The organism is Streptomyces sp. NPDC023157 (assembly GCF_055560575.1).
Window position 1 is genome coordinate 277,778 of record NZ_JBVHIL010000001.1, and the last position, 909,014, is coordinate 1,186,791.

General features: G+C 72.5%; 800 protein-coding genes, 14 tRNA genes, 1 other RNA gene, 5 pseudogenes and 4 riboswitches (1 of these 824 cut by a window edge). Of the genes and pseudogenes, 365 read left to right on the forward strand and 455 right to left on the reverse strand.

What is annotated here, in order from left to right:
* The 3 genes in view from hisB to hisD are tightly spaced (each overlapping or abutting the next) and all read right to left on the reverse strand, a layout consistent with a single transcriptional unit that may run on beyond the window.
* Positions 1-95, reverse strand: partial view of an imidazoleglycerol-phosphate dehydratase HisB gene (gene hisB, locus ACZ3ZE_RS01320; protein WP_030211590.1) — the beginning only. 499 nt of this gene lie to the left of the window's left edge; only the first 95 of its 594 coding nucleotides appear in the window; its start codon is at positions 93-95; its stop codon lies beyond the left edge, outside the window.
* A complete protein-coding gene (locus tag ACZ3ZE_RS01325; RefSeq protein WP_361164136.1) occupies positions 92-1,222 on the reverse strand; it encodes a histidinol-phosphate transaminase in 1,131 nt (376 codons plus the stop codon). The genes hisB and ACZ3ZE_RS01325 overlap by 4 nt, the downstream gene beginning before the upstream one ends.
* Positions 1,219-2,571, reverse strand: coding sequence for a histidinol dehydrogenase (gene hisD, locus ACZ3ZE_RS01330; protein WP_361623656.1), 1,353 nt, complete (start codon positions 2,569-2,571; stop codon positions 1,219-1,221). Before hisD ends, ACZ3ZE_RS01325 begins: the two co-directional genes overlap by 4 nt.
* Positions 2,572-2,749: 178 nt before the next feature.
* Here hisD and ACZ3ZE_RS01335 point away from each other — a divergent pair, with 178 nt between their 5' ends.
* The 4 genes from ACZ3ZE_RS01335 to ybaK all read left to right on the forward strand — a co-directional run bounded on the left by ACZ3ZE_RS01335 (position 2,750) and on the right by ybaK (position 6,825).
* Positions 2,750-4,351: an oxidoreductase gene (locus tag ACZ3ZE_RS01335; protein WP_361164132.1), complete on the forward strand. Its 1,602-nt coding sequence runs from the start codon at positions 2,750-2,752 to the stop codon at positions 4,349-4,351.
* Between the two features lie 148 nt (positions 4,352-4,499).
* On the forward strand, positions 4,500-5,567 hold the full coding sequence (locus ACZ3ZE_RS01340) for a hypothetical protein (protein ID WP_467256967.1): 1,068 nt from the start codon (positions 4,500-4,502) through the stop codon (positions 5,565-5,567).
* A 5-nt stretch (positions 5,568-5,572) separates the two neighbouring features.
* Positions 5,573-6,310, forward strand: a complete 738-nt coding sequence (locus ACZ3ZE_RS01345; RefSeq protein WP_361164128.1) for an LON peptidase substrate-binding domain-containing protein — start codon at positions 5,573-5,575, stop codon at positions 6,308-6,310.
* A 17-nt stretch (positions 6,311-6,327) separates the two neighbouring features.
* Positions 6,328-6,825: a Cys-tRNA(Pro) deacylase gene (ybaK, locus tag ACZ3ZE_RS01350; protein ID WP_329419820.1), complete on the forward strand. Its 498-nt coding sequence runs from the start codon at positions 6,328-6,330 to the stop codon at positions 6,823-6,825.
* A gap of 128 nt (positions 6,826-6,953) precedes the next feature.
* Here the strand turns inward: ybaK and ACZ3ZE_RS01355 are convergent, their stop codons facing one another.
* From ACZ3ZE_RS01355 to ACZ3ZE_RS01370, 4 genes are all read right to left on the reverse strand, one after another.
* The gene (locus ACZ3ZE_RS01355) at positions 6,954-7,577 is read right to left on the reverse strand and encodes a DUF2567 domain-containing protein (protein WP_361164126.1); all 624 of its coding nucleotides are present in this window, start codon (positions 7,575-7,577) and stop codon (positions 6,954-6,956) included.
* Positions 7,578-7,611: 34 nt separating this feature from the next.
* Positions 7,612-8,442 carry an ABC transporter permease gene (locus tag ACZ3ZE_RS01360; RefSeq protein WP_442304624.1) on the reverse strand — a complete coding sequence of 277 codons (831 nt, stop codon included), beginning with the start codon at positions 8,440-8,442 and terminating at the stop codon, positions 7,612-7,614.
* 70 nt (positions 8,443-8,512) lie between these two features.
* Complete coding sequence (locus ACZ3ZE_RS01365) at positions 8,513-9,484, reverse strand: ABC transporter ATP-binding protein (protein ID WP_361164740.1); 972 nt, start codon at positions 9,482-9,484, stop codon at positions 8,513-8,515.
* 20 nt (positions 9,485-9,504) lie between these two features.
* Complete coding sequence (locus tag ACZ3ZE_RS01370) at positions 9,505-10,800, reverse strand: NYN domain-containing protein (RefSeq protein WP_467256969.1); 1,296 nt, start codon at positions 10,798-10,800, stop codon at positions 9,505-9,507.
* A gap of 217 nt (positions 10,801-11,017) precedes the next feature.
* Between ACZ3ZE_RS01370 and ACZ3ZE_RS01375 the strand changes: the two genes are divergently transcribed.
* Positions 11,018-11,191: a hypothetical protein gene (locus ACZ3ZE_RS01375; protein ID WP_361164122.1), complete on the forward strand. Its 174-nt coding sequence runs from the start codon at positions 11,018-11,020 to the stop codon at positions 11,189-11,191.
* A gap of 66 nt (positions 11,192-11,257) precedes the next feature.
* Here the strand turns inward: ACZ3ZE_RS01375 and dnaE are convergent, their stop codons facing one another.
* On the reverse strand, positions 11,258-14,797 hold the full coding sequence (gene dnaE / locus ACZ3ZE_RS01380; protein ID WP_361164120.1) for a DNA polymerase III subunit alpha: 3,540 nt from the start codon (positions 14,795-14,797) through the stop codon (positions 11,258-11,260).
* A 190-nt stretch (positions 14,798-14,987) separates the two neighbouring features.
* Here dnaE and ACZ3ZE_RS01385 point away from each other — a divergent pair, with 190 nt between their 5' ends.
* From ACZ3ZE_RS01385 to ACZ3ZE_RS01405, 5 genes are all read left to right on the forward strand, one after another.
* Entirely contained in the window at positions 14,988-16,313 is a 1,326-nt protein-coding gene (locus ACZ3ZE_RS01385) for a DUF2252 domain-containing protein (RefSeq protein WP_361164118.1), read from the forward strand.
* Positions 16,314-16,404: 91 nt separating this feature from the next.
* Entirely contained in the window at positions 16,405-17,124 is a 720-nt protein-coding gene (locus tag ACZ3ZE_RS01390) for a hypothetical protein (RefSeq protein WP_361164116.1), read from the forward strand.
* Positions 17,125-17,183: 59 nt separating this feature from the next.
* Positions 17,184-17,999: a thioredoxin domain-containing protein gene (locus tag ACZ3ZE_RS01395; protein ID WP_361164114.1), complete on the forward strand. Its 816-nt coding sequence runs from the start codon at positions 17,184-17,186 to the stop codon at positions 17,997-17,999.
* A 273-nt stretch (positions 18,000-18,272) separates the two neighbouring features.
* The gene (locus tag ACZ3ZE_RS01400) at positions 18,273-19,922 is read left to right on the forward strand and encodes an alkaline phosphatase D family protein (RefSeq protein WP_361623642.1); all 1,650 of its coding nucleotides are present in this window, start codon (positions 18,273-18,275) and stop codon (positions 19,920-19,922) included.
* Between the two features lie 347 nt (positions 19,923-20,269).
* Entirely contained in the window at positions 20,270-21,238 is a 969-nt protein-coding gene (locus ACZ3ZE_RS01405; protein ID WP_361164110.1) for a zinc metalloprotease, read from the forward strand.
* A 134-nt stretch (positions 21,239-21,372) separates the two neighbouring features.
* On the opposite strand, the gene ACZ3ZE_RS01410 is transcribed toward ACZ3ZE_RS01405, so the two are convergent.
* From ACZ3ZE_RS01410 to ACZ3ZE_RS01435, 6 genes are all read right to left on the reverse strand, one after another.
* Complete coding sequence (locus ACZ3ZE_RS01410; RefSeq protein ID WP_329419834.1) at positions 21,373-21,942, reverse strand: dienelactone hydrolase family protein; 570 nt, start codon at positions 21,940-21,942, stop codon at positions 21,373-21,375.
* Between the two features lie 30 nt (positions 21,943-21,972).
* On the reverse strand, positions 21,973-23,559 hold the full coding sequence (locus tag ACZ3ZE_RS01415; RefSeq protein WP_361164108.1) for a Na+/H+ antiporter: 1,587 nt from the start codon (positions 23,557-23,559) through the stop codon (positions 21,973-21,975).
* A gap of 124 nt (positions 23,560-23,683) precedes the next feature.
* Positions 23,684-24,154, reverse strand: coding sequence for a GNAT family N-acetyltransferase (locus ACZ3ZE_RS01420; protein ID WP_467256970.1), 471 nt, complete (start codon positions 24,152-24,154; stop codon positions 23,684-23,686).
* The gene (locus ACZ3ZE_RS01425; RefSeq protein WP_361164104.1) at positions 24,151-25,092 is read right to left on the reverse strand and encodes an RluA family pseudouridine synthase; all 942 of its coding nucleotides are present in this window, start codon (positions 25,090-25,092) and stop codon (positions 24,151-24,153) included. The genes ACZ3ZE_RS01420 and ACZ3ZE_RS01425 overlap by 4 nt, the downstream gene beginning before the upstream one ends.
* Positions 25,093-25,144: 52 nt before the next feature.
* Positions 25,145-25,723, reverse strand: coding sequence for a signal peptidase II (gene lspA, locus ACZ3ZE_RS01430; protein ID WP_361164102.1), 579 nt, complete (start codon positions 25,721-25,723; stop codon positions 25,145-25,147).
* A gap of 34 nt (positions 25,724-25,757) precedes the next feature.
* Entirely contained in the window at positions 25,758-26,585 is an 828-nt protein-coding gene (locus tag ACZ3ZE_RS01435; RefSeq protein WP_361164100.1) for a TraR/DksA family transcriptional regulator, read from the reverse strand.
* 561 nt (positions 26,586-27,146) lie between these two features.
* Between ACZ3ZE_RS01435 and ileS the strand changes: the two genes are divergently transcribed.
* The gene (ileS, locus tag ACZ3ZE_RS01440) at positions 27,147-30,290 is read left to right on the forward strand and encodes an isoleucine--tRNA ligase (RefSeq protein ID WP_361164098.1); all 3,144 of its coding nucleotides are present in this window, start codon (positions 27,147-27,149) and stop codon (positions 30,288-30,290) included.
* Positions 30,291-30,496: 206 nt separating this feature from the next.
* Here ileS and ACZ3ZE_RS01445 read toward each other — a convergent pair whose 3' ends face one another.
* The 16 genes from ACZ3ZE_RS01445 to rsmH form a co-directional block, all read right to left on the reverse strand.
* Complete coding sequence (locus ACZ3ZE_RS01445; RefSeq protein ID WP_361164096.1) at positions 30,497-31,603, reverse strand: DivIVA domain-containing protein; 1,107 nt, start codon at positions 31,601-31,603, stop codon at positions 30,497-30,499.
* A gap of 67 nt (positions 31,604-31,670) precedes the next feature.
* On the reverse strand, positions 31,671-31,961 hold the full coding sequence (locus ACZ3ZE_RS01450; protein WP_361164094.1) for a YggT family protein: 291 nt from the start codon (positions 31,959-31,961) through the stop codon (positions 31,671-31,673).
* A gap of 70 nt (positions 31,962-32,031) precedes the next feature.
* The gene (locus ACZ3ZE_RS01455) at positions 32,032-32,655 is read right to left on the reverse strand and encodes a cell division protein SepF (protein ID WP_132915585.1); all 624 of its coding nucleotides are present in this window, start codon (positions 32,653-32,655) and stop codon (positions 32,032-32,034) included.
* Between the two features lie 139 nt (positions 32,656-32,794).
* A complete protein-coding gene (locus ACZ3ZE_RS01460; protein WP_361164092.1) occupies positions 32,795-33,514 on the reverse strand; it encodes a YggS family pyridoxal phosphate-dependent enzyme in 720 nt (239 codons plus the stop codon).
* Positions 33,511-34,251: a peptidoglycan editing factor PgeF gene (pgeF, locus tag ACZ3ZE_RS01465; RefSeq protein ID WP_442304620.1), complete on the reverse strand. Its 741-nt coding sequence runs from the start codon at positions 34,249-34,251 to the stop codon at positions 33,511-33,513. The genes ACZ3ZE_RS01460 and pgeF overlap by 4 nt, the downstream gene beginning before the upstream one ends.
* The gene (gene ftsZ, locus ACZ3ZE_RS01470) at positions 34,248-35,462 is read right to left on the reverse strand and encodes a cell division protein FtsZ (protein WP_361164088.1); all 1,215 of its coding nucleotides are present in this window, start codon (positions 35,460-35,462) and stop codon (positions 34,248-34,250) included. Before ftsZ ends, pgeF begins: the two co-directional genes overlap by 4 nt.
* Before the next feature lie 280 nt (positions 35,463-35,742).
* A complete protein-coding gene (locus tag ACZ3ZE_RS01475) occupies positions 35,743-36,540 on the reverse strand; it encodes a cell division protein FtsQ/DivIB (protein ID WP_467256972.1) in 798 nt (265 codons plus the stop codon).
* A gap of 23 nt (positions 36,541-36,563) precedes the next feature.
* Positions 36,564-37,658, reverse strand: a complete 1,095-nt coding sequence (murG, locus tag ACZ3ZE_RS01480; protein WP_361164084.1) for an undecaprenyldiphospho-muramoylpentapeptide beta-N-acetylglucosaminyltransferase — start codon at positions 37,656-37,658, stop codon at positions 36,564-36,566.
* Positions 37,659-37,664: 6 nt separating this feature from the next.
* Positions 37,665-39,005 (reverse strand): putative lipid II flippase FtsW, encoded by a 1,341-nt coding sequence (gene ftsW, locus ACZ3ZE_RS01485; RefSeq protein WP_361623635.1) that lies wholly within the window; start codon positions 39,003-39,005, stop codon positions 37,665-37,667.
* Positions 39,006-39,060: 55 nt separating this feature from the next.
* Positions 39,061-40,494 (reverse strand): UDP-N-acetylmuramoyl-L-alanine--D-glutamate ligase, encoded by a 1,434-nt coding sequence (murD, locus tag ACZ3ZE_RS01490; protein ID WP_361164737.1) that lies wholly within the window; start codon positions 40,492-40,494, stop codon positions 39,061-39,063.
* Positions 40,491-41,561: a phospho-N-acetylmuramoyl-pentapeptide-transferase gene (gene mraY, locus ACZ3ZE_RS01495; RefSeq protein ID WP_361164080.1), complete on the reverse strand. Its 1,071-nt coding sequence runs from the start codon at positions 41,559-41,561 to the stop codon at positions 40,491-40,493. The genes murD and mraY overlap by 4 nt, the downstream gene beginning before the upstream one ends.
* Positions 41,558-42,985, reverse strand: coding sequence for a UDP-N-acetylmuramoyl-tripeptide--D-alanyl-D-alanine ligase (locus ACZ3ZE_RS01500; protein WP_363293257.1), 1,428 nt, complete (start codon positions 42,983-42,985; stop codon positions 41,558-41,560). Before ACZ3ZE_RS01500 ends, mraY begins: the two co-directional genes overlap by 4 nt.
* 4 nt (positions 42,986-42,989) lie before the next feature.
* A complete protein-coding gene (locus tag ACZ3ZE_RS01505) occupies positions 42,990-44,735 on the reverse strand; it encodes a UDP-N-acetylmuramoyl-L-alanyl-D-glutamate--2,6-diaminopimelate ligase (protein ID WP_467256974.1) in 1,746 nt (581 codons plus the stop codon).
* 16 nt (positions 44,736-44,751) lie between these two features.
* The gene (locus ACZ3ZE_RS01510; RefSeq protein ID WP_467256976.1) at positions 44,752-46,722 is read right to left on the reverse strand and encodes a peptidoglycan D,D-transpeptidase FtsI family protein; all 1,971 of its coding nucleotides are present in this window, start codon (positions 46,720-46,722) and stop codon (positions 44,752-44,754) included.
* A 4-nt stretch (positions 46,723-46,726) separates the two neighbouring features.
* On the reverse strand, positions 46,727-47,290 hold the full coding sequence (gene ftsL / locus ACZ3ZE_RS01515) for a cell division protein FtsL (protein WP_467256978.1): 564 nt from the start codon (positions 47,288-47,290) through the stop codon (positions 46,727-46,729).
* 190 nt (positions 47,291-47,480) lie between these two features.
* On the reverse strand, positions 47,481-48,440 hold the full coding sequence (gene rsmH / locus ACZ3ZE_RS01520) for a 16S rRNA (cytosine(1402)-N(4))-methyltransferase RsmH (RefSeq protein ID WP_361164070.1): 960 nt from the start codon (positions 48,438-48,440) through the stop codon (positions 47,481-47,483).
* Positions 48,441-48,781: 341 nt separating this feature from the next.
* On the opposite strand from rsmH, the gene ACZ3ZE_RS01525 reads away from it, so the two are divergent.
* The 4 genes from ACZ3ZE_RS01525 (at position 48,782) to ACZ3ZE_RS01540 (ending at position 54,248) form a co-directional block, all read left to right on the forward strand.
* Positions 48,782-49,321 carry a beta-class carbonic anhydrase gene (locus ACZ3ZE_RS01525; RefSeq protein WP_361164068.1) on the forward strand — a complete coding sequence of 180 codons (540 nt, stop codon included), beginning with the start codon at positions 48,782-48,784 and terminating at the stop codon, positions 49,319-49,321.
* Positions 49,322-49,492: 171 nt separating this feature from the next.
* The gene (locus tag ACZ3ZE_RS01530) at positions 49,493-50,521 is read left to right on the forward strand and encodes an AAA family ATPase (RefSeq protein ID WP_361164066.1); all 1,029 of its coding nucleotides are present in this window, start codon (positions 49,493-49,495) and stop codon (positions 50,519-50,521) included.
* A complete protein-coding gene (locus ACZ3ZE_RS01535; protein WP_361164064.1) occupies positions 50,521-51,879 on the forward strand; it encodes a DUF58 domain-containing protein in 1,359 nt (452 codons plus the stop codon). Before ACZ3ZE_RS01530 ends, ACZ3ZE_RS01535 begins: the two co-directional genes overlap by 1 nt.
* Positions 51,876-54,248, forward strand: coding sequence for a transglutaminase TgpA family protein (locus ACZ3ZE_RS01540; protein WP_467256979.1), 2,373 nt, complete (start codon positions 51,876-51,878; stop codon positions 54,246-54,248). The genes ACZ3ZE_RS01535 and ACZ3ZE_RS01540 overlap by 4 nt, the downstream gene beginning before the upstream one ends.
* A 138-nt stretch (positions 54,249-54,386) precedes the next feature.
* Here ACZ3ZE_RS01540 and ACZ3ZE_RS01545 read toward each other — a convergent pair whose 3' ends face one another.
* From ACZ3ZE_RS01545 to ACZ3ZE_RS01555, 3 genes are all read right to left on the reverse strand, one after another.
* Entirely contained in the window at positions 54,387-54,785 is a 399-nt protein-coding gene (locus ACZ3ZE_RS01545) for a DUF3040 domain-containing protein (protein WP_361164060.1), read from the reverse strand.
* Between the two features lie 304 nt (positions 54,786-55,089).
* Complete coding sequence (locus ACZ3ZE_RS01550; RefSeq protein WP_361164058.1) at positions 55,090-55,878, reverse strand: methyltransferase; 789 nt, start codon at positions 55,876-55,878, stop codon at positions 55,090-55,092.
* 67 nt (positions 55,879-55,945) lie between these two features.
* On the reverse strand, positions 55,946-56,476 hold the full coding sequence (locus ACZ3ZE_RS01555; RefSeq protein WP_361164056.1) for an SAV_6107 family HEPN domain-containing protein: 531 nt from the start codon (positions 56,474-56,476) through the stop codon (positions 55,946-55,948).
* A gap of 160 nt (positions 56,477-56,636) precedes the next feature.
* Between ACZ3ZE_RS01555 and ACZ3ZE_RS01560 the strand changes: the two genes are divergently transcribed.
* The 5 genes from ACZ3ZE_RS01560 (at position 56,637) to ACZ3ZE_RS01580 (ending at position 62,718) form a co-directional block, all read left to right on the forward strand.
* Positions 56,637-57,602: an ATP-binding cassette domain-containing protein gene (locus tag ACZ3ZE_RS01560; RefSeq protein WP_467256981.1), complete on the forward strand. Its 966-nt coding sequence runs from the start codon at positions 56,637-56,639 to the stop codon at positions 57,600-57,602.
* Positions 57,574-59,661: a YhgE/Pip family protein gene (locus tag ACZ3ZE_RS01565; protein ID WP_442305194.1), complete on the forward strand. Its 2,088-nt coding sequence runs from the start codon at positions 57,574-57,576 to the stop codon at positions 59,659-59,661. Before ACZ3ZE_RS01560 ends, ACZ3ZE_RS01565 begins: the two co-directional genes overlap by 29 nt.
* A gap of 19 nt (positions 59,662-59,680) precedes the next feature.
* Positions 59,681-60,289: a TetR/AcrR family transcriptional regulator gene (locus tag ACZ3ZE_RS01570; protein ID WP_467256982.1), complete on the forward strand. Its 609-nt coding sequence runs from the start codon at positions 59,681-59,683 to the stop codon at positions 60,287-60,289.
* A gap of 341 nt (positions 60,290-60,630) precedes the next feature.
* The gene (locus ACZ3ZE_RS01575; RefSeq protein ID WP_361164048.1) at positions 60,631-61,269 is read left to right on the forward strand and encodes a DUF4126 domain-containing protein; all 639 of its coding nucleotides are present in this window, start codon (positions 60,631-60,633) and stop codon (positions 61,267-61,269) included.
* Between the two features lie 21 nt (positions 61,270-61,290).
* The gene (locus ACZ3ZE_RS01580) at positions 61,291-62,718 is read left to right on the forward strand and encodes a phytoene desaturase family protein (protein ID WP_467256984.1); all 1,428 of its coding nucleotides are present in this window, start codon (positions 61,291-61,293) and stop codon (positions 62,716-62,718) included.
* A gap of 19 nt (positions 62,719-62,737) precedes the next feature.
* On the opposite strand, the gene ACZ3ZE_RS01585 is transcribed toward ACZ3ZE_RS01580, so the two are convergent.
* From ACZ3ZE_RS01585 to ACZ3ZE_RS01605, 5 genes are all read right to left on the reverse strand, one after another.
* Positions 62,738-63,544, reverse strand: a complete 807-nt coding sequence (locus ACZ3ZE_RS01585) for a hypothetical protein (protein WP_361623617.1) — start codon at positions 63,542-63,544, stop codon at positions 62,738-62,740.
* A gap of 51 nt (positions 63,545-63,595) precedes the next feature.
* A complete protein-coding gene (metF, locus tag ACZ3ZE_RS01590; RefSeq protein WP_361164042.1) occupies positions 63,596-64,513 on the reverse strand; it encodes a methylenetetrahydrofolate reductase [NAD(P)H] in 918 nt (305 codons plus the stop codon).
* Between the two features lie 119 nt (positions 64,514-64,632).
* A complete protein-coding gene (thiE, locus tag ACZ3ZE_RS01595) occupies positions 64,633-65,283 on the reverse strand; it encodes a thiamine phosphate synthase (protein WP_361164040.1) in 651 nt (216 codons plus the stop codon).
* Between the two features lie 98 nt (positions 65,284-65,381).
* The gene (locus tag ACZ3ZE_RS01600) at positions 65,382-65,747 is read right to left on the reverse strand and encodes an Rv2175c family DNA-binding protein (RefSeq protein WP_361164038.1); all 366 of its coding nucleotides are present in this window, start codon (positions 65,745-65,747) and stop codon (positions 65,382-65,384) included.
* A 43-nt stretch (positions 65,748-65,790) separates the two neighbouring features.
* Positions 65,791-67,047: an NAD(P)/FAD-dependent oxidoreductase gene (locus tag ACZ3ZE_RS01605; protein ID WP_363292985.1), complete on the reverse strand. Its 1,257-nt coding sequence runs from the start codon at positions 67,045-67,047 to the stop codon at positions 65,791-65,793.
* A gap of 82 nt (positions 67,048-67,129) precedes the next feature.
* Positions 67,130-67,242, forward strand: a riboswitch (TPP riboswitch).
* On the opposite strand from ACZ3ZE_RS01605, the gene thiO reads away from it, so the two are divergent.
* The 6 genes from thiO (at position 67,240) to ACZ3ZE_RS01635 (ending at position 72,896) form a co-directional block, all read left to right on the forward strand.
* Positions 67,240-68,403, forward strand: coding sequence for a glycine oxidase ThiO (gene thiO, locus ACZ3ZE_RS01610; RefSeq protein WP_361164034.1), 1,164 nt, complete (start codon positions 67,240-67,242; stop codon positions 68,401-68,403). It overlaps the preceding riboswitch by 3 nt.
* Positions 68,400-68,600: a sulfur carrier protein ThiS gene (gene thiS / locus ACZ3ZE_RS01615; RefSeq protein ID WP_361164032.1), complete on the forward strand. Its 201-nt coding sequence runs from the start codon at positions 68,400-68,402 to the stop codon at positions 68,598-68,600. The genes thiO and thiS overlap by 4 nt, the downstream gene beginning before the upstream one ends.
* Before the next feature lie 3 nt (positions 68,601-68,603).
* Positions 68,604-69,398 carry a thiazole synthase gene (locus tag ACZ3ZE_RS01620; protein ID WP_361164030.1) on the forward strand — a complete coding sequence of 265 codons (795 nt, stop codon included), beginning with the start codon at positions 68,604-68,606 and terminating at the stop codon, positions 69,396-69,398.
* A 125-nt stretch (positions 69,399-69,523) separates the two neighbouring features.
* A complete protein-coding gene (gene pknB, locus ACZ3ZE_RS01625) occupies positions 69,524-71,416 on the forward strand; it encodes a Stk1 family PASTA domain-containing Ser/Thr kinase (RefSeq protein ID WP_361164028.1) in 1,893 nt (630 codons plus the stop codon).
* Positions 71,417-71,422: 6 nt separating this feature from the next.
* On the forward strand, positions 71,423-72,271 hold the full coding sequence (locus ACZ3ZE_RS01630) for a deoxyribonuclease IV (protein WP_361164026.1): 849 nt from the start codon (positions 71,423-71,425) through the stop codon (positions 72,269-72,271).
* 67 nt (positions 72,272-72,338) lie between these two features.
* Positions 72,339-72,896, forward strand: a complete 558-nt coding sequence (locus ACZ3ZE_RS01635) for a DUF4396 domain-containing protein (RefSeq protein WP_467256986.1) — start codon at positions 72,339-72,341, stop codon at positions 72,894-72,896.
* Here ACZ3ZE_RS01635 and ACZ3ZE_RS01640 read toward each other — a convergent pair.
* On the reverse strand, positions 72,893-73,525 hold the full coding sequence (locus tag ACZ3ZE_RS01640; RefSeq protein WP_361164022.1) for a sulfite oxidase-like oxidoreductase: 633 nt from the start codon (positions 73,523-73,525) through the stop codon (positions 72,893-72,895). The two genes, ACZ3ZE_RS01635 and ACZ3ZE_RS01640, sit on opposite strands and share 4 nt — an antisense overlap.
* A 186-nt stretch (positions 73,526-73,711) precedes the next feature.
* Between ACZ3ZE_RS01640 and bfr the strand changes: the two genes are divergently transcribed.
* Positions 73,712-74,188 carry a bacterioferritin gene (gene bfr / locus ACZ3ZE_RS01645; RefSeq protein WP_132915621.1) on the forward strand — a complete coding sequence of 159 codons (477 nt, stop codon included), beginning with the start codon at positions 73,712-73,714 and terminating at the stop codon, positions 74,186-74,188.
* A gap of 5 nt (positions 74,189-74,193) precedes the next feature.
* On the opposite strand, the gene ACZ3ZE_RS01650 is transcribed toward bfr, so the two are convergent.
* Both ACZ3ZE_RS01650 and ACZ3ZE_RS01655 read right to left on the reverse strand, forming a co-directional pair.
* Complete coding sequence (locus ACZ3ZE_RS01650) at positions 74,194-74,430, reverse strand: (2Fe-2S)-binding protein (protein ID WP_363292987.1); 237 nt, start codon at positions 74,428-74,430, stop codon at positions 74,194-74,196.
* A 150-nt stretch (positions 74,431-74,580) separates the two neighbouring features.
* Positions 74,581-75,933, reverse strand: a complete 1,353-nt coding sequence (locus tag ACZ3ZE_RS01655; protein WP_361164018.1) for a class II 3-deoxy-7-phosphoheptulonate synthase — start codon at positions 75,931-75,933, stop codon at positions 74,581-74,583.
* A gap of 91 nt (positions 75,934-76,024) precedes the next feature.
* On the opposite strand from ACZ3ZE_RS01655, the gene ACZ3ZE_RS01660 reads away from it, so the two are divergent.
* Together ACZ3ZE_RS01660 and ACZ3ZE_RS01665 are read left to right on the forward strand one after the other, a co-directional pair.
* On the forward strand, positions 76,025-76,081 hold the full coding sequence (locus tag ACZ3ZE_RS01660; protein ID WP_361164734.1) for a trp operon leader peptide: 57 nt from the start codon (positions 76,025-76,027) through the stop codon (positions 76,079-76,081).
* A gap of 107 nt (positions 76,082-76,188) precedes the next feature.
* On the forward strand, positions 76,189-78,069 hold the full coding sequence (locus tag ACZ3ZE_RS01665) for an anthranilate synthase family protein (protein ID WP_363292989.1): 1,881 nt from the start codon (positions 76,189-76,191) through the stop codon (positions 78,067-78,069).
* 12 nt (positions 78,070-78,081) lie between these two features.
* On the opposite strand, the gene ACZ3ZE_RS01670 is transcribed toward ACZ3ZE_RS01665, so the two are convergent.
* From ACZ3ZE_RS01670 to ACZ3ZE_RS01690, 5 genes are all read right to left on the reverse strand, one after another.
* Positions 78,082-79,089 (reverse strand): 2-hydroxyacid dehydrogenase, encoded by a 1,008-nt coding sequence (locus tag ACZ3ZE_RS01670; RefSeq protein WP_361623599.1) that lies wholly within the window; start codon positions 79,087-79,089, stop codon positions 78,082-78,084.
* Between the two features lie 75 nt (positions 79,090-79,164).
* Complete coding sequence (locus ACZ3ZE_RS01675) at positions 79,165-80,154, reverse strand: ATP-dependent 6-phosphofructokinase (RefSeq protein WP_361164012.1); 990 nt, start codon at positions 80,152-80,154, stop codon at positions 79,165-79,167.
* An 82-nt stretch (positions 80,155-80,236) separates the two neighbouring features.
* Positions 80,237-80,884 (reverse strand): response regulator transcription factor, encoded by a 648-nt coding sequence (locus ACZ3ZE_RS01680; protein WP_361164731.1) that lies wholly within the window; start codon positions 80,882-80,884, stop codon positions 80,237-80,239.
* Between the two features lie 23 nt (positions 80,885-80,907).
* Positions 80,908-82,140, reverse strand: a complete 1,233-nt coding sequence (gene macS, locus ACZ3ZE_RS01685; RefSeq protein ID WP_363292990.1) for a MacS family sensor histidine kinase — start codon at positions 82,138-82,140, stop codon at positions 80,908-80,910.
* A 34-nt stretch (positions 82,141-82,174) separates the two neighbouring features.
* Positions 82,175-82,921 carry a lysophospholipid acyltransferase family protein gene (locus tag ACZ3ZE_RS01690; protein ID WP_467256987.1) on the reverse strand — a complete coding sequence of 249 codons (747 nt, stop codon included), beginning with the start codon at positions 82,919-82,921 and terminating at the stop codon, positions 82,175-82,177.
* 221 nt (positions 82,922-83,142) lie between these two features.
* Between ACZ3ZE_RS01690 and ACZ3ZE_RS01695 the strand changes: the two genes are divergently transcribed.
* Together ACZ3ZE_RS01695 and ACZ3ZE_RS01700 are read left to right on the forward strand one after the other, a co-directional pair.
* The gene (locus tag ACZ3ZE_RS01695) at positions 83,143-83,925 is read left to right on the forward strand and encodes an alpha/beta hydrolase (protein ID WP_361164006.1); all 783 of its coding nucleotides are present in this window, start codon (positions 83,143-83,145) and stop codon (positions 83,923-83,925) included.
* Positions 83,918-84,598, forward strand: coding sequence for a hypothetical protein (locus tag ACZ3ZE_RS01700; RefSeq protein WP_467256988.1), 681 nt, complete (start codon positions 83,918-83,920; stop codon positions 84,596-84,598). Before ACZ3ZE_RS01695 ends, ACZ3ZE_RS01700 begins: the two co-directional genes overlap by 8 nt.
* A gap of 4 nt (positions 84,599-84,602) precedes the next feature.
* Here ACZ3ZE_RS01700 and ACZ3ZE_RS01705 read toward each other — a convergent pair whose 3' ends face one another.
* The 6 genes from ACZ3ZE_RS01705 to ACZ3ZE_RS01730 all read right to left on the reverse strand — a co-directional run bounded on the left by ACZ3ZE_RS01705 (position 84,603) and on the right by ACZ3ZE_RS01730 (position 89,578).
* Positions 84,603-85,400, reverse strand: coding sequence for an endonuclease/exonuclease/phosphatase family protein (locus ACZ3ZE_RS01705; protein WP_467256989.1), 798 nt, complete (start codon positions 85,398-85,400; stop codon positions 84,603-84,605).
* Positions 85,401-85,478: 78 nt separating this feature from the next.
* A complete protein-coding gene (locus ACZ3ZE_RS01710; protein WP_361164000.1) occupies positions 85,479-86,420 on the reverse strand; it encodes an ROK family glucokinase in 942 nt (313 codons plus the stop codon).
* Between the two features lie 66 nt (positions 86,421-86,486).
* Positions 86,487-86,921, reverse strand: a complete 435-nt coding sequence (locus ACZ3ZE_RS01715) for a DUF5304 domain-containing protein (protein ID WP_467256990.1) — start codon at positions 86,919-86,921, stop codon at positions 86,487-86,489.
* A gap of 51 nt (positions 86,922-86,972) precedes the next feature.
* The gene (locus ACZ3ZE_RS01720) at positions 86,973-88,127 is read right to left on the reverse strand and encodes an ArsA family ATPase (RefSeq protein ID WP_361163996.1); all 1,155 of its coding nucleotides are present in this window, start codon (positions 88,125-88,127) and stop codon (positions 86,973-86,975) included.
* A 182-nt stretch (positions 88,128-88,309) separates the two neighbouring features.
* Positions 88,310-88,753, reverse strand: a complete 444-nt coding sequence (locus ACZ3ZE_RS01725; protein WP_361163994.1) for an SRPBCC family protein — start codon at positions 88,751-88,753, stop codon at positions 88,310-88,312.
* A gap of 69 nt (positions 88,754-88,822) precedes the next feature.
* Positions 88,823-89,578 (reverse strand): metallophosphoesterase family protein, encoded by a 756-nt coding sequence (locus ACZ3ZE_RS01730; protein ID WP_361164728.1) that lies wholly within the window; start codon positions 89,576-89,578, stop codon positions 88,823-88,825.
* A gap of 295 nt (positions 89,579-89,873) precedes the next feature.
* Here ACZ3ZE_RS01730 and ACZ3ZE_RS01735 point away from each other — a divergent pair, with 295 nt between their 5' ends.
* The gene (locus ACZ3ZE_RS01735; protein ID WP_467256991.1) at positions 89,874-91,670 is read left to right on the forward strand and encodes an AMP-dependent synthetase/ligase; all 1,797 of its coding nucleotides are present in this window, start codon (positions 89,874-89,876) and stop codon (positions 91,668-91,670) included.
* A 145-nt stretch (positions 91,671-91,815) separates the two neighbouring features.
* A complete protein-coding gene (locus tag ACZ3ZE_RS01740) occupies positions 91,816-92,334 on the forward strand; it encodes a hypothetical protein (protein ID WP_361163990.1) in 519 nt (172 codons plus the stop codon).
* A 49-nt stretch (positions 92,335-92,383) separates the two neighbouring features.
* Here ACZ3ZE_RS01740 and ACZ3ZE_RS01745 read toward each other — a convergent pair whose 3' ends face one another.
* Positions 92,384-93,526, reverse strand: coding sequence for a glycosyltransferase family 4 protein (locus ACZ3ZE_RS01745; RefSeq protein WP_361163988.1), 1,143 nt, complete (start codon positions 93,524-93,526; stop codon positions 92,384-92,386).
* Between the two features lie 87 nt (positions 93,527-93,613).
* On the opposite strand from ACZ3ZE_RS01745, the gene ACZ3ZE_RS01750 reads away from it, so the two are divergent.
* On the forward strand, positions 93,614-94,906 hold the full coding sequence (locus ACZ3ZE_RS01750; protein ID WP_467256993.1) for a glycosyltransferase 87 family protein: 1,293 nt from the start codon (positions 93,614-93,616) through the stop codon (positions 94,904-94,906).
* Between the two features lie 55 nt (positions 94,907-94,961).
* Here the strand turns inward: ACZ3ZE_RS01750 and ACZ3ZE_RS01755 are convergent, their stop codons facing one another.
* The 5 genes from ACZ3ZE_RS01755 to ACZ3ZE_RS01775 all read right to left on the reverse strand — a co-directional run bounded on the left by ACZ3ZE_RS01755 (position 94,962) and on the right by ACZ3ZE_RS01775 (position 100,365).
* Positions 94,962-96,176: a hypothetical protein gene (locus ACZ3ZE_RS01755; protein ID WP_361163986.1), complete on the reverse strand. Its 1,215-nt coding sequence runs from the start codon at positions 96,174-96,176 to the stop codon at positions 94,962-94,964.
* A 48-nt stretch (positions 96,177-96,224) separates the two neighbouring features.
* On the reverse strand, positions 96,225-97,238 hold the full coding sequence (locus ACZ3ZE_RS01760; protein WP_361163984.1) for a C40 family peptidase: 1,014 nt from the start codon (positions 97,236-97,238) through the stop codon (positions 96,225-96,227).
* 183 nt (positions 97,239-97,421) lie between these two features.
* A complete protein-coding gene (locus ACZ3ZE_RS01765) occupies positions 97,422-98,453 on the reverse strand; it encodes a C40 family peptidase (protein WP_361163982.1) in 1,032 nt (343 codons plus the stop codon).
* 256 nt (positions 98,454-98,709) lie between these two features.
* Positions 98,710-100,074, reverse strand: a complete 1,365-nt coding sequence (locus ACZ3ZE_RS01770) for an NYN domain-containing protein (RefSeq protein WP_467256994.1) — start codon at positions 100,072-100,074, stop codon at positions 98,710-98,712.
* Between the two features lie 48 nt (positions 100,075-100,122).
* Complete coding sequence (locus ACZ3ZE_RS01775) at positions 100,123-100,365, reverse strand: hypothetical protein (protein ID WP_046908952.1); 243 nt, start codon at positions 100,363-100,365, stop codon at positions 100,123-100,125.
* A 164-nt stretch (positions 100,366-100,529) separates the two neighbouring features.
* Between ACZ3ZE_RS01775 and ACZ3ZE_RS01780 the strand changes: the two genes are divergently transcribed.
* Positions 100,530-101,264, forward strand: coding sequence for a rhomboid family intramembrane serine protease (locus tag ACZ3ZE_RS01780; protein ID WP_361163977.1), 735 nt, complete (start codon positions 100,530-100,532; stop codon positions 101,262-101,264).
* Positions 101,261-101,542 (forward strand): Lrp/AsnC family transcriptional regulator, encoded by a 282-nt coding sequence (locus tag ACZ3ZE_RS01785; RefSeq protein WP_361163975.1) that lies wholly within the window; start codon positions 101,261-101,263, stop codon positions 101,540-101,542. The genes ACZ3ZE_RS01780 and ACZ3ZE_RS01785 overlap by 4 nt, the downstream gene beginning before the upstream one ends.
* Positions 101,543-101,635: 93 nt before the next feature.
* Here ACZ3ZE_RS01785 and ACZ3ZE_RS01790 read toward each other — a convergent pair whose 3' ends face one another.
* From ACZ3ZE_RS01790 to ctaE, 6 genes are all read right to left on the reverse strand, one after another.
* A complete protein-coding gene (locus ACZ3ZE_RS01790; RefSeq protein ID WP_363292998.1) occupies positions 101,636-103,060 on the reverse strand; it encodes an aminotransferase class V-fold PLP-dependent enzyme in 1,425 nt (474 codons plus the stop codon).
* Positions 103,061-103,241: 181 nt separating this feature from the next.
* Positions 103,242-103,358: riboswitch (SAM riboswitch) on the reverse strand.
* A gap of 134 nt (positions 103,359-103,492) precedes the next feature.
* Positions 103,493-104,557, reverse strand: coding sequence for an anthranilate phosphoribosyltransferase (trpD, locus tag ACZ3ZE_RS01795; RefSeq protein WP_361163971.1), 1,065 nt, complete (start codon positions 104,555-104,557; stop codon positions 103,493-103,495).
* A gap of 142 nt (positions 104,558-104,699) precedes the next feature.
* Positions 104,700-106,325, reverse strand: a complete 1,626-nt coding sequence (gene qcrB, locus ACZ3ZE_RS01800) for a cytochrome bc1 complex cytochrome b subunit (RefSeq protein ID WP_361163969.1) — start codon at positions 106,323-106,325, stop codon at positions 104,700-104,702.
* Positions 106,322-107,374 carry a cytochrome bc1 complex Rieske iron-sulfur subunit gene (gene qcrA / locus ACZ3ZE_RS01805; RefSeq protein WP_361163967.1) on the reverse strand — a complete coding sequence of 351 codons (1,053 nt, stop codon included), beginning with the start codon at positions 107,372-107,374 and terminating at the stop codon, positions 106,322-106,324. The genes qcrB and qcrA overlap by 4 nt, the downstream gene beginning before the upstream one ends.
* Entirely contained in the window at positions 107,371-108,180 is an 810-nt protein-coding gene (gene qcrC / locus ACZ3ZE_RS01810; protein WP_361163965.1) for a cytochrome bc1 complex diheme cytochrome c subunit, read from the reverse strand. The genes qcrA and qcrC overlap by 4 nt, the downstream gene beginning before the upstream one ends.
* A gap of 75 nt (positions 108,181-108,255) precedes the next feature.
* Positions 108,256-108,876, reverse strand: a complete 621-nt coding sequence (gene ctaE, locus ACZ3ZE_RS01815; RefSeq protein ID WP_046908945.1) for an aa3-type cytochrome oxidase subunit III — start codon at positions 108,874-108,876, stop codon at positions 108,256-108,258.
* 187 nt (positions 108,877-109,063) lie between these two features.
* Between ctaE and ACZ3ZE_RS01820 the strand changes: the two genes are divergently transcribed.
* Positions 109,064-109,465 carry a response regulator transcription factor gene (locus ACZ3ZE_RS01820; protein WP_361163962.1) on the forward strand — a complete coding sequence of 134 codons (402 nt, stop codon included), beginning with the start codon at positions 109,064-109,066 and terminating at the stop codon, positions 109,463-109,465.
* Positions 109,466-109,539: 74 nt separating this feature from the next.
* Here the strand turns inward: ACZ3ZE_RS01820 and ACZ3ZE_RS01825 are convergent, their stop codons facing one another.
* The 4 genes from ACZ3ZE_RS01825 to ctaC all read right to left on the reverse strand — a co-directional run bounded on the left by ACZ3ZE_RS01825 (position 109,540) and on the right by ctaC (position 114,007).
* On the reverse strand, positions 109,540-110,793 hold the full coding sequence (locus tag ACZ3ZE_RS01825; protein WP_361163960.1) for a L,D-transpeptidase: 1,254 nt from the start codon (positions 110,791-110,793) through the stop codon (positions 109,540-109,542).
* 120 nt (positions 110,794-110,913) lie between these two features.
* A complete protein-coding gene (locus ACZ3ZE_RS01830) occupies positions 110,914-111,312 on the reverse strand; it encodes a cytochrome c oxidase subunit 4 (RefSeq protein ID WP_361163958.1) in 399 nt (132 codons plus the stop codon).
* The gene (gene ctaD / locus ACZ3ZE_RS01835; protein ID WP_361163956.1) at positions 111,309-113,045 is read right to left on the reverse strand and encodes an aa3-type cytochrome oxidase subunit I; all 1,737 of its coding nucleotides are present in this window, start codon (positions 113,043-113,045) and stop codon (positions 111,309-111,311) included. The genes ACZ3ZE_RS01830 and ctaD overlap by 4 nt, the downstream gene beginning before the upstream one ends.
* A complete protein-coding gene (gene ctaC / locus ACZ3ZE_RS01840) occupies positions 113,042-114,007 on the reverse strand; it encodes an aa3-type cytochrome oxidase subunit II (protein ID WP_361163954.1) in 966 nt (321 codons plus the stop codon). The genes ctaD and ctaC overlap by 4 nt, the downstream gene beginning before the upstream one ends.
* 278 nt (positions 114,008-114,285) lie before the next feature.
* Between ctaC and ACZ3ZE_RS01845 the strand changes: the two genes are divergently transcribed.
* Positions 114,286-115,671 (forward strand): aminotransferase class V-fold PLP-dependent enzyme, encoded by a 1,386-nt coding sequence (locus ACZ3ZE_RS01845; protein WP_467256995.1) that lies wholly within the window; start codon positions 114,286-114,288, stop codon positions 115,669-115,671.
* A 96-nt stretch (positions 115,672-115,767) separates the two neighbouring features.
* On the opposite strand, the gene ACZ3ZE_RS01850 is transcribed toward ACZ3ZE_RS01845, so the two are convergent.
* Positions 115,768-116,742 (reverse strand): carbohydrate kinase family protein, encoded by a 975-nt coding sequence (locus tag ACZ3ZE_RS01850; protein WP_361163950.1) that lies wholly within the window; start codon positions 116,740-116,742, stop codon positions 115,768-115,770.
* A 131-nt stretch (positions 116,743-116,873) separates the two neighbouring features.
* On the opposite strand from ACZ3ZE_RS01850, the gene ACZ3ZE_RS01855 reads away from it, so the two are divergent.
* Together ACZ3ZE_RS01855 and ACZ3ZE_RS01860 are read left to right on the forward strand one after the other, a co-directional pair.
* Entirely contained in the window at positions 116,874-117,080 is a 207-nt protein-coding gene (locus ACZ3ZE_RS01855; protein WP_361163948.1) for a hypothetical protein, read from the forward strand.
* Positions 117,081-117,184: 104 nt separating this feature from the next.
* A complete protein-coding gene (locus tag ACZ3ZE_RS01860) occupies positions 117,185-118,615 on the forward strand; it encodes a hypothetical protein (protein ID WP_467256997.1) in 1,431 nt (476 codons plus the stop codon).
* A 75-nt stretch (positions 118,616-118,690) separates the two neighbouring features.
* Here the strand turns inward: ACZ3ZE_RS01860 and ACZ3ZE_RS01865 are convergent, their stop codons facing one another.
* Positions 118,691-119,047: a HesB/IscA family protein gene (locus ACZ3ZE_RS01865; protein ID WP_205375817.1), complete on the reverse strand. Its 357-nt coding sequence runs from the start codon at positions 119,045-119,047 to the stop codon at positions 118,691-118,693.
* A 255-nt stretch (positions 119,048-119,302) separates the two neighbouring features.
* On the opposite strand from ACZ3ZE_RS01865, the gene nadA reads away from it, so the two are divergent.
* On the forward strand, positions 119,303-120,490 hold the full coding sequence (gene nadA / locus ACZ3ZE_RS01870) for a quinolinate synthase NadA (RefSeq protein ID WP_361163944.1): 1,188 nt from the start codon (positions 119,303-119,305) through the stop codon (positions 120,488-120,490).
* Between the two features lie 72 nt (positions 120,491-120,562).
* Here nadA and ACZ3ZE_RS01875 read toward each other — a convergent pair whose 3' ends face one another.
* The 5 genes from ACZ3ZE_RS01875 to ACZ3ZE_RS01895 form a co-directional block, all read right to left on the reverse strand.
* A complete protein-coding gene (locus tag ACZ3ZE_RS01875; RefSeq protein WP_361163942.1) occupies positions 120,563-123,682 on the reverse strand; it encodes an efflux RND transporter permease subunit in 3,120 nt (1,039 codons plus the stop codon).
* A gap of 179 nt (positions 123,683-123,861) precedes the next feature.
* Complete coding sequence (locus ACZ3ZE_RS01880) at positions 123,862-124,560, reverse strand: response regulator transcription factor (RefSeq protein ID WP_361163940.1); 699 nt, start codon at positions 124,558-124,560, stop codon at positions 123,862-123,864.
* Entirely contained in the window at positions 124,557-125,882 is a 1,326-nt protein-coding gene (locus ACZ3ZE_RS01885; RefSeq protein ID WP_467256999.1) for a histidine kinase, read from the reverse strand. Before ACZ3ZE_RS01885 ends, ACZ3ZE_RS01880 begins: the two co-directional genes overlap by 4 nt.
* A gap of 3 nt (positions 125,883-125,885) precedes the next feature.
* On the reverse strand, positions 125,886-126,164 hold the full coding sequence (gene pspAA / locus ACZ3ZE_RS01890) for a PspA-associated protein PspAA (RefSeq protein WP_361163936.1): 279 nt from the start codon (positions 126,162-126,164) through the stop codon (positions 125,886-125,888).
* A 66-nt stretch (positions 126,165-126,230) separates the two neighbouring features.
* On the reverse strand, positions 126,231-127,025 hold the full coding sequence (locus tag ACZ3ZE_RS01895; protein WP_361163934.1) for a PspA/IM30 family protein: 795 nt from the start codon (positions 127,023-127,025) through the stop codon (positions 126,231-126,233).
* A 249-nt stretch (positions 127,026-127,274) separates the two neighbouring features.
* Here ACZ3ZE_RS01895 and ACZ3ZE_RS01900 point away from each other — a divergent pair, with 249 nt between their 5' ends.
* Both ACZ3ZE_RS01900 and ACZ3ZE_RS01905 read left to right on the forward strand, forming a co-directional pair.
* A complete protein-coding gene (locus ACZ3ZE_RS01900) occupies positions 127,275-127,877 on the forward strand; it encodes a DUF3043 domain-containing protein (protein WP_361163932.1) in 603 nt (200 codons plus the stop codon).
* Between the two features lie 50 nt (positions 127,878-127,927).
* Complete coding sequence (locus ACZ3ZE_RS01905; RefSeq protein WP_361163930.1) at positions 127,928-128,674, forward strand: class I SAM-dependent methyltransferase; 747 nt, start codon at positions 127,928-127,930, stop codon at positions 128,672-128,674.
* A 72-nt stretch (positions 128,675-128,746) separates the two neighbouring features.
* Here the strand turns inward: ACZ3ZE_RS01905 and ACZ3ZE_RS01910 are convergent, their stop codons facing one another.
* Entirely contained in the window at positions 128,747-128,953 is a 207-nt protein-coding gene (locus ACZ3ZE_RS01910; RefSeq protein WP_361163928.1) for a hypothetical protein, read from the reverse strand.
* An 80-nt stretch (positions 128,954-129,033) separates the two neighbouring features.
* Here ACZ3ZE_RS01910 and ACZ3ZE_RS01915 point away from each other — a divergent pair, with 80 nt between their 5' ends.
* From ACZ3ZE_RS01915 to ACZ3ZE_RS01930, 4 genes are all read left to right on the forward strand, one after another.
* Complete coding sequence (locus ACZ3ZE_RS01915) at positions 129,034-130,236, forward strand: bifunctional adenosylcobinamide kinase/adenosylcobinamide-phosphate guanylyltransferase (protein WP_363293304.1); 1,203 nt, start codon at positions 129,034-129,036, stop codon at positions 130,234-130,236.
* A 98-nt stretch (positions 130,237-130,334) separates the two neighbouring features.
* A complete protein-coding gene (gene cobT / locus ACZ3ZE_RS01920) occupies positions 130,335-131,432 on the forward strand; it encodes a nicotinate-nucleotide--dimethylbenzimidazole phosphoribosyltransferase (protein ID WP_361623569.1) in 1,098 nt (365 codons plus the stop codon).
* A 97-nt stretch (positions 131,433-131,529) separates the two neighbouring features.
* Positions 131,530-133,290, forward strand: a complete 1,761-nt coding sequence (locus ACZ3ZE_RS01925) for a phosphatidylglycerol lysyltransferase domain-containing protein (RefSeq protein ID WP_361163922.1) — start codon at positions 131,530-131,532, stop codon at positions 133,288-133,290.
* Positions 133,291-133,340: 50 nt separating this feature from the next.
* Positions 133,341-134,054: a hypothetical protein gene (locus ACZ3ZE_RS01930; RefSeq protein WP_361163920.1), complete on the forward strand. Its 714-nt coding sequence runs from the start codon at positions 133,341-133,343 to the stop codon at positions 134,052-134,054.
* Here the strand turns inward: ACZ3ZE_RS01930 and ACZ3ZE_RS01935 are convergent.
* The gene (locus tag ACZ3ZE_RS01935) at positions 133,991-134,758 is read right to left on the reverse strand and encodes a hypothetical protein (protein ID WP_361163918.1); all 768 of its coding nucleotides are present in this window, start codon (positions 134,756-134,758) and stop codon (positions 133,991-133,993) included. The two genes, ACZ3ZE_RS01930 and ACZ3ZE_RS01935, sit on opposite strands and share 64 nt — an antisense overlap.
* 79 nt (positions 134,759-134,837) lie before the next feature.
* Between ACZ3ZE_RS01935 and ACZ3ZE_RS01940 the strand changes: the two genes are divergently transcribed.
* A complete protein-coding gene (locus ACZ3ZE_RS01940) occupies positions 134,838-135,602 on the forward strand; it encodes an adenosylcobinamide-GDP ribazoletransferase (protein ID WP_467257001.1) in 765 nt (254 codons plus the stop codon).
* Between the two features lie 98 nt (positions 135,603-135,700).
* Here ACZ3ZE_RS01940 and ACZ3ZE_RS01945 read toward each other — a convergent pair whose 3' ends face one another.
* The 5 genes from ACZ3ZE_RS01945 to ACZ3ZE_RS01965 all read right to left on the reverse strand — a co-directional run bounded on the left by ACZ3ZE_RS01945 (position 135,701) and on the right by ACZ3ZE_RS01965 (position 142,376).
* Positions 135,701-136,516, reverse strand: a complete 816-nt coding sequence (locus tag ACZ3ZE_RS01945; RefSeq protein WP_467257003.1) for an endo alpha-1,4 polygalactosaminidase — start codon at positions 136,514-136,516, stop codon at positions 135,701-135,703.
* Positions 136,513-137,133 (reverse strand): spherulation-specific family 4 protein, encoded by a 621-nt coding sequence (locus ACZ3ZE_RS01950; protein WP_361163912.1) that lies wholly within the window; start codon positions 137,131-137,133, stop codon positions 136,513-136,515. Before ACZ3ZE_RS01950 ends, ACZ3ZE_RS01945 begins: the two co-directional genes overlap by 4 nt.
* Before the next feature lie 10 nt (positions 137,134-137,143).
* Complete coding sequence (locus tag ACZ3ZE_RS01955; protein ID WP_467257004.1) at positions 137,144-138,553, reverse strand: hypothetical protein; 1,410 nt, start codon at positions 138,551-138,553, stop codon at positions 137,144-137,146.
* Positions 138,550-140,064, reverse strand: a complete 1,515-nt coding sequence (pelF, locus tag ACZ3ZE_RS01960; protein WP_363293307.1) for a GT4 family glycosyltransferase PelF — start codon at positions 140,062-140,064, stop codon at positions 138,550-138,552. The genes ACZ3ZE_RS01955 and pelF overlap by 4 nt, the downstream gene beginning before the upstream one ends.
* 215 nt (positions 140,065-140,279) lie before the next feature.
* Complete coding sequence (locus ACZ3ZE_RS01965; RefSeq protein ID WP_467257006.1) at positions 140,280-142,376, reverse strand: hypothetical protein; 2,097 nt, start codon at positions 142,374-142,376, stop codon at positions 140,280-140,282.
* Positions 142,377-142,676: 300 nt separating this feature from the next.
* On the opposite strand from ACZ3ZE_RS01965, the gene ACZ3ZE_RS01970 reads away from it, so the two are divergent.
* The 6 genes from ACZ3ZE_RS01970 (at position 142,677) to ACZ3ZE_RS01995 (ending at position 152,544) form a co-directional block, all read left to right on the forward strand.
* Entirely contained in the window at positions 142,677-144,185 is a 1,509-nt protein-coding gene (locus ACZ3ZE_RS01970) for a leucyl aminopeptidase (RefSeq protein ID WP_361163904.1), read from the forward strand.
* A 343-nt stretch (positions 144,186-144,528) separates the two neighbouring features.
* Entirely contained in the window at positions 144,529-145,917 is a 1,389-nt protein-coding gene (lpdA, locus tag ACZ3ZE_RS01975) for a dihydrolipoyl dehydrogenase (RefSeq protein ID WP_132915677.1), read from the forward strand.
* Between the two features lie 61 nt (positions 145,918-145,978).
* A complete protein-coding gene (sucB, locus tag ACZ3ZE_RS01980; protein WP_467257008.1) occupies positions 145,979-147,766 on the forward strand; it encodes a 2-oxoglutarate dehydrogenase, E2 component, dihydrolipoamide succinyltransferase in 1,788 nt (595 codons plus the stop codon).
* A gap of 117 nt (positions 147,767-147,883) precedes the next feature.
* Positions 147,884-148,507 (forward strand): GntR family transcriptional regulator, encoded by a 624-nt coding sequence (locus ACZ3ZE_RS01985; RefSeq protein ID WP_361163900.1) that lies wholly within the window; start codon positions 147,884-147,886, stop codon positions 148,505-148,507.
* 308 nt (positions 148,508-148,815) lie between these two features.
* Positions 148,816-151,530, forward strand: coding sequence for a pyruvate dehydrogenase (acetyl-transferring), homodimeric type (gene aceE / locus ACZ3ZE_RS01990; RefSeq protein WP_361163898.1), 2,715 nt, complete (start codon positions 148,816-148,818; stop codon positions 151,528-151,530).
* Between the two features lie 45 nt (positions 151,531-151,575).
* Positions 151,576-152,544: a helix-turn-helix transcriptional regulator gene (locus tag ACZ3ZE_RS01995; protein ID WP_361163896.1), complete on the forward strand. Its 969-nt coding sequence runs from the start codon at positions 151,576-151,578 to the stop codon at positions 152,542-152,544.
* On the opposite strand, the gene ACZ3ZE_RS02000 is transcribed toward ACZ3ZE_RS01995, so the two are convergent.
* On the reverse strand, positions 152,535-153,458 hold the full coding sequence (locus ACZ3ZE_RS02000; protein WP_363292653.1) for an SDR family oxidoreductase: 924 nt from the start codon (positions 153,456-153,458) through the stop codon (positions 152,535-152,537). The genes ACZ3ZE_RS01995 and ACZ3ZE_RS02000 overlap by 10 nt on opposite strands.
* Before the next feature lie 99 nt (positions 153,459-153,557).
* Between ACZ3ZE_RS02000 and ACZ3ZE_RS02005 the strand changes: the two genes are divergently transcribed.
* Positions 153,558-154,079 carry a DUF4240 domain-containing protein gene (locus ACZ3ZE_RS02005; protein ID WP_361164726.1) on the forward strand — a complete coding sequence of 174 codons (522 nt, stop codon included), beginning with the start codon at positions 153,558-153,560 and terminating at the stop codon, positions 154,077-154,079.
* 347 nt (positions 154,080-154,426) lie between these two features.
* On the opposite strand, the gene ACZ3ZE_RS02010 is transcribed toward ACZ3ZE_RS02005, so the two are convergent.
* Positions 154,427-155,221: an SDR family NAD(P)-dependent oxidoreductase gene (locus ACZ3ZE_RS02010; protein WP_467257010.1), complete on the reverse strand. Its 795-nt coding sequence runs from the start codon at positions 155,219-155,221 to the stop codon at positions 154,427-154,429.
* A 121-nt stretch (positions 155,222-155,342) separates the two neighbouring features.
* Between ACZ3ZE_RS02010 and ACZ3ZE_RS02015 the strand changes: the two genes are divergently transcribed.
* Entirely contained in the window at positions 155,343-156,011 is a 669-nt protein-coding gene (locus tag ACZ3ZE_RS02015; protein WP_361163890.1) for a TetR/AcrR family transcriptional regulator, read from the forward strand.
* A 216-nt stretch (positions 156,012-156,227) separates the two neighbouring features.
* On the opposite strand, the gene ACZ3ZE_RS02020 is transcribed toward ACZ3ZE_RS02015, so the two are convergent.
* Entirely contained in the window at positions 156,228-156,725 is a 498-nt protein-coding gene (locus tag ACZ3ZE_RS02020; protein WP_361163888.1) for a GNAT family N-acetyltransferase, read from the reverse strand.
* Between the two features lie 46 nt (positions 156,726-156,771).
* Here ACZ3ZE_RS02020 and ACZ3ZE_RS02025 point away from each other — a divergent pair, with 46 nt between their 5' ends.
* Together ACZ3ZE_RS02025 and ACZ3ZE_RS02030 are read left to right on the forward strand one after the other, a co-directional pair.
* A complete protein-coding gene (locus ACZ3ZE_RS02025) occupies positions 156,772-157,695 on the forward strand; it encodes a TIGR01777 family oxidoreductase (protein WP_361623554.1) in 924 nt (307 codons plus the stop codon).
* A gap of 223 nt (positions 157,696-157,918) precedes the next feature.
* On the forward strand, positions 157,919-159,214 hold the full coding sequence (locus ACZ3ZE_RS02030; RefSeq protein ID WP_467257012.1) for an NAD(P)/FAD-dependent oxidoreductase: 1,296 nt from the start codon (positions 157,919-157,921) through the stop codon (positions 159,212-159,214).
* Between the two features lie 17 nt (positions 159,215-159,231).
* On the opposite strand, the gene ACZ3ZE_RS02035 is transcribed toward ACZ3ZE_RS02030, so the two are convergent.
* The gene (locus ACZ3ZE_RS02035) at positions 159,232-160,689 is read right to left on the reverse strand and encodes a regulator (RefSeq protein ID WP_361163882.1); all 1,458 of its coding nucleotides are present in this window, start codon (positions 160,687-160,689) and stop codon (positions 159,232-159,234) included.
* 344 nt (positions 160,690-161,033) lie between these two features.
* Between ACZ3ZE_RS02035 and lipB the strand changes: the two genes are divergently transcribed.
* The 4 genes from lipB to ACZ3ZE_RS02055 all read left to right on the forward strand — a co-directional run bounded on the left by lipB (position 161,034) and on the right by ACZ3ZE_RS02055 (position 164,108).
* A complete protein-coding gene (gene lipB / locus ACZ3ZE_RS02040) occupies positions 161,034-161,867 on the forward strand; it encodes a lipoyl(octanoyl) transferase LipB (RefSeq protein ID WP_363292657.1) in 834 nt (277 codons plus the stop codon).
* A 145-nt stretch (positions 161,868-162,012) separates the two neighbouring features.
* Positions 162,013-162,981, forward strand: a complete 969-nt coding sequence (lipA, locus tag ACZ3ZE_RS02045; RefSeq protein ID WP_361163878.1) for a lipoyl synthase — start codon at positions 162,013-162,015, stop codon at positions 162,979-162,981.
* A gap of 196 nt (positions 162,982-163,177) precedes the next feature.
* On the forward strand, positions 163,178-163,387 hold the full coding sequence (locus ACZ3ZE_RS02050; protein ID WP_361163876.1) for an SCO2195 family GlnR-regulated protein: 210 nt from the start codon (positions 163,178-163,180) through the stop codon (positions 163,385-163,387).
* Between the two features lie 10 nt (positions 163,388-163,397).
* Entirely contained in the window at positions 163,398-164,108 is a 711-nt protein-coding gene (locus tag ACZ3ZE_RS02055) for a DUF4191 domain-containing protein (protein WP_361163874.1), read from the forward strand.
* Between the two features lie 139 nt (positions 164,109-164,247).
* Here the strand turns inward: ACZ3ZE_RS02055 and ACZ3ZE_RS02060 are convergent, their stop codons facing one another.
* On the reverse strand, positions 164,248-164,715 hold the full coding sequence (locus ACZ3ZE_RS02060) for an RDD family protein (RefSeq protein ID WP_361163872.1): 468 nt from the start codon (positions 164,713-164,715) through the stop codon (positions 164,248-164,250).
* Between the two features lie 222 nt (positions 164,716-164,937).
* Between ACZ3ZE_RS02060 and glnA the strand changes: the two genes are divergently transcribed.
* Positions 164,938-166,362: a type I glutamate--ammonia ligase gene (gene glnA, locus ACZ3ZE_RS02065; RefSeq protein ID WP_361163870.1), complete on the forward strand. Its 1,425-nt coding sequence runs from the start codon at positions 164,938-164,940 to the stop codon at positions 166,360-166,362.
* Positions 166,363-166,457: 95 nt separating this feature from the next.
* On the opposite strand, the gene ACZ3ZE_RS02070 is transcribed toward glnA, so the two are convergent.
* Complete coding sequence (locus tag ACZ3ZE_RS02070) at positions 166,458-167,741, reverse strand: thioester domain-containing protein (protein ID WP_467257014.1); 1,284 nt, start codon at positions 167,739-167,741, stop codon at positions 166,458-166,460.
* A gap of 436 nt (positions 167,742-168,177) precedes the next feature.
* Here ACZ3ZE_RS02070 and ACZ3ZE_RS02075 point away from each other — a divergent pair, with 436 nt between their 5' ends.
* Complete coding sequence (locus tag ACZ3ZE_RS02075; protein ID WP_467257016.1) at positions 168,178-169,143, forward strand: TrmB family transcriptional regulator; 966 nt, start codon at positions 168,178-168,180, stop codon at positions 169,141-169,143.
* Positions 169,144-169,232: 89 nt separating this feature from the next.
* Complete coding sequence (locus ACZ3ZE_RS02080; protein ID WP_467257018.1) at positions 169,233-173,297, forward strand: wHTH domain-containing protein; 4,065 nt, start codon at positions 169,233-169,235, stop codon at positions 173,295-173,297.
* Here ACZ3ZE_RS02080 and ACZ3ZE_RS02085 read toward each other — a convergent pair.
* Positions 173,285-173,560 carry a hypothetical protein gene (locus ACZ3ZE_RS02085; protein WP_361163862.1) on the reverse strand — a complete coding sequence of 92 codons (276 nt, stop codon included), beginning with the start codon at positions 173,558-173,560 and terminating at the stop codon, positions 173,285-173,287. The genes ACZ3ZE_RS02080 and ACZ3ZE_RS02085 overlap by 13 nt on opposite strands.
* A gap of 172 nt (positions 173,561-173,732) precedes the next feature.
* Here ACZ3ZE_RS02085 and ACZ3ZE_RS02090 point away from each other — a divergent pair, with 172 nt between their 5' ends.
* The gene (locus ACZ3ZE_RS02090) at positions 173,733-174,092 is read left to right on the forward strand and encodes an arsenate reductase family protein (protein ID WP_361163860.1); all 360 of its coding nucleotides are present in this window, start codon (positions 173,733-173,735) and stop codon (positions 174,090-174,092) included.
* Between the two features lie 31 nt (positions 174,093-174,123).
* Here the strand turns inward: ACZ3ZE_RS02090 and ACZ3ZE_RS02095 are convergent, their stop codons facing one another.
* Entirely contained in the window at positions 174,124-175,026 is a 903-nt protein-coding gene (locus ACZ3ZE_RS02095) for a Gfo/Idh/MocA family protein (protein WP_361623539.1), read from the reverse strand.
* A 232-nt stretch (positions 175,027-175,258) separates the two neighbouring features.
* Here ACZ3ZE_RS02095 and glnII point away from each other — a divergent pair, with 232 nt between their 5' ends.
* Both glnII and ACZ3ZE_RS02105 read left to right on the forward strand, forming a co-directional pair.
* Complete coding sequence (gene glnII / locus ACZ3ZE_RS02100; protein WP_361163856.1) at positions 175,259-176,290, forward strand: glutamine synthetase; 1,032 nt, start codon at positions 175,259-175,261, stop codon at positions 176,288-176,290.
* 365 nt (positions 176,291-176,655) lie between these two features.
* Entirely contained in the window at positions 176,656-177,207 is a 552-nt protein-coding gene (locus ACZ3ZE_RS02105; protein ID WP_361163854.1) for a winged helix-turn-helix domain-containing protein, read from the forward strand.
* Here ACZ3ZE_RS02105 and ACZ3ZE_RS02110 read toward each other — a convergent pair whose 3' ends face one another.
* Both ACZ3ZE_RS02110 and ACZ3ZE_RS02115 read right to left on the reverse strand, forming a co-directional pair.
* Entirely contained in the window at positions 177,208-178,758 is a 1,551-nt protein-coding gene (locus ACZ3ZE_RS02110) for a PepSY-associated TM helix domain-containing protein (protein ID WP_467257020.1), read from the reverse strand. It abuts the gene before it with no gap.
* A 54-nt stretch (positions 178,759-178,812) separates the two neighbouring features.
* Positions 178,813-179,472 (reverse strand): hypothetical protein, encoded by a 660-nt coding sequence (locus tag ACZ3ZE_RS02115; RefSeq protein ID WP_467257022.1) that lies wholly within the window; start codon positions 179,470-179,472, stop codon positions 178,813-178,815.
* A 200-nt stretch (positions 179,473-179,672) separates the two neighbouring features.
* Here ACZ3ZE_RS02115 and ACZ3ZE_RS02120 point away from each other — a divergent pair, with 200 nt between their 5' ends.
* The 4 genes from ACZ3ZE_RS02120 to ACZ3ZE_RS02135 all read left to right on the forward strand — a co-directional run bounded on the left by ACZ3ZE_RS02120 (position 179,673) and on the right by ACZ3ZE_RS02135 (position 184,535).
* Complete coding sequence (locus ACZ3ZE_RS02120) at positions 179,673-180,473, forward strand: tyrosine-protein phosphatase (protein WP_467257023.1); 801 nt, start codon at positions 179,673-179,675, stop codon at positions 180,471-180,473.
* Between the two features lie 110 nt (positions 180,474-180,583).
* A complete protein-coding gene (locus ACZ3ZE_RS02125) occupies positions 180,584-182,512 on the forward strand; it encodes a hypothetical protein (protein WP_467257025.1) in 1,929 nt (642 codons plus the stop codon).
* Positions 182,513-182,586: 74 nt separating this feature from the next.
* Positions 182,587-183,474 (forward strand): metal-dependent hydrolase, encoded by an 888-nt coding sequence (locus ACZ3ZE_RS02130; protein WP_361163844.1) that lies wholly within the window; start codon positions 182,587-182,589, stop codon positions 183,472-183,474.
* Positions 183,474-184,535: a PDR/VanB family oxidoreductase gene (locus tag ACZ3ZE_RS02135; RefSeq protein ID WP_467257026.1), complete on the forward strand. Its 1,062-nt coding sequence runs from the start codon at positions 183,474-183,476 to the stop codon at positions 184,533-184,535. Before ACZ3ZE_RS02130 ends, ACZ3ZE_RS02135 begins: the two co-directional genes overlap by 1 nt.
* A 27-nt stretch (positions 184,536-184,562) precedes the next feature.
* Here ACZ3ZE_RS02135 and ACZ3ZE_RS02140 read toward each other — a convergent pair whose 3' ends face one another.
* Complete coding sequence (locus ACZ3ZE_RS02140) at positions 184,563-184,901, reverse strand: hypothetical protein (protein ID WP_361163840.1); 339 nt, start codon at positions 184,899-184,901, stop codon at positions 184,563-184,565.
* A gap of 38 nt (positions 184,902-184,939) precedes the next feature.
* On the opposite strand from ACZ3ZE_RS02140, the gene ACZ3ZE_RS02145 reads away from it, so the two are divergent.
* Positions 184,940-185,656, forward strand: a complete 717-nt coding sequence (locus ACZ3ZE_RS02145) for a TetR/AcrR family transcriptional regulator (protein ID WP_361163838.1) — start codon at positions 184,940-184,942, stop codon at positions 185,654-185,656.
* A 48-nt stretch (positions 185,657-185,704) separates the two neighbouring features.
* On the opposite strand, the gene pulA is transcribed toward ACZ3ZE_RS02145, so the two are convergent.
* The 7 genes from pulA to ACZ3ZE_RS02180 all read right to left on the reverse strand — a co-directional run bounded on the left by pulA (position 185,705) and on the right by ACZ3ZE_RS02180 (position 198,971).
* On the reverse strand, positions 185,705-191,005 hold the full coding sequence (gene pulA / locus ACZ3ZE_RS02150) for a pullulanase-type alpha-1,6-glucosidase (RefSeq protein ID WP_467257028.1): 5,301 nt from the start codon (positions 191,003-191,005) through the stop codon (positions 185,705-185,707).
* Between the two features lie 67 nt (positions 191,006-191,072).
* Positions 191,073-192,758 (reverse strand): carbohydrate-binding module family 20 domain-containing protein, encoded by a 1,686-nt coding sequence (locus ACZ3ZE_RS02155; RefSeq protein ID WP_467257030.1) that lies wholly within the window; start codon positions 192,756-192,758, stop codon positions 191,073-191,075.
* Between the two features lie 149 nt (positions 192,759-192,907).
* Positions 192,908-194,002, reverse strand: coding sequence for a LacI family DNA-binding transcriptional regulator (locus ACZ3ZE_RS02160; RefSeq protein ID WP_361163832.1), 1,095 nt, complete (start codon positions 194,000-194,002; stop codon positions 192,908-192,910).
* Positions 193,990-195,669 (reverse strand): glycoside hydrolase family 13 protein, encoded by a 1,680-nt coding sequence (locus ACZ3ZE_RS02165; protein WP_361163830.1) that lies wholly within the window; start codon positions 195,667-195,669, stop codon positions 193,990-193,992. Before ACZ3ZE_RS02165 ends, ACZ3ZE_RS02160 begins: the two co-directional genes overlap by 13 nt.
* Positions 195,670-195,755: 86 nt before the next feature.
* Positions 195,756-196,652 carry a sugar ABC transporter permease gene (locus tag ACZ3ZE_RS02170; RefSeq protein WP_442305429.1) on the reverse strand — a complete coding sequence of 299 codons (897 nt, stop codon included), beginning with the start codon at positions 196,650-196,652 and terminating at the stop codon, positions 195,756-195,758.
* A complete protein-coding gene (locus ACZ3ZE_RS02175) occupies positions 196,649-197,662 on the reverse strand; it encodes a carbohydrate ABC transporter permease (RefSeq protein WP_361163828.1) in 1,014 nt (337 codons plus the stop codon). Before ACZ3ZE_RS02175 ends, ACZ3ZE_RS02170 begins: the two co-directional genes overlap by 4 nt.
* A gap of 31 nt (positions 197,663-197,693) precedes the next feature.
* Positions 197,694-198,971 carry an extracellular solute-binding protein gene (locus ACZ3ZE_RS02180; protein WP_361163826.1) on the reverse strand — a complete coding sequence of 426 codons (1,278 nt, stop codon included), beginning with the start codon at positions 198,969-198,971 and terminating at the stop codon, positions 197,694-197,696.
* Between the two features lie 328 nt (positions 198,972-199,299).
* On the opposite strand from ACZ3ZE_RS02180, the gene ACZ3ZE_RS02185 reads away from it, so the two are divergent.
* The gene (locus ACZ3ZE_RS02185; RefSeq protein ID WP_361163824.1) at positions 199,300-200,322 is read left to right on the forward strand and encodes a LacI family DNA-binding transcriptional regulator; all 1,023 of its coding nucleotides are present in this window, start codon (positions 199,300-199,302) and stop codon (positions 200,320-200,322) included.
* 87 nt (positions 200,323-200,409) lie between these two features.
* Complete coding sequence (locus tag ACZ3ZE_RS02190; RefSeq protein WP_467257031.1) at positions 200,410-201,327, forward strand: phosphatase PAP2 family protein; 918 nt, start codon at positions 200,410-200,412, stop codon at positions 201,325-201,327.
* A gap of 38 nt (positions 201,328-201,365) precedes the next feature.
* Here the strand turns inward: ACZ3ZE_RS02190 and ACZ3ZE_RS02195 are convergent, their stop codons facing one another.
* Both ACZ3ZE_RS02195 and ACZ3ZE_RS02200 read right to left on the reverse strand, forming a co-directional pair.
* A complete protein-coding gene (locus ACZ3ZE_RS02195; RefSeq protein ID WP_467257033.1) occupies positions 201,366-202,586 on the reverse strand; it encodes an RNA-guided endonuclease InsQ/TnpB family protein in 1,221 nt (406 codons plus the stop codon).
* A 612-nt stretch (positions 202,587-203,198) separates the two neighbouring features.
* Entirely contained in the window at positions 203,199-203,978 is a 780-nt protein-coding gene (locus ACZ3ZE_RS02200) for a GntR family transcriptional regulator (protein ID WP_467257497.1), read from the reverse strand.
* Positions 203,979-204,008: 30 nt separating this feature from the next.
* Here ACZ3ZE_RS02200 and ACZ3ZE_RS02205 point away from each other — a divergent pair, with 30 nt between their 5' ends.
* On the forward strand, positions 204,009-204,464 hold the full coding sequence (locus ACZ3ZE_RS02205; protein WP_467257035.1) for an NUDIX hydrolase: 456 nt from the start codon (positions 204,009-204,011) through the stop codon (positions 204,462-204,464).
* An 18-nt stretch (positions 204,465-204,482) separates the two neighbouring features.
* On the opposite strand, the gene ACZ3ZE_RS02210 is transcribed toward ACZ3ZE_RS02205, so the two are convergent.
* The 3 genes from ACZ3ZE_RS02210 to ACZ3ZE_RS02220 form a co-directional block, all read right to left on the reverse strand.
* Complete coding sequence (locus ACZ3ZE_RS02210) at positions 204,483-205,397, reverse strand: hypothetical protein (RefSeq protein WP_467257037.1); 915 nt, start codon at positions 205,395-205,397, stop codon at positions 204,483-204,485.
* 164 nt (positions 205,398-205,561) lie between these two features.
* A complete protein-coding gene (locus ACZ3ZE_RS02215) occupies positions 205,562-207,157 on the reverse strand; it encodes an amidohydrolase (RefSeq protein WP_467257038.1) in 1,596 nt (531 codons plus the stop codon).
* Entirely contained in the window at positions 207,055-208,623 is a 1,569-nt protein-coding gene (locus ACZ3ZE_RS02220; RefSeq protein ID WP_467257040.1) for an APC family permease, read from the reverse strand. The genes ACZ3ZE_RS02215 and ACZ3ZE_RS02220 overlap by 103 nt, the downstream gene beginning before the upstream one ends.
* Before the next feature lie 111 nt (positions 208,624-208,734).
* On the opposite strand from ACZ3ZE_RS02220, the gene ACZ3ZE_RS02225 reads away from it, so the two are divergent.
* The 3 genes from ACZ3ZE_RS02225 to ACZ3ZE_RS02235 all read left to right on the forward strand — a co-directional run bounded on the left by ACZ3ZE_RS02225 (position 208,735) and on the right by ACZ3ZE_RS02235 (position 210,125).
* Positions 208,735-209,349, forward strand: a complete 615-nt coding sequence (locus tag ACZ3ZE_RS02225) for a TetR/AcrR family transcriptional regulator (RefSeq protein WP_361163816.1) — start codon at positions 208,735-208,737, stop codon at positions 209,347-209,349.
* A gap of 17 nt (positions 209,350-209,366) precedes the next feature.
* Complete coding sequence (locus ACZ3ZE_RS02230; protein ID WP_363292676.1) at positions 209,367-209,567, forward strand: hypothetical protein; 201 nt, start codon at positions 209,367-209,369, stop codon at positions 209,565-209,567.
* 99 nt (positions 209,568-209,666) lie between these two features.
* The gene (locus ACZ3ZE_RS02235; RefSeq protein ID WP_467257042.1) at positions 209,667-210,125 is read left to right on the forward strand and encodes a hypothetical protein; all 459 of its coding nucleotides are present in this window, start codon (positions 209,667-209,669) and stop codon (positions 210,123-210,125) included.
* Here ACZ3ZE_RS02235 and ACZ3ZE_RS02240 read toward each other — a convergent pair.
* Positions 210,076-213,063, reverse strand: coding sequence for a bifunctional [glutamine synthetase] adenylyltransferase/[glutamine synthetase]-adenylyl-L-tyrosine phosphorylase (locus ACZ3ZE_RS02240; RefSeq protein WP_361163810.1), 2,988 nt, complete (start codon positions 213,061-213,063; stop codon positions 210,076-210,078). The genes ACZ3ZE_RS02235 and ACZ3ZE_RS02240 overlap by 50 nt on opposite strands.
* Positions 213,064-213,216: 153 nt before the next feature.
* Here ACZ3ZE_RS02240 and ACZ3ZE_RS02245 point away from each other — a divergent pair, with 153 nt between their 5' ends.
* Complete coding sequence (locus ACZ3ZE_RS02245; protein ID WP_361163808.1) at positions 213,217-213,648, forward strand: VOC family protein; 432 nt, start codon at positions 213,217-213,219, stop codon at positions 213,646-213,648.
* A gap of 12 nt (positions 213,649-213,660) precedes the next feature.
* Here ACZ3ZE_RS02245 and ACZ3ZE_RS02250 read toward each other — a convergent pair whose 3' ends face one another.
* On the reverse strand, positions 213,661-214,161 hold the full coding sequence (locus tag ACZ3ZE_RS02250) for a GNAT family N-acetyltransferase (protein ID WP_363292679.1): 501 nt from the start codon (positions 214,159-214,161) through the stop codon (positions 213,661-213,663).
* A 75-nt stretch (positions 214,162-214,236) separates the two neighbouring features.
* Positions 214,237-215,598, reverse strand: coding sequence for a glutamine synthetase family protein (locus ACZ3ZE_RS02255; RefSeq protein ID WP_132915727.1), 1,362 nt, complete (start codon positions 215,596-215,598; stop codon positions 214,237-214,239).
* A 237-nt stretch (positions 215,599-215,835) separates the two neighbouring features.
* On the opposite strand from ACZ3ZE_RS02255, the gene ACZ3ZE_RS02260 reads away from it, so the two are divergent.
* The 4 genes from ACZ3ZE_RS02260 to ACZ3ZE_RS02275 all read left to right on the forward strand — a co-directional run bounded on the left by ACZ3ZE_RS02260 (position 215,836) and on the right by ACZ3ZE_RS02275 (position 218,195).
* Positions 215,836-216,225 (forward strand): hypothetical protein, encoded by a 390-nt coding sequence (locus ACZ3ZE_RS02260; RefSeq protein WP_361163803.1) that lies wholly within the window; start codon positions 215,836-215,838, stop codon positions 216,223-216,225.
* Between the two features lie 81 nt (positions 216,226-216,306).
* Positions 216,307-216,984 (forward strand): DUF3105 domain-containing protein, encoded by a 678-nt coding sequence (locus ACZ3ZE_RS02265; RefSeq protein ID WP_361163801.1) that lies wholly within the window; start codon positions 216,307-216,309, stop codon positions 216,982-216,984.
* 2 nt (positions 216,985-216,986) lie between these two features.
* A complete protein-coding gene (locus ACZ3ZE_RS02270) occupies positions 216,987-217,616 on the forward strand; it encodes a DUF305 domain-containing protein (protein ID WP_361164720.1) in 630 nt (209 codons plus the stop codon).
* A 159-nt stretch (positions 217,617-217,775) separates the two neighbouring features.
* On the forward strand, positions 217,776-218,195 hold the full coding sequence (locus ACZ3ZE_RS02275) for a CBS domain-containing protein (protein WP_361163799.1): 420 nt from the start codon (positions 217,776-217,778) through the stop codon (positions 218,193-218,195).
* A 7-nt stretch (positions 218,196-218,202) separates the two neighbouring features.
* Here the strand turns inward: ACZ3ZE_RS02275 and ACZ3ZE_RS02280 are convergent, their stop codons facing one another.
* Genes ACZ3ZE_RS02280 through ACZ3ZE_RS02290 form a run of 3 tightly spaced genes read right to left on the reverse strand, consistent with a single transcriptional unit; the run spans position 218,203 to position 221,312 of the window.
* Entirely contained in the window at positions 218,203-219,063 is an 861-nt protein-coding gene (locus ACZ3ZE_RS02280) for an alpha/beta fold hydrolase (protein ID WP_467257044.1), read from the reverse strand.
* Positions 219,060-219,809: a DUF998 domain-containing protein gene (locus ACZ3ZE_RS02285; RefSeq protein ID WP_361623491.1), complete on the reverse strand. Its 750-nt coding sequence runs from the start codon at positions 219,807-219,809 to the stop codon at positions 219,060-219,062. Before ACZ3ZE_RS02285 ends, ACZ3ZE_RS02280 begins: the two co-directional genes overlap by 4 nt.
* Before the next feature lie 12 nt (positions 219,810-219,821).
* Positions 219,822-221,312: a glutamate/gamma-aminobutyrate antiporter GadC gene (locus tag ACZ3ZE_RS02290; protein ID WP_361163794.1), complete on the reverse strand. Its 1,491-nt coding sequence runs from the start codon at positions 221,310-221,312 to the stop codon at positions 219,822-219,824.
* A gap of 201 nt (positions 221,313-221,513) precedes the next feature.
* Here ACZ3ZE_RS02290 and ACZ3ZE_RS02295 point away from each other — a divergent pair, with 201 nt between their 5' ends.
* Together ACZ3ZE_RS02295 and ACZ3ZE_RS02300 are read left to right on the forward strand one after the other, a co-directional pair.
* Entirely contained in the window at positions 221,514-222,347 is an 834-nt protein-coding gene (locus ACZ3ZE_RS02295) for a DUF4190 domain-containing protein (RefSeq protein ID WP_361163792.1), read from the forward strand.
* A gap of 65 nt (positions 222,348-222,412) precedes the next feature.
* Positions 222,413-224,170: an NAD+ synthase gene (locus tag ACZ3ZE_RS02300; RefSeq protein WP_361623488.1), complete on the forward strand. Its 1,758-nt coding sequence runs from the start codon at positions 222,413-222,415 to the stop codon at positions 224,168-224,170.
* 42 nt (positions 224,171-224,212) lie between these two features.
* Here the strand turns inward: ACZ3ZE_RS02300 and ACZ3ZE_RS02305 are convergent, their stop codons facing one another.
* The 3 genes from ACZ3ZE_RS02305 to ACZ3ZE_RS02315 all read right to left on the reverse strand — a co-directional run bounded on the left by ACZ3ZE_RS02305 (position 224,213) and on the right by ACZ3ZE_RS02315 (position 227,862).
* Positions 224,213-225,238 (reverse strand): endonuclease/exonuclease/phosphatase family protein, encoded by a 1,026-nt coding sequence (locus tag ACZ3ZE_RS02305; RefSeq protein ID WP_361163788.1) that lies wholly within the window; start codon positions 225,236-225,238, stop codon positions 224,213-224,215.
* Positions 225,239-225,418: 180 nt separating this feature from the next.
* A complete protein-coding gene (locus ACZ3ZE_RS02310) occupies positions 225,419-226,192 on the reverse strand; it encodes a TetR/AcrR family transcriptional regulator (protein ID WP_467257046.1) in 774 nt (257 codons plus the stop codon).
* Positions 226,193-226,248: 56 nt separating this feature from the next.
* Positions 226,249-227,862 (reverse strand): MFS transporter, encoded by a 1,614-nt coding sequence (locus tag ACZ3ZE_RS02315; protein WP_361163784.1) that lies wholly within the window; start codon positions 227,860-227,862, stop codon positions 226,249-226,251.
* A 190-nt stretch (positions 227,863-228,052) separates the two neighbouring features.
* On the opposite strand from ACZ3ZE_RS02315, the gene panB reads away from it, so the two are divergent.
* From panB to ACZ3ZE_RS02330, 3 genes are all read left to right on the forward strand, one after another.
* Positions 228,053-228,916, forward strand: coding sequence for a 3-methyl-2-oxobutanoate hydroxymethyltransferase (panB, locus tag ACZ3ZE_RS02320; RefSeq protein WP_361163782.1), 864 nt, complete (start codon positions 228,053-228,055; stop codon positions 228,914-228,916).
* Between the two features lie 218 nt (positions 228,917-229,134).
* Positions 229,135-230,148, forward strand: coding sequence for an ATP-binding cassette domain-containing protein (locus ACZ3ZE_RS02325; protein WP_361623485.1), 1,014 nt, complete (start codon positions 229,135-229,137; stop codon positions 230,146-230,148).
* Positions 230,145-231,002, forward strand: coding sequence for an ABC transporter permease (locus ACZ3ZE_RS02330; protein WP_467257048.1), 858 nt, complete (start codon positions 230,145-230,147; stop codon positions 231,000-231,002). The genes ACZ3ZE_RS02325 and ACZ3ZE_RS02330 overlap by 4 nt, the downstream gene beginning before the upstream one ends.
* A gap of 13 nt (positions 231,003-231,015) precedes the next feature.
* On the opposite strand, the gene ACZ3ZE_RS02335 is transcribed toward ACZ3ZE_RS02330, so the two are convergent.
* Positions 231,016-234,402, reverse strand: a complete 3,387-nt coding sequence (locus ACZ3ZE_RS02335) for an AfsR/SARP family transcriptional regulator (RefSeq protein WP_467257050.1) — start codon at positions 234,400-234,402, stop codon at positions 231,016-231,018.
* A 97-nt stretch (positions 234,403-234,499) separates the two neighbouring features.
* Between ACZ3ZE_RS02335 and ACZ3ZE_RS02340 the strand changes: the two genes are divergently transcribed.
* Positions 234,500-235,294 carry a site-2 protease family protein gene (locus ACZ3ZE_RS02340; RefSeq protein ID WP_361163775.1) on the forward strand — a complete coding sequence of 265 codons (795 nt, stop codon included), beginning with the start codon at positions 234,500-234,502 and terminating at the stop codon, positions 235,292-235,294.
* Here ACZ3ZE_RS02340 and ACZ3ZE_RS02345 read toward each other — a convergent pair.
* Together ACZ3ZE_RS02345 and npdG are read right to left on the reverse strand one after the other, a co-directional pair.
* Positions 235,291-235,476 carry a hypothetical protein gene (locus ACZ3ZE_RS02345; RefSeq protein ID WP_361628360.1) on the reverse strand — a complete coding sequence of 62 codons (186 nt, stop codon included), beginning with the start codon at positions 235,474-235,476 and terminating at the stop codon, positions 235,291-235,293. The two genes, ACZ3ZE_RS02340 and ACZ3ZE_RS02345, sit on opposite strands and share 4 nt — an antisense overlap.
* A 110-nt stretch (positions 235,477-235,586) precedes the next feature.
* Positions 235,587-236,312 (reverse strand): NADPH-dependent F420 reductase, encoded by a 726-nt coding sequence (gene npdG, locus ACZ3ZE_RS02350; RefSeq protein WP_361163771.1) that lies wholly within the window; start codon positions 236,310-236,312, stop codon positions 235,587-235,589.
* 101 nt (positions 236,313-236,413) lie between these two features.
* Between npdG and ACZ3ZE_RS02355 the strand changes: the two genes are divergently transcribed.
* Complete coding sequence (locus ACZ3ZE_RS02355) at positions 236,414-237,019, forward strand: hypothetical protein (RefSeq protein WP_442306218.1); 606 nt, start codon at positions 236,414-236,416, stop codon at positions 237,017-237,019.
* Between the two features lie 70 nt (positions 237,020-237,089).
* On the forward strand, positions 237,090-238,355 hold the full coding sequence (locus ACZ3ZE_RS02360; RefSeq protein WP_467257052.1) for an MFS transporter: 1,266 nt from the start codon (positions 237,090-237,092) through the stop codon (positions 238,353-238,355).
* An 87-nt stretch (positions 238,356-238,442) separates the two neighbouring features.
* On the opposite strand, the gene ACZ3ZE_RS02365 is transcribed toward ACZ3ZE_RS02360, so the two are convergent.
* The gene (locus ACZ3ZE_RS02365; RefSeq protein ID WP_361163765.1) at positions 238,443-238,826 is read right to left on the reverse strand and encodes a hypothetical protein; all 384 of its coding nucleotides are present in this window, start codon (positions 238,824-238,826) and stop codon (positions 238,443-238,445) included.
* Between the two features lie 10 nt (positions 238,827-238,836).
* On the reverse strand, positions 238,837-239,352 hold the full coding sequence (locus tag ACZ3ZE_RS02370) for a plastocyanin/azurin family copper-binding protein (RefSeq protein WP_467257054.1): 516 nt from the start codon (positions 239,350-239,352) through the stop codon (positions 238,837-238,839).
* 108 nt (positions 239,353-239,460) lie between these two features.
* Here ACZ3ZE_RS02370 and ACZ3ZE_RS02375 point away from each other — a divergent pair, with 108 nt between their 5' ends.
* Both ACZ3ZE_RS02375 and ACZ3ZE_RS02380 read left to right on the forward strand, forming a co-directional pair.
* Complete coding sequence (locus ACZ3ZE_RS02375) at positions 239,461-240,036, forward strand: RNA polymerase sigma factor (protein WP_361628363.1); 576 nt, start codon at positions 239,461-239,463, stop codon at positions 240,034-240,036.
* The gene (locus tag ACZ3ZE_RS02380) at positions 240,033-240,728 is read left to right on the forward strand and encodes a hypothetical protein (RefSeq protein WP_363292139.1); all 696 of its coding nucleotides are present in this window, start codon (positions 240,033-240,035) and stop codon (positions 240,726-240,728) included. The genes ACZ3ZE_RS02375 and ACZ3ZE_RS02380 overlap by 4 nt, the downstream gene beginning before the upstream one ends.
* Before the next feature lie 25 nt (positions 240,729-240,753).
* Here the strand turns inward: ACZ3ZE_RS02380 and ACZ3ZE_RS02385 are convergent, their stop codons facing one another.
* A complete protein-coding gene (locus ACZ3ZE_RS02385) occupies positions 240,754-241,005 on the reverse strand; it encodes a hypothetical protein (RefSeq protein WP_361163757.1) in 252 nt (83 codons plus the stop codon).
* Positions 241,006-241,063: 58 nt separating this feature from the next.
* Here ACZ3ZE_RS02385 and map point away from each other — a divergent pair, with 58 nt between their 5' ends.
* Positions 241,064-241,921, forward strand: a complete 858-nt coding sequence (gene map / locus ACZ3ZE_RS02390) for a type I methionyl aminopeptidase (protein WP_361163755.1) — start codon at positions 241,064-241,066, stop codon at positions 241,919-241,921.
* An 85-nt stretch (positions 241,922-242,006) separates the two neighbouring features.
* Positions 242,007-242,699, forward strand: coding sequence for a biliverdin-producing heme oxygenase (locus ACZ3ZE_RS02395; RefSeq protein WP_467257056.1), 693 nt, complete (start codon positions 242,007-242,009; stop codon positions 242,697-242,699).
* Positions 242,700-242,835: 136 nt separating this feature from the next.
* Here the strand turns inward: ACZ3ZE_RS02395 and ACZ3ZE_RS02400 are convergent, their stop codons facing one another.
* Positions 242,836-243,504, reverse strand: coding sequence for a PhzF family phenazine biosynthesis protein (locus ACZ3ZE_RS02400; protein ID WP_467257057.1), 669 nt, complete (start codon positions 243,502-243,504; stop codon positions 242,836-242,838).
* Between the two features lie 292 nt (positions 243,505-243,796).
* Between ACZ3ZE_RS02400 and efeO the strand changes: the two genes are divergently transcribed.
* From efeO to ACZ3ZE_RS02420, 4 genes are read left to right on the forward strand one after another with little or no spacing between them, the layout of a single operon-like run.
* Complete coding sequence (gene efeO, locus ACZ3ZE_RS02405) at positions 243,797-244,954, forward strand: iron uptake system protein EfeO (protein ID WP_361163749.1); 1,158 nt, start codon at positions 243,797-243,799, stop codon at positions 244,952-244,954.
* Between the two features lie 15 nt (positions 244,955-244,969).
* Positions 244,970-246,298 (forward strand): iron uptake transporter deferrochelatase/peroxidase subunit, encoded by a 1,329-nt coding sequence (gene efeB / locus ACZ3ZE_RS02410; protein ID WP_361163747.1) that lies wholly within the window; start codon positions 244,970-244,972, stop codon positions 246,296-246,298.
* Positions 246,299-246,334: 36 nt separating this feature from the next.
* Positions 246,335-247,219, forward strand: coding sequence for an iron uptake transporter permease EfeU (gene efeU, locus ACZ3ZE_RS02415; RefSeq protein WP_361628372.1), 885 nt, complete (start codon positions 246,335-246,337; stop codon positions 247,217-247,219).
* Positions 247,179-248,198 carry an SCO2278 family lipoprotein gene (locus ACZ3ZE_RS02420; protein WP_361628375.1) on the forward strand — a complete coding sequence of 340 codons (1,020 nt, stop codon included), beginning with the start codon at positions 247,179-247,181 and terminating at the stop codon, positions 248,196-248,198. Before efeU ends, ACZ3ZE_RS02420 begins: the two co-directional genes overlap by 41 nt.
* A 90-nt stretch (positions 248,199-248,288) precedes the next feature.
* Here the strand turns inward: ACZ3ZE_RS02420 and ACZ3ZE_RS02425 are convergent, their stop codons facing one another.
* Both ACZ3ZE_RS02425 and ACZ3ZE_RS02430 read right to left on the reverse strand, forming a co-directional pair.
* Positions 248,289-249,065 (reverse strand): bifunctional DNA primase/polymerase, encoded by a 777-nt coding sequence (locus tag ACZ3ZE_RS02425; RefSeq protein ID WP_361163741.1) that lies wholly within the window; start codon positions 249,063-249,065, stop codon positions 248,289-248,291.
* A 109-nt stretch (positions 249,066-249,174) separates the two neighbouring features.
* On the reverse strand, positions 249,175-249,840 hold the full coding sequence (locus tag ACZ3ZE_RS02430; protein ID WP_467257500.1) for a TetR/AcrR family transcriptional regulator: 666 nt from the start codon (positions 249,838-249,840) through the stop codon (positions 249,175-249,177).
* Positions 249,841-250,050: 210 nt separating this feature from the next.
* Between ACZ3ZE_RS02430 and ddaH the strand changes: the two genes are divergently transcribed.
* A complete protein-coding gene (gene ddaH, locus ACZ3ZE_RS02435; protein ID WP_361163740.1) occupies positions 250,051-250,881 on the forward strand; it encodes a dimethylargininase in 831 nt (276 codons plus the stop codon).
* A gap of 9 nt (positions 250,882-250,890) precedes the next feature.
* Here the strand turns inward: ddaH and ACZ3ZE_RS02440 are convergent, their stop codons facing one another.
* The 6 genes from ACZ3ZE_RS02440 to ACZ3ZE_RS02465 form a co-directional block, all read right to left on the reverse strand.
* Positions 250,891-251,874: a small ribosomal subunit Rsm22 family protein gene (locus ACZ3ZE_RS02440; RefSeq protein WP_361628381.1), complete on the reverse strand. Its 984-nt coding sequence runs from the start codon at positions 251,872-251,874 to the stop codon at positions 250,891-250,893.
* Between the two features lie 85 nt (positions 251,875-251,959).
* Entirely contained in the window at positions 251,960-252,325 is a 366-nt protein-coding gene (locus ACZ3ZE_RS02445) for a hypothetical protein (RefSeq protein ID WP_467257059.1), read from the reverse strand.
* A complete protein-coding gene (locus ACZ3ZE_RS02450; protein ID WP_442303903.1) occupies positions 252,322-253,017 on the reverse strand; it encodes an RNA polymerase sigma factor in 696 nt (231 codons plus the stop codon). The genes ACZ3ZE_RS02445 and ACZ3ZE_RS02450 overlap by 4 nt, the downstream gene beginning before the upstream one ends.
* A gap of 85 nt (positions 253,018-253,102) precedes the next feature.
* Positions 253,103-253,435 carry a hypothetical protein gene (locus ACZ3ZE_RS02455; protein WP_361628387.1) on the reverse strand — a complete coding sequence of 111 codons (333 nt, stop codon included), beginning with the start codon at positions 253,433-253,435 and terminating at the stop codon, positions 253,103-253,105.
* Between the two features lie 188 nt (positions 253,436-253,623).
* Positions 253,624-254,898, reverse strand: a complete 1,275-nt coding sequence (locus tag ACZ3ZE_RS02460; RefSeq protein WP_361628390.1) for a Bcr/CflA family multidrug efflux MFS transporter — start codon at positions 254,896-254,898, stop codon at positions 253,624-253,626.
* Between the two features lie 32 nt (positions 254,899-254,930).
* On the reverse strand, positions 254,931-256,565 hold the full coding sequence (locus tag ACZ3ZE_RS02465; RefSeq protein WP_361628393.1) for an alkaline phosphatase D family protein: 1,635 nt from the start codon (positions 256,563-256,565) through the stop codon (positions 254,931-254,933).
* Positions 256,566-256,667: 102 nt separating this feature from the next.
* Here ACZ3ZE_RS02465 and ACZ3ZE_RS02470 point away from each other — a divergent pair, with 102 nt between their 5' ends.
* The gene (locus ACZ3ZE_RS02470; protein WP_361163725.1) at positions 256,668-257,444 is read left to right on the forward strand and encodes an SDR family oxidoreductase; all 777 of its coding nucleotides are present in this window, start codon (positions 256,668-256,670) and stop codon (positions 257,442-257,444) included.
* 127 nt (positions 257,445-257,571) lie between these two features.
* On the opposite strand, the gene ACZ3ZE_RS02475 is transcribed toward ACZ3ZE_RS02470, so the two are convergent.
* The 3 genes from ACZ3ZE_RS02475 to ACZ3ZE_RS02485 form a co-directional block, all read right to left on the reverse strand.
* Positions 257,572-257,895, reverse strand: coding sequence for a nuclear transport factor 2 family protein (locus tag ACZ3ZE_RS02475; RefSeq protein ID WP_361163723.1), 324 nt, complete (start codon positions 257,893-257,895; stop codon positions 257,572-257,574).
* Between the two features lie 639 nt (positions 257,896-258,534).
* A complete protein-coding gene (locus ACZ3ZE_RS02480; RefSeq protein ID WP_361164714.1) occupies positions 258,535-258,888 on the reverse strand; it encodes a hypothetical protein in 354 nt (117 codons plus the stop codon).
* A 16-nt stretch (positions 258,889-258,904) separates the two neighbouring features.
* Positions 258,905-260,161, reverse strand: a complete 1,257-nt coding sequence (locus ACZ3ZE_RS02485; RefSeq protein WP_467257061.1) for a helix-turn-helix domain-containing protein — start codon at positions 260,159-260,161, stop codon at positions 258,905-258,907.
* Between the two features lie 182 nt (positions 260,162-260,343).
* Between ACZ3ZE_RS02485 and ACZ3ZE_RS02490 the strand changes: the two genes are divergently transcribed.
* From ACZ3ZE_RS02490 to ACZ3ZE_RS02515, 6 genes are all read left to right on the forward strand, one after another.
* On the forward strand, positions 260,344-260,511 hold the full coding sequence (locus ACZ3ZE_RS02490; protein ID WP_467257063.1) for a hypothetical protein: 168 nt from the start codon (positions 260,344-260,346) through the stop codon (positions 260,509-260,511).
* Positions 260,508-260,714: a hypothetical protein gene (locus ACZ3ZE_RS02495; protein ID WP_361163719.1), complete on the forward strand. Its 207-nt coding sequence runs from the start codon at positions 260,508-260,510 to the stop codon at positions 260,712-260,714. Before ACZ3ZE_RS02490 ends, ACZ3ZE_RS02495 begins: the two co-directional genes overlap by 4 nt.
* A gap of 78 nt (positions 260,715-260,792) precedes the next feature.
* Positions 260,793-261,053, forward strand: coding sequence for a putative ATP-grasp-modified RiPP (gene tgmA, locus ACZ3ZE_RS02500; protein WP_311119326.1), 261 nt, complete (start codon positions 260,793-260,795; stop codon positions 261,051-261,053).
* Between the two features lie 5 nt (positions 261,054-261,058).
* Complete coding sequence (gene tgmB, locus ACZ3ZE_RS02505; protein WP_442303914.1) at positions 261,059-262,018, forward strand: ATP-grasp ribosomal peptide maturase; 960 nt, start codon at positions 261,059-261,061, stop codon at positions 262,016-262,018.
* Complete coding sequence (gene tgmC, locus ACZ3ZE_RS02510) at positions 262,015-263,178, forward strand: ATP-grasp peptide maturase system methyltransferase (RefSeq protein ID WP_467257065.1); 1,164 nt, start codon at positions 262,015-262,017, stop codon at positions 263,176-263,178. Before tgmB ends, tgmC begins: the two co-directional genes overlap by 4 nt.
* 17 nt (positions 263,179-263,195) lie before the next feature.
* Positions 263,196-263,276: a DUF6087 family protein gene (locus tag ACZ3ZE_RS02515; protein WP_442303913.1), complete on the forward strand. Its 81-nt coding sequence runs from the start codon at positions 263,196-263,198 to the stop codon at positions 263,274-263,276.
* Between the two features lie 69 nt (positions 263,277-263,345).
* Here the strand turns inward: ACZ3ZE_RS02515 and rnpB are convergent.
* Together rnpB and ACZ3ZE_RS02525 are read right to left on the reverse strand one after the other, a co-directional pair.
* Positions 263,346-263,744: RNase P RNA component class A (gene rnpB / locus ACZ3ZE_RS02520), an RNA gene on the reverse strand.
* Positions 263,745-263,774: 30 nt separating this feature from the next.
* Positions 263,775-264,353 carry a Uma2 family endonuclease gene (locus ACZ3ZE_RS02525; protein WP_361163713.1) on the reverse strand — a complete coding sequence of 193 codons (579 nt, stop codon included), beginning with the start codon at positions 264,351-264,353 and terminating at the stop codon, positions 263,775-263,777.
* 145 nt (positions 264,354-264,498) lie between these two features.
* Here ACZ3ZE_RS02525 and ACZ3ZE_RS02530 point away from each other — a divergent pair, with 145 nt between their 5' ends.
* Together ACZ3ZE_RS02530 and ACZ3ZE_RS02535 are read left to right on the forward strand one after the other, a co-directional pair.
* On the forward strand, positions 264,499-265,242 hold the full coding sequence (locus tag ACZ3ZE_RS02530; protein WP_467257503.1) for a MerR family transcriptional regulator: 744 nt from the start codon (positions 264,499-264,501) through the stop codon (positions 265,240-265,242).
* Positions 265,239-266,126 (forward strand): hypothetical protein, encoded by an 888-nt coding sequence (locus ACZ3ZE_RS02535; protein ID WP_467257067.1) that lies wholly within the window; start codon positions 265,239-265,241, stop codon positions 266,124-266,126. Before ACZ3ZE_RS02530 ends, ACZ3ZE_RS02535 begins: the two co-directional genes overlap by 4 nt.
* 28 nt (positions 266,127-266,154) lie before the next feature.
* On the opposite strand, the gene ACZ3ZE_RS02540 is transcribed toward ACZ3ZE_RS02535, so the two are convergent.
* Positions 266,155-267,597 carry an RNB domain-containing ribonuclease gene (locus tag ACZ3ZE_RS02540; protein ID WP_361163708.1) on the reverse strand — a complete coding sequence of 481 codons (1,443 nt, stop codon included), beginning with the start codon at positions 267,595-267,597 and terminating at the stop codon, positions 266,155-266,157.
* A 228-nt stretch (positions 267,598-267,825) separates the two neighbouring features.
* On the opposite strand from ACZ3ZE_RS02540, the gene yaaA reads away from it, so the two are divergent.
* Positions 267,826-268,593 (forward strand): peroxide stress protein YaaA, encoded by a 768-nt coding sequence (gene yaaA, locus ACZ3ZE_RS02545; protein ID WP_467257069.1) that lies wholly within the window; start codon positions 267,826-267,828, stop codon positions 268,591-268,593.
* An 83-nt stretch (positions 268,594-268,676) separates the two neighbouring features.
* Positions 268,677-269,306, forward strand: a complete 630-nt coding sequence (eda, locus tag ACZ3ZE_RS02550; RefSeq protein ID WP_467257071.1) for a bifunctional 4-hydroxy-2-oxoglutarate aldolase/2-dehydro-3-deoxy-phosphogluconate aldolase — start codon at positions 268,677-268,679, stop codon at positions 269,304-269,306.
* Between the two features lie 4 nt (positions 269,307-269,310).
* Here eda and ACZ3ZE_RS02555 read toward each other — a convergent pair whose 3' ends face one another.
* From ACZ3ZE_RS02555 to ACZ3ZE_RS02575, 5 genes are all read right to left on the reverse strand, one after another.
* A complete protein-coding gene (locus ACZ3ZE_RS02555; RefSeq protein ID WP_467257073.1) occupies positions 269,311-270,165 on the reverse strand; it encodes a GNAT family N-acetyltransferase in 855 nt (284 codons plus the stop codon).
* Positions 270,166-270,250: 85 nt separating this feature from the next.
* The gene (locus tag ACZ3ZE_RS02560) at positions 270,251-271,837 is read right to left on the reverse strand and encodes a bifunctional RNase H/acid phosphatase (RefSeq protein ID WP_467257075.1); all 1,587 of its coding nucleotides are present in this window, start codon (positions 271,835-271,837) and stop codon (positions 270,251-270,253) included.
* The gene (locus tag ACZ3ZE_RS02565; RefSeq protein WP_361164706.1) at positions 271,837-272,580 is read right to left on the reverse strand and encodes a zinc ribbon domain-containing protein; all 744 of its coding nucleotides are present in this window, start codon (positions 272,578-272,580) and stop codon (positions 271,837-271,839) included. The genes ACZ3ZE_RS02560 and ACZ3ZE_RS02565 overlap by 1 nt, the downstream gene beginning before the upstream one ends.
* Positions 272,577-273,461, reverse strand: coding sequence for a Nif3-like dinuclear metal center hexameric protein (locus ACZ3ZE_RS02570; RefSeq protein WP_361163698.1), 885 nt, complete (start codon positions 273,459-273,461; stop codon positions 272,577-272,579). The genes ACZ3ZE_RS02565 and ACZ3ZE_RS02570 overlap by 4 nt, the downstream gene beginning before the upstream one ends.
* Positions 273,462-273,688: 227 nt before the next feature.
* Entirely contained in the window at positions 273,689-274,726 is a 1,038-nt protein-coding gene (locus ACZ3ZE_RS02575; RefSeq protein WP_361163696.1) for an ABC transporter substrate-binding protein, read from the reverse strand.
* A 253-nt stretch (positions 274,727-274,979) separates the two neighbouring features.
* Between ACZ3ZE_RS02575 and ACZ3ZE_RS02580 the strand changes: the two genes are divergently transcribed.
* Complete coding sequence (locus ACZ3ZE_RS02580; RefSeq protein WP_467257077.1) at positions 274,980-276,149, forward strand: hypothetical protein; 1,170 nt, start codon at positions 274,980-274,982, stop codon at positions 276,147-276,149.
* Positions 276,150-276,506: 357 nt separating this feature from the next.
* On the opposite strand, the gene ACZ3ZE_RS02585 is transcribed toward ACZ3ZE_RS02580, so the two are convergent.
* The 3 genes from ACZ3ZE_RS02585 to ACZ3ZE_RS02595 form a co-directional block, all read right to left on the reverse strand.
* Positions 276,507-277,451: a 3-oxoacyl-ACP reductase gene (locus tag ACZ3ZE_RS02585; protein WP_361163692.1), complete on the reverse strand. Its 945-nt coding sequence runs from the start codon at positions 277,449-277,451 to the stop codon at positions 276,507-276,509.
* Between the two features lie 58 nt (positions 277,452-277,509).
* Positions 277,510-278,586, reverse strand: coding sequence for a Zn-dependent alcohol dehydrogenase (locus ACZ3ZE_RS02590; protein ID WP_361163690.1), 1,077 nt, complete (start codon positions 278,584-278,586; stop codon positions 277,510-277,512).
* Between the two features lie 80 nt (positions 278,587-278,666).
* Positions 278,667-279,524, reverse strand: a complete 858-nt coding sequence (locus tag ACZ3ZE_RS02595) for a MaoC/PaaZ C-terminal domain-containing protein (RefSeq protein ID WP_361163688.1) — start codon at positions 279,522-279,524, stop codon at positions 278,667-278,669.
* 315 nt (positions 279,525-279,839) lie between these two features.
* Between ACZ3ZE_RS02595 and ACZ3ZE_RS02600 the strand changes: the two genes are divergently transcribed.
* Genes ACZ3ZE_RS02600 through ACZ3ZE_RS02610 form a run of 3 tightly spaced genes read left to right on the forward strand, consistent with a single transcriptional unit; the run spans position 279,840 to position 282,699 of the window.
* Positions 279,840-280,775: an ABC transporter ATP-binding protein gene (locus ACZ3ZE_RS02600; RefSeq protein WP_361163686.1), complete on the forward strand. Its 936-nt coding sequence runs from the start codon at positions 279,840-279,842 to the stop codon at positions 280,773-280,775.
* Positions 280,772-281,494 (forward strand): ABC transporter permease, encoded by a 723-nt coding sequence (locus ACZ3ZE_RS02605; protein ID WP_442303884.1) that lies wholly within the window; start codon positions 280,772-280,774, stop codon positions 281,492-281,494. The genes ACZ3ZE_RS02600 and ACZ3ZE_RS02605 overlap by 4 nt, the downstream gene beginning before the upstream one ends.
* A gap of 26 nt (positions 281,495-281,520) precedes the next feature.
* Positions 281,521-282,699, forward strand: coding sequence for a sensor histidine kinase (locus ACZ3ZE_RS02610; RefSeq protein WP_361163684.1), 1,179 nt, complete (start codon positions 281,521-281,523; stop codon positions 282,697-282,699).
* Here ACZ3ZE_RS02610 and ACZ3ZE_RS02615 read toward each other — a convergent pair.
* The 4 genes from ACZ3ZE_RS02615 to ACZ3ZE_RS02630 form a co-directional block, all read right to left on the reverse strand.
* Positions 282,696-283,994, reverse strand: coding sequence for a hypothetical protein (locus tag ACZ3ZE_RS02615; protein WP_442303883.1), 1,299 nt, complete (start codon positions 283,992-283,994; stop codon positions 282,696-282,698). The two genes, ACZ3ZE_RS02610 and ACZ3ZE_RS02615, sit on opposite strands and share 4 nt — an antisense overlap.
* Positions 283,995-284,090: 96 nt before the next feature.
* Complete coding sequence (locus ACZ3ZE_RS02620; RefSeq protein ID WP_363292155.1) at positions 284,091-284,330, reverse strand: hypothetical protein; 240 nt, start codon at positions 284,328-284,330, stop codon at positions 284,091-284,093.
* Positions 284,331-284,535: 205 nt separating this feature from the next.
* On the reverse strand, positions 284,536-284,736 hold the full coding sequence (locus tag ACZ3ZE_RS02625; protein WP_467257505.1) for a superinfection immunity protein: 201 nt from the start codon (positions 284,734-284,736) through the stop codon (positions 284,536-284,538).
* A 115-nt stretch (positions 284,737-284,851) separates the two neighbouring features.
* Positions 284,852-284,995 (reverse strand): hypothetical protein, encoded by a 144-nt coding sequence (locus tag ACZ3ZE_RS02630; RefSeq protein ID WP_361628436.1) that lies wholly within the window; start codon positions 284,993-284,995, stop codon positions 284,852-284,854.
* Between the two features lie 452 nt (positions 284,996-285,447).
* On the opposite strand from ACZ3ZE_RS02630, the gene ACZ3ZE_RS02635 reads away from it, so the two are divergent.
* On the forward strand, positions 285,448-286,080 hold the full coding sequence (locus ACZ3ZE_RS02635) for a response regulator (RefSeq protein WP_467257507.1): 633 nt from the start codon (positions 285,448-285,450) through the stop codon (positions 286,078-286,080).
* Position 286,081: 1 nt separating this feature from the next.
* Here ACZ3ZE_RS02635 and ACZ3ZE_RS02640 read toward each other — a convergent pair whose 3' ends face one another.
* The 3 genes from ACZ3ZE_RS02640 to ACZ3ZE_RS02650 all read right to left on the reverse strand — a co-directional run bounded on the left by ACZ3ZE_RS02640 (position 286,082) and on the right by ACZ3ZE_RS02650 (position 290,998).
* Positions 286,082-287,527, reverse strand: coding sequence for an MFS transporter (locus ACZ3ZE_RS02640; RefSeq protein ID WP_467257079.1), 1,446 nt, complete (start codon positions 287,525-287,527; stop codon positions 286,082-286,084).
* Between the two features lie 75 nt (positions 287,528-287,602).
* On the reverse strand, positions 287,603-288,793 hold the full coding sequence (locus ACZ3ZE_RS02645; protein ID WP_467257081.1) for a lipid-transfer protein: 1,191 nt from the start codon (positions 288,791-288,793) through the stop codon (positions 287,603-287,605).
* Positions 288,794-288,814: 21 nt separating this feature from the next.
* Entirely contained in the window at positions 288,815-290,998 is a 2,184-nt protein-coding gene (locus tag ACZ3ZE_RS02650; RefSeq protein WP_467257083.1) for an acyl-CoA dehydrogenase, read from the reverse strand.
* A 157-nt stretch (positions 290,999-291,155) separates the two neighbouring features.
* Here ACZ3ZE_RS02650 and ACZ3ZE_RS02655 point away from each other — a divergent pair, with 157 nt between their 5' ends.
* Positions 291,156-291,563, forward strand: coding sequence for a DUF4259 domain-containing protein (locus ACZ3ZE_RS02655; RefSeq protein WP_361164697.1), 408 nt, complete (start codon positions 291,156-291,158; stop codon positions 291,561-291,563).
* On the opposite strand, the gene ACZ3ZE_RS02660 is transcribed toward ACZ3ZE_RS02655, so the two are convergent.
* Positions 291,557-291,838: a DUF397 domain-containing protein gene (locus ACZ3ZE_RS02660; protein ID WP_467257085.1), complete on the reverse strand. Its 282-nt coding sequence runs from the start codon at positions 291,836-291,838 to the stop codon at positions 291,557-291,559. The genes ACZ3ZE_RS02655 and ACZ3ZE_RS02660 overlap by 7 nt on opposite strands.
* On the reverse strand, positions 291,807-292,646 hold the full coding sequence (locus ACZ3ZE_RS02665; protein WP_361163652.1) for a helix-turn-helix domain-containing protein: 840 nt from the start codon (positions 292,644-292,646) through the stop codon (positions 291,807-291,809). Before ACZ3ZE_RS02665 ends, ACZ3ZE_RS02660 begins: the two co-directional genes overlap by 32 nt.
* A gap of 84 nt (positions 292,647-292,730) precedes the next feature.
* Between ACZ3ZE_RS02665 and ACZ3ZE_RS02670 the strand changes: the two genes are divergently transcribed.
* The 3 genes from ACZ3ZE_RS02670 (at position 292,731) to ACZ3ZE_RS02680 (ending at position 294,878) form a co-directional block, all read left to right on the forward strand.
* A complete protein-coding gene (locus ACZ3ZE_RS02670; protein WP_467257087.1) occupies positions 292,731-293,138 on the forward strand; it encodes an ATP-binding protein in 408 nt (135 codons plus the stop codon).
* Between the two features lie 50 nt (positions 293,139-293,188).
* On the forward strand, positions 293,189-293,827 hold the full coding sequence (locus ACZ3ZE_RS02675) for a class I SAM-dependent methyltransferase (protein WP_361163648.1): 639 nt from the start codon (positions 293,189-293,191) through the stop codon (positions 293,825-293,827).
* Between the two features lie 142 nt (positions 293,828-293,969).
* Positions 293,970-294,878: a hypothetical protein gene (locus ACZ3ZE_RS02680; protein ID WP_467257089.1), complete on the forward strand. Its 909-nt coding sequence runs from the start codon at positions 293,970-293,972 to the stop codon at positions 294,876-294,878.
* 9 nt (positions 294,879-294,887) lie between these two features.
* Here ACZ3ZE_RS02680 and ACZ3ZE_RS02685 read toward each other — a convergent pair whose 3' ends face one another.
* Both ACZ3ZE_RS02685 and ACZ3ZE_RS02690 read right to left on the reverse strand, forming a co-directional pair.
* Positions 294,888-295,415: an RICIN domain-containing protein gene (locus ACZ3ZE_RS02685; protein ID WP_361163644.1), complete on the reverse strand. Its 528-nt coding sequence runs from the start codon at positions 295,413-295,415 to the stop codon at positions 294,888-294,890.
* 202 nt (positions 295,416-295,617) lie between these two features.
* The gene (locus ACZ3ZE_RS02690) at positions 295,618-297,153 is read right to left on the reverse strand and encodes a hypothetical protein (RefSeq protein ID WP_467257091.1); all 1,536 of its coding nucleotides are present in this window, start codon (positions 297,151-297,153) and stop codon (positions 295,618-295,620) included.
* A 328-nt stretch (positions 297,154-297,481) separates the two neighbouring features.
* On the opposite strand from ACZ3ZE_RS02690, the gene ACZ3ZE_RS02695 reads away from it, so the two are divergent.
* The 3 genes from ACZ3ZE_RS02695 to ACZ3ZE_RS02705 all read left to right on the forward strand — a co-directional run bounded on the left by ACZ3ZE_RS02695 (position 297,482) and on the right by ACZ3ZE_RS02705 (position 300,449).
* On the forward strand, positions 297,482-298,354 hold the full coding sequence (locus tag ACZ3ZE_RS02695) for an N-acetylmuramoyl-L-alanine amidase (protein WP_467257093.1): 873 nt from the start codon (positions 297,482-297,484) through the stop codon (positions 298,352-298,354).
* A gap of 114 nt (positions 298,355-298,468) precedes the next feature.
* Positions 298,469-299,326, forward strand: a complete 858-nt coding sequence (locus ACZ3ZE_RS02700) for a DUF5336 domain-containing protein (protein WP_361163638.1) — start codon at positions 298,469-298,471, stop codon at positions 299,324-299,326.
* A gap of 112 nt (positions 299,327-299,438) precedes the next feature.
* Positions 299,439-300,449, forward strand: a complete 1,011-nt coding sequence (locus tag ACZ3ZE_RS02705; protein WP_361163636.1) for an LLM class F420-dependent oxidoreductase — start codon at positions 299,439-299,441, stop codon at positions 300,447-300,449.
* Between the two features lie 9 nt (positions 300,450-300,458).
* Here the strand turns inward: ACZ3ZE_RS02705 and ACZ3ZE_RS02710 are convergent, their stop codons facing one another.
* Complete coding sequence (locus ACZ3ZE_RS02710; RefSeq protein WP_361163634.1) at positions 300,459-301,019, reverse strand: hypothetical protein; 561 nt, start codon at positions 301,017-301,019, stop codon at positions 300,459-300,461.
* Positions 301,020-301,419: 400 nt separating this feature from the next.
* Between ACZ3ZE_RS02710 and ACZ3ZE_RS02715 the strand changes: the two genes are divergently transcribed.
* The 3 genes from ACZ3ZE_RS02715 to ACZ3ZE_RS02725 all read left to right on the forward strand — a co-directional run bounded on the left by ACZ3ZE_RS02715 (position 301,420) and on the right by ACZ3ZE_RS02725 (position 303,745).
* Positions 301,420-302,142, forward strand: coding sequence for a helix-turn-helix domain-containing protein (locus ACZ3ZE_RS02715; RefSeq protein ID WP_442303877.1), 723 nt, complete (start codon positions 301,420-301,422; stop codon positions 302,140-302,142).
* Positions 302,143-302,255: 113 nt separating this feature from the next.
* The gene (locus ACZ3ZE_RS02720) at positions 302,256-302,705 is read left to right on the forward strand and encodes a hypothetical protein (protein ID WP_361163630.1); all 450 of its coding nucleotides are present in this window, start codon (positions 302,256-302,258) and stop codon (positions 302,703-302,705) included.
* Positions 302,706-302,815: 110 nt separating this feature from the next.
* Positions 302,816-303,745 carry a hypothetical protein gene (locus tag ACZ3ZE_RS02725; RefSeq protein WP_467257095.1) on the forward strand — a complete coding sequence of 310 codons (930 nt, stop codon included), beginning with the start codon at positions 302,816-302,818 and terminating at the stop codon, positions 303,743-303,745.
* A gap of 202 nt (positions 303,746-303,947) precedes the next feature.
* Here ACZ3ZE_RS02725 and ACZ3ZE_RS02730 read toward each other — a convergent pair whose 3' ends face one another.
* The 4 genes from ACZ3ZE_RS02730 to ACZ3ZE_RS02745 all read right to left on the reverse strand — a co-directional run bounded on the left by ACZ3ZE_RS02730 (position 303,948) and on the right by ACZ3ZE_RS02745 (position 308,018).
* Positions 303,948-304,763 carry a DUF2690 domain-containing protein gene (locus tag ACZ3ZE_RS02730; protein ID WP_467257097.1) on the reverse strand — a complete coding sequence of 272 codons (816 nt, stop codon included), beginning with the start codon at positions 304,761-304,763 and terminating at the stop codon, positions 303,948-303,950.
* Positions 304,764-304,873: 110 nt separating this feature from the next.
* Complete coding sequence (locus tag ACZ3ZE_RS02735) at positions 304,874-305,932, reverse strand: prenyltransferase (RefSeq protein ID WP_442303910.1); 1,059 nt, start codon at positions 305,930-305,932, stop codon at positions 304,874-304,876.
* A gap of 14 nt (positions 305,933-305,946) precedes the next feature.
* The gene (locus ACZ3ZE_RS02740) at positions 305,947-306,681 is read right to left on the reverse strand and encodes a class I SAM-dependent methyltransferase (protein WP_361163622.1); all 735 of its coding nucleotides are present in this window, start codon (positions 306,679-306,681) and stop codon (positions 305,947-305,949) included.
* Entirely contained in the window at positions 306,675-308,018 is a 1,344-nt protein-coding gene (locus tag ACZ3ZE_RS02745; RefSeq protein ID WP_361163620.1) for a glycosyltransferase family 4 protein, read from the reverse strand. Before ACZ3ZE_RS02745 ends, ACZ3ZE_RS02740 begins: the two co-directional genes overlap by 7 nt.
* A gap of 230 nt (positions 308,019-308,248) precedes the next feature.
* Here ACZ3ZE_RS02745 and ACZ3ZE_RS02750 point away from each other — a divergent pair, with 230 nt between their 5' ends.
* A complete protein-coding gene (locus ACZ3ZE_RS02750) occupies positions 308,249-308,875 on the forward strand; it encodes a TetR family transcriptional regulator (RefSeq protein ID WP_361163618.1) in 627 nt (208 codons plus the stop codon).
* Between the two features lie 11 nt (positions 308,876-308,886).
* On the opposite strand, the gene ACZ3ZE_RS02755 is transcribed toward ACZ3ZE_RS02750, so the two are convergent.
* The 3 genes from ACZ3ZE_RS02755 to ACZ3ZE_RS02765 all read right to left on the reverse strand — a co-directional run bounded on the left by ACZ3ZE_RS02755 (position 308,887) and on the right by ACZ3ZE_RS02765 (position 311,227).
* Positions 308,887-309,402 (reverse strand): hypothetical protein, encoded by a 516-nt coding sequence (locus ACZ3ZE_RS02755; protein WP_361163616.1) that lies wholly within the window; start codon positions 309,400-309,402, stop codon positions 308,887-308,889.
* A gap of 122 nt (positions 309,403-309,524) precedes the next feature.
* A complete protein-coding gene (locus tag ACZ3ZE_RS02760) occupies positions 309,525-309,758 on the reverse strand; it encodes a ferredoxin (protein WP_361163614.1) in 234 nt (77 codons plus the stop codon).
* Positions 309,758-311,227 (reverse strand): aldehyde dehydrogenase, encoded by a 1,470-nt coding sequence (locus ACZ3ZE_RS02765; protein ID WP_361163612.1) that lies wholly within the window; start codon positions 311,225-311,227, stop codon positions 309,758-309,760. Before ACZ3ZE_RS02765 ends, ACZ3ZE_RS02760 begins: the two co-directional genes overlap by 1 nt.
* A gap of 237 nt (positions 311,228-311,464) precedes the next feature.
* On the opposite strand from ACZ3ZE_RS02765, the gene ACZ3ZE_RS02770 reads away from it, so the two are divergent.
* The 8 genes from ACZ3ZE_RS02770 to ACZ3ZE_RS02805 all read left to right on the forward strand — a co-directional run bounded on the left by ACZ3ZE_RS02770 (position 311,465) and on the right by ACZ3ZE_RS02805 (position 319,928).
* A complete protein-coding gene (locus tag ACZ3ZE_RS02770) occupies positions 311,465-311,926 on the forward strand; it encodes a hypothetical protein (protein WP_361163610.1) in 462 nt (153 codons plus the stop codon).
* Positions 311,927-312,027: 101 nt separating this feature from the next.
* On the forward strand, positions 312,028-313,077 hold the full coding sequence (locus ACZ3ZE_RS02775) for an MBL fold metallo-hydrolase (RefSeq protein WP_361163608.1): 1,050 nt from the start codon (positions 312,028-312,030) through the stop codon (positions 313,075-313,077).
* A 259-nt stretch (positions 313,078-313,336) separates the two neighbouring features.
* Positions 313,337-314,587, forward strand: coding sequence for a prenyltransferase/squalene oxidase repeat-containing protein (locus ACZ3ZE_RS02780; RefSeq protein ID WP_467257099.1), 1,251 nt, complete (start codon positions 313,337-313,339; stop codon positions 314,585-314,587).
* A 41-nt stretch (positions 314,588-314,628) separates the two neighbouring features.
* On the forward strand, positions 314,629-315,276 hold the full coding sequence (locus ACZ3ZE_RS02785) for an SCO2322 family protein (protein ID WP_467257510.1): 648 nt from the start codon (positions 314,629-314,631) through the stop codon (positions 315,274-315,276).
* Entirely contained in the window at positions 315,273-316,382 is a 1,110-nt protein-coding gene (locus ACZ3ZE_RS02790; protein ID WP_361163604.1) for an energy-coupling factor transporter transmembrane component T, read from the forward strand. The genes ACZ3ZE_RS02785 and ACZ3ZE_RS02790 overlap by 4 nt, the downstream gene beginning before the upstream one ends.
* Positions 316,379-318,388, forward strand: a complete 2,010-nt coding sequence (locus ACZ3ZE_RS02795) for an ABC transporter ATP-binding protein (RefSeq protein ID WP_467257101.1) — start codon at positions 316,379-316,381, stop codon at positions 318,386-318,388. The genes ACZ3ZE_RS02790 and ACZ3ZE_RS02795 overlap by 4 nt, the downstream gene beginning before the upstream one ends.
* On the forward strand, positions 318,385-319,242 hold the full coding sequence (locus tag ACZ3ZE_RS02800) for an ECF transporter S component (protein ID WP_361163600.1): 858 nt from the start codon (positions 318,385-318,387) through the stop codon (positions 319,240-319,242). The genes ACZ3ZE_RS02795 and ACZ3ZE_RS02800 overlap by 4 nt, the downstream gene beginning before the upstream one ends.
* 284 nt (positions 319,243-319,526) lie before the next feature.
* Positions 319,527-319,928 (forward strand): aggregation-promoting factor C-terminal-like domain-containing protein, encoded by a 402-nt coding sequence (locus ACZ3ZE_RS02805; RefSeq protein ID WP_361624210.1) that lies wholly within the window; start codon positions 319,527-319,529, stop codon positions 319,926-319,928.
* Positions 319,929-320,021: 93 nt separating this feature from the next.
* On the opposite strand, the gene ACZ3ZE_RS02810 is transcribed toward ACZ3ZE_RS02805, so the two are convergent.
* Genes ACZ3ZE_RS02810 through ACZ3ZE_RS02825 form a run of 4 tightly spaced genes read right to left on the reverse strand, consistent with a single transcriptional unit; the run spans position 320,022 to position 323,803 of the window.
* Positions 320,022-321,227: an ABC transporter permease gene (locus ACZ3ZE_RS02810; protein ID WP_361163598.1), complete on the reverse strand. Its 1,206-nt coding sequence runs from the start codon at positions 321,225-321,227 to the stop codon at positions 320,022-320,024.
* Entirely contained in the window at positions 321,224-322,021 is a 798-nt protein-coding gene (locus ACZ3ZE_RS02815; protein ID WP_467257103.1) for an ABC transporter ATP-binding protein, read from the reverse strand. The genes ACZ3ZE_RS02810 and ACZ3ZE_RS02815 overlap by 4 nt, the downstream gene beginning before the upstream one ends.
* Positions 322,018-323,166, reverse strand: a complete 1,149-nt coding sequence (locus ACZ3ZE_RS02820; RefSeq protein WP_361624201.1) for a peptidoglycan-binding protein — start codon at positions 323,164-323,166, stop codon at positions 322,018-322,020. The genes ACZ3ZE_RS02815 and ACZ3ZE_RS02820 overlap by 4 nt, the downstream gene beginning before the upstream one ends.
* Positions 323,153-323,803 carry a hypothetical protein gene (locus ACZ3ZE_RS02825; RefSeq protein WP_361163592.1) on the reverse strand — a complete coding sequence of 217 codons (651 nt, stop codon included), beginning with the start codon at positions 323,801-323,803 and terminating at the stop codon, positions 323,153-323,155. The genes ACZ3ZE_RS02820 and ACZ3ZE_RS02825 overlap by 14 nt, the downstream gene beginning before the upstream one ends.
* Positions 323,804-323,906: 103 nt before the next feature.
* On the opposite strand from ACZ3ZE_RS02825, the gene ACZ3ZE_RS02830 reads away from it, so the two are divergent.
* Positions 323,907-324,605, forward strand: coding sequence for a response regulator transcription factor (locus ACZ3ZE_RS02830; RefSeq protein WP_361163590.1), 699 nt, complete (start codon positions 323,907-323,909; stop codon positions 324,603-324,605).
* Positions 324,598-326,523 (forward strand): sensor histidine kinase, encoded by a 1,926-nt coding sequence (locus ACZ3ZE_RS02835; RefSeq protein ID WP_467257105.1) that lies wholly within the window; start codon positions 324,598-324,600, stop codon positions 326,521-326,523. Before ACZ3ZE_RS02830 ends, ACZ3ZE_RS02835 begins: the two co-directional genes overlap by 8 nt.
* Here ACZ3ZE_RS02835 and ACZ3ZE_RS02840 read toward each other — a convergent pair.
* Positions 326,507-327,676, reverse strand: coding sequence for a steroid 3-ketoacyl-CoA thiolase (locus ACZ3ZE_RS02840; RefSeq protein WP_442303868.1), 1,170 nt, complete (start codon positions 327,674-327,676; stop codon positions 326,507-326,509). The genes ACZ3ZE_RS02835 and ACZ3ZE_RS02840 overlap by 17 nt on opposite strands.
* A gap of 226 nt (positions 327,677-327,902) precedes the next feature.
* Between ACZ3ZE_RS02840 and ACZ3ZE_RS02845 the strand changes: the two genes are divergently transcribed.
* The 5 genes from ACZ3ZE_RS02845 to ACZ3ZE_RS02865 all read left to right on the forward strand — a co-directional run bounded on the left by ACZ3ZE_RS02845 (position 327,903) and on the right by ACZ3ZE_RS02865 (position 331,971).
* On the forward strand, positions 327,903-329,147 hold the full coding sequence (locus ACZ3ZE_RS02845) for a cytochrome P450 (RefSeq protein ID WP_361163586.1): 1,245 nt from the start codon (positions 327,903-327,905) through the stop codon (positions 329,145-329,147).
* Between the two features lie 163 nt (positions 329,148-329,310).
* Positions 329,311-330,381, forward strand: a complete 1,071-nt coding sequence (locus tag ACZ3ZE_RS02850; RefSeq protein WP_467257107.1) for a DUF2330 domain-containing protein — start codon at positions 329,311-329,313, stop codon at positions 330,379-330,381.
* Positions 330,378-331,052, forward strand: coding sequence for an O-methyltransferase (locus tag ACZ3ZE_RS02855; RefSeq protein WP_442303866.1), 675 nt, complete (start codon positions 330,378-330,380; stop codon positions 331,050-331,052). Before ACZ3ZE_RS02850 ends, ACZ3ZE_RS02855 begins: the two co-directional genes overlap by 4 nt.
* 26 nt (positions 331,053-331,078) lie before the next feature.
* On the forward strand, positions 331,079-331,411 hold the full coding sequence (locus tag ACZ3ZE_RS02860) for an antibiotic biosynthesis monooxygenase family protein (RefSeq protein ID WP_361163580.1): 333 nt from the start codon (positions 331,079-331,081) through the stop codon (positions 331,409-331,411).
* A gap of 83 nt (positions 331,412-331,494) precedes the next feature.
* Positions 331,495-331,971 (forward strand): GNAT family N-acetyltransferase, encoded by a 477-nt coding sequence (locus ACZ3ZE_RS02865; RefSeq protein WP_442303865.1) that lies wholly within the window; start codon positions 331,495-331,497, stop codon positions 331,969-331,971.
* A 70-nt stretch (positions 331,972-332,041) separates the two neighbouring features.
* Here ACZ3ZE_RS02865 and ACZ3ZE_RS02870 read toward each other — a convergent pair whose 3' ends face one another.
* Positions 332,042-334,099, reverse strand: a complete 2,058-nt coding sequence (locus tag ACZ3ZE_RS02870) for an MDR family MFS transporter (RefSeq protein ID WP_361163576.1) — start codon at positions 334,097-334,099, stop codon at positions 332,042-332,044.
* A 174-nt stretch (positions 334,100-334,273) separates the two neighbouring features.
* On the opposite strand from ACZ3ZE_RS02870, the gene ACZ3ZE_RS02875 reads away from it, so the two are divergent.
* The gene (locus ACZ3ZE_RS02875) at positions 334,274-335,341 is read left to right on the forward strand and encodes a peptidoglycan-binding domain-containing protein (RefSeq protein WP_467257109.1); all 1,068 of its coding nucleotides are present in this window, start codon (positions 334,274-334,276) and stop codon (positions 335,339-335,341) included.
* A 235-nt stretch (positions 335,342-335,576) separates the two neighbouring features.
* Positions 335,577-336,242, forward strand: a complete 666-nt coding sequence (locus ACZ3ZE_RS02880) for an HAD-IA family hydrolase (protein WP_361163572.1) — start codon at positions 335,577-335,579, stop codon at positions 336,240-336,242.
* 28 nt (positions 336,243-336,270) lie between these two features.
* On the opposite strand, the gene ACZ3ZE_RS02885 is transcribed toward ACZ3ZE_RS02880, so the two are convergent.
* Positions 336,271-337,011, reverse strand: coding sequence for an ABC transporter permease (locus tag ACZ3ZE_RS02885; RefSeq protein ID WP_361163570.1), 741 nt, complete (start codon positions 337,009-337,011; stop codon positions 336,271-336,273).
* A gap of 199 nt (positions 337,012-337,210) precedes the next feature.
* On the opposite strand from ACZ3ZE_RS02885, the gene ACZ3ZE_RS02890 reads away from it, so the two are divergent.
* The 3 genes from ACZ3ZE_RS02890 (at position 337,211) to ACZ3ZE_RS02900 (ending at position 339,154) form a co-directional block, all read left to right on the forward strand.
* Positions 337,211-337,861 carry an HNH endonuclease family protein gene (locus ACZ3ZE_RS02890; RefSeq protein WP_361163568.1) on the forward strand — a complete coding sequence of 217 codons (651 nt, stop codon included), beginning with the start codon at positions 337,211-337,213 and terminating at the stop codon, positions 337,859-337,861.
* Positions 337,862-337,972: 111 nt separating this feature from the next.
* Entirely contained in the window at positions 337,973-338,437 is a 465-nt protein-coding gene (locus ACZ3ZE_RS02895; RefSeq protein ID WP_361163566.1) for a DoxX family protein, read from the forward strand.
* A 60-nt stretch (positions 338,438-338,497) separates the two neighbouring features.
* Positions 338,498-339,154 (forward strand): DedA family protein, encoded by a 657-nt coding sequence (locus ACZ3ZE_RS02900; RefSeq protein ID WP_467257111.1) that lies wholly within the window; start codon positions 338,498-338,500, stop codon positions 339,152-339,154.
* Here the strand turns inward: ACZ3ZE_RS02900 and ACZ3ZE_RS02905 are convergent.
* Positions 339,114-339,431: a DUF2277 domain-containing protein gene (locus ACZ3ZE_RS02905; protein WP_467257113.1), complete on the reverse strand. Its 318-nt coding sequence runs from the start codon at positions 339,429-339,431 to the stop codon at positions 339,114-339,116. The two genes, ACZ3ZE_RS02900 and ACZ3ZE_RS02905, sit on opposite strands and share 41 nt — an antisense overlap.
* Positions 339,432-339,526: 95 nt before the next feature.
* Positions 339,527-339,751 (reverse strand): hypothetical protein, encoded by a 225-nt coding sequence (locus ACZ3ZE_RS02910; RefSeq protein WP_361163560.1) that lies wholly within the window; start codon positions 339,749-339,751, stop codon positions 339,527-339,529.
* 226 nt (positions 339,752-339,977) lie between these two features.
* Here ACZ3ZE_RS02910 and ACZ3ZE_RS02915 point away from each other — a divergent pair, with 226 nt between their 5' ends.
* Positions 339,978-340,742: a GntR family transcriptional regulator gene (locus ACZ3ZE_RS02915; RefSeq protein ID WP_467257115.1), complete on the forward strand. Its 765-nt coding sequence runs from the start codon at positions 339,978-339,980 to the stop codon at positions 340,740-340,742.
* A gap of 169 nt (positions 340,743-340,911) precedes the next feature.
* Positions 340,912-341,361 (forward strand): lamin tail domain-containing protein, encoded by a 450-nt coding sequence (locus ACZ3ZE_RS02920; protein WP_361163556.1) that lies wholly within the window; start codon positions 340,912-340,914, stop codon positions 341,359-341,361.
* Here ACZ3ZE_RS02920 and ACZ3ZE_RS02925 read toward each other — a convergent pair.
* Both ACZ3ZE_RS02925 and sigJ read right to left on the reverse strand, forming a co-directional pair.
* Entirely contained in the window at positions 341,351-341,980 is a 630-nt protein-coding gene (locus ACZ3ZE_RS02925; protein ID WP_361163554.1) for a DUF4231 domain-containing protein, read from the reverse strand. The two genes, ACZ3ZE_RS02920 and ACZ3ZE_RS02925, sit on opposite strands and share 11 nt — an antisense overlap.
* Positions 341,981-342,012: 32 nt before the next feature.
* A complete protein-coding gene (gene sigJ / locus ACZ3ZE_RS02930; RefSeq protein ID WP_363292179.1) occupies positions 342,013-342,963 on the reverse strand; it encodes an RNA polymerase sigma factor SigJ in 951 nt (316 codons plus the stop codon).
* 73 nt (positions 342,964-343,036) lie between these two features.
* Between sigJ and ACZ3ZE_RS02935 the strand changes: the two genes are divergently transcribed.
* A complete protein-coding gene (locus tag ACZ3ZE_RS02935; RefSeq protein WP_467257117.1) occupies positions 343,037-343,447 on the forward strand; it encodes a hypothetical protein in 411 nt (136 codons plus the stop codon).
* Between the two features lie 139 nt (positions 343,448-343,586).
* Here ACZ3ZE_RS02935 and ACZ3ZE_RS02940 read toward each other — a convergent pair.
* Positions 343,587-343,661, reverse strand: a tRNA-Val gene (locus tag ACZ3ZE_RS02940).
* 168 nt (positions 343,662-343,829) lie between these two features.
* Between ACZ3ZE_RS02940 and ACZ3ZE_RS02945 the strand changes: the two genes are divergently transcribed.
* The gene (locus ACZ3ZE_RS02945; protein WP_467257119.1) at positions 343,830-345,185 is read left to right on the forward strand and encodes a hypothetical protein; all 1,356 of its coding nucleotides are present in this window, start codon (positions 343,830-343,832) and stop codon (positions 345,183-345,185) included.
* Positions 345,186-345,207: 22 nt separating this feature from the next.
* Positions 345,208-345,420 (forward strand): FmdB family zinc ribbon protein, encoded by a 213-nt coding sequence (locus tag ACZ3ZE_RS02950; protein ID WP_467257121.1) that lies wholly within the window; start codon positions 345,208-345,210, stop codon positions 345,418-345,420.
* Positions 345,421-345,438: 18 nt separating this feature from the next.
* Here the strand turns inward: ACZ3ZE_RS02950 and ACZ3ZE_RS02955 are convergent.
* The 4 genes and pseudogenes from ACZ3ZE_RS02955 to ACZ3ZE_RS02970 all read right to left on the reverse strand — a co-directional run.
* Positions 345,439-345,798 (reverse strand): annotated as a pseudogene (locus ACZ3ZE_RS02955) (response regulator transcription factor); the annotation flags it as partial.
* 67 nt (positions 345,799-345,865) lie between these two features.
* Positions 345,866-346,774, reverse strand: coding sequence for an HAD family hydrolase (locus tag ACZ3ZE_RS02960; protein WP_467257123.1), 909 nt, complete (start codon positions 346,772-346,774; stop codon positions 345,866-345,868).
* Positions 346,771-349,254: a phosphoribosyltransferase gene (locus ACZ3ZE_RS02965; RefSeq protein WP_442303857.1), complete on the reverse strand. Its 2,484-nt coding sequence runs from the start codon at positions 349,252-349,254 to the stop codon at positions 346,771-346,773. The genes ACZ3ZE_RS02960 and ACZ3ZE_RS02965 overlap by 4 nt, the downstream gene beginning before the upstream one ends.
* A gap of 20 nt (positions 349,255-349,274) precedes the next feature.
* Positions 349,275-350,450, reverse strand: a complete 1,176-nt coding sequence (locus ACZ3ZE_RS02970) for an HpcH/HpaI aldolase/citrate lyase family protein (protein WP_361163544.1) — start codon at positions 350,448-350,450, stop codon at positions 349,275-349,277.
* A gap of 154 nt (positions 350,451-350,604) precedes the next feature.
* Here ACZ3ZE_RS02970 and ACZ3ZE_RS02975 point away from each other — a divergent pair, with 154 nt between their 5' ends.
* Positions 350,605-351,480, forward strand: a complete 876-nt coding sequence (locus ACZ3ZE_RS02975; protein ID WP_467257125.1) for a TerD family protein — start codon at positions 350,605-350,607, stop codon at positions 351,478-351,480.
* 21 nt (positions 351,481-351,501) lie between these two features.
* Here ACZ3ZE_RS02975 and ACZ3ZE_RS02980 read toward each other — a convergent pair whose 3' ends face one another.
* From ACZ3ZE_RS02980 to ACZ3ZE_RS03005, 6 genes are all read right to left on the reverse strand, one after another.
* Positions 351,502-352,236, reverse strand: coding sequence for a TerD family protein (locus ACZ3ZE_RS02980; RefSeq protein ID WP_361163540.1), 735 nt, complete (start codon positions 352,234-352,236; stop codon positions 351,502-351,504).
* 101 nt (positions 352,237-352,337) lie between these two features.
* Entirely contained in the window at positions 352,338-353,486 is a 1,149-nt protein-coding gene (locus ACZ3ZE_RS02985) for a DUF475 domain-containing protein (RefSeq protein WP_361163538.1), read from the reverse strand.
* Positions 353,487-353,514: 28 nt separating this feature from the next.
* Positions 353,515-354,090: a TerD family protein gene (locus ACZ3ZE_RS02990; protein WP_361163536.1), complete on the reverse strand. Its 576-nt coding sequence runs from the start codon at positions 354,088-354,090 to the stop codon at positions 353,515-353,517.
* 91 nt (positions 354,091-354,181) lie between these two features.
* On the reverse strand, positions 354,182-354,757 hold the full coding sequence (locus ACZ3ZE_RS02995) for a TerD family protein (RefSeq protein ID WP_361163534.1): 576 nt from the start codon (positions 354,755-354,757) through the stop codon (positions 354,182-354,184).
* A gap of 139 nt (positions 354,758-354,896) precedes the next feature.
* Positions 354,897-355,367 carry a peroxiredoxin gene (locus tag ACZ3ZE_RS03000; protein WP_361163532.1) on the reverse strand — a complete coding sequence of 157 codons (471 nt, stop codon included), beginning with the start codon at positions 355,365-355,367 and terminating at the stop codon, positions 354,897-354,899.
* A 153-nt stretch (positions 355,368-355,520) separates the two neighbouring features.
* Positions 355,521-355,943, reverse strand: a complete 423-nt coding sequence (locus ACZ3ZE_RS03005) for a DUF3052 domain-containing protein (RefSeq protein ID WP_361163530.1) — start codon at positions 355,941-355,943, stop codon at positions 355,521-355,523.
* 413 nt (positions 355,944-356,356) lie between these two features.
* On the opposite strand from ACZ3ZE_RS03005, the gene aceE (ACZ3ZE_RS03010) reads away from it, so the two are divergent.
* Both aceE (ACZ3ZE_RS03010) and ACZ3ZE_RS03015 read left to right on the forward strand, forming a co-directional pair.
* Positions 356,357-359,089 (forward strand): pyruvate dehydrogenase (acetyl-transferring), homodimeric type, encoded by a 2,733-nt coding sequence (aceE, locus tag ACZ3ZE_RS03010; RefSeq protein ID WP_363291238.1) that lies wholly within the window; start codon positions 356,357-356,359, stop codon positions 359,087-359,089.
* A gap of 89 nt (positions 359,090-359,178) precedes the next feature.
* On the forward strand, positions 359,179-359,940 hold the full coding sequence (locus tag ACZ3ZE_RS03015; protein WP_361163526.1) for a potassium channel family protein: 762 nt from the start codon (positions 359,179-359,181) through the stop codon (positions 359,938-359,940).
* Here the strand turns inward: ACZ3ZE_RS03015 and ACZ3ZE_RS03020 are convergent.
* Positions 359,921-360,289, reverse strand: coding sequence for a peptidase inhibitor family I36 protein (locus tag ACZ3ZE_RS03020; protein ID WP_361164683.1), 369 nt, complete (start codon positions 360,287-360,289; stop codon positions 359,921-359,923). The two genes, ACZ3ZE_RS03015 and ACZ3ZE_RS03020, sit on opposite strands and share 20 nt — an antisense overlap.
* 142 nt (positions 360,290-360,431) lie before the next feature.
* Positions 360,432-362,066 (reverse strand): MFS transporter, encoded by a 1,635-nt coding sequence (locus ACZ3ZE_RS03025; RefSeq protein ID WP_361163524.1) that lies wholly within the window; start codon positions 362,064-362,066, stop codon positions 360,432-360,434.
* A gap of 128 nt (positions 362,067-362,194) precedes the next feature.
* Here ACZ3ZE_RS03025 and ACZ3ZE_RS03030 point away from each other — a divergent pair, with 128 nt between their 5' ends.
* The 7 genes from ACZ3ZE_RS03030 (at position 362,195) to ACZ3ZE_RS03060 (ending at position 369,837) form a co-directional block, all read left to right on the forward strand.
* Positions 362,195-362,824, forward strand: a complete 630-nt coding sequence (locus ACZ3ZE_RS03030; protein WP_363291237.1) for a TetR/AcrR family transcriptional regulator — start codon at positions 362,195-362,197, stop codon at positions 362,822-362,824.
* A gap of 115 nt (positions 362,825-362,939) precedes the next feature.
* Positions 362,940-364,151: an alpha/beta hydrolase gene (locus ACZ3ZE_RS03035; protein WP_361163520.1), complete on the forward strand. Its 1,212-nt coding sequence runs from the start codon at positions 362,940-362,942 to the stop codon at positions 364,149-364,151.
* A gap of 76 nt (positions 364,152-364,227) precedes the next feature.
* The gene (locus ACZ3ZE_RS03040; protein ID WP_467257127.1) at positions 364,228-365,094 is read left to right on the forward strand and encodes a DUF4429 domain-containing protein; all 867 of its coding nucleotides are present in this window, start codon (positions 364,228-364,230) and stop codon (positions 365,092-365,094) included.
* 143 nt (positions 365,095-365,237) lie between these two features.
* Positions 365,238-366,644, forward strand: coding sequence for a sensor histidine kinase (locus ACZ3ZE_RS03045; protein ID WP_467257129.1), 1,407 nt, complete (start codon positions 365,238-365,240; stop codon positions 366,642-366,644).
* 8 nt (positions 366,645-366,652) lie between these two features.
* The gene (locus tag ACZ3ZE_RS03050) at positions 366,653-367,336 is read left to right on the forward strand and encodes a response regulator transcription factor (protein ID WP_361163514.1); all 684 of its coding nucleotides are present in this window, start codon (positions 366,653-366,655) and stop codon (positions 367,334-367,336) included.
* Positions 367,337-367,654: 318 nt separating this feature from the next.
* Positions 367,655-368,635, forward strand: a complete 981-nt coding sequence (locus ACZ3ZE_RS03055) for an alpha/beta hydrolase (protein WP_467257131.1) — start codon at positions 367,655-367,657, stop codon at positions 368,633-368,635.
* Positions 368,632-369,837: an acyltransferase family protein gene (locus tag ACZ3ZE_RS03060; RefSeq protein ID WP_467257133.1), complete on the forward strand. Its 1,206-nt coding sequence runs from the start codon at positions 368,632-368,634 to the stop codon at positions 369,835-369,837. Before ACZ3ZE_RS03055 ends, ACZ3ZE_RS03060 begins: the two co-directional genes overlap by 4 nt.
* Positions 369,838-370,068: 231 nt before the next feature.
* Here the strand turns inward: ACZ3ZE_RS03060 and ACZ3ZE_RS03065 are convergent, their stop codons facing one another.
* Positions 370,069-371,100, reverse strand: a complete 1,032-nt coding sequence (locus tag ACZ3ZE_RS03065; protein ID WP_363291232.1) for an aldo/keto reductase — start codon at positions 371,098-371,100, stop codon at positions 370,069-370,071.
* Positions 371,097-371,507, reverse strand: coding sequence for a MerR family transcriptional regulator (locus ACZ3ZE_RS03070; RefSeq protein ID WP_361163506.1), 411 nt, complete (start codon positions 371,505-371,507; stop codon positions 371,097-371,099). The genes ACZ3ZE_RS03065 and ACZ3ZE_RS03070 overlap by 4 nt, the downstream gene beginning before the upstream one ends.
* Positions 371,508-371,579: 72 nt before the next feature.
* Here ACZ3ZE_RS03070 and ACZ3ZE_RS03075 point away from each other — a divergent pair, with 72 nt between their 5' ends.
* Positions 371,580-372,398: a serine hydrolase domain-containing protein gene (locus ACZ3ZE_RS03075; protein WP_442303907.1), complete on the forward strand. Its 819-nt coding sequence runs from the start codon at positions 371,580-371,582 to the stop codon at positions 372,396-372,398.
* Between the two features lie 79 nt (positions 372,399-372,477).
* Here ACZ3ZE_RS03075 and ACZ3ZE_RS03080 read toward each other — a convergent pair whose 3' ends face one another.
* From ACZ3ZE_RS03080 to ACZ3ZE_RS03100, 5 genes are all read right to left on the reverse strand, one after another.
* Entirely contained in the window at positions 372,478-373,089 is a 612-nt protein-coding gene (locus tag ACZ3ZE_RS03080; protein WP_361163502.1) for a hypothetical protein, read from the reverse strand.
* Positions 373,086-374,576, reverse strand: a complete 1,491-nt coding sequence (locus tag ACZ3ZE_RS03085) for a sensor histidine kinase (RefSeq protein WP_363291230.1) — start codon at positions 374,574-374,576, stop codon at positions 373,086-373,088. The genes ACZ3ZE_RS03080 and ACZ3ZE_RS03085 overlap by 4 nt, the downstream gene beginning before the upstream one ends.
* Entirely contained in the window at positions 374,573-375,256 is a 684-nt protein-coding gene (locus tag ACZ3ZE_RS03090) for a response regulator transcription factor (RefSeq protein WP_361163498.1), read from the reverse strand. Before ACZ3ZE_RS03090 ends, ACZ3ZE_RS03085 begins: the two co-directional genes overlap by 4 nt.
* Before the next feature lie 93 nt (positions 375,257-375,349).
* Complete coding sequence (gene murJ / locus ACZ3ZE_RS03095; RefSeq protein WP_467257135.1) at positions 375,350-377,023, reverse strand: murein biosynthesis integral membrane protein MurJ; 1,674 nt, start codon at positions 377,021-377,023, stop codon at positions 375,350-375,352.
* Positions 377,020-378,195 (reverse strand): lipid II:glycine glycyltransferase FemX, encoded by a 1,176-nt coding sequence (locus tag ACZ3ZE_RS03100; RefSeq protein ID WP_361163494.1) that lies wholly within the window; start codon positions 378,193-378,195, stop codon positions 377,020-377,022. The genes murJ and ACZ3ZE_RS03100 overlap by 4 nt, the downstream gene beginning before the upstream one ends.
* 209 nt (positions 378,196-378,404) lie before the next feature.
* Here ACZ3ZE_RS03100 and ACZ3ZE_RS03105 point away from each other — a divergent pair, with 209 nt between their 5' ends.
* Positions 378,405-379,571, forward strand: coding sequence for a L,D-transpeptidase (locus tag ACZ3ZE_RS03105; RefSeq protein WP_467257137.1), 1,167 nt, complete (start codon positions 378,405-378,407; stop codon positions 379,569-379,571).
* A gap of 85 nt (positions 379,572-379,656) precedes the next feature.
* Here ACZ3ZE_RS03105 and ACZ3ZE_RS03110 read toward each other — a convergent pair whose 3' ends face one another.
* Positions 379,657-381,168: a trypsin-like serine protease gene (locus tag ACZ3ZE_RS03110; RefSeq protein ID WP_361163490.1), complete on the reverse strand. Its 1,512-nt coding sequence runs from the start codon at positions 381,166-381,168 to the stop codon at positions 379,657-379,659.
* 347 nt (positions 381,169-381,515) lie between these two features.
* Between ACZ3ZE_RS03110 and ACZ3ZE_RS03115 the strand changes: the two genes are divergently transcribed.
* Complete coding sequence (locus ACZ3ZE_RS03115) at positions 381,516-382,340, forward strand: helix-turn-helix domain-containing protein (protein ID WP_361163488.1); 825 nt, start codon at positions 381,516-381,518, stop codon at positions 382,338-382,340.
* Entirely contained in the window at positions 382,324-382,518 is a 195-nt protein-coding gene (locus ACZ3ZE_RS03120; RefSeq protein ID WP_361163486.1) for a DUF397 domain-containing protein, read from the forward strand. Before ACZ3ZE_RS03115 ends, ACZ3ZE_RS03120 begins: the two co-directional genes overlap by 17 nt.
* On the opposite strand, the gene ACZ3ZE_RS03125 is transcribed toward ACZ3ZE_RS03120, so the two are convergent.
* Positions 382,515-383,168: a pirin family protein gene (locus ACZ3ZE_RS03125; protein ID WP_361164680.1), complete on the reverse strand. Its 654-nt coding sequence runs from the start codon at positions 383,166-383,168 to the stop codon at positions 382,515-382,517. The two genes, ACZ3ZE_RS03120 and ACZ3ZE_RS03125, sit on opposite strands and share 4 nt — an antisense overlap.
* Before the next feature lie 246 nt (positions 383,169-383,414).
* Here ACZ3ZE_RS03125 and ACZ3ZE_RS03130 point away from each other — a divergent pair, with 246 nt between their 5' ends.
* The 5 genes from ACZ3ZE_RS03130 to fabF all read left to right on the forward strand — a co-directional run bounded on the left by ACZ3ZE_RS03130 (position 383,415) and on the right by fabF (position 388,304).
* Entirely contained in the window at positions 383,415-384,596 is a 1,182-nt protein-coding gene (locus ACZ3ZE_RS03130; RefSeq protein ID WP_329420319.1) for a PucR family transcriptional regulator, read from the forward strand.
* Positions 384,597-384,685: 89 nt separating this feature from the next.
* Positions 384,686-385,603 carry an ACP S-malonyltransferase gene (locus ACZ3ZE_RS03135; protein ID WP_467257139.1) on the forward strand — a complete coding sequence of 306 codons (918 nt, stop codon included), beginning with the start codon at positions 384,686-384,688 and terminating at the stop codon, positions 385,601-385,603.
* Between the two features lie 18 nt (positions 385,604-385,621).
* The gene (locus tag ACZ3ZE_RS03140; protein WP_361163482.1) at positions 385,622-386,653 is read left to right on the forward strand and encodes a ketoacyl-ACP synthase III; all 1,032 of its coding nucleotides are present in this window, start codon (positions 385,622-385,624) and stop codon (positions 386,651-386,653) included.
* Between the two features lie 60 nt (positions 386,654-386,713).
* Positions 386,714-386,962 carry an acyl carrier protein gene (locus tag ACZ3ZE_RS03145; protein WP_361163480.1) on the forward strand — a complete coding sequence of 83 codons (249 nt, stop codon included), beginning with the start codon at positions 386,714-386,716 and terminating at the stop codon, positions 386,960-386,962.
* A 79-nt stretch (positions 386,963-387,041) separates the two neighbouring features.
* Positions 387,042-388,304, forward strand: a complete 1,263-nt coding sequence (gene fabF, locus ACZ3ZE_RS03150) for a beta-ketoacyl-ACP synthase II (protein ID WP_361163478.1) — start codon at positions 387,042-387,044, stop codon at positions 388,302-388,304.
* A 180-nt stretch (positions 388,305-388,484) separates the two neighbouring features.
* Here the strand turns inward: fabF and ACZ3ZE_RS03155 are convergent, their stop codons facing one another.
* Positions 388,485-388,979, reverse strand: coding sequence for a DUF3145 domain-containing protein (locus tag ACZ3ZE_RS03155; RefSeq protein ID WP_361163476.1), 495 nt, complete (start codon positions 388,977-388,979; stop codon positions 388,485-388,487).
* A gap of 257 nt (positions 388,980-389,236) precedes the next feature.
* Between ACZ3ZE_RS03155 and ACZ3ZE_RS03160 the strand changes: the two genes are divergently transcribed.
* A complete protein-coding gene (locus ACZ3ZE_RS03160; RefSeq protein WP_361624138.1) occupies positions 389,237-390,130 on the forward strand; it encodes an SGNH/GDSL hydrolase family protein in 894 nt (297 codons plus the stop codon).
* 157 nt (positions 390,131-390,287) lie between these two features.
* Here the strand turns inward: ACZ3ZE_RS03160 and ACZ3ZE_RS03165 are convergent, their stop codons facing one another.
* Positions 390,288-392,723: a beta-glucosidase gene (locus tag ACZ3ZE_RS03165; protein ID WP_467257141.1), complete on the reverse strand. Its 2,436-nt coding sequence runs from the start codon at positions 392,721-392,723 to the stop codon at positions 390,288-390,290.
* A 151-nt stretch (positions 392,724-392,874) separates the two neighbouring features.
* On the opposite strand from ACZ3ZE_RS03165, the gene ACZ3ZE_RS03170 reads away from it, so the two are divergent.
* Together ACZ3ZE_RS03170 and ACZ3ZE_RS03175 are read left to right on the forward strand one after the other, a co-directional pair.
* Positions 392,875-393,453: a TetR/AcrR family transcriptional regulator gene (locus tag ACZ3ZE_RS03170; RefSeq protein WP_361163470.1), complete on the forward strand. Its 579-nt coding sequence runs from the start codon at positions 392,875-392,877 to the stop codon at positions 393,451-393,453.
* A gap of 78 nt (positions 393,454-393,531) precedes the next feature.
* A pseudogene (locus tag ACZ3ZE_RS03175) lies at positions 393,532-394,512 on the forward strand (pyroglutamyl-peptidase I); the annotation flags it as partial.
* Here the strand turns inward: ACZ3ZE_RS03175 and ACZ3ZE_RS03180 are convergent.
* Positions 394,513-395,358: an NAD(P)-dependent oxidoreductase gene (locus ACZ3ZE_RS03180; RefSeq protein WP_467257142.1), complete on the reverse strand. Its 846-nt coding sequence runs from the start codon at positions 395,356-395,358 to the stop codon at positions 394,513-394,515.
* A gap of 49 nt (positions 395,359-395,407) precedes the next feature.
* Between ACZ3ZE_RS03180 and ACZ3ZE_RS03185 the strand changes: the two genes are divergently transcribed.
* The gene (locus ACZ3ZE_RS03185) at positions 395,408-396,376 is read left to right on the forward strand and encodes a LysR family transcriptional regulator (RefSeq protein ID WP_442303843.1); all 969 of its coding nucleotides are present in this window, start codon (positions 395,408-395,410) and stop codon (positions 396,374-396,376) included.
* A 52-nt stretch (positions 396,377-396,428) separates the two neighbouring features.
* On the forward strand, positions 396,429-397,151 hold the full coding sequence (locus tag ACZ3ZE_RS03190) for a carbon-nitrogen hydrolase family protein (RefSeq protein WP_361163466.1): 723 nt from the start codon (positions 396,429-396,431) through the stop codon (positions 397,149-397,151).
* Between the two features lie 194 nt (positions 397,152-397,345).
* Here ACZ3ZE_RS03190 and ACZ3ZE_RS03195 read toward each other — a convergent pair whose 3' ends face one another.
* On the reverse strand, positions 397,346-398,800 hold the full coding sequence (locus tag ACZ3ZE_RS03195; protein ID WP_467257144.1) for a M4 family metallopeptidase: 1,455 nt from the start codon (positions 398,798-398,800) through the stop codon (positions 397,346-397,348).
* A gap of 158 nt (positions 398,801-398,958) precedes the next feature.
* Between ACZ3ZE_RS03195 and ACZ3ZE_RS03200 the strand changes: the two genes are divergently transcribed.
* On the forward strand, positions 398,959-399,933 hold the full coding sequence (locus tag ACZ3ZE_RS03200; RefSeq protein WP_361163462.1) for a LysR family transcriptional regulator: 975 nt from the start codon (positions 398,959-398,961) through the stop codon (positions 399,931-399,933).
* Between the two features lie 102 nt (positions 399,934-400,035).
* Here ACZ3ZE_RS03200 and ACZ3ZE_RS03205 read toward each other — a convergent pair whose 3' ends face one another.
* Positions 400,036-400,839, reverse strand: a complete 804-nt coding sequence (locus tag ACZ3ZE_RS03205) for an EI24 domain-containing protein (RefSeq protein WP_361163460.1) — start codon at positions 400,837-400,839, stop codon at positions 400,036-400,038.
* 108 nt (positions 400,840-400,947) lie between these two features.
* Here ACZ3ZE_RS03205 and ACZ3ZE_RS03210 point away from each other — a divergent pair, with 108 nt between their 5' ends.
* The gene (locus tag ACZ3ZE_RS03210; protein WP_467257145.1) at positions 400,948-403,458 is read left to right on the forward strand and encodes a M14 family zinc carboxypeptidase; all 2,511 of its coding nucleotides are present in this window, start codon (positions 400,948-400,950) and stop codon (positions 403,456-403,458) included.
* A 79-nt stretch (positions 403,459-403,537) separates the two neighbouring features.
* Here ACZ3ZE_RS03210 and ACZ3ZE_RS03215 read toward each other — a convergent pair whose 3' ends face one another.
* Together ACZ3ZE_RS03215 and ACZ3ZE_RS03220 are read right to left on the reverse strand one after the other, a co-directional pair.
* The gene (locus ACZ3ZE_RS03215) at positions 403,538-403,960 is read right to left on the reverse strand and encodes an organic hydroperoxide resistance protein (RefSeq protein WP_329420347.1); all 423 of its coding nucleotides are present in this window, start codon (positions 403,958-403,960) and stop codon (positions 403,538-403,540) included.
* A 63-nt stretch (positions 403,961-404,023) separates the two neighbouring features.
* Positions 404,024-405,043: an NADP-dependent oxidoreductase gene (locus tag ACZ3ZE_RS03220; RefSeq protein ID WP_361163455.1), complete on the reverse strand. Its 1,020-nt coding sequence runs from the start codon at positions 405,041-405,043 to the stop codon at positions 404,024-404,026.
* An 89-nt stretch (positions 405,044-405,132) separates the two neighbouring features.
* Between ACZ3ZE_RS03220 and ACZ3ZE_RS03225 the strand changes: the two genes are divergently transcribed.
* Positions 405,133-405,561 carry a MarR family winged helix-turn-helix transcriptional regulator gene (locus tag ACZ3ZE_RS03225; RefSeq protein ID WP_361163453.1) on the forward strand — a complete coding sequence of 143 codons (429 nt, stop codon included), beginning with the start codon at positions 405,133-405,135 and terminating at the stop codon, positions 405,559-405,561.
* Between the two features lie 32 nt (positions 405,562-405,593).
* Here ACZ3ZE_RS03225 and ACZ3ZE_RS03230 read toward each other — a convergent pair whose 3' ends face one another.
* Positions 405,594-406,466 carry an SCO2400 family protein gene (locus tag ACZ3ZE_RS03230; RefSeq protein ID WP_467257147.1) on the reverse strand — a complete coding sequence of 291 codons (873 nt, stop codon included), beginning with the start codon at positions 406,464-406,466 and terminating at the stop codon, positions 405,594-405,596.
* Between the two features lie 122 nt (positions 406,467-406,588).
* Here ACZ3ZE_RS03230 and ACZ3ZE_RS03235 point away from each other — a divergent pair, with 122 nt between their 5' ends.
* The 6 genes from ACZ3ZE_RS03235 (at position 406,589) to ACZ3ZE_RS03260 (ending at position 414,009) form a co-directional block, all read left to right on the forward strand.
* Positions 406,589-407,161 carry a hypothetical protein gene (locus tag ACZ3ZE_RS03235; protein WP_467257149.1) on the forward strand — a complete coding sequence of 191 codons (573 nt, stop codon included), beginning with the start codon at positions 406,589-406,591 and terminating at the stop codon, positions 407,159-407,161.
* A gap of 147 nt (positions 407,162-407,308) precedes the next feature.
* Positions 407,309-408,352, forward strand: a complete 1,044-nt coding sequence (gene mreB, locus ACZ3ZE_RS03240) for a rod shape-determining protein (protein WP_361163447.1) — start codon at positions 407,309-407,311, stop codon at positions 408,350-408,352.
* Between the two features lie 34 nt (positions 408,353-408,386).
* Positions 408,387-409,841, forward strand: a complete 1,455-nt coding sequence (locus ACZ3ZE_RS03245; protein ID WP_363291220.1) for a sensor histidine kinase — start codon at positions 408,387-408,389, stop codon at positions 409,839-409,841.
* A 103-nt stretch (positions 409,842-409,944) separates the two neighbouring features.
* Positions 409,945-411,129 (forward strand): MFS transporter, encoded by a 1,185-nt coding sequence (locus ACZ3ZE_RS03250; RefSeq protein ID WP_361164674.1) that lies wholly within the window; start codon positions 409,945-409,947, stop codon positions 411,127-411,129.
* A gap of 20 nt (positions 411,130-411,149) precedes the next feature.
* Complete coding sequence (locus ACZ3ZE_RS03255) at positions 411,150-412,649, forward strand: acyl-CoA synthetase (RefSeq protein ID WP_363291219.1); 1,500 nt, start codon at positions 411,150-411,152, stop codon at positions 412,647-412,649.
* Entirely contained in the window at positions 412,642-414,009 is a 1,368-nt protein-coding gene (locus ACZ3ZE_RS03260; RefSeq protein ID WP_361163442.1) for a carboxyl transferase domain-containing protein, read from the forward strand. The genes ACZ3ZE_RS03255 and ACZ3ZE_RS03260 overlap by 8 nt, the downstream gene beginning before the upstream one ends.
* A 123-nt stretch (positions 414,010-414,132) precedes the next feature.
* Here ACZ3ZE_RS03260 and ACZ3ZE_RS03265 read toward each other — a convergent pair whose 3' ends face one another.
* The 5 genes from ACZ3ZE_RS03265 to ACZ3ZE_RS03285 form a co-directional block, all read right to left on the reverse strand.
* Entirely contained in the window at positions 414,133-414,315 is a 183-nt protein-coding gene (locus ACZ3ZE_RS03265; RefSeq protein ID WP_361163440.1) for a hypothetical protein, read from the reverse strand.
* A 116-nt stretch (positions 414,316-414,431) separates the two neighbouring features.
* Positions 414,432-418,073 carry a S8 family serine peptidase gene (locus tag ACZ3ZE_RS03270; RefSeq protein WP_467257512.1) on the reverse strand — a complete coding sequence of 1,214 codons (3,642 nt, stop codon included), beginning with the start codon at positions 418,071-418,073 and terminating at the stop codon, positions 414,432-414,434.
* 302 nt (positions 418,074-418,375) lie between these two features.
* A complete protein-coding gene (locus ACZ3ZE_RS03275) occupies positions 418,376-419,632 on the reverse strand; it encodes an MFS transporter (RefSeq protein ID WP_361163438.1) in 1,257 nt (418 codons plus the stop codon).
* Positions 419,629-420,150: a GNAT family N-acetyltransferase gene (locus ACZ3ZE_RS03280; protein ID WP_467257151.1), complete on the reverse strand. Its 522-nt coding sequence runs from the start codon at positions 420,148-420,150 to the stop codon at positions 419,629-419,631. The genes ACZ3ZE_RS03275 and ACZ3ZE_RS03280 overlap by 4 nt, the downstream gene beginning before the upstream one ends.
* A 49-nt stretch (positions 420,151-420,199) precedes the next feature.
* On the reverse strand, positions 420,200-420,691 hold the full coding sequence (locus ACZ3ZE_RS03285; RefSeq protein ID WP_361163434.1) for a MarR family winged helix-turn-helix transcriptional regulator: 492 nt from the start codon (positions 420,689-420,691) through the stop codon (positions 420,200-420,202).
* A 164-nt stretch (positions 420,692-420,855) separates the two neighbouring features.
* On the opposite strand from ACZ3ZE_RS03285, the gene ACZ3ZE_RS03290 reads away from it, so the two are divergent.
* The 3 genes from ACZ3ZE_RS03290 (at position 420,856) to ACZ3ZE_RS03300 (ending at position 424,600) form a co-directional block, all read left to right on the forward strand.
* Positions 420,856-421,272 carry an organic hydroperoxide resistance protein gene (locus tag ACZ3ZE_RS03290; protein WP_046905721.1) on the forward strand — a complete coding sequence of 139 codons (417 nt, stop codon included), beginning with the start codon at positions 420,856-420,858 and terminating at the stop codon, positions 421,270-421,272.
* A 251-nt stretch (positions 421,273-421,523) separates the two neighbouring features.
* Positions 421,524-423,581 (forward strand): phosphocholine-specific phospholipase C, encoded by a 2,058-nt coding sequence (locus ACZ3ZE_RS03295; RefSeq protein ID WP_467257153.1) that lies wholly within the window; start codon positions 421,524-421,526, stop codon positions 423,579-423,581.
* A gap of 198 nt (positions 423,582-423,779) precedes the next feature.
* A protein-coding gene (locus tag ACZ3ZE_RS03300; RefSeq protein ID WP_467257155.1) for an IS5 family transposase occupies positions 423,780-424,600 on the forward strand; the annotation gives its coding sequence in 2 pieces (ribosomal slippage) (positions 423,780-424,119 and positions 424,119-424,600; 822 coding nt in all).
* Here ACZ3ZE_RS03300 and ACZ3ZE_RS03305 read toward each other — a convergent pair.
* Positions 424,597-425,010, reverse strand: a complete 414-nt coding sequence (locus ACZ3ZE_RS03305) for a hypothetical protein (protein ID WP_442303898.1) — start codon at positions 425,008-425,010, stop codon at positions 424,597-424,599. The two genes, ACZ3ZE_RS03300 and ACZ3ZE_RS03305, sit on opposite strands and share 4 nt — an antisense overlap.
* A gap of 144 nt (positions 425,011-425,154) precedes the next feature.
* Here ACZ3ZE_RS03305 and ACZ3ZE_RS03310 point away from each other — a divergent pair.
* A pseudogene (locus ACZ3ZE_RS03310) lies at positions 425,155-425,648 on the forward strand (site-specific integrase); the annotation flags it as partial.
* A 146-nt stretch (positions 425,649-425,794) separates the two neighbouring features.
* Here ACZ3ZE_RS03310 and ACZ3ZE_RS03315 read toward each other — a convergent pair.
* Together ACZ3ZE_RS03315 and ACZ3ZE_RS03320 are read right to left on the reverse strand one after the other, a co-directional pair.
* Positions 425,795-426,199, reverse strand: coding sequence for a hypothetical protein (locus ACZ3ZE_RS03315; RefSeq protein WP_467257157.1), 405 nt, complete (start codon positions 426,197-426,199; stop codon positions 425,795-425,797).
* Entirely contained in the window at positions 426,162-432,206 is a 6,045-nt protein-coding gene (locus ACZ3ZE_RS03320; RefSeq protein WP_467257159.1) for a polymorphic toxin-type HINT domain-containing protein, read from the reverse strand. The genes ACZ3ZE_RS03315 and ACZ3ZE_RS03320 overlap by 38 nt, the downstream gene beginning before the upstream one ends.
* Before the next feature lie 7 nt (positions 432,207-432,213).
* Between ACZ3ZE_RS03320 and ACZ3ZE_RS03325 the strand changes: the two genes are divergently transcribed.
* From ACZ3ZE_RS03325 to ACZ3ZE_RS03335, 3 genes are all read left to right on the forward strand, one after another.
* The gene (locus ACZ3ZE_RS03325; protein ID WP_467257161.1) at positions 432,214-432,405 is read left to right on the forward strand and encodes a hypothetical protein; all 192 of its coding nucleotides are present in this window, start codon (positions 432,214-432,216) and stop codon (positions 432,403-432,405) included.
* 843 nt (positions 432,406-433,248) lie between these two features.
* Positions 433,249-433,668, forward strand: a complete 420-nt coding sequence (locus ACZ3ZE_RS03330) for a hypothetical protein (RefSeq protein WP_467257163.1) — start codon at positions 433,249-433,251, stop codon at positions 433,666-433,668.
* 63 nt (positions 433,669-433,731) lie between these two features.
* A complete protein-coding gene (locus ACZ3ZE_RS03335) occupies positions 433,732-437,124 on the forward strand; it encodes an FG-GAP-like repeat-containing protein (RefSeq protein ID WP_467257165.1) in 3,393 nt (1,130 codons plus the stop codon).
* Positions 437,125-437,210: 86 nt separating this feature from the next.
* Here ACZ3ZE_RS03335 and ACZ3ZE_RS03340 read toward each other — a convergent pair whose 3' ends face one another.
* Positions 437,211-437,939 (reverse strand): hypothetical protein, encoded by a 729-nt coding sequence (locus ACZ3ZE_RS03340; protein ID WP_467257167.1) that lies wholly within the window; start codon positions 437,937-437,939, stop codon positions 437,211-437,213.
* Between the two features lie 171 nt (positions 437,940-438,110).
* Between ACZ3ZE_RS03340 and ACZ3ZE_RS03345 the strand changes: the two genes are divergently transcribed.
* The 3 genes from ACZ3ZE_RS03345 (at position 438,111) to ACZ3ZE_RS03355 (ending at position 439,972) form a co-directional block, all read left to right on the forward strand.
* Complete coding sequence (locus tag ACZ3ZE_RS03345; protein ID WP_467257169.1) at positions 438,111-438,464, forward strand: hypothetical protein; 354 nt, start codon at positions 438,111-438,113, stop codon at positions 438,462-438,464.
* Positions 438,465-438,483: 19 nt separating this feature from the next.
* Complete coding sequence (locus ACZ3ZE_RS03350; protein ID WP_361624081.1) at positions 438,484-438,978, forward strand: hypothetical protein; 495 nt, start codon at positions 438,484-438,486, stop codon at positions 438,976-438,978.
* Between the two features lie 232 nt (positions 438,979-439,210).
* On the forward strand, positions 439,211-439,972 hold the full coding sequence (locus ACZ3ZE_RS03355; protein ID WP_467257170.1) for a hypothetical protein: 762 nt from the start codon (positions 439,211-439,213) through the stop codon (positions 439,970-439,972).
* 131 nt (positions 439,973-440,103) lie between these two features.
* Here ACZ3ZE_RS03355 and ACZ3ZE_RS03360 read toward each other — a convergent pair.
* The 3 genes from ACZ3ZE_RS03360 to ACZ3ZE_RS03370 all read right to left on the reverse strand — a co-directional run bounded on the left by ACZ3ZE_RS03360 (position 440,104) and on the right by ACZ3ZE_RS03370 (position 440,497).
* Positions 440,104-440,180: transfer RNA gene (locus ACZ3ZE_RS03360), tRNA-Ile, on the reverse strand.
* Between the two features lie 166 nt (positions 440,181-440,346).
* Positions 440,347-440,419, reverse strand: a tRNA-Asn gene (locus tag ACZ3ZE_RS03365).
* A 5-nt stretch (positions 440,420-440,424) separates the two neighbouring features.
* Positions 440,425-440,497 (reverse strand) — tRNA-Asn (locus tag ACZ3ZE_RS03370).
* A 137-nt stretch (positions 440,498-440,634) separates the two neighbouring features.
* Between ACZ3ZE_RS03370 and ACZ3ZE_RS03375 the strand changes: the two genes are divergently transcribed.
* The 4 genes from ACZ3ZE_RS03375 to ACZ3ZE_RS03390 all read left to right on the forward strand — a co-directional run bounded on the left by ACZ3ZE_RS03375 (position 440,635) and on the right by ACZ3ZE_RS03390 (position 446,181).
* Positions 440,635-440,919, forward strand: a complete 285-nt coding sequence (locus ACZ3ZE_RS03375; RefSeq protein ID WP_361163401.1) for a YtxH domain-containing protein — start codon at positions 440,635-440,637, stop codon at positions 440,917-440,919.
* Positions 440,920-440,956: 37 nt separating this feature from the next.
* Positions 440,957-442,396 (forward strand): FGGY family carbohydrate kinase, encoded by a 1,440-nt coding sequence (locus tag ACZ3ZE_RS03380; RefSeq protein WP_467257172.1) that lies wholly within the window; start codon positions 440,957-440,959, stop codon positions 442,394-442,396.
* Between the two features lie 126 nt (positions 442,397-442,522).
* Positions 442,523-444,256, forward strand: a complete 1,734-nt coding sequence (locus ACZ3ZE_RS03385) for an ABC transporter ATP-binding protein (RefSeq protein ID WP_442303831.1) — start codon at positions 442,523-442,525, stop codon at positions 444,254-444,256.
* Entirely contained in the window at positions 444,256-446,181 is a 1,926-nt protein-coding gene (locus ACZ3ZE_RS03390) for an ABC transporter ATP-binding protein (protein WP_467257174.1), read from the forward strand. The genes ACZ3ZE_RS03385 and ACZ3ZE_RS03390 overlap by 1 nt, the downstream gene beginning before the upstream one ends.
* A gap of 88 nt (positions 446,182-446,269) precedes the next feature.
* Here ACZ3ZE_RS03390 and ACZ3ZE_RS03395 read toward each other — a convergent pair whose 3' ends face one another.
* The 7 genes from ACZ3ZE_RS03395 to ACZ3ZE_RS03425 all read right to left on the reverse strand — a co-directional run bounded on the left by ACZ3ZE_RS03395 (position 446,270) and on the right by ACZ3ZE_RS03425 (position 457,495).
* Positions 446,270-447,388 (reverse strand): RNA polymerase sigma factor, encoded by a 1,119-nt coding sequence (locus ACZ3ZE_RS03395; RefSeq protein WP_467257176.1) that lies wholly within the window; start codon positions 447,386-447,388, stop codon positions 446,270-446,272.
* Between the two features lie 69 nt (positions 447,389-447,457).
* Entirely contained in the window at positions 447,458-449,356 is a 1,899-nt protein-coding gene (gene dnaG, locus ACZ3ZE_RS03400; RefSeq protein ID WP_467257177.1) for a DNA primase, read from the reverse strand.
* A 22-nt stretch (positions 449,357-449,378) separates the two neighbouring features.
* The gene (locus ACZ3ZE_RS03405; protein WP_361624054.1) at positions 449,379-450,641 is read right to left on the reverse strand and encodes an NAD(P)/FAD-dependent oxidoreductase; all 1,263 of its coding nucleotides are present in this window, start codon (positions 450,639-450,641) and stop codon (positions 449,379-449,381) included.
* Positions 450,642-450,770: 129 nt separating this feature from the next.
* Positions 450,771-452,096, reverse strand: coding sequence for a deoxyguanosinetriphosphate triphosphohydrolase (locus ACZ3ZE_RS03410; RefSeq protein WP_361163386.1), 1,326 nt, complete (start codon positions 452,094-452,096; stop codon positions 450,771-450,773).
* A gap of 58 nt (positions 452,097-452,154) precedes the next feature.
* A complete protein-coding gene (locus ACZ3ZE_RS03415) occupies positions 452,155-455,673 on the reverse strand; it encodes an NB-ARC domain-containing protein (protein ID WP_467257179.1) in 3,519 nt (1,172 codons plus the stop codon).
* Between the two features lie 85 nt (positions 455,674-455,758).
* A complete protein-coding gene (locus ACZ3ZE_RS03420; protein WP_467257181.1) occupies positions 455,759-456,502 on the reverse strand; it encodes a sirohydrochlorin chelatase in 744 nt (247 codons plus the stop codon).
* A gap of 291 nt (positions 456,503-456,793) precedes the next feature.
* Positions 456,794-457,495: a hypothetical protein gene (locus tag ACZ3ZE_RS03425; RefSeq protein WP_467257182.1), complete on the reverse strand. Its 702-nt coding sequence runs from the start codon at positions 457,493-457,495 to the stop codon at positions 456,794-456,796.
* A 78-nt stretch (positions 457,496-457,573) separates the two neighbouring features.
* Here ACZ3ZE_RS03425 and ACZ3ZE_RS03430 point away from each other — a divergent pair, with 78 nt between their 5' ends.
* From ACZ3ZE_RS03430 to ACZ3ZE_RS03440, 3 genes are all read left to right on the forward strand, one after another.
* Entirely contained in the window at positions 457,574-458,299 is a 726-nt protein-coding gene (locus ACZ3ZE_RS03430) for an aquaporin (RefSeq protein WP_361163378.1), read from the forward strand.
* A gap of 31 nt (positions 458,300-458,330) precedes the next feature.
* The gene (locus ACZ3ZE_RS03435; RefSeq protein ID WP_467257184.1) at positions 458,331-459,020 is read left to right on the forward strand and encodes a SanA/YdcF family protein; all 690 of its coding nucleotides are present in this window, start codon (positions 458,331-458,333) and stop codon (positions 459,018-459,020) included.
* Positions 459,021-459,092: 72 nt separating this feature from the next.
* Positions 459,093-461,228: a molybdopterin oxidoreductase family protein gene (locus ACZ3ZE_RS03440; RefSeq protein WP_467257186.1), complete on the forward strand. Its 2,136-nt coding sequence runs from the start codon at positions 459,093-459,095 to the stop codon at positions 461,226-461,228.
* Here ACZ3ZE_RS03440 and ACZ3ZE_RS03445 read toward each other — a convergent pair.
* From ACZ3ZE_RS03445 to ACZ3ZE_RS03455, 3 genes are all read right to left on the reverse strand, one after another.
* On the reverse strand, positions 461,215-461,601 hold the full coding sequence (locus ACZ3ZE_RS03445; protein ID WP_361163372.1) for a gamma-glutamylcyclotransferase family protein: 387 nt from the start codon (positions 461,599-461,601) through the stop codon (positions 461,215-461,217). The two genes, ACZ3ZE_RS03440 and ACZ3ZE_RS03445, sit on opposite strands and share 14 nt — an antisense overlap.
* Positions 461,598-465,947, reverse strand: a complete 4,350-nt coding sequence (locus tag ACZ3ZE_RS03450; protein ID WP_467257188.1) for an nSTAND1 domain-containing NTPase — start codon at positions 465,945-465,947, stop codon at positions 461,598-461,600. Before ACZ3ZE_RS03450 ends, ACZ3ZE_RS03445 begins: the two co-directional genes overlap by 4 nt.
* Before the next feature lie 113 nt (positions 465,948-466,060).
* Complete coding sequence (locus ACZ3ZE_RS03455; protein ID WP_363291204.1) at positions 466,061-466,654, reverse strand: NADPH-dependent FMN reductase; 594 nt, start codon at positions 466,652-466,654, stop codon at positions 466,061-466,063.
* 68 nt (positions 466,655-466,722) lie between these two features.
* Here ACZ3ZE_RS03455 and ACZ3ZE_RS03460 point away from each other — a divergent pair, with 68 nt between their 5' ends.
* The 3 genes from ACZ3ZE_RS03460 to ACZ3ZE_RS03470 all read left to right on the forward strand — a co-directional run bounded on the left by ACZ3ZE_RS03460 (position 466,723) and on the right by ACZ3ZE_RS03470 (position 469,094).
* A complete protein-coding gene (locus ACZ3ZE_RS03460) occupies positions 466,723-467,517 on the forward strand; it encodes an aminotransferase class IV (RefSeq protein WP_467257190.1) in 795 nt (264 codons plus the stop codon).
* Between the two features lie 328 nt (positions 467,518-467,845).
* A complete protein-coding gene (locus ACZ3ZE_RS03465) occupies positions 467,846-468,382 on the forward strand; it encodes a hypothetical protein (RefSeq protein WP_361163364.1) in 537 nt (178 codons plus the stop codon).
* 91 nt (positions 468,383-468,473) lie between these two features.
* Entirely contained in the window at positions 468,474-469,094 is a 621-nt protein-coding gene (locus ACZ3ZE_RS03470; protein ID WP_361163362.1) for a class F sortase, read from the forward strand.
* 181 nt (positions 469,095-469,275) lie between these two features.
* On the opposite strand, the gene ACZ3ZE_RS03475 is transcribed toward ACZ3ZE_RS03470, so the two are convergent.
* A complete protein-coding gene (locus ACZ3ZE_RS03475; RefSeq protein WP_361624030.1) occupies positions 469,276-470,061 on the reverse strand; it encodes a TSUP family transporter in 786 nt (261 codons plus the stop codon).
* A gap of 320 nt (positions 470,062-470,381) precedes the next feature.
* Positions 470,382-471,791 (reverse strand): ferredoxin reductase family protein, encoded by a 1,410-nt coding sequence (locus tag ACZ3ZE_RS03480; RefSeq protein WP_467257192.1) that lies wholly within the window; start codon positions 471,789-471,791, stop codon positions 470,382-470,384.
* 193 nt (positions 471,792-471,984) lie between these two features.
* Here ACZ3ZE_RS03480 and ACZ3ZE_RS03485 point away from each other — a divergent pair, with 193 nt between their 5' ends.
* The 6 genes from ACZ3ZE_RS03485 to ACZ3ZE_RS03510 all read left to right on the forward strand — a co-directional run bounded on the left by ACZ3ZE_RS03485 (position 471,985) and on the right by ACZ3ZE_RS03510 (position 479,164).
* Entirely contained in the window at positions 471,985-473,220 is a 1,236-nt protein-coding gene (locus ACZ3ZE_RS03485; RefSeq protein ID WP_467257194.1) for an NAD(P)/FAD-dependent oxidoreductase, read from the forward strand.
* A 1-nt stretch (position 473,221) separates the two neighbouring features.
* The gene (gene nirB, locus ACZ3ZE_RS03490; protein WP_467257196.1) at positions 473,222-475,765 is read left to right on the forward strand and encodes a nitrite reductase large subunit NirB; all 2,544 of its coding nucleotides are present in this window, start codon (positions 473,222-473,224) and stop codon (positions 475,763-475,765) included.
* The gene (gene nirD / locus ACZ3ZE_RS03495; protein WP_361163351.1) at positions 475,762-476,124 is read left to right on the forward strand and encodes a nitrite reductase small subunit NirD; all 363 of its coding nucleotides are present in this window, start codon (positions 475,762-475,764) and stop codon (positions 476,122-476,124) included. Before nirB ends, nirD begins: the two co-directional genes overlap by 4 nt.
* A gap of 28 nt (positions 476,125-476,152) precedes the next feature.
* A complete protein-coding gene (locus ACZ3ZE_RS03500; RefSeq protein WP_361624018.1) occupies positions 476,153-476,737 on the forward strand; it encodes a TetR/AcrR family transcriptional regulator in 585 nt (194 codons plus the stop codon).
* Positions 476,738-476,832: 95 nt separating this feature from the next.
* Positions 476,833-478,284, forward strand: coding sequence for an MFS transporter (locus tag ACZ3ZE_RS03505; RefSeq protein WP_467257198.1), 1,452 nt, complete (start codon positions 476,833-476,835; stop codon positions 478,282-478,284).
* A gap of 115 nt (positions 478,285-478,399) precedes the next feature.
* The gene (locus ACZ3ZE_RS03510; protein WP_467257200.1) at positions 478,400-479,164 is read left to right on the forward strand and encodes an SDR family NAD(P)-dependent oxidoreductase; all 765 of its coding nucleotides are present in this window, start codon (positions 478,400-478,402) and stop codon (positions 479,162-479,164) included.
* Between the two features lie 21 nt (positions 479,165-479,185).
* Here ACZ3ZE_RS03510 and ACZ3ZE_RS03515 read toward each other — a convergent pair whose 3' ends face one another.
* Both ACZ3ZE_RS03515 and ACZ3ZE_RS03520 read right to left on the reverse strand, forming a co-directional pair.
* Positions 479,186-479,596 carry a VOC family protein gene (locus ACZ3ZE_RS03515; protein ID WP_361163343.1) on the reverse strand — a complete coding sequence of 137 codons (411 nt, stop codon included), beginning with the start codon at positions 479,594-479,596 and terminating at the stop codon, positions 479,186-479,188.
* A gap of 153 nt (positions 479,597-479,749) precedes the next feature.
* Entirely contained in the window at positions 479,750-481,330 is a 1,581-nt protein-coding gene (locus ACZ3ZE_RS03520) for a right-handed parallel beta-helix repeat-containing protein (RefSeq protein ID WP_467257202.1), read from the reverse strand.
* A gap of 146 nt (positions 481,331-481,476) precedes the next feature.
* On the opposite strand from ACZ3ZE_RS03520, the pseudogene ACZ3ZE_RS03525 reads away from it, so the two are divergent.
* Positions 481,477-481,767 (forward strand): annotated as a pseudogene (locus tag ACZ3ZE_RS03525) (translocation protein TolB); the annotation flags it as partial.
* Here ACZ3ZE_RS03525 and ACZ3ZE_RS03530 read toward each other — a convergent pair.
* From ACZ3ZE_RS03530 to dusB, 3 genes are all read right to left on the reverse strand, one after another.
* Positions 481,737-482,759, reverse strand: a complete 1,023-nt coding sequence (locus tag ACZ3ZE_RS03530) for an ArsR/SmtB family transcription factor (protein ID WP_361163338.1) — start codon at positions 482,757-482,759, stop codon at positions 481,737-481,739. The pseudogene ACZ3ZE_RS03525 and the gene ACZ3ZE_RS03530 overlap by 31 nt on opposite strands.
* A gap of 553 nt (positions 482,760-483,312) precedes the next feature.
* Complete coding sequence (ppdK, locus tag ACZ3ZE_RS03535; protein WP_361164664.1) at positions 483,313-486,024, reverse strand: pyruvate, phosphate dikinase; 2,712 nt, start codon at positions 486,022-486,024, stop codon at positions 483,313-483,315.
* A gap of 367 nt (positions 486,025-486,391) precedes the next feature.
* A complete protein-coding gene (gene dusB / locus ACZ3ZE_RS03540; protein WP_361163336.1) occupies positions 486,392-487,528 on the reverse strand; it encodes a tRNA dihydrouridine synthase DusB in 1,137 nt (378 codons plus the stop codon).
* Between the two features lie 52 nt (positions 487,529-487,580).
* On the opposite strand from dusB, the gene ACZ3ZE_RS03545 reads away from it, so the two are divergent.
* On the forward strand, positions 487,581-489,062 hold the full coding sequence (locus ACZ3ZE_RS03545) for an MFS transporter (RefSeq protein WP_467257204.1): 1,482 nt from the start codon (positions 487,581-487,583) through the stop codon (positions 489,060-489,062).
* On the opposite strand, the gene ACZ3ZE_RS03550 is transcribed toward ACZ3ZE_RS03545, so the two are convergent.
* On the reverse strand, positions 489,032-490,000 hold the full coding sequence (locus tag ACZ3ZE_RS03550) for an MmyB family transcriptional regulator (protein WP_363291197.1): 969 nt from the start codon (positions 489,998-490,000) through the stop codon (positions 489,032-489,034). The genes ACZ3ZE_RS03545 and ACZ3ZE_RS03550 overlap by 31 nt on opposite strands.
* Before the next feature lie 101 nt (positions 490,001-490,101).
* On the opposite strand from ACZ3ZE_RS03550, the gene ACZ3ZE_RS03555 reads away from it, so the two are divergent.
* The 3 genes from ACZ3ZE_RS03555 (at position 490,102) to ACZ3ZE_RS03565 (ending at position 493,285) form a co-directional block, all read left to right on the forward strand.
* Positions 490,102-491,538, forward strand: coding sequence for an MFS transporter (locus ACZ3ZE_RS03555; protein WP_467257206.1), 1,437 nt, complete (start codon positions 490,102-490,104; stop codon positions 491,536-491,538).
* A 104-nt stretch (positions 491,539-491,642) separates the two neighbouring features.
* On the forward strand, positions 491,643-492,680 hold the full coding sequence (locus ACZ3ZE_RS03560; protein WP_363291195.1) for an aldo/keto reductase: 1,038 nt from the start codon (positions 491,643-491,645) through the stop codon (positions 492,678-492,680).
* A gap of 17 nt (positions 492,681-492,697) precedes the next feature.
* Entirely contained in the window at positions 492,698-493,285 is a 588-nt protein-coding gene (locus ACZ3ZE_RS03565; RefSeq protein WP_361163328.1) for a TetR/AcrR family transcriptional regulator, read from the forward strand.
* Between the two features lie 79 nt (positions 493,286-493,364).
* Here ACZ3ZE_RS03565 and ACZ3ZE_RS03570 read toward each other — a convergent pair whose 3' ends face one another.
* Positions 493,365-494,747 carry a glycine--tRNA ligase gene (locus ACZ3ZE_RS03570; RefSeq protein WP_361163326.1) on the reverse strand — a complete coding sequence of 461 codons (1,383 nt, stop codon included), beginning with the start codon at positions 494,745-494,747 and terminating at the stop codon, positions 493,365-493,367.
* Between the two features lie 165 nt (positions 494,748-494,912).
* On the opposite strand from ACZ3ZE_RS03570, the gene ACZ3ZE_RS03575 reads away from it, so the two are divergent.
* From ACZ3ZE_RS03575 to ACZ3ZE_RS03590, 4 genes are all read left to right on the forward strand, one after another.
* Entirely contained in the window at positions 494,913-495,890 is a 978-nt protein-coding gene (locus ACZ3ZE_RS03575; protein ID WP_467257208.1) for a metal ABC transporter substrate-binding protein, read from the forward strand.
* A gap of 32 nt (positions 495,891-495,922) precedes the next feature.
* Positions 495,923-496,699, forward strand: a complete 777-nt coding sequence (locus ACZ3ZE_RS03580) for a metal ABC transporter ATP-binding protein (RefSeq protein ID WP_361163322.1) — start codon at positions 495,923-495,925, stop codon at positions 496,697-496,699.
* A 28-nt stretch (positions 496,700-496,727) separates the two neighbouring features.
* A complete protein-coding gene (locus ACZ3ZE_RS03585; RefSeq protein ID WP_467257210.1) occupies positions 496,728-497,621 on the forward strand; it encodes a metal ABC transporter permease in 894 nt (297 codons plus the stop codon).
* Between the two features lie 71 nt (positions 497,622-497,692).
* Positions 497,693-498,103, forward strand: a complete 411-nt coding sequence (locus tag ACZ3ZE_RS03590; RefSeq protein WP_329420434.1) for a Fur family transcriptional regulator — start codon at positions 497,693-497,695, stop codon at positions 498,101-498,103.
* 103 nt (positions 498,104-498,206) lie between these two features.
* Here the strand turns inward: ACZ3ZE_RS03590 and ACZ3ZE_RS03595 are convergent, their stop codons facing one another.
* From ACZ3ZE_RS03595 to ACZ3ZE_RS03605, 3 genes are all read right to left on the reverse strand, one after another.
* Positions 498,207-499,031 (reverse strand): isoprenyl transferase, encoded by an 825-nt coding sequence (locus ACZ3ZE_RS03595; protein WP_361163318.1) that lies wholly within the window; start codon positions 499,029-499,031, stop codon positions 498,207-498,209.
* Between the two features lie 13 nt (positions 499,032-499,044).
* Entirely contained in the window at positions 499,045-499,794 is a 750-nt protein-coding gene (recO, locus tag ACZ3ZE_RS03600; RefSeq protein WP_361163316.1) for a DNA repair protein RecO, read from the reverse strand.
* A 100-nt stretch (positions 499,795-499,894) separates the two neighbouring features.
* On the reverse strand, positions 499,895-500,170 hold the full coding sequence (locus ACZ3ZE_RS03605; RefSeq protein ID WP_467257212.1) for a hypothetical protein: 276 nt from the start codon (positions 500,168-500,170) through the stop codon (positions 499,895-499,897).
* Between the two features lie 165 nt (positions 500,171-500,335).
* Between ACZ3ZE_RS03605 and ACZ3ZE_RS03610 the strand changes: the two are divergent.
* Both ACZ3ZE_RS03610 and ACZ3ZE_RS03615 read left to right on the forward strand, forming a co-directional pair.
* A pseudogene (locus tag ACZ3ZE_RS03610) lies at positions 500,336-500,532 on the forward strand (helix-turn-helix domain-containing protein); the annotation flags it as partial.
* Positions 500,522-500,833 carry a hypothetical protein gene (locus ACZ3ZE_RS03615; protein ID WP_467257214.1) on the forward strand — a complete coding sequence of 104 codons (312 nt, stop codon included), beginning with the start codon at positions 500,522-500,524 and terminating at the stop codon, positions 500,831-500,833. The pseudogene ACZ3ZE_RS03610 and the gene ACZ3ZE_RS03615, both read left to right, overlap by 11 nt.
* Before the next feature lie 8 nt (positions 500,834-500,841).
* Here the strand turns inward: ACZ3ZE_RS03615 and ACZ3ZE_RS03620 are convergent, their stop codons facing one another.
* The 3 genes from ACZ3ZE_RS03620 to ACZ3ZE_RS03630 form a co-directional block, all read right to left on the reverse strand.
* On the reverse strand, positions 500,842-501,411 hold the full coding sequence (locus tag ACZ3ZE_RS03620; protein WP_361163312.1) for a DUF1707 SHOCT-like domain-containing protein: 570 nt from the start codon (positions 501,409-501,411) through the stop codon (positions 500,842-500,844).
* Positions 501,408-502,037, reverse strand: coding sequence for a TetR/AcrR family transcriptional regulator (locus ACZ3ZE_RS03625; protein WP_361163310.1), 630 nt, complete (start codon positions 502,035-502,037; stop codon positions 501,408-501,410). The genes ACZ3ZE_RS03620 and ACZ3ZE_RS03625 overlap by 4 nt, the downstream gene beginning before the upstream one ends.
* 113 nt (positions 502,038-502,150) lie before the next feature.
* Positions 502,151-502,822: a hypothetical protein gene (locus tag ACZ3ZE_RS03630; protein ID WP_467257215.1), complete on the reverse strand. Its 672-nt coding sequence runs from the start codon at positions 502,820-502,822 to the stop codon at positions 502,151-502,153.
* A gap of 214 nt (positions 502,823-503,036) precedes the next feature.
* Between ACZ3ZE_RS03630 and ACZ3ZE_RS03635 the strand changes: the two genes are divergently transcribed.
* From ACZ3ZE_RS03635 to ACZ3ZE_RS03660, 6 genes are all read left to right on the forward strand, one after another.
* Positions 503,037-503,189 (forward strand): hypothetical protein, encoded by a 153-nt coding sequence (locus ACZ3ZE_RS03635; protein ID WP_467257217.1) that lies wholly within the window; start codon positions 503,037-503,039, stop codon positions 503,187-503,189.
* Positions 503,190-503,279: 90 nt separating this feature from the next.
* Positions 503,280-503,594 carry a hypothetical protein gene (locus ACZ3ZE_RS03640; RefSeq protein ID WP_467257218.1) on the forward strand — a complete coding sequence of 105 codons (315 nt, stop codon included), beginning with the start codon at positions 503,280-503,282 and terminating at the stop codon, positions 503,592-503,594.
* A gap of 104 nt (positions 503,595-503,698) precedes the next feature.
* A complete protein-coding gene (locus ACZ3ZE_RS03645; RefSeq protein WP_361623988.1) occupies positions 503,699-504,028 on the forward strand; it encodes a tail fiber domain-containing protein in 330 nt (109 codons plus the stop codon).
* Positions 504,029-504,211: 183 nt separating this feature from the next.
* The gene (locus ACZ3ZE_RS03650; protein ID WP_361163302.1) at positions 504,212-504,970 is read left to right on the forward strand and encodes a MerR family transcriptional regulator; all 759 of its coding nucleotides are present in this window, start codon (positions 504,212-504,214) and stop codon (positions 504,968-504,970) included.
* Positions 504,971-505,446: 476 nt separating this feature from the next.
* A complete protein-coding gene (locus ACZ3ZE_RS03655; protein ID WP_361163300.1) occupies positions 505,447-506,820 on the forward strand; it encodes an FAD-dependent oxidoreductase in 1,374 nt (457 codons plus the stop codon).
* 76 nt (positions 506,821-506,896) lie between these two features.
* Positions 506,897-508,402, forward strand: coding sequence for a LuxR family transcriptional regulator (locus tag ACZ3ZE_RS03660; RefSeq protein ID WP_467257219.1), 1,506 nt, complete (start codon positions 506,897-506,899; stop codon positions 508,400-508,402).
* Here the strand turns inward: ACZ3ZE_RS03660 and ACZ3ZE_RS03665 are convergent.
* From ACZ3ZE_RS03665 to leuA, 3 genes are all read right to left on the reverse strand, one after another.
* A complete protein-coding gene (locus ACZ3ZE_RS03665; protein WP_361163296.1) occupies positions 508,389-509,084 on the reverse strand; it encodes a tellurite resistance TerB family protein in 696 nt (231 codons plus the stop codon). The two genes, ACZ3ZE_RS03660 and ACZ3ZE_RS03665, sit on opposite strands and share 14 nt — an antisense overlap.
* Before the next feature lie 154 nt (positions 509,085-509,238).
* The gene (locus ACZ3ZE_RS03670; protein WP_467257221.1) at positions 509,239-510,555 is read right to left on the reverse strand and encodes a choice-of-anchor A family protein; all 1,317 of its coding nucleotides are present in this window, start codon (positions 510,553-510,555) and stop codon (positions 509,239-509,241) included.
* 279 nt (positions 510,556-510,834) lie between these two features.
* Complete coding sequence (gene leuA, locus ACZ3ZE_RS03675; protein WP_361623982.1) at positions 510,835-512,598, reverse strand: 2-isopropylmalate synthase; 1,764 nt, start codon at positions 512,596-512,598, stop codon at positions 510,835-510,837.
* Positions 512,599-512,893: 295 nt separating this feature from the next.
* On the opposite strand from leuA, the gene ACZ3ZE_RS03680 reads away from it, so the two are divergent.
* Positions 512,894-513,928: a M4 family metallopeptidase gene (locus tag ACZ3ZE_RS03680; protein WP_361163290.1), complete on the forward strand. Its 1,035-nt coding sequence runs from the start codon at positions 512,894-512,896 to the stop codon at positions 513,926-513,928.
* A gap of 20 nt (positions 513,929-513,948) precedes the next feature.
* Positions 513,949-514,215 carry a protealysin inhibitor emfourin gene (locus tag ACZ3ZE_RS03685; RefSeq protein ID WP_361163288.1) on the forward strand — a complete coding sequence of 89 codons (267 nt, stop codon included), beginning with the start codon at positions 513,949-513,951 and terminating at the stop codon, positions 514,213-514,215.
* Positions 514,216-514,260: 45 nt separating this feature from the next.
* On the opposite strand, the gene era is transcribed toward ACZ3ZE_RS03685, so the two are convergent.
* The 6 genes from era to ACZ3ZE_RS03715 form a co-directional block, all read right to left on the reverse strand.
* Positions 514,261-515,211, reverse strand: coding sequence for a GTPase Era (era, locus tag ACZ3ZE_RS03690; RefSeq protein ID WP_382748331.1), 951 nt, complete (start codon positions 515,209-515,211; stop codon positions 514,261-514,263).
* Between the two features lie 21 nt (positions 515,212-515,232).
* Positions 515,233-516,216, reverse strand: coding sequence for a DUF916 domain-containing protein (locus ACZ3ZE_RS03695; protein ID WP_467257223.1), 984 nt, complete (start codon positions 516,214-516,216; stop codon positions 515,233-515,235).
* A 62-nt stretch (positions 516,217-516,278) separates the two neighbouring features.
* Positions 516,279-517,622: a beta-xylosidase gene (locus ACZ3ZE_RS03700; protein WP_361163285.1), complete on the reverse strand. Its 1,344-nt coding sequence runs from the start codon at positions 517,620-517,622 to the stop codon at positions 516,279-516,281.
* A 203-nt stretch (positions 517,623-517,825) separates the two neighbouring features.
* Positions 517,826-518,305: a hypothetical protein gene (locus tag ACZ3ZE_RS03705; RefSeq protein WP_361163283.1), complete on the reverse strand. Its 480-nt coding sequence runs from the start codon at positions 518,303-518,305 to the stop codon at positions 517,826-517,828.
* Positions 518,306-518,507: 202 nt separating this feature from the next.
* A complete protein-coding gene (locus ACZ3ZE_RS03710) occupies positions 518,508-518,870 on the reverse strand; it encodes a cytidine deaminase (protein WP_361163281.1) in 363 nt (120 codons plus the stop codon).
* A 114-nt stretch (positions 518,871-518,984) separates the two neighbouring features.
* Positions 518,985-519,872, reverse strand: coding sequence for a helix-turn-helix transcriptional regulator (locus ACZ3ZE_RS03715; RefSeq protein WP_361163279.1), 888 nt, complete (start codon positions 519,870-519,872; stop codon positions 518,985-518,987).
* A 92-nt stretch (positions 519,873-519,964) separates the two neighbouring features.
* Here ACZ3ZE_RS03715 and ACZ3ZE_RS03720 point away from each other — a divergent pair, with 92 nt between their 5' ends.
* Positions 519,965-521,389, forward strand: a complete 1,425-nt coding sequence (locus ACZ3ZE_RS03720; protein ID WP_361623976.1) for an MFS transporter — start codon at positions 519,965-519,967, stop codon at positions 521,387-521,389.
* A gap of 1 nt (position 521,390) precedes the next feature.
* Here the strand turns inward: ACZ3ZE_RS03720 and ACZ3ZE_RS03725 are convergent, their stop codons facing one another.
* The 5 genes from ACZ3ZE_RS03725 to ACZ3ZE_RS03745 all read right to left on the reverse strand — a co-directional run bounded on the left by ACZ3ZE_RS03725 (position 521,391) and on the right by ACZ3ZE_RS03745 (position 526,019).
* Positions 521,391-521,744, reverse strand: a complete 354-nt coding sequence (locus ACZ3ZE_RS03725) for an MmcQ/YjbR family DNA-binding protein (protein ID WP_361163275.1) — start codon at positions 521,742-521,744, stop codon at positions 521,391-521,393.
* Positions 521,741-523,048, reverse strand: coding sequence for a hemolysin family protein (locus tag ACZ3ZE_RS03730; RefSeq protein ID WP_361163273.1), 1,308 nt, complete (start codon positions 523,046-523,048; stop codon positions 521,741-521,743). Before ACZ3ZE_RS03730 ends, ACZ3ZE_RS03725 begins: the two co-directional genes overlap by 4 nt.
* A gap of 10 nt (positions 523,049-523,058) precedes the next feature.
* On the reverse strand, positions 523,059-523,556 hold the full coding sequence (ybeY, locus tag ACZ3ZE_RS03735) for an rRNA maturation RNase YbeY (protein WP_361163271.1): 498 nt from the start codon (positions 523,554-523,556) through the stop codon (positions 523,059-523,061).
* 12 nt (positions 523,557-523,568) lie between these two features.
* Positions 523,569-524,654, reverse strand: coding sequence for a PhoH family protein (locus tag ACZ3ZE_RS03740; RefSeq protein WP_361163269.1), 1,086 nt, complete (start codon positions 524,652-524,654; stop codon positions 523,569-523,571).
* Between the two features lie 249 nt (positions 524,655-524,903).
* Positions 524,904-526,019 carry a carbohydrate kinase family protein gene (locus ACZ3ZE_RS03745; RefSeq protein ID WP_361163267.1) on the reverse strand — a complete coding sequence of 372 codons (1,116 nt, stop codon included), beginning with the start codon at positions 526,017-526,019 and terminating at the stop codon, positions 524,904-524,906.
* 270 nt (positions 526,020-526,289) lie between these two features.
* On the opposite strand from ACZ3ZE_RS03745, the gene ACZ3ZE_RS03750 reads away from it, so the two are divergent.
* A complete protein-coding gene (locus tag ACZ3ZE_RS03750; RefSeq protein WP_442303813.1) occupies positions 526,290-527,570 on the forward strand; it encodes an MFS transporter in 1,281 nt (426 codons plus the stop codon).
* 143 nt (positions 527,571-527,713) lie between these two features.
* Here ACZ3ZE_RS03750 and ACZ3ZE_RS03755 read toward each other — a convergent pair whose 3' ends face one another.
* The 7 genes from ACZ3ZE_RS03755 to hrcA form a co-directional block, all read right to left on the reverse strand.
* Positions 527,714-528,718: an adenosine deaminase gene (locus ACZ3ZE_RS03755; RefSeq protein WP_361163263.1), complete on the reverse strand. Its 1,005-nt coding sequence runs from the start codon at positions 528,716-528,718 to the stop codon at positions 527,714-527,716.
* Between the two features lie 76 nt (positions 528,719-528,794).
* Entirely contained in the window at positions 528,795-529,697 is a 903-nt protein-coding gene (locus ACZ3ZE_RS03760; RefSeq protein WP_361623970.1) for a ribonuclease Z, read from the reverse strand.
* A gap of 14 nt (positions 529,698-529,711) precedes the next feature.
* Entirely contained in the window at positions 529,712-530,071 is a 360-nt protein-coding gene (locus tag ACZ3ZE_RS03765) for a histidine triad nucleotide-binding protein (RefSeq protein ID WP_361163259.1), read from the reverse strand.
* Positions 530,072-530,264: 193 nt separating this feature from the next.
* Positions 530,265-531,008 (reverse strand): 16S rRNA (uracil(1498)-N(3))-methyltransferase, encoded by a 744-nt coding sequence (locus tag ACZ3ZE_RS03770; protein WP_361163257.1) that lies wholly within the window; start codon positions 531,006-531,008, stop codon positions 530,265-530,267.
* Positions 531,005-532,084 (reverse strand): nitronate monooxygenase, encoded by a 1,080-nt coding sequence (locus ACZ3ZE_RS03775; RefSeq protein WP_361163255.1) that lies wholly within the window; start codon positions 532,082-532,084, stop codon positions 531,005-531,007. The genes ACZ3ZE_RS03770 and ACZ3ZE_RS03775 overlap by 4 nt, the downstream gene beginning before the upstream one ends.
* Before the next feature lie 249 nt (positions 532,085-532,333).
* Entirely contained in the window at positions 532,334-533,470 is a 1,137-nt protein-coding gene (gene dnaJ, locus ACZ3ZE_RS03780; RefSeq protein WP_361163253.1) for a molecular chaperone DnaJ, read from the reverse strand.
* Positions 533,471-534,490: a heat-inducible transcriptional repressor HrcA gene (gene hrcA, locus ACZ3ZE_RS03785; RefSeq protein WP_361163251.1), complete on the reverse strand. Its 1,020-nt coding sequence runs from the start codon at positions 534,488-534,490 to the stop codon at positions 533,471-533,473.
* 156 nt (positions 534,491-534,646) lie between these two features.
* Between hrcA and ACZ3ZE_RS03790 the strand changes: the two genes are divergently transcribed.
* Together ACZ3ZE_RS03790 and ACZ3ZE_RS03795 are read left to right on the forward strand one after the other, a co-directional pair.
* Positions 534,647-535,369, forward strand: coding sequence for an MBL fold metallo-hydrolase (locus ACZ3ZE_RS03790; RefSeq protein ID WP_363291186.1), 723 nt, complete (start codon positions 534,647-534,649; stop codon positions 535,367-535,369).
* 89 nt (positions 535,370-535,458) lie between these two features.
* A complete protein-coding gene (locus tag ACZ3ZE_RS03795; protein ID WP_363291185.1) occupies positions 535,459-536,271 on the forward strand; it encodes a DUF3097 domain-containing protein in 813 nt (270 codons plus the stop codon).
* 50 nt (positions 536,272-536,321) lie between these two features.
* Here the strand turns inward: ACZ3ZE_RS03795 and hemW are convergent, their stop codons facing one another.
* The 3 genes from hemW to lepA all read right to left on the reverse strand — a co-directional run bounded on the left by hemW (position 536,322) and on the right by lepA (position 541,623).
* Complete coding sequence (hemW, locus tag ACZ3ZE_RS03800) at positions 536,322-537,554, reverse strand: radical SAM family heme chaperone HemW (RefSeq protein ID WP_361163245.1); 1,233 nt, start codon at positions 537,552-537,554, stop codon at positions 536,322-536,324.
* A gap of 128 nt (positions 537,555-537,682) precedes the next feature.
* Positions 537,683-539,560, reverse strand: coding sequence for an AMP-dependent synthetase/ligase (locus ACZ3ZE_RS03805; protein WP_467257225.1), 1,878 nt, complete (start codon positions 539,558-539,560; stop codon positions 537,683-537,685).
* 191 nt (positions 539,561-539,751) lie between these two features.
* A complete protein-coding gene (lepA, locus tag ACZ3ZE_RS03810) occupies positions 539,752-541,623 on the reverse strand; it encodes a translation elongation factor 4 (RefSeq protein WP_361163240.1) in 1,872 nt (623 codons plus the stop codon).
* 186 nt (positions 541,624-541,809) lie between these two features.
* Between lepA and rpsT the strand changes: the two genes are divergently transcribed.
* Positions 541,810-542,076: a 30S ribosomal protein S20 gene (gene rpsT / locus ACZ3ZE_RS03815; protein ID WP_329420503.1), complete on the forward strand. Its 267-nt coding sequence runs from the start codon at positions 541,810-541,812 to the stop codon at positions 542,074-542,076.
* A 286-nt stretch (positions 542,077-542,362) separates the two neighbouring features.
* Here the strand turns inward: rpsT and holA are convergent, their stop codons facing one another.
* Positions 542,363-543,352, reverse strand: coding sequence for a DNA polymerase III subunit delta (gene holA, locus ACZ3ZE_RS03820; RefSeq protein WP_361163238.1), 990 nt, complete (start codon positions 543,350-543,352; stop codon positions 542,363-542,365).
* A 56-nt stretch (positions 543,353-543,408) separates the two neighbouring features.
* On the opposite strand from holA, the gene ACZ3ZE_RS03825 reads away from it, so the two are divergent.
* Positions 543,409-543,654, forward strand: coding sequence for a hypothetical protein (locus ACZ3ZE_RS03825; protein WP_361623958.1), 246 nt, complete (start codon positions 543,409-543,411; stop codon positions 543,652-543,654).
* Positions 543,655-543,683: 29 nt separating this feature from the next.
* Here ACZ3ZE_RS03825 and ACZ3ZE_RS03830 read toward each other — a convergent pair whose 3' ends face one another.
* From ACZ3ZE_RS03830 to ACZ3ZE_RS03870, 9 genes are all read right to left on the reverse strand, one after another.
* Entirely contained in the window at positions 543,684-544,568 is an 885-nt protein-coding gene (locus tag ACZ3ZE_RS03830) for a YceI family protein (RefSeq protein ID WP_361163234.1), read from the reverse strand.
* 127 nt (positions 544,569-544,695) lie between these two features.
* Positions 544,696-545,964: an MFS transporter gene (locus ACZ3ZE_RS03835; RefSeq protein ID WP_361163232.1), complete on the reverse strand. Its 1,269-nt coding sequence runs from the start codon at positions 545,962-545,964 to the stop codon at positions 544,696-544,698.
* Positions 545,961-546,635, reverse strand: a complete 675-nt coding sequence (locus ACZ3ZE_RS03840; protein ID WP_467257226.1) for a winged helix-turn-helix domain-containing protein — start codon at positions 546,633-546,635, stop codon at positions 545,961-545,963. The genes ACZ3ZE_RS03835 and ACZ3ZE_RS03840 overlap by 4 nt, the downstream gene beginning before the upstream one ends.
* A 29-nt stretch (positions 546,636-546,664) precedes the next feature.
* Entirely contained in the window at positions 546,665-549,151 is a 2,487-nt protein-coding gene (locus tag ACZ3ZE_RS03845) for a ComEC/Rec2 family competence protein (protein ID WP_467257228.1), read from the reverse strand.
* Positions 549,148-549,897: a ComEA family DNA-binding protein gene (locus ACZ3ZE_RS03850; RefSeq protein WP_467257230.1), complete on the reverse strand. Its 750-nt coding sequence runs from the start codon at positions 549,895-549,897 to the stop codon at positions 549,148-549,150. The genes ACZ3ZE_RS03845 and ACZ3ZE_RS03850 overlap by 4 nt, the downstream gene beginning before the upstream one ends.
* Before the next feature lie 380 nt (positions 549,898-550,277).
* Entirely contained in the window at positions 550,278-551,123 is an 846-nt protein-coding gene (locus tag ACZ3ZE_RS03855) for a DegV family protein (protein WP_467257231.1), read from the reverse strand.
* A 54-nt stretch (positions 551,124-551,177) separates the two neighbouring features.
* Positions 551,178-551,918: a hypothetical protein gene (locus tag ACZ3ZE_RS03860; RefSeq protein WP_467257233.1), complete on the reverse strand. Its 741-nt coding sequence runs from the start codon at positions 551,916-551,918 to the stop codon at positions 551,178-551,180.
* Positions 551,919-552,035: 117 nt separating this feature from the next.
* A complete protein-coding gene (gene leuS / locus ACZ3ZE_RS03865; protein WP_363291178.1) occupies positions 552,036-554,906 on the reverse strand; it encodes a leucine--tRNA ligase in 2,871 nt (956 codons plus the stop codon).
* Between the two features lie 308 nt (positions 554,907-555,214).
* A tRNA-Ala gene (locus tag ACZ3ZE_RS03870) sits at positions 555,215-555,287 on the reverse strand.
* A 132-nt stretch (positions 555,288-555,419) separates the two neighbouring features.
* Here ACZ3ZE_RS03870 and ACZ3ZE_RS03875 point away from each other — a divergent pair.
* Positions 555,420-556,745 (forward strand): glycosyltransferase 87 family protein, encoded by a 1,326-nt coding sequence (locus ACZ3ZE_RS03875; protein ID WP_361163218.1) that lies wholly within the window; start codon positions 555,420-555,422, stop codon positions 556,743-556,745.
* Here the strand turns inward: ACZ3ZE_RS03875 and ACZ3ZE_RS03880 are convergent.
* A complete protein-coding gene (locus tag ACZ3ZE_RS03880) occupies positions 556,724-556,957 on the reverse strand; it encodes a hypothetical protein (protein ID WP_361163216.1) in 234 nt (77 codons plus the stop codon). The genes ACZ3ZE_RS03875 and ACZ3ZE_RS03880 overlap by 22 nt on opposite strands.
* A gap of 169 nt (positions 556,958-557,126) precedes the next feature.
* Positions 557,127-558,560: an MFS transporter gene (locus ACZ3ZE_RS03885; protein ID WP_361163214.1), complete on the reverse strand. Its 1,434-nt coding sequence runs from the start codon at positions 558,558-558,560 to the stop codon at positions 557,127-557,129.
* Between the two features lie 101 nt (positions 558,561-558,661).
* On the opposite strand from ACZ3ZE_RS03885, the gene ACZ3ZE_RS03890 reads away from it, so the two are divergent.
* Entirely contained in the window at positions 558,662-559,522 is an 861-nt protein-coding gene (locus ACZ3ZE_RS03890; protein WP_467257235.1) for a helix-turn-helix transcriptional regulator, read from the forward strand.
* 86 nt (positions 559,523-559,608) lie between these two features.
* Here ACZ3ZE_RS03890 and ACZ3ZE_RS03895 read toward each other — a convergent pair.
* The 7 genes from ACZ3ZE_RS03895 to ACZ3ZE_RS03925 form a co-directional block, all read right to left on the reverse strand.
* A tRNA-Ala gene (locus ACZ3ZE_RS03895) sits at positions 559,609-559,681 on the reverse strand.
* Between the two features lie 94 nt (positions 559,682-559,775).
* A complete protein-coding gene (locus ACZ3ZE_RS03900) occupies positions 559,776-560,429 on the reverse strand; it encodes a histidine phosphatase family protein (protein WP_361164655.1) in 654 nt (217 codons plus the stop codon).
* The gene (gene rsfS, locus ACZ3ZE_RS03905; protein WP_361163210.1) at positions 560,426-560,863 is read right to left on the reverse strand and encodes a ribosome silencing factor; all 438 of its coding nucleotides are present in this window, start codon (positions 560,861-560,863) and stop codon (positions 560,426-560,428) included. The genes ACZ3ZE_RS03900 and rsfS overlap by 4 nt, the downstream gene beginning before the upstream one ends.
* An 80-nt stretch (positions 560,864-560,943) precedes the next feature.
* A complete protein-coding gene (locus ACZ3ZE_RS03910) occupies positions 560,944-562,722 on the reverse strand; it encodes an LCP family protein (RefSeq protein ID WP_467257237.1) in 1,779 nt (592 codons plus the stop codon).
* A gap of 19 nt (positions 562,723-562,741) precedes the next feature.
* On the reverse strand, positions 562,742-563,362 hold the full coding sequence (gene nadD, locus ACZ3ZE_RS03915; RefSeq protein WP_329420533.1) for a nicotinate-nucleotide adenylyltransferase: 621 nt from the start codon (positions 563,360-563,362) through the stop codon (positions 562,742-562,744).
* A 53-nt stretch (positions 563,363-563,415) separates the two neighbouring features.
* Positions 563,416-563,577 carry a hypothetical protein gene (locus ACZ3ZE_RS03920; RefSeq protein ID WP_165961838.1) on the reverse strand — a complete coding sequence of 54 codons (162 nt, stop codon included), beginning with the start codon at positions 563,575-563,577 and terminating at the stop codon, positions 563,416-563,418.
* An 83-nt stretch (positions 563,578-563,660) separates the two neighbouring features.
* Positions 563,661-563,939, reverse strand: a complete 279-nt coding sequence (locus ACZ3ZE_RS03925; RefSeq protein ID WP_361164770.1) for a hypothetical protein — start codon at positions 563,937-563,939, stop codon at positions 563,661-563,663.
* A gap of 128 nt (positions 563,940-564,067) precedes the next feature.
* Here ACZ3ZE_RS03925 and ACZ3ZE_RS03930 point away from each other — a divergent pair, with 128 nt between their 5' ends.
* On the forward strand, positions 564,068-565,258 hold the full coding sequence (locus ACZ3ZE_RS03930) for a M48 family metallopeptidase (RefSeq protein WP_467257239.1): 1,191 nt from the start codon (positions 564,068-564,070) through the stop codon (positions 565,256-565,258).
* On the opposite strand, the gene ACZ3ZE_RS03935 is transcribed toward ACZ3ZE_RS03930, so the two are convergent.
* The 8 genes from ACZ3ZE_RS03935 to rfbA all read right to left on the reverse strand — a co-directional run bounded on the left by ACZ3ZE_RS03935 (position 565,243) and on the right by rfbA (position 572,996).
* A complete protein-coding gene (locus ACZ3ZE_RS03935; RefSeq protein WP_467257241.1) occupies positions 565,243-566,319 on the reverse strand; it encodes an SCO2583 family membrane protein in 1,077 nt (358 codons plus the stop codon). The two genes, ACZ3ZE_RS03930 and ACZ3ZE_RS03935, sit on opposite strands and share 16 nt — an antisense overlap.
* A gap of 79 nt (positions 566,320-566,398) precedes the next feature.
* Positions 566,399-566,974, reverse strand: coding sequence for an SCO2584 family spore wall biosynthesis protein (locus tag ACZ3ZE_RS03940; RefSeq protein WP_361163202.1), 576 nt, complete (start codon positions 566,972-566,974; stop codon positions 566,399-566,401).
* A gap of 77 nt (positions 566,975-567,051) precedes the next feature.
* Positions 567,052-568,335 (reverse strand): glutamate-5-semialdehyde dehydrogenase, encoded by a 1,284-nt coding sequence (locus ACZ3ZE_RS03945; protein WP_467257242.1) that lies wholly within the window; start codon positions 568,333-568,335, stop codon positions 567,052-567,054.
* Between the two features lie 88 nt (positions 568,336-568,423).
* Positions 568,424-568,927: a hypothetical protein gene (locus ACZ3ZE_RS03950; RefSeq protein ID WP_361163199.1), complete on the reverse strand. Its 504-nt coding sequence runs from the start codon at positions 568,925-568,927 to the stop codon at positions 568,424-568,426.
* 273 nt (positions 568,928-569,200) lie between these two features.
* Positions 569,201-570,301, reverse strand: a complete 1,101-nt coding sequence (gene proB, locus ACZ3ZE_RS03955; protein WP_361163197.1) for a glutamate 5-kinase — start codon at positions 570,299-570,301, stop codon at positions 569,201-569,203.
* A 96-nt stretch (positions 570,302-570,397) separates the two neighbouring features.
* Complete coding sequence (galE, locus tag ACZ3ZE_RS03960) at positions 570,398-571,387, reverse strand: UDP-glucose 4-epimerase GalE (RefSeq protein ID WP_361163195.1); 990 nt, start codon at positions 571,385-571,387, stop codon at positions 570,398-570,400.
* Positions 571,388-571,493: 106 nt separating this feature from the next.
* A complete protein-coding gene (gene rfbC / locus ACZ3ZE_RS03965) occupies positions 571,494-572,099 on the reverse strand; it encodes a dTDP-4-dehydrorhamnose 3,5-epimerase (RefSeq protein WP_361163193.1) in 606 nt (201 codons plus the stop codon).
* 18 nt (positions 572,100-572,117) lie between these two features.
* Positions 572,118-572,996 (reverse strand): glucose-1-phosphate thymidylyltransferase RfbA, encoded by an 879-nt coding sequence (gene rfbA / locus ACZ3ZE_RS03970; RefSeq protein WP_361163191.1) that lies wholly within the window; start codon positions 572,994-572,996, stop codon positions 572,118-572,120.
* Between the two features lie 103 nt (positions 572,997-573,099).
* On the opposite strand from rfbA, the gene rfbB reads away from it, so the two are divergent.
* From rfbB to ACZ3ZE_RS04015, 9 genes are all read left to right on the forward strand, one after another.
* Entirely contained in the window at positions 573,100-574,089 is a 990-nt protein-coding gene (gene rfbB / locus ACZ3ZE_RS03975; protein ID WP_361163189.1) for a dTDP-glucose 4,6-dehydratase, read from the forward strand.
* Positions 574,086-574,964 carry a dTDP-4-dehydrorhamnose reductase gene (rfbD, locus tag ACZ3ZE_RS03980; RefSeq protein ID WP_361622558.1) on the forward strand — a complete coding sequence of 293 codons (879 nt, stop codon included), beginning with the start codon at positions 574,086-574,088 and terminating at the stop codon, positions 574,962-574,964. The genes rfbB and rfbD overlap by 4 nt, the downstream gene beginning before the upstream one ends.
* Positions 574,961-576,229 carry a lipopolysaccharide biosynthesis protein gene (locus ACZ3ZE_RS03985; RefSeq protein ID WP_361163185.1) on the forward strand — a complete coding sequence of 423 codons (1,269 nt, stop codon included), beginning with the start codon at positions 574,961-574,963 and terminating at the stop codon, positions 576,227-576,229. Before rfbD ends, ACZ3ZE_RS03985 begins: the two co-directional genes overlap by 4 nt.
* Positions 576,230-576,382: 153 nt before the next feature.
* Entirely contained in the window at positions 576,383-576,757 is a 375-nt protein-coding gene (locus tag ACZ3ZE_RS03990; protein ID WP_329420553.1) for a DUF2304 domain-containing protein, read from the forward strand.
* Positions 576,754-577,488 carry a glycosyltransferase family 2 protein gene (locus ACZ3ZE_RS03995; RefSeq protein ID WP_361163183.1) on the forward strand — a complete coding sequence of 245 codons (735 nt, stop codon included), beginning with the start codon at positions 576,754-576,756 and terminating at the stop codon, positions 577,486-577,488. The genes ACZ3ZE_RS03990 and ACZ3ZE_RS03995 overlap by 4 nt, the downstream gene beginning before the upstream one ends.
* Positions 577,485-578,390: a glycosyltransferase family 2 protein gene (locus ACZ3ZE_RS04000; RefSeq protein ID WP_361163181.1), complete on the forward strand. Its 906-nt coding sequence runs from the start codon at positions 577,485-577,487 to the stop codon at positions 578,388-578,390. Before ACZ3ZE_RS03995 ends, ACZ3ZE_RS04000 begins: the two co-directional genes overlap by 4 nt.
* 103 nt (positions 578,391-578,493) lie before the next feature.
* Entirely contained in the window at positions 578,494-580,731 is a 2,238-nt protein-coding gene (locus tag ACZ3ZE_RS04005) for a bifunctional glycosyltransferase/CDP-glycerol:glycerophosphate glycerophosphotransferase (RefSeq protein ID WP_361163179.1), read from the forward strand.
* 70 nt (positions 580,732-580,801) lie between these two features.
* Positions 580,802-584,368 (forward strand): bifunctional glycosyltransferase/CDP-glycerol:glycerophosphate glycerophosphotransferase, encoded by a 3,567-nt coding sequence (locus ACZ3ZE_RS04010; RefSeq protein ID WP_467257243.1) that lies wholly within the window; start codon positions 580,802-580,804, stop codon positions 584,366-584,368.
* A 20-nt stretch (positions 584,369-584,388) separates the two neighbouring features.
* Positions 584,389-585,906, forward strand: coding sequence for a DUF6020 family protein (locus ACZ3ZE_RS04015; RefSeq protein ID WP_467257245.1), 1,518 nt, complete (start codon positions 584,389-584,391; stop codon positions 585,904-585,906).
* A 72-nt stretch (positions 585,907-585,978) separates the two neighbouring features.
* On the opposite strand, the gene obgE is transcribed toward ACZ3ZE_RS04015, so the two are convergent.
* From obgE to folC, 17 genes are all read right to left on the reverse strand, one after another.
* Positions 585,979-587,418, reverse strand: coding sequence for a GTPase ObgE (gene obgE / locus ACZ3ZE_RS04020; RefSeq protein WP_361163173.1), 1,440 nt, complete (start codon positions 587,416-587,418; stop codon positions 585,979-585,981).
* 111 nt (positions 587,419-587,529) lie between these two features.
* The gene (gene rpmA, locus ACZ3ZE_RS04025) at positions 587,530-587,784 is read right to left on the reverse strand and encodes a 50S ribosomal protein L27 (protein WP_030494090.1); all 255 of its coding nucleotides are present in this window, start codon (positions 587,782-587,784) and stop codon (positions 587,530-587,532) included.
* A gap of 14 nt (positions 587,785-587,798) precedes the next feature.
* Positions 587,799-588,119: a 50S ribosomal protein L21 gene (gene rplU / locus ACZ3ZE_RS04030; protein WP_329420562.1), complete on the reverse strand. Its 321-nt coding sequence runs from the start codon at positions 588,117-588,119 to the stop codon at positions 587,799-587,801.
* A 184-nt stretch (positions 588,120-588,303) separates the two neighbouring features.
* Positions 588,304-589,242 carry a UTP--glucose-1-phosphate uridylyltransferase GalU gene (gene galU / locus ACZ3ZE_RS04035; RefSeq protein WP_361163170.1) on the reverse strand — a complete coding sequence of 313 codons (939 nt, stop codon included), beginning with the start codon at positions 589,240-589,242 and terminating at the stop codon, positions 588,304-588,306.
* 91 nt (positions 589,243-589,333) lie between these two features.
* Positions 589,334-593,113 carry an Rne/Rng family ribonuclease gene (locus ACZ3ZE_RS04040; RefSeq protein ID WP_467257246.1) on the reverse strand — a complete coding sequence of 1,260 codons (3,780 nt, stop codon included), beginning with the start codon at positions 593,111-593,113 and terminating at the stop codon, positions 589,334-589,336.
* A gap of 235 nt (positions 593,114-593,348) precedes the next feature.
* Positions 593,349-594,140, reverse strand: coding sequence for a TIGR03936 family radical SAM-associated protein (locus ACZ3ZE_RS04045; protein ID WP_361622543.1), 792 nt, complete (start codon positions 594,138-594,140; stop codon positions 593,349-593,351).
* A gap of 229 nt (positions 594,141-594,369) precedes the next feature.
* Positions 594,370-594,993, reverse strand: a complete 624-nt coding sequence (locus tag ACZ3ZE_RS04050; RefSeq protein WP_361163164.1) for a hypothetical protein — start codon at positions 594,991-594,993, stop codon at positions 594,370-594,372.
* Between the two features lie 117 nt (positions 594,994-595,110).
* Positions 595,111-597,042, reverse strand: a complete 1,932-nt coding sequence (locus ACZ3ZE_RS04055; protein WP_361163162.1) for a TIGR03960 family B12-binding radical SAM protein — start codon at positions 597,040-597,042, stop codon at positions 595,111-595,113.
* A gap of 52 nt (positions 597,043-597,094) precedes the next feature.
* Positions 597,095-598,639, reverse strand: coding sequence for a CYTH and CHAD domain-containing protein (locus tag ACZ3ZE_RS04060; RefSeq protein ID WP_467257247.1), 1,545 nt, complete (start codon positions 598,637-598,639; stop codon positions 597,095-597,097).
* Positions 598,640-598,690: 51 nt separating this feature from the next.
* Complete coding sequence (gene rodA / locus ACZ3ZE_RS04065; protein ID WP_361163158.1) at positions 598,691-599,890, reverse strand: rod shape-determining protein RodA; 1,200 nt, start codon at positions 599,888-599,890, stop codon at positions 598,691-598,693.
* A gap of 4 nt (positions 599,891-599,894) precedes the next feature.
* The gene (mrdA, locus tag ACZ3ZE_RS04070; RefSeq protein WP_467257249.1) at positions 599,895-602,159 is read right to left on the reverse strand and encodes a penicillin-binding protein 2; all 2,265 of its coding nucleotides are present in this window, start codon (positions 602,157-602,159) and stop codon (positions 599,895-599,897) included.
* A gap of 19 nt (positions 602,160-602,178) precedes the next feature.
* Positions 602,179-602,847: a rod shape-determining protein MreD gene (gene mreD, locus ACZ3ZE_RS04075; protein WP_361163154.1), complete on the reverse strand. Its 669-nt coding sequence runs from the start codon at positions 602,845-602,847 to the stop codon at positions 602,179-602,181.
* Positions 602,844-603,878 carry a rod shape-determining protein MreC gene (gene mreC, locus ACZ3ZE_RS04080; RefSeq protein ID WP_467257251.1) on the reverse strand — a complete coding sequence of 345 codons (1,035 nt, stop codon included), beginning with the start codon at positions 603,876-603,878 and terminating at the stop codon, positions 602,844-602,846. Before mreC ends, mreD begins: the two co-directional genes overlap by 4 nt.
* 119 nt (positions 603,879-603,997) lie before the next feature.
* Positions 603,998-605,017 (reverse strand): rod shape-determining protein, encoded by a 1,020-nt coding sequence (locus ACZ3ZE_RS04085; RefSeq protein WP_329420584.1) that lies wholly within the window; start codon positions 605,015-605,017, stop codon positions 603,998-604,000.
* A 291-nt stretch (positions 605,018-605,308) separates the two neighbouring features.
* On the reverse strand, positions 605,309-605,722 hold the full coding sequence (gene ndk, locus ACZ3ZE_RS04090; protein ID WP_361622537.1) for a nucleoside-diphosphate kinase: 414 nt from the start codon (positions 605,720-605,722) through the stop codon (positions 605,309-605,311).
* A gap of 63 nt (positions 605,723-605,785) precedes the next feature.
* Entirely contained in the window at positions 605,786-606,142 is a 357-nt protein-coding gene (locus tag ACZ3ZE_RS04095; protein ID WP_467257253.1) for a DUF4233 domain-containing protein, read from the reverse strand.
* A 3-nt stretch (positions 606,143-606,145) separates the two neighbouring features.
* A complete protein-coding gene (gene folC / locus ACZ3ZE_RS04100; RefSeq protein ID WP_361163147.1) occupies positions 606,146-607,645 on the reverse strand; it encodes a bifunctional tetrahydrofolate synthase/dihydrofolate synthase in 1,500 nt (499 codons plus the stop codon).
* Between the two features lie 101 nt (positions 607,646-607,746).
* Here folC and ACZ3ZE_RS04105 point away from each other — a divergent pair, with 101 nt between their 5' ends.
* Positions 607,747-608,769, forward strand: coding sequence for a rod shape-determining protein (locus tag ACZ3ZE_RS04105; protein ID WP_442304134.1), 1,023 nt, complete (start codon positions 607,747-607,749; stop codon positions 608,767-608,769).
* A 52-nt stretch (positions 608,770-608,821) separates the two neighbouring features.
* On the opposite strand, the gene ACZ3ZE_RS04110 is transcribed toward ACZ3ZE_RS04105, so the two are convergent.
* Together ACZ3ZE_RS04110 and ACZ3ZE_RS04115 are read right to left on the reverse strand one after the other, a co-directional pair.
* Entirely contained in the window at positions 608,822-609,979 is a 1,158-nt protein-coding gene (locus ACZ3ZE_RS04110) for a sensor histidine kinase (RefSeq protein WP_467257254.1), read from the reverse strand.
* A gap of 524 nt (positions 609,980-610,503) precedes the next feature.
* On the reverse strand, positions 610,504-613,125 hold the full coding sequence (locus ACZ3ZE_RS04115; protein ID WP_361622534.1) for a valine--tRNA ligase: 2,622 nt from the start codon (positions 613,123-613,125) through the stop codon (positions 610,504-610,506).
* 138 nt (positions 613,126-613,263) lie between these two features.
* On the opposite strand from ACZ3ZE_RS04115, the gene ACZ3ZE_RS04120 reads away from it, so the two are divergent.
* On the forward strand, positions 613,264-614,238 hold the full coding sequence (locus tag ACZ3ZE_RS04120) for a hypothetical protein (RefSeq protein ID WP_361622531.1): 975 nt from the start codon (positions 613,264-613,266) through the stop codon (positions 614,236-614,238).
* Between the two features lie 64 nt (positions 614,239-614,302).
* Here ACZ3ZE_RS04120 and clpX read toward each other — a convergent pair whose 3' ends face one another.
* The 5 genes from clpX to ACZ3ZE_RS04145 all read right to left on the reverse strand — a co-directional run bounded on the left by clpX (position 614,303) and on the right by ACZ3ZE_RS04145 (position 618,955).
* On the reverse strand, positions 614,303-615,586 hold the full coding sequence (clpX, locus tag ACZ3ZE_RS04125) for an ATP-dependent Clp protease ATP-binding subunit ClpX (RefSeq protein ID WP_015033605.1): 1,284 nt from the start codon (positions 615,584-615,586) through the stop codon (positions 614,303-614,305).
* A gap of 156 nt (positions 615,587-615,742) precedes the next feature.
* Positions 615,743-616,405, reverse strand: a complete 663-nt coding sequence (locus ACZ3ZE_RS04130) for an ATP-dependent Clp protease proteolytic subunit (RefSeq protein WP_361163137.1) — start codon at positions 616,403-616,405, stop codon at positions 615,743-615,745.
* A 69-nt stretch (positions 616,406-616,474) separates the two neighbouring features.
* Positions 616,475-617,092, reverse strand: a complete 618-nt coding sequence (locus ACZ3ZE_RS04135) for an ATP-dependent Clp protease proteolytic subunit (RefSeq protein ID WP_361163135.1) — start codon at positions 617,090-617,092, stop codon at positions 616,475-616,477.
* 260 nt (positions 617,093-617,352) lie between these two features.
* Positions 617,353-618,732, reverse strand: a complete 1,380-nt coding sequence (tig, locus tag ACZ3ZE_RS04140; protein ID WP_361163133.1) for a trigger factor — start codon at positions 618,730-618,732, stop codon at positions 617,353-617,355.
* Between the two features lie 146 nt (positions 618,733-618,878).
* Positions 618,879-618,955, reverse strand: a tRNA-Pro gene (locus ACZ3ZE_RS04145).
* A gap of 133 nt (positions 618,956-619,088) precedes the next feature.
* Between ACZ3ZE_RS04145 and ACZ3ZE_RS04150 the strand changes: the two genes are divergently transcribed.
* Together ACZ3ZE_RS04150 and ACZ3ZE_RS04155 are read left to right on the forward strand one after the other, a co-directional pair.
* Positions 619,089-619,162, forward strand: a tRNA-Gly gene (locus tag ACZ3ZE_RS04150).
* Positions 619,163-619,297: 135 nt separating this feature from the next.
* Positions 619,298-619,930 carry an amphi-Trp domain-containing protein gene (locus tag ACZ3ZE_RS04155; protein ID WP_467257256.1) on the forward strand — a complete coding sequence of 211 codons (633 nt, stop codon included), beginning with the start codon at positions 619,298-619,300 and terminating at the stop codon, positions 619,928-619,930.
* 12 nt (positions 619,931-619,942) lie between these two features.
* On the opposite strand, the gene ACZ3ZE_RS04160 is transcribed toward ACZ3ZE_RS04155, so the two are convergent.
* The 5 genes from ACZ3ZE_RS04160 to ACZ3ZE_RS04180 form a co-directional block, all read right to left on the reverse strand.
* Positions 619,943-620,137 (reverse strand): hypothetical protein, encoded by a 195-nt coding sequence (locus tag ACZ3ZE_RS04160; RefSeq protein WP_046905580.1) that lies wholly within the window; start codon positions 620,135-620,137, stop codon positions 619,943-619,945.
* 160 nt (positions 620,138-620,297) lie between these two features.
* Complete coding sequence (locus tag ACZ3ZE_RS04165; protein WP_442304131.1) at positions 620,298-620,759, reverse strand: HD domain-containing protein; 462 nt, start codon at positions 620,757-620,759, stop codon at positions 620,298-620,300.
* A 5-nt stretch (positions 620,760-620,764) separates the two neighbouring features.
* Positions 620,765-623,254: an ABC transporter permease gene (locus tag ACZ3ZE_RS04170; protein WP_467257258.1), complete on the reverse strand. Its 2,490-nt coding sequence runs from the start codon at positions 623,252-623,254 to the stop codon at positions 620,765-620,767.
* Positions 623,254-624,030: an ABC transporter ATP-binding protein gene (locus ACZ3ZE_RS04175; RefSeq protein WP_467257260.1), complete on the reverse strand. Its 777-nt coding sequence runs from the start codon at positions 624,028-624,030 to the stop codon at positions 623,254-623,256. Before ACZ3ZE_RS04175 ends, ACZ3ZE_RS04170 begins: the two co-directional genes overlap by 1 nt.
* 153 nt (positions 624,031-624,183) lie before the next feature.
* Positions 624,184-625,329 carry a PP2C family protein-serine/threonine phosphatase gene (locus ACZ3ZE_RS04180; protein ID WP_361163123.1) on the reverse strand — a complete coding sequence of 382 codons (1,146 nt, stop codon included), beginning with the start codon at positions 625,327-625,329 and terminating at the stop codon, positions 624,184-624,186.
* Positions 625,330-625,436: 107 nt separating this feature from the next.
* Here ACZ3ZE_RS04180 and ACZ3ZE_RS04185 point away from each other — a divergent pair, with 107 nt between their 5' ends.
* Positions 625,437-626,666 carry a GNAT family N-acetyltransferase gene (locus ACZ3ZE_RS04185; RefSeq protein ID WP_467257262.1) on the forward strand — a complete coding sequence of 410 codons (1,230 nt, stop codon included), beginning with the start codon at positions 625,437-625,439 and terminating at the stop codon, positions 626,664-626,666.
* A gap of 37 nt (positions 626,667-626,703) precedes the next feature.
* On the opposite strand, the gene ACZ3ZE_RS04190 is transcribed toward ACZ3ZE_RS04185, so the two are convergent.
* Both ACZ3ZE_RS04190 and ACZ3ZE_RS04195 read right to left on the reverse strand, forming a co-directional pair.
* Positions 626,704-627,525 carry an Fpg/Nei family DNA glycosylase gene (locus tag ACZ3ZE_RS04190; protein WP_361163119.1) on the reverse strand — a complete coding sequence of 274 codons (822 nt, stop codon included), beginning with the start codon at positions 627,523-627,525 and terminating at the stop codon, positions 626,704-626,706.
* 9 nt (positions 627,526-627,534) lie between these two features.
* On the reverse strand, positions 627,535-628,026 hold the full coding sequence (locus ACZ3ZE_RS04195; RefSeq protein WP_361163117.1) for a ribose-5-phosphate isomerase: 492 nt from the start codon (positions 628,024-628,026) through the stop codon (positions 627,535-627,537).
* Positions 628,027-628,210: 184 nt separating this feature from the next.
* Here ACZ3ZE_RS04195 and ACZ3ZE_RS04200 point away from each other — a divergent pair, with 184 nt between their 5' ends.
* Complete coding sequence (locus tag ACZ3ZE_RS04200) at positions 628,211-629,668, forward strand: amino acid permease (protein ID WP_361163115.1); 1,458 nt, start codon at positions 628,211-628,213, stop codon at positions 629,666-629,668.
* A gap of 192 nt (positions 629,669-629,860) precedes the next feature.
* Here ACZ3ZE_RS04200 and ACZ3ZE_RS04205 read toward each other — a convergent pair whose 3' ends face one another.
* Positions 629,861-630,454 carry a biotin transporter BioY gene (locus tag ACZ3ZE_RS04205; protein ID WP_361163113.1) on the reverse strand — a complete coding sequence of 198 codons (594 nt, stop codon included), beginning with the start codon at positions 630,452-630,454 and terminating at the stop codon, positions 629,861-629,863.
* 265 nt (positions 630,455-630,719) lie between these two features.
* Here ACZ3ZE_RS04205 and ACZ3ZE_RS04210 point away from each other — a divergent pair, with 265 nt between their 5' ends.
* Positions 630,720-632,135, forward strand: coding sequence for an amino acid permease (locus ACZ3ZE_RS04210; RefSeq protein WP_361622519.1), 1,416 nt, complete (start codon positions 630,720-630,722; stop codon positions 632,133-632,135).
* Between the two features lie 117 nt (positions 632,136-632,252).
* Positions 632,253-633,689, forward strand: a complete 1,437-nt coding sequence (locus ACZ3ZE_RS04215; protein WP_361163109.1) for an amino acid permease — start codon at positions 632,253-632,255, stop codon at positions 633,687-633,689.
* Positions 633,690-633,759: 70 nt separating this feature from the next.
* On the opposite strand, the gene ACZ3ZE_RS04220 is transcribed toward ACZ3ZE_RS04215, so the two are convergent.
* A complete protein-coding gene (locus tag ACZ3ZE_RS04220) occupies positions 633,760-634,656 on the reverse strand; it encodes a hypothetical protein (protein ID WP_467257264.1) in 897 nt (298 codons plus the stop codon).
* Positions 634,657-634,809: 153 nt separating this feature from the next.
* Here ACZ3ZE_RS04220 and ACZ3ZE_RS04225 point away from each other — a divergent pair, with 153 nt between their 5' ends.
* Positions 634,810-635,457, forward strand: coding sequence for a superoxide dismutase (locus ACZ3ZE_RS04225; protein WP_361622513.1), 648 nt, complete (start codon positions 634,810-634,812; stop codon positions 635,455-635,457).
* Between the two features lie 120 nt (positions 635,458-635,577).
* Here ACZ3ZE_RS04225 and ACZ3ZE_RS04230 read toward each other — a convergent pair whose 3' ends face one another.
* On the reverse strand, positions 635,578-636,213 hold the full coding sequence (locus ACZ3ZE_RS04230) for a mycothiol-dependent nitroreductase Rv2466c family protein (RefSeq protein ID WP_329420629.1): 636 nt from the start codon (positions 636,211-636,213) through the stop codon (positions 635,578-635,580).
* Positions 636,214-636,369: 156 nt separating this feature from the next.
* Here ACZ3ZE_RS04230 and pepN (ACZ3ZE_RS04235) point away from each other — a divergent pair, with 156 nt between their 5' ends.
* A complete protein-coding gene (pepN, locus tag ACZ3ZE_RS04235) occupies positions 636,370-638,931 on the forward strand; it encodes an aminopeptidase N (protein ID WP_467257266.1) in 2,562 nt (853 codons plus the stop codon).
* 154 nt (positions 638,932-639,085) lie between these two features.
* Positions 639,086-639,916, forward strand: a complete 831-nt coding sequence (locus ACZ3ZE_RS04240) for a hypothetical protein (RefSeq protein WP_361163101.1) — start codon at positions 639,086-639,088, stop codon at positions 639,914-639,916.
* A gap of 46 nt (positions 639,917-639,962) precedes the next feature.
* Here ACZ3ZE_RS04240 and ACZ3ZE_RS04245 read toward each other — a convergent pair whose 3' ends face one another.
* The 4 genes from ACZ3ZE_RS04245 to ACZ3ZE_RS04260 form a co-directional block, all read right to left on the reverse strand.
* Complete coding sequence (locus ACZ3ZE_RS04245) at positions 639,963-641,096, reverse strand: serine hydrolase domain-containing protein (protein WP_361163099.1); 1,134 nt, start codon at positions 641,094-641,096, stop codon at positions 639,963-639,965.
* A 109-nt stretch (positions 641,097-641,205) separates the two neighbouring features.
* Positions 641,206-641,673 (reverse strand): NUDIX hydrolase, encoded by a 468-nt coding sequence (locus ACZ3ZE_RS04250; protein ID WP_361163097.1) that lies wholly within the window; start codon positions 641,671-641,673, stop codon positions 641,206-641,208.
* 19 nt (positions 641,674-641,692) lie between these two features.
* Positions 641,693-642,214: an HPP family protein gene (locus ACZ3ZE_RS04255; RefSeq protein WP_442304125.1), complete on the reverse strand. Its 522-nt coding sequence runs from the start codon at positions 642,212-642,214 to the stop codon at positions 641,693-641,695.
* Positions 642,211-643,101 carry a pyridoxamine 5'-phosphate oxidase family protein gene (locus ACZ3ZE_RS04260; RefSeq protein ID WP_467257267.1) on the reverse strand — a complete coding sequence of 297 codons (891 nt, stop codon included), beginning with the start codon at positions 643,099-643,101 and terminating at the stop codon, positions 642,211-642,213. The genes ACZ3ZE_RS04255 and ACZ3ZE_RS04260 overlap by 4 nt, the downstream gene beginning before the upstream one ends.
* Positions 643,102-643,255: 154 nt before the next feature.
* Between ACZ3ZE_RS04260 and ACZ3ZE_RS04265 the strand changes: the two genes are divergently transcribed.
* The 4 genes from ACZ3ZE_RS04265 (at position 643,256) to pepN (ACZ3ZE_RS04280) (ending at position 651,237) form a co-directional block, all read left to right on the forward strand.
* On the forward strand, positions 643,256-643,798 hold the full coding sequence (locus ACZ3ZE_RS04265) for a CGNR zinc finger domain-containing protein (protein ID WP_467257269.1): 543 nt from the start codon (positions 643,256-643,258) through the stop codon (positions 643,796-643,798).
* Between the two features lie 199 nt (positions 643,799-643,997).
* On the forward strand, positions 643,998-647,318 hold the full coding sequence (locus ACZ3ZE_RS04270) for a S8 family serine peptidase (RefSeq protein WP_467257270.1): 3,321 nt from the start codon (positions 643,998-644,000) through the stop codon (positions 647,316-647,318).
* 162 nt (positions 647,319-647,480) lie between these two features.
* The gene (locus tag ACZ3ZE_RS04275; RefSeq protein WP_361622495.1) at positions 647,481-648,497 is read left to right on the forward strand and encodes an aspartate-semialdehyde dehydrogenase; all 1,017 of its coding nucleotides are present in this window, start codon (positions 647,481-647,483) and stop codon (positions 648,495-648,497) included.
* Between the two features lie 163 nt (positions 648,498-648,660).
* Entirely contained in the window at positions 648,661-651,237 is a 2,577-nt protein-coding gene (gene pepN / locus ACZ3ZE_RS04280; protein ID WP_442304122.1) for an aminopeptidase N, read from the forward strand.
* Between the two features lie 107 nt (positions 651,238-651,344).
* Here the strand turns inward: pepN (ACZ3ZE_RS04280) and ACZ3ZE_RS04285 are convergent, their stop codons facing one another.
* The 5 genes from ACZ3ZE_RS04285 to ACZ3ZE_RS04305 all read right to left on the reverse strand — a co-directional run bounded on the left by ACZ3ZE_RS04285 (position 651,345) and on the right by ACZ3ZE_RS04305 (position 657,238).
* On the reverse strand, positions 651,345-653,054 hold the full coding sequence (locus ACZ3ZE_RS04285) for an FG-GAP-like repeat-containing protein (protein ID WP_361622491.1): 1,710 nt from the start codon (positions 653,052-653,054) through the stop codon (positions 651,345-651,347).
* An 83-nt stretch (positions 653,055-653,137) separates the two neighbouring features.
* Complete coding sequence (alc, locus tag ACZ3ZE_RS04290) at positions 653,138-654,274, reverse strand: allantoicase (RefSeq protein WP_361163081.1); 1,137 nt, start codon at positions 654,272-654,274, stop codon at positions 653,138-653,140.
* Between the two features lie 60 nt (positions 654,275-654,334).
* Complete coding sequence (locus ACZ3ZE_RS04295) at positions 654,335-655,333, reverse strand: LysR family transcriptional regulator (RefSeq protein WP_467257271.1); 999 nt, start codon at positions 655,331-655,333, stop codon at positions 654,335-654,337.
* Positions 655,334-655,343: 10 nt separating this feature from the next.
* Positions 655,344-656,267, reverse strand: a complete 924-nt coding sequence (locus tag ACZ3ZE_RS04300; protein ID WP_467257273.1) for a DMT family transporter — start codon at positions 656,265-656,267, stop codon at positions 655,344-655,346.
* Positions 656,268-656,272: 5 nt separating this feature from the next.
* Positions 656,273-657,238 carry an EamA family transporter gene (locus ACZ3ZE_RS04305; RefSeq protein WP_363292907.1) on the reverse strand — a complete coding sequence of 322 codons (966 nt, stop codon included), beginning with the start codon at positions 657,236-657,238 and terminating at the stop codon, positions 656,273-656,275.
* Between the two features lie 127 nt (positions 657,239-657,365).
* Here ACZ3ZE_RS04305 and ACZ3ZE_RS04310 point away from each other — a divergent pair, with 127 nt between their 5' ends.
* A complete protein-coding gene (locus ACZ3ZE_RS04310; RefSeq protein WP_361163073.1) occupies positions 657,366-657,887 on the forward strand; it encodes a MarR family winged helix-turn-helix transcriptional regulator in 522 nt (173 codons plus the stop codon).
* Between the two features lie 77 nt (positions 657,888-657,964).
* Here the strand turns inward: ACZ3ZE_RS04310 and ACZ3ZE_RS04315 are convergent, their stop codons facing one another.
* Genes ACZ3ZE_RS04315 through ACZ3ZE_RS04325 form a run of 3 tightly spaced genes read right to left on the reverse strand, consistent with a single transcriptional unit; the run spans position 657,965 to position 660,505 of the window.
* Positions 657,965-658,195 carry a hypothetical protein gene (locus tag ACZ3ZE_RS04315; RefSeq protein WP_361163071.1) on the reverse strand — a complete coding sequence of 77 codons (231 nt, stop codon included), beginning with the start codon at positions 658,193-658,195 and terminating at the stop codon, positions 657,965-657,967.
* Positions 658,196-658,215: 20 nt separating this feature from the next.
* On the reverse strand, positions 658,216-660,324 hold the full coding sequence (gene malQ / locus ACZ3ZE_RS04320) for a 4-alpha-glucanotransferase (protein WP_467257275.1): 2,109 nt from the start codon (positions 660,322-660,324) through the stop codon (positions 658,216-658,218).
* A gap of 1 nt (position 660,325) precedes the next feature.
* Entirely contained in the window at positions 660,326-660,505 is a 180-nt protein-coding gene (locus ACZ3ZE_RS04325) for a hypothetical protein (RefSeq protein ID WP_361164652.1), read from the reverse strand.
* 259 nt (positions 660,506-660,764) lie between these two features.
* Between ACZ3ZE_RS04325 and ACZ3ZE_RS04330 the strand changes: the two genes are divergently transcribed.
* Complete coding sequence (locus ACZ3ZE_RS04330; RefSeq protein ID WP_467257277.1) at positions 660,765-663,851, forward strand: beta-N-acetylglucosaminidase domain-containing protein; 3,087 nt, start codon at positions 660,765-660,767, stop codon at positions 663,849-663,851.
* A gap of 89 nt (positions 663,852-663,940) precedes the next feature.
* Here ACZ3ZE_RS04330 and ACZ3ZE_RS04335 read toward each other — a convergent pair whose 3' ends face one another.
* Positions 663,941-664,504, reverse strand: coding sequence for an HNH endonuclease (locus ACZ3ZE_RS04335; RefSeq protein ID WP_361163065.1), 564 nt, complete (start codon positions 664,502-664,504; stop codon positions 663,941-663,943).
* Between the two features lie 258 nt (positions 664,505-664,762).
* Here ACZ3ZE_RS04335 and ACZ3ZE_RS04340 point away from each other — a divergent pair, with 258 nt between their 5' ends.
* From ACZ3ZE_RS04340 to ACZ3ZE_RS04405, 14 genes are all read left to right on the forward strand, one after another.
* Positions 664,763-665,827, forward strand: coding sequence for a mechanosensitive ion channel family protein (locus ACZ3ZE_RS04340; protein ID WP_361164649.1), 1,065 nt, complete (start codon positions 664,763-664,765; stop codon positions 665,825-665,827).
* 166 nt (positions 665,828-665,993) lie between these two features.
* A complete protein-coding gene (locus ACZ3ZE_RS04345; protein WP_361163063.1) occupies positions 665,994-667,214 on the forward strand; it encodes an ROK family protein in 1,221 nt (406 codons plus the stop codon).
* A 52-nt stretch (positions 667,215-667,266) separates the two neighbouring features.
* Positions 667,267-668,610, forward strand: coding sequence for an ABC transporter substrate-binding protein (locus ACZ3ZE_RS04350; RefSeq protein ID WP_361163061.1), 1,344 nt, complete (start codon positions 667,267-667,269; stop codon positions 668,608-668,610).
* Positions 668,611-668,616: 6 nt separating this feature from the next.
* A complete protein-coding gene (locus ACZ3ZE_RS04355) occupies positions 668,617-669,558 on the forward strand; it encodes a carbohydrate ABC transporter permease (protein ID WP_361163059.1) in 942 nt (313 codons plus the stop codon).
* A gap of 3 nt (positions 669,559-669,561) precedes the next feature.
* On the forward strand, positions 669,562-670,467 hold the full coding sequence (locus tag ACZ3ZE_RS04360; RefSeq protein WP_361163057.1) for a carbohydrate ABC transporter permease: 906 nt from the start codon (positions 669,562-669,564) through the stop codon (positions 670,465-670,467).
* A gap of 9 nt (positions 670,468-670,476) precedes the next feature.
* On the forward strand, positions 670,477-671,742 hold the full coding sequence (locus ACZ3ZE_RS04365) for a 6-phospho-beta-glucosidase (RefSeq protein WP_361163055.1): 1,266 nt from the start codon (positions 670,477-670,479) through the stop codon (positions 671,740-671,742).
* A complete protein-coding gene (locus ACZ3ZE_RS04370; protein ID WP_361622471.1) occupies positions 671,733-672,707 on the forward strand; it encodes an N-acetylglucosamine kinase in 975 nt (324 codons plus the stop codon). The genes ACZ3ZE_RS04365 and ACZ3ZE_RS04370 overlap by 10 nt, the downstream gene beginning before the upstream one ends.
* Before the next feature lie 297 nt (positions 672,708-673,004).
* On the forward strand, positions 673,005-674,441 hold the full coding sequence (locus ACZ3ZE_RS04375) for a hypothetical protein (RefSeq protein WP_442304113.1): 1,437 nt from the start codon (positions 673,005-673,007) through the stop codon (positions 674,439-674,441).
* Positions 674,442-674,452: 11 nt separating this feature from the next.
* Entirely contained in the window at positions 674,453-675,580 is a 1,128-nt protein-coding gene (locus ACZ3ZE_RS04380; RefSeq protein ID WP_467257279.1) for a glutamate ABC transporter substrate-binding protein, read from the forward strand.
* Between the two features lie 15 nt (positions 675,581-675,595).
* Positions 675,596-676,873, forward strand: coding sequence for a coiled-coil domain-containing protein (locus ACZ3ZE_RS04385; RefSeq protein ID WP_361163053.1), 1,278 nt, complete (start codon positions 675,596-675,598; stop codon positions 676,871-676,873).
* A gap of 59 nt (positions 676,874-676,932) precedes the next feature.
* Positions 676,933-679,353: a tetratricopeptide repeat protein gene (locus tag ACZ3ZE_RS04390; RefSeq protein ID WP_361164637.1), complete on the forward strand. Its 2,421-nt coding sequence runs from the start codon at positions 676,933-676,935 to the stop codon at positions 679,351-679,353.
* Between the two features lie 2 nt (positions 679,354-679,355).
* Positions 679,356-680,798: a PP2C family serine/threonine-protein phosphatase gene (locus tag ACZ3ZE_RS04395; RefSeq protein WP_467257514.1), complete on the forward strand. Its 1,443-nt coding sequence runs from the start codon at positions 679,356-679,358 to the stop codon at positions 680,796-680,798.
* Between the two features lie 90 nt (positions 680,799-680,888).
* Positions 680,889-682,214 (forward strand): vWA domain-containing protein, encoded by a 1,326-nt coding sequence (locus ACZ3ZE_RS04400; protein WP_361163051.1) that lies wholly within the window; start codon positions 680,889-680,891, stop codon positions 682,212-682,214.
* A 34-nt stretch (positions 682,215-682,248) separates the two neighbouring features.
* Positions 682,249-683,550: an FHA domain-containing protein gene (locus ACZ3ZE_RS04405; protein ID WP_467257281.1), complete on the forward strand. Its 1,302-nt coding sequence runs from the start codon at positions 682,249-682,251 to the stop codon at positions 683,548-683,550.
* 7 nt (positions 683,551-683,557) lie between these two features.
* Here ACZ3ZE_RS04405 and ACZ3ZE_RS04410 read toward each other — a convergent pair whose 3' ends face one another.
* Positions 683,558-684,523, reverse strand: coding sequence for a methyltransferase domain-containing protein (locus ACZ3ZE_RS04410; protein ID WP_363292900.1), 966 nt, complete (start codon positions 684,521-684,523; stop codon positions 683,558-683,560).
* A 270-nt stretch (positions 684,524-684,793) separates the two neighbouring features.
* On the opposite strand from ACZ3ZE_RS04410, the gene ACZ3ZE_RS04415 reads away from it, so the two are divergent.
* The 5 genes from ACZ3ZE_RS04415 (at position 684,794) to ACZ3ZE_RS04435 (ending at position 693,197) form a co-directional block, all read left to right on the forward strand.
* A complete protein-coding gene (locus tag ACZ3ZE_RS04415) occupies positions 684,794-685,198 on the forward strand; it encodes a globin (RefSeq protein ID WP_363292899.1) in 405 nt (134 codons plus the stop codon).
* A 174-nt stretch (positions 685,199-685,372) separates the two neighbouring features.
* Entirely contained in the window at positions 685,373-688,693 is a 3,321-nt protein-coding gene (locus ACZ3ZE_RS04420) for an ABC transporter permease (RefSeq protein WP_363292898.1), read from the forward strand.
* Positions 688,693-691,548, forward strand: coding sequence for an FtsX-like permease family protein (locus tag ACZ3ZE_RS04425; RefSeq protein WP_467257283.1), 2,856 nt, complete (start codon positions 688,693-688,695; stop codon positions 691,546-691,548). Before ACZ3ZE_RS04420 ends, ACZ3ZE_RS04425 begins: the two co-directional genes overlap by 1 nt.
* Positions 691,545-692,501, forward strand: coding sequence for an ABC transporter ATP-binding protein (locus ACZ3ZE_RS04430; protein ID WP_361163039.1), 957 nt, complete (start codon positions 691,545-691,547; stop codon positions 692,499-692,501). The genes ACZ3ZE_RS04425 and ACZ3ZE_RS04430 overlap by 4 nt, the downstream gene beginning before the upstream one ends.
* A gap of 90 nt (positions 692,502-692,591) precedes the next feature.
* Positions 692,592-693,197, forward strand: coding sequence for a hypothetical protein (locus ACZ3ZE_RS04435; protein WP_467257284.1), 606 nt, complete (start codon positions 692,592-692,594; stop codon positions 693,195-693,197).
* Here the strand turns inward: ACZ3ZE_RS04435 and ACZ3ZE_RS04440 are convergent.
* The 4 genes from ACZ3ZE_RS04440 to ettA are packed head-to-tail and all read right to left on the reverse strand — an operon-like array spanning position 693,181 to position 696,429.
* Positions 693,181-693,651 (reverse strand): GNAT family N-acetyltransferase, encoded by a 471-nt coding sequence (locus tag ACZ3ZE_RS04440; RefSeq protein ID WP_361163035.1) that lies wholly within the window; start codon positions 693,649-693,651, stop codon positions 693,181-693,183. The two genes, ACZ3ZE_RS04435 and ACZ3ZE_RS04440, sit on opposite strands and share 17 nt — an antisense overlap.
* The gene (locus ACZ3ZE_RS04445) at positions 693,648-694,334 is read right to left on the reverse strand and encodes a DUF8010 domain-containing protein (RefSeq protein WP_361163033.1); all 687 of its coding nucleotides are present in this window, start codon (positions 694,332-694,334) and stop codon (positions 693,648-693,650) included. Before ACZ3ZE_RS04445 ends, ACZ3ZE_RS04440 begins: the two co-directional genes overlap by 4 nt.
* Positions 694,331-694,756, reverse strand: a complete 426-nt coding sequence (locus ACZ3ZE_RS04450) for an acyl-CoA thioesterase (RefSeq protein ID WP_361163031.1) — start codon at positions 694,754-694,756, stop codon at positions 694,331-694,333. The genes ACZ3ZE_RS04445 and ACZ3ZE_RS04450 overlap by 4 nt, the downstream gene beginning before the upstream one ends.
* 8 nt (positions 694,757-694,764) lie before the next feature.
* Entirely contained in the window at positions 694,765-696,429 is a 1,665-nt protein-coding gene (gene ettA / locus ACZ3ZE_RS04455) for an energy-dependent translational throttle protein EttA (protein WP_361622453.1), read from the reverse strand.
* Between the two features lie 509 nt (positions 696,430-696,938).
* Here ettA and ACZ3ZE_RS04460 point away from each other — a divergent pair.
* Together ACZ3ZE_RS04460 and ACZ3ZE_RS04465 are read left to right on the forward strand one after the other, a co-directional pair.
* The gene (locus ACZ3ZE_RS04460; RefSeq protein WP_467257286.1) at positions 696,939-697,874 is read left to right on the forward strand and encodes a restriction endonuclease; all 936 of its coding nucleotides are present in this window, start codon (positions 696,939-696,941) and stop codon (positions 697,872-697,874) included.
* 249 nt (positions 697,875-698,123) lie between these two features.
* Entirely contained in the window at positions 698,124-698,699 is a 576-nt protein-coding gene (locus ACZ3ZE_RS04465; protein ID WP_361163025.1) for a hypothetical protein, read from the forward strand.
* An 88-nt stretch (positions 698,700-698,787) separates the two neighbouring features.
* On the opposite strand, the gene ACZ3ZE_RS04470 is transcribed toward ACZ3ZE_RS04465, so the two are convergent.
* The 4 genes from ACZ3ZE_RS04470 to ACZ3ZE_RS04485 form a co-directional block, all read right to left on the reverse strand.
* Positions 698,788-700,194 carry a Cys-Gln thioester bond-forming surface protein gene (locus ACZ3ZE_RS04470; protein ID WP_361163023.1) on the reverse strand — a complete coding sequence of 469 codons (1,407 nt, stop codon included), beginning with the start codon at positions 700,192-700,194 and terminating at the stop codon, positions 698,788-698,790.
* Positions 700,195-700,442: 248 nt separating this feature from the next.
* Complete coding sequence (locus tag ACZ3ZE_RS04475; protein WP_361163021.1) at positions 700,443-700,967, reverse strand: single-stranded DNA-binding protein; 525 nt, start codon at positions 700,965-700,967, stop codon at positions 700,443-700,445.
* 188 nt (positions 700,968-701,155) lie between these two features.
* The gene (locus ACZ3ZE_RS04480) at positions 701,156-703,054 is read right to left on the reverse strand and encodes a GTPase (protein WP_467257288.1); all 1,899 of its coding nucleotides are present in this window, start codon (positions 703,052-703,054) and stop codon (positions 701,156-701,158) included.
* A gap of 106 nt (positions 703,055-703,160) precedes the next feature.
* Positions 703,161-704,855 (reverse strand): dynamin family protein, encoded by a 1,695-nt coding sequence (locus tag ACZ3ZE_RS04485; RefSeq protein WP_361163017.1) that lies wholly within the window; start codon positions 704,853-704,855, stop codon positions 703,161-703,163.
* A gap of 306 nt (positions 704,856-705,161) precedes the next feature.
* Here ACZ3ZE_RS04485 and ACZ3ZE_RS04490 point away from each other — a divergent pair.
* Positions 705,162-705,234: transfer RNA gene (locus ACZ3ZE_RS04490), tRNA-Arg, on the forward strand.
* Between the two features lie 271 nt (positions 705,235-705,505).
* On the opposite strand, the gene ACZ3ZE_RS04495 is transcribed toward ACZ3ZE_RS04490, so the two are convergent.
* Positions 705,506-705,964 (reverse strand): hypothetical protein, encoded by a 459-nt coding sequence (locus ACZ3ZE_RS04495; protein WP_467257290.1) that lies wholly within the window; start codon positions 705,962-705,964, stop codon positions 705,506-705,508.
* A gap of 415 nt (positions 705,965-706,379) precedes the next feature.
* On the opposite strand from ACZ3ZE_RS04495, the gene ACZ3ZE_RS04500 reads away from it, so the two are divergent.
* The 3 genes from ACZ3ZE_RS04500 to ACZ3ZE_RS04510 all read left to right on the forward strand — a co-directional run bounded on the left by ACZ3ZE_RS04500 (position 706,380) and on the right by ACZ3ZE_RS04510 (position 709,316).
* On the forward strand, positions 706,380-707,180 hold the full coding sequence (locus tag ACZ3ZE_RS04500; protein ID WP_361163013.1) for a bestrophin-like domain: 801 nt from the start codon (positions 706,380-706,382) through the stop codon (positions 707,178-707,180).
* Between the two features lie 112 nt (positions 707,181-707,292).
* Positions 707,293-708,339: a serine hydrolase domain-containing protein gene (locus tag ACZ3ZE_RS04505; protein WP_467257516.1), complete on the forward strand. Its 1,047-nt coding sequence runs from the start codon at positions 707,293-707,295 to the stop codon at positions 708,337-708,339.
* Between the two features lie 86 nt (positions 708,340-708,425).
* Complete coding sequence (locus ACZ3ZE_RS04510; RefSeq protein ID WP_467257292.1) at positions 708,426-709,316, forward strand: hypothetical protein; 891 nt, start codon at positions 708,426-708,428, stop codon at positions 709,314-709,316.
* On the opposite strand, the gene ACZ3ZE_RS04515 is transcribed toward ACZ3ZE_RS04510, so the two are convergent.
* Positions 709,304-709,987, reverse strand: coding sequence for a TetR/AcrR family transcriptional regulator (locus tag ACZ3ZE_RS04515; protein ID WP_467257294.1), 684 nt, complete (start codon positions 709,985-709,987; stop codon positions 709,304-709,306). The genes ACZ3ZE_RS04510 and ACZ3ZE_RS04515 overlap by 13 nt on opposite strands.
* Before the next feature lie 141 nt (positions 709,988-710,128).
* Between ACZ3ZE_RS04515 and ACZ3ZE_RS04520 the strand changes: the two genes are divergently transcribed.
* From ACZ3ZE_RS04520 to ACZ3ZE_RS04530, 3 genes are all read left to right on the forward strand, one after another.
* The gene (locus tag ACZ3ZE_RS04520) at positions 710,129-710,815 is read left to right on the forward strand and encodes an NADPH-dependent FMN reductase (RefSeq protein WP_467257296.1); all 687 of its coding nucleotides are present in this window, start codon (positions 710,129-710,131) and stop codon (positions 710,813-710,815) included.
* Positions 710,816-710,829: 14 nt separating this feature from the next.
* The gene (locus ACZ3ZE_RS04525; RefSeq protein WP_467257298.1) at positions 710,830-712,260 is read left to right on the forward strand and encodes a DHA2 family efflux MFS transporter permease subunit; all 1,431 of its coding nucleotides are present in this window, start codon (positions 710,830-710,832) and stop codon (positions 712,258-712,260) included.
* A 165-nt stretch (positions 712,261-712,425) separates the two neighbouring features.
* Complete coding sequence (locus tag ACZ3ZE_RS04530; RefSeq protein ID WP_467257299.1) at positions 712,426-713,490, forward strand: 4Fe-4S binding protein; 1,065 nt, start codon at positions 712,426-712,428, stop codon at positions 713,488-713,490.
* 83 nt (positions 713,491-713,573) lie between these two features.
* On the opposite strand, the gene ACZ3ZE_RS04535 is transcribed toward ACZ3ZE_RS04530, so the two are convergent.
* From ACZ3ZE_RS04535 to crcB (ACZ3ZE_RS04570), 8 genes are all read right to left on the reverse strand, one after another.
* A complete protein-coding gene (locus tag ACZ3ZE_RS04535) occupies positions 713,574-714,245 on the reverse strand; it encodes a potassium-transporting ATPase subunit C (RefSeq protein ID WP_363292555.1) in 672 nt (223 codons plus the stop codon).
* 5 nt (positions 714,246-714,250) lie between these two features.
* Complete coding sequence (kdpB, locus tag ACZ3ZE_RS04540; protein ID WP_442304102.1) at positions 714,251-716,398, reverse strand: potassium-transporting ATPase subunit KdpB; 2,148 nt, start codon at positions 716,396-716,398, stop codon at positions 714,251-714,253.
* A complete protein-coding gene (kdpA, locus tag ACZ3ZE_RS04545) occupies positions 716,395-718,059 on the reverse strand; it encodes a potassium-transporting ATPase subunit KdpA (RefSeq protein ID WP_467257300.1) in 1,665 nt (554 codons plus the stop codon). The genes kdpB and kdpA overlap by 4 nt, the downstream gene beginning before the upstream one ends.
* 7 nt (positions 718,060-718,066) lie before the next feature.
* Positions 718,067-718,156, reverse strand: coding sequence for a K(+)-transporting ATPase subunit F (gene kdpF / locus ACZ3ZE_RS04550; protein WP_361162995.1), 90 nt, complete (start codon positions 718,154-718,156; stop codon positions 718,067-718,069).
* 265 nt (positions 718,157-718,421) lie between these two features.
* Positions 718,422-720,251, reverse strand: a complete 1,830-nt coding sequence (locus tag ACZ3ZE_RS04555; RefSeq protein WP_467257519.1) for an APC family permease — start codon at positions 720,249-720,251, stop codon at positions 718,422-718,424.
* A 150-nt stretch (positions 720,252-720,401) separates the two neighbouring features.
* Positions 720,402-720,752, reverse strand: a complete 351-nt coding sequence (gene crcB, locus ACZ3ZE_RS04560) for a fluoride efflux transporter CrcB (protein WP_361162991.1) — start codon at positions 720,750-720,752, stop codon at positions 720,402-720,404.
* A complete protein-coding gene (locus tag ACZ3ZE_RS04565; RefSeq protein ID WP_363292552.1) occupies positions 720,749-721,153 on the reverse strand; it encodes a DUF190 domain-containing protein in 405 nt (134 codons plus the stop codon). Before ACZ3ZE_RS04565 ends, crcB (ACZ3ZE_RS04560) begins: the two co-directional genes overlap by 4 nt.
* Complete coding sequence (crcB, locus tag ACZ3ZE_RS04570) at positions 721,150-721,572, reverse strand: fluoride efflux transporter CrcB (RefSeq protein ID WP_467257302.1); 423 nt, start codon at positions 721,570-721,572, stop codon at positions 721,150-721,152. The genes ACZ3ZE_RS04565 and crcB (ACZ3ZE_RS04570) overlap by 4 nt, the downstream gene beginning before the upstream one ends.
* A gap of 353 nt (positions 721,573-721,925) precedes the next feature.
* Here crcB (ACZ3ZE_RS04570) and ACZ3ZE_RS04575 point away from each other — a divergent pair, with 353 nt between their 5' ends.
* Positions 721,926-723,152, forward strand: coding sequence for an IS701 family transposase (locus ACZ3ZE_RS04575; protein WP_361162985.1), 1,227 nt, complete (start codon positions 721,926-721,928; stop codon positions 723,150-723,152).
* Positions 723,153-723,344: 192 nt separating this feature from the next.
* Here the strand turns inward: ACZ3ZE_RS04575 and ACZ3ZE_RS04580 are convergent, their stop codons facing one another.
* The 4 genes from ACZ3ZE_RS04580 to ACZ3ZE_RS04595 form a co-directional block, all read right to left on the reverse strand.
* Complete coding sequence (locus tag ACZ3ZE_RS04580; protein WP_361162983.1) at positions 723,345-725,381, reverse strand: helix-turn-helix domain-containing protein; 2,037 nt, start codon at positions 725,379-725,381, stop codon at positions 723,345-723,347.
* Positions 725,382-725,544: 163 nt separating this feature from the next.
* Entirely contained in the window at positions 725,545-726,432 is an 888-nt protein-coding gene (locus tag ACZ3ZE_RS04585) for an AfsR/SARP family transcriptional regulator (protein ID WP_361162981.1), read from the reverse strand.
* Between the two features lie 305 nt (positions 726,433-726,737).
* A complete protein-coding gene (locus ACZ3ZE_RS04590; protein ID WP_467257304.1) occupies positions 726,738-727,385 on the reverse strand; it encodes a ScbR family autoregulator-binding transcription factor in 648 nt (215 codons plus the stop codon).
* A 408-nt stretch (positions 727,386-727,793) separates the two neighbouring features.
* Positions 727,794-729,296 (reverse strand): vWA domain-containing protein, encoded by a 1,503-nt coding sequence (locus ACZ3ZE_RS04595; RefSeq protein ID WP_467257305.1) that lies wholly within the window; start codon positions 729,294-729,296, stop codon positions 727,794-727,796.
* A 217-nt stretch (positions 729,297-729,513) separates the two neighbouring features.
* Here ACZ3ZE_RS04595 and ACZ3ZE_RS04600 point away from each other — a divergent pair, with 217 nt between their 5' ends.
* A complete protein-coding gene (locus ACZ3ZE_RS04600; protein ID WP_467257306.1) occupies positions 729,514-730,224 on the forward strand; it encodes a helix-turn-helix transcriptional regulator in 711 nt (236 codons plus the stop codon).
* 18 nt (positions 730,225-730,242) lie between these two features.
* Here the strand turns inward: ACZ3ZE_RS04600 and ACZ3ZE_RS04605 are convergent, their stop codons facing one another.
* From ACZ3ZE_RS04605 to iolC, 7 genes are all read right to left on the reverse strand, one after another.
* Positions 730,243-731,091 (reverse strand): ABC transporter permease, encoded by an 849-nt coding sequence (locus ACZ3ZE_RS04605; RefSeq protein ID WP_361622404.1) that lies wholly within the window; start codon positions 731,089-731,091, stop codon positions 730,243-730,245.
* Positions 731,088-733,805, reverse strand: coding sequence for an alpha/beta fold hydrolase (locus ACZ3ZE_RS04610; protein ID WP_467257308.1), 2,718 nt, complete (start codon positions 733,803-733,805; stop codon positions 731,088-731,090). Before ACZ3ZE_RS04610 ends, ACZ3ZE_RS04605 begins: the two co-directional genes overlap by 4 nt.
* A gap of 149 nt (positions 733,806-733,954) precedes the next feature.
* Complete coding sequence (locus tag ACZ3ZE_RS04615) at positions 733,955-734,563, reverse strand: DUF4291 domain-containing protein (protein ID WP_363292548.1); 609 nt, start codon at positions 734,561-734,563, stop codon at positions 733,955-733,957.
* 96 nt (positions 734,564-734,659) lie between these two features.
* On the reverse strand, positions 734,660-736,162 hold the full coding sequence (gene mmsA, locus ACZ3ZE_RS04620) for a CoA-acylating methylmalonate-semialdehyde dehydrogenase (protein WP_361162968.1): 1,503 nt from the start codon (positions 736,160-736,162) through the stop codon (positions 734,660-734,662).
* Positions 736,163-736,184: 22 nt separating this feature from the next.
* Positions 736,185-738,059, reverse strand: a complete 1,875-nt coding sequence (iolD, locus tag ACZ3ZE_RS04625; RefSeq protein WP_361162966.1) for a 3D-(3,5/4)-trihydroxycyclohexane-1,2-dione acylhydrolase (decyclizing) — start codon at positions 738,057-738,059, stop codon at positions 736,185-736,187.
* Positions 738,056-739,024 carry a 5-deoxy-glucuronate isomerase gene (locus ACZ3ZE_RS04630; RefSeq protein ID WP_467257310.1) on the reverse strand — a complete coding sequence of 323 codons (969 nt, stop codon included), beginning with the start codon at positions 739,022-739,024 and terminating at the stop codon, positions 738,056-738,058. Before ACZ3ZE_RS04630 ends, iolD begins: the two co-directional genes overlap by 4 nt.
* Before the next feature lie 163 nt (positions 739,025-739,187).
* On the reverse strand, positions 739,188-740,180 hold the full coding sequence (iolC, locus tag ACZ3ZE_RS04635) for a 5-dehydro-2-deoxygluconokinase (RefSeq protein ID WP_361162962.1): 993 nt from the start codon (positions 740,178-740,180) through the stop codon (positions 739,188-739,190).
* Between the two features lie 111 nt (positions 740,181-740,291).
* On the opposite strand from iolC, the gene ACZ3ZE_RS04640 reads away from it, so the two are divergent.
* Both ACZ3ZE_RS04640 and ACZ3ZE_RS04645 read left to right on the forward strand, forming a co-directional pair.
* Positions 740,292-741,254: a sugar phosphate isomerase/epimerase family protein gene (locus ACZ3ZE_RS04640; RefSeq protein WP_467257312.1), complete on the forward strand. Its 963-nt coding sequence runs from the start codon at positions 740,292-740,294 to the stop codon at positions 741,252-741,254.
* A gap of 214 nt (positions 741,255-741,468) precedes the next feature.
* Positions 741,469-741,666, forward strand: a complete 198-nt coding sequence (locus tag ACZ3ZE_RS04645) for a helix-turn-helix transcriptional regulator (RefSeq protein ID WP_361162958.1) — start codon at positions 741,469-741,471, stop codon at positions 741,664-741,666.
* A gap of 96 nt (positions 741,667-741,762) precedes the next feature.
* Here ACZ3ZE_RS04645 and ACZ3ZE_RS04650 read toward each other — a convergent pair whose 3' ends face one another.
* Complete coding sequence (locus ACZ3ZE_RS04650) at positions 741,763-744,027, reverse strand: MMPL family transporter (protein WP_467257314.1); 2,265 nt, start codon at positions 744,025-744,027, stop codon at positions 741,763-741,765.
* Positions 744,028-744,190: 163 nt separating this feature from the next.
* Between ACZ3ZE_RS04650 and ACZ3ZE_RS04655 the strand changes: the two genes are divergently transcribed.
* Complete coding sequence (locus tag ACZ3ZE_RS04655) at positions 744,191-744,841, forward strand: TetR/AcrR family transcriptional regulator (RefSeq protein ID WP_361162954.1); 651 nt, start codon at positions 744,191-744,193, stop codon at positions 744,839-744,841.
* Here the strand turns inward: ACZ3ZE_RS04655 and ACZ3ZE_RS04660 are convergent.
* Entirely contained in the window at positions 744,819-746,033 is a 1,215-nt protein-coding gene (locus ACZ3ZE_RS04660; protein ID WP_467257315.1) for a cation:proton antiporter, read from the reverse strand. The genes ACZ3ZE_RS04655 and ACZ3ZE_RS04660 overlap by 23 nt on opposite strands.
* 64 nt (positions 746,034-746,097) lie before the next feature.
* Here ACZ3ZE_RS04660 and ACZ3ZE_RS04665 point away from each other — a divergent pair, with 64 nt between their 5' ends.
* The 3 genes from ACZ3ZE_RS04665 to ACZ3ZE_RS04675 all read left to right on the forward strand — a co-directional run bounded on the left by ACZ3ZE_RS04665 (position 746,098) and on the right by ACZ3ZE_RS04675 (position 749,617).
* Entirely contained in the window at positions 746,098-747,039 is a 942-nt protein-coding gene (locus ACZ3ZE_RS04665; protein WP_467257317.1) for a PrsW family intramembrane metalloprotease, read from the forward strand.
* A 68-nt stretch (positions 747,040-747,107) separates the two neighbouring features.
* Positions 747,108-747,329, forward strand: coding sequence for a heavy-metal-associated domain-containing protein (locus ACZ3ZE_RS04670; protein ID WP_361162950.1), 222 nt, complete (start codon positions 747,108-747,110; stop codon positions 747,327-747,329).
* A gap of 74 nt (positions 747,330-747,403) precedes the next feature.
* Positions 747,404-749,617 carry a heavy metal translocating P-type ATPase gene (locus tag ACZ3ZE_RS04675; protein ID WP_361622386.1) on the forward strand — a complete coding sequence of 738 codons (2,214 nt, stop codon included), beginning with the start codon at positions 747,404-747,406 and terminating at the stop codon, positions 749,615-749,617.
* Between the two features lie 380 nt (positions 749,618-749,997).
* On the opposite strand, the gene ACZ3ZE_RS04680 is transcribed toward ACZ3ZE_RS04675, so the two are convergent.
* Complete coding sequence (locus tag ACZ3ZE_RS04680) at positions 749,998-751,287, reverse strand: citrate synthase (RefSeq protein ID WP_361162946.1); 1,290 nt, start codon at positions 751,285-751,287, stop codon at positions 749,998-750,000.
* 179 nt (positions 751,288-751,466) lie between these two features.
* Positions 751,467-753,680 carry an SF1B family DNA helicase RecD2 gene (recD2, locus tag ACZ3ZE_RS04685; RefSeq protein WP_467257319.1) on the reverse strand — a complete coding sequence of 738 codons (2,214 nt, stop codon included), beginning with the start codon at positions 753,678-753,680 and terminating at the stop codon, positions 751,467-751,469.
* Positions 753,681-753,814: 134 nt separating this feature from the next.
* Here recD2 and ACZ3ZE_RS04690 point away from each other — a divergent pair, with 134 nt between their 5' ends.
* Positions 753,815-754,276: a DUF937 domain-containing protein gene (locus tag ACZ3ZE_RS04690; protein WP_361162942.1), complete on the forward strand. Its 462-nt coding sequence runs from the start codon at positions 753,815-753,817 to the stop codon at positions 754,274-754,276.
* Positions 754,277-754,400: 124 nt separating this feature from the next.
* Here ACZ3ZE_RS04690 and ACZ3ZE_RS04695 read toward each other — a convergent pair whose 3' ends face one another.
* From ACZ3ZE_RS04695 to ACZ3ZE_RS04705, 3 genes are read right to left on the reverse strand one after another with little or no spacing between them, the layout of a single operon-like run.
* A complete protein-coding gene (locus ACZ3ZE_RS04695) occupies positions 754,401-755,204 on the reverse strand; it encodes a sugar phosphate isomerase/epimerase family protein (protein ID WP_467257321.1) in 804 nt (267 codons plus the stop codon).
* Positions 755,201-756,367 carry a dihydrodipicolinate synthase family protein gene (locus ACZ3ZE_RS04700; RefSeq protein ID WP_361162938.1) on the reverse strand — a complete coding sequence of 389 codons (1,167 nt, stop codon included), beginning with the start codon at positions 756,365-756,367 and terminating at the stop codon, positions 755,201-755,203. Before ACZ3ZE_RS04700 ends, ACZ3ZE_RS04695 begins: the two co-directional genes overlap by 4 nt.
* Positions 756,364-757,521, reverse strand: coding sequence for a Gfo/Idh/MocA family protein (locus ACZ3ZE_RS04705; RefSeq protein ID WP_361162936.1), 1,158 nt, complete (start codon positions 757,519-757,521; stop codon positions 756,364-756,366). Before ACZ3ZE_RS04705 ends, ACZ3ZE_RS04700 begins: the two co-directional genes overlap by 4 nt.
* Before the next feature lie 152 nt (positions 757,522-757,673).
* Here ACZ3ZE_RS04705 and ACZ3ZE_RS04710 point away from each other — a divergent pair, with 152 nt between their 5' ends.
* Together ACZ3ZE_RS04710 and ACZ3ZE_RS04715 are read left to right on the forward strand one after the other, a co-directional pair.
* A complete protein-coding gene (locus ACZ3ZE_RS04710) occupies positions 757,674-758,759 on the forward strand; it encodes a LacI family DNA-binding transcriptional regulator (protein WP_467257323.1) in 1,086 nt (361 codons plus the stop codon).
* Between the two features lie 41 nt (positions 758,760-758,800).
* Positions 758,801-759,367 carry a Uma2 family endonuclease gene (locus ACZ3ZE_RS04715; RefSeq protein WP_467257325.1) on the forward strand — a complete coding sequence of 189 codons (567 nt, stop codon included), beginning with the start codon at positions 758,801-758,803 and terminating at the stop codon, positions 759,365-759,367.
* A gap of 1 nt (position 759,368) precedes the next feature.
* Here the strand turns inward: ACZ3ZE_RS04715 and ACZ3ZE_RS04720 are convergent, their stop codons facing one another.
* Together ACZ3ZE_RS04720 and ACZ3ZE_RS04725 are read right to left on the reverse strand one after the other, a co-directional pair.
* A complete protein-coding gene (locus ACZ3ZE_RS04720; RefSeq protein ID WP_361162930.1) occupies positions 759,369-759,932 on the reverse strand; it encodes a zeta toxin family protein in 564 nt (187 codons plus the stop codon).
* Positions 759,929-760,891: an EamA family transporter gene (locus ACZ3ZE_RS04725; RefSeq protein WP_467257327.1), complete on the reverse strand. Its 963-nt coding sequence runs from the start codon at positions 760,889-760,891 to the stop codon at positions 759,929-759,931. The genes ACZ3ZE_RS04720 and ACZ3ZE_RS04725 overlap by 4 nt, the downstream gene beginning before the upstream one ends.
* A gap of 106 nt (positions 760,892-760,997) precedes the next feature.
* Here ACZ3ZE_RS04725 and ACZ3ZE_RS04730 point away from each other — a divergent pair, with 106 nt between their 5' ends.
* Complete coding sequence (locus ACZ3ZE_RS04730) at positions 760,998-761,909, forward strand: LysR family transcriptional regulator (protein WP_467257329.1); 912 nt, start codon at positions 760,998-761,000, stop codon at positions 761,907-761,909.
* A 251-nt stretch (positions 761,910-762,160) separates the two neighbouring features.
* A complete protein-coding gene (locus ACZ3ZE_RS04735) occupies positions 762,161-764,017 on the forward strand; it encodes a glycoside hydrolase family 3 protein (RefSeq protein ID WP_361622367.1) in 1,857 nt (618 codons plus the stop codon).
* An 82-nt stretch (positions 764,018-764,099) separates the two neighbouring features.
* Here the strand turns inward: ACZ3ZE_RS04735 and ACZ3ZE_RS04740 are convergent, their stop codons facing one another.
* From ACZ3ZE_RS04740 to ACZ3ZE_RS04770, 7 genes are all read right to left on the reverse strand, one after another.
* A complete protein-coding gene (locus ACZ3ZE_RS04740) occupies positions 764,100-765,545 on the reverse strand; it encodes an aminopeptidase (RefSeq protein WP_361162922.1) in 1,446 nt (481 codons plus the stop codon).
* An 87-nt stretch (positions 765,546-765,632) separates the two neighbouring features.
* Positions 765,633-766,037 carry a hypothetical protein gene (locus ACZ3ZE_RS04745; RefSeq protein ID WP_361162920.1) on the reverse strand — a complete coding sequence of 135 codons (405 nt, stop codon included), beginning with the start codon at positions 766,035-766,037 and terminating at the stop codon, positions 765,633-765,635.
* Between the two features lie 62 nt (positions 766,038-766,099).
* On the reverse strand, positions 766,100-766,429 hold the full coding sequence (locus ACZ3ZE_RS04750; protein WP_361162918.1) for a hypothetical protein: 330 nt from the start codon (positions 766,427-766,429) through the stop codon (positions 766,100-766,102).
* A 122-nt stretch (positions 766,430-766,551) separates the two neighbouring features.
* Entirely contained in the window at positions 766,552-770,313 is a 3,762-nt protein-coding gene (locus ACZ3ZE_RS04755) for an ABC transporter ATP-binding protein (protein WP_467257331.1), read from the reverse strand.
* Between the two features lie 113 nt (positions 770,314-770,426).
* Complete coding sequence (locus tag ACZ3ZE_RS04760) at positions 770,427-772,109, reverse strand: thiamine pyrophosphate-binding protein (RefSeq protein ID WP_361162914.1); 1,683 nt, start codon at positions 772,107-772,109, stop codon at positions 770,427-770,429.
* Between the two features lie 127 nt (positions 772,110-772,236).
* A complete protein-coding gene (gene speB, locus ACZ3ZE_RS04765) occupies positions 772,237-773,214 on the reverse strand; it encodes an agmatinase (RefSeq protein WP_361622364.1) in 978 nt (325 codons plus the stop codon).
* Positions 773,215-773,296: 82 nt separating this feature from the next.
* Entirely contained in the window at positions 773,297-774,778 is a 1,482-nt protein-coding gene (locus tag ACZ3ZE_RS04770; protein WP_361162910.1) for a sodium:solute symporter family protein, read from the reverse strand.
* 181 nt (positions 774,779-774,959) lie between these two features.
* Between ACZ3ZE_RS04770 and ACZ3ZE_RS04775 the strand changes: the two genes are divergently transcribed.
* From ACZ3ZE_RS04775 to ACZ3ZE_RS04790, 4 genes are all read left to right on the forward strand, one after another.
* Entirely contained in the window at positions 774,960-776,408 is a 1,449-nt protein-coding gene (locus ACZ3ZE_RS04775; protein ID WP_361162908.1) for a PucR family transcriptional regulator ligand-binding domain-containing protein, read from the forward strand.
* Between the two features lie 91 nt (positions 776,409-776,499).
* Complete coding sequence (locus tag ACZ3ZE_RS04780) at positions 776,500-777,657, forward strand: acyl-CoA dehydrogenase family protein (RefSeq protein ID WP_361622361.1); 1,158 nt, start codon at positions 776,500-776,502, stop codon at positions 777,655-777,657.
* Complete coding sequence (locus ACZ3ZE_RS04785) at positions 777,658-778,530, forward strand: acyl-CoA thioesterase (RefSeq protein WP_361162904.1); 873 nt, start codon at positions 777,658-777,660, stop codon at positions 778,528-778,530.
* A gap of 19 nt (positions 778,531-778,549) precedes the next feature.
* Complete coding sequence (locus ACZ3ZE_RS04790; protein ID WP_361162902.1) at positions 778,550-779,470, forward strand: cation diffusion facilitator family transporter; 921 nt, start codon at positions 778,550-778,552, stop codon at positions 779,468-779,470.
* Between the two features lie 163 nt (positions 779,471-779,633).
* On the opposite strand, the gene ACZ3ZE_RS04795 is transcribed toward ACZ3ZE_RS04790, so the two are convergent.
* On the reverse strand, positions 779,634-780,416 hold the full coding sequence (locus ACZ3ZE_RS04795) for a phosphatase (protein WP_467257333.1): 783 nt from the start codon (positions 780,414-780,416) through the stop codon (positions 779,634-779,636).
* Positions 780,417-780,453: 37 nt separating this feature from the next.
* On the reverse strand, positions 780,454-781,062 hold the full coding sequence (locus tag ACZ3ZE_RS04800; RefSeq protein ID WP_361162898.1) for an SACE_7040 family transcriptional regulator: 609 nt from the start codon (positions 781,060-781,062) through the stop codon (positions 780,454-780,456).
* Between the two features lie 96 nt (positions 781,063-781,158).
* Between ACZ3ZE_RS04800 and ACZ3ZE_RS04805 the strand changes: the two genes are divergently transcribed.
* From ACZ3ZE_RS04805 to ACZ3ZE_RS04850, 10 genes are all read left to right on the forward strand, one after another.
* Entirely contained in the window at positions 781,159-782,766 is a 1,608-nt protein-coding gene (locus ACZ3ZE_RS04805; RefSeq protein ID WP_363292920.1) for a carboxyl transferase domain-containing protein, read from the forward strand.
* Positions 782,767-782,801: 35 nt separating this feature from the next.
* A complete protein-coding gene (locus ACZ3ZE_RS04810) occupies positions 782,802-784,796 on the forward strand; it encodes an acetyl/propionyl/methylcrotonyl-CoA carboxylase subunit alpha (RefSeq protein WP_363292933.1) in 1,995 nt (664 codons plus the stop codon).
* Positions 784,793-785,728 (forward strand): hydroxymethylglutaryl-CoA lyase, encoded by a 936-nt coding sequence (locus ACZ3ZE_RS04815; RefSeq protein WP_467257335.1) that lies wholly within the window; start codon positions 784,793-784,795, stop codon positions 785,726-785,728. The genes ACZ3ZE_RS04810 and ACZ3ZE_RS04815 overlap by 4 nt, the downstream gene beginning before the upstream one ends.
* A gap of 2 nt (positions 785,729-785,730) precedes the next feature.
* Positions 785,731-786,891, forward strand: coding sequence for an acyl-CoA dehydrogenase family protein (locus ACZ3ZE_RS04820; RefSeq protein ID WP_361162892.1), 1,161 nt, complete (start codon positions 785,731-785,733; stop codon positions 786,889-786,891).
* Positions 786,892-787,097: 206 nt separating this feature from the next.
* Positions 787,098-788,147: an ABC transporter substrate-binding protein gene (locus tag ACZ3ZE_RS04825; RefSeq protein ID WP_363292921.1), complete on the forward strand. Its 1,050-nt coding sequence runs from the start codon at positions 787,098-787,100 to the stop codon at positions 788,145-788,147.
* A 3-nt stretch (positions 788,148-788,150) separates the two neighbouring features.
* Positions 788,151-789,062: a siderophore-interacting protein gene (locus ACZ3ZE_RS04830; RefSeq protein WP_467257337.1), complete on the forward strand. Its 912-nt coding sequence runs from the start codon at positions 788,151-788,153 to the stop codon at positions 789,060-789,062.
* Positions 789,063-789,204: 142 nt separating this feature from the next.
* Positions 789,205-790,704 carry a pyridoxal phosphate-dependent decarboxylase family protein gene (locus ACZ3ZE_RS04835; protein WP_467257339.1) on the forward strand — a complete coding sequence of 500 codons (1,500 nt, stop codon included), beginning with the start codon at positions 789,205-789,207 and terminating at the stop codon, positions 790,702-790,704.
* Positions 790,691-791,974: a lysine N(6)-hydroxylase/L-ornithine N(5)-oxygenase family protein gene (locus ACZ3ZE_RS04840; protein WP_442304084.1), complete on the forward strand. Its 1,284-nt coding sequence runs from the start codon at positions 790,691-790,693 to the stop codon at positions 791,972-791,974. Before ACZ3ZE_RS04835 ends, ACZ3ZE_RS04840 begins: the two co-directional genes overlap by 14 nt.
* Entirely contained in the window at positions 791,971-792,501 is a 531-nt protein-coding gene (locus ACZ3ZE_RS04845) for a GNAT family N-acetyltransferase (protein WP_361622346.1), read from the forward strand. Before ACZ3ZE_RS04840 ends, ACZ3ZE_RS04845 begins: the two co-directional genes overlap by 4 nt.
* Positions 792,498-794,279, forward strand: a complete 1,782-nt coding sequence (locus tag ACZ3ZE_RS04850; protein WP_442304083.1) for an IucA/IucC family protein — start codon at positions 792,498-792,500, stop codon at positions 794,277-794,279. The genes ACZ3ZE_RS04845 and ACZ3ZE_RS04850 overlap by 4 nt, the downstream gene beginning before the upstream one ends.
* Before the next feature lie 77 nt (positions 794,280-794,356).
* On the opposite strand, the gene ACZ3ZE_RS04855 is transcribed toward ACZ3ZE_RS04850, so the two are convergent.
* A complete protein-coding gene (locus tag ACZ3ZE_RS04855; protein ID WP_467257341.1) occupies positions 794,357-795,958 on the reverse strand; it encodes a beta-N-acetylhexosaminidase in 1,602 nt (533 codons plus the stop codon).
* A 192-nt stretch (positions 795,959-796,150) separates the two neighbouring features.
* On the opposite strand from ACZ3ZE_RS04855, the gene ACZ3ZE_RS04860 reads away from it, so the two are divergent.
* Both ACZ3ZE_RS04860 and glmS read left to right on the forward strand, forming a co-directional pair.
* Entirely contained in the window at positions 796,151-796,426 is a 276-nt protein-coding gene (locus ACZ3ZE_RS04860; RefSeq protein ID WP_351662955.1) for a hypothetical protein, read from the forward strand.
* Positions 796,427-796,467: 41 nt separating this feature from the next.
* Positions 796,468-798,285: a glutamine--fructose-6-phosphate transaminase (isomerizing) gene (gene glmS / locus ACZ3ZE_RS04865; protein ID WP_361162875.1), complete on the forward strand. Its 1,818-nt coding sequence runs from the start codon at positions 796,468-796,470 to the stop codon at positions 798,283-798,285.
* Between the two features lie 135 nt (positions 798,286-798,420).
* On the opposite strand, the gene ACZ3ZE_RS04870 is transcribed toward glmS, so the two are convergent.
* Together ACZ3ZE_RS04870 and ACZ3ZE_RS04875 are read right to left on the reverse strand one after the other, a co-directional pair.
* Entirely contained in the window at positions 798,421-798,984 is a 564-nt protein-coding gene (locus ACZ3ZE_RS04870) for a GPR1/FUN34/YaaH family transporter (RefSeq protein WP_361162873.1), read from the reverse strand.
* A 153-nt stretch (positions 798,985-799,137) separates the two neighbouring features.
* Positions 799,138-799,659: a universal stress protein gene (locus ACZ3ZE_RS04875; protein ID WP_329420805.1), complete on the reverse strand. Its 522-nt coding sequence runs from the start codon at positions 799,657-799,659 to the stop codon at positions 799,138-799,140.
* Between the two features lie 329 nt (positions 799,660-799,988).
* Between ACZ3ZE_RS04875 and ACZ3ZE_RS04880 the strand changes: the two genes are divergently transcribed.
* The 8 genes from ACZ3ZE_RS04880 to ACZ3ZE_RS04915 all read left to right on the forward strand — a co-directional run bounded on the left by ACZ3ZE_RS04880 (position 799,989) and on the right by ACZ3ZE_RS04915 (position 809,051).
* Positions 799,989-800,330 (forward strand): hypothetical protein, encoded by a 342-nt coding sequence (locus ACZ3ZE_RS04880; protein ID WP_467257343.1) that lies wholly within the window; start codon positions 799,989-799,991, stop codon positions 800,328-800,330.
* Between the two features lie 307 nt (positions 800,331-800,637).
* A complete protein-coding gene (locus tag ACZ3ZE_RS04885) occupies positions 800,638-801,810 on the forward strand; it encodes a helix-turn-helix domain-containing protein (protein ID WP_361162871.1) in 1,173 nt (390 codons plus the stop codon).
* 144 nt (positions 801,811-801,954) lie between these two features.
* On the forward strand, positions 801,955-802,557 hold the full coding sequence (orn, locus tag ACZ3ZE_RS04890; RefSeq protein WP_361162869.1) for an oligoribonuclease: 603 nt from the start codon (positions 801,955-801,957) through the stop codon (positions 802,555-802,557).
* 105 nt (positions 802,558-802,662) lie between these two features.
* Positions 802,663-802,735, forward strand: a tRNA-His gene (locus ACZ3ZE_RS04895).
* 215 nt (positions 802,736-802,950) lie between these two features.
* On the forward strand, positions 802,951-804,633 hold the full coding sequence (gene aspT / locus ACZ3ZE_RS04900; RefSeq protein WP_361162867.1) for an aspartate-alanine antiporter: 1,683 nt from the start codon (positions 802,951-802,953) through the stop codon (positions 804,631-804,633).
* Between the two features lie 42 nt (positions 804,634-804,675).
* Entirely contained in the window at positions 804,676-806,379 is a 1,704-nt protein-coding gene (gene aspT, locus ACZ3ZE_RS04905) for an aspartate-alanine antiporter (RefSeq protein WP_361162865.1), read from the forward strand.
* 21 nt (positions 806,380-806,400) lie between these two features.
* Entirely contained in the window at positions 806,401-808,053 is a 1,653-nt protein-coding gene (locus tag ACZ3ZE_RS04910; protein ID WP_363292925.1) for a bifunctional aspartate transaminase/aspartate 4-decarboxylase, read from the forward strand.
* A gap of 212 nt (positions 808,054-808,265) precedes the next feature.
* The gene (locus ACZ3ZE_RS04915; RefSeq protein ID WP_467257345.1) at positions 808,266-809,051 is read left to right on the forward strand and encodes an alpha/beta fold hydrolase; all 786 of its coding nucleotides are present in this window, start codon (positions 808,266-808,268) and stop codon (positions 809,049-809,051) included.
* A 124-nt stretch (positions 809,052-809,175) separates the two neighbouring features.
* On the opposite strand, the gene ACZ3ZE_RS04920 is transcribed toward ACZ3ZE_RS04915, so the two are convergent.
* From ACZ3ZE_RS04920 to ACZ3ZE_RS04930, 3 genes are all read right to left on the reverse strand, one after another.
* Positions 809,176-810,678, reverse strand: coding sequence for a glycoside hydrolase family 18 protein (locus tag ACZ3ZE_RS04920; protein ID WP_467257347.1), 1,503 nt, complete (start codon positions 810,676-810,678; stop codon positions 809,176-809,178).
* Positions 810,679-810,849: 171 nt separating this feature from the next.
* Positions 810,850-812,253 carry a HAMP domain-containing sensor histidine kinase gene (locus ACZ3ZE_RS04925; RefSeq protein ID WP_361162857.1) on the reverse strand — a complete coding sequence of 468 codons (1,404 nt, stop codon included), beginning with the start codon at positions 812,251-812,253 and terminating at the stop codon, positions 810,850-810,852.
* The gene (locus tag ACZ3ZE_RS04930) at positions 812,250-812,951 is read right to left on the reverse strand and encodes a response regulator transcription factor (protein WP_132914248.1); all 702 of its coding nucleotides are present in this window, start codon (positions 812,949-812,951) and stop codon (positions 812,250-812,252) included. The genes ACZ3ZE_RS04925 and ACZ3ZE_RS04930 overlap by 4 nt, the downstream gene beginning before the upstream one ends.
* A gap of 34 nt (positions 812,952-812,985) precedes the next feature.
* Between ACZ3ZE_RS04930 and ACZ3ZE_RS04935 the strand changes: the two genes are divergently transcribed.
* The gene (locus ACZ3ZE_RS04935; RefSeq protein ID WP_467257349.1) at positions 812,986-813,582 is read left to right on the forward strand and encodes a hypothetical protein; all 597 of its coding nucleotides are present in this window, start codon (positions 812,986-812,988) and stop codon (positions 813,580-813,582) included.
* A 33-nt stretch (positions 813,583-813,615) separates the two neighbouring features.
* Here the strand turns inward: ACZ3ZE_RS04935 and ACZ3ZE_RS04940 are convergent, their stop codons facing one another.
* Together ACZ3ZE_RS04940 and ACZ3ZE_RS04945 are read right to left on the reverse strand one after the other, a co-directional pair.
* On the reverse strand, positions 813,616-814,491 hold the full coding sequence (locus ACZ3ZE_RS04940) for a spermidine synthase (protein ID WP_361162853.1): 876 nt from the start codon (positions 814,489-814,491) through the stop codon (positions 813,616-813,618).
* A 65-nt stretch (positions 814,492-814,556) separates the two neighbouring features.
* Positions 814,557-814,994, reverse strand: a complete 438-nt coding sequence (locus ACZ3ZE_RS04945; RefSeq protein ID WP_361162851.1) for a hypothetical protein — start codon at positions 814,992-814,994, stop codon at positions 814,557-814,559.
* Positions 814,995-815,218: 224 nt separating this feature from the next.
* Here ACZ3ZE_RS04945 and ACZ3ZE_RS04950 point away from each other — a divergent pair, with 224 nt between their 5' ends.
* Positions 815,219-816,505: a tetratricopeptide repeat protein gene (locus tag ACZ3ZE_RS04950; protein WP_361162849.1), complete on the forward strand. Its 1,287-nt coding sequence runs from the start codon at positions 815,219-815,221 to the stop codon at positions 816,503-816,505.
* Between the two features lie 29 nt (positions 816,506-816,534).
* On the opposite strand, the gene ACZ3ZE_RS04955 is transcribed toward ACZ3ZE_RS04950, so the two are convergent.
* Positions 816,535-817,128, reverse strand: coding sequence for a histidine phosphatase family protein (locus ACZ3ZE_RS04955; protein WP_361162847.1), 594 nt, complete (start codon positions 817,126-817,128; stop codon positions 816,535-816,537).
* Between the two features lie 138 nt (positions 817,129-817,266).
* Here ACZ3ZE_RS04955 and ACZ3ZE_RS04960 point away from each other — a divergent pair, with 138 nt between their 5' ends.
* The 7 genes from ACZ3ZE_RS04960 (at position 817,267) to ACZ3ZE_RS04990 (ending at position 823,600) form a co-directional block, all read left to right on the forward strand.
* Positions 817,267-818,148, forward strand: coding sequence for a phosphatase PAP2 family protein (locus ACZ3ZE_RS04960; RefSeq protein WP_361622327.1), 882 nt, complete (start codon positions 817,267-817,269; stop codon positions 818,146-818,148).
* Positions 818,081-819,232 carry a hypothetical protein gene (locus tag ACZ3ZE_RS04965; RefSeq protein ID WP_361162843.1) on the forward strand — a complete coding sequence of 384 codons (1,152 nt, stop codon included), beginning with the start codon at positions 818,081-818,083 and terminating at the stop codon, positions 819,230-819,232. Before ACZ3ZE_RS04960 ends, ACZ3ZE_RS04965 begins: the two co-directional genes overlap by 68 nt.
* Positions 819,223-820,806 (forward strand): hypothetical protein, encoded by a 1,584-nt coding sequence (locus ACZ3ZE_RS04970; protein ID WP_467257352.1) that lies wholly within the window; start codon positions 819,223-819,225, stop codon positions 820,804-820,806. The genes ACZ3ZE_RS04965 and ACZ3ZE_RS04970 overlap by 10 nt, the downstream gene beginning before the upstream one ends.
* The gene (locus ACZ3ZE_RS04975; protein WP_361622322.1) at positions 820,803-822,146 is read left to right on the forward strand and encodes an AAA domain-containing protein; all 1,344 of its coding nucleotides are present in this window, start codon (positions 820,803-820,805) and stop codon (positions 822,144-822,146) included. Before ACZ3ZE_RS04970 ends, ACZ3ZE_RS04975 begins: the two co-directional genes overlap by 4 nt.
* Before the next feature lie 248 nt (positions 822,147-822,394).
* Positions 822,395-822,751 carry a hypothetical protein gene (locus tag ACZ3ZE_RS04980; protein ID WP_361162837.1) on the forward strand — a complete coding sequence of 119 codons (357 nt, stop codon included), beginning with the start codon at positions 822,395-822,397 and terminating at the stop codon, positions 822,749-822,751.
* A gap of 155 nt (positions 822,752-822,906) precedes the next feature.
* Entirely contained in the window at positions 822,907-823,536 is a 630-nt protein-coding gene (locus tag ACZ3ZE_RS04985) for a bifunctional DNA primase/polymerase (RefSeq protein WP_361162835.1), read from the forward strand.
* Positions 823,527-823,600: transfer RNA gene (locus ACZ3ZE_RS04990), tRNA-Lys, on the forward strand. Before ACZ3ZE_RS04985 ends, ACZ3ZE_RS04990 begins: the two co-directional genes overlap by 10 nt.
* 56 nt (positions 823,601-823,656) lie before the next feature.
* Here ACZ3ZE_RS04990 and ACZ3ZE_RS04995 read toward each other — a convergent pair.
* The gene (locus tag ACZ3ZE_RS04995) at positions 823,657-824,934 is read right to left on the reverse strand and encodes a M6 family metalloprotease domain-containing protein (protein ID WP_467257522.1); all 1,278 of its coding nucleotides are present in this window, start codon (positions 824,932-824,934) and stop codon (positions 823,657-823,659) included.
* 355 nt (positions 824,935-825,289) lie between these two features.
* On the opposite strand from ACZ3ZE_RS04995, the gene ACZ3ZE_RS05000 reads away from it, so the two are divergent.
* Positions 825,290-827,143: a putative bifunctional diguanylate cyclase/phosphodiesterase gene (locus tag ACZ3ZE_RS05000; RefSeq protein ID WP_442304076.1), complete on the forward strand. Its 1,854-nt coding sequence runs from the start codon at positions 825,290-825,292 to the stop codon at positions 827,141-827,143.
* A gap of 150 nt (positions 827,144-827,293) precedes the next feature.
* On the opposite strand, the gene ACZ3ZE_RS05005 is transcribed toward ACZ3ZE_RS05000, so the two are convergent.
* Together ACZ3ZE_RS05005 and ACZ3ZE_RS05010 are read right to left on the reverse strand one after the other, a co-directional pair.
* Positions 827,294-829,003, reverse strand: coding sequence for a glycosyl hydrolase family 18 protein (locus tag ACZ3ZE_RS05005; protein ID WP_361162833.1), 1,710 nt, complete (start codon positions 829,001-829,003; stop codon positions 827,294-827,296).
* 256 nt (positions 829,004-829,259) lie between these two features.
* On the reverse strand, positions 829,260-830,381 hold the full coding sequence (locus tag ACZ3ZE_RS05010; RefSeq protein ID WP_361162831.1) for an LLM class flavin-dependent oxidoreductase: 1,122 nt from the start codon (positions 830,379-830,381) through the stop codon (positions 829,260-829,262).
* A 376-nt stretch (positions 830,382-830,757) separates the two neighbouring features.
* Between ACZ3ZE_RS05010 and ACZ3ZE_RS05015 the strand changes: the two genes are divergently transcribed.
* Together ACZ3ZE_RS05015 and ACZ3ZE_RS05020 are read left to right on the forward strand one after the other, a co-directional pair.
* Complete coding sequence (locus ACZ3ZE_RS05015) at positions 830,758-831,516, forward strand: IclR family transcriptional regulator (RefSeq protein WP_132914267.1); 759 nt, start codon at positions 830,758-830,760, stop codon at positions 831,514-831,516.
* An 87-nt stretch (positions 831,517-831,603) separates the two neighbouring features.
* A tRNA-Lys gene (locus ACZ3ZE_RS05020) sits at positions 831,604-831,677 on the forward strand.
* Positions 831,678-831,766: 89 nt separating this feature from the next.
* On the opposite strand, the gene ACZ3ZE_RS05025 is transcribed toward ACZ3ZE_RS05020, so the two are convergent.
* The 6 genes from ACZ3ZE_RS05025 to ACZ3ZE_RS05050 all read right to left on the reverse strand — a co-directional run bounded on the left by ACZ3ZE_RS05025 (position 831,767) and on the right by ACZ3ZE_RS05050 (position 841,082).
* Positions 831,767-832,420: a response regulator gene (locus ACZ3ZE_RS05025; protein ID WP_467257355.1), complete on the reverse strand. Its 654-nt coding sequence runs from the start codon at positions 832,418-832,420 to the stop codon at positions 831,767-831,769.
* A complete protein-coding gene (locus tag ACZ3ZE_RS05030) occupies positions 832,360-833,682 on the reverse strand; it encodes a sensor histidine kinase (RefSeq protein WP_467257357.1) in 1,323 nt (440 codons plus the stop codon). Before ACZ3ZE_RS05030 ends, ACZ3ZE_RS05025 begins: the two co-directional genes overlap by 61 nt.
* A gap of 169 nt (positions 833,683-833,851) precedes the next feature.
* Positions 833,852-835,510 (reverse strand): AMP-binding protein, encoded by a 1,659-nt coding sequence (locus ACZ3ZE_RS05035; protein WP_467257360.1) that lies wholly within the window; start codon positions 835,508-835,510, stop codon positions 833,852-833,854.
* 26 nt (positions 835,511-835,536) lie between these two features.
* Positions 835,537-836,127 carry a lytic polysaccharide monooxygenase auxiliary activity family 9 protein gene (locus ACZ3ZE_RS05040; protein WP_361162824.1) on the reverse strand — a complete coding sequence of 197 codons (591 nt, stop codon included), beginning with the start codon at positions 836,125-836,127 and terminating at the stop codon, positions 835,537-835,539.
* A 131-nt stretch (positions 836,128-836,258) separates the two neighbouring features.
* Complete coding sequence (locus tag ACZ3ZE_RS05045; protein WP_467257363.1) at positions 836,259-837,803, reverse strand: SPFH domain-containing protein; 1,545 nt, start codon at positions 837,801-837,803, stop codon at positions 836,259-836,261.
* A 1,896-nt stretch (positions 837,804-839,699) separates the two neighbouring features.
* Positions 839,700-841,082 carry a peptidoglycan-binding protein gene (locus ACZ3ZE_RS05050; RefSeq protein WP_467257366.1) on the reverse strand — a complete coding sequence of 461 codons (1,383 nt, stop codon included), beginning with the start codon at positions 841,080-841,082 and terminating at the stop codon, positions 839,700-839,702.
* A gap of 183 nt (positions 841,083-841,265) precedes the next feature.
* Here ACZ3ZE_RS05050 and ACZ3ZE_RS05055 point away from each other — a divergent pair.
* A tRNA-Lys gene (locus ACZ3ZE_RS05055) sits at positions 841,266-841,339 on the forward strand.
* 313 nt (positions 841,340-841,652) lie between these two features.
* On the opposite strand, the gene ACZ3ZE_RS05060 is transcribed toward ACZ3ZE_RS05055, so the two are convergent.
* From ACZ3ZE_RS05060 to ACZ3ZE_RS05120, 13 genes are all read right to left on the reverse strand, one after another.
* Positions 841,653-842,303 carry a class F sortase gene (locus ACZ3ZE_RS05060; protein WP_467257369.1) on the reverse strand — a complete coding sequence of 217 codons (651 nt, stop codon included), beginning with the start codon at positions 842,301-842,303 and terminating at the stop codon, positions 841,653-841,655.
* Positions 842,304-842,307: 4 nt separating this feature from the next.
* Positions 842,308-842,907, reverse strand: a complete 600-nt coding sequence (locus ACZ3ZE_RS05065; protein WP_361162816.1) for a hypothetical protein — start codon at positions 842,905-842,907, stop codon at positions 842,308-842,310.
* Positions 842,908-842,993: 86 nt separating this feature from the next.
* Positions 842,994-843,773: an HAD-IIA family hydrolase gene (locus tag ACZ3ZE_RS05070; RefSeq protein WP_361162814.1), complete on the reverse strand. Its 780-nt coding sequence runs from the start codon at positions 843,771-843,773 to the stop codon at positions 842,994-842,996.
* Positions 843,774-843,855: 82 nt separating this feature from the next.
* Complete coding sequence (locus ACZ3ZE_RS05075; RefSeq protein ID WP_467257372.1) at positions 843,856-845,499, reverse strand: alkaline phosphatase family protein; 1,644 nt, start codon at positions 845,497-845,499, stop codon at positions 843,856-843,858.
* A 144-nt stretch (positions 845,500-845,643) separates the two neighbouring features.
* Entirely contained in the window at positions 845,644-846,711 is a 1,068-nt protein-coding gene (locus tag ACZ3ZE_RS05080; RefSeq protein WP_467257375.1) for a 2-aminoethylphosphonate ABC transporter substrate-binding protein, read from the reverse strand.
* A 14-nt stretch (positions 846,712-846,725) separates the two neighbouring features.
* On the reverse strand, positions 846,726-847,523 hold the full coding sequence (locus ACZ3ZE_RS05085; protein WP_361162808.1) for an ABC transporter permease: 798 nt from the start codon (positions 847,521-847,523) through the stop codon (positions 846,726-846,728).
* Positions 847,510-848,460 (reverse strand): 2-aminoethylphosphonate ABC transporter permease subunit, encoded by a 951-nt coding sequence (locus tag ACZ3ZE_RS05090; protein WP_442304361.1) that lies wholly within the window; start codon positions 848,458-848,460, stop codon positions 847,510-847,512. Before ACZ3ZE_RS05090 ends, ACZ3ZE_RS05085 begins: the two co-directional genes overlap by 14 nt.
* Positions 848,453-849,511: an ABC transporter ATP-binding protein gene (locus tag ACZ3ZE_RS05095; protein WP_467257378.1), complete on the reverse strand. Its 1,059-nt coding sequence runs from the start codon at positions 849,509-849,511 to the stop codon at positions 848,453-848,455. Before ACZ3ZE_RS05095 ends, ACZ3ZE_RS05090 begins: the two co-directional genes overlap by 8 nt.
* On the reverse strand, positions 849,508-850,200 hold the full coding sequence (locus tag ACZ3ZE_RS05100; RefSeq protein WP_467257381.1) for a phosphonatase-like hydrolase: 693 nt from the start codon (positions 850,198-850,200) through the stop codon (positions 849,508-849,510). The genes ACZ3ZE_RS05095 and ACZ3ZE_RS05100 overlap by 4 nt, the downstream gene beginning before the upstream one ends.
* Before the next feature lie 5 nt (positions 850,201-850,205).
* Positions 850,206-851,342, reverse strand: coding sequence for a TIGR03364 family FAD-dependent oxidoreductase (locus tag ACZ3ZE_RS05105; protein WP_361162801.1), 1,137 nt, complete (start codon positions 851,340-851,342; stop codon positions 850,206-850,208).
* 207 nt (positions 851,343-851,549) lie between these two features.
* Positions 851,550-852,317 (reverse strand): GntR family transcriptional regulator, encoded by a 768-nt coding sequence (locus ACZ3ZE_RS05110; protein WP_467257384.1) that lies wholly within the window; start codon positions 852,315-852,317, stop codon positions 851,550-851,552.
* A gap of 50 nt (positions 852,318-852,367) precedes the next feature.
* Positions 852,368-853,309, reverse strand: coding sequence for a hypothetical protein (locus ACZ3ZE_RS05115; RefSeq protein WP_467257387.1), 942 nt, complete (start codon positions 853,307-853,309; stop codon positions 852,368-852,370).
* 122 nt (positions 853,310-853,431) lie between these two features.
* On the reverse strand, positions 853,432-854,811 hold the full coding sequence (locus ACZ3ZE_RS05120) for an ROK family transcriptional regulator (RefSeq protein ID WP_467257390.1): 1,380 nt from the start codon (positions 854,809-854,811) through the stop codon (positions 853,432-853,434).
* Positions 854,812-854,894: 83 nt separating this feature from the next.
* Here ACZ3ZE_RS05120 and ACZ3ZE_RS05125 point away from each other — a divergent pair, with 83 nt between their 5' ends.
* Together ACZ3ZE_RS05125 and ACZ3ZE_RS05130 are read left to right on the forward strand one after the other, a co-directional pair.
* A complete protein-coding gene (locus tag ACZ3ZE_RS05125; protein WP_467257393.1) occupies positions 854,895-855,977 on the forward strand; it encodes a Gfo/Idh/MocA family protein in 1,083 nt (360 codons plus the stop codon).
* Positions 855,974-856,459 carry a heme-degrading domain-containing protein gene (locus tag ACZ3ZE_RS05130; protein WP_361162793.1) on the forward strand — a complete coding sequence of 162 codons (486 nt, stop codon included), beginning with the start codon at positions 855,974-855,976 and terminating at the stop codon, positions 856,457-856,459. The genes ACZ3ZE_RS05125 and ACZ3ZE_RS05130 overlap by 4 nt, the downstream gene beginning before the upstream one ends.
* Here ACZ3ZE_RS05130 and ACZ3ZE_RS05135 read toward each other — a convergent pair.
* The 5 genes from ACZ3ZE_RS05135 to ACZ3ZE_RS05155 all read right to left on the reverse strand — a co-directional run bounded on the left by ACZ3ZE_RS05135 (position 856,422) and on the right by ACZ3ZE_RS05155 (position 860,928).
* Entirely contained in the window at positions 856,422-857,909 is a 1,488-nt protein-coding gene (locus ACZ3ZE_RS05135) for a choice-of-anchor A family protein (protein WP_467257396.1), read from the reverse strand. The two genes, ACZ3ZE_RS05130 and ACZ3ZE_RS05135, sit on opposite strands and share 38 nt — an antisense overlap.
* Before the next feature lie 192 nt (positions 857,910-858,101).
* Complete coding sequence (locus tag ACZ3ZE_RS05140; RefSeq protein ID WP_361622277.1) at positions 858,102-858,959, reverse strand: fumarylacetoacetate hydrolase family protein; 858 nt, start codon at positions 858,957-858,959, stop codon at positions 858,102-858,104.
* A 139-nt stretch (positions 858,960-859,098) separates the two neighbouring features.
* Entirely contained in the window at positions 859,099-859,821 is a 723-nt protein-coding gene (locus ACZ3ZE_RS05145; RefSeq protein WP_361162787.1) for a YidC/Oxa1 family membrane protein insertase, read from the reverse strand.
* A 189-nt stretch (positions 859,822-860,010) separates the two neighbouring features.
* Positions 860,011-860,313: a DUF6412 domain-containing protein gene (locus tag ACZ3ZE_RS05150; protein WP_363292592.1), complete on the reverse strand. Its 303-nt coding sequence runs from the start codon at positions 860,311-860,313 to the stop codon at positions 860,011-860,013.
* Positions 860,314-860,397: 84 nt separating this feature from the next.
* A complete protein-coding gene (locus ACZ3ZE_RS05155; RefSeq protein ID WP_361162783.1) occupies positions 860,398-860,928 on the reverse strand; it encodes a winged helix-turn-helix transcriptional regulator in 531 nt (176 codons plus the stop codon).
* 104 nt (positions 860,929-861,032) lie between these two features.
* On the opposite strand from ACZ3ZE_RS05155, the gene ACZ3ZE_RS05160 reads away from it, so the two are divergent.
* The gene (locus tag ACZ3ZE_RS05160) at positions 861,033-862,448 is read left to right on the forward strand and encodes an MFS transporter (RefSeq protein WP_467257399.1); all 1,416 of its coding nucleotides are present in this window, start codon (positions 861,033-861,035) and stop codon (positions 862,446-862,448) included.
* A gap of 14 nt (positions 862,449-862,462) precedes the next feature.
* Here ACZ3ZE_RS05160 and ACZ3ZE_RS05165 read toward each other — a convergent pair whose 3' ends face one another.
* The 3 genes from ACZ3ZE_RS05165 to ACZ3ZE_RS05175 are packed head-to-tail and all read right to left on the reverse strand — an operon-like array spanning position 862,463 to position 865,083.
* Positions 862,463-864,037, reverse strand: a complete 1,575-nt coding sequence (locus tag ACZ3ZE_RS05165) for a sodium:solute symporter family protein (protein ID WP_361162779.1) — start codon at positions 864,035-864,037, stop codon at positions 862,463-862,465.
* Complete coding sequence (locus tag ACZ3ZE_RS05170; protein ID WP_361162777.1) at positions 864,034-864,216, reverse strand: hypothetical protein; 183 nt, start codon at positions 864,214-864,216, stop codon at positions 864,034-864,036. Before ACZ3ZE_RS05170 ends, ACZ3ZE_RS05165 begins: the two co-directional genes overlap by 4 nt.
* A gap of 33 nt (positions 864,217-864,249) precedes the next feature.
* Positions 864,250-865,083 carry a class E sortase gene (locus tag ACZ3ZE_RS05175; RefSeq protein ID WP_467257402.1) on the reverse strand — a complete coding sequence of 278 codons (834 nt, stop codon included), beginning with the start codon at positions 865,081-865,083 and terminating at the stop codon, positions 864,250-864,252.
* A gap of 63 nt (positions 865,084-865,146) precedes the next feature.
* On the opposite strand from ACZ3ZE_RS05175, the gene ACZ3ZE_RS05180 reads away from it, so the two are divergent.
* The gene (locus tag ACZ3ZE_RS05180) at positions 865,147-866,169 is read left to right on the forward strand and encodes an SEC-C metal-binding domain-containing protein (RefSeq protein WP_467257404.1); all 1,023 of its coding nucleotides are present in this window, start codon (positions 865,147-865,149) and stop codon (positions 866,167-866,169) included.
* 24 nt (positions 866,170-866,193) lie between these two features.
* Here the strand turns inward: ACZ3ZE_RS05180 and ACZ3ZE_RS05185 are convergent, their stop codons facing one another.
* Positions 866,194-867,363 carry an MrcB family domain-containing protein gene (locus ACZ3ZE_RS05185; RefSeq protein WP_467257407.1) on the reverse strand — a complete coding sequence of 390 codons (1,170 nt, stop codon included), beginning with the start codon at positions 867,361-867,363 and terminating at the stop codon, positions 866,194-866,196.
* Between the two features lie 136 nt (positions 867,364-867,499).
* On the opposite strand from ACZ3ZE_RS05185, the gene ACZ3ZE_RS05190 reads away from it, so the two are divergent.
* Positions 867,500-867,802: a hypothetical protein gene (locus tag ACZ3ZE_RS05190; protein ID WP_361162771.1), complete on the forward strand. Its 303-nt coding sequence runs from the start codon at positions 867,500-867,502 to the stop codon at positions 867,800-867,802.
* A gap of 3 nt (positions 867,803-867,805) precedes the next feature.
* Here ACZ3ZE_RS05190 and ACZ3ZE_RS05195 read toward each other — a convergent pair whose 3' ends face one another.
* From ACZ3ZE_RS05195 to ACZ3ZE_RS05210, 4 genes are all read right to left on the reverse strand, one after another.
* Positions 867,806-869,074 carry a DUF445 domain-containing protein gene (locus tag ACZ3ZE_RS05195; RefSeq protein WP_361162769.1) on the reverse strand — a complete coding sequence of 423 codons (1,269 nt, stop codon included), beginning with the start codon at positions 869,072-869,074 and terminating at the stop codon, positions 867,806-867,808.
* 12 nt (positions 869,075-869,086) lie between these two features.
* Complete coding sequence (locus tag ACZ3ZE_RS05200; RefSeq protein WP_467257410.1) at positions 869,087-870,202, reverse strand: ABC transporter ATP-binding protein; 1,116 nt, start codon at positions 870,200-870,202, stop codon at positions 869,087-869,089.
* 21 nt (positions 870,203-870,223) lie between these two features.
* Positions 870,224-871,003 carry an ABC transporter permease gene (locus ACZ3ZE_RS05205; protein ID WP_361164605.1) on the reverse strand — a complete coding sequence of 260 codons (780 nt, stop codon included), beginning with the start codon at positions 871,001-871,003 and terminating at the stop codon, positions 870,224-870,226.
* Positions 871,004-871,205: 202 nt separating this feature from the next.
* Positions 871,206-872,006 carry an ABC transporter permease gene (locus ACZ3ZE_RS05210; protein ID WP_361164603.1) on the reverse strand — a complete coding sequence of 267 codons (801 nt, stop codon included), beginning with the start codon at positions 872,004-872,006 and terminating at the stop codon, positions 871,206-871,208.
* A gap of 112 nt (positions 872,007-872,118) precedes the next feature.
* Between ACZ3ZE_RS05210 and ACZ3ZE_RS05215 the strand changes: the two genes are divergently transcribed.
* Positions 872,119-874,575, forward strand: coding sequence for a transglycosylase domain-containing protein (locus ACZ3ZE_RS05215; protein ID WP_442304368.1), 2,457 nt, complete (start codon positions 872,119-872,121; stop codon positions 874,573-874,575).
* Here the strand turns inward: ACZ3ZE_RS05215 and ACZ3ZE_RS05220 are convergent.
* The 3 genes from ACZ3ZE_RS05220 to ACZ3ZE_RS05230 form a co-directional block, all read right to left on the reverse strand.
* Positions 874,553-874,873: a DMT family transporter gene (locus ACZ3ZE_RS05220; protein ID WP_043228159.1), complete on the reverse strand. Its 321-nt coding sequence runs from the start codon at positions 874,871-874,873 to the stop codon at positions 874,553-874,555. The genes ACZ3ZE_RS05215 and ACZ3ZE_RS05220 overlap by 23 nt on opposite strands.
* Positions 874,874-874,906: 33 nt before the next feature.
* A riboswitch (guanidine-III (ykkC-III) riboswitch) is annotated at positions 874,907-874,979 on the reverse strand.
* A gap of 66 nt (positions 874,980-875,045) precedes the next feature.
* Entirely contained in the window at positions 875,046-875,384 is a 339-nt protein-coding gene (locus ACZ3ZE_RS05225) for a GroES family chaperonin (protein WP_351662752.1), read from the reverse strand.
* A gap of 67 nt (positions 875,385-875,451) precedes the next feature.
* A complete protein-coding gene (locus ACZ3ZE_RS05230; protein WP_361164600.1) occupies positions 875,452-875,772 on the reverse strand; it encodes a DUF3618 domain-containing protein in 321 nt (106 codons plus the stop codon).
* A 142-nt stretch (positions 875,773-875,914) separates the two neighbouring features.
* Between ACZ3ZE_RS05230 and bcp the strand changes: the two genes are divergently transcribed.
* Positions 875,915-876,382: a thioredoxin-dependent thiol peroxidase gene (bcp, locus tag ACZ3ZE_RS05235; protein WP_329420895.1), complete on the forward strand. Its 468-nt coding sequence runs from the start codon at positions 875,915-875,917 to the stop codon at positions 876,380-876,382.
* 51 nt (positions 876,383-876,433) lie between these two features.
* Positions 876,434-876,517, forward strand: a tRNA-Leu gene (locus ACZ3ZE_RS05240).
* Positions 876,518-876,537: 20 nt separating this feature from the next.
* Here the strand turns inward: ACZ3ZE_RS05240 and rdgB are convergent.
* The 4 genes from rdgB to ACZ3ZE_RS05260 all read right to left on the reverse strand — a co-directional run bounded on the left by rdgB (position 876,538) and on the right by ACZ3ZE_RS05260 (position 878,714).
* A complete protein-coding gene (rdgB, locus tag ACZ3ZE_RS05245) occupies positions 876,538-877,140 on the reverse strand; it encodes an RdgB/HAM1 family non-canonical purine NTP pyrophosphatase (protein ID WP_361162764.1) in 603 nt (200 codons plus the stop codon).
* 50 nt (positions 877,141-877,190) lie between these two features.
* Positions 877,191-877,574 carry a hypothetical protein gene (locus ACZ3ZE_RS05250; protein ID WP_361162762.1) on the reverse strand — a complete coding sequence of 128 codons (384 nt, stop codon included), beginning with the start codon at positions 877,572-877,574 and terminating at the stop codon, positions 877,191-877,193.
* An 88-nt stretch (positions 877,575-877,662) separates the two neighbouring features.
* Positions 877,663-878,394 (reverse strand): ribonuclease PH, encoded by a 732-nt coding sequence (gene rph, locus ACZ3ZE_RS05255; RefSeq protein WP_361162760.1) that lies wholly within the window; start codon positions 878,392-878,394, stop codon positions 877,663-877,665.
* Positions 878,395-878,480: 86 nt separating this feature from the next.
* Complete coding sequence (locus ACZ3ZE_RS05260; protein ID WP_018517946.1) at positions 878,481-878,714, reverse strand: PTS sugar transporter subunit IIB; 234 nt, start codon at positions 878,712-878,714, stop codon at positions 878,481-878,483.
* 246 nt (positions 878,715-878,960) lie between these two features.
* Between ACZ3ZE_RS05260 and ACZ3ZE_RS05265 the strand changes: the two genes are divergently transcribed.
* Both ACZ3ZE_RS05265 and ACZ3ZE_RS05270 read left to right on the forward strand, forming a co-directional pair.
* A complete protein-coding gene (locus tag ACZ3ZE_RS05265) occupies positions 878,961-880,262 on the forward strand; it encodes a PTS transporter subunit EIIC (protein WP_361162758.1) in 1,302 nt (433 codons plus the stop codon).
* Positions 880,263-880,527: 265 nt separating this feature from the next.
* A complete protein-coding gene (locus tag ACZ3ZE_RS05270) occupies positions 880,528-881,793 on the forward strand; it encodes a PTS transporter subunit EIIC (protein ID WP_361622256.1) in 1,266 nt (421 codons plus the stop codon).
* A gap of 81 nt (positions 881,794-881,874) precedes the next feature.
* On the opposite strand, the gene ACZ3ZE_RS05275 is transcribed toward ACZ3ZE_RS05270, so the two are convergent.
* A complete protein-coding gene (locus ACZ3ZE_RS05275; protein ID WP_361622253.1) occupies positions 881,875-882,627 on the reverse strand; it encodes an MBL fold metallo-hydrolase in 753 nt (250 codons plus the stop codon).
* Positions 882,628-882,828: 201 nt separating this feature from the next.
* Between ACZ3ZE_RS05275 and ACZ3ZE_RS05280 the strand changes: the two genes are divergently transcribed.
* Positions 882,829-883,362 (forward strand): type II toxin-antitoxin system PemK/MazF family toxin, encoded by a 534-nt coding sequence (locus ACZ3ZE_RS05280; RefSeq protein ID WP_467257413.1) that lies wholly within the window; start codon positions 882,829-882,831, stop codon positions 883,360-883,362.
* Between the two features lie 104 nt (positions 883,363-883,466).
* Here the strand turns inward: ACZ3ZE_RS05280 and ACZ3ZE_RS05285 are convergent, their stop codons facing one another.
* The 7 genes from ACZ3ZE_RS05285 to ACZ3ZE_RS05315 form a co-directional block, all read right to left on the reverse strand.
* On the reverse strand, positions 883,467-884,417 hold the full coding sequence (locus tag ACZ3ZE_RS05285; protein ID WP_329420912.1) for a PLP-dependent cysteine synthase family protein: 951 nt from the start codon (positions 884,415-884,417) through the stop codon (positions 883,467-883,469).
* A 5-nt stretch (positions 884,418-884,422) separates the two neighbouring features.
* Positions 884,423-884,701, reverse strand: coding sequence for a MoaD/ThiS family protein (locus ACZ3ZE_RS05290; RefSeq protein ID WP_361162750.1), 279 nt, complete (start codon positions 884,699-884,701; stop codon positions 884,423-884,425).
* Between the two features lie 111 nt (positions 884,702-884,812).
* Entirely contained in the window at positions 884,813-884,929 is a 117-nt protein-coding gene (locus ACZ3ZE_RS05295; protein ID WP_338058663.1) for a putative leader peptide, read from the reverse strand.
* A 44-nt stretch (positions 884,930-884,973) separates the two neighbouring features.
* Positions 884,974-885,795, reverse strand: coding sequence for an ABC transporter ATP-binding protein (locus tag ACZ3ZE_RS05300; protein WP_467257416.1), 822 nt, complete (start codon positions 885,793-885,795; stop codon positions 884,974-884,976).
* A complete protein-coding gene (locus tag ACZ3ZE_RS05305) occupies positions 885,792-886,820 on the reverse strand; it encodes a FecCD family ABC transporter permease (protein ID WP_361162746.1) in 1,029 nt (342 codons plus the stop codon). The genes ACZ3ZE_RS05300 and ACZ3ZE_RS05305 overlap by 4 nt, the downstream gene beginning before the upstream one ends.
* A complete protein-coding gene (locus tag ACZ3ZE_RS05310) occupies positions 886,817-887,794 on the reverse strand; it encodes an ABC transporter substrate-binding protein (protein ID WP_361622244.1) in 978 nt (325 codons plus the stop codon). Before ACZ3ZE_RS05310 ends, ACZ3ZE_RS05305 begins: the two co-directional genes overlap by 4 nt.
* 38 nt (positions 887,795-887,832) lie before the next feature.
* Positions 887,833-887,981, reverse strand: a riboswitch (cobalamin riboswitch).
* Complete coding sequence (locus ACZ3ZE_RS05315) at positions 887,969-888,607, reverse strand: HD domain-containing protein (RefSeq protein WP_361162742.1); 639 nt, start codon at positions 888,605-888,607, stop codon at positions 887,969-887,971. It overlaps the preceding riboswitch by 13 nt.
* Positions 888,608-888,679: 72 nt before the next feature.
* Between ACZ3ZE_RS05315 and ACZ3ZE_RS05320 the strand changes: the two genes are divergently transcribed.
* On the forward strand, positions 888,680-889,669 hold the full coding sequence (locus ACZ3ZE_RS05320) for a GlxA family transcriptional regulator (RefSeq protein WP_467257419.1): 990 nt from the start codon (positions 888,680-888,682) through the stop codon (positions 889,667-889,669).
* A 19-nt stretch (positions 889,670-889,688) separates the two neighbouring features.
* Here ACZ3ZE_RS05320 and ACZ3ZE_RS05325 read toward each other — a convergent pair whose 3' ends face one another.
* From ACZ3ZE_RS05325 to clpS, 4 genes are all read right to left on the reverse strand, one after another.
* Positions 889,689-890,114, reverse strand: coding sequence for a M67 family metallopeptidase (locus ACZ3ZE_RS05325; RefSeq protein WP_132914319.1), 426 nt, complete (start codon positions 890,112-890,114; stop codon positions 889,689-889,691).
* Positions 890,115-890,190: 76 nt separating this feature from the next.
* Positions 890,191-891,648 (reverse strand): amino acid permease, encoded by a 1,458-nt coding sequence (locus tag ACZ3ZE_RS05330; protein ID WP_361162738.1) that lies wholly within the window; start codon positions 891,646-891,648, stop codon positions 890,191-890,193.
* Between the two features lie 321 nt (positions 891,649-891,969).
* A complete protein-coding gene (locus ACZ3ZE_RS05335; protein ID WP_361622235.1) occupies positions 891,970-892,554 on the reverse strand; it encodes a DUF2017 domain-containing protein in 585 nt (194 codons plus the stop codon).
* A complete protein-coding gene (gene clpS / locus ACZ3ZE_RS05340) occupies positions 892,554-892,859 on the reverse strand; it encodes an ATP-dependent Clp protease adapter ClpS (protein ID WP_329420925.1) in 306 nt (101 codons plus the stop codon). Before clpS ends, ACZ3ZE_RS05335 begins: the two co-directional genes overlap by 1 nt.
* 99 nt (positions 892,860-892,958) lie before the next feature.
* On the opposite strand from clpS, the gene ACZ3ZE_RS05345 reads away from it, so the two are divergent.
* Both ACZ3ZE_RS05345 and ACZ3ZE_RS05350 read left to right on the forward strand, forming a co-directional pair.
* On the forward strand, positions 892,959-894,287 hold the full coding sequence (locus tag ACZ3ZE_RS05345; RefSeq protein ID WP_363292610.1) for a nicotinate phosphoribosyltransferase: 1,329 nt from the start codon (positions 892,959-892,961) through the stop codon (positions 894,285-894,287).
* Positions 894,288-894,412: 125 nt separating this feature from the next.
* The gene (locus ACZ3ZE_RS05350) at positions 894,413-895,003 is read left to right on the forward strand and encodes an isochorismatase family protein (protein ID WP_361162732.1); all 591 of its coding nucleotides are present in this window, start codon (positions 894,413-894,415) and stop codon (positions 895,001-895,003) included.
* A 105-nt stretch (positions 895,004-895,108) separates the two neighbouring features.
* On the opposite strand, the gene ACZ3ZE_RS05355 is transcribed toward ACZ3ZE_RS05350, so the two are convergent.
* Both ACZ3ZE_RS05355 and ACZ3ZE_RS05360 read right to left on the reverse strand, forming a co-directional pair.
* The gene (locus ACZ3ZE_RS05355) at positions 895,109-895,405 is read right to left on the reverse strand and encodes a hypothetical protein (protein ID WP_361162730.1); all 297 of its coding nucleotides are present in this window, start codon (positions 895,403-895,405) and stop codon (positions 895,109-895,111) included.
* Between the two features lie 144 nt (positions 895,406-895,549).
* Entirely contained in the window at positions 895,550-897,967 is a 2,418-nt protein-coding gene (locus ACZ3ZE_RS05360; protein ID WP_361162728.1) for an immune inhibitor A domain-containing protein, read from the reverse strand.
* Positions 897,968-898,305: 338 nt separating this feature from the next.
* Here ACZ3ZE_RS05360 and ACZ3ZE_RS05365 point away from each other — a divergent pair, with 338 nt between their 5' ends.
* Positions 898,306-898,584: a hypothetical protein gene (locus ACZ3ZE_RS05365; protein ID WP_361162726.1), complete on the forward strand. Its 279-nt coding sequence runs from the start codon at positions 898,306-898,308 to the stop codon at positions 898,582-898,584.
* Between the two features lie 31 nt (positions 898,585-898,615).
* Here ACZ3ZE_RS05365 and ACZ3ZE_RS05370 read toward each other — a convergent pair whose 3' ends face one another.
* Positions 898,616-899,335 (reverse strand): RDD family protein, encoded by a 720-nt coding sequence (locus tag ACZ3ZE_RS05370; RefSeq protein WP_467257422.1) that lies wholly within the window; start codon positions 899,333-899,335, stop codon positions 898,616-898,618.
* Between the two features lie 181 nt (positions 899,336-899,516).
* Between ACZ3ZE_RS05370 and ACZ3ZE_RS05375 the strand changes: the two genes are divergently transcribed.
* Complete coding sequence (locus ACZ3ZE_RS05375; protein WP_361162722.1) at positions 899,517-900,611, forward strand: S1C family serine protease; 1,095 nt, start codon at positions 899,517-899,519, stop codon at positions 900,609-900,611.
* A gap of 66 nt (positions 900,612-900,677) precedes the next feature.
* Here the strand turns inward: ACZ3ZE_RS05375 and ACZ3ZE_RS05380 are convergent, their stop codons facing one another.
* Complete coding sequence (locus ACZ3ZE_RS05380) at positions 900,678-902,345, reverse strand: RDD family protein (protein WP_467257425.1); 1,668 nt, start codon at positions 902,343-902,345, stop codon at positions 900,678-900,680.
* A gap of 333 nt (positions 902,346-902,678) precedes the next feature.
* On the opposite strand from ACZ3ZE_RS05380, the gene ACZ3ZE_RS05385 reads away from it, so the two are divergent.
* A complete protein-coding gene (locus ACZ3ZE_RS05385) occupies positions 902,679-903,173 on the forward strand; it encodes an SsgA family sporulation/cell division regulator (RefSeq protein WP_361162718.1) in 495 nt (164 codons plus the stop codon).
* 32 nt (positions 903,174-903,205) lie between these two features.
* On the opposite strand, the gene ACZ3ZE_RS05390 is transcribed toward ACZ3ZE_RS05385, so the two are convergent.
* Positions 903,206-904,600 carry an FAD-binding oxidoreductase gene (locus ACZ3ZE_RS05390; RefSeq protein WP_467257428.1) on the reverse strand — a complete coding sequence of 465 codons (1,395 nt, stop codon included), beginning with the start codon at positions 904,598-904,600 and terminating at the stop codon, positions 903,206-903,208.
* 97 nt (positions 904,601-904,697) lie between these two features.
* Between ACZ3ZE_RS05390 and ACZ3ZE_RS05395 the strand changes: the two genes are divergently transcribed.
* Complete coding sequence (locus tag ACZ3ZE_RS05395) at positions 904,698-906,098, forward strand: tetratricopeptide repeat protein (RefSeq protein WP_467257431.1); 1,401 nt, start codon at positions 904,698-904,700, stop codon at positions 906,096-906,098.
* Positions 906,099-906,271: 173 nt separating this feature from the next.
* On the opposite strand, the gene hppD is transcribed toward ACZ3ZE_RS05395, so the two are convergent.
* Positions 906,272-907,417 carry a 4-hydroxyphenylpyruvate dioxygenase gene (hppD, locus tag ACZ3ZE_RS05400; protein ID WP_361162713.1) on the reverse strand — a complete coding sequence of 382 codons (1,146 nt, stop codon included), beginning with the start codon at positions 907,415-907,417 and terminating at the stop codon, positions 906,272-906,274.
* Between the two features lie 121 nt (positions 907,418-907,538).
* Here hppD and ACZ3ZE_RS05405 point away from each other — a divergent pair, with 121 nt between their 5' ends.
* From ACZ3ZE_RS05405 to ACZ3ZE_RS05415, 3 genes are all read left to right on the forward strand, one after another.
* Complete coding sequence (locus ACZ3ZE_RS05405) at positions 907,539-908,018, forward strand: Lrp/AsnC family transcriptional regulator (protein WP_467257433.1); 480 nt, start codon at positions 907,539-907,541, stop codon at positions 908,016-908,018.
* Between the two features lie 82 nt (positions 908,019-908,100).
* Positions 908,101-908,724 (forward strand): ArsR/SmtB family transcription factor, encoded by a 624-nt coding sequence (locus ACZ3ZE_RS05410; RefSeq protein ID WP_361622217.1) that lies wholly within the window; start codon positions 908,101-908,103, stop codon positions 908,722-908,724.
* Positions 908,725-908,764: 40 nt separating this feature from the next.
* A complete protein-coding gene (locus ACZ3ZE_RS05415) occupies positions 908,765-908,956 on the forward strand; it encodes a hypothetical protein (protein ID WP_467257436.1) in 192 nt (63 codons plus the stop codon).
* Positions 908,957-909,014 lie beyond the last annotated feature (58 nt).

Below are 909,014 nucleotides of genomic sequence, written 5' to 3' on the forward strand. Positions count from 1 at the left end.
GTCGACACGTCGACCTTTCCGGTGCCGTCGAGGTCGATCTCGACGACGACGGACGTCTCCTTGGTGGTGCGCTCCACGCGGCCTACGCGGCTCATGCGTCCTGCTCCTTCTTCAACTCACGAACCGCGTCGAGGAACGCGCCGTTCTCTTCGGGGGTGCCCGCGGTGACCCGCAGCCAGCCCGGTACACCGTTGTCCCGGACCAGGACGCCCCGGTCGAGGATCTTCTGCCAGGCCGCGTGGGAGCCCTCCGCTCCGTCGAAGCGGCCGAACTGGACGAAGTTGGCGTCGGACTCGGTGACCTCGTAGCCCAGGGCCCGCAGCTCGGTGACGAGGCGGTCGCGCTCGGCCTTGAGCTGCTCGACGTACCCGAGGAGGGTGTCGGTGTGCTCCAGGGCGGCCAGCGCGGTGGCCTGGGTGACGGCCGACAGGTGGTACGGCAGGCGCACCAGCTGGACGGCGTCGACCACGGCGGGGTGGGCGGCGAGATAGCCCAGGCGCAGCCCGGCGGCGCCGAAGGCCTTGGACATGGTCCGGGAGACCACCAGGTTCGGCCGGCCCTCGATCAGGGGCAGCAGCGAGTCGCCGTGGCTGAACTCCACGTACGCCTCGTCGACGACGACCAGCGAGGGCTTGGCGGCCTGGGCGGCCTCGTACAGCGCGAGGACGGTCCCGGCGCCGACGGCCGTCCCCGTGGGGTTGTTGGGCGAGGTGACGAAGACGACGTCCGGCGCGTTCTCCGCGATGGCCCGCTCGGCCGCCGCGAGGTCGATGGTGAAGTCCTCGTTGCGCGGGCCGGAGATCCAGTGGGTGCCGGTGCCGCGGGCGATCAGGGCGTGCATCGAGTACGAGGGCTCGAAGCCGATCGCGGTGCGGCCGGGCCCGCCGAAGGTCTGCAGCAGCTGCTGGAGCACTTCGTTGGAGCCGTTGGCGGCCCACACGTTGGCCAGGTCGACCGGGTGCTTGGCGGTACGGGTGAGATAGCGGGCGAGCTCGGTGCGCAGCTCGACCGCGTCCCGGTCGGGGTAGCGGTTGAGGCCGCGGGCGGCCTCGGCGACCCGCTCCGCGATCCGGGCCACCAGGGGCTCGGGCAGCGGGTACGGGTTCTCGTTGGTGTTCAGCTGGACGGGAACGTCGAGCTGGGGCGCGCCGTAGGGCGACTTGCCCTTCAGCTCGTCGCGGATGGGGAGGTCGTCGATGCCGACCTTGTCGTACGAGGTCACTTGCTCTGGGGCACCTTCCATCCGAACCGCGCCTTGATCGCCGCGCCGTGCGCGGGCAGGTCCTCCGCCTCGGCGAGGGTCACCACGTGGTGGGCGACCTCGGCGAGCGCGTCGCGCGTGTAGTCCACGATGTGCACGCCCCGCAGGAAGGACTGCACGGACAGGCCCGAGGAGTGGCAGGCGCAGCCGCCGGTGGGCAGGACGTGGTTGGAGCCGGCGCAGTAGTCGCCGAGGGAGACCGGGGCCCACGGGCCGACGAAGATCGCGCCCGCGTTGCGGACCCGGTCGGCGACGGCGGCGGCGTCGGCGGTCTGGATCTCCAGGTGCTCCGCGCCGTAGGCGTCGACGACCCGCAGGCCCTCGGCCAGGCCGTCGACCAGGACGATCGCGGACTGGCGGCCGGCGAGCGCCGGGACGATCCGGTCGTCGACGTGCTTGGAGGCGGCGACCTGGGTCTTGAGCTCGGCCTCGACGGCCTCGGCGAGCTCCTCGGAGGCGGTGACGAGGACCGAGGCGGCCATCGGGTCGTGCTCGGCCTGGCTGATCAGGTCGGCGGCGACGTGCACCGGGTCGGCGGTCGCGTCCGCGAGGACCGCGATCTCGGTGGGGCCGGCCTCGGCGTCGATGCCGATACGGCCCTTGAGGAGGCGCTTGGCGGCGGCGACGTAGATGTTGCCGGGGCCGGTGACCAGGTTGACGGGGGCGCAGCCGGGCGTGCCCTCCGCACCTTCGGTGCCCTCGGTGCCGTACGCGAACATGGCGACGGCCTGGGCGCCGCCGGCGGCGTAGACCTCGTCGACGCCGAGCAGGGCGCAGGCGGCGAGGATGGTCGGGTGCGGCAGGCCGCCGAACTCCTTCTGCGGCGGCGAGGACACGGCGATGCCCTCGACACCGGCCTCCTGGGCCGGGACGACGTTCATCACGACGGACGAGGGGTAGACCGACCGTCCGCCCGGCACGTACAGACCGACGCGCTCGACGGGGATCCACTTCTCGGTGACCGTGCCGCCGGGCACGACCTGGGTGGTGTGGGTGGTGCGGCGCTGCTCGCGGTGGACCAGGCGGGCGCGGCGGATGGACTCTTCCAGGGCGGCGCGGACGGCCGGGTCGAGCTCGTCGAGGGCGCGGGTGAGCTCCTCGGCGGGCACGCGCAGGCTCTCGACGCGGACGCCGTCGAACTTCTCCCCGTAGTCGATCACCGCTGCGGCGCCATGATGCCGGACGTCCTCGCAGATCGGCCGCACCTTCTCCAGGGCGGCTTCCACGTCGAACTCGGCACGGGGCAGCAGGTCACGCAGGGCGGCACCCTCGGGGAGGGACGCGCCGCGCAGATCGATTCGAGAGATCACGGGTCAATTCTCGCAGACGCCCCAGAGCCCCGGACGCCCGTATCACTGGCTGATACGGGCCACTCTGGCGTCTTGTCGCCACTCCTGACCGTTAGCGTTCAGTCCGTCACTCAGCGGGAAGAACGGCTGTACGAATCCGGGGAAGCGAAGCGGAGTCGTGGAAAGCGAGGGGGCGGCAGTGACCGAGCCGCGCGTGGACGACGGAGTGCCGGAGGGCCTGACCGGCCCGGAGCGGTTCATGTGGAGGGCGTTCCGGATCGGCAAGGCGTGTGATCTCAGGGAGGGGGTCGCGGAGCGCGACGACCCGTTCGACCGGCAGGTGGTGTGGGGCGAGGAGCGCAGCGTGCGGGCCGAGGTGGTGGCGCTGCTGCTGCTCGACGGGCCGCCGGCCCGGTCCGGGCGCGTCGCGGCGCTCAAGCTGCGCGGGGCGCGGATCACGGGGGTGCTCAATCTGGCGGGCGGCACGATAGGGCCGTACGTGGAGATGAACGGCTGCCGTTTCGACGGCGAGGTGGTGCTGCCCGAGGCCCACTTCGGGACGCTGCGGTTGGTCGAGTGCGCGATACCCCGCCTGGAGGCGGCGCGGCTGCACACGGCGGGCGACCTGCACCTGCCGCGCTGCCGGGTCGAGCGGGGCATCCGCCTGACGGACGCCCAGATCGGCACGGACCTGCTGATCAACCAGATCCGGGTGTGGCCGGACCGGCGCGGCCGGGCGATCACCGCGGACGGCCTGGTGGTCGCGCAGGACCTCCAGGCCGAGCTGATCGAGACGTACGGGGAGCTGAGCCTGCGCGGGGCGAAGGTCGGCGTGTCGCTGAGCCTGCGGGGCAGCGTGCTGCGCGGCGCCCAGCAGCGCCGCGCGCTGAACGCGCCGCAGCTGACCGTCGAGCGCACGCTCTATCTGAACGCGGCCTGGGTGTACGACTCCTCGGGCAACGCGACGGCCACCCCGCCGTACGGGGTGACCCCGTCGCAGGGCGCCCGGCGCAAGCCCGTCGAGTGCCACGGCGGGGTCCGGCTGGACGACGGGCGCTTCGGCGACTCGGTGGACCTGCACTACGCCCGCTTCCTGCTGGACGGCTCGCGACGGGAGGAGCTGTCGCTGCGCCGGATCGTCACGCCCGAGCTGCGCTTCAACGGCGAGCGCCCCGAGGAGGGCCGGGTGGTGCTCAACGGGGCGAAGGTGGTGACGCTCATCGACCTGTCCACCAGCTGGCCGGGCCCGGGCGGCCTCGCGCTGAGCGGCTTCGTCTACGAGACCCTCGTGCCGTACGGGCACTTCCCGCTGAGCCGGCGCCTGGAGTGGGTCGCGGCGGCCACCCCGGAGTACGCGCCGGAGCCGTACGAGCGCCTGGCCACGGTGCTGCGCAACAGCGGGGAGGACGCCGACGCCCGCGTGGTGCTGCTCGCCAAGCAGCGGCGCCGCCGGGAGACGCTGCCGGTCGCCGGGAAGCTGTGGGGGTACGTGCAGGACCTGGCGGTGGCCTACGGCTACCGTCCGGGGCGGGCCCTGCTGTGGATGGCGGTGCTGTGGGCGGCGGGGGCCTACGCCTTCGCGCACTACGACCCGGTGGCGCTGAAACCGGGCGAGGCGCCGAAGTGGAGCGCCACCCTCTACTCCCTCGACGTGCTGCTCCCGGTGATCGACCTGGGCCAGGCCGGCTACTGGCGCATGGAGGGCTTCTGGCAGTGGGCGTCGACGGTGCTGATCCTGCTCGGCTGGGTGCTGGCGACGACGGTGGCGGCGGGGGCCTCGCGGCTGCTGAGACGGGGGTAGTCGCGAGGGAACGGTGAGGATCAGGGGGCCGGACGAGCACCATCCCACCCCTTTCTTTACGCTGTCTTGACCCTCGCCAGAACAACCTTCCGGCCGCCACCAAGTCTTCACAGTCCCCCACTGGCGCGGCCCTCACCTGCGGTTTTCAATGTTTCGCACCATGTCACTGCTCCGCGCCCTGATCGGCACCGCCCGCATGGTCCGGCACACCCCGCGCCTCGCCGCCGGGCTCCCGCCGGACGACGACGTGCTGCTCGACGTGCCGGACGCGAGACTGGCGCCGGCCCTGGTCGCCGCCGCCCAGGCCGACCCGGAACCGGCCGCCAAGCTGCTCGCCACCACCCGGGACGCCGCCGACTGGGAGGACCGCGACCGCTATGTCACCCGGCTGAGCACCTTCGCGTACCACCGGGACGAGTGGCTCGGGCACTGGCTCTCGGCCGCCCCGCGCGACCCGGACGCCCTGCTCGTCAAGGCGCAGCTCGCCGTGCGCAGGGCCTGGGAGTCGCCGGCCAGGGCCGAGCGGCTGCGCGAGCTCGGGCCGCTGATCGACGCGGCGACCGAGGCCGCGCCCCGCGACCCGGTGCCGTGGCGGCTCGCCCTGGACCACGCGCGCGGCACCCACGCCCGGCACACCGACTTCGAGGCGCTGTGGGAGCAGGCCGTGCGCCGCGCCCCGCACCACTACGGCTGCCATGTGGCCGCCCTCAAGTACCTGTCGGCGCAGTGGTACGGCTCGCACCGCGAGTGCTTCGACTTCGCCGAGCAGGCCGCGGAGGACGCGCTGCCCGGCTCGCTGGTCCAGGCCCTGCCGGTGCGGGCGGCCTTCGCGCAGCTGCTCGCGGGTCCCGGTCACGGGGTGGCGGACGACCGGGTCGACGCGGCGGCCGACCGGGCGCTGGCCCTGTCGGCGGAGTACCCGGCGGGCGACCTGTGGCCGGCCGAGGTGCGCAATCTGCTGGTGCACGTCCTGGTGGGACGGGCCCGTTGGCACGACGCCCTGACGGAGTTCGGGCGGATCGGGGCCCGGGCGACCTCCTTCCCGTGGACGCTGCTCGCCGACGACCCGCTGCGGGGCTTCCTGGAGGCCCGGACGACGGCCGTCCGCGAGGTGGCCCGCCGTACGCGGCTGCGCGCGGGGCACCCCGATCAGGTGCCCGGGCGGGACCAGGACGACCGGGCCGGTGGTGACGGCCCGGACGGCCATTACGCTTGACCGCTGTGACCACCGCTCGCCTGCCCCTCTTCCCGCTCAACGCGGTGCTGTTCCCCGGCCTCGTGTTGCCGCTGAACGTCTTCGAGCAGCGTTATCGCGCCATGATGCGCGAACTGCTCAAGACCGACGAGTCCGAGCCGCGGCGCTTCGCGGTCGTGGCGATCCGGGACGGCCGGGAGGTCGCGCCGACGGCGCCCGGCCTGCCGGACCAGACGGCGCTGCCCGAGAAGGGCCCCACGGCCGGCTTCGGCCCGGACCCCATCCAGGCCTTCCACCGGGTCGGCTGCATCGCCGACGCGGCCCAGATCCGGGAGCGCCCGGACGGCGGCTTCGAGGTGATGGCCACCGGCACGACCCGGGTGAAGCTGCTCTCGGTCGACGCCAGTGGCCCGTTCCTGACGGCCGAACTGGAGGAGATCCCCGAGGAGCAGGGCGACGAGGCGGGCACCCTGGCCGAGGGCGTACTGCGCGCCTTCCGGAACTACCAGAAGCGGCTGGCCGGGGCGCGCGAGCGGTCCCTGACGACGAGTGAGCTGCCGGACGACCCCTCGGTGGTGTCGTACCTGGTGGCGGCGGCCGCGGTCCTGGACACCCCCTCCAAGCAGCGGCTGCTGCAGGCGCCGGACACGGCGACGCGGCTGCGCGAGGAGCTGTCGCTGCTGCGTGCGGAGACGGCGGTCCTGCGCCATCTGCCGTCGCTGCCGGCGGTGGACCTGACCCGCGCGCCGACCAGCCAGAACTGACCTCTGGAGAGGACTCCGTGGCGAAGAAGCAGAAGAAGAACACCGGCGGCACCCCGGCGACGGTGGCGCTGACGGCGGCGGGCACCGCGTACACCCTGCACTCCTACGACCACGACCCGGCGACCCCGTCGTACGGCGAGGAGGCGGCGGAGGCCATGGGCGTCTCCCCCACCCGGGTCTTCAAGACCCTGGTCGCGGACGTGGACGGCGAGCTGACGGTCGCGGTGGTCCCGGTGGCGGGCCAGCTCGACCTGAAGGCACTCGCCTCGGCGGTGGGCGGCAAGCGGGCGGCGATGGCGGACCCGGCGGCGGCCGAGCGCACCACCGGCTACGTCCGCGGCGGCATCTCGCCGCTGGGCCAGCGCAAGCGGCTGCGCACCGTCCTGGACAGCTCGGCCGAGGAGCACCCCACGATCTGCATCTCGGCGGGCCGCAGAGGCCTGGAGGTGGAGCTCGCCCCGCAGGACCTGGCGGCCCTCACGCAGGCGGTGCTGGCCCCGATCGGCCGCGGCTGAGCCGAAGGCCGCCGGGCGCGGGGGCCGTCGCGTCTCAGGCTGGGCGTCTCAGGCACTGGGCGTCTCAGGCACTGGGCCCCTCAGGCGCCGGGCGGCTCAGGCCTTGGGCGTCTCAGGCGCCGGGCCTCTCAGGCGCTCGGCAGCGGGGGCCAGGCCTCGTCCTCGGGCTCCGGGTCGCGGGGGCCGAAGAGCGCGGTCAGCGCGAGGTGCACGATCATCGCGGCGATGGGCCAGGCCAGCATCGCCGCGGCCGCCATGTTGAGCTCCAGCGGCGCCTGGAAGTCGACGTTGGGTCCGACCGCCTTGGCGTGCGCGACGACATCCCGGTCGGGGCCGAGCCAGACCCCGGTGCCCCAGGCGACGAGCGAGCCGAGGACACCGCCGAGGGCGAGGCCCAGGACGAGGGCGATGCCGCCGTGCCGGTGGACGAGGAAGACGAGGGCCGCGGCGACCGCGCCGAAGCCGAGGGCGAGCAGGACGAACGTGCCGTCCATGCCGATCGCCGCCTCCCCCTCGCTGTTGCGCAGGAAGACCGCCTTGCCGTCGGAGATCAGGGTGACCCGCGGCGCTAGCCACAGCCACAGCAGCCCGAGCAGGGTCCCCGCCACGCCGGAGACGGCGGCCACCACGGCGGCCTGCCGCAGCTCGGTGCCGGTGCTCGGGGCGCCGTCCGGTTCGCCCTGCGCGGGGTAGGGCGCGGGCCACTGGGAGTCGTGCGGCGGCTGGTGCGGCGGAGTCAGAGGTGCGGTCACCACGCCATCGTGCCAGGTGTGCCTGTGCGCCGCCTCAGCGGACCGCCGCCCGACGGTACGCCCAGGTCGCGACGGCCAGCGAGAGGACGCCCACCGCCCCGCACACGGCGAGGTCCCGGCAGACGGCCGTCCAGTCCGGGTGCGCGTCGAAGGTACGGGCCAGGGCCTCCACCCCGTACGTGGAGGGCAGCAGGTCCCGCGCCCAGCCGATCGGGCCGGGCAGCCGGTCGGGCGGCAGGACGCCGAGCAGCAGCGCCGCCGACATGCCGAGCTGCCCGAGCAGGGTGGCCAGCTCCTGGCGCGGCGCGAGCAGTCCGAGGGCGGCTCCGAGCCCGGCGAGGGCGGCGCCGGACAGCGGTACGACCGCGGCCAGGATCCACAGGTGCCCGAGCGGCAGCCCGAACAGGACGGAGCCGGCGACGGCGGTCACCACGGTGCCGGGGACGGTGAAGGAGGCGTACGCCCCGGCCGCGCCGAGCACGACGGCGGCGGGCGGCACGGGCAGCGTGGCGTAGTGGTCGAGCCCGCCGCCGGCCCGCAGCTGCCCGAAGTACTGGGCGAGCAGGTTGAGCGCGACGAAGGCCACGACGAGGACGGCGGAGCCGGCCACCACGGCCCGCGCCTCCGCACCGCCGTCCACGACCCCCCGCATCAGGACCATGATCCCGATCGACTGGAAGGTCGCGACGAAGAGCAGCGGGATCCGGGAGACCCGGGCGCGCGACAGCTGCGCCCGGTACACGGCGGCGAGCGCGGGCAGCAGCCGGGCGCGCGGGGCGAGGGGCGCGGCGGCGTGGTCCTCCGCGTCCCCGGTCGGGTCGCCGAGGGCGGTGGCGGGCAGCGCCTCCACGGGCAGGGTGCTCAACTCGTACAGCTCCTGGGATCCGACAGGTGCGACAGATGCGACGGGTGCGACAGCTGGGCCGGCGGGTGGGTCACGCCTTCACCAGCCCCCGGTTCTCGCCGCCGAGCGCGAGGTAGACGTCCTCCAGGCTCGGCGTCGCCAGCGTGAAGTCGTCGAGGGCCGCGAAGGCCGCCCCGCCGGTCACCGCGGCGACAGCGGCGCGCGCCTCGTCGGGGGCGAGCCGGAGCGTCCAGCGGCGGCCCGACTCCTGGGCGGAGAGGCGCAGCGCGGAGACCTCGGGGACCTCCAGGGGCGCCCGCTCGCGCCAGACGAGCTCGACCCGCACCTCCCCCGCGACCCGCTCCTTGAGTCCGGCGGGGGTGTCGCAGGCGATGACCCGGCCGCGGTCGATGACGGCGACGCGGTCGAGGACGGTCTCGGCCTCGATGACGTTGTGGGTGACGAGGAGCACGGTGGCCCCGCGTTCGGCGCGCCGCCGGTCGACGGCGGCCCACACGGCCCGGCGGGCGACGGGGTCCATGCCGGTGGTGGGCTCGTCGAGGACGAGAACCGGCCGCTCGCCGACGAGGGCGGCGGCGACGCAGGCGAGCCGGCGCTGTCCGCCGGAGAGCTTCTTCAGGGGCCGCCCGGCGATCTCCGCGAGGCCGAGCTCGTCGAGGACGGCGTCGCGCTCGGCGCGGGCCTCGCGGGCGCCGAGCCCGCGCAGCCGGCCGGTGGTCTCGGCGGCGAGGGCCACGGTGAGCTCGTCGAGCGCGGTGGACTCCTGCCCGAGGTGGGCGAGGAGCCGGGAGGCGCGTTCGGGGTGGCGGACCAGGTCGTGGCCGAGCATCCGGACGCTGCCGGAGTCGGGGCGCATGAGTCCGGTCAGCTGGCGCACGAGGGTGGACTTGCCGGCGCCGTTGGGGCCGAGCAGGCCGAAGATCTCGCCGCCGCGCACATCGAGGCTGATCCCGTCGGTGGCCCGCACCTCGGGGGTCGCGGGCGTCCCGCGTCTGCCGCGCGTGGCGGGGTACGTCTTGACCAGATCCCGCACCACGCACACCGTACTCACGAGGGATGAGCCTACGGGGTCCCCCGGCTCTCCTCGGGCGCGGGGGCGTGTTGCCCGGCGGCGTGGACGTCGATCTCGCGCCAGAATCCGGCCCGGATCGCGTACCGGTCGTGCTCGTCGATCTGGTCGTCCTTGTGGGCGAGGAGGCCGAAGCGGGCGGCGTAGCGGAGGAGTTCGCCGTCGATGCGGTGCGGGATGCGCGGGTACATGACGGCCAGCTTCTGGACGTGTCCCGGCTCGGGGAGCCGGTCGAGCCAGCGGCGGGCGAACACCTGGCCGACCTCGTAGGGGTCGCCGCCGACGGTGGTGATGTCCTCCTCGCGGTCGGCCCAGCGCTGCTCGGCGCTGGTGAGGTGGGCGAGGGTGGGCAGGAAGGCGGTCTCGGCGGGCTCTCCGAGGGAGGCGGCGGGCCGGTCGATCCACCCCTTGTCGGAGGACCAGCGCAGGGTGGCGGCGGCCGGCTGCGGGGCGGTGGGGGCGGCGGGCCCGCGCAGGGCGGCGAGGTCCTTGGGGGTGGGGACGGTCTTGGCGGAGGAGGGCGCCGGGATGACGGAGCCGTTCACGGCCTCGGCGTCGCCTTGCTCCGGGTCCGGGGGGCCGCCCCCGTCGGTACGGAGCGCCTCGTGGGTGGCACCGGCCGCGGCGGCCCGTTCGGCGGAGGCGGCGAGCGCGGACTCGGGCAGCGGGGCGGAGAGGATGGCGGCGATCTCGGGCCGGGGCACGGGGGGCGTGGCGCACAGTCCGCTGAGGTCCTTGGCGCGGACGGCCCGGGTGATCCAGGCCCGGTCGAGGACCCGGCGCTCGTCGGCCTCGGCGACGAGGTCCTCCGACTGGTTGTAGTCGCCGTCGGCGGCCTGGACGGCCCACAGGTGGACGGCGACCCCGTGTTCCTTGGCGGACATGAGGCCGGGCAGCAGGTCGCCGTCGCCGGTGACGAGGACGATGTCGGAGCAGGCCCGGTTCCTGGCGAGCTCGGTGAGCTCGGTGTGCATGGCCGCGTCGACGCCCTTCTGCGCCCAGCGCCCGTCGGTACGGGTGAGGGCGCCGAGCCGGACGGTGACCCGGGGCATCACGCGCAGCCTGCGGTGCTCGGGCTGGGGCACCCGGTCGGGCGCGCCGTCGAACCAGTAGATCCGCAGCAGGGGCAGCTCCGTGTCGGCCTCGGCGCGTTCCCGCAGCTGCTGGATGAGCGCGGCGTGGTCGACGGTGATCCGTGAGCGGGCCGGCTCCCCGGCGAGGAGGCTGGCGGCGGCGCCCAGCAGATAGCCGGCGTCCACCAGGACGACGCAGCGGTCCACGTGTTCCACCCTCTTTCGGGAACCTCGGGATCGGAAGTGCTCCAGGTTGCTCCGAGTCTGCCCGACCGCGCGCGCGTAGAGGTCCGGAACTGGATCATCGGCGTGGCGGATCTCACGCGGAGACCTCGATTACCGTCCGTAATGATCCAAAATGCGGCGCTTTCCGCCGTGTGTGAGTCTGACAGCGGCCCTGGCCCCCATACCCCTTTGAGGAGGCATCATCCCCATGGCCAAGAACCGAAAGCAGGACCGCAGTCAGCAGCGTGGCTCGCAGGCCGAGCGCGGCCAGCAGCAGGCACAGGCGTCCGCGATGGAAGCCCAGTCCCAGCAGCAGGCCAGTCAGGTCACGCCCGGCGACATGGCACGCAAGAGCCGCCAGAAGCGCTTCGGGCACAACTGACGGATCCACGGCTAAGGGGCGCGCCCGTGACGACGGGCGCGCCCCTTGCGCGTGTGCGGCGGACGCCTAGCCGGCCAGGCAGGACGGCCCGAGCAGCACCTTCAGGTCGCCGAAGAGCGCCGGGTCGGGCTGGACCCGGTGCCGGTCGAGCCGGAGCACGGTGGTGGAGCGCGGCCCCTGGAGCTTGATGCGGACCTCGGTGTTGCCCCGGTGGTGCTTGAGGATCTCGCCGAGCCGGCTGACCATCGGCGGGGTCACCTTGACCGTGGGGATGGTGAGGATCACCGGCGCGTTGGTCCCGGCGTTGGAGAGGTCGGGGACCATCAGCTCCATGGCGACCAGACGGGGGATGTCCTCGCGCTTGTCGAGCCGGCCCTTGACGAAGACGACCGTGTCCTCGACGAGCTGGGTGGAGACCAGCTGGTAGGTGGCCGGGAAGAACATGCACTCGATGGAGCCGGCCAGGTCCTCGACGGTGGCGATGGCCCAGGCGTTGCCCTGCTTGGTCATCTTCCGCTGGAGGCCGGAGATGATGCCGCCGATGGTGACGACCGCGCCGTCGGCGTGCTCGCCGCCGGTGAGCTGGGAGATGCCGGCGTCGGTCTTGTCGGACAGGACGTGTTCGAGGCCGAAGAGCGGGTGGTCGGAGACGTACAGGCCGAGCATCTCGCGCTCCTGGGCGAGCAGGTAGGCCTTCTCCCACTCGACGTCGGAGAACTCGACGTCGAGGCCGAAGCCGGGCTCGTCGCTGTCCTCCTCGCCCATGCCGCCGAAGAGGTCGAACTGGCCCTCGGCCTCCTTGCGCTTGACCGCGACCACGGTGTCGATCATGGGCTCGTGCTGGGCGACCAGGCCCTTGCGGGTGTGGCCCATGGTGTCGAAGGCGCCGGCCTTGATCAGCGACTCGATGGTCCGCTTGTTGCAGACCACGGCCTCGACCTTGTCGAGGAAGTCGGGGAAGGAGGAGTACTTCCCCTTGGACTTGCGCGTCTTGATGACCGACTCGACGACGTTGGAGCCGACGTTGCGGACGGCGGTGAGGCCGAAGAGGATCACGTCGTCGCCCTGGGCGGCGAAGTTCGACTCGGACTCGTTGACGTTCGGCGGGAGCACCTTGATGCCCATGCGGCGGCACTCGTTCAGGTAGACGGCGGACTTGTCCTTGTCGTCCTTGACCGAGGTGAGCAGGCCCGCCATGTACTCGGCGGGATAGTTCGCCTTGAGGTAGGCGGTCCAGTAGGAGACCAGTCCGTACGCGGCGGAGTGCGCCTTGTTGAAGGCGTAGCCGGCGAAGGGGACCAGCACGTCCCAGAGGGCCTGGATGGCCGCGTCGCTGTAGCCGTTCTTCTGGGCGCCGGCCTGGAAGATGGTGAAGTTCTTCGCCAGCTCGTCGGGCTTCTTCTTGCCCATGACGCGGCGGAGGATGTCGGCCTCGCCGAGCGAGTAGCCGGCGATGATCTGGGCGGCCTTCTGCACCTGCTCCTGGTAGACGATCAGGCCGTAGGTGACCGCGAGCACCTCTTCGAGCGGCTTCTCCAGCTCGGGGTGGATCGGGGTGATGTCCTGCTGCTTGTTCTTGCGCAGGGCGTAGTTCGTGTGCGAGTTCATGCCCATCGGGCCCGGGCGGTAGAGCGCGGACACGGCGGAGATGTCTTCGAAGTTGTCGGGCTTCATCAGGCGCAGCAGGGAGCGCATGGGCCCGCCGTCGAACTGGAAGACGCCGAGGGTGTCGCCGCGCTGGAGCAGTTCGAAGGTCTTCGGGTCGTCGAGCGGCAGGGCGAGCAGGTCGAGGTCGATGCCCTTGTTCGCCTTCACCATCTTGACGGCGTCGTCCATGATGGTGAGGTTGCGCAGCCCCAGGAAGTCCATCTTGAGCAGGCCGAGCGACTCGCACTGCGGGTAGTCCCACTGCGTGATGGTGACGCCGTCGGTGTGCCGCACCCAGATCGGCGCGTGGTCGACGATCGGCTCGCTGGACATGATCACGCCGGCCGCGTGCACGCCCATCTGGCGGACCAGGCCCTCGACGCCCCGGGCGGTGTCGATGACCTTCTTGACGTCCGGCTCGTTCTCGTACATCGCGCGGATCTCGCCGGCCTCGCTGTAACGCGGGTGCGAGGGGTCGGTGATGCCGTTGAGGTCGATGCCCTTGCCGAGGACGTCGGCGGGCATGGCCTTGGTGAGCCGGTCGCCCATGGCGTACGGGTAGCCGAGGACGCGGGCGGAGTCCTTGATGGCGTTCTTCGCCTTGATCTTGCCGTACGTGCCGATCATGGCGACCTTGTCGGAGCCGTACTTCTCCGTCACGTACCGGATCACCTCGACGCGCCGGCGCTCGTCGAAGTCGATGTCGACATCGGGCATCGAGATGCGCTCGGGGTTGAGGAAGCGCTCGAAGATCAGGCCGTGCGGGATCGGGTCGAGGTCGGTGATGCCCATGGCGTACGCGACGATCGAGCCGGCCGCGGAGCCTCGGCCGGGGCCCACGGCGATGCCCTGCTTCTTCGCCCACATGATGAAGTCGGCGACGACGAGGAAGTAGCCGGGGAAGCCCATCGAGATGATCGTGTCCATCTCGTACTCGACCTGCTTCATGCGGTCGTCGGGAATGCCCCCGGGGAAGCGGCGGTGCATGCCCCGCATGGTCTCCTCGCGGAACCAGGTGACCTCGGTGAACCCCTCCGGGATGTCGAACTTCGGCATGAGGTTCTTCTCGACGAACATGCCCTCGGTGGTGACCTGCTCGGCGACCAGGAGGGTGTTGCGGCAGCCCTCCTGCCAGGCGTCCGAGGAGTCGACGGCGTACATCTCGTCGGTCGACTTCAGGTAGTAGCCGGTGCCGTCGAAGCGGAAGCGGTCCGGGTCCGAGAGGTTCTTGCCGGTCTGGATGCACAGCAGGGCGTCGTGGGCGGTGGCCTCGTGCGCGTAGGTGTAGTGCGAGTCGTTGGTGACCAGCGGCGGGATGCCGAGCTTCTTGCCGATCTCCAGGAGCCCGTCGCGGACCCGGCGCTCGATCTCGATGCCGTGGTCCATCAGCTCCAGGAAGTACCGGTCCTTGCCGAAGATGTCCTGGTACTCGGAGGCGGACTTCAGGGCCTCGTCGAACTGGCCGAGACGCAGCCTGGTCTGCAGCTCGCCGGAGGGGCAGCCGGTGGAGGCGATCAGGCCCTCCGACCACTGGGAGATGGTCTCCTTGTCCATCCGGGGCCACTTCTGCAGCCAGCCCTCGGCGTACGCGTCGGAGGAGAGCCGGAACAGGTTGTGCAGTCCGGTGGCGTTCGCCGCCCAGATGGTCTTGTGGGTGTAACCGCCGGAACCGGAGACGTCGTCCCGCTTCTGGTGCGGCTGGCCCCACTGGATCTTCCGCTTGTTGCGCCGGGACTCCGGGGCGACATAGGCCTCGATGCCGATGATCGGCGTCACACCGGCCTTCTTGGCCGTGTGGAAGAAGTCGTAGGCCCCGTGCAGGTTGCCGTGGTCGGACATCGCGATATGGGTCATGCCCATCTCGTTGCACGCGTTGAACATGTCCTTCAGCCGCGCGGCACCGTCCAGCAGGGAGTACTGGGTGTGGACGTGGAGGTGCGTGAAGGGCGGCTTGGTCACGGGGGATGCCTCCGATGAAATTCCTGGGGGGACAGCGTCGAAGTCTACGTCGCCCGACTGACAACGGGCGGGCACTCGGGACCGGCGTCGAGCGTTGGGACAGAGAACACCCGCCCCATTTGTCATGCACAATTTTGAGTCACATCGCGGCGCCCGCGCGCCGCGTCCCCGTACCCAGGAGGCACCCTCGATGTCGGTCCCCCAGCCCACCGCTGCCGAGCGCGGTGAGCAGATCCTCGCCGTCTTCGACACCGCCTTCGGCGAGCTGCTCGCCGCCGACCCCGCCGCCTTCAAGGTCAAGTTCCGCAAGATGGCCGGCTCCGCCTTCGCCTTCTACCGGGGCACCGCCTGCCTCTTCTACAAGGACCTGGAGCGGGAGGCGCACGGCGGCCCCTACCTGGACGAGCGGACCGGCCGGGTGTGGATCCACGGCGACCTGCACGCCGAGAACTTCGGCACCTACATGGACGCCAACGGACGCCTGATCTTCAACGTCAACGACTTCGACGAGGCCTACGTCGGCCCCTTCACCTGGGACCTCAAGCGGCTCGCCGCCTCCCTGGCGCTGCTGGGCTACACCAAGGCGCTCAGCGACGAGCAGATCACCGAGCTGGTGCGGATCTGCGCCACCGCCTACCGGGAGCGCGTCCACGCGCTCGCGACCGGCGCCAAGCACGACGAGATCCCGCCCTTCACGCTGGACACCGCGGGCGGCGCCCTGCTCGACGCCCTGCGCGACGCGCGCGGCATGACGCGTTTCGGCCTGCTGGACTCGATGACGGAGATCCGCGAGTCCGAGCGCCGCTTCGCCTCCGGCGGCGGTGCGATCGAGCTGGACGCGGCCACCCGCTACAAGGTCCTCGCCGCCTTCGACGGCTACCTGGAGACCCTCCCGGAGTCGAGCCTGGCCCGCCCGGACTCGTACCGGGTGAAGGACGTCGTCGGGCGCCGCGGCATCGGCATCGGCTCGGCCGGCCTCCCCTCGTACAACATCCTCCTGGAGGGCAACAGCGACGCCTTGGAGAACGACGTCGTCATCTACATGAAGCAGGCACAGACGCCGGCGGTGTCGCGCCATGTGACGGACGCGGCGGTACGGGGGTACTTCCGGCACGAGGGCCACCGCACCGTGATCTCGCAGCGGGCGCTCCAGGCGCACGCCGACCCGTGGCTGGGCTGGACGGAGCTGGACGGGGCCGGGCAGCTGGTCGCCGAGGTGTCGCCGTACGCGGTGGACCTGGACTGGTCGGACATCGACGACCCGGAGGAGATCGCGGCGACCGTGGCCGACCTCGGGCGGGCCACGGCGGCCATGCACGCGGCGGCGGACGACTCCAGCGGCCACTCGCTGGTGCCGTTCTCCACGGAGCGGGCCATCGACGCGGCCATCGCGGCCGACGAGGAGGGCTTCGCCGAGCTCCTGGTGGACTTCGCGCACTCCTACGGGGCGCGGGCGCGGGCCGACCACCAGATCTTCGTGGACCTCTTCCGCAACGGGCGCATCCCGGGGCTGTAGGGGCGGGTGGGGCGGCCGGGTCCGCCCGGCGCGGTCTCACAGCTGGGCCTTAGGGACGCCTTACGGCCCGGCATGACAGACTTCCACGGCGATGGACATGGCAAGCACTCGACTGAGAGCCCTCCGGGCGGCGCTCTTCACGACCCTGGTCGTGGCGCTGTCCGTGGCCTCGCATGTGCTGCTGTCCGGGGTGCCGCTGCCCCTGGCGACGGTCGTCCCGGTCGCCGCCGGTGTCTTCGCCGTGGCCTACGCCCTGGCCGGGCGGGAGCGCGGCTTCGGCCCGATCGCCGGGCTGCTCGTCCCGCTGGAACTGGCCGCCGACACGCTGTTCACCAGCGGGCAGGTCGCCTGTTACGGCCCCGCCGGCGGCCCGGTCGCCGGCTCGCTGCGCGCGGTGGGCTTCGACGTGGACGCGCTGTGCGGCGGCGCCCTCGGCTCCCCGCTGCCGGGTGTGGCGGTCCCGGGGAGCGGGACCGCGGCGGCGCTGCTGAGCTCGCCCGGTCCGGCGGTGCCCTGGCTGCTGCTCGCCGCCCATGTGGTGGTCGGGCTCACGGCGGCCGCCTGGCTGCGCGGCGGGGAGCGGGCGCTCGCCCGGCTGCTCGCGGCGGCCGTGGCCCTCGCCTTCCGGCCGCTGCTCCTGGTGGCGGCCTTCTTCCGCGGCGTGGGGACGGCCCCGCGGCGCGCCGGGCGTCCCGTGGACCGGCCCCGCCGGTCGCGGGCCCGGCTGCTCGTGCACTCCGTGGGACGGCGTGGACCGCCGTGCTCCGCGGGCTTCCGGCGCGCCTGTGCGCCGGCGCTCGCCCTCGTCTGAGCAAGCACGCGGTCCGTTCGCCCTTTCCCTTCCTGCTTCACGTCACGGAGATCACGATCATGAGCAAGCGCAACACCCAGGCCAACAAGGCAGCCGCCCGCGAGCGGCTGCGCGAGGAGCGCGAGCGCCAGGCCAAGAAGGACAAGGCACGCCGCCAGGTGGTCGTCGCGGTGTCGGCGGTCGCCGCGCTCGCGGTGGCCGGCGGCATCGGCTTCGCCGTCGTCCAGGCCAACAAGCCGTCCGCGTGGGAGGCGGCCTCGGACGCGAAGAGCGTCACGGCCCCGAAGAACACCGAGGGCACCGACGGCACGACGGTCGTCGTCGGCAAGCCGGAGGCCAAGAAGACGCTGGAGCTCTACGAGGACTCCCGCTGCCCGGTCTGCGCGACCTTCGAGCAGGGCGTGGGCGCGACCGTGGCGAAGGACGTCGCCGACGGCAAGTACAAGATCAAGTACGTGGGCGCCACCTTCATCGACAACTCCGACCAGGGCGAGGGCTCGAAGAACGCCCTGTCGGCGCTGGGCGCGGCCCTGAACGTGAGCCCCGACGCCTTCCTGAAGTACAAGGAGGCGCTGTACTCGACCAAGTTCCACCCGGAGGAGACCCAGGACAAGTTCGCCAAGGACTCCTACCTCCTGGAGGTCGCGGACTCGGTGCCGGCGCTCAAGGGCAACGCCGAGTTCAAGAAGAACGTCGAGGACGGCACCTTCGACGCCTGGGCGATGAAGATGTCGAAGGCCTTCGACAAGAGCGGGGTCACCGGGACGCCGACGCTGAAGATGGACGGCAAGACCCTGACCGCCGAGGGCAGCGACAACCCGCCGCTGACGGTGGACCAGTTCAACACGGCGCTCGCCAAGGTGATGAAGGGCTGACCCCTCGCCCCCCCGGGCCCCCAGGGCCCCGGGACCGCTTCTTCGGCCCCCGGCCCGCCGCACTCCCGCGGCGGACCGGGGGCCGCGGCGCGTCCGGCGGGGGCCGCGGCCGTGTCCGGCGGGAGCCGCGGCCGGGTCCGGCGGGGGTCCCGGGGAGGGCGGCGGGGCCCGAGGGGGCGGCTGCGGCCTCTTCGGCGACGTCCCGCCGAAGAGTCGGCGAACTTTGCGCACAGCTCTGCCGATCCGCTCTACCGGCCGGTAATCTGACGGCCCGTGACCAGTCGTAACCTCATATCCGCCCCCACTCGCCGCACCGTCGTGAAGGCCGCCGCCGTGACGGCCGTCGTGACCCCGGCACTGGTGGCCGCCGCCTCGCCCGCGCTCGCCGACCCGACGGCGCCGGCGTTCCTGCACGGTGTCGCCTCGGGCGACCCGCTGCCCGACGGCGTCCTGCTCTGGACGCGCGTCACCCCCACCCCCGATGCCGTACCCGGCTCCGGCACGGGCCCCGACGTCACCGTCGCCTGGGAGCTCGCCGAGGACCGCGCCTTCGCCCGGACCGTCGCCAACGGCACGGCCCTGGCCACCGCGGCCTCCGACCACACCGTGAAGGCGGACGTCCGCGGCCTGCGCCCGGCCACCGCCTACTGGTTCCGCTTCACCGCCGGCGGGGTCGTCTCCCCGGCCGGCCGCACCCGCACCGCCCCCGCCGCCGACTCGGCCGGACCCGGCGTCCGCTTCGGCGTGGTCTCCTGCGCCAACTGGGAGGCCGGCTACTTCTCCCCGTACCGCCACCTCGCGGCCCGCACCGACCTGGACGCGATCCTCCACCTCGGCGACTACATCTACGAGTACGCCACCGGCGCCTACCCGGCGGCCGAGTACGTCGTCCGGCAGCACGAGCCGGCCCACGAGATCGTCTCGCTCGCCGACTACCGCACCCGGCACGGGAAGTACAAGACGGACGCCGACCTCCAGGCGCTGCACGCGGCGCACCCGGTCGTCGCGATCTGGGACGACCACGAGTTCGCCAACGACGCCTGGTCGGGCGGGGCCGAGAACCACACGCCGGGCACCGAGGGCGCCTGGGCGGACCGGGTCGCGGCGGCCAAGCGGGCCTACTTCGAGTGGATGCCGGTACGCACCTCGACCGAGGGCACGGTCTTCCGGCGGCTGCGCTTCGGCAAGCTGGCCGATCTGCACCTGCTCGACCTGCGTTCCTTCCGCTCCCAGCAGGCGGGCGTGGGCAGCGGCAAGGTGGACGACCCGGAGCGGTCCATCACCGGCCGGGCGCAGCTGGACTGGCTGAAGTCCGGCCTGTCCGCCTCGGACGCGGCCTGGCAGCTGGTCGGCACCTCGGTGATGATCTCGCCGGTGGCCTTCGGTTCGCTGCCGGCCCATCTGCTCGAACCGCTGGCCGGGCTGCTCGGGCTGCCCAAGGAGGGCCTGGCCGTCAACGTCGACCAGTGGGACGGCTACACGGACGACCGCAAGGAGCTGCTGCGGCACCTGACGGACCGGGGCATCCGGAACACGGTCTTCCTCACTGGTGACATCCACATGGCGTGGGCCAACGACGTGCCGGTGACGGCGGCGACGTACCCGCTGTCGGCCTCGGCCGCGACGGAGTTCGTGGTGACCTCGGTGACCTCGGACAACCTGGACGACCTGCTGCACGTGGCGCCGGGCACGCTCTCGCTGGTGGCGGCGGGCGCGGTCAAGGCGGCCAACCGGCATGTGAAGTGGGTGGACATGGACCACCACGGCTACGGCGTGCTCGACGTGACGGCCGAGCGCTCGCAGATGGACTACTACACGGTCTCCGACCGGGCGGACGTCCACGCGACGGCGTCCTGGGCCCGTTCGTACCGCACGCTCAGCGGAACGCAGCGCGTCGAGCGCGTGTACCAGCCGGTGCGCTGACACGTACGTACGGGCGCCCCGGGGCGCTGTAGCGATGCTTTTCAGCCATGATCCGCTCTGTTAACGGAAGATCACATGGCTACGGCGGGTGGCGAGTTCGGGAGATCGAATCCGGACACACCACCCGCCTTCGTCATCCCTTCTGTTACGTCCACGTCTCAAACTCCGGAAGCGGCAGAAGATTTTCTTCCCGATGCCCCTGTTTGCCCCACGAATGATTGGGCTGGATCAATCCTCAACGACGTCTGACATGGACGCGTAATCTCCCGGCCAGTGGCGAGGAACTGCCTCCCCATCACCCCCCACAAGGAGTCAGCGTGCGCGCTCTCGTCCGTATATCGCCGCGTATGTCACGTCGTATGCTCGGCACGGCCGTGATGGCCGGAACTCTGGCTCTCGCGCCTCTCTCCGCCCCCGCCGCGTCCCCGGCCACCTCCACGCTGGCCTCCGCCGAGAAGTGCGCGGACGGCTCCGCCACCCTGTCCGGCGCCCGCAAGGCCAAGGGCCACGCCGCCGAGGCCGAGCCCAACGAGATCACCGCCGCCCAGGCCAAGGCCATGGACGCGGACCTGCGGAAGAAGGTCAGCGAGGCCCGCGTCTCCGGCCGCGCCTCCCTGGCCGCCGGCGCGAACGCGGCCACCGCGACGACGATCCCGGTCTACTTCCACGTCATCCACAGCGGTACGACGGGCAAGCTCAGCGCCACCGCCATCAACAACCAGATGGCCGTCCTCAACGCCGCCTACGCCGGCCAGGGCACCGGCAACGTGAACTCCAACTTCCAGTTCAGCCTGGCCGGCACGGACTACACGGACAACGCCACCTGGTACAACGTCTCCGACGGCACCCAGGCCGAGAAGGACATGAAGAACGCCCTGCGCAAGGGCGGCGCCAACGCGCTGAACGTCTACACCGCCAACCTCGGCGGCGGCCTGCTCGGCTGGGCGACCTTCCCGTCCTCGTACCAGTCCAGCCCGAAGATGGACGGCGTCGTCATCCTCGACGCCTCGCTGCCGGGCGGCTCCGCGGCCAACTACAACGAGGGCGACACCGCCACCCACGAGGTCGGCCACTGGATGGGGCTCTACCACACCTTCCAGGGCGGCTGCACGGGCAACGGCGACTACGTCAGCGACACCCCGGCCGAGAAGAGCGCCGCCTTCGAGTGCCCGACCGGCCGTGACACCTGCACCTCCAAGCCCGGCGTGGACCCGATCCACAACTTCATGGACTACACGTACGACTCCTGCATGTACCAGTTCACCTCGGGCCAGGTGACCCGGATGAACGACTCCTGGACCGCGTACCGCGCCTGACACACCGTCCGCGCACACGGGTGTGGCCCCCGGGGAACCCTCCCCGGGGGCCACACCCCGTCGGTCGCGCGGATCCACAGACGGATCCACAGACGGATCCATAGACGGATCTATAGACGGATCTATAGACGGATCTACAGGCTGTCCAGGAACGACAGCGCGACCGACCAGGTCCGCTCCGCCGCCTCCTCGTCCCAGTCCGGCAGCTCCGGGTCGGTGTACAGGTGCCCGGCGCCCCGGTAGCGGTAGACCTCCACGTCCGCCCCCGCCTTGCGCATCTGCAGGTACCAGGACGACAGCCAGTCGTCCGTCTCGAACGGGTCGGGCTCGGCCACGTGCAGCTGCACGGGCAGGTCGTCCACCGAGGCCGACTCGGCGATGTCCGAGGTGCCGTGGAACAGCAGCAGCCCGCGCGCCTTCTCGTCACCGAGGGCCAGCGTCTGCGCCACCGAGGCCCCGAAGGACAGGCCCATGTAGACGAGCCCGCGCTCCGAGTACGGCGCCGCCGCCAGGACCGCCCGCCGCAGCAGCTCGTCCTTCCCGATCCCGTCCCTGAGCTCCATGCCCTCCTCGACCGTGCCGACGGTGCGGCCCTCGAAGAGGTCCGGCGTCCAGACCTGGTGCCCGGCGGCCCGCAGCCGCTCGGCCGCGGCCTCCACCGCGGGGCGCATCCCGTAGACCGAGTGGAAAAGCATGATGTCCATGCGGCCATCCTCCCATCCGCGCGACCCGCCCTAGCGCATGCTGCGCACGTCCAGCTGGCGCAGCACCCGGTCCACCACCTCCGGGTCGGCGCCGGGCTCGCTGCGCGCCGCGAGGACCTCGTGGCGGGCCGCCGACATCAGCTCCTTGTGGATCCGCTGGACCTTCTTCACCCGGTCCACCCGCTCGGTGAACGCGGCCCGCCGCTCGTCGTCGACCATGTCCGGGCTGATCCGGGCCCCGATGTCGAAGGCCCCGCGCTGCAGCCGCTCGGCGACCTCCTCGGGCAGCTCCTCGACCTCCTCGATCTCCTTCAGGCGGCGCTTGGCGGCCTTCGCGGCGCGGAGGGCCAGCTCCCGCTCGAAGGCCCGCTCCGCGTCCGCGTCGGCCTGCACGCCGAGCCGCCTGACCAGCCAGGGCAGGGTGAGCCCCTGGACGACGAGGGTGGCGATGATCACGCAGAAGGCGATGAAGACGATCTCGTCCCGGCCGGGGAAGGGCGAACCGTCGTCGGTGCGCAGCGGGATGGCGAGCGCCAGCGCCACCGAGGCCACCCCGCGCATCCCGGACCACCACATGACGACGGTCTCCCGCCAGCTCATCGGGATCTCCTCGGCGTAGTCCCCGCCGGTGTGCAGCCGTTTGGCCAGCCAGGTCGCCGGCAGCAGCCACAGCAGCCGGACCACGACGACCACGCCCACGACGGCCGCGCCCCAGCGGAGCACCCGCCCGCCGTGGTCGTCCACCACCCCGAAGACGTTCACCAGCTCCAGGCCGATGAGCCCGAAGGCGATCCCGGTGACCAGGGTGTCGATGACCTCCCAGAAGGTCTGCCCGGCGAGCCGGCCCATCACGTCGTCGGCGTCGATCGCGTACTCGGCCAGGAAGAGCGCGGTGACCAGCACGGCCAGGACGCCGGAGCCGTGCAGCTCCTCGGCGAGCACGTACGAGACGAAGGGCACCAGGAGGGTGAGCCCGATCTGGAGCGTGGGGTCGCCGAGCAGGCCCATCAGCTTGTTGGCGGTCCAGCCCAGCGCGAGCCCGACGGCGACCGCGACGACGGCCGACAGGACGAGCTCGCCGAGCGCCCGGGGCCACGAGAAGGAGCCGCTCACCACGGCGGTGATCGCCACGTTGTAGAGCACGATCGCGGTGACGTCGTTGAAGAGCCCCTCGCCCTCCAGGATCGACACCAGCCGCCGGGGCAGCCCCAGCGACCCGGCGACGGCGGTCGCGGCGACCGGGTCGGGCGGGGCCACCAGCGCGCCGAGCGCCAGCGCCGCGGCCAGCGGGATCCCGGGCACCAGCGCGTCCGCGACCGCGCCGACGGCGGCCGTGGTGACGAAGACCAGGGCCACCGCGAGCAGGAAGATCGGGCGCCGGTTGGCCGCGAACTGGCGCCAGGAGGTGCGCTGCACGGAGGCGTACAGCAGCGGCGGCAGCACCAGCGGAAGGATGTACTCGGGCGGGATGTCGACATCGGGCACGAAGGGCGCGAAGGCCAGCGCGATCCCGACGAGGGTCATCAGGACGGGCGCGGGCAGCCCGAGCCGTTCCCCGAGGGGCACGGTCAGTACGGCGCCGAGCAGCAGCAGGAACAGCAGGGCCAATTGATCCACGGCCCCACCCTGTCACGTACGCCCGGTTTGACCGCGATTGCCCCCACCCAAGGGGGTCGGAGCGCTTCGGGAACCCGGGCCGGCCGACCGGGCGGCCGGCCTCACCCGCCGCGACGGAGCCCGGTTACAGGGGCCTTCGCATCGCCCGGTGCGGCATCCCCGCGTCGGGGAACTCCGGGCCGTAGGCCTCGTAGCCCAGCCGCTCGTAGAAGCCGAGCGCCTGCGTCTGGGCGTGCAGGTCGACGGCGGCGAGCCCGCGCCCGCGGGCCGCGTCCTCGATGGCCCGCACCAGCGCCGCGCCCACCCCGAGACCGCGGGCGGCCTTGCTGACCGCGAGCCGCCCGAGGGAGCCCACCGACGCGTCGGCGCCGGTCTTGCCGGTCGCGTCCGCCCCGAGGAGCAGCCGCCCGGTGCCCAGCGGCACCCCGTCCGCGCCGACGGCGAGCACATGCACGGCGGTCTCGTCGTACGTGTCGTACTCGAGCTCCTGCGGAACGCCCTGCTCGTCGACGAAGACCTCGCGGCGCACCGCGAAGCACGCGTCGCGGTCGGCGCCGTCCACGGCCTCGCGGACGGCGTACGCGGGGGTGGTCACCGGCTCTCCGAGGCGATCCGGTCGAGCGCGGTCTGCAGGTCCGCCGGGTAGGTGCTGGCGAACTCGACCCACTGCCCGTCGCCGGGGTGCTCGAAGCCGAGGCGCACCGCGTGCAGCCACTGGCGGGTCAGGCCGAGGCGCTTGGCCAGCGTGGGGTCGGCGCCGTAGGTGAGGTCGCCGACGCAGGGGTGGCGGAGCGTGGACATGTGCACCCGGATCTGGTGGGTGCGGCCCGTCTCCAGCTTGATGTCGAGCAGCGAGGCCGCGCGGTAGGCCTCGATCAGGTCGTAGTGGGTCACGGAGGCCTTGCCGTCGGCGGTCACGGCCCACTTGTAGTCGTGGTTCGGGTGCCGGCCGATGGGCGCGTCGACGGTGCCGCTCAGCGGGTCCGGGTGCCCCTGGACGAGGGCGTGGTAGCGCTTGTCGACCACGCGCTCCTTGAACTGGCGCTTCAGCGAGGTGTACGCGTACTCCGACTTCGCCACCACCATCAGACCGGAGGTGCCGACGTCGAGGCGGTGCACGATGCCCTGGCGCTCGGCGGCGCCGGAGGTGGAGATGCGGTAGCCGGCGGCGGCGAGGCCGCCGATCACGGTGGTGCCGGTCCAGCCGGGGCTGGGGTGGGCGGCGACACCGACCGGCTTCATGATCACGACGATGTCGTCGTCGTCGTGGACGATCTCCATGCCCTCGACGGGCTCGGCGACGATCTGCACCGGGGCGGCCGCGCCCGGCATCTCGACCTCGAGCCACGCGCCGCCGCTGACCCGCTCGGACTTGCCGACGACGGCGCCGTCGACCTGGACCTTGCCTGCGGCGGCCAGCTCGGCCGCCTTCGTACGGGAGAACCCGAACATACGGGCGATGGCGGCGTCGACGCGCTCGCCCTCCAGGCCATCGGGAACGGGCAGCGTGCGGATCTCGGGACTCGTACTCACTCGTCGAGTATGCCTTGTGCGGACGACACCCTGTCGTCCGCAGGGGGCGGGCTCAGTCCTTGTGGACGGTTCCGTCCGGGTCCAGGCCCCGGAAGGACAGGATCACGATCAGGATGCCGCCGCACACGATCGCCGAGTCGGCGAGGTTGAAGACGGCGAAGTGGGCGGGCGCGATGAAGTCGACGACCGCGCCCTCGAAAACGCCCGGCGAGCGGAAGATCCGGTCCGTGAGGTTGCCCAGCGCGCCGCCCAGCAGCAGGCCCAGCGCGATCGCCCAGGGCAGGCTGTAGAGCTTGCGCGAGAGCCGGATGATCACGACGATGACGACCGTCGCGATCCCGGTGAAGATGATCGTGAACGCCTCGCCCATGCCGAAGGCGGCCCCCGGGTTGCGGATGGCCTCGAAGCGCAGCAGATCACCGATGACCTTGATCGGCGCGTGCCCCTCCAGCTTCTCGACCACCAGCATCTTGCTGCCGAGGTCGACGAGGTAGGCCAGGACGGCCACCACGAGGAGGGCGACGATCCGTCGCCTCCCCTTGGGCCGCTCCTCGGGGACGGCCGTCTCGTCGGCCCCTGCTGAATCCGTACCTGAATCCGGCGTACCGATGACGCTCTCCGCCTCTGCCATGTGCACGAGGGTACGGCACACCCCTCGGGCCGCGTCAGCCGCGGCGCTCCTGCTTCTGCTTGTCCTCCACGCACAGCGTGGCCCGGGGGAAGGCCTGCATCCTGGCCTTGCCGATGGGCTTGCCGCAGACCTCGCACAGACCGTACGTGCCGGCGTCGAGCCGCTCCAGGGCGTGTTCGCTCTGCTCCAGCATCTCGCGCGCGTTGGCCGCCAGGGCGAGCTCGTGCTCGCGCGTGATGTTCTTGGTCCCGGTGTCGGCCTGGTCGTCGCCCGCCCCGTCGCCGGAGTCGCGCATCAGCCCGGTCAGCTCCTCCTGGGAGTGCACCAGCTCGCTCCGCAGCCGCAGCACCTCCGCCTGGAGGCCGCTGCGGGCCTCGGCGACCTCCTCGGGGGTCCAGGGCTCCTCCCCCGGGCGTACGGCGAGCTCACCCGGCCGGGAGTGAGGCAGCGCGGCCTCGCTCGTGGCCGTCCTGACGCCCCCCGCGGTCTTCTTCGCTGCCACCGTCCTGGCTCCTGTCTTCTCGGTCGCGGCCTTCGCCGTCTTCACGGTCTTCACGGTCTTCGCGGTCGCGGTCTTCGCGGTCTTCTTCGCGGTCCTCGGCGATGCGGCGGCCTTCCCGGCCGTGGCCGCCTTCTTCGCCGCGGGGGTCTTCTTCGCGGGTGCCGCCTTCTTCGCGGGGGCCGCGGGGTCCGCGGCCGCCTTCGCGGCCGCCGCCCTGGTGGCTGTCGCCTTCTTCGCGGCGGCCTTCCCGGCGGGCGCCCCGCTCGCGGGCGCGGACTTCTTCGCGGGCGCGGACTTCTTGACGGCCGGCGTCTTCTTCGCTGCCGTCGTCTTCTTCGCGGCGGTCTTCTTCGCCACCATGTCGCGGCCCCTTCACACTTAGTGATCTTGCTCGCGAATCGTGCTGGGACGATAAATCGGCCCAGAGCCCGCGGCAACGGGGCACGCCGCCCTGCACGCCCGCCCCGGCGCCCTCCGGGACGAGCCTGCCTCCGTTGTGCCCAGCTCCCCGGCGGGTTATCCGTCCCGGCCGTCCCCCACTTGGCCGAAGTCCGACTCCGCACGGGCCGGTGTGCCCATTCGGGTCACCGGGAAACACCGGAAATCCGGTCGGCCGCCCCCGCCCCGGCCCCGTACACTGGGCTGAGCGAAAGGCTTGGATGGGGACGAGTAGCGTCGCACGCAGCCATGAGCGACCCGGGGACGGTGAGAGCCCGGGGGCGAGCCCGATGTGAAGCATCACCCCGGAGCTGCCGGAAGAAAGCCGCGGGCGACCGCGGCGAGTAGACCCGGTGTCGCGACCCCAATGAGGGGGCTCAGGACGGCTGCGGCCGCCCGGGGCCAAGGAGGGTGGTACCGCGGGAGCAGTGCTCTCGTCCCTCCGGACGGAAGCGAAACAGTCCGCCGGAGGAGCTCGCAAGCATGACGCCGCCGCAATACCGCCAGGTGCCCGCCCAGGTCGACCTGCCCGCGCTCGAGCACGCGGTGCTCGACTTCTGGCAGGACAACAAGGTCTTCGCCAAGACCCTGGAGCAGTCCGAGGGACGCCCCGAGTGGGTTTTCTACGAGGGTCCGCCCACCGCCAACGGCATGCCCGGCGCCCACCACATCGAGGCCCGCGTCTTCAAGGACGTCTTCCCCCGCTTCCGCACCATGCGCGGCTACCACGTGGCCCGCAAGGCCGGCTGGGACTGCCACGGCCTGCCGGTCGAGCTCGCCGTCGAGAAGGAACTCGGCTTCGCCGGCAAGAAGGACATCGAGGCGTACGGCATCGCCGAGTTCAACGCCAAGTGCCGCGAGTCCGTGACCCGGCACACCGACGCCTTCGCCGAGCTCACCACCCGGATGGGCTACTGGGTCGACCTCGACGACGCGTACCGCACCATGGACCCCGCGTACATCGAGTCGGTCTGGTGGTCGCTGAAGCAGATCTTCGACAAGGACCTGCTCGTCCAGGACCACCGCGTCGCCCCCTGGTGCCCCCGCTGCGGCACCGGCCTCTCCGACCACGAGCTGGCCCAGGGCTACGAGACGGTCGTCGACCCCTCGGTCTACGTGCGCTTCCCGCTGACCTCCGGCCCGCTGGCCGGCAAGGCGGCCCTGGTGGTCTGGACGACGACCCCGTGGACCCTGGTGTCCAACACGGCCGTCGCCGCCCACCCCGAGGTGACCTACGTGGTCGCCACCGACGGCGACGAGCGCCTGGTCGTCGCCGAGCCGCTCCTGGAGAAGGCCCTCGGCGACGGCTGGGTGACCACCGGCGAGTCCTTCACCGGCGCCGAGATGGAGCGCTGGACCTACCAGCGCCCCTTCGAGCTCGTCGAGTTCCCGGCCGAGGCCCACTACGTCGTCAACGCCGAGTACGTGACGACCGAGGACGGCACGGGTCTGGTCCACCAGTCCCCCGCCTTCGGTGAGGACGACCTCAAGGTCTGCCGCGCCTACGGCCTGCCGGTCGTGAACCCGGTCCGCCCCGACGGCACCTTCGAGGAGGACGTGCCGCTGGTCGGCGGCGTCTTCTTCAAGAAGGCCGACGAGCAGCTGACCGCCGACCTGGACGCGCGCGGCCTGCTCTACCGGCACACCCCGTACGAGCACAGCTACCCGCACTGCTGGCGCTGCCACACGGCGCTGCTCTACTACGCGCAGCCGTCCTGGTACATCCGTACGACCGCCGTGAAGGACCGTCTTCTCGAGGAGAACGAGAAGACGAACTGGTTCCCGGACTCGGTGAAGCACGGGCGCTTCGGCGACTGGCTGAACAACAACATCGACTGGGCGCTCTCCCGCAACCGCTACTGGGGCACCCCGCTGCCGATCTGGCGCTGCGAGGACTCCCACCTGACCTGCGTGGGCTCGCGCGCGGAGCTGTCCGAGCTGACCGGCACCGACCAGTCGGAGCTCGACCCGCACCGCCCGTACATCGACGCGGTCACCTTCACCTGCCCCGCCGAGGGCTGTTCCCACGAGGCCGTCCGCGTGCCGGAGGTCATCGACGCCTGGTACGACTCGGGTTCGATGCCGTTCGCGCAGTACGGCTACCCGTACCAGAACAAGGAGCTGTTCGAGAGCCGCTACCCGGCGCAGTTCATCTCCGAGGCGATCGACCAGACCCGCGGCTGGTTCTACACGCTGATGGCGGTCGGCACGCTGGTCTTCGACAAGTCCTCGTACGAGAACGTGGTCTGCCTGGGCCACATCCTCGCCGAGGACGGCCGCAAGATGTCCAAGCACCTCGGCAACATCCTGCAGCCCATCCCGCTGATGGACCAGCACGGCGCCGACGCGGTCCGCTGGTTCATGGCGGCCGGCGGCTCGCCCTGGGCGGCCCGCCGGGTCGGCCACGGCACGATCCAGGAGGTCGTCCGCAAGACCCTCCTGACGTACTGGAACACGGTCGCCTTCCAGGCCCTGTACGCCCGCACCTCGGGCTGGGCCCCGTCGGCCGCCGACCCGGCGCCGGCCGACCGCACGGTCCTCGACAAGTGGCTCCTCTCCGAGCTGAACACGCTGGTCGCCTCGGTCACCGAGGCGATGGAGGCGTACGACACCCAGCGGGCCGGCAAGCTGCTCTCGGCCTTCGTCGACGACCTGTCCAACTGGTACGTGCGCCGCTCCCGCCGCCGCTTCTGGCAGGGCGACAAGGCGGCCCTGCGCACCCTGCACGAGGTGGTCGAGACGGTCACCCGTCTGATGGCCCCGCTGACCCCCTTCATCACGGAGCGGGTCTGGCAGGACCTGGTCGTCCCGGTCTCCCCCGACGCCCCGGAATCCGTCCACCTGGCCACCTGGCCGGAGGCGGACGCCACGCTCGTCGACGAGGTGCTGTCCGAGCAGATGCTGCTGGTCCGCCGCCTGGTCGAGCTGGGCCGCGCGACGCGCGCCGAGTCGGGCGTGAAGACCCGTCAGCCGCTCTCGCGCGCGCTGGTGGCGGCGAACGGCTTCGCGGCCCTCTCGCCGGAGCTCCAGGCCCAGATCACGGAGGAGCTGAACGTCTCCTCGCTCGCCTCCCTCTCCGAGGTCGGCGGCAGCCTGGTCGACACCACCGCCAAGGCGAACTTCCGGGCGCTCGGCAAGCGCTTCGGCAAGGGCGTCCAGGACGTGGCGAAGGCCGTGGCCGCGGCCGACGCGGCGGCCCTGTCGCTGGCGCTGCGCGGCGGCGAGGCGGTCGTCACGGTCAACGGCGAGGAGGTGACCCTCACTCCGGAGGAGGTCATCATCACGGAGACCCCGCGCGAGGGCTGGTCGGTGGCCTCCGACTCCGGTGCGACGGTCGCCCTCGACCTGGAGATCACCCCGGAGCTGCGCAAGGCCGGCCTGGCCCGTGACGCGATCCGCCTGATCCAGGAGGCCCGCAAGAACAGCGGCCTGGACGTGGCGGACCGGATCGCGCTGCGCTGGACCTCCACCTCCCCGGAGACGGCGGAGGCGCTCGCGGCGCACGCCGGCCTGATCGCGGACGAGGTCCTGGCCACGGACCACGCGGAGGGCGCTGCCGACGACTCGTACGGCACCCCGTTCGAGGACGAGGGCCTGGCCCTCACCTTCCGCCTCCGCAAGGCGTAACCCGCACGGCGAAGGGCCCGGCACCGACCCCGGTGCCGGGCCCTTCCGCGTACCGCACCCCCTTCCGCGCACCCCGGGACCGGCCCGGGGATGCCCGCCGGGCGAAGCACACGGCAAAAGGGCCGGGCCCTGGGTGGATACCCAGGGCCCGGCCCTTACGACTGCCGCCGACGGCTACGCGCTCAGCGCGTGGACGTGCGGCGCCGTCAGTTGTCGTCCTCGTCGATCAGGAAACCGCGCATCGGCGCCGGCGCCTGCTGCATCGGCTGCGGAGCCTGCGGACGGACCGGAGCCATCGGCTGGGTCATCGCCGGGGACATCTGCTGCTGACCGCCGTACGACGGGGCGCCGCCCATCGAGCCGTTGCCGCCGAAGGACGGGGCGGGGGCACCCGCCGAGGCCATCGAGGGGGACGGCGGCAGGGACGCGGTCGCGGGAGTGCGCGCCGGGGCCAGCGAGTCGTCGGCCTGGGTCTCCAGCTGACGCAGCTGCGACTCCAGGTACGACTTCAGGCGGGTCCGGTACTCACGCTCGAAGCCCCGCAGGTCCTCGACCTTGCGCTCGAGGGTCGCACGGGCGGACTCCAGGGAGCCCATCGCGACGCGGTGCTTCTCCTGCGCGTCCCGCTCCAGGGCGTCGGCCTTGGCGCGGGCGTCCCGCTCCAGGCCCTCGGCGCGCGAACGCGCCTCGCCGACGATCTTGTTGGCCTCGGAACGGGCCTCCGCGATCGCCTGGTCGGCGGTCTGCTGGGCCAGCGAGAGGACACGCGCGGCGCTGTCGCCACCCGGGCCCTGAGCCGGCTGCATGGGCTGCATCTGCTGCTGCTGCGGGTGACCCATGGGGCCGCCCTGCATGGGGCCACCCTGCATCGGGCCGGGACCCATGGGGCCGCCCTGCATCGAGCCGGGACCCATCGGGCCGCCCTGCATGGGGCCACCCTGCATCGGACCACCCTGCATCGGGCCGGCGGGAAGCGCGGGGGCTCCCGACGGCAGCTGCGGCGGGCCCATCTGCGGAGGCTGCTGCTGGGCGGGCGGTCCGGATATGGCGGCGGGCACCGGGGCCCCGGGACCGACGGGACGGTCCTGCTGCTCCGGGGGCTTGCGCATGTTCTGCTGCTGCTGCTGGTTCTGCGCGGCGGCACGGGTCGCGGCGGCCAGCTTGGCGCGCAGGTCCTCGTTCTCGCGGAGCAGACGCGTCAGTTCGCCTTCGACCTCGTCGAGGAAGGCATCGACCTCGTCCTCGTCATAGCCTTCTCGAAGGCGGACGGTCGTGAACTGCTTGTTCCGCACGTCCTCGGGGGTCAACGGCATCTCTTCTTCACCTCTACGTAGTCGTCGGCAGTCGGCAAGACCGTATCGTCCACATTTCCCTCCACCATCACCTCGCGAAGCTGCTCACGACGGAGATCAGGATGTAGACGATGATCATCAGAACGAAGAAGGACAGGTCGAGTGCCACGCCCCCGAGACGCAGCGGCGGGATGAGCCGCCGCAGGAGCTTGAGCGGTGGATCGGTGACAGTGTAGGTGGCCTCCAGAACGACCACCATCGCCTTACCGGGTTGCCATGAACGGGCGAACTGGAAGACGTAGTCCATGACCAGCCGGAAGATCAGGAGGACAAGGAAGCACATCAGCGCGATGTAGACCACCTGTAGTGCGACGCCCATCCCGCGCTTCCCTCTCCCCTGGCTCTCGCCTGTCCGGCCTCAGGGCCGGGTCGTTCTCGGTCTCGTGTTCTCAGCTCTGGTTGAAGAACCCGCCCTCTGCGATACGGGCCTTGTCCTCCGCCGTGACATCGACGTTAGCAGGCGACAACAGGAACACCTTCTGCGTCACGCGCTCAATGCTGCCATGGAGCCCGAAGACGAGTCCGGCGGCAAAGTCGACAAGTCGCTTCGCGTCGGTGTCGTCCATCTCCGTGAGATTCATGATCACCGGGGTGCCCTCGCGGAAGTGTTCCCCGATGGTACGGGCCTCGTTGTAGGTCCGCGGGTGGAGCGTGGTGATGCGGTAGGGCTCCCGCTCGGACACGACCTTGGGCATGATCACCGGTGCGTTCTTCTCCAGGCTCGGGCGTTCGGGTGTGATGGATGCCACGGGGGCAATTCGGGCCGGACGCCCGCTCTCGGCGGGTACCGGGACAGAATGGGACACCGGCTCGCGGGGTGCGGGCGGGGAGACCACTCGTACCGGTTCCTCCCGTTCCACCTGGCGCGGGGGCTGGTGATGGCGCCGGTCACGCTCGGGCTCCGGCTCCAGCTCGGGTTCGAAGTCGTCGTCGGGGTCGAAGCCCCGGCCGTCGTAACCATCGTCCTCCACGAGGCCGAGGTAGACCGCCATCTTGCGCATCGCGCCGGCCATGCTCTGAGTCCTCCGCTCTGTGGTGGATCGCCCTTACCGAATGTCGCAGTGTCACCAAGTGCCCGCGATCCACGTGGCCTCCCCGCCTCCCTGGCGGAATGACCATATTTTCTGCTGTGGTCCGACTTGCTTCGCGACGTTACCCGAGCTTCGGGCGGACACCGAGTACCGCCGTACCGATGCGCACGTGTGTCGCCCCGGCCGCCACGGCCTCCTCGAGGTCCGCACTCATCCCTGCTGACACCATGTTCGCAGCCGGACGGGTCGCGCGCAGGACAGTCGACAAATCCATCAGCCGGTCGAAGGCGGCCCGTTGCCGTCCCGCGAACGGACCGGAGAGCGGGGCGACGGTCATCAGTCCGTCGAGCCGCAGTCCGGGGGCCGCGTCCACCGCGGCCGCCAACTCCTCTATCCCGTCGGGGGCCACCCCGCCCCGGTCGCCCCGCGCGCCGGACTCGGCGTCGAGCGCGACCTGGAGCAGACAGCCGAGCTCGCGCTCCGCCTTCTCCGCGGCCGCGGAGAGGGAGGAGACCAGCTTCAAACGGTCGACGGACTGCACCACATCGGCATAACCCACCACGGAACGGACTTTGTTGGTCTGCAGCTGGCCCACGAAGTGCCAGTTCAGGTCGAGGTCCGCACAGGCCGCGGCCTTGGGGGCGGCGTCCTGGTCGCGGTTCTCGGCGACATGGCGCACCCCGAGTCCGTGCAGGATTCTCACGTCGCTCGCGGGGTAGGTCTTGGTGACCACGATGAGGGTCACCTCCTCCCGCGCCCGACCGGCGGCGGCGCAGGCGGCGGCGATGCGCTCCTCCACCCGGGCCAGGTTCGCGGCGAGTTCGGCCGTGCGGTCCGTCATGTCTCTTCCCGGTTCAGCCAGACATATCCCGCGAGTCGCCCGGTGGTGCGGTCGCGGCGGTACGAGTAGTGGTCCCGGGACTCCAGGGTGCAGACCCCGCTCGCCACCACGTCGGTGACGCCCAGTCGGGCGAGCTGGTCCAGGACTCCCGCGGTGACGTCGACGGCGGGGGTTCCCCAGGAGGTCTCGGCGTGGGCGGCCGGTTCGACGGCGGCGACCTCGGCGCGCATCGCCTCGGGCACCTCGTAGCAGCGCCCGCAGACGGCGGGGCCGGTGCGGGCGACGATCCGCTCGGGGCGGGCGCCGAGTTCGGTCATCCGGGCCACCGTGGCCGGGACGACTCCGGCGACCATCCCGGGCCGCCCGGCGTGGGCGGCGGCGGCGACCCCGGCGACGGGGTCGGCGAGGAGGACCGGCACGCAGTCCGCGGTGAGCACCGCGAGGGCGAGTCCGGGCCGGTCGGTGACGAGCGCGTCCACCGAGGGGACGGGGTCCGTCCCCCAGGGGCCGTCCACCACGGCGACGCCGGCGCCGTGGACCTGGTTCATCCAGACCACCCGGGCCGGGTCGAGGCCCAGCCCGGTCGCGGCCCGTTCGCGGTTGGCGAGGACGGCCGCGGGGTCGTCGCCGACGGCTCCGCCGAGGTTGAGCTCCTCGTACGGAACGGCGCTCACCCCGCCCCACCGGTCGGTGAAGGCGAAGTGGGCGCCGCTCGTGTCGTGTCGCTGCCCTATCACTTCAAGAAGTCCGGGACATCCAGCTCTTCGGCCTGGGTGTCCGCGTACGGGCGGGCCGGCGGGACCACCGGCGAGGAGACGGGCGGCAGCGGGGTCTCGCTGACCGCCGGCATCGGCTCCATGGGGGCCACCGGCTCCTCGCGCGGGGCCACCGTGCCCAGACCGCCCAGCGGGCGGGAGGTCTCGGCGATGCGGGGGGCCGGGGCCGGCTCCTCGCGCTTGGCGGAGGCCGAGCCGATGATGTTGTCGCGACGGGCCGGCGGCTGGCCGCCGTCGAAGCCCGCGGCGATGACGGTGACCCGCACCTCGTCGCCGAGGGCGTCGTCGATGACGGCGCCGAAGATGATGTTCGCCTCGGGGTGGGCGGCCTCGCTCACCAGCTGGGCGGCCTCGTTGATCTCGAAGAGACCGAGGTCGCTGCCGCCGGAGATGGAGAGCAGCACACCACGGGCCCCGTCGATGGAGGCCTCCAGGAGCGGCGAGGAGATCGCCATCTCGGCGGCGGCCACGGCGCGGTCGTCGCCGCGGGCGGAGCCGATGCCCATGAGGGCGGAACCCGCCTCGGACATGACCGACTTGACGTCGGCGAAGTCGAGGTTGATCAGACCCGGGGTGGTGATGAGGTCGGTGATGCCCTGGACGCCGCTCAGCAGCACCTGGTCGGCCGACTTGAACGCGTCGAGCACGGAGACCTGACGGTCCGAGATCGACAGCAGTCGGTCGTTCGGGATGACGATGAGGGTGTCGACCTCTTCGCGGAGCTCGGCGATGCCGTCCTCCGCCTGGTTGGCGCGCCGGCGGCCCTCGAACGTGAACGGGCGGGTGACCACACCGATCGTCAGGGCGCCGAGCGAGCGTGCGATGTTGGCGACGACGGGTGCGCCGCCGGTGCCGGTGCCGCCGCCTTCTCCGGCGGTCACGAAGACCATGTCGGCCCCCTTGAGGACCTCCTCGATCTCCTCACGGTGGTCCTCTGCCGCCTTGCGGCCGACGGCCGGGTTGGCCCCGGCCCCCAGGCCGCGGGTCAGTTCACGGCCGACGTCCAGCTTGACGTCGGCGTCGCTCATCAACAGCGCCTGTGCATCGGTGTTGATGGCGATGAACTCGACGCCTTTGAGACCGACCTCGATCATTCGGTTGATGGCATTGACACCACCGCCGCCGACACCGATGACCTTGATGACTGCGAGGTAGTTCTGCGGTGCTGCCACGTCGAAGGCCTCTCGCCTCGAGTTACGTGTCGCCGCTTCGCGGTGGTTAGCGCGCCGCGACGACGGATGCCGATTGGGACGGTCCGAAACGCCGACCCAAACCCTAACGTTGAAGTTTAGGGTTACCAGTGTCTCTGTTCGCTGGACTCTTCCGAACAGGACACTAAGTCGACAAGTGGCGCACGTTCAACGAACACGCCGAACCTCCCGTTTTTCTTTTCACCCTATGTGATCACCCGTAGCGCTGGCCAACCAGGGTGCTGGCCAGGGCTGATGAGCGTCAACTTCCCGACGAAGCGGGCGCCGTGGGGGCACTTACATCGAAGTGCCCCGCTTTGGGAGTGGCCTTCATCAGCGCGGTGAGGACGCGGGCCTTGACGGCCCCGTCCTCACCACTGCCCCAGAAGACCGTGCGTCCCCTGCCGAGCTCCAGGGTGATGGAGTCGTACGACGTGATCCGGACGACACGGGCGTCCCGGGCGATTTTCTCCGGGAGTTCGCCCGTCACGCCTACCGCCTCGCCGAGGAGCCGGTCCTCGTCGAAGCGGCGCAGGCTCGGCGAGGCGGTCCCGTCGAGGACCAGCCGGGGGACGCCGGGGGGCGCCTTGGCCACGGTGGCGAACCGCACACCGCCTGCGTCCACTTCGGTGAACTTTCCGCCCTTTTCCATCAGGAGGACGGGCTTCCGTTCCGTCACTTTCAGACCGATTCCGTGCGGCCAGGACCGCACGACGTCCACGGTGTCGATCCGGGGCAGCCGCTCGCGCAGCCGCGCCTCGATCGAGTCGGTGTCCACGGAGGCCATCGGCGCGCCGACGGGAACGGCCGCGACGCGCTCCACCTCGTCCGGGGTGAGCACCTGCGTGCCGGAGACGCTCACCCGCTCCACGCGGAGCCAGGCCGAGCCGTAGAGCACCCAGACGCCGCCGGCCACGAGGGCGAGGGCGCCGAAGGAGACCAGGAGCGCCCGCGGGCCGGGCACCCGGAACCTCCGGGCGCCCGGTGGGGACGACGGCCCCGGCGAGCCCTTGGACCTGCCGCTCGGGCTCTTCCGCTCGGTCGCGGGTCCGGCTGCCACAGGGCGCTCCCTTTCCGCCGCCGCTACGCCTGACGGCGGGCGGCGATCGCCTCGTACACCATGCCGACGAGGAGGTCGTCGGCGTCCCGGCGGCCGAACTCGGAGGCGGCGCGGGACATCTCGTACAGCCGGTGCGGATCGGCCAGTACGGGCAGGACGTTGCCCTGCACCCACTGCGGCGACAGGTCCGCGTCGTCGACGAGGAGGCCACCGCCGGCCTTGACCACCGGCTGGGCGTTCAGCCGCTGTTCGCCGTTGCCGATGGGCAGCGGGACGTAGGCGGCCGGCAGTCCGACGGCGGAGAGCTCGGCGACGGTCATCGCGCCCGCGCGGCAGAGCATCATGTCGGCGGCGGCGTACGCGAGGTCCATCCGGTCCACGTACGGTACCGGCACGTACGGCGGCATTCCGGGCATGTTGTCGACACGCGGCAGCTCGTTCTTCGGGCCGACCGCGTGCAGGATCTGGATGCCCGAGCGCTGGAGCACCGGCGCGATCTGCTGGACGACCTCGTTGAGCCGCCGGGCGCCCTGGGAGCCGCCGGAGACCAGCAGGGTCGGCAGGTTCGGGTCGAGACCGAAGGCGGCGCGCGCCTCGGGGCGGACCCGGGCCCGGTCGAGGGTCGCGATGGTGTGCCGCAGCGGGATGCCGATGTAACGGGCGTTGCGCAGCTTGGAGTCCGGGGTGGCCACGCCGACCCCGGCCGCGTACCGCGAGCCGATCTTGTTGGCCAGGCCGGGCCGGGCGTTGGCCTCGTGGACCACGATCGGCACGCCGAGCCGCTTGGCGGCCAGATAGCCGGGCAGCGCCACGTAGCCGCCGAAGCCGACCACGCAGTCCGCCTGGGTGCGCTCCAGGACCTGCTCGGCGGCCTTGATGGTGCCGCGCAGCCGTCCGGGGACGGTGATGAGCTCAGGGGTGGGCTTGCGGGGCAGCGGCACGGCGGGGATGAGCGCCAGCTCGTAGCCCCGCTCGGGAACGAGCCGGGTCTCCAGGCCCTTCTCCGTGCCCAGCGCCGTGATCCCCACGGAGGGGTCCTGCCTGCGCAGGGCGTCCGCGAGTGCGAGCGCGGGCTCGATGTGGCCGGCTGTACCTCCGCCGGCGAGGACGACATGCACCGAAATTCACCGCTCTCCGGACGGACGCTTCTTGACGCGCCGTCGCATCGACTTCCATCTCCCCCCGGCCCGCTTGCCCCACCCGGGGCGGCGCATGGCCAGGGCCGCTTTCGCGGCGGGTTCCTGTCGCGCGAAGGCGATCAGGAGCCCGACGGCGAACATGGTCGGCAGCAGGGCCGATCCTCCGTAGGAGAACAGCGGGAGCGGGACTCCGGCGATCGGCAGCAGACCGAGCACCGCACCGATGTTGACCACGGCCTGCGCCGTGATCCAGGTGGTCACGCCTCCCGCGGCAAACCTGACGAAGGGGTCCTCCGTACGTCCGGCCACGCGGATACCCGCATAGCCTAGAGCCGCGAACAGGGCCAGCACCGACAGCGTCCCCGCCAGACCCAGTTCCTCACCGGTGACGGCGAAGATGAAGTCCGTGTGCGCTTCGGGGAGTTGGCCCCATTTTTCCACACTTGCCCCGAGCCCGGAACCGAACCATCCGCCCGAGGCCAGCGCGTAGATCCCGTGCGCCGCCTGGAGGCACGGGGCGCCCTCTCCGCCCGGATCGGTGGCACCGATGCAGGCGAAGCGCTTCAGCCGGTTGTCGCTGGTCTTGATCAGCAGGAACCCGAGGGCCCCGGCCACCGAGAGCACGCCGACGAAGAGCCGGGTGGGGGCGCCGGCGGTCCACAGCAGTCCGAAGAGGATCGCCGAGAGAATGATCGCCGTGCCCATGTCACCACCCAGCATGATGAGCCCGAGCAGCAGCAGGGTTCCGGGAACCAGCGGGACCAGCATGTGCTTCCACTGCGTGAGCAACTTCATGTCCTGCTTGCGGGCGAGCAGGTCGGCCCCCCACAGGATCAGCGCCAGCTTGCCGAACTCGCTGGGCTGCAGCATGAACGGTCCGCCCAGTGAGATCCAGTTCTGGTTGCCGCCGACCGCCACCCCTATCCCGGGCACCTGGACGAGCACCATCAGGAAGATCGCCCCGACCAGGATCGGGTAGGCCAGCGCCCGGTGCAGCTTCACCGGCATCCGGGAGGCCACGAGCAGCAGCCCGGCCCCGAGCAGCGCCGCGAAGAACTGCTTGCGGAAGAAGTACGAGGGCACCAGGTCGTAGCGCAGCGCCGTGATCATCGAGGCCGAGTAGACCATCACCAGGCCCAGGGCGGTGATGAGCAGCCCGGCGCCGACGATGACGTAGTACGCGGTGAGCGGCCGGTCCCAGGTCCTGCGGGCCCGCTCGTGGATCCCGCGAAGACCGCCCCGGCGCGGCTTCCTCGGCGCCGCCGGGGCGCGCCCTCCGCCGCGTACGGCGGACGGGTCACGCGTCCCTGCGGTTCGGCTCGGCATGATCGCCGTCCCCTCCAGTCGTGCCCGGCTCGGCCGGACCTCCTTGCTGGTCAGGTCAGGCGCGTCCGGTCGCGGCCAGGCGGCGGACGGCGTCCGCGAAGGCCTCGCCGCGCTTGTTGTAGTTGGTGAACATGTCCATCGAGGCACAGGCCGGGGCCAGCAGGACCGTGTCCCCCGGCCGGGCGAGCGAGGCCGCCTCCTGGACCGCCGCGGACATCGCCCCAGTGTCGGTCCGGTCGAGGTCCACCACCGGGACCTCCGGGGCGTGTCGGGCCAGCGCTTCGCGGATCAGCGCACGGTCCCGGCCGATCAGGACGACCCCGCGCAGCCGCTGTGCGGCGTTGCGGACCAGCTCGTCGAACTCGGCACCCTTGGCCAGGCCGCCGGCGATCCAGACGATCGGGTCGTAGGACGCCAACGAGGCTTCGGCGGCGTGGGTGTTGGTCGCCTTGGAGTCGTCGACGTAGACCACGCCCTCGATGTCCTCGACCAGTTCGATGCGGTGCGGGTCGGGCCGGAAGGCCCGCAGCCCGTCCCGTACGGCCTTCGGCTCCACGCCGAAGGCGCGGGCGAGGGCGGCCGCGGCGAGGGCGTTGGCGATGTTGTGCGGGGCCGGCGGCCGGATGTCCGCGACCTCCGCGAGTTCCTGGGCGTTCTTCTGCCGGTTCTCGACGAAGGCCCGGTCGACCAGGATGTCCTCGACGATGCCGAGCTGCGAGGGGCCGGGGGTGCCGAGGGTGAAGCCGATGGCACGGCAGCCCTCCTCGACGTCGGCCTCGCGGACCAGGTCCTCGGTCGCCTTGTCGGCCACGTTGTAGACGCAGGCGACCTGGTTGCCCTCGTAGATCCGGCCCTTGTCGGCGGCGTACGCCTCCATGGAGCCGTGCCAGTCGAGGTGGTCGGGCGCCAGGTTGAGCACGGCGCCGGAGTGGGCGCGCAGCGAGGGCGCCCAGTGCAGCTGGTAGCTGGAGAGCTCGACGGCGAGCACGTCGTACTCCTCGTCGCCGAGGACGGCGTCGAGGAGCGAGACGCCGATGTTGCCGACGGCCGCGGTCCGCAGGCCTGCCGCCTCCAGGATGGAGGCGAGCATCCGCACGGTCGTGGTCTTGCCGTTGGTGCCGGTGACCGCGAGCCAAGGCGCGGGAGCCCTTCCCTGCCGGGACTCACGCAAGCGCCAGGCCAGCTCGACGTCGCCCCAGATCTCCACGCCCGCCTCGGCGGCGGCCAGGAACAGGGGCTTGTCGGGCTGCCAGCCCGGGGCGGTGACGATCAGTTCGGTGCCGGGCGGCAGGGTCGCCCCGTCGCCGAGGCGGACGGTGATGCCCTCCGCCTCCAGCTCCGCGGCCTGCGCCCGGGAGCGCTCGTCGTCGCCGTCGTTGACGACCGTGACGACCGCGCCCAGGCCGTGCAGGGCGCGGGCGGCGGGGATGCCGCTCACGCCGAGCCCGGCGACGGTGACGTTCTTGCCCTGCCAGTCCAGCTCGGTCACTTCTCTGCTGCCCATCCCGCGTAGAAGAGGCCCAGGCCCACGATCACGCACATGCCCTGGATGATCCAGAAGCGGACGACGACCAGGACTTCCGACCACCCCTTGAGTTCGAAGTGGTGCTGGAGCGGTGCCATCCGGAAGACGCGCTTGCCGGTCATCTTGAACGAGCCGACCTGGATGACCACGGACATCGTGATCATCACGAAGAGGCCGCCGAGGAGGGCCAGCAGCAGCTCCGTACGGGAGCAGATGGCGAGACCGGCCAGCGCGCCGCCGAGGGCCAGCGAGCCGGTGTCGCCCATGAAGATCTTGGCGGGCGAGGTGTTCCACCACAGGAAGCCGAAGCAGGCGCCCATCAGTGCCGCGGCGACGACCGCGAGGTCGAGCGGATCGCGGACCTCGAAGCAGGCGTTCGGGTTGGTCAGCGTCATGGCGTTGGCGCAGGACTCCTGGAACTGCCAGAGCCCGATGAAGGTGTACGCGCCGAAGACCATCACCGACGCGCCGGTGGCCAGGCCGTCCAGACCGTCCGTCAGGTTCACGCCGTTGGACATGGCCAGGATCATGAAGAGCGCCCAGACCACGAACAGCACCGGGCCGATGGACCAGCCGAAGTCGGTGATGAAGGAGAGCTTCTCGGAGGCCGGGGTGTTGCCGCGCAGGTCCGCGAACTGCAGCGAGAGCACGGCGAAGGCGATGCCCACGATGAGCTGGCCGGCCATCTTCGCCTTGGCCCGCAGGCCCAGCGAACGCTGCTTGACGATCTTGATGTAGTCGTCGAGGAAGCCGACCAGGCCCATTCCGGCCATCAGGAACAGCACCAGGACGCCCGAGTACGTCGGGTCCTCGCCGGTGATGACCTTGGTCAGGGCGTACGCGATGAGCGTGGCCAGGATGAAGGAGATGCCGCCCATGGTGGGCGTGCCCTTCTTCCCGGCGTGGCCGCGCGGGCCGTCGTCGCGGATGAACTGCCCGTATCCCTTGCGGGCGAGCAGCTTGATGAGCAGCGGGGTGCCGATCAGGGTCAGGAAGAGGCCGATGGCCCCCGCGAAGAGGATCTGCCTCATCGGCCGGCGACCTCGCCCTCGGCCGTGTCGAGCAGTGCCAGGGCGACCCGCTCCAGACCCACCGACCTGGACGCCTTCACCAGGACGATGTCCCCCGGTCGCAGCTCACTGCGCAACAGGTCGACCGCCGCCTGCGCGTCGGACACGTGCACCGACTCCTCACCCCACGAACCCTCGTTATAGGCGCCCAGTTGCAGCCAGGACGCTTCCCTGTCCCCGACCGCCACGAGCTTGCTGACGTTGAGCCGGACGGCGAGCCGTCCGACCGCGTCGTGCTCGGCGAGCGCCTCGTCCCCGAGCTCGGCCATCTTGCCGAGCACCGCCCACGTACGGGAGCCCCTGGCCTGTCCGGGCCTGCCCATGGCCGCGAGCGCGCGCAGGGCGGCTCGCATGGACTCGGGGTTCGCGTTGTAGGCGTCGTTGACGATCGTCACGCCGTCCGGACGCTCGGTGACCTCCATGCGCCAGCGGGACAGGTTGCCTGCCTCGGAGAGCGCGGTGGCGATCTCCTCGACGGGCATGCCGACCTCATGGGCGACGGCGGCCGCGGCGAGCGCGTTCGACACGTGGTGCTCACCGTACAGGCGCAAGGTCACGTCGCTGCACCCGGTGGGTGTGTGAAGCCTGAAAGAGGGCTGTCCGTTCTCTGTGAGCCGGACATTCTCGGCACGTACGGCCGCGTCCTCGGCCTCGCCGAAGAGGACGACCCGCGCCGTGGTGCGGCTCGCCATGGCCCGTACGAGGGGGTCGTCAGCGTTGAGGACGGCGACGCCGCCGTCGGCCGCGGCCGGCAGCGACTCGACCAGCTCGCCCTTGGCCTGGGCGATCTGCTCGCGGCCGCCGAACTCGCCGATGTGCGCCGTGCCCACGTTGAGGACCAGGCCGATCCGCGGCGGGGTGAGGCCGGTGAGGTAGCGGATGTGGCCGATTCCGCGCGCCCCCATCTCCAGGACGAGGTGCCGGGTCCCGGCGTCGGCCTTCAGCGCGGTCAGCGGCAGGCCGATCTCGTTGTTGAGGGAGCCGGGCGTCCACACGGTCGGCGCGTGACGCTCCAGGACCTGGGCGATCAGGTCCTTGGTGGAGGTCTTGCCGGCCGAGCCGGTGAGCGCGACGACATCGGTGCCGAGGCGTTCGACGACCGTGCGGGCCAGCGCCCCGAGCGCGGCCTGCACGTCGGCCACGACGATCGAGGGCACGCCGACGGGGCGGGCGGCGAGCACAGCCGCCGCACCCGCCTGGACGGCGCGCTCCGCGTAGGCGTGGCCGTCGACGTGCTCACCGGCGAAGGCGGCGAAGAGGCTGCCGGGCTTCACCTCGCGGGAGTCGATGACGACGGAACCGGTGACCTGGACGGTCTCATCCGGTATGTCGTGCGGCTGCCCGCCGACGATTTCGGCGATCTCGGCGAGGGAGAGGGCGATCACTGCTTCATCCCTGACTGTTCTCGTGACGGTGTGCGTCCTGCGGGTCCTGCGCGTCCTGCGTCTGCTGTGCGGTCTGCTCGTTCGGCGCGTCCGGGCGGGCGGCGCGGGCCAGGACGGCCTCGCGCAGCACCTGGCGGTCGTCGAAGGGGCGGACCGTTCCGGCGGCCTCCTGGCCCTGCTCGTGGCCCTTGCCCGCGACCAGGACGGTGTCGCCGGGCCGGGCCCGGGCCACGGCCGCCGCGATGGCGGCCGCCCGGTCGGCGTCCACGAGGACCTCGCCGCGCTCGGCGGCGGGCACCCCGGCGGCACCCGCGAGCATCGCGGTGAGGATCGCGAGCGGGTCCTCGGAGCGCGGGTTGTCGGAGGTGAGCACGGCGGTGTCGGCGAGCCGGGCCGCCGCGGCGCCCATCGGGCCGCGCTTGGTGGTGTCGCGGTCGCCGCCGCAGCCGATGACGACGTGCAGCTTGCCGCGGGTCACCTCGCGCAGCGAGCGCAGCACCGATTCGACGGCGTCCGTCTTGTGCGCGTAGTCGACGACCGCGAGGTACGGCTGGCCGGCGTCGACGCGCTCCAGGCGGCCCGGGACGCCGGGGACGGCGGCGACGCCGTCGGCGGCGGTCTGCGGGTCGAGCCCGGCGGCGGCGAGGGTGACGATCGCGGCGAGGGTGTTCGCGACGTTGAACGGGCCGGGCAGCGGCGCGGTGGCCGAGATCCGCTGTCCGTCCGGGCCGACGACGGTGAAGGAGGAGTCGGCGGGGCCGGTGACGACGTCCACGGCGCGCCAGTCGGCGTCCGGGTCGCCGGCGGCGGAGAAGGAGACGACCGGGACGCCCGACTCCTTGACGAGCCGGCGGCCGTAGGCGTCGTCCAGGTTCACCACGCCGCGTTTGCTGCGCTCGGGGGTGAACAGGCGCGCCTTGGCCTGGAAGTAGTCCTCCATGTCGGAGTGGAACTCCATGTGCTCCGGGCTCAGGTTGTTGAAGACGGCGACGTCGAAGACGCAGCCGTCGACCCGGCCGAGCACGAGGGCGTGGCTGGAGACCTCCATGGCGACCGCCTCGACGCCGCGCTCGCGCATGACCGCGAAGAGGGCCTGGAGGTCGGTGGCCTCGGGGGTGGTCCGCTCGGACTTGATGCGCTCGTCGCCGATGCGCATCTCGACGGTGCCGACCAGGCCCGTCGCGCGGCCCGCGCCGCGCAGTCCGCCCTCGACGAGGTAGGCGGTGGTGGTCTTGCCGGAGGTGCCGGTGATGCCGATCTGCAGCAGGTCCGCGCCGGGCCGCCCGTAGATCTCGGCGGCGAGCTCGCCCATGCGTCCGCGCGGGTCCTCGGCGACCAGGACCGGCAGGCCGGTCGCGGCGGCGCGTTCGGCGCCGGCCGGGTCGGTGAGGATCGCGGCGGCGCCGAGTCCGGCGGCCTGGGCGACGAAGTCGGCGCCGTGCATCCGGGCGCCGGGCAGCGCCGCGTACACGTCGCCCGGGCGCACCGCCCGGGAGTCGTGCGTGATGCCCGTGACCTCCGTGGAGCCGGTGGTGGTTCCGGCGTCGGTGGGCTCGGTGCCCAGCCGTGCGGCGAGCTCGCCCAGGGGTGTCGGGCGGAGCCGCTCCGGGCGGGGCGGGGTGGTTCGGTACTGATCAGCGTGTGGCACGGCGGTGAGCGTACCGGGCGCACCGGCCGAGGGGCTAAATGAGGCCGCGGCCTCGCCGGAGTTCGATTTCCGGTTCCCGGAACGGGGGGTGATGGTGGTCACTGGTGCTCCCGGCGTGTCACGGGGTCGGTTTGAACGTGGTGGGCAGGCGGGCGGGCTCGCTGCCGGTGGGGGCGACATGGAGGGTCTTGAGGGCGAACTCCATGACCTTCTTGTAGATCGGTCCGCAGATCTGGCCGCCGAAGTAGCTGCCCTTGGTGGGGTTCTGGATGGCGCAGTAGACGGCGATCCGGGGCTCGTCGGCGGGGGCGAAACCGGCGAAGGAGGCGGTGTAGCCCTTGTAGACGCCGAGTTCGGGGTCGACCCGGTTGGCGGTGCCGGTCTTGCCGGCGACCCGGTAGCCGGGGATGGCCGCCTTGCTGCCGGTGCCCTCCTCGTCGTCGACGACGGACTCCAGCATCTGCCCGAGGGTCTTGGCGGTCTTCTCGCTGACCACCCGGCTCTCCTTGGGCGCCGGCGCGGGGGTGAAGCGCCCGTCGGGTCCCTTGGTGCCGCGTACCAGGGTCGGCTCGATCCGTACGCCTCCGTTGGCGATGGCCTGGTAGACGGAGGTGGCCTGCATGGCGCTGAGCGAGAGGCCCTGGCCGAAGGGGATCGTGTACTGCTGCGAGGTCGACCAGTCCTGCGGCTTGGCGAGGATGCCGGGGGTCTCGCCGGGGAAGTCGAGACCGGTCGGGCTGCCGACGCCGAACTTGCGCAGATAGCTGTAGAGCACCCGGTTGGACTCGGCCTGGTTCTCGCCGAGCTGCCCGGTGGCGAGGATGGTGCCGATGTTGCTGGAGCGGGCCAGGACGCCGTTGAGGGTCAGGTACCAGGTGATGTGGTCGACGTCGTCGCTGAAGAGGCGGTCGCCGCGGTGCAGCCGGTTGGGGACGGTGACCCGGGTCCCGGCGGTGGCGGCGCCCTCCTCCAGGACGGCGGCCATGGACATCACCTTGCTGGTGGAGCCGGGCTCGTAGGCGTCCTGGAGGGCCGCGTTGCCCATGGCGGTGGCGTTGGCCTGGGAGAGGTCGTTGGGGTCGAAGCCGGGGGCGTTGGCCATGGCGAGGACCTCGCCGGTCCTGGTGTCCTGCACGACGACGTAGCCGCGGTCGGCCTTGGACTTCCTGACCTGGTCGGTGATGGCCTGCTGGGCGGCCCACTGGATGTCCCGGTCGATGGTCAGCTCGATGTCGGAGCCGGGGACCGCCGGGGTGCCCTGGGAGCCCGCGGTGGGCACCCGGCGCCCGCCGGACTGGGCGAACCTGATCTTGCCGTCCTTGCCGGCCAGGTCCTTGTCCAGCATGGACTCCACGCCGCCGGCGCCTCGGCCCTCGGCGTTGACGTAGCCCAGTATCCCGGCGGCCAGTTCGCCGTTCGGGTACACGCGCTTGGTGACCGGCTCGCTCAGGATGCCGCCGAGCAGGCCGACCCCGTTGCCGCCGTTGGCGGGCTTCGCCTTCTGCTCGTAGACCTTCTTCAGGTCCTTGATCTGGTTCCAGACCTGCGGGGTCTGCTTGCGGGCGAGCAGGGTGTAGCGGGACTTGGGGGTGCGCAGCTTCTTCGCGAGGTCGGCGGGCTCCTTGCCGAGGATCGGGGCGAGGAGCCCGGCGGCCTGCTCGGGGGCGTCCCTGACCTTGGACTCCTCGGGCGTGAAGAGCTTGGGGTCGGCCGTGATGTCGTACGCGTCGACGCTCGCGGCCAGGGCGACGCCGGACCGGTCGGTGATCTCGCCCCGGTCGGCGGAGAGCGTGTACTCCTGGTAGCGGTGCTTCTCCGCCTTGGCCGCGTAGGCGCTGGCGTCCACGGCCTGCACCTGGAGCAGCCGCACCACGAACACCAGCATGACCAGGGTCAGCCCGAGGGAGACCAGGCGCAGCCGGGGCTTGGGGCTGCCGAGCCGGATGGTGCGCGCCCTGGCCGGCGGCCGGGGCGCGGGGCGCCGTGCCTGCGCGGGCCTCGGCGCGGGGCGGCCGGGGGCCGCGGGGCGGGGGCGAGCGGGCCGGGCGGGGCCGGGGACGCGGCGGCGCGGGGGCTCCTTGGAGGGCACGGGGTCACCTGCCGGAGGTCGTGGGGGCGGTCGCGGTCGTGTGCGGCGTGCCGGGGTTCTTCGAGGCGGGCGGCTTCGGTGTCCCGGACGCGGGCGGCTTCGGCGTGTCGCCGGATCTCGCGGGCCCGCCGGTGGCCGGGGTCCGGCCGGCCGGCGGGGTCGTGCTCGCGGTGTTCGGGGTGTTCGGGTTCGGGGTGTTCGTGCCGCCGGCCGGGTCGGCCGCGGGCGGGGCGGGCGTCGGCGTGGGCTTCGGCGCGGCGGCCTTCGAGGGCACGCCGCGCACCTTGCCGTCGGGGTCCAGGAAGACGGGGCTGCCCCCCGGCACCATGCCGAGCTCCCGGGCGCGCCGCTCCAGGGCGTCGGGCGCGGAGCTGTCGTCCACGTCCCGCTGGAGGGCCTGCTCCTCGTCGGTGAGCTCGGTGGTCTTCTTCTTCAGCTCGCTGAGCTCGAAGGAGCCCTGGTTGAGGGCGGAGTTGAGCAGCAGCAGGCTGATCAGGCCGCCGCCGAGCAGCACCACGACGAGCAGGACGAAGGGGGTGCGGGCCGCGCTGCTCGGCCCGGACGGCATCAGCCTCCCGAGCCGCGCGGCCCGCCCTTTGAGAGGCCCCTGTCGCGTCATCGTGTTCCCTCGTCCGCTGCTCCGCCCGCGGCGCGCGTCGCTGCTCCGCCCGCGAGGCGCGCCCCTGCGGGCATCGTCGCCGTCAGCGGCCCGGTGGCCTCGCGTGCTCCCCCGGACACCGCCGGGAGGTGCTCCCGGCTCACGAGGCTTCGTCCTCCCGGATCCGCTGAGCCCCCCGGAGCCGGGCCGGGGCCGCGCGGCGGTTCTCGGCGACCTCTTCCTCGGTGGGGAGCTCGGCGCCGCGGGTGAGCAGCTTGAGGCGGGGCTGGTAGCGCTCGGGGACGACCGGGAGGCCGGGCGGCGCGGTGTTCGCGGCGCCCGCCGCGAACACCTGCTTGACCAGCCGGTCCTCCAGGGAGTGGTACGAGAGGACGGCGATCCGGCCGCCGACGGCGAGGGCCTTGACGGCCGCCGGGATCGCCTCCTCCAGGACCGAGAGCTCCCCGTTGACCTCGATGCGCAGGGCCTGGAAGGTCCGCTTGGCGGGGTTGCCGCCGGTGCGCTTGGCCGCCTGGGGCAGCGAGTCGCGGATCAGCTCGACCAGCCGCGCGCTGTTGCTGAACGGCTCCTTCTCGCGCTCGCGCACGATCGCGGAGACGATCCGCTTGGCCTGCTTCTCCTCGCCGTACGCGCGCAGGATGCGGACCAGCTCGCCGGCCGGGTAGGTGTTGAGGACCTCGGCCGCGCTGATGCCCGTCGTCTGGTCCATGCGCATGTCGAGCGGGGCGTCCTGCGCGTAGGCGAAGCCGCGGTCGGCCTCGTCCAGCTGCATCGAGGAGACGCCCAGGTCGAACAGGACGCCGTCGACGCGCGGGATGCCGAGCCGGTCCAGGACCTCGGGCAGCTCGTCGTAGACGGCGTGGACCAGCGTGGCGCGCTCCCCGTACGGGGCGAGCCGCTCGCCGGAGAGGCGCAGCGCCTCCTTGTCCCGGTCGAGGGCGACGAGCCGTGCTTCGGGGAAGGTCCGCAGCAACGCCTCGCTGTGGCCGCCGAGGCCGAGGGTGCAGTCGACGACGACCGCGCCGGGGCGCTCCAGTGCGGGGGCCAACATGTCCAGGCACCGCTGGAGCATCACCGGGACGTGTCGGTCGTTGCTCAATGCGCCCTCTCAGGTCCGGCGGAAACAGGTACCACCGGCGAGCGGAAGGAGGCCGAGCCGCAGGTACCGCCGCGCATACGGGGAGAAACGGCGGAAATCGCTCGATGTCTCCGTGAACTCCGCGTCACTTTAGTCCACCGGCCGGGCCGGTCAACCAACCGGCTGGCGCGTCGCGCGCCCCGGTCCGCCCGCCCGGAAGGCTCCCGGAACCCTCCCGGCGGCTCACCCGGACGGCCCCGCCCCCGTACGGCCTGTGGGTTGCCTCACAACAAGGTTCATTGGCGCTCTTTGTCCACTCTCACAGCAGGCCCGGACCGTCCGTGACCGTTAACGTCGGAGACATGTCGACCTCTGCGCACCCCTCTGCCGACGCCATACGCAACGCGAGCGCCGTCACCGACCGCCTCGTCACGGCGAACGAGCGTTACGCCGCCGACTTCACCGACCCCGGGATGGACGCGCGCCCCGTGCTGCACGTCGCCGTGGTCGCCTGTATGGACGCCCGTCTCGACCTGCACGCCGCGCTCGGCCTGGAGCTCGGCGACTGCCACACCATCCGCAACGCCGGCGGCGTGGTCACCGACGACGTCATCCGCTCGCTCACCATCAGCCAGCGGGCGCTCGGCACCCGCAGCGTGATGCTGGTCCACCACACCAACTGCGGCCTGGAGTCGCTGACCGAGGACTTCCGGCACGAGCTGGAGGACGAGGTCGGCCAGCGTCCGGCCTGGGCCGTGGAGGCCTTCCGCGACGTCGACCAGGACGTGCGCCAGTCGATGCAGCGGGTGCGCACCTCCCCGTTCCTGCTGCACACCGACGACGTCCGCGGCTTCGTCTTCGATGTGACGACGGGTCTGCTGCGGGAGATCAGCCCGGCCTGATCAGCCCGGCACAAGGCAGCAAACCCCGGCAATTCGCCCCCAGTTATCCACAGGGCGGCGGCAGGCAAGTGACACAACCCGGCCACGGCAACAACAATGCACGGGTGACACCCCCCGGACCTGGTTCCGGGGGCAGGTGTCGGTGCTGCCGGAAGGGCCGAGGAGGGCCGGGTGACGACCTATGACGATCGAGCGAGCCTCACAGATCTGACCACCACAGCGGAGCGGGTGCGCCGGTCGGTGGAAGGTGTGATCGAGGGCAAGCCCGAGGTCGTACGGCTTGCGCTGACCGTGCTGCTCGCCGAGGGACATCTCCTGATCGAGGACGTCCCCGGCGTGGGCAAGACGATGCTCGCCAAGACACTGGCGCGGTCCATCGACTGCTCGGTCCGCCGCATCCAGTTCACGCCCGACCTGCTGCCGTCGGACATCACCGGCGTGTCGATCTTCGACCAGCAGCGGCGCGAGTTCGAGTTCAAGCCCGGAGCGATCTTCGCCCAGATCGTGATCGGCGACGAGATCAACCGGGCCTCCCCCAAGACCCAGTCCGCACTCCTGGAGTCCATGGAGGAGCGCCAGGTCACGGTCGACGGCCAGACCTACGAGCTGCCCAGCCCGTTCATGGTCGTCGCCACCCAGAACCCGGTCGAGATGGAGGGCACCTACCCGCTGCCCGAGGCCCAGCGCGACCGCTTCATGGCCCGGGTCTCCATCGGCTACCCGAGCGCCGAGGCCGAGCTCCAGATGCTCGACGTGCACGGCTCGGCCTCCCCGCTGGACGACCTCCAGCCGGTCGCCCACGCCCACGACGTGGTCAAGCTGATCGACGCCGTGCGCGGAGTGCACGTGGCCGAGGCCGTCCGCAGGTACGCGGTGGACATCGTGTCCGCCACCCGGTCGCACCCGGACCTCAGACTCGGCGCGTCCCCGCGCGCCACGCTGCACCTGCTGCGGGCCGCGAAGGCCTCCGCCGCGCTCAGCGGCCGGGAGTTCGTGCTGCCCGACGACCTCCAGGCACTCGCCGCGCCCGTCCTCGCCCACCGCCTGCTGCCCACCGCGCAGGCCCAGCTCAACCGGCGCACGGCCGAGCAGGTCGTCCAGGACATCCTCCAGCGCACGCCCGTACCGGCCGCCGCGTCCCCTGCGCCGCCCGCCGGACCGCTCTACGGCCAGCAGCAGCCCGGCGCCCGGCGGCTGTGATGAGCACCGCCGACGCCCCGCGGGGACAGCGGGAGGACGGCGACGACGACCGGGGCGGCCTGCGGGCCGCCCTCGGCGGACTCACCACCCGCGGCAGGTCCTTCCTCGCCGCCGGGATCGCCGCCGGTGTCTGCGCCTACGTGCTCGGCCAGGCCGACCTGCTGCGCGTCGGCCTGCTGCTCGCCGTGCTGCCCCTGGTCTGCGTCGTCGTGCTGCACCGCACCCGCTACCGGGTCGCGGGCAGCCGCCGGCTCGCCCCACAGCGCGTCGAGACCGGCACGGAGGCCCGGGTCCACCTGCGCATGGACAACGTCTCCCGGCTGCCCACCGGACTGCTGATGCTCCAGGACCACGTGCCGTACATGCTGGGGCCCCGCCCCCGCTTCGTGCTCGACCGCGTGGAGGCCGGCGGCCGGCGCGAGGTGTCCTACCGGGTCCGCTCCGACCTGCGCGGACGCTTCGCCCTCGGCCCGCTCCAGCTGCGGCTCAACGACCCCTTCGGCATGTGCGAGCTGACCCGCTCCTTCAGCGCGTACGACACCCTGACCGTCATCCCCCGCACCGAACCGCTGCCGCCGGTGAAGCTGGCCGGCGAGTCCACGGGGTACGGGGAGGGCCACCAGCGGGCGCTCGCCCTCGCCGGGGACGACGACATCATCCCGCGCGCCTACCGGCACGGCGACGACCTGCGCCGCGTCCACTGGCGCTCCACGGCCCGCTACGGCGAGCTGATGGTGCGCCGCGAGGAACAGCCGCAGCGGGCCCGCTGCACCGTGCTGCTCGACACCCGCCGGATCGCCTACGAGGGCGGCGGGCCCGACTCGGCCTTCGAATGGGCCGTCTCCGGCGCCGCCTCCGTCCTCGTGCACATGCTGGAGCGCGGCTACGCGGTGCGGCTGCTCACCGACACCGGCAGCAGCCTCCCCGGCGACGGCGCCGAGGGCTTCTCCGGCTCCGGACAGAACACGGCCGAGGCCGCCGGACTGATGATGGACACCCTCGCGGTCGTCGACCACTCCGACGGGGCCGGACTCTCCCGCGCGTACGACGTGCTGCGCGGCGGACACGAAGGCCTCCTGGTCGCCTTCGTCGGCGACCTCGACGAGGAGCAGGCTGCCCTGGCCGCACGGATGCGGCAGCGCGGCGGCGGCGCCGTGGCCTTCCTGCTGGACTCCGGTACCTGGCTGACCGGCGGCGCCGTCACCGGCGCGGTCGAGGACCGGCTGCGGCGGCTGCGGGAAGCCGGCTGGACGGCCGTCGCCGTACCCCCGGGCACCCGCCTCGCCCCGCTCTGGCAGCAGGCCGGCGGCGCACAGAACCAGGCCCCCGCGGCCGACACGTACGGAGGTTGGTCATGAGCGGGCGCGGGCGGCTGACGCTTGCGGCCTTCGGCGCGACGCTCCTCGCGTCGGCCGCGCTGCTGCCGCTGGTGAAGCCGGCGACCTGGATCTTCACCGCGGCGCTCGTGCTGGGCCTGCAGAGCGCGATCGGCACGATCACCCGGCGGGTGCCGCTGGCCCGGCCGCTCACCATCGGCGCCCAGGCGGTCGTCACGCTGCTCGTGCTGACGGTGTTCTTCGCCCGCGAGCAGGCCGTCATCGGCCTGCTGCCCGGGCCCGAGGTCTTCACCACCTTCGGCACGCTCTTCCAGGCCGGCGTGGACGACGTCGGGACCTACGCGATCCCCGCCCCGGACACGGCCGGCATCCGCCTGCTGCTCGTCGTCGGCGTGGCCGCCGTCGGGCTCCTCGTGGACGCCCTCGCGGTGACCTTCCGCAGCTCGGCCCCGGCGGGGCTCCCGCTGCTCGCCCTGTACTCGGTGGCCGCCGGGCTCTCCGGCGGCGGTGCGGGCTGGCTGTACTTCCTGCTGGCCGCCGCCGGCTATCTGCTGCTGCTCCTGGCCGAGGGCCGGGACCGGCTCTCCCAGTGGGGGCGGGTCTTCGGTGGCGCCCACCGCTCGGGCCGGCCCGGCTCGGCCGTCGGTGACGGCGGCTCCGCGTTCGCCCCGGTCCGCTCCGGGCGGCGGATCGGCGCGGTCGCCCTGGGCATCGCGCTGGTGGTGCCGTTCGCCCTGCCCGGGCTGAGCGGCGGGATCTTCGGCGGCGCCGGAAAGGGCGAGGGCGCCGGCGGCAAGGGCGGCACGATCTCGGCGGTGAACCCGCTGGTCTCCCTCCAGAACGACCTGCGCCAGCCGGACGACCGCGAGGTGCTGCGCTACCGGACCAACGCCCGGGACACGTCCGGGATGTATCTGCGGCTCGTCGCGCTCGACCAGTTCGACGGCACGGCGTGGAAGTCCTCGGTCCGCCCCATCCAGGACGTGCCCGAACAGCTGCCCTGGCCGGACGGCCTCGCCCAGGACGTCACCACCACCGAGGTCACCAGCAACTTCGTCGCCTCCACGGCGTACGAGCAGAAGTGGCTGCCGATGCCGTACCCGGCCTCGAAGGTCTCCATCGGCGGCAGCTGGCGGTACGAGCCGGCCGGGCGGATGCTCGTCGGCGACAACGGGCAGAACACCAAGGGCGCGCGGTACTCGGTGACCAGCCTCGACATCCGGCCCACCGCCGAGCAGCTGGCCACGGCGCCGCCCGTGCCGGAGAAGCTGCTCAGCGAGTACACCAAGGTCCCGGCCTCGCTCCCCGCCGACGTGCGGGCGACGGCCGTCGAGGTCACCCGCGGGGCGCGCAACGGGTACGAGCGGGCGGTGAAGCTCCAGGACTGGTTCGCCCGGGACGGCGGCTTCCGCTACGACGTCGAGGTCGACTCCGGCACCGGGGTCCAGGCGATCTCCCGCTTCCTGAAGGACAAGGAGGGCTTCTGCGTCCACTTCTCCTTCTCGATGGCCGCCATGGCCCGCTCCCTGGGCATCCCCGCCCGGGTGGCGGTCGGCTTCATGCCGGGCACCCCGCAGCCGGACGGCTCCCTGTCCGTCGGCATACGGGACGCGCACGCGTGGCCCGAGCTGTACTTCGAAGGGGCGGGCTGGACCCGCTTCGAGCCGACGCCGTCGCGCGGCACGGTGCCGGAGTACACCCGTCAGCAGTCCGCCGGCGGGGCGGCGACGCCGACGGCGCAGCCCTCCACCGGCGTGTCGGCCCAGCCCTCGGCGGCGCCGAGCGCCTCGGAGAGCTGCCCGCCGCAGTTGCGGCGGCTCGGTGAGTGCGGGCCGGACAAGGCGGCGGGGGGTGCGGAGTCCTCGGACACGGGCCTGCCGCCCCTGCAACTGGCCCTCCTGTGCCTGGGCATCCTGCTCCTCCTCGCCCTCCCCCTCCTCCCCTGGCTCTGGCGCACCCGGCTGCGGGCGCGGCGGCTGGGGACGGGAGAGGTCCTCGCGGTCTGGTCGGAGATCAAGGACACCGCCTGGGACCACGGGGTGGCCCCGGACGACTCGCTGACGCCGCGCGGGACGGCGGCGCGGCTGATCCGACTGGGTGAGCTGGGGCCGGACGCGGCGGACGCCGTGCGGCGGGTGGCGCGGGCGGTGGAGCAGGCGCTGTACGCGCCGCGGCCCCAGCCGGCCCCGAGCCTCTCCGAGGACGCCGCTCTGATCCGCCGGGGCTTCCACACCGCGGCCTCCCGCTCGAACCGCCTGCGGTCGATCCTGGCCCCGCGCTCGGCAGCCCGGGTCGCCTGGGCGACCCACACCCACTGGCACACCTTCCGCACCACCACCTCGACCCGCGCCCGAACCATCCTCCGCCGCACGACGAGCGAGACGCCCTGACAGTGGGCCGCGCCCCCCCATGGGCGGGGCGCGGCCCGCAACGGGGGCGGGGCCCCGGGCTCCGGTGGGGGACATGGCTGAGCCCCGGTTGGCCGGGAGGGCCGCGCGGGGCTCAGGGGAGTGTGGGGGTGGGGCGGGTCAGTGGTGGCCGCCGCCCTGTTCGTCGCGGCGGCGCTGCCACCGCTCTTCGATCCGGTTCATCATCGAGCGGCGCTGCCGGGCCTGCTGCCCGCTGCCGACCGTCCGGGCCTGCTCGCCCGGCTTGGGCGCCTTGCGCCATCCGGTGACCGCGAGGACCGCGCAGCCCAGCATGATGAGGAACCCCACCACACTGAGCGGCCAGATCTGCGGAGCGATCATTCCGGCCATGAGGAGCGCGATACCCACCAGGAAGCCGGCGACTGCCTGGTAGACCCGTCGCCGGGTGTACGTACGCAGCCCGCTTCCCTCGAGCGCTGTCGCGAACTTGGGATCTTCGGCGTACAGCGCTCGCTCCATCTGCTCGAGCATTCGCTGCTCGTGCTCCGAGAGCGGCACGGAGTCCTCCTAGTCGTCGGTCGCGGGGGCGACCGGTTTGCGGCCCTTTCAGGATAGGCAGGGAATCGCCCCCGTGAAACCCGCCCTCAATGCCAAATCGCCAATCCGGGCCGCCATGCGGTTCGGATGCTGAGGCGTTGATTCCCCAGCCCCCTGCCCGTCATGCCGGATCGTGTCTCCCGATCATACGGGGACAAGTCCCCGAACGGGCGGCCTGTGGCGTACTCCATCTGCGGTTGCGCCGCTGCTCAGCAGGTGCGGCGGTGTCCCGGGGCCCGAGCCCGGGGGCACCGCCGGGCGGGTGTCAGGCGCGCTTCTCGCCCAGGACGTGCAGTTGGGTGGCGATCGCGTGGAAGGACGGCAGCTCGGCCGCCGCCGCCTCCAGCTTGAGGAGGGCCTCGGCGGCGCCGGGCTCGGTGTCGACGAGGGCGCCGGGCACGAGGTCGGCGAAGACCCGGACGCCGTGCACCGCGCCGACCTCCAGACCCGCGTCCTCGGCGAGCCCGGTGAGCTGGTCGGCGGTGAAGCGCCGGGGCACGGGGTCGCCGTCGCCCCAGCGTCCCGCGGGGTCGGTCAGCGCGTGCCGGGCCTCGGTGAAGTGGCCGGCCAGCGCGCGGGCGAGCACGGCGCCGCCGAGTCCGGCGGCGAGCAGGCTGAGGCCGCCGCCGGGACGCAGCGCGGCCACCGCGTTGCGCACGCCTTCGGCCGGGTCGTCCACGTACTCCAGGACGCCGTGGCAGAGGACGACGTCGAAGCCCTCGCGGTCGACGACGTCGAAGAGGCCGCGGATGTCGCCCTGGACCCCGCGCACCCGGTCGGCGACGCCCGCCTCGGCGGCGCGCCGCTCCAGGGCGAAGAGCGCGTTGGGGCTGGGGTCGACGACGGTGACGCGGTGTCCGAGGCAGGCCGCCGGCACCGCGAAGTTACCGGAGCCGCCGCCCGTGTCGAGGACATCGAGGCAGTCGTTCCCGGTGGCCTTGACCCGGCGGTCGAGGGCGTCCTTGAGGACGTCCCAGACGACGGCGGTGCGCAGGGAGGCGCGCGACGGGCGCGAGGTCGCCTCTCTGCCGAAGACAGGGGAAGGGTCCGACACGGTTGCTGCACTCCTCGGTGACGGGGACGAACGGCTCCACCCTATGGCCTCGGGCCTCCGGCCCCGGTCATCCCGTGGTCTCCTCGGCGCCCGGCTGCCGGGGCAGCACCGGCTGGAGCACCAGGAGGCGCTCGACCAGCCGCAGGAACATCGCCGCGTCCCTGAGCAGGTCGTCGGCGTCCCGACGGCTCGCGGCGCCGGTGATCCCGGCCTCGGCCCTGGCCCGGCGGGCGGCGCCGGAGGCGAACAGGGCGCTCCATTCGGTGAGCTCGGGCGCTATCTCCGGGAGCACCTCCCAGGCGCTGCGGATGCGGGCCCGCTTGCGGGGGTCGCGCTCGGGCCGGCCGCGGGCGGCGAGCACGGCGGCGGCGGTGCGCAGGGCGGCGAGGTGGGCGGTGGCGTACCGCTCGTTGGGCACGTCGAGCGCGGTGGCCTCGTCGAGTCCCGCCCGGGCCTTGGCGAGCAGGTCGAGGGCGGCGGGCGGGGCCGAGGCGCGGCGCGCGACGGGGTGGATGTCGGACGCGGGTCCGAGCTGGGCGGGGGCAGGGCGCGGCGCGGTGTGGCGCCGGGGTTCGGCTGCGGCGGAGTGGCCGGCCATGACGAGCCTCCTGTCGTCGGGTGACGGCGCTGTGGCCGTATGTGTTCATCGTGCCCGCCCCCACTGACAATCGCGCTGACCTGGGGTTTTGCCAGTTCGGCGACTCAGCGGTAACTTTTTGCACTGACTGGTCAGTTCAAAAGAGTTCCTAGGGGGGATCGTGGACGCGCACCCGGACGAGCCGCACGGCGCCGCCGTCGTCGCGGACGGCTACGGGCTGAAGGGCCCGCGCGGCTGGGCCTTCCGCGGCATCGGCTTCGAGGCCGCACCCGGATCACTGGTCGCCATCGAGGGGCCCTCGGGCTCCGGCCGCACCTGTCTGCTGCTCGCACTCACCGGCCGCATGAAGGCCCAGGAGGGCCACGCCCAGGTGGCGAGGCTGCGGCTGCCCAAGAAGATGGCGGCCGTACGGCGGATCAGCGCGCTCGGCCCGGTGCCGGGCGTCAGTGACCTCGACCCGGCCCTCACCGTCGCCGAGCACCTGCGTGAGCGGGCCCTGCTCCAGCGCCGTTTCGACGGTTCGCTCAAGGCGCTGCTCCGGCCGCCCGCCGAGCGCGCCGCCGCCGCACGGGCCCGGATCGACGAGGCCCTGAAGGCCGCCGGTCTCGACCTGGAGACCCTGCCGAAGGGCGACCGGACCTCCGTACGGGACCTGGAGCGGCTGGAGGCGCTGCGCCTGTCGCTGGCCCTCGCCCTCCTCGGGCGCCCCCGGCTGGTGGCCCTGGACGACACCGACCTGAAGCTGTCGGACGCCGACCGCGCCGAGGCCTGGGCCCTGCTCCGGTCCGTCGCCGACTCCGGCATCACCGTGCTCGCCGTGTGCAGCGAGGCCCCCGAGGGCGCCCTGCGCGTCTCCACGGCATCCGCCACCACCCGGACCGCGCCGAAGACGTCCAAGGCCGAGCCCGGGACCGCCGACGCCGAGCCCGAGACCGGAACCGCAGACGCCAAGCCCAAGCCGGAGACCGAGCCCGAGCCCGACGCCGAGCCCACCGCGACCGGGCCCGACACCGACGCCGAGCCCACCGCGACCGGGCCCGGCACCGACGCCGAGCCCACCACGCACACCATCCAGAAGGCCCAGAAGGGGGAGGCCGATGCGTTCGCCGCGACTCGCCGCGCTTGAGCTCAAGCGGTTCGGCAGGGGGAAGCTGCCGCGGGCCGCGCTCGTCGCGATCCTGCTGCTGCCGCTGCTGTACGGCGCGCTGTACCTGTGGTCGTTCTGGGACCCGTACAGCAGGCTCGACAAGATCCCCGTCGCCCTCGTCAACGAGGACCGCGGCGCCACCGCCGGCGGCAAGAAGATCACCGTGGGCTCGGACATCACCGAGAACCTGCGCGAGAGCGCCGTCTTCGAGTGGCACGAGGTGAGCGACGACGAGGCCCGTGAGGGCGTCGAGGACGGGAAGTACTACCTGTCCCTGACCATGCCGTCGGACTTCAGCGAGCGGATCGCCTCCAGCTCCGGGGACTCCCCCGAGGCCGGCGCGCTCAAGGTGCGGACGAACGACGCCAACAACTACATCGTCGGGCAGATCTCCCGCACGGTCTTCTCCGAGGTGCGCACCGCCGCCTCGACGAAGTCCTCGCGCACCTTCCTGGACAAGATCTTCATCTCCTTCTCCGACATCCACGAGGCGACCGCCAAGGCCGCCAAGGGGGCCGGCGACCTGAAGGACGGTGTCGACAAGGCGAAGGCGGGCTCCAAGAGCCTCGCCGACGGCCTCAAGGACGCCAAGAAGGGCAGCGGTGACCTGGCCACCGGCATCAAGAAGTTGAACAAGGGTGCCAAGGACCTGGAGAGCGGCTCCCGGAAGGTCGCCGACGGCACCCAGGCGCTCGCCGACAAGGTGAACGGCACGGCCGACAAGGTCCGCCCGTACCTGGCGAACAACGGCAAGTCGATCCGGGACACCGCCCGGCTGGTCTCCGACTCCGCGACCGCCGTCCGGCACAACCTGGACGACCTGGTGCGCCGCGCCCCGATCGCCCGCGACGCCGCCCACGTGGCCGACGACAAGCTGGCCGCGCTCTACAAGAAGCGGTGCGTGACCAACCCGCTGCCGGACGCCCAGGAGTGCGAGGTCCTCAAGGAGGCCTCGGTCTCCGCCGACGACGTCGCCAAGATCGCCGACGACCTGCACGAGCTGACCAAGGACCAGAAGGGCGACCTGAAGACCCTGGACACCCGGCTCGCCAAGCTGAAGAAGGACGCCGACGAGCTGGCCCGCCGCGCCCCGCACCTGGACCAGGACGTCGAGGGCGCCATCAAGAAGATCAACGAGCTCAACACGGGCGCCAGGAAGGTCGCCGACGGCGCGGACCGGCTGCACACCGGCCTGACCGACGCGCGCACCGGTTCCAGCAGCCTCGACACGGGTGTCGGCAAGCTCAAGAAGGGTGCCGGCGAGCTCGACGGCGGCCTGTTCAAGCTGGCGGACGGCTCGGGCGAGCTGGCCACCGGCCTGAACGACGGGGTGAAGCAGATCCCCGACTACGACAAGCAGGACCGCGACAAGCGCACCGAGGTGATGGCCGACCCGGTCAAGCTGGCCGCCCAGTCGATGCACAAGGCGCCCAACTACGGCACCGGTTTCGCCCCGTACTTCATCCCGCTCTCCCTCTGGGTCGGCGCGATGGTCGCGTACATGATCATCCAGCCGCTCAACCGGCGCGCCCTGGCCGCCGGCGCCTCCGCCTGGCGGATCGCGCTCGCGGGCTGGCTGCCGGTCGCCGCGATCGGCGTCCTCCAGGTGGGCGCGCTGATGTCGGTGCTCCACTGGGGCCTGGGGCTCCAGATGGCGCGGGCCGCCGGGACCGTCGGCTTCCTCGCCCTGGTGACCTGCTGCTTCGCCGCCATCATCCAGTGGCTGAACGCCAAGTTCGGCGCGGCGGGACGCATCCTGGTGCTCGCGGTGCTGATGCTCCAGCTGACCTCGGCGGGCGGCACGTACCCCGTGCAGACCAGCCCGGGCTTCTTCAACGCCATCCACCCGTTCCTGCCGATGACGTACGTGGTCGAGGCGCTGCGCCGGCTCATCACGGGCGGCGGCATCGGACCGGTCTGGCAGGCCTGCGCCGTCCTCACCGCCTTCACGGTGGGCGCGCTGGCCCTGACCGCCCTGACCGCCCGGCAGAAGCAGGTGTGGTCGCTCGACCGGCTCCACCCCGAACTGTCGCTCTGAACCTGTGAGAATCGAGCCCATGGACAGCAGCAGCACCAGACGCCAGGCCACGCGCACCAAGCTCTACGAGGCGGCCGTCACGCTCATCGCGGAGCAGGGCTTCTCGGCGACGACCGTCGACGAGATCGCCGAGCGGGCGGGCGTGGCCAAGGGCACGGTCTACTACAACTTCAAGAGCAAGACCGAGCTCTTCGAGGAGCTGCTGCGGCACGGCGTCTCCCTCCTCGCCGCCTCCCTGCAGGCGGCGGCCGAGGAGACCGCCGGGCGGGGCGGCAGCCGGGTCGACGCGCTGGACGCGATGATCCGGGCGGGCCTGGTCTTCATCGACCGCTACCCGGCCTTCACCCAGCTGTACGTGGCCGAGCTCTGGCGCACCAACCGGGCGTGGAACTCGACGCTCCTGGTGGTCCGTCAGGAAGCCGTCGCGGTCGTCGAGGGCGTGCTGCGCGAGGGCGTCGAGGCCGGCGAGCTGAGCGAGGAGATCGACGTGAAGCTGACGGCGGCGGCGCTGGTCGGCATGGTCCTGGTGGCCGCGCTCGACTGGCAGGCGTTCCAGAGCGAGCGCTCCCTGGACGACGTCCACGCCGCGCTCTCGCGCCTGCTCCACGGGCGCGTGGGCGGCCGCTGACACCGGTCGCCCTGGCCCTCGGACGGCTGAGCGGACGAAAGAAGCGCCGGTCCCGCGCGAGGCTCGATCCCCCCGAGCCACGCCGGACCGGCGCTTCCTCCGTACTCCCCCGTGAGTCCCCGTGTCCCCCGTGGACCCGCGTTCCCCCGTGGTCCCGTATCCCCCGTGGACCCCGTACCGGCAGGTGCGCGACCCCGTTCCGCAGCCCCGTGCCGGCGGTGCCGGAGCCGCGCCCCTTCCGTGCGGTCCACTCTCCCTTCCCCGCAGGTCACGGCCTATCCGCGTACCTACTCATCTCGCGCTCTAGGTACGGATACTCAGACCTGGCTACGATCGCGGACGTGTCCGTACTCCCCCTGGTGTTCACGAGCGGCTGGGCGAGCGGGATCAACGCCTACGCGGTGGTCCTGCTGCTCGGTCTGTTCGGCGCGACCGGGCTCTCCGACGAGGTGCCCGAGGCGCTGCAGCGGCCCGATGTCCTGATCGCCGCCGGCGTGCTGTTCCTGTGCGAGGCGGTCGCGGACAAGATCCCGTACGTCGACTCCGTCTGGGACTCGGTGCACACGGTGATCCGGCCCCTCGCCGGTGCCGTGGTCGCCGCCCTGCTCGCCGGGCAGTCCGGTTCGCTGCCGGAGCTGGCGGCGGGCGCGGTGGGCGGTACGACGGCCCTGCTGAGCCACTTCGTGAAGGCCGGCACGCGGATGGCGGTGAACACCTCGCCGGAGCCCTTCTCCAACATCGCCGTGTCCACGGCGGAGGACCTCGGGGTCGCCGCGGTCATCACCTTCGCCATATTCCATCCGGTCGCCGCCGCCGTGATCGCGGCGGTGCTGCTCGTGCTCGGCCTGGTGATAGTGGCCTTCCTGGCCCACAGCATCCGGCGGTTCTGGCGGCGCCGGGCGCAGCGCCGCGAGGAGCGGAGGCTGGCCGGCGTCCGGGAGCGGCCCCCCGCTCCGACGGACGGTTCGGAGCATTTCTGAGCGCCGGATAGGGTCGCCCCCATGGCACGGATTGTGGTGATCGGGGCGGGACTCGGCTCGATGGCGGCGGCCGCCCGACTGGCGGTGGCGGGCCACCGGGTGACGGTCTACGAGAGCGGCGCGACGTACGGGGGCGGGGTCCGCCGCTTCGAGCGGGACGGCTTCGGCTTCGACACCGGACCCGGGCTTCTGCACGTCCCGGCGGTCTACCGCGATCTCTTCGTCAAGACCGGCAAGCAGCCGCTGGAGGAGTGCGTCACGCTGACGCAGGTCGATCCGGCGAGCCGTCATGTCTTCGCCGACGGCACCCGCGTCGACCTGCCGAACGCCTCTCGGGCCGGCACGATCGCCGCCCTGGAGGCGGCGCTCGGCGGGGGCGCGGGCGAACGCTGGGGTGACTTCATGGGGCGGGCCCGGGAGGCCTGGGACCGCACCCGGCGCCCCCTCCTGGAGGAGCCGCAGCCCGAGGACGTCTCCGCGCTGGGCCGCGAGCCCTATCCGGCCCCCAAGGCGGGCCTGCTGCGCCGCCCGACGACGACGCTGGCGCGGATCGGCGAGCGCGAGCTGCGCGACCCCCGGCTGGCCGCGCTCCTCGGCTCGTACGCCTGGAGCTACGGCTTCGACCCGGCCACCGCCCCCGCCGCGGCGGCCGTGCTCCCGTACATGGAGCAGACCTTCGGCAGCTGGTACGTGGCCGGCGGCATCCGGGCGCTCGCCGACGCGGTGTACGAGCGGTGCCTCCAGCGGCGGGTCGAGTTCGTCTTCGACACCGAGGTGACCGACGTCCTTCAGGAGCGGGGCCGGGCGACCGGCCTCGCGCTGGCGGGCGACGAGACGGTGGCGGCCGACCACGTGGTCGCGGGCGCGCCCGTGCCGATGCTGTACACCGAGCAGATCGTCGGCTGGGAGTCCGGCGACGAATGGCCGCACTACCAGCCGATGCCCACGGGCCGGGTGACGCTCTGTCTGGCCCTGCGCGGGGCCCGGGAGTCCGGCGCCACGCACCGGACGGTCGTGCACGGCTCCGGGGCGCTGCCGACGGTGACCGTGCTCCGGCCCGACGACCCGGCGCTGCGGCCGGACGCGGCGCACGAGTCGGTGACGGTCACGGCGACGGTCGGGATCACGGCGTCCTGGGCGGAGTTCGCCGAGCGGATGCTGGTCCAGGCCGCGACGGCCGTGCCGGAGCTGCGCGAGCGGCTGCTCTGGCAGGAGGTCCGCACCCCGGACGACACCCTCCTGGAGACGGGCGCCGCCGAGGTCCCGGGACCGGCGCTGGCCGGGGCGGGCGGGCGGTGGCTGCCCGCGGCCAACCGGTCCCCGCTCCCCGGCCTCCACTTCGTCGGCGGCTGGTCGCACCCGGGCGGCGGGCTCGCGCACGCGGGCATGTCCGGGGCGCTGGTCGCCGGACTGATCGTGGAGGGCGCGGACTTCCGCGGCTCGCGGTGACCGGTCCGGCGCGCGGCGCCTAGTACCGGTACTGCTGGTCCTCGCCGTAGCCGTACTGCTGCTCCGGCGGGTGCTGCTGTGCGTCGTCCTGGCCGGTGCGGCCCTGCTGCTGGGGCACCCAGACGCCGCCGGGAGGGGTGTCGTACGTGTAGGAGGGCGCGTACGGGTCGGCGTACGGCTGCTGGTACGTGCCGTACTGCTGGCCGGCGTCGGTGTACGCCTGCTGGCCGATGTACGGGTCGGAGTAGGCCGCGTACTGCTGCCCGCCGTCGGTGCCGTAGTCGTAGCCGGGCTGCTGCTCGTAGCCGCCCGCGTAGGCGTCGGCGTACGGCTGCTGCTGGTCGTAGGAGGTGCCGTAGACGGCGTACTGCCCGGTGTCCTCGGGCAGCGGCTGGGGCTCGTACACGTCCGAGGCGGCGGCGTGGACCTCCTGCGGCTCCGGGAAGGCGTCCTCGGCGGCGGCGTTCCCCGCGTGGGGCTCCGCCGGCTCGTAGGAGAGGTCGCTGACCTCCAGCGTCGGGCCCTCCTTCGCGGCCCGCCCGCCGGCCCGGCGGCGGCGGCTCGCGCCCGGGTTGCCGCCGATCGCCCAGCCGGTGGAGAAGCCGCGCCGGAAGGAGAGCGTCACATAGGTCTGGCCGACGGCGAAGGCGACGGCGCCCACGACGATCACCAGCACCGAGGGCAGCAGCACGCCGACGACGACGCCGAGGAAGCCGCCGAAGGCGAGCAGCCGCCAGCGCAGCCGCGCCTTGTACTGGAGGAGCACCTCACCCAGCAGCCACAGCGCCACGACACCGAACGCGATGTAGAGGACCGTCCACCCCATGCCCGCCCCTCTCCTACGGCCACCGCCGCGGGAAGGGGCGGGTACGGCCGGTCACGACTGCTGGTGCAGTCCGAGATTCTCGTAGATCTCGAGCGTCGCCTTGGAGTTGTTCAGCGTGATGAAGTGCAGTCCGGGGACACCCTCGGAGAGCAGCCGCGCGCAGAACTCCGTCGCGAACTCGATGCCAATGGAGCGTACAGCGGCCGGATCGTCCTTGACCGCGAGGATGCGGTCTTTCACATCCTCGGGGAAGGCGGCGTTGCTCAGCTGGGGCAGTCGCTCCAGGCTCCGGACGCTCACCACGGGCATGACCTCGGGGATGATCGGGGTGTCGCAGCCCGCCTTCTCGGCGCTGTCGCGCAGCCGCAGGTAGTTCTCCGGGTCGAAGAACATCTGGGTGATGGCGTAGTCCGCCCCGGCGCGGCACTTGTCCACGAAGTGCCGGATGTCCGTGTCCCAGTCGGAGGAGCGCGGGTGCATCTCGGGGAAGGCCGCGACGCCGACGCAGAAGTCGCCGGACTCCTTGATCAGCCGGACCAGGTCGGCCGCGTAGTGGACGCCCTCGGGGTGGGCGATCCACTCCCCGAGCGGGTCGCCCGGCGGGTCGCCGCGGACGGCGAGCATGTTCCTGATGCCGGCGTCGGCGTACTGGCCGAGGACGTTGCGGAGCTCGGCGATGGAGTGGTCGACGGCCGTGAGGTGGGCGACCGGGGTGAGGGTGGTGTCGGAGGCGATCTTCTGGGTGGCCTTGACGGTGCCGCCGCGCGTGGTGCCGCCGGCCCCGTAGGTCACCGAGACGAAGCTGGGCGCGACCGCCTCGATCCGCCGCATGGCGTTCCAGAGGCTCTGCTCGCTCTTCTCGGTCCGGGGCGCGAAGAACTCGAACGAGTACGAGGTGCCACCCTCGGCGAGGATGTCCCGCACCGTGCGGGCGCGGTCCGTGCGGGTGGAAGCGGTACCAAGGGCCATACGGGCAGGTTAGACGGGGTCCAGGGGCAGACAGAAGGCGCGTCCGCGTTATGGACAGGTTCTGGACACGTTTCCGGACAGCCCGGCGTGTCCGGTGGGGGCCGGGGGTCCTACCGGGCTTACGCGAGGCGGTCGCGGATCCGCTTGGCCAGGGAGGCCGCCGCGGCGGCCGGGTCGTCGGCCTCGGTGAGGGCGCGGACCACGACGATCCGGCGGGCGCCCGCGTCCAGCACCTCGTCGAGGTTGCCCTCGTCGATGCCGCCGATGGCGAACCAGGGCCGGTCCTGCTCCAGGGCCGCCGCGTAGCGCACGAGGTCCAGCCCCGGCGCGTACCGCCCCGGCTTGGTGGGGGTGGGCCAGCAGGGGCCGGTGCAGAAGTAGTCCACGCCCGGCTCCGCCGCGGCCGCGGCGGCCTCGGACTCGGCGTGGCAGGAGCGCCCGATCAGCACCTCGTCGCCGAGGATCGCGCGGGCGGCGGGCACGGGGAGGTCGCCCTGCCCGAGGTGGAGGACGTCGGCGCCGATGGCGTGGGCGACGTCGGCCCGGTCGTTGACGGCGAGCAGCTTGCCGTGGCGGCGGCAGGCCTCGGCGAGGACGGCCAGGTGCTCCAGCTCCTCGCCGGCCTCCATGCCCTTGTCACGGAGCTGCACGATGTCCACGCCGGAGGAGAGCACAGCGTCGAGGAAGGCGGGCAGGTCGCCCTGGCGCTTCCGGGCGTCGGTGCACAGGTAGAGCCGGGCGTCGGCGAGCTGCTCGCGAGGCGTGGACATGCAGGTTCCCCCGTCGGGTGGCGCGGGTGCCGGGCCGGCCCGGTGTGGCCGGTCCGGCAGCCGCGGTGGTGTCTTCGGTGGTGCTCGGTGGTACTGGGTCAGACGGCGAGCGCCTGGGCGCGGCGCTTCACCTCCGTGCCGCGATTCTCACTCAGGGCCTGCGCGGGGGTGCCGGGCAGGCTCGGGTCCGGAGTGAAGAGCCACTCCAGCATCTCTTCGTCGCTGAAGCCGTCGTCCCGCAGGAGCGTCAGGGTGCCGACGAGGCCCTTGACGACCTTGTCGCCGTCGATGAAGGCGGCGGGCACCTGGAGCACCTTGCGCTCGCCGCGGCGGACGGCGATCAGCTGGCCCTCGTTGACCAGCTGGCGCACACGCGTCACCTCGACATCGAGCATTTCCGCGATGTCGGGGAGGAAGAGCCAGGCGGGGACGAGAGCATCGGTCTTTGCGTCAATCTCGGTCACGGGACAAGCGTGCCATCCCGGACTGACAGCCGGTAGTCGGGCCCTACCTGACTGCCGCCTTCAGGGGGACGGAGGGGTCGGCCGCCCTCGCCGGGTCGACGGGTGTGCGGCGCTCGATCAGCCTGCGCCCCTGGGCGAGGTCGCGGGGGCGGCTGACGGTCAGCAGGGCGACGGGCACCTCGTCCTGGAGCCACAGCACGGTCCAGGACTCGTCGGACGGGTCGCCGCGCCACAGGAGGGTGTCGGCGGCTCCGTGGTGGCCGGCGTACTGGACGAAGCGGCCGAACTGCTCGGACCAGAAGTACGGCACCGGGTCGTACGGCGCGGGCTCCCCCGCGGCCGGGCCGAGGATGTCGGCGGCGACCGTGCGCGGCCCCTGGAGGGCGTTGTCCCAGTGGTGGACGAGCAGCCGCTCGCCGTAGCGGGCCGAGGGGAACGAGGCGCAGTCGCCGACCGCGTACACGTCGGGCAGGGAGCTGCGCAGCCGGTCGTCGGCGGTGACGGCGCCGCTCGGGTCCAGGGCGATGCCGGAGCCGTCGAGCCAGCCGGTGGCGGGGCGGGCGCCGATGCCGACGACCACGGCGTCGGCGGGCAGCTCGGCCCGCTCGCCGGAGCGGTCGGCGCCCTCGGCGAGGACCACGCGGCCCTCCTCGACGCCCGCCACGCGCGCGTTGAGCCGCAGTGCGGCGCCGCTCTCGGCGTACCAGGCGGTCATGGGGGCGGTGACCTCGGCGGGCAGGGCGCCGGCGAGGGGGCGGTCGGCGGCCTCGACGACGGTGACGGCGCAGCCGGCCGCGCGGGCGGCGGTGGCGAACTCGGCGCCGATCCAGCCGGCGCCGACGACCACGATGTCGTGGCGGCGCTCCAGGACGCCGCCCAGCCGGACGGCGTCGTCGAGGGTGCGCAGCAGGTGGACGCCGGGCACCCCCTCGGTGCCGGGCAGGGTGAGCGGGTGGGCGCCGGTGGCGAGGACCAGCGTGTCGTACGGGACGGGGCCGGCCTCGGTGTCGATCTCGCGGTCGGCGGGGCGCAGCCCGGTCACCTCGACGCCGAGGCGCAGGGTGATGGCGAGGGACTCGAAGTCGATGTCGAAGGCGGAGCCCTCGGCCGTGCCGAGGAGGACCGCCTTGGAGAGCGGGGGCCGGTCGTAGGGCTGGTGGGGTTCGGCGCCGATGAGGGTCACGGGTCCGGTGAAGCCCTGTTCGCGCAGGGCGACGGCGGTCTGGACGCCCGCCATTCCGGCGCCGACGATCACGATGTTCCGCTCGGTGGGCCGTGGGGTCTGCTTCTGCTCGCTCACCCGCCCACCTTACGCATCTGACGGATCGTCAGGAAGGGAGGGGCCTGCGACGGGCCACGCGCTGCGGCTAGGGTGGCGGGCGCAAAGCACTCGCGGGAGCCCGGACGCACCGGGCTGAGAGGGAGGCTGTCCGGCCTCCGACCGTACGAACCTGATCCGGGTCATGCCGGCGAAGGGAGGGGCTGGACGCCCATGTCGCGTACACGCGGTACCTCTGACGTCCTCGTCATCGGGGGCGGCATCATCGGCCTGGTCACGGCCTGGCGGGCGGCGCAGCGCGGCCTGCGCACCGCCGTGGCCGACCCCGAACCGGGCGGCGGTGCGGCCCGGGTGGCGGCGGGCATGCTCGCCGCCGTCACCGAACTCCACTTCGGCGAGGAGACCCTGCTCGGGCTCAACCTCGACTCCGCCCGCCGCTACCCCGCGTTCGTCGCCGAACTCGCCGAGGCCACCGGCCACGACGTCGGCTACCGCGCCTGCGGCACCCTCGCCGTCGCCCTCGACGCCGACGACCGGGCCCATCTGCGCGAGCTGCACGCCCTGCAGACCCGCTGCGGGCTCGCCTCGGAGTGGCTGAACGGGCGCGAGTGCCGCCGCTTGGAGCCCATGCTGGCCCCGGGCGTCCGGGGCGGGCTGCGGGTGGACGGCGACCACCAGGTCGACCCGCGCCGGCTCGCCGACGCGCTGCTCGTCGCCTGCGAGCGGGCCGGGGTGGTGTTCCACCGGGCGCTCGTCGAGCGGCTCACGGTCACCGGGGACCGGGCCCGCGGCGCCGTCCTCGCCGGCGGCGACGAGCTGGCGGCGGACCAGGTGGTGCTGGCCGCCGGCAGCCTGAGCGGCCGGCTGGCCGGCGTACCGGAACGGGTGCTGCCGCCCGTCCGGCCCGTGAAGGGGCAGGTGCTGCGGCTGCGGGTGCCGCCCGCGTACGCGCCGTTCCTCTCCCGCACCGTCCGCGCGGTCGTCCGCGGCAGCCACGTCTACCTGGTGCCGCGCGAGAACGGCGAGCTGGTCGTCGGCGCGACCAGCGAGGAGCTCGGCTGGGACACCACCGTCACGGCGGGCGGCGTGTACGAGCTGCTGCGCGACGCGCACGAGCTGGTGCCCGGCATCACCGAGCTGCCGCTCACCGAGACCATCGCCGGGCTGCGGCCCGCCTCCCCCGACAACGCGCCGCTGCTCGGCCCGAGCGCGCTGCCCGGTCTGCACCTGGCCACCGGCCACTACCGCAACGGGGTGCTGCTGACCCCCGTCACCGGCGACGTCCTGGCCGAGGCCCTGACCACCGGGGCGCTGCCCGACGAGGCCCGCCCCTTCACCGCCCGCCGCTTCTCCCCCGTCCACCTGGAGCACGCATGAACGTGTCCGTGAACGGAGAGCCCCGCGAGCTCGCGGACCCGCTCTCCCTCGACGCCCTCGTCGCCACCCTCACCGTCGCCCCCGCCGGGGTGGCCGCCGCCGTCAACGAGACGGTCGTCCCGCGCGGCCAGTGGGCCGCGACCCTGCTCGGCGAGGGCGACCGGGTCGAGGTCCTCACCGCGGTCCAGGGAGGCTGAGCCATGTCCGACGACGTGTTCCTGCTCGGCGGCACCGAGTTCTCCTCCCGCCTGATCATGGGCACCGGCGGGGCGCCCAGCCTCGACGTGCTCGACCGCGCCCTCGTCGCCAGCGGTACGGAGCTGACCACGGTCGCCATGCGCCGCCTGGACCCGACCGTGCGCGGCTCGGTGCTGTCCGTCCTGGACCGGCTCGGCATCCGCGTGCTGCCGAACACCGCGGGCTGCTACACCGCCGGCGAGGCCGTGCTCACCGCCCGGCTGGCCCGCGAGGCGCTCGGCACCGACTGGATCAAGGTGGAGGTCATCGCCGACGAGCGGACCCTGCTGCCCGACCCGGTGGAGCTGCTGGACGCGGCCGAGACGCTGGTCGACGACGGCTTCGTGGTCCTGCCGTACACCAACGACGACCCGGTCCTCGCGCAGAAGCTGGAGGACGTGGGCTGCGCGGCGATCATGCCGCTGGGCTCGCCGATCGGCTCCGGCCTCGGCATCCGCAACCCGCACAACTTCGAACTGATCGTCGAGCGGGCCGGGGTGCCGGTGATCCTGGACGCGGGCGCCGGGACGGCCTCCGACGCGGCCCTCGCGATGGAGCTGGGCTGCTCGGCGGTGATGCTGGCCTCCGCGGTGACCCGGGCCCAGGAGCCCGCCCTGATGGCCGAGGCGATGCGCCACGCGGTGGAGGCGGGCCGCCTCGCCCACCGCGCGGGCCGCATCCCCCGCCGCCGCTTCGCCGAGGCCTCCACCCCGCACGAGGGCCGCGCCCGGCTGGACCCGGAACGGCCGGCGTTCTAGGGCGGGGCGCCACGGCCCGGGCGGGGCGCCGCCCGGGCCCCCGCCGGGGTCGCGCGCGTCACAACCGCGCTGCAGAGCGCCCGACGCGGGCGGGTGGCCGGTACGCGGCTCGTAGACTCGACGCCGTGGACACGACCCTTCAGGACCCCCTCGTCGGGCGGCTGCTCGACGGCCGCTACCGCGTCGACGCGCGCATCGCCGTCGGCGGGATGGCCACGGTCTACCGGGCCGTCGACACCCGGCTCGACCGGGTGCTCGCCCTCAAGGTGATGCACCCGGACCTCGCCACGGACGCCGCGTTCGTGGAGCGGTTCATGCGCGAGGCCAAGTCCGTCGCGCGCCTGGCGCACCCCAATGTCGTCGGGGTCTTCGACCAGGGCGCGGACGGCGCGTACGTCTATCTGGCGATGGAGTACGTCGCCGGGTGCACCCTCCGTGACGTGCTGCGCGAGCGGGGCGCGCTCGCGCCCCGGGCCGCCCTCGACATCCTGGAGCCGGTGCTGGCCGCGCTCGGCGCCGCGCACCGGGCCGGGTTCGTGCACCGGGACATGAAGCCGGAGAACGTCCTCATCGGGGACGACGGCCGGGTGAAGGTCGCCGACTTCGGTCTCGTACGGGCCGTGGGCTCGGCCACCGACACCACCGGCGCGGTCCTCGGCACCGTCTCCTACCTGGCCCCGGAGCAGATCGAGCACGGCACCGCGGACACCCGTGCCGACGTGTACGCGTGCGGGGTCGTCCTGTACGAGATGCTGACGGGCGCCAAACCGCACTCCGGGGACACCCCCGCCCAGGTGCTCTACCAGCACCTGAACACCGACGTACCGGCGCCGTCCGCCGCCTTCCCGGGGCTCGCGCCGGAGCTGGACGACCTGGTGGCGGGCGCCACGGCGCGCGACCCGGAGCTGCGGCCGTACGACGCGGTCGCGCTGCTCGCCCGGCTCCGCGAGGCCCGCGCCGGGCTCGACGACGGGCAGCTGGACGCCGTACCGCCGCGGGCGCACGCGCCGGAGCGCTCCGGCGCAGAGGACCGCACCAGCGTCATCCCGCGCCTGCTCCCCCAGCCGGTGGAGCACACCAGCCTGCTGCCGGCCCCGCCGCCCGCGCCCCCGGCGTCCCGGCGCCGGACCGCACCCCGAGGGCCGTTCCTGATCGTCGCCGCCGTCCTGCTCGCCCTCGGCATCGGGGCCGGTGTCTGGTACATCAACTCGGGCCAGTTCACCCGGGTCCCCGCCGTCCTCGGCCAGAGCGAGGCACAGGCCACCCGGCGCCTCACGGACGCCGGGCTCGACGTGGGCGCGACCAGGCGCGCGTTCAGCGACGTGTACGAGCGGGGCACGGTCATGGCCACCGACCCCGGTTCCGGCGAGCGCATCCGCGGCAACGGCACGGTGACGCTGACCGTCTCCCGCGGCCCCGAGATCGTGAAGGTCCCGAACCTGAAGGGCGTCCCGCTCGCCGACGCCAGGAAGCGCCTCACCGACGAGGGGCTCGCGCCCGGGGTGGTCACGTACGCCTTCAGCCGGGCCGTCGCGCAGGGCGCCGTCATCAGCTCGGACCCGGAGCCCGGCACCGAGCGCGCCCCCGACTCGGCCATCGCCCTGGTGGTCAGCAAGGGCGCGCCGATCGACGTCCCGGACGTCACGGGCGAGTCGGTGGCCGACGCCACCGCCACGCTCCAGGACGCCGGCCTCAAGGTGACGGTGGCCCCGGAGCGGATCAACTCGCCCGAGGACGCCGGCACCGTCGCCGCGCAGTCCCTCGCCGAGAGCAGCCGGGCCGCCAAGGGCGACACGATCACCCTGACCGTCTCCAAGGGCCCGCGGATGGTCGAGGTGCCGGACGTCGTCGACATGAAGACCGACGAGGCCCGCGCCGAGCTGGAGTCGGCCGGCTTCGAGGTGAAGATCGAGAAGACCTTCCCCTTCCTCGGCGACACGGTCACCGGCCAGTCCGCGGAGGGCGGCTCCACCGCCGCCGAGGGCTCCACCATCACGCTCACGATCAAGGGACTGTAGAGACTCATGCGCAACCCCGTCGGCGGACATGTCCCCGTGGCCGGCGGCCTCGCCACGACCGGTCTCGGCTACGCGCGCGAGCTCGGCGCCGAGACCGTGCAGGTCTTCGTCGCCAACCCGCGCGGCTGGGCCACCCCGGTCGGCAACCCGGCCCAGGACGAGCTGTTCCGGGCCGGCTGCGAGACCGAGGGCCTGTCGGCCTGGGTGCACGCCCCGTACCTGATCAACTTCGGCTCGCACACCGAGGCCACGGTGGACAGGTCGGTGGAGTCGATGCGCCACTCGCTGCGCCGCGGCCGGGAGATCGGTGCCAAGGGCGTGGTGGTGCACACCGGCTCGGCGACCGGCGGGCGGCCGCGCGCGGAGGCGCTCGCGCAGGTGCGGGAGCGGATGCTGCCGCTGCTCGACGAGCTGACCCACGAGGACGACCCGTTCCTGCTCCTGGAGTCGACCGCCGGGCAGGGCTTCTCGCTCTGCTCGCGGGCGGAGGACTTCGGGCCGTACTTCGACGCGCTCGACCACCACCCGAAGCTGGGCATCTGCCTCGACACCTGTCACATCTTCGCCGCCGGGCACGACCTGACCGGCCCGGACGGCGCCGCCCGCACCCTGGACGAGCTGGTCGCGGTGGTCGGCGAGGGGCGGCTGAAACTGATCCACGCCAACGACTCCAAGGACGTCGTCGGCGCCCACAAGGACCGGCACGCGAACATCGGCGCGGGGCACATCGGCCAGGAGGCCTTCGGGCATCTCCTGAGCCACCCCGCCACCGACGGCGTGCCGTTGGTCATCGAGACGCCGGGCGGTCCGGAGGGGCATCGGGCGGACGTGGAGCTGCTGAAGAAACTGCGTTGAGGAATACCCTAGGGGGGTATACGGTTCTTATAGGAAGAGGAACCGCTACCCGGCTTTGGGGGCACCCATGCAGCACGACGCGCACACCGGTCACGAGCACACCGCCACCCACGAGGGTCACCACCAGCAGCACGAGAACCACCAGAACCACGCGGGTCACGCCGACCACCAGAACCACGCGGGCCCGGGCAAGGCCTCCTGGTCCATGGCGGCCAAGGCGACGCTGCACTGCCTCACGGGCTGCGCCATCGGTGAGGTCCTGGGCATGATCATCGGCACCGCGCTCGGCTGGGGCAACATGCCGACGATGATCCTGGCGATCATCCTGGCCTTCTTCTTCGGCTACGCGCTCACCCTGCGCGGCATCCTCGCGGCCGGCGTCGACTTCAAGACCGCCTTCAAGGTCGCGCTCGCCGCCGACACCCTGTCCATCGCCGTCATGGAGCTCATCGACAACGGCGTCATCGCGCTGTGGCCGGGCGCCATGGACGCGCACCTGTCCGAGGCGCTGTTCTGGATCGTCCTGGCGATCTCACTGGCGGTCGCCTTCGTCGTGACCACGCCCGTCAACAAGTGGATGATCGGCCGCGGCAAGGGCCACGCCGTCGTCCACCAGTACCACTAGAGCTCGGGGCCGTCGCCCGGCTCCTCCTGGTACGAGTAGCGCTGCTCCGTCCACGGGTCACCGATGTTGTGGTAGCCGCGCTCCTCCCAGAAGCCACGCCGGTCGGCGGCCATGTACTCCACGCCCCGGACCCACTTCGGACCCTTCCAGGCGTACAGGTGGGGCACCACGAGGCGCAGCGGGAAGCCGTGCTCCGCGGTGAGCAGGTCGCCGTCCTTGTGGGTGGCGAAGATCGTGCTCTCCGCCGCGAAGTCGGCCAACCGCATGTTGGCGCTGTAGCCGTACTCCGCCCAGACCATCACGTGCGTGACGCCCGGCGCGGGCGGGGCGAGCTCCAGGATCGTGCGGGCGGGGACCCCGCCCCACTCGGATCCGAGCATGCTGAACTTCGTCACACAGTGCAGATCGGCCACGACGGAGCCGAACGGCAGCGCCGAGAACTCCTCGTGGTTCCAGCAGTGCTTGTCGCCGTCGGCGGTCGCCCCGAAGACCCGGAACTCCCAGCGCTCCGGCTTGAAGCGCGGCACGGGGCCGTAGTGGGTGACCGGCCAGCCGCGCTGAAGGCGCTGCCCCGGCGGAAGTTCCGTCGCTCCTGCTTCCCGGCGTACTCCGCCCTCCGGCTGACCCATGTCATCCATGGTGACAGACGGCGAGGGGTGGTCATGACCAGTCAACGCCCGACATCCCGGGACATCCCGGCGTTCGGGACAACTCACAGTAAGCCTGCACTTACTGGACGCCACCCGGGTGCGCTGCGAGGATGCGGCCATCCTGCCCAGTGGCGGCGGTTACATACGTGGAAGGATCCTGAAGCGATGCAGGGCGACCCCGAGGTCCTCGAGTTCCTCAACGAGCAGCTGACCGGCGAACTCACCGCGATCAACCAGTACTGGCTGCACTACCGCATCCAGGACAACAAGGGCTGGACCAAGCTGGCCAAGTACACCCGCGAAGAGTCCATCGACGAGATGAAGCACGCGGACAAGCTGACCGAGCGCATCCTCATGCTCGACGGCCTGCCCAACTACCAGCGCCTCTTCCACGTCCGGGTGGGCCAGACGGTCAAGGAGATGTTCGAGGCCGACCGTCAGGTCGAGGTCGAGGCGATCGACCGGCTGCGGCGCGGGATCGAGGTCATGCGGGCCAAGGGCGACGTCACCTCGGCCAACCTCTTCGAGGAGATCCTGGCCGACGAGGAGCACCACATCGACTACCTGGACACCCAGCTGGAGCTGATCGAGCAGCTCGGCGAGGCGCTCTACTGCTCGACGCTCATCGAGCAGCCCAGCTGAGCGGACTAGGCGGCCTCGGACAGGTCGGCCGCGAGGGCCGGCATGCCCTGGTCCAGCAGTTCGCGCCGCGGGCAGTTGCCGCGCCCGAGGAGGGCCTGGATGCGCTTCACGCACGAACCGCAGTCCGTGCCGGCCTTGCAGGCGGAGGCGATCTGGCGGGGCGTGCAGGCGCCGGCCTCGGCGTGGTCCTTGACCTGCTTCTCCGTGACACCGAAGCATGAGCAGACGTACACGCGGTTCACCTCCCGCCGAGATCGATAAGGCTAACCTAACCTTACCCGGCGGTCCTGGGCCGTGAAAGACCCGGACACGAGGATGGGGCGCGGATCACATGGATCCGCGCCCCATCGGAGTCGGGGGCCCCTCCCAGCGGCAGCCGGGGGAGGAGCTCCTTACTGATCGCGGTACATCTCCGCGACCAGGAAGGCGAGGTCGAGCGACTGGCTGCGGTTGAGGCGCGGGTCGCAGGCCGTCTCGTAACGCTGGTGCAGGTCGTCGACGAAGATCTCGTCGCCCCCGCCCACGCACTCGGTGACGTCGTCGCCGGTCAGCTCCACGTGGATGCCGCCCGGGTGGGTACCGAGCTCCTTGTGGACCTCGAAGAAGCCCTTGACCTCGTCGAGCACGTCGTCGAAGCGACGGGTCTTGTGACCCGAGGCCGCCTCGAAGGTGTTGCCGTGCATCGGGTCGGTCACCCAGGCCACGGTCGCGCCCGAGGCGGTGACCTTCTCGACCAGCTCGGGCAGCTTGTCGCGGACCTTGTCGGCGCCCATGCGGACGATGAAGGTCAGCCGGCCCGGCTCGCGGTCGGGGTCGAGGCGGTCGATGTAGGTGAGCGCCTCCTCCGCGGTCGTCGTCGGACCCAGCTTGATGCCGATCGGGTTGGCGATCCGCGCGGCGAACTCGACGTGCGCGTGGTCCAGCTGACGGGTGCGCTCGCCGATCCAGACCATGTGGCCGGAGGTGTCGTACAGCTTGCCGGTCCGCGAGTCCGTACGGGTCAGCGCGCCCTCGTAGTCGAGCAGCAGCGCCTCGTGCGAGGAGTAGAACTCCACGGCCTTGAACTCGGCCGGGTCGGTGCCGCAGGCCTTCATGAAGTTCAGCGCGTTGTCGATCTCGCGGGCGAGCGCCTCGTAGCGCTGGCCCGACGGGGACGACTTCACGAAGTCCTGGTTCCAGGCGTGCACCTGGCGCAGGTCGGCGTAGCCACCGGTGGTGAAGGCGCGGACCAGGTTCAGCGTCGACGAAGAGGCGTGGTACATCCGCTTCAGGCGCTCGGGGTCCGGGATGCGGGCGGCCTCGGTGAAGTCGAAGCCGTTGACGGAGTCGCCGCGGTAGGTCGGCAGGGTCACGCCGTCGCGGGTCTCGGTGCCCTTGGAGCGCGGCTTGGAGTACTGCCCGGCGATGCGGCCGACCTTGACCACGGGCACGGAGGCCGCGTAGGTCAGGACGGCGCTCATCTGGAGCAGCGTCTTCAGCTTGGCGCGGATGTGGTCGGCGGAGACGGCGTCGAAGGCCTCGGCGCAGTCACCGCCCTGGAGCAGGAACGCCTCGCCACGGGCGACGGCTCCCATCCGGGCGCGCAGCTGGTCGCACTCGCCCGCGAAGACGAGCGGGGGATAGCTCTGGAGCTCCGCGACGACGTCGCGCAGAGCCTCGGCATCGGGGTACTCGGGCTGCTGCGCCGCGGGCAGGTCTCGCCAGGTCGCCTTGGCGACGGCGTGGGTATCAGCGTTCACGGTCACGCCACCACAGTACGGTGCCGGAGCCCGCGTCCACGCCAGTGACCGATGGATGAGACGGGTGTGATCCGGCTCATGCGCTACGATCGGCGCCATGTTCACGCAGACGATCCAGAACTGGTGGTGGACCGCTCATCCGGCGGCCCACTGACTGCGCGTACACCGACAGCACGCGAAGGCCGCCCGAGGGCGGCCTTTCTCGTACCCGGGGCCGTTCCTCTCCGCATCCGAACCCCATCGGAAGGAACGACTCCCGCCATGGACCTCCCCCGCCTCCTCTCCCGTCTCCTCGACGACTCCTGCCCGCCCTTCGCCCTGCTGCGCCGGCGCACACCGGGCCGGGACCACGACACCGTCGAGGTGCTGATCGGTCCGGTGCACGAGGCCGGGCGGCTCGCCGAGCTGCCGGTGGGCGCCCGGCCGACGCTGGCGCTCGTGCCGTTCCGGCAGATCCGCGAACGCGGCTTCGAGGTCCGCGACGACGGCACCCCGCTGGTCGTCCTGGTCGCCGACGAGGCGTACGAGCTGCCGCTCGCCGAGGTCCTGGACGGGCTCCCGGCCCATGACGTGCGGGTCGAGGGCGGCGGGTTCGACGTCGGCGACGAGGAGTACGGGCGGATCGTGCGGCGGGTGATCGACGAGGAGATCGGCGCCGGCGAGGGCGCGAACTTCGTCATCCGGCGCACCTACACCGGCGGGATCCCGGGCTTCGGGCGGGCCGACGCGCTGGCCCTGTTCCGGCGGCTGCTCGCGGGCGAGCGGGGCGCGTACTGGACCTTCGTGGTGCACACCGGGGACCGGACGCTGGTCGGGGCGAGCCCCGAGGTGCATGTGCGGATGTCCGGCGGGACGGTCGTGATGAACCCGATCAGCGGCACCTTCCGCTACCCGTCGGGGGCCGCGCCGACCGCCGAGCAGCTCCTGTCGTTCCTCTCCGACCGGAAGGAGACCGAGGAGCTGTCCATGGTGGTCGACGAGGAGCTGAAGATGATGTGCACCGTCGGCGACCGGGGCGGGGTGGTGATCGGACCCCGCCTGAAGGAGATGGCACATCTCGCCCATACGGAGTACGAGCTGCGCGGCCGGTCCTCGCTGGACGTGCGCGAGGTGCTGCGCGAGACGATGTTCGCGGCGACCGTCACCGGCTCTCCGGTGCAGAACGCCTGCCGGGTGATCGAGCGGCACGAACTCGGGGGCCGCGGCTACTACGCGGGGGCGCTCGCCCTGCTCGGCACCGACGAGAACGGGGCGCAGACCCTCGACTCCCCCATCCTGATCCGGACCGCCGACATCTCGCCCGAGGGGCGGCTGCGGGTCCCGGTCGGCGCCACGCTGGTGCGGCACTCCGACCCGGCGGGCGAGGTCGCCGAGACCCACGCGAAGGCGGCGGGCGTGCTGACCGCGCTCGGGGTGCGGGAGGGGCGCCCCGCCGACGCGGGCGCGGTGGCGCCGCGGCTGGCCGACGACCCCCGGGTCCGGGCGGCGCTCGACGCGCGCCGGGCCGACCTGGCGCCGTTCTGGCTGAAGATGCAGGACCGGTCCGCCGAGCTGTCCGGGCACGCGCTGGTCGTGGACGCCGAGGACACCTTCACCGCGATGCTGGCGCACCTGCTGCGCTCCTCGGGCCTTGAGGTGTCCGTACTGCGCTACGACGAGCCGGGGCTGCGGGAGCTGGCGCTCGCCCACGAGGGGCCGGTCGTGCTCGGGCCCGGTCCCGGGGACCCGTCGGACGCCGCCGACCCGAAGATGCGTTTCCTGCGCGGGCTCACCGCGGAGCTGCTGCGCGGGCACCGGCACGGTCTCCTCGGGGTCTGCCTGGGCCATGAGCTGATCGCGGCCGAGCTGGGCCTGGAGATCGTCCGCAAGCGGGTCCCGTTCCAGGGCGCGCAGGTGCGGATCGACCTGTTCGGGCAGGAGCGGACGGTCGGCTTCTACAACAGCTTCACGGCGCGGTGCGACGAGCGGACGGCGACCGAGCTGGCGTTGCACCGGATCGAGGTGAGCCGGGACGCGGGCACCGGCGAGGTGCACGCGCTGCGCGGGCCGGGGTTCGCGGGCGTGCAGTTCCACCCGGAGTCGGTCCTGACGAAGGAGGGCGCCGCCGTGACCGCCTCGCTCCTCGCGGGCGTGCTCGTCTAGCGTCGTCGGCGTTCAGGCCGTCTTCGGCATCTTCGGCACCAGGACGTTCTCGTCGCGCCGGCGCGCGAGGTAGTTGAGGACGTTCTGGACCGTGGTGTCGATGATCTGTCCGACCGCGTCGACCGTGTAGTAGGCCTGGTGGGAGGTGACCAGCACGTTGGGGAAGGTCACCAGGCGGGCCAGGGTGTCGTCCTCGACGACCTCCAGGGACTTGTCGAGGAAGAAGAGCCCGGCCTCCGCCTCGTACACGTCGAGTCCGACGCCCGTGAAGCGCCCGGCGCGCAGTTCGCGGACGAGGGCCTCGGTGTCGATGAGGCCGCCGCGGCTGGAGTTCACCAGGATGGCGTCGTCCTTCATCCTGCCGAGCGCGGCGGCGTCGATGAGGTGGTGGGTGGCCGGGAGCAGCGGCACGTGCAGGCTGATGAGGTCGGACTCGGCGAGGAGGCGTTCCTTCTCCACGTACTTCATGCCGAGTTCGAGGCAGGCGGGGTTCTCGGCGACGTCCCAGCCGAGCAGGTTCATGCCGAAGCCGTGGGCGATCCGGGTGAACGACTCGCCGATCTTGCCGGTGCCGAGGACGCCGACGGTGCGGCCGCGCATGTCGCGGCCCATGAGCCCGTCGAGCCGGAAGTCGAAGTCGCGGGTGCGGATGGAGGCGCGGACGATCCGCCGGTTGACGCCCATCGCGAGGGTCCAGGCGAACTCGGCGACGGAGTAGGGCGAGTAGTACGAGACGCGGGCGACCGTGAGGCCCAGCCGCTCGGCCACGTCGAGGTCGATGTTGTTGAAGCCCGTGGAGCGCTGGGCGATCATCTGGGTCCCGCCGGCCGCGAGGGTCTGCAGCACCCGGTGGTCGAGGCTGGCGTTGACGCTGGTCGAGACGATCTCGTAGCCGGCGGCGATGGGGGCGGTGTCCTCGGTGAGGAAGACGTCCAGGCAGCGCACCTCGTGGTGCCCCGCGAAGGCCTTCTCGATCAGCGGTTTCTCGTCCGCCTGTACACCGAATGCCAGGATCTCCATGGGGCCCCTCCGGGGATTGCGCCGTATATGTCTGGGTACGGGAGCGAATATACGGGCTCCCCCGACCGCCCGCCCTCAGCCGAAGAACACGCCCGCCTCGGCGTACAGCGCCGGGTCGACCGTCTTGAGCCGGGCGGTGGCGGCGGCCAGCGGGACCCGGACCACCTCCGTGCCGCGCAGCGCCACCATCGTGCCGTGCGCCCCGTCCCGTACGGCGTCCACGGCGTGCAGTCCGAACCGGGTGGCCAGCCAGCGGTCGAAGGCGCTCGGGCTGCCGCCGCGCTGGACGTGCCCGAGGACGGTGGTGCGGGCCTCCTTGCCGGTGCGCCGCTCGATGGCGGCGGCCAGCCACACCCCCACCGAGCCCTCCACCACGGCGCCGTCCCGCGGCCGTGCCCCCTCGGCGACGACGAGGATCGGGGCGTAGGTGGCCTCGAAGCGGGAGGCGACCCAGGCGCAGACCTGGTCGAGGTCGAAGCGCTGCTCGGGGACGAGGATGACGTTGGCCCCGCCGGCCAGCCCGGCGTGCAGGGCGATCCAGCCGGTGTGCCGGCCCATCACCTCCACGACGAGGACCCGCCGGTGGGAGTCGGCGGTGGTGTGCAGCCGGTCGATGGCCTGGGTGGCGATGCCGACGGCGGTGTCGAAGCCGAAGGTCCAGTCGGTGGCCGACAGGTCGTTGTCGATGGTCTTCGGCACGCCCACGCACGGCACCCCGTGCTCGGCGTGCAGCCGGGCGGCGATGGCCAGGGTGCCGCGCCCGCCGATGGCGATCAGCGCGTCGGTCCGGCGCTCGGCCAGCCGCTCCCCGATCCGCCGCGCCCCGTCCGGGACGCCGAAGGGGTCGGTCCGGGAGGAGCCGAGCACGGTGCCGCCGCGCGGCAGGATGCCGCGGACGGCCCGCACGTCCAGCGGGACCGTGTCGCCCTCGACGGCCCCGCGCCAGCCGTCACGGAAGCCGGTGAAGCTCCAGCCGTACTCCTGGACGCCCTTGCGGACGACCGCTCGGATCACCGCGTTGAGCCCGGGGCAGTCGCCGCCGCCGGTCAGCACACCGACGTGCATGGGCACTCCTTCGCCGTACGTGGGGGGATGCGGCCCACGCTAGTGGGGGGCCGGGTCGCCCCGACACGGCGAACCGAGTGAATCAGGCGTCGTCGAGGCCGCGCTCGATGGCGTACCGGACGAGTTCGACCCGGTTGTGCAGCTGGAGCTTGCCGAGGGTGTTCTGGACGTGGTTCTGCACCGTGCGGTGCGAGATGACCAGCCGCTCGGCGATCTGCTTGTAGCTCAGCCCCTTGGCGACCAGGCGCAGCACCTCGGTCTCCCGCTCGGTCAGCTGCGGCGCCTTCGGCTCGTCGCCGCCGGCCGCCTGGAGCGGCTCGGAGGCGAGCCGCCGGTACTCGCCGAGGACCAGGCCCGCGAGGCCCGGTGTGAAGACGGGGTCGCCGACGGAGGTGCGGCGGACCGCGTCGATCAGCTCCTCGGTGGAGGCCGACTTCAGCAGGTAGCCGGTGGCGCCGGACTTCACCGCCTCCAGGACGTCGGCGTGCTCGCCGCTCGCGGAGAGCACCAGGACCCGCAGCCGGGGGTTGGCGCCGACGAGTTCCTTGCAGACCTGGACGCCCGGCTTGAGCGGCAGGTTCAGGTCGAGGACCAGGACGTCCGGGCCGGCCGCCGCGGCGCGCCGCACCGCCTGCTCGCCGTCGCCGGCGGTGGCCACCACGTCGAGGCCCGCCTCGGCGAGGTCGCGGGCCACCGCGTCCCGCCACATCGGGTGGTCGTCGACGACCATCACCTTGATCTGCTGCTGCTCGTTCACTTCGTTCCCGCCTTCCCCCGCCGCTCCCGCGGTGCCCGCGGGACTTTCAGTTCCACTTCGGTGCCCTGGCCGGGGACCGAGATCAGTTCGGCGCTGCCGCCGAGGTCCCGCAGTCTGCCCCGGATGGACAGGGCGACGCCCATCCGGCCCTCGCCCTCGGCCTGGTCGAGCCGGCCCTCGGGGATGCCGGGGCCGTCGTCCCGGACCGTCACGATCACCTCGTCGCCCCAGTCCTCGACCAGGATCCAGGCCCGCGCGCCGTCGCCCGCGTGCACCCGCACATTGTCCAGGGCGGCGCCGACGGCGGCGGCCAGTTCGCGGGCGGCGGGGGGCGGCAGGAGGACCGGGGTGCCCGGGTCGGAGAGGGTCACGCGGGAGCCGGCGCGGGGCGCGAGCAGGGTGCGCAGGTCGAGTTCGGCGCCGGAGCGGGCCTCGTCGTCGGGCTCCTCCACGATCCGGACGACCGCGCCCTCGGACTCGTCCTCGGAGACGTACGAGGTACGGGTGAGCCCGCCGGCGACCAGGGTGCGCAGGGCGACCTCCTGCTCGCCGGCCATCCGGCCCAGCTCGGCCGCCTCGCCGCCGAGCGCGGTGCCGCGCCGCTGCACCATGGCGAGGACCTGGAGCACGCTGTCGTGGATGTCGCGGGCGAGCCGCTCCCGCTCGCGGGTCGCGGCCTCGATCTCCAGGGCACGGGCGAGGGTGCGCTCGGAGGCGCGGGCGACCTCGACCACGTAACCGATGGCGATGGAGGCGACCCAGACGAGCAGCACGTTGTGCAGGGTGTCGCGGCTGGGGTGGCCGCGCTCGATGATGTTGGCGACGGCGACGAAGGAGGAGGCGAAGCCCGCCCAGCGCCAGCCGCCCTTGATCGCGTACGCGAGGACGGCGCCCGCCGTCCATATGGAGGGGAGGGTGGTGCTGTCCATCGACCGGGCCTGCTCGTCGGCGAGCGGGGTGAGCAGGATGCCGGTGAGGGCGAGGGCGAGGTCGGCGACGAGGAAGCGCCGGGTGCAGTTGACCGCGCTCGCCACCTTGGGGAGGGTGGCGAGGGTCCAGACGCACATGACGGCGAGGAAGCCGGCCGCCACCCAGGGGCGTTCGTAGCGGCTGTGCCCGAAACCGAAGAGCAGAACCGCGTAGATCATCGTCAGGACGCGGTACGCGGTGAGCGCGCGCCACAGCGGCTGCTCGACCGACATGCGCACGACCCGTTCGCGCCTGGCCATCTTCCCCACCCCTGGGCACTCCCCTCGCAGAGGGTCAGGCGCCGGACTCTTCCCGTGCCGCGATCTCGGCCTTGACGGCCTCCTTGGCGGCCTTCTCGGCATCGGCGATCTGCCGCTTGGCGGCGGTCGCGTAGATGTCCACGTACTCCTGGCCGGACAGCTTCATGATCTCGTACATGACCTCGTCCGTGACCGAGCGGAGGATGAAGCGGTCGCCCTCCATGCCCTGGTAGCGGGTGAAGTCGAGCGGCTTGCCGATCCGGATGCCCGGGCGCATCAGCTTGGGGACCAGCTTGCCGGGCGGCTGGATCTTCTCGGTGTCGATCATGGCGACCGGGATCACGGGGGCGCCGGTGGCGAGCGCCACGCGGGCGAGGCCGCCGGGCTTGCCGCGGTACAGGCGCCCGTCGGGCGAGCGGGTGCCCTCGGGGTAGATGCCGAAGAGGCCGCCGGCCTCGATGACCTCGATGCCGGCCTTGATCGCCGCCTCGCCCGCGCCGCGGGCGCCGGAGCGGTCCACCGGGAGCTGGCCGACGCCCTTGAAGAAGGCGGCCGTCAGCTTGCCCTTGACGCCGGGGGTGGTGAAGTACTCGGCCTTCGCGATGAAGGTCACCTTGCGGTCGAGGACCGCGGGCAGGAAGAAGGAGTCCGAGAAGGAGAGGTGGTTGCTCGCGAGGATCGCCGGATCTTCGGCGGGGATGTTCTCCAGGCCCTCCACCCAGGGCCTGAAGGCGAGCTTCAGGGACCCGCCGAGGGAGAACTTCATTGCGCCGTAGATCAACTCGCCATGCCTTCCGTGTGCCGTCACGACGACTTTATCCCGTGCGGGCCCGGCCGGACCGCCGTGGGCGGCGCGGCAGCGCCGGGCCGCCGTGCTCCTTCGTGCGAACGGCCCTGGTCGGTGTCGGTCCGGTCGCGTACGGTGAAAGCCTTCCCCTTTCCGTCGCCGCTTCGGGTGTCCGCGAGAGCCAGGCCCGAAGTCGAACCCGAACAGGAGACCCCGTGCCGGTCCTTCCTGGAGCCGAGCCGTACCGCCACGAGGGCGGAAAGGTCGGCGTACTCCTCTGTCACGGATTCACCGGCTCCCCGCAGTCGCTGCGCCCCTGGGCCGAGTATCTGGCCGAGCGCGGCCTCACGGTGTCGCTGCCGCTGCTGCCGGGGCACGGCACGCGCTGGCAGGACATGCAGCTCACCACCTGGGAGGACTGGTACGCGGAGGTCGACCAGGCCCTGCGCGAGCTGTCCGCCCGCTGCGAGCGGGTCTTCGTCATGGGCCTGTCGATGGGCGGGGCGCTGACCCTGCGGCTCGCGGCGCGGCACGGCGAGGCGGTCAGCGGCATCGTCCTGGTCAACCCGGGCAACAAGGTGCACGGCCTGGCCGCGAAGGCGCTGCCGGTGGTCCGGCACCTGGTGCCGTCGACCAAGGGCATCGCCAGCGACATCGCGAAGCCGGGCGCGGCCGAGGTCGGCTACGACCGGGTGCCGCTGCACGCGGCGCACTCGCTGCGGCGCTTCTTCCAGCTCGTGGACGCGGAGCTGCCGCAGGTGACGCAGCCGATGGTGCTGCTGCACAGCCCGCTGGACCATGTGGTGCCGCCGGCTGACTCGGCGCGGGTGCTGAGCCGGGTCTCGTCGACGGACGTGAAGGAGGTCCTGCTGGAACAGAGCTACCACGTGGCGACGTTGGACCACGACGCGGAGCGGATCTTCGATGAGAGCTGGGCGTTCGTGTCCCGGCTCGCTCCGGAACTCGTCGGCGAGAAGAGGAGCGCGAGCGGTGGCTGAGCAGCAGGACGGGGAGCGCGAGCCGCAGCCCATCGACGAGGAGGCGGCCTGGGCCGCGATCGTCGCGGGGTACGGCGAGGAGCCGGTGGACCCGCCGGGCACCAGGCCGTTCCGGCCGGTGGAGGACCTGGCGCTGCCGCCGATGCCCGAGGACGGCGGGGCGGCGGCGAAGCCGGACAAGTTCCGGAAGCCGGCGTCCGAGGAGGACGGGGCCGAGGGCGCCGGGAGCGGCGGGAAGGCCGGGGACTCCGAGGACTCCGGGGACGGCGAGGGGGCCGGGCGGCCCGCGCTCGGCTCGTCGATCGTCTTCGCGCCGGGCGTGGGCCTCGGCCCGCGCGACTACTCGGTGGCGGAGCCGGACGAGGCGCCGGAAGGCACGAAGGGCAAGGGCCGCAAGGGTGCCGAGGACTCCGACGAGGGCCATTTCGTCCCGCCGGAGCCGCCGCCGCTGCCGGAGGCCGACACGACGACCAAGTTCGCCTGGCTCGCGGTGGTCGGCGGCCCGGTGCTGCTGCTGCTCGCGGTGCTGCTCCAGTGGGACATGACCTGGTGGCTGACCACCCTGTGCGTGGGCGGCTTCCTGGGCGGCTTCGTGACGCTGGTGGCCCGGATGAAGCACGACGACGAGGACGAGGACGGCTTCGACGACCCGGGGCGCGGGGCGGTCGTGTAGCTCCTCAGGAGTCCGACGAGGCAGGGATCGCCGGGGCCGAGCGCTCGGCGGGGATACGGACCACCGCCAGTACGGGCAGGTGGTCCGTCGCCGTTCTCAGGTCGTGCGGGTCGAGGTCCGTGGGGACGCCGCAGCTGAGGATGTCGACGCCCGGTGTCGTGAGGACGGCGTCGATGCGCTGGTGCGGGGCGGTCGGGCTGAAGGTGTGTTCGGTGCCCCAGGGGCTGGTCGCCCAGCCGTCCTGGAGCTCCTTGGCCAGGCGGCCGAAGGCGCGTCCGCCGGGACCCTCGTTGAGGTCGCCGGCGACGATCGCGTGCGGGGTGCCGAGGGCGGCGACCCGGTCGAGGACGAGGCCGGCCTGGGCGTAGCGCTCGTCGGCGCGCAGGCTGAGGTGGCAGCTGACGAGGCCGACGCGGGCGCCGCCGAGGCGGACCACGGCGGTGGCGAGGCCGCGCCGGTGGAGGCCCGGGGTGAGCGGGAGGAGGACGTCCTCGGTGCGTTCGACGGTGGCCCGCAGGGAGCACAGCAGCATCGGTCCGGCGGCGGTGGCGCCGCCGGAGAGGACCACGAGTTCGCTCTTGGCGGCGAGCCGGGCCGCGTGCTTGCGCCAGCGGAAGAAGCGCGGGGCCTCCTGGACGAAGACCAGGTCGGGGGCGCAGGCCCGGATCACCCGGGCGAGGGCGTCCTCGTCGTCGCGCATCGAGCGGATGTTGTAGGACAGCACCCGGACGACGGCCGAACCGTCGGGTTCCGTACGGGACTTGGGCAGCTCGCTGATCGAGGTGTTCGCACCGGTCGGCATGGGCCCACGATAGGCGTCGTGCCCGCCGCGCCCCAGAGGGCACGACGGGCACGGGCGTGAAGGCGTGGCTGCCGGGGCTCAGCCCTGGCGGGCCAGGTCGGCCGCGCCGACGAGTCCGGCCTTGTTGCCGAGCTGCGCGGCGAGCACCTGGGCGTGCGGACGCCACTGGCCGCCGATCAGCCAGCGCCGGAAGGACTTGCGGATCGGGTCCAGGACCAGCTCGCCCTCGTCGGAGACGCCGCCGCCGACGATGAACGCCGACGGGTCGAAGAGCGAGGCCAGGTCGGCGAGACCGGCACCGGCCCAACGGGCCAGCTCGCGGAAGGAGTCGACGGCGACCGGGTCGCCCGCGCGGGCGGCCTGGCTGACGTGCTTGCCCTGGATGCCCTCGGGGGTGCCGTCGCCGAGCCCGAGCAGGACCTCGGCGTTCTCGGGGGTGGCGGCGGCGCGCTGCTTCGCGTACCGGACGAGGGCGCGGCCGGAGGCGTACTGCTCCCAGCAGCCCTGGCTGCCGCAGCCGCACAGCAGGCCGTCGGGGACGACCCGGATGTGGCCGAACTCGGCGGCGACGCCGAAGCGGCCCCGGCGCAGCTTGTTGCCGATGATGATGCCGCCACCGAGGCCGGTGCCGAGGGTGATGCAGATGACGTCCTCGTGGCCCTGGCCGGCGCCGAAGCGGTACTCGCCCCAGGCGGCGGCGTTGGCGTCGTTCTCCACGACCACGGGGAGGCCGACCCGCTGCTCGACCTTGTCCTTCAGCGGCTCGTGCCGCCAGTCGATGTTCGGCGCGAAGAGGACGGTGGCGCGCTTGTCGTCGACGTAGCCCGCGGCTCCGATGCCGACGGCCTCGATCTGGTGCCCCTTGCCGGCCTCGGAGACCGCGGCGCAGATGGCGTCGACGATGCCCTCGGGGGTCGGCGGGGTGGGCACGGTGTGGGTGTCGAGGATCTTGCCGTCCTCGTCGACCACGCCGGCCGCGATCTTCGTGCCGCCGATGTCGACGCCGATGGTGAGTCCCATGTGTCCCTCAGTTTTCGGTCGAGCCCCGCTAGGGCCAACCGTACCCGAGGGGGAGGGCGCTCCCGATCAGTCCAGATCGATGTGCTGCCCGGTGCCCGGGCCTTCGTCGCGGCCCTCGTCGCGCGGATCGCCCGGTTCCGTGCCGCTGGTGTCGCCGCGGGTCCAGCGGGTCTCGTGGCCCTGGACGGCCGAACGGTAGGCGGCGAGGAGTTCGTTGCCGGCGGCCGCGAGGTGGTCGAAGACCTGCGGGTTGCCCTCGATCACGGGCTCGACGAGGGCCTTCGCCTGGTGGACGACCTGCTGGACGGTCTCGGCTGCCTGGCCGCCGAGGAGGTGGCCGCCGAGGGTGCCGGAGAACTTCTCCGCGACGGCCTCGAACAGCTTGCGGAACTCCTCGGCCGGGGTGCCGGGCTCCTCCCCGCGCTCGGCGCGGCGGCGGGCCTTCTCGGCCTCCAGGTCCTCGGCGCAGGCCTTCGCCCAGGCGTCGTCCGCATCGCTCATGGCGTACTCCTCAGGTTCTCCTGCTATCGACGGTACACGCCTCGCGACGGCTCAGGGAGCGGCCTTCGGCCACAGCCCGGGGTCGGGCGTGAAGCGGATCCGGAGGTCGCCCTCGACGAGTCCGGCGCCGGTGACGGTGCAGCGGCGCAGTACGGCCGGGAGCGGGACGTTGCGGCGGAACGGTCCGGCGGCGAGGAGCAGTTCGTCGCCGCGGCGGACCAGCGAGAGGCCGTCCTTGACGGCGCCGGGCAGCGGGACGTGCCAGACCAGGATGCCGTCCGCCTCGCGCCGGTCCTCGACCCGCCAGCTGGGCACGGGGGCGGCGGGCGTGTCCTCCACGGCCAGCAGGAGCAGATCCTCGGGGCCGCGGGGCGCGCGGCCCAGGTGCGGCAGCTCGCGCACGGCCGGGTGCTCCTCGCGCAGGGCGGCGAGGTGCCGGTGCTGCTCGGCGGCGAGCGCCGCGAACCAGGGGTCCGCGGAGTCGGCGGGCAGCACCCGGTTGGCGACGACGGCGTCCAGGGCGAGGCCCTGGATGGCCAGGCCGAGGCGGGCGGTGCGCAGGGCGTCGGACGCGGCGGGGCCGGGTTCCACGACGAGCCGGACGCCGGTGTCCGGGGAGTCGACGACCTCCTGGACGGCGGCGAGCTCCGCCTCCCAGCGGGCGGTGGTCTCGTACAGCCACTGCGCGGGCAGGGGTACGCCGGCGAGCTGGGCGAGCATGGGGCGCAGCGCGCGGGCGGCCTGCCGCTCGGGCGGCAGCAGGCGGCGCAGATAGCGGCGCAGCTGTTCCGGCAGGGCGAGCAGGGCCAGGGCCTCGCGCAGCGGGGGCAGGTCGACGACGACCAGGTCGGCGTCGGTGACCGCCGCGTCCCGTACGGCCCTGAGCAGGGCGAACTGGGAGCTGCCGGGGAGCTCGGTGAGCTCGGCGTCCTCGAAGGGGGTGGTGCCGAGGAGGTCCAGGGCGGTGGTGGAGCGGGCCTGGAGGGCGAGGAATTCTCGGCGGAAGTCGGCGGCGGGGGTGGGGGTGAGGAGGCGGAGGGTGCCGGGGCCGGTGTCGGCTACGTCGACGCTGGTGTCGCCGGTGTCGCCGGTGTCGCCGGACACCAGAACGACACGGCGGCCCGCCCTGGCCTCGGCCAGGGCCGTGGCCGTCGCTACGGCGGTGCGTCCGGCTCCGCCTGTGCCGGTGACGAGAATGATCCGCATGGGGCGACCGTACCGGGCGCCGTTCGTCGTGGGCGGGGTAGGTCCGGGGAGCGGAGGCGCCGCTCTGCGCGCCATCCCGTGTGCCCACCCTCCCCCGGACTTCGTCCGGGGGGACCCCCGGCCCCAGCGGGACGATTGCCCACACAAGCGGGGGCGAGGGTGGCGGGAGGAAGGCTCCCGGCTTACTTCGTCGACTCGACGCGCTGCTTCAGGCCCTGGAGGGCTCGGTCGATGATGACCTTCTCGGCCTTGCGCTTGATCATGCCGAGCATGGGGATCTTGACGTCGACGGTCAGCTGGTAGGTGACCTCGGTGTGGGCGCCGCCGGCGGCCGGGGCGAGGCGGTAGGAGCCGTCGAGGGAGCGGAGCATCTGGGACTTGACGAGGGTCCAGCTGACCTCGTCGTCGCCGGTCCAGGTGTACGCGAGGGTGTGGTCGTCCTTGATCGCGCCCGCGTCGAGGAGGAGGCGGACCTTCTCCGCGCGGCCGGCCTGGTCGGTCTCCAGGACCTCGGCCTCCTTCACCTCGCCCGTCCACTCGGGGTAGCGCGCGAAGTCGGCGATCACGCTCATGACCTCGGCCGGGGCCGCCTCGATGGTGACGCTCGAGCTGGTGTGTTCCGCCATCGCGGTGGCTCCTCGTATGGACGCGACTCGTATCTGTGTGAAGGCTATCGCGCCGTCATCGGGCCTCCGTCACCACTCCAGCGTCCACGGCCGGCCGGTCGCCGCGAAGTGGCCGACGTTCACGCACTCGGTCGCGCCGATCCGCATCCGGCGGGCGAGCGGCTGGTGGACGTGACCGAAGAGGGCGTAGCGGGGGCGGACCCGGTGGATGGCGTCGAGGAGGGCGCGGCTGCCGCGTTCGAAGCGGCGGGCGACGGTGTCGTAGGTGAGCTCGGGGACGTCCGGCGGGATGTGGGAGCAGAGCACGTCGACGTCGCCGAGGGCCTCGACCTTGGCCGCGTACTCCTCCTCGGAGATCTCGTACGGGGTGCGCATGGGGCTGTGCAGGCCGCCGCCGACGAAGCCGAAGACGAGGCCGCCCAGCTCGATCCGGTCGCCGTCGAGGACGGTGGTGCCGGGGCGGGCGTACTCGGGCCAGAGGCCGGGGATGTCGACGTTGCCGTAGGTGGCGTACGTGGGGGTGGGGAAGGCGGCGAACATCTCGGCGTACTGGCGGCGGACGGCGGACTCGATGGCGGTGGCGCGGTCGATGCCGAGCTCGCTCCAGAGCCTGCGGCCCAGGTCGCGGGCCTCGTCGAAGCGGCGGGCGGTGCGCAGGGCGACGATGAGGTCGGCGTTCTCGACGCCGAAGAGGTCGGGGAAGATGCCGCGCGCGTGGTCGGCGTAGTCGAGGAAGAGCACGAGGTCCCCGAGGCATATGAGGGCGTCGGCGCCCTCTCCCGCCGTGGCGAGGGCCCCGGTGTTGCCGTGTACGTCGCTCACCACGTTGATCCTCATGGCGTCAGCGTAGGGGGCTGGGCCCGCCGTGTGCGGCCCGCCCGGTCGGACCTGCGGTTACTTCCGAGTCGGGAAAGCGGTGGATTACTGTGCGCGGAGGAACGCCATACACGTGTGACGCATGGAACATCTGGCCAGGACCCCCTATCCGGAACCGCGTACTGATGGGTAACGTCCGGGCAGTCCGGTCGTGCTCACCCCCACTGAGCACCTGCCCGATCTTGGACCGCACCGACGCATCACACAGAGCCGTGGCGCCGGCGCCCGATGAGGAGCAGCAGTCTTGCGCGAGTTCAGCCTTCCGGCCCTGTACGAGGTCCCCACGGACGGCAACCTGACGGATCTCATCCGCCGCAACGCCGCACAGCACCCAGACGTCGCCGTGATGGGACGCAAGGTGCCCGGCGGCTGGGTCGACGTCAACGCCAAGCAGTTCCTCGCCGAGGTCCGCGGGGCCGCCAAGGGCCTCATCGCCGCCGGTGTCGAGCCCGGCGACCGGGTCGCGCTGCTCTCCCGCACCCGCTACGAGTGGGTACTCCTCGACTTCGCGATCTGGAGCGCGGGCGCCGTGACGGTGCCGGTGTACGAGACCAGCTCGCCGGAGCAGATCCAGTGGATCCTCGGCGACTCGGGCGCCTCGCTCGCCCTCGTCGAGTCCGCCGCGCACGAGGCCTCGGTGGCCTCGGTCCGGGCCGGTCTGCCGGACCTCAAGGGCATCTGGCAGATCGACGCGGACGCCGTCGCGCGGCTGACGGAGAGCGGTGCGGAGGTCTCCGACGAGGAGCTCGACCGCCGGATGTCCTCCGCGCACGCGGACGACCCGGCCACGATCGTCTACACCTCGGGCACCACGGGCCGCCCCAAGGGCTGTGTGCTGACGCACCGCGCCTTCTTCGCCGAGTGCGGCAACATCGTCGAGCGGCTGAAGCCGCTGTTCCGTACGGGCGAGTGCTCGGTCCTGCTGTTCCTGCCTGCCGCGCACGTCTTCGGCCGGCTGGTCGAGATCGCCTCCGTGATGGCGCCGATCAAGCTGGGCTGCCTGCCCGACATCAAGAACCTCACCGACGAGCTGGCCTCCTTCCGGCCGACGCTGATCCTCGGTGTGCCGCGGGTCTTCGAGAAGGTCTACAACTCGGCGCGGGCCAAGGCGCAGGCGGACGGCAAGGGCAAGATCTTCGACAAGGCCGCGCACACGGCCATCGCGTACAGCCGGGCGCTGAGCACCCCGCAGGGTCCGTCCTTCGGTCTGAAGCTGAAGCACAAGGTCTTCGACAAGCTGGTCTTCTCGAAGCTGCGCGCGGTCCTCGGCGGCCGGGGCGAGTACGCGATCTCGGGCGGCGCGCCGCTGGGCGAGCGGCTCGGGCACTTCTTCCGCGGCATCGGCTTCACGGTCCTGGAGGGCTACGGCCTGACGGAGTCCTGCGCGGCGACCACGTTCAACCCGTGGGACCGGCAGAAGATCGGCACGGTCGGGCAGCCGCTGCCGGGTTCGGTGGTGCGGATCGCCGACGACGGCGAGGTGCTGCTGCACGGCGAGCACATCTTCTCCGGCTACTGGAACAACGAGGCCGCGACGGCCGAGGCGCTGGCGGACGGCTGGTTCCACACCGGCGACATCGGCACCCTCGACGAGGACGGCTACCTCTCGATCACCGGCCGCAAGAAGGAGATCCTGGTGACGGCGGGCGGCAAGAACGTCGCCCCGGCGGTCATCGAGGACCGGATCCGGGCGCACGCCCTGGTCGCCGAGTGCATGGTGGTCGGCGACGGACGCCCGTTCGTGGGCGCGCTCGTCACCATCGACGAGGAGTTCCTGGGCCGTTGGGCGGCCGAGCACGGCAAGCCGGCCGGCGCGACGGCGGCGACGCTGCGCGACGACCCGGAGCTGCTCGCCGAGGTGCAGCGCGCGGTCGACGACGGCAACGCGGCGGTCTCGAAGGCGGAGTCGGTGCGGAAGTTCCGTATCCTGTCCGCGCAGTTCACCGAGGAGGCGGGGCACATCACCCCGTCGCTGAAGCTGAAGCGGAACGTGGTGGCGAAGGACTTCGCCGACGAGATCGAGGCGATCTACCAGGGCTGACAAGCCCTCAGAGCGCCCCTGGCGGGCCCGCGACGCGGGCCGGCCGGGGGCGTTCGCGCGCGCCGGGATCGGAACGGACGATTCCGTCATGTGGCCCATGGAGGTCACGTGCCGCCACACCGATACGAAACGGAAGCAGGAAGTCATGCGGCTCAAGCGCACCGCCGCCGTCCTGGGCACGGCTCTCACCGCCCTCGTCACGCTCACCGGGTGCAGCAGCGCCTGGGGCGAGGACGCGGGGCTGCCCGCGGCCGGCGACATGGCGGCGATGGAGAAACTGGTCGGCGCCCACACCATGTGCAGCGACCTGCGCACCAACGGCGGCGGCGCCCTGCGCGAGCAGGCCGCGGACCCGGCCTGGGCGATATCCGAGCGCGGGGTGTGCGGCGACGACGACAAGGACACCGTCACGCTGGCGTCCGTCTCCGACATGGAGAAGTTCCAGCAGGCGAACAAGGCCGCCGCCGCCAAGGGCAAGGGCGTGCGGGTGCTGGTCGGGCAGGACTTCGCGCTGTTCCCCGGCGACGAGAAGACCGCCAAGGCGCTGCTCGACTCCGGCGTCCTCCTCTTCACCTGCGAGAAGGGCTTCAAGGTCCCCGACGGCTACCGCAACGAGAAGCTGCTCGTCGACGGCTGCGCCCTGACCGACTACCTGCCCGGCTAGCCGGGCGGGCGGGGGAGGCCGGACCGGCCGCCCCCGCCCGAGGCACCCGCTAGAGCAGTTCCCTCAGCCGTTCGGCCAGCAGGTCCCAGCGCCAGCGCTCCTCGACCCAGCGGCGGCCGCGCTCGCCCATGCGGGCGCGCAACTCGGGGTCGAGGAGGAGGGTGGCGATGCGGTCGGCGGACTCCTCGGGGACGCCGCCGCGGACGACCCAGCCGGTCTCGCCGTCGAGGACGGCGTCCGGGGCGCCGCCGGAGTCGCCCGCGACCACCGGCAGGCCGGTGGCCGAGGCCTCCAGGTAGACGATGCCGAGGCCCTCGACGTCGAGGCCGCCGCGGCGGGTGCGGCAGGGCATCGCGAAGACGTCGCCCGCCCCGTAGTGCGCGGGCAGCTCCGCCCACGGCACGGCGCCGGTGAACCGCACGGAGGCGGCCACGCCGGTGCGGGCCGCCAGCTTGCGCAGCTCCGGCTCGTACGGGCCGCCGCCGACGATCAGCAGGACCGCGTCCGGCACCCGGCGCAGGATCTCGGGCATGGCCTGGATCAGCGTGTCCTGGCCCTTGCGCGGGACCAGCCGGGAGACGCACACGACCACCGGGCGGTCGCTGAGCCCGAGCCGCTCGCGCACCTCGGCGCCGCCCGAGTCGGGGTGGAAGGTCTTCTCGTCGACGCCCGGCGGGAGCTGCACCATGCGCCCGGCGGCGGCCGGGGTGAGCGCGGCGGCGATCCGGGAGCGGGTGTACTCGCCGAGGTAGGTGATCGTGTCGGTGCCCTCGCCGATCCTCCGCAGCAGCTGCCGGGAGGCCGGCAGCTGGGCCCAGCCCGCCTCGTGGCCGTGGGTGGTGGCGACCAGACGCCGGGCGCCCGCGCGGCGCAGGGCGGGGGCCATCAGGCCGAGCGGGGCGGCCGCGCCGAACCAGACGGACTCGCAGCCGTGCTCGCGCAGCAGCGCGGTGGCCCGGGCGGTGACCCGAGGTGTCGGGAGCAGCATGGTGGTGCGGTCGCGGACGACCGTGAAAGGCTGTTCCGCGTCGAACGCGGCGGTCGCCTCGATGCCCTCACGGCTGCGCTTCCACGTGGACGCGTAGACGACGATCCGCTCGGGATCCAGGCGCAGCGCCATGTTGTGCAGGAAGGCCTGGATTCCACCGGGGCGCGGCGGGAAGTCGTTGGTTACGATCAGGGTCTTGTGCATCGTGGCCGACAGTACCGTGGCCCCGGCCCCAGCCCGGCACCACCACCCTCCGCCCCGGCGGACCGACAGGACAGGAACAGGACAGGTATGACGGGCGCAGTGGGCACGACGGCACCGGACCGCCCGGCACGCGAACGGCTGCGGCTGCCCGTCGGCATCTGGGCCGTCACCCGGGTCCTGTTGCTGCTCTGCGTCTTCAAGGTCGTGGTGATCCCGGGCCCGGACGTGACGAGCGACGTCGAGCAGATCTACCAGGGCTGGTACGAGGTCCTGCGGACCGGCACGTTCCCGCTGGACGACGTCACCTGGCAGTACCCGCCGGCCGCCGCGCTGGCGATCCTCTCCCCCGCCCTGCTGCCCTTCCTCGGCTACTCGGCCGCCTTCTTCGTGCTCAGCCTGGCGTGCGACGCCGTCGTCTTCGGGCTGCTCGTGTACGCGGGGCGGCGGCCGGGCCGCTCGATGCGCGGGGCGTGGCTGTGGATCGCCGGTGTCGCGCTGCTCGGGCCGACCGCGTACGCGCGCTACGACCTGATGGTGACGGCGGTGGCGGTGGCGGGCCTCCTGGCGGCGGTGCGCAGGCCTGCGGTGCTCGGCGCGCTGGCCGGGTTCGGGGCGATGCTGAAGGTCTGGCCGGTGCTGCTGCTCGCGGGCACCGCGCGCGGCCGGGCCACCCTGCGCTCCTGGCCGACGGCGGTCGGCACGGCGGCCGGGGTGCTGCTGCTGTGCGTGCTCGCGGCGCCCGGGGCGCTCGCCTTCCTCGGCTTCCAGCGGGACCGGGGCACCGAGGTCGAGTCGCTGGGCGCGCTCGTCTTCCATGTGGCGAAGAACTTCGGCTGGGAGGGCGAGGCGCGGATGAACTACGGCTCGATCGAGTTCCTGGGCCCGGGGGTCTCCGCGGTGTCCACGGCGGCGATGGTGCTGACGTTCGCCGCCTTCGGCTGGCTCCTGGTGTGGCGGCTGCGGACCCGCCGCTTCGCCACGACCACGACGGCGGACGCGGCCTTCGTCGCGGTGCTGCTGTTCGTGACGACGAGCCGGGTGATCAGCCCCCAGTACATGATCTGGCTGGTGGGCCTGGCGGCGGTGTGCCTGGTCTACCGGGCCAGCCGGATGCGGCGGCCCGCGCATCTGGTGCTGTGGGCGACGGCGGTGACGCAGTTCGAGTTCCCGGTGTGGTTCTCGCACGTCTCGCACAGCGACCCGCTGGGCATCGCGCTGCTCCTGGTCCGCAACGGCCTGCTCGTCGCGGCCTGTCTGTCGGCCTGCAGGATCCTGTGGCGCCAGACGGTGACGGAGCCGCGCCTGACGCCGGTGGCGGTGCCGGCCCCGGCCCCGGCCCCCGCGGAGCGGGAGAAGACCCCGGTCCCGGCCTCCTCCTGACGCCCTCGGCGACGGTGCGCAGTGACCGGCCCTCCCGGACACCGGAGCGGAGCTCCTAGGCGAGCCGCTCCCCCACATACGTGCGCCAGCTCGCCGTGAACTCCTCCGGGGTGGTGCCCAGGACGTCCTTCAGCGCCTTCTCCAGGGCGCCCTCGCGCTGCGGGTGGGCGCCGACCGCCCGGTAGAACGCGGTCAGCTTCGCCTCGCCCCAGTGCGCGGCGATCAGCTCGCAGGCCAGCCAGCCGCCCTCGTAGGCGCGGGCCATCGCTTCCTGGTCGCCGCCGAAGGTGAAGTCCTTGTCGTCGGGCAGGGCGGCGGGCGCGTCGCCCGCCTGGACCGCGCGGCGCAGTTCGGGGGCGGCCTGGGCGGCGGTGCGGCCGGTGCCCCGGTAGGCGATCCAGTCGGCGAAGCCCTCGGAGAGCCAGACCGGGGTGGCCTTCGTGGTCTGGACGCGGGTCGCGACATGGGTGGTCTCATGGGTGAGGACCAGCTGCCGGCCGAAGGAGCCGAGCGTCGCGTACGCGTCGGGGTTGACGATGACCCGGTCGGCGGGGGCCGACGGGCCGCCGCCGCTCTCGCCGGTCGTGACGGCCGCGATGCCCCGGTAGGAGGCGGCCGGCGCGCCGAGCAGCCCGCCCATCGCCTCGACGGAGGCGGGCACCAGGACCACGATCCGGCCGGCCCACTTCCCGTGCCAGGCGTCCCCGACGGCGGGCACCGCCCGGTCCGCCTCGGCCGCGATCTCGCGCAGCCGCTCGGGGCTCTGGCCCACGCCGAGGACGAGGCTGCGCCGGCCGGTCACGGTCCGCACCTCGCCCTGCTGCCACAGCTGCTGCGGGGCGCCCTCGGCGGGGCGGTCGCCGGTGACGTACCAGCGCCCGTCGCGTTCGGCGAGCTCCAGGACCCGCTCGGCGGTGACCGGCCCGGAGTCGTAGCCCTTGATCCGGTAGCCGAGCTCGGCCCTGGCGGTGGCCCGGCCGCCGCCGGTCCGGTCGACGTCGGTGACCCGGTACCGCCAGCCGTCCAGCGGGAGCGTCGCGAGCCGGTCGAACTCGGTGCGGGCGGCGGGTGCGAGCGCGGGGTCGAGGGCCGCGAGATAGGCGGCCGCGTCCCGGTCGCGCAGCGCCCGCGCGTGCCGGTCGAGCAGGTGCTGGATCTGCCCGGGCGCGGGGTCCGCGGGGGCGGGAGCCGTGCAGCCGGTCAGCACCAGCAGGGCCGCCGCCAGGCACACGGCCGCGCCGCGCGCCCTTCCGCTCCCCTGACCTGCCACGCCCCCGATCGTACGGGGCGGGGGCGGCGGCGGGCCCCGGCCGGCCGCTCAGACCCGGGTCACGGTGACGTGGGACATCATGTTCACCGGGTCGTAGCGGACCCGGGCGCCCGGGTAGGGCGCGTGGATGACCTGCCCGTTGCCGGCGTAGATGGCCACATGGCTGGCGTCGCTGCGGTACGTGACGAGGTCGCCGGGCTGCGCCTGGGAGAGCGGCACCCGGCGGCCGGCGGACCGCTGCGCGGAGGAGGTGCGGGGCAGGGCGATCCCGGCCTGCCGGTACGACCAGACCATCAGGCCCGAGCAGTCGAAGGCGGAGGGGCCGGTGGCGCCCCACACGTACGGCTTGCCGATGGCGCTGCGGGCGGCGATCACCGCGGCGGCGGCCCGGGAGGGGCCGAGGTCGGCGAGCGGCGGGAGCGCGTCGTCGAGGGAGTCGCGGCCGGAGCGGGAGGCCCGCTCGTAGCCGGCCCGCTCGTCGGCGGAGAGCGAGGCGAGCACCCGGCGGGCCTCGGTCAGCTTCCGCTCGACGGTGCGCTTGTGCCGGGCCACCTCGGTTCTGCTGCGCTCCAGTTCGGCGAGGGCGCGGCCCGCTTCCGTGCGCTCCTGGGCCAGCTTGCGCAGCTCGCGGCGGAGTTCGGCGAGGGCGGCGCCCTGGCGGGCGGTGGCCCGGTCGAGCACCGAGGCCCGGTCGAGGTAGGTCTCCGGGTCGGAGGAGAGCAGCAGGGCGAGGGCCGGGTCGATGCCGCCGGAGCGGTACTGGGCGCCGGCCACCGAACCGAGCGCGCCGCGCATGCGGTTGACGCGCTCCTGGCCGCGGGCGAGGCCGTCCTGCGCGAGCGAGACGGTCCTGCGCAGCCGGTCGGCCTTCTCGTCGGCCTGGTTGTAGCCCTCGGTGGCCTTCTCGGCCTCCTCGAAGAGGCGGTCGACGGTGGCGCGGGTGGCCTCGGGGCCGGCGGCGCCCGGGTCGGCGTGCGCGGGGACGGCACCGAGGGCCGTGGCCGCGGTGGCCGCGGCTGCGGTGAGGACGGTGACCCTGGCGGGTCGTCGGTGGGACGCCACGGAACGCGCTCCGTTCGGTTCGACGGACTGGCGCGGCAGACAGTAGCCGGTGATCACCCCAGGTCCAACGAAGCCGCCGGACACGCAAAGTGACGCCCCGCCCGTGACCACAGGTCACCGGCGGGGCGTCACGTCAGTCCAGGATCCGGCGAACCACCCGTTCGGAGGGCAGCCGCCGTCGCGTCAGATACGGACGCCGAACTGGAAGGTGCCCATGTAGTCCATCGACTCGTAGCGGACGTAGGCGCCCGGCTTCGGGGCGTGCAGGATGGTGTTGTTGCCCGCGTACAGGCCCACGTGCGACAGGTTGTTGAAGAAGACCAGGTCGCCCGGCTTGAGCTGGCTGCGGCCGATCTTCACGCCGTCGTTCTGCTGCGTGTAGGTGGTGCGGGTGAGCGAGACGTTGGCCTGGCGGTAGGCCCACTGCGTCAGACCCGAGCAGTCGAAGGAGTTCGGGCCCGTGGCGCCGCGGAAGTACGGCTTGCCGATGCGGGTGGCGGCGGCGTTGAGGGCGGCGGCGCCGCGCTCGGAGGCGGGCACCTCGTTGCCGAGCTCGACGCGGTCGCCGGCGTCGCGGCTGGCGCGCTGCTCGTCCTGCTGCATCTTGGCGCGCTCGGCGGTCGTCAGCGTGTTGAGCAGCTTGCGGGCCTCGGCCAGCTTGGCGGTGGCCTTGTTCTTCTTCTCGTTGAGCGTCTTGCGGACGTCCTCGAGGTCGGCCAGCTTGGTCGCGGCCTCGGTGCGCTCCTGGGCGAGGGTGCGCTGCTTGGCCTGGATCGACTGGAGCACGTCGGCCTGCTTGGCGCCGAGCTGGTCGATCGCGGACGCCTTGTCGAGATAGGTGTCCGGGTCGGCGGAGAGGAAGAGCTGGAGCGCCGGGTCGATGCCGCCGGAGCGGTACTGGGCGCTGGCGACCGAACCGATCTGCCCACGCAGGGTGTTGAGGTCCTGCTGGCCGCGGGCGACCTTGTCCTGGAGGGCGTCGATCTCCTTGTGGAGCTTGCCGCGGCGCTCCTCGGCGAGGTTGGCCTGCTCCGTGGCCTCTTCGGCCTCGTGGTAGAGCTTGTCGACCTTGGACTTGACCTCGTCGATCTTCGGCTTGGCGGGGGCCGCGGAGGCGCCGCTCTGGGCGGAGATCGCGACGGCGAGGCCGGCGGTGGCGGTGAGCACGGTCACACGGGTGCGGCTCGGCTGCTTGGGTCGACGGTGGGACGCCACGAAGGCGAGCTCCTTCTTCCTTCAGCCGCCGACCGGGTAAGCGGCAGGCGGGCCCCTCGCCGCCATCCCGGATGGATGATCAACCGCGCGAAGGTTCGAACCCCGACCCTAGTGACCATCTTGTGATCAGTTCAAATCCCGATAGGCAAAATCTCGCTCGGGCAACAAAGTATTCGCACACATCACACAGGCAGTAATGGTCACTTGACCCTGCGCGGACCAGAAAAAGGACATCAGGCGCAGACGTTACGATCCTTCACGTGAGACGCGAAAGCCGCTTCAGCAACAAGGCGGACGCGACCGGGCGCGCACCGGACTTGGCGACCCCGTCGGCCACTTCGCGGTCGGTGGAGACCACCACCACGGGACGGCCCGGCGGCTCGGCCCGGACCAGCTGACGGATCAACTCGTCGGCCGTGACACCGGGCTTGGAGAACAGCACCCGCACCCCGCGCGGCGGCGCGAGCAGCACCGGGGCGGCGAGCTCGGCCCCGTCGAAGACACAGGTGATCTCGGCGCCCGAGCGGGCCGCGAGGGCGGACAGACCGCCGAGCAGCCGCAGCCGCTGCTTCTCCAGCGGCATCGTCGGGTAGCCGGTCTTGGTGACGTTGTAGCCGTCCACCACCAGGTGCGCCTGGGGCAGTTCGAGGAGCTGGTCCAGGAGCGCCGGGTCGGTCTCGGACAGCGCGCGGGCCGCGATGTCCTTCGGCGACATGCGGCCCGGCTCCACCGCGTCCACGGTGTCCGCGGGATGCATCGAGACCGGCGGCAGGGCCAGTTCGCGGCGCAGCCCCTGGGCGGCGTCGAGCACGGTGTCCAGGAGCAGCCGCAGCCGCATGTCCTCCACCGAGCGGCCCTCGCGGGCGGCGCGGCGGCTGGTCTCCAGGGCCGCCTCCACCTCGCCGAGCCGGGCCTTGAGCCGCCGGCTCTCGCTCTCGGCGGCGGAGACCTGGGCGGCGGACTCGGTCCTGGCCGAGTCGATCTCGGCCTGGACGCGCCGCAGCGCCGCCTCGCCGCGCTTCACGTCGCTCTGGGCGCTGCGCAGCTTGCGGTGAAGCGATTCCGCTTCCTTGCGGGCCGCCTCCAGGTCGTGGCGCAGCTGCTCGGTCTCGGACCGGGCGCGCTCCCGGGCGTGCGCGACCTCCTCGCGCAGCCGCTCCAGTTCGCGCCGGCCGGCCTCGTCGGCGCGCTCGGCGTCGGCGCGCTCGGCCTCCTCGCCGGCGGCGGCGACCAGCTTGCCCCAGCCGGCCGGGCGCAGCACGTAGGCGGCCGCGGCCACGTCGACGGGGTCGGCGGCGGCGGGCGGGGAGCCGGACTCGACGGCGCCGGCCAGTTCGGGCTCGGCCTCCTTGAAGCGCTCGCCGATCCGCTGCCGGAACAGGGGGTCGCTCTCCAGGGCGGCCGCCATCGCGTTCCCGGCGAACTTGGCCCGCCGGGAGGCGGTGAAGCGGGCGTACTGACGCAGCGGTCCGGGGAGCTCGGCGACGGTCAGGCCGCCGAAGGCGTCCGCGACCAGCGCGACCACCTTGCGCCGTACGGGCTCGGGCAGCGGCCGGTCGAGCGCCTCGGCGGCGTCGTCCGCCGAGCCCGTCGGTTCTTCACCGTGCGCGGGCTGCGCCACGATCCGTCACCCCACTTCCCTGTCGTCGTCGCCCTCGCGGGCCGCTTCTCAGGAAGCGGAACCCGGCCTGTCCACCAGTTCGATCTGGTCCACCGCGTTGCACCAGCGGCAGCGGACCGACTCGATGGTCTCACTGACCACCTCGCGTTCCTCGACCTTGGGCTCACCGGCGAGGTCCAGATGGACGTACTCGACGACCTTGGAGGACCGCGTGACGTCGAAACGGGTCAGGTTGCCGCAGAGCGTGCAACGCCAGCGGGTCTCCGGGGTCGGCAGGGGAACCGTCGTCATCGTGCCGCCTCTTTCTGGGCTTTCCCTGGAATTCCGGGGTTGTACGGGACCGCGGTGCGCCGTCGGACTGCGGAAGTCTGCCCGTAACCCTACGGCCTCGCGGGTACCCCGTGTCACGGCGAGGCACTCTGTCCAGGTGGACCCCGGTACGCCATGATCTGTCCATGATCGACTGGCGGCGCACGGCCCTCGGCGCGTGGCACGGGACCCGGAACGGGCCCACCGTGACGTACGGCCTCATCGCGCTGTGCGTCCTGCTCTTCGCCATGAGCCCGGTGTCGGGGCTCAACCCGGGGTACGGCACCGGCGACCGGCTGCTGGCGGCGCAGGGCGCGTACTTCGAACGCTGGGGCGTGATCCCGGCCGAGCTGGTGAACGGACGGCCGCGCGCCCTGCTCACCCCGCTGACCGCGCTCTTCGTGCACGGCAGCTGGCTGCACCTGCTCGGGAACATGCTGTTCCTGTACGTCTTCGGCGCGATGGCCGAGGAGCGGATGGGGCCGGCCGAGTTCGCCCTGTTCTATCTGGGGTGCGGCGGTCTGGCGCTGCTCGGCTACGCGGCGGCGCACGCGGACAGCACACAGACACTGGTGGGGGCGTCGGGGGCGATCTCGGGGGTGCTCGGGGCCTTCCTCTATCTCTTCCCGCGCTCCCGGGTGACCAGCCTCTTCCCCTTCCTCTTCTTCCTGCCGCTGAGATTCCCGGCCTGGATCGTGCTGATCTTCTGGTTCGTGCTCCAGTGGCTGGCGGCCCGCTCGGCCGGGGCGGGGCCGGGGGTGGCGTACCTGGCGCACGTGGTGGGGTTCGCGATCGGCTTCCTCTACGCGTGGGGCCGGTACAGAGGTGGCGTTAAGGTGAAGCCACCAGCCGCGGCCACCGAGGGAGAAAGCCAGCCGTGATCACCGCGATCGTGCTCATCAAGACCAGCGTGGACCGCATTCCCGAGATCGCGGAGTCCATCGCCTCGATCGACTGCGTCAGCGAGGTCTTCTCGGTGACCGGGACGTACGACCTGATCGCCATGGTCCGGGTGCCGCGCCACGACGACCTCGCCGACGTCATCCCCGGGAAGATCAGCAAGATCCCCGGCGTCGAGGGCACCGACACCCATGTCGCCTTCCGCGCCTACTCCCAGAACGACCTGGACGCGGCCTTCGCCATCGGCCTGGAGTCCTGAGCCCGCGGGCTCCGGCCCGCGGCACCCCGCACACACGGTGAAGCCGGCCTCTCCCGCACGGGAGGCCGGCTTCACTCGTACGGGGGAAGGAGCTCAGCCGCGGTCGGGCACGCAGCGGCCGTCCTCGGTGCGGTACTTCCACTGGGCGCCCTCGCGCACCAGCTGCCTCACCGCGCCGACGAACCGATCCACGTGCTCGTCGGGCGTCCCCGCGCCGAAGCTGACGCGGATGGCGTTGAGGGAGCGCTCGCCGGGGGCCGCCTCCGGGGCGCCGCACTCGCCCGGGTCCTGCGGGTCGCTGCCGAGCAGGGTGCGCACCAGCGGGTGGGCGCAGAACAGGCCGTCGCGGACGCCGATGCCGTACTCGGCGGAGAGCGCGGCGGCGAAGTGGGAGCTGTTCCAGCCGTCCACGACGAAGGAGATGACGCCGACCCGGGGGGCGTCGTCCCCGAAGAGCGAGAGCACCCGCACCTCGGGCACCTCGGCCAGGCCCTCGCGAACCTTCGCGATCAGGTGCCGCTCACGGGCGACGAGCTGGTCGAAGCCGGCCTCGGTGAGCGCCTTGCAGGCGGAGGCGATGGAGTAGACGCCGATGACGTTGGGCGAGCCGGCCTCGTGCCGGGCCGCGGTGGTGTGCCACTCCACGTCGACCCCGCCGTCGGCCCGGCGGGCCACCGTGCGGGAGGCGCCGCCGCCGGCGAGGTAGGGCTCGGAGTCCTGGAGCCAGTCGGCGCGTCCGGCGAGGACGCCGGAGCCGAACGGGGCGTACAGCTTGTGCCCGGAGAAGGCGATCCAGTCGACGTCCAACTCCTGTACGGAGACAGGGTGGTGGGGCGCGAGCTGGGCGGCGTCGAGGACGATCCGGGCGCCGTGGGCGTGCGCGGCGGCGGCGAGTTCCCGCACCGGCCACAGCTCGCCGGTGACGTTGGAGGCGCCGGTCACGCAGACCAGGGCGGGGCCGTAGGGGTCGCGGTCGGCGAGCGCCCGCTCCAGCGTCTCGACGGCCTGGCGCGGGGTGCGCGGGGCGTTGAGGTAGGTGACCCGGGCGTCGCGCCAGGGCAGCAGGGAGGCGTGGTGCTCGGTCTCGAAGACGAAGACCTGGCAGTCGGCGGGGATCACCTGGGCGAGCAGGTTGAGCGAGTCGGTGGTGGAGCGGGTGAAGACCACCTGGTCGTCGGGGCGGCAGTCGAGGAACTCGGCGACGGTGGCGCGGCTGTTCTCGAAGAGGTCCGTGGAGAGCTGGGAGAGGTAGCCGGCACCGCGGTGGACGCTGCCGTAGTACGGGGCGTACGCGGCGACGTCGTCCCACACACGCTGCAGGGCCGGGGCGCTGGCCGCGTAGTCGAGCGCCGCGTAGCTGACCTCGCCGCCGGTGACGAGCGGGACGGTGACGTCCCGGCCGAGGACCGGCAGCGGGGCGGCGCAGCAGGGGTCCGCCGACGCGGCGGACTCGGCGGACTCACCGGAGGCGGCGGAGACGGTGGCGGTGGCGGCGGCGGCGTTCGGGCATGCGGACATGACGGTATCTCCCGGCGGAAAAGGGGCGCGAAAAGGCGTGAAAGAGCCCGCGGGGCAGCGCGAGGAAAGGGGTGCCCCGTACGGGTGTTCGGTGAAGAAGTGGGCCGACGGCCCTAACGCATTCGCTTGCTCACGAGACACTGCTCCCTAGAGGACCAAGGACCCCAGGGTTGTGCGCAGGGGTCCGCGCTTGCCGCAGGCTTCTGCTCGTACGGCCTGGTCTTCACCCGGGGCACCCCGCCACGGACGGAGGGTTGCCGGACAGCCAGCCGGGGCTTTGTCGCTGTCACTCATGACCTGCCACAGAACCTATGCCAGTCGATCACGACGACGCAACCCCGTCCCGGCATTCGGAACGGGGCTGCGTGCGGGCCGCGTACGGGCCTTGTGCGGGACCGAGTAACAGACCGCGTACGGGGGCGGTGGCGCTTGCTAGGCGTTGCTGGCGGCGATCCAGCGCTCCAGGGCCCGGCGGGCGGCGCCGGAGTCGATGGACTCGGCCGCCTTGGCCATGCCCACGCGCAGTTGCTCCGTCAGGGTGCCCTCCCCCGGTTCCAGCGCGATGAGCGCCGCCGCCGAGTTGAGCAGCACCGCGTCCCGTACCGGGCCGGTCTCGCCGGCCAGCAGACGGCGCGCCACATCGGCGTTGTACGAGGCGTCGGCGCCGCGCAGGGCCTCCACCGGGACGATGTCGATGCCGACGTCGCGCGGGTCGAAGGACTCCTCGCGGACGGTGCCGTCCCGGACGATCCACACCCGGGAGGTCGCCGTCGTGGTCAGCTCGTCCAGACCGTCGTCGCCGCGGAAGACCAGCGCCGAGGAGCCGCGCTCGGCGAGGACGCCGGCGACGATCGGGGCCATCCGCGGGTCGGCCACGCCGGTCGCCTGGGCCCGCACCCGGGCCGGGTTGGTGAGCGGTCCGAGGAAGTTGAAGACCGTGCGGATGCCCAGCTCCTTGCGGGCCATCGCCACATGGCGCAGCGCCGGGTGGAACTTCACCGCGAAGCAGAAGGTGATGCCGGCCTCGCCGGCGACCTCGGCCACCCGCGCCGGGGTCAGTTCCAGGTTGACGCCGAGCTTCTCCAGGACGTCGGAGGCGCCGCTGGCGCTGGACGCGGCCCGGTTGCCGTGCTTGACGACCTTGGCGCCGGTGCCGGCCACCACGATCGCCGACATGGTGGAGATGTTGACGGTCTTGGCGCCGTCGCCACCGGTGCCGACGATGTCCACGGACGGGCCGGGCACCTCGATCGTTCTGGCGTGCTCGTACATGGTCCGGACGAGGCCGGTGATCTCCTCGACGGTCTCGCCCTTGGCCCGCAGGGCGACGACGAAGCCGGCGATCTGCGCGGCGGTGGCCTCGCCGCGCAGGATGCGGTCCATCGCCCAGGCGGTGTCCTCCGCGCTCTGGTCGCGGCCGCTCAGCAGGCCGTCCAGGACGGCGGGCCAGGAGCGGCCCGCCGAGTCGAGTCCTCCAGCGGGGGTCGCAGCGCTCATGGCAGCTCCTGGCGATCGGTGATCGGTGATCTTCGGGGATGGATACCTTCCCACCCTATCGATCCGCGGGAACGGCAAAGAGCCCCGTCCATCGAATGGACGGGGCTCTCGCCGTGGCGACCTGCTTCAGGAGGTCAGATGATCAGTGGTGGCCGTGGCCGCTCGTGATCTCCTTGTACTCCTCGGCGGTGGGCTTGACGATCTGGTTGTCCGCGCCGTAGTAGCCCTTGTTGAGCTTGACCCGGAGCTTCTCCATACGCCCGATCTTGCGCTCCACGCCGTTCTCGTCGACGGCCGGCGGCAGGGCCGCGGCGTCGTACTGCTCGTGCGCCGTGAGGCGGTGCAGCTCACCCTGGCTGAGCGGCTGGTGGACCTCGACGAACTCACCGTGCGGCAGGCGCTTGATGATGCCGGACTCGCGTCCGTGCAGCACCTTGTCCTTGTCCCGGCGCTGGAGGCCGAGGCAGATGCGCTTGGTGACGACGAAGGCGATGACCGGTCCGGCGAAGAAGAAGATCCGGACGAACCAGGTGATCGAGTTGATCGACAGGTGGAAGTGCGTGGCCCAGAGGTCGTTGCCGCCACCGACGAGCATGATCATGTACGCGGTGATCCAGGCGACACCGAAGGCGGTGCGCGTCGGAGCGTTGCGCGGGCGCTGCGCGATGTGGTGCTCACGCTTGTCGCCCGTGATCCAGGACTCGATGAACGGGTAGACCGCGATCGCGCCGAGCACCGCCGGGAAGATCGCCAGCGGGATCATCACGCCGAGGACCAGCGTGTGGCCCCACAGGTTGATCTCCCAGCCCGGCATGACACGGATCAGACCCTCGGCGAAGCCCATGTACCAGTCGGGCTGGGCGCCGGTGGACACCTGGTCCGGGCGGTACGGGCCGATGGCCCAGATCGGGTTGATCGAGGCGATCGCCGCGATGACCGCGATGACACCGAAGACCAGGAAGAAGAAGCCTCCGGCCTTCGCCATGTACACCGGCAGCAGCGGCATGCCGACGACGTTCTTGTTCGTACGGCCGGGGCCCTCGAAGTGCGTGTGCTTGTGGACGAACACCAGGATGAGGTGCGCGACCACGAGACCCAGCATGATGCCCGGCAGCAGCAGCACGTGCGCCGAGTAGAACCGGGCGACGAAGTCGCCGCCGGGGAACTCCCCGCCGAACAGGAACATCGACAGGTACGTGCCGACGATCGGCACGGACAGGATCGCGCCCTGCATGAAGCGCACACCGGTGCCGGAGAGCAGGTCGTCCGGGAGCGAGTAACCGGTGAAGCCGGTGAACATGCCCAGGAAGAACAGCAGGAAGCCGAACAGCCAGTTGATCTCACGCGGCTTGCGGAACGCGCCGGTGAAGAACACGCGCATCATGTGCACGAACATGCCGGCGAGGAAGATCAGCGCCGCCCAGTGGTGGATCTGCCGGATGAGCAGACCACCACGCACCTCGAACGAGATGTGCATGGTCGAGTTGAACGCCTCGGACATCAGCTGTCCCTGGAGCGGGACGTACGGTCCGACGTACTCCACCTCGTTCATCGACGGGTGGAAGAACATCGTCAGATAGACGCCCGTCAGGATGATGATGAGGAAGCTGTAGAGGCAGACCTCGCCCAGCATGAACGACCAGTGGTCCGGGAAGATCTTCCGCATGTTGGCCTTGGCCAGCGTGTAGATCCCCAGGCGGCCGTCGGCCCAGTCGGCGATGCGCTCGCCGGCGGGTGCCTTCTTCTGCGTATTGGTCACAGTGCTCATCCGCGCTCCCAGAAGGCGGGACCGACGGGCTCTTCGAAGTCGCCGTGCGCCTCGAGGAAGCCCTTGTCGTTCACGCCGATCCGCAGCTGCGGGAGGGCGTGACCGGCCGGGCCGAAGATGACTCGGGCGCCGTCGGACAGGTCGAAGGTGGACTGGTGGCACGGGCAGAGCACGTGGTGCGTCTGCTGCTCGTACAGAGAGATCGGGCAGCCGACGTGGGTGCAGATCTTCGAGAAGGCGACGATGCCCTCGTGCGACCACTCGAGCTCGCGCTTGTCCTTGATGTCGTCCGGCTGGATACGGACGATCATCAGGGCGGCCTTGGCGATCTCGGTCTGGAAGTGCTCGTCGTGCTCCGAGAGGCCCTCGGGCATCGCGAAGGTCAGCGAACCGACCGCGACGTCCTCGGGACGCAGCGGCTCGTGCGTGTTCATGTTGACGAGCAGCTTGCCCTTGGCCCACAGGGTGGAGCGGAGCTTCTTCTCGGGCAGCGGGCCCATGTCACGCAGCAGCACGATGCCGGAGAGCGGCACCATGGCCAGCGCGCCGAACAGCGTGTTGCGGATCAGCTTGCGCCGGCCGAAGCCGGACTCGGCGGCACCGGCCGCGAAGTCCGCCATGACCTTGGCCTTGACCTCGGGCGTGGCCGCCATCGGGTGACGGTCGTCGGCGACCTCGACGTCGGACATCAGGGTGCGGGCCCAGTGGACCGCGCCCGCGCCGATGAAGAACAGGGCCGCACCCAGGGTCAGACCCAGGGAGAAGTTGAGCGCGGACACCCGGCCGAAGGGCCAGATGTACACGATCTTGTCCACCGGGAAGATCACGTACGAGGCGATGAAGCCGATCGTGGCCAGCATCGACAGCGTGAACATGAAGGCGACCGCACGCTCGGACCGCCGGGCGGCCCGCTCGTCGATGTCCTGGATGCGCGGCTTGTGGGGCGGGAGGCCCGGGTCGGCGAACGGGTCGTCGGCGACCTTCACCGCGCCGTGCGCGGTGTCCTGCTCGGACGGCAGGTTCTCTTCTGGATTCTCTTGGGTACTCATGACTTCTTGGCCTTAGCGGTGTGGGCCGCGACCCAGATGGCAACTGCGATCAGCGCGCCCAGGCCGAAGACCCACGCGAACAGACCCTCGCTGACGGGGCCGAGGCCACCCAGCTTGAGACCACCCGGGTTGTCGGCCTTGTCGCTGTTGACGGCCTGGACGTAGGCGATGATGTCCTTCTTCTGCTTCTCCGGCATGGTCGTGTCGGGGAAGGAGGGCATGTTCTGCGGGCCGGTCTGCATGGCCTCGTAGAGGTGCTTCGGGCTGACGCCTTCGAGGTTCGGGGCGTACTTGCCGTAGGTCAGCGCGCCACCCTCACCGGTGAAGTTGTGGCACTGGGCGCAGTTGGAGCGGAAGAGCTCGCCGCCCTTGGCGATGTCGGCGCCGTCAGGGCTGTACTGGCCTTCGGTCGGCACGATCGGGCCGGCACCGAGGGACGCCACGTACGCCGCGAGCTGATCGATCTCAGCCTGCGTGTAGATGACCTTCTTCTTCGGGACCTGGGCACCCGGCTGCTGAGCCGGCATACGGCCCGTGCCGACCTGGAAGTCCACGGCCGCCGAGCCCACGCCGACCAGGGACGGGCCGTCAGAGGTGCCCTGACCGCCGGTCCCGTGGCAGCTGGCGCAGCCTACGGAGTAGAGCTTCTTGCCCTCCTCGATGGCGAGGGACTGGGCGGTTTCGTCGGCCTTCGCCGTGCCCGCGGGCGCGAACGCGGCGTACAGCCCCCCGGTTGCCGCCAGCGCGAGGAGTAGGACGACGACCGCCGCCAGCGGATGGCGTCGTCGTGCGGAGAGCTTTTTCACGGATTACCCCGGTGTCAGGATCTTCTGCGTCGATGCTTGCTGGATGAGTGGCCCGCCGCGAGCGGCGGAGCACGATTACTTGATCAAGTAGATCGTGGCGAAGAGGCCGATCCAGACGACATCGACGAAGTGCCAGTAGTAGGACACGACGATGGCGGCGGTTGCCTGCTCGTGAGTGAACCTCTTGGCGGCGTACGTCCGGCCCAGGACCAGCAGGAAGGCGATGAGACCGCCCGTCACGTGCAGGCCGTGGAAGCCGGTGGTCAGGTAGAACACCGTGCCGTACGGGTCCGAGGACAGCGAGAGGCCGTCCTCCTTGACCAGCTCGGTGTACTCGAAGACCTGGCCGCCGATGAAGATCGCGCCCATCACGAACGTGATGATGAACCACGACCTGAGCTTCTTCACGTCGCCCCGCTCCGCGGCGAAGACGCCGAGCTGGCAGGTGAGTGAGGAGAGCACCAGGATCGTGGTGTTCGTCGCGGAGAACGGGAGGTTCAAGGCCGAGGCCTTTTCCGTCCAGAACTCGGCGCCCATCACGGATCGCAGGGTGAAGTACATCGCGAAGAGGGCCGCGAAGAACATCAGCTCGGAGCTCAACCAGATGATGGTTCCGACGCTGGTGAGGTTCGGTCGATTGACCGACGGGTGCGCGTGCCCTGTTTCTACTGTCGTTACTGTCGCCACGACCGACATTATGTCGGTCGCTTATCCCGCCCTCACTCCGGGGGGTGCCGTTCGGAGTGTCCGAGGGGCGTGTCCTGCCCGAACGGCCCATCGGAAGCGCCTTCCGGCACCCTTCGAACAGGTGTTGAACGGGTGTTGACGGGGTGTGGACCGGAGTAGCATCCGCGCAACGACCGACCACCTTCACGGAGGAACGATGCAGTCGAGCGCCACGGTCCTGGTCTACAGCGACGACGCGAACACCCGCGCGCAGGTCCGCCTGGCGGCGGGTCGCAGGCCCGCGGCCGATGTTCCCCCGGTCGAGTTCGTCGAGTGCGCGACGCTGCCCGCCGTGTTGACGGCCCTGGACGAGGGCGGCATCGACGTGTGCGTGCTGGACGGCGAGGCGGTGCCGGCGGGCGGCATGGGCGTGTGCCGTCAGATCAAGGACGAGGTGTTCCACTGCCCTCCGGTCCTGCTGCTGATCGGCCGCCCGCAGGACGCCTGGCTGGCCACCTGGAGTCGCGCGGACGCCGCGGTCACTCTTCCGGTGGAACCGGTGGAGTTCGCGGCGTCCCTGGCGTCCCTGCTGCGTTCGCGGCTCTCCCTCGACGCCTGAGGGTCCTGCGGGGCCTGAGAGGCCTGTGCGATGCCCGGCGGGGGGCCTGAGGCGCCCCCGGGGGCCCGTGGGGCCTACAGGGAGGGCCTGAGCCGGGCCTTGGCGTCCATGGTGGCGGTCGGATCCGAGGTGTCCGCCACCAGGGCGCTGCCCTTGCGCCACTTGTCCCAGTCCAGGTTCCAGTCGCCGAAGCCGTTGCCGAAGGTGTCCATCATCTCGCCCTCGCTGTTGACGACGCGGACGATGTCCCCCGGGCGCACGTTCTCGTAGAACCAGGCGGCGTTCCCGGTCGACATGCCGACACAGCCGTGGCTGACGTTCTCGACGCCCTGGGAGCCGACGGACCACGGCGCGGCGTGCACGTACTCGCCGCTCCAGGTCACCCGGGTCGCGTAGTAGACGGGCAGGTCGTACGAGTCGGAGCTGCCCTCCGAGATGCCGATGCTGGTGCCCCGCATCCGGACGTAGTACTCCTTGCCGAGCACCACTTTGATCCCGTTACGGGTGGAGAAGCCCGGTTTCCCGGTGGTCACCGGAATGGTGTTGATCACTTCTCCGTTGCGCCGCACCGTCATGTAGTGCGAGCCGGCGTCGGTGACGGCCTCGATCCGGTCGCCGATGGTGAGCTTGAGCGGCTTGGAGTCGCCGCCGTAGAGCTTGTCGCCCACCTTGAGGCCGGCCAGGTTGCCGGTGGCGGTGACGACGGCGCCCGTGGGCCAGTACTCCTTCGGGCGGAAGTGCAGCTTCTTGTCGTCCACCCAGTACCAGGAGCCCTCCACGGAGGGCGTCGAGCGGACCTTGAGGGCCCGTTCCACGATCGTGCGGGCCGCCCTGTCCTTGACCGGGAGGCTGAGGTCGGCGGTGATCGGCTGACCGACGCCGTACGTGCCCGCCTGCGGCCCGAAAGTGACGGTGAGGGCCCGTTTGGCCGGGGCCGTCTCAAAAGTGAACGTACGGGCCCCAGGAGCGCCGTCCGCGTCCTCCGTGGCCACCTGGACGGTGTACCGGGCGCCGGCCGCCAGCGCGGCCGTGGAGCGCCACTTGCGCCCGTCCGCGGTGAGCTCGCCGGCCAGGTGGTGGCCCGACTCGTCCAGGGCGGTGACGTCGGTGATCCGCCCGTCGTCGCCCTTGGCCGTGATCTCCAGCGGCTTCTCGGGGTCGGCCTTCTTCCCCTCCGGGGCGTTGAAGGCGATCTCGTCCGCCGCGTCGTAGGGCTTCGCCGACAGCGGATGGTTTCCGGAGCCCGCGCACGCGGTGGCGCCCGCGGTGACGGTGAGGGCCAGAAGAGTGCAGCTCAGAACAGTCCGAATGCGCGGCGTGTCGTTCATGACCTCACGTTAAGAACAATCCTCCGTCCCAGCGCGCCGGGCATGGCAAACGAGGGGCCCGGCCGCTTCGTTCGCACGAAGTGACCGGGCCCCTCGGGGTGTTACGGGGTACTGCGGGTGCTACTGGTTCTGGTTCTCACCGCGGTAGAACTCGAAGACCCAGCCGAAGAGGCCGACCAGGATCAGCGGAGCGGAGAAGTACAGCAGCCACCAGCCCATCGCGATGGCGAGGAAGGCGAGCGCGCCGCCGATGGCCAGCGAGAGCGGCTGCCAGCTGTGGGGGGCGAAGAAGCCCACCTCGCCGGCCTCGTCCGCGACGTCGGCCTCCTTCTCGTCCTGCGCCATGGCGTCGACCCGCCGGGCCGTGAAGGCCAGGTAGTAGCCGATCATGATGCAGAGACCGAACGCCAGGAACAGCGCCGTCGTACCGACCGGCTCCTTCGACCACACGCCATAGAGGATCGCCATGGCGAGGACGAAGACGCTCAGCCAGATGAACATCTTGCCCTGGATCTTCACTTGCCGGTCTCCTTGCCGCCGGTGAGCGCCGCCACCTCGTGACCCTTGTTCTCGAGCTGGTCGAGAGCAGAGATCTCAGGGTGGTGCAGGTCGAACGCCGGGGATTCCGAACGGATCCGCGGCAGGGTGAGGAAGTTGTGCCGCGGCGGCGGGCAGGACGTCGCCCACTCGAGCGAACGGCCGTAGCCCCACGGGTCGTCGACCTCGACCTTCTTGCCGTACTTGGCGGTCTTCCACACGTTGTAGAAGAACGGCAGCATCGACAGGCCGAGCAGGAACGACGAGATCGTCGAGATCGTGTTCAGCGCCGTGAAGCCGTCGGCGTCGAGGTAGTCCGCGTAACGACGCGGCATGCCCTCGGCGCCCAGCCAGTGCTGGACCAGGAACGTGCCGTGGAAGCCCACGAACAGCGTCCAGAAGGTCATCTTGCCGAGCCGCTCGTCCAGCATCTTGCCGGTGAACTTCGGCCACCAGAAGTGGAAGCCGGAGAACATCGCGAAGACCACGGTGCCGAAGATGACGTAGTGGAAGTGCGCGACGACGAAGTACGAGTCGGAGACGTGGAAGTCCATCGGCGGCGAGGCCAGGATGACGCCGGTCAGACCACCGAAGGTGAAGGTGATCAGGAAGCCGACGGCCCAGAGCATCGGGGTCTCGAAGGACAGGGACCCCTTCCACATCGTGCCGATCCAGTTGAAGAACTTCACGCCGGTCGGTACGGCGATGAGGAACGTCATGAAGGAGAAGAACGGCAGGAGCACGCCACCGGTGACGTACATGTGGTGCGCCCACACGGTCACGGACAGACCGGCGATCGCGATGGTCGCGGCCACCAGACCGATGTAGCCGAACATCGGCTTGCGGCTGAAGACCGGGATGACCTCGGAGATGATGCCGAAGAAGGGCAAGGCGATGATGTACACCTCTGGGTGTCCGAAGAACCAGAAGAGGTGTTGCCAGAGCAATGCTCCGCCGTTGGCCGCGTCGAAGACGTGGGCACCGAACTTGCGGTCCGCCTCCAGGGCGAACAGCGCGGCCGCCAGGACCGGGAAGGCGAGCAGGACCAGGACACCGGTCAGCAGGACGTTCCAGGTGAAGATCGGCATGCGGAACATCGTCATGCCCGGAGCGCGCATGCAGATGATCGTGGTGATGAAGTTGACCGAGCCGAGGATCGTGCCGAAGCCGGAGAAGGCCAGACCCATGATCCACATGTCGGCGCCGACACCCGGCGAGCGGACGGCGTCCGACAGCGGGGAGTAGGCGAACCAGCCGAAGTCCGCCGCACCCTGCGGGGTGAGGAAGCCGGCGACGGCGATGATCGAGCCGAAGAGGTACAGCCAGTAGGCGAACATGTTCAGCCGCGGGAACGCCACGTCGGGCGCGCCGATCTGCAGCGGCATGATCCAGTTCGCGAAGCCCGCGAAGAGCGGGGTGGCGAACATCAGCAGCATGATCGTGCCATGCATGGTGAACGCCTGGTTGAACTGCTCGTTCGACATGATCTGCGTGCCCGGACGGGCAAGCTCGGCGCGCATGAAGAGCGCCATCAGACCGCCGATGATGAAGAACACGAACGACGTCACCAGGTACATGGTGCCGATCGTCTTGTGGTCGGTGGTGGTAAGCCACTTCACCACGATGTTGCCGGGCTGCTTGCGGCGGACCGGGAGCTCGTTCTCGTACGAGTCCTCAGCCGCGGCCGCACCGTGGGGTTCGTTGAGGATGCTCACAGCTTGTTCGTCTCCGCATTCCTGGCCGGGTCCGTCTGCTCAATGCCAGACGGGATGTAGCCGGTCTGCCCCTTCTCCGCCAGCTCCTTCAGGTGCTGCTGGTAGCGCTCCGGAGAGACCACCTTGACGTTGAAGAGCATCCGGGAGTGGTCGACACCGCACAGCTCGGCACACTTGCCGAGGAACGTGCCCTCCTGGGTCGGGGTGACCTCGAAGGCGTTGGTGTGACCGGGGATGACGTCCTGCTTCATGAGGAAGGGGACCACCCAGAAGGAGTGGATGACGTCACGGGAGGTCAGGACGAACCGGACCTTCTCGCCCTTGGGCAGCCACAGGGTCGGGCCCGGGTTGCCGGTCTGCGGGTTCCGGTCACCGGGGATGCCGGCGTCGTAGACGCCGCCCGCGTTCGCGGGGAACGCGTCCTTGTACTTGTCCGGAATGGCCGCGAGGTTGATGTCCGTCTTCGCGTCGCCCTTCACACCGGGCACGTCCTCGACGTAGTTGAAGCCCCAGCTCCACTGGTAGCCGACCACGTTCACGGTGTGGGCCGGCTTCGGGGAGAGCTCGAGGAGCTTCGACTCGTCGCGCGCGGTGAAGTAGAAGAGCACGGAGACGATGATGAGCGGGGTGACCGTGTACAGCGCCTCGATCGGCATGTTGTACCGGGTCTGCGGAGGTACCTCCACCTTGGTGCGGCTGCGCCGGTGGAAGATGGTCGCCCACAGGATCAGACCCCACACCAGCACGCCCGTGATGAGCGCTGCCGCCCACGAGCCCTGCCAGAGGGAGAGGATCCGAGGCGCCTCTTCCGTCACCGGGGTGGGCATGCCAAGGCGGGGGAAGTCTTCCCAGTTGTACGAGCAGCCGGTGGCTGTCGCCAGGATCAGGCCCGCAGTCAGCACCTGCGGCAGCTTCCGCCGCATCGGGCGCCGCGACGAGCGGTCGGAGCCGTTGGGACTCACGTAGCGCCTTCCCGAGAGTCTCGGCCCGCGTTTGGTCGGACACGGCCGTCCGTCTCGCTGGTCGGTCGCCGCCCCGGCCGCGGGCAGGGGTTTGGATGTTTATGCGGACCAAACCCTACTGGACGCTATTTGGGGTCGCGCGGGGAGGGTGCCCAACGCGCCGTCGGAGTCCCCGAAGGGGTGGACTCCTTCGTTCCGGGGGTGGGTTCCGCAGGGCCGATCGGCGGTGTGGGCGGGCCATCTGACGGGGCCTTACGCGTCGGGGTTAGCGTGGGCGGATGCCCTACTTCGACGCCGCTTCCGCCGCCCCGCTGCACCCCGTCGCCCGCCAGGCGCTGCTTGCCTCCCTGGACGAGGGGTGGGCCGATCCGGCCCGGCTCCACCGGGAGGGGCGGCGGGCCCGGATGCTGCTGGACGCGGCGCGGGAGGCCGCGGCGGAGGCGGTGGGCTGCCGTCCGGACGAGCTCGTCTTCACTCCTTCGGGGACGCGCGCGGTTCACGCCGGAATCTCCGGGGCGCTCGCCGGGCGTCGGCGTGTCGGGGACCGTCTGGTGGTCTCGGCGGTCGAGCACTCCTGTGTGCTGCACGCGGGCGAGGCCCACACGGCGGCGGGCGGCTCGGTGACCGAGGTGCCGGTGGAGCGGTCGGGCGCGGTGGACCCGGGGGTCTTCGCGGCGGCGCTGGACGCCCGTACGGCCCTGGCCTGCCTGCAGTCCGCCAACCACGAGGTGGGCACCGAGCAGCCGGTGGCCGAGGTGGCGGCGGCCTGCCGGGCGGCCGGGGTACCGCTGCTCGTGGACGCGGCGCAGTCGCTCGGCTGGGGGCCGGTGCCGGAGGGCTGGTCGCTGCTGGCGGCGAGCGCGCACAAGTGGGGCGGCCCGGCGGGGGTCGGGCTGCTCGCGGTGCGCAAGGGGGTGCGGTTCGCCCCGCAGGGCCCGGCGGACGAGCGGGAGTCGGGGCGGGCGCCCGGCTTCGAGAACCTGCCGGCGATCGTGGCGGCGGCGGCCTCGCTGCGGGCGGTGCAGGCGGAGGCGGCGGCCGAGGCGGCGCGGCTGCGGGCCCTGGTGGACCGGATCCGGGCGCGGGTGCCGGAGCTGGTGCCGGACGTGGAGGTGGTGGGCGATCCGGTGCGGCGGCTGCCGCATCTGGTGACCTTCTCCTGTCTCTATGTCGACGGGGAGGCGCTGCTGCACGAGCTGGACCGGGAGGGTTTCTCCGTTTCGTCCGGTTCGTCGTGTACGAGTTCGACGCTGACGCCCAGCCATGTGCTGCGGGCGATGGGGGTGCTGAGCGAGGGCAACGTCCGGGTGTCGCTGCCGACGGGCACCTCCGAGGAGGACGTGGACCGCTTCCTCGCGGTGCTGCCGGGCGCGGTCGCCTCGGTACGGGACCGGCTCGGGGCCCCGGAGAGCGTGGTGGCGCCCGTCGGCGTGGCCGGCACGCTGGTGGTGGACGCCCTCGGCAAGCGGTGCCCGATCCCGGTGATCGAACTCGCGAAGGTGTTCGGGTCGGTACCGGTGGGCGGCACGGTGACGGTCCTGTCGGACGACGAGGCGGCCCGGCTCGACATCCCGGCCTGGTGCGAGATGCGCGGGCAGGAGTACGTGGGCGAGCAGCCCTCGCCGAAGGGCGGCACGGCGTACGTGGTGCGGCGGGTTTCCTGACGTACCGGGGCGGACGCACCGGAGCCCCGGTCCGCGCCGTACGGGCGGCGGGCCGGGGCTCCGGGGGGCTTTTTCAGGACAACCTCGGGAACAACCTCAGGAGAGGTGCGCCTGGACCTCGGCGGCGGCCTCGTCGCCGTAGGCCTTGGTGAAGCGGTCCATGAAGTTGGCGCGGCGCAGGGTGTACTCCTGGGTGCCCAGGGTCTCGATCACCAGGGTGGCCAGCATGCAGCCGACCTGGGCGGCGCGCTCCAGGCCGACACCCCAGGACAGGCCGGTCAGGAAGCCGGCCCGGAAGGCGTCGCCGACGCCGGTCGGGTCGACCTTGGCGTCCTCCTCCGGGCAGCCGACCTCGATGGCCGGCTCGCCGACGCGCTCGATGCGGACGCCGCGGGAGCCGAGGGTGGTGACCCGGTGGCCGACGCGCTCCAGGATCTCCTGCTCGGTCCAGCCCGTCTTGGACTCGATGAGGCCCTTCTCGTACTCGTTGGAGAAGAGGTAGGTCGCCCCGTCGAGGAGGGTGCGGATCTCCTCGCCGTCCATGCGCGCGATCTGCTGCGAGAAGTCGGCCGCGAAGGGGATCTCGCGGGTGCGGCACTCCTCCGTGTGGCGCAGCATCGCCTCAGGGTCGTCGGCGCCGATCAGCACCAGGTCGAGGCCGCCCACGCGGTCGGCGACGGCCTTCAGCTCAATCAGCCGGGCCTCGCTCATGGCGCCGGTGTAGAAGGAGCCGATCTGGTTGTGGTCGCTGTCCGTGGTGCACACGAAGCGGGCGGTGTGCAGGACCTCGGAGATGCGCACGGAGGCGGTGTCGACGCCGTGGCGGTCGAGCCAGCCCCGGTACTCGTCGAAGTCGTACCCCGCGGCGCCGACCAGGATCGGGCTGCCGCCGAGCTGGCCCATGCCGAAGCAGATGTTGGGGCCGACGCCGCCGCGGCGGATGTCGAGGTTGTCGACCAGGAAGGAGAGGGAGACCGTGTGGAGCTGGTCCGCCACGAGCTGGTCGGCGAACCGGCCCGGGAAGGTCATGAGGTGGTCGGTGGCGATGGAGCCGGTGACTGCGATACGCACGGCTGGACGCTCCTGCGGTAAGGACGGTGATGACAGTTCACGCTACCGGGTGCGGACCCGCATGCCGAACAGTGGAAACTACCCCAGAGTAGGGCTTTTCCCCGAAGCGATGGCGTGCGTACGGTGCGGCCATGACCCAGTACCCCGCTCCTCGTGAGCCTCAGGAGTCCGAGTTCAGTCTTGCGCAGCTGTGCGGTGACAGTGCACGGATGGCGCCGCACTGGGTGACTCCGGCCGCCCCCAGGACCGCTCCCGTCTCCCCCGCGCTCATCCACGGCGTCGAGGTGCCGGCCGCCTCGGCCCGGCTGATCGCCGCCACCTCCGAGTACGGAGCCTGACGGCCGGACCGGACGGGACCGACGGCACCGACGGAACCGGCTGAGCGCTTCTCCCGTCCCATGGGTGTCTTCCAGTGGGATGCCATGGTCAGGAGGAGCCTGCGGTGAGCAGTACGGAGAACCGGTCCGGGAAGCGCGGCCCGCTCCTCGTCGCCTCGGTGGCGGCGGGGGTGCTGCTGGCCGGCGGCGGTGGCGTGTACTACGCCGCGACGGCCGCCGGCGGGGGCGAAGGCGCGAGGACGGCGCCCGCCGCCCCGCCGGCGCTGAACCTGGATGAGAAGGGCGACGGCGGCCCCGGGATCGCGCCCGGCGAGCCCGACCCCGGCGGCGGTCCGGGCGGGACCGTCTACCGGGCCGGGGTCCCGCTCCCCCAGGGGCCGCCCGAGGCGGCGGTGCACCGGCCCGAGGGGCGGATCGGCGCGGCCGACGTGACCCGGCTGGCGAAGGCGCTCGGCCTGTCCGGCACCCCGCAGCTGGTGGGCGACGTGTGGCGGCTGGGCCCGGACAGGGACGAGTCCGGGCCGCGCCTGGACGTCTCGGCGAAGGCGCCGGGCAACTGGACGTACAGCCAGTACCGGGGCGGCCCGGTGGGTGACACCTGCCTGAAGGGCAAGGCCTGCCCGCCGCCCGGGGAGGCCGAGGCCCCGCGCGGTGGCAGCCCGGTGAGCGAGGCGGCGGCGAAGGCGGCGGTGGCGCCGGTGCTCAAGGCGACCGGCCAGGACGACGCCAAGCTGGACGCGCGGCAGCTGATGAACGGCTCGGTGCGGGTGGTCAACGCCGACCCGGTGGTGGGCGGCCTGCCCACGTACGGCTGGTCGACGGGCATCCACGTGGGCCCGGACGGCTCGCTGGTCGCCGGGAGCGGACGCCTGGTGGAGCCGCCGGCGGGCGACACGTATCCGGTGGTCGGCGCGCGGAAGGCGCTGGACGAGCTGAACAAGGCCTCGAAGGGCACCGGTCCGATCGGGATCGGCGGCTGCGCCACCGACCCGCCGGCGGGTACGGACGGCACCGCGGGCGAGCGGCCCGGCCTGCCGTGCCGGACGGGCGACGCGGCGCCGCCGCACGTGGTGGCGGTGACCGGCGCCCGGTTCGGGCTGGCCGCGCAGTACGTGGACGGCGAGCAGGTGCTCGTGCCCGCATGGCTGTTCGAGGCGCGGGAGAAGCCCGGCACGGCCCCGTACACGGTGGTGCGGACGGCGGTGGACGCGCGGTATCTGACGCCGCCGGCCACGTCCTCCCCCGCGCCGGACCCGGGGACGGCGCCGGAGCGGCAGATCTCCTCGTTCACGACGGACCCGGCGGGCCGGAAGCTGTCGGTGAGCTTCTGGGGCGGGGTGTGCGGCACGTACACGGTGTCGGCCGTGGAGACCCCGGCGAAGGTCACGGTGCGGATCGCGGAGAAGCCGGCCGACCCGGACAAGGTCTGCATCGCGATCGCCGTGGACGTCACGAAGACGGTGACCCTGGAGCAGCCGCTGGGCGGCCGGCCGGTGGTGGACGGGGCGAGCGGGCAGGCCGTGCCCCGGAAGTGAGCGGGGGCGGGGCCATACGGACGCGCGAGAGGGCGGCATCCGCGGTGCGGATGCCGCCCTCTCGGGTGCTACGGCTTAGCTGAAGCTGTCGCCGCAGGCGCAGGAGCCCGTGGCGTTGGGGTTGTCGATCGTGAAGCCCTGCTTCTCGATGGTGTCGACGAAGTCGATGGAGGCACCGCCGAGGTAGGGGGCGCTCATGCGGTCGGTGACGACCTTGACGCCGTCGAAGTCCTTGACGACGTCACCGTCGAGCGAGCGCTCGTCGAAGAACAGCTGGTAACGCAGGCCGGAGCAGCCGCCGGGCTGAACGGCGACGCGCAGCGCGAGGTCGTCGCGGCCTTCCTGGTCGAGGAGGGCCTTGACCTTTCCCGCGGCGGCGTCGGACAGGAGGATGCCGTCGCTGACAGTGGTCTTCTCGTCCGATACGGACATCTGCTTCTCTCCCGGGTGGGTACGGAGACTGCTTGCCGACGGTTGCAACCGTCGGGGCCGCGGATTCATTCCGGGCCGAGGCGCGTCTTTCCCTTTCATGCTCGCACACCCGGCGCGGAAGGCGGGAGCGGCGACGGCGAGGCGAATTCGTCACATCGACACTATGGCCATCGTCAAAGTGACGTGAAGCGGTTATGATAGATAGCGTCATTTAGACGAAAAGGCTTTTCGAGGCTCACCGCAGAAGTAGAAAGGGTGCGTGACGTGACCACCGCCCAGCCCCTGGACGTCCAGCCGACGCCGCTCGCCCTGCTGCTCCTCGGCCGCGAGGCCGACCCCAAGAGCGAGCGCGGCGTCGAGTGCCCCGGCGACCTGCCGTCGCCGTCCGACCCCGACCTGGTGGAGCGTGCCCGCGCCGCCAAGGAGAAGCTGGGGGACAAGGTCTTCGTCCTCGGGCACCACTACCAGCGGGACGAGGTCATCCAGTTCGCCGACGTCACCGGGGACTCCTTCAAGCTGGCCCGTGACGCCGCCGCCAAGCCGGAGGCCGAGTACATCGTCTTCTGCGGTGTGCACTTCATGGCCGAGTCGGCCGACATCCTGACGACGGACGACCAGAAGGTCGTGCTGCCCGACCTGGCCGCCGGCTGCTCGATGGCCGACATGGCCACCGCCGAGCAGGTCGCGGAGTGCTGGGACGTGCTGACCGAGGCCGGCGTCGCCGAGCAGGTCGTGCCCGTCTCGTACATGAACTCCTCCGCCGACATCAAGGCCTTCACCGGCAAGCACGGCGGCACCATCTGCACCTCCTCCAACGCGAAGAAGGCCCTGGACTGGGCCTTCGAGCAGGGCGAGAAGGTGCTGTTCCTGCCGGACCAGCACCTGGGCCGCAACACCGCCGTGCGCGACATGGGCATGTCCCTGGACGACTGCGTGCTCTACAACCCGCACAAGCCGAACGGCGGCCTCACCGTCGAGGAGCTGCGGAACGCGAAGATGATCCTGTGGCGCGGGCACTGCTCGGTGCACGGGCGCTTCTCGCTGGACTCGGTCAACGACGTCCGCGAGCGCATCCCGGGCGTCAACGTGCTGGTCCACCCCGAGTGCCGGCACGAGGTCGTCGCCGCCGCGGACTACGTGGGCTCGACCGAGTACATCATCAAGGCCCTGGAGGCCGCCCCGGCGGGCTCCAAGTGGGCGATCGGCACCGAGCTGAACCTGGTGCGCCGCCTGGCGAACCGGTTCGCCGCCGAGGACAAGGAGATCGTCTTCCTCGACAAGACGGTCTGCTTCTGCTCGACCATGAACCGGATCGACCTGCCGCACCTCGTGTGGACCCTGGAGTCGCTGGCCGAGGGCAACCTGGTCAACCAGATCCAGGTCGACCAGGAGACCGAGTCCTTCGCCAAGCTGGCGCTGGAGCGGATGCTGGCGCTGCCGTAACGATTCGCCGTACGGAACGGGAAGGGGCGCCCCGCGTGATCGCGGGGCGCCCCTTCCGTCGTGTGTCCGGCCTCAGACGCCCGCCGGCTCCTTCGCCTGCGGCGGGATCTCCGCGGCGCCGGGCGCCGCCTCCCGCTTCGCCGCCTTCTTCTTCGCGCGGCGCTCCTTGCGGAGTTCCACCATCGCGTAGAGGGTCGGGACGAGCAGCAGGGTGAGCAGCGTCGAGCTGATCAGACCGCCGATGACGACCACGGCCAGCGGCTGGGCGATGAAGCCGCCCTGACCGGTGATGCCGAGCGCCATCGGGAGCAGGGCGAAGATCGTCGCCAGGGCGGTCATCAGGATCGGGCGCAGCCGGTGCCGGCCGCCCTCGACTACCGCCTCGACGACGCCCAGGCCCTGTGCCCGGTACTGGTTGATCAGGTCGATCAGGACGATCGCGTTGGTGACCACGATGCCGATCAGCATCAGCATGCCGATGAGCGCGGGCACGCCCATCGCGGTCCCGGTGGCCACCAGCAGGCCGAGCGCGCCGGTCGCCGCGAACGGGATGGAGACCAGCAGGATCAGCGGCTGGATCAGCGAGCGGAAGGTCGCGACCAGCAGCATGAAGACGATCGCGATGGCGGCGAGCATCGCCAGGAACAGGTTGACGAAGGCGTCGGACTGGTCCTCGGAGACGCCGCCGATGGTCGCGGTCGCGCCGGCCGGCAGCTTCAGCTCCTTGAGCTTGGTCTGCAGCGCGGCGCTGACCGCTCCGGTGTTGTCGCCGACCGGGGTGGCGGTGACCGTCGCCGCGCGGGCGCCGTCGATCCGGGTCTTGGAGACCGGGCCCGCGACCAGTTCGACGCTCGCGATGTCGCCCAGCTTCACCGGGCCCAGCGGCAGCGCCTTCAGCTCGGCGAGCGTGGTGGCCGGCTTCGCCGAGGTGATGAGGACGTCCCGCTCGGTGTCGTCGAGGATCGCCTTGCCGGAGGGGGCGCCGTGCACGGCCTGGCCGACGATCATGCCGAGGGTGGTGGCGTCGAAGCCGGCGTCGGCGGCCTTGGCGTTCGGCCGGACCGAGATCCGCGGGACCGACTGCGACAGGTCGCTCTGCACGTCGGTGACGTCCTTGAGCTGCCCGACCGCGGTCTTCACCTGGTCGGCGGCGGCCTTGAGGACCTTCGGGTCGGTGGCCTTGACGACGACGCTCAGGTCCTGGCTGCCGAAGGCGGCGCCGGCGGAGACCGTCGTGTCACCGATGCCGTCCAGCTTGGCGAGCTCGGCCTCGACGCTGTCGTGGATCCTCTCGTACGAGGCGGAGTCCTCCAGGGCGACCTGATAGGTGGCCTGGTTGGCGCCGGTGCCGCCGCCGAAGGCCGCCATGAAGCCGGAGGAGCCGACGGTGACCTGGTAGTCCTTGACGCCCTCCGTGCCGGCGAGGACCTTCTCGACCTTCTTCGCGGCCTCGTCGGCGGCCGTCAGGCTGGTGCCGGGCGCCAGCTCCTGGCGGACCGTCATGACCTCCTGCTCGCCCTGGTCGAAGAAGTTGGTCTTCAGGAGCGGGGTCATGCCGAAGGTGACCACGAGCACCACGAGGGCGATGGCCACGCTGGTGAGGCGGCGCCGGGTGGCGAACCGCAGCACCGGCACGTACAGGCGCTGGAGCCTGCTCTTGTTCTCCTTCTCCTCGGCGAGGCGCCGCGCCTCCTCCTGGTCCTCCGAGGTGCCCTTGGGGGCGCGCAGGAACCAGTACGAGAGGACCGGGACGACGGTCAGGGAGACGAGCAGCGAGGCGAGCAGGGCCGCCGTGACGGTCAGCGAGAAGGAGCCGAAGAGCTGCCCGATCATGCCGCCGGTCAGGCCGATCGGCAGGAAGACGGCGACCGTGGTGAGGGTCGAGGAGGTGACCGCGCCGGCCACCTCGCGGACCGCGGTGAGAATCGCGCTCTCGCGCTCCTCGCCGTACGCGAGGTGCCGCTTGATGTTCTCCAGGACCACGATCGAGTCGTCGACGACCCGGCCGATGGCGATGGTGAGCGCGCCGAGCGTGAGCATGTTCAGGGAGAGGTCACGGGTCCACAGCACGATCAGGGCGAGGACGACCGAGAGCGGGATGGAGACCGCGGTGACCAGGGTGGAGCGGATCGAGGCAAGGAAGACCAGGATCACCAGGACGGCCATGACCAGGCCGAGCATGCCCTCCGTGGTGAGGCCGGAGATCGACTTGGCGACGGCCGGGCCCTGGTCGGAGACGACGGTCAGTTCGGCGCCGGAGCCGAGGTCCTGACGCAGCTTCGGCAGCTTGTCCTTGACGGCGTCGGAGATGCCGACGGCGCTGCCGTCCTTGTCCATGGTGGCGTACACGGCGAGGCTGGGCTTGCCGTTGGTACGGGTGAGGGAGACCCGCGGGGACTCCTCCTGCTTCACGGTGGCCACGTCACCGAGACGGACCGCCTTGCCCTGCTCGGGCTTGATCCGCAGGTCCTGGATCTGCTCCAGGGAGGTGTAGCCGCCGCCGACCTGGACGGTGCGGCTCTTGCCGTCCTCGGAGAAGGCGCCGGCCGGAAGGGTGGCGCCGCCGGAGCGGACGGCCTCGGCCAGCTTCATGGTGTTCAGGCCGGCCGCGGCCAGCTTGCGCGGGTCGGGGGTGACGGAGACCTGGAGGTCCTGGACGCCCGAGACGGAGACCTGGCCGACGCCGTCGATGCCTTCGAGGGCGGGGACGACGGTGCGCTCCAGCTGGTCGGCGAGCGCCTGCGGGTCCTTGTCCGAGGAGACGGCGAGGACCACGGTCGGCATGTCGTCCGTGGAGCCGGCGATGACCTGCGGGTCGACCGAGTCGGGGAGCTGGGCGCGGGCCCGGTTCACGGCCTGCTGGACGTCGGCGACCAGCTGCTTGGTCGACTCGTCGCCGTAGTCGAAGCTCGCCATGATGACGGCGCTGCCCTCGGAGGCGGTCGAGGTGACGCCCTTGATGCCGTCGACGCCCTTGAGGGCGTTCTCGATCGGCTCGACGACCTGCTTCTCGACCACGTCGGGAGAGGCGCCCTGGTAGGGGGCGAGGACCGAGACCATCGGGAACTCGATCGACGGGAACAGCTGCTGCTTCAGCTGCGGGATCGCTATCGCTCCGAAGACGATGGCGACGATGGACATCAGCCCGATCAGGGCCCGTTGCGCGAGGCTGAATCTGGACAGCCAGGACATGCGGTCTCTCTTCCGTGGCGTGCTCGGCAGGCGTCCGGTCACCCCCGAGGAGTGCCGTCCGGGCACCGACAGGGGTGCCCGGTCACCACGATCAGCCATGGGGAGGGGCAGATCCTCGCCCCCCGGGCCCAATTCCTTATGCCGCGCATACCGCGTCTGGAGTACGCCGGACCCCGGGCTCACTCCACCCTTGGACGTACGAGCCCCGACTCGTAGGCGGTGACCACCAGCTGGGCGCGGTCGCGGGCGCCCAGTTTGGCCATGGTCCGGTTCACATGGGTCTTGACGGTGAGCGGGCTGACGTCGAGCCGTTCGGCGATCTCGTCGTTCGAGTGTCCGCCGGCGACGAGCACCAGGACCTCGCGCTCGCGGGCGGTCAGTGCCGTGAGCCGTTCGGAGTACGCGGGGCCCGAGCCGTCCTCCGGGTCCGCACCGCCGCCCTGCGCGAGGAACTTGGCGATCAGGCCCTTGGTCGCCACCGGGGACAGCAGGGCCTCGCCGGCCGCCGCGATCCGGATGGCGCCCAGCAGCTCCTCCGGTTCGGCGCCCTTGCCGAGGAAGCCGGACGCCCCCGCGCGCAGCGACTGCACCACGTACTCGTCGACCTCGAAGGTGGTCAGCATGACGATCCGTACGGCGGACAGCTCCGGGTCCGCGGTGATCATGCGGGTGGCGGCGAGGCCGTCCGTGCCCGGCATGCGGATGTCCATGAGCACCACGTCGGCCCGCGCCGAGCGGGCCAGGGCCACCGCCTCGGCCCCGTCGGCGGCCTCGGCGACCACCTCCATGTCCGGCTCGGAGTTCACCAGGACCTTGAAGGCGCTGCGCAGCAGCGCCTGGTCGTCGGCGAGCAGGACCCGAATGGTCTCGCTGGTCACGCTTCCCCCCCGTTGTCGGCGTTCACCGGCAGTATCGCCTGCACCCGGAAGCCGCCCCCGTACCGGGGCGCGGCGGTGAGCGAGCCGCCGAGCGCGGTGACCCGCTCCCGCATGCCGAGCAGGCCGTGGCCTCCCCGGTCGGCCCCGTCGGCCCCGTCGGCCCCGTCGCCCCCGTCGCCCCGGTCGGCGGGTGGCGGCAGCGGCGGGCCGTCGTCCAGGACGGTGATCTCCACGGTGCGGCCGACCCGGACGACGCTGACCTCGGCCCGGGCGTCGGCGCCGGCGTGCTTGCGCACGTTGGTCAGCGCCTCCTGGATGATCCGGTACGCGGCGAGGTCGACGGCGGCCGGCAGGGCGGTGCCGGCGTCGGTGCGGGCCAGCTCCACGGGCAGCCCCGCGTTGCGGAAGGTCGCCAGCAGGTCGTCGAGGACGGCGAGGCCGGCCACCGGCTCGGTGGGGGCCTCCGGGTCGCCCGACTGGCGCAGCAGCCCGACCGTGGCGCGCAGCTCGTCGAGGGCGGAGCGGCTGGCCGCGCGGACGTGCCCGAGGGCCTCCTTGGCCTGGTCGGGGCGCTTGTCCATGACGTGCGCGGCGACCCCGGCCTGCACGTTGACCAGGGCGATGTGGTGGGCGACGACGTCGTGCAGGTCGCGGGCGATCCGCAGCCGCTCCTCGGCGACCCGGCGGCGGGCCTCCTCCTCGCGGGTGCGTTCGGCCCGTTCGGCCCGCTCGCGGATGGCGTCCACGAAGGCGCGGCGGCTGCGCACCGCGTCCCCGGCGGCCGCGGCCATCCCGGTCCAGGCGAAGACGCCCAGGTTCTCCTGCGCGTACCAGGGGGTGGGGCCGAAGAACATCGCGGCGGCGGTCAGCAGGGCCATGGTGACGAGCCCGAGCCGCCAGGTGGTGGGCCGGTCGGTGTGCGAGGCGACGGTGTACAGGGCGACGACGACGCTCATGGCGACCGGCGCGGGCCGCTCGTCGCCCACCAGCTCGACGAACGCGAAGCCGGCGGTGACCACCAGCACCGGGATGGGCCGGCGGCGGCGGAAGACCAGGGCGGTGGCGCCGAGCAGCATCAGCACGACGCCCTCGGTGGTGGGCGCGCGGGTGCCGAAGGTGGGCCCGTCGGGGCCGTGCGGGTCGGTGAAGGAGCTGATGACCATCGCCACGAGGACCAGCAGGGCGAGGCCCGCGTCGAAGGCGAGCGGGTGGGTCCGCTGCCGGTCCCGGGCCCGGGCGAGGAGGGTGCCGTCGGTCGTCACAGCAGGAAACGGTACGGCGCCCCCGGCCCGGGACAGGCGCCCCGGGCCGGGACCGTACATCCGTCAGCCCGGGATCAGGCCGTCGTCGGAGAGCATCTGCCGCACCTCGTCGAGGGTCGCGTCAGGGGCCGGGAGGATCAGTTCGGACGGCTCCAGGGCGTCGTCGGGCAGCGGCTCGCCGAGCCGCCGCACGGCGTCGAGGAGGGCGCCGAGCGTCCGGCGGAAGCCTTCCTCGTCCCCCGACTCCATCTCCTCAAGGAGCTCGTCGTCCAGCTTGTTCAGCTCGATGAAGTGACTGTCGGCCAGCTTCCACTGACCCTCCCCCATGATCCGTACGATCATGACGTGCCGTCCTCCTGAAGGAAGTGCCCCCAGGGTGTGCCCCTGGGGGTGTGCCCGTACGGGCCGCTACTTCTCGAAGCGCGGGTGGGACTGCTGCTGCCCGGGGTCCTGCTGTCCCGCGGCGCCGCCCTCGATGGCCTGCTGCTGCGCCGACGGGCCGCCGGCCAGCTCGGCCTTCATCCGCTGGAGCTCCAGCTCGACGTCCGTACCGCCGGACAGCCGGTCGAGCTCCGCCTGGATGTCGTCCTTGCCCAGGCCGGACTGGTCGTCGAGCGCGCCCGAGGCGAGCAGCTCGTCGATAGCGCCGGCCCGCGCCTGGAGCTGGGCGGTCTTGTCCTCGGCCCGCTGGATCGCGAGGCCGACGTCGCTCATCTCCTCCGAGATGCCGGAGAAGGACTCGGCGATCCGGGTCTGCGCCTGGGCCGCCGTGTAGGTCGCCTTGATCGTCTCCTTCTTGGTGCGGAAGGCGTCGACCTTGGCCTGGAGGCGCTGCGCCGCGAGGGTGAGCTTCTCCTCCTCGCCCTGCAGCGTCTGGTGCTGCACCTCCAGGTCGCTCACCTGCTGCTGCAGCGCGGCGCGGCGGGACAGCGCCTCGCGCGCCAGGTCCTCACGGCCGAGCGCCAGCGCCTTGCGGCCCTGGTCCTCCAGCTTGGCGGACTGGCCCTGCAACTGGTTCAGCTGCAGTTCGAGGCGCTTGCGGGAGGTCGCCACGTCGGCGACGCCACGGCGCACCTTCTGCAGCAGCTCCAGCTGTTTCTGGTACGAGTAATCGAGGGTCTCGCGCGGATCCTCGGCCCGGTCGAGGGCCTTGTTTGCCTTCGCGCGGAAGATCATCCCCATACGCTTCATGACACCGCTCATGGGCTTCGCGCGCCCCCTTCTGACGGACTGGGCTCCAGCTCTCCAACAGAAACCACAGTACGGTTCCTGCCTCCATTACCGCACTGTTCCGGACCCGATGTGCTCCTCCCCAAGGACGAGTGACGATCATCCGTCCTCCCGCCCAGGGAGTAGAGAACCCCGGGGTCCCCTGCCCAGGGACGCGGGCCGTTAGCGGATCGTTCCCGCCGACGCTGGGGTCCATGCGTGGCACCACGTACCCTGGGCCTTGTGTTCCGTAGCCGTTCGAAGGATGAGAAGGCCCCCACCGAGAAGGTGACGGCGGACCTTTCCAAGCAGCCCCGCGACCCCGAGGCCCCCAAGGGCCGCCCGACCCCGAAGCGGAGTGATGCCCAGTCGCAGCGCCGTCGCGCGCAGTCCGCGCCGTTGGACCGCAAGGAAGCATCCAAGCGGCAGCGTGAGGCGCGCCGCACCGACATGGTCCGGCAGCGCGAGGCGCTGGCCAGCGGTGACGAGCGTTACCTGCCCGCCCGTGACAAGGGTCCGGTGCGGCGCTTCGTCCGTGACTTCGTCGACTCGCGCTTCGCGGTCGCCGAGTTCTTCCTGCCGATGGCCGTGGTCATCCTGGTGCTCTCGCTGTTCGGCAGCAAGGCGCCCCAGCTGCAGACCATCTCGCTGGTGCTCTGGGCCGGTGTGATCGTCATGATCGTCATCGACTCGATCGGCATCGTGTTCCGCCTGCGCAAGCAGCTGAACGCGCGCTTCCCGGACGAGTCGAAGCGCGGCGCCGTCGCGTACGGCCTCATGCGCACGCTCCAGATGCGCCGGCTGCGGCTGCCGAAGCCGCAGGTCAAGCGCGGAGAGCGGCCCTGAGCGCGGACGGCTCCGGTTCGGCGTCGCCCGTCGTCGCCCACTGGCCGGTCGTGCCCGGCGGACTGCGTGACACCGTCCGCCAGGAGCTGATCGCGCGCCAGCTCGACGAGCAGATAGCCGCCCGCTACCCCGTGGGGCAGCGGCTGCGGATCCTGGACGCGGGGATGGGGCAGGGCACCCAGGCCCTGCGCCTGGCCCGCGCCGGGCACACCGTGACCGGCCTGGAGGCCGATCCCGAGCTGCTCAAGGCCGCCCGGGACTCGCTGGCGACCGAACCGGCCGGCATCCGCGAGCGGGTCCGGCTGATCGAGGGCGAGGGACGCGAGACCGGGGTGCACTTCCTGCCCGGCAGCTTCGACGTCGTCCTCTGCCACGGTGTGCTGATGTACGCCGACGAGCCCGACGCGCTGCTCGCGGGCTTGGCCCGCATGCTGGCCCCCGGCGGGCTGCTCTCCCTGGTGGTCCCCAACGCGGAGGCGCTGGCCATGCGGCCGGGTCTCGCCGGGGACTGGGCGGGCGCGCTCGACGCCTTCGATTCGGACGTGTACACCGACCGCAACGGCACGAAGGTGCGGGCGGACCGGTTCGACGCGCTGACCGCGACGCTCGCCGGGATCGCGGCCCCGCTGCACGCCTGGTACGGCGTGCGGGTCTTCACCGACGGCGTCCCCGGCGACGAGGGCCTGCCGGCCGCGGACGAGCTGGAGCGCCTGCTCACCGCCGAGGACCGGGCCTCGCGCACGGATCCGTACCGGCGCATCGCGGGCCTGCTGCACCTCTGCGGCGTACGGGGCTGAGACACCCGGACTTCCGGGGTGCGGGCCCTCGGCCCGCACCCCTTTTCGCGTTGCCGGACGTCTATGGGATTTCTAACCCTCGGCGTCGAGCGCCATGGGGCCGTAGATCTTCGTCCCGTCCTCGGACAGCGTCACCTGGTCCGCGCCGCCGTCGAGCAGGTCGCGCCAGTTCTCGCCGATCCAGGATTCCGCGTCGCCCTGGGTGGGGAACTCCTCGGGGGTCACCGCCGGTGCGACCTCAGTGCCGTCGGTCTTCTCGAACCGCCACGTCCATGCCATGCCAGCCTCCGGATGATCGGTTTCCTGCCCGCAGCGTAGCCGGGCGCGCACCGCTTGCGGTGACGCGGGAGGATCTGAGGGTGGAACTGACTCTGCTCGGCACCGGCGCACCCCTCGGACTCCCCCGCCCCGGCTGCCCCTGCGCGGTGTGCGCGCTGTCCCGCGGGGAGCGGGCGCGGGCGGCCACCTCGCTGCTCGTGGACGCGGCGCTGCTGCTGGATCTGACGCCGGGGGCCGCGCTGGCCGCGGCCCGGTCGGGGCACTCGCTGGTCGGGGTGCGGCAGGTGCTGCTCACGCATCCGCACGACGGGCCGGCGGTGGAGCTGCCGGCGGGGCTGCCCGCGGCGGGGCGGGTGCCGGACGGGCGGGAGCTGACGCTGATCAGCGGGCACCGGGTGCGGGCGGTGTCGATGGACTCGCCGGGCACCGGGTACGAGGTGACCTCGGCGGAGGGCGAGCGGCTGCTGTACCTGCCGCCGGGCGGTGCGGCGGCCGGGCTGCCGGACGACCACCGGCCCCCGTACGACATGGTGGTCGCCGATGTGACGGGCCGGCCGGACGGGCTGGCCCGGCTGCGGGCCATCGGGGCGGTCGGCCCGAGCACCGACGTGATCGCCGTGCACCTGGACCACGACGCGCCCGCCGGGGCCGAGCTGGACCGGCGGCTCGCGGCGGCGGGGGCGCGGGCGGTGCCGGACGGGACGACGCTGTACGTCGGCGAGTACCACGCCGTGCCGGACGTGCCGCGCCGGACGCTGGTGACGGGCGGCGCCCGGTCCGGGAAGTCGGTGGAGGCCGAGCGGCGCCTGGAGACCTTCCCCGAGGTGCTGTACGTGGCGACGGGCGGGACCCGCGAGGGCGACCCGGAGTGGGCGCAGCGGGTGGGGCTGCACCGGGAGCGGCGGCCGGGCTCCTGGCGTACGGCCGAGACCACCGATCTCGTACCGCTGCTCACGGGCGAAGGCCCGGCGCTCCTCGTCGACTGTCTGTCGCTGTGGCTGACGGACGCCATGGACCGGGTCGGGGCGTGGGACGACGAGCGGTGGGAGTCCGGGGGCCGGGAGGCGCTCGCGGAGCGGGTCGCCGGGCTGGTGGCGGCGGTGCGGGCGACGCCCCGGACGGTCGTGGCGGTGACGAACGAGGTGGGTTCGGGGGTGGTCCCGGCGACGGCCTCGGGGCGCCGTTTCCGGGACGAGCTGGGGCGGCTCAACGCGGCCTTCGCCGACGAGTGCGAGCAGGTGCTGCTGGTGGTCGCGGGGCAGGCGCTGGTGCTGCGCGGGTAGGGCGACCGGCTCCGGACAGGGAGCGGGGGCCCCGGGTAGGGTTCGAACGTCCTACCACCATGGCCAACGATGATCGACGTCCCTAGGCGGAACCCACCTTGAACCTCGACGACTTCTCCGATCTGATCGAGCGCCCCGACGGGGGGATCCGGCGTGACGCCGAGGAGCGCAGGGAGCGGCTGAGCGTGCGCCCCGGAGCGCTCGGGCGGCTCGACGAGCTGGGCGAGTGGCTGTCGGCGGCGCAGGGCGCGGTCCCGCCGCGGCCGGTGGAGCAGCCGAAGGTGGTGCTGTTCGCGGGCGACCACGGCGTGGCCTCGCTGGACGTGTCCGGGCGGGCCGCGGGCGGCGGGTACGAGCTGGTGCGGGCCGTGCTGGACGGGGCGAGCCCGGTGGCGGTGCTCGCCCGGGCGCAGCAGGTGCCGGTGCGGGTGGTGGACGCGGGTCTGGACTGCGACCCGGAGCTGCTGCCGGCGGAGGTCACCCGGCGCCGGGTGCGGCGCGGCACGGGCCGGATCGACGTCGAGAACGCGCTGACCCTCGACGAGACCCGCGCGGCGCTCGAACTGGGCATCGCGATCGCCGACGAGGAGGCCGACTCGGGCACCGATCTGGTGGTGCTCGGGGATCTGAGCGTGGGCGGTACGACGCCCGCCTCGACGCTGATCGCCGCGCTGTGCGGGACGGACGCCTCCGTGGTGACCGGCCGGGGCGGTGCCGGGATCGACGATCTGGCGTGGATGCGCAAGTGCGCGGCGGTCCGGGACGCGCTGCGCCGGGCCCGGCCGGTCCTCGGCGACCAGCTGGAGCTGCTCGCGGCGGTCGGCGGGCCGGACCTGGCGGCGACGACCGGCTTCCTGCTGCAGGCCTCGGTGCGGCGGCTCCCGGTGATCCTGGACGGTGTGGTGGGCGCGGCCTGTGCGCTGGTGGCGCAGCGGGCGGCGTTCCGGGCGCCGGACTGGTGGCTGGCGGGCCAGGTGAGCGGGGAGCCGGCGCAGGCGAAGGCGCTGGACCGGATGTCGCTCAACCCTCTGCTCGATCACGGCGTCACTGTGGGCGAGGGAACCGGGGCACTGCTCGCTCTTCCCCTCGTCCGGGCCGCCGCCGCGCTGGCCGCGGAGCTGCCGGAGGTGACCGATCCGCCGGCGGACACCACGCCGGTGGAGGACACCGCCGTGGTGGCGGACGAGGTGGGCTGAGCCGGATCACCGGCCCGGGTGCGTGCGCTCCGCCACGGCGGGACGGGCGCATCCGGCGGCCAGCCATGCCGGGTGATGCCCCATATGATCGCTTTTCATGGGAGAGGTCCGTTTGTCCACCGAAGAAGCGCCCCGGACCACGGTCCGTTCGCGGCGCGGTGCCGCGTTCGCCGTCTGGTACCTGCGGGCCGTCACGTTCATCAATTTCCTGAGCGCCGTCTGGGTCTCGTTCGGCCAGGACCTGCGCCGGCACAACGAGGACAACTACTTCACCCCGTACATGCTCACCGCCGGTTTCGCCTCCGGTGTCTTCACGCTCTTCCTGGCGATCACCATGCGGCGCCGCAAGCGGGCCGCGTGGATCCTCAACCTCGTGCTCAGCGGGCTCTTCCTGCTGCTCTTCGCCCTGGTGATGATCTTCCCGGAGATCCGCCAGCACGCCCAGAACTGGGTCTCGCTGGCCCTGACCGCCGCCTTCTTCGTCTCCCTGCTGCTGGGCCGCAAGGAGTTCTACGCGAAGGGCGACCGCTCCAACCCGCCGCTCGCCGCGGCCGTGGCGGTCGGCGGACTGCTCGTGACCTCGCTGCTCGCCGCGGCCCTGGTGACCGCCACCAACACCGCCACCGGCCACTCCACCTTCCTGGAGCGCTGGAAGTACGGCGTGATGCGGCTGATCACACTGGCCTCGGACGACTCGGCGTACGCCTCGATCACCACCCCGGGCTGGGTGGACGTCGTGATCAACATCATGTCGACGCTGCTGCTCTTCGCCGTGCTCTTCGCCGCCTTCCGCGCCCGGCGGGCCGTCGACCCGCTGACCGAGGAGGACGAGGACCGGCTGCGGACGCTCCTCGACAAGCAGGGCGACCGGGACTCGCTCGGCTACTTCGCGCTGCGCCGCGAGAAGAGCGTCATCTGGTCGCCCAGCGAGAAGGCCGCCATCGCCTACCGGGTGGTCGGCGGGGTCTCCCTCGCCTCCGGTGACCCGATCGGCGACCCGGAGGCCTGGCCCGGGGCCATCGAGCCCTGGCTGGCCGAGGCCCGCGAGCACGGCTGGATCCCGGCCGTGATGGGCGCCAGCGAGGAGGCCGGCACCATCTACGCCCGGCACGGCCTGGACGCCCTGGAGCTGGGTGACGAGGCGATCGTGGAGACCGACGAGTTCACGCTCGACGGGCGGGCCATGCGCACCGTCCGGCAGGCCTTCAACCGGGTCAAGCGGGCCGGCTACCAGGTCCGCATCCGGCGCCACGAGGAGATCCCCACCGACGAGATGGACGAGCTGCTCCGCAAGGCCGACGACTGGCGCGACGGGGCCACCGAGCGCGGCTTCTCGATGGCGCTCGGACGTCTGGGCGACCCCCGGGACGGCCGCTGCGTGATGCTGGAGTGCTCGGACGAGTCGGGCGAGCTGCGGGCGGTGCTGTCCTTCGTGCCCTGGGGGCCGAAGGGTCTCTCGCTCGACCTGATGCGCCGGGACCGGGACTCCGAGAACGGCCTGATGGAGTTCATGGTGATCGAACTCCTCCAGCGGGCGAAGGAGATCGGGATCACTCAGGTCTCGCTGAACTTCGCGATGTTCCGCTCCGTCTTCGAACGCGGCTCGAAGCTGGGGGCGGGACCCGTGCTGCGCATGTGGCGTTCGCTGCTCAGCTTCTTCTCCCGCTGGTGGCAGATCGAGTCGCTGTACCGCGCCAACGCCAAGTACCGACCGATCTGGGAGCCCCGTTTCATGCTCTTCGAGAAGAGCGCCGACCTGCTGCGCATCGGCCTCGCCGCCGGGCGCGCCGAGGGCTTCCTGGAGGCCCCGGGCCTGCCGAAGTGGCTGCACCGCAAGCACCTGGAGGGACGCCGTTGAAAGGGGGGCCAGGGGCGCCTGAGGGGCGTCCGGCGACGCGGGGACGGGGGGTGCGCGGGGCCCTGAAGGGCTTCGCCATACGGGAGTGGGGGCCGCTGTACGCGACGGTGCGGACGGCGCTCGTCACCCGCGGGTGGCGGGCGATCCCGATGACGCTCGCGGCGGTCTGCCTCACCTCCCTCTTCCAGATCGTGCAGAACCAGGACTGGGGCTACCAGCCGGTGCAGGACATCGGCTCGGTCCGGGCGGAGGACCCGCTGGCCCTGGCCCTGCTGCGGACCCCGCTCTCGCTCTTCGTGCCGGCCCTCGACCTGCCGGTGTGGGGCGCGCTCGCGCAGATCCTGCTGGTCTTCGGCATCGCCGAGATCTGCCTGGGCCGGTGGCGGACGCTGCTCGTCGCGTACGTGGCGACGCTGGCCGGCACGCTGTACGCCCGGGTCGGCATCGCGCTCGGCCCGGACAGCCCGCTGGGGCTTCCGGCCTCCGACACCCATGTGGTGGACACCGGCCCGTCGGCGGCGGTGGTCGGCCTCGCCGTGTACGTGTGCTGGCGCTACCGGGCCCGGTGGACCGGGACGCTGGTGGTCGTGGCGATGGTGGTCGAGGTGCTGGTCAAGAACAACCTGGCCGGCAAGGAGCACATCGCCGCCATCGCCGCGGTCCTCCTGCTCATCGCCTTCCAGGAGTGGCGGGGCCGGGGTCAGCGGGGCGGCGTGGAGCCCCGCCCCGGGACGCGCTCCTGGAAGCCGCCGATCAGGTCCTGAGCCCTGCGGCGCACCCCGGTCCAGCGCTTGTCGTGCCGGTAGGCGCGGATCCGGGAGCGGGCCCTGGCCCGGTGGCGCCTGGCGTAGACGTGCCGGGACCACCAGGAGCCGGGGCGGGCGAGGCGGACCGCGCCGACGATCGCGACGAACGGCACGAGGGTGCCGAGCACCGCCATCCGGAACTTCCCCTTCACCAGGGTGGCCAGGACGAAGAGGAAGTTCACCGCGAGGGTCAGGACGAACCCGGCCCGGTTCTGCCGCTCCCCGGTCGTCATGTCGTTCACGCCGAGCGGGGAGAAGCCGGCCAGGGCGAGCAGCACGAGGGCCGCGGTGAGGACGACGACCTCGACGCTCTTGCGGCCGTCGTCCGACCAGTAGACGTCGTCGAGATGGAGGATCAGCGCGAACTCGTCCAGGACGAGCCCCGCGCCGACCCCGAACACCACGGCGAAGACGCCCGCCCCGACCCCCTCCCGGCCGCTGGCGACCGCCCCGAAGCCGCCGAGGACGGTGAGCACGACCCCCGGCACCACGTGGTGGATGTGCAGCCCGCCCGTGGAGACGTTGCGGAAGGGGCCCTTGCCGGCCCGGATGAGCCGGGTGACCGTGCGGGTGACCGCGAAGGTCAGCACGAACGAGGTCAGGGCGAGGAACAGCGGGAGCTTCCCGGGTTCGACGATGTTGCGTGAGAACCAGTGACCCATGCCACCCCTCTGCCGATTGGCCGCTTTCGTACCCTATGGCCAATTTAGCGTCCAGGCGCGGGGCACTACCCTTCCGCGGATGGACGGCCTGCGTTTCGCCTTCGGCACCCTCACGGTGCTCCCCGCCCGCATCACCCGCTGGGACCGCGACGCGGCCCGCGCCGGGATGCTCTGCGCCCCGCTCGCGGGTCTCGTCGTCGGCCTGTGCGCGGCCGCGGTCGGCGGAACGTTCCTGCTGCTCGGCTCGGGCCCGCTGCTCGCCGCCGTCCTCACCGTCGGCGTCCCCGCCCTGATGACCCGTGGCCTCCACCTCGACGGCCTCGCCGACACCGCCGACGGCCTCGGCAGCGCCAAGCCCGCCGAGGACGCGCTGCGCATCATGAAGCAGTCCGACATCGGGCCCTTCGGCGTGATCGTGCTCCTCTTCGCGCTGCTCGCCCAGGTCGGCGCGTTGTACGAGCTCTACGGCAAGGGCTGGGCGCACGGCACGGCCGCCGCGGTCCTCGCCGCCACCGTCGCCCGCCTCGCCCTCACCCACGCCTCCCGGCACGGCGTCCCCGCCGCCCGCCCCGAGGGCCTCGGCGCGATCGTCGCCGCGACCGTCCCGCTCCGCCCCGCCGCCCTGACGACCGGTCTGGTCCTCGTCCTGTGCGCGGCGGCCGGCGCCCTCCTCTCCCCGTACGACGCCCTGCGCCTCCCCCTCGCCGCCCTCGCCGCCCTCGGCACCGCCGAGCTGCTGCTGCGGCGGTGCGTGCGGCGCTTCGGCGGGGTGACCGGGGACGTGTTCGGCGCGGTCGAGGAGACGGCGGCGACGGTGGCGCTGGTGGCGCTCACCTTGGGGTGAACCCCGAGGCCCCTCGCACGGGCGGGCTCCGCCCGACGTGTCGTCCAGCGGCCACCACAGCATGCCGCCCGAGCCTCCCCAGGTCTGGTGACCGCCCGTCAGCAGGCCCGGCGCCAGGCGTCCAGCGCGTACGACTTCCGCATCGAGCTCAGGCCCAGCGCGCGGGAGCCGGGGCAGAACTCCGCCGGCTCCCGCTCGTACTCGACGTGGAACACCGGCTTGCCCGCCTTCACGAAGGGGGTCAGGCGCTCGCACTCCTCGTACTGCGCGCACTGTTCGTTGACCGCGAAGTCGAAGTCCGGGAGCAGGGCGGGGATCTGGTCCAGGTCGTTCTTCAGGCCGACCGCCAGGCCGCGGTCGTGGGCGAGGCGGGCGATCAGGCGGTTGTAGCGGAGCTGGTCGGCGGCGGTCAGGGGGAAGCCCGTCGGGTTCCGGTAGCCGTCCATGTTGTCGGGCTCGACCGCGTCGAAGCCCTTGGCCCGGCACATGTCCAGGCGGGCCGCCATCAGGGGGGCGAGCACGTCGGTGCGGCGGATGTCGAGCCACCGTTCGCCCTGCCAGCCGTTGCCCTTGCCCAGGACGGAGCCCGGGAACCTCGCCGCGTCCGGGCGGAAGTCCTCCCAGGCGCCGGTGGAGAGGTAGCAGATGACCTTGCGGCCCCGGCGGTGCAGGTCGGCGACGGTGGCCGCCGGGTGGTCGAAGCCGTCGATGTCGTACACCGGGACATCCACGGCCGGGTCCAGACGGCCGCTCAGCTGCCACTGCCAGGCGACTCCCGGGCGGGGCTGCCAGCGGGGGGTGGGTTTCGGGTCCGGGGCCACGGGGTGCGAGGGGCCCGGCGGGGGCGAGGGCGGAGGCGTCGTGCAGCCGGCCAGGAGGAGCAGCAGGGCCAGCAGGGGTGCCAGGCGTCTCATCGGGCGGGCTCCAGGGTGTGCGGGAGGGTGCCCCACGGGTGGGCGCCCGTGCCGGGGACCGCGCAGTGCACCGGGGTCGTGGGGCGGACGTCCGCCGGGGCCGCGTACACCAGGTGACAGTAGTGGTCGGCGACCGGCAGATCGAGGTCACGGTACGAGTCCCAGGGGCCCTCGAAGGTCACCAGGAGGTCGGCGAGGGCCTCGTAGCCGGGGGCCGGGTGGGCGCCGTGGTTGAAGACCAGGGTGCGGAGCCCGGCCGCCCGCGCCGACACGGCGAGGCGCCGGTAGTGCGGGAGCGCCCCGGGCTCCGTCGGCACCTGGTCGAGGAACGCGCCGTCCGCCGCGTACCAGTCGCGGTGCCGCACCAGGTCGGCGACGACCTCGGCGTGCGGGCGGCGCCCGTAGTCGGTGTCCGCGTAGCCGAGGACCCGTACCCCGGCCGCCCGCAGCCGCGCGGCCAGCTCGGCGAAGGCCGGGTCGCGGGAACGGCCCGCACCGCTGGCCGGGTTGAGGACGACCCCGTAGAGGGCCGGCGCCGCCGCCACGACGGCGGACCAGTCCTCGGGGCGGTCGGCCGGGTGCTCGTAGAAGGGGACGAGCAGAGAGGGGGTGGTCATGGTCCTGTCCCTAGAAACGGTGGGTGGTGGGGCGGGCCAGCAGGACGCAGGTCAGCACGGACAGCGCCGCCGCCGCCCCGCCGGCCGCCACCGGCCCCGCGGTCGGCATCAGCGTCTGCGCGCCCGCGGCGAGCAGGCACACCGCGGCGGCGCTCGACACCCCGCCGAAGGCCTGGAGCAGCAGCCCGAGCCACAGCACCGCACCCACCAGGAGCAGCGAGCCGATCCGCCCGGGGGCGACGGCCGCGGCACCCGGCCACAGCGCGGCGGCGGTGAGGGCGAGGGCGGCCAGCACCCCGAGGTAGGCGCCCAGGCTGCGGGCGAGCATGCCGGTGACGGCGCGCCGGAACTCGTACGCCGTGGTCAGCAGGCTCAGCCGGGTCAGGCTCGCGCCACGGAAGCGGTGCAGCAGCCACTCGGCCGGGCCCATCGACAGGGTGAGCGCGATGACCGCGTCGGCCCCCGCGTACAGCACGAGCAGCCCGCTGCCCAGGCCGAACAGGCCGTACGGGACGGAGGCCGCGAACGGCGGTCCGCCCCTCCCCCGCCCCCGGACGGGCGGCGCGTCGGGGGCCGGGCGCAGGGCCAGCGCGGCGCAGGCCGCCGTCGCGCTGAGCGAGGCGAGCAGCAGGGCGATCCGGAGCGGATCGGGCAGGTCGTAGCGGAAGGCGGGGACGGCTCCGGCGAGCGGCAGCAGCGCGCGCAGCAGGGCCCGTTCGCGGCCCAGCACGAGCAGCACGGTCGCGGCGCCCAGGTACACCGCCTGGCCGGCCCCGAACAGGGCCGCCGGGCTCTCCCCCGGGCCCGCCGCCGCGACGGCCACGGCCGCGCCCGCGAGCGCGCCCGCCGGAGCGCCGGTGCGCAGCGCGCGGGCGGCGGCCCGCCGGTCGCCGAGGCCCAGCCAGGTGTACGCGCGGTGGGACAGCACCTGGTTCCACACCCAGCCGGTGACGGCCCCGGCGAACAGCGGCACGGTGCCGGGCGGCAGGCCGTAGCGGCCCGGCCCGGTGGCGAGCAGCGGCGCGCCCAGCACGTAGGCGAGGCCGGGCAGGGCGAAGACCACACCGCGCAGCAGGCAGCCGGCCAGGCCGGTGTGCCAGGGGGCGGCCTTCGGGGGCTCGGGCGCGGAGTGGCGGCGTTCGGTCCTCGCGTAGAGGTCCTCGGCGAGGGCGAAGGAGTCGGCGCGGCCGTAGGTGAGGCGGATGTGGCTGTCGGTCATGCCGTCGGATTCCAGGATGGCGGCTATCTCGTCCGGGTGGACCGCGGCTGCCGCGAGGGCGTCCAGGCGGTCGGCCAGTTCGTCCATCGGGTCGGCGGCCAGGGGTGGTCCGGCGGGGTCGGGGGATGTGGCCCGTTGGCGGGGGACGGCGGGGAGGGCGTCCCGTGTGGTGCCCGGCTTCAGCCAGAGGGAGCCGCTCATGCCCATGCGCCTTCCGTGAGTCCGGTGCGCCACCGGTCGGTCAGGCGGACGGTCCAGTCCTGCTGCCGCCCGGCGGGGGGTTCGGCCCTGTCCTCGCCGGCGAGTTCCCGGTAGATGGTGCGGAAGCCGTCCACGGAGCGGTGCAGGGTGAAGCGGTCGACGACGCGCTGGCGGGCGTCCTTGGCGAGTGCCGCCCGGCGCGGGTGGTCCTGGAGGAGTTCCGTCACGGCGGCGGCCATCACGGCCGGTTCGCGGGGCGGGACCACGAGGCCGGTGTCGCCGACGGCCTCGCGGACCCCGCCCACGTCCGTCGAGACGGTGGCCCGGCCGCAGGACATGGCCTCGATGAGGGAGAAGGGGAAGCCCTCGCTGATGGAGGAGAGCATCACGATGTTGCCGGCCGCGTAGGCGCCGGCCACGTCGGAGGTGCGGCCCTCGAAGGTGACGCCGTCGGCGACGCCGAGTTCGGCGGCCAGCTTCTCCAGGCGGGTGCGGTAGTCCTCGTTGCCGGCCGGGACCGGGCCGAAGAGCCTGAGGCGTACGTCGGGGAGTTCGGCGCGGACGATGGCGTACGCCCGGATCAGGGTCTCCAGGTCCTTGATCGGGTCGACCCGGCCGACCCAGCTGAGGGTGGGCGTCTCCGGTTCGGGGCCGGCCCAGGGGAAGGCGGCGGGGTCGACGCCGTTGTAGACGGTGCGGATGCGGTCGGCGGGGGCGCCGCCGCGCTCCTCCCAGCGCCGGTTGTACTGGTTGCAGGGGGTGATGAGGTCGGCCTTCCGGTAGCCGAGGGAGTTGAGCTCGCGGTAGAAGCCGAGCATGAGGGCCTTGACCGGCCAGCGCTGGGCCTCGGTGCGGTAGCCGAGGTAGCGCTCGCGGAGGTAGATGCCGTGTTCGGTGAGCAGGAAGGGCACCCCTTCGAAGTGCTGGGCGGCGAGCGCCGGCAGCGTGGCGAGACCGCTGGACACGGCGTGTGCCACGCGGTCGCCGGGTATCCGGGCGGCGAGCGGGCGCAGGGCGTGTTCGAGCAGGTCGGTGGCGGTGAGGGCGTCGTGGACGGTGGGCCGGGCCCCGGCCGTCGGCAGGTGGGGCATGGACCAGATCCACATGAGGGAGCGCAGCACCTGCTCCGAGCGGAGGGCGGCGGTCAGGCGGCCCTGGCGGGCGAGTCCGGCCAGGGCGTACAGGCCCTCGCCGAAGTCGCAGCCCGCGGTGGGGTCGAGGAGGGCGAGCAGGAAGCGCTCGTAGGTGTCGAGGAAGCGGCGGCGGGCCCGGCCCCGGGGCGCCCCGCCCCGCTCCGGGGTGCCCCAGAGCGGGAAGGACCGGTGCTCCGAGATGTTCGGCGGCAGCTCCCAGGTCACGGGTTCACGGCCGCTGCCGGTGAGGGCGAGGATGCGGAAGTCGACCTCGGGCATGCCGCGGACGAGCTGGTCGCACCAGGTGCTGACGCCCCCGTGCACGTGTGGATAGGTGCCTTCGGTGAGCATGGTGACGTGACGGCCACTGCTCGGCATGGGTGTCCCCCCGGACGTGTCGGACGGGCCTTGGCGTCGGTCGGGCCCTGGCTCCGGTCAGGCGATCGGCGATCGGCGGTCAGGCGGTCGAGCGACCCGACGGTCGGGCCGTCGGGCCGTCGGGCCGTCGGGCCGTCGGGCCGTCGGGCCATCAGGCGGTCGGGCCGTCGGGCGATCAGGCGGTCGGGCCGTCGGGCGATCAGGCGGTCGGGCGATCAGGCGGTCGGCAGCTTGAGCGTGATCGCGGTCTGGAGCAGTTCGGGCGTGGTCCAGGCCGAGCGGGCGCCCGCGTACACGGTGCCGAAGGCCGTGGTGCCGAGGAGGAGTTGCTTGCGGGCGCCCTCGGGGGCGGTGATCGGGACGTCGACGCCGGAGGGGGCCTTCACGGTGACGGTGGTGCCGATCCGGTAGGCGGTGACCTGTCCGGCGGAGAGCGCCCGGTCCCAGGCGGCGCGGCGGTCCAGTTCGGTGCCGACGTCCTTCTGGCGCGGGTTGACCAGGGGCGTGTCGGCGGCGAACAGCTCGCGGTAGTCGGCGAGGACCCGGTCGAGGACGGGGTAGAGGAGGCGCTCCTCGGCGAGGTTGGACTGGTGCACGTAGTGCGGGCGCGGGTCGTTGCCCATCACGTGGGAGAGGGCCGTGCGGGCCTCCTGCGGCACGATGTGGGAGGCGTAGCCGGTGGCGGGGTCGAGCGGGGCGGGCAGGCAGGTGGAGGCCGGGTCGGACTCGCAGATCCCGCTGCCACCGCCGGCGCGCGCGGTGTAGATCCAGTTGTACTCGTCGGTCATCTCGGCGGCCGTGCCCACGTTGTAGTACACGTTCATGGGGTGGCGGGGCACCGTCTGCGCGGCCCCGGTTCCGGTGCCGACGGAACGCTGCTGCGGCTCGCGCGAGTTGTCGCTCGCGGTCCATTTCACGCCGTTCTCGGCGAGCGCCCCGGCGAGGTTGGGGTTGTCCACGGACTGCTGCGGCAGGGTCTTGAGGCCGGAGTGCTCGCCGGTGACCAGTTCGCTGCGGTCGACGGAGATCCCCCTGAGGACGGCCCAGTTGAGGTTGTCGCGGATCTGGGCGGAGATCTCGCCGCGGCCGGTCCACTTCACCGCCCCGGTCACCGGGTCCTTGGCGCACTGCCAGGGGACGGTGGTGGCGTCCTGGACGCAGCCGAGGAACGGGTGCGTGTAGGTGTGGTTGACCCAGCGGTACTGGGCGCGGTCGGCCAGCAGCCGGGCGGCGAGCGGGTCGGTGCCGCCGTGCTCGGTCTTCCACTGCTCGCCCTGGCCGCCGTTGTAGACCAGGTCGAGCTGGAAGCCGGCGGACTTCTGCCAGGCGGCGGCGTACTGGGCGTCGGCGGCGGTCATCCGGATCGGGTTCTCGGCCTCCCCGTCGCCGCCGGCGCAGTCGAGGTCGCCGGGGGTGCAGTCGCGGGCGGTGTCCCAGCGGGCGTCGGGGGCGAACACGTCGTCGACGTGGACGGAGAGGTAGTTGCGGTCCTGCCCGAGGTGGACGCCCTGGGTGAGCCATTCGACGATGCCGCGGGCCAGCGCCCGGTACTGGCGCTGGTACTGGTTGTACGCGAAGGAGACCACCAGCTCGCGCCGCCCGTCATGGGCGTACTCGCCGATCAGGCTGGCCCGGCCGCCGCCCCCGACGGGCATGTCGAGGTAGCTGGTGTAGCCGGGCCGGGGGCGGCCCGCGTAGCCGTAACTCTCGGCCACGGACGGGTCGTTGTCCTCGAAGTCGACGGTCCCCCTGAGGTGCCGGAAGGGGCCCGTCCGCCCGGCCGGGGTGACGGAGGCGCGGGCGCCGTCCAGGACGCCGGAGTAGCCGCCGTCGTCGGTGTAGTCGAGGCCGACGCCGGGGTGGGCCCAGGTGTACGCGTCGACCTGCGGGATGCCGAAGGCCCGCTCGTACGCGACGAGGGCGGTCTGCTCCGCGGAGTCGGGGCCGAAGACGGCCTCGTGCGGCAGCACGACGCCCTGGTACCTGGCGCGGGGGCGCCCGTCGACCGTGTCGCTGAGGAAGGCGGGGGTGAGCACGGCCCGGTGCTCGTCGTTCAGGTCGAGCGTGCGGTACGGCACGCCGGAGCCCTTCAGTTCGGCGGTGATCGCCTCGACCGCGCTGCCGCCGTCGTCGACGACGAGCACGGTGAGGTCGACGCGCGGGGTCTGCTCGGCGGCGCCCGCCTGCGCGGACGGGACGACGGTGGCGAGCAGCCCGGCGGCGGCGAGGGCCGCGAGGCGCCCGGTGCGGGCGCGGGCCGCGCGGGGTGTACGGGCGGTTCTGGGCGTACGGATTCGGCCGGAGTCGTTCACGTGGTGTCCCCCCTCGGGCAGGCCCGTCCGGCGGGAGGACCTGTGGAGATGCTGCAGAGGATGCAAAGGCGAGGGCGTCGCCCTTGCGCGAATGAGGCGAGTGTGAACGAGCTCCGCGACCCGGCGGGGTAAACCCGAAAGAGACACCACGGACGAGTGAATCAGCGCCGCCGTGAGCGAACACGGCGAGCGGGCGTAGGCTCGTTCTCGGCGCTCATCGGGCCGAAATACGATGCGGCGGGGCACGGTCGGCCCATCCCTCGACCGCCAAGAACTCAATGGAAGCGAGATTTCACCACCGTGACTGCTCTCACTCTCAGCACCGCCGGAGCGGCGACGCTGCGCGCCGACGCCCTTGTGGTCGGTGTCGCGAAGTCCGGCAAGGCGCTCGTCGTCGCCCCCGGCGCCGAGGCCGTCGACCAGGCCTTCGACGGCGGGCTCGCCGCCGTCCTGGAGACTCTGGGTGCCTCCGGTGCCGAGGGTGAGGCGACCAAGCTGCCCGCCCCCGCCGGCGTGAAGGCCCCCGTCGTCCTGGCCGTCGGCCTCGGCGCGGCCGCCGAGGACGGCGAGCCCTACGCGGCCGAGACGCTGCGCCGTGCCGCCGGCACCGCCGCCCGCGTCCTGGCCGGCGCGAAGAAGGCCGCCTTCGCGCTGCCGATCTCCGCCCCCGAGGACGCCGCCGCCATCGCGGAGGGCGCCCTGCTCGGCGCGTACGCCTACACCGCCTACCAGGACGTCCCCAAGGACGCCAAGAAGCCGCTGGGCGAGGTCGCCCTGCTCGGCGCCAAGCCCCGCGACAAGGCCTACAAGGCCGCCGCGGAGCGCGCGCAGATCGTCGCCGAGGAGATCAACCGCTCCCGCGACCTGATCAACCAGCCGCCGAACGACCTGCACCCGGTCGCGTTCGCCGCCGCCGCGCAGGCCGCCGGCAAGGAGTACGGCCTCAAGGTGCAGGTGCTCGACGAGAAGGCGCTCGCCAAGGGCGGCTTCGGCGGCATCCTCGGCGTCGGCGTCGGCTCGGTGAACCCGCCGCGCCTGGTCCGCATCGCCTACACCCACCCGAAGGCGGAGCAGACCCTCGCCCTCGTCGGCAAGGGCATCACCTACGACTCGGGCGGCATCTCCCTGAAGCCGGCCGGCCACAACGAGACGATGAAGTGCGACATGAGCGGCGCCGCCGCCGTGTTCTCCACCGTCGTCGCCGCGGCCCGCCTCGGACTGGCCGTCAACGTCACCGGCTGGCTGGCGCTGGCCGAGAACATGCCGTCGGGCTCGGCCACCCGCCCCGGCGACGTGCTGCGCATGTACAGCGGCAAGACCGTCGAGGTCCTCAACACGGACGCCGAGGGCCGCCTGGTCCTGGCCGACGCGCTGACCAAGGCCTCGGAGGAGAACCCGGACGCCATCATCGACGTGGCCACCCTGACCGGCGCCATGGTGCTGGCCCTGGGCGACCGCACCTTCGGCATCATGGCCAACGACGACGCCTACCGGACCGCGATCCACGAGACCGCGGACGAGGTCGGCGAGCAGTCCTGGCCGATGCCGCTCCCGGCGGACCTGCGCAAGTCCATGGACTCCCCCACCGCCGACATGGCGAACATGGGCGTCCGGATGGGCGGCGGCCTGGTCGCCGGTCTCTTCCTGCAGGAGTTCGTGGGCGAGGGCATCACCTGGGCCCACCTGGACATCGCGGGCCCGGCCTTCCACGAGGGCGCCCCGTACGGCTACACCCCCAAGGGCGGCACCGGCTCCTCCGTGCGCACCCTGGTGCGGCTGGCCGAGCGCCACGCGGAGGGCGAGCTCTGAGCGAGCGCCTGACGTGACGGTACGGCCCCGGGGACCCCGCGTCCCCGGGGCCGTCCCCGTTCGTGGTCCGGACGTCCGCGGCCGGGACGCCGCTGTTCGCCCGCGACGAAATCCGTACCTTCGCACGCCTGCGTTACCCGTCCGTACGGACGATCGGCCGGTCTCAACCACCGGCCCCGCGTCCCGCCGTCCGTCAACAAGTGCGAAGATGGGTTCTCGGCAGGACAGGGCCCCCACCACAGGGCCGAAGAAAATGCGGCCGGACACCAGCCGACCGACCGGTCCCCCTCCCGTACGGGAACGGGGGGTCCGGCGACGAGCGCACATGCATGGAGGACGTGACGTGGCGAACGACGCCAGCACCGTTTTCGACCTAGTGATCCTCGGCGGCGGTAGCGGCGGTTACGCCGCGGCGCTGCGCGGAGCGCAGCTGGGCCTGGACGTCGCACTGATCGAGAAGAACAAGCTCGGCGGCACCTGCCTGCACAACGGCTGCATCCCGACGAAGGCCCTGCTCCACGCCGGCGAGGTCGCCGACCAGGCGCGCGAGGCGGAGCAGTTCGGTGTCAAGGCCTCCTTCGAGGGCATCGACATCAAGGCCGTGCACAAGTACAAGGACGACGTGATCTCGGGCCTGTACAAGGGTCTGCAGGGTCTCGTCGCCTCCCGCAAGGTGACCTACATCGAGGGCACCGGCCACCTGTCCTCGCCCACCTCCGTCGACGTGGACGGGCGCCGTGTCGAGGGCCGTCACGTCCTCCTCGCCACCGGCTCCGTGCCGAAGTCGCTCCCGGGCCTGGAGATCGACGGCAACCGGATCATCTCCTCGGACCACGCGCTGACGCTGGACCGGGTCCCGGAGTCCGCGATCATCCTGGGCGGCGGCGTCATCGGCGTCGAGTTCGCCTCCGCGTGGAAGTCCTTCGGCACCGACGTCACCGTCATCGAGGGCCTGAAGCACCTGGTCCCGGTCGAGGACGAGAACAGCTCGAAGCTGCTGGAGCGCGCGTTCCGCAAGCGCGGCATCAAGTTCAACCTGGGCACCTTCTTCCAGTCGGCCGAGTACACCGAGACCGGTGTCAAGGTGACCCTGGCCGACGGCAAGACCTTCGAGGCCGAGGTGCTGCTCGTCGCCATCGGCCGCGGCCCGGTCTCGGCCGGTCTCGGCTACGAGGAGCAGGGCGTCGCGATGGACCGCGGCTACGTGCTCGTCGACGAGTACATGCGCACCAACGTGCCCACGATCTCCGCGGTCGGCGACCTGGTCCCGACCCTCCAGCTCGCGCACGTCGGCTTCGCCGAGGGCATCCTGGTGGCGGAGCGGCTGGCCGGTCTGAAGACCGTCCCGATCGACTACGACGGTGTCCCGCGGGTGACGTACTGCCACCCGGAGGTCGCCTCCGTCGGTATCACCGAGGCCAAGGCCAAGGAGATCTACGGCGCGGACAAGGTCGTCGCCCTGAAGTACAACCTCGCGGGCAACGGCAAGAGCAAGATCCTCAAGACCGCGGGCGAGATCAAGCTGGTCCAGGTCAAGGACGGTGCCGTGGTCGGCGTCCACATGGTCGGTGACCGCATGGGCGAGCAGGTCGGCGAAGCTCAGCTGATCTACAACTGGGAGGCGCTGCCGGCCGAGGTCGCGCAGCTCATCCACGCCCACCCGACGCAGAACGAGGCCCTCGGCGAGGCCCACCTGGCCCTGGCCGGCAAGCCTCTCCACTCGCACGACTGACGCTCACGTCACCAGGGCGCGACGACCACTTTCCGCACATTCGATAGGAGCAACCGAAACCATGTCGGTTTCCGTAACCCTGCCGGCGCTCGGCGAGAGCGTCACCGAGGGCACCGTCACCCGCTGGCTCAAGGCCGAGGGCGAGCGCGTCGAGGCTGACGAGCCGCTGCTCGAGGTCTCGACCGACAAGGTCGACACCGAGATCCCCGCCCCCGCCTCGGGCATCCTGGCCTCCATCAAGGTCGCCGAGGACGAGACGGTCGAGGTCGGCGCCGAGCTGGCCATCATCGACGACGGCACCGGCGCCCCCGCCGCTGCCCCGGCGCCGGCCGCCGAGCCGGCCGCCGCTCCGGCTCCGGCCCCCGTGGCCGAGGCCCCCGCCGCCCCGGCCCCCGTGGCCGAGGCTCCGGCCGCCCCCGCGGCCGGTGGCGCCACCGGCACGGACGTCGTCCTGCCGGCGCTCGGCGAGTCCGTCACCGAGGGCACCGTCACCCGCTGGCTGAAGTCGGTCGGCGAGACCGTCGAGGCCGACGAGCCGCTGCTCGAGGTCTCCACGGACAAGGTCGACACCGAGATCCCGGCGCCCGCCTCCGGCGTGCTGCTGGAGATCGTCGTCGCCGAGGACGAGTCCGCCGAGGTCGGCGCCAAGCTGGCCGTCATCGGTGCCGCCGGTGCCGCGCCCGCCGCCGCCCCGGCTCCGGCCGCCCCGGCCCCCGCCCCGGCTCCGGCCGCCCCGGCCCCCGCCGCGGCTCCGGCTCCGGCTCCGGCCGCCCCGGCCGCTCCGGCTCCGGCGCCCGCCCCGGTGGCTCCGGCCGCTCCGGTCGCCGCTCCGGCCCCGGTCGCGCCCGCCGCCCCGGTCGCCGCTCCGGCTCCGGTCGCCCCGGCCGCTCCCGCCCCCGTCGCCGCTCAGCCGGCCGAGGACGGCGCGTACGTGACCCCGCTGGTCCGCAAGCTGGCCACCGAGAACGGTGTCGACCTGGCGGGCGTCAAGGGCTCGGGCGTCGGCGGTCGTATCCGCAAGCAGGACGTCCTCGCGGCCGCCGAGGCCAAGAAGGCCGCTCCGGCCCCGGTCGCCGCTCCGGCCGCCCCGGCCGCCGCGTCGAAGGCTCCGGCCCTCGAGGTCTCGCCGCTGCGCGGCCAGACCGTCAAGATGACCCGCATGCGCAAGGTCATCGGCGACAACATGATGAAGGCGCTGCACGGCCAGGCCCAGCTGTCCTCGGTCGTCGAGGTCGACATCACGAAGCTGATGAAGCTGCGCGGCCGCGCGAAGGACGCCTTCGCCGCCCGTGAGGGTGTCAAGCTCTCCCCGATGCCGTTCTTCGTGAAGGCGGCGGCCCAGGCACTGAAGGCCCACCCGGTCATCAACGCCCGGATCAACGAGGACGAGGGCACGATCACCTACTTCGACTCCGAGAACATCGGGATCGCGGTGGACTCCGAGAAGGGCCTGATGACCCCGGTCATCAAGGGTGCGGGCGACCTGAACATCGCCGGCATCTCCAAGGCCACCGCCGAGCTGGCCGGCAAGGTCCGCGGCAACAAGATCACGCCGGACGAGCTCGCCGGCGCGACCTTCACCATCAGCAACACCGGTTCGCGCGGTGCGCTGTTCGACACGATCATCGTGCCGCCGAACCAGGTCGCCATCCTGGGCATCGGTGCCACGGTCAAGCGTCCGGCCGTCATCGAGACCGCCGAGGGCACCGTCATCGGCGTCCGCGACATGACCTACCTCACGCTCTCCTACGACCACCGTCTGGTGGACGGCGCCGACGCCGCCCGCTACCTGACGGCTGTCAAGGCGATCCTGGAGGCCGGCGAGTTCGAGGTCGACCTCGGCCTGTGAGCGCAAGCTACTGAGCTGTAACAAGCCTCACCTGCGGTGTCCCCGTCCGGATGTGTTTCCGGGCGGGGACACCGCCGTATTGTCTAAGGGTCAATGACTCCCTAAGGAGCGGCTTCCATGACCATGCCCGTCGTCCATTCGCTGCGCGAGCAGATCCGCGAGCACATCGTGGAGGGCATCGTCAGCGGGCGCTGGAAGCCGGGCGAGCGGATCGTGGAGCGCCGGATCGCGACGGAGCTGGAGGTGTCGCAGACGCCGGTGCGCGAGGCGCTGCGCGAGCTGGAGTCGCTGCGGCTGATCGAGTCGGCGCCCAACAAGGGCGTCCGGGTGCGCAATCTGACCGCCGCCGACCTGGAGGAGAGCTACCCCGTACGGGCCGGTCTGGAGCAGATCGCGGCCGAGCTGGCGGCGGGCCGGCTGGCGGCGGACTGCTCGACCCTGGAGCCGCACGTGGCGGCCCTGTACGAGGCGGACGCGGCCGCGGACGGCACGGCGCAGGTGCGGCACACGGTGGCCTTCCACCGGGAGCTGGTGAAGGCGGCCGGGAACAGCGTGCTGCTGCACACCTGGGAGGGCCTGGGCATCGAGGTGTTCACGGCGCTGTCGATCCGCTGGCTGGGCACGGTGCAGAAGTCGTACGCGGAGGAGCACCAGGAGCTCGTGGAGGCCTTCCGCAGGGGCGATCCGCACATCGGGGCACTGGTGAAGGCGCATGTCCTGGGGTGCGCGCCGAGGGCGTGATCCGGCCACTCGCAGGGCCGACCACCGCGTGAGCGGGTCCGTTTCGAACGGGCCCGCTCATTCGTGCGTAGGGGCTCTCAATCGCTCTCCCACCTGCGCAAATCCTTCGAAAACAAGGCACCGGGTGCCCTTTTTCGCGGCACCCTGTGCCGACTTTCGTACTCCAGGGAAGTTTTTCGGTTCAACGCTTTGATCGATCATCGATCGGCGGCTTACAGTCTTCGGCGGGCCGTACCCCGGCCCTTCGCCCTGTCCTGCCAGACAAGGCCTCTTTTTCTCCACCCCCACCTGTCCGGAAGGCGGCGATCATGACCGATCCCGTAGGCAAGATTCCGAGCGAGCTCGACCAGCTCCCGGACCGTGACACCGAGGAGACCGCCGAGTGGGCGGCCTCCCTGGACGCCGTCACCAAGGCCGCCGGCCCCCACCGGGCCGCCTACCTGATGCGCCGCACGCTCCAGCACGCCGAGGGCGCGGGCCTGGCCCTGCCCAAGCTGCTGGAGACGGACTACGTCAACACCATCCCCACCTCCGCCGAGCCCTCGGTCACCGAGTTCGGCGGCGACGAGGAGATGGAGCGGAAGATCACCGCGTGGAACCGCTGGAACGCGGCCGCGATGGTCACCCGCGGCTCCAAGCACGGCGTCGGCGGCCACATCGCCACCTTCGCCTCCGCGGCCTGGCTCTACGAGACCGGCTTCAACCACTTCTTCAAGGGCAAGGAGTCGGGCGCCGCCGAGGGCTCCGGCGACCAGCTCTACATCCAGGGCCACGCCTCCCCCGGCATCTACGCCCGCGCCTTCCTCGACGGGCGGCTGAACGAGGGCCACCTCGACCGCTTCCGCCAGGAGTCCGGCGGCAACGGCCTGCCCTCCTACCCGCACCCGCGCCGGCTGCCGTGGCTGTGGGAGTTCCCCACCGTCTCCATGGGTCTCGGCCCGCTCTCCGCGATCTACCAGGCGCGCTTCAACCGCTACCTGACCAACCGCTCCATCAAGGACGTCTCCGCCTCGCACGTGTGGGCGTTCCTCGGTGACGGCGAGATGGACGAGCCGGAGTCGACCGCCGCCCTGGCGCTCGCCGCCCGCGAGGGTCTGGACAACCTGACCTTCGTCATCAACTGCAACCTGCAGCGCCTCGACGGCCCGGTCCGCGCCAACTTCAAGATCGTGCAGGAGCTGGAGGCCCAGTTCCGCGGCGCCGGCTGGAACGTGGTCAAGTCCCTGTGGGGCAACGCCTGGGACGAGCTGTTCGCGCTCGACACCACCGGCGCCCTGGTCCGCCGCCTGCGCCAGGTACCGGACGCGCAGGTCCAGACGTACCAGACCCGCGACGCCGCCTACATCCGCCAGGACTTCTTCGGCGCAGACCCGGCCCTCGTCGAGATGGCGAAGCTGCTCTCGGACGACAAGATCCTCGAGTGCTTCCACCTCTCCCGCGGTGGCCACGAGCCGCGCAAGGTGTACGCCGCGTACAAGGCCGCCCTGGAGTTCAAGGGCGCGCCGACGGTCATCCTCGCGCAGACCGTCAAGGGCTTCACCCTGGGTGAGGGCTTCGCGTCGAAGAACGCGAACCACCAGATGAAGAAGCTCACGAGCGACGAGTTCAAGAACATGCGTGACCTCCTCGAGCTGCCGATCTCGGACGCGCAGTTCGTCGACGGCCAGGTGCCCTACGGCCACCCGGGCGCCGACTCCCCCGAGGTCCGTTACCTCCAGGAGCGCCGCGCGGCCCTCGGCGGCCCCGCCCCGGCCCGCCGGACGCACCCGCTCGCGCCGCTGCCGGCCCCGGCCGAGAAGACCTTCGCCGCCTTCGACAAGGGCTCCGGCTCGCAGTCCATCGCCACCACGATGGCCTTCGTCCGCCTGGTCAAGGACCTGGTCCGCGACAAGGAGACCGGCAAGCGCTGGGTCCCGATCGTCCCGGACGAGGCCCGCACCTTCGGCATGGAGTCGCTGTTCCCCTCGCTCGGCATCTACTCGCCGAAGGGCCAGACGTACGAGCCGGTCGACCGCGACCAGCTGATGTACTACAAGGAGGCCGTCAACGGCCAGATCCTGAACGAGGGCATCACCGAGGCCGGCTCGATGGCCGACTTCATCGCCGCTTCGACGTCGTACGCGACGCACGGCGAGGCGATGATCCCGTTCTACATCTTCTACTCGATGTTCGGCTGGCAGCGGACCGCCGACCAGATGTGGCAGCTCGGCGACCAGCTCGGCCGCGGCTTCCTCGTCGGCGCCACCGCCGGCCGCACCACGCTGACCGGTGAGGGCCTCCAGCACGCCGACGGGCACTCCCCGGTGATCGCGGCCACCAACCCGGCGGCGCTCACCTACGACCCGGCGTTCGCCTACGAGGTCGCGGCCATCGTCAAGGAGGGCCTGCGCCGCATGTACGGCGAGGCGGCCGAGGGCGAGGACCAGAACGTCTTCTACTACCTCACCGTCTACAACGAGCCGATGCCGCAGCCGGCCAAGCCGTCCGGCGTCGACGAGGGCATCATCAAGGGCCTGTACCGCTTCAACACGGCCGAGTCGGCCGGCCTGGAGCTCCCGGCGAACGCCTCGCGCATCCAGCTGCTCTCCTCCGGCACGGCCATCCACTGGGCCCTGGAGGCGCAGAAGCTGCTCGCCGCCGAGTGGGGCGTGGCCGCCGACGTGTGGTCCGCCACCTCGTGGACCGAGCTGCGCCGCGACGCGCTGGAGGCCGACGCGGCCCTGCTGCGCGGCGAGGAGCGGGTGCCGTACGTCCGCCAGGCCCTGGAGGGCGTGGACTCCCCGGTCCTCGCCGTCTCGGACTACATGCGCCAGGTCCCGGACCAGATCGCGCAGTGGGTCGAGCAGGACTGGTCCTCGCTGGGCGCCGACGGCTTCGGCCTGTCGGACACCCGCGACGCCGCCCGCCGCCACTTCGGTGTCGACGCCCAGTCGATCGTGGTCGCCGCGCTCGCCCAGCTCGCCCGTCGCGGCGAGGTCGAGGCGGCCTCGGTGAAGGAGGCGCGGGAGCGCTACGGCCTGTAGGGGCCCCTTGATCCACCCGAGGCGGGCGGCACGCATGATGGACTCATGCGTGCCGCCCGCCTCATCAAGTTGGTGCTCCTGCTCCAGTCCCGGCCGTCCATGACGGCCGCCGAACTCGCCGCCGAGCTGGAGGTGTCGGAGCGCACCATCACCCGTGACGCCCTCGCCCTCTCGGAGGCGGGGGTGCCGGTCTACGCGGACCGGGGCCGGGCGGGCGGCTACCGGCTCGTCGGCGGCTACCGGACCCGGCTGACCGGGCTCGCGCGCGGCGAGGCGGAGGCGCTGTTCCTGTCGGGGCTGCCGGAGGCGCTGCGGGACCTGGGGCTCGCCGACGCGGCCTCGGCGGCCCGGCTGAAGGTGTCGGCGGCGCTGACGCCCTCGCTGCGGGACGCGCCGGAGGCGGTGGGCCGCCGCTTCCACCTGGACGCGCCCGCCTGGTACCAGGAGCCGGAGACGCCGGAGCTGCTCGCGCCGGTCGCGGACGCGGTCTGGGACGACCGGCCGGTGCGGGCCCGCTACCTGCGGGGCGACGGTGAGGTGGAGCGCGAGCTCCAGCCGTACGGTCTCGTCCTGAAGGCGGGCGTCTGGTACCTGTGCGCCCGGGCCGGCGGCTCGTTCCGCACCTACCGGGTGGACCGGTTCACCGAGGTGGTAGTGGCCGACGGGGAGCGCTTCGAGCGGGATCCGGGCTTCGATCTGGCGGCGTTCTGGAGCGAGCGGTCCGCCGAGTTCGCCCGCTCGCTGCTGCGCGCGGAGGTGGTGCTGCGGCTGACTCCGGCGGGGGCGCGGCGGCTGCCGTACGTGACGGACCGGGCGGCGGCCGAGGAGGCTCTGGCGGGCGCCACCCAGGGCGCGGCGGACGGCCGGGTCACGGTGACGCTGCCCGTGGAGAACGAGGAGGTCGCCTTCGGGCAGCTGCTCGGGCTCGGCCCGGAGGCGGAGGTGCTGTCCCCCGCCTCCCTGCGCGAGCGGTTCGCGCAGGCCGCCCACGCGCTCGCCGGGATCTACCGGTAGTCCTCCACCTTGGTGTCCGGGTCGGTCTCCTTGGCCATGATGAACCCCCAGGAGTCGGGCCGGGAGCCGTCGGCGTCGGTGAAGCCGTACTCCCGGGCGAGCCGCCCGCTGTCGAGGGACCGTCCGTTCCAGCGCGCCCGGTCCGGGTCGGCGGCGAGGGCGGCGACGGCGCGGCCGACGTAGACCGGGGACTCGGAGACGCCGAAGTCGGGGAGGTCCCGGGTCGCGTCGCGCCAGTTGTCCTCGGTGACGCCGAAGTGGCCGAGCATCTGCTCGGACCTGAGCCAGCCGGGGCTGACGCAGACGGCCGTGCCGCCGTACTCCTTCAGCTCCTCGCCGAGGCCGAAGGCCATCCGGAGGGGGGCGTTCTTGGCGAGGTCGTAGAAGAGGTTCTCGCGGTAGCGGGTGCCGTTGTACGCGGAGGTGCCGTCGGTGACCTCGACGACGAGGCCGCCAGGGTGCCGGATCAGCAGCGGCAGCGCGGTGTGGGAGGTGATGGCGTGCGTCTTCACGCCGAGTTCGAGCATGCGCAGCCCGTCGGCGAGCTCGTACTCCCAGGTCTTCTTCCCGAAGGCGAGGAGGTGCTCGCCGCCCCAGACGTCGTTGACGAGCACGTCGAGTCGGCCCCGCTCGCGGTCGATCCGCTCGATCAGGGCGCGCACCCGGTCGGGGTCGAGGTGGTCGGTGGGGACGGCGATGCCCTCGCCGCCGGCGGCGGTGACGAGTTCGGCCGTCTCCTCGATGGTCTCGGTGGTGCGGCCGACCTCGCTGGCCCGGTCGCGGGTGGTCCGTCCGGTGACGTAGACGGTGGCTCCGGCGGCGCCGAGCTGGACGGCGATGGCGCGTCCGGCGCCTCGGGTGGCGCCCGCGACGAGGGTGATCCGGCCGGACAGGGGCTTCGGTTCGGTGGTCATGGGCCGAGCCTGGCAGGAAAATACGACATCTTCCGTCCGGATTGTTTTCGGCCGGTTCCGGGTGCGTCGCCCCGCGCCACCCACGATGCTTGTCCCGTGATGGACGAGACGGAGTTCTGGGAGATCATCGACTCCACCCGGGAGGGCGCCGACGGCGACCCGGAGGAGCATGCCGAGCTGCTCGTCGAACGGCTGACGCAGCAGGACCCCGATGCCGTCCTCGACTTCGCCCGCCACTTCGAGGCCCGCTTCAACCGCGCGTACACCTGGGAGCTGTGGGGCGCGGCGGCGGTGCTGTTCGACGGGGCGGGGGACGACGCCTTCGACTTCTTCCGCTGCTGGCTGATCGGCCAGGGCCGGGAGGTCTTCGAGGGGGCGGTGCACGATCCGGACGCGCTGGCGGAGCTGCTCGACACCTTCGACGAGGAGATCGACGGGGACGGCGAGGAGCTGGGATTCGCGGCCGACGAGGCGTACGAGCGTCTGACCGGCGTGGAGGCGCCGGACCTGGGGATCCCGCCGCAGGCCGCGGAGCCGGCGGGCACCCCGCTCGACCTGGCGGACGACGAGGTGCTCGCGGCCCGCTTCCCACGGCTGTGGGCCCGGTTCGGTCCTGGATGACGGGGGGGGACACCCGGACCGAACCGGACCGGTCCCTCAGCCCCCGAGCCGCAGCCGGGGGTTCTCCTGGCCGAGGATCATGTCGGTCCTCGGCGGGAGGGCGGGGAAGAGCTGTTCGGGCTGCGGGATCGCCCCGTACTTCCCCTCGGCGACCAGGTCGAAGACCCTCCCACGGACTTCGTCCGGGAGGTGCCCCCAGGCGTGCCCATGGCCATGACCCCGGCGTTGTCGACCAGCAGGTCGACCACGCCGAACCTACGCCGCGTCGGCGAGCGCCTCGACGGAGGCCGGGTCGGCGACGTCGGTGACGACGGCCGTGCGCCCGGCGAAGGTGTCGGCGGCGGACGTCAGAAGTGCGTTCCGCCGTCGATGCGGACCTCGGTGCCGGTGATGAAGCGGCCGTCCTCGGAGGCGAGCATCGCGACGACGCCGGCGACGGTCTCGGGGCCGGCGAAGCCCTGGCCGAGGGCGGGGGCCAGCTTCGCGAAGAGCGACCAGTCGGTGTCCTCGGGCAGGCCGGGGCCCGCGGACTGCTTGCTGGCGCCGCTGCCGTCGGTCATGCCGGAGGAGATGGAGCCGGGCTGCACGGCGGTGAAACGGATGCCCCGCTTGGCGTACTCGGCGGCGAGGGCGTGGGTCATCGACTGGATGCCGCCCTTGCTGGCCGCGTAGGCCGCCATGTAGGGGTGCGCGAACATCGCCGAGGTGGAGGAGAAGTTGACGACGGCGGAGCCCTCGCCCTCCAGCAGCGCGGGAACGGCCTCGCGGATCATCAGGAAGGTGCCGGTCAGGTTGACCCGGAGCACCTGCTCGAAGGCGTCGAGGCTGGTCTCGTGGGTGTGCGAGGAGCGCAGGATGCCGGCCGCGTTGACCAGGACGTCCAGGCCGCCGAGGGCCGCGACGGCGGCGGCGACGCCCTCGCGCACCGAGGTCTCGTCGCCGATGTTCACCACGAGGGTGGTGAGGCGGTCGGCGTCGTCGCCGGCCTTGGCGACGGTGTCCTTGAGGCCGTCCTCGCTGATGTCCGCGGCGACGACGGTGCCGCCCTCCGCGAGCATGCGCAGGACGGTGGCCTGGCCGATGCCGGAGCCGCCGCCGGTGACCAGGGCGCGGCGTCCTACGTAGCGGGTGAGCTGCTTCATGACGGCAACCTCTCGATGTCGAGCTATCCGGGGGATGTGTGCCACGGTACGCCTAAGTGGCACGTTTTGCCATAGGTGCATGGTGTGCACGCATGGCAGTCGCGGGCGTACGCTGGGTGGCGTGAGCGACAAGAACCCGGCCGGCGACACCGCATCCGCCAGGACCCCCTCCCTGACCGAGCGCCGCAAGGCGGCCACCCAGCAGGACATCGCCCGCGCCGCCGCCGAGCTGTTCACCGAACGCGGCCCGGACGACACCACCGCCGAGGACATCGCCCAGCGGGCCGGGGTCGCGCTGCGCACCTTCTACCGCTACTTCCGCTCCAAGCAGGACGCCGTCGCCCCGCTCCTCGCGGGCGGCGCCGACCGCTGGCGGGCCGAACTCGCCACGACCGCTCCCGGCACCGCGCTGCCCTCCGCCCTGGAGCGGTCCATCGCCGCGTCGCTCGCCGCGCGGGGCGAGGAGGCGGAGGAGGGCCTGCGCTGGACCCGCGGGCTGCTGCGCGCGGCGGAGAGCGACCCGGCGCTGCGGGCCGTCTGGTACCGCGTCAACCAGGAGTCCGAGGACCGCCTGCGCGGCGTCCTCGCCACCCTCGCGGGCCCGTCCGCCGACCCCCTGGAGCTGCGCCTCGCCGCCGCGGCGGCGACGGACGCGATCCGGATCGCCCTGGAGACCTGGGCCGAGACGGACGCCCCCCTCCACGGCGAGGACGCCCCGGCCGCCCTGGCGGTGCGGTGCCTGCGGGAGTTGATGGGCGGGATGCGGGTGCTGGGGGCGGACGGGGGGTGAGGGGGCGCGGGCGGCCCGGCGCCTGACGCGGCTCGGCGTCTGACGCGGCTCGGCGTCTGACGCGGCTCGCAGGCCGTACGGCGCGGCTCGGCGCAGCCCAGCCCGGCCCAGCCCGGCCCAGCCCGGCCCGGCCCGGCCCAGCCCAGCCGGCCCAGCTCAGCTCAGCCCGGCCCAGCTCAGCCCGGCCCAGCCCGGCCCAGCTCAGCCCGGCCCGGCTCAGTCGAGTGCGCGCCCCATGCAGATGTCGTCCACGTACGTCCCCTCCAGCAGGAACTCCCCCGGCAGGACGCCCTCCACGGCGAAGCCCTCCGCCTCGTAGAGCGCGCGGGCCGGGGTGTTGTGGCCGAGGACCCGCAGGGTGATGCGGGTGGCGCCCTGCCGGCGGGCGAGGTCCATCGCGGCGCGCACCAGCGCGCGGGCCACGCCCTTGCCTCGGGCGGCCTCGCCGACGACGAGGCCCTGGATCTGGCGCACATGGGCGTTGCTGGGGAGCGGGATGGCCCGGACCAGACGGACGAAGCCGACGACGCCCGCGTCCGGCAGCTCCGCGACCAGGTAGTGCTCGGGCAGGTGCCGCTCGTCGTAGAACGGCTCGCCGCCCTCCGGGGCGGGCAGGACCGCGTGCAGCGGCGACCAGCTGACGCGGTCGAGCTCGGCGAGCACGGGCTCGTCCGCGAACCGGGCCGCGCGTATCCGAATCTCCGGGACGATCATGCGAGCCACTGTGCCACGGAGCGGCCGGGAAGGGCAGGATGAACGCATGCAGCGCTCCTCCCGCCCCGCCGCCCCCCGCAAGCGTGTCGCCGTCACCGGCGCCACCGGACTGATCGGCTCCGCCCTCGTGCGCTCCCTGCGCGCCGACGGCCACGAGGTGCTGCGTCTGGTCCGGCGTCCGGCCGCCGCGCCCGACGAGGTGGAGTGGGACCCGGCCCGGCTGTACGTGGACACCGCCGCGCTCGTCGGCGTCGACGCGGTCGTGCACCTGGCGGGCGCGGGCGTCGGCGAGCGGCGCTGGAGCGAGGCGTACAAGAAGGAGATCCGCGACAGCCGGGTGCTCGGCACGCGGGCGATCGCCGAGGCGCTCGCCTCGCTGGCCGAACCGCCCGAGGTGCTGGTCTGCGGCACGGCGCTCGGCTACTACGGCGACACGGGCTCCCGCGCGGTGGACGAGAGCGCGCCGGCCGGCGAGGGCTTCCTGCCGTCGGTGTGCGTGGAGTGGGAGGCGGCGGCGGCTCCCGCCGAGGCGGCCGGCATCCGGGTGGCGTACGCCCGTACCGGCCTGGTCGTGGCGCGCGAGGGCGGGGCGTGGGGGCGACTGTTCCCGCTGTTCCGGGCCGGGCTCGGGGGGCGGATGGGCGACGGGAGCCAGTACTGGAGCTTCATCGCGCTGCACGACGAGGTCGCCGCGCTGCGGCACCTGGTGGACACCCCGGCGGTGTCGGGCCCGGTGAACCTGACCGCGCCCGAGCCGGTCACCAACCGCGAGGTGACCGCGGCGATGGGCCGTGTGCTGCACCGGCCCGCCTTCTGCCATGTGCCGGCCGCCGCGCTGCGGGTGGCGCTCGGGGAGTTCGCGCAGGACGTGCTGGGCAGTCAGCGGGTGCTGCCGGGGCGTCTGCTGGAGACGGGCTTCGACTTCGCGTTCCCGACGATCGACGAGTCGGTCCGCGCGGCGGCCCGCTGACGATCCGCCATCCGCCCACGGGCCCCGGGCGCCCCGGCGGCCCCACCACCTCGCACCTTCCCCGGCCTTTCCCCTCCCGTGCGCTCCCCCGTGCTGCGTGCACCCCGTCGCGCGCGGCTTCGCCGCGTGGGAGCGCTGCCTACTCTTCTGCGAACTCGGGCATTCCGGGGGCACGTTGGGGGCATATGCCTCCCACCGAACGCGCCGACCTGGGGAGGGGCACGTGCTCAACAACTCGGACGTCGTCGTCGTAGGAGCCGGGATCGCGGGTCTCGCGGCGGCCCGGCTGCTGACCGAGGCCGGTCTCTCGGTCACGGTCCTGGAGGCCGCACCACGGATCGGCGGCCGGATGACGACCGACACCGTAGACGGCTTCCGGCTCGACCGGCTCGGGCCGCTGCTCACCACACCACAGCTGGAGGGGGTCCCGCTGCGCGCCTTCGCCCCGGGGGTCGTCGTGCACAGCGACGGCCGGTTCGGGCGATGGGGGGCGCCGCACACGCCGTGGAGTTCGCGGGGCGCGGGGCCCTCCGGCGCGGGGGGAGCACGCGGAAGGGCGCGCGCCCTCGCGAGCGCCCCGCGCAATCCGGCCACCTCGCTCGACCAGGCGCGCCTCGGCGCCTCCCTGGTCCGGCTGGCCACGACGCCCGCCCAGCGCCTGCTCGGGCGCACGGAGCGGACCGCCCGGGAGGCGTTGACGGCCCGGCTGCCCGCCCGCACCGTCCAGGGGGTGTTGCGCCCGCTGGTCTCCGCGCTGCTCGGCGACCCGGACCTGACGACCTCCAGCCGCCGCGCGGACCTCGCGCTGCGGTCCTTCGCGCGGGGTCGGCCGAGCGTGCCGGCGGGCGGTTCGGACGCCCTGCCGGAGCGGCTCGCGGCGGCGCTGCCGCCGGGGACGGTCCGTACCGGCGTGAAGGTCACCGAGGTGTCGATCGCGCGGGTCACGACGGCCGAGCACGGGGTGTTCACCTGTCGCTCGGTGATCCTGGCGACGGGCGGCCGGACGGCGGCGGAGCTGCTGCCGGGGCTGTGCGTGCCGGAGTACCACGCGGCGACGGTGCTGCACCACACGGCGCCGGTGGCGCCCACCGCGAACCCGGTGCTGCTCCTGGAGTCCGACGCGGGCGGCCCGGTGTCCCACACCGCGGTGATGAGCGCGGTCGACCCGGGCCGGGCGCCGGCCGGGCGGACGCTGATCACCTCGACGGTGCTCGGCACGGCGCCGGACGACACCGAGCGGCGGGTCCGCAAGCACCTGGCGACGCTGTACGGCACCTCGACGGACGAGTGGGAGCTGCTGGCGCTGCACCACACCCCGTACGCCTTCCCGGCGATGCGGCCGCCCTTCGACCCGGAGCGGCCGGTACGGCTGCTGTCCGGCCTCTACGTGTGCGGCGACCACCGGGCCACCGGCACCCCGGTGGGCGCCCTCACCTCGGCCCGCCGCGCGGCGATCACGCTGCTGACGGACCTGGGGCTGTGCCCGGCGGGGGCGGCCGCGGAGGCGGAGGCGGCGTAGCCGGGGCGGGAGGCCGCTCAGCCGAGCGCCGCCACCCGGTCGCGGTAGGTCCGGACCGCCGGGGCGTCGCGGTAGGGCTCCAGGCGCCGTTCGAAGTCGCGGACGTACTCGACCGCGCGGGCCGAGCGCATCTCGGAGGCCTGCTGGGCGGCCTCGGCGCCCAGCGCGCAGGCCTGGTCGAGTTCGCCGAGCGCGAGGCGGGCGGAGGCGAGGACGACGCGGCAGAACAGGCGGCTGCGGGCGTAGCCGGGGGCGCGGAGCTGGAGGGCGCGTTCGGCGTGCTGGGCGGCGGCCCGGTACTGCTGGAGGTCGCGGTGGCAGTGCCCGAACTCGTCCGCGAGCTGGGCCTCGTCGAAGGGCCTGGCCCAGTAGGGCACCTCGTCGCCGGGCCGGGCGGCCTCCAGGGCGCGCTCGGCGCGGGCGAGGGAGGCGCCGCAGGCCCGGGAGTCGCCGAGGACGCCGTGGCCTCGGGCCTCGACGGAGTGCAGCAGCGCCTGGACGACGGGCGGGGCGGCGGCGCCGACGCCCTGCTGGGCGACCCGGGCGAGCTGGACGGCCTCGCGGCCGTGCCCGAGGTAGACGGCCTGGTGGCTCATGGTGATCAGGACGTACGAGCCGTACGCCCGGTCCCCGGCCGCCTGCGCGAGCCGCAGCGCCTGGACGAAGTACCGCTGGGCGAGGCCGTGCGCGGCGATGTCGTACGAGGTCCAGCCGGCCAGCCGGGTGAGGTCGGCCGCCGCGCCGAAGAGCCGGCGGCCGGTGCTCTCCCCGTACGTGCCGCGCAGCATCGGTTCGGCCTCGTGCTCCAGGTAGCGGACGAGGGCCTGACGGGCGTGGCCGCCGCCGTAGGCGTGGTCGAGGGTGCGGAAGAGCTCGCCGACGGAGCGCAGGGCGGCGATGTCGCCGCCGGAGACCCGCTGGCCGGGGCCGCGGTCGGTGCCGCGCTGGCGGGGCACCGAGTAGCGGCCCTGGAGGGGCACGCGCGGGTCCGCCGGGGTGCCCGCGGTTCCGCCGGGCTCGCCGCGGGCCACCCGTTCGTCGGCCCGTCCGATCAGCCAGTCGCGGCTGGGCACGACGAGCCCGGCGGGGGTGAAGGCGATCTTCCGCAGTTCGGCGTGACTGCCGGAGTCCTTGCGCCAGAGGCCGCTGACGATGTCGACGGCCTCCTCGGGCGTGGCCGCGAACTCGAGTCCGGCGTAGACCGGGGCGCAGGCGTCGAGCCCCAGGTCCTGGGCGGAGAGCCGGCGTCCGAGGCGTCGGGTGAAGACCTCGGCGATGAGCGCGGGGGTCGTGCCGCGCGGCTGCTGCCCGCGCAGCCAGCGGGTGACCGAGGTCTTGTCGTACCGCAGGTCGAGCCCGTGCTCCAGGCCGAGCTGGTCCACCCGTCTGGCGAGGCCCGCGTTGGAGAAACCGGCTTCTGCGATGAGCGCGGCGAGCTGGCGGTTCGGGATGCGCTGCGGGGGTCGTTCCGTCATCAGCTGTGCGGTCTCCTGCCTTCCGGGCCCGGGTGGCAGCCCGCCCGTACGGACCCTCATGGCCCTCATGGAACGGCGTGAATTTAGCGGCAGTGACCGCCCTGACTGCCACCTTCGCCCCACATTCATCCGATCGTGTGAGGAACATGGAGTGGTCTTTACGGCCACCCCCGAGGCCGAGGGCGTCCCAGCAGCGCGCACGGACCCCCACGCACCTGCCGGACGGCTGTTCGGCGCTCCGCCGTACAGTGGCATGGGCGCGTATGACGCATGGTGCCGAGCCGGCTCCCGCCCCGGGACGATCCCCGGAACCCGGCCCTCGGCATCCAGGAGGAGGCATGGCCGTGAGTGAGCTGCGATTCGTCCGTCTGGGCTTCGGCGAGGACGCCGTCGACTACCAGGTGGCGTGGGACAAGCAGCGCGAGGTGCACGCCGCCCGGTTCGCGGACGAGGTCGACGACACCTGTCTGCTGCTGGAGCACCCGCCCGTCTACACCGCCGGCCGGCGCACCGCGGAGAGCGAGCGCCCCCTGGACGGGACGCCGGTCGTGGACGTGGACCGCGGCGGCAAGATCACCTGGCACGGCCCCGGCCAGCTGGTCGGCTACCCGATCATGAAGCTGCCCCGCCCCGTCGACGTGGTCGCCCACGTCCGGCGCCTGGAGGAGGCCCTGATCCGCACGGCGGCCGACTTCGGCCTGGAGACCACCCGGATCGAGGGCCGCAGCGGGGTCTGGGTCCTCGGCGACCCGATCGAGCAGCGCCCCTCGCTGGGCGGGCTCTCGCTGGACTTCGACCCGCGCCTGACCGACGACGAGTTCGACCCCCGGCTGAACGGCCCGGAGTACGCCCCCTCCAACGCGGGCCAGCGGCGCGAGGACCGGAAGCTGGCGGCCATCGGCATCCGGGTCGCCAAGGGCGTCACGATGCACGGCTTCGCGCTCAACGTGAACCCGGACAACACCTGGTTCGACCGGATCATCCCGTGCGGCATCCGCGACGCCGGCGTGGCCTCGCTCGCCAACGAGCTGGGCCGGGCCATCACCATCGAGGAGGTGCTCCCGGTCGTCGAGGGGCACCTGCGGGAGGTCCTGGAGAACGCGGACCTCAGGCCGCGGCCCGTCGAGCACGGGACGCCGGCCGGGGGCGCGCGCGAGACGGAGCGGGCCTCGGCCTGACGGCCGCCCGGCGGCGGCCCCCCGGCCGCCTGACGGCCACCGAGGAATGCCGAGCCATGGCCACGGGTTGGCCAGAGCGTCAAGGCATGGGAAGCAACGGGCGTACCCTGGTGTGCGCCGAAGAATCGAAGCTACAGGAGCCGATGTGTCCGCAGTCGCACCCGACGGACGCAAGATGCTGCGCCTGGAGGTCCGGAACGCCCAGACCCCCATCGAGCGCAAGCCCGAGTGGATCAAGACCCGCGCGAAGATGGGACCGGAGTACAACAAGCTCCAGGGCCTGGTGAAGAGCGAGGGCCTGCACACGGTCTGCCAGGAGGCGGGCTGTCCCAACATCTTCGAATGCTGGGAGGACCGCGAGGCCACCTTCCTCATCGGCGGCGACCAGTGCACCCGCCGCTGCGACTTCTGCCAGATCGACACCGGCAAGCCGGAGGCGCTCGACCGTGACGAGCCGCGCCGCGTCGGCGAGTCGGTCGTCACGATGGACCTGAACTACGCCACCATCACCGGCGTCGCCCGCGACGACCTGGAGGACGGCGGCGCCTGGCTGTACGCGGAGACCGTGCGCCAGATCCACCAGCAGACCGAGGGACGCGCCGAGGGCCGCACCAAGGTCGAGCTGCTCGCCCCCGACTTCAACGCGGTGCCGGAGCTCCTGGAGGAGGTCTTCGCCTCCCGCCCCGAGGTCTTCGCGCACAACGTCGAGACCGTGCCGCGCATCTTCAAGCGGATCCGCCCCGGCTTCCGCTACGAGCGGTCGCTGGAGGTCATCACCAAGGCGCGTGACTACGGTCTGGTCACGAAGTCGAACCTGATCCTCGGCATGGGCGAGACCCGCGAGGAGGTCAGCGAGGCCCTCCAGCACCTGCACGACGCGGGCTGCGAGCTGATCACCATCACGCAGTACCTGCGCCCCTCCGTCCGGCACCACCCGGTGGAGCGCTGGGTGAAGCCGCAGGAGTTCGTGGAGCTGAAGGAGGAGGCCGACGAGATCGGCTTCTCCGGTGTGATGTCGGGCCCGCTGGTCCGCTCCTCGTACCGGGCCGGCCGCCTCTACCAGCAGGCGATCGAGAAGCGCGCGGGCACGGTCGACGCCTCTCAGGCCGTCTGACCAGCCGTTCTCCCCGATGCGGCCGTCCGAGGGACGGCCGCATCGGTGTATCCGCGCCGGGCCTCAGCCCGCCGGACGGGCCGTCGGCACCGTCAGAGCTTCATCAGTGTTTGACCGCGGGGTCACGCCCTGGTAACACCGTTCTGTGAGGATGTACTCACTCACCGCCACCGAGTGTTCACGGAGGCCCCCAGCCATGCAGGCCGCGCAGATCCGCGCCACGGCGCTCCCGTCCGTCACCGACGCCCTCCGGGCCGTCGAGTCCGTCCTGCTCTCCCGCGGGCACCGCAGGGCCCGCCGCAACGCCTGGGCCTCCGTCCTGGAGGACCGCCGCCGCGCCAAGGACCGGGTCGAGGCCCAGCACGTCCTGGAGGCGGTGTCGGGCCCCGCCTCCCGGGCCACGTAAACTTCAGGACATGGCGAGGAGTGCAAACACGGGCGGCGCTGACGCCGCGAACCCCGGGCGACTGAAGCAGATCGCCCTCACGTACAAGATGACCCGGAAGGCCGATCCCAAGGTCGGGCTCGTCGTCGCGGGCGTGGGCATCGTCGTACTCGGTGTCTTCCTCGCGATCGGCTTCCTGATCGGCCACCCGCTCTACCTGGGCATCCTCGGCTTCGTGCTGGCGTTCCTGGCGATGGCCATCATCTTCGGCCGGCGCGCCGAGAAGGCGGCCTTCGGTCAGATGGAGGGCCAGCCGGGCGCGGCCGCGGCGGTGCTGCAGAACATCGGGCGCGGCTGGACGGTCACCCCGGCGGTGGCGATGAACCGCAACCAGGACGTCGTGCACCGGGCGGTCGGCCGTCAGGGCGTCGTGCTGGTCGGCGAGGGCAACCCGAACCGGCTGAAGACGCTGCTCGCGGCCGAGAAGAAGAAGGTCGCCCGCATCGTCGTGGACGTGCCGGTGACCGACATCATCGTCGGCAACGACGAGGACCAGGGCCAGGTGCCGCTGAAGAAGGTCCGCACCAAGATGCTGAAGCTGCCCCGGCTGCTCTCCGGCCCCCAGGTGACGGCCACCAACGACCGGCTGCGGGCGATGGGCGACCTCATGAGCAACATGCCGCTGCCGAAGGGCCCGATGCCCAAGGGCATGCGGATGCCGCGCGGCGGAAAGATGCGCTGAGCGTACGGAGACGTACGGAGACGTACGTCGTCGTACGGAAACGGGAAGCGCCCCGGACCTGATCGGTTGATCGGTCCGGGGCGCTTCCCGTTTCGCCGTCCGGGCCGTCGCGTGGCCCGGCCGTCGGATTCCCCTGCCGTCAGATCCGGACCTGGACGGCGCCGGAGAAGCGGTCGTGCAGGCCGCGCCCGTCGCGGTCCCAGATGAGGGCCGGGATGGCGAGGCAGACCAGGGCGCTGCGCAGGGCCACGCGGACGATGCCGAGGCGGCCGCCGTGCACCGAGACCACCCGGAGGCCGAAGAGGCGCTTGCCGGGGGTGGAGCCGACGGTGCCGACCGTGAGCACGCTCAGGACCAGCAGGAGCAGCAGCGCCCAGTTGCCGGTGGCCTGGCCGTAGCCGTGGGTGATCAGGCCGTATGCGATCAGCATGCAGAGGGCCCAGTCGACGGCGAGGGCGCCGAGCCGGCGGCCGGGGCGGGCGATCGAGCCGGGCCCGTCCTCGGGAAGACCGAGCTGCTGCCCCCGGTAGCCGAAGTCCACGCCCGCTTCTTCGGCCGCGGCGCGGGGTCCGGAGAGCCATGATCCGAGTGCTTGCCTGTTGTCCACCCGACCACGGTACTGTGCCCGTTTTTGATCACTTCGGCCTGGGTCGGCGGGACGCCCCGGACGGGCGGGCGCACACCCGCCCCGGTTAACTTCGACGAAACAAATGGGTCATGCTTGAGAAATCCCGTCTGCCTATGGTCGGGTCCTGCGTGTGCCACCGCACTGGCCGCACGACCGAGCTGCAAGCCCGCCCCTCCCCGGGCCGGGAGTAGGAGGAGTTGGATGTCCGAGAAGCACGGGTTCCAGAACGCCGACGAGGTCAAGAAGTTCATCCAGGACAACGACGTCAAGATGGTCGACGTCCGCTTCTGTGACCTTCCGGGCGTGATGCAGCACTTCACGATCCCGGCGACGGCCTTCGACCCGTCGGAGGAGCTCGCGTTCGACGGTTCGTCGATCCGCGGCTTCCAGGCCATCCACGAGTCGGACATGTCCCTGCGCGCCGACCTGTCGACGGCCCGGGTGGACCCCTTCCGCCGCGACAAGACGCTGAACATCAACTTCTTCATCCACGACCCGATCACGGGCGAGCAGTACAGCCGCGACCCGCGCAACATCGCGAAGAAGGCGGAGGCGTACCTGGCCTCCACCGGCATCGCCGACACCGCGTACTTCGGCCCCGAGGCCGAGTTCTACGTGTTCGACTCGGTCCGCTTCGAGACCTCGGCGAACCAGGGCTTCTACCACATCGACTCCGAGGCCGGCGCCTGGAACACCGGTGCGGAGGAGAACAACCGCGGCTACAAGGTCCGCTACAAGGGCGGCTACTTCCCGGCCCCGCCGGTCGACCACTTCGCCGACCTGCGTTCGGAGATCTCCCTGGAGCTGGAGAACGTCGGCCTCCAGGTCGAGCGCCAGCACCACGAGGTCGGCACCGCCGGCCAGGCCGAGATCAACTACAAGTTCAACACGCTGCTCGCCGCGGCCGACGACCTGATGCTCTTCAAGTACATCGTGAAGAACGTCGCCTGGCGCAACGGCAAGACCGCGACCTTCATGCCGAAGCCGATCTTCGGCGACAACGGCTCGGGCATGCACGTCCACCAGTCGCTGTGGACCGCCGGCCAGCCGCTCTTCTACGACGAGGCCGGCTACGCGGGCCTGTCGGACACCGCCCGCTACTACATCGGCGGCATCCTCAAGCACGCCCCGTCGCTGCTCGCCTTCACCAACCCGACGGTGAACTCGTACCACCGTCTGGTCCCGGGCTTCGAGGCCCCGGTCAACATGGTGTACTCGCAGCGCAACCGCTCCGCCGCCATGCGCATCCCGATCACGGGCTCGAACCCGAAGGCCAAGCGCGTCGAGTTCCGCGCGCCGGACCCGTCCTCGAACCCGTACCTCGCCTTCTCCGCCCTGCTCCTCGCGGGCCTCGACGGCATCAAGAACAAGATCGAGCCCATGGAGCCGATCGACAAGGACCTGTACGAGCTGGCTCCCGAGGAGCACGCGAACGTCCCGCAGGTCCCGACCAACCTCGAGGCCGTCCTCACCGCCCTGGAGGAGGACAACGAGTACCTCCAGGCCGGCGGCGTCTTCACGTCCGACCTGATCGAGACGTGGATCGACTACAAGCGCACCAACGAGATCGCCCCGATCCAGCTGCGCCCGCACCCGCACGAGTTCGAGCTGTACTTCGACCTCTAAAGGGCGCTCGATCCGCGTCTGAACCGCGGATCCACGAGACGAGCGGGCCCCGTCCGGCATCACGCCGGAGGGGGCCCGCTCGTCTCCGTCCCGTCTCAGTCCATGGTGCGGCAGCGACGGCGCCATTCATGGACCAGGACCACGACGGCACCGATCACGACCAGCCCCGCGGCGGCCGCCGCGAAGAACCCCAGGAGGCCGGAGCCGCCGGTGGAGGCGAGTTCCGAGCCCCCGGTGCCGCCCGAGGGCGCGCCGCCCGGCGTGGGGCCGTCGGTCGCGGTGCCGCCCTGCCCCGGGCCTCCCGAGGCGCCGCCAGGTGCGGCGGAGGCGCTCGCGGTCCCCGAGGGGGTCGGAGAGGCGGACTCGCTCGGAGGAGGCGGGCTCGCCGAGCCGGTGGGGTCGCTCGGCTCGGCGGTCGGCGCAGGACCGGTGGCCTCGATCCAGCTCGCCTTCGCCCGCGCGGTGACGGGGATCCGGTCCCCGCTCACCAGGGCCATGGACTGGCTGCCGCTGCCGTCCCCGCTGACCAGCTTGTGGCCCGGCCGGACCGGGACGGAAGCCTCCGCCGAGACCGTCGCCCCGCCCGCCTTCGCGCCGGCCGGGGCCTTCACGAACAGCGCGTCGCCGTCCTTGGCGGGCCGGGTCAGCCTGCCCTCGGCGTCCGAGAGCACATGCCCCTCCCGGTCGGTCAGCACCACACCGGCCGCGACGGACTCCGCGTCGAGGGAGACGGTGACCTGGTCACCGGTGGAGCCGACTTCGATCGGACCGAGCGGGGACCCGGCGGTCCCGGTCACCGTGCCAGGAGTGAGGGTGAGGGACGGGGCCGGTTCCTCGGCGTCGGTGGCGTGTGCCGAGAGGTAGTCGGCGAGTACGGCTCCCTCCGGATTCCACGGGACCGCCTTGACGTGGTTGGTGATGCGCCAGATGGCGGCCTGGGTCGCGCCGGCCGCCGCGCCCTTGGACACCTTCCTGCCGACCAGCTTGCCGAGCGCGTCCTCGGAGACGGCGGGATACCCGTGCCGCAGGATCCAGTCGACCTTCCCCGCGTCCGGCTTGCCCTTCAGGGTCGGCACCTCGGACCGGTCGGCCTCCCGGTAGGACGAGCCGGAGTTCAGGTCCACGAGGGCGTCGAGACAGTACACGTACAGGGTGCCGCCCTCGCTGGTCCTCACCTCGATCAGACCGCCGGCCTCCCCGTCTTCCTTGCCCTCCGGCTCATGGATGCGGCCGATGTAGTCGAAGTCGAGGAGGGCGCTCGACTTGACGACAAGCCTCCCGTCACCGCCGGCGTCCGCCGCCACCGCGGTCGTCGCGGCCCCCGCCACGCCGCTCACCAGCATCCCGCCCGCGAGTACGCCGACCGCCCTGCGGACCACGCGTTTCCGCCTCACCAATGCTCTGCTCTTCTCTTGTGTGCGCCAGCTCGGACCCTGACCACGCTAGGAGCGGCCGGAGCGGCTCGACCCCGGAAACGGAGGTCACTCCCTGCGGACCGCGGCTGCAGCTTCCTGCAAGGCGGCAGATCTATGACCCCATAGACGCGCTTGATGGGCCGCGCTCCGAACGGGCCGGGCGGCACCCGCGCCGGAGCCGTGCGCAGGGGCATCCAACTTCGTTGAAAGGTTGCCTGCTTGGCGTTCCGGCGAAGCCCGACGACCCGGCACGGCCGCGTCCCCGGAACACCGAAACCGCCTCACGCGCCCGGGGCATTGGTCCCGCCGGGAGGGGGCTTAGGTCCCTGGGGAGGGGCGTCCGGCGCGATGGACGATCTCCGTCCGGGAGAAGGCCGACACGAGAGCGGGGACGGAAACGATGGACGGCAACACACTCGCGCCCCTCGGCGTGAGCGCGGGTGAGGAGGCGGTCTACCGGATGACCCTGCGGTCGCCCGGCATCGGCATCGCCGCGATCGCCGAGGGCTGCGGCATCGACGAGGAGACGGCCGTGGCCGTGCTCGGCCGGCTCCGGAACCTGGGCATGGTGGCCACGGCCGACCGGCTCACGTTCAACGGCGCGGACCCGGCGTCCGTGGTCGACCGGCTGGCACGGTCGCGGATCCAAGGGCTCCAGGGCGAGATCCGGCGCGTCGCCTCCTCACGCCACCTGGTGGAGAGCCTGGCCGAGGACCGGCGCACCGGGACCTGGGGGCAGCTCACCGAGCTGGAGCGGGTCGAGGGCCTCGACCAGGTGCTGGCGTGCGTGGACGAGCTGTCGTACTTCGCCCGCGAGGAGCGGCTGACCACACACCCCGGACCGATCCTCACCGGCGCCCTCGACGCGGTCAGGAGCTCCGACCTGAAGTACCTGCACCGGGGCCTGCGGATGCGGACCATCGTGCACACCGGGGCGCTCGGCTCCCCGGAGGTCGGCCGCTTCCTGTCGGAACTGTCGGAGCAGGGCGCCCAGGTACGGGGCACGACCGGGCCGCTCGAACGGATGGTGGTCTTCGACCGCCGGACCGCCCTGGTGGCGACCGACCCGGCGGACATCACGCGGGGCGCCCTGATCGTCCGCCAGCCCGGCCTCCTGTCGCACCTGCTCGCCCAGTTCGAGTCCCGCTGGGCACGCTCCTTCGGGGTCGCGGACGACCTGCCGAGCCAGACCGAGCACCTCGTCCTGCGCGCCATGGCAGGGGTGGACAAGGACGAGACGGGCGCCCGCCGACTCGGCATGTCCGTCCGCACCTACCGGGGCCACGTCGCCGCGCTCATGCGCCGCCTGGGAACCCAGAGCCGCTTCCGGGCCGCGCTGGCGGCCCGGGAACGGAACTGGCTGTGACGACTGCGGGGTGAGGGCCCGCGCCGCTTGCTACGTTCGTCCTTCCTGCGTGTCGCCCACGCGGCGCAGCGGAAGAAGGGGGCGGTGAGGTGGAACAGGGCTGGACCCGCAACGTCGTGGACGGCGGGACGGTGGGGGGACCGGTGGTCCAGGCCGGGTCGATCGGCGTCGTCCATCTCCACACGGACGCGCGTCCGCAGCCGGAGCCCGCCGAGACGCCCCCCGCCGACCCCTGGGTGCGTGCCGTCGGCGACTCCGCGGTGTGGAAGCACGTGGCCGGCGACCGGGACGCGCGGGCGCACCGGGAGCTGGCCGAGGCGGTGGCGGCACGGCTGGCGGGGATCCGTGCGGGGGTGGGGGTGCCGCCGGACGCGGGGGTGCCGACGGAAGCCGGAGTGCCGCCGGACGCGGGGGTGCCGGCGGAAGCCCGCACCGACCCCTGGGACGATCCCGGGCTGCCGACGCGCTTCCTGGGGCAGGTCGAGTGGCTCCTCGGCGAACCGGGTGCCGGCCCCGACCTCGACCTCTACCCGGCCGAGGCGGCGCTCCTCGCGCTCTTCCCCTTCCTCTACCGGGCGCACTGCCTGCTCCGCGTCGAGCAGCTCGCGGCGGTCGCGCCCTGGAGCCTGGCCCCGATGCCGGAACCGTCCCCCGACCGGCGGGCGTTCGAGGTGTTCACGGAGGGGGACGAGGCGCTGGTCCAGCGGGCCCGGCGCGACGCGGCGGCCGAGCCGGCGGTCGGCTGGTGGCTGTTCCACCGCTGGCTCGCGCAGCAGCGGGAGTTCGCGGGCGCCGACCCCGTACGCCGACTGCTCGACGCGCTGGGCGACACGGCGGACGGGCTCGGCGAGGCGCTGGCGCCGCGTCGGGTGGCGGCCCTGCTGCACGGTCTGCGCCGCGGCCCCGACGTGTGCCACCCGGAGTTCCTCGGCCTGCTGCCGACCGACGACGGGGTCCGCTCCGGCCCCGGCCACCAGCGCATCCGCGACCAGCGGCTAGTTCTGCTGCTCGCCCTCGCGCACGGCATGGCGGTCGAGATGACGGCCCTGCCCTCGATCGTCGCCGAGCATCTGCCCATCCCGTACCCGGTGGACCTGGACGCGCTGCGCCGCACCCTCGACACCGCCCACTGGGGCGGCCCGCACGATCACCCCGTGCTGCGGGCGGAATGCCGGCACGAGGCCGTCGTGGAGGGGCTGCGCGAGTACACGGCCCGCGCCGACGAACTGCTGCACACGGTACGGCGGACCGCGCGCGACCGGATCACCCAGCCGCTGCCCGAGCTGCCGACCCGGCTTTCCAGCGACGGCGTCGTGCCGAGCGAGGGTGCCTTCGACGGGTACGCGCGCTTCCGCGGCGACGGCCGCCGGGTCCTCGACCTCGCCATGGGCATCCAGCTGTACAAGTCCCGCGACCTGGCGGTCCGCGAGCTGTACCAGAACGCCCTGGACGCCTGCCGCTACCGGCGGGCCCGCGGCGAGTACCTGGACCGCACGGGGCAGCCGGCCTCCACCCCGTACCTCGGGCGCATCGCCTTCGTGCAGGACGTCGACGAGGACGGCCGGGAGTACCTGGAGTGCCAGGACGACGGCGTCGGCATGGGCGACGCGGAGCTCCGCGGGGTCTTCTCGCGGGCGGGCTCGCGCTTCGCCGAGCAGCTGGAGTTCACCCTGGAACGGGCCGCCTGGGAACGCCTCGACCCGCCCGTCACGCTCTACCCCAACAGCCGCTTCGGCATCGGCGTGCTCAGCTACTTCATGCTCGCCGACGACATCCGCGTCACCACCTGCCGGATGGGTCCCGACGGCGTTCCCGGGCCGGTGTACGAGGTGTCGGTGTGCGGGCCCGGGCACCTGTTCCGGATCGTCCAGGTGGCGGCGCGGGGGCGGGAGCCGGGGACGCGGGTGCGGTTGTATCTGCGACCCGACACGCTGGAGGAGGGGTGGTCGAGCGTCGACGTGCTGGAGCGGGTGCTCGGGATCGCGGAGTTTCCGACGAGTGCGCGGCACGGCGGGGGGCCGGAGAGTACGTGGGTGCCGGGGGTGCTGCGGGCGCGTCACGGGAACCAGGGCGAGGACTTCGCCCTGAACGCGCACGGGAGCCTGACGGTCTGGCCCGACGCGCCGGAGGGCGTGGACGTCGTCTGGTGCGAGCAGGGCGGGGCGCTGCTGGTGGACGGGCTGCTGGTGGAGCCGCAGGTGCGGCATACGGGGATTTTCGGCGGCAAGGTTTCAGGCCTGACCGGCGCTGTGGTGAACCTCAGCGGATCCCGGTCACCGGGGACCCTGTCGGTGGACCGGCGGCATGTCGTCGACGACGTGGCGCCCGTGGTCGGCGAGCTGCTGCGTCAGGCGGCGGGGGTGCTCGCCGACGCGGAGGCCGACCGGGGGGTGCCGGGCTTCGAATGGGTCTGCCGGGTGGCCAAGGAGAGTCCCGTCCTCGCCGACATCGTCACCTCGGCGCTCGCAGCGAAGGGGCGGACGCTGACCTACAAGGGCCTGTCCTTCGGCGCTCCCGGGGCCGGGTTCCTGCCGATGGACTTCTCCCTGCTGCCGCGGTGGCGCCGCGGCGACAGGTACACCCCCGCCCGGTGGGCGAACGACGGAAAGGACGTGGACGACCACATCTACCTCTGGCGACTGCTCGCCAGGCGGCACCCGGCGCTGGAGGGCCTGGAGGAGGTGTGCCCGGGAATCCGGGACTCGGGCCCCGTCCTGCGGGCCGTACCTTCCGACCAGTGGATCCTCCGCTCCACCACACAACGGTTGGCCTTCATCCCTGACGCTGCCCGCTCTCTCGGGTCCGCCCCTCGCGAACTGGCGCGGCGCATGGCCGTGCTGGGGTTCGCGAAGGTCGACCCGCGACACTGGGCGCCCGACGCACTCCTCACCCAGGCAGGCGCACGGGCTTTCGAGGACCCCTCAGATCCGGACGGGCTCACCCTGCACGAGCGGGTCACCGCGGACGGCCTCCAGAAGGCGGCGACCCGTATGCGGTCCGGCGTCGACGAAACCGCGGCGCATCTGCGCCGGTTCGGCTTCACCGTCCCCGAGCACGTCGAACGTCTGGCCGCCGCTTCGGACGAACTGCTCGTCGCAGCGCCGGGCACGTACGGGGCCGGCCTCCTGGACGCCGACGCGGTTGTCCCGCCGGGGCACATCGCCGAAGTCAGCATCGCCTCGGGCATGTCCGTCCCCGAGGTATGCCGACGGCTCGCGGCATACGGTCTGGCCGTCGATCCCGGCGGTCTCCCCGAACGCCCCTCGACGGAGGACCTGGTGCTGCTGAGCGCACGAGGAACCGGCAAGGCGCCCTGGCTCGACCGGGCGGAGGTGACCCCGCCGGGGCACCTGCTCCAGGCTGTGAAGCAGCTCGGTCTGCCGTTGACCGGCGTGCTCGCGCGGCTCAAGGGGCTCGGCTTCACCGTTCCCGACGTGCTTCCCCCCGACGCGGGACCCGAGGACCTGGCCCTGCTCACGGACGATTTCGAGCGGGTCTTCCTGACCTCTGCCGCCTCCCCCCTCTACGCCTTCGTGCTCGACGGGGCGAACGGCCTGCCGGAGCTGCGCCGCAAGGTCGCCCGACTGCGGTCCTACGGCTTCGAGATCGCCCTCGACGTGCCCAGCCGTCCCACCGCGCTCGACCGCGAAATCCTGCGCCCGTACGGTCCTTTCAACTGGTGGACGCCCTCGAACGCACCCGTGCCGTTCACCCATGTGGTGATGGCGGCACGTGAACTCGGCACCAGCCCCCGCGACATCGCGAAGCGCCTGCGAGCCTGCGGGATCACGCCCTCGCACGACGACTTGCCGCCAGGCGTGTCGTTCGGTGAGGCCACAGACCTGCTCCGGCTGGGCGACACGCCGGAGACAGAGGTCCCCGAGGCGCACCACTTCAGCCTCCAGTACCTCCACCACGCCGCCATCCGTCGCCGCACCACCCTCACCGAAGTCGTCGACCTCATCCGCAACCTCGGCGTCCCCCTCCCCCACCCCGCCGACACGATCCGCGCCGCCCTGGCCCGCGTCCCCCGCCCCCCGTGCAACGAAATGGTCGGTCACGGAGAGCAGCGGCTGCCCGTGGCCCAGGTGTACGGAGAGCGCCGCCCGGCACGCGTGGGCCGGGCGGCGCCCTTTCCGGGTCAGCGGCCGTAGCGGATCAGGGCGCGGACCATGTGGCAGGTGGTGTCGGACGGCGGGTGGATGCCGAGCTGGACGGCGGTCGTGCGGATCTTCGCGTTGGTGGCCCGCGACGGGATGTAGACCCCGGCGTCGAGCAGGGCTATCGAGAGGCGCATGGCCTTCAGCCGGCGGTTGTGGGTGACGTACCACTCGCGGGGGCGGCCCGCGGGGAGCGGCTTCTTCTGGAGCGGCTTCCAGGGTTCGAGGGACGGTGTCCGGATCACGGCGAGAGCCATGCGCGACCTCCTGGCGAACGGTGGGCGAGAGCCCTCCCCGGGACCCTCGCCTTCACCCCTGATTTTAGTCGCCCCCACTGACAATCGGCCCTGGCCAGACGGGGTTTAGTGGCACGTTTCCCGGTACGTTCCGCGGCCCGTGCCACGGTCCTCCGCGCGGTACGTTGGGGGCATGGAGATCTGGATCAATCCCGCCTGTTCCAAGTGCCGCGGCGCACTGACCCTGCTGGACGCCGAGGGCGCCGACTACACCGTGCGGCGCTACCTGGAGGACGTGCCGAGCCCGGACGAGATCCGGGCCGTGCTCGACCGGCTCGGCCTGGAGCCGTGGGACATCACGCGGACGCAGGAGGCGGACGCGAAGGAGCTCGGGCTCAAGGACTGGCCCCGGGACGCGGCGAACCGGGACCGCTGGGTGGAGGCGCTGGCCGCGCGTCCGAAGCTGATCCAGCGGCCCATCATCACCGCGGAGGACGGCACGGCCGTCGTCGCCCGCACCGACGAGGCCGTGCGGGACGCGCTGTCCCGCTGACCGCCCGCCGCCTCAAGCGGACGCCCCCGTCTCAGGCGGACGCCGCCGTCTCCGCCTCCGCCAGGATCTCGGTGAGCCGCGCCCCGAAGCGCACGTCGCAGGCGTGCGGCTCGCCGCTGCGGACGGCCTCCAGGAGGGCGTCCACCGCTCCCCCGAAGGCGCCCAGGGCGCCGTCCCAGCCCGGCATCGTCACCCGCCCCCGCTTCCCGTATAGGGAGAGCGCGGCCTCTGCGGCCTCGGGCGGGGCGCTGAGGGTGAGGGTGGCGGTGCTGCTCGCGCCCGAGGTGTGCCGCAGGACCAGGTGCCGGGTGTCCTCGGGGCCGGGGGCGCAGGTCACCGAGGTGACGTCGCCGAGGATCGGCAGGTAGACGGAGAGGACGTGCGGGCCGACGTCCCACAGGCCGCCCTTCTCGCGCCGCCACGGCGAGGCCGCGTAGGCGCTCTGGGAGCCGGGGCCGAAGAGGGAGCCCAGCCAGTGCGCCTCGCCCAGGAACCAGCCGCCCGCCGCCGCCTGTTCGTCGATCCAGCGGGCGGTGGGCTCCGCGAACCGCAGGGTGCAGAAGACCACGGAGGCGACGCCCTCCGCCGTGACGGCCGCCGCCAGGTCGCGGGCCGTGCCGGGCGAGGTCGCCACCGGCTTGTCGAGGATCACGTGGCAGCCGGCGGCCGCCGCCCGGGCCGCGAGCGGGGCCTGGACGTCCGGCGGCAGCGCGAGGGCGACGGCGTCGCTCGCCGCGAACAGGGCGTCCACGTCCTCGTACGCCCGCGTCCCGAACCCGGCGGCCAGCGCCGCCGCGGCCTCGGGCCGTCTGCCCCACACCCCGCTGAACTCCACGCCCGCGTGCGCCGCCAGCGCGGGCGCGTGCGTGCGCTCGGCCCAGGGGCCGGTGCCGAGCAGTCCGATACGGGGCTTCACGCCGGGGATCTTCGCCATGCCCACCAGTCTGCCGCCCCGCTCGGACATCGGACCCCGGGATGCCCCGGATCCGAGCCCGTATACGAACCGGACCCCGCCGCCCCGCCCGCGCCCCGCCGCACCCCGCCCCCCGGATACGGAGGAAAGCTGAGTAACACGGGGTTCACAATCGGGCAACCATCGGGAAATCCGATATTGCGATGCTGCGCGCAGACACCGCCCCCGCAGCGCACGCCAAAGGATGACACCCGTGACCTTCAAGGCTGAGTACATCTGGATCGACGGAACCGAGCCGACCGCCAAGCTCCGTTCGAAGACGAAGATCATGCCCGGCACGGGGGTCGCCCTGGAGGAGCTGCCGCTCTGGGGCTTCGACGGTTCCAGCACCAACCAGGCCAAGGGACACGCCTCGGACCGTGTCCTCAAGCCGGTCTTCTCCTGCCCGGACCCGATCCGCGGCGGCGACGACGTGCTCGTGCTGTGCGAGGTCCTGAACACGGACATGACGCCGCACGAGTCCAACACGCGTGCCGCGCTGGCCGAGGTGTACGCGCAGTACGCCGCCCAGGAGCCGATCTTCGGCATCGAGCAGGAGTACACCTTCTTCGACGGCGAGCGTCCGCTCGGCTTCCCGGTCGGCGGCTTCCCCGCCCCGCAGGGCGGCTACTACTGCGGTGTCGGCGCGGACGAGATCTTCGGCCGTGACATCGTCGAGGCGCACCTGGAGAACTGCCTGACCGCGGGTCTCGGCATCTCCGGCATCAACGCCGAGGTCATGCCCGGCCAGTGGGAGTTCCAGGTCGGCCCGCTGGCGCCGCTGGAGGTCGCCGACCAGCTGTGGGTGGCCCGCTGGCTGCTCTACCGCACCGCCGAGGACTTCAAGGTCACCGCGACCCTGGACCCGAAGCCGGTGAAGGGCGACTGGAACGGTGCCGGCGCGCACACCAACTTCTCCACGAAGGCGATGCGCGAGGGCTACGACGCGATCATCACCGCGTGCGAGTCGCTGGGCGAGGGCTCGAAGCCGCTCGACCACGTGAAGAACTACGGCGCGGGCATCGACGACCGGCTGACCGGTCTGCACGAGACCGCCCCGTGGGACAAGTACCACTACGGCGTCTCCGACCGCGGCGCCTCGGTCCGCATCCCGTGGCAGGTCGAGCAGGACGGCAAGGGCTACATCGAGGACCGCCGTCCGAACGCGAACGTGGACCCGTACGTGGTGACCCGCCTCATGGTGGACACCTGCTGCGAGGCCCTTGAGCGGGCCGGCCAGGTCTGATCCACACGCACCCGGAAGGGGCGTCCACCGTTCCGTACGGTGGGCGCCCCTTCCGGCATGTGGGAAGCACATGTGGGCGGCGCGACACCGCTTTTGGCCGACCGGGGGCTGCCCACCGCACTTCCCTCCTGGTTTAATAGGGATATGGCCAGCATCGAGAACGACACCGCGAAGGGTCGCCACGACCTCGAGCCGTTCTGGCCTTCCCGTCAGCACCATGACTTCGACCGGTGCTGTCGACGCGTGAGGAACGCGTCGGCCCTCTAAAGCCCCCGACCGGTAGGTCCGGTTCTCCGGCCTTCGGCCGACGCGCATGACGTACGACGCCTGTCCGTCCGTAACTCGCGCGAAAGAGTTGAGCTTTCATGGCCCATACCCAGGCTGCCGCCACCCTCACCCCCCTCCGTCCCCGCGTCGAGCGGGCCGACCGGCACCGGCTGCGCGCCGTCGACCCCGACGAGGTCGCCGGTCTCGCACGGGTCGCCGACTTCCTGCCGCCGGGCGCCACGCTGCTGCCCGCGCCCCCGCACACCCTGCCGGCACTGCCCGGCCGGCCGCCGATGGTCGGCTATCTCGTGCTGCTCCCCGCCGACCAGCAGCAGCCCGCCCCGGTGGCGGCCGAGCCGGCCGGCGAGCAGGGTCCGGTGGCCATCGACGGCGTCCAGCGGGTCGCCGTCGTGGACGGGCGGCCGCTGGACCTGACGTATCTGGAGTTCGAACTGCTCGCCCACCTCGTGGCCCACCCGCACCGGGTGCACACCCGCGACCAGTTGGTCACGACGGTGTGGGGGTACGGGCACGTCGGCGACGGCCGGACCGTCGACGTCCACGTGGCGCGGCTGCGCCGCAAGCTGGGCGCCGAGCACCGCCACACGATCCAGACCGTGCGGCGGGTCGGCTACAAGTACACCCCCTGATCAGGCCGTTCCGGCGGGGTCCGGGCCACCGCGCCCGGCCCGGACCCTCGCCACCACCCCGGTCGTCACGTCCACGGCCACGAACAGCAGCAGGCTGAGGCCGAGCAGCGGGACGAACCACGCCACCAGGGCCGTCCCCGCGAGCAGCGGCAGCAGCAGCGTCGGCGGGACCTTCCGCCAGGCGCCCCGGGCGACCGGGCGGCCCGGCCGGCGCAGCCACCACATGCGGTAGCCCCACAGGACGAGCAGGACCAGGGCGAGCCCGAGGGCCGCGAGCGCCAGCTGGTTGAACAGGCCGAGGAAGACACCCATGTGGGCGTCGATGCCGATCCGGGTGAGCTGGGCGAGCAGCGGGTAGTCGGCGAAGCGCAGTTCGTCGAGGACGGTGCCGTCGGCCGGGTTCACGGCCACCGAGTCCAGCTCGACGGGGAACTGCTTGTCGGTCTCCTTCACCACGTAACCGGCGCCCTCCGCCGGCAGCACGACCGCGATCGAGGGGCTGTCGATGCCGGCCGCGCGGGCCGCGTCGACCGCCCTGTCGAGGCCGATGTCCGCACCCTTGGGCGCGGCCGGGGCCGGCTGGTGACCGGCGCCGTGCCCCGCGTGCTCCCCGGCCCCGGCCCCGGCCGGGCCGCCGGCCGTGATGTCGGCGGACAGCGCCGGGGTGGCGCCGCCGAGCCGGTCCTGGACGGAGCCGATGTTCTCGCCCGCGTACCGCGACCAGGTCAGACCGGTGGCGGAGAGCGCCACGAGACCGGCCACCGTCCACAGGCCGACCGTGCCGTGCCAGGAGAGCGTGCGGCGGCGGGACTTCGGGCCGCGTTCGGGCAGGAACAGCGCGCGCCGGTTCCTGCGACGGCGCCCGATCCACAGCAGCAGGCCGCCGAGCGCGACCACCCACAGCCAGCTGGCGGCCAGCTCGCTGTAGTTGCGGCCGAGTTCGCCGAGGTGCAGGTCGACGTGGAGCCCGGAGATCCAGGTGCGCAGCGGGAGCGCGCCCGAGCTGCCGTAGCTGGGCAGCTGTCCGCGTATGTCACCGGTGTACGGGTCGACGAACACGCCCATGGAGGTGCCCTCGGGGGCCTCCGGGTCGGCCATCAGGACCCGCGTGGTGGCGCCGGGTTCGGCCCCGGGCCACACGGCGGTGACGGTGCCGTCGGGGTTGGCCGCGCGGGCCAGCTCCACCTGGCGGGAGAGCGGCAGGGCCGTGGCGTCGGCGGGCACGGGGACTTCGAGCTCGTGCGCGTAGACCAGCTTCTCGGCCGGTACGGACAGCGCGTACAGCAGGCCGCTGACGGCGGCGACGAGGAGGAACGGGGCGACGAGGACGCCCGCGTAGAAGTGCAGGCGCAGGACGAGCGGGCGCAGCGCCGCCCAGCCGCGCGGGCGGGCCGGGGAGTCGACGGGGCGCGTGTCGGGGGTTTCCGGCGCGACCGGCGTATCCGGTGCCTCCGGCGTATCCGGTGCCTCCGGGGCGTCCGGGGCGTCCGGGGCGTCCGGGGCGTCCGGTGTATCGGGTGTATCCGGGCGTGCGAGGTCGTCGATGGGCATGACGGTCCTAGGAGTGTGTGTCGGCATGGGGAAGCGGCCCCCGGGCCGATCACGTCAGACGCGTGCTCCGAGGGCCGTGGCGCGGGGTGCGGCCGGGCGGGGCGGGCCGCGCCGGGAGACCGACCGCGCGAGGACGACACCGCGCGGCCTGCGGGTGTACGGGGCGGTGCGCACCGGCCGCAGGACCGGCGGTACGGGTGCGAGAGCGCGTACGACGGCGAGCGCGAGGCGCAGCGGCGTGAACGCGGTCGCGGCGACGGCACGGGCCAGCGCGAACAGCGCGGCCTCGCCCCGGGCGAGCCAGAGTCCGCAGGCCAGGGCGGCGATCAGGTGCGCGGCGAGCATGCCGAGCCCGGAACCGGGGCCGGAGGCACCGGCTCCGCCCATGGTCATGGTGTGCGCCATGGAACCCATGTGGTCCATGGCGCCCATCGAGTCCATCGAGCCCATGGCGTCGGCGGCGCCCATCTCGCCCATCCCGCCCATGCCGTCCATGCCGTCCATGCCGTCCATGGGCCCCATCAGGCCCATCGCCTCCGACATCGACCCGTGTTCGCCCGCCCCGAAGATCAGGTGCAGCGCTCCCTGTGCCGCGGTGAGGCCGGTCGCGATGGCGAGGGGGCCGCGGCGGTGGCCGGCGGCGGTCCAGGCGAGGGCGGCCGTCACGGCGAAGGCCAGGAGGAGCGAGCGCCCCGGGATCGCGTGGGCAGACATGGACGAATGCCCCACCGCTGCCAAAGTAACGCACACCGCCGCGAAGAGTGCGGCACGGAGGGCGCGCAGCGGCGACCTGGGGTGCGTCATGGTGCGGCCATGGTGTCATCCCCGCGCCGGGCCCGGCAGTCCGCCCCCGACACGCATCGGCTACGGTGAGCGGGAAACTGCTTTTGTACCGGTTTCGTAGGAGTCGACGCATGCCCGCCATCCCCGCCGCCACCGTCGCCAACCTCCGCGGCCTCGGCTCCCTCCCCCTCGGCGAGGGCCGCAGTGTCCGCGAGGGCCTGGTCTTCCGCTCCGGGCAGCTCGACCGGCTCGATCCGGCCGATCCGGTGGTGGCCGCGCTCGGCATCCGTACCGTCGTCGACTTTCGCACCGCCGCCGAGCGCGCCGAGCGGCCCGACCAGGTGCCGCCGGGCGGGCGGCTGCTCGTCGCGGACGTGCTCGCGGACTTCCTGGCGACCAGCGGGCTGCCGCCTGCCGCCCGCCTGAAGACCCTGCTGTCCGATCCGGCGCTCGCCGAGGAGCACCTGGGCGGGGGCGGGGCGCAGGCGGCGTTCCGGCGGACGTACCGGGCCTTCGTGAACACCGAGTCGGCGCGCGCCTCGTACGGGGCCTTCCTCACCGAGCTGGGCGACCCGTACTCCGGTCCGCTGCTCTTCCACTGCACGGCAGGCAAGGACCGTACGGGCTGGGCGGCGGCGGTCGTGCTGTCGCTGCTCGGCGCGGACGAGGAGACGGTCATGGCGGAGTTCCTGTCCGTCAACCCGGCGGTGCGGCAGGCCTTCGCCCCGCTCATCGAGGGCTTCACGGCCCAGGGCGGCGACCCGGACCTGGCGCTCGCGCTGATCGGGGTCGTGCCGGAGTACCTGGAGGCGGCGTTCGACGAGGTGGCGGTGCTGCACGGGTCGATGGAGAAGTACGTGCGGGAGGGGCTCGGCGTCCCCGACGAGGTGACCGCGCTGATCCGCGAGCGGCTCACGGTGTACGCGGCCTGAGCCGGGCCGGTCCTGGCCGCGCCCACAGGGGGCCCACAGGGGCCCCCGCCTCGCCCGTACGGGGGACCCCGCCGGGGTGACCATCGCACGATTCGCTCGTTCTGCTGAACGTGAGCACCCAGGAACTCGCCCCCTCCTCAGGCCCCTCCCCCGACTCCCCCGGTCCCGTCGACGTGGAGCAGGCCGAGGCCGCGCTCGTCGAGCACTACCCGCGGCTCGTCCGCATCGCGTACCTCGTCCTGCCGCCCTCGCTGGGCCGCAACCGCCGGGTGCTGACCGCGCACGCGCTCGTGCAGCGCTCGCTGCCGCGCCGCCGTACCTCGGGCGGGGCCGTCCCGGGGGCGCGGCGGGCGGAGGACGCGGTCGACCCGGGGTACGCGTACGTGCGGGGCGAGGTGCTGCGGCAGGCGCTGGTGGCCGGGCTGCCGCTGCGGCGGCGGGCGCTGCCGCGACGGGCGCAGTTCCCGCCGCTGCTGCCGCAGGTGTGGGGGCTGCGACTGTTCCCCCGGGCGGGCGGCGCCGACGAACTGGCCCTGGACCAGAGTCTCTCGGCGCTCTCCGGGCCGGGGCGCGCCGCGTACGTGCTGCGCGGCCTGGAGCGTCAGGGCGACCCGGAGGTGCTGCGGGTCCTGGCGGCGGCCGGGGCCGAGGACCCCGGGGCGGCGCTCACGGAGGCGGACGGGGTCGAGGCGCGGAGCGCGCTCCTGGAGTCGCCCGAGTTCGACCCCTGTTCGCTCCAGGCGCGCCCGCCGGACCTCATGCGGCGGCGCCAGCACGGCCGGGCGGCGCTGGCGGCGGCAGCGGCGGTGGTGGTGTGCGGGACGCTGCTCGGGCTGCCGGGGGACGGCTGGGGCAGGAACGGGGCGGCGGCACCCTCGTACGCCCGCAATCCGGCGGCGGAGGCGGCGCTCGACCCGGGCGGTGTGAAGCGGGTCGCGCCGGCGGCCTGGCGGACGTCCACCCGGACGGACTTCTCGGTGTGGCCGGCGCGCGGCGGGCTCACCGGCGACACGGCGCTGCTGCGGCGGGCGCTCGCGGTGTGGGCGCGCCCCGGCCCGTCCGTGCACGCCTCGGCGACGCCCGGGACGCCGCCGGGGCCGCCGATGGGATCGCCGCAGCTGCTGTACGCGGGGCAGGTGGACGCGGTGCGCGTGGTGCTGGTCTACGACGGCCTGCGGGTGGTGCGGTACGCGGAGCCGGTCGGGGACGCGAGCGGGGCGGCGCTGGACTTCGCGCGGACGGACGGGGCGGACGCGGTCGGCTCGGCGGCGCTCGTGGTGTCGCGGGCCGCGGGCAACGTGCGCTATCTGACGGCCCCTTGGGTGAAGGAGACGGCGGTCGTCGACCTGCTGGCGCCCGCGAAGGCGGCGTGGCCGCTGGCCCGGGACGCGGCCGGGGTGACCGAGCCGATGCCGAGCCCGGCGACGGCCCGGACCTGCGCGAGCTGGAACACGCTCCAGGTGCGGGACGGGACGGGCGTCCGGCTCCTGGGCGACCTGGGCGAACTGGCCCCGGCGCGGCTGACCTCCGGCCCGCCGTCCGCGCCCGTGGACGCGACGGGCCCGGCGGCGCGGGAGGCGTGGGCGCGGACGGCCTGCCAGCTCTCGGCGGTGCGCTCGCACGGGGTGCGGGCGGTGAACTCCTGGACCTTCGCCGGGCAGGCGCTGCCGGAGGCCGGCGGGCGCGCGGAGTGGCTGTGCGCGCGGGCGGAGACCTGGCGGGGTACGGGGAGCCGCGCGCTGGCGCTGTTCCGCGCGCCGGGCGCGACGGGCACGGCGGCCCTGGCGGCCCGCTCGGAGGGCAGCCCGGCCTGTGGGGCGCGGGATCCCCGGGTGCTCGCGGGCGTGGTCTGGCAGGCCCGGAGCGGGCAGTGGTACGTGGTGGCGGCGGGCACGGGGGACTTCGCTTCGCTGAGCCTGTCGGGCGGGGTGAAGGGGCGGGCCGAGGGGCATCTGCTCGCGGTGAAGGCGGCGCCGGGGAGCCGGGCGGACCTGACGGGGACGCTGGCGGACGGGACCCGGGTGAGCGCCCTGAGGTGACGGGCCGCCCGGGGCGGGGAAATGGGCGTGCGCGACCCCTGGTCCTCGCGCCTACCCCTCAGTACATTGACGCCATGTCTAATACGCAGCCTGCACCGGTGGCGTCGGAACACATCGAGCTCAAGGCCCGCAAGGTCTCCTTCGACTGGGAGGAGACCCCGCTGCACTGGGTTCCCGGCGACCCGTTCACCACCCACACCATCAACGTGCTGCACCTGCTGCTCCCGGCCGGTGAGCGCTGGTTCGTGCACGTCTACAAGCAGGTCCTCCCGTACATCACCGACGACCGGCTGCGTGCGGACGTCATCGGCTTCATCGGGCAGGAGGCCGTCCACTCCCAGGCCCACGACGACGTGCTGCCGCACCTCAAGCGACTGGGGCTCGACCCCACCCCGTACACCGCGCAGGTCGACTGGTTCTTCGAGAAGCTGCTCGGCGACCGGACCCTGCCGCCGGGCCGGCCGCGCCGCTGGTGGCTGATGGAGCGGGTCGCGCTGATCGCCGCCATCGAGCACTACACCGCCTTCCTCGGCAACTGGGTGCTCAACGCCGAGGAGCTGGACCGGGTCGGGGCCGACCCCGTCATGCTGGACCTGCTGCGCTGGCACGGCGCCGAGGAGGTCGAGCACCGCTCGGTCGCCTTCGAGCTCTTCCTGCACCTGGACGGCGGCTACCGGCGGCGCGCCCGCACCTGGGCGGCGGCGTTCTCCGCGCTCGCCTTCCTCTGGCAGCGCGGGGTGCGCTTCTTCATGGAGAACGACCCCAGCGTGCTCGACGCCAAGCCGAGCGTGGGCCAGTTCGTCCGCAAGGGCCGCGAGGGCGTCCTGCCCTCCACGCCCGCCATGCTGCGCTCCATCCCCCGCTACCTGAGCCGGAGCTACCACCCCACCCAGGAGGGCAGCACCGCGCAGGCCGCCGCCTACCTGGCGAACTCCCCCGGCGCCAACGGAGGCCGTCACTGATGCCCCGACCGCGTACCGTCGTCCTGCTCGCCGGGGCCGCGCTGCTCGCCAAGCGGGCCCTGCGGCGCCGGATCGACGCCTCGCCGCTCTGGCCCATGCCCGCGCTCGACGAACCGGTCTCCGGCCGCGGGCGCGGCTCGACCGTCACCCTGCGCGTCCTCGTCGCCGAGCGCCGCGAACCCGCCGCCGGCGTCGTCCAACTGCGCCTGGAGGGCAGCGGACTGCCCGCCTGGCAGCCGGGCGCGCACATCGACCTCGTCCTGCCCTCCGGCACCGTGCGCCAGTACTCGCTCTGCGGCGACCCCGCCGAGCGGGACGTCTTCACGATCGCCACCCGGCTGATCGAGGCCGAACAGGGCGGCCGGGGCGGCTCCCGCGAGGTCCACGAACAACTGCACGTCGGCACCGAGATCGAGATCCGGGGGCCGCGCAACCGCTTCCCGTTGGCCCCGGCCCCCTCGTACGTCTTCGTCGCCGGCGGCATCGGGATCACCCCGATCCTGCCCATGGTGCGCGCCGCCGAGGCGGCCGGGGCGGACTGGCGGCTGCTGTACTGCGGGCGCCACCGCGCCACCATGCCGTACGTGTACGAGGTGGAGAAGCTGGGGCGCGGCCGGACGACCGTGGTCACCGAGCACGAGAGCGGGGTCCCCGACCTCTCCTTCCTCGGCGGGCTGCCCGCCGAGACCGCCGTCTACTGCTGCGGGCCCGAGGGGCTCATGGACGCGGTGGGCGCCGCGCTGCCCGAAGGACGGGTCCCCACCCTGGAACGCTTCTCCGCCGCGCGGACCGAGGGCGGAGCGCCCTTCGAGGTCGAACTCCGGCGCTCCGGGCGCACGTTGACCGTGGCGGCCGACCAGTCGGTGCTCTCCGCGGTCCGCGAGGCCGTGCCCGGAGTCCTCTACTCCTGTCAGCAGGGGTTCTGCGGGACCTGCCGGCAGGGGGTCCTGGAGGGCGAGGTCGACCACCGGGACGAGCTGCTCACCGACGCCGAGCGGGCCGACTCGATGCTGATCTGCGTGTCACGGTGCGCGGGCGAACGACTGGTCCTGGACCTGTAGTCCGTCAGCTCACCCGCCCGCCGGGCGTCAGGGAAGGACCAGCCAGTCCAGGGCGAACGCGGTGAGCAGGCCGCCTGTCAGCAGCCAAGTGGCCAGCCGCGTGCGCCCGTTGCGGGAGAGTTCGATGACGACCCCGCACAGGATCATGGCGAGCCCGTACACGCCGACGACGAGGACGGAGGTGTGGTTCGCCAGGCGGACCGCCAGCACCGCGCCCGTCACGACGAGCAGGACCGAACCGGCGACGACCCGCAGCAGCCGCGCCTGCTTCGGGGTGAGGCCCGCGGCCTCGTCCGGGTCGCCGGGCTCACCGGGCTCGTCAAGCTCCGCCACGGTGTCCGGGGTGTCCTGCTCAGAAGCGCTCATGTGGCGGGAGCGTAACGGACTCCCGTTAGGCTGTTCGCATGACGACCGGGGTACGCCGCAGGATGGGCGTCGAGGAGCGCAAGCAGCAACTGATCGGGGTGGCCCTCGAACTGTTCAGCCACCGCTCCCCCGACGACGTCTCGATCGACGAGATCGCCGCCGCCGCGGGCATCTCACGGCCGCTGGTCTACCACTACTTCCCCGGCAAGCAGTCGCTGTACGAGGCGGCGCTGCGGCGGGCCGCCGACGACCTGGCCGGGCGGTTCGTGGAGGCGCCGGAAGGTCCGCTGGGCGCGCGGCTGCTGCGGGTGATGGGGCGCTTCTTCGACTTCGTCGACGACCACGGCCCGGGTTTCGCCGCCCTGATGCGGGGCGGTCCCGCCGTCGGGTCCTCCACCGCCCACGCGATGATCGACGAGGTGCGGCAGGCCGCGTACGAGCAGATCCTGGCCCATCTGGAGGTGACCGGCCCCTCCGCGCGGCTCGAACTGGTCGTCCGCTCCTGGGTGTCGCTCGCCGAGTCGACGGCGCTGCTGTGGCTGGACGGGCGCCGGGTGCCGCGCGCGGAGCTGGAACGGCAGCTCGTGCACGACTTCGCGGCGCTGGCGGCGGTGAGCGCCGCGTACGACGAGGACATGGCGGCGATCCTGGTCCGGATCCTCGCCGACGAGCCGGCGGACGGGCCGTTCGGCGAGCTGGTGGGGCGGCTGATCGCACTGGCGCCGCCCCGGGTGCCGGACCAGCGCCTGTCGTAGCGGGGCGGAGGCCCACCGTCCCGGCGACGGTGGGCCTTCGCGCGCGGGTCAGCCGGTGGTGAAGACGGCCACCGTGCGGGCCGGGACGGTGAAGGTGCCCGAGTCGCGTTCGTACGCGGCGGCCTTCACCCCCGCGTCGGCCCCGTCCGCCTGGACCGGGTGCAGCCGGTAGGCCCGCCCGGCCAGGTCGCCGACGGTCTGCCGCTGCCCCCGCGGGGTCGCGTTGAAGACGACGACCAGGTCGCCCAGGCGCATGGTGATCACGCCCGGGGTCTCGTCGCGGCCCGAGAGCGGGAAGGACAGGGTGTCCTGGACGCGCGCGGCCGAGTCGAGGGAGAAGGCGGGCTCGGTGGTGCGGATGCGGAGCAGGTCGCGGTAGGCGGCGGAGGCGCCGGGGATCTCGGCGCAGCCGGGGGTCAGGGCCGGCCGGGTCAGGAGCGGCTTGCCGTACGCCCACTTCGCCTTGTTGTCGGCGGCCGGCGGGAGGCCCCGGCCGAAGCCGTTGCCGTCGCGGCAGTCCCAGTGGATCGCGTTGAACCAGTCGCCGCTGTCGAAGGAGTTGCGGTCGAGGGACTTGGAGCGGAGCAGGTCGGTGCCCGCCTGGGCGAGCGACGGGCCCTGGGAGAGCGCGGTGGTCGCCAGGGCGAGGACCTGCATGCGGGCCCGGTCGGCCGCGGAGGTGCCGGCCGGCAGCTTGAAGGCGAGGGCGTCGTACAGGGTCTCGTTGTCGTGGGCGTCGGCGTAGGCGAGGGCGTCGCCGGGGGTGGCGGCGTAGCCGGCCGGGGCGCCGTTGTAGTCGACCTCGGAGCCCTTGACCGTACGTCCGGCGGTGTCGGTGAAGGAGTAGGCGGCCAGGTTGCCGGTCAGGCCCACCTTGATCAGGTCCTGGTAGTGCAGGAGGCGGGCCTTCTGCTCGGCGGGGGTGCCGTTGGCGGCGGACGGGTTGGGGTCGGTGTAGAGGCCGCTGGCGAAGCCCTGGACGCCGGGGTCCTCGTCGAAGGGGCCGCCGCCGCGGACGGCGTCGCGGGCCCGGTCGGAGAAGGTCGCGACTCCGGTGCCGGCCATGTTCTTCTGGGTGGCCTGGACGAAGCGGGCGTCGTCGGCGATCTCGCCGAAGTTCCATCCCTCGCCGTAGAGGACGATCGCCTTGCCGTCCACGCCGTCCTTGGCGACGGTCAGCGCGTCGAGGGCCTTGCGGACGGCGAGGATGTTGGCCTTGGGGTGGTGGCCCATGAGGTCGAAGCGGAAGCCGTCGACCTTGTAGTCCTTGGCCCAGGTGACGACGGAGTCGACGACCAGCTTGCCCATCATCGCGTTCTCGGGCGCGGTGTTGGCGCAGCAGGTGGAGGTGGCGACGCTGCCGTCGGCCTGGAGGCGCTGGTAGTAGCCGGGCACGATGCGGTCGAGGACGGACTTGTCGGACTGTCCGGCGGCGACGGTGTGGTTGTAGACGACGTCCATGACGGTGCGCAGGCCCTCGCCGTTGAGCGCCTGGACCATCTGCCGGAACTCGACGGTGCGGCGGGTGCCTTCGGGGTCGGTGGCGTACGAGCCTTCCGGCACGGTGTAGTGCAGCGGGTCGTAGCCCCAGTTGTAGGCGTCCCGGGCCGCGGCGGCGGCGACGCAGGCCTGCTGTTCCTCGGAGTCGGGGGCGTAGACCTTCAGGTCGCAGGCGGGCGTGGTCTGGGCGGACTTCTTCTCGGGGATGGTGCCGATGTCGAAGGCCGGGAGGAGGTGGACGTAGTTGGTGCCGGCGGCGGCGAGGTCCTTGAGGTGCCGGGCGCCCTGGCTGCCGGTGTCGCCGAAGGCGAGGTAGGTGCCGCGGTGCGCGGCGGGGACGGTGGTGTCGGCGACGGAGTAGTCGCGGATGTGGAGTTCCTGGATGCGGGCGTCGCGCAGCGGCACGGCGGCCGGCTTCCTCAGCTGCCGCCAGCCCTGGGGGGCGAGGGCCGGGGCGGTGAGGTCGACGACGAGGCTGCGGGCGGAGTCGGTGGTGAGGGCGGTCGAGTAGGGGTCGGTGACCTGGTTGACGACGAGCCGCTGGACGCTGGGGGCCCAGACCTTCACGGCGTACCGGTACGGTTTGCCGGTCCAGGTCCGCGGGCCGGTGACGGACCAGACGCCGCTCGCGTCGTCGCGGCGCATGGGGACGCTCCGGCCGTCGAGTTCGAGGGCGACGGACTGGGCGGTGGGGGCCCAGACGGAGAGGGTGGGGCGGCCGGCCCGGAAGACCGGTCCGAGGGCGGCCTTCGTCGCGGCCGGTGCGTACAGGTCGTCGAGGACGCCGGCGGTCTGGACGCCGGTGGCGGCGAGCAGGGCGCCGTTGGCGGCCCGCTGGGTGGCGATGAGCTGGCCGCGCAGGGAGGCGCGGACGCGGTCGGCGTCGCGCGGGTCGACGGTGAAGGCCGGGTAGTCCTTGAGGTGCGGGAAGCGGGCCTTCTGGGCGTCGGTGAGCGCGCCCGGGTTCAGCCGGAGCCATCGGCCCTCGGCGCTGAGGGCGCCGTCGGTGACGGTGATGCCGCCCTCGGGGGCGTACACGAGCTGCTGGCTGGTGGCGTCGGTCGCCTTGACCTTCCAGACGACGGTGGTGCGGTCGATCCACTGGGCCTCGGCCTTGGCGAGGTCCAGGTCGGGGGTGCCGCCGGTCTGCGGCAGCAGGTACTTCGGCTGGCCGGCGAGCAGCCAGACCTCGTTGCCGTAGGTGGCGAGGTCGAGGGACTGGTCGGTGGGCAGGTCCTTCTGGTCGCCCTTGTGGAGGATGTACGAGAGGGAGCTCGCGCCGTCGGTGAGCGGGACCTCGTAGACCGCGCCGTACGCGTCGAAGCGGGCCGGCAGGAGCGGCTTGGACCAGTCGGTGGGCTGGGCGGCGCCGGTCCAGGTGTGCAGGCCCCAGCCGTCGTAGGCGCCGTCGGCGCGCTGGTAGTGGACGACGGCCTTGGTCTTGTCCTGGGGCGGGGTGGCGGGGGCGGTGTCGGACTGGGTGTCGGAGCCCTGCGTGATCCAGACCTCGCCGGTGCGGGCGAGGCTGATGCTCCGCTGCGGGCCGTCGGCGGTGCCGGCCTTCTCGACGGTGTACGGGAGGGTGGCGGCGCCTTCGGGGACGCGGACCCAGGCGAAGGCGCCGTGGGCGTCGCGGCCGGTGAACGCGGCCTCCTGTCCGGCGGCCTTCAGCGTCCAGCCGTCGTAGGCGCCGTCCGGGCGCTGGTAGTGCACGACGGCGTAGGTGCGGTCGACGGCGACGGGCTTCTCGGGCGCCGGGGTCTGCCCGGCCGTGGAGGCGGCGAGGGCGCTCGCGGTGCGGCCGGCGGAGTCGACGGCGACGGCCTTGTAGCGCAGGGCGGTGCCGGCGGGGGCGGTCACCTGCTGGGTGACCTTGTAGGGGGCGTGGTCGGCGGTGCCGAGGGTCTGCCAGCGCCCGTCGCCGACCTGGGCGGCGAACACGACCCGGTTCAGGGCGCCGCCGGTGACGTCGGCGGTGAGTTCGACGGTGCCGGTGGCGCCGGTGGCGGGGGCCTTGAGCGTGACGGCCGGGGCGGTCGCGGGGGCGGGCAGCGGCCGGTCCGCCTTCAGGACGAGGGAGGACAGGGCGGGGACGGTGACGGTGACCTTGCCGTTCTCGGCGGTGACGGCGCCCTGGCCCCCGTACAGGAGGTGGAAGGCCGTGGAGTCGGCGGGCACGGTCACGGTCCTGGCCGTGGTGGCGCTGTTGGTGGCGACGAGGTACTCGGTCCGCGCCTTCGGGTCGGTGCGGGAGAAGGCGTAGACGGAGCCCTCGGCGTACCGCTCCTGCTGGACGCCGTCGCGCAGGGCGGGGTGGGCCTGGGTGAGGCGGGAGAGCGCGGCGATGGACCGGTAGATCGGGTGCCCGGTGTCGTACGCGTCGGAGGCGTGGGTGCGGTCGGTGCCGAGCTGGTCGTCGTCGAGGTAGTCGGTGGTCCGCGAGGCGAAGAGGGTCTGGCGGGCGTCCTTGTCGCCGCCGGCTCCGGTGAAGCCCTGCTCGTCGCCGTAGTAGATCACCGGGTTGCCGCGGCCGAGGAACATCAGCTCGTTGGCGAGGCGGGCCCGCTGGAGGAGTTCGGCGTCGGTCGCGTCGGGGTGGTCCTGCTTGAGGAAGGTGCCGATGCGGCCCATGTCGTGGTTGCCGAGGAAGGTGACCTGCTCGTAGGCGTTGGCCTTGTCGGTGGTGTAGCGGTAGTCCTCGGCGAAGACCTTGGCGAGCCGGTCGGCGCCGGCGCCCTGGGAGGCGTAGGCGCGGGCGGCGTCCTGGAAGGGGAAGTCGAGGGTGGCGTCGAGCCGGCCGCGGGTGACGTAGGGCGCGGTGACGGTGGTGTCGGCGGAGTAGACCTCGCCGAACATGAAGAAGTCCTCGCGGCCGTGCTTCTTGGCGTAGGCGTCGAGGGCGGTGGCCCACTGGGTCCAGAAGTCGAGGTCGACGTGTTTGACGGTGTCGATGCGGAAGCCGTCGATGTCGAAGTCGCGGACCCAGGTCTCGTAGATCCTCTTCATGCCCTCGACGACCTCGGGGCGTTCGGTCCACAGGTCGTCGAGGCCGACGAAGTCGCCGTACTCGGCGGACTCCCCGGCCCAGGTGGAGTCGCCGCGGTTGTGGTACATCGCCGGGTCGTTGAGCCAGGCCGGGACCTTGGCCGCGCGGTCGGCGGGCGGGACGACCGGGGTGTACGGGAAGGAGTCGGTGTCGGTCTTCCCGACGGCGGTGCGGTCGTCGAAGGGGCGTCCGTCCTTGTCGAGGTAGGGGTAGGCGCCCTTGGGGCGGTAGCCGTACTTCTTCTCGGCGTAGTCGACGGTGTCGGCGGTGTGGTTGGTGATGACGTCGAAGAAGACCTTCATGCCCTTGGCGTGGGCGGCGGCGATGAGGCGCTTCAGGTCCTCGTTGGTGCCGAAGTGCGGGTCGACCTGGGTGAAGTCGGTGATCCAGTACCCGTGGTAGCCGGCGCTGGCGTCCTTGCCGGTGCCCTGGACGGGCCGGTTCTTGAAGATGGGCGCCATCCAGATGGCGGTGGTGCCCAGGCCCCTGATGTAGTCGAGCCGCTGGGTGAGGCCCTTGAGGTCGCCGCCCTGGTAGAAGCCCTTGTCAGTGGGGTCGAAGCCGGTCCGCTCGCGGCTGCCGGTGAGTCCGCCGCGGTCGTTGGAGGGGTCGCCGTTGGCGAACCGGTCCGGGAGCACGAAGTAGAACTGCTCGCGGGTCAGGTCGTGGCGGGCCGGGGTGGCGGCCAGCGCCCGGTCGGAGGGCGGGGCGGGCGGGCGCGGCGCGGCGGCCGCGGGCAGGACGGGCACGAGGGCCGCGCACAGGGCGGCGGCCACGACGGCCGCCGTTCTCTTGCGTGTCACGAGGGTGCTCCCAGGGGTACGGGAAGAGGGGCCGCCCCGGGTGGGGCGGCCCTGGGACGCTGGGGCGTCAGTTGCGGAAGGTGTCGTTCAGGACGGTCTGGCCGGAGGCGGGGACGGTCGCGGCGCGGTTGGCGCCGGACTCCCAGGTGACGTTTCCGGCGGCGTCCTTGCGGACGTACTTGTACTCGAAGGCGGTGCCGGCGGGCAGGGTGACGGCCAGCTTCCAGACGGGGTACGCGGCCGGGTCCAGCTTGAGGGCGGCGGCGGGGGCCCAGTTGCCGAGCTCGGGGCGGTTGCCGGTGACGTAGATGTCCTGGCCGACGGCCGTGGTGGCGTTGACGTTGAAGGCGGCGCCGGCCGTGACGGGCTGCGTGCCGCAGGCGGTGGCTCCGGCGTGCAGGGCGAGTGCGGTGTTCGCGCCGAGTGTGGCGGTGAACTGGCCGGAGGAGTTGACGCTCACCGCCGTGCCGGACTGCACGTCGCAGTAGGAGCCGGCGGGCAGGGAGGTCTGGAAGGTGCGGGTGAGGGCGGAGCTCTCGTGGTTGATCGCCACGTAGGCCTTGGTGCCGCGGCCGAACGCGATCGCGTTGTTGCCGTTGTCCCACCAATCGGTGACGGCCTGTCCGCGGGCGGTGTTGCGGAAGGCGACCATGGAGGCTATCTCGCGCCAGGCGTGCTGACACTTCCAGCCGTTGCTGTAACAGGCGGTGACCTGGTGCCCGTTGGGGGCGCCGGCGTCCTTGTCGGTCCACTCGTAGCCGGAGTGGACGTCCGGGGAGCCGTAGGGCCAGGCCAGCATGAAGACGGAGGCGAGGGTGTAGTCGGCGCCGTTCTTGTAGTTGAGGGTGTCGCCGCCGCGCTCGGTGTCGTGGTTGTCGACGAAGACGGCGGACTGGCCGGAGGGCATATAGCCCCAGGCCTCGCCGAAGTTCTTCAGGTAGGAGAGCTTCTCGCCCTGGAAGACCCGCTTGAGGTCGCGGGCGTAGCGGAACTCCTGGACGTCGCCGTTGCCGAGGTACTCGCTGGGCGAGACGGCCTCGCCGGCGCCGTAGATGGCCTCCTGCTTCCAGTAGACGGAAGGATTCGTCAGCCGTGACTTGATGTTGGCGAGGTCGGCGGCCGGCATGTGCTTGGCGGCGTCGATGCGGAAGCCGTCGACGCCGAGCGAGAGCAGGTCGTCGAGGTATCCGGCGATCTTGCCGCGGACCCAGTCCTCGCCGGTGTCCAGGTCGGGCAGGCCGACGAGTTCGCAGTTCTGGACGTTGGCGCGGTCCTGGTAGTTCGAGATCGTGGCGCGGCAGTCGTCCATGTCGGAGCCGGAGTACAGGCCCGGGTAGGCGTACTTGGAGAACGCCGTGCCGCCGGTCCCGGTGCCGGAGGAGTTCGCCATGTGGTTGACGACGGAGTCGGCGACGACCTTCACCCCGGCGGCGTGGCAGGTGTCGACCATGCTCTTGAAGGCGGTGCGGTCGCCGAGCGGGCCGGCGATCTTGTAGCTGACCGGCTGGTAGGCGGTCCACCAGGCGGAGCCCTGGATGCGTTCCTGGGGCGGGGAGACCTGCACGTAGCCGTAGCCCGCGGGGCCCAGCTGGTCGGTGCAGGCCTTGGCCACCGAGGCGAAGTTCCACTCGAACATCACCGCGGTGACGTCCTTGACCCCGGGGGCGGCGGCCTGCGCCACCGGGGTTCCCGTGACGGCCGCCGCGGCACCCGCCACGAGGGCGAGCGCAGCGGCCACGGTCTTTCTTGCCATGTTTCCTCCTGTACGACGTCCCTGTCGCAAGAGCTGTTCGCAAGAAGTTGCCGAAAATGACAGCAACTGTTTTCAGCCGCGACCGTAGGGGCGTACAGACGTGCGGTCAACCCTTCCGGCCACCGCAACGCAAGGGATTGCGCAAGGAGTTACGCGACCGGCTGGGGCGCCTGCGCGGTCGAGCCGCGCACGACCAGCTCGGGCTGGAACACGAACTCCGTCCTCCCCCAGCTACCGCTGGGAGGTTCCCCCATGACCGGGTTTCCCTCGATCTCCTCCAGGAGCGCGCCGACCGCCGCCGTCGCCATCGCCCGCACCGGCTGGCGCACGGTGGTCAGCGGCGGGTCGGTGAACGCGATCAGCGGGGAGTCGTCGAAGCCCACCACGGACACGTCGTGGGGCACGTCGAGGCCCCGGGCGCGGGCCGCCCTGACCACCCCGAGGGCCATCAGGTCCGAGCCGCACACGATGCCCGTGCACCCCTCCGCCAGCAGCAGGTCGGCGGCGGCGTGCCCGCCCTCCACGCCGAACAGCGTGGGCCGTACGAAGCGTTCGGCCTCGGCCCGCTCGATGCCCAGCTGCTCGCGCAGCTCGGCCGCGAAGCCCTCCGCCTTGCGCCGCGAGGGCACGTAGCGGGTCGGCCCGATGGCGAGCCCGATGCGCTCATGGCCGAGTTCGACGAGGTGCCGTACGGCCATCCGGGCCGCGGCCCGGTCGTCGGGCGAGACGAAGTTGGCGTCGATGTGCTCGTTGAAGCCGTTGATGAGGACGAACGGCACGCCCCGGGCGGCCAGCCGCGTGTAGCGGGCCGGGTCGGCGGTGGCGTCCGCGTGCAGCCCGGACAGGAAGACGATGCCCGCCACCCCGCGCTCCACCAGCTGCTCGACCAGCTCGTCCTCGGTGGCCCCGCCCGGCATCTGGGTGCAGAGCACCGGCGTGTAGCCGTGCCCGGCGAGGACCTGCTCCACGACCTGCGCGAAGGCCGGGAAGATGGGGTTGGTCAGCTCGGGCACGACCAGGCCGATCAGGCCCGCGCTGCGCCGTCGGAGCCGTACGGGACGCTCGTAGCCCAGCACGTCCAGCGCGGCGAGCACCTTGTGCCGGGTCGCGCCGGCCACCCCCGCCTTGCCGTTGAGGACCCGGCTGACGGTGGCCTCGCTCACCCCGGACTGGGCCGCGATGTCCGCGAGCCGCGGGGCGCCGTGACCGGCGCCCCGCGGCGGAGGGATCGTCACACCGCCCACCAGACGGTGGTGTCGGCGGGCAGCTCCACCACGCCCTCGCCGTGGGAGACGGGCTCGTTGGAGAGGAGGAACCGGCCGGGCAGCGGGACGGAGATGGCCCGGCCGGTGGTGTTGGCGGTGCAGACGAACCCGTCGCGGCGGAAGGCCAGGACGCCCTCGGGCGCCGTCAGCCACTCAAGGCCGTTGTGGGGTTCGCCCGCGCCGAGTCCGGGCTGGGCGCGGCGCAGGGCGAGCGCGTCGCGGTACAGCTCCAGGGTGGAGGCGGGGTCGCCGGTCTGCGCCTGGACGCTGAGCCCGCCCCAGGTGGCGGGCTGCGGCAGCCAGGAGCCGCCGGCCCCGAAGCCGTACGAGGAGCCCTCGACGGTCCACGGGATCGGCACCCGGCAGCCGTCGCGGAAGCCGTCCTGGCCGGTGGCCCGGAAGAACGACGGGTCCTGGCGGACCTCGTCGGGCAGGTCGGTGACGTCCGGCAGGCCGAGCTCCTCGCCCTGGTAGACGTAGGCGGAGCCGGGCAGCGCCAGCATCAGCAGCGTCGCGGCGCGGGCCCGGCGCAGGCCGAGCGCGCGGTCGCCGGGGGTGCGCAGCTGGGTGCCGAGGCCCGGCGGGTTGGCGAAGCGGGTGGCGTGCCGGGTGACGTCGTGGTTGGACAGCACCCAGGTGGTGGGGGCGCCGACGGGCTCCATGGCGGAGAGGGAGGCGTCGATGACCTGGCGCAGCTCGGCCGCGTCCCAGGAGGTACCCAGGTACTGGAAGTTGAAGGCCTGGTGCATCTCGTCGGGGCGCACGTAGTTCGCGGTGCGCTCGACGGTCGGGGTCCACGCCTCGGCGACGAGGACGCGCTCGCCGTCGTACTCGGAGAGCACGGTGCGCCAGGAGCGGTAGATCTCGTGGACGCCGTCCTGGTCGAAGAAGGGCATGACGTCGTTGCCGAGCAGCTTCAGCTGGTCGTGGCTGCCGATGTCGGGCAGGCCCGCGGCCTTGACCAGGCCGTGGGCGACGTCGACGCGGAAGCCGTCGACGCCCATGTCGAGCCAGAAGCGCAGGATCGAGCGGAACTCGTCGCGGACGGCCGGGTGGTCCCAGTCGAAGTCGGGCTGCTCGGGCGCGAAGAGGTGGAGGTACCAGTCGCCGGGGGTGCCGTCGGGGTTCTGTGTGCGGGTCCAGGCGGGGCCGCCGAAGATGGACTCCCAGTCGTTGGGCGGGAGTTCGCCGTTCTCGCCCTTGCCGGAGCGGAAGTGGTAGCGCTCGCGCAGCGGGGAGCCGGGGCCCTCGCGCAGGGCGCGCTGGAACCACTCGTGCTGGTCGGAGGAGTGGTTGGGCACGAGGTCGACGATGATCCGCAGGCCCAGGTCGTGGGCCTCGCGGATGAGGGCGTCGGCGTCGAGGAGGGTGCCGAACATGGGGTCGATGGCCCGGTAGTCGGCGACGTCGTATCCGGCGTCGGCCTGCGGGGAGGCGTAGAACGGGGAGAGCCAGACGGCGTCGACGCCGAGCTCCTTCAGGTACGGCAGCCGGCTGCGAACGCCCTCCAGGTCGCCCATGCCGTCGCCGTTGCCGTCGGCGAAGCTGCGCGGATAGACCTGGTAGATCACCGCGTCTCTCCACCAGCCCGAGTGCGTGCCGGTGGTCGGAGCGGCGGCGGCGGGAGTGGCGAGGTGCTGGGTCATGTCTTCCTTGAGTCGTAAGGAGATTACGGACACGGGTTCGGGCACGGGTGCGGGCCCCGGCGCGGGGTGCGGCGCCGGTGTGCGGCTCAGCCCTTGACGGCACCGGCGGACATGCCGGTCACCAGGTGGCGCTGGGCGAAGAGGAACACCAGGGCGGCCGGGACGGCGATGAGCACGGAGGCCGCGGACATCGGGCCCCACTGGGCGCCGTACTGGTTGACGAACTTCTGCAGTCCGCCGGCGAGCGTCAGGTTCTCGTCGCCGACCATGAACGCGGAGGCGTAGGCGACCTCGCTCCAGGCGGTGATGAAGGAGTAGAAGGCGGTGACCGCGATGCCCGGCTTGGCGAGCGGCAGGATCAGCCGCCAGAAGGTCCCGAAGGGGCTGAGGCCGTCGACGTACCCCGACTCGTCGATCTCGCGCGGGATGGTGTCGAAGAAGCCCTTCATCATCCAGGCGCAGAACGGCACGGCGATCGTCAGATAGGTGATGACCAGGCCGGCCGGGCTGTTGAGCAGGCCCATCGAGGCCATGATGTTGTAGATCGGCACGATGAGGACGGCGACCGGGAACATCTGGGTGATGAGCAGCGTCCACATCAGTCCGCGCTTCCCGGGGAAGCGGAAGCGGCTGACGGCGTAGCCGGTGGTGGACGAGACGAAGACGCCGAGCACCGTGGTGAGGGCGGCGACGAGCAGCGAGTTGCCGAACCAGGTGAGGAACGGGGTGTCGCTCAGCAGGTTCGTGTAGTTCTCGAACGTCGTCTCTTTGAAGAAGTCGGTGCTGGTCGCGAACTTCGCCGGCTTGAGCGAGGTCAGCAGCACCCACAGCACCGGGAAGACCGCGATCACGGAGGCCGTGATCAGGGCGAGGTGCAGCCCGGCCGAGCTGAGCGGCGAACGGCGGCCGCGGCGGGGGGCGTTGGCCGCGGGCGCCGGGGCGGCCGGGGCCTTCACGGCGGGGGCGGGGGTGGTCGTGGTCACCAGACTTCTCCCTGCTTGCGGAGGACTCGCCGGTAGACCGCGGCGAAGACCATCAGGAGGATCAGGATCAGCACGCCCCACGTGGAGGACTGGGCGTAGTCGCGCGGGCTGATCTCGAAGGAGAACTTGTAGGCCTGGGTCACCAGGATCTGGGTGGCCTCGCCGGGTCCGCCCCGGGTGAGCAGGAAGATCACCGGGAACATGTTGAAGGTCCAGATGGTGGAGAGCAGGATCACCGTCGTGGACACCGAGCGCAGCCCGGGCAGGGTGATGTGCCGGAAGCGCTGGAGGGCGTTCGCGCCGTCCATCTCGGCGGCCTCGTAGAGCTCGCCGGGGATGGACTGGAGCCCGCCGAGCAGGGCGACCATCATGAAGGGGACGCCGAGCCAGACGTTGACGGCGATGACCGAGAACTTGGCCCAGCTGGGGTCGTTGAGCCACGGGACGGCGTCGATGCCGCCGCCGGCGAGGACCTTGTTGAGCAGACCGTTGTCCTCGTTGTAGAGGAAGCGCCAGGCGAAGACGGAGACGAAGCCGGGCACGGCCCAGGGCAGGATCAGCAGCATCCGGTAGGCGGAGCGGCCGGCGATCCTGCGGTTGAGCAGGTTGGCGAGACCGAGGCCGAGGGCGAAGGTCACGGAGACGCAGGAGACCGTCCACACCAGGGTCCAGCCCAGGGTGGAGAGGAACTGGCTCCCGGTGAGCGCGTCGACGTAGTTGTCCACGCCCACGAACTCGTAGGTCGCGGGGATGTGGTTGACGCCGATGGAGCGCTCGACGTTGCGCTCGTTGGCGTCCGTGAGCGACAGCCAGATGCCGCGGACCAGCGGATAGCCGATGATCACGCCGATCACGATCACCACCGGGGCGACCATCGCCCAGGCGTACCAGTGAGTGGAGAGCGAACGCTTCACCGCTCGCTGCCGGTTGCCAGTTCCGCGGCTCCGGCCGCGGGCGACGTTCTCGCCCGCGGCCTTCGCCACCGACTGGCTGCTGGTGTCCACAGCCATCAGCCGGTCTGCCTTCCTTCCCGCTTCCTTGTTACTTCCAGTCCTTCAGGAGCTTGCGGTAGGACTCGCCCGCCGTCTTGGCTCCCTGCTCCGGGGTGGTCTGGTTGGTGAGGACCTTGGTGTACTCGGTGACCAGCGGGGCGAAGAGGCTGCCGCCCTCGGGGATCCACGGGCGCTCGACGGCCTTGTCGACGACCGGCTTGAAGAACGTGATCATCTCGTTCATCGCCACGTCGGACTTGCCGTAGACCGAGGTACGGGTGGGGAGCAGGCTCAGCTCCTTGGCGACCTGGGTCTGCACCTCGGGCGAGCTCATGTAGTCGACGAAGGCGTAGGAGGCGTCCAGGTTCTTGGAGCCCGCGTAGACGGCGAGGTTGTGGCCGCCCTGCGGGGCACCCTGGCCGCCGGAGCCGGCCGGGACCGGGGCGATGCCCAGGTTGGCCTTGTCGGCGAACTCCTTGCCGGCGTAGGTGTCGGTGACGGCCCAGGGGCCGTTGATCATCATGGCGACCTTGCCGTCCTTGAAGGCCGTCTGCATGTTGTTCCAGCCGTCGGTGGCGTCGGTCTTGGCGGCGCCCGAGTCGACGAGGTCCTTGACGGTCTTGAAGGCCTTGACGCCGGCCGCGTTGTCGATCGTGACGGTCTTGGTGTCGGCGTTGACCATGTCGCCGCCCTCGCCGTACAGGAAGGAGAGGAACCAGTAGGCGTCGTCGCCGCGCAGGTAGAGGCCGGTCTTGCCGGTCTTCTGCTTGATCTTGGCGGAGACGGACTTCAGCTCGTCGATGTTCTTGGGGACCTCGACGCCGGCGTCCTTGAAGATCTTCTTGTTGTAGAAGATGCCCATGGAGTCGATGACCTGCGGCACCGCGTAGGTCTTGCCGTTGTACTTGGTGGACGCGGCGGCCTGCTTGAGGAAGTCGTCCTGGTCCTTCAGGGCGGCGGTGCCGTCCAGCGGGGCGAGGTAGCCGAGGTTCGCGAAGTCCGGGGTCCAGGCGACCTCGGAGCGGATCACGTCGGGGGCGCCGGAGCCGGACTGCGCGGCGTTCTTGAACTTGTTCTGGGCGTCGCCGAAGGGCACGTTCACGTACTTGACCGTGACCTTGGGGTGCTTCTTCGTGAAGTCCTCGGCGATCTTCTTGAAGACCTTGTCCTCGGAACCGACGGTGGAGGTGTCCCACCAGGTGACGGTGCCGGACAGCTCACCCGAGCTCTTCGAGCCGCCGCCGGTGGAACCGTCGCCGCTTCCGCACGCCGCCAGGGACACACCCAGGGCCGCGACCAGCGCGGTGGCCGCTATGCCACGCCGCATGTGAACTCCTTCAACTGATCCCGGATTGGACGAGGGTCTCGAACAACTTCCTCATGCGACCGCTCCCTCGCGGCGCCCCGGGTTGCCAGGAACGTAACAGGGATGAAAACGCGCCGAAAGAGCTTGCGGGAACTTTCTGCAAGACCCGCCGATCGTTACATCCGCGTGTCCTGAAGGTTGCCGACGGGCCGCTTGACAGCCCCGACACCCCTTCCCCTCTTGCAAGAACTTGCGAAAACCGGCTGACAGCTCCACGGCAACCGAACGTCGGCGGCCGGAATCCGCGCTCGGTGGGCAATCCGACGGGCGACCGGTACAGTCCACTCCCATGACCGCGCGGCTCGCCGACATCGCAGCCCAGGCGGGGGTCAGTGAAGCCACAGTCAGCCGCGTGCTCAACGGCAAGCCCGGTGTGGCCGCGGCCACCCGTGAATCCGTTCTCGCCGCACTCGACGTGCTCGGCTACGAGCGTCCCGTACGCCTGCGCCAGCGCAGCGCGGGACTGGTCGGCCTCATAACCCCCGAACTGGACAACCCGATCTTCCCCGCGCTCGCGCAGGTCATCGGGCAGGCCCTCACCCGCCAGGGCTACACCCCGGTGCTCGCCACCCAGACCCCCGGCGGGTCCACGGAGGACGAGCTCACCGACATGCTGGTGGAGCGCGGGGTGTCCGGCATCATCTTCGTCTCCGGGCTGCACGCCGACACCACGGCCGACACCACCCGCTACGACCAGCTGCGCGGCAAGGGCGTCCCGTACGTCCTCATCAACGGCTTCTCCCCCAAGGTGCAGGCCCCCTTCGTCTCCCCCGACGACCGGGCCGCGATGGTCCTGGCGGTGACGCACCTGGCCGCGCTGGGGCACACCCGGATCGGTCTCGCCGTCGGGCCCAAGCGTTTCGTACCGGTGCTGCGCAAGATCGAGGGCTTCCGCAAGGGCATGCAGGAACGCTTCGGGCTCACCCCCGAGGAATCCGAGGAGCTCATCCAGCACTCGCTGTACACGCTGGAGGGCGGGCAGGCCGCGGCCGCCGCGCTCCTCTCCAAGGGGTGCACCGCGATCGTCTGCGCCAGCGACATGATGGCGCTCGGCGCGATCCGGGCCGCGCGGCAGCAGGGCTTCGAGGTGCCGAAGGACGTGTCGGTGGTCGGCTTCGACGACTCCCCGCTCATAGCCTTCACCGATCCGCCGCTGACCACCATCCGCCAGCCCGTGCAGGCGATGGGCCAGGCGGCGGTCCGGGCACTCCTGGAGGAGGTCGGCGGTACGCCGGCCCCGCACAGCGAGTTCGTCTTCATGCCCGAACTGGTCGTTCGCGGTTCAACGGCCTCGGCTCCCCTAAGGGGCTGAGGTCAGCCCTGAGACGGAGCGGGTGCGCTCCGAACCCGACCGAGGGATGATCGGTCGGAGGAAAGGGATCTGGCAGACTCTCCTCCTATGGGTGAAACGACCGTGAAGAGTTTGGAAAACCGGACGACCCCGTCGTCACCCATCGTGGCCGACGGCAGATTCGCGCGCCTGCGTGCCCGCACGCCTCGGCGCCCCACGATCTGGTTCGAGATCGCGCTCATCGCGATCAGCTACTGGACCTACTCCCTCATCCGCAACGCGGTGCCGGAGCAGAAGGCCCAGGCGCTGAAGAACGCCGACTGGATCTGGCAGGCCGAGCACTCCCTCGGGCTCGCCTTCGAGCACACCGTCAACCAGGCCGTGAACTCGGTGACCTGGCTGATCGTCTCGATGAACTACTACTACGCCACCCTGCACTTCATCGTGACCATCGGTGTGCTCGTGTGGCTGTACCGATGGCAGCCGGGCCGTTACGCGGCGTTCCGCACGGTCCTGTTCGCCACCACCGGTGTGGCCCTCGTCGGTTACTACCTGTACCCGCTCGCGCCGCCGCGGCTGATGAACGGCCAGAACTTCGTCGACACCGTGCTCGTGCACCACACCTGGGGCTCGATGGCCTCGGGCAACCTCAAGCACATGTCGAACCAGTACGCGGCGATGCCGTCGATGCACATCGGCTGGTCGCTGTGGTGCGGTGTGACCATCTTTCTGCTGGCCAAGGCGCCCTGGGCGCGGATCCTCGGCCTGCTCTACCCGACGGCGACCCTGGTCGTCATCGTGGCCACCGCCAACCACTTCTGGATGGACGCGGTCGGCGGCATGCTCTGCCTGGCCTTCGGCTTCGGCATCTCGTACCTCTGGTACGGCTCCCGCCCGCACAAGCTGCCCCGGCTGGTGGAGCCGGCCGCCCCGGTCGCCCAGGGCGGCCCGCCGCGCACGGCGGACGAGGGCGCGGACGCCGTCGAGGCGGGCCGGCCCCGGCCGCCCGTCAGCTCCGGAAATTGACTGCTCCCTGCCACCCGTGAGGGGGCGGGATTCCTGGCTCACGCTGCCGGGTGGGACGGCGTCCCACCCGGACTTCCGCGATCAACACCAGCCGGGTTCAGACCTGCCCGGACGAGCATCACACGAGCGGAATTCTTGTCTCTCGGGGACACCGCTCCACACGCGGCGCACGTGTACGTGCGCATTCCCAGCGGCAGTGCGTGCTTGGCTCTCGCTCCGCACTGCGCGCAGTCCATCGTCGTGTACGCGGGGTGGACCAGATACACAGCCCTACCGTGCTTGCGCCCCATCTCGATCAGGGCCTTCTTGGTGGCACCGATAGCGGCGTCCGCGGCCTTTCGGGCCATCGTGGTCCTCGCCAGAAACTTCGGCTTGAAGTCTTCGACGGCGATGGCGTCGTGATCGCGGACGACACGCTTGGCCCACTTGCGCGCCGCGTCCTGTCGTTGCCGGGCCACTTTCCCGTATGACTTCGCGACCTGCCGCTTCGCCCGCCGGTAGCCCTTTGACCCCGCCTGGCCCTTTCCCGGCCTCCGCCGGGCCATCATCCGCTGGTATCGGGCAAGCCCCTCCTCGGCCTTCCTTCCGTACGCGGCATGAGGCAGGTCATGGGCGTCGCTGGTGGTGGTCGCGGTCTCCTTCACACCCCAGTCGATGCCGATCACCGCACCGGTTTCCGGCAACGGACTCACCGTGACCCGGACGACGAATGTCGCGTGCCAGTGTCCGACGCTGTCCTGGTGGACCCGGACGCTGGACGGGTCCGCCGGAAGATTTCGCGACCACACCACTGTCAGCACGATGCCGCCCGCGAGATGCAGACGTCCGCCCTGGACTCGAAAGCCCCGTCGCGTGTAGTTCAGGCTCGGCCGCGTGTCCCGCTTCTTCTTCCACCTCGGCATCCCTGACCGCCGAGACACGGGCAGTCGGTCCCTGATGTCCTTCTGAGCCTTCGCCCGCGAAGTGCCGAAGTCCCTGACCACCTGCTGCTGCGGAACCGACGAGCCTTCCCGTAGCCACGGCATCCCGGCACGTGCCTCAGTGAGCATCCGACTCAGCTGAGCCGGGCCGCAAGTACGCTTCGCATCCCCCGCCGTCCTTGCCTCGTTCCAGGCGTGGACCTGCTTCGACTTGGCCACGCACTCGTTCCAGATCCACCGGCATCGGTCCCACTCGGCGAGCAGCCGCTCACCGGCAGTGGAGGAGATCCGCAGGCGATAGGTGTACCGCGCGTATCCGGCTTCTTCGACTGCCGTCATCACGATCAGCTGTGAGCGTGAGGGCCGGGGTGATGGGCGAAGAGAGCGCAGGCCTCACGCTCAGGAGGACGCCCTCTCGCGGTGCAGTCGCGGAGTTCGATCAGGTCTGCCTCCGCCCCGGCCCAGCGAGCCCAGAGGGCCGAGCCGACGTCCAGGGAGTCGAGAACTGCGAAGTGGTGGCCACAGCCGTGTTCATCCAGGGAGCAGTACACCGTCCGGTCGAGCGCCGGCTCGCGGAGCTGCCTCACGGCGGCGTCAAGTAAGCCAAGGGGCAACCGCAGGGACTCCGAACACCTCGACCGACGACAGCGGGGGCAGGCGCAGGCGGGATAGCGACCGGGGCTCGCGAGGGGATCAAAGGCGGTGCCCTCGGAGACGGTGGTGAACGGTCCCCATGTTCGTCCGGAATCCCTGGAGACACGCAAGGTCATGCGTACCCGCTGCTCTTGAGTTTCGACGCCCTGACGAGGCATGAAACGAACTCCTCTCCAGACAACCAGGTCCTTCACTCATGTATATGAGTGCTCTCTCGCAGAGTGCCTGCACCACTCCTGTGAGTCAACCCACCGTGAGGGTGAACGTGCGGCGGACCGAGCTGACTTGCGGCGTCGTTCAGTCAGCCGCAGGAATGCGGTAGCTCAAAACGAATTGATCGGCGGCCATGAGGGTGTCGCAGACCTCGACCACCCGCCCCTTTCTCGTGACCGCTTCCCGCACGAGGTGAATGACAGGCGCCCCAGGACTCAGGGCGAGCTCGGAGGCCTCAGCCCTCGCCGCCGACCGCGCATGGAGCGTTTCGACGAACTCGGCGAAGACATGGCCCGCATCCTCCAGCCGGGCATAGATGCCGCCTGGTCCGGGATTCTCGGCGAACAGCTCAGGGATGTCTCTCACCACGTCCCACGGGAGATACGACGTCGCCACCTCGACCGGAACGCCGTTTCGGAAGTACAACCGTCGCCGGGCCAGTACCTGGCTCCCGACGTCCACCCCAAGTCGCTCGGCGATCTCCGTCGGCACTGCCAGTGGGCCTACGAACAGCACACTCACCTTCGCCGTCGCCCCGGCCTGCTCCGACTCGGCCAGGTACGCGGCTCGGCCACCCCGCCGGTGCGATGCCCTGAATCGATCCGACGACCGCGACTTCACCGGCGGCCGGTCCTTCACGAACGAGCCCTTGCCATGGCGTGTGGAGACCAGGCCGCTCGAACGGACCTCCACCATCGCCTTGCGAATCGTCCCGCCGGAAACTCCGTACCGCTCCACGAGTTCGGATTCACTCGGCACCATGTCACCGGCCTTCAGCAGGCCTGCGCGGATCTGTTGCACGATCTCGTCAGCGATCTGCACGTACCTCGGCACGGCCCGGCCGGCACCTGCGGGCGTTCCCACGATCCTTCTCACTCTCCTAAGCTCCTGCACATGAGTAACAGCCCCCAGGAACCCGGGTCAACGCCGCTGCACTCCGTGTCCGTGGCTGGAGCGGTCGTACGGGAAGACGGCCGCCTCCTCGCGATCCGACGGGCGGACAACGGGGCGTGGGAACCACCCGGCGGAGTGCTCGAACTCACCGAGTCCCCGGAGGAGGGCGTCGTCCGCGAGGTCTGGGAAGAGACCGGCATCCTTGTCGAGGTCGACGAACTGACCGGTGTCTACAAGAACACCACTCGGGGGATCGTCGCCCTGGTCTTCCGCTGCAAGCCCTCCGGTGGCAGCGAGCGTACATCGGCCGAGTCCACGGCGGTCGGCTGGCTCACTCCCGCCGAGATCGAGCAGTGCATGAGCGAGGTCTACGCGATCCGCCTGCTCGACGCGATCGACAGCGGAGGTCCGCACGTGCGCAGCCATGACGGCAGGCGACTGCGCCACGTGCGGTGAGCCCTGGCGTCTTCCCGATCAGCGCCAAATGCGCGATGTGCCGACGCTGGAAATCCGCTGCGCCTGGCAGGGGACAAGCGTCAGTCGAGCTGTTCCGTACGCCAAATGGAGCCTCCCACCATCCGGAATGACACAGACGCCTTGCAGCCCTGCTCGCGGATGAGTGAAAGCTGCCAGGAGGTCCTCCGGGTACGGGTACGACGTCCACTCCAGTTCCCAGGAATCGCCACTGCCATCGAGGCGACGCGAGTGTCCTCGTGAGCGCACCGAGCCGCGATCACGGTTTGGAGGAGGGTTGAACCATCCTCCGATCGCCCAGGATCCGAGCGGGTCCTTGAGCCAGAGTCGTGAAGTGAGGGCTCCGAGCAGCATCTCGGCGTCGGGCGTCATGGGCGGGAGGGCGTCAAGGACTTCCTCTTCCCACGGCGTGATCGGTTGGTCCGCGCGCCTCCATGAGTGCGCGTTGTACGAGCTTCCGCCCCCCGTGCCAGTGTTGCGGGTGGTGGTGGTGACGCGTGCACCAGTCGGAAGGTGAATCAGCCGGACAGCGTCATCCGGGTCGTCGAGCAGTCGCATTCCCGGCAGGCAGAGCACGTCGGCCTTGTGTTCTCCCGGAAGCAGCCGGTTGGCGATGTTGTCGGCGGCGTGCGAGATCAGAACCAGATCATCTCGGCGAGGAGAAACCAGGAAGCTGTACAGGCTCAGTTCGTAAAGGCAGGATTCCGAGAGCCAGGCGGCGCGGGAACCACAGTTGAGCACAGCGAGGGCCAGTAGCGCTCTGAGCCGTCGCTGCGCCGGAAATGCAGAATCCAGCCCCAGGCCCCCGTAACGCGTGGTGCCCAACGCGGCGGCGGCGTGACTCTCCCCAGTGAACGAGGACCGCTCAGCAGCCAAGGTGCGGTGACGTGAATGCGACATGGTCGATGCCTCCATGCTGCCCGGCCAGCTGAGACTGCGACCCTGAACACGGTCGGACTCGGATTTCCGCGAAGCGGGCGCACCACACCCTCTGTTGTGAGTCTGGTCCAGCCGGGAGTTGGCCATCTCACTGTTCCGGACTTCGCGTACTGCCGGTCCGCGGAGACTAGCACTCGTTCCTACGTCACTGCCCCGGCCCGGTAAGTGATCCGCCCGCCGGCCACCGTGAGCCGGATCGGGGCCTCGGCCGTCTCGTCGGCCGGGGCCTTCGTCGGGTCGAGGGTGAAGGCGGTGAGGTCCGCGCGGAAGCCCGGTGCGATCCGGCCCGCCAGACGCTCCTCCCCCGCCGCGAGGGCCGCGTGCGTGGTCATCCCCTCCAGGGCCATCTCCCCGGTCAGGCCGTGCCGGGCCGAGGCAGCGCCCCTGGGGGCCTGGGCGGTGGCGAGGACCTGGCGGGCGTCGTAGTGGGCGATGGGCCAGTCCGAGCCGAGCGCGAGGTGCGCCCCGGCGTCCCTGAGGTCGCGGCACCGCCAGGCCCGGTCGGCCCGCTCCTCGCCGAGCCGCTTGGACCACTCGTCGGTGCGGTCGGCGCGGGTGTACGCGGTGTGCGGCGGCTGCATGGAGGCGACGACGCCGAGGGCCGGGAAGCGGGCGAGCTGGGCGTCGGGGACGGTCTCGATGTGCTCGACGCGGTGCCGGGGGCCGGTCCCCGCGCCGAGGCTCTCCACGGTGTCCAGGACGTGCCGTACGGCCGCGTCGCCGATGGCGTGGGTGGCGGTGCCGACGCCGGCCCGGTGCAGGTGCCGTACGGCGGCGGAGTACGCGGCCGGGTCGGGCCAGAAGGCGTCGGTGCCCTGGCCGTGGCAGTCGGCGTGCTCCAGCCAGGCCGTGCCGCCCTCCACGGTGCCGTCCATGAAGAACTTGACGCCGCCGATCCGCCACAGCCGCCCCGCCCGGTCCTGGAGCCGGACCAGTTCGTCCAGCTCCTCGGTGGTGGCGCCGGGCATGCACCAGGGGGCGAGGCGCAGCCGCAGCGGCAGGTCGCCGGCGGCCTCGACGGCGGCGAGCAGGCCGGGGACGTCGTGGCCGCCGAGGTCCATGACGTGGGCGCCGGTGAGTCCGGTGGCGGCCATCGCGGTGAGCAGTCCGACGAGCCGGTCGCGGCGCTCGGCGGGGTCCTGGGCGGGGAGGACCGGGGTCATCAGGTCCATGGCGGCGTGCTCGTTGAGGTGCCCGGTGGGGCGGCCCCCGGCGTCGCAGACGATCTCGGAGCGCTGGGTGAAGGCGCGCGGCCCGTCGATGCCGGCGGCCCGGAGGGCGGCGCCGCTGGCGAGGGCGGAGTGCCCGTCGTAGAGGCGCAGGAAGGCGGGGGCGTCGTCGAGGGCCTCCTCGATCAGCTCGCGGTGGATGGGGCGCCCGCCGAAGACGTTGTGGTCGAGGCCGTGGCCGATCACCCAGCCGGAGCGGCGTGCGGCGGTCCTGAGCGCGGCCCGCAGCCCTTCGAGGTCGGTGACGGCGGAGAGGTCGGTGCCCGCGGACATCTCCAGGCCCCAGACCGGGTGGCTGTGGGCGTCGGTGAGGCCGGGGGTGAGGGTGGCGCCGCCGAGGTCGACGAGCTCGGTGCGGGGGCCGCGCCAGGCGCGGGCGTCGGTGTCGTCGCCGAGGGCGGTGATCAGTCCTTCGCGGACGGCGACAGCGGTGTGGCGGGAGGGGCCGGGGGTGCGGAGGCGGGCGTTGACGAGGACGAGGTCGGGTGCGGCGTGCGCTGCGGACACGAGGGGTCTCCGGGTTCCAGGGGCTCGGTGGGCGGTTCTTCGGCGAAGTGGGCGTAGACCTCGGGGCGGGTGCGGCGGAGCCGGTACGCGAGGAGGAGGCCGAGGAGGAAGACGGCGGGGACGACGGCGACGAGGACGGTGTCGACGGTGTCCGAGGCGCCGGTGAAGAGCTGGACCTTGGAGGCGACCAGCCAGATCGCGACGGCCAGCAGGACGGCGGCGGTGCCGGGGGCGACGAGGGTGCGCAGGGCGCCCTCGTGGTGCGGGACGCGGCGGAAGTAGCGGACGACGGCGAGGGCGGCGAGCAGCATCAGCGCCATGAGTCCGAGCATGCCGGGGGTGTTCACCCAGAGCAGCAGCTGGGCGTACGGGTCGGCGCCCGCGGCGGCGAAGCCGAGGACGACGGCGGCGCCGAGCACGGTCTGGACGGCGCCCGCGACGTACGGGGAGCGGTGGCGGGGGTGGATCCGGCCGAGCGCGGCGGGCAGGACGCCCTCCTCGGCGAGGGCGAGGCCGTAGCGGTTGATCGCGTTGTGGAAGGCGAGCAGCGAGGCGATGATGCTGGTCACGATGAAGACGTGCATCAGGTCGGCGGCCCAGGGGCCGACGTACGTGGTGATCGCGGCGAAGAAGAGGCCGCCGGGGTCGTCGGTGGCGGCGGCGACGACCCGGTCGTCGCCGAAGGCCTGGATGACGGTCCAGACGACGAACGCGTAGAACAGGCCGAGGAAGGCGACCGCGATGTAGGTGGCGCGGGGGATGGTGCGGTCGGGGTCGCGGGCCTCGCGGCGGTAGATGACGGTGGACTCGAAGCCGGTGAAGGCCGAGAACGCGAAGGCGAGGACGGCCGCCGTGCCGGGGACGAGCACGTTGCCGGGGGCGAAGGAGGCGAGGGAGAGTCCGCTCGCGCCGCCCCGGAGCAGGACGCCGCCGGCGAGGAGCAGGAGTATGCCGGTCTCGGCGACGAGGAGGACGCCGAGGACCTTGGCGCCGAAGTCGATGGAGCGGTAGCCGCCGTACCAGATGAGCAGCAGGCCGGCGAGGGCGATCGGCAGCCAGGGCAGGTCGACGCCCCACAGGGCCTGGGCGGTGTCGGCGGTGGCGGAGCCGAGGAGTCCGTAGACGCCGATCTCCATGCCGTTGTAGCCGACCATCGCGATGAGCGCGGCGGCGATGCCGACGGGCTTGCCGAGCCCCTGGGCGATGTACGCGTAGAAGGCGCCGCCGCTGCGGACGTGGCGGCTCATGGTGGTGAAGCCGATGGCGAAGACGGTCAGGGTGACGCCGGCCAGGAGGTAGCCGACGGGGGTGCCGATGCCGCCGAGGACGAGGGCTATGGGGGCGACGCCGGCCATCACGGTGAGCGGGGCGGCGGCGGAGACGACGAAGAAGGAGATGTCGGCGGTGGTGAGGCTGCCGGTTCTCAGCTCGGGTCGTGGTGGCTCGTCGGCGGTGCGGGAGGACATGGGTGGGGAGGCCCTTCTGCGGCAGGAGCAGGAAACCTAAAGCCTTTCGGTTGGCGCAATGTAGCCTCGGGTCCATCGATCCGGGAAGACCTGAACAGGGGGAAAACCTTCATGGGCCGGCCGCGCACACCTCTCCTCGACCGGGAGCGCATCACCACCACGGCGCTCGAACTCGTCGACGAGCAGGGCGACTTCAGCGTGCCGCAGATCGCCCGGCGACTGGGCGTACAGACGGCCTCGGTGTACCACCATGTGGACGGCCGGGACGGCATAGTCGAGTTGCTGCGGGAACGGGTCTGCGACGCGATCGACGGCGGCGCGCTCGACCGGGAGCCCTGGGACGCGGCCATGGCGGCCTGGGCCCGCTCCTACCGCGCCGCCTTCGCCGCCCACCCGCGCGCCATCCCGCTCCTCACCACCTCGCCGGTGCGCGCGCCCCGGGTGCTCCTCCAGTACGAGAAGGCCGTCGTCCGCCTCCTGGGCGCGGGCTTCCCGCTCAGCGACGTGATGCCGGTGATCATCGCCCTGGAAAACCTGGTGCTCGGCTCGGCCCTCGACATGGCCGCCCCCGAGGCGATGTGGGAACTGACCGACGAGACGGCCACACCCCAACTGGCCCGCGCACTGGCCGAGGTCGCCGAGGGACGCACGGACGCGGCCTTCGAACTGGCGCTCGCGGGGTACCTGGAACACTGCCGACGGCGGCTCGACGCCGCCACCCCCTGACCAAGGAGAACAGCACCGTGGCCATCCTCATCCTGTCCGCCCTCGTCGTCCTCGCCGCCGTGGGCTGCGGCTGTGTCGTCTGGGCGGCCCGCGGCGGCCCGCGCTGGACGCGCGGCGTGGCCGGCGCCACCCTGGCGGCGGGCGAACTGGCGCGCGGGGTCAGCCGGTCGAGCCGGAAGCGCAACGGCGGCGCGGGCGTGGACGGCGACGGGGAGTAGGACTCCGCCGGGTCCGGCGGGGCATGCCACGACGACCCCGCAGGGGCAGGGCCACCCCACTATGCACCCCGTGTATACGCACTACGTATAGTCGCCCGCATGACCACCGCCTCACGGCCCTTCAAGACCCTGGCCGTCTCCTCGCTCGGCGTCGCCGCCTCGCATCTGATCCTCTCCGACACCCTCTACCTGGGCTTCGCCGGACAGGCCTCGGCGACACTGGGCGGCGGCGGGCCGGCGTACTCCGGGGACCAGGCGTTCACCACGGCGATGATCAACACGGCCCTCGTGATGCCGCTGGTGCTCTGGATCGGGCTGCGGATCTCCGGCGAGCGGCGGCTGTGGCTGACCGTGACGACGGGGACCTTCGCCTGGATCTGCGCCGTGTGGAACGGCCTCGACCACATCGACGACGCCCCCGGCACCCTGCTGCCGCTGCGCTCGCTGCTCCTCGTGGTGGCCGTGACCGCGCTCGCCTCGCTGATCCCGACGAGCGCCCTGCGCCGCGCTACGCGCCGTAGAAGCGCTCCTCCACCACCGCCCGCGCCCGGCGCGTGATCCGACGGTAGTCGTCGACCATCTCGCCGACATGGCCCGGGCCGTAGCCCAGGTAGCGCCCGACCGCGGCCAGTTCGCGCGGCTCGGAGGGGAAGGTGTCGCCGGGACGGCCGCGGACCAGCATCACCGCGTTGCGCACCCGGGTCGCCAGGACCCAGGCCTCGTCCAGGATCTGGGCCTCGTCCGTGCCGATCAGCTCCGCCGCGTGGGCGGCTGCCAGCGCCTCCCGGGTCCGGGTGGTGCGCAGACCGGGCTCGGCCCAGCCGTGCCGCATCTGGAGCAGCTGCACCGTCCACTCGACGTCGCTCAGGCCGCCGCGGCCCAGCTTGGCGTGGAGGGTCGGGTCGGCGCCGCGCGGCAGCCGCTCGGTCTCCATCCGGGCCTTGAGCCGCCGGATCTCGCGCACCGCGTCCTCGCCGAGCCCCTCCATGGGGTACCGCAGCGGGTCGGCGAGCTCGATGAACCGCGCGCCCAGCTCGGCGTCTCCGGCCATCGGCTCGGCGCGCAGCAGGGCCTGGCTCTCCCAGACCAGCGACCAGCGCCGGTAGTAGGCCTCGTAGGACTTGAGGGTGCGGACCATGGGGCCGCTCTTGCCCTCCGGGCGCAGATCGGCGTCGATGAGCAACGGCGGGTCCGCCGTGGGGAGCTGGAGGAGCCGACGCATCTCGGTGACGACCTGGTTGGCGGCCCGGGCGGCCTCCTGTTCGTCGACGCCCTCGCGCGGCTCGTGCACGAACAGGACGTCCGCGTCGGAGCCGTAGCCGAGTTCGTGGCCGCCGAAGCGGCCCATGCCGATCACGGCGAACCGGGTGGGCAGTTCGTCGCCCCACTCGGCCCGCACGGCGGCTCGGAGGGCGCCGGCGAGGGTGGCCGCGTTGAGGTCGGTGACGGCCTTGCCGACCCGGTTCACGAGGGCGCCGGGGTCGGGCTCGCGGGGGCTGTCCTCCGTACCGTACGAGCGGATGAGGTCGGCGGCGGCGGTGCGGAAGAGTTCCCGGCGGCGCACGCCGCGCGCCGCGGCCACCGCCTGCTCGGCGCCGTCCGCCCGGCCGACGGCGGCGAGCACCTCCTGCTCCAGGTGTTCCCGGCCGCGCGGCTTGAGGCCCTCCGGGTCGCCGAGGATCGCGACCGCCTCGGGGGCGCGCAGCAGCAGGTCGGGGGCGAGCCGGCCGGCGGACAGGACCCGGGCCAGGTTCTCGGCGGCGGCGCCCTCGTCGCGCAGCAGCCGCAGGTACCAGGGGGTCTTGCCGAGCGCGTCGGAGACCTTGCGGAAGCCGAGCAGGCCGGCGTCCGGGTCGGCGGAGTCGGCGAACCAGCCGAGCAGCACCGGCAGCAGCGTGCGCTGGATGGCGGCCTTGCGGCTGACGCCGGAGGACAGCGCCTCCAGATGGCGCAGGGCGGCGGACGGGTCGGCGTAACCGAGCGCTTCGAGGCGCTGGCCGGCCGCCTGGGGGCTGAGCCGGATCTCGCCGGGGGCGAGCTGGGCGACGGCGTCGAGGAGCGGGCGGTAGAACAGCTTCTCGTGCAGGCGGCGCACCACGGTCGCGTGCCGCTTCCACTCCTTGTTGAGCTCGGCGACCGGGTCGGTGCGCAGGCCCAGGGAGCGCCCGAGGCGGCGCAGGTCGGCCTCGCCCTCGGGGACGAGGTGGGTGCGGCGCAGCCGGTAGAGCTGGATGCGGTGTTCCATGGCGCGCAGGAAGCGGTACGCGTCGTCGAGCTGGGCGGCGTCGGCGCGGCCGACGTAGCCGCCGGCGGCGAGGGCGGCGAGCGCGTCGAGGGTGCTGCCGCTGTGCAGGGTGGCGTCGCTGCGGCCGTGCACGAGCTGGAGGAGCTGGACGGCGAACTCGACGTCCCGCAGGCCGCCGGGGCCCAGCTTCAGCTCGCGTTCGACCTGGGCGACGGGGATGTTGTCGACGACCCGGCGGCGCATCTTCTGCACGTCGGGGACGAAGTTCTCGCGCTCGGCGGCGTGCCAGACGAGCGGGGAGACGGCGTCGATGTAGGCGGCGCCGAGCTCCGGATCGCCGGCCACCGGGCGCGCCTTCAACAGGGCCTGGAACTCCCAGGTCTTGGCCCAGCGCTGGTAGTAGGCGAGGTGGGAGGAGAGGGTGCGCACGAGCGGGCCGTTGCGGCCCTCGGGGCGGAGGTTGGCGTCGACCGGCCAGATGGTGCCCTCGACGGTGGTCTCGGAGCAGATCCGCATGAGGTGGGAGGCGAGCCGGGTCGCGGCCTGGATCGCCTTGCCCTCGTCGGCACCCTCGGCCGGCTCGCCGACGAAGATGACGTCGACGTCGGAGACGTAGTTGAGCTCGTGGCCGCCGCACTTGCCCATGGCGATGACGGCGAGCCGGCACTGGGCGGCGTCCTCGGGCGCGGCGACGGCGGCCAGCGCGAGGGCGGCGCGCAGGGTGGCGGTGGCGAGGTCGGCGAGCTCGGCGGCGGTCTGGGCGACGAGGGTGGTGCCGCACACGTCGCGGGCGGCGATGGCCAGCAGACAGCGCCGGTAGGCGACCCGCAGCGAGACCGGGTCGGAGGCCTCGGCGAGGCCGCGCTCGAAGTCGGCGACGCCCGGGTTGAGGTCGGCGGCCTCGTACGTGACGAGGGCCTGCCAGTCCTGCGGGTGGCGGGCCAGGTGGTCGGCGAGCGCCTCGGAGGCACCGAGCACGCCGAGCAGCCGGTCCCGGAAGGGCTTGGCGGAGAGCAGGGTGGTGGTGAGCGCCGGGCGCTCGGCCTCGGGCTGCGCCTCGACGAGCCGGACCAGGCCGCGCAGGGCGAGGTCGGGGTCGGCGGTGCCGCCGAGGGCGTCGAGGAGCACCGGGTCGCCGCGCAGGGCGGCCAGCTCCTCCAGGTCGAGCAGGCGTTCGGCGGCGGACGGATCGGTGAACCCGTGCCGCAGCAGCCTGCTGAACGTGCTGCTCCTGCGTCCCGGCACCGTCATGCCGCCGCTCCCTCCACCGGTCGGTCCAGCCCCCGGACGAGCCTATCCGGCGAACGGCCGCCTTGGCGTTTCGAGGTGCGTGGCGGGCGCGCTTCGGACACGGTGGTACGGCCGGAACCGCACCGCACACCCCACCCAAGGAGGAGCCCGAACGTGAACTGGACCCTGGAAGTCGTCCCCGTCCCCGTCACCGACCTGGACCGGGCCAAGGAGTTCTACGCCGACCGGTGCGGCTTCAAGGTCGATCTGGACCAGGAGGTGGCGCCGGGCATCAGGATCGTCCAGATCACCCCGCCGGGCTCCCGCTGCTCGCTCACCCTGATCCAGGGCATGCCGGCGTTCCCCGGCACCCGCGAGATGCCCCCCGGCACCCTGCACGGCCTCCAGCTCTGCGTGACCGACATCGAGGGGGCCAGGAACGAACTCGTCGAGGCGGGCGTGGACGTGTCGCCGGTGATGCACGTGGGCGCGACGGGCTGGGAGGAGGGCAAGGGCGGGACCTGGAACTCGTTCCTGACCTTCGCGGACCCCGACGGCAACGGCTGGGTGGTCCAGGAGGCCCCGACGGAGCTGTCCGAGCGCTGAGCCTTCCGGCTCCTAGAGCACGACCCGATAGTTCCGCACGGTCTCGTCCTCGCCGTCGTACGCCATCCCCGCCCGCTCCATCACCCGCTGCGAGGCGAGGTTGTCGAGGTTCGCGTCGCCCCGCACTGCCGTGGCCCCGGCCTCGCGGGCGCGGCCGATCAGGGCCCGCAGCGCCTCGGTGGCGAAGCCCTGTCCCCGGAAGGCCGGCACGAGCCCGTACCCGATGGTGACGACACCGTCGGGGCCGGGCGGCCGGTGAAAGCCGATGCCGCCGATGACGACGTCGTCCTCGTCACGCACCCGTATCGCGTACGGCCGGTAGACGCCGGGATCCCCCCGCTCGGCGACCCCGGCGAGGAAGGCCCGCGCGTTGGCGACGTCCCCGACCCCCGGGTACTCCGCGGCCCAGTGCTCCCCGGCCGCGGGCCGGACGTCGACGATGCGCTGGGCGTCGCCGAAGGAGAGCGGGTGCAGGACCAGCCGCTCCGTTTCGATGATCTTCGTTTCACTCACGCGCCGAAGTCTCGGGCCGCCCGGTGGCCGGACGCAACGCAATTGCCCGGCCACCCCCGCACGACGCCGAAGCGCCTACAGCACCGGCAGGTTCTTCCGCAGCTCGAAGGCGGTGACCTCGGAGCGGTACTCCTCCCACTCCTGCTTCTTGTTGCGGAGGAAGAAGTCGAAGACGTGCTCGCCGAGGGTCTCCGCGACCAGTTCGCTGCGTTCCATCAGGGCGATGGCCTCGCCCAGGTTCTGCGGGAGGGGCTCGATGCCCATCGCGCGGCGTTCGGCGTCGCTGAGGGCCCAGACGTCGTCGTCGGCGCCGGCCGGGAGTTCGTAGCCCTCCTCGATGCCCTTGAGGCCGGCGGCGAGGAGGACCGCGTAGGTCAGGTAGGGGTTGGCGCCCGAGTCGATGGAGCGGACCTCGACGCGGGAGGAGCCCATCTTGCCGGGCTTGTACATCGGGACGCGGATCAGCGCGGAGCGGTTGTTGTGGCCCCAGCAGATGTACGCGGGGGCCTCGCCGCCGGAGCCGGCGGTGCGGCCCGAGCCGCCCCAGATGCGCTTGTACGAGTTGACCCACTGGTTGGTGACGGCCGAGATCTCGCCCGCGTGCTTCAGCAGGCCGGCGATGAAGGAGCGGCCCACCTTGGAGAGCTGGTACTCGGAGCCAGACTCGTAGAAGGCGTTGCGGTCGCCCTCGAAGAGCGAGAGGTGGGTGTGCATGCCCGAGCCCGGGTAGTCCGAGAACGGCTTCGGCATGAAGGTGGCCTGGACGCCCTGTTCGAGGGCGACCTGCTTCATGACCAGGCGGAAGGTCATGATGTTGTCGGCGGTGGAGAGCGCGTCCGCGTACCGCAGGTCGATCTCCTGCTGGCCCGGCGCGCCCTCGTGGTGCGAGAACTCGACCGAGATGCCCATGGATTCGAGCATGGTGATCGCCTGGCGGCGGAAGTCCATGCCCACGTTCTGCGGGGTGTGGTCGAAGTAGCCGGAGTTGTCGGCCGGGGTGGGCCGGGTGCCGTCGAGCGGCTTGTCCTTCAGGAGGAAGAACTCGATCTCGGGGTGGGTGTAGAAGGTGAAGCCGAGGTCCGAGGTCTTGGCGAGGGCCCGCTTCAGGACGTAGCGCGGGTCCGCGAAGGACGGCGAGCCGTCGGGCATGAGGATGTCGCAGAACATCCGGGCCGTGCCGGGGGCCTCCGCGCGCCAGGGCAGGATCTGGAAGGTGCCCGGGTCCGGCTTGGCGATCATGTCGGACTCGTACACGCGGGCGAAGCCCTCGATCGCGGAGCCGTCGAAGCCGATGCCCTCGTCGAAGGCCTGCTCCAGCTCGGCGGGTGCGACGGCCACCGACTTCAGGAAGCCCAGCACGTCGGTGAACCACAGACGCACGAAGCGGATGTCGCGCTCCTCGAGCGTACGGAGCACAAATTCCTGCTGCTTGTCCATTTCCACACCCATCCTCGCTGGTCAGGCCGCCTGCTCCCACCGCCTCGGGCACATCGGGGGGCACCTGAGCATCCCACCACATGGTTTCGTGCACGTTGCCTACCCATAGTGCCTGCTCCGCTGTGACCGAGGTAACGGGAAAGCGGCCGGAAAGCGGCGCCGGTCAGGCATCTTTCCGGTACCGAGTGGTCCCCCGTTCGGCCCAAGGACCCCTTTCAACCACTACGATCGGCGCCCATGGGAGCCTCCCGGCTCATCGGCCCGCCGCGACACGCGCGTCCCCTGGCACTGGCGAGTGCCGTGGCGACGCTCATCGGCGCGCTCTTCCTCTGTCTGGGGGTCGGCGACCCGGCCGGCGCCGACCGGGGCCTCGCCGCCCACGAGCAGGCCGTACGGCATCACACGTCCCTCGTCGAGGAGTACGTCTGCCCGTACGACCCCGGCGGCTGCTCCCTCTTCCCGTCCCTCTCCCCCGCGGTGCTCAGCGCCCCGCCGCTGGACCCGCCGCTGCACACGGAGGGGCGGCTGCCGCGCCTCGGCGCGCCGCACCACTCCGGCCTGGCGCCCCGCCCCGGCGCGCAGCCCCGCGCGCCGGACCTCCACGTCCTTCAGGTGCTGCGGACGTAAGCGGCCGGGTCATCCCCACAGTTCGTTCGCATCGTTCGCATTTCCCCTTACTTCCGAACTTCCGAGAAGGACGACATCACCATGGCCGCGAACCGCTCCACCACCTCCGACCGCCGCGCCAAGATAGAGGAGCTGCGCCGCGCCGAGCAGGCCCGTGAGCGCCGCAACCGTCTGCTGACGATCGGTCTCTCCACCGTCGTCGTGCTCAGCCTCGTCGGCTTCGGCGGCTGGGTGATCACCAAGGAGAACAAGGAGCAGGAGCAGACGGAGGCAGCCGCCAAGGCCCCCATCAAGGGCGAGAAGGACTGGGACGCCAAGAAGCTGGGCCGCAACCACGTCACCACCCCGGTGAAGTACGACATGAAGCCGCCGGTCGGCGGGGACCACAACCCCGTCTGGCAGAACTGCAACGGCGACGTCTACGACAAGTCGGTCAACGACACCAACGCGGTGCACTCCCTGGAGCACGGCGCCGTCTGGGTGACGTACAACAAGAAGGCCGCCCCCGGTGACGTCGAGAAGCTGAGCGCGAAGGTCAAGAAGACCCCGTACTCGCTGATGAGCCCGGTCGACGACCAGAGCGGCGCCATCATGCTCAGCGCCTGGGGCAAGCAGGTGACCGTGGACGGCGCGGGCGACCCGCGCGTCGACGCGTTCTTCACCAAGTACGTCAACGGCCCGCAGACCCCCGAGCCGGGCGCCGCGTGCACCGGCGGCGTCGGCGCGGACGGCCAGGGCGGCGCCGGGATGGGCCAGTGAAGCTGAACCGGACGCAGTGGGCGTCCGTCACCGCCGTGGTCCTGGCGCTGCTGTTCGCCGGGGGCGCCGTCACCGTCGCCTCCGCGGACCGCGACAAGGGCCCGGCGACGCCCACCGCGGAGTCGGCGGACGCGGGCTTCGCCCGCGACATGTCCGTCCACCACCAGCAGGCCGTCGAGATGTCCTTCATCGTCCGCGACCGCACCGAGGACGAGGAGGTGCGCCGCCTCGCGTACGACATCGCCAACACCCAGGCCAACCAGCGCGGCATGATGCTGGGCTGGCTCGACATGTGGGGGCTGCCCAAGGTGCAGTCCGGCGTGGAGCCGATGACCTGGATGGGCATGGGCGGCATGTCCGCGGCCGAGGGGGCTGGCGAGGACGGGGAGCTCATGCCGGGCATGGCCACCCGCGCCGAGCTGGACCAGCTGCGCAAGGCCTCCGGCAAGGCCGCCGAGGTGCTGTACCTGAAGCTGATGACCGAGCACCACAAGGGCGGCATCCACATGGCCCAGGGCTGTGTGGAGCGGTGCGTGCCCGGCGTCGAGCGCGACCTCGCGCAGGGCATGGTCGACGGGCAGCAGTCCGAGATCAAGCTGATGGCGGACATGCTCAAGCAGCGCGGCGCCTAGGAGGCGGCCGTACCTCCGGCTGACCCGCGCCGATGCGCCGGCCCCCGTGACCCCAGCGGTCGCGGGGGCCGCGTCGTGAACGGAGAATGGGGGGTGCTCGGGGACCCCGTCCGCACGCCGGCGTCCGACGTCCGGCGTTCGACGAAAGGTACGCACCCCATGACCACGGCGAAGGACATCATGCACGCGGGAGCCCAGTGGATCCCCGCACACGAGACCCTCGACCGCGCCGCCCAGCTGATGCGCGACCTGAACGTGGGCGCCCTGCCCATCGCCGACCAGAACGAACGGCTCTGCGGCATCATCACGGACCGCGACATCGTCGTGGGCTGTGTGGCCATGGGCCACGACCCCGCCAAGATCACCTGCGGTGAGATGGCCCAGGGCACCCCGCGCTGGATCGACGCGGGCGCCGACGTGGGCGCGGTCCTGGAGGAGATGCGGAGCCACCAGATCCGGCGGCTGCCGGTCGTCGAGAACAAGAAGCTGGTCGGCATGATCAGCGAGGCCGATCTGGCCCAGCAGCTGTCGGACGAGCAGCTGAAGGCCTTCTGCGCGAGCGTGTACGCCGCTTCCTGAGGCGGTCTCAGCCTCCGAGTACGGCCCGGGCCACGGCGTCCGGGCGGTCCAGCATGACCAGATGGCCCGACGGTTCGGCCGCCTCGTAGCGGGCGCCGAGCCGCCGGGCCAGCGCGCGTTGGCGCCGCTCCCAGCGGGCGGAGCCGTCCGGCGCGGCCAGCACGGTGACGGGCAGGCCCGGCGGGAGCGGCACCCGCTCGCGCAGCGCGAGGAGTTGGGCGGCGACGGCGCCGTAGCGGGCGTTCTCGTCGAGGATGCCGCGCAGCACGCGCGAGGTGCGGTAGACGCGGCGGACCAGGGCGGGCGGCGCCGGGTCGTGCCGTACGGACAGCGCGCGGGCGGCCGGTCCCAGCGCGGCCGGCACGCCGACCGCGGACAGGACCGCGCCCAGCAGCCGGGCCCGGCCGGGCGCGGTGCGGGAGGCGCGCGGGCGCTCCTCCACGGACGAGTCGACGAGGACCAGCGCGGCGGTACGGGCCGGGTGGAGGCGCGCGAAGGCCTCCGCGTGGAACCCGGCGAGGGAGTGGCCGACGACCGTGGCGGGGCCGGGCAGGCGCAGCGCGTCGAGCACGGCGGCGATCCTGTCCGCCTCGCCCACGGCGGTGGACGGCCCGGCGGCGGGGCCGGACAGCCCGTGGCCCGGCCGGTCGAAGCGGACGACCGTGCGGTACGGGGCGAGCAGCGGGACGACCGGATCCCAGTCGAACCAGCTCATGCCGAGCCCCGCGGACAGCACGCAGACGGGGCCCGATCCGTCGACGACGACGTGGTGGGGGACACCGCCGATGCGGACGAAGAGGGGGGCGGGGGTGGCGCCGTGGGCGGGGGTGGCGTCGTGGGTGGGGGTGGCGTCGTGGGTGGGGGTCATGGGCGCTGTCCCCACGCCCGGTGGTCCCGCTCCCGGAACACCGACCACGCGAGCACCGCCAGCCACATCGCCACGAGGAGGACCTGGAGGCGCTGGCCCGCGCCCAGGGACCACAGGCCCTTGCCCGCCTCGAAGGCGGCCACGGCGGCGAGGGTCCAGGCGGTGGCGGCGAGTTCGAGGGCGACGAGGGCGGGGCCGGTACGGGCGAGGGGGCGCCACAGGCCGTAGCGGCGGGCGGCGACGGTGAGGGCGATCATCGCGGTCAGGGCGCCGGCCATGGCGAGGCTGGAGCTGACGGCGTGGGCGGTGTGGGTGGCGGGCACGAGTCCGGCGGTCTCGCGCGCGGCGCACTCGGGGTCGGCGGTGGGGGTGCAGCTGAGCGGGAGCCGGGAGTCGACGGCGGTGGCGGCGCCGAAGAGCGCGAGGGCGAGCCAGCCGGCGAGCAGCCAGGGGCGGCGCGGGCCGGGTTCGCGCCGGGCCCAGGAGGTCCCGGCCGGGCCGTCGGGGCCGGGCCGGGCGGTCGCCACGAGGCCGGTGAGCGCGCCCGCGAGGACGAGCAGTCCGGCCGTGAGGTCGGTCGCGCGGAACAGGCCGCCGAGCGGCTGGTCGGCGGCGGCGAGCTCGGAGACGTAGGTCCGGATCGGGTCGAGCCCGGTCCGGACGACGACTTCGAGCACCCAGGCGGTGTACGCGAGCGCGCCGAGCGCGAGGAGGACGGCGGCGGTCTGCGTGGCTTTCCTGGACACACTCGTCCTACGTCAGGGCGTGGTGGAAGGTTCCCGGTGTTCCGGGTGGATCCAGCCCGGCTTGCGGTATTTGAGCAGGGCCCCGGGGATGAGGAGGCCGAGGACGAGCAGGCCGCCGCCGACGATCAGGAGGTAGCGCCACAGCGGCTGGTCACCGAACTGGTCGGGCGGCACGAAGCCGATGGCGAGGGCGGCGACGGAGGAGACGAAGCCGATGCCGGCGACCCACGCGACGGCGGGGACGCGGAAGCCGCGCTCCACGGCGGGCTGGGTCCCGCGCAGCCTGACGACGGCCACGAACATCAGCAGGTAGGCGATGAGGTAGATCTGCACGGTGATCACGGAGAACATCCAGTACGCGCTGGAGACGTTGTCGCTGAAGGCGTAGAGGATGCCGATCAGGGTGGTGACGACGCCCTGCGCGACCATGATGTTCAGGGGGGCGCCGGCCTTGTTGAACTTCTGGAACACGGGCGGCAGGTAGCCCTCCTGCCGGGAGAGCAGGACGAGGCCCTTGGCGGGTCCGGAGAGCCAGGTGAGCATGCCGCCGAGGGCGGCGCAGACCAGCATGATGCCGACGACCTTCGTCATCCAGCCGATGGAGAAGTGGTCGAAGAAGGCCTGGAAGGCCTGCATGAGGCCGGCGGTCAGGCTGAGCTGCTCGGCGGGCATCACCCAGGCGATGGCCAGGGCCGGAAGGATGAAGATCAGCAGGACGAGGCCGGTCGCCAGGAACATCGACTTCGGGTACTCGCGCTTGGGCTCGCGCAGCGAGGAGACGTGGACGCCGTTCATCTCCATGCCCGCGTAGGACAGGAAGTTGTTGACGATGAGGACCAGGCTGGCGAGGCCGGTCCACGGCGGCAGCCAGTGGTCGGCCGTCATGGGCTGGGCGGACGGGTTGCCCTGGCCGAGGAAGACGATGCCGAGGACGACGAGCAGGACGCCGGGGATGAGGGTGCCGATGACGAGACCGAAGGAGGACAGGCCGGCGATGGTCCGCGTACCGCGCGCGGAGATCCAGACCCCGGACCAGTAGATGACGACGATGACGATCGCGACGTAGAGGCCGTTCTCCGCGAGGGAGGGGTCGATGACGTACGCGAAGGTCGAGGCGACGTAGGCGAGCAGGCTCGGGTAGTACGCGATGGTCATGGCGAACTGGCACCAGACGGCGAGGAAGCCGAGCGGTTTGCCGAGCGCCTCGCTGACCCAGCGGTAGATGCCGCCCTCCCAGCCGGAGGCGAGCTCGGCGCCGACGAGGGCGGTGGGCAGCAGGAACACGAGGGCGGGCAGCAGGTAGAGGAAGATCGCCGCGAGTCCGTAGAGGGCCATGGACGGCGAGGGCCGCAGGGAGGCGACGGACGCGGTCGTCATGAACGCGAGCGTCAGCCAGGAGATGAACTGCCGCCTGGTGCCGTCGTCCTGGCGGAGCTCCGCTTCCGTCGGGGAGCCCGTGGCGGTGTTCCCAGCCGACTCTGCCGGATCGTCAGTGGTCGTCATGGGCCCATGATCGGCGGGCGGGACCAGCTTCGCATGTCGGCCGAAAGAGGAGTGAACCGTCCCATCCGGCCTCCGGTGCGGATCACGAACACATATCGTTCACAAATCAACTGGTCCCTTCACATGCGGCTGCCTTACGGTCGTGATCTCCAGGGGTGGGGCGGTCTTGCCATGCCCCGAACCGCTCGCGAAGGACACCGCATGACCATGCCCACCCACTCCCCCGACCAGCAGCCCTGGGGCGCGCCGGGAACGCAGCCCCCGGTCCAGCCCCGCAACGGGCTCGGCGTCACGGCACTGGTGCTCGGCATCGTGGGCCTGCTCTTCGCGATCATCCCGTTCCTGTTCTGGCTGGGCGGGATCCTGGGCCTGCTGGCCCTGATCTTCGGCATCATCGGCGCCTCGCGGGCCGGCAAGGGCCTGGCGACCAACAAGGGCAGTGCCGTGACCGGCCTGGTCCTGGGCGCCCTCTCGATCCTCGTCTCGATCGTCTGGACCGTCGTCATCGCCACGGCGGTGAAGGACGTCGCCGACGAGATCGAGAAGTCGGGCGGCCTGCCGACGGCCACCGCCTCCGCCGAGCCGGGCGCCGGCGGCGCCGCCAAGCCCTCGGCCAAGGCGACCGACGCGGCCTCCGGGGCGCTGAAGTTCGGTGAGACCTTCGCGTACGACGACGGCCTGAAGGTCACCGTCTCCACGCCGCGTGCCCACAAGCCCGACGCCTTCGCCGCCGGGTTCACCAAGGGCAACAAGGCCTTCCAGGTGACCATCACCATCGTCAACGGCAGCAAGGAGGCCGTCGACATCACCGCCGCCCTGCCGAACGCCAGCGACGCCAACGGCGCGTCCGCCGAGATGGTCTTCGACGGCAGCTACGCCACCAAGCCCTTCGAGGGCAAGGTGCTCCCCGGCAAGCAGGCCAAGGCCGACTTCACCTTCTCCATGGCGCCCGACGCCGCCGGCGAGCTCCAGGTCGAGATCGCCCCGACCGTGCTGGACCACGAGTCGGCGGTCTGGACCGGTCCGACGAAGTAATCAGGAAGGGGCGCGAGGCGCATTCCCCAGGACATAGCGTCGAATTGACGATTAGACTGGGGGGCGTGCCTCAACTACGCCTCGCCCTGAATCAGATCGACTCGACGGTCGGCGACCTCGCCGGCAACGCCGAGGCCGTCGTCCAGTGGACCCGGCACGCCGCCGAGCAGGGGGCGCACCTCGTCGCGTTCCCCGAGATGGTGCTGACCGGCTACCCCGTCGAGGACCTGGCGCTGCGCTCCTCGTTCGTCGAGGCCTCCCGGGCCGCCCTGCGGGCACTCGGGCGGCGCCTCGCGGACGAGGGCTTCGGCGAGCTGCCGGTCGTCGTCGGCTACCTCGACCGGTCCGAGCGCGACCGGCCCCGGCTCGGCCGGCCCGCCGGCTCCCCGGAGAACGCCGCCGCCGTGCTGTACCGGGGCGAGGTGGTGCTGCGCTTCGCCAAGCACCACCTGCCCAACTACGGCGTCTTCGACGAGTACCGCTACTTCGTCCAGGGCGACACCCTGCCCGTCCTGCGCGTCCACGGCGTCGATGTCGCCCTCGCGATCTGCGAGGACCTGTGGCAGGACGGCGGCCGGGTCCCGGCGGCCCGCAGCGCCCGGGCCGGACTGCTGCTGTCGGTCAACGCCTCCCCGTACGAGCGGAACAAGGACGACGCCCGGCTCGAACTGGTCCGCACCCGCGCCCGGGAGGCCGGCTGCACCACCGCCTACCTGGCGACCACCGGCGGCCAGGACGAGCTGGTCTTCGACGGCGACTCGATCGTCGTCGACGCCTCCGGCGAGGTGATCGCGCGGGCCCCGCAGTTCGCCGAGGGCAGCGTGATCCTGGACCTGGACCTCCCGGCGGCCGTGCCCGACGCCCCCACGGGGACCGTCGACGACGGACTGCGGATCGACCGGGTGGTGCTCTCCGAGGAGCCGCTGCCCGCGTACGAGCCGGAGGTGACCGGCGGCTACGCGGAGCGGCTCGACGACGACGAGGAGGTCTACTCGGCGCTCGTCGTCGGCCTGCGGGCGTACGTCGCCAAGAACGGCTTCCGGTCCGTCCTGGTCGGCCTGTCCGGCGGCATCGACTCCGCCCTGGTCGCCGCCATCGCCTGCGACGCGGTCGGCGCGGCACACGTGCACGGCGTGTCGATGCCCTCGAAGTACTCCTCGGACCACTCGCGCGGCGACGCCGCCGAACTGGCCCGCCGCACCGGCCTCGACTTCCGCACCGTCCCCATCGAGCCGATGTTCGACGCCTACATGGGCTCCCTCGCCCTGACCGGTCTCGCCGAGGAAAACCTCCAGTCCCGGCTGCGCGGCACCCTGCTCATGGCGCTCTCCAACCAGGAGGGCCACCTCGTCCTCGCGCCGGGCAACAAGTCCGAGCTGGCGGTGGGCTATTCGACCCTGTACGGCGACTCCGTCGGCGCGTACGGACCGATCAAGGACGTCTACAAGTCGGACGTCTTCCGGCTCGCCCGCTGGCGCAACCGGGCCGCCGAGGAGCGCGGCCAGCTCCCGCCGATCCCGGAGAACTCGATCAGCAAGCCCCCCAGCGCCGAACTCCGCCCGGACCAGGTCGACACGGACTCGCTGCCCGACTACGCGGTCCTGGACCGGATCCTGGAGCTCTACGTCGACCGCGACCGGGGCAAGGACGAGATCGTCGCGGCCGGCTTCGACGAGGAGCTGGTGACGCGGACGCTGCGGATGGTGGACACGGCGGAGTACAAGCGCCGCCAGTACCCGCCGGGCACCAAGATCTCCGCGAAGGGCTTCGGCAAGGACCGGCGCCTGCCCATCACCAACCGCTGGCGGGAGACCCGCTCCTGACGGTCGCTCCGGCGGCGCCGGATGGACCCCTGGAAGCCCAGGTCAGAACTTCACGCGGGCCGCGACCGGCAGGTGGTCGCTCTTCGTCTCCGGCAGGGTCCAGGACGAGAGCGGCTCGACGCCCTTCACCATGATCTGATCGATCCGGGCCATCGGGAACGACGCCGGCCAGCTGAAGCCGAAGCCGTCGCCGGCCGCGCCCTGCGTGGAACGCAGCTGCGAGGTCACCGCGTTGAGCGAGCGGTCGTTCATGGTGCCGTTGAGGTCGCCGAGCAGCACGATCCGCTGATGCGGGTCGTGCGAGATGGCCTCGCCGAGGGCGTTGGCGCTGTTGTCGCGCTGGTTGGCGGTGAACCCGGCGTTCAGCTTGACCCGTACGGAGGGGAGGTGGGCCACGTAGACGGCCACGTCCCCGGCCGGCGCGGCGACGGTGGCGCGCATGGCGCGGGTCCAGCCCATCCGGATGTCGACCGGCCGCGGGTCGCGCAGCGGGTACTTGCTCCACAGACCGACCGTGCCCTGCACCGAGTGGTACCGGTACGTGTCGGCCAGGCCCCGCTCGTAGGTGGGCACCACGTCGCCCTTGAGCTCCTCCAGGGCCACCACGTCCGCGCCGGAGGCCGCGATCTGACGGGCCGTGCCCTCCGGGTCGGGGTTGTCGGCGTTCACGTTGTGGCTCACCACGGTGAGGCCCTCGCCGGGCTCCGACTTGTCGACGATCAGGCCGCCGAAGACGTTGACCCACACGACGGCCGGCAACAACAGGGCGATCAGCGCGGTCGCGGAGCGGCGCAGCAGGGCGAGGACGAGGAGCAGCGGCACGAACAGGCCGAGCCAGGGCAGGAAGGTCTCGGTCAGGCTGCCGAGGTTGCCGATCCGGTTCGGGATGTCCGAGTGGAACACCATCAGGAACGTCAGCAGCACCGCGCACAGGGCGAGGAGGATGCCGCGCCGCCAGATGCCGCGGTCGCCGCGCAGGGCCCGCAGACGGAGGGCGAACCGGGAGGCGGGGCCCTTGTCGTGCGGCGCGCCGCCGTTCTCGGTCTCCGTCATGTCCACCCGCGTCATCGCTGCCGTCCTCACTGCCTTGCTCTGCGACCCGGACTCGACCCTAGGCGATTCCGGTTCGGTCGTACTCCCCGAGGGACGACAGAGCGGCGTGGCGGGTTCCTGCAGGTGGCGCGGGGCGTACTGCTGTGACAGAACGCGCACATTCGTACGACTCGTCCGGTCGTGCGTCGCGCCTGGTCAGTCGCGCGGGCGCACGCCCTCCAGGACGGCGTCGACGACCTGCTCGGCGAGGTCCGGTTCCAGGGTGGCGCCGGGGCGGATGACGGTACGCAGCAGCAGCGGGCCGGTGAAGAGGTCGTTGACCAGCTCGACGTCCAGGTCGTCGCGGATCTCGCCGAGCTCCATCCCGCGCCGTACGACGTCCAGCCCGAGGCGGCGGCGGGGGTCGATGACGGTCTGGTGGTACGCGTCCCACAGCTTGGGGTAGCTCTGCATCTGCGAGAACACGTTGTGCAGCAGCGCCGAGTTCCGCTTGGCGAGTCCTCGCCGCCGGATCGACTCCATGAGCGCGACGAGGTCGTCCCGGACCGAGACGCCGGGCAGCACCGGGTCCGGGAGCTCGACGGAGCGCAGCAGGTCGACGAAGAGCTCCTCCTTGCCGGGCCAGCGACGGTAGATGGTGGCCTTGCCGACCCCGGCGGTGCGGGCGATCCTCTCGATCGACAGTTCGGTCAGCGGCGTCCCGCCCTCCAGCAGCCCGATCGCCGCATCGAAGATCGCCTGCTCCGCCGCCTCACTCCGCGGCCGGCCACGCCGGGCGGAGGCGGGGCAGTCGTCGGTGGGAGGCGGGGGCGGGGCTGTGGCGCGAGGGGTGCCCCCGGCGCTCCCGGCGCCCTCGGCCCGGGGCGTGGCCGGGGCCTGAGCTGTGGCCCGGGGGGTGCCCCCGGCGCTCCCGGCTCCTCGTCCGGTTCCCGGGCCCGTCGCCCGGGCCCCGCCGTTCTCCTGCGCCACGTCCGCTCCGCCTCTCCGTCCGGGCCCCTGGGCCACCGCCGCCGCCGCCTCTGCCGCTACCTCGTCACCGATTCTCCCGCCTTCACGCGGTCGCCGGGAACGTCGGCGCGCTCCGTGGGGGGCGCCGGGGTGCGGCCGGGGAGGAAGAGGGCCACGACGACGGCGCCCAGGAGGGCGACGGCGGCGGAGCCGATGGCGGCGACGTGCATGGCGTCGAGGAAGGCGTCGTACGCGGGGGCGACGAGGCCGCGCCCGGCCGGGCCCAGCTTCTCGGCGACGGCCAGGGTGGCCTCGATGGACTCGCCGGCCGCGTCGCGCAGCCCGGCCGGTACCGCGCCGAGGTGGTCCTCGATGCCGCCGCGGTAGGTGGAGGACAGGACGGAGCCGAGGACGGCCACGCCGAGCGCCCCGCCGACCTGGCGGAAGGTGTTGTTGATCGCCGAGCCGGAGCCGGCCTTCTCGCGGGGCAGCGCCTGCATCACGGCGACGGTGACCGGCGGCATGATGTGCGCCATGCCGGCGCCCTGGACGAAGAAGACGACTTCGAGGACCCAGACCGGGGTGTCGGCGTCGAAGAAGGCGAACGCGCCGAGGCCGACGGCGACGGCGAGCATGCCGGCCGTGCACACGGCCTTCGCGCCGAAGCGCTCGACGACCAGCCGGGCCCGCGGCGAGAACAGCACCTGGGCGATGGCCAGCGGCAGGATCAGCAGGCCGGACTGGAGGGCGCTGTAGCCGCGGACGCTCTGCAGGTAGAAGGCGGAGAAGAAGGTCACGCCGAGCAGGGCGAAGAAGACGAGCGCGATGGCGGCGACGGCGGCGGAGAACGCGGGCTTGCGGAAGTACGAGATGTCGAGCGCCGGGTGGTCGGTGCGCTTCTCGTACAGCACGAAGCCGGTGAGGACCGCGAGGCCGGCCAGCGCGGGCACGAGGACGGTGACGTCGGTGACGCTCGCCAGCTCGCCGCCGCGGATGATGCCGTACACGAGCAGGACCAGGCCGAGGACGGAGAGCAGCACGCCGGGCAGGTCGATCCGGCCGGGCTTGGGGTCCTTGGAGTCGGGCACGAGCCACGTCATGAGGACGAGCGCGAGGAGCACGACGGGCACGTTGACGAGGAAGATCGACCCCCACCAGAAGTGCTCCAGGAGGATGCCGCCGGTGATGGGGCCGATGGCGATGGCGAGGCCGACGCTGCCGGCCCAGATGCCGATGGCCTTGGGCTGCTCGTCGCGCTCGAAGACGTTCATGAGGACGGCGAGGGTGGCCGGCATGACGAAGGCGGCGCCGAGGCCCATGAGGGCCCGGTAGGCGATGAGTTCGCCCGGGGAGCCGGAGAGCGCGGCGAGCGCGGAGGCGATGCCGAAGACGGTGATGCCGAAGAGGAGCACCTTCTTGCGGCCGAGGCGGTCGCCGAGCAGGCCGGAGGTGAAGAGGAGTCCGGCGAAGACGAGCGTGTAGGAGTTGATGGCCCACTCCAGCTCGCTCTGGGTGGCGCCGATGCCGGTGGGCGCGGGGCTGGCGATCGTCTTGACGGCGACGTTCAGGATCGAGTTGTCGAGCACGACGATCAGCAGGCTGAGCATCAGGACGCCGAGGATCGCCCAGCGGCGGCGGTGCACGGCCTCGGGTATCCGAGGAAGGGTGAGGTCAGGGGACGGCTGAGACATGGTCCTCACCCTAGACCTATTTCGATACGAGACCGTCTCGTATCGAAACGCCTGATGAAGTTTTTACGTTGCGCCGGTGTGAACAGCGCCACTCCGCCCCACTTCCCCGGCCCCCCGCCGAAGTGCCACCATGGACGTGGTCCGGGGACGCCACAGGGCGCCTCGAGATGACAAAAAGGAGCCGTTCACCATGACGCTTCAGGCTGCCCAGAAACCGCCCGCCGACAGCAGCAAGGCGCTGTACGGGGGGAAGGGCACCCGCCGCATCACCGTCCACGACATCGCCGCCGCCAAGACCCGCGGCGAGAAGTGGCCCATGCTCACCGCCTACGACGCCATGACCGCGTCCGTCTTCGACGAGGCCGGCATCCCCGTGGTCCTCGTCGGCGACTCCATGGGCAACTGTCACCTCGGCTACGAGACCACCGTGCCCGTCACGATGGACGAGATGACCCTGCTCTCCGCCGCCGTCGTACGGGGCACCCGGCGCGCCCTCGTCGTCGGCGACCTCCCGTTCGGCTCGTACCAGGAGGGCCCGGTCCAGGCCCTGCGCAACGCCACCCGGCTGGTCAAGGACGCGGGCGTCGGCGCGGTCAAGCTGGAGGGCGGCGAGCGCTCCCTCCCGCAGACCGAGCTGCTCGTCCAGGCCGGCATCCCCGTCATGTCCCACCTGGGCCTGACCCCCCAGTCCGTGAACACCATGGGCTACCGGGTGCAGGGCCGCTCCGACGAGGCCGCCCACCGGCTGCTCAGCGACGCCAAGGCGGCGCAGGACGCGGGCGCCTTCGCCGTGGTCCTGGAGCTCGTCCCGGCCGAGCTGGCCGCCGAGGTCACCCGCTCGCTGCACATCCCGACGATCGGCATCGGCGCCGGCCCCGACACGGACGCCCAGGTCCTCGTCTGGACCGACATGGCCGGTCTGACCGGAGGCAAGGTGCCGCGCTTCACCAAGCAGTACGCCAACCTGCGCGAGACGCTCGGCGACGCCGCCCGCGCCTTCGCGGAGGACGTCACCGGCGGGGCGTTCCCCGCCGAGGAGCACAGCTTCCACTAGGCCCCACCGGACCTTCCCGGAAAGAACGACAGCCCGCCGACCGTCCCCCGTCGGCGGGCTGTCGGCATCTGCCGGCGTCTGCCCTGCCGGAGGCGGTCGGGCGCGGTCGGTGCCTGTCGGGGCCTGTCGGGGCCCGTAGGTGTCTGTCGGCGCCTGTCGGTGCCCGTAGGCGGTGCTGTCGGTCGGCTGTCGGTGCGTTGTCGGTGGCGCCGTGTTCCATGGTGGACATGACGCGATCACACACCAACGCCGTCGAGGTCCGGGGCCTCGTGAAGCACTTCGGCGAGACGAAGGCCCTCGACGGGGTCGACCTGGACGTCCGCGAGGGCACCGTCCTCGGGGTCCTCGGCCCCAACGGCGCCGGCAAGACCACCCTCGTCCGCTGCCTGTCCACCCTCATCGCCCCCGACGCGGGCACCGCCTTCGTCGCCGGCTACGACGTGGTGCTCCAGCCCCGCCAGCTGCGCCGCACCATCGGCCTCACCGGCCAGTACGCCTCGGTCGACGAGAAGCTGTCCGGCTGGGAGAACCTGTACATGATCGGGCGGCTGCTCGACCTCTCCCGCAAGGACGCCCGCACCCGCGCCGACGAGCTCCTGGAGCGCTTCTCCCTCACCGAGGCCGCCAAGCGCCCCGCGATGAACTACTCCGGCGGCATGCGGCGCCGCCTCGACCTGGCCGCCTCGATGATCGGCCGGCCGGCCGTGCTCTACCTGGACGAGCCGACCACCGGCCTCGACCCCCGCACCCGTAACGAGGTGTGGGACGAGGTCCAGCGGATGGTCGCCGAGGGCGCCACCGTCCTGCTCACCACGCAGTACATGGAGGAGGCGGAGCAGCTCGCCAGCGAGCTGACCGTCATCGACCGCGGCCGGGTCATCGCCCGGGGCGGCGTCGACGAGCTGAAGGCGCGGGTCGGCGGCCGCACCCTCCAGGTCCGCCCGACCGATCCGGCCGACCTGTCCGCCATGGCGGCGGCGCTCCGCGAGTCGGGCCTCGACGGGATCGCGGGCTCGACCGTGGTGCCCGACGAGGGCGTGCTGTACGTGCCGATCCTCAGCGACGAGCAACTGACCGCCGTCGTGGGCCTGTTCGGTGCCCGCGGCTTCGGCATCGCCCACATCGGCACCCATCTGCCGAGCCTCGACGAGGTGTTCCTCGCCATCACGGGCGAGAAGACGACCGCTACCGACTCCGTCCAGGACGCGCTTACCCAGGAGGTCGCCGCATGAGCACCACCACCCTGCCCCAGACCCCCGTGGGCACCCCCGGCGCCACGCCCGCCCGGAAGGCGTCCGGCGACGCCGACGGCCGCATCGGCCTGCGGGCCAACGTGCGCCACATCGGCGCCCTGGTCCGGCGCAACGCGCTGCAGATCAAGCAGGACCCGGAGGCGATGTTCGACGCCGTCCTGATGCCGATCATCTTCGTGCTGCTCTTCGTGTACGTCTTCGGCGGCGCGATCGCCGGCAAGGGCAACAACACCGAGTACGTGAACTACGTCGTGCCCGGCCTGATGGCCATGATGGGCATGAACATCGCGATGGGCGTCGGCACCGGCATCAACGACGACTTCAAGAAGGGCGTCATGGACCGGTTCCGGACCATGCCGATCGCCCGGTCCTCGGTGCTCATAGCGAAGATCGTCGTCGAGCTGGGCCGCATGCTGATCGCCACGGCGATCCTGCTGGGCATGGGCTTCCTGCTCGGTCTTCAGATCCACACCTCGGTGCTCCACCTGTTCGCCGCGATCGGCCTGTCCGCGGTCTTCGGCGCCGCCCTGATGTGGATCTTCATCCTGCTCGGTCTCACGATGAAGACGGCCCAGGCCGTCCAGGGGATGGCGATGCTGGTGCTGATGCCGCTGCAGTTCGGCTCGTCGATCTTCGCCCCGCCGACCACGATGCCCGGCTGGCTTCAGAGCTTCACCGACTACAACCCGCTGTCCAACCTCGCCGACGCCGCCCGCGGCCTGATCAACGGCGGCCCCGTCGCCCACTCGGTGTGGATGACGCTCGCCTGGTCGGCCGGCCTCACCCTGGTCATGGCGCCGCTGGCGGTCTCCAAGTTCCGCAAGAAGACCTGATCCGCAGGGGGCTTCAGGACTCGGCGCGCCCGTTGATCGCGTCGGCGCGTACGAGCAGGGCGGCGGCCTCCTCCAGGGAGAGGCCGCCGCCTTCGGCGTACGCGGCCTCGAACTCCGCCTCGTCGCCGAGCGCGGCACGGGCCAGCTCGGTGCCGCGCGCCAGGTTCTCCCGCTCGATGGGCGGGGACAGGTGCCCGGGCGGGCGCAGCCCCTGGGACGCGCCGAGCAGCACGGCCGCCGTACGGGCCCCGGGCCCGCCGATCCCGGCCAGCGCCCAGGCGGCGGTCGTCAGATGGACCGACGGCATCTGCGGCGCGACCATCAGCGACAGGGCGCCGAGCGAGCGCTCGTACGCCCGCCGGGCGAGCCCGAAGGCCACGTCGTACCGCTCGTCGAGGTTCTCCACCCAGCCGAGGCCGCCGAGGGTGAAGCCCTCGAAGATGGAGAGGGTCTGCGAGCGGAACTCGTCGAGCAGCTGCTCCAGATGGGCCCGGGCCTCCTCCAAGCGGCCGGTCCGGCCGAGCAGCATCGCCAGGAAGATCCGGGCGGCGAGCATCGGTTCGTGGCCGCGCCCGTGTTCGCCCTCGACGACCTCGCGCAGGATCTTCTCGGCCTCGTCCATCCGGCCGGTCTCGATGAGCATGTCGGCGTAGCGGGCGCGCAGCAGCGCCATCTGGGACTGGGCGCCGACCCGCCGCGCGTAGTCGATGGCGGCCGCGAAGTCCTCGGCGGCGCCGTGGAACTCCAGCTGCCGCTCACGTGCCTCGGCGCGCGAGGACAGCGCCTCGGCGGCGCCCCAGGCGTCGTCGAGGCGGACGAAGATCCGCAGGCTCTCCTCGGCGTCGGCGGCGGCCTGTCCGGCCAGGTCGGCCCGGTTGGCGAGCAGGTTGGCGCGCAACTGGAGGGCGTTGCCGAGCTCCCAGTCGTACCCGTAGCGGCGGCAGGCGGCGACGTGGGCGTCCAGGGCCTCGCCCATGCTTCCGGGTTCGGCGATGAGCAGGACGGCGAAGACGGTGAAGGAGCCGGGGAGCCGGCAGGTCTGGGGCAGCCCCGGCGGATAGAGCGCGTTGATCCGCCGCAGCCGCACGATCCCCTCGGGTGTGGTCCACCGCCCCGTCTCGTGGTCCATGTTGAGCAGTTCGATCAGGCGCACTCCGCGCCGCGCCTCCCACAGCTGCTCCTCGCCGAGCGGCGGGGGCGCGGCGGTGATCGGCTCGTGCAGCGGTACGACGGGGGCGGCGGCCGGTCCGAACGGGTCGGGCCCGAGGCCGGCGACGGACTCGGCCCAGTGCAGGGCGTCGGCGCGCAGGTCGCGCATGGTCCAGTACCAGAGCAGGGAGTGGACGAGGACGAGCGCCTCGTGCTCGTCGCGCGCGGCGACGGCCCGCCGCAGCGCGGAACGGAGGTTCCCGTACTCGACACCGAACCGTTCGAGGGCAGAAGCCTGCCGCGGCCCCCGGAGTTCGGGGTCGGTCAGCCGGGCGAGCTCCCGGTAGTACTCGAGGTGAAGCCGCTCGGTGACCTCCCGGTCCCCACCCTCGTCAAGCCGCTCCCCCGCATACTCGGCCACCGTCTCCAGCAACCGGTACCGCATCCCCCCAACCCCCTCGACAGCCACCACCAACGACTTGTCGACCAGCGCCCCCAACACACCCAACACATCCGGCACACCCACAGCGCCCACAGCACCCACCGCGCCCACGGCACCGAGCGAACCCGCCGAACCCGCAGGACCCACCGGCCCGCCGCCCCCGCACACCGCCTCGGCAGCCTCCAGATCACACCCACCCGTGAACACCGAAAGCCGCCGCAACACCACCCGCTCGGCCCCGTCCAACAGATCCCACGACCAGTCCACCACCGCCCGCAAAGTCTGCTGCCGCGGCAACACCGTCCGCGCCCCCGACGTCAACAACCGGAACCGGTCGTCCAACCGCTCCGCGATCTGCCCCGCCGACAACACCCGCAACCGAGCCGCCGCCAACTCCACCGCCAACGGCAGACCGTCCAACCGCCGAACGATCTCCTCAGCAGCCCCCCGCTCCTCCTCCACCCGGAACGCCGGCCGCACCGCGGCCCCGCGCTCACCGAACAACCGCACCGCCACACCCACCGGCAACGGCGCCAACGGCCGCACCACCTCCCCCGGCACCCCCAACGGCTCCCGACTCGTCGCCAGCACCGTCACCCCCGCACACCGCGCCAGCAACACCTCCACCAGCCCCGCCACCGCACCCACCACGTGCTCGCAGTTGTCCAGCACCACGAGCATGCGCAGTCCGGCGCAGTGCTCGACCAGGCGTCGGGTGGGGTCGTTGGGGTCCTCGCCGAGGCGCAGTTCCTCGGCTCCGGCGCCGCGCAGGACGGTCTCGCGGGCCCCGACAGCGCCGAGGACGGCCTCGGCGACGGCCTCGGGGTCGGTGACGGGCGCGAGCTCGACGAGCCAGACGCCGTCGGGCCAGCCACCGCCGACCCGTTCGGCGACCTCCTGCGAGAGCCGGGTCTTGCCGACGCCCCCGGGCCCGAGCAGGGTCACCAGACGAGACGACCGCAACTCCTCCCCCAACTCCCCCAGTTCGGCATCACGCCCGAGGAAACTGGTGAGCCGGGCCTTGAGGTTGCCGACGGACGCCCGTACCGCGGGAAGGGCAGCGGCGCCGGGCTCCGACTCCAACAACTCGCGGTGCAGGAGCCGCAGTTCAGCCGAGGGATCGACCCCCAGCCGCTCAACGATCTCCCCCCGTACGACGTCGTAGGCCGCCAGGGCCTCGGCCGAGCGCCCGGCGTCCCGCAGGGCCCGGATCCGCAGGGCCTGGAGGGGCTCGTCCAGCGGATGGGCCTCGCACAGGGCGGTCAGCTCGGGCAGGACCGAGGCCGCCTCGCCGAGCGCGAGCGAGGCCGCGAGCCGGCCCCGGCGGGCATCGAGCCGGCGGGCCTCCCAGCGGGCCGCCTCGGCCGCACGGTCCGGAAGGTCGGCGAGGACCGCCCCCTTCCACAGCCCCAGGGCCTCATCGAGGAGGGCGGCGGCGGCAGCGGCACGCCCGAGCCCCAACTCCCGTACGCCCTCGGCGGCGAGCCGCTCGAACCGGAACAGGTCGACGTCGTCCCGCGAGGCGTCCAGCCGATAACCCCCCTCGGTGGAGACGACCCGCTCGTGCCCCAGGGCCCGCCGCAGCCGCCCCACCAGCGCCTGGAGCGCGGCGACCGCGTCGGCCGGCGGCTCGGCACCCCAGACCTCGGAGACGAGCACGCCGACGGGGACGGCCCGCCCCGCCCGCAGCGCGAGCACGGTCAGCAGCGCCCGCACCCGGGGCCCGCCGACGGCGACGGCGGCCCCGTCGGGGCCTTCTGACGTGTGAACCCGAGCCGGGCCGAGGACGAAGTAGCGCACGGGCCCCATTGTCCGTGAGCCGACACGATCCGGGGCCCGCCGCAGGAACCGCCGGCGCGCCCGGGTACGTTCCCCGGACAGAGAACCCCACCTCCGGGAGCCAAGCATGAGCGCGACCACCCACCGCCACCACGAGCGGAGGATCAGCCCGGTCTTCCTGGCGATCGCCGCCGTGATGGGAGTCACCGGCTGGGCCGTGTGGACGGACTTCGCGGCCTCGACCAGCCTGGCGATCTTCCTCTTCGTGACCTCGGCGTGGATCGTCTCGCTCTGTCTCCACGAGTACGCGCACGCCCGCACCGCGCTGCACAGCGGGGACATCACGGTCGGCGCGAAGGGCTATCTGACCCTGAACCCGCTCGCGTACACGCACGCGGTGCTGAGCGTCGTCCTGCCGGTGCTGTTCGTGATCATGGGCGGGATCGGTCTGCCGGGCGGCGCGGTCTTCATCGAGCAGGACCGGGTCAGGGGCCGCTGGAAGCACAGCCTGATCTCGGCGGCGGGCCCGCTGGCGAACGTGCTGTTCGCGGTCGTGTGCACGGCGCCGTTCTGGCTGGGCGCGCTCGACGGCGTACCGGTCGCGTTCCGGTACGCGCTCGCGTTCCTGGCGTTCCTCCAGGTGACGGCGGCGCTCCTGAACTCCCTGCCGGTGCCCGGGCTCGACGGCTACGGGGTGATCGAGCCCTGGCTGTCGTACGGCTTCAAGCGCCAGATCGCGCCGTACGCGCCGTACGGCTTCTTCGTCGTGATCGCGCTGCTGTTCGTCCCGGCGATCAACGGCGCGTTCTTCGACGGGGTGGACGCGCTGATGCAGGCACTCGGGGTGCCGGAGCTGGCGCGCGACTGCGGGTCGACCCTGTACCGCTTCTGGGAGTCGACGCCCGAGATCTGCGCGGTCTAACCCTCGGCGGAGGTGGAGGCGGTCGCCTTGGCGCGCCGGATGTAGTACCAGGCCATGTTCGAGGAGAGACCGGCCAGCAGCACCCAGATGATGCCGAGGAAGCTGCCCTGGACGAAGGAGACGACGGCCGCGGTGACGGCGAGCGCGCAGACGACCAGGGCGTAGAGGGCGAGGCGGGGCATGGAGGTCGACTCCTGTCGGATACGGCGATGGTGCCCGTCCAGTGTCCCCCATGCCCGGACCGCGCCTCGCCCGGGCCGGGTCCCGGGCGAGGCGGAGACGCGGACGCGCCTCAGACGTCGGTGACCCGCAGCCCGGCGTGCGCCTTGTACCGCCGGTTGACGGAGATCAGGTTGGCGACCAGCGACTCGACCTGGTGCGCGTTGCGCAGCCGCCCGGCGAAGACGCCGCGCATGCCGGGGATGCGCCCGGCGAGCGCCTGGACGATCTCGACGTCGGCGCGGACCTCGCCGAGGACCATGACGTCGGTGTCGATCTCGTCGATGGAGGCGTCCTGGAGGAGGACGGCCGACAGGTGGTGGAAGGCGGCGGTGACCCGGGCGTCGGGCAGGAGGGCGGCGGCCTGCTCGGCGGCGGAGCCCTCCTCCGGCTTGAGGGCGTAGGCGCCCTTCTTGTCGAAGCCGAGCGGGTTGACGCAGTCGACGACCAGCTTGCCGGCGAGCTCGCCGCGCAGGGCCTCCAGGGTCTTGGCGTGCCCGTCCCACGGCACGGCGACGATCACGATGTCGCTGCGGCGGGCGCACTCGGCGTTGTCGGCGCCCTCGACGCCGAGGCCGAGCTCGTCGGCCGCGGCCTGGGCGCGGTCGGCGGCACGGGAGCCGATGATCACCTTCTGGCCGGCCTTGGCGAGCCGGTAGGCGAGGCCGCGCCCCTGGTCGCCGGTGCCGCCGAGGACGCCGACGACGAGCCCGGAGACGTCGGGAAGGTCCCAGGGGTCCTTGGGCGCGGGGGCAGCGGCGGCGGAGGCGGGGCTGCTGGAGGAGGGCGAGGAAGTCATGGCCCCGACATTACCGACCGGTCGGGTCGGTGGGCCCCGTACGGGTGAGAGTTCCGCGAACGCCCGCGCGCGCCTCCTGCGGGGGCCCATGATGCGGGGCCATGGACGCCGTACGTGTCGCGCTGCTGCGTGAAGTGCTCGCCGGTACGGAGTGGCCGGCGGCGGCCCGCCGCTTCGCGGGCTCGCTGCGCTCCTCGGTCGTGTCGCACGGCGGCGGGCTGCTGCTGGTGGGGACGGAGGAGTACGAGCCGTGGCACCTGGCGGCCCATCTGGTGGACGAGTCGGCCTGGTCGGGCTGTCCGGAGCTGGCGCCGACGCTGGTGCGGCACCGGGTGCGGCCCGGCGACCCGGCGCACCTGGCGGTCGGTCTGGGCAGGATCGAGACGGCGGGGCGGGGGGCGACGCTGCTGATGGTGGCGCCGTCGCGGCCGGCCGAGGGGCTGCTGGAACGGGTCCATGACGCGCGCCGGGCGGGGGCGACGGTGCTGTCCCTGGACGGCGGCGACCCGGAGCTGCTGGGTCTGGCGCACGAGTCGCTGGCGGTGGCGGCGGACGCGGAGGTGGACCTGGACACGGTCCAGCACCTGGTGAGCGCGGCGACCGGCGAGAACTGCCTGCCGCCGGCCCCGCGCGGACGCCTGCGCTTCCGGGACCGCCTGTCCCGCCTGGCCGACCAGCTGACGGCCCCGCCCCCGGCCCGGTGGTGAGCGCCCCCACCGACGCGCCCCCGAAAATTCGATTGCCCCGGGCACGCACCCCACCGGACCATGACCCGTCGTGAACCGTCTGCTCCGCCTCCTCCCCGATCTCGCCCCCTGGCGCTCCTCCCGTGACTTCCGCCTCCTGTGGGTGCAGGGCCTGGTGGCGTACTTCGCGGGTTTCATGGCGCTGATCGCGCTGCCGCTCCAGATCAAGGACCTCACGGACTCACCGCTCGCGGTGGGCGCGATGGGGGCGGTGGAGCTCGTCCCGCTGATCGTCTTCGGGCTGTACGGCGGGGCGCTCGCCGACGCGGTGGACCGGCGCAAGGTGATCGTGGCGACCGAGGCGGGGCTCGCGCTGCTGGCGCTGGTCCTGTTCCTGAACGCGCTGCGGCCGCAGCCGCTGCTGTGGCCGCTGTACGTCGTCGCGGCCGGGGTGTCCGCCCTGGCCGGGCTGCAGCGCCCGGCGCTGGACTCGCTGATGGCCCGGATCGTGCCGCACGAGCAGCAGACGGCCGCCGCCGCGCTGAACTCGCTGCGCTGGCAGCTGGGGTCGATCGCGGGCCCGGCGCTGGCGGGTCTCGTCGTCGCGTACGCGGGGCACGCCCCGGCGTACGCGGTCGGGGCGGCCGGGTTCGTGGCCTCGGTGCTGCTGTGCCGCCGCCTGTCGCCCGCGCCCCCGGCGCGGGACGCCGAGAAGCCGTCGCTGCGCGGGATCGTGGAGGGCGCGCGGTACGCGTGGTCGCGGCCGGTGCTGCTGGGGACGTACGCGATCGATCTGGCCGCGATGTTCTTCGCCTTCCCCAACACGATCTTCCCGTTCCTCGCGGACGACCTGGACGCGGAGTGGTCGCTGGGCCTGATGTACGCGGCCGGTTCGATCGGCTCCCTGGCCCTCGGGCTGACCAGCGGCTGGACGTCGAAGGTGCGGCGGCACGGGGTGCTCGTCGTGGCGGGGGCGACGGGGTGGGGCCTGGCGATCGCGGCGGCGGGCTGGTTCGGGAACGTGTGGCTGGTGCTGCTGTGCCTGGCGTTCGCGGGCGCGGGCGACATGCTGAGCGGCCTCGGCCGGTCGACGATCTGGAACCAGACGATCCCGGAGGAGCTGCGCGGGCGCCTGGCGGGCATCGAGGTGCTGTCGTACAGCGTGGGCCCGCAACTCGGCCAGGTCCGGGCGGGTGCGATGGCCGGCTGGACGGGGACGCGGGCGGCGGTCTGGTCGGGCGGGGTGGCCTGCGTGGCGTCGGTCGGCCTGCTGTGCCTGGCCCTGCCGAAGCTGCTCGCGTACGACGCGACGACGGACGAGGACGCACGGGCCCGCAAGGCCGCGGCCGTCGCGTAGGGCACGGGAGCCCTGCGCGACGGCCGCGCGGGGCCTGCGCGGGGCCGGAGCGGGCCCCCACGCGGGCCGGGGGCGGCGGGCGCGCCCTCAGGAGTCCCGGCGGCGCGCCGCCCACCCGCGCAGGGGCAGCGCCGCGAGGACGAGGACCCCCGCCGTCTCGACGGCGAGCGTGGGGACGACCAGGTTCGCTTCGACGACCTCCTTGAAGCCGAAGAGGCCGGTGGTGAGGCTCAGGACGAGCGCTCCCAGGGTGCCCGCCGTGAAGAGCGCGGTGACCGCGGCGACGGGCTCCAGGAAGCGCGCGGGCGTCACGAGCAGGGCCGCCGCGAGGACGCAGCCGACGATGCCGTTCAGCAGGAAGAGCACGCCGATGGTGGCGAGGTACCGGTAGCCGTCGCCCCAGAGGTACAGGTGGATCGCGGCCATCGTGGCGGTCAGGGCGACGCCGGTCAGGCGCAGCAGGACCGTCACGGCGGTGTTCCTAGTAGCCGGTGCCCGGGCTGTTGCCGTTGCCATTGCCGTTCCCGTTGCTCGGAGTGGTGTCGGTGGCCGCCCCGCCGACGGTGATCTGGGTCTTCATGCCCAGGTCCTTGTGGCCGTCGACCGGGCAGTAGACCTGGTAGGTGCCGGACTTCAGGGTCACCGTGAGGGTGGCCGATTCGCCCGGGGCGAGGGTCTGGGTGCGGTTCTCCGTGCCGGCGCCCTCGATCTCCAGGGCGTGGTCGTGCTGCCCGTCGTTCTTGGCGACGAAGGTGTACGGCCCGGGGTGGAAGGTCTGCGGGGAGAGCGTGATGTGGAAGTCGGTCAGGTCGGCCTTCACCTGGGTGGCCGCCGCGCTCCCCGTGGACGGGGCCGGGGCCGGGGTGGTGCCGCTGCCGCTTCCTCCGCCGCCGCCTCCGCAGGCGGCCAGGAAGCCGGCCAGGGCGGCGCCCGACAGACCGAGGGCGACGCGGCCGCGGGTGCGGTGCTTGCGTGGGGTGCTGCTTGTTCCGGTCATGGTTCGGTCCTCCACAGGGGATACGGCCGGGCCGGACGAAGGGATTGCCGTACGGACGGACAATGGATCCAGGCAATCCCTTCGGGGCCGCGGAACGTATCCACGGGTATGCGGCACATGGGCTCTTCCCTCGGGCAGGTACCCGACGAGGCGCTGCTCTCCGGTCTGACCACGGGCGACCAGGAGATCGCGGTGGCTTTCGTGCGCCGTTTCCAGCGGACCGTGTTCGGGGTGGCCGTCGCCGTCGTCGGCGATCCCCAGCTGGCCGAGGACATCGCCCAGCAGACCTTCGAGCGGGCCTGGCGGCACGCCCAGGTGTACGACCCGCGGCGCGGCTCGGTGCGGACCTGGCTGACGACGATCGCGCACAACCTGGCGATCGACGCGGTACGGGCCCGGCGGGCCAGTCCCGTGGCCCCGGAGGACCTGGACGCGCTGCTCGGCGCGATGACGGACACGCCCGAGCGGTACGCGGTGGCGGAGGAGGGCTCGGAGCGGGTGCGGCGGGCGGTGGCGACGCTGCCGCGCGAGCAGGCGCGGGCGCTGGTGATGGCCGGGATCTACGGGATGACCGCGCGGGAGGTCGCCGCGCTGGAGTCCGTGCCGCTGGGCACTGCCAAGACCCGGATCAGGGCGGGCACGATGAAGCTGCGGGCGGCCCTGGAGCGGGAGGGGGAGCGATGAGCGGCGTGGCGTGCGAGCGGCTGCGGGAGCTGGGTGCCGAGCTGGCGCTCGGGGTCCTGCCGGCCCGGGAGCGGGCCGAGGCGGTGGCCCATCTGGACCGCTGCCCGGAGTGCCGGGAGTACGTGGAGCAGCTGACGGCGGCCGGTGACGGGCTGCTCGGACTGCTGCCGGAGGCCGAGCCGCCGGTCGGCTTCGAGAGCCGGGTGGTGGCGGCGCTGGCTCCGGCCCCGGTGCCCCGGCGGCGGCGCGGGAGGCGCCGGCTGCGGCTGGCGGCGGCGGCGCTGGCCGCCGCCCTGGCCTGCGGGTTCGGCGGCTGGGCGGTCGGCACGGTGGTGGAGGGCGCGCCGGCGGTCTCGACGGATCCGGGGCGTGCGGCGCGTCCGGGGCTGTTCGAGGCGGCCCTGGTCGCCCCGGGCGGGCACGAGGTGGGCCGGGTCTTCGCGCACCAGGGGAACCCGGGCTGGGTGTACATGTCGGTGGACCTGGAGGGAGCGGGCAGCGGGCCGGTGCGGTGCGTGCTCGACGGCTCCGACGGCGGCTCGGCGGTGCTGGGGTCGTTCGCGCTCAAGGACGGGTACGGCTACTGGGCCGCCCCGGCCCAGGTGGGGAGCGCGGCGCCGGCCGGGGTCCGGCTGCTGGACCCGGCCGGGACCGTACTGGCCACAGCGGGCTTCGCCGGGAACGGGTCGTGAGGGCCCCGGCCGTCGCGAGGGCCCCCTACCGGTCCTGCCCGGAGGGGCCGTCGTTCCCCTCGCCGCCGCCCTGCTTGTCGTGCCAGCGGGGGTCGGTCTCCCACTCCAGGTTCCGTTCCCGCGCCGTCTCCATGGCGTGGGCGGCCTCCTCCGGGGAGGCGTACGGGCCGAAGCGGTTCTTGGCCGGGCACTCGGGGCCCTCCTCGACCTTCTTGTGCTCCAGGCAGTAGTACCACTCGCCCGGCTTGCCCACCGTGCGCTTCTTGAACAGGGCCATCGTCGGCTCCTTCCTCTCTCGCCATGCTGCCCCAGACGCGGTCGTTAGACTCGCTGACATGTCTGGCCAGTCGCTTCTCGTACCGGGGGAGCTCTCCCCCCACCGTTCCGTTCCGGGGTCCATCCGCCGCCCCGAGTACGTCGGAAAGCCCGCCCCCACCCCGTACTCCGGGCCCGAGGTGCAGGACTCCGACACGATCGAGCGGATGCGGATCGCCGGCCGCATCGCCGCGCGGGCGATGGAGGAGGCCGCCAAGCACATCGCGCCGGGGGTGACCACGGACGAGCTGGACCGGGTCGCGCACGCGTACATGTGCGACCACGGGGCCTATCCGTCGACGCTGGGCTACCGCGGCTTCCCGAAGTCGCTGTGCTCGTCGGTCAACGAGGTCATCTGCCACGGCATCCCCGACTCGACCGTCCTCCAGGACGGCGACATCGTGAACCTGGACGTGACCGCGTACATCAACGGCGTCCACGGCGACAACAACGCCACCTACCTGTGCGGCGACGTCGACGAGGAGTCCCGGCTGCTCGTCGAGCGGACCCGCGAGTCCCTGAACCGGGCCATCAAGGCGGTCAAGCCGGGCCGCCAGGTCAACATCATCGGCCGGGTCATCGAGTCGTACGCCAAGCGCTTCGGCTACGGCGTCGTCCGCGACTTCACGGGGCACGGCATCAACTCGTCGTTCCATTCCGGGCTGATCATTCCGCACTACGACTCGCCGCACCACACGACGGTCATCGAGCCCGGCATGACGTTCACGATCGAGCCGATGCTGACCCTGGGCACCCACGAGTACGACATGTGGGACGACGGCTGGACCGTGGTGACCAAGGACCGGAAGCGGACGGCGCAGTTCGAGCACACGCTCGTGGTGACGGAGACCGGGGCCGAGATCCTTACGTTGCCCTGACCCGATGGAGGGGTAGCTTTTTACCGACAGGACGTCGGGAACCAATTGACTTAGGCAAGCCTAAGTCGGCAGGATCATCCTGGTCATGACGGTTCCCGACCCCCGACGGTCCCGGAGGCACGCCTTGGACACGCCCTTCTCGACGCTCATCCGCACCGCCTCGCACGAGCAGCACACGGAAGCCGAGTCGTCGACGTTCATGAGCGATCTCCTCGGCGGCCACCTGGCCGTGGACGCGTACGCGCGCTACACGGAGCAGCTGTGGTTCGTCTACCGGGCCCTGGAGGACGGCGCCGAGGCCCTGCAGGCCGACCCCGTCGCCGGGCCCTTCATACAGCCGGAGCTGTTCCGGACCGCCGCCCTGGAGCAGGACCTCGCCCACCTGCGGGGCCCCGGCTGGCGCGCCGGGCTCACGGCGCTGCCCGCCACCGAGGCGTACGCGGCGCGGGTCGCCGAGTGCGCCCGCGGCTGGCCCGCCGGCTATGTGGCGCACCACTACACCCGCTACCTGGGCGACCTGTCGGGCGGCCAGATCATCCGCGACAAGGCCGAGCGAACCTGGGGCTTCGCACGCAAGGGCGACGGCGTCCGGTTCTACGTGTTCGACGCCATCGGCAACCCGGCCGCCTTCAAGCGGGCGTACCGGGAGCTGCTCGACGGGGTCGACGTGGACGACCTGGAGAAGCAGCGGATCATCGACGAGTGCAAGCGCGCCTTCGACTTCAACGGCGCGGTGTTCCGCGAACTGGCGAGCGAGTTCCCGCTGACCGCGGCCTGATCGCGAGGGGTACGGGGCCGGGCGGGCGGCCGGGCCGGTACGGGTCCGGTCGGGGCGGCCTGCGCGCTCGGGCGGCCTCTCCGCCCGGGCCCCCGGCCCCCTCCGCTCCGGGCCCGGACCAGCCCAACCCCGGCCCTCAGACGGTGAGCGTCCGCTCCAGGCGGACGCGGCCGCCCAGTTCGACGATGCCGTCCGGGCCGGGTGCGGTGAGCAGCTGCGAGCCGCGCCCCTGGGTGATGTTGAGCGCCCGGCCGAGCTCCGCCGTGAGCAGCAGCGCCACCGCTCCCGTCGCCTCGTCCTCGTCGATGCCGTCGCCGCGCCCCGGGAAGGCCCGCGCGCGGATCCGCCCGGCGGCCTCGTCCTCCCAGGCCCAGGCGTAGATCCACTCCCCCGGCTCCGGGACGGCCAGGGCGTCGACCTCGTCGGCCGAGGCGTACCGCTTCAGCGTGCGCGGCGGGGCCCATTCCGCGCGGGCCTCGATCCAGGTGAACTCGCCGTCGCCGCGCACCCACACCTCGCCGGCCGGCGGGCAGATGACCTCCAGGTCGAGCAGCCAGGCCGTGCCCACGAGCGGGTGCCCGGCGAAGGGGAGCCGCAGCCCCGGGGTGTAGATGTCGACGACGCCCCGCTCCGGGTCGTCCACGAACACGGTCTCGCTGAAGCCGAGTTCCTTGGCGAGTGCCTGCCGGGACGCCTCGTCGGGGTGGCCGCGCCCGTCCCGTACGACACCGAGGGCGTTGCCGTGCCGGCCGTCGCCCGCACAGAAGACCCGCAGGACGTCGATGTCAGTGACCGTCGTGTTCATGGCGGAATTGAAGCATCCAGACACCCGCGACAGGGGGAGGTGTTCCCGCATCCGCGACCCGGCACCCCCGTCTCCCTACCCACGCGTAACCCGAATCAGGACAATTCACCCTGCTTGACCAGTCCTTGACCAAGCACTGAAGCCTCCATGAGCCAGCCGTGACCTGGCCGTGTCCGAGGCCCCGGTCCTGAGAGCTGAATCACTGGACGCGTGGGTATGGCTGAGGTAAGCCTCGGTTAAGTTAGGTCCGCCTCACCCCGTCCCCAGCGTCGTGTCCCCGAGTGGAGCCCACATGCGAGCCGTCCGTCTCACCGTCGTCACCGCCGCCGTCACGGCGGCGACTCTGGCCGCCGTCACGGGCTGCACCCAGAAAAGCGACGGGAAGTCGGAGGACGGCGCGATCCAGGTGATCGCCAAGGACGACTCCTGCGAGGTCTCCAAGAAGGACTTCCCGGCCGGTCACCTCAAGCTGAACGTGGAGAACCGCGGCAGCAAGGTCACCGAGGTCTACGTCCTCTACCCGGACGACCGGATCGTCGCCGAGCGCGAGAACATCGGCCCCGGCACCAAGGCCTCCATCACCGCCGAGATCAAGGCCGGCGACTACGAGATCGCCTGCAAGCCCGGCATGAAGGGCGACGGCATCCGCCAGAAGGTCACCGCGACCGGCGCCGGTGCCGCCGCCGTCAAGCGCTCCCCCGAGATGGACGCCGCCGTCGCCGCCTACCGCCAGTACGTGCAGGCGCAGGCCGACGCCACCATGCCCAAGGTGAAGGTCTTCACCGACGCCGTCCGCGCCGGCGACGTCGAGGCCGCCAAGAAGGCCTACGCCGAGTCCCGTATCGGCTGGGAGCGCACCGAGCCGGTCGCCGAGTCCTTCGGCGACATCGACCCCAAGGTCGACGTCCGCGAGGACGGCCTGGAGGCCGGCCAGGACGTGGCGAAGGACTGGACCGGCTGGCACCGCCTGGAGAAGGCGCTGTGGCAGGACAAGAAGATCGGCGACCGCGAGAAGCAGCTCGCCGACCTCCTCGACAAGGACCTGGCCGACTGGCAGAAGCGGGTCGGCAAGGCCGACATCACGCCCACCTCCATGGCCAACGGCGCCAAGGAGCTCCTGGACGAGGTCGCCACCGGCAAGGTCACCGGCGAGGAGGAGCGCTACTCGCACACCGACCTGGTCGACTTCAAGGGCAACGTCGAGGGCGCCCAGAAGTCCTTCGACCTGCTGAAGCCGGTCGCCTCCAAGAACGACCCCCAGCTGGTCGCCGAGCTCGACAAGCAGTTCGCCGCCCTGAACACGCTGCTCGACAAGTACCGCACCGACAAGACGAGCTACGTCTTCACCTCGTACGAGAAGGTCGGCAAGGAGCAGCGCAAGGAGCTGTCGGACGCCGTCAACGCGCTGGCCGAGCCGCTCTCCAAGCTGGCCGCCGCGGTTGTGAAGTAGAGGGGGACGAACGGGATGAGCACCTCGTCGGACGAGAACACCACGCAGAGCGCCGCGCAGAACTCCTCGGAGAGCGCCGCGCAGAGCACTGAGCAGACCGGGCAGGGCTCCGCGCCCTCCCGTCGCAGCGTCATCGGCTGGGGCGGGGCCGGGCTCGCGCTCGGCGCCGTCGCGGCCGGCACCACCGTCGCCCTGACCCGGGGCGGCGGCGGCGCCACCGAGCCCGTCGCGGAGAGCGGCGCGGCCGTCCCCTTCCACGGCACCCACCAGGCCGGCATCTCCACCGCCGTCCAGGACCGGCTGCACTTCGCGTCCTTCGACGTGAAGACGAAGGACCGTGCCGAGCTGATCCAGCTCCTGAAGGACTGGACCCGGGCCGCCGAGCGCATGACGGCGGGCCACGAGGTCGGCGAGGGCGCCTACGGCGGCCTGCCGGAGGCCCCGCCGGACGACACCGGTGAGGCCCTCGGTCTCAAGCCGTCCCGGCTCACCCTCACCATCGGCTTCGGCCCCTCGCTCTTCGACGGCCGCTTCGGTCTCGCGGACAAGCGGCCCGCGGCCCTGGTGGAGCTGCCCAAGTTCCCCGGCGACAACCTGGACCCGGCCCGCACCGGCGGCGACCTGTGCGTCCAGGCCTGCGCGGACGACCCGCAGGTCGCCGTGCACGCCATCCGCAACCTGGCCCGCATCGGTTTCGGCAAGGTCGCGGTGCGCTGGTCCCAGCTGGGCTTCGGCAAGACGTCCTCGACGACCCCGGACGCCCAGACCCCGCGCAACCTGTTCGGATTCAAGGACGGCACCCGCAACATCGCGGGCACCGAGACCGACCGCCTCGCGCAGCACGTGTGGGTGGCGGGCAAGGGCGCCGAGGGTCCGGCCGCCTGGATGGACGGCGGCTCGTACCTCGTCGCGCGCCGGATCCGGATGAACGTCGAGACCTGGGACCGCACCTCGCTGGCCGAGCAGGAGGACGTCTTCGGCCGCGACAAGAAGGAAGGCGCGCCCGTCGGCAAGGCCAAGGAGCACGACGAGCCGTTCCTGAAGGCGATGAAGCCGGACGCGCACGTGCGCCTGGCGCACCCCGACTCCAACGGCGGGGCGACGATCCTGCGCCGCGGCTACTCCTTCACGGACGGCACGGACGGCCTGGGCCGCCTGGACGCGGGCCTGTTCTTCCTCGCGTACATGCGGGACGTCCGTACCGGCTTCATCCCGGTGCAGACCTCGCTGTCCCGCCACGACGCGCTCAACGAGTACACGCAGCACGTGGGTTCGGCACTGTTCGCGATCCCGCCGGGCGTCCGTGACAAGGACGACTGGTGGGGCCGGGCGCTGTTCGCCTGAGTCGCGTACCGCCCCGTCATCCAAGAAGGGACCGCCGTGTTCGGCAACTATCTGATCGGCCTGCGCGAGGGTCTTGAGGCCAGCCTGGTCGTCTGCATCCTCATCGCCTACCTGGTGAAGACCGGGCGCAGGGACGCCCTGCGGCCGATCTGGATCGGCATCGGTGTCGCCGTCGCGCTCGCGCTCGCCTTCGGCGCCGGCCTCACGTTCGGCTCGCAGGAGCTGACCTTCGAGGCGCAGGAGCTGCTGGGCGGCTCGCTGTCGATCATCGCGGTGGTCCTGGTGACCTGGATGGTGTTCTGGATGCGGCGCACCGCGCGGCACCTGAAGACGGAGCTGCACGGCAGGCTGGACGCGGCGCTCCAGATGGGCACGGGCGCGCTGGTCGCGACCGCGTTCCTGGCGGTCGGCCGGGAGGGCCTGGAGACGGCGCTGTTCGTGTGGGCGTCGGTGCGGGCCTCCTCGGACGGCACGTACGCGCCGCTGGCCGGCGTGATCCTCGGTCTGCTGACGGCCGTGCTCCTGGGCTGGCTGTTCTACCGGGGCGCGCTGAAGATCAACCTGGCGAAGTTCTTCACCTGGACCGGCGGCATGCTGGTCGTGGTCGCCGCCGGTGTGCTCGCGTACGGCGTGCACGACCTGCAGGAGGCGGACTTCCTCGGCGGCCTGTCGACCAAGGCCTTCGACGTCTCCGCGACGATCCCGCCGGACAGCTGGTACGGCACGCTCCTCAAGGGCGTGTTCAACTTCCAGCCCGACCCGACGGTCCTTCAGGTCACGGTGTGGGCCGCTTATCTGATCCCGACGCTCGCCGTGTTCCTGGCCCCGGTAGGGTCGGGTCCGTCCAAGCGGGTGGCGAAGCAGAAGGCGACCGAGACCGATGAGAAGGCTGAGGCGACCGGCGCGGAGGCGACCGGCTGACACGCTCCTCGCGGCGGTGACGGCTTCCGTCCTCGCCCTGACCGCGAGCGGCTGTGTGACGGTGCACGGCGAGCGGGAGCTGACGCCCGCCGCGACGAAGGCCGAGGCCGAACAGGCCCTCAAAGACTTCACCGACGCCTACAACAAGGCCGACAAGGCGTACGACCCGGCCCTCGACGCGGGCCGGGTCACCGGCCCGATGGGCGAGATCAACCAGGCGGGCCTGACGTCGCGCCAGAAGTCCACCCCCGGCGGCAACCCGGACCACCGGCCGCTGGAGCTCACGGACACCAGGTTCGCCATCCCCCGGAAGGCCGGCTGGCCGCGCTACTTCGTCGCGGACGCCGACTCCAACCGGGACACCGACCAGAGCTCCGGCGACACCCGCTGGCTCCTGGTCTTCGTGCGGGGCGGCGCCCAGCAGCTCTGGGAGGTCGCCTACCTGTCGATCCTGAGCGCCGGCGACGTCCCCGCGTTCAAGAGCGAGGCGGGGTACGCGGTGCCCGTCGGCGCCGGTTCCCAGGGCCTCGCGGTCGCGCCGCAGGAGCTCGGCGAGCGGTACGTGTCGTTCCTGAAGGGCGGGGCGGCCGGGCAGCAGGGGCCGTTCGCGCCCGGCCCGCACACCACCGAGTGGCGGGCGGAGCGGGAGAAGGACGCCAAGCGGCCCGGACTCGTCACGCAGTACGTCGACCGGGCGGACAGCGCCGGGGACTTCGCGCCGCTGGGCCTCGCGACGGAGGACGGCGGGGCGCTGGTCTTCTTCGCCACCCGCTACTTCGAGCGCCAGACGGCGGCCCCGGGCTACCGGCCGAAGGTCGGCAAGGACGTGAAGGCGCTGCTGACCGGCGAGGTCAAGAACACGGTCACCAAGCGGTGGGTGTCCAGCCAGACGGTGCTGGTGAAGCCGGCGGGCACGGAACGCGACGCGGTCGCGGTCGTGGGCCGGCTCCAGGGCGTGACGGCGGCGGAGGGGTCGTAACCCCTCGGGCGCCAGGCCTCCGCGCCGGGCTCGCCGACCACGGCGCGCTGCCCGCCGCCTCCGCGCCGGGCCGCTGCTCCCGCGCCGGGCTCAGCGGCTGAGCGGCCAGGCGGCCTCGTGGTCCGTGGGCTCCCCCTGCTCGGCGCGCGCGGCGGCGTGGCGGGCGCAGGCGTCGGTGAGGGACTCCAGGAGGTTCAGCGGCTCGGGCAGGGGGTGCTCGGGGCCGCGGACCCAGGCGAGGACCGGCTGGCTGCCCTCGTCACCGGGGAGCCGGGACGGCGGCACGAGCACGTAGCTGCCGCGGCAGTGCCAGCGGAGCCCCGGATGCTCGTCCATGGTCTCGGGGTGGCAGTCCAGCTCACAGGGCCACCACTCGTCCTCGTCCTCGGGGGTGCCCCGGGTGGCGGTGAAGAACAGCATGCGGCCGTTGTCGCGGTCCTCGGCGGCGCCGGAGACGGCGACCGGGCCGACCTCGACGCCCTCGGCGAGCAGCCGGTCGAGGGCGGCCTGGCCGGCGGCGAGGGGGACGTCGAGGACGTCGTGGACCATGCCGGTGGCGGTGACGAAGTTCGCCTCGGGCTGGTTGCGGGCCCAGCGCTCGATCTGGGCGCGGTCGGTGGTCGACTGGGTCTGCCAGGCGAAGGAGACGGGGTGCCGGGCGGGGGTGGGACAGCCGATCCGCTCACAGGAACAGCGGTAGCCGACGGGGTACGCGGCGGGCGCCAGTGGCATCCCCGCGGCGGCGACGGCCAGGAGCGCGTTCTCGCGGTCGTTCTCGACATCGGCCGCGCTCCGCTTGGGGCGCCTGCGCAGCCACTGTGCGAGTTTGCTCTCCGTGCCGCGGAAGCGGCCGATGCCGTCGCCCATCTATCCCCTCACACCTCGTGCTCGCCCGTTCGGTCCCACGGGCTCTCCATGGTCCCACCATCCTGCGCCTCGGGTGACCGGAGTCGGGAACCGGGGGGTGGGCCGGTTCTCACGGACGGGCGCCGAGGCCGCGCAGCGCGTAGTCGACGAGGGTGTCGGCGTAGGCGTGGGTGAGCGGCCGGGTCCGGTGCAGCCAGCGGTGGTGCAGGGGTCCGACAAGGAGTTCGAGGGCGATGCGGGGGTCGACGGAGGGGTCGACGTCGCCGGCGGTCTGGGCGGCCTCGATGCGGCGCACGTACTGCTGGAGCGCGGGTTCGAGGAGCCGGGCGGTGAACTGGGCGCCGAGTCCGGGGTCGACGATGCCCTCGGCGGCGAGCGCGCGGGTGGGGCGGTCGTAGACGGGGTTGTTGAGCTCGTCGACGGTGGCCCGCAGGACCAGCTTGAGGTCGGCGGCGAGGTCGCCGGTGTCGGGGATCTCACTCCCGCCGCTGCCGCCGAGCGCCTCGTCGGCCTGCTCGGCCAGGTCGAGGAAGGCCTCCATGAGGACGGCGGGCTTGGTGTTCACCGGCCACCAGCGGTAGATGGTCTGCTTGCCGACGCCCGCGCGGGAGGCGATTCCCTCGACGGTGGTCCTGGCGTAGCCGTTCTCGGAGACGAGGTCGAGGGCGGCGGCGTAGATGGCGCGGCGGGAGCGCTCGCTGCGCCGGGAGGAGTCGGGCGCCTTGTCGGACGCCTTGTCGGGTGCCGTGGAGTCGGACACCTTGTCGGACGCCATGGAGGCGGGCGCCGTGGGGTCGGCTGCCTTCGCGTCGGGCGCCTTGGAATCGCGCCCCTTGGAGTCGGTCATGCCGTCAAACCTAACAGTCGGCGAGACGTATCGTCTCGCCACCCGTTCTTCATCGGAACCACCCGAACGGTCCAGTGCGCACGGCCCCCGGAAGGCGGACCATGGGCTCAACGCTCAGCGACCGTAGAGGAGCCCTCTTTGCGCCACACCCCGCGCGAGGCCTCGCCCCGCCGTTATCTGATGTGCCCACCCACGCACTTCAAGGTGACCTACTCCATCAACCCCTGGATGGACCCCACGAAGCCGGTCGACCTGCCGGTGGCCCTCGCGCAGTGGGAGGACCTGCGCGACCGCTACCGGGCCCTCGGCCACACCGTGGAGCTGCTCGACCCGGGTCCGGGACTTCCGGACATGGTCTTCGCCGCGAACGGCGCCACCGTCGTGGACGGCCGCGTGCTCGGCGCGAGGTTCGCGCACCCGGAGCGCTCGGACGAGGCGGCCGCGCACCTGGACTGGTTCCGCAGGAACGGTTACCCGGACACGGACCTACGGGTGCCGGAACACGTGAACGAGGGCGAGGGCGACTTCGCCGTCACCGACTCCTGGATCCTGGCCGGCCGGGGCTTCCGCTCCAGCCCGCTCTCGCACGACGAGGCCCAGGAGTTCTTCGGCCGCCCGGTGATCGGCCTGGAGCTGGTGGACCCGCGCTACTACCACCTGGACACGGCGCTGTGCGTCCTGGACGACGCCCGCGACGAGATCATGTACTTCCCGGACGCCTTCTCCCCCGGCAGCCGCCGCGTCCTGGAACGCCTGTTCCCCGACGCCCTGATCGCCACCGCCGAGGATGCCGCCGCGCTCGGCCTGAACGCGGTCAGCGACGGCCTGAACGTGCTGCTCCCCCAGGCGGCGGTGGGGCTCTACGGCCCGCTGCGGGAGCGCGGCTTCGAACCGATCGGCATGGACCTGGGCGAGCTGCTCAAGGGCGGCGGCAGCGTGAAGTGCTGCACCCAGGAGCTACGCCCCTGACCCGTACCGTCACTCCGTCTCCGGCGGCCAGGGGTCACCCCAGTCGGCGTCCCGGGCCTCCTTGTACAGGGGCCCGTGGCGCTTGGTGACCGTCTCCCGGCTGAGCCCGTCCGGCCCGCAGAGCTCCAGCAGGACCTGTCCCTTGCGGATCTGCGGGCGGCGGGTGATGCGGGAGCTCGCCGGGGTCACCGGGAAGCGGGTGGCGGCGACGTACGCGTACTTCTCGTCCTCGTACGGCAGCGAGCCGCCCTTCACCTGCCGGTGCAGGGAGGAGCGGCTGACCCGGGCGGAGAAGTGGCACCAGTCGGTGCCCGGCACGATCGGGCAGGCGCCACTGTGCGGGCAGGGCGCGGCGACGGTGAAGCCGGCCTCGACGAGGGCGGACCGGGCGGCGATGATCCGCTCGTACCCGTCGGGGGTGCCCGGCTCCACGACGACGACGGCCCGCGCGACGCGGGCGGCCTCGGCGACGAGGGTGGCCCGGTCCTTCTCGGTCAGCTCCTTGAGCACGTACGAGACGGTCACGAGGTCGGTCTCGTCGAGCCGCAGCGCGGTGCCGACGCGCTCGCGCCGCCAGTCGGCGTCGAGGACCCCGGCGGCCAGTTCGCGTCCGAGGGTGAGCGCGGGCTCGGCCCAGTCGAGGACGCGGGTACGGGGCACGGCCCCGTCCCACAGGTCGGCGACGGCCCAGGTGGCGGCGCCGGTCCCGCCGCCGACGTCGGTGTGCGTGGCGGGCACCCAGTCGGGGGCGGCGTCCCGCAGCGCGGCGAGGGCGCCCCGGGCGGCCTCGAAGGTGGCGGGCATGCGGTAGGCGGCGTAGGCGACCACGTCGGACCGGTCGCGCAGCACGGGCGCGTCGGTCGGGGTCGTCCCCCGGTAGTGCGCGATCAGACGCTCGACGGCCCGCGCGGCCTGCGAGGGCGGCAGCCCGCCGACGACCCCGGCGAGGGCGGCGCGCAGGGACTCGGCGGAGGCGGTGGATCCAACATTCACCGCACGATTCTAGGGGGCGGCGCGGGTGGGAGCGGCGCAGGTGGGAGCGGCGTCCCGGGCCAGGGCAGGAGTTTGACGACAGGCCCTAGCCCGGCCGGCCGCCGCCCTGCGTCACGGACGGGGAGACCGGGCCCGGGGACGCCGGCCGGGCCGGCGTCGGCGTCGGCCGTTCCACGATGCCCGGCGGGCGCGCGGGCGGCGCCGGATCCGGGCTGAGCAGGCCGCCGGGGAACGCCCCCCACAGGTACGCGGCCGCCACGGCCGCCGCCGCCCCGAGCCCCGCGAAGGCGACCCCCCGTACCCGGCGCGTCCCCCGGGCACGGCCCTGGGGCGGCTGGTCGCGGCGCAGTTCGTGATACGTGACGAGGGCCGCGCGGGCGGTCAGCGCGGCGCGCAGCCGCTCCTCGACGGGGGAGTCGTGGTCCCCGGCGGACGGTGTCTGCGGTCTCATCGGTCCGCCTCCAGCTTCTTCTCCAGGGCGTCGAGCGCCCGGCTCGCGGTGGACTTGACCGTGCCGCACGAGAGCCCCAGCGTCCGTGCGATCTGTGCCTCGGTCAGCTCCGACCAGTAACGCAGCACGAGCACCTCGCGCTGGCGCCGGGTCAGCTGCGCGAGGGCGTCGAGCACGTGCCGGTGCTCCTCCGCGAGCAGCAGCCCCTCGTCGACCGGCGCCCCCGCGCCCGGGTGCGGCGGGGTGTACGCGCGCGCGGTGCGGCGCCTGCGCAGCACGGAGCGGGCGGCGTTGACCACGGCGGTGTGGAGGTACGCCCCGGGGTCCTTGAGCCCGCCGAGCGAGGTGCCATGGGTGCGGCACAGCGCGGTGAACGCGTCCTGGACCACGTCCTCGGCGGTGTGCAGGTCGTCCACCAGGAACAGCGCGAGCCGCACCATGTCGAGCCGCCGTGCCCGGTACAGCTCGGTGAGGGTGGGCGGCGGTTCGCGGCGGTACGGCGACTCGTGACCGTACGCCGGCTCGTCCTCGTACGACGGTGCGACCGCCCGGAGATGGCGCCCGCGCCCCCGTCCTCGTACCGCCGCCTCGTCGGCCGCCCGGGACACGCGGGCGAGCAGCCGCGACCACCAGGCCGACGGCACGGGCGCGGGGCCGGGGCCGGGGAGGGTGCTGGATATGGCGTACGACAACGGCACGTCCTCGTCGATCCGTCGCGGGAGGGGTGGCGGGACGGGACCGGGCCCGTCCCGCCACCCCGGTGGCATGGCCGCTCGGCTACTTCCGGACGCCGGTGCCGGGCGAGATCACCCGGGGCGCGGTCTCGGCCGGGGCGGCCGCCGACGCGGGGGTGGCGGCGGTGGAGACGGTCGTCCTGGTCCCCTTGGCCGGGGAGACGCCCTTCGGGGCGGGCGCGGGTGCGCCGGCACCGGGCTTCGACACGGCCGGGGCGGCGTCGGGCGCGGTGGCCGGCACCGGGGCCGGGGCGGGCTTCGGGCCGGAGTCGGCGAAGGCCTGCGCGGCGAAACCGGCGCCGAGGAGCAGCGCGACACCGGCGGCGACGCCCAGGACGCGGGGACGGCGGAGGTTCCGCTTGGAGTGGACGGACATGAGATCTCCCGAGGAAGTGGGACGGAACACGGTCTGGTGGATCCGGCCGATCAGGCGATCAGGACATCAGCCGGATCGATGGATCGGTGGATCGGTTGAAGGGCGCCTTCAACCCACCAGACGTGCGTCACCCTCGGAGGTTGCGACCCGCCCCGGGAATCTTTCTGCCGGATCCCCGGATCGTCACCTCAGGAGTTGCGCGGCTCCGGTGCGGCGCGCCAGGGCCGGCACAGCAGCAGGAAGCAGGCGATGGCGGCGACCGCGCAGCTGACCTGGACGACCGCCATGGGGACGGCGGTGGTCTCGCCGGCGATGCCGACGAGCGGTGAGGCGACGGCGCCGATGAGGAAGGAGGAGGTGCCGAGGAGGGCGGACGCGGAGCCGGCCGCGTGCGGGGTGCGCATGAGGGCCTGGGCCTGGGTGTTGGGCAGGGCGAGGCCCATCGCCGACATCAGGACGAAGAGGCCGGCGGCCACGGGTACGAGACCGGGTTCGCCGAAGACGCCGCTGGTCATGAGGAGCAGGGCGACGGAGGCGAGCAGGATGATGCCGAGGCCCCAGCCGAGCACCTTGTCGAGGCTGACCCGGCCGACGAGCAGCCGCCCGTTGATCTGGCCGACGGCGACGAGGCCGACGGAGTTGAGCCCGAAGAGCAGGCTGAAGGTCTGCGGGGAGGCCCCGTAGATCTCCTGGACGACGAAGGGCGAGGCGGAGATGTAGGCGAAGAGGACGGCGAAGGCGAGCCCGCCGGCCAGCATGTAGCCGGTGAAGACCCGGTCGGCGAGCAGGCCGCGCATGGTGCGCAGGGCCTCGCCGACGCCGCCCGCGTGGCGCCGCTCGGGCGGCAGGCTCTCGTGGAGGAAGCGCCAGACGACCAGGGTGAGGACGATGCCGACGCCGGTGAGGACGTGGAAGACGCCCCGCCAGTCGGTGATCCGCAGGATCTGGCCGCCGATGAGCGGGGCGACGATCGGGGCGACCCCGGAGATCAGCATCAGGGTGGAGAAGAAGCGGGCCATCTCGACGCCGTCGTACAGGTCGCGGACGACGGCGCGGGCGATGACGATGCCGGCGGCGCCCGCGAGACCTTGGAGCAGCCGGAAGCCGATGAGGAGTCCGGCGGAGGGGGCGAGGGCGCAGACGGCGGTCGCGAGGACGTACACGATCATGCCGATGAGCAGCGGCCGTCGGCGGCCCCATTTGTCGCTCATGGGGCCGACGACGAGCTGGCCGAGCGCCATGCCGGCGAGGCAGGCGGTCAGGGTGAGCTGGACGGTGGCGGCGGGTGCGCGGAGGACCTCGGTGACCTCCGGCAGGGCCGGCAGGTACATGTCCATGGAGAGCGGCGGGAGGGCGGTGAGACCGCCCAGCACGAGGGTCACGAGCAGCCCTGCCCTGCGGGCGGTGGCGGCCGGTGCGTCGGCTATGTGGGGTTTGGTGGTGGTCCGGCCGCTCTCCGGCATCGCTGCTCCGTTTCGTTGAATCCTTCCTTATGTTAGGCGGGGGTGAGTCCGGGGTTGCCCGCCTCGGTGACGAAGGACGCGGCGGTGGTCACCGGGGCGCCGGGGGTCGTCACGGCGGAGACCGTACGGAAGTCGGCCCGCGCGCTGTCCTGCCCGAGCGCGACGGTCACGTACCCGCGCCGCCCGTCGTAGAACTTCAGGTGCGGATTGGCGCGCGTCAGGTTCGCGTAGTTGGAGGGCCGCTCGCTGCCGTTCTTCCCGCTGGTGATGGACGTGGTGACGATCTCGGTCCCGAGCGTGCGGGAGCCGGGGTCGCGGAAGTCGGCCTTGATGTCGAGGCCGTACGCGACGTGGACGTCGCCGGTGAGCACCATCAGGTTCTCGACGCCGGCCGCCTGGGCCCCGGCGAGGACGCGCTGCCGGGAGGCGGGGTAGCCGTCCCAGGAGTCCATGGACAGGGTGTACGCGTCGGTGGGGACGCTGCGGCGCTCGGCGAGGACGACCTGCTGCGGGACGACGTTCCACCGGGCGCGGGAGTCGCGCCAGCCGTCGATCAGCCAGCGTTCCTGGGCGGCGCCGGTCAGGGTGCGCGCCGGGTCCTCGGACTCGGGGCCCGGGACCTGCCAGCCGTCGCCATACGCCTGGTCCGAGCGGTACTGGCGGGTGTCGAGGATGTCGAACTGGGCGAGCCGCCCGAAGCGCAGCCGCCGGTACAGGCGCATGTCCGGGCCCTGGGGCCGCTGGGGGCGGCGCAGCGGCTGGTTCTCCCAGTAGGCGCGGTAGGCGGCGGCGCGGCGGATCAGGAACTCCTCCGGCGGCACGTCGTTCTCGGGGGTGTCGCCCGCGTAGTTGTTCTCGGTCTCGTGGTCGTCCCAGGTGACGACGAACGGGTGGGCGGCATGGGCGGCGATCAGGTCCGGGTCGGACTTGTAGAGCGCGTAGCGCAGCCGGTAGTCGTCGAGGGTCAGCGTCTCCCGGTTGAACACGGCGGGAAGGACCCGGTCCCGGTAGCCACGGGCACCGCCGGCGCCGTTCACGGCGTACTCGTAGAGGTAGTCGCCGAGATGGAAGACGACGTCGACGTCCTCGTCGGCGAGGTGGCGGTAGGCCGTGAAGTAGCCGTCGTGGTACGCCTGGCAGGAGACGGCGGCCAGCTTCAGGCGGGTGTTGTGCGCCCCGGGAGCGGGCGCGGTGCGGGTCCGCCCCACCGGGCTGGTCCAGGCCCCGACGCGGAACCGGTAGAAGTAGACCCGCCCGGGCCCGAGGTCCGGGACCTCGACGTGGACGGTGTGGTCGAACTCGGGATGCGCGATCGCGCTCCCCCGCCGGACCCCGCGCCGGAACAGCTCGTCGTGGGCGAGCTCCCACTGGACGGTGACCCGGCTGCCGGTGGGCAGACCGCCACCGGTCTCGTACGGGCGGGGGGCGAGCCGCGTCCACAGCAGCGCGGACCCGGGCAGCGGGTCGCCCGATGCCACCCCCAGGGTGAACGGGTCCTCGGACAGGCGACGCGCGTCGAGCTCGGCGGCGGCGGCCGTGCCGGCGGCGGGCAGGTTCACCGCGAAGGCGAGCGCGGCGGCGGCACCGGTGACGGTGAGGAAGCGACGCCGCCCTAAGTGCCGTGCGACGGCCCGCAGTTCCTCGGAACGATCCTGACTGACGGTCATGTTCCCCTCCCCTGACGGATGCTGTCCGTCCGGTATTGCAGCGGAACGGGACGGCCTCAGTCTGTCGGTTACCGGACGTCCACGTGTCGGACGGATGAGTTCATGGGGCACGGGTCTGCCGTACGCTGCGCGCCCATGAGCATCGCGGTGGTGACGGGAGCGGGGTCGGGGATCGGCCGGAGCGTGGCACGGGCCCTGGCGGAGGCCGGATGGCAGGTGGCCCTGGCCGGCCGCCGCCTGGCCCCGCTGGAGGAGACGGCGGCCCCCCTCCCCGCCCCGGACACCCTGTGCGTCCCCACCGACGTGACCTCCCCCGACCAGGTCGCGTCCCTCTTCGAGGCGGTACGGGACCGGTTCGGCCGGGTCGACCTGCTCTTCAACAACGCGGGTACGTTCGCGGGCGGCGGCGTCCCCGTGGAGGACCTGGACCCCGCGACCTGGCGCCAGGTGGTGGACGTCAACCTCACGGGCGCGTTCCTCTGCGCGCAGGCCGCCTTCCGCATGATGAAGGACCAGTCGCCGCAGGGCGGCCGCATCATCAACAACGGCTCCATCTCGGCGCATGTGCCGCGCCCGCACTCCATCGCGTACACGGCGACGAAGCACGCGATGACGGGCCTGACGAAGTCCCTGTCCCTGGACGGACGCCCGTACCGGATCGCCTGCGGCCAGCTCGACATCGGCAACGCGGCGACGGACATGACGGCCCGCATGCAGACCGGCATCCTCCAGGCCAACGGCGAACTGGCGGCGGAGCCGGTCATGGACGCGGCGGACGTGGCGGCCACGGTGGTGCACATGGCGGGCCTGCCGCTGGAGGCGAACGTGCAGTTCGCGACGGTGATGGCGACGAGGATGCCGTATATCGGGCGGGGGTGAGGGTGGGGGTGAGATTGGGGGGCGGCTGAGGCTGGGGGCGGGCGCCCGCCGGGGCGGGGCCCGCGGGCGCGGCTGGGCTTGGGGGCAGGGCTGCTCCGGCGGGCGGGCCCCCGCAGGAGAGGGGTGGCTACGCCTGCCCGGTCTCGAACCGCGAGACCTTCCCCCCGTCGACGGTGAACCTCCAGGCGGTCCGCATGGCCCCCCAGGTGTCGTTGCTGTAGTCGGCGACGAGAGCCCGCCCCCCGTCCGCCTCGGACTCGACCTCCATGCGCCCGTTCGAGGAGAAGACCTCCCGCTCGGTCCAGTCGGCCACGTCCCGGTCCGACCCGTCGTCGGACATGGTGGCGCCGGGGGCGAGGGCGTCGAAGAAGGCCTGCCGGTCGTTGGCGTTGAGAGCGACGACGAAGGCCCGCACGGCGGGGTCGGTGAGCTGGTCCACAGGAATGGTCATGCCCCACCGGTACACCGCGCGACGACCCGCCCCCGGCACCGACACCACGACGGCCCCCGCCCGGACCAGCGGGACCGGCCCGTCGAACCGAAGATCCGAAGCAGTACACCCCGGGACGCCTTCCCCGGCCCACGAGACCGCCCGCCTGAAACTGGTCGCACCGGGCACCCGCTGCCCGGCGGACGCGTACACCCGACTCCACGACGACAACCACGACGCCCGCCACCACGGCACGAGCACGTCCGGCGGCTCAGCCTCCTCGGGCGGCGGCGGGGGCGGCCGGACCGGCCTCCAGTACGGGCGCTTCCGCTCCCGGGTGAGCCGGGCCGCATGCGTCAGGCCGTCTGCCCCTGCCGAGGCCGTCGCCCCGGCTCCCGAGGTGGCGCCGAGGCTGGGACCGGGGACCGGCAGGCATCGGAGGCCGCAGGCCCGGGGATAGAAGAAAGGCCCCGACCCGCTGTTTCGCTGGTCGGAAGCCTTGAGGGGCAGACGAGTCGGGCTGTACGCCGGGGACTGTCGGCGCAATGCTATGACCTGCACAAACACGTAGGGATGGCACTTTCGTGGCTCCTTTGATGGCTACGTAAAAGACGTCCCCGCCCGGATCGGCCCGGACGGGGACGTCGTCGCTCCCGAGATTCAGACGGTCCCTTCGATGCGTTCGAAGATGTCCGCGTCCGTCTCCCGCTGCCAGACCGGCAGGTCGGACCAGTCGGCAACATATCCGGGCTTCGGGTCTTCGAAGTGCCTGAACATCTGGGCGGTCCAGCAGATCGCGACGAATCGGCCCTTCTGCTCGCGGGTGAGCCGAGCCGCATGCCCGCCGCTGACCTCGATGAAGCCGCGCACCTGCCCGTAGACGGCGGTGGCGGCTTCGCGCTCCCACACGGGCGTCTCGTCCCACGGCGTGACGTAGCCGGGCTTCGGCTCGCCGGGATAGTGCTTGTTCACGCCGTCGATCCACGCCTCGCGGAAGATCCGGCCGTCATTCATGCGCGTGTCCCTCTCATCATGCGGTGCGCGGAAGCGCCGCGATTCGGTGATCAAGAGTCGAGACTCGGTCATCGGACATGAGCGGGGCAAGACGCCCCCGAAGCCCGTCCAGCTTCTTGCCGACGAATCCCGAATCCGACCGGTCGGCCAGTCCGAGTGCTTGCTCCGCGTAGTGCACGACCTGGTCGATGTCCCGCCTGTGCGCCCCGAGCACGGCGAGGTCGCTCAGAACAGCAGCGCGTCGACGCAGGGACAGAGGCTGGACAAGGGCTGCGGTGAGCGCCTCCTCGGCGAGGTCAGGGCGGCCCAGCTGGAGGTAGCAGGCTCCTCGCTCCTCTGCCAGGCGGGACCCGTCGAAACGGAGCCAGCCGCCGTTGTGGGAGTGAGCGTCGTCGAGGGCGCGCACTTTCTCAGCTTCGTCCAAAGCCCGGTTGCACGCGTCGAGATCGCCCACTGCCGCGTACGCCTGCGCCTGAACGGCCGCGACCCAGTGACGGGTGGAAAGAGTTTCGTCGCCCCTCCGGGCAATCCGGAAAGCCGCAGCGAGCAGGGGTTGAGCGGCGTGCGCGCGGCGCGCGTACAGCTCGACGTACGCGTGGCGGGTCATGGCGCAGGCCCACAGGTCGTGGTCGCCACCGGCGTAGGCCGCGTTGGCGGCCAGTGTGTAGCACTGCGCGGCGTCGGTGTACCGATTGGCGTCGAAGAACAGCTCACCGACGAGCTGGTAGACGTCGGCCGTCATCCGACACAACCGGGACCGGTCCACAGCAGTCCGGGTCTCGGTCAACCCCCTCGCCATCACATCGAGCTGCGCGCGAACCGCAGGGAAGACGACCTGCTTGGAGTCCGATAGCGCGTAGACCTGCCAGAGGCTGCGGTGTAGAGCGTCCCCTGTCTCCAAGAGCGTCGAGACTGCCCGCCCTCGGCCGGCCTCACCGGGACCTGGAAGAGCGACCAGCGCACCCGTAACGGCGAGCAGACCCAGGACTTCGCGGCGCTTCATGTCGTCATCATCACCATGGAGGAGGGGTGGAGCAGCGGAGAGCCCGGCTGTCTCGGCCGGCTGTTCGTCGGAGAGAAGGGCTTCAAGCTCGGGGAGGGTCACTCCCAACAGCCCTGCGATCTTCAGCCGTTGGTGGGGACGCGGGGTGGCACGACCACTTTCCCAACGGACCACGGTGGACGCGGCCACCGAGAGCGCTTCTGCGAATTCCTCCTGAGAGTAACCCCGGGCCGCACGCCGTTCCGCAAAGTGCTTACGCCTCGACGTCATTGGTCTCCCCTCACGAGAACCCTTTCACGCGCTCATGCCCGCCACGTGCCAACGCCTGGAAAACGACCGGGTATTGCGCGAGGTCGGCTCTGGGAGAAGGTAACGGATCGTCGTTCACTGGTCACACGCCGCTCGGAGGCCGAAGGACCCTCCGGGTGGCTCTCACGGAGAGGAGCGACCGCGTGACGACCTCCGGACTGCCCCGCAGGAACCCTGGCGCCAGTGGCCGTGCATACACGCCGCCGGAGCCCCGGCCGGGTGCGCCGAGCCGGGCTCTGCGGGTACGGGCGGCCGACGGCTGGGAGAGGTTCATGCGCCGCGTCGAGGCCCGGCAGGAGCCGGAGGAGTGAACCAGGTCGGTTCCGACGGCTACGAGCACCACCCGCTCCTGGACACGCTTGTCCGTGACATCGCCTCGCGTGGGGAAGGGGTGCTCGTCGCCGTCACACACGAGCTCCGCAGCCACGGCACGGTCCGCATCGCGCACATCCGGCCCGCGTCCGGAGTCGAGTGGACGACCGCGGCCGGCAACATCCAGGCCGCTCGCCCCTGAGCCGCGGCCCGCAGATCGCCGTCCGCGCCCCCTGCGCAGGCGGATTCCCGCACCACACCCTTCAGCCCAAGGAGACTCATGACCACCTCTGTCGCACTCCCCTCCCCCACGCGGCCGTGGGGTGCGGGCCGACTCGCGCCCTACCCGACGGTCACCCGCCGACCCCACGCCACGGTCGCCATCGACCCCACGACGCAGCTCGGAGTGTTCCGCGACCGCGCCGGGCAGGTGGTCGAGATGGGCAAGCACGGCACCAGCTCCGGTACCGAGACCTCCACGACGACGAACTCGGACTCCCGGAACGACCAGGGTCACGACCAGGACAGCAATCAGGATTGATGGCCATGACCGAGGAGAGGCCGGTTCTGGTGGCCACCGAGGCGGACGACATCACCGCCGACATGGTGATCACGGAACTCAACCGGCGCGATGTGCCGGTGGTCCGGTTCAACCCCGCCGACATCGGCGAAAGCCTCACGGTCTCGGCTCGGTTCGGCACCTGCCCGGCCCCGGTGGTCGGGCAGGTGCGCACCCCGTCGAGAACCGCTGATGTGACCGAGGTCCGGTCGGTGTACTGGCGCCGCCCTGAGTGGCCCACGTTTCCCCACCTGTCCGCTGACGACTCCCGGTTCGCGGCGGCACAGGTCCGCTACGGACTCGGTGGCACCCTCTACGCCCTGGGCGGCCCGCTCTGGGTCAACCACCCGTTGCGCATTGCCGCAGCCGACTACAAACCCGCGCAGCTCGTTCTCGCCCAGCAACTCGGCTTCACCATCCCTCCCACTCTTGTCACCAACGACCCGGACGAAGCCCGCGAGTTCATCCGAGCTCAGGAGCAGGCGATCTTCAAGACGCTGCGATGGACGCCCTACACGCGTGATGGCGTGCCGGTGACGGGATGGGCTGCCCCCGTCGCCCCCGAGGAGATCGACGACAGCATTCGGGTCACGCCCCACCTGTTCCAGGCCCGCGTGGACAAGATCGCCGACGTTCGCGTACTGCTCGTAGGTCGGCATACGTTCGCCGTACGCATCGACTCCGACCTCCTGGACTGGCGCAAGGACTACGGCGCCCTGACCTACACCGTGGAGCACCTACCCGACCGGGTAGACCAGGCACTGCATGCCTACCTGGACCAACTGAATCTGGTGTCGGGAAGCTTCGACCTCGCGGTCGACCGGGCGGGGGCCTACTGGTGGCTGGAACTGAATCCAAACGGACAGTGGGGGTGGCTGGAGACCGAGACCGGCCTCCCGATGTCCGCTGCCTTCGCCGACCTACTCGTACAAGGAGATCGCCGATGACCGACCCGGCATCCGAGCGGCGCCGCATGGCGACCGTTCTCGTGAAGGAAGGGGTCCTGAAATCCCCCTGGCTGCGTGAGGCCGTCGAGTCCGTCCCCCGAGAGCGGTTCCTCCGCCCGGGAGTCTTCCTGGACGAGGGGCGGACCTGGCGGCCCGTCACCGCCACCGATACGAATCCGGACGAGTGGCTGAAGATCGCATACAGCATCGGCACCCTCACCACACAGCTCGACGGCCACCTCACCGCCGACCAGGCCGACGAACCTGTCGGGGGCGTGCCCACGTCCTCCTCGACCGACCCGGCCACCGTCGTCGGCATGATCGAGACCCTGGACCTCGTGACGGGCCACCGAGCCCTGGAGATCGGCACAGGCACCGGCTACTCCACAGCCCTGATGTGCCACTACCTCGGCGAGGACAACGTCGCCACGGTCGAGGTGGACGCACAGGTGGCCGCACGCGCCGATGCCGCTCTCGAAGCCGCCGGCTTCTCGACATGGACTGCGACGGGCGACGGGCTCCTCGGTCACCCGTACCGAGCACCGTACGACCGGGTCATCGCCACCTGCGCGGTTCGCCGCATCCCGTACGCCTGGATCAGGCAGACGAGCCCTGGAGGCATCGTCCTCGGCACCGTCGGCTCGTGGCCGTGGGGAACCGGCCTCGCGAAACTGGCCGTCGGCGATGACGGCACCGCCGTCGGCTCGATCGTCGGGCGATCCTCCTTCATGCACGCGCGGGCCCAGGCAGCGGCCCCCGTGGCCGGCGATCTCTCCGCCCGGACCGCGTACGCGGACAGTGAGCGGCGCACGAAGGTGTCTCCTCATGTCCTGGAGGAGTGGATGCCCGCCTTCCTTGCACAGCTGGCGGCGCCCGGCGCCCAGTTCGTCCGTGTGACGGGCGGTGACGGCTCACCCTTGCGGTACCTGTTCGACCCGGAGAAAGAGTCGTTCGCCGAGTTCTTCGTCGACGGCGAGAACTGGACCGTCCGCCAAGGCGGTCCGGTGGCCCTGTGGGACGACGTGGAACGTTCCCTCGTCGCCTGGCAGGACGCCGGGGCGCCGGAGATCGACTCCGTACGGCTCCACGTGACGCCAACGTCCCACCGGTACTGGATCGACCAGGCGCCCTCCCTGCGCTGGGAACACCGGATCACCTGACCCACTACGCTCCGGACATGGACGACGAACCGCTCTCCCAATGGGCCGAGCGTCGCGACGCGAGGATCGGGCAGCTCCGCGCCGTCCCCCTGGGGTGAGGCGACGCCCACGACTCCACAAGAAAAGGCCCCTGACCTGCGATTTCACTGGCCAGAGGCCCTGAGGGGCAGACGAGTCGGGCTGTACGCCGGGTTCTGTACCCCGGGACCTCGCGGTCGTCGGGGTGACGGCCATCCATCTAGGGCCGGCGTTGCCGCCGGCCTCGTGCGGTCTACCCGCGGACTCGGGCGGGCAGCCCTCGATCGTCCGCGCAGGAACACCGGAGTGTTCCCTTTTGACCTTGCTCCTGGTGGGGTTTACCTAGCCGCCTGAGTCACCTCAGGCGCTGGTGGTCTCTTACACCACCGTTTCACCCTTACCGAGGACCGAGGTCCCCGGCGGTCTGTTTTCTGTGGCACTGTCCCGCGGGTCACCCCGGGTGGCCGTTAGCCACCACCTTGCCCTGTGGAGCCCGGACGTTCCTCGGGAAGACCCGAAGGTCTCCACGCGGCCGCCCGCCCGGCTCGTCTGCCGTGCCGACCATGCTACCTGCCGATTCACACGAGGTCGGCCGTCTCCAGGTCGAAGCCGAAGGGCTCGGGGAGGGTGAGTGTCTTGCCGAACGGGACCCGGTGCTGCTCGCGGTAGTCACCGTGGTCCGGGTCGGTGAACAGGGTGACCGTGGCGTCGTCCCGGTCCACGAGCAGGTACAGCGGGATGCCTCCGCGGGCGTAGCCGCGGCGCTTGCTGTCGCGGTCCTTGTGCGGGCGGGTCGACGTGACCTCCAGGACCATCGCGACGCCTTCGCACGGCATCCAGGAGTCCGCGCCGCCGAACAGGTCCCGGTCGACAGGTGCGAACGTGATGTCCGGGATGACGTGGTCACGGGGGAGGCCGGCCGCGCTCGCCAGTTTCAGGCCCTTGTTGCCCGAGAGGTCCATGTCGACCAGCGACCGCCTGATCACCTGCCTGGCGATCCGGCTGATGTACTTCTCGTGGTCCCCGTCCGGCGGCGGCGTCACGACGATCTCCCCTTCGATCAGCTCCGCCCGGAAGCCCTCCGGCGTCTTCAGCGCCAGAAAGCCCTCCAGCAGGATCTCCTCCTGCGTGAGTGGTGCGTGCGGCATGGCAGTCATGTCGTGATCGTCGGACATCCAGGCACCCGCCGTCCCTGCGCTCGGGGTCGTTCCCCCGATCGTGGCACATGATCCGTACCGCGCCCCGGAGGACGCTTGACCTTGTCGCAGCGTCAAGGTTTCTACTGGGGGCATGCGCAAAGGGATGCGGATCGGCGAGATCGCCGCGCTCGTCGGGGTCACCCCGAGGGCCGTGCGGCACTATCACCACCTCGGGCTGCTGCCCGAGCCCGAGCGGCGGGCCAACGGGTACCGGGAGTACGGGGTGCGGGACGCCGTGCTGCTCGCGCGGATCCGGCGGCTGACCGAGCTGGGGGTCGGGCTCGACGAGGTACGGGACGTGCTCGCGGACGACGCCGGGCGGGAGCTGGTGGAGGTCCTGGAGGAGCTCGACGGGGATCTGGCGCGGCAGGAGCGGGTGATCCGTGAGCGGCGGGCGCGGCTCGGTGAGCTGCTCGCGCAGGCTCGGGAGGGGCGGCTGGCTGCGGACGGGCCGGTGTCGCCGGAGCTGGCGGCGCTCCTCGCCGAGCTGGGCGAGACGCCCGGGCCGGCCGCGTCGCCGATGGCCGCGAAGGACCGGGAGCTGCTGACCCTCCTCGACGCCGTGGTGCCGGCGGAGGACCGGGCCCGGCTGATGGAGCTGATGCGGGAGGCGTCCGCGCACGCGCCCGAGCTGTACGCGCGCCTCGACGCCCTCGTGGACGCGGCGCCCGACGACCCGCGGGTCGCGGAGGCCGCCGCGCTGCTCGCCGCCTGCCTGCCGGACGAGGCCGTCGCGGAGCCGCCCGAGAGCGGGCTCGCCGACGTCTTCTTCGGCGACCTCGCCCCGGCCCAGGCCGCCGCCGTACGGCAGGCGCTGCGGCTGGTGTGGGAGCGGGCCGCGCGATGAGGTATCTCGTCTACGCGCTGCTCCCCGCCGAGTTCGTGCTCGTCGTCTGTCTCGTCGCGGGCGTACGGATACCCGCGGCGGTTCTCGTCGGCGCCGAGGCCGCCGTGGTGGTGCTGGTCGGCGTCGAGACGTGCGCCTATCTGCGGCTGCGGCGGCGTGGGCTCTCCCGGCGGGCCGCGCTCGGACGGCTCGTACCGGAGCCCGTGCTGCGGCTGGCCGGGCACGAGCTGCGGCTGATGGCGAGCCTGGCGCGCTGGGTCGTCCGGCGGCCGCACCGGGGCGGGCCGGGCGCCACCGCGTTCTCGCACGCGCGGGACCAGGCGGCCCTCATGTACGGCTTCGCCTTCGTCTGCGTCGTGGAGACCGTCGGCATGTCGTACCTGTTGGCGGAGTGGCCCGTGGTGCACGCCGTCGTCCTGGTCCTCGACGTGTACACCGTGCTGTTCGTGCTCGGGCTGCACGCCGCCTCCGCGACCCGGCCGCACCTGCTCACCGAGGACACGCTGCGGGTGCGGCAGGCCGCCCACGTCGACGTACGCATCCCGCTGGAGCGGATCGCCGCCGTCCGCCACGAGTCGCTGTTCTCGCACGAGAAGGCGGAGGGCGAGCTGAACCTGGCCGTCGGTTCGCAGACCTCCCTCACGGTCGAGCTCACCGAGCCCGTGCCCGCACCCCGGCTGCTCGGACCGCCCCGGCCGGTACACACCGTCCGCCTCCACGCGGACGACGCCCGGGGGCTCGTACGGGCGATACGGGAAGCGAGGGAGGGGAGGGGGGCGAGGGGGGCGAGGGAGGCCCGGGAAGCGCAGGAGGCCCGCGAGGCCCGCGAGGCCCAGGAAGCCCAGGAAGCCCAGGAAGCCCAGGAAGCGCGCGACGCGTACTGAGTGCTCGCGGGTCGGGGCGGTGGTGCCGCTACGCCGGGGCGAACAGAACCTTCTCCCGTCCCGGATCCGCCTGCGTCAGCCTGACCCGCAGGGGGTCGCCGAGCGGCAGCGGCGCCCCGTCGGCCTCGACGCGGCCGATCACGGCCGGGTCCGGCAGGTGCACGGTGCCGACGTCCGGTTCGTGTTCCTGGACGTCGATGACGACCGAGTCGAAGGTCTCCCCGATCCGGTGGCTCATCAGGGCCGCCTCGACGATGTCGACGCTCTCCCGCTCGGCCTTGTTGGCCAGCTTCGTCCCCTTCGCCATGTCCTGCGGCAGGGTGGCGAGCGCGCTCAGCACCCACTCGGGCGGCGCCGTGCCGGCGGACGCGGCGAGGCTCAGTTCACCGGTGTAGCGGTCGATGAGCCGCCGCAGCGGGGCCGTGCAGTGGGTGTACTCGTCGGCGACGGCCGCGTGCACCGACGGGGTGGGGATGTGCCCGCCGGTGAAGGGGGTGTAGTCGGAGCCGCGCAGCAGGCTGGTGGCGTCCTGGAGGAACGCGGCGTGGCGGCCGTTGTTCGGGTCGAGGGAGCGGATGAGCTCCGCGTACGAGACGTGGTGCGGCCATTCGATCCCGAGGGCCTTGGCGGAGAGCCGCAGCCGGGCGACGGCCCCGTCGGGGGCGGGCGGCAGGGTGCGCAGCACGCCGGTGCCCGCCGCGATCATCAGGTCGGCGGCGACCATTCCGGTGAGCAGGGAGATCTGGGCGTTCCAGCCGTCGACGGGCAGCGTGGCGCGGTAGTCGAGCGTGTAGGTGCCGTTGGTCTCGACGACCTCCTGTTCGGGCACGTTGAGGGAGACGCCGCCGCGTTCGATCTCCAGCTGTTCCCGGAGGGGGCCGATGGTCGCGAGGAGGGCGAGCGGCTCCTCCGCGGTGCCCGCGTCGATCTGGGCCTGCGCGCCCGCGTAGTCCATCTTGGCGAGGCTGCGGACACGGGCCCGGCGCACGTCCACGGCGACCTGACGCCCGTCCGCGTCGAGGTCGATGCGCCAGAGCAGGGCGGGGGCGATGTTGCCGGGGAGCAGGCTGGCCGCGTCCTCGGAGAGCACGGGCGGGTGCAGCGGCACCTTGCCGTCGGGGAGGTACAGCGTGGTGGCCCGTCGGTGCGCCTCGGCGTCGAGGGCGCCACCCGGGGTGACGAAGGCGGCGACGTCGGCGATCGCGTAGTGGACGCGGTAACCGCCCTCGGGGCGCCGGGCCAGGTGCATGGCCTGGTCCAGGTCCCGGGAGGTCGGCGGGTCGATGGTGAAGAAGGGGATGCCGGTGGCGTCGTACGCGGGCATCTGCGGCGCCTTGGCCGCGGCTTCCGCCTCGGCGAGGACGGCCGGCGGGAAGGCCTCGGGGATGGCCAGTTCGGTACGGAGGGCGCGCAGGGCGGCCGACAGCGGGGCGTCCGCTGCGGCGGTCACGTGGATGTGTCGGCGGGGCATGGACCGAGCGTAGGACGGGGGGCGGGGGGCGGCACGTCGTCGCGGCGCTCGCCCGATGCCCCCGGCGGCGGGTCGCGGGGGGCCCGGCCCCTTCGCATGTCGTACGTGTGCGGGCACCCCGCCCCCTCGCCACCTCGCACACGGGCGGCACCCCGCCCCCCTCGCCACCTCGTACGCTGGGGCACCGGGGCCGCACCCCCACCCCCGTACGTACGAAGGAGAACCGCCGTGCTCGTCCTGTTGCCGCCCTCCGAAGGCAAGGCCTCCTCGGGGCGGGGGGCGCCGCTCAAGCCGGAGTCGCTGTCGCTGCCGGGGCTCGCGGAGGCGCGGGCCGCGGTCCTCGACGAGTTGGTCGAGCTGTGCGCCGCCGACGAGGAGAAGGCGCGCGAGGTGCTCGGTCTGAGCGAGGGCCTGCGGGGCGAGGTCGCGAAGAACACGGAGCTGCGGACGGCCGGTGCGCGGCCCGCCGGGGAGATCTACACCGGGGTCCTGTACGACGCGCTGGGCCTCGCGACGCTGGACGCGGCGGCCCGGAAGCGGGCGGACAGCTCGCTGCTGGTGTTCTCGGGGCTGTGGGGCGCCGTACGGGTGAGCGACCGGATCCCCTCGTACCGCTGCTCGATGGGAGTGAAGCTGCCGGGCCTCGGCGCGCTCGGGGCGCACTGGCGCGGGGTGATGGCCTCGGTCCTGCCGGAGGCGGCCGGGGACGGCCTGGTCCTGGACCTGCGCTCGTCGGCGTACGCGGCGGCGTGGAAGCCGAAGGGCGACCTGGCGGCGCGTACGGCGACCGTGCGGGTGCTGCACGCGCCGACCCGGAAGGTGGTCAGCCACTTCAACAAGGCGACGAAGGGCCGGATCGTACGGAGCCTCCTGGAGGCGGGCGCGGCGCCGGCCGGCCGGGAGGAGCTGACGGAGGCGCTGCGGGACCTGGGGTACGTGGTGGACGAGGGCGGCAAGGCGGGGATGCTGGACGTGCTGGTGGACGAGATCCACTGATCCCTCCGGGGAGGACCGGCAGGCCCGTTGCAACATACGCAACGCTCGTTGCACACCCCGCTCACCGCCGCCAGGATGGGGCCATGACGAGCGTGCTTGACCTTGCCTCCGCCGCCCCCGTCGTCCCGGTCGTCGTGATCGAGGACGCCGCCGACGCCGTACCGCTGGCCCGTGCCCTGGTGGCCGGCGGTCTGCCCGCGATCGAGGTGACCCTGCGTACCCCGGCGGCCCTCGACGCGATCCGGGCGATCGCGGCGGAGGTCCCGGAGGCGGTCGTCGGCGCGGGCACGGTCGTCTCCCCCGCGAACGTGGCGGACGCGGTCGGCGCGGGGGCGCGCTTCCTGGTGAGCCCCGGCTGGACGGACGCCCTCCTGGCGGCGATGCGCGGGTCGGGCATGGCGTTCCTCCCCGGCGTCTCGACGACCTCGGAGGTCGTGGCCCTGCTCGAACGCGGGGTGACGGACATGAAGTTCTTCCCGGCGGAGGCGGCGGGCGGCGTGCCGTACCTGAAGTCCCTCGCGGGCCCGCTCCCCCAGGCCCGCTTCTGCCCGACCGGCGGCATCTCCCGCAGCTCCGCCCCCGCTTACCTCGCCCTCCCCAACGTGGACTGCGTCGGCGGCACCTGGATGCTCCCGGCGGACGCACTCGCGGCCCGCGACTGGGGGCGCGTCGAAGCGCTCGCGCGGGAGGCGTCGGGGCTGGGCGCCGGCTGACCCGCTAGTCGAACTCCACGGCGCTGTGCTCGCCGATCGGCCGGTAACCGAGCCGCTGGTACAGCGCGTTGCTGGTGGGGTTCGCCAGGTCGGTGAAGAGCAGCACCTGTCCGGCGCCCTCGTCCAGGGCCTTGCGGCTGACGGCGCTGGTGACGGCGCCGCCGTAGCCGCGGGCGCGGTGCGCCGGCGGGGTGTAGACGGGCGAGACCCGGGCCTGGCCGGCGACGAGCCGCGAGACCGAGGCCATCGCTACCGGCTCCCCCGCCACCTCCCACAGATGGAGCCGGGCTCCGGCGACGCGCCCCTCGACGTTCGCGGTGTAGTCGGCGTCCGGGTCCTCGCCGATGTCCCGCGCGAACTCCCGCATCCACGCGACGCCGAGCGGCACGTCCTCCGGGCCCGCCACGCGCGCGCGACCGGGCGGTGCGGGGTGCGGCGGGGTCAGCGCGCCGAGCCGGAAGAGGCGCATCCGGCGTGTGCGTACGGGCCTGCGGCCCAGAGCCGCCACGAAGGCCTCGACGGTGCCCGACTCGCCTCGTACGCCTCGTATGCCGCGCGCGTCTCGTACGCCTCGTACGTCCGCGAACGAGGCCCGGTCGGACAGCCGGGTGGCCAGTGCGTGGGCGGCGGCGTCCGGCATCGTGCCCAGCACCGGCGCCCAGCGGCCGGGGCCGGGGCCGGGCGACGGGACCATGAACGCGCCCGTGACGCGCCCGTCCACGGGGTCGGTCCACCAGCCGCGCGTGCCGGGGACGTCGAGCTGCGTGAGCAGGACGGTGTTACGGGCCGAGGCGGCGGCGAGGTACTCCCCGACGGCCGCCCGGAAGGCCTCGGGGTCCTCTGTGAGGTGCCAGGTCATGGCAGCGATGGTGGTACGGGGCGGGGACCGGGTCGAGCGATTTACCGCGCCCCGCACCCGCCCCGGCGCCCGCTCCCCGTACCGGCTACCTCAGGTGCGAGGTGTCGTTGAGGAGGCGGACCGACGCGTTGCCGTCGGCGTAGTAGGCCACCGCCGAGATCGAGGCCGCCGAGAGCTCCATGCGGAACAGGGACTCGGGCGGGGCGCCGAGGGCGAGCCGTACCAGGGTCTTGATGGGGGTCACGTGGGTGACCATCAGGACCGTGCGGCCCACGTAGGCGGCGGCCAGGCGGTCGCGGGTTGCGGCGACGCGGCGGGCGACGGTCGCGAAGCTCTCGCCGCCGCCGGTCGGGGCGGCCTTCGGGGAGGCTAGCCAGGCGTCGAGGTCGTCCTTGTACCGCTCGCGGACCTCCGCGAAGGTGAGGCCTTCCCAGGCGCCGAAGTCGGTCTCACGCAGCCCGTTCTCGATCCGTACGTCCAGGCCGAGGCGGGTGGCGACGGCCTCGGCGGTCTGGCGGCAGCGGGTGAGCGGGGAGCTGACGATCTCCTGGATCGTGCCGCGCGCGGCGAGCGCGGCGGCCACGGCCTCCGCCTGGCGGCGGCCGGCCGGGGACAGCTCGGGGTCGCCCCCGCCGCTGCCCGAGAAGCGCTTCTCGGGGGTGAGGGCCGTCTCGCCGTGCCGGAGCAGCACGAACGTCGCCGGGGCGCCCATGTCGGGGCCCGACCAGCCCGGGGAAGAGGCGGGCGCGGCCTGCGCGTGGGTCGCGTCCGCGGCCTCCGCCTCGAAGTCACCCGTCGCGGTGTCGCGGGCCGCCGTGGGCGGGACTCGGTCCGCCGGTGAGGGCTCGCGGTCAGGCGTCGCGGTCTCATGGTCCGGCGTCGCTGCGGCCCGATCCGCCGTCGCCGTCTCGCGGTCAGCTCGCGCCGTCCCACGGCCCGCCGTCGCCGTCTCGCCGCCCCCCGGCGCCGTCCCACGGTCCGCCGTCGCGGCAACCCGGTCCGCCGTCGCGGCGGTGCTCAGTGAGGCGCGGGCCTGGGACGCCACAACCTCGTCGGGGGCGAACAGGCCCTCGGCGGCGGGGGCGGCGGACGACCGCCCGGCCGTCGGGGGTTCGGTGGTCGGCTTCCCGCCCGCCAGGGCGGCTCGTGCCCTGGCCGCGCCGGCCGTCGGGTCGCCCGCCGCCTTGCGGGCGGCGGCCAGGTCGGCCGTCAGGTCGAGGGCCGCGGTCGACGCGGCGGGGCTCCACTGCTCGCCCCGGCGTCCCGCGTCCATCGCCTCGTTGGCCAGCCGGTCCGCGTGCTTGTTGCGTTCGCGCGGGATCCACTCGTAGCGGACCCGGCCCGGCGGGAAGACGCGGGCGGCCTCGGCCGCCAGCGGCTTCATGTCGGGGTGCTTGATCTTCCAGCGGCCGGACATCTGCTCGACCACCAGCTTGGAGTCCATGCGGACATGGACGGTGCAGTCCGGGAACAGCTCCCTGGCGGCGGCCAGTCCGGCCACCAGGCCCTTGTACTCGGCGACGTTGTTCGTCGCGACGCCGATGAACTCGGCCCGCTCCGCCAGGGTCTCCCCCGTCACCGGGTCCAGGACCACCGCCCCGTAGCCGGCGGGTCCCGGGTTGCCCCGGGAGCCGCCGTCGGCCTCGACGATCAGCTCCCTCGACGGTGTCATTACAGACCGGACTCCGACGTACGGACCAGGATCCGGCGGCAGTTCTCGCAGCGCAGCACGGCGTCGGCGGCGGCCGCGCGGACCTCGTTGACCTCGGTGATGTTCAGCTCGATGTGGCAGCCCTCGCACTTGCGCTGGTACAGCCGGGCCGCGCCGACGCCGCCCTGCTGCTCGCGCAGCTTCTCGTAGAGCTTCATCAGGTCGGCCGGGACGGAGCCCGCCACGAGCTCGCGCTCCTTGGCGACCGAAGCGCTGTCGGCGTCCAGCTCGGCCTGCGCGCTGTCGCGGCGGGCGGTGGCGTCGTCGGTCTTGCCCTGCACGGCGGCGACCCGCTCGGTCAGCTCGGAGACGCGCTCCTGGGCGGACTCGCGGCGCTCCATGACCTCCAGGACGATCTCCTCGAGGTCGCCCTGGCGCTTGGCGAGCGAGGTGATCTCGCGCTGCAGGCTCTCCAGGTCCTTCGGGGAGGAGACGGCGCCGGAGTCGAGCCGCTGCTGGTCGCGCGCGGCGCGCTGGCGCACCTGGTCGACGTCCTGCTCCGCCTTGGTCTGCTCGCGGGCGCAGTCGCTCTCCTCGGTCTGCGCGGCGACGAGCAGGTCGCGCAGCTGGGTGAGGTCCTTGTTCAGCGACTCGATCTCGGCGTGCTCCGGCAGCGACCGGCGCTTGTGCGCGATCTGCTGGAGGCGCACGTCCAGGGCCTGGACGTCGAGGAGTCGGATCTGGTCGGCGGGCGCGGCGTTCAGTTGGGGGCTCCAGGGGAGGTGGGTTCGGAAGGGGCGCTCGGGGCGCTCCCGGGCAGGGCGGCGGCGGGGTCGACGTGGGCCGACCAGGGATCGGTGACCGTCTTGGAGACGTGGACGCGCAGGTCCCAGCCGTGGCGGTCGGAGATCGCGTCGAGCTGGGCGGCGGCCTGCTCGCACCAGGGCCATTCGGTGGCCCAGTGGGCGGCGTCGACCAGTCCGAGCGGGCCGGAGGAGGAGTGTGCGGCCTGGGTCGCCTCGGAGACGGGGTGGTGGCGCAGGTCCGAGGTGAGGAAGGCGTCCACGCCCGCGGCCCGTACGGCGTCGAAGAGGCTGTCGCCGGAGCCGCCGCTGACGGCGACCCGGTGCAGCACCGTGTCGGGGTCGCCCGCGAAGCGGATGCCCTGTGCGGTGGCGGGCAGCCGCTGGGCGGCGCGGGCGGCGAACTCGGCGAGGGTCTCGGGGTGGTCCAGCTCGCAGATCCGGCCGAGGTTGGTCTCGGGGACGAGCGGTCCGGTGACCCGGAGGCCGAGGGCGCCGGCGAGGGCGTCGGAGACGCCGGGGTCGGCGGTGTCGGCGTTGGTGTGGGCCACGTGGAGGGCGATGTCGTGCTTGATCAGGGTGTGCACGACCCGGCCCTTGAAGTGGGAGGCCGCGACGGTCGTCGTCCCGCGCAGGTAGAGCGGGTGGTGGGTGACGATCAGGTCGGCTCCGAGGGCGATGGCCTCGGCGGCGATCTCCTGTACGGGGTCGACGGCGAAGAGCACGCGGGAGATCTCGGCGTCGGGGTCGCCGCAGACGGTGCCGACGGCGTCCCACTGCTCGGCCCGCTCGGGCGGCCAGAGGGCGTCGAGCTCGGCGATGACTTCAGACAGACGGGGCACGAGGGAAAGGCTACCTGGCTCCCCTTTGCGCCCGGACCGGCGCCGCTCTCGCGGAGGCGGCGGCCGGCCGCGGGGGTTCCTCAGGAGTCAGGGATTCCTCATAGGTCCCTCAAGCCTCAAGGGACGGTTGCCGTCGTCCCCACGGAAGAAACCCCTGGCGCCGATCAGCGCCAGGGGCTCCACCGTCTACGTCCCGTACGTCCCGAGGTCGACGCGCAGGTCGTCGCCTACTTCACGAGGTCGCCGCGCAGGTCGTCGAGGACGCTGTTGGCGGCGGTGACGCCGAGGCCGAGGTACCAGGTCTCGTCCGGGACGTCCTTGGCCTGGCCGGCCTTGACGGCCTTCAGGTTCTTCCAGAGCGGGTTGGCCTGGGCGGTGTCCCGCTTGGTGGCCTTGGGGTCGCCGTAGACGCCGGTGAAGATCCAGTCGCCGTCGGCCTGGTCGATCTTCTCGGGGCTGACCTCGACGGCGAGGTCGTTCACCTGCTGGTTGGCGGGGCGGGGCAGGCCGACGTCCTCCAGGATGGTGCCGATGAAGGAGGCCTTGGCGTAGAGGCGGATCTTGCCGGGGAGGTAGCGGACCATGGAGACGGTCGGCTTGTCGGCGCCGATGTCCGTTCCGAGCTGCTTGGCCTTGGTCTCGTAGGCGTCCAGCTTGGTCCTGGCCTCCGCGCTCTTGTCCAGGGCTGCGGCGTTCAGCAGGTAGTTCTCCTTCCAGGTGAAGCCCGGGCGGATGGAGAACACGGTGGGGGCGATCTTCGACAGCTCGTCGTACTTGTCGGCGGCGCGCAGCTGGCTGCCGAGGATCAGGTCGGGCTGGAGGTTGGCGATCGCCTCCAGGTTGAGGCTGTTGATGGTGCCGATGGACTTCGGGGTCCCGGCGTCCTTCTTCAGGTAGCCGGGGATGCCGTCGTCGCCCTCGGAGGGGGCGTAGCCGACGGGCTTGATGCCGAGGGAGACGACGTTGTCGAGTTCGCCGACGTCGAGGACGATCACGCGCTTGGGCGCGGCGGGGATCTCGGTCTTCCCGAGGGCGTGGGTGAGGGTGCGCGGGAACTGTCCCGGCTTGGCGTCCGTCCCCATGGCGGCGGTCTTGGCGGCCGCGTCGCCGAAGTCCTTGCCGCCGACGGCGACGTCCTTCTTCTTGCCGCCCTCGTCCTTCTTGGCCCCGTCCGAGGAGCCGTCACCGCCTCCGCAGGCCGCGAGGGTGAGCGCGGCGGCGAGGCTGAGGGCGGCGGCAGCGGTGCCGCGGCGGCGGAAGGACATGAGGGATCTCCTGTACGGACACGGGGGCGGGGATGAGGACGGGGATGGGCATGGACGGCTCGCGACCCCAGGGCGGAGCACCGGGTTCCACTTAGGGTCGCCTAACCTTACCTACCCTGCGCCCCACCAGCACAACCCGCCCCCTCCGTTCAGCAGAACCGAACGACGGCCACCCTTTGGGGTGAAGTGAGGTGGCTCGCGTTGTTCGGCAGGAAGTGCGAAAACTAGCTTCGTGGCCGGAGGTGACGAGTCGATGACAGTCTGTGCCATCGAAACGGCGACGGAAGGCGGCCCGATGCGGCCCGCACCCGCCGGCCACGGGGCGTTCACGATCACCACGAACGGCGCCTACGCGGCCCGGCTCGCGGGATCCGGGGACGCGTTGTACGTCGAGCGGTGGACGCTCGACGGCCCGGAGCCGTACGCCGTACCGCTGCCGCTCGCCCAGCCCGAGGAGCCCGGCACGCCGCTGTTGCCGCTGGCCGACGGGCGGGTGCTGGTCGCGCGGCGCGTGGACGGGCGCCGGCACACGTTCTCGCTGCTGTACCCCACCGGCCCCGAGACGGGCGAGCTGATGCTCGGCGCCGTGGAGGCGCCCGGCACGGGCGAGCTGGTGCTGCTCCCGCCGTCGCCCGACGGCATCTGCGCGTACGCCCTGTGCGTCGGCCCGGACACGACCACCCTGTGGCTGGTGGCGGGCGGCGCCTTCGGGCCCGAGCCGGTCGCCGAGGTGAAGGGGCGCTGCTCGGGCGGCGTGTGGCTGGACCGTACGGGCCGGATGCTCGCCCTCGACCGGCGCCTCGGCGACGGCCCGGTGAAGGCGGTCGCGGTCGACCTGGAGCGCGGCGGCGAGGTGACCCCGCTGCTCCAGATCACCGAGGAGAGCAACGACCGGCTGCTGCTCGCGGACCCCGACAGCGGGCTGCTGCTGATCCGTTCGGACGCGCCCTCGCCGGGGCACGACCGGCTGGGCTGGGGGGTCCTGGGGAGCCTGCTGCCGGTGCGGTTCCCCGAGTGCCTGCGCCTCGACGACGCGGCGGTGACGCCGTTCGCGGTGCAGCCGGGTCAGGCGCTGCTGCCGGAGGGCTGCGGGGTGGCGCTGCGGATCGACGCGGCGGCGGGCAGCTGGGTGGGCATGTGGCGGCCGTCCTCGCGCCGGATGCACCAACTGGGCGTCCCCGCGGGCTGGCTGGCCGGGGCGGGCCTGTGGACGCCCGAGGGCGTGCTGCGACTCCCGTACGTGACGGCCGGCACGCCCTGCGGACTCGCCGCCCTGGAGGAGCCGGACGAGCCCCCCGTACCGGAGCCGGGGCCGGCGACGGCGACGGGGGCGGGGGCGGGGGCGGGGACCGGCGCCTTCAAGATCTGCCGCCCGGTGCCGTTGCAGCAGGCTCCGCTGACGGACCGCGGGCCCGCTCGTTAGACTCACGGGCCGCACAGCAAGAGCGAGATCAACGGGGTGAGTTCCACCATGAACAACACGGACGCGCAGGAGTCGAACGGCTCGGGCAGGCACCGAGGCGAATCGGCACCGACGGAGGATTCGGCATCCTCGCCGCACGGCCGCCACCGCCGCGAGCCGGACGCGCAGTAGCAGGACCAGCAGGCGCCCGGCGCGCGAGCGCACGGACGGCCCCCGGGGATCCCTCCCCGGGGGCCGTCCGCGTTCCCCGACCACGCCCCCCGCGCGGTCAGCCCTCGCTCAGCCCGTTCTTCAGGCAGGCCTCAGCCCTTCCCCAGCCCCTCCTTCAGGCAGCCTCAGCCCCTTCTTCAGGCCGCCTCAGCCCTTCTTCAGCCCCAGCACCTCCGCCGCCGCGAAGGTCTCCCCCGCCGGGCGCGCCGCGTAGTGCGGGGTGAGGAGCCCGTCGAGCTCCTCGTAGGTGAAGGCGTCCTTCGCCGTGTCGAACTTCGCGGCCACCTTCGGGCGGTCCACGATCGCCACCATCCCGCCGTGGACGACGAGCAGCTGCCCGTTGACCCCGGCCGCGGCCGGGGAGGCGAGGTAGCCGACGAGCGGCGCCACGTGCTCCGGCGACAGCGGGTCGAGCTGGTCCTCGGCGGTCGGCTCGGCGAACCCGGCGAAGACGTCCTCCGTCATCCGGGTGCGGGCCCGGGGGCAGATCGCGTTCGCCGTGACGCCGTACTTGGCGAGGGCGAGCGCGGTGGAGGTCGTCAGGCCGACGATCCCGCCCTTGGCCGCCGCGTAGTTGGGCTGTCCGGCCGAACCGGCGAGGAAGGCCTCGGACGAGGTGTTGACGATCCGCCCGTAGACGCCGCTCTCGCCCGCCTTCGCCCGGCCCCGCCAGTGCACGGCCGCGTGGTGGGTGGTGTTGAAGTGGCCCTTGAGGTGGACCCGGATCACCGAGTCCCACTCCTCCTCGCTCATCGAGAAGACCATCCGGTCGCGCAGGATGCCCGCGTTGTTGACCAGGATGTCCAGCTTCCCGAACTCGCTCACGGCCAGGGCGACCAGGCCGCGCGCGGTCTCGAAGTCGGCGATGTCGCCGAGGTGGGCGACGGCCCGGCCGCCCGCCGCGCGGATCTCGGCGGCGACCTCCTCGGCGGGGGTCGCCGACGCGTCGCCGGAACCGTCCCGCCCGGGCTGGCCGAAGTCGTTGACGACGACGGCCGCGCCGAGCCGGGCCAGTTCGAGCGCCTCGGCCCGGCCGAGCCCGCGGCCGGCGCCGGTGACGATCGCGCTCAGTCCCTCAAGAGGGAGTGACATGGGGCAGGTCCTCTCAGGTGTGCTCGGTGTGCTCGGTGTGCTCAGGTCGGGGTACCGGTCAGATCTCGATGCACGTACGCAGCGCGACCCCGGTCCGCATCTGCTCCAGCGCCTCGTTGATCCCGGCCAGTGGCACCCGGTGCGTGATCAGGGACTCCAGGTCGATGCGGCCGGCCCGCCAGAGCGCGATGGCCCGTTCGTACGAGCGGAGCACGTCCCCGCCCCCGTACATGGAGGGGAGGATCCGCTTCTCGTCGAAGAACAGCTCGAACATGTTGAGCTGGAGGTGGTCGTCGAGGGCGCCCGCGCCGACGACGCAGAGGGTGCCGCCGCGGCGGGTGGTCTCGTACGCGGTGCGCGCGGTGGCGGACTTGCCGACGACCTCGAAGACGTAGTCGAAGCCCTCGCCGCCGGTGAGCCGCTGCTTGGCGTCGGCGAGGGCGTCGGGGGCGACGGCCTCGGTGGCGCCGAAGCGGAGGGCGGCCTCGCGCCGGGACTCGACGGGGTCGACGGCGACGATCGCGGCCGCGCCCTGCAGCTTGGCTCCCTGGATCGCGGAGATGCCGACGCCGCCGCAGCCGATCACGGCGACCGACGAACCGGCCTCCACCTTCGCCGTGTTGATGGCGGCGCCGAGCCCGGTGGTGACGCCGCAGCCGATGAGCGCGGCGATGTCGAAGGGCACGTCGTCGGGGATCGGGACGGCGCAGCCCGCGTCGACGACGACCTCCTCGGCGAAGGTGCCGGTGCCGGCGAAGCCGAAGACGTCACCGCCGGGGCGCTTGAAGTTGGGGGTCCCGGCGTTCATGAAGCCGGCCAGGCAGAGCTGGGTCTGGCCGCGCTTGCAGGCGGGACAGCTGCCGCAGGCGGGCAGCCAGCAGAGCAGCACCCGCTGCCCCTCGCTCAGCCCGGTGACCCCGTCGCCGATGTCGAGGATCTCGCCGGCGCCCTCGTGCCCGGGGATGAAGGGCGCGGGCTGCGGGAGGACGCCGCTCATGGCGGAGACGTCGGAGTGGCACAGGCCGGTGGCCCGCACCCGGATCTTCACCCGGCCGGGGCCGAAGCCCACCGCCTCGACGTCGTCGAGGACTTCGAGTTTGTCCTGGCCGATCTCGTGCAGTACGGCTGCGCGCATGGTGCGGCTCCCCTCGGGGCTGGTTCAGGAGTGGTCGGTCAGGCGTGGCCCGTCAAGAGTGGTCCGCCGGGAACGGTCCGTCAGGAGTGGTCCACGACGGTGTCGGCGAGTACGGGCGCGTCGTCCCGCTCGACGGCGTTGACCGTGATCTGGATCCGGTCGCCCTCCAGGCGCCACATCCGGATCCGCAGGGTCTCGCCCGGGAAGACGATCCCGGCGAAGCGGGTGCGGTAGGCGCGGACCCGGGTGACGTCGCCGTCGAGGAGGGTGTCGACGGCCGCCTTGAGGGTCATGCCGTACGAGCAGAGGCCGTGCAGGATCGGCCGGTCGAAGCCCGCCAGCTTGGCGAACTCGGGGTCCGCGTGGAGCGGGTTCCAGTCGCCGGAGAGGCGGTAGAGCAGGGCCTGCTCCTCGCGGATGGGCCGCTCGACGGTGGCGTCGGGCTCGCGGGCGGGGAGTTCGAGGCGCTCGGAGGGTCCGCGGTCGCCGCCCCAGCCGCCTTCTCCGCGGACGAAGATCTGGGCGTCGCTGGTCCACAGCGGGCCGTCCGCGTCGGCGGCCTCCGAGCGGAGCACCAGGACGGCGGCCTTGCCCTTGTCGTACACGGCGGCGACGCGGGAGGTGGAGACGGCCCGGCCTGAGACGGGCAGCGGGCGGTGCAGGGTGATCGACTGGCCGCCGTGCAGGACGGCGGCCAGGTCGATGTCGATGCCCGGGGCGGAGAGTCCGCCGACGACCCCCATGCCGGCACCGGCGACGGTCGCGAAGCTGGGCAGCACGTGCAGCCGGGATTCGAGGGTGTAGCGCAGCTCGTCGGGGTCGGTCGCGGGGACGCCCGCGCCGAGGCCGAGGTGGTAGAGCTGGATGTCCTTGTGGTCCCAGCCGATCTCCGCGCTGCGGGGCTCGGCGGCGACGGCCTTGGCGGCGTCAATGGGCATCGGCTTGCTGCTCCTTGGGGATCCTTGGAGTGGAAGACCTCGGTGCGGTCGTCCGCACCGTCGACCGCACCGAGGCCGTGCGGGAACCGGGCCGGAAGGCAAGCCCCAGAAGCTAGAACCTGTTCCAGTTCGGTGACCCCCATGTATAGCGGAGGGGTGTTCCGTTGGGAACCCTCCTGACGGCATGTCAGATCCGGTCCGCCCGCAAGGCCCGCAAGGCCCTCAGGGATGCCGGGCACCCGGGACATTTGTCACGGCCAGGTCCGTACACGCGCTCCTGCCGCCCCCCGCCCTCCCCTCCGTAACGTCGTGGCCATGACGAACGAGCCCGCCGTCGCCTTCGAGGCGGCCACCAAGACCTACGGCCCGGTCCGCGCCGTGGACGGCATCGACCTCACGATCCGCCGCGGCGAGACCGTCGCCCTGCTCGGCCGCAACGGCGCCGGGAAGTCCACCACCATCAACCTGCTCCTCGGCCTCGACGCCCCCGACAGCGGCCGGGTCCGCCTGTTCGGCGACACGCCCGCCCGGGCGGTCGAGGCGGGCCGGGTCGGCGCCATGCTCCAGGACACCCGCCCGGTCCCCCGGGTCACCGTCCGCGAGCTGGTCTCGTTCGTCGCCCGCACCTACCCCTCCCCCATGCCGGTCGCGGAAGCCCTGGAACTGGCGGGCCTGACCGAGTTCGCGGACCGGCGCGCCGACCGGCTCTCCGGCGGCCAGGCCCAGCGCGTCCGCTTCGCCGTCGCCCTGGCCGGCAACCCCGAGCTGATCGTCCTGGACGAGCCGACCGCCGCGCTGGACGTCGAGGCACGGCAGATCTTCTGGGACGCCATGCGGGACTACGCCGGGCGCGGCAACACGGTCCTCTTCTCCACCCACTACCTGGAGGAGGCCGACACCAGCGCCGACCGGATCGTCGTCGTCGACTCGGGCCGCGTGCTCGCCGACGGCACGGCCGAGCAGCTGAAGCGGCGGGCCGGCGGGGCGCTGGTCTCCTTCGACCTGGCCGGCGGCCCGACGGAGGGCCTGACCCTGCTGCCCGGCGTGACCTCGGTCGAGATCCGCGGCGACCGCGCGCACCTGCGCAGCGACGACTCGGACGCGACGGTCCTCGCGCTGGCGGCGCTGCACGCGATCCGCGGCCTGGAGGTCGCACCGGTCTCCCTGAACGACGCGTTCCTGGCCCTGACCAGCGGAAACACCACCACCCCTGCCACCACCGACCACAAGACCATGGAGACGGCCCGATGATCACCGCCTACGTCCGCCTGGAAGTCCGCCGCACCCTGCGGGACGTCGGCTTCGCGATCTCCTCGATCGTCGTGCCGGTGATGATGTACCTGCTCTTCACCAACCTCGGCGGCGCGAACAGCCCCGAGGTCAAGGCCGCCGCCATGGTCGGCATGGCCGCGTACGGAGCGCTCGGCGCCGCCCTGTCCCTGGGCACCGGCGTCGCCGAGGACAAGTCCTCCGGCTGGCTGCGCCAGCTGCGGATCACCCCGATGACCCCGCGCCAGGTGGTCACGGGCCGCGCCCTGACCGGCACGGTCGTGGTCCTCCCGGCGATCGCGGCCGTGCTGCTCGCGGGGGCGCTCGTCAACGGCGTACGGCTCGACGCCTGGCAGTGGGCGGCCGTCGCCCTCGCCCTGTGGGCCGGTTCGCTCCCCTTCACCCTGCTCGGCCTCGGCAACGGCTACCGTCTCTCCGCGCAGACGACGGGCGTGGTCAACGTCGCCTGCAACCTGGGGCTCGCGGTGGTCGGCGGGCTGTGGTTCCCGGTGGAGCTGTTCCCGCGGTGGCTGCGCACGATCTCCTCGTACACGCCGACCAACCGCTTCGCCGAGCTCGGCAGGGCGCTGACGGAGGGCACGATGCCGGGGACCGGGGCGCTCCTGATCCTGGTGACGTGGGCGGTGCTGTTCGGCGCGTACGCGGCGGTCTCGTACCGTCGTTCGGCACGGACGGTCTGATGCGGAAGGCTGGAGGAGGAGTCATCATGCGACGCAAGCGACGCGGCGACCGGACCCCGGAGGAGATGGGCCCGCCGAACGGCTTCGCCATGCTGCCGTGGCTGCTGATGGGCATGGGCGCCATCTCCAACCTCCTCCGCGGCGAGACCCCGTACCCCTGGGTCGGCGCCGTCGGCCTCCTGGCCTTCAACTCCCTCTACATCTCGATCGTCTTCCGCGCCTTCGACCGCACCAGACGGGAGGCCCCGGCGACCTGGTGGCTGCTGGGCGCGATCACGGCGGTCACCCTGGTCCTCGCCATCGCCTGCGGCGGCCCGTACCTGCTCTTCTTCCCGCTCCTCGGCCTCGCCGTGGGTTCGGTGGTCCGCGGCCGGATGCTGGGCCGGGTCGTCCTCCCGCTGTGCGTGCTCGCGGGCACGGTGGCCGGGGTACGGGACGGGTGGGGCGCGATCAACGTGGCGTACGGGACGTTCCTCTCGACCATGGTCACGGCGGCCGTGCTCACCCTCTCCGAGACGGTGAAGGAGCTGCGCGCGACCCGCGAGCAGCTGGCCCGCACGGCCGTCGAGAAGGAGCGGCTGCGTTTCTCCCGGGACCTGCACGACCTGCTCGGCCACACCCTGTCGGTGATCGTCGTGAAGTCGGAGGCGGCGCGGCGGCTGGCGCCGCGCGACCTGGACGCGGCGCTGTCGCAGATCACGGACATCGAGTCGGTCGGCCGCCAGGCCCTGACCGAGATCCGCGAGGCGGTCACCGGCTACCGCGAGGTCACCCTCTCCGCGGAACTGGACCGCGCGCGGGACGCCCTCTCCTCCGCCGGCGTCGAACCGGTCGTACGCCAGTCGGGCCCGCCGCTGGAACCACAGACGGAGGCCCTGCTGAGCTGGGTGGTCCGCGAGTCGGCGACCAACGTCGTACGCCACAGCCGGGCGACCCGCTGCGAGATCGAACTAGGGGGCACCCCCGAACGCGTCCGCCTCACCGTCACGGACAACGGCCGGGGCACGGGCGAGGGCACCCCCGGGAGCGGCCTGAAGGGCCTGCGCGAACGGGTCCTCGCGGCGGGCGGCACCCTGGAGTCGGGCCCGGGCCCGCGCGGCGGATTCAGGGTGACGGCGGAGCTGCCGGTGGAAGCGGCGGCGGACGTGGCGGCCGGGGCCGCGGCGGACGCGGCGGGCCGGGCCGCCTCCGAGAAGGGCTGCTAGGCCCGGTCGACGGAGAACACCACCCGCACGCCGGTGGTGGAGTTGATCCGCTCGTTGAGCCCCCAGATCCGCCCGCTCGCCGGGTCGTAGCCGAGGTTCTGGGTGTAGACGGGCGCGGTGGTCAGCACATGCGGGGCGGCGTTGGCGCCCGCCTTGTGGATGCAGGAGTACGGGGCACCCGAGGGGTCGCCGGAACCTCCGCCTACACCGCTGGGGCAGTCACCGGCGAGGTACCAGTCGGTGCCGTCGGTGGTGGCGCCCTGCATCGCCCAGATCGGGGAGGAGTAGGCGGCGGTGGCGTGCCCGTACGGGAGGGCGGTGTTGGCGTCGAGGGCCCAGCGGATGACGCGGCCGCCGGCGGCGCCCGGCTTGTACTCGGCGGAGACGAGGCCGTCCTGGCCGGTGCGGTCGAGGCTGAGGGAGTTGAGGCAGGGCCGGTCCTTGGGAACGGTCGCGTCGCTGCTGCCGACCGAGCAGGCACCGCCGTCGGAGGTGGTGACGTACTCGCCGATCATCGGCAGGGCGTAGGCGCTCCACCGCGCGGACGAGGTGGTCCCGGAGACGCCGACGGCATCGCTGCTGGAGTTGACCTGCCAGATGTGCCGCAGGTCGTACACCTGGAGCCAGCGCCCGTTGGCGACGAACACCTTGTTGCCGTACCAGACGACGCCGTCGCTGTGGCTGGACACCCCGGTGAAGCTGCCCTTCCCCTCGGCGTCGACGGTCGGACGGACGAGGAGCAGGTGGTTGTAACGGACCTGGCCGCCGTCGTTGTTGACGAGACTGACCCGGCTGAACTCGTTGGCGACCTTGGCGCCGCCGGTCTGCATGCCGCGGCTGAAGTGCCAGGAGGCGAGGAAGGCGGTGTGCCCGTCCCACAGGCCGCCGGGCTGGGCGTCGTAGGACCCGGTCAGCCCCTGCGGGGTCCAGCCGCCGGCGTCCGTGTACGAGTTGGAGGTGTCGTCGGCCGCGTCCCAGCAGAAGCCGCTGGGGCTGAGGGAGGCGGAGAGGCCGGTGGTGTGGCACAGGCCGGGGCGCCCGGTGCGACCGCCGGAGGTGAGGACCTGGGTGGCGTTCTTGACGGTGACGGCGCCCTGGGCCTCGACGGCCTTGATGGCGGCGTCGTTCTCGGCGAACGTGTTCCCGGGCCGCAACTGGAACCCGGCGACGGTGGCCGCGTCGACCGCCGCGAAGGGCGTGGCGGCCTGGGCGGGCCCGGCGGCGACGAGCGAGGACCCGAGGGCGAGGAGCGCGGTCCCGAGGACCGCGAGGCGGGTACGCAATGACTGAACCATGGCCAGAGATCGTAGGGGACCCCCGGATTCCGCCCTGGATCCGCTCCCCCGCCCCCCCCTCCGCCCCTGCCGCCGCCACTGCCACTGCCCCCGCCGCTAGCTCCCGATGCTCTGCTCGGAGGCGTTCCCCCCGATGACGGCAGTCTGCGCGTCGCCACTGGCAGGGACCCCGCCGCCCGAATCCCCCGCCCCGAGGACGCCGACGAGCCCGCCACCGGGGAGGTCGAGCGGGAGGGGGGCGGCCTGCGCGGCCCCGGCGGCCCCGAGGGCGGCAGCGGCGGCACTGGCGGCGAGGAGGAGGGAAGCGGCGAGGACACGCTGTGCGTTGTTGGTCATGCGGTGCAAACGATCCGGGCAACGGCGGGTTGCGCGCGGGCGGACGCGGATGCGAACCAGGCGGAGTCAGTGAAGGAGCCCCGGAGAAGGCCAGCAGGACGGGTCGTGAGCGCGTGCGGTTCCCATCCTGGTCCTGACCGGTCTGGCCAGCGCTGACGCCCACTGCCGCAGAGGTCCCCGGTTCGAATCCCGGGGTGGGCACGAGTCACGTGGAGGAACGCGGCGGCCCGCTCCGGGCTGCCATGGCCAACGCGACGATCCAGCCGAGCACTGTCCATCCGAGAAAGACGTTGATCACTATGACCGACCCTCGGTTCGGAACACTTCGCACGACCGCGACCACTGTTGGTACGAAGTACGGCAGCGCGAGAACAATCACCGTCGGCACAAGCATGCTGTAACTCATAAGTCCGCCGGACTGAACGTTGGTTGACACCCTCTCTATCTCGCTCGCCGCGGCATGTACAGACCGCGTAGCCCGACGCGAGGGGCGCCGCCCAGTTCCGATCCGAGGATGGGGCCTAGCGCTGTGCCCACCACGTTCCAGCCGCCCCGCCGGCGGTGGTTGCGAGGGCGACGAGCCACGACGGGATGTGCTGCACGACGACGTGCAGCCCGTACAGGCGCAGCTCGAACACAGGTCGAGTGTCGGTCTTGGAAGGCATGACTACCTTTCGTAGATCGGTCTCGTGGAGCGTAGGCAGGGGTGGCACGGGTGCGGGAGGGGGCTCAGCTACCCCACCCCGTCAAAGACGTCAAAGATCAATCAGATATGCGAACGCACGCTCTTGAGTGGCACAGCGACATGACAGCACGGGGGTTCACCCTGGGGTTCACTGTGGTGAACCCACGCTGTGAAACTTCTAGTTACCCCACACCGGTAGACCTCGCCGAAGATCGACAGCAGTCCCCGGTCATGGCCCTATGTCTACCCGCCTCGTACGCCGAGAACTACCCCTTGGGGTGTTGCGTCGAGTGCATCCACGTGTTGCGTGACCGTTGCGCCCATACCGCTCCCACCTGGGCATTCATCAGAAGAGATGGCAGAATCCAGTGCTTCGTCGTCGAAGCGGAACACCGACAGGTCATCCGCCCTACCCTGTTCCTCGTGAACGACATGCCGCAGGACCGCCGCCCCGCCAAGAGCGTTCGGGTGCTCCTCGCCGAGGACCAGGGAATGATGCGGGGCGCGCTCGCCCTGTTGCTGGGGATGGAGCCCGACATCGAGGTCGTCGCGCAGGTGGGCCGGGGCGACGAGATCGTGGACGCGGCGCTGCTCGCGCGGCCCGAGGTGGCGTTGCTGGACATCGAGCTGCCGGGGCGGTCCGGGCTCGACGCGGCGGCGGATCTGCGGGACGAGGTGCCGGACTGCCGGGTGCTGATCCTGACGACGTTCGGGCGGCCGGGGTATCTGCGGCGGGCGATGGAGGCGGGGGCGGCCGGGTTCCTCGTCAAGGACGGGCCCGTCGAGGATCTTGCCGAGGCGATTCGCCAGGTGCTTCGGGGGGAGACCATCATCGATCCCGCGCTTGCCGCCGCCGCGCTCAGCGCCGGGCCCAATCCGCTGACCGCTCGCGAGCGGGATGCCCTTGGGGCTTCCGTCGACGGGGCCACCATCGCGGACATCGCGGCGGCGCTGCATCTGTCCGAGTCAACGGTGCGGAATTATCTGTCCTCCGCCATCGGGAAGACGGGTACCCGCAATCGGATGGAGGCCGTGCGGGCCGCGCGTCAGCAGGGGTGGCTGTAGTTCAGCCCTTCCGCTCCCGCCCCGGCAGCCACACCGCCATCAGCGCCGCCGTCGCCAGCAGGACGCAGGCCGCCACGCGGAAGGCCGCCGCGTAGCCGGCCGTGAGGGAGGACGGGGTCGGGACGTCGGTGGTCGTCCAGGCGGCGGCGACCGTCGAGAGGATCGAGAGGCCCAGGGCGCCGCCCATCGTGCGGGACGTGTTGATGAGGCCTGAGGCCAGGCCCGCTTCCGACGGTGGGGCGCTGGTGGTGGCCAGGATGGCCAACGGGGTCGAGCCGATGCCTATGCCGAGCATCATCAGGATGCCGGGGATGAGGATCGACGTCGTGTACGTGCCGTCCGGCGTCATCGTCGACTGCCACGCGAAGCCGCTCGCGGCGATCAGGATGCCCGTCACCGCGATCGGGCGGGCGCCGAAGCGCGGGAGGAGGCGGGGGGAGAGCTTCGAGCCGACGATGACGCTGGCCGAGCTGGGGACCAGGGCCAGGCCGGCCTGGAGGGGGGTGTAGCCGAGGACGTTCTGGGCGTAGACCGTCATGAAGAACCACATGCCGAAGGTCGTCGACGCGCAGAGGGCCATCGTCGCGTTCGCCGCCGACACCGCGCGGGTGCGGAAGATACGGAGGGGCATCAGGGGGGCCGTCGCCCGGGTCTCCCACCACAGGAACAGGGCCAGCACGAGGGCGCCCGCCGCCAGGGGGAGCAGGGTTTCCGGGGCGCCCCAGCCCGACTCCTCCGTCTGCACGATGCCGTAGGCGAGGGTCGCCAGGCCGCCGGTGACCAGGACGGCGCCCGGGAGGTCCAGGCGGGTGCCGCCCCCCACCCGGCTCTCCGTCAGCCACAGGCCCGCGCACAGCAGGACCAGCGCGCCGATCGGGACGTTGATGAGGAGGACCCAGCGCCAGGACAGGAGGTCCACCAGGACGCCGCCCACGAAGCCGCCCGCCGCGCCGCCGGCCGCTCCCACCGCCGTCCATGTGCCGACCGCCCTCGTGCGGGCCGGGCCCGCGGGGACGGCCGCCGTGAGGAGGGTGAGGGTGGAGGGGGACAGGACGGCCGCGCCCAGGCCCTGGACGGCGCGGGCGGCCAGGAGTTGCCAGCCCTCCTGGGCCAGGCCGCCCGCCACCGACGCCAGCGTGAACAGGCCGAGGCCCACCATGAACATGCGCCTGCGGCCGAACAGGTCCGCCGCCCGGCCGCCCAGCAGCATGAAGCCCGCGAAAGCGATCGCGTACGCGTTGATCACCCACTGGAGGCCCGCGGCCGTCAGGCCCAGGTCCGTGCGCATCGACGGCAGCGCCACGTTCACCACGGACACGTCCAGCACGACCAGGAACTGGCCGGCGCACGCGATCAGGACCACCAGCCACAGACGGGAGGGCGGGGGTATGGAGGGGTCTGCGGTGGGGCTGGCTTTACTCGTGTCGGTTCGCGGCATGCCCGTCATGGTCGCAGAAGCGGTCCGACCCGTACATCGACTATGCCCTCGTCCTCCTCAGCGGCGTCCCGACCCGTGCGTCGACTAGGCCCGCCTCAGCAGCGTCACCACCGCCGCCCCGCCCAGGCCGATGTTGTGCGCCAGGCCCACGCCCGCGCCCTCCACCTGGCGTCCGCCGGCCTCGCCCCGGAGCTGCCACACCAGCTCCGCCGCCTGGGCCAGGCCCGTCGCGCCCAGGGGGTGGCCCTTGGAGATGAGGCCTCCGGAGGGGTTGACCACCCAGCGGCCGCCGTACGTCGTCGCGCCCGATTCGACGAGTTTGCCCGAGGCGCCCTCCTCGCACATGCCCAGCGCCTCGTACGTGAGGAGTTCGTTGATGGAGAAGCAGTCGTGGAGTTCGATGACGTCGATGTCCTCGATGCCCAGGCCGGAGGTCTCGTAGACCTGCCTCGCCGCCGCCCTCGACATCGGGCGGCCCACGACGTCGATGCAGGTGCCGGAGGCGAAGGAGTCCTCCGTGTCGGTGGTCATGGCCTGGGCGACGATCTCCACCGCCCGGTCACGCAGGCCGTGTTCCGCGACGAAGCGTTCGGAGACGACGACGGCCGCCGCCGCGCCGTCCGAGGTCGGCGAGCACTGGAGCTTGGTCAGGGGGCGGTGGATGGTCTTCGCCGCGAGGATCTCCTCGACCGTGTACACGTTCTGGAACTGCGCGTGGGGGTTGCGTGAGGAGTGTTCGTGGTTCTTGGCGGCGACCGCCGCGAGCTGCGCCTCGGTCGTGCCGTAGCGGTCCATGTGTTCGCGGGCCGCGTTGCCGAAGATCTGGGCGGTGGGCGGGGTCATCTCGAAGCCGTGGCCGGCCGCCATGATCCCGTAGTGGCGGGCCACCGGCGAGGTCTTGAAGTCGCCGCCGTCCGAGCCGCCGCCGAGCGCGCCGCGCGCCATCTTCTCGAAGCCGAGGGCCAGGACGCAGTCGGCGATGCCGCCCTCGACGAGTTGCCGCGCCATCATCAGGGCGGAGGAGCCGGTCGCGCAGTTGTTGTTGACGTTGTAGACGGGGATGCCGGTCAGGCCCAGTGCGTAGACCGCGCGCTGGCCCGCCGTCGAGGGCTGGAAGCAGTAGCCGACGGGGACCTGTTCGACCAGGCCGTACGGGATGCCGGCGTCGTTCAGGGCGGCGGTGCCGGCCTCCTTCGCCATGTCCCAGTACTGCCCGTCCCGGGTCTCCGGCTTCTCGAACTTCGTCATGCCCACACCGACGATGTACGACTTCATCGAAGCCACTCCCTCAGTTTCTCAGTCTCGCGGCAGGCCGAGCAGGCGCTCGGCGACGACATTCAGCTGCACTTGGGTGGTGCCGCCCGCGATCGTCAGGCAGCGTGACATCAGCAGTCCGTGCACGGCCCGTTCCCCCGGCCCCTCCCGCAACGCGCCTTGCGTGCCGAGGAGTTCGAGGGTGAGTTCGGCCAGTTTCTGCTGGTGGACGGTCTGGACGAGTTTGCGGACGCTGGCCCCCGGGCCGGGTTCGAGGCCGGACACCTGGAGGAGGGTGGTGCGCAGGCCGATGCAGGCCAGGGCGTGCGCCTCGGCGACGAGCGCCCCGATCCGGGCCCGTACGGCGCCGTCCTCGTCGCCCGCCCGTCCAATGAGCGCTTCGAGGCCGGTGTCGAAGGCGACCTGGTCGGCCATGTGGACGCGTTCGTTGCCGAGGGTGTTGCGGGCGACCTTCCAGCCGCCGCCGACCTCGCCGACGACCGCGTCGGCGGGCAGGACGGCGTCGTCGAACCACACCTCGTTGAAGAGCGAATCCCCGGTGATCTCCTTCAGTGGCCTGATGTCGATGCCGGGGGTGTTCTTCATGTCGACGACGAAGTACGTGAGCCCCTTGTGCTTGGGCGCGTCGGGGTCGGTGCGGGCGAGGAGGATGCCGTAGTCGGCCCACTGGGCGGCGCTCGTCCACACCTTCTGGCCGTTGATCCGCCAGCCCTGCCCGTCGTCCGTCCGTTCCGCCTTCGTACGGAGGGAGGCCAGGTCCGATCCGGCCTCGGGCTCGGAGAAGAGCTGGCACCACTGCTGTTCGCCGCGCAGGGTGGGCGCCAGGTGGCGGGTCTGCTGTTCAGGTGTCCCGTACGCGAGGAGGGACGGGATAACCCAGGTGGCGATGGAGAGAGGGCTGAGCCGCACCCCGGCCGCCTCCATCTCCCGCTGTACGGCGAGCTGTCGCACCGGGCCCGCCCCGAGTCCGTACGGCTCCGGGAGGTGCGGGGCCGCGTAGCCGGTGCCCGCGAGGGCGCGGCGGGCGGCGCGCGGGTCGAGCCCGACGGCCGGCGCCAGCGCCTCCCGGGCGGCGGCACGGAACTCCTCTGCCTCCGGAGGGAGTTCGAGGCGGAGTTCGCGCCGGGTGCCGGCCGCCGCGTGGCGTACGGCGGCCAGCCGGTGGGTGTCGCCGGAGCCGAGGAGCTGGCGGGCGACGAGCGCGCGGCGCAGATAGAGGTGGGCGTCGTGCTCCCAGGTGAAGCCGATGCCGCCGAGGATCTGGATGCAGTCCTTCGCCAGTCCGTACGCGGTGTCGAGCGCGGCCCCCGCCGCGAGCGACGCGGTCAGCCCGCGTACGTCGACGGCGTCCTCGCGCGCCGCGCGGGCGGCGTCCCAGGTCAGCGCCCGGGCCTGCTCCAGCCGGACCAGCATGTCGGCGCAGAGGTGCTTGACGCCCTGGAACTGCCCGATGGGCTTCCCGAACTGCACGCGGGTACGGGCGTGTTCGGCGGCGATGTCGAGAACGCGGGCGGCCGTCCCGCAGGCGTCGGCGGCGAAGAGCACGGCCGCCAGGTCGGCGACCAGGACCGCGTCGACGCCCCCCACGATCCGGCTCGCGGGCACGAACACCCCGTCGGCGGCGACCTCGGCGGTCGGCCGGGTCGGGTCGGCGCTCTCGTGCGGGCGTACGGAGAGGGTGTCGGCGTCCACGGCCAGCCACACCGTGCCGTGTTGAGCGCGCGCGGAGAGAATCAGCAGCTCGGCCTGCGCGCCGCCGAGGACCGGCGGCGCGACCCCGTCGAGCACGAACCCGTCCGCCGTGTGCGAGGGCGCGGCGGTCAGGGTGCCCGGCCCGAGGGCGACGGCGCCGGTCCGCTCCCCCGTGGCGAGCGCGCCCGCGTCCTCCCCCCGCCCCGCGCGGTGCAGCAGCTCGGCGGCGAGGACGGTGGGGAGGTACGGACCCGGCAGCAGCGCCCGCCCCGCCTCCTCCAGCACCACGGCGAGGTCGACGAGATCCCCGCCGCCCCCGCCCTCGCACCCCTCGGGGAGGTGGATGCCCAGCAGCCCCTGCGCCGCGGCCCCGTCCCAGTACGCCGGCCTGCCCGCCGCGCCCCCTGGCGCGTCCAGGTGCTTGCGTACGTCCTCGGGCGGTACGGCGCGGGTGAGCCAGCCGCGGACGGACCGGGCGAGCTCCCGCTGTTCGTGCGTGATGGCGATGCCCATGGCACGGCAGACTAGAACACGTTCCAATCTGACGGAAGGTCAGATACGCGGTCGATTGGCGAGAGCCCCGTCACCTCAGGGGCGTTGTCAGTGGCGGGTGCCAGCATGTGGAGCAGCAGTCGGGACCGCCGACACGGAGAGAATGAGCGAGCACATCATGGGCACTTGGGACATCGGCCCCTTCGACAACGACACCGCCGCCGACTTCTCGTACCGGGTCGACGAGGCGGACGACAAGGCGGGCGTCCTTCTCGTCGCCTTCCGCGAGGTCACCGAGAACGGCGACGACTACCTCGACTCGTACTTCGCCGTCCAGGCCGTCGCCTCCGCCGCCCTCGTCGCCGCGCAGTGCCCCGGCGGCGACCCCGTCACCACCGCGTACGGCCCCAAGAAGGCCATACCGCCCCTCCCGGCCACCCTCCGCCCCCTCGCCGTCGCCGCCCTCGACCGCGTCCTCGGCAAGGACTCCGAGCTGCTGGAGCTGTGGGAGGAGTCCGACGGCGGAGAGTGGAAGGCGGGCATCCTGCGGCTGCGGGCGGTACTGGCGGGTGCCGCCGGTCAGTGACCGATACGCCCCTCGGCGGCCGCCGCCACGAAGGCGGCAAAGGCCGCCGGGGCGGCGCGGAAGACGGGGCCGGCGGGGTTCTTGGAGTCCCGCACGGCGACGTGCGCGGTGAGGTCGGCGACCTCGATGCACTCGCCGCCGTTGGAGCTGCTGAAGGACGACTTGCGCCAGGCGGCGGCGCCGAGGGGGGCGCACTCGACGCAGTCGCCACCCGTGTCGGAGCTGTACGAGGACTTACGCCATTCAGCGCCCGTCAGGTTCAGGTTGGTCCCCATAGCGCTCCTCCATGACACGGGCGATCAGTGCGGCCGATTCCTCCACCGAGAGGGCAGCGGCCCTCAAGTGATCGTAACGGAGCGACCCTTCCCTGAAGGCGGCCGGATCGGCGGTCATGTGCCCACGGACGAAGTCCTCGGTATAGACGAGATCAGGGTCGTCGTCGAAGCGCAGGAGATTGAACGAACCCGGCAGCCCGGCATGCGCACCCGCCTTGAAAGGCAGGATCTGGATCTTCACCCACTCCCGCTCCTGCATGGCCAGCAGGTGGGCGAGTTGTTCTCGCATGACCACGGGCCCGCCGATCTCCTGATGGAGCACCGCCTCGGACAGCACGACCCACAGCAGGGGCGGGGTATCGCGGTCCAAAATGCGCTGGCGTTCCATTCGCGCCGCGACCTTGCCCTCGACGTCCGCTTCCGTCCGCGCGCCCAGAACCGCGCGGGCGTAGGCCGGGGTCTGAAGCAACCCGTAGACCAGTTGGGATTGGAACGTCGAGATGTAGGTCGCCTTCGCTTCCATCTCCGCGTACGGCTGGAACCAGTTCGGCAGCTGGCTCTTCAGGACCAGCCCGATCAGGCGCGAGAACAGCCCGCCCGTCATCAGCGCCGCGTCCAGCCGCTCCGAGAACACCCGGCTCGGCAGCTTCTTCGCGGTCTCGATCTGACCGATCAGCGAGCCCGTGCAGAAGAGGATGTCGCCCAACTGGTCCTGGCTGAGCTTCGCCTCCTCCCTCAGCCGGCGTAACTCCGAACCGTAGTAGTCCAGCGGCGAGGCGCTGGGATCGAGCATACGGATGTTGGCCACGGCGAGGTCACCCCCAAGGAAACGCCATTGAGCGTTGAGTCCAGTCCGTAGCCGAGCGTAGCGATGCCGCTCCAATCTGGAGGCATGAATCAGGGAACAGACCTCTATCCTGCGGAGCTTGAAGCGAGCTACCGGATGGGCTTCACCGTGGGTGAGCATTCCGCCGGTCACATGCGTCGCATCCTCCGCATGTTCCTCACGCGTTGGGGACTCGACCGGCTGTCCGATTCAGGTGAGCTCGCGCTCACGGAGCTCGTCGCGAACGTCGTCCGGCACGTGCCGGGCCGCCGGTGCACGGTGCTGCTGCTGCGGGAGCCCCACGGGCTGCGGGTGGAGGTGGCCGACGGGGTGCCGGGGCCGCTCGTGGCGAAGGCGGCGGGGCCGCTCGACGAGGGCGGGCGGGGGCTGGCTTTGGTGGAGGCCGTGACGGACCGGTGGGGGGTGAGGGAGGGGGCCGACGGGAAGACGGTGTGGTTCGAGTGCGACGCGTAGGGCACCATGGGCGCCCGTAAGCGCGTACCCGCCAGTAGGAGGAGCCGACCATGGTCGCCGCCGAGCCCACCCCCGAGATCCTCGCCGCCTTCGAGGCCGCGAAGGGCTTCATGCCGGTCAAGGAAGGGCTCGCGCTGTACGCGGCGGCTGCCGAGGCGGCCGGGCTCGGGCTGCCGCTGCTGGAGGTCGGGACGTACTGCGGGCGCTCGACGATCCTGCTCGCCGACGTGGCACGGGCGGCCGGGACGGTCGCGGTGACCGTGGACCACCACCGGGGCAGCGAGGAGCAGCAGCCGGGGTGGGAGTACCACGACGCGACGGTGGTCGACCCGGAGGTCGGCGTCATGGACACGCTGCCGACCTTCCGGCGCACGCTGCGCAAGGCGGGCCTCGAAGAGCACGTGATCGCGGTCGTCGGGCGTTCGCCGCAGGTCGCGAAGGTGTGGGCGGGGCAGCTCGGCTTCGTGTTCGTGGACGGCGGGCACACCGACGAGCACGCGACCAACGACTACGAGGGCTGGGCGCCCAAGGTCGCGCCCGGCGGCATCCTGGTCATCCACGACGTCTTCCCGAACCCGGAGGACGGCGGCCAGGCCCCGTACCGGATCTATCTGCGGGCGATCGAGTCGGGCGACTTCGAGGAGATCTCGGTCACCGAGTCGCTGCGGGTGCTGCGCCGGCGGGGCTGAGGCGGCGGGGCCGGAAACGGCCCCCCGAATCCGTACGGGCGAATGCGCCGAAACCGCCTTCGCCCGGCCTCTTCCGCTGCCATGATGGCGCCCCTCGGTCCCGACCGGCCCCGTCAGTGGCCCCGCGCGTAAGAGGTCCCAGGTGCAGTTATTCGACGACCCGGTCATTCGTGCGGCCCTCATCGCGGGCGGCGTCACCTACGGTCTCGCGTGCCTCGTCTCGGGCGTGGGCGGGGTGCGGACGGAGACGCGGGAGCAGTCCGACCAACTCCCCTTCCCTTCGACGCGCAGGTTCCACGTCCAGGTGTCGGAGCACGGGAGGAGGCTCAACACCAGCTTCGGCCAAGGCGCCACCAACCTGGCACTGGCGGTCACGTGCTGCGTGATGGCGCTCAGCCGGTCGGTCGGCTCCGTCGGGCAGTGGCTGCCGCTGGTCTTCACCGACCGCCGGGCGACCCTGAACAGCCTCGCGGGGCAGCTGGCGAACGGATCACTGATCCTCCAGCTCACCACCGTGGCCGTCGGCGTGACCGTGCTGATGCGGCACATCAGCTTCCTGCGCACGCTCTTCGGGCACGACGGCACCACGCTGGAGCTCTGGCGGAAGCTGCGTCAGCTCAACATCACCAACGCCCAGGGCGGCGTCTTCCTCGCCGCCCTCACCATCATGTGGCTGCTCCGGGGGCACGGACTCGACGGCCTCTGGATGACGTCGCTGGCCTATGTGTTCGCGTTCTTCATCGACGACTGGATCATCATCAGCGAGTACAGCATCCGCCTGGACGTCCCGTCGTTGACCTTCCACAAATGGCGGCTCCGGTTCGCCTACGTGTGCCTGTTGGTGCCCAGCGTGGCTCTCGCCTGGGACGCCTTCGGCGGGTGGGGTGCCGGGGTCATGATCTGGTACGCCATCTCGCTGTTGGCCGTGGCTGGTTCGCACCGCAAGGGCCCCGAGCGGCGTCGCCTGTCGAGGGCGTCGCTTCCCGGGCAGCGGGCCAAGGGCGCCAAGGTGGAGCGGACGGAGCGGCCGGAGCAGTCGGAACAGGCCTAGATACCGCCGCTATCCGCCCACCGATCCCGCCAGCCTCATCACGTACCGGCGCGACGCGTCGTTGTCGCAGCTGAACTGGACGAGCGGCACGTTGTTGTCGGTCGACCGGCCGCCCGCGACGGTCGCGCACAGCCCGGTCTGGACGTTGACGAGCTGGTAGGAGTTGCCGTTCCAGTTGGTCACGCGCCAGCGGCGCGAGGGGTGGTCGTCGCAGTCGAACTGGACGAGCGGCTTGTTGTTCCCGCCGTCGCCGCCCGCGACCGTGGCGCACTTCCCGGTCTGCCGGTTGACGAGCTGGTAGGAGTCGCCGTTCCAGTTCGTGACGCGCCAGCGGCGCGAGGGGTGGGTGTCGCAGTCGAACTGGACGAGTTCCACGTTGTTGTCGGTGGACTCGCCGCCGGCGACGGTCATGCACTTGCCGGTCTGGAGGTTGCGGAGCTGGAAGGAGCCGCCCGAGATGCGGGCGGCGGCCGAGTTCGCGGCCGAGGAGCCGGTGTCCGCCGCGGGGTGGGCGACCGCGGGGACGGGGAGGAGCATGACGCCCCCCGCAATGAGAATCGTTGAAGTCGTCACCAGACGACGGGACCGCGTGTCCTTGCGCATACGCATAGGAGCGCTCCTCTCTAGCGCGGAGGAGGAAGGGGCCACGGCACGCCCCGATCCTCACTATCCGCGCGTGGGCCGGGCCCCGCAAACGGGGCCCGGCCCTGGAACACGCTCGGTCACCTTCTCCGGATTCTCAGAACCCTGAGGTCACGTAGAGGCAGTTGGTGTAGCTGTAGCCGGACTCGATCTTGGCGTTGCTCGGCTTCTTCATGCCGGCCGACGAGCCCGTGCCCACCCGCTTCTGGAGCATCTGGTAGTTGCCGGGAGGCAGCGTCAGGGTCCGCTTCGGGTACTTGGACGAGGGGCCCGAGCACGGCTTGACCTTCTGGCCGACCGGCACCAGGAGGGTCGGGTAGCTGGTGCACTTGGCGCAGGACGGGATGGTGAGACGGCCGGTGACCGGGCCGGTGTAGAGGAGTTCGACCTCGCCGGGGCCGTCGTTGCTGATGACCATGACCATGCCGGAGCCGTCGACGGTGGCGCCGGAGGGCACCTTGTTGCCGGCCGCCGGGGTCTCCTCGGCGATCTCGGCGGCGATGGCGATGTTGCGCGCCTGGGCGGCCTGCGGGCTGTCCGGGTAGGTCTTGGCGTAGTCGGTCATCGCGGTGGCCGCCTCGCTGAACTCCTTCTTCTTGAAGCGGTCGAGACCGCAGCCGAAGTCGCCGCGCTGGATGACCCGCTTGGTGTCCGCCCCGAGGCCCGCGTAGGTCTCGCTCGGCAGCATGCCGACCGTGGTCCCGAAGCGGCGGACCTCCGTGACGGCGTCGCAGGGCGCGCCGGCCACGGCCTTCTCGCGGGTGCGCAGGCCGTCGCGCAGGGTCGGCTCTATCTTCTGGGTGAAGGGGGACTGCGGGAAGGTCTTCATCAGGTCGTTGAGGTACTCCCCGGAGCTGGTCTCCTGGCCCGCGTTGCCGATCGTGGTGGTGCCGCACTGGAACCAGGACTCGGCCAGCGGCTCGTCGGCCTTGCCGACCAGGCCGCCGAGGAGTCCGCGGTCGACCTTGTCGGGCAGCGTGCGCAGGTGCTTGAGGCCGGGGACGGCCGCGCAGTAGTCCTTCTTCGTGTACGGGGCGGAAACCGAGGCGTAGTAGGCGGCGAGCCGGTCGGGGACCAGCTTCGCGGCGCGCGAGTCCGCGTGCTTCGTGGCGAGGTCCTGGTAGGTCGCGAGGACCGAGTTGTACGTCACCTCGACGCTGGTGAAGGACTGGCCCTCGGCCCGCTTCACCAGCCCGTCGGCGGTGGTCAGCGTGTCCATGAGCTGCTGCTCGATCGCCTCGTCGCGGGCCGCCCCGTACGCGAAGGTGCCGCCTCCGGGGATGACGGCCAGGAGGGCGATCGCGACGGGCAGGACGAGCGCGCGGCGGCCGGGGGCCTCCAGGGCGGCGGGGGTCGCGCGCAGTCCGCGGCGGGCCCCGTCGGCGGCGACGGCGAGGAGGAGGACCCCGTACGCGACGAGGACGCCGAGGGGGATGCCGTCCGGGTCGGCGGGCAGGGCGACGACGAGCAGCGCCACGGTGGCGGCCCAGCAGAGGGCGGCGAACGCCCACTGCTTGAGCAGGACGTAGCCGAGGCCCAGGCCGGAGAGGTTGAGCAGGGCGACGGCGACGGCCTGCGCGGGGTTCGGCGGGCCCGGCGGCGGGCCGGGCGGCGGCGGTGGCGCCGCGGTCATCACCGGCGGCGGTCCCGGTGGCGCGGGCGGCTGCCCGTACGGGCCGGGCTGGAGGCGCGGATCCTGGGGCGCCCCCGGTGACGGCTGTGCCTGCGGACCCGAGGGCTGCTGTGCTCCCGGTCCGGTCCATTCCCAGGGCGACGGCTGTCTGCCCCGGGGATCGTTCGCGCCGTTGTCCTCGGCCGCGCTGTTGTGGTCGTGATCTTCCCCCGCCACAGGTTCCCCCTCTGTGGTCGTTGCTGCGGTGCCCCCCACATACCCTTCACCCTCCCCCCACACACGTCCAGCGGAACGCGCAATCCCGCGCCGGAACGCCTACAGTCGCGGGGTGCCGTACGCCCACCGGAACCTCCTCGCCCTTCCTCTGGCCCTGACCGCTGCCGCCGCCCTCGCCGGCTGCGGGGGCGCGGCCGAGTCGGCGACGCAGACGCCCTCGCAGCCCTCCCCCCGTACCGAGGCGGCCAAGGCCACCGCCCCCGCGGGCGGCCCCGCGACCGGGGCGATCCCGGCCGGGCCGCCGCGGAAGCTGCCGCTCGCCGGGCGGACGATCGTGATCGACCCGGGCCACAACCCCGGCAATTTCCGGCATACCTCGGAAATCAACAAAAAGGTCAACATCGGGACGAACCGCAAGGAGTGCGACACCACGGGCACCTCCACGAACGCGGGCTACACCGAGGCCACGTTCACGCTCGATGTTTCACACCGTCTCCGCGATCTCCTCAAGGCGCGGGGCGCCGAGGTCGTCCTCGTCCACGACGCCGAGCGCCCCTACGGGCCCTGCATCGACGAGCGCGCCCGGATCGGGAACGGCGCCGGGGCCGACGCCGTCGTCTCGGTCCACGCGGACGGCTCCGCCGTCGGCAACCGGGGGTTCCACGTCATCCTGCCCGCGCTGGTGCAGGAGGGCGGTGCGGACACGACGAAGATCGTGGGCCCCTCGCGGACCCTGGGCGAGAAACTGGTCACGCGGTTCGGGCGCGCGACCGGGACCCACCCCGCCAACTACATCGGTTCCGGTACCGGGTTGGATGTGCGGAAGGATCTCGGGGGACTCAATCTCTCGACCGTCCCCAAGGTGTTCATCGAATGCGGCAATATGCGTGATCCGAAGGACGCCGCACTGCTGACCGAGGCCGCGTGGCGCCAGAAGGCCGCGCAGGGGATCGCCGACGGCATCGGGGCCTACCTCAAGGGGTAGGCCCGGCGTCCCGACGGACGGACGATAGATTCCCTCCGTACGATGCTCCGTACGAGGGGGCCGCCCCCGTGCTCCGCGCCACCCCGACGAGACGACCCGACGAAGGACTCTTACGTGAATATCCGCTCCCTCACCCGAGGCGATGGCGTGCTGATCGGTGCAGCGGTGGTGCTGTTCATCGCCTCGTTCCTCAGCATCTCCGGATGCGACGCCGGTGCCGCGATCTGCTCCAAGGTCGACCTCCCGAACTCGTGGGAGGTGTCGCCGCTCGGCTGGGGCTCCTTCTTCCTCGGCATCGCCGGCGCCGCGCTGGTGGTCCTCTCGCGCGCGCTGCCGCAGCCGCGCAAGGTGGCCGGCCTCGAGCTCGGCCCGGTCGGCGCCGCGTTCGGCATCGCCTCCGCCTGGACCCTGCTGATGTGGGTCTTCGAGTCGGACAACGCCGGCGCGGGCCTCATCCTCGGCCTGATCGCCGCGCTCGTGGTGGCCGGTGCGGCCGTCGCGGCCCCGCTGGTCCCGGCCCTCGGCGGCCCACTGCTCGGCGCCCCGAAGCCGCAGACCCCGCAGCCGTACGGCATGCAGCCCGGCGCCCAGCAGGGCGTCCCCGGCGGCTACGGCTACCCCGGCGCCCCGCAGCAGCCGTACGGCGCCCAGCCCGACCCGTCGCTCGGCGGCCAGCCCTTCGGCGGCCAGCCGCAGGCGCAGCAGCACCAGGCGCCGCAGCCGCAGGCCCCGCAGCCCCAGCCGCAGCAGGCCGCCGCTCCGGCGCCCGCCGCCGACTTCACCGCGTTCTGGTTCGCCGTTCCGGTGGCCCGCCCGCTGTACGCGGAGGACGGCTCGCAGGCGCCCATCGCCGAGCTGGCGCCCGGCACCTGGTACCTCGCGGTCGAGCAGCGCGGCCAGGCCCTGGTCGCGCAGACGCAGGACGGCCGCCGCGGTGTCCTCCAGGACACCACCGGCATCCAGCGCGGCTAGTCCGCGTCCGGGAACTCGCGCCACGGCCCCTCGCCCTTCCGGGCGGGGGGCCGTTGTCGTACAGTCCAGGCCGACCCACGAATCTGACACTGCGTCAGGAAGGCTGGCCGCCATGCGCCTTGGACTCGCCCTCGGCTACTGGGGCCGCGGCCCCTCCGCCGCCCACCTCGAACTCGCCCGCGAGGCCGAGCGGCTCGGCTACCACTCGGTGTGGACCGCCGAGGCGTGGGGCTCCGACGCCTTCACCGCGCTCACCTGGATCGCCGCCCACACCAGCCGGATCAGGCTGGGCACCGCCGTCGCGCAGATGGCCGCCCGCACCCCGACCGCCACCGCCATGCACGCGCTCACCCTCGACCACCTCTCCGGCGGCCGGATGACGCTCGGGCTCGGGCTCTCCGGACCGCAGGTCGTCGAGGGCTGGTACGGGCGCCCCTTCCCGCGCTCGCCGCTCACCGCGACCCGCGAGTACGTGGACGTGATCCGGCAGGTGCTGCGGCGCGAAGGTCCCGTACGGCTCGACGGGCGCTACCACTCCCACCCGTACGCGGGCGCCGACGGCACCGGGCTCGGCAAGCCGCTGAAGCCGATCACCCACCCGCTGAGGGCCGGGCTGCCCGTCCTGCTCGGCGCCGAAGGCCCCAAGAACATCGCCCAGACCGTCGAGATCGCCGACGGCTGGCTGCCGCTCTACTGGTCGCCCAGCCGCTGGGCCGAGGTGTACCCCCTCCCCGAACGCCTCCGCGACGGCTTCCTCGTCGCCCCCATGGTGCGCGCCCAGGTCTGCGCCGACGTCGCCGAGGGGCTGCTGCCCGTCAAGGCCATGCTCGGCTTCTACATCGGCGGCATGGGGCACACGGCCCGCAACTTCCACGCCGACCTGATGGGGCGCATGGGGTACGAGGCGGAGGCGCGGCACATCCAGGAGCTGTTCGCGGCCGGGCGGCGCCAGGAGGCCGTGCTCGCCGTGCCGGACGCCTTCGCCGACGAGATCTCGCTGGTCGGCCCGCGCGAGCGGATCGCCGAACGGCTCGCCGCCTGGCGCAAGGGCCCGGTCACCGACCTCCTGGTCACGGCGCCGGACCCGGAGACACTGCGTACGCTCGCGGAACTCAACGCCTGAACCGGCGGCTCAGCCGCCGCTCAGCTGGGACGTGCTGGGCACCTTGTCGACGACCTCGGCGCCCGCGCTCTTCCCCGCGTCCTTCACCTTGTTGATGATGCTGTCGAAGGAGCCGATGTCCGCGTCGGTCGCCTGCCCCTTGCGCAGCTTCGTCCCGAGTTCCTTCAGCGACTCGATGCCGGCGCTCAGCGGTGCCACCGCCTTGGAGAGCAGCGGGTCGCCCTTGGCGTTGTTCAGCGCCGCCTTGAGCCGGTTGTAGGTGAAGGCGCCCGCCAGGCCGGCCTTCACGAGAGCGAACGTGCGCCCGTCCGCGCCCTTCTTGAACTTGCCGGCGCGGTACGGCTTCACGATCCACTGGTACGTGGCCCCCGCCGCCAGACCCGCGTTCGCCACGAACCGGGTCTTGGCCAGCTTCTGCTGCTCGAAACTGGCCGAGCTCGTCGGCGTCGAGTCGGCGCTCGTGCCCATCGTCTGCGAGCTGTCGCCGCCGCAGGCCGCGGTCGTGGCGAGCAGCGCGCCGGAGAGGAAGAGCGCGACGACGGCGCGCCGCGCGCGGACGAGGCTGGGCACGTGGGACCTCCGTGGGGGCTGTGGCACCGGGCCTGATCCGCCGGGCAGGCCCCAGCCTCACCCGGGGGCCCGGGGTGCGCCACCGGGGTGGCTCCGTACGGGTTCCACCCCTGCTCAAATCCGGTGCCCGACATCCCTTCCTCCCGACATCCCCGCAGGTCAGCGCCTTGGGACGTCCCATCGTGTCCCTGGGACGCCGTCGCCCCTGGCCCGGCCCGCCGGGCGGTCGGAGAGTGGATCACCGGCCCGGGACGGTTCCGGGCGGGGGAGGTACGGAAGTTCGATGGTGAGTCGCCGCGTATGTACGGGGGGCGGTCGGTGCCAGTGGTTCTACCGGGCGCCGGACGCCCGGCTCGGCAGGGGGATCGGCACGTACCGGGGGTTCCGTTCGGCGGCGGGGGTGCCACAGGAACGCCTGGTCGTGCCGAGCGGGCGGGTGTCGCTGCTGATCGGCTTCGGCGGCGAGCTGCGGGTCCGGGGCGCGGGACGGCACACGTCCCTGGTGTCGGGGCTGCACACCCGGGCGCGGGTGCTCGGGCACGGCGGGGACGTCCAGGGCGTGGAACTGGCCCTGGCGCCGTGGGCGGCGCGCCGCTTCTTCGGCGACACCGCGCTCCCGGAGCTGACCGACACGCTGGCCGACCCGGCGGACGTCGTCGGCGCCCGGGCCCGCTCGCTGGCCGAGGCGCTGGCGGAGGCCCCGGGCTGGCCGGAGCGGTTCGCGCTGCTCGACGAGACGCTGCTGCGCTGGTCGGCGGAGGCGGACGCGGCGGGCGACACGGGGCCCGCGCCGGCCGTCCTGGAGGCCTGGCGGCTACTGGAGCGGTCCGCGGGGGCCCTCCAGATCCGGGAGGTGGCGGCGGCCACGGGGTGGAGCCAGCGGCACCTGGAGACACGGTTCCGCGAGCAGATCGGTCTCGGTCCGAAGCGGCTGGCCCGGATCCTGCGCCTGAACCGGGCGATCGGGCTGCTCTCGGCGGGCGACCGGCCCGCCGAGACGGCCGTCCGCTGCGGCTACTACGACCAGGCCCACCTGAGCCGCGACTTCAACGCGCTGACCGGGATGCCGCCGGGCCGCTTCCTCGCGGACCGGGGGACGGCGAGCGCCTGGATCGCGGGCTGAGCGGCCGCGCGTCCGGCGCGGCGGTTTTTTCCAATACGGGGCCGGGCGGCGGGTGCGAGTCTTTCGCCCGCGTGCGGTCGCGTACGCAATGCCGAACAGAAGGATCGACTTTCATGCGCATGACCACGGGGCTCCGCAAGAAGGCCGCGGCCGTCGCCGCGACCACCGCACTGCTCGTCGGCGGCGGTGTCGCCGCCGCGACCCAGGCGTCGGCCGGCTACGCCTGTGGCGCCGGCTACCACTGCGTCTACTGGGGCAACCTGGGCGACAGCGGCGGCCACGACTTCTACAACAGCGACACCAACTTCACCGACGACTACTTCAACGACAACAGCCCGGAGCCGGGCACCGGTGCGGTCGTCAACGACAACGTGTCCTCGGCCAGCAACTCCAGCACGGGCGGCTACGAGAGCCACTACTACCGTGACATCAACTACGGCGGCGGCCTGCTGTTCTGCGTGAACCCGGGCAGCGAGGTCTTCATGGGCGGCCTCGCCGACTGGCAGCGCGACTCCGCCAGCTCCCTCCAGCTGCGCCCGTCGACGACGATCAAGTGCTTCTGATCCCGCACTCCTGACCGTCATCCCCCGGGTGTGACCGGGGCCCGGTGCTACAGGGGTGCACCGGGCCCCCGTCGCCCCACCCCCACCGCCGAAGAAAGGCAGCCGTCACCATGTCAGGGACCCGCCGTCCCCGCCGCGCCCTGCTCACGCTCACCGCGGTCGTCGCGGCCGGAGCGGCCGTCGGCGCCGGAACCGTGCTGGCCCTCTCCGACGGCCCGCCCCAGGGCGAGGACCGGCCGCTCGCGACGACCGCAGGCCTGGAGCGGCTGCACCGGCTCCCGCCCGTCACCGAGCGGGTGTTCAGCTGGGACGGCGCACAGGCCCGCAGTGCCGAGGCGCAGCGGACGTACGCCATCCGCTGCATGACCCGCGCGGGCTTCCGCTACGCACCCAAGGCCACTCCCCCGGCGGGCTCCGGCGCGGACGAGCGCCCGCGGCCCTTCGGCCTGGAGACCGCTCCGTCCGAGGCGCCGCCCGCCGCGGACCAGCCCGGCGAGACGCCCCCGAAGCCCGGCAGCCCGGAGGCCTCTCCGGCGTACGCGCAGGCCCTCTTCGGCGACGAGAACAGGCGCCTGACCGTCAAGGGCACGAAGGGCATGAGCGTGTCCCGGCCCGGCGAGGGGTGCCTCGCGGAGGCCGAGACGCGGATGCTCGGGGACGGGCGGGCGCGCTGGCTCCAGGTGCGGATCATGCTCTTCGAGGGCCAGGAGCAGGCGCGTACGGAGGTCGAGAAGGACCCGGCGTTCCGGAACGCGACCGGCCGCTGGCAGCAGTGCATGGAGCGGGCCGGATTCCCGGGGCAGCGCGATCCGCAGGCGCTGCTGAAGACGCTGCCCAGCCAGAAGGCCCGGCTGGGCGGGCGGGACGTCCTGAAGGCCGATCTGCGCTGCAAGAGCGAGACCGGCTATCTGACCACCGCGTACACCCGGCTCGCCGCCGTCCAGCAGCGCTGGCTGGACGCCAACCCGGCCGTGGCGAAGGACTGGGCGGCGCTGCTGGCCCGGCAGGACAAGGCCTCCCGCGAGGTGCTCGCGGGCTAGGGCCTGTCTTTCGGATCAGGCCGGATCAGGGAGCGGGGCCTGGTGCGTGCGATCGCAAGGCGGAGGAGGGAGTCAACGCGGTGGGGGCACCTCCCAGCGGTAGCTGGGGGACGTTGGCGACCGACGACAACGCGGCGAGCGTGCGTGCCAGGCCCCGCGAGCCCGGCATGATCCGAAAGACAGGCCCTAGGCCTGACCCCCGCTACGGCTGCTGGGCCTTCTCCGCGCTCGGGATGAAGCGGCCGGTGCAGGTGGGCACGCTGTCCTTGCCGTTCTTCTTCGGCAGGGCGGCGCAGACGAAGACGGAGCCGTTGTCGGGGGCCGCGATCAGCGGGGTGTAGACGTCCCTGTCGTAGTGGACGACATCGGCCTGGGCGGCGCCGTCGGAGTTGTTGACGACGACGGTGGCGCCGACCTCGGCGAAGGAGATGCGGCCCCAGGCGGCCTTGCAGGCGCGGCTGTAGCGGAGCTCGATGACGAGGTCCTTGGGGATGGAGCCGGTGCGGACGGTGACCGCGTCGGCGCCGCAGTTCATCTTCTTCGGGTCCTTGCCCTCGCACGTGGTGAGGGTGCAGCCGGTGGCCGGGCCCGCGACCTTCACCGCGGGCTTGGGCTTGGCCGGCGGCTCGCCGGGGCCGGAGAGGGTGACGGCGGCGTACACGCCCGCGGCGGCCACCAGGAGGAGGCCGAGGACGAGCGAGACCCAGAGGGTGCGGCGGCTGCGGGGCGGCGTGCCGTCGTCCGGCGCTTCCGTCCCGTCGGGTTCGGCCTCGGGTGCCGCGCGCCGGGCCTCCTCCTCGTCCCAGCGGGCGAGCAGCGGCGCCGGGTCGGTCTCGCACAGCTTCGCGAGGCTTTCGACGGCGTCGCGCGGCGGGAACTGCTTGCCGTTGACCCACCGTTCCCACGACGACTTGGCGTAGTGGGTCTTCTCGCTGAGCTGGGCGAAGCTGTGCCCTGACGCCTTCTTCAGCGCGAGAAGCTCGCCAGAGAGGTCCGTGACCGACCCCGCACGGTCCATTGTGACCGATTCTCCCTGATATGCATGTCCATGCCAGCCATGGACGTGGACATACTAGAGCCGGTCCAACGACCGGTTTTACGTGCATCCCGCATGGATCAACCGGGCGGTCAGCCGCAGCAGTCGGGCTCCAGCCCCCGCGGCAGCCGCTCCCCGCCGAAGACCGCGACCGTCGCCTCGTCGCCGCCGAGCGCCGCCACCGCGAGCAGCAGCGAACCCGAGGTCCAGGTGGTCTGCTCCTCCGGCCAGACCGCACGGTCGCCCTCGAAGACGTAACCCGTCCAGTAGTTGCCGTCGGCGGCCCGCAGGTGCCGGATGGCCTGGAGGATCTCCAGCGCCCGGTCCGACTCCCCCATCGCCCACAGGGTCAGGGCCAGTTCGCAGCTCTCGCCGCCGGTCACCCACGGGTTGGGCAGCACGCAGCGCACCCCGAGGCCCGGCACGACGAAGTCGTCCCACCGCCCGTCGATCCGCGCCTTGGCCTCCGCACCGGTCACCGCGCCGCCGAGGACCGGGTAGTACCAGTCCATCGAGTAGCGGGACTTGTCGAGGAAGCGCTCCGGGTGGCTGCGTATCGCGTGGCCGAGCGCGCCGGCCGCCAGCTCCCAGTCGGGCTGCGGCTCCTCGCGCTCCTCGGCGATGGCCAGGGCGCAGCGCAGCGCCTGGTGGATCGAGGAGCTGCCGGTCAGCAGCGCGTCCTCGACGGGGGTGCCGTCGGCCTCGCGCTTCCAGCCGATCTCGCCGCCCGGCCGCTGGAGCCGCAGGACGAACTCGACGGCCGCGTAGACCACCGGCCACATGCGGTCGAGGAAGACGTCGTCGCCGGTCGACAGGTAGTGGTGCCAGACGCCGACGGCGACGTACGCGACGAAGTTGGACTCCAGACCGCGGTCGGTGACGTCCTCGGGGTCGCCGTCGCGGTAGGCCGCGTACCACGAGCCGTCGGCGTTCTGGTGCCGGGCGAGCCACGCGTAGGCGCGGGCCGCGGCCTCCGACTCGCCGGCCGTGTCCAGGGCCATCGCGGCCTCGGTGTGGTCCCACGGGTCCAGGTGGTGCCCGCGGAACCAGGGTATGGCGCCGTCCTCGCGCTGCACGGCGAGGATGCGGGCCACCGTCTCGGCGGCCTCCTCGGCGGTCAGCACACCCGGCAGGACGAGGTGCTGCGCCATCCGCTCGGGAGAGGTCACTTGGCGGCGTCCACGGGCAGGTGGGGCTTGGTCGCGTAGGCCACGAAGCTCTTGCCGACGACCGGGTTGAGCAGCTGCTCGGCGACCCGGGTCACGGCGGGCTTCTTCATGATGTCCCAGACCAGCAGCTTGTGGTACGCCTTCACCGGCAGCGCCTTGTCGTTGTCGACGCCGAAGGCGCACTTCAGCCACCAGTACGGGGCGTGCAGGGCGTGCGCGTGGTGGGTGCCGTACGGCTTGAGGCCGGCCTGGCGCATCTTGGCGAGCAGCTCGTCGGCCTTGTAGATGCGGATGTGGCCGCCCTCGACCTCGTGGTACGCGTCGGAGAGCGCCCAGCAGACCTTCTCGGGGCCGTAGCGCGGGACGGTGACGGCGATCCGGCCGCCCGGCTTGAGGACCCGGACCATCTCGGCGAGCACGCCCTTGTCGTCCGGGATGTGCTCCATGACCTCGGAGATGATGACGACGTCGAAGGACTCGTCGGGGAAGGGCAGGTTGAGCGCGTCGCCCTCCATCGCGGTGGCGCTGGCGCCGGCCGGGGCCTCGCCGGCCTCCTTCATCGCCGCGAACCACTTGGCGACCTCGCGGATCTCCTCCGCGTTCTGGTCTAGGGCGACCACCTGGGCACCGCGCCGGTAGCACTCGAAGGCGTGCCGCCCGCCGCCGCAGCCCAGGTCGAGCACGCGGTCGCCGGGGGCGAGCGGAAAGCGGGTGAAGTCGACGGTCAGCACGGGTTCCTGCTTTCGCGGTGGAGGGAGGCCTGCGCGCCCTGCTGGGCGATCGCCGCGCGGTACAGCTCGGCGGTGCCCTGGGCGGCCCGCGCCCAGGTGAAGCGCTCAAGGACCCGCTCGCGGCCCGCCGCGCCGAGCCGCGCGCCGAGCCCGGGATCGGTGAGGACCCGGCCGAGGGCCGCGGCCAGCGCGCCCGCGTCGCCCGGGGGGACGGCCAGACAGGTCTCGCCGTCGGTGCCCGCGACCTCGGGGATCGCGCCGCCGGTGGTGGCGACCAGGGGGGTGCCGGTGGCCATCGCCTCGGCGGCGGGCAGCGAGAAGCCCTCGTACAGGGAGGGGACGCAGGCGACCTTGGCGGAGCGGTAGAGGTCGACGAGCTCGGCGTCGGTGACGCCCTTGACGAACTCGACGGCGCCCTCCAGGCCGTACCGCTCGATGGCCTGGGCGACCGGCCCGTCCTCGGCGCGCTTGCCGACGACGACGAGGTGGGCGTCCGGGTGCTCGGTGCGCAGCTTGGCGAGCGCCTCGATCAGATGGACCAGGCCCTTGAGCGGGACGTCGGCGCTGGAGGTGGTGACGATCCGGCCGGGGACCTCGGCGACGGACGGGTCGGGCGACCACAGGTCGGTGTCGGCGCCGATGTGGACGACGCCGACGCGGTCCTCGCGGACGCCGAGGTGCTCGACGATCTCGTGGCGTGAGGTGCCGGAGACGGTGAGGACGGAGGGCAGGCGGCGGGCGACGCGCTTCTGCATGCGGGTGAAGGCGTACCAGCGGCGGACGGAGGCGCGGCGCTTCCAGTCGGCGGCGGCGTCCAGCTCCAGCTGCCGGTCGACGGTGATCGGGTGGTGGATCGTGGTCACCAGCGGGGCGCCGAGGGCGCGCGGGCCGCCGAGGAGTCCGTACCCGAGGGTCTGGTTGTCGTGGATGACGTCGAAGTCGCCGCGGCGGGCGGCGAGGGCGCGGCGGGCGCGCAGCGAGAAGGTCAGCGGCTCCGGGAAGCCGCCGGTCCACATGGTGGCGACCTCCAGGCCGTCGATCCAGTCCCGGTACTCGGCGCGCTTCGGGGTGCGGAACGGGTCGGGCTGGCGGTAGAGGTCGAGGCTGGCGATCTCGGTGAGCGGGACGCCCTCGTCGAGCGTGGGGTACGGCTGGGAGCCGAGGACCTCGACGCTGTGGCCGAGCCGGGCGAGCTCGCGGGAGAGGTGCCGGACGTAGACGCCCTGGCCCCCACAGAACGGGTTCCCCTTGTACGTGAGGAGAGCGATCCGCAACGGACCGTCACCGCCCGGCGTGACACCCTGCCGGGGGCTTGCCTCTATGGCCTCCGCGGTCATGTGCGACCCCCTTCGAGCGTGTATTTCGCGGGAGCGTAACCGCCCGCGCTAATCTAGAACAAGTTACAGACTTGATCGTTCATGATCTTCTGGCTTGATCTTCTTGATCCTTCAAGGAGGACAGAATCTACCGGCAGGTAGCTCCGCCGTGAGAAGCCGGATCAGGTGATTCGCACCACGGCCGGAGCCCCGCGATACTGTCGCTCCTCCACCGCACGGAACGGGGCCCCATGACCGTGGAAGACAGACCGGCGTCTCCGCCTCTGACGGAGCGTCAGGAGGCGCGTCGCCGGCGCATCCTCACGGCGAGCGCGCAGCTCGCCGGGCGCGGCGGGTTCGAGGCCGTGCAGATGCGGGAGGTCGCGGAGGCCGCCGGCGTCGCGCTCGGCACGCTCTACCGCTACTTCCCCTCCAAGATCCATCTGCTGGTCGCCACCATGCAGGACCAGCTCCAGCACATGCACACCACGCTCCGCAAACGTCCGCCGGCGGGTGCCGACCCGGCCGGGCGCGTGGCCGAAACCCTCATGCGGGCCTTCCGGGCGCTCCAGCGCGAACCGCAGCTCGCGGACGCGATGGTCCGCGCGCTGACCTTCGCGGACCGGAGCGTGAGCCCCGAGGTGGACACGGTGTCCCGGCTGACCACCGCGATCATCCTGGACGCGATGGGGACCGAGCATCCGACGCCTTCGCAGCTCTCGGCGGTGCGGGTGATCGAGCACACCTGGCACTCGGCGCTGATCACCTGGCTGTCGGGCCGGGCCTCGATCGCACAGGTGAAGATCGACATCGAGACGGTCTGCCGGCTGATCGACCTGACCGCGCCGGGGGCCGGCGAGGCCCCCGGGCGCGGCTGACCCCCGGGGGATCAGGACTTCTTCTTGCTCTTCTCCTTCTCCAGGTCCGCCTTGAACAGCTCCTCGCACGCGGGCGAGGTGTCGTTGGCGATGAAGAGCACCATCTTGAACTCGCCCATGGTGTGCTCGCTGGCCTTCAGCTTCCACTGGCTCTTGGTGAGGGGCACGATCCTGGACTCGCCCTGGTCGACGCCCTGCCCCTCCTTCCAGCCGCCCTTGCCGAGCGCGTCGAGCGTGTCCGTGTAGGACTTCTTGGGGTTGACGGCCTTCTCGGTGTCGGGCGTCCAGGAGACCATGCAGTTCTCCAGGCCGGGCGGCACGTCGTCGCCGGCGGCGTCCTGCGTGAAGCCCGCGGCCTTCGCGGCGGTCTCGATCTCCTTCTTCACCGCGTCGGCGGACAGACCGCCCTCGGCCGACGGGGCGGCCGAGGCCCCCGAACCGCCCGGGGTCCCCTTGCCGGCGTCGCCGCCCTGCCCACTGCACCCCGCGACCGACAGCACCGCACCGGCGGCCACAGCCGCGGCCACCCACCTCGCCTTGCGCACAACTCTCCCGATTCCCCGTGCACGAGGGCCCGTTGCCCCCGTGATCAAGGGAGTAGTTTTGCACGTGGGAACGGCGACTCAGGCAGGAGAGTGCCAGGCCGCGACTAGTCCTCGGGAGGGAACACCGGCTCCCCGCCGTCCACCAGGGTGATCGAGATGGCCTCCACCGGGCAGCCCTCCGCGGCCGCCAGGACCCGTTCGCTGGCGTCGAGTTCGCCCTCGCGCGGGTGGGACTGGCGGGCGGTGTCCAGGCGGAAGCCCTGGGGGGCGTGGTTGACGCACATGCCCGAGCCGATGCAGACCGTGCGGTCCACCTCGACGTGCCAGCGGTCGCCCATCACGCGCCACCCGGCCCCTCGTAGCCGGCCGGCAGGTGGATCATCTTGTGCTCCAGGTACTCCCCCAGGCCCTCGGGGCCGAACTCGCGGCCGACGCCGGAGTTCTTGTAGCCGCCGAAGGGGCCGAGCATGTCGAGGCTGAAGGTGTTGACGTTGAAGGTGCCGGTGCGGACCCGGCGGGCGAAGTCGACGCCGTGCTCGACGTCGCCGGTCCACACGCTGCCGCTGAGGCCGTAGTCGGAGTCGTTCGCGACCCGCAGGGCCTCGTCCTCGTCCCCGTACGGCAGGAGGCAGATGACCGGGCCGAAGATCTCCTCGCGGGCGATCCGCATGGAGTTGTCGACGCCGCCGAAGAGCGTCGGCTCGACGTACCAGCCGCGCTCCAGGCCGGCCGGACGGCCGCCGCCCGTGAGGACCTTGGCGCCCTCCGCCTGGCCGATGGAGATGTAGTCGAGGGAGCGCTGCTGCTGGCGGCGGGCGACGAGCGGGCCGACCTGGGTGGCGGGGTCGAGCGGGTCGCCGACCACGAGCGCTCCGGCCGCCGCGGCGAAGGCCTCGGCGATCTCCTCGTAGCGGGAGCGCGGGGCGAGGATGCGGGTCTGCGCCACGCAGGCCTGCCCGTTGTTCATCCAGGCGGCCGGGACGATCCCGGCGACGGCCGCGTCGAGGTCGGCGTCGGGCAGGATCACGGCGGCGGACTTGCCGCCGAGTTCGAGGGTGACGCGGGTGAGGTTGCGCGCGGCGACCTCCATCACGCGCTTGCCCGCCGCGACCGAGCCGGTGAAGGACACCTTGTCGATGCCAGGGTGCGCCACCAGGTACTCGCTGACCTCGCGGTCCGCCGGCAGGATCGACAGCACGCCCTCCGGCAGACCGGCCTCGGCCGCGATCTCGCCGAGGATGTACGAGTCGAGGGGCGACTCCGGCGAGGGCTTGAGGATCACGGTGCAGCCGGCCAGCAGCGCGGGCCCCAGCTTGGCGGCGGCGGTGAACTGCGGCACGTTCCACGGCACGACCGCCGCGACCACCCCGACCGGCTCGCGCCGCACGAGCAGCGGGCCGAGGACACCGTCCCGCCGCTCCTCGTAGGCGTACGCGCGGGCCACGGTGATCGCCGAGTCCCACACCATCATCGCGCCCAGAGCCTGGGCGAGGACGGACCAGGAGTACGGGGAGCCGTTCTGCGAGCTGATCGAGCGGGCGATCTCCTCGTGCCGGACCGCGACGGCGTCCTTGATCCGCCCGACGACCTCGATCCGCTCCTCCAGCGTCATCCGCGGCCAGGGCCCCTCGTCGAAGGCCCGGCGGGCGGCGGCGACGGCCCGGTCGACATCGGCCTCGGCGGCGTGCGGGACGCGGCCGATGACCTCCTCGGTGTGGGGGGAGATCACCTCGATGACCTCGCTGCCGAGCGGGTCGGTCAACTCGCCGCCGATGAACAGTTTTCCGTGCTCCACAAGCTCGGTCATGACCGACTGCCTCCCGGAACCACGCGCCGATGCCGATATCCGCCGGGCGATGTCTGCCTGCCGGTATCTGACTGTGTTTCAGAACTGATACCAGTTCTAGTTCTGCTTGACCAGACTCGGGACGGCGGGCGCACCGGCGCCCGCCGGTCTAGACTTTGAGACGGAGCGGAAGAACCCGCGGCCGCGCGCGCACTCCGGCCGCCGACGTCACCCTCCCCCACGCCCAGAGGAGCAGCCATGCGTACCCTCGCGCGCTCACATCCGCACCGGGCCCGGCGCATGACGGCGGCCGCGGTCTCGTCCGTCGCCGCGGTCGCCCTGCTCGTACCGACGACCGCCTCGGCGGCACCCGCGCCGGCCGCGCAGCCCGTACCCGAGAGCGTCTCCGTCGCCACGAAGGCGCCCGCCCCCTTCCTCTTCCAGTACACCTTCAACGGGCACCTGAAGATCGGCGGCGGCAACTTCACCGTCGACGGCCCGGTCACCCTCTACGTCAAGCTCAACAACGGCACCGTCATGTTCCGCCAGACGGTCATCGCCCGGACGCACTCCATCACCCCCGGCGGCGCGATCTACGTGGAGACCACGATCAGTTCACCCTGCGCCCCCGGCAACAACGGCTACGCCCGCGCGTTCGACCGCACCACGCAGACCTGGTCGCCGCGACTGCCCGTGCCGGTGTGCCAGCGGATCGACTGAGCCGCGTCCGATCATTCGGTCTCCCCAGCTATTCTGACGCTGCGTCAGTTCTCGTTATAGTGCTGCGACAGCCGTACCGGCACGCAGAGACGAGGGCGCTCATGACGCAGGCGACCGACCAGGTGACCGAGCACGGCGGAGGCGTCTGGTCACTGCGGGTGCCCATCCCCGACAACCCCCTCGGCCACACCCTCGTCCACGTCCTCGACACCGACCGCGGCCCCGTCCTCGTCGACACCGGCTGGGACGACCCCGCCTCCTGGCACGAACTCACCACCGGACTCGGCACCCTGGGCATCGGCATCCAGGACGTCCACGGCGTCGTCGTCACCCACCACCACCCCGACCACCACGGCCTCTCCGGCCGGGTCCGGGAGGAATCCGGCGCCTGGATCGCCATGCACGCCGCCGACATCGCCGTCGTCCGCCGCACCAGCAGCGCCGAACCCGGCAGCTGGCTCGACTACCTGGCCCGCAAACTGGCCGCCGTCGGCGCCCCCGAGGAACACACCGCCCCCCTGCTCGCCGCCCGCGCCGACGGCCGGATGCGGACCCTGCCCGGCCTGTCCTCCGCCCTGCCCGACCGGGAGATCGTCCCCGGCGAGCTGCTCGACCTCGCCGGGCGCCGGCTGCGCGCCGTCTGGACCCCCGGCCACACCCCCGGCCACGTCTGCCTCCACCTGGAGGAAGCCCACCCGGCCGGCCTGCCCGGCCACGGCCGGCTCTTCTCCGGCGACCACCTGCTCCCCGAGATCAGCCCCCACATCGGGCTGTACGAGGACCCCGACGAGGCCACCGCCGCCGACCCCCTCGGCGACTACCTCGACTCCCTCGAACGCATCGGACGGCTCGGCGTCGCCGAAGTGCTCCCCGCCCACCAGTACGCCTTCCCCGACGCCGCCCGCCGGGTCCGCGAACTCCTCGACCACCACGAGGAACGCCTCGCCGGACTCCTCGCCCTCCTCGCCACCCCGCTCACCCCCTGGCAGCTCGCCGAACGCATGGAGTGGAACCGCCCCTGGGAGCTGATCCCGCACGGCTCCCGCAACATCGCCGTCAGCGAGGCCGAGGCCCACCTCCGGCGCCTGGTCAAACTGGGCCGTGCCGAAGCCGCCCCCGGCACGGACCCGGTCGCCTACCAGGCCGTCTGAGACCCCCGCCCCCACCACCGGTGTGACGCACCGCGCCCCGTCCCGGCGGGGCGAGGCCGGTAGAGTGGGCGGTCGTCGTCATGCCCGTACAGGGGAAAGCCGGTGCGATTCCGGCACTGACCCGCAGCCGTGACATGCCCGCAAGGGCATGGAGTCGGAATGCCCGGTACGGGACGTGAGCGCCGGCACCGTCGAGGAATACGGCGCCGGAGGCTGGCTCCCCGGGTGCCGGTGTCCGGTGCCCGCAGGAGAGGGACCCATGATCAGCGTTCGCCGTGTCGCCGCCGCACTCGCGGCCGGTGCCGTGCTCAGCACCACCGCCGCCGGAGTGGCCGCCGCCGCACCCTCGCCGACGCCGACCCCCGCGAAGATCCCCGCCGGTCTGTACGGCACGACCGACCCGACCTACGACGGCGTCTGGCGCCAGTCGCTGGCCTTCCTCGCCCAGCGGACCTCCGGCATCCAGCCCGCCGACCACGCCGTGGACTGGCTGCTCGGCCAGCAGTGCGACTCCGGCGCCTTCGCCTCGTACCGCCCCGACCCGGCGAAGCCCTGCGACGCCAAGACGATGCCCGACAGCAACGCCACCTCCGCCGCCGTCCAGGCGCTCGCCGCGGTCCGCCGCCAGTCCCACGCCCCCGAGAAGGCCGAGAAGGCCGCCAAGGCGGGCGCCGCCTGGCTCAAGAGCGTGCAGAACAAGGACGGCGGCTGGAGCTACACCCCCGGCGGGCCCAGCGACGCCAACTCCACCTCCCTCGTCGTCAGCGCCTTCGTCGCCGTCGGCGAACGCCCCGGCGACATCAAGTCCGCCGACGGCAAGAACCCGTACGACGCCCTCCTCACCTTCGCCCTGCCCTGCACGGCCAAGGAAGGCGCCGGCGCCTTCGCCTACCAGCCCGACAAGACCGGCGCGCTGCTCGCCAACGCCGACGCCACCGCCGCCGCCACCCTCGGCGGACTCGGCAAGGGCATCACCGCCCGCGGCACCCAGCCCGAGCAGCCCCCCGTCTGCAAGGACCTGCCCAAGCAGACCGCCGACCGGGCCGCCCTCAACGGCGCCTCCTACCTCGCCGCCCAGCTCGCCAAGACCGGCCACCTCACCACCCCGCCGATGCCCGGCGCCGCCGAGACCGCCGAACTCCCCGACTACGGCAACACCGCCGACGCCGTCGTCGCGCTCGCCGCGGCCGGCGCGAAGAAGGAAGCGACCGGCGCCCTGGCCTGGCTGGAGAAGAACTCCCCCACCTGGGCCAAGGAGAACGGCCCCGCCGCCTACGCCCAGCTGGTCTTCGCCGCCCACGCCATGGACACCGACCCGCGCAGCTTCGGCAGCGCCGACCTCTTGGAGCAGCTGAACGCCACCGGGCCCGCCCCCAAGGCACCCGACAACTCGCAGGCGTCCACCACCGCCGAGGACGACGAGTCCGGCTTCGACCTGTGGTGGATCATCGGCGTCGGCATGGTCGTCGGCGTCGGCATCGGCTTCCTCCTGAGCGGCCGCAAGAAGTGAAGGCCCGCACCGGTCTCGCCGGTGGCGCCGCCGGCCTCCTGATGCTGCTCGCCGCCGCGCCCGCCCAGGCCGCCGGCTACCGCTACTGGTCCTTCTGGGAAGCCGGCGGCAAGGACGGCGGCTGGGCCTACGCCACCCAGGGCCCGGCCACCTCCCGGCCCGCCGACGGCGACGTCATCGGCTTCCGCTTCGCCGTCAGCAACGACTCCGCCGACGCCTCCCAGCCCTCCGCCGCACCCGCGTTCGCCACGATCTGCGACGGCGTGAAGAAGGAGGACGGCAGCAAGCGCGTCGCCGTCGTCATCGACTTCGGCGGCCCCCTCGACGCCCCGCCCGGCGAGACCCCGCCCGCCAAGGTGCTCCAGGTCGGCTGCCCGCAGGTCCGCGAGGACGCCACCGCCGCCGAAGCGCTCGCCGCCGTCGCCAAGCCGCTGCGGTACGACACCAACGCGATGCTCTGCGGCATCGCCGGCTACCCCGCCAAGGGCTGCGGCGAACAGGTCGCCGCCCCACCGGACACCTCGGCGTCGAAGCCCGGCGCGACACCGGCCGGAACGCCGGCCGGAACGCCGGCCGCCGCCGCTCCCGAACACTCCGGCGGCCCCTCCTTCGGGCTCGTCGCGGGCGGAGCCGCCGTGCTGCTCCTCGGCATCGCCGGCGTCTGGCAGGCCCGCCGCCGCCGCGGATGACCCGCCCCCACCGGCTGCGCGCCCCCGAAGCCAACCGCTCGAACGCCCTGCACCCCGGAGCCTGGTGGCTCTGGGCGCTCGGCCTCGCCGTGGCCGCCTCCCGCACCACCAACCCGCTCGTCCTCGGCCTGATCATCGGCGTCGCCGGCTACGTCGTCGCGGCCCGCCGCACCGACGCGCCCTGGGCCCGCTCGTACGGCGCCTTCGTCAGACTCGGCCTGTTCGTCGTCGCCCTGCGCGTCGTGTTCTCGCTCGTCCTCGGCTCGCCCATCCCCGGCGAACGCCTGCTCTTCACCCTGCCCGAAGTGCCGCTGCCCGACTGGGCCCAAGGCGTACGCATCGGCGGCCGGGTCACCGCCGAACAACTCGTCTTCGCCCTCTACGACGGGCTGAAACTCGCCACCTTGCTCATCTGCGTCGGCGCCGCCAACGCCCTCGCCAACCCGGCGCGGCTGCTCAAATCCCTCCCCGGCGCGCTGTACGAGGTCGGCGTCGCCGTCGTCGTCGCCATGACCTTCGCCCCCCACATGGTCGCCGACGTCGTCCGGCTCCGCACCGCCCGACGGCTGCGCGGACGCCCCACCGGAGGCGTACGCGCCCTGCTCCAGATCGGCCTGCCGGTCCTCGAAGGCGCCCTCGAACGCTCCGTCGCCGTCGCCGCCTCCATGGACGCCCGCGGCTACGGCCGCACCGCCCAGGTGCCGCCCGCCGTCCGGCGCACCACCGCCGTCCTCACCATCGGCGGACTCCTCGGCGTATGCGCCGGATCGTACGGGCTGCTCGCCGCACAAGGAGCCGGATACGGGCTGCCGCTGCTCGCCGCCGGACTCCTCGCCGCCGTCGCCGGACTACGGCTCGGCGGACGGCGCGCCGCCAGGACCCGCTACCGGCCCGACCACTGGGGCGTCCGGGCCTGGCTCGTCGCCGCCTCCGGCATCACCGTCGCCGTCGCCATGATCTGGGCCGCGTCGGCCGCCCCCGACGCGCTCCACCCCGGCGTCGTCCCCCTCCAGGCACCCGAGCTGCCGCTGTGGCCCGCCGCGTCCGTCCTCCTCGGCCTGCTCCCCGCCTTCGTCGCCCCCGTTCCGAAGGAGACCACCCGATGATCCGCTTCGAGAACGTCTCGGTGACCTACGACGACACCGCCGCGCCCACCCTCAGCGGGCTCGACATCACCGTGCCCGAAGGGGAACTCGTCCTGCTCGTCGGACCCTCCGGCGTAGGCAAATCGACCCTCCTCAACGCCGTGTCCGGACTCGTCCCCCACTTCACCGGCGGCACCCTGCGCGGCCGGGTCACCGTCGACGGGCGCGACACCCGCACCCACCCGCCCCGCGAACTCGCCGACCTCGTCGGCACCGTCGGGCAGGACCCGCTCGCCCACTTCGTCACCGACACCGTCGAGGACGAACTCGCCTACGGCATGGAATCCCTGGGCCTCGCCCCCGCCGTCATGCGGCGGCGCGTCGAGGAAGTCCTCGACCTGCTCGGCCTCGCCGAACTCCGCGACCGGCCCATCGCCACGCTCTCCGGCGGACAGCAGCAGCGCGTCGCCATCGGCTCCGTCCTCACCCCCCACCCCAAGGTCCTCGTCCTCGACGAACCGACCTCCGCGCTCGACCCCTCCGCCGCCGAGGACGTCCTCGCCGTGCTCCAGCGGCTCGTCCACGACCTCGGCACGACGGTCCTCATGGCGGAACACCGCCTGGAACGGGTCGTCCAGTACGCCGACCAGGTCCTCCTCCTCCCCGACGGCATCCTCGGGCGGCCCGCCGACATCATGGCCGTGTCACCCGTCCACCCGCCCGTGGTCGCCCTGGGGCGGCTGGCCGGGTGGGAGCCGTTGCCGCTGTCCGTGCGGGATGCGCGGCGGGCGGCGGGGGGGTTGCGGGAGCGGTTGGGCGGGGCGGATCCAGCCTCGCCGGAGTGTGAGGCGCGGGGGTCCGGGGACGGAGCCACCGGGACGAGCCGCGGGCCCGAGGCGCCTGCGGCGGGCCTTCTTCCCCACCCCGCCCCTTCCCGAACCGGGGCTGCGCCCCGGACCCCCCTTCCGGGGCTCCGCCCCGGACCCCGGTCCTCAAACGCCGGACGGGCTGGATGTACCCCCACCGGCGGGACTCCGGCGCCGCCGGTCGAACCCGCACAGCCGGCGTCACCGGCCGACTCGGCCCTGCCGGTCGACTCGGCCCTGCCGGTCGATTCGGCCCCGCCTGGAAATCTCGCCCCGCCCACAAATACAGCCCCGCCGGCGTTTGAGGCGCGGGGGTCCGGGGGCGGAGCCACCGGTTTCGGGAAGGGGCGGGGTGGGGGACTCTCCCTCTTCCGACGGCGCCGCACCCTCCCTGCCCCCGGCACCCCCGGCCTCCCCCTCGTCGACGTCGAACGGCTCGCCGTCCGCCGCGGCCGCGTCGAGGCCCTGCGCCAGGTGACGCTCCAGGTCGCCGCGGGCGAGACCGTCGCGCTCATGGGGCGGAACGGGGCCGGGAAGTCGACGCTGCTCGGCACGCTCGTCGGGATGATCGCGCCGACGGCCGGCACCGTCCGCGTCGCCGGCCTCACCCCGCACGCCACGGACCCGCGGGCCCTGATCCGGCAGGTGGGGCTCGTTCCGCAGGAGCCTCGGGATCTGCTGTTCGCTGACACGGTGGCCGCCGAGTGCGCGGCCGCCGACGTGGACGCGGGGGCGGAGCCGGGCAGCTGCCGGGCGCTGGTGTCGGAGCTGCTGCCGGGGGTCGCGGACGTGACGCATCCGCGGGACCTGTCGGAGGGGCAGCGGCTGACGCTCGCGCTGTCCGTGGTGCTGACGGCCCGCCCGCCGCTGCTGCTGCTCGACGAGCCGACCCGTGGTCTGGACTACGCGGCCAAGGCCCGTCTGGTGGCGCGGCTGCGCGGGCTCGCGGCGGAGGGGCACGCGATCGTGCTGGCCACGCATGACGTGGAGCTGGCGGCGGAGCTGGCGCACCGGGTGGTGATCGTCGCGGGCGGCGAGGTGGTCGCGGACGGGCCGACGGCCGAGGTGGTCGTGTCGTCGCCGGCGTTCTCGCCGCAGGTCGCGAAGATCCTCGCGCCCCAGCCGTGGCTCACCGTCGAACAGGTGGAGGCGGCCCTGTGAACGCGCGGCCGATCCGCCTGGGCGCCCGTTCGGTCGTCGCCCTGGTCCTGGTCTCCGTCGTCGGGCTGATCGCGGTCGGCTGGCCGCTCTTCGCCGACGCGGGTTCGGCGCTGACCGACCACGCCGCCGACGCCCCCTGGTTCTTCGCCCTGCTGCTTCCTCTCCTGATCGCGGTGGTCGTGGCGACGATCGCGGACTGCGGGATGGACGCGAAGGCGGTGGCGATGCTGGGGGTGCTGGCCGCGGTGGGCGCGGCGCTGCGGCCGTTGGGGGCGGGGACGGCCGGCCTGGAGCCGATGTTCTTCCTGATGGTGCTGAGCGGCCGGGTCCTGGGGCCGGGTTTCGGTTTCGTGCTGGGCGCGGTCACGATGTTCGCGTCGGCCCTGCTCACGGGCGGCGTGGGGCCGTGGATGCCGACGCAGATGCTGGCGATGGGCTGGTTCGCGATGGGCGCGGGCCTGCTGCCGGGGCGGCTGCGGGGGCGGGGCGAGCTGCTGATGCTCTCGGCGTACGGCTTCGTGGCGGCCTTCGCGTACGGCACGGTCACCAATCTGTACGGCTGGGTGACGGTCGGCGGCCTGGGGCAGGGCGTCTCGTTCCAGCCGGGGGCGCCGGTGCACGAGAACCTGGTCCGTTTCCTGGCGTACGTGGTCGCGACCTCTCTCGGTTGGGACCTCGGGCGGGCCGTGCTCACCGTGGTGCTGACGCTGACCGTCGGCGGCGCCCTCCTGAAGGCGCTCCGGCGGGCCACGCGGCGCGCGAACTTCGAGGCCCAGGTCACATTCGAGGCCCCTGGGAGGGCCCTCCCGGGTGAGGCGCCTCATAGGACCCACGTCACGTACGACGGGAAATAGTAGGCGGTTGGGGGTGGGGCAAATGCCCCCATACGGGGGGTCTACCTGCGGAAACGGGGCAGAGCTCGCGTCGGGGCTGTGGGCGGGGTCCGAACCTTCCTCGTACTGGGGGTCGTTGCGCCGCCGTCCGGGGTTTGTTTCTCTGGTGGACGTCGCCAGGCAGCCGGTGCTCATCGCAACGGCACGGCCGGCCGGTTCCCCCCAGTTCCCGGGTCTCCCGGGCCCTGGTTCCGGCATGCCGAAACCCCTGGCACGGACCCAGTCCCCGACGTTAGGTTGACGTTTTGTTCCGCTCGATCGCCACTCGTGCCCACTCCCGCAAGAAGTCCTTCGCCGTGACCGCAGCGGTGCTGCTCGGCGCCTCGGGTGCGGTGCTCGGCACGACGGGTACGGCTTCCGCCGCCACCCCCCAGGAGATCGCCCGACAGATCGTGCCGCCGGCGCAGTACGCGTCCTTCAGCAAGATCGTCGAGCACGAGTCCGGCTGGAACCACACCGCCACCAACTCCTCCAGCGGCGCCTACGGCCTGGTCCAGGCCCTGCCCGGTTCGAAGATGTCCTCGGCCGGTTCCGACTGGAAGACCAACCCCGCCACCCAGATCAAGTGGGGTCTCGACTACATGAACGAGCGCTACGGTTCCCCGAACGGCGCCTGGAACTTCTGGCAGTCGCACGGCTGGTACTAAGAGTCACCACGCCGCACCGCGCGCCACCCGCAAGGCCCCGCCCTCCGCATGGAGGGGCGGGGCCTGCGGCGTTTCCGGGGCAGGCCCCGCCCCTCACTGCGCGTTCAGCGCCTCCGTCGGGGTCATTCGGGCGGCCCGCACCGACGGGTACACGCCCGCCGCCATCCCGACGAGGAGCGCCCCGCCCAGGCCCGCGCCCGCCGCGCCGGGCGGGACGACCGCCGGCCAGTCGCGCCACAGGGCGTAGCCGGCCGTCGCGCCCGCGCCGAGCGCGGTGCCCGCGAGCCCGCCGAGGCCGCTGAGCACCACGGACTCGGTGAGGAACTGTCCCCGGATCTGGCCGCGGTTCGCCCCGAGCGCCCGGCGCAGGCCGATCTCCCGGCGCCGTTCCAGGACCGAGATGAACATGGTGTTGGCCACGCCGATCCCGCCGACGAGCAGCGCGACGCCGCCGAGGCCCAGGAAGAGCGCCGAGAAGGTGCTCTCGGTGGCGCGTTTGGCGGCCAGCGCGTCCGAGGGGCGGCTGACCTGCACCAATCCGGGCATCTGCGGGTAGAGGGTGGGGGCGAGGACGTCCCGTACGGCTTCCAGGGAGTCCTCGCGCGCCTTCACGTAGACGACGGTGGGGTGCCCGTCGAAGCCCAGGCGGTCGCGGGCCGCCTGCCAGCCGACCAGGACCGAGCTGTCGATCTCGGGGGCGAGCGGGACCGGCGCGAGGACGCCGATCACCGTGAAGAGTCCGTCACCGACGGCGATCTGCGGCGGCGGGGCCCCGGGCACGATCCGGGGGATGCCGAGCCGTTCGGCGGCCCGGTGGCCGAGGACCACCGTCGGGAACGCCGCGGACGCCGTGTCGAGGGCCCGCCCCGACGCCGGCCGGGCGCCCAGCGCCGGCAGCAGGTCGGTACGGGCCGCGAACGCGGTGATCCCGGCGCCGTCGCTGACCGGCACCTTGTCCGAGCGGCGGACCGGCGCGTGGGTGTTGCCGACCGCGCTCACCGCGGTGACCGGTCCGATCCGGCGCACCGAGCCGACCGCGTCCTCGGCCAGCAGCACCGGCGGGTCGCGGTCCGGCATGGGTTCGGCGCGCAGCAGGTTGGTGCCCATCGCCGACAGCTCGGCCATCAGCGCCTGCCGGCTGGAGGCGGGGATGCCGATGACGAGGATCAGCGTGGCGATGCCGAGGGAGATGCCGAGCGCGGACAGCGCGGCGCGCAGCTTCCTCGTACGGATGCCGAGGAGCCCGAGGGAGAGGATGTCCCGGGGGGCGAGCCGTACGGGCTTGGCGGCGCGGGTCATCGGGCACCCCCGGTGGCCGGGTCGGTGGCCGTGTGGGTGGCCGGGTCGGTGACCATGTGGGTGTCGGTGGCGGTGTCGGCGACGATCCGGCCGTCCAGGATCTCCACCCGGCGGGGCAGCCCGGCGGCGATGTCCCGGTCGTGGGTGATCAGCGCGATCGTCGTGTCCTCCGCGTTGAGGCGGGTCAGCAGGTCGAGCACCGCCCGCCCGTTCGCGGTGTCCAGGGCGCCGGTCGGCTCGTCGGCGAGGACCAGCGAGGGCCGGTTGACCAGGGCGCGGGCGATGGCGACGCGCTGCCGCTCGCCGCCGGACAGCTCGTGCGGCCGGTGCCCGGCGCGGTGGCCGAGCCCGACCCGTCCGAGCGCCTCCAGGGCGAGCGGGCGGCGCCTGCGCCGGGGCACCCCGGCGTACAGCAGACCGGTCGCCACATTCTCGGCGGCGCTGAGGCCGTCGGTGAGGTGGAACTGCTGGAACACGAACCCGAGCCGGCGTCCGCGCAGCGCGGACAGCTGCCGGTCGCCGAGGCGGGCGATGTCCTGCCCGTCGATCTCGATCGTTCCCGAGGTGGGGCGGTCCAGGGTCCCCATGAGGTTGAGGAGGGTCGACTTCCCCGACCCCGACGGGCCGACGATCGCCACCAGCTCGCCGCGCCCGATGGTGAGCGAGACGTCGTCGAGGGCCGTCACCCCACCGGGGTAGCGGCGCGAGGCCCGGCGGACGGCGAGGGCGGGGGTAGGGGTGGGGGTGGGGGTGGGCCCCGTGCTCTCCTCGTACCGGCTGTCCTGGAGGGTCATGAGGCCGTCACGACCTCGGTGCCGTTCTTCAGGCCCGCGCCCCGCACCTCGACCAGGCCGCGCGAGAACATGCCGGTCTCCACGGCGATCAGCGTGCCGTCGGGCCGCTGCACCGCGTACCCGCCCTCGCTGAGCGCGAGCAGCGCGCCGACCGGTACGGCGAGGACGCCCTTGCGGGTCTCGGCGGTGAACCTGACGCGGACGGACGCCGAGTCGAGGTCCTCGACCGCCGTCACGCTGTCCAGTTCGACGGTGACGTCCACCTTGGCGGGGCCGCCGCCCGGCAGCCCGCTGTCCGGCTGGTCGCCGCCGGTCGCCGTACGGCTGACGGCGGTGACCCGGCCGGGGGCCTCCTTGCCGTCCGGCAGGACCACGGTGACCTTCGTGCCCTCACCGAACGTGCCCGTCTCGGTCGCCGCGACCGACACGGTGACGGCCTTCGCCGTCGAAGTGAGCGTCATCAGCTCCTCCCCGGCGTCCGCGCCGAGCTGCGCCCGGACCGCGCCGACCCGCACAGGACCGGGCATGACGACGACGTCGCCGACGTCGAAGGTGCCGGTCTGCGCCATGCCGATCCGCTTCTGCCAGCGCTTGATCGCCGCGCTCAGGGCGGCGGTGAAGCGGCCCCGGTCGGCGCCGGAGTCCGTCACGGACGTCCCTTCCGTACCGCCGCCGGGGACGCGGTCGATGTCGTAGCCGAGCGCCCGGAGGTTGTCGGCGACCACCTTCACGTCGCCGCCGGTCGCGCCCTTCTCCAGCTTCCGGAACAGCGGGGTGGCGCCGAAGAACACCGGCACCGGCCGGTCGTCGACCTTGTAGAGGGTCCTGCCGCGCCCGACGGTGGCGCCGCTCTTCGGCAGCCAGGTGACCACGCCCTTGCCGGCGCCCTTCAGCGGGCGCTCGGCGCCGAAACCGAGCGTGCCGCCGAGTTCCTTGGTGTCGGAGAGGTCGGTGGTGCGGACGGTGGCCTTGGTCACCCGGGCGGTCCCGGCGGACGCCGGGCCGTCGGGGCCGGAGCCACCGCCGTTCGCGAGGGCGAGGCCGCCGGTGACCGCGCCGACGACGGCGAGCGCGACGAGTCCGAGGACGGGTCCGCGCCGGCGGCGGCGGGCCGGCTCGTGGGCGGCCGGGTCAGCGCTTGCCACCGAACGCCTCCAGCATGCAGGCGCGGTCCAGGTCGTCGATCTCCTTCTCGCTCAGCTTCGGGGTCGAGGTGGCGTAGGTCCAGCCGCTGAAGTCGGGGTTGAGGGTGACCTCCGCGCCCTTCTTCTGCATGCACGTGACCTGCGCGGCGAACTGCTCGCGGTACTTGGGGTTCTTCTTCTCGTCGAGCTCGTCCGGCATCATCGGCATCGTGCCGTCACAGGCGTCGTACGCGGCCTTGGGCTCGCGCTTGTCGGGTTCGGCGACGACCTCGTGGGTGGGGTCACCACTGTCCGGGCCGGGCGCCTTGGCGTCGCGGGCGGGCACGAAGCGGACGCCGTTCGTCTTGAGGCAGCCGTAGTAGCGGTCCCAAAGGCGGTTGATCTCCTCGTCCGTGGAGTCGAGCCGCCACTGCGGGCGACCCTCGTCGGCGGCCTTCGCCGGGGCGGAACGGGTGGTCTCCGGAGCCTTGGACCGGCCGTCGTCGAGGGAGGCGACGCCGTCGCTCCTCCCCGCCGCCCCGTCCTCCGCCCGGACCCCCTCGCCTCCGCCGCAGGCGCTGAGCAGGAGGGTGAGGGCGAGGGCGCCCGTGGCGAGGGCGGTGGAGCGTGTCGTACGCGTCCGCGTGGTGTTCTGCATGCCGCCGAGACTTCCGGCCGGATGTGAGGAACCTGTCAGGCCGCCGTTCGCCTCCGGTCAGGGAGCGAGGCAACGCCCCGGCGACTGTTTAGCCTCTTGCCTCGTGTGTGCGTATGTGATGGTCGCCGAGGACGACGAGAAGCAGGCCGAGCTGGCCCGCCGCTACCTGGAGCGGGAGGGCCACTCGGTCGTGGTCGTCAGGGACGGCCGGGAAGCCCTGGACCACGTCGGCCGGGCCGCCCCCGACCTGCTGGTCCTCGACGTGATGATGCCCCGGGTCGACGGCCTGGAGGTGGTCCGCGAGCTGCGGGCGGCCGGGCACGGGCTGGCGGTCCTGATGCTGACCGCCCGGTCGACCGAGGACGACCTGCTGCTCGGCCTGGACTCGGGGGCCGACGACTATCTGGCGAAGCCGTACAGCCCGCGCGAGCTGGTGGCCCGGGCCCGGACGCTGCTGCGGCGCGTGGAACGCACGGCCGCGCCCGGGGCGGTGCTGCGGGTGGGGGCCCTCGCCGTGGACCCGGTACGGCACGAGGTGACGCTCGCCGGAGCGCCCGTCGACTGCACGCCCGGCGAGTTCCGGCTGCTGGCGGCGCTGGCGGCGCAGCCCGAGCGGGTGTTCTCACGGGCCCAGCTCCTGGAGGAGCTGCACGGCTTCGACCGGTACATCTCGGCACGCACGGTGGACGTGCACATCATGAACCTGCGGAAGAAGATCGAACCGTCACCGCGCAGACCGGTACGGCTGCTCACGGTGTACGGGGTGGGGTACAAGCTGTCGGCGGGTGACGGGCGTGGGTAGGCGCCGGGAGCGCCGGGAGGGCGCGCGCCGGGACGACCGGGAGGGCCCGGAGAGCCGCCGCCGCGACCCGGCGGACCTCCGGGTCCCGCTGGAGGAGCCGCGGCGCGCCCCCCGGCTGCCCTTGCGCCGGTCCCTGCTCGGGCGGCTGCTCCTCGTGTCGTCCCTGGTCGCGGCCTGTTCGGTCGCGGCGACGGCGTGGATCGCGGTGCAGACGACCTCGGGTGCGATCGAGAAGGAGCAGGGGCGGCTGCTCGCCGACGACACCCGGGTCCTGGACACGCTCACCGGGTACGCGGCGACGCACCGGAGCTGGGAGGGCGTGGGCCCGCTCGTCGGCAGGCTGGCGGCCGAGACCGACCGGCGGATCGTGCTCACGACACCGACGGGGGCGCGGCTCGCCGACTCGGCGGGCCAGGGGGCGGCAGGCGGGAAGGCGGGCGAGCCGGCCGGGCTGCCGCAGCGGGCCTCCGCCGTGGTGGACCCGCTCGCAGCCGACACCGACGACCGGATCGACCCCCGTGCCGTCGGCCCCTACGCGCTGGCGTCCGGTGACCGGGAGGCGCTGCGCACGGCCGCGAAGCGGCGGGTGGCCTGCCTGGCCGACCGTGGCGTGGACGCGAGGTACGAGGTCACCGCCTCCGGCCGGCCGGTGGTGACGGTGCTGGCGGCGCCCGAGGGCCGCGACCCGGACGCCTGCCCGAACCCGCTCCTCGACGAGCCGACCGCCTCCGAGGCGAAGGCGCTCGCGGCCCTGGACGCCCGGGTGACCGAGTGCCTGGGCCCGCGGGGGGTCTCGGGCATCCGGGTCGGCCCCGACTTCTCGTGGCGGTACACCGCCCCGGCTCCCACCCGCAGGGGCGACACCACGGTCTCCCGCTGTGTCGCCGAGTCGCGGGCGCGGCAGCTGCGCCCGTACACGGCGCCGCCCGCCCGCCTGTTCCTGGTCTCGGCGGACTCGCCGGAGGGCGCGGGCGGCTTCGTGCTCTCCTCCGCGTCGACCGCGCGGATCGCGGGGGCGGCGGCTCTGGTGCTCGCCCTGACGGTCGGTGCGAGCGTGCTGGCCGCCGCCCCGCTCGTACGGCCGCTGCGGGCGCTGACCGTGGCGGCCCAGCGGATGCGGGATGGGGACGACACGGCGAGGGTGCCGGTGCGCGGGGACGACGAGGTGGGGCGGCTCGCACGGGCGTTCAACGCGATGTCGGCGCAGCGGGCGCGCCTGGAGGACCAGCGGCGGGCGATGGTCGGGGACGTGGCGCACGAGCTGCGGACGCCGCTGTCGAACATCCGGGGCTGGCTGGAGGCGGCGCAGGACGGGGTGGCCGAGCCGGACGCGCGGTTCCTGGCCTCGCTGCACGAGGAGGCGATGCTGCTCACGCACGTGGTGGGCGATCTCCAGGACCTGGCGGCGGCGGACGCGGGCGAACTGCGGCTGCATCCGGAGCCGTTGGAGGTGGGCGAGCTGCTGGCGCAGGTGGCGGGGGCGCACCGGGCGGCGGCGGAGGCGGCGGGGGTGCGGATCACGGCGGACCCGCCGGGCGGCGCGTGGCTCACCGGCGATCCGGTGCGGCTGCGGCAGGTGGTGGGCAATCTGGTGTCGAACGCGGTGCGGCACACCCCGGCGGGCGGCGCGGTGACCCTGACGTACGGGCCGGCGGACGGCGGGGGGACGCTGGTCGAGGTGGCGGACACGGGGTCCGGGATCGCGCCGGAGGATCTGCCGCGGGTCTTCGACCGTTTCTGGCGGGCGGACAGGTCGCGTTCGCGGCGGACCGGCGGGAGCGGGCTGGGGCTCGCGATCGTACGGAAGCTGGTGGAGGCGCACGGCGGTACGGTGGCGGCGCGCAGCGCGCCGGGCCGCGGCACGGTCTTCACCGTGCGCCTTCCCGAGAACGCAGTGGCGACTACAGCCGCTGGATGATCGTCCCGGTGGCGAGCGCGCCGCCCGCGCACATGGTGATCAGCGCGAACTCCTTGTCGGTGCGCTCCAGTTCGTGCAGGGCGGTGGTGATGAGCCGGGCGCCGGTGGCGCCGACGGGGTGGCCGAGGGCGATGGCGCCGCCGTTGACGTTGACCTTCTCCAGGTCCTGGTCGAAGACCTGCGCCCAGCTGAGCACGACGGAGGCGAAGGCCTCGTTGATCTCGACGAGGTCGATGTCCTTGAGGGACATCCCGGCCTTGCCGAGCACCGCGCGGGTCGCGTCGATGGGCCCGTCGAGGTGGTAGTGCGGGTCGGCGCCGACGAGGGCCTGGGCGACGATCCGGGCGCGCGGGCGCAGTTTGAGGGCGCGGGCCATGCGCTTGGAGGCCCACATGATCGCGGAGGCGCCGTCGGAGATCTGGGAGGAGTTGCCGGCGGTGTGGATGGCGGTCGGCATGACGGGCTTGAGCCGGCCGAGGCCCTCCATGCTGGTGTCGCGCAGGCCCTCGTCGCGGTCGACGAGCCGCCACATGCCGTGGCCCGCGGCCTGCTCCTCCTCGGTGGTGGGGACCTGGACGGCGAAGGTCTCGCGCTTGAACCGTTCCTCGGACCAGGCGACGGCGGCCCGTTCCTGGGAGAGCAGGCCGAGGGAGTCGACGCGTTCGCGGGTGAGGCCGCGGCGGCGGGCGATGCGTTCGGCGGCCTCGAACTGGTTGGGGAGGTCGACGTTCCACTCGTCCGGCCAGGGCTTGCCGGGGCCGTGCTTGGAGCCGGAGCCGAGCGGGACGCGGGACATGGCCTCGACGCCGCAGCTGATGCCGATGTCGATGACGCCGGCCGCGACCATGTTGGCGACCATGTGGCTGGCCTGCTGCGAGGAGCCGCACTGGCAGTCGACGGTGGTGGCGGCGGTCTCGTACGGGAGGCCCATGGTGAGCCAGGCGGTGCGGGCGGGGTTCATGGACTGTTCGCCGGCGTGGGTGACCGTGCCGCCGACGATCTGCTCGACGCAGTCGGCGTGGATGCCGGTGCGGCCGAGGAGTTCGCGGTAGGTCTCGCCGAGGAGATAGGCGGGGTGCAGGTTGGCGAGCGCGCCTCCGCGCTTGCCGATGGGGGTGCGTACGGCTTCGACGATGACGGGTTCCGCGGCCATGAGCTCGTCCTCTCCTCGCCCGCCCGGGGTGTCCCGGCACCCCGGTGCGGACTCACATCCGGAACTGGTACGCGTTCTAGTTCTGAGTGCAGTCTTATGACTGCTACCGCGGGTACGCAAGGGTCCGGAACGCAACAGTTCCCGCACCATGCCTTGCCTCTTGTAGAACTCGTTACTACCTTTCCCGGCAACTTCTGATGGGTCGTCAGACAAGGACGTGTTGCCGATGCCCTGCCCTCACCTCTCCGAAGGGTTCGACGCCACCGACCCCGATCTGCTCCAGGACCGGATACCCCATCCGGAGTTCGCCAGGCTGCGGCAGACCGCGCCCGTCTGGTGGTGCGCCCAGACCCCCGGCATCACCGGCTTCGCCGACGACGGGTACTGGGCCGTGACCCGGCACGCCGACGTCAAGTACGTCTCCACCCACCCCGAGCTGTTCTCCTCCAACGAGAACACCGCCGTCATCCGCTTCAACGAGCACATCTCCCGGGACCAGATCGAGGTCCAGAAGCTGATCATGCTCAACATGGACCCGCCCGAGCACACCCGGGTCCGCCAGATCGTCCAGCGCGGCTTCACCCCGCGCGCCATCCGCAGCCTGGAGACCGCGCTGCGCGACCGGGCCCGCGCCATCGTCGAGGAGGCGAAGGCCGCCGCCGACCGGGACGGCACCTTCGACTTCGTCACCAAGGTCGCCGTCGAGCTGCCGCTCCAGGCCATCGCCGAACTCATCGGCGTACCGCAGGAGGACCGGGCCCGGATCTTCGACTGGTCGAACAAGATGGTCGCGTACGACGACCCCGAGTACGCCATCACCGAGGAGATCGGCGCCGAGGCCGCGATGGAGCTCATCGGCTACTCGATGAACCTCGCCGCCACCCGCAAGGAGTGCCCCGCCCGGGACATCGTGAGCCAACTCGTCGCCGCCGAGGGACAGGGCAACCTCTCCTCCGACGAGTTCGGCTTCTTCGTGCTGCTCCTCGCCGTCGCCGGCAACGAGACCACCCGCAACGCCATCAGCCACGGCATGCACGCCTTCCTCACCCACCCCGACCAGTGGGAGCTGTACAAGCGCGAGCGGCCCGCGACCGCCGCCGAGGAGATCGTGCGCTGGGCGACCCCCGTCGTCTCCTTCCAGCGGACCGCCACCCAGGACACCGAGCTCGGCGGGCAGCAGATCCGCAAGGGCGACCGGGTCGGCCTCTTCTACTCCTCCGCCAACAACGACCCCGAGGTCTTCGAGAACCCCGAGGGCTTCGACATCACCCGCGACCCCAACCCGCACCTCGGATTCGGCGGCGGCGGACCGCACTTCTGCCTCGGCAAGTCCCTCGCCATCAAGGAGATCGAGCTGATCTTCGAAGCGCTCGCCGACGAACTGCCCGACCTGACCCTCGCCGGCGACCCGCGCCGGCTGCGGGCGGCGTGGCTGAACGGCATCAAGGAGCTCCAGGTCCGGGTGGCCTGAGAGCCCGGGGAGGCGGGGCCCCACCCCCACGCCCACGGCCCCGCCTCCCCACGGAACCGGGCGATCCACAGAACCGCCTCCCCCACGGAACCGGGTGCTCCACCCGTACGTCCGAACAGGCATGCGGGGGACACACCGGAACCGGTTCACCAGACTGCTCACCATGCTCGTCGCGCTGCTCGCGCTCCAGGCCGGCTCGCTCGTCGCGCCGGCGTACGCCTGCGGCTGCGGCGCCATGATCCCGGGCAGCGGCGCCCGGATCGGCGTCGACCGCGAGACCTCGGCCGTGCACTGGGACGAGCGGACGCGCACCGAACGCATCGTCATGCGCTTCACCGTGCGCGGCGACGCCGAGAAGGCCGCCTGGGTCATGCCCGTGCCGCACCGCGCCGACGTCCGGCTGGGCGACCCCGCCCTCTTCGACGCCCTGGACCGGCTCACCGCACCCGCGTACGAGGACCGCGACTACTTCTGGCCGCGATCCGGCGACTGGCCCTTCTCCTCCGGCGACGGCGGCAGCGTCGGAGCGGCGCCGCCCACCGCCACGGCGCCCGGCGTCGGCGTCGTCGGCCGCGAACGGCTCGGCCCCTTCGACGTGGCCCGGCTGACCGCCACCGACCCGGACGCGCTCGGCGACTGGCTGCGCCGCAACGGCTTCGAACTCTCCGACCGGCTCGCCGGCGAACTGCGCCCGTACGTCGAGCGGAAGTGGGAGTACGTCGCCGTCCGCCTCGCCCCCGAACAGGCCGGCGAACCCCTGCGCGGCGCCCTCGACCCGCTGCGGATCACCTTCGCCAACGACACGCCCGTCTACCCGATGCGCCTGTCCCGGCTGGCGAAGACCCCGCAGGCGCTCGACCTGTACGTGCTCTCCGGCCACCGCATGGAGCCGCAGGGCCGCATCGGCGGCGACCGGCCCGCCGTCACCTTCGCCGGGACGCTCGACGCGCCCGACGGCGCCGTCGCCGAACTCACCGGCCGCGGCCCCGTCTTCCTCACCGCGGTCGAGCAGTACTTCCCCGTCCCCGCCCGGATCGACGGCGACCACACCCTCGTACGGAGCGCCGCGGACACCCCGTACCGCACGGTCTACTACACCGACCGGCTGCTCACCGTCGGCGGCGTCCCGGCCTGGCTGCTCACCGTCCTCGGCGCGGCCCTCCTGACGGCGGCGGGCGCGCTCGTGGCGGTGCGGACGCGACGCGCGAGGGGCGGTGTACGTTCGGCCGCATGAGCAACGACCAGGATCAATGGACCGCCGTCGACCACTACTTCACCGACCTGCTCGCCCCGGCCGACGACGCGCTCGCCGCCGCGCTCGCCGACTCCACGGCCGCCGGCCTGCCGGAGATCGCCGTCGCCCCCAACCAGGGCAAACTGCTGAACCTCCTCGTCCGCGCCCAGGGCGCGAAGAAGATCCTGGAGATCGGCACCCTCGGCGGCTACAGCACCATCTGGCTGGCCCGCGCGCTGCCCGCCGACGGCAGGCTGATCAGCCTGGAGTACTCCCCCGTCCACGCGGACGTGGCCCGCGCCAACATCGCCCGCGCGGGCCTGGACAAGATCGTCGAGGTCCGCACCGGCGCGGCCCTGGACAGCCTGCCGGCCCTGGCCGAGGAGGACGCGGGCCCCTTCGACTTCACGTTCATCGACGCCGACAAGGCCAACAACCCGCACTACGTCTCCTGGGCCCTGCGGCTCTCCCGGCCCGGCTCGCTGATCGTCGTCGACAACGTGGTGCGCGGCGGGAAGGTCGCCACCGCCCACCCGGACGACCCGGCGATCACCGGCACCCGCGCGATGTTCGACCTGGTCTCCCGTGAACCCCGGCTCGACGCCACCGCCTTCCAGACGGTCGGCACCAAGGGGCACGACGGGCTGCTGATCGCCCGCGTGGTGGGCTGACCGGAACCGGTCCTATCCTGCCCTTCATGAGCATCGTGAAGATCAACGTACTGACCGTCCCGGCCGAGCAGCGCGAGGTCCTGGAGCAGCGCTTCGCGTCGCGCGCCTCGGCCGTCGAGGGCTCGGACGGCTTCGAGTGGTTCGAGCTGCTGCGCCCGGTGGAGGGGACGGACTCCTACCTCGTCTACACCCGCTGGCGCAGCGAGGAGGACTTCCAGAACTGGATGAACGGCTCCATGAAGGCCGCCCACCAGGGCACGGCCGGCGGCGAGGGCGGGGCCGAGCGGCCGAAGCCCGCGGCGACCGGCTCCACCCTGTGGTCCTTCGAGGTCGTGCAGACGGCGTCCCCCAAGAACTGACCTCCGGGAGCCGACCCCGCAGAGGCGCCGTCTCCCGATAACCCGGCTGCGCCCCAGGCCGTGCGCGCCGCACAATGGCGCGCATGACCTGGATCTTCACCCCCGAGCACGTCGGCACCCCGGACGCCACCGCCCTGCGCCGCGCCTACTACGGCGATGTCGCGGGACGGTACTGGAAGCGCCCGGCGACCGAGGCGGAGGTCGACGACGGGCTGGCCGGTGACGGGGTCGAGCTGCTCACCCCGCCGACCGGCCAGTTCCTGGTGGGCCGCTACGACGGCGCCCCGGCCGCCTGCGGCGGGGTGCTCCTGCTCGACGCCGAACGGGCCGAGCTGACCCGGGTGTTCCTTCGGCACGCCTTCCGCGGCAAGGGCGGCGCGGGCACGCTGATACGCGGCCTGGAGGACGCGGCACGCGGCCTCGGCGCCCGCCGGATGGTCCTCAACACGCGGCTCGACCTGGTGGAGGCGCGGGCCCTGTACACACGGCACGGGTACGCGGAGATCCCCGCGTACTGCTCGGGGCCGTACATGGACATCTGGTACGGCAAGGAGCTCTGACCGCGCGCTTCCCGCCGGGGCGGGTGGGGCGGCCGCCCGGGGGTCGCGGCGCCCGCCTCGCCCCGCCCTTTCAGGGAGCGTGGTGGTCGCCCGGCGGCTCCGGTGAGCGGGGGCGTTCCCCGTCCGAGCCGCTGAGTTCGGCGGTCAGCTCCTCGACGAGCTGCACCAGGTCGGTCGGGCGGTCCGGCCCCCACCAGTCGCCCAGCAGATCGGACAGCGAGTCCTCGCGCGCCTTGGCGAGCCGTACGGCCGTCTGCGCCCCGTCCTCGGTCAGCACGAGCTGCACCCCCTCCCGGGCCACCAGCCGCCGCTCCTCCAGCTGCCGGGAGGCCTCGGTGATCGCCCGCAGCGGTACGGGGGTGGTGTCGGCGAGCAGGGAGGGCTCCACCGTGCCGTGGCGGCGCACCCGCAGCAGCAGCCAGCTGGAGGCCGGCAGCAGGTCGAGCCCGGCGCGTGCGGTGATCTTCTCGTACACCCGCTTGCGCCCCTCGCGGGAGCCGAGCACCGACAGCGCGCGGGCGCACTCGTCGTACGAGGAGCGCTCGACGGGGTTGGAGGCGAGGGTCTGGCTGGTGTCGGGCGCGGTGACCGAGGCGCGCAGCGGGTCCTCCTTGAGGAAGCAGGCGACGACGAACCCGACCAGGACGACCGGCGCCGCGTACAGGAACACGTCGGTGATGGACGTGGCGTACGCGTGCAGCACCGAGGGGCGCAGCTCGGGCGGGAGGGCGGCGATGGCCCGGGGGTCGGCGGCGATCTGCGAGGCTCCGGTGCCGGGCGGCAGCTGCTGCCCGGCGAGGGCGCCCTCCAGTTTGTCGGTGAGGCGGTTGGTGAAGACGGTGCCGAAGATGGCGACGCCGAAGGAGGCGCCGATGGAGCGGAAGAAGGTGGCTCCGGAGGTGGCGACGCCGAGGTCCTGGTAGGAGACGGCGTTCTGCACGACGAGCACCAGGACCTGCATGACGAGGCCGAGCCCGGCGCCGAAGACGAAGAAGTAGACGCTCATCTGCCAGGTGGAGCTGGTCTCCGTCAGCCGGTGGAGGAGGAGCAGGCCGAGGCAGGTGACGGCGGTGCCGGCGAGCGGGAACACCTTCCAGCGACCGGTGCGGGAGACGATCTGGCCGGAGGCCGTCGAGGTGATCAGCATGCCGAGGACCATGGGCAGCATGTGGACGCCGGACATGGTGGGGCTGACGCCCCGCACGACCTGGAGGAAGGTCGGCAGGTAGGTCATCGCGCCGAACATCGCGAAGCCGACGATGAAGCTGATGACGGAGACCAGGCTGAAGGTCCTGATCCGGAACAGCTTGAGCGGCAGCACCGGTTCGGCGGCCCGCCGCTCCACGTACACGAACCACACGAGCAGGACCACACCGAGGACGGCGAGCCCGATGATCTGCGGCGAGCCCCAGGCCCAGGTGGTGCCGCCGAGCGAGGCCACCAGGACCAGGCAGGTGGCGACCGAGGCGATGAGGAAGGTGCCGAGGTAGTCGATGGTGTGCCGGGTGCCGCCGACCGGGATGTGCAGCACGGCGGCGATGACGAAGAGGGCGACGATGCCGATGGGCAGGTTGATGTAGAACACCCAGCGCCAGGACAGGTGTTCGGTGAACAGCCCGCCCAACAGCGGCCCGAGCACGCTGGTGGCGCCGAAGACGGCACCGAACAGGCCCTGGTAGCGCCCGCGTTCGCGGGGCGAGACGAGGTCGCCGACGATCGCCATCGACAGCACCATGAGCCCGCCGCCGCCGAGGCCCTGGACGGCGCGGAAGGCGATGAGCTGCGGCATGTTCTGGGCGATGCCGCAGAGCGCCGAGCCGATCAGGAAGAGGACGATGGCGCTCTGGAAGAGCTTCTTGCGCCCGTACTGGTCCCCCAGCTTGCCCCACAGGGGCGTGGCGGCGGTCGACGCCAGCATGTAGGCGGTGACCACCCAGGAGAGGTGCTCCATGCCGCCGAGTTCGCTCACGATCGTCGGCAGCGCGGTGGAGACGATGGTCTGGTCGAGTGCGGCGAGCAGCATGCCGAGCAGCAGCGCGCCGATCGCGATCATGACGGTGCGGTGGCTCTGGCCCTCCCCGGGCACGGGACCGTCGCCGGCGCGCGGCGCGCGCACTTCCTGGGCCATGGGCAACTCCTCCGGCCGGGCCGCTGGGGGTTCGTCCCCCTCCGTACGCCTCCATCCTGGTTGCTTTGCCCTGGTATGGCCTGCGGAAGAGCGGCGAAAGGGCACAGCTGTTCACCCCGCCGGGGCGGGCTGGCTGCATAATCGCTCGCAGTTGAACCGGGGAGGGAACCAACGATGTCCGGACACGCCTGTCCTGAATGCGGTGTACACAGACCGGGCTGCGCCTGCGCCCGGGCGGAGGCGCAGGCCGCGGAGGTGGCGGCGGCGGAGGACTTCGACCCGCTGCGCATCCGGCCGTACGTGACGCTGGAGTCACCGGGGGACGAGACGACGGTGCTGCGGCCCGTGCCGCCGGGACCGCCGGGACCGCCCGCGCCGCCGGGGCCGCTGGCGGGGCCGTTGCCGGCGGAGGTTCCGACGCCGCCGCATCCGGCCGGCGATCCGTCCGAGACGATGCCGTTGCTCCTCCCGGGGGTGGCGGGGCGGGGGGCCTCGCACGAGCCGGGGCAGGGGCAGGGGCAGGGGCAGGCGTACGGGCAGGGGCAGGGGCACGCGTACGGGACGGGGCAGGCGTACGGGGCCGGGCAGGCCGACGGCGGTGTCCCGGAGGCCTCGCACACCCTCGCGTACGCCCCCGAGGGGCGCCGGCGCTCCGGGCGGGGCCGGGCCGTGGTCATCGCGGGCGTGGTCGCGGCCGCCGTCGTGGGCACGGCGGTCATGGCGACCGCGATGATCGGCGGGAACGACACGGACGACCGGGCAGCCGTCCCCGAGGTCACCACCAGCGCGTCCGAGAACGTCGCCGTCTCCGAGGCGCCGAGCACCGCGCCGACCCCGACGGAGACCGCCTCCCCCTCCGCCCGGACCACCTCGGCGACCCCCACCGCGACCGCCTCCCCCACGGCGGCCCGGGCCTCGGCGTCCGCCACCAGGACGGCACCGGCCGCGCCCCCCACGAAGACCGCCTCGGCACCGTCGAGCGCGCCCTCCGTGGCCCCGAGCGCCACGGAGACCCCGGAGAGGCCGACCCTGAGCCTGGGCTCCAGCGGGGACGAGGTGGCGGAGCTCCAGCGGCGCCTGAAGGAGCTGTGGCTGTACACCGGACCCGAGGACGGCAGGTTCACCAGGAAGGTCGAGCGGGCGGTCGAGGTCTACCAGTCGTACAAGTACCTCGACGACGACCCGGAGGGCGTCTACGGGCCGAGCACGCGCCGCGCCCTGGAGGCGGAGACGACGGGCTGAGGGGCGGACCGAGGGGCAGGCCGAGGGGGCGGCCCGAGGGGCGGTCACGGGGTCCCGTGATGCGGACGGATTGGCGCGGAGGGCGCTCCGTTTTGTATCGTGGAGAAACAAAGTGGCCCCGCCCGCACTCCCTGACCGGTGGGCGGGACCGCTCTGTACCTTTTCCCCACCTCCCCCCACCCCTCCCACTCCTCTTCCTCATCTCGTCTCCGACCACCCCTCCTGGAGATCCCTGATGACTGCCACCACCCCGGCGTCGTTCACCGCACGTGCCCTCCTGCTCGACATGGACGGCACGCTCGTCAATTCCGACGCCGTCGTGGAGCGCTGCTGGCGACGCTGGGCGGTGCGCCACGGTCTCGACCCGGTGGAGGCCCTGAAGGTGGTGCACGGCCGCCAGGGGTACGCCACGATGGCGGTCCTGCTGCCGGAGCGGCCGATGGAGGAGAACCTCGCCGACAACCGCGTCATGCTCGCCGAGGAGACCGCCGACCTCGACGGGGTCGTGCCGGTGCCGGGCGCACCCGCGTTCATGGCCGCCCTCGCGACGCTGCCGCACGCCCTGGTGACCTCCGCCGACGAGGCGCTGGCCCAGGCGCGGATGGGCGCGGCCGGGCTGCCGATGCCGGCGACCCGGGTGACCGCCGAGGGCGTGAGCGCCAGCAAGCCGGACCCGGAGGGCTTCCTGAAGGGCGCGGCGGAGCTGGGCTTCGCCCCCGAGGAGTGTGTCGTGTTCGAGGACTCCGAGGCGGGCATCCAGGCGGGCCGCGCGGCCGGCATGCGCGTGGTGGGCGTCGGCCCCCGTGCCGCCGCCTTCGCCCCGGACGCGCACGTCGAGGACCTGACGCGGCTGCGCGTCGAGCCGGGCGCCGAGGGCACGATCACGCTGACGTTCGCGTAAGGACCACCTGGGGGGGCGGGGGGCGCCCTTAGGCCCGGACCAGCCGTCCCCGCGCCACCAGCTCCAGCGTCACCGCGACCGCGACGGCCTGGACCAGGAGCAGGGCGACCAGGACGAAGAGCTGCACCGCGCCCGCGCGCAGCGGTGACGCGCCGCCCAGGAGCATGCCGACGAAGGCGCCCGGAAGGGTGACGAGCCCGACCGTGCGGGTCTGGTCCATGCCGGGCAGCAGCGCGTCGGAGGCCGCCTCGCGGGCCACCTCCAGGCGGGCCTCCCGTTCCGGGAGGCCGATCGCGAGTCCCGCCTCGACCTCCCCCCACCTCCCCCGGATCTCGTCGAGGGCGCGGCGCCCGCCGAGGACGGTGGCGGTGAGCGCGCCGCCGATGAGGATCCCGGTCACCGGGATGAGCGTGATGCCGCGCGGCGGTACGAGACCGGTGAGGACCAGGGCCGCGACGACCGGGACCACGCCCGCCGCGATCGGGACGGCGGCCCACCGCCAGGCCCGGCCGGGCGCGGGGACGATCCGCCGGCCCGCGGTCCGTACCGCCACCGCGTACATCAGCAGCAGGAAGCAGATCAGCAGCGGCACCGAGCGGACGACCCACCCGATCACCAGGGAGACGGCCACGAGCTGCACGGCCGCGCGGGCTCCGGCGACGAGCGTGTCGCGGGCGCGGCCGAGCCGGGCCAGTGCGACGACCCCGGCGGCGAGGGCGAGCAGAACGGCGAGAACCGCCCCGAAGGTCACATTCACGTCCACGAGCACGCGCCAACCCTAGGACCCCGCAAGGGAACTCCCGGCACGTCACACCCCTTGATGTGACGTGCTCATGTCGCCACCCTGTTACCTGGCGCACCCCCCACGGAAACCCGGCGCCGTCACGATGACCGGGCCGTCCGGCGCCCCTCCGCACCCGCACGGGGGCCGGCCACGGTCAAGGTCCCCCCACATCAAGGGAGTTCGCATGTCCGTCGCCAGCGTCTACGCGCGTCGAATAGGCGTCGCCGCCGCCTCCGCCGCCCTCGCCGCCACCGGCCTGCTCGCCACCGCCCCGGCCGCCCAGGCCGCCCCGCCCACCCCGGTCAGCGCCGCCACGGCCCGCACCTACCTGGCCGCCCTGACCGTCTCGACGACCGGCTCCACCACCGGCTACAGCCGGGACCTCTTCCCGCACTGGATCACCCAGTCCGGCACCTGCAACACGCGCGAGACGGTCCTCAAGCGGGACGGCGTGAACGTCGTCACGGACTCCGCCTGCGCCGCGACCAGCGGCAGCTGGTACTCGGAGTACGACGGCGCCACCTGGACCGCGGCCTCCGACCTCGACATCGACCACGTCGTCCCGCTCGCCGAGGCCTGGCGCTCGGGCGCCAACTCCTGGACGACCAGTCAGCGCCAGTCCTTCGCCAACGACCTGACGCGCCCCCAGCTGATCGCGGTCACGGACAACGTCAACCAGGCCAAGGGCGACAAGGACCCGGCCCTGTGGATGCCCTCGCGCACCGCGTACCGCTGCACGTACGCCCGCATGTGGGTGCACGTGAAGTACTACTGGAACCTCAGCGTCGACCCGGCGGAGAAGAGCGCGCTCCAGTCGACCCTCGACGGCTGCTGATCCCCGCGTCTCCGACCAGGCCGTCTCACACAGTGGAATGTTGAAGTTGCAAGCACTAGTGAGGGGTGCCTAACCTAAGGGCTCGGCGAACCGAAGGAGCCCTCCCCCCACATGAACACGCTTGCCAACCGCCTGAATCAGGCCCAGCCCTACGCCCTCGGCCTGTTCCGCATCGTCATCGGTCTGCTGTTCGCCTGCCACGGCGCCGCCTCGCTCTTCGGAGTACTCGGCGGCGCCAACGGCGGCGGCACGGTGGAGACCGGCGCCTGGCCCGCCTGGTACGCGGCCGTCATCCAACTCGTCGCCGGCGCCCTGGTCCTGCTGGGCGTGGGGACGCGCGGCGCCGCGTTCATAGCCTCCGGCTCGATGGCGTACGCGTACTTCGACGTCCACCAGCCCGAGGGCCTGTTCCCGCTGCAGAACGGCGGCGACGGCGCGGCCCTGTTCTGCTGGGCCTTCCTGCTGCTCGTCTTCACCGGGCCGGGCGCGCTGGCGCTCGACCGCCTCTTCGGCGCACGCGGCGCGACCGCCGCGCCGCGCACGTCGGACGAGAAGCGCCCGACGGTCGCCGCGTAGGCGCCGCTTTCCGGCCCCGGTCGGTTCGGCCGGGGCCGCCCCCACGTAGGCTCTGGCGCTGTGAACGTGCTCGACGGCACGGGGTGGTCACTGCAGGCGCTGACCTCGGGCCCGTGGATCTACGCGGCGGTGACGACGTCGATCCTGCTCGACGTCCTGCTCCCCGTGCTCCCGAGCGGCATCCTGGTGGTCACGGCCGCCACCGCGTCCTCCGCCGCCTCCATGGCCGCCGGCCCGGGCGCGGCGACGGACGGCGCGTACGCCCCCGCCCTGCTCCCCCTCTTGCTCTGCGCGGCCGGCGCCTCGATGCTCGGCGACCTCCTCGCGTACCACCTGGCCAGGAGCGGCGGGACCCGGCTGGCCCGCGCCGTCGCCCGCTCGCGCCGCCTGGCCGCGGCGCAGGAACGTCTCGGCGAGACGCTCGCGCGCGGCGGCGGCCTCCTCGTCGTCCTGGCACGCTTCGCCCCCGCCGGGCGCTCGATGGTCTCCCTCGGCGCCGGCGCGACGGGCCGCCGCCTGCGGGACTTCCTGCCCTGGTCGGCCCTGGCGGCCGCCGCCTGGGCCACGTACAGCGTCGGACTCGGCTGGCTGAGCGGCCGCTGGCTGGGCGCGACCTGGCTCGGCGCCTGCGTCCCGGTCCTCGCCCTGTTCCTGGCGGGCGGGGTGGCGGCCTACGTCATACGGCGTCCGGCTGCGGCTCCCGCGACCGCGGGCTGACGGGGGCGACGGGGCTGACGGGGCTGACGGGGCCCCCGGGATGGGCCGAGTGGGCCGGATGCGGGTGGCTTCCCCGTATCTCCAGGCCCGAGAGGAGACGCGCGGTCGCCTCCGCGATCTCGTCCACGGCCCGGTCGAACACCTCGCGGTTGTGCGCGGCGGGCGCCCGGAAGCCGGAGACCTTGCGGACGTACTGCAAGGCGGCGGCGCGGATGTCGTCCTCGGTGGCCTCTTCGGGGAGGGCCGGCGGTCGGAGGGTCTTGATGCTGCGGCACATGCCTCCAGTGTGACGCGCCCCACTGACAATGCCAGCGGCGTCCGCCGCGCGGGCCGCGTACGACGTGCCGGCCCCTGTAGCGCGTGCCGGCGGCGTCAGCCGCCGAGGCTCCGTCTGCTGCGCGCGTTGATCTCGGCGGCGCGGGCGCGCAGCTCCCGCAGGGGCGTGGCGAGCTGCACGTCGGCGGGCTCGGCCTTCCATGCGCAGCCGCCGTTGACAGGCCGGATGAGGAACTGGCCGGAGACGCTGTCGACGTAGAAGCCGACCCGCCCGGTGGCGGTATCACGGACGAGGTCACCGACCTCGGGCACGGGCTGCACGCTTTCCCTCCGTCCCCTTACGCAGAGATCTGACAGCGATCTGACAGCGATCCGGCAGAGATCAGATAGATACACCCAGAGAAGCCCTGAGACCCCCCTGTGTCAACGCATCTCTAGAGATGTCCCCCGAAGGATGGATCGGCGGCGCGGGACGGCGCACAGGTGTACACCACCCCGCGGAACCGGGCCGTAGGGTGTCCCGCAGACGGAAGGGAGTGGTCCACCCATGACTGACCAGGACAGCGGTCGTCGGCCCAAGTACCAGCGCATCGCCGACGAGTTGAGAACCGCGATCCAGTCGGGTGACTTCGCGCCGGGCGACCGCCTCCCCGGCGAGAACGATCTGATGTCCACCTACGACGTGGCCCGGATGACCGCCCGCCAGGCCCTGTCCGTCCTGCGCAACGAGGGCCTGGCGGAGGCCCGCAAGGGCGCCGGGGTCTTCGTCCGCACGTTCCGCCCGCTGCGCCGCCGCGGCATCCCCCGGCTGTCCCACGCGCACTGGGGCGCGGGGCGTTCGGTCTGGTCGGCGGACATCGAGGACCGGTCCCTCCTCGTGGACGAGATCGAGGTCCGGGCCGCCGCGCCGGCGGGGGCGCGGGTGGCCAGGGTGCTCGGCCTGGCCTCGCCCGACGCGGCGGTCTGCGTGCGCAGCCGGCGCTTCGTGCTGGACGACAAGCCTGTGCTGTTCTCCGTCTCGTACCTCCCGGCGGCCCTCGCCGAGGGCACGGCGATCACGGAACCGGACACCGGCCCTGGCGGCACCTACGCCCGCCTGACCGAACTCGGCCACCGGCCGACGCGCTTCCGCGAGGAGATCCGCTGCCGGATGCCGACGGCCGAGGAATCGGCGCGCCTGGCGCTGGAGTTCGGCACGCCGGTGATCCTGATCAGCCGGACGGCCCTCACGGAAAAGGGAGTTCCGGTCGAGCTCAACGAGATGACGCTGGACTCGGCGTCGTACGTCCTGGAGTACGACTTCGACGCGTGAGGACAGGGGGCGGGCGCCGAGGATCCACTTCCAGCCGCCTGCCGCTCATTTCCGGAACGTGGTGCGGAAGTTGTGAAGAGCGTGCGTATTCTGTGTCCGCGCCGGGCGCCCGTCGGGGCGGGCCCGGCCCGTCACCACCGCATCCGCCCCACCACGCCAAGGGACACCCATGCTCCGTACGCGCACCGTCGCGGCCGCCGCCGCTGCCGCCGCAGCCGGCCTGCTCCTGCTGCCCTCGCCCGCCCAGGCGGCCGGCTCCGTCCACCTGTACAAGATCTACTACGACAGCCCGGGCTCGGACACCCGGAGCACGGCCAGCCTCAACGCCGAGTACGTGCAGATACGCAACACCACCGGCGCGGCGGTCAGCCTGCGGGGCTGGACGCTGACGGACGCGTCGAACCACAAGTACACCTTCGGCAACTTCACCCTCGGCAAGGGCAAGACGGTCACCGTCCGCACCGGCCGGGGCACGAACACCGCCGCCAACCTCTACCAGGGCCGCGGCGCGTACGTGTGGAACAACGACCGGGACACGGCGACGCTGCGCAAGTCCAACGGCGCGCGGATCGACACGTGCTCGTACAACTCGACCCGGGTCGACTACGTCATGTGCTGACGGCGGGACCGTCAGGCCCGGCCTGACCGGCTGGACCGTCGGAACCGGCTGAGCCGTTCGACTCCTTCGGCCCCTTCGGCCCCGTCGGCCCCGTCGGGCTCTCCTCGCGCTGCGAGGGGAGCCCGTACTGCTGCAGCTCGGTGCTGACCTGCCCGCCGAGGGTCATGACGTTGAGCGTGGCCGAGTTCTCGCTGGCGATCGCCTTCTCCACGCGCGCGACCAGCGTCGTGAAGGAGTCCCGGTCCGAGAGCCGGTGGTACGGCCCGACGCGGGCGGCGAAATAGACCCGCTCGTGGCCGAGCAGCTGCTCGGTCGACCGGTAGTTCTTCCACTGCTCGCGATAGCGGTAGACGCTCTCCAGCGACACGGACGCCACCACGACCAGACTGATCACGGTCGCGGTGATCCGCGCGAACCCGAGGTCGAGGTTGACGAGCACGGGCACGAGCGCGCCCCCGACCACCGAGACGGTACGCATCCGCAGATGCATCGCCTTCATCTTGGTGGCCTTGCGGTCGTACCACTCCTGGTACTGCGTGAGCCGCGTCTCCACGTACATCTGCGGCGTCATCTCACCGCTCGGCGCCCCGACTTCGGGCGCGTCCCCCACCTGATCCATGCGGGGAGTACACCGCCGCGCCCGTCCACGAGTCAACCCGCGCCGACCGCCCGCCCCTCACGGCCCCAGGGCCGGAGCTTCTCCGGATTGCGCACCACCCAGATCCGCCGGACCCTGCCGTCCTCCTCGCCGAGGTCGAACGCGGCGACGGTCACGATGACGTCGCCGAGCTGGGCGACGAGACCGGGCCGGCCGTTGACCGAGCGTTCCAGGAGCCGTAGTCCGGGGGCCTTGCCGGCGATGAAGAGCAGGTAGTCGGCGATCCGGCCGCCGCCCTCGACCGGACGCAGGACGGTGCCGACGAGGCCGCCGCCGTCGGCGGTCATGACGGCGTCGGGATCGAGCAGCCCGACGAGCGCCTCGATGTTCTTCGCCTCCCACGCCTCCTTGAACTCCCGCACCACACCCGCCTGTCCGGCGACGGCGGGGACGGCGGGCGCCTTGGCGGCGCCGATCCGACGGCGCGCGGAGGAGGCCAGCTGACGGCAGGCCGCGGGCGTCCGGCCGACGATCGCGGCGACCTCGGCGAAGGGGTACCCGAAGACGTCGTGGAGGACGAAGGCGACGCGCTCGGCGGGCGTCATCGCCTCCAGGACGACGAGGAAGGCCATGTTGACGGACTCGTCCAGGGTCACCCGGTCCGCGGGATCCGAGACCGTACCGCCACCCCACTCCGTACGGTCGGGCAACGGCTCCGGCAGCCAGGCACCGACGTACCGCTCCCGCCGGACGCGCGCCGAACCGAGCAGATCGAGACAGACCCGCCCGGCCACGGTGGTCAGCCAGGCCCCCGGCGCCCGCACGGCCGCCCGCCGCTCCGGCGGCATCGCGTACCAGCGGGCGTACGTCTCCTGGACGGCGTCCTCAGCCTCGGCGAGCGACCCGAGCAGCCGGTAGGCGAGATCGGTGAGCCGCCGCCGCTCCGAGACGAGCACGCCGACGTCACCCCCGTCCAGACCGGCCGTACGACCCCCACCTGACATTCCCCACCCCTACGTCGTCGAACTACCGAGAAGGTACCGACCGACCACCACGAGACAGAACAGAGGCCACAAGGTGACCACGCAGACAACCCAGCCGACCCAGTCCGGTTCATCCCCCCGCCCGACGATCACCTTCCTCCGCGTCACGGCGGCCCTGCAGACCCTCACCCTCTTCTTCCAGGCGACGACGGCGGGCATCCTGCTGACCTCCTCGCACGGCGAGCTGCTGCACGGCATAGGAGCACGCGTGATGTACGGCGCGTCGATGCTCTACCTGCTCGCGGCGATCCTGGCGTGGCGCCCGGGCGGCGGCAGCCCGCGCCCCATCCTGTACGCGACCGGCTTCCTGCTCCTGGCCTCGGCGCAGGTGATCCTGGGCATCGCACGCGTACCGTCGGTGCATGTACCGCTGGGCGTCCTGATGTTCGGCCTGAGCGTCCTGACACTGGCCGCCCACGCGATCTCCCCGAGGAGAACCCACTGACCCGCCGGGACCGGCGACCGCCCTCCGCGTGGGGCGAACCCCGTGATCGTCCGGGGATCTTCAGGAGCCCCTACGAACGCCAAGGGCCCCGCTCCGATGGATGGAACATCATCCGAGCAGGGCCCTTGGGCGGTTTCGCTGGTGGGCGCGGACGGTTTCGAACCGCCGACATCTGCTTTGTAAGAGCAGCGCTCTACCCCTGAGCTACGCACCCGTGGAGTGAAGCAACAGCGTACATGGCGGACCCGTGGGGATCGCAAACCGATGGGGGGTGGGGAAGTCGGTGGGGGTTCGGGTGAACTGGACGGGTCGTGTCTTCGTCAGTAGCGGGTGGGAGAATGTAGCGGACCGGGCAGGGCGGACACAGCACGGGAGAGGGAACGTGGCGGCGACCGAGGACAGGGGCGGGGCGACGCCCGGGATCACCAGTGTGGTTCGGCTGGGGGTCGCCTTGCCGCTGCTTGTCGTCGCGCTGTTGCCGGGCGCCTTCGCCGGGGGTGGGACCCGGCGGTGGTTCGGGGGGCGGGACGAGAGCCGGCGGGCCGAGGCGCAGGCCGCGAAGGATGCCGCCGCGGCGGCCTTCTACGAGCTGGACACCGCGCAGCGCGGGCTGCGGATCTCCATCGAGACGATCACCGCCGCCGACGACTCCGCCGACGCCCGGCGTGCGGTGGAGGGGTTCGCCGCGCTGGGGCGGCGGATCGACGAGGTCAGCCATGTCTACATCGAGGCCGTCGACGGGCATGATCTCGATCGGGTCGAGCTCGACGCCGCCGCCGCCGGGCGGGCCAAGGTCGAGCTGGAGCGGGCCCGGGACCAGCTGGTCGGGGTCAAGGGCGAGCTCGACCGGTTCGAGCAGGGGCTCGCGCCGCTGATCGACCGGGCGGAGACCCAGCTGGCCCGGCTCGCCCCCGCCGTCGAGCGGGCCCGGCAGGCGCTGCGCGGGGCGGCGGTCGCGCTCGACGCCACCAGGGAGCAGGGGTTCCGGGCGGACGAGCTCGCGCGGCGGCTCGCGCTGCTCGGGCCCGAGCTGACCCGGCTCAACGAAGGCGCCGGGCGGCACGGCGTCGCCGAGACGCTCCAGCGGGCCGACCGGATGCTCCGGGAGGCCGAGGCGGTGCGTGCCGAGGCGGTACGGGTGCCCGAGCGGGCCGCCGAGATCGACAAGCGGCTCGTCTCGCTCCGTACCCGCGCCCAGGCCCTCGCCACCCGCGCCGACGGCGTCGAGCCGGTCCTGTCCGAGCTGCGCCGCCGGTTCTCGGCCGCCTGCTGGCAGGACCTCCAGCATGTGCCCGAGGAGGCCGCCACCGCCGCCCGCCAGGCCGAGGAGCGGCTGGCCGAGGCCGTCAAGGCGCGCGACGAGCAGCGCTGGCCCGACGCCACCTCGCTGCTCGCCACCGCCCGCGCCCTGCTCAACACCGCCGACGAGGGCGTGGCCGCCGCCGGGGAGCGGCTGCGCCGCCTGAACGCCGTCGCCAAGGACCCGCAGGCCGAGATCGACCGCACCCGCTTCGCCGTACGGGACGCCCAGCGGCTCGCCATGGCGGGGCGCTCCACCCCCGATCCCCGACACGCCCGGCCCCTCGACGAGGCCGTCGCCCGGATCGACCGGGCCGTGGGCACCCTCGACAGCGGGCGGCATCCCGACTACTGGGCCTTCCTGAGCGAGCTGGAGGCGATCCGGGCCGCGGCCGGCCGGGTCGTCGAACAGATCCGGGAGGAGCGGGGAAAGCCGTAGGGGTACGCCGTAACCTGTGTCCATGCCTCGTTACGAGTACCGCTGCCGGACCTGCGGCGACACCTTCGAGCTCAGCCGTCCCATGGCCGAGTCGTCCGCCCCCGCCGCCTGCCCCTCCGGGCACGACGACACCGTCAAGCTGCTCTCCGCCGTCGCGGTCGGCGGCGGGAAGGGTTCCGCGCCCGCGCCCGGCGGGGGCGGGGGCGGGTGCTGCGGCGGAGGCTGCTGCGGCTGACGCCCGCCGGGCGGTCCTTCAGCTGTCCAGGTAGCGCAGGACCGCCAGGACCCGCTTGCTGTAGCCCTCGCTGCGGCCCGTCAGCTCCAGCTTGTCGAAGATCGCGTTGATGTGTTTCTCCACCGCGCTCAACGACACGTGCAGCCGTGCCGCCACGGTCGCGTTGGTGTGGCCCTGCGCCATCGCCGCGAGGACCTCCCCTTCCCGGGGGGTGAGGCGGGCCAGCGGGTCGGTGTGGGAGGAGTGGACGAGGAGCCGCCGGACGACCTCCGGGTCGAAGGCGGTCCGCCCCTCCCCGACCCGTTCCAGCGCCTCCAGGAACTCGTCGACCTGCGCCACCCGGTCCTTGAGCAGATAGCCGACACCGCCCCGGGCCCCGGGACCGGCCCCTGTCCCGGCCCCGGTCCCGGTCCCGGTCTGGTCACCTTCCCGGGCGTACGGGCCGTCAGGCCGGGTCCGGGAGCGCGGCGGGCGCGCCGTTGAGGCGGGGTGCGGTGTGGGCCCGGGCCGTGGTCCGGAAGCGGCGCAGGATCTCCTCGCCCGCCGCCACGCCCCGTTCGGCCAGGGCCTCCACGTGCGGCGCCGTCCAGTCGGCGTCGGCGAGTTCGCCGTGGCCCGGGCGCCAGCCCCGGTCGGCGGCGAGGAGGAGGTCGGCGTCGAGGAGGGAGTCGCCCGCGGCGAGGGTGAGGGTGGCGCCGGTGCGGCGGGCGACCTCGCGTACGGCCGCGCTCTTGGTGAGCGGCCGGGGCACGGCGTACACCTTGCGGCCCTGGAGCGAGACGGTCCAGCCGCGCTCGCCGGCCCACTCGGTGAAGCGGGCGAGCCACTCCTCGGGCAGCCGCTCCCGTTCGACGACGAGGTAGGCGAACAGGTCCTCGGCGACGCGGTGCTTGCGCACCCAGGACAGGTCGGTGGTGGCGGTGAAGTAGGCGCGGACCTCGGAGAGCGGGGCGCAGGACTCGGCGACCCGGCGGAGCACCTCCGCGTGCCAGGCGGGGTCGGTGACGCCGTCGACGAGCAGGTGCCCGCCGTTGGCGCAGATCGCGTACTTCGGCTGCGTGTCGCCGGGCAGCCGGATGCGCTGGTACTGCTTGCGGGTCCGGGTGGTGGCCGGGACGAAGACCGTCTCGGCGGCCAGCGCGCGCAGTTCGTCGGCGGCGCTCTCGGTCAGGTACGAGAGCGGCTTGGACTCGTGGACCTCCACGCACAGCAGCCGGGGCGCCTGGGCGTCGGGCATGCCGAGGGAGAGGGCGGCCGTGGAGTAGATGAGGGTGCGGTCGAGGTCGCTGGCGACCAGGACGGTGGACGCGGAGCCGGAGGGCTCGGACCCGGCGGGCTTCGGGATCGCGTTCATCGGGTCGCCACCGCCGTGCCGTCGGCGCCGGTCGCCCCGCGCGTGTACTGGGGGTGGATCAGTCCGACGCAGCTGTACGGCAGGTCGTCGACCTCCTCGACCGGTACGCCCCGCTGTTCGGCGAGCAGCCTCACGTGGGCCAGGTCGGCGCTCGCGCCCCGCTTGGCCAGGATCTTCCAGGGGACCCGGCGCAGCAGTACCCGGGTGGTCTCGCCGACGCCCGGCTTGACCAGGTTCACGTCGTGGATGCCGTACTCCTCGCTGATCCGCTCGACGGCGCTCCAGCCCTCCCAGGTGGGGGTGCGGTCGGTGGCGAGCAGCTTGGTGACGTCCTCGTCGACGTCGGCGGCGACCTCGTCGAAGCGGGCCGCGACGGCGTCGAGGAAGGCGCCGGAGACGTCCGCGCCGGCCAGCTCCCGGTAGAACTTGGCGCCGTGGAAGTCGTGCGGGCCGACCAGGTCGGAGCGCAGGACCGTGCGCGAGATCAGGCCGGAGACCGTGGAGTTGAGGCAGGCGGAGGGGATGAGGAAGTCCTCGCGGGTGCCGTAGACGCGGACGCAGGAGCCGGGGTCGGCGAGGACCGCGACCTCCGGGTCGAAGCCGTCGAACTCCTTGAGCGCTTCGGCGAGTTCGCGTGTGATGGCGCCCTTTCCGGTCCAGCCGTCGACGAAGACGACATCGGCCGGGTCGTGGTGGGCGGCGAGCCAGCGCAGCGCGTTGGCGTCGATGCCGCGGCCGCGCACGATGGAGACGGCGTAGTGCGGGAGCTCCAGGCCGTGCCGGTGCAGTGCCCAGCGGCGCATCAGGACGCCGACGGGGGTGCCGGCCCGGGCGAGGGAGACCAGGACGGGCCGCTTGCCGCGCTCGGCGAGGACCGTCTCGGTGACGGTGCCGACGGCCCGGGCGATCCGGGCGGCGGAGCCGTCCAGGGCGGCCTGGAACAGCTCCTGGTACCGCTCGCTGGGCTGGTACTCGACCGGCAGCGACTCGGCGTAGTGCGCGCCGCCGCTCTGGATGGCCTCCTCCCGCTCCTCGGTCGGGGCCTCCAGCTCCACGTCCGAGAGGTCCTGGAGCAGCCAGCCGACCTCCTCGGGCGCGTACGAGGAGAAGGCGGGGCCGCGGAGGGGCTCGGGCAGCATGGAGCTCCTTTCGGGAGCTTCGGTGACCTGGGGGGTGTACGAGGGGACGACGGCCAGCACGACCCGGGGTATGTGGGCCGCGAGCTGGGCGAGGAGTCCGTCCGGCGCGTGCAGTTCCGGGGTGTCGGCGACCGAGTCGACGACGGCGACGACCGCGTCGAAGCCGCCGCCGGCCACGTTGTACGCGTACCGCTCGCCGGGGCCGTCGGCGGGCCGGTCGTGCGCCGGGAAGACCAGCCGGGTCCTTATGGCGTAGCCGGGGTCGTCGACGGCGAGGACGGGCGAGCGGGTGGTGGTCGAGTAGCGCACCTCGGCGGCGCCGGTCCGCTCCAGCTCACCGGCGAGGCGCAGCGGGGTGTACATGAGCTCCTCGAAGCCGAGGACGAGGACGCGGGGGGCGTGGGCGGGGGCGGCCTGGGCGGGGGTGATCCGGGCGGGCGAATCGCCTGCGCCGTCCTCCAGCGCCTCCGCTATCCGTGCCGCCATCGCGGGCAGGGCCGCCTCCAGGCGTTCCCGGTGCTCGGGGGTGAAGCCGTGGCGGCCGCCGTCGGGCAGGCCGGCCGGCCAGTCGAGGGCGATCCGCCGGGGCCGGGGCGCGGGTCCGGTGGGCGGGGCGGTCGGTGCGGCGGGGGCGGTGGTCTCGTGGCGGGCGACGAGTGCCTGGCCCTGGGCGAGGACGCCGTCCGGGAGGTCCACGGTGCCCGCGGCGAGGGTGATCAGGTCGACGCGGGCGCCGAGGGCGTCGGCGAAGGCGGTGAGCCGGGCCCGGTCGGCGGGGGTGCGCATGTCGACGAGGGCGACGACCACGTACCGGTCGCGGGGGTGGCGTTCGTGCAGGTCACGGATGGTGTTGAGGACCGTGTTGCCGGTGGAGAACTCGTCGTCGACGAGGACCAGCGGGCCGTCTCCGGCGAGCAGTTTGGGGTCCTCGGGGAGCAGCAGGTGGGAGGTGGCGTGGGAGTGGGACTCCTCGAAGCCGCCCGCGGTGGCGACGCCGTCGACGGGGCGCCGGGTGGAGTGGAGGTACGGGGCGAGGGCGAGGCCGTCGGCGACGCTGTGGCCGAGGCCGGTGGCGGTCTCGGCGTACCCGAGGACGACGGCCCGTGCCGCCTCCTCGTCGCCGAGCAGGCGCCGTACCCGTACGCCCAGGTCGTGGCCGGCGTCCCGGACGACCGAGGGGCGCTGCGGCACGTGCTTGCCGAGCACGTTGGAGACCAGCAGATGCGCCCGCTTGGGGTTGCGGCGCAGTGCGAGGCCCAGCAGGCCCGGCAGCTCCTTGTCGCCGATCAGTTCGACGCCCAGTCGCTCCGCGACCCAGGTTCCCGACCACACCGTTTCCATCGGAGTTCTTCAGCCTTCCGTCAGCCGGCGAGGCCGGCGGTGAGCAGCTCCACGAAGCCGACGTCCTCGCGCGCGACGCCGAAGACCTCGGCGCGCAGCAGGGTCCGTTCGGCCCACGCGCGGTGCGGCTTCACCTCGTTCATCTTGTTCGTGTACGCGGAGCGGAGCACCCCGCCACCGCCGCGTTCCGGCCGCAGGATGTCCTGGGCGTCGCTGAACTCCTCGTGGCTGACCACGGAGAGGGCGTGCACGGGGGGCACGTGGGTGGGGTGGATGCAGGTCTTGCCGAGCAGGCCGTTGGCGCGGTCGAGTTCGATCTCGCGCAGCAGTCCGTCGAGGTCGTGCTCGATGAGCGCGGTGCGCAGGTCCTCGGCGCGGCCCTCCAGGAAGGGGCTGCGGCGGAGCTGCGGCTTGAACATGCGCTCGCCGGGGCGGAAGTACTCCCAGACGGGGCCGGTGATGGTGAAGCCGGTGCCGTCGGAGCGGCCGAGGACGTTGACGACGTCGGCGATGACGTCGGCGACCAGCTTGACGTCGTACGCGGTCATGTCGGGGGAGCGGCGCAGCCCGTAGTGGGAGCAGAAGTCGGTGACGCCGAGGCGCAGGGCGAGGACGCGGTCGCGGTACTTGCCGGTGATCGAGGCGATGCCGGCCAGGGTCTCGGCCCGGGTCTCCAGGTGGAGGAGCTCGGAGGACTCCAGGACGGGCATGGCGAAGAGGCGGCGGCCGCAGTTCCGCTCGGCGGCGGCGAGCGCTTCGAGGAAGGCGCGGCCCCGGTTCTCGGTGAATTTGGGGAGTACGAATCCGGACAGCAGGCGAACCGTTTCACCGAGGCGGTCGACGAGGTCGGTGATCTGGCCGGGTTCGCGGACCCGGATGAAGAGCAGGGGCAGGTCGGTGCCGTCCGGGCCGCTGCCGGCGGCGAGGTCGGCGAACTGCCGGACGAGGTTGGTCTCGCCCGCCTCCACCTCGGCGTCGCTGATGGAGTCCTCCAGGCAGAGCACCATGGAGGCCACTCCCCGTGTGACCTGTTTGCGCACGTCGTCGGCGAGCCGCGGCCGGGTGGCCGGGCTGTAGAGCGTGGCACCCAGGGCCACGGCGAGCGTGCGCGCGGCGGAGTCGGCCGTGAACGCGGCCGGCTCCTGATGGAACAGCCTGGTCCGCGTGGCGACCGGGATGTGCCCGAAATGACGCATGTATCTCCCCCGACTGGCCCGGGAAGCCCTGATGAGATGTGGCCGGTAATAGTACGTAGGTGAGGGTGTCCGGAGTTCCCCACGTGCGTGAAGTTCAGGTAACTCGTCCGTATCCGGCCCCCCGCGTTGTCCGGAAGGCGGCCGGGCAGGAATGATGACGGGCATGACGCACGCGATGCTGAAGGGCTCCAACGTCCCTCTCGACACCGCGGCCGTACGGGCCGTGCTCCGCTGGACTCCGGGCCCCGGGGTGCCCGACGTGGACGCCTCGGCGCTGCTGCTCGGCGTGGACGGGCGCGTGCGGTCCGACGAGGACTTCATCTTCTACAACCAGCTCCGGCATCCGTCGGGGCTGGTGCGCAGGCTGCCCCACAAGAAGCGGGTGCCGGAGGGGCTCACCGACACGGTGGAGGCCGACCTGGGCGTCCTCGACGCCTCGGTCGACCGGGTGGTGCTCGCGGCCTCATCGGACGGTGACACCTTCCGTTCGGTCTCCGACCTGCGGATCCTGCTGTACGACGGGGCGCCGGGCGCCGGTGACCGGGACCCCCTGGCGGTCTTCGACGTGTCGGCGGAGACCGGCGAGGAGACCGCGATCATCTGCGGTGAGCTGTACCGGCGCGGGGACGGCTGGAAGTTCCGGGCGGTCGGTCAGGGCTATCCGACCGGCCTGGTGGGTCTCGCGACGGACTTCGGGGTCTCGGTCGACGATTCCGTCGAAGGAGTGGCTGGAGGGGCTGGAGGGGCCGGAGGGGCCGAGGGCCCCGAGGACGGCGGGCCGCGGGACGCCCCGGCGGCCGGGCACGACCCCGACGCGACGATGGTGCAGCCGATCGAGGCGGTGCGGGGCCCGGCGGGCCCGGTGACCCCGCCGCCTGTCCCGGTCGTGCCGCCGCAGCCGGCCGCTCCCCCGCTCCCGGCGACGGCGCCGGTGCCCGCCCCGGTGCCGGCCACGCCGCCGGCGTACGGCTATCCGCAGCCGGTGCGCGAGTTCCGGATGCCTCCGATGGGGCCGCAGTTCGTCCGGTGACCCCGGGGGGCCGGACGGGCGTCAGGTCTTCGACTTGTAGCCGCGGCCCCACTGGAGGCCCCAGCCGTACAGCCGGTCCAGCTCGGCCTGGAAGCCGTACACGAACCGCACCTCGCGGCGGACGGTCAGCTCGCCCTTGATGTTCTCGACGCTGAAGACCGCGCAGGAGCGGGCCTGCGGGGCGTGCTCGTCCAGCTCGATCTCGATCCGCGGGCCGTTGCTCGGGTAGAGCGTGACCTTGGCGTGGGTGCGGTCGAAGGCCGGTGTCTGGTCGTAGATGTAGACGAAGAAGAGCAGGCGCTTGATCTCGTCCACGTGGTCGAGGTTGACGAAGATCGTCTCGCCGGAGGGCGCCCCGAAGCGGTCGTCGCCGCTGAGCCGGACGTACGGCGGTTCGTTCAGCTCGCCCATGAAGCCGCCGAGCGGCTGCACCACGCCCTTGCTGCCGTCGGCCATCTCGTAGAGGCAGCCGAGGTCGAGGTCGACGTTGACGACGCCCTGGGTGTGCGCCTGGACCTCCTCGGGCTTGAAGAGCCGCGAGGGGTGGCGCAGCAGGCTGCCGGACTGGCGGGGGCGGCCTCCGATGTCGGAGGTGCGCATGCGCCAGGAGAGGTTGACCCGGAGGTTGCCCGTGGCGGCGCCCTGCTTGCTGAGGGAGATCGTGGGGCGGCGTCTGGTCAGGTCGATGGAGTGCGAGCCGGTACCCGCCGCGAACTCGTCCACCCGGCCCGGAAACAGGTTGTCCCAGAAGGCCATGCGCCTTCACCCCCCACTCGTCGCCCACCCCTGACACACGCCGCGGGGCGGCCGGGTGCACCGGCCGCCCCGCAGTGAAGCGTTCCTCATTGTCGGGGGTGTCACACCCCCGACGGCACCCCGGTCTTGTCGTCCGAGGAATCGGCGTTCCCGCCTGCCGCGGCGAGCGCCTTGTTGCGCCGTACGGAGGACCAGAAGGACCAGCCGATGAGGGCGACGCCGATGCCGCCGGTGACGATCTCGGGGATCTCGTACTGGATGGTGACCATGAGGACCACGGCCAGGGCGCCGATCGCGTAGTGGGCGCCGTGCTCCAGGTAGACGTAGTCGTCGAGGGTGCCCTGGCGGACCAGGTAGACGGTGAGCGAACGCACGTACATGGCGCCGACGCCGAGGCCGAGGGCCATCAGGACGATGTCGTTGGTGATGGCGAAGGCGCCGATGACGCCGTCGAAGGAGAAGGAGGCGTCGAGGACCTCCAGGTAGAGGAACATGAAGAACGCGGCCTTGCCGGCGAGCTGGACCGCGGAAACCTTCTTGCCGCTGCGCTTGGCCGCTTCCTCGGCCTCGTGCTCGCGCTCCTCTTCCTCCTCCAGCTTGTTCTCGAAGTAGCCGGAGAGACCGCCGACGATCAGGTACGTGATGAGGCCGGCGATGCCGGAGATCAGGACCGTCTGGGCCTTGTCGACGTGCGCGCCGCCGTGCTGGTGGGCGTGGGTCGCGAAGGTCATCGAGGTGACGAGCAGGACGATCAGGGCGATGCAGACCGACAGCATGTCGACCTTGCCCAGCTTGGCGAGCGGGCGCTCGATCCAGCGCAGCCACTGGATGTCACGGTCCTCGAAGATGAAGTCGAGGAAGATCATCAGGAGGAACATGCCACCGAAGGCGGCGATCGACGGGTGCGCGTCGGTGACCAGTTCCTGGTAACGGTCGGCGTCGTTCAGCGCGAGGTCGACGGCCTCGATGGGGCCGATCTTGGCGCTGATCGCGACGATCACGACGGGGAAGACCAGCCGCATGCCGAAGACGGCGATGAGCACACCGATCGTGAGGAAGATCTTCTGCCAGAAGGCGTTCATCTTCTTCAGGATTCCGGCGTTGACCACCGCGTTGTCGAAGGACAGCGAGATCTCGAGGATGCAGAGGATCGCGACGACCCCGAATGCCTCCCACCCCCCGTAGATCACGGCTGCGACCAGACCGAGCGCAGTGATCGCGAACGACCAGCCGAAGGTTTTCAGAACCACTGTCTACCCCATCGTTGATAACGCGGCTTTACGAAACGTTGACCCCGAAGTCTAGAGCGATGCCCCGGAGGCCCGACGCGTACCCCTGTCCCACCGCCCGGAACTTCCATTCGCCGTTGTACCGGTAGAGCTCGCCGAAGATCATCGCGGTCTCCGTGGAGGCGTCCTCGGAGAGGTCGTAGCGGGCGAGTTCCTGGCCGTCGGTCTGGTTCACGACGCGGATGAACGCGTTCGCCACCTGGCCGAACGACTGGCCCCGGTTGTCGGCCTCGTGGATCGAGACGGGGAAGATGATCTTGTCGCAGTGGGCCGGGACCTTGTGGAGGTCCACGATGAGCGACTCGTCGTCGCCGTCACCCTCACCGGTGAGGTTGTCGCCGGTGTGTTCGACCGAGCCTTCGGGGCTCGTGAGGTTGTTGTAGAAGACGAAGTACTCGTCGCCGAGCACCCGGCCCGACTGGCACAGCAGCGCGCTGGCGTCGAGGTCGAAGGGGGCTCCGGTGGTGGAGCGCGCGTCCCAGCCGAGACCCACCAGGACCCGGGTGAGGTTGGGTGCGGCCTTGGAGAGGGAGACATTGCCTCCCTTGGCGAGCGTGACGCCCATGACGGTGGTTCCTCCCCGGTGATGACTGCTGGTCAGGCACGTCCGGCGCCGCACGAGAGGGTGCGGCGCCGGACGGATGTGAAGGCGTCGGTCAGACGTTGACGCCGAAGTCCTGCGCGATGCCGCGCAGACCCGAGGCGTAGCCCTGGCCGACGGCGCGGAACTTCCACTCCGCACCGTTGCGGTACAGCTCGCCGAAGACCATGGCGGTCTCGGTCGAGGCGTCCTCGGAGAGGTCGTACCGCGCGATCTCGGCGCCGCCGGCCTGGTTCACGACGCGGATGAAGGCGTTGCGCACCTGGCCGAAGGACTGCTGCCGGTTGTCGGCGTCGTAGATCGAGACCGGGAAGACGATCTTGGCGACGTCCGCCGGGACATTGGCCAGGTCGACCTTGACCTGCTCGTCGTCACCCTCGCCCTCGCCGGTGAGGTTGTCACCGGTGTGCTCGACGGAGCCGTCGGCGCTCTTCAGGTTGTTGAAGAACACGAAGTCCTGGTCGTTGCGGACCTTGCCCTCCGCGTTCACCAGGATGGCGCTGGCGTCGAGGTCGAAGTCCGTACCGGTGGTGGTGCGGACGTCCCAGCCCAGACCGACGGTGACGGCGGTCAGGCCAGGGGCCTCCTTGGTCAGCGAGACGTTGCCGCCCTTGCTGAGGCTGACTCCCACGAGTCCCTCCATTGTTTTCCAGGGGTCGTGCCCCCAGTCGTGCGTTGGCATCGGATCAACGTCTGGATCCTAGTGACGGGTTCCCCGCACAAACAGACGTTTCGCCCGAGTGTTGGACCGGTAGCCCCCGGCCGGACCCTCAGAGGGCCGCGAGCGCCTTGATGTAGCCGTCGAGGTCACGGGCGTCCGGGAGGGCGTTGACGACCGACCAGCGGACCGTTCCCGCCCTGTCGATGACGAAGGTGCCGCGGACCGCGCAGCCCTTCTCCTCGTCGAACACGCCGTAGGCGCGGGAGGCCGCGCCGTGCGGCCAGAAGTCGGAGAGCAGCGGGAACTCCAGCCCCTCCTGCTCGCCGAAGACGCGCAGGGTGTGGATGGAGTCGTTGGAGACCGCCAGCAGCTGGGTGTCGTCGTTGACGAAGGTGTCCAGGTGGTCGCGGAGCTCGCGCAGCTCGCCGGTGCACACCCCGGTGAAGGCGAAGGGGTAGAAGAACAGCACCACGTTCCGGCTGTCCGGGGAGTCCCCGGAGAAGTCGGAGAGCCGCACGGTCCGCCCGTGGTTGTCCTTCAGCTCGAAGTCCGGGGCCTGGGCACCGATCTCGATCGCCATCACGTACGCATCCCTTCGCCCGGCGTCCCAGCGCTTGGTCCGATCCGGTGAAACCCACCCTAAGGGGCGGCGGGCACGCGTAGAGCCCCCGCCGGTCGTGACCGGCGGGGGCTCCGTGCAACGTACGGATTCAGCGCTTGGGGCTGATGAGATTCAGCGCTTGGGGCTGATGAGGCGAGTGCCCACCCAGTCCTTCGCGACGCTGATGCTCTTGGTCTGGGAGAGACCGGCGGTCTGCGCGGCATCGTTGATGTCGCTCGGCTCGATGTAGCCGTCGCGACCGGTCTTCGGGTTCAGCAGCCAGATCATGCCGCCGTCCTCCAGAAAACCGATGGCGTCCACCAGGGCGTCGGTGAGATCACCGTCCTCGTCACGGAACCACAGCAGTACGACGTCGGCGACGTCGTCGTAGTCCTCGTCCACGAGTTCCTGGCCGATGAGGGACTCGATGCCTTCACGGAGATCGTGGTCTACGTCGTCGTCGTAGCCGATCTCCTGGACCACCTGTCCGGGCTCGAACCCCAGCCTCGCTGCCGGGTTGGTCCGCTCCTCCGCGTGGTCCGCGGTCGCGCTCACGGCTTGCCTCCTGATCGTCTTCGGAAAAATGCTTCGGCCGCGCGCGTGCGCGCGGCGCTGGCCGTAGTCCACACGGGCCGGGGCGGATCGCGCAAGTGCCCGGCCATGGAGACCGCCGAAACGGTGACGTTTGGGGCCGTCTCGCCGCAACTTCCGGCGAGCGCCCGTCGCGCTCCGTGACGAATCATGCACGCTTCGCCCCGGATTACGGGACTCTGCGGCTTCAGTCTGCCGAACGTACTGACGAAACGCATGCGCGGGATGGGCGTAAGGTTGCGATTTGACCGAACAAGGCGCCTCGGGAGGGTTACCCCACGGTAAAGATGACGTTTGCCGTCGGCGGGGTACACGATGGTCATCCCGGCCTCCGCGGGTCCCTCCCCGTGGGCTCCACCGACCAGCGAAGGAACAGCGTGGCTTCCGCATCCGATCGCAACCCGATCATCATTGGCGGCCTTCCCAGCCAGGTCCCGGATTTCGATCCCGAAGAGACCCAGGAATGGCTCGACTCCCTGGACGCCGCCGTGGACGAGCGGGGCCGGGAGCGGGCCCGTTACCTCATGCTGCGGCTGATCGAGCGGGCCCGCGAGAAGCGGGTCGCGGTGCCCGAGATGCGCAGCACGGACTACGTCAACACGATCGCGACGAGGGACGAGCCCTTCTTCCCCGGCAACGAGGAGATCGAGCGCAAGGTCCTCAACGCCACCCGGTGGAACGCGGCCGTCATGGTCTCGCGCGCCCAGCGCCCCGGCATCGGCGTCGGCGGCCACATCGCGACCTTCGCGTCCTCCGCCTCGCTGTACGACGTCGGCTTCAACCACTTCTTCCGCGGCAAGGACGAGGGTGACGGCGGCGACCAGATCTTCTTCCAGGGGCACGCCTCCCCCGGCATCTACGCCCGCGCCTTCCTGCTGGACCGACTGAGCGAGACCCAGCTCGACGCGTTCCGCCAGGAGAAGTCGAAGTACCCGAACGGGCTGTCCTCGTACCCGCACCCGCGGCTGATGCCGGACTTCTGGGAGTTCCCGACCGTCTCGATGGGTCTCGGCCCGCTCGGCGCGATCTACCAGGCCCGGATGAACCGCTACATGGAGGCGCGCGGCATCGCGGACACCTCCAAGTCGCACGTGTGGGCCTTCCTCGGCGACGGCGAGATGGACGAGCCGGAGTCGCTCGGCCAGCTGACCATCGCGGCCCGGGAGAACCTGGACAACCTCACCTTCGTCGTCAACTGCAACCTGCAGCGCCTCGACGGCCCGGTGCGCGGCAACGGCAAGGTCATCCAGGAGCTGGAGTCGGTCTTCCGCGGCGCCGGCTGGAACGTCATCAAGCTGGTCTGGGACCGCTCCTGGGACCCGCTGCTCGCGCAGGACCGCGACGGCGTGCTCGTCAACCGGATGAACACCACGCCGGACGGGCAGTACCAGACGTACGCGACGGAGACCGGCGCGTACATCCGCGACCACTTCTTCGGCGACGACCAGCGGCTGCGGGCCATGGTCGAGAACATGACCGACGACCAGATCCTGCACCTGGGCCGCGGCGGTCACGACCACAAGAAGATCTTCGCCGCGTTCTCGGCGGCCAAGGCCCACAAGGGCCAGCCGACGGTGATCCTGGCCAAGACGGTCAAGGGCTGGACGCTGGGCCCCAACTTCGAGGGCCGCAACGCCACCCACCAGATGAAGAAGCTGACGGTCGACGACCTCAAGCGCTTCCGTGACCGGCTGCACATCCCGGTCACGGACAAGCAGCTGGAGGACGGCCTGCCGCCGTACTACCACCCGGGACGGAACTCCGAGGAGATCCAGTACATGCACGACCGCCGCAAGGCGCTCGGCGGGTACGTCCCGACCCGTGTGGTGCGCGCCAAGCCGCTGGCGCTGCCCGAGGACAAGACGTACGCCGCGGTGAAGAAGGGCTCCGGCCAGCAGTCGATCGCCACCACCATGGCCTTCGTCCGGCTGCTCAAGGACCTGATGCGGGACAAGGAGATCGGCAGGCGTTTCGTGCTGATCGCGCCGGACGAGTACCGCACCTTCGGCATGGACTCGTTCTTCCCGAGCGCCAAGATCTACAACCCGCTCGGGCAGCAGTACGAGGCCGTGGACCGCGAGCTGCTCCTCGCGTACAAGGAGTCCCCGACCGGTCAGATGCTGCACGACGGCATCTCGGAGGCCGGCTGCACGGCCTCGCTGATCGCCGCGGGCTCGGCGTACGCGACGCACGGCGAGCCGCTCATCCCGGTCTACGTCTTCTACTCGATGTTCGGCTTCCAGCGGACCGGCGACCAGTTCTGGCAGATGGCCGACCAGCTCGCGCGCGGCTTCGTGCTGGGCGCCACCGCCGGCCGCACCACGCTGACCGGTGAGGGCCTCCAGCACGCCGACGGCCACTCGCACCTGCTGGCCTCGACCAACCCGGGCTGTGTCGCGTACGACCCGGCCTTCGGCTTCGAGATCGCGCACATCGTGCAGGACGGTCTGCGGAGGATGTACGGCCCCCAGGCCGAGGACGTCTTCTACTACCTGACGGTCTACAACGAGCCGATCCAGCACCCGGCCGAGCCCGAGAACGTGGACGCCGAGGGCATCCTCAAGGGCATCTACCGCTACAAGGCCGGCGAGTCCGGGGCGATCCCCGCGCAGATCATGGCCTCCGGCGTCGGCGTGCCGTGGGCCCTGGAGGCCCAGCGGATCCTCGCCGAGGAGTGGAACGTGCGCGCCGACGTCTGGTCGGCCACGTCCTGGAACGAGCTGCGCCGCGAGGCCGTGGCCGTCGAGGAGCACAACCTGCTCCACCCGGACGAGGAGCAGCGCGTCCCGTACGTGACCCGCAAGCTGCAGGCGGCCCAGGGCCCGTTCGTGGCGGTCTCGGACTGGATGCGCTCGGTGCCGGACCAGATCTCCCGCTGGGTGCCGGGCCGTTACACCTCGCTGGGCGCGGACGGCTTCGGCTTCGCGGACACACGGGGCGCGGCCCGCCGCTTCTTCCACATCGACGCCCAGTCGATCGTGCTGGCGGTCCTCACCGAGCTGGCCCGCGACGGCAAGATCGACCGGTCGGCCCTGAAGCAGGCCGTGGACCGCTACCAGCTGCTCGACGTGTCGGCGGCGGACCCGGGCGCGGCGGGCGGCGACGCGTAACACGTATCCGCTGGTGAGGGCGGTGGGACCGGGCGGTCCCGCCGCCCTTCCGCGTTCCCTACGATGCCGGGCATGAAGGATCACCCGTCATGAAGGACCGCTGGGAAGCGCGCACCCAGACGCCGCTGCTGGTGCTGGCCGTGGCGTTCGGCGCGGCGTACGCCGTGCCGATCGTGGCGCCCGGCGCCGACCCGTGGGTGCACCGGCTGTGCACCCACGTGGAGTGGGCGGTGTGGGCCGCGTTCGCCCTGGACTATCTGGTGCGTCTCGCGCTCGCCCCGGCCAAGTGGGCGTTCGTGCGGGGGCATCCGCTGGATCTGCTCGCGGTGATACTGCCGATGGTGCAGCCGCTGCGGCTGCTGCGGGTGGTGTCGACGCTCCTCCTGGTGGGCCGGCGGGCCCGGATGGCCCCGCAGATAACGCTCACCACCTATGTGGCGGGCGCGGTGGTCGGGCTGATGATGTTCGGCTCGCTGGCCGTGCTGCATGTGGAGCGGGACGCGCCGAACGGCAACATCAAGACGCTGGGGGACGCGGTCTGGTGGTCGTTCACCACGATGACCACCGTCGGCTACGGCGACCACGCCCCGACCACGGGCCTGGGCCGGGTGCTCGCGGTGGGCCTGATGCTGTCGGGCATCGCCCTGCTGGGTGTGGTGACCGCCAATATCGCCGCCTGGTTCATCGCCCGTTTCGAGCGGGACGACGAGTCCGAGCGCCGGCAGCTGGAGCTCCTGGAGGCGCTGACGGTCGAGGTGCGGGAGCTGCGGGCCGAGGTCGCGCGCCTCTCGGTCCCGCCGCCCGGCACCCCGGACGTCCCGGCGCCGGCGCCTACCTCTCCCAGATCTTGAAGGCCCGGATCTGGTACGGCGTCTGGGGCACCCAGGTCCCCTTGCCCGGGTAGGTCTCGAACTCGCCGGTCTCCGCGCAGACCGCGGACTGGTAGGTGGTGACCGGCCGCCCGGTCCGGTTGGCGAGGGCCTGTGCGGTCGTCCCCGGTGGCAGGGCGACACAGCTCTCGATGTCGACCGAGGACAGCTCATGGGTCTGTGGCCGGCCCCTGAAGTCGGCCTTCGGCCACAGGCACAGCTGCCCCGGCCCGCAGGGCCCCAGGGCCGTGCCGCTCGGCGCCGCCGCCTCGGCCGGGATCGCGAGAAGGGTGGTCAAGGCCGCTCCCACGGCACCGACGGCCATCATCATCTTCGTATACATGCAGGTGAACCCCCGTTTCGTCACTCTCTGTAATCGAGAGCATGACGGAAGTGCCCCCGGAACGGAAGGGGGGCCGCCCCCGTTCACGCGAACGGGTGACGACCCCCCAGGGGACCTCGGGGCTCCCGGCTCAGATGTGGGCCGCGCCCGCACCCGCCTCCGCGTTGGCGCCGCGCTTGGTGAGCGTGGCGACCAGGGCGGCGAGGACGGCCACGACACCGGCGACGGTGAAGGCGAGCCCCATGCCGTCCATGAACGTGTCGTGGATGACCTTGCCGATGGTCTGGGCGATCTCGGGCGTCATGCCCGGCGCCTGGTCCAGGCCGGGCGGCACCATGCCGAACTCGGCGGCCTGCTCCAGGCGCGGGTCCGGCGGCGTCGGGATGCCGGCGCCCTTCCAGTTCTCCGCGAAGGCGCTGGAGACCTTGGAGGACATCACCGCGCCCAGCACCGCCGTGCCGAGGGCGCCGCCGACCTGCATGGCGGCCTGCTGCAGACCGCCGGCCACGCCGGAGAGCTCCAGCGGCGCGTTGCCGACGATGACCTCGGTGGCACCGACCATGACCGGGGCCAGGCCCAGGCCGAGCAGCCCGAACCAGAGGGACATCGCCAGCGTGCCCGTACCGGCGGTCAGGGTGATCATGCCGAACATCGCGATCGCGGTGCAGACCATGCCGCCGACCAGCGGGACCCGCGGGCCGAACTTGGTGATCAGCGCGCCGGCCAGCGGCGAGGAGACGATCATCATGCCGGTCAGCGGGAGCAGGTGCATGCCGCTGTCGACCGGGCTGAGCCCCTTCACGCCCTGGAGGTAGAAGGTGACGAAGAACAGGCCGCCCATGAAGGCGAAGGCCATCAGGACCATCAGCACCACACCGGCCGACAGCGGCACGGAGCGGAACATCGCCAGCGGGATGAGCGGCTCCTTGACCCGGGTCTCCCAGAAGGCGAAGACGCCGAAGAGGACCAGCGCGCCGACCAGGCAGCCCCAGGTGTTCAGGCTGGACCAGCCCCAGGACTCACCGGCCTTGATGATGCCCCAGATGAGGGAGGCCATGGCGCCGGAGAGCAGCACGATGCCGAGGACGTCGAAGGAGCGCGGGGCGTTCTCGGCGCGGTGGTCCTTGAGGATCACCAGGCCGAGGACGAGCGCGAGGACGCCGACCGGCACGTTGATGAAGAAGACGGACTGCCAGCTGACGTGCTCGACGAGCAGGCCGCCGACGATCGGGCCGCCCGCGGTCGAGGCGCCGATGACCATGCCCCAGATGCCGATGGCCATGTTGAGCTTCTCGGCGGGGAAGGTCGCGCGCAGCAGGCCGAGCGCGGCCGGCATGAGCAGGGCGCCGAAGAGGCCCTGGAGGACGCGGAAGGCGACGACGAGCCCGATCGAGCTCGACAGGCCGATCGCGCCGGAGGAGGCGGCGAAGCCCGCGATGCCGATGATGAAGGTCTGGCGGTGCCCGAAGCGGTCGCCCAGCTTGCCGGCGGTGACCAGCGCGACGGCCAGCGCGAGCAGGTAGCCGTTGGTGATCCACTGCACCTCGGCGAGCGAGGCCTGGAGGTCGTCCTTGATGGCGGGGTTGGCGATGGCGACGATGGTGCCGTCGAGCGCCACCATCATGACGCCCACTGCGACGGCGAACAGCGTCAACCACGGGTGACCGCGGAGCCCCTTCGCCTGAGCCGGGGCCGGAGTCGCGTCGGGCGTCCGGCCACCCCCCTGCCCTTGCGGGGTCTTTTCCACGGTGGTCTGACTAGTCATGCCGCGAGGCTAATGTCAGTCACTGACAATTGACTAATGAGTTCACGCGACGGTAACTGTCATGTTGCTCACAGGTACGCTGAGCTGGACGAAGTGACCGGAACGAGACGGGGAAGGGGTGCCGGGCGGTGACGGTTCCCGGGCTGCGCGAGCGGAAGAAACAGCGCACCCGTGACGCGCTGATCCGGGTCGCCCTGGAGCTCTTCACCACCCAGGGGTACGAGGGGACCACCGTCGACGAGATCGCCGACGCGGTCGAGGTCTCGCAGCGCACCTTCTTCCGCTACTTCGCCTCCAAGGAGGACGTGGCCTTCGCCGTCCAGCAGATGGTCGAAGAACGCTTCATGCGCGCGCTGACCGAACGGCCCCCCGAGGAGGGCCCGTTCGACGCGATGCGCAACGCCGTCCTGAGCGCCTGGGACACCATCGGCGAGGCCATCGCCGAGGTCGTCCCCGTCGAGCTGTACGTCCGCAGCTTCCAGGTCATCGAGTCCACGCCCGCGCTGCTCGCGGTCCACCTGCGCCGCTCCACGGAGATGGAGGAGTCCATCGCCCGGGTGATCGCCGAACGCGAGGGGCTCGACGTGGACGCGGACCCGCGCCCGAGGATCGCCGTCGCGGCGTTCAGCGGCGTGATGCGGGTGACCGGGCAGCTGTGGGGCCGGAGCGGGGAGCCGACCCTGGAGGCGATCCGCGCGCTCACCGAGCACTACCTCGACCACCTGGGGCCGGCGCTCGCGCCGTACTGGAGGAGCTGAACGGATCACCGGGCGCACGTCCGCGTGTACGGAACGTCACCGCGCCCCGCCCGCCAGGTGATCCGCGTCACTCGCCCACCCGGGGGTACGACCGCGCCCCCTAGGGTGGCTCGCAATGCCTCCTCTCGACGCCTCCCCCACCCTCTCCGCTTGGCGCATGATGCTCGCGCTCGCCGTGGTGTTCGTGTTTTTGGCGACCACCGGATGGACCACGATCCGGGATCAGAGCACGCCAGGGGAGACCCGCGAGAGCGCGCTCGCCGCCTGGGCCCACGGACGGGTCGGGCAGCGCCCGCTGCCCGACGCGGCGGGCCCGGCCCGGACGATCGCCGCCTTCTTCGCCTCCCTCTCCCCCGCGCAGCGGACCCGTCTCGCCGACCGCTACCCGCTCGTCGTCGGCAACCTCAACGGCGTCCCGGTCACCCTCCGCTACCGCGCCAACCGCGTCTCCCTCGCCCACACCCTCGACGCCGAGCGGAGCCGGGTCGACGACCCACGGCTCAACGCCGAAGGACTGCACGAGGCCCGCCGCCGCGTGGACCGCTTCCGGTCGCTGATGAGCCCGGGCCGCCAGATCCTGGCCTTCGACCCGGCCGGCACGGGACGGACCGCCGAGGTCCTCGGCGACCTGGACCGGGCCCGGCGGGTGTCGGTGATCGTGCCGGGCGTCGACACCAACCTGCTCACCTTCCAGAAGACCGCCCGGATGTACTCGGCCCCCGCCGGCATGGCCACCTCCCTGTACGCCGCCGAGCACCGCGCCGACCCGAGCGCCCGGACCGCCGTCATCGCCTGGGCCGACTACACCGCGCCCGTCGGCGTCGGGATCGACGCGGCCATCGGGCGGCTCGCCGAGAACGGCGCCGTACGGCTCGTCGACCTGACCGCCGCGCTGCCCGGCGACGCCCGGATCAGCCTGTTCTGCCACAGCTACGGCTCCGTGCTGTGCGGGGTCGCCGCGTCCCGGCTGCCCGCGCGGGTGACGGACGTCGTGGTCGCCGGCAGCCCCGGCATGCGGGCCGAGCACGCCGCCGACCTCGCCACCCCGGCCCGTATCTGGGCCATGCGGGACGCGGGCGACTGGATCGCCGACGTCCCGCACCTGGAGCTCGGCGGCGTCGGCCACGGGGCCGACCCGGTGGCGCCGGAGTTCGGCGCGCGGCTGCTCTCCGCGGCCGGGGCCAACGGCCACGCCGGCTACTTCGAACCCGGCACCGGGAGCCTGCGGAACTTCGCCGCGATAGGCGTCGGCGCGTACGGCGATCTGACCTGCGCCGCCGCGGACAGCGCTTGCCGCCGGGGAATCTCCGGTGCCGAAGCCGCCTGACGCGCGTAGATCACGGCGGATTTCGGGCGTTCCCACAGGGGCGACGCCGGGGCATACGCCGCATACGATGAGGCGTATGGGTGATGTGCTGGCCGGAATTCATGCCACCTGGCAGTTCGAGAGCGACGCCATCGTCATCCGTTTCGAACGGGGGATCCGCACGCCGAGGCTCTTCGGCACGCTGCGCGAACGGCGCATCCCGCACGAGGCGCTGGCGTCCGTGACGCTCGCCCCGGGCAAGCGGGGCACCGTGGTGCTGCACGCCGTGCCGCGACCCGGCGCCGATCCGCTGGTCGAGGCGGCGGCGGGGCAGCTGAAGGAAGGGGGCGACCCCTACCGGCTCGTGCTGCCCGTCGACCGCGAGGCGCAGGCCGCGTACTACCGCGACGAGCTGCTCGCGCGGCTCCCCCGGGACGCGGCGGAGCCGACGGACGGCTTCCTGGTCGCGGCGCCGGAGGGCCCGCAGTCCTTCAAGGCGTACGACGGGAAGGCCAGCTTCGACGGGTCCGCCCAGGTCGTCTTCCGCTGGTCCCGGACCGGGGCCTCCTCGGAGAAGTGGCGGGCGGGGGACCAGTTCTTCGCGGTACGGGAGCTGAGCGGGGTCGAGTGGCGCTCGCCCGAGTCCCCCGACGGCTGCCTGCGGCTGCTGCCGCGCGGGGCGGGCGCGGAATCGGCCCGGCCGCCCCACCCGGACCTGGACCCGGCCTCGGTGGTCTTCGGGCACCGTTACGGGCCGGTGCACGAGTCGCTGCCCTTCGCCGCCGCCGTGCTCGCCGCGATCCGCGGCTCCGCCCGCGTCCCCGCCGTCCCGGGCGCCGCCCGGCCCTACGACCCGGCGGGCGTAGGGGAAAGGATTCGCCACCTCGGCGAACTGCACCAGGCGGGCCTCGTCACCGACGAGGAGTTCTCCTCCAGGAAAGCGGAGCTGCTCGCCGAGCTGTAGGGCGGGGCGGGATCCAAGGCGATGCCCGGGGGCCTAGGCGATGCCCGCCCCCGTACCCCGTACCCCGTACCCCGGTATGACCCCGCACCCCACCCCCGGGTATGACGTCCGCCCCCGCCCGGCCTGCCTACCCTGGGCGGGCCATGAAGGATGAACAGCGGCGCCGACCGCGCCTCCCCCAGACCGCCGCCCGCGTGCGCGGGCGGCTCCAGAGCGCCGGGTCCCGGGCCGCCGGGCCGCTGCGTGCCGCCGGAGCCCGGGCCGCCGGGCCGCTTCGTGCCGTCGGGACCCGGACGAACGGGCTGGTCCGCAGCTTCGGGGTCGCGCTCGCGACGCCGACCGCCGACGGGGAGGCGCTGCTCGCCCGGGCGTCCTCGCCCTGGGTGCGGCTGCTTCCGTACGGGGTCGCGCTGGCGTTCGTCGCCACGCTGCTGCCCGTCACCGTCACCGTGCTCGTCCAGGACTACCAGGTCAACGGCGCCCTCGCCGGGGCGCTCGCCACCGCGCAGACCGCGCCCCTGCTGCTCGCCGTCACCCGGCCCCTCCAGGCCTGGTGGGTGATCTTCACGGCGGACGTCTTCGGCGGCTTCGTGCTGCTCGCCGCCGACGGGGTCGACGGGCGGCCCTGGCCGTGGACGCCGATGGTCGTGGTCGGCTATCTGGCGCTGATGCTGGCGCTCGGGCTCCGCGAGTCCCGACGGGCCCTCATCGGGGTGTGGCTGATGACCGGCGCCGCCGCGACCGTCTTCGAGCTCTTCTCGCCGCACCGGGCCGGCGGCATCACCCTGCTCCTCTTCGTGCTCAGCGGCGTCGTGCTGCTGATCACCGCGACCCTGCGGGGCCGCGGCGACGCCGAGCGGCGGCTCGTCGAGCAGGAGACCATCAGCGAGGCCGAGCGCGCCCGCCGCACCCTGCTGGAGGAGCGCGCCCGGATCGCCCGCGAGCTGCACGACGTGGTCGCCCACCACATGTCGGTGATCACCGTGCAGGCGGACTCCGCCCCGTACCGCATCCCCGGGCTGCCGGACGCGGCCCGCGAGGAGTTCACCTCGATCGCGGCCGGTGCCCGCGAGTCGCTCGCCGAGATGCGGCGGCTGCTCGTGGTGCTGCGCAGCGAGGGCGCGGAGGGCGAACGGGCCCCGCAGCCCGGGCTCGACCGGGTGCAGCAGCTGGTCGAGGCGACGGTACGGGCCGGGGTGCCGGCCGAACTGTCCCTCGCCGCCGACCTGGACGGCGTCCCCCAGGCGGTGGACCTGTCGGCGTACCGGATCGTGCAGGAGGCCCTCTCCAACATCGTCCGGCACGCGCCGGGCGCCGCCACCCGGGTGTCCGTCCGCCCGGACGGCGCGGGCTGGCTGAACGTCCTCGTCGTCAACGGGCCCGCCGCGGAGAAGGGCTCGCCCGTGGAGCGCGGTTCCGGGACCGGGCACGGGCTCGTCGGGATGCGGGAGCGCGTACGGTTGACCGGCGGCTCGCTCGACACCGGGCCGCTGCCGGACGGGGGCTTCCGGGTCGCCGCCCGGCTGCCGCTGGGACCGACCGACAGCTGAGGAAACCCGTGACCATCCGTGTGATCATCGTCGACGACCAGGCCATGGTGCGGGCGGGGTTCGCCGCGCTGCTCGCCGCGCAGCCCGACATCGACGTGGTGGGCGAGGCGCCGGACGGGCGGCAGGGCGTGGACGTGGCCCGCTCCACCCACCCGGACGTGGTCCTCATGGACGTACGGATGCCGGAGCTCGACGGGCTCGCGGCGGCGCGGGAGATCCTGAACCCGCCGCCGGGCGTGATCCACCGCCCCAAGGTGCTCATGCTCACCACCTTCGACGTGGACGACTACGTGTACGAGGCGCTGCGCGCCGGCGCCTCCGGCTTCCTCCTGAAGGACGCGCCCCCTGCCGACCTGATCGCGGCGGTCCGGGTCGTGGCCGCCGGCGACGCGCTGCTCGCGCCCTCGGTGACCCGGCGGCTGATCGCCGACTTCGCCGCCTCGAAGCCCGTACCGCGCGCCGACCGTGCGGCGCTGCGCCTCAACGGGCTGACCCCGCGCGAGTCGGAGGTCCTCGAACTGATCGCCCGGGGCCTGTCCAACCAGGAGATCGCCGAGCACCTGGTGCTCGCCGAGCAGACCGTGAAGACCCACATCGGCCGGGTGCTGGCCAAGCTGGACCTGCGCGACCGGGCGCAGGCCGTCGTCTTCGCGTACGAGTCGGGGCTCGTGACACCGGGTCAGGGGTACTAGCCCCCCCCGGCCGGGGGCGATGGGCTCGCCAGCCCCCTACCGGAGGGCGATGGGCACGCCCCCCCACCATCGGGGGCGATGAGCGCGCCAGCCCCCCACCGGAGGGCGATGGGCGCGCCAGCCCCCCTGCCGACCCCCCTGCCAGCCCCCCACCCCGCCGGTCCCCGGGGGTTAGCCCCACCCCCGTCGGGGGGCCCGCTGCTCCTCCTCCCCCTACCCCGGTATCGGTTCACGGTTGGCGCCCCGGTGTGACGCCCGGTCAGGCGTCCCCTTCCTACCTTCCTCTCGCCAACGACGAGAGAGAGGAAGGGCCACTCGATGCGCCGCTTCACGAGGACCCTGGCCGCCGCCGCGCTCACCGCGACCGTGGTGGCCGGGACCGCAGGCTGGGCTTCCGGCAGCAGCCGTCAGCCCGTGACGGGCGCCCCCGTCGGCACCGCCCAGTGGCGGGCCGACGGGCTGCCCGACCCCCAGCGCATGACGCCCGCTCAGACCGCCTCGTACTTCGCCTCCATGAGCCCCCGGCGGCAGCGGGAGCTGGCCGCCGCCCACCCCACCGTCGTCGGCAACCTCGACGGCGCCCCGCTCGCGCTGCGCTACGCGGCCAACGCCCGGGCCACCGGCGGCCGGTACGCCGGACAGCAGGTCCTCGCGTACGACCCGCGGGATCGCGGCCAGGCGGTCCTCGTCTACGGCGACCTTGCCAAAGCCGCGCACGTGGCCGTGATCGTGCCCGGGTCCGACACCGACGCGGGTCACCTCGCGCCGCTCACCCGCAAGGCCACCGCCCTGCGCGCGGCCACCGGCGGCCGAACCGCCGTCATCGCCTGGGCCGGCTACACCACGCCCGTCGGCGTCGGCCTCGATGCCGCCACCGGGAACCTCGCCGAAGCCGGAGCCCGGCGGCTCACCCGCCTCACCGAGGGGCTGGCCGCCGTCGGCGCCGCCGAACCCTCCGTCTTCTGCCACAGCTACGGCTCCGTCGTCTGCGGGCTCGCCGCACCCGGCATCCAGGTCAAGGACCTCGTCGTCCTCGGCTCCCCCGGAATGCGCGCCGACAACGCCGCCGCCCTCGGCACCAGCGCCCGCGTGTGGGCCGCCAAGGACCCCACCGACTGGATCGACCGGATACCGAACGTCCAGGTGGCCGGCCTCGGGCACGGCACCGACCCCACCGCCCCGGAGTTCGGCGCGCGCCGCGTCGACGCCGGTGACGCGCAGGGCCACGACGGCTACTTCGCCCCCGGGACCGCGTCCCTGCGCACCTTCGCCGCCATCGCCGAGGGGGTCGCCCGATGAGTTCGACACAGACCCTCGCCCGGCGCATCGAAGCCGGAACGCCCGCCCACCGCGACCGCGCGATCGACGGGCTGCGCGCCCTCGCGCTGCTCGCCGTGCCCACCGGGCACTGGCTGCTCGGCGGATTCACGCTCTCCGCCGACGGCGCCATCCACAACGCCAGCCCGCTCTCCGCATTCGGCGGCCTCGCCCCCGCCAGCTGGATCCTCCAGATGCTGGGCATCTTCTTCCTCGTCGGCGGCTACGCCTCCGTGCTCTCCTACCGGCGCCACCAGGGCCCCCTCCGCGACTGGCTCAAGGCGCGGCTCGCCCGGCTCGGGCGCCCGGTGCTCGGCGTCACCGCCGTGTGGGCGGGGCTGCTGCCGCTCCTTCATTACGGGTTCGGCGTGCCAGGCGACACCCTGCGGACGGCGTCCACGCTCGTCGTGCAGCCGCTGTGGTTCGTGGGCGTGTACGCGGTCGTCACCGCGCTCACCCCGTACTGCGTCCGGGCCGCCCGCCGGCTCGGCGTGTGGGCGGCGGCCCCGCTGCTCGGCTCCGTCGCCGTCGTCGACCTGCTGCGCTACGGGCCGTACGCCGACGCCATGCCGTCCTGGCTGAGCGTCCTCAACATCCTGCCCGGCTGGCTCTTCGCCTACCAGCTCGGCGTCTCCTGGGGCGAGGGCCGGGTCACCCGGCGGCACGCCTGGGGGCTGCTCGCCGGCGGCGCCGCACTCTTCGCCGTCCTCCTGCTGTGGTGCGGCTACCCCGCCTCCATGGTCGGCGTCCCCGGCGAGGCCCGCACCAACTCGCACCCGCCGTCGCTGCTCGTGCTCGCCCTCGCCGCCACGCAGAGCGGCGCCGCGATCCTGCTGCGGGACCGGCTCGGGAAGCTGCTCCGCAAGCCCGCGCTGTGGGCGCCGGTCGTCGTCATCAACCTCTCCGCGATGACCATCCTGTGCTGGCACCAGACGGCGATGCTGACCGCCGCGATCCCCGCCTCGTACGCGGGGGAGATCACCGGTCTGGTCGGGGCGCCCGACTCGGTCGGCTGGATCCTGGCGCGGCTGGCCTGGATGCCGGTCTTCGCGGGGCTGCTCGTCCTGATCGGGCGGTACGCACGGGGCTTCGAGTCCCCGTGGAGCCGGACCGGCACCGTGAGGCGGGCGGTCGCGGGGGTCTTGGCGGCGGGGTTCGCGGTGTTCGCGCTGGGGTTGGCGTGAGGTGGGGGGCGGTGCGGGTGCGGGTGCGGTGCGGGTGCGTGCGGGTGCGGGTCGAGGCACTGGGAGCGGAGGCGCCGCTAAGGGCGCCGTCCCGTGTGCCCACCCGTCCCGCCCTGCGGGACGATTGCCCACACGGCGGGGGGCGGGGGGCTGGGTGGGCGCGGGGCCCTGCGCGGGGCGGAGGGGGGCGCGGGGCCCCGTCGCCCGGCGGCGGTGGCCCCGCCTCGGGGACTAGCCCTCCCGTGCCGCCGACGTCGACGTCATGTCCGGGTAGCGGTCGCCCGCCACCTGGGCGGCGATCGGCTCCAGGGCGGCGAGCTGGGGCTCGGTGAGGGTGATGTGGGTGGCGGCGGCGTTCTCCTCCAGGCGGGAGCGCTTGCGGGTGCCGGGGATGGGGACGACGTCCAGGCCGTGTACGGCGGCGCGCTGCTGGACCCAGGCGAGGGCGATCTGCGCGGGGGTCGCCGTGTGCTCCTCGGCGATCGTCCGGACGGGGGCGAGCAGGGCCGCGTTGCGGGCCGCGTTCTCGCCGCTGAAGCGCGGCTGGTGGCGGCGGAAGTCCGCGTCGGACAGCTCCTTGGAGGCGTCGGCGAACGCGCCGGTGAGGAAGCCCCGGCCCAGCGGCGAGTACGGGACGAAGGTCACGCCGAGTTCGGCGGCGGCGCCGACCGCGCTGCGCTCGACGTCGCGGGAGAACAGCGACCACTCCGACTGGAGCGCGGCGATCGGGTGCACCGCGTACGCCTCGCGCAGCTCGGCTCCCGTCACCTCGCTCAGGCCCAGGTGCCGGACCTTGCCCTCCTGGACGAGCTCGGCCATCGCGCCGACGGACTCGGCGAAGGGGACGTCCGGGTCACGGCGGTGCATGTAGTAGAGGTCGATCGTGTCGATGCCGAGGCGGCGCAGGCTCGCCTCCACCGCTCCGCGGATGTACGCGCGGTCGTTGCGGATGCCCCGGTAGAAGGGGTCGTCGGCCCGCCGCTCGATGGCGAACTTGGTGGCGATGACGATCTCGTCGCGGTGCGCGGCGACGAACGGGGCCAGGAACTCCTCGTTGGCGCCCTGCCCGTAGACGTCGGCGGTGTCGATGAGGGTGACACCGACCTCCAGGGCCGCGTCGAGGGTGTCGCGGGCGGCCTTCTCGTCGGTGTCGCCGTAGAACTCGCTGATGCCCATGGCGCCGAAGCCTTGGACGCCGATCTCCGGTCCGTCCTGGCCCGCGCCGAGTCGTACGGTGCCGATCCTGCCGTTGCTGCTGCTCATGAGGTGCTGCCTCCGCATACGGTGCCGTAGTGGTCGATCTTGAGGTCGAGCACGGCGAGGGTGTCCTGCAACTCGGCGATCCGGGTCAGGACGTCGCGCCGGGTGGTCTCCAGGAGCGCGCGCCGCTCGGCGTGGGTGTGGGCGCCTTCGCGGACGAGCTCCGCGTACCGCACCATGTCCGCCACCGACATCCCGGTCAGCCGCAGCTTGCCGACGAAGGCCAGCCAGTCCAGGTCCCGCCCGGTGAAGCGGCGCTGCCCGGTGTGCGACCGGTCGACGTGCGGCATGAGGCCGATCCGCTCGTACCAGCGCAGGGTGTGCGCCGACAGTCCGGTCAGGGCGGCCACCTCGCTGATCGTGTAGCGGTCCTTCCGCACCGGGGCTGTCGTGCTCTCGATCAAGCTCATACCCCCACGCTAGAACCTTCGAGTGCACTCGAAGCAAGCAGGCCAAGTACGCTCGGCACCATGCTGAGCAGCCTGCAGACCCTGGCGTCGATCGAGAACTGGCCCGTCCCCACCGCCGCGGCGGCCGTCGTCCGCGCGGACGGCACCCTGGCCGGCGCGCACGGCCCCACCGGCCGGCGTTTCCCGCTCGCCTCGGTCACCAAGCCGCTCGCGGCGTACGCCGTCCTCGTCGCGTACGAGGAGGGGGCGATCGACCTCGACGAGCCGGCCGGGCCCGAGGGCGCCACCGTGCGGCACCTGCTCGCGCACACCTCCGGGCTCGCCTTCGACGAGAACCGGGTCATGGCGGCGCCCGGCGCCCGCCGGATCTACTCCAACACCGGCTTCGAGGCGCTCGGCGACCACGTCGCCAAGGCCACCGACATCCCCTTCGCCGAGTATCTGCACCAGGCGGTCCTGGAACCGCTCGGCATGACCGCGACGACGCTGGAGGGCTCGCCCGCGAAGGACGGCGTGTCGACCGTCGACGACCTGGTGCGCTTCGCCGCCGAGGTGCAGGCGCCGCGGCTGCTCGACGCGCGGACGGTGCTCGACGCGATGACCGTGACGTACCCCGGTCTCACCGGCATCCTGCCGGGCTACGGGCACCAGCGGCCCAACGACTGGGGCCTCGGCTTCGAGATCCGCGACGGCAAGTCGCCGCACTGGACGGGCGCCTCGTCCTCGCCGCGCACCTTCGGGCACTTCGGCCAGTCCGGGACCTTCCTGTGGATCGACCCGGACGCCGGCGCGGCCTGCGTGGCGCTCACCGACCGGCCCTTCGGGGCGTGGGCGGTCGAGGCGTGGCCGCCGTTCACGGACGCGGTCCTCGCGGAGCTGCGGGGCGCCTGAGCCGGGACGGGCCGTGGGGCCGGGCGATCCGGGGCCTGGGGCCGCGTGATCCGGGACCGGGGGCCTTGGCCCCGTCGGCCTAGTCGGTCTCGCAGCGGCGCCCCGGCAGGGCCCCGTCCGTCCCCGAGACGACGACCTTGGCCGCGCTGCCGAGCTCCTCGGCGTACGCGGCGGTGCACGCCAGCTGGCGTAGGGCGACGGGGTCGAGGTCCTGGACGCGGACGGCGAGCCGGACGTGCAGCTCCGGGCGCCCGTCGGGGCCCGACGTCTTCTGGGTGTGCGGTTCGCCGCTGCCGTGGAAGGTGAGACTGCTGGTGAGGCCGGCCGTGCGTTCCCGTTCGTCCGGGCCCTCGATGAGGGAGGCGAGCACCTTGTCGGTGGCGACCCGGTAGTTCATGCCGGGCGGGTGGCTGATCTCGGCCCCGGGGCCGCCGTCGGCCTCGCCCTGGGGGAGCCCGAAACCGACGTCGCGGGCGACCGGCATCAGCCGGCCGTCCCGCGCGACGAAGAACAGCAGCATCCGCGGGTTGCCCGTGGGGTGCACCGTGACCGGGGCGCCGGCGCCGGCCTCCACGACGTCGCTCCCCTGTATGCCGCAGCCGGCGAGCGGCAGCAGCACCAGCGGCAGGGCGGCCGCGACACGGCGCCGAAAGCGGGAACGCGGGCGCGGGCGGTCCGGGGCGGGGGTCACCTCGGGATCCTCACGGTGAAGACGGCCCCTCCGTCGGGCCGGTTGGCGGCGACGACCGTGCCGCCGTGCAGCCGGACGTTCTCCAGGGTGATGGCGAGGCCGAGGCCGCTGCCCGCCGAGCGGGTGCGGGCCGCGTCGGCCTTGTAGAAGCGGTCGAAGACGTGCGGGAGGACGTCCTCGGGGATGCCCGGCCCCCGGTCGGCGACCTCCGTGACGAGCCAGCCGTCGGCCCCGCCCTCGGCGTACACCCGGACCGTCACCGGCGGGCTGCCGTGCCGCAGGGCGTTGCCGACCAGGTTGGCGACGACGACGTCGAAGCGGCGCGGGTCGAGGGGGGCGCGGATGCCGTCGGTGAGTTCGGTGACGATGCGGTCCGGGTCGGTCCAGTGCCGGTTCTGGAGGGTCTTGCGGACCGAGTCGGCCGCGTCGACCTCGTCGGTGTGGAGTTCGGCCGCGCGGGCGTCGAAGCGGGAGATCTCCATGAGGTCCTCGACGAGCACGGCGAGTTTGCCGGTCTCGGCGCTGATCAGGCGGACGGCGCGGGCGGTGTCGGAGTCGAGGGTACCGGCGTCCTCGTCGAGCACCTCGGTGACGGCGAGCATCCCGGCGAGCGGGGTGCGCAGTTCGTGGGAGACGTCGGAGGCGAAGCGGCGGGCGCGGGCCTCGGCGCTCCGCAGCTCCGTGACGGAACGTTCCAGCTCGGCGGCGGACTCGTTGAAGGTGCGGGCGAGATCGGCGAGTTCGTCGCTGCCCTTGGCATGGATACGGGTGTCCAGCAGGCCCCGGCCCATGCTGTGGGCGGCGACCCGCAGCTCCCGCACCGGCCGCAGCACCCCGCGCGAGGCCACCAGCGCCGGGATCAGGGCGACGAGCAGCGCGGGCAGCGCGCCGTCGCGGGCGGCGACGACCATCGCCTCGATGTTGGCCTCCTCCTCGCCCAGGTCCATCACCGCGTAGAGCACGAGCCCGGTGGGGCTGCCCTCGGGGAAGCCCCGATAGTAGTTGCTGAAGACGGCGGGGACGGCGATGGTGAGGTACGGGGTGCCGTCCTTGACGACCCGCTGGAAGCTGCCGTGGGTGGCGCCGATCGCCGTGGCGCGGCGGCGCAGTTCGGGGGTGAGGACGCTCGACTCGGGCCGGTCGGTGGAGGACACCCGCAGGTCACCGTATTCCGCGTACACCCGCCAGGGGCGCGGCTTGCCCTGCCGGGCGATGGTCTGCAGGGCGGAGCGCAGCCCGTCGGTGTTGACGGGCAGCTGGGTGCTCAGGGTCTCGACCTGCTGGCGGAAGGCGGTGACGGCGGTGTTCTGGGTCTGCTCCAGGATCGCGTTGCGGGCGGCGCGGTAGGTGAGGGCGGCGGTGGTGCCGCAGCCGACGGCGGCGACCAGCAGGAAGGCGAGGACGAGCCGGGTGCGCAGCCCGAAGGGGTGCAGGCGCCTGCGGCGGGCCTCGGCGTGTCTGCCACCGCCCGGCACATGGGCTCTCACAACGGTCCGAAGCGGTAGCCGAAGCCGCGCAGGGTCTGGATGTAGCGGGGCTCGCCCGGGGTGTCCTCGATCTTGTTGCGGAGGCGGCGGACGCAGGCGTCGACGAGCCGGGCGTCGCCGTGGAAGCTGTGCTCCCAGACGTGTTCGAGGAGCTGCTGGCGGCTGAAGACCTGCTCGGGGGCGGCGGTGAGGTGGAGCAGCAGCTTGAGCTCGGAGGGGGCGAGGGCGAGGCGTTCGCCGTTCTTGGCGACGGTGAGACCGGCCCGGTCGACGGCCAGCTCCCCGTGGAACTCCACGGCCTGGCGCGCGCCGCCGGGCTCCTCGATCCGGCGGAGCACGGCACGGATCCGGGCCTCGATGACCTCGGTACGGGCGGGCTTGACGATGTAGTCGTCGGCGCCCGCCTCCAGGCCGATGACGACGTCGAAGTCGTCACCGCGCGCGGTGAGCATGATGATCGGCAGCTGGCTGGTCTCGCGGACCTGGCGGCAGACCTGGACGCCGTTCATCCCGGGCAGCATGAGGTCGAGCAGCAGCAGGTCGGGACGGAACTCGCGCAACGCGGCGAGCCCCGTCTCCCCGGTCGCGGCGGTGCGCACCTCGTGCCCGCGGCGCCGGAGCCCGAGCTCGACGCCTTCGCGGACGGAGGGGTCGTCTTCGATCAGCAGCACGCGTGGCATTCGTGGAGTATCCCAAGGTCGGTCGGATGCGCTCCCCGCCGGGGAGGGGATCCGGCGGGGAGCGGGCGGTGGGGGCGGCGTGAGCCGGTGGGCTCAGCGCCGCCGGGTCAGACGGGCGGTGGCGCCCGTGAGCAGGGCCTGGACCTCGGTGAGCCGCAGCGGCCGGGCCAGGAGGGCGAAGACGGCGAGGACGGCGGCCGCGCCGGCGAGACCGGAGAGCACGGAGCCGGCCCCGGTGGTGCGGTCGGCGACGAGCAGCCCGAACCCGGCGGCGGGCACGGCGGCGGTGAGCAGGCGGAGCAGGGCGGTGCCGGCGCCGGTACTGGCACTGTCAGCGGCGCCCATCGGCGCCGGACCGGCCGCCCCGGCCCCCGGACCCCCCGCCCCCCTCAGCCGCCGCCCCAGCACGTACGCCGTGACCCCCCACCCCGTCCACAGCGCGAGCGAGTAGCCCGCGGCCATGCCCGTCACGGCCCAGCGGGCGGGCAGGACGGTGAACGCCGTGACGGCGAGCAGGGCGTTGAGGCCCGCGATGACGAGGTTCAGGAAGAAGGGGGTGCGGGTGTCGCGCAGGGCGTAGAAGGCGCGGGTGCAGACGTACTGGCCGGAGAGGGCAATCAGGCCGGGCGCGAGGGCCATCAGGATCCAGGCCATGGAGCGGACCGCGCCGGCGTCGGTGCGGCCGTACCCGAAGACCATGCCCATCAACGGGACGGCGAGGGCGAACAGCACGCAGGCGGCGGGGACGATCGCCGCCATGCTGGTGCGCTGCGCGTAGGCGACGTCCCGGCGCACCCCGGTCAGGTCGCCCTCGGCCGCCGCGGCGCTCATCCGCGGCAGCAGGGCCGTGACCAGGGCGACGGTGACGATGCCGTGCGGGACGGCCCACACCAGGTAGGCGTTGTTGTACGCGCTGAGGCCGGCGCCCTCGGCGTGCTGGCCGGCCGCCGTGGCGATCTTGGTGGTCACCCAGTACGCGGCCTGGTTGGTGAGGACCAGGAGGACCAGCCAGCCGGCCGCCTTCAGGGGCGCGGTCAGGCCGCTGCCGCGCCAGTCGAAGCGGGGGCGCCAGCGGAAGCCGGCCGCCTTGAGGGAGGGCAGGAGGGCGAGGGCCTGGAGGGCGATGCCCGCGGTGGTGCCCCAGCCGAGCAGCGCGGTCTCGCCGGGGGTGAGCCCGCCGCCCGTGGAGACGGCGAGGAACAGACCGAAGACGCCGACCACGACGACGTTGTTGAGGACCGGCGTCCACATCATCGCGCCGAACCGGCCGCGCGCGTTGAGCACCTGCCCGAGCAGCGTGAACAGGCCGAGGAAGAAGATCTGCGGCAGGCAGGAGCGGGCGAAGGCGACGGTCATGTCCCGCTGGGCACCGGTGTAGTCGGTGTAGCCGTCGACGATCGCGGGGGCGGCGAGGACGGCGACGCCGGTCAGCACGGTGAGGGCGAGCACGCAGACGGTGAGCAGCCGGTCGGTGTAGGCGACGCCGCCGTCCGCGTGCTCCTTGGCCGCCTTGACCAGTTCGGGGACGAAGACCGCGTTGAGCGCGCCGCCGAGCAGCAGCATGTAGACGATCGTGGGCACGGAGTTGCCGACCGCGTAGCCGTCGGCGACGAATCCGGTGCCGATGGCCGCCGCGACGACGGCGGAGCGTACGAAGCCGGTGGCGCGCGAGACGAGCGAACCGGCGGCCATCAGCGCGCCGCTGCGCAGCACGGACGGGGCCTTGGCCGGGGCGGCCCCGGTGGTCTCGGTGGCCGTGGCCGTCATCGGCGGGCCAGGTACGCCTGGAAGGCGCGGAACAGCGTGTGGTTGGTCGTGCCCTGCAACGGAATCTCCCACTCCCCCAGCGTCTCGACGACCCGCCCGCCCGTGCCCAGCTTCCAGCGGAGCAGCCCGTGGGCGCGGTCGTCCGGATCGAGGGTGGAGGGTACCCCGCGCATGTCGTAGACGTCCGCTCCGACGGCGTGGGCGTCGAGCATCATGCGCCACTGGAGAGCGTTGGAGGGGCGGACCTCGCGGCGGTGGTCGGCGGAGGCGCCGGTCTGGTACCAGACCCGCCGTCCGACGGTGACCATGGTGTGGGCGGCGAGGACCTCCCCCTCGTGCCGGGCCAGGTACAGCTTCATCCGGCCCGGGTACTCCGCGTTGAGGACGGCGTACTGGCGCTCGTAGTAGGCGAGGGAGCGGCCGAGGCGGAAGCCGTCGCGCTCCTCGGTGATGCGGAGCAGCCGGTAGAACTCGGGCAGGTCGGCGGCGGAGCCGACGACGACCTCGACGCCGGACTTGCGGGCCTTGCGGATGTTGCGCCGCCACTCCTGGTTGAGCCCGGACCACAGGTCGTCGGAGCTGCGGCCGGTGAGCGGCACCTGGTAGACGAGCCGCGGCTGGGCGTCGGCGCCGTCCTCGGACTCGCCGCCGCAGCGCTTCCAGCCGCGGGCCCGCAGCCGTTCGGCGACGGCCGAGCCGAGCGGGTCGACCTCGGTGGCGAGGACGTCGGACAGGCGCCGCCCGGGCCCCGCGTGCGCCTTGAGGGTGGCGGCGGACCAGCGCCGGTAGTCGGGCCCGGGGCCCATCCGCACGGCGAACACGCCGCAGGACCTCAGGTGCTTGAGCAGCGGGTCGAGCCAGCCGTCGAGGTCGGGGTCGGCCCAGTCGGCGACGGGCCCCTCGGGCAGGTAGGCGAAGTACTTGCGGGTGCCGGGGAACGCCCGCAGCAGCACCAGCGCGACGCCGGACAGCTCACCGAACTCGGGCCCCCAGCCCACCAGCTGGTGGGTCCACCCGTCCTTCACCTGCGCCCAGGAGGGGAGTTGGAGGAAGCTGGGCCCGTCCGCTCCGGTGGAGCGGGCGGCCAGGAACGCGCGGTACACCTCGGGGGTGACGGGGCCGAGCCGCAGCGCGGGGCGGGCGGGCGCGGGCGTCACGAGCAGCGCTGACACAACGAGGGCCTCCTTGTTCCGCCCCGTCGGTGGTGGGGCGCACAGCAGGCTCACAGCCGGTATTGACCACTCCGCGCGAGGAATGTGACCGGACGATGACCGTTTCTCTTCAGCCCCCGTCACAAGGCCCCGGGACCGGGCGCACCCCCCTGACGGCGGCCTACAGTCCGGTGCATCCCACCCATTCCCGTCCTCGCGGAGGCCGTGCCGTGCTGCGCACCCACATACGCATCCCCCTGTTCCTGATCGCGGCCGCGTCGCTGACCGCCTGCTCGGCGGCGACCGCCGGCGAGCGGCCCTCCGCGTCCGGTGCGCCCAAGGACGACACCCCCGCGAAGGTGACCGTGGCGCCCCCGGCGGCCGGCCGGCCGCTGACGGTGACGGCCACCGGCGGCACCCTCGCCACGGTCAAGGTGGTCGACGCGGACGGCGCCGTGCTCGCCGGCCGCACCGGCGCGGGCGGCTCCTCGTGGGCCTCGGACCGCAAGGCCGCGCCCGGCACCACGTACACGGTGGAGGTGACCGCGCGGGGCGCCGGCGGCAAGGAGACGAAGGACAGCACGTCCTTCTCGACGCCCGAGGCCGCCGAGGTCAACAAGCTGACGCTCGCCCCCGGGAAGAACACCACGGTGGGCGTCGCCCACCCCCTCTCGATCGTCTTCGACCGCCCGGTGACCAACAAGGCCGACGTCGAGCGCCAGTTGAAAGTCACCACCTCCGTCCCCACCGAGGGCTCGTGGGGCTGGCTCAAGGACTACTCGGGCAAGGACCGCGCGGACTGGCGGCCCCGCGCGTACTGGAAGCCCGGCACGAAGGTCACCCTGGACGCGACGCTGAACGGCACGGACTCGGGCGACGGCTGGTTCGTCCGCGACTACCGCACCGGCTTCACCGTCGCCGCCCAGTCCCAGGTCATCAAGGTCGACCTGGACCGCAAGAAGCTCTCCGTCGTCCGCGACGGGCGCACCGTCCGCACCATCCCCGTCTCCGGCGGCACCCCCGGCGGCGACAAGCGCTCCTGGCGGGGCACCGCCGTCCTGATGGCGAAGGAGGGCACGATCAACATGAACTCGGAGACGGTCGGCCTCGGCGACGCCTACAACAAGGACGTCGACTACTCGATGCGGCTGACCTGGTCCGGCATGTACGCCCACGCCGCCCCCTGGAACGCGGCCTACTTCGGGCGCGCCAACAAGAGCTCCGGCTGCATCGGCATGAGCACCGAGAACGCCACCTCCTTCTACGCCTCGGTCCGCGTCGGCGACCCGTTCGAGATCACCGGCGAGCAGACCAAGGGCGTCGTGGCCGAGGGCAACGGCTACGGCGCGTGGAACCTGGACTGGACGGCCTGGCAGGCGAAGAGCGCCCTGCGCTAGGCCGCGCGTCCACCACCCGCCGCCCGGGCGGCGGACCACCGCCACCCGGGCGTCGACTCGCCCGTCCCGTCGGCGCGTCCGCGGCCTAGCGCGGTCCCTCTGCGGCACCGGGCAGCGCGCAGCCCGGGCGGGTCGGCTTCCATCGCGAGCCCGCGGTGAGGCAGGCGGCGATCTGATGGACCTGCTGGCCGTAGCTGCGGCCCTGCACCGCGGTCACGGATCCGTCCCGGCCGACCTCGCAGGGGTTGTTGTTGGTGCACTGCTCACCGTCACGGTTGTGGGTGTTGTTGATGCCCACGACGGTCTCCCCGTCGGACGCCAGCAGTGCGCTGCCGGAGTGGCCGGGCCTGCTGACGCAGCTGTCGCTGGTGGCGTAGCGCACCGCGCGGTCCTGCTGGTAGCCGTCCTCCCGCAGGTGCGGCACCACGGCCTCCACCGTGCACGGCAGACGGTGGGAGTTGTAGGCCATGGAGAGCCGGTCACCCTTGCGCATCGGCGTGGTGGACAACCGGAAGACCTTCGCGCCCTCCTTGGCCAACTGCGCGTAGGTCTTGTCCAGCCGGTACAGCGCGATGTCGGTGCCCGTCATCGTCGCGTACACCAGCCGGGTCGCGCGGGCGGTGGTCCGGGTGTAGCCGGCGGAGTCGTTGATGGTGACCGGGCTCGTCAGATCGGCGGGCCGGTCCACCAACGCCGTCCCCGGCGCGGGCCGGCCGCTCGGCACGCAGTGGCCGTTGGTCAGCGCCATCGCCGGGTCCTGGGGGCGCGCGGTGGGGGGACGCACCACGGAACCCAGACAGTCGCCCACCTTGGCCGCGCCCTCAACGTTCGGGATCGGGTCGAGCGGCGGCACATCGGTACCGTTCACGATGCCGTTGATCCAGGCGGAGTTCTTCGCGACATCGGTGTACATGGTGGGACGGTTGGCGTTCCTGATGCCGGGACCGATGACCGTTCCCGCCAGCACCCACTCGCCGCCCTCGCGCACCAGGGCAGGCCCTCCGGAGTCCGTCGTCCCCGGCCCGACATCGGCGCGGCCGACGCACAAGGGCGGAGTGGCGTCGCCGTCGTCCCAGCACTCCTGGAGCGGCACGACCTCGGTGTCGGCTTCGCGCAGTCTGCTGGGGAAGCACGCGGTGTCGTCGAATTCCTCGCAGGTATCCGAAGTCTGGCCCCAGCCGAGGATGCGGACGGGCGTCCCCACGGCGGGCGTGGTCGCGGACAGGCGTACGGGCTTGGCCCGCACCGGGTTGCGCAGGTGCAGCAACGCGATGTCCTCGCCCGGCGGGTCGTACTTGGCTATGCGCCGGTAGAACGTGTCGACCTCGGCGACCTCGCCGCCGTCGGTGACGTCCGGCGACCCGACGCGGACCTTCCAGCCGCGGGGAACACCCGCCTTCGAGCCCGTCGGTGTGTTGGTGCAGTGCGCCGCGGTCACCGCCCACTGCGGAGCGATGAGCACGGCCCCGCACCGGTGTCCGTCCGGGCGGGGAGAATCGTACTGGAGCGAGACCATGAACGAATACGGCTCGGTGGACTCGTCACCCCCGACAATGGCCTGCGCCGGCAAGGCGGTGACCAGACTCGTGATCGCCACGGCCCCCGTCGTCAGGACGGCGGCCGTCCTTCGGCTCATCCACTTGCGCACGTGTGACTCCCGTTCGTTACGCCGCCGGGCATGAGGCCGGGCGGGCATGTACGGAGGAACAGCACCGGCCGTTCCGCGTGGCCATGATCTTGAACGCGGGGAGCCTCCGGGGGATCGCGACCGTGCCTCAGGCACATCACGGCAACCGCTCAGCCGTGTATCAGCGAGGGCCGGCCCGAAGTCACCCACAAGGGTGGCCGTACGGGATTCCCGCCTCCGGCCCGCGACCCGCTGGATACGCTCGGCGACACAGCGAGTCGATACGCCGTGCACGTCGCAAGCCGGAGGTACCCGCGATGGCGAACATCCAGCAACTCGACCCCAGCGCCTCCCCCCTGGACTACTACGGCTGGGAACTGCGCCGCTTACGTGAGGCGCACGGTCTCAGACAGCGGCAGTTGGGCGACATCATCTTCTGCTCGGGCTCGCTGATCGGGCAGGTCGAGTGCGCGAAGAAGATCCCCACCCGCGAGTTCTCCGAACGGCTGGACGCGGCACTGGGCACGGGCGGGCTGTTCAGCCGGCTCATCGGGCTGGTGCTGCGCAGTCAGTTGCCGAACTGGTTCCAGCCGTATGCGGACATGGAAGCCCGAGCCACGTACATCTCGACCTTCCAGTCGCAGCTGGTGTACGGACTGTTGCAGACCAAGGAGTACGCGGCGGCGCTCCTCGCCGTCGACTACCCGGACATGGTCGACGAGATGGTGGCGGCCCGAATGGAACGCCAACGGATCCTTCAGCGCGACGATCCGCCGGCGCTCTGGGTCATCCTGAGCGAGGCCGCGCTGTACCAGGAGGTCGGCGGACGCGAGGTCATGCGCGGGCAGCTGGCCCGGCTGCTGGAGTACCGCGACAACCCGTGGGTGCAGATCCAGATCCTCCCGTTCTCCGTCGGAGAACACACGGGAATGATGGGGTCGTTCAACCTGCTGCGGTTCGACGACGACCCCGACCTGTTCTACGTGGAGAGCTACGACCAGGGGCATATGACCGCCAATCCGGCGGTGATCAAGGAGCGTTCAGTCAGCTACGCTCGGCTGCAAGCCACGGCCCTCTCCCCCGAGGACTCGGCGGCACTCATCGCCCGTGTGATGGAGGAACGCTATGGAGAACCGTCCTGACCTGACCGGCGCCCAGTGGCGGAAGTCGTCGTACAGCGGGACCAACGGCGGCGACTGCGTCGAGGTCACCGACGGCCACCCTGGTGTCGTCCCGGTCCGTGACAGCAAGAACCCCACCGGCCCGGTCCTGATGGTCCACGCCGCCGCCTGGCAGACCTTCGTGGACGGCGTCCGCTAGGACGCCATCTCCCACAGCAGCACCTCCGCGTCGCCGGTCGCGAGCAGGGCCAGGCCCGCCGCCCCGGTGACGCGGGCCGCGTCGCCCGCGCTGAGCTCCTCCCCCGCCAGCCGGACCGTGCCGCGCACCACGTGGACGTACACGAAGGCGGCGTCCGGGACGGCCGAGCGTTCGCCCGCCTCCAGGCGCCGCACGTGCAGCATCGCGCCCGCCGCCGGGAGGGCGTACGGGGTGGCGTCGGCGATGCCTCGGACCACGTCGTACGCGGGGTCGCCGCCGGGGGTCTGGGGGGCCAGCCACATCTGGACGAAGGTCAGTGGGGTGGGGCCGTCGTTGCGCTCCACGTGCCGGACGCCCTCGGCGGCGCTCAGGTGCTGGAGGTCGCCGGGGCGGACCACGGTCGCGTGGCCGGCCGAGTCGCGGTGGGTCAGCTCGCCCTCGACGACCCAGGTGACGATCTCGGTGTGGCTGTGCGGGTGCTCGTCGAAGCCGGCGCCGGGCGCGAGGCGCTCCTCGTTGCAGGCGAGCAGCGCGCCGAAGCGGAGGTTGTCGGGGTCGTAGAAACGGCCGAAGGAGAGGGCGTGCCGGGTGTCGATCCCGGCCTCGGGGTCACCTCCGGGGTACCGCTCCCCGGCGCGCTGGATGCGTATCACGGGTTCACGGTAGCGGCGGCGGTGCGGCGGGCGTCCGCGAAACCGCCCCGACCGGGCACGTGGTGACCACGTCACGGGTTTCCGGCGCTGGAGGATCTCCACAGCCCCGGTGATGCGGCCGAGCCGGCACGGGACGGCGAAGCGGCCGGATCGGCCGGCAGAACCACGGCTGTGACCTGCGGCTTTGTTGACTCGGGCCGGTCCGTGCCAGCCGACTCCCCGACATAGGGCAGTCTTGTCCCCGTGTCTGAACCCGTGAACGCCCCTCACCCGCATGCCGCGACTCTGAAGCGCCTCGAACAGTCCTCCGGGCGGCTCGCCGCCAACGCCATTGCCCGCATGGACGAGACGCTGCCGTGGTACCGGGCGATGCCGCCCGAGAACCGGTCGTGGATCGGTCTGGTCGCCCAGGCCGGCATCGCGGCGTTCACCGAGTGGTTCCGGCACCCGGAGACCCCGCAGGCGATCTCCACCGACGTCTTCGGCACGGCGCCGCGCGAGCTGACCCGGGCGATCACGCTGCGCCAGACCGTCGAGATGGTCCGTACGACGATCGAGGTCATGGAGGTGGCGATCGACGAGGTCGCCGCCCCGGGCGACGAGCGCGTGCTGCGGGAGGCGCTGCTCGTCTACGCGCGGGAGATCGCCTTCGCCACCGCCCAGGTGTACGCGCAGGCCGCCGAGGCCCGGGGCGCGTGGGACGCCCGGCTGGAGTCGCTGGTCGTCAACGCGGTGCTGTCCGGGGAGGCCGACGAGGGGGCCGTGTCCCGGGCCGCCGCGCTCGGCTGGAACTCGCCGGAGAACGTGTGCGTGGTGCTGGGGACGGCGCCCGACGGGGACAGCGAGCTGACCGTCGAGGCGATCCGCCGGGCCGCCCGGCACGCCAAGCTCCAGGTGCTCACGGGGGTCCTCGGGGACCGGCTCGTGGTCATCGCGGGCGGCAACGACAACCCGCTGGCCGTCGCGAAGGCGCTGATCGGGCCGTACGCGGCCGGTGCCGTCGTCGCCGGGCCCGTCGTGCCCGACCTGCTGGCCGCGACCCGGTCCGCGCAGGCCGCCGCCGCCGGCCTCAAGGCGTGCACGGCCTGGCAGGACGCCCCGCGGCCGGTCCTCGCGGACGATCTCCTGCCGGAGCGGGCCATCGCCTCCGACCCTTCGGCCCGCGACCAGCTGGTGGAGGAGATCTACAGACCGCTGGAGGAAGCGGGCTCGGCGCTGCTCGAAACACTCAGTGTCTATCTGGAGCAGGCGAGCAGCCTGGAAGGCGCGGCGCGGATGTTGTTCGTCCACCCGAACACCGTGCGCTACCGGCTCCGACGTGTGACCGACGTCACCGGCTGGTCACCCTCCGACGTCCGCTCCGCGTTCACCCTGCGGATCGCGCTGATCCTCGGGCGCTTGGCCGACGCGGAGACGCAGTCCTAGACTTTTGTCGAACACCAACAATTCCCCCGACGGTTCTTCGTCCTTGTCCCCACGGGCGTCCGGGACCGTCCCCAAGAGAGAGTGTGAGGGTGCTCGTACTCGTCGCTCCCGGCCAAGGCGCCCAGACGCCCGGCTTCCTGACTCCCTGGCTCGAACTCCCCGGTGCCGCCGACCGCGTCGCGGCCTGGTCCGACGCCATCGGGCTCGACCTTGCCCACTACGGCACGAAGGCCGACGCGGACGAGATCCGCGACACCGCCGTGGCCCAGCCGCTGCTGGTCGCGGCCGGCCTGCTGTCCGCCGCCGCCCTCGGTGACGTGACGCCCGGCGCCGTCGCCGGTCACAGCGTCGGCGAGTTCACCGCCGCCGCCTTCGCGGGCGTCCTCGACGACACCGCCGCGCTGCGTCTCGTACGCACCCGTGGTCTGGCGATGGCCGAGGCCGCCGCGATCACCAAGACCGGCATGTCGGCGCTGCTCGGCGGCGACCCCGAGGTGACCGTCCCGCACCTGGAGAAGCTGGGCCTGACCCCGGCCAACGTCAACGGCGCCGGCCAGATCGTGGCCGCCGGCACCCTGGAGCAGCTGGCCGCCCTGGCCGAGGACAAGCCCGAGGGCGTCCGCCGGGTCGTCGCGCTCCAGGTCGCCGGCGCGTTCCACACGCACCACATGGCCCCGGCCGTGGAGAAGCTGGCCGCCGCCGCCCAGGAGCTGTCCCCGGCCGACCCGGCCGTGCGCTACGTCTCCAACAAGGACGGCCAGGTCGTGACCGGCGGCGGCGAGGTCATCGCCCGCCTGGTCGGCCAGGTCGCCAACCCGGTCCGCTGGGACCTGTGCATGGAGACCTTCAAGGAACTCGGCGTCACCGGCCTGATCGAGGTGTGCCCCGGCGGCACCCTGACCGGCCTCGCCAAGCGCGCCCTGCCCGGTGTCCCCACCGTGGCCCTGAAGACCCCCGACGACCTCGACGCGGCCCGCACGCTCGCAGCGACGACGGCCACGGCCTGACAAGGAGTGTCGAGAAGCATGGCGAAGATCAAGCCCAGCAAGGGCGCCCCGTACGCGCGCATCCTCGGCGTCGGCGGCTACCGCCCGACGCGTGTGGTGCCCAACGAGGTGATCCTGGAGAAGATCGACTCCTCCGACGAGTGGATCCGCTCGCGCTCCGGCATCGCCACCCGCCACTGGGCGTCCCCCCAGGAGACCGTCACCGCGATGTCGGTGGAGGCCTCGGGCAAGGCCATCGCGGACGCCGGGATCTCTCCCGAGCAGATCGGCGCGGTCGTCGTCTCCACGGTGTCGCACTTCAAGCAGACCCCGGCGGTGGCGACCGAGATCGCCGACAAGATCGGCGCCGGCAAGCCGGCCGCGTTCGACATCTCCGCCGGCTGCGCGGGCTTCGGCTACGGCCTCACCCTCGCCAAGGGCATGATCGTCGAGGGTTCGGCCGAGTACGTGCTGGTGATCGGCGTGGAGCGGCTGAGCGACCTGACGGATCTGGAGGACCGCGCGACGGCCTTCCTGTTCGGCGACGGCGCCGGTGCCGTGGTCGTCGGCCCCTCGGACGAGCCGCACATCGGCCCCACGGTGTGGGGTTCGGAGGGCGACAAGTCCGAGACGATCAAGCAGACGGTGCCGTGGAACGAGTTCCACGTCGGCGACGTGTCGAAGCTGCCCCTCAACGAGCAGGGCGACATCAAGTTCCCGGCCATCACGCAGGAGGGCCAGGCGGTCTTCCGCTGGGCCGTCTTCGAGATGGCGAAGGTCGCCCAGCAGGCGCTGGACGCCGCCGGAATCTCGGCGGACGACCTGGACGTCTTCATCCCGCACCAGGCCAACATGCGGATCATCGACTCGATGGTGAAGACCCTCAAGCTGCCGGAGCACGTCACGGTCGCCCGTGACGTGGAGACCACCGGCAACACCTCGGCCGCCTCGATTCCGCTCGCGATGGAGCGGCTCCTGGCGACCGGCAAGGCCAAGAGCGGCGACACGGCGCTCATCATCGGCTTCGGGGCGGGTCTCGTCTTCGCCGCGACGGTCGTTACTCTCCCCTAGGCACTCCGGATTTCCGGAAGCCTCTCTTTTTTCTCAGCACACACCAGAAGGAGCGCCACCATGGCCGCCACCCAGGAAGAGATCGTCAAGGGTCTCGCCGAGATCGTCAACGAGATCGCCGGCATCCCGGTCGAGGACGTCGAGATCGACAAGTCCTTCACCGACGACCTGGACGTCGACTCCCTGTCCATGGTCGAGGTCGTCGTGGCCGCCGAAGAGCGCTTCGACGTCAAGATCCCCGACGAGGACGTCAAGAACCTCAAGACGGTCGGCGACGCCACCTCGTACATCCTGAAGCACCAGGCCTGATTCGGGCCTAGCTGACCCGGTTCGCCACCCAGCGGTGGCGCCGTTTTTCGACCATCACACACATGGAGAAAGAATTCCTGTGAGCTCGACCAATCGCACCGTGGTCGTCACCGGTATCGGCGCAACCACTCCGCTGGGTGGCGACTCCGCTTCCACCTGGGAGGGCCTTCTGGCCGGTCGCTCCGGCGTGAAGCCCCTGGAGGGCGAGCGCTTCGAGGAGCTGCCCGTACGGATCGCCGCGCGCGTCGCGGTGGAGCCGTCCGAGGTCCTGCCCCGCCCGCTGGCCCGCAAGCTGGACCGCTCGGCGCAGTTCGCGCTGATCGCGGCCCGCGAGGCGTGGGCCGACGCGGGCTACACCGCGCCCGCCGGTGAGGACGAGAAGATCGTGCCCGAGCGGCTCGGTTCCGTCATCGCCTCCGGCATCGGCGGTGTCACGACCCTGCTCGACCAGTACGACGTGCTGAAGGAGTCCGGCGTCCGCCGCGTCTCCCCGCACACCGTGCCGATGCTGATGCCCAACAGCCCCTCCGCCAACGTCGGCCTGGAGGTGAACGCCCGCGCGGGCGTGCACACCCCGGTCTCCGCGTGCGCGTCGGGCGCCGAGGCGATCGGCTACGCCGTCGAGATGATCCGTACCGGCCGTGCCGACGTGGTCGTCGCGGGCGGCACCGAGGCGGCGATCCACCCGCTGCCGATCGCGGCCTTCGCCAACATGATGGCGATGTCCAAGAACAACGACGAGCCCCAGCAGGCCTCGCGCCCCTACGACAAGGGCCGGGACGGCTTCGTCCTGGGCGAGGGCGCCGGCGTGGTCGTGCTGGAGTCCGAGGAGCACGCGAAGGCGCGCGGCGCGAAGATCTACTGCGAGGTGCTGGGGCAGGGCCTGTCGGCCGACAGCCACCACATCGCGCAGCCCGAGCCGACCGGCCGGGGCATCGCCGCCGCGATGCAGAACCTCCTCGACTCGACGGACCTGAAGCCGTCCGAGGTCGTCCACCTCAACGCCCACGCCACGTCGACCCCGCAGGGCGACGTCGCCGAGATCAAGGCGCTGCGCCGGGTCCTGGGCGACGACCTGGACCACGTCGCGATCTCCGCGACCAAGTCGATGACGGGTCACCTCCTGGGCGGTGCCGGCGGCATCGAGACCGTCGCGACGGTCCTGGCCCTCCACCACCGGCTGGCCCCGCCGACGATCAACGTCACCGACCTCGACCCCGAGGTCGAGGCCGACATCGTCCTGAACGAGCCGCGCGAGCTGCCGCAGGGCTCGATCGCCGCGATCAACAACTCGTTCGGGTTCGGCGGCCACAACGTGGTGCTGGCGTTCCGTTCGGTCTGACCGGCCGTCACGACGTACTGAAGGCCCCTGCCGGGACGTTCCGGCAGGGGCCTTCGACGTGGGGCCACCGGGGGACGGCGACGACCCGACGAGCTGACGAGCCGACGGCGGGGTCCGGCGCGGCGTGCCGGAGCCCGTGAGGCGCCCCGGCGCCGAGCGGCGCGAGGGCGCGTCGAGAGGTCAGACCACCTGGTGCAGCCAGCGCACCGGAGCTCCTTCGCCCGCGTAGCGGAAGGGCTCCAGCTCGTCGTCCCAGGGTTTGCCGAGGAGCCGGGCGATCTCCGCTTCGAGCACCGTCTCGCCCTGGGCCGCGCGGGCCAGGGCGGCGCGCAGACGGTCCTCGGGGACGAGGATGTCGCCGTGGATGCCGGTGACGGCGTGGAAGATGCCCAGCGCGGGGGTGGCGCTGTAGCGCTCGCCCTCGGCGTTCGGGCTGGGCTCCGCGGTCACCTCGAAGCGGAGCATCTGCCAGCCGCGCAGGGCGGAGGCGAGCGTGGAGGCGGTGCCGGTCCGCCCCTTCCAGGAGAACTCGGCTCTCCAGGTGCCGGGCGACGCCGGCTGACGGATCCAGTCGAGCTGGACCCTCGCACCGAGGACACCCGCGACCGCCCATTCGACGTGCGGGCAGAGCGCACGCGGTGCGGAGTGTACGTACAGGACTCCACGTGTCGTCACCGGGACCTCCAGTGTGGGACGAGGTTCACCTTGCCCAGCGGCCTCAGTAAACACATCGGGAGTAGATCTTCGCAAACCCCCAAAAAGGGGACAGCAAGTGACGTGATGTAATTTACCGGACCCATTCGGCGGAGGCGCCTCTGGTTCGACGGGGAAAAGCTACCGTGCCGCGCCCGCATCGGGGTGACGTACGGTCGGTCAAGGGCGGGTGGACACGAAGCATTCACTCGCGAGGACGCCGAGGAGGGGCCCCGGGGATGCGCGGGCGACGTCGAATCCGTACCACCGCCGCCGCGGTCGCGCTGCTGTGCGTCGCGGTGCTGCCGGGCTGCTCCGCCGACGGCCCGGCCGACGCCGGGCGCCCGGCCGCCGCCGCGCCGAAGCCGAAGCCGACCCCGAAGCCGACGCCCCCGTGGGACCCCTCCCCCGGCTCCGTGGCCGCCGTCGGGGACTCCATCACCCGCGCCTTCGACGCCTGTACAGTCCTGGCGGACTGCCCCGAGGCGTCCTGGGCGACCGGCACCGACGCGGGCGTCGACAGCCTGGCGCTGCGGCTGCTCGGGCCCGAGGGCGTGGCCGGCCGGAGCTGGAACCTGGCGCGCACCGGGGCGCGGATGGCGGAGCTGCCGGAACAGATGGCCGCGGCGGCGGCCGAACGCCCCGAGCTGGTCACGGTCATGATGGGCGCCAACGACGCCTGCCGGGAGCGGCCCGAGCTGATGACCCCGGTCGAGGAGTTCCGCGCCTCGTTCACGGCGGCGCTCGGCCGGCTGCGGTCCGGGGCACCGAAGGCGCAGGTGTACGTGGCGAGCCTGCCGGACCTGAAGCGCCTGTGGGCGACGGGCCGGGTCAGCCCGATGGGCCGTCAGGTGTGGAGCCTGGGCGTCTGCGGCGCGATGCTGGCGGACCCGGAGGACCTGGGCCCGGCGGCGGAGGAGCGCAGGAACCGGGTGCGGGACCGGGTGGTCGCGTACAACGGGGTCCTCCAGGAGGTGTGCGCGAAGGACGCGCGCTGCCGCTACGACGGCGGGGCCGTGTTCGGCTTCCGCTTCGAGGGCGGGCAGCTGAGCCCGTGGGACTGGTTCCATCCGAGCCGGGACGGGCAGGCGCGGCTCGCGGAGATCGCGTACCGGCGGATCAGCGCGCGGTAGGGCGGGCGGGACGGCGGCGGGCCCGGCCCGACCGGCGGGACACCCCTGGGGGCGTACGGCCCGACCGGCGGGAATCCCCCGGGGCGTACGGGACGGCGGTGGGCCCCGGGGCGGGAGTCAGGTTCCGTCCCGGGGCCGGTCACAGGGACCGCGGAGGTCAGAGCTCCAGGGTCGCGGTCAGGCGGGCGTCGGCCAGCGAGTGCGCGGCGAGCACCTCGTATCGGCCGGTGACGAGGGTCCAGTCGTTCCGCTGCTCGTCCCAGATCTCGAAGGCGCGGCGCGGCAGTTCGACGGTCGTCTCGACGGTCTCGCCCGGGGCGGCCTCGACGCTCGCGAAGGCGGCCAGCCAGCGGGCCGGGCGCTCCACGGTGTCGGTGACGGGCGCGAGGTAGAGCTGGACGGTCTCGCGGCCGGTGCGCTCACCGGTGTTGGTGAGGCGGACGGTGGCGCTGTCCGGGGTGACGGTGAGGGATTCGTACGTCCAGGTGGTGTAGCCGAGGCCGTGACCGAAGGGGTACGCGGGGGTGGCGCCGGCCTTGTCCCAGGCGCGGTAGCCGATGAACACGCCTTCCTCGTAGTGGAGTTCGCCGTCGGTAGGGGTGACCTCGGTGACGGGTACGTCGGCCAGGGCGACGGGCCAGGTGGTGGGGAGCCGGCCGCCGGGCTCCTCGGCGCCGGTGAGGACGTCGGCGAGCGCGGCGCCGCCCTCCTGGCCGGGGAACCAGCTGAGCAGGACCGCGGCGACCTCCTCGCGCCAGGGCATCTCGACCGGGGAGCCGGCGTTGACGACGACCACGGTGTTCGGGTTGGCGGCGGCGACGGCCCGGACGAGGTCGTCCTGGCGGCCGGGGAGGGCGAGGTCCTTGCGGTCGAAGCCCTCGGACTCGACGCGCTCGGTGGTGGCGACGACCACGACGGCGGTGTCGGCGGCGCGGGCCGCCTCGACGGCTTCGGCGATCAGTTCGTCGGGGTCACGGCGCGGACCGAGGTGGACGAAGGAGAACATGACGGCCGGGAGCGGGGCCGCGAACTCCTTCTCCAGGGTGTGCAGCAGGGACACCTCGACGGTCTCGCCGGCGGTGAGGACGACCCGGCCGCGCTCGACGGGCGAGCCGAAGAAGGCCTCGAAGGGGTCGGTTTCGGGGCCCATGGACTGGACGCCGTCGAAGAGGGCCTCCCCGGCGACGGTGAGGACGAAGGCGCCGAGGCCGCGGGTGCCGAAGGAGTGCTCGCCGGTCTCGCGGGGCGTGAAGCTGCCGATGACCTCGATGGAGGCGAGGGCCTCGTGGGTGACGCCGGCCGGGAGGTCATCGCCGATCCACTGGACCTGGCCGTTGGGCAGGGTGCCCTCGCCGAGGACGGTGCCGTCGGCGTCGCGGCAGACCGCGCGGAGGGTGAAGCCCTGGTCGGCGGGGGCGAGTTCCTCGCTGGGGTCGGCGCCGACGGAGAAGGTGAGCGCGCCCTCGGGGAGCGCGGCGGTGAGGCCGTCGAGCGGGGAGACGGTGTGGTCGGGGAAGACCTGGGCCGAGCCGCCGCCGAGGACGCGGGCGTCGCGGGCGGCGGCGCCGGAGAGGGCGACGCTGCCGGGCCTGAGCGGCAGGGCGCCGTTCTCGTTGCGGACGAGGACGAAGCCGCGGCGGGCGATCTCGCGGGCGAGGGCGTCGCCGTCGATCGCGGCGGGCGGCTCGGTGACGACGGCCGGGGCGCCTTCGAGGGCGCCGACGCGGGCGGCGAGCCGCAGCACGTTGCGGACGGCGGCGTCGACGGCGGACTCCTCGACGTCGCCGGTGCGCACGGCGGCGGCGAGCGCCTCGCCGTAGACGGTGTGCGGGCCGGGCATGGCGACGTCGAGGCCGCCCTCGATGTCGCCCTTGGTGTCGCGGGCGGCCATCCAGTCGGAGACGTTGTAGCCGTCGAAGCCCCACTCGCCGCGCAGGACCTCGTTGACGAGGTGGCGGTGCTCGGTCATCGTCGTGCCGTTGACCCGGTTGTAGGCGGTCATGATGCCCCAGGGGTGGGCGTTCCTGACGATGGCCTCGAAGGGCGCGAGGTAGAGCTCGCGGAGCGGGCGCGGGGCGATCTTGTTGTCGACGGTGAAGCGGTCGGTCTCCGCGTCGTTGCCGACGTAGTGCTTGACGGTGGTGCCGACGCCGCCGTCCTGGACGCCCTGGACGTAGCCGGTGCCGATGGCGCCGGTGAGGTACGGGTCCTCGCTGTACGCCTCGAAGTGGCGTCCGCCGAGGGGCGTGCGGTGCAGGTTGACGGTGGGCGCGAGGAGGACGTGGACGCCCTTGCGGCGGGCCTCCTGGGCGAGCAGCCGGCCGGCCCGCCGGGCGAGCGCCGGGTCCCAGGTGGCGGCGAGCGCGGTCGGGGAGGGCAGGGCGACGGACGGGTCGTCGGCGGTCCAGCGGACGCCGCGGACGCCGATCGGTCCGTCGGACATGACCAGGGAGGCCAGGCCGATCTCGGGCAGTGCCGGGAGGGACCACATGTCCTGACCGGCGAGCAGCCGGGTCTTGGCGTCCAGGTCCAGCTTGGCCAGGGCCGCCTCGACGGCCTCTTCGCGCAGGGTGTCCGCGTTCGTCTCCGGCACGGCCTACCTCCTCGTTGAAGTGCTGATGCCGCCATGGTGACTCGACTACCTGTAGATCGGTAGGTTACGTTAGCATTTCGTTATCAACGGTGGTGTGTACGGCATGCCGTACGGTCCTCCTGTCAGGGACCTACGGAAGGGGGACGGGGCAGTGGCGCGAGCCAGGAGCGAGGAGCGGCGGGCGGAGATCGTCCGCGCCGCACTCGAAGTGATCGCCGAGCGGGGCTACCGGGGCGCCGCCCTCGGCGCGGTCGCCGAGCGGGTCGGGCTCACCCAGCAGGGACTGCTGCACTACTTCCCCACCAAGGAGGCGCTGCTCGTCGCCGTCCTGGAGGAGCGCGACCGCTGGGACACCAGCGGCGGCCGGGAGCGCGAGCGCTGGCGACTCGACCTCATGGAGTCGCTCGTGGAGTACAACGCGATGCGGCCCGGCATCGTGCAGACCTTCTCCGCGCTGCTCGGCGAGAGCGTCACCGAGGACCACCCGGCCCGGGCCTTCTTCACCGAGCGCTACACGCAGGTGCGGGAGAACATGGCCGAGGTCCTGCGCGCCGAGTACGGCGACGAACTCCCCGGCGGGCTCACCCCGGAGCGGGTGGCGCCGCTGCTCACCGCCGTCATGGACGGCCTCCAGTACCAGTGGCTCCTGGACCCGGACGCGGTCGACATGGCGGCGTCCTTCCGCGACTTCCTGGCACTCCTCAAGGAGGACTCGAAGCGGACGGCGTGACGGACACGTGAGGGCGTCGTAGCGGGAGCCGAGGGAGGGAAGCGATACTTCCGGCGGCCCGCCACCGCCGTACGGACGCGCGGCGACCTCACACGGGACGACGACCGGCCGCTGTACTGGGCGCGACTCGCCCTCACCCGCGAACTACGCGGCTGGCAGCCGGAGTTCGGCGTCACCGACGAGGGCCGGGCCCGGCTCCTGGACCGGCTGGAGCGCACCTCGCGCGGCCAGGACACCATCCGCTACCCGGCGGGCAAGGGCGTCAAGCGCATCCTGCTGACCGGCTTCGACCCTCCCCCAGCCTTAGGCCGGGGGGACCCCCATCTCGCTTCGCTCGCGCTCGACCGGGACGTACGGATCAGCAACCCCTCCGGGGCCACCGCGCTCGCCCTGGACGGCACCTGGCTGCGCACCGCCGACGGCTCCCTCGCCCGGATCGAGACGGCCGTCTTCCCGGTGCGCTGGGAGGACTTCGCTGACGGCACGGTCGAACGGACGCTGCGCCAGCACCTGCCCGAGGTCGACCTGTTCACCACGGTGAGCCAGGGCCGCCCCGGCCACTTCGACATCGAGCGCACCAACGGCGCCTGGCGCGGCGGCTTCCCGGACAACGAGAACCTGTCCAGGACCGGCACGGTGCCGGTGGACGATCCGACCGCGCAGCCCCAGTGGACCTCGACGACCCTCCCGTACGCGGCGATCACGGCGGCGGCCACCGGGCGCTTCCCCGTCCGCGACAACACCTCGGTGACCGAGGTCCCGGCCGGGACGGACACCCCCGTGGTCCGTCCCGACGGCCCCACACCGGGCTCGCGGGCCCGTGCGGGCGGCGGCGGGGACTACCTCTCCAACGAGATCGCCTACCGCGCCACCCTGCTGTGCGACCGGCTCGGCCTCACCGGACTGCCCGGCGGCCATGTGCACACACCGGTGCTCCAGTTCGGCGCCGCCAACGCGGACCCGGCGACCGGGACGGTCACCGACCCCGAGTTCGTCCGCAACCGGCTGGACATCATCGCCCAGGTGCGGGCGATCCTGGCGGTGGCCGCCGGCTCCTGATCAGCGGGTGATCGCGGCCAGGTCCTCGCCCGCGAGGGCCGGGTCGCGGGTCAGGGCGGCGTGGACGGCCCCGAGGACCGGCAGCTCCGCCGCCCCGGTCGCCAGGGCCACGTCCTTCGCGGCCAGCGCGACCGGGAAGTGCGAACCGACCGCGCCGCCCCGGGCGACGGCGCCCGCGAGGGGCCCCTCGGCGAGGGTGCGCAGGGCCAGGTCGCGGGGCACACCGAGCGCGTCGGCGAGGGCCAGTGACTCGGCGACCAGGGCGACCCCGCCGATGGCGGCGTTGATGAGGACCAGCTTGAGAGCGGCCCCGGCGCCCGGACCGCCGCACGCGGTGACGGCGCCGAGCAGGCCGAGCAGCTCCGCGACGGGGCCGGTGTCGCCGCCCGCCAGGATCAGCAGCTCGCCCGTCGCCGCCCGGTCGACGCTGCCCATGACCGGCGCGTCGATCAGGGTGACGCCCTCGGGCAGCCGCCCGGCGAGGGTGCGGACGGTGTCGGGGCCGACGGTCGAGGTGTCGACCCAGTACGTGCCGGGGCGCAGCGCCGGGACGATCGCGTCGGCGACGGCGAGCGCGGCGGCCGGGTCGGCCAGCATCGTGACGACGACATCCGCGCCGGCCACCGCCTCGGCGGGCCCGGCGGCCCGCACGGCTCCGGCGGCGACGAGCCCGTCGGCCTTGGCGGGGGTGCGGTTCCAGACGGTCAGGGGGTACCCGGCGTCGAGGAGGCGGCGGGCCATGGGCAGGCCCATGGAGCCGAGGCCGAGGAAGGCGATCTTCTGCCGGGTGGGGGCGGTGCCGACGTCGGTGGCGTCCGGGGTGTCCGGGGTGTCCGTGGTGTTCATGGGCTCGACGCTAGGCGGGGTGCGGGCATGCGACAAGCGAATGTCTAGCATGGCTGCCATGCCTCCCACTCATGGCTTGCCCGGCTTGTACGAGGTGTTCCTCGCCGTCGCCGACCACGGCTCCTTCACCGCCGCCGCCCGCACCCTCGGCTACACCCAGTCCGCCGTCTCCCGCCAGATCCAGGCCCTGGAGGACGAGACGGGCGCCGCCCTGTTCGAGCGGCTGCCGCGCGGGGTGCGGCTCAGCGAGGCCGGCCGGGTGCTGCTGCCGCACGCCGAGGCGGTCCGGGACCGGCTGGCCGTCGCCCGCACCGAACTGGCCGCGCTGCGCACCCTGGACGGCGGGCTGCTGCGGCTCGGCGCCTTCTCCAGCGCGGGCGCCGCCCTCGTCCCCCGGGCGCAGGCCGCCTTCCGGGAGCGGCACCCGGGGGTCGTGGTGACCCGGGTCGAGGGGCCCTCGGTCAAGCACCTGGCGCTCGTCGCCGCCGGGGAGGAGGACCTGGCGGTGGTCAGTCCGGCGGCGGAGGGGCCACCGCCGGAGGGAGTGACGCTCCATCACCTGCTGGACGAGCCGATGCTGGTGGCGCTGGGGCGCGGGCATCCGTACGCGGGCCGGCGGGCGGTGCGGCTCGCGGAGCTGGTCGACGAGGAGTGGATCGTCGGCAACGAGCGCCTGGAGGACACCCTGTTCCGGCCCGCCGTCGCCGCCGGGCTCCGGCCGCGCACGGGGCTCGTCGCCCATGACTGGATCGCCAAGCTGGGCGCGGTCGCCGCGGGCCTCGGCATCACCCTCGTACCGGCGCTCGCGGCGGCCTCGGTGCGGCGGGACGTGGCGCTGGTGACGCTCCATCCGGACGACGCGCCGCAGCGGCGGATCTGCGCGGCGACCCCGCCGACGCCGACGGTCGCGGCGACCGCCTTCCTGGCACTGCTCCGCGAGACGGCGGCGGAACCGGCCTCGGCCTGGGCCCGCGACGAGAGCGACGCTGCCGACGAGACCGGCGGGACCGGCGGCTAATACCCCCAGCCCGCCATTGACCCTTACTGAGGAAGGCGGGATGATGGCGGTCATGATCGTCGCAGCCACCCAGTTCGCCCCGGTCGCCGGGGACGTCGCCGCCAACGTCCGTACCGTCGCCGGACTCGTCCGCGCCGCCGGGGCCGAGGGGGCCAGGGTCGTCGTCTTCGCCGAGCTGGCCCTGACCGGTTACGAGCCGAGCCTGATCCGGGACACCCCCGGCCTGGTCCTCAGCGAGGACGACCCGCGCCTCGACCCCGTACGGGAGGCCTGCCGGGAGGTGTCGGCGGCGGCCGTCGTCAACGGGCCGGTGCGCACGGCCTCGGGGCGGCCGGCCATCACCACGCTGGTGATCGGCCCGGACGGCTCGCTCCTCACCCGCTACGACAAGCGGCACCTGTACGGGGTGGAGGCGGAGGTCTTCGCGCCGGGCACCGCCGACGGGCGGTTCGCGCTCGACGGCGTCCGGTTCGCGACCGCCACCTGCTACGACAACCGCTTCCCGGAACTCGCCGAGCGGGCCGCCGCGGACGACTGCGCGGTCTATCTGGCGAGTTCGGTGCTCGGCGCGGACAACGACTCGTTCGAGACGGTCTATCCGGCGCGGGCCCGGGACTTCGGCCTGTACGTGGTCCTGGGCAATGTGCTCGGCGCCAACGAGGACGGGATCGGTGCCGGACTCGCCGGGGCCTGGGCCCCGGACGGACGCCGGATCGCCGACGCGGGCGGCGAGAAGCCGGGGTACGCGCTGGCGGAGGTGCCGGACGGCCGGTGACGGGTGACGCCGGGCGGCCGGTGACGGGGTGGTACCGGACAGCCGGTGACGGGGTGGTGCCGGGGGGCCGGTGACGCGGACGGGGCGCCGGCGTCCCGTACGCGGAAGTGCCGGACGGCCGGTGGGTGTGCCCACGGCCGTCCGGCGGGGGAAGCCGCCGCGGAACCCCCGGTCCGCGACGGCGCCCCTGCCCCTTACGGGGCGCTCAGACCCAGCGTGTACGCGCCGGAGCCGCTGTAGGCGTGGACCACATAGCGGTAGTAGCCCGCGGTGCCGTAGTACGAGGTGTCCTCATCGGCGCCGGCCGTGCCGCCGACCGCGACGTCCGCCCAGGCCGACCCGTTCCACTTCTGCAGGTACAGGTCGAAGTCGGCGCCCGCCGGGCCGCGCAGGCAGCCCACGTGGGTGCCGGCGGTGGCCGAGGTCAACTGGGTGTAGCAGTTGGGGTCGTTGCTCACCAGCGAGGGGTTGTACATGTTCCGGATCGGCTTGCCGTCGCCGAAGAAGTTGACCTTCTCGCCGACCGTGTAGTCCGGGGTGTCGTTCGGGTTGTTGGCGTAGTGCTCGGTGAGCGCGCCGAAGATGTCGCCGGTGGACTCGTTCATCCCGCCGTTCTCGTTGGACGAGCCGGAGCTGCCCGGAGTGCGGTCGAAGATCTCGTGGCCGTACTCGTGGGCCACGACGTCGATGGCGGTGAGCTGGTTGGAGCCGGTCTGGGCCCGCCCGTAGGTCGTCTTCGTGCCGTCGTAGTACGCGTTGACCTCGGCGAGTCCGGCGCGGGCCGGGACCATGCCGCCCTGGCCGTTCTGCCCGTTGTAGCCGAACCACTCCTTGAGCATGGAGTGTTCCTTCTGCGCCGCGTACATGATGTCGACGCAGGCGGTCACCAGGTCGTTGGCGCCGCTGTTGCCCCACGGCGAGGAGCCCGTGTAGGCGCTGCCGTTCTGGCCGCCGCACTTGAAGCCGGAGCGGTTCGGGTCGGTCATGGAGCTCGCGGCGGTGTCGATGGTGACGTTGCCGTTGTGGTAGCCGCGCCCGTCGGCGTGCAGGATCTTGTCGGTGGCGCGGGCGACGGCCCCGGTGCGGGCGTCGACGTAGGTGTCGAGCGAGCTGGGCAGGCCCTTGGCGGTGCGGCCGACGACCAGGGTGTGCCAGGTGAGGACCGGCTTGTTCCCCTTGAGCAGCACGGTCAGCTCGGGGGTGCTCGCGCTCTCCACCTCGGCGAGCCGGCCTCGGGCGGTGGCCAGCGCGGCGGCGGAACTCACGGTGGCCTTGGTGGAGAGGCGGATGGCCGGAGCGGGCGCGGAGGTGACGTCACGGACCTTGCCGGCGCTGTCGGAGAGGACCACGGCGTCGCCGCCGGCCACCGGGAGCCCCTTGTAGGTGCGCTGGTAGGCGGCGTAGTAGAGCCCGCCCGCCCAGGGGGTGACGGCGGTGCGGACGAGCTCCTCGTCAGCACCGTGGCGCAGGCCGTCGAGCCCGCTGTCGGCGGCCTTGTCGGCGGCGGCCAGCGCGAGGGACTTGCCGTGCCCGGGCGGTACGGGCTGCGGCGCCGGGGTCACGGCGGAGGCGGTGCTCGCGAGGGTGCCCGCGAGGCTCGCCGTCAGCGCGAGCGCTGCCACGGCCGCCGAGAGTCTGGTGGGTTGCACGACTGCTCCGATCAAGGTGGGGGGGTGACGGTGGGTCGCGCCGAGTATGTGCGTGGACATGGCAAGTCGGGGACATCTCACCGGCCATAAGACCCGCGTTATGGATCGGAGCCGCAGAACCCTGCCGTCCGCCCTCACCCGCTGCGTACGCTGCTGAAATGCAGTTGGAGTTGAGGCATCTCGAAGCCGTCTGCCGGATAGCGGAAGCGGGCAGTCTGGGGCGCGCCGCGGTCCGGCTCGGCGTCTCGCAGCCCGCGCTCTCGGCACAGTTGCGGCGGATCGAACGGGCCGCGGGCGGCGAGCTGTTCTTCCGCGGCCGGCACGGGGTGGACCCCACCCCGCTGGGCGAGTTCGTGCTGTCCAAGGCGCGCCGGGTGCTCGGCGAGATGGACGCGCTCGCGGCCGGCGCCCGGGCCGCCGAACCGCATCCGACGCTACGGATCGGGTGCATCCTGCTGGTCCTGGTGGACGACCTGCTCGGCCGCCTCGACCAGGAGCTGGAGGGCCAGGAGATCGCGGTCAGCGTCGAGCACTCGGTGACCACGCTCAGCCGCCTGCTCGGCGCCGGGCAGTACGACGCCATCGTGTACGGGGAGTGCAACGACCACGAGGTGCCGCTCCCCGAGGGCACGGCGGCCCGCACCCTGATCCCGAAGGAACCGTTCTGCGTGCGCATGTCGGCGGCCCATCCGCTGGCCTCGCGCGAGCGGGTGGACCTCGCGGACCTCGCGGGCGAGACCTGGATGACGCTCGTGGAGGACGACGACGGCGGCCCGGAGGCGCTCGTCGCGGCCTGCCAGAAGGCCGGGTTCACGCCGTCGCTGCGCTACCGGATCGCCGACCGCAAGATGCACTACGACCTGATCGCGGCCGGCCGCGCGATCTCGGTGAGCCAGCCGACGGCGCCCGCGGCCGAGGGCACCGTGCTGCGCCCGCTGGCCGGCGACCCGATCACGGGCCGCATCCGGCTCGCCTGGAACCGGGCCGCCGTCTCGGAGCGCCGGGCGGGGCTGCTGTACCGCGCGGCGGGACTCGCGTACCTGGCGAACGTCCCCAACAACGCCTTCCACCAGACCTGGTGGGAGTCACGGCCGGAGCTGCACCCGGTGCTCGATCCGGGTGGGCCGGACTGACCGCCCGGGCGCCCGCGCAGGGCGCTTCCGCCGGGCGGCGGGCGCGGGCAGCAGGCGCGGGCAGCAGGCGGCGGGCGCGGGAACGGACCCGTCTCGCGCCGCTCAGGCGCCGGAAGCGGCCCCCGTGGCGGGCCGGTGACCGTCGGCCCCGTCGGCGTCCCCGTCGCCCGTCTCGCCGTTCAGGTCGCGGGCCATCAGGGTGGCTCCGGCGACCGCGCCCGGCATGAGCAGGACGGCGACGAAGGGGACGAGGAAGGCGAGGACGAGGGGGACGCCGAAGCCGAGGGCGGCCATCCGACGGCCGCGCAACAGGCCGAGCCGCTCCTTGAGTTCGACCCCACGGCGCTGGAGCGCGACCGCGGTCAGCTCCTCGGTGAGGAAGAAGCCGGAGACGCAGAAGCCGATCGCGGGGACGACCGTCTGGCCGACGACGGGGATGAACCCGGCCGCGAAGAGCAGGACGCCGTAGAACGCCACCCGGACCAGGACCCGCAGGCTGTCGCGGGCCGAGATCCACAGGTCCTTCCAGAGCGGCAGCCCGGACTCGGGCGCGTCGCCGCCCTGGCTGCGGTCGACCTCCTCGGAGAGCGACTCGTAGAAGGGCTGGCCGACCAGGAGCGTGACGGCGGTGAAGGTGATCACGGCGAGGAAGAGGCCGAACGAGAAGACCAGGAAGGTCAGGGTGCCCCGGAGCACGCCCTGCCACGGCGAGCCCCAGTCGTCGGCGAACGGGGTGGCCCAGGCCGTCAGGTCGTCGGCGCCGTAGAAGAGGCCGATGAGCGCCCCCACGTAGAGGACGAAGGTCACCAGCCCCGGCAGCAGCCCGAACCCGAACCACCGTCCGTGCCGGCCGACCCACTTCTGACCTTGCAGCAGGTAACCGAATCCCGCCCCGAAATCGCGCATGGTGATCACCCTAACGGCGGCCGGCCCGACGCCCTCTTGTTGTTCCCGAGTTGAGACGGTAGACCCCTCCGTAATGATCATCGGACCACGTCACGGAGGTTCGCACGCATGGCACGACCCCGTTCCGTTCTGATCACCACGGCCTGCGCAGCGCTCGGCGCGCTGCTCCTCACCTCGCTCCCGGCGAGCGCCGCGCCCCCCGGTCCGGCGGCGGCCCCGGGTCCCCCGACCCGTCCCGTACGGGAGGACGGCGGGCCGGAGTCCGCCGCCGCTCGGCTGCCCCGGGCGCTCGGCGCCCCCGACCTGACCCCGGCGGCGCGCCCGGGCACCGGCTATCCGCGCCGCACGCCGCTGACCGTGCCGCCGGCGGACCCGGCCGACAGGTCGCTCAAGCTGGGGCTCGCCCCGTACCACGCGCTCGCGCCGCGCCTCAACGCCCTCCAGCGGCTCGGCGACCGGGTGAGCGTCGAGGTCGCCGGGCGGTCGGCCGGCGGGCACGAGCTGTACCTGGTCACCGTCACCGCGCCGGAATCCGCCGGGCAGGCCCGCGAGCAGGAGCGGATGCGCGAGCGGATCGAGAACGCGCCCGCCGCTGCCGCCAAGGACCCGCGGATCAAGGCGGCGTACAAGACGCCGGTGTTCTTCAACAACAACATCCACGGCAACGAGTGGGAGGGCACCGACGCGGCCCTGAAGCTGATCGAGGAGCTGGCCACCGCCACCGACCGCAAGACCGCCGGGCTGCTCGCGCGCACCCGGGTCTACCTCAACGTGACGGCCAATCCGGACGGCCGGATCGCCGGCACCCGCGCCAACGCCGACGGCTTCGACCTCAACCGCGACTTCGTCACCGCCTCCCAGCCGGAGGCGCGGGCGATCCGCCGGATCGCCATCGACAAGCAGCCGGCCGTGATGCTCGACCTGCACGGCTACGTCAACGGCACCCTGATCGAGCCCACCACCCCGCCGCACGGCGAGAACTACGAGTACGACCTGTTCCTGAAGAACGCGTACGCCAACGCGCTCGGCATGGAGAAGGCCGTCAACGGGCTCGGCTACACCCCGGCGAAGGACGGCGTGGAGCCGGCGGTCATCCCGTTCCGCGACATGCCGGAGGGCTGGGACGACTGGCCGCCGATCTTCACCCCGCAGTACATGCCCTTCCAGGGCGCGGTGGCCGCGCACACCGTCGAGTTCCCGATGGCGGTGAACAACGAGGAGTACGACACGCTGCCGGTGCCGGAGCTGCGCCGCCGCTCGGCCGTCAACGTGGCCGTCGCGGGCGCGGCGATGCGGGCCACCCTCGACTACACGGACGCGCACCGCGCCTCGGTGCTCGCGGACCAGATCGAGACCTTCCGGCGGGGCGCGGCGGGCGAGCCGCAGCGGCCGGTGTCGGAGAAGACGGTGCCGGGGGTGCCGGGGATCGGCCCGGAGGACGTGTACACGACGTCCTTCCCCCGGGCGTACGTGATCCCGGCGGGCCGCTCCCAGCGGTCGGCGGTCGCGGCGGCGCGGCTCGTGGACCATCTGCTCGCCAACGACGTACGGGTCGGGCGGGCGGCGGACGGCTCGTACGTGGTGGACCTGCGCCAGCCCAAGCGGGGCATCGCGAACGTGATCCTGGCGGACGGCCGGGACATCAGCGCGGACGTGTCGACGATGTACGACATCTCGGGGTGGAGCCTGGGCCTGCTGTGGGGCGCGACGGTACGGAAGGTGGAGCGCGGCCCGGTGCCGGCCGTCGTGCGGCAGGTGCACACGGCGGCGCCGACCGGCTCCGTCGCGCCGTACGGGGACCTGCTGCTGCGGCTCGACGACCCCGAGGAGCTGGCGGCGGTGAACGCGCTGCTCGCGCGGGGGGTCGCGGTGCGCCGCACGGAGAGCGGGGCGGCGGTCGTGCCGGGTGCGGCGCGGAAGGCCGCCCGGGAGCTCGCGGAGCGGTACGGGGTGGTGTTCCGGGCCACGAAGGAGCGGGGCTCGGCGCCGCTGGCCCGTACCCGGGTGGTGGCCTCGGCGTCGGCGGGCGAGCTGTTCGCGCTGCGGGAGATGGGCTTCGCGGTGGTGCCGGTCTCGGCGGAGCGCCTGAACGGGGGCTTCCGCTGGGCGGCCGGTGACGTGCTGTACGTGTCGCGCGGTCTCGACTGGGCCGCGCTGTCCCCGGCGGCCCGGGCGGCGCTGCGGTCGAGCGGGGCGGGCGTGGTCGCCGTCGGGGCGGAGGGTGCCGCGTTCAACGCGGCGGCGGGGCTGCTGAAGGTCACGCCCGTCGCGGGCAACCCGGACGCGAACGGCGTGGTGCGGGTCCGTGCCGCGGGCTCGCCGCTGACCGCGGGCGCTCCGGGGCACGCCTTCGTCTACGCGCCGCTGTGGTTCACGGGGCTGGGGGCGGGGGTGCGGACGGAACTGGCGTACGCGCCGCTCGCGCCGCTGGTCTCGGGCCACTGGCGGGCGGGGGCGGACGGCCGGGGCGGTCCGGCGGACGCGGCCGGGCGGGCCGCGGTGGTGAGCGGCCGGGCCGGATACGGCGCCCCGGTGGTGCTGATCGGCACGGAACCGCTGTTCCGGGACCACCCGAAGGGCTCGTTCGCCCTGGTGGGGCGGGCTCTGCTGAGCCGCTGACCCCCTCGCGGGCACACGTGAGGAGAGGGCCGCACCTCGGTCGGTCGGGGTGCGGCCCCCTCCTAACGGTATCCCGTGATCAGACGGCGAGCTCCACCGTGATGTTGCCGCGGGTCGCCTTGGAGTACGGGCAGACCTGGTGAGCCTTCTCGATCAGGCTCTTCGCGGTCTCGGCATCCACGTTCGGAAGGGTCGCCGAGATCTTCACGATGATGCCGAAGCCCTCGTCGTTCTTGCCGATGCCGACCTCGGCGGTGACCGTCGAGCCGGACACGTCGGCGTTCTCGTTGCGGGCGACGACGCCCAGCGCACCCTGGAAGCAGGCGCTGTACCCGGCGGCGAAGAGCTGCTCGGGGTTGGTGCCGGCTCCGGAGCCGCCCATGGCCTTCGGCGGGTTCACGACGACGTCGAGCTGCCCGTCGTCGGTGGCGACCCGGCCGTCGCGGCCGTTCTCGGCGGTCGCGACGGCGGTGTACAGGACATCGGAGTGCTGGATGGACATGCTGATGTCTTCCTTCTTCGTTCGCCGCGACTCGCGCCCACGATCGCGACGGCTGAGGGAAGACTAGCGGGTCAGCGAGACGATCATCTTTCCGGTGTTCTCGCCGCGGAGCAGGCCGAGGAAGCCGTCCGCGCCGTTCTCGATGCCCTCGACGAAGGTCTCGCCGTACTTCAGCTCGCCGGAGCGCAGCCAGCCGCCGACCTCCTGGACGAACTGCTGCTGCATCCCGTAGTGGTCGCCGACGAGGACGCCCTGGAGGCGCAGCCGCTTGCCGATGATCATGGCCATGTTGCGCGGGCCCGCGACCGGCTCGGTGTCGTTGTACTGCGCGATCATGCCGCAGATGGTGGCGCGGCCGTGCACGTTGAGCGAGGAGATCGCGGCTTCGAGGTGGTCGCCGCCCACGTTGTCGAAGTAGACGTCGATGCCGTCCGGGGCGGCCTCGCGGAGCTGGTCCTTGACCGGGCCGTTCTTGTAGTTGAAGGCGGCGTCGAAGCCGAGCTCCTCGACGAGCCACTTGACCTTCTCGTCGGAGCCGGCCGAGCCGATGACCCGGGAGGCGCCCCTGAGCTTCGCCATCTGGCCGACCTGGCTGCCGACGGCACCGGCCGCGCCGGAGACGAAGACGGCGTCGCCCTCCTTGAAGGAGGCCACGTCGAAGAGGCCGGCGTAGGCGGTGAGGCCGGTCATGCCGAGCACACCGAGGTACGTGGAGAGCGGGGCGAGCTCCGGGTCGACCTTGGTGGCGTGCTGGGCGGGCACCTCGGCGTACTCGCGCCAGCCGAGTCCGTGCAGCACGTGGTCGCCGACGGCGAAGCCCTCCGCGCGGGAGGCGACGACCTCGCCGACCGCGCCGCCGTCCATGGGATGGTCCAGCTTGAACGCGGGAATGTACGACTTCACGTCGTTCATGCGGCCACGCATGTACGGGTCGACGGAGAAGTGCAGGTTGCGCACGAGGATGTGGCCCTCCGCGGGCTCGGCTACCGGGGTCTCGCGCAGGGCGAAGTCCGAGGGCACGGGCCAGCCGTGCGGACGGGAGACGAGGTGCCACTCACGGCTGGACGCGGGCAGTGCGGACATCGGCGGAGCCTCCTAGAAATGTTTCATCAACTGAAACAACCATGCGCCTCAATATTTCATGTTGTCAAGTATCGGAGTACGATGAACCCATGCCCACCACACGCACGGACCCCCTGACGCTGGAAGTCGTGGAGCTCATCGGCACGGTCGTGGCGCGCTACCACGACGAGTACGAGGAGGCCGCCGCCCGGCACGCCCTCACCGGCGCGCAGGCCCGCGTCCTCGGCCTGCTGTCGCTGGAGCCCACGCCCATGCGGAAGATCGCCGAGAAGCTCAAGTGCGAGCCGTCGAACGTGACGGGGATCATCGACCGCCTGGAGTCCCGCGGCCTCGCCGAGCGCCGCCCGGACCCCGCCGACCGCCGGGTCAAGGTGGCCGCACCCACCGAGGAGGGCCGTGACGTCGCCCGCAGGCTGCGCGAGTCGCTGCACTTCGCCCGCGAGCCGCTCGGCGAGCTCACCGAGGTCGAGCGCACCCTGCTCCGCGACCTCCTGAAGCGGATGCTCGGCGCGGCGTAGCCGCGCCCCCGGGCGGCTCCGTCACCGGCTGCCTACACGCACCACCACAGGAAGCGCGTGCAGGTCGGTGTGGGGCTGGGCGACGTGCTGGGCGTGCTGCTCGGCGCGCCCGTCGTCGGGGCGGGGCCGCTCGCCGTGGGCGAGGCGGAGCCCGAGGCCGTGCCGGAGGGGGTGGCCGTCGGGGTCGGGGAGCCGGTGGACGCCCGCGGCGAGGCGCCGGAGCCGTCCCCGGAGCCCGGGCCCGTACCGGTACCGGATCCGGAGCCCGTCCCCGTGCCCGTACCGCCGCCCTGCGCGCCGGAGCCACCGGAACCGCCCGAGCCGTCGGCGCCGCCCGAGGCGCCCGAGGCGTGCCCCGTGGCCGACGGGCTCGCGGAGTCCGGTGCCTCGACCGCGCCGGGGCCCTCGGTCCGCGTGGCGCTCTCCGACGGGGTGAGCGGATCGGGGTCGAGGGAGGTCTCGACGACCTCCTCCTCCTGGACGGCGGTGGCCGCACCGCCCCCGTCGGGCTGCTCCAGGGCGAGCCTCGCCATGCTCAGCGCCCCGGCGGCGAGCACCAGGCCGAGCGTGCCGACCAGGACCGTGCGCCCGCGCCGGGAGCGCGCCCGGCGGCCCCCCTTGGCCGCGGCGGCGCCCCGAGCACCCGTTCCGCCCCTGCCTCCACCCCGCGCGCTCCGGCGCGCGGCAGCGCGCCCCGTGGCGCGCCCCTCGGCGGGGCGCGGCGGCTCCAGGGGGTCGAGCTCGAAGGCGTAGCCGAACTCCGGCTCGGCCGGCGGAGGGAAGTCCGCCGCCGGCGCGGGGACCGGGTGGGGGGCGCGGTACCGCAGCTCCTCGACGGGGGTCCCGCAGCCGGCACAGGCCAGGGCGCCGTTGAGATGCCGTCGGCACTGGTGGCAGTAGTCCATGGCGCCCGCAGGCTATGCGCCCCATGGACACGACAGGTAGCCACAGAGGTGAGGATCCTGTGAGGAAACCGCAGGTCGTCGGCGTGCCGTCGCTAATCTCCCCCTTCGGGCAGGATGGGCGCATGACCCCTGCCGCCCCCTTTGGACCGGCCGAGTTCCAGCTCGTCCTGCTCCGCCGGATGGCCGACCACCAGCCGGGCCTCGTCGAGGACGCGCTGCGCGCGCTCGGCACCACCCCCACCGCGATGCGCGAGGCGAACAAGCGCTGGCAGGCGCGGGCGCACGCCGGGCGCGGACCGGGTGAACTCGACCGCTACCGGGCGGCACTGGGCGAGCCCGAGGCGCGGGGGGCGATCCCGGGCCTCCCCTCCGGGCACGAGGCGTGGGTGTGGCCGGTGCCGCTCTGGCCCGAGCTGCGGTTCACGGTGTGCGCCGGGCCGGGCCGCGCGGTCTGGTCCAGGACCCTGACCAGGGCGCCCGGCGCCCCCGTACCCGAACTGCGCACCGCGGCCGACCTGCTGCCGTGGCGGTGCACGATCGACGAGGTGTACCGGGCGTTCCGGGACGCGCGGGCCCGCGAGCAGGTCCCTCCGGCGCTCACCCGGATGGACTTCACCCTGCCCGACGGCTCGGCGTGCGCCGCCGAGTTCGCCTGGGGGCTGTTCCAGCGACCGCTGCCGCCCGTGAAGCCCTGACCCGAGCCTGACGTTCCGTCAGTGATTTTCCACCCCCGGGCGGCGCAGCCCAACGCGCGCCCCGGCCGGGGCGGCAGCACGATGCGAACAGGACCGCGCTCCGCGCACCGCCTCGCCCGTGCCAGCACCGCACTCCGGAGGAACGCCGTGACCGTCAGCCTTGAGCAGCTGCGCCGCTGCCATGTCGCCGTCGACCTGGGAGCAGCCCGCACCCGGGTCTTCGTCAAGGGCGCCGGACTCGTCGTCGACGAGCCGTCCGTCGCCGCCGTGAACACCCGCACCGGCGCCCTCATCGCCGTCGGCGCCCTCGCCGAGAAGATGACCGGCCGCACCCCCGACTACATCCGGGTGGTCCGCCCCGTCTCCGGCGGCACCGTCGTCGACATCGAGATGGCCCAGCGGATGCTCCGTCACCTGCTGGGCGACAAGCTCCGCCGCCAGCTGCGCCGCAAGCCCCGGCTGCGCGCCGCGGCCTGCACCCCGCACGACAGCGACCCGCTCGCCCAGCGCGCCGCCGTGGAGACCCTGGTCGGCCTGGGCGCCCGCCGGGTCGAACTGGTCGACACCCTGATCGCGGCGGCCGTGGGCTGCGGACTCCCGGTGGAGCAGCCGACCGCGACCATGATCATGGTGTGCGGGGCGGCCACCACCCAGGTCGCGGTGCTCTCGCTCGGCGCGATCGTCACCGCCGAGCGCGTCCCCGTCGGCGGCGACGCCATCGACCACGCGATCATCCAGCACCTGCGTCACCAGCACGAGCTGATGCTGCCCAGCCAGTCGGTCCGCCCGCTGCAAGTGGCCCTGCACGGCAACGGCCTGACGCTCCAGGGCCCCACCTACACGGAGATCCACGGCCGGGACGTGGCCACCGGCCTCGCCCGCTCGGTGACCGTCGACACCGCCGCCGTCCGGGAAGCCATCCAGACCCCGCTGACCGCCGTCCTCGACGTCATCGGCAAGGTGCTCCGCGACTGCCCGCCCGACCTGGTGGCCGACCTGGCGGACCGCGGCATCATGATGGTCGGCGGCAGCGCCCTGCTGCCGGGCCTCGACCAGATGCTGCGCGAGGCCACCGGGATGCCGGTGCACATCGCCGAGCGGCCCGACGTCTGCGCGGTGCTGGGCCTGGGCGCGATGCTGGAGGGCAAGATCCAGCCGCTGGTGCTCGCCCCCCTGTCCGAAAGCGAATAGCCGGCGGTTGGGTGTTTTGTACGACAATGACACCATGTCGATCATGGACGAGAACGGGCACGACGACGGGCCCGAGGACGCCTCCCCCGTCCCCCGGCTGCCCCTGCTCCTCGAAGCCGTCCTCGGCGTCGGCAGCGAGCTCGAACTGCGGGCCACCCTCCAGCACCTCGTGGAGACCGCGACCCAGCTGACCGGGGCCCGCCACGGGGCGCTCGGGGTCGTCGACCCCGAGCGCCGGACCGTCACCGAGCTGTTCACCTCCGGCATGACGGAGGAGCAGCGGAGCCGGATCGACCCGTTCCCCGAAGGGCACCCCGGCACGAGCTCCTTCCTCGGCGTGCCCATCCGGGTCCACACCGAGGTGTTCGGCAACCTCTACCTCGCCGAGAAACGCGAGGGCTCCTTCACCGAGGAGGACCACAGCCTGCTGCGCGTCCTCGCCTCCCAGGCCGGCATCGCCATCGGCAACGCCCGGCTGTACGAGACGGCCCGGCAGCGCGAGCGGTGGATCGAGGGCGCCGCCGCCGTCACCACGGCCCTGCTCGCCGGCGAACCGGCCGAGAACGCCCTGATGACCGTCGCCGAGCGGGCCAGGCTGCTCGCCGACGCCGCCGCCGGCGTGGTGCTCCAGCCCACCGAGGAGGGCGGCATGGAGATCGTCGCCGCCTCCACCACCGGCGACCCCGGCGACCTGGTCGGCACCACGATCGCCCCCGGCGCCCCCGTCCTGGTCCAGCTGCTCGGCGGCGAGCCCGTCTTCATCGAGGACTCGGCCACCGACCCCCGGATGACCACCCCCGTCCGCAGCCGCTTCGGGCCCTCGATGATGCTGCCGTTGCAGAGCGGCGGGCAGCTCATCGGCACCCTCGCCCTGCCCCGGCTGCCCGGCGGCCGCCCGTACACGGCCGTGGACCGGCTGCTCGCCGCCCAGTTCGCCTCCCAGGCGGCCCTCGCCCTGGTCCTCGCCGACGCCCAGCACAACCGGGAGCGGCTCGCCGTCTACGAGGACCGCGACCGGATCGCCCGCGACCTGCACGACCTGGTCGTCCAGCGGCTCTTCGCCACCGAGATGATGCTGGAGTCGACCCGGCGCCGGGCGGGCGACTCCTCCGACGAGGACGCGCTCCTCGGGCGGGCGGTCGACGAGCTGGACTCCACGATCCAGGAGGTCCGCACGACGATCTTCGCCCTCCAGCAGCCGCCGGCCGACGCGCCGGCCTCGTTCCGCGGCCGGGTGCTGCGGGAGACCGGCGGCGCGGCGGCGCTGCTCGGCTTCCAGCCGTCCGTGCACTTCTCCGGCGCCGTCGACACCCTCGCCGAGGAGACCTCCGCCGACCGGCTGCTCGCCGCCCTGCGCGGCGCGCTCGCCGCCGCGCACCGCCGCCCCGGCGTCGGGGCGGTGACCGTCGAGGTGACGGCCGGCGAGGACGGGCTGCGGCTGCGCGTCGAGGACGACGGCACCCCGCCGACGACGGTGGACTGGCCCTGACCCGTACGGCCCAGTCCCGCGCGCACCGCCCCCGGCCCGGATCTTGACTGAGGGCGTGGACACCGAAGCGAAGATCCCCGCGGCCGCCTACCGCAACCTCGCCATGGCGACCATCGGCTTCACACTCACCTTCTGGGCCTGGAACCTGATCGCCCCGCTCGCCGGCTGGTACGGCGACCGGCTCGCGCTCAGCTCCTTCCAGCAGTCGCTGCTCGTCGCCGTCCCCGTGCTCGTCGGCTCGCTGGGCCGGATCCCGGCCGGGGCGCTCACCGACCGGTACGGCGCGAGGAAGATGTTCCCGCTGGCCGCGGCGCTCACCATCGTGCCCGTCCTGCTGCTGACCGTCGTCAAGGACTCGTACGGTCTGATGCTGGTCGTCGGCTTCCTGCTGGGGCTCGGCGGCACCACGTTCGCGATCGGTGTCCCGCTGGTCAACTCCTGGTTCCCGCCGGCCAAGCGCGGCTTCGCCCTCGGGGTCTTCGGCATGGGCATGGGCGGCGTGGCGCTGTCCGGCTACTTCACCCCGCGGATCGCGAAGCACGGCGAGAACCTGCCCTTCTTCGTGGTGGCGATCGCCCTCGCCGTGTACGCCGTGCTCGCCGCCGTGCTCATCACCGACCGCCCGGACCGGCCGGTCCCCGCCGCCTCCCTCTCCCACCGGCTCGGCCAGGCGGGCCGGCTGCGGGTCACCTGGGAGCTGTCGGCGCTGTACGCGATCGGCTTCGGCGGCATCGTCGCGTTCGGCGTCTACCTGCCGACGTACCTGAAGACCTGGTACGAGCTCGACCCGACCGACGCGGGCACCAAGGCCGCCGGATTCGCCGCGGTCACCGTCGTGTTCCGGCCGCTCGGCGGCTGGCTCTCGGACCGCGTGCACCCGGCCCTGGTGACGGCCGTCGCGCTCGGCGTCGTCGCGCTCCTGGCGATCGTGCAGGCCTTCGACCCGCCCCTGAACCCCGGCGGCACCACCGCCCTGCTCATCATGGCCGCGGGCCTCGGCACCGCGAGCGGCTCCGTCTTCGCCCTGGTCTCCCAGGTCACCCCGCAGTCCCAGGTCGGCAGCGTCACCGGCATCGTCGGCGCGATGGGCGGCCTCGGCGGCTTCGTCCCGCCGCTGGTCATGGGCGCCATCTACAGCGCCAAGGGCTCGTACTCGATCGGCTTCATGCTCCTGTCCGACCTGGCCCTCGCGGGCTGCGTCTACGCGTACGGGCGGATGCGCAACGTCCGGCCCGAGGACGCCGACCCGCGGGCCGAGGTGAGCAAGGTCGCAGCGCGCCACCCCTGACACCTGGGCAGAATGCCCCCATGAGCGCCCTGTTCCCCGCCCTGGAGGCCGGATCCGGCCGGACCGCCCTGCGCTTCGGCGCGGACACCCTGACGTACGAGGAGCTGGCGCGCGCCGCCGGGCACCTCGCGGTACGGATCCGGGGCGCCGGGCGCGTCGCGGTCTGGGCCACGCCCACCGCGGAGACCGCCGTCGGCGTGGTCGCCGCGCTCCTCGCCGGAGTACCGGCCGTCCCGGTCAACCCGCGCACCGGACAGCGGGAACTCGCCCACATCGTCGGCGACAGCACCCCGGGCGCGGTCCTGGCCGCGCCGGCCGACGCCCTCCCCGGGCCGCTCGCGGAGCTGCCCCGCGTCGACGTGCGCCTCGGCGTACGGGCCGCCGACGGGGCTCGCGCCGAGGCCCCACAGGACGCCGGAAGCTCCCGGGACGCCGGGGCCCCGCAGGACCCCGAGGCCCCCGCCCTGATCGTCTACACCTCCGGGACGACCGGCCCGCCCAAGGGCGTCGTGCTCTCCCGGCGGGCGATCGCCGCCTCCCTCGACGCCCTGGAGGAGGCCTGGCGGTGGACCGGCGAGGACGTGCTCGTGCACGCCCTGCCGCTGTTCCACGTCCACGGGCTGATCCTCGGGATCCTCGGCCCGCTGCGGCGCGGCGGCGAGGTGCGGCACCTGGGCGCCTTCTCCGTCGAGGGGGTCGCGAAGGAACTCGGCGACGGCGGCGGCACGATGCTGTTCGGCGTCCCCACCATGTACCACCGGATCGCCGAGGCGCTCCCCCACGACCCCGCGCTGGTCCGGGCGCTGACCGGCGCCCGGCTCCTGGTCTCCGGCTCGGCGGCGCTGCCCGTACGCGACCACGAGCGGATCACGGCGGCGACCGGCCGGACGGTGATCGAGCGGTACGGCATGACCGAGACCCTCATGAACACCTCGATCCCCGTCGGCCCCGGCCCGCGCCCCGGCTCGGTCGGACTGCCGCTGCGCGGGGTCGGGCTGCGCCTGGTGGAGGAGGACGGCTCGGTCCTCGACGCCCACGACGGGGAGACCGTCGGGGAGATCCAGGTGAAGGGCCCGAACCTGTTCAGCGCCTATCTCAACCGCCCGGACGCGACGGCGGCGGCCTTCGCCGACGGCGGCTGGTTCCGCACCGGGGACATGGCGGTACGGGAGGCCGACGGGTACGTCCGGATCGTCGGCCGCAAGGCGACCGACCTCATCAAGAGCGGCGGCTACAAGATCGGCGCGGGCGAGATCGAGAACGCCCTGCTCGACCACCCCGAGGTGCGCGAGGCGGCCGTCACCGGCGCACCCGACCCGGACCTCGGCGAACGGATCGTGGCCTGGGTGGTCCCCACCGACCCGGCCCGGCCCCCCGCGCCCGACGCCCTCGCCGCCCACGTCGCCGCCCTCCTCGCCCCGCACAAGCGGCCCCGCGAGGTCCGCTACCTGGCGGAGCTGCCCCGCAACGACCTGGGCAAGATCCTCAAGAAGGCGCTGCCGGGGACGCCCGATGCGTGAGCGGCTCTCCGCGCGGGAGGCCGTCGCCCTGGTCGCGGAGGAGTTCACGCCCGACGCCGCGCCCCCGGGGCCGCAGCCGCCCGACGGGCCGGTCGCCTGGAGCGGCTACGACGCGTCGCGCGCCCGCGCCGCCGAACGCACCGGCGCCGACGAGTCCGTCCTGTACGGCACGGCGACCGTCGGCGGCCGCCCCTGCGTGCTGGTCGTCTTCGAGTTCGGCTTCCTCGGTGGCTCGCTCGGGCGGGCGGCCGGGGACCGGCTGGTCGCCGCGTACCGGACGGCGGCCGAGCGGCGCCTGCCGCTGGTCTCGCTCGTCGCGACCGGCGGCAGCCGCATGCAGGAGGGCATGGTCGCCCTCGCCCAGCTCCAGCGCGTGGCCGCCGCCGCGGTCCGCCTCCGGGCGGCGGGCGTCGCCCATGTGACCGTGCTGCGCGACCCGTCGACCGGCGGCGGCTGGGCCACGGTCGGCGCGGGCGCCGACGTCGTCCTGGCGCTGCCCGCCGCGCAGGTCGCCTTCGCCGGCTCCCGGGTGCGCCCGGCGGACGCCGACCCGTCCGCGTACACGGCGGAGGGGCAGTACGCGTACGGCCACGTCGACGCGCTCGTCCCGCCCGAGCGGCTGCGGGAGACCGTCGCCCTGTGGCTGCGGCTGCTCGGCCCGGACGCCGCGGCCGACAGCGCCGGGCCGCCGGCCCCCGCTCCCCCGCCGTACGCCCTCGGCCCGCTCGATCCGCCCGCCGGCGGCTGGGACGCGGTGCGGCGGGCCCGGGCGGCGGAACGGCCGCGCGCCGGGGCGTACCTGGACCGGTACTTCGAGGTGCGGGCGCCCATCCGCGGCGACCGGGCCGGGGGTGTAGACCCGGGCGTGGAGTGCGGTTTCGGCGTGCACGAGGGGCGGGTCGTGGCGTACGCGGCGCAGGACGGCGGGGCGACCCGGCCGGCCGGGTTCCGGACCGTGGCGCGGCTGGTGCGGCTCGCGGGGCGGCTCGGCGTCCCCGTCCTCACCCTGATCGACACGCCCGGCGCCGCCAACGACGCCGCCGCCGAGCGGGCGGGCGCGGGCCCGGCCATCGCGGACGCGTTCACGGCCCTCGCGGAGGCCCGTACCCCCGTCACCTCGCTCCTCGTCGGCGAGGGCGGATCGGGGGGCGCGCTGGCGCTCGCGGCCCCCGACAACACCTGGGCCGCGCCCGGCGGCTACTTCTCCGTCATCGCCCCCGAGCTCGCCGCGCAGATCCTGAAGCGCCCGCCGGACCGCGTCCCCGAGACGGCGGACCAGCTGCGGCTGCGCCCCCAGGACCTGGTGGAGCTCGGCGTGGTGCGCGGGATCGTCGGAGCGGATCCCGGGCGGGACGACTGACGGGGACCTGGGGCCGGTCCCGGGCTGGATCCGAGTCGGGGTTCCGGACTGGATCCGAGTCGGGGGCCCCGGCGGCACGAAGCCCCCTCGGGGAGAGGGGGCTTCGTGGTGGTCCGGCGCCGGTCAGCCGCCGATGCTGACGTCACCCGCACACACGCTGAAGTCACCACAGACGACGACCGTGTTGTCCACCACGACGATGTCGATGTCCTCGCCGTACTCAGGCCCGGTGTGGGCGAGGGCGGTTCCGGAACCGACCAGAACGGCGGCGGCGGCCAGCGTGACGGTGGCAATGATCCTGCGCATGAATACCTCCTGGAAGAGCCGAGTTGCTCACGTCGGAGCCTCGCCGTGGCATAGGCCCTCAGCAAGTGCACGCGCCCTGTCGGGTGGCGGGATGACCCGTTCGGCTGGGAGCACTTCTAGTTCACGCCCACCGCCCGGATGACCTCCTGCCGTACCGAGCCGCCCTTGTCGTCGCTCGCGCCCGCGCGCAGCGAGACGGACGTCGCCCCGGACGGGATCCGCAGCTCGCCCCGCCACGAACGGTCCAGCCCGACCTTCGTCCAGCTCGTCCCCTCGTCGTACGAGACCTCCAGCGAACCGCCGCCGATCCGGCCGGTGCCGGCCGCACCCGCCACGTACGCGGCGGTGATCCGGACGGGGACCCGGGCGCCGGCCCGGACATCGCCGGCGAGGTCGGTGCGCAGGTCGAAGCCGAGGTTGATGAGCGGCAGGTAGGTGGTCCGGTCGCCCGGCGTCTCCGCCGACCGGAAGGTCCACTCGGCGTGGCCCTTCGTGCCGAGCCGCCAGCGGGCCCGGTCGAGCGCGGTGTCGGTGACGACCTTGTACGTGGCCTCCTCGGCCGGGGCGTCCCAGGCGTAGGCGCCGGAGCTCTTGCGGCGGTCGACCCGGACGCCGTTCACGTACACCTCGGTGTACTGGGTCATCGAGTCGTCGCCCCACACGTTGCCGAAGCCGGTGTGGTCGGGGCCCGAGTCGCCCCAGCCGGGCGTGTTGAACCGCAGGTCGTTGCCGCTGCGCTCCTGGCCCCAGCCGAGGCCGGTGCCGAGCCAGGGGTGCCAGACCGGCTTGAACCACTCCAGTTCGTTCTCGCTGCCGCCCCGGTAGACGGACTGCCCGCCGCGCTGCTCCAACGAGTCGCCGAGGTCGACGGACTCGTGCCAGCGCTGTCCGGTGCCGGTGGAGACGTACTCGGTGCGCTCGGCCGGGAAGGCGATCCACTCCTTGAAGCCGAAGCCGATCGGGAAGGTGTCGGTGAGCGAGTAGCGGAACTCGCCGCCGAGCTCCTCGCGGGCCGTCGGCATGTGGAACGTGGAGCGGATCGTGGCCAGTTGCTTCCGCTCCGGACGGAACACCAGGTCGGTGCCGATGGCGCCGGGGTGCCCCTCGGAGAGGTCGTACGTGTACGGGGTGAAGCGGGTGCCCGTCAGGTCGAGCGCCGTGCCGCGCGCGGCGGCGGACGCGAGGCGGGCGGCGTCGGCCGTGTTCACGGTGGCGACGGTGAGCGGCCGGTCCTCGTAGTCGCCGGTGCCGAACCAGGCCATCAGGCGCCCCGGCCGGTCATCGGTGACGAACAGCGCCTTCGCGCCCGCGTCCTGGGCGGTCTGGGCGAGCACGACCGGATCGGCGCCCTCGGTGCGGCGCACCAGAACGGCCTTGCCGGTGACCTTCTTGCCCGCGTACTCGGCGGCGGTGCCGGTGCCCGCGTCGACGACGCCGAGCCGGTGGCGGCCCTCCAGGAGGGTGGCGCCGGGCTGCGCGGTGACCTCGGCGAGCCGGGCGCCGCCGGCCGTCGCCTCCAGCATCGGCTTGCCGAGCCGCCACACCGTCCGGTACTCGAAGCTGCCGGTGGCGGGCTTGGCGGTGGGCGCGGCGAAGATCGAGTCGTAGGTCACCGGGACCTGGACGGCGCCGAAGTAGGAGGCCCCGTTCGCCTTGCGGTCGAACTCCATCAGGAGCTGCCGGGTCTCGGTGCGCCGCTCGACCTCGGCGCGGATCTCCCGCAGCCGCCGCCCGTCGAGGGTGATCTCGCGGTCGCGGTCGAGGACGATCTCGGGCGCGGTGAGGAAGCCCAGGCCGAGGGAGTCCTTGCCGTGCGAACCGCGCACGTCGAGGAAGGTGTCGACGGTGTACGTGCCGGGCTCCAGGCGCAGTTGGAGCGTGCCGGACTCGCCGACGGACACCGGGAACGGGTCGGAGTCGGCGGCCAGCCGCTGCACGCCGAGACGGGCCGGGGCGGGAGCGCCGTCGCGGTCCTTGACGTGGACGGTGAGGGTGTAGCGCTCCTCCTCCTTGACCAGGCCGAGCGCGGTGTGGGCCACGGCGGTGCCGTCGGTGCTCGCCGTGATCCGGCCGGAGCTGTTGCCGACGGGGGCCTTGGCGCCGTCGCCGGTGACGGTGGTGGCGGCGCTGCCGTGCGCGGGGACGGTGAGGGTGCGGTCGGCGACGGCGGCGGTGCCCTCGGGCATGCCCTCGACGGCCAGGTCGAGCCGGACGGGCGCGTCGGAGGAGTTGGTGTAGGTGACGGTCTTCGTCACCGGCTTGTTCTCCTCGTAGGGCCAGGCGTAGAAGCCCAGGTCGGCGGAGCCGGTGGCGGTGACGTTCGCGGAAATGGCGGCGGCGACGTCGACGCGGCCCGCGCCGAGGTCGTAGGCGGAGTCGGCGAGCGTCTTGGAGCTGGACATGAGGGCGTTCTTCAGCTGGGCGCCGGTCCAGTCGGGGTGCCGCTCGGCGAGCAGCGCGGCGACGCCGGCGACGTGCGGGGTCGCCATCGACGTACCGCTCATGGAGGTGTACAGGCCACTGCCCGCGACGAGTTGGGAGCGGGCGGCGAGGATGTCGACGCCGGGGGCGGAGACATCGGGCTTGAGGCCCTGGTCGCCGTAGCGGGGGCCCTTGCTGGTGAAGTAGGCGGCCTCGTCGGCGGAGTCGACGGCACCGACGGTCAGCGCGGCGTCGGCGGCGCCGGGCGAGCCGATGGAGCCGGGGGCGCCGGAGTTGCCGGCGGCGATGACGAAGAGCGCGCCGGTCTCGGCGGACAGCGCGTTCACGGCCTGCGCCATCGGGTCGGTGCCGTCACTGGGCTCGCTCGAACCCAGGCTCATGGAAACGATCTTCGCGTCGACGTCCCGGGCGGCCCACTCCATGCCGGCGATGATCTGCGACTCGGTGCCGGAGCCCTGGTCGCTGAGGACCTTGCCGACGGCGAGGGTGGCGCCGGGGGCGACACCCTGCTCCTTGCCCGCGGAGCCCGCGCCGCTGCCGCCGACGGTGGACGCGACATGGGTGCCGTGGCCGTTGCGGTCGGCGACCTCCTGGCCCTCGATGAACGACCGGGTCTCGCCGACCCGTCCGGTGAGGTCGGGGTGGCCGGCGTCGAAGCCGGTGTCGAGGACGGCGACCTTGACGCCCTTGCCGGTGAGCCCGGCCTCCCAGGCCTTGGGGCTGCCGATCTGGGCGTTGGACTCGGCCATCGCGGCCGTCACCCGGGCGTCGAGCCAGACTTTGGCGGGGCCCGCCGATCGCCGGGCGGGAGCGGTGAACTCGCGCCAGAACGCGCCGGGTTCGGTGACGGTGACGGCGGCGCCGCCGATGCTGGGCAGCGGGCGCACGGTCTCGGTGCCGCGGGGGGTTGCTGTGGCGGCGGCGGTGCGGGCGCTCGCGGTGCCGCTTCCGGTGGCGCTCGCGGCGCTGCTTCCGTACGTGACGATCAGGGGCAGTTCGCCGGTGATGCCCTGCTCGACGAGGCCGGTGACGTCGAAGAGGCGCCGGTCGAGGACACCGGACTCCAGGTAGGGCCGGGCCTCGTCGGGTATGACGGTGACCCTGCCGTTCACGGTCTCGCTGCGGACGGCCCCGGTGGCGCCCTTGGCCCGCTCGACGGTGACGGTGCTCCGTCCGCCGCCGAGGTCGGTCAGGGTGACCCGGTCACCGGTGACGAGGGTGACGGTGGCGGACGCGGACGCCGGGGCGCTCCTGAAGGTGTCGGGCACGGCGGGTTCCGCCGCCCCGGCGGGGGTCTGGCCCGCCGTGAGCAGCATCAGGGAGAGCCCCGCCGCGAGCAGGCCGACTGCCCTTCCACCTACGGAAGGTCTGATCACGACACACTCCTCGGGCGCCCGGGGGAAGGGGTGGTTCCGGGCGTCGCGAGGAGTCTGGTCCGCGGGACGGGAGTTGACCCGCGTCGGGCCTGGCGGCTATGCGCCGTGGCGGTCAACCGCCAGTGGGAGTGGGGGATTTGAGGGGTTGGGCCCGGTGGCGTCCCGTGCGTTCAGGCGGTGGGGATTTGAGGGGTTGAGACCGGTGGCGTCCCGTGCGTTCAGGCGGTGGGGGCGTCCGGGCTTCAGGCGGTGGGGTTGTCGGCGTCGTACCGCCGGAAGCCCTTCGCGTACAGGGAGAGGATCCCGATCGCGAGGACACAGGCGAGGCCGCCGCCGGTGATGGCCACGGCCGGGGAGGTGAGGTCGGCGACGGACCCGGCGAGGAAGTCGCCCAGGCGGGGCCCGCCCGCGACGACCACGATGAACACGCCCTGGAGCCGGCCGCGCATCTCGTCCGGGGCCGCGACCTGCATCATCGTGTTGCGGAAGATCATCGAGACGGTGTCGGAGTACCCGGCGACGGCGAGCAGGAGCAGCCCGAGCCAGAGGTTCCGGGTGAGCCCGAACGCGGCGATGGCGGTGCCCCAGGCCGCCACGGAGAGCAGGATCGCCTGCCCGTGGTGCCGGATCCGCCCCTGCCAGCCGGACAGCACCCCGCCGAGGAGCGCGCCGAACGCCGGTGCGGCGACCAGGAGTCCGGTGGTCTTGGCGTCCCCGCCGAACCAGAGGACGGCGACGGCCGGGAACAGCGCGCGCGGGTGGGCGAGGATCATGGCGCAGAAGTCGGAGAAGAAGGTCATGCGCAGGTTGGGCCGGGTCGCGAGGAACCGCAGCCCGTCGAGGACGGACGCCCGCTTCGCCCCCGTCCGCTCGGGCAGCATCGACGGCAGCCGCCCCATCGCATACAGCGAGGCCGAGAAGGCGAGGACGTCGATGGTGTACGCCGCCTGGTAGCCGGCCAGACCGACGATGAGGCCGCCGAGGCTGGGCCCGACGAGCGTGCCGAAGGTCGTGGTCATCGCGTTGAGCGCGTTGGCGGCACGCAGCTGCTCGGGCGGCAGCAGCCGCGGGATCATCGAGCTGCGGGCGGGCGCGTTGAGCGCGGCGCAGACGGACTGGAGGGAGACGATCCCGTACAGGAACCAGACCTGGTGGAACCCGGCGAACGCGGCGGCGGCGAGCGCCGCGGACAGCACCGCGGAGCCGCCGGCGCTGGCTAGCCCCAGCTTGCGCCGGTCGACGGTGTCGGCGACGGCGCCGCCGTACAGGCCGAAGACGACGAGCGGGACGAGCGAGAACAGCCCGACCAGGCCGACGGAGAACGGCGAGCGGGTGATGTCGTAGACCTGGAGCGAGATGGCGAGGGTCGTCATGCCCTGGCCGACCCAGGTGACGGCGTTGCCGAACCAGATGCGGCGGTAGTGGACGGAGGTGCGCAGCGGGGTGAGATCGGCGAAGACCCTGCGCTTCCCGGGGCCCGCCTCCTGCGTGGCGGTCACGCGACGGGGGCCGCGAGGCCGGGCGGGACGTCGGCGGGGCGGCCGGCGGCGGTGCGGGCGCCCGCGCTTTCGGCCGGCACGTCGTACCGGAGCTCGGGGCGCGCCCAGTGGATGTGCCCGGAGGGCGGGACGGTGCCGGTGCGGCGGGCGCCGGTGCGCAGGTAGAAGTCCTCGGCGGGCGGATGGGCCACGACCCGTATCGACCCGAGCCCGGCGGCCCGCGCCTCCCCGAGCATGTGCGCCACGAGCAGCCGCCCGATCCCCAGCCCCTGGGCCTCGTCGGCGACGAAGGCCAGGTCGAGCTCGGCCTCGTCGAGGAGCAGCGCGTAGAAGCCGAGCACCTTGCCCCGGCCGTCGACGGCGACGTGCACGGGGTGGTGCTCGATGTACGAGCCGCCCACCTGGTAGCCGTCGACCATGGCGGCGTAGTCGCCCCGGTAGGCACCGGACTTCCGGACGATCTGGGTGAGGCGCTTGGCGTCGTCCGCCGTGGCGCGTCTGAGGGTGATCTCGACCATGGGGTGAGTATAGGACCGCACCGCTGATCCGATCCTTACATTTAGATGTCTAGATCTCGCACTCGCCCAGCCGGTCAGGATCGACGGCGTCGAGGCGGGTCGCCAGGGCGTGCAGCCGGTCGCGGAGTCCGGCGATCTCCTCCAGGTCGAGCCCGGTGGCGGCGGCGATGCGGCGCGGCACGCCGAGCGCCCGCTCGCGCAGGGCGGCCCCGTCGCCGGTGACGCGCACGGTGACGGAGCGCTCGTCCTCGGCACTGCGCCGCCGCTCGACGTATCCGGCCGCTTCGAGCCGCTTGAGCAGCGGGGACAGGGTCCCGGAGTCGAGCCGGAGCCGCTCGCCGATCCCCTTGACGGGCAGCTCGCCGTGCTCCCAGAGCACCAGCATGACGAGGTACTGGGGGTAGGTGAGCCCGAGCTCCTTGAGCGCGCCGCGGTAGACGCCGTTGAAGGCGCGGGTGGCGGCGTGCAGGGAGAAGCAGATCTGGTTGTCGAGCCGGAGGAAGTCCTCGTCGGCGGGTGCGTCGGTGGTGCGTCCGTCCATGGGATCCAGGGTACGGGAGACCCGCATCACACGCGATTAAGTTGTGCACAACTAAATAGCGCGATACAAATATGGAGGCAGCACGCCGCAGCCCCCCGCGGACGAACCCCCGGACCGGCCGGCACCCCCGCCCCCCTCCCTGGACAGAACGGACGGCATCACCCATGGACGCGATCTACACCGCAGTCGCCACCGCCAACGGCCGCGAGGGCCGCGCCGTCAGCTCCGACGGCCACCTGGACCTCCCCCTCGCCCACCCGGCGGCCCTCGGCGGCAACGGCCAGGGCACCAACCCGGAGCAGCTCTTCGCGGCCGGCTACGCGGCCTGCTTCGCGAGCGCGATGGGCGTCGTGGCCCGCCAGGAGAAGATCGACATCGCGGACGCCTCGATCACCGCCGAGGTCTCCATCGGCAAGGACCCGTCCGACGGCGGCTTCGGCCTGGCGGTCGTGATGCGCGCGGAGTTCCCGGACCACCTGCAGGGCGAGGCGGGCACGGCCCTCCTGGAGAAGACCCACGCGTTCTGCCCGTACTCGAAGGCGACGCGCGGCAACATCAAGGTCGAGCTGGTCGTGGAGTAGCCACGACCGACGGATGAGCACCGCCCCTTGTGGGCAACTGAACGCCCCCTGTGCACTTTTCCCGCACAGGGGGTGTTCGTATCTGGTCGTTCATGTTGAGATACGGGGGATTCGCCTGCCGTACGGCGGGCAGTCATCGGACGGCCGCCGGGCGGTAGTTCGGGGGCGCTCTCCTTGGGGCGCCCGTCGCCGGCCCGTCGGCCGGCACGCCGCCAGCTCGTCCACCCTCACCCCCGGAGGACAACTCCCCCATGGCCGACCTCAATCGCCGCCGGTTCCTTCAACTGGCAGGCGGCACCGCCGCGTTCACCATGCTGTCCGACAGCATCGCCCGCGCCGCCTCCATACCGGCGCAGGGCTCGACCGGCACGATCCAGGACATCGAGCACATTGTCGTGCTGATGCAGGAGAATCGTTCCTTCGACCACTATTTCGGCGCGATGAAGGGCGTACGGGGCTTCGGCGACCCGCGCCCGGTGACGCTGCCCAGCGGCAAGTCCGTGTGGAACCAGTCGGACGGCACCAAGGTGACGCTGCCGTTCCGGCCGACCAGCGACAAGCTGGGCATGGAGTACCTCCAGGGCCTCAACCACGACTGGCAGGGCGGCCAGAGCGCCTTCAACAAGGGCAAGTACGACAACTGGATCCCGGCCAAGACCAAGGCCACGATGGCGCACCTCACCCGCGAGGACATCCCGTTCCACTACGCGCTGGCCGACGCGTTCACGATCTGCGACGCGTACCACTGTTCGTTCATCGGGGCGACCGACCCCAACCGCTACTACATGTGGAGCGGTTACGTCGGCAACGACGGCACGGGCGGCGGCCCCGTCCTCAACAACGCCGAGGCGGGCTACGGCTGGACCACCTACCCCGAGCGCCTGGAGGCGGCGGGGATCTCCTGGAAGATCTACCAGGACATCGGCGACGGCCTGAACGCGGCCGGCTCGTGGGGCTGGATCAACGACGCGTTCCGCGGCAACTACGGCGACAACTCCCTCCTCTACTTCAACAACTACCGCAACGCGCAGCCGGGCAACCCGCTCTACGACAAGGCCCGCACGGGCACGAACGCGAAGGCGGGCGAAGGCTACTTCGACAAGCTCCGCGCCGACGTGCAGGCGGGCAGCCTCCCCCAGATCTCCTGGATCGCCGCCCCCGAGGCCTTCTCGGAGCACGCCAACTGGCCCTCGAACTACGGCGCCTGGTACATCGCGCAGGTCCTGGACGCGCTGACCTCGAACCCGGACGTGTGGGCGAAGACGGCCCTGTTCATCACGTACGACGAGAACGACGGCTTCTTCGACCACGTGGTCCCGCCGTACGCGCCGGGCTCGGCGGCCCAGGGCCTCTCGACGACCCCCACCACCCTGGACTACTTCGGCGGCAAGGTCGGCTACGCGGCCGGCCCGTACGGCCTGGGCCCGCGCGTCCCGATGATCGTCGTCTCCCCCTGGTCCACCGGCGGCTACACCTGCTCGGAGACCTTCGACCACACGTCGATCATCCGCTTCATGGAGTCCCGCTTCGGCGTCCAGGAACCCCACATCACCCCGTGGCGCCGCGCGGTCTGCGGCGACCTCACCTCGGCGTTCGACTTCACGCGCACGAACACCCAGTCCGCCCAGCTCCCGCCGACCGCGGGCTACTACCCGCCGGACAAGAACCGCCACTCCGACTTCCTGGCCACCGCCCCGGCCGTCGGCACGATGCCCCGCCAGGAACCGGGCACGAAGCCCACCCGCCCCCTGCGCTACGCCCCGTACGTGGACGGCACGGCGGACACCACGGCCGGCACCTACCGCCTCACCTTCAGCGGCGGCCCGTCGGCGGGCGCCCAGTTCTACGTGACGTCGGCGAACCGCACGGACGCGCCGTGGACGTACACGACGGAACCGAACAAGTCGATCGCGGACACCTGGAACACCAAGTACAGCAAGACCCTCACCGACCTGACGGTCCACGGCCCCAACGGCTTCCTCCGCCGCTTCCGCTCCCCCGGCAAGACGGCGACCCAGGAGGTCACGGCCCGCCACAACCCGACGACGGGCAACCTGGACCTGACCCTGACCAACCCGACCTCGACGGACGCGACCCTGACGATCACCAACACGTACGCGGGCACCCCGCAGACGGTGACGGTCCCGAAGAACACCACAGTCACCCACACCGTGGACCTGACCGGCTCCTCCCGCTGGTACGACGTGACGATCACGTCCTCGACCAACACGGACTTCCTCCGCCGCCTGGCCGGCCACGTGGAAACGGGCACGCCGGGCACCTCGGACCCGGGGATCCTGACGTACTGACGTAACGACATCGCCATCCCCATGGCGGCCCCACGAGCAACTCGTGGGGCCGCCATCATCTCTTCAGGTTGCCCTCAGCATGAGGTGCTGCGCGATCGGCAAGTGCTGCCAGAAGCAAATGCCCCCCTTACTGATCGTTTCAGAATGAGTTGAGCTGCGGGTCTTGTGTCTGACGATCTTGGTCGGCAGGGTGTCCGGATGCGTGCTGATCTTGTTCCTGACCAGCTGTGGGAGCGGGTGGCCCCGCTGCTGCCGCCCGCCCCCGAACGGCGCCATCGTCACCCGGGACGGCTGCGTGTTCCCGACCGAGTGGCGCTCGCCGGCGTCATGTATGTGCTGCGGACCGGTGTCGCGTGGCGCGATGTCCCCACAGAGACCGTGGGCTGTTCCGGTGTGACGGCCTGGCGTCGGCTCCGGGACTGGACCGAGGCCGGCGTCTGGCCTCGACTGCACGCCGCCCTGCTGGCCGAGCTTCGCCGCGCCGGCCTGCTGGACCTGGACGACTGCTCCGTAGACGGGTCACATGTCCGGGCCCTCAAAGGGGGGACCATGTCGGCCCCTCGCCCGTCGACCGGGCCCGCCCCGGCTCCAAGCACCACCTGATCGTCGACCGGCACGGCACCCCGCTGGCTGTCACGCTCACCGGTGGCAACCGGCACGATGTCACTCAGCTCCTACCGCTGCTGGACGCCGTCCCATCGATCCGGGGTCTTCGGGGACGTCCCCGCCGCAAGCCCCGGCGTCGATACGCCGACCGAGGCTACGACTTCGACAAGTACCGCCGCCTGCTCTGGAAGCGCGGCATCAAACCCCTCATTGCCCGACACGGCGTCGCCCACGGCTCCGGACTGGGCAAGGTGCGCTGGGTCGTCGAGCGGGCCTTTGCCTGGCTGCACCAGTTCAAACGCCTCCGCACCCGCTACGAACGACGCGCCGATCTCCACCAGGGTTTGCTCGAATTGGCCTGCAGCCTGATCTGCATCCGACGTCTATCCAGCGGTCCCAGAGTGACCGGCTAGGAGTCCGAGCGCAGCCCCAGGGCGCTGTGCTGAATCAGCCCGGCCGGAGCATCGGAACCCGACTCCCGACGCGTCAACTCGACCAGCTTCGTCCGGAGGTCTGTCGCCGACTCGCCAAGCACGATGGCGCTGATCACCAGCTCAAGCATGACGCAGTCGTAGGCATCGTCCGTTCCTCGATAGCGTTCGGCGTCACGTTCGACTACGGCACTGTCGATCCGCCATCCACCGCCGTCGACGGGCGCGAAGGTCGCTGCGAAGGTTCCGTTACCCGTCCAGCTTCGGTGCAGGAAGACGACCTCGCCCTCCGTGAAGACGTCCCACTTCTCGTCCATGTCCCGCGATGCATAGCCGAGCTGGATCCGCTCCCAGTCGTCATCCGACCAGATCCGCTGGGGCAGCTCCGGCATCGGCTGAGGAGCCGCTATGGGCTGGATACGGCCGGAGAACGTGGACCGGGTTACGCGTTCGTCAGCAGGCATGGAGTGATCCTACGGACGAAGCCGGGCGTCCCAGCATCCCGTCCCTCACAGACCTCATTGTGAAACGATCAGTTAGCCGTGACCTACGTGCACTCGATGCTCAAATCGGCCCTGGAACACGCCGTCCGAAAAGACGAACTCTCCCGCAACGTCAGGACCACCACGCACCAGCCCAGGCGCTTCCGTCCGCTCTCCGCAGCCGAGGCCCGCCAGTTCCTCGACGCGGCCCGCGCCGACCGGCTCCACGCGCTGCACGAACTCGCCCTGCGAACCGGACTCCGCAAGGGCGAACCTTCGGCCTCCCCCGGGAAGACCTCGACCTCACCACCGGAACAGCCAGCATCCGGCGCTCACTCCAGCGCACCCGAACCGGCGGACTCACGCATCTGCCCACCAAGACCCAGAGTTCTGAACGACGCATCGCCCTGCCGACGCCGTGTCTGCGCTCCCTCGAACAGCACCGCGACCGACAGCGCAAGGAACGCGAGGCCGCGGGGACGGGCTGGAAGGACAGCGGCCCCTCCGCAACCCCGGGAGGCTCACCAGCGGTCCCGACGACGGCGACGAACCACCCCTCGTGGGGGCCGCCGCCCGCTGACGTTGCCGTCAACTACTGCCGTCAACCACCCCAGAAGCCCCGCCAGGACCCACCTGACGGGGCTTCTGTTTTGCACTCGCAACCACCCTGGAAGCGCGCTACAGATCTACGGCCTCACGACTCGGCGAATCTCGTATAGAGATCACGATCACGCCAGAAGTCAGAGAAGGAATCCAGCATCGCCTCGTAAATCCGAATGCTGCTGACATTCCCCCGGGGATAGTTGACCCGTTCTTCAACCGCCTCTCGGACAGCTCCCCAACGCAGCACGTGCATTAGGAAAGAAACTACCTCGACAACGCCTTCCTCTGGCGAGTCGATCAGTGCAATCAGTTGACTCTCGAATTGCCCCCGGAAATCAGGGTTCCTCTGCAGAATCGCGAGCGTACGCTCCAAGCCCGGCTCAAGCGCTTCGGCGCCACAGGTCTCCTCCGCCGTAGCGAGAACCCCTTGGACGGCCTGCCTGAGCTCCGCGACCGGATCAGCAGCTTGGCCGCCATGCTTCGATGTATTTTCCACCAGCGTCGAGTCCGTTCCTTTCAAAGGCATCCACTGCCGCCTTTTGAGCGTTAGCTCCGTAAGGCAGATAATGGCCAGATTTATTGTCGAGGAACACGACTTGGCCACCCTTGGTTTTGAACTCGCCAGCAGCCAGCACATCCCGCCCCTGGGCGAGGCTCACATGGCCAGCTGTTCGCTTCCCGATAACGAGCTCACCGTCCCCGGTCACTACGTATGAATAGTTTCCAGAGCGAGAAAGCACAGTGCCAGGAGCGATCGGCTTGAACCATTCCGGTTTGTCTGACGGTATCAAGTTCGAGAAAGAGGTTGGGTCAGGGACCGCTCCGCTGTTGTGAACGAGAACTGGCGTCTGCCCAGCGAGCACATAGTACGTGTGCAGCCCATCAACCGTGAGGTTGTAGGTACGTACATGGCGCGTGAAGGGGCGGTTCGCCGTGACCGCGAATGCGGTACCGCTGTCCGTCCGCAGCGTCATGCCCGGCACCAGTCGGCCGGCCTCGACCCACCGCTTCTCCGAAACCGACCAGAACGGGTGCTCGTACGTGGCGGTGAGCTTCTCAGGGCCGCTGGGCGTCGCTATGGTCAGCTCGTTGAAGTACTTGTCGCCGTCCGTGACGATGAGCTGCGTGACCTTGCGCGCACCGGTTTCCCCGGAATACGGATCGGTTGCCAGAACTTCGTCACCGACGACGATCTTTTCGATGTCCTTGGTGGAACCGTCGGCCATCTGGACGTCCGTGCCTGCCAGGAAGCACTTTCCACACCCCCTGCCCTTCGAACTCTTGCCCCCGGAGCGGGCTGCCTGAGAGCCAGGGATGCGCGAGCCGCCCTCGAACGCGCCGGTCTCCTGAGCCACAGCGATCAGGCGCTGGATTTCGATTTCCCGGAAGATCTGCTTCAGCGCCGGCGGACACGCGTAGGAACGCGGCCCCCAGCAAGAGTTGACGGCGGCCGCCATCAAGTCCTGCTCGCTTGGATCCCACCCAGTGAAGTGGGTGATGTTCCGCTTGTAGACCTGCCTCCACTCTGCGTACTTCTCCGTCCCGAGGTGCTTCCTGGCAGTCGTGCTGATGAAGTCCTCGGTCTGATTGTTCGGGTTGGTGTTGGCAGCGGTGTCGTTCACCGTGGGCTCGCCGCCCACGCTGTGACGCGGCTTCCCGTCCCCCTGCCCCGACTTCCCGTCCTCCCGCTCCGTGTGCCCCGTCCCGTCGTCCAGCCCGAGGCCCGTCGGGTCCGAGAAGGCGACCGGGTTGTTGGCTGCGTAGCTGTAGCCGGACAGGGTCTGGAGCCTGTCCAGTTCGAGGAGGGGGTCGACGCTGATGAAGCGGGCCACGGTCGGGTCGTATTCGCGGGCGCCGATGTGGACGAGGCTCGTGTCCGCGTCGTTGGTGCCACCGACGAAGCCCTTGTCGCCGAGCCAGTCGGTGGGCTGGGTGCCGCGCGGGCCGCCGAAGATGGTGGTCTTGCGGCGGGTCACCGCCTGCGGTGCGTCGTGCGCGATCTGGGTGGTGCTGGTGCCGTTCTGGTCGGTCAGCAGGAAGCTGAGCTTGCCGCCCTTCAGCATGGCGTAGCCGCCGTAGTAGCGGGTGCCCGTGACCTTGTCGTTCTTGTCGCGGTGCAGCTCGTTGCCGCCGGGCAGGTAGAGCGTCGTGCCCGTCGAGTCCTTGCGGAGCAGTCGCGCGCCGGCCGTGTCGTACAGGTAGCTGGTGGTGTCCGTGACCTTGGTCGTGGACTTGAGGTGGCCCTCGTCGTCCCAGTCGAAGGTCTCCAGGTCCGCGTCACCGATCTTGCGGGTCGCCGTGTTGCCGGCCTGGTCGTACGTGTACGCGTCCGTCCTGGCCCCCGGGCCCGCCTGCGTCACCAAGGGCAGGTCGTGCTTGCCCTTCGTCGGGTCCGCGTACGTCCGGGTGATGTCCTCCGTCGGACCGGTCGACGTCTTGTGCTGGACCTCCGTCTTGCGGTTGCCCACCGCGTCGTAGGTGTAGCTGGTCCAGTACGCGTCCTGTCCGCCCACGGCCGTGTCCGACGGGGCCGACGCGCAGTCGGTGCCCGTGTTCGTCCAGGCGTCGGTGATCCGGCGCAGGGCGTCGGTCTGGAAGCACTGGGTGTCGGTCGTACGGGCCGCGTCCTGGCCGTAGGCCGCCGCGACCTTGGTGATGTTGCCGGCCGGGTCGTAGCTGTAGGCGGTGTCCTCGATGCGCTGCGGCGCCGTGTCCCGGTCGGTGTACGAACGGGTCAGGTTGCCCGTGTGCTCGTCGTACTCGTTGCTCGTCCACACGTGACGGCCGAACTCGCTGTACTCCGTGCGGGTCGGACGCCCGTAGTGGTCGTACGTGACCTGCGAGATCAGCGCGTGGTCGTCGGTGTTGACCGTGTCAGGCAGACCCGTCACCGAGGTGTAGGTGTTGCTGACCAACTCGTACGGCAGGTCGGCCATCGCCGGCTGCTCGACGTCCGTCACCTGACCGGTGTTCAGGTTGTACGTCGTGTACCACTCGTACGTCCCCGCCAGCCCCGTCTCCGAGGACGGCACCGTGAACTTGGTCAGCATCGGCTGGTCGAGACCGTTGTAGCTACCGGTCTCCGTGACCCAGGCGTTGCCGTCCTCGTCGTAACGCGTCGCCGTCGCCGGCAGACCCTTCGCGTTCGTCGCGTCGTACGTCCACGCGGCGAGAGTCGTCGTCCCCTTCTTCAGGGCCTTGGGCCTGCCGAGCGCGTCGTAGTCCGTGTGGAGCTTGATCTCCCGCGCGTCGGTGACGTCGGTCGCCCGGTCGCCCAGGTCGAAGTCCGTGTGCGTGTTGCCCTTGTCGGGGTCCTTGACGTCAATCTGGCGGCCGCGGACGTCATAGCCGTACGTCCACTCCGCCCCGCTCGCGTCGGTGATCTTCGCGACCCGGCCCAGCTTGTCGTACGCGTAGGACAGGGACTGCGACGCCGTCCGCGCGGCGTTCGTGTACTCCTTCACCTCGGTGGTGCGGCCCAGCGCGTCCACGACGGTGGTGGTCGCGGTGCCGCCGGCCGGCGGGACGACGGTGGTCGTGTCGCCGGTGTACGTGGTGGTCGAGCGCTTGGTCTCGACCGTGTACCGCTTGGCGATGACCGCGGTGGCGCGTCCGGCGCCGTCGTACTGCGTCTCGGTCGACGACGGGTACATGGTCTGCTGGCCGGTCACCGCGTTGGGCTCGGGGATCCCGGCCGCGTAGTAGCTGCCGGAGTCGGCGACAGCCTCACCGCGCGAGTTGTAGAACTGCTCGGTGACCAGGCGCCCGGCCCGGTCCGGGGAGTCCTGCTGCGTCTGGAGACCGCGCAGCAGACCGTCCTGGAAGGTGTAGCTGGTCCGGTACTTGTTGTCCTGGCTCAGCGACTGGGTGGTCGTGACGATCGGCCCGTTGGTGCGGACCAGGTAGCTGAACTGGAAGTTCGGCGAGGTCGGATACGTGGCCTGCGAACGCGTCGGCAGCCACGCCTTGGTGATGCGGCCGAGCGGGTCGTAGGCCATCGACTTCACCTTGCCGTTGGCATCGGTGATCTTGGTCGGCTGGCCGCGCCGAGGGTCCAGTACGGTCGTGACCTTGTGCGACAGCGGGTTGGTCACGGTCGTGCCGTTCGGCACCTCGCCCGTCGGGGGCGTGAAGTCCGTACGGGTCACCTCGCCGTACGCGTCGGCGGCGGCGAGCTGACGGCCGTAGACGTCGAAGCAGAGCTGCTTGCCGTCGGCGCCGCAGACGCTGGGCACGGAGGACGTGACGTCATAGCCGTCGCCCTTGCCGTTGATCCGGTCGACCTTGGTCACCAGCCCCTTGGTCGGGGCCTCGCCCAGGGCCTTGCCGTCGTAGTACGTACGGATGTCGTCGACGACGTCAGCGGGCCTGGAGACCGGCATCACGCAGGCGACGGCGTACGTCTCGGCTCGGGCGACCCTGTCGAGGATCGGTGAGGAACCGGTACGGGCATAGGTGAGCTCGGTGCACTTCTCGTCGCCCGACTTCGCGGTGTCGCCGAGGTCGGTGATGGTCTTGACCATGCCGTACTCGTCGAAGCCACGGACAGTCAGAGTCGTCCGGTCCCCGCCCGTGATCGCCGTGCGCGTCTCCTCGCCCTCCGTGCCGGTCATGAAGGACTCGACCGCGGGGAGGCCCGTGCGGCTGCGGGTCGCCGTGGCCTCCGAGGTCCACGGGGTGTACGAGGTGGAGCCGACGAACACGCCGCCGTCACCGTTGTACGTGACCCGCTCGCGCGGCATGCCGGTGAACTGCTTCCGGTCGGTGACGGCGAGGCCCGCGGTGTTCTTCACCTCGGCGCCGTCGATCCCGCGGAAGTACCGGGTCTCACTCAGCGTGCGCGGGTCCATGCCGGCGCCTTTGCGCGTCTGGACGAGGTAGTAGCCGCGGGGCTCCGAGTACTGCCGGTACTCCGCCTTGGTGAACTCGTCCTCGCTCTTGGCCCATTCGGCGCCGCCTACGTAGCTGTACTCGGTGACGACGTCCGGGGTGCCCGAGACGTTGTCGCCCTCCACCACGCGGCTGACGACGTAGGAGTTGAACCAGTCCTGCTTCGCGGCCGTGCCCTCGGCTTCCCACTTGACGGGGAAGCAGCGCGTGCCGTTGGTCGCGTCGAGCGGCGGCAGCGTCGTGTTCGTGCACTCAGGGGCGTGGTACCAGACTCCGATCACGCCACCGGTCTCGGTGGTGATCTGCGACATCCGCAGCCGGATGAACGGGGCCAAGCCGTCGCCCAGCTTGTCGACGCGGTTGGCCTTCGGCTCGCCGCCGAAGGTGACCGGGGGCACGTCACCGGTGGCGCTGCCGTCCTTGGCCTTGTGCCAGAGACTGGCCAGCCACATGGGCTTGGAGATGCCGTCGCCCGAGGGCGGGAAGGTCTGCGTCAGCTCCCAGCTGTCGACGTCCTTGTACGCCCCACCGGACAGGACCTGCGTCGCGATCGACTTCAGGCGGACCTTCGACCAGAAGCTGGGGGCGTTCTGGGTCTTGCACTCGGTGGCCGTGTCGGCGCAGTAGAGGTCGAACGGCGTGTCCGGCCACTTGGTGGAGTTCGCCGCGTCGAAGGTGCAGCTCGTGGCCTCGCACCGGTCTCCGGAGGTGAAGGTCACCTTGCCCATGGCCTTGGCCGCGTACGGCGTCCCGTCCCGCAGGCCGTACTCGATGCGGTCGAGGTAACCGCCACGGTCGTACGGCGTCTTCGTCGACGCGCCCGTGGTCGCGTTGGTGTTGCGACCGTAGTTGTTCTTCTCCTTCTGCCAGAAGTACGCCATGGCGTTGCCGCGCGGGTCCACGACGTAGTCGAGGTTCCAGCGCCATGCCTGCTGGCACCAGGCGGCGGCGAAGGAGGCGTTGTAGCAGGGCTCGCCCGCGTGGTTGCCGAACACCGGGACGTTCAGCGTGGAGTTGGTCTCCGGGTAGCCGGTCGCCCAGCCGGGCAGCCGGTTGCGGCCGAAGTAGTACTGGGTGCCGTCGAGCGTCGTGATCTTCCAGTACTCACCGGTGCCGCCCTCGCCCTTGGCACCCGCGGCGCCGAGGTCGCCGTTGGCGGCTCCGGTCAGCTTCTCGATCTTCTCGCCGCCGTCGGAGACGGGGTGCCAGCCCTTGGTGGCGTCGTAGACGAGCTCGGTCGTCTTGCCGCCAAGGGAGAGCGTGGCGTTGTCGGTGTACCAGCACTGGTCACCGACCTTGGTGGTGTTCGTGCCGCCCGTCTTGTCGTCCTCGCACGACTTGTAGCGGCGCTCGATGTACCCCGGCTCGTAGGACCAGCCGTCACCGATCCAGCCCGCCTGGTTGTTGCTCGCGGCCGTACGACCGTCCACAGCCTGCGAGTTGTAGCCGAGGGTCACGTCGGGCTTGAGACCGCCCGGGACCGCCGGCGTGCCCACCGGATAGCTCCAGGTGAACGCACCGGTCGCGCCGCCGGCGCTCCAGGCACCCGACGCCTCGAGCGAGGTGGCCTTGAAGGTGCCGGTGGGGCCGCCTACGCCGGACGTCAGTGCCACCACCGTAATGGCATTCGACACGAGGCCTGCGGAGCTCCTGCCCGACGGCACCGGCGCGACGGCGGTGACCTTCTGGTCCCTGGTGTCGTTCGTGCTCGCCAGCGGCTTCGCCACCCGGCAGGCAGCCTTGTCCGGCGTGGTCAGCGCACAGGCCGGCAACTGGACCAGCCTCAGCCGCGCACCCCAGTCACCACCGTAGGCATCCTTGAAGGCCGAGTAGTCCACACTCACCCGGGCCCGCCCACCGGCAGCCACACCGTCAGCACGCCCGACGGAGAGCAGAAGACCCTCCACCCCCGCCTTCCGAGCCTTCGCCCGCGACTCGACCGAGACCCTCGCCCGCGTCAACGGGGCGGTCTTCGAGGACTTCTCCGCGACCGCCGACACCGAGACGGGCAAGTCGGCGCCGATCGCCGCAGGCCGACGGAGCAGAGCCCCCTCCTGCCCCACAGCCACCGTCTGCGTCCCGGCCGCGGGCCACACGGCACGCGCGGGCGCCTTGGCCGCCGCGGCATTCGGACGCTTGACGTTGCCGCCCGCGCGCACCGGCGCGACGGGCACGGCCTTCGGTTGCTTCAGACCCGGCAGCGACGTGCTGAGCCCGGGCCCTTCGGTGAGTGCCACGGATGTCGACGGCAGCAACCCCACCGCCATCACCGCGGACAATGCCACGGCCCATCCGCGCGTACGGAATCTATTCACTTACCCCCCACTTCCCATAAGTCAATAACCCGCCGCACCCTAACAGGGGCCACTGACACGGAAAGCGAAGCAAAAACGATTGACCACTGAATGCATCTGCCGACGCAAACACCCCTAGCCACCCAACGCCTCACAGGTGACCCATAGAGTCCCAGGTCGGTGGCATCGACACGACTCTCCCGAGATTGCTGAATTGTCCGCCTTCACACCGTAAATACACCTCCTTCACGCTGCCCTGGCGACTGCGCGGACCCGTAGTTGTCATAGCTCGCCTGTAGAGTCGGCGCCGATTTCGGTCACGAAACAGGGGAGGGAATACATCATGTCCACACCGAGCAGATTGCTTTTCAGACATGGGTGGGGAGCCCGGCTCGCTCCCGGGATACTGGTCGGCGCGCTCCTCGCGTCGGCGGTCGCCATCACGCCTGACGACACGGTGGTTCCGACCACCATGGTCGACCCGGTCACCACCGGCGAGATGAGCGCCGAGGACTACGCGCTCCAGAAGGCGAAGCAGACCGGCCAGGAGTTCGAACTCGAATCGGCCCGCACCGAGACGACCGACACCTGGGCCCAGCCCGACGGCAAGTGGATCGTCAAGCAGCACGGGACGTCCGTGCGCATGCTCCGCGACAACGAGTGGGTCCCGACCGACCCGACGCTGCAGTTCGCCGCGGACGGCCGGGTCGCGTCCAAGGCGACCGCCGTCTCCGTGACGTTCTCCGGAGGCGGTGACGGACCGCTGCTGACCGGCGTCTAGGACGGCCGCAGCCTCTCCCTGACCTGGCCGAAGCCGCTGCCCAAGCCCACTCTCGCCGAGAACGTGGCCACCTATGCGGAGATCCTGCCCGGCATCGATCTGCAGCTCAAGGCGGACGTCGAGGGCTTCTCGCAGCTCCTGGTCGTGAAGACCGCGGAAGCCGCGACGAACCCCGAGCTGGCGACCCTGCGGTTCAAGCTGGACACCGTCGGACTCGACGTGGCGACGGACCCCGAGACCGGCAGCGTCACGGCGGCCAACTCGGCCGACCAGATCGTGTTCACCAGCCCGTCCCCGATGATGTGGGACTCCACGACGGCCTCCTCCGGCGTGGCCTCCACCCCGGACGCACGCAGCACGTTCGCCGCCGCAGCAACCGAAGAGGTCGCCCCCGAGGACGTCTTCGAGCCGGCACCCGGCGCCCAGGACGCCCTGATGCCGACGACCGTCACGGGCGACACCCTGGAGATCAAGCCCGACCAGCAGCTGCTGACCGGTACCGACACCCAGTACCCGGTCTACATCGACCCGTCGTGGACCTGGGGCAAGCGGCAGAACTGGACCCGGGTCTACAAGAAGTACCCGAACATGTCCTTCTGGAACACGAAGGAGGTCGTCCGGGTCGGCTACGAGAACGAGACCAACGGCCTGTCGCGCTCGTTCTTCCAGCTCGACACCGATGACCTCGGCGGCTCCCAGGTCATCCGCTCGACCTTCCGGATCAAGAACACCTGGTCCTGGTCGTGCAACAAGAAACCCGTGGAGCTCTGGCACGTCGGCCCGATCTCGTCGAAGACCACGTGGAACAACCAGCCGGCCCGTATCGGCACCGGTCCTCTATTCACCGTGACCGACGCCAAGGGCTGGAGCGGCGCCCAGTGCGCTGCCGGCAACCTCGAGTTCGACGCGACGGCCAAGGTCCGTGAGGCCGCCGCGAACAACTGGGCCAGCCTCAACCTCGGCCTGTACGCGGGCGACGAGACTGACACGTTCGGCTGGAAGAAGTTCGACGCCAAGACCGCCGTCCTGGAGACCGAGTACAACTTCCCCCCGAGCGCCCCGACCCGCCTCGGCACCAGCCCGCAGACCGCGTGTGCCTCCGGCGGGAAGATCGGCAACGCCCACGTCAGCCTGTTCGCCCGTGTGGACGACCGTGACGCAGGCAACCTGGCGGCCGAGTTCCAGGTCACCAAGGCCGGCGCCTCCGCACCGGCCCTGACACAGAGCATTCCCGCCCTCCGGGGACGGGTGGCGACGCTCGCCGTTCCCGATGCCGCCCTGCCGAGCGGTGACTACACCTGGAAGGTGCGCGCCAAGGACCAGGATGGCGCGGGCTCGGCGTGGTCGGCCACGTGCAAGTTCACGATCGACCGGGACGTGCCGAGCACGCCCCCGCTCGTGTCCTCGGCCGACTTCCCGCCGGGGAACGACGGCTGGCCTACCACCACCAGCTTCCGTAACGAGCGCGGCGCCTTCACCCTGAAGCCCAACGGGGTCGCGGACGTGAGCAGCTACCACTGGGAGACCAGCTGGGGCGAGCGCGACGACGAGCCGGCCGAGAAGGACGACCCCCTCACCACCGGCGTCAACGAGTACCAGAACGGCGTCGTCGTCTACGCGACCCCGAAGAGCTCAGGCCCCCATTACTTCTACACCTACAGCGTGGACTCCGCCGGCAACCGATCTCCCACGCAGACGTACCTGCTGTACGTCAGCGGCAAGTGGGAGCAGGACATCCCGAACGACCTCAACGGCGACGACCTGACAGACTTCTGGAGTCTTGACAACAACACCGCGCTGCTGACTTACGCAGGTCACGGCAACGGCCAGTTCGCCAACGCCATGGGTGGCGGCAAGACCTTCCCTCAGGGCCAGGTCGTGAATGGCGGTGCGTGGCACGCTCAGGGCACCAATGATCTCGTTTCTCTCGAGCAGGACCCCCTCGAGAGCGTGAAGCGCCTCAAGGCCTACAAGAACCCCGGTCACGGCCTGATCGAAACCGATGACTCCCAGGAAATCACCATGCGGTGCCACGCCTCCCAGCGTGGCTGCGAAGGGGTCGTAGACCCCAACCACTGGTACAACGCCGAGCAGATCGTCGCCGCCGACATCGACGGCGATCGCGAAGGCGACACTGACCTGCTCGTCAAGCAGGGCAAGTCCTTGTGGTCGTACATCGCCCCACGCAACGGCTTCAAGGTGAAGGACGACCCCGTCTCCGTCGGTACGGACGACTGGGACCAGTTCACGGTCGTGTCTCCCGGCGACGTCAACGGTGACAAGGTTCCGGACCTGTGGCTGCGTCACAACACCACCGGTGACGTCTTCCAGTCCCTCGGCAAGAAGACCGACGGCAAGCTGGACCTCGCCGTCTGGGGCACTCCCGCCACCCGCACGAAGATCGGCTCGGGGCTCAAGCAGGCCGACTTCCCGACGCTCTCGTCCGCCGGTGACTTCAACAAGGACGGGCGCGTCGACCTGTGGGCGCGCAAGGCCGACAACTCGGTCGTCGTCTGGCTCGGCAAGGCAGCGGACTCCACCGGGAACGTCTTCGGTACCGCGACCGTCGTCAGCCGCACCGTCCCGACCGGCCTTCCGGGCGGCACGCCCGGGAAGCCGGACATGAACGGTGACATGAAGGCCGACATGGTCGTCCACAACACCAACGGCACCGTCTCCGTCAGCCGTCAGGTGGTCGGGGCCGACGCGAAGGCACGGTTCGAGGACACGGGCACGGCGGTCAGCTGGGGCTGGCAGAAGCACCTGGGTGGTACGGGCGAGGGCAGACTGTACTTCGCCGACATCAACGGTGACGGAACCAAGGACCTCATCTCCCTCGGCGTGGACGGCAAGATCATCGTCCGCCGGAACGACCGTACGGGCACGGGCTTCGACACCGGCACCGTCATGTCCCAGTACTGGTCGAACTTCCTCGGCCAGCCGGGTCAGGGTCGTCTCTACTTCGCCGATATCACCGGCGACAACAAGGCCGACCTCATCGTCCACGACACACTGGGTGACGTCAGCGTCCGCAAGAACATGGGCACCTACTTCGACAGCGGCACCGTCATGACCCAGCACTGGTCCAACTTCCTGGGCGGGACCAACCAGGGACGCCTCTACTTCTCCGACATCACCGGCGACAACAAGGCCGACCTCATCGTCCACGACACGGGCGGCAACGTCAGCGTCCGCAAGAACATGGGCACCTACTTCGACGCCGGCACCGTCATGTCCCAGTACTGGTCGAACTTCCTGGGCCAGCCGGGCCAGGGCACCCTCGCCTTCGCCGACGCCACGGCCGACGGCAAGGCCGACCTCATCGTCCACGACACACTGGGCGACGTCAGCGTCCGCAAGAACATGGGCACCTACTTCGACAGCGGCACCAAGTACAGCGGTGGCTGGGCCGCCTACCTCGGCCAGAGCGGGCAGGGCCGGCTCTACTTCGGCTGACCCCCCGATCGGGTCGACCGAAGCCGTATGACGGCGCCCGTCCGCGTGTTCGCGGGCGGGCGCCGCACCCGTTCCAGGCCCGATTGCTAGAAGATCTTCTTCCCTCCCTCGAAGAGCTTCTTGTGGTACAGCGCGAAGTAGCCGCCCAGGTCCCCGCTGGTGACGCTGAAGCCGCGGACGGTCTCGTCGTCTGTCGTGAAGGCGCAGAACACCGTCTTCTCGTCGAGTACGGCGATGCTCAGGGCGTCCACCTGGGACACGGCGCGCGTGTCGTGCAGCTGGATCGAGTGGAGCAGGTACTTCCCGTTCCTGACGCTCTTCGCCTGCTCCCGCTGGTCCTCCACCCAGGCGCGCATGGCGTCGGTCTGCGGCTCGGCCATGACCCGCAGGAGGGCGCGGTCGGAGCCGGCGTTGGCCCAGGCGACGCAGGCCTTGAAGTAGTCCTTGGCCGCCTTCTCGTTGCCGGGCGGGACCCGACGGAAGTAGCTGGACCGCAGCTCGTCGGTGGTGTCCTTGAGGGCGGTCTTCAGCGCCCCGTAGAACTCCCTCCCGTTCTTGTAGTGGGTGACCGAGGACGCGGACGCGATGATCGCGTCGACCTTCTCCTCCGTGCTCTTCTGCTGCTTCTGGACGAGGTCGAGCCGCTGGAAGACCAGCCCGGCCAGGAGCAGCGCCACCGGCGCCGCCCAGCCGTCGGCGGTCCAGGCCGCCGTGAACACGTTGCGGAGAGCGAGGATCGCGGCCCCGACGAGCGGGATCCACACGGTGGCGACGGACGCCACCTTCTCGGCAGTGCGACTTACCTTCGCTTTCACCACAGGCTCCCTACTGTGATCGGGCGATGGCTGCCCTGAACGCAAGCTACGCGCGTAAGTGCCCCTTGGGGACCGGGGAGTCCGGATACTGGGACAGGACCGAGACACCCGTGGACGGGATGAGTACGCGCGCTCATGCGCCGTCGCACGGCCGCGCGGTGAGCTGTACCCATGCAGACCGACGACGCCCGCGAGACCCGCGGCACCCGCACCTGGGTCCCCCCGTTCCTCTCGACCCTGGTGACCCTCCCCCTGGGCTTCCTGGCGCTCGTCTACGTGATGTTCTCGCCGATGGCCTGCGACAGCTGCAGCCAGGAGGAGAGCCGGCGCTTCACCGAGAGCTTCATGCCCGCCTTCGCCACCTTCGCGGTGGGCCTGCTGGTGGCGCTGACCCTGCTGGTGGTCGGCTGGGCGCTGCCCCGTCGCGTCCGTCACACCCCGCGCCGCCTGGTCCTCGCCGTCTGCGCACCGATTTCGGTCTTCGCCGTCTGGCTGGTCTTCCTCGCGCTCGTCGACTGGCCGTGAGCCCGTAGGGTGAGCGTCCGTGAGCGAATGGCAGATATCCGATGAGGCGGGCGGCGTGCTCGCCGCGCGCTGGTGGCAGTGGGCGTTGTCGGCGCCCGACGAGGTCAGCCCGGTCGCGGACGAGACCGGGGAGCACGCGGGGTGGCGTCAGCCGGAGGACCTGTGGTTCCTCGCCGGGACGTACGGCGGGCGGGTCGAGCGGCGTTGCGAGCTGCCGGCCGGGCGGCGGGTGTTCTTCCCCGTGCTCAACATCCAGCACACGAAGCTGTTCTCACGGAAGCCGATGAGCCTGGACGTCACGCGGGCGACGGCTCACCTCAACGGCGTTCCGCTTCCGCTCAAGGAGTTCGTCGCGCCGCCGTTCCGGGTGGGGCTGCGGATGCATCTCTCCTGGGGACTGTGGACGGGGCTCGCGCCCCTGACGCCGGGGCAGTACGTGCTGGAGATCAAGGGGGAGACGGCGGAGGGGTTCTGGATCGACACGACCTATCACCTGACCGCCGTCGGCGGCTGACCACGGGTGGGGCTAAGGGGGTCTCGGCGGACGGTGACTGACCACGGGCGGGGCCAAGGGAGTGGCACCAAGAGGACGTCGGCGGACGGCTGTTGCGGAGGCGGCGTTCCGGGCCGCGCGCAAGCGGCTGCCTGACGCGCGGGGGCGTATGGCGCGCGACGCCCGGAGTGGGAGACGGTCCCGGCCACCTGGGAGGATGTCCGGCGATCACGCGCCTACAGATCAGGGGGACATGCAGGTGCCTTCCGCCACGCCGCCGCCCAGGCCGTCCTATCTGCCCACGACGCCGGCGTCGCCTCGCGACTCCTCGCCGCTGCGGAACAGGACCACGTGGGTCACCGTCGTCGTACTGCCGCTCGTCGGCGCACTGGTGCTCTGGCTCGCCCAAGGCGGCCTGTCCTGGGTGGCGGAGAAGATCTCCGGTCCGGCCGGTCTCACCGTCTTCGACGGGGGGATCGGCGGCTGTGTACCCCGGTACGTCGACGCGTCGCTGGAAGACCTGAAGCGGGAGCCGGACGCCGCCGACAAGGGCGTGCCCGTCCACGGCGCCCGGAGCGAACCCGTCGAGCTGCCGCTGACGCTGCAGGCGAAGACGTCGCAGGCCGTCGTCGTCACCGGTGTGCGGATCACCCTGCTCTCGGCGAAGGCCGTCCCCCGCACCGGAGTCGTCGTCGAGCCCGACGGCTGCGGGGCCCTCATGACGCCGCGAGCCTTCGACGTCGCCCTCACCGCCACGCCCACGCCCGTCGCCGAGCCGGTGCCCGGCAAGAACGGGGCGGTGGCCGACTTCCCCTTCAAGGTCTCCGACAGCGACCCGGAGGTGCTCACCCTCCGATTCGACCCGGGCTCCCAGGACGTGCGCTTCACCGTGGAAGTGGAATGGGTGGCCGACGGGGAGTACGGCAGCAAGGTCCTGGACAACAGGGGGCTCGGGTACCGGGTCATGGCCAGGGGCGGTCTGCCCCTCCACCCGCACGCGGCGCTCTACAGGTAGGCCACCACGCGGCGGCGCGGGCGCATCCGTACGTACATTCGGGGGATCCCGGCGTGTCGCTGCTGTGACGCGTCTCACCGGTGGTGCACGGTGGACGCAGGGCTGGCAAAACCTTCCTGCGTCCACGGCAGTGGTGGGGCGGGTGGGACTCGAACCCACGGCCGACGGATTATGAGTCCGCTGCTCTAACCGGCTGAGCTACCGCCCCGAACACCACGGCGCGTACAAGTGTGCGCGCCGTCTGCCGCAGCATAGCCGCTCATACGATCTCCTGCTCCGGATGGGCGGCCATGCTCGATCTAGAGGACACCGGGGGCGGGGCGGTGGTTCCCGGGGAAACGAAAAAGGACCCCGTAGGGTCCTCTTCCGCTCTGCTCCCCCGACTGGACTCGAACCAGTAACCCTCCGGTTAACAGCCGAATGCTCTGCCAATTGAGCTACAGGGGATCGCGCTCCCCCGACTGGACTCGAACCAGTAACCTGCCGGTTAACAGCCGGCTGCTCTGCCAATTGAGCTACAGGGGATTGCTGCGTTGCGACGAACAGACCCACCTCCGGCCTTGCCGGGGGGCGGTCGCTCGCTGCGAGACATAGATTAGCGCAAGCAGGGGGGTGCTCCGCCAATCGGTATCCCCAGGGCGCTCCAGGGAAGGGTCACAGCCGTGCGGTACAAGCTGATCTTCGTCGCGGGACTGGCCGTCGGGTTCGTGATCGGGACCCGCGCCGGCCGCGAGCAGTACGAGCGGATGAGGAGGGCCACGCAGGCCTTCGCGCAGAACCCGGCCGTGCGCAACGCGGCCGAGTCCGCGGCCCAGAGCGGGCGGCAGGTCGCCGGGAAGGCGCTGCACGCCGTCGGCGACCAGGCGCAGAAGATCCGGTCGCGGCGCAACCACGACGGTCAGTTCTCCGTGTACGAGGAGGACGACTGGGGGACGAGCAACACCTGAACCCGGCACGGCCCCGCGTACGGCAGAATCATGTGCCATGGGGATAGTCGCCGGACTCGACAGCTCTTCGGACTCCACGCGCATCGTCGTGTGCGACGCGGACACGGGCGCCGTGCTGCGGCAGGGCCATGCCGCGCACCCCGTCGAACCCAAGGCCACCGACGTCGATCCGCAGGCCTGGCTGCTCTCCCTCGGTGAGGCGGCGACCGGCGGCCTGCTCGAAGGCGTCGAGGCCATCGGGGTCGCCGCGCAGCAGCACGGCCTGGTGCCGCTCGACCCGCAGGGCGCCCTCGTGCGGCCCGCGCTGGTCGGCAACGACAAGCGGGCCCAGGTCGCCGCCGCCGATCTCGTCGAGGGCCTCGGCGGGCGCTCCGCCTGGGCCGAGGCCGTCGGGGTCGTCCCGCACTCCGGGCTGCCCCTCGCGAAGCTGCGCTGGCTGGCCCGCACCGAGCCCGAGCACGCCCAGCGGATCGCGATGCTCCTCCAGCCGCACGACTGGCTGGTCTGGCAGCTGCTGGGCCGTCCCGCCCGCCGCACCACCGACCGCGGCGCCGCCTCCACCACCGGCTACTGGTCCGCCCGCGGCAACACGTACCGCCCCGACCTGGTCGAGCTGGCGCTCGGGCACCAGGCCGTGCTCCCGGAGGTGCTCGGCCCCGCCGAGGCCGCCGGCACCACGCCGGAGGGGCTGCTCATCTCCGCCGGTACGGGCGAGACGATGGCGGCCGCCCTCGGGCTCGGCCTGGGTACCGGGGACGCGGTGGTCTCCCTCGGCGCCTCCGGTTCCGTCATGGCCGTCCACCACGAGGCCCTCACCGACCCGGACGGCGCGATCACCTCGTACGCCGACGCCACCGGCATGCACCTGCCCGTCGTGCACACCTCGAACGCGGTACGGGCGCTGCGCGGCACCGCCGAGATGCTGGGTGTCGAGTCCCTGGACGAGCTCTCCGCGCTCGCCCTCACCTCCACCCCCGGCTCCTCCGGGCTCGTCCTGCTGCCCTACCTGGAGGGCGAGCGCACCCCGAACCTGCCGCACACCGCCGGCACCCTCTCCGGGCTGCGCCGCGAGTCGATGAAGCCCGAGCACCTGGCCCGGGCCTCCTTCGAGGGCATGCTGTGCTCCCTCGCCGACGCCATGGACGTGCTCCGCGGCCGGGGCGTCGAGGTGCGGCGGGTGTTCCTGCTCGGCGCGGTGGCGGGGCTGCCGGCCGTGCAGGCCATCGCGCCCGCGCTGTTCGGCGCGCAGGTCGTCGTCCCCCAGCCGGCCGACTACGCGGCGCTCGGCGCGGCCCGGCAGGCCGCCTGGGCGCTGGGCGTGTCCCGGGGCACCCTCGCCCCCTCCACTCCCCCTGCCTGGCAGGGCGCCGCCGCCCAGGTCTTCGAGCCCGGCGACGAGCTGGCCGTCGGCCAGGCCGTGCGCCAGCAGTACGTCGCGACCCGCGAGCAGATCCATCCCGGGGCCTTCGGCGGCTGAGGCGAGGGCGGGAGCGGGGCGAGGGCGAGGGTCGGTGCCCCCGCTTCGTAAAGACTTCCCCAGGCCTCCCGCCCGGCCCCAAAACCCAGTCGTAACACCACCGCCGCGCGGGCGATAGTAGAACCCGTGCTCATAAGACTTCTCCGGACCCACCTACAGCCGTACAGAAAACCCATCGCCCTGCTCGTGGTGCTGCAACTGCTGCAGACCAGCGCCACGCTCTACCTGCCGACCCTGAACGCCGACATCATCGACAACGGTGTCGTGAACGGGGACACCGGCTACATCCTGCGGTTCGGCGCGCTGATGATCGGCGTGTCCGTGCTCCAGGTCGTCTGCAACATCGGGGCCGTCTACTTCGGGGCGCGCACCGCGTCCGCGCTCGGGCGGGACGTGCGGGCCGCGGTCTTCGACCGGGTGCAGTCGTTCTCGTCCCGCGAGGTCGGGCACTTCGGCGCGCCGTCGCTGATCACCCGGACGACCAACGACGTGCAGCAGGTCCAGATGCTGGTCCTGATGGCGTTCACCCTGATGGTCTCCGCGCCGATCATGTGCGTCGGCGGCATCGTCATGGCGCTCGGCCAGGACGTGCCGCTGTCGGCGGTGCTGCTCGCGGTGGTGCCGGTGCTCGGCATCGCCGTCTCGCTGATCGTGCGGAGGATGCGCCCGCTGTTCCGCACCATGCAGACCCGGCTCGACACGGTGAACCGGGTGCTGCGCGAGCAGATCACCGGCAACCGGGTCATCCGGGCGTTCGTGAAGGACGACTACGAGCGCGAGCGGTTCAAGGGCTCGAACGCCGAGCTGACCGAGGTGTCGATGTCCACCGGGCGGCTCATGGCGCTCATGTTCCCGACCGTGATGACGGTCGTGAACGTGTCGTCGATCGCCGTCGTCTGGTTCGGCGCGCACCGCATCGACAGCGGCGGGATGGAGATCGGCGCGCTGACCGCCTTCCTCGCCTATCTGATGCAGATCGTGATGGCGGTCATGATGGCCACCTTCATGTTCATGATGGTGCCGCGGGCCGAGGTGTGCGCCGAGCGCATCGAGGAGGTCCTGGCGACCGAGTCCAGCGTGGTCCCGCCGGCCGCGCCGGTGACGACGCTGAGCCGGCGCGGGCACCTGGAGGTCAAGAGCGCGGACTTCCGGTACCCGGGCGCCGAGGAGTCGGTGCTCAAGGACGTCGGTCTGGTCGCCCGGCCGGGCGAGACGACCGCGATCATCGGTTCGACCGGCAGCGGCAAGTCGACGCTGCTGGGTCTGGTGCCCCGCCTGTTCGACGTGACGGGCGGCGAGGTGCTGGTCGACGGCGTGGACGTGCGCGAGCTGGAGCCGACGCTGATGGCGAGGACGGTCGGGCTCGTCCCGCAGAAGCCGTACCTGTTCTCCGGGACGGTCGCGACCAACCTGCGGTACGGGAAGCCGGACGCCACCGACGACGAGCTGTGGCACGCCCTGGAGGTCGCGCAGGCCGCCGACTTCGTGAAGAAGCTGGAGGCCGGGCTGAACGCGCCGATCGCGCAGGGCGGCACGAACGTGTCGGGCGGTCAGCGGCAGCGGCTCGCGATCGCGCGCACGCTGGTGCAGCGGCCGGAGATCTACCTGTTCGACGACTCGTTCTCGGCGCTCGACTACGAGACGGACGCCCTGCTGCGGGCGGCGCTCTCCGCGGAGACCTCCGACGCGACGGTGGTCATCGTCGCGCAGCGCGTGTCGACCATCCGGGACGCCGACCGGATCGTGGTCCTCGACGAGGGCCGGGTCGTCGGCACCGGACGGCACCACGAGCTGATGGCGGAGAACGAGACGTACCGGGAGATCGTGCTCTCCCAGCTGACCGAGGCGGAGGCGGCCTGATGGCGGGTCCACGTATGCCCATGGCCGGCGGTGGCCCCGACCAGCGCTCCATGGACTTCAAGGGCTCCGGGAAGCGGCTGCTCAAGCAGCTGGCGCCGGAGCGGAGCTCGCTGTGGGTGATGCTCGTCGCCGGCGTGCTGTCGGTGGCGGCCTCGGTGGTCGGGCCGAAGATCCTCGGCCGGGCGACCGACCTGATCTTCGCGGGTGTGGTCGGGCGGCAGATGCCCGAGGGCGCCACGAAGGAGCAGGCGCTGGCGGGGCTGCGCGCCAAGGGCGACTCCGGGATGGCGGACATGCTGTCCGGGGTGGACTTCACCCCGGGCAAGGGCATCGACTTCACGGCGGTCGGCGAGGTCCTCGGCCTGGTGCTGGTCGTGTACGTGCTGGCGGGCCTGCTGATGCTGGTCTCGACGCGCATGTCGATCAAGGTGATCAACCGGACCGTGTACCGGATGCGCGAGGACGTGCAGACGAAGCTGGCGCGGCTGCCGCTGTCGTACTTCGACAAGGCGAAGCGCGGCGAGGTGCTGTCCCGGGCGACCAATGACATCGACAACATCTCGCAGACCCTCCAGCAGTCGATGGGCCAGCTGATCAACTCGCTGCTCACGATCGTCGGCGTGCTCGCGATGATGTTCTGGATCTCGCCGCTGCTCGCCCTGGTGGCGCTGGTGACGGTGCCGGTGTCGGTGGTGGTGGCCACGAAGATCGGCAAGCGGTCGCAGCCGCACTTCGTGCAGCAGTGGAAGTCCACGGGCAAGCTGAACGCCCATGTCGAGGAGATGTACACCGGCCACACGCTGGTGAAGGTCTTCGGCCGGCAGGAGGAGTCCGGGAAGGACTTCCACGAGCAGAACGAGGCGTTGTACGAGGCCGGGTTCAAGGCCCAGTTCAACAGCGGCGTGATGCAGCCGGTGATGATGTTCGTGTCGAACCTGAACTACGTCCTGGTGGCCGTGGTCGGCGGTCTGCGGGTGGCGAGCGGCAGCCTGTCCATCGGTGACGTGCAGGCCTTCATCCAGTACTCCCGGCAGTTCTCGATGCCGCTGACCCAGGTCGCCTCGATGGCGAACCTGGTGCAGTCGGGTGTCGCCTCGGCCGAGCGGATCTTCGAGCTGCTCGACGCGGAGGAGCAGGCGCCGGACGCCCCGGTCGTCGAGCGCCCGGCCGACCTCAAGGGCAAGGTCGCCCTGGAGGGCGTGTCCTTCCGTTACGAGGTGGACAAGCCGCTGATCGAGGACCTGTCGCTCGCGGTGGAGCCGGGTCAGACGGTCGCGATCGTCGGCCCGACGGGCGCGGGCAAGACGACGCTGGTGAACCTGCTGATGCGGTTCTACGAGGTGACCGGCGGGCGGATCACCCTCGACGGGGTCGACGTCGCGAAGATGGCCCGCGAGGACCTGCGGGCCGGGATCGGCATGGTCCTCCAGGACACCTGGCTCTTCGGCGGCACCATCGCCGAGAACATCGCGTACGGCACGACGCGCGAGGTGAGCCGGGCGGAGATCGAGGAGGCGGCGCGGGCCGCGCACGCCGACCGCTTCATCCGCACCCTGCCCGAGGGGTACGACACCGTCATCGACGACGAGGGCGCGGGCGTCAGCGCCGGCGAGAAGCAGCTGATCACCATCGCGCGGGCGTTCCTGTCCGACCCGGTGATCCTGGTCCTCGACGAGGCGACCAGCTCGGTCGACACCCGTACCGAGGTGCTGATCCAGAAGGCGATGGCCCGGCTCGCGCACGGGCGGACCTCGTTCGTGATCGCGCACCGGCTCTCCACCATCCGGGACGCGGACGTGATCCTGGTGATGGAGAACGGCTCGATCGTCGAACAGGGCACGCACGAGGAGCTGTTGGCCTCGGGCGGGGCGTATGCCCGCCTGTACGCGGCCCAGTTCGCGCAGGCGGTCGCCGAAGTCGACTGACCGGCGGCCTCGTTGCCGCACGCGCATCCATCGACCCATGCCGCACGGGGTGCGGCATGGGTCGTGTGCGTCCCGCGCCGGACAGGCCCTAGTCGAGGTAGCCGCGCAGCTGGTCCGCGTAGGCGTGGTCGCGCAGTTTGTTGAGGGTCTTGGACTCGATCTGGCGGATGCGTTCGCGCGTCACGCCGAAGAGCTGTCCGATCTCCTCCAGGGTGCGGGGGCGGCCGTCGTCGAGGCCGTAGCGGAGCTGGACGACCTTGCGTTCGCGTTCGCCGAGGGTGGAGAGCACGGCCTCCAGGTGTTCGCGCAGCAGCAGGAAGGCGGCGGACTCGACGGGGGACGCGGCGTCGCCGTCCTCGATGAGGTCGCCGAGGGCGACGTCGTCCTCCTCGCCGACGGGGGCGTGCAGCGAGACGGGTTCCTGGGCGAGCCGCAGCACCTCGCCGACCCGTTCGGGGGCGAGGTCGAGCTGGGCGGCGACCTCCTCGGAGGTGGGCTCGTAGCCGCGTTCCTGGAGCATCCGGCGCTGGACGCGGATGACCCGGTTGATGAGTTCGACGACGTGCACGGGGACGCGGATGGTCCGGGCCTGGTCGGCGAGGGCCCGGGACATCGCCTGGCGGATCCACCAGGTCGCGTACGTGGAGAACTTGTAGCCGCGCGCGTAGTCGAACTTCTCGACGGCCCTGATCAGGCCGAGGTTGCCCTCCTGGACCAGGTCGAGCATGGTCAGGCCGCGGCCCACGTACCGCTTGGCGACGGAGACGACGAGCCGCAGGTTGGCCTCGATGAGCCGGCGTTTGGCGATCCGGCCGAGCACCACGAGCCGGTCCAGGTCGAGGGCCAGCCGGGTGTCCAGGTCGGGGGTGTTGGCCAGCTTCTCCTCGGCGAACAGCCCGGCCTCGACCCGGCGCGCGAGGTCGACCTCCTCCGCCGCGGTGAGCAGCGGGACGCGGCCTATCTCCCGCAGGTACTGCCGGAAGAGGTCGGAGGAGGGCCCGGCGCCACCGGGGTCGGCGCGGCGACGCGGGGGCGGGACGACTTCTGGTTCCTGTTCGACGGCGCCGAGTTCGGCCGGAGAGGGGTCCTGGGGCACGGTGACGGTCTGGGTCTGCACGGGGGGCGACCTCCGGGGTGGGTGATCGCTGCCGGTTCGGGGGCGTGACGGCAGCGGGACTGCACCGTCACCCAGTGTGGGGTACGACACATCGCCGCCACGAGGGGCGTGCGGTGACTTTTTGAGTCCGGTACGTGACCGAACGTGTGGCCGTGCCCGTCAGAGGGCCGCGGCCCCGTGGTTACGCAGCGACTGCCCGTACTGGGTGAGCACCCACAACTCGTTCTGAACGGCGGCCAGTTGTCCCGGGTCTCCCTGGGCGCCGAGGCGGGCCAGGGTGCCCTGGACGTCGCGGATGCGCCGGTCGACGGCGCGCAGCCGGACGGTGACGAGCTGGTCGCCGGCGTAGGCCTCGTCGACGGTCCTGGCGAAGATGGTCTCCACGGCGAGCTCGGTGACGAGGGCGCGGACGGTGTCGTCGGGCGCGGCCTCGCGGACCGCGTCGAGGTAGTCGGAGGGGGCGTCGGTGGCGCCGCCCGCGTCCTGGACGCACTGGCGGACGGCCGCGTAGGGCGCGGCGGTGAACTCGTCGATCCCGTACGCGTCGAAGGCCGGGGAGACCAGCTCCGGGCGCTGGAGCGCCAGCTTGAGCAGCTCGCGCTCGGTGCGGTGGGCGGGGCTGCGCAGGTTGAGCGCGGGTCCGGCGGTGGCGGCGGGGGCCTGGACCTCGCCGTAGGTGCGCCGCTGCCGGGCGCCGTCGCGGGCGGGGGCCTGGTCCTTGCCGCCGCCGCGCTGCCAGCGGGCGATCTGGGCGACCCGGCGGACGACGAACTGGGTGTCGAGGATGCCGAGCATGCCGGCGAGCTGGACGGCGACCTCGTGCTGCGAGGCGACGTTCTTGATCCGGGCGACGATCGGGGCGGCCTCGTCGAGGGCGGCGGCCCGGCCGGAGGGGATCTCCAGGTCGTAGCGGCTCACGATGTGGCGGAGCGCGAACTCGAAGAGCGGGGTGCGCGGCTGGACGAGGTCGGCGACGGCCTCGTCGCCCTTGGCGAGGCGCAGGTCGCAGGGGTCCATGCCGTCGGGGGCGATGGCGATGTACGTCTCGGCGGCGAACTTCTGGTCGTCCTCGAAGGCGCGCAGGGCGGCCTTCTGGCCGGCGGCGTCGCCGTCGAAGGTGAAGATGACGCGGGCCGAGCCGTTGTCCATGAGGAGGCGGCGCAGGATCTTGATGTGGTCGCCGCCGAAGGCGGTGCCGCAGGTGGCGATGGCGGTGGTGACGCCGGCCAGGTGGCAGGCCATGACGTCGGTGTAGCCCTCGACGACGACGGCGCGGCTGACCTTGGCGATGTCCTTCTTGGCCAGGTCGATGCCGTAGAGCACCTGGGACTTCTTGTAGATCGGCGTCTCGGGCGTGTTGAGGTACTTGGGCCCGTTGTCGTCCTCGCGCAGCTTGCGGGCGCCGAAGCCGACGACGTCGCCGCCGACGTCCTTGATGGGCCACATGAGCCGGCCGCGGAAGCGGTCGATGGGGCCGCGGCGGCCGTCCTGGGAGAGGCCGGAGAGGATCAGCTCGCGGTCGGAGAAGCCCTTGCCGCGCAGGAAGCGGGTGAGGTGGTCCCAGCCGGCCGGGGAGTAGCCGACGCCGAAGTGGGCGGCGGCGGCCTGGTCGAAGCCGCGCTCGGCGAGGAACTTGCGCCCGATCTCGGCTTCGGCGGAGCCGAGTTGCTCGGCGTAGTACTGCGCGGCGGCCTGGTGGGCCTCGACCAGGCGGGTGCGCTCGCCGCGCTGGTGGCCGGGGTTGTAGCCGCCCTCTTCGTAGCGCAGGGTGATGCCCGCCTTCGCGGCGAGGCGTTCGACCGTCTCCGAGAAGGAGAGGTGGTCGATCTTCATCACGAAGGCGATGGTGTCGCCGCCCTCCTGGCAGCCGAAGCAGTGGAAGAGTCCCTTGCTCGGGCTGACCTGGAAGGAGGGCGACTTCTCGTCGTGGAAGGGGCAGAGCCCCTTCAGGTTCCCGCCGCCGGCGTTGCGCAGCTGGAGGTACTCGGACACGACGGCGTCGATCGGGACCGCGTCCCGTACCGCCTTCACGTCGTCATCGTTGATCCTGCCTGCCACGCATGAATTCTACGGGGACGAGTCAGGAGCTCAGACTCTCCAGGGGGACGGAGGGGTCGGCGAGGGCGTCGGGGTCCACGCCCGCCCGGGACCGGATCAGGTTCTGGATCGGATCTGTGACGTCCCACACATTCACGTTCATGCCGGCGAGCACCCTGCCCTCCTTCAGCCAGAAGGCGATGAACTCGCGCTTGCCGACGTCCCCGCGCAGCACGACCTGGTCGTACGAGCCGGGCGGCGCCCAGCCCGAGTACTCCAGGCCGAGGTCGTACTGGTCGGAGAAGAAGTACGGGACCCGGTCGTACGAGACGTGCTGCCCGAGCATGGCGCGGGCGGCGGCCGGGCCGCCGTTGAGGGCGTTGGCCCAGTGCTCGACGCGCAGCCGGGTGTGCAGCGAGGGGTGGTGGGCGGCGGCGACGTCGCCCGCGGCGAAGACGTCGGGGTCGGAGGTGCGCAGCGACTCGTCGACGGCGATGCCGCCGCCGTCGGCGCGGTCGACGAGGGCGAGGCCGGCGTTCTCGGCGAGGGTGGTGCGGGGGGCGGCGCCGACGGCGGCGAGCACGTCGTGGGCGGGGTGCTCCTCGCCGTCGTCGGTGCGGACGGCGAGGACCATGCCGTCGGAGCCGACGATCTCGGTCAGCTTGGCGCCGAACCGGAAGCGGACGCCGTGCTCGGTGTGCAGGTCGGCGAAGAGCTGGCCGAGCTCGGGGCCGATGACGTGGTGCAGCGGGGTGGGGGCGGGCTCGATGACGGTGACCTCGGCGCCGTACGTACGGGCGGCGGCGGCGACCTCCAGGCCGATCCAGCCGGCCCCGGCGATCACCAGGTGTCCGTTGTCGCGGCCGAGGGCGGCGAGGACGTTCCGCAGCCGGTCGGCGTGGGCGAGGCGGCGCAGGTGGTGGACGCCGGCGAGCCCGGTGCCGGGGACGTCCAGGCGGCGCGGCTCGGCGCCGGTGGCGAGGAGCAGCTTGTCGTAGCGGATCACGGTGCCGTCGCCGAGGCGGACGGTGTGGGCCTCGCGGTCGATGGCGACGACGGTCTGGCCGAGGTGGAGCTCGATCTCGGCCTGCGCGTACCAGCCCGGTTCGTGGACGAAGACGGAGTCCCGGTCCTCCTTGCCGAGGAGGAAGCCCTTGGAGAGCGGTGGGCGCTCGTAGGGGTGTTCGCGTTCGTCGCCGATGAGGATCACCCGGCCGGTGAACCCCTCGGCGCGGAGCGTCTCCGCGGCCTTGGCTCCGGCGAGGCCTCCGCCGACGATGACGAAGGTCTGATCTGCGTCGACCACGTTCATTCCTCCTCGTTGCGACCGGTTCACTACGCTACGCCCCCCTGCCCGGCCCGGGCCGTACCGCCTCGGGGCGTGGAAGCGAGGGTCCCGCACGAGTGACGGAGGGGGAAAGGGGGCGAACGGCCCTTAGCGGCGGGGGGTACGGAAGCGGTCGTGGAGGCTGCGGGCGGAGGCGTCGGTGAGGGAGGCGATCTGGTCGACGATCACCCGCTTGCGGGAACGGTCGTCGCTCGCTTCGGCGAACAGGGCGCGGAACTGCGGGTCGAGGCCCTCGGGGGCGCGGGCGGTGAGTGCCTCGGCGAGCTCGGCGACGACGATCCGCTGGTCGGCGCGGAGCGCTTCCTGTTCGGCGCGCTGCATCACGTACCGGTCGGCGACGGCCTTGAGGACGGCGCATTCGTTGCGGGTCTCGCGGGGGACGACGAGTTCGGCGCCGTAGCGGGTGAGGCGGCCCGAGCCGAAGGCCTGCCGGGTGGCCCGCTCGGCGGCGAGGCAGAAGCGGCCGATCAGCTGGCTGGTGGCGTCCTTGAGGCGGGCCTGGGCGACGGCCGACCCGTCGTAGCCGTGCGGCCACCACTCCTGGTCGAGGAGCCGGTCGAGGGCGTCGGCGAGCTCCTGCGGGTCGGTGTCCTCCGGTACGTACCGGCCGAGGGCGACGGCCCAGATGTCGGCGCGCTCGGGCTCGGCGAGCAGCATGTTGGGATCGATGTGCCCGGCGTGCAGGCCGTCCTCGACGTCGTGCACCGAGTAGGCCACGTCGTCGGCCCAGTCCATGACCTGGGCCTCGAAGCACTTGCGGTGGGCGGGGGCGCCGGCCCGGATCCAGGCGAAGACGGGCAGGTCGTCCTCGTACACGCCGAACTTCGGCGAGCCGGCGTCGGTGGGGTGGCCGCCGCGCCCCCACGGGTACTTGGTGGCGGCGTCGAGGGTGGCGCGGGTGAGGTTGAGGCCGACGCTGAGGGGCCTGCCGGTGTCGGGGTCGGCGATGAACCGCTTGGGCTCGATACGGGTGAGCAGGCGCAGCGACTGGGCGTTGCCCTCGAAGCCGCCGCAGTCCTTGGCGACGTCGTTGAGGGCCTGCTCGCCGTTGTGCCCGAACGGCGGGTGGCCCATGTCGTGGGCCAGGCAGGCCGCCTCGACGAGGTCGGGGTCGCAGCCGAGCGCCGCCCCGAGCTCGCGGCCGACCTGGGCGCACTCCAGGGAGTGGGTGAGCCGGGTGCGGGGGCTGGCGTCCCAGGCGTGGCTGAGCGTGCCGGGCGTGACGACCTGGGTCTTGCCGGCGAGCCTGCGCAGCGCGGAGGAGTGCAGGACCCGGGCCCGGTCGCGCTGGAAGGCGGTCCGCCCCGGGCGTTTGTCGGGCTCCGCGGCCCAGCGCTCGGTGGCGGCGAGGTCGTAGCCGGGGGTGTCGTGGCCGGGGGTCTCGTGGTCCGTGGGTTCTGTGATGCCTTCCATGCCTCGACGGTAACCGGCGGGACCGACAAGTGGCGCGAGGACGCGGCGCGGAACGCGGTCAGGCGCGGAACTCGTGGACGTACAGGCCGCGTTCACCGACGGCGACGAGTCCGCGGCCGTCGGGCAGCCAGGCGCAGGAGGTGAACGGCGTCTCGGCGCGGACGCCGGTGACGGTGCGGCCGGAGGCGGCGTCCCGGACGCGGAGCATGGTGCCGGCGGTGGCGATCCACTTCCCGTCGGGGGAGACGGAGAGCCCGTCGACCGGGCCGTCGGGGTCGGTGAGGGAGGCGAGGAGGGCGCCGGTGCGGGGGTCCCAGTGGCTGACGGTGCCGGTGGAGGAGGCGGTGAGGAGACGGCTGCCGTCGGGGGTGGCGGCGAGGGCGGTGAACCGCTCGCCGGAGTCGATCTCGGTCTGGTGCGTGGCGGCGGTGCGGTCCGCGGCGAGGTGGACGACGTGCACCAGGGAGACGTCGCCCGTGCGGGACGGCCTGCGGCGCAGGACGGCGACCCAGGACCCGTCGGGCGCGACGGCGACCGCGTCCGCTCGCCCGGCGGTGGCCCGGGAGCCCGGGACGGTGGCGGTCCGGCGCTCCGGGAAGAGGTCCCACAACTGGAGGGAGCCAAAGGAGTCCGCGACCGCGAGCCAGGTGCCGGCGGGTGCCACGGCCAGGGCGTGTGCCGAGGTGCCGGCGCCGAGTTCGAGATCGGCGACGGACGTCCCCAGGGGGCCGAGTTCCCCGGCGATGGCCTTGATCCGGACTCCGTATCCGTTCCGGACGACCGCCGCGTACCACCTGCCGTGCGGGGCGAAGGCGACCCGCCTGTCGTGTTCGCCGTCGAGGGACGCCAGCGGGTCGCTCCAGTCCTCGCCCTCCGCGTCGCAGAGCCGCGTGCGTCCGTCCGTGTGCCCGACGGCCAGTCGTCCGGCGCCGACGACCGTGACCGTCCGCATCCCTGCGCCGTCGCGGGACGCCGGCCGCGCGAGTTCCCGGCTGTCCCAGACCCGCACCGCGCCGTCCTCCCCGGTGCTGACGAGCTGGTCGCCGTACGGTGTGACGGCGACGCCGCGGACCGGGCCCCGGTGGGCGCTGTAGCGGGCGCGACAGGCGCCCGTCGCCCGGTCCCAGACCGCGACGGTGCCGTCCTCGCCGCCGCTGACCAGCCACGTTCCGTCGGGCGAGACCGCCACGGCGGTGGCGGGGCCGTGGTGCGCGGAGATCTGCGAGGGGTGACGGGGCGGCCTCTCGTCCCAGATCTGGAGCACCCCGTTCGCCTCGGCGGTGACCATCCAGCTGCCGTCCCGCGCGATGGCGACGGCGTTCACCGGCGCTCCGGCGGTGGGGCCGCGGCGCTCCGTGCGGGCGAGGTCCGAGGAGACCAGCCAGAGGTGCCGGCGGCCACCGACGGCCATCCATCCGCGGCCGGGGGCGAAGGCCACGCAGGTGTACTCGTCGCCCCGGTCCGGAACGACCTGGCCGAGGCGCTGCCCCCATAAGCTCCAGGTCTCCAGAGTGCCGTCGGTGGCGACGGTCGCGACACCGCCCGCGGCGGTCGCCAGGGCACGCACGGACGCCCCGCGGCCCCCGACCGGGCCGAAGACGCGTACCGGCGGGGTGGCCCGGTCCGGGTTCCAGGTGTGGAAGGTGCGGCCGGTCCCGCCCGTCGCCAGCCAGGTGCCGTCCGGGGCGACCGCGAGGACCCGGAAGCGGCTGCCCCGGACGTCGGGGGCGAACTCGCCGCCGCTGTCCGGGTCGAGCCCGCGGGCCATGCCGTCGGCTCCGACGGTGACGAGCGAGCTGCCGTCCGGCATGACCGCGACGGACCACACGGGCCCGGTGTGGCCGAGGAAGGTACGGAGCAGGGCAGGTTCGGGCAGGTCCGGCGGGGTGACACGGTGGAGGAGCAGCGGCCGGGACGCGAACGCGGGGTCCAGCCGTCGGGCGGCGATCGGGCCGGTCCAGAGGGGCAGCCACTCCAGGCGGCCGTGCAGGACGTCGGTCAGGAGCTCCGGCGGATCGGTCGGCGTCAGGAGGTGGGCGGCGCGGGTGAGGTCGTCCGCCATGCCCGCGGCCATGTCGGTGGGGACGTCGAACAGGTCCGCCCAGGCCGCCATGGGGCCTCGCTGGTGGAGCCGCGTCTCGATCCAGCGCAGGTCGGTCGCGACCCGTTCCGCGTCCTGCGTGCGGCCGGCGGCGAGGAGGTGCTCGATCGCGTGGTCCAGGACGTAGCCCCGGACGTCGTCGCCGGGGTCCCAGGGCGTGCGGCCCCAGGTGTCGGCCAGCGTGCCGTGCAGAGCGGTGGCCGCCGGGTCGCCCAGCTCCTTGTACAGATAGTCGCGGAGCACGTCGTGGAGGGTGACGCGGCCCCCGTGGTCCGGGGTGAGCGAGACGAGGGACAAGCGGTCGAACTCGACGCACAGCGACCTGGTCTCAGCCTCGGTCAGGCCGCCGGTGGCCGCCCACAGACGGGCCACCAGCGGGACCGGGATCGACTCGTCCTCCGCGAAGACGGCGAGTTCCGCGAGGCGTCGGGCGCCGCCCGGGGGCAGCAGGGTCCTGGCGGCCTCGACGGTCGCCCGTACCGCCCGCGCACGGCGCGCCGGATCGTCCAGGTCGAACGGGGCGGTGTCCCCGTCCACGGCGGCCGGACCGTGGGCGCCCAGGTCACGGAGGGCCTCCGCCGCCGCCGCGGCCGGGTCGGTGCCGGTGGACGTCCGGCGGGTGATGAGACGGTTGGTGAGACGCAGCAGGAGCGCCCAGCGGCCCGTGGCCTCCAGCAGGTCCCGGACGAGGGTCTCGGGGAGCGCGGGCAGTTCCCAGGTGAGGACGGCGCGGGCCTGGTCCGGTGTCATCTGGTCGACCCGGACCCGCTCCGTGCCGCGCGGCAGGGCGCCGGGGACGCGGGTGGTGACGAGGCGGACGCAGCGGGCGCCGCCGCGCAGGAAGGGGTCGAGCTGTTCGGCGTCCCAGACGTCGTCGATGAGGAGCAGGGTGCGCGGCCGCTGGTCGAGGAGCCGGCCGAGGTGGTCGCCCGCGAGGCCGGGGTCGTCGAAGGCGGTCGTGTCGCCGGTGAGGAAACGCGTCGCCTCGGCCACCTTCGCCGCGATCGCGGCGCGGCCCCGGACGTCCCGGCCGATGGTGACCGTGTAGACGCGGCCCCGGAAACGCCGCCGTACGCGGGGACTCGCGGCCACCGCCCGGGCGAGGACCGTCTTGCCGAAGCCGCCCGCGCCCTCCAGCGAGGTCGTGAGGGCGACCGTACGCCCGCGGCAGACCGCCTTGACGGTACGGGCGCGTTCCGCGCGGTCGACGACCCAGTCCGGGACGGGCCGCACCGACGGCGGGGGCTGGTCGCCCGCCACCCCCGGGCCCCGTTCCTGCCGCCAGGCCACGACGACCGCCACCAGCACACCGGCGGCCGCGAGTCCGGCGACCCACCACCACGGCTGCTGCCGGACCCGGTCCAGCGCGCCCGGCCAACGGGCCTCCGACGTGGCCGCGTTGGCCGCGAGCGAGGCCAGTACGGCGACGGCCGCGGCGATTCCGGCGAGCGATGCGCCCTTGACGGCACCGCGCACGGGCCACCTCCCCTGTCCCCGACTGCCCCGACGATAACCAGGGGCCCCGGAGGCGCGGTGCCGAATCAGCCGGGCGTGGCCCGTATCACCTTACGGAGAAGGCGAGTTCCGGCCGCGCGGCGGAGGCGGCCCCGAGGGCCCGGTCGTAGCGGTGGAGGACCAGGCGGGCCAGGGCCGGGTGGGCGCCGAGGGGGCGGGAGGCCAGCCAGGGCGCGTGGGCGGCGGCGCGGGTCGCGAAGAGGCCCGGGGCGGTGAAGCAGGAGGCGACGGCCACACGGTGGCGACCGCGGGCCGCGAGGGCGCGGAGCGCTTCGGGGACGGTGGGGGTGACGGCGGACGTGTAGGCGGGGACGACGGGGACGCCGCCGAGGCGTTCCGAGAGGCGGGTGGCGATCGTACGGATCGCCGCGCCCGACTCCGGGTCGCGGGAACCGGCCGCGGCCAGGACCACCCCGGTGGCCCGCGAGGCCCCGTCCCCGGCGGTCCACCCCGCCTCCGTCAGCCGGTCCGCGAGCGCCTCGACGAGGAGCGGGTGCGGGCCGAACGGGGCGGCGACCCGGGTGCCGGGGGCGAGCGCGGCGGCGGCCGGCAGGTCGTGCTTGACGTGGTGGCCCGGGGCGAAGAGCAGCGGCACGAGCACGGCCCCCGGCACGAGCGCGTCCGGGAGCCGGGGCGCGTTCCGCTCGATGTGCGCGAGCCGGACGTCCAGGCCCGGGCGGAGTTCGCGGACCCGGTCGACGAGGAGGCGGAGGGTGGCGGCGGCGCGGGGGTCACGGCTGCCGTGGCCTACGGCGATCAGGGTGGGGGCGGGTCGCTCGTGCGTCGTCATGGGGGGATCGTGCCGGGGGCGGGTTGCCCTGGCGTTTCGGGGACATCACGGGTGCTTGCGGCGGGCTGGGGTGCGGGCGCTTGGGCGCGGGGCGCGGGTCAGGGCACGGGGCGCTGGGGGTGCGGGTCAAGGCGCGGGGAGCGGAGGCGCCGCTGAGGGCGCCGTCCCGTGTGCCCACCCGTCCCGCCCCAGCGGGACGATTGCCCACACGGCGGGGGCGGGAGCGCGGGGGCGCAGTGGGGCCCGAGGCGGGGGCGCAGTGGGGTCCCCTCCCCCGGGGTCGAAGGCCCCCTACGCGTCCAGCCAGACCCTCAGTGCGCCGATCGGTTCGAAGCCCGCCGCTAGGGCCGGGGGCAGGTCGTCGCCCGATTCGTAGCCGACGGCGGCACGGTCGGGGGTGAGGTGGGAGAGGGCGGCTGTCCAGGCGGTGGTGGGGTGGGTGTCGGGGGTGGTGAAGAGGTTGGAGATGCCGGTGACGGTGCCGGTGTCGGTGAGGACGGCGCCGCCGGTGATCCGTCCGTCGGGCGCGTGGCCCGCGAGGATTGTCGTGGCCGGGTCGGCGAGGAGCTCGGGGCGGAAGAGGGCGGCCTCGTCCGGGTCGCCGTCGCTCCAGACGAGGGCCCAGGCGGCGAGTTCGGCGGGGCTGTTCACGGGGCGCCAGCCGGTGGGGGCGGCGGGGCGCGGGAGGCCGGCGGGGCGGTGGATCCACTGGGCCTCGAAGAGGAGCCGGAAGCCTTCGGCGGCGAGGTCGAGCCGGGCGTGGCTGTCCTTGACGGAGGCGCCGGGGGTGGTGCGGTCGATGCCGGCCAGGACGTCGGCCGCGTCGGCGTCGGCGGTCAGGGTGACGGCGTCCGGGTAGTAGAGCGGGGTGCGGCGGGAGTTGGTCCAGGCGCGGGCGCCGAACACGCCGGGGTGGCCGTGGGCCCGGCACATGGTGTCGCACCAGGCCGCGTTGTTGCGGACGGCTTCGTCGAGCGCGGCGTCGATGATCATGGGCGGATCGTAAGGGGGGAGTATGGGGGGACACCTACCCCTTTTCCGGGTTCCGTCCTGCGGAATATATTTTCCGCTATGAGAATGTCCCCCGCGTCCCTCCCCCGACGCGTCACCGCCGAGTTCACCGGCACCGCCGCCCTCGTCGCCGTCATCGTCGGCTCCGGCATCCGCGCCGACTCCCTCAGCCAGGACATCGGCGTCCGGCTGCTCGCCAACGCCCTCGCCTCCGCCCTCGGCCTCGGCCTGCTCATCGCCCTCCTCGGCCCGCTCTCCGGCGCCCACTTCAACCCCGTCGTCACCCTCTCCGAGTGGTGGTCGCGCCGCCGCGAGAGCCCGGCCGGGGAGGCCGCCGGGTACATCGCCGCCCAGCTCACCGGCGCCGTCGCGGGCGCCCTGCTCGCCGAGGCCATGTTCGGGCGGGCGCCCGGCACCCTCGCGACCGCACCGCGCGCCGAACCGCACCTGCTGCTCGGCGAGGCCGTCGCCACCGCCGGGCTCGTCCTCGTCGTCCAGGGCCTGCGCCGCATCGGGCGTCTCCCGCTCGCCCCGGTCGCCGTCGCCGGCTACATCGGAGCGGCGATCTGGTTCACCTCCTCCGGCTCCTTCGCCAACCCGGCGGCCACCGTCGGCCGCGCCTTCTCCGACTCGTTCACCGGCATCGCCCCCGGCTCCGTCCCCGCCTTCGCCGCCGCCCAGCTCCTCGGCATGCTGCTCGGCATGGGCCTGGCGGCCGCGCTCTACGGGAAACCGGCCGGCGCGACGAGTGAACCGAACGGCGTTCCCACGCGTCGGAGCAGGTGACCGACCCCGCACCACCCCACGGAGGACCCCCATGCGCGGCGTACGCCTGCCGCTCCCCCGGACCACCCGGGCCCGCCGCCGCACCGTCCAGGCCGTCATGCTCGGCGCCGTCCTCGCCCTCGCCCCGGCCACCTGGATGCACACCACCGCCGGGGACCGGCTGCGGACCACCGCCGACGTGCCCACGCAGGACGTCGCCGTCGTCTTCGGCGCCGGACTGTGGAAGGGGCGCCCCACCCCGTACCTCGCGCACCGCCTCGACGCCGCCGCCGAGCTCTACCGCACCGGCAAGGTCCGGGTGCTGCTCGTCACCGGCGACAACAGCCGCACCGAGTACGACGAGCCGAGCGCCATGCGGAAATACCTGGCCGCCCGCGGCGTCCCGGACGACAAGGTCGTCAGCGACTACGCCGGCTTCGACACCTGGGACTCCTGCGTCCGCGCCAAGAAGATATTCGGCGTCGACCGGGCCGTCCTCGTCACCCAGGACTTCCACATCAAGCGGGCCGTCACCCTCTGCGGCGCGGCCGGCGTCGCCTCGTACGGCGTCGGGGTCGCCGAACCCCACGACGCCACCTGGTACTACGGCACCACCCGCGAGCTCGCCGCCGCCGGGAAGGCCGCCCTCGACGCGGCCCTGCGCCCCGACCCGCACTTCCTCGGCTCCCGCGAGGACGGGGTCGCGAAGGCCCTGGCCGCCTCACCCCGGACCCGGCCCTGACCTGAGCGCCTGGCGCCCTCCCCGTAATACGGCGGGCGGCCGCCCGTAACACGGCGGCCGCACCCTCGGACCATGTCCGAGGTCAGCACCGTCCCCACGCACTGCCCCTACTGCGCCCTCCAGTGCGGCATGAACCTGCGCCCCACACCCGGCGCGGAACTCCCCGTGGAGGTGGTCGAGCGCCCCGGCTTCCCCGTCAACCGGGGCGCGCTGTGCGGCAAGGGCCGCACCGCGCCCGCCGTGCTCTCCCGCCGGGTCCGGCTCACCGAACCGCTGGTCCGCGACCCCGCGACGGGCCGCCTGGAGCCCACCGGCTGGGACGAGGCGCTCGCCGCCGTCGCCGACGGGCTGCGCCGCACCCGCGCCGGGCACGGCCCCGACGCCGTGGGCGTCTTCGGCGGCGGCGGACTCACCAACGAGAAGGCGTACGCGCTCGGCAAGTTCGCCCGGCTCGTCCTCGCCACCTCGCAGATCGACTACAACGGGCGCTTCTGCATGTCCTCCGCGGCCGCCGCCCACCAGCGGGCCTTCGGCCTCGACCGGGGCCTGCCGTTCCCCCTGGAAGACATCCCGAGGACCGGCTGCGTCATCCTCGTCGGCTCCAACCTCGCCGAGACCATGCCGCCCGCGCTGCGCTACCTCACCGAACTCAAGGCCGGCGGCGGCACCCTGATCGTCGTCGACCCGCGCCGCACCCGCACCGCCGAACAGGCCGACCTGCACCTCGCGCCCCGCCCCGGCACCGACCTCGCGCTCGCCCTCGGCATGCTCCACCTCGTCGTCGCCGAGGGCCGGGTCGACGAGGAGTTCGTCGCCGCCCGCACCGACGGCTGGCCCGCCGCCCGCGCCGGGGCCATGTCCCACTGGCCCGAGCACGTGGAGCGTCTCACCGGCGTCCCCGTACCCCAACTGCGGGAAGCCGTACGGATGTTCTGCGAGGCCGACAGCGGCATGGTGCTCACCGCCCGCGGCCCCGAGCAGCAGTCCAAGGGCACCGACACCGTCGGCGCCTGGATCAACCTGTGCCTCGCCACCGGCAAGGCCGGCCGCCCGTACAGCGGCTACGGCTGCCTCACCGGCCAGGGCAACGGGCAGGGCGGCCGCGAACACGGCCAGAAGGCCGACCAGCTCCCCGGCTACCGCAAGCTCGACGACCCGGCCGCGCGGGCGCACGTCGCCGGCGTGTGGGGCGTCGCGCCGGAATCCCTGCCGGGGCCCGGGCGCAGCGCGTACGAACTCCTCGACGCCCTCGGCGGCGAAGTGAAGGCGCTGCTCCTCATGGGCTCCAACCCGGTCGTCTCCGCGCCCCGCGCCGCGCACATCGAGGAGCGGCTGCGGTCCCTCGACTTCCTGGCCGTCGCCGACGTCGTCCTGTCCGAGACGGCCGAACTCGCCGACGTCGTCCTGCCGGTGACCCAGTGGGCCGAGGAGACCGGCACCACCACCAGCCTGGAGGGCAGGGTGCTGCTGCGCCGCCAGGCCCTCACCCCGCCGCCCGGCGTCCGCGGCGACCTGGAGGTGCTGCACGGGCTCGCCGCGCTGCTCGACTGGGAGAAGGGCTTCCCCAGCGACCCGGAGGAGGTCTTCGACGAGCTGCGGCGCGCCTCGGCGGGCGGCCCCGCCGACTACGCGGGCATCGGCTACCGCCGCATCGAGGAGGAACAGGGCGTCTTCTGGCCCTGCCCCGGGACCGGCCCCGGCGAGCCGCCCCACCCCGGCACCCCGCGCCTCTTCCTCGACCGCTTCGCGACGCCCGACGGGCGGGCCCGCTTCGTCCCCGTCGTGCACCGACCGGCGGCGGAGGAGACGGACGCCGACTACCCCGTGCTCCTCACCACCGGGCGGGTCGTCTCCCAGTACCAGTCGGGCGCGCAGACCCGTCGGGTCCCCGAGCTGAACGCCGCCGCGCCCGGCCCCTTCGTGGAACTGCACCCCCGGCTCGCCGCACGCGTCGGCGTCACCGAGGGCGAACCGGTCGCCGTGCACTCGCGGCGCGGGAAGGCCGTCGCACCCGCCCGGATCACCACCGCGATCCGCCCCGACACCGTCTTCATGCCCTTCCACTGGGCGGGCGAGGGCCGCGCCAACACCCTCACCAACCCGGCGCTCGACCCGGTCTCCCGGATGCCCGAGTTCAAGGTGTGCGCGGTGCGGCTGGAGCGCGTCGGGGCCGGTGCAGGCGAGGCTCCGGACGCTACGGGCGCCTGAACCAGTCCCCGCTCGGGATGACCGGGCCCAGCGGCGCGCCGGGCGCCGCCACGTACACCCAGGCGGGCACGTACGCCCCGTCCCCGGACCGAACGACCTCCCGCACGACCCGCTCGTACCCGGCGGGCTCCTCCAACCGGTCCAGTACGCCGAGCAGTTCGCCGTACCGTCCGGGCGCGGCCGTCAGCAGCGCGCCCGCGACCCGGCCCCCGCCCGGCACCGCGAAGGGGTACCCGGGCCCGTCGTGCAGCAGCGCCCCCGGCAGCACGGCGTCCTCCTCGGCGCCGGTGCGGCCGAGCAGGAAACGGTCGTGGTTGTACGCGCCCGGGCGCAGCGTCCCGTACACGAAGAAGGGCAGGTCGGCGGGGGTCACCCGCCCACCGTACGACAGGGCGGTGTGTCGGGAGCGCCGGACGGGAGGAGGGCGCGCTCGTCCGCCGTGAAGTCCCGGTCGAGCCCGTTCCGGCAGAGCGCCTTCGCCATCTCCTCGGGGCGCAGGTCGATCGCCTGGTACCAGCCGTCCCCGGCGGCCAGCAGCCGCGTGCCCCGTACGTCGAGGCCGAGGTACGCGGGCAGCGGCAGGTCGGTGAGGAGGCGGCCGGTGCGCTGGTCCCAGAAGCGGGGGTCGCCGGCCTGGTTCGTGGTGACGAGCAGGCCGTCCGGGCCGGCGCCGATGAGCCGGGTGAAGGCATCGCCGGACGAGAGGGGGCGGGCGGCGGGGCGGCCCGTGTCGGCGTACCACTGGCGCACGAAGCCGTCGGGGTGGGAGGTGGTGAGGGTGCGGCCGTCGGGGCTGAAGAGGAGGTCGACCTGGCGGGTCAGCTCGGACGTCCCGTTCAGGCCGCCGACGGTGAGGGTACGCAGCCGGGTGCGGCTCCGCAGGTTCCACAGCTGGACGCGGCCGTCCGCCGTGTCGCGGCCGAGCACGACCGCGAGTTCGTCGGGGTGGCCGGGCCGGGCGCGGAGCATGCCGTAGCGTCCGAAGAGGTTGCTCCGTTCGGCCGCCGTCCTGGGCTTGAACAGCACGGGTGGGACGGAGGGGCGGCCCGTGGCGGCGTCGTAGAGAGTGAGGCGTCCGTCGGAGGTCAGGACGGCGACCTCGCTGCCGCCGAGCGGTTCGACCGCCTTCAGCTCGTCCGTGCCCGGGTCCCACCCGTCGAGGTCGAAGTCGACCCTGCGCCGGGGGTCCGCCGCCGCGAAGGCCGAGAGCCCGCCCGCCTGTTCCAGCACCACCCAGCGGGAGTCGGCGGTCCAGAAGGGGACGGAGTAGGTACCGCCGGGTTGTTGCGGCACGCGCCGCGCGCGGCCGGTCGCGGTGGTCACGATCTCCAGGAACGTGTCCCCGCCCCGGGCCAGTCCGGTGCCGTCCGGGGACAGCGCGCCGGAGACCTGCTCGCCGGCCGCGTCGGGGCGGGGCAGCGCGTCCACCGGCTCGGCCCGCGCGGTCAGCAGCGCGTCCTTGACGGGGACGAGCAGGGTGAGGCTCCTCCCCGGGCCCGGAAGAGCGGCGAGTACGCGCTCGGGGTCCTCCAGCTCCGGGAGCGTGGTCCGGAAGAGACGGCCCGTGCTCACCTGGACGAAGTCCAGCTCCTTCCTGCCGTCCGCGCCCCCGCCGTCCGGACTGGACACGGCGTACTCGCCCGTCAGGTCCAGCGCCTTTGTGCCGTCGACCACGGGGTTCAGCTTCAGCGGGCGGCCCGGCGCACCGCTCGTGGGGACGACCTGGGCGGGGTCGCCCACGACGAGCTGTTCGCCGCCGGAGGCGATCACGGCCGACATGTAGTCCGCGTCGAAGGAGCGGGTCTCGCGCCCGGTCGCCCAGGCGCGGACCACGGTCCTGGCCGGCGTCGCGTCCGGCAGGAAGAGGACCAGGTCGGGGTCGGCCGTGAAGGCGGCGTAGCGGGGGTCGCCCGGGATCAGACCGGGCGCGGTCGGCAGCCGTCGCCCCGAGGCGACGTCCCAGGCCGAGAGGGCCGCGTACCGGTCACCCGGCCCGGTGGCGCCGGTCGCGTCGTAGAAGGCCAGCATCCTCAGCAGGCGACGGCCGTCGCTGCTGAAGTCCATCTGGACGCCGTTGACGTTGCGGCCGCGCGCGTCGGCGGACCGCAGCTCGCGGGGCGGGGCGTCGGGGCCGTCGCCGGTCAGGCTCCACAGCCACACCGTGCCGTTGCCGTCCGCGAGGGCGAAGGTCCGCCCGTCGGGGGCGAGTTCGCTCGTGCCGGAGGTGTCGGCGTCCTCCAGGGCCTTCGCGGGGATCCGCGTCAGCCGCCGGGAGCGGGGGCCGTCCCCGCCCAGGCCGGTGAGCACCGACACCGCCCGAGTGCCGTCGTCGAGGAGCGAGAGGACCGTCGCCGTCCGCCCGTCCGGCGTGACGTCCATCCGCTGGAAGGCGCCGGGCCAGAGACCGGGATGGCTGCCGGTCAGGTACTGGCCGCGCGCGTACTGGCGGAGCAGTGCCCCGTACGTCTCGGGGCTCGGGTCCGTCGCCCGGGCGGCGAGGGCCAGTTGGAGGGCGGTGGCGGGGCCGGTGGCCTCGTGACGGAGGGAGACGTCGGCGAGGATACGGGCGGCCTGGCCGCGCAACTGGCCCTGGTAGCGCCCGTTGTTGTAGATCGCCCAGCCCGCGAGGCCGCCGGCCAGCAGGACCATCGCGGCGAGGACGGCGAGGAACGCGTACAGCCTGCGGGTGCCGCGGCGGGCCTCCCGGTCGCCGAGGAGGATGTACGCGCGTTCCGCGTCGCCGACGTCCTCCGGATGGCGGGCCAGCCGGTCCAGCGCGGTGGCGAGACTGGAACCGCGGAGCAGGGCGGCCGGCTCGCGGCCCTGCTCACGCCAGCGGGCGAGGTCCCGGCGGAGCTGCTCCTGCCAGACGCGGAAGTCACGGGACTCGGTGAGCCAGGTGTTCAGACGGGGCCAGAGGGTGGTGAGGGATTCGTGGGCGAGCTCGACGGTCTCCCGGGCGGCCCTGGCGGCGGTCCCGGCGGCACCGGCGGTCCCGGCAGCCCCCACGGCAACATCGACACCGGCCGCACCCGCCGCCTCCGCCGCACCGTCGGCCTCCTCGCCGCCCACCGCGCCGAGGACGACCAGCTTCGTCGGCGCGAGTCGGCGGGCGAGGTCTGCCAGGGCGGGGGCGAGTTCGGCGGTGCGGGCGGGGCGGCGGGCGAAGGCGCCGTCGGGCTCGGGGCGGGCGAGTTGGACGAACAGGCGGCGGGCCAGGGGCTCTTCGCCGGGGCGGAGCAGTTCCCTCAGGGCTTCCTCGGCGTAGCCGACGAGGGCGCCCGCGACGCCGCCGACGGCGTCGTACGCGGTGTGCGTGAGGGTGCCGCCCTCGCGGGCCTCCCACAGGCGGGTGAGGGCGAACTCGACCAGCGGCATCCGGCCGGGCTCCTCGCCCGCGTCGGCGACGATCCGTTCGGGCAGGCCGGGTTCGAACCACAGGCCGGGTACGGCGGCGACCGGTCCGGTCACGGCCCGGAACAGGCCGTCGGCGGAGAGCGGGGCGAGCAGGCGGGTGGCGTCGCTGAGCACGTCGGCGGCCTCGGGGGTGACGAGGGCGCCCAGGGACTCGGCCCGGGCGGTGGCCACCACCCGTAACGCGGGGCGGCCGGGCTGCCCGGCGCCGAGGGCGACGAGGAGCCGGGTCAGCGCGCGGGCGGCGGCGGGGTCGGCCGCCGCGTACTCCTCCAGCTGGTCCACGAAGAGGACGTGTCCGGCGTCGCCCGCGTGGGCGAGGACCCGGTCCCGAAGGGCGGCGGGCAGCCCGTCCGCCGTGTCGAGGAGGCGGGCGAGTTCGGCCGTCTCGCGCAGCCGGGCGACCTCCCCGAGGCCGGGTTCGAGGACGGGCACGAGGGCATGGGCCAGGGCGGCGGCGGGGCGGGTGCCGGGGACGGCGCGGAGTTCGCGGACGGTGGTCCCGGCGGCCCGGAGCGCGGGCAGCAGTCCGGCTCTGACGAGGGAGGACTTGCCGGAGCCCGAGGGGCCGACGACGAGGGTCAGGGGGCGGCGGGCGACGGCGGCGAGCAGGCCCCGGGTCTCCTCCTCGCGCCCGTGGAAGACGTCGGCGTCGGCCTCCGTGAAGGAGGCGAGGCCGCGGAACGGGCTGCGCGGCGGCAGCACGGCCGGGTCGAGGAGGGCGGCGAGCGGGATGAGGTACGCGGTGGTGGATCCGGCGGCGCCGTCGGCGGCGACCGTCATGCCGACGACGCCGTGCTGCGTCACGTCCCAGACGGGGGTGCCGCTGAAGCCGGGGACGATCCGCTGCCCGGGCAGGTCGGTCTCCATCTGGACCCAGCCCTCGCCCTGCGTGCCGCGCAGGGTGCCGGTGGCCCAGACGCCGCCGTCGGAGTGGGCGGGGAAGCCGAGGGCCCGGAAGGGGTGCTCCCAGAGGCGGGCGCCGTCGCCGTCGGCGGGGTGGACCGGCCGGCCGCCGGGGACGGGCGCGTCGAGGCGGAGCAGGGCGATGTCGGCGTCCGCCCGCCAGGTCAGGACGGCGGCCCGGGCCGCGCGGCCGTCCAGGAGCGGGAAGTCGAGGTGGACCGGCCCGTCCGGCGGCGTCTCGGGGACGCCGGGCTCCCCGGCCGCCTCGGCGACGACATGGGCGCAGGTCGCCACGGTGTCGGCGGCGACGAGGAAGCCCGCCCCGACGACCTGGCCGGAGCGGGTGCGGACCCGGACGAGCGAACGCGCCAGGATCTCTTGCTCGTGGACGGCTGCCACGGCGGTCCCCCCTCGTCGCGGCGTTTCCGCGCCCGTCCCGCCACGATAGGTCAACTGGCCTCCTTACACCGCCCCTTGGTCGAACTGGGCAGTGCAAGGAGATCCCAACCTGATCAACCGCCGTACGGGCGGACCGACTTGGCGTCGCGGAGGGCGTGGGCCCACCAGGCGAGCTGGTCGAGCATCGACTTCGCGGCGGCTTCGGGGCCTTCGGGGTCCTTGGGGGTGCCGTCCTCGTGGAAACGGCCGTGGGCGCCGTGGAAGGAGACGGTGTCGCGGACCGTGACGGCGTGCATCTCGGCGTAGACCTGGCGGAGCTGCTCGACGGCGCGCAGGCCGCCGGACATGCCGCCGTAGGAGACGAAGCCGACGGGCTTGGCCTGCCATTCGGTGAAGTGCCAGTCGATCAGGGATTTGAGGGAGGCGGGGAAGGAGTGGTTGTACTCGGGGGTGAGGACGACGAAGGCGTCGGCGGCGGCGAGGACCGGGGTGACCTTGCCGAGTTCGGCGCGGACGGCGGGGGCGGGGTCGTGGGAGAGGGCGGTGGGCAGGTCGACCTCGGCGAGGTCGACGACGTCGACGGCGAAGTCGTCGCGCTCGGCGGTGCGGGCGGTGAACCAGTCGGCGACGACGGGGCCGAAGCGGCCCTCGCGGTTGCTGGCGACGATGACGGCGAGGCGGAGGGCGTTCGGGTTCGTGATGTCCATGACGAGGATCGTGGTACCTCAAGTTCACTTGAGGTCAAGCCCGGCCGTCCCGGCATACGGTGGGACCCATGACCACGCCCGCGAAGCCCGCCGCCACACCCCCTGCCGGGACCCCCGCCCTGTACGTCGAGGTCGACGGCGCCCCCGCCGCCGACCCGGAACTCCTCGCGACCCTGATGAGCGGGTACGGCCACTTCACCGCCATGCAGGTGCGCGACGGCCGGGTGCAGGGCCTCGGGCTGCACCTGGACCGCCTGGACCGGGCCACCCGGGAGCTCTTCGACCGGGGGCTCGACGGCGGCCGGGTCCGCACGCTGGTCGGCGCGGCCCTGGAGGCGGCGGGGCGGCGGGACGCCTCCGCGCGGGTCTACGTGTACGACGGCGGCCGGACCGTGGTGACCGTACGGGCGCCGTTCCCGCCGGACCGCACCCCGCAGGCCCTGCGCTCGGTCACGTACGGGCGCCCCGCCCCGCACATCAAGCACCTGGGCGGCTTCGGCCAGACCTTCCACGGCGAGGCGGCCCGCCGGGCGGGCTTCGACGAGGCCCTGCTGACGGAGCCGGACGGGGAGATCTCGGAGGGCGCGGTCACCAACATCGCCTTCTGGGACGGCACTTCGGTGATCTGGCCGTCGGCGCCCTGCCTGGCCGGCATCACCATGGCCCTGCTCGCCCCGCGGCTGCCCTCCACGAGCCGCCGGGTGACCCTGGCGGACCTGCCGGGCTTCCGCTCGGCCTTCGTGACGAACTCGCGGGGCATCGCCCCCGTCTCCCGTATCGACGGGGTCGATCTGGCCGTCGACCAGGAGCTGATGGACCGGGTGTACGCGGCGTACGACGCGGCCCCGTGGGAGACCCTCTGACGTCCGGGCGGAGACCCGGGCCGACGTCCGGGCGGAGACCCGGGCCGACGTCCGGGCGGAGACCCGGGCCGACGTCCGGGCGGAGACCCGGGCCGACGTCCGGGCCGACGCCCGGCTTCCGCACCCCCCTCACCCGTTCGGCACGCCGTGTCAGCTGACGCGGAAAACCCGCCCCGACCTGCGAAGACTCCCGTGCTCCAGCCGACGCGCCGTATCGGACGGAGCAATTCTGATGGGACATCAGCAGGCGCCCGCCGCCGCCACGCATTTATGTCGGTCCTACGGAAGCCCCTTTCCGGAAGACCGTCCGCGCGCCACGGAGGCCCCCATGCGCCGCACCCCTGTCCCCCTGCTCACCGGTACCGCGCTGGCAGTCGTCGCCCTCGGAGCTTTCGCCGCGCCCCTGGCGTACGCGAACAACGACGGGCACGACGGACACGACGGACGCCCCGAGGCGCTGGAGATCTTCCCGTCCTCGGCCGACCCGGGGGCCACGGTCACCGTGAACACCCTCGCCTGCGGCTCCCACGGGCACGGCGTCGGTGACGCGAACTCGCTCGGCGCGGGCGACTTCCAGCTCAACCCGAGCACCCACAAGGAGGTCGTGGTCGGCCAGTTCACGGTGCCGCACCACGCCCAGGCCGGGACGTACGGCATCAGTGTCGCCTGCGACAACGGGCGGACCGCCCGGGGCGACCTCGTCGTCAAGCACAAGAGCCCCAGCGGCCATGTGCAGACCGGTGTCGGCGGCAGCGTGGGCCCCGACACCGCCCAGGTCACGGCAGGCGCGGCGGTGCTGGCCGCGGCTGCCGTAGGCGGTACCTGGCTCCTGCGTCGCCGGGCGAGCGGCGCGCAGGGCGACTGACCGTACCGCCACCCCTCCTGCCCCCGCCGCGCCCGCTGACGGCCCGGCGGGGGCAGGACCACACCGTCGTCAGCGCCGCCGGAGGACGTCCGTGAGCAACAGCAGCAAGGGCTGGGGCATAGCCATCGCGGCCTGTGTCGGCCTCTGGCTGATCCAGAACGGCTCGGGCGACGTCACCCCGCCCGTCCCGTCCGCCGCCCAGGCCTTCGCCGCCGGGCCCAGTGTCCACACCGACGCCGCCGCCGACCCGCTGCCGCCCTCGGAACCGCTGCGGATGCGCATCCCCGAGATCGACGTCGACACGCCGCTGACCTCCCTCGGCCTCGACGCCTCGGGCTCCCTGGAGGTGCCGCCGGCGTCCGACCGCAACCTGGCCGGCTGGTACGAGGACGGCACCCGGCCCGGCGCCAAGGGCACCGCGATCGTCGCGGGCCACGTCGACAACGCCCGGGGCCCCGCGGTCTTCTACGCGCTGGGCGCCCTGAAGAAGGGCCATCGTGTCGAGGTGCTCCGGCAGGACGGCCGGACGGCGGTGTTCACGGTCGACGCGGTCGAGGTCTACGACAAGGACCACTTCCCCGACGCCAAGGTGTACGGGGAGGCGGACCGGGCCGAGATCCGGGTGATCACCTGCGGCGGCGGCTTCTCGAAGAAGGCCGGCGGCTACCAGGGGAACGTGGTCGCCTTCGGGCACCTCATCGGGGTCCGCTGACCCCGGGCCGACCGGAGCCCACCGGAGCCAGCCGCAGCCGACCGGAGTCCACCGGAGCACCCCCGAGCCCGTCGGAGGCCGCCGGAGTCCACCGCGACCCGCCGGGCCCGCGGGAGTCCACCGCAGCCCGCCGGCGCCCACCGCAGCCCAGCCGAGTCCGCGGGCGACCCGCCCTGAACCCTCACGCCCACTGGTCGAAGGCCAGCTTGGCGACCAGCGAGAAGACCACCACCAGCAGTACCCCGCGGACGAACTCGGACCCCTTGCTCAGCGCCATCCGCGCGCCGATCATCCCGCCCGTCAGGTTGAAGACCGCCATGACCGCCGCCAGCTGCCACAGCACGCTGCCGTGGTAGGCGAACATCGCGAGCGCGCCCACGTTGGTGCACACGTTGACGATCTTCGCGGTGGCGGAGGCCGTCACCAGGTCCAGATGGAGCACGGCGGACAGGGCGAGGACCAGGAAGGTGCCCGTGCCGGGCCCGAAGAGGCCGTCGTAGAAGCCGATCCCGCCGCCGACCACGACGATCGAGGTGACGATCCGGGCCCGGGTGAGCGGCGGCCGCTCCTCGCCCTGCGCGCGGGTGCCGAAGGAGGGTCGGAAGAGCACGAACGCGGCCACGCCGACCAGGACCACCATGATCACCGGGCGCAGCACCTCGCTGCTGATCCCGGCCGCGAAGAAGGCCCCGCCCATCGAGCCGGCGAGCGCGGCGAGCCCGATCCGCACCGCCCGGCCCACCTGGACGGGCGTCTTGCGGACATAGGTGACGGCCGCGCCTGAGGTGCCGACGATCGCGACGGCCTTGTTGGTGCCGAGGATCTGGGCGGCCGGCAGGTGCGGCAGCCCGAGCAGCAACGCGGGCAGCAGGAGCAGGCCGCCGCCCCCGACCACGGCATCGATCCAGCCCGCCACGAGCGCGGCGAGACAGAGCAGGACAACGGTGGTCAGGGATATGTCAGGCATGCCCGCGAGCCTAGGGCCGGGATGACTGTGCGATCCATCAATCCCGGGAGAGTTGAGCTTCGCCAGAGCTTACGGAGGTCCCGGCGGCGGGTTCGCGGTCCGGGGCCGGCGGGGCGGCCGGGTGCAGGCCGAGGGTCAGGAGCGTGCCGGCGAGGGCGCCCGCGGCGAGCAGCCCGGCGGCGGTCCGCCGCCGGATCCGCTCCCCCTGCGCCCGGCGTCTGCGGATCCGCTCCCCCGGCGCTCGGCCTCTCCGGATCCGCTCCCCCGCGGGTCCGGCACCACGCCGCCGGGTCCCCTCTCCGCCTGCGGCTCTGCGGTGGCTAGGCATGGCTGAAGTCCTCGCTGTGGATGCGGTGGGCCGGCACCCCGGCCCGGGTCAGGGAGGCGGTGGCCGCCCGGGCCATCCCGGGCGGCCCGCACAGGTAGACGTCGTGCGCGGACAGGTCCGGCACCAGGTTGCGCAGGGCGCGGGGCGCGAGCGGGTCGAAGGACGCGTCGGACGGGCCGAGCAGGAAGTGCAGGGCTGCCCCGCGTTCCTGGGCGATGGCCTCCAGTTCGGCGCGCAGGACGAGCGCGGCGGCGTCGGAGGCCCGGTAGAGGAGGGTGAGGTCGCCCGGGCCGCCGGGCAGCGTCTCGAACAGGGCCCGCAGCGGGGTGATGCCGACGCCTCCGGCGAGCAGCAGCACCTTGCGGCGGGTGCGCCGGTGGGCGGTGAGCGCGCCGAACGGGCCGGTGGCGACCACGCGGGTGCCGGGGCGCAGCCGGCGGATCCGGCGGGTGTGGTCGCCGCAGGCCTTCACGGTGATCCGCAGGGTGTCGTCGCGGACGGGCGCGGAGAGCGAGAAGGGCAGGGCGGTGGAGCGCAACCCGGGGCGCAGGAAGCGCCAGCGGAAGAACTGCCCGGGTTCGGCCCGTAGTTCGGCCACTCCTCTGCCCCGGACGAGGACGGAGACCGTGTCGGGGCCCTCGGCGACGACCTCGGTGACCCGCAGGTCGTGCCGGAGGGCGCGCCGGACGGGGACGGCGACGCGGTACCAGACGAGGACGACGCCGACCGTGGCGTGCGCCATGGCCCACACCCAGCGGGTGAGGGGTGCGGCGAGGTCCGGACCGGCGAGCTGGTGCACGAAGCCGAGGGCGGCGGCGAGGTGGCTGAGCAGATGGATCCGCCGCCAGGTCTCGTGCCGGATCCGGCGGCGTGCCGCCCCGGCGGAGGCCACGCCGACGCCCGCGAAGAGGACCGTGCCCAGGCAGGCGGCGGCGACCCACGGGTAGCCGAGCAGGCCCCGGACGGCGGCGAGCAGGTCGGTGCCGGTGTGGACGGCGTAGCCGCACAGGGCGAGCAGGCCGTGGGCGGCGACGAATCCGAGGACGTACCGCCCGCCGGAGGCGTGCCACCGGGCGAGCTGATCGGCTCCCACTCCGTGCTCGACCGCCGGGATCCGGGCCATGAGCAGCAGCATGACGAGCACCCCGTACCCGGCGAGCATGCCGGTGAGGTGGGCGCCGCTCGCGAACAGGGCGTCGAGCCGCGCGGACGGCCGGGCCTGCACGCCCCAGCAGAGGGCGACGGCTCCGGCACCCGCGACGACGGCGTCACGGAGCCGGTCGGGGGCGAGCCGGGGCGGCGCGGGCTCGGGTGCCGGCCGGGTGGCGGGGGCCGGCCCGGGGGCGGGAGCCAGCGGCACGGACAGCGGGGCGTAGAGAGGGTGCGGGGCCTCGGTGGTCACGTCGGCACCCTAGGGTCGCCCACCGCCCGCGAACCGCCCCTCCGCGCCCGTCCCGCGATCCTTAAGCCCGCCTTGAGCAGCCCCTCACCGCCGGTTAATCCTCACAGTGCGGACCGGCCGAGGTGAGATCAGCGTTCCGCACGGGAAACAGCGGGGATGCCACCGGGTAACACCCTCCGCGCACGCTTCGGGCATGAGGACACGGATCGTGGTGGTCGGCGGCGGGACGGCGGGCGCCCGGCTGGCGCAGCGCCTGCCGGTGACACTCCTCGGCGAGGAGCCGCACGAGCCGTACAACAGGGTGCTGCTGGCGGACGTCCTCGCCGGCCGGTACGGCCCCGAGGTCATCGCGCTGCCGGGAACGCGGGAGCCGGTCCGGCTCGGCGTCCGGGCGGTGCGGATCGACCGCGCGGCCCGCTCGGTGGAGTGCGCGGACGGCTCGCTGGTCGGCTACGACCGGCTGGTCCTGGCGACCGGCTCGGCCCCGGTGCTGCCGCCGCTGCGCGGTCTGCGCGGCACCGGACTCCCGGCGGGCGTCCACCCGTTCCGCACCCTGGACGACTGCCTGGCCCTGCGGGCGCTGGCCGGTCCCGGCACCCGTGCCGTGGTCGTGGGCGGCGGTCTGCTGGGCGTGTCGGCGGCGCGGGCGCTGGCGGCCCTGGGCGCCGAGGTGGTCGTCACCCAGCAGGGCGAGCACCTGATGGAGTGCCAACTGGACCGGAGCTCCTCGGCCTTGCTCCAGGAGCATCTGGAGGCGCGGGGCGTGGAGGTGCACACCGAGTGCCGGGTGAGCGGGCTGCGGCGGCACCGGGGCGCGGTGACCGCGGTCGAGCTGGCCGACGGTTACGTCCTGGACGCGGACGTGGTGATCCTGGCCTGCGGGGTGCGCCCCCGGGTGGCGCTGGCCCGGGAGGCGGGTCTGGACGTGCGCCGGGGCGTGGTCGTCGACGACGAGCTGCGCACCTCCGACCCGTACATCCACGCGGTCGGCGACTGCGCGGAACACCGGGGCCGGGTCTACGGCCTGGCGGGCCCGGCCCTGGACCAGGCGGACGTCCTGGCGGACCTGCTCGCGGCGGAGGCGGAGGCGCACGGCGGCGGGAGCGGTCCCGCGCCCCTGGCCGCCCCCCGCTACACCGGCACCCGCGCCCTGACCCGCCTGACCCTCACCGGCCCGGCGGCCGACACCCTCGACCTGGCGGCCTTCGGCGAGACGACGCCCACGCCCGGCGACGACGTCGTGCAGCTCACCGACGCGACCCGCCGCGCCTACCGCAAGGTCGTCGTCCGCGGCGACCGCCTGGTGGGCGGCGTCCTCCTCGGCGACCTGGCCTCGGTCGGGACGCTGGCCCGGACCTGGGAGGGCGACGAGGCCCTTCCCGAAGACGCTCCTCTGCTTCACCTGCTCACCCACGACGGAGGCTTCTGACATGACGACCGCGCCGCTCCCCACCCTCGTCCTGGTCGGCCACGGCATGGTCGGCCAGCGTTTCCTGGAGGCGCTCGCGGACCGGGGCGTCACCGCGCGGGCCCGGATCGTGGTGCTCTGCGAGGAGCCGCGCCCGGCCTACGACCGCGTGCAACTGACCTCGTACTTCTCGGGGAAGTCCCCGGACGACCTGTCGATGGTCGAGGCCGGCTTCCTGGAGAGGCACGGCATCGAACTGCACACCTCGGAAGCGGCCCGGACGATCGACCGGGAGGCCCGCACGGTGACGACCGGCACCGGCCGGACCTTCGCCTACGACACCCTGGTCCTGGCCACCGGCTCGTACCCGTTCGTCCCGCCGGTGCCGGGCAAGGACGCCCGGGGCTGCTTCGTCTACCGCACCATCGAGGACCTGCTGGCGATCGAGGAGTACGCGAAGGGCGCCACGACCGGCGCGGTGGTGGGCGGCGGTCTGCTGGGCCTGGAGGCGGCGGGCGCGCTCAAGGGCCTGGGCCTCGACACGCACGTGGTGGAGTTCGCGCCGCGCCTGATGCCGGTGCAGGTCGACGAGGGCGGCGGCGCGGCCCTGCTGCGCACGATCGAGCGGATGGGCCTGACGGTCCACACCGGGACGGGCACCCAGGAGGTCGTCACCGAGGACGGCACCGTGACGGGCATGCGGCTCTCCGACGGCTCGGAACTGCGCACGGACCTGGTGGTGTTCTCGGCGGGCGTCCGCCCCCGCGACCAGCTGGCCCGCGAGAGCGGCCTCACCGTCGGCGAGCGCGGCGGCATCGCGGTGGACGAGCACTGCCGCACCTCCGACCCTCGGGTGTTCGCGATCGGCGAGTGCGCGCTCGCCTCCGACGGGCGGGTGTACGGCCTGGTGGCACCGGGCTACGAGATGGCGCAGACGGTGGCGGCGGCGATCGCCGAGGAGAGCACGCGGGGCTTCACCGGCGCCGACCTGTCGACCAAGCTGAAGCTGCTGGGCGTGGACGTGGCCTCGTTCGGCGACGCCCACGGCACCACCGAGGGCTGCCTGGACGTCGTCTACTCCGACTCGCGCTCCGGGATCTACAAGAAGCTGGTCGTCGACGCCGAGGGCACGCTGCTCGGCGGCGTCCTGGTCGGCGACGCCGACGCGTACGGCATGCTCCGCCCGCTCACCGGCACCAGGCCGCCGGTCTCCCCGGAGCAGCTGGTGCTCCCGGCGGGGGCGGGCGCCGGGGCGCAGGCGCTCGGCCCGTCCGCGCTGCCCGACGACGCCGTGATCTGCTCCTGCCACAACGTCACCAAGCACGCGATCACCGAGTGCGCGACGCTGCCCGAGGTGAAGAAGTGCACCAAGGCCGGTACGGGCTGCGGCAGTTGCGTGAGGGTCATCGAGAAGCTGCTGCCGCCGCCCGCCTCGAAGGGCCTGTGCGGCTGCTTCCCGTACACCCGCAGCGAGCTGTACGAGATCGCCCGCACCCTGCGGGTCACCTCCTTCGCCGCGCTCCTCGACTCGCACGGCCGGGACGAGGCGAAGGGCGGGGAGGGCTGCGAGGTGTGCAAGCCGACGGTCGGCTCGATCCTGGCGAGCCTGGCCCCGGCGATCGGGGTGGACGGCTACATCCTGGACGGCGAGCAGGCCGCGCTCCAGGACACCAACGACCACTTCCTGGCCAACCTCCAGCGCAACGGCTCCTATTCGGTGGTGCCGCGCATCCCGGGCGGTGAGATCACCCCGGAGAAGCTGATCGTGATCGGCGAGGTCGCCCGCGACTTCGGCCTCTACACGAAGATCACCGGCGGCCAGCGCATCGACCTGTTCGGCGCCCGCGTCGAGCAGCTCCCGGCGATCTGGACCCGGCTGGTGGACGCGGGCTTCGAGTCGGGGCACGCGTACGGCAAGTCGCTGCGGACGGTGAAGTCCTGTGTGGGGCAGACCTGGTGCCGCTACGGCGTGCAGGACTCGGTGCGGACCGCCATCCTCCTCGAACTGCGCTACCGGGGCCTGCGCGCCCCGCACAAGCTGAAGTCGGCGGTCTCGGGCTGCGCGCGGGAGTGCGCGGAGGCCCAGTCGAAGGACTTCGGGGTGATCGCGACGGCCAACGGCTGGAACCTGTACGTGGGCGGCAACGGCGGCGCGACCCCGCGCCACGCGGACCTGCTGGCGCAGGACCTGTCGGACGCGGAGCTGTTCCGGCTGATCGACCGCTTCCTGATGTTCTACATCCGCACGGCCGACCGCCTGGAGCGCACCTCGGTGTGGCTGGAGCGCCTGGAGGGCGGCCTGGACCACCTGCGGGACGTGGTCGTGCACGACTCACTGGGGCTGTGCGAGGAGCTGGAGGCACTGATGGCGGCGCACGTGGCCGGCTACCGCGACGAGTGGGCGGAGACCCTGGACGACCCGGAGCGGCTGCGGCGCTTCGTGTCGTTCGTGAACGCGCCGGAGGCGCCGGACCCGACCGTGCGGTTCGTGCCGGAGCGCGACCAGATCAAGCCGGACCTCCAGCTCCTGACCATCGGAACGCGCGAAGGGACCCTGACCCGATGATGCTCGAACTCGCCCACTCCGCCGACGCCTGGACACCGGTCTGCGAGGAGCACCGGCTCACCCCCGGCCGGGGCGTGGCGGCCCTGCTGCCGGACGGCCGGCAGGCCGCCGTCTTCAAGGACCGGGCGGGCCGGACGTACGCGATCGACAACCGCGACCCGTTCACCGGCGCGCAGGTCCTGTCGCGGGGCCTGACCGGCTCGGCGGCCGGGCGCCCCTTCGTGGCCTCGCCGCTCCTGAAGCAGCGCTTCGACCTGGAGACGGGCCGGTGCCTGGACGACGAGGAGGTGTCGGTGACGGTGTACCAGGTCCGGACGACCGAACCCGCCGACCACGCCGACACCCACCTGCTTGACTGATCGTTCCAGAAAGGCGTAGCGTCCTCGCATGGCCAGAACGAAGGAATTCGACCCGGACGCGGCACTCCGCTCGGCCCTCGACCTGTTCTGGGAACGGGGCTACGAGGCGACGAGCATGGCCGACCTGGTCGAGCACCTCGGGATCGGCCGTGCGAGCCTCTACGCGACCTTCGGCAACAAGCACGAGCTGTACCTGAAGGCGATGGAGCGGTACGCGCGGACGCAGGACCCGCGCCTGTTCGCGGAGCTGTCGGCGCCGGGGCCCGCCCTGCCCGCCGTCCGCGGCCTCGTCCGCCGCTTCGCGGCCGAGTCCGGCGCGGACGAGACCCGGCTGCGCGGCTGCCTGGTCACCAACTCGGCCGCCGAACTGGGCCCGCACGACGCCGGCGTGGCACGCCGCGTGGAGCGCAGCTGGGAGCAGCTGGAGACGCTGCTGCACGCGGCGCTCGCACGGGCCGTCGCCCAGGGCGAACTCCCGGCGGACCGGGACCCGCGGGCGCTGGCACGGATGCTGCTGGTGCTGATGCAGGGCCTGCGGGTGGTCGGCAAGGCGTCGAGCGACCCGGGCCGCGTGCACGACGCGGCGGAACAGGCACTGACGCTGCTCGACTGAGGTCCGATGACGTCCGACGACGTCCGGGGCGCCGATGAGGCGCCCCTCTCTTCGGCGCTTATTCTGGAATGTACGGTCTATTACAGGGGGGGCTCGTGCGCAGCACGACCACGGATGGGGCATGGACGGCAGGGGCCTCGACGGCGAAGGCCGCGACGACACCTCCGGCACCGACTCCGGCTCCGGCTCCGGCACCCCCGGGCGCGCACCGGCCGCCCCGCTCCCCCCGCCCCGCCTTCGCCCTCCTCGGTACCGTCCAGGCCACCCTGGTCTTCACCCTCGCCTCGCTCGCCGTGCCGCTCCCCCGGATCGGCGTCGAACTGCGCCTGGACCGGGCCGATCTCATCCTGCTCAGCGCCGCCTACGGGCTGACCTTCGCCGGGCTGCTGCTCTTCGGCGGCCGGCTCGCCGACCGCTACGGCGGGCGGCGGGCGCTGACCGCCGGGCTCCTCGTCTTCGGCGCCGCCTCCGCCCTCGCCCCGCTCACCCCCGGGTACGGCACGCTGCTCGCCGCCCGGTTCGCCCAGGGACTCGGCGCCGCGCTGGTCGCCCCCGCGGCGATGGGCGTGCTGCGCGCCCTGTACCCGGCGCCCGCCGCTTACAGCCGGGCCATGGGCACCTGGGGCGGGCTCGCCGTCCTGGGCGCGACCGCGGGCAACCTGCTCTCCGGGGTGATCTCGGCCGCCGCCTCCTGGCGCTGGACCTTCGCCGTCCCCGTCGCCGTCACGGCCGTCGCTCTGCTCCTGGGCCCGCGCCTGCTGCCGGGCACGGCGCCGGAGAAGGACCCCACGCGGACCGCCCGCGGCCTCGACCTCCCCGGCGCGCTGCTCGCCACCACCGGGATCACGCTCGCCAGTTACGGGCTCGTGCTCACCGACGCCCGCCCCTGGGGCTCGGCCGGCGTCCTCGTCCCGCTGCTCGGCGGCCTGGCCCTCCTCGCGGGCTTCGCGCTCGTGGAACGGCGGGCCGCCGACCCCCTGCTGCCGCCCGCGTTCCTGCGCGACCGGCGCCGGGGCCTGGGGCTCGCCGCCGTGGCGCTCACCGCCTCCGGCACCGCGGGGGTCTTCGTCCTGCTGTCGCTGGCGCTCCAGGAGGACCGCGACTGGTCCGCGCCGCGCACCTCGGGCGCCTTCGTGCCGTTCGCCGTCGCGCTGCTGCTCGCGGGCCGGGCGGCCGGGCCGCTGATCCGGCGGTACGGGGCGGGGCGCGCGACCGGCGCCGGGCTCGGCACCGGGGCCGTGGGCCTCGGGCTGCTCGCGGCCACCGGACTCGACCCGGCCACGCCCTACGCGTACGGCCTGCTGCCCGGCCTGCTGCTGCTCCCGGCCGGCGCGGCGGTCTCCTTCGCGGGGGCGGCGGTCCTCGCCACCGAGCGGGTGCCGGCCCAGGACGGCGGCCTCGCGGGCGGTGTCCTGAACACCGCGATGGAGCTGGGCCCCACCGTCGTCTTCGCCGCCGTGCTGACCCTCGGCACGGACGCCGCCTCCCTGGCGGCGACGGCCCTCGGCTTCGCGGCCCTGGCCGCGGCGACCTCTCGTACCAGGTGAACGTCCTCAGCACACGTCCGCAGTACACGTCCGCGGTACACGCCCTCAGTACACGTCCGCGGCGCACGCCCGCAGTACACGTCCTCAAGTGAACCTTTCCCTCAAGGAGTCGACCATGACGTCCGCACGCTTCTCCGACCGCACCGTCCTCGTCACCGGCGGCGGCACCGGCCTCGGCCGGGCCATCGCGCTCGCCTTCGCCGCCGAGGGTGCGAAGGTCGCCGTCGCGGGCCGCAGCGCCGCCACCCTGGAAGAGACGGTGGCGCTGATCGAGGAGGCGGGCGGTACCGCCGCCGCCTTCACCGCCGACGTGGCGGACGCCGGGTCCATGCGGGCTCTGGTGGGCTCGACGGTCGAGACCTTCGGCGGTCTCGACGTCGCCGTGAACAACGCGGGGGTGTTCCGCGGCGGGCACTCGGCCGCCGACTTCCCCCTGGAGGACTGGCACACGCTGCTCGACATCAACGTCACCGGCGTCCTGCACGCGCTCCAGGCCGAGGTCGGCCACATGCGCGCCCACGGCGGCGGGGCGATCGTGAACATCTCCTCGAACCTGGGCCCCCACGTGCGCGTCCCGGGCGTCTTCGGCTACCAGGTCTCCAAGGCGGCGGTGTCCGCGCTGACCCGGGCCGCCGCACTCGACCACGTCGCCGACGGCATCCGGATCAACGCGGTCAGCCCGGGTGCCTCGGAGTCCTCGATGTCGCTGCGGCCGGGTGAGACCGAGGCCGAGCGGGAGGTGCGGATGAAGGAGGAGTCGCCGCTGGGGCGGATCTCCTCGGCGGCGGAGGTGGCGACGGCGGTGCTGCACCTGGCCTCCGACGCCGCCGGTTCGACGATCGGGGCGGACCTGGTCGTCGACGGCGGCGTCTCCGCCTGACGCCGCCCGACCGGCCAGGGCTCAGCCCTGGACGGCGGCCGGGTCCATCCAGAAGACCTCCCAGTGGTGCCCGTCCAGGTCGGTGAAGGAACGCCCGTACATGAAGCCGTGGTCCTGCGGCTCCTTCGCCACGCCGCCGCCCGCGGCGAGGGCCGCGTCGACCAGCTCGTCGACGCCCTCGCGGCTCTCACGGCTGAGGGTGATCAGCACCTCGGTGTTCTTCGTCGCGTCGGAGATGTCCTTCCCCGGCGCGGTGAAGGTCCGGAACTTCTCCTCGGTGAGCAGCATGGCGAAGATCGTGTCGCTGATCACCAGACAACCCGTCGACTCGTCCGAGAACTGCGGGTTGAAGGAGAAGCCCAGCTTGTTCCAGAAGGCCTTGGTGGCGTCGAGGTCCTGAGCGGGCAGGTTCACGAAGATCATCTGAGCCATGGTGTCGTCTCTCTTCCGTTCCGTACGGGGTCTGTTCCGTAGTGGCGCTTACGAGAGTGAAGACAGGGCGCGGCGACGAAACTCATCGCCGCGCCGAAGGTTTTTTCGAAACGTGCGCCGGAGCGTGCTCCGGCTCGTGCTCCGGCTCGTGCCTCAGACCGTGTTCTGGACGGACGTCGTCCCGGTCCCCGAGTCCAGGATCGCGGGCACCCCGGCGCCCCGCCCGGTCAGGTCGTTGCCGACCAGCCAGGTGTCGGTGGAGCCCGCCATGACCGCGATCGCGGCACCGGAGGCGCCACCGGTGAGGGCGCTCACGGTGTTGCCCTGGACGAAGGACCCGGCCGCGTTCCCGCCGACGCGGACGGCGTAGGCGGCGGCGCCGGTGACGCGGTTGCCGCGCAGGGTGATGCCGTTGACGCCGGCGCTGATGCCGTGGCCGGTCGTGGTGAGGACCGTGTTGTCGGCGACGAGGGTGCCGGTGGCGGCGGAGTCCACGCCGATGCCGTCGCCCTGGACGTCGGAGACGCTGTTGCCGACGACGAGCGCGTTCGGGGAGTTCTGGACGTGGAGGGCCTGGCAGTTGCCGGTGGGGCTGGTGCGCAGGGTGGTGGTGACGGTGTTGCGGCTGATCGTCAGGCCGTCGGTCTGCGTGGCGTAGATCCCGGCCTCGCCCTTGACCGAGGTGATCGTGTTGCCGCTGATGGTGACGGTCCGGTGGCGGGCGCCGCCGGTGGGGACGGTGACGGTGATGCCGCCGCCGCCCTCGATGCCGCTGAGGGTGTTGCCGGTGACGGTGATGCCGCTGAGGGCGTTGCCCTGGGGCGAGTTCAGGTAGACGGCGTGGGAGGCGGTGCCGCGGATCGTGTTGTCGGCGATGACCGAGTCCTGCCAGTCGGCGGCCCGGACGCCGTACGCGCCGCTCTTCTCGACCGTGTTGCCGATGACCCGGATCCGCCGGTGGGCGACGCCCTTGGCGCCCCAGTGGTCGCCGCACAGCGCGCCGAACGGCCCGGTCGTCGTCCCGGGGCGCAGGACGCAGCCGGTGATGAGGATGTCCTCGCAGGGCGTGGCGTCGTACGCGGGGGCGGGCAGGTTGCCCTCGGTGGCGCAGGTGATCTGGACGGCCTCCTTGGTGGTGAGGCTCGCCCCGTCGCCGGGGTGGTGCCCGTCGAAGACGCAGTTCACGACGGCCGCGTTGCGGACCGCGTTCAGCTCGATGGCGTGCGCGGAGGGGGTGTCGACGAAGGTGCAGTCCTTGACCAGGACGCCCTCGCAGTGGGCGAAGCCGATGGCGTCGCTCTGGGTGCTGAAGACACCGCCGCGCATGTCCCAGGTGCCGCCGAGGACGGCGATCGAACCCGCGCCCTGGTAGCCGTACACGGGCGTGACGGAGTCGAAGTTCTTCAGCAGGCCGCCGTTGTTCCCGGTCCGCACGATGCGTGCCCCGTACGCGGAGACGGTGGTCCCGGCGCCGACGACGAGGCCGCTCCCGATCGGGTAGGTGCCCGGCGGTATCAGCAGGGTCGCCGGACCCTGGACGGCCTTCAGGGCGGCGAGCGCGCTCTTGAACGCGGCCGTGTCGTCGGTGGTCCCGTCGCCCTTGGCGCCGTGGGCGGTGACGTCGACGACCGTCCCGCCGGTCACGGCCACGGCCGGTGTCGCGCCGAGGACGGCGCCGCCGCCCCACGCTCCGACGAAACCGCCCATGGCCAGCATCAGCGAACGGCGTTCCACGCTGCTGTCTCCCCTGTGTCGCTGTGTCGATCTTCGGAGGAGGAGGCTACGTCAGGGGCCGGCCGGCTCCCTCCGGAGGGTCTCCGCCGACAGCCCGCCGCTCCCCCGTCTGGCAGACCGTGCCGGACCCGGACGGCTCGCCGGCCACCATCCTGACGGGCGGCGGCGCGCCCCTCACGGGCGTCGACAACATCACCGGCTCCGCCTCCGGCGACCTGTTCGTCGCCGAGGACGGCGGCACCATGGAGATCTGCCTGATCACGCCGGACGACCTCGTCACGCCCTTCCTGCGGATCAGCGGCCAGTCCGGCTCCGAGATCACCGGACCGGCCTTCTCCCCCGACGGCCGGCGCCTCTGCTTCTCCAGCCGGCGCGGCACCAGCGGCAGCTCCTCGGGCGGCATCACCTACGAGGTGACCGGCCCGTTCCGCGCGTAGCAGCGCGTCTCACGGGGGGTCCGGGCGCCGCCGAGCAGGGCGGCGCCCAGGGGCGTGAGGGTGTGCAGCACGGCGTTGCCGTGGCGCAGCGTGGCGACCAGGCCGGCCTCGCGCAGCACGCCCGCGTGCTGGCTCGCGGAGGCGAGGGAGATCCCCGCCCTGCGGGCCAGTTCGCTGGTGGTGCCGCCGTCGCCGATGGCGCTGAGGACGGCGGAGCGGGTGTGCCCGACGAGTTTGGCGAGCGAGGGCAGGCCCGGCTCGCGCAGGGTCGGCGCCTCGCAGTGGGTGACGGGATAGACCAGCACCGGCGGCAGGCCGGGGTCGCGGAGCACGACCGGGGTGCCGCGGCAGAAGTAGGACGGCTGGAGCAGCAGCCCGCGCCCGTCGAGGTGCACGTCCCGCTCGACGGGGTAGTCGGCCTCCAGGACGGGGCTGCGCCAGCGGAGCATCGGCGGCAGCGAGGCGAGGAGTTCCTCCGCGCCCCCGTCGAGCAGGGCCCGGCCGCGCAGCGCCCGGTCGGCCTCGACCCGGGACTGGATGTGCGACCAGTACGGTTCGACGGCGGCCCGGTGGTAGCCGCGCAGGGCCGCGACGAGCCGCCCGAGGGGCTCCGAGGCGCCCTCCGCGAGGGCCCGCAGCGCGGCGGGCACGGCCGGGCGCCCGGCGCGGGTGGTGCCGAGCAGCGCGATTTCGGCGTGAATCCGGCCGGGCGGGGTCGCGCGGATCGCGTCGAGGGCCTCATCGACTCCGAGGATGCCTTGCGGCGGAGTCAGGAAGTCGGGGAAATAGCCGCGCCCGGGAACGAGCGCGGCGAGCAGCCGGGTCTCGGCGCCCATCCGTACGCGGGCTTCCGACCGCCATTCGCGGAAGACCATCGATCCGCGCCGGTCCCTTAAGCGGTGAAAACTGAGAATCGTTTCCCAGAGAACGTCCGGCCGGGCGGCCATCCGGACCCCGGCCAAGTCGTTTCCGCTGAAATGAATCCGCAGCATCGAACCCCCACCTGTGCACTCGCAACCACCCCCGACGACGAGTATGCACAGCATCACTGCACGTTACCAGGGTGTTTCAGCCACACTTGAAAAGCCTCGCGGCGAACACAGGTCAACCGAAAAGCTGTGCGTGTCGGGCAGGAAACCTTCAGGACCGAGGTGACGTGGCGAAGACCGTGGGGGGCTTCGTCTCGTCCGGCGGCGGTCGGCGAGGTTGCGGCTCACCTGCCCGATGAAAAATGGGCGCGGCCTCCGGGTGGGGATCCGGAGGTCGCGCCTGTCTCATTCTTTGCGAAAGTTCAACGGCGTTAGAACGTCGTTCGACAGCGCTCATTGTCGTTCAATGTCCAATAATCCAATGCCCCGCATTCGAGCATGGACTTGAACAGGAACTCACATTTGCCCAACGATCATGTAACGCCACACCCGGGACGAAATACGACGGGGCGGACACCTCCGCACAAGGTGTCCGCCCCGCCCCTCTTGCGAACCGGAGCCGCCACCCATCGGTCTTGAGGGTCGGGGACGAGCGGCGGCTCCGGTGGTCAGCGGGTCAGCGGCTGTCGCTGCCCTTCGCCTCGGCCGCCGCGCGGCCGGCCTCCAGGCGCGCCACCGGGATCCGGAAGGGCGAGCAGGAGACGTAGTCGAGGCCCACCTCGTGGAAGAAGTGCACCGACTCCGGGTCGCCGCCGTGCTCGCCGCAGACGCCCAGCTTGATGTCGGGGCGGGTGGCACGGCCGGCCTCGACGGCGCTGCGGACCAGGGCGCCCACGCCGTCCTTGTCGATGGTCTCGAAGGGGCTGACGCCGAAGATGCCCTTCTCCAGGTACGCGGTGAAGAAGCTGGCCTCCACGTCGTCGCGGGAGAAGCCCCAGACCGTCTGGGTCAGGTCGTTGGTGCCGAAGGAGAAGAACTCGGCGGCCTCGGCGATCTGACCGGCGGTCACGGCGGCGCGCGGCAGCTCGATCATGGTGCCCAGGGCCAGCTTGAGCTCGATGCCGGTCTGCGCCCGTACCTCGGCGATGACCTCCTCGGCCTCCTCGCGGACCAGCTCCAGCTCCTGGACGGTGCCGACGAGCGGGATCATGATCTCGACGCGCGGGTCGCCCTTGGCGTCGATGCGCTGGGCGGCGGCCTCGGCGATGGCGCGGACCTGCATGGTGAACAGACCGGGGATGACCAGGCCGAGGCGGACGCCGCGCAGACCCAGCATCGGGTTCTGCTCGTGCAGCCGGTGCACGGCCTGGAGCAGGCGCAGGTCGTTCTCGTGCGGCTCCTTGCGGGCCTCGGCGAGGGCGACGCGCACCGAGAGCTCGGTGATGTCGGGCAGGAACTCGTGCAGCGGCGGGTCGAGCAGCCGGACGGTGACGGGCAGGCCGTCCATCGCCTCGAAGAGCTCGACGAAGTCCTGCTTCTGCAGCGGGAGCAGCGCCTTCAGCGACTCCTCGCGCTCCTCGTCGGTGTCGGCGAGGATGAGCCGCTCGACGTACTGGCGGCGCTCACCGAGGAACATGTGCTCGGTGCGGCACAGGCCGATGCCCTGGGCGCCGAAGCGGCGGGCGCGCGAGGCGTCCTCGGCGTTGTCGGCGTTGGCGCGGACGCGCAGGCGGCGGACGCGGTCGGCGTAGGCCATGATCCGGTGGACGGCCTGGACCAGCTCGTCGGCGTCGTCGGCGCCGGCGTGCATGCGGCCCTCGAAGTACTCGACGACCGGGGACGGGACGACGGGCACCTCGCCGACGTACACCTTGCCGGTGGAGCCGTCGATGGAGACGACGTCGCCCTCCTCGATGACCACGCCGGAGGCGGTGGTCATGCGGCGGCGCTTGGTGTCGACCTCGAGCTCCTCGGCGCCGCAGACGCAGGTCTTGCCCATGCCGCGGGCGACGACGGCGGCGTGCGAGGTCTTGCCGCCGCGGGAGGTGAGGATGCCCTCGGCGGCGATCATGCCGTCCAGGTCGTCCGGGTTGGTCTCACGGCGGATGAGGATGACCTTCTCGCCGGAGCGGGACCACTTGACGGCCGTGTACGAGTCGAAGACGGCCTTGCCGACGGCGGCGCCCGGGGAGGCGGCGATGCCGCGCCCGATCTGCTCGACCTTGGCGTGCTCGTCGAACTTGGGGAACATCAGCTGGGCGAGCTGGGCGCCGTTGACCCGCTGGAGCGCCTCGGCCTCGTCGATCAGGCCCTGGTCCACGAGCTGGGTGGCGATGCGGAAGGCGGCACCGGCGGTGCGCTTGCCGACGCGGGTCTGCAGCATCCAGAGCTGGCCGCGCTCGATGGTGAACTCGATGTCGCAGAGATCCTTGTAGTGGGTCTCCAGCGTGTTCATGATCTGCATGAGCTGGTCGTACGACGTCTTGTCGATCGACTCGAGCTCGGCGAGCGGCACGGTGTTGCGGATGCCGGCGACGACGTCCTCGCCCTGCGCGTTCTGCAGGTAGTCGCCGTAGACGCCGGCGTGGCCGGAGGCGGGGTCGCGGGTGAAGGCGACGCCGGTGCCGGAGTCGGGGCCGAGGTTGCCGAAGACCATCGAGCAGACGTTGACGGCGGTGCCGAGGTCGCCCGGGATGCGCTCCTGGCGGCGGTACAGCTTCGCGCGGTCGGTGTTCCAGGAGTTGAAGACGGCCTCGATCGCGAGGTCCATCTGCTCGCGCGGGTCCTGCGGGAAGTCGCGGCCGGTCGCGGTCTTGACGATCTTCTTGAAGTGCTCGACCAGCTTCTTCAGGTCGGCGGCGTCCAGGTCGGTGTCGCTGGTGACCTTCTTCGCGGCCTTGGCCTCGTCGAGGGCGTCCTCGAAGAGCTCGCCGTCCACGTCGAGGACGGTCTTGCCGAACATCTGGATGAGACGGCGGTAAGAGTCCCAGGCGAAGCGCGCGTTGTCGGCCTGCTGGGCGAGGCCCTCGACGGAGACGTCGGAGAGGCCGATGTTGAGGACCGTGTCCATCATGCCGGGCATGGAGAACTTGGCGCCGGAGCGGACCGAGACGAGCAGCGGGTTGTCCGCCTGGCCCAGCTTCTTGCCCATCTGGCGCTCGAGGGCGTCGAGGTGCGCGCTGACCTCGTCGCGGAGCTCGGCCGGCTCGGAGCCGCTCTCGAGGTAGACCTTGCAGGCCTCGGTCGTGATCGTGAAGCCGGGGGGGACCGGCAGACCGAGGTTGGTCATCTCGGCCAGGTTCGCGCCCTTGCCACCGAGCAGGTCCTTGAGGTCCTTGTTGCCCTCGGTGAAGTCGTACACGAACTTCTGATCATTAATTTCCGACACGGGTCCCGACTCCTCGATGACTCGGTTGGCTGCCCTGACGGCGAGGAACATACCCAGATCGAAGGCTTCTGGGGAGGTACGCCTACCGGTCATCCGGTCTTAACCACCCGTCCGCCAGCACATCGAAAGTAACTGATCGGTAGCTTCCGCTTTCACACCCCGAAGCCGAGTTGACTCATTCCAGAGATTCGCTGCTCACATGAGCGCCCAAAAGAGCATTTGCGTTCAACTCTTGAACGCAAAAAGGGTGGCACTCCGTGCCACCCTTCAAACGGGAGACGGGCCCGTAACCTGCTCATCTGAGCGCTACCCCTATCAAGGGTGGCGAGGATCACTCGCCAGGAAGGGCCCGAATCACGGCCTCATCTCACCCGCCGGACGTGTCCAGCTCCGCGTCCTCGCTCACTCCGGCGCAGTCGTACGGGTCCTTCAGCCAGCCCTCCGGCAGGACAACCCGCCCATTTCCGGACGTACGGCCGCGCGGACCGTCCGCACCCACCGGCCAGGGCTGGTCCAGGTCCAGCTCGCTCAACTGAGCGCTCAGTTCGTCCAGCGACGAGGTGATCGCCAGCTTCTTGCGCATCTCCGAACCGACCGAGAACCCCTTCAGGTACCAGGCGACGTGCTTGCGGAAGTCGACGACACCGCGCGACTCGTCACCCAGCCACTCCCCGAGCAGACGCGCGTGCCGCACCATCGTGTCCGCGACCACCCGCAGCCCCGGCTGCGCGTACTCCCCGGTCCCCTCGAAGCCGGCCACCAGGTCCCCGAAGAGCCAGGGGCGCCCGAGGCAGCCACGGCCCACGACCACGCCGTCACAGCCGGTCTCGCGCATCATGCGCAGGGCGTCGTCGGCGGACCAGATGTCGCCGTTGCCGAGCACCGGGATCTCCGGCACGTGCTCCTTGAGCCGCGCGATCGCGTCCCAGTCGGCCGTGCCGCCGTAGTGCTGGGCCGCGGTCCTGCCGTGCAGGGCGATCGCGGTGACGCCCTCCTCGACGGCGATCCGCCCGGCGTCCAGGAAGGTGATGTGGTCGTCGTCGATGCCCTTGCGCATCTTCATCGTGACCGGCAGGTCGCCGGCGTTGGTCACGGCCTCGTGCAGGATCGCCCGCAGCAGCGGCCGCTTGTACGGGAGGGCCGAGCCGCCGCCCTTGCGGGTCACCTTGGGCACCGGGCAGCCGAAGTTCAGGTCGATGTGGTCCGCCAGGTCCTCGTCCACGATCATGCGGACGGCCTTGCCGACGGTCACCGGGTCGACGCCGTACAGCTGGATCGAGCGCGGCTTCTCGGTCTCGTCGAAGCGGATGAGCTGCATGGTCTTCTCATTGCGCTCGACCAGCGCCCTCGTCGTGATCATCTCGCTCACGAACAGCCCCTTCCCGCCGGAGAAGTCACGGCAGAGGGTGCGGAAAGGGGCGTTGGTGATGCCGGCCATCGGCGCGAGCACCACCGGCGGCTGCACGATGTGGGGCCCGATGGCGAGAGGGGAGAACGCGGTCATCCGCCCATTGTCGCGCACCGCGGAGGTCGTTAGACAGCCGTACTATCCGCACATGTCCGAGCTCACACCCCAGCGGCCCGCCGCCGCCCCGCTCCCCCGGCGCCGCAGGCTGCTGGTCCTGGGCATCTGCTGCCTGAGCCTGCTGATCGTCAGCCTGGACAACACCGCCCTCAACGTGGCGCTCCCGTCCATGCGGCGCGAGCTGGACGCCTCGGTCTCCGGACTGCAGTGGACCATCGACGCCTACACCCTGGTGCTCGCCTCGCTGCTGATGCTCTCCGGCTCCACCGCCGACCGGATCGGACGCCGCCGGGTCTTCACCACCGGGCTCGTACTCTTCGTCCTCGGCTCGCTGCTCTGCTCCCTCGCGCCCAGCCTGGAGGCGCTGGTCGCGTTCCGGATGGTGCAGGCGGTCGGCGGCTCGATGCTCAACCCGGTCGCCATGTCGATCATCACCAACACCTTCACGGACCCGGCGGAACGCGCCCGCGCCATCGGCGTCTGGGGCGCCGTCGTCGGCATCTCCCTGGCGGCGGGCCCGCTGGTCGGCGGCCTGCTCGTCGAGTCGGTCGGCTGGCGGGCGATCTTCTGGGTCAACCTGCCCATCGGCCTGACCGCGCTGCTCCTCACCCTCCGGTACGTCCCCGAGTCCCGCGCGCCCCGCCCCCGGCGCCCGGACCCGGTGGGCCAGGTCCTCGTGACGCTGCTGCTCGGCTCCCTCACGTACGCGATCATCGAGACCAGCCCGCTCTTCGCGGCGGTGGCGACGGGCGCGCTCGCCGGGATCCTGCTCTACGAGCCGCGCCGCCGCGAGCCCCTGATCGACCTGCGGTTCTTCCGCAGCGCGCCGTTCAGCGGGGCCACGGTGATAGCGGTCAGCGCCTTCGCGGCGCTGGGCGGCTTCCTCTTCCTCAACACGCTCTACCTCCAGGACGTCCGGGGCCTCTCGGCCCTGCACGCGGGGCTCTTCATGCTGCCCATGGCGGCGATGACCTTCGTCTTCGCTCCGCTGTCCGGGCGCCTGGTGGGGGCGCGCGGGCCACGCCCCTCGCTGCTGGTCTCGGGGGCGGCGATGGCGGCCGGCTCCCTGCTGTTCGCCGCCTTCGAGGCGGAGACGAGCACACCGCTGCTCTTCACCGGGTACGTGGTCTTCGGCATCGGCTTCGGCATGGTGAACGCGCCGATCACCACCACCGCGGTGTCCGGGATGCCCCGCGCGCAGGCCGGGGTGGCCGCGGCCGTGGCGTCCACGAGCCGCCAGACCGGCCAGACGCTGGGGGTCGCGGTGGCGGGCGCGCTACTGAGCGCGGGGCTCGCCTCCTCCTCGTACGCGACGGCCACGGGCGACCTCGACGCCTTCGTGGCGGCGAGCGGGCCGGCCTACTGGATCATCACCGGCTGCGGCCTGTGCGTGCTCGTCGCCGGGGCGCTGACCAGCGGGGCGTGGGCGCGCGGGACGGCGGAACGGACGGCGGCGCGGCTCGCGACGGAGGACGGCGAGGTTCAGGCGACGGCGAGGGCGTCCTCGCCCTGAGCGGCGGCGGAGGCGGGGGCGGCGGCTGCTGCTGCTTCCCCGGGCTGTGCCGCCGCGGCCGCCTCCTCCGCGAGGATCAGCTCCCGGAGCCGTTCGACTCCGGCCCGGCTCGCCTCGTCGACGGGGACGTACGTCACGAGCCGCGGCCCTGCGGCGGGGCCGAGGTACAGGTTGGTGTGCTCCAGCCTGAGCAGCCCGACGTGGGCGTTGCGGATGAGCTTGGTCCGGCCGGACTGGTCGACGACGTCGTGCCGCGCCCACAGCTCGCGGAACTCCGGAGAGGCCGTACGGAGCCGGTGCACCAGCTCCTTCCAGGCGGGTTCGGCGAGGTGCTCGGCCATGGCGGCGCGCAGCTTGCCGGCGAGCGAGGTGAGGACTTCGGGCAGGTCGGTGACGGCGGCGCGGAAGTCGTCGTTGGTGAAGGCCAGCCAGAGGCTGTTGCGCTCCTCGCGGGGCAGCGCGTCCAGGTCGCAGAAGAGCCGGCCGAAGGTGCGGTTGTGGGCGAGGAAGTCGTAGCGGCTGTTCTGCACGGCGGCGGGGACCGGCTCCAGCTGGTCGAGGAGCCGGCGCAGCGCGGGCGTGACGGCCGGGCACGGGGTCTCGGGGTGCGGGTCGGTCTGCCCGGCGAGGGCGAAGAGGTGGTTCCGCTCGGTGGGGTCGAGCAGCAGGGCGCCGGCGAGGGCGTCCAGGACCTGCGGGGAGACCTGGATGGGCCGCGCCTGCTCCAACCACGTGTACCAGGTGACGCCGACGGCGGAGAGCTGGGCGACCTCCTCGCGGCGCAGCCCCGGGGTGCGGCGGCGGCGCCCGCGCGGGAGGCCGGCCTGTTCGGGGCTGATCCGCTCGCGGCGGCTGCGCAGGAAGCCGGCGAGCTCGTGGCGGCGGATGTCGGGCTCGCCGGGGGTTCCGATCGCCGGGTCGGTGGTCATGACCGTCATGCTCCCAGGGTGCCGGGGCGCTCAGCCCGTTGCCAGGTACTGCTTGTACCAGGATAAAGAGACTCTGGTACCAGGTTGAGCGAGGGCCGATCGTCGGATGCGTGACTACGACATCCACCCCTGCCCGTACCTCCCCGGTCGTCGACCACGCCCGGCCGGTCCTCGGCACGCTCGGCCTGTTCACCGTGCTGCTCGGCGCGGCACTGCCCCTGATCGACTTCTTCATCGTCAACGTCGCCCTGCCGACCATCGACCACGACCTCGCCGCGGGACCGGCGCTCCTGGAGCTGGTGGTCGCGGGCTACGGCCTGTCGTACGCGGTGCTGCTCGTGCTCGGCGGACGGCTCGGCGACCTCTTCGGGCGCCGCCGGCTCTTCCTCGCCGGGATGGCGGCCTTCGGCCTGACCTCGCTCGCCTGCGGGCTCGCCCCGGACGCCTGGACCCTGGTCGGCGCCCGGGTGGCACAGGGTGCCGCGGCGGCCCTGATGCTGCCGCAGGTCCTCGCGACCATTCACTCCTCGACGTCGGGCGCCCGGCACGCGAAGGCGCTGAGCCTGTACGGGGCGACCGCGGGCCTCGCGATGGTGGCCGGCCAGATCCTGGGCGGTGTGCTGGTCGCCGCCGACGTCGCGGGCAGCGGCTGGCGGTCGATCTTCCTGGTCAACGTGCCGGTGGCGCTGCTCGGACTGCTGCTCGCGGCCCGCTCCGTGCCCGAGACCCGCTCGGACCGGCCGGCGCCGGTGGACGTCCCGGGCACGCTGCTGCTGGCGCTGAGCCTGCTGACGCTGCTCGCCCCGCTGACCGAGGGCCGGGCGGCGGGCTGGCCGCTGTGGACCTGGCTGGCGCTGGGCGTCTTCCCCTTCGCGGCCGGGGCGTTCTGGTGGGTCGAGGTGCGGGCGGACCGCCGGGGCCGGACGCCGCTGGTGCCGCCGCGCCTGCTTGAGCTGGTCTCGCTGCGCCGGGGGCTGGCCGTGGTGCTGCCGCTGTCGGGCGGCTTCAGCGGCTTCATGTTCGTGATCGCGGTGGCGCTCCAGCAGGGCCTGGCGATGGGCGCGGTGGCCTCGGGTCTGGCGCTGGTGCCGATGGCGGTGGCGTTCTTCGCCGCCTCGCTGGCCGGTCCTCGGCTGGTACGGCGCTGGGGCACCAGGGTCGTGACGGCGGGCGCGGTGTTCCAGGCGACGGGGATCGCGCTGATCGCCTGGGCCGTGGGGCACGGCTGGTCGGAGCTCTCGGTGGCGGACCTGCTGCCGGGCATGGCGGTCGCGGGCCTCGGCCAGGGGCTTCAGCTGCCGGTGCTGTTCCGGGTGGTGCTCTCGGAGGTGCCGGGCGAGCAGGCGGGCGTGGGCAGCGGGGTCATGGTGACCACCCAGCAGTCGGCGATGGCGCTGGGCGTGGCGACGCTCGGCTCGCTCTTCCTGTCGCTGTCCTCCTCGCCGGCCGCGATGGGCGCGGCGCTGACCACGACGCTGCTGGTGCAGCTGGGCGTGGTGGTGCTGACGCTGCTGCTGAGCCTGCGCCTGCCCCGCTCGGTGAAGTGAAAGAGGAAATCCAGGGATCCCGAACGGACCGAACGAACCGAACGAACCCGAAAGAGTGAATGACAGATATTGAAATCTGTCATCGGTCATGCCATGGTTGTGGCATGACGACGCACACGACTCCTCTCCCCACCCGCCCGCTCGGCACGACCGGCCCCCGGGTCTCCACCCTCGGCCTCGGCTGCATGGGCATGTCCGCGCTGTACGGCGAGAGCGACCGCGCCGAGTCGATCGCGACCCTCCACGCCGCCCTCGACGCCGGCGTCACCCTGCTGGACACCGGCGACTTCTACGGCATGGGGCACAACGAGCTGCTGATCAACGAGGCGCTGCGCACCGCCCCCGCCGCCGCCCGCGAGCAGGCCCTCATCAGCGTGAAGTTCGGCGCGCTGCGCACGGTGGAGGGCGGCTTCACCGGGTACGACGGGCGCCCGGCCGCGGTGAAGAACTTCGCGGCGTACTCGCTCCAGCGCCTCGGCACCGACCACATCGACATCTACCGGATCGCCCGCGTCGACCCCGACGTGCCGATCGAGGAGACCGTCGGCGCCATCGCCGAGCTGGTCGAGGCGGGCCATGTCCGGCACATAGGCCTCTCCGAGGTCGGCGCCGACACCCTGCGCCGGGCGGCGGCCGTCGCCCCGATCGCCGACCTCCAGATCGAGTACTCGCTGATATCCCGCGGCATCGAGGAGAAGATCCTGCCCGCCGCCCGCGAGCTGGGCATCGGCATCACCGCCTACGGGGTCCTCTCCCGCGGCCTGATCAGCGGCCACTTCACCCGGGACCGCGCCCTCGGCGCGGGCGACTTCCGCGGCATGTCCCCCCGCTTCCAGGGCGACAACCTGGCGCGGAACCTGGACCTGGTGGACCGGCTCCGTGAGGTCGCCGAGGCCAAGGGCGTGACGGTCGCCCAGACCGCCATCGCCTGGGTCCTCGCCCAGGGGGCCCGCCACGGCGCCGACATCGTCCCGCTGATCGGCGCCCGCCGCCGGGACCGCCTCGCCGAGGCGCTGGGTGCCGTGGACGTGACGCTCGACGCCGCCGACCTGGCGGCGATCGAGGAGGCCGTCCCGGCGGGCGCGGCGGCCGGCGCGCGCTATCCGGAGGCCCAGATGGCCCACCTGGACAGCGAGCACTGACCGGTAGTGTCGGTTCCATGGCCGCCACCGAAACCCTGACCGCAGAGCGCATCCTCGAAGCCACCGAGGAGGTGCTGCGCCGCTACGGCCCCGCGAAGGCGACCGTCGTGGACGTGGCCCGGGTGCTCGGCGTCAGCCACGGCAGCGTCTACCGCCACTTCCGCACCAAGGCGGCGCTGCGCGAGGCGGTCACCGAGCGCTGGCTCTCGCGCACCGAGGTCGCCCTCGCCGAGCTGACCGGCGCCCCGGGGCGGCCGGCGCCGGAGAAGCTGCACTCCTGGTTCGCGACCCTCTTCGAGGCCAAGCGGCACAAGGCGGGCGACGATCCGGAGCTGTTCGCGACCTACGGCGTGCTCATCGACGAGAACAGCGGCGTGGTGGACCAGCACATCGACGTGCTGATCGGCCAGGTCCGCTCGATCGTCGAGGAGGGCGCCCGGGAGGCCGAGTTCACCGCCGCCGACCCGGACGCCACGGCCCGCGCGCTCTTCCACGCCACCGCCCGCTTCCACGACCCGGCCTACGCGCCGGAGTGGCGGCGTCCCGCGATCGAGGCGGAGTTCGAGTCGGTCGTCGGCCTCCTGCTGCGCGGCCTGCGCCCGTAGGCACGCCCGGCACCGTACGACGCGGGAAAGCCCCCGGTTCCGAGACGGAACCGGGGGCTTTCCCGTACGTGCGCCTGACTCAGCAGCCGAGCAGGCGGCTGCCCAGGTAGCCCTGGATCTGGTCGAGGGAGACGCGCTCCTGCTTCATGGTGTCGCGCTCGCGCACCGTCACCGCGTTGTCGTCGAGGGTGTCGAAGTCGACGGTGATGCAGTACGGGGTGCCGATCTCGTCCTGGCGACGGTAGCGGCGGCCGATGGCGCCGGCGTCGTCGAACTCGATGTTCCAGTTCTGCCGCAGGTCGGCCGCGAGGCCCTTGGCCTTCGGCGAGAGCTGCGCGTTGCGGGACAGCGGCAGGACGGCGACCTTGACCGGGGCCAGGCGGTGGTCGAGGCGCAGCACGGTGCGCTTCTCCATGACGCCCTTGGCGTTCGGGGCCTCGTCCTCGATGTACGCGTCGAGCAGGAAGGCGAGCATGGCGCGGCCGACACCGGCCGCCGGCTCGATGACGTACGGCGTGTAGCGCTCGCCCGTCTCCTGCTCCAGGAACGTGAGGTTGGCGCCGGAGGCCTTGGAGTGGGCGTTCAGGTCGTAGTCGGTGCGGTTGGCGACGCCCTCCAGCTCGCCCCACTCGCTGCCGCCGAAGGAGAAGCGGTACTCGATGTCGGCGGTGCGCTTCGAGTAGTGGGAGAGCTTCTCCTCCGGGTGCTCGAACCAGCGCATGTTCTCCTCACGGAGACCCAGGCCGGTGTACCAGTTCCAGCGCTGCTGCATCCAGTACTCCTGCCACTGCTCGTCCTCGCCCGGCTTGACGAAGAACTCCATCTCCATCTGCTCGAACTCGCGCGTGCGGAAGATGAAGTTGCCCGGAGTGATCTCGTTCCGGAAGGACTTGCCCATCTGCGCGATGCCGAACGGGGGCTTCTTGCGCGAGGTGGTCTGCACCTGGGCGAAGTTGGTGAAGATGCCCTGGGCGGTCTCGGGACGCAGGTACGCGACGGAGCCGGTGTCCTGGGTCGGGCCGAGGTGCGTGGCCAGCAGGCCGGAGAACTGCTTGGGCTCCGTGAAGGTGCCCTTGTTGCCGCAGTTGGGGCAGTTGAGGTCGGCGAGGCCGTTCTCGGGGAGGCGGCCGTGCTTCTCCTCGTACGCCTCCTCCAGGTGGTCGGCGCGGTAGCGCTTGTGGCAGGAGGTGCACTCGGTCAGCGGGTCGCTGAAGGTGGCGACGTGGCCGGACGCCTCCCAGACCTCGGTGGCCAGGATGACGGACGAGTCGAGACCGACGACGTCCTCGCGCGCGGTGACCATGTAGCGCCACCACTGACGCTTGATGTTCTCCTTGAGTTCGACACCCAGCGGTCCGTAGTCCCAGGCGGCCTTCTGGCCACCGTAGATCTCGCTGCACGGGTAGACGAAGCCACGGCGCTTGCTCAGGCTGACGATGGTGTCGATCTTGTCGGCGGCCACGGTGCTCTCTTCATTACGACGACGAAGTGCGAATGCCTCAGGTTACCGGCGCCCGCACCCCCCGTATCAAATCGGTTCCGCTCCGGCCCGGAGTGCTCGGGAACACAGCGGGACGAAGCGTTCGGCAATTGACAACCGTTTCCATCTTTGTTGAAAATGAGTGTCATGAACGTACGCCGTCTGATACCCACCGCCGCCCTCGCCGGAGCCGTCACGCTCGGCCTCGTCACCCTCACCGCCTGCTCCGGCACCTCGGACGCGGCCGGCAAGGGCAGCGGCGGCAAGCTGGACGTGGTGGCGTCGTTCTACCCCATGCAGTACCTGGCCGAGCAGATAGGCGGCGGCCACGTCGCCGTCGACACCCTCACCAAGCCCGGCGTCGAGCCGCACGACCTGGAGCTCAAGCCGAAGCAGATCGGCGCGCTCGGCGAGGCCGACGTCATCCTCTACCTCAAGGGCATCCAGCCCGCCGTCGACGACGCCATCGCCCAGGCCGGCGTCGCCAACACCGTCGACGCGGCCACCCTCACCAAGCTGGAGGACCACGGCACCTCCTCCGGCCACGACCACGCCGCCGAGGAAGCCGGTCACGACCACGGCCACGACCACACGTCCGAGGCCGGCGCCGACCCGCACATCTGGCTCGACCCCGTGAAGTACGCCGAGGTCGCCAAGGGCGTGGGCACCGCCTTCGAGAAGGCCGACCCCGACCACGCCGCCGACTACCGGAAGAACACCGACGCCCTCGTCAAGAAGCTGGGCGCGCTGAACACCGAGTTCGCGGACGGTCTGAAGACCACCACCACCAGGACCTTCATCACCACCCACTCCGCCTTCGGCTACCTCGCCGAGCGCTACGGCCTCGACCAGGAGGGCATCACCGGCATCGACCCCGAGTCCGAGCCGAGCCCCGCCCGCGTCAAGGAACTCCAGGACATCGCGAAGAAGGACAAGGTCTCCACCGTCTTCTTCGAGACCCTGGCCAGCGACAAGACCGCCAGGGCCCTCGCGGCCGACACCGGCCTCAAGACCGACGTGCTCGACCCTCTTGAGGGAATCACGGCCACGTCCAAGGGCGCTGACTACATCCAGGTCATGCGGTCCAACCTCGCCGCGCTCCAGAAGGCCCTCGGCGCGAAGTGAAACCCACCCAGCAGGGACAGCAGGAGGCACCCGTGAGCGCACCCGGGCACGACGGCCCCGTCATCTCCGTCCGCGGAGCCACCGCGGCCCTCGGCTCGCGCCCCGTCCTGCGCGGCGTCGACCTCACCGTGGGGCGCGGTGAGGTCGTCGCCCTGCTCGGCGCCAACGGCTCCGGCAAGTCGACCGCCGTCCGCTCCGTCATCGGCCAGGTGCCGCTGACCGGCGGCAGCATCGAGCTGTTCGGCACGGAACAGAAGCGGTTCCGCGACTGGGCGCGCGTCGGCTACGTGCCGCAGCGCACCACCGCCGCCAGCGGCGTGCCCGCCACCATCCGCGAGGTCGTCACCTCCGGCCGGCTCTCCCGGCGCCGTTTCGGCCTCACCACCAAGGCCGACCGGGCCGCCGTCGACCGGGCCATCGCCCTCGTCGGCCTGACCGACCGCGCCAAGGACTCCGTCTCCGCCCTCTCCGGCGGCCAGCACCAGCGCGTGCTCATCGCCCGCGCGCTCGCCTCCGAACCCGAGCTGCTGATCATGGACGAGCCGATGGCCGGCGTCGACCTCGCCAGCCAGGAGATCCTCGCCGCGACCCTGCGCGAACAGGTCGCCGGCGGCACCTCCGTCCTGCTCGTCCTGCACGAACTCGGCCCGCTGGAGCCGCTGATCGACCGGGCGGTCGTCCTCCGCGACGGCTGCGTCGTCCACGACGGCCCGCCGCCGAAGGCCGTCGGCCAGCACGCGCTGCCCGGCCACGACCACGTCCACCCGCACGCGGCCGACGAGCCGCTCCGCACCGGTCTGCTGACCTGAGGCCCTGAGGATCTAGGAAAGCTGCCCCATGGAATTCCTCCAGCTCGCCTTCATGCAGCGGGCGCTCATCGCCGCCGTCCTCGTCGGCATCACCGCGCCCGCCGTCGGCATCTACCTCGTCCAGCGGCGCCAGGCCCTGATGGGCGACGGCATCGGCCACGTCGCCATGACCGGTGTCGGCCTCGGCTTCCTGCTGAACACCAGCCCCGTGTGGATGGCCACCGCCGTCGCCGTCGTCGGCGCCGTCGCGATGGAGCTGATCCGCGCGTACGGCAAGACCCGCGGCGACCTCGCCCTCGCGCTGCTCTTCTACGGCGGCATGGCCGGCGGCGTCCTCCTGATCAACCTGTCGCCCACCGGCTCCAACGCCAACCTGAACTCGTTCCTGTTCGGCTCCCTGTCGACGGTCTCCGCCGAGGACGTCACGGCCATCGGCATCCTGGCCGCGTTCGTCGTCCTCGTCACCGTCGGCCTGCGCCGCCAGCTCTTCGCGGTCAGCCAGGACGAGGAGTTCGCCCGCGTCACCGGCCTGCCGGTGCGGTTCCTCAACCTGCTCATCGCGGTCACCGCCGCCGTGACCGTCACGGTCGCCATGCGGGTCGTCGGCCTGCTCCTGGTCAGCGCGCTGATGGTGGTCCCGGTGGCCGCCGCCCAGCAGCTGTCCCGGTCCTTCCGCACGACCTTCGTGCTCGCGGTCGTCATCGGCACCGGCACCACCCTCGCCGGCACGGTCACCTCGTACTACCAGGACGTGCCGCCCGGCGCGACGATCGTGCTCCTCGCGATCGGCGTCTTCATCGCCCTCACGATCCTCGCCACCCCGCTCGCCCGGCGCCGCGCCCGCGCCTCCGAGACCGCCGCGCGGGAGTGCGACGCCGAGCTTCCCGGCGCCCGGCGCCCCGCCGACGACGTGAAGGTCTGAGCTCGGTCCGGGCCCCGGGGGGCGGGGGGCTGGCAGAATGGCGGGGGCAGACAAGATTCAAGGAGGCCCCCGTGGTGACGGCAGGACCCCCCGTACGAGGCCGTTCGACCAAGCAGCGGGCCGCAGTGTCGGCGGCGCTGAACGAGGTCGACGAGTTCCGCTCCGCCCAGGAGCTGCACGACATGCTGAAGCACCGCGGCGACTCCGTCGGCCTCACCACCGTCTACCGCACGCTCCAGTCCCTCGCGGACGCGGGCGAGGTGGACGCGCTGCGCACCAGCGACGGCGAGACGGTCTACCGGCGCTGTTCGACCGGCGACCACCACCACCATCTCGTCTGCCGCGTCTGCGGCAAGGCCGTCGAGGTGGAGGGCCCGGCCGTGGAGCAGTGGGCGGAGACCATCGCGTCCGAGCACGGCTTCGTGAACGTGGCGCACACGGTGGAGATCTTCGGCACCTGCGCGGAGTGCGCGACGAAGTGACCTGACGGACACCCTGACCCGGTGACCTGACATACGGGAGGCCCGCACCGAAATCCTTCGGTGCGGGCCTCTCGTCTGCGCACGTACGCGCGTCCCCGCGGGCTCAGCCCTTGTCGAGCACGGCGAGGTCCGCCGGGTCCACGCCGCCGAAGCGCCGGTCGCGCTGGGCGAACTCGACGCACGCCCGCCAGAGGTCACGGCGGTCGAAGTCGGGCCACAGGACGTCCTGGAAGACCATCTCGGCGTACGCGCTCTGCCAGATCAGGTAGTTCGAGGTGCGCTGCTCCCCGCTGGGGCGGAGGAAGAGGTCGACGTCCGGCATGTCCGGGTAGTACAGGTACTTCTGGATCGTCTTCTCGGTGATCTTCGAGGGGTCGAGCCGGCCCGCCTTGACGTCCTCGGCGAGCGCCTGCGCCGCGTCGGTCAGCTCCGCACGGCCGCCGTAGTTCATGCAGAAGTACAGCGTGAGCTTGGTGTTGTCCTTGGTCTGCTCCTGCGCGATCTGGAGCTCCTTGGCCACCGACTTCCACAGCTTCGGCATGCGGCCCACCCAGCGCACCCGCACACCGAGGGAGTCGAGCTGGTCGCGGGACTTGCGGATGAAGTCGCGGTTGAAGTTCATCAGGAAGCGCACCTCTTCGGGCGAGCGCTTCCAGTTCTCGGTGGAGAAGGCGTAGAGCGAGATCGAGCCCACGCCCATCTCGATCGCGCCCTGGAGCACGTCGAGCACCTGCTCCGCGCCGACCTTGTGCCCCTCGGTGCGCGGCAGCCCGCGCTCCTTGGCCCAGCGGCCGTTGCCGTCCATGACGATCGCGACGTGCTCGGGCACGAGCTCCGACTGGAGCTTCGGCGGACGGGCGCCGGACGGGTGCGGCTCGGGGGTGCTGTACTCCCGGCGCTGGCGCCCGAGAAGTCGTGCGATGGCCATGGCGATGGATCTCCTAGCTCTTCTCTACGTACCGCAGCGAGCGCAGCCCGCGCTCCAGGTGCCAGTGCAGATAGGCGGACACGAGGCCGCTGCCCTCCCTGACGTGACGCGGTTCGCACGCGTCCGCCGTCTCCCAGTCGCCGGTGAGCAGCGCGCTGAGCAGTCCTACGGCCTCCGCAGAGGGTACGACGCTTCCGGGCACCCGGCAGTCGCCGCATATGACTCCGCCCGCACCGACCGAAAAGAACCGATTGGGACCGGGAAGTCCGCATTTGGCGCAATCATTGAAACTGGGCGCGTACCCGTTCACGGCGAGCGAGCGCAGCAGGAACGCGTCGAGGATCAGATGCGGCGCGTGCTCACCCCGCGCCAGCGTCCGCAGCCCGCCCACCAGCAGCAGATACTGCTGCACGGCCGGCTCGCCCTCATGATCGGTGAACCGTTCCGCCGTCTCCAGCATGGCGGTCCCCGCCGTGTACCGGGCGTAGTCGGTGACGATCCCACTGCCGTACGCGGCGATCGTCTCGCTCTGCGTACACAACGGCAGCCCACGCCCGACCAGCTCACTCCCCCGGGCGAAGAACTGCACGTCGACGTGCGAGAACGGTTCGAGCCGCGCCCCGAACTTCGACTTGGTCCGCCGCACCCCCCGCGCGACGGCGCGTACGCGTCCGTGACCGCGCGTGAGCAACGTGATGATGCGGTCCGCTTCACCCAGCTTCTGGGTGCGCAGCACGATGCCGTCGTCGCGGAACAGACTCATGGAGCCATTCTCCCGTACGGGGGGAGCGACGTGGGCCGCCCTCACCCCTGTCGCGGCCCGGGACGCCCTCACGCCTACCCGCGGGCCCGGGGCCGCCCCCTCAGGACACCTCGCCCCGGCTCCGCGCGTTCGCGTGCGCCGTCGCCGCGCTCAGCCGCTCGGCGGCCGTGGCGACCCGCACCCCCTCCGGCTCGCAGTCCCCCTCACGCCCGCCGCCGATGGGCAGCGGCCGGGGCGGCTCGGCGGCGAGAGTGAGCGCGTCGAGCCCGAGAGAGGGAAGCACGATTCGCAGCCGCCCGAGCACGCCCCGCAATTCCGCCACCGCGTCGGCCGCCTCGGCAATCGTCGGCTGCCGTGTGCTGTCTTCGTTCTTCACCAACGCATCCCTTTCCGAATCCATTTCCCCGCTTACTCCGTCAAGCGTGGGGGCAGATCCGTAGAATCGGGAGACGCTCTGGGGCTACAAGTGCGGTGTAGGAGCCAGGAGTTAACCCAGGCCAACGGCGACCGGCAGGGCGCTTGAGAGCTCTTCGGCGACCTCCTGAAGGAGCGCCGGAGGCGGCGGGGCTTTCGCGGAACGACCTGGCCGGACGGGTGTTCGTGTCGGGTTCGTACATCGGCCTGTTCGAGCAGGGGATCCGGAAGCCACAGCTGGACGTGGCGCAGAGAATCGACCAGGTGCTACAAACCGGCGGTATTTTCGAACGGACTTGCAGAAAGCTGACTGATGGAGTTCGCCGACGCTCCCCCAACGGCTTATACAACGCGGCGCGGCATCACGGTGACGGCGGTGCGGACGAGCCCGTACGGCAAGTCGGGGGTGTACGCGTACACGGATCAGAACGGCGTGTCCCACACGTACGCGCGGCAGGGGTACGCGAGCCGGATCGAGATCAGTTACCGCCCGGACGACCCCGGGGTGGCGGTCGGCGTCTACCCGGTGGTGGTGCGGGTGCTGGTGGCGCTGGGCTCGCTGGCGCTGTGGGCGGCGACGATCGGCGTGATCTGCCTGATGGGCGTCATGGGCGGCAGTGTCTGACCGACCGGTTACCCGGCCTTCTTCGTCCGGGTGACGACCGCGCCGAAGAGGGCGAGACCCTTGATGACGACGCGGGGGGTGCCGGGCGTGGTGGTGCGGCGGGCGGCGCGCTTGTCGAAGACGCCGAAGAGCCCGAAGCCGCGGACGTCGACGTCGACGTCCTCGGGGACGAAGATCTTGGTGCCGCCCCAGAGGGCGACGGCGCGGATCACCGTGTCGTGACTGCTGAAGCGCGCCTCGGTGAGGTCGACCTGGCCGCCGCCCCACATGGACCAGAGCGTCATGCGCGGGGGCACGACCCACTGGCCCTTGCGGTGGAAGCCGCCGAAGACGCCGGCGACGAAGCTGCCCGAGGTGGGGGCGCGGTCGACGACGAGGGCGTCGCGGGGGCCGGGCGCGGGGAGGTCGCGGCAGGCGGCTTCGAGGTCGCCTCGGGTGCGGGAGGCGTGCACTTCGTCGAGGCGGGGGGAGAGCTGGTCGAGCGGGAGCCGGCCGTTCTCGACGGCGGACCGCAGCCGCTCCTCGGCGGCGTACCGCTCCTGGTCGGAGGCGAGGATGTCGAGCTCGTGCTGTGTCATGGCGTCAACCCTTGGAGGTAGGCGGCGAGCGCGGAGGAGAGGGCGGTGCGGTAGGTGTCGTCGCGCCCCGGGGCGTCGGGGTCGTGACCGAGGTCGGTGAGCCAGTAACGCCGGCCGAGGGCGTAGCCGTACGCGCCGGACATGGCGAGGAGGACGACCATCTCGATCCGCTCGCGGTCCGGGCCGTCGGGCCCGGGGAGCACCGTGCGGACACCGTCCTCGATGGCGTCGACGAGGCGGGAGAGGTGGGTCGGGGCGTCGGGGGCGTTGCCGCCCTCCCAGTCGTGGAGCTGGGACCAGGCCCAGAGCCGGACGTACCGCTCGTCGCCGAGGATCTCGAAGAGGACGCGGGTCATGCCGTCGGCGTACGGGACGCGGCCGTCGGCCTGGAGCCGTTCGCGCACGAGGTCGCGCTTGCGCTCGTTCTCGCGCTGGAGGACGGCGCGGACGAGGGCGGCGTAGGTACCGAAGTAGTGGGTGACGAGCCCGTGCGTGACACCGACGGCCTCGGCGACCCGGCGCAGGCCGACGCCGTCGGGCCCGTGCCGGGCGATGAGGTCGGTGGCGGCGTCGAGAATCTCGGCACGCGCCTCCTCAGGAGTCCGCCGCCGCCGCTTGATCGCCATGCACCCTCACGCTCCTGCCTCGCCCGCGCCCGCTATCGGCAGGGTGGACAATAACGCGCCGGACCTCTTGTTATCCACCCTGCCAACAGCACGCCGAGGGATCAACTCGCCATTCAGGGCCACTGGTCGGGCCGCCCGGCTCCAGGTAGGGCGGTCGTGGCGGGTGTTGCGGGTGGGCTTCTGGTGCGGCCACGCGACCATGCCGGGTAGTGGCGGATGCCGATCGGCGGCCGTCGGGCCGGTGGGTGGGGAGGCCGGGTATCGGCCGGGGCCGTGCCTTGCCCGTCGGGTGAGTGGGTGGGGGCGTCGGGTTGGCGGCCGGGGCCGGTGGGCGGAGTTCGGTTGGTTGGGGCTGCGCGGCATGGGAGGGCGGCTACGCAAGCCGGTGAGCAGGCGTTGGCCAGGAGAGGGAGTACGTCGGTCGCGACGCGGAGGGAGATCCACACCGGATGGAGTTCGCCGTGCTCGATCGGGCCGTCGCAGACACTGCAGTTGCGGATCGCGGTGGCTCCCCATCGCCGGGCGTCCAGGTCGCCCGGATCGAGGTCCGCGACCGAGGCCGGCGCGGGGCGGGGCTTCGGGAAGGGGGCTCGCAGCTTGTGGTTGCCGAACAGCGCGCGCGTGCTCACCGTGCTGCGGGTCAGCTTCCGGCAGCGCGTTATCTCGTACGGCAGCCAGTGCAGCCGGTACGAGGTGTACGGGGTGAACTCCTCCAGGCTGGTCATCGCCCCGATCTCGGGCGGGATCCGGACCAGGTTGCTGCCGTAGAGCACGAGGTGCCTCACCGCCGTCAGCTTGGCGATGCTCGGCGGCAGGGTGATGATCTGGCGCCTTTCCTCCGGGGGCAGTTCGGTCAGCGGGCGGAACTCTTCGCGTCTGTCGGCGGCCGCCTCGTCGATCAGGTGCAGCAGGTGTCGCCAGCCGGGTGCGGACGTGTCCTGCCGCTCGGCATGGAAGCCGACCCGGGCTCGAGGGTGGGGCGTCGACTGGTCGAAGCACGTGCAGAGGTCCCGGGAGCCCTGGGGTGACGTGCCGCCCCAGCGGTTCGTGAAGCGTTTCGGCTCCGTCTCGGACTCCCAGCCGCAGGAGAACGTCCAGGCGCTGTTCGACTCGGCCGGACACCCCTTCTGCCTGTGCTTCGACGGGGAATAGCGCGTGTGCGGAAGTCCACGTGCCTTTTGGGGCGTTAGGCCGTTAGGGGTGTCGCGGATGCATTCGGCGTCCCGGCCGGAAGGATGCCCCATGTCCACGAAGCGCGTTACCCGTCGCCTGCTGGTGCTGTCGGCCACGGCGGCTACTTGCACCGGCGCCTTGAGCGTCCCGGCCGTGGCGAGCACGAACGTTCTGGCGGTCGGAAATGCCGCCTACGACACCACGATGATCAACCAGGACCACGACCTCACGGCGGTTGGTGAGACCGCTCACGTCAGCGGGCTGGGGAACGGCCTTGTCCAGCTGCCGGTGGACCACCCCGACAACCGCGGCGGTGGTGGCAGCCTGCTCTTCTCGGATCGAGGGCTGAAGACCGAGGTCACCGCGGTGGTCTGGGAGCGATGAGCGGCTGGCGGTTGAGGGGGGTCCTGGCCAGGGTGTGGACGCCGACCCCGGTCAGGAGGCGCCTTCGGCAGGGTGATTCCGCGGCCGGACTGGCGTCGGGGGCCGTGTCGGGGGCGGTGTGCGGCAGCGATCCGGTCAACGGCTACCAGGTGCTGGAGCAGGTGGTACGGCTGCCGGTCAGCACGTGGCGGTATCACTGGGACCCTCCGCACGTACGCCACCTGGGCCCCATGGCGCAGGACTGGTGGAAAGCGTTCGGGGTGGGTGAGAACGACAGGACGATCTGCTGCACCGACGCCAACGGGGTGGCCATCGTCGCCATTCAGGCCCTGCACCGGGAACTGACCGAGCTACGGGACGAAGTCGCGGCCCTGCGAGCCCGGAGCAAGGCGGCGCACGACCCCGGTGGGCCCGGAGCGGCCGGCTCGGAATGAAGAGCCAGAACCCCCCCAAGCCGATGTCACCCGCGCCGGCTGGACGCCGAGGGCGTCCGGGCCGCCCGGCTCGGCCTTTGCGAGGATCTTGGCTCTCGGGGTTGAAGCTGCCGTTGCGGCAGCTCCTACCGTCGTGACCAGGGCCGGAGACACCGGCCCGGCGACACACGTGCAGGAGTCGTGATGGACTGGCCGATCGCGGAGGTGGCCCGGATGTCGGGCGTGACCGCCCGGACACTGCGCCACTACGACGAGACGGGCCTGCTGCCGCCGGCCCGGATCGGCGCCAATGGGCGCCGCTACTACGAGGAGCACCAGCTCCTGCGGCTGCAACAGATCCTCGTGCTGCGGGCCCTGGGCGTCGGCCTGCCGGAGATCGGCCGGATCCTGTCCGAACAGGTCGACGAGGTGGATGCCCTTCGGGGCCACCGCCAGCGCCTCCTCACGGAGCGGGACCGGCTCGACGCCCTGGCCGGCACCGTCTCCCGCACGATCGCCGAACTGGAGCAGTCCAGGAAGGACGGCAACCCCATGACCATCAACCGACCGGAGAACCTCTTCGAGGGCGTGACGCCTTCCCAGTACGAGGAAAACATGCGCGACTTCCCCGAACTCGCCGAGGGGGTCGCACGACGCGCCGCCACGATGAGCCAGGCCGACGCCGACGCCGCGCACCGCGAGCGCACCGCGCAGATGATCCGGCTGGCCGAACTCATGGCCGCGGGCCACCCGGCCGACGCCGCCCCGGTCCAGGCCGAAATCGACGCCCAGTACCGGGCACTGACCGAACTGCGCACTGTCTCCGCCGAGGACTACCGGGCCATCGGACGCTCCATCGTCGACAACGAGACGTGGCGCGCCGCCTACGAGGCCATCGTTCCCGGCCTGGCCGCGTACCAGCGCGACGCCATCGAGGCGTACGCCACCACCCGGCTGAACTGAGACACGACGCAACCGCCGTCGAGGGAGGACCCCGATGGCGGTTGCGCCGTGTCACGGCGGGCCGGCGATGTTCGCACCCGAGGCCACCCGCACTTCGGGCATGGGGAGGGCTGCTCGCCACCTCTCCCGTCACACGAGCTCCCGCCCCATCGAGGCCCGGGAGACCGGACTGTGCACCCCCAGGGTGACCACCGGGGCCTGAAGCCCCACTCCCCACCGGCCGTCCGCCGCCAAGCCCCGCCCATCACCCCATCCCTCTGCCGCGCACCCCGGTCCGACGGAAGTCCGTCCACCGGCGTCGGCGCGTCCCCGTGACGCGGGTGTCGCGACGGCCCCCCATTCACTTATGGAACCCATAAGTCCGCCTTATGAGCCCATAGACCGGGGGCGGGTACTCATCCGCTTGGCGCATTATTTAGGGTGACCTAAGTGCGGCGGGCCCCTGCCGACACGTCGCTTGCGAAGGGAAACCCGTCATGCCCCGCCCCCTCCGTGTCGCGATCGTCGGCGCCGGCCCCGCCGGGATCTACGCCGCTGACGCGCTGCTGAAGTCCGAGGCCGCCGCCGAGCCGGGCGTGTCCATCGACCTCTTCGAGCGGATGCCCGCCCCCTTCGGCCTGATCCGCTACGGCGTCGCGCCCGACCACCCCCGCATCAAGGGCATCATCACCGCCCTCCACCAGGTCCTCGACAAGCCGCAGATCCGCCTCTTCGGCAACGTCGACTACGGCACCGACGTGCACCTGGACGACCTGCACGCCTTCTACGACGCCGTGATCTTCTCCACCGGCGCCACCGCCGACCGCGCCATGAACATCCCGGGCATCGAGCTCGACGGTTCGTACGGTGCCGCCGACTTCGTCTCCTGGTACGACGGGCACCCGGACGTCCCGCGCACCTGGCCGCTGGAGGCCGAGAAGGTCGCCGTCCTCGGTGTCGGCAACGTCGCGCTCGACGTCGCCCGCATCCTCGCCAAGACCGCCGACGAGCTGCTGCCCACCGAGATCCCCGCGAACGTCTACGACGGTCTCAAGGCCAACAAGGCGCTGGAGATCCACGTCTTCGGCCGTCGCGGTCCGGCCCAGGCCAAATTCAGCCCCATGGAGCTGCGCGAGCTGGACCACTCGCCCACCATCGAGGTCATCGTCAACCCCGAGGACATCGACTACGACGAGGGCTCCATCGCCGAGCGGCGCAAGAACAAGCAGACCGACATGGTCGCCAAGACCCTCGAGAACTGGGCCATCCGCGACATCGGCGACCGCCCGCACAAGCTCTTCCTGCACTTCTTCGAGTCGCCCTCCGAGATCCTCGGCGAGGACGGCAAGGTCGTCGGCCTCCGCACCGAGCGCACCGAGCTCGACGGCACCGGCAACGTGAAGGGCACCGGCCAGACCACCGACTGGGACGTCCAGGCCGTCTACCGCGCCGTCGGCTACCTCTCCGACGAGCTGCCCAAGCTGCCCTGGGACGCCGCCAGCGGCACCGTCCCGGACGTGGGCGGCCGGGTCGTCGAGGAGAGCGGCGCCCCCCTGCCCTCCACCTACGTCACCGGCTGGATCCGGCGCGGCCCCGTCGGCCTCATCGGCCACACCAAGGGCGACGCCAACGAGACCGTCGCCAACCTCCTCGACGACCACGCCCACGGGCGCCTCCTCGCCCCCGAGTCCCCGCAGGAGGACGCCGTCGTGTCCTTCCTGGAGGGCAAGGGCATCGCGTACACCACCTGGGAGGGGTGGTACGCGCTCGACGCCGCCGAGAAGGCGCTCGGCGAGCCGCAGGGCCGCGAGCGCGTGAAGATCGTCGAGCGGGACGAGATGCTGCGCGCCAGCGGCGTCGACCTGGGCTGATCCCCGTCGCCCACCCCTTCGGGCCTTGCCGGTCCTACGCTGAAAGGACCGGCAAGGCCCGAAGGGAAGTGACGTCATGGGCGTCAGGGGCGTCATCGGCGTCACAAACGTCGTGGGGGCCGTCGGAGCTGTCGAAGCCGTCGGGGCCATCGGAGCCGTCGGCGGTACGGACTGGGGCGCCGCCTACGCCCGCCTTCACGCCGCCGACCGGCATCCCACCGGGCCCCTCGGGCCCCTCCACCCCCAGGATCTCGACGCCCTCGCCGACTCCGCCTGGTGGTCCGGCCGCGTCGACGAGTCGGTCTCCGTACGCCTGCGGGCCCACTCCGCGCACGTCGCCGAGGGCGACTGGCGTGGTGCCGGGCTCGCGGCCTGGTGGCTCCACCACACGTACGGGCGGCTCGGGCGGCCCGTCGCCGCGGCGGGCTGGCTGCACCGGGCCCGGCATCACCTGGAGGGGCGGCCCGACTGCCCCGAGCAGTGCTTCCTGGCCCTCTCCGACATCGACGCGGCCCAGGCGCACCACGACCCGGCCGCCGCGCTCGGCGCCGCCCGGCGCATGCACCGGCTCGCCGCCCGCTCCGGCAGCCCCGACCTGCTCGCCCTGAGCCGCCAGGCCGAGGGCGCCCTGCTCCTGACCCGGGGCCGCCGGGCCGAGGGGCTCGCGCTGCTGGACGCCGCGATGGGCCCCGTCACGCGCGGCGAGCTGAGCGGGATGACCACCGGCCTCCTGTACTGCCTGGCCCTCGACACGTGCGGGGGCGCGGCGGAGTTCGGGCGCGCGGTGGAATGGACGCGTGCCGCGATGACCTGGTGCACCGCGACGCCCAACCCCTTCCGCGCCGCCTGCCGCCTCCACCACGTCGAGGTGCTCGACCTGCTCGGCGACTGGGCGCGCGCGGAGGAGGAGGCGCGGCTGGTCTGCCAGGAGGTCCTGGAGGACGCGCTCGACACGGCGGCCGCCGCCTCGTACGCCGTCGGCGAGCTCCAGCGCCGGCAGGGCCGCCTGGACGAGGCGGCCCGCTCGTACGCCCGCGCCCATGCGCTGGGCCGGGTCCCGCAGCCGGGGCTCGCCCTGCTCCGGCTCGCCCAGGGCCGTGCCGACGCGGCGCCGGCGGGGCTGCGGCTCGCCCTGGACTGCCAGAGCGACCCCGGGCACGCCGTCCTCGGCCGCGCCCGCCTGCTCGCCGCCCTCGTCGAGGTCCACCTCGCGGTCGGCGGGCCCGGTGCCGCCGCCGAGGAGGCGGTCGTGGAGCTGGAGGAGCTGGCCTCGGCGCGGGGCGTGCCCCTGCTCGCCGCGATGGCCGCCACCGCGCGCGGGGCGCTCAGCCAGGGCGAGGCGGCACGGGAGCCGCTACGGCGGGGCGTGACGCTCTGGGAGGGGCTGAGGATCCCGTACGAGGCGGCACGGACGCGGATGCTGCTCGCGGCGGCGGAACGGGCGGCAGGGGACACCGAGGCCGCCCGCCGCGCCCTGACCGCCGCCCGCACGACCTTCGAGCACCTGGGAGCCACCCCGAAGGCCCGCCGAACGCACCCGCCCACGCGCCCCGCTCTCTCCCACCCACCTACAACGGCGTAGTCCGCGCCGTGGCCAGCAGCCGGGCCGTGTCGTCCGCGCACAGCGCCAGCGCGTTGCCGACCGTGCCCAGGACCTCGCGTTCCGCCGGGCTGTACGGGCCGTCCGCGAGGGCGATGCGGGCGCCCTGGAGCAGGATCGATTCGCGGCCTGCGGCGGCCAGGTGGGGGGCGAGGGGTTCGAGGGCTTCGTGGAGTTCGATGGCGAGGGCCGCTCCGCCGCTGCTGATGTCGGGGAGGAAGCGTCCGGTGTCGGCGGCGAGGGCCTCGACGAGGTCGACGAGCTGGTGGGCCGTACAGTCCGTGAATCCGGCGGCCCGGACTCCGGCGGCGGCGGTGTCGACGGCGGTGCGGGACGTGGTGCCGCCGGCGGCGAGGACGGCGAGGGCGACGGTGTGGACGGCGTCGCGCAGCATCGCCGAGAACCGGCCGGTCGTCGGGTGGGTGAGCGCGTCCGTACCGAAGTGGGTGTGGCAGGCGGCGCACTCGACGACGGGGCCCGCGCTGCCCCGGGGCAGCAGCGGCACGCCGAGGAGGGCGAAGCGGCGGCGTCCGGTGCGGCGGCGGTAGTTGCGGTCCCCGCCGCACTCCTCGCAGAAGAACTCGCCGTCGCCGATCGTGTTCCACGAGGTGCGGATACCGCAGAGAACCCTGCTCCGGTCCGATGACTTCCGCGCTGCCCGCACGCCGCACCTCCTTCACGTCCCGGCAACATTGCCGGCGTTGGCGTGATGTTAGCCACATCGATGATGCGGCGTCAGCACCTCGTCAGCAGAACGCAACGGAGATGGCCGAGACCCGCCGGGCTCCACGGGGGCCCGGCGGGTCTCGGTCGGGGGGTCAGGAAGCGCGCTTGCGCAGCTTCGCGAAGGCCAGGAAGCCGCCGCCGAGGAGGACGGCCGCTCCGGCGACGCCCATCGCGGCCGGCCCGAAGGCCGAGCCGGTGGTGGCGAGATCACCCTCCGGGGTGGACGAGGGGGACGGGGCGGGGGCGCCCGCCGACGTGGAGGAGGAGGGCGACGGGGAGGCCGGGTTCGACTCCGACGGGCTGGGGGTGGCCGAGCCCGGCGGGGTGGTGGCCGGGGTGGTCGGGGTGGCCGGCTTGCTGGGGACGTCCGTCGGGGTGGGCTTGGGCTGCTCGGGGGTGACCGGGGGCTTGCCGGGGGTGGTGCCGGTGGGCAGGCAGCCGGTGAAGTTCATCTGGTGGGTCTCGGCGCCGGGCACGGTGAGCAGCTTCTCGGCGACGACGGAGCCGTTGACGTGGCCGGGGCCGACGCCGGGGCCGCCCATCTCGACGGTGGCGTTCGGCGCGAAGATCGTGCCGGGCCAGGAGGTGTAGTTCTTCTTGACGCTCTCGGCCTGCGGGAAGTTCCACAGCAGCTTGGAGCGGACGCTCTTGAAGGCGTCGCTGCCCGCGTTGTAGTCGTCCATGACCAGGGCGCCCTTGGTCTCGTCCCAGAGGTAGACGCCGTAGGTGGGGGCGGTGCTCATGTCGTACGAGCCGCCGAGGACGTTGACGAGGGTGGAGGAGCCGGCCGGGACCTTGAGGGATATCGCGCCGGCCTTCTGGAGGTCGGCGGCGGCGACGGCGAAGACGTTCAGCTTGGCGTCGGTGCCGGTGAGCATCAGGCCCTGGTAGTCGGTGGAGCGGCCGACGGTGCCGTTGGGCTCGACGGCGGCCCAGCCGGCGGAGAGGGTGCGCAGGGAGGTGAACTCCTTGCCGAAGTCGATCGGCGAGGGGCCTTCCTTCACCTTGTCGCCGTCGACGCCGAAGCCGGAGCCCTGGGTGGAGCGGTCGACGACCTTGCCGGCGATGCCGGTGCCCTTGTCGAGGACGACCTGGTTGGCGTAGAGGGTGCCGCCGACGACGAGGCTGTGGCCGCCGGGGAGCGCGGCGAGGCCGCCGGAGGTGAGGCGGTTGCCGATGGAGAAGCCGGAGGGCCGCTTGGGGTCGCCGAAGGTGGCGTCGCCGCCGACCGCGACGGCGCCCTCGGAGTCGGAGTGGCGTACGGAGTCCTTCTCGACGAACTCGGCGTAGCGGCCGGCGGTGCCGAGCGGATTCGTCTCGCACGCGGTGGTGGCGGAGGCGGCGGGGGCCCAGGTGAGGGCGGCACCGGTCACGGCGAGGACGGCGGCCACGGCGGCGGACGTGCGCATGCGAGCTCCAGGTCGAGGAGTGCGGGGAGGGAAGTGCCCTGTGGAGATGCCCGAGGGACGCCCGAGGGGATGCCCGAGGGGATGCCCGGGGGCCGATCTCCGTGGGGATGAGCCGACCTTCCGCCATGCGCCGATGTAGCGTCAACTCACCTGATATGCCGCCGATTCCGGCATGTCGTGAGGATCTCCCTTAAGCGAACCTGAAGCCGTGACGCGGATCACTCAAACGAAACCGCCCCGCACCCCTGAGGGGTGCGGGGCGGTGGCCCGGGTGACGCGTCAGCGGGCCGAGCGGTTGACCGCCGAGACGACCGCCTTCAGCGAGGCGCGGGTGGTGTTGGCGTCGATGCCGATGCCCCACAGGACCTTGCCGTCGATGGCGCACTCGATGTACGAGGCGGCCTGCGCGGAGGCGCCCTCGCTCATCGTGTGCTCCTGGTAGTCCAGCAGGCGGGCGTCCACGCCGACCGCCTGCAGCGCGGCGAAGAAGGCGGAGATCGGGCCGTTGCCGGAGCCGGTCAGGACCGTCTCGGTGCCGTCGACGACCGCTTCGACCTTCAGGGTGTCGGTGCCGTCGGTGTCGGAGGTCGACTGGCCGGAGCGCAGCTGGATGCGACCCCAGGCGTTGTCCGGGTTGGGCAGGTACTCGTCCTGGAAGACGGACCAGATCTGCGCCGGGGTGACCTCGCCGCCCTCGGCGTCGGTCTTGGCCTGGATGATCCGCGAGAACTCGATCTGCATCCGGCGGGGCAGGTCCAGCTTGTGGTCGTTCTTCAGGACGTACGCGATGCCGCCCTTGCCGGACTGGGAGTTGACCCGGATCACGGCCTCGTAGGAGCGGCCGACGTCCTTGGGGTCGATCGGCAGGTACGGGACCGCCCACTCGATGTCGTCGACGGTCTTGCCCTGGGCGGCCGCGTCGGCCTCCATGGCGTCGAAGCCCTTCTTGATGGCGTCCTGGTGGGAGCCGGAGAAGGCGGTGTAGACCAGGTCGCCCGCGTAGGGGTGGCGCGGGTGGACCTCCATCTGGTTGCAGTACTCGGAGGTCCGGCGGACCTCGTCGATCTGCGAGAAGTCGATCTGCGGGTCGACGCCCTGGCTGAACAGGTTCATGCCCAGGGTCACCAGGTCGACGTTGCCGGTGCGCTCGCCCTGGCCGAACAGGCAGCCCTCGATGCGGTCGGCGCCGGCCATGATCGCCAGCTCGGCCGCGGCCACCGCCGTACCGCGGTCGTTGTGCGGGTGCACGGACAGGCAGACGTGCTCGCGGCGGGTCAGGTGGCGGGACATCCACTCGAAGCGGTCCGCGTGCGTGGAGGGCGTCGAACGCTCCACGGTGGCGGGCAGGTTGAGGATGATCTCGCGGCCGGGGCCGGGCTGCCAGACGTCGCAGACCGCCTCGCAGACCTCCAGGGCGAAGTCCAGCTCGGTGTCGGTGAAGATCTCCGGGCTGTACTGGTAGCCGAAGATGGTCTCCGGGCCCAGCAGCTTCTCGGCGTACTCCATCACCAGGCGGGTGCCGTCGACCGCGATCTGCTTGATGTCCTCCTTGGAGCCGCGGAAGACGACCCGGCGGAAGGTGGGCGCGGTGGCGTTGTACAGGTGGACGGTGGCGCGCTTGGCGCCCTTCAGGGACTCCACGGTCCGCTCGATCAGGTCCTCGCGGGCCTGGGTCAGTACGGAGATGGTGACGTCGTCCGGGATCGCGCCGTCCTCGATGATCGAGCGGACGAAGGCGAAGTCCGTGTCGCCGGAGGACGGGAAGCCGACCTCGATCTCCTTGTAGCCCATCCGGACCAGCAGGTCGAACATCTCGCGCTTGCGGGCCGGGCTCATCGGGTCGATCAGGGCCTGGTTGCCGTCGCGCAGGTCCGTGGAGAGCCAGCGGGGAGCCCGGGTGATGCGCTGCTCGGGCCAGGTGCGGTCGGGGATCTCGACGGCCTCGTACCGCCCGTACTTGTGGACGGGCATCCCGGACGGCTTCTGCAGGTGCGTCGCGGTGGTCAGGGGCGTCGGACGGCTGACGAACGGAGACTGGGACATTGCGTAGGGCTCCTCGGAGGTCCTGAGAGAGGGACGGCCGACTGTCGAACGCAACACCGAAACCCGCGGGGAGGGGGTCGGCCTACGACTACAGGCCCTCGCCGCGGCAGCTAAGGAGAAGCAGCCCGAAACGCATGATGTGCGTCACCATAGCCCAGCACCGGCGGAGGCGGACGTCCCGTTTCAGTATGCGGGACGGCTTCGGCGTCAATACCGAAAGGTGACCCATCACTCCATTTCGCCAATCATGGTCGCAAGCCGTGACACCGGCACCACTCAGTGCCACATTGCTGCCATGACTCCCCACTTCTGCGCGATCGTCCCGCCGCACATCCTGGAGCACCTGGCCCGGTCCGGGGACCCGGCCGTCGCCCAGGCCGCCCGGCGGACCCTCGCGGTCGACGCCTCCCAGCGCACCGCCCGCAGGCTGGCCCCGCCCGCGGACCGCGCCGGGACCCCCGGCACGGTCCACCGCACCCTGTACGACACGCACAACAGCACCACGCTGCCGGGCACCGAGATCCGCGACGAGGGCGGGCCCGCGACCGACGACGCCACCGCCAACCGGGCGTACGCGGGGCTCGGCGCCACCTTCGAGCTCTTCGAGAAGGCCTACGGCCGCGACTCGATCGACGGCGCCGGCATGCCGCTGCTCGCGACCGTCCACTACGACGAGAAGTACGACAACGCCTTCTGGAACGGCGAGCAGATGGTGTTCGGCGACGGTGACGGCGAGCTCTTCCTCGACTTCACCATCCCGGTCGACGTCATCGGGCACGAGCTCACCCACGGCGTCACCCAGCACACCGCGAACCTCGCCTACTACGGCCAGTCGGGCGCACTCAACGAGTCCCTCTCCGACGTCTTCGGCTCGCTCGTGAAGCAGTACGCGCTCGGCCAGTCGGCCGACCGCGCCGACTGGCTCATCGGCGCCGGGCTGCTCGGGCCCGCCATCGACAAGGGCTCGGCCCTGCGCTCCATGAAGGAGCCGGGCACGGCCTACGACGACGACGTCCTCGGCAAGGACCCGCAGCCCGCGACGATGGACGACTACGTCCGTACGCACGCGGACAACGGCGGCGTCCACATCAACTCGGGCATCCCCAACCACGCCTTCTATCTGGCCGCCACCGCCCTCGGCGGCAACGCGTGGGAGCGGGCCGGGCAGATCTGGTACGACACGCTGACCGGCGGCACGCTGGACCAGGAGGCCACGTTCAAGGAGTTCGCGGCGGCCACGGTCGCGGCGGCGAAGGCCCGCTACGGCGAGGGCGACGAGGTCAAGGCCGTCACGGACGCCTGGTCGACGGTCGGCGTGCCGACCCGCTGAGGGTGCGGTAGACAGGCCCCATGAAAATTCGCGTCGTACGCACAGGGGGCTTCGCGGGCATCGAGAAGTCGGCGGAGGTGGAGACCGACGGCCGGCCGGACGACGAGCGGCTGCGGTCCCTGGCCCGCGAGGCCCTCGCCGCCCCGCCGCCGCCGGAGACCCGCGGGGTCCCGGACGGCTTCGGCTACGAGATCACGATCGACGGCAAGACGGTGAAGTGGGCGGACCCCCACCTCACCGAGGAGCAGCGCGAGCTGATCCAGCTCGTGCTGAAGGAAGGCGCGTAACGGCCCGGCGGCCGGGGGCTCCACGAGCCCCCGGGTCCCCCTGGGCTAGAAGCCCAGCTTCCTGAGCTGCTTCGGGTCCCGCTGCCAGTCCTTGGCCACCTTCACGTGGAGGTCGAGGAAGACGGGGGTCCCGAGCAGCGCCTCGATGTGCTTGCGGGACTTCATGCCGACCTCCTTGAGGCGGCTGCCCTTGGGGCCGATGATGATGCCCTTCTGGCTGGGGCGCTCGATGTACACGTTGGCGTGGATGTCGAGCAGCGGCCGGTCCGCCGGGCGGTTCTCGCGCGGGATCATCTCCTCGACGACCACCGCGATGGAGTGCGGCAGCTCGTCCCGTACGCCTTCGAGCGCGGCCTCGCGGATCAGCTCCGCGACCATGACCATCTCGGGCTCGTCGGTGAGGTCGCCCTCGGGGTAGAGCGGCGGGGACTCCGGCAGCAGCGGGATGAGCAGGTCGGCGACGAGCTGGACCTGCTTGTTGCCCACGGCCGAGACGGGGACGATCTGCGCCCACTCGAAGCCCAGCTCCTTGCCGAGCTGGTCGATCGCGATCAGCTGCTCGGCGAGGGTCTTGGAGTCGACCAGGTCGGTCTTGGTGATGATCGCGACCTTGGGCGTCTTCTTGATCTCGGCGAGCTCCTTGGCGATGAAGCGGTCGCCGGGGCCGAGCTTCTGGTCGGCGGGCAGGCAGAAGCCGATCACGTCGACCTCGGCCCAGGTGGTGCGCACGACGTCGTTGAGACGTTCGCCGAGCAGGGTGCGCGGCTTGTGGAGCCCGGGGGTGTCGACCAGGATCAGCTGGGCGTCGGGGCGGTGCACGATGCCACGGACGGTGTGCCGGGTCGTCTGCGGCCGGTTGGAGGTGATGGCCACCTTCTGTCCGACCAGAGCGTTCGTGAGGGTGGACTTGCCCGCGTTGGGGCGGCCGACGAAGCAGGCGAAGCCGGCCCGGTGGGGGGCGGTGTTCTCATCAGTACGAGCGCTCATGGGGGCCATTCTCCCCGATGGACGGCCGCCTCACGTACTCAGCGCCCTGCGACGCCGTATCCGCAGGCCGAACAGCCCCGCCGCACCCCCGGCGACGAGCACCGCGAGAGGCAGCCACGGCAGGGCGACGAAGGAGACCCGGCCGGACTCGCGGACGTCCTTGGCGGTCGCCGTCAGGGTCAGCTCACCCCAGTCGAGCTGCGGGGATCCGGCCCACCGCTCGCTGAGCCGGATCTTCTGCCGGGGCAGCAGTTCGGCGGGGAGCCGGTCCAGGTCGCGGGTGAGCAGGGTGCGGCCGAAGAGCCCCTGGGCCTTGAGGGCGACCTTGGGGTTGAGGGTGACGTTCCCGCGGTTGTAGAGGGTGTACGAGACGACGGCGGTGCTCGTGCCGGCGCCGGGGACGAGCGGCCGGTCCTGTTCCAGGGTGACGTCCTCGACGCCGAGGGCGGGCACGGTGGGGCCGCCGACCCGCAGGTAGACCCGGGCGCCGACGGCGCGCTGCACGCCGAGCGCGACGGAGCCGCCGGAGCCCTTGGCGATCCGTTCGTCGAGGGCGACGACGGCGCCGGGGTGGTCGCCGGGCGCGGCGTCGGCGGGGACGGTGAGGGTGTAGGGGACGGTGACGGAGGAGTGCGGCGGGACGGTGACCCGGTCGCGCTCGGGGCGGATCCAGGCGCCGGCGCCGGTCTGCCTCTCCTGCCGGGTGCGGACGGCGAAGCCGCCGTCGCGTTCGGTGTTGTAGGCGTCGGCCCCGTACAGCAGGAAGGTGAGCGGGGCGGCGGTCTTGTTGGCGACGGTGACCCGGTCGGTGACCGTGCTTCCGGGGTCCGCGGAGAGGTAGAAGTACGGGCGGCTGCCGAGCCGCGAGGCCGCCGGGTAGACGGCCCACTCGCCGTTCTCGGCGGCGGAGGCGGGCGCGGCGGCGGTCCCGCCGAGCAGCAGTACGGCGCCCAGCACACTCAGGGCGCGCACGACGCGGCGGACGCTCAGGAGGAGGACGTACGGCTTGCGCACGGGTGCGGACCCCTTGGGAAGTGTGACGGGCCGGCCGGGTGCGCGGCCGGCCCGTCGGGCGGTCAGGACAGCGTCAGCGTGAGCACGCCCGCGTAACTGCCGGGCGCCGTGAACGCCGGGACGTCGAGGGAGAGCCCCGCGTCGATGGTGAACTCGCCGCCGGTGAGAGTGCCGTTGGGCGTGGAGGCGAGGGTGGCGCCGGTGGCGCCGACGGGGCCCGCCGCGCCGGGGGCACAGGTGCTGGGGCTGCCGGCCTTGGTGGTGCAGGACGGCGTCCAGCTGAGCCGGTCGGCGCCGATGGCCCCGCCCGGTCCGGTGAAGTCGGTGACCTTGCCGGTCAGGGACCAGCCCGCGGGACCGCCGCGGAAGTCCTTGACCGTCACCGTCTGCAGGGGTCCGGTGGCGGCGCCGCCCTGGCCGAAGTCGACGGCCGAGAGCTGCACGGCGTCACCGGCCTGGGTCATCGACAGCTGGCCCGCCGTGACCGAGGCCGTGATCTTCTGGCTGTTCGGCGGGGTCGGGGTGTCGTCGATGACCTGGTACGCGACGGGGCCCGCGCCCTTGTCGGGGTCCCAGGCCGCACCCTCGTAGGCCACGACCCCGGTGGTCGCCTTGTCGTTGACCTTCAGGCGGGCCGCGAAGCCGCCCTCACTGTCGGTCGTGACGGTCATCCGGTCGGCGGTCTCCGCCGCTCCGGCCCGGCCGACGACGGTGACCTCGGCGAGCGGGGTGAACTTGGCGCCGGAGACGGTGACCCGGACGCCGGGCGCGCCGGAGGCGTTGTCGAGCTGGAGCGCCCGCTCGTTGGCGCCGGGCTGCGCGGTCGCCGTGACCGTCTCGGAGACGGGCGCCGGCGGGTTCTTGACCGTGCAGGGGGTGTCGAGCTCCATCAGGTAGCTCGTGTGGATGTTGTAGTCGCCGGGCGAGAGGGTGATCGCGCCGGGCGTGGTGACCGTGAAGGTGCCGGTCATGGAGAACGCCGGGAAGGTGCCCTTGCCCGGGATGGGCGGGTTCTTCTTCTGCCCGGTGACGGTGACCGCGCCGGACTGGGCGCCGCCGAGGGCGACCTTGCCGCTCGGGGTCATGATGTCGGCCGGGAGGGCGAGGTCCACCGGGTTGGAGGCGGCGGGCTTGGTGACCGTGTAGGTGACCTTGACCGTGTCGCCGACCTTGGGCGCGGCGTTGTCGACGGTGATCTGAGCCGTGGTGGTGCCGTCGATCGGCGGGATGCCCGCGATCGGCGGCGGCACGCAGTGCGTGGCGAAGTCCACGGGCAGGGAGGTCGAGGTGGCTCCGGCCGGTGCGGCGAGCGCGCCGCCGGCGGTGAGCGCGAGCGCGGTGGCGCCGAGGACGGCCGTCCAGCGACGCCGTCTTCGAGCCGCCGCGCGGCTTCGTTCGAGTGCCATGTGGGTCCCCTCCTGAGGGATGAGAGGGCGCCATTGACGGCTGCGGGCCGAGAGAAGTCAATGGAATCGAAACACAGCGACTGATGACCCATCAGATGATGTCAAGATCGTCTCGTGTCCGGATATCCGCAGGTCAGACCCGGTCGACACAGCAACGACCGGCACCGCCCTCGGCGGTACCGGTCGGCCGTGCGGGGTGAGGATCAGCTGAACACGAAGGGACCGGGCGTCTGCGAGGTGAGGGCGTCACAGTTCACCGTGACGCCGAAGATCACCATCTTGAGTGCGACGCCCGCGAAGTACGAGTTGAGGCTGTCGCCCGAGGCGACGGTCCCACTGAGCGGGCCCATGGTGACCGACTGGTTCGCGGCGAGCGCCGGGTTCTTGGTCCCGGTGAACACCCGGGTACCGCCGCCGGCCTTGGCCAGGGTCAGGGTGGAGCTGATGGTGTCCTTGCCGACCGCGATCGGCGTCTTCACCGCCGAGGTGATGGTGATCGTCGCGGACGTGCCGCTCTGCGTGGCCGTGAGGGTGGCGCCGCCGCCGCCCCAGGACCCGCAGTCGTAGGTGGCGGTGGCCGTGCCGGGCGACACGGCGTAGGCGCCCGGTGCGAGGGCGAGGCCGGTGGCGGCGAGCGCTCCGGCGAGCACCGCGGTGGCCCCCAAACTGCTTCTGCGTCTCATGACGAGTCGTACCCCTTCCGATGACGAACGCAGGGGTGCGGACACTGCGTCTGCGAGGAGATCTGACGGTCCGTCGGACCGGTCGCTGTTATTGATGCGCACCGGAGCGGGGAAGGCAAGAGAAGTTCCGTTGATCCTTCACAAACACACAAGAGGCCCGGCACGGGACGCGTGCCGGGCCTCTCGCGGGTGGGTACGGGGCTCAGCCCGCGGAGACCGCGGCCTTCAGACGCCCGTCCGTACCGGCCAGCAGCACCGGGGTCTCCGGCCCGCCCAGGTCGCGCACCGCCGCGCGGTCCGCGTCGGAGGCGGCCTCCGCGGCGGAGACGACGGCCGCGGCCTCCAGCGACTGGGCACCGCTGGCCACGGCCATGGCGACCGCGGTCTGCAACGCGCTCAGCTTGAGCGACTCCAGCGCGACCGTGCCGGCGACATACGTCCGCCCGGTCTCGTCACGCACCGCCGCACCCTCGGGCACCCCGTTACGGGCGCGGGCGCTGCGCGCCAGCGTGATGATCTTGAGGTCCTCTGCGCCGAGGTCGTCGTGCTCGCGGTTGAGTGTCATGCCCCGAGGATAGGTCGGGCCGGCCCGCCCACGGGTGGGTCACCGGACTCCGGACACCCGGCGTCCCGGCCAGCGGACACCGGCCCACCGCTCCCGGACACCCGCGTGGTCCGCTCAGCCCGCCACCGGGTACATCGCCCCCCGCCGGCCCTCCGGGGAGACCAGCCACTCCAGCTTGGCGGCGGTGTCCGCCTCCTGGAGCGGGGTGTGCAGGACGATCACCAGGTCGGGGCGGGCCGGGACGCGCAGCTGGGTGGCCTCCACGACCAGGGGGCCGACCAGCGGGTGTTCCATCTCCTTGCGGTTCTGGCCGCCGGGCAGGATGTCCCGGCGCTGCCACAGCTCCGTGAACTCCTCGCTCGCCGCCTTGGCCTCCTCGACCACCTGCCGGAAGCCCTCGTCGTCCGGGCACTCCGAGCAGGCCGCGCGGAACTGGGCGACGACCTTCGGCGCGAGCTCCTGCCAGCGGGGCGAACGCACCCGGTAGAGCGGGTCCGTGAAGAAGGCGATCAGGCAGTTCTGCACGATCTCCGGGCGCATGCCGAGCACGATCGCCGCCGCGTCGTTGTACATCACGGTGTTCCAGTACTGGTCCATGATGTGCGCCGGGAACGGCATCCACGTGTCGATCAGCCGCCGCAGCCCGTGACACATGTCCCGGTCCTCCGGGGCCAACTCCGGCGCCGGCGGGTTCAGCGCCGCCAGCACGTACAGATGGCGCCGCTCGGTCGGGCTCAGCCGCAGCACCCGCGCCACCGAGTCGAGGACCTGCGCCGACACCGTGATGTCCCGGCCCTGCTCCAGCCACTGGTACCAGGACACCCCGACCCCGGCGAGGACGGCGACCTCCTCGCGGCGCAGCCCCGGGGTGCGGCGCCGGGCGCCGCCGTCGGGCAGGCCCGCCTCGGCGGGGCTCACCCGGGCCCGTCGGCTCCTCAGGAACTCGCGGAGCTCGGCCAGTCGGTGCGACTTGGCGTCGGCGCTCTCCAGTGGCGTGGCCACGTGTGCTTCCTCCCCCTGGCTGCCTGGTGGTGCGACCAACAGGATAAGTTCCCGCTCCCCACCGTTGTTCCCGAGCCACGAGAGTCGTGGGCATGGCAACCGTGACCTCTCCGGACTCTCCCCCGGCCCAGCAGACCTCCCCCGCTCCCGCACCCTCCCCCGCTCCCCCGGCGCTCTCCGGCCGCGCCCGTCTCATCCTGATCGTGCTGTGCGCCGCCCAGTTCATGGTGGCGCTGGACTTCTCCGTCCTGAACGTGGCGCTGCCGGTGCTCGGCGCAGACCTCGGCCTCAGCCCCGCCGCGCTCCAGTGGGCGGTCACCGCCTTCGCCCTGCCGTCCGGCGGCTTCCTGCTGCTGTCCGGCCGGCTCGGCGACCTGTACGGGCGCAAGAAGCTGTTCCTCACCGGCCTCGCGCTGTTCGGCGCGGCCTCCCTGCTCGCCACCCTCGCCTGGGACCCGGCCTCCTTCCTCACCGGGCGCGCCCTGCAGGGTCTCGGCGCGGCGATGATCGTGCCGACCGGCATGTCCCTGCTGACCACCACCTTCCCGGAGGGCCCGCAGCGCGACCGGGCGCTCGGCATCTCCGGCACCCTGCTGTCGCTGGGCTTCACCGTCGGCATGGTCCTCGGCGGCGTCATGACCGACGCCCTGGGCTGGCGCTCCACGATGGCCCTGCTCACCCTGTTCAGCGTGATCGTGCTGCCGCTGGCGCCGGGCCTGCTGCCGGAGTCCCGCACCCCGGAGCGACCGAAGCTGGACGTGCCGGGCGCGGTGACCGTCACCGGCGGTCTGCTCTCGCTGATCTACGCCCTGTCGACGGCGGCCGAGCGCGGCTTCGGCGGCGCGGACGTCCTGGTCACCCTGGTCGCGGGCATCGCCCTGCTGACGGCGTTCGTGGTCGTGGAGTCCCGCAGCTCCGCGCCGCTGGTGTCGCTGCCGATGCTGAAGCGGCGCACGGTCGCCTTCGGCAACCTGGGCGGGATCATCACCTTCTCGATGATGTCGACGGTCGTCTTCGTCCTGACCCTGTACCTCCAGGAGACGCTGGGCCTCTCCGGCTTCCTCACCGGTCTGGTCTTCGGCGTCCAGGGCCTGCTGTCGGTCTTCGCGGGCTCGGCGGCCCCGAAGGTGATCGGCCGCTTCGGCGCCCGCCGCACCCTGGTGGTCTCGCTCGTCGGGCAGGGCCTGTTCACGGCGGCGATCCTGGGCATCGGCGCCACCTCGGGCGCCCTCCTCGCGACCTTGTTCGTCTCGCTGGGCTCGATGTGCCACCTGGGCGCGATCATCGCGTACGGCGTGACCGTCACCTCCGGCGTGCCCGACGAGGAGCAGGGCCTGGCCACCGGCCTGGTGACCACGACCCAGCAGGTCGGCATCACCGTCGGCATCCCGCTGCTCGGCGTGCTCGCCACCACGGGCGGGAACCTGTACGGCGGTGTCCGCACGGTCCTCGCCCTGGACGCGGCGATCGTGCTCGGCGCGGCCGTGGTGGTCGGGCTCGGGCTGCGCCGCCGGTGACTCAGGGGCGGTCGAGCCGGAGCCGTACCGCCTTCGGCAGGCCGGCGACCACGAGGTCGTACGAGTCCTCGACGAGCTCCCGGACCATCCGGTCCGGGAGTTCGCCGACGGTCACGGTGTTCCAGTGCCGCTTGTTCATGTGGTAGCCGGGGGCGATCGCCGGGTGCTCCTCGCGGAGCCGTACCGCCTCGTCCGGATCGCACTTGAGGTTGATCCGCAGCGGCTCGGAGTCCAGCGCCGCCAGCGCGAACATCTTCCCGGCGACCTTGAAGACGGAGGTCTCCGGCGTGAACGGGAACTCCTCCGTCGCGTCGTTGAAGTCCAGGCAGAACGCACGCAGCTGGTCGGGGGTCACGACGCCGGATCCTCCTTGGTCCCGGCCGGCTCGACCGGTTCGGCGAGCACGGTCACGATCTTGTTCCGGCGGCCGGCCGGGGACTCGGCGGTCAGCCGCAGCCGCCGCCCGTCGGGCAGCTCCACGACCGCGTTGGCACCGGCGATCGGCACCCGGCCGAGGGCCTTGGCGAGCAGTCCGCCGACGGTCTCCACGTCCTCGTCGTCGTACTCGTCGGGGCCGAAGCCGTAGAGCTCGCCGAGGTCGCCGATGTCGAGGCGGGCGGTGACCCGGTAGCGGTCGTCGCCGAGCTCCTCGACGGGCGGCAGCTCCCGGTCGTACTCGTCGGTGATCTCCCCGACGATCTCCTCCAGGATGTCCTCGATGGTGACGATGCCGGCCGTGCCGCCGTACTCGTCGATGACGACGGCGACGTGGTTGCGCTCCTGCTGCATCTCGCGCAGCAGGTCGCCCGCGTTCTTCGTGTCGGGCACGAACGCCGCCGGGCGCATCGCCGTCGACACCAGGTCCGCCTCGGCGTCCCGGTTGATGTGCGTCTTGCGGACCAGGTCCTTCAGATACACGATGCCGACGACGTCGTCCTCGTTCTCGCCGGTCACCGGGATGCGCGAGAAGCCGGAGCGCAGGGCGAGGGTGAGGGCCTGACGGACGGTCTTGTACCGCTCGATGCAGACCAGGTCGGTGCGCGGCACCATCACCTCGCGCACCAGGGTGTCGCCCAGCTCGAAGACGGAGTGCACCATGCGGCGCTCGTCGTCCTCGATGAGCGACTCCTGCTCGGCGAGGTCCACCATCGCCCGCAGCTCGGCCTCGGAGGCGAACGGGCCCTTGCGGAACCCCTTGCCGGGCGTGAGCGCGTTGCCGATGAGGATGAGCAGCTGCGGGATCGGGCCCATGATCCGGGCCAGCGGCAGCAGCACGTACGCGGCGGCGGTCGCCGTGTTCAGCGGGTGCTGGCGCCCGATGGTGCGCGGGGAGACACCGACGGCGACGTACGACACCAGCACCATGACGGCGATGGCGACGAGCAGCGCCTCCCAGGTCTCCGGGAACTCCTCCAGGCAGGCGTACGTGACGAGGACGCCGGCCGCCATCTCGCAGGCGACCCGGACGAGCAGCGCCACGTTGAGATAGCGGGTCGGGTCGGCGGCGACCTGCGCCAGCTTCTCGGCACCGCGCCGCCCCGACCGCACGGCCTCGGCGGCGCGGAAGCTGGAGACGCGGGCGAGGCCGGCCTCGGCGCAGGCGGCGAGCCAGGCGACGACGACCAGGGCGACCGCGCCCAGGATCAACTGAGCACTCATGGCCGCCCGCTCAGGAGACGGTGGGGGCCGGGGACGGGCCGGTCAGGCCCTTCTCCGCGCGCCAGCCGTCCACGATGGCGGCCTGCAGACCGAACATCTCGGCCTTCTCGTCCGGCTCCTCGTGGTCGTAGCCGAGCAGGTGCAGCACCCCGTGGACGGTGAGGAGCTGGAGCTCCTCGTCCATGGAGTGCTCGGTCGGGGCGTCCTTGCCCTGCTGGGTGGCGACCTCCGGGCAGAGCACGATGTCGCCGAGGAGCCCCTGCGGGGGCTCCTCGTCGTCCTTCGCCGGCGGACGGAGCTCGTCCATCGGGAAGGACATGACGTCCGTCGGGCCCGGGAGGTCCATCCACTGGATGTGGAGCTGCTCCATCGCGGCGGCGTCCACGACGATCACCGAGAGCTCGGAGAGCGGGTGGATGCGCATACGGGCGAGCGCGTAGCGGGCGATGTCGAGGATCGCCTGCTCGTCGACCTCGGTTCCGGACTCGTTGTTGACGTCGATCGACATGTGCTGCTGTTTCTACTTCCCGTTGCGGCCGCCGCCGCGGCTGGCGCCACGGCCCTCGTTGCGGCCCTCGTTGCGGATGTCGTACTGCTCGTACGCGTCGACGATACGGCCGACCAGCTTGTGCCGTACGACATCCTGCGACGTGAGCGTCGAGAAGTGCACGTCGGGGACGCCCTCCAGGATGTCCCGGACCTGCCTCAGACCGCTCTTCGTGCCGCCCGGCAGGTCGACCTGGGTGATGTCACCCGTGATGACGATCTTCGAGTCGAAGCCGAGGCGGGTGAGGAACATCTTCATCTGCTCGGGGCTCGTGTTCTGCGCCTCGTCGAGGATGATGAACGCGTCGTTGAGCGTCCGGCCCCGCATGTACGCCAGCGGCGCGACCTCGATCGTCCCGTTCGCCATCAGCTTCGGGATCGAGTCGGGGTCGAGCATGTCGTGCAGCGCGTCGTAGAGCGGCCGCAGATACGGGTCGATCTTCTCGTAGAGCGTGCCGGGCAGGAACCCGAGCCGCTCGCCCGCCTCGACCGCCGGCCGGGTCAGGATGATCCGGGTGACCTGCTTGGACTGCAGGGCCTGGACCGCCTTGGCCATGGCCAGATAGGTCTTTCCGGTACCGGCGGGGCCGATGCCGAAGACGATGGTGTGCTTGTCGATGGCGTCGACATAGCGCTTCTGGTTGAGGGTCTTGGGGCGGATCGTGCGACCGCGGCTGGAGAGGATGTTCTGCGTGAGCACCTCGGCCGGGGTCTCCTGGCCGCCCTCCCCCTCACCGTTCTCGCTCGCCCTGAGCATGGCGATCGAGCGTTCCACTGCGTCCTCCGTCATCGGCTGACCGGTGCGGAGCACCAGCATCATCTCGTCGAACAGGCGCTGGATCAGCGCGACTTCCGCGGCGTCTCCGACCGCGGTGACCTGGTTGCCCCGGACGTGGATGTCCGCGTCGGGGAACGAGTTCTCGATCACGCGCAGCAGGCTGTCACCGGATCCGAGAATGGTCACCATGGGGTGCTTGGCGGGGACGGTGAAGAGCGCGCGGGCCTGTGCGGGCGTCCCGTCGAGGGAGGCTCCGTCCTGGGCTGTGGGTGTCTGAGTCATGGGCCGGCACTGGGGCCTGCACATACCTCCCGTTGCAGGGTTCTCGCTGCTCGACAACCTCTCGGATACCAAGCCTACGACTCGGTACGGACATCCCAGAAGCGGTTTACGGGAGGCGGGCCGGGGGCGCCCGCGGGGCGGCGGCGGGCCGACGGGCGGAGCGCCTACGGGGCGGTGTGCCGGCGGGCGGCGGGCCGGCGGCGGGAGCACCCAGGGGGCGGCGCCCCGGCGGGCGCTCCGGGCCGCCGCTCAGGGGGCGGGCGCCGAGCGGAAGCCGATGGTGGGGACCGCCCGGCGCAGCGGCCAGGTGCGGTCCGGGACCGGCAGCAGCCGCTCCAGGAAGGCGTAGCGGCTGCGCAGCGCCTCCGGGTCCTGGCCCTCGTGGCCCTGGACCGTCTGCCACCAGGCGGCGATCTCGCCCCAGGTGGGCGCGGAGAGCGAGCCGCCGAACTCCTGCACGGACAGCGCGGCGGTCAGCCCCGCGAAGGCGAGCCGGTCGGCGAGCGGCCAGCCGGCGAGGGTGCCGGTGACGAAACCGGCGACGAAGACGTCCCCGGCGCCGGTCGGGTCGAGGGCGGCCACCTGGATCGCGGGCACCTCGGCGGTCTCGCCGGTGGCCCCGTCCACGGCGTAGGCCCCTTCGGAGCCGAGCGTGACGACGGCGTACCGCACCTTGTCGGCGAGGGCGCGGGCGGCGGCGCGCGGGCATTCGGTGCGGGTGTAGCGCATCGCCTCGGCCGCGTTGGGCAGGAAGGCCTCGCAGTGCTCCAGGTCGCCGAGACCGGCCAGGTCCCACCGGCCGGTGTCGTCCCAGCCGACGTCGGCGAAGACCTTGGCACCGCCGCGGGCGGCCCTGGCCACCCACTCCTCGCTGCGGCCCGGCACCAGGGAGGCGACGGCGGCGCGGGCGTGCGGCGGATAGGCGTGCGACGGATACGCCGGCAGGGAGCCGTCGAACGGCGGGGCGGCGTGCCCGTGGGACACCATGGTCCGCTCGCCCTCGTACGCCATGGAGACGGTGACGGGCGAATGCCAGCCGGGCACGGTCCGCGACAGCGAGAGGTCGATGCCCTCGCCCTGCGCCAGGGCGTCCCAGCAGTACTCGCCGTAGTGGTCGTCGCCGAAGGCGGCGGCGAGCGAGGTGCGCAGCCCCAGCCGGGCCAGCGCGGTCGCCATGTTGGCGACCCCGCCCGGACTGGATCCCATCCCCCGGGCCCAGGACTCCGTACCGCGCACGGGGGCGCTGTCGAGGCCCGTGAAGATGATGTCGAGGAAGACCGTGCCGGTGAGGAAGACGTCGCAGTCGGGATCGGTCGGCTCGCGCAGCCGGACCAGCGGGTCGACGTCGGTGTCGCGTTCGGTCACGGCAGGCTCCCCGGTCGTGGTGCGGCGGATCGGCACCCTGGTGCTGATCCGGACAGTGTGCCCGAAGGGGGTGGCGGGACAGGGGTGACGCAACGAGGTCGTCGCTTGATACCCACAGAACCCCATCCCAAACCGATCGTGACCCGTATCACAGATCCAATCGGGGGATAACGCCTTCTCCGCCCACTCGGATGCTTGATACACATGGTGCCGCGACCGTGTGGATCACCGGGCGTCATCTCATTTCCCTGTTCAGTCCCTGGAACGCCCATGCCCGCGCGCCCGCGTGCCCTGGGGGCCCTCGTCGCCCTTTTCACGGCCGGTTACCTCGCCCCGTACCTGCTGCCGACCGTCGTCGGCAGGCTGTCCGCCGGACTCGCCCTCAGTACCGCCCAAGCCGGACTGGTCGGCTCGATCCTGCTGCTCGGCTCGGCCTGCGCCGGCTTCGTCCTCGCGTCCCGCGTCGAACGGCTCGGCCCCCGCCGGGCCGCCCGCCTCGGACTGCTCGCCATGGCCCTCGGCTACGGGACGGCCGCCGCGAGCGGCACACCGCCGCCGGTCGTGGCGGGCGCGGTCCTCGGCGGCTTCGGCTCCGGCACCGCCACCGCCGTCGCCGCAGCGGGCATCGCCGGCCGCCCCGACCCCCACCGCGCGGCCACCCTGGGCCTCCTCAGCGTCTCCGCGACGGCGGGCGTCCTCTACCTGAGCCTGCCGCACCTCGGCGGCGGCCACGCCCTGCCGTTCGCGGCGATAGCGGCGACGGCCCTCCTGACCTACCCGACGACCACCCACCTCCCCACCACGCCCCCGACCCCCCACACTCCCCGCCCCCACCTCACCCCCCTCCCCCACCGCCGCGCGGGAGCCGTCCTGGCGGGCTCGATCCTGTGCTGGTCCATGGCCCAGAACGCGCTGTGGGGCGTCAGCGGCCGCATCGGCCTCACCCAGGCGGGCCTCTCCGAGGTCACCCTCGGCCTGGTCTTCGCCGCCGCCCTGGGCGCCGGACTCGCCGGCGTCACCGCCGCCGGAGCCCTGGGCCGCCGCCTCGGCCGCGTGACCCCCATCGGCGCCGGCACACTCCTCATCGCCCTCTGCGTCCTGCTCAGCTCGTCCGCCGAAGGCCCGTACTCCTTCGCGACCGGCGAGATCCTGTGGAACGCGGTCTACCCGGTCGTCCTGTCCTACCTCCTGGGCCTGGCCGCCTCCCTGGACCCGCGCGGCCGCTGGGCCGTCCTGGTCGGCTCGGCCTCCTCCCTGGGAGTGGCCTGCGGCCCGGTCACGGGCAGCACCCTGGCATCGGCAGCCGGCTACCAGGGCATGGGCCTGACCCTGTGCGCCCTGCTCCTGCTGGTGGCGGCCCCGATGACAGCGGTGGCCCACCGAACGACACCCCGTCCCCCCGCCCCGCCCCTTCCCGAACCGGGGGCAAGCCCCCAGCCCCCCGGACGGCCTGCGGCTGTGCCCTCAAACGCCGGGCGGGCTGGGTGGGACCCCCAGTCCCCACCCAGCCCATCCCCTCTGAGCACCCGCTCCAGCCCCGCCGGCGTTTGAGGAACTGGGCACGATCCAGCCCCGCCGGCGTTTGAGGCGCGGGGTCCGGGGCGGAGCCCCGGTTCGGGAAGGGGCGGGGTGGGGAATGGCCCGCCGCAGGCGCCCCCGCCCACCGAGCCGCCCCGCCCCGCCCAGCGCAGCGACTACGCCCCGCCACCCCCGAACCGATACGCCTCGACCTCCGCCAGGTACCGCCCCCGCAACCCCTCCGCGTCCTCAAGAAACGCCGCCAGGAACGAGTTCCGCGCCAAGGTCCGCAGCTCCTCCTCCCCCAGCCCCAGCGCATCCCGCACCGCGTCGAAGTTGTCGCCCGCGTAGCCCCCGAAGTACGCGGGGTCGTCGGAGTTGACCGTCGCCATGAGCCCCGCCGCCAGCATGGTCCGCAGCGGGTGGTCCTCGATGGTGTCGATCGTCCGCAGTCGTACGTTGGACAGCGGGCAGAGCGTCAGCGGCACCCGCTCGCGGGCGAGCCGCTCGACGAGCGACGGGTCTTCCAGGCAGCGCAGGCCGTGGTCGATCCGTTCGACGCCGAGGACGTCGAGGGCTTCGCGGATGTACGCGGCGGGGCCTTCCTCGCCGGCGTGCGCGACCCGGCGCAGTCCGAGCCGGGCGGCCTCCTCGTACACCTCGCGGAACTTGGCCGGCGGGTGGCCGACCTCCGCGGAGTCGAGGCCGACGCCGGTGATCCGGTGGAGGTACGGCTTCGCGGCCTCGAGGGTCGCCATCGCCGACTCGGCCGACTCGTCGCGCAGGAAGCACATGATGAGCCGGGTGGAGATCCCGTACCGCTCCTCCGCTCGGTCGAGGGCGACGCCGAGCCCGTCGACGACCACGCCGAACGGGAGCCCGCGGGCGGTGTGCGCCTGCGGGTCGAAGAAGATCTCGGCGTGCCGCACGCCCTGTTCGGCGGCCCGCGCGAGGTATGCGTCGGCGAGTTCGGTGAAGTCGTCGGCGGTGCGCAGGACGCCCATGAGGCCGTAGTACAGGTCCAGGAAGGACTGCAGGTCGCTGAAGCGGTACGCCTCGCGCAGGGCCTCGGTGTCGGCGTACGGCAGGGTGACGCCGTTGCGCGCGGCGAGCGCGAAGGCCAGTTCGGGTTCGAGGGTGCCCTCGATGTGGAGGTGCAGTTCGGCCTTGGGTACGGGCATGGTGCTGGTGCTTTCCTGGAGTGTCCGGGGGGTGCGGCGGCGCCAGTCCGGGGCGTGGCCCGGCGGGCGTCGTCGCCTATCTCTTGGGTACGGGGATCCTCATGAGGTCCTGGGCGACGTTCAGCTCGCCCTCGAACCCGGCCGCCCGCGCCTGCCGCTCGAACTCCGCGGGATCGGAGTACCGCTGCGAGAAGTGGGTCAGGACGAGATGGCGCACGCCCGCGTCCCGGGCGACCGCGGCGGCCTGGCCGGCCGTCAGGTGGCCGTGGTCGGTGGCGAGCCGGATGTCCTCGTCGAGGAAGGTCGACTCGATGACGAGCATGTCGGCGCCGTCGGCGAGCGCGTACACGCCGTCGCACAGCCGGGTGTCCATGACGAAGGCGAACCGCTGGCCGCGCCGGACCTCGCTCACCTCGTCGAGGGTCACCCCGTCGAGGACGCCCTCGCGCTGGATCCGGCCGACGTCGGGGCCCTTGATGCCGTGCGCGGCGAGCCGCTCCGGCAGGATGCGGCGCCCGTCGGGCTCGGTGAGCCGGTAGCCGTAGGACTCCACGGGGTGGGAGAGGAGGCGGGCGTCGAGCGTGTACGCGTCGGTGACGGCGAGCGGCCCGTCGGCGTCGACCGGCGCCTCGGTCAGCCGCACGGTCTCGCGGTAGGCCGTGGCGTACCGCAGCCGTTCGAAGAAACGCTGCCCGCTCGCCGGGTAGTGCGCGGTGACCGGGTGCGGGACCTGGTCGAGGTTGATCCGCTGGATCACCCCGGCCAGGCCGAGCGAGTGGTCGCCGTGGAAGTGCGTGACGCAGATCCGGTTGAGGTCGTGCGCCGCGACCCCGGCCCTGAGCATCTGCCGCTGGGTGCCCTCGCCGGGATCGAAGAGGATGCCCTGGCCGTCCCAGCGCAGCAGATAGCCGTTGTGGTTGCGGTGCCGGGTCGGCACCTGGCTCGCGGTGCCGAGGACGACCAGTTCACGTACGGACACGGTGACGTCCGGTCCTATCCGGGGGGCCAGTTGAGGCCGCGGCCGCCGAGGACGTGCGCGTGGGCGTGGAAGACGGTCTGCCCGGCGCCGGCGCCGGTGTTGAACACGATCCGGAAACCGTGTCCGTCGATCTTCTCCTCCGCGGCGACCTCACCGGCCTCGCGCAGCACGTCGGCGGCGACGGTCGGCGCGGCGGCGGCGAGGGAGGCGGCGTCGGGGTAGTGCAGGCGCGGGATGACCAGGATGTGCGTGGGCGCCTGCGGGTTGATGTCGCGGAACGCGACGGTCGTCTCCGTCTCGCGCACGAGCGTCGCCGGAACCTCCCCTGCCACGATCTTGCAGAACAGGCAGTCGCTCTGCGGCTCTCCGGCCATGGCCCGGTCCTCCTCGACTCCGTTGATCAGTACACGCGCATGCTATCGGGCCCCCGGCGGGGCGGGACGGGGAACGGTCGGCCGGGCCGGGACGGGGAGGGGCCAGCCGGGCGGGACAGGGAACAGGCGGTCGGTCCTCCCCGGGCCTGGCAGGGCCGTAGCCGGGCCCGTCCAGGCCGTGCCCGGACCCGGCCTAGGACCAGCGCCCGGTCCGCCCGAGCACGAGCGCCCCCGCCGCCGTGCCCGCCGTGGAGGTGCGCAGCACGCTGTGCCCGAGGCGGTACGGCTTCGCGCCGGCCTCCTCGAAGAGCGCCAACTCCTCCGGGGAGACGCCCCCTTCGGGTCCGACGACGAGCACGATCTCGCCGTGCTCGGGGAGTTCGGCGGTGGCGAGCGCCCCGCTCGGGTGGTCGCGGTCCTCGTGGAGCACGGCCGCGAAGTCGGCGGTCGCGAGGAGGGCGGCGACCTGCTTGCCGGTCATCGCGTCGGCGACCTCGGGGAAGCGGGTGCGGCGGGACTGCTTGCCGGCCTCGCGGGCCGTCGCCCGCCACTTGGCGAGCGCCTTCAGACCGCGCTCGCCCTTCCACTGGGTGATGCAGCGGGACGCGGCCCACGGCACGATCGCGTCCACGCCGGTTTCCGTCATGGTCTCGACGGCCAGTTCGCCGCGGTCGCCCTTGGGCAGGGCCTGGACGACGGTGATACGGGGCGCGGGCGCCGGGTCCTCGTGGACGGCGGTGACCTCGACGGTCAGCTGGTCCTTGCCCTCGGCGGCGGCGACCACGCACGCGGCCCAGGCGCCGTTCCCGTCGGTCAGCACCAGCTCCTCGCCCGCGCGCAGCCGCTTCACGGACACCGCGTGGCGGCCCTCGGGCCCGTCGAGGAGGTAGCCGCCCACCGGGGGAACGGTGTCGACGACGAAGACGGGTGCGGTCACGATGCGCTCCTGGAGCTTGCGAGGGCGGTGTGGAGTTCTTCGGCGAGGACCTCGACGAGCCGGCCGGCCGGGAGGTCCCGGGCCAGGCGGTGGCCCTGCCCGGCCCACAGGGCCATGCCCTGCGGGTCGCCGGCGGTCGCGGCGGCCTTGCGCAGCGGGGCGGTGAGGTGGTGGACCTCGGGGTAGGCGGCGGGGGCGTACGGCCCGTGTTCGCGCATGAACCGGTTGACCAGGCCGCGGGCCGGGCGGCCCGAGAAGGCCCGGGTGAGCTCGGTGCGGGTGAACAGCGGGTCGGTCAGGGCCCGCTTGTGCAGCGGGTCGGCGCCGGACTCGGGGCAGACCAGGAACGCGGTGCCGAGCTGGGCCGCGTCGGCGCCGGCGGCGAGGACGGCGGCGATCTGGCGGCCGCGCATGATGCCGCCGGTGGCGACGATCGGCAGCCGGACGCTCTCGCGTACCTCGGTGAGCAGCGCGAGCAGCCCGCCGCCGCTGCCGGCGGACGGCCCGTCGGCCGGGTCGTCCCGGTGGGTGCCCTGGTGCCCGCCCGCCTCGGTGCCCTGCACGCACAGGGCGGCGGCCCCGGCGCGCTCGGCGGTGCGGGCCTCCTCGACGGAGGTGACGGTGACGATCGTGAACGTACCGACCCGGGCGAAGGCGTCGAGCGCGTCGCGGTCGGGGCAGCCGAAGGTGAAGGAGACGACCGGGACCGGGTCGTCGAGGAGGATCGCCAGCTTGGACTCGTACCCGTCGTCGCGGCCCTGGTCGGGGTCCCCGAGTTCCGTCTCGTACCAGCCGGCCTCCCCGGCGAGCTGGTGCCGGTAGACCTCGACGGCGGCGGGGTCGGCGGGCTGGCCGCTCTGCGGCATGAAGAGGTTGACCCCGAAGGGCTGTCCGGTGAGTCCGCGGACCCGTTTGACCTCCTGGTAGAGCCCGCCCGCGGTCTTGTATCCGCCGGCCAGGAACCCGAGGGCCCCCGCCTCGCACACGGCACCGACGAGCTCGGGGGAAGAGGCGCCACCCGCCATGGGGGCCTGCACGATCGGATGACGAGAGAGATCGTTCAGCGCGGTGGACATGCAGGCATCGTGCCATGCCGGGACGGCCCGGCCGAATCCGTACGGGAGCGGCTTCGGGAGGGGCTTCGGGAGGGGCTTCGGGAGGGGTACGCGAAGGGGCGGCCCCGCACATTGCGGAACCGCCCCTGGGCATATGCCATACGCGACTCAGCGCCCGTTGAACGCGTCCTTCAGCCGCGAGAACAGCCCCTGCTGCCCCGGCTGACTGTGCTGACCCGGGGGACGACCCCCGGACCCCCAGCCGAGCGCCTACCGCCCGTTGAACGCGTCCTTCAGCCGCGAGAACAGCCCCTGCTGCCCCGGCTGGAACTGCCCCGTCGGGCGCTCCTCGCCGCGCAGCTTGGCCAGCTCGCGGAGGAGGCGCTCCTGCTCCGGGTCCAGCTTGGACGGGGTCTGCACCTCGACGTGGACGATCAGGTCGCCCCGGCCGTTGCCGCGCAGGTGCGTGACGCCTCGGCCGTGCAGCGGGATCGACTGGCCGGACTGGGTGCCCGGGCGGATGTCGACCTCCTCAAGGCCGTCCAGGGTCTGGAGGTGCACCTTCGTACCCAGCGAGGCGGCCGTCATCGGGATGGTGACCGTGCAGTGCAGGTCGTCGCCGCGCCGCTGGAACGTGTCGTGCGGGGTCTCGTGGATCTCGACGTACAGGTCGCCGGCGGGGCCGCCGCCGGGGCCGACCTCGCCCTCGCCGGCCAGCTGGATCCGGGTGCCGTTGTCGACACCGGCCGGGATCTTGACCGTGAGCGTGCGACGGGACCGGACCCTGCCGTCGCCCGCGCACTCGGGGCACGGGGTCGGGACGACGGTGCCGAAGCCCTGGCACTGCGGGCAGGGGCGGGAGGTCATGACCTGGCCGAGGAAGGACCGGGTGACCTGGGAGACCTCACCGCGGCCGCGACACATGTCACAGGTCTGCGCGGAGGTGCCGGGCGCGGCGCCCTCGCCGGAGCAGGTGGTGCAGACGACGGCCGTGTCGACCTGGATGTCCTTCGTGGTGCCGAAGGCCGCCTCGTCGAGGGTGATCTCCAGGCGGATCATCGCGTCCTGGCCGCGCCGGGTGCGCGAGCGCGGGCCGCGCTGGGACGCCGTACCGAAGAAGGCGTCCATGATGTCCGAGAAGTTCCCGAAGCCGCCCGCGCCGAAGCCGCCGGCGCCACCGCCGCCGGAGGCGGAGAGCGGGTCGCCGCCGAGGTCGTAGACCTGCTTCTTCTGCGGGTCCGACAGCACCTCGTAAGCGGCGTTGATCTCCTTGAACCGCTCCTGGGTCTTCGGGTCCGGGTTCACGTCCGGGTGAAGCTCGCGGGCGAGTCGGCGGAAGGCCTTCTTGATCTCGTCTGCCGACGCGTCGCGGCGTACGCCGAGTACGGCGTAGTAGTCGGTGGCCACTTACGACTCCGCCAGGATCTGTCCGACGTAACGTGCCACTGCGCGTACCGCTCCCATCGTTCCGGGGTAATCCATGCGGGTCGGTCCGACCACGCCGAGTTTGGCGACTGCCTCGCCGCCGGAACCGTAGCCGACCGAGACGACCGACGTGGACGTCAGCCCCTCGTGGGCGATCTCGTGCCCGATGCGTACGGTCATGCCCGATTCCTTGGCCTCGCCGAGCAGCTTGAGGAGCACGACCTGCTCCTCGAGGGCTTCCAGGACGGGCCTGATCGTCAGGGGGAAGTCATGTCCGAAGCGGGTCAGATTGGCGGTGCCGCCGATCATGAGCCGCTCCTCCTGCTCCTCCACGAGCGTTTCGAGGAGGGTCGCGAGCACCGTCGTGACGGTGCCGCGGTCCTCGATCTCCTCGAAGGACTCGGGGAGGTCCTGCACCAGCTGCGGCACGTCCGCGAACCGGCGGCCGACGACCCGGCTGTTGAGCCGGGCCCGCAGGTCGGCCAGGGAGGTCTCGCCGAAGGGCGCCGGGCAGTCGATGACCCGCTGCTCGACCCGGCCGGTGTCGGTGATGAGCACCAGCATGAGCCGGGCGGGGGCCAGCGACAGCAGTTCCACGTGCCGGACCGTCGAACGGGTCAGCGAGGGGTACTGCACGACGGCGACCTGCCGGGTGAGCTGCGCGAGCAGCCGTACCGTGCGGCCGACGACGTCGTCGAGGTCGACGGCTCCGTCGAGGAAGTTGTGGATCGCCCGCCGCTCGGGGGTCGACAGCGGCTTGACGCCGGCCAGCCGGTCCACGAAGAGGCGGTAGCCCTTGTCGGTGGGGATGCGCCCGGCGCTGGTGTGAGGCTGGGCGATGAAGCCCTCCTCCTCCAGCACCGCCATGTCGTTGCGCACGGTGGCGGGCGACACACCCAGCTTGTGGCGCTCGGTCAGCGCCTTGGAGCCGACCGGCTCCTCCGTCCCGACGTAGTCCTGGACGATGGCGCGCAGCACCTCGAGTCTGCGTTCGCTGAGCACCGCGCACACCTCCAGCTGTCGATCCGGTTCCGGTTCTTCCCTTTTTGGCACTCGCCCTGCCCGAGTGCCAGGAATCCCCCGGCCAGTGTACGGCGGCGGACATCGCTCCTGGCAAGGAGGCGGGGTCGGCGGGGTCACAGCGGCTAGCGTCGCCGTATGGACGTGGAATGGGAAGAGTACGGCTGGGAGCGCCTCGCGGAGGGTGTCGGCAGGCGCCGGCTGCCGGGCTGGGACGCCACGGTGGGCCTGGTCATCGGGCGGGACGCGGTGCTGTTGTACGACACGGGGGCGACCCTCGCGCAGGGCGCCGAGCTGCGCACCCAGGTGGAGGCGCTGACGGGCTGCCGCCGGGTGACGCATATCGCACTCAGCCATCCGCACTTCGACCACGTCCTGGGCACGGCGGTGTTCTCCGGGGCGGAGGTCTTCGGGGCGATCGGCATGGACACGCTGCTGCCGCGCGAGCGGGAGGCGCTGTGCACGGACGCGGTACTGCAGGGGGTGGACGCCCGGGTCGCGGCCGAGGCGGCCGAGGTCCTGGTCGCGCCCCGCCACACGGTCTCGGGCGAGTGGACCCTGGACCTGGGCGGCCGCCAGGTCCTGCTCGCCAACGTCGGCCCCGGCCACAGCGGCCACGACCTGGCCCTGTTCGTGCCGGGTGCGCCGGAGGTCGTCTTCTGCGGCGACCTGGTCGAGGAGTCCGGCGAACCGCAGGCGGGCCCGGACGCGATCCCCGGACGCTGGCCGGCGGCGCTGGACCGGCTGCTGTCCCTGGGCGGCGAGGACGCGGTGTACGTACCGGGCCACGGGGCGGTGGTGGACGCCGCCTTCGTACGCCGCCAGCGCGGGGAGCTGGCGCGGCGCTTCGGGGTGGCGTAGCGGCACCGAACGCGCGCCCTCGGCACGGGACCTGACGCTCCCTCGCCCGCTCACCGCGGACGGGGCCCGCCCAGGGCAGAATCGAGCCCATGCGCAGTTACAACCCGGATCTGACTCCCCCCTGGAAGCGCTCGGCGCCCGTCCCCGAGGTCCCGGCGGACCACGATCTCGTCGTGGAGGAGGTCGCGACCGGCTTCTGCGGGGCCGTGATCCGCTGCGAGGCGGACACGGTGACGCTGGAGGACCGCTTCGGCAAGCACCGGGTCTTCCCGATGGAGCCGCGCGGCTTCCTCCTGGAGGGCCGGGTCGTCACCCTGGTCCGCCCCTCCCGCGCGGCCCCGGCCCGCCCCACCCGGACGGCCTCCGGTTCGATCGCCGTCCCGGGCGCCCGGGCGCGGGTCGCCCGGGCCGGCCGGATCTACGTGGAGGGCCGCCACGACGCCGAGCTGGTGGAACGCGTCTGGGGCGACGACCTGCGCATCGAGGGCGTCGTCGTCGAGTACCTGGAGGGCATCGACGACCTGCCGGCCGTCGTCGCCGAGTTCGCCCCGGCCCCCGACGCCCGCCTCGGCGTCCTCGTCGACCACCTGGTGCCGGGCTCCAAGGAGTCCCGCATCGCCGCCCAGGTCTCGTCCCCGGACGTCCTGATCGTCGGACACCCGTACATCGACGTCTGGGAGGCCGTGAAGCCCTCTTCCGTGGGCATCCCGGCCTGGCCCTCGGTCCCCCGCGGCCAGGACTGGAAGACCGGCGTGTGCCGCGCCCTGCGCTGGCCGGAGAACACGGGCGCGGCCTGGCAGCACATCCTGTCGAAGGTGACCTCGTACAAGGACCTGGAGCCGGAACTCCTGGGCGCCGTGGAACACCTGATCGACCACGTGACGGCACCTGAGGGCGGCTGAGGACGGCTGGCGCAGACCGGCGGTCGGGCCTCCCCCGGTCGTCGGCCTCCTCAGTCGACCAGGTCCCGCACCACCGCGTCGGCCAGCAGGCGGCCGCGGAGGGTCAGGACGGCCTGTCCCTGGGCGTACGGCTCGGGGGCGAGGAGGCCGTCCTCCAGGGCCTTGCGGGACGCGGCCAGGCCCGCGGGCTTCAGGAGGGCCAGCTCGACGCCCTCGCGCAGCCGGAGCTCCAGCAGGACCCGCTCCACCCGCCGGTCCTCCTCCGACAGCACCTCGCGCCCGGCGCCGGGCGACGTGCCGGAGCCGAGGGCCGCCGCGTAGGCGCCCGGGTGCTTCACGTTCCACCAGCGCACCCCGCCCACGTGGCTGTGGGCGCCGGGCCCGGCGCCCCACCAGTCGGCGCCGCGCCAGTACAGCTCGTTGTGGAGGCAGCGTCCGGCCTCCGAGGTGGCCCAGTTGGACACCTCGTACCAGTCGAAGCCCGCCCCGGAGAGCACCTCGTCCGCCATCAGGTACCGGTCGGCGTGGACGTCGTCGTCGGTCATCGGTATCTCGCCGCGGCGAATGCGCCGGGCCAGCTGGGTGCCCTCCTCCACGATGAGCGCGTAGGCGCTGACGTGGTCGGGTCCGGCGCCGATCACCGCGTCGAGGGAGGCCCGCCAGTCGTCGTCGGACTCGCCGGGGGTGCCGTAGATGAGGTCGAGGTTGACGTGGTCGAAGCCGGCCGCCCGCGCCTCGGCGACGCACGCCTCGGGGCGTCCGGGGGTGTGGGTGCGGTCGAGGATCTTCAGCACGTGCTGCCGGGCGCTCTGCATGCCGAAGGAGATCCGGTTGAAGCCGCCCTCGCGCAGGGTCGCCAGATACGCGGGGTCGACGGACTCCGGATTCGCCTCGGTCGTCACTTCGGCGTCGTCGGCGAGCCCGAACTCGTCCCGGATCGCCCCGAGCATCGCGACCAGGTCGCCCGCGTCGAGCAGCGTGGGCGTGCCGCCGCCGACGAAGACGGTCCGGACGGGACGCGGGTCGTCGCCGAGGACCTTGCGGGCCAGGCGTATCTCCTGGGCGACCTGGCCCGCGTAGTTCTCCCGGGAGGCGAGCACGCCTCCCGCACCGCGCAACTCGCTCGCGGTGTACGTGTTGAAGTCGCAGTAGCCGCAGCGGGTCGCGCAATACGGCACGTGCAGATAGAACCCGAGCGGCCGCTCGCCGGCCCCTTCCAGGGCGTGGGCGGGCAGCGCCCCGTCCTCGGGCATGGGCTCACCATCGGGCAGTACGGAAGGCATGCAGCCATTGTCCCGTACTGCCCGGGGTGACCGCCGAGCCTGTGGATAACCGAGGAAACCCCAGCTCAGACCCCGCTCGGGCCCCGCTCAGCTCTCCTCGGGCCCGCTCAGGCCGACCGGAGGCCCGCTCAGGCCTCCCGCGCTCCCTCGTACATCTCGTCGATCAGGTGCTGGTAGGTCCGCTCCACGACCGGCCGCTTCATCTTCAGGCTGGGCGTGAGCTCACCGTGCTCGACGTCGAGGTCGCGCGGCAGCAGACGGAACTTCTTGATCGTCTGCCAGCGCTGCAGCCCCTCGTTGAGGCGGGCGACATAGCCCTCAATGAGCTTCTGGGTCTGCGGGGCGGCGACGACCTCCGCGTACGACTTGCCGCCGAGCTCGTGCTCGGCCGCCCAGCCGAGGATGGCGGGCTCGTCGAGCCCGATGAGCGCGCTGCAGTAGTTCCGGTCGGCGCCGAGCACCACGATGTTGGAGACGAACGGGCAGACGGCCTTGAACTGGCCCTCGACCTCGGTCGGGGCGATGTACTTGCCGCCGGAGGTCTTGAACAGGTCCTTCTTGCGGTCGGTGATCCGCAGGTAGCCGTCGGCGGACAGCTCGCCGATGTCACCGGTGTGGAACCAGCCGTCCGCCTCCAGGACCTCCGCCGTCTTCTCCGGCAGGCCGTGGTAGCCCTCCATGACGCCGGGGCTGCGCAGCAGGATCTCGCCGTCGTCGGCGATGCGGACCTCGGTGCCGGGCAGCGGCTTGCCGACGGTGCCGGTGCGGTAGGCCTCGCCCGGGTTGACGAAGGAGGCGGCGGAGGACTCCGTCAGGCCGTAGCCCTCCAGGATGTGGATGCCGGCGCCGGAGAAGAAGTAGCCGATCTCGGGGGCCAGCGCGACCGAGCCGGAGACGGCGGCGCGCAGCCGCCCGCCGAAGGCCTCGCGGAGCTTCTTGTAGACCAGCGCGTCGGCGACCTTGTGCTTGGCGGCGAGGCCGAAGGGCGCGGAGGCGGTGCCGGTGCGGCGGAAGTTGTCCTGGGTGACCTTGGCGTACTCGCGGGCGACCTCGGCCGCCCACTGGAAGATCTTGTACTTGGCGCCGCCGCCCTCGCGGGCCTTGGCGGCGACCCCGTTGTAGACCTTCTCGAAGATGCGCGGGACGGCCGCCATGTAGGTGGGCTGCACGACCGGCAGGTTCACGATGATCTTGTCGATGCGGCCGTCGACGGCGGTGACGTGGCCGACCTCGATCTGGCCCGAGGTGAGTACCTTGCCGAAGACGTGGGCGAGCGGCAGCCACAGGTACTGCACGTCGTCCTGGGTGACCAGGCCGGTGGCGGCGATGGCCTTCGCCATGTACGACCAGTTGTCGTGCGGGAGGCGGACGCCCTTGGGGCGGCCGGTGGTGCCCGAGGTGTAGATGAGGGTGGCGAGCTGCTCGGCGGTGATCGCCCCGACCCGCTCCTTGACGGCCTCCGGGTGCTTCTCCAGGTACGCCGCGCCGCGGGCCTCCAGGTCGGCGAGGGTCAGCACCCACTCGTCTTCGGTGTCGGCGCCCTCGGGGTCGATGACGATCACGTGGTGGAGGTGCGGCAGCTCGGCGCGCCGCTCGACGGCCTTGGCGAGCTGGTCGGCGTTCTCCGCGATGAGGACGCGCGAGTCGGAGTCGGAGAGGATGAACGCCGACTCCTCGGCGTTGGTCTGCGGGTAGATCGTGGTCACGGCGGCGCCCGCGCACATCACGCCGAGGTCGGCGAGGATCCACTCGACGCGGGTCGAGGAGGCGAGCGCGACGCGCTCCTCCGGCTGAACGCCGAGGTCGATGAGGCCGGCGGCGATCCCGTAGACCCGCTCGGCGGCCTGCGCCCAGCTGAGCGACTTCCACTCGTCGGGGCCCTGTCCGGAGGCGGCGGGGACCGGGTAGCGGTAGGCCTCCGCGTCCGGGGTCCGCTCGACGCGCTCAAGGAAAAGGGTCGCCACGGACGGCGGCCGGTTCTCGATCAGGGTCTGTGTGTCGCTCACGACGTCCTCCGGGCGGCGGCGGTGCGGTCAGGCGGTGCGTAACTAACTGGCGAGTAACCTTCGAGCGGCTTCAGAGTAGAGCGCCGGGGACTGGCGCGTAAGGGCTTGCTTATAACGAACGGGTCTGAGCGCCTTCGGCACCCAGACCCGTTCGTTGTACATGGCAGCTATCGCGCGGCCGTCGGCAGGAGCTACTTCTTGCCCTTGCCGCCGGCGGAGTCGTCGCTCGACAGGACGGCGATGAAGGCCTCCTGCGGGACCTCCACGGAGCCGACCATCTTCATGCGCTTCTTGCCTTCCTTCTGCTTCTCCAGCAGCTTCCGCTTACGGGAGATGTCACCGCCGTAGCACTTGGCGAGGACGTCCTTGCGGATGGCGCGGATGGTCTCGCGGGCGATGACCCGGGAGCCGATCGCGGCCTGGATCGGCACCTCGAAGGCCTGCCGCGGGATCAGCTCGCGCAGCTTGGCGACCAGCCGGACACCGTAGGCGTACGCGGCGTCCTTGTGGGTGACGGCGGAGAAGGCGTCCACCTTGTCGCCGTGCAGCAGGATGTCGACCTTGACCAGGCTGGACGCCTGCTCGCCGGTGGGCTCGTAGTCGAGCGAGGCGTAACCGCGCGTCTTGGACTTCAGCTGGTCGAAGAAGTCGAAGACGATCTCGGCCAGGGGCAGGGTGTAGCGGATCTCGACCCGGTCCTCGGACAGGTAGTCCATGCCGATCAGCGTGCCGCGGCGGGTCTGGCACAGCTCCATGATCGCGCCGATGAACTCGCTGGGGGCCAGGATCGTGGCGCGTACGACGGGCTCGTACACGTCGTTGATCTTGCCCTCGGGGAACTCGCTCGGGTTGGTGACCGTGTGCTCGCTGCCGTCCTCCATGACCACGCGGTAGACCACGTTGGGGGCGGTGGCGATCAGGTCGAGCCCGAACTCGCGCTCCAGACGCTCGCGGATCACGTCGAGGTGGAGCAGGCCGAGGAAGCCGACGCGGAAGCCGAAGCCGAGCGCGGCGGAGGTCTCCGGCTCGTAGACCAGCGCGGCGTCGTTCAGCTGCAGCTTGTCGAGGGCCTCGCGGAGGTCCGGGTACTCCGAGCCGTCCAGCGGGTAGAGACCCGAGAACACCATCGGCTTGGGGTCCTTGTACCCGCCGAGGGCCTCGGTCGCGCCCTTGTTCAGGGAGGTGATCGTGTCACCGACCTTGGACTGGCGGACGTCCTTCACACCGGTGATCAGGTAGCCGACCTCGCCGACGCCGAGACCGTCGGACGACGTCATCTCGGGCGACGAGACACCGATCTCCAGCAGCTCGTGGGTGGCGCCGGTCGACATCATCTTGATGCGCTCGCGCTTGTTGAGCTGCCCGTCGACGACACGGACGTACGTCACGACGCCCCGGTACGAGTCGTACACGGAGTCGAAGATCATCGCGCGGGCGGGCGCGTCGGCGACACCGACCGGGGCCGGCACGTCCCGGACCACGCGGTCCAGCAGCGCCTCGACACCCATGCCGGTCTTCGCGGAGACCTTGAGGACGTCCTCCGGCTGGCAGCCGATGAGGTTGGCCAGCTCCTCGGAGAACTTCTCCGGCTGGGCGGCCGGCAGGTCGATCTTGTTCAGGACCGGGACGATCGTGAGGTCGTTCTCCATCGCCAGGTACAGGTTGGCGAGCGTCTGCGCCTCGATGCCCTGCGCCGCGTCCACCAGCAGGACCGTGCCCTCACAGGCGGCGAGCGACCGGGAGACCTCATAGGTGAAGTCGACGTGCCCGGGGGTGTCGATCATGTTCAGGATGTGCGTCCGGCCCTGGCCGTCCCCCTCGGTGGGGGACCAGGGCAGCCGGACGGCCTGGGACTTGATCGTGATGCCGCGCTCGCGCTCGATGTCCATCCGGTCGAGGTACTGGGCGCGCATCTGCCGCTGGTCGACCACACCGGTCAGCTGGAGCATCCGGTCGGCGAGCGTGGACTTGCCGTGGTCGATGTGCGCGATGATGCAGAAATTGCGGATCAGAGCCGGGTCGGTTCGGCTCGGCTCGGGCACGTTGGTAGGAGTCGCGGGCACGCAGGGTTCTCGTCTCGGGCGATGTTCAGAACGGATACGTAGGCTCCATGGTCCCATGACTGCGGTCCGGCGCTCGGTTTGGGCGGGGTGGAGTGCGGCTGATAACGTGGACAGCTGTGTCTCGTGTGCCCTCTCAGCCCGCGTGGCACATCCTGAAGAAACATCGAACCTGTAAAGGCTCTTTTCGTGGCGAACATCAAGTCCCAGATCAAGCGGAACAAGACCAACGAGAAGGCGCGCCTGCGCAACAAGGCCGTCAAGTCGTCGCTCAAGACCGCGATCCGCAAGGCCCGCGAGGCTGTCGCCGCCGGCGACCTCGAGAAGGCCACCGTTGCCGCTCGTGCCGCCTCGCGTCAGCTCGACAAGGCTGTCTCGAAGGGTGTCATCCACAAGAACGCCGCCGCCAACAAGAAGTCGGCGCTGGCCACCAAGGTTGGCTCCCTCCAGGGCTGAGCTCTGATGTGAACGGCCGCACGGGAATCCAGCGGGCCCTCTAACCGCTCCCGCCCGGCCATCCCGGTCACGTACGCGAGACGCGTTCGCCACGCGTGTACGGGCCACCCAGCTGTACACGAAGGCCCCGCCGCCCTCCTTCCCCAGGAGGCGGCGGGGCCTTCGTCGTAGGTCGCCGTGCGTCGTGTATACGGCGGGCGTAGGTCGCCGTGCGTCGTGCGTACTGCGGCGTAGCTCGCCCGTCCGTCGCCCTTACGTCGTCGTACGGGGAGATCCGGGCCCGGTGTCAGGTACGGCGCATGCGGGCGGCGCGGGCGATGGTCACCACGGCCTTCTCCAGCGCGTACTCGGGGTCGTCGCCGCCGCCCTTGACGCCCGCGTCCGCCTCCGCGACCGCCCGCAGCGCCACGGAGACACCGTCGGGGGTCCAGCCGCGCATCTGCTGCCGCACGCGATCGATCTTCCACGGCGGCATCCCCAGCTCGCGCGCGAGGTCGGCGGGGCGTCCGCCGCGGGCCGAGGAGAGCTTGCCGATGGCCCGGACGCCCTGGGCCAGGGCGCTGGTGATCAGGACGGGCGCGACCCCGGTCGACAGGGACCAGCGCAGGGCCTCCAGGGCCTCCGCCGCCCGCCCCTCGACGGCGCGGTCCGCGACCGTGAAGGAGGAGGCCTCGGCGCGGCCCGTGTAGTAGCGCCCGACGACCGCCTCGTCGATCGTGCCGTCGACGTCCGCCGTCAGCTGCGCGGCCGCCGCGGCCAGCTCGCGCAGGTCGCTGCCGATGGCGTCGACCAGCACCTGGCAGGCCTCGGGCGTGGCGGAGCGCCCGAGCGCCCGGAACTCCTGCCGCACGAAGGTCAGCCGCTCCGCCGGCTTGGTCGTCTTCGGGCAGGCCACCTCGCGGGCGCCCGCCTTGCGGACCGCGTCGAGCAGCCCCTTGCCCTTCGCGCCGCCGGGGTGCAGCACCACGAGGGTGATCTCCTCGGCCGGCGCGTCGAGATACGCCTTGATCTCCTTGATCGTCTCCGCCGGGAGGTCCTGCGCGTTCCGCATGACCAGGACCTTGCGCTCGGAGAAGAGCGAGGGGCTGGTCAGCTCCGCGAGGGCGCCGGGCTGGAGCTGCTCGGGCATGAGGTCGCGGACGTCCGTGTCGGCGTCGGCGGCGCGGGCCGCCGCCACCACCTCGCGGACCGCGCGGTCGAGCAGCAGGTCCTCCTGGCCCACGGCGAGCGTGACGGGGGTGAGGAGGTCTTCGGTGGAAGTCTTTCTGGTGGCCATCGCGATCCAGCATCCCACGGGCCACCGACAGCCGGGCCATCGTCGAGAATGTGCACGTGAGCGATGTGAGACACGTACTGGTACTCCCCGACCGCGACGCCGCCGAGGAGGTCGCCGAGGCCCTGCCCGACCGCTTCGGCCTGGCCGAGGAGCCGCAGCTGGTCAGGGACGCCCTGGCCGGCGAGGACGACGCCGAGGACGCCCAGTGGCTGGTGGTCGTGGAGGACCCGCGGGGCGTGCTCGACCCGACGGCCCTCGACGCCCTGGCCGCCGAGCACGACGGCTGGCTGGAGGCCGAGTAGGGGCGGGGAGGGCCGGTGCGGGCCGGGGCCTAGGCCTTCTTGGGGACGATCTGGATGTCCAGATCGATGGTGATGCTGGAGCCGACCGCGGCGATGCCCCGCGCGAGCAGCGTCTGCCAGGTCAGCGTGAAGTCCTCGCGGTGCAGCTCCGTGCTGGCCCGGCAGGCGCACCGGGTCTCGCCCTCCAGGCCGCTGCCGATGCCCAGGTACTGGGTGTCGAGGGTCACCGTGCGGCTGACGCCGTGCAGGGTGAGCGCGCCCGTGACGCCCCAGCGGCTGCCGCCCCGGTGGACGAAACGCTCGCTGTAGAACTCCATCGTCGGGTACGCGCCCACGTCGAGGAAGTCGCTCGAGCGCAGGTGGTCGTCGCGCATCTGCACGCCGGTGTCGATGGAGGCGGCGTCGATCACGACGTGCATGGCCGACTGCTCCATGCGCTCGCCGACCCGGATGACCCCGGCGAAGCCGTTGAACCGGCCGTGGATCCGGGCCAGGCCGATGTGGCGTGCGGTGAAACCGATCTGGGAGTGCGTCGGGTCGATCTCCCAGTCGCCGGGCTCGGGGAGCTGCGGCTGGGGCGCGACCTGGAGCATCAGGTCGCCCAGGCTCGCGTGCCCGTGCTCGGCGACGAGGGCGGCGCCGTGGTACGGGGTGTAGCCCTCGGCCGTGACCGCGAGCCGGTACTCCCCCGCCGGCACCGTCGCGAGCACCCTGCCGTACGGGTCGGTCTCCCCCGCGAGGACCTTGCGGCCCGCCGTGTCGCTGACCACGAACTCGGCCTGGCGGACCGGCTCGTTGACGGGGTCCAGGACCCGGCAGCTCAGGACGCCCGCCGACGGCGGGACCGTGAGCCCCGCGAGCGGGCCGCCTCGGGCGGCCACGGAGCCGCGCTTGCCGAACAGACCACCGAACATTCCACAAACCCCCGCACACACCACCGGCAACCACCGGCACGTCCTCTTCAACAAAGACGTATTCGATCACTCTTGCGATGTTCGAGGCAAACGGCGTAAGTGTTACCCGGAGTCCGAATGTTCCCGCTTAGGCCTCCGCCGGGACCGGCTCCCGCTCGGGCAGGTCCCGCAGGCGCGCCAGCGGCGAGGGCAGCACCCACAGCACGGCCAGGACGGCTCCGGCGGTCGCCACCCAGAGCGTGGGCCGCAGCCCCAGAGCCGTGCCGAGCACACCGCCGGCGAGCGCGCCGAGCGGACGGAAGCCGTGGTTGAGCGTCCGGAAGGCGCCCATCACCCGGGCCCGGATCGCGTCGGGTATCAGCGCCATCTGGAACGAGCCCGCGGCGATGTCCACCACCATCACCCCGGCACAGGACAGGAACTCGGCGACGAACAGCAGCCCGAGCACCAGCGGCAGCGGCCCTCCGGCGAGCGGTATGAGCAGCAGCGGCAGGGTGAAGCCGACGAAGCCGGTCACGAGCGACGGGCCGATCCCGATCGCCCGGACCACCGCGCCGCTGCACGCCGCCCCGATCAGACCGCCCACGGCCCCCGCCGCGAGCACCGCGCCCAGTACGCCCGCGCTCAGGCCGAGTTCGGCCGTCGCGTAGAGCACGAAGAGGGTGTGGAACATGTAGTTGAAGAACTGGACCGTCCCGGAGGCGGCGAACAGCGCGCGCATCGACGGGTTCCGCACCACCCAGCGCAGCCCCTGCACGAAGTGCCCCTTCTCGACGGGGGCGGGCGGCGGCTCGACCGGGCGGATCCGGGCCAGGTACCCGGCCGAGACGAGGTAGGTCAGCGCGTCCGCGACCAGCGCGACGGGCGCGGTGAGCACCTGCACGAGCACGCCGCCGATGCCCGGACCCGCCAGCCACGCCATCGAACGGCTCCCGTTGACGAGCGAGTTGGCCTGCACATAGCGCGCGGTGGGGACCATGGCCACGAACAGGGTGGCGTTGCACACCTCGAAGAGCACCGTGAGCGCCCCCACCCCGAAGGCCACCGCGTACAGCTGGCCGAGGGTCAGCGCGTCGAGCAGGTAGGCGACGGGGAGGGTGAGGAGCAGCAGCGCCCGGCCGAAGTCCGCCGCGATCATGGCGCGCCGCCGCCGGGCCTGCCGGTCGGCCCAGGCGCCGAGCGGCAGGTTGAGCAGCAGCGCGGGCAGCAGCTCGGCCGTCTTGAGCCAGCCCATCTCGGCGGCGTCGGCCCCCAGGACCAGGACGGCGGCGAGCGGCAGCGCCATGAGCGAGATCTGGTCGCCCACGAAGGAGATCGTCTGCCCGGTCCAGTACCGCCGGAAGGGCCGCTCGCGCAGCAGCGCGGGTATGCGTTCGGCGATCGCCACCGCTCTCACTCCTCCCCCGCGCCGGAGTCGACGTCGTTGCCGTCGTCGCTGTCGTCGCTGTCGTCGCTGTCATCGTCTCTGCCCCTGCCGGCTCCGGTGGGGCCGTCGGCGTCGCGGTCCACGAAGGCGATCCGCAGGATGCCCACGGGGCGGGCGCCTTCGGGGCGCAGGGCGGGGTCGCCCTCCCGCTCCTCGTAGGGGCGGAGCAGTTCCTCGATGCGCTGCCCGAGGCCGGTCAGCTCCTCGGGGGTGAGGTGGAGCAGCGTGTCGCCGAACTGCTCGGCCTCCCGCCACTCCTCCGGCAGGGTGGGCCTGTTCTCGATGGACTTCAGGACCCGCTGGAAGTAGTGCTCCGCGACGGCCGCGCTGAGCGCGTCCGCCGCCTGGGCGACCGCGGCGTCCTCGCTGCGGTCCGGCCACTCGGTGAACCGGGCCGTCGCCCGCCAGGGCTTCTCCCGCCCCTTGCCGCCGGGGGCCTCCTCGACGAGCCCGTACTTGGCGAGTATCCGCAGGTGGTACGAGCAGCTGGCCACGGACTCGCCGGTCAGCTCGGCCGCCTGGGTGGCGGTGAACGGGCCGCTCTTGCGCAGCAGACCCACGAGGGTCATCCGGGTGGGGTGGGCATAGGCGCGAAGGGCGCGCGGGTCGGTGAGCTCGATGCTGTGCGGCTGCTCCGTCATGATGAAAACATATCTTTAGAAAGACTCCTTTACAAGGATGTGTAGGCCATCAGCGCCGGGCCGGCCCCGGCCACCGCGAGAGCCCCGTCCCGGTCCGTGCTCAGCACCCGCGCCCCACCGGCCCGCAAGACCTCGACGGTCAGCGGCGACGGGTGCCCGTACGGGTTGTCCCGGCCCGCCGACACCAACGCGAGCCGGGGCCGCACCGCCCGTATGAGCCCCGGGTCCTGGTGCGCCGAGCCGTGATGGGCCACCTTCAGCACGTCGACGGGCGGCAGCGACGGGTACGCCCGCAACAGGCCGCGCTGAGCGGACGGTTCGAGGTCCCCGAGCAGCAACAAGGTCACTCCGCCCGCGGTACGGACAAACAACGTGACACTGGCGTCATTGGCCCCTGACTCACCCGACTCCCCCGACCCTCCGGACTCGCCGCGCCCTCCGGCCCGCGCCCCGCCAGGGCCGGCCGTCGGCCACAGCACCCGCCACTCCAGCGGGCCCAGCACGCGCCGCTCCCCCGCCCGCGCCGGCACCAGCGGGACCCCGGCCGCGGCGGCCGTCCGGCGCACGAAGGCCGCCTGCTCCGGCGGCTCCGCGAGCCCGGTCGTCTGGATCGCGCCCACCGCCCGTCCCCTCAGCACCCCGGGCAGACCCGCGACATGGTCCGCGTGGAAGTGGGTCAGCACGAGCAGCGGGATCCTGCGGACCCCGAGCTCCCGCAGGCACCGGTCGACCGGCCCCGGCTCGGGCCCGGCGTCGACGACGACGGCCGTGTCCCCGCCGGCCGACAGCACGGTCGCGTCGCCCTGGCCGACCTGGCACATCGCGAACACCCAGCCCGGCGGCGGCCATCCGCCGACCAGCCGGACCAGCGGCGGCGGCCGGACCACCGCCAGGAACAGCAGCACCACGCAGCCCACCCCGATCCAGCGCCTGTAGGGCAGCCGCCACGCCCCGAGCACCACGAGCCCGGAGAGCAGTGCGAGCAGCAGGCCGCCCCACCAGCCGCCCGGCCAGTCCGTCTCGGCCCCCGGCAGCCCCGCCCCGGCACGGGCCACCCCGGCGATCCAGCCGGCGGGCCACCCGGCGGCCCACGCCACGGCCTCGGCGGCCCGCGGCCACACCGGCGCGAGACCCAGCGCGGCGAAGCCGAGCACCGTGGCCGGGGCCACCGCGGGCTCCGCGAGGACGTTGGCGGGGACCGCGACCAGACTCACCCGGGCCGCGAACACCGCGACCACGGGCGCGCACACCGCCTGCGCCGCCAGCGTCGCCGCCAGCGCCTCCGCGATCCTGCCCGGCACCCGGCGCCGCCGAAGGGCCTCGCTCCACCGCGGGGCGACCGTCAGCAGCGCCCCGGTGGCCAGGACCGACAGCAGGAAGCCGTAACTCCGGGCCAGCCACGGGTCGTACAGCACCAGGACGAGCACCGCCGCCGCGAGCGCCGGGATCAGGGACCGGCGGCGACCGGTCGCGATGGCCAGCAGCGTGACGAGCCCGCAGGCCGCCGCCCGCAGCACGCTCGGGTCGGGGCGGCACACCACGACGAAGGCGAGCGTGAGACCGCCCCCGACCAGTGCGGTGGCCCGCAGCGGGATGCCCAGCCGTGGGGCGAGGCCGCCCCGCTCGATCAGCTGCGCGCTGCCGGGCCTGCCGATCAGGAGGAGCAGGACGAGCGTCAGGTTCGACCCGGAGACTGCCAGCAAGTGGGTGAGGTCGGTCGCCTCGAACGCGGCCTCCAGGTCCGGCCCGATCCTGGCGGTGTCGCCAACCACGAGCCCCGGGAGCAGCGCCCGCGCGTCCGGGGCGAGGCCCTCCGTCGCCCGCCGCAGCCCGGCCCGCAGCTCCCCGGCGGTGCGCTGGAGCGCGCTCGGCGGCCCCGTGACACGCGGCGGTCCCGTACCGTCCGCCCGCAGGACGCCGGCGAACGGATCGCCCTCGCGGGCCGGGAGCGCGAGCCGCCCCGTCACCCGCAGCCGGGTCGACGGCAGCAGCCGCAGCCACTCCCCGCGCGCCTCGCCCGCGGCCACCACGACCAGGACCGGTGCCCGGGTCCGGTGCACGGCGCCGTCCCGGTCCTCGACCCGCACCGCCTCGCCCTCCAGGACCACGGAGGCCGGCAGCGCCCGGCTCCCGTTCGCTCTCGGCCGGGTGAGCCGTGGATCGGAGGTGACGACCACCTCGGCGTCCACCCGGCCGCCGTCCCGGGCGAGCCCGGGGACCGGCCCGCGCCGCAGGTCGGCCGCGTGCAGTCCGCCGGACGCGGCTCCGGCGGCGGCGCAGAGGAGCACTCCGGCGCAGGCGGTCGCCCGCAGCCCGCGCCGCGCGGCCGGGCGGACGAGCAGTGCGGCCCCGGCGAGACAGAGCAGCACGCCTGCCACGCTCCACCAGCCGACGACGCCGACGGCGACGGCCGCCCCGCCCCAGGAGGCCAGGGCCGGCGGCACGAGCCGCAGATCCGCCGGGCCCTCGTCCCAGCCGACGGGCCGCTCGGCCACCGCCGGGACGCCGGAGCTCATGGCCGCACCAGCGGTTCCAGGTCCGCGAACCGGCGCTCGCCGATCCCGTTGACCTCACGCAGCTCGTCGACCGACCGGAACCCGCCGTGCTCGACGCGGTGTTCCACGATGTGCCGGGCCAGCACCGGGCCCACTCCCGGCAGCGTGTCGAGCTGCTCCACGGTCGCCGCGTTGAGGCTCAGCGGCTGGGCGGGGCCCGACGCCCCGGACGGCCCGGCCCCCACGCCGGCCCCGGCGGCCGGCAGCCCGACCAGGACCTGCTCGCCGTCCGTGAGGACCCGGGCCCGGTTGAGGCCCGTGAGATCCGCACCCGGGCGGACACCGCCCGCCGCGCGCAGGGCGTCGGCGACCCTTGAGCCGGCGGGCAGCGTGAGCACCCCCGGCCTGCGCACCTTGCCTCCGACGTCCACGACGACCACGGGCGCCGCCGAAGCCGGGGACGAGCCAGGCGGCGAGCCCGGCGACGAAGCCGGGAACGAGGCGCCTCCCGGCTCCCCGGGGGAAGGCCCGGACTCGGGCAGCGGACGGGCCGCGCCCACCACCTCCGGCGCCCTGACCTGCTGGGGCCGCCCCGTCCAGAAGAACGCGCCCGCGACACCCGCGGCCACCACGAGGACCACGGCGAGCGCGGCCAGCGACCGCCGTTCGAGTCCGCACCGCGACTGCACCCACAACGGCAGCCGCTCCCGCACCGCGAGCCACAGGCGCTCCTTGCGCGACGGCACCAGCGACGGCGGGCGCGGCACCGGTTCCGGAGGCGGTGGAGCGGGAGGCGGTGGCGGAGGCAGCGGCGGCGCCGGGGCGGCCGGTGGCGCCGCCGCCGGGAACAGCGCGTCGCCCCGGTGCCGTACCCCTCCCGGGGCCACCCCGGCCGCGTGCCTCGCCCGGGTCCGGCGCCGGGCCCTCCCGTCCGAGCCCGGGGCCCGGCCGGGACCGCTGGTGAGTACGGCGCCGCGCGTGCGCCGACGGGTCGTTGCGATGTGTGTGCGAAGAGTCATGGACGAGACGGTAGGCGGATTGCACGGAACCCGCCGAGACGCCTCTATTCCAGTGGAAAACCACTCAGTTGTGGATAACTTCGCCACCCGGACGAGGGATAGCGCGGGCCTCCGTCGTGCCGCGACGGTCAGCGCGGAGAGACGACCACCGCGAGCAGCCCCGGCCCCGTGTGCGCGCCGATCACCGCGCCCACCTCGCTGACCTGTAGCTCCCCGATGGCCGGCAGCCGGCCCCGCAGCCGCTCGGCCAGCGCGGCGGCGCGGTCGGGGGCGGCGAGGTGGTGCACGGCGATGTCGACGGGCCCGGCGCCGGCCCGTTCGACCGCGATCTCCTCGAGCCGGGCGATGGCCTTCGAGGCCGTGCGTACCTTCTCGCGCAGCTCGATCCGACCACCGTCCAGTTCGAGCAGCGGCTTCACGGCCAGGGCGGAACCGAGCAGGGCCTGGGCCGCCCCGATGCGCCCGCCCCGGCGCAGGTAGTCGAGGGTGTCGACGTAGAAGAAGGCGGAGGTCCCCCCGGCCCGTTTCTCGGCCGCCGCGGCGGCCTCGTCGAGCGAGCCGCCCGCGTCGGCGACCTCGGCGGCGGCCAGGGCGCAGAAGCCGAGCGCCATCCCCACCATCCGGGTGTCGACGACCCGTACCGGCACGGGGGCGTCCTTGGCGGCCACCACGGCGGCGTCGTAGGTGCCGGAGAACTCGGCGGACAGGTGCAGCGAGACGATGCCGCGGGCACCCGCCTCGGCGGCCGTGCGGTAGGCCGCGGCGAAGACCTCGGGGCCGGGCCGCGAGGTGGTCACCGAGCGGCGCTTCTGCAGCGCCTCGGCGAGGGAACGGGCCGAGATCTCGGTGCCCTCCTCCAGCGCACGGTCGCCGATGACGACGGTGAGCGGGACGGAGGTGATGGCGTGCCGCTCCATCGTCTGGGGTGGCAGGTAGGCCGTGGAATCGGTGACGATCGCGACATGCCGGGACATGAGCGGGAGGTTACCCGCAGGGGCCGTGGCACGGCAGCCCGGCCCCCACCGCTCTCAGGTGGTGGTCTCCGGCCGCGTCGACTTCTCCCACGGATAGGGCGTCCGCAGGGGGTCGGGACCGGTGATCGCCTGCGGCTGCTCGGCCGCCGCGGACGCGCGCTCGGCGCCGGGCGCGGGAGCCCCCGCCCCGGGCCAGGCAGATCCGGCCGCACCGGCGGCCTGCCCGGTCGTGCCCGTGGCGTCGGTGTCGGCTCCGGTCCAGTGGCGCAGGGCGCCGGCCTCCACGTCGATCTGGGCGCTCAGCGAGGACAGCTCGTCCTCGGCGAACCGGTGGGCCCGGTCCCTGGCCGCCCAGCGCAGAGAGTCGGCGGAGTGGGTGATCTGCTCCGTGCGCCGGCGGAGCTCGCCCAGCTCCGCACGGACACGCGCCTTGTCCGGCTCCCGTTCGAGCCGCTTGAGGTCCTCGTCCAGCTCACGCCCGTGGGCGCTCAGCCGCGCGAAGAGGTCCAGGGACTCCTTGAGTGAGGCGTCCTCGGCGACGCCCGCCTGCAGCGCGTCCTGGGTGGCCCGCATCGAGGTCCGCAGCGAGAGGCGCAGCTGTGCCAGCTCGCCCGCGGCGCCGGTCTGGCCGAAGCTCTTGGCCCGCAGGGTGGTGTCCTCGACCGTGCGTCTGGCCTGGTCGATCGTGCGGTCGACACCGCGCTTGGCCGCCTTGGCCACCTTCACCGTGGCGTAGACCCCGAGCGCCACGAAGGCGACGAAGAGCAGCGCCATGATCGTGATCGCGGCTTCCATGTGCCTCGCCCCTCCGACTGCGGTTGTGGTTCTTCCACGGTAAACGGAAGGGGCAGGCCGAGGGTTCCAGCGGAACCCCCAACCTGCCCCCACCATCCCCCTAGGGGACGTCGAGCGTCAGGCGACGATGTTGACCAGCTTCGGCGCGCGGACGATCACCTTGCGGATCTCGGCACCGCCCAGGGCGGCGACCACGTTCGCGTCGCCCAGCGCCAGCGCCTCCAGCTCCGCGTCGGTGATCGACGGGGAGACCTCCAGGCGGGCCTTGACCTTGCCCTTGATCTGCACGACGCAGGTCACGGTCTCGTCCACGACGTACGCCGGGTCGGCGACCGGGAAGTCCTGGTGGACGACCGACTCGCCGTGGCCCAGGCGGTGCCACAGCTCCTCGGCGATGTGCGGGGCCAGCGGGGCGACCAGCAGCACCAGCTGCTCGGCGACCGGGCGGGACAGCGCGCCACCGGACTTGGTCAGGTGGTTGTTCAGCTCGGTGATCTTCGCGATGGCGGTGTTGAAGCGCATCGCGGCCATGTCCTGGGAGACCCCGTCGATGGCCTTGTGCAGGGCGCGCAGGGTGTCCTCGTCGGCCGGCGCGTCCACGACGGTGGCCTCACCGGTCGCCTCGTCGACGATGTTGCGCCACAGCCGCTGCAGCAGCCGGTACTGGCCGACCACGGCGCGGGTGTCCCACGGACGGGAGACGTCCAGGGGGCCCATGGCCATCTCGTACAGGCGCAGGGTGTCGGCGCCGTACTCGCCGCAGATCTCGTCCGGGGTGACCGCGTTCTTCAGGGACTTGCCCATCTTGCCCAGGACGCGGCTGACCTTCTCGCCCTCGTACCAGAACGCGCCGTCGCGCTCCTCGACCTCGGCGGCCGGGACCGCGATGCCGCGGGCGTCCCGGTAGACGAAGGCCTGGATCATGCCCTGGTTGTACAGCTTGTGGAACGGCTCGGCCGAGGAGACGTGGCCCAGGTCGAACAGCATCTTGGACCAGAAGCGCGCGTACAGCAGGTGCAGCACGGCGTGCTCGGCGCCGCCGACGTACAGGTCGACGCCACCGGTGGGCATGCCCTCGCGCGGCCCCATCCAGTACTGCTCGACAGCCGGGTCGACCAGCTTCTGGTCGTTGTGCGGGTCCAGGTAGCGCAGCTCGTACCAGCAGGACCCGGCCCAGTTGGGCATGGTGTTGGTCTCGCGGCGGTACTTCTTCGGGCCGGCGCCGTCGCCCAGGTCCAGGGTCACGTAGACCCAGTCGTCGTTGCGCGACAGCGGCGTCTCCGGCTGGGTGTCCGCGTCGTCCGGGTCGAAGGTGCGCGGCGAGTAGTCCTCGACCTCCGGCAGCTCCAGCGGCAGCATGGACTCGGGCAGCGGGTGGGCGACGCCGTCCTCGTCGTAGACGATCGGGAAGGGCTCGCCCCAGTAGCGCTGGCGGCTGAACAGCCAGTCGCGCAGCCGGAAGTTGACGGTGCCCTCGCCGATGCCGCGGTCGGCCAGCCAGGCGGTGATCTTCTCCTTGGCCTCGACGACGCCCAGGCCGTCCAGGGCCACGTCCTCGTTGGAGGAGTTGACCAGCTTCGCCTCGTAGGAGGAGAAGGCCTCGTCCCAGGTGGACGGGTCGGTGCCGCGGTCGTCGGAGGGCTCCACGACGCAGCGCATCGGCAGCTCGAAGGCGCGCGCGAAGGCGAAGTCGCGGCTGTCGTGCGCCGGGACGGCCATGATCGCGCCGGTGCCGTAGCCCATCAGGACGTAGTCGGCGATGAAGACGGGGACCTGTTCGCCGCTGACCGGGTTGGTCGCGTACGCGCCGGTGAAGACGCCGGTCTTCTCCTTGGCGTCGGCCTGCCGCTCGACGTCGGACTTGGAGGCGGCCTGCTTGCGGTAGGCGTCGACGGCCTCGGCCGGGGTGGCGTGACCGCCGGTCCACACGGCGTGGGTGCCCTCGGGCCAGGCGGCCGGGACGATCTTCTCGACCAGCTCGTGCTCGGGGGCCAGCACCATGTAGGTGGCGCCGAACAGGGTGTCCTGGCGGGTGGTGAAGACGGTGATGGCACCGGCGTCGCCGACCTGGAAGTCGACGCGCGCGCCCTCGGAGCGCCCGATCCAGTTGCGCTGCTGCAGCTTGATGGCCTCGGGCCAGTCCAGCGCGTCCAGGTCGTCCAGCAGGCGGTCCGCGTAGGCGGTGATGCGCATGTTCCACTGGCGCAGCTTGGCCTTGAAGACGGGGAAGTTGCCGCGCTCGGAGCGTCCGTCGGCGGTGACCTCCTCGTTGGCCAGGACGGTGCCCAGGCCGGGGCACCAGTTGACCGGGGCGTCGGAGGCGTACGCCAGGCGGTACTCGCCCAGGACGTCGGCGCGCTCGACGGCGCTCAGGGTGTTCCAGTCACGGCCGCCGGGGACCTCGCGGGTGCCGTTCTCGAACTGCTCGACCAGCTCGGCGATCGGGCGGGCCTTGGCGGCGTCCGTGTCGTACCAGGAGTTGAAGATCTGCAGGAAGATCCACTGGGTCCAGCGGTAGTACTCCGGGTCGATCGTGGCGAACGACCGGCGCTTGTCGTGTCCCAGGCCCAGCCGGCGCAGCTGGACCTTCATGTTCTCCATGTTGGCCTCGGTCGACACGCGCGGGTGCGTGCCGGTCTGCACGGCGTACTGCTCGGCCGGCAGGCCGAAGGCGTCGAAGCCCAGGGTGTGCAGGACGTTGTGCCCGGTCATGCGCGCGTGGCGGGCGAAGACGTCGGTGGCGATGTAGCCCAGGGGGTGGCCGACGTGCAGACCCGCACCGGAGGGGTACGGGAACATGTCCATGATGAACTTCTTGGGGCGGGCCACCAGGGCCGCGTCCCCGGCCAGGTCGCCGGTGGGGTTCGGGGCCTCGTAGGTGCCCTCGGCGTCCCAGGCGTCCTGCCAGCGTGCCTCGATGTCGGCGGCCATGGCCGCCGTGTAGCGATGCTGGGCCGCCGTCTCGGCAGCCGTGTTGATCTCGGTCATGATCCTTGAAGCTCCATCGATCGTCTCTGCCCACTGCCAGCAACTGCCACGAAACGAAAAAACCCCTCGCACAGGAGGGGGCGCCGCGCCGATGCCGACCGGATCTTCATCCGTCGGGACTGATCAGCGCGGCTCGCTAAGCAGAAGGCGTACGGCACGCATGGCGCCAGGGTACCGCAGGGCCTGTCGGGGCCGCATCGACGTTCCGGGGAGCGGCACCACGGCGACGGGCACAAAAGAAGCGAGCGTAAAACAAGCGGACACAAAAGAAGCGGGCCATCCGATCCGGATGACCCGCTTCCGTTCTGTGGAGCTAAGGAGATTTGAACTCCTGACCCCTTGCATGCCATGCAAGTGCTCTACCAACTGAGCTATAGCCCCTTGTCGTTCATCTCCGCTTCGGTTTCCGTTTCCGTTTCCCTCGCGGCGACAGACAGAACATTAACCGGCTTCTCGCCGGATCGCCAAATCGCTTCCCGGCTGGTCCGGGGGCTGCGGGTAGGGTCGCCCCCTGTGACCGAGTCCGTGCTTGCCCGATCCCCCGCCCGCCGGTGGCCCCTGGCCACCGCCGCGACCGTCTGCCTGCTCTCGTTCGCGGCCTTCTGGGTGGCCCAACGCCTCGCCCACGTGAACATGCTCGACGTGATGGTCTACCGGGCCGAGGGCGAGACGCTGCGGGCCGGCGGCGACCTCTACGCGATGCGCGCCACCTCGGCGAACCTCGCCATGACCTATCCGCCGTTCGCGGCCGTGCTCTTCGTGCCGCTGACACTGGTGGGCGTCCCGCTGATGCGGACGCTCACCACCGCGGGGAACCTGCTCCTGGTGGTGGCACTGGTCCAGCTGTCGCTCCAGCTGGTCCGCCCGGCGCTGTCCCGGGCCGGGGCCCGCGCCGATCTGTGGCGTACGACCCTGTGGGTCGCCGCGATCGTGGTCTGGTGCGAGCCGGTGTGGACGACGCTGCGGTACGGCCAGATCAACCTGCTCATCGCGGTGGCGGTGCTGTGGGATCTGACACGCCGCGAGGGCAGCCGCTGGGCCGGCCTGGGCATCGGTCTGGCGACCGCCGTGAAGCTGACCCCGGGTCTCTTCGTCGTCCTGCTGCTCGCCGCCGGGCTGCTGCTGTGGCGCCGGGACCGGACCCTGAACCAGTGGCTGCGGACGGCGTTCACGGCGACCGGCGTCTTCCTGGGGACGACGCTCGCGATGGCGCTGGCCCTGCCGGGCGACTCGAAGAAGTTCTGGACCCAGACCCTGTTCGAGACGGGCCGGGTCGGTCACGCCGAGGAGACCGCCAACCAGTCCCTCAGCGGGGTCCTGGCCCGGCTGATGCACACCGACGCCCCCGGCCTGTGGTGGGTGGCGGCGGCCGCTCTCCTGGGCGGCGCGGCGATGGTGGTCGCGGTACGGGCCGCGGTGCGCGGCGACAGGGCGGTGGCGGTGATCGTCACCGCGTTCACCGCGCTGATGATCAGCCCGATCTCCTGGTCCCATCACTGGGTGTGGTGTGTGCCGCTGCTGATCCTGCTGTACGACCGGACCACGCGCTTCTGGCCCGTGACGGGAGCCGTGGCGCTGGCGTTCGCCTCGTTCGCGCTGTGGTGGGTGCCGCACGACCCGGGCCGCCCCGAACTGGACCAGAACGCGGGCCAGATGCTGCTCTCGGCGGTCTATCCGCTGACGGCGACGGCGGTGTTCGCCGGTTACCTGCTCGCGCGCCGCCGTCGGGTCACCGGCGCGGGCCCGGCCGGGCCCGACGCTTCCGTGCGCGCGGCCGTCGAAACCCACGGGACCCGCGAGGCTCCGCGGGCGGCGGCTCAGGCCGTCGCGAAGGAGTAGAACCGCTTGAGGGTGCAGTGTTCGTCGAGGAGCCGGCCGTAGATCGGCTCCCCTTCGAGTTCACGGTAGGTCTCGATCGGGTCGCCTTTTATGATCAGCGCCCGCGCGCATTCCTCGCACCAGTACTGGAACGCGGGGTTGACCGGGTCCATGTCCCGGACGATGGGCGTACCGCTGCCGCACCAGTCGCACTTTCGCCTGTGGGCACCCATCACTCAGCTCCGGCTGTGGCGGCACGACGTACACGGACAGGACGCGGCTGGTTCCGCGACGGCATCGGCTTCGGTCACCTCTGCACCGTCCACGGCCATGCGCGCTCCCTCCCGTCCGGACCCACGTCCCCCTCCGGCGGTCCGATTCTGCCATGGCCCCGCAAGGGGGTCAGCGCCGTCGCCGGACGAGCCCCGTCGCGGCCCCCGCCAGCGCCGTCGCCGCCAGCGCGAAGGCGCACACCCACAGCGCGTCGGCCGACGCACGCGCCCCCGGTGCGGTGATCCCGCCGAGGTAGAGCGTGCCGAAGGTCGCGACCCCGATCAGCTGCCCGAGCTGGGTGACGGTGGCGAGCAGACCGCTGGCGTCGGCCGCGTCCTCGGGCCGTACGGTCGCGAGCGCGCCGGTCAGGGCGGGGCTGAAGGCCAGGGCGAGGCCGACGCCCATGGCGCACAGCACCGGGTAGAGCGCCCAGCCGCCGTCGCCGCCGTCCTTGAGAACGCCGCCCACGGCGAGCGCGGCGGCGGCCGTCAGCAGGAAGCCGCACGGGACGAGGCGCGGCTGCCAGGCGGCCGGCCAGCGCCTCCAGGTGAGGCCGACGAGCCCGAAGACGGCGGCGGTGGGCGCGAAGGTGAGCCCGGCCCGCAGAGCGCTGTGCCCGAGCCCGCCCTGGAGGTGCAGGGTGAGGGTGAACAGGAAGCCCGCGTTGACGCCCATGACCGCGGCGATACGCAGGGCGGCCCGCCCGATGCCGGGGATCCGCAGGACCCGGGGGGCGATGAGCGGGGCGCCGCCACGGCGGGCGAGCCGGGACTCGTACGCGCCGAACGCGGCCAGGAAGAGCGCGGAGCCGCCCAGCGAGAGCCAGGTCCACAGCGGCCAGTCCGCCTCCTGTCCCAGGACGAGCGGGACGGTGAGCAGGGACACGGTGCCGGCGAGCAGCAGCAGTCCCGGCAGGTCGAGGGAGCGGGCCCGCTCGGGGTCGGTGCGCGCGTCGCGGGGCAGCACCTTGGCGCCGAGGACCAGCAGGACCAGCCCGATGGGCACGTTGACCAGGAAGACGGGCCGCCAGCCGGTGCCGAACAGGTCGGCGCTGACCAGGATTCCGCCGGCGACCTGGCCTGCGGCGGCGCCGGTGGCGAGGACGGCCGAGTAGGCGCCGAGCGCCCGCACCCGGCCCTCCCCGGTGAAGTTGCGCTGGATGAGGCTCAGCACCTGAGGGATCATCAGCGCCGATCCGGCGCCCTGCGCGATCCGGAAGGCGATCAACTGCCCGGTGCCAGCGGCCAGTCCGCAGGCGAGCGAGGCGGCGGTGAAGAGCGCGAGGCCGGCCAGGTACATGCGCCGGTGGCCGATCAGGTCGCCGAGGCGGGCCCCGGTGATGAGCAACACGGCGTAGGCGATGGCGTATCCGGCGACGACCAGCTGGATTCCGGCGCCGGAGGCGGAGAGTTCGAGGCGGATGGTGGGGGCGGCGACGTTGACGATGAAGACGTCGAGCAGCGCCATGAACTGGGCGGCGAGCACGACGGCGAGCAGGGGACCGCGCCGATTGTCGGTGCCACCGTCTTTACTGAGTACGGGACGTGTGGTGGTCGTCGTCATACGAGCAGCGTGACGCCGGTCCGATACGGGTAACGAGAGCCCGCTGATGCTGGTACCGACAGCACCTGGCAACGGCGGCACGGGGACTCGACCATGGGGGTGTGACGACGTTGGCAGTGACACAGCAGCGCCGCAGACCGGAGCTGTCCGCCTTCCTGCGCGCCCGCAGGGCCCGGGTGACGCCGGAGGACGTGGGCATGGCCCCCGGCCTGCGGCGGCGCACACCGGGGCTGCGCCGTGAGGAGGTGGCCCAGCTCTCCGGCGTGGGCGTGACCTGGTACACCTGGCTGGAGCAGGGCCGCCCGATCAACGCGTCGGCCCAGGTCCTCGACGCGGTGGCCCGCACGCTGCGGCTCGACCGGCCGGAGCGCGAGCATCTGTACCACCTCGCGGAGGTGCCGTACGAGCCGGAGACGGCGGCCGAGGACGCGGCGGCCGTCAGCCCGGAGATCCAGGGCATCCTGGACGCCCTGGTGCCCCAGCCGGCCGTGGTCTACAACGCGCGGTACGACGTGCTGGCGACCAACACGACGTACGACCTGCTGTTCGACGTCGACGCGCTCGGGCGGGAGGCGGGCCCGCTCGGGATACGCAACGTGCTGTGGAACCTCTTCACCGTCCCCGACCTGGAGTGCCCGCTGGTCGACAAGCGGCTGGAGCTGCCCCTGATGGTGGCCCAGCTGCGCGGCGCGTACGGGCGGCATGTCGGCGAGCCCCCCTGGGAGGAGCTGGTGCGGCGCCTGTCGGAGGCCAGCCCGTACTTCGCGGAGCTGTGGCGCAGCGGCGACGTCATGCCGCCGGGCACCCGGGTCAAGGCCTTCCGGCACGAGGCGGTGGGCGAGATACGGATGACCTCGGTGTCGCTGTCGATCAACGGGATGCCGGGGTGCCGGATCGTCACCTACACGCCGAACGACGAGGCGAGCCGTCGGGCCGTCGCGGCGCTGTACGAGGGCAGGTGAGGAGCGAGGCGTGAGGCGGGCAGGGCGCGCGGGGCCGGAAAAAACGCCGAATCCCGCCCCCTGCTGGGGACGGGATTCGAGGATTGTGGAGCTAAGGAGATTTGAACTCCTGACCCCTTGCATGCCATGCAAGTGCTCTACCAACTGAGCTATAGCCCCTCGTGTTCTTCGCGCTCTGCGCTGCGAACAAGAAGAACTCTAGCCTGTGACCTACCGGAAAGTGAAATCCGGGGTCTGCGGGCCCGGGCCGGGCTCAGTCGTCGTCGCCGAGGACGGGCTCGGGAAGCGTGCCGGCGTTGTGCTCCATGAGGCGCCAGCCGCGCGCGCCCTCACCGAGGACGGACCAGCAGCAGTTCGAGAGCCCGCCAAGGCTCTCCCAGTGCCGGGCCTCCAGGCCGAGCAGCCGGCCGATGGTGGTGCGGATGGTGCCGCCGTGGCTGACCACGACGAGCGTGCCGTCCTCCGGCAGCTTGTCGGCGTGCTCCAGGACCACCGGGGCGGCCCGGTCGGCCACCTCGCTCTCCAGTTCGCCGCCACCGCGGCGCACCGGCTCGCCGCGCTTCCACGCGGCGTACTGCTCGCCGAAGCGCGAGGTGATCTCGTCGTGGGTCAGCCCCTGCCACTCCCCCGCGTAGGTCTCCCGCAGGGCGGAGTCACGGGTGACCTCGTGACCGGTGATCGCGGAGAGCTCGGCGGCCGTGGCCGCCGCCCGCTTCAGGTCGGAGGCGACGATGGCATCGGGCTCCAGGGCCGCGAGCAGCCGGGCGGCCCGGCGCGCCTGGGCGACGCCGGTCTCGGTGAGCTCGATGTCCGTGGAGCCCTGGAAGCGGCGCTCCAGGTTCCATGAGGTCTGGCCGTGGCGCCAGAGGACGATGCGGCGGCCGCTGCCGCCCTTGCCACTGGTCAGCTCAGCTCACCGTCCGCCGCGTCGGCGCCCATGAGACGGGCGTGCTCATCGGCCTTGCCGCGGGTCTTCACCGCGTCCTCGGGGAGCGCGATCTCGGGGCAGTCCTTCCACAGCCGCTCAAGCGCGTAGAAGACGCGCTCCTCGCTGTGCTGGACGTGGACGACGATGTCGACGTAGTCGAGGAGAATCCAGCGGGCGTCGCGGTCGCCCTCCCGGCGCACCGGCTTGGCGCCGAGCTCCTTGTTGAGCCGCTCCTCGATCTCGTCGACGATCGACTTGACCTGGCGGTCGTTGGGGGCGGAGGCGAGCAGGAATGCGTCGGTGATCGACAGCACATCGCTGACGTCGTACGCAATGATGTCGTGCGCGAGTCGGTCGGCCGCCGCCTGGGCGGCGAGGGTGACGAGCTCGATGGAGCGGTCCGTGGCGGTCACAAGCAGGCTTTCGTCGGCGGTCAGAGACACCTCAAGGGTCTCATGTACCGCCGACGGGCCCGAAAAGGATCAGCTGAGGGTCATTGCTTCGCTCCGCGAGGCTTGAAGTCCTGCCCCAGCAGCGCTGTGACCTCGGCGTTTCCGGCGGCCTTGCCCTTGGTGACGGATCCGGCGGGCAGACCGAGGGTCTTCGCGACCTCGACCGCGTTCGCCTTCTGCGACTCGTCGCCGTAGATCACCTGCGACTTCTCCTGGGTGTCGGCCTTGGTGCCGCCGACCACGACGTAGCCGCCGTTGTTCAGGACCACGCGGGCCGCCTCGGTGGCGTTGGAGCCGCTGGCGTCCCGGATCGCGACGCGGGTCGCCGCGCCCTGCTCCGGGGCGGTGACCTTGCCGCCGAGGATGTCCTTGACCACGCTGTCGCCGGTGGCCTCGCTCAGTGAGCCGTCGGACTCGACCGGCAGGACCGCCGTCTTGTAGTCGCCGACCTTGGCGTGCTCGGCCAGCTTCGCCAGGGAGGCGCCGAGGTCCTTCTCCGGCAGCGACGGGTCGAGGATCTGGGCGAGGGTCTCGACGGTGACCGTGGCGGCCTGCGGGTCGTCGGAGATCTTCCGCAGCACCCCGTACATGACCTGACCGAAGCGCTGGAGCTGCTTGGCCTCGGCCTCGCCGGGCGCCCGGTAGGTGGCGTAGGCGACGGCGGCGCGCCCGTTGAGGGTCTGGTTCTCGCCCTTCTTGACCAGCGGCTCGGCGCCGGGCTTGGCACCAGGCACGTCGGTGTCGGTGGTGAGGTCGATGTTGCTGACGAGCTCGACGAGGCTCTCCAGGTACGGGGTGTCGAGCCGCCAGGTACCGGTGATCTTCGCGCCGAGGAGGTTGCCGACCGCCTCACGGGTGCCGCTGGAGCCGTCGTCCTCGACGGACTTGGCGAGCGTGGTGGTGGAGCCCTCGTCGTCGGTGACGGCGAGCGAGTTCGGCAGCAGCACGGTGGTGCCCTGCTTGGTGGTGGCGTTGTCCACGAGGAGGGCGGTGGACGTGCCGCCGCCGGTGGTGTTGTGCAGGTGGACGATGATCGTGTCGCGCTTCTGCGGCCCGGTGGCGGTGTTCTGCTTCTGCTCGTCACCGGACATGCCGGGCAGCTGGCCCGCGTACCAGAGGTAGCCGACGCCGCCGGTCACGGCGAGGACGAGGACCACCACGAGGGCGACGACACGGTTCCGGCCGCGGCGCCGGGCCTCCTCGCGCCGCTCTGACCGGCTCTCGGTGAAGGCGAGCCAGTCGATGACGTCCTCGGAGTCCTCGTCGGGCTCCTCGATGAACGAGAACTGCTCGGTGCGGTACGCCCGGTCGTCGTCCTCCGGCGCCGGGCGCTGCCCGGGCACACCGGCCTGCGGCGCGGGCGGCGCCGTCTGCGGCGCGGCGGCGGCCGGCGGCACGACGGGGGCGGCCTCGGTGCGGACGGCCCACTGCTGCCCGGTGTGGTCCGCCGGGGCGGGGTGGGCCGGCGGGACCGGCTGCTGCTGCGGGACCTGCTGGAAGGACTGCCCCTGCTGACCGGTGTCGTACTGCTGGTAGTCGTACGAGGTCTGCTGGGCGTACGGGTCGTACTGCGGCTGCTGGACGGGCTGCTGCGGCTGGACCGCCTGCTGGACGGGCTGTCCGTACGGGTCGTAGCCGTAGTGCTGCTGGCCCTGCTGCGGCTGCTGCTGCTGTTGTTGTTGCTGCTGCTGCTGCTGGGCGTACGGGTCGTAGTGCTGCTGCGGTACCTGCTGCTGGTACACCGGCTGCCCGTACTCGTCGTAGCCGATGATCTGCGGCTGCGGATAGTACGGGTCGTACGGGTTCTGCTGATCGTTCACCGGTGCCCCTCCCCGAGGCTCACTCGCCGCGGTACAGCTGGCGCTTGTCGATGTAGCGCACCACGCCGTCCGGAACCAAGTACCAGACCGGATCGCCCTGAGCGACCCTCACCCGGCAGTCGGTGGAGGAGATGGCGAGCGCGGGGACCTCGACCAGCGAGACCCCGCCCTTGGGCAGGCCGTCGTCGGTGAGGTCGTGGCCCGGGCGGGTGACGCCGATGAAGTGGGCGAGCGCGAACAGCTCCTCGGCGTCACGCCAGGTGAGGATCTGCGACAGCGCGTCGGCGCCGGTGATGAAGAAGAGGTCCGAGTCGCTGTTGAGAGAGCGCAGGTCCCGCAGCGTGTCGATGGTGTAGGTCGGCCCGCCCCGGTCGATGTCGATGCGGCTGACCGAGAACTGCGGGTTGGAGGCGGTCGCGATGACCGTCATCAGGTACCGGTCCTCGGCAGCCGAGACGGCCTTGTGGCTCTTCTGCCACGGCTGCCCGGTCGGCACGAACACCACCTCGTCGAGGTGGAACAGGGCGGCCACCTCACTGGCGGCCACCAGGTGTCCGTGATGGATCGGATCAAACGTTCCGCCCATCACGCCGAGTCGGCGCTTGCCTCGGCCGCCAGTAGGCACTTCCTGCTCTCCCATGCGTGCAGAGCCTACTGGCACGGCGTCGGACGCCGGATCAGCGGCCTCTCGGCTCAGCGGTCGCGGTTGAAGCGGGTGGTGATCCAGAGCAGAAGCAGCAGCGCGAGGAAGGCGCCGCCACCCGTGACGTACGGGCTGAGGCTTTCGTGGTTGCCGCCGTGCTCGGCACCCTCGGCGAGCGTGACCAGGTTGGCGGCGGTGGCGTGGAGGCTCATCTTCGGCAGGACCTTCGATCGGGGATGGGAGCGGAGACTTCGCGCACATCGTATGCGGGACGTCGCGGCGCGCTCACGCCGACTCAGGCGTTGGCGTCACGGGCGTCCTTTTCGGTCCCCTCGTTCTCCATGATCTTGACGCCCTCGGCGCTCTCCGCGCTCCCGGAGCTCCCGTCCCGCCCGGCGCCGTCCCCGCCGTCTGCGCCGTCCCCGTTGTTCCCGTAGCCCCGCAGCAGGAACCAGGCCAGCAGGGCGCCGCCCACCATCGAGACGAGCAGGACGATGCGGAGGGTGTTGCCGGGGCCCTGCTGCTCCGTCGCGGCGAGCAGGGTGGTGACGGCGGTGGTCACGTGATCCGTCATGGCGGTCGTGCTCCTCGGTTGTCCGCGGTGCCCGAGTTATCCACAGGCTCCGGCACACGGTAGCCCCCTCGCCTAGTCTGGGACGCGTCAGGGGGACGAGCACCGACTCGTACGAATTGGGGGCATCCATGACCGAGCAGACCAACAACGGGCACGAGAACCTTCCCGGGCGGCAGCGCAAGCGCTTCGCCGGTATCTCCTCGCGGGCCTACGAGCACCCGGCCGACCGCTCGGCCCTGGTCGCGCTGCGCAAGCTGAGCGGCTTCGACACCGTCTTCAAGGCCCTGAGCGGGCTGCTGCCCGAGCGGAGCCTGCGGCTGCTGTTCCTCTCCGACTCCGTGCGGGTGAGCGACGCGCAGTTCTCCCATCTCAACGACATGCTGCGGGACGCGTGTTACATCCTGGACCTGGAGAAGGTCCCGCCGATGTACGTCACGCAGGACCCCAAGCCCAACGCGATGTGCATCGGCCTGGACGAGCCGATCATCGTGGTCACCACCGGCCTGGTGGAGCTGCTCGACGAGGAGGAGATGCGGGCCGTCGTCGGCCACGAGGTGGGCCACGCGCTGTCGGGCCACTCCGTGTACCGGACGATCCTGCTCTTCCTCACCAGCCTGGCCGTGAAGGTCGCCTGGATACCGCTGGGCAACGTGGCGATCATGGCGATCGTGACGGCACTGCGCGAGTGGTTCCGCAAGTCGGAGCTCTCGGCGGACCGCGCGGGGCTGCTCGTGGGACAGGACGTCCAGGCCTCCATGCGCGGCCTGATGAAGATCGCCGGCGGCAACCACCTGCACGAGATGAACGTGGACGCCTTCCTCGCCCAGGCCGACGAGTACGAGAAGGGCGGCGACCTGCGCGACTCCGTGCTGAAGATCCTCAACGTGCTGCCGCGCTCGCACCCCTTCACCACGGTCCGGGCGGCCGAGCTGAAGAAGTGGTCCGAGACCCGGGACTACCAGCGGATCATGGACGGGCACTACCCGAAGCGGTCCGAGGACAAGGACGCCTCGGTGACCGACTCCTTCCGCGAGTCGGGGCGGCACTACGCCGACACGGTGCGCGGCAGCAAGGATCCGCTGATGAAGCTGGTCAACGACATAGCCGGCGGCGCCGGGGACCTCGCGGGCGACCTGGGCGGCAAGCTGTTCGGCCGCTTCGGCGGCGGCGCTGGCAACGGCACAGGCGCTGGCACCGGCACCGGCACTGGCAGCGGCAGCGGCAGCGGCAGCGCCACCGACGGCACGGACCGTGACGGTCAGGGCGGTCAGGGCGGTCAGGGCGGCCCCGGGGCCAAGGGTGGTCAGAGCGAGGGCTGAGCGCTCCGGGCCAGCGTCCCGCAGAGCGCGGAGGTGGTGGGCCGGCCCGTGGCGTACGGGTCGGTGACGCCCTGGCGGGACCGGTCGGCGCGCTGGCCCGCGAGCAGCGGGTGCAGGGAGCCGGTGGGGTCGGCGTCGCAGGACTGCGGGCCGGCCTGGACGGTGCTGCTGAGCAGCTCCGCGCGGTGCATCCGAAGGTCCTCGCGGTCGAAGCGGAAGTGCAGCTCGCGGTGGACGGTGAACAGGGATGCCTGGGGTGCCGGGCCGGTGCCGGTGGTGGCGGGGCGGACGGCGTAGGTGAAGGTGTGGTCCGCCGTGACCTCCAGGAGGTCGGTGTCGACCTCCTGGACGTGCAGGGTGCCGTGGACGCGGGCGGTGGGGGCGGCGAGGGCCACCTGGTGGGGGTCGAAGCGCACGAGCCAGCCGGCGACGGCGTGCCGGCCGTCGTCCCGGGGCTGCTCGACGCTCCGGTCGAACTGCTCCAGCTGGTCCGGGTCGATCAGGATCCGGGCCGGGCGGACGGTCGCGCCGGTGAGGACGCCGGGTTCGAGGGAGGAGGCGACCAGGTACTCCTTGGCGATGCCGAGGGCGGACAGGACCTGGCTCTCGGAGAAGTGGGGGGTGCGGCCGGTCAGCGGGAAGTTGATCCCGGCGGCGCCGCTGGGGTACGCGGCGGCGGGGCTGTGGGCGAACAGCCGGTCGGGTTCGCCGCCCGTCACGGAGCCCTGCGGGGCGAGCGGGACGACCGCGGTCCGCAGCGGTTCGGCCCGCTGGTCGACGGGGGGCTGATAGGGGTTGCGGACGCCGAGATAGACGGCGGTGCCGAAGGCCAGCAGGATCAGCAGCACGAGCATCAGGGCCTGCCGGGAGCCGCTGCGGCCCTCCCAGGAGGGGCGGGACCTGACGGCCTGGGCGTGCTCCCCCATCCGCTCCCGGGCGGAGTACTCCTGGAGCCGGGCAGCGCGGACGAACGCCTCGTCGAAGACGACGGCTCGGTACTCGTCCTCACCGCCGGGGAGCCCCTCGGGGGTCCCCTCAGGCGGGTCGCCACGCCCTGCCATACCTTCAGGGTAGGTCTGCGGAAGCCCCAGTAAACGCCGAGGTGCGCGACAACTTCCGACGAAGTCCGACGGACGGGGGTCAGGGGGCGCCGGGCGCGGCCGGAACGGCGGGCGCGGAGGACACGGTGCCGGCCGACGGGACGGCGCGGGGCTTGTCGACGCCGCTGGTGGCCGGCGGCGGGATGCGGTCCTGGCGGTTGGCGGAGGCTCCTCGGTAGACCGCGCTGAAGGCGAGGGCGACCATGCCGACGCCCATCACCAGGGCGAGCACCCAGGCGACCGGACGGTGCCAGCGGGCGCTGCCCCGGTAGGGGCGCAGGGCGCCGCCGTGGGGGCCGTAGGGGCCGAAGTCGTCCTCGGCGGTGTCCGGGTCGTAGCCGTCCGTGTAGCGGCGCGGTTCGAGGCCGTAGCCGTCCTCGTAGAGCTCGTCGTCGGCGAGTCCGGCGACGGCCCGGGCGCGGGCCGCTTCGGCCTCGGCGCGGGCCTGGGCGGCGGCGAGCAGGCGCTCGACGGCGGTCGGCTCGTGGACGGTGGCGGCCCGGACGAAGTCCTCGTCGAAGACCACGGCGGCGAAGTCGTCCGCGCCTCCGCGGTCGACAGGGTCCTCGGGGTCTCCGCCGTTCGGGAACGGCGTGCCCCCCACGTCGTCCGGCACGGTTTCAGAGTAGACCGGGGAGGGGGTTTTGGGCAGGGAGAGCGCGAACTGTCCCTGCCCCGGATACGGCGTTCCGGTTACCGGACGTGACCGTCGCCGGTCACGATGTACTTGGTGGAGGTGAGCTCCGGAAGGCCCATGGGGCCCCGGGCGTGCAGCTTCTGGGTGGAGATGCCGATCTCGGCGCCGAAGCCGAACTGTCCGCCGTCCGTGAAGCGGGTGGAGGCGTTCACGGCGACCGTGGTCGAGTCGACCAGCTGGGTGAAGCGGCGGGCCGCGGCCTGGGAGGTGGTGACGATGGCCTCGGTGTGGCCGGAGGACCAGAGCCGGATGTGCTCGACGGCCTTGTCGAGGGAGTCGACGACGGCGGCGGCGATGTCGTAGGAGAGGTACTCGGTCTCCCAGTCCTCGGGGGTGGCCGGGACGACGGTGGCCTTGGTGCCCCCCGCGTGGGCGAGGACCCGCTCGTCGGCGTGGACGGTGACGCCGGCCTCGGCGAGGGCGTCCAGGGCCCGGGGCAGGAAGGCGGCGGCGATGTCCTGGTGGACCAGGAGGGTCTCGGCGGCGTTGCAGACGCTGACCCGGTGGGCCTTGGAGTTGACCAGGATCTCGACGGCCATGTCCAGGTCGGTCTGGGCGTCGACGTAGACGTGGCAGTTGCCGGTGCCGGTCTCGATGACCGGGACGGTGGACTCCTCGACGACCGTGCGGATCAGGGAGGCGCCGCCGCGCGGGATCAGGACGTCGACCAGGCCGCGGGCGCGCATCAGCTCGCGCACGGACTCGCGGGACTCGCCGGGCACGAGCTGGATGGCGTCGGCGGGCAGTCCGGCGCCGCCGACGGCGTCGCGCAGGACCTTCACCAGGGCGGCGTTGGAGGAGTACGCGGAGGAGGAGCCGCGGAGCAGGACGGCGTTGCCGGACTTGAGGCAGAGGGCGGCGGCGTCGACGGTGACGTTGGGCCGGGCCTCGTAGATGATGCCGACGACGCCGAGCGGGACGCGGACCTGACGCAGGTCGATGCCGTTGGGGAGGGTGGAGCCGCGGACGACCTCGCCGACCGGGTCGGGCAGGGCGGCCACGTGCCGGACGTCCTCGGCGATGGCCCGCACCCGCTCGGGGGTGAGGGTGAGGCGGTCGATGACGGACTCGCTGGTGCCGGCCTCGCGGGCGCGGGCGACGTCCTCGGCGTTGGCCTCGACGATCTCGGCCGTGCGGACCTCCAGGGCGTCCGCGACGGCGAGCAGGGCGTCGTCCTTCGTCGCGCGCGGGAGTGGCGCGATTTCGGCGGCGGCGCCGCGGGCCCGGTAGGCGGCCTGGGTGACCGGGGACATGTTGTCGAAGGGCGTGAGCGAGGTCATGCCCGCAGGGTACTGGCACCTCTGCGGACATCCCTCACGATGCCTGGCCCGTCCCGTACTGCGAGACGTGCGCCGGGTGTGACGCCCGTCAGTACGGGTGGACGCCCACCGGGGCGGCCGGCGGGGGGCCGTAGCCCTCGGCGATCCGCTGGTGGTAGGTCTCCCGGTCGATCACTTCCAGGCCGACGATCTCCCAGGGCGGCAGCTTGGCGCTCTGCCGGTGCTCGCCCCACAGGCGCAGGGCGACGGCCGCGGCGTCGTGGAGGTCGCGGGCCTCCTCCCAGTAGCGGATCTCGGCGTGGTCGTTGGCGTAGCGGCTGGTCAGCAGGAAGGGGTGGTCGTGGGCCAGCTGTTCCAGGGCACGGCGCACCTCCTTCAGCGGAGCCTCCGCGCCGGAGACGCTGAGGGTGATGTGCCAGAGCTTGGACAGTTCCCGCTCCGGAACCTGGGCGCCCGTCGTCTCTGCTGTCGTATCGGACTCGTCGGACCCGTCGGACCCGTCGAAGTCGTCGAAGTCGGCTCCGGCCTCGACGCTCGTCAGGGCGCGTTCGGCCGACCCGCGGGGCATTGCCCCTGGGCGCGCTCGTCTCACCGGCGGCCTCCTGTGTGATGCCTGTGCTGCGTGCTGCTGCGTGTGCGCGTGCTGGTGTTCCCCGCCCTCTTCCGTGCCCCCGAGACAAAGTTGACCAGCCCGGGGCGGTGCGTGGGGCGGTTTTGGTAAAGGTCCCTACCGGATGACCAGACTTTCAGCCGTTTCGGTTCACAGGACGTCGTTTCCCAGGACGCCATTGGCGGGCATCCGGTTGACAGGGCCCCGGTCCGCGGGGCCCCTGCCCGCGGGGCGCCGGCCCGCGAGGGCCCCGGTTCACATCACGACCAGGTCGTCGCGGTGGACGACCTCGCGCTCGTACTCCGGGCCGAGTTCCCTGGCCAGGTCGTGGGTGGAGCGGCCGAGGAGCCGGGGCAGTTCCTTGGCGTCGAAGTTGACCAGACCGCGGGCGACCGCGCGGCCCCCGGTGTCGCGCAGCTCGACGGGGTCGCCGGCGATGAACTCGCCCTCGACGGCGGCGATCCCGGCCGCCAGGAGCGACTTCTTGCCCTCGACCACGGCCCGCACGGCGCCGTCGTCGAGGGTCAGCGCGCCCCGCGGGGTGGAGGCGTGCGCGAGCCACAGGAGCCGGTCGGCGGAGCGGCGGCCGGTGCGGTGGAAGTAGGTGCCGGTGTCGCGGCCGGCGAGGGCGTCGGCGGCGCGGCTCGCGGAGGTCAGGACGACGGGGATGCCGGCGGCGGCGGCGATCCGGGCGGCCTCGACCTTGGTGACCATGCCGCCGGTGCCGACGCCCGCCTTGCCGGCCGAGCCGATCTCGACGTGGGCGATGTCGGCGGGCCCGGTGACCTCGGCGATCCTCGCGGTGCCGGGCTTGGCCGGGTCGCCGTCGTAGAGGCCGTCCACGTCGGAGAGGAGGACCAGCAGGTCGGCGCGGACGAGGTGGGCGACGAGGGCGGCGAGCCGGTCGTTGTCGCCGAAGCGGATCTCGTCCGTGGCGACGGTGTCGTTCTCGTTGACGACCGGCAGGGCACCCATGGCGAGCAGCTGGTCGAGGGTCCGGTAGGCGTTGCGGTAGTGCGCGCGGCGGCTGGTGTCGTCGGTGGTGAGCAGGACCTGCCCGACGCGGACGCCATAGCGCGCGAAGGAGGCGGTGTAGCGGGCGACGAGCAGGCCCTGGCCGACGCTGGCGGCGGCCTGCTGCCGGGCGAGGTCCTTGGGGCGGCGGGTCAGGCCGAGCGGGGCGAGACCGGCGGCGATGGCGCCGGAGGAGACCAGGACGATCTCCTTCTCGCCGCCGCTGCGGACCTTGGCGAGCACGTCGACGAGGGCGTCGACCCGGTCGGCGTCGAGGCCGCCGGAGGCGGTGGTCAGCGAGGAGGAGCCGACCTTCACGACGATCCTGCGGGCTTCCGTCACGTACTGCCTTGCCACTGTCACCTGCGTCGACCCCAGTCCTGCTCGCCTCGGCTGTCCGTCGCGCAATCTACGCGAGTGCGTTTCCGCGGTGCCCCTCTATTCCGCGGGCTGGACGGTGCCGCCGGTGTGCGCCGCCCAGGCCGAGGCGATCATGGAGCGGACGTCGTGGCGGGCCTTCCAGCCCAGCTCGGCGGAGATCCGCTCGGCGGAGGCGACCACCTTCGCGGGGTCGCCGGGGCGGCGGGCGACGGTCTCGGGTTCGACGGGGCGGCCGGTGACCTCGCGGATCAGGTCCATCATCTCCCGTACCGAAACGCCCTCCCCGCGCCCGATGTTGAGCGTGAGGTCCCGGTGGTCCCCGGCCGCGGCCAGCTCGGCGAGGCGGCGGGCGGCGGCCAGATGGGCCTCGGCGAGGTCGGCGACATGGATGTAGTCGCGGACGCAGGTGCCGTCGGGGGTGGCGTAGTCGTCGCCGAAGACCAGCGGCCGCTGCCCGGCGTCGAGGCGCTGGAAGACCATGGGGACGAGGTTGAAGAAGCCGGTGTCGGCGAGTTCGGGGGTGGCGGTGCCCGCGACGTTGAAGTAGCGCAGGCAGGCGGTGGCCATGGAGTGGGCCCGGCCGACGGAGCGGACCATCCACTCGCCGGCGACCTTGGTCTCGCCGTACGGGCTGAGCGGCGCGCAGGGGGTGTCCTCGGTGACCAGGTCGGTGTCGGGCATCCCGTAGACCGAGGCGGAGGAGGAGAAGAGAAAGGAGTCGACGCCGGCCGCGGCGGCCGCTTCGAGCAGGACCTGGAGGCCCGACACGTTCTCGCGGTAGTAGTGGAGGGGGCGTTCGACGGATTCGCCGACGGCCTTCTTCGCGGCGAGGTGGACGATCCCGCGGATCCCGTGCGCGGCGAGGACCCGGTCGAGGAAGGCCCGGTCGAGGACGGTGCCGCGCTCCAGCGGCACGCCCTCGGGGACTCTGGCCGGGTCGCCGGAGGAGAGGTCGTCCAGGACGACCACCCGCTCACCGGCCTCGGTCATGGACTTGACGACATGGGAACCGATGTAGCCGGCGCCGCCGGTGATGAGCCACGTCATTCGGGCAGCCTAACGCGAAGCGGTACGGAACGACGGCGGCCCGGCGGTATCCCCGAGGGGAGGCGCCGGGCCGTCGTCACGAGCGGGTGGTGCGGTGGCCGGGGGCTCAGCCGCGCTGGGCGAGCGAGGCGCGGAAGGCCACGCACTCCTCGTACACCGGCAGGATGCCGGCCTCGCGCGCCTGCGCGAGGGTCGGGCCCTCGGTGTCCTTGGCGGACAGCTCGGGCACGCCGTCGACCGGCCACTCGATGCCGATCTCCGGGTCGAGCGGGTGGACCGTGCGCTCCCGCTCCGGGGCGTAGCCCTCGGAGCAGAGGTAGGTGACGGTCGCGTCGTCGGTGAGCGCGCAGAAGCCGTGGCCGAGGCCCTCGGAGAGGTAGACGGCCTTGCGGTCCTGGTCGTCGAGGCGCACGGCCTCCCACTTGCCGAAGGTCGGCGAGCCGACCCGTACGTCGACGATGATGTCGAGCACCGCGCCGCGGACGCAGGTCACGTACTTGGCCTGGCCGGGCGGGACGTCGGCGAAGTGGATGCCGCGGACGACACCGGCGGAGGAGACGGAGAGGTTGCCCTGCTTCAGGTCGAGCGGGTGGCCGACGGCCTCGGCCATGCGCTCGGCCTTGTACCACTCCAGGAAGAGGCCCCGGGCGTCCCCGAACTGCTGCGGGACGAACTCCCAGGCGCCCTCGATACCAAGGGGGTTGACCTTCATGGAAACGATCGGTTCCTCTCAGGCCTTCTCGGCCTCGTAGGCCAGCAGGTCGATCAGGTAGTCGCCGTAGCCGCTCTTGGTCAGCGGCTGGGCGAGGGCGCGCAGCTGCTCGTCGTCGATGAACCCGGCGCGCCAGGCGGCCTCTTCGAGGCAGCCGATCTTCATGCCCTGGCGCTCCTCGACCACGCGGACGTACTCGGAGGCCTGGACGAGCGACTGGAAGGTGCCGGTGTCGAGCCAGACGGTGCCGCGGTCGAGGACCGAGACCTGGAGCTCGCCGCGGTCGAGGTAGTGCTTGTTGACGTCGGTGATCTCCAGCTCGCCGCGACCGCTGGGCTTGAGGCCCTTGGCGATCTCGACGACCCGGCTGTCGTAGAAGTAGAGGCCCGGCACCGCGTAGCGGGACTTCGGGTTCTTCGGCTTCTCCTCGATGGAACGGGCGACGCCGTTCTCGTCGAAGTCGACGACACCGTAGGCGGTGGGGTCGGAGACGGCGTGGGCGAAGACCACTCCGCCGTCGGGCTGCCGGTAGTCCGCGAGCTGCCGGCCGAGGCCGACGCCGTGGAAGATGTTGTCGCCGAGGATCAGCGCGACGGGCTCGTCACCGATGAATTCCTCGCCGATGACGAAAGCCTCGGCAATTCCGTTGGGGTGCTCCTGGGTGGCGAACTGGATGTCGAGTCCGAAATCGGACCCGTCTCCCAGAAGCCGCTCGAACTGGGGGCGCTCCTCCGGACCGGTGATGATCAGAATGTCCCGGATCCCCGCCATCACGAGGGTCGACAGGGGGTAATAGATCATCGGCTTGTCGAAGACCGGCATCAGCTGCTTCGACACGGCTCGGGTGATCGGCCACAGTCGGGAGCCGGTACCACCGGCAAGCAAAATTCCACGCATGGGCACGCAGCCTACGGCAGCCCCACGCGGCCGTTCACCATCACGCCCGTGAGAACGGCCACGGAACGGTGCGCGAAGCCCACCCCATAGAATGGTGGCCCTTATGAAGATTCTCGTCACCGGCGGCGCCGGGTTCATCGGTTCACAGTTCGTGCGGGCACTGCTCTCCGAAGAGCTGCCCTCGGGCCAGGGCGCCCAGGTCACCGTCCTGGACAACCTGACCTACTCCGGCAACGAGGCGAACCTCGCCCCGGTGGCGGACAAGCCCGGCTACACCTTCGTCCAGGGCGACATCCGCGACTACGCGACCGTCGACGACGCGATGCGCGGCCAGGACGCGGTCGTGCACTTCGCGGCCGAGTCCCACGTGGACCGCTCGATCCTGGACGCCTCGCCGTTCGTCACGACGAACGTGCTGGGCACCCAGGTCCTGCTGGACTCCGCCAAGCGCCACGGCGTCGGCCGTTTCGTCCACGTCTCCACGGACGAGGTCTACGGCTCGATCTCCGAGGGCTCCTGGACCGAGGACTGGCCGCTCGCGCCGAACTCGCCGTACTCGGCCTCCAAGGCGGGTTCGGACCTGCTGGCCCTCTCGTACCACCGCACGCACGGCATGGACGTCGTCGTGACGCGCTGCTCCAACAACTACGGGCAGTACCACTTCCCCGAGAAGATGATCCCGCTGTTCACCACGAACCTGCTGGACGGGAAGAAGGTGCCGCTCTACGGCGAGGGCCTCAACATCCGCGACTGGCTGCACGTCTCCGACCACTGCCGTGGCATCGAGATGGTGCTGCGCGGCGGCCGCGCCGGCGAGATCTACCACATCGGCGGCGGCACCGAGGTCACCAACAAGGAGCTCACCGGTCTCCTGCTCGACGCCTGCGGCGCCGGCTGGGACATGGTCGAGCACGTCGAGGACCGCAAGGGCCACGACCTGCGCTACTCCCTGTCGATCGCCAAGATCCAGGAGGAGCTCGGCTACACGCCGCAGGTCACCTTCGAGCAGGGCCTCGCCACCACCGTGCAGTGGTACCGCGACAACCGCGCCTGGTGGGAGCCGCTGAAGGCGAAGGCGGCGCTGTCCGCATGAGCCGCTGGCTGATCACCGGTGCGGCCGGAATGCTCGGCCGCGACCTCGCCGAGGTGCTCGCGGAGGGCGGCGTGGAGTACACCGCGCTGACCCGCCGGGAGCTGGACGTCACCGACGCCGCCGCGGTCCGCGCGGCGGTGGCCGGTCATGACGTGGTGGTCAACGCCGCCGCGTGGACCGATGTCGACGGCGCCGAGACCGAGGAGGCCGCGGCCACCCGGATCAACGGCGACGGGCCGCGTGCCCTGGCGGCCGCGTGCGCCGAGAGCGGCGCCGTGCTGATCCAGGTCTCCACGGACTACGTCTTCCCGGGCGACGCCACCGAGCCGTACCGGCACGACGCGCCCACCGCCCCGGTGAACGCCTACGGCCGCAGCAAGCTGGCGGGCGAGCTGGCCGTCACCGAGCTGCTGCCCGAGCGCGGCTACGTGGTGCGCACCGCGTGGCTGTACGGGGCGCACGGCCGCAACTTCGTGTCGACGATGCTGGGCCTGGCCGAGCGGCTCGACACCGTCGACGTGGTCGACGACCAGCGCGGCCAGCCGACCTGGACCCGTGCGCTGGCCCGCCAGCTGCGGGAGCTGGGCGAGGCGGCCGTGGCGGGCAAGGCCCCGGCGGGCGTCTACCACGGCACGGCCTCCGACACGGCGACCTGGTTCGACCTGGCGCGGGCGGCCTTCGAGCTGACCGGTCTGGACCCGGAGCGGGTGCGGCCGACGACCTCGGACAAGTTCGTGCGCCCGGCGCGCCGGCCGTCCTTCAGCGTCCTCGCGCACGAGCGCTGGGCCGAGGCGGGCGTGGCGGCGCAGCCGCACTGGCGTGAGCAGCTCACCGAGGCGCTGCGGGTCATGGCTCCGGGACGGTCCGGCGCGTGAGTCTGCTCGACCGGATCGGAACGGCGCTGCCCCGCGGCACCGCCTTCGTCGGCATCGGCACCGTGGTGCTGGGCGGGGCCAGCTACGTGCACCTCGCGGCGGCGGGCCACTCGCTCTCCGTCGACGACATGGCCAGCTTCTCGGTCCTGTGGACCGCGGTGGCCTCCCTCGGCCTGGGACTGTTCTTCCCGGTCGAGCAGGAGATCACCCGGGTGGTGGCCGCCCGCGTGGTGGCCGGCGACGGGGCGCTGCCCGTGCTGCGGCGCGGCGCGGCGCTCTCGTTCGGGCTGCTGGTGGCGGTGCTGCTGCCGCTGGCCCTGTTCGCCGGGCCGCTCGCGGACCTCTTCTTCCACGGGGACGAGAGCCTGGTCCTCGCGGTCGGCGGCGCCTTCGCGGCGCTGGCGGTCGCCTATGTGACCCGGGGTGTGCTGGCGGGGCTCGGCCGTTTCGAGGCGTACGGGCTGCAGCTCGGCCTCGACGGGCTGCTGCGGATCGTGCTGTCCGTGGCTCTGGCCCTTGGCGGGGTGACCTCGGCCTTCGCGTTCGCCGCGGTGATGACGGTGGCGCCGCTGATCGCGGTGGCCGTGACGCTGCCGCCGGTGTTCCGCGGGGCCAAGGCGGGTTCGACGGCGCAGTGGCGGGAGCTGATCGAGCACCTGGGGCTGCTCGTGGGTTCGACGCTGCTCGCCCAGGTGCTGGTCAACATCGCGGTGATCAGCACCAAGCTGATCGCGACGGACGACAGCGCCCTGGTGGCGGCGTTGCTGTCGGCGCTGGTCCTGGCGCGGGTGCCGCTGTTCGCGTTCGGTGCCTTCCAGGCCTCGCTGCTCGCGGGGCTTTCGACGGCGCAGGCCGAGGGGGACACCTCGGCGTACCGGCGGATGCTGCTGCGGGCGTGCGGGCTGACGGCGGGTCTCGGGGCGGCGTTCGGTATCGGCGCGGTCGCGCTGGGGCCTGTGATGCTGCCGGTGCTGTTCGGTTCGCCGGACGTGCTCGGGCCGGTGGACTTCGCGTGGCTGTCGCTCGGCACGCTGCTCTACATGCTGGCGATGGTGCTCGGCCAGGCGCTGCTCACGAGTGGCGCGGCGCGGCAGCAGTTGCTCGCGTGGGTGGTGGGAACGGGCGTCCTTCTGGCGGTCACTCTCAGTCCGCTGGAGCTGCGCACGAGGGTCGAAGTCGCCTATGCCGTAGGGTCGCTCGCGGTCGTCACCTATATGACTCTCGTACTTCGCTCTCGTGTAGGCTACCGTTCGGTGCACTCATAGGAATGATCACCATTCCCTCACTCTCCGTGACCATCGCGACGGACAGTGGACTGCAATCCCGGTGGCTCCTTCTCCAGCCGCCCACCCCTGGAAGAGTAGACAGGCCCTTTCCATGAGTCGTCCCCTACACCGGAGCCACGCATGAAGTTGTGGATGCTGACTTCGGTCACCGGAGTCTTTCTCGTCGCGTGCATCGTGGAGCTGCTGCGCCGCCGCAAGCTCAAGGAGAAGTACGCGTTCCTGTGGGTGCTCACCGGCCTGGTGATCATCCCGCTGGGCTTCTTCCCGAGCGGCCTCGACTCGGTCGCCCGCGCGGTGGGTGTCGCCTCCGGCGTCAGCCTCCTGCTCTTCCTCAGCGTCGCGTTCCTCTTCATCGTCTGCCTCCAGCTGAGCTGGGAGGTGGGTCATCTCGAAGAGGAGGGCCGCACCCTCTCGGAGGAGGTGGCTCTGCTGCGCATCGACGTGACGGAGCTGCGCAAGGAGCTGGCGGAGAAGGCCGACACGGCGGGTCAGGGGAGCGGCAAGTGATCGACGGCAAGCGCGTACTGATCATCATGCCGGCGTGGAACGAGGCCGAGGGCGTCGCCGACGTCGTCAAGGAGGTCTACACGACCCTCCCCGGCGTCGACGTCCTCGTCGTCGACGACGGCTCCGCCGACGACACCAGCGCCGTGGCGCGCGGTGCCGGCGCGACCGTGATGACCCTCCCGTACAACCTCGGTGTCGGCGGCGCGATGCGCGCCGGCTACCGCTACGCGCACGACCGGGGCTACGACGTGGCCATCCAGGTCGACGCGGACGGTCAGCACGACCCGCGCAACGTGCCGGAGCTGCTGGCGCGCCTGGAGGGCGGCGCGGACCTCGTCATGGGCGCGCGTTTCGCGGGCACCGGCGACTACGAGACCCGCGGCCCGCGCAAGTGGGCGATGCTCGTCCTCGCCTTCTGGCTGTCGCGCATGGCCAAGACCAAGCTGACCGACGTCACCTCGGGCTTCCGCGCCTCCAACCGCGACCTGATCGACGTCTTCGCGCACTGGTACCCGGTGGAGTACCTGGGCGACACGGTGGAGTCCTCCATCGCCGTGGTCCGGGCCGGCTACCGGATCGAGCAGGTGCCCGTCGCGATGCGTCCGCGCGCGACCGGCACCCCGAGCCAGTCGCCGTGGAAGGCCACCCTGTACCTGGGCCGCATCGGCATGATCCTGCTGCTCGCGCTCAGCCGCCGGTCCGTCCTCGGCCCCAAGGGGAAGAGCAAGTGACGGCGGTGCGCACGCTCGACATCATGCTGCCGCACTACGGCGACACCGGTCTGATGCAGGCCGCCGTCCGCAGTGTGCTCGACCAGACGGACGAGGACTGGCGGCTGACCGTCGTGGACGACGGCAAGGAGGAGGGCGTACCCGAGTGGTTCGCCTCCCTCGGCGACAGCCGCGTCCGCTACCTGCGCAACGAGCAGAACCTCGGCATCACCAAGAACTTCCGCAAGTGCGTCGACCTCGTCGAGTCCACCCACTTCTCGATGCTGGGCAGTGACGACCTGCTGCTGCCGACCTATGTCGCGACGATGCGCGCCGCGATCGAGGCCGAGCCCGGTGCGGCGATCTACCAGCCGGGCGTCGAGGTCATCGACGAGAACGGCGCCCCGTCGAGCACCCTGGGCGACGAGGTCAAGAAGCGGCTGTACGCGCCGAAGGACAACGGGCGCCGCCTGGTCCTCTCGGGTGAGCCGCTGGCCGCGAACCTGCTCGGCGGCAACTGGCTCTACTTCCCGTCGATCGTGTGGCGGGCCGACGCCGTGAAGGCGGTCAGCTTCCGGGAGGACCTGTCGGTCATCCAGGACCTGGCGCTGATCATCGAGCTGATCCGGCGCGGCGAGAAGCTGGTGGTCGAGCCGGCCACAGCCTTCCGCTACCGGCGCCACTCGGGCAGCCTGTCGTCCTCCGAGGCCGTCTCCGGTGCCCGCTTCGGCGAGGCCGTGCGGTTCTTCAACGAGGTGGCCGACGAGCTCGACCTGCACGGCTGGCCGAAGGCCGCGAAGGCGGCCCGCCGTCATCTGTCGATGCGGCTGCACGCGCTGACCATGGTGCCGGGCGCCTTGCGCCACCGGCAGTCGGCCGCCGTGCGCAAACTGCTGGGTTATGCCCTGACCAGCTCGCAGTGACCGTCCGAGCGGGGCGGCGGGAATGCTCCCGCCGCCCCGCTCGGGCGTGGTCCGCCCCTGTCCCGTGTCCAGAACGCCGTTCGTCCGGAAGCCCTAAGCCCCCATGACTCCCACGCAAGCAGCGCAGCGGTCCGACGCCCCCCGGTTCAGCATCATCGTTCCGGCGTACGGGGTGGAGGCGTACCTGCGCGACTGTCTCGACTCGGTGCTGAGCCAGTCGTTCCAGGATTTCGAGCTGATCGCCGTCAACGACGCCTCGCCCGACGCCTGCGGCGCGATCATGGACGAGTACGCGGCGCTCGACCCGCGCGTGGAAGCACTGCAGCTCCAGCAGAACGTGGGCCTGGGCCGCGCCCGCAACGCCGGCATGGCACGGGCCAAGGGCACCTACCTGCTCTTCCTGGACAGCGACGACACCCTGCTGCCCGGCTCGCTCGCGGCGATCGCCCAGCGGCTCGACGAGACCGGCGACCCGGAGCTGCTGGTCTTCGACTACTCCCGCACGCACTGGGACGGCCGGATCACCCCGAACGCCAAGGCCAAGGTGCTCGCCGACAGCCCCCGCGAGGCCGTCGCCCTGGACGCCAACCCGGGCCTCCTCGGGCTGCTCCAGGTTGCCTGGAACAAGGCCTACCGCCGGGACTTCGTGGAGCGCTGGGGCTTCGAGTACCCCACCGGCTACTACGAGGACACCCCCTGGACGTACCCGGTCCTGATCGCCGCCGAGTCCATCGCGGTGCTCCCCCGGGTCTGCGTGCACTACCGGCAGCGCCGCCAGGGCAGCATCCTGCACAGCACCAGCCGCAAGCACTTCGACGTCTTCGACCAGTACGGCCTGGTGTTCGCGTTCCTCGACGCGCACCCCGAGTTCGACCGCTGGCGCGGCCCCCTCTTCGACCGCATGATCACCCACTTCCGGGTGGTCGAGAACTCCCCCGGCCGCCTCCCCGACGAGGCCCGCGCCGAGTTCCGCGCGACCTTCCTCCGGTACGAGAAGCAGTACCGCCCGGCCGGACACGCCACCCCGCAGGGCTCGGCCTCCGCCCGCCGCAAGGCCGTCGGCAAGCTGCCGGCCCCGGTGCGCGGCGCCGCCCGGCGCGCGTACCGCACGGCCCGCAAGGTCAAGGCCGCCCCGCGCCGGCTGCGCAAGCCGCTGCGCACCGCGGTGCTGGCCGGCTACTACCGGGCGCAGCGGATGCTGCCCGTGAAGAACGACACGGCCGTGTTCGCGGCGTACTGGAACACGGACTACGCCTGCAACCCGGCCGCCGTGCACGAGAAGCTGCTGGAGCTCGCGCCGAAGGTGAAGACGACCTGGGTCCTGAAGCCCGGCTCGCGCAACACCCCGCCGCCCGGCACGAACGTCGTGCACCCCGGCTCGTTCGGTTTCTGGCGCGCGATGGCCCGCGGGAAGTACTTCGTCAACAACGTCAACTTCCCCACCCGGGTGGTCAAGCGGCCCGGCCAGATCCACGTCCAGACGCACCACGGCACCCCGCTGAAGCGGATGGGCGTCGACCTGGCCGAGTACCCCGTCGCCCAGGGCGACCTGGACATGGCGTCGCTGATGGAGCGGGTGGACCGCTGGGACTACAGCGTCTCCTCCAACAGCTTCACCACCGCCATCTGGGACCGCGCCTACCCGGCCGAGTACACCAAGCTGGACTACGGCTACCCGCGCAACGACGTGCTCGTCCGGGCCGGCGAGGACGAGCGGCTGCGGGCCCGCGCGGCGCTCGGGCTGCCCGAGGACACCACGGTCGTGCTGTACGCGCCGACCCACCGCGACTACCAGAACGTGCCGCAGCCGCTGCTCGACCTGGAGCACCTGGCGGCCCGCCTCGGCAAGGGCTTCACCGTGCTGTCCCGGGCGCACTACTTCCTCCTGGACAACCCCGGCGGCACCGGCCCGAAGGACGGCTCCGGCGTCGTGGACGTCAGCCGCCACCCCTCGGTCGAGGAGCTGTTCCTCGCCGCCGACTGCCTGCTGACCGACTACTCGTCGCTGATGTTCGACTACGCGCTGCTCGACCGGCCCGTCGTCGTCTACGCCAACGACTGGGACGTCTACCGCGCCACCCGCGGCACCTACTTCGACATCCACGTCGAGAAGCCGGGCCACGTCGTGGCAACCGAGCCGGAGCTGCTCGACGTCTTCCTCTCGGGGCGCTGGTCGGACGAGGAGTCCGCGAAACTGCGCACCGAGTTCCGGAGACGGTTCTGTGAGTTCGATGACGGCTCCGCCGCCGAGCGCGTGGTACGCAGGGTGTTCCTGAACGAGGAGAATGTACCGCCGGTGGTGCTTCCTCCGGAGCGCCCGAGCCCTCGCACCCGCGGCTAGAGCTACCGTGTCCGGCGAGCCGTACGTCGCCGTCACGTTTGAAACACCTTGAGGAAAGGCGCAGTACCCAATGCCTCCCCGCCTGTCAGTGATCGTTCCCGTGTACAACGTGGAGCTCTTTCTCGACGAGTGCCTGCAGTCCCTTGCCGACCAGACCTTCACCGACTGGGAGGCGATCGTCGTCGACGACGGCTCCAAGGACGGCAGCCTCGCGATCGCCGAGAGCTGGGCGGCGAAGGACGCGCGGATCCGCGTGGTCGCGCAGGAGAACCAGGGGCTGGGGCCCGCCCGTAACACCGGTGTCGCGCACCTCACGGACGGCACCGAGTACCTCGCGTTCGTCGACAGCGACGACATCGTGCTGCCGGACGCCTACGAGCGCTTCATCGCCAAGCTGGACGCGACCGGGTCGGACTTCGCCAGCGGCAACGTGAACCTGCTCAAGGCCGGCGAGATCCTGATCTCCCCGCTCCACGAGAAGCGCCTCAACAAGGACCGCGACCGCACCCACATCTCCCACGACAAGGCGCTGGTCTACGACCGCACCGCGTGGAACAAGGTGTTCCGGCGCTCGTTCTGGGAGCGTCACGCCTTCGAGTTCCCGGGCATCCTGTACGAGGACGCCCCGGTGACCCTGCCCGCGCACTTCCGGGCCACCTGCGTCGACGTCCTCGGTGACCCCGTCTACCTGTGGCGGCAGCGGACCGGCGGCGCCCCGTCCATCACCCAGCGCCGCACCGAGCCGGTCAACGTCCGCGACCGCATAAGGTCGTGCGACTCCGTGAGCCGCTTCCTCGGCACGCAGCCGGGCGAGGAGTTCGCGGAGCACAAGCGGTGGTACGACGAGATCTTCATCAGCGACGAGCTGCCCCTTTTCATGGGCGTGCTCGACGAGGCCGGTGAGGAGTTCCGCGAGCTGTTCATGAAGGGCGCCGCCGACTACCTCAGCCGCGTCGACCCCCAGGTGCTGCCCCGCGTCGAGGTGTCGCTGCGGCTCAAGTGCCACCTGATCACCGAGGGCCGGCTGGCCGAGCTCCTCGACCTGCTGGCCTTCGAGCGCGAGACCGGCCGGGCCATCCCGGTCACCCGCCAGGGCCTGCGGCACTTCGCCGACTACCCGGTGCTCGACAAGGGCAACGGCGCCGTCCCGCGCGAGGTCCTGAAGGTCGGCGCCGAGTTCTCCGCCCGCGCCCGCGCCGAGCAGATCCTGTGGCAGGACGGCCGGCTGCACATCGACGGCCACGCCTACATCCGCAACCTGGCGGCCTCGACGCCCAAGCCCTCGCTGCGCGTGCTGATGCTCCGTGAGAACGGCAGCCGGCGCACCGTCCTGGTCCGCCCCAGCCGTACCAAGGCCCCGAAGGCCACCCAGACCTCCGGGCAGTCGCTGCACAACTACGACTGGTCCGGCTTCTCCCTCGACGTCAACCCGGCGAAGCTCAAGGGCCGCGGCGGCTGGCGCGACGGCGTGTGGCGGCTCACCGTCGCCACCGTCCAGGAGGGCGTGGCGCGCCGCACCCGGCTGAAGGCCGGCGAGAGCGGCAACGCCGAGAGCCCGGCCCAGCACTGGGTGGAGAAGGACGTGCGGGTCGTCCCGTTCGTCGCCGACAGCCACCTGTACCTGCGCGTCGACCTGGTCCGCGCCCGGCTGACCGGCCACCAGGTCGTCGACGGTGCCGTCGAGCTGTCCGGTGTCCTCGGCCACGAGGCCGCCGCTGACGGCGCCAAGCCCGCGCTGCGCCTCACCCACGCCGGCTCCAAGGCCACCCTGGAGTTCCCGGTCACCCGGAACGGCGCCGAGTTCTCGGTGCGCGTCCCGCTGGCCGACCTGGACGTCGAGGGCCGCGACTCCACGGACCTGGAGGTCACCGACAAGTGGACGGCCGAGCTGATGCTCGGCAAGCGGGCCCACGCCGTCGCGGTCAACGACCGCCAGGGCGACCTGGGCCGCCAGCACCCCGTCGACGGCACCGGTACCGCCGCGTGGGGAGGCAGGACGATCGCGGTCGCCAACGACGGCGTCGGGCGCCTCGTGCTGCGCACCCAGCCGGTCCAGCCCATGATCGCCAAGGCGACGGTGAGCCCCGAGGGCCGCATCGTCCTGGAGGGCGCCCTGCCGGCCACCGTCGACGAGCCCCTGGAGCTGGTGCTGCGGCACAGCCGGCACGCCGAGGAGCACGCGCACCCGGTCAGCGTCGAGGACGGCGTCTTCCACGCCGACTTCCTGCCGGTGCCCGGCGGCCTCACCAAGGTGCCGCTGCGCCAGGGCCGCTGGTACCTCTTCGTCCGCGCCGTCGACAGCCGCGTCGAGGTGCCGATCCGGGCCGTCCCGACGGCGCTGGGCACCCTGCCGGTCTCCTTCTCGGTGCGGGGCCGCGACTACGCGCTGACCCACCGCTTCTACGACCGGCTCCTCGTCGACGCCTCCCCCGACCTGAACGCGCAGGAGGTCGGCTGGTTCCGCCAGCGCGAGCTGCGCACCACGGTGTACCAGGAGGCCCGGACGGCCCCGCTGAAGGACACCGTGCTGTACGCCTCCTTCTCGGGCCGCCAGTTCTCCGACTCGCCGCGCGCGGTCTACGAGGAGCTGCTGCGCCAGGGCTCCGAGCTGGAGCACGTGTGGGTCGTGGAGGACCGCCGGGCCGAGATCCCGGAGGGCGTCCGGGTCATCCGCCGCTGGAGCCGCGAGTGGTACGAGGCGCTCGGCAACAGCCGGTACATCGTGACCAACACCCACCTGCCGTTCTGGATCCGGCGCCGTGAGGGCCAGGTGATCGTCCAGACCTGGCACGGCACCCCGCTCAAGCGGATCGGCCACGACATCGACAGCGTGCAGTTCGCGGACCGCAAGTACCTGTCGAAGGTGGCGGAGGAGACGCCGAGCTGGAGCTTCCTCGTCTCCCCCAACCGCTTCTCGACCCCGATCATGAAGCGGGCGTTCCAGTTCGACGGGGAGATCCTGGAGTCCGGCTACCCCCGCAACGACGTGCTGCTCTCGGACAAGACCGAGGACCTGGCGCGGACCGTGCGGGAGAAGATCGGGCTGCCGGACGGCAAGAAGGTCGTGCTGTACGCGCCGACCTGGCGGGACGACCAGTTCTACCAGGCGGGCAACTACAAGTTCGATCTCCGCGTCGACATCGAGAAGGCCGCCGAGCGGCTCGGCGAGGACCACATCCTCCTCGTGCGCAAGCACTCGAACATCGTGGACGCGGTGCCCGGCGCGGGTGACGGCTTCGTCTTCGACGTCTCGTCCTACCCGGACATCGCCGAACTCTTCCTCATCACCGACGTGCTGGTCACGGACTACTCGTCCCTCATGTTCGACTTCGCGAACACGGGCCGGCCGATGTTGTTCTTCACGTACGACCTGGAGTACTACCGCGACCAGCTGCGCGGCTTCTACTTCGACTTCGAGAAGCGCGCCCCCGGCCCGCTGCTGCAGACGTCCGACGAGCTCATCGACGCGCTCGGCGACATCGACCGCATCAGCGCCGGCTACACCGACGCGTACCGAGAGTTCCGGGACGTGTTCTGCGACCTCGACGACGGCCACGCCGCCGAGCGCGTGATCACGCGGATGCTGGAGCTCGCCCACCCCGACAGCCCCTCCACCGAGCCCGCGGAGCAGCGTTGAAGACGCCATCCATCCCCTTTGTGAACCGGATAGTCGAGCGGATCCCAGCCCAGCGGCGCCTGCCGGTGGCCGTGTACGCCGCGACGCAGCTGATCTTCCTGGTGTGGTGGGCGGCGTTCTACCCGGGCGGGATGAGCTACGACTCGATCTCGTACGTGTGGCACGTCACCACCGGCCACTGGATGTCCAACCACTCGGTGGCGTACGACGGTCTGGTCTGGCTGTCGCTCCAGCTCACCGGTGACCTGGCGCTGCTGACGTTCGCGCAGTCCGTGGCCATGGCCGCGGCGCTGGCGTACGTGGTCGTCACGCTGCGCATGTTCGGCGTGAAGGGGAAGTGGGGCTTCACGGCGGCGGTCGCGTGCGCGGTGCTGCCGTCGATCGGCACCTTCGTCATCTACGTGTGGAAGGACGTGCCGTTCGCGATCGGCGCGGTCCTCGCCTTCGGCGCGACGGGCCGGCTCGCGGCGCGGCGGCTGCGCGGCGAGTCCCAGCTCCGGGACAAGGTCTTCCGCAACGAGATCGCCATGCTGTTCCTCGGCTTCCTGGCGATGGGGCTCTTCCGCAACAACGGTCTGCTCGTCGCGGTCATCGCGGTGCCCGTGCTGCTGCTGACGCTGCCGAAGATGCGCAAGTGGCTGCTGTTCGCGACGGTCGTCCCGGTGACGATCGCGGCGCTGCTGCAGACGGTGATCTACCCGGCCATCGGCGTCATCACGCCGACCAAGGACCAGGTGTACGCGATGAACTACGCGGACATCGCGGTGGTCTACGGCAAGGTCCCGCAGACCTTCACCCAGGCCGACAAGGACCTCATGGCGAAGGTCGCCCCGCTGTCCCACTGGGGCGGGCGCGCGGCGAACTGCTACAACGCCGACTGGGCGATGAAGAAGCCCATGAACCGCAAGCTGGCGGACCAGTACAACGACCAGCTGATCGACCTGTGGTTCCGCGTCCTGAAGCGGACCCCGGACCAGATGATCTCGGCCCGCGTGTGCCGCTCGCACATCGCGTGGTCGCCCTTCCCCGGCCCGGTCGACAAGATGGGCCACACGCTGATCAGCCCGCCGTCCGTGCCGAAGAACCTGTTCGGCTGGGCGGACTGGAACCCGGAGATGGCGGACAGCCCGTACCGCCCGATCCTGAAGATCCGCCCGCTCAACGACACCCTGCACGACGCCGCGTTCTTCACCTGGAAGGCCAGCAAGACGCCGCAGCTGCAGTGGCTGCTGTTCCGCGGCGCGATCTGGTGCTACGCGGCGTACGCCGTGGTGCTCGCCTTCTCCCGCCGGAACCGCAGCTGGGCCCCGGTGGCGCTGCTCGCCACGCCGCTGGCGCTCCAGCTCACGGTGGTCGCCGCCAACCCGGCGCCGCTGGCCCGCTACATGTTCGCCCCGATGTTCCTGGGCATCCTCGCGCTGCCCCTGATCGGCGCGAAGCCCACCTTCACCAAGCGCTCCAAGCCGGCCCCCGAGGAGCAGGAGCAGAAGCCGGCCACCGCTCCGGACCCCGAACCGGAACCGGAACCGGTCGCCTGACGGCGTGAAAGGGGCCCCGCCTCCTCGATCGAGGAGGCGGGGCCCCTTTCACATGTCACTCCAGGGCGTTGCCTAGAACGGGTTGAACTCGTCGAACTCGCGCTGCGGGTCGTCCCGCTCGGCGTCGCGGTCGCGGCGGCGCTGGGCGGCCGGGCGGGGGGCCTCCAGGCGGTGGTCCTCGCCTCGGCGGCCGAGCATCTCGGCGCCGGCCATCATGGTGGGCTCCCAGTCGAAGACGACCGCGTTCTCCTCGGAGCCGATCGCCACGCCGTCGCCGGCGCGGGCGCCGGCCTTCATCAGCCGGTCCTCGACGCCGAGGCGGTTGAGGCGGTCGGCCAGGTAGCCGACGGCCTCGTCGTTGTTGAAGTCGGTCTGGCGGACCCAGCGCTCGGGCTTCTCGCCGCGCACGCGGTAGACGTCCTCGGCCTCGTCGTAGACGACGGTGAACCCGGCGTCGTCGACCGCCTTCGGGCGGATGACGATGCGGGTCGCCTCCTCGACGGGCTTGGCCGCGCGGGCCTCGCCGACGATGCCGGCGAGGGCGTAGGAGAGCTCCTTGAGACCCGTACGGGCCACGGCGGAGACCTCGAACACCTGGTAGCCGCGCTCTTCGAGCTCCGGGCGGATCATGTCCGCGAGGTCCTGGCCGTCCGGGATGTCGATCTTGTTGAGGACGACGAGGCGCGGACGGTCCTCAAGGCCGCCGTACTGCCGCAGCTCCTCCTCGATGATGTCGAGGTCGGAGACCGGGTCGCGGTCGGACTCCAGCGTCGCCGTGTCGAGGACGTGGACGAGGACCGAGCAGCGCTCGACGTGGCGCAGGAACTCCAGGCCCAGGCCACGGCCCTGGCTCGCGCCCGGGATCAGGCCGGGGACGTCGGCGATCGTGTAGACGGTCGAGCCGGCGGTGACCACGCCCAGGTTCGGGACGAGCGTCGTGAAGGGGTAGTCGGCGATCTTCGGCTTGGCGGCCGAGAGCACGGAGATGAGCGAGGACTTGCCCGCGCTCGGGTAGCCGACGAGCGCCACGTCGGCGACCGTCTTGAGCTCCAGGACGACGTCCCCCGCCTCGCCGGGCTCGCCGAGGAGCGCGAAGCCGGGGGCCTTGCGGCGGGCCGAGGACAGCGCCGCGTTGCCGAGGCCGCCGCGGCCGCCCTGGCCCGCGACGTAGGTGGTGCCCTGTCCGACGAGGTCGGCGAGGACGTTACCCGCCTTGTCGAGGACGACGGTGCCGTCGGGCACGGGCAGGACGAGGTCCTGGCCGTCCTTGCCGGAGCGGTTGTCGCCGGCGCCGGGCTGGCCGTTGGTGGCCTTGCGGTGCGGCGAGTGGTGGTACTCCAGGAGGGTGGTCACGGCCTGGTCGACGACCAGGATCACGTCACCGCCACGGCCGCCGTTGCCGCCGTCCGGGCCGCCGAGCGGCTTGAACTTCTCCCGGTGGACGGAGGCGCAGCCGTGGCCCCCGTTACCCGCGGCGACGTGCAGCTCGACGCGGTCCACGAAGGTGGTCATGGTTCTGTGCCTCCAGATACGTAAAACAGGTGGAATGTCTATCTAGTAACACGCGAAAGGCGGACCCGCTTCCCTAACGGGAAGTGAGGTCCGCCTCCGCAAAGTTTCCGATCAGGCGACCGGAACGATGTTCACGACCTTGCGGCCACGGAAGGTGCCGAACTGCACCGAACCGGCCTGCAGGGCGAACAGCGTGTCGTCGCCGCCACGGCCCACACCCGAACCCGGGTGGAAGTGGGTGCCACGCTGGCGGACCAGGATCTCACCCGCGTTGACGACCTGACCGCCGAAGCGCTTCACGCCGAGCCGCTGGGCGTTGGAATCGCGACCGTTCCGGGTGGACGATGCGCCCTTCTTGTGTGCCATTGCTCAGTCCCTCTTTACTTCGCGGCCGTCGGGATGGACGTGACCTTGATCGCCGTGTACTGCTGGCGGTGACCCTGGCGACGGCGGTAGCCCGTCTTGTTCTTGTAGCGCAGGATGTCGATCTTGGCACCCTTGTGGTGGTCCACGACCTGGGCCTCGACCTTGATGCCCGCCAGGACCCACGGGTCGCTGGTCACGGCGTCGCCGTCGACCACGAGCAGGGTCGAGAGCTCGACCGTGTCGCCGACCTTGGCGGTAGAAATCTTGTCAACCTCAACGATGTCGCCGACAGCAACCTTGTGCTGGCGACCACCGCTGCGCACGATGGCGTACACGCGGACTCTCTCTCACTCGGGAACGGGTCCTCTGATGCCAGCCGCCCACGCGCGGGCCCGGGGGCCCACAGCGATCCGGAATCGGACGAGCGGCCTCTCCCGGAGGACCGGGAGGGAGGTGCTCAGAGGTGTGGCGCAATCAGACACGCCGACGGTCTAGGTTACGGGCGGCTCCCGCAGGGGGTCAAATCCCGGCCGTGTCGCCCGACGGGTCGCCCGCGGCGGTCTCCTCGACGAAGCCCTTGAGCCAGGCGCGGAAGTCCGGGCCCAGGTCCTCGCGCTCGCAGGCGAGCCGCACGATGGCCCGCAGGTAGTCGCCACGGTCGCCCGTGTCGTACCGGCGGCCCTTGAAGACGACACCGTGCACGGGGCCGCCCAGCGTCTCGTCGGCCGCCATCTTCTGCAGCGCGTCGGTGAGCTGGATCTCGCCGCCGCGGCCCGGCTCGGTCCCGCCGAGGACGCCGAAGACGGCCGGGTCGAGGACATAGCGGCCGATGATCGCGTAGTTGCTCGGCGCGTCCGCGACGTCCGGCTTCTCGACCAGGCCGGTGATCCGTACGACATCGGCGTCGGCGGTCGGCTCGACGGCCGCGCATCCGTACAGGTGGATCTGCGCCGGGTCGACCTCCATCAGCGCGACGACGCTGCCGCCGCCGGCCGCCAGGACCTCCAGCATCCGGGCGAGCAGCGGGTCGCGCGGGTCGATCAGGTCGTCGCCGAGGAGCACCGCGAAGGGCTCGTCGCCGACGTGAGGCTGCGCGCACAGCACGGCGTGGCCGAGGCCCCGCGGGTCGCCCTGGCGCACGTAGTGCATGGTGGCGAGCTCGCTGGACTCCTGGACCCGCGCGAGGCGCTCGTCGTCACCCTTGCGGGTGAGCGCCTCCTCCAGCTCGTAGTTCCGGTCGAAGTGGTCCTCGAGCGGACGCTTGTTGCGGCCGGTGATCATCAGGACGTCCGACAGACCCGCCGAGACCGCCTCCTCCACCACGTACTGGATCGCCGGCTTGTCGACGACCGGCAGCATCTCCTTGGGCGTCGCCTTCGTGGCGGGAAGGAAGCGCGTGCCGAGACCGGCGGCGGGGATGACGGCCTTGCGCACCTGGGGGGCGGGGGTGTTGTTCATCGGGCTGGTTCCTGGTTTCCGATCGGGTTCAAAGCCGTGTGGACCGTCCTCGGGAGGAGGACGGTCCACACGGACTGCGTCGGGGACTGGGTCAGTCCTGCGCGGGGGCCGCGGTCTTCTTCACGGCCTTCTTGGCGGTCGTCGTCTTCTTCGCCGCCGTCTTCTTGGCCGCCGCCGTCTTCTTGGTGGCGGCCTTCTTGGCGGTGGCCTTCTTGGCCGTCTTACGGGCCGTCTTCTTCGCCGCCGGAGCGGCCTCGTCGGCCGGGGCCTCCGCGGCCTCGGCGGGCGCCTCGGTCGCGGGGGCCGCGGCCACCACGAGCACGGCGGCCTCCTCGGCACCGGCGGGCGCGCCGGCCGGGGCGGTGGCCTTGCGGACCACCCGGCGACGGGCCTTCGGCGGGGCGGCCACGGGGGCCTCCTCGACGACCGGGGCGGGCTCGGCGGCGGGCGCCGGGGCCTCCTCGACGGCGACCGGCTCGACCACCGTCTCGGCGACCGGCTCCGGGGTGGAGACCACCGGGGCGGACACCTTGCGGGTGGCCCGGCGGCGGGTCCGGGGCGCGGGGGCCTCGGGCGCCTGCTCCTCGACGGCCGGGGCGGGCTCGGCGACCGGGGCCTCGGCCACGGGGGCCTCGACGACCGGCTCCGGCTCCGGCTTCGTCTCCGGGACGACGACCTCGTAGGTCTCCGTCTCGGTCACGGGCCGCGTGGACGCCACCGGCGCCGACACCCGGCGGGTCGCCCGACGGCGGCCACGGCCGCGCGTGGCGGCGGCCTCCGCCTCCGCGGCGCTGCCGTACAGCTCCTCGTCCGCGGCGATCGGCTCGGGCAGCGCCACCGGGGCGGCCAGCTCGGCCGCGAGCTCCGCGTCGGTCTCGTCCGGGGTCTCGTGGAGCTCGGTCTCGTGGGCGTGCTCGTGCTCGTGGGCGTGCCCGTCGCCACCGCGGCCGCGCTTCTTCGCGCGCTTGCCGCCGCCACCGCCACCGTGGGTGGGCGGCTGCTCCATGTGGACGATGACACCGCGCCCGTTGCAGTGGACGCAGGTCTCCGAGAAGGACTCCAGGAGGCCCTGGCCGACCCGCTTGCGGGTCATCTGCACCAGGCCGAGCGAGGTGACCTCGGCCACCTGGTGCTTGGTCCGGTCACGGCCCAGGCATTCCAGGAGGCGGCGCAGCACCAGGTCGCGGTTGGACTCCAGGACCATGTCGATGAAGTCGATGACGACGATGCCGCCCAGGTCGCGCAGCCGCAGCTGGCGCACGATCTCCTCGGCCGCTTCGAGGTTGTTCCTCGTCACGGTCTCTTCGAGGTTGCCGCCCTGACCGGTGAACTTGCCGGTGTTGACGTCGACGACGATCATCGCCTCGGTCTTGTCGATCACCAGCGAGCCGCCGGAGGGCAGCCAGACCTTGCGGTCCAGCGCCTTCATCAGCTGCTCGTCGATCCGGTACGTCGCGAAGACGTCGACCTCGCTGGTCCACCGGGACAGGCGGTCGGCCAGGTCCGGGGCGACGTGGTTCACGTAGCCGTGGATGGTCTCCCACGCGTCGTCGCCGCTGACGATGACCTTGGAGAAGTCCTCGTTGAAGATGTCGCGGACGACGCGGACGGTCATGTCCGGCTCGCCGTAGAGCAGGCTCGGCGCGGAGGTCGAGATCTGCGCGGCCTTCTTCTGGATGTCGGCCCACTGCGCCTGCAGGCGCTCGACGTCACGGCGCAGCTCGTCCTCGCTCGCGCCCTCGGCGGCGGTGCGCACGATGACGCCCGCGTCCTCGGGGACGATCTTCTTGAGGATGGTCTTCAGACGCGCGCGCTCGGTGTCGGGCAGCTTGCGGCTGATGCCGGTCATCGAGCCCTCGGGCACGTAGACCAGGTAGCGGCCGGGCAGCGAGACCTGGCTGGTCAGGCGGGCGCCCTTGTGGCCGATCGGGTCCTTGGTGACCTGCACCAGGACCGACTGGCCGGACTTGAGGGCGGCCTCGATGCGGCGCGGGCCGTGGCCCATGCCGAGCGCCTCGAAGTTGACCTCGCCGGCGTACAGGACGGCGTTGCGGCCCTTGCCGATGTCGACGAAGGCGGCCTCCATCGACGGCAGCACGTTCTGGACCTTGCCCAGGTAGACGTTGCCGACGTACGAGGTGGCCTGCTCCTTGTTGACGTAGTGCTCGACGAGCACGTTGTCTTCCAGGACGCCGATCTGGGTGCGCTCGCCGTTCTGGCGGACCACCATCACGCGCTCGACGGCCTCGCGGCGGGCGAGGAACTCGGCCTCGGTGATGATCGGGACCCGGCGGCGGCCCTGCTCGCGGCCCTCGCGGCGGCGCTGCTTCTTGGCCTCCAGGCGGGTCGAGCCCTTGATGGACTGGACCTCGTCGGACGGCTCGCCCTTCTCGCGCGCCGGGCGGGGCTCGCGGACCTTGACGACCGTACGGACGCCGTCCTCGTCGGCACCCTCGGCCTCGGCGGAGGCGTCACCGCTGCGGCGGCGGCGACGGCGGCGACGGCGGGAGCTGCTGCTGCCCGACGCGGCGGCGTCCTCGTCGGCCTCGTCGGCCTCGTCCTCGGCGTGGAGCTCGTCGGCCTCCTCGCCGTCCTCGGTCTCCTCGCCCTCCTCGGACTCGGCGAGCTCGCCACGGCGACGGCGACGGCCGCCCCGGCGGCGACGACGGGACGGGCGGTCCTCGTACTCGTCGGCCTCGTCGGCCTCGGCCTCGGTCTCGGCCTCCGCCTCGGGGGTGGACTCGACCTCGGGCTCGTCGGCGACGGTGGCCGGGACGGGCTCGACGGCGACGGGCTCGCCACGGCGGCGACGGCGACGGCGGGAGCCGGTCTCGGCACGCTCGGCCTCGACCGTCTCGACGGCTTCGGGGGCCTCGGCGACGTCGGCGACCTCGGTGGTCTCCTCCTCCGGCTCCTCCTCGACGGCCTCGGCGGCGGCGATGTACGCGGCCGTCTCCGGCGTCTGGAACATCGGCTCGGTGAAGACCGGCGGCTGGAAGACGGCGACGGCGGGGCGCGCGGCACGGCGGGTGCGGGGCGCCTCGGCCGCGGTCGACGGCTCGGCGGTGAACTGCGGCGAGGTGGCGCGGCGGCGGGTGCGGCCACGGGTGGCGGCCTGCTCGGCGGCGGCGACCTCGACGGCGTGCGAGGCGATCTCCGAGACGGTGTCCTCGGGCAGCGCCTCACCGGAGGTCTCGGCGGAGATCTCCGCGGCGACGTCCGGGGTCACCACGGGCGCGGTGGCCTTGCGGGTGGCGCGGCGGCGGGTGCGCGGGGCCGGGGCGGCCTCCTCGACGGCCGGGGCGGCGGGGGTCTCGGCGACCGGCGCGGCCGGGGCCTCGACGACCGGGGCGGCCTCGACGGTGGTCTCGGGCGCGGCGGCCTTACGGGTGGCGCGGCGGCGGGTACGGGGAGCCGGGGCGGCCTCCTCGACGGCCGGCGCGGCCGGGGTCTCGACGACCGGCGCGGCCTCGGCGGCGGGGGCGGCCGGGGTCTCGGCGGACGTGGCGGCGCGGGTGGCGCGGCGGCGGGTGCGCGGGGCCGGGGCGGCCTCCTCGACGGCCGGCGCGGCCGGGGCCTCGGCGACCGGCGCGGCGGGGGCCTCGACGGTGGTCTCCGGGGCGGTGGCCTTGCGGGTGGCGCGGCGGCGGGTACGGGGAGCCGGGGCGGCCTCCTCGACGGCCGGCGCGGCCGAGGTCTCGGCGGCCTGGGCGGCGGGGGCCTCGGTGGTCTCGGCGGTCCCTGCCGTCACCGGCGGGCCGGCCGGGCGGGACGCCGCACGGCGCCGGCGGCGCGGCGGCAGCTTGTCACCGGGTGCGTCGCTGTCTGCGTTACCCGTGTTGTTGGTGTTTTCTTCGTGCTGTTCGAGCATGCGGGCGGTTCTCCCGTCACGCCCCCGGGCGCCGCGTCTGGTTCCGGTCCGGCGGCACGAACGCGCGAGGTGCACGGTGCCGCCGTCCGGGGCGCGGGCGCCGCACGGGAGCTGTATGTCTGGCTCGCCGGTTCCGTACGCCTTCTGCGTACGGCCTGGCGAAAGTCTTGTGGTCAAAGCGCTGCCCGACCCAGGTGGCTCCCGAGTACGAGGGCTGCGCTACAACGACCGCTCCCTACGCGGTGCCCGCACCCGGCGCCGTCGCTGAGGTGGTCGCGGCGGCCGTGGATGGGGCGGCCGTGACTGCCTCGCGGTCGGGCGCGAGCGGGTCGGTCACCGTGCCGGACTCCTCGTCGAAGAGCCCCTGCGCCAGCCTGGTCACCGCAGCGGGGACCGGCGGCGCCAGGTCGGCCACAGCTCGGAGACCGGACAGGACGTCGTCGGGTCGTACGGCAGGTGTCACGTGCCGAACAACCAGCCGCAGTATCGCACAGGCGCTGTCCAGCGGCCTATCACCCTGGGGATCGCCCGGGGCTGCGGCCGAGGTCAGCTCGACGACGGCGGCGCGGGTGTCGAAGGTGCGGACGCCGTTCTTGGTCTTGCGCTGTACTTCCACCGTCTCGGCCGCGAGAAACGTCTCGACGGCCTTCCGCACGTCCTCGGGGTCGGCGCCGTCCAGCCGCAGCTCCCACACGGAGGCGGTCAGGCGGTCGGCGAGGCCGGAGGTCCGGGCCTCGACGGCGTCGGTGATGTCGAGGCCGTCCGGGAGGGACTCGTCGAGCAGGCGCCGGAGCGTCTGCGGGTCGCGTGCCTCGGCGAGGGCGATCTCCAGGTACTCGGCCTCGGAGCCCGTGCCCGTGGGGGCGGCGTTGGCGTACGACACCTTGGGGTGCGGGGTGAAACCGGCCGAGTACGCCATCGGCACCTCGGCGCGGCGCAGGGCCCGCTCGAAGGCGCGCTGGAAGTCACGGTGGCTGGTGAACCGGAGGCGGCCGCGCTTGGTGTAGCGCAGTCGGATGCGCTGCACCGCGGGTGCGGGCGGCGGGCCTTCGGGCTGTCGCTTGCCCAGTGGTTCTTCTCCTCGGTGCGGGGCGGGCGCGGTGTGGCGCCGCCCACGAAATGCGGTGGTGTCCTGGGGGGCCCGCCCGGCTCACCCCCGTGGGGACGGGGAGATCTCGGGTGCGGGCGCCGCGCCGGGGACGTTCGTTGTACTACCCAGAGTACGCGCCAAGACCACCTGTGGTTCCCCGGGCCGGTCAGGCGGGCCCGCCGAAGAGAGCCCGCCACACCTCCCGGGTGGCGGTGCGGACGGCCCGCGCGACCTCGGCGGCCGGGTGCAGCGCGTAGGTGCGCAGCCAGTGGCCGACGGGGGTGAGGACGACGCGGTAGGTCCAGGCGAGGGGGCGGCCGACCGCCTGCCACAGCACCCAGGAGACGGCGCGGCCGACGGCCCGGGAGATCTCGCCGGCGATCCGCCAGGCCCAGGCGAGCGCGGCGCCCACCACCCTCAGGGCGGCGCCCAGTACCCGGCCGACGGGCGCGAGCACGTACGTCCAGAGCCAGCCGAACGGGGTGACGATCACCAGGTCGACCAGCCACCACAGGGCGCGGGCGACGGGGACGACGACCCAGCGCCAGAGCCAGCCGAGCGGGGTCAGGAGCAGGGTGTCGACCAGCCACCACAGGGCCCGGGCGACCGGGACGACGACCCAGCGCCACAGCCAGCGGAGCGGAGTGACGATCAGCACGTCGATGAGCCATCCGAGGGCACGGCAGACCGGGGCGAGGACCCAGCGCCACAGGTGCCTCAGGCAGTACGCGACGGCGTCCCAGACCAGCCGGAGGGGGACGACGACCACGAGGGCGATGCCTCGTGCCACCGCGGTGAGACAACCTGGGTTTTCCGTGTTCATGACCGGAACGACGCGACGGCCCGGTGAAGGGTTTCCCCTTCGCCGGGCCGTCACCAGAGCGTTATGGCGCTCGCCGTGCGCGTCCTACTTGTTCACGACGGTCAGCGGCAGCAGCGTCTTGCCGGTCGGGCCGATCTGGATCTGCGTGTCCATCTGCGGGCAGACGCCGCAGTCGAAGCACGGGGTCCAGCGGCAGTCCTCGACCTCGGTCTCGTCGAGCGAGTCCTGCCAGTCCTCCCAGAGCCAGTCCTTGTCGAGACCGGAGTCCAGGTGGTCCCAGGGCAGGACCTCCTCGTAGGTGCGCTCGCGGGTGGTGTACCAGGCGACGTCGACCCCGAAGTCGGGCAGGGTCTTCTCGGCGCACGCCATCCAGCGGTCGTACGAGAAGTGCTCGCGCCAGCCGTCGAAGCGACCGCCGTCCTCGTACACCGCGCGGATGACCGCGCCGATGCGGCGGTCGCCGCGGGAGAGCAGGCCCTCGACGATGCCGGGCTTGCCGTCGTGGTAGCGGAAGCCGATCGAGCGGCCGTACTTCTTGTCGCCGCGGATCTTGTCGCGCAGCTTCAGCAGACGCGCGTCGGTCTCCTCCGCGGAGAGCTGCGGGGCCCACTGGAAGGGGGTGTGCGGCTTGGGCACGAAGCCGCCGATGGAGACGGTGCAGCGGATGTCGTTCTGGCCGGAGACCTTGCGGCCCTCGGCGATCACCTTGATCGCCATGTCGGCGATCTGCAGGACGTCCTCGTCGGTCTCCGTCGGCAGGCCGCACATGAAGTACAGCTTCACCTGGCGCCAGCCGTTGCCGTACGCGGTGGAGACGGTCCGGATCAGGTCCTCCTCCGAGACCATCTTGTTGATGACCTTGCGCATGCGCTCGGAGCCGCCCTCGGGGGCGAAGGTGAGACCGGAGCGGCGCCCGTTGCGGGTCAGCTCGTTGGCGAGGTCGACGTTGAACGCGTCCACGCGGGTCGACGGCAGCGAGAGGCCGATCTTGTCCTCGGTGTAGCGGTCGGCGAGGCCCTTGGCGATCTCACCGATCTCCGTGTGGTCCGCGGAGGACAGCGAGAGCAGGCCGACCTCCTCGAAGCCGGTCGCCTTCAGGCCGCGGTCCACCATCTCGCCGATGCCGGTGATGCTTCGCTCCCGCACGGGGCGCGTGATCATGCCGGCCTGGCAGAAGCGGCAGCCGCGGGTGCAGCCGCGGAAGATCTCGACGGACATGCGCTCGTGGACGGTCTCCGCGAGCGGGACGAGCGGCTGCTTGGGGTAGGGCCACTCGTCGAGGTCCATGACGGTGTGCTTGGAGACGCGCCACGGCACACCGGACTTGTTGGGGACGACCCGGCCGATCCGCCCGTCCGGCAGGTACTCGACGTCGTAGAACGCCGGGATGTACACCGAGCCGGTCCTGGCCAGGCGGAACAGGACCTCCTCGCGTCCGCCGGGACGGCCCTCGGCCTTCCACTGGCGGATGATCTCGGTCATGTCGAGCACGGCCTGCTCGCCGTCGCCGATGATCGCCGCGTCGATGAAGTCCGCGATCGGCTCGGGGTTGAAGGCCGCGTGGCCGCCGGCGAGCACGATCGGGTGGTCGACCGTCCGGTCCTTCGCCTCCAGCGGGATGCCGGCCAGGTCCAGGGCGGTGAGCATGTTGGTGTAGCCGAGCTCCGTGGAGAAGCTCAGGCCGAAGACGTCGAAGGCGCCGACGGGACGGTGGCTGTCCACGGTGAACTGCGGCACCTTGTGCTCGCGCATCAGCTCTTCGAGGTCCGGCCACACGCTGTAGGTGCGCTCCGCGAGGACGCCCTCGCGCTCGTTGAGTACCTCGTAGAGGATCATGACGCCCTGGTTGGGCAGACCGACCTCGTACGCGTCCGGGTACATCAGAGCCCAGCGGACGTCGGCGGACTCCCACGGCTTGACCGTGGAGTTCAGCTCTCCACCGACGTACTGAATCGGCTTCTGCACGTGCGGGAGCAGAGCTTCGAGCTGCGGGAAGACAGACTCGGCAGCAGACATCTCGAACCTTCGTGAGCTGGCAGGGGGGCGACTCTCAAGCGTACCCCGGTGCTCAGCGGGTCAAGGACGCCCGGATACGCGGGGCCGAGGCCCGCTCCCAGAGTCCGGGCAGCTCACGCTCCCCCGCGGCGGCCGCGGCCTCCTCCCGTCCGTACAGGAGTCCCCAGGTGAAGGTGGTCTCGCCGGCCGTGTGCGCCTGGCCGGCGATCTCGCGCAGCGCGGCGCGGGCGACGACGCTGTCCTGGTGCTCGCCGAGAAGGGACTGGACGGCCTTCACGCGCTTGGCCAGCCGCTTGGCGGGCTTGCCGAGGACGGGACGGGCGGCGTCGGCGGCGTAGCGGGTGCGTTTGGCGGCCTTGCGGGCGGCGTGCAGGGCGAGGTCGCGCTCGTGGCCGGGGGCGAGCGCGAGGGCGTGCTCGACCCTGCCGGCGAGCCGGTCGAAGTCCTTGCGGACGGCGCGGGCGAGGACCTCGGGGGCGTCGTGGGCGGCCGCGTCGCGCAGCGGCGGGTCGGCGAGGAGCGCGTCGAGGGCGTCCAGGAGCGCGAGGTGGCGCGGGGAGTCCAGCGCGGCGAGCACCGCGCGCCGGGCGTCCTCGGCGCGGCGGACCGCGCGGGCGCGCAGCCGGGCGCGGACCCGGCCGAGGCGCAGGGTGCTCGGCAGCTCGTCGAGCCGGGCGGTCAGGCGGGCGGTCAGGACCTCCTCGTCGCGGGCGGCGCCGAGTTCGCCGGCGAGCCACTTCAGCTCCTCGCCGAGGCGGTCGGTGACGGCGCGGTCGAGCACCTTCCGGTACGTCTTGAAGGTGCTGCGCAGCCTGCGGCAGGCGACCCGCATCTGGTGCACCGCGTCGGGCAGCTCACGCCGGACGGCGGGGTCGAAGGCGACGACGGCGTCGGCCTGTTCGCGTACGTAGGCGAGGACGGCGTGTCCCGCGCTGCCGGGTGCTCCGCCGCCGCCCGCGCGCCGGGGAACGGGCATGCCGGTCTCCTCCAGGGCCCTGGCCAGCTTCGACGGGGCGGCCGCGGGGCGGATGCCGGCCTTCTTGAAGCGTTTCCCGACGGCGTCGAGGAGTGCCTCGTCCGCGCCGTCGCCGCGGGCGGTGCCGTCTGGGCCGTCGGCGAGTTCGACCTCGATCTCCGTCCAGGTGGCCTCGCCCGTTCCGGTGAGGCGCTCGGCCCGGACGGTGTCGACGGACAGTTCGGCGAGCGGGCGGCCGTCGGCGTCGAGCAGCAGGCGCACGTCGCGGGAGGAGCGGAGGCGCACGACGGGGACGACCGGGGTGTGCCGGACGCGGGAACGCAGGAGCCCCGCCAGGGAGTCCGGGAGGGTCTCCGAGAGCGGGGCTCTGATCTCGTCGCGGATGCCGGGGGCGACGGGGACCTTGAGGTGCCAGCCCTCGTCCGCGCCGCCGGTGCGGCGGCGCAGGGTGAGGGCGTCGGCGGCCAGCCGCAGGTCCGGTGTGTCGTAGTAGACGGCGTCCAGCTCCGTGACGCCCTCGTCCCGGACGGCGGCCACGCCCCCGGTGCCGACGAGGTCGGGGACCGCCGTCTTCTCCGTGGCCTCGTACTTACGCTCGATCTCGCGTTTCGTCTCCGCCATGAGACGAATCTAGACGCGATCGGGCCCGAGCGGCAGTCCGGCCCGGCGGCACTAGGCCGTTATCGGCCGCTGGACCCGGATCGACTGGAGCAGTCCGATCGCCACCCACACCGCGAACATCGACGAGCCGCCGTACGAGACGAACGGCAGCGGCAGGCCGGCCACCGGCATGATGCCGAGGGTCATCCCGATGTTCTCGAAGGCCTGGAAGGCGAACCAGGCGATGATGCCGGCGGCGACGATCGTGCCGTACAGCTCGGTGGTCTCGCGGGCGATCCGGCAGGCCCGCCACAGGATGACGCCGAGGAGGACGAGGATCAGTCCGGCGCCGACGAAGCCGAGTTCCTCGCCCGCCACGGTGAAGACGAAGTCGGTCTGCTGTTCGGGCACGAACTGGCCGGTGGTCTGGGAGCCCTTGAAGAGGCCCGAGCCGAGCAGTCCGCCGGAGCCGATGGCGATCCGGGCCTGGTTGGTGTTGTAGCCGACGCCGGCCGGGTCGAGGTCGGGGTTGGCGAAGGCGGCGAAGCGGTTGATCTGGTACTCGTCGAGCATGCCGAGCGCGGTGACGAGGACCGCGCCGAGGACGCCCGCGCCGATGAGGCCGAGGACCCAGCGGTTGGAGGCGCCGGAGGCGAGCAGCACGCCGAGCACGATGACGGCCATGACCATGACGGAGCCGAGGTCCGGCATCAGCATGACGATGCCCATGGGGAGCGCGGCGAGCGCCAGCGCCTTGGCGACGGTGCCGTGGTCGGGGTGGAGTTGGTCGCCCGCGTCGACCTTCGCGGCGAGCAGCATCGCCATCACCAGGATGATCGTGATCTTCACGAACTCGCTGGGCTGGAGCGAGAAGCCGCCGCCGACGACGATCCACGCGTGCGCGCCGTTGATGGTGGCGCCGAGCGGGGTGAGGACGGCGAGGATCAGCAGGACGGACAGGCCGTAGAGGACCGGAACGGCCCCGCGCAGGGTGCGGTGGCCGAGCCAGACCGTGCCGACCATCAGGGCGAGGCCGATGCCGGTGTTCAGGACGTGCCGGAACAGGAAGTAGTACGGGTCGCCGTTGTTGAGCGAGGTGCGGCCGCGGGTGGCGGACCAGACGAGCAGCGCGCCCATCAGGGACAGTCCGAGCGCGGAGAGCAGGATCGGCCAGTCGAGCCGGCGCAGCACCGAGTCGCGGGCGGTCAGCCGGGACAGCGTGCCGCGTTCGGGTGCGTAGCGGGAGACGGAGAAGCCGTGGGGTGCGGTCATCGGTTCAGAGCCTCCCTCGGGTGGCGGGCGGGCCGGTGAGCGGCTGGGGATCGTCCGGCTTCTTCGGCGGCACGGCGGGGTCCGCGGGGTCGACCGGCGGGTTGCCGCCGGGCTGGTCGGCGACCTGCTTCAGCGGGGCGTCGGGGTCGATCTTCCCGGCGTCGGGGTCGTACGGCTTGATGGGCGGGGCATCGATGGAGCCGTCGGGCTCGATCTTCGGCAGCGCCTTCTGCGGCTGCGGCAGCAGGGCCCGCTTCAGGTCCTGCTTCCCGGCGTCGTCGAGGCCGTAGAGCGCGTCGTAGATGTTGCGCACGGCGGGGCCGGAGGCGCCGGAGCCCGTACCGCCCTGGGCGATCGTCATGACGATCGCGTAGTCCTTGGTGTACGTGGCGAACCAGGAGGTCGTCTGCTTGCCGTAGACCTCCGCGGTACCCGTCTTGGCGTGCATCGGGATCTTGTCCTGCGGCCAGCCGCCGAAGCGCCAGGCGGCGGTACCGCGGGTGGCGACTCCCGCGAGGGCTTCGTCTATCAAGTCGCGGGTCTCCGCGTTGAACGGCAGCCGGCCGTGCGACTTGGGCGCGATCTCGCTGACCTTCTTGCCGTCGGCGCTGATGACGGCCTTGCCGACGCTGGGGTTCCACAGCGTGCCGCCGTTGGAGATGGCGGCGTAGATGGTGGCCATCTGGATGGGGGTGACGAGCGTGTCGCCCTGGCCGATCGAGTAGTTGACCGAGTCACCGGCACGCATCAGGTTGCCTTCGAGGCAGTTCTCGTAGGAGAGCTGCTGGACGTAGCTGCCGCCCTTCTTGCCGTTCTTGCACCACCAGTCCTTGTTGGCCTCCCAGAAGCTCTGCTTCCACTGGCGGTCGGGGACGCGGCCGGTGACCTCGTTGGGGAGGTCGATGCCGGTCTCGGCGCCGAGGCCGAACTGGTGGGCGGTCTTGTAGAACCAGTCCCCCGGGTTCTTCTTCGGCTTCATCCCGCCGTCCCGCTGCCACTGCTGGTGGGCGAGGGCGTAGTAGACGGTGTCGCAGGAGACCTCCAGGGCCTGGCCGATGGTGATGGAGCCGTGGCCCTGGGACTCGAAGTTCTTGAAGACCTGGTTGCCGATGGAGTACGAGGAGGGGCAGGGGTAGCGCCCGTTGAAGTCGTACCCGGCGTTGACGGCGGCGGTGCTGGAGACCACCTTGAAGATGGAGCCGGGGGCGGCCTGGCCCTGGATGGCCCGGTTCAGCAGCGGGAAGTTGGAGTCCTTGCCGGTGAGGGCGGCGTAGTCCTTGGCGGAGATGCCGCCGACCCAGGCGTTGGGGTCGTAGTCGGGCTGCGAGGCCATGGCGACGATCCGGCCGGTCTTGGCCTCCATGACGACGACGGCGCCGGCGTCGGCCTTGTAGTTCTCGCTGGTGTTCTTGTCGTACACCTTGCGGGCCTCGACCATCGCGTTGTGCAGCTCCCACTCGGCGACCGCCTGGACGCGGGCGTCGATGGAGGTGACCACGTTGGCGCCGGGCTCGGCCGCGTCGCTCTTGGCCTGGCCGATGACCCGGCCGAGGTTGTCGACCTCGTAGCGGGTGACGCCGGCCTTGCCGCGCAGCGCCTTGTCGTAGGTGCGCTCCAGGCCGGAGCGGCCGACCTGGTCGGAGCGCAGGTACGGGGAGTCGCTGTCCTTGGCCTTCTCGATCTCGCCGTCGGTGACGGGCGAGAGGTAGCCGAGGACCTGGGAGGTGCGGGACTTGCCGGGGGCCGGGTAGCGGCGGACGGCGGCGGGTTCGGCGGTGATGCCGGGGAAGTCCTCGGCGCGCTCGCGGATCTGGAGCGCCTGCTGGGTGGTGGCCTCGTCGGTGACGGGGATCGGCTGGTAGGGCGAGCCGTTCCAGCAGGGCTTGGGGGTCTTGGAGTCGCAGAGCCGGATCTTGTGGACGACCTCGTCGGGCTTCATCCCGAGGACGCCGGCCAGCCGGGTGAGGACGGCCTTGCCGTCGTCCTTCATCTTCATCAGCTCGGTGCGCGAGGCGGAGACCACGAGGCGGGTCTCGTTGTCGGCGAGCGGGACGCCTCGGGCGTCGAGGATGGAGCCGCGGACGGCGGGCTGGACGACCTGCTGGACGTGGTTGTTCTTCGCCTCGTCCGTGTACTCCTGGCCGTTGCGGATCTGGAGGTACCAGAGGCGTCCGCCGAGGGTGAAGAGCAGGGAGAAGACGAGGACCTGGATGACGACGAGCCGGATCTGGACCCGCGGGGTCCGCCCGGTCTCGGGGATGTTGCTCATGCTGCCGCTGCCCCCTGGGTCACAGTCGCTTGACTCCCTTGATGCGTCCGGCGCGTGAGGCGCGGGTCCGGGCGGCCTTGACGCGCAGGCCGCCGCGCTGGTTGCCGATCCGCAGGCCGGTGCCGGAGGAGAGCCAGCCGGAGGACACGTCGGCTCCGTTGGCGCCGGTGGCGTCGGCGAGCGGGTCGTTCTCCGCGCGCCGGGCCAGCGCCATGATCAGTGGCACGGTGAAGGGCGCGAGGAGCAGGTCGTAGAGGGCCGCGGTGAACAGCAGGAAGCCGAGGCCCACATGGCGGGCGGCGGTGTCGCCGACGAGGGCGCCGACGCCGGCGTACAGCAGGGTGGAGCCGAGGGCGGCGACGACGACCACGGCCATCGGTCCGGACGCGGACTTCAGGCGCCCGTTCTCGGGGCGGGCGAGGCCGCAGAGGTAGCCGACGACACAGAGCACGAGGGCGTAGCGCCCGGCGGCGTGGTCGGCGGGCGGGGCGAGGTCGGCGAGCAGGCCGGCGGTGAAGCCGACGAGGGCGCCGGTGACGTGCCCGTACACGAGGGCGAGGGCGACGACGGTGAGCAGGACGAGGTCCGGGACGGCGCCGGGGAGCTGGAGCCGGGCGAGGACGGAGACCTGGACGACGAGCGCGACGACGACGAGCGCGGCCGAGAGGAGGATGCGGTTGACCTTCACGGCGTTGCGTCCCCCTGGTCCTGCGGCTGCTGATTCGGATCGCCCTGCCGGTTCGGCTGGTCGGCGGCCTGCCCGTCGGGCTTCTGCTGGGCGTCGCCCTGCCGCAGGCCGGCCTGCTGTCCGTCCGGTGGCGGCGGGGTGACCGTGACGGTGACGGTCGGGGCGGGCTTGGGCTTCTGTGGCAGGACCATGTCGCGCGGGTCGCTGCGCGGGGCCTGGACGACGACGCCGACGATGTCCAGCTTGGTGAAGCCGACGTACGGGCGGACGTAGATGTTGCGGGTGAGGCCGCCGCCCGCCGGGTCGACGCGGACGACCTCGCCGACGGGCACGCCGGGCACGAAGGGCTTGTCGGCCTGGGAGCCGAAGGTGACGAGCCGGTCGCCCTGTTTGACCTTGGCCTTGCCGTTGAGCAGCTGGACGAGGAGCGGGCGGTCGCCCTGGCCGGTGGCGAAGCCGAGTTCGTCGGACTTCTCCATGCGGGTGCCGACGGTGAAGTCGGGGTCGTTGGCCAGCAGGACCGTGGAGGTCGAGGGGCCGACGGTGGTGACGCGGCCGACGAGGCCCGAGCCGTTGAGGACGGTCATGTCGCGGCGGATGCCGTCGCGGGCGCCGACGTCGATGGTGACGGTCCAGGAGAAGCCCTGGGCGGCTCCTATGGCGATGACCTCGGCGCCCTTGATGCCGTACTGGCCGGCGCCGGCGGTCTTCAGCATGGCGTCGAGCTCGCGCAGCCGGTTGCGGTTGCGGTCGTCGCTGCCCAGCTTGGCCTTGAGGGCGGCGTTCTCCTGCTCCAGGGCGGCGATCCGGTTGTGCCGTTCCCCGGAGTCGCGGACCGCTCCTATGGCGTTGCCGATCGGGTCGACCGCCGAGGCGACTCCGTTCTCGACGGGACCGAAGACCGCGGCCGCGGCCTGTCGGGCACCGTCGACCGGCGACTCCTGGCCTCCTCTGATGTCCACCGTGATCAATGCGAACGCGATGGCGATCAGCAGCACCAGGAGCAGCCGGCTCTCTCGTGTGTCCCTCACGTGCGGCGGCCGTGCCCTTCCTCGATGGTTACGGGGGGTGACGCGCCCCGGGCCCGGGGGCCCGGGGGTGGATGGAGTTGTCGGTGACGGCCCTCAGGGGCCGTGCGTACGGTGCCGGGTCAGCGGCGCGGCTGGGCGTCGAGGACCTGCTGGAGGGCCTCGAACTCCTCGACGCACTTGCCGGATCCGAGCGCCACCGAGTCCAGCGGGTCCTCGGCGATGTGGATCGGCATGCCGGTCTCCCGGCGCAGCCGCTCGTCGAGGCCGCGGAGCAGGGCGCCGCCTCCGGTGAGAACGATGCCGCGGTCCATGACGTCACCGGAGAGCTCGGGCGGGCACTTGTCGAGCGTGGTCTTCACCGCGTCGACGATCGCGTTGACCGGCTCCTCGATGGCCTTGCGGACCTCGGCGGCGGAGATGACCACGGTCTTGGGGAGGCCCGAGACGAGGTCACGGCCGCGGATCTCGGTGTGCTCGTCCTGGTCGAGGTCGTAGGCGGAGCCGATGGTGATCTTGATCTGCTCGGCGGTGCGCTCACCGAGGAGGAGCGAGTACTCCTTCTTGATGTGCTGGATGATCGCGTTGTCGAGCTCGTCGCCGGCGACCCGGATGGACTGTGCCGTGACGATTCCGCCGAGGGAGATGACGGCGACCTCGGTGGTGCCGCCGCCGATGTCGACGACCATGTTGCCGGTGGCCTCGTGGACCGGGAGGCCCGCGCCGATGGCGGCGGCCATGGGCTCCTCGATGATGTGCACCTGGCGGGCGCCGGCCTGGGTGGAGGCCTCGATGACGGCGCGGCGCTCGACTCCGGTGATGCCGGAGGGCACACAGACGACGACGCGGGGGCGGGCCAGGTAGCGGCGCTTGTGGATCTTGAGGATGAAGTAACGGAGCATCCGCTCCGTGATCTCGAAGTCGGCGATCACGCCGTCCTTCAGCGGGCGGACGGCGACGATGTTGCCGGGCGTCCGGCCGATCATCTTCTTCGCCTCGGCGCCCACCGCGAGGATGCCGCCGGTGTTGGTGTTGATCGCGACGACGGACGGCTCGTTCAGAACGATGCCGCGACCCCTGACGTACACCAGCGTGTTGGCGGTCCCGAGGTCGACAGCCATGTCACGGCCGATGAACGACATTGAGTTCCCCTTGTTTCCCATGAGGATGCGTCGGGCCTTCCCTAGCGGAGCGTTGACGGCTTCTCAGGTCGGCGAGGTAGTGGCTGAGGAGGGTACGGCGTGGAGTTTTCCATCGTAGTGCCGCCCGCCCGGATACCGCGCGGCGGACCGCCTCTGCCCACCTCTGTATAGGTGACGGTAGGACGCGGCGATCCGTTCCCGGGATTGACGTTCATATGCCTGGGGGCGACCGAATTCCTTCGGTCGCCCCAGGGCGTGGCGCTGATCGGCTGACGGGAGATCAGCCGCAGGTCAGACGAGACCGGGGAAGAAGATCTTCAGCTCGCGGTCGGCGGACTCCTCGGAGTCCGAGGCGTGGATCAGGTTCTCCCGCACGATCGTGCCGAAGTCGCCCCGGATGGAGCCGGGGGCGGCGGCGATCGGGTCGGTCGGGCCGGCCAGGGTGCGCAGGCCCTCGATGACCCGCTCGCCCTCGACGACCAGCGCGACGACCGGGCCGGAGGCCATGAAGCCCATCAGCGGCTCGTAGAACGGCTTGCCCTTGTGCTCGCCGTAGTGCAGCTCCAGGGTGTCCTGGTCCAGCTCGCGCATCTCCAGGGCCGCGAGGGTCCAGCCGGCCTTCCGCTCGATGCGGCCGATGATCTCGCCGACCAGGCCACGGCGGACGGCGTCGGGCTTCAGCAGGACGAGCGTGCGCTGGCTCACGGGGGAACTCCTTCGGAAAACGGTGTGCGGGCCTTGAGGCTACAGGGCCCGCACCGGCCACGATCACGCAGCGTCAGGCCCTGCGGAGCCTTCGGCGGCGGCCCAGCCCGCCTTGATCTCGTCGATCTTCCTGCCGTAGTGCACCGAGGCCCACCACAGCACGGCGAACACCGCGCCGAGGAAGAACATGACCGGCACCACGAACCCGCTGGCGACCAGGCCCAGCTGGAGCACCCAGCCCAGCTGCACGCCGCCCGGACGGGTGATCATCCCGCACAGCAGCACCGACAGGACCATGGCGATCCCGCAGACGGTCCAGATCGTGGACATCTCCAGGGAGTCGTCCTTCATGGCGACCAGACCGGCGAACCCGATCACGAAGAACTCGCCGATCAGCGTCGAGGAACAGAGCACGCGCATCGGTCAGCCCCGCTTCAGCAGCAGTCGGGCGTCACCGACCGTGAAGATCGAACCGGTCACGAGGACACCCGCGCCCGCGTACTCGTCGTGCTCCTCGGCGAGGGTGATCGCCGCCTCCAGGGCATCGTCCAGCCGCGGCTCGACGACCACCCGGTCCTCGCCGAAGACCTCGACCGCGATCGCGGCCAGCGCGTCGACGTCGGTGGCCCGGGGGTTGGAGTTCGCCGTGACCACGATCTCGGCGAAGATCGGCTCGAAGGCCTCCAGGAGGCCCCGGGCGTCCTTGTCGCCGCTGGTGGAGACGACGCCGATCAGCCGGGAGAAGCCGAAGGACTCCGTGATGCCGTCGGCGGTGGCCCGCGCGCCGTGCGGGTTGTGCGCGGCGTCCAGGATGACCGTCGGCGAGGAGCGCACGACCTCCAGGCGGCCCGGCGAGGCCACCTGGGCGAAGGCCCGGCGGACCGTGTCCAGGTCCAGGGTGCGGGCGTGCTCCGAGCCGATGCCGAAGAAGGCCTCGACCGCGGCGAGCGCCACGGACGCGTTGTGCGCCTGGTGCGCGCCGTACAGCGGCAGGAAGACGTTGTCGTACTCGCCGCCCAGGCCGCGCAGGGTCAGCAGCTGGCCGCCGACCGCCACCTCGCGGGAGGCGATGCCGAACTCCATGCCCTCGCGGGCCACGGTCGCGTCGACCTCGACGGCCTTCTTCAGGAGCACCTGGGCCGCGTCGACCGGCTGCTGGGCCAGGATGACCGTGGCGTCCGGCTTGATGATCCCGGACTTCTCGCCGGCGATCGCGCCGGTGGTCTCGCCGAGCCGGTCGGTGTGGTCCAGGTCGATGGGGGTGACGACGGCGACGGAGCCGTCGATCACGTTGGTCGCGTCCCAGGTGCCGCCCATGCCGACCTCGACGACGGCCACGTCGACCGGGGCGTCGGCGAAGGCCGCGTACGCCATTCCGGTGAGGACCTCGAAGAAGGAGAGCCGGTACTCCTCGCGGGCGTCGACCAGCTCCACGTACGGCTTGATGTCCTGGTACGTCTCGACGAAGCGCTCGGGGTCGATCGGGGCGCCGTCCAGGCTGATCCGCTCGGTGATGGTCTGCACGTGCGGCGAGGTGTACCGCCCGGTGCGCAGGTCGAAGGCGCCGAGCAGGGCCTCGATCATGCGGGCGGTGGAGGTCTTGCCGTTGGTGCCGGTGATGTGGATCGAGGGGTAGGCGCGCTGCGGCTCGCCGAGCACGTCCATGAGGGCCGCGATCCGGGTGACCGACGGCTCCAGCTTGGTCTCGCCCCAGCGGGTCGAGAGCTCGGTCTCCACCTCGCGCAGTGCCTTGTCGACCTCGGGGTCGAGCGGGCGGGAAGGGACCGGGTCGCCCTGCGGAGGGCCGGCCATCGCGCGCAGGGTGCGGCTGCCGGCCTCGATCACCGCCAGGTCGGGATCCCGGTCGGTCTCGTTGTCGACGATGTCTTCGAACTGGTCGCTGCGGTCGCTCGGCTCACTCACGCCCCTCAGTCTACGGAGGGGGGCCGACAGGACGTTGGACCCACCCCATTCGGGACCTTCGGCCCGCCGCCCGTCCGGCCCGCCGGGCAAACTTGGCGATCATGGACATAGGTATCGACCTCGGCACGGCCAACACCCTCCTCTACGCCCGTGGCCAGGGCATCGTCCTCAACGAACCGTCCGTGGTGGCGGTCCAGGCCGGCTCGCGGGCTGCGCTCGCGGTCGGCGCGGAGGCGAAGGAGACCATCGGCCGCACGCCCGGTTCGATCACCGCGATCCGCCCGCTGCGGGACGGCGTGATCAGCGACTACGAGGCGGCCGAGGAGATGATCCGGCACTTCGTGCGCAAGGCCGTCCCCGGGCGCCGGCGCCCGCGCACCCGGATGGTGGTGTGCGTGCCGAGCGGGGTGACCCCGGTCGAGCGGCGCGCCATCGTGCACGCCACGCACTCCGCGGGCGCGCGGGCGGTCCACCTCATCGAGGAGCCGATGGCGGCGGCCATCGGGGCCGGCCTGCCCGTGTCGGACCCGCGCGGCTCGATGGTCGTCGACATCGGCGGCGGCACGACCGAGGTGGCCGTCATCTCGCTCGGCGGGATCGTCACCGCGCAGTCCCTGCGGGTGGGCGGCGACCGGATGGACACCGCCATCGCGGACTACGTGCGCAAGGAGCACTCGCTGCTCGTCGGCGAGCGGACCTCCGAGGACGTCAAGATCGCCATCGGCTCGGCCTGGCCGGTGCCGGGCGGCGAGGAGTTCGAGCGCTCCACCTTCACCGTGCGGGGCCGCGAGAAGGTCAGCGGCCTGCCGCGCACGGTCGAACTGACCGTGCCGGAGGTACGGACGGCGCTCGACGAGCCGGTGGAAGCGATCATCGCGGCGGTGCGGGTCACCCTGGAGGAGTGCCCCCCGGAGCTGTCGGGCGACGTCATGGAACACGGCATCGTCCTCACCGGCGGCGGCGCCCTGCTCCCCGGCCTGGACCTGCGCATGGCCTCGGCCACCGGCATCCCGGTCTTCGTCGCCGACGACCCGCTGGACTGCGTGGCACTGGGCTCGGGGCGGTGCGTGGAGGACTTCGACGGGTTGCAGCGGGTGCTGGGGAAGGCGGAGGTGGTCCGGTAGCGGGGGGCGGCTGCTCCAGGGCCGCCCGGGCCACGCTCACAGGGCAATGCGTCTAGCGCGCGAACCCCGTCGGCAGCAGCGCCGTCACCACGTACGCGCCGTGCTCCCGGCCGGCCCGGAGGGAGCCGCCCATGCTGGTGACCCGCTCCTCCATGGAGAACAGGCCCGTGCCGGTGGAGACGGGGGCGCGGTCCGGCGGGGTCCTGGGGAGCGGGTTGCGGACCGCGACGCGCACGTTCCGGCTCTCGTCCTCGACCGTGATCGAGACGGTCACCGGCAGACCGGGCGCGTGCTTGGCCGCGTTCGTCAGGCACTCCCGCACCACCCGGTGCACGGCCGTCTGCCGCAGCGGCGACAGCGCCTTCGCCTCCTCGGCGACCTTCAGGTCCACCGGGCTGCCCATCCGCTCACTCTCCTCGGCGAGCGCGGCGAGCCCTTCGAGGCCGGGCGTGGCCGCGGCCCCGTCGGCGCGCCGCACGATGGTCTCGTTGAGCATGTGGTGGGCGCGCCGGGCGGTGTCGGCGAGCTCCTCGAAGTCCTTCTGGTGCGCGTCGCCCCGGGCCCGTACGGCCAGCACCTCGGCCCGCACGGCGAGCACCGTCAGTTCCCGGCCCACCAGGTCGTGGACGTCCCGGCCGACCGAGATCCGCTCCTCCTGGACGGCCTGCCGGGCGGCGGCCTCGTTGCGCTGGATCTGGAGGGCGAGGACGAGGTCCTGGCGGTACGCGGCGATGCCGACGCCCGCGGCCAGCGCGCCGATCGGGACGACCAGGCCCAGGAACTCGCTGAGGGTCTCGCCGTGCTTGGCGGGCCAGCCGGGCAGGTTGAACAGGGCGTAGGCGGTGGCGACGTACAGCAGGGTGGCGACCACGGCGACCCGCCGGCCCCGGAAGCGGCCGAGCGAGTACAGCGCGAACTGGACCATCGTCAGCTCGTGCAGCCAGCCCATCAGGAAGAGCGCCACCACGAACGGCACCCACGGCGCCTTCCGGCGCAGCACGAGCGTGGCCGCGCCGGCCGCGAGGACGAGGGTCGCGGTGACGCCGGTGAGCGAGTTGTCGGCGCGGGCGAGGCCCGGAACGTCCAGGACCATCAGGCCGAAGGCGCTGACGGCGGCGACGACGTCCATGGCGCGGGGCGACACGGCCCACCGGTCCGCACAACGGCGCAGCGCGGGGAAGGCGGGGAGGCGGAGCATGCCCTCCATCATCCCGGGTCCTTGGTCCCGCCGCCGAGGACCTGAAGTCCCGTCTCGTGTGAGATGGGGCACTTCGCCCACATTGCTGTTTGACTCTGAAATGTGTACGAAGCATCCCAGGAGCAGTGGTCGCTCATCGGCGACGTCCTCGACGCCCTCCCCCAGGCGGCCATGCTCGTCGACCGAGAGCTGCGGCTCGTCCGGGTGAACCGCCGCTTCCCCGGACTGCTGCGGCTGCCCGACGGGCTCGACGTCTCCCCCGGCGCCCCGCGGGACCCGCTGCTCGACCACGTCGCCGGGATGCTCGACCGGCCCGACGAGCGGCGCCGCTTCCTGGAAGGAGTACCGGACGCGCGCCCCCGTCACCCGGATCGCCGCTGTGGGGCCTCGCGCTGTGGCTGTACGCGTACCACCTCTTCGCCGGGGTCGGTCCCGTCGCCACGGAGTCCTGAGGGGGGACGGAGGCGTCGGGGGTACGCGGAAGGGCCCGGAACCAGTCGTGGTTCCGGGCCCTTCCGCGTACGTCCCGCTGCCCGCTACGCCTGCGGCAGCTTCTCCAGCTGCGCCTGGATGCGGGCGATGTCCTCGTCCGCCTTGGCGAGGCGGCCACGGATCTTGTCGACCACGTTGTCCGGCGCCTTGGCGAGGAACGCCTCGTTGCCCAGCTTGCCCTGGGCCTGCGCCTTCTCCTTCTCGGCGGCGGCGAGGTCCTTGGCGAGACGCTTGCGCTCGGCGGCGACGTCGATCGTGCCGGACAGGTCCAGCGCGACCTCGGCGCCGGCCACCGGCAGGGTGGCGGTGGCGGCGAAGCCGTCGCCCTCCGGCTGGAGGCGCAGGATCTGGCGGATGGCGGCCTCGTGCGCGGCGAGCGGGGTGCCGGCCAGCGTCAGGCGCGCGGGCACCTTCTGGGCGTCCTGGAGGCCCTGCTCCTTGCGGAACCGGCGGACCTCGGTGATGACCCGCTGGACCAGCGCGATCTCCTGCTCGGCGGCGGCGTCGCGGAAGCCGCTGTCCTTCGGCCAGTCGGCGATCACGAGGGACTCGCCGCCGGTCAGCGTGGTCCACAGCGTCTCGGTGACGAACGGGACCACCGGGTGCAGCAGCCGCAGCATGACGTCGAGGACCTCGCCGAGGACCCGCCCGGAGACCCGCGCGCCCTCGCCGCCGGCGAAGAACGTCGTCTTCGACAGCTCGACGTACCAGTCGAAGACCTCGTCCCACGCGAAGTGGTAGAGCGCGTCCGACAGCTTCGAGAACTGGTAGTCGTCGTAGAACGCGTCGACGTCGGCGACGGTCTCGTTGAGCCGCGACAGGATCCAGCGGTCCGTGGCGGTCATCTCGGACGGGTCGGGCAGCTCGCCCTCGATCGTCGCGCCGTTCATCAGCGCGAAGCGCGTGGCGTTCCAGATCTTGTTGGCGAACTTGCTGGACGCCTGGACCCAGTCCTCGCCGATCGGGACGTCGACACCGGGGTTGGCGCCACGGGCCAGGGTGAAACGCACGGCGTCGGAGCCGTAGGTGTCCATCCAGTCCAGCGGGTTGACCACGTTGCCGAAGGACTTCGACATCTTCTTGCCGTTCTGGTCACGGACCATGCCGTGCAGGGCGATGGTGTGGAACGGCGGGGTGCCGTCCATCGCGTACAGACCGAACATCATCATCCGGGCGACCCAGAAGAAGAGGATGTCGTAGCCGGTGACCAGGACCGAGTTCGGATAGAACTTCTTGAGGCTCTCGGTCTGCTCGGGCCAGCCGAGCGTGGAGAACGGCCACAGGCCGGAGGAGAACCAGGTGTCCAGGACGTCGCTGTCCTGGGTCCAGCCCTCGCCGCTCGGCGGCTGCTCGTCGGGGCCGACGCAGACGATCTCGCCGTTGGGGCCATACCAGACGGGGATGCGGTGGCCCCACCACAGCTGACGCGAGATGCACCAGTCGTGCAGGTTGTCGACCCAGTCGAAGTACCGCTTCTCCATCTCCTGCGGGTGGATCTTGACCTTGCCGTCGCGGACCGCGTCACCGGCGGCCTTGGCGAGCGGGCCGACCTTGACCCACCACTGCATCGACAGACGCGGCTCGATGGTGGTCTTGCAGCGCGAGCAGTGGCCGACGGAGTGGGTGTACGGACGCTTCTCGGCGACGATCCGGCCCTCGGCGCGCAGCGCGGCGACGATGGCGGAGCGGGCCTCCAGGCGGTCCAGGCCGAGGAACGGGCCGTGGACCGTGATGACCGCGTGCTCGTCCATGACGGCGATCGACGGGAGGTCGTGGCGCTGGCCGATCTCGAAGTCGTTCGGGTCGTGCGCGGGCGTCACCTTGACGGCGCCGGTGCCGAACGCGGGGTCGACGTGCGTGTCGGCGACGACCGGGATGCGGCGGCCGGTGAGCGGCAGCTCGATCTCGGTGCCGATCATGTGCCGGTAGCGCTCGTCGTCCGGGTGGACGGCGACGGCCGTGTCACCCAGCATCGTCTCGGCGCGGGTGGTGGCGACGACGATCTCGGCGTCGCCCTCGCCGTAGCGGATGGAGACGAGCTCGCCGTCGTCGTCCTGGTACTCGACCTCGATGTCGGAGATCGCGGTCAGACAGCGCGGGCACCAGTTGATGATGCGCTCGGCGCGGTAGATCAGCTCGTCGTCGTAGAGCTTCTTGAAGATGGTCTGGACGGCCTGGGACAGGCCCTCGTCCATGGTGAAGCGCTCGCGGGACCAGGCGACACCGTCACCGAGGCGCTTCATCTGCCCCGAGATCTGGCCGCCGGACTCGGCCTTCCACTGCCAGACGCGCTCGACGAAGGCCTCGCGGCCCAGGTCGTGGCGGGACTTGCCCTCCTTGGCGAGCTCACGCTCGACGACGTTCTGGGTGGCGATGCCGGCGTGGTCCATGCCCGGCTGCCACAGCGTCTCGTAGCCCTGCATGCGCTTGCGGCGGGTCAGGGCGTCGATCAGCGTGTGCTCGAAGGCGTGGCCCAGGTGGAGCGAGCCGGTGACGTTCGGCGGCGGGATGACGACGGTGAACGGAGGCTTGTCGCTCTTCTCGTCCGCCTCGAAGTAGCCCCGCTCTACCCAGCGCTCGTACAGCTGCCCCTCTACTTCGGCCGGCGCGTACGCGGTCGGCAGTTCGGGGGTGGCTGTCGTCTGCTGCTGAGTGTTCTCGGTCACCGGGCCAGTTTAGGGGGATCCGGGGGTGGTCCTGAAACTCGATTGTTCCGTAACGGTGTGGGCCCCACTGCCCCGGCGGCACAGGGCTTCCGACAGGATGTTCGCCAGGCATAAACATCTTGTGAGGGGAACCTGTCCATGAGCTACAACCAGCCGGGCCCGTACGGCGGCCAGCCCCAGCAGCCCGGGCCGTACGGCCAGCCGGGGCCCTACGGGCAGCAGCCGCAGCAGCCCGGCCCGTACGGGCAGCCGCCGCAGCCCCCGCAGCCCGGCTACGGCTACCCGCAGCAGGCCCCCCAGGGTGTCCCGCCGCAGCAGCAGCCGTACGGCTACCCGCAGCAGGGCCAGCCCCCCGGCCCGTACGGCCAGCAGCCCCCGTACGGCGCCCCGCAGGGCCCCGGCGGCTACCTGCCCCCGCCGCCGGCCCCGAAGAAGAGCAAGGCCGGCTGGATCATCGCCGGCGTCGCCGTGGTCGCGGCGCTGGCGGTGGGCGCGTACTTCGTGATCGGCGGGGGTGGCGGTGGCGCCTCGATAGCCGACGACGGCCCGCACAAGCTGATCACCCCGGCCACGGTGCTCGGCGAGTACAAGAAGTCCGAGGACGGCAGCAGCAAGTCGGGCGAGGACGACTTCCTCAAGGACGCCGAGAAGAACGGCGTCAAGAACGCCAAGGAGGTCAAGGCCTCCTACGAGGTGAAGAACGAGGCCAACCCGCTGGGCGGGAAGCTGCTGCAGCTCGGCGGCGTCTACGGTGAGATCGCCGACCCGGAGGCGGTCGTCGACGCCTTCTTCGCGAGCATGAAGGCGGAGTCCGAGAAGGACAAGAAGGGCGAGGCCGAACTCGTGGGCGACCCCCAGGAGTTCACGCCCGACGGCCTCGACGGCGCGGTCCTGAAGTGCCAGCAGATGAAGAGCAAGCCCGACACGGGTGACACGGGCGCCGCCGGCCCGAAGGAGTTCTCCATGTCGGTGTGCGTCTGGGGCGACCACAGCACGCTCGGGTTCGTGATCCCCATGGACATGGCCTCCCTGCTGAGCGGCAAGGGCACCTCTCCCGAGGACGCCGCCACCATCACCGCGAAGCTCCGCAAGGAAGTCCGCGTCAAGATCTGATCCGGCGCCGACGACGAAGGGGCGCCCCGCCGAACGGCGGGGCGCCCCTTCGTGTCGCTTCGGGTCAGGCGGACTTCTCGTGCCTGCCGTCGTTCTTCACGATCCGCGGGACCAGCGTCGGGTTGACGTTGTTGCGGACCACGTCGGCGGTGATGACCACGCGGGCCACGTCCTTGCGGGACGGGACCTCGTACATCACCGACTGGAGGACCTCTTCCATGATGGCGCGCAGGCCGCGCGCGCCGGTGCCGCGGAGGATCGCCTGGTCGGCGATGGCCTCCAGGGCCGGGCGGTCGAAGTCCAGCTCCACGCCGTCGAGTTCGAAGAGGCGCTGGTACTGCTTGACCAGTGCGTTGCGCGGCTCGACGAGGATCTGGAGGAGGGCTTCGCGGTCCAGGTTGTGCACCGAGGTCAGGACGGGGAGACGGCCGATGAACTCGGGGATCATCCCGAACTTCACCAGGTCCTCCGGCATGACCTCCTGGAACTGGTCGCTCGCCTCGATCTCCCGCTTGGAGCGGATGGTCGCCCCGAAGCCGATGCCCTTGGCGCCCGCACGCGACTCGATGATCTTCTCCAGGCCGGCGAACGCGCCGCCCACGATGAAGAGCACGTTCGTCGTGTCGATCTGGATGAACTCCTGGTGCGGGTGCTTCCGGCCGCCCTGCGGCGGGACGGAGGCGGTGGTGCCCTCCAGGATCTTGAGGAGGGCCTGCTGCACGCCCTCGCCCGAGACGTCACGCGTGATCGACGGGTTTTCGCTCTTACGGGCGACCTTGTCGATCTCGTCGATGTAGATGATCCCGGTCTCGGCCTTCTTGACGTCGTAGTCCGCCGCCTGGATCAGCTTGAGCAGGATGTTCTCGACGTCCTCGCCGACGTAGCCGGCCTCCGTGAGCGCCGTCGCGTCCGCGATGGCGAACGGGACGTTGAGCATCCGGGCCAGGGTCTGCGCCAGGAGCGTCTTGCCGGAGCCGGTCGGGCCGAGCAGCAGGATGTTGGACTTCGCCAGCTCGATGGCGTCGTCCCGGCCCTGCGCGCCGCCGTTCTCGCCGGCCTGGACGCGCTTGTAGTGGTTGTACACCGCGACTGAGAGGGCCTTCTTCGCCGGCTCCTGGCCGACGACATAGCCCTCCAGGAACTCGTAGATCTCGCGAGGCTTGGGAAGCTCCTCCCAGCGCACCTCGCTCGTCTCCGCGAGTTCCTCTTCGATGATCTCGTTGCAGAGGTCGATGCACTCGTCGCAGATGTACACACCGGGTCCTGCGATGAGCTTCTTCACCTGCTTCTGGCTCTTTCCGCAGAACGAGCACTTGAGCAGGTCGCCGCCATCACCGATGCGTGCCACGAGGTGCTTCCCCTTCGCCTGGGAGTGCTTGGTTCAGCGACTCCTGGTGCCTCATATTCGACGGTACCTTGCCGGGCCCCTCGTTCGGGCCCCCCTTGGCGCGGTTGGCATGGACGGGATTCGGCCACACCAACCACGGCGAGGGAAGGTCGAGCGTCAGTGTGCCGCGGGGGCCGTGCTCTTGCGGGTCGAGACGATCTGGTCCACCAGGCCGTACGCGAGGGCGTCCTCGGCCGTCAGGATCTTGTCGCGCTCGATGTCGTCGCGGATCTTCTCGATCGGCGTCGAGGAGTGCTTGGCCAGCATCTCCTCCAGCTGGCTGCGCATGCGCAGGATCTCGCGGGCCGCGATCTCCAGGTCGGAGAGCTGCTCACGGCCGGTGCCGCCGGACGGCTGGTGGATCAGCACGCGGGCGTTGGGCAGGGCCATCCGCTTGCCGGGGGTGCCGGCGGCGAGCAGCACGGCCGCGGCGGAGGCCGCCTGGCCCATGCACACCGTCTGGATGTCCGGCTTCACGAACTGCATCGTGTCGTAGATGGCCGTGAGGGCGGTGAAGGAGCCGCCCGGGCTGTTGATGTAGATCGAGATGTCGCGGTCCGGGTCCATCGACTCCAGGCACAGGAGCTGCGCCATGACGTCGTTGGCGGAGGCGTCGTCGATCTGCACGCCGAGGAAGATCACGCGCTCCTCGAACAGCTTCGCGTACGGGTCGTACTCGCGCACGCCCTGCGAGGTGCGCTCCACGAAGCGCGGCACGACGTAGCGGTTGTCCATCGGCGCGCCGGTGTAGAGGCCGCTAGGGGAGAGGTTGTTCTGCATCTGGGTGTTCACCGTCCTGGTGGCGTTCGGCGGGGGGGCTGGGGCTCTTCGGCGGGGTGCCGGCGCTGCTCAGGCGCCCGTGCCGCCGCCGCCCGGAACACCCGCGGCGTGCGTGATGATGTCGTCGATGAGGCCGTACTCCTTGGCCTCGTCCGCGGTGAACCAGCGGTCGCGGTCGCCGTCGCGGATGATCGCCTCGACGGTCTGACCGGAGTGGTGCGCGGTGATCTCGGCCATGCGCTGCTTCGTGCGGAGCAGGTACTCGGCCTGGATCTTGATGTCGGAGGCGGTGCCACCGATGCCGGCGGAGCCCTGGTGCATCAGGATGTCGGTGTTCGGCAGCGCGAAGCGCTTGCCGGGGGTGCCGCCGGTGAGCAGGAACTGGCCCATCGAGGCCGCCATGCCCATACCGATGGTCACGACGTCGTTGGGGATGTACTGCATGGTGTCGTAGACGGCCATGCCGGCCGTCACGGAGCCACCGGGGCTGTTGATGTACAGGTAGATGTCCTTCGCCGGGTCGGCGGCGAGCAGGAGCATCTGGGCGGTGATCTTGTTGGCGATATCGTCGTCGACCTGCTGGCCGAGGAAGATGATGCGCTCGCCGAGCAGCCGGTTGTAGACATGGTCGCCGAGGCCACCACCGATGGACGGCTCACCCGCGGCGTAAGGCTTCAGATTCGTCACGTATCCACCTGCTCGTCTCCGACGGCACCGGGCCGTCTCAGCGTCTCGTTCTGAGGGCATTGCCCTCGTATTCATGGACCCTAACGCGCAGGTAGGACAACGCCATCCCGCTTCCCGAACTGTTCGCTGGGAGCGCAAGGTAGTTGGCGGCGCATGAACGGGTCCCGGTACGTCCACGGGCCCGGGCGCACAGCTGTGCGTCCGGGCCCGTGGCACGGGTTCAGCGCGGGGCCGGAGCCCCCCGCGTCACCCGGGGAGGCTTACTTCTCCTCGGAGACCTCGGCCTCACCGGTGACGGCCTCGACCGTCTCGGTGGCCTGCTCCTCGTCCTCGTCGGACAGGTCGACCTCGACACCGTTGGTGTCGACGACCTTGGCGGCCTCGACGACCAGCGCGAGCGCCTTGCCGCGGGCGACCTCGCCGACCAGCATCGGCACCTGGCCGCCCTGGACGACGGCCTGGGCGAACTGGTCGGGGGACATGCCGGAGGAGGCGGCGCGGCGCATGAGGTGCTCGGTGAGCTCCTCCTGCTCCACGTTCAGCTTCTCCTTGTTGACCAGCTCGTCGAGGATGAACTGCGTCTTGATGCCCTTGACGGCCTGGTCCTTGGTCTCGGCCTCGAACTCCTCGACCGTCTTGCCCTGGAACTCCAGGTACTTCTCCAGGCTCAGGCCCATCTGGCCGAGCTGGTGGTGCTCCAGGTTGTGCTTGCGGGTGTTGACCTCGTCCTCGAGCAGCTTCTCGGGGACGGGGATCTCCGCCAGCTCCAGGAGCTTCTCCAGGACGCGCTCCTGGGCCTGGGTGGCCTGGTCGAACTGCTTCATGTTCTCAAGGCGCTTGCGGCTGTCGGCCTTGAGCTCGTCGAGGGTGTCGAACTCCGACGCCAGCTGCGCGAACTCGTCGTCCAGCTCGGGGAGCTCGCGGGCGGCGACGGTGAGGACCTTGACGGTGACCTCGGCGTCCTTGCCCTCGGCGGAGCCGCCCTTCAGCTGCGAGGTGAAGGTGGCCTCGCCGCCGGCCTCCAGGCCGGTGACGGCCTCGTCGATGCCGTCGAGGAGCTCGCCGGAGCCGATGGTGTACGAGACACCGCTGGCGACACCGTCGGGCAGGACCTCGCCGTCGACCTTGGCCTCCAGGTCGATGGTGATGACGTCACCCTCGGCGGCGGCGCGCTCGACCGGGTTGGTGGACGCGAAGCGGTCGCGGAGCTGCTCCACGGACTTCTCGATGTCCTCGTCGGTGACCTCGACCGCGTCGACCTCGACCTCGATGCCGGAGAAGTCCGGGATCTCGATGGCCGGGCGGATGTCGACCTCGGCGGTGAAGGCCAGCAGCTCGCCGTCCTTCAGCTCCGTGATGTCGACCTCGGGCTGACCCAGCGGGTTGACCTCGGCCTCGTTCACGGCCTCGGTGTAGAACTTCGGGAGCGCGTCGTTGACGGCCTCCTCCAGCACCGCACCACGGCCGAACCGCTGGTCGATCACACGAGCCGGGATCTTGCCCTTACGGAAGCCCTTGACCGTGACCTGCTGGTTGATCTTCTTGTACGCCGCGTCGAGGCTGTCCTTGAGCTCCTCGAAGGGCACCTCGACAGTGAGCCGAACCCGGGTCGGGTTCAGGGTCTCCACGGCGCTCTTCACGGTTCGGTCTCCTTGGTGGCTGATTCCTGGTTTCGCCGGTACCACCCGGGGGCGGTTCCAGCCGATCGGCCCGGTCAGAGAGACACGCGGGCACGCAGCTTGCATAGTAACCGCAAGCGCCTCACGGCCCACAATGCGATCTTGCCTGGTCGGGGTGGCGGGATTTGAACCCACGGCCTTCCGCTCCCAAAGCGGACGCGCTACCAAGCTGCGCCACACCCCGTCGGTGCGACACGTAGGGTACATGGACGGGGACGGTGTGATGCCCCCTCTTTTCGAGGGGTGTGCGGGGACCTGCGAGGACCCGCTACGATGACGTCCGTCGCCGGGGCCGATGGCCTCGCGGCACACCTTGTGCGGGCGTAGCTCAATGGTAGAGCCCTAGTCTTCCAAACTAGCTACGCGGGTTCGATTCCCGTCGCCCGCTCCACACGACTCAGGCCCCTCCGGACAGCATCCGGAGGGGCCTGAGTCATGTCGCGGGATGCCGGGTCCGGTGCGGGGCAACAGAATGGGCGCTGTCCGGTTTATTCCTGCTTGTCCCCGTGTGGGGTCGGAGGCCGTCATGAAGGATCTGAAGTTCGAGCAGAAGCGCTCACTGTCCCGCACCGAAGCCGCCGATCAGCTGACGGCACTCGCCGAGGCACTCCGGAAGGGCGGGGAGGCCGAGCTCAAACTGGGGGCGGGGACGTTGAGCCTGCGGATCCCTGACGAGCTCGCCGCCGAGGTGGAGGTCGAGGTCGAGGAAGGGGAGATCGAGCTGGAGATCGAACTCAAGTGGGCGACGGGCAAGCCCCGGAAGTCGGAGACGAAAGCCGGGGCCGGGAAGCCGGAGGCGAAGGCCGGGGGCGAGAAGCCGACGGCGAAGGCCGGGGCTGAGAAGTCGGGGGCGAAGGCCGGCACCGGGAAGTCCGCGGCGAAGCCTGCCGGGAAGCCGGAGGCCAAGAAGCCCGCCTCGAACTCCGCCGTCAAGGCGCTGGTCAAGAAGTCGGTCACGAAGACGGTCGCGAAACCGGCGGCCAAGCCCGCCAAGAAGGCGGCCACGAAGGCAGCCAAGTCCTCGGCCAAGCCGTCCACCAAGGCGCCTACCAAGCCTTCGACCAAGCCTTCGACCAAGGCGTCGGCCAAGAAGGTGTCCGAGAAGGCGGTCGCCAAGCCTGCCGGGAAGTCGGCCAAGTCCGGCCCCAAGGGGGGCTGACGGCGGGGCGGGTCAGAACTTGATGGAGCCGACCGTCTGCGTTATCGAGTCCAGGAAGCGCTGGATGTCGTCGGCCATGCCCGTCGAGGCGAGGAAGAAGCCGAAGAGGACCGCGACGACGGCCGGGCCGGCCTTCAGGTTTCCGCCACGGATCAGCACCACCAGGATGATCGCCAACAGCAGCACCACAGATAGTGAAATGGCCACAACTGATCACACCCTCGGTCGGTCCCCGCCTTGCCGCCCGGGAGCGCACGTCACAGAACACCCCCGCCGCATCTATCGTGCCACCAACTACCTGCCCCGCAGGGGTGGGTGACGAATCATCGCCGTCGAAAATCAGCCAACATGACGAAATTCGTCTTGATCAGTTCGGCGGAACGAGCCCCAACAGGCCCCGGACCCGGGCGTACTTGGCCGTCAGGCGGTCCCGGGTCGGCGGGTCGAGGACGGCGAGGCGGGCCGGATCCGCGTTGTGCGCGAGGTCGGCCTCCTTGACCAGCAGGGCACCCGGCGTGGCCAGAATCCGCCGGGTGTAGCCCTCCAGGTCCTCCCCCGGGCGCTTGGTGAGCGCCCGCACCATGTCCTTGACCTCCGGGGGCAGGGCCGCGTCCGCGAGCCACTCGGCGGACAGGGCGGCGTCCTCGACGGCGTCGTGCAGCCAGGCCGCCGCGATCTGCCGTTCGTCGCCGCCCCGGGCCCGTACCCCTTCGGCGACCGCCCGCAGGTGCTCCGCGTACGGCCGCCCGGCCTTGTCGGTCTGGCCCGCGTGGGCCGCGACGGCGAGGGTCTCGATCTCGGCGAGGGTGAGGTACGGGGTGCCGGTCATGGCGGTCAGCGTAGTGCGGCCCGCGCGGGCAGGGCGGTGGCGGCGAGGCCGAGCCCGACCGTGGCCGCGGCGAACGACCCGTACAGCAGCGGCGGGATGTACGGGCCCTCGCCGGTCAGGCCGTTGGTCATGGGGATCAGGGTGGCGAGGGCGATGCCGGTGCCGAGGGCCACGCCCGCGCCCGTGACGAGCAGCGACTCCCAGCGGATCATCCGCAGCACCTGGCGGCGGGTGGTGCCCACCAGGCGCAGGGTGCGCAGCTCGCGGCGCCGGTCGAGGACGGTCATCACCAGCGTGTTGACGGCGGCGACCGCCGCGAACCCGCCGAGGACGGCGGCCATGGTGGTGTTGGCCCAGGCGTTGAGCTCGCGGTCGCGGCTCCGGTCGGCGGACCAGCCGGCCGCGTCCGTGACGGCGCCGAGGGGGGCCAGGGCAGCGGGCTCGCCGCCGCGGACCAGGAGCTCGGTGGCGTACGGGGCGGTGACGTGCCCGGTCAGGGCGGCGGCCGGGAGGGTCACCTCGGACAGGCCGAGGCCACGGGCGTACGTGGCGACGACGAGCGGCTCCGTCCGGGTGCCGTCGGGGAGCCGGAGCTCCAGGCGGTCCCCGGTCCGTACGTCCTGGGCGGCGGCCAGGTTCGTGTCGACGGCGACCGTGCCGGGGCGCAGCGCGGCGAGCGAGCCGGTGCGCACGTCGAGGTCGAGGACCGGGGTGGGGTCGGCGGAGACGCCCTGCGCGGTCGCGCCGCGGAAGCCCGCGTCGCCGTCGGCGAACAGGACGCCGGTGTGCTGGACGGCGACGGCCGCGGTGACCCCGGGGGCGCGGGCGGCGCGTGCGGCCGCGTCGGCGGGGAGCCCGGCGGGGGCGGTGACGACGTGGTCGGCGACGACTCCGGCGCGCTGCTGGTGTTCGGTGGCCCGGTCGGTGCTGGTGTGCAGGAAGACGAGGGTCGAGGCGAAGGACATCGCGAGGACGATCGGGGTGAGCGCGGAGGCGAGCCGCCGTGCGTTGCCGCGCGCGTTCGCCGCGGCGAGGTGGCCGGCGGCCCCGGCGGCGCGCAGGGGCAGTCCGACGAGGGTCGCGCAGAGCCTGGCGATCAGGGGGCCGAGCAGGGCGACGGCCAGCATGAAGAGCATGACGACGCCGAGGGCCGTGTTGGCGGCGGCCTCGCCGGACGCCTGGGCGGCCACGCCGGTGAGGGCGGCGCCGCCGGCGAGGGCGACGATGCCGAGCGGGGTGCGGATCCGGCCGGTCGCGCGCCGTTCGACCTGGGACTCGGCGAGTGCCCGGCCGGGTTCGATCCGGGAGGGGCGGCGGGCGGCGGCGAGTCCGGCGAGCAGGGCGGTCAGCAGGGCAGCGGCGACGGCCGCGGCGAAGGGGATCGGGCCGGTGTCGAGGCGTACCCCGGCGGGGATCGCGCCCTTCTCCTTCAGCTGCCCGAACCACCAGCTCGCGAGGGCGAGGCCGGGCAGGCAGCCGAGGGCGCCGGCGAGCGGGGCGACGAGCAGGGACTCGGTGGCGATGGAGCGGCGCAGCTGGCGCGGGGTCGCGCCGATCGCCCGCAGGAGGGCGAACTCGCGGGAGCGCTGCCCGACGGAGAGGGCGACGGTGCCGGCGGCGGTGAACACGGCGACGAGGGTGGCGGTGCCGCCGAAGGAGCCGCCGAGGCCGATCAGCAGCTCCTTGGCGGCCGGCAGCGCGGCGCCCTCGGCGAGGCTGCGGTCGTCGCCCGTGTGCACCTGGGCCTTGCCGTGCAGGGCGCGCTCGACCTGGGCGGCGAGCGTCGCGGGGTCGGTGCCCTTCGCGGGCAGGACGGCGATGGCGTCGACGGTGCGGGGGTGGCCCGAGAGGGCGAGGGCCTGGGCGTCGGAGAACCAGACGGCGGCGGGCGCGGACGCCTCCGCCCCGTCCGGGCCGGTGCCGGTCGACGCGAGCCCGTCCGCACCGGCGCCGGCCGACTCCGCCACCCCCGACACCGTGAAGGCGCGCTTTCCGGCCGGCGTGTGCAGGGTGAGCCGTTCGCCCACGCGGCCGTGGCCGGTGGTGACCACCGCCTGGCCCGGGCCCGGGGCCGTGCCGGTGGCGAGGCGGGTGCCGGTGAAGGTGGTGGAGCCCCAGCCGGAGGCGGTGAGCGGGGTGCCGGAGGGGTCGCGTACGGGATAGGAGACGTCCCCGACGGCCTGCGCGGCGCCCGGGGCGCCTGCGGCGGCGCGGACGAGGGAGGCGTCGAGGCGGGCCCGGTCGGGCACGGGGGCGGAGAGCGTCTCGCGCTCCTCGCCGCGCCCGATCGTCGTGTGGAGCTGCTGGTCGGCGGCGGCGACCACGGGCGCGCCCGCGTAGCGCGCGGGTGGCACGGAGGCGGTGACGCCGGTCTGGAGCAGCAGGCCGCAGCCGGAGATCACGGCGGCGGCGAGCAGCAGGGCGACGAAGGTGCCGACGAAGGCGGAGGGCTTGAAGCGGACGGCGGCGCGGGCGAGGCCGTTGGGGCGGGGCATCAGGCGGCCGCCCCGGCGCGGGTGGCGGAGGTGAGCGCGGTCATCCGGGCGGCGATGCGGTCCGGGGTGCTGCGCGCGAGGGTGTCGACGAGGGAGCCGTCGGCGAGGAAGAGGACGTGGTCGGCGTAGGCGGCGGCGACGGGGTCGTGGGTGACCATGACGACGGTGGCGCCGAGGCCGTCGACGGCGCGGCGGAGCAGGGTGAGGACCTCGGTGGCGGTCGTGGTGTCGAGGGCGCCGGTCGGCTCGTCGCCGAAGATCACGTCGGGGCGGGTGATGAGGGCGCGGGCGATCGCGACGCGCTGCTGCTGGCCGCCGGAGAGTTCGGTGGGGCGGCGGGCGCCCTTGTCGGCGAGGCCGACCTGGCCGAGGGCCTCGGTGGCGCGGTGCCGGTCGGGGCGTTCGCCGGCGAGCCGCAGGGGGAGTAGGACGTTCTGCTCGACGGTGAGCGAGGGCAGCAGGTTGAAGGCCTGGAAGACGAAGCCGAGGCGGGCGCGGCGCAGTTCGGTGAGCTTGTTCTCGGGGAGGCCGGTGATCTCGGTGCCGCCGAGGCGGACGGAACCGGCGGTGGGGCGGTCGAGTCCGGCGGCGCACTGGAGGAAGGTGGACTTGCCGGAGCCGGAGGGGCCCATGACGGCGGTGAAGCTGCCGTGCGGGAGGCGCAGGTCGATGCCGCGGAGCGCGTGGACGGCGCCGGCCCCCTTGCCGTACTGGCGCCGTACCCCGGCGAGTTCGACGGCTGCTGCCGTGCCGAGGGCGGTGTCCCGGGCTGCCATGGATGTCCTCCGTGCGTTCGTGACGTGACGTGGGTGACGTCGCGTGGGTGACGTGCGTGAGCGTCACTTCGAACCTACGGATCGCCGCAGGTCGGGGCGATGGAGGCGGCTGGTCTCCTGGGGGTGGGGGTGGCCCCACCCCCGGGAGGCGGGTCAGCCCGTGCGGCTGATCAGGAGCAGTGCGCGGTCGTCGTTGACGTCCTTGGCGCAGGCCTCGATGAGGTGCCAGGCGGCGCCTTCGAATCCGGCGGTGACATAGCGGTCGGCCTCGCCGGTGAGGCGGTCGATGCCTTCGGCGATGTCACGGTCGGCGGACTCGACGAGGCCGTCGGTGAAGAGCATGAGGACGTCGCCGGGGCGCAGGGAGCCCTTGACCGGGTGGAACTCGGCACCGTCGTAGACGCCGAGGAGGGGGCCTTCGCCGGCCTTCTCCTCCCAGCGGCCGGTGCCCGCGTGGAGCTGGAGGGCGGGCAGGTGGCCGGCGGAGAGCAGTTCGTAGTCGCCGGACTCCAGGTCGAGGACGAGGTGGATGGAGGTGGCGAAGCCCTCGTCCCAGTCCTGGCGCAGGAGGTAGCCGTTGGCGGCGGGCAGGAAGCCGTGCGGGGGCAGTGAGCCGAGGAGGCCGCCGAAGGCGCCGGAGAGCAGCAGGGCGCGGGAGCCGGCGTCCATGCCCTTGCCGGAGACGTCGGTGAGCAGGACCTCCAGGGTGCGGCCGCCGTGGGTGCGGGCGGCGACGACGAAGTCGCCGGAGAAGGACTGGCCGCCGGCCGGGCGCAGCGCCATCTCGCGGTGCCAGCCCTGGGGCAGGCGGGGCAGGGCGCTCTGTACCCGGATGCGTTCGCGCAGGTCGAAGAGCATGGTGCCGCCGCGCCGCCAGGGCACGCCGACGCGGGCCCGGAACTGGGCGATGAGCAGTCCGAAGAGTCCGCAGGCGGCGACGACCAGGACGGTGCCGGGGGTGACCCGGGCGGGCCCCTCGGTGTACGGGCCGAGGACCAGGGACTCGACGATGAGCGCGCCGGCGGCGGCCGCGTACAGGCCGAGCAGGCTGGCGGGGCGCAGCAGCAGGCCGCCGGCGACGATCGGCAGGGCGAGCGCGACGGGCGAGCACCACACCGGGTTGAGGAGGGTGCCGCAGGTGATGGCGGGGACGGTGAGCAGGAGTCCGGCGAGGGCGATCCAGTCGGAGCCGTCGCCGCGGAAGTAGTCGACGCCGGACCGGCGCAGCGCGACGCGGGCCCGGAGGGCGCTCTTGCGCATCCGGGCCGCGTACGAGTCCACTCCACCGCGACGTCCCATTGGCCTGGACCCTATCCACCCGATCGGCGCTCGTGCAGGGGGACCCAGGTGACATTGCATTCGAAATCGGGTCGCCTCGGGCGGCGGGGCGCTGATATCGATGGCATATGACGACTGAACTGCGGGTTCTCGACCCGGCCGAGTGGGACGACTGGTACGGGGTGCTGGAGCTCGCCTTCGGCGGAGTTCCGGAGGCGGACGAGGAGCGGAAGCTCTGGCAGGACCTCACCGAGTACGGGCGTTCCCTCGGCGCGTGGGACGGGGACCGCTGTGTCGGCACGGCGGGGGCGTTCACGTTCCGGCTGACGGTGCCGGGCGGGGCGGCGGTCCCGGCGGCGGGCGTGACGATGGTGAGCGTGGCCGGGACGCACCGGCGGCGCGGCATCCTCACCTCGATGATGCGGCGCCAGCTGGAGGACGTACGGGCGTGGGGCGAACCGCTCGCGGTCCTGACGGCCTCGGAGCCGGAGATCTACGGGCGGTTCGGGTACGCGGTGGCGGCGTACTCGGCGCGCGCGACGATCGACACGACCCGGGTGCGGCTCACGGTGCCGGAGGGCACGGACGAGGTGGGCCTGCGGCTCGCGTCGCCGACGGAGGCGCTGGACGTCTGCGAGGCGGTGTACGCGAAGCTGGTCGCCGGCCGCCCCGGGATGCTGGAGCGGCGGCCCGGCTGGGAGCGGCTCGCGCTGATCGACCCGCCGGGTGACCGGGGTGGCGCCTCGCCGCGGCAGTGCGTGCTGGCGGAGCGCGGGGGCGAGGTCGTGGGGTACGCGCTGTACGCGATCAAGCCCGAGTGGGCGTTCAACGGGGCCAACGGGTCGGTGGCCCTGCACCAGTTGGCGGGACTCGACCCGGCGGCGGAGGCGGCGCTGTGGCGGTTCCTGTGCTCGGTGGACCTGACGTCGCGGGTGCAGATCCACAACCGTCCGGCGGACGACGCGTGGCAGCACCTGGTGAGCGATGTGCGCCGCTGCGAGCTGACGCTGCGGGACGGGCTGCACGTACGGCTGGTGGACGTGGGCGCGGCGCTGGAGGCGCGGACGTACCAGGCGCCGGTGGACGTGGTGTTCGAGGTCGCGGACGCGTTCTGTCCCTGGAACGAGGGGCGGTGGCGGCTGACGGGCGACGCGAAGGGGGCGGTGTGCGTGCGGACCGAGGACCCCGCCGATCTGGCGTTGTCCGTACGGGAGTTGGGCTCCGTCTATCTCGGCGGGAACTCGCTGGTGTCGCTCGCGGCGGCGGGGCGGGCGCGGGAGCTGCGGGAGGGGGCGCTGGTCGAGGCGTCGGTGGCGTTCGGGTCTCCGGTGGCGCCGTGGCTGCCGCACGGGTTCTAGCCGTGGCTGCAGCACGGGTTCCAGCCGGGCGGCCGCGTCAGCGGTTCTGACAGCCCGGGCACCAGAACAGGTTGCGGTTCGCCAGGTCCGCCGTGCGGATCTCCGTGTGGCAGATGTGGCACGGGAGGTTCGCGCGGCGGTAGACGTAGACCTCGCCGCCGTGGTCGTCGACGCGGGGCGGGCGACCCATGGCCTCGGGGGTGTGCTCGGGGCGGACCGTGTCGATGCGGTTCAGGCGGACGCCCTCGCGCATCAGGAGGACCAGGTCGTCCCAGAGCGCGGCCCACTCCCCCGCGGTCAGGTCCTTGCCCGCGCGGTACGGGTCGATGCCGTGGCGGAAGAGGACCTCGGCCCGGTAGACGTTGCCGACGCCCGCGATGATCTTCTGGTCCATGAGCAGGGCGGCGATCGTCGTGCGGGACTTCGAGATCCGGCGCCAGGCCTTCCCGGGGCCGTCCGCCGCGCGCAGCGGGTCGGGGCCGAGCCGCTCGTGTATCGCCGTCTTCTCGGCGTCGGTGATCAGCGCGCAGGTGGTCGGGCCGCGCAGGTCGACGTACGCGTCGGGGTTGGCCAGGCGCAGCCGGACGGTGTCGGTGGGCGGCGGCGCGGGGGCGTCGGCGGTGGTGTCCCCGAAGTTCACCTTGCCGAAGAGGCCGAGGTGGATGTGGATCCACTCCTCGCCCGGGAAGCCGAGGAAGAGGTGCTTGCCGTGGGCCTCGGTGGTGGTGAGGACCGTGCCGTCGAGCAGGGCCGCCGAGTCGGCGAACTTGCCCTGCGGGCTGGAGGCACGCACGGGCCGGCCGCCGAACCGTTCCCGGTAGTCGGCGGCCAGCCGGTGGATCGTGTGCCCCTCAGGCATGGGCGCTGATCAGGCCTCGTTCTGCGGGTGGTGCGCCGGGATCGCCGGGAGCTCGCCGGTCTCCTCGTAACGGGAGAGCATGTCGATCCGGCGGGTGTGGCGCTCGTCGCCCGAGTACGGGGTGGAGAGGAAGATCTCGACGAACTTGGTCGCCTCTTCCCGGGTGTGCATCCGGCCGCCGATGGAGACCACGTTGGCGTTGTTGTGCTCGCGGCCGAGGGCGGCGGTCTGCTCGCTCCAGGCGAGGGCGGCGCGCACCCCCTTGACCTTGTTGGCGGCGATCTGCTCGCCGTTGCCGGAGCCGCCGATCACGATGCCGAGGGCGTCCGGGTCCGCGGCCGTCCTCTCGGCGGCGCGCAGGCAGAACGGCGGGTAGTCGTCGAGGGCGTCGTAGATGTGGGGACCGCAGTCGACGGCCTCGTGGCCTGCGGCCTTCAGCCACTCGACGAGGTGGTTCTTGAGTTCGTAGCCGGCATGGTCGGAGCCGAGGTAGACGCGCATGGTTCCGAGTGTGGCACGGCGGGGACGGGGTAGCGGTCAGCGGGGTCGGGACCTTGGTCCCGTCTGGTCCGGACCTTATGTCCTGAATCACGATCCGGAGTCAGCCCTTCCGTACTCACCGGTCACCGGGTTACATGTCTCCAGCTCGCGACCCGAGCAGACCCCCACACCGAAGGAAGCGTTCATGAACACGCAACCGACCCTGGCGAAGGAAGGCGAGAACACCGGATCCACCGGTGATTCCCAGCAGTCCGACGGTTCCAACGGTCTCAAGGCAGGCCTCAAGAACCGCCACCTCTCGATGATCGCCATCGGTGGCGTGATCGGCGCCGGCCTCTTCGTCGGTTCCGGCTCCGGCATCGCCGCGGCCGGCCCCGCCATCCTCCTGTCGTACGCGCTGGTCGGCGCGATGGTCGTCTTCGTGATGCGGATGCTCGGCGAGATGGCGGCCGCCCGCCCCTCCTCCGGCTCCTTCTCCGCCTACGCGGACCGGGCGCTCGGCCGCTGGGCCGGCTTCACCATCGGCTGGCTGTACTGGTTCTTCTGGGTCGTCGTGCTCGCCGTCGAGGCGACCGCCGGCGCCAAGATCCTGGAGGGCTGGATCCCGGCCGTCCCGCAGTGGGGCTGGGCGCTCATCGTGATGGTGGTGCTCACCGCCACGAACCTCGCCTCCGTCGCCTCGTACGGAGAGTTCGAGTTCTGGTTCGCGGGCATCAAGGTCGTCGCCATCGGCGCCTTCGTCGTGGTCGGCCTGCTCGCCGTCTTCGGCGTGCTGCCGGGCTCGGACAACCCGGGGGCGGGCTTCGCACACCTCACCGACACCGGGGGCTTCTTCCCGATGGGCGCGGGCGCGGTGCTCACCGGTGTGCTGATGGTCGTCTTCTCCTTCATGGGCAGCGAGATCGTCACCCTGGCCGCCGGCGAGTCGGAGGACCCGCAGCGGGCCGTCACCAAGGCCACCAACAGCGTGATCTGGCGGATCGGCGTCTTCTACCTGGGCTCGATCTTCGTCGTGCTCACCCTGCTGCCGTGGAACGACAAGTCGATCGTCGAGAAGGGCTCGTACGTCGCCGCCCTCGACTCCATCGGCATCCCGCACGCCGGCCAGGTCATGAACGTGATCGTCCTGACCGCCGTCCTGTCCTGCCTGAACTCGGGCCTGTACACGGCCTCCCGGATGGCCTTCTCGCTCGGCCAGCGCGGTGACGCGCCGAAGGCCTTCGCCAAGACCAACAAGCGGGGCGTGCCGCAGGCGGCGATCCTCTCCTCGGTGGTCTTCGGCTTCGTCGCGGTCTTCTTCAACTACAAGTGGCCCGACACCGTCTTCGCCTTCCTTCTGAACTCGTCCGGCGCCGTCGCCCTCTTCGTCTGGCTGGTCATCTGCGTGACCCAGCTGCGGATGCGCGGGATCATCCTGCGCGAGACGCCCGACAAGCTGGTCGTGCGGATGTGGCTCTTCCCGTACCTGACCTGGGTGACCATCGCCATGATCGTCGGCGTCCTGGGCTACATGGTCTTCGACGGCGGCAGCAACCGGGAGCAGGTCGTGCTCTCGCTGCTGGTGGCCGCGCTCGTGCTGGCGATCGGGCTCGTCAAGGAGCGGCTCGTGAAGCGCGCGAATCCGGAGCTCGACCGGGTCTGAGCCCGGCCCGTGGGGGGGGCCGGGGGGGGGGCCCCCCGGGGGGGGGGGGGCGGGGCCGGGCGGCCCCCGGGGGGGGGGGGCCCCCGGGGGCCCCCCCCCCCCCGGGGCGGGGGGGGGGGGGGGGGGGGCCCCGCCGCGGGGCCCCCGGGGGGGGGGGGGGGCCCCCCCCCCCCCCCCCCCACGGGGTGGGTGTCAGCCCTTGCGGCCGACCAGCTTCCACGCCGCCGGCAGCGCGCCCATCGCGAGGGCGGCCTTGAGGGCGTCGCCGATGAGGAAGGGGACGAGGCCAGCGGTGACGGCCTGGCCGAGGGTCATGCCGGTGGCCAGGGCCAGGTACGGCACGCCGACCGCGTAGATGATCGCGGAGCCCAGCACCATCGTGCCCGCCGTCCGCAGCACCGAGCGGTCGGCGCCGCGCCGGGCGAGGGCGCCGACGACGGTGGCGGCCAGCAGCATGCCGAGGATGTAGCCGAAGGACGGCATCGACCAGCCGGAGCTCGCCTCGGCGAACCAGGGCAGGCCCGCCATGCCGGCGACGGCGTACACGCCGAGGGAGAGGAAGCCGCGGCGGGCGCCGAGCGCGGTGCCGACGAGCAGGGCGGCGAAGGTCTGGCCGGAGACCGGGACCGGGGAGCCGGGGACCGGGACGGAGAGCTGGGCGGCGAGGCCGGTCAGCGCGGCGCCGCCGACGACCAGCGCGAGGTCGCGGGCGCGGCTGGCCGGGATCAGGTCGGCGAGGACCGTTCCGGAGCGGAGGGAACGGACGGGGGCGACGGCGGTGCTCATCGGTACTCCGCGGGGTGAGACGACAGGGGGACAGGGGGGACTGGCTCGACCGTATGCCAGGGGTGAACGGCCGATCACCATCAGCCGCCGACAAAGCGGGGGTTGGGCCGTTCGTGGAGATCAAACAAACCCGGCGGATCATGCCGGGCGCCACGTGACGCTTGTCACTGGGGACGCGCACCCTGAGGTCCCTTTTGCGCCAGGGGACACCCAGCGGAGAGACTGTGGGGTCTCCATAAACCCTCCCAGAGCGCGAGCCCCCCGCATGCACGACGCCTCCACCCCAGGACCGGAGCCCCGCGCTCCCGCACCGGAGCCTCTGGCTCCCGCACCGGAGCCCCTCTCGCACGGACTGAAGCAGCGTCATCTGACGATGCTGGGGCTCGGCGGCGTGATCGGCGCGGGGCTCTTCGTGGGCTCCGGCGCGGGCATCGCGGTCGCGGGCCCGGGCATCGTCGTCTCGTATCTGATCGCGGGCGCGCTCGCGATGCTGATCATGCGGATGCTGGGCGAGATGTCGGCGGCGATGCCGGCCTCGGGCGCCTTCTCGGTGCACGCGGAGCGGGCGCTGGGCCGCTGGGCGGGCTTCTCGGTGGGCTGGCTGTACTGGTTCCTGCTGGTGGTGGTGCTCGCCGTGGAGGCGACGGGCGCGGCGCGGATCGCGCACGGCTGGGTGCCGGGGGTCCCGCAGTGGGGCTGGGTGCTGGTGTTCATGGTGGTGTTCACCGCCACCAACCTGGCGGCGGTGAAGAACTTCGGCGAGTTCGAGTTCTGGTTCGCCGCGCTCAAGGTCGGCGCGATCGTCCTCTTCCTGATCCTCGGCACGCTGGCGATCGTCGGCTGGCTGCCGGACACCGATCCGGTGGGGACGGCGAACCTGACCGGCCAGGGCGGCTTCCTGCCGCACGGCTGGTCGGGGGTGGTGTCCGGGGTGCTCGCCGTGGTCTTCGCCTTCGGCGGTCTGGAGGTCGTGACGATCGCGGCGGCCGAGTCGGACGACCCGGCGCGCAACGTGGCGCGGGCGGTGCGCAGCGCGGTGTGGCGGATCCTCCTCTTCTACGTGGGTTCGATGCTGGTGATCGTGACCCTGCTGCCGTGGACCGCGCTGGAGCCGGGCGAGTCGCCGTACGTGGCGGTGCTGGACTCGATCGGGGTGCCGGGGGCCGGGCAGATCATGAACGTGGTGGTGTTCGTGGCGCTGCTGTCGGCGCTCAACGCCAACCTGTACGGCTCCTCGCGGATGGTGTTCTCGCTGGCCGAGCGCGGGGAGGCGCCGAAGGGGCTGCTGCGGGTGTCCCGCGGAGGGGTGCCGCGGCGGGCGGTGCTGGCCTCGGTGGCGTTCGGCTTCGTCTCCGTCCTGCTCAATCTGAAGTGGCCGGATTCCGTCTTCCTCTACATGCTCAACGCGGTCGGCGCGGTGCTGCTCTTCGTGTGGGCGCTGATCGCGGTCTCGCAGCTGCGGCTGCGGCGCCGGATCGAGCGGGAGGCTCCCCAGACGCTGACGCTGCGGATGTGGGGCTTCCCTTGGCTGACCTGGGTGGCGCTGGCGGCGATGGGCGCGGTGCTGGTGCTGATGCTGACCGACGACGGGGCGCGTCCTCAGGTGCTCTGGTCGAGCGGGGCGACGGCGCTGGTGTTGCTGGTGGCGTGGGTCCGCGAGCTGCGCACGAAGCGGAGGTGAATCTTCACCTTGTGTGAAGGTCGTGCCCGTATAGCGGACATCCGTTCCCTGTGAGCGGTGTGGGCCCACAGACTGTGGCCCACCCTCCCCGTCTCAGCTAGTGAACAGGGCTCGCCCATGTCTCGGACTCCCGCGCCCGCGCCGGCCGACCGCAAGGACGGCACCACCAGCGCGAACGCCCCTGCCGGAGGCCTCACGCCCGGCCTCAAGCAGCGCCATCTGTCGATGATCGCCCTCGGCGGTGTCATCGGCGCCGGACTCTTCGTCGGCTCCGGCGCCGGCATCGCCGCCGCCGGTCCCTCGATCGTCCTCGCGTACGCGATCTCCGGTGTGCTCGTCATGCTGGTGATGCGCATGCTGGGCGAGATGTCGGCGGCGAACCCGGCCTCCGGCTCCTTCTCCGTCCACGCGGAGCGGGCGTTCGGCCCCTGGGCCGGCTTCACCGCGGGCTGGGCCTTCTGGTTCCTGCTCTGCGTGGCCGTCGGCCTGGAGGGCATCGGCGCGGCGAAGATCATGACCGGCTGGTTCCCGGGCACCCCGGAATGGGCCTGGGTGGCGCTGTTCATGCTGGTGTTCTGCGGCACCAACCTGGCGGCCGTGAAGAACTTCGGCGAGTTCGAGTTCTGGTTCGCCGCGCTCAAGGTCGGCGCGATCGTCCTCTTCCTCGGCATCGGCGTGCTCGCCATCGTCGGCGTCCTGCCGGGCAGCGAGGCCCCGGGCACCGCCAACCTCACCGGCGAAGGCGGCTTCTTCCCGAACGGCTCCGAGGGCCTGATCGTCGGCCTGCTGGCCTCCGTCTTCGCGTACGGCGGTCTGGAGACCGTCACGATCGCCGCGGCCGAGTCAGAGCACCCGGTGCGGGGCGTCGCCAAGGCCGTCCGTACGGCGATGTGGCGCATCGCGCTCTTCTACATCGGCTCCATGGCCGTCATCGTCACCCTCGTCCCCTGGGGCGACGAGGCCGTCGTCGAGAAGGGCCCGTACGTGGCCACCCTCGACCACCTGGACATCCCGGCCGCCGGCCAGATCATGAACGTGGTCGTCCTGGTCGCCCTGCTCTCCGCGATGAACGCCAACGTGTACGGCGCCTCCCGCATGGCCGGCTCGCTTGTCGCCCGCGGCCAGGGTCCGAAGGCGCTCGGCCGCACCTTCGGCGGGGTGCCGCGCCCGGCGGTACTGGTCTCCTCCGTCTTCGGCTTCGCCTGCGTGCTGCTGAGCTACTGGCGCCCGGACGACGTCTTCATCTGGCTGCTCAACACCATCGGCGCGATCATCCTGGTCGTCTGGTTCTTCATCGCCGCCTCCCAGCTGGTGCTGCGCCGCCGCACCGAGCGCGAGGCGCCGGAGAAGCTGGTCGTGAAGATGTGGGGCTTCCCGGTGCTGACCTGGGTGGCGCTGGCCGGAATGGCCGGCATCTTCTTCCTGATGGCCCGCGAGGAGGGCACCCGGGTGCAGCTCTACGCGACGGGCGCCCTGACGCTGCTGCTCGCGGCGGGCGGCTACGCGCTCCAGAAGACGCGCGCCGCGCGCGGGACGGCGGCCGAGGAGGCCTGAGGCCCGTACCGCGCGCAGCACCGCGCCCCGTCGAGCTCGCGCTCGGCGGGGCGCGGTGGCGTGTCCGGGGTCAGGCCCCGCAGTACGGTGCGGTGCGCAGGAAGCCGCCGGTCTTCTCGTCGTCGGTGCCGAGGAGGGCGTCGCCGGTGCCGGGCAGGCACTCGACCGCCTCGATCTTGTAGCCGGGGAAGGTCCCGAGCACGGTCGGGCTCGCGGCGAGCGTGACCCGCACCGAGCCCGCCGCCGACACGGTCACCCGGCCTGCCTCGGTCACCGCGGAGTCGAACGGGCCGTCGTCGCCCGCGTCCGAGGCGGAGCCCACCAGGATCCGGCCGGAGGCGGTCACCGAGATGTCGGAGATGTGCCGCGTGCCCTCGTCGGCCGGGTACGTCGAGAGGTAGGAGCGGCGGGTGACGGACCCGAACAGCGGCTGTCCCCAGGGGGCGAAGGAGAACGGCGCCGCGTAGAGCGTCGCGGGGCGGCCCGGGCCGGCGCCGCGGTCCGCCCACAGGGCGGCCAGCTTCCCTCCCCGGGCCACGAGGGTGAAGCTCTCGAAGTCGGCGCCCTCGCCGATCATCGGCAGCGGCGTGTAGTCGACGACGGTCGCCGTGTCTCCGGCGACCCTCAGCCGGTAGACGATGCCGCGGCCGGCCAGGGCCATGTACTCGCCCGGCATCCCGGGCACCGCCTCGATGGCCTCGATGTCCTCGGCGTAGGCCCCGTCCCAGGTGACCGGGGAGAGGCTGGCGGTGCCCGCCGTGTAGGTGACCCGGGACAGGCGGGGCTGTCCGGGGCGCTTGTTGTCGTGCGCGACGAGGGCGGTGCCGCCGTCCTCGGCCGCGAGGCCGCTGACACCGCTGCGGGAGTCGGTGCCGACCCGCTGCCAGTCGTCGGCCGCGCCGGCGGAGGCGGTGCCGAGCAGGGTCAGGAGCGTGGTCATCGCCGCGAGCTTGAGTGGGAGGTTCACGCGCGCAGGTTATTGATCATCATTCGTCCGCTTCAAGGACGTTTGGGCCATCCGGACCTAGGGCCAAGGTCTGATCAACTTCGACACTTCCTGCTGCTAGCCTGCACTTGCATAGAAGTTGCAATTAGAAGACGTCGGCGAGAGGCTCGGCACATGGCCATCTACACCCTTCCGGAACTGCCGTACGACTACGCGGCCCTGGAGCCGGTGATCAACCCGCAGATCATCGAGCTGCACCACGACAAGCACCACGCCGCGTACGTCAAGGGTGCGAACGACACCCTGGAGCAGCTGGAAGAGGCTCGGGAGAAGGACGCCTGGGGCGCCATCAACGGCCTGGAGAAGAACCTGGCCTTCCACCTCTCCGGCCACATCCTCCACTCCATCTACTGGAACAACATGGCGAGCCCGAAGGCCGGCGAGGGCGGCGGCGAGCCGCTGGCCGCCGACGGGGTCGGCGAGCTCGCCGACGCGATCACCGAGTCCTTCGGCTCCTTCGCCAAGTTCAAGGCCCAGCTCACCAAGGCCGCGGCGACCACCCAGGGCTCCGGCTGGGGCGTCCTCGCCTACGAGCCCATCAGCGGCCGTCTGATCGTCGAGCAGGTCTACGACCACCAGGGCAACGTCGGCCAGGGCTCCGTCCCGGTCCTCGTCTTCGACGCCTGGGAGCACGCCTTCTACCTGCAGTACAAGAACCAGAAGGTCGACTTCATCGACGCCATGTGGCAGGTCGTCAACTGGCAGGACGTGAACAAGCGCTACCAGGCCGCCAAGGCGAGCGTCCCGCTGATCTCGTTCTGACACCCCCTGTTCGTCCTGCTCGTGATCGTCTTCTCAACCTTCACCTGCGGGCGGAATGAAGAAGAACCCCCGCGATGACGTGAATCGCGGGGGTTCTTCCGTACGAGGACGGGGCGAGGGCTACTCGAAGCTGGGCGCCGCCGTGCGGGTGCGCTTGATCTCGTAGAAGCCGGGGGTCGCCGCCACCAGCAGCGTGCCGTCCCACAGGCGGGCGGCGGCCTCGCCGCGCGGGGTCGGGGTGACGACCGGGCCGAAGAAGGCGACCTCGTCGCCGTCCGCGCCGGGGACCGCGATCACCGGGGTGCCGACGTCCTGGCCGACCTTCTCTATGCCCTCCTTGTGGGAGGCGCGCAGCTCGGTGTCGTACGTGTCCTGGTCGGCGTAGTCCGCCAGCTCCTCCGGCAGGCCGACATCGGTCAGCGCGCCGACGATCGCCTCGCGCGTCGGGCCCTCGCCGTTGTTGTGGAAGCGGGTGCCGAGCGCCGTGTAGAGCTTGCCGACGACCTCGTCGCCGTGCAGCTGCTGGGCGGCGATCACCACACGCACCGGGCCCCAGGCCTGGGTCTCCAGCATCTCGCGGTACTCCGCCGGCACCTCGTCGAGGCGGTTCTCGTTGAGGACCGCCAGGCTCATGACCTTCCAGCGCACGTCGACCGGGCGCACCTTCTCCACCTCCACCATCCAGCGGGAGGTCATCCAGGCCCACGGGCACAGCGGGTCGAAGAAGAAGTCTGCGGTGGTCCTGCTCTCGGACATGTCTCTCCTCGGAAGATCACTCAACGGGCGCTCGAAAGGGTGTGTCGATGTGCCTGGCGGCAACACCGCCGGCCGGCCCCGCATTCCCGTGGTGCCCTCGGTCAGTGGCACATGGGAGGATCGGTGCTGTTTCGAACGAGCCACGAAGGAGTGACCGTGCCCGGTGAGAACCTGTCCCGCGACGAGGCCCATGAGCGGGCGGAGCTGCTGTCCGTCGACGGGTACGAGGTCTACCTCGACCTGCGGTCCGCGGTCGGCGAGTCCACGGAGGACGTGCGCACCTTCCGCTCCGTGACGACGCTCCGCTTCCGCCGCACGGGCGCCGGCGACGCCACGTTCGTCGACCTGATCGCCCCCTCGGTGACCGCGGTCACCCTCAACGGGCGCGCGCTCGACCCGGCCGTCGTCTTCGACGGGGCGCGGATCGCGCTGGACGGCCTGGCCGACGAGAACGAGCTCGTGGTCGACGCCCAGTGCGCCTACAGCCGCACCAGCGAGGGCATGCACCGCTTCGTCGACCCCGAGGACGGCGAGGTCTACCTCTACACGCAGTACGAGCCGGCCGACGCCCGCCGGGTCTTCGCCACCTTCGAGCAGCCCGACCTCAAGGCGCCGTTCCGCTTCGAGGTGTCCGCGCCCGAGGGCTGGACCGTGTGGTCCAACGGGGCCGGGCGGCAGGACGCCGACGGCGTGTGGCGGTTCGCCGGGACGGCGTCCATCTCCACGTACATCACCTGCGTCGTGGCCGGCCCGTACCACTACGTCACGGACAGCTACAAGCGCGTGTTCGCCGACGGCACCGAGCTGGAGATCCCGCTCGGCGCGATGTGCCGCAAGGGCCTCGCGAAGCACTTCGACGTGGACGACATCTTCCTGATCACCAAGCAGGGCCTCGACTTCTTCCACGACAACTTCGACTTCCCGTACCCCTTCGGGAAGTACGACCAGGCCTTCGTCCCCGAGTACAACCTCGGCGCGATGGAGAACCCGGGCATGGTGACCTTCCGCGAGGAGTACATCTACCGCGGCAAGGTGACCCAGGCGGCGTACGAGCGCCGGGCCAACGTGATCCTGCACGAGATGGCCCACATGTGGTTCGGCGACCTGGTCACCATGGTGTGGTGGGACGACCTGTGGCTGAAGGAGTCCTTCGCGGACTTCATGGGCGCGTTCTCGCTGGCCGAGGCGACCCGCTTCACCAACAGCTGGGTGACCTTCGCCAACAACCGCAAGGCCTGGGCGTACCGCGCCGACCAGCTGCCGTCCACCCACCCGGTCACGGCCGACATCCGTGACCTGGAGGACGCCAAGCTGAACTTCGACGGCATCACCTACGCCAAGGGCGCGTCCGTCCTGAAGCAGCTCGTCGCGTACGCCGGCCGGGACGCGTTCCTGGAGGGCGCGCGCCGCTACTTCAAGCGCCACGCCTACGGCAACACGCGCCTCGCGGACCTGCTGACCGTCCTGGAGGAGACCTCCGGGCGGGACATGAAGAGCTGGGCCAAGTCCTGGCTGCAGACCTCCGGCGTCAACACCCTCACCCCCGCCGTCACCTACGACGCCGAGGGCCGGATCACCGAGCTCGCCGTCCTCCAGGACGGCGACGAGCTGCGCCCGCACCGCGCCGCCGTCGGCCTCTACCGCCTCTCCGGCGGGGAGCTCGTCCGGTACGCGCGGGCCGAGGCCGACATCACCGGCGCCTCCACCGTCGTGGCGGAGCTCGCCGGCGCCGAGAAGCCGGACCTGGTGCTCGTCAACGACGACGACCTCACCTACTGCAAGGTCCGCTTCGACGAGGGCTCGCTCGCCACCCTGCGCGCGCACCTCGGCGACGTCACCGACCCGCTGGCCCGCGCCCTGTGCTGGTCCGCGCTGTGGAACCTGACCCGCGACGGCCTGATGCCGGCCCGGGACTTCGTCCGCATCGCGCTGGAGTTCGCGGGCCGCGAGACCGACATCGGCGTGCTCCAGATGGTGCACGCCTGGGCCCGGACCGCCGTCACCGACTACGCGGCGCACGACTGGCGGCCCGAGGGCGGGCGGCTGCTCGCCGAGGGCGGCCTGCGCGAGCTGCGGCAGGCCGAGCCGGCCAGCGAGCACCAGCTGACCTGGGCGCGCTTCTTCGCCGCGGTGGCCTCCTCCGACGCCGACCTCCAGCTCCTGGAGGGCCTGCTCGACGGCGGCGCCGTGATCGACGGGCTCGCTGTCGACCAGGAGTTGCGCTGGTGCCTGCTCGAATCGCTCACCGTGCACGGCCGTGCCGACGAGACCCGGATCGGCGAGGAGCTGACCCGGGACGACACCGCGACCGGCAAGCGCCACCAGGTGCGCTGCCTGGCCGGCCGACCCTCGGCCGCGGTCAAGGCGCAGGCCTGGGCGCAGGTCGTCGAGTCGGACGCGCTGTCCAACGCCCTGGCGGAGGCGACGATCTCGGGCTTCTCCCAGTCCTCGCAGCGCGAGCTGATCGCGCCGTACGCGGAGAAGTACTTCGCGGTGATCGAGCGGATCTGGGCGGAGCGCTCCATCCAGATCGGCATGGACGTGGTGCGCGGCCTGTACCCGGCGCTCCAGGACCGCGCGGAGACCCTGGCGGCGACGGACGCGTGGCTCGCCGCGCACGCCTCGGCCGCCCCGGCGCTGCGCCGGCTCGTGCTGGAGTCGCGTGACGACCTGGCCCGCGCGCTGCGGGCGCAGGAGTGCGACGGGCGCGCCGCGTAGCAGCGGTCGGCACTTCGGCCCCCGGCGGTGCGTCCGTCGGGGGCCGTTGTTCATCGGCACTCGAACGCGCGTACTTTAGTGCGGAGTTGTCCGGATTGGGCCACTGCTTCGTAACAGCGGTTAGCGGCGGGCCGTCCGGCGGAAGACCGTCGACATGAACCACAACACCCCCAAGGCCCCCCTCTCCGCCCTCCCCCGCACCGGGGACGACCGGTTCCGGGAGGCGCTGCGCCTCGCCGGCGGCGACGCGATGCTCACCGGGCTCGCCGCGCTCTCCCTGCACGGCTTCACCGCCACCCCGCCGGCCGGGACGCTGAACCGCGTCGACGTCCTCGTCCCGCGCGCCCGGCGGGTGCGGTCCACCGGACAGGTCCGGGTGGTGCGCGCCGCCGAACCGCCGCGGCCGACCGAGATCGACGGCTTCCCCGTCGCCCCGGTCCCCCGGGCGCTGGCCGACGCCGCCGCGGCGCTGACCGACCCGGGCGCGGTCCGCCGGCTGCTCACCGAGGCCGTGAGCGGCGGGCACTGCGAACCGGCGGCGGTCGTAAGGGAGTTGAACCGCGCCCGGCTGCTCAACCGGCCGCACGTGGTGGACGCGGTGGACGCGCTCCTCGCCGAGGGACGCTCGCTCGCCGAGGACCGGCTGTACGCGATGGTGCGCGAGTTCGCGCTGCCGGACCCGCTGTGGAACGTGGACCTGCGGCTGCCGGGCGGCCCGCACCTCGGCGGCCTGGACGCCTACTGGCCGGACCAGGCGGTCGCCGTGGAGCTGGACACCCGGGCGCCGCGGCAGGACGACGACGCGCTCTGGTCCGAGTACACGCGCAAGCGCGAGCACCTGGAGCGGCTGGGCATCACCGTCGTCCACCTCACCCCGCGCAAGCTGCGCGAGGCGAGTGAACAGCAGGCGGCCGTGGTCCGTACAGCCCTGATGGCCGCGTCCGACCGGCAGCCGCCCGCCTACGTCGTCGTCCTGCCCCGCTGAACGGCCGCGCTGGACCCCCGTACCTGCGAGGCCGCCGCCGCGGGGGCTACTTCTTCGGGGCCGTCCCGCAGAACTCGGCCTCGATCAGCGCCTGGCTGTCGCCCGTCCAGTCGGCGTTGAGGTTCCCGGCGAGGGAGTGCTCGCCGTCCCGGGTGACCACGGCCTGGGAGCTGGAGCCGTGGATGCCGCCACCGTGGCCCCAGACCTCCTTGCCGCAGCTGAGCTTCTCCCGCATGAGCCCGAGGCCGTAGCCCATCTCGGGCGAGACCCGGACGGTGTCCGTCATCTCCTTCAGCTCGGCCGCCGGCAGCAGCCGCCCCTTGAGCAGCGCCCGGTAGAAGGTCTGCAGGTCGTTCGAGTCGGAGATCATCTCCCCCGCCGCGCCGGCGATGCTCGGGTTCAGCGCGGTCACGTCGTAGGTCGGTCCGGCCGTGTCGCGGGAGAGCTTCGAGTAGGCGCCCGAGTGCGGCCTCGGCATCCGCGAGTCGGTGCCGGGGACGCTGGTGGCGCGCAGCTTGAGCGGCTTGATGATCCGGTTCTCGACGGCCTTGGCGTAGGGGCGGCCGGTGACCTTCTCGATCACCATGCCGGCCAGGACGAAGTTGGTGTTGGAGTAGTTCCAGGAGGTGCCGGGCGCGAAGTCCGGCTCGTGGGCCATGGCGACGTCGACGAGCTGCCGCGCGGTCCAGGTGTCGTACCGGTGCTGGAGGAACTCGGCCCCGAACACGCGCTGCTGGAAGGCGGGATCACTGGTGTAGCTGTAGATGCCGCTGGTGTGGTTGAGAAGCTGCCGGACAGTGATCTTCCGTCCGTCGTGCCCGTGCCCGGCGACGACCCCGGGCAGCCACTTCTCCACCGGGTCGTCGAGATCGATCCTCCCTTCCGCCTGGAGCTGGAGCAGGACGGTCGCGGTGAAGGTCTTGGTGATGGAACCGACCCGGAAGCGGTCGTTCCCCGCGCGCTCGCCGGCGGTGCCGGTCCAGCGGTGCTTGCCGTCGCGGGCCTGGGCGACGACCCCGGGCACGCCGGCCGCCACCGCCGCGTCCAGCGCCTGCTGGGTGGCGGCGTGCGAGGGCTTGGGCGGCGCGGCTGCGAGGGCGGGCGCGGCGAGCGCGGTGGAGGCGAGGCCGGCCACGAGGGCGGCGGCCAGGACGGTACGGGCGGTGCGTGCGGCTGACATGAGTGCGGGCTCCCCTGACGTACGTACAGCTGCGTACTGCTTCGGTCGCGGGAGGGGACCGCGGGGCAGGGGCACCGGGTTGAGCGGGTCCGGGACGGTTGAGCCGTTTTCAGCCGTTCGCCGGATCGTGGAGCGGGGAGTGCCCCAGGGGCGGCCGGTCGCGCCACAGCTGGAGTCCGATGTCGACGAGCTCGACCCGGGTGAGTGAGGGCACCGACTCCAGCGGATGCCAGGCGGCGAGATCGGTGGACCCGCCCTCCTCGTTCCGCAGCTCACCCCCGACGACCCGGGCCTCGTAGACGATCCGCAGCCCCTGCCAGTCGAGGGCCCCGCCGAGCCGGCGCGGCCGCTCCCGCCGGATGGAGTCGATCCCGAGCAGCACGGTCGCCTCGGCGACGTACCCGGTCTCCTCCTCGACCTCCCGCACGACGGCCGCCACCGGCAGCTCCCCGTGATCCAGCCCACCCCCGGGCAGCGTCCACCGCTTCACCCCGGCCCGGTCCACCCAACGGGCCAGGAGTATCCGCCCGTCACGTACGCACACGGCGTAGGCCGCCACCCTCAACTCGGTCTGCATGGGCCGAGATTAGAGGCTTTCACAGCCAGTACGCGGGATACCGCCGCCCCGTGAGCCGGGCGCCGGCGAGGCCGGTGGCGACGAGGACGAGGGTGGCGAGGGCGAGGAGGGCGAGGAAGGGCCAGAACGGCGGGTTCTGGAGGGTGACGATCACCGCGGTCGCCGCGGCCGGGGAGTGCGGGGTGCGGGCCGCCGACATCACGCCGAGGGCGAGGCCGCCGGCGACGGCGGCGCCCCACAGGCCGGGGCCGGTGAGCGCGAGGACGGCGAAACCGGTGAGGGCGGAGAGGAGTTGGCCGCCGACGACGGAGCGGGGCTGGGCGAGCGGCAGGTCGGGGGCGCCCGCGACGAGGGCCATGCTCGCGGCCAGCGGCGGGATGAGCAGCGGCTGGTGGAGTGCGGTGCCGAGGGCGACGAGCAGGAGCAGCGCGGTGACGCTGACGGCGGTGGAGGCGAGCAGCACGCGGGGTCTGGGGCGGGCGGGGGCGGCGGCGCGGGCGGGGGTCGCGGTGGTGGCGGGGGCGGGCGGGGCGGTGGTCATGGGCGGTCCTTCGTGACGGGCGGGTTGGACGGGGAGTACTCGGGGGGCGACCAGCGCAGGGGGCTGGCGTCCCTGGTCTCCGCCACCGCGTCCAGGCGGAAGCGGACCGCGCGGCCCTCGGGGCCGTACTCGGTGTGGGCGCAGCCGGAGAGCTGGAGGGTGGTGCCGGTGCGCCAGTCGAGGAAGAGCAGGCCGGCGCGGCCGTCCGCCTCCAGGTTGCCGAGGGTGAGGAACATGGCGTTGCCGGGGTAGTCGGCCCAGCGCAGTTCGGTGGGCGAGCCGAGCTCGACGAAGCCGGGGTCGCCGCCGCGGTGGCTGGCGTCGACGCCGTCGGGGGCGGCGGTGGCGACGAAGAAGGTGTCGGCGGTGCGGATCAGGCGCTGCTGGGCGGGGGTCAGGGAGCGGGTGTGGCGTGCCACCCCCGGGCGGGGGTCCCGCGCGCGGCCGTACAGCTCGCGCTTCTGGAGGTACTTCGGGCAGTTGGTGAAGACCTGCTCCGCCTCGACGAGCAGCCCGCGGGCGCTGGGGCGCGCGGTGCCGTTGAGCCGCATCCGGCGGCGGGTGCGGGGGTCGAGGGCGATCGTCCCGACGGGGGTGCCGGCTTCGGTGACGGCCGCCGCGAGGGGGTCGCGGGCGGGGACGCCGCCGGCGACGGAGACGGTGTGCGGGCCGGTCGCGCGGACGAAGCCGGGGCGGCCGGTGAGCAGGCTCGCCCAGACCCGGCCGTCCGGGGCGGCGGCGCCGAGCACGAGCATCGGCTGGGCCTCCAGGAAGGTGGCGGCGACCGGCCGGATGCCGGCGCTGATGGATCTGCCGACGTGCTCGGCGAGGTCGCGGACGCCGACGCGGGTCTGAACGGCGAGGGAGCCGGGGTGGTAGGCGCGCATGGGGGACCTCCTCAGGTACGACTCGTACGACTCGTTCACCGCGAGCGGTGCTAACCTTTGAATTCAACTTTAGAGGTTAGAACGCGCAGCGCGCAACCGGTCACGTAACCTTGAGGGGTTAGGCCGAAATTCGTCGCCGAGGAGGGCGTCCGCCATGACCGTTTCCGACCCGCGGCCACTCGTCGGCGAGCCCGTCTCCCTCGACCTGCTCAACACCCGCTGGATGGCGGACGGCGTACGGCAGGACCTGCTCACCGGCGTCGAGGGGCTCGGCGTCTGGCTCCGCTCGAACGGGCTCGACGGGCGTTTCCGCGCCGACGACGTCACCCTGCGCCACACCCTGGCCACGCGCGACGCCCTCGGAAGCCTGGTCGACCGGCCCGGCGATCCGGACGCCACCGCCCGGGTCGACGCGGTCCTCGGGCACGGGCGGATCCGGGCCACGCTCACCGCCGAAGGGCCGGGCGAGAAGGCGGAATTCGCGGATCCCGCCTGGGGGCCGGGATGGACCGCCGCCCGCGACTACCTTCACCTGCTGCGCACAAACCCGGAACGCATCCGCGAGTGCGCCCACGAGGCGTGCATCCTGCACTTCTTCGACACCTCGCGGAACGGCACCCGGCGCTGGTGCTCGATGGCCGCCTGCGGCAACCGGGCCAAGGCCTCGCGGCACTATGCCCGTACAAAGGACAACTAGTCCCCCACCGGCGGGACTTCGACTCGCCCCCGTTGGGCACCTTTCGTCCCCCGTGGCGCATCTTCCGCAGTGGCGGATGTGCGCCACGCGCGCATTCCGCCACCCGGTAACTCTCCCCAAACCCCTGTCATTTGCGAAAGGCTGAGCGGTCATCCGGTACCGAAATCCGGACCCTCTTCTTTCACAAACAGGGATGTTGATGACCACCCCCGAAACCCAGAGCTCCATATCCGGACGCTCCACCTCCGGGACCAGACGAGCGGCCCGCATCGCGGCCGCCGCCGGCCTCGTGACCGCGCTCGTCGCGGCCGGTGCCGCCCCGGTCCTGGCCGCCGACGACCCGGCGACCGGCAGCTCCCCGGTGAAGATCGCCGACCCCGCCGACAAGCTCGGCGCCACCGACGCGCAGCGCCTGTCCGAGGCCGAGGCCGCCGGCCAGCCCAACGTCACCGTCCTCGTCGCCACGGCCCCGGGCGCCACCGAGCAGGTCGCCGGCCAGCTCGACGCCGTCCCCGGCGCCTCCGTCGGCAGGCAGGACGACAAGCTGGGCTACGTCCGCGCCACCCTGCCGACCGGCAAGGCCGACGCCGCCATCAAGGCCGCCACCAAGCTGTCCTCCGTGCAGTCGGTGGATCTCCAGGCGGAGATCGAGCAGGACGACCCGACCCCGGACGCGGGCTCCACGGGCGCCGTCGACGGCACCACCGTCACGCGCACCTACCCGGCCCCCGGCAAGGACACCCCGGCGAAGAACCCGTACAACCCGTCCCACGAGACCGGTGCGGTGGACTTCGTCAAGGAGCACCCCAAGGCCGACGGCCGCGGCGTGACCATCGGCATCCTCGACTCCGGTGTCGACCTCGGCCACCCGGCCCTGCAGAAGACCACCACCGGCGAGCGCAAGATCGTCGACTGGGTCACCGCCACCGACCCGCTCACCGAGAGCGACGGCACCTGGCGCGCCCAGATCACCCCGGTCACGGGCTCCGTCTTCACCGCCGGCGGCCAGAGCTGGAAGGCCCCCGAGGGCTCGTACCAGTGGAGCCGCTTCAGCGAGTCGGTCACCGCGGGCGGCGACCCCAAGGGCGACATCAACCGGGACGGCGACACCACCGACCGCTTCGGTCTGCTGTACGACCCGGTCGCCGGCACCGTGCGCGTGGACACCGACCAGAACGGTGACTTCACCGACAACGAGCCGATGAAGCCGTACAAGGACGGCTACCAGGTCGGCTACTTCGGTACGGACAACCCGGCCACCGAGGTCGTCGAGAAGACCCCGTTCGTCGTGCAGATCCGCAAGGACGTGCCGATGGACCCGCTGGGCGGCACCTGGGTCGGCAAGAAGGCCGACTTCGTCAACGTCGGTCTCGTCGAGTCCTCGCACGGCACCCACGTCGCCGGCATCACCGCGGCCAACGGCCTCTTCGGCGGCAGGATGAACGGCGCCGCCCCCGGCGCGAAGATCGTCTCCGCCCGTGCCTGCACCTGGACCGGCGGCTGCACCAACACCGCGCTGACCGAGGGCATGATCGACCTCGTCGCCAACCGCGGCGTCGACATCGTCAACATGTCGATCGGCGGTCTGCCGCTGCAGAACGACGGCGACAACGTGCGCGCCCGCCTCTACACGCGTCTCATCGACACGTACGGCGTGCAGCTGGTCATCTCGGCCGGCAACGAGGGCCCCGGCATCAACACGATCGGCGACCCCGGCCTGGCCGACAAGGTCCTGTCGGTCGGCGCGGCCGTCTCCCAGTCGACCTGGGCGGCCAACTACGGCTCCGCCGTCGAGAAGAAGTACGCCATGTTCCCCTTCTCCTCGCGCGGCCCGCGTGAGGACGGCGGCTTCACCCCGACCATCACCGCCCCCGGCTCGGCCGTGAACACCATCCCGACCTGGCAGCCCGGTGCGGGCGTCGCCGAGTCCGGCTACGCGCTGCCCGCCGGCTACGGCATGCTCAACGGCACCTCGATGTCCTCGCCGCAGGCGGCGGGCGCGAGCGCGCTGCTGATCTCCGCGGCCAAGCAGAAGCACATCGCGCTCTCCCCGCTCACCCTGCGCACCGCGCTCACCTCGACCGCGAAGCGGATCCCCGGTGTCGCGGCCCACGAGCAGGGCGCCGGCCTCATCGACATCGAGGACGCCTGGGAGTCGATCAAGGACGGTGCCACCGCCCACGACTACAAGGTCGAGGCCCCGGTCGACACCGCGATCTTCCCGGCCCCGCACACCGGCACCGGCGTGTACGACCGCCAGGGCGGCCTCAAGGTCGGCCAGAAGAAGGTCTACGACGTCACCATCACGCGCACGAGCGGCCCGGACCGGCCGATCGAGCACGAGCTGGACCTGAAGTACAACGACGGCACCTTCCGCATCCTCGGCGACGACGAGATCGACCTGCCGCTGAACAAGCCGGTCACCGTCAAGCTCCAGGCCCGTCCGACCTCCGCCGGCGTGCACAGCGTCATCCTGGAGGCCGACGACGAGCGCACCGAGGGCGTCGACAAGCAGATCCTCGCCACCTCGATCGTCTCCGCCGACCTGGTCGGCCCGGGCTACGGCTTCTCCGCCGCCGGCTCCGTGCAGCGCAACAGCAGCAAGTCGTACTTCGTCACCGTGCCGAAGGGCGCCAAGACCCTCGAGGTCTCGATCGGCGGGCTGAAGGAGAAGAGCCAGACCCGGTTCATCACCCAGCACCCGTACGGCGTGGCCCTTGAGGACAACGCGACGAACCAGTGCTACCCGCACTACAACCCGGCGAACACCTGCCGTCCGGACGTGCGCTCCTACGCCAACCCGATCCCGGGCGTGTGGGAGATCATCGTCGAGTCCCGCCGTACGTCGCCGGACCTGGACAACCCGTTCAAGCTGGACGTCTCGGTGCTCGGCGCCTCCTTCGACCCGGCCGTCCAGACGGTCCCCGAGGCGAAGATCGGCACCCCCGCCGCCGTGCAGTGGAACGTCTCGAACGAGTTCGCGGCCCTGGACGGGCGCCTGAAGGGCGGCTCGCTCGGCTCGCAGAAGTCCGAGAAGGCGACCATCCAGCACCACGAGCAGCAGATCAAGACCGTCACCATCGGTGAGGGTGTCGAGCGCCTCGACATCGCCATCGGCAACACCTCCGACCTGTCGGCCGACCTCGACCTCACGGTCAAGCTGGGCGACACCCAGGTCGGGCAGTCCGCCGACGGCGACTCCGAGGAGTCCGTCAGCCTGGTCAAGCCCGCCCCCGGCACCTACACCGTCATCATCGACGGCTACTCGGTGCAGGCGGCCGGCGGCACCAGCTACGACTACAAGGACGTGTACTACTCGTCCGCGCTCGGCTCCGTGAAGGTCGACGAGTCGAAGCCGGTCCAGCTGGCCAACGGCGGGACCGCCCAGGTCGCCGCCGAGGTCGTGGTCAACGCCGCGGCGCCCGAGGGCCGCCGGTTCTTCGGCGAGGTCCAGCTGCTGAACGCCCGCGGCACCGCCGCCGGCACCGGCAGCGTCGTGATCGGGAACGTCGTCCCGTAACACCGTGCCACCAGTGAGGGGCGGGCGCCGGAACCGGCGCCCGCCCCTTCGCCGTCTTGAGTCCCGTCCCGTCCCTTGGACAATGGATTGGACAAGCCGGGCCCGCAGACCCGCATGATGGAACCGGCAGCGCACCCTGCACAGATGTATGGAGGAGTCCCCGTGAAGGTCGGAATCGTCGGAGCCACCGGTCAGGTCGGCAGTGTCATGCGCAGGATCCTGGCCGAGCGGGACTTCCCCGTCGACGAGCTGCGACTCTTCGCCTCCGCCCGCTCCGCCGGCACCGTCCTGGACGGCGTCACCGTCGAGGACGCCGCCACCGCCGACTACACCGGCCTGGACATCGTGCTCTTCTCCGCGGGCGGCGCCACCTCCAAGGCGCTCGCCGAGAAGGTCGCCTCCCAGGGCGCCGTCGTGATCGACAACTCCTCCGCCTGGCGCAAGGACCCCGAGGTCCCGCTGGTCGTGTCCGAGGTCAACCCGCACGCGATCAAGGACCGCCCCAAGGGCATCATCGCCAACCCGAACTGCACCACGATGGCCGCCATGCCGGTCCTCAAGCCGCTCCACCAGGAGGCCGGCCTGATCGCGCTGGTCGCCACGACCTACCAGGCCGTGTCCGGCTCCGGCGTGGCCGGTGTCGCCGAGCTGGACGGCCAGGTCAAGGCCGTCGCCGAGAACGCCGCCGCGCTGGCCCACGACGGCGAGGCCGTCGCGTTCCCCGAGCCCGGCGTCTACAAGCGCCCGATCGCCTTCAACGTGCTGCCGCTGGCCGGCTCGATCGTCGACGACGGCTCCTTCGAGACCGACGAGGAGCAGAAGCTCCGCAACGAGTCCCGCAAGATCCTGGAGATCCCGGAGCTCAAGGTCTCCGGCACCTGTGTGCGCGTCCCGGTCTTCTCCGGCCACTCGCTCCAGGTCAACGTGCGCTTCGAGCGCCCGATCAGCGTCGAGCGCGCCTACGAGCTGCTGAAGGACGCCGAGGGCGTCGAGCTCTCCGAGATCCCCACCCCGCTCCAGGCCGCCGGCAAGGACGCCTCCTTCGTGGGCCGCATCCGCGTCGACGAGACCGTCGACCACGGCCTCGCGCTCTTCCTCTCCAACGACAACCTGCGCAAGGGCGCCGCCCTGAACGCGGTGCAGATCGCGGAGCTGGTCGCGGCCGAGCTCAAGGGCTGAGGACCGGCACACCGGCGGGACGAGTCCTGACGAACAGTGACGAAGGGCGGCCATCCGTGGGATGGCCGCCCTTCGCTTGTTCGCCCTGGGAAATGTGCGGTGCGCCGTCGACACACCCCGTGGAAGGATGGCCCAAACGTCACGAAACCGAGGAGTTGACCGGGTGCCTGGCACAAACCTGACCCGTGAAGAGGCGGCGCAGCGGGCGAAGCTGCTGTCCGTGGACGCGTATGAGGTCGACCTCGACCTCACCGGTGCGCAGGAGGGCGGCACCTACCGGTCCGTCACCACCGTCCGCTTCGATTCCGCCGAGGCCGGGGCCGAGACCTTCATCGATCTCGTCGCCCCCGCCGTCCACGAGGTCGTGCTCAACGGGCACGCCCTCGACGTCGCCGCCGTCTTCCGGGACTCCCGGATCGCGCTCCCGCACCTCGCGCAGGGGCGCAACGAGCTGAAGGTCGTCGCCGACTGCGCGTACACCAACACCGGTGAGGGTCTGCACCGGTTCGTCGACCCGGTCGACGGCCAGGCCTACCTGTACACGCAGTTCGAGGTGCCGGACGCCCGCCGCGTCTTCGCCTCGTTCGAGCAGCCCGACCTCAAGGCGACCTTCCAGTTCACCGTGAAGGCCCCGTCCGGCTGGTCGGTCATCTCCAACTCCCCCACGCCGGAGCCCAAGGACGACGTCTGGGTCTTCGAGCCGACCCCGCGCATCTCCACGTACATCACGGCGCTGATCGTCGGCCCGTACCACGCGGTGCACTCCTCGTACGAGGGCCCCGACGGCCAGGTCGTGCCGCTGGGCATCTACTGCCGTCCGTCGCTCGCGGAGTTCCTCGACGCGGACCACATCTTCGACGTGACCCGCCAGGGCTTCGGCTGGTTCCAGGAGAAGTTCGCGTACGACTACCCGTTCGCCAAGTACGACCAGCTGTTCGTGCCGGAGTTCAACGCGGGCGCGATGGAGAACGCGGGCGCGGTCACCATCCGCGACCAGTACGTCTTCCGCTCGAAGGTCACGGACGCCGCGTACGAGCGTCGCGCCGAGACCATCCTGCACGAGCTCGCCCACATGTGGTTCGGCGACCTCGTCACCATGGAGTGGTGGAACGACCTGTGGCTGAACGAGTCGTTCGCCACCTACACCTCGGTCGCCTGCCAGGCTTCCGTCGAGGGCACCCGCTGGCCCAACGCCTGGACCACCTTCGCCAACGCGGAGAAGACCTGGGCCTACCGCCAGGACCAGCTGCCGTCGACGCACCCGATCATGGCGGACATCAACGACCTGGAGGACGTGCTCGTCAACTTCGACGGGATCACGTACGCCAAGGGCGCGTCCGTCCTGAAGCAGCTCGTCGCCTACGTCGGCCAGGACGAGTTCTTCAAGGGCGTGCAGGCCTACTTCAAGGCCCACGCCTTCGGCAACACGCGTCTGACGGACCTCCTGGGCGCCCTGGAGGAGACCTCCGGCCGTGACCTGAAGGCCTGGTCGAAGGCGTGGCTGGAGACCGCCGGCATCAACGTGCTGCGGCCCGAGATCGAGACCGACGAGAACGGCTCCATCACCTCCTTCGCCGTCCGCCAGACCGCCCCGGCGCTGCCGGCCGGCGCCAAGGGCGAGGCCGTCCTGCGCCCGCACCGGATCGCCATCGGCTTCTACGACCTGGACGCGGCCGGCAAGCTGGTCCGCACCGAGCGGGTCGAGCTGGACATCGAGGCGGCCGAGCTGACCGCCGTGCCGCAGCTCGCTGGCAAGAGCCGCCCGGCGGTCGTGCTGCTCAACGACGACGACCTGTCGTACGCCAAGGTCCGCCTCGACGAGGTGTCCCTCAAGAACGTCACCGCGCACCTGGGCGACTTCACCGAGTCCCTGCCGCGGGCGCTGTGCTGGGCCTCGGCCTGGGACATGACCCGCGACGGCGAGCTGGCCACCCGCGACTACCTGGCGCTGGTGCTCTCCGGCATCGCCAAGGAGACCGACATCGGCGTGGTCCAGTCGCTCCAGGGGCAGGTCAAGGCGGCCCTCGACCTGTACGCGGCGCCCGAGTGGCGCGCCGAGGGCCTGTCCCGCTGGGGTGCCTTCGCGCAGGAGCAGCTGCGGGCGGCGGCGCCGGGCAGCGACCACCAGCTCGCCTGGGCGCGGGCCTTCGCGGCCACCGCCCGCGAGGCGGCGGAGCTCGACGTGCTCGCCGGGCTGCTCGACGGCAGCGAGGTCGTCGACGGTCTCGCCGTCGACACCGAGCTGCGCTGGGCGTTCGTGCAGCGGCTCGCGGCGACCGGCCGGATCGACGAGCCGGAGATCGCCGCGGAGCTGGAGCGCGACCGGACCGCCGCGGGCGAGCGCCACGCGGCGACGGCCCGCGCGGCCCGTCCGACGGAGGCGGCGAAGGCCGAGGCGTGGGCCCAGGTCGTCGAGTCCGACACCCTGGCGAACGCGGTGCAGGAGGCCGTGATCGGCGGCTTCGTGCAGGTCGACCAGCGCGAGCTGATCGCCCCCTACACGGCGAAGTACTTCGCCGCGATCAAGGGCATCTCGGAGACCCGCAGCCACGAGATCGTGCAGCAGATCGTGGTCGGCCTCTACCCGTCGCTCCAGGTCTCGCAGGCCACCCTGGACGCCACGGACGCGTGGATCGCCGCGAACGACCCGGCGCCGGCGCTCCGCCGCATGGTGACGGAGTCCCGCGCGGGCGTCGAGCGCGCGCTGAAGGCGCAGGCGGCGGACGCCGCGGCCGCCTGACGGCTCGTCTGACAGCTCGTCTGACAGCTCGTCCGACGCGAGAGGGGCCCCGGACCGGTCACGGTCCGGGGCCCCTCCCCGTTTCAAGGGGTCAGCGGGTCGGCGGGTCAGCCCAGGGCCGTGAGCCACTGCCAGCCGCCGGTGCCGATGGTGGCCGGGGTGCTGAGGCCGGTGGCGGTGCCCGGGAGGAACTCCAGGTTCTCGGCCGTGCCGGCGGTACGGGTGGTCCACAGGTCCGGCAGGCCGTCGCCGGTCACGTCGCCGGCCGAGACGGCGAGGCGCCGGTCGGCGACGGTCAGGGGGCCGCCGGTCAGCGGGGCCGGGTCGGCGGCGAGCAGGGCCGCGCCCTGGCTCACGTGCCGCTTGATCTCGCCGGTGGCGCGGTCGCGGCTCCAGACGTCGGCCCTTCCGTCGCCGGTGACGTCGCCGGGCAGGACCACGTCGTAGCCGGCCCATTCGGGGCCGCCGATCTTGACGGCGGCCCGGGGCGCGAAGGTGGGCTTCCCGTCGACGGCCGGGCCGCCCCTGTGCAGCCAGAGGCCGGTGGTGCTGCGGGCGAGGACGTCGGGCAGGCCGTCGCCGTCCACGTCGCCGGCTGCCAGCGGGAGGGCGCCACCGTTCGACCAGCCGGTGGGGCGGCCGCCCATGGCGACGCGGGTGCCGAGCTCGCCGTTGCCGGTGTTCGGGTAGACCCACAGGTCGTCGCCGATGCGGGCGAGGACGTCCTCGCGGCCGTCGCCGGTCCAGTCGCCGCGGTGGCTGACGGCGGCGCCGGCCCAGCCGCTCGCGCCGATCTGGCGCATGCCGGCGAGGGCGCCGCCGCCGGTGCCGGCGTACAGGCGCAGGCTGCCGTCGTCCTTGACGGCGAGGAGGTCGGCCTTGCCGTCGCCGGTGAGGTCGCCGGGCGGCAGCGTGGGGTAGGCGGCGGCGCGCAGCAGCTTGTGGTCGGAGAGCGGGGCGGTGCCCTCGGGCTCGGGTTCGAGGGCGTCGGCGCGGACGGCGTGGAAGTCGCGGGTGTTCAGGAAGACGTGGTCGAACTTCTTCCCGGAGGCCACGGTGGGCTCGCCCGAGTGGCACGCGGTGACCCCGGCGTCCCGGCAGGCCGGGGTGAAGAAGTCCTGGTCGTTCTCGTCGGCCTCGATGAACGGGCCGGTCCCGGGCAGGCCCTGGCGGACCGGGTCGAGCATCGGGTCGTACGCCGGTTCCGTACCGGCGTTGAAGTCGCCGCCGAAGATCACCGGGAGTCCGGCCGCCCAGGTGTCCGCGTGGGCCAGGGCCTCGGCGGAGCCGTTGTCGGGGGTGATCTTCTGGTCGAGGTGGACGTTGCAGACGAGCGTGGTCCGGCCGTCGACCGGGCCCCGGGCGCAGAGCACCGGGCGGGGCTCGGGGCCGGGGGTGGTCAGGTTGGCCGTGTAGCGGTCGACCGCGGGCGCCTTGACGAAGACGCCGAGGCCGAAGCCGTTGTCGGTGCCGCCCCAGTGGCCGCAGCCGCCGGTCTTCGTGGCGAAGCCCCAGACGGCGGTGTAGCCGGCGTCGGCCAGCGCGTCGCGCAGCGACGTCCACTGGGTGAAGCAGAGTTCCTGGAGCATCAGGGCGTCGGCGTCCCAGGCGAGGGCCTGTGCCTTGACCTTGGCGGTCCAGGTGGCCAGGTCGAGCTGGCTCTGGCAGCTGGAAGCGCCGCAGACGTTGTACGAGATGACGCGCGTCGGCGGTGCGGAGGCGGGGTCGACGGTGTCGGCGGCGGCCGGCCCCACGGTCGCGAGGACCGCGGAGGCCAGCAGCGCGAACGCGACCATCGCTCTCTGGAGGAGTCTCATGCCCCGAGAGCCTAATGATCTTTTCCGTGCACCTGACAGAAAGGACCGTCAGGCGGTACGTCAGGCGGTCGTCAGGCGGTACGTCAGGCGGTCAGCCGCGCGTACCGGGCGCGGAGTTCCGCCGCGCCCCGGTCCGTGAGGCTGCCGTGCAGCCGCATCCGGGCGACGCCGCCGTCGGGGAAGGCGTCGAGCCGGACGTGGGTGACGACCGCCCGCGCGGGGAGCGTGAAGCGGTGCGGGGTGTCGGGCTGGAGGCGGGTGCGGGGGATGATCTCGAACCACTCCGCGCTTCCCGAGGGGTCGCCGTTGCAGCCCTGGAGGGCGATCCAGCCCGCCGAGTTGCCCTTGAGGTAGGCGGTGTCGATCTCGACCGCCCGTACGGCGCCCTGGGCGGCGAGCCGGAAGCGCACCCAGTCGTTGGTGCCGCGCACCCGGCGGCGGCGGTTCTCCCAGCCGTCGTCCATCTTGCGGGAGGTGCCGGGCAGGATGATCTGGGTGGGCGAGGAGTAGAAGCGGTCGGAGGCGTCCTCGTACACACCGCCGTTGAGTACGGAGGCCAGGTCGAGGGTGCCGAGGACGTCCAGCCACTCGGGGTCGGGGACGACCTCGCCGTGGACGCGCAGGCGGGCGATGCCGCCGTCGGGGTGCTGGCAGAGCCGCAGGTGGGTGTAGCGGCGCTCGGCGGCGACCGTGAAGCCGTTGGCGGCGTGGCCGCGGACGGGGGTGGGCGGGACGAGCTCCTCCCACTTCGCGTCCAGCAGCTCCTCGGGGCTCGGCGAGCCCTCGACGGCGGCGGCCTGGATGCTCACCCGCTGCGGGTAGTTGCCCCGGAAGTGGGCGGTGTCGACGACGATGCCGCGGATGACGCCGGGGGCGCCGAGACGGACGATCGCCCAGTCGTGGTCCTCGGGGGCCGGGAAGGGGTGCCCGGCGTCGGCGCCGCGGCGGCGGCGGGTCTCCCAGCCGTCCATGATCTTGCCCTTGTGGCCGAAGTGCTCGGGGTCGAAGACGGCCCGCTCGCGGACGAGCAGGTTCTCGCGCTCGGCGAAGAACTCGTCGTTGGCGGCGACCACCCCGGCACCGAGACGGCGGTCGGCGAGGTCGACGAGCTCGGTGAACGGGAAGTCACCGGTCCGGTAGTCGGCGTAGGGGTCGCCACCGGCGTAGGGGGCGGCGTCGTTGGCGTGCGGGTCCTGGGCGGTGTCGTGGTCGAGGCTCATGTCCTCGACTGTGCCGCCGGGCCGACCCCCGGGTCCATCGAATGTTTTCGACGTCGTCGTTCAGCTCTGCTGAACGGTTGGCCCACCGGTCGGCTCTCCGGTCGACCCACCGGTCGGAGTGACGGCCGCCCCGCCGCTCGCCGCGACGGCCGGCTTCTCCCGCTGCACGGCGGCCTGCCGCAGTGCCGCCAGGACCCGGGCGACGGCCGGTCCCTCCTCCGCGCCACGGCGCACGGCGGCGACGACATGGCGGCGCGGCTGGTCGGCGGAGAGCACCCGCATGACGACGCCGGTGCGGCGCTCGGCGGCGGCCATCCGGGGGATCAGGGCCACGCCCATGCCGGCCTCGACCATGGCGAGGATCGCGGTCCAGCCGGCCGCGCTGTGCGCCTGCTCGGGGACGAAGCCGGCCGCCTCGCAGGCCGCGGTGGTGATCTCCGACCAGGGGCCCGAACCGCCGTAGATCCAGGGCTCGGCGGAGAGGTCGGCGAGCCGCAGTCCGGGCGCCTCGGCGAGCGGGTGCCCGGTGGGCAGGGCCACGTCGAGCGGGTCGGCGAGCAGCGGGACGCGGCTGTACTTGGGGTCGCGGGCGGTGGGCGCGTGGGCGGCGAGCGAGAGGGCCAGGTCGACCTCGCCCGCGGTGAGCAGTTCGTACGCCTCGGCCGCCTCGGCCTCCCGGACGCGTACGTCGAGCGCGGGGTGGGCGGTGCGCAGGGCCTGCACGGCGGGGACGACGAGCGCGGGCACGGCGGTGGAGAACGCGGCGACCCTGACCCGTCCCGCCTCGCCCCGCAGATGGGCGTCGAGTTCGGCCTCGGCCCGCTCCAGCTGGGCGAAGACCGCCTCGGCGTGCCGCAGCACCAGGTGTGCGGCGTCGGTGAGCCGGACCCGGCGCCCGTGCGCCTCAAGGAGTCGCACGCCGAGCTGCTTGGAGAGGTTGGTGAGCTGCTGGGAGACGGCCGAGGGGGTCATGAGCAGTGCTTCCGCGCTGGCGGTGACGGTGCCGCGGTCCCGGAGGGTGCGGAGGATCTGCAGCTTCTTGATGTCCCACTCGGTCATGGGCCGCAACCTACCGGGAGGAACTGAGCGCCACGCCACCGAGGATGAGCGCCATGCAGGCGGCCCCGACGAGGCCGAGCCGCTCGCCGAGCAGCGCGTACGACAGGAGGACGACGCAGACGGGCTGGAGGTAGTAGACGACGCCCGCGCGGGCCGCGCCGATGAGGGAGATCGCCCGGTTCCAGGCGAAGAAGGCGACGGCGGAGGAGAGGACGCCGACGTAGAGGAGGGGGCCGACGGTCCCGGCGGTGGCGGTGAAGCCGCCCTGGACGGTGAGGGAGACCGCGTACGCGGGGGCGAGCATCAGGGCGCCGAGCAGGAAGGTGGTGAGGAGGAAGGCGAGCTGGTCGATCTCGGCGGGCTTGCGCTTGAGCAGGGCGCTGTACGAGGCGAAGGAGAGGACCGCGGCGAACATCCACAGGTCGCCGGCGGTGAAGTCGACGGCGAGGGAGCCCTTGCCGACGAGCAGGAGCACGCCGAGCGCGGCGGCCAGCATGCCGACGACGCGGCGGGTGCCGAGGCGTTCGCCGCCGAGGCGGGCGTAGCCGGCCATGAGCACCGGTGAGGCGGCCATGATCATGCCCATGTTGGAGGCGGAGGTGGTCAGCCCGGCCTGGTGCACCAGGGTGTTGTAGAGGGCGACGCCGAACAGCGAGGCGAGGGCGACGAAGCCGAGGTGCCGGCGGAGGACGGCGCGCTGCCGCCAGAACGGGCGGGCGGCGAAGGGTGCGACGGCGGCGAGCGCGATGATCCAGCGCCAGAAGACGGCCTGGACGGGCGGGACGCTGTCGGCCATGTCCCGGGTGGCGACGAAGCTACCGGACCAGACGACGGTGGCGAGCAGGGCGAGCAGCACGCCGAGGCCGGCGCCCTTCGCGAGCTTTCTCGCGGGCGCCGGCCTCTCGGTGGGGTGGCGAACGGTGAGCTGTGTCATGCCGCTTACCGTCGCACCGCCGAACTCTCCAGGTCCATCGAAACTTCCTGACCATTCCTTTCAGCAGCGCTGAACGGTTCGGCGGCGGGGGCCTCGGCGGTCTTCTTCGCCTTCGGGGTGCGCGGCCCCATCTGGGCGATCAGGGTGGCGCCGAAGGCGACCACCATGCCGAGCAGCTGCACCGGGCCGAGCGCCTGGCCGAGCGCGGCCCAGCCGATGACGGCGGCGGTGATCGGCGAGAGCGGGCCGAGGAGGGTGACGGAGGAGGCACTGAGGCGCTCGATGCCGCGGAACCAGAGGAAGTAGGAGATCGCGGTGTTGCCGAAGGCGAGGTAGGCGTATCCGGCCAGGTTGGTGCCGGTCAGGGCGGGCGGGGCGCCTTCGAGCAGGAAGGCGACGGGCAGGATGATCAGGCCGCCCGCGGTGAGCTGCCAGCCGGTGAGGGCGAGCGCACCGACGCCTTCGGGGCGGCCCCAGCGCTTGGTGAACACGGTGCCCGCGGACATCGAGAGCGCGGAGAACAGTCCGGCGACGACGCCGATCGTGTCGAGCGCGGCTCCGGCCTTGAGGACCACGAGGCTGACGCCGAAGGCGGCGGCGACGGCGGTGAGCAGCGCCTTCACGGTGGGCTTGTCGCCCAGCAGGAGGGCGGCGAGGCCGACGACGAAGAGCGGGCCGACCGAGCCGACGACGGCGGCCACACCGCCGGGCAGGCGGTAGGCGGCGAGGAAGAGGAGCGGGAAGAAGGCTCCGATGTTCAGGGCGCCGAGCACCGCGGACTTCCACCACCAGGCCCCCTGCGGCAGCTTGCGGGTGAGGGCCAGGAGGACGAGGCCGGCGGGCAGGGCGCGCAGCAGACCGGTGAGGAGCGGCCGGTCGGGCGGCAGGAACTCCGTGGTCACGAAGTAGGTGGAGCCCCAGGAGATCGGGGCGAGCGCGGTCAGTGCGACGGTTGCGGCCTTACGGGACATGGCAGGTTCCCCCCTGAGGTGGCTGGCAGCTCGCCGGGTGGCTTGCTGGTAATTAACTTACCACTAAGCTACTTACTTGCAAGTGGCTTTCTTGCCATCGAGTCAGCAGAGAGAGGAGACTGAGGTCATGGAGAAGCAGACGCCCGCCACGGGGCCCGGCCACGACGCCGTCGACGCCATCACCGACCAGTGGGCCGCCGTCCGCCCGGACCTGGACACCCTGCCGATGGCCGTCTTCGGGCGGATCTACCGGCTGGCCGGCGCCATGCGCGGCAAAGTGGACAAGGCGTACGCGCCGTACGGGGGGATGTCGCTGGGCGAGTTCGACGTGCTCGCGACGCTGCGGCGCTCCGGGGAGCCGTACACCCTCTCACCGCGTCAGCTGACCGCCACGCTGATGATCACGACCGGCGGGATGACGGGCCGTCTGGACAAGCTGGAGCGGGCCGGTCTGATCACCCGGAGCCCCGACCCGAACGACCGGCGCGGGCTGCGGGTCACCCTCACTGAGGAGGGCCGCACGCTCGTGGACCAGGCCGTCGGCGCCGGGCTCGCCCAGCAGGCCGCGGCCCTGGAGGCGGCGCTCACCCCGGAGGAGTCGGAGCAGCTCTCGGCGCTCCTGCGCAGGCTGCTCGCCACGACCGTGTGAAGGACGGCGGGAAACACACGAGGGCGCCGCGCGGTATCTCGTACCGTGCGACGCCCTCCTGAGGGAACGGGTGGGGCTTACGCCTTCTTCCTGGACTTGTCGAGCACCGCGACCAGCCCGACGATCACCAGGAAGAGCACCAGCGGTGCGGCGACGTACAGGCCGAGGGTCTCGGCGACACTCAGCTTGGGGGCCGGGTCGTCACCGTCGTCGCGGGTGAGCGCGAGCGCGGGGGACGACATGAGCAGCATCATCAGCGTCGTACCGGCCGCGACAGCACCGGCGCGCAGGGCGTTCTTCTTGTCCACGGTGCAAAAGTAGCGAACACCTAAACGGACCGCGCGCCCGGGGGTGCCGTACGGGCCCCCACCTCCTCCGCGAGCACCTTGAACAGGGCGTGCGCGCGCGGCGAGGCGGCCAGCTCCTCCAAGGTCAGCGGCTGTCCGTCGGGACCCGCGACCGGCAGCCGCCAGTTGGGGTACTGGTCCCAGGTGCCGGGCAGGTTCTGCGGCCTCCGGTCCCCCACCGCGTCCGGCAGCCACACCCCGACCATCCGCGCCGGGGTGGCGGCCAGGAACCGGTGGAAGGCCCTGACCTCCGCCGCCTCGTCGCCCGGGCCCTCCGGCAGCATCCCGCGCCGCTGGAGCAGCCCCAGCCACTCCGCGGTCTCGGCCGCGTCCCTGGTCCGCTCACGCCCCAGGTCGCCGGTGAGCAGCCCGAGCCGGTGGCGCAGCGTCACATGGGCGCCGGAGAGGCGGGCGGCGGTGGAGGGCAGGTCGTGGGTGGTGGCGGTGGCCACGCAGTCGGCCCGCCACTCCTCCGGGGGCAGCGGGCGGCCGGTGCCGGCCCAGTCCCGTTCGAACCAGAGCACGGAGGTGCCGAGCACCCCGCGCCGGGCGAGCGCCTCCCGTACCCCCGGCTCGACCGTGCCGAGGTCCTCGCCGATGACCGAGGCCCCGGCGCGGTGGGCCTCCAGGACGAGGACGGCGAGCATGGCCTCGGCGTCGTGGCGGACGTACGTCCCCTCGGTGGGCTCGCGGCCCTCGGGCACCCACCAGAGCCGGAACAGCCCCATGACGTGGTCGATCCGCAGCGCGCCCGCGTGCCGCAGCAGTTCGCGCAGCAGCCCCCGGTACGGGGCGTAGCCCTCGGCGGCGAGCGCGTCGGGGCGCCAGGGCGGCAGGCCCCAGTCCTGGCCGCGCGCGTTGAAGGCGTCGGGCGGGGCGCCCACCGACATGCCGGCGGCGAAGACGTGCTGCTGGGCCCAGGCGTCGGAGCCGTCCGGGTGGACGCCGACGGCCAGGTCGTGGACGATCCCGACCGCCATCCCGGCCCGCCGGGCGGTGCGCGAGGCGGCGGCGAGCTGGCCGTCCGTCAGCCAGGCGAGCCGGCAGTGGAAGTCGACCCGGGCGGTGAGTCCGGCGTCGGCCCGCACCACCGCCTCGGCCGTCCGCGGGTCGCGCAGCTCCTCGGGCCAGCGGCGCCAGTGGTGCCCGTGGCGTTCGGCGAGGGCCTGGTAGGTGGCGTGGTCCTCCAGGGCGCGCCCCCGCTCGGCGAGGAAGTCGCGGTAGGCGGCGCGGCGGCCGGGCCCGAGCTCCACGGTGTGGACCAGCTCCAGGGCCCGCCGCTTGGCCTCCCACACGGCGTCCCGGTCGATCAGCGCGCCCTTGCCGAGCACCCGTTCGCGCAGCTCGGCCGCGTCGGCGAGGACCCGGTCGAGCTCCTCGCGGCGGGCCGGGTCGACGTGCGCGTACTCGGGGACGTCCTCGATCCGCAGGTGCACCGGGTCGGGGAAGCGGCGGGAGGAGGGGCGGTACGGGGAGGGGTCGGTGGGCGCCCCGGGTACGGCCGCGTGCAGCGGGTTGACCTGGACGAACCCTGCGCCGTGCGTGCGGCCCGCCCAGTCGGCGAGCTCGCGCAGGTCGCCGAGGTCGCCCATGCCCCAGGAGCGGGTGGAGAGCAGCGAGTAGAGCTGGACGAGCAGTCCGTGGGCGCGCCCTTCGGGCCCCGGCGCGTGCGCGGGCGCGACGATCAGGGTGCCGGTGCAGCGGCGTCCGTCGGAGGTGTCGGCGGCGAGCCGGTGCACGCCGAGCGGGAGGCCGCTCCAGTCGGGCCCCCGGCCGGCGGCGGCGCAGGTGCCGGTGACGGTCGTGCCGTCCTCGGTGGTCACGGTCAGCCGGGTGCCGGGCGGCAGGCCGAGGACCGGGCGCGGGGGCCCGTCCTGCCAGTGGACGACGGTGGGCGGCAGGAGTCGCGCGCGGCTCGCCCGCTCCGCCGCGTCGAGCGCGGCGGCGGCCGCCTCGGGTGTGGACGCGTCGACGTCCAGGGCGCGCAGGACGGCCACCACCGTGGCCTCGGGCACGGTGACCGTGACGCCTTCGGAGGGGGCGTACTCGGTGGCGACGCCGTGCAGGGCGGCGAGACGGGCCAGGGTCACTTCACACTCCGGGTGACTCCGTACCGCCCGCGGTGCCCCGGGCGGTGGGTTCGCTGGTCAGGGGTGCCGCCTCGATCATCGGCGGCTCGCTGGTGAGGGGCGCGGCGTCGGCGAGGGGCGGTTCGCTGGTGAGCGGGCCCTGCCGCGGGATCCGGATCGGCGCGGGGGTCTGCTCGCGTATCCGGGGGGCGGAGTGGTCGGTCGCGTTCACGGGATCTCCCGGGTCGTCTCGACGGTCTCGACAGGTAAGACAGGTGGGACAGCACGGGAAGCCTTACCCATCGCTCCCCGTTTTACCGGCGGAACTTGACGAATCGACGCCACCTCGCCGAAAGCCCGCGGGGCAAACGGGGCAGTTCGACCAGGCGCATTGACACTCCGTCGACCCGGATGGTGGGCTCGTCATCGAATCGTGACCCACGGGACCGGAGGGAGCCCTCGTGCACTTCGGACACAGGAGGCGGACGGCGACCGCGGTGGCCGTCGCGGTCGTCGGCGGCCTGCTCGGCCTCGGCCTGCCGGGCCCGGCCCAGGCGGCGCCGGACGCGCCCGCCCCACCGGCCCCTCCCGCCACCACCGCCCCGGACGCGCCGACGGCCGGGCCGAACGCACGGACGGCCGGGCCCCCGTCGGTCTGGCCGCGGCCCCAGTCCCTGACCGCCGTGGGCGAGGCCGTGGCGCTCGGCCCCGAGGTGACGCTGCTGGCCGCCCCGGACGCCGACCCGCACGCCCTGGCCGCGCTGCGCGCGCTGCTGCGGGCCGCCGGGGTGCGCACCGTCCACGAGGCGCTGCCCGGGCGGGGCGCGGTGCTCCGGGTGGGCGAGGACGCCACGGGGGCGCGCGAGGCGCTGGGCGCCCTGCGGGTGGCCGGGCGGGGCGATCTGCCGGACGGCGGCTACCGGCTCGCGACGGGCCGCTTCCAGGGCCGGGACACGGTCGTGCTCGACGGGGCCGGCGAAGACGGCCTGTTCCACGCGGTGCAGACCCTGCGTCAGCTGGTCCGCGCCGACGGGAGCCTGCCGGGCGTCCGGGTGCGCGACTGGCCCGGCACCGCCGTGCGCGGGCTCACCGAGGGCTTCTACGGGCGTCCCTGGAGCCGCGAGCAGCGGCTGGCGCAGGTCGACTTCCTGGGCCGCACCAAACAGAACCGCTATCTGTACGCCCCCGGGGACGACCCGTACCGCCAGACGCTGTGGCGCGAGGCCTACCCGGCCGCCGAGCGGGCCGCGTTCCGCGAGCTGACCGACCGGGCGCGGGCGAACCACGTGACGCTCGCCTGGGCGGTCTCCCCCGCCCAGTCCATGTGCCTGTCCTCGGAGCGGGACCTGACGGCGCTCACCGGGAAGCTGGACGCCATGTGGGCGCTGGGGGTGCGCGCCTTCCAGCTCCAGTTCCAGGACGTCAGCTACAGCGAGTGGCACTGCTCGGCGGACGCCGACGCCTTCGGGCGGGGCCCCGAGGCGGCCGCCCGGGCGCAGGCGCGCGTGGCGGGGGCCGTCGCACGGCACCTGGCCGAGCGCCACCCGGGCGCCGAACCGCTGTCGCTGATGCCGACGGAGTACTACCAGGACGGCGCGACGGAGTACCGGAAGGCGCTGGCCGAGGCCCTCGACCCGCGGGTGCAGGTGGCGTGGACGGGCGTCGGGGCGGTGCCGCGGACCATCACCGGGCGCGAGCTGGCCGGGGCCCGCGACGTGCTGCGGCATCCGCTGGTCACCATGGACAACTACCCGGTCAACGACTACGCCCAGGACCGCCTCTTCCTCGGCCCCGCCACCGGCCGCGAGCCGGCCGTCGCCGCCGGCAGCGCCGCGTTCCTGGCCAACGCCATGGAGCAGGCCACGGCCTCGCGGGTGCCGCTGTTCACGGCCGCCGACTTCGCCTGGAACCCGAAGGGCTACCGGCCGCAGGAGTCCTGGCGGGCCGCCGTGGACGACCTGGCGGGGCCGGACCCGGCGGCGCGCGCGGCGCTGGCGGCGCTCGCCGGGAACGGCGCCTCCTCGCTGCTCGCCCCGGACGCCGAGTCGGCCTATCTGAAGCCGCTGGCGGACGCCTTCTGGGCGAGCCGCACCAGCGCCGACCAGGGCGCCCGGGAGAAGGCGGCGCGGGAGCTGCGGGCCGCGTTCACCGTGATGCGCGAGGCGCCCCGGCGGCTGGCCGGGACGGCGGACGGCGCCTTGAGCGCGGAGGCCGGCCCGTGGCTGGAGCAGCTGGCGCGGTACGGGCAGGCGGGCGAGACGGCCGTCGACATGCTGCTCGCGCAGGCGCGCGGCGATGGCGCCGGGGCGTGGCGGGCCCAGCTCGGCCTGGAGCGGCGGCGGGAGGCGCTGGGGGCGGGCGCGGTGACCGTCGGCAAGGGCGTGCTCGACCCGTTCCTCGCGCGCGCGGCGACGGAGTCGGCGGCCTGGACGGGCGCCGACCGGGAGCGCGGTCCGGGGCTGAAGTCGGACGCGGCGGACGACGCGTACACGGTCCGGATCGACCGGGCCAGGCCGGTGGAGACCGTCACCGTGATGACGGAGCCCGGCACCGGGTCCGGCGGCACCCTGGAGGCCCTGGTGCCCGGTGAGGGCTGGCGGGCGCTCGGCCCGCTGGCGGCCTCGGGGTGGACGCAGGCGGACCTGGCGGGGCTGCGCGCGGACGCGGTGCGGATCGCGTGGAGCGGGCCGGCGGGGCGGGTGCGGTCGCTGGTGCCGTGGTTCGCCGACGAGCCGCGGGCCGCCCTGGAACTGGCCCGTACGGAGACCGACGCGGAGATCGGCGGCCCGCCCGTACGGGTGGCCGCGACCCTGGAGGGGCGGCGGGCGGCCGAGGTGCGCGGGGCGCTGACCGCGCGGGCGCCGAAGGGGATCACGGTGCGGCTGCCCAAGGAGGCGCTGGTGCCGCGCGGCACCCGGACGACGGTGCCGCTGGAGGTGTCGGCCGCCGCGGCCACGCCGGCCGGCTCGTACGCGGTGCCGGTGGCGTTCGCGGGCGAGGAGCGGGTCCTGACGGTGCGGGTGTTCCCGCGGACGTCGGGCCCGGACCTGGCGCCGGCGGGCACGGCCTCGTCCTCGGGCGACGAGACGCCCGACTTCCCGGCCGCGCTGGCCGTGGACGGCGACCCGGCGACGCGCTGGTCCTCGCCCGCCGAGGACGACGCCTGGTGGCAGCTGGAGCTGGCGGAGCCGGCCCGGGTGGGGCAGGTGGTGCTGCACTGGCAGGACGCGTACGCGAGCCGGTACCGGGTGCAGGTCTCCCCCGACGGGCGGAGCTGGCGTACGGCCGCCACGGTCCGCGACGGGCGGGGCGGGCGGGAGTCGGTGCGGATGGACGCGCCGGACACCCGCTACGTACGGGTGCGGGGCGACGCGCGGGCGACGGAGTACGGCTATTCGCTGTGGTCGGTGGAGGCCTTCGCGGTGGCGGAGCCGCCGGGGAGGACGCAGGCGGCGGAGCCGCCCGAGAAGGCGCCCGGCGCCCCGGCGGACGCACCGGCGCCGGACGCCCCGGAAGGGGAGCGGGGCACTCCGCCCGGCTCCCCCTGACCTTCCCCCGAGCGCCCCGGGGCTTCCCGGGGCTTCCCGTAAGGGAAGGCTCCGGTACGCGGGAACGCCCGGAACGCGAAAGGCCCGGCTCAACCGGTCGTCATGACCCCCTGGGGGGTGCTGACGGCCGCGTCGATCCGGGCCAGGGCGTCGTCCGCGCCGTACGGCTGGAGGTAGGGAAGCCACCGCGGGTCGCGATGGCCGGTGCCGATGATCCGCCAGGCCAGTCCGGTCGGCGGGGCGGGTTGGTGCCGCAGCCGCCAGCCCAGCTCGCGCAGGTGCCGGTCGGCTTTGACGTGGTTGCAGCGGCGGCAGGCCGCCACGACGTTCTCCCAGGCGTGCGTCCCCCCGCGGCTGCGCGGAATGACGTGGTCGACGCTGGTTGCGACGCCACCGCAGTACATGCAGCGCCCGCCGTCGCGGGCGAAGAGTGCTCTGCGGGTCAAGGGAACGGGCCCCCGGTAGGGGACCCGCACGAACCGTTTGAGGCGCACCACACTGGGTGCGGCCATGACACGGCTCTCGCTGTGCAGGAAGGCGCCGGACTCCTCGAGGCAGAGTGCCTTGTTCTCCAGGACGAGGACGAGCGCGCGACGGAGCGGTACGACGCCGAGCGGCTCGTACGACGCGTTGAGGACCAGGACATGCGGCACGGATGCCTCCTATGACGCCGGCGGCGCGTGGCTCGCGCCGGGACGAAACTGCTCTCAGTCTCTCCTCATGCCTGGCCGGTGCGCCACCACGTACGGGTAACGGCCCCGAGGTGTTCTCGACCACATCGGCGGGCATACGGGAGTCTCCACCCGCCGCGGTCCGTCTTCCCCTGTGCACACAGCGACCGGGGCACGCCGTCCCCCCGTTACTGTGGACGGATTGCCCCGCCCCTGCCCTGGAGGTCCCCCGTGCCCCCCGTGCTCTGGTCCGCCCTGCCGGCCACCGACGCGCAGCCCAACGTTCCGGTGACGCTCGACGAGGCCGCCGAGACGGCGACGAACGCCGCCGGGTGGGTGGAGCAGAACTGGTCCACCTGGCTGAACACGGGGCTGCGGATCGTCCTGATCCTGGTCGTGGCCCTGACCCTGCGGATGCTGATACGCCGGGCCCTGACGAAGCTGATAGAGCGGATGAACCGCTCGGCGCAGGCGGTGGAGGGGACGGCCCTCGGCGGTCTCCTGGTCAACGCCGAGCGGCGCCGGCAGCGCTCGGAGGCCATCGGCTCGGTGCTGCGCTCGGTCGCCTCGTTCCTCATCCTCGGCACCGCCGGCCTGATGGTCCTGGGCGCCTTCAAGATCGACCTGGCGCCGTTGCTGGCCTCGGCCGGTGTGGCCGGTGTGGCGATCGGCTTCGGCGCGCGCAACCTGGTGACGGACTTCCTCTCCGGCGTGTTCATGATCATGGAGGACCAGTACGGGGTGGGCGACTCGATCGACGCGGGGGTCGCCTCCGGCGAGGTGGTCGAGGTGGGGCTGCGGGTGACGAAGCTGCGCGGGGTCGACGGCGAGATCTGGTACGTCCGCAACGGCGAGATCAAGCGGATCGGCAACCTCAGCCAGGGCTGGGCGACCGCCGGCGTGGACGTGACGGTCCGCCCGACGGAGGACCTGGACCGGGTGTCGGCGGTGATCGCCGAGGCCACCGACGCCATGTCGAAGGAAGAGCCCTGGAACGAGCGCCTGTGGGGCCCGGTGGAGATCCTGGGCCTGAGCGAGGTGCTGCTCGACTCGATGACGATCCGTCTCTCGGCGAAGACGATGCCGGGCAAGAAGCTGGGTGTGGAGCGCGAGCTGCGCTGGCGGGTCAAGCGCGCGCTGGACGCGGCGGGCATCCGGATCGTCGGCGGTGTGCTGCCGGCCCAGGCCGAGGACTCGCCGGCCGACCCGTCGGCGGGGATGGCGGCCCCGTCGGCCTTCGCCTCCCCGACCTCCCCGCAGTCGGCGGCGGCCACGCCGCTGCCGAGGACGGACCTGACCAAGTAGCCGTTCCCGGTACGCGTGAAGGGGCGCCCCGCCGATGATGACGGGGCGCCTCTTCGCGTCTCGGGTCGTGGCGGGCCTCTTGACGCCCCGGTGACGGGCGTCTTACCTTCCTCCCAACCCAATAGGAAACTTTCCTAACAGTGCAGCGGGACGAGGCGGATCCGACATGGCAGGTACGACCCCGGGAACCCCCGGAACCCCGCGCGTCCTGCGCGCCATGAACGACCGCGCCGCCCTCGAACTCCTCCTGGCCCACGGGCCCCTCTCACGGACCCGGATCGGCAAGCTGACCGGCCTCTCCAAGCCGACCGCCTCGCAGCTGCTCGCCCGCCTCGCGGCGGCCGGGCTCGTGATCGAGACCGGCACCACCGCCGGCCGCCCCGGACCCAACGCGCAGCTGTACGCGGTGAACCCGCGGGCCGCCCACGCGGCGGCGCTCGACGTCACCCCGCGCCGGATCCGCGCGGCCGTCGCCGACGTCACCGGCGCGGTGGTCGGCGAGTTCGAGCTGCCGACGCCCGGCCGTACGGCGGAGGGCGGCGTGGTCCGGCAGGTCGTCGACGCCCTCGCCGGGGCCGTCGCGGCGGCCGGGCTCGGCGGGCTCGGCGAGGTGCACCGGATCGTCATCGGCACCCCCGGCGCCTTCGACCCGGCCACCGGGCGCCTGCGGTACGCCTCCCACCTGCCCGGCTGGCACTCCCCCACCCTGCTGGAGGAGCTGGCCGTCGCCCTGCCCATGCCGTTCGAGTACGAGAACGACGTCAACCTCGTCGCCATCGCCGAGCAGCGCATCGGGGCCGCCCAGGGCCACGAGGACTTCGCACTGCTGTGGAGCGAGACCGGCGTCGGCGCGGCCCTCGTGCTCGGCGGGCGGCTGCACCGCGGCTTCACCGGCGGCGCCGGCGAGGTCGGCTTCCTGCCCGTGCCCGGCACCCCGCTGGTGCGCCAGGTCACCAAGGCCAACTCCGGCGGCTTCCAGGAGCTGGCCGGCGTCCAGTCCATCCCCCGGATCGCCAAGTCCCTCGGCATCGAGACCCGCGAACAGCCGTACGTGGAGACCGCCGCCGCCCTGCTCGCGCACGCCGTCACCGCGCACACCGAGGACGAGCGGTACGCCGGGCTCCTCGACACCTACGCCGAACGCCTCGCCACCGGACTCGCCTCCCTCGTCGCCGTGCTCGACCCCGAGCTCCTCGTGCTCGCCGGCCCCGCGATCACCGCGGGCGGCGAGCCGCTGCGGGCCCGCGTCCAGACCCAGCTCGCCGACCTGGCCGCCTCCCGGCCACGGCTCGTCCTCGCCACCGTGGAAGCGACCCCCGTCCTGCGCGGCGCGCTCGAATGCGCGCTGGCCACCACCCGGGACGAGGTCTTCGACACCTCCCGGTAGCCCCTGAACCGCCCCCACCACCGCCCCCCCGCCCGTTCCAGGGAGACCCGCCATGCCCGCACGCCAGCGCCGGCTCGCCGCCCCGCTCGCCGCCACCGCCTCCATAGCCCTCTTCGCCTCCGCCTGTACCGGCTCGGCGGACAACGGCACCACCGACGACCCCCACGCGAAGACGACGATCACCTTCTGGCACGGCTGGAACACCCCGTCCGAGGTGAAGGCGATCAACAACAACATCGCCCGCTTCGAGAAGGCGCACCCGAACATCACGGTGAAGGTCGTCGGCGGCATCAACGACGACAAGCTCAACCAGGCGCTGCGCACCGGCGGTTCGAAGGGCCCCGACGTCGTCTCGTCCTTCACGACGTCCAACGTGGGCAAGTTCTGCTCCTCCGGCGCCTTCGCCGACCTGAAGCCGTTCATCGAGAAGTCCAGGCTCGACCTCGACAAGATCATCCCCAAGACGCTGCTGGGGTACACCCAGTTCGAGGGCAAGCGCTGCGCGATGCCGCTGCTCACCGACGCCTACGGCCTCTACTACAACAAGACCGCCTTCAAGAAGGCGGGCCTCGACCCCGAGAAGCCGCCGCGGACCTACTCCGAGCTGCTGACCACCGCCAAGGCGCTGACGAAGACCAAGGGCGACTCGTACGAGCAGCTCGGCTTCATGCCGAACTACCACGGCTACGAGACCACCAGCGAGCACTACCTGGGCAGCTGGGGCCCGGCCTACTTCGACGCGAACGGCAAGTCGACCGTCGGCACCGAGCCCGGCATCGCCGAGATGATGACCGTCCAGAAGAAGATGGTCGACGAACTCGGCGGCTACGAGAAGCTGGAGAGGTACCGCACCGGCTTCGGCGACGAGTGGGGCTCCACGCACCCCTTCCACACCGGTCAGGTCGCCATGCAGATGGACGGCGAGTGGCGGCTCGGCATGGCCACCGACGCCAAGGTGCCCTTCGACATCGGCGTCGCCCCGATGCCCGTACCGGACAGCCAGGCCGCCGACTACGGCAAGGGCTTTCTCTCCGGCACGATCATGGGCATCGCTCCGCAGAGCAGGAAGCAGAACGCGGCCTGGGAACTGATCAAGTTCATGACCACGGACACCGAGGCCGTCGTCGCCTTCGCCAACGACATCCGCAACGTGCCCTCCACCTTCGGGGCGCTGGACTCGCCGAACCTGAAGGTCGACCCGCGCTTCAAGACCTTCCTCGACATCGCCCGGCACGAGAAGTCCAACACCCCGGCCGGCGCGATCAACGGCGCGACCTACCTCAACACGCTCCAGGACTTCGCCCTCCAGTACGAGAAGGGCTCGGTGACCGACCTGAAGGCCGGCCTGGCGAAGACCGCCGCGCAGATCGACACCGACATCGCCAAGGCGAAGTAACGTCCGATGACCACCCACACCCTTCGCGCGAAGCGCCGCAGATCGGCGCTTCGGACGGCGGCCTTCATGTCGCCGTGGCTGATCGGGTTCGGCGTCTTCTTCGCCTACCCGATGGTCTCCACCGTCTACTTCTCCTTCATGGACTACGACGGCTTCACCGCCCCGTCCTTCAACGGCCTGGAGAACTGGACGTACGTCTTCCGGGACTACCCCATGTTCTGGCCGGCGCTGCGCAACACCCTGTGGCTGGTCGTCGTGATGGTCGCCTGCCGGGTCGTCTTCGGACTCGGCGTCGGCCTGCTCATCACGAAGATCAAGACCGGTGCCGGGGTCTTCCGCACCCTGTTCTACCTGCCGTACCTGGCGCCGCCGGTCGCGGCCACGCTCGCCTTCGTCTTCCTGCTCAACCCCGGCACCGGCCCGGTGAACTCGCTGCTCGAAGGGGTCGGCGTGCCCGGCCCCGCCTGGTTCACCGACGCCGCCTGGTCCAAGCCCGCGCTCACCATGCTCGCGGTGTGGGGCGTCGGCGACCTGATGGTGATCTTCATGGCCGCGCTGCTCGACGTACCGAAGGAGCAGTACGAGGCGGCCGAACTGGACGGGGCCTCGGCCCTCCAGCGGTTCCGGTACGTGACCCTGCCGAACATCTCGCCGATCGTGATGTTCGCCGTGGTCACCGGCGTCATCCAGGCGATGCAGTACTACACCCAGCCGCTGGTGGCCGGGAAGGTCGCCTCCGGCGTCATCGGCGGCTCCGGCCAGCCGTTCGAGCCCGGCTACCCGGACAAGTCCACGCTGACCCTGCCGCAGCTCGTCTACAACCTCGGCTTCCAGCGCTTCGACTACGGAGCGGCCTGCGCCATCGCCCTCGTCCTCTTCGCCCTGGCCATGCTCTTCACCGGGCTGCTCATGCGCCGCCGCGGCGGCCTGATCCAGGCAGGTGACTGACCCGTGAGCCAGGTACTCGACCCCCCGAAGACACGGCAGGAGCGGCCGGCCGGCGGGGTCACCCCCGCCGCCCGCACCGCCCGCCGCAAGGCGCTGCTGCACTGGATCGCGGTGCACTCGCTCGGCGTCGCGGCCGCCCTGTTCTTCGTGCTGCCGTTCGTCTTCGTCCTGTTCACCTCGCTGATGAGCGACCAGCAGGCGCTCACCCGCGACCTCACCCCGAACACCTGGGAGTGGGGCAACTACGTCCGCGTCTTCGAGACCCCCGGCTTCCTCACCTGGTGGCGCAACACCCTGCTGTACGCGGGGCTCGGCACCGTCCTGACGGTGGTGTCCTCGATCCCGGTGGCGTACGCGCTCGCCAAGTTCCGCTTCCGCGGGCGCAGCCTCTCGCTGATCCTGGTGATCTCGATGATGATGCTGCCGCCGCAGGTCGTGGTCATCCCGATGTACCTGTTCTGGGCCAAGGAGCTGGACCTGTCCGGCACCTTGTGGCCGCTGATCATCCCGATGGCCTTCGGCGACGCGTTCTCCATCTTCCTGCTGCGCCAGTTCCTGATGACCATCCCGAACGAATACCTCGACGCGGCCCGTGTGGACGGCTGCGGCGAACTGCGCACCCTCGTCAGGATCGTGCTGCCGATGGCGAAGCCGGGGATCGCGGCCGTCGCGCTCTTCCAGTTCTTCGCCGCGTGGAACGACTACTTCGGACCGCAGATCTACGCCTCGGACAACCCGGGGGCGTGGACCCTGAGCTACGGCCTGGAGTCCTTCAAGGGCGCGCACCACACCGACTGGAATCTGACCATGGCCGCGACCGTCCTGGTCATGGCCCCCGTGATCCTCGTTTTCTTCTTCGCCCAGAAGGCGTTCGTCGAGGGTGTCACGCTGACCGGAGTGAAGGGCTAGCCGACTGTTATGAAGCTCGCTGTCGTGGGGGGCGGCTCCACCTACACCCCCGAACTGATCGACGGGTTCGCGCGCTTGCGCGACACCCTGCCCATCACCGAACTCGTCCTCGTCGACCCGGCGGCCGACCGGCTCGACCTGGTCGGCGGCCTCGCCCGGCGGATCTTCGCCAAGCAGGGGCACCCGGGCCGGATCGTCACCACCTCGGACCTCGACGCGGGGGTCGACGGCGCGGACGCCGTCCTGCTCCAGCTGCGCGTCGGCGGACAGGCCGCCCGCGAACAGGACGAGACCTGGCCGCTGGAGTGCGGCTGCGTCGGCCAGGAGACCACCGGCGCCGGCGGCCTCGCCAAGGCGCTGCGCACGGTCCCCGTCGTCCTGGACATCGCCGAACGGGTGCGCCGCGCCAACCCGGACGCCTGGATCATCGACTTCACCAACCCGGTCGGCATCGTCACCCGGGCGCTGCTCCAGGCCGGGCACAAGGCGGTCGGCCTGTGCAACGTGGCGATCGGCTTCCAGCGCAAGTTCGCCGCGCTCCTGGACGTCTCCCCCGGCGAGGTCCACCTCGACCACGTCGGCCTCAACCACCTGACCTGGGAGACCGGGGTACGGCTCGGCGGCCCCGAGGGCGAGGACGTGCTGCCCCGGCTGCTCGCCGAGCACGGTGAGGCCGTCGCGGCCGACCTGCGCATGGACCGCGACCTCGTGGACCGGCTCGGCGTCGTCCCCTCGTACTACCTGCGCTACTTCTACGCGCACGACGCCGTCGTACGGGAGCTCGGCTCCAAGCCCTCGCGGGCCGCCGAGGTCGCCGCGATGGAGAAGCAGCTCCTGGAGATGTACGGGGACCCCGCGCTCGACGAGAAGCCGGCGCTGCTCGGCAAGCGCGGCGGCGCCTTCTACTCGGAGGCGGCCGTGGATCTGGCCGCCTCGCTGCTCGGCGGGGGCGGCTCCCCGTACCAGGTGGTGAACACGTACAACAACGGCACGCTGCCGTTCCTGCCGGACGACGCCGTGATCGAGGTGCAGGCCGCGGTGGGCGCGAACGGTGCCACCCCGCTGGCGGTGCCGCGGCTCGACCCGCTGTACGCGGGACTGGTCGCCAACGTCACCGCGTACGAGGACCTGGCGCTGGAGGCGGCGCTCAAGGGCGGCCGGGACCGGGTGTTCAAGGCGCTGCTCGCGCACCCGCTGGTGGGGCAGTTCGCGTACGCCGAGGCGCTGACCGACCGGCTGATCGCGCACAACCGGGAGCACCTCGCGTGGGCGTGAGACGGGTGGCGCTGGCCGTCGACGCCGGTAACAGCAAGACCGACGTCGCCGTCGTCGCCGAGGACGGCACCGTCCTCGGCGCGGCGCGCGGCGGCGGGTTCCAGCCGCCCGTGGTGGGGGTGGGGACGGCCGTCGACGCGCTCGCCGAGATCGTCGGCCGGGCCTGCGCCGAGGCCGGGACGCCCGCCGAGTTCGAGGTGGTCGCGGCCTGCCTCGCCAACGCCGACCTCCCGGTGGAGGAGGCGGAGCTGCTGGCGGCCCTGGAGGCGCGCGGCTGGAGCCGCTCGGTCCACGTCCACAACGACACCTTCGCGATCCTGCGGGCCGGGATCGACGAGCCGCGGGGGGTGGCCGTGGTGTGCGGGGCGGGGATCAACTGCGTCGGCATGCTGCCGGACGGGCGGACGGCCCGGTTCCCCGCGATCGGGAAGATTTCCGGCGACTGGGGCGGGGGCGGCGGACTCGCCGACGAGGCCCTGTGGTTCGCGGCGCGCGCCGAGGACGGGCGCGGCGAGGCCACGGAGCTCGCCCGCACCCTGCCGGAGCACTTCGGTCTGCCGACGATGTACGCGCTGATAGAGGCGCTGCACCTGGGGCGGATCCCGCCGGAGCGGAGGCACGAGCTGACGCCGGTGCTGTTCCGTACGAGCGCGGCGGGCGACCCGGTCGCCGGGGCCCTCGTGGACCGGCTGGCCGACGAGGTCGTGGCACTGGCCTCGGTCGCCCTCGGGCGGCTCGGGCTGCTCGACGAGGCGGCCCCGGTGATGCTGGGCGGCAGCGTGCTGGCCGCCCGCCATCCGCGGCTCGACGCGCGGATCGCGGAACTCCTCGCGGCTCGGGCCCCGAAGGCGGTGATCGGTGTGGTGACCGCCCCGCCGGTGCTGGGCGCGGGGCTGCTGGCCCTGGACGCCTGGGGCGCGGCTCCGGGCGCGGCGGCGCGGCTGCGGGAGCACTACGGGGCCTGACCGGCGCGGGCGCGGTGCGGATGCGGGGCGTTCCCTCACGGGGCGCCCCGCACGCGTGTTCACTCGTACGAGCGACGTTCGAGAAGGAACCGATTCCGGCTGGGCGACGTATTCAAAGTGAGGGATGTGTGAAGGGGGGTTCGCCCGCGGAAGCTCCGCGGGCATGCGGCACGATAGGTACAAGATCGAGTCAATCCCGGTGTGCGGGCGAGTCGCTGCGGCCATACTGCTGGCCGGGAGGCGTCCGCCGCTCCGCCGGAAGGACAGGTCGACGTCTCAGACCGAGGGGGAGGTCACGTGACACACCCGCCGAACGCGCCCGCCGCCTCGGCGGCGCAGGGCGCCACCAGCGCGGCCGCGCGACCGGGTTCCGGCGTGCCCGCACAAGCGGGGCCGGGGGTCCCGGCCGAGCTCCCGCCGCCCGCCGCGCCCGGCGCCTGGGCACAGGGCCGTGAGCTGCTGCGCCGGGCCGCCACGACCGAGCCCGGCCGGCTCCGCGTCCTGGGTGCCGTCCTGGCGCTGCTCGTCGTCGCCTTCGGGGCCGTCACCGCCTTCGAGGTCGCCGACCGCGCCTCGTACGCGGACGACGTGGTGGGCCGCAGCCAGCCGCTCAGCGCCGACGCCGCCGACATCTACCGCTCGCTCGCCGACGCCGACGCCACCGCCGCGAGCGGCTTCCTGGCCGGCCCGCAGGAGTCCACGCAGATCCGCGAGCGGTACGCCGACGACGTCACCACCGCCTCCCGGCTCCTGGTGAGGGCCGCCGCCAGCACCGACGCCTCCGGCGACTCGGCCCGCGAGCTGGCCACGCTCAGCGAGCACCTGCCCCGCTACACCGGCCTGGTGGAGCGGGCCCGCGCCGCCAACCGGCAGGGCCTGCCCCTCGGCGGCGCCTATCTGCGCTACGCCAACCAGACGATGGCCCAGGAGCTGCTGCCCGCCGCCGAGCGGCTGTACGCGGCGGAGACCCTGCGGCTGCACCAGGACGACGACGAGGCCCGCGTCTGGCCGTTCCTCTCGCTCGCCCTCGGCGTGCTCGCGCTCGCCGCCCTGATCTGGGCCCAGCGCCGCGGCTACGCGCGGACCAACCGGGTGTTCAACCGCGGGCTGCTCGGCGCGACCGCCGCCTGCGTGGTCGGCCTGATGTGGCTGCTCGTCGGCCAGGGCCTGGCCCGCGCCGGCCTCGACGACGCCCGGACCCACGGCCAGGACTCCCTCCAGGTGCTCAACGAGGCCCGGATCAGCTCCCTGAAGGCCCGCGCCAGCGAGAACCTGACCGTCGTCGCGCGCGGCGCCGTCCTCACCGAGGACGGCAAGCGCGACAAGTACGAGGCGGACTACGCGGCCAGCGTGTCCGCCCTGACCGCCGCCCTCGACTCGGCGACCCGGCTCGCCGACGACGAGGAGGGCCGCACCCCGCTCACCGAGGCCGCCGCCCGGGCCGGCGAGTGGCGCGAACGGCACGCCCAGGCGCGGGAGAAGGACGACGCGGGCGACTTCGACGGCGCGATGCGGCGGATCATCGGCCCGACGGACTCGACCGGCCGGTCCTTCGACCAGGTCGACGCGGCCCTCGGCCGGGCCCTCGCCCACGAGCAGGACGAGTTCACCCGGGCCGCCGAGGGCGGCCGGGACGCGCTGACCGGGCTGCCGCTGGGCGCGGCCGTCCTCGGCGTCCTCGGCGCGGCGTGCGCCGTGACGGGCATCAACCGCAGACTGTCGGAGTACCGGTGAGAGGGGGCGGGATGCCGGACGGCGTCGCACACACGAGCCCGGCGGGCCGGGTGCCGGACCGCACCGCGCCCGCGGCCCCGGCGGGGGTCCGCCGCACCGCGCGCCGGGTCGCCGGACGCCTGCGCGGCTGGGGCGGCGTCGCCGCCATGGCCACGGTCTGCGCGCTGACCGCCTCGCTGACCCTGCTGTCGCTGCCGCACGCCGCCCCCAGCGCCCCGGCGGCCGGCCTCACGGGTCCCGGGGTGGGCACCGGCGTGCAGGTGCGGGCGGAGAGCTGCGAGAGCCCCGAGGCCTCGCTCTCCCCGTCCGGTGTCGACGGCCCCGCCGTGGCAGCCATCAAGCAGCGCGGCAAGCTGATCGTGGGCGTCGACCAGAACAGCTACCGCTGGGGCTACCGCACGCCCGCCACGACCGAGGTGCTGCCCGACGGGCGGAAGGAGACCACCCCCGGCCGGCTCGTCGGCTTCGACATCGACCTGGCCCGGGCCATCGCCCAGGACATCCTCGGCGACGAGAACGCCATCGTCTTCCGGACCATCCCGACCAACCAGCGGATCGCCGCCCTGGAGAGCCGCAAGGTCGACCTCGTGGTCCGCACGATGACGATCAACTGCAAGCGCATCCAGCAGGTCGCCTTCTCCACCGCCTACTTCCAGGTCGGGCAGCAGATCCTCGCCCCCAAGGACTCGGAGATCACCGGCTACGACGCCTCCCTCAGCGGCAAGCGGGTCTGCACCGCGGAGGGCTCCACGGCCTACGAGGCCCTGGAGGAGAAGTCGTTCGGCGCGGTCTTCAAGGACGTCGGCGACGGCACCAGGGACGACCCCGACCAGCTCACCGTCCCCAACCAGCTGGACTGCCTGGCCCGGCTGCAGATGGGCGAGGTCGACGCGGTCCTCACGGACAACGCGCTGGCCGCCGGCCAGGCCGCCCAGGACCCGGCCGTCGAGCTCAAGGGGAAGCCGTTCACCACCGAGTACTACGGAGTGGCCGCCAAGCTGGGCGACGACGACCTGGTCCGCCGGGTCAACAAGGTCCTCGTGAACTACCGGCAGGGCCCCTGGCAGAAGGCGTACGAGACCTGGCTGAAGGCGGACCTGCCCGGGATATCCGGGCCGCCCGCACCGAAGTACAAGTAGAGCGAGAGGTGATCGATGGGCGTCACGGGACCCCCTGGGCCGGTGATGGACCGGGACGAGGTGGACCGTGCGCTGGCGCGGCTCGGCGCGGAGCACAAGGCCGTCGAGGACTCGCTCCTCGCGCTCCAGGACCACGCCGGCCGCAGACTGCTCGAAGGCGCCGAGCTGACCGGGACGACCCGGGACCGCTGGCAGTCCACCGAGCGGACGATCACCCTGCTCTGGGCCTACTTCGACGCGTACACCGCCGCCCTGCACGCCGCCCGTGAGCTGCGCGCCCGGCGCCGCTGGCCCGGCCGCGAGGAGCTGACCGAGCTGACCGAGCGGCTGCGCGGCGAGAGCGTGCACGTCCCGGGCGGTGCGCTGGAACAGGCCGCGCTGACCGAGCGGTTCACCCTCGAACAGCTGGTCCGCCGGATGAACGAGCTGTACGCGGCCTCGCTCGACGTGGTCGTCACCGCCGACGCCGTCTGGTCCGCGCTGCCCGCGCGGATAGACCTGCTCGCCGCCGAGCTGGGCCGGACCCGCTCCCTCGCGCACTCCGTCGGGGTGCGGCCCGGGGAGCACCCGGCCGGCGACGAGCTGGAGTCGATCACCGCCGAGCTGCTCGCGCTGCGCTCCCAGGTGGTGTCCGACCCGCTCGCCTTCTGGCAGCCCGCGGCGGGCAGTTCGGCCCCGGGCGGCGGCCGCCCCGACACCGGACGGTACGACCGGGCGGCCCGCGCCCTGGAGGACATCCGGCGGGAGATCGAGGCCGTGCTCCAGGTCCGGCAGGACTCGGAGGACCGGCTGCTGCGCCTGCGGGACGTGCTGTCCCGGGCGGACCGCACGCTCGCGGAGGCCCGGTCCGCCCGCGGCGAGGTCCTCGCGAAGATCGCCGCCTCGGAGGTGCCGGCCGTCAGCGGACCGCCGACGGCCCTGCACGAGCGGCTGGTCGCCGCCGCCGAGTACCGCAGGCACGCCCAGTGGCACCGGCTGTCCCCGCTCCTCGACTCCCTCGAACGGGAGGCGGAGGACGAACTGCTGCGCGCCCGCGAGTCGTTGACCGCAGTGACCGCGCCGCTGGCCGTCCGCGCGGAACTGCGCGGCCGGCTCGACGCGTACAAGGCGAAGGTGGCCCGGCTCGGCGCGGCGGAGGACCCGCTGCTGATCGAGCGGTACGACGCGGCCCGCCGGATGCTGTGGAGCGCCCCGTGCGATCTGCGGGTGGCCGAGCAGGCGGTGCTGCGCTACCAGCAGGCGGCGACGGAGACACTGTCCGGGCCGAGGGACGACAGGGGGAACCAGTGGTGAGCGGGGAGACCGGAGTGAGCAGCTGTCAGCGTCCGGCGTGCGAGGGCGCGTACGAGGACATGGGCGGCGGCGAGCTGTACTGCGACACCTGCGGTCTCGCCCCCGTCGTCGCGCCCGGCGGGCTGCTCGCCTCCACCCCGACGGGGCTCGCGGCGGCCGGGCGGGGGGCCGACCGGTCCGAGTCGTCCCGGTCGGGCTCGCGCGCCTCCTCCCGCAGCTCCTCGCGTTCCTCGACCTCGCGGCGTTCCGTCTCCGGGCGCCTCTCGCGCGCGCTGTCCGGGCCGAGCACGGCCCGCTCGGTGTCGGTGCGCAGCTCCGGCGCGACCGGCGGCCAGTCCGGCCGGGGCCGGCTCGGCGCGGGCCTGGTGACGGTCCCCGAGGTGCCGCGCCCCGACCCGCGGGCCGCGGTGATGACCAACCCCGAGGTGCCCGAGCGGAAGCGATTCTGCTCCCGCTCCGACTGCGGTGCTCCGGTGGGCCGTTCGCGCGGCGACCGGGCCGGCCGCACGGAGGGCTTCTGCACCAAGTGCGGGCACCCGTACTCCTTCGTGCCGAAGCTGCGCGGCGGGGACGTGGTGCACGGGCAGTACGAGGTCGCCGGCTGCCTCGCGCACGGCGGCCTCGGCTGGATCTACCTCGCGGTCGACAAGGCGGTCTCCGACCGCTGGGTGGTCCTCAAGGGCCTGCTCGACACCGGCGACCAGGACGCCATGGCGGCGGCGATCTCCGAGCGCCGCTTCCTCGCCGAGATCGAGCACTCCAACATCGTCCGCATCTACAACTTCGTCGAGCACCTCGACCAGCGGACCGGCTCCATGGACGGCTACATCGTCATGGAGTACGTGGGCGGCAAGTCCCTCAAGGAGATCGCCAACGACCGGCGCACCCCCGACGGACGCCGCGACCCGCTGCCGGTCGAGCAGGCCTGCGCGTACGGCATCGAGGCCCTGGAGGCCCTCGGCCACCTGCACAGCCGCAACCTGCTCTACTGCGACTTCAAGGTCGACAACGCGATCCAGACCGAGGACCAGCTGAAGCTGATCGACATGGGCGCGGTCCGGCGGATGGACGACGACGAGTCGGCGATCTACGGCACGGTCGGCTACCAGGCGCCCGAGGTCGCCGAACTCGGCCCGTCGGTGGCGAGCGACCTGTACACCGTCGCGCGCACCCTGGCCGTGCTGACCTTCGACTTCCAGGGCTACACCAACGTCTTCGTGGACTCGCTGCCCGAGCCCGACGGCATCGAGGTGCTGCGGACCTACGAGTCGTTCTACCGCCTGCTCGTCCGCGCCACCGACCCCGACCCGGGGCGCCGGTTCGCCTCCGCGCAGGAGATGGCCGAGCAGCTGACGGGCGTCCTTCGGGAGGTCGTCGCCCTCCAGTCGGGCCGCCCCCGCCCGGCCCTGTCGACCCTGTTCGGCGCGGAGACCCGGGTCACCGACAGCGAGCTGTTCGAGGAGCACACGGACGACGTGTCGGTGCTCGGGGCCCGCGCCCCCCGGCGGGCGCGCAAGGCGCTGCCGACCTCCGTCGCCGGGCGGGGCGGCAGCTTCCTGCGCCCGCTCGACGTGCCCGCGACCGCGCTCGCGCTGCCGGTGCCGCGGGTCGACCCGGGCGACCCGAACGCCGGTTTCCTCGCCGGTCTGCTGGCCGCCGCCCCCGCCGAGCTGATCACCGCCCTGCACGCCGCGCCCGTCGCCTCGCTCGAACTGCGGCTGCGGGAGCTGCGGGCCCGGCTGGAGATGGGCGACGTCGCGGCGGCCGGCCGGGCGCTCGCCGCCCTGGAGGAACGGCACCCGGACGACTGGCGGGTGGTCTGGTACCGGGGCGTCACCTCGCTGGTCACCGGCGACCAGACGGGCGCCGCGCTCTCCTTCGACGCGATCTACGACGCCTTCCCCGGCGAGCCGGCGCCCAAGCTGGCGCTCGGCATCTGCGCCGAGTTCCTGGGCCAGTTGGACAACGCGGCGGAGTACTACCGCCTGGTGTGGGCGACCGACCCGAGCTATGTCAGCGCCGCGTTCGGCCTGGCCCGGGTGCAGCTGGCGGCGGGCGACCGGGCCGCCGCGGTGCGCACCCTGGAGTCCGTGCCCGAGTCGTCCATCCACTACACGGCGGCCCGGGTCGCCGCGGTGCGGGCCCGGCTGCGCCGCCGCCCCGCGAACGAGCCGCTGGGCGCCGACCTGACGGCCGCCGCCGCGCAGGTCTCCGCGCTGCAGGGCTTCGGCCTGGACGCGGTGCGCCGCGAGCGCCTCTCCACGGAGGTGCTGGGCACGGCCCTGGACTGGGTGCTGTCCGGGAGCCCCGGCGCGGGTCCGGCCGGCACGGTGCTGCTCGGCAGCGCACTGGACGAGCGCGGACTGCGCTTCGGCCTCGAACGCTCGTACCGGGTGCTCGCCCGGCTCGCCCAGCAGGGCGAGGAGAGGATCGAACTGGTGGAGCGGGCCAACCGTTTCCGCCCCAGGACGTGGGTGTGAGTATGTCCCTGAAGCCCAAGCAGCCGCACCCCCTGGGGACCTGCCCCGAGTGCGCGGAGCCGCTCGAGTCGGGCGACCGCTTCTGCGGGGCCTGCGGATACGACCTGTCGGCGGCTCCGGAACCGGAGCCCGCGACGGACCGCCCGACGGTGCCCATCAGCCTGCCGGTGGACTGGCCCGAGGCGCCGCCCCGGGACCCCGGGTCGCTGACCACGGCCACCCAGCACGCCGGCGAGCTGCCGGGTACCGATTCGGGCGGCCGGGACCTGCCGACGGTCCCGGTCCGCACCGACGGGCCACCGGAACCGGCTGCCGCGCCGCCGGGCGCCACGCCGCCGGGCGGGGGTGCCGGGAACACCGGGGCAGCCGTTCCGACCGGTCCCGCCGACCCCGCCGCGAGCCCCGCCACGAGCCCCGCCGGGAACGCCGGGCCCGCCGGGACCCCCGCCCCGCCCCCCGCCGAACCGTCCGCCACCGACGGCGACTTCACCCTCGCCGCGCCCGATCCCCGCGCCGCGCTCCAGGGCGAGGCCGACGGCCGGAAGCTGTGCGTGGCGTGCCGGACCGGCCGGGTGGACCGGGACGGGTACTGCGAGCACTGCGGGCACGCCCAGCCGCGCGAGCGCGACCACATGGAGGAGGAGCTGTCCTCGGTCGCCGCCGTCAGCGACCGCGGGCTGCGCCACCACCGCAACGAGGACGCCTTCGCCGTGTCCTCGACCGCGCTGCCCGACGGCTCCCCCGCCACGCTCGCCATCGTCTGCGACGGGGTGTCCTCGGCGACCCGCCCCGACGAGGCGTCCGCCGCCGCCGCGGCCGCCGCCGATGCCGCGCTGCTCACCGCGCTGCCCCGCGGGACGCACCCGCAGCAGGCCATGCACGAGGCGATCGTGGCCGCCGCCGAGGCCGTCAACTCCCTGGCGGAGGAGACCGTCAAGGAGCGCGAGCACCAGAACTCCCCGGCCTGCACCATCGTCGGCTCGATCGTGGCGGGCGGCCTGCTCGTCGTCGGCTGGGTCGGCGACAGCCGGGCGTACTGGGTGCCCGACGACCGCACCTCGCCGCCCGCCCGGCTCACCGAGGACGACTCGTGGGCCGCGCAGATGGTCGCCGCGGGCCTGATGAACGAGGCGGAGGCGTACGCGGACGAGCGCGCCCACGCCATCACCGGCTGGCTCGGCGCGGACGCGTACGAACTGGAGCCGCACACCGCCTCGTTCAAACCGGACCGGCCCGGCGTGGTCGTGGTCTGCACCGACGGCCTGTGGAATTACGCGGAGGGCGCCGAGGACATGGCCCGGGTCGTCCCCCCGGACGCCGCCGGACGCCCGCTGCACGGGGCGCAGGTCCTGGTGGGCCACGCCCTCGACGGCGGAGGCCACGACAACGTCACGGTCGCGCTGCTGCCGTTCACCCTGCCGTCCGCGGGGGCAGGATCGGCCTGAGGCCGCGCCCGTCCCGTTCCCGACCCCGAGACCCGAGACCCGACCTTCCCTTCATCTCACGTCTCCCGTGAGCCGAGGAGCCACATCACCATGGCCAACTTCTCCAAGCCGACCGGGCCGCAGTTCTCGGTGGACGTCTACCAGAACGAGTACCTGCCCGAGGGCGGCCGGGACGTCAACGCGATCGTCACCGTCACCTCCACCGGAGGCGGCACCTCCGCGGGACCGGTCACGCCGGGCGGCGGGTCCGCCGCCGTCGTGCTGATGCTCGACTGCTCCGGGTCGATGGACTACCCGGCGTCCAAGATGCGCGGGGCCCGCGAGGCCGCCGCCGCCGCGATCGACACCCTGCGCGACGGCACCTCCTTCGCCGTCGTCGCCGGCACCCACCTCGCCAGGGAGGTGTACCCGGGCGGGCGGCGGCTCGCCGTCGCCGACGCCCGCACCCGCGCCGAGGCCAAGGACGCGCTGCGCGGTCTGAGCGCCGGCGGCGGTACGGCCATCGGCACCTGGCTGCGGCTCGCCGCCGGGCTGCTCGCCTCGGCCGACGTGTCGATCCGGCACGGCATCCTGCTCACCGACGGGCGCAACGAGCACGAGTCGCCGGAGGACCTGCGGGACGCCCTCGACTCCTGCGCGGGCCGCTTCACCTGCGACGCGCGCGGCGTGGGCACCGACTGGGAGGTCAAGGAGGTCACCGGCATCGCCTCGGCGCTGCTCGGCACGGCCGACATCGTCGCCGATCCGGCCGGTCTCGCCGCGGACTTCACGACGATGATGGAGCACGCTATGGGCAAGGAGGTCGCGGACGTCGCGCTGCGCCTGTGGACCCCGGTCGGCGTGGAGATCGGCTTCGTGAAGCAGGTGGCGCCGACGGTCGACGACCTGACCGGCCGGCGCACCGAGGCGGGCCCGCGCGCCGGGGACTACCCGACCGGCTCGTGGGGCGACGAGTCCCGCGACTACCACGTCTCCGTCCGGGTCCCGCAGGCCGCGATCGGGCAGGAGATGCTGGCCGCCCGGGTCTCGCTGATCGTCCCCGACCCGGCGGGCGGCGCGCCGACGACGCTGTCCCAGGGGCTGGTACGGGCGGTGTGGACCGACGACATGGTGATGTCCACGTCCATCAACCCGCAGGTCGCCCACTACACCGGGCAGGCCGAGCTCGCCGACGCGATCCAGGAGGGCCTGGACGCGCGCAAATCGGGCGATCGGGACGGAGCGACGGCCAAGCTGGGGCGTGCGGTGCAGCTCGCGGCGGTCTCCGGCAACGCCGATACGGCGAAACTCCTTTCGAAGGTAGTGGACGTGGTCGACGCGGCGACGGGTACTGTGCGGTTGAAGGCGAAAGTCGCGGAAGCGGACGAGATGACTCTCGAGACGCGCTCCACCAAGACCGTTCGCGTGAAGAAGTAGCGCTCGACGGATGACGAGAGGGGGAAGCACCGACATGCCGACCTGCCCGAACGGACACCAGTCGGTCTCCGACGACTGGTGCGAGGTCTGCGGCCATCGCATGGCCGGGGCGGGTGCGCCGACGGGTGCCGTACCGCCGCCTCCCCCGCCGCCGCCACCCGCGTACGGATACCCCGGCCCCGGCGGCCCCGTGCCGCCGCCCGCGCCCGGAGGCCCTGGTGGCCCCGGGGGTTACGGAGGCCCCGGGGGCCCTGGAGGCTATGACGCTCCTGAGGGTTACGACGGTCCCAGGGGTTACGACGGTCCCGGGGGTTACGACGGCCCCGGAGGCTTTGACGCGCCCGGGGGCTACGACGCTCCCGGAGGTCGCGGGGGCTACGACCCGAACGCGACCGCCCAGGCGGAGCTGTGCCCGCAGTGCCGCACGCCGCGCGAGCACATGGCGCCGTTCTGCGAGGAGTGCCGCTGGAACTTCCTCACGAACACGGCGACCTCGTACACGCCGATCGCCCCGCAGCCGCAGCAGGGCCCGCCGCCCGCGCTGAACCTGCCGCCGGGCTTCCAGTCGCCGCAGCACCAGCAGCCGCCCCACCAGCCTCAGCCGCCGCACCCGGACCCCTACGAGTACCAGGGCTCGCGCCCCTCGCAGGTGAACCGTCCGGCCGAGCCGCTGGGCGCCGACCCGACCCACCACCAGGCGCCGCCGCAGCGTCCGCCGCAGGCCCCGCAGGCCCCGCAGGCCTTCCACCAGGCGCCTCCGCCGCCCGCGCCGCCGCAGCCGCGCGCGGACGACGACTGGATGATCTCCCCGCCGTCGCAGCCGCAGCCCCCGGCACCGGTGCCCCCGGCGCCCGCGCCGCCGGCTCCCATGCCGCCGACCGGCCCGGTCCCGCAGGGTCCGCCGCCGCAGTTCCGGCAGCCGGGTCCGCCCGCGGGGTGGACGGCGACGATCGGCCCGGACCGCGACTACTTCATGGCGATGATGCAGCGCAGCGGCCCGGAGGCGAGCGGGCTCAACATGCCCGCGTACTCCCCCGAGCAGCACATCCGGCTCCAGGGCAACCAGATCGGCATCGGCCGCCGCCGGCACTCCACCGGCGAGTCGCCCGACATCGACCTGTCGGTGCCGCCGGAGGACCCGGGCGTCTCGCACCAGCACGCGGTGCTCGTGCAGCAGCCGGACGGCTCGTGGGCGGTGGTGGACCAGAACTCCACCAACGGCACCACGATCAACGGCTCCGCCGACGCGATCCAGCCCTATGTGCCGGTGCAGCTCCAGGACGGCGACCGGGTGCACGTCGGCGCCTGGACGACGATCACCGTCCGGTACGGCTGAGACCCCCTCACAGGTCCGGCAGTGGCCAGGCGTACGGCCCCTCGGGGTCGTCCAGCCAGGCCCACTGCCGCCCGCCGCTCACCGTCACCCCGAAGCGCTCCCGCTCCGGCCGCCGTTCGCGCTGCCAGAGCGAGAGCGCTTCGCGCGTGTCGAGGCCTCCGGCCGCCAGGGTCGCCAGGAAGCGGAAGCCCTCGTCCTCGTACACCCGCCGCGGCACCCCTCCGACGCGCGGGCGCAGGGTGCGGGCGTTGCCGCCGCGCAGGGCGACGAAGTAGGCGGCGGTCGGCAGGAAGCGTCCTTCCGCGTGCTCGGGACCGGTCACCCGCAGGAGCACGAGACCGGTGGAGAGCGGGGTGAGGACGAGGGCGTCCGGCCGGCACTGGACGAGCCAGGAGTACGGGACGGAGGGCACCGCGCAGGTGGCCACGACCCGGTCGTAGGGGGCGTGCTCGGGGCAGCCGCGGGCGCCGTCGCCGGTGACCACGGCGGGCCGGTGCCCGGCGGCGGCGAGATGGACGCGGGCGGACTCGGCGATCTCCTCGTCCAGGTCGACGGTGGTGACGTGCCGGTCGCCGAGGCGGTCGCAGAGCAGCGCCGCGTGGTAGCCGGTGCCCGCGCCGATCTCCAGGACGTCCTGGCCGTCGCGGACGTCGAGCGCTTCCAGCATCTGCGCCATGAGAGAGGGCTGGCTGGCGGAGGAGACCAGTGCGCCGTCCCGGACCCGGGTGGCGAGGGCGGTGTCGCGGTAGGCGCCGCGCAGCCAGCGGGTGCGGCGGGCGGGGTCGGGGTCGCCGGACCAGAGGCGTTCGTAGCCGCCGGGGCCGGGCACGTAGTAGAAGGGCACGAAGAGGTGGCGCGGGACCCGGTTGAACGCGTCCCGCCAGGCGGGGTCGCGCAGGGCTCCGTACGCCTCGATCTCGCGCACGAGCGCCCGCCGCGCCCGCGCGGCCTCCTCGGCGAACATCTCGGGCATGGCTCCACTGTGCGGCGACCCGCACCGTTCCGGCCACCCGTCGCCGGTCTCGGGACGGAGGGTCCCAGGGCCTGTCTTTCGGATCAGGCCGGATCAGGGAGCGGGGCCTGGTGCGTGCGATCGCAAGGCGGAGGAGGGAGTCAGCGCGGAGCGTTGGCGACCGACGACAACGCGGCGAGCGCGCGTGCCAGGCCCCGCGAGCCCGGCATGATCCGAAAGGCAGGTCCTAAGCCTCGGGTCCTCCGCCGGGGCATCTGAGACGATGGAACGGTGAACGAGATTCCGCGCGGCACGCTTCAGGAGCAGACCTTCTACGAGCAGGTGGGTGGCGAGGAGACCTTCCGGCGCCTGGTCCGCCGCTTCTACCAGGGCGTCGCGGAGGACCCGCTGCTGCGGCCGATGTACCCGGAGGAGGACCTCGGTCCCGCCGAGGAGCGCCTGGTGCTCTTCCTCATCCAGTACTGGGGCGGCCCCCGCACCTACAGCGACCACCGCGGCCACCCCCGGCTGCGGATGCGGCACGCCCCGTTCACGGTCGACCGGGCGGCGCACGACGCGTGGCTGCGGCACATGCGGGACGCGGTGGACGAGCTGGGGCTCGCGTCGGAGCACGAGGCGCAGCTGTGGAAGTACCTGACGTACGCGGCCGCCTCGATGGTCAATACCGCCGAGTAACCGGCGGCGCCGGGTGATCGACACCGCGGAGTGACACATTCCGGTGACGGAACCCCGGATAACGGTCACGATCGCATCAAGGTGCCGCCGAAAGCGGTTTCCAGATCGATATCGCTCTGAAAGCATCCGATGAACGTTCGAAACTGAACGATCACGGTGTTTTCAGGGGGATGGGTGACGGGCTTCGTACTTCTGCGCGTCAGGGCACACCGGCTGCTACTGGCGGCGGCCCTGCTCGCAGTCCTGTTGACCACCTCGGTCCTGGCCACCCTCGCCGCGTTCTCCGGCTCCATCGGGGACGCCGCCCTGCAGGGCACCCTCCAGGGCCGGTCCGCCCCCGCCGCCGCGCTGATCGTCACCGGCCAGGTCCCCGCCGACAAGCGGGCGAGCGCCGACGCCGCCGTCCACGCCGGGGCCCGCGCCACCTTCGACGGGCTCCCCGTGACCGTACGGAAACTGGAGCGCTCCGGCCCGTACGCGCTGCCCCGCTCGCTCCAGCCCCCGGCCGCCCGCGCCGGCGACCCGGACCTCACCCACTTCGCCGCCCTCGACCGCTCCCGCGTCGCCCTCGTCCGCGGCGCCTGGCCGAAGGCCACCGGCCCCCGGGACGCCGTCGAGACCGCGCTCCCCGAAGAGGCCGCCAAGATCCTCAAGGTCGGCCCCGGCACGGTCCTCGACCTCACCGACCGGCTCGGCGGCAAGCCGCTCAAGGCCCGGATCACCGGCCTCTACCGGCCCGTCGACGCCACCGACCTGTACTGGCAGCTCGACCCGGCCGCCGGCCGCGGCGTCAAGACGCTCGTCTTCACCACGTACGGCCCGCTGGTCGCCGACCCCTCCCTGCTCGCCTCCGGGCGGGTCACCACCGGCGGCACCTCCTGGCTCGGCGCCGCCGACTTCACCGGGATCACCACCGACCGGATGGGCGCCCTGCACGCCGCCGCGGCCAAGGAACCCGAGCGGATGGCCGCCGACACCACCGGCTTCGGCACCACGATCAGCGCCTACACCTCCCTGCCGACCGTCCTGGAGCAGACCGACCGCGCCCTGCTCGTCTCCCGCTCCACCCTCAGCATCGTCGCCGTCCAGCTGGTGCTGCTCGCCGCGTACGCCCTGCTCCTCGTCGCCCGGCTGCTCAGCAGCGAGCGCTCCGGCGAGACGGAACTCCTCCGCGCCCGCGGCGGCTCACGGCGCCGGATCGCCGGCCTCGCCGCCGTCGAGGCGCTGCTCCTCGCCGTACCCGCCGCCCTCGCCGCCCCGCTGCTCTCCGGACCGCTCACCCGGCTCTTCGCCGACCGGTCCGCGCTCGACGCGCTCGGCGTACGGCTCGACGCCTCCGCCCCGCTCACCGTCTGGCTGGTCGCCGCCCTCGTCGCCCTCTGCTGCGCCGCCGCCGTCGTGGCGCCCGCGCTCGCGGCCGGCGACGGCGCCACCGTGTCGCTGCGCAAGGGCCGGTCCGCCGCCCTGCCCGCACCGGTCCGGGCCGGCGCCGACATCGGCCTGCTGCTCATCGCCGGCATCGCCTACTGGCAGCTCGACCGGCAGACCGGCGAAGGCTCCGGCAGCGGCGCGCTCACCGGCGAACGGGCCGGCGGCCTCGGCATCGACCCGCTGCTCGTCGCCGCACCCGCCCTCGCCCTGCTCGCCGGCACCGTGCTGACCCTGCGGCTGCTGCCGCCCGCCGCCAGACTGGCCGAACGGCGCGCCGCCGGCGGCCGCGGGCTGCCCGCCGCGCTCGCCGGCTGGCAGCTCAGCCGCCGCCCCCTGCGCGGCGCCGGCCCCGTGCTGCTGCTGGTGCTCGCGGTCGCGATGGGCATGCTGGCCATCGGCCAGAGCGACTCCTGGGACCGCTCGCAGCGCGACCAGGCCGACTTCCGCACCGGCGCGACGGTCCGGGTGCTCGGCGCGGGTCCCGGCGACCCGGCGCAGACCGAACGGATCGCGGCCGTACCCGGCGTCCGCAAGGCGGCCTCCGTGCACCGCGGCAGCACCGACATCGCCGGACACCTCGCCACCGTGCTCGCCGTGGACACCCGGCAGGCCGCCGACGGCATGCTGTTCCGCGCCGACCTCACCGACGGGCCCGCCACCGAGCGGCTCGCCCCCCTCATGCCGAAGGCCGGGCCCCGGCCCGGGATCGCGCTGCCCGCGGGCGCCCGCGCCCTGCGGATCGACCTGAAGGACACGGCACCGCCCGGCGGGCCCGCCTCCCGGGTCACCGCCGTCCTGGAGGACCGTTACGGCGTCCCGTACCGGCGGCTGATCGGCGCGCTGCCCGCCGACGGGCGCACCCACCGGCTCGGCCTGTCCCTCGCCGAGCTCGGCGCCTCCGAGAACTTCGGCCTGGCCGGTCTGGAGATCGGCGGGCAGTCCCTGTGGGGCGAGGGCGGCGGTTCGCACACCTTCGCCGTCGAGCGGCTGGCCACCGAGCGGGCCGACGGCACCGAGCAGCCGATCGGCACCGGCGCCGCCCTCAGCGCCTGGGGCGTCGAGTACGCGGCGCAGCTCGGCAACGGCGAGAGCAAGTCCGTCCCGCTGAGCGGCCGGCCCTCCGCGAACGCCCTGCTCAGCGTCGCCTTCCACGTCGACGGGGAGCGCGACGGGGACACCAGCGGCACCAAGGAGTACACCCTCACGGTCGCCGCCCCGCGCCCCGCGCCCCCGAAGTCGGTCCCGGCGATCGTCACCGACGCCTTCCTCGCCGCCGCCAAGGCCAAGCGGGGCGACCACGTCGACGTCACCTTCAGCGGCTCCACCCTGAACGTGATCATCACCGACGTCGTACGGGAGCTGCCGACCACCGGCCCGGGCGCCCGGTCGGTCTCCGCGACCGCCCCCGCCGCCACCCCCGAGGACGCCGGCGCGATCCTGGTCGACCTGTCCACCGCGAACCGGGCGCTGTCCCTCACGCCCACCGCGACGCTGCCGCCCACCGAGTGGTGGCTCACCACCCTGCCCGGCCGCACCGCCGAGGTCGCCAAGACGCTCCGGGCCCGCCCCGACGCCGACCCCGCGCTGGTGCTCGTACGGGACGAGGCCGCGGCCGACCTGCTCGGCGACCCGCTCGGCGCGGGCCCCAACTCGGCCCTGATGGCCGTGGCGGTGGCCGCGGCGGCGCTCGCCGCGGTCGGCTTCGCCGTCGGATCGGCCGGCTCCCTGCGGGAACGGCAGGCCGAGTTCGGGCTGCTGCGGGCGCTCGGCGCGCCCCGCCGCCAGCTGGCCCGGCTGGTCGCCGCCGAACAGGGCCTGCTCGTCGGCATCGGCCTGCTCGTCGGCGTCGGCCTCGGCACCGTCCTCACCCGGGCCGTCGTCCCCCTGATCGTCCTCACCGGCCAGGCGGAACGCCCCGTACCCGCCGTCCTCGTCGAACTCCCCGTCGGCCACGTGGCCCTGCTCCTCGCCGGAGTCGCCGCCCTGCCCCTGGCCGTCGTCGCCGCCATCGCCCTGCGCCGCACCGACCCGGCCGTGACCCTGCGGACCCAGGGGGAGAACTGATGCCCTCCACCGCCCCGACCCGCGGAAAGGCGGACGTCGTGCCCCAGGCCGCCGCGCCCCGCAAGCCCGCCCGCGCCGTGGCCCCCTGGGTCCGTACCCGGCTGCGGACCGCCCCGGGTACGGCCCTCGCCTACGGGCTGCTCGTGCTGGTGACGGCGTTCCTCGCGGCGGCGCTGCCGCGGGCCGTCGACGCGTACGAGACCGAGGGCATGCGGCACGCGGTCGAGTCGGCCCCGGCACACCGCACCGTCGTCAGCCTCACCAACTCCGTGGCCAGCAGCCTGCCCCCGGCGCAGCAGCCCACCGCGTACCGACCGGACCGGCTGAAGGCCACCCGCGACCAGCTCACCCCGCTGCTGCCCAAGCCGCTCCAGATCGACCTCGCGAACTCCGCGTACGGCGCGCGCACCACCAAGCGGGTCCAGGGCCTGGACCGCTGGCTGCCGCAGCCCGACGGGCTGTTGCCCGAGTTCGTCCTCGACGCGCTCTCCGACGTGCCCGCCCACTCCACCCTGGTTGCCGGGCGCGCGCCCACGGTGGGGCCGGGCGGCGCGATGGAGGCGGCGGTCACCGCGAAGACCGCCAAGGCCATGGGCCTGAAGCCCGGTTCCGTCGTCCATGTGCCGGGCAGCGACGGCGGCGAGACCCCCATCACGGTCACCGGCGTCATCGAGCCGCGCGAGCCTTCCGGTCCGTACTGGAACATCGACCCGGTCACGCACACCCCGCTCTTCACCGCCCGCAGCGGCCTCGAGGTCAAGTGGTACTGGGTGGCCACCCTGCTGCTGGGCCCCGAGAGCGGGACCTCGCTGCCCCGCACCCTCGGCGAACCCGAGCAGTACTGGCGCTACGCCCCCTCCGTCGGCCACCTCACCGCCCAGGACAGCGACACCCTGCGCGCCGCGCTCGACTCCGCCGACGCCGGCCCCGACCTCGTCGCGCTGCGGTCGGCCCTCGGCCCCAACGGACAGTTCGACACCGACCTCGACGAGGTCCTCGGCGAGTACGCCGGGATGCGGGACGCCATCGCCGCGGTCGTCGCCGTCGCCGCCGTCGGCGTCGGCGCCGTCGCCGCCGTCGTCCTCGGCATGACCGGCGGCCTGTTCACCGCCCGCAGGCATGCCGAACTCGCCCTGCTGCGCGCCCGCGGCGCCTCCCTGCCCGGCATCGGCCTGCGGCTGCTCGGCGAGACCACGGCCGTCTGCCTGCCCGCCGCCGCGCTCGGCCTGCTGCTCGCCGTGACCCTCGTCGGCGGCGCAGCCGGCGCCCGGATGTGGCCCGCCGCCATCGCCGCCGGGGCCTGCGCCCTGCTCGCCGCCCTCGTGCTGCCGCTGCGCGCGATGTTCCTGCACCGCCGCCCCCTGCTGCACGGCGGGCGCGAGGACCTGGTCTCCGCCCGCCCCTCCCGCCGCCGCACGGTCGCCGAACTCACCCTGCTGGTCCTCGCGGTGGGCGCGGTCACCGCGCTGCGCCAGCGCGGCACCGGCACCGGCACCGGCACCGGCGACTACCTGGTGAGCTGCGCGCCCGTCCTCGTCGGCGTGATCGCCGCCTTCGTCCTCATCCGGATCTACCCGGTGCCGCTGCGCTGGGCCGCCCGGCCCACCCGCCGGCTGCGCGGCGCCATCGGCTTCCTGTCGCTGGCCCGCGCGGGCCGCGCCTCGGCCTCCGGCACCCTCCCGCTGCTCGCCCTGCTGATGGCGCTGACCACGGCCGCGTTCGGCGGCTCCGTCCTCGCCGGCGTCTCCGACGCCCGGGACCGGGCCGCGTACCTGGCGACCGGCGCGGACGCCCGGATCACCCACGACGTGGGCTGGACGCCGTTGCCCGCCGGACTCGCCGACACGGTACGGGGCTTCCCCGGGGTCCGCGAGGTGTCGCCGGTGCAGATCGAGTACGGGCTGGAGCTGCCGTCCCACCAGGGGACCGCCGACGACGCGATGAGCGCCCCGCTGGTCGGCGTCGAGCCCTCCTCGTACGCCCGGCTCGCGGCCCGTACCGACTTCGGCCGCTTCCCCGAGTCCCTGCTGAAGACCACCGGCAAGGGCGGTCCCGGCAGCGTCGGCGACACCTCCCGGGTCGTCCCGGCCATCGCCTCCCCGGACGTCGCCGAGCGGCTCGGCGACCGGCCCATCGAGATCCTCGCCGCCGCGGGCCGCTTCCACGTGAAGGTGGTCGCCGTGCGCACGATCACCCCCGCGCTGCCCGACAAGGACTTCCTGATCGTCAACGCGGCCGACCTGGTCAACCGTGCCCCCACCGCGCTGCTCGTCACCGGCGGCGGAGCCGGGGGCGGGGCTCTCGACGGCAAGGCGCTGCGCGGCCGGATGACCGCCAAGGGCGGCAAGCTGCACGTGGTGCTGCGCGAGGAGGAGCGGGCCCGGTACGTCGACTCGCCGATGCAGACCGGCGCCGAAGGCCTCTACCTCGCCGCCATCGGCGCGGGCGCCGGCTACGCCGCCCTCGCCGTGCTGCTGTCGCTGCTCCAGGTCGCCCCCGAGCGCACCACGCTGCTCGCCAGGCTGCGCACCATGGGCCTGACCCGCGGACAGGCCCGGCGCCTGCTCGTCCTGGAGGCGCTGCCTCAGGCGCTGCTGGCCGCGGCCGGCGGCATCCTGGTGGGCTGGGCGACGATCCTGCTGCTCGCGCCCGGGGTCGACCTGGTGCGGCTCGCGCTGGCCACCGCGCCGGCGGAGACACTGGCGCTCGGCGCCGCCCTGCGGGCGGACGTGTGGTCGCTCGGACTCCCGGCGGCCGGGGTGGTGCTGCTCGCGGGCGCGGCGGCGACGGTGCAGGCCTGGTGGGCCTCGCGCAGGGGCTCGATCAAGGAACTCAGGGCAGGAGACGCACGATGACGACGTCGACGGGTACCACGACCACCACGCTCGAAGAGCTGGAGCGACGGGCGACGGCGCACCGCGACCGGCCCTCGTACGGTCATGACGCGCTGATCGCCTGCGACCGGCTGGTCCGCATCTTCACCACCGACGGGGTGGAGGTGCAGGCCCTGCAGGGCCTCGACCTGCTGGTCAAGGAGGGCGAGCTGATGGCCCTGGTCGGGGCCTCCGGCTCCGGGAAGTCGACCCTGATGAACATCCTGGCCGGCCTCGACGTGCCCACCGCGGGCGCGGCGAAGGTCGCCGGCTGCGATCTGCTCGCCATGGACGGCAAGGCCCGGCTGCGCTACCGCCGCGAGGTCGTCGGCTTCGTCTGGCAGCAGACCTCCCGCAACCTGCTGCCCTATCTGACGGCCGCCCAGAACGTGGCGCTGCCCATGCAGTTGGCGGGCCGCTCGAAGCGGAAGGCGCAGCGCGCCGAGGAACTCCTCGCGATGCTCGGCATCGCGGAGATCCGCGACCGGCGCCCGCACCAGCTGTCCGGCGGACAGCAGCAGCGCGTCGCCATCGCGGTCGCCCTCGCCAACGACCCGTCGGTGCTGCTCGCCGACGAGCCGACCGGTGAGCTGGACTCGGCCACCGGCGAGCAGGTCTTCGCCGCCTTCCGGCGGGCCAACGAGGAGCTGGGCACCACGATCGTGATCGTCACCCACGACCAGGCGGTCGCCACCGAGGTGCGCCGCACGGTCGCCATCCGCGACGGCCGCACCTCCTCGGAGGTGCTGCGGCGCACCGAGATCGACGCGGAGGGCCAGGAGTCGCTGGTGGCCCGCGAGTACGCGATGCTCGACCGGGCCGGACGGCTCCAGCTGCCCGCGGAGTACACCGAGGCGCTGGGCATGGAGCACCGAGTGGCCCTGGAGCTGGAGCAGGACCACATCGGGGTGTGGCCGGACGACACGGACCGCTGACCGCGGACCGCTGACCGCTGACCGCTGACCGCTGACGCGTCGGAGGAAACCACTCCGCCCCGGCGCGCGTCCCCCTACGGGGGGTGGCTCATGAGAAAGACCCTGTCCTACGCGGGCGCGGTGCTGATACCCGTCGGCACCGGTGTCCTGCTGCACCTGTGGGCGGGCTGGAGCATGCACAGCCCCGTCCGCCTCCCGGCCGTCCTCGCGCTGCTCGCCGGGCTCGGCCTGGCCGCCGTCGCCCTGTTCGCGCACAACGCCCTCTTCCGCGAGGGCGGCAGCATCGCCGCGGCGCTGCTGCTCCTGGCGGGCCTGGGCTCGGTGTGGGTGGAGGCGCGGGACTCCCGGATCCGCGCCGAGGTCGTCGAATGCCTCGTGGCGGGCAAGGTCACGAAGACCTACCACCCGACCTTCGGCGAGGGCGCCCCCGCCGAGAAGACGCTGTACCACCACCCGCTGAGCTGCCCGGGCGCCTACCCGTCGGAGTTCACGGCCGAACGCAAGGTCGGCGAGCAGGGCAAGACCGTACGCATCGCCTACGACCCCGCGCACCGGATGGACCCGATCCTGGCGAGCGACAACGTGGCGCACGGCTCGCTGGTCCTGCCGTCGGTCCTGCTGCTGCTCAGCGCGGCCCTGTCGGCCGTGGCCCTCGCGATGGAGGGCCGGGAGGAACCGTTCAGCCGAGCGCCATGAGCCCGGCCGCGGTGGGCCGGAAGCCGCACTCCTCGTAGAAGCGGGCGAGATGCGGCTCGAAGTCGACGTGCAGCCAGTGCGCCCCACGCTCACGCGCCGCACCGGCGGCGGCCCGCACCAGCGCCACCCCGAGCCCTTGGCGGCGCTCGTCGGGATGAACGGTCGTATCGAGCACGAACGCGTGCGCGCCACCATCCCCGACGACATTCACGTACCCGACGAGCCGCCCACCCCGCCGCGCGGTGACGTGCAGCAACCGCCGGGCGAGAACGGGCCCGAAGTCGGTGTCCTGGTGACCGGGCCAGGAGGCACGGAAGAGCTCGTTGAGCTCGGCGGCGGGGAGATCGGCGTCGATGACGAGGGCGGGGGCGTCGGGGCGGACGGGATCGGCATCGGCATCGAGGCTGCCCTGGCGTACGGGATCGGCGTCCCCCGCAAGCGAAGAAGACGTCACCGCGCCCCGCCACCGCCGCCCGGTGTGACGCTCAGCGACATGGGCACGCTGCGCAGGGCGACCGAGCCGTACGGGGTGCGCAGGCGCAGCCAGGGGCCGGTGGCGAGCAGGGTGACCGGGAGGTCGTGGTCGGGGAGGTCGGGCAGGAAGCCGAGGGACTGGGCCGCGTGGACGGCCCGCAGCGGCAGCCCGGCGGGGGCGAGGGTGCGGGACCAGATCTCGCGGCCGATGCGGTCGCGCTCGGCGCGGGTGCGCCGCTCCTCGCCGAGGGCCTCGTCGCGGGAGCGGAACTCGGCGACCGCCGCGGCGACCGCGCCCCGCAGGTCGGCGACGGACGGCACGCCGGCGACCGGCTCCCAGCCGGAGCGGGGCGGCAGGACGCCGGCCCACGGCGGGCCGGTGACGGCGTCGGGGACGACCGCCTTGCCCGCCGACTCCTCGATGCCTTCGAGGAGTTCGCCCGCGGAGACGGTCACGTCGAGGTCGACGTCGTCGACCAGGCGTGCCGTACGGATCGCGAGCACCTCGAAGGACGGCGGGCGCCCGAAAACGGCGAGCGCGCCGGCGCCGGCCTGGAGGCGGACGGCGGCGGCGCGGTCGAAGTGCAGCAGCCGGCGCAGGAAGGCGGCGAGGCCCGCCGCCTCCCTGGCGTCGGCGAAATGCAGGGGCGCGAGGACCATCATGCGGCGGACGTCATCCCGTCGTCGACGTACTCCTGGAGGAACGCACGCTCCTCCTCGGTGATCCGGCGCGGTCGCTGGGCCGCCAGATCGAAGGGCACGACGACCGTCGAGGCCCGTACGTACGTGACGTCCGGGTCCTTGATCTCGTACGCGATCGTCAGCGACGCCGCGCCTATCTTCGTGACCCAGGACTCGATGGTCACCGGCTCGTGCCGGTGGACCAGCGGGCGTACGTAGTCGATCTCGTGCCGGGCCACGACGGACCCGCCGGAGAAGGACGGGCTCCCGTTCCCCGGCGCCAGCCGGAACATGAAGTCGATCCGCGCCTCTTCCAGGTACCGCAGGAAGACGACGTTGTTGACGTGCCCGAAGGCGTCCATGTCCGACCAGCGCAGGGGGCAGGAGTAGAGGTGTCTCGCCATGGCGTCCGTCAGCCCCGGGTGAGCTTCTTGTACGTGGCGCGGTGCGGACGGGTGGCGTCCGGGCCGAGCCGCTCGATCTTGTTCTTCTCGTACGACTCGAAGTTGCCCTCGAACCAGAACCACTTGGACTCGCCCTCGTACGCCAGGATGTGCGTGGCGACCCGGTCGAGGAACCAGCGGTCGTGGGAGACGACCACGGCGCAGCCGGGGAACTCGAGGAGCGCGTTCTCGAGCGAGGACAGGGTCTCGACGTCGAGGTCGTTGGTCGGCTCGTCGAGGAGGAGCAGGTTGCCGCCCTGCTTGAGGGTGAGCGCGAGGTTGAGGCGGTTGCGCTCACCGCCGGAGAGCACGCCGGCCGGCTTCTGCTGGTCCGGGCCCTTGAAGCCGAACGCGGAGACGTAGGCGCGGGACGGCATCTCGACCTGGCCGACGTTGATGTAGTCCAGCTCGTCGGAGACGACGGCCCACAGCGTCTTCTTGGGGTCGATGTTGGCGCGGGTCTGGTCGACGTACGAGATCTTGACGGTCTCGCCGACCTTGATCTCGCCGGCGTCCGGGTCCTCGAGGCCCTGGAGCATCTTGAAGAGCGTGGTCTTGCCGGCGCCGTTCGGGCCGATGATGCCGACGATGCCGTTACGCGGCAGGGTGAAGCTGAGGTCGTCGATCAGGACCTTCTCGCCGAAGGCCTTGGAGAGGTTGTTGACCTCGACGACGATGGAGCCCAGACGCGGGCCCGGCGGGATCTGGATCTCCTCGAAGTCCAGCTTCCGCATCTTGTCGGCCTCGGCGGCCATCTCCTCGTAGCGCGCCAGACGCGCCTTGGACTTGGCCTGACGCCCCTTGGCGTTGGACCGCACCCACTCGAGCTCTTCCTTGAGGCGCTTGGCGCGCTTCTCGTCCTTCTTGCCCTCGACCTTGAGCCGCTCGGACTTCTTGGTGAGGTAGGTCGAGTAGTTGCCCTCGTAGGGGATGGCGCGACCGCGGTCGAGCTCGAGGATCCACTCGGCGACGTTGTCGAGGAAGTACCGGTCGTGGGTGATGGCCACGACGGTGCCCTTGTACTGGGCCAGGTGCTGCTCCAGCCAGTTCACGGACTCGGCGTCGAGGTGGTTGGTGGGCTCGTCGAGGAGCAGCAGGTCGGGCGCCTCGAGCAGCAGCTTGCAGAGGGCGACGCGGCGCTTCTCACCACCGGAGAGGTTGTTGACCGGCCAGTCGGCGGGCGGGCAGCCCAGCGCGTCCATGGCCTGCTCCAGCTGGGCGTCCAGGTCCCACGCGTTGGCGTGGTCCAGGTCCTCCTGGAGCTTGCCCATCTCGTCCAGCAGCGCGTCGGAGTAGTCGGTCGCCATCAGTTCGGCGATCTCGTTGAACCGGTTGAGCTTGCCCTTGATCTCGGCGACGCCGTCCTCGACGTTCTCCAGGACCGTCTTGGACTCGTCCAGCTTCGGCTCCTGCATGAGGATGCCGACGGAGTAGCCGGGGGCCAGGAACGCGTCACCGTTGGAGGGCTGCTCCAGACCGGCCATGATCTTCAGCACGGTGGACTTACCGGCACCGTTCGGGCCGACCACACCGATCTTCGCACCGGGCAGGAAGCTCAGCGTCACGTCATCGAGGATGACCTTGTCGCCGTGCGCCTTGCGCGTCTTGCGCATGGTGTAGATGTACTCAGCCAAGAGAAACCGTCCGGCAAGGAGTGAGTGGGCAGATACACCCCATCTTGCCTGACCGCCACCCCCCGGGGCCAACCAGTAGGTGGGGGACCCGCTGACCTGGGGGTTCCCGGGTCACCCTGGTAGCTGACCTGTCACTGCTGGTCGCCGTCGGTCACTTCTGAGCCCCTCGCACGGCCCACGGACGGCCCAGGAGTGCTCACTCAGACCTGCACGTCGCGGGGGGCCGCTCATCCCCCCACGTGGGTGGCGCCACGGGGCCCGGACGGGACGGTGCCAGATGGGGGTGGTTGCTGGGTTGCGGTACTGCGCTGCCGTACGCGCGAAAGCCTGCTCGCGCGAACACCAGCGCCCCGATCCATCCGGTTTGATCCGATCAGCCATACAGACGATCAGGCACGCCCCCTCCCCCCTCCCCTCGCAGGAGTCGTCGTATGGGCAGATGGTCCAACCATGAAGCGCTACCGTGATGGCTCAGTAACCGTGCGTGGGCGGCTGTCGAGGAGGGGACCATGCAGTCAAGCGACCGCAGGAAGACAATCAACCCGAGCGCCTACCTCGCACTGCTCGAGGCGCTGACCGCAATCTTCTGGAACAAGAAGCCGTTCGAGCTGTATGTCCGGAGCATGCTGAAGGACCACAGCGAACTCCTGACACCGCTGAACTTCTCGGCCACGAAGCGCGAGGTGTCGGGGCAGTTGGTCGACTTACTCCGAGCGAACGAAGGTCGGTACCTCGACCTTTCACTCGCACTGATGCTCGATATAGCCGACATGGAAACGTTTCCAAATCTGGCTTCGCAGGTCGACAACAGGCTCCTGGAGACCAAGGCCACGGCTGCCGTAGCCGAGCTGAAGCGCTGGACGGTCAAACAGCGTGAAGTCATCGCCGAATACGAGGCGCACGCCGGCCGAATCGCGGAGGACGCCAAGAAGGCCCAGTACAGCCGCGCGTTCTCCCAAGCCCACGAGGATCTGAAGCAACGCTTCCTGCTGATGCACGGAGCTGCTGACGTGCACCAACGGGGAAACGACTTCGAGTACTTCATCAACGAACTCTTCGCCCTGTACGACTTGGAGCCGAGAGCGTCCTACAGCCTGGCCCATGAGCAGATCGACGGAGCGTTCGCTTTCAACACCGACCACTACGTGCTGGAAGCCAAGTGGTGGAAGGAAAGGATCGGTAGGCCACTACTTGACGTCTTCCGAGCCAACATCGAACGCAAGGCCAAGAACACGTTGGGCCTGTACGTAAGCATGAGCGGCTTCACGTCAGATGCGCTGGCGGTCTACAGCTACAGCACGCCATTTCTCACGATGGACGGCCCCGACTTCATGGCGGTTCTCGACCAGCGCATCCGCTTGGATGAACTCATCCTCCGCAAGAAGCGGCACGCGAGCGAAACGGGTCACTGCTTCCTGCCCGTCGCGGAGATCCTCTCCCCATGAGCCACCCCGAGGCCGCGCCCGAGCCGCCGGCCAGCAAGTGGACAGAGCTTCGTGGACGATCTCGCACGGAGCTGCCGGAGGCAGCCCCTCATCAGCGGGAAACCGGCTGACGAAGGCTGTCTTGTGCCCTCCCCGGCACACCCGCAAGTACGGGCAGGGATGGCACTGGCACTCGGAAGGGGATCCGGAACCCATGACGCCGCGGGCAGGATGCCGTTGACGTGTTCTCTTCGATAGTCAGGGGGTCCCATGGGAAGCGCGCTCATCGGGTTGGCTGCCGCGGTGGTCGGTGTGACGGGCACGCTAATCGCCTCTGTCCTGTCACAACGCCTGCTAGGTCGCGCCCAGTCCGAGCAGTTCGAGCGGCAGCAGCAGGTGGCCGCAGCGCAGTGGCACCGCGAGCAGCAGCTGGCCGAGCTGAACCGTCGGCGCGACGCCTACATGCAGGTCAACGCGTCCCTCCGACGCTACCGAACGCATCTTCTGAACTTCCTGTGGACCGTACACAAGGGAGCAGTCACGCCGGAGGCGCGGGAGCTGGTCGAGGAAGCGCGGCGCGATCACCACTCAGTCTTCGCCGAGGCTCAGCTCATCGCGTCCGCAGCTGTTCTGGCCGAGCTGGACGAGATGACGAAGGTCTTGTCCGAGGTCTACCGGCGGACCATGTGCCTGGAAGAGGGGAGGCCTGATCCGGATGGGTCCTTCGACGACATAAGGACGGACTTCGTTCGCCTTTGGGCACGATGGGAGAGGATGCGCGGCGTCATGCGCACCGACCTCGGAGTCGGGCACGGTACCGACGAGCAAGCGGCAATCGGAACCTGACAGCTCTCCCACCGCAAACGGGACGGCCCCGCCGCGCGGTGCGCGGCGGGGCCGTCCGTCAGGTCACCCGATCGGTGACCGTCGTGTCCTACTGACCGGCGGTCTTCTTCCGGCGGAGGAAGAACACCGCGCCGCCGCCGACCACGACGAGCGCGGCGGCAACGCCGGCGATCATCGGGGTGGCGCTGGAGCCACCGGTCTCGGCGAGGTCGCCACCACCGGTGGTGGAGCCGGTGGTACCGGCGCCGCCGGTGGCCGGGGTCTCAGACGGAGACGGGGTGCCGGAGGGGGTCTCAGAGGGCTTCGGGCCGGGGGTGGCCGTCTTGCAGTCGAGGACGCCCTTGAAGGTCTTGGAGAAGTTGTTCGGGCCGGTGACGGTGAAGTCGTAGGCCTCGTCCTCGGCGACCGGGACGGTGATCGTCTTGGACTCGCCCGGGGCGATCTTGTACTCCACGCCCTTCAGGTCGAAGGTCCAGTCCTCGTCGCCCTCGTTGGACGCGGTGATGTCGAGGCCGCCCTTGGCGCAGTTCTTCTCGGCCGAGACAGCCGGGATCGCACCCTTCTTGGCCCAGGTTCCGGTGGCCTTGGCGGCGACCGTCGAGGTGCTGGTGCCGGCCAGGATCAGGGTCTGGCTCTTGACCCTCGTCGAGACGAAGGCACGGCCGATCGGGACCGTGGTGTCAGCCTTCACGCTCAGCTCGGCCGAGCCGTCGGCGGTGCCTGCGGGCACGTCGAAGAAGACCTGGCTGCCGTTGGAGACGTCGGTGACGACCTTGCCGTCCTTGTCGACGATCTTCACACCGGCCGGGGCGCCCGGGGTGAGAGAGACGACGGCCTTCTCGGCGTTGGTGCTGACCGTGATCGGGCCGAGGCGCTCGCCGACCTTGCCGGCGACGGAAGACGGCGACAGGCTCAGGGAAGCCTTGGGCTCCTCGAGGTTCTGCGCCTCCTTCTCCAGGTAGTCGGTCAGCTTCTGGGCCTCGGTGTCGACGGGCTTGGCGTCCAGACCGTCGGAGAAGTGCCAGATCGCGGCCTGCGTCGCGGCAGCGGCCGTCTTCTTGGTCAGGCTCTTGGCGCCGACCTTCGACGCCAGCGCGGCGAGGTCGTTGACCTGCGGGTAGGAGTTCTGCAGGATCCAGCGGATCTTGCCGGCGTCCTTGTTGTTGTGCAGGGAGGAGGCTTCCCAGCCGACCTCCTTGTACTCCTCGTCCTTGAGCGCTTCCGTGCGGAAGTCGATGCAGTAGGTCTGGATCGACCCACCGGGCTTGACGTCCATCTGGAAGAGACCGGCCGCGACGGGCTGGTCCTTGCCCGCGACCGTCACGCGGTCCCAGACGGTGAGGTTGCCGAGCGTCGCGGTGGCACCACCCGTGCCGTGCTCACCGTCGTCGGCCATGGCCGGACCGGCGATCGCTATGGACCCGGCCGCGACGAGGCCAGAGACCAGGGTCGCGGCGGCAAGGCGGGCAACGCCGCGCCTCCGTACAGAAAACATGGATTTCCCCTCCGGGCAGGCGGCTCCGCGTCATCGATCGATACGCGTGGGGGGAGCACCTGCCAGCACACTCACTGACCCACTGAAAGCAAGCGCCTCATGAGTACTCGGGAATCCTAGGTAAGCGGAACCCCCCGGTGTCCACTCGTGCCATCTGATAACCATACCGACTCGAAATCGTTATCAGACCTAGGAAGTTGACAACGAAACCGCTGGTCACGGTATCGACATATCCCCACAACGCAAGGTCAGGAAGCCGTTACGAGATCGCCTGAAACCCCCTCAACCACGGCCCCCAGAACGGGCTCCAGAGCCGGGTCGACAGCCGGGTCCACCGCCGGCTCCGGCGTCTGCCAGAGGTCGGCCGGAGGTGGTTGCGGAACCCCTGCTTCCGCTAGCGGGACTTCAGGATTCTGGCGGGCCGTCCGGCGGAAGGCCGCCGTCCCGCGGGTCAGGTCGTGGCCCACGGCCACCGCGTCGACGTCCACGAAGGTCTTCCGCTGCCCGTCGCGCTCCTCCTCGCGCACCTTCAACCGACCGTGCACCACCAACGGTTCGCCCACCGAGACGGAGGCCGCCACGTTCATCCCCAGCGAGCGCCAGGCGGAGACCGAATAGAAGCTGGTGGGACCGTCCGTCCACAGCGCCCGCTCCCGGTCCCAGCGACGGGCCGTCACCGCGAAGCGGAACCTGGCCACCCCTCCCGTCACCGTCTCCCGATACTCCACATTGGTCGCCACGTTGCCGACCAGCGTCACCGTCGTCTCGTTCATGCCCGTACCCCTCCCCTTGCCGTTCGGCCGCGCATCGGCCACGGAATCCATGCTGGCTCCCGGCGGCGAAATCCGCTGAAGCCTGTGGATAAGGGGAGGGTTGGGGATAACTCCGTCACCCGTGCGAGGGGTTGGGGAGAGGGAGGGGCGAGGGGGAAGGGGGTAAGAGGGTGGTGCGGGGCGGAGCGTTACCGTGCCCTCGCCGCCCCCGCCTTCCTCGTCGGCCCCAGCTTCGTCGCCCCGATCCGCGTCCCGCCGATCCGCGCCGCCATCCGCGTCGCGCCCGACGCCGTGACGTACTGCTCGCGCACCTCCCGGTACCGCATCAGTTCCGCCGCGATGGGGTCGAGGACCCTGGCCCTGCCGCACGCGGACGCCGCCTCGCGCAGCCGGCGTTCGGCGTCCTGGCCGTAGCGCCGGGCCGGGCCCCGTACCGCCGCCGCGCAGGCCCACTCGACCAGCGGGCCGCCGATGATCCCGGCGATCATGATCAGTACGGGCGGCCACAGCAAGGGCTCCACCACGCCGACGATCTGGGCCACCAGCCACAGCGCGCCGAAGATCTGCAGGAACGTCATCACCACCTGCGCGAAGACCGCCGCCGGCCACCACGCGGGGCGGGGCGGCCGGGCCGCCGGGTCGCCCATGGAGACGGTCAGTTCGTCCAGCGCCTCCGGCAGCCCGTCGGCGCCCCGCAGCGCCGCCTCGCGCACGGCGTGCGCCCACGGTCCGGGCAGTCCGCGCGAGGCCTCGTCGGAAACGATCCGTACCGCCTGCTCCACCCGCTGGCGGGCGGTCAGCTCGTCCTCGACCGGGTTCTCCAGGCGCGGGTCGGTACTGCCGTGCGCGCGGACCCGCTCGTACCAGCGGTACAGCCGCAGCCACGGCGTGCCGCAGGCGCGGATGGCGCCGCGCCGCCAGACGCGTTCGGCGGCCTCGCCCGCGGCCTGGGCGCCGACGGCGAGCGCGAGGCGGTCGGCGAACTCCTCCCGGGCCCGCTCCCCCAATCCGGGCCGCCCGTCCGCCACGTACACCGGCCGCAGCCGGGCCGCGGCGGCGTCCACGTCGGCGGACAGGCGCCGTTCGGGTGCGGTGCGGTCCTGGACGAACCGGCCGAGGAGCTCGCGCAGTTCCGGCACGCCGTCCCCGGTGAGCGCGGACAGGGCGAGGACGGTCGCGCCGGGCTCGCCGTGCTCCCCGAGGGCCATGCCGTCCTCGTCGAGGAGGCGGCGCAGGTCGTCGAGGACGAGGTCGGCGGCCTCGGTGCCGAGCCGGTCGGTCTGGTTGAGCACGACGAAGGTGATCTCGGCGTGCCCGGCGAGCGGCCGCAGATACCGCTCGTGCAGGGCGGCGTCCGCGTACTTCTCGGGGTCCACCACCCAGATCACCGCGTCCACGAGCCCGAGCAGCCGGTCGACCTGGTCGCGGTGGGCGGTGACGGCCGAGTCGTGGTCGGGCAGGTCGATGAGGACGAGGCCCTGGAGTTCGGCGTCGCCCGCACCGCCCGCGAGCGGCCTGCGGCGCAGCCGCCCGGGAATACCGAGCCGGTCGAGCAGCCCCGCGGCGCCCTCGGACCAGCTGAGGGCGATCGGCGCGGACGTGGTGGGGCGGCGCAGTCCCGTGTCGGAGACGGGTACGCCGGCGAGCGCGTTGAAGAGGGTGGACTTGCCGCTGCCGGTGGCCCCGGCGATGGCGACGACGGTGTGGCGCGCGGAGAGCCGCTGCCGCGCGGCCGCCTCGTCGAGCACCCGGCCCGCCTCGGCGAGGGCCTCGTTCTCGACCCGGGTACGGGAGAGGCCGACGAGCTCGTGGAGGGCGTCGAGCCGGGTGCGCAGGGGGCCGCCGTAGACCCCGCCGAGCGGCGGAAGCCCGTCCGCTTCGTCGTCGTCGCCGACCCGCACCGCGCCGGCCCCCTCCACCCCTTTGGGGGCGGCCCGTTCGGCGGCCCGACGCGCGATGAGCCCGTCGTCCCAGCGGGAGCGGCCGGATTCGCGGCCGGAATCACGGCCGAAATCGCGGCCGGCGTCACGGCCGTCATCACGGCCGGCGTCACGCTCCCGATCGGAACCGCGAGCCCCGTCACTCACACCAGCCTCTCCGGCCCCGCCGCCGCCCCCAACCCCATCGCCCACTCCACTCCCCACTCCACTCCCAGCTCCACTCCCCGCATCAATCCCTGCGTCACTCACTGCGTCACTTCTCCTTCTGCAGTACGGAGAGCGCGGCGATCAGCTCGGCCTGCGGCTCGGGGGTCACGTCGAGGGCGTCGAGGGGTGCGAGGCGCCGGTCGCGTTCGGTGTGGAGGGCGCGGTCGAGGTACGTGCGGAGCAGCTCGCCGCCCTTGTCGCGGAGGAGCAGGGCGCCCTGGGCGCCGAGGAGTTCGGCGAGGCGGTCGCCCGCGGCGCGGGTGCGACGCCCACCGAGGAGGACGGCGGCGAGGAGGGCGGTGAGGGTCTCGTTGTCGGGCGCGGCGGCGGTGGCGGAGCGTCCCCGGCCGGAGGTCCGTCCCTGACCCCGGCCCGGGCCGCGTCCCGGGCCGCGTCCGGAGCCCCGGGCGGTGGCCGGGCGTTCCATCCCGCGTACCTCTTCCTCGACCGTCTCCTCCAGGACGCGCCGCCAGCGCCGTACGGTCATGGCGATCCGCTCGCCGGCGTCCTTTCCGGGGCCGGTCCGGTCGCCGGGGGCGAGCGCGCCGGCGGCGGGTTCGCGGTGCCAGGCGTCCCGTACCCGCTCGTCGGCGGCGGCGACGGCGCACTGGACGAGGGCGGCGAGGGATTCGACGAGGGCGTCGAGGAGTTCCTCGGCCGTGCTGTCGCGGGGGTAGCCGCGCCAGCGGGTACGGGCGTCCCCGGCCAGGACGGCACCGCGGCGCACCTGCTCGCGGACCCGCTTCCCCTGGTCCCCGTACGCGTTTTCGACGGCGCCGCCGAGGCGTACGGCCGCCGCGTACTGGGCGGCGACGGCGCCCGCGAGTTCGGGCATGCGGGTGTCGAGGGAGTCGATGACACCGGCGGCGGTACGGCCGACGGCCTGCTGGCGGGCGGCCGGGTCCTGCGCGCAGTGGGCGAGCCAGCCGCGCAGCGGGGCGACCGCGGTGTCGGGGAGCAGTCCGCTGCCGCCGCCCGCGGACTCGGGGAGCTCGGGGATGGTGAACCGGGGCAGGTCGCCGAGTCCGGCCTTGTCGAGGAGGGCCTCGTACTGGCGGGAGACCTCGCCGATGACCTGGTGGGGGACCCGGTCGAGGACGGTGACGAGGGTGGCGTCGTACTCCTTCGCCGTACGGAGCAGATGCCAGGGGACGGCGTCGGCGTAGCGGGAGGCGGTGGTGACCATGACCCAGATGTCGGCGGCGCAGATCAACTCGGCGGCGAGGAGCCGGTTCTCGACGACGAGGGAGTCGATGTCGGGGGCGTCGAGGAGGGCGAGGCCGCGGGGCAGGGTGGCGGCGGTCTCGACGCGGAGGGAGTTCTCCTCCTCGGGTTCCTCGCGCTCCTCGATGGGGCGCTCCTCGTCCTGCTGGGGCAGCCAGACGCGGGTGAGCTGGGGCAGTACGCGCATGCCGGCGAACCAGTGGTGGTCCTCGGGGTGGCAGACCAGGACGGGGGTACGGGTGGTCGGCCGCAGCACTCCGGCCTCGCTGACGCGGCGCCCGACCAGCGAGTTGACGAGCGTGGACTTGCCGGCCCCGGTGGACCCGCCGACGACGGCGAGCAGCGGGGCGTCGGGATCTCTGAGACGGGGCACCAGATAGTCGTCGAGCTGGGCGAGCAGCTCGGCGCGGGTCTGGCGGGCCCGGGGGGCGCCCGGGAGGGGGAGGGGGAGACGCACGGCGGCGACACGGTCGCGCAGGGCGGAGAGTGCGTCGATCAGCTGAGGCCGTTCGTCCAAGGTCACCACATGTGAAGAATGCCCAATTTTGGAGGCTTTTTGAAGCGTATTGGGACCCTACGCGCCGACCGAACGGATGTAGCCGGGAGACCTCAGGCATAACGAGTGCACAACACCCGGCCCGAGTGGCGCGAAAAGCGCTGCGCGAATCGCACCTGCCTGCGATTATCGGACCGCTTCACCGAACCTCCACATCGTGGCACGCAGGTGAAGCAACCGGGCCAGGGGGATCGGAGCCCTATCCTTGTCCCGTCAGGCCACACCCGCCCCACCCGCGGACCCCGGCCCACCACCGGGCCACCGCCGGCCCCCGTAGCTCAGCGGATAGAGCAGGTGCCTTCTAAGCACTTGGCCGCAGGTTCGAGTCCTGCCGGGGGCGCAAGATCGGGACCCTCCCTCTGGGAGGGTCTTTTTGCTGGTCGGGGGTGGTTTTCGGTCACCGGGCAGAGGCCCGGTGGAGAAGCCAGAGGGGCTCGATCTGTCCGGCTGGAACCGGACACAGCAGCCTGGGGAAGCCCGCTGGCGGTGTCGGCGCGAGTCCCGTCCGAGCCGAAGCTGAGCCGCTGTGCCGGGTCCCGCCGGGCCGCCGCTTCGAGCGAGGCCCGCGTCTTCCTTGCGCTCTGGGGAACGGCGCCCCCTAGTAGGGCCTGTCATGGTCCGCGCGATTCCCCAGCCGGTGGGGTCCCGTTGCCCGTCAGGTCGCCGCCGAGGCCCGTGAGCGAGCGCAGCGGGAGTTCGGGTTTGGGCCACGGGATGATGAAGACGGTGCGGTCCGTCGTGTCCGCCCCCTGCCCCGTACCAGCTCGAGACGACGATCCGCCGACCGCCCACGAGCTGGGCGTTCTCCGGCGCCCGCCGGGGCCCGTCAGGCCCTGCGGCACGTGGACCAGCGTGCTGCTGACCTCGCCGGCTTCCTGGCAGAAGCCCTTGGCCCCTGCCGCGGCGACCGGCTGGCACAGCGGGCGCGCGACCCGCGCCATGCCTCCGATGACTTGGCTGATGCCCGCCTTCGGGATCCCGCTCCCGCCGTTCTCCACGGCCGCGATGTCCTGGGCGAACCGTGTCCGGCGCTCCGGCCGGACGCCGTCCGCGGATTCGGTCAGGGCCATCTTCCAGGCCGGGTCGACCGGCCTCGGCGTGTCGCGGCGGCGACCTCCCCGTTCGGGACCGGCGCCGCCGCGGCCTGCTGCGGCAGCAGAGCCACCATCAGCAAAGCCGCCGTCACCTAGCCCGTCACATATCCCGTGGCATGACCGCCACGCCCCCACCTCGGCATTCGGTGCCCTCTCCCTCTCCGGACGAGCCCGCACAGTAACCCGGCGGCGGAGCCGGGCACTTCCCGCACCGGCGGCGCGGCTCGCCCGCCCGGCGCAAGCGGCGTCCCCCGTGCGAAGGCGAGCGAACGTTTCTGCCGTGACGGCGGGGGCGAGGCCCCGGGGATGATCTCCGCGCCCCGGTCCGGTCGCCCGGGGAACGCCCGCACGCCCCCGCACGCCCCGCGCACCGTCCCCGGAGGTGGCCCCCGTGGCCCTCGTCATCGTCGTCGCCGTCCTCGCCCTGCTCGCGGGCCTCGCCGCGAACCGCTGGCTGCGGCCGCGGCTGCTCAACGCCGACGACGACGAGGGGATGGCCGTCAAGGACCTCGTCGGTCCGCTCCTGACGCTGACCGTGCTGCTGCTCGCCTTCGTCCTCGTCACCGCCAACGGCTCGTACGGCAAGGCCGAGGTCTCCTCGCGGGGCGAGGCCCGCGCCCTCGACCAGCTCGTGGAGACCGCCGAGTACGCGCCGGTGCTCCAGCGGGCCAGGATCCAGGGCGACGCGGTCTGTTACGCCCGTGCCGTACGCGTACAGGAGTGGCCGGCGATGGCCGACGGGAACGGTTCGCCGGCTCCCAGCGTGTGGTCGACCGACTTCCGTACGGCCTTCAGGACACTGGAGGGGAAGCCGGTCTTCGGCATGCTGGTCGCCGCCGACAACAAGCGGTCCGACGAGCGCGAGGAGCGCCTCACCCAGGCGACCGCCAGCATTCCCAGCGCCATCTTCTGGTTCCTGCTGGCCACTCTGACCATCACGGTCGTGGCCCTGGGCATCTGCCTGCCGCGCCGGAACAACCGGGGCCAGATCCTCACCCTCGCCGTGATCACCGCCCTGCTGACCACGACCCTGTGCATCATCCGCGACGTCGACCGCCCCTTCGGCGGCATCATCGACGTCCAGCCGACCGCCATCGCCGAGGCCGAACGCCAGGCAGAACGCGACTTCAAGGCCAACCACCCGACCGACGACCTGCCCTGCGACGCCGCCGGCAACCGCCTCGCGGCCTGAGAGGCGGGGTGTCGCCGCGGGCTGTCCCGGCGAACGCGTGGCGGCAGGCGTGTGACGGCGACTCAAGAGCGGCGGACGCGCGCCCCGAACGGGGTAGACACCTCGTGTGAACATGACGCCCGGGACTCCCCGTATCGAGCGGCTCCTCCAGGACGGGGTCCGCGCCCTCGCCTTCCCCGGAGCCGTCTGGGCCGTCGGTGACGCCGGCGGGACGGCGGCGGGCGGCGCCGTCGGGCTGCTCGATCCCGCGCGGCCCGACGAGCCCACCCGGCCCGACACCCTCTTCGACCTGGCCAGCCTCACGAAGGTGATCGCCGTGTGGCCGGTCGTGGGCACGCTGGTCGAGGCCGGGAAACTCCACCTGCACACGCCGCTGGGCACCTTCTGGCCGGAGGTCGCCGGGCACCCGCTGGCCGCGGTCACCCCGCACCAGCTCCTCACCCACACGGCGGGACTGCCGCTGCGGGCCAACCTGCGCCATCTGTACGGCACCGACCCCCAGGACGTACGGGACGGGGTGCTGCGCGAGGAGCTGCGGCGGCTGCCCGGCGAGGCCGTCGAGTACACGGACCGGGCGGCGCTCGTGCTCGGTTACCTCGCCGAGCACCTGACCGGCCGGCCGCTGCGGGAGCTGGCCGCCGACCGGATCTGGGGGCCGCTCGGCATGACGGAGACGCGGTACGGGCCGCTGTCGGCGCCCGTGGCCGCGCGCTGCGCGCCGACGGAGTACGACGACGAGACCGGCACCCGTCTGAAGGGCATCGTGCACGACTTCTCCAGCCGGCTGCTCGGGGGCGCGTGCGGGATAGCGGGCGCCTTCTCCACGGCCGAGGACCTGGGGCGTTTCCTCGCGCATGTGCTGGGCGCGTCGGCCGACGCGCCCGGCCCGTTCGGCTCCGGCTGGGTCGCGGAGTCCCTCCGTATCCGTACCGGTGAACTCGCCCCGCCGCGTGGCCTGTTCTGGCATGTCGCGCCGGGGACGGGGGTACGGGAGGACGTCTGGACGCACACGGGCTTCACCGGCACCGGCATGTGGGTCAGCCCCGCGCGGGGGCGCTGGGCGGTGCTCCTCACCAACAAGCTGTACTTCACGCGGGAGACCGGCCCGGTGACGGCGGTGCGCGACGCGTTCCGGGCGGCGGTCTTTTCGGCCACGTGACCGGAGGCCGGTGGAGTCGTTGCACGCCGTAAACGATCACGTAGGCGAACGGCAGTGGAGGCGCGACAGTGGGTGACGATCGGACGGTGCTGGTCGGAGAGCTGGTCGAGGAGTCGGTCGACGGGCGGGCCGGGGAGCTGGTCCTGGGTGACGCGGCGGATGTGCTGCGGGCGGCCGAGGAGGTGGCCGAGGGGCGTGCGGTGGTGCACGGCTTCGCGAACTTCTACGCGGTGACCGCCCGCGCCGACCGGGCCGTCGTGGAGCGGGTCAACCTGCTGAAGGGACGCCCGGCCGGGCAGACCGGCAGCGTCACGACCGTGCCGTCCGCCGTGCCCGGCCTGTTCGACTGGACCCGGCTGCCCGAGGAGCTGCCCCGGCGGCAGGTCCGGTCGCTGCTGGAGGAGCTGTACGAGCTCGGCCCGTTCGGCTTCCGTGGGCCGGCGGCGGGGCGCGTGCCGGGGCATCTGACGGCGGTCGCGGACGGGGTGCGGACCGTGCAGGTCATCGCGCCGGGCCGGGACTGCCCGTCGAACGCGTTCTTCGCCGCGGCCCTGGAGCGCACGGGCGCGGAGTTCCTGTTCATCACCTCGGCCAACCGGTCGCGGCAGCTGCCGCACTGGCGTGCCGAGGGGGTCGTCGCGGACTTCGGTCCGGAGCCGGGGATGCGGGTGCTCGCGCACGCCGACGACGCCGTGGCCCGGCGTGGGTATCCGCACCATGAACCGGTGTCGACGAGTGTGGTCTCCTTCCACCGCCCGGCGGGACGCGGCCGTTCGGGACTGCCCGCGATCACCCTGGAACGCCAGGGTTCCCTGTCGGCCGACCACATCCGTTCGATCGCCGCCAACCACGGCTTCGCCCTGGCCCTCGCGCCGGGGGCGGCGCCCCGGCCACGGGCCCGCGCCTATGTGCCGGTGCCGGGCGGCGGGCGGGACGACGCGGCCGGGGTGCCGCGGGCGGGCGTTCAGGCGCGGTAGGCGCGCAGGAAGGCGGCCACTCCGCCGGTGAGGAGGCGGTCGGTCTCCTCCTGGGGGAGCGGCACGACGCCGTAGTGGGAGCGCTGGACGATCGTGGAGGAGCTGAGGGCCACGTAGTGGACGGCGGCGAGGGCGGCGTCGCCGTGCACGTCGAGCAGCCCGGCGTCGGCGAGCCCCGCGAGGGCCCCGGCGAGGGCTTCGGTGACGGGGGCGGGGCCGGCCTGCTGCCAGGCGCCCATGACGTCGGCGGGGACGTGGCCGGCCTCGGCGTGGATGTGCCGGACGAGCGCGAAGTGGTCCGGGTACTCGGCGATCAGGTCGGTGAACGCGTAGGCCAGGGCGACCAGGTCGCGCTCCAGCAGGTCGGGGTGGGGTGGCCGGGCGGGGTCCAGGAGGGCGTGGAGCCGGGCGAGCTGGGCGTCCCGGACGGTGTTGGCGGTCCACGTGATGACCGTACGGAAGAGCTCGGCCTTGCCGCCGGGGAAGTGGTTGTAGAGCGTGCGCGTGGAGACGCCGGCTGCGGCGGCGAGCGAGTCGACGGAGGCGCGGGCGTAGCCGTCGCGGCCGAAGACGGAGCAGGCCGCGCGGACCACCGCGAGCTGCTTCTCCAGTTTGCGGGGCGGGATCTCGCGCCGGGCCCGCTCGATCCAGGCCTCGTTGCCGCTGCCCATGCACTCCTCCTCGTCGACACCGCAGCGTAACCGCCACGGAGAACTACAACGTGCGTTGCACTTTCTACAACGCTCGTTGTACTTTACCGGGAGCGCGCCGGACGCACCCCGCGTCCGCACCGCTCCGGGAGGGGACCCGCCATGCCTGACACCACCACCGAGGCCACCGCCGCCACCGCCGCCACCGCCGCCACCGCCGCCACCGAGATCACCGCGGAGAGCACGGCCGAGGCCGCCGCCACCGCCCCGCTGCGCGTCGTCGTCCTCGTCGGCAGCGTCCGCGAGGGGCGCCAGGGCGGGGCAGTCGCCGACTGGTTCCTCGGCGTGGCCCGCCGCCACGGCGGCCTGGAGCTCGACGTCGTCGACCTGGCCGAGGTCGACCTGCCGCTCGTCATGCCCGGCTGGGGCGGTCAGCCGGACGCGCGGGCCGCCGCCGCGCTCGCCGAGGTCTCACCGCGACTGGCCGCCGCCGACGCCTTCGTGGTCGTCACGCCCGAGTACAACCACAGCTTCCCCGCCGCCCTGAAGAACCTCATCGACTGGCACCACGAGCAGTGGCACGCCAAGCCCGTCGGCTTCGTCTCCTACGGCGGCCTCGGCGGCGGCCTGCGCGCCGTCGAACAGCTCCGGACGGTCTTCGCCGAGCTGCACGCCACCACCGTCCGTGACTCCGTCAGCCTGCACGGCCCCTGGTCCGGACTCGGCCCGGACGGCACGCCGCGCGACACGGCCGTCGCCGAGGGAGCGGCGAAGGGCATGCTCGGCCAGCTCAACTGGTGGGGCCGGGCCCTGCGCGCCGCCCGCACCGCCCTCCCCTACCAGGCCTGAGGGGAGCGGTACCGATGAGCACCACAGCCCCCCGCACCGAGGGGGCCGCCACCGCCGACGGGCCCGGCCCCGCGTCCGGCACCCCGCTGGGCCGGGTCCTCACCGTCGTCGTCATCGGCTCCGTGATGTCCGTCCTCGACGTGACCATCGTCAACGTCGCCCTGCGCAAGCTGTCCGAGGCCTTCGACGCCCCGCTGGCCACCATCCAGTGGACCGCGACCGCATACTCGCTCGCCCTGGCCGCCGTCATCCCGACGGCCGCCTGGGCCATGGGCCGGATCGGCGCCAAGCGCACGTACCTCACCGCCCTCACCCTCTTCACCCTCGGCTCCCTGCTCGCCGCGTTCGCCTGGGACGCGGGCAGCATGATCGCCTTCCGCGCGGTCCAGGGGCTCGGCGGCGGACTGCTCATGCCGGTGGGCATGGCCATGGTGATGCGGGCGGCCGACCCCGAACGCTTCGGGCGGGCGATGGCCCTGCTCGGACTGCCCATCCTGGTCGGCCCGGTGGCCGGGCCCGCGCTCGGCGGCTGGCTCCTCGACGCCGCCTCCTGGCACTGGATCTTCCTGGTCAACCTGCCCGTCGGCGCCGTCGCGCTGCTCCTCGCCGCCCGGCTCCTCCGCCCCGACGCCCCGCGCCCCGGAACCCCCGCGCCCCGCCTGGACGTCCCCGGCCTGCTGACCCTCTCCCCCGGCCTCGCCCTGCTCCTGTACGGGCTCGCCCACGGCGCCGAGACCGCCGACTTCGCCACCCCGGCGACCCTGGCCCCCACGCTGGCCGGCGTCCTGCTCGTCGCCCTCTTCGTCCGACGGGCCCTGACGACCCGTGAGCCGCTGCTCGACCTGCACCTGCTGCGCGACCGCACCTTCGCGGTGGGCATCGGCACCCTGGCCCTGTTCACCTGCGGCTACTTCGGCTCCATGCTCCTCACTCCGATGTACTGGCAGGGCGTACGCGGTTTCAGCTCGACCACCGCCGGCCTGCTCGTCGCCCCCGTCGGGCTCACCGTCGGCGTGACCATGCAGATCGCCGCCCGCCGCGTCGACCGCACCTCCCCCCGGCGCCTGATCCCCGCCGGCGTCGCCCTCGCCGCCCTCGGCATGGGCCTGACGGCCCTGCAAACCGGCACGGCGGGCGTGGCACCCTGGCGGGTCGTCGCGGCGGCGATGCTGATGGGCGTGGGTGCGGGCATGGTCCTGATGCCGACGATGACCACGGCCAGCCGCTCCCTCCCCAAGGACCGCATGGCCGCCGCGAGCACCTTCCTCGGCATCAACTCGCAGCTCGGCGCCTCCGTGGGCACGGCCCTGTGCTCGGTCGTCCTCAGCACCGCCGGCACCGACCCGGCCGGCTTCCGCACGGCCTTCGCCGTGGCGGCGGCCCTGCTGGCGGCGGCGGTACTGCCGGCACTGCTGCTGCCGGGGCGGGCGTCGCGTACGGCTTGAGCGGGGCTGGATCCCGTATCCAATATCCGGGATCCCACATCCGGGACCCCACATCCGGGATCCACCCTCCCCCACCCCACCCCCAGTCCGTCTTGTTTTCCAACCCACGCCCCCTATGGTGAGTCCGGAAATCAAACGGACCCACCATAGGGGGCGTGGCGTTCCATGTCAGCCAAGAAGCCGCTTCCGGCCCGCCTGGCCGGCCATCCGTCCGTACGCGCGGTGCTCGCGGCCCGCGAGGCCGAGCCGCGTGCCGCGCGGCCGCCCGCCGTCGTGGACGCCGCGTGGCTGCGGGAGTTGTGTCTGCGGGCGGGGGCCGACGACGCGGCGGCCGTGAGTCTCAGCCATCCCGACCTGGCCGGTGAGCGGGAGCACGCGGAGGGCGCGCTGCCCGGGACGCGGACGCTGGTCTCGCTCGTCGTGCGGATGAACCGGGACGACGTGCGGTCGGCGGCCCGGAGCGTGGCCAACCACGAGTTCCACCGCGCGGGGGAGCTCGTCAACGACGCGGCCCGTACGGTCGTGCGGGAGCTCCAGGACGCCGGGTACCGGGCGGTGAACCCGTCGGCGACCTTCCCCATGGAGATGGACGCGTTCCCCGGCCGCGTCTGGGTCGTGGCGCACAAGACCGTCGCCGTGGCGGCGGGCCTCGGCGTGATGGGGCTGCACCGCAACGTCATCCACCCGAAGTTCGGCAGCTTCGTGCTGCTCGCCACCGTCCTCCTGGACGCCGAGGTGTCCTCGTACGGGCAGCCCCTGGACTACAACCCCTGCGTGGAGTGCAAGCTGTGCGTCGCCGCGTGCCCGGTCGGGGCGCTCTCCAAGGACGGCGACTTCGACTTCCTGGCCTGTGCGACGCACAACTACCGGGAATTCATGGCCGGGTTCACCGACTACGTCCAGACGGTGGCCGACAGCACGGACGCCGCCGACTTCCGCTCGCGGGTGACGGACGCGGAGAACGCCTCCATGTGGCAGAGCCTCGCGTTCAAACCCAACTACAAGGCGGCTTACTGCCTGGCCGTCTGCCCGGCCGGCGAGGACGTCCTCGGGCCGTACCTCGACGACCGCAAGGCCTTCATGGACACCGTCCTGCGCCCGCTCCAGGAGAAGAAGGAGACGTTGTACGTGCTCCCCGGCTCCCCCGCCCAGGAGTACGCGCGGCGCCGCTTCCCGCACAAGCCGGTGAAGGAGGTCAGCGGGGGCTGGCAGAAGCCGGCGGCGCCCTGACCGGCAGCGGCGGCAGCACAGGCCCCACGGGCCGGGAGCGACCTCCCGGCCCATGGGGCCTTGTCGTGCGGGCGCGCCCCGGTTCAGCCCTTGGCCACCAGCGCCTTGAGGGCGACGTTGAGCTGGAGGACGTTGACGCGGGGTTCGCCGACGAAGCCGAGGATCCGGCCGTCGGTGTGGTCGGCGACCAGCTTGTCGACCTTCGCCACGTCCAGCCCGTTGAGCTCGGCGACCCGGTGGACCTGGAGCTTCGCGTACTCGGGCGAGATGTGCGGGTCGAGGCCGGAGCCGGAGGAGGTGACGGCGTCGGCGGGGACGTCGGCGGGCTTCACCTTGTAGCCGGCGGTGGAGTTGTCCTTGACCACGGCGGCCTTGGCGTCCGTCACCCACTTGATCAGGTCCGCGTTGTCGCCCGAGCGGTTCGTGGCGCCGGAGAGGATCAGCTTGTACCGGGTGTTGACCGAGTTGGAGCCGAGGCCGTTCGAGGGGCGCGGCTGGAACCACTTCAGGTCCGGGCTCGCGGTCTCCTCGCCGTCCTTCATGGGGAGGTTGTAGGTCTGGCCGATGAGCGCGGAGCCGACGACCTTGCCGCTCGCGTCCTTGACCTCGGAGCCGTTCGCCTTGGCGGGGAAGGCGAGTTGGGCGATGCCGGTGACGGCGAGCGGGTAGAGGACGCCGCACACGACGGTGAGGACGAGGAGGGCGCGCAGGCCCGCCCAGAGGAGCCGCCCCGTGCTTCCTACGGAAGTGTTCATGATCGTCAGCCGATTCCGGGGATGAGGGAGAGGAGCACGTCGATGATCTTGATGCCGATGAACGGGGCGATCAGGCCGCCGAGCCCGTACAGGCCGAGGTTGCGGCGGAGCATCCTGTCGGCGCTGGTGGGCCGGTAGCGGACGCCCTTGAGGGCGAGCGGGACCAGGGCGATGATGATCAGCGCGTTGAAGATGACGGCGGACAGGATCGCGGACTCCGGCGAGGCCAGGCCCATGATGTTCAGCTTGTCCAGGCCCGGGTAGGCGACGGCGAACATCGCGGGGATGATCGCGAAGTACTTCGCCACGTCGTTGGCGATGGAGAAGGTCGTCAGCGCGCCCCGGGTGATGAGGAGCTGCTTGCCGATCTCGACGATCTCGATGAGCTTGGTCGGGTTGGAGTCGAGGTCGACCATGTTGCCGGCCTCCTTCGCGGCCGACGTGCCCGTGTTCATCGCCACGCCGACGTCCGCCTGCGCGAGGGCGGGGGCGTCGTTGGTGCCGTCACCCGTCATCGCGACGAGCTTGCCGCCGGCCTGTTCCCGCTTGATGAGGGCCATCTTGTCCTCGGGGGTGGCCTCGGCGAGGAAGTCGTCGACACCGGCCTCCTCCGCGATGGCCTTCGCGGTCAGCGGGTTGTCACCCGTGATCATGATCGTCTTGATGCCCATGCGGCGCAGCTCGTCGAACCGCTCCCGCATGCCCTCCTTGACGACGTCCTTCAGGTGGATGACGCCCAGGACACGCGCGCCCTCGGCGTCCTCCACGGCGACGAGGAGCGGGGTGCCGCCGGCCTGGGAAATGGCGTCGGTGACGTCCTGGGCGTCCTGGGCGACCTCGCCACCGCGTTCCCGCACCCATGCCACGACCGAACCGGTCGCGCCCTTGCGGACCTTGCGGCCGTCCGCGTCCACGCCCGACATGCGCGTCTGGGCGGTGAACTCGACCCACTCGGCGCCGGACAGCTCACCCTGGTGACGCTCCCGAAGCCCGTACTTCTCCTTCGCCAGGACGACGACGGAGCGGCCCTCGGGCGTCTCGTCGGCGAGCGAGGAGAGCTGGGCCGCGTCGGCCAGTTCGGCCTCGGTGGTGCCCTTGACCGGGACGAACTCGGAGGCCTGGCGGTTGCCCAGGGTGATGGTGCCGGTCTTGTCGAGCAGCAGCGTCGACACGTCACCGGCGGCCTCGACGGCCCGGCCCGACATGGCGAGGACGTTGCGCTGGACCAGGCGGTCCATGCCGGCGATGCCGATCGCGGAGAGCAGGGCGCCGATGGTCGTCGGGATCAGACAGACCAGGAGCGCCGTCAGCACGATCATCGAGGTCTGCTTGTCGGCCCCGGCGTAGATCGCGAACGGCTTCAGGGTGACCACGGCGAGCAGGAAGACGATGGTGAGGGACGCCAGCAGGATGTTGAGGGCGATCTCGTTGGGGGTCTTCTGCCGGGCCGCGCCCTCGACCAGGTTGATCATGCGGTCGATGAACGTCTCGCCCGGCTTCGTCGTGATCTTGATGACGATCCGGTCGGACAGCACCTTCGTGCCACCCGTCACCGCGCACCGGTCGCCACCCGACTCACGGATGACCGGCGCGGACTCGCCGGTGATCGCGGACTCGTCGACGGAGGCCACGCCCTCGACGACGTCACCGTCGCCGGGGATGATGTCGCCGGCCTCGCAGACCACCAGGTCCCCGACGCGCAGTTCCGTGCCCGGGACCCGCTCCTCGTTCGGGCCGCTGATCCGGCGGGCGACGGTGTCGGTCTTGGCCTTGCGCAGGGTGTCGGCCTGCGCCTTGCCGCGACCCTCGGCGACGGCCTCGGCGAGGTTGGCGAAGATCGTGGTCAGCCACAGCCAGACGGTGATCGCCCAGCCGAACCAGTCCCCCGGGTTCTTTATCGCAAGGCCGGTGGTGACCACCGATCCGACCAACACCACGAACATGACCGGCGACTTGACCATCACCCGCGGGTCGAGCTTCCTGATCGCGTCCGGGAAGGAGGCGATCAGCTGCTTCGGGTCGAACAGCCCGCCGCCGACGCGGCCCGATGCCGGCTGGTGGCCGGTGGGGACGTCACTGTGCGGAGCCGCCGAGGGTGAGGTCAGGGAGGACGAGGACATGGAGGCCTGCTGCTTCTCTACGTCGGTGTTCATGCCGCGAGCCCTTCGGCGAGCGGGCCCAGCGCGAGGGCCGGGAAGTAGGTCAGACCGGTGATGATCACGATCGTGCCGACGAGAAGCCCCGTGAACAGCGGCTTCTCCGTCCGCAGCGTGCCCGCGGTCTCAGGGACGGGCGTCTGCTCGGCAAGCGAACCCGCGAGCGCGAGCACGAACACCATCGGCAGGAACCGGCCGAGCAGCATCGCGATGCCGATCGTCGCGTTGAACCACTGCGTGTCCGCGTTCAGCCCCGCGAAGGCGGAGCCGTTGTTGTTGGCGCCCGAGGTGTAGGCGTACAGGATCTCGGAGAAGCCGTGCGCGCCGGAGTTGGTCATCGAGTCGGCGGGCGTCGGCAGGGCCATCGCGAGCGCGGTGAAGGTCAGCACGAGGGCCGGGGTGACGAGGATGTAGCAGGCCGCGAACTTGATCTCGCGGGTGCCGATCTTCTTGCCCAGGTACTCCGGGGTGCGGCCGACCATCAGGCCGGCGATGAACACCGCGATGATCGCCATGATCAGCATGCCGTACAGGCCGGAGCCGACACCGCCGGGCGCGATCTCGCCGAGCTGCATGCCCAGCATCGTGATCCCGCCGCCGAAACCGGTGTACGAGGAGTGGAAGGAGTTCACCGCGCCCGTCGACGTCAGCGTCGTCGCCACCGCGAAGAGCGACGAGCCGCCGATCCCGAACCGGGTCTCCTTGCCCTCCATCGCGCCGCCCGCCAGGTCGAACGCCGGGCCGTGGTGCGCGAACTCGGTCCACATCATCAGCGCGGTGAAGCCGACCCAGATGGTGCCCATCGTCGCCAGGATCGCGTACCCCTGCCTGACCGAGCCGACCATGCGGCCGAAGGTCCGGGTCAGCGCGAACGGGATGACGAGGATCAGGTAGATCTCGAAGAGGTTGGAGAGCCCGTTGGGGTTCTCGAAGGGGTGGGCCGAGTTCGCGTTGAAGTAGCCGCCGCCGTTCGTGCCCAGCTCCTTGATGGCCTCCTGCGAGGCCACCGCGCCACCGTTCCACTGCTGCGAGCCGCCCGTGAACTGGCCGACCTCGTGGATACCTGCGAAGTTCTGGATCGCACCGCACGCCACCAGCACCAGGGCGCCGATCACCGCGATCGGGAGCAGGATGCGGACGGTGCCGCGCACCAGGTCCGCCCAGAAGTTGCCCAGCTCGCCCGTGCGGGAGCGGGCGAAGCCCCGGACGAGGGCGACCGCCACGGCGATCCCCACCGCCGCCGAGACGAAGTTCTGCACCGCGAGGCCGCCGGTCTGCACGACATGGCCCATGGCCTGCTCGCCGTAGTACGACTGCCAGTTGGTGTTCGCGACGAACGACGCGGCCGTGTTGAACGCCTGGTCCGGGTCGATCGACACGAAGCCCAGCGAGCCGGGCAGCGAGCCCTGCACCCGCTGCAACAGGTAGAGGAAGAGGACGCTCACCGCGGAGAAGGCGAGCACGCCCCGCAGGTACGCGGGCCAGCGCATCTCCACGTTCGGGTTCGCACCGATCGCCTTGTAGATCCACTTCTCGGGTTTGTAGTGCTTCTCCGAGGAGTAGACACGCGCCATGTGGTCACCCAGCGGCCGGTACGACAGACCGAGCGCGACCACCAGCGCCAGCAGCTGGAGAACCCCAGCCAGGACAGGACTCATATCCGGCTCAGAACCTCTCCGGCTTGACGAGGGCGAGGACCAGATACCCCAGGAGGGCGACGGCGACGAGCAGACCGATCACGTTCTCGGCACTCACAGCTTCGCCACCCCCTTGGCGATGAAGGCCACCAGAGCGAAGACCGCGATCGTGGTGGCCACGAAGGCCAGGTCGGCCATCGTGAGCTCCTGACAGAGAGAGCGAATGTTTCTGACCTGCTGAGCAAACCTCTTTTCGGACAGGCCCCCGCCGCCGTTGACGGGCCCCTAACGCCGCCGGGCGCCCTCTTGACGCATCCTCTACGCGACGTCCGGCCGCGCCCTCCGCACCCGGTGGCGCTCCGGCGCGCGCGAGGGGTCACGCCTCAGATCCGCAGCCGCAGCCGGCACACCACCGCGTCCGTGTCCCGGCGCACCGCGTGGGCGACGACGGCTCCCCGCCGGTTCTGCAGCAGCCGCTGCCACAGGCGCTCCGGTTCGGCCTCCGGGACGAGGACCGTGACGCGGGTGTCCGGGTGGGCGGCGCGGAGTTCGTGGACGTACGCCGTGATCGGGCGCCCCAGGGAGCGGCGGCCCGAGGTCAGGCGGATCAGCGGGACACCCGGGTTCCACAGGGCCCAGTCGCGTTCCAGGGCCTCGGTCTGTTCCCGGTCCTCCGGGTCGGGGTGGCAGACGGTGACCGCGCGGACCTCGTCGCCGAGGGAGACGGCGGCCGTGAGGGCCTCGCTGGTGAGCCGGGTCAGGGAGGAGACGGGCACCAGGACGAGGGAGCGCGCGCGGTGCGGCGGCTCGGGGACGCGGCCGACGCCGAGCCGCTCGCCGATCCGCCCGTACGCCCGGTGGACGAGCTCGAACACGCCGACGATCAGGGGCAGGGCGATCACGATCAGCCAGGCGCCGTCGTGGAACTTGGTCGCGGTGACGACGAGGGCCGAGACACCGGTGAGCAGGGCGCCGAAGCCGTTGAGGGCGGCCTTGCCCCCCTGCCGGCGGGCCCGCCAGTGCAGGACCATGCCGGTCTGGGCGAGGGTGAAGCCGACGAAGACGCCGATGGCGAAGAGCGGCACGAGGGTGTTGGTGTCGCCGCCGGAGAAGACGAGCAGGGCGGCGGAGACGACGGCGAGCCAGACGACCCCGTGCCGGTGCACCTGCCGGTCGGCCTTGAGGCCGAAGACGTGCGGCACGTAGTTGTCGCGGGCGAGCAGCTTCAGCAGCACGGGCAGTCCGCCGAACGAGGTGTTCGCCGACAGCGCCAGCAGCACCATGGTCGCGAACTGGACCACGTAGAAAACCCAGTTGTGCCCGAAGGAGGCGTCGGCGAGCTGGGCGAGGACGGTGACGCCCTCGACCGGCTGGAGCCCGAAGCGGGAGATCAGCACCGACAGACCGATCAGCATCACGCCGAGGAGCGCGCCGAGCGCGAGCTCCGCGTGCTGGGCGCGGCGGACGGCGGGCGTACGGAACGACGGCACGGCGTTGGCGATGGCCTCCACACCGGTGAGCGCCGAACAGCCGGAGGCGAACGCCTTCAGCAGGAGCAGCGCGCCGACGGTGGTGGAGTCGTCGGCGAGGACGGAGGCGTGCCCCGCGGAGGCGACCGTGGAGACGGGCGCGTCACGGAACAGGCCGACGACCACCATGGCGAGGATCGCGCCGACGAACACGGCGGTGGGCACGAGGAAGGCGCGGGCCGAGTCGACGATGCCGCGCAGGTTCACGCCCGTGACGACGAGCAGCACCCCCAGGCAGATCCACAGCCGGTCCCCGTAGAGCCCGGGAAAGGCCGACGTGAGCGCGGCGACCCCGGCGGTGACGGCGACGGCGACGTTGAGGACGTAGTCGAGGACGAGCGAGGCGGCGGCGACCAGCCCGGTGCGCCGCCCGAGGTGCGCCTTCGCGACGGCGTACGACCCGCCGCCGTCCGGAAACGCCGCGATGACCTGCCGGTACGAGGCCACGAGCACGGCCAGCAGCCCGGCGATGGCCAGCGTCACGGGCAGGGTGAACCCGAGCCCGTGCGCCCCGGCGGCGGCCAGCACGAGGACGATGGCCTCCGGCCCGTACGCCACCGACGCCATCGCGTCGAGCGAGAGGGCGGCGAGTCCGGTGAGGGCGGTGAGCCGATGCCGGGACCCGGGATCAGGAGGCTCCTCGGTGCCCCGTGCGGCCTCGGTCACAACAGTCCGGACGCCCATGCGCGCGTTCCCCTTCACGACAGATCCCGACAGACCTGCCCAGCCTGGGCCGCGCTCCGGCCACCGGCGCCCGTTCCTCCCGCGCTCTTGACGCCCGCGCGCCCCCTCTTGACGCGGTCCTGACGTCCGGCCGGCGCCGCGCGGCGCCGGTCAGCGCGCGGCGAGCTCCACACCCAGCCAGGCGGCGCCGAGCCCGGCGGCGATGCTCCCGAGGACGTTGGCCACCGCGTAGAACCGGGCGCCCGACTCGTACAGCTTCAAGGTCTCGTACGAGAAGGTCGAGTACGTCGTGAGCGCCCCGCACAGGCCCGTGCCGAGGAGCAGCCCCATGCGGGCGGACGCGACGCCGGTGAGGAGCCCGAGGAGGAGGGAGCCGACGACGTTGACGGTGAAGGTCCCCCAGGGGAAGACCGAGTCGTGGCGGGCCTGGACGGCACGGTCGGTGAGGTAGCGCAGGGGCGCGCCGACGGCGGCGCCCAGGACGACGAGCAGCCAGTTCACTCGGGCGGCTCCTGGGACGCCGGGGGGTGGGAGCCGGTGGGGGGCTCAAGAGGTTCGGTCGCGCCCCCGCCGCCCGCGTAGTGCACGACCTCGCAGGCCTCCAGGATCACCAGGTCGTCCGAAACCAGCTCCTCCAGCCGCGGCAGGAAGGCCCGTACCCGCTCCTCGGTGTCCACGATCAGGACCGCGACCGGCAGGTCGTCGCCGAGCGAGAGGAGGCGGGTGGTGTGGACGAGGGAGGAGGCGCCGAAGCCCTCGATGCCGCGGAAGACGGAGGCGCCCGCGAGACCGGCCTCGTGGGCGCGGTGCACGATCTCGGTGTAGAGCGGCCGGTGGTGCCAGGTGTCGCGTTCGCCGACGAGGACCGTCAGGCGCAGGGCGGGGCCCTCGAGTCGGGTCATCGCTGCCTCCTTGCCGGTACGGCGCGGGCGGCGGCCCGGGCCGCGGTGACGCCCGCCCACACCGCGGCGAGCGCGGTCAGCGCGGTCGCGCCCAGGTACAGCAGCCCGCGCGTGGCGTCCCCGGCGGCGAGCAGGCGCTGGGTGTCGAGGGAGTAGGTCGAGAAGGTGGTGAAGCCGCCGCAGACGCCGGTGCCGAGGAAGGGGCGCAGGAGCGGGTGCGGCGGGGTGAGGGTCTCGGTGGTGAACACCATGATCACGCCGAGGAGCGCGCAGCCGGCCGCGTTGACGGTGAGGATCGTCCAGGGAAAGGCGCCGGCCGGGGTGGGCCAGGCGAGCGTCGCCGCGTACCGGGCCGAGGCACCGAGCGCACCGCCCGCGGCGACCACGCCGACGACCGGAAGCTGCCCGCGGAATCCCATGGGACCAGGTTAGGCGCTCGGGGCGCGCGGACCCGCGTACGGGCCGGTCCGCGCAGCTCACCGCGGGTACGCGGGGCCTGCGGAAGAAGCGAGACGCACAGGCACGGTCCCCGGCCTGGGGCATTAACCGGAGCCCGGCCCGTGCAGCCTCGGAAGTGATGGTCCGGGCCGAGCCGCGCACGGGTCAAAGCCCGTCCGGCGAGTCTGTCAGATCCCCCCGCGGGGTATGGCGGTGGTCCGGCCACCATCCGGCGGCCCAGACGGGTGCCGGGTACACCTCGTCGTGGCGGCGCGGAACCGCGACCTTTGAGGGGCAGCTGGAGGGAGCTGCGCAACCGTCGGTCAGGAGTGTCGTGAGTACATCCGTCGCAACCAGGTTCAGGACCGTCGCCGCGCCCCGGGACGCGGCCGACGAGGACGTATACGGCGAGTTGTGCGCCGCGCTCTTCTCCGCCTTCCCGCGCCGCGATCAGCGGATCAAGGCCGAGCAGTATCTGCGCGGGCTGCTGACCGCGCAGGGCCGCAAGTCCATCCGCAACATCGCCGCCCAGATCGGCGGGCCGGCCGCGGAGCAGAGCCTGCACCACTTCATCTCCAGCTCCACGTGGGACTGGCGGCCGATGCGGGCCGAGCTGGCCCGGTTCCTGCAGCAGAACAACGGGCCGCAGGCATGGGTGGTGCGCCCGATGCCGATACCGAAGGCCGGCGACCACTCGGTCGGTGTCGACCGCCGCTTCGATCCGGAGCGCGGCCAGGTCTTCCGCGGACAGCAGGCCTTCGGGGTGTGGTTCGCCTCCGAGGAGCTGAGCGTCCCCGTCAACTGGCGTCTCTTCCTGCCGGACCCCTGGGTCAAGGACCGCACGCGGCGCGACCGTGCGGAGGTACCCGAGGGTGCGGCGGAGGAGACGCTGGAGGAGTGCGCGGTCAACGCCGCGCTCGACACCGCCCGCTGGCCGGAGGTGACCCGCAAGCCGCTGCTGCTCGACATCCGCGGCGGTGCGGGCCGCGCCGCCCTGCACCGGCTCGCCGTCGCCGGCGTGCCGGTGGTGGCCCGGATCGGGACCGGCTGCCGGCTGACCGTCGCGGACCGCTCGCTGCCCGGTTTCGGCGCGGGCCCGCTGACGGCCCTGCAGATCCTGGAGTCCCTCAAGGGGCTGCGGCGCCCGGTGAGCTGGGTGGACTCGGCGGCCGGGGTGCGCACCTCGCGCACCTCGCTCGCCACGGCGGTACGGGTCACCCTGCCCGTACCGGCCGGGGAGCGGCAGCGCCCGCTGCTGCTGCTCGGCGAGTGGGACGACCCGCGGCGGGCCCCGGCCCGGCTGTGGATCACGGACCTGACCGGTTCGGCGGTCGGCCCGCTGCTGCGGCTGACGAAGCTGTCGCGGCGGGTGGAGCGGGACTTCCGGGCGGTCGGCGAGGGCGCGGGCCTGCGGGACTTCGTGGGCCGCTCGTTCCGCGGCTGGCACCGCCACATCACCCTCGCCTCCGCCGCCCACGCGGCGACCGTCCTCGCCCCCGGCTGGAACACGGCGGCGGCACCGACGGCGTACGGGCAGGTGCAGGGGCGCTCGGCGGGCTGACGGTGGGGGCCCGGGCTTACTGCCCGGGCCTCGATCCCCGGTGTCCGATGCCCGATGCCCGAGGTCCGGCGCTGGTGGCTGGTGGCTGGTGGCGTGCGAGTGGTACGGCGGGGCGGCAGCTCGTCCGGTGGCATGGCAACCCCGGGCGCGGGTCACCGGGCGCGGTGGTCCCCTGCCCTCACTCCCCCGCCCTCACGCCCCCGGACGGTCGCAGGACGGCGTCGTGCCGCGCGTGTCGCGGAGGTCGGCGCGCTGGCGGGCCAGGACGTCGCGGGTGCGCTGGAGGCGCAGCGCCAGCTGGACCTCCAGGACGTGGCCGGGCTTCTGCCACTCCGCGCCGAGGAGTTCGCCGATCCGCTCCAGGCGGCGCGAGACGGTGTTGGGGTGCACGTGCAGAGCCTCGGCCGCGTTGGTGGGGCTGCCGCCGGAGGCGAAGTACGCCTCCAGGGTGCGGGTCAGGTCGGTGAACCGCTCGGCGTCGTAGTCGAGCACGGGCCCGATCGCCGACTCGATGAACCCGTCCACGTCGTGGTCGTCCGAGAGCAGCAGCCCGAGGAACCCCAGGTCCTGCACGGACGCCGCCGCACCCGAACCGCCCAGCGCGCCCATCGCGTCCAGGCAGCGCATGGCCTCCAGATAGAGCCGGCTCACGCTGTCCGGGCTCCAGCCGGGACCGGCGGCGCCCACCGAGACGGGGTGGCCGAGCAGCGGGGAGAGCTCGCCCGAGACGGCCTTCGCGGCGGCCGAGGCGTCCACGCCGGGCAGCAGCAGCACGATCGCGCCGCCGTGCACGGTCTTCAGACCGGACATGCGGTACGCGTACGAGGAGGCCCACACGACCGCGCGCCCCTGCTCGCCGCCCTCCGGGCGGGCCACCACGACGACGTGCGGCTTGCGCAGGTCGAGGCCGAGACGGCGGGCGCGCTGGGCGATCTGCTGCGGCGCGTGCTGCGGCTCGGAGAGCAGGTCGTCGAGGAGTTCGTCGCGCACGGGGCCCTCGGCGACGGCGGTGGAGCGCTGCATCAGGAGCAGGAACGCGACGGACTGGGCCGCGAGTTCGAGCAGGCGTTCGTCCTCGCCGGTGAGCGGGGTGGCGGCGCGGACGACGAGGACGCCCAGGTCCTCGGAGCCGGCGAGGACCGGCGCGACCCAGGTCTGGTCGCCGGCGCCGTCCGGGTGGCCGCGGTCCCCCGCCGGTCCCGGCTGCCCCGGGTCGCCCGCGGTGAGGACGGGGCGGCGGCCCGCGTGGGCGTCGAGCGAGGCCTTGGCGACGGCGTCCTCGTCGAGGCCGGGAAGCTCCCCGGCCTGGGCGAGGGTGCGGCCCCCGGGGTCGCGGACGAGGACGGCCCCGTCGAGGGCGTCGCCCGCGGCGGTGGCGACGTTGCGCAGGTCGCCGCCGGCCAGGATCAGGTTCATGATGCGGCTGTGCGCCTCGCCGATGTAGCGCATCCGGGTGAGGCGGGTGCGGGCGCGGGAGCTGTCCCGTTCGAGCTCGGTGACCTCGGCCCTGGTCTGGTCGAGGAGCCCGGACTTCTCGGTGGCGACGGCGGCGAGGTCGGCGAGCGCGGCCACGAGGGCGATCTCGTCGGCGGAGTACCGGCGGGTGCTGCGGTCGGCGCCGTAGAGCACGCCGAGGGTGCTGTCGCCGGTGCGCAGCGGCACCGCGAGGACGCCCCGGAGGCCTTCGGCCCGTACGAGCTCGTCTATGGCGGCGGAGTGGGCGAAACGCGCGTCGGCGAGGTAGTCCTCGGTCCAGGCGGGCTCGCCGAGCGCCTGCACCAGGCCGCCGAGTCCGTCCCCTTCGAAGAGGGTGGGGCAGCCGGCCGGGTCGAGCGCGGTGAGGGCGCCTTCGGCGCTGTGCAGGAGGCGGCCGCCGTGCGGGCCGCGCAGGGTCACGCAGGCCAGGTCGAGGCCGAGGACGCGCTTGGCGCGGCGGGTGACGACCCGCAGCAGGCCGTCCAGGTCGTACGGGAGGGTCAGGTCCCGCGTGGTGTCGAGGAGGGCGGCGAGCCCTTCCTCGCGCTGCTCGCGGCGGGCGAGGGAGCAGCTGACGCCGGTGGCGAGGTGAACGGCCCTTTCCAGGGCGCCGAGTTCACTCTCGGGGAGGCCTGCCACCCGTGCCTGGTCGAGGAGTTCGGCGAACCGGCCCGGTGGGGCCTGTCGGGCCAGCAGCTCCAGGACGGTGAGCGCGTCGGCACCCCCGCCTCCGTCCGCGCTGTCGTAGGACATGCCTCAACTCCCTCCGCTGGCCGAAAATAATTCGGTCGTCGACGTCGGTCAACGGTGAGATCGACCACTTCATTCCCCTTTGGGTCCGACAGCACGTCACAGGCCTGCCGGACGCCTGTCGAACGCCTGCCGGATGACTGACCGGCTCCTGAGGCCTGGGGCCTCAGACCAGGCTCGCCGCCATGCCGGCCACAGCCGGTACGGGCCGCGGCCACAGACCGCTGGTCTGGGCCGGGATGCGGGGCAGCCCGGCGTCCCGCACGGTCAGCACCGAGCGGTGCAGGCGGCGGAGCCGTGCCGAGGGCTCCCGGCCGCCGTCCCGCTGGAGGTTGACGCAGAGCCTGCGGTAGGCCTCCAGGGCGTCGTCGGCGCGCCCGGAGCGCAGCAGGGCGACCATGAACTGGCCGTGCAGCGACTCGTTGACGGGGTGCCGGGCGGCGAGGACGGCGAGCTCGGGGACCATCTCGACGTGCCGGCCGAGCCCGAGCTGCGCCTCGACCCACTGGTCGAGCACGCTGAGCCGGGAGGCTTCGAGCCGCTCGGTCTCCGCGCGGAGCCGGGGGCCCGCGTCGACGCCCGCGTACGGCTCGCCGCGCCACAGGGCGAGGGCTTCGCCGAGGCGGAGCGCGGCGCGTGCGAGGTCGCCGGCCTCCATGGCGCGGTATCCGGCGCCCGCCGCGCGCTCGAACTGCCAGACGTCGTGGGAGCCGCCTCCGGTGTCGAGGCGGTAGCCGCCGGACTGGGCGGCGAGAACGGTCTCGGCGGTGCGCCCGTCGGCGTCCTCGCCGGCCCGGCGGCCGACGGCGGTCAGGCCCTCCGTGAGCGCGGCGGCGATGAGCGTCCGCAGCCCGAGGACGTGCGAGTGGAGCTCGACCCGGGCGCCGCGTGGCGCGCCGGACGGCCACACCTCCTCCATGAGGACGGTGACCGGAACGACCTGATCGGCACTGGCGGCGAGCAGGGCGAGCAGTTGTCGTGGCGTGGCGGCGGTCGGGGTGATCGACACCCCGTTCTCGCGTACCGACAGCCCTCCCAGGATCCGGACGTCCACTTTGCCCCCTCAGCGTCTGTGCACGGGATGACCCTCGATGATTAGAAAAGAGACCGCGATGCATGTCAATAAGAAACCGGACGGTACGGAATCGCAGGACCCCAAGGGTGGCGTTTTCGTCCCTTTTCTACCGATCCGCCCTCATCAGCGAGTCGTCAACGCCCAGCGAAACGTACCCGCGAATCCAGATACTGGACCCAGGGGTATGATTTGGGGATCGTTTTCAGGCAGCAGTGCAGGTGTCATCCGGCCAGCATGCCAAAGAAACCGCCATCGCGGTTTGATTCAACAGGCTGAGGGCTCCCCTAGGAGCGCTCGTCCGACACTCCGAGTGCACGCGCACCCCGGCCGGGCTCCAGGTCGAGCATGGTCAACACAGAAGGAACGACGATGCTGGGCAGCAGGTGGTGATAGAGCGCCGAAGCCCAGCGCTCCATCGACGAACGATGCCCTTCGAGCGCGTGCGACATCAGATTCAGCCCCGAGTAGGAGCCGACGACCAGCGGGGCGATCTCCTCGGGATCGGCGTGCGGAAGCAGCTCGCCGGCCTCCTTCGCCGCGTTGAGCAGCCGCAGGTTGATCTCGGTCCACTCCCGGTAGGGGCCGCTCCGGTTGAGCTCGTGCCCACCCTGGTCGAGGGTGAGCCGCACACTGCCGCTCAGCACCCGGTCGCAGGTCAGCCGGTGTGCGAACACCATGCCGACGTCGACGAACTCCTGCACCTTGGAGATCTGCGGCGGCGCCATGGGCACGACCGACACCTGGGCGTCGATCACCGCGTGCGCGAGGTCTTCCTTGGAGTCGAAGTGGAAGTAGAGCGCGCCCTTGGTCACCTGGGCGAGCTGGAGGATGTCGGAGAGCTTGGCGGCCTCGTAGCCCCGCTCGTCGAAGACGGCAGCCGCCGCCTCCAGGATCGCCTGACGGGTGCGGATCGCCCGATCCTGCTTCGCCATGGGAGTCACATCCCTCTCATCGCCCGAACCGGCATCCCGGTGGCCCGAGAAAACAAACCTGGGGGTACCAATTTTCCGGCAGCAGGAAGATACCCGAAGCCTTGTTCGCAATGAACCCAACCATCTCACGTATCGGACGGAAACCGCTCCGACCTGCGGAAACGCCGACAAGGGCGAGGCGCAGAACGTCAGGTCTCCCCAACCCCCACACCACGCAGCACCCTTGACGCCCTTTCACCATCACTCAGGGCAACGAAAAAACAGACCTTTCGGTCCGTGATCGCCCACAGACCGAAAGGCCTGACGCCCCGCCGGCGCCAGTCAGCATCCGTCAGCGCCGGTCAACACCGGCCAGTACCTGGTCGATATCAGTCAGAACTACTCGGCATCGATCAGTGCCGCTCGGTATCAGTCGGCATAAGGATCCGAACCCCTGGATCCGCCCCCCAGGGAGTCCGCCTGACGGATCGCCTGGGCGAGCTCCTGGACGGAGGCCGAACGGGCCCGCGTGGCGAGTGCTTCCGCGCGGGAGGCGAGCAACGAGAGCGCGGGGGCTCCCGGGAGCCGCTCACCGCGCAGCCGGTCGGCGAAGTAGGCGGCGATCGCGGTCAGTTGGAGACTGTCGTGCCCGGCCCCCCACAGCGGTGCGGCGAGGGCGGCGGAGGCCACCGAACCCGAGCGCTCGTGCGGCGCGCGGGTGACGGGGTCGAGCCAGCGGACGGTGGCGGTGGCGACCCGCCCGCTCTTCCCGGGCCGGAGCCTGACCGCGTACAGCGCGGTGACGGTGTGCCCGGCGCCGATCTCGCCGCCGTCGACGCGGTCGTCGCGGAAGTCCTCGTCGGCGACCTCGCGGTCGTCGTAGCCGACGAGCCGGAAGCTCTCGACGGTCTTCGGGTCGAAGGCGACCTGCGCCTTGGCGTCGCGGGCGCGCAGCTCGATGTGGCCGGGGAGCTGGTCGACGAAGACCTTGCGGGCCTGCTCTCGGGTGGAGACGTACGTGGTGCTGCCGTCCCCCTTGTCGGCGAGCCGTTCCATGAACGCGTCCCCGTACTCGCTCCCCACGCCGACGCCGAACAGGGTGATCCCGTACTCCCGGCGCTCCTCGTCGATCCGCTCCAGGATGCCGTCGGCGTCGGTGTCCCCGGTGTTGGCGAGGGCGTCGGAGAGCAGGACGACCCGGTTGGTGGCGCCCTTGCGGTGCCCCTCGACGGCGACGTCGTAACCGGTGCGGACGCCGGCCTCGACGTTGGTGGCGGCGGAGGTCCCCAGGGAGCCGACGAGCTCGCGGATCCGCTGGCGCGCGCCGCCGACCCGGGTCATGGGCAGTTCGGTCCTCGCCTCGGCGCTGAAGGTGACGAGCGCGATCGAGTCGTCGTCCCGCAGCCGGCCGACGAGCAGTCCGAGCGCGTCCTTGACCAGGTCGAGCCGCCCCGGTTCGTCCATGGAGCCGGAGACGTCGACGACGAACGTGAGGGCGACGGGCGGGCGTTCGACGTCACTCGCCCGGGTGGCGAGCCCGACACGGACGAGTGACCAGCCGGCGGCGTCGGAGCGGGCACCGTCGAGGGTGACGCTGAAGCCGTTGTCACCCGGGCGTGGATAGTCGGGCTTGAAGCTGTTGACGAACTCCTCGGGCTGGACGCCCGTCGGCTCGGGCAGCCGCCCCTCGGCGAGCGTGCGGCGGGCGTAGCCGTACGAGGCGGTGTCCACGTCCAGGGCGAACGTGGAGAGCCCGGGCGCGGGTGCGGCACGGTCGGGCGCGGTGCGCTTGGGCGCGCCCCGGTCGGGTGCGGGTGCGGCCCGGTCGCTCCTGGCGTGCCGAGTACCGTCCGAACCCGCCGAGCACCCGGCGAGCAGGAGCGTCCCGGCGAGCAGTCCGGCGAGCCATCCCGTCGAGAGCCTTCGTTCCATGCCCATCTCCCCCTTGCCGTAAGCCACTTGTGCATGTGACGTCCGAGCGGGCCGGAAGGAGCAGACGAAGGGGTTGCGGATGGATCTCAATGCGGCAACGGCGCCTGGGGCACGCCGCAGTGGCAGGGACTCGCCACCTTTGTCAACAGGGGTTGTCACCGTACGCAGTCACGTGCGTACATGGAGTGGCACACCGAACGGGCGGGGGTGGTCAGCGGTGTCAGAGACTGCGGGCTCCGTGATGCTCGCCCGATCGGCGATGGGCCGGGCCGGCTCCGAGCTCCAACGCCCTCCTGCGCGCCCGGTCCGCGGCACCCGCCGGGTCAGCGCGGCCCTCGCGGGCCTGGCCGCCTCGGCGCGGCACGAGCTGCTGACCTTCGACGACCCGGCCGCCTCCGCGTCGCATGCGATCCCCGAGCCGTTCCTGGAGCTGGCAGGAGCGTGCATGCGGGCGGCGGCGGAGCGGGCCGCGGAGGTCCGGCGCATCGTCCCGCGCCACGCCCTCCCCCAACTCGCGGGCACCTTACGGATCCCCGGCCGGGCCAGAGTCTGCGACGCGATCCCGTTCAAGATGATCGTCGTCGACCGCACGGTCGCGGCCGTCCCCCTGGACCTGGAGCTCCACTACAACGGCCTCCTCCTGATCCGCGACCCCGTCGTCATCCAGGCCCTGGTCCGCGCCCACCACACCTCCTGGGACACCGGGCAGGACCTGACAGGCCTCACCACCCCCACCCACGACCTCCCCCACCAACTCCGCCCCGTCCTCGAAGCCCTCCTCTCCGGCCTCACCGACGAAGCCGCCGCCACCCGCCTCGGCATGTCCCCCCGCACGTACAGCCGCCGCGTCGGCGAACTGATGGCCGCACTAGGCACGACGAGCCGCTTCCGCGCGGGGGCGGAAGCGGCTCGGAGAGGGTGGGTGTGACGCGGGCGCCGACTCCGGCTACGACACGATGTCCTTCCGCGCGAACCCCCGGAACGCCAGCGCGAAGAGGATCACCGCGTACGTCGCCGAGATCGCCGTGCCCTTCAGCATGCCCGACCACTCCAGTTGGGGCTGGAGGGCGTCCGCCCAGGCGAACTGCCAGTGGGCCGGGAGGAAGGCGCGCCAGTCGCCGAGGGCGGTGACGGCGTCGAGGACGTTGCCGATGATCGTGAGGCCGACGGCGCCGCCGACCGCGCCCAGAGGGGCGTCGGTGCGGGTGGAGAGCCAGAAGGCGAGGGCGGCCGTGACCAGTTGGGAGACGTAGACGAAGGCCGTCGCCAGGGCGAGGCGGAGGAGGGCGTCGGTGGCGGGGAGGGTGCCGCCGGTGGGGAGTTTCAGGGGGCCCCAGCCGTAGGCGACCGTGCCCGCTGCGAGGGCCACCACGGGCAGGAGGAGCATGGCCGCCGCGCTGAAGGCCAGGGCGACGGCGAGTTTCGACCAGAGGAGGCGGGCGCGGGGGACGGGGGCCGCCAGGAGGTAGCGGAGGGACGACCAGCCGGCCTCCGACGCGACCGTGTCGCCGCAGAACAGGGCGACCGGGATGACCAGGAGGAAGCCCGCCGAGACGAACAGGCAGGTCGCCGCGAAGTTGGCGCCCGAGGCCGTCGCCGTGTCCATCAGCGTGATGCGGTTGTTCTCCGAGCCGTCCGGACCGCCGCCGATCGCGAACGCCACGATCAGGACGAAGGGCAGGGCCGCCAGGATCAGGGCCATCACCAGGGTGCGGCGGCGCTTCAGTTGGCGTAGGGCCTCCACCCGCAGGGGCAGGGTGCGGGCGGGAGCGTAGCCGAGAGCGGCGGCGGTCATGCGGTCTCTCCGATCAGGGTCAGGAACGCGTCCTCCAGGCGCCGGTGCGGTCCCACGCCCGTCACCGGCACCTCCAGGCGGACGAGTTCGGCGATCAGCGCGGTGGGGGTCGTGGCGGCGTCGAGGCGGACCAGGAGGCCGGCGTCGGTCCGTACCGCGCCCAGTTTCTCCACCACCGTGTCCGGGACCGGGCCGCCCAGTGTGACCAGGAGCGTGTCGTCGGAGCCGGTGATCTCCCGCACCGGGCCCGCCTGCACCAGGCCGCCGCGGTCCATCACCACGAGATGGGTGCAGGACTGCTCGACCTCGGCGAGGAGGTGGCTGGAGACGATCACGGTCCGGCCGCCGGCCGCGTACCGGATCATCACCTCCCGCATCTCCCGGATCTGCGGCGGGTCGAGACCGTTCGTCGGCTCGTCCAGGATCAGCAGGTCGGGCAGGCCCAGCATGGCCTGCGCGATCGCGAGGCGCTGCCGCATGCCCTGCGAGTAGGTGCGGACGGAGCGTTCGAGGGCGCCGCCCAGGTTGGCGATCCGCAGCGCCTCGTCGAGGTGCGCGTCCTCGGCGGGGCGGCCGGTGGCCCGCCAGTACAGCTCCAGGTTCTCGCGGCCCGACAGGTGCGGCAGGAAGCCCGCGCCCTCCACGAACGCGCCGACCCGCGAGAGCACCGGCGCGCCCGGCCGGATCGCCTGGCCGAAGACCCGGATCTCGCCCTCGTCCGGGGTGATCAGGCCCATCAGCATGCGCAGGGTCGTCGTCTTGCCCGCGCCGTTGGGGCCCAGCAGGCCCAGGACCTGGCCCTGTTCCACCCGGAAGGACAGGTCGCGGACGCTGAATGGGGTCTCCCCTGCTCGAGCGAAGCCGAGAGCTTGGGGAAGGTCGCCGCCCTTGTACTTCTTGGACAGGCCGGTGATCTGGAGCGGGACCTCGGCGAGCGCCGGGTCCGGGGCGGGCGGCGTCACCTTGCGGCGGGCCGTCAGGAGCAGCGCCGCCGCGACGACGACGCCCACCAGCGGCAGGCCCCACACCCACCACGGCAGCCCCGCCGCCTGCGTCGTCACGCCCGGCGCGGTCGGCACCGTCAGGGCGCTTTCGACACCGACGGTGTACGTGGCGGGGGCGGCCGGCGACGCGTACCCGAGGTCCGTCGCGGCGAGCACCAGGCGCAGCCGGTGGCCGGCCGCCACCTCGTGGTCCACGGCCGGCAGCGTCAGGTCGACGGTGCGCCCGCGCCCGGCGTCCGCCACCCGTACCGGCGACACGAGCTGGGCCGGCAGCACCTGCCGGCGTCCGTCCGGCGCCACGTCGTACACCTTGGCGAAGAGGACCGCCGAGCCGTCGGGGGCGGTCGACGTCACCCGGACCCTGACCGTCGGCGAGCCGGTGATCCGGACCGGCCGGGTCTGCGGCCGGGCGTCGAAGGCGGCGAACTGGCCGGGGAAGTCCAGGGACAGGCCCACGCCGAGCGAGGAGAGCTGCGAGAGTCCGCCGCCGAGGCCCGGGACCGCGGAGATCGCGGGCGGATTCGCGCCCGCTGGGTTGGCGAAGGACCGTGCCGGGCCCGAGAGCGCCACCGGGACCTGCCCCGCCGCGAGGCCCGGGTACGTGTCGGCCGTCGCGCCGCGCAGGGTCGCGCGCCCGTCCGTGGAGTCGACGCCGCCGGTGCGGCTCACGCGGAAGGCCGGGCCGGTCGCGACCGTCGTGTCCCGCTTGAGGTGGCGGTCGAACCAGGCCGAGATCCGCGCCTCGACGCGGTCCGTCTCCCGGTCGCCGCCGTCGTGTCCGCCCGCCGTCCAGTCCACCGCGACCGGGGCGCCGTTCGCGGCGATGGTCCGGGCCATGGCGTCGGACTGGGCGAGGGTGAAGAGCGAGTCGGACTGGCCCTGGACGATCAGCGCGGGCACCTTGATGCGGGCGCCGACTGCGGACGGGCTGCGCGCCTCCAGGAGCTCACGGGCGGCCGCGTCGGGCTTCCCGGAGACGGCGACCCGCTGGTACAGGGCGCACACCTCGGCACTGAAACGCCCACAGGCAACGTCAGAGGTCCCGCGCGCGTTCGCGCTCCCGCCCGCCGGCCCCACCCCCGCTCCACCGGAGAAGAAGATGCCGGCCCAGAGCTTCTTGAACACGCCGTTCGGGAACAGGGCGTCCGCCAGGTTCCAGTACGTGATCTGCGGCGCGATGGCGTCCACGCGCGGGTCGTACCCGGCGGCCAGCAGCGAGATCGCCCCGCCGTAGGACGCGCCCGTGACGCCGACACGCGGGTCGCCCGCCTTGTCGAGCAGCACCTCCGGCCGGCCGGCCAGCCAGTCGACGAGACCCCGGACGTCCTTGACCTCGCGTTCCGGGTCGTTGAGCCCGATCTGCCCGGTGGACCTGCCGAAGCCCCGCGCGGACCAGGTCAGCACCGCGTACCCGTCGCCGGCGAGCCGTTCGGCCTGCTCGCGGACGTCGTCCTTGGAGCCGCCGAAGCCGTGCCCGAGAAGGACGGCGGGACGACGGCCGGAACCGCCCGCGGTGAAGTACGAGGTGTCGATCCGCACCCCGTCGAGGTCGAGCATCCGGTCCGCGCGGTGCACGGTCGGCGGCTCGTCGGAGGCGACGGCGGTCCAGGTACCGGCGCCGCCCACGAGCACGGCGAGGACGGCGGCGACCGCCGCCCACCTCGGCAGACCGGGTCGAGGGAAGCCCCTCCGGGGAAGTCGCAGCTGCATGGTGTCGAGCCTAGGCGGCCGGACGACGCCGACCCGGCTGCCCCGGGGCGGAACTCGGCCGCCTCCTCAGGTCGTACGCGATGCGGTCCGCGTACACCAACCGCGGTATGCGGCGCCCACGGACGGAGCACCCCCGGCAGCCGCCGCCGCTACGCGACGATCCGCCCGAGCAGCCCGTCCTCCGCCGGGTACGCCCGTTCCTCCGGCAGCAGGCGTCCGGCCTCCTCCAGGTGTCCCTCGCGGACCAGCGCGTGGATCTCGTGGGCGAGCGGGGTGACGTCGCGGATGCCGACCGTCCACTCGTCCGCGTACCGGCGGGAGGCCTCCCCGGTGAGGCCGAGCTGGAGGGAGCGGTACGGGAGGGGCGCCAGGCGCAGGTCGCGCTCGGGGTCCCACTGGACGCGCGCCGGGGAGCTCTTCAGCTCGCGCCGCCAGGTGTCGTGGTCGGGGTGGAAGGCGCGCTCGTAGTGCGAGAGGCATGCGTGGCGCAGGGCCCATTCGAAGCCCTCGCGGGTGATCTCGACGGCGAGGACGGTCTCCTGGCTTTCCTTCAGGCCCCAGCCGCAGCGGTACATCATCCACAGGAACGAGGGCTTGATCCAGGTCATCCGCGTGCGCTTCCAGGCGTCGGGAAAGCGCCCGTCGCGGGCGGCCGGCAGGCCGAGGGACGGGCTGTACGCCTGGTAGACGGTCACCGTCGTGGCGGTGTGGAGCGCGCGGATCTGGTGCTTCGGCGGAAGCGGCGGGGGAACGGACATGGCCCCCAGGATGCGTGAGAACGCACCCTGGGGGCCAGTCGATTACCGATCGGTCACCGACCGCGCCGGCTGCCCGGGATCGACGGTCGCCCGGGATCAGTGGTTGCGCGGGAAGCCCAGGTCGACGCCGGACGGGGCCTCGGACGGGTCCGGCCAGCGGGTCGTGACGACCTTGCCGCGGGTGTAGAAGTGGACGCCGTCGTTGCCGTAGATGTGGTGGTCGCCGAAGAGCGAGTCCTTCCAGCCACCGAAGGAGTGGTAGCCCACCGGCACCGGGATCGGCACGTTGACGCCGACCATGCCGGCCTCGACCTCCAGCTGGAAGCGGCGGGCGGCGCCGCCGTCGCGGGTGAAGATCGCGGTGCCGTTGCCGAACGGCGAGGCGTTGATGAGGGCCAGGCCCTCCTCGTAGGTGTCGGCGCGCAGCACGCACAGGACCGGGCCGAAGATCTCGTCCTGGTAGGCCTTGGCGGTCGTGGGGACGTGGTCCAGGAGGGAGAGGCCGATCCAGTGGCCGTTCTCGTGGCCCTCGACCGTGTAGCCGGTGCCGTCGAGGACGACCTCACAGCCCTCGGCCGCCGCGCCGTGCACGTAGGAGGCGACCTTGTCGCGGTGGACGGCCGTGATGAGCGGGCCCATCTCGGAGGTCGGGTCGTTGCCGGGGCCGATCTTGATCTTCTCGGCGCGCTCGCGGATCTTCTCCACGAGCTCGTCGCCGATCGCGCCGACCGCGACGACCGCGGAGATCGCCATGCAGCGCTCGCCGGCGGAGCCGTACGCCGCCGAGACCGCCGCGTCGGCGGCCGCGTCGAGGTCGGCGTCGGGCAGCACCAGCATGTGGTTCTTCGCGCCGCCGAGCGCCTGGACGCGCTTGCCGTTGGCGGCGGCGGTGGTGTGGATGTGGCGGGCGATCGGGGTGGAGCCGACGAAGGAGATCGCGGAGACGTCCGGGTGCTCCAGGAGGCGGTCCACGGCGACCTTGTCACCGTGCAGGACGTTGAAGACACCGTCCGGCAGGCCGGCCTCGGCGAGCAGCTCGGCGATCTTCATGGCGGCCGACGGGTCCTTCTCGCTCGGCTTGAGCACGAAGGTGTTGCCGCAGGCGATGGCGATGGGGAACATCCACATCGGCACCATCGCCGGGAAGTTGAACGGGGTGATGCCGGCCACGACGCCGACGGCCTGGCGGATCGAGGCGACGTCCACGCGGTTGGAGACCTGGGTGGACAGCTCGCCCTTGAGCTGGGTGGTGATGCCGCAGGCCAGGTCGACGATCTCCAGGCCGCGGGCGACCTCGCCGAGCGCGTCGGAGTGCACCTTGCCGTGCTCGGCGACGATCCGCTCGGCGATCGCGTCGCGGTTGGCGTCGAGCAGGGCGCGGAAGCGGAAGAGGATCGTGGTGCGCTGCGCCAGGGAGGAGGTGCCCCAGGTCGCGAAGGCGTCCTTCGCGGCGGCGACGGCCGCGTCGACCTCCTCCACCGAGGCGAGGGCGACCTGGGTGGTCACGGCACCGGTGGCCGGGTCGGTGACCGGGCCCCAGTTGCCCGACGTGCCCTCGACGCTCTTGCCACCGATCCAGTGGTTGACGGTCTTCGTCATGACGGAATGCTCCTTCTGGCTGCTACAGGTGGCGGCGTCGGGCGGTGACGTGCCGGTCGTACTCCTCGCGGGCCTTGACCGCCGACGGGCGGGTCGACGTCTCGGCCACGGGCACATCCCACCACGCCTGGGCGGGGGGCGGGCCCGACACACTGTCTGCCGTTTCGGTCTCGACGTAGACACATGTGGGAACCGTCGCCTCCCGTGCGTCCGCGAGGGCTTCTCGCAGGTCACGCATGGTGTGGGGGCGTAGCACCCGCATGCCGAGGGAGGCGGCGTTGGCCGCCAGGTCGATCGGGAGGGGCGGCCCGGTGAAGCCGCCGTCGGGGGCCCGCAGCCGGTAGTCGGTGCCGAAGCGCTCGGCTCCGACGGCCTCCGACAGGCCGCCGATCGAGGCGTAGCCGTGGTTCTGGAGGACGACCACCTTGATGGGCAGGCCTTCCTGGACGGCGGTGACGATCTCGGTGGGATTCATCAGATACGTACCGTCTCCGACGAGCGCCCAGACGGGCCGGCCGGGTGCGGCGAGGGCGACGCCGAGGGCGGCGGGGATCTCGTATCCCATGCAGGAGTAGCCGTATTCGACGTGGTACTGGTCGGCGGAGCGGGCCCGCCACAGCTTGTGGAGGTCGCCGGGGAGCGAGCCGGCCGCGTTGATCACAATGTCGTCCCCGGTGACCAAGGTGTCGAGTGCGCCGAGGACCTGCGCCTGGGTGGGGCGGGCGTCCTCGCTGTCGGGGGCGTACGCGGCGTCGGTGCGTGCCTGCCAGGCGCGCTTGGACTCCGCCCAGGGAGCCGTGTCCGGCTCGTGGCCGGGTCCGCGGCGTCCGGCGAGCGCCTCGGTGAGGGCGGTGAGGCCCTCGCGGGCGTCGGCGACGAGCGGCAGGGCGGCCTGTTTGTGGGCGTCGAAGCCGGTGATGTTGAGGTTGAGGAAGCGGGCGTCGGGGTGGAAGAGGGTGCCGGAGGCGGTGGTGAAGTCGGTGTGACGGGTGCCGACGCCGATGATCAGGTCGCTGGCCCGGGCGAGTTCGTCGGCGGTGGCGGTGCCGGTGTGGCCGATGCCGCCGACCTCGCAGGGGTGGTCGTACGGCAGGACGCCCTTGCCCGCCTGGGTGGTGGCGACGGGGAGGCCGGCCCGTTCGGCGAGGGTGCGCAGGGCGTCCTCGGCGGCGCTGTACTTCACGCCGCCGCCCGCGACGATCAGCGGCCGCTCGGCGTCGGCTACCGCCCGGACGGCGGCGTCGAGCTCGTCCCGGTCGGGGCGGGGGCGGCGCACGGTCCAGGTCCGCTCGGCGAGGAACTCCTCGGGCCAGTCGTACGCCTCCGCCTGTACGTCCTGGGGCAGGGCGAGGGTGACGGCGCCGGTCTCGGCGGGGTCGGTGAGGACCCGTACGGCGGCGAGGGCGGCCGGGATCAGCGCCTCGGGGCGGGTGATCCGGTCGAAGTACTTCGACACGGGGCGCAGGCAGTCGTTGACGGACACCTCGCCCGCGTAGGGGACTTCGAGCTGCTGGAGGACGGGGTCGGCGGGGCGGGTGGCGAAGGTGTCGCCGGGCAGCAGGAGCACGGGCAGCCGGTTGATCGTGGCGAGGGCGGCGCCGGTGACCAGGTTGGTGGCGCCGGGGCCGATGGAGGTGGTGACGGCGTGCGTCTGGAGCCGGCGGGACTGGCGGGCGTAGCCGACGGCGGCGTGCACCATGGCCTGTTCGTTGCGGCCCTGGTGGTACGGCATGAGCGCGGGGTACTCGACGAGCGCCTGCCCGATCCCGGCGACGTTGCCGTGTCCGAAGATGCCCCAGGTGGCGGTGATCAGGCGCCGGCGCACGCCGTCGCGCGCGGTGTGCTGGGCGGCGAGGAAGCGCACCAGGGCCTGGGCGACGGTGAGCCGGACGCTCATGCGTATCCCTCCGTGTGGTCGGGGTGGAAGCAGATCTTCCATTCCCGTTCGGGGCCGGGTCCCGCCATGACGTTCAGGTAGTAGAGCGGATGGCCGGGCTGGGCGATGGACGGACCGTGCCACCCGTCGGGCACGAGGACGGCGTCACCACCGCGGACCTCGGCGAGGAGTGCGGCGCCGCCGGGGCGGGAGGGGGTGATCCGCTGGTAGCCGTAGGCCCGGCCGGGGGTGCCGGGGGGCGGGCCGGGGGTGCCGGGGGGCGGGCCGGGGGTGCCGGGGGGCGGGCTGGGGGGCTCCGCCGCCTCGTGGACCTCCTGGGCCTCCGCGGCCTCCCGGGCCTCCTGGACTTCGTGGACCTCCGCGGCCTCCTGGACCTCGTAGTAGTAGATCTCCTCCAGGACGGATTCCTCGCCCGGGCGGTGCTCGTCGTGCTTGTGGGGCGGGTACGAGGACCAGTTGCCGCCGGGGGTGATCACCTCGACGGCGATCAGCCGGTCGCAGTCGAAGGCGTCCGCGGCGGCGAAGTTGCGCACCTCGCGGCTGCGGTTGCCGCTGCCGCGGGTCTCGACGGGAACCTCCGGCGCGGGGCCGTAGCGGGCGGGGAGTCGTCGCTCGCACTTCGCTCCTGCCAAAGCGAAGCGGCCTCCCGCACCGGAGGCGATCTGGACGTGGGCGTCCCTGGGCACATAGGCGAAGTCCGAGACCCCGTCGAACACACTGGCGCGGCCTACGAGTTCGAGGATTTCCCCGTCGACGCGCACCGTACCGCCACCGGACAGCGGAAGCACCACCCATTCGCTGTTCCCTGTCTCGAACCGGTGGGTCCCGCCGGGCGGAAGGTCGAGGACGCGCAGCGCGCTGTGGGTCCAGCCGGCCCGCGCGGGGTCGATGTCGACGGCGTACGGGCCGCGGGCGGCGGCCCCCGCGGGCAGGTGGAGGGAGCGCGGGGCGGGCTTCGTTTCCATGGTCAGCTCCCTACCCGCCGCGCGGGTCCGGAAGACCGGCCGTCCGCCGTACGGGAGAGCGGCCGGTCAGCCGTACGGGACGGCTCCGGGTCCCCGGCCCGCGTCGCCGTCCCGCCGAGGCGTCCGGGGTGGCCGGCGGACTGTCCGAAAGGGGCGCCGGGTGTCACGGGGTCCGCTCCGGGATGGAGCCGGTGCCGGTGGCCAGGGCGAGGGCGATCTCGTCCTCGTACGGCATGGCGGGCGAGCAGGCGAGCCGGCCGGCGACGATGGCGCCCGCCGCGTTGGCCTGGCGCAGGACGCGCTCCAGGTCCCACCCGGCGAGCAGCCCGTGGGCGAGCGCCCCGCCGAACGCGTCGCCCGCGCCGAGGCCGTTGACCACCTCCACCGGCAGCGGCGGCACCTCGGCGGCGGTGCCGTCGGCGGCCAGCGCGAGCACGCCCTTGGGGCCCTGCTTGACGACGGCGATCCGTACGCCCGCGGCGAGCAGCGCGCGGGCGGCGGCGTGCGGTTCCCGCTCCCCGGTGGCGACCTCGCACTCGTCGAGGTTGCCGACGGCGACCGTGGCGTGCTTGAGGGCCTCCCGGTAGTACGGCGGCGCCTCGTCGGGCGTCTCCCACAGGGTGGGCCGCCAGTCCAGGTCGAGGACGGTGAGCGCGCTGTCGGGGTCGAGGCGTTCGGACCGCTCCCACAGGGCCGCGAGGGTGGCGGTCCGGCTGGGCTCGGCGCTCAGCCCGGTCCCCGTCACCCAGACGGCGCGGGCGGCGCGGAGCGCGGGCAGGTCCAGCTCGTGGGGGTGGATCTCCAGGTCGGGGGCCTTGGGGCGGCGGTAGAAGTGGATCGGGAAGTGGTCGGGCGGGAAGATCTCGCAGAAGGTGACCGGGGTCGGGTACGCGGCGACGTCGGTGACCCACCGGTCGTCCACCCCGAAGGCCCGCAGCTCGTGGTGGAGGTACGCGCCGAAGGGGTCCGCTCCGGTCCGGCTGACGAGCGCGGTGCGGCTGCCCAGGCGCGCGGCGGCGACGGCCACGTTGGCCGGGGAGCCGCCGAGGAACTTGCCGAAGGTGTCGACCCGGGCCAGCTCCACCCCGCTCTGCAGCGGGTAGAGGTCCACTCCGAGCCGGCCCATCGCGATCAGGTCGTACGGCTCCGACGTCATGCCACGTCACCTCTCGCCTCGGCGCCCCCGCCCGCACCCAGGTCTAGTCGCCGGTCCGGAAGGCTGTCAACGGCATGTCCTTACATTCGGACGTGTGTCATCGTGGCGGTCATGACGAAGCCGTCGCAGCCGTCGCAGCCGTCGAGTCCGTCTCCGTCCGGTCCGCCGGGCGGCCCGGCGCCCCTGTCCCGCATCCGGGTCGGTTCGGCCCCGGACTCCTGGGGCGTCTGGTTCCCCGACGATCCGCGGCAGGTGCCCTGGCAGCGCTTCCTCGACGAGGTGGCGGGCGCCGGTTACGGATGGATCGAGCTCGGCCCGTACGGCTATCTGCCGACCGATCCGGCCGTCCTCGCCGAGGAGACCGCCCGCCGGGGTCTGAAGGTGTCCGCGGCGACCGTCTTCACCGGGCTGCACCACGGCCCGGAGGTCTGGGAGCGCACCTGGGCGCATGTGGCCGAGAACGCGGCCCTCGCCCAGGCGATGGGTGCCCGGCATCTGGTGGTCATCCCCTCCTTCTGGCGCGACGACAAGACGGGCGAGGTCCTGGAGGACCGCACGCTCACCCCGGCGCAGTGGCGGCACCTGACCTCGCTGACCGAGCGGCTCGGCCACGAGGTCCGGGAGCGCTACGGGCTGCGGGTGGTCGTCCATCCGCACGCGGACACCCATGTCGACACCGAGGAGAACGTCACCCGCTTCCTCGACGCGACCGACCCGAACCTGGTCGCGCTCTGCCTGGACACCGGCCACTACGCCTACTGCGGCGGTGACAGCGTCAAGCTGATCGAGACCTACGGCGAGCGGATCGGCTACCTCCATCTGAAGCAGGTCGACCCCGAGGTCCTGGCCCGGGTGGTCGCCGAGGAGCTGCCGTTCGGCCCGGCGGTGGCGCGGGGCGTGATGTGCGAGCCGCCCACCGGGGTGCCGGCCCTCGAACCGGTCCTGGCGGCGGCGCAGGCGCTGGACGTGGACCTGTTCGCCATCGTGGAGCAGGACATGTACCCGTGTGAGCCGGACCGGCCCTACCCCATCGCGCTGCGCACGCGCCGTTTTCTGCGCTCCTGCGGCGCCTGATGACTATGCGTCACTTACGTCACATCCGTCGCCCCTTCGTCACACATGTCTCCGTTTCGCGGGTTTTCCGTCACAGGCAGTCGACAGGCGCTCCCCTCCCGTCAGAAGGGGCCGTTCACCGGGCACAGGCTCAGTGATCGCCAGTGCACACACCCGGCAGCTCCCCCGACGGCACTCCCGCCGCCGCTGCCGGGCACGCAGGGAGGTGCCACGCATGACGGACAAACGGCTCTGGTCGTACAAGGACATCGCCGCCCACATCAAGGTGCAGCCGGACACGGTCCGCTCCTACCGGAAGCACGGGCTGCTGCCGGCCCCCGACCACGTCCAGTCGGGCAAGCCCTACTGGTACGCGGACACCATCCGTGCCTGGGTCGCGAACCGTCCCGGCAACCGGAGCCGCCGGGACTGACGCCCCCGGCTCGCGAGACCGGCCTTCCGAGGCCTCCCGGCCTCCCCTCCCCTTCGAGGGCCCCGCACCCCCCGAACCGTGGTGCGGGGCCCTCGCTCATCCGACGCGCTCCTTCTCCCGGGCGGCGCCCGGCTCGGGGCCCGGCCCCTGGTCCGGCTGCGGCTGCGACTCCGGCGTCCCGGGGGTGCCGCCCTCGCTGATCCCGAAGCGGTCGTGGAAGCGGCGCAGCGGTCCCGGTGCCCACCAGGTGAGGCGGCCGGTCAGCTTCATCACCGAGGGGACGAGCAGGCTGCGCACCACCATGGCGTCCATGAGGACGGCCAGGGCGACGCCGAGGCCCAGCATCTTGGTGTTGGTGACCCGGGAGGTGCCGATGGCGACCATCACCACCGCGAGGATGACGGCGGCGGCGGTGATCAGCCCGCCGGTGCGCCGCAGCCCGAACCGGACCGCGTGCTCGTGGTCGCCGGTGGCGTCGTACTCCTCCTTGATCCGGGAGAGCAGGAACACCCCGTAGTCCATGGAGAGTCCGAAGGCCACGCAGAACATCAGCACGGGCAGGGTGGTCTCGATGTCCCCGGTGGACGTGAAGCCGAGGAGTCCGGAGAGGTGTCCGTCCTGGAAGACCCAGACGACCGCGCCGAACATGGCGGTGAGGCTGAGCGCGTTGAGGACGACGGCCTGGATCGGGATGAGCAGGCTGCCGGTGAGCAGGAAGACCAGGATCAGGGTGACGACGACGATGACGGCGGCGGCCCAGGGCAGGCGGTCCCCTATGGCGTCCTTGGAGTCGACGAGGACGGCGGCGGCGCCGGTCACGGAGGTGTCGAACGGGGCTTTCTCCGCGCGCAGTTCGCCGACCACGTGCTGGGCTTCGGTGCCGACGGTCTCGCCCTCGGGGACGACGGTGAAGTAGGCGTGGCTGCGCCCGCCGGCCGGGGAGGTCACCGGGCCCTCGACCCGCGCGACCCCGTCGAGGCCCTCGATCCGCTCCCGGTACTCGGCGTACTGCCCGGGGGTGGCGGCGCCCTCGGCGAGGACGGTGATCCCGCCGCCGGGGTTCCCGGGGAAGGCGTCGCGCAGATGGTCCTGGACCACCCGGGACTCGGCGCTCGCCGGGAGCTGGCGGTCGTCGGCGGTGCCGAACTTCACGCCGAGGAAGGGCAGCCCCAGGAGCACGAGTCCGGTGACGGTGGCCACGGCGAAGAGCGGCGCCCGCCGCATCACCAGGGCCGCGGTGCGCGCCCAGCCGGCCCCGGCCTCCCGCTCGGCGGCGCCGCCCGCCCCGGCACCGGACCGGCGCCGGAAGAGGCGCCGCAGGTCCAGGGCGTTGACCCGGTCGCCGAGCAGGACGAGCGCGGCGGGCAGCAGGATCAGGGCGGCCGCGGCGGCGAGCAGGACGACCGCGATGCCCGCGTAGGCGAAGGAGCGCAGGAAGTACTGCGGGAAGACCAGCATCGCGGCGAGTGAGACGGCGACGGTGAGGGCGGAGAAGAGCACGGTCCGCCCGGCGGTGCGCAGGGTGGTGGCGACGGCGGTCCTGGTGTCGGCGCCGGCGGCCAGCTCCTCGCGGAAGCGGCGGACCACGAACAGGGCGTAGTCGATGGCGAGGCCGAGCCCGAGGGCGGTGGTGAGGTTCTGCGCGAAGACGGAGACGTCGGTGAGTTCGGTGATGCCGCGCAGCACGGCGTTGGTGCCGAGGATGGCGACGATGCCGATGCCGAGCGGGAGCAGGGCGGCGACGGCGCTGCCGAAGACCATGACGAGCAGGACGAGGGTGATGGGCAGGGCGATCATCTCGGCCCTGAGCAGGTCCTCCTGGATGGTCGTCTGCATCTCGTGGCGCACGGCGAGCGGACCGCCGACGGAGACCTGCACGGGTCCGTGGGTGCCCCGGAACTCGGGGGCGACGCGCTCCAGGATCTCGCCGGCGGCCTTCTCCTCGCCGTCGATCCGGGCGGCGATCACGGCCTGGCGCCCGTCCTCGGAGCGCAGGGCCGGGGAGCCGGTCTGCCAGTAGGAGCCGACCCCGCCGACGCCGGGCTCGGCGTCGAGCCGCTCGGCGAGGCGGCGGGCCTCGGCGGCGACGGCCGGGGAGTCGACCCCGGCGGCGCCCGCGTCGACGAGCAGCAGCAGATTGGGCTGGGAGGCGGGGAACTCGCGCTCCAGGACCTCCAGCGCGTAGGTGGACTCGGCGTCCGGGTCCTCCCAGCCGCCGCTGCCCATCCGGTCGCCGACGCCGCTGCCCGCGAGGACGGCGAGCGCCGTGATCACGAGGGCTACGAGGAGCGAGAGGCGTGGCCGGGCCGTCACGAACCGGGTCCACCCCCCGCCGGTGGACGGTTTCTTGACTTCGGCCATGACGCGGTGTCCCCTTCACCGTGACCCAGGCGCTCGCTTCCCGGCAGGTCGCATGGGTCGCCCATTGCCATAGACTGGCAAACACGAGTGATCACTCGCGTTTCACAAGAATGCGAGCGACCTCTCGTATTTGTCAAACGCGTTGAGAGAGCTGGGGACAGTCATGTCCGAAGAAGGGTCCGAGCCGAAGCCGCGCCGCCGCCAGGCCCGCGGCGAGCGCCGCATCGCGCAGCTGCTGCAGGCCGCCGCCGACGTCTTCTGCGCCCACGGCTACGCGGCGGCCAGCACCAACGCGATCGCCCGCGAGGCCAGCGTCTCCCCCGGCACGCTCTACCAGTACTTCCCCAACAAGGAAGCGATCGCCATCGAGCTCGGCGACCGGCTCCTCACCGAGATGCGGGAGGCCCACGGGCAGGCCTTCACCCCCGAGAACCTGGCGCTGCCGCTGCCGCTGATGCTCGACGCCGTGCTCGACCCGATGATCGAGTTCAACTGCCAGAACCCGGCCTTCCTCGCCCTCATGCACGGCTCGGACGTCCCCGGCCGGATCGCCGAGGAGCACGACGCCCTGCACGCCTCGCTGCTCGCGCGGGTCGGCGACCTGCTCGCCCACTACCTGCCGGACAGCGGGCCGGCCGAGCGTGCCCGGATAGCCGACATGACCTTCGCCGTCGTCAAGGGCGGTCTCGCCCTCGTGCTCGCGGCGCCCGAGGGCCCCGAGCGGGACGCGGTGATCGTCGAGTTGAAGAAGGCCGTGCGGCGCTACCTCGACCCGGTCGTCGGGGAGGCGCTCACCACGATTCCGAGCCCGTGACCTGCTCGGCCGGCAGCTCCTTCTCCCCCGCCCGCGCGCGCAGCTTCAGGGCGATCAGCGGGAAGGCCAGCACCGACACCATCCCGGCCCCCACCAGGGCAGCCGCCTCGCCCGCCGTCAGCGCCTCGTCGTCCACGCCGATGGTGGTGATGGCGACGACGAGCGGCAGCGCCGTGGAGCTGTAGAGGACCAGCGCCCCCCGGTCGCGCCCGGCGAGGTCGCGCGGGGCGAGGAGGGCCACCGGGCCGCCCCGCACCACCAGGAACAGGGCGAGGAAGAGCGGCAGGAGCAGCAGCGTACGGCCGCCGGCGAGCAGCGAGTCCAGGTCGAACTCGATGCCGGTGACGACGAAGAAGACCGGGACGAGGAAGCCGAAGCCGACCGCCTCGATCTTCTCCAGGATCTGCGGCCCGGACTCGGGAGCGGCCCCGGTCAGGACCAGACGGGTGATCAGCCCGGCAGCGAACGCGCCGAGCAGGACGTCGAGTCCGAGCGCCGTGGAGGCGCCCAGCATCAGTGCGAGCAGCAGGAAGACGAAACGGACCGCGAACTGTCCGCTGCTGTGCAGGGTCTTCGCGATGATCCGGGAGAACCACGGCCTGCGCGGCTTCAGCGCCCAGTAGACGGCGCCCGCGGTGAGCGCGGCGAAGACGGCGAGCAGGGCGGTCGACTCGGCGGCGCTGCGGCCGCTCAGCAGCAGCGCCATGGCGATGATCGGCCCGAACTCGCCGACCGCGCCGAAGGCCATGACCACCGACCCGAACCGGCCGTGCAGGTCGCCCGCGTCGCGCAGCACCGGCAGCACCGTGCCGAGCGCGGTGCTGGTCAGGGCCACGCCGATGAAGACGCCCTTGTCGTAGCCGTCGCCGAGCAGGACACCGGCGCCGAGGCCGAGCGCGAGGGCGGCAACCCAGGCCCACACCGAGCGCTTCAGGGTGTCGCCGCGGACCTTGCCGAACTCGATCTCGTATCCGGCCAGGAAGATCAGCATGGCGAGGCCGAGTTGCGAGAGGCCGTCGATCAGCGCGTCGGGCTTCGCCCAGCCCAGGACGTCGGGGCCGATGACGATGCCCAGCAGGATCTCGAAGATGACCAGGGGCACGGGGAGCCAGCGCCCGGCTCCGTAGGCGAGCAGCGGCGCCAGGACGGCGATCGTCATGATCAGGATCAGCGTGGTCCCCGAATGCGACATATCGGGTATCTACCATAAGCTCCGGTCAGATGCCCTGTCGGCGGAGGGACTTGGAGGTCTCGCTGTGTACGACCAGCAACCCCGGACACCGGCACCGCCCCCGCCCGCGCGCCCGCCCGTCGAGACGCCCCGCCCGGGGCTGTGGCGGCGCTGCCTGTGGGGCGGGCTCGCGCTGTGGGCGCTCACCGCGGTCGTCACGTACGCGACGGAGAACACGACCCTGCTGCCGACGCTGATCCTGCTGGGCAGCTTCCTGGTGCCCTCGGTCTTCACGCTCTGGGCCTACGAGCGGCACGGGCAGGACTTCGGGGTGCCGGTGATCCTCGGCTGCTTCGTCACCGGCGGGGTGCTCGGGGTGCTGGGCGCCTCCGTCATGGAGTACTACCTGCTGCACCCCTCCCTGTGGATGTTCGTCGGCGTCGGGCTCATCGAGGAGGCGGCGAAGCTGGCGGCGCTGATGTTCGTGGTGCGCCACCGCCCGTGGCTGCGCGGGGTGCGGGCCGGACTGGTGCTCGGCGGCACGGTCGGTTTCGGCTTCGCCGCGTTCGAGAGCGCGGGGTACGCGTTCAACGCGGCCGTGACGATGGACGGCATCGACCTGCGCTCGCTCCTGGAGACCGAGATCCTGCGCGGGGTGCTCGCCCCCTTCGGGCACGGCCTGTGGACGGCGATCGCCGGCGGGGTGCTGCTGGCGTACCGGCGGCCGGACGGGCGGTTCCGGTTCGCGGGGCCGGTCGTCGGCACGTACCTCGGGGTGGCCGCACTGCACGCCCTGTGGGACTCGATGCACGGCATCGCGCTGTGGCTGGTGCTCCAGCTGACCACGACCTCCCTGGACCGCTCGCTCTTCGCCCAGGGGTACCTCCCGGATCCGAGCGCCCGGCAGGAGCACCTCTTCACCTTCTTCTCGGTGGGCGGCCTGGTGCTGGTGACGGCGGCGGGGCTGGCGTGGCTGAGGTCGCTCGCGCGACCCGGGCGGGTCACTTCGCCAATCCATACCCCCTAGGGGTATAATATGTGTTAGTACGGCACAGGCGCCCCGAAGCGCACCACCCCCGGAACGAGGAGAACGTCATGGCCGAACTCACCACCGTCTACCAGGTCAAGGGCATGACCTGCGGGCACTGCGAGGGCGCGGTCTCCAGTGAGATCTCCGAGATCTCCGGGGTCTCCTCGGTCAAGGCCGTCGCCGCCACCGGCGAGGTCACCGTGACCTCCGCCGGCCCGCTCGACGTGGAGGCCGTCCGCGCCGCCGTGGACGAGGCCGGCTACGAGCTGGTGGGCCCCGCCGCCTGATCCCCGCGCCACCGTGCAGGGCCGTACCGTTGCGGTACGGCCCTGTACTCGTTCCACCAGCCCCGGGACCCCACATGACCTCCACGACCACCGAGCTGACGATCGGCGGGATGACCTGCGCCTCCTGCGCGGCCCGCGTCGAGAAGAAGCTCAACCGGATGGACGGCGTGACCGCGACGGTCAACTACGCCACGGAGAAGGCGCGCGTCGAGCATCCGGCCGAGGTCACGGTCGACGAGCTGATCGCCACCGTCGTCAGGACCGGGTACACCGCCGAGGAACCCCCGCCGCCCGAACCCGAGCCCGCGCCCGACTCCGGGCAGGAGAGCCCCGGCGCGGCCGAGGACCCCGCGCTCGCCGCGCTGCGCGAGCGGCTGACCGTCTCCGCGGTGCTGTCCCTGCCGGTCGTCCTGCTCGCGATGGTCCCGGCCCTCCAGTTCGACAACTGGCAGTGGCTCTCGCTCACCCTCGCCGCCCCCGTCGTCGTCTGGGGCGGGCTGCCCTTCCACCGCGCCGCCTGGACCAACCTCCGGCACGGCGCCGCCACCATGGACACCCTCGTCTCGGTCGGCACCCTCGCCGCCTTCGGCTGGTCGCTGTGGGCGCTCTTCCTCGGCGACGCCGGCACGCCCGGCATGCGGCACGGCTTCGACCTCACCGTCACCCGCGACCACGCCTCCTCCACCATCTACCTGGAGGTCGCCGCCGGGGTCGTCACCTTCATCCTCCTCGGCCGCTACCTGGAGGCCCGCGCCAAGCGGAAGGCGGGCGCCGCCCTGCACGCCCTGATGCGCCTGGGCGCCAAGGACGTCGGCGTCCTGCGCGGCGGGACGGAGGTACGGATCCCGGTCGGCGCGCTGCGGACCGGCGACCGCTTCGTCGTACGCCCCGGGGAGAAGATCGCCGCCGACGGCACCGTCACCGAGGGCGCCTCGGCCGTCGACGCCTCGATGCTCACCGGCGAGTCCCTGCCCGTCGACGTCTCCGCCGGCGACCCCGTCACCGGCGGCTGCGTCAACGTCTCGGGCCGCCTCGTCGTCGAGGCCACCCGGGTCGGCGCCGACACCCGGCTGGCCCGGATGGCCCAGCTGGTCGAGGACGCGCAGAACGGCAAGGCGGAGGTGCAGCGGCTCGCCGACCGGATCTCCGCCGTCTTCGTGCCCGTGGTGCTCCTGATCGCCCTGGGCACCCTGGTCGGCTGGCTGCTCGTCACCAGCGACACGACGGCCGCGTTCACCGCCGCCGTCGCCGTGCTGATCATCGCCTGCCCCTGCGCCCTCGGTCTCGCGACCCCGACCGCCCTCATGGTCGGCACCGGCCGCGGCGCCCAGCTCGGCATCCTCATCAAGGGCCCCGAGGTCCTGGAGTCCACCCGCCGGGTCGACACCGTCGTCCTCGACAAGACCGGCACGGTCACCACCGGCGTGATGCGCCTGACGGAGGTGTACGCGTACGAGGGCGTCGACGAGGCCGAGCTGCTGCGGCTCGCGGGCGCCCTGGAGCACTCCTCCGAGCACCCGGTCGCCCGTGCCGTGGCGGCCGGCGCCGCCGCGAAGGTCGGCGAGCTCCCCGTACCGAAGTCCTTCGAGAACGTGCCGGGGCTCGGCGTGCGCGGCTCGGTCGACGGGCACCTGGTGCTCGTCGGGCGCGCCGCCCTGCTGGCGGCCGAGGAGATCGAGGTGCCGGACGGCGCGGGCGGGCCGGGGGTCGTGCACGTCGCCTGGGACCGGCGGGCCCGCGGGACGCTGACGGTCGCCGACACGGTCAAGGAGACCAGCGCGGAGGCGGTCGCCCTGCTGCGCGGCCTCGGGCTGCGGCCGGTGCTGCTGACCGGGGACGGCCAGGAGACGGCCCGGCGGGTGGCGGCGGAGGTCGGCATCGACGAGGTGATCGCCGAGGTGCTGCCGCAGGACAAGGTCGACGTCGTGCGCGGGCTCCAGGAGCAGGGGCGCACGGTGGCGATGGTCGGCGACGGGGTGAACGACGCCGCGGCCCTGGCGACGGCCGATCTGGGCCTGGCGATGGGCACCGGCACGGACGCGGCGATCGAGGCGAGCGACCTCACGCTGGTCCGCGGGGACCTGCGGGTCGCGGCGGACGCCATCCGGCTCTCCCGGCGCACGCTGGCGACGATCAAGGGAAACCTGGGCTGGGCCTTCGGCTACAACGTGGCCGCGCTGCCGCTGGCGGCGGCGGGGCTGCTCAACCCGATGATCGCCGGCCTGGCCATGGCGTTTTCCTCCGTTTTCGTCGTGACCAACAGCCTGCGACTCCGTCGCTTCACGTGAATTCACCTACACGTGACGCACAGGACCTTCACAAAGAGATCTAGATCACAGATATTTGGGGGTAACCATCTGGGCTGTTCGCGAGTCTAAGTGGGCGATGCCGAGAACGTCTTGGGGGACGTTCATGGGATGTCTTGGGGGACGTCCCAGGCAAGCGCGGCCGGGGCACGTGCACGGGGAGCTTTGAGCGGCCCTCCCGTACGTACCCCGGCAGACCGCGCGAGCAGACGCCCGGCCCGGATCCCGTGGGGGGAATCCGCACCGGGATATGGAAAGCGCCCCGACCGCCGACCCGTGGGGGGATCGGCGGCGGGGCGCTTTTCGCTCCGCGGGGACGCGCCTCCGCGAGGACGCGCGTCAGCGGGCCGGAGTCATCACGCTCAGCGGGACGCGACCGGGACGAAGTCGCGCTCGACGACGCCGGTGTAGATCTGGCGCGGGCGGCCGATGCGGGAGCCCGGCTCCTTGATCATCTCGTGCCACTGGGCGATCCAGCCCGGGAGGCGGCCGAGGGCGAACAGGACGGTGAACATCTCCGTCGGGAAGCCCATGGCGCGGTAGATCAGACCCGTGTAGAAGTCCACGTTCGGGTACAGGTTGCGCGAGACGAAGTAGTCGTCGGAGAGCGCGTGCTCCTCCAGCTTGAGCGCGATGTCCAGCAGCTCGTCGGACTTGCCGAGGGCCGAGAGGACGTCGTGCGCCGCAGCCTTGATGATCTTCGCGCGCGGGTCGAAGGACTTGTACACCCGGTGGCCGAAGCCCATCAGGCGGACGCCGTCCTCCTTGTTCTTCACCTTGCGGATGAAGGAGTCGACGTCGCCGCCGTTGGCCTTGATGCCCTCGAGCATCTCCAGGACCGACTGGTTGGCGCCACCGTGCAGCGGGCCCCACAGCGCCGAGATGCCGGCGGAGATCGAGGCGAACATGTTCGCCTGCGAGGAGCCGACCAGACGGACGGTGGACGTCGAACAGTTCTGCTCGTGGTCCGCGTGGAGGATCAGCAGCTTGTCGAGCGCCGCGACCACGACCGGGTCGAGCTCGTACTCCTGCGCCGGGACCGAGAAGGTCATGCGCAGGAAGTTCTCGACGTAGCCGAGGTCGTTACGCGGGTAGACGAACGGGTGACCGATCGACTTCTTGTACGCGTACGCGGCGATCGTCGGCAGCTTCGCGAGGAGCCGGATCGTGGAGAGGTGACGCTGCTTCTCGTCGAACGGGTTGTGGCTGTCCTGGTAGAAGGTGGACAGCGCCGAGACCACGGACGACAGCATCGCCATCGGGTGGGCGTCGCGCGGGAAGCCCTGGAAGAAGCGCTTGACGTCCTCGTGCAGCAGCGTGTGCTGGGTGATCTCGTTCTGGAAGGCCTCGAGCTCGTCGGCCTTCGGAAGCTCGCCGTTGATCAGCAGCGACGCCACCTCAAGGAAGGTGGACTGCTCGGCGAGCTGCTCGATGGGGTAGCCGCGGTACCGCAGGATGCCCTGCTCACCATCGAGATAGGTGATGGCGGATTTATAGGCGGCGGTGTTGCCATATCCGCTGTCGAGGGTGACCAGACCGGTCTGGGCTCGGAGCTTCCCGATGTCGAAGCCCTTGTCGCCGACGGTGCTCTCGACCACCGGGTAGGTGTATTCACCGTCCGCGTACCGCAGTACTACAGAGTTGTCGCTCACGTCATCCCTCACCGACGTAGTGCCTCTTCTTCGAGGTGCCCTGACTGTCTCTACCATCCCCCATTTGGCTCAGGAGAGTGCACTCGGGGTCGACCATTGGGCCAATCGGCGGCACTCAGTGCCGCCAACCTGCACATCCTGCCCCCTTCGCCCCGGTTCCGGAAGTCCTCCGTGATCTTTCACACCAGACTGCCCCCTGTGAGCCGATGTGCGAGTGCGGTAAAGCGCCGTCCGGCCGAAACCGTACGCACCGCCTGGGCGATCGCCCGGCGCGAGCCGACGAGCACCACCAGCTTCCGGGCGCGGGTGACGGCCGTGTAGAGCAGGTTCCGCTGAAGCATCGTCCAGGCGCTCATGGTGACCGGGATCACCACCGCCGGGTACTCGCTGCCCTGGGACCGGTGGATGGTCACAGCGTAGGCATGGGCGAGCTCGTCCAGCTCGTCGAAGTCGTACGGCACCTCCTCGTCCTCGTCCGTGCGCACCACGAGCCGCTGCTCCACGGCGTCGAGGGAGGTCACCACGCCGACCGTGCCGTTGAAGACACCGTTGGCGCCCTTCTCGTAGTTGTTGCGGATCTGGGTGACCTTGTCGCCGACCCGGAACACCCGGCCGCCGAAGCGCTTCTCGGCCAGATCCGGGCGGGCCGGGGTGATGGCCTGCTGGAGCAGCCCGTTGAGCGAGCCGGCCCCGGCGGGGCCCCGGTGCATGGGGGCGAGGACCTGGACGTCCCGGCGCGGGTCGAGCCCGAACTTGGCGGGAAGCCTGCGGGCCGCGACGTCCACGGCCACCCGTGCGGCGTCCTCGGTCTCCTCCTCGGCGAACAGGAAGAAGTCCGGCAGGCCGGTCGTGACGGGCGGCAGGCCCTCGTTGATCCGGTGCGCGTTGGTGACCACGCCGGACTGCTGGGCCTGGCGGAAGATCCGGGTCAGCCGGACGGCCGGGACCGGGCTGCCCGGGGCGAGCAGATCGCCGAGGACCTCGCCCGCGCCGACCGAGGGCAGCTGGTCCACGTCGCCGACCAGGAGCAGATGGGCACCCGGTGCCACCGCCTTGACCAGCTTGTTCGCCAGGAGCAGGTCGAGCATGGAGGCCTCGTCGACCACCACCAGGTCGGCGTCGAGCGGCCGGTCCCGGTCGTAGGCCGCGTCGCCGCCCGGCTTCAGCTCCAGGAGCCGGTGGACCGTGGACGCCTCGGCCCCGGTCAGCTCGGCGAGCCGCTTGGCGGCCCGCCCGGTGGGCGCGGCGAGCACCACCTTGGCCCGCTTGGCGCGGGCCAGCTCCACGATCGAGCGGACCGTGAAGGACTTGCCGCAGCCGGGGCCGCCGGTGAGCACGGCGACCTTCCGGGTCAGGGCGAGCCGCACGGCCTCCTCCTGCTCGGGCGCCAGCGACGCCCCCGTCCGGTCCGCGAGCCAGGCCAGCGCCTTGTCCCAGGCCACGTCCCGGAAGCCCGGCAGCCGGTCCTCCGGCGCCCCGAGCAGCCGCCGGAGCTGCCCGGCCAGGGAGAGCTCGGCGCGGTGGAACGGGACCAGGAACACGCCGGTCACCGGCAGCCCCTCGGGCCCCGGCACCGTCTCGCGGACGACCCCCTCCGGGTCCTCGGCGAGCTCCGCGAGGCACTCGATGACCAGGCCCGTGTCGACCTGGAGCAGCTTCACCGCGTCCGCGATGAGCCGCTCCTCCGGGAGGTAGCAGTGGCCCTGGTCGGTGGACTGCGCCAGCGCGTACCGCAGACCGGCGCGGACCCGGTCCGGGCTGTCGTGCGGGATGCCGACGGCCTGGGCGATCCGGTCGGCGGTGAGGAAGCCGATGCCCCAGACGTCGGCGGCGAGCCGGTAGGGCAGATTCCGCACGACGGAGATCGAGGAGTCGCCGTACTTCTTGTAGATCCGCACGGCGATGGAGGTCGAGACGCCGACACCCTGGAGGAAGACCATCACCTCCTTGATGGCCTTCTGCTCCTCCCAGGCCGCGGTGATGTTCTTCGTGCGCTTCGGGCCCAGGCCGGGGACCTCGATCAGGCGCTTGGGCGCCTCCTCCAGGACCTGGAGGGTGTCCAGGCCGAAGTGGGTCGTGATGCGGTCGGCGAAGACCGGTCCGATGCCCTTGACGAGACCGGAGCCGAGATAGCGCCGAATGCCCTGGATGGTGGCCGGCAGGACGGTCGTGTAGTTCTCCACGGTGAACTGGCGCCCGTACTGCGGATGGGAGCCCCAGCGGCCCTCCATCCGCAGCGACTCGCCCGGCTGGGCGCCGAGCAGCGCCCCGACGACCGTGAGCAGGTCGGCGGAGCCGCGGCCGGTGTCGACCCGGGCGACCGTGTAGCCGCTCTCCTCGTTCGCGTAGGTGATCCGCTCCAGGACCCCTTCGAGGACTGCCAGATGGGACATGCCCCGAAGGTAGCGAAGGCCACGGACATCCCGCCGGGCCTGTGGACAACCCGGCCCCCCGGCCTGTGGACAACTCCCGCCCACCGGGCGGCTCCGGGATGCCGGGCCACGGGAGGAACCGTAGCGTTTCCGGCATGAGCGACGAATCATTCCAGGACGACGTCCTGAGCGAGCTCGGCGACGACCGCCTCCAGGAGATCGCCGGCCTGCTCGGCACGGACGCCACCGAGGCGCGGCAGCTCGTGGGCAGCTCGGTGACGGAGCTCTCCGGCGAGCTGCGTTCCGCCGCGGCGGAACCGGCCAGCGCGGACGAGGTCCGGGCCGCCGTCACCGAGGTCTCCACCGCCGAACCGCCGCTCCAGGGCGTCGCCGCCTTCGGCGGCCTGGTGAGCGGCGGCCTGATGGCCGGCGTCCTCGCCAAACTGGCCAGGCCCGCGGCCGACGCGGTCGCCAAGAAGACCGGCATCCCGGCCCCGACCGTCAACCGCGCGGTCGAACTCCTGGTACCGGTGGTCCTGGCCGTGATCACCAAACGGGCGGCCACCAAGAAGGGCGGCGGGCTCGGGGACATCCTGGGCGGCGGCCAGAAGAGGTAGCGGGCGCGCGGCAAGCCCTCCCCCCAGACACCGCCCTCCCCTCACCCCGCCCTCCGCTCACACACCGCCCTCGCTCACACACCGCCCTCCCCTCACCCCGCCCTCGCTCACCCCGCCCCCTCCCTCACACCGCCAGGAACGCCCCCAAGGTCTCCTCCAGCACCTCCACCCCGTCCCTCGCCCACAGCGCGTCGTTGAACAGCTCGACCTCCACCGGCCCCGTGTAGCCGGCCTTCTCGACGAGGGTCGCCCAGCCGGGGAGGTCGATCGCGCCCGTGCCCAACTGGCCCCGGCCGTGGAGCACTCCGGCCGGCAGCGGGGTGGTCCAGTCGGCGAGCTGGAAGGAGTGGATGCGGCCCGCCGCGCCCGCGCGGGCCACCGCCGCCGGGGCGCGGTCGTCCCACCACAGGTGGTAGGTGTCGACGGTGACGCCCACCTGCGCGGCGGGGAAGCGTTCGGCGATCTCCAGGGCCTGGTCCAGGGTGGAGACGGCGCAGCGGTCGGAGGCGAACATCGGGTGCAGCGGCTCGATGGCCAGGCGGACGCCCCGCTCCCCCGCGTACGGGGCGAGGGCGCCGATCGCGTCGGCGATGCGCGCGCGGGCGCCGGGCAGGTCGCGGCTGCCCTCGGGGAGGCCGCCCGAGACGAGGACGAGGGTGTCGGTGCCGAGCGCCGCCGCCTCGTCGATCGCCGCGCGGTTGTCCTCCTCCCAGCCGTCGGTGGTGAAGAAGCCGCCCCGGCACAGGGTGGTGACGGCGAGCCCCGCGTCCCGGACGAGCGCGGCGGCGGCCTCGACCCCGTACGCGCGGACCGGCTCGCGCCACAGGCCGACGCCCGGGATGCCCAGCCGGACGCAGTGGGCGACGAGCGCGGGCAGCGGGAGCTGCTTGACCGTCATCTGGTTGACGGAGAGGCGGTCGCGGTTCATCGGGGGACTCCGTACACCGTGAGCAGGGAGCGCATCCGGGCGGCGGCGAGCTCCGGGTCGGGGAACAGGCCGAGGCCGTCGGCGAGTTCGTAGGCGTGGGCGAGGTGCGGCAGGGAGCGGGCCGACTGGAGGCCGCCGACCATCGCGAAGTGGTCCTGGTGGCCGGCCAGCCAGGCGAGGAGGACGACGCCCGTCTTGTAGAAGCGGGTCGGTGCCTGGAAGAGGTGGCGGGAGAGCGCGACGGTGGGGTCGAGGAGGGCGCGGAAACCCTCGGTGTCCCCGGTGTCGAGGATCCGCACCGCCTCGGCGGCCAGCGGGCCCAGCGGGTCGAAGACGCCGAGCAGGGCGTGGCTGAAGCCGTGCGCGTCGCCCGCGATCAGCTCCGGGTAGTGGAAGTCGTCGCCGGTGTAGCAGCGCACGCCCTGGGGCAGGCGGCGGCGCAGTTCGACCTCGCGGCGGGCGTCGAGGAGGGAGACCTTGATGCCGTCGACCTTGTCGGGGTGGGCGGCGATGACCGCGAGGAAGGTCTCGGTGGCGGTGTCGAGGTCGGCGGAGCCCCAGTAGGCGTCGAGGGCGGGGTCGAACATCGGGCCGAGCCAGTGCAGGATCACCGGCTCGCGCGCCTGCCGCAGCAGGTGCCCGTACACGTCCAGGTAGTCCTCGGCGGACCGGGCGGTCGCGGCGAGGGCGCGGGAGGCCATGAGGACGGCCTGTGCGCCGGCCTCCTCGACCAGGGCGAGCTGTTCCTCGTACGCGGCGCGGACCGCCGGGAGGGCGGCGGGGCCGGTGAGCTGGTCGGTGCCGACGCCGCAGGCGATGTGTCCGCCGACGGCCTTGGCCTCGGCGGCGGAGCGGCGGATCAGCTCGGCCGCTCCCGCCCAGTCGAGGCCCATGCCGCGCTGGGCGGTGTCCATCGCCTCGGCGACGCCGAGACCGTGCGCCCACAGGTGGCGGCGGAAGGCGAGGGTGGCGTCCCAGTCGACGGCGGCGGGGGAGTCGGGGGTGGTGTCGGCGTACGGGTCGGCGACGACGTGCGCGGCGGAGAGGACGGTACGGGAGACGAGGGCGCCGCCGGTGGAGCGGAGGCGCGCGGGCTGGGCGCGCGGCCGGTACTCCCGTACGCCGCCGCCCGCCTGGGGCAGCCGGATCGGGGCCGGGCTCACAGGGTCACCTCCGGGACGTCGAGGCGGCGGCCCTCGGCGGCGGAGCGGAGGCCGAGTTCGGCGAGCTGGACGCCTCGGGCGCCCGCGAGCAGGTCCCAGTGGTAGGGCTCGCCGAGGGCGACATGGCGCAGGAAGAGCTCCCACTGGGCCTTGAAGCCGTTGTCGAACTCGGCGTTGTCGGGGACTTCGTTCCACTGCGAGCGGAAGGAATCCCCCGCGCCGAGCGGGAGGTCGGGGTTCCAGACCGGCTTGGGGGTGCCCGAGCGGTGCTGGACGCGGCAGCCGCGCAGTCCGGCGACGGCGGAGCCGTGGGTGCCGTCGACCTGGAACTCGACGAGTTCGTCGCGGTGGACGCGTACCGCCCAGGAGGAGTTGATCTGGGCGACGGCGCCGCCCTCCAGCTGGAAGATGCCGTACGCGGCGTCGTCGGCGGTGGCCTCGTACGGCTTGCCCCGCTCGTCCCAGCGGCGCGGGACGTGGGTGGCGACGTGGGCGGTGACGGTGGTGACCCGGCCGAAGAGCTCGTGGAGCACGTACTCCCAGTGCGGGAACATGTCGACGACGATGCCGCCGCCGTCCTCGGCGCGGTAGTTCCAGCTGGGGCGCTGGGCCTCCTGCCAGTCGCCCTCGAAGACCCAGTAGCCGAACTCGCCCCGCACGGAGAGGATCTCGCCGAAGAAGCCGCCGTCCACGAGGCGCTTCAGCTTGCGCAGCCCCGGGAGGAACAGCTTGTCCTGGACGACGCCGTGGCGGATGCCGGCGTCGCGGGCGAGCCGGGCGAGTTCCAGCGCGCCGTCGAGGCCGGTGGCGGTGGGCTTCTCGGTGTAGACGTGCTTGCCGGCGGCGATGGCCTTCTTGATCGCCTCGACGCGGGCGGAGGTGACCTGGGCGTCGAAGTAGAGGTCGACGGTGGGGTCGGCGAGGACCGCGTCGAGGTCGGTGGACCACTCGGTGAGGCCGTGCCGCTCGGCGAGGGCGCGCAGGGCGGGCTCGCGGCGGCCGACGAGGACCGGCTCGGGCCACAGGGTGTCGCCGTCGCCGAGGTCGAGGCCGCCCTGGTCGCGCAGGGCGAGGATCGAGCGGACGAGGTGCTGGCGGTAGCCCATGCGTCCGGTGACGCCGTTCATGGCGATGCGGACCGTTCTGCGTGTCACGAAGCTCTTCCTCTCACCGGCCGGTGCCGCGCACTCCGCGGGGCGGGAGGGGCGGCGCGGGATGGAAAGCGCTCGATAGAAAGCGCTTTCTACAGGCGGTGACGCTAGCCTGCCGACATCACCGCCGACAAGGCCCTGGAGGTACGTACGCGATGACCGTCACCCTGGCGGACGTGGCCACCCGCGCGGGGGTCTCCCCGGCGACCGTCTCGCGCGTCCTCAACGGCAACTACCCCGTCGCCGCCGCCACCCGGGAACGGGTGCTGCACGCGGTCACCGAGCTGGACTACGTCCCCAACGGCCCCGCGAGCTCGCTCGCCGCCGCCACGTCCGACCTGGTCGGGATCCTCGTCAACGACATCGCCGACCCCTTCTTCGGGATCATGGCCGGGGCCGCGCAGAGCGCGATCGGCGAAGGCGGGCCGGGCCGGACCGGGGGCGGCGGCAGCGGCAGCGGCAGCGGCAGCGGCAGCGGCAGCGAGAAACTGGCCGTCGTCTGCAACACGGGCGGCTCCCCCGAACGCGAACTCACCTACCTCACCCTGCTCCAGCGGCAGCGCGCCGCCGCCGTCATCCTCACCGGTGGCTCCCTGGAGGACCCGGAACACCTCGCGGCGACCGCCGCCAAACTGGCGCGGCTCGCCGACGCGGGCACCCGGGTGGTGCTGTGCGGGCGGCCCCCGGTCCCCGGGGACGCGACGGCCGCCACGCTCGCCTTCGACAACCGGACGGGCGCGCGCCGCCTCACCGAACACCTGCTGGCCCTCGGCCACCGGCGGATCGGTTACGTGGCGGGGCCGGCCGACCGTACGACGACCCGGCACCGCCTGGAGGGCCACCGCGCGGCGCTCGCCGCCGTGGGAGTGCCCGAGGGCCCCGCCGTGCACGGCCACTACGACCGGCCGTCCGGCTACGAGGCGACCGGCGAACTCCTACGCCTTGACCCGGAGTTGACCGCCGTCGTCGCCGCCAACGACACGGTCGCCCTGGGCGTCTGCGCGGCCCTGCGGGACCGGGGCCTGAGCATCCCGGGCGACGTCTCCGTCGCGGGCTTCGACGACCTGCCCTTCTCGGTCGACGCGGTCCCCGCGCTCACGACCGTACGACTCCCCCTCCACGAAGCGGGCCTCCGCGCGGGCCGCCTGGCCCTCGGCGCGGAGGAACCCCCACCGGGCGGCCTGGCGACGATCCCGGCGGAGCTGGTGGTGCGGGGGTCGACGGGGCGGCCGCGCGGGTAGCCGGCCGCTATCGTGGTGACGGACGGCACGTGGAGGATGGCATGGCGACCATACTGATGGACCTTTCCAGCGCCTGGGACGTCCTGGACGGCGTCTCCCTGCCCAACGGGTTTCGCGTAGAGATCACGGACGGAAAGATCATCATGACCCCGCAGGGCGAGAGTCAGTCCGACGTCCTGATCGAAGCCGCCCCACAGATCAAGAAGCAGCTCGCAGGCCAGGGCAAGGTGCTCTCGGACGTCATGATCGACTTCCCGTCGACCCTGTTCGGCTACGCCCCGGACCTGGCCGTCGTGGCCCCGGGCTCCGAGCGAAACAGGCGCGGTCGCTTCGAGTGGCACAGCCTGGAGGCCGTGCTGGAGATCATCTCGTTGAGCACCCGGGACAACGACTTCGAGAAGAAGCTCCGGATGCACGCGGAATGCGCGATCCCGCTCTACGTGATCATCGACCCGTCGGAGAACGTCTGCATCGTCCACAGCAGCCCGGCACGCACCGGCACCTACACGGAGCAGCAGCGCGTGCCCTTCGGCGAAGACCTGGTCCTCCCCCTCGACGGGCGCGAGATCGTCGTGAAGACCGACGGCTTCCCGCGGGCCGGGGACTGAGCTACTTACCCGGCGCCAGCCCCGTCGCCGCGAGGACCGCCTCCACGGTCTCCTCGACCGTCTGGTCCGCGTTGTCGATCCAGACGCCCTCGCCGGTCAGCTCCTCGCGCATGGCCTCGTCGAGGAAGGCCCAGTTGGTCGTGAGCTTCTTGTGGCGGGCGTTGTTGCGTTCCCAGGCCTTCTCCGGGCCGGGGGCCAGGACCACCACGTGGAGCGGGCCCGCCGTCAGGTGGGCGCGGTAGAAGTCGAGGTGGGAGCGGCGCACGACCACGTCGTCCAGGACGGGCAGGAAGCCCGCGGTGACGAAACTGTCCGCCAGGAGGCAGCCGTTGCGGGCGCGCAGCAGGATCTGCCGGTCCGCCTCCGGGTCGCCGTCCGGCGTGGGCCAGTGGCAGCCCTGGACGATCAGCTCCTGGAGGCGGTCGACCTCGATGTGCGCGGACCGCTCGAACCGGGCCGCGAGGGCCGCCGCGACAGTGCTCTTGCCGCTGCCCGGGATGCCGGCGAGGAGGAGGGCGCCGGGGGCGGGGGCGGGGCTGTCGACGGTGACGTTCTCGAAGGTCATGCACGCTCTTTCGGTACGGAGGGGGCCGTGTGCGCGGTCAAGGGCACCCGCACGGTACGTGCCGGGGCCCCCGCCGCACCAGCGATTTGCGCGCCCCGCCGCCTCCCGGGGGTCACCGAGGCCAGGGCCACTCCCCCGACCAGGAGCGCCGCCGCGCACCACCGCAGCGGGCTCACCGACTCGCCGAGGAAGAGGGCGGCGGAACTCATCCCGAAGACCGGGACCAGGAGGGAGAAGGGGGCCACGGAGGACGCGGGGTGGCGGCGCAGGAGCCAGCCCCAGGCGCCGAAGCCGAAGACGGTCGTGATCCAGGCGACGTAGACGATGACGCCGGCGCCGGTCCAGTCGAGCTGCCGCAGCGCCACCAGGTCCCGGTCCGGGCCTTCGAGGAGGAGGGAGAGGGCGAGCAGCGGCAGGACGGGCACGGTGCTGACCCAGACCATGAAGTTGAGGGCGTCGGGCGGGGCGGCCTTGCGGGTGAGGACGTTGGAGACGCCCCAGCAGAGGGCGGCGGCGATGATCAGGGCGAAGCCCGTGAGGGAGGCGCCCGAGGCGCCCTCGTCGACGGCGGCGACGCCGATGCCGGCGAGGGCGACGCCCATGCCGAGCAGCTTGATCCGGCCGGGGCGTTCGCCGAGCGCGAGGAAGGCGAACAGGGCGGTGAACACGGCCTGGACCTGGAGGACCAGGGAGGACAGGCCGGCCGGCGCGCCCAGGCTCATGCCGGTGAAGAGCAGTCCGAACTTGGCCACGCCGAGCGCCAGACCCACGCCCACGATCCATTTCCAGGCCACCTTGGGGCGCCCGACGAAGAAGACCGCGGGGAGGGCGGCGACGAGGAAGCGGAGGGCGGAGAAGAGCAGCGGCGGGAAGTGGTCGAGGCCGATCTCGATGACGACGAAGTTGACCCCCCAGACGGCGGCGACCAGGGCGGCGAGGGCGATGTGGGCGGGGCGCATACCGACGAGGATCACCCGGCCGGACCGTGTAGCACCAGCACGGATTCCTTCATGGTTGGATGAAGCATCACTACATCCTCCGAGTCCCCTTCTTCGGGAGGCCCCCGTGCTCGATCTCGGACGCCTGCGCGCCCTGCACGCCGTCGCCGTCCACGGCAGCGTCGGCGCCGCCGCCGCGGCCCTCGGCTACACGCCCTCGGCCGTCTCGCAGCAGATCGCCAAGCTGGAACGGGAGACCCGCACGACCCTGCTCGAACGCAGCGGCCGGGGCGTCCGGCTCACCGACGAGGCGCGGCAACTCGCCGACACGGCACAGCAGTTGATGTCCCTGGTGGAGGAGGCCGAGGTCCGCCTGGAGGAGCGCCGGGGGCTGCCCGCCGGACGGCTCACCATCGGCTGCTTCGCGAGCGCGGCGCGCGGTCTGATGCCCCGGGCGCTCGCCGATCTGGCCCGCCGTCACCCGGAGCTCGACGTGCGCCTGTCGGAGGTGGACCCGCACCTCTCCGTCGACCTGGTCGCGCGGGGCGTGATCGACCTGGCCGTCGCGCACGACTGGGACATCGCCCCGCTGCCCGTACCGCCCGGCGTGGAGCAGGCGGTCATCGGCGACGACCGGTGCGACGTCCTCGTACCGCGGGAGCATCCGCTGGCGGCGCGGGAGTCGGTGCGCCGCGAGGACCTGACCCGGGAGCGGTGGATCACGCAGCCGCCGGGGACGGTGTGCCACGACTGGCTGATGCGGACGCTGCGGGCGACCGGCTGCGAGCCCCTGATCGCCCATCAGGCGGAGGAGAACCACACCCAGGTCGCCCTGGTCGCCGCCGGGCTCGGGGTCGCGCTCGTGCCGCGCCTGGGCCGCGGGGCGCTGCCGCCGGAGGTGGCCCCGGTACACCTGGACCCGGTGCCGACGCGGCGGCTGCGGGCGCTGTGGCGGACCGGGGCGGCGCGACGGCCCGCGATCACCGAGACCGTCCGCACGCTTCAGGAGCTGTGGCCCGAGGTGGCGTCGGCGTCCTGACGTCGCGGAGCACGACGGGACGCACCGCGGTATGACGGGACGCGACGCGGCACGACGGGCACGCCGCGGCACGACCGGCACGACCGGCACGACCGGCACGACGCGGCACGAAGGGCGGCATAAGCACTACAAGCACACGCGTTTCTTGTGCGGGTCCTTGACCTGGCAGTTACTTTCCGGCTATCCGTGGCTCCTTGGAAGTTTCCTTCACTCTTCCTCCCACCACCCCGCACGGCCGGAAGGAGCATCAGTTGCACCACCGCGCCCCCTCGCCCGAGCAATCGCCCGAGCCCTCCCCCACCCCGTCCCGCCGGACCCTCCTCACGGTGACGGCGGCGGCCGCGGCCGCCGCCGTCACCGGCGTGACCGTCCCCGCCGCCGACGCCGCCGAGCGCCGCCACGGCGACCGCGCGCTCCAGGGCCTGATCTCCCGGATGTCCCTGGAGGAGAAGGTCGGCCAGCTCTTCGTCATGCGGGTGTACGGGCACTCCGCCACCGCCCCCGACCAGGCCGACGTCGACGCCAACCTCAAGGAGATCGGCGTCCGCACCGCCGCCGAGCTCGTCGAGCGCTACCACGTCGGCGGCATCATCTACTTCGCCTGGGCGCACAACACCCGCGACCCGCACCAGATCGCCGAGCTCTCCAACGGCATCCAGCGGGCCGCCCTCGCCCAGGACACCCCGATCCCGCTGCTCCTGTCGACCGACCAGGAGCACGGGATCGTCGCCCGGATCGGCAAGCCCGCCACCCTGCTGCCCGGCGCCATGGCGCTCGGCGCGGGCGGCTCGCACGAGGACGCCCGGGCGGCCGGCCGGATCGCGGGCGCCGAACTCGCCGCCCTCGGCATCCGGCAGGACTACGCGCCGGTCGCCGACGTCAACGTCAACCCGGCCAACCCGGTCATCGGCGTCCGCTCCCTCGGCGCCGACCCCGAGGCCGTCGCGGGCCTGGTCGCCGCCCAGGTCAAGGGCGCCCAGCGGGCCGGGATCGCGGCGACCGCCAAGCACTTCCCGGGCCACGGCGACACGGCCGTCGACAGCCACAACGGGCTGCCCGTCATCACCCACACCGCCGAGCAGTGGGCGGCCGTGGACGCACCGCCGTTCCGGGCCGCGATCCGCGCCGGCATCGAGTCGATCATGACCGCGCACATCGTGGTCCCCGCGCTCGACCCGAGCGGGGACCCGGCGACCCTGTCCCGGCCGATCCTCACCGGCATCCTGCGCGAGCGGCTCGGCTTCGACGGCGTGGTGGTCACCGACTCGCTGAGCATGGAGGGCGTGCGCACCAAGTACGGCGACGAGCGCGTCCCCGTCCTCGCCCTCAAGGCGGGCGCCGACCAGCTGCTCAACCCGCCGGAGCTGGCCGTGGCCTGGAACGCGGTCCTGAAGGCCGTCCGGGACGGCGAGCTGACCGAGGCGCGGCTTGACGAATCGATCCTGCGGATCCTGCGGCTGAAGGCCCGGGTGGGTCTGCTCGACGACCCGTACGTCACCTCCGCCGGGGTGGACCGCACCGTCGGCACCCGGGCCCACCTGGCCCGCGCCGACCGGATCGCGGAGCGCACCACGACCCTGCTGGTCAACGAGGAGGGCTTCCTCCCGCTGAGCCGCCGTACCCACCCGAAGGTGCTGGTCGTCGGCGCCGACCCGGCCTCGCCGTCCGCCACCACCGGGCCGCCGACCACCGTCCTCGCCGCCGCCTTCACCGAACTCGGCTTCACGGCGCGGGCGTTGTCCACCGGCACCGCGCCGACCCCGGCGCTGATCGAGCAGGCGGTGGCGGCCGCGGCCGGGCAGGACGTCGTCGTCGTCGGCACGTACAACCTCACCCCGACCACCAGCCAGCTCACCCTGCTGGCACGGCTCACGGCGACCGGGGTGCCGGTGGTGACGCTCGCGCTCCGCAACCCGTACGACGTGGCCCGGATCACCGGACAGCGGGCGAGCCTCGCCGCGTACTCCTGGACGGACGTCGAACTGCGCGCCGCCGTACGGGTGATCGCGGGCCGGGTGAAGCCGCGCGGCCGGCTGCCGGTCCCCGTGCAGAGCGCCCAGGATCCGACGCGGGTGCTCTACCCGATCGGCCACGGGCTCACCTACTAGCGGCGCCCGCGGCCCCGGAACGGGCGTGAGCCGGCACCCCCCGTACGCGGCGGGGTGCCGGCTCACGTCGTACGGCACGGGACTACGGGCGCAGGCCGTGCTCCCGGGTCGCGTCCTCGTCGACCGCGCGGTCGATGCGGGCGTCGAAGCGGGCCAGCGGCTTGGCCGCCTTCACCGCCGGGGCGTCGACCCCGGCCCAGGCGAGGATGCGGGCGGTGGCGTTGGCCTTCTCGGCCTCGACCAGACCGGCCACGTTGGCACCGTGGTTGGCACCCGGCGCGACGTACACGTAGCTGTCGCGGGCGCCCTTGCCGAGGTGGAAGGGCTCGGAGCCCCACGGGTCGTTGCCGCCGTAGACGAACAGCATCTTGTTCGCGTGGGTGCGGACCCACTGGTCCACGTCCCGCATGACCCACGGCTTGAACTTCATCGGGATCTCGCGCGGCACGAAGTTGCGGGCGGGCTGGTAGCCGTAGCGGCTCAGACCGGCCAGGTGCGGCTGCTTGATGCTGGGCGAGCCGAGCTCGGTCGCCGCCTGGTAGTAGTACGGGGTGTACGTCTCCAGGCCCTGGTCGGTGTAGGCGGACCAGCCGGAGTAGGCGTCGATCGTCTCGTAGACGGCGTCGTCGCTCGCGGTCGCCGCCTCCGGGATCTGGTCGCAGACGTCCTCGCCGTAGTACTGCCAGAAGCCCCACACGAAGTCGAGGACGACGGCCTCGTAGGCCTTGTCGAGCGAGCCGATCGTGTTGAAGGTGGCGCCCTCGGACTTCGCCCAGGCCTCGTACTTCTTCTCCAGCGGCTCACGGCGCACCAGCGCCTCGCGCTGCAGGTTGTTGAGGCGGTCGCGGCAGTCCTTGGTGCCGACCCGCTCGAAGAACCGGTCGTACGCCGAGTCCTCCTTGTCGACGACGTCGTTGGGGGCCACGTAGGCCACGACGCCGTCCATGTCACGCGGGTAGAAGCGCTCGTAGTAGGTGGCCGTCATGCCGCCCTTGGAGGCGCCGGTGGAGAGCCACTTCTTGCCGTAGACCGACTTCAGCGCGGTGAAGATGCGGTGCTGGTCGCTGGCGGCCTGCCAGATGTCCAGCTTCGACCAGTCGGCGGGCTGCGGCCGGGACGGCGTGAAGAACCGGTACTCCATGGAGATCTGGTTGCCGTCGATGATCCGGGTCGGCTCGGCCCGGCTCGGGGTGGTGCTCAGCCCGTAGCCGCTGGTGCGGAAGACGGTGGGGCGGTCGGTGTCCTTGTGCAGGACCGAGATCCGCTGCTGGAACGTGCCCGCCCAGGGGCGCCGGTGGTCGACCGGCTGCTCGTAGTTCAGGACGAAGTAGCGGTAGCCGGCGTACGGCTTCTCCTCGATCAGGCTCATCCCGGGTATCGCCAGAAGGCGGTCCTTGATGTCCGTGCTCTGCGCGTCGGCGACGGCGGTGCGGCCGGTCTCCGTGTCCGCGGCGGTGGCCACGCCCGTGGAGCCGACGGTGCCTATGAGCACCGAAAGCGACACCAGCCATCTGAGCGACTTACGCATTCACCCTCCCCTTGATTCACAACGGTGTCGTGAACCTAGCCGGGTCAACGTGCGGACCGCCAGACCTGGTTGGGCATTACATACGGTTCAGCACAGGATCCAGCCGGTCGCGACGGACCGTCCGTCGATGGCGGCGGCGGCCTGCACACAGCGGTTGAGGGCGTACACCGTGACCGGACCCGCCTGCCGGGCGAACCGGCCCGAGTTCACCGCGGCCCGGCCGCCGCGCGGCCGGAGCGACACCGTCATGGTCCGCGGGCCGCCGGGCCGCTTCGCCACCGCGAGGGCGCACACGTACTGCCGGGTCCGGTAGAGCCGCAGCTCGCCGGTCGCGAACGCGACGGTACGGGTGGGGCGCCCGTGGCAGACGGAGGCGGCGTCCGCCGAACTCGCGGCGGGCCCGGCGAGCACCAGGCCGCCGGTGGCCAGCAGCAGGGCGAGGAGGTACGTCTGCGGTCGCCGTCTCGTCCCGCTCCGGACTCCACCGAACACGTGCGTCCCTCCCCTGCTCCGGTCGTACGTGCATACGACGCGGCAGAGGCCGTTTCGGTTGCCTACGCGAACGTGGTGACGACCATCAGCAGGAAGACCAGCTCGGCGGCGACCTGGACGCCGAGGGCCGCCCGGCGCACCGGCTCGCGCGAGGCGGCCAGCGCGACCACCAGGGCGACGAGGGCGAGACCGAGGCTGCCCGCGTACATCCAGCCGGGGTTGGAGCCGCACTCCTCGGCGTAGCCGACACAACGGCCGGCGTGGTCCGAGCTGAGCGCGAGGATCCCGGCGAGGACGGTGGCGGGCACCAGCAGACCGGCCGAGACCAGGGCCCAGACGCGGACACGACGGCCGGCGGCGGGGGCGGGTGCGGCGGGGACGAGGTTGCTCATACCCCGATCACACCCTGTCCGGGCGCCCCGCGCATGGGCGCCCGTACTCATCTTCGCGTCGGACCGGCCTGTCCACACCGGTGCCGTCGGACCGGCCTCCCTTCGCCGTCGGACCCGCCCGCCTACACCGGTTCGGGCGCCTCCTCGGCGACGCCCTCGCCGATGAAGGTGCGCCACAGTCCGGCGTACACCCCGTCGAGGGCGAGCAGCTCCTCGTGGGTGCCGTCCTCGGCGACCCGGCCGTGGTCCATCACGATCACCCGGTCGGCGCGGGCCGCGGTGGTGAGCCGGTGGGCGACCACCAGGGTGGTGCGGCGGCCGGCGAGGCGGTCGGTGGCCGCGTTGACCTGGGCCTCGGTGGCGAGGTCGAGGGCGGCGGTGGCCTCGTCGAGCAGCAGCACGTCGGGGTCGACCAGCTCGGCGCGGGCCAGGGCGATCAGCTGGCGCTGGCCCGCCGACAGGTTGCGGCCGCGCTCGGCGACCTCGTGGAGGTAGCCGCCGTCGAGCGTGGCGATCATGTCGTGGGCGCCGACCGCGCGGGCCGCCGCCTCCACCTGGGCGTCGGTGGCGTCCGGACGGCCGTACGCGATGGCGTCGCGGACCGTCCCGGCGAACAGGTACGCCTCCTGCGGCACGACACCGAGCCGGTGCCGGTACGCGGTGAGGTCGAGGTCGCGCAGGTCGGTGCCGTCGGCGGTGACCCGGCCGCCCGTCGGGTCGTAGAAGCGGGCGACCAGCTTGACCAGGGTGGACTTGCCCGCGCCGGTCTCGCCGACGAAGGCGACCGTCTGGCCGGCCGGTATCCGCAGGTCGATGCCGCTGAGCGCGGTCCCCTCCCCGTCGCCGGCGTCCGTGCCGTACGCGAAGGACACGTCCTCGAAGGCGATCTCGCCGCGCAGCGAGAGCACGTCGAGCGGGGCGGGCGCGGCGGTGGTGGAGGTCGGCTCCTGGAGCAGCTCCTGCATCCGCTTCAGCGAGACGGCGGCCTGCTGGTAGCCGTCGAAGACCTGGGAGAGCTGCTGCACGGGCGCGAAGAACAGGTCGATGTAGAGCAGGTAGGCGACCAGGGCACCGGTGGTCAGGGAACCGGCCTCGATCCGGTTCGCCCCGACGATCAGGACGGCGGCGGCGGCCACCGAGGACAGCAGGGTGACGAACGGGAAGTAGACCGATATCAGCCACTGGCCGTGCACCCGGGCCTCGCGGTACTCCTCGCTGCGGGCCGCGAAGCGCTCGGCGCCCGCCCGCTCGCGCCGGAAGGCCTGCACGATCCGCAGCCCGACGACCGACTCCTGGAGGTCGGCGTTGACCCCGCTGATCCGCTCGCGGGCCAGCTCGTACGCCTTCACGCTGGCGCGGCGGAAGTAGTACGTGGCGACGGCGAGCACCGGCAGGGTCGCGAAGACGACCAGGGCGAGCTGCACGTCGAGGACGAGCAGGGCGCCCATGATGCCGAAGAAGGTGACGACGGATACGAAGGCGGTGACCAGGCCGGTCTGGAGGAAGGTCGACAGGGCGTCGACGTCCGTGGTCATCCGGGTCATGATCCGGCCGGTGAGCTCGCGCTCGTAGTAGTCGAGGCCGAGGCGCTGGAGCTGGGCGAAGATCTTCAGCCGCAGCGCGTACAGGATCCGCTCGCCGGTGCGGCCGGTCATGCGGGTCTCGGCGGTCTGCGCGGCCCACTGGACGAGGACGGTCACCAGGGCGAGCGCGGAGGCCGCCCAGACGGCGCCGATGGCGAGCTGGTTGACGCCCTTGTCGATGCCGTGCCGGATGAGTATCGGCAGCAGCAGGCCGGCGCCCGCGTCGAGGGCGACCAGGCCGAGGCTGATCATCAGGGGCGCGCCGAAGCCGCGCAGCAGGCGCCGCAGGCCGTAGGACTCCTCGGGGGAGACGGCGCGGGCCTCGTCGATGTCCGGGGTGTCGGAGGCGGGCGGCAGGGCCTCGACGGCGGCCAGCAGCTCGGGGGTGGCCCCGGGGGTGGCGGTCGCGCGGTCGTCGGTCTCCTCGCGCACCCACAGGGTGGGCGTGATGCCCCGCTCGGCGTCGAACTCGGCGTCCAGCTCGGCCCGCAGCGTGCGGTCCTCGGAGACACCGGCCGGCAGGGTGTGTCCGGGCGAGACGGCGCCCAGCTCGTCGGGGTCGGTGAGCAGGCGCCGGTAGAGCGCGGAGCGCTCCTCCAGCTCCTCGTGGGTGCCGATGTCGGCGAGCCGGCCCTCGTCGAGGACGGCGATCCGGTCGGCGAGGCCGAGGGTGGAGCGGCGGTGGGCGATGAGCAGGGTGGTGCGGCCCGCCATGACGGACTTCAGGGCCTCGTGGATCTCGTGCTCGACCTTGGCGTCGACGGCGGAGGTCGCGTCGTCGAGGAGGAGCAGCCGCGGGTCGGTGAGGATCGCGCGGGCCAGGGCGAGGCGCTGGCGCTGGCCGCCGGAGAGGGTGAGGCCGTGCTCGCCGACCTTGGTGTCGTACCCCGCGGGCAGCTCGGCGATGAAACGGTCCGCCTGGGCGGCGCGGGCGGCCGTCTCGATCTGCTCCTGGGTGGCGTCGGGCACGCCGTACGCGATGTTGGCGCGGACCGTGTCGGAGAACAGGAAGCTGTCCTCGGGGACCAGGCCGACGGCGGCGCGCAGCGAGTCGAGGGTGAGCTCGCGGACGTCGAGGCCGCCGACGAGGACGGCGCCGTGCGTCACGTCGTAGAAGCGGGGCAGCAGCAGCGAGACGGTGGACTTGCCGGAGCCGGAGGCGCCGACGACGGCGACGGTCTCGCCGGGCCGGATCTCCAGCGAGAAGCCCTCCAGGACGGGGCTGACCTTGCCGTTGGGGGTCTCGTACGCGAAGGAGACGTCGTCGAACTCGACGCTGGCGGGCGCGTCGGCCGGGAGTTCCTTGGTGCCGTCCCGCAGGCTCGGCTCGGTGTCGATGAGCTCCAGGACCCGCTCGACGCCGGCGCGGGCCTGCTGGCCGACGGTGAGCACCATGGCGAGCATGCGGACCGGGCCGACGAGGGAGGCGAGGTACGAGGAGAAGGCGACGAAGGTGCCGAGGGTGATCTGGCCCTTGTAGGCCAGATAGCCGCCGAGGGCGAGCACGGCGACCTGGCCGAGGGCGGGGACGGCCTGGAGGGCGGGGGTGTACTTCGCGTTGAGCCGGACGGTGCGCAGCCGGCCGGCGAAGAGCCGGCGTCCGGCCTCGCGGATCTTGCCGGTCTCCTGCTCCTCCTGCCCGAAGCCCTTCACGACCCGGACGCCGGTGACGGCCCCGTCGACGACCCCGGCGACCGTCGCGGCCTGCGCCTGCGCGTACCAGGTGGCGGGGTGGAGACGGCTGCGGCTGCGGCGGGCTATCCACCACAGGGCGGGGGCGACGGCGAGGGCGACCAGGGTCAGGGGCAGCGAGAGCGCCGCCATCACGGCGAGCGAGATGACGAACAGCAGGACGTTCCCGATGGTCATCGGGAGCATGAACAGCAGACCCTGGATGAGCTGGAGGTCGCTGGTGGCGCGGCCGACGACCTGCCCGGTGGACAGCTCGTCCTGCCGGCGCCCGTCGAGCCGGGTGATGGTCCCGAACATCTCGGTGCGCAGATCGTGCTGCACGTCGAGGGCGAGCCGGCCGCCGTAGTAGCGGCGCACGAAGGTGAGGCCGTAGACGACCACGGCGGAGGCGACGAGAAGACCGGTCCACAGTCCCAGGGATCCGGTCTTCGCGCCGATGACGTCATCGATGATCACCTTGGTGATCAGGGGGACGAGCGCGAGCACGGCCATGCCCGCCAGGGAGGACCCCAGCGCGAGCACGACGTTCGCCTTGTAGCGCCACGCGTACCCGGCGAGCCGGCGCGCCCAGCCCCGCTCCCCCGCCTGTTCCTGCCCCACCGCCGCCACGTGGCGCCTCCCGTCCGTGCTGCTCTACCGGAAGGGCCAACGCGGGCGACGTGCGATTTCATCCCGCCGCAACAAACGGGATCGGCGGGACCGGCCACCGCTGCCGGAGGGGTCTACAGGTGCGTCGGCTCGAACATGCGCAGCAGGGCCGGGAGGACCACCACGGACGGGCCCGGGGTCTTCAGGGCCGCCGCGAGGTCCTCGGTGAGGGTGTCCGGGGCGGTCAGCGTGGCCGGGACGCCGAAGGACTCGGCGAGGGCGACGAAGTCCGGGCGGGCCAGCTCGGTCGCGGTGGCCTCGCCGAAGGCGTCCGTCATGTACTCGCGCAGGATGCCGTAGCCGCCGTCGTCGACGATCAGCCAGGTGACGTCGAAGCCGTACTGCTTGGCCGTCGCCAGCTCCGCGATCGAGTACATCGCGCCGCCGTCGCCCGACACCGCGAGCACCGGCCGGGTCGGGTCGGCCGCCGCCGCGCCGAGCGCCGCCGGGAAGCCGTAGCCGAGGCCGCCGGCGCCCTGGGCGGAGTGCATGGTGTTGGGGCGGCGGGCGTCGAAGGCGGACCAGGCCCAGTAGGCCAGGATCGTCATGTCCCAGAAGCTGGGCGCCGCGTCCGGCAGCGCCGCCCGGACCGCGTCCACGATCCGCCGCTCCAGGCCCAGGTCCTGGGCGTCGAGCCGCTCGCGGACCTTCGCCAGGACCGTGCGCACCCGCTCGGGCGCGGTCGGGTCGGGCCGCTCGGGCACCGTCTCCAGGAGGGCCTGGAGGGCGAGCCGGGCGTCGGCGTGGATGCCGAGGGCGGGGTGGTTGGACTCCAGCTTCCCGGCGTCGGCCTCGATCTGGATCACCCGGCCGCGCGGGGCGAAGGTGTGGTAGTTCGAGGACAGCTCGCCGAGGCCCGAGCCGACCACGAGGAGGACGTCGGCGTCCTCCAGGAAGTCGGTGGTGTGCCGGTCCTCCAGCCAGGACTGGAGCGACAGCGGGTGCTCCCAGGGGAAGGCGCCCTTGCCGCCGAAGGTGGTGACCACGGGGGCGTTCAGGCGCTCCGCCAGGGCGAGCAGCTTGCCGGAGGCGTCGGCGCGGACGACCCCGCCGCCCGCGATGACCGCGGGCCGCTCGGCCCTGGCCAGCAGGTCGGCCGCGACCGCCGTCAGCTCGGGGCGGGGGGCGAGCTCCTCGGGCGTCGCGTCCATCGCCGTGACGACCGGCAGGGTGGTCTCGGCGAGGAGGACGTCCTGCGGGATCTCCACCCACACCGGCCCGTGCGGGGCGGTGAGCGCCGACTCCCACGCGGCGGCGAGGGCGGACGGGATCTGGGACTGCGTACGGACCGTGTGGACGGACTTCACGATGTCCCGGAACGAGGCCTGCTGGTCGCGCAGCTCGTGGAGGTAGCCGTGCCGGCCGCCGCCGAGCCCGGCCGCCGGGACCTGGCTGCCGATGGCGAGCACCGGTGCGGAGGCGGCGGCCGCCTCCTGGAGGGCGGCGAGCGACATCAGGGCGCCGGGCCCGGTGGAGAGCAGCAGCGGGGCCGCCTCGCCGGTGACCCGGCCGTAGGCGTCGGCGGCGAAGCCCGCGTTGTTCTCGACGCGCAGGCCGACGTAGCGCAGCGAGGAGCGGCGCAGGGCGTCGAACATGCCGAGGGCGTGCTGGCCGGGGAGGCCGAAGACGGTGGTGGCGCCGAGGCCGGCGAGGGTCTCGACGACGAGGTCGCCGCCGTTGCGCCCCTTGGGCGGGTTCAGCGCGGCTTCCGTCTGGGCGGCCGTGGGGCGCAGGACGAGGTCGTGGTCGTGGGTCATGGGTCCCTCGGGGCGTGGTCGGTCGGGTGCGGACCGGTGGGGGGTGTGTGCCCACCCTCCCCCAGACTTCGTCCGGGGGGACCCCCAGCCCTTCGGGGGGGGCGGGCACACACTCCAAGGCGTCGTACTAGTTCGCCGCGCGGCTCTCCGCGATCTGGCGGGACATGATCGTGGTCAGCTCGTACGCCGTGTGGGAGGCGGCGACGGCGGTGATCTCGGCGTGGTCGTACGCGGGGGCGACCTCGACGACGTCGGCGGAGACCAGGTTGCAGGAGGACAGGCCGCGCAGGATCTCCAGGAGCTCGCGCGAGGTCATGCCGCCGGCCTCGGGGGTGCCGGTGCCGGGGGCGTGGGCCGGGTCGAGGCAGTCGATGTCGATGGAGATGTAGAGCGGGCGGTCGCCGATGCGCTGGCGGAGCTGGTCGGCGACCTCGTCGGCGCCGCGGCGGTAGATGTCCGCCGAGGTGACGATGCCGAAGCCCATCTTCTCGTCGTCGGTGAGGTCCTGCTTGCCGTACAGCGGGCCGCGGGTGCCGACGTGGGAGAGGGCGGAGGTGTCGAGGATGCCCTCCTCGACGGCCCGGCGGAACGGGGTGCCGTGGGTGTACTCGGCGCCGAAGTAGGTGTCCCAGGTGTCGAGGTGGGCGTCGAAGTGGAGCAGGGCGACGGGGCCGTGCTTCTTGGCGACCGAGCGCAGCAGCGGCAGCGCGACGGTGTGGTCGCCGCCCAGGGTCATCATGCGGGCGCCGGTGGCGAGCAGGTCGTCGGCGGCGGCCTCGATGGTCTCGACGGCCTCGTTGATGTTGAACGGGTTGGCCGCGATGTCACCGGCGTCGGCGACCTGGGCGAGGGCGAACGGGGAGGCGTCCTGCGCCGGGTTGTAGGGGCGCAGCAGGCGGGAGGCCTCGCGGATGGCGTTGCCGCCGAAGCGGGCGCCGGGGCGGTAGGAGACGCCGCTGTCGAAGGGGATGCCGACCACGGCGACGTCGGTGGTGCCGACCTCGTCGAGCCGCGGCAGCCGGGCGAACGTCGCGGGACCGGCGTACCGCGGGATGCGGGACGAGTCGGTCGGGCCGCGGAAGGCGTTCTGGTCGCTGCTGCTCATGGTCGGGTCCTCCTGGGGTGTATCGGTGGCTCCGGCCGGCCCCGGATCGCGGGGCCGCCGGACGTCTGCGGTGCGGCCGCCGTCAGGCGGTCGCGGGTGCCGGGACCGTGGGGTCGGGCTCGGCGGGGGTGTCCTGGCCCGCCAGCCGGGCGCGCCAGTTCGCGAGCACGGCGGCGTCCGTCGGGCGGGTCGCCAGGGAAACGATCACATAGACGGCGAGCGAGGCCAACAAACCATAGTAAACAGGCTCATTTGCCAAGATTCCGTAAGTCCACATCAGGCCGATCACGGCCAGGCCGCCGACGCCGACCGCGGCGAGCGCGCCCTGGACGGTGCCGCGGCGCCACAGCAGGCCGCCGAGGATCGGCACGAGCAGGCCGGCGACCAGCAGGTTGTAGGCGACGGTGAGGGCCTGGACGACGTCGTTGAGGGCGATGGCGATGCCGATGACGGCGACGCCCATGACCAGGATGAAGAGCCGGTTGCCCTTCACCTCGTCATGCTCCCCCGCGTCCCCCTCGCCCTTCTTCGCCGCGGCGCCGCGCAGACGTGACCAGATGTCGTTGTTGGCGACGGTGGCGCAGGCGATGAGGGCGCCGGAGGAGGTGGACATGACGGCGGCGAGCGCGGCGGCGAGGACCAGGCCCCGGACGCCCATGGGCAGCTCGTCCTTGACGATGGTGGCGAAGGCGTCGTCGGCGCTGGGCAGCTTCGGGTACATCACCTTGGCCGCGGTGCCGATGACGGCGCCGGCCAGCGCGTACGCCAGACAGTAGGTGCCGGCGACGGTGCCGCCCCAGCGGGCGACCTTGTCGGTGCGGGCGGTGAAGACCCGCTGCCATATGTCCTGGCCGATCAGCATGCCGAAGGTGTAGATCAGCACGTAGGTGAAGATCGTCTCGCCGCCGATGCCGAGGGGCTCGAAGTACGAGGTGGGCAGCGCGGCCTTCATCTCGGCGAAGCCGCCCGCCTTGACGACGGCGATCGGCAGCAGCAGGAGCAGCACGCCGATGGTCTTCACGACGAACTGCACCATGTCGGTGAGGGTGATGGACCACATGCCGCCGAGCGTCGAGTAGGCGACGACGATGGTGCCGCCGAGGACGATCGCGAGCGTGCGGGGCAGGTCGAAGAGGACGTCGAAGATGGTCGCGTACGCGATGGTCGAGGTGACCGCGAGCATCAGGGTGTACGCCCACATGACGACGCCGGAGATGACGCCGGCCCGGCCGCCGTAGCGCAGGTCGAGCATCTCGGAGACGGTGTAGACCTTCAGGCGCGCGATCCGCGCGGAGAAGAAGACGGAGAGGGCGAGCAGCCCGAGGCCGATGGCGAAGACCATCCAGGCGCCGGAGAGGCCGTACTTGTAGCCGAGGCCGACGCCGCCGATGGTGGAGGCGCCGCCGAGGACGATCGCGGCCATGGTGCCGGAGTACATCCAGGGCCCGAGGCGACGGCCCGCCACCAGGAACTCGCTCTTGGACTTGGCGCGGCGCATGCCCCACCAGCCCATCGCGAGCATGCCGGCCAAATACAGGACGATCACTGTGTAGTCGACGGCCATGGGCCCTCCTTCGGTCACCTCGGTGGCGTGTCGTGCGGGGGAAGCGACCGGAGGCTGGTCGCGGGGACATCCGCCCGTACCCGCGGCCTCCGGATGGCACGACAGTAGGTGGCCGGAATGCGACGCTGAAGTGTACGTTTCCTCCACTGTTCACACGGCGGATGTACGAAGGGTCCACCCCATGCCCGCACCGGAGCCCGCCTCCACCCCACCCGCACCGCCCGTCCCGCTGGCCGCGCTGCTCGCCCGCACCGAACTCGGCCTGCGGCTGCTCGCGGGCCCCCCGGACGTCTCGCTGCACTGGGTGCACACCTCCGAGATGGCCGACCCGTACCCGTACCTGCTCGGCGGCGAGCTGCTCATGACGGCGGGCGTACAGCTGACGGACCCGGCGCGGTACGTGGCGCGGGTCGTGGCGGCGGGGGCGGCGGCACTCGGCTTCGGGGTGACGCCCGTGTACGACACGGTGCCGGCGGCGCTCGTCGAGGCCTGCGAACGGCACGGCCTGCCGCTGCTGGAAGTGCCGCCCGCGACCCCGTTCACCGCGGTGGCGCGGGCCGTGTGGCGCCTGATGGCCGAGGTCCGGACGAACGAGCTGCGCCGGGTGAGCGAGGCCCAGCAGTCCCTGGCCGCGGCCGCCGCCCGGCCGGCCCCGGTCCCGGCGGTGCTCGGCGCCCTCGCGGCGCGGCTCGGCGGGCGGGCGGTCCTCTACGCCCCGGACGGCACGGAGTCGGCGGCGGCCGGCCGCGCGGTCCCGGCCGAGGCGGGCCGGGCCCTCGCGGAGCTGGCCGGCGTGGTGGGGCCCCGCCCGGGCGGTCCGGCGACGGCCAGCGGCGACGGGGGCGGGCTGCGGCTCGCCGCGTACGCGCTGGGCGGCGGGGACGGGCCGACGCTGGGCGTGGCGACGGAGGCCCGCGAACCGGGCGACCACACGATCGCGGGCGTCGCCGTCGTCCTGCTCTCCCTCCTCACGGCCCCGCACCGGGCGGCCGATGTCACGGCCCGCGACACGGCCCTGGTGCGGCTGCTGCTCGGGGCCACCCCGGCGGAGGCGGCCGGGGCGCTCGGCCCGGGCCCCTGGACGGTGGTCCACGCGCGGGGCGGCGACGGCACCCCGTTCGCGGCGGCCTCGCTGGCGGCGGAGCTGGGCACGGCGCTGGTGGACCCGGGCACGGACACCGTCCGGCTGCTGCTGCCCGCCTCCGCCGCCGTCACCGCGCGGCCCGGCTGGACGCTCGGCGTCGGGGCCCCCGCCGAGGCCCCCGCGCTCGCGGCGGCCGACGCGCAGGCGGCGCGGGCGCTGCGCCGCGCGGAGGCCACCCGGACGCCGCTGGTGCGGCACCGGGCGTCCGGGCTCGCCGGGCTGGTCGACCCGGACGAGGCCGCCGCGTACGCCCGCGAACTCCTCGCCCCGCTGACCCCGCCCCTGACCGAGACCCTGCGCACCTGGCTGTCGCTGCACGGCAGCTGGGACCGGACGGCCGCGGCGACGGAGATCCACCGCAACACGGTCCGCCAGCGGATCGCCCGCTGCGCGGGGCTGCTCGGCAAGGACCTGGACGATCCGGACGTACGGATGGAGCTGTGGTTCGCGTTGCACTCGGCGGCCGACTCTGGACAGAGGGGATGACTGGTCGGTAACTTCGGTACCAGAAGCCTGAGCAAGCGCTTAGAAGAAGCGTCAACGACATGCCTGGCCGGACGACCAAAGGAGGCGGCTCGTGCGCCGTACCGTATTCAACGAGGACCACGAGGCGTTCCGGGAGACCATCCGCGCCTTCATCGAGGCCGAGGTCGTCCCGGTCTACGACGAGTGGTTCGCGGCCGGCCAGGCGCCCCGCGACTTCTACGACAAGCTGGGCGAGCTCGGCATCTTCGGCATCAACGTGCCCGAGGAGTTCGGCGGCGCCGGCCTGGACACCCACAAGTTCGAGGCCGTCCTCTACGAGGAGACCTCCCGCGCCGGCGTCCAGTTCGGCGGCTCCGGCGTGCACGTGCTGCTCGCGCTCCCGTACATCAAGATGCTCTCCACCGACGAGCAGAAGAAGCGCTACCTGCCGAAGTTCGTCACCGGCGAGGAGATGTGGGCGCTCGCCATGACCGAGCCGGGCACCGGCTCCGACGTCGCGGGCATGAAGACCACCGCCAAGCTGTCCGAGGACGGCACCCACTACGTCCTCAACGGCTCCAAGACCTTCATCACCGGCGGCGTCCACGCCGACCGCGTGATCGTCTGCGCCCGCACCTCCGCCCCGTCGGCCGAGGACCGCCGCTTCGGCATCTCCCTCTTCGCCGTCGACACCAAGTCCGAGGGCTACTCCATCGGCCGCAAGCTGGACAAGCTGGGCCTGCGCACCTCCGACACCGCCGAGCTGGCCTTCGTCGACGTGAAGGTCCCCGTCGAGGACCTGCTCGGCGAGGAGGGCAAGGGCTTCTACTACCTCGGCCACAACCTGGCCTCCGAGCGCTGGGGCATCGCCTTCGGCGCCTACGCCCAGGCCAAGGCCGCGGTCCGCTTCGCCCAGCAGTACGTCACCGACCGCACGGTCTTCGGCAAGCCGGTCGCCTCCTTCCAGAACACCAAGTTCGAGCTGGCCGCCTGCCAGGCCGAGGTCGACGCCGCCGAGGCCGTCGCCGACCGCGCCCTGGAGGCCCTGGACGCGGGCGAGCTGTCCCCCGCCGAGGCCGCCAGCGCCAAGCTGTTCTGCACCGAGGTCGCGCACCGCGTCATCGACCGCTGCCTCCAGCTGCACGGCGGCTACGGCTACATGAACGAGTACCCGATCGCCCGCCTGTACGCCGACAACCGCGTCAACCGCATCTACGGCGGCACCAGCGAGATCATGAAGTCGATCATCGCCAAGTCGATGGGCCTGTAAGTGCCCGAAGCGCACACGGCACTGGATGACCTGCTCGACCTGCTCGACCTCGAGCGGATCGAGCAGGACATCTTCCGGGGCGAGTCCCGCCCCTCCATCGTCCCCCGCGTCTTCGGCGGCCAGGTGGCCGCCCAGGCGCTGGTGGCGGCCGGACGCACGGTCCCCGAGGACCGCCTCGCCCACTCGCTCCACGCGTACTTCCTGCGCGCCGGGGACCCGGGCGCCCCGATCGTCTACACGGTCGACCGCATCCGCGACGGACGCTCCTTCACCACCCGCCGGGTGGTGGCCGTCCAGCACGGGCAGCCGATCTTCCACCTCTCCGCGTCGTTCCAGACGTACGAGGAGGGCCTGGACCACCAGGCGGAGATGCCGCCCGCCCCGGACCCGGAGTCCCTGCCGACCCCGGCCGAGATGCTCCCCCTGCACCTCCCCCGCGAGGTCGCGGACCGTCTCATCGAGGCCCGCGCGGCCGTGGACCTCCGCTACGCCGAGGTCCCCCCGTGGGGCAGCGTCGGACAGCCGCGCGAACCCCGCTCCCAGGTCTGGTTCCGCACCAACGGCAAACTCGCCGACGACCCGCTCCTCCACATCGCCCTGGCGACCTACGTCTCCGACATGACGCTCCTCGACTCGATCCTCCTGGCCCACGGCCGGGGCGGCTGGGCGGTGGGCGACGTCGTCGGGGCGTCCCTGGACCACGCCATGTGGTTCCACCGCCCCTTCCGGGCCGACGAGTGGCTCCTGTACGACCAGGAGTCGCCGACCGCCTCGGGCGGACGCGGCCTCGGCCAGGCGCGGATCTTCACCCAGGACGGACGGCTGGCGATCTCGGTCATCCAGGAGGGTGTCGTTCGCGTCCCGCGCCGATGACCGGACATACCGTCCGATCATGGCGGAGAACGGCGAGAGCACCTTCACAGTGATCGTGGCGGCGATGGCCAACCTGGGCATCGCCGCCGCCAAGGCCGTCGCGGGCGTGGTCAGCGGATCCAGCGCGATGCTCTCGGAGGCCGCCCACTCGCTCGCCGACACCGTCACCGAGTTCATGCTCCTCACGGCCCTCAAGCGCAGCGAGAAGCCCGCCGACGAGGACCACCCCCTGGGCTACGCGAACGAGCGCTACGTCTGGGCGATGCTGGCCGCGGTCGCCACCTTCGTGGGCGGCGCCGTCTTCTCCCTCTACGACGGCATCCACACCCTCGTCGAAGGCGAGGAACTGGGCGACCCCACCGTCTCGTACATCGTCCTGGGCGTCGCCTTCCTCCTCGAAGGCTTCAGCCTCCGCACGGCCGTCAAGCAGGTCCGCGCCGAGGCGGACCGCGTGAAGGCCCCCTTCAGCCGCTACCTGCGCCTGACCCCCGACACCACCGTCAAGGCCGTGGTGATGGAGGACTCGGCGGCCCTGGCGGGCCTGATGCTCGCGGCCGGCGGCCTGCTGGGCGTCGAGATCACCGGCTCGTCCGTCTGGGACGGCGTCGCCTCGATCCTGATCGGCCTGCTCCTGGTCTACGTGGCCTGGGTCCTCGGACACGCCAACGCCGAACTCCTCATCGGCCGCCCGCTCCCCCGCACCATGCGGCAGGCCGTCCGCGAGGAACTCCTCGCCGTCGACCACGTCGTCGGCGTCCTCGACCTGACGACCCTGATCCAGGGCCCGGACGAGGTGATGGTCGCGGCGAAGGTCGACTTCCGCGACATCTCCACGGCCGCCGAAGTGGAACGCGCCTGCGAAACGGCCGAAGCCCGCCTCCGCACCCGCTTCCCGGCCATCCGCCGCGTCTACCTGGACCCGACACCGGGCCGCGGATGAAGACGGCGGGGAGGGGGCCGGATCCGGAGCGGGGGTAGGGGGTGTCCGGACGTGGCGGCGCCCGTAACGAGCGAAGCGAAGTGAAGGTCGCAGTCCGGACACCCCCTACCCCCGCGGAGGTTCCGGCCCCCGTGGAGGCACCGGTCGAGGCGCTACGACCGGCTCAGCCGCCCAACCCCGCCGCGTCCAGCAGATACGCGGTCAGCGGCTCGTAGAACCGAGGATCCACCACATGGTCGTCCAGCGGCACGGTGACCTGCATCGTCCCCTCCGCCTCCGCGAGGAACAGCGCCGGGTCGTTGGAGTCCGCGTACCCCACCGAGTCGACCCCCCGCTGAGCCGCCCGCCCCGCCCACCCGTGGTCGGCGACGACGAGATCCGGCGCGGCCTCGCCGACCGCCGCCAGCCCGTCGAGGATCGCGTTCATGGGCTCCGGGGAGTGCGTGTGCCACAGGCTGGCGCCCCGCTCGAAGACGGCGACGTCGGCGAACTGCACGACGTACCCCTCGTCGGCGGTCAGCCCGCCAGGGATCCGCACGATGTCGCAGCCCCGGGCCCGCAGCGCGGCGGCGACCCGGCTGTGCGCGTCGATGAGCGCGCCAGGGTGCCCGGTCGCGAACAGCACGCGCTCCTTGCCGGCGGCGGCCTTGGCGAGCCGCGCTGCCATCCGGTCGAGGGCGCCGACGGTCAGCTCGGGGTCGATGGTGTCCTGCCCGGCCCGGTGCGCCGGGTCGTCGACGACCCCGCACCGCTCGGCCATGACCGCGAGCACGTCCTGCTCGTCGGTCCACCGGTCGCCGAACTCCAGGCCGAACCAGTAGTGCCGGTCGCCGTTGGCCAGCCGGCGGTAGTGCGCGAGGTTGTTGTCGCGCGGCGTGGCGACGTCTCCCGCGATACGGGTCCGGACGAGGTGCTCGACGAGGGCGGGGCGGCTGAGTATCGGCATGGGGGCCATTCTGCCCGTTGGGTGCGGGCCCCGGGGCTCAGGCCCCGGGCGAGCCCAGCGCCCCGAAGGCCCCGTGGGCCAGGCTGCGCAGCAGGTTCTCCATGCCGGTCCGGCCCAGCGGCGCCCCCAGGTGCGGGGTCGAGTTGAGGAGGCCGAAGACGGCGTGGACGGCGGCGCGGGCCTCCGGTTCGGCGGCGGCCGGGTACAGGTCGCGGACGACGGCGACCCATAGTTCGACGTACTGCCGCTGGAGCTGCCGGACCCGCTTGCGGTCCTCGTCCTTGAGCCGGTCGAGCTCACGGTCGTGGAGGGTGATCAGCGGCCGGTCGTCGAGGGCGAAGTCGATGTGCCCGTCGATGAGGGAGCCGAGGAGGACGCGCGGGTCCCCGTCGGACTCCGCGACCCGCAGCCGGCCGCCGTCGAGGAGCCGCTCGCTGATGCCGACGAGCAGTTCGGCGAGCATCGCGTCCTTGCCGGGGAAGTGGCGGTAGAGCCCGGGTCCGCTGATGCCGACGGCGGCTCCTATCTCATCCACCCCCACGCCGTGGAAGCCGCGCTCAGCGAAGAGGCGGGCGGCTTCCTTGAGGATCTGCTGGCGTCGCGTCGGGGCGTCGGTCCGTCCGGTCGGCGTCGGCGTCGTGGTCATGGATTCGATTCTAGACAACCCCGTTAGCGGTCGTTAACCTGAAGGCCATACGTTAACGCTCATTAACCGAGTGGACCGAGCAAGGGAGCTCGACGGATGCAGCAGGCACCTGTGCTGACGAGCGCGGCGGACCCCGCCTCGCCGGCCTGGCAGGCCAACGAGGCGGCCCACCACGAGCTGACCGCGGCCCTCCGCGCCAAGCTGGCCGCCGCCGCGCTCGGCGGCGGGGAGAAGTCCCGCGCCCGGCACGTCGCGCGCGGCAAGCTGCTGCCGCGGGACCGGGTGGACACGCTGCTCGACCCGGGCTCGCCGTTCCTGGAGCTGGCCCCGCTCGCGGCGAACGGGATGTACGGCGACCAGGCCCCCGCGGCCGGCGTCATCGCGGGCATCGGCCGGGTGAGCGGCCGCGAGTGCGTGATCGTCGCCAACGACGCGACCGTCAAGGGCGGCACGTACTACCCGATGACGGTGAAGAAGCACCTGCGGGCGCAGGAGGTGGCGCTGGAGAACCGTCTCCCCTGCCTCTACCTGGTCGATTCGGGCGGTGCCTTCCTGCCGATGCAGGACGAGGTCTTCCCGGACCGCGAGCACTTCGGCCGCATCTTCTACAACCAGGCCCGGATGTCCGGCGCCGGCATCCCGCAGATCGCGGCGGTCCTCGGCTCCTGCACGGCGGGCGGGGCGTACGTCCCGGCGATGAGCGACGAGGCGGTGATCGTCCGGAACCAGGGGACGATCTTCCTCGGCGGCCCGCCGCTGGTGAAGGCCGCGACCGGCGAGGTCGTCACGGCGGAGGAGCTCGGCGGCGGCGAGGTCCACTCGCGGATCTCCGGCGTCACCGACCACCTCGCGGAGGACGACGCGCACGCGCTGCGGATCGTGCGGAACATCGTCGCGACCCTGCCCGAGCGCGGCCCGCTGCCCTGGTCGGTGGAGCCGGCCGAGGAGCCGAAGGTGGACCCGGCGGGGCTGTACGGGGCGGTGCCGGTCGACTCGCGGACGCCGTACGACGTGCGCGAGGTGATCGCCCGGGTCGTGGACGCCTCCCGCTTCCAGGAGTTCAAGGCGGAGTACGGGCAGACGCTGATCACCGGCTTCGCCCGGATCCACGGGCACCCGGTCGGCATCGTCGCCAACAACGGCATCCTGTTCGCCGAGTCCGCCCAGAAGGGCGCGCACTTCATCGAGCTGTGCGACCAGCGCGGGATCCCGCTCGTCTTCCTGCAGAACATCACCGGCTTCATGGTCGGCAAGGCGTACGAGCACGGCGGCATCGCCAAGCACGGCGCCAAGATGGTGACGGCGGTGGCGACCACGCGGGTCCCGAAGCTGACCGTGGTCGTCGGCGGCTCCTTCGGCGCGGGCAACTACTCGATGTGCGGCCGGGCGTACTCCCCCCGCTTCCTGTGGATGTGGCCCAACGCCAAGATCTCCGTGATGGGCGGCGAGCAGGCCGCGTCCGTCCTCGCCACGGTCAAGCGCGACCAGCTCGGCGACGCGTGGAGCGCCGAGGAGGAAGAGGCCTTCAAGGACCCGATCCGTGCGCAGTACGAGACGCAGGGCAGCGCTTACTACGCGACGGCCCGGCTCTGGGACGACGGGGTCATCGACCCCATGGAGACCCGGCAGGTCCTCGGCCTCGCCCTGACCGCCTGTGCCAACGCGCCCCTGGGTGACCCCCAGTTCGGCGTCTTCCGGATGTGAGGGTTCCCCAGGAGATGCAGAGCGAGATGCAGCACATGTTCGACACCGTCCTCGTGGCCAACCGGGGCGAGATCGCCGTCCGCGTCATCCGCACCCTGCGGGAGATGGGCGTCCGCTCGGTGGCCGTGTACAGCGACGCGGACGCCGACGCCCGGCACGTACGGGAGGCGGACACGGCGGTACGGATCGGTCCGCCGCCGGCCGCCGAGTCGTACCTGTCCGTGCCGGCGCTGCTCGACGCAGCCCGGCGCACCGGCGCGCAGGCCGTCCACCCCGGCTACGGCTTCCTCGCGGAGAACGCCGGGTTCGCGCAGGCGTGCGCGGACGCGGGCCTGGTCTTCATCGGCCCGTCCGCCTCGGCGATCTCCCTGATGGGCGACAAGATCCGGGCGAAGGAGACCGTGAAGGCGGCGGGCGTCCCGGTCGTGCCGGGCGCCGCCGACCCCGACATCGTCGAGGCCGCCCGCGAGCTGGGCGCGCCCGTGCTGCTGAAGCCGAGCGCGGGCGGCGGCGGCAAGGGCATGCGGCTGGTGCGGGACCTGACGGTCCTGGAGGAGGAGATCGCGGCGGCGCGGCGCGAGGCGCGGTCCTCGTTCGGCGACGACACGCTGCTCGTGGAGCGGTGGATCGACCGGCCGCGGCACATCGAGATCCAGGTCCTCGCCGACGCCCACGGCAACGTCGTCCACCTCGGCGAGCGCGAGTGCTCGCTCCAGCGGCGCCACCAGAAGATCATCGAGGAGGCGCCGAGCGTCCTGCTGACCCCGGAGCTGCGGGCGTCGATGGGTGCGGCGGCGGTCGAGGCGGCGCGCTCCTGCGGGTACGTGGGCGCGGGCACGGTCGAGTTCATCGTGCCGGGCGGCGACCCCTCCGCGTACTGCTTCATGGAGATGAACACCCGCCTCCAGGTCGAGCACCCGGTGACCGAGCTGATCACCGGCCTGGACCTGGTGGAGTGGCAGCTGCGGGTCGCGGCGGGCGAGCCGCTGGGCTTCGCGCAGGAGGACGTACGCCTGGACGGCTGGGCGATCGAGGCGCGGATCTGCGCCGAGGACCCGGCGCGCGGCTTCCTGCCGTCGGGCGGCACCGTCCTCGCGCTGCACGAGCCGCAGGGCGGCGGGGCGCGCACGGACTCGGGCCTGTCGGAGGGCTCGGAGGTCTCGTCCCTCTACGACCCGATGCTGTCGAAGGTCATCGTCCACGCCCCGGACCGCCCCACGGCCCTCCGCCGCCTCCGCGCGGCCCTCGCCGAGACGGTCACCCTGGGCGTCCCCACCAACGCGGGCTTCCTCCGCCGCCTCCTCGCCCACCCGGACGTGGCCGCGGGCGACCTGGACACGGGGCTGGTGGAGCGGGACGCGGAGAGCCTGGTCGACGCGACGGTCCCGGCCGAGGTGTACGCGGCGGCGGCGCTGCTGCGCCACTTCCCCGAGGCGGGGCCCGCCGAGGGCTGGGTCGACCCGTTCGGTGTCGTCGACGGCTGGCGCCTGGGCGGCACCCCGGCCTGGACCCCGCACCACTTCCGCGTCCCCGGCCACGAGCCGGTGAGCGTGGGCGTACGCGGCACGGCCGCGAGCGCCGAGCTGCTGCTCGGCGGCGACTCCCCGGCTCCCGGCAGGGTTTCGGGAAGGGGCGGGGTGGGGGAGCTCGTCGTGTACCTCGACGGCGTCACCCACCGGTTCACCCTCGCCGCCTCCCCGGAGGGCTTCTGGCTCGGCCGCGACGGCGACTCCTGGCACGTGCTGGATCACGACCCCGTCGCCGCCGCGCTGTCCGGCGCCCGGCACGGTGGGGCCGACACGCTGGCCGCGCCGATGCCGGGGACCGTGACGGTCGTGAAGGTGGCGGTCGGGGACGAGGTGGAGGCCGGGCAGAGTCTGCTGGTCGTGGAGGCGATGAAGATGGAGCACGTCATCTCCGCCCCGCACGCCGGCACCGTCACCGAACTGGACGTCACTCCCGGCACGACCGTCGCCATGGACCAGGTCCTGGCCGTCGTCGCCCCGCGCGAGGAGAAGGAGGAGGCATGAGCGGTCTGCCGATGACCGTGGCCGATCCGGCGCTCCCGGCCCGGGTCAGGATCCACGAGGTGGGGCCCCGGGACGGGCTGCAGAACGAGAAGACGGTCGTCCCGACCGAGGTGAAGGCCGAGTTCGTACGGCGCCTCGCGGCGGCGGGTCTGTCGACCGTCGAGGCGACGAGTTTCGTGCACCCCAAGTGGGTCCCCCAACTGGCGGACGCGGAGGAGCTGTTCCCCCTCGTCCAGGACCTGCCCGTGCGCCTGCCCGTCCTCGTGCCGAACGAGCGCGGCCTGGACCGGGCGCTCACGCTGGGCGCCCGGCACGTCGCCGTGTTCGCGTCGGCCACCGAGTCCTTCGCCAAGGCCAACCTCAACCGGACTGTGGACGAGGCGCTCGCCATGTTCGAGCCGGTGGTGACCCGGGCGATAGAGCAGGGCCTGACGATCCGCGGCTATCTGTCGATGTGCTTCGGCGACCCCTGGGAGGGCGCCGTGCCGGTCGAGCAGGTCGTCCGGGTCACCAAGGCGCTCGCCGAGATGGGCTGCGACGAGCTGAGTCTCGGCGACACGATCGGCGTGGCGACCCCGGGGCACGTCCAGGCGCTGCTGACGGCGCTGAACGAGGCCGGGGTGCCGACCTCGCGTATCGCCGTGCACTTCCACGACACGTACGGGCAGGCCCTGTCCAACACGCTCGCCGCGCTCCGGCACGGCGTGACCACGGTCGACGCCTCCGCGGGCGGCCTCGGCGGCTGCCCGTACGCGAAGAGCGCGACCGGCAACCTGGCCACCGAGGACCTCGTGTGGATGCTCGACGGCCTCGGCATCGAGACCGGGGTCGACCTGGCCGCCCTCACCGCGACCAGCGGGTGGATGGCCGAACAACTGGGGCGGCCGAGCCCGTCCCGTACCGTCCGCGCGCTCTCCCACAAGGAGTCCTGAGCATGTCCCTCGACCACCGGCTCTCCGAAGAGCACGAGCAACTCCGCCGCACCGTCGAGGAGTTCGCCCACGACGTCGTCGCCCCGAAGATCGGCGACCTGTACGAGCGTCACGAGTTCCCGTACGAGATCGTCCGCGAGATGGGCCGCATGGGCCTGTTCGGCCTGCCGTTCCCCGAGGAGTACGGCGGGATGGGCGGCGACTACCTGGCGCTGGGCATCGCCCTGGAGGAGCTGGCCCGGGTGGACTCCTCGGTGGCGATCACCCTGGAGGCGGGCGTCTCGCTGGGCGCGATGCCGGTCTTCCGTTTCGGTACGGAGGAGCAGAAGCGGGAGTGGCTGCCGAAGCTGTGCTCCGGCGAGGTGCTCGGCGCGTTCGGCCTGACCGAGCCGGGCGCCGGCTCGGACGCGGGCGGCACCCGTACAACGGCCGTCCGGGACGGTGACGACTGGGTCATCAACGGCTCGAAGTGCTTCATCACCAACTCCGGTACGGACATCACGGGTCTGGTCACGGTCACCGCGGTGACCGGCCGGAAGGCGGACGGCCGCCCGCTGATCTCCTCGATCATCGTGCCCTCGGGCACGCCCGGTTTCACGGTCGCGGCGCCGTACTCGAAGGTCGGCTGGAACTCCTCGGACACCCGCGAGCTGTCCTTCCAGGACGTGCGCGTCCCGGCGGCGAACCTGCTCGGCGAGGAGGGCCGCGGCTACGCGCAGTTCCTGCGCATCCTGGACGAGGGCCGGGTCGCGATCTCGGCGCTGGCGACGGGTCTGGCGCAGGGCTGTGTCGACGAGTCGGTGAAGTACGCGAAGGAACGTCACGCCTTCGGACGCCCGATCGGCGACAACCAGGCCATCCAGTTCAAGATCGCCGACATGGAGATGCGGGCGCACATGGCCCGGGTCGGCTGGCGCGACGCGGCCTCCCGGCTGGTCCTGGGCGAGCCGTTCAAGAAGGAGGCGGCGCTGGCGAAGCTGTACTCCTCGACGGTCGCGGTGGACAACGCGCGCGAGGCGACCCAGATCCACGGCGGCTACGGCTTCATGAACGAGTACCCGGTGGCGCGGATGTGGCGCGACTCGAAGATCCTGGAGATCGGCGAGGGCACCAGCGAGGTCCAGCGCATGCTGATCGCACGGGAGTTGGGCCTGTCCGGCTGACCCCGGCCCGTATCCGAGAAGCCCGCCGTCCCTTTCGGGGCGGCGGGCTTCTTCGTGCCCCCTTCGCGTCCCCTTCGCGTCGCCTTCGGGCCTCTCGCGCCCCGCGCACGCCCCCGACCCCACCCCTGTTGATCCTGATGAGGTTAGGCTAACCTACCTTCGACTAGCCCAGGCCGACCCCGGCTCGTACCGAAAGCGACTTCGCCATGCCCAGCACCGCCCGAGCCACCTTCCTCACCCGCCGCGGCCTGCTCGCCGCGGGCGGCGCCCTCGGGCTCGTCGTCACGCTCACTGCCTGCGGCGGCGACGGCAAGGCCGGCGACTCCTCCGCCAAGTCCTCCGAGAAGGCCGGGCCGTGGAAGTTCACCGACGACCGCGGCACCGTCGTCGAGGCGAAGACCACCCCGAAGAACATCGTGGCCTTCACCGGAACCGCCGCCGCCCTCAAGGACTTCGGCGTCGAGGTCAAGGGCGTCTTCGGCCCGACCACGGTCAAGGACCCCAAGACCGGCGCGGTGACGCCCGACGTGCAGGCCGGCGACCTGGACATCAACAAGGTCAAGGTCATCGGCAACGTCTGGGGCGAGTTCAAGATCGAGGAGTACCTCAAGCTCCAGCCCGAGCTCCTCATCACGGACATGTGGGAGAAGAACGACCTCTGGTACGTGCCGGCGGAGCAGAAGGACAAGATCCTCAAGGTCGCGCCGAGCGTCGCCCTGTGGGCCGCCGACCAGTCCATGCCGGCCGTGCTCCAGCGCCACGCCGACCTCGCCGCCTCCCTCGGCGCCGACGTGAACACCGCGCAGATCAAGGCCGACAAGGCCCGCTTCGAGGCCGCCGCCGAGCGCGTCCGCAAGGCCGCCCAGGGCAAGAAGGACATCAAGGTCCTCATCGGCTCCGGCTCCCCGGACCTCTTCTACGTCTCCACCCCGGTCCGCCCGACCGACACGCTCTTCTTCAAGGAGCTCGGCGTCAACATCGTGACGCCCACCAAGCTGGACCAGGCCGGCTGGTTCGAGGGCCTGAGCTGGGAGAACGTCGACAAGTACAAGGCCGACATCATCATGCTCGACAACCGCACCTCGGCCCTGCAGCCCGAGGCCCTGAAGGCCAAGCCCACCTGGGCGGCGCTGCCCGCCGTCAAGGCCGGCCAGGTCATCCCGCGCGTGACCGAGCCCATCTACTCGTACGCCAAGTGCGCCCCGCTCCTGGAGGACCTGGCCAAGGCCCTCGAGAACGCCAAGAAGGTGTCCTGACCCATGACGAACGCCGAGACCGCACCGTTCCAGTTCTTCAGCCTCCAGGTCGACCGGACGCGGCGGCTCGGCCCGACCCTGGTCCGCGTCACGTTCACCGGTGAGGACCTGAAGCGCTTCGCCGCCGGGGGCCGCGACCAGTCGCTCTCCCTCTTCCTGCCGCACCCGGGACAGGCCGCCCCCGTCCTGCCGCCGCTGGACAACCCGGACATGTACGCGATCCTGGGCGCCTGGCGGGCCATGCCCGACACCGAGCGGGCCGTGATGCGCTCGTACACCGTCCGCGAGCAACGGCACTCCCCCGTACCCGAGATGGACATCGACTTCGCGGTCCACGAGGACGGCGGCCCCGCCTGCCGCTGGGCCCAGCACGCCCGGCCCGGCGACCGGGTGGTCGTGCTCGGGCCGGCGGTCGCGGAGAACACCGGGGTGCGCTTCCGGCTCCCCGAGGACGCCGACTCCGTGCTGATCTGGGGCGACGAGACGGCCCTGCCGGCCGCCTCCGCGATCCTGGAGTGGCTGCCGGCCGAGACCCGCGCCCACGTCTACCTCGAAGTCCCGTACTCCGGCGACCGGATGGAGCTGGCCACGCAGGCCGACGCGACCGTCACCTGGCTGGTACGGGAGGAGGGCGCGCCGTCCGCCGTCGAGGCCGTCGCGGGCGCCGAACTCCCGGGCGAGGCGCCGTACGTCTGGATCGCGGGCGAGTCCGGCGCGGTGAAGGCGCTGCGCCGCCACTTCGTGCGGGAGCGCGGTCTCGACAAGCGCCGGGTCACCTTCGTCGGCTACTGGCGCAAGGGCCTCTCGGAGGACGCCCTGCGCGAGGTGCCGGACGAGACGACGCAGGACGAGTCGCAGGACGCCGGTCAGATGGCGACTCAGGACGCGGCTCAGGACGCGCAGGCGGTGGCCTAGCCCGTACCCCCAGACCCCCCACAGGGCCGACGGCCCCTCAACCCTCGCGGGTTGGGGGGCCGTTGTTGTGCTTGGAGATTAGGTTAGGCTAACCTTACTAAGCCTTGACCGACCGCGTCCCCCACACCCGGAAGGGCCTCACATGCGTTCCCACCTGCTCAACGACACGACGGCGGAGTCGTACCGACGCTCCGTCACCGAAGGAGTGGAGCGGGTGGCGAGGAAACTCGCCACGACGCGCGGCCCGTTCACCGGGGTCACGCCCGCCGAACTCGCCCCCGTGGTCGACGCCGTGGACCTCGACCGGCCGCTCGGTGACGCCTCCGCCGCCCTCGACGAGCTGGAGGACGTCTACCTCCGCGACGCGGTCTACTTCCACCACCCGCGCTACCTGGGGCACCTCAACTGCCCGGTGGTCATCCCCGCCGTCCTCGGCGAGGCCGTCCTCTCCGCCGTCAACTCCTCCCTCGACACCTGGGACCAGAGCGCCGGCGGCACCCTCATAGAGCGCAGGCTGATCGACTGGACGACCGGCCGGATCGGCCTCGGCCCCTGCGCCGACGGCGTGTTCACCAGCGGCGGCACCCAGTCCAACCTCCAGGCGCTGCTGCTCGCCCGCGAGGAGGCGAAGGCGCCGGGCGGCCCGTCCGGCCCCGCCGACCTGGCGAAACTGCGCATCTTCTCCTCCGAGTGCAGCCACTTCAGCGTCCAGAAGTCGGCCACCCTCCTCGGCCTCGGCGCCGACGCCGTCATCTCCGTCCCGGTCGACCGCGACAAGCGCATGCAGTCCGTCGTCCTCGCCGCCGAGCTGGAGGCCTGCCGCGCCGAGGGCCTGGTCCCGATGGCGATCGTCGCCACCGCCGGCACCACCGACTTCGGCTCCATCGACCCGCTGCCCGAGGTCGCCGCCCTGGCCGCCGAGTACGGCGCCTGGATGCACGTCGACGCCGCCTACGGCTGCGGACTGCTCGCCTCGCGCACCCGCCGGGAGCTCCTGGACGGCATCGAGCTGGCCGACTCGGTCACCGTCGACTTCCACAAGTCCTTCTTCCAGCCGGTCAGTTCCTCGGCCCTGCTGGTCCGCGACGGCGCCACCCTGCGCCACGCGACCTACCACGCCGACTACCTCAACCCGCGCCTCCCCCAAGTTCTCGACTCCGCTCGAACAGGGGGGACCCCCATGGTCACCGAGCTGATCCCCAACCAGGTCGACAAGTCCCTCCAGACCACCCGCCGCTTCGACGCCCTCAAGCTGTGGATGACGCTGCGCGTCATGGGCGCGGACGGCGTCGGCGAGCTCTTCGACGAGGTCTGCGACCTGGCCCGGGCGGGCTTCGAGCTGCTCGCCGCCGACCCGCGCTACGACGTGGTCGTGCGGCCGCAGCTCTCCACCCTCGTCTACCGCTACATCCCCGAGGCCGTCACCTCGCCCGCCGAGATCGACCGCGCCAACCTCTACGCCCGCAAGGCCCTGTTCGCCTCCGGCGAGGCTGTGGTCGCGGGCACGAAGGTCGACGGGCGCCAGTACCTGAAGTTCACCCTGCTCAACCCCGAGACGACCGTGGCCGACATCGCCGCCGTCCTCGATCTGATAGCCGGCCACGCCGAGCAGTACCTGGGAGAGAACCTTGTCCACGCCTGAGACGTCCCGGACCTACGACTTCATCGGCATCGGCCTCGGTCCGTTCAACCTGGGCCTCGCCTGCCTGACCGAGCCCATCGACCGGCTCGACGGCCTCTTCCTGGAGTCCAAGCCGGACTTCGAGTGGCACTCGGGCATGTTCCTGGAGGGCGCGCACCTCCAGACGCCGTTCATGTCGGACCTGGTCACGATGGCCGACCCGACCTCCCCGTACTCCTTCCTGAACTACCTGAAGGAGAAGGGCCGGCTCTACTCCTTCTACATCCGCGAGAACTTCTATCCGCTGCGGACGGAATACAACGACTACTGCCGCTGGGCCGCCGCGAAGCTGTCCTCCGTGCGCTTCTCGACCACCGTCGCCGCCGTCTCGTACGACGAGGGCGCCGAGGAGTACGTGGTGGCCACCGAGACCGGAGAAACGTTCCGCTCGCGACGGATCGTGCTCGGCACCGGCACCCCGGCGTACGTCCCCGAGTCCTGCGCGGACCTGGGCGGCGACTTCCTCCACAACTCGCGCTACCTCCCCAACAAGGAGGCGCTGCAGAAGAAGAAGTCCATCACCCTGGTCGGCAGCGGCCAGAGCGCCGCCGAGATCTACTACGACCTCCTCTCGGAGATCGACGTCCACGGCTACCGCCTGAACTGGGTGACCCGCTCCCCGCGCTTCTTCCCGCTGGAGTACACCAAGCTCACCCTGGAGATGACCTCCCCCGAGTACGTGGACTACTTCCACGCGCTCCCGGAGGCGACCCGCTCCCGCCTGGAGACCGCGCAGAAGGGCCTGTTCAAGGGCATCGACGGCGAGCTGGTCGACGCGATCTTCGACCTGCTCTACCAGAAGAACCTGGCCGGCCCCGTCCCCACCCGCCTGCTCACCAACTCCGCGCTGCTCTCCGCCGCGTACGACGAGACCGCCGGGAGCTACACGCTCGGCTTCCGCCAGGAGGAGCAGGAGAAGGACTTCACCGTCGAGACCGAGGGCCTGATCCTCGCGACCGGCTACAGGTACGCCGTCCCCGCCTTCCTGGAGCCGGTCCGCGACCGGCTCCGCTGGGACTCACAGGGCCGCTTCGACGTGGCCCGCAACTACTCGATCGACACGACGGGCCGCGGGGTCTTCCTGCAGAACGCCGCCGTGCACGCCCACTCCGTCACCTCGCCCGACCTGGGCATGGGCGCGTACCGCAACGCGTTCATCATCGGCGAGATGCTGGGTGCCGAGTACTACCCCGTCGAGAAGACCATCGCTTTCCAGGAGTTCGCGGTATGACCGTTGAGATACGCCCCCTCGACCCGCTCAAGGACGCGGAGCTGATCCACCCCTGGGTCACCCATCCCAAGGCCGCCTTCTGGATGATGCAGGACGCGAAGCTCCAGGACGTCGAGCGCGAGTACATGGCGATCGCCGCCCACCCGCACCACGACGCCTTCATCGGCCTCGTGGACGGCGCGCCCGCCTTCCTCATGGAGCGGTACGACCCGGCGAAGGCCGAGCTGGTCGGGCTCTACGAGCCGCTGCCCGGCGACGTCGGCATGCACTTCCTCGTCGCGCCCGCCGACACCCCCGTGCACGGCTTCACCCGCCTGGTGATCACCGCCGTCATGCGCGAGCTGTTCGCCGACCCGGCCACCGCCCGCGTGGTCGTCGAGCCGGACGTGCGCAACACGGCCGTGCACGCGCTCAACGCCGCCGTCGGATTCGTTCCGGAGCGGGAGATACAGAAGCCGGAGAAGACGGCCCTGCTGAGCTTCTGCACCCGCGCCCAGTTCGTGGCCGCCACGGGAGCCGCCGTATGAGCACCTTCACCGACCCCGTCGCCCACCTCACCCCCGAGCGCTGGGCCGACGCCAACCGGGCCCTGATCCGCAAGGGCCTCTCCGAGTTCGCCCACGAGCGGCTGCTCGACCCGCAGGAGCTGGGCGAGGGCCGCTACCGGGTGCTGAGCGACGACGGGCGCACCGAGTACCGGTTCACCGCCGACCGCTTCGCCCTCGACCACTGGCAGATCTACCCGGACTCCCTCAGCTGCCACCAAGGCAGCGAGCAACTCCCCCTGGACGCCCTGCGGTTCATCACCGGGCTGCGCAGCTCCCTCGGGCTGAGCGACGAGATCCTGCCGGTCTACCTGGAGGAGATCTCCTCCACCCTGGCCGGCACGGCGTACAAGTCGACGAAGCCGCGGGTGACCGCCGCCGAGCTGGCCCGCTCGGACTTCCAGGCGATCGAGACCGGGATGACCGAGGGCCACCCCTGTTTCGTCGCCAACAACGGGCGGCTCGGCTTCGGCGTCGACGAGTACCGCGCCTACGCCCCCGAGGCGGCCGCCCCGATCCACCTCGTGTGGCTGGCCGCGCACCGCGACCGCACCACCTTCACGGCGGGCGCCGGGATCGACTACGAGACGTTCATCCGGGCCGAGCTCGGCGACCGGGCGGTCGACGCCTTCGCCGCCACCCTCGCGGCCCGCGGCCTGGACCTCGCCGACTACCTCCTCGTGCCCGTGCACCCCTGGCAGTGGTGGAACAAGCTGTCCGTCACCTTCGCCGCCGAGGTCGCCCAGCAGCGGCTGGTGTACCTCGGCGAGGGCGACGACGCCTACCTGGCGCAGCAGTCCATCCGTACCTTCTTCAACAGCTCCGACCCGGCCAAGCACTACGTGAAGACGGCCCTGTCGGTCCTCAACATGGGCTTCATGCGCGGGCTTTCGGCCGCCTATATGGAGGCCACCCCGGCCATCAACGACTGGCTGGCCGGCCTGATCGAGTCGGACTCCGTCCTCAAGGCGGCCCGCTTCTCGATCATCCGCGAGCGCGCGGCGGTCGGCTACCGGCACCTGGAGTACGAGGCGGCCACCGACCGCTACTCGCCCTACCGCAAGATGCTCGCCGCGCTGTGGCGCGAGTCCCCGGTGCCGACCCTCGCCGAGGGCGAGAGGCCGGCGACGATGGCCTCGCTGCTCCACGTCGACCACGCGGGCGCGTCCTTCGCGGGCGCCCTGATCAAGGAGTCGGGTCTGTCGCCGGCCGACTGGCTGCGCGGCTACCTCGACGCCTACCTGCTCCCGGTCCTGCACTGCTTCTACGCGTACGACCTGGTCTACATGCCGCACGGCGAGAACGTGATCCTCGTCCTCGACGAGCGGGGCGCGGTCGCGCGGGCGATCTTCAAGGACATCGCCGAGGAGATCTGCGTCATGGACCCGGACGCGGTCCTGCCGCCGGCGGTGGAACGGGTCCGCGCCGAGGTCCCGGAGGACATGAAACTCCTCTCGGTCTTCACGGACGTCTTCGACTGCTTCTTCCGCTTCCTCGGCGCCACCCTGGCCGCCGAAGGAGTCGTGGACGAGGACACCTTCTGGCACGCGGTGGCCGACTGCGTGAAGCGCTACCAGACGTCCAACCCGGCCCTGGCGGACCGCTTCGCCCAGTACGACATGTTCGCGCCCACCTTCGCCCTCTCGGCCCTCAACCGCCTCCAGCTGCGCAACAACCGCCAGATGGTGGACCTGGCGGACCCGTCGGCAGCCCTCCAACTGGTCGGCGACCTGGTCAACCCGATCGCCCGCTTCGCCTGACGAGCCGCCCCACGATCCGGCGTGGGCCCCGGCGGAGTAGGGTCCTCCGCCGGGGCCCGCGCTGCTGTCCCTACCCCTTACTCAGCCGCCCACGGCACCTGCGGCGACCGGTAGTAGTCGATGCCCAGCGCGGTCAGCCGCGGCCCCTGCGCGGCGAGCCGGAGCCGGTAGTCCTCCCAGTCGTGGGTCGCCGCCGGGGACCAGCCGAGTTCCGCGATGCCCGGCAGGCGCGGGAAGGCCATCTGGTCGATGTGGGCGCTCTCCGAGACGGTCTCGGTCCACAGCGGGGCCTCGACGCCCGCGACGGACGACTCGGGCAGGCCGGGCAGGAGGGTGGCCGGGTTCCAGTCGTACGCGCGCTGCACCTCCACGTATCCGGCCCACGCGAGGCCCAGCTTCGTGTCCTTCGTGTACTTCATGTCGAGGTAGGCGCGGTCGGCGGGCGAGAGGATGATCCCGGTGCCGTTCCGGCCGGCCGCCGCGACCTGCTCCTTCTCCGCCGCCGAGCTGCGGTCCAGGCCCCAGTACTGGGCGAGGGCGCCCGGCGCGGGCCGGGCGCCGGTCAGCTGGTGCCAGCCGATGACGGTCTTGCCGTACTTCGCGACGAGCGGCTGCACCCGGTCCATGAAGGCCTCGTAGTCGGCGTGGCTGGTGGAGTGCGCCTCGTCGCCGCCGATGTGGAGGTAGCGGCCCGGGGTGAGGGCGGCCAGTTCGCGGATCACGTCGTCGACGAAGTCGTACGTGATCTCCTTCGGCACGCACAGGCTGCTGAAGCCGACGTTGGTGCCGGTGTAGAGGGGCGGGGCGACGCCGTCGCAGTTGAGTTCGGCGTAGGAGGCGAGGGCCGCGTTGGTGTGGCCGGGCAGGTCGATCTCGGGGACGACCTCCTGGTAGCGGGAGGCGGCGTAGCGGACGATCTCCCGGTAGTCGTCCTTGGTGTAGTAGCCGCCGGGTCCGCCGCCGACCTGGGTGGAGCCGCCGTAGGTGGCGAGCCGGGGCCAGGAGTCGACGGCGATGCGCCAGCCCTGGTCGTCGCTGAGGTGCAGATGCAGCTTGTTGATCTTGTAGAGGGCCAGCTGGTCGATGTAGCGCTTGACCTGGTCGACGGTGAAGAAGTGGCGGGAGACGTCGAGCATGGCGCCCCGGTAGGCGTAGCGCGGGGTGTCGGTGACGGTGCCGCCGGCGATCTGCCAGGGCCCGGCCTGGACGGTCCGCTTCTCGACGGCGGCGGGCAGTTGCTGGCGCAGGGTCTGGACGCCGCGGAAGAGCCCGGCGGGCCGGTACGCGGTGAGGATGACGCCGCCGCGCCCGGAGCGCAGCTCGTACCCCTCCTCGCCGAGCGCGGTGGCGCGCGGGGAGAGCCGGAGCAGGATGCCGCCGCGGGCCGCGTCGTCGTCGACGACGGGCAGCGGGTAGCCGGTGGAGGGGCGGAGGAGTCCGGCGAGGTAGCGGCCGATGGCGCGCGATTCGCGGCCGTCGGCGTCGACGCGGACGGCGGTGGCGCGGGTCAGGGTGTACGGCGCTCCGCCGGGGGTGACGGAGGCGGGCGCGGGGACGATCGCGCCTAACGGACGTACGGGGTCGGGTGCCGGGGCGCTGGTCGCCCCGACGGTCGAGAGGCCTGCTGCGAGGAGGAGGAGTGAACCGAGGAGTCGCGGAAACGTTCTGCGCTGTCTCACGGGCATGTCCCTTTCGACGGGCGTGCGGGTGCGAGCGATGCGTATCCGAACAGTCACCATGCGTACCGTCTGCCTCAGCGACGGTCAAGGTCTAGGCCAATTAGCCCATCTAGAGGTGTGATCATGACGCCTTCTGCCCGATATCGGGCAGGATTCTTGCAATGCCCCTCGAGTACCCCTCAGTATTCACGGGTGCTCGAACGCCGACCGTCGCACGACGACCTCATCGACCATCTGGTCCGCAGCACCGCGCTCCAGCGCGGTGAGGCCGCCCGGGTGGTGCTCGACGTGCTGGCGTACTTCGACGAGTCGACCGAGGACTTCGTGCGGCGCCGCCACCGCGAACTCCAGTCCGGCGGTTCCGTCAACGCCGAGATCTTCGAGCGGATCGCGGGCGAACTCCCGCACCGCGCGGTGGCACCGCCGGAGCTCTCGCTCCGGCAGCTGCGCCGCATCGTCTACGGCTGAGTCGGCCGGGCCCATCCACTGACCTTGGAGGATCAGCACCTGTGTGTGGAATCGTCGGATACATCGGCAGGCGTGACGTGGCCCCGCTGCTGCTCGAAGGACTGCAGCGGCTGGAGTACCGGGGTTACGACTCCGCCGGCATCGTCGTCACCAGCCCGAAGGCCGCCGGCCTGAAGATGGTCAAGGCCAAGGGCCGGGTCCGCGACCTGGAGGCCCGCGTCCCCAAGCGCTTCGCGGGCACCACCGGCATCGCCCACACCCGCTGGGCCACCCACGGCGCCCCGAGCGACGTGAACTCGCACCCGCACATGGACGCCGAGAACAAGGTCGCCGTCGTCCACAACGGCATCGTCGACAACGCCGCCGAGCTGCGCGTCAAGCTGGAGTCCGAGGGCGTCGTCTTCGTCTCCGAGACCGACACCGAGGTCATCGTCCACCTGATCGCCCGCTCCCAGGCCGACTCCCTGGAGGAGAAGGTCCGCGAGGCGCTCAAGCACATCGAGGGCACCTACGGCATCGCCGTGATGCACGCCGACTTCAACGACCGCATCGTGGTGGCCCGCAACGGCTCCCCGGTCGTCCTCGGCATCGGCGAGAAGGAGATGTTCGTCGCCTCCGACGTCGCCGCCCTGATCGCCCACACCCGCCAGGTCGTCACCCTCGACGACGGCGAGATGGCCACCCTGAAGGCCGACGACTTCCGCACGTACACGACGACGGGCGCGTCCACCACCGCCACCCCGGAGACCGTGGAGTGGGAGGCCGCCTCGTACGACATGGGCGGCCACGACACGTACATGCACAAGGAGATCTCCGAGCAGCCCGACGCGGTCGACCGCGTGCTGCGCGGCCGGATCGACGACCGCTTCTCCACCGTGCACCTCGGCGGCCTGAACCTGGACGCCCGCGAGGCCCGCGGCATCCGCCGGATCAAGATCCTCGGCTGCGGCACCTCGTACCACGCCGGTCTCATCGGCGCCGGTCTGATCGAGTCCATGGCCCGCATCCCCGCCGACGCCGAGCCGGCCTCCGAGTTCCGCTACCGCAACCCGGTCGTGGACCCCGACACCCTGTACATCGCCGTCTCCCAGTCCGGTGAGACCTACGACGTGCTGGCCGCCGTCCAGGAGCTGAAGCGCAAGGGCGCCCGCGTCCTCGGCGTCGTCAACGTGGTCGGCTCCGCCATCGCCCGCGAGGCCGACGGCGGCGTGTACGTGCACGCCGGCCCCGAGGTCTGCGTCGTCTCCACCAAGTGCTTCACCAACACGGTGGTCGCCTTCGCGCTGCTCGCCCTGCACCTCGGCCGCATCCGCGACCTGTCCGTCACCGACGGCAAGCGGATCATCGAGGGCCTGCGCAAGCTGCCCGGCCAGATCGAGGAGATCCTCAAGAGCGAGGACGAGATCAAGAAGCTGGCCAAGGAGTACGCCGGCGCCCAGTCGATGATGTTCATCGGCCGCGTCCGGGGCTACCCGGTCGCCCTGGAGGCCTCCCTCAAGCTGAAGGAGATCTCCTACATCCACGCCGAGGCCTACCCCGCCTCCGAGCTGAAGCACGGCCCGCTCGCCCTCATCGAGCCGGCCCTGCCGACGGTCGCCATCGTCCCCGACGACGACCTCCTGGAGAAGAACCGTGCCGCCCTGGAGGAGATCAAGGCCCGCAGCGGCCGCATCCTCGCGGTCGCGCACCAGGTCCAGGAGAAGGCCGACCACACCATCGTCGTGCCGAAGAACGAGGACGAGCTCGACCCCATCCTGATGGGCATCCCGCTCCAGCTCCTCGCCTACCACACGGCGCTCGCCATGGGCCGCGACATCGACAAGCCGCGCAACCTGGCCAAGTCCGTCACGGTCGAGTAGCGGCCCCGGGCCTGTCCCCCGGAGCCCCGCACCTCGTGGGCCTGTCCCCCACGAGGCTCGGCCGGACACCACAGCGGTCCCCGTGCATCCCAGGTGCACGGGGACCGCTGCTTTTTTGTGCCTCCTGCCGGGTGCTCAGCCCGCGGCGGCCGCCCCGCGGCCCGCGCGGGCCACCGAGGTGGGCCAGCCGGCCACCGCGGCCGTGGCGCCGTACCAGGCCGCGAGTCCGGCGACCGCGGCCACCCAGCCGCCCGCCTTGCCGAGGCCCGCGTTGTCGGCGAGGGCGCCGATGCCCAGGAGCAGCAGGGCGACGAACAGGAGCCCGTACACGCCCTGTCCGAAGAGCCCGCTGCCGCCGGCGGCGAGGGTCAGGGTGAGCGCGAGCAGCGCCCACAGCAGCAGGAAGAGCCCGGCGGCCTCGGACGACCCGTCGCCGCCGACGCCGGTGCCCCAGGTGAACCAGAAGGCGCCGAGCGCCGCGTACGCCGTGCCCGTACCGGTGTCGCCGGCGCGCAGGGCGAGCAGGCCGACGAGGAACAGGGCGACGCCGCCGACGAAGGTGGCGAGACCGGCGGCGTCGGCGGGGCCGACGTGGTCGATCACGCCGGTGGAGCCGATGCCGAAGGCGAGGAGGGTCAGTCCGAGGGCGAGGTTTCCGAGCGTGGAGGTGGTGTTTCCCGCGGCGGCTTCGTTGGACACGGCGGGCTCCCTTCAGGAGTGCAGTTGTGCTGCTTGGGCCACTTTGTTCCGGTGACCTTTATCTACCCTTCACAAGCGCACAATTCACCTGAGGAAGGCCGAAATATTGGCCGGATCAAGGGAGTTGAGGGAGAGTCAGGTGGTACGCGACGCCTACGGGATCACGATGACCGGGCGCTGGGCCCGCCGCGCGAGCCGCCCCGCGACCGAGCCGAAGATCCGCCCGACGATGCCGTGCGTCGAGCCGACCACGATCGCGTCGGCCGAGTACTCCCGGCCGACCTCCTCCAGCTCGTGGCAGATGTCCCCGCCGCGCTCGACCAGGATCCAGGGCACCTCCGAGAGGTGCTCGGCGCAGGCGAGCTCCAGGCCGAGGACCTCGGTGCGGTGGTCCGGCACGTCGACGAAGACCGGCGGTTCACAGCCGGCCCACACGGTGGTGGGCAGCCGGTTGGCGACATGCACGATGATCAGGCCCGACGCCGAGCGACGGGCCATGCCGATCGCGTAGGCGAGGGCGCGCTCACTGGACGTGGAGCCGTCGAAGCCGACGACGACTCCGTGCCGGAAGGCCGGGTCGCAGGCGTGACGTGGCTGTTCTACCGCGAGGGGGTCGACCGTGGAGTCGGCGACGCGCTTGCGGTCCGCGGGTTCGGGGAATTCGTGACCGGCCATCGGTGTCTCGGCGAAGAGAGTCCTCTTGGGAGGGACGGAAGGGGAGAGCGGAACAACAATTGGCGGCGGAGCTGTGTCCGGGAATCATCTTCCCAAGCCCATACCCCCAAGGGTACGGCGGCACTCCTCTCCTGCCCAGGGATGCCGCCGGCGCCCGTAGGCGTTCCAGGGAGCATGCACGAGCCCCGCGGCGTAGCGCAATGCCGCTTGTGCCCTACAGGTGTCGGCGCGGGTGTCGGCACGGGGGCCAAACGGACGCCTCCCGCAGTGACCGGAACGTTCCGTTCCTCGTTCCCACGGGTCACGCCACCGTCGCAGGGAGTCCGCCCGTGCCCGCACCCTCAGCCGCCCCTGCCGCCGCCCCCGCCGAGCCCCCCTCCCGGCCCGCACGGACCCCTGCCCCGCGCGGGCGCCGGCGGGCGCCGGAGGAGGAGCCGGGCAGCCCCGGGCCGGACGCGGCGAACGACGTGACGCGCTGGGCGGTCTTCTGCTGTGCCCTCGTCCCGGTCGTCCTGGTGGTCTACGGGACCTCGCTCGGCGGCGCGGCCGGCACCGCCCTAGGGCTCGCCGCCGTGACGGCGGCCTGCCGGGTGCTGCTCCGGCGCTCGGAAAATGGGTTGCGCGCCGAGCGGGTAAGCCCCCGTACTGGCCCTGGACACCCGCGGAGTTGACAGGGTCGTACGGCGATTCCCATATGTTTTCAGCCAAGTTCCGGGTACCGGTGACCCTCTGGCCGAAGACCGCTCAACCCCCGTAGCGCTTGGCTGTACCGCTCTGGACTGGGTCGACCGATCGAATGCTTCACGCCATGTGCCCATGTCGACAATCCGTCGGGCGGAGAACTTGTCACCCCGGCGCCACGGGACGCAGTAGATTCGATCATGGGTACCGAAGACTGGGGTCTTGTGCAAAACCGAGGGGAAACGTGGCACAGCGACACGACCAGGGAGACGCCAACACCGAGGGGGGCTTAGCGTCATGAGCCAGGACCACTCCGTCGCACCGGAGGCGGTACGGAAGCTGTCCGGACGCCGCCGTCGCGAAGTCGTCGCGGTACTGCTGTTCAGCGGCGGGCCCATCTTCGAGAGCTCCATCCCGCTCTCCGTGTTCGGCATCGACCGTCAGGACGCGGGGGTGCCACGCTACCGGCTCCTCGTGTGCGCCGGCGAGGACGGACCCCTGCGGACCACAGGGGGACTCGAACTCACCGCGCCGTACGGCCTGGAGGCCATCAGCCGCGCCGGCACCGTCGTCGTGCCGGCCTGGCGCTCGATCACCTCGCCGCCGCCCCCGGAAGCGCTCGAAGCGCTCCGCCGGGCGCACGAGGAGGGCGCGCGCATCGTCGGCCTGTGCACGGGGGCGTTCGTCCTCGCCGCGGCCGGACTGCTCGACGGCCGCCCGGCGACCACGCACTGGATGTACGCGCCGACGCTCGCCAAGCGCTACCCGTCGGTCCACGTGGACCCGCGGGAGCTCTTCGTCGACGACGGCGACGTGCTGACCTCCGCGGGCACCGCCGCCGGCATCGACCTCTGTCTGCACATCGTGCGGACCGACCACGGCACGGAGGCCGCGGGCGCCCTGGCGCGCCGGCTGGTCGTCCCGCCGCGGCGCAGCGGCGGTCAGGAGCGCTACCTCGACAGGTCTTTACCTGAGGAGATCGGCGCCGACCCGCTGGCCGAGGTCGTCGCCTGGGCACTGGAGCACCTCCACGAGCAGTTCGACGTGGAGACCCTGGCTGCCCGCGCGTACATGTCACGGCGGACCTTCGACCGCCGGTTCCGCTCGCTGACGGGCTCCGCCCCGCTGCAGTGGCTGATCACCCAGCGGGTGCTCCAGGCACAGCGGCTCCTGGAGACCTCCGACTACTCCGTCGACGAGGTCGCGGGCCGCTGCGGCTTCCGCTCCCCGGTGGCGCTGCGCGGCCACTTCCGGCGCCAGCTCGGCTCCTCGCCGGCCGCCTACCGGGCCGCGTACCGGGCCAGGCGTCCACAGGGCGACGGCGGGACCGCGGTCCTCGACCCGGTCGTGCCGGCACAGATCGGCGCCGGGCCGCGGCGCCCGGTGAGCCCGCTGGAGCCGGGCAAACTGCCGACGGACGCCTTCGCCCACGGCCGCCCGGCCCTGCCGGGACAGCGCAGCGCGCCGTAGGCCACCCCGTACCGCGCCGCCACAAGCCGCGCACCGAGAAGACCGACGGGCCCCCGGGACACCTCCCCGGGGGCCCGTCGGGCATCCCCCGGGCGCTCCCCGGGCATCCCCCTCACCCCCAGGACACCCCCTAAGGTAGGACGCATGAACGATCGCATGGTGTGGATCGACTGCGAGATGACCGGGCTCTCGCTGACGGACGACGCACTCATCGAGGTGGCCGCACTGGTCACCGACTCGGAACTGAACGTGCTCGGCGAAGGTGTGGACATCGTGATCCGCCCGCCGGACGCCGCCCTGGAGACGATGCCGGACATCGTGCGCGAGATGCACACGTCCTCCGGCCTCCTCGACGCGCTCGCCGGGGGCACTACCCTCGCCGACGCCGAGGCCCAGGTGCTCGCCTACGTCCGCGAGCACGTGAAGGAACCCCGCAAGGCCCCGCTGTGCGGGAACTCGGTCTCCACCGACCGCGGCTTCCTCGCCCGCGACATGCCGGCCCTGGAGAACCACCTCCACTACCGGATCGTCGATGTCTCCTCGGTGAAGGAACTGGCCCGCCGCTGGTACCCGAGGGCGTACTTCAACAGTCCGGAGAAGAACGGCAACCACCGGGCGCTCGCGGACATCCGCGACTCCATCGCGGAGCTGCGCTACTACCGCGAGGCGGTCTTCGTCCCGCAGCCCGGCCCCGACTCGGAGACCGCGAAGCAGATCGCCGCCAAGTACGTCGTACCCGCGGAATGAGCCCCGCTCGCGCCCCTCGAACAACGCGGGCGCGAGCACCCTCAAACACCCTGTAGACTTCTTCTCGGCCGGTCGGGGAAACCTTCGGGAAAACCGCCGGTCGTGGTGGGTATAGCTCAGCTGGTAGAGCACCTGGTTGTGGTCCAGGATGTCGCGGGTTCGAGTCCCGTTACTCACCCTGATGGTGAAGGCCCCGGTTCGAAAGAACCGGGGCCTTCGGCGTTCCCGGCCCTTCTCCCCGCCGCGCGGGCGCCCGTTTCGGCGCACGACGCCCGGCCGGAAGTCGATCACCCTTTCGGGCGAGGCGGCGAACCCAGGCGCCGCCCGCGCTGTTAGCTTCCCCATATGTCCGATATTTTCACATTCATTCACCCGTGGGCGGGGTGAGGCCGGATGGGAGTCCTGCGTGACCATCCCGAACTGGCCCTCTTCCTCTGTCTCGCCCTCGGCTATCTCGTCGGCAAGCTACGGGTCGGACCCATCACCCTCGGCGGCATCTGCGGCACGCTGATCGTCTCGCTCCTGCTCGGCGCCTGGGCGAAGGTCACCATCTCCGACGACGTGAAGACGATCTTCTTCGCACTCTTCATCTTCTCGCTCGGCTACATGGCCGGACCCCAGTTCTTCTCCAACCTGAACAAGAAGAGCCTGCGCTTCTTCACCCTCTGCGCCATCGAGGTCGTCTGCGTCGTCGGCATCGCCCTCGGCCTGGCCGAGGCCTTCGACCTGGACGTCGGCACCGCCGCCGGCATCCTGGCCGGCGCCGCCACCGAGTCGGCGGTCGTCGGCACGGCCACCGAGTCCATCGGCAAGCTGAGCAACCTGACGCAGGAGCAGATCAGCACGTACCAGGGGCACGTGGCCACCGCGTACACGGTCTGCTACCTCTTCGGCCTCATCACCATCGTGATCTACACCAGCCAGATCATGCCGATGCTGCTGCGGATCAACCTCCGCGACGCCTCCCGCGAGCTGTGGGAGAAGATGCGCGGCGGCTCGGGCGGCCTGGAGGCCGACGAGCGCGAGGCGCTGCCCGGCATGGTCGGGCGCACCTTCCTCGTCACGCACGCCGACGGCACCCCCGTCTCGCAGCTGGAGCGGTCCAACGGCAGCCGGATCACCGTGGAGGCGGTGAAGCGGGGCAGCACGGTCCTCACCCCTCCCCCGCCGGACTTCGAGCTGACCCTCTCCGACCTGGTCCTCATGGTCGGCCGACGGTCCAACATCATCGCCGCCGGCCGGCACGTCGGCCCGGAGACCCCGGCCGTCCCCGGCCTGGACACCCCGCTCGCCACCACCCAGGTCTCCCTCACCGACAAGGCGGTCGTCGGCAAGTCCCTCGACACGCTCACCATCGAGCACCCGGAGTTCGGCAGCGGCGGGGTGTACGTCACCGACGTGCTGCGCAACGACCAGCACCTGCCGGCCACCCCCGAGACCGTCGTGCACCGGGGAGACGTCCTCACCCTGGTCGGCTCCCGCTCGGGCCTGGGCCGACTGGCCTCGAAGGTCGGCGCGGTCGTCAAGAACGACGCCACCGACTTCATCTACCTGGGCTTCGGCATCGTCGTCGGTTCGCTCATCGGGCAGATCGTGGTCCGCTTCGGCGACGTCCCCATGTCGCTCGGCACCGGCGGCGGCTGCCTGATCTCCGGGCTGCTCTTCGGCTGGTTCCGCTCCCGCAAGCAGACCTTCGGCGCCTTCCCCCCGCAGGCCGCCACCACGATCAAGGACCTGGGCCTCGCGGTCTTCATCGCCTGCACGGGTCTGGTCTCGGGCCCCCAGGCCGGCCCGCTGCTCAAGGAGTACGGCGCGCTCCTGCCGTTCGCCGGGATCGCGATGGTCCTGGTGCCCGCGACGGTCTCGCTGATCGTCGGACGCAAGCTGCTGAACATCGAGAAGCCCCTGCTCATCGGCGCCATCGCGGGCCAGCAGTGCTCCACCCCGGCGATCACCTCGATCACGCAGGTGGCCCAGAGCTCGGTGCCGATGCTCGGCTACACGATCACCTACACGCTCTCGAACTTCCTGCTCCCCCTGACCGGCCCGCTGCTCGTCGGCATTCTCGGCGCGTGAGCGGAGCGTGAGAGGGCTCTCGGTGAGAGGACGCACCTCCCCATGATCGATTTCCTGAACAGGAACATCTTCCAGCCCCACCCCGAGCTGCTGATCTTCATCACGGTGGCGCTCGGCTTCCTCTTCGGCAAGCTGCGCTACAAGGCCATCGCCCTCGGCGCCGTGACGGGTTGCCTGGTGGCCGGGCTGCTGCTCGGCGCCCAGTTCAAGGTCACCATCGACGGCACGGTGAAGAACCTCTTCTTCACGTTGTTCCTGTTCGCCCTCGGCTACAAGGTCGGCCCGCAGTTCTTCCGCGGGCTGAAGAAGGACGGCATGCCGCAGGTCGTCAACGCCGTCGTCGTCTGCGTCACCGGCCTGCTGGTCTCCTGGGGCTTCGCCGTGATGCTCGGCTACGGCCCGGGCCTCTCGGCCGGCCTGCTCGGCGGCGCCCTCACCCAGTCCGCCGTGATCGGTGTCGCCCAGGACGCCATCGGCAACCTGCCGGGCCTGTCCGCCGCCCAGATGAAGAACGAGGAGAACCTGGTCGCGATCGGCTACGCGGTCACCTACCCGCTCGGCACGATCCTCTGCGCCATGCTCCTCGCCAACTTCCTGCCCAAGCTGTACAAGCGGGACCTGGCCGTCGAGTCGGCACAGCTCGCGAAGGAGATGGACGCGCCCGGGGACAACCCCGACCTGGCCGACGGCTACTACGAGGTCGTCCTGCGCGCGTACGAGATGGACCACTCCCCGCTGGTCGGGCGGACCATCGACGACTTCGAGAACCAGCAGAAGGAACTCGGGCAGCGGATCTACATCACCCGTGTCCGGCGCGAGGGCCAGATCCTCGAACACGACCAGCAGACGGTGCTGCGCTCGGGCGACGTGGTCGCCGTCAGCGCCCTGCGCGGCTCGCTGATCGACTTCGACGCCCGCACCCACATCGGCCCCGAGACCGACGACGTGGAGCTGCTCGGCTACCAGACCGAGACCCTGCACGTGGTGGCGTCCGAGAAGGCGCAGCTCGGCAAGACGGTCGCGGAGCTGCGGCGGGAGCCGTTCATGGTCGGTGTCTACGTCGACAAGATCTACCGGTCGGGCGCGGAGTTCCCGTACCGGCTCAACACGCGGCTGGAGCGCGGTGACACGGTCGTCCTGACCGGTCCGAAGCGGCTCGTCGACCCGGCGGGCAAGGCGATCGGCAAGCCGGTGCCGACCTCGTTCGCGACCGACATGCTGTGGGTCGGCCTCGGCGTCTTCCTCGGCGGCTGCCTCGGCATCCCGGCGCTGACCCTGTCGGGCGTGCCGATCTCGCTGTCGACGTCCGGCGGCGCGCTGATCATGGGTCTGGTCTTCGGCTGGATCCGCGGCAAGTACCCCACGTACGGCAACGTGCCGCCGGGCGCCCAGTGGTTCATGGACACCCTCGGCCTGTGCCTGTTCGTCGCGGTCGTCGGCATCAACGCGGGCCCCAGCTTCACCAGCGGCCTCTCGACGGCCGGCTGGGGGCTGCTCGTCTGGGGCGCGGTGGCCACCGTGATCCCGCTGATCGTGGGCTTCCTGGTGGGCCACTACGTCCAGAAGATCCGCTTCCCGATCCTCATGGGCGTGCTGGCCGGCGGCCAGACCACGACCGCGGCGATCGGCGCGATCAACGAACAGTCCAGATCGCAGGTCCCGACGCTCGGTTACACGATCCCCTACGCGGTGGGCAACGTGCTGCTGACCATCTGGGGCGCCGTGATCGTCATCCTCAACCACTGACCCAGCCCGAAAGGAACCACTGTGCCCAAGACCACGTTCACCCGCGAGGAGATCAAGTCCTTCGGGCAGCTCTCGCCGTTCGAGCTGAAGGACAAGTTCATCACCATCGCCAAGGCCGCCCAGGCCGACAAGCCCGGGCAGAAGGGCAAGTCCCAGGTCCAGATGCTCAACGCGGGCCGTGGCAACCCGAACTGGACGGCGACCAGCCCGCGCGAGGCGTTCTACGCGCTCGGCTACTTCTCGCTCGCCGAGTCGCGCCGGGTGTGGACCGCCGACGACCTGGGCGGCATGCCCGAACTCGCGGGATCGGGAGCGCGCTTCGACACCTTCGTGCGGCAGCACCCGGACCTGCCCGGGATCGAGCTGCTGCAGAAGAGCGTGGAGTACGCGGTCGAGCGCTTCGGCTTCGACAAGGACGCCTTCGTGCACGAGCTGACCGACAGCTCCATCGGCGACAACTACCCCGTACCGGACCGGATCCTCAGCCACACGGAGCAGATCGTCCGCGGCTACGTCGAGGACGAGATGTTCGGGGGGAAGCCGCCGGAGGGGAACGTCTCCTACATGGCGACCGAGGGCGGCACCGCCGCCATGTGCTACATCTTCGACTCCCTGATGAAGAACGGGATCCTGAAGAAGGGCGACCGGATCGCCCTCATGGTGCCGGTCTTCACCCCGTACATCGAGATCCCCGAGCTCGACACGTACGAGTTCGACGTCGTCCACGTCGAGGCCTCCCTCTTCGCGGAGACGGGCGTGCGCGAATGGCGCTACCCGGAGGAGGAGGTCGCCAAGCTGGCCGACCCGTCGGTCAAGCTGCTCTGCCTGGTCAACCCCTCCAACCCGCCGTCGCTCGCGCTCAGCCAGCGGGTCACGAACCAGATCAAGGACATCGTCGCGACGAGCAACCCGAACCTGGTGATCGTCACGGACGACGTCTACGGCACCTTCGTGCCGGGCTTCCGCTCCATCGCCGCCGACCTCCCGCAGAACACGCTGCTCGTCTACTCGTACTCCAAGCACTACGGGGCGACGGGCTGGCGGCTCGGCGTGATCGGCCTCAACGACGACAACGTCATCGACAAGATGATCGCCGAACTGCCGGCCGCGCAGAAGACGCGCCTGAACAAGCGGTACGGGACGCTGACCCTGGAGCCGGAGAAGATCCGCTTCATCGACCGCCTGGTCGCCGACTCCCGGCAGGTCGCCCTCAACCACACCGCCGGCCTCTCCCTGCCGCAGCAGGTGATGATGACCCTCTTCTCCCTCTTCGACATGCTGGAGGAGGGCCAGGCGTACAAGGAGCGGCTGCGGTCGATCGTGAACCAACGGCTCGACCTGCTCCTCGAAGGCGCCCAGATGAAGATCGCCGACGACAGGGCGCGCGCCGCGTACTACATCGAACTCGACCTCCTCGCGGAGGCGGAGCGGGTGCACGGCAAGGACTTCGCGGACTTCCTGGAGAAGAACTACGAGCCCGTCGACCCGCTGTTCCGGCTCGCCGAGCAGACCAGCGTGGTCCTCCTCAACGGCGGCGGCTTCGACGGGCCCGAGTGGTCGGTGCGGGTGTCGCTGGCCAACCTGGACGACCTCGACTACCTGAAGATCGGACACCACCTGCGGGGCATCTTCGACGACTACGCGGAGGAGTGGAAGACCTCGCGGGCGGGGTAGGGGGCGGGTGACGGGGCCGGGCAACGGGGTCGGGTGACGAGGTAGGGCGGCCGGGCCGTTGTCCACAGGGTGGAGACAATTCTGTAGCGGGCGTTAGGGAATCTGGTACGGTGAGGGCATCGCTGATTCCATAGCGTCCGCTACAGATATGCGGGCCCTGGCACGCGGACCCTGACCCGGCTCGCGTACGGCTCACCCACGGGGGGACTCTCATGACCACGCACACTCTGCTCCTGGCCCACGGCTCCGGCGGCGGCATCGACTCCCACTTCGGCCCGATCCGCGCGGCCCTGACCTCCGGCGGACGCCGGGTCGTCGGCTTCGACCTGCCCGGCGCCGGCGACGCACCGCGCGCCACCGCCCCGCTCGACCTGGACGCGCTCGCCGACGGTCTGGTGGCGGAGGCGGACGCGGCGGGGGCCGAGCGCTTCGCCGTCGCGGGCTATTCGCTGGGCACGACCGTCGCGGTACGCGCCGCCACGCGCCACCCGGAGCGGGTGACCGGACTGGTGCTGACCGCCCCCTTCGCCCGGGCCGACCACGCACTGCGCCAGGCCTCGTACCTGTGGCGGGACCTCGCCGAGAGCGGGCAGCACGAGCTGGTGGCCCGCCTCCTGGTGCCGCTCGTGTTCAGCCCGGCCATGCTCGACCCGATGAGCCCCGAGGTCGTCGAGGGCGTCGTGCGGCTCACCGCCGAGTCCGTCCCGGCGGGCACGCCGGACCACGCCGACCTGGTGACCCGGGCGGACGTGCGCGGGGACCTGGCCCGGGTGGGCGTGCCGACCCTCGTCATATCCACCACCGAGGACCGCCTCGTCTCCCCCGCCCTGCACCGCGCGGTCGCCGCGGGCATCCCGGGCTCCCGCCTGACCGAACTGACCACGGGACACGCCCCGTTCGCGGAGAACCCGGCGGCCTGGGGGAAGCTGACGGTGGAGTTCCTGGAGGAGCTGGAGGGTCTGGAGGGATGGGAAGGGCCCGTGGGGCTGGAGGGCTGATTCTTCGGCAGCCCCCGTGAAGGGGTGCGCGCCCCGGCCGGCGGTGGGGGTGGGTTTCCGGCCGGAGCGCGCGGTGTGGGGGGCGTGGGGGCTCTGGGGCCTGGGGGGGCTCGGGGGCTCGGGGCTACTTGTAGGCGCCGAAGGCCTTCGTGAAGGCGTAGGGCTGCTGGAGGATCGAGGAGCAGGTGGGGTCGGCGTAGCCGACCGCGCCGGACGCGCACTGCTTGTCGCGGGTCGAGGACCACATCGACAGCCAGCCGATGCCCTTGGACTTCGCGAAGTCCACCAGCTGGGTGGCGTCGTCGACCCTGAAGACCTCGGAGGCGACGTCGTTGACGCCGATCATCGGGGTGACGGCGACGGCCTTCCAGGCGGCCGTGTCCGACAGGCCGAGGACGCCCTTGATCTGGGCCTGGGTGGCGGTGGCCGCCGAGATCGCGTACTGGCCCATGTCGCCGCTGTAGGCCGGGCCGTAGTCCATCGCCATGATGTTGACGGCGTCGACGCGGACCCCGTTCCGCTTGGCGTCGGCCAGCAGGTCCACGCCGGGCTGGGTGAGGCCCTCGGGCATGACGGGCAGCGTGAAGGAGACGTCGAGGCCCGGGTGGGACTTCTGGAGCTGCGCGATGGCCTGCGAGCGGCGGGTGTTGGCGGCGGTGTCCGGGAGGGCCGCGCCCTCGATGTCGAAGTCGACCTTGGTGAGCTTGTACTGGTCGACGACCTTGCCGTACGCGGCGGCCAGCGCGGTGGACGAGGAGCAGTTCAGGGCGAGTTCGTGGCCGGCCGCGCCGCCGAAGGAGACCCGGACGTCGCCGCCCTTGGCCCGGAGGGCGCCGATCTGGGCGGCGACCTTGTCGGAGGCCAGGTCGGTGACCCCGCCCCACAGCGGCGCGCAGCTGCCGCCCGAGGTGACGAAGGCGAGGTTGAACTCCTTGACGCCGGTCTGGGCGACGGTGGAGAGCAGGTCGTACGAGGGGTAGAGGGAGGTGTCGACGTACGGGGCGAACCTGGCGGTGCCCGTGCCGGGCGGGGTGGTGGCCGTCGCGGTGGGGGACGGGGTGACGGTGGCGGGCGCGGTGGGGGTCGCGGGCGCGGTGGGCGTGGCCGTCCTGGTGGGGGTCGCCGTGGCCGTGGGGGCGGCGGTGGCGGTGGGCTGCTCGGTGGGGCGGCCGCTCGGGGTGGGGGTGGCTCCGCCGGCCGAGCAGGCGGCCTTGTTGATGAGGCAGCCGACCGGGTCGCCGGCGGTGCCGGCGGCGGAGGTGACGAAGCCGACGGTGACGGACTGGCCGGGGGCGAGCTGCCGGTTCCAGCTCGCGGGCCTCACGGTGACGTGGCGGCCGGAGACGGTGTGGTCGCCGTTCCACAAGGAACCGATGACGGTCCCGGCGGGCAGGTCGAACTCCAGGGTCCAGTCGGACTGCGGGGCGGCGGTCTCGTTGGTGATGACGTACTGGCCGGTGTAGCCGCCGGTCCAGGCACTGGTCCTGGTGTAGGCGGCGCCGACGGCGGCGGCCTGGGCGGTTCCGGTGAGCGCGAAGGCGGCGCCGCCGATCACCGCGGCGGCGACGACCACGCCGACGGCCCTGGTCCTGCCGCTCATCCTGCGCCGGTGCGAACTGGTGCCCATCGCGTGCCTGCCTCTGCGTGCCGGGGGTGGGGGGTGTGGTGGGGGTGCGGCAGCACGCTAGCGACAGGGAAACGGACAAAGGACCCCAAGGAGGCCAGGGTTGAGGATTCTTAGGCTCCGCTTAAGGGAGGCATCGGGACGCCGAAAGGTTGGGGCCCCGTACGCCGCCCGTCAGACCTTCTGGCGCCGTCCGCGGCGCCCCGCGCCCGACTCGGCGCGGCGGCTGCGGCGGTCCCTGCCACCGGCGGGGCGGCGCCCGTCGAGGCCGATCCAGATGCGCACCTCGGTGCCGCCGAGCACCGAGTGCCCGATGCGCACGTCGCCGCCGGTGGACTCCGCCATGCGGCGCACGATGTCGAGGCCGAGCCCGGTGGAACCGTCCCGGCCGCCGCTGTTGCCGCGGGCGAGCGCGGCGGCGGGGTCGGCGATGCCGGAACCGGCGTCGGAGACCAGGATGATGACGGCGTCGTCGCCGTTGTGGACGTCGACCGAGAAGGCGGTGCCCATGCGGGTGTGCCGGAAGACGTTGCCGAGCAGCGCGTCGAGCGCGGCGACGAGTTCGGGCCGGGCGACCGGGATGCGGACGGGCCGCTCGATGCCCGCGACCCGTACCTTGCGGTCCTCGTCCTCGGCGAGCGCCGACCAGAAGTCCATCCGCTCGCGCACCACTTCGGAGGCGTCGCAGCCGGCCAGGGGCGCGCTCGGCTGGGTCTGCGGCTTGGCCTCGCGGGCGGTGCGGATGATCGTGTCGACCTCGCGTTCCAGCTGTTCGACGGCGGCCCGGGTCTGCTCGGCCGCGGGACCCGAGCCCAGCGAGGCCGCGTTGAGCCGGAGCACGGTCAGCGGGGTGCGCAGCCGGTGGGAGAGGTCGGCGGCGAGTTCGCGCTCGTTGGCGAGGAGCTGCACGACCTGGTCGGCCATCGAGTTGAAGGCGGTGGCGGCGGACCTGAGCTCCGGCGGCCCCTCCTCGGGGACCCGGGCGCCCAACTTGCCCTCGCCCAGCTCGTGGGCGGCGCGCGCGAGGCGCTGGGCGGGCTGGACCATGCGCACGCCGAGCCGGTCGGCGACCGCGAGGGAGCCGACGATGAGGGCGACCCCGACGGCGGCGAGGACCAGCCAGGCGGTGGCGACGCCGTTGGTGACCTCGCCCTCGGGGACGAAGAGTTCGACGATGGCGACCTGTCCGGAGCTGACCGCGGTGGGCTGGAGCAGCACGAAGCCGCCCGGCACCTCGGCGATGGTGGCCCGGCCCAGCGAGCGGGTGGTGGCCAGGCTGGCGTCGGTGGCGCGCCGGGTGCCGATCTCGACGCCCTCGGTGCCGGGTTCGCCGGGCGAGGGGAGGTGGACGGCGAGCCGGCCCTCGGCCCCGTCGTCGGTGGTGGCGACGGCCCGGTCCAGCTGTTCGCGGTCGGCGGTGATGGCGAGGACGGGCGCGAGTCCGGCGGCGCGGCGCTCGGCGTTGGAGAACGCCCGGTCCCTGGCCATCTCCTTGACGACCAGGCCGAGGGGTACGGCGAACGCGACGACGACCATGGCGGTGACGGCGAGCGACACCTTGACGAGCGCCCATCTCACGGCAGCGGCTCCAGCGGCGGTTCCAGCTTCACGCCCACCCCGCGCAGGGTGTGCAGATAGCGGGGCCGGGCGGCCGTTTCACCCAATTTGCGTCGCAGCCATGACAAATGTACGTCAATGGTCTGATCGTCCCCGTAGGACTGCTGCCACACCTCCGCGAGCAGCTCCTTGCGCGGCACGACCACCCCCGGCCGGCCGGCCAGGAAGGCGAGCAGGTCGAACTCCCGCCGGGTCAGGTCGAGCGGGGCGCCGTCCAGGGCCGCCTGACGGCGCAGCGGGTCGATGGCGAGCCCGCCGACCCGGATCTCCCGCGGCGGCGGCACCTCACCCGCCGAGGACCGGGCCCGGCGCAGCACCGCCGCCATCCGGGCGGACAGGTGCTCCACGGAGAAGGGCTTGGTCAGATAGTCGTCCGCGCCGTCGTTGAGCAGCCGGACGATCTCCGCCTCGTCGTCGCGCGCGGTCGCGATGATCACCGGCACGTCGGTGATGCCGCGCAGCATCTTCAGGGCCTCGGACCCGTCCAGATCGGGCAGTCCGAGGTCGAGGATGACCACGTCGAAACGGAAATGGGCGACCTCGCGCAACGCCTCCAGGGCCGTGCCGACGCTGCGCACCAGGTGCGACGCCTCGGTCAGATGCCGGATGAGGGCGGAGCGCACGAACTGGTCGTCCTCGACCACGAGCACACTTGCCATGGGCCGCACCGTACGCCATCCGGGGGATGGCAGTATGAGCCGGATGCGAAGAGGTCTGCTTCACGCGCTGGCGTGGTCGCTCGCCACGGGCGCCGCTGTCACGCTCTCCTGGTGGGGCGTGCACACGGTGCTCGCCGGCACGGTCTACGACCCGCCGCGCGCGCTGCCGATCCCGACCGGCGTCAGCACCGTCGACGGCTCCGGCCCGCTCGCCTCCTCGGCCCGCACCACCGGCTCCCCCACCACACCGCCGCCGGCACCCCCGGCCACCTCCCGGCCGCCGAGCTCCCCGCCCACGCCCCCGTCGCACCGCCCCACCAGCCCGAGGACCGCGACGAACGCCCCCGGTGGCACGGGCGGGACGGGCACCACCTCGGGCTCGGGCGGCGGCGCCGGGAGCACGGGGAACGTGAAGAGCTACGGCACCGACGGCGGCCGGGCCGTCTTCGACCTCGGCGCCTCCTCGGCCGAACTGGTCAACGCGACCCCCGAGTCGGGCTGGCAGATGCAGGTGTGGAAGCAGTCGACGTGGATCCGGGTCACCTTCACCAGGGACGGCCGGGAGATCTCGGTCTTCTGCCTCTGGCACGACACCGCGCCCCGCGTGGAGATCGAGGAACGCGCCGCCTAGAGCGGCCCCCGGGCCCCGGGCCTGCCCCGGCCCTCAGCGGAAGACGGACGCGGGCGGTACGGGCGAGGGCTTGGCGCTCGCGTCGGTGACCGGTGCCGCGCCGCCCGTGAAGTCGACGAGCGCCCGCCCGTGTTCGACCCGCCCGGCGTGCGGGTCGGTCGCGACCCGGCGGGTCAGCTCGGCCACCGGCAGCTCCCGGTCGGAGGCGAGCAGCACCGCGTTGCCGAAGCGGCGGCCGCGCAGCACCGTGGGGTCCGCGGTGAGCGCCAGCTCGGGGAAGACGGCGGCGGCGGTCGCGACCTGGCCGCGCAGATGGGCCAGCGGCGGGCCGTCGGCGAGGTTGGCCGCGTAGAAGCCGCCGGGCCGCAGCACCCGCCGTACCTCGGCGAGGAACTCCGTACTGGTCAGGTGGGCGGGCGTACGGGCCCCGCTGAACACGTCGGCGATGATCAGGTCCGCCCAGCCGTCCTGCACCTTGCCGAGCCCGGCCCGGGCGTCGGTGGAGCGGACCCGTATCCGGGCGGTGGCGTCGAGCGGCAGCTCGCGGCGGACCAGCTGCACGAGGGGCCCGTCGAGCTCCACGATCTGCTGGGTGGAGCGGGGCCGGGTGGCCGCGACGTACCGGGCGAGGGTGAAGGCTCCGCCGCCGAGGTGCACGACCTGGACGGGCCGGTTCGGCGGGGCGACGAGATCGGCGATGTGCCCGAGGCGCCGCTGGTACTCGAAGGTGAGGTGCGCGGGATCGTCGAGGTCGACGTGCGACTGCGGGGCGCCGTCTATGAGCAGCGTCCAGCCGCGGGGCCGCTCCCGGTCGGGTATGAGTTCGGCGAGCCCGCCGTCGACGGGCTCGACGACGGCGACGGCCGCTGCCGCCCGTTCCCGCTGTTTGTTCCTGGCCACGTGCCCCATTATCGACGCAGCCGGCCGGACACCGCCCGACAAGCCCCGAGGGGCCCGTGAAGACCCGCGGCCGCTCAGCGGCAGCCGTCGGCCGCCTCGATCAGCCGGGCCGCCTGGCCGAGCGCCTCGCGGAGCATCGCCGGGTCGGTGACCTCGCCGCTGTCGCCGGGCGGCAGCAGCCAGTCCGCGGGCCGGGGGGTGACGCCGTCCGGGCCGGGCAGCTCCGGCAGCTCCGGCAGGCGCAACCCCCGGCCCAGGGTCTCGGTGCACGCGCTGCCCGGCATGTCCCAGCCCGCCGCCGTCCCCGGCGGGACCAGGAAGCCGAGCGTGTCGCAGGCGCCGTCGTGCAGCACCGGGCCGACGGCGGGGGCACCGCCACGGCGCAGGATGTCCACGGCCTCCAGGCCCTGCCGGGCCGGCACGGTCACCAGGTCGCAGGGCTCGGCCGGGGACGCGCTCGCGTCGGGCGTCGGCGCGTGCCGCGCGGTGGACTGTGATGCGGTCTCCGCCATGGGACCCCTCCTCACTCCAGAGGAGACACGTTCCGTCTCTCCGCATGGTTCAACGCACGCGGGCGTCAACGGCTACGGCGGCACGCCGCCGCAAAGGATGGCAGTTCATGGCAGATCGCAGGTGAGATATCCGATTTGTTTGCAAACCCTGCGTGCACACCCGGTGACAGCGGGTACGTTCTTGCCCGGCCGGAACACCGGCAGCACCAGGAGAGGGCTCGGCCATGGCGTTGTCACGGGCAGTTCCCAATCTCGCCTTCCGCAGACTCCGCGGCCGGCACTCGCCGGGGGAGTTCGCCGCGATGGTCCGCCGGGCCGCGCGGGAGATCGGCGAGCAGGTCGCATGCGACGCCCGCTACATCGGGCGCGTGGAGGCGGGCGAGATCCGCTGCCCCAACTACGCGTACGAGCGGGTGTTCCTGCACATGTTCCCGGGACTGAGCCTGGCGGACCTGGGGTTCTCGGCGCGGGAGGCCGTTCGCGGCCGGCGGCCGGCCGTCCCGGCCGGGGCACCGCCGCCCCTCGCCATCACCACCCGGAACGATGAGGAGAGCGACGTGCTGCGTCGCGCATTCATGACCGGCGGCACCGCCACCGTGGCGGCCGCCTCGCTGGGACTCGGCGGCCCCGCCGTCGCCATCCCCGCCCCCCGTGGCGTCCACCGCGTCGGCGACGCCGAGGTACGCGCCGTCGAGGACGCCGTACGCCAGATCCGCCTGCTCGACGACCGGCACGGCGCCGACGGCCTCTACCAGCGGGCCACCCAGCCGCTGCGTACCGCCTACGCCCTGCTCGACGCGGGCGTCAGCGCCCGCCGCTCCACCGCCGACCGGCTGCACAACGGCGCCGGTGAGCTGGCCATCTCCGTCGGCTGGCTCGCCCACGACTCCGGCCGGCTCGACGACGCCCGCTCCCACTACGCCGAGGCCCTCGCCACCGCCCGGGTCGCCGGGGACTCCGCCCTGGAGGCGCACGCCTTCTGCAACACCTCGTTCCTGGCCAGGGACGCCGGCCGGTACCGGGAGGCGGTACGGGCCGCCCAGGCCGGGCTGCGGGCCGCGCAGCCGCTCGCCTCCGCCCGGCTGCTCACCCTGCTGACCCTGCGGGAGGCCGGGGCGTGGGCCGGGCTCGGCGAGCGCTCCGCCTGCGTCCAGGCCCTCGGCCGCGCCCACGACCTGTTCGCGCGCGGCCCCGGCGACAGCGACCCCGAGTGGATGTCCTTCTTCGGCGAGCCCGAGGTGGAGGCCCTGGAGGCCCAGTGCTGGTCGATGCTGGGCGACTGGTCCCGCGCGGCCCGGCACGCCCACCGGGCGATCGTGCTGCAGAACCCGCACTTCGCCCGCAACCTCGCCCTCTACCGGGCCCAGCTCGCCGGCAACCTCGCCCGCGCGGGCCGCCCCGAGGAGGCCGCGGCCCAGATGCAGCGGGTGGTGGACTCCCTGGACGGCGTCGACTCCGCCCGGATCCGCACCCTGCTCGCGGAGACCCGCCGGGTCCTCGCCGCCTACTGACGCCCGCCGGGCGCCGTGGGCGCCACCGCCTACTCCAGGTGCCCGGTGTCGTTCCAGCGCTCGATCGCGGGCGCCCCGTACGCCCAGCCGAGGACGGACAGGCTGGTCGGGTCGAGGCGGATGCGCGCGGCGAAGGAGACGTCCTCCCCCAGCCAGCGCGCGCCGATCGACCGCAGGATGTGCCCGTGCGCGAAGACCAGCACGTCGCGGTCGGCCGAACGGGCCCACTCGACGACCTGGTCGGCCCGCGCGGACAGCTCCGCCAGCGTCTCGCCGTCCGGGACCGCGTCGCGCCAGATGAACCAGCCCGGCCGGACGGCCTGGATCTCGGCCGGGGTCATCCCCTCGTACGCGCCGTAGTCCCACTCCATGAGCGCGTCCCAGTTCTCCGCGCGCTCGCCGAAGCCGGCGAGGTCGCAGGTCTCCCGCGCCCGCACCAGCGGGCTGGTGCGCACCTCGACCCCGTCGAGCCCGGCCCACGGGCCGCGGCTCAGGCGCTCGCCGAGCAGCTTGGCCCCGCGGCGGCCCTCGTCGAGCAGGGGGATGTCGGTCCTGCCGGTGTGCCGTCCCGACAGCGACCATTCGGTCTGGCCGTGCCGGGCGAGCAGGATGCGGGGTGCCATGGGGTCTCTCCGGTGGTGTCACGGAACGGGATGGCTCCCATCATCCTCCACGTGAATTCCGGGTGGCCTCCGGGCAACCTCGCACCACCCCCCGGCGTCCTCCCACGATCGGAGCACAAGCGGGGGGCGGGGACTCGGATGCGCGGACCACGGTGGTGGGCGGAGCTCGTACTGATCGGCGCGGTGTACGCGGCGTACTCCTGCGGGCGGCTGCTGGCCCGGGGCGACGTGGCCGGCGCGGTCGCCCACGGGCTCGCGATCCTGCGGATCGAGCAGAGTCTGGGGATCGACGCCGAGCATCCGCTCAACCGCCTGTTCACGGCGACGCCCGCGCTCGGCATCCCCGCCGACTTCGCCTACGCCTCACTGCACTACCTGGTCACCCCGGCCGTGCTGGTCTGGCTGTTCCGGCGCCGGCCCGCGCACTACCGGGCGGCCAGGACCTGGCTGATGGTCTCCACGCTGCTCGGCCTGATCGGCTTCACCCTGCTGCCGACCTGCCCGCCCCGGCTGCTCGACGCCGGTCACGGGTTCGTCGACACCATGGCGCGGTTCAGCGCGTACGGCTGGTGGGGCGGGGAGGCCAGCGCGCCGCGCGGGATGGGCGCGCTCACCAACCAGTACGCGGCGATGCCCAGCCTGCACGTGGGGTGGGCGCTGTGGTGCGGGGTGATGCTGTGGCGGTACGGGCGGACGCCGCTGTTCAAGGCGCTCGGCGTCGCCTACCCGCTGCTGACCGTGCTCGTGGTCATGGGCACGGCCAACCACTACTTCCTGGACGCGGTCGCCGGAGCGGCGGTGATGGGGGCGGGGCTGCTGCTCGCGCCGTACGCGACGCGGCTCGCGGACCGGGTCACGAAGCGGGTCCCCGGGCGGTCCCGAGGCGGGGTGATCGGGGTCGAATCCCCCCGAAACCCCCCGCTTGTCAGTGGCGGATGGGAGACTTCCGCGGGTGAGCACATCCCTCGGCAACGGTCCGCAGCGACCGGGGCAGACGACCGTTCGACATCAGCTCGCTGAGCTGCGCGGACCGGCCACCGTGCCGCGCCCGCTCGACGCGCGGGCGCTGGCCGCGCTTGCCGCCAACCCGGGCTGCCGGCGACGTGCGCTGCTCGACGGCGCCGGGGTCGACAAGACGGCGCTGGCCGAGAAGCTGGGCTCCCCCTCGGGCTTCGGCCAGTCGCAGTTCGCGATAGCGCGGGGCAACGCGTTCGAGGCGAAGGTCAAGGCGGACGGCGGGCGGGAGCTGCTGCGGCTCCTCGGCATCGAGGACCCGGCGGCCGTGGACCTGCCGGACCTGGCGGCGGCCGGGCCCCAGGGCCGGGCGGCGCGGACCGCGCTCGCACTGCGGGAGGCGACCGGGGCGGGCCGCTGGGCGCTCCTCGACCACCCGATGCTGGCCGTGGAGGTGGCGGGCGCCCCCGTCTACCTGGAGCCGGACGTGGTGGTGGTGCACCCCGACGGGCGGTGGACGGTCGTGGAGATCAAGTCCTTCCCGATGATCGACGGTTCGGCCGACGCGGCGAAGGTGGGCGCCGCGGCCCGCCAGGCCGCGGTCTACGTACTGGCCCTCGGCCGGATCGCCGCCGTCACCGAGGGCGCGCGGGTGGCGCACTCGGTGCTGCTGGTCTGCCCGAAGGACTTCTCCAACCTGCCGACGGCCTCCGCGGTCGACGTGCGCAAGCAGCTCTCCGTGACCAGGCGCCAGTTGGAGCGGCTGACCCGCATCGAGGAGATCGTCGAGGCGCTGCCCGAGGGCATCTCCTTCGACGTCGCGGAGTGCACGGCCGAGCAGTTGGCCGGCGCGGTGGAGGCCGTGCCGCACGCGTACGCGCCGGAGTGCCTGGCCGCCTGCGAGCTGGCCTTCCACTGCCGGGAGCGGGCGCGGGCCGCGGACGTGGTGGAGACCCTGGGGCGTTCCGTGCGCGGGGAGCTGGGCGGCCTGACGACGATCGGCGAGGTCCTGGCGGCGGCGCGCGGCGGTGGGGGTACCCCCTGCTCGAGCGAAGCCGAGAGCTTGGGGGAGGCGAACCCGGACGATCCGGCGGTGGCGGCCCTGCGCCGGGCGCAGGCGCTGCGGACGGAGGCGCTGGCATGCCGCTGATCTCCACGCTGGCCCGGATGGAGGCCGTCGAGTCGGGCCGGGCCCGCCCGCTGGCCACGGTCCGCCACCGGCACCTGTCCGAACGGCCCCTCGTCCTCGTACCGCTGACGACCGCCGGTGAGGCGGGGGCTCCGCTCGGGGCGCTGGTCGGCACCGACCCGGAGGAGCCGCGGCTGCTGGTGGTGCCGCAGCCGCGCGACCGGGACCTGCGCTTCGCGTTCCTGGCCGAGCTGGCCGACGCCGTCCTGCCGTACGTGGACTCGTTCGCGGACGTGGTGGAGGCGGCCGAGCGCTCCGAGACCGACCCGGAGACCGGCAAGAAGGTCAAGGTCGAGGTCGAACTGTGCGCGGACGCGCCGCAGTTGGTGGTGCCGGGCCGGGCGGCCGTCGAGTACGTACGGCTGCTCGGGCGCTCGACGCGGTTCCGGCGGACGGCCGAGCAGGACCCGGAGACGCCGTTCCCTGCGCCGCCGCGGGTGCCACTGCTCGGCCGCTGGCTGACGCACTACGGGGAGCGGGCCCGGGTGCCGGGCTCCTCGCTGCTGGTCGCGGCGACGGACCTGCTGAACCGGCACTGGGCGACGGGCCAGTCCTCCCTGGAGGACCAGCACCTGGGCGCGCTGCTGGCATGGATCGACCCGCCGGACGGCGAGTCCGGGGCGGAGGCGGCGCTGCGGGCGGAGCTCGGCCGGGACGCGCGCGGGCAGTTGCTGTGCCCGCCGGCCGGTCCCGCGACCGACCCGGCCTTCGACAACCGGCTGCTCGCCCCGGCGATCGAGCGCTACGACCGCGCCCGGCAGGCGCTGGGCGCCGCCGAGGACGGCGAGGCGGCCGAGGCGGCCCTGGGCGAACTGCACGGGGCCGAGCGGGAGATCCGCCGACTGCTCGTCACCCAGCTGAAGCCGACCTGGGACGCGGTGTGGCAGGCCCTCGGCCTGCTGCGGGAGCTCCCGGCGGGGGCGCGGGTCGCCGACCGCTGGACCCGCGACCGCTGGTCGTTCACGGGCCAGCGGGACCGGATCGCCGCGGGCGAGCCGCCGCAGCCGCGCCGGGACGACGCCGTGACCGCGGCGCGGAAGCTGGCGGCGCGCGAGCAGGCGCAGGGGCAGCTGGAGGCGCAGGAGGCGCTGGACGACCCGCTGGTCCTGGCGGGACGGCGGCTGGCGGGCGAGGCGTTCGTCGGGGAGGTGGTGGAGGTGACGATGACGCGCACGGAGAAGGGCCGCCCCCGCCCGCTGCTCACCGTCCGCACCGACGACCTGCCCCAGCTGGACGAGGGCGTGAAGGTGTACCGCTCGCTCGACGGCAAGCCGCAGACGGCGGAGTACGTCCGGCGGGAGCCCGACGGCGCCGTGGTGCTGCGGGTCACGGACCGGATGGGCCGCGCGAAGGAGCCCGCGGAGGGGTCGGTGCCGGAGAAGGGCGAGCGGATCGCCTGGACCCTGTTCGAGCACGAGGCACGGGTGGGCGCCAAGCTGCCGGACCCGGAGGAGACCCCGTGGACGCACGGTGGTCCGCCGCGCGCGGACGCCGTGGAACTGCCCGATGCCGTGACGCCGGAGGACGTGCTGTGAGCGTGGGCCGAGACCGCTTCGACCCCTCCGCGGAGGCCGCGCGGGCCACCCGGGACATCCTGGCCGACACGCTGCACGGGCAGTCCCGCGGCGTCGTCGTGGACTCGCCGCCGGGCGCGGGGAAGTCGACGCTCGTGGTGCGCGCCGCCCTCGAACTGGCCGAGGCGGGGCGCCCGTTGATGGTCGTCGCGCAAACCAACGCACAGGTGGACGACCTGGTCCTGCGGATCGCGGAGAAGCAGCCCGAACTGGCCGTGGGCCGACTGCACTCGAACGACTCCGATCCGTACGACAAGGCCCTCGACGACCTCGAACAGGTGCGGAAGTCGGCGAAGGCCGGGGACCTCGTGGGGCTTCCGGTGGTCGTGTCGACGGCCGCGAAGTGGGCGCACGTGAAGAACGTCGAGCCGTGGGCGCACGCGATCGTGGACGAGGCGTACCAGATGCGTTCGGACGCGCTGCTCGCGGTGGCGGGCCTGTTCGAGCGGGCGCTGTTCGTGGGCGACCCGGGGCAGCTGGACCCGTTCTCGGTGGTGGGCGCGGAACAGTGGGCGGGCCTCACGTACGACCCGTCGGCGAGCGCGGTCTCCACCCTCCTCGCCCACAACCCGCACCTCCCCCAGCACCGCCTCCCGGTCTCCTGGCGGCTGCCCGCCTCCGCGGCCCCCCTCGTGTCGGACGCCTTCTACCCGTACACGCCGTTCCGCAGCGGCACGGACCACGGCGACCGGCGGCTCTCCTTCGCGGTGCCCTCGGACGGCTCCGGCCCGGACCGGGTCCTCGACGAGGCGGCGGAGTCCGGCTGGGGCCTGCTCGAACTCCCGGCCCGGCACACCCCGCGCACCGACCCGGAGGCGGTCCACGCGATCGGCGCGGTGGTCCGCCGCCTCCTGGACCGCGGCGGCGCCGCGGTCTCGGAACGCTCCCCGGCCCCCTCCCCCCTCACCCCCGACCGCGTCGCCGTGGGCACCGCCCACCGCGACCAGGCCGCGGCGGTACGGGCGGAGCTCGCGCGACAGGGCGTGACGGGCGTGACGGTGGACACGGCCAACCGGCTCCAGGGCCGGGAGTACGACGTGACGGTCGTCCTCCACCCGCTCTCCGGCCGCCCCGACGCGACCGCCTTCCACCTGGAGACCGGCCGCCTCTGCGTCCTGGCCTCCCGCCACCGCCACGCGTGCGTCGTCGTCTGCCGCGAGGGCGTCGTCGACCTCCTGGACGAGCACCCGTCGACGGAGCCGGTCCAGCTGGGCGTGACGGTGAAGTTCCCGGACGGGTGGGAGGCGAACCACGCGGTCCTGTCGCATCTGGCGGAGCACCGGGTGAGGTGGGGGCCGTGAGGGACCGGGGATGAGCTGGGGGCCGTGAGGGACCGGCGATGAGCTGGGGGCCGTGACGGGCCGGGCCGGGGGGAGCCGGGTGAGCCGGGGTGAGCCGGCGGCCGGGGCCGGGGTGCGCGGCTCGGGTGGTGGGCGCGTTGCGCGCGTCGCGCGCCGGTGGGTGCGCCCTGGGGCGGTCTTGCCAGGCGCGGGAGAATGGATGGTGGCCCGGGTGTCCGGGCCGCGTGTGTGCGAGGAGGAGAAGAACGATGGCGGAACCCGCGGAACGGAGCGGACAGCGAAGGGTCAGGCCGGCCCCGCTGATCTTCGAGCCTGCCGAGGCGACCGCCGACCCGGAGCACTTCTTCGACCTGGAGTCGATCGAGGACCCGCGGGAGCTGCTCGCCCGGGCGACGGAGCTGACCCTGGCGTTCCGGGCGGCGACGGACCGGGCGGTCGAGTTCCAGGCGATCGCGGCGGCCCAGCTGGCCGATCCGCGCCGGTTCGACCGGCTCACGCCGGCGGCCGTCGCGGAGCGCGCGCAGTGGACCGAGGACTACGCCCGGAAGATGATCGAGTTCGGCGAGGGCCTGATCCGGACGAGCGGCCGCGACCCGGAGGAGTGAGCCGCCCGCGCGGTATCACCCGGGCGGGTGAAAGCGGCCGTAGGTCTGGCCGTCTGGCATATGCCGGGGCGCACGATACTCCCCCGGACCCCGCGCTGTCCGGGTTTCCGGCAACCCGCTGAAACCGTACCGTCACGCCCGGTACATGTTCTCGTATGACCACTTGGCTGCGCGATGAGACGACCCCCTACGAGATCCTCCACGCCCTGCGGGGTCTGGACGAGGGACGGCACCAGGCCGCGCGGGTCACCGAGGAGGGGGCCGCCTGGCTCGCCTCGGCCATCACCGACCCCCGTTCGCTGCTCGCGCTCTGGGAGGAGTGCCCCGCCACCGCGGCCGTCCTGCCCTGCGGGACCGCCTTCGACGTGGTCAACGTGGAGCCGATCTTCGGGCGCCGGATGCTGGACCGGCTCTGGGCCGAGGGGCCCGGTTCCGGGCCGGTCGCCCTCCACCGGGGCCGGATGCTGCTCTTCGCCGCACCCGGCACCGCCCAGCGGCTGCCGTCCCTGCTCGACTGGGAGGAGTGGGGGCAGGCCGTGCCGCGCCCGCTCTGTCACGGCACCGGGGACGCCGTGACCGTCCCGCCGTTCACCCCGCGCGACTCCGCGGGACCCCGCTGGCTGGTCGCCCCCGACACCCGCTCCCCGTGGCTGCCGGGACCCGAGGTGCTGCTCTGGGCCTGCGTCCGGGCGGCCAGGGCGGCCTCCGCCGCCGACGTGCGCGTATCGATTTTTCATCCCACGGATCCGGGTGCTAATGTCTACGACGTCAGCAGGCGCCGCTAGCTCAGTTGGTTAGAGCAGCTGACTCTTAATCAGCGGGTCCGGGGTTCGAGTCCCTGGCGGCGCACCGACAGAAGAAGCCCCTCGCGGAAGCGAGGGGCTTCTTCGTGTGCGGTGGGCGGGTCAGCGGGCGGTGTGGCGGCCCGTGACGCGGACCGTCCACACGCCCGCCTTCGTCCGGTCGGCGACCTCCACCCGTACGCCCGTCCCCGGCACCGTGAAGGACTCGCCCTCCTCCAGCGGCGCGTCCGCGAGCGGCGGGTAGACCGAGCGGTCCCAGCAGGCCTCGGTGCCCGGGTGGGTGTCCACGACCTCGACCGGCCCGTCGCCGGAGGCCGCCTCGTTGCGGACCCGGTAGACGAGCACGCCCTCGGCGCAGGTGTCCCGGTCGTTGCCGGTCGCCGCGCGGGCCTCGATCGCGAGGACGCTGTCCTCACCCGTGCGGACCACCGCGAGCCGGGTCCCGACGGTGCCGCCGGCCACCGGCGCCGCGGCGACCGGCTCCAGGCTCACCGTGCGGGTGCCGGGGCCGCTGACACAGGCCACCTGGGAGCGGTCGAGCCAGCCCAGCTTCCACTTGTGCCAGGCGAAGAGGTCCGGGGCCAGGCCGAACTGGCTGCCCATGACGTCCCAGTCACCCACATAGGTGTCCCAGTCGCCCTTGCCGTCCACCGGCCGGTGGTACAGGTCGGGCAGGTCGAAGACGTGGCCCGTCTCGTGCGCGAGCACGTTGCGGTCCGGCGGGTGGCGCTCGAAGACCGTGACGACCCGCTTGATCTCCGTGCCGTCGACCTCCAGCGGACGCTCAAGGTTGACCACTTTGGTGGCGTCCGAGTCCACCCCGGGGGCGTCCGGGTCGGCGACCAGATAGACGACGTCGTAGCGGGAGAAGTCGACGGTGGCGTCCGCCGCCTTGATCGCGTCGCGCAGATAGGCCGCGCGGTGCTCGGCGTCCCAGTCCCGCCGTATCTCGTACGCGGCGGAGTCCCGCGGCATCCGGGTCCAGGCCGTCTGGGCGTGGGTGCGCAGGGTGAAGCGCCCGTACGAGGCGCGCTCGAAGAACTCGGACGTGCCCGGGAAGTGGTCGGCGGCCAGCTCGGCCGGCCGGGTCAGCGGCACGGAGTCCGGGAAGGACAGGAAGATCATGACCGCGTCGAGGGTCCGGGTGGGCCGCGGATAGGCCCCGTTCCAGGTGTCGAGGCCGAGCGAGTGATGCGCGGCGGTACGGGGCAGGGCGCACGGTCCGGCCGAGGGCGCGGCGACGGCGGGACCCGCCACGAGGCCGGTCGCGGCGAGCGCCGCGAGCGAGGTGAAGGCCGCCGCACCGGCCCGCAGGCGGGAGCGGGGCGGCCCGCCGGGCACTCCGTCGGGTACTCGCCCGGGTGGCTGCTGACCCCTCACGTGGACCTCCGGCTCCGGAATGCGGGACACCTCACCCACCTTGTGATGGTTTGCGGGGTTTCGCACCTTTCCGCTGCCCCGGTCGGGTGAGCGGGACCCGCCGGGTCGACGCGACACGGACACGCAACGGCTCACGGAAAGTCACATTCGGTCAGAGCCGCATCGACCCGTGTCAGACCCGCGCAGAAACGATCGAGCGGGGACAGCGGGTGGGCAGCCTCACAAGCCGAGCGGGCCCCGCACCGGGCCCAGGAGCTGGAACGCTCCCCCGGCCAGCCTCTATGATCGGCACACTTTCCTCGGCCGACCATGGCGACCAGATCTGTACGGCCCGAACGCACTACGGGAGCGAGCGGTGAGCGGATCCCCCGAAGAACCGGTGCCCCCGTCGGCCGAGCCCTCGCTCACGGAGCGTCACTCGTCCGAACTCCGCGACTGCTCCGCCGCCTTCCGCGCCGCCCGGCTCGCGATGGCCCTGGTCGACCAGGACGGCACCGTCGTCGCCGCCAACGACTCGCTCGGCACCCTGCTCGGCACCGAGCCCGCCGCGCTGCGCGAGCAGGCCGCCGCCGACCTCGTCGACCTCGCCTCCGACGGGCGCACCTGGCAGGCGTACCGCGAGGTGCTGCGCGGCGGCCGCTCCCGCTTCCGCTGCACCCGCAGGCTCAAGCACCCCGACGGGCGCTCCCTGTGGGCCGAGGTGACCGTCGCCCCGGTCCCGGACAGCCCCCGCGTGCTCCTCTCGGTCGCCGACATCAGCGACCGCCGCGAGCTCCAGGCCCGGCTGCGCCACCTCCAGATGCACGACCCCGTCACCCGGCTGCCCAACCGCGCCCTGTTCTTCGAGCGCCTCACCGCCGCACTGGAGACCGCCGCACTGGAGGCCCACGAGGAGGCCCCCCGGGACCGCGGGTACGCGGCGCACCGGCCCCACCGGTCACATCAGTCGTACGGGCATGGCGGAACAGGGCGGATCGGCATCTGCTACCTGGACCTCGACGGCTTCAAGGCGGTCAACGACACGCTCGGGCACCGGGTCGGCGACCGGCTGCTCGCCGCCGTCGCCGCCCGGCTCACCGAGTGCGCCGACAACTACGGCTACACCCGCGACGGCGGTCATCTCGTCGCCCGGCTCGGCGGCGACGAGTTCGCCATCCTGGTGGAGGAGTCCACCGGCACCGAGCAGCTGGCCGACCTGGCGCAGTCCGTACTGGCCTCGCTCCAGCGCCCCTTCGACCTGTCCGGGCAGCGCCTCTCGGTCTCCGCCTCCATCGGCGTGGTGGAGCGGACCGCCCACGGCTCGACCGCGACCTGCCTGATGCAGGCCGCCGACACCACGCTGTACTGGGCCAAGGCCGACGGGAAGAGCCGCTGGACGCTCTTCGACCCCGAGCGCAACGCGCACCGGATGACCCGGCAGGCGCTCAGCTCCACCCTGCGACCGGCCGTGGAACGCGGGGAGTTCGCGCTGGAGTACCAGCCGCTCGTGGACCTCACCGACGGGGCCGTGCGCGGGGTCGAGGCGCTGGTGCGCTGGAACCACCCGCAGTTCGGCACGCTGGCGCCGAATCGGTTCGTCGGCATCGCCGAGGAGGACGGCTCGATCGTCGAGCTCGGGCGCTGGGTGCTGAACACCGCCTGCCGCCAGGCCCGGCAGTGGCAGAAGGACCACCCCGGCGACCGGCCGATCTTCGTGAGCGTCAACGTGGCGGTGCGGCAGGTGTGGGACTCGGACCTGGTGGCCGATGTCGCCGGCATCCTCGCCGAGACCGGGCTCGCGCCCCATCTGCTCCAACTGGAGCTCACCGAGTCCGCGGTGATGGGCTCGGCGGGCCGGCCGCTCCAGGCGCTCCAGGCGCTGAGCGACATGGGCGTGCGGATCGCCATCGACGACTTCGGCACCGGCTACTCGAACCTGGCCTACCTGAGCCGGCTGCCCGTCTCGGTGCTGAAGCTGGACGGCTCGTTCGTCCGCGGCTTCCAGGACGAGGAGCACGCCAACCCGGCGGACGAGCTGATCGTGGAGGCGCTGGTCCAGCTCGCCCACCGGCTGGGGCTCACCGTCACCGCCGAGTGCGTGGAGACCTCGGGGCAGGCCACCCGGCTGCGCCGGATCGGCTGCGACACCGGGCAGGGCTGGCTGTACTCGCGGCCGGTGACCCCGGACCGTATCGCCGAACTGATCGGGGTCGCACCGCTGCCCGTCTGAGCGGACGCGGGCACACGGACACGTACGCGGATCCGGGCACGCGCACCCGGGTACGGGCATGGAACTGCCCCCGGCCGGAGGGACATTCCGGGCGGGGGCAGTGGTTCATGCGGTGGAGCGAGGGGTCAGTGAGGGATCAGCGGGGCCCGGTCAGCAGGCGCCCTGGTCCTTCCAGACGCCCCAGTCGCCGGTCGTGCCCGGCTCCTCGTTCTGCGTCCACCACTGGGCGAGCCACTTGTGGCCCTTGTGGGAGACGACCGAGCCGCCGGTGTAGACCGAGCCGGCCACGTACGCCGTGGCGGTGCAGCCGGTCGGCGGGGTGGTGGTGGGCGGCGTGGTCGGCGGGGTGGTCGGCGGCGTCGTGGGCGGGGTGGTCGGCGGCGTCGTGGTGGGCGGCGTCGTCGGGGTGGTCGGCGAGGAGCCGACGGCCGTCACGATCTGGTTGAAGAGCGTGGCGTTGGCGTCGAGGCCGAGCAGCGAGTACATCATCGCGCCGGCGAGACCGCGCTGGTGGGCGTAGTCGGCGCGGGCCTGGATGGTGCGCTGGTCGAGGCCGGTGAAGAACTCGCCGTCCTTGTAGAAGTAGGCGGACTTGGCCTGGTCGTCCCAGAAGGTGGTGGCGGCGTTGTCGACGATGCCGCCGAGCTCCTTGTAGTACGCGATGCCGGCCGCCTGGCTGAGCGGGCGGGCGCCGGAGCCGCCGGTGGCGGTCTGGGCGAGGCCGTTGGTGGTGCCGGCGGGGACGCCCTTCCAGCCGCGGTAGTAGAACTCGTAGCCGAGGGTCAGCTTGTTCGCCGGGAAGCCGCCGGTGATGCCGTAGGCGGGCTTGCCGTCGATCCAGGAGTCGATGGCGTTGTCGATCGAGTACTTCTCGGTGCCCGGCTTGATGGCGTCGGTCGGGTCGTTCGTACCGGAGTAGAGCGGGGACTGGTGGTACGTCGGCCCGTCGCCGTCCCAGGCGCCGTGCATGTCGTACGTCATGATGTTCGCGTAGTCGAGGTACGCGCCGATCTTGTCCGTCTCGATGTTCTTGATCTTGTCCTGGCCGGCCGGCAGGGCGGCGGTCAGCAGGTACTTCTTGCCGCCGTGGGCGGCGCCGTACTCGTCGAGCTGCTTGCGGAACTCGGCGAGCAGGAGGGTGAAGTTCTGCTTGTCCTCGGGCGCGTAGTGGTTGCCGAGGTGGCCGTCGGCCGAGCCCGGGTACTCCCAGTCGATGTCGATGCCGTCGAAGACGCCGGCCGCGGTGCCGGGGCCGCCGTAGCCGCCCTCGACCGGGAGGTCGCCCTGGATGTACTGCTTGATGCAGGAGGCGACCAGCTTCTTGCGGCTGGCGTCGGTCTTGGCCGCGTCCGAGAAGTACTTGGAGTAGGTCCAGCCGCCCAGCGAGATGTTGATCTTCAGGTTGGGGTGCTTCGCCTTCAGTTCCTTGAACTGGTTGAAGACGCCCACGATCGGCTGGTCCCACTTGTCGGCCACGCCGTCGACGCTGTCCGCGGCCGAGAAGGACTTCTGGTAGTCGGCGTACGAGTCGCCCGCGCCGTCACCGGCGTTGGGGTTGTTGTCGTCGCCCGCGGCCTTGTTGGCCTCGAAACAGGTGAGGTCGGTCGGGTGGATGTTCCCGAACGAGTAGTTGATGACGTCCAGTTTGGCCGCGATGCCCCGGGTGTCGAGCTGCTTGGGGTAGAAGGCGTTGCCGTACACGCTCCACTGGTCGTAGTAGGCGATCTTGACACCGCCCGTGGACGGGGCGGCGGCGGTGTCGGCTGCCTGGGCGGAGCCGATGCCGACGGTGGCGGCGAGCGCGCCGGCGGCGAGGGCGGAGCTGAGAAGGGCGGCGATCAGTGGTTTGCGGGGGTGCACGTGCGGCCTCCGGAAGGGGTGGCGGTACGGAAGTTGGAGCAGTGATATCCGGCGCATGAACAGCGCGTCAATGGTCTGAACCAGATTGAGGACTAGACCAATTGGCGCGAGAAAGCCCTTGTCAGGAGCGTCCGGAGAGGCCGCAGCACAAAACGGAACCGCTCGCCACCACAAGTGACGAGCGGTTTAAGGTTCACTTAGGGAACGTCCGTTGGTTCGTTCAGGAGCGAACCAACGGCCTCGCGAGATCCAGGTTTTACTCCCCCGCGACCGGCGTCCCGGCCGGGTCCGCGCCCGGCGCCGCGGGCGCGTCGGACAGCTCGGGGAGCCCGTAGGCGTCGGCGATCAGCTCGTAGCTGCGCACCCGGGCGTCCCCGCCGTGGGCGTTGCCCGTGATCATCAGCTCGTCCGCGCCGGTCCGCTTCCGCAGCCCGTCGAGCCCCTCGCGCACCTCGTCCGCCGAGCCGTACACGACGTTCGCCAGCCAGGACTCGACGAACTCCCGCTCGGCCGCGCTGAACGGATACGCCTCCGCCTCCTCCGGCGTCGGGACGAGCCCGGGCCGGCCGGTCCGCAGCCGCAGCATCGACAGCGCGCCGGTCAGGACCTGCCGGCGGGCCTCCTTCGGGTCGTCGGCGGCGAGCGCGGCGACGCCGATCAGCGCGTACGGCGCGTCGAGCACCGCCGAGGGCCGGAAGGAGTCCCGGTAGAGGTCGAGCGCGGGGATCGTGTTCTGCGCGGAGAAGTGGTGGGCGAAGGCGAAGGGCAGACCGAGCGATCCGGCCAGCCGCGCGCTGAAGCCGGAGGAGCCCAGCAGCCAGACCGGCGGCCGGCCCTTCGGCCCCTGCACCGGCCCGGGCACGGCGTGGATGCGCGCGTACGGGTGCCCGTCCGGGAAGTCGTCGTCCAGGAACCGGGTCAGCTCGCTGAGCTGCTGCGGGAAGTCGTCGGCGCCCTCGTGCAGCCGGTCGCTGCGGCGCAGCGCGGCGGCGGTGGCGCCGTCCGTGCCGGGCGCGCGGCCCAGACCGAGGTCGACCCGGCCCGGGGCCAGCGCCTCCAGGGTGCCGAACTGCTCGGCGATCACCAGCGGCGCGTGGTTGGGCAGCATCACGCCACCGGAGCCGAGCCGGATGCGGCGGGTGTGGGCGGCGAGGTGGGCGAGGATCACGGCCGGCGAGGAGGAGGCGACCCCGGGCATGGAGTGGTGTTCGGCCACCCAGTGCCGGTGGTAGCCGCGCCGCTCGGCCAGCCGGCTGATCTCGACACTGGTCGCCAGGGCCTGGCTCGCGGTGCGCCCGCTGCCGACGGTCACGAGATCCAGTACGGACAGCGGTACGGGCGCGGTCCCCCGCGCCTCTCCTCGAATCGCGTCGCTCACCGTGGGCGGCCTTCCTGCGCAGTGACGTGTGTACAGCGGGCCACAACAGGAGGGTGACTCCGGTTATTCCGTCGGCGCGTCCTTCCTTCGGCGCGCGTCGGCGGCCCGTCGGCGGCCCGTCGGCGCTCCCCGGGAGCCCCGCACCGAAAAAATCTTCACGTCCGGAAGGCTCCGAACGCCCGTGCGGGAACCTTCCCGCACGGCCCTGACCTCAGCCTCTGTCACAGGGCTGTGACTCTGGCATATGCCAGAGTGGCGCGCCCCAGCGTATGGCCCCTGAGGACCGCATCAATCTCGCCAACAGCCGCCCCGTATCGGGCCCTTGGCGGCTATCGTGGTACGGAAGCTAGCGGTCACAACCTGGTAGGGGGAAACCGTGGCGCTGAAGCCCGAGCCCACCGCGCCGTTCCACTCGGTGCAATACGCGCTGCGCGTGCTGGAGACCGTCTCACGGCACGGTGGCGGCGTGACGGACGTGCAGATAGCACGGGAGACCGGCCTGCCCGTCGCCCACCTGTCGTCCCTGCTCCTGATGCTCAGGCGCGAGGGATATGTGGAGCAGGTCTCCGACGGCGCCTATGTGATCGGCGACTCCCTGGTCCTCCTCGGCTCCGGCATGACCCGCCGCGAGGCCCTGGAGCTCAAGCTGCAGGAGACCCTGACCGAATTGCGCGACTCGGTCGGCGCCGCCGTCTACATCAGCCGTTACATCGACGGCGAGGTGAAGATCACCCAGTTCGCCGACGGCCCGCGCACCCCGAAGGTCAACGAGTGGGTGGACTTCCGCTCCGCCGCGCACGCCAGCGCCGTCGGCAAGTGCCTGCTCACCCAGCTCGACCAGAACGGGCGCCGCGACCACCTCTCCCGCCACAAGATCGCCCGGCTGACCTCCCGGACGATCACCAACGAGAAGGTGCTGTTCTCCAAGCTGGACAGCCAGCCGCCGACCGTCCCGGTCCTCGACCTCCAGGAGTACGCGGTGGGCACGGTCTGCGCCGCCGTACCGCTGACGGCGGGCTCCGCCGTGGGCTGCCTCGCACTCTCGCTGCCGATCGAGCACGCGCACCGGCTGCGCTCGGCGGCCGACACGCTGAACCGGCGGGCCGCGCCCGTGGTGCTGTCGCTGGCGATCTGAGGCGGATCCGGCCGGCGCCGGACGCGGCGAGTCCCGAGGTGGTCGGAAGCACCCCTCGGGACCAGGTAGTATTTTCTTCGTCAGCAAGCGCCGCTAGCTCAGTTGGTTAGAGCAGCTGACTCTTAATCAGCGGGTCCGGGGTTCGAGTCCCTGGCGGCGCACAGACAGAGGAAGCCCCTCGCGAAAGCGAGGGGCTTCCTTGTTTTACGTCCGGATCCCGCCCGCACGACCGGGCGCGGGCGCCGGCGCGCTACGCCCGCAGATAGGCCAGCACCGCGAGGACCCGGCGGTGGGTGTCCTCCGCCGGCGGCAGATCCAGCTTGGCCAGAATGTTGCCGATGTGCTTCCCGACCGCCGCCTCCGTGACGACCAGCCTGCGCGCGACCGCCCCGTTGGAATGCCCCTCCGCGACCAGACCCAGGACCTCCCGCTCCCTCGGCGTCAGCGCCGCCAGCGGATCGCGGTGCCGGCGCAGCAGCTGCCGTACGACCTCCGGATCGACGACCGTACCGCCGTCCGCGACCCGGACCAGCGCGTCCAGGAACTCCTCGACCTGCCCGACCCGGTCCTTGAGCAGATACCCGACGCCCCTGCCGTCGCCCGCGTCCAGCAGATCGGCGGCGTAGCTGCGCTGCACGTACTGGCTGAGCACCAGCACCGGCAGCCCCGGGTGCTCCGCCCGCAGCGCGACGGCCGCGCGCAGCCCCTCGTCCCGGAAGTCCGGCGGCATCCGCACGTCCGTCACCACGATGTCCGGCGCGTGCGCGGCGACCGCGGCCGGCAGCGTCCCGGCGTCGCCGACCGCGGCGACCACCTCGTGGCCGAAACGTGCCAGGAGCCCGATCAGTCCCTCGCGGAGGAGGACGCTGTCCTCGGCGAGGACGACACGGAGCGAACGCCGCACGGGATCTCCACTCGTAGTGTGGTCGGCCCGCCGGGCGGGCTGGTGATCGAAAGTGTGCCATCGAGAACGGCGAGCCGGTCCGCGAGCCCGGTCAGCCCGCTCCCCCGGGCCGGATCGGCCCCACCCCGCCCGTCGTCCTCGACCGTGAGCCGGAGCAGCCCGTCGGCATGGCGGGCGGTCACCCGGGCCCGGCCGGCACCACTGTGCCGGGCGAGGTTGGCGAGCGCCTCACGGGCGGCGAAGTAGGCGGCGCTCTCGACGGGGGCGGGGAGGCGGGGAAGGACGGGGTCCCCCTCCCCCACTCCCTCCACCTCGACATCGACCGGGACCGTCGAGCGGTCCGCCGCGTCGCTCAGGGCCGCGGCGAGTCCGTAGTCGGCGAGGACCTGCGGGTGGATGCCGTGGATCAGTTCGCGCAGCTCCGTCAGCACCCGGCCGGCCTCCTCGTGCGCCTTCGCCAGCTGGTCGGCGAGCGGGCCCGGAGGGGCGTCGTAACGGGCGAGACCGAGGGTCATGGTGAGGGCCACGAGGCGTTGCTGCGCCCCGTCGTGGAGATCCCGCTCGATCCGGCGCCGCTCGGCCTCGAAGGCGGCGGCGAGCCGGGCGCGGGAGGCGGTGACCTCGCCGATCCGGTCCCGCAGTTCGGCCTCGCGCGGGGCGAGCAGCGCCCGGCCGAGGGCGGCGCGGGCACCGGCGAGTGCGGTGAGGGGGTAGAGCAGCAGCGGCAGCAGGGCCAGGCCGAGGAGGGCGGCGGCGAAGGCCTGCGGGTAGGAGGTGACCAGGTACGCCTTGACCACCTTCGCCTCTTCGCCGCCGGACGCCGCCAGCTGGACGGGCGCGCTGAGCAGGGCGGCGGGCAGGCCGAGCCCGACGGTGAGCACGATCAGGTCGAGCGGCCAGAGCACGGTGGCGAGCAGCACGGCGTACGCGAGCTCCCGCCAGGTGGCCTGTTCCCGCGCGCGGACCCGCAGCCAGGCGGCGAGGCCCGGCGTTTCGGGGACGCGGTGCGGGTCGGCGGCCGGGTCCCGGTCGACGAGCCGGAGCCGCCGGCGCTCCAGGCCGCCGAGCGCGATCCCGGCGAGCGGCAGCAGGGGCAGGCCGACGAGGAGGACGGAGAAGCCGACGAGCACGAGGAGGACGAGCAGGGCGAGCGCCCCGACGGCCGCCCCGGACGCCAGGTAGGCGACGGCCCGCCAGGGCCAGGCGGTGCGCAGGAAGGGGCGGGGCCGGGCCAGCGCCTGCCAAGGGGTACGGGGCTCCATGGGCGATCACGTTATGCGGGGGCGCGGGGGCGGAGCCATGGGTGCAGGGGGTGTGCGGGAGGTGGGGCTGGGCCTACCACCGGGCGGGGCGGGCGGCGGGCGGGGCGTGGCGTGGCGGGCGGCGGGCGGCGGGCGGCGGGCGGCGAGGCGTCTCCCCCGCTTCCCCCGGCTACCCGGGAAAGTCCCGCCCCCGTTCCGCGTACGCCGCGCGCAAGGTCGCGCGGGCGGTCGGGGTCAGGGGCTCGTAGGGGGCGGTGGGGGTGGGGCGCCACCAGGTGGGGTCGGGGGAGGTGAGGGCGGTGCGGCGGAGGGCCACGCGGTGGATCTTGTTGGTGGCGGTGAGGGGCAGCTCGGGGACGACGCGGACGAAGCGGGGCGGCATCTTGGTGCCCAGGTCGGACTGGGCGGCGAGGAAGGCGCCGAAGGCGGCCGGGTCGAAGGTGGCGCCGGGGCGCAGGGCCAGCGCGGCCATCACCTGGTCACCGGCGGCCGGGTCGGGGACCGCGTACACGGCGACGCCGGCGGCCCGGTCCCAGCGGGCCAGGATGTTCTCGATCATCGCGGCGGCGAGGTTCTCGCTGTCGACGCGCAGCCGGTCGTCGGTGCGGCCCGCGAAGTAGAGGAAGCCGTCCGCGTCGCGGTAGAAGAGGTCGCCGGTCCAGTACCAGCCGTCGCGGAGCCGGGCGGCCTGCGCCTCGGGGTTGCGCCAGTAGCCCTCGAAGGGGCTGCGGCCACGGTTGACCAGCTCGCCGACGGCCTCGTCGGCGTTGACCAGGACGCCGGTCGGGGAGAAGCGGGCCGGGGGGCATTCGCGGCGGGTCGCCTGGTCGACCACCGCCAGGTCGTCGGCGGCGGCGGCCCGGCCGATCGCGCCGGGCGGGGTGCCGGGGGTCCGCTGGATGGCGGCGCCGCCCTCGGAGGATCCGTACCCCTCGACGAGCCGGGCCCCGAACCGTGCCTGGAAGCGGGCCGCGTCCACCGCGCCGGCCTCGGTGCCGAAGCCGAGCCGGAGGCTGTGGTCGCGGTCGTGCGGGGTCTCCGGGGTGGCGAGGAGGTACTGGACGGCGCGGCCCACGTAGGTGAAGTAGGTGGCGCCGAAGCCGCGGACGTCGGGGAGGAAACGGGAGGCCGAGAAGCGGGCGCGCAGGGCGATCCCGGCGCCGGCGACGAGGGCGGGGGCCCAGTCGGCGATCACGGCGTTGCCGTGGAACATCGGCATGCAGATGTAGTGGGTGTCCTCGGCGCGTATCCCGAAGTGGGAGACGAGCGAGGCGCCGGCGGCGGCGAGCCGGCCCTGGGAACAGACCGCGGCCTTCGGTGCTCCGGTGGAACCGGAGGTGAAGGAGAGCAGGAGGCGGCTGTCGGGGCGCACGGGCCGGACGGGGACGAGGTCGTCGGGGGCGGTGTCCTCGTACGGGGTGAGGAGGGTCCGGTAAGCCTCGGTGTCGGTGACCAGGATGCGCAGGCCGGGCAGGGGGAGCCCGTCGAGGAGCGGGAGGTGGGCGCGCTGGGTGATCAGGACCCGGCAGTCGGTGTGCCGGATGTCGCGGGCGAGTTCGGCGCCGCGCCGGGTGGGGTTGATCCCGGCGACGGCGGCCCCCGCGAGGGCCGCCGCGCCGAGCCAGAGCGGGTACTCCGGTGTGTTGTCGAGCAGGAGGCCGACGTGCGGCTCGCTCCCCGGCCGGTCGGGCATCAGCTCCGTGAGCAGTGCGGCGCGCGCGGCGGCGCCCGCGGCGACCTGGTGGTGGGTGAGGGTGGTGTGCTCGTCCCTCAGTCCGGTCCGGTGGTCGCCCCATTGGCGTCGTACGAGCTCCGCGACGGTCCCCATGGGCGCGGATGCTAACTGACGTTACGTCAGAACTGAACGTCCGAGCACGCGTAGAAGGCGTTCGCGGTGTCGGCGACCGTCCACACAGCCACGACGACGCCCCGGCCGGTCTTGCCCGCCGGGATGGTCCCGGAGTGGGAGAGCGTGGACGGCGGCTGCTGGTTGTTGTAGGGGACGACCAGGAAGGGCTGGGTGTCGAGGTCGGCCCGGGTGAGGGCCTTGGTCCCGGTCCAGCCGTTCTTGGTGAGGTAGTAGCGGAAGTCCGTGGTCGCGTGGCGGGCCGTGAACTGCCAGCGGAAGGTGTAGCTCTGGCCCGCGGTGACCTTGGTGGTGGGCCAGGCGCCGCCGCGGGGGTCGTCGAGCTGCGAGAAGCGGGAGTTCCCGCCGGCGCAGATCTTCCCGTCGGCGGGGCCCGCGGCCGGGAAGCCCTTGAGCCCCTCGACCGACTGCGGCTCCCACTGGATGTCACCGCAGTTCTTCACGGTGCCGTTGGCACAGAGCTTCTGACGGCTGATCGGCGAGTCGGTGTAGCCGTGGCTGCTCGCGCTGGTGGTGGCGAAGAGACCGGCGGCTGCGACGCCGAGCGCCACGGCCGCCACTCCTGTCTTTTTGCGCATGCTGTCGCTCCAGGAGAACGTGGGGGAGTTCTGTGGGTCGTGCTGCACGCGTGCGGTGACACTGATTCCGGTCTAGACCAAGTACCAAGGTATGGCCGGAAGTTGAGCATGTCCATACCAATGGGAGAAGGTCACGCGCCCTCCCCGGACGTCGTCCGGCCCGTATAGAACGCCACCGTCAGGTCCTTCACCAGCGCCTTGCGCTCATAGTCGTCCAGCTCCACCAGACCACGGGAGGTCAACCGGTGGACCACGTCGTCCACCGCGTCCACCACCGAGTTCAGCACGCTGTCACGGTGCTTCGCGTCGATCGCGGCGATCCGGCGGCGCTGCATCGCCGCGGCGACCTCCGGGGCGTACTCGATCCGCGTCGGCTGCGCCGAGAACACGTCGACCCCCACCGGCGCGCACTCCGCCGACAGCAACCGGGTCAGCGCCTCGCCGACGGCCTCCGCGTCCCGCAGCGTCGGCGCGTCCTCGTGGAACGCGTCCGCCGGGAGCTGCGACAGGACCCGGGCCATCGCCGCCTCCACCTGCTCCCGCAGGTACTCCTCGTGCCGGGCCACGCCCAGCGCGGCACGGACCGTGTCCCGGATCCGCCACACCACCAGGACGACGACATCCAGCGCCGTGCCCTTCGCGTCCACCGCGGGCAGCGGCTCACTCCGCCAGTGCCGCAGGCGCACGTCCACGCGGCGGCGCTTGAGCAGCGGACTCACCCAGAGCAGACCGGTCCGGCGGACCGTCCCCCGGTAGTCACCGAACAGCGTCAGCACCAGGGCGTACCCGACCCGGCCCCGGCCAAGACCCCCCAGGAAGAACAGGGCCGCGACGACCCCGAGCGCCAGCAGACCCCACTCCCCCAGGGGGATCCCGTCGTACGGACGCGAGGGCAGCCGCAGCATCCGCGCGAGCTCGTCGGGCACCACCCCCGCCCACCACACGACCGCCGCGCACCCCACCAGCGCGAGCGCCCCACCGACCACCCCGAACCACCCCGGCAACACCGGCCCCGGCCGCTCCACCAGCTTCGGATCAGCGGTCGGCGCGGGCCGCGCGGACCTCCGGGCAGGAGCGGGAATCGCCCCCCGCCCCTTCTTCCGCACCGCCCCCGTGGCCTTCGGCACCGGCACGGTGGCGGGCCCCCCGTCATCGGCCCCGTCACCCCCACTCCCCTCCGGCTCCTCCCGGAACAACAGATGCACCGGGATGGACCCGGTCGTCTCGGCCCCGATGACGTTGCGCCGCCGGGCCCCGGGGGCACGGGACGGGGCCACCGGCTCCGCCTCCGGGACGGGCGCCACAGCCGCCGAAGCGGTTGCGGCGACCGGAACGGCGACGGACTTGACCCGCACACCGGCGATCCAGCCGAGGTCGACCGAGGGGTCGGGAGCACCGGAGGCGGAGTTGGCGGCTGCCGCCGCTGCGGCGGGAGTGGGCGTGGAGGCGGCCGGAGTTGCCGGCGGGGTGGGGGCGGGCGAGCTGCCCGGGGGCGCCGCGGCGGGGGTGGGCTCGGGGGCCGAGCTGCCTGCGGCTGCGGAGGCGGGGGCGGGCGTCGGGGCGGGACTGACCGCGTCCGGTGCGGCGGTGGCGGGCCGACCGGGCGAGGAGCCCGCGTCCGTCGCTGCGGTGGTGGAGCGCTCCGGCGGCGCCGTACGGCCGGTCCTGGCATCCACTGTCGGCGCCCCGGAGGGCGACTGCGCCTGCGGCGAGCCGGGGGTTCGAGGTGCGGCGGGCGCCGACTGATGGGCCGAGGTCGGCGTGCCGTTCCGGTCGCCGGACACGGCGACCGGGGTCGCCTGCGGCGAGCGGGCGGGGGCGGGAGCGGACGGCTGCGCCGCCGAGGACCCGACACCGGGCGCGGCGGGCGGGGCGGCCGATGGCGCCACCGAAAGCCCGACGCCGTGCGCAGGCGCCGGAGCCGGCTGCGGCGAGCGGGCGGTTGCGGGAGCAGTCGGCTGCACAGCCGAAGACCCTGCACCGAGCGCGGCTGCCTGCGACGAACCTGCGCGTGCGGGCGTGGCGGGCGGGGCGGACGAAGCCGCCGCCGAAAGCCCGACGCCGGGCGTGGACGCCGGAGTCGGCTGCGGCGAGCGGGCGGGAGCGGCCGGCTGCGCCGCCGAAGACTCGACACCGGGCGCGGCGACCGGAGCCGCCTGCGGCGAGCGGGCGGATGTGGGAGCGGCGGGCTCGGTTGCCGGAGATCCCGCCGCGAGCCCGAAGCCGGGCGCGGGCGCCGGAGCCGCCTGGGGCGAGCGGGCGGCTGCGGGAGCAGTCGGCTGCGGCGCCGACGGCTCGGCACCGGGCGCGCCTGACTGCGCAGGGGACTGGGCCAGCCCCGCCGCTGCGGCGGGCTGGGCCGCCGAGAGTCCGATGCTGGGCAGGCTGCCGCGAGGACCCGCCCCGGCGGACGGGGAGCCGGGCGCCGCCCCGGCGGACGGGGAGCCGGGTGCCGCCCCGGCGCTCTGGTCCTGCCTGACCGCCTGCGGCGAGCCGGAACCGGCGGGCGTGGGGGTCGTGAGGCCCGGGGCCGTCGGGCGGGCGAGGCCCGGGGTCGCCGGGGCGGCGGCCGGCTGCGCGAGCCCGGGACGGGCGGAGCCGGCCGCCGGGGCGACCGCCCCCGCACCGGTCACCGCAGCTGCACCGCCAGGCGTACCCACGGCCGGTGTCACCGACCGGGTGAGGTCGGGCCCACCGGCCTCACGCTCCCGCCGGAGGTCGAGAGAGCCGGTCCGCTGCTGCTCGGCCGTCCTCGGCGACGCGTCACTCGCCGCCGTGCCGGCGCCCGCAGGCTGCCCGTCCCACACTTGGGCGAGGTTCGCCGCCTCGGCGCCCGGGCCCGCCGTCCTGGCCTCGTCCCCCGTCACCGGGCCCGCAGACCGGCCTTCCCGCACCTGAGCGAGGCTCGCCGACGCCGCACCCGAGCCCGCCACCCCGATCTCGTCACCCGTCCCCGGGCCCGCACCCGCAGACCCGCCTTCCCGCACCTGAGCAAGGCTCGCCGACCCCCCACCTGGGTCCGCCACCCCGATCCCCTCACCCGTCCCCGGGCCCGCACCCGCAGACCCGCCTTCCCGCACCTGAGCGAGGCTCGCCGACCCCGCAACCCCAGGTCGGCCATCCCGTACCGGAGCGGCGGGCATCGCCCCGGGCCCACCGCCCGCCACCAGCCCCGCGCCCTCCGGCTGGTCGTCGCGCACCCGCGCAAGGCCTGCCGCCCCGACCTCGTCGGACGTCCCGCCGGCGGCCCGGTCGCCGAGACCGACAGCCGCGCCAGACGCGCCCGGCGCATCAGAAGCGTCCACCGCGCCAGGAGCGTCCGGCAGGCCAGGAGCGTCCGGCAGGGCGGGCGCGCCCGACAGGGCGGGCGCGCCCGGCAGGCTCGCAGCCGGACCCGGTGACGAAGCCGCGGGCTCCCTCGCGGGCGCGCCCGCCCCCGGCGGCCCCGCGGGGCGTAGGCGGCCGTCGGTGAGGCGGCGGGCTGTGCGGGCCGCGTCTCGGGTGGCGGCCGGGCCGGAGTCCGGGGGGGTCGGGGTCGATGCGGTCATGCGGTCCACCTCATGCTCTCGGGGTCATCGGAACAAGCGCCGCCAGGTCTCCGGGCCCGGGTAGCCGTCGGCCGCGCCGCCGCGCCAGCCCTGCGCCTTCTGGAAGGCCTCGACATTGCGACGGTCCGCTTCCGTCCACCGCGGACCGGGGCCTGACGTGTAGTGCTTGCCGAAGCCCCGCTTCACCAGTTGTTTGCCCAGCTTCTCCACATATGCGCTGGATTGGCCCGGACGGAAGTAGCCACGCCCGGGGAACCCGCTCGCAGTTGCGCTCGACCCGCCCGAACCACTCGAACCGCCGATGTCCTTGCCCAGTCCGGACACCAGCAGCGTCCAGGTCTGCGGGCCCGGCATGCCGTCCGCCGCGCCGCCCTTCCAGCCCTGGGCCTGCTGGAAGGCCTGGGTCGCGCGGCGGTCGGCCTCGCCCCAGCGGGGGCCGGGCCCCTGGGCGTAGAACTTCTTGCCGCCGCGTTCGACGAGCAGCTTCCCGAGCTGCGTGACGTACGCGTTGTTCGCGCCGGGGCCGAAGCTGGCGGTGCCGGGGTAGGGCGTCGCAGTGGCGCCGGAGCCGGCGTTCCCGCCGCCGCTGACGACGCCCTTGTAGCGGTAGGCGAGGTAGCGGTCGGAGTTCTCCCAGTACGCGAGCGGGGTCGCCTGCTTCCGCGTGCGCGGCTTGGTCTGCTCGTACGCGATGTACGAGGTGTGCGTGTAGTCCGTCCACCCGCCGAAGATCGTCACGTGCGAGCCGCGCGTCGGGTCGGCCGGGTTGTGGAAGAGGAGGATGTCGCCGGGCTGGAGCTCCGTGCGGTCGATGCGGTCGGCGAAGCGGTCGAGGCTGCCGGTCCACTCGTTGCCGCGCAGGTTCCAGGCCATGGAGATGTAGCCGGAGCAGTCCTGGCGGTAGCCGTCGCCCCAGTACTTCTCCATCGAGTACGGGACCTGGGCCGCCACCCAGGTCTTCGCGCGGTTGATGATCTCTGCCCTGGTGGTCTTCCGCAGGGTGGCGGTGGAGATCTGACTGGTCGTCGGGGTCGCGCCCGGGGACGGCGCCGAGCCGGGGCCGGGGGCGCCGTGCAGCGGCCCGGCGCCGCCCTGCGGGGTTTCGGGGCCGGGTCCCGCCGCGGTGTCCGCCGCCGTCGGCTGGGTGAGGACGGCCGGGTCCGCCGCCACGGTTCCGGAGCCGGCCGCGTCGGATTCCGTCATCACGTCCGCCACGCTCGTGCCGGCTCCGCCCAGGACCACCCCCGCCGCCGTCACCAGGACCAGCGCGCGGCGGGCGCCGTGCGCGGCCGGGTGGCCGCCCGCCCGTACGGGGAGCCCCAGGGCGAGGTCGCGCCGCCGCTGGGCGCAGCCCGCGCAGGCGCAGTCCGACTCGGGTTCGATTTCTTCGAAGACCGGCACACTCATGCGTTCCCCTCCACACTCGTCAAGATCTTTTGGCGCTCCTGCACGGGCGCCAGTGTCTCAACTGTCTGGACAAATCGCATTTTGACGGATCGAAGGCTCAATACGACCATCCGACAGGCCGGGCGGGGCCGTAAATGGTCAAGAGCATGGTCAGAGGTCCTGTAGAGTTCTCGATGTCAGCAGGCGCCGCTAGCTCAGTTGGTTAGAGCAGCTGACTCTTAATCAGCGGGTCCGGGGTTCGAGTCCCTGGCGGCGCACGCGAGACTGAGGCCCTTCACCGGATGGTGAAGGGCCTCAGTCGTATGTCCGACAGTCCTATGTCCGGCGAGCCGGCGAGCGATGTCTCGGCGCGGTACGGTTCCGTGCGGTGCGGCTCGGCGCTTCGCGTCGCGGGCCGGTTTCAGCGCGTACGGACTCTGGGCCCCGGCCGGGCCGGGCCCCTACAGTGAGCGGAACTCCGACCTCCCGCGGTGGCGCCGGGCTCCTCCCGCGGCCCGTGAGCCCGCGGTCGAGGGCCGGTCCGGCCGGCGGCCGGCGGGACCTGGTCCGCCGGCCGGTGCCCGGCCGACGTCACCCCCGGCCGCCCCGTACCGCCGTCAGGTACGCCGAGACGACGACGTTCGCCGTGTACGCGCCCGTCTCGCGGTCGAAGGTGCCGCCGCAGGTGATCAGGCGGAGTTCGGCGCGGTCCGCGCGGCGCTGCCCGTACGCCTTCTTGGGGTCGAAGCCCTCGCGGTCGAGGACCTGGACGTCCTCGATGGTGAATTCGGCGACGCTTCCGTCCGAACGGGTCACGTCGACGGTGGCGCCGGGGCGGGCCGCGCTCAGGCCGTAGAAGACGGCGGGGCGGGTCTCGGTGTCGACGTGCCCGACGAAGAGCGCGGCGCCCGAGGCGCCGGGCCGGGTGCCCGACCCGTACCAGCCGACCGTGTGCGGCATCTCGAACGGCGGCGGGTCGATCGCCCCCGCGCGGTCGAGTCCGCGGGCCACGACGGGGGCGGTGATCCCGATCGAGGGGATCTCGACCCGGCGCGGCTCGGCGGGCTCCATCGGGGTGTGCGCCGGGGGCAGCGGCAGCCCGAGGGGGCGTCCGACGGCGGCGATGTCGCCGGTGGCGGGCGCCGGGACGGCGGGCCCGTCGGCGGCGTCCCGGCCCCAGAGCCACAGGCCGCACAGGAGCAGCGCCCAGGCCGCCCCGGTCAGCGCCCGCCCGGACGACACGGGGTCAGTCCGCGCCGGGGGCCGCGCCCGCACCGCGGCGGCGGGCGCTGCGGACGGCGACGGACACGGCGGCGACGGCGGCCAGGCCGAGGCCCAGGAGGGTGTACGGGGTGCCCAGGCCCTCCTCGCCGGCGGTCTGCGCGACGCCGGGTGCCGCGGGGGCGGCGAAGGCGGCGGTGCCGCCGCCGCCGGCCCGGACCGGGGCGATCGGGGACGGGTGGTGGGTGGGCTGGTGGGTCGGCTGCTCGTGCCGCTTGACGTGCACGGTGCCGACGTCGGGGTGGTCGTGGCCGTCACAGGTCACGCTGACCTTGTACGTGCCTTCTTCGAGACCCGACTTGAGGGTGGTGTCGCCGAACAGCGGGTTCTTCCCGCCGTCCCGGCCGGTGAGCTCCGCCTCCGCGACGAACGCCTGGGACCTGGCGGCGCCGGTGGTGCCCTTGCAGCCGGTGACGCGGACGTCCACGTCGGCTCCGGCGTGGGTGCTGGAGGGGGTGACGGTGGCCTGGACGCCGTCGTGGGCCAGGGCGGTGCCCGCCGTGGGCGCGAGCACCAGAACCAGAGCCGCCCCCGTGGCACGGAGAGCGATGGGACCTGAACGCATGGTGACCTCCTGATACTGGCAGGGTCACCCGGTTCGGCCCGTTCCGCATCCGCAGGGGGGCGGCCGGGGGATGTGCGAGCGGGCGGTCAGACGCGCTCGACGAGGTCCGCGATCGACTTGACGACCTTGGACGGGCGGAACGGGAAGCGGTCGATCTCCGCCTGCGAGGTCAGACCGGTCAGCACCAGGAAGGTCTGCATGCCCGCCTCCAGACCGGCCAGGATGTCGGTGTCCATCCGGTCGCCGATCATCGCGCTGGACTCGGAGTGGGCGCCGATGGCGTTCAGGCCGGTGCGCATCATCAGCGGGTTGGGCTTGCCCGCGAAGTACGGCTCCTTGCCCGTCGCCTTGGTGATCAGCGCGGCGACCGACCCGGTGGCGGGCAGCGGGCCCTCCAGGGACGGCCCGGTCTCGTCCGGGTTGGTGCAGATGAAGCGGGCGCCGGCGTTGATCAGCCGGACCGCCTTCGTCATCGCCTCGAAGGAGTACGTACGGGTCTCGCCGAGGACCACGTAGTCCGGGTCGTGGTCGGTGAGCACGTAGCCGATGTCGTGCAGCGCCGTGGTGAGGCCGGCCTCGCCGATGACGTACGCGGTGCCGCCGGGGCGCTGGTCGTCGAGGAACTTCGCGGTGGCGAGCGCCGAGGTCCAGATGTTCTCGACGGGGACCTCCAGGCCCATGCGGGCCAGGCGGGCGTGCAGGTCGCGGGCGGTGTAGATCGAGTTGTTGGTGAGCACCAGGAACGGCTTGCCGGTGTCCCGCAGCTTCGTGATGAACGCGTCGGCGCCGGGGATGGGCACGCCCTCGTGGATGAGGACGCCGTCCATGTCGGTGAGCCAGGATTCGATCGGCTTGCGCTCTGCCATGGGTGCGGGACTCCTGCCGTACAAGACTTTCCGGTGTACTGGGGGCGACGCGACAGCGCTGTGGCGCCGCCCCCAGCCTAGGTCAGGAAGCCGTCACCCTGACCCCGTCGATCACCCAGTACCAGTTGTTGGACCCGGTGTAGCGGAAGCGGAAGCTGACGCTGCTCGCGCCGGCGGGCACGGCGACCGTGACCGACTGCGGCTGCGAGATCACGTCCGCCGTGTAGCTCTTCACGACGGTCGGCGTACCGCCGTTGAACGAGGCCAGGATCTGAGCGGTCTGCGCGCCCTCCTGCCGGTACAGCGTCGTGAAGTCGAGGGTCGCGCGGCTCGCGCCCGAGACCGTGTACGCCGGGGTGACCAGGGTCGAGTCAAAGGTGCCCGAGAAGGTCTTGTCGGCCCACTCGTCGGAGTCGGCGACCGCGAAGACGCCCCGGGCGCGCACGTTGAGCTCGCGGGACTGGTCGCGCTGGGAACGGGACCAGAACTCGTCGGTGGCGAAGGACCAGCCGCGCCACTCGGTCACGCCGCCGGTGCCCATGGCGTTGTTGATGACGGACCAGCCGCTGGGCGCGGTGCGGGTGAAGCCGAGGACGCCGGCGGGGATGCCGGTCTCGTCGACGCGGCCGGTGAGGGACGGGTGGAGGGTGTCGAAGGGGTCGGCGGAGCGGTCCTGGACCGGCTTGCCGTCGAGGCCCCAGGAGGGGTCCGGGACGATGCCGAGCTGGCGGAAGACGGTGGCGGCGACGTCGACGAGCCGGGTGTCGACGGGGCGGGCGCCGGCCGCGATGCCGGGGCCCTGGGCGAGGACGAAGGTGCGCCGCTCCTCGATGCTGGAGCCGCCGTGGCCGCCGGCGTCGGTGTGGCCGTGGTCGGTGGCGACGATGACGGTCCAGCGCTCGGAGGCGTACGAGGGGCGGGCCTGGATCGCGGTCAGGAGGCGCCCGAGGTAGGCGTCCTGGACGTCGATGGCGTCGGTGTACTTGGGGCTGGCGGCCCCGTAGTTGTGCCCGATCTCGTCGGTCTCGCCGAAGTAGACGAAGAGCACGTCGGGGTTCTGGTTGCGCAGCACGTCCTCGGTGATGTCGGTGATCACGAGGTCGTTGACGGCGTAGTCGTTGTCGCGGACGACCTTGGCGTCGGCGCCGGGGGTGACCGTGCCGTAGGTGTCGAGCTCGGGCCAGTCGACGGCGGCGAAGAGCGAGAGCTCGGGGCGGACCTGGTGCAGCCGGGCGAGGAAGCCGGGGTAGCTGGCGTAGTCACGGCCGGTGAAGGTGTTGTCCTTCACGCCGTGCTTGTCGGGCCACACGCCGGTGGAGATGGTGGACCAGCCGGGGCCGGAGGAGGTCGCGGCCATCGGGTTGGCGTAGAGCAGGGAACGGCCGTAGGTGCCGTTCGCCATCAGGGACTTGAGGTTCGGGGCCTTGGCGGCGTCGATGCGGTCGTACCGCAGGCCGTCCATGCCGACGAAGAGCACCTTGTCCTTGCTGGTGCCGTTCGGGAGGGTCGGGGCAGCCGAGGCGGCGGCCTGGGCGGTGGGGGCGGTGGCGAGGCCGGTGGCGGCGACGGCCGCGGTGGCACCGGCGGCGGCGAGCACGGTGCGGCGGGAGGGGCGGGCCAGCCGGGACGGCTGAGACGACTCAGCCGGCCGGGACTGCTGGGACTGCTGGGACGACAGGGACGGCAGGGACGGGCTGGCGATGCCGGTGATGCCGGTGATCGGCATGTCGGGAGTCCTCCATGGTCGGGGGTGACTGGCGGCACACCAACGCCCCTGATTCCTCAGGGGCGTTGCGCGATCTGGCTTTGGTCCGTACCCGTTATCTTTCCGCGATACTTCTACGGGACGGAAGAGACGTGCGGTGAACTCTCAGCTGCCCGTGGCGGACTTCCACGCGTCCACGTACGCCGTGAGGTTCTTGTCGATGTCGGCCCAGTCCGGCTCGAAGACCTCGACGCCGTCCATCAGCTTGCCCAGCGCGATGGCGTTGGCGTCGGTGGGCTTGACGTCCTCGCGGGCCGGGAAGCCGCCGCCGATGGCGCTGACCTCCCGCTGGGCCTGCTCGCCGAGCATGAAGTCGAGCAGCTTCTTGCCGTTCTCGCTGTGCGGGGCCTTGTCGACCAGGCCGGCCGCGTACGGCAGGGCGAAGGTGGTTGGCTTGCCGCCGGCCTTGGCCGGGAACCAGATGTCCAGGTTCGGCATGGTCCTGGCCTGCGCGAAGTTCATCTGGACGTCGCCGTTGGCGACCAGGATCTCGCCCTTGTCGACCTTCGGGGCCAGCTTGGAGGTGGAGGAGGACGGGCCGACGTTGTTGGCCTGCAGCTTCTTCAGGTACGCCATGGCGGGCTCCTGGCCGCCGAAGTCGTGCAGGGCCTTGATGAGCACGGCGGTGCCGTCGCCCGCGACGCCCGGGGTGGAGTACTGGACCTTGTCCTTGAACCTCGGGTCCAGCAGCTCCTCCCAGGTCTTCGGCGCGGGGCTCGCCTGCTTCTTGTTGCGGATGAAGCCGAAGTAGTTGTTGACGACGGAGGTCCACTTGCCGTCGTCGGCCTTGTCGGCGCCGCTGACCTGGTCGGAGCCCTTCGGCGCGTACGCCGCGAGCAGCCCCTTGGAGTCGGCCTGCTGGATGAAGGGCGGGAGGGTGACGAGGACGTCGGCCTGGGTGTTGCTCTTCTCGCGGGCGGCGCGCTGCACCATCTCGCCGGAGCCGCCCTCGACGTACTTCACCTTGATGCCGGTCTGCTTCTCGAAGTCCTTGAAGACCTTGTCGTACCAGCCGTCGCCCGCCTCGCCCTTGAGGCCGTCGGCGCTGTAGACGGTGACGACCTTCTCGTCGGCGGCCGCGGACGAGCCGCCGCAGGCGGTGAGGGTGGCGGCGAGGGCCAGACAGCCGGTGACGGCGGCGATCGGCTTGACGTACGGGAAGGGGGTAAGCATGACGTCGTTCTCTCCTAGCGGTACGAGGCTTTGGTACGGATACGGGCGACGGCGAGCAGGACGAGTAGGGTCGCCGTCATGAGGACCACCGCGAGCGCGGAGCCCGTGAAGAGCGAACCGCGGTCGGTGGCCGTGAAGATGAGCACCGGCAGCGGCATCCAGTCCGGCGGGTAGAGCATCATCGTGGCGCTCAGCTCACCCATGGACAGGGCGAAGCAGAGCCCCGCCGCCGCGGTCAGCGACGGCAGCAGGAGCGGCAGCCGGACCCGCAGCAGCACGTACGAGGGGCGGGCGCCGAGGCTGGCCGCCGCCTGCTCGTACATCGGGTCGAGCCGCAGGATGGCAGCCGAAACCGACTGGTAGGCGAACGCCGTGACAAGAACGGTGTGCGCGAGGATCACGATCCAGCGCGTGCCGTTGAGGAGCATCGGCGGCTGCGAGAACGCGACCAGGACCGCGAGCCCCACCACCACCGACGGCACGGCCACCGGCAGCACGAACAGCGCGTCGACGATCCGGCGCCCGCGCTTGCGGAGCGCGGCGGCGGCGAGCGCGGCCCAGGTGCCGGCGGTCAGCGCGAACACGCTCGCCGCGAGGGCCGTCACCAGGCTGGTGGTGAGCGCCGTCAGCGACTCGCCGCGCACGGCGGCGGCGTAGTGCGCGGTCGTCGGCCCGGAGGGGAAGGCACCGGACCAGTGGGTGGAGAACGAGGCCGCGAGGATGACGAGGAGGGGCAGGGCGAAGAGCGGGACGAAGAGGACCGCGAAGAGGATCCAGACCGCCCACCTCCCGGTTCGGCTATGCACCAGCACGACGGCTCACCACCCGGTAGACGGTGTAGAGACCCACGGAGATCACCACGTTGACGACGGCGACGACGCAGGCCGCCGCGTAGTCGGATTCGAGGATGGCCTTGCCGTAGACGAGCATCGGCAGGGTCGTGACGCCCTTGGCCCCGGTGAACAGCACGATCCCGAACTCGTTGAGGCACATCACCAGGACGAGGCTGCCGCCGGCGGCGAGCGCCGGAAGCGCCTCGGGCAGGATCACCCGCCGCACGATCCGCAGCGGCCGGGCGCCGAGCGAGGAGGCCACCTCCAGCTGGGCGGTGTCCAGTTGGGAGAAGGCGGCGAGCAGGGGACGCATCACGAACGGAGTGAAGTACGTGATCTCGGCGAGCAGCACGCCCCACGGCGTGGACAGGAAGTGGAACGGCCCCGTGGCGTCACCGGTGACGTCCGTCCACACCCCGTTCGCCATGCCGACGGTCCCGTAGAGGAACAGCAGCGCGAGCGTGATCAGGAACGACGGGAAGGACAGGAACACATCGATGAACCGCGCCACCGCCCGCCCACCCGGAAACGGCACGAACGCGACCACCGACGCCAGCACGAACCCGAGAACCAGACACCCCACGGTGGCGGCGACCGCCAGCCACACGGTGGTCACCAGCGCGTCCCGGAACGACCCGGACGCGAACACCTGGGCATACGCCCCGGGGGCCAACGACTCCCGGACGACGAGAGCGAGGGGGTAGAGGAAGACGACGGCCAGGGCGAGGACGGGGGGTGTGGCCCAGAACCAGGCGGGGAGCGTTCCGCGGTCACGGGGGCTGGGCTCGCCCGTCACCGGTCGGGGGCCATCGTCCCGCAGGGCGTCGGGGGTCCCCCCGGACGAAGTCTGGGGGAGGGTGGGCACCACCCCACCAGCGCGCTGCGCCTCCGAAAGACCCGCACCACCACTACCCATCGTTCACCCCCGCCGCCAGCAGCACCGCGTCCTCGCGCGCGAAGTGCAGCGTCACCTCGTCCCCCAGCGCCGGCGTCTCCCGCAACTCCCGCACATCCGCCTTGACCCGATGCCCGGAGCTGCCGACCTCCACGTACAGCCGGTGCGTGGACCCCCGCCACTGCACCTCGGAGATCCGCCCCCGCAGGGCGTTGGGCCCGGGGCCCAGGCCGACGAGATGCGGCCGCACGCAGAGAGTCGCGCTCGAACCGGCCGCCGCGTCGGCGACCGCCACGTCCAGCGCGACCCCGTCGAGGCTGACCCCGTCCGCGCCGACGACCACCGGCAGCAGGTTCGCGTTGCCGACGAACGACGCCGTGAACTCCGTACGCGGCCGCCGGTACAGCTCCTGCGGCGTGCCGCAGTCCCGCAGCCGGGCCCGGTCCATGACGGCGATCCGGTCGGCGAGGGTGAGCGCCTCGACCTGGTCGTGGGTGACGTACAGGATGGAGACGTCCGGCAACTCCCGGTGCAGCCGGGCGAGTTCGGCGAGCATGCCGGAGCGCAGCTGGGCGTCGAGCGCGGAGAGCGGCTCGTCGAGGAGGAGGACGTTGGGGCGGATGGCGAGGGCGCGGGCGATGGCGACGCGCTGCTGCTGCCCGCCGGAGAGTTCGCGCGGGTAGCGCTTGGCGTAGGCCCCCATGCCGGTCATCTCCAGGGCCTCGGCGACCCGGCCGGGGATCTCGCTCTTGGGCGCCTTGCGCGCCTTCAGGCCGAAGGCCACGTTGTCCTCGACCCGCAGGTGCGGGAAGAGGGCGTACTGCTGGACGACCATGCCGATGCCGCGCTTGTGCGGCGGCAGCGCGGTGACGTCCCGGTCGCCGATGAACACCCGCCCGGAGGCGGGCCGTACGAATCCGGCGACGGCCCGCAGGGCGGTGGTCTTGCCGGAGCCGGAGGGGCCGAGCAGGGCCATGACCTCGCCGGGTTCGACGGTGAGGTCGAGGCGGTCGAGGACGGTGTGGTCGCCGTACCGTACGGAGACGGCGTCGAAGCGTATGCCGCTGGTCATGCCTCGTACTCCCGCAGCAGTCCAGGGAGTCCGGCGACGGAGGCGAGGACGTGGGTGGCGCCGTGCTCCTTGAGCGCGGGCTCGCCGTGCGCCCCGGTGAGCACGCCCGCGACGATCCCGGCGCCGGAGCGCACGCCGCTGAGCATGTCGTACGAGGTGTCGCCGGCGACCACGACCCGGCGGACGTCGTCGACGGCGCCGGTGCGCAGGAAGGCGGCGAGCACCATGTCGGGGTAGGGGCGGCCGCGACCGCCCGCGTCGGCGGGGCAGAGGGTGAGGGTGACGAGTTCGCGCCAGCCGAGGGCGTCGAGGATGGCGTCCTGGGTGACGCGGGCGAAACCGGTGGTCAGGACGACGGTCCTGCCCTGTTCGCGGAGGGCGGCGATGGCCTCGGCGGCGCCGGGCAGGGGCGCGATCCGGCCACCGGCGACGAGCTCTCCGTACGCCTCCTCGAAGGCGAGGTTGGCCTGCCGGGCGCGCTGCTCGTCGCCGCCGAAGAGGTGGCGGAAGACGGAGATCTTGGACTCGCCCATGGTGGCCCGGACGTAGTCGATCATCGTGGCGGGGTCCTCGCCGAGGCGTTCGGCGGCGGCCGTGAAGGCCTGCTCGACGAGGCCGCCGTCGGCGACGGTGGTGCCGGCCATGTCGAGGACGACGAGGCGGTGCTGAGGTGCGGTCGTGTCGGTCATCGTGGCTACCAGCCCAGTTCGTTCGCGGTGGTCTCGGCGATGGCGGGCGAGCAGGTCATGCCGCGTCCGCCGGGTCCGGTCACCAGCCACACGCCGTCGCGCACCTGCTGGCGGTGGACGACGCGGCTGGTGTCGGTGCACTGCGCGTACACGCCGGCCCAGCGGCGCCGGACGCGCGGCAGCGGGCGGCCGAGGAAGGACTCGACGACGCGGGTGAGGTGCTCGTAGGGGTCTTCGAGGGTGTCGAAGGCGAACGGGTGCTCGTACTCGTGGGTGTCGCCGATGGTCAGCCCGCCGTCGAGGCGCTGCACCATGAGCAGCTGCATCTTGTGTGCGGCGGCGGTCGGGTCCTGCGCCTGCCCGGCGTTGAGGGCGTCGAGCTCCGGGGAGGCGTACGCCGGGTAGTAGCGGAAGGAGTCGGCGTCGGCGACGGAGGTGGTGAGGGGTTCGCCGAGCGGGTCGGTCTGCATCATCTGGAGCCGGACCCGGCGGACCGGGACCTCGCCCGCGACCTCGCGGACCAGGCCGGAGAGCCAGGCGCCGGTGCACAGGACGACGGCGTCGCCGGTGTGGGTGTCGCCGTGGTCGTCGCGGACCGCGTTCTCGCCGACGACCTCCCGCACCTCGCGGTGCGGAAGGAAGGTGTAGCGGCCGGTGGCCAGGAGGGCCTCGCGCAGGGCCAGCTGGGCGGTGCGGGGTTCGACGGCGGCGTCCCGCTCGCACCACAGGGCGGCCTGGGCCCCTCCGTTCTCGAACGCGCCGCGCAGGGCGGGGTTGACGGCCAGCGCCTCGTCGGCGGTGAGCAGCTTGTAGCCGCGGGCGGCGGCGTCGGGCCGGGCCAGGGCGGCCTCGGCGACGCCGAGTTCGAGCGCGTTGCGTACGGGGGTGAGGGACCCGATGGCCCGGAAGCCGAGCCCGGGGACCCGGGCGCCGACGTCCTCCCAGAGTTCGCGGGCGCGCAGGGCGGTGTCGAGTTCCTCGCCGCCCGCCCGGCCGCTGACCCATATCTGGCCGAAGTTGCGGAGGGAGGCGCCGCGCGCCTCCGCTTCGCGCTCGATGTGGACGACCTCATGGCCGCGTTCGACTGCGTGCCAGGCGTGCATGGTTCCCACCACGCCGGCTCCTACGACGATCACCTTCATGCCGTTCACGGTCCTGGCGGTGGGTGACCCGGACCGATCGGCTGGGCGACGGGACGGTGAACGGGCTGCCAAGCTTGGACTAGACCCGTTACTGTTTCGTGATATTTGCAGGCTGGCCGAGCGGCCGGAACAGGGGGCAGGGGAGGCAGGCGGGTAGGCGGGCAGGGGGCGGCAGGCGGGCAGGGAGGCCCCGGGGGTCGGGCGGGCTCAGTCCTGGCGGCCCAGGTGCGCCGTGAAGCTGAAGCGGTCGCCCCGGTAGAGCGTGCGCACGCGTTCCAGGGGCCGGCCCGCCGTGTCCCGCGAGACGCGGTGGATCAGCAGCATCGGCAGCGCCGGAGGGGTGCCGACGAGCAGCGCCTCGCGCGGGGTCGCCAGGACCGTCTCGATCCGCTCGTCGGCGTCACCGAAGGAGATGCCGAGCCGGTCGTGGAGATAGGCGTAGAAGGAGGAGTCCGGGTCGAACTCCACGTCCAGGCGCGGGGCGCGCGCCTCGGAGACGTACGTGCTCTCCAGGCCGACCCGCTCGTAGTCGGCGAGCAGCACCCGCTCCATGTGCCAGACGGGCTCGCCGCGCACCACGCCGACCTCGGGGGCGAGGGCCTCGGGGCACGGGAAGCGCTCCAGGGAGATCAGCGCACGCCCGGGACGGCGCCCCTGCCGGCGTACGCCCTCGGTGTAGCTGGCGAGCGAGAGCGGCTGCTCCAGCTTGGGCCCGGCGACCACGGTGCCGCGCCCCTGCCGGCGCAGCCGCCCCTCCAGGAGCAGCTCGCGCAGGGCCTGCCGGACGGTCTCGCGCGACACCTCGTAGCGGACCGCGAGGTCCCGCTCGGTGGGCAGCAGCCCGCCCTCGCCCAACTCGGCGATGAGCGCGGCGACTTTGGCCTTGACGGCGTAGTACTTGGGGATGCGGCCGTGCTCGGGGATGCCGGAGCGGATGGGCGCGCCGGGGTCATCGGGGCTGTTCGGGTTCTCCACCTGGTGATCGTTGCAGATGCGAGTGAACGGGACGGTGTACGCGGGGTGGCCTACGCGTGCCGTCGGCGGCGGCGCGAGAACAGCACCAGGGCCGCCCCCGCCGCCAGCAGCGCCGCCGAGAAGGGCGCCGCCCGCAGCGCGGACTCGCGCCCCGTCCGGGCGAGTTCGGGGCGGACCGGGGCGGGGGCCGTGCCGCGCGGGGTGGGCCGCGCGGGATCGGCCGGGGCCGGGGCGTGCTCCGTGGCGGCCGGGCGGGTCGGGTCCGCCTGGCCGGTCGGGTCCGCCTGGCCGGTCGGGTCCGCCGGAAGCACCGTCAGCGGGTAGTCGCCCGACTCGCCGACCCAGTCACCGTCGTCGCCCCGCCGCTGCACGACGGCGGCGTTGACGACCACCACGTCCGGGACGGTGTCGGCACGGAAGGCGAGCCGCACGGGGACGGTGAGGGTGCGGTGCGCGGGGACGGCGAAGCCGGTGAAGGCGGGGGGTGGGGGGGTGGTGTCGGTCGGGGTGGGCGCGGCGGACGGGGTGGCGGCGCCCGTCGGGCGGTCCGGTGCGTCCGACGGGCGGTCCGGTGCGTCCGACGTGTCCGGTGCGTCCCCGGTCCCGCCGAAGACGCCCACGCTCTCCGACCGGTCCGTCCCCTCGAACGTCACCGGCCGCCACAACCGCGCCCCGGCGTCGTAGAACTCGGCCCGGATCTGGGCGGGCCGCAGGGTCCGCTCGCGGTCGGCGAGCACGAGCACCGGGTGGATGCCCCGGCAGGGCCGGGCGGTGGTGTTGGTGAGGTCGAGGTTCCAGGTGAGGAAGTCCCCGCCCGCCGCGTACGTGGCGGGCCCGTCCTTGATCCGGGTGGCGAGGGGGAAGTCCCGGGCGGCCTCCGCGCCGCACTCGGGCGGCGCCGCCACCACCGGCACGGGCGCCAGGGCGTGGGCGACCGGGACGGCGGCGGCCGTGGTGAGGGCGGCGAGGGCGAGGGCGTTGCGCAGTCGCATGGGCGGGTGCCTTTGCTGCTCGCGGCGTACGGGTCGCCCGCGACGCTGCCACGCGCGGCACGACGGAAACGTGAACGACGCGGCCGGACCCCTCGAACGCCCAGCCATCCCGCCCGATCAGCCTATTGTCCGACCGTCGGCGGCTCGCCCCCGAAGCCCGAGGGCCGGTTGCCGAAGACCGGCGCGAGGATCAGCTGCGCCGCGCCCTCCGCCACCGCGTGCGGGGCGGTCGCCACCGCCACGTCCGCCGGGAGGGCGAGGCCGGCCAGGACCTCGCGGGTGCCGCGCGCGAACACCTCGGGGGCCGCGAGGACCGCCCGGCCGCCGAGCAGCACCCGGTCGACGTCCAGCAGCCGGACCAGGTTCGCCGCTCCGGTGCCCAGCACCCGGGCGGCACCGTCGAGATCGCCGCGCGCGAGGGCCGCCAGGCACAGCACCTCCAGGCAGCCGCGCCCGCCGCAGTCGCAGGGCGGCCCGTCGAGCTGGACGGTCTGGTGCCCGAGCTCCCCCGCCCCGGTCCTGCCCCCGCGCAGCACCGCCCCGCCGAGGACCAGGCCCGCGCCCAGACCCGTACCGAGGTGCACGTACGCGAAGGAGCCGGGGGCGCCGGGGCGCAGGGCGAGGCCCAGGGCGGCGGCGTTGGTGTCCTTGTCGAGCACGACGGGCAGCCCGAGCCGCCGCGCCAGCTCGTCCCGCAGCGGAAAGCCGTCCCACTGCGGAAACCCGGTGACCCGCCCGGGCGTTCCGGCCCGGTGGTCCAACGGCCCGGGCATGGCGACACCGACGCCGAGGACGCTGGTCCCGGGGGCACCGGTCCCGGGGACACCGGTCCCGGGGACACCGGTCCCGGGGACACCGGCCCCTGGGACGCCGACCCCGAGGAACCCGGCCCCGAGGGCCGCCCCACCCGCGCCGCCGCCCGGGCGGGTGCCCCCGCTCGCGCCACCCGGCAGCAGCGCGGCCGCCTCCGCCCGTACCGCCGCGAGGACCGGCTCCGCGCCCGCGCCCAGGTCCAGGGGGGTGCGGCGCTCGGCGACGCGTTCGCCCGCGAGGTCGAGCAGGACGGCGGTCAGCTCGTCGCGGTCGAGGTGGAGGCCGATCGCGTGGGCCGCCTCGGGGACGAGCCGCAGGACGGTGGCCGGTTTGCCGCCCGTGGAGGCCCGGCGCCCGGCGTCGGCGGCCAGGCCCTCGGTGCGCAACCGGGCGGTGATCTTGCTGACCGCCTGCGGGGTCAGGCCGGTCCGTTCCGCCAGCTCCAGGCGGCTGATCCCTTCGCGCCCGGCCGTCCGCAGCAGGTCGAGCACCAGCGCGGCGTTGTGGCTGCGCAGCGCGGGGAGGTTCGCGCCGCCCGCTCCCGTACGCGTCGCCGTACGGGAATCCGCACGGGTCCCGGCAGGGGTGTCCGTACGCGGCCCCGCACCGGAATCCGTACGGGCACCCGTACGGGCATCCGCCCCCGCACCGGAATCCGCACCCGCCTCCCTCCGGGCATCCGTCCCCACGTCCGTACCCCTCTCCGTCCTCACCACCCGCCCATTGTCCCCCCTGCTTGCACTTTGGCAACAGCGTTGCCAAAGTGGAGTTCATGACTGGCACCGCCCCCGCCCCCCTCCGCGTCGGACTCGTCGGCTACGGCCTCGCGGGCTCCGTCTTCCACGCCCCGCTGATCGCCGCCTCCCCCGAGCTCGTCCTCGACACGGTCACCACCGGCAACCCGGAGCGCGCCGAGCAGGCCCGCGCCGAGCACCCGGGCGTCACGGTCGCCGCCTCGCCCGAGGAGCTGTGGGCGCGGGCGGACGAGCTCGATCTGGTCGTGGTCGCCTCCCCCAACAAGACCCACGTCCCGGTCGCCACCGCCGCCCTGGAGGCCGGGCTGCCCGTCGTCGTGGACAAGCCGCTCGCCGGGACCGCCGCCGAGGCCCGTGGGCTCGCCGAGCTCGCCGACGCGCGCGGGCTGCTGCTCTCGGTGTTCCAGAACCGCCGCTGGGACAACGACTTCCTCACCCTCCGCGCCCTCCTCGCGGAGGGCGAGCTCGGCGAGGTCCAGCGCTTCGAGTCCCGGTTCGAGCGCTGGCGTCCGCGCCCGAAGGGCGGCTGGCGCGAGTCCGGCGCCCCGGAGGAGATCGGCGGCCTGCTCTACGACCTCGGCAGCCACGTCGTCGACCAGGCCCTGGTGCTGTTCGGGCCGGCCGTCCGCGTGTACGCCGAGTCCGACGTGCGCCGTCCGGGCGCCGAGGCCGACGACGACACCTTCCTCGCGGTCACCCACGCGAACGGCGTCCGCTCGCACCTCTGGGTGAGCGCCACCACCGCACAGCTCGGCCCCCGCTTCCGGGTGCTCGGCCGGCGCGCGGGCTACGTGAAGTACGGGCTCGACCCCCAGGAGGCCGCCCTGCGCGAGGGCCTGCGTCCGGAGCCCGGCGCCCCCTGGGGCATCGAGCCGGAGCGGCTGTGGGGGCGGCTCGGCTCGGGCGAGTCGCCGCTGACCGGCGGCGGCACCCCCGTGGAGACCCTGCCGGGCGCCTACCCCGCCTACTACGCGGCCGTCGCCGCCGCCCTGCGCGGCACCGGGCCGAACCCGGTGACGGCGTACGAGGCGGCCGACGCCCTCGACGTCCTGGAGGCGGCGAGGCGTTCCGCCCGCGAGGGCGTGGCGGTGGACCTGTGAGCGAGGTCGCCGAGCTGGAGGCGCAGGAAGCCGCCCTGGTCCTCCCCCACTTCACGTACGAGGACGCCTGGACGCTCGGCACGATCCTGGTCGGCCTGGCACGGGAGCGGCGCGCGCCCGTCGCGATCGACGTCCGGCGCGGCGCGCAGCGCCTGTTCCACTGCGCGCTGCCCGGGTCGAGCGCCGACAACGACGCCTGGATCGAGCGCAAGCGGCGGGTGGTGGAGCGGTACGGCGTGAGCTCCTTCCTCGTCGGGGCCAGGTTCCGCGCGAAGGGGACGACCTTCGAACTGTCCTCGCGCCTCGACCCGGACCGCTTCGCCGCGCACGGCGGCTCGTTCCCGCTCGCGGTCGAGGGCGCGGGCGTCGTCGGCGCGGTCACCGTATCGGGGCTGCCGCAGGCCGAGGACCACGCGCTGGTCGTCCTCGGCCTGGAGCGTCTGCTCAGTTCGTACCGGTCGAACGGCGCCGCCGCCGGCTGACCGCGATGAGCGCGCCGCCGCTGAGCGCGAGCCCGGCGGCGGTCACGCCCATGACGACCTTTCCGGTGGTGGAACCGGAACCGGTGTCGGGGAGTTCACCGCCGCCGGTGGTGCCGCTGGTGCCGTGCCCACCGGTGGCGTGCCCACCGGTGGCGTGACCGCCCGTGTCGCCGCCGGTGGCTCCGCCGGTGTCCGTACCGCCGTCGCTCGCGCCGCCGTCCGACGACCCGCCGTCCGACGATCCGCCATCCGTCGATCCGCCGTCCGTGGAGCCGCCGTCCGTGGAACCCCCGTCGCTGGAGCCGCCGTCCGTACCGTTCGAGTCCGTCGGACTCGGCGTCGGAGTCGGAGTCGGAGTCGGAGTCGGTGTGGGGGTCGGCGTCGGGGTCGGGGTCGGGGTCGGCGTGGGTGTCGGTCCGTTCTCGTCGCACTTCGGCAGGTCGCCGTTGAACGGATAGGCGTGGATCTCCTGCCCGCCGCCCCCGCTCGTCAGCGAGGTGTGGGTCAGCGAACCGCTCGTGTAGAACCGCCCGTTCATGCCGGGCAGGGTCACCGTCGCCATGTTCGCCGGCGGGCCGATGAGCACGCTCCCCTCGAACTGCCCGCTGCCCTCGAAGGTCGCCTTGGTCGCGTCGGGGAAGTTCCACAGCAGCCTGTCCTGCAGGGATTTCGGGACGTCACCGCTGTACGTGTCGATGGTCCGGTCCGCGCCGTAGACGTTGACGAGGACCGTCGCCCCGGCCGGGATGCCGGTGAAGCGGAAGCCCTGCGAGCCGCCGTTCGCCGCCTCCAGGTCGAAGTCGACGTCGAAGATCTGGAGCACCGACTTCCCGTCGCCGGTGAAGAGGGTCTCGCTGCCGCTGTTGACGGCCGTCCCGGTCGCCTTGCGCCGCTTGCCCTCCACGTACGCGTAGCAGCGGCTGGCGTCGGTGAGCTGCTCGCGCAGGGGCTTGTACGTGTCGACCGCGGCCTTGTCGTGGACGGACGCCGGGGAGACCGTACCGCTGAGCGTGCCCGCGTACCGTACGACGCCGTGCACCGTCCCCTCCTCGGCGAGCAGGCGCTGGCCCGAGGCGATGGTGATGTTCCCGCCGGTGGAGAGGAAGTCGGTGCCGTCGTCCGGGGGGACGCGCGAACCGACGCCCGCGACGCCGACGTTGTAGACCTGCGAGACGCCCGCGCGCTTGTTCATGTCGAAGCCGCCGAGGACGACCACCTTGCCCTCGGCCTCGGCCGCCGCCTGCCGGACGAGGAAGTCGCCGCCGACGAAGATGTTGATGTTGTTGTCGCGCCCGGCGATCGGCCCGTTGTCGATGTCCGGGTACGGGGAGGGGCACTTGCCCGGCAGGCAGGGGCCGAGCCCGCCCGGGAGCGGGTCGGCGAGGCTCGCGGTGGCGAGGCCGCCGACGAGGCCGACGGCACCGGCCACCGCCGCGGCCGCTCGCATCATAATCCGACGATTCGACACATGTGCACTCATATGGGCCAATATGCAGAATATGACGGTCGATGGCGACGCCCCACGCGCAGGGGCACCCGAGGCATCGCCCGAACGACTCACGACCAGCCCGCGGCTGGGGGCGGCGCGCGACGACCGGCCCACGACTCGGGACCGCTCGCGACGACCAACCCCGCCCGGGGCTCAGGCGCTCTTGAGCTCCTGGCGCTGGCGGCCCAGCCCCTCGATCTCCAGCTCGACGACGTCGCCGGCGCGCAGGTACGGCTTGGGCTCCGGCTGCCCCATGGCGACGCCCGCCGGGGTGCCGGTGTTGATGATGTCGCCGGGGTAGAGGGTCATGAAGCGGCTGACGTAACGGACCACCTCGGCGACCGGGAAGATCTGGTCGGAGGTGTGGCCGTCCTGCTTCAGCTCGCCGTTGACCCACAGCTTCAGGCCCAGGTCCTGCGGGTCCGGTACCTCGTCGGCGGTGACCAGCCAGGGGCCCAGCGGGTTGAAGGTCTCGCAGTTCTTGCCCTTGTCCCAGGTGCCGCCGCGCTCGATCTGGAACTCGCGCTCGGAGACGTCGTGGGCGAGCGCGTACCCGGCGACGTGGGAGAGGGCCTCCTCGTCGGTCTCCAGGTAGCGGGCGGTGCGGCCGATGACGATGGCCAGCTCGACCTCCCAGTCGGTCTTCACCGAGCCGCGCGGCACGAGGACGGTGTCGTCGGGGCCGACGACGGTGTCGGGGGCCTTGAGGAAGACGACGGGCTCCGCCGGGGTCTGGGCACCGACCTCCGCCGCGTGCCCGTGGTAGTTCAGCCCGATGCACACGACCTTGCCGATCCGGCCGACCGGCGGGCCGATCCGCAGCCCCGTCGCGTCGAGCGCGGGCAGCACGCCCGCGCCGGCCGCGGCGCGCACCCGGTCGAGCGCCGAGGCGTCGCCGAGGAGACCGCCGTCGATGTCGTCGACCAGGGCGGACAGGTCGCGGAGCGTCCCGTTCTGGTCGAGGAGGGCGGGCCGCTCGGCCCCTGCCGGGCCGACACGCAGCAGCTTCATGGTCTGTCTCCCTGTGGTCGAGGTGGCCCGGGAAATGGGCCGTCGTGAACCCCGGCCGATGGAGTGCGGCCATCGGAGGATTGGTCGATCCTCCAATGGAACGGTTCACCCCGCAAGACCCCGTTCACACCCTGGACCCTTACGCGGGAGTAGCCAGAGCGCCCGCTGCGGGCATGTCCCGATAGAGGAAGGCACGCTCGACGGCGGTCCAGGTGGTGCTGGTGACGATGTAGAGCGCGGCGGCCAGCGGCACGACGGCGACCGAGAGCAGGGTCGCGAAGGAGAGCAGCGGCAGGTAGCGGCCCATGGCCGCCGCCATGCCCGCGCCGGGCTGGCCGGGGTCGGCCGGGACGGGCGCCGGCTGACGCCGGGCCCGCAGGTAGTTGTATGTGGCGACGGTGGCGACGATCGCGAAGAGCACCAGGTAGACCAGGCCGGCCGGGCCGAACACGCCGCCGTCCGAGAGGGCGTCGGCGTAATGGGCGCCGAGCGGGGCGGCGAAGAGGCTGTGGCCGGCCATCCGCCCGCTGGAGAAGAGGTGGAACATCAGGAAGAAGGCGGGTGCCTGGAGCAGGCTGGGCAGGCAGCCGGCGAACGGCGAGACCTTCTCCTCGGCGTGCAGCTCCATGATCGCCTTCTGCAGGCGTTCGGGATTCTTGGCGTGCTTCTTGCGCAGCTCGGCGAGGCGCGGGGCGAGCCGGGTCCGGGCCTTCTGCCCCCGGGCGGCGGCCCGCGAGAGGGGGTGAACGGCGAGGCGTACGCACATCGTGAACAGGACGATGGCGGCGGCGGTGGCGCTCAGGCCGAACAGCGGCTGGAGCAGGTCGGCCAGGTGCTCGACCAGGGAAGCGAAAACGGACATGGGAGCCCTCCGAGGGGTCTCGTCGTGCCGGAAGAAGAGAAAAACTCGGCAGGACGGAACGCGCGGAGGACCTGGGAAATCGAAGCTCGGCTGAGCTGAGAGCCCGGAGTCGAGAGCCCGGAGTCGAGAGCCCTGGACTGGGAACCCGGAGTCGAGAGCCCTGGGCCGAGAGCCCTGGGGGAGGTCCTGCTACGCGGCCGTCGGGAGGGGACGGCCGGGCGCCCGCGGCCTGCGACGGCCGGGGGCGTCGGGGTCGCGCTGGGGCAGGAAGGCGGTGCGCAGGGCCCGTTCACGCAGGGCGGTGCGGACGCGGGTGGGCGGCACGGGCAGGACCGCGCCGGCGCCGATCAGGGCACAGACGAAGGCGGTCGCGGCCATGGCGAAGGCGGCGGAGAGCCCGGCGCCGGTGGAGCCCTCGGAGAGCAGCAGATCGGCGAGGGCGAGGAGGAAGAGGAGCGGCGCGAGAACACGCAGCGACAACCCGTTGCGCATACCGGCCTCCCGTCCCGCCATCTGGCGACTGCCGAGCTGTTGCCGACGACCGCCTACCACTGCCTACTACTCGTCCACCGTCCGTTATACACGACCGGTCTCCAGCGGTACGAGGAGCCGGCGGGGCGCGAGGAGGGCGCGGGCGACCGGATCGGCGGGGTCCGGATCGAGTCCGGCACCGGGCCGCATCTCGATGTCGGCGGGGTGGACGGGGATCCGGCAGGCCGGGCACTCGCCGTACGGGCCGACCTCGGTGCCGCAGTCGGCGTGATGGAAATGACGCATGGGCACGCCACCGGGCTGGGCCTCGCGCCCCCACAGCCCGAGGGACCGCAGTACGGGCCAGAGGGCGACCCCGCGCTCGGTGAGCACGTACTCGTCGCGCGGCGGCGCCTCCTGGTAGCGGCGCCGGTCGAGCACCCCGGCCTCGACGAGGGCCTGGAGGCGGGCGGCGAGGACGGCGCGCGGGGCGCCGAGGTGGACGAGGAAGTCGTTGTAGCGGCGGATGCCGTAGAAGGCGTCGCGTACGACGAGGAGGGTCCAGCGCTCGCCGACGACTTCGAGGGCGCGGGCGATGGAGCACTGCTGGGTCGCGTAGTCCTTGCCGAGGGCCATGGGGACGAGTGTAGGGGAAAGGGTTCAGTGAATGAACCTTGACTGGTACGGTACGAGGACACTCAAGGTTCAGTGAACGAACCGACGGAAGCCGAGGTCCTGCCATGCCCCAGCCAGCCGCTCCGGTCACCCCGGGCAACCCGGCAGTCCTACGCCCCGGCGGCGGCGACGGCGCCGGTGACGGCCACGGCCACGGGCACGGGCACGGCCGCGCGACACTGGCCGTCACCAGCGCCGCCACCGCGCTGACGCTGATGAACTACACGGCCCCGATGCTCACCCTGCCCAGCACGGCCCACGCCTTCGGCACCCCCGCCGGCGCCCAGGCCTGGCTGCTCAACGGCACCCCGCTCGGCCTCGCCGTCCTCCTCCTGGTGGCCGGCAGCCTGGCCGACACCCACGGGCGGCGCCGGGTCTTCCTGCTGGGCACCCTGGGCCTCGGCCTCACCACCGCGCTGGGCGGCTTCGCGAACTCCACGCTCACCTTCACCCTCGCCCGCGTCGCCCAGGGCGCGGCGAGCGCGGCCGTGCTCGCGGCCAGCCTCGGCCTGCTGGCCCACGCGTTCCCGACGGGCGCGGAGCGGATCAGGGCGACCGGCGTGTGGGGCGCGTTCGTCAGCGCGGGCATCGCACTGGGCCCGCTGCTCGCGGGCACCCTCAGCACGCTGGCCGACTGGCGCTGGACGTATGTGGCCCTGGGCGCCGCGACCCTCCTCGTCGCCGCGCTCGGCACCCGTACCCTCGCCGAATCCCGCGCCCCGCGCGAGGGCCGGACCGACCTCGCCGGGGCCCTCGCGCTGGGCCTGGCGCTGGCGGCGCTGCTCACCGCGCTGACCCTGGGCCGGGACGGCTGGCTGCGCCCGCAGGTGGGCCTGCTCGCCCTCGCGGCCGTCGCCCTGGGGGCCCTGTTCGTCCGGGTCGAGCGGCGCACCGCGGCCCCGATGATCGACCTGGCCCTGTTCCGCACCCCCGCGTTCCGGGCGGCGACGGCGGGGGCGCTGTTCACGGGCCTGGCGGTGATCGGCTTCTTCAGCGTGCTGCCGGCGCTGCTCCAGCGGGGCGCGGGGATGGCGGCGCTGACGACGGCGTGGCTCTTCCTCCTCTGGTCGGGCACGGCGTTCCTGGTCGCCCTGCAGTCCCGGCGCCTCGCGGGCCGCCTCTCCGCCACGTACCAGCTCGCCCTGGGCTTCGCGCTCTCGACGGCCGGAGTGCTCGCCCTGTACGGCGCGCTGGAGGGCGCGGGCTGGACCCGCCTCCTGCCCGGCCTGATCGTGGCGGGCGCGGGCAGCGGCCTGCTGAACGCCGCGCTGCCGAGGCTCGCCGTGGACTCCGTACCCCCCGAGCGGGTGGCGATGGGCTCGGGCGCCAACAACACGGCCCGCTACATCGGCTCCTCGGCGGGCGTGGCCCTGGCCCTCGCCCTGGCGACGACGGGCCCGGACACGGCCCTGCTGACGTCGGCGGCCCTGGGCCTGGGCGGAGCGGCGGTGACACTGGGGGCGGGACGGGGACGGCGCTGAAGCCCCGAGGGGCCTCACCCCCGCGGGTCACCGTCGGCGACGGAAGCCGAACGCGCAGCTCCCCCCTCCCCGTTCCCCCCGCTCCCGCCGTACTCCCCATGCACGGGCAGCCGGGCGTCGGTGAACTCCTCGCGGGCGAGCACCTCCGCGTCCTCGCGCGGGTCGTCGGGGCCCGTGGGCCCGTACAGGCTGACGAGGACGGCGACGGCGAGGTTGACGAGCAGGGCGAGGAGCCCGGCGTTCACGCCCCACACCGGGTCGTGGCCGGTGAAGACGAGGCAGCAGACGAGCGCGACGCCGACGGCGAGCCCGCAGACCCCGCCGTACAGGGTCATCCGCCGCCACACGAGCCCCAGCAGGAGCAGCGGCAGGAGCTGCGCCATCCCCTCGTACGAGATGAGGGAGAGGCGGACGAGGGTGTTGGGCGCGGTGTACGTCATGAGGAGGGCGAGCCCGCCCGCGATGACGACCACGAGCTGGGAGAGGCCCTTCTCGCGGTCCCGGAGCCGGGGCAGGAGCGAGAGGACGCTGCGCCCCCACATGGTGCCGATGACCAGCATGAAGACGGCCATGGGGACGATGGAGGAGAGCGCGGCGGCGACGCCGACGAGGCCGACGGCCCAGGGCGGGAGGGAGTCGGTGACGAGGGCGAAGAGGGCGAGGTTGGACCCGGAGCCGGTGAGGCCGGGGACGACGAAGAGCGCGGCCATGCCGAGCAGCATGGGGACGAAGAGCAGCACGTTGTAGGCGGGCAGCCAGACGGCGTTGCGGCGCAGGGTGTCGGCGTCGCGGGCGCCGAGGTAGCCGGCGACGGTGGTCGGGAAGATCACGACGGTGAGGGAGTTGAGCAGGGTGGTGGAGGCGAACCACCCGACCCCGTACCCGCTCCGCTCCCCGCCGTGCCCGGGCAGCGCGAGCCACTCCGCCTTCTCGTCGGCGAGCCGGCCGAGGAACTCCCCGTACCCGTCGAAGTAGTGCAGCGGCACGTACACGGCGAGGAAGCCGAGGGTGAGGATGACGAGGGCGTCCTTGAGGACGGAGACCCAGGCGCTGCCGCGCAGCCCGCTGACGACGACGAAGCCGGTGGTGACGGCGAAGGCGAGGAAGTAGGCGAGGTCGAGCCCGATTCGCCCGTACGAGACGGTGGAGAGGACCACGCCCATGCCCGTGATCTGCAGCTGGATGTACGGCAGGAGGAAGACGGTCGCGAGGACGGCGACGACCGCCCCGAGCCAGGGCCGACGGTAGCGGTGGGCGGCCATGTCGCTGAGGGAGACCAGCCCGTGCTTGCGGGCGTACCCCCAGAGCATGGGCCCGACGACGTAGCCGAGGGCGTAGCCGCAGGACATGTAGGCGACGACGTAGAGGACGGGGGCGCCGTAGTTGTAGCCCCAGCCGGCGGCGCCGAGGTAGCTGAAACTGGTGTAGCCCTCGCCGGCCATCAGCACCCAGATGAACACGGGCCCCAACGAGCGCCCTCCGACGGACCAGTCGGCGAGCCCGCCGCTCTCCTGCCGCCGCACGGCGAGCAGCCCGAGGAGGACGGTGAGGACGAGGAAGCCGCCGAGGATCCACAGCGCGGAACTCACGACGCCCGCCCCGCCCGCCGGTCCCCGCGCCGCGCGAGGGCGACGGAGAAGGGGGTGAGGACGGTGGCCCCGAGCAGCCAGAAGAGCAGCAGCGGCACGTGGTTGACGAAGGGCAGGGCGACGACGAAGAGGACGTACGGCACGAGCAGCCACAGCAGATGCGGACGACGCTTGATCACCGGTCGAGCCTAGGCCCTCGCCCAGGCCCTCCCCTAGGCCGTCGCCCGGGGCCCGCCGGGGATCAGCTTCGCCCAGACGATCAGCCGGTAGGTGGAGGTGAACTCCGGGGTGCAGGTGGTGAGGGTGAGATAGGACCCGGGGTCGTCGTACCCGTAGGACCGCTTGAAGAGGGACCGGGGTACGGGGGCGATGACGCCGACGTCGCGGGGCGAGGTCTGCGGGAGGACGAGGTCGACGCGGTAGGTGTACGACCCCGAGCGCGTCCGCACGTCGATGACATCGCCCTTGCGCAGCCGGTTGACGTACCGGAAGGGCTCACCGTGGGTGTTCCGGTGCCCGGCGAGCGCGAAGTTCCCGGCCCGGCCCGGCCCGGCGGTGCCGGGATAGTGCCCGACGAAGCCACGGTCGAGCACGCTGCGCTTGCCGACGCCGTCGGCGACGGGGACGGTGAGGCCGAGCCGGGGGATACGGAGGACGGCGTAGGCGGCGGAGGAGCCCCCATCGGAGGAACCGCCGCCGGAGGAACCGCCGCCGGGACCGACGGAAGTGCCGACCCCAGCGGACTCCCCAGCCGACTCCCCAACGGAATCCCCAGACGACTCGGGCAACCCACCTGACTCAGGTGACACAGCTGACCCGGCCGCCCCAGCCGACCCAGGTGACCTACCCCACTCCCTCTCCAGGTCCCGCACCTGTTCGACGGCCTGGGCGCGGGCCTGCTCGTTCGTCCACCACATCTGGTGCAGGACGAAAAGAACGAGAACAACGCCGCAGGTGACGAAGACCTCGGCGCCCGCCCAGAGGGCACGGCCGACCCCGCCGCGCCGCGCGCGCCCCTGAACGACCACTGGAATTCGACCCTGCACGGCGGGCACGATAAGCGCTGAGGCACCAACTCTCCAGGGCCGTACAGCAGTACGGTGGTCGACATGCGCCCCGACATGTCTGCCGAGCACACCACCGAAGCCGAGCGCCTGCTCCGCACCGCGGGGCAGTACCCGGAGGACCGCGAACCGCTGCTGCTGCGCGCGGCGGCCCACCTGGAACTGGCGGGCGAGCGCGAGCGGGCGACGTCCCTGTACGACGCGCTGCTGTCCGACTCGCCCTCCCCCGCCGCGCCCTTCCTGATCAGGTCGCTGAAGGCGGCGAACCTGTGGGAGTACGGCCACGAGGCGGAGGCCCGCGCGATCATCGAGGGCGTCCGCAGGGCCCGCCCGACGGACCCGGCCGCGTGGGAGATCGCGGCGGAGACGCTGGAGTCCCACGACGAGCTGGAGGAGGCGGAGGCGACGTTCACGGAGGCGGCGGAACTGTTGGCGCCCTCACCCGCCACGCCCTCCGAAGACATCTCGTACTCCCTCCAGTCCCTGCTGGCGGCCCGCCACCGCGTCCGCCGCCTCCTGGCGCTGCCCCACGACCCGCACGACACCCTGGCGGACCGCCTCCACACCGGCGACGTCCCCCTGGACGAGCTGCACGACCCGAAGCGCCTGTGGTCGCTGGGCTCGTCGGACCCGGCCGAACTCCAGGCCGAGATCACCCGCCTCCGTTCGGAACTGGGCTCCTACCGCACCGCCCTGTCCCGCCCCTTCCCGGTGGCGGTCCTGCACTGGCCGGAAGCGGAACTGGACGAGCTCCTGACGGCCTACCCGGAGCTGGAGGCGGAGTACCCGACCTACCGGGCGCACCTGACGGACATCGAGGCCTCCCTCCGCGAACTCGCGGCCGCGGGCACCCCGAACCTGGGCATCGTCCCCGCCACGGTCCCCTCCTACGAAGCCTTCGCCGCCTCAGAATCCTCCACCCCCGCCAACCCCGACCTCCTCCCCCAATACGCCACGACCTTGGCAGCCCGAGGCCGCGCGACGGCCTGGCCACCGCTGCGGGGGGCGGGGTGCTGGTGCGGGTCGGGGCGGGTTTACGGGGAGTGCCATGGGGGCGCTACGACGTAGGCGGGGACGGGCGGGGCAGGGCTGTCAGCTCGTCGGCTGGACCAGTTCCCACTGCTCGGTGAGCGAGGTGCCTTCCCAGGCGCCCGGGCACCGCTCGCTCGGCCAGATCGCCGTGATGCCCAAGGTCTCCAGGTAGGGGGCGTAGTGGCCGATGGGCGCGCTGAACAAGGCGACGAGGTGCGGGTCCTGTTCGTCACGCTCCCGGTAGTAGAAGTGGCGGTACTCAAGGAGCTGGGCCACCGCCTCGCGGACCGCCACGTACGCCTTGCGTTCCGGCACCGTCTTGGCCTCGACCAGCCAATCCTGACCGTGGAGGTTCTGTCGGCGCAGGACGAGGTCCCGCTTGTCGACGTTGAGGTTCACGGGGCGGTAGCCGCAGGCAGCGGCGTGTTCGGCGAATTCCTTCACCAGCTTCTCGTGAAGACGTCCGCGCCGCTGCCGGCCACCGGGAACATCGGTGTAGTAGTCGCCGCTGTTTCCCTCCTTGAACCCGGAGAGCGGGTCGCCCGCGTCTTCACTTTCGCTTCCCCCGGGACTCCCGGGCTCCACGAGGGGGGCCTGGTAGGAGAGGTCAAGGTCGCCGGCCGCCGGCATCTCAAAGTCCGCGAAGTAGCGGTCAACGACAGCCGCGCAGTTGAGCAGCTGCACGGCCTCGCGGAGGTCTTCCGCGAGCTGTTCCTCGGACGGCAGGTCGGCGAGCTCGTACCTCTTGGCCGCGATGTTCGCCTTCTCGTAGGCGCGGGGCCGCCAGTGACGCGTCGGTACGTCGAGGTGCACGACGTCCTGCCAGGTGCGCGCCATCTCGGGCGGGAGGGCGGGGCGGTACGACGCGCCACGGGCCGTCAGGAACGCATGCAGCCTGGCTCCCTTTCCGTACCCCGCGGATTCCACGATGGTCGTGACGCCCTGCTGAAGGGAGAGCGTGACCGAGGTGCGCTCGCGATCGAAAAGGTAGGCCAGGTACACCCCCTGCTGCGGATTGGTGTTGATTCCTTTGTCGAAGACACCGATCCACGGCACCACCGCCATGTTTCCCATGCCGCCGAAGCCCTCCGCGGTGCATCGCTCCGGCAACGGCAGGTCGCGACGCTCCTTGATCCCGTTGAGAAGGGCAACGTCAGCGCGATCGCCAGAGGCCGAGCCCGAAGGGTCGTAGATTTCGGCGATGCGGAGCAGGAGTTCACGGAGAGGCATTCGCAGAAAGTAGACCCGCTCGATCAGAAACGCACGTGACCGCGATCACATGCGACAAGAAGAGCGTCAACTCTGACGTGTTCTCTGCCCTCGTTACGCTCGTATTCCAGACGCCCACCGATCGAGAGGCCCCACCATGCCCCGCATCCCCTCCCCCGCCATAGCCGCCGCAGGTCTCGTCGGTGGGTACGCCGTCGCTCGGTGGACGAAGAAGCGGCCGCTCGGTGGGGCGGTGCTGGCTGTTGCCGGTGGGGTGGCCGCACGGGAGTGGCAGCAGGTGGGTGGGGCGAAGGTGGCCGGTGGGCTGACGGCCGCGTATGTGGCCGCCTTCGCCGGGTCTCACCCGCTCGCCAAGAAGATCGGCGCCTGGCCCGCCGTGTTCTCCGTGGCCGGGGGCATGGCCGCCGCCTCCTGGGCCGTGACGCGGCCCCGGGGCTGATCCTCAGCCGCCCGCCGCGTGGCTGACCGTGTAGATCAGCAGGCCCGCCAGTGCGCCCACCACCGTGCCGTTGATGCGGATGAACTGGAGGTCGCGGCCGATGTTGGCCTCGATCTTCTTCGAGGTCTGGGTGGCGTCCCAGCCGGCGACCGTGTCGGTGATCAGGGAGGTGATCTCGGTGCGGTACGTGGTGACCACGTACGCCGCCGCGTCCTCCGCCCAGCCTTCGACCTTGGCCTGGAGGCGGTCGTCGGTGGCCAGGCGGGTGCCGAGGGAGATCAGGGAGGCGCGGGCGCGGCGGCGGAGCTGGCTCTGGTCGTCCTCGGCGGCGGCCAGGATCAGGGCGCGGACCGAGGACCAGGCCGAGGCGATGACGTCCTGGACCTCGGGGCGGGCCAGCAGGTCGGTCTTCAGGCGCTCCACGCGGGCGCGGGTGTCCGTGTCGCCCTGGAGGTCGGCGGCGAAGTCGGTGAGGAAGCGGTCGATCGCGCCGCGCGCCGGGTGGCCCGGCATGTCCCGCATCTCCGTCACGAAGCGGAGCAGCTCCTTGTAGACGCGCTCGCCGATGCGCCGGTCCACGAAGCGCGGGGTCCAGCCCGGCGCCCCGCCCTGGACCGCGTCCATCACCGAGTCGCCGTGCGTCACCAGCCAGTCGTGGGCGCGGGTGCAGACCAGGTCCACGGCCCGGTGGTGGGAGCCGTCGGCGACCATGCGTTCCAGGGTCTTGCCCAGGCCGGGGGCGATCTCCGCGGACTCCGCCCGGCGGGTGATCGCCTCCCCGACGACCGCCTGCACGTCCGCGTCCCGGAGGACCGTGAGCGCGCCGCGCAGGGCCGCCGCCAGTTCGGAGGTGACGCGGTCCGCGTGGGCCGGGTCCGCCAGCCAGGTGCCGAGGCGGCGGGCGATGCCGAAGCCGCGCAGCCTGCCCCGTACGACGTCGGCGGAGAGGAAGTTCTCCCCCACGAAGGTGCCCAGCGACGCGCCCAGCTGGTCCTTCTTCGTCGGGATGATCGCCGTGTGCGGGATGGGGAGGCCCAGCGGGCGGCGGAACAGGGCCGTCACCGCGAACCAGTCGGCCAGCGCGCCGACCATGCCCGCCTCCGCCGCTGCGGCCACATAGCCCGCCCATGCCCCGGCACCCGTGTTCTTCGCCCACGTGGCCAGGGCGAAGACCAGCGCCACGAAGCCGAGCAGGGCCGTCGCCAGCAGCTTCATCCGCCGGACGCCCTTGCTCTTCTCCTCGTCCGCCGCCGTGTACGTGAAACTCACCATCACCTCACCTCCTTACCTCAGTGACTCCTGAGACGCACCCGGAGTTCCCCCGTACATCTTCGCGATCACCGCCTCGATGTCCGGCTCCCGTACGGAGAGGTCCACCAGCGGGTACGCCGCGGCCACCGCCGCCACCACCGGCGCCGCCGACGAGGCGGCCGGGATCGCCAGCCACTGGCGGGGGCCCTCCGCGCGGACGAAGCGGGCGCCCGGCACCGCGATCGGCGCCGATTCCCGCGCCAGGTCGACCACCAGCAGGCGCTCGCTGTCTCCGGCCGCGTGGAGGCCGGCGAGGTCCCCGTCGTACATCAGGCGCCCGTGGTCGATGACCATCACCCGGCTGCAGAGCTGTTCGATGTCGGTCAGGTCGTGGGTGGTGAGGAGGACCGTCGTGCCGCGGGTCGCGTTCAGCTCGCGCAGGAAGCCGCGGACCTTCGCCTTCGACACCACGTCCAGGCCGATCGTCGGCTCGTCCAGGTACAGCACGTCCGGGTCGTGCAGCAGCGCCGCCGCGATGTCCCCGCGCATCCGCTGCCCCAGGGAGAGCTGGCGCACCGGTACGTCGAGCAGGTCGCCGAGGTCGAGGAGTTCGACGCAGCGCGCGAGGTTCTCGGCGTAGCGGGCGTCGGGGATCCGGTACATGCGGTGGACCAGGGTGTACGAGTCGCGCAGCGGCAGGTCCCACCAGAGGGTGGTGCGCTGCCCGAAGACCACCCCGATCCGGCGGGCGAGCCGGGTGCGCTCCCGCGACGGGTCGATGCCGGCCACCCGCAGCCAGCCGCCGCTCGGGGTGAGGATGCCGGTCAGCATCTTGATCGTCGTGGACTTCCCGGCGCCGTTCGGGCCGATGTAGCCGACCATCTCCCCCTTCCCGACCGTGAAGGAGATGCCGTCTACCGCCCTGACCTCGCGCTTCTCACGGCGGAAGCCGCCTGCCCTGCGGCGGCGGACCGTGAAGACCTTCTCCAGGGAGTCCAGTTCGATGAAGGGGGACGTCACCGAGCCAGTTGCCAGGTCTGTCACCGGAACCCCCACTGGGCCGGTCGCCGCGTCCGTCACCGCGTCCCCCGTCGGGTCGGTCGCCGGGGCGCTCACCCGGTCTCTTTCCTGGTCCATCTCCTGTTCCACTTCCCGCTCCTTATGGATAGCTCAGCTTCCTGTCGATCGGTAGCTCCGCAGGCCCGTCCGCCACGCGAGGCCCGCCACCAGGCAGCACACCCCCGCGACCAGCGGCGACAGGAACGCCGTCCACCCCGGCACCCCCGCCGGCGGCGTCCTCCCCAGGACGTACAGGGCGGGCAGCCAGTTGACGAAGGCGAGCGGTACGACGAAGACGACGCCCCGCACCAGGTCCTGGGCGAAGATCGTCGGCGGGTACTGGAGCATCGTGTTGCCGCCGTACGTGAACGAGCTGGTCACCTCGGCCGCGTCCTGAAGCCAGAACAGGGTGGAGGCGCCCAGCACCATCAGCGCGGCGAAGATCAGCGCGCCGCTCAGCAGCATCACCGGCACCAGGAGCACCTTCAGCGGCGTCCACTCCACGCCCTCCAGGAGCACCAGGCCCCAGACCAGGACCAGCAGCCCCTGCACGATCCGCCCGAGCCGCCGCAGCGCGAAACGGTCGGCCGCGACCTGCGCGAGCACCGGCGCCGGGCGCAGCAGGAACGTGTCGAGGGAGCCGTCGCGCACCCGCTTGCCCATCCGCGGCAGCGAGCCCATCACCAGGTCGGCGAGGCCGAACGAGGTGCCCGCCGTCCCGTACAGGAACGCGACCTCCGCGAACGAGAAGCCGCCGAGCCCCCGGACCTGGCCGAACATCAGGAGGATGACGACGAAGTCGAAGAAGGTGACGAGGAGGGAGGAGAGGAGGGTCAGGGCGAAGGAGGAGCGGTACGTGAGGGTGGATCGGATCCACATCCCCGCCACCATGCGGTACGTCCGCCACGACTCGCCCACCCGGCTGCCCGGGGGCCACGAGTCCCCCACACCCGCCTGCTCCCCCACACCGGCCCGCTCCCCGACACCGGCCCGCTCCCCGACACCGGCCCGCTCGGTCCGCCCAGACCGCTCGGTCCGCTCGGTCCGCCCAGACCCCTCAGTCCCCTCAGCCCGCTCAACCTTCCCCGTCCACTCACCCACCCTGCACCACCACCTTCCGCGTAGCCGCCGCCTGCACCGCACGGCCCGTGGCCAGCAGGACGGCCGCCCAGCAGCCCTGGAACGCGTACGCCCCCAGCAGTCCCCAGCCCTCGTACCGCCCCAGGTACACATCGGCCGGCACCTGGAGCATCGAGGCCCAGGGGAGGACCCGCGCGAGTTCGCCCAGGGCGCCGGGGAAGACGCTGAGCGGGAGCAGCATCCCGGAGAAGAACAGGCCGCCCAGCCAGGCCACCTGGAGCACGCCCTGGCCGTCGAGGAGCCAGAAGGCGCTCATCGCCACCAGGTACCAGATGGCGAAGCTGACGATCGCGCCGAGCGTCACCGAGCCGAGGAAGGCGAGCCAGGTCCAGGGGCCGTCCGGCAGGGTCACGTCGAAGACGAGGGCGCCGAAGACCATGGGGGCGATCCCGCGGCCGAGCAGCTGGTAGGCCGCGCGGCCCAGGTTCGCGGCGAACCACCAGGCCTGGAGGTCGGCGGGCCGGTAGAGGTCGACGGCGATGTCGCCGGTCCTGATCCGCTCGATCAGCTCCTCCTCGAAACCGCCGCCCATCAGCCCGCAGACGGTGATGAGGGCCTGGCCGATCCACACATAGGCGAGGGCGTCCGCCCGGTCGTACCCGCCGAGCGTGGGACGCACGTCCCAGAGGGCGATGTACGTGTACGACAGGATGAAGCCGAAGACGGTGTTGGTGAACACCCCCGCCGCCGTGGCCACCCGGTAGGTGGCATGGCGCCTGAACCCACCGGCGGCGACGGTCGCGTAGAGCCGCAGCATGTCCCCTGCTCCCTCCGGTCGGTCACCTCGCGCAAAGGGCCCGACCTTAGGGGGACTTCCCGTGCCGTCGCGACCGCTTTTCCGGCCCATGCGGGCAGGATGTACTGTTATGTGCCCTTCGTCCGGTAGGTCATCCGGTAGGTCAGCTGGTGAGTCATCTGGCAGGTCGTCCAGTACGCCGCCCGGTGCGCGCGAGGTCCGGTCCGCCGGGTCCTCCTGGGAGCCCAGGGACCCGACCGTCCCGGCCGCGCCCCCGCCGCGCGGGCGTCGCCCCCGCCGCCTCCTGCGGCGGCTGCTCGGGCTCGTCGTCCTCGGCGGCCTGCTGCTGCTCGGCTGCCTGGTCGCCGGCTATCTCCTCGTGGACATCCCGCCCGCCAACGCCACGGCGGTCGCCCAGTCCAACCTGTTCCTGTACCGCGACGGCAGCCAGATCGCCCGCGACGGCGAGGTCGACCGGGAGAACGTGAGCCTGGCGCGGATCCCGGCCGGGGTCCAGCACGCCGTGCTCGCTGCCGAGGACCGCGACTTCCACACCTCGCCCGCGGTCGACCCGCGGGCCATGGTCCGCGCCACCTGGAACACCCTCACCGGCAAGGGCCGCCAGTCCGGCTCGACCATCACCCAGCAGTACGTCAAGAACTACTACCTGGGCCAGGAGCAGACCCTCACCCGCAAGGCGAAGGAGTTCTTCATCGCGATCAAGCTGGGCCGCGAGAAGAGCAAGGAGGAGATCCTGGAGGGGTACCTGAACACCAGCTACTTCGGGCGCAACGCGTACGGGATCCAGGCCGCCGCCCGCGCCTACTACGGCAAGGACGCCAAGGACCTGGACACCGCCGAGGGCGCGTACCTCGCCTCGCTGCTCAACGCGCCCAACGCGTACGACGTCGCCGCCCACCCCGAGAACCGGCCGCGGGCGCTCGCGCGCTGGCGGTACGTCCTGGGCGGCATGGTCAAGGAGGGCTGGCTGTCCCCCGCCGCCCGCGCCGCCGCCGTCTTCCCCACCCCGCAGCCGGCCCGGCCCTCGACGGGTCTCTCCGGGCAGCGCGGCTACCTCGTACAGGCGGTCGAGCAGTACCTGACCGAGCGCGGGATCGTCGACGAGAAGACCCTGGCCGCCGGCGGCTTCCGGATCACCACCACCCTGGAACGGGCCAAGCAGGACGCCTTCGTGCAGGCCGTCGACGAGCACGTGAACACGAAGCTGGACCCGGCGCGCAACCCCGCCGACCGGTACGTACGGGTCGGGGGCGCGGCCGTCGAACCGGCGAGCGGCCGGGTCGTCGCCCTCTACGGGGGCATCGACTACACCCGGCAGTTCGTCAACAACGCCACCCGCCGCGACTACCAGGTCGGCTCCACCTTCAAGCCCTTCGTCCTCGCCGCGGCACTCCAGCACGGCGCACTGACCCAGGAGGGTGAACGGATCACGCCGAACACCTTCTACGACGGCGACAACCGGCGGCCGGTCCAGGGGTGGAACGGGACCTCCTACGACCCGGCCAACGAGGACGACACGAGCTACGGCGACATCACCGTGCGGACCGCCACCGACCGTTCGGTGAACGCGGTGTACGCGCAGATGGCCGTCGACGTCGGCCCGGGGCGGGTCCGCGAGGCCGCGGTCGCGCTCGGCCTGCCCGGGAACACCCCGGACCTCACCTCCTCCCCCTCCATCGCGCTCGGCCCGGCCACGGCGAGCGTCCTGGACCTGGCGCAGGCGTACGCGACGCTCGCCAACCACGGCTCCCACGGCACGTACACCCTGGTCGAGCGGGTCGCCCGGGACGGCGAGGAGCTGGAGCTGCCGGGCGCGGCCGGTCCGGCCGGGGCGCGGGTGGCGATCGGGCGCGAGGCGGCCGACACGACGACGTCCGTGCTGCGGAGCGTCGTCCAGGCCGGCACCGGAACGGCGGCCCTCGCGGCCGGGCGTCCGGCGGCGGGCAAGACGGGCACGGCGGAGGACGACAAGGCGGCCTGGTTCGCCGGCTACACCCCGGAGCTCGCGACGGTGGTGGCGATGATGGGCCAGGACCCGGAATCGGGCCGGCAGGAGCCGCTGTACGGGGCGCTGGGCCAGCCCCGGATCAGCGGGGGCGGGGCGCCCGCCGAGATCTGGGGCCAGTTCACCCGGGAGGCGCTCTCCGGGGTCGCGCCGAAGGAGTTCGACCTGCGGCTCCTGGAGGGCGCCGAGGAGCAGCCGGTGGTGCCGCCGGTGCCGGACGTCCCGGACGGGGCACAGGGCTTGGAGGGACCGGGCGCGTCCGACCGCAGGCCGCCGCGCGGGCCGGCGGCGCCGAGGGGCGGGGCGGGGCAGGGACGTGAGCCGGGACGGGAGCCCGTGCGAGAGCTCATGGGGGAGCCGGTACGGGAGCCCATGCGAGATCCCGTACGGGAGCCCGCGCGGGCACCCGTACCGGAGCCCGCCCGCGAGCCCGTACGGGAACCCGTACCGCTTCCCGTACGGGAGGCGCCCTCGGTGGCCTCGGCGCCCCCGATGGCGACGGGCCCGGGGGCCGGGCCGGAAGCGGGTCCGCCGCAGGTCAGTGACCCGAGGTGGCCTTGAGGCCGACCACGGCCACCAGCAGCAGACAGACGAAGAAGATACGGGCGGCGGTCGCCGGTTCACCGAGCACCACCATGCCGAGCACCGCCGCACCGGCCGCGCCGATGCCGACCCACACGCCGTACGCCGTGCCGATCGGCAGGGTCTTGGCGGCCTGCGAGAGCAGCAGCATCGAGGCGACGATCCCGGCGCCCGTGAAGACGCTGGGCCAGAGACGGGTGAAGCCCTCGGTGTACTTCATGCCGATCGACCAGCCGACCTCAAGAAGACCGGCAACGATGAGAAGGACCCAGGCCATGAGACGAACACCTCCGCGAGACGGAACAACAGGGGTGCGTCGTCTTGTCGTCAAGCCCGGTACGGCGCGTCTCGTCGGGTGTCCCCAGCTTAGCAAAGGGGAAGCAAAAGGCCTGGTGACACCGGTCACCAGGCCTTCGATCACGGCAATCGGCCACAGCCACGGGCCACGGCTACAGGTACAGCCCCGTCGAGTCGGACTGCCCCTGGAAACGGTCGGCGGCGACCGCGTGCAGGTCGCGCTCGCGCATCAGGACGTACGCGACGCCCCGCACCTCGACCTCGGCGCGGTCCTCGGGGTCGTACAGGACCCGGTCACCGATCTCGACGGTCCGGACGTTCTGCCCGACCGCGACCACCTCGGCCCAGGCCAGCCGGCGACCGACGGCCGCGGTCGCCGGAATCAGGATGCCGCCGCCCGAGCGCCGTTCCCCTTCCGGGCTGTCGGTACGGACCAGGACCCGGTCGTGGAGCATCCGGATGGGCAGCTTGTCGTGGGTGTTGTCGCTCACGACTCGAACCTACCTGCCCCGGCGTGTCGCCCGTACCCGGGACGGGTCGGCCGGGGTGGTCCCGGCCTCAGTCCTTGTGCTTGCGGGCGGACGCGGCGATCAGCCCGACGACCGCGACGGCCACCAGGGCCGCCGGCACCACGCGCTCCAGGCGGGGCGCGCCGTCCTCGTGGGTGAAGCGGGCCTTCACGTCGGACACGACGCGGTTGACCGCGACGAAGGCGCGGCCGGCGGTGTGGTCGACCGTGGCGGCGACCTTCGCCTTCGCGTCGCCGATGATCGTCTTCGGGTGCACCCGAATGCCGATCTCGTCGAGAGTGACGGCGAGCTGCTCGCGTCGGCGGACGATGTCCGCTTCGATCTGCGCAGGGGTCCTGGCGTCCGACACCGCGCTGCCTCCGTAGTCGTGTACCGGCGAGTACCGGTGTGTTCCGGTCATGGATGGACAGTCTGTCAGCTTCCTTGCCCGCAGGTCGTCCCCGACCCCCATTAGGCTCTGAACGCGTACGCGAACATTCCCGAGGAGAGCCATGAGCGAGCGACTGCAGCCCGGCGACACCGCCCCCGCCTTCACCCTTCCCGACGCGGACGGCAACGAGGTCTCCCTCGCGGACCACAAGGGCCGCAAGGTCATCGTCTACTTCTACCCGGCCGCCCTGACCCCCGGCTGCACCAAGCAGGCCTGCGACTTCACGGACAACCTGGAGCTGCTGGCCGGTGCGGGCTACGACGTCATCGGCGTGTCCCCGGACAAGCCGGAGAAGCTGGCGAAGTTCCGCGACAAGGAGAACCTGAAGGTCACGCTGGTCGGCGACCCGGAGAAGCAGGTCCTGGAGGCGTACGGCGCCTTCGGCGAGAAGAAGCTGTACGGCAAGGTCGTGACCGGCGTGATCCGGTCGACCGTCGTCGTCGACGAGGAGGGCAAGGTGGAACGCGCCCTCTACAACGTGAAGGCGACCGGCCATGTCGCCAAGATCATCAAGGACCTGGGGATCTGAACCCGGTCCTGTGACGGAGCCTGCCCGGCCAGTAGCATGGCCGGGCAGCGAGCGGCCGTGGTGGAATTGGCAGTCACGCTGGGTTTAGGTCCCAGTGGGGTAAAACCCGTGGGGGTTCGAGTCCCCCCGGCCGCACTCACGTACACGTCCGAGCGTCATCCGAGCAGTTCCCGCACCACCGGCGCCAGGGCCCGGAAGGCCTTGCCGCGGTGGCTGATCGCGTTCTTCTGCGCTGGTGTCAGCTCGGCGCAGGTGATCTCGTACCCCTCCGGCTGGAGGATCGGGTCGTAGCCGAAGCCGTTGGTGCCGACGGGGGCGTGGCGCAGGGTGCCCGGCATGCGGCCCTCGACGACGCGTTCGGTGCCGTCGGGCAGGGCGAGGGCGGCGGCGCAGGCGAAGTGGGCGGCGCGGTGGGCGTCGTCGATGTCGGAGAGCTGGGCGAGCAGCAGGTCCAGGTTGGCCTTGTCGTCGCCGTGCCGGCCGGCCCAGCGGGCCGAGAAGATGCCGGGGGCGCCGTTCAGGACCTCGACGCAGAGTCCGGAGTCGTCGGCGACGGCGGGCAGGCCGGTGGCCTGGGCCAGGGCGTGGGCCTTGAGGAGGGCGTTCTCGGCGAAGGTGACGCCGGTCTCCTTGACGTCGGGGATCTCGGGGTACGCGTCGGCGCCGACGAGCTCGTGGTGGAGTCCGGCGTCGGCGAGGATCGCACGCAGTTCGGTGATCTTGCCCGCGTTGCGGGTGGCGAGGATCAGACGGGTCATGCACCGATTATCGGGGCCGCCGCGGTGGTCCCGGGCGGCCCCCGGTCGGGCTAGCCCGGTGTGCAGACCTTGCCGACCTCCGTGGCCGCGTCCGTGATCGGCTTGATGTCGGGGGTGGTGTCGCCGTTCTTGACCGCCGTGCGGACGGAGTCGACGCCCTTGGTGAGGTCGTCGACCGCCTTGGACAGGTCCGCGTTGTCCGTCGTGTTCTTGAGGTTGCCCAGCTCCGTGTCGATGCTGTTCAGGGCCTCCTCGATCTGGGTCGGGTCGTTGGAGGCGCTGGAGACGGCCTGCGACAGCTTGTCGACCGAGGTGGCGATGGCGTCGGCGGTCTTGACGCAGTCCATGGCCTTGTCGAGCGCACCGCAGCCGACCAGGCCGGTGAGTGCGGCGGCGGTGGCGACGGCGAGCGCTATGGAGCGGCGGCGCTTCAAGAGTTGGGTCCTCCCCCTCGTACTGCGTGTCTGGACGGGGCGCACGGTTCGACCCGTGCGCCCGTATCCAGACAGACGCCGGAGACCCTCAGAGAGTTCCTTCGAGCGCCTTGCGCTGGATCTCGGCCAGTTCGGCGCAGCCGCCGGAGGCCAGGTCGAGGAGGGCGTTGAGCTCCTTGCGGTCGAAGGGCTCGGCCTCGGCGGTGCCCTGGACCTCCACGAAGCGGCCGTCGCCGGTGCAGACGACGTTCATGTCGGTGTCGGCGCGGACGTCCTCCTCGTAGCAGAGGTCGAGGAGCGGGGCGCCGTCGACGATGCCGACGGAGACGGCGGAGACGGTGCCGGTGAGGGGCTTGCGGCCGGCCTTGACCAGCTTCTTGTTCTGCGCCCAGGCGACGGCGTCGGCGAGGGCGACGTACGCGCCGGTGATGGCGGCCGTGCGGGTGCCGCCGTCGGCCTGGAGGACGTCGCAGTCGAGGACGATGGTGTTCTCGCCGAGCGCCTTGTAGTCGATGACGGCGCGCAGGGAGCGTCCGATGAGGCGGGAGATCTCGTGGGTGCGGCCGCCGATCTTGCCGCGCACGGACTCGCGGTCGCCGCGGGTGTTGGTGGAGCGGGGCAGCATCGAGTACTCGCCGGTGACCCAGCCCTCGCCGCTGCCCTTGCGCCAGCGCGGGACGCCCTCGGTGACGGAGGCGGTGCAGAAGACCTTCGTGTCGCCGAAGGAGACGAGGACGGAGCCCTCGGCGTGCTTGCTCCATCCGCGTTCGATGGTGACGGGGCGGAGCTGTTCGGGGGTACGGCCGTCGATACGAGACATGGGACGAGCGTAGCCGTAGCTGACGAAGGGCCCGTTCCCCTGCCGGAACGGGCCCTCGTCGATGTGTCAGTCGCGGGTACGACCGCTCACATCATGTCTTCGATGTCCGCGGCGATCGGGTCCGCGTCGGTGCCGATGACGACCTGGATGGCGGTGCCCATCTTCACGACGCCGTGGGCGCCGGCGGCCTTGAGGGCGGCCTCGTCGACCTTGGACGGGTCGATGACCTCGGTGCGGAGGCGGGTGATGCAGCCCTCGACCTCTTCGATGTTCTCGATACCGCCGAGCCCGGCGACGATCTTCTCAGCCTTGCTGGCCATGTGTTTCTCCCTGTCCGTTCCGTTCAAAGAACGTGAGTCTCGGCGCACCGATGGTCCGCTTTGTCACGGTAACCCACGGTTGGACCAGTCTCGCGAGCGAAGTCCGCCGTTCTGCCGAATGATGACGATCACCGGCGGCCTGCCCTCGATCGGCCCCGGGGAGCCTATCGCAACTGGTCTACACCAGTGTGAACGAGAGCCGGACCCGGATTGTTCCGGAGCCGCGTCGGGTCAGGGAGGACGCCGATGAGCAGTACGAGCGCCGCAGCCGCACCGAAGAAATCGCTTTGGGGCGGCTTCTTCCAGGGGCTGCAGAAGATGGGCCGCAGCCTGCAGCTGCCCATCGCCGTCCTCCCCGCGGCCGGCATCATCGGCCGGCTCGGCCAGCCGGACGTCTTCGGCGCCGAGGGCCTGGGCTGGACCGACGTGGCCCGGGTGATGGCGGGAGCGGGTGGCGCGCTGCTCGACGCCGACCTCGGCCTTCCCCTTCTCTTCTGCATCGGCGTCGCGATCGGCATGGCGAAGAAGGCGGACGGCTCCACCGCCCTCGCCGCCGTGGCCGGTTTCCTCGTCTACCGGGGCGTACTGCACGCCTTCCCCAAGGCCTGCCCGGCCGGCACCAAGGACATCAACGGCGGCTGCCTCGGCGCGGGCGACACCTTCGCCGGGTACACGTACCAGAACCCCGGCGTCTTCGGCGGCATCATCATGGGCCTGCTGGCCGCCTACCTCTGGCAGCGCTACCACCGGGTGAAGCTGGTCGACTGGCTCGGCTTCTTCAACGGGCGCCGGCTCGTCCCGATCATCATGGCCTTCGTCGGCATCGCCTTCGCCGCCCTCTGCCTCTGGATCTGGCCGCCGATCGGCGACGCCCTGGAGAGCTTCAGCGACTGGCTGGTCGGGCTCGGCTCCTGGGGCTCGGGCATCTTCGGCGTGGCCAACCGCGCGCTGCTGGTCATCGGCCTGCACCAGTTCCTCAACGTGCCGGTCTGGTTCCAGTTCGGCTCGTACACCAAGCCGGACGGCACGGTGGTGCACGGTGACATCAGCATGTTCCTGGCGGGCGACCCCGCCGCCGGTCAGTTCACCTCCGGCTTCTTCCCCATCATGATGTTCGCCCTGCCGGCCGCCGCGCTGGCCATGACCCACTGCGCCAAGCCGCACCGGCGCAAGGAGGTCGGCGGCCTGATGCTCTCGGTCGGCCTGACCTCGTTCGTCACGGGCATCACCGAGCCGATCGAGTACTCGTTCCTCTTCATCGCCCCGCTGCTCTACGCGATCCACGCGGTGCTGACCGGTGTGTCGATGGCGGTGACCTGGGCGTTCGGCGTCCATGACGGCTTCAGCTTCTCGGCCGGCCTGATCGACTACGTGATCAACTGGGGCCTCGCGACCAAGCCGTGGCTGATCATCCCGATCGGCCTGTGCTTCGCCGTCGTCTATTACGCGATCTTCCGGTTCGCGATCACCAAGTTCAACCTTGCGACTCCGGGCCGCGAACCGGATGAGCTGGAGGAGGAACTGGAGCGGGACAACACGAAGGCGTAACCCCGCTCCCCAGGCTCTCCCGGCGGCCTTTCGGCCCGCCCACAAGGCCCTCGGACCTCACGGTCCGGGGGCCTTATGTCGTCGGTTGTCCGGCTATGGCTGAGCCCACAAAATTCGAAGGTTCCTTATCTAAGTCACACGTGCTAAAACTGGTCTACACCATTAATTGGTGTAGACCACGCGGTCCAGACCACCGCGTTCCACGAGACGCCGCCGTCACCCCCTTACTGTCCTCTGGCGGCGCCTTGCCTACTGGAGGAAGTTGATGAGTACGGCCACCGCCCAGGCCGCCGCTCCCGCGAAGAAGCGCGGATCCGGCCTGTTCCAGGGCCTGCAGAAGGTCGGTCGCAGCCTGCAGCTGCCGATCGCCGTACTGCCGGCCGCGGGTATTCTGCTCCGCCTCGGTCAGCCCGACGTGTTCGGCAAGGACGGGCTCGGATGGGACAAGGTCGCCTCCGTGTTCGCCACGGCCGGCGGTGCTGTCTTCGACAACCTGCCGCTGCTCTTCTGCATCGGCGTCGCCATCGGCTTCGCCAAGAAGGCCGACGGCTCGACCGCCCTCGCCGCCCTCGTCGGCTTCCTGGTCTACAGCAACGTCCTCAAGGCCTTCCCGGTCACCGAGGCCGTGATCAACACGACCGCCAACAAGGGTGTCGACGTCGCCGCGACGTACAACAACCCGGGCGTGCTCGGCGGCATCCTCATGGGTCTGCTCTCCGCGGTCCTGTGGCAGCGCTTCCACCGCACCAAGCTGGTCGACTGGCTCGGCTTCTTCAACGGCCGCCGCCTGGTCCCGATCATCATGGCCTTCGTCGGCACCGCCGTCGGCGTGATCTTCGGCCTGGTCTGGGAGCCGATCGGTGAGGGCATCTCCAACTTCGGCGAGTGGATGACCGGCCTCGGCGCCGGTGGCGCCGGCCTCTTCGGTCTCATCAACCGCGCGCTGATCCCCGTCGGCATGCACCAGTTCGTGAACACCGTCTCCTGGTTCCAGATCGGCGACTTCACCAACGCCGCCGGCGAGGTCGTCCACGGCGACCTGAACCGCTTCTTCGCCGGTGACCCGAGCGCCGGAATCTTCATGTCGGGCTTCTTCCCGATCATGATGTTCGGCCTCCCGGCCGCCGCCATCGCCATCGCCCACGCCGCTCGCCCCGAGCGCCGCAAGGCCGTCATGGGCATGATGGTGTCCCTCGCGCTGACCTCCTTCGTCACCGGTATCACGGAGCCGATCGAGTTCACCTTCATGTTCATCGCGCCGGTCCTGTACGCGATCCACGCCGTCCTGACCGCCGTCTCGATGGCCGTCACCTGGGCCTTCGGCGTCCACGCCGGCTTCACCTTCTCCGCCGGTGGCATCGACTACCTGCTGAACTGGAACCTGGCGACCAAGCCGTGGCTGATCATCCCGATCGGTCTCGTCTTCGCGGCGATCTACTACGTCGTCTTCCGCTTCGCCATCGTCAAGTTCAACCTCCCCACCCCGGGCCGCGAGCCCGAGGAGGAGATCGAGGACCTCACCAAGGCGTGAGCCCCCGCCCGCACCCCCGTGCGACGGAAGGCCCCGGAACCCTCAGGGTTCCGGGGCCTTCCCCGTTCTCGCGGCGCGACCTCAGATCTCGTACACCGCACCCGCGTACGCCAGCTCCGCCGGTCCCTTGTACACCTCGCGCGCGTCCGCCAGGTTCCGCTCGCCGTCCGTCCACGGGGGGATGTGGGTCAGCACCAGACGCCCGGCGTCGGCGCGGGCGGCCTGGGCGCCGGCCTCGCGGCCGTTGAGGTGGAGGGCCGGGATGTCCTCCTTGCCGTGGGTGAAGGAGGCCTCGCACAGGAAGAGGTCCGCCCCGCGCGCCAGTTCGTCCAGCGCGTCGCACACCCCGGTGTCGCCGGAGTAGGTGAGCGTACGGCCGCCGTGCTCGACGCGGATCGCGTACGCCTCGACCGGGTGGCACACCTTCTCCGTACGCACGGAGAACGGGCCGATCTCGAAGGCGGCCGACTTCAGTGTGTGGAAGTCGAAGACCTCGCTCATCGCGGTCGGCGACGGCGTGTCCGCGTACGCCGTGGTCAGCCGCTGCTCCGCGCCCTCCGGGGCGTACACGGGGAGGGCCTCGCAGCGGCCGCCCTCGTGGCGGTAGTACCGCGCGACGAAGTAGCCGCACATGTCGATGCAGTGGTCGGCGTGCAGATGGCTGAGGAAGATCGCGTCCAGGTCGTACAGACCGATGTGGCGCTGCAGCTCGCCCAGGGCACCGTTGCCCATGTCGAGGAGCAGCCGGAAGCCGTCGGCCTCTACGAGGTAGCTCGAACAGGCCGAATCCGCGGACGGGAACGACCCTGAGCAGCCGACGACGGTGAGCTTCATGGAGCGTGAACCTCCGTGGACGGGTGCGGGGAAGCGCGCGAAGAGGGGAGGTCGTGCGATCTGTCGAGCGTACGGCGCGCTACGGCCCGTCGCTCCTCCGTGGCGGCCCGTTGTGGGCGAACTCACGGGCTCTGTCACCGGTTCGGATGGATGGCGGGGCGCCCGGGCGGGGCGCGGGGCCCGACGGTACGGTCTTGAGGTATGGACACGTCATGGTGGCCCGCGCTGGTCGCGGTCGTGGTGATCGCACTGGTCGTGGCGCTCGCCGACGGGCGGCGCCGCTCGGGCCGCCGCCCCCTGGGCCGGAGCCGCCCGCCCGCCCGGCCGACCCGTCCGGGTCCGCGCGGGAGGGCCCCCTATGGGAAGGCGCCCCGCGGCAAGGCCCCCACGGGCAGGCCCCCGACCGCCGGCCGGGCCCCGGCGCGGGCGCCGCGGCCGGGTGAGATCTGGTGGGCGGAGGTGCCGTTCGAGGACGGTCCGGGCGCGAAGGACCGGCCGTGCCTGGTCCTGGGGCTGCGCGGGGACAGCGCGCTGGTCGCCAAGATCACCAGCAAGTACCACGACGAGCGCCCCGGGGTGATCGCGCTGCCGCCGGGCTCGGTGGGCGACGCGCAGGGCCGGCCCAGCTTCCTGGAGACGGACGAGCTGCGGGACGTGCCGGTGGCCGACTTCCGCCGCAGAGTGGGGACGGCGGACCCGGTGGTCTGGGACCAGGTCCGCCATCTGGCGCACTGAACGGCCCGGACGGCCGCGCGGGCGCCGGGTCATGTCCGGGTAGTCCCGCCTGGCGCGCGGCCGACGGCGCTGCTTTCCGGAGACGACCTGCGCCCGGAGACGACCTACGCCCAGAGCTGGTCCTGCACCGCCGCGATCGCCTCTTCGGTGGTCGCCGCCGTGTAGAGGCCGGTCGACAGGTACTTCCAGCCGCCGTCCGCGACGACGAAGACGATGTCGGCGCTCTCGCCCGCCTTGACCGCCTTGTTGCCGACGCCGATGGCCGCGTGCAGGGCCGCGCCGGTGGAGACGCCCGCGAAGATGCCCTCCTGCTGGAGCAGGTCGCGGGTGCGGGTGACCGCGTCGGCCGAACCGACCGAGAAGCGGGTGGTGAGGACGGAGGCGTCGTACAGCTCGGGGACGAAGCCCTCGTCGAGGTTGCGCAGGCCGTAGACCAGGTCGTCGTAGCGCGGTTCGGCGGCGACGATCTTGACGTCGGGCTTGTGCTCGCGCAGGTAGCGGCCGACGCCCATCAGGGTGCCGGTGGTGCCGAGGCCCGCCACGAAGTGGGTGATGGACGGGAGGTCGGCCAGGATCTCGGGGCCGGTGCCGGCGTAGTGCGCGCCCGCGTTGTCCGGGTTGCCGTACTGGTAGAGCATCACCCAGGACGGGTTCTCGGCGGCGAGCTCCTTGGCGACGCGGACCGCCGTGTTGGAGCCGCCCGCCGCGGGGGACGAGACGATCTCGGCTCCCCACATGGCGAGCAGCTGGCGGCGCTCCTCGCTGGTGTTCTCCGGCATGACGCACACGATGCGGTAGCCCTTGAGCTTGGCCGCCATGGCGAGCGAGATGCCGGTGTTGCCGCTGGTGGGCTCCAGGATGGTGCAGCCCGGGGTGAGCCGGCCGTCCTTCTCCGCCTGCTCGATCATGTGGAGCGCGGGGCGGTCCTTGACCGAGCCGGTGGGGTTGCGGTCCTCCAGCTTGGCCCAGATGCGGACGTCGTCCGAGGGGGACAGCCGCGGCAGCCGGACCAGGGGCGTGTTGCCGACCGCCGCCAGCGGGGAGTCGTAGCGCATGTGGATCAGACCATGCCACCCGCGACCGCGGGCAGGATCGTGACGTTGTCGCCGTCGGTGAGCTTGGTGTCGATGCCGTCGAGGAAGCGGACGTCCTCGTCGTTCAGGTAGACGTTGACGAAGCGGCGCAGCTTGCCGCCGTCCACGATGCGGGCCTCGATGCCGGCGTGGCGGGTCTCCAGGTCGGCGAAGAGCTCGGCGAGGGTCTCACCGCTGCCCTCGACGGCCTTGGCGCCGTCGGTGTAGGTGCGGAGGATGGTCGGGACGCGGACCTCGATGGCCATGGGGTGGGCTCCTGTCGGAAGGGGCTCGGAAGGACGGGTGGCGTACTGGCGCGCGGCTCTGGCCCCCGCGCGGGGGGTCTTGCGTGGGTGAGGTGCGCCCGGCCCGGTCGTTCAGAGCGCGGCGCGCGGCGTACAGATCGCGCTGGCGAGGCGGCACAGGTCGACGTGCAGGCGCGCGACGAGCAGGGGTGTGCCCGGCGTCTCTTCGCTCACGTCGTGGGAAACCATGCGCTCATCGTATCGATTCCCGGTCCGGGTTCCGGAATGTGATCTCACATGACGGACAGATTCCGACCAACGGGCGGACGGGGCAGGTAGACCACGAGCGGCGTGCCGGTGGTCGGATGCGGGATGACCTCGGCTTCCACCCCGTAGACCGCCGCGAGCAGGGCCGGCGTGAGCACCTCCGCCGGCGGGCCCTCGGCGACCACCCTGCCCCGGTCCAGGACGTAGAGCCGGTCGCAGTAGGCGGCGGCGAGGGTCAGGTCGTGCAGGGCCAGGAGGTTGGTGGTGCCCAAGTGGCGGACGAGGGAGAGGACTTCCAGCTGGTAGCGGATGTCCAGGTGGTTGGTGGGCTCGTCGAGGACGAGCAGCCGCGGGTCCTGGACGAGCGCCCGGGCGACCAGGGCCCGCTGGCGTTCGCCGCCGGAGAGCCCGGGGTACGGGCGGTCGGCGAGGTCCAGGATGCCGACCCGGTCCAGCGCCGCGTCCGCCCGCTCCCGGTCCCGCGCGGTGTCGCCCTCCCAGAAGCGCTTGTGCGGGGAGCGGCCGAGGGCGACCAGCTCGCGGACGGTCAGCTCGAACTCCAGGGCGCTCTCCTGCGGCACGGTCGCCACCCGGCGGGCCCGCGCCCGGGGCCCGAGGGCGTGGAGGTCCTCGCCGTCGAGGAGGGCGCGGCCGGAGGTGGCGGTGAGGGTGCCGTAGACGCAGCGGAGCAGGGTGGTCTTGCCGCTGCCGTTGGGGCCGACGAGGCCGACGGTCTCGCCGGGGCGGGCGACGAGGCCGGCCGCGTGCAGCCGCCCCTCGTACGAGAGGGCCTCGACGCGGAGCTCGGCCGGGGGCCGGTCGCGGGGCTCGGGCGGGCCGGGGGTCACAGGGTCGCTCCGTCCGCGCGGCGGCGCATCAGCCAGAGGAAGAAGGGGCCGCCGGTGAGGGCGGTGAGGACGCCGACGGGGATGTCCTGCGGCGCGGCGACGGTGCGGGCGGCCAGGTCGGCGAGGACCAGGGCGAGCGCCCCGCCGAGGGCGGCGACCGGCAGCAGGCGCCGGTGCGGGGCGCCGACGGCCATGCGGGCGGCGTGCGGGACCATCAGGCCGACGAAGCCGACGGCTCCGCTGGCCGCGACCATGACGGCGGTGACCAGGGAGGCGAGGACGAAGACGGCCGCGCGGAAGCGGGCGGTGTCCAGGCCGAGGACGGTGGCGCCCTCCTCGCCGACGAGCAGCAGGTCGAGCGGGCGGGCGAGGGTGAGCAGGGCGCCGATGCCGAGCGCGAGGACGGCGGCGGGCAGCACGAGGCTGTCCCAGCGGGCGCTGCCGAGTCCGCCGAGGGACCAGAAGAGGGCTTCCTGGAACTGTTCGGGCCGCCCGGCGAGGACCAGCAGCAGGGTGGTGAGGGCGGACAGGATGTACGAGACGGCCACCCCGGCGAGGACCAGCCGGGCGCCGGTCATGGTGCCGCCGCGCCGGGCCAGGGCGTAGACGAGGACGAGGGCGAGCAGGGCGCCCGCGAAGGCCCCGGCGGGCAGGGCGACGGTGGTGGTGACACCCCCGACGAGGCCGGCGCCGCCGCCCAGGACCAGGACGAGCACCGCGCCGGCGGAGGCCCCGGAGGAGATGCCGAGCAGGAACGGGTCGGCGAGCCGGTTGCGGACCAGCGCCTGGAGCACGGCGCCGACGACGGCGAGCCCGGCGCCGACGACCGCCCCGAGCAGCACCCGGGGCAGCCGCACGTCGAGCACGATCGTCCGGTACGGGGAGGGCCCGGCCCGCCCGGTCAGGGCGTCGAGCACCTGGCCGGGCGGGATGCGGACGGAGCCGAGCGCGAGCGCGGCGACGACGGCCGCGGCGAGCGCCACGAGCAGCCCGGCGACGACGGAGGCGTGACGGAGCCGGGTCATCGGGTCGCGGCCGCCGGGTGCAGCTGGGCGGCCAGCTTCCCGACGGCGGCGGGCGCGCGGACGCCGAGGACCGCGTCGGAGAGCGGCAGCACGGCGAAGCGGCGGTTCTTGACGGCCGGTACCTCGCGCAGGGCCGGGTCGTCGAGGAGGCGGCGCTTCTTCTGCTCGACGGTGGTGGAACCGTAGGCGTAGATGACGATCACCTCGGGCCTGCGGGCGACGACCTGTTCCCAGGTGGCGTCGCCGAAGGTCTTGTCGAGGTCGGCGAAGACGTTGCGGCCGCCGGCGCGGGTGATCAGCTCGTTGCCGATGCCCTTGCCGCCGGCGGTGAACGCGGTCTTGTCGCCGCTGTCGTAGACGAAGACGGAGACGGGGGCGGTGCCCTTCAGGCGCCGCTCGGCGGCGGTGACCCCGGCCTTCGCCTCGCGGGTCCAGGCCTCGGCCCGGTCGGGGACGCCGAAGGTGCGGCCCACCTCGGCGACCTCGCGGTAGACGTCGTCGAGGCCGGTGGCGCCGGAGGGGCAGTACTCGGTGTTGAGGCGGGAGGCGATGCCGGAGCGCTTGAGGTCGTCGCGGCTCCGGCCGGCCTTGGCGTCGAAGGCGGAGGCGTAACCGCCGTACACGAAGTCGGGGTCGGCGGCGAGCAGCGCCTCCTTGGAGGGGTACTCCTTCGCGAGGACCGGGACGCTGTCGTAGGCCTTCTTGTACGCGGGGAGGACGGCGTCGTCGAGGTAGGCCGTGCCGGCCAGGGACTTCTGCAGGCCGAGGGCGAGCATGACCTCGGTGACGTGCTGGTTCATGGTCACCGCCCGGCGCGGCGGCGCCTGATAGGTGGTCGTGACCCCGCAGTTGGTGACGGTGTACGGGAAGCCGGGCGCGGCCTTGCCGCCGGCGGGGGTGCTCGCGGGGGCCGCGCAGGCGGCGAGCAGGGGTATGAGGACGGCGGCGGGCAGCAGCGGGCGGCGCCAGGACATGGGGAGGCCTCCAGACGGGGATCTCCGCGTCCCCGGTCGGTGCTGGCAGGCGGCAGGTCAGTTCCTGGCTTCCGGCCCTGGTCGGGGGCCGGTCACAGTGGCGGGACCGTGCCGGATTCGCACCGGCTTCCTGGGTCCTGCCGCCCTCGTTTCCCGACAGTCTCTCACCCGCCGTCAGGCGGGCCAGGCGGAGGTGCGGATGGTCGCCACGAAGTCGCCGGGTTCGAACCCGGGCACGAAGTGGCGCAGGACGTCGGCCTTGACGTTGCCGAAGGTGGTCTCCGGCTTGGGGGCGACGCCTTCGGCGAAGGCGGCCAGGATGCGGTTCTTGAAGTCGGGGCGCGGGTGGGCGTCGACGATCGCGGCCCGCTCGTCGGGCGTGACGAGGGTGGGGTCGTCGTAGCCGATGCCGAGGACGTCGTACTCGACGCCGGCGGTCACCAGGGCGACCTCGGGCTCCATGAACTCCGGGATTCCGGGGGTGGTGTGGAGCGCGACGGCGGTCCACACCCGGCGGACGGCGTCCTCGCCGACCCCGTGGGAGCGCAGGAACGCGGCGGCCTCCTCGGCGCCGTCGACCTCGAAGCGGCGGCCGGAGGCGTGGTGCTTCGCGCCGAGCCCGAGGTCGTGGAACATCGCGCCGACGTAGAGGAGTTCGGGGTCGTACGCGAGGCCGCGGGCGCGGCCCTGGAGGGCGCCGAAGAGGTGGACGCGGCGGGAGTGGTGGTAGATCAGCTCGCCGGCGGTGTCGCGGACGAGTTCGGTGGCGGCGGTGGCGAGGGCGGTGTCGGGGATCAGCTCCATCGGGTTCATGGCTCAAGACTCGCTCCGGCGGCACCGCCCCGGCCATGTCCCTGAGGACAGGCATCCCACAGAATCGGACACATGACGAGTACGCGGCCGCGGCAGGCGGCCCAGGCGCCGCACGACGTGTGGGTGTTCGCCTTCGACGGGGTCCGCCTCCTCGACGTGTCCGCGCCGCTGGAGGTGTTCGCCACGGCCGGCGCGCCCTACCGGGTCCGGGTCTGTACGCCCGAGGGGCGGGACGTGCGCACCTCGTGCGGGCTGCGGATCGGCGCGGACGGTTCGGCCCGGGAGGTCGCGGCGGCGGGCACGCTGATCGTGCCGGGGGCGGTGGAGGTGACCCTTTGTGTGGCGGCGGGCCCGCCGGTGGCGGAGCTGGCGGCGCGCTCGGCGAGGGTGGCCTCGGTCTGTACGGGCGCGTTCGCGCTGGCGGCGGCCGGGCTCCTGGACGGGCGGCGGGCGACGACGCACTGGGAGCACGCGGCGGAGCTGGCCCGGCGCCATCCGGCGGTGGAGGTGCTCGCGGACGCGATCCACGTACGGGACGGGGAGGTGTGGTCGTCGGCGGGGGTGACGGCCGGGATCGACCTGTGCCTGGCCCTCCTGGAGGAGGACCGGGGGGCGGCTGCGGCCCGTGCGGTGGCGCGGGACCTGGTGGTGTTCCTCCAGCGGCCGGGCGGCCAGTCGCAGTTCTCCGCGGCCTCGCGCACTCCCCCGACGGGCCATCCGGTGGTGCGGCCGCTGCTCGACGCGGTGGCGGCGGATCCGGCGGCGGACCACAGCGCGCCGGTGCTCGCGCGGCGGGCCGGGGTGAGCGTCCGGCATCTGGCGCGCCTGTTCCGGGAGCAGACGGGGGCGACCCCGGCGGCGTTCGTGGAGCGGGTGCGGGTGGAGGCGGCCCGGCTGCTCCTGGAGGGCGGGGCGAGTGTGACGGGCGCGGCGGCGCGCAGCGGTCTCGGCAGCGACGAGAGCCTGCGGCGGGCGTTCGCCCGGCATTTCGGGGTCACGCCCTCCGCGTACCTGGCCCGGTTCCGGACGACGACCGGGGCGCGGGCCGGGTCGCGGAGCTGACCCGGTGCGGGACGGCGGTCTACTCGTACGCCTCGACGACCTTGACCTCTTCCTCTGTCACGACGCCCTCGACGATCGTGTAGGAGCGGAACTGGAAGGGGCCGGCGCCGTCGGTGTCGGCGGTGGAGACCAGGACGTAGTGGGCCTGCGGCTCGTTGGCGTAGGAGATGTCCGTGCGGGACGGGTACGCCTCGGTCGCGGTGTGCGAGTGGTAGACGATCACGGGCTCCTCGTCCCGGTCGTCCATCTCGCGGTACAGCTTGAGCAGGTCCGCGGAGTCGAACTCGTAGAAGGTGGGCGAGCGGGCCGCGTTCAGCATCGGGATGAAGCGCTCGGGGCGGCCGCTGCCGGCCGGACCGGCGACCACGCCGCAGGCCTCGTCGGGGTGGTCCGCGCGGGAGTGTTCCACGATCTGGTCGTACAGGGCCCGGGTGATGGTCAGCATGCCGACAGGATAAGCAGACGGGCCGTTCCGTACCGAGAAGTGGTACAGAACGGCCCGCATGCTGAGACGTGCCTGGTCAGGACTGGACGGACTCCCGGTCGGACCGCTTGGCGAAGGCGGCGCCCTCGGGGTTGCGGGCCTTGAGGACCAGGTAGGAGACGGCGAGGATCAGGCCCCAGACCGGCGCGCCGTACAGCGCGACCCGGTTGTCCTTGTCCATGCCCATGGTCACGATGACCATGCCGATGAAGGCGAGCGAGAAGACGCTGAACCAGATGCCGCCGGGCGCCTTGAACGAGGAGTGCGGGAGCTCGCCCCGGTCGGCCTTGAGGCGGTAGCGGATCTGGCAGATCAGGATGACGATCCAGGCCCACATGCCGGAGATGGTGGCGAAGGAGACGACGTAGTTGAACGCCTCGCCGGGCCACTGGTAGTTGACCCAGACGCCGACCATCATCAGCGCGGCCGAGACGGTGGTGCCGACCAGCGGGGTGCCGGACTTGGTGAGCTTGATGAAGACCTTCGGGCCCTGGCCGTTGAGCGCGAGGTCGCGCAGCATGCGGCCGGTGGAGTACATGCCCGAGTTGCAGGAGGACAGGGCCGCCGTCAGGACGACGAAGTTGACGATCGCGGCGCCGATGCCGAGGCCCATCTTCTCGAAGGCCGCGACGAAGGGGCTGACGCCCGGCTGGAACTCGGTCCACGGGACGACCGACAGGATCATGATCAGCGCGCCGACGTAGAAGACGGCGATGCGCCACGGCACGGTGTTGATCGCCTTCGGCAGGACCGTCTTCGGGTCCTTCGACTCGCCCGCGGTCACGCCGACCAGCTCGACGGCGAGGAAGGCGAACATGACCATCTGGAGGGTCATCAGGGTGGAGAAGATGCCGTCCTTGCCGGCGAAGAAGCCGCCGAGGTCCCACAGGTGGGTGACGGTGGCGGTGTCGCCGGCGTCGGAGAAGCCGAGGGTCAGGATGCCGGCGCAGATCAGGATCATGCCGACGATCGCGGTGACCTTGACCATGGAGAACCAGAACTCCAGCTCACCGAAGAGCTTCACGGAGATCAGGTTGGCGCCGTAGAGGATCACGGTGAAGACGAGGGCGGAGAGCCACTGCGGGATGTCCCACCAGTACGTCATGTAGGTCGCCGCGGCGGTGACCTCGGTGATACCGGTGACGACCCAGAAGAGCCAGTACGTCCAGCCCGTCACGAAGCCCGCGAAGGGGCCGAGGAACTCACGGGCGTACTCCGAGAAGGAGCCCGACACCGGGCGGTACATGAGGAGCTCGCCGAGCGCCCGCATGATGAAGAAGATGACGAGGCCCGCGACGGCGTACGCGAGGATCAGGCTGGGTCCCGCGATGGAGATGCCCTTGCCCGCGCCGAGGAAGAGTCCGGTGCCGATGGCACCGCCGATCGCGATCATCTGGATCTGACGGGCGCCGAGTGCCCGGTGATAACCCTCGCCCGAGGCGGAGTCCGCGGCCTCATTGCCGTCGTGCTGCTTGTCGACCTGCACTGAGGTCATGGTGGTGCGCCTTTCTCCATGCCGATCCGCGCGACCGCGAATGCGTCTGCTGCGGATCAGGTCCTGATCCCCCCGGATATGGATGGAGTGCTACCGGCGGTCAGCCGGCCAAAGCGCCCCCGGGAACAGGGGTGGCGTCCCCGGGTGGTCGTGAAGATTTATCACGGCCTTAACCGTGATCGACGGGGACGCCTGTGGCGCGCGCCACATAAAAAGACGGACAAAAGGGACTCAATAGAGCAAACATGGACGCTTGGATAACGTATTCGTTATCCGGATTTGAGCGTTCGCTGAGCGAACACCCCTCGAAACGGGCTCGCGCTAGCCCAGCAGCGTCTCGACGAGCGACTCCTGGAGCGCCCCGAGCCACAGATACGCCATCACCATCGGCTTGCGCGGATCGGAGTCGGGCAGCCGGTACAGCTGCTCGCTCTCGTCGTCGTCCGTGACCTCCAGGCGGGTGCCGATGGTCAGCCGCAGGTCGTTGAGCGTGCCGAGCCAGGCCCGGGACTGCTCGGGGCCCAGCTTGAGGACCGCGCCGCTCTCGCCGGCCGCGTCGGCGGCGAGCGAGTCGAGACTGCGGACCAGGGCGAGCGCGTCCTCGCGCTTGCGGGTGCGCAGGTCGTTCTCCGTATAGCGGCGGAAGTCGGCGGCGGCCTGCCGCAGCTCGTCACTGTCATCCCCGTACGCATCGGGGAAGAGCCGGTGCAGCGCCGGGTCGGAGGGCGGCTCGCTCGGCCCCTCGGCGAAGAGCGCGGCCAGCGGGTCCTCGCCCTCGACGGGCTCGTCGCCCGGCCCGATCAGCTCCATGAGCTGCACGGCCAGCGAGCGGAGGATGGAGATCTCGACCTCGTCGAGCGCGACGGCGGCACCGCCGCCGGGAAGCACCTCGAAGCGGCCGGCCATCAGCCGCGGTCCTGGGTGAGGGTCGCCCACAGCCCGTAGCCGTGCATCGCCTGCACGTCCCGTTCCATCTCCTCGCGGGTACCGCTGGAGACCACCGCGCGGCCCTTGTTGTGCACGTCGAGCATCAGCTTGTGCGCCTTGTCCTTGGAGTAGCCGAAGTACGCCTGGAAGACGTAGGTGACATAGCTCATCAGGTTGACCGGGTCGTTGTGCACGAGGGTCACCCAGGGCACGTCGGGTTCGACGACGGCGGAGACCTCCTCGGCCGATTCGGTCCGTTCGATCTCGATAGGCGCAACGCTCACTTACCCCATGCTGCCACCCTGACCGGCCTGCCGCACAAACGGGTCGCCCCGGCGCGCCCCTATTCGTCAGAGTGACGAATACTGCGGTAGCATCCTCACATGAACGCTGCGGACCTTGGGTTGCCGGTGGACGTGCCGTCGACCGCGCTCTTCACCGATCAGTACGAGCTGACGATGCTCCAGGCGGCCCTGCGGGCCGGCACCGCGGACCGCCGGTCCGTCTTCGAGGTCTTCACCCGCCGCCTGCCCGAAGGACGCCGCTACGGCGTGGTGGCGGGCATCGGACGGGTGCTCGACGCCGTCGAGAACTTCCGCTTCGACGCGGACGTCCTCGGCTTCCTCCGCGAGCGCGGGATCGTCGACGAGCCGACCCTCCAGTGGCTCGCCGGATACCGCTTCTCCGGCGACATCTGGGGCTACCCGGAGGGCGAGGTGTACTTCCCCGGCTCGCCGCTGCTGCGGGTCGAGGGCTCCTTCGCCGAGTGCGTGCTCCTGGAGACCGTGATCCTGTCGATCCTCAACCACGACTCGGCCATCGCGGCCGCCGCCTCCCGCATGTCGGCCGCCGCGGGCGGCCGGCGGCTCATCGAGATGGGCGCCCGGCGCACCCACGAGCTCGCCGCCGTCGCCTCCTCGCGCGCCGCCTACGTGGGCGGTTTCGACTCCACCTCGGACCTGGCGGCCGGCTTCCGCTACGGCATCCCGACCGTCGGCACCTCCGCCCACGCCTTCACCCTGCTGCACGACAGCGAGCGCGACGCCTTCCGGGCGCAGATCGACTCGCTGGGCAGCGGCACCACCCTCCTGGTCGACACCTACGACGTGACCGAGGCCGTCCGTACCGCCGTCGAGGTGGCCGGCACCGGGCTCGGGGCGGTCCGGATCGACTCCGGCGACCTGCTGCTCGTCGCCCACCGGGTGCGGGCGCAGCTCGACGAGCTGGGGGCGCGCGACACCAGGATCGTGGTGACCTCGGACCTCGACGAGTACGCCATCGCCTCCCTCGCGGCGGCGCCGGTCGACGCGTACGGGGTGGGCACCCAGCTGGTCACCGGCAGCGGGCACCCGACCTGCTCGATGGTCTACAAGCTGGTCGCCCGGGCCACCTCGGCCGACCCCAAGGCGCCGCTGACCCCGGTCGCCAAGAAGTCCGTGGGCGGCAAGGCCTCCGTCGGCGGCCGCAAGTGGGCCGCCCGCAGGACCGACGCCGCCGGGGTCGCCGAGGCCGAGGTCATCGGCACCGGGCCGGTCCCGGCCGAGCTGGTCGACAGGCAGCTCCTGGTGCAGCTGGTGAAGGGCGGCACCGTGGTGGCCCGCGAGCCGCTGGAGGCGGCGCGCTCCCGGCACATGGCGGCCCGGGCCGGGCTGCCGATGTCCGCGATCCAGCTGTCCCGCGGGGAGCCGGTCCTGCCCACGGAGTACGTGTAGGCGGCCGGTGGCCCCGCGCGCCCCTCGGGGGGCGCGCGAACGCCGGGGAGATGCCCCCTCCCCTCCGGAGGGGGAAGTCTCTAGGCTCACAACCCACCCCATCCGACGCGCTAAGGACACCCGCCATGCACCGCGCATTGATCGTCGTGGACGTTCAGAACGACTTCTGCGAGGGCGGCAGCCTCGCCGTGGCGGGGGGCGCGGACGTCGCCGCCGCCGTCACCGACCTGGTCGGCCAGACGGCGGGCGCCGCCTACCGGCACGTGGTCGCCACCCGCGACCACCACATCGACCCGGGCGCCCACTTCTCCGAGCGGCCGGACTACGTCGACTCCTGGCCCAGACACTGCGTCGCCGGCACGGAGGGCGTGGGCTTCCACCCGAACTTCGCGCCGGCGGTCGCCTCCGGGGCGGTCGACGCCGTCTTCGACAAGGGCGCCTACGAGGCCGCGTACAGCGGTTTCGAGGGCCGGGACGAGAACGGCGAGACCCTCGCGGAGTGGCTGCGGGAGCGGCAGGTCACCGAGGTCGACGTGGTCGGCATCGCCACCGACCACTGCGTACGGGCGACCGCCCTGGACGCGGCCCGGGAGGGCTTCCGCACGCAGGTGCTGCTCGACCTGACCGCCGGGGTCGCCAGGGAGACGACCGAGCGCGCCCTGGCTGAGCTGCGGGCCGCGGGCGTGGAGCTGACCGGGAAGCCCGTCGTCGCCTAGGCGCCGGAGGAGGGCTGGCCCGGAAGGCCCCGGGCGGCCCCGGGCTGCCCGGGCGACCCCGGACGGCCCCAGAGGCCCCGGGCGGCCCGGACCGGCCTAGACGGCCTAGACGGCCTTCGGGAGCGACCGTATGGGGTGCCAGAGCTCCTGGGCGGTGATCCGCCACAGCATCCCCTCCGGGTGGTGCAGGACGGCCGTGATCTCGTCCGGCGTCGGCGGCTCCGTGTTGCCCCGCAGATAGACCGCCCGGAGTCCCAGGTTCCGCAGCCGGGTCAGGGCGCGGGCACGGTTCGCGGCGTGCACCAGGAAGCGGACGGTGGCTCCGTCTCCGGCCGGGCTGGGCAGCCCTATGGCGACGACGACACTGCCTCCCGGCAGTCTGCAGAACCCTCCGTTGGGCATGCGGAACCACTCCCCCGTGGATCGACTGTCAATAAGGTCGTACGACCGGAGCCGTACGACGCACCTAAACACGATCGGCCGCCGCCCGCTAGGGGGCGACGGCCGATCATGCTGTGACCTGCGGCGACTCAGAAAATCTCGCCGTTACTTGGTCGAGGGACCCACCTGGACCGTGATCGTGGAGCCGTCCTTGGCCTCCTTGACGACCTGGATCTTGGTGTTGGTGTCAGTTACCTGGACACCAGAGCGCTCGGTCTCCTTGAACCAGTAGACGCCCTTGCGGTCGTCGAAGGTCGGGTTGCCGGCCTGGGACGGGATCCAGGTGCCGACGCCGGCCTTGTGGAGCGCGAAGCCGTCCGTGCGGGAGATGCTGAACGGCGAGTCGTACGCCTGGACGCGACCGCGCATCAGGGTGCCGTCGCCCCACTTCAGCGGGCTCGGGTGGGCGTCGATCGGGAGGATGCGGCCCACACCCGGGTGCTGGGAGGTGTTGTTGTCCTTCTGGGACAGGTCCCACTTCCAGATCAGCAGACCGTTCTGGTACGGGTAGTGCTCGACCCAGCTGGCCTTGTCGCCGGTGAAGCCGAAGTTGTACGGGCCGACCTTGAGGGTCTGGTCGTACGAGACGTACTGGCGGTTCTCCGCGATGTAGTACTGCTCGTAGTCCTTCGAGAAGCCCTTGCCGATGCGCGAGAAGCCCTTGGCGACCCAGCCGTTGTCACCGTTCTCGGCGTTGTCCGAGAGGACGGGGGCACCGTCGGCGGTCAGCGTGATGGCGTCGGCCGTGAAGCCCTTGCCGCCGGCGCCGCCGTCCGTCTGGTAGCGGAAGCGCAGGTCGAACTTCTTGCCCGCGTAGGCGTCCAGGCCGTAGACCAGCTTCTGGTGCTTCTCCGAGGCGCCGGTCAGGGCCGGGGCGCCGGAGGCGTCCTTCTCGATCGGCTTGCCGTCGGCGGTGCCGTCGAGGGCGGTCCAGTTGGCGCCGCCGTCGGTGGAGACCTCGGCGTACAGGTAGTCGTAGTCCTGCTCGATGTCGTACCAGCCCTGGAGCTCCAGGGAGGCCGACGTCTTGCCGGTCAGGTCGACGGGGCGGGTCAGGGTGTTCTTGAGGTCGTCACCCATGTTGCTCCACCACTGCGTGGCACCCTCGGCGGGGGCCACGACGTCGGTGGGGACCGACTTCTTCGGCAGCTCGACGACGAGCGCCTGCGGGTTCTTGGTGTTGTACTCCGAGACGCCCAGCTTGTGGGTGGTCTTGGTGCCCCGCTGCCAGTCGTTGACCTTGGCGTAGTTCAGCCAGCCGAGCTGCAGCTTGTCCCAGGCGTTCATGTCGCCGGGGAGGTCGCCGATGGAGTCCTTGCCGGTGCCGAGCCACGAGCCGGAGGACATGAGCGTCCAGAAGCCCGTCGAGTTCTCGCCGCCGGAGGTGTCGTAGTGGTCCGGCAGACCGAGGTCGTGACCGTACTCGTGCGCGTAGACGCCGAGGCCGCCGTTCTCGGGCTGCATCGTGTAGTCGCCGACCCAGATGCCCGAGTCGCCGATCTGCGTGCCACCGGACTTGTTGTTCGCCGGGCCGGTCTTGCCCGCGTCCGTGCCGTAGGCGTACCAGCGGTGGGCCCACAGGGCGTTGGTGCCCTCGGCGCCGCCGCCGGCCGACTCGTCCTCGCCCGCGTGGACGATCTGGAAGTGGTCGATGTAGCCGTCGGGCTCGTTGAAGTTGCCGTCGCCGTCGAAGTCGTAGCGGTCCCACTGGTCGTACTGCGCCAGCGTCGCCTTGATCTCGGCGTCGGTCTTGCCCTTGGCCTTCTGGTCGGCGTTCCAGGCCACGAGGCCGTCACGCACGGTGTCCCACACGTTGGCGCAGTTGGTCTGGCCGCAGTAGTTCGAGCCGTAACGGGCCTCGTTGTACGGGACCTTGACCCAGTCGGAGACGCCGCCGTCGACCGAGTAACGGCCGGACGAGGTCTTCTCGTAGTAGGTCTTCAGGGACTGCTTCGGCTGGCCCTTCTTGTCCTTGCCGGTGCCGAAGTACAGGTCCTGGAAGTGCTGCTGGTTGTAGTCCGCCTGCCAGGCCGTGGAGTTGTCGTTCGCACGGTCCGGCTTGGCTATGCGGTTGTGCAGCGGGCCGGGCGTGCCGCCGTACTTCGGCTTCAGCTCGGGCGTGTCGTCGTCCTTGCGGTCGACCAGGGTCGTGTTGTCGACCTGGTCACCGAACTCGACGAGGATCGTGAAGATCTTGTCGGTCTTCTCGCGGCCCAGCTCGACGTACTTCTTGCTGTCCAGCTTGACGACCTTCGAGCCGGCACGGCTCTCGATCTTGCTCTCGCCGCTCAGCACCTGCTCCAGGGCAGCCTTGCGCTGCTGCTCCTGCTGCTTGCTGTACGGACCGTCGAGGTCGTGGTCGACCGTGGTCTTGTCCATGGAGCGCGCACCGGGCGCGGCCGCGGACGGCACGCTGCCGTGGTTGTCGGCCCACGCGGTGGTGAAGGTCGAGGCGGTCGCGGCGGTGGCCGCGAGCGCCACGACGACTGCGGACGCTCGGATCGCCCGTCGTCTGTTGGTCACTTGGATTTGTCCTCCCCGGCGCCCCTCGCCGCGGACCGGTGTGGGGTATCCGCTCGGCGGGTTCGCGCGTCACAAGTGACGACATTCGACCGGAGTTGGAGGAGAAAAGACAGATCTTGACTTGAACATACCAACTGCACTATGCAGGAGCGGACCACCGATAATCGAACGCACGCCAAACACCGGGCGATGCCCTGGCGGCGAATCGTGCGCCCCTGCGCCCCCTGTGCATCCACACCGTGGGTTAGGTCACGCTTACTTCCGGTTCCCCTCGGGCATCCACCGTCGTAGAGTCGCCCATTGCCACGCGCACGCTCGCCCGAGGGACGGTACCCGTCATGCAGCGTCCGACCGCCGCACAGTCCGCCTACGGTTCGGCCACCGTCGTACTCGCGACCGTCGCCCTGCTGTTGCTCTCCGGCACGACCACGACGCTCGGCATCGCGGCGATCTGTGCCGCGGGGCTGGTCCTCGGGGTGCTGGTGGCGGTGACGATGCCGGTGCGCAGGCGGCCCGTCAACCCCTCCGACATCACGACGCGGACCCCCGCGGACGAGGAGATCCGGGTACCGGCCGCGCCCGTGGGCGCGGGGGCCGACACCCGGATCCGTTCATAACCCCTCGTCACTCCTCGCACCTTTCGCCCCCTTACGGGGCGGCCTGCACCACCACGGTCTTGGCGGCCTTGTCGTGCAGGCCCTGCTTGTAGGGCTTGTCGACCAGGATCAGGATCAGCAGGAGCAGCGGCCACAGGCAGGCGCAGCAGATCAGCGCGGGCAGCCACAGCACGATCGCGCGGATCAGGGAGCTGTTCATCGACGGGGTGGAGCCGTCGTTGAGCATCGCGACCCGCAGCTTCAGCCACTTCTTGCCCAGGGTCCGCCCCAGCTTGGCGGTCATCAGGGTGTCGTAGCCGACGTACGCGACGATGGTGATGAGCTGGAAGACGAGCTGCCCGCCGCCGTTGAAGCTGTTGACCGTGTCGCCGAAGTCGTTGCCCTTCTCGGTGGCCCGCTCGTACACCTTGAACGGGATGCCGATGATGGCGAGCGGCACCGCGACGATCAGCCAGTCGATGATCCGCGCGGCGATGCGCCGCCCCGACTCGGCCAGCGGCGGCATCCCGGAGAGCGGATCGGCACCGCCGTAGCCACCGCCGTAGCCGCCGTAGGGCGGAGGCGGGGGCGGCATGCTGTCGTACGGGTTCCCCGGCGGCGGCCCGCCCGGCGGGGGGCCACCCGGAGGCGGCCCACCGGGCGGAGGTCCGCCCGGTGGAGGGCCCGGCGGGGTGGCGTCCGGCGGGCGCTTGGCGAACGGATCGTCCTCGGACGGCTGGCCCGGAGGCGGCGGCGGCTGGTCGTTGCTCATGGGGGCAGTGCACCCCGGGGGCCGTGCCCCCGCAATCGATCGCCCCCCGTTCGGGGGACGGCCGCCAGGACCGCCGCTCCGGATGCTTGCCCGTTCAAACCTTGACCGCTGCACAAGACCGCTTCCCGGGCCGGACCTAGCCTGAAGGGGGGGCTTCCGTCGCGGGAAAGGCGGGGAACTCATGAAGGTACGGGCCAGAAGCGCCGCGGTCGCGGCCGCCACGCTGGTACTCGGTCTGACGGCCGGCCGCGCGGCGGCGTACGGCACCGATCTGGATCCCAAGGAGATCTACGAGCGGTCCGCGCCCAGCACCGTCCACGTGCTGGGGAAGACCGGAACCGGCACCGGCTTCGTCTACGACGCCGACAAGGGGCTCATCGCCACGGCCGCCCATGTGGTGCAGGGCGAGGCGTCGCTGAAGGCCGTCGTCGGGGACCGCCCGGCGGCGCCGGTACGGGTGGTCGGCATCGACCCCTGCGAGGACCTGGCCGTGCTGGCCTTCACCTCGCCGCAGTCGGACCTGAAGGCGATGGAGTTCGGCGACAGCAAGGACCTCCAGGCCGCCGACACGGTCGTCGCGCTCGGCTACCCGGCCTCCCTCGGCAGCGAGGGCGACACGCAGAAACCCGCCTTCACCAGCGGCACCGTGCAGAACCCGAACGTCCAGAACGCGGAGCCGTCCGACTCGCTCCCCCGCTACCCCGCCACGGTCCAGCACTCGGCCACCATCAACCCGGGCAACTCCGGCGGCCCCCTGCTCAACGCCGACGACAAGGTGGTCGGCATCAACGTGCTGAGCGTGACCGGCGACACCCAGGGGCAGTTCTACTCGATCAGCTCGGACCACGCCCGTCCGATCCTCGACTCCCTGGCGGCCGGTCAGGTCAAGAACGACCCCGGCTGGCGCCTCAAGGCCGTGGACGACCCGACGGTGGCCGACGACTTCGCACCCGAGGACCAGTCCCAGGTCCAGGCGATCCAGAAGCAGCTGACCGCCGACCAGGTCGCCGGGGTGCTCGTCGTCGGCGTGACCAGCAACTCGCCCGCGGCCAAGGCCGATCTGCAGCCCATGGACGCGATGACGGGCATGAAGGACAGCCCCGTGGCGTCCGTCGCCGACGTCTGCGACGTCCTCCAGTCCGCCGGCCCCGGGGAGACCGTCCCGCTCGAAGGCGTCTACACCTACGACGACCCGAAGCAGAGCATCAAGTTCGGCGACGGGTGGAGCACCAACCTCGTGCTCAGCAAGAACAACGGCGGGGGCGGGAGCGGATAGCGCCGCTCCCTACTGTCCGGGCCAAGCAGGCCTGCCGGGGCAGCTGGGCTGCCCCGCCCACCCGGCTCACCCGGCGACGAAGGTGCGGGCCGCCTTGTCGTGCCAGCACTGCCGCCACGGCCGGTCGAACAGGCACCACAGGACGTTCAGCACGCCGAGCACCAGCAGCCCGAGCACGCTGTAGACCAGCCAGCGGCGCAGCGCGGCACCGAACGCGGGCGGCTCGTGCGCCTCGATGTCCCGCACCTCGATCCCGCACAGCTTCTTCCCGAGCGTCCGCCCCCACCGGGACGTGGGCAGCGCCTCGTAGAGCGCGCCGAGCACCAGGAGCGCGGCCAGGACGATGCCGAACTGCACGGAGGTCGTCGAGTCGATCAGCCACACCTGGACGGTGACGCCGGACTGCTTCGCCGCCTCGATCTTCTCGTTGATGTGGTCGACGGCACCCGTGACGAACGGATACGACACGGCCCCGACCACCGCCCCGAGCACCACGGTGTCGATGAGCCGCGCCGCCAGCCGCCTCCCCAGCCCCGCCGGCCGAGCGGCGGCCTGCGCCCGCGCGGCCGCCATGAACACGTCCTCGACGGGGGGCTTCCAGGGGGCGACGGACTGGGGGTCCTGGGGCTGGGGCTGGGGATGGGGCTGGGGATGGGGCTGAAGTTGAGGCTGGGGGGACGCCTGGGCGGGGAAGGGCTGGGCCTGCGGGGCCTGTACGGCCTGCGGCGGCTGCGGGGCCGGCTGCGCCGCCTGGAACGGGGCCTGCTGGGCCTGGGGAGGCTGCTGGGCCTGCTGGGCCCAGGAGGGCGTCACGGGCATCCCGCCGAGCCGCGCGGGGGCGGCCAAGGCGTCCTGAGAGGCGCCGGCGGCGGGTCCGTTCGCGGGAGCGGGGGCGCCCGGCGTCGACCGGCCCGGTACGGGCGCCGGTGCGTCGTCCCGGCCACCGGCAGCGGGCCAGACGGGAGCAGCGCCCGCGCCCGGCCCCGTACCGCCGGATCCGCCGGCCTCCGGACGGTCGACGCGACCGGGGCGACCGGGGCGACCGGGGCGGTCAGTCCGGTCGGCCCGGTCGGGCGTCTCGGGCGTCGCCACGGAGGCGTCCGCCGCAGGCCAGGACGGCGCCGGGTCGGCCTGACGGGAGTCGGCCTGGCGCGGCGAGGCCTGGCGCGGATCGGCGTGGCGAGGGTCCGCCTGACGCGTCGCGGACTGACGCGGACCGTCCTGGCGAGCGTCCGCCTGGCGCGGCTCGTCCTGGCGTGGGTCCGCCGGCGTGGTGCCCGCCTGGGGCCACGCGGGGGCCTCGGGGGCCGCCGTGGCGCGCGGGTCGGCCGGGGGCTGCTGCGCCGGGATGGCGGCGTCGTCGTTCCGGCCCCAGGAGACCCTCTGGTCGCGCTCGCCGCCGAAGCCCGTCTGGACGGAGGTCGTCGCGTGCCACGCCGAGGAGGGTTCCTGGGCGGCGGCGGACGGCTCGGGGTCGGCGTCGAGGAAGACCGGGCCGGTCTCCTCGACCGCCGGGACGGACGGGAGCGAGGGCGCGGGCGCCGGGCTCGGGGCCAGCTGGGGCGCGACCGGGACCGGCGGGGCCGGGAGGGCCTCGCCCTCCTTGGGAGCCGGGCGGCTCGTACCGGGCACCCAGGAACCGCCGTTCCAGAACCGGATGTACCCGGGGATCGACGGATCCGGGTAGTAGCCCGCCTGCGGTACCTCTCCGCCGCCTCCAGGAGGAGTAGCCACTGCCCCGACTCCGTTCAGTCACAACGTCTTTGGTCCGCGCGGCAGCGCCCCGACCGCGCCACGCCCAAGGAGGACAGTAACGAAGAACGCCCCCGAGGGGACAAGGAGCCCGCCAGAAAGGCCGCCTTCGGGGGACGTCACCCCGATTTCGTCACTGAGGGTGATTCTCGGGCCCGTGCCGGACCGGCCTCGCCCGGCCTCTGCACGGCCCCTTCACGGGTCCCGAAAAAATTCTTCGGAAACTTCCCCGAAGTCGCGTAATGGATCGGCCGGACCCCCCTCTCTCCCTGTGAAGGCCCACCTACGGGCCCCCGAGGAGAGAGGCAGCACGCCATGCAGAACACCGAGAAGAACAACGTCGTCGAGCGCGAACTCGAACTGAAGCTGGTCCTGTCCCCCGAGCGCTCCCTCCCCGTCCCGGCCCGCCTCGCCTACCGCGTCGACGACCCGTACGCCGTGCACATCACCTTCCACATCGGCTCCGAGCACCCGGTCAACTGGACCTTCGCCCGCGAGCTCCTGGTCGAGGGCGTGTTCCGGGCCTGCGGCCACGGCGACGTGCGCATCTGGCCGACGAAGGTCGACGGGCGCAACGTCGTCCTGATGGCGCTCTCCTCCCCCGACGGGGACGCCCTCCTGGAGGCCCCCTCGGCGCAGGTGTCGGCCTGGCTGGAGCGGACCCTGCGCGCGGTGCCGCCGGGCACCGAGACCGAGCAGCTCGGCATCGACGACGGCCTCGCCGAGCTGCTCGCCACCACCGTGCTCACCGACGACCTGTGGCTGCGTGACCCGTGGCCGTCGGACGAGTCCACGGACGGCGACCTGTGACCCCCGTGCGGGGCAGCCGGGTACCTCGTCGGTCAGAAGAGCTTTCCGGGGTTCAGCAGGCCCAGCGGGTCGAAGGTCCGCTTGATGCCGCGCTGCAACTCCACCCCCACCGGCCCCAACTCCCTCGCCAGCCACTCCTTCTTCAGCGTCCCCACCCCGTGCTCGCCGGTGATCGTGCCGCCCAGGCCGAGCCCGAGCGCCATGATCTCGTCGAAGGACTCCCGCGCCCGCCGCGACTCGTCCTCGTCGGCGTGGTCGAAGCAGACGACGGGATGGGTGTTGCCGTCGCCCGCGTGCGCGCAGACCCCGATGGTCAGCCCGTACTTCTCGGCGATCGCGGCCGTGCCGGCCAGCATCGCCGCCAGCTTGGTGCGCGGCACGCAGACGTCGTCGATCATGGTCGCGCTCTTGATGGTCTCCAGCGCGGTGAGCGACAGCCTGCGGGCCTGGAGGAGCAGTTCGGACTCGGCGGCGTCCTCGGCGGGCACGACCTCCGTGGCCCCGGCCGCCCGGCAGAGCTCCGCGACGGCGGCCAGGTCGGCCCCGGGATCGGGCGTGTCGAAGGCGCACAGCAGCAGGGCCTCGGTGGTGTCCGGCAGCCCCATGTGGGCGAGCTCGTTGACGGCCCGGACGGTGGTGCCGTCCATGAGTTCCAGCAGCGACGGGGTGTGGCCGCGCTCCATGATCGCGCAGACGGCCTCGCAGGCGGCGGCCGCGGAGGGGAACTCGGCGGCGAGCGCCAACTGCGCGGGCGGCTGCGGCCGGAGCGCCAGCACCGCCCCGACGACGATGCCGAGGCTGCCCTCGGAGCCGACGAAGAGCCGGGTCAGGTCGTATCCGGCGACGCCCTTCGCGGTCCGCCGGCCGGTCCGCAGCAGCCGCCCGTCGGCGAGCACGACGTCCAGGCCGAGCACGTACTCGGCGGTGACCCCGTACTTCACACAGCACAGGCCTCCGGAGGCGGTGCCGATGTTCCCGCCGATGGTGCACGTCTCCCAGCTGGAGGGGTCCGGCGGGTAGGAGAGGCCGTGTTCGGCGACGGCGCGGGAGAGCACGGCGTTGATCACGCCCGGTTCGACGACGGCGATCCGGTCGACCGGGTTGATCTCCAGGATGCGGTCCATCTTGACCAGGGAGAGCACGATGCAGCCGTCCGAGGCGTTGGCGCCGCCGGACAGGCCGGTACGGGCGCCCTGTGGGACGACCGGGACGCGCAGCGCGGTCGCCGTGCGCATGACGTGCTGGACCTGTTCGACGGTGCGGGGCAGCACGACCACCGCGGGGGTGCCGGCCTCGCAGAAGCCGGCCATGTCGTGGGCGTACGAGGCGGTGACGTCCGGGTCGGTGAGCAGCGCCTCGGCGGGGAGTCCGGCGCGCAGCTCCTGGTGCAGTCGCGTCTGAAGATCGTCCTGCTGAAGATCGTCCATGGGTCCAGCGTGGCACCCGGGGCCATCGGTGTGAACCCGCCGGGACGGGCGCTCGTGTGCTCTTCGTACAGCCGCCCGCGGGCGCACAGTGAGCGCCATGAAGAGCGAGAACGTGTCGAGGGCGGTGCTGGCCTGCGGGGTGGGCGCGGTGCTCGCCGCGACGGCGCTGGTGTACGTACCGGAGCTGATCGCCCGCGCGCCGACGCCCCCGCCGGGTCCCGCCGACCGGGCGGTGAGCGCGGCGCACGCCGGAGCGCGGGCGGCGCTGCCCGATCTGGTCGCGCTGATCGGTGACCGGGAGCGGTGGCTGAGGACCCATCCCGGTGACGACGCGTCATGGGCGGTGCTCGGCACGGCCTATACGGAGCGCGGGCTGCGGCGCGCCGACCCGGCGGACTTCCCCCGTGCGCAGGACGCTCTCCAGCGCTCCCTCGCCGTGCTGCCGGCCGGGCGCGGGAACCTGGCCGCGGAGCTGGGCATGGCGGCGCTGGCGAACGCGCGCGGCGACTTCGGTACGGCGAAGCGCTGGGGCGAGCAGGCGCGCAAGGCGCAGCCCAAGCGCTGGTCGGCGTATCCGGTGCTGATCGACGCGTACGAGGGCCTCGGCGACTACAAGGCGGCGCAGAAGGCGACGGAGACCCTCGCCGAACTGCACTCGGGCCCGGCGGTCAGCGCCCGCTCGGCGCGCCTGTACCGCAACCGCGGCTGGCGCGAGGACGCGGGCGCGGCGGCCCTGGACTCGGTGGCGCTCGCGGAGACGGGCGCGGACAAGGCGGCGGCCCTGGCCCGGCTGGGCGACCTGGCGTGGGAACGGGGCGAGCCGGCGGAGGCCCTGGGCTCGTACGACACGGCGCTGGGCCTCGTACGGGACGACGCCCCGTCGCTGGCGGGCCGCGCGCGGAGCCTCGCGGCGCTCGGCCGCACCGACCAGGCCGTGCAGACCTGGCAGGCCGCCCTGGCCCGGCAGCCGCTCCCCGAGTTCCTCCTGGAGGCGGGCGAGCTGTCCGAGTCGCTGGGCCGGGACGGGGACGCGCAGACCCTGTACGGGCGCCTGCGGACCCAGCGCCTGCCGGGCGCCGAGGTGGCGCTCGGCCTGCTCGCCGCGGACCACGGCGACCCCGCGGAGGCCGTGCGCCTCCTGCGCGCGCAGTGGGCGCGGGGCCACCGTTCGGTGCGGGTGGCGGACGCGCTCGGCTGGGCGCTGTACCGGTCGGGCGAGCCCAAGGAGGCCCTGGAGTACGCGAAGCGGGCCACCGACGAGGGCCTGCGCAGCGCGCTGTTCGCGTACCACCGGGGCGAGATCGAGCGCGCCCTGGAGGAGGGCGGCCCGGCCCGCCGCCACCTGGCGGAGGCGCTGCGGATCAACCCGTACTTCTCCCCGCTGCTCGCCCCGCGCGCGAAGGAGGCCGTGAAGGCCCTGGGCGACCTCCCGGACGAACTCCCCAAGGACGTACGCCAGGAGGAGCCGAAGAAGCGGACGGAGGCCAGGAAGGCGTAGGGGGCCAGGAAGGCGTAGGGGCCGGGACGGCGCGGGGAAGCCGTGGAGGCGTGGCGCGGGTCCGCGGGTGGGGTCCGCGTCCCGGGCGGCCCCCCGTACCGCCCGGGACGTGGTGAAGGGGCCGGCCCCGGGTCCGCACCCGGGACGGGCCCCTCGTGGGAGGGCGGCAGCCGCTAGAGGTTGCCGCGCTTGTCCTGCTCGCGCTCGATCGCCTCGAACAGGGCCTTGAAGTTGCCCTTGCCGAAGCCCATCGAGCCGTGCCGCTCGATCATCTCGAAGAAGACGGTCGGGCGGTCCTGGACCGGCTTGGTGAAGATCTGCAGCAGGTAGCCGTCCTCGTCACGGTCGGCGAGGATCTTCAGCTCGCGCAGCTCGTCGATCGGGACGCGGGTGTCGCCGACCCACTCGCCGAGCGTGTCGTAGTACGCGTCCGGGACGGACAGGAACTCGACACCGGCGGCCCGCATCGCGCGCACGGTGGCGACGATGTCGTTCGTGGCGAGCGCGATGTGCTGGACGCCGGGGCCGCCGTAGAACTCCAGGTACTCGTCGATCTGCGACTTCTTCTTCGCGATCGCCGGCTCGTTGATCGGGAACTTCACCTTCTTGGTGCCGTCCGCGACCACCTTCGACATCAGCGCCGAGTACTCGGTCGCGATGTCGTCGCCCACGAACTCCTTCATGTTCGTGAAGCCCATGACGTTGTTGTAGAAGGCGACCCACTCGTTCATCTTGCCGAGCTCGACGTTGCCGACGCAGTGGTCGACGGCCTGGAAGGTGCGCTTGGCCGGCGGCTCGACGATCGGCTGCGCGGCGGTGTAGCCGGGCAGGTAGGGGCCGTCGTAGCCGGAGCGCTCGACGAGGGTGTGGCGGGTCTTGCCATAGGTGGCGATGGCGGCGAGGACGACGGTGCCGTGCTCGTCCTTGAGCTCGTACGGCTCGACGAGCCCGGTGGCGCCCCGCTCGACGGCGTGGGCGTAGGCGGCGCGCGCGTCCGGCACCTCGATGGCCAGGTCGATCACGCCGTCGCCGTGCGCGGCGACGTGCTCGTCGAGGAAGCGGCCCCAGTCACTGGTGGCCTTGATGACGGAGGTGAACACGAAACGGGCGGAGCCGTTGGTGAGGACGTAACTGGCGGTCTCGCGGCTGCCGTTCTCCGGTCCGGAGTAGGCGACCAGCTTCATGCCGAAGGCCGTCGAGTAGTAGTGCGCGGCCTGCTTGGCGTTGCCGACGGCGAAGACGACCGCGTCCATTCCCTTCACCGGGAAGGGGTCGGCCTCACGCGCGGTGGTCGGGGTGTGATCGAGGGTCTCAGTCATGACAGCAGCGTCCCGCCGTCCCGCAAGCTGCGCAATAGTTTCTTGTTCCCCTGGTCAATCTGCCCAGTGGTGAGCCACCATCGGCGTGCGACTTGTACATCATGACCATCAGGAGGCCGCCGTGGCGATCGATCATCTGGACGGGCGTCTGATCGTGCTCCTCGCGGAGGAGCCCCGGATCGGGGTCCTGGAGGCCTCGCGGCGTCTCGGCGTGGCCCGCGGCACGGTCCAGGCCCGGCTCGACCGGCTCCAGTCGAACGGGGTGGTCCGCGGCTTCGGCCCCCAGGTCGACCCGGCGGCCCTCGGCTACCCGGTCACGGCCTTCGCGACCCTGGAGATCAAGCAGGGGCAGGGCGCGGACGTGCGGGAGCACCTGGCGACTGTCCCGGAGGTCCTGGAACTGCACACCACCACCGGCCACGGGGACATGCTGTGCCGGCTGGTGGCCCGCTCCAACGCGGACCTCCAGCGGGTGATCGACCGGGTCGTCGGCTTCGACGGCATCGTCCGCGCGTCCACGGCGATCGTCATGGAGAACCCGGTCCCGCTGCGCATCATCCCGCTGGTCAAGCAGGCCGCGAAGGGCGACACCCAGCGGTGACGTGAGGGCGCCGGAGAGAGTTGCAAAGAACTCGCTGCAAAAAACCGTTGCAGAGACCTCTTTGCAACTCTACTGTGGAGTCATGCCCGAGAAGCCCGAGCCGGAGCACGCCTCCGCGACGCCCGCCCCCGAAGAGAAGCCCGCCAGCCGGCTGCTCGACCCGCGCTCCCTGCGCGGACTCGCCCACCCGCTGCGCATCCAGCTGCTGCGCGCCCTGCGCCACCACGGCCCCGCCACCGCCTCCCAGCTCGCCGAGCGGCTCGGCGAGTCCAGCGGCGCCACCAGCTACCACCTGCGCCAGCTCGCCGCCCACGGCTTCGTCGAGGACGACCCGGAGCGCGGCAAGGGCCGAGAGCGCTGGTGGAAGGCGGCCGTCCAGGGCACGACCTTCGACGAGGCGCTGTACGAGAACCCGGACCCGGAGATCCAGGGCGCCGTCGAGATCTACCTCCACGAGATAGCGACCATCCACACCCAGGAGCTCAACACCTACCTGGGCACCCGGCACCAGTGGGCCGAGGCGTGGGCCGGCGCCTCCGACATGAGCGACTTCACGCTCCACCTCTCCCCCGACCGGCTGCGCGAGCTCGACGGGCGACTGCACGCCCTCATCAACGAGTACCGGGACACCGAGGACCGCGAGGCCCCCGGCAGCCAGCGCGTCCGGATGCACCTCCACGCCTTCCCCCAGCACGGCGAGAACTGACACACCCACCCCCTCGCGGGACCACCGGAAAGGCCACGCCATGCACTCCGACATCCACCTCGTCCTGCACACCCTGAACGCCGCCGAGCTCCACGAGGCCGCCACCGACACCGCCCCGGCCGGCCCGAGCACCCCCACCACCTCCGTACGCGAACAACTCGGCTGGAAGCTGGTCGAGTTCGGCCTGAAGCTGGCCGTCCCGCACCCACGCGCCACCTGCGCCACCGCCTGACGGCCACGAACGGGCCCGAACGGCGCCCTGCGCGGGCCTCAGCGGCTCCCAGCGGCCC

Coding starts and splice junctions, on each gene's coding strand:
- ACZ3ZE_RS01340 (WP_467256967.1), top strand. CDS start 4,500: ATGTTTCGCACCATGTCACTGCTCCGCGCCCTGATCGGCACCGCCCGC.
- ACZ3ZE_RS01375 (WP_361164122.1), top strand. CDS start 11,018: ATGGCCAAGAACCGAAAGCAGGACCGCAGTCAGCAGCGTGGCTCGCAG.
- ACZ3ZE_RS01385 (WP_361164118.1), top strand. CDS start 14,988: ATGTCGGTCCCCCAGCCCACCGCTGCCGAGCGCGGTGAGCAGATCCTC.
- ACZ3ZE_RS01390 (WP_361164116.1), top strand. CDS start 16,405: ATGGACATGGCAAGCACTCGACTGAGAGCCCTCCGGGCGGCGCTCTTC.
- ACZ3ZE_RS01395 (WP_361164114.1), top strand. CDS start 17,184: ATGAGCAAGCGCAACACCCAGGCCAACAAGGCAGCCGCCCGCGAGCGG.
- ACZ3ZE_RS01405 (WP_361164110.1), top strand. CDS start 20,270: ATGTCACGTCGTATGCTCGGCACGGCCGTGATGGCCGGAACTCTGGCT.
- ACZ3ZE_RS01410 (WP_329419834.1), bottom strand. CDS start 21,942: ATGGACATCATGCTTTTCCACTCGGTCTACGGGATGCGCCCCGCGGTG.
- lspA (WP_361164102.1), bottom strand. CDS start 25,723: ATGGCAGAGGCGGAGAGCGTCATCGGTACGCCGGATTCAGGTACGGAT.
- ACZ3ZE_RS01435 (WP_361164100.1), bottom strand. CDS start 26,585: ATGGTGGCGAAGAAGACCGCCGCGAAGAAGACGACGGCAGCGAAGAAG.
- ileS (WP_361164098.1), top strand. CDS start 27,147: ATGACGCCGCCGCAATACCGCCAGGTGCCCGCCCAGGTCGACCTGCCC.
- ACZ3ZE_RS01445 (WP_361164096.1), bottom strand. CDS start 31,603: ATGCCGTTGACCCCCGAGGACGTGCGGAACAAGCAGTTCACGACCGTC.
- ACZ3ZE_RS01450 (WP_361164094.1), bottom strand. CDS start 31,961: ATGGGCGTCGCACTACAGGTGGTCTACATCGCGCTGATGTGCTTCCTT.
- ACZ3ZE_RS01455 (WP_132915585.1), bottom strand. CDS start 32,655: ATGGCCGGCGCGATGCGCAAGATGGCGGTCTACCTCGGCCTCGTGGAG.
- ACZ3ZE_RS01460 (WP_361164092.1), bottom strand. CDS start 33,514: ATGACGGACCGCACGGCCGAACTCGCCGCGAACCTGGCCCGGGTGGAG.
- ftsW (WP_361623635.1), bottom strand. CDS start 39,005: ATGCCGAGCCGAACCGCAGGGACGCGTGACCCGTCCGCCGTACGCGGC.
- mraY (WP_361164080.1), bottom strand. CDS start 41,561: ATGAGGCAGATCCTCTTCGCGGGGGCCATCGGCCTCTTCCTGACCCTG.
- ftsL (WP_467256978.1), bottom strand. CDS start 47,290: ATGCCGTCCGGGCCGAGCAGCGCGGCCCGCACCCCCTTCGTCCTGCTC.
- ACZ3ZE_RS01525 (WP_361164068.1), top strand. CDS start 48,782: ATGTCGACCTCTGCGCACCCCTCTGCCGACGCCATACGCAACGCGAGC.
- ACZ3ZE_RS01535 (WP_361164064.1), top strand. CDS start 50,521: ATGAGCACCGCCGACGCCCCGCGGGGACAGCGGGAGGACGGCGACGAC.
- ACZ3ZE_RS01540 (WP_467256979.1), top strand. CDS start 51,876: ATGAGCGGGCGCGGGCGGCTGACGCTTGCGGCCTTCGGCGCGACGCTC.
- ACZ3ZE_RS01555 (WP_361164056.1), bottom strand. CDS start 56,476: ATGGCCGGCCACTCCGCCGCAGCCGAACCCCGGCGCCACACCGCGCCG.
- ACZ3ZE_RS01565 (WP_442305194.1), top strand. CDS start 57,574: ATGCGTTCGCCGCGACTCGCCGCGCTTGAGCTCAAGCGGTTCGGCAGG.
- ACZ3ZE_RS01570 (WP_467256982.1), top strand. CDS start 59,681: ATGGACAGCAGCAGCACCAGACGCCAGGCCACGCGCACCAAGCTCTAC.
- ACZ3ZE_RS01580 (WP_467256984.1), top strand. CDS start 61,291: ATGGCACGGATTGTGGTGATCGGGGCGGGACTCGGCTCGATGGCGGCG.
- ACZ3ZE_RS01585 (WP_361623617.1), bottom strand. CDS start 63,544: ATGGGGTGGACGGTCCTCTACATCGCGTTCGGTGTCGTGGCGCTGTGG.
- metF (WP_361164042.1), bottom strand. CDS start 64,513: ATGGCCCTTGGTACCGCTTCCACCCGCACGGACCGCGCCCGCACGGTG.
- thiE (WP_361164040.1), bottom strand. CDS start 65,283: ATGTCCACGCCTCGCGAGCAGCTCGCCGACGCCCGGCTCTACCTGTGC.
- thiO (WP_361164034.1), top strand. CDS start 67,240: ATGTCGCGTACACGCGGTACCTCTGACGTCCTCGTCATCGGGGGCGGC.
- thiS (WP_361164032.1), top strand. CDS start 68,400: ATGAACGTGTCCGTGAACGGAGAGCCCCGCGAGCTCGCGGACCCGCTC.
- ACZ3ZE_RS01620 (WP_361164030.1), top strand. CDS start 68,604: ATGTCCGACGACGTGTTCCTGCTCGGCGGCACCGAGTTCTCCTCCCGC.
- ACZ3ZE_RS01630 (WP_361164026.1), top strand. CDS start 71,423: ATGCGCAACCCCGTCGGCGGACATGTCCCCGTGGCCGGCGGCCTCGCC.
- ACZ3ZE_RS01635 (WP_467256986.1), top strand. CDS start 72,339: ATGCAGCACGACGCGCACACCGGTCACGAGCACACCGCCACCCACGAG.
- ACZ3ZE_RS01640 (WP_361164022.1), bottom strand. CDS start 73,525: ATGGGTCAGCCGGAGGGCGGAGTACGCCGGGAAGCAGGAGCGACGGAA.
- bfr (WP_132915621.1), top strand. CDS start 73,712: ATGCAGGGCGACCCCGAGGTCCTCGAGTTCCTCAACGAGCAGCTGACC.
- ACZ3ZE_RS01665 (WP_363292989.1), top strand. CDS start 76,189: ATGGACCTCCCCCGCCTCCTCTCCCGTCTCCTCGACGACTCCTGCCCG.
- ACZ3ZE_RS01670 (WP_361623599.1), bottom strand. CDS start 79,089: ATGGAGATCCTGGCATTCGGTGTACAGGCGGACGAGAAACCGCTGATC.
- ACZ3ZE_RS01675 (WP_361164012.1), bottom strand. CDS start 80,154: ATGCACGTCGGTGTGCTGACCGGCGGCGGCGACTGCCCCGGGCTCAAC.
- ACZ3ZE_RS01680 (WP_361164731.1), bottom strand. CDS start 80,884: ATGGTCGTCGACGACCACCCGATGTGGCGGGACGCGGTGGCCCGCGAC.
- macS (WP_363292990.1), bottom strand. CDS start 82,140: ATGGCCAGGCGCGAACGGGTCGTGCGCATGTCGGTCGAGCAGCCGCTG.
- ACZ3ZE_RS01705 (WP_467256989.1), bottom strand. CDS start 85,400: ATGCCGACCGGTGCGAACACCTCGATCAGCGAGCTGCCCAAGTCCCGT.
- ACZ3ZE_RS01710 (WP_361164000.1), bottom strand. CDS start 86,420: ATGGGACTCACCATCGGCGTCGACATCGGCGGCACGAAGATCGCGGCC.
- ACZ3ZE_RS01715 (WP_467256990.1), bottom strand. CDS start 86,921: ATGAGCGATGCGGACGACGCCTGGGCGAAGGCCTGCGCCGAGGACCTG.
- ACZ3ZE_RS01720 (WP_361163996.1), bottom strand. CDS start 88,127: ATGCGGATCATTCTCGTCACCGGCACAGGCGGAGCCGGACGCACCGCC.
- ACZ3ZE_RS01725 (WP_361163994.1), bottom strand. CDS start 88,753: ATGGCGGAACACACCAGCTCGAGCGTCACCATCGAGGCGGCCCCGGCC.
- ACZ3ZE_RS01740 (WP_361163990.1), top strand. CDS start 91,816: ATGCGGCTCAAGCGCACCGCCGCCGTCCTGGGCACGGCTCTCACCGCC.
- ACZ3ZE_RS01745 (WP_361163988.1), bottom strand. CDS start 93,526: ATGCACAAGACCCTGATCGTAACCAACGACTTCCCGCCGCGCCCCGGT.
- ACZ3ZE_RS01750 (WP_467256993.1), top strand. CDS start 93,614: ATGACGGGCGCAGTGGGCACGACGGCACCGGACCGCCCGGCACGCGAA.
- ACZ3ZE_RS01775 (WP_046908952.1), bottom strand. CDS start 100,365: ATGACGACGGTTCCCCTGCCGACCCCGGAGACCCGCTGGCGTTGCACG.
- ACZ3ZE_RS01780 (WP_361163977.1), top strand. CDS start 100,530: ATGATCGACTGGCGGCGCACGGCCCTCGGCGCGTGGCACGGGACCCGG.
- ACZ3ZE_RS01790 (WP_363292998.1), bottom strand. CDS start 103,060: ATGTCCGCATGCCCGAACGCCGCCGCCGCCACCGCCACCGTCTCCGCC.
- trpD (WP_361163971.1), bottom strand. CDS start 104,557: ATGAGCGCTGCGACCCCCGCTGGAGGACTCGACTCGGCGGGCCGCTCC.
- qcrB (WP_361163969.1), bottom strand. CDS start 106,325: ATGAGCACTGTGACCAATACGCAGAAGAAGGCACCCGCCGGCGAGCGC.
- qcrA (WP_361163967.1), bottom strand. CDS start 107,374: ATGAGTACCCAAGAGAATCCAGAAGAGAACCTGCCGTCCGAGCAGGAC.
- ctaE (WP_046908945.1), bottom strand. CDS start 108,876: ATGTCGGTCGTGGCGACAGTAACGACAGTAGAAACAGGGCACGCGCAC.
- ACZ3ZE_RS01820 (WP_361163962.1), top strand. CDS start 109,064: ATGCAGTCGAGCGCCACGGTCCTGGTCTACAGCGACGACGCGAACACC.
- ACZ3ZE_RS01825 (WP_361163960.1), bottom strand. CDS start 110,793: ATGAACGACACGCCGCGCATTCGGACTGTTCTGAGCTGCACTCTTCTG.
- ACZ3ZE_RS01845 (WP_467256995.1), top strand. CDS start 114,286: ATGCCCTACTTCGACGCCGCTTCCGCCGCCCCGCTGCACCCCGTCGCC.
- ACZ3ZE_RS01855 (WP_361163948.1), top strand. CDS start 116,874: ATGACCCAGTACCCCGCTCCTCGTGAGCCTCAGGAGTCCGAGTTCAGT.
- ACZ3ZE_RS01865 (WP_205375817.1), bottom strand. CDS start 119,047: ATGTCCGTATCGGACGAGAAGACCACTGTCAGCGACGGCATCCTCCTG.
- ACZ3ZE_RS01875 (WP_361163942.1), bottom strand. CDS start 123,682: ATGTCCTGGCTGTCCAGATTCAGCCTCGCGCAACGGGCCCTGATCGGG.
- ACZ3ZE_RS01885 (WP_467256999.1), bottom strand. CDS start 125,882: ATGTACGGTCCCGGCCCGGGGCGCCTGTCCCGGGCCGGGGGCGCCGTA.
- pspAA (WP_361163936.1), bottom strand. CDS start 126,164: ATGATCGTACGGATCATGGGGGAGGGTCAGTGGAAGCTGGCCGACAGT.
- ACZ3ZE_RS01895 (WP_361163934.1), bottom strand. CDS start 127,025: ATGAGCGGTGTCATGAAGCGTATGGGGATGATCTTCCGCGCGAAGGCA.
- ACZ3ZE_RS01910 (WP_361163928.1), bottom strand. CDS start 128,953: ATGGCATGGACGTGGCGGTTCGAGAAGACCGACGGCACTGAGGTCGCA.
- ACZ3ZE_RS01925 (WP_361163922.1), top strand. CDS start 131,530: ATGGGAGAGGTCCGTTTGTCCACCGAAGAAGCGCCCCGGACCACGGTC.
- ACZ3ZE_RS01935 (WP_361163918.1), bottom strand. CDS start 134,758: ATGGGTCACTGGTTCTCACGCAACATCGTCGAACCCGGGAAGCTCCCG.
- ACZ3ZE_RS01940 (WP_467257001.1), top strand. CDS start 134,838: ATGGACGGCCTGCGTTTCGCCTTCGGCACCCTCACGGTGCTCCCCGCC.
- ACZ3ZE_RS01945 (WP_467257003.1), bottom strand. CDS start 136,516: ATGAGACGCCTGGCACCCCTGCTGGCCCTGCTGCTCCTCCTGGCCGGC.
- ACZ3ZE_RS01950 (WP_361163912.1), bottom strand. CDS start 137,133: ATGACCACCCCCTCTCTGCTCGTCCCCTTCTACGAGCACCCGGCCGAC.
- ACZ3ZE_RS01955 (WP_467257004.1), bottom strand. CDS start 138,553: ATGAGCGGCTCCCTCTGGCTGAAGCCGGGCACCACACGGGACGCCCTC.
- pelF (WP_363293307.1), bottom strand. CDS start 140,064: ATGCCGAGCAGTGGCCGTCACGTCACCATGCTCACCGAAGGCACCTAT.
- sucB (WP_467257008.1), top strand. CDS start 145,979: ATGTCGGTTTCCGTAACCCTGCCGGCGCTCGGCGAGAGCGTCACCGAG.
- ACZ3ZE_RS01985 (WP_361163900.1), top strand. CDS start 147,884: ATGACCATGCCCGTCGTCCATTCGCTGCGCGAGCAGATCCGCGAGCAC.
- aceE (WP_361163898.1), top strand. CDS start 148,816: ATGACCGATCCCGTAGGCAAGATTCCGAGCGAGCTCGACCAGCTCCCG.
- ACZ3ZE_RS01995 (WP_361163896.1), top strand. CDS start 151,576: ATGCGTGCCGCCCGCCTCATCAAGTTGGTGCTCCTGCTCCAGTCCCGG.
- ACZ3ZE_RS02000 (WP_363292653.1), bottom strand. CDS start 153,458: ATGACCACCGAACCGAAGCCCCTGTCCGGCCGGATCACCCTCGTCGCG.
- ACZ3ZE_RS02005 (WP_361164726.1), top strand. CDS start 153,558: ATGGACGAGACGGAGTTCTGGGAGATCATCGACTCCACCCGGGAGGGC.
- ACZ3ZE_RS02010 (WP_467257010.1), bottom strand. CDS start 155,221: ATGAAGCAGCTCACCCGCTACGTAGGACGCCGCGCCCTGGTCACCGGC.
- ACZ3ZE_RS02020 (WP_361163888.1), bottom strand. CDS start 156,725: ATGATCGTCCCGGAGATTCGGATACGCGCGGCCCGGTTCGCGGACGAG.
- ACZ3ZE_RS02025 (WP_361623554.1), top strand. CDS start 156,772: ATGCAGCGCTCCTCCCGCCCCGCCGCCCCCCGCAAGCGTGTCGCCGTC.
- ACZ3ZE_RS02035 (WP_361163882.1), bottom strand. CDS start 160,689: ATGACGGAACGACCCCCGCAGCGCATCCCGAACCGCCAGCTCGCCGCG.
- ACZ3ZE_RS02050 (WP_361163876.1), top strand. CDS start 163,178: ATGCAGGCCGCGCAGATCCGCGCCACGGCGCTCCCGTCCGTCACCGAC.
- ACZ3ZE_RS02055 (WP_361163874.1), top strand. CDS start 163,398: ATGGCGAGGAGTGCAAACACGGGCGGCGCTGACGCCGCGAACCCCGGG.
- glnA (WP_361163870.1), top strand. CDS start 164,938: ATGTCCGAGAAGCACGGGTTCCAGAACGCCGACGAGGTCAAGAAGTTC.
- ACZ3ZE_RS02075 (WP_467257016.1), top strand. CDS start 168,178: ATGGACGGCAACACACTCGCGCCCCTCGGCGTGAGCGCGGGTGAGGAG.
- ACZ3ZE_RS02085 (WP_361163862.1), bottom strand. CDS start 173,560: ATGGCTCTCGCCGTGATCCGGACACCGTCCCTCGAACCCTGGAAGCCG.
- ACZ3ZE_RS02090 (WP_361163860.1), top strand. CDS start 173,733: ATGGAGATCTGGATCAATCCCGCCTGTTCCAAGTGCCGCGGCGCACTG.
- ACZ3ZE_RS02095 (WP_361623539.1), bottom strand. CDS start 175,026: ATGGCGAAGATCCCCGGCGTGAAGCCCCGTATCGGACTGCTCGGCACC.
- ACZ3ZE_RS02105 (WP_361163854.1), top strand. CDS start 176,656: ATGGCCCATACCCAGGCTGCCGCCACCCTCACCCCCCTCCGTCCCCGC.
- ACZ3ZE_RS02110 (WP_467257020.1), bottom strand. CDS start 178,758: ATGCCCATCGACGACCTCGCACGCCCGGATACACCCGATACACCGGAC.
- ACZ3ZE_RS02115 (WP_467257022.1), bottom strand. CDS start 179,472: ATGTCTGCCCACGCGATCCCGGGGCGCTCGCTCCTCCTGGCCTTCGCC.
- ACZ3ZE_RS02120 (WP_467257023.1), top strand. CDS start 179,673: ATGCCCGCCATCCCCGCCGCCACCGTCGCCAACCTCCGCGGCCTCGGC.
- ACZ3ZE_RS02130 (WP_361163844.1), top strand. CDS start 182,587: ATGTCTAATACGCAGCCTGCACCGGTGGCGTCGGAACACATCGAGCTC.
- ACZ3ZE_RS02135 (WP_467257026.1), top strand. CDS start 183,474: ATGCCCCGACCGCGTACCGTCGTCCTGCTCGCCGGGGCCGCGCTGCTC.
- ACZ3ZE_RS02140 (WP_361163840.1), bottom strand. CDS start 184,901: ATGAGCGCTTCTGAGCAGGACACCCCGGACACCGTGGCGGAGCTTGAC.
- ACZ3ZE_RS02145 (WP_361163838.1), top strand. CDS start 184,940: ATGACGACCGGGGTACGCCGCAGGATGGGCGTCGAGGAGCGCAAGCAG.
- ACZ3ZE_RS02155 (WP_467257030.1), bottom strand. CDS start 192,758: ATGGCAAGAAAGACCGTGGCCGCTGCGCTCGCCCTCGTGGCGGGTGCC.
- ACZ3ZE_RS02165 (WP_361163830.1), bottom strand. CDS start 195,669: ATGACCCAGCACCTCGCCACTCCCGCCGCCGCCGCTCCGACCACCGGC.
- ACZ3ZE_RS02175 (WP_361163828.1), bottom strand. CDS start 197,662: ATGGCTGTGGACACCAGCAGCCAGTCGGTGGCGAAGGCCGCGGGCGAG.
- ACZ3ZE_RS02180 (WP_361163826.1), bottom strand. CDS start 198,971: ATGCGGCGTGGCATAGCGGCCACCGCGCTGGTCGCGGCCCTGGGTGTG.
- ACZ3ZE_RS02185 (WP_361163824.1), top strand. CDS start 199,300: ATGACCGCGCGGCTCGCCGACATCGCAGCCCAGGCGGGGGTCAGTGAA.
- ACZ3ZE_RS02190 (WP_467257031.1), top strand. CDS start 200,410: ATGGGTGAAACGACCGTGAAGAGTTTGGAAAACCGGACGACCCCGTCG.
- ACZ3ZE_RS02195 (WP_467257033.1), bottom strand. CDS start 202,586: ATGACGGCAGTCGAAGAAGCCGGATACGCGCGGTACACCTATCGCCTG.
- ACZ3ZE_RS02205 (WP_467257035.1), top strand. CDS start 204,009: ATGAGTAACAGCCCCCAGGAACCCGGGTCAACGCCGCTGCACTCCGTG.
- ACZ3ZE_RS02210 (WP_467257037.1), bottom strand. CDS start 205,397: ATGGAGGCATCGACCATGTCGCATTCACGTCACCGCACCTTGGCTGCT.
- ACZ3ZE_RS02220 (WP_467257040.1), bottom strand. CDS start 208,623: ATGTCCTCCCGCACCGCCGACGAGCCACCACGACCCGAGCTGAGAACC.
- ACZ3ZE_RS02225 (WP_361163816.1), top strand. CDS start 208,735: ATGGGCCGGCCGCGCACACCTCTCCTCGACCGGGAGCGCATCACCACC.
- ACZ3ZE_RS02235 (WP_467257042.1), top strand. CDS start 209,667: ATGACCACCGCCTCACGGCCCTTCAAGACCCTGGCCGTCTCCTCGCTC.
- ACZ3ZE_RS02240 (WP_361163810.1), bottom strand. CDS start 213,063: ATGACGGTGCCGGGACGCAGGAGCAGCACGTTCAGCAGGCTGCTGCGG.
- ACZ3ZE_RS02255 (WP_132915727.1), bottom strand. CDS start 215,598: ATGGACAAGCAGCAGGAATTTGTGCTCCGTACGCTCGAGGAGCGCGAC.
- ACZ3ZE_RS02260 (WP_361163803.1), top strand. CDS start 215,836: ATGGGAGCCTCCCGGCTCATCGGCCCGCCGCGACACGCGCGTCCCCTG.
- ACZ3ZE_RS02265 (WP_361163801.1), top strand. CDS start 216,307: ATGGCCGCGAACCGCTCCACCACCTCCGACCGCCGCGCCAAGATAGAG.
- ACZ3ZE_RS02275 (WP_361163799.1), top strand. CDS start 217,776: ATGACCACGGCGAAGGACATCATGCACGCGGGAGCCCAGTGGATCCCC.
- ACZ3ZE_RS02280 (WP_467257044.1), bottom strand. CDS start 219,063: ATGACCCCCACCCACGACGCCACCCCCACCCACGACGCCACCCCCGCC.
- ACZ3ZE_RS02290 (WP_361163794.1), bottom strand. CDS start 221,312: ATGACGACCACTGACGATCCGGCAGAGTCGGCTGGGAACACCGCCACG.
- ACZ3ZE_RS02295 (WP_361163792.1), top strand. CDS start 221,514: ATGACCATGCCCACCCACTCCCCCGACCAGCAGCCCTGGGGCGCGCCG.
- ACZ3ZE_RS02305 (WP_361163788.1), bottom strand. CDS start 225,238: ATGACGCGGGTGGACATGACGGAGACCGAGAACGGCGGCGCGCCGCAC.
- ACZ3ZE_RS02315 (WP_361163784.1), bottom strand. CDS start 227,862: ATGTCTCAGCCGTCCCCTGACCTCACCCTTCCTCGGATACCCGAGGCC.
- panB (WP_361163782.1), top strand. CDS start 228,053: ATGACGCTTCAGGCTGCCCAGAAACCGCCCGCCGACAGCAGCAAGGCG.
- ACZ3ZE_RS02325 (WP_361623485.1), top strand. CDS start 229,135: ATGGTGGACATGACGCGATCACACACCAACGCCGTCGAGGTCCGGGGC.
- ACZ3ZE_RS02330 (WP_467257048.1), top strand. CDS start 230,145: ATGAGCACCACCACCCTGCCCCAGACCCCCGTGGGCACCCCCGGCGCC.
- ACZ3ZE_RS02335 (WP_467257050.1), bottom strand. CDS start 234,402: ATGGGGCCCGTGCGCTACTTCGTCCTCGGCCCGGCTCGGGTTCACACG.
- ACZ3ZE_RS02340 (WP_361163775.1), top strand. CDS start 234,500: ATGAGCGCGACCACCCACCGCCACCACGAGCGGAGGATCAGCCCGGTC.
- ACZ3ZE_RS02345 (WP_361628360.1), bottom strand. CDS start 235,476: ATGCCCCGCCTCGCCCTCTACGCCCTGGTCGTCTGCGCGCTCGCCGTC.
- npdG (WP_361163771.1), bottom strand. CDS start 236,312: ATGACTTCCTCGCCCTCCTCCAGCAGCCCCGCCTCCGCCGCCGCTGCC.
- ACZ3ZE_RS02355 (WP_442306218.1), top strand. CDS start 236,414: ATGGACGCCGTACGTGTCGCGCTGCTGCGTGAAGTGCTCGCCGGTACG.
- ACZ3ZE_RS02370 (WP_467257054.1), bottom strand. CDS start 239,352: ATGACCGGAACAAGCAGCACCCCACGCAAGCACCGCACCCGCGGCCGC.
- ACZ3ZE_RS02375 (WP_361628363.1), top strand. CDS start 239,461: ATGCGGCACATGGGCTCTTCCCTCGGGCAGGTACCCGACGAGGCGCTG.
- ACZ3ZE_RS02380 (WP_363292139.1), top strand. CDS start 240,033: ATGAGCGGCGTGGCGTGCGAGCGGCTGCGGGAGCTGGGTGCCGAGCTG.
- ACZ3ZE_RS02385 (WP_361163757.1), bottom strand. CDS start 241,005: ATGGCCCTGTTCAAGAAGCGCACGGTGGGCAAGCCGGGCGAGTGGTAC.
- map (WP_361163755.1), top strand. CDS start 241,064: ATGTCTGGCCAGTCGCTTCTCGTACCGGGGGAGCTCTCCCCCCACCGT.
- ACZ3ZE_RS02395 (WP_467257056.1), top strand. CDS start 242,007: ATGACGGTTCCCGACCCCCGACGGTCCCGGAGGCACGCCTTGGACACG.
- ACZ3ZE_RS02400 (WP_467257057.1), bottom strand. CDS start 243,504: ATGAACACGACGGTCACTGACATCGACGTCCTGCGGGTCTTCTGTGCG.
- efeO (WP_361163749.1), top strand. CDS start 243,797: ATGCGAGCCGTCCGTCTCACCGTCGTCACCGCCGCCGTCACGGCGGCG.
- efeB (WP_361163747.1), top strand. CDS start 244,970: ATGAGCACCTCGTCGGACGAGAACACCACGCAGAGCGCCGCGCAGAAC.
- ACZ3ZE_RS02420 (WP_361628375.1), top strand. CDS start 247,179: ATGAGAAGGCTGAGGCGACCGGCGCGGAGGCGACCGGCTGACACGCTC.
- ACZ3ZE_RS02425 (WP_361163741.1), bottom strand. CDS start 249,065: ATGGGCGACGGCATCGGCCGCTTCCGCGGCACGGAGAGCAAACTCGCA.
- ACZ3ZE_RS02430 (WP_467257500.1), bottom strand. CDS start 249,840: ATGGCGTCCGACAAGGTGTCCGACTCCACGGCACCCGACAAGGCGTCC.
- ACZ3ZE_RS02445 (WP_467257059.1), bottom strand. CDS start 252,325: ATGAGACCGCAGACACCGTCCGCCGGGGACCACGACTCCCCCGTCGAG.
- ACZ3ZE_RS02455 (WP_361628387.1), bottom strand. CDS start 253,435: ATGTCCGTCCACTCCAAGCGGAACCTCCGCCGTCCCCGCGTCCTGGGC.
- ACZ3ZE_RS02460 (WP_361628390.1), bottom strand. CDS start 254,898: ATGCCGGAGAGCGGCCGGACCACCACCAAACCCCACATAGCCGACGCA.
- ACZ3ZE_RS02465 (WP_361628393.1), bottom strand. CDS start 256,565: ATGACCGTCAGTCAGGATCGTTCCGAGGAACTGCGGGCCGTCGCACGG.
- ACZ3ZE_RS02470 (WP_361163725.1), top strand. CDS start 256,668: ATGGGGCACGGGTCTGCCGTACGCTGCGCGCCCATGAGCATCGCGGTG.
- ACZ3ZE_RS02475 (WP_361163723.1), bottom strand. CDS start 257,895: ATGACCATTCCTGTGGACCAGCTCACCGACCCCGCCGTGCGGGCCTTC.
- ACZ3ZE_RS02480 (WP_361164714.1), bottom strand. CDS start 258,888: ATGAATGACGGCCGGATCTTCCGCGAGGCGTGGATCGACGGCGTGAAC.
- ACZ3ZE_RS02485 (WP_467257061.1), bottom strand. CDS start 260,161: ATGACGTCGAGGCGTAAGCACTTTGCGGAACGGCGTGCGGCCCGGGGT.
- tgmA (WP_311119326.1), top strand. CDS start 260,793: ATGACCACCTCTGTCGCACTCCCCTCCCCCACGCGGCCGTGGGGTGCG.
- tgmB (WP_442303914.1), top strand. CDS start 261,059: ATGACCGAGGAGAGGCCGGTTCTGGTGGCCACCGAGGCGGACGACATC.
- tgmC (WP_467257065.1), top strand. CDS start 262,015: ATGACCGACCCGGCATCCGAGCGGCGCCGCATGGCGACCGTTCTCGTG.
- ACZ3ZE_RS02515 (WP_442303913.1), top strand. CDS start 263,196: ATGGACGACGAACCGCTCTCCCAATGGGCCGAGCGTCGCGACGCGAGG.
- ACZ3ZE_RS02525 (WP_361163713.1), bottom strand. CDS start 264,353: ATGACTGCCATGCCGCACGCACCACTCACGCAGGAGGAGATCCTGCTG.
- ACZ3ZE_RS02530 (WP_467257503.1), top strand. CDS start 264,499: ATGCGGATCGGCGAGATCGCCGCGCTCGTCGGGGTCACCCCGAGGGCC.
- ACZ3ZE_RS02535 (WP_467257067.1), top strand. CDS start 265,239: ATGAGGTATCTCGTCTACGCGCTGCTCCCCGCCGAGTTCGTGCTCGTC.
- ACZ3ZE_RS02540 (WP_361163708.1), bottom strand. CDS start 267,597: ATGCCCCGCCGACACATCCACGTGACCGCCGCAGCGGACGCCCCGCTG.
- eda (WP_467257071.1), top strand. CDS start 268,677: ATGACGAGCGTGCTTGACCTTGCCTCCGCCGCCCCCGTCGTCCCGGTC.
- ACZ3ZE_RS02555 (WP_467257073.1), bottom strand. CDS start 270,165: ATGACCTGGCACCTCACAGAGGACCCCGAGGCCTTCCGGGCGGCCGTC.
- ACZ3ZE_RS02560 (WP_467257075.1), bottom strand. CDS start 271,837: ATGACACCGTCGAGGGAGCTGATCGTCGAGGCCGACGGCGGCTCCCGG.
- ACZ3ZE_RS02575 (WP_361163696.1), bottom strand. CDS start 274,726: ATGTCCTTCCGCCGCCGCGGCACCGCTGCCGCCGCCCTCAGCCTCGCC.
- ACZ3ZE_RS02580 (WP_467257077.1), top strand. CDS start 274,980: ATGACAGTCTGTGCCATCGAAACGGCGACGGAAGGCGGCCCGATGCGG.
- ACZ3ZE_RS02585 (WP_361163692.1), bottom strand. CDS start 277,451: ATGTCACTCCCTCTTGAGGGACTGAGCGCGATCGTCACCGGCGCCGGC.
- ACZ3ZE_RS02590 (WP_361163690.1), bottom strand. CDS start 278,586: ATGCGCGCAGCCGTACTGCACGAGATCGGCCAGGACAAACTCGAAGTC.
- ACZ3ZE_RS02595 (WP_361163688.1), bottom strand. CDS start 279,524: ATGCCCATTGACGCCGCCAAGGCCGTCGCCGCCGAGCCCCGCAGCGCG.
- ACZ3ZE_RS02600 (WP_361163686.1), top strand. CDS start 279,840: ATGACGAACGAGCCCGCCGTCGCCTTCGAGGCGGCCACCAAGACCTAC.
- ACZ3ZE_RS02605 (WP_442303884.1), top strand. CDS start 280,772: ATGATCACCGCCTACGTCCGCCTGGAAGTCCGCCGCACCCTGCGGGAC.
- ACZ3ZE_RS02610 (WP_361163684.1), top strand. CDS start 281,521: ATGCGACGCAAGCGACGCGGCGACCGGACCCCGGAGGAGATGGGCCCG.
- ACZ3ZE_RS02615 (WP_442303883.1), bottom strand. CDS start 283,994: ATGGTTCAGTCATTGCGTACCCGCCTCGCGGTCCTCGGGACCGCGCTC.
- ACZ3ZE_RS02620 (WP_363292155.1), bottom strand. CDS start 284,330: ATGACCAACAACGCACAGCGTGTCCTCGCCGCTTCCCTCCTCCTCGCC.
- ACZ3ZE_RS02625 (WP_467257505.1), bottom strand. CDS start 284,736: ATGAGTTACAGCATGCTTGTGCCGACGGTGATTGTTCTCGCGCTGCCG.
- ACZ3ZE_RS02630 (WP_361628436.1), bottom strand. CDS start 284,995: ATGCCTTCCAAGACCGACACTCGACCTGTGTTCGAGCTGCGCCTGTAC.
- ACZ3ZE_RS02635 (WP_467257507.1), top strand. CDS start 285,448: ATGCCGCAGGACCGCCGCCCCGCCAAGAGCGTTCGGGTGCTCCTCGCC.
- ACZ3ZE_RS02640 (WP_467257079.1), bottom strand. CDS start 287,527: ATGACGGGCATGCCGCGAACCGACACGAGTAAAGCCAGCCCCACCGCA.
- ACZ3ZE_RS02645 (WP_467257081.1), bottom strand. CDS start 288,793: ATGAAGTCGTACATCGTCGGTGTGGGCATGACGAAGTTCGAGAAGCCG.
- ACZ3ZE_RS02650 (WP_467257083.1), bottom strand. CDS start 290,998: ATGGGCATCGCCATCACGCACGAACAGCGGGAGCTCGCCCGGTCCGTC.
- ACZ3ZE_RS02655 (WP_361164697.1), top strand. CDS start 291,156: ATGGGCACTTGGGACATCGGCCCCTTCGACAACGACACCGCCGCCGAC.
- ACZ3ZE_RS02660 (WP_467257085.1), bottom strand. CDS start 291,838: ATGGGGACCAACCTGAACCTGACGGGCGCTGAATGGCGTAAGTCCTCG.
- ACZ3ZE_RS02670 (WP_467257087.1), top strand. CDS start 292,731: ATGAATCAGGGAACAGACCTCTATCCTGCGGAGCTTGAAGCGAGCTAC.
- ACZ3ZE_RS02675 (WP_361163648.1), top strand. CDS start 293,189: ATGGTCGCCGCCGAGCCCACCCCCGAGATCCTCGCCGCCTTCGAGGCC.
- ACZ3ZE_RS02685 (WP_361163644.1), bottom strand. CDS start 295,415: ATGCTCCTCCCCGTCCCCGCGGTCGCCCACCCCGCGGCGGACACCGGC.
- ACZ3ZE_RS02690 (WP_467257091.1), bottom strand. CDS start 297,153: ATGACCGCGGCGCCACCGCCGCCGCCCGGCCCGCCGCCGGGCCCGCCG.
- ACZ3ZE_RS02705 (WP_361163636.1), top strand. CDS start 299,439: ATGCGCCTTGGACTCGCCCTCGGCTACTGGGGCCGCGGCCCCTCCGCC.
- ACZ3ZE_RS02720 (WP_361163630.1), top strand. CDS start 302,256: ATGCGCATGACCACGGGGCTCCGCAAGAAGGCCGCGGCCGTCGCCGCG.
- ACZ3ZE_RS02725 (WP_467257095.1), top strand. CDS start 302,816: ATGTCAGGGACCCGCCGTCCCCGCCGCGCCCTGCTCACGCTCACCGCG.
- ACZ3ZE_RS02730 (WP_467257097.1), bottom strand. CDS start 304,763: ATGGACCGTGCGGGGTCGGTCACGGACCTCTCTGGCGAGCTTCTCGCG.
- ACZ3ZE_RS02735 (WP_442303910.1), bottom strand. CDS start 305,932: ATGGCGCAGCACCTCGTCCTGCCGGGTGTGCTGACCGCCGAGGAGGCC.
- ACZ3ZE_RS02745 (WP_361163620.1), bottom strand. CDS start 308,018: ATGACCGCGGAGGCCATAGAGGCAAGCCCCCGGCAGGGTGTCACGCCG.
- ACZ3ZE_RS02750 (WP_361163618.1), top strand. CDS start 308,249: ATGACCGTGGAAGACAGACCGGCGTCTCCGCCTCTGACGGAGCGTCAG.
- ACZ3ZE_RS02760 (WP_361163614.1), bottom strand. CDS start 309,758: ATGGGCGACCGCTGGCACGTCGAGGTGGACCGCACGGTCTGCATCGGC.
- ACZ3ZE_RS02765 (WP_361163612.1), bottom strand. CDS start 311,227: ATGACCGAGCTTGTGGAGCACGGAAAACTGTTCATCGGCGGCGAGTTG.
- ACZ3ZE_RS02770 (WP_361163610.1), top strand. CDS start 311,465: ATGCGTACCCTCGCGCGCTCACATCCGCACCGGGCCCGGCGCATGACG.
- ACZ3ZE_RS02775 (WP_361163608.1), top strand. CDS start 312,028: ATGACGCAGGCGACCGACCAGGTGACCGAGCACGGCGGAGGCGTCTGG.
- ACZ3ZE_RS02780 (WP_467257099.1), top strand. CDS start 313,337: ATGATCAGCGTTCGCCGTGTCGCCGCCGCACTCGCGGCCGGTGCCGTG.
- ACZ3ZE_RS02785 (WP_467257510.1), top strand. CDS start 314,629: ATGCTGCTCGCCGCCGCGCCCGCCCAGGCCGCCGGCTACCGCTACTGG.
- ACZ3ZE_RS02790 (WP_361163604.1), top strand. CDS start 315,273: ATGACCCGCCCCCACCGGCTGCGCGCCCCCGAAGCCAACCGCTCGAAC.
- ACZ3ZE_RS02795 (WP_467257101.1), top strand. CDS start 316,379: ATGATCCGCTTCGAGAACGTCTCGGTGACCTACGACGACACCGCCGCG.
- ACZ3ZE_RS02810 (WP_361163598.1), bottom strand. CDS start 321,227: ATGACCCGCGCCGCCAAGCCCGTACGGCTCGCCCCCCGGGACATCCTC.
- ACZ3ZE_RS02815 (WP_467257103.1), bottom strand. CDS start 322,021: ATGACCCTCCAGGACAGCCGGTACGAGGAGAGCACGGGGCCCACCCCC.
- ACZ3ZE_RS02825 (WP_361163592.1), bottom strand. CDS start 323,803: ATGCAGAACACCACGCGGACGCGTACGACACGCTCCACCGCCCTCGCC.
- ACZ3ZE_RS02840 (WP_442303868.1), bottom strand. CDS start 327,676: ATGGCCGCGGAACCCGTCATCGTCGAAGCCGTACGCACCCCCATCGGC.
- ACZ3ZE_RS02845 (WP_361163586.1), top strand. CDS start 327,903: ATGCCCTGCCCTCACCTCTCCGAAGGGTTCGACGCCACCGACCCCGAT.
- ACZ3ZE_RS02850 (WP_467257107.1), top strand. CDS start 329,311: ATGCTCGTCGCGCTGCTCGCGCTCCAGGCCGGCTCGCTCGTCGCGCCG.
- ACZ3ZE_RS02855 (WP_442303866.1), top strand. CDS start 330,378: ATGAGCAACGACCAGGATCAATGGACCGCCGTCGACCACTACTTCACC.
- ACZ3ZE_RS02860 (WP_361163580.1), top strand. CDS start 331,079: ATGAGCATCGTGAAGATCAACGTACTGACCGTCCCGGCCGAGCAGCGC.
- ACZ3ZE_RS02865 (WP_442303865.1), top strand. CDS start 331,495: ATGACCTGGATCTTCACCCCCGAGCACGTCGGCACCCCGGACGCCACC.
- ACZ3ZE_RS02870 (WP_361163576.1), bottom strand. CDS start 334,099: ATGGCCCAGGAAGTGCGCGCGCCGCGCGCCGGCGACGGTCCCGTGCCC.
- ACZ3ZE_RS02875 (WP_467257109.1), top strand. CDS start 334,274: ATGTCCGGACACGCCTGTCCTGAATGCGGTGTACACAGACCGGGCTGC.
- ACZ3ZE_RS02880 (WP_361163572.1), top strand. CDS start 335,577: ATGACTGCCACCACCCCGGCGTCGTTCACCGCACGTGCCCTCCTGCTC.
- ACZ3ZE_RS02890 (WP_361163568.1), top strand. CDS start 337,211: ATGTCCGTCGCCAGCGTCTACGCGCGTCGAATAGGCGTCGCCGCCGCC.
- ACZ3ZE_RS02895 (WP_361163566.1), top strand. CDS start 337,973: ATGAACACGCTTGCCAACCGCCTGAATCAGGCCCAGCCCTACGCCCTC.
- ACZ3ZE_RS02905 (WP_467257113.1), bottom strand. CDS start 339,431: ATGTGCCGCAGCATCAAGACCCTCCGACCGCCGGCCCTCCCCGAAGAG.
- ACZ3ZE_RS02915 (WP_467257115.1), top strand. CDS start 339,978: ATGACTGACCAGGACAGCGGTCGTCGGCCCAAGTACCAGCGCATCGCC.
- ACZ3ZE_RS02920 (WP_361163556.1), top strand. CDS start 340,912: ATGCTCCGTACGCGCACCGTCGCGGCCGCCGCCGCTGCCGCCGCAGCC.
- ACZ3ZE_RS02925 (WP_361163554.1), bottom strand. CDS start 341,980: ATGGATCAGGTGGGGGACGCGCCCGAAGTCGGGGCGCCGAGCGGTGAG.
- sigJ (WP_363292179.1), bottom strand. CDS start 342,963: ATGTCAGGTGGGGGTCGTACGGCCGGTCTGGACGGGGGTGACGTCGGC.
- ACZ3ZE_RS02950 (WP_467257121.1), top strand. CDS start 345,208: ATGCCTCGTTACGAGTACCGCTGCCGGACCTGCGGCGACACCTTCGAG.
- ACZ3ZE_RS02960 (WP_467257123.1), bottom strand. CDS start 346,774: ATGAACGCGATCCCGAAGCCCGCCGGGTCCGAGCCCTCCGGCTCCGCG.
- ACZ3ZE_RS02965 (WP_442303857.1), bottom strand. CDS start 349,254: ATGGAAACGGTGTGGTCGGGAACCTGGGTCGCGGAGCGACTGGGCGTC.
- ACZ3ZE_RS02970 (WP_361163544.1), bottom strand. CDS start 350,450: ATGCGTCATTTCGGGCACATCCCGGTCGCCACGCGGACCAGGCTGTTC.
- ACZ3ZE_RS02975 (WP_467257125.1), top strand. CDS start 350,605: ATGACGGGCATGACGCACGCGATGCTGAAGGGCTCCAACGTCCCTCTC.
- ACZ3ZE_RS02980 (WP_361163540.1), bottom strand. CDS start 352,236: ATGGCCTTCTGGGACAACCTGTTTCCGGGCCGGGTGGACGAGTTCGCG.
- ACZ3ZE_RS02990 (WP_361163536.1), bottom strand. CDS start 354,090: ATGGGCGTCACGCTCGCCAAGGGAGGCAATGTCTCCCTCTCCAAGGCC.
- ACZ3ZE_RS03000 (WP_361163532.1), bottom strand. CDS start 355,367: ATGGCGATCGAGATCGGTGCCCAGGCCCCGGACTTCGAGCTGAAGGAC.
- ACZ3ZE_RS03015 (WP_361163526.1), top strand. CDS start 359,179: ATGAAGGACCGCTGGGAAGCGCGCACCCAGACGCCGCTGCTGGTGCTG.
- ACZ3ZE_RS03020 (WP_361164683.1), bottom strand. CDS start 360,289: ATGATGATGGCCGTCGGTGCCGTGGGAGCGGCCTTGACCACCCTTCTC.
- ACZ3ZE_RS03025 (WP_361163524.1), bottom strand. CDS start 362,066: ATGACTAGTCAGACCACCGTGGAAAAGACCCCGCAAGGGCAGGGGGGT.
- ACZ3ZE_RS03035 (WP_361163520.1), top strand. CDS start 362,940: ATGCCTCCTCTCGACGCCTCCCCCACCCTCTCCGCTTGGCGCATGATG.
- ACZ3ZE_RS03040 (WP_467257127.1), top strand. CDS start 364,228: ATGGGTGATGTGCTGGCCGGAATTCATGCCACCTGGCAGTTCGAGAGC.
- ACZ3ZE_RS03045 (WP_467257129.1), top strand. CDS start 365,238: ATGAAGGATGAACAGCGGCGCCGACCGCGCCTCCCCCAGACCGCCGCC.
- ACZ3ZE_RS03055 (WP_467257131.1), top strand. CDS start 367,655: ATGCGCCGCTTCACGAGGACCCTGGCCGCCGCCGCGCTCACCGCGACC.
- ACZ3ZE_RS03060 (WP_467257133.1), top strand. CDS start 368,632: ATGAGTTCGACACAGACCCTCGCCCGGCGCATCGAAGCCGGAACGCCC.
- ACZ3ZE_RS03065 (WP_363291232.1), bottom strand. CDS start 371,100: ATGAGCAGCAGCAACGGCAGGATCGGCACCGTACGACTCGGCGCGGGC.
- ACZ3ZE_RS03070 (WP_361163506.1), bottom strand. CDS start 371,507: ATGAGCTTGATCGAGAGCACGACAGCCCCGGTGCGGAAGGACCGCTAC.
- ACZ3ZE_RS03090 (WP_361163498.1), bottom strand. CDS start 375,256: ATGCCACGCGTGCTGCTGATCGAAGACGACCCCTCCGTCCGCGAAGGC.
- murJ (WP_467257135.1), bottom strand. CDS start 377,023: ATGACGGCCACGGCCACCGAGACCACCGGGGCCGCCCCGGCCAAGGCC.
- ACZ3ZE_RS03115 (WP_361163488.1), top strand. CDS start 381,516: ATGGCGAACATCCAGCAACTCGACCCCAGCGCCTCCCCCCTGGACTAC.
- ACZ3ZE_RS03120 (WP_361163486.1), top strand. CDS start 382,324: ATGGAGAACCGTCCTGACCTGACCGGCGCCCAGTGGCGGAAGTCGTCG.
- ACZ3ZE_RS03140 (WP_361163482.1), top strand. CDS start 385,622: ATGGCGAAGATCAAGCCCAGCAAGGGCGCCCCGTACGCGCGCATCCTC.
- ACZ3ZE_RS03145 (WP_361163480.1), top strand. CDS start 386,714: ATGGCCGCCACCCAGGAAGAGATCGTCAAGGGTCTCGCCGAGATCGTC.
- ACZ3ZE_RS03160 (WP_361624138.1), top strand. CDS start 389,237: ATGCGCGGGCGACGTCGAATCCGTACCACCGCCGCCGCGGTCGCGCTG.
- ACZ3ZE_RS03180 (WP_467257142.1), bottom strand. CDS start 395,358: ATGAACACCACGGACACCCCGGACACCCCGGACGCCACCGACGTCGGC.
- ACZ3ZE_RS03185 (WP_442303843.1), top strand. CDS start 395,408: ATGGCTGCCATGCCTCCCACTCATGGCTTGCCCGGCTTGTACGAGGTG.
- ACZ3ZE_RS03190 (WP_361163466.1), top strand. CDS start 396,429: ATGATCGTCGCAGCCACCCAGTTCGCCCCGGTCGCCGGGGACGTCGCC.
- ACZ3ZE_RS03200 (WP_361163462.1), top strand. CDS start 398,959: ATGCAGTTGGAGTTGAGGCATCTCGAAGCCGTCTGCCGGATAGCGGAA.
- ACZ3ZE_RS03205 (WP_361163460.1), bottom strand. CDS start 400,839: ATGCGCGATTTCGGGGCGGGATTCGGTTACCTGCTGCAAGGTCAGAAG.
- ACZ3ZE_RS03210 (WP_467257145.1), top strand. CDS start 400,948: ATGGCACGACCCCGTTCCGTTCTGATCACCACGGCCTGCGCAGCGCTC.
- ACZ3ZE_RS03215 (WP_329420347.1), bottom strand. CDS start 403,960: ATGTCCATCCAGCACTCCGATGTCCTGTACACCGCCGTCGCGACCGCC.
- ACZ3ZE_RS03220 (WP_361163455.1), bottom strand. CDS start 405,043: ATGTCCGCACTGCCCGCGTCCAGCCGTGAGTGGCACCTCGTCTCCCGT.
- ACZ3ZE_RS03225 (WP_361163453.1), top strand. CDS start 405,133: ATGCCCACCACACGCACGGACCCCCTGACGCTGGAAGTCGTGGAGCTC.
- ACZ3ZE_RS03230 (WP_467257147.1), bottom strand. CDS start 406,466: ATGGACTACTGCCACCAGTGCCGACGGCATCTCAACGGCGCCCTGGCC.
- ACZ3ZE_RS03235 (WP_467257149.1), top strand. CDS start 406,589: ATGACCCCTGCCGCCCCCTTTGGACCGGCCGAGTTCCAGCTCGTCCTG.
- ACZ3ZE_RS03245 (WP_363291220.1), top strand. CDS start 408,387: ATGTCGATCATGGACGAGAACGGGCACGACGACGGGCCCGAGGACGCC.
- ACZ3ZE_RS03250 (WP_361164674.1), top strand. CDS start 409,945: ATGGCGACCATCGGCTTCACACTCACCTTCTGGGCCTGGAACCTGATC.
- ACZ3ZE_RS03255 (WP_363291219.1), top strand. CDS start 411,150: ATGAGCGCCCTGTTCCCCGCCCTGGAGGCCGGATCCGGCCGGACCGCC.
- ACZ3ZE_RS03260 (WP_361163442.1), top strand. CDS start 412,642: ATGCGTGAGCGGCTCTCCGCGCGGGAGGCCGTCGCCCTGGTCGCGGAG.
- ACZ3ZE_RS03265 (WP_361163440.1), bottom strand. CDS start 414,315: ATGCGCAGGATCATTGCCACCGTCACGCTGGCCGCCGCCGCCGTTCTG.
- ACZ3ZE_RS03270 (WP_467257512.1), bottom strand. CDS start 418,073: ATGCTGCTCACGGCGGGCCAGACCCCCGCCGGGGCGGCGGAACCCGCC.
- ACZ3ZE_RS03280 (WP_467257151.1), bottom strand. CDS start 420,150: ATGGTCGAGATCACCCTCAGACGCGCCACGGCGGACGACGCCAAGCGC.
- ACZ3ZE_RS03285 (WP_361163434.1), bottom strand. CDS start 420,691: ATGGACGGACGCACCACCGACGCACCCGCCGACGAGGACTTCCTCCGG.
- ACZ3ZE_RS03290 (WP_046905721.1), top strand. CDS start 420,856: ATGGACGCGATCTACACCGCAGTCGCCACCGCCAACGGCCGCGAGGGC.
- ACZ3ZE_RS03295 (WP_467257153.1), top strand. CDS start 421,524: ATGGCCGACCTCAATCGCCGCCGGTTCCTTCAACTGGCAGGCGGCACC.
- ACZ3ZE_RS03305 (WP_442303898.1), bottom strand. CDS start 425,010: ATGCCGGAGCTGCCCCAGCGGATCTGGTCGGATGACGACTGGGAGCGG.
- ACZ3ZE_RS03325 (WP_467257161.1), top strand. CDS start 432,214: ATGGCATTCGACACGAGGCCTGCGGAGCTCCTGCCCGACGGCACCGGC.
- ACZ3ZE_RS03345 (WP_467257169.1), top strand. CDS start 438,111: ATGCAGACCGACGACGCCCGCGAGACCCGCGGCACCCGCACCTGGGTC.
- ACZ3ZE_RS03355 (WP_467257170.1), top strand. CDS start 439,211: ATGCAGGTGCCTTCCGCCACGCCGCCGCCCAGGCCGTCCTATCTGCCC.
- ACZ3ZE_RS03380 (WP_467257172.1), top strand. CDS start 440,957: ATGGGGATAGTCGCCGGACTCGACAGCTCTTCGGACTCCACGCGCATC.
- ACZ3ZE_RS03390 (WP_467257174.1), top strand. CDS start 444,256: ATGGCGGGTCCACGTATGCCCATGGCCGGCGGTGGCCCCGACCAGCGC.
- ACZ3ZE_RS03410 (WP_361163386.1), bottom strand. CDS start 452,096: ATGGAAGGCATCACAGAACCCACGGACCACGAGACCCCCGGCCACGAC.
- ACZ3ZE_RS03420 (WP_467257181.1), bottom strand. CDS start 456,502: ATGACGACGCACGAGCGACCCGCCCCCACCCTGATCGCCGTAGGCCAC.
- ACZ3ZE_RS03425 (WP_467257182.1), bottom strand. CDS start 457,495: ATGATCATCGACGCCGCGCTCGACGAAGCCGTCCGCAACAACGCGGCC.
- ACZ3ZE_RS03430 (WP_361163378.1), top strand. CDS start 457,574: ATGAGAATGTCCCCCGCGTCCCTCCCCCGACGCGTCACCGCCGAGTTC.
- ACZ3ZE_RS03435 (WP_467257184.1), top strand. CDS start 458,331: ATGCGCGGCGTACGCCTGCCGCTCCCCCGGACCACCCGGGCCCGCCGC.
- ACZ3ZE_RS03440 (WP_467257186.1), top strand. CDS start 459,093: ATGTCCGAGGTCAGCACCGTCCCCACGCACTGCCCCTACTGCGCCCTC.
- ACZ3ZE_RS03455 (WP_363291204.1), bottom strand. CDS start 466,654: ATGGACATCACGAACCCGAACGCCCTCCGCCTCGCCGTCATCGTCGCC.
- ACZ3ZE_RS03460 (WP_467257190.1), top strand. CDS start 466,723: ATGACCACGCCCGCGAAGCCCGCCGCCACACCCCCTGCCGGGACCCCC.
- ACZ3ZE_RS03465 (WP_361163364.1), top strand. CDS start 467,846: ATGCGCCGCACCCCTGTCCCCCTGCTCACCGGTACCGCGCTGGCAGTC.
- ACZ3ZE_RS03475 (WP_361624030.1), bottom strand. CDS start 470,061: ATGCCTGACATATCCCTGACCACCGTTGTCCTGCTCTGTCTCGCCGCG.
- ACZ3ZE_RS03485 (WP_467257194.1), top strand. CDS start 471,985: ATGAGGACACGGATCGTGGTGGTCGGCGGCGGGACGGCGGGCGCCCGG.
- nirB (WP_467257196.1), top strand. CDS start 473,222: ATGACGACCGCGCCGCTCCCCACCCTCGTCCTGGTCGGCCACGGCATG.
- nirD (WP_361163351.1), top strand. CDS start 475,762: ATGATGCTCGAACTCGCCCACTCCGCCGACGCCTGGACACCGGTCTGC.
- ACZ3ZE_RS03500 (WP_361624018.1), top strand. CDS start 476,153: ATGGCCAGAACGAAGGAATTCGACCCGGACGCGGCACTCCGCTCGGCC.
- ACZ3ZE_RS03510 (WP_467257200.1), top strand. CDS start 478,400: ATGACGTCCGCACGCTTCTCCGACCGCACCGTCCTCGTCACCGGCGGC.
- ACZ3ZE_RS03515 (WP_361163343.1), bottom strand. CDS start 479,596: ATGGCTCAGATGATCTTCGTGAACCTGCCCGCTCAGGACCTCGACGCC.
- ACZ3ZE_RS03530 (WP_361163338.1), bottom strand. CDS start 482,759: ATGCTGCGGATTCATTTCAGCGGAAACGACTTGGCCGGGGTCCGGATG.
- dusB (WP_361163336.1), bottom strand. CDS start 487,528: ATGACCGCGTTCTCCCCTCTCGCCATCGGGCCCCACATCGTGCAGCCG.
- ACZ3ZE_RS03545 (WP_467257204.1), top strand. CDS start 487,581: ATGTCCGAGCTCACACCCCAGCGGCCCGCCGCCGCCCCGCTCCCCCGG.
- ACZ3ZE_RS03550 (WP_363291197.1), bottom strand. CDS start 490,000: ATGACGGTCATGACCACCGACCCGGCGATCGGAACCCCCGGCGAGCCC.
- ACZ3ZE_RS03560 (WP_363291195.1), top strand. CDS start 491,643: ATGACGACGCACACGACTCCTCTCCCCACCCGCCCGCTCGGCACGACC.
- ACZ3ZE_RS03565 (WP_361163328.1), top strand. CDS start 492,698: ATGGCCGCCACCGAAACCCTGACCGCAGAGCGCATCCTCGAAGCCACC.
- ACZ3ZE_RS03575 (WP_467257208.1), top strand. CDS start 494,913: ATGAACGTACGCCGTCTGATACCCACCGCCGCCCTCGCCGGAGCCGTC.
- ACZ3ZE_RS03585 (WP_467257210.1), top strand. CDS start 496,728: ATGGAATTCCTCCAGCTCGCCTTCATGCAGCGGGCGCTCATCGCCGCC.
- ACZ3ZE_RS03595 (WP_361163318.1), bottom strand. CDS start 499,031: ATGGCCATCGCACGACTTCTCGGGCGCCAGCGCCGGGAGTACAGCACC.
- recO (WP_361163316.1), bottom strand. CDS start 499,794: ATGAGTCTGTTCCGCGACGACGGCATCGTGCTGCGCACCCAGAAGCTG.
- ACZ3ZE_RS03615 (WP_467257214.1), top strand. CDS start 500,522: ATGGAGTTCGCCGACGCTCCCCCAACGGCTTATACAACGCGGCGCGGC.
- ACZ3ZE_RS03620 (WP_361163312.1), bottom strand. CDS start 501,411: ATGACACAGCACGAGCTCGACATCCTCGCCTCCGACCAGGAGCGGTAC.
- ACZ3ZE_RS03625 (WP_361163310.1), bottom strand. CDS start 502,037: ATGGCGATCAAGCGGCGGCGGCGGACTCCTGAGGAGGCGCGTGCCGAG.
- ACZ3ZE_RS03640 (WP_467257218.1), top strand. CDS start 503,280: ATGTCCACGAAGCGCGTTACCCGTCGCCTGCTGGTGCTGTCGGCCACG.
- ACZ3ZE_RS03650 (WP_361163302.1), top strand. CDS start 504,212: ATGGACTGGCCGATCGCGGAGGTGGCCCGGATGTCGGGCGTGACCGCC.
- ACZ3ZE_RS03655 (WP_361163300.1), top strand. CDS start 505,447: ATGCCCCGCCCCCTCCGTGTCGCGATCGTCGGCGCCGGCCCCGCCGGG.
- ACZ3ZE_RS03660 (WP_467257219.1), top strand. CDS start 506,897: ATGGGCGTCAGGGGCGTCATCGGCGTCACAAACGTCGTGGGGGCCGTC.
- ACZ3ZE_RS03670 (WP_467257221.1), bottom strand. CDS start 510,555: ATGCGCACGTCCGCCGCCGTGGCCGCCGTCCTCGCCGTGACCGGTGCC.
- leuA (WP_361623982.1), bottom strand. CDS start 512,598: ATGTCCCAGTCTCCGTTCGTCAGCCGTCCGACGCCCCTGACCACCGCG.
- ACZ3ZE_RS03680 (WP_361163290.1), top strand. CDS start 512,894: ATGACTCCCCACTTCTGCGCGATCGTCCCGCCGCACATCCTGGAGCAC.
- ACZ3ZE_RS03685 (WP_361163288.1), top strand. CDS start 513,949: ATGAAAATTCGCGTCGTACGCACAGGGGGCTTCGCGGGCATCGAGAAG.
- era (WP_382748331.1), bottom strand. CDS start 515,211: ATGGCCCCCATGAGCGCTCGTACTGATGAGAACACCGCCCCCCACCGG.
- ACZ3ZE_RS03700 (WP_361163285.1), bottom strand. CDS start 517,622: ATGGCACTCGAACGAAGCCGCGCGGCGGCTCGAAGACGGCGTCGCTGG.
- ACZ3ZE_RS03705 (WP_361163283.1), bottom strand. CDS start 518,305: ATGAGACGCAGAAGCAGTTTGGGGGCCACCGCGGTGCTCGCCGGAGCG.
- ACZ3ZE_RS03710 (WP_361163281.1), bottom strand. CDS start 518,870: ATGACACTCAACCGCGAGCACGACGACCTCGGCGCAGAGGACCTCAAG.
- ACZ3ZE_RS03720 (WP_361623976.1), top strand. CDS start 519,965: ATGGCAACCGTGACCTCTCCGGACTCTCCCCCGGCCCAGCAGACCTCC.
- ACZ3ZE_RS03730 (WP_361163273.1), bottom strand. CDS start 523,048: ATGAGTGCTCAGTTGATCCTGGGCGCGGTCGCCCTGGTCGTCGTCGCC.
- ybeY (WP_361163271.1), bottom strand. CDS start 523,556: ATGTCGATCGACGTCAACAACGAGTCCGGAACCGAGGTCGACGAGCAG.
- ACZ3ZE_RS03740 (WP_361163269.1), bottom strand. CDS start 524,654: ATGACTCAGACACCCACAGCCCAGGACGGAGCCTCCCTCGACGGGACG.
- ACZ3ZE_RS03750 (WP_442303813.1), top strand. CDS start 526,290: ATGCCCGCGCGCCCGCGTGCCCTGGGGGCCCTCGTCGCCCTTTTCACG.
- ACZ3ZE_RS03755 (WP_361163263.1), bottom strand. CDS start 528,718: ATGCCCGTACCCAAGGCCGAACTGCACCTCCACATCGAGGGCACCCTC.
- ACZ3ZE_RS03765 (WP_361163259.1), bottom strand. CDS start 530,071: ATGGCCGGAGAGCCGCAGAGCGACTGCCTGTTCTGCAAGATCGTGGCA.
- ACZ3ZE_RS03775 (WP_361163255.1), bottom strand. CDS start 532,084: ATGTCCACCGCGCTGAACGATCTCTCTCGTCATCCGATCGTGCAGGCC.
- ACZ3ZE_RS03790 (WP_363291186.1), top strand. CDS start 534,647: ATGGACGTGGAATGGGAAGAGTACGGCTGGGAGCGCCTCGCGGAGGGT.
- ACZ3ZE_RS03795 (WP_363291185.1), top strand. CDS start 535,459: ATGCGCAGTTACAACCCGGATCTGACTCCCCCCTGGAAGCGCTCGGCG.
- hemW (WP_361163245.1), bottom strand. CDS start 537,554: ATGCCTTCCGTACTGCCCGATGGTGAGCCCATGCCCGAGGACGGGGCG.
- holA (WP_361163238.1), bottom strand. CDS start 543,352: ATGGCCACCAGAAAGACTTCCACCGAAGACCTCCTCACCCCCGTCACG.
- ACZ3ZE_RS03830 (WP_361163234.1), bottom strand. CDS start 544,568: ATGTTCGGTGGTCTGTTCGGCAAGCGCGGCTCCGTGGCCGCCCGAGGC.
- ACZ3ZE_RS03840 (WP_467257226.1), bottom strand. CDS start 546,635: ATGACGGAGCAGCCGCACAGCATCGAGCTCACCGACCCGCGCGCCCTT.
- ACZ3ZE_RS03845 (WP_467257228.1), bottom strand. CDS start 549,151: ATGAGCTCCGGCGTCCCGGCGGTGGCCGAGCGGCCCGTCGGCTGGGAC.
- ACZ3ZE_RS03855 (WP_467257231.1), bottom strand. CDS start 551,123: ATGTCCCGGCATGTCGCGATCGTCACCGATTCCACGGCCTACCTGCCA.
- ACZ3ZE_RS03860 (WP_467257233.1), bottom strand. CDS start 551,918: ATGGAAGCCGCGATCACGATCATGGCGCTGCTCTTCGTCGCCTTCGTG.
- leuS (WP_363291178.1), bottom strand. CDS start 554,906: ATGACCGAGATCAACACGGCTGCCGAGACGGCGGCCCAGCATCGCTAC.
- ACZ3ZE_RS03880 (WP_361163216.1), bottom strand. CDS start 556,957: ATGGGTGCCCACAGGCGAAAGTGCGACTGGTGCGGCAGCGGTACGCCC.
- ACZ3ZE_RS03885 (WP_361163214.1), bottom strand. CDS start 558,560: ATGACGACGACCACCACACGTCCCGTACTCAGTAAAGACGGTGGCACC.
- nadD (WP_329420533.1), bottom strand. CDS start 563,362: ATGGGAGAGCAGGAAGTGCCTACTGGCGGCCGAGGCAAGCGCCGACTC.
- ACZ3ZE_RS03920 (WP_165961838.1), bottom strand. CDS start 563,577: ATGAGCCTCCACGCCACCGCCGCCAACCTGGTCACGCTCGCCGAGGGT.
- ACZ3ZE_RS03925 (WP_361164770.1), bottom strand. CDS start 563,939: ATGACGGATCACGTGACCACCGCCGTCACCACCCTGCTCGCCGCGACG.
- ACZ3ZE_RS03930 (WP_467257239.1), top strand. CDS start 564,068: ATGACCGAGCAGACCAACAACGGGCACGAGAACCTTCCCGGGCGGCAG.
- ACZ3ZE_RS03935 (WP_467257241.1), bottom strand. CDS start 566,319: ATGGCAGGGCGTGGCGACCCGCCTGAGGGGACCCCCGAGGGGCTCCCC.
- ACZ3ZE_RS03945 (WP_467257242.1), bottom strand. CDS start 568,335: ATGACCTCGCTCACGCCCTTCGACAACATGTCCCCGGTCACCCAGGCC.
- galE (WP_361163195.1), bottom strand. CDS start 571,387: ATGACGTGGCTCATCACCGGCGGCGCCGGCTACATCGGTTCCCATGTC.
- rfbC (WP_361163193.1), bottom strand. CDS start 572,099: ATGAAGGTCAACCCCCTTGGTATCGAGGGCGCCTGGGAGTTCGTCCCG.
- rfbA (WP_361163191.1), bottom strand. CDS start 572,996: ATGCGTGGAATTTTGCTTGCCGGTGGTACCGGCTCCCGACTGTGGCCG.
- rfbB (WP_361163189.1), top strand. CDS start 573,100: ATGAAGATTCTCGTCACCGGCGGCGCCGGGTTCATCGGTTCACAGTTC.
- rfbD (WP_361622558.1), top strand. CDS start 574,086: ATGAGCCGCTGGCTGATCACCGGTGCGGCCGGAATGCTCGGCCGCGAC.
- ACZ3ZE_RS03990 (WP_329420553.1), top strand. CDS start 576,383: ATGCTGACTTCGGTCACCGGAGTCTTTCTCGTCGCGTGCATCGTGGAG.
- ACZ3ZE_RS04005 (WP_361163179.1), top strand. CDS start 578,494: ATGACTCCCACGCAAGCAGCGCAGCGGTCCGACGCCCCCCGGTTCAGC.
- ACZ3ZE_RS04010 (WP_467257243.1), top strand. CDS start 580,802: ATGCCTCCCCGCCTGTCAGTGATCGTTCCCGTGTACAACGTGGAGCTC.
- obgE (WP_361163173.1), bottom strand. CDS start 587,418: ATGACCACCTTCGTGGACCGCGTCGAGCTGCACGTCGCCGCGGGTAAC.
- rpmA (WP_030494090.1), bottom strand. CDS start 587,784: ATGGCACACAAGAAGGGCGCATCGTCCACCCGGAACGGTCGCGATTCC.
- galU (WP_361163170.1), bottom strand. CDS start 589,242: ATGAACAACACCCCCGCCCCCCAGGTGCGCAAGGCCGTCATCCCCGCC.
- ACZ3ZE_RS04040 (WP_467257246.1), bottom strand. CDS start 593,113: ATGCTCGAACAGCACGAAGAAAACACCAACAACACGGGTAACGCAGAC.
- ACZ3ZE_RS04055 (WP_361163162.1), bottom strand. CDS start 597,042: ATGTCTGCTGCCGAGTCTGTCTTCCCGCAGCTCGAAGCTCTGCTCCCG.
- ACZ3ZE_RS04060 (WP_467257247.1), bottom strand. CDS start 598,639: ATGGCGGAGACGAAACGCGAGATCGAGCGTAAGTACGAGGCCACGGAG.
- rodA (WP_361163158.1), bottom strand. CDS start 599,890: ATGACCGCACCCCACGGCTTCTCCGTCTCCCGCTACGCACCCGAACGC.
- mrdA (WP_467257249.1), bottom strand. CDS start 602,159: ATGAGCAACATCCCCGAGACCGGGCGGACCCCGCGGGTCCAGATCCGG.
- ACZ3ZE_RS04085 (WP_329420584.1), bottom strand. CDS start 605,017: ATGTCGTTCATCGGCCGTGACATGGCTGTCGACCTCGGGACCGCCAAC.
- ACZ3ZE_RS04095 (WP_467257253.1), bottom strand. CDS start 606,142: ATGCGCGTGCTCTGTTCCTCGACGCTGATCGGCGAGTTCTTCGTGATC.
- ACZ3ZE_RS04105 (WP_442304134.1), top strand. CDS start 607,747: ATGGACATAGGTATCGACCTCGGCACGGCCAACACCCTCCTCTACGCC.
- ACZ3ZE_RS04110 (WP_467257254.1), bottom strand. CDS start 609,979: ATGATGGAGGGCATGCTCCGCCTCCCCGCCTTCCCCGCGCTGCGCCGT.
- ACZ3ZE_RS04120 (WP_361622531.1), top strand. CDS start 613,264: ATGAGCTACAACCAGCCGGGCCCGTACGGCGGCCAGCCCCAGCAGCCC.
- ACZ3ZE_RS04130 (WP_361163137.1), bottom strand. CDS start 616,405: ATGCAGAACAACCTCTCCCCTAGCGGCCTCTACACCGGCGCGCCGATG.
- ACZ3ZE_RS04155 (WP_467257256.1), top strand. CDS start 619,298: ATGAAGGATCTGAAGTTCGAGCAGAAGCGCTCACTGTCCCGCACCGAA.
- ACZ3ZE_RS04165 (WP_442304131.1), bottom strand. CDS start 620,759: ATGACCGGCACCCCGTACCTCACCCTCGCCGAGATCGAGACCCTCGCC.
- ACZ3ZE_RS04170 (WP_467257258.1), bottom strand. CDS start 623,254: ATGCCCCGCCCCAACGGCCTCGCCCGCGCCGCCGTCCGCTTCAAGCCC.
- ACZ3ZE_RS04175 (WP_467257260.1), bottom strand. CDS start 624,030: ATGGCAGCCCGGGACACCGCCCTCGGCACGGCAGCAGCCGTCGAACTC.
- ACZ3ZE_RS04180 (WP_361163123.1), bottom strand. CDS start 625,329: ATGGGACGTCGCGGTGGAGTGGACTCGTACGCGGCCCGGATGCGCAAG.
- ACZ3ZE_RS04185 (WP_467257262.1), top strand. CDS start 625,437: ATGACGACTGAACTGCGGGTTCTCGACCCGGCCGAGTGGGACGACTGG.
- ACZ3ZE_RS04190 (WP_361163119.1), bottom strand. CDS start 627,525: ATGCCTGAGGGGCACACGATCCACCGGCTGGCCGCCGACTACCGGGAA.
- ACZ3ZE_RS04195 (WP_361163117.1), bottom strand. CDS start 628,026: ATGCGCGTCTACCTCGGCTCCGACCATGCCGGCTACGAACTCAAGAAC.
- ACZ3ZE_RS04200 (WP_361163115.1), top strand. CDS start 628,211: ATGAACACGCAACCGACCCTGGCGAAGGAAGGCGAGAACACCGGATCC.
- ACZ3ZE_RS04205 (WP_361163113.1), bottom strand. CDS start 630,454: ATGAGCACCGCCGTCGCCCCCGTCCGTTCCCTCCGCTCCGGAACGGTC.
- ACZ3ZE_RS04210 (WP_361622519.1), top strand. CDS start 630,720: ATGCACGACGCCTCCACCCCAGGACCGGAGCCCCGCGCTCCCGCACCG.
- ACZ3ZE_RS04215 (WP_361163109.1), top strand. CDS start 632,253: ATGTCTCGGACTCCCGCGCCCGCGCCGGCCGACCGCAAGGACGGCACC.
- ACZ3ZE_RS04225 (WP_361622513.1), top strand. CDS start 634,810: ATGGCCATCTACACCCTTCCGGAACTGCCGTACGACTACGCGGCCCTG.
- ACZ3ZE_RS04230 (WP_329420629.1), bottom strand. CDS start 636,213: ATGTCCGAGAGCAGGACCACCGCAGACTTCTTCTTCGACCCGCTGTGC.
- ACZ3ZE_RS04240 (WP_361163101.1), top strand. CDS start 639,086: ATGAACCACAACACCCCCAAGGCCCCCCTCTCCGCCCTCCCCCGCACC.
- ACZ3ZE_RS04245 (WP_361163099.1), bottom strand. CDS start 641,096: ATGTCAGCCGCACGCACCGCCCGTACCGTCCTGGCCGCCGCCCTCGTG.
- ACZ3ZE_RS04250 (WP_361163097.1), bottom strand. CDS start 641,673: ATGCAGACCGAGTTGAGGGTGGCGGCCTACGCCGTGTGCGTACGTGAC.
- ACZ3ZE_RS04255 (WP_442304125.1), bottom strand. CDS start 642,214: ATGACCACCGCCCCGCCCGCCCCCGCCACCACCGCGACCCCCGCCCGC.
- ACZ3ZE_RS04260 (WP_467257267.1), bottom strand. CDS start 643,101: ATGCGCGCCTACCACCCCGGCTCCCTCGCCGTTCAGACCCGCGTCGGC.
- ACZ3ZE_RS04265 (WP_467257269.1), top strand. CDS start 643,256: ATGACCGTTTCCGACCCGCGGCCACTCGTCGGCGAGCCCGTCTCCCTC.
- ACZ3ZE_RS04270 (WP_467257270.1), top strand. CDS start 643,998: ATGACCACCCCCGAAACCCAGAGCTCCATATCCGGACGCTCCACCTCC.
- ACZ3ZE_RS04285 (WP_361622491.1), bottom strand. CDS start 653,054: ATGAGACTCCTCCAGAGAGCGATGGTCGCGTTCGCGCTGCTGGCCTCC.
- alc (WP_361163081.1), bottom strand. CDS start 654,274: ATGAGCCTCGACCACGACACCGCCCAGGACCCGCACGCCAACGACGCC.
- ACZ3ZE_RS04295 (WP_467257271.1), bottom strand. CDS start 655,333: ATGACCGAGTGGGACATCAAGAAGCTGCAGATCCTCCGCACCCTCCGG.
- ACZ3ZE_RS04300 (WP_467257273.1), bottom strand. CDS start 656,267: ATGACACAGCTCACCGTTCGCCACCCCACCGAGAGGCCGGCGCCCGCG.
- ACZ3ZE_RS04305 (WP_363292907.1), bottom strand. CDS start 657,238: ATGTCCCGTAAGGCCGCAACCGTCGCACTGACCGCGCTCGCCCCGATC.
- ACZ3ZE_RS04310 (WP_361163073.1), top strand. CDS start 657,366: ATGGAGAAGCAGACGCCCGCCACGGGGCCCGGCCACGACGCCGTCGAC.
- ACZ3ZE_RS04345 (WP_361163063.1), top strand. CDS start 665,994: ATGGCAGGTACGACCCCGGGAACCCCCGGAACCCCGCGCGTCCTGCGC.
- ACZ3ZE_RS04350 (WP_361163061.1), top strand. CDS start 667,267: ATGCCCGCACGCCAGCGCCGGCTCGCCGCCCCGCTCGCCGCCACCGCC.
- ACZ3ZE_RS04355 (WP_361163059.1), top strand. CDS start 668,617: ATGACCACCCACACCCTTCGCGCGAAGCGCCGCAGATCGGCGCTTCGG.
- ACZ3ZE_RS04365 (WP_361163055.1), top strand. CDS start 670,477: ATGAAGCTCGCTGTCGTGGGGGGCGGCTCCACCTACACCCCCGAACTG.
- ACZ3ZE_RS04380 (WP_467257279.1), top strand. CDS start 674,453: ATGCCGGACGGCGTCGCACACACGAGCCCGGCGGGCCGGGTGCCGGAC.
- ACZ3ZE_RS04385 (WP_361163053.1), top strand. CDS start 675,596: ATGGGCGTCACGGGACCCCCTGGGCCGGTGATGGACCGGGACGAGGTG.
- ACZ3ZE_RS04390 (WP_361164637.1), top strand. CDS start 676,933: ATGGGCGGCGGCGAGCTGTACTGCGACACCTGCGGTCTCGCCCCCGTC.
- ACZ3ZE_RS04395 (WP_467257514.1), top strand. CDS start 679,356: ATGTCCCTGAAGCCCAAGCAGCCGCACCCCCTGGGGACCTGCCCCGAG.
- ACZ3ZE_RS04400 (WP_361163051.1), top strand. CDS start 680,889: ATGGCCAACTTCTCCAAGCCGACCGGGCCGCAGTTCTCGGTGGACGTC.
- ACZ3ZE_RS04405 (WP_467257281.1), top strand. CDS start 682,249: ATGCCGACCTGCCCGAACGGACACCAGTCGGTCTCCGACGACTGGTGC.
- ACZ3ZE_RS04410 (WP_363292900.1), bottom strand. CDS start 684,523: ATGCCCGAGATGTTCGCCGAGGAGGCCGCGCGGGCGCGGCGGGCGCTC.
- ACZ3ZE_RS04425 (WP_467257283.1), top strand. CDS start 688,693: ATGCCCTCCACCGCCCCGACCCGCGGAAAGGCGGACGTCGTGCCCCAG.
- ACZ3ZE_RS04430 (WP_361163039.1), top strand. CDS start 691,545: ATGACGACGTCGACGGGTACCACGACCACCACGCTCGAAGAGCTGGAG.
- ACZ3ZE_RS04435 (WP_467257284.1), top strand. CDS start 692,592: ATGAGAAAGACCCTGTCCTACGCGGGCGCGGTGCTGATACCCGTCGGC.
- ACZ3ZE_RS04445 (WP_361163033.1), bottom strand. CDS start 694,334: ATGATGGTCCTCGCGCCCCTGCATTTCGCCGACGCCAGGGAGGCGGCG.
- ACZ3ZE_RS04450 (WP_361163031.1), bottom strand. CDS start 694,756: ATGGCGAGACACCTCTACTCCTGCCCCCTGCGCTGGTCGGACATGGAC.
- ACZ3ZE_RS04460 (WP_467257286.1), top strand. CDS start 696,939: ATGCAGTCAAGCGACCGCAGGAAGACAATCAACCCGAGCGCCTACCTC.
- ACZ3ZE_RS04465 (WP_361163025.1), top strand. CDS start 698,124: ATGGGAAGCGCGCTCATCGGGTTGGCTGCCGCGGTGGTCGGTGTGACG.
- ACZ3ZE_RS04470 (WP_361163023.1), bottom strand. CDS start 700,194: ATGTTTTCTGTACGGAGGCGCGGCGTTGCCCGCCTTGCCGCCGCGACC.
- ACZ3ZE_RS04475 (WP_361163021.1), bottom strand. CDS start 700,967: ATGAACGAGACGACGGTGACGCTGGTCGGCAACGTGGCGACCAATGTG.
- ACZ3ZE_RS04495 (WP_467257290.1), bottom strand. CDS start 705,964: ATGGCCCTGACCGAATCCGCGGACGGCGTCCGGCCGGAGCGCCGGACA.
- ACZ3ZE_RS04505 (WP_467257516.1), top strand. CDS start 707,293: ATGACGCCCGGGACTCCCCGTATCGAGCGGCTCCTCCAGGACGGGGTC.
- ACZ3ZE_RS04515 (WP_467257294.1), bottom strand. CDS start 709,987: ATGGGCAGCGGCAACGAGGCCTGGATCGAGCGGGCCCGGCGCGAGATC.
- ACZ3ZE_RS04520 (WP_467257296.1), top strand. CDS start 710,129: ATGCCTGACACCACCACCGAGGCCACCGCCGCCACCGCCGCCACCGCC.
- ACZ3ZE_RS04525 (WP_467257298.1), top strand. CDS start 710,830: ATGAGCACCACAGCCCCCCGCACCGAGGGGGCCGCCACCGCCGACGGG.
- ACZ3ZE_RS04530 (WP_467257299.1), top strand. CDS start 712,426: ATGTCAGCCAAGAAGCCGCTTCCGGCCCGCCTGGCCGGCCATCCGTCC.
- ACZ3ZE_RS04535 (WP_363292555.1), bottom strand. CDS start 714,245: ATGAACACTTCCGTAGGAAGCACGGGGCGGCTCCTCTGGGCGGGCCTG.
- kdpB (WP_442304102.1), bottom strand. CDS start 716,398: ATGAACACCGACGTAGAGAAGCAGCAGGCCTCCATGTCCTCGTCCTCC.
- kdpA (WP_467257300.1), bottom strand. CDS start 718,059: ATGAGTCCTGTCCTGGCTGGGGTTCTCCAGCTGCTGGCGCTGGTGGTC.
- ACZ3ZE_RS04555 (WP_467257519.1), bottom strand. CDS start 720,251: ATGGGCGTCCGGACTGTTGTGACCGAGGCCGCACGGGGCACCGAGGAG.
- ACZ3ZE_RS04565 (WP_363292552.1), bottom strand. CDS start 721,153: ATGACCCGACTCGAGGGCCCCGCCCTGCGCCTGACGGTCCTCGTCGGC.
- crcB (WP_467257302.1), bottom strand. CDS start 721,572: ATGGGATTCCGCGGGCAGCTTCCGGTCGTCGGCGTGGTCGCCGCGGGC.
- ACZ3ZE_RS04580 (WP_361162983.1), bottom strand. CDS start 725,381: ATGTCCTACGACAGCGCGGACGGAGGCGGGGGTGCCGACGCGCTCACC.
- ACZ3ZE_RS04590 (WP_467257304.1), bottom strand. CDS start 727,385: ATGGCGAAGCAGGATCGGGCGATCCGCACCCGTCAGGCGATCCTGGAG.
- ACZ3ZE_RS04595 (WP_467257305.1), bottom strand. CDS start 729,296: ATGGAACGAAGGCTCTCGACGGGATGGCTCGCCGGACTGCTCGCCGGG.
- ACZ3ZE_RS04605 (WP_361622404.1), bottom strand. CDS start 731,091: ATGACCGCCGCCGCTCTCGGCTACGCTCCCGCCCGCACCCTGCCCCTG.
- ACZ3ZE_RS04610 (WP_467257308.1), bottom strand. CDS start 733,805: ATGCAGCTGCGACTTCCCCGGAGGGGCTTCCCTCGACCCGGTCTGCCG.
- ACZ3ZE_RS04615 (WP_363292548.1), bottom strand. CDS start 734,563: ATGTCCGTTCCCCCGCCGCTTCCGCCGAAGCACCAGATCCGCGCGCTC.
- mmsA (WP_361162968.1), bottom strand. CDS start 736,162: ATGACGAAGACCGTCAACCACTGGATCGGTGGCAAGAGCGTCGAGGGC.
- iolD (WP_361162966.1), bottom strand. CDS start 738,059: ATGAGCGTCCGGCTCACCGTCGCCCAGGCCCTGGTGCGCTTCCTCGCC.
- ACZ3ZE_RS04630 (WP_467257310.1), bottom strand. CDS start 739,024: ATGGAAACGAAGCCCGCCCCGCGCTCCCTCCACCTGCCCGCGGGGGCC.
- iolC (WP_361162962.1), bottom strand. CDS start 740,180: ATGACGTCGGAGCCGTACGACCTGATCGCGATGGGCCGGCTCGGAGTG.
- ACZ3ZE_RS04640 (WP_467257312.1), top strand. CDS start 740,292: ATGACGAAGCCGTCGCAGCCGTCGCAGCCGTCGAGTCCGTCTCCGTCC.
- ACZ3ZE_RS04645 (WP_361162958.1), top strand. CDS start 741,469: ATGACGGACAAACGGCTCTGGTCGTACAAGGACATCGCCGCCCACATC.
- ACZ3ZE_RS04650 (WP_467257314.1), bottom strand. CDS start 744,027: ATGGCCGAAGTCAAGAAACCGTCCACCGGCGGGGGGTGGACCCGGTTC.
- ACZ3ZE_RS04655 (WP_361162954.1), top strand. CDS start 744,191: ATGTCCGAAGAAGGGTCCGAGCCGAAGCCGCGCCGCCGCCAGGCCCGC.
- ACZ3ZE_RS04660 (WP_467257315.1), bottom strand. CDS start 746,033: ATGTCGCATTCGGGGACCACGCTGATCCTGATCATGACGATCGCCGTC.
- ACZ3ZE_RS04670 (WP_361162950.1), top strand. CDS start 747,108: ATGGCCGAACTCACCACCGTCTACCAGGTCAAGGGCATGACCTGCGGG.
- ACZ3ZE_RS04675 (WP_361622386.1), top strand. CDS start 747,404: ATGACCTCCACGACCACCGAGCTGACGATCGGCGGGATGACCTGCGCC.
- recD2 (WP_467257319.1), bottom strand. CDS start 753,680: ATGTCCCATCTGGCAGTCCTCGAAGGGGTCCTGGAGCGGATCACCTAC.
- ACZ3ZE_RS04690 (WP_361162942.1), top strand. CDS start 753,815: ATGAGCGACGAATCATTCCAGGACGACGTCCTGAGCGAGCTCGGCGAC.
- ACZ3ZE_RS04695 (WP_467257321.1), bottom strand. CDS start 755,204: ATGAACCGCGACCGCCTCTCCGTCAACCAGATGACGGTCAAGCAGCTC.
- ACZ3ZE_RS04710 (WP_467257323.1), top strand. CDS start 757,674: ATGACCGTCACCCTGGCGGACGTGGCCACCCGCGCGGGGGTCTCCCCG.
- ACZ3ZE_RS04715 (WP_467257325.1), top strand. CDS start 758,801: ATGGCGACCATACTGATGGACCTTTCCAGCGCCTGGGACGTCCTGGAC.
- ACZ3ZE_RS04720 (WP_361162930.1), bottom strand. CDS start 759,932: ATGACCTTCGAGAACGTCACCGTCGACAGCCCCGCCCCCGCCCCCGGC.
- ACZ3ZE_RS04725 (WP_467257327.1), bottom strand. CDS start 760,891: ATGCGCCCCGCCCACATCGCCCTCGCCGCCCTGGTCGCCGCCGTCTGG.
- ACZ3ZE_RS04740 (WP_361162922.1), bottom strand. CDS start 765,545: ATGCGTAAGTCGCTCAGATGGCTGGTGTCGCTTTCGGTGCTCATAGGC.
- ACZ3ZE_RS04750 (WP_361162918.1), bottom strand. CDS start 766,429: ATGAGCAACCTCGTCCCCGCCGCACCCGCCCCCGCCGCCGGCCGTCGT.
- ACZ3ZE_RS04760 (WP_361162914.1), bottom strand. CDS start 772,109: ATGACCCACGACCACGACCTCGTCCTGCGCCCCACGGCCGCCCAGACG.
- speB (WP_361622364.1), bottom strand. CDS start 773,214: ATGAGCAGCAGCGACCAGAACGCCTTCCGCGGCCCGACCGACTCGTCC.
- ACZ3ZE_RS04770 (WP_361162910.1), bottom strand. CDS start 774,778: ATGGCCGTCGACTACACAGTGATCGTCCTGTATTTGGCCGGCATGCTC.
- ACZ3ZE_RS04775 (WP_361162908.1), top strand. CDS start 774,960: ATGCCCGCACCGGAGCCCGCCTCCACCCCACCCGCACCGCCCGTCCCG.
- ACZ3ZE_RS04790 (WP_361162902.1), top strand. CDS start 778,550: ATGGCGGAGAACGGCGAGAGCACCTTCACAGTGATCGTGGCGGCGATG.
- ACZ3ZE_RS04795 (WP_467257333.1), bottom strand. CDS start 780,416: ATGCCGATACTCAGCCGCCCCGCCCTCGTCGAGCACCTCGTCCGGACC.
- ACZ3ZE_RS04800 (WP_361162898.1), bottom strand. CDS start 781,062: ATGACCACGACGCCGACGCCGACCGGACGGACCGACGCCCCGACGCGA.
- ACZ3ZE_RS04805 (WP_363292920.1), top strand. CDS start 781,159: ATGCAGCAGGCACCTGTGCTGACGAGCGCGGCGGACCCCGCCTCGCCG.
- ACZ3ZE_RS04810 (WP_363292933.1), top strand. CDS start 782,802: ATGTTCGACACCGTCCTCGTGGCCAACCGGGGCGAGATCGCCGTCCGC.
- ACZ3ZE_RS04815 (WP_467257335.1), top strand. CDS start 784,793: ATGAGCGGTCTGCCGATGACCGTGGCCGATCCGGCGCTCCCGGCCCGG.
- ACZ3ZE_RS04820 (WP_361162892.1), top strand. CDS start 785,731: ATGTCCCTCGACCACCGGCTCTCCGAAGAGCACGAGCAACTCCGCCGC.
- ACZ3ZE_RS04825 (WP_363292921.1), top strand. CDS start 787,098: ATGCCCAGCACCGCCCGAGCCACCTTCCTCACCCGCCGCGGCCTGCTC.
- ACZ3ZE_RS04830 (WP_467257337.1), top strand. CDS start 788,151: ATGACGAACGCCGAGACCGCACCGTTCCAGTTCTTCAGCCTCCAGGTC.
- ACZ3ZE_RS04835 (WP_467257339.1), top strand. CDS start 789,205: ATGCGTTCCCACCTGCTCAACGACACGACGGCGGAGTCGTACCGACGC.
- ACZ3ZE_RS04845 (WP_361622346.1), top strand. CDS start 791,971: ATGACCGTTGAGATACGCCCCCTCGACCCGCTCAAGGACGCGGAGCTG.
- ACZ3ZE_RS04850 (WP_442304083.1), top strand. CDS start 792,498: ATGAGCACCTTCACCGACCCCGTCGCCCACCTCACCCCCGAGCGCTGG.
- ACZ3ZE_RS04875 (WP_329420805.1), bottom strand. CDS start 799,659: ATGGCCGGTCACGAATTCCCCGAACCCGCGGACCGCAAGCGCGTCGCC.
- ACZ3ZE_RS04885 (WP_361162871.1), top strand. CDS start 800,638: ATGAGCCAGGACCACTCCGTCGCACCGGAGGCGGTACGGAAGCTGTCC.
- orn (WP_361162869.1), top strand. CDS start 801,955: ATGAACGATCGCATGGTGTGGATCGACTGCGAGATGACCGGGCTCTCG.
- aspT (WP_361162867.1), top strand. CDS start 802,951: ATGGGAGTCCTGCGTGACCATCCCGAACTGGCCCTCTTCCTCTGTCTC.
- aspT (WP_361162865.1), top strand. CDS start 804,676: ATGATCGATTTCCTGAACAGGAACATCTTCCAGCCCCACCCCGAGCTG.
- ACZ3ZE_RS04915 (WP_467257345.1), top strand. CDS start 808,266: ATGACCACGCACACTCTGCTCCTGGCCCACGGCTCCGGCGGCGGCATC.
- ACZ3ZE_RS04920 (WP_467257347.1), bottom strand. CDS start 810,678: ATGGGCACCAGTTCGCACCGGCGCAGGATGAGCGGCAGGACCAGGGCC.
- ACZ3ZE_RS04930 (WP_132914248.1), bottom strand. CDS start 812,951: ATGGCAAGTGTGCTCGTGGTCGAGGACGACCAGTTCGTGCGCTCCGCC.
- ACZ3ZE_RS04935 (WP_467257349.1), top strand. CDS start 812,986: ATGAGCCGGATGCGAAGAGGTCTGCTTCACGCGCTGGCGTGGTCGCTC.
- ACZ3ZE_RS04940 (WP_361162853.1), bottom strand. CDS start 814,491: ATGGGGCACGTGGCCAGGAACAAACAGCGGGAACGGGCGGCAGCGGCC.
- ACZ3ZE_RS04945 (WP_361162851.1), bottom strand. CDS start 814,994: ATGGCGGAGACCGCATCACAGTCCACCGCGCGGCACGCGCCGACGCCC.
- ACZ3ZE_RS04950 (WP_361162849.1), top strand. CDS start 815,219: ATGGCGTTGTCACGGGCAGTTCCCAATCTCGCCTTCCGCAGACTCCGC.
- ACZ3ZE_RS04955 (WP_361162847.1), bottom strand. CDS start 817,128: ATGGCACCCCGCATCCTGCTCGCCCGGCACGGCCAGACCGAATGGTCG.
- ACZ3ZE_RS04960 (WP_361622327.1), top strand. CDS start 817,267: ATGCGCGGACCACGGTGGTGGGCGGAGCTCGTACTGATCGGCGCGGTG.
- ACZ3ZE_RS04970 (WP_467257352.1), top strand. CDS start 819,223: ATGCCGCTGATCTCCACGCTGGCCCGGATGGAGGCCGTCGAGTCGGGC.
- ACZ3ZE_RS04980 (WP_361162837.1), top strand. CDS start 822,395: ATGGCGGAACCCGCGGAACGGAGCGGACAGCGAAGGGTCAGGCCGGCC.
- ACZ3ZE_RS04985 (WP_361162835.1), top strand. CDS start 822,907: ATGACCACTTGGCTGCGCGATGAGACGACCCCCTACGAGATCCTCCAC.
- ACZ3ZE_RS05030 (WP_467257357.1), bottom strand. CDS start 833,682: ATGGAGCCCCGTACCCCTTGGCAGGCGCTGGCCCGGCCCCGCCCCTTC.
- ACZ3ZE_RS05035 (WP_467257360.1), bottom strand. CDS start 835,510: ATGGGGACCGTCGCGGAGCTCGTACGACGCCAATGGGGCGACCACCGG.
- ACZ3ZE_RS05040 (WP_361162824.1), bottom strand. CDS start 836,127: ATGCGCAAAAAGACAGGAGTGGCGGCCGTGGCGCTCGGCGTCGCAGCC.
- ACZ3ZE_RS05050 (WP_467257366.1), bottom strand. CDS start 841,082: ATGAGTGTGCCGGTCTTCGAAGAAATCGAACCCGAGTCGGACTGCGCC.
- ACZ3ZE_RS05065 (WP_361162816.1), bottom strand. CDS start 842,907: ATGCGTTCAGGTCCCATCGCTCTCCGTGCCACGGGGGCGGCTCTGGTT.
- ACZ3ZE_RS05070 (WP_361162814.1), bottom strand. CDS start 843,773: ATGGCAGAGCGCAAGCCGATCGAATCCTGGCTCACCGACATGGACGGC.
- ACZ3ZE_RS05075 (WP_467257372.1), bottom strand. CDS start 845,499: ATGCCGATCACCGGCATCACCGGCATCGCCAGCCCGTCCCTGCCGTCC.
- ACZ3ZE_RS05080 (WP_467257375.1), bottom strand. CDS start 846,711: ATGCTTACCCCCTTCCCGTACGTCAAGCCGATCGCCGCCGTCACCGGC.
- ACZ3ZE_RS05090 (WP_442304361.1), bottom strand. CDS start 848,460: ATGGGTAGTGGTGGTGCGGGTCTTTCGGAGGCGCAGCGCGCTGGTGGG.
- ACZ3ZE_RS05095 (WP_467257378.1), bottom strand. CDS start 849,511: ATGACCAGCGGCATACGCTTCGACGCCGTCTCCGTACGGTACGGCGAC.
- ACZ3ZE_RS05100 (WP_467257381.1), bottom strand. CDS start 850,200: ATGACCGACACGACCGCACCTCAGCACCGCCTCGTCGTCCTCGACATG.
- ACZ3ZE_RS05105 (WP_361162801.1), bottom strand. CDS start 851,342: ATGAAGGTGATCGTCGTAGGAGCCGGCGTGGTGGGAACCATGCACGCC.
- ACZ3ZE_RS05115 (WP_467257387.1), bottom strand. CDS start 853,309: ATGCGACTGCGCAACGCCCTCGCCCTCGCCGCCCTCACCACGGCCGCC.
- ACZ3ZE_RS05125 (WP_467257393.1), top strand. CDS start 854,895: ATGACTGGCACCGCCCCCGCCCCCCTCCGCGTCGGACTCGTCGGCTAC.
- ACZ3ZE_RS05135 (WP_467257396.1), bottom strand. CDS start 857,909: ATGATGCGAGCGGCCGCGGCGGTGGCCGGTGCCGTCGGCCTCGTCGGC.
- ACZ3ZE_RS05140 (WP_361622277.1), bottom strand. CDS start 858,959: ATGAAGCTGCTGCGTGTCGGCCCGGCAGGGGCCGAGCGGCCCGCCCTC.
- ACZ3ZE_RS05145 (WP_361162787.1), bottom strand. CDS start 859,821: ATGTCCGTTTTCGCTTCCCTGGTCGAGCACCTGGCCGACCTGCTCCAG.
- ACZ3ZE_RS05150 (WP_363292592.1), bottom strand. CDS start 860,313: ATGCGCAACGGGTTGTCGCTGCGTGTTCTCGCGCCGCTCCTCTTCCTC.
- ACZ3ZE_RS05155 (WP_361162783.1), bottom strand. CDS start 860,928: ATGGCCCTCGGCAAGGACTACGCGACCCAGCAGTGCTCCATCGCCCGC.
- ACZ3ZE_RS05160 (WP_467257399.1), top strand. CDS start 861,033: ATGCCCCAGCCAGCCGCTCCGGTCACCCCGGGCAACCCGGCAGTCCTA.
- ACZ3ZE_RS05180 (WP_467257404.1), top strand. CDS start 865,147: ATGCGCCCCGACATGTCTGCCGAGCACACCACCGAAGCCGAGCGCCTG.
- ACZ3ZE_RS05185 (WP_467257407.1), bottom strand. CDS start 867,363: ATGCCTCTCCGTGAACTCCTGCTCCGCATCGCCGAAATCTACGACCCT.
- ACZ3ZE_RS05190 (WP_361162771.1), top strand. CDS start 867,500: ATGCCCCGCATCCCCTCCCCCGCCATAGCCGCCGCAGGTCTCGTCGGT.
- ACZ3ZE_RS05195 (WP_361162769.1), bottom strand. CDS start 869,074: ATGGTGAGTTTCACGTACACGGCGGCGGACGAGGAGAAGAGCAAGGGC.
- ACZ3ZE_RS05205 (WP_361164605.1), bottom strand. CDS start 871,003: ATGGTGGCGGGGATGTGGATCCGATCCACCCTCACGTACCGCTCCTCC.
- ACZ3ZE_RS05215 (WP_442304368.1), top strand. CDS start 872,119: ATGTGCCCTTCGTCCGGTAGGTCATCCGGTAGGTCAGCTGGTGAGTCA.
- ACZ3ZE_RS05220 (WP_043228159.1), bottom strand. CDS start 874,873: ATGGCCTGGGTCCTTCTCATCGTTGCCGGTCTTCTTGAGGTCGGCTGG.
- bcp (WP_329420895.1), top strand. CDS start 875,915: ATGAGCGAGCGACTGCAGCCCGGCGACACCGCCCCCGCCTTCACCCTT.
- rdgB (WP_361162764.1), bottom strand. CDS start 877,140: ATGACCCGTCTGATCCTCGCCACCCGCAACGCGGGCAAGATCACCGAA.
- rph (WP_361162760.1), bottom strand. CDS start 878,394: ATGTCTCGTATCGACGGCCGTACCCCCGAACAGCTCCGCCCCGTCACC.
- ACZ3ZE_RS05260 (WP_018517946.1), bottom strand. CDS start 878,714: ATGGCCAGCAAGGCTGAGAAGATCGTCGCCGGGCTCGGCGGTATCGAG.
- ACZ3ZE_RS05265 (WP_361162758.1), top strand. CDS start 878,961: ATGAGCAGTACGAGCGCCGCAGCCGCACCGAAGAAATCGCTTTGGGGC.
- ACZ3ZE_RS05270 (WP_361622256.1), top strand. CDS start 880,528: ATGAGTACGGCCACCGCCCAGGCCGCCGCTCCCGCGAAGAAGCGCGGA.
- ACZ3ZE_RS05275 (WP_361622253.1), bottom strand. CDS start 882,627: ATGAAGCTCACCGTCGTCGGCTGCTCAGGGTCGTTCCCGTCCGCGGAT.
- ACZ3ZE_RS05280 (WP_467257413.1), top strand. CDS start 882,829: ATGGACACGTCATGGTGGCCCGCGCTGGTCGCGGTCGTGGTGATCGCA.
- ACZ3ZE_RS05285 (WP_329420912.1), bottom strand. CDS start 884,417: ATGCGCTACGACTCCCCGCTGGCGGCGGTCGGCAACACGCCCCTGGTC.
- ACZ3ZE_RS05290 (WP_361162750.1), bottom strand. CDS start 884,701: ATGGCCATCGAGGTCCGCGTCCCGACCATCCTCCGCACCTACACCGAC.
- ACZ3ZE_RS05295 (WP_338058663.1), bottom strand. CDS start 884,929: ATGGTTTCCCACGACGTGAGCGAAGAGACGCCGGGCACACCCCTGCTC.
- ACZ3ZE_RS05305 (WP_361162746.1), bottom strand. CDS start 886,820: ATGACCCGGCTCCGTCACGCCTCCGTCGTCGCCGGGCTGCTCGTGGCG.
- ACZ3ZE_RS05310 (WP_361622244.1), bottom strand. CDS start 887,794: ATGTCCTGGCGCCGCCCGCTGCTGCCCGCCGCCGTCCTCATACCCCTG.
- ACZ3ZE_RS05315 (WP_361162742.1), bottom strand. CDS start 888,607: ATGAACCCGATGGAGCTGATCCCCGACACCGCCCTCGCCACCGCCGCC.
- ACZ3ZE_RS05320 (WP_467257419.1), top strand. CDS start 888,680: ATGACGAGTACGCGGCCGCGGCAGGCGGCCCAGGCGCCGCACGACGTG.
- ACZ3ZE_RS05325 (WP_132914319.1), bottom strand. CDS start 890,114: ATGCTGACCATCACCCGGGCCCTGTACGACCAGATCGTGGAACACTCC.
- ACZ3ZE_RS05330 (WP_361162738.1), bottom strand. CDS start 891,648: ATGACCTCAGTGCAGGTCGACAAGCAGCACGACGGCAATGAGGCCGCG.
- ACZ3ZE_RS05335 (WP_361622235.1), bottom strand. CDS start 892,554: ATGGCCGGCCGCTTCGAGGTGCTTCCCGGCGGCGGTGCCGCCGTCGCG.
- ACZ3ZE_RS05345 (WP_363292610.1), top strand. CDS start 892,959: ATGAACGCTGCGGACCTTGGGTTGCCGGTGGACGTGCCGTCGACCGCG.
- ACZ3ZE_RS05350 (WP_361162732.1), top strand. CDS start 894,413: ATGCACCGCGCATTGATCGTCGTGGACGTTCAGAACGACTTCTGCGAG.
- ACZ3ZE_RS05355 (WP_361162730.1), bottom strand. CDS start 895,405: ATGCCCAACGGAGGGTTCTGCAGACTGCCGGGAGGCAGTGTCGTCGTC.
- ACZ3ZE_RS05365 (WP_361162726.1), top strand. CDS start 898,306: ATGCAGCGTCCGACCGCCGCACAGTCCGCCTACGGTTCGGCCACCGTC.
- ACZ3ZE_RS05370 (WP_467257422.1), bottom strand. CDS start 899,335: ATGAGCAACGACCAGCCGCCGCCGCCTCCGGGCCAGCCGTCCGAGGAC.
- ACZ3ZE_RS05375 (WP_361162722.1), top strand. CDS start 899,517: ATGAAGGTACGGGCCAGAAGCGCCGCGGTCGCGGCCGCCACGCTGGTA.
- ACZ3ZE_RS05385 (WP_361162718.1), top strand. CDS start 902,679: ATGCAGAACACCGAGAAGAACAACGTCGTCGAGCGCGAACTCGAACTG.
- ACZ3ZE_RS05390 (WP_467257428.1), bottom strand. CDS start 904,600: ATGGACGATCTTCAGCAGGACGATCTTCAGACGCGACTGCACCAGGAG.
- ACZ3ZE_RS05395 (WP_467257431.1), top strand. CDS start 904,698: ATGAAGAGCGAGAACGTGTCGAGGGCGGTGCTGGCCTGCGGGGTGGGC.
- hppD (WP_361162713.1), bottom strand. CDS start 907,417: ATGACTGAGACCCTCGATCACACCCCGACCACCGCGCGTGAGGCCGAC.
- ACZ3ZE_RS05410 (WP_361622217.1), top strand. CDS start 908,101: ATGCCCGAGAAGCCCGAGCCGGAGCACGCCTCCGCGACGCCCGCCCCC.
- ACZ3ZE_RS05415 (WP_467257436.1), top strand. CDS start 908,765: ATGCACTCCGACATCCACCTCGTCCTGCACACCCTGAACGCCGCCGAG.